Annotated in this window: 706 protein-coding genes and 20 pseudogenes (1 of these 726 running past the window's edge); 346 read left to right on the top strand and 380 right to left on the bottom strand. The window is 72.9% G+C overall.

Translation table 11 applies throughout. The features are described 5' to 3' along the window. The 3 genes from OG896_RS38540 to OG896_RS38530 all read right to left on the bottom strand — a co-directional run. On the bottom strand, window positions 1-1090 hold the beginning of the coding sequence (locus OG896_RS38540; protein ID WP_329372975.1) for an AAA family ATPase. 2213 nt of this gene lie to the left of the window's left edge; the window shows 1090 of its 3303 coding nt (coding positions 1-1090); its start codon is at window positions 1088-1090; its stop codon lies off the left edge, out of view. Further along, a complete protein-coding gene (locus tag OG896_RS38535; protein WP_329372974.1) occupies window positions 1090-2253 on the bottom strand; it encodes an exonuclease SbcCD subunit D in 1164 nt (387 codons plus the stop codon). The genes OG896_RS38540 and OG896_RS38535 overlap by 1 nt, the downstream gene beginning before the upstream one ends. 175 nt (window positions 2254-2428) lie before the next feature. Next, window positions 2429-3058: a YigZ family protein gene (locus OG896_RS38530; RefSeq protein ID WP_329372972.1), complete on the bottom strand. Its 630-nt coding sequence runs from the start codon at window positions 3056-3058 to the stop codon at window positions 2429-2431. Between the two features lie 108 nt (window positions 3059-3166). Here OG896_RS38530 and OG896_RS38525 point away from each other — a divergent pair, with 108 nt between their 5' ends. Next, window positions 3167-3571, top strand: a complete 405-nt coding sequence (locus OG896_RS38525) for a CoA-binding protein (protein ID WP_329372970.1) — start codon at window positions 3167-3169, stop codon at window positions 3569-3571. 45 nt (window positions 3572-3616) lie between these two features. On the opposite strand, the gene OG896_RS38520 is transcribed toward OG896_RS38525, so the two are convergent. Both OG896_RS38520 and OG896_RS38515 read right to left on the bottom strand, forming a co-directional pair. Further along, window positions 3617-4147: a YbaK/EbsC family protein gene (locus OG896_RS38520; protein WP_329372969.1), complete on the bottom strand. Its 531-nt coding sequence runs from the start codon at window positions 4145-4147 to the stop codon at window positions 3617-3619. A 427-nt stretch (window positions 4148-4574) separates the two neighbouring features. Continuing rightward, the gene (locus tag OG896_RS38515) at window positions 4575-5336 is read right to left on the bottom strand and encodes an acyltransferase (RefSeq protein WP_329372966.1); all 762 of its coding nucleotides are present in this window, start codon (window positions 5334-5336) and stop codon (window positions 4575-4577) included. Window positions 5337-5513: 177 nt separating this feature from the next. Between OG896_RS38515 and OG896_RS38510 the strand changes: the two genes are divergently transcribed. After that, window positions 5514-6026 (top strand): gamma carbonic anhydrase family protein, encoded by a 513-nt coding sequence (locus OG896_RS38510; RefSeq protein ID WP_329374554.1) that lies wholly within the window; start codon window positions 5514-5516, stop codon window positions 6024-6026. 105 nt (window positions 6027-6131) lie between these two features. Here the strand turns inward: OG896_RS38510 and OG896_RS38505 are convergent, their stop codons facing one another. Then, a complete protein-coding gene (locus tag OG896_RS38505) occupies window positions 6132-6788 on the bottom strand; it encodes a DedA family protein (RefSeq protein ID WP_328459993.1) in 657 nt (218 codons plus the stop codon). Window positions 6789-7098: 310 nt separating this feature from the next. Further along, the gene (locus OG896_RS38500; protein ID WP_329372963.1) at window positions 7099-7551 is read right to left on the bottom strand and encodes a DUF4442 domain-containing protein; all 453 of its coding nucleotides are present in this window, start codon (window positions 7549-7551) and stop codon (window positions 7099-7101) included. Between the two features lie 72 nt (window positions 7552-7623). On the opposite strand from OG896_RS38500, the gene OG896_RS38495 reads away from it, so the two are divergent. Both OG896_RS38495 and OG896_RS38490 read left to right on the top strand, forming a co-directional pair. Further along, complete coding sequence (locus tag OG896_RS38495; RefSeq protein ID WP_329372961.1) at window positions 7624-8841, top strand: hypothetical protein; 1218 nt, start codon at window positions 7624-7626, stop codon at window positions 8839-8841. A 250-nt stretch (window positions 8842-9091) separates the two neighbouring features. Beyond that, on the top strand, window positions 9092-10447 hold the full coding sequence (locus tag OG896_RS38490) for an MFS transporter (RefSeq protein WP_329374552.1): 1356 nt from the start codon (window positions 9092-9094) through the stop codon (window positions 10445-10447). A gap of 91 nt (window positions 10448-10538) precedes the next feature. Here the strand turns inward: OG896_RS38490 and OG896_RS38485 are convergent, their stop codons facing one another. Then, complete coding sequence (locus OG896_RS38485; RefSeq protein ID WP_329372959.1) at window positions 10539-11393, bottom strand: spermidine synthase; 855 nt, start codon at window positions 11391-11393, stop codon at window positions 10539-10541. 124 nt (window positions 11394-11517) lie between these two features. After that, window positions 11518-12696, bottom strand: coding sequence for an elongation factor Tu (gene tuf / locus OG896_RS38480; RefSeq protein WP_329372957.1), 1179 nt, complete (start codon window positions 12694-12696; stop codon window positions 11518-11520). A 648-nt stretch (window positions 12697-13344) separates the two neighbouring features. Between tuf and OG896_RS38475 the strand changes: the two genes are divergently transcribed. Together OG896_RS38475 and OG896_RS38470 are read left to right on the top strand one after the other, a co-directional pair. Then, complete coding sequence (locus OG896_RS38475; RefSeq protein WP_329372955.1) at window positions 13345-14559, top strand: MFS transporter; 1215 nt, start codon at window positions 13345-13347, stop codon at window positions 14557-14559. 198 nt (window positions 14560-14757) lie between these two features. Beyond that, complete coding sequence (locus tag OG896_RS38470; RefSeq protein WP_329374550.1) at window positions 14758-15558, top strand: TVP38/TMEM64 family protein; 801 nt, start codon at window positions 14758-14760, stop codon at window positions 15556-15558. Here OG896_RS38470 and OG896_RS38465 read toward each other — a convergent pair. Then, window positions 15512-16129, bottom strand: coding sequence for a flavin reductase family protein (locus OG896_RS38465; protein WP_329372953.1), 618 nt, complete (start codon window positions 16127-16129; stop codon window positions 15512-15514). The two genes, OG896_RS38470 and OG896_RS38465, sit on opposite strands and share 47 nt — an antisense overlap. Window positions 16130-16246: 117 nt before the next feature. On the opposite strand from OG896_RS38465, the pseudogene OG896_RS40560 reads away from it, so the two are divergent. The 3 genes and pseudogenes from OG896_RS40560 to OG896_RS38455 form a co-directional block, all read left to right on the top strand. Then, window positions 16247-16810 (top strand): annotated as a pseudogene (locus OG896_RS40560) (recombinase family protein); the annotation flags it as partial. Window positions 16811-16920: 110 nt separating this feature from the next. Next, window positions 16921-17028: pseudogene (locus OG896_RS40555) on the top strand (recombinase zinc beta ribbon domain-containing protein); the annotation flags it as partial. 132 nt (window positions 17029-17160) lie between these two features. Further along, window positions 17161-17538, top strand: a complete 378-nt coding sequence (locus tag OG896_RS38455) for a hypothetical protein (RefSeq protein ID WP_329372949.1) — start codon at window positions 17161-17163, stop codon at window positions 17536-17538. A 313-nt stretch (window positions 17539-17851) separates the two neighbouring features. Here the strand turns inward: OG896_RS38455 and OG896_RS38450 are convergent, their stop codons facing one another. Further along, complete coding sequence (locus OG896_RS38450) at window positions 17852-18484, bottom strand: type III effector protein (protein WP_329361731.1); 633 nt, start codon at window positions 18482-18484, stop codon at window positions 17852-17854. A gap of 123 nt (window positions 18485-18607) precedes the next feature. Here OG896_RS38450 and OG896_RS38445 point away from each other — a divergent pair, with 123 nt between their 5' ends. The 7 genes from OG896_RS38445 (at window position 18608) to OG896_RS38415 (ending at window position 22102) form a co-directional block, all read left to right on the top strand. After that, window positions 18608-19042, top strand: coding sequence for an Hsp20/alpha crystallin family protein (locus tag OG896_RS38445; protein WP_329372947.1), 435 nt, complete (start codon window positions 18608-18610; stop codon window positions 19040-19042). A gap of 97 nt (window positions 19043-19139) precedes the next feature. Then, complete coding sequence (locus OG896_RS38440; RefSeq protein WP_329372945.1) at window positions 19140-19535, top strand: DUF2267 domain-containing protein; 396 nt, start codon at window positions 19140-19142, stop codon at window positions 19533-19535. 53 nt (window positions 19536-19588) lie between these two features. Further along, the gene (locus OG896_RS38435) at window positions 19589-20032 is read left to right on the top strand and encodes a DUF2267 domain-containing protein (protein WP_329372943.1); all 444 of its coding nucleotides are present in this window, start codon (window positions 19589-19591) and stop codon (window positions 20030-20032) included. Window positions 20033-20141: 109 nt separating this feature from the next. Next, complete coding sequence (locus OG896_RS38430; RefSeq protein WP_329372941.1) at window positions 20142-20318, top strand: hypothetical protein; 177 nt, start codon at window positions 20142-20144, stop codon at window positions 20316-20318. 200 nt (window positions 20319-20518) lie between these two features. Further along, window positions 20519-20671 (top strand): hypothetical protein, encoded by a 153-nt coding sequence (locus OG896_RS38425; RefSeq protein ID WP_329374609.1) that lies wholly within the window; start codon window positions 20519-20521, stop codon window positions 20669-20671. 208 nt (window positions 20672-20879) lie between these two features. After that, a complete protein-coding gene (locus tag OG896_RS38420) occupies window positions 20880-21224 on the top strand; it encodes a hypothetical protein (protein WP_329372939.1) in 345 nt (114 codons plus the stop codon). 119 nt (window positions 21225-21343) lie between these two features. After that, complete coding sequence (locus OG896_RS38415) at window positions 21344-22102, top strand: hypothetical protein (RefSeq protein ID WP_329372937.1); 759 nt, start codon at window positions 21344-21346, stop codon at window positions 22100-22102. Here the strand turns inward: OG896_RS38415 and OG896_RS38410 are convergent. Next, window positions 22018-22677: an aminoglycoside phosphotransferase family protein gene (locus tag OG896_RS38410; RefSeq protein ID WP_329374548.1), complete on the bottom strand. Its 660-nt coding sequence runs from the start codon at window positions 22675-22677 to the stop codon at window positions 22018-22020. The two genes, OG896_RS38415 and OG896_RS38410, sit on opposite strands and share 85 nt — an antisense overlap. A gap of 351 nt (window positions 22678-23028) precedes the next feature. Between OG896_RS38410 and OG896_RS38405 the strand changes: the two genes are divergently transcribed. Beyond that, window positions 23029-23226, top strand: coding sequence for a hypothetical protein (locus OG896_RS38405; protein ID WP_329372936.1), 198 nt, complete (start codon window positions 23029-23031; stop codon window positions 23224-23226). Window positions 23227-23294: 68 nt separating this feature from the next. On the opposite strand, the gene OG896_RS38400 is transcribed toward OG896_RS38405, so the two are convergent. After that, window positions 23295-23453, bottom strand: a complete 159-nt coding sequence (locus OG896_RS38400) for a hypothetical protein (protein WP_329374608.1) — start codon at window positions 23451-23453, stop codon at window positions 23295-23297. A gap of 62 nt (window positions 23454-23515) precedes the next feature. Beyond that, window positions 23516-23707: pseudogene (locus OG896_RS38395) on the bottom strand (MmyB family transcriptional regulator); the annotation flags it as partial. A gap of 49 nt (window positions 23708-23756) precedes the next feature. Between OG896_RS38395 and OG896_RS38390 the strand changes: the two are divergent. Together OG896_RS38390 and OG896_RS38385 are read left to right on the top strand one after the other, a co-directional pair. Continuing rightward, window positions 23757-24824, top strand: coding sequence for an MAB_1171c family putative transporter (locus OG896_RS38390; RefSeq protein WP_329372934.1), 1068 nt, complete (start codon window positions 23757-23759; stop codon window positions 24822-24824). A 357-nt stretch (window positions 24825-25181) separates the two neighbouring features. Continuing rightward, window positions 25182-26666 carry an oxidoreductase gene (locus tag OG896_RS38385; protein ID WP_329372932.1) on the top strand — a complete coding sequence of 495 codons (1485 nt, stop codon included), beginning with the start codon at window positions 25182-25184 and terminating at the stop codon, window positions 26664-26666. On the opposite strand, the gene OG896_RS38380 is transcribed toward OG896_RS38385, so the two are convergent. From OG896_RS38380 to OG896_RS38370, 3 genes are all read right to left on the bottom strand, one after another. Continuing rightward, window positions 26663-27751 (bottom strand): IS630 family transposase, encoded by a 1089-nt coding sequence (locus OG896_RS38380; RefSeq protein WP_329372930.1) that lies wholly within the window; start codon window positions 27749-27751, stop codon window positions 26663-26665. The genes OG896_RS38385 and OG896_RS38380 overlap by 4 nt on opposite strands. Window positions 27752-27793: 42 nt before the next feature. Beyond that, window positions 27794-28330: an MmyB family transcriptional regulator gene (locus OG896_RS40550; RefSeq protein ID WP_443057213.1), complete on the bottom strand. Its 537-nt coding sequence runs from the start codon at window positions 28328-28330 to the stop codon at window positions 27794-27796. Between the two features lie 210 nt (window positions 28331-28540). Next, the gene (locus tag OG896_RS38370; RefSeq protein WP_329372928.1) at window positions 28541-29374 is read right to left on the bottom strand and encodes an SMI1/KNR4 family protein; all 834 of its coding nucleotides are present in this window, start codon (window positions 29372-29374) and stop codon (window positions 28541-28543) included. A 249-nt stretch (window positions 29375-29623) separates the two neighbouring features. On the opposite strand from OG896_RS38370, the gene OG896_RS38365 reads away from it, so the two are divergent. Then, on the top strand, window positions 29624-30022 hold the full coding sequence (locus tag OG896_RS38365; RefSeq protein ID WP_329372926.1) for a transposase: 399 nt from the start codon (window positions 29624-29626) through the stop codon (window positions 30020-30022). Between the two features lie 58 nt (window positions 30023-30080). Continuing rightward, a complete protein-coding gene (locus tag OG896_RS38360) occupies window positions 30081-30425 on the top strand; it encodes a hypothetical protein (RefSeq protein WP_329372924.1) in 345 nt (114 codons plus the stop codon). A gap of 10 nt (window positions 30426-30435) precedes the next feature. Here the strand turns inward: OG896_RS38360 and OG896_RS38355 are convergent. Beyond that, a pseudogene (locus OG896_RS38355) lies at window positions 30436-30678 on the bottom strand (hypothetical protein); the annotation flags it as partial. 14 nt (window positions 30679-30692) lie between these two features. Continuing rightward, window positions 30693-31184: a hypothetical protein gene (locus OG896_RS38350; RefSeq protein ID WP_329372923.1), complete on the bottom strand. Its 492-nt coding sequence runs from the start codon at window positions 31182-31184 to the stop codon at window positions 30693-30695. Between the two features lie 98 nt (window positions 31185-31282). Here OG896_RS38350 and OG896_RS38345 point away from each other — a divergent pair. Next, a pseudogene (locus tag OG896_RS38345) lies at window positions 31283-31729 on the top strand (tyrosine-type recombinase/integrase); the annotation flags it as partial. Window positions 31730-32221: 492 nt separating this feature from the next. On the opposite strand, the gene OG896_RS38340 reads toward OG896_RS38345, so the two are convergent. Next, window positions 32222-32812, bottom strand: a complete 591-nt coding sequence (locus tag OG896_RS38340) for a TetR/AcrR family transcriptional regulator (RefSeq protein WP_329372921.1) — start codon at window positions 32810-32812, stop codon at window positions 32222-32224. Between the two features lie 144 nt (window positions 32813-32956). On the opposite strand from OG896_RS38340, the gene OG896_RS38335 reads away from it, so the two are divergent. From OG896_RS38335 to OG896_RS38315, 5 genes and pseudogenes are all read left to right on the top strand, one after another. Further along, window positions 32957-33691, top strand: coding sequence for an SDR family NAD(P)-dependent oxidoreductase (locus tag OG896_RS38335; protein WP_329372919.1), 735 nt, complete (start codon window positions 32957-32959; stop codon window positions 33689-33691). A 33-nt stretch (window positions 33692-33724) separates the two neighbouring features. After that, window positions 33725-34348 carry an NADPH-dependent F420 reductase gene (locus OG896_RS38330; RefSeq protein ID WP_329372917.1) on the top strand — a complete coding sequence of 208 codons (624 nt, stop codon included), beginning with the start codon at window positions 33725-33727 and terminating at the stop codon, window positions 34346-34348. A gap of 238 nt (window positions 34349-34586) precedes the next feature. Continuing rightward, window positions 34587-34820 (top strand): annotated as a pseudogene (locus tag OG896_RS38325) (ergot alkaloid biosynthesis protein); the annotation flags it as partial. A 409-nt stretch (window positions 34821-35229) separates the two neighbouring features. Further along, window positions 35230-35439: a hypothetical protein gene (locus tag OG896_RS38320; protein WP_329372916.1), complete on the top strand. Its 210-nt coding sequence runs from the start codon at window positions 35230-35232 to the stop codon at window positions 35437-35439. Between the two features lie 405 nt (window positions 35440-35844). Further along, a complete protein-coding gene (locus tag OG896_RS38315; RefSeq protein ID WP_329372914.1) occupies window positions 35845-36417 on the top strand; it encodes a COG4315 family predicted lipoprotein in 573 nt (190 codons plus the stop codon). A 102-nt stretch (window positions 36418-36519) separates the two neighbouring features. On the opposite strand, the gene OG896_RS40545 is transcribed toward OG896_RS38315, so the two are convergent. From OG896_RS40545 to OG896_RS38310, 3 genes are all read right to left on the bottom strand, one after another. Next, a complete protein-coding gene (locus tag OG896_RS40545) occupies window positions 36520-36888 on the bottom strand; it encodes a transposase family protein (protein ID WP_443057290.1) in 369 nt (122 codons plus the stop codon). Then, window positions 36771-37016: a hypothetical protein gene (locus OG896_RS40540; RefSeq protein WP_443057289.1), complete on the bottom strand. Its 246-nt coding sequence runs from the start codon at window positions 37014-37016 to the stop codon at window positions 36771-36773. Before OG896_RS40540 ends, OG896_RS40545 begins: the two co-directional genes overlap by 118 nt. A 731-nt stretch (window positions 37017-37747) precedes the next feature. After that, window positions 37748-37939 (bottom strand): hypothetical protein, encoded by a 192-nt coding sequence (locus OG896_RS38310; protein ID WP_329372912.1) that lies wholly within the window; start codon window positions 37937-37939, stop codon window positions 37748-37750. Window positions 37940-38067: 128 nt separating this feature from the next. On the opposite strand from OG896_RS38310, the gene OG896_RS38305 reads away from it, so the two are divergent. Together OG896_RS38305 and OG896_RS38300 are read left to right on the top strand one after the other, a co-directional pair. Next, window positions 38068-38271, top strand: coding sequence for a hypothetical protein (locus OG896_RS38305; RefSeq protein WP_329372910.1), 204 nt, complete (start codon window positions 38068-38070; stop codon window positions 38269-38271). A 131-nt stretch (window positions 38272-38402) separates the two neighbouring features. Beyond that, complete coding sequence (locus OG896_RS38300; RefSeq protein WP_329372908.1) at window positions 38403-39092, top strand: biliverdin-producing heme oxygenase; 690 nt, start codon at window positions 38403-38405, stop codon at window positions 39090-39092. Between the two features lie 510 nt (window positions 39093-39602). Here OG896_RS38300 and OG896_RS38295 read toward each other — a convergent pair. Both OG896_RS38295 and OG896_RS38290 read right to left on the bottom strand, forming a co-directional pair. Next, complete coding sequence (locus tag OG896_RS38295; protein ID WP_329372906.1) at window positions 39603-40787, bottom strand: cytochrome d ubiquinol oxidase subunit II; 1185 nt, start codon at window positions 40785-40787, stop codon at window positions 39603-39605. Next, window positions 40784-42184, bottom strand: a complete 1401-nt coding sequence (locus OG896_RS38290; RefSeq protein WP_329372904.1) for a cytochrome ubiquinol oxidase subunit I — start codon at window positions 42182-42184, stop codon at window positions 40784-40786. Before OG896_RS38290 ends, OG896_RS38295 begins: the two co-directional genes overlap by 4 nt. Window positions 42185-42277: 93 nt before the next feature. On the opposite strand from OG896_RS38290, the gene OG896_RS38285 reads away from it, so the two are divergent. The 3 genes from OG896_RS38285 (at window position 42278) to OG896_RS38275 (ending at window position 45213) form a co-directional block, all read left to right on the top strand. Then, a complete protein-coding gene (locus OG896_RS38285; protein ID WP_329372901.1) occupies window positions 42278-42424 on the top strand; it encodes a hypothetical protein in 147 nt (48 codons plus the stop codon). 537 nt (window positions 42425-42961) lie between these two features. Further along, a complete protein-coding gene (locus tag OG896_RS38280; protein WP_329372900.1) occupies window positions 42962-43132 on the top strand; it encodes a hypothetical protein in 171 nt (56 codons plus the stop codon). Between the two features lie 341 nt (window positions 43133-43473). After that, entirely contained in the window at window positions 43474-45213 is a 1740-nt protein-coding gene (locus OG896_RS38275; protein WP_329372898.1) for an MFS transporter, read from the top strand. Here the strand turns inward: OG896_RS38275 and OG896_RS38270 are convergent. Continuing rightward, a complete protein-coding gene (locus OG896_RS38270; RefSeq protein ID WP_329372896.1) occupies window positions 45131-46210 on the bottom strand; it encodes a bile acid:sodium symporter family protein in 1080 nt (359 codons plus the stop codon). The genes OG896_RS38275 and OG896_RS38270 overlap by 83 nt on opposite strands. 65 nt (window positions 46211-46275) lie before the next feature. After that, window positions 46276-47532 (bottom strand): CaiB/BaiF CoA transferase family protein, encoded by a 1257-nt coding sequence (locus OG896_RS38265; RefSeq protein ID WP_329372893.1) that lies wholly within the window; start codon window positions 47530-47532, stop codon window positions 46276-46278. 117 nt (window positions 47533-47649) lie between these two features. Between OG896_RS38265 and OG896_RS38260 the strand changes: the two genes are divergently transcribed. After that, on the top strand, window positions 47650-48348 hold the full coding sequence (locus OG896_RS38260; protein ID WP_329372891.1) for a response regulator transcription factor: 699 nt from the start codon (window positions 47650-47652) through the stop codon (window positions 48346-48348). Here the strand turns inward: OG896_RS38260 and OG896_RS38255 are convergent. Further along, window positions 48333-49790: a sensor histidine kinase gene (locus OG896_RS38255; protein ID WP_329372889.1), complete on the bottom strand. Its 1458-nt coding sequence runs from the start codon at window positions 49788-49790 to the stop codon at window positions 48333-48335. The genes OG896_RS38260 and OG896_RS38255 overlap by 16 nt on opposite strands. 636 nt (window positions 49791-50426) lie before the next feature. Here OG896_RS38255 and OG896_RS38250 point away from each other — a divergent pair. Beyond that, window positions 50427-53222 carry a hypothetical protein gene (locus OG896_RS38250; protein WP_329372887.1) on the top strand — a complete coding sequence of 932 codons (2796 nt, stop codon included), beginning with the start codon at window positions 50427-50429 and terminating at the stop codon, window positions 53220-53222. 444 nt (window positions 53223-53666) lie between these two features. Here the strand turns inward: OG896_RS38250 and OG896_RS38245 are convergent, their stop codons facing one another. Further along, window positions 53667-54317, bottom strand: a complete 651-nt coding sequence (locus OG896_RS38245; protein ID WP_329372885.1) for a response regulator transcription factor — start codon at window positions 54315-54317, stop codon at window positions 53667-53669. Next, window positions 54305-55564, bottom strand: a complete 1260-nt coding sequence (locus OG896_RS38240; protein WP_329372883.1) for a sensor histidine kinase — start codon at window positions 55562-55564, stop codon at window positions 54305-54307. The genes OG896_RS38245 and OG896_RS38240 overlap by 13 nt, the downstream gene beginning before the upstream one ends. A 165-nt stretch (window positions 55565-55729) precedes the next feature. Between OG896_RS38240 and OG896_RS38235 the strand changes: the two genes are divergently transcribed. Both OG896_RS38235 and OG896_RS38230 read left to right on the top strand, forming a co-directional pair. Further along, window positions 55730-56197, top strand: coding sequence for a hypothetical protein (locus tag OG896_RS38235; protein WP_402443874.1), 468 nt, complete (start codon window positions 55730-55732; stop codon window positions 56195-56197). 66 nt (window positions 56198-56263) lie between these two features. Next, the gene (locus OG896_RS38230; protein WP_329372881.1) at window positions 56264-56980 is read left to right on the top strand and encodes a class I SAM-dependent methyltransferase; all 717 of its coding nucleotides are present in this window, start codon (window positions 56264-56266) and stop codon (window positions 56978-56980) included. Between the two features lie 518 nt (window positions 56981-57498). Here the strand turns inward: OG896_RS38230 and OG896_RS38225 are convergent. Then, window positions 57499-58395, bottom strand: a complete 897-nt coding sequence (locus OG896_RS38225; protein ID WP_329372879.1) for a helix-turn-helix transcriptional regulator — start codon at window positions 58393-58395, stop codon at window positions 57499-57501. Between the two features lie 133 nt (window positions 58396-58528). Between OG896_RS38225 and OG896_RS38220 the strand changes: the two genes are divergently transcribed. Continuing rightward, window positions 58529-59434, top strand: coding sequence for an MBL fold metallo-hydrolase (locus OG896_RS38220; RefSeq protein ID WP_329372878.1), 906 nt, complete (start codon window positions 58529-58531; stop codon window positions 59432-59434). A 27-nt stretch (window positions 59435-59461) separates the two neighbouring features. Beyond that, the gene (locus OG896_RS38215; RefSeq protein ID WP_329372876.1) at window positions 59462-60901 is read left to right on the top strand and encodes a carboxylesterase/lipase family protein; all 1440 of its coding nucleotides are present in this window, start codon (window positions 59462-59464) and stop codon (window positions 60899-60901) included. 333 nt (window positions 60902-61234) lie between these two features. Here the strand turns inward: OG896_RS38215 and OG896_RS38210 are convergent, their stop codons facing one another. The 8 genes from OG896_RS38210 to OG896_RS38175 form a co-directional block, all read right to left on the bottom strand. Further along, window positions 61235-62656: a DUF1254 domain-containing protein gene (locus OG896_RS38210; RefSeq protein WP_329372874.1), complete on the bottom strand. Its 1422-nt coding sequence runs from the start codon at window positions 62654-62656 to the stop codon at window positions 61235-61237. Window positions 62657-62978: 322 nt separating this feature from the next. Continuing rightward, a complete protein-coding gene (locus OG896_RS38205) occupies window positions 62979-63179 on the bottom strand; it encodes a hypothetical protein (RefSeq protein WP_329372872.1) in 201 nt (66 codons plus the stop codon). Beyond that, window positions 63179-63937: an SRPBCC domain-containing protein gene (locus OG896_RS38200; protein WP_329372870.1), complete on the bottom strand. Its 759-nt coding sequence runs from the start codon at window positions 63935-63937 to the stop codon at window positions 63179-63181. Before OG896_RS38200 ends, OG896_RS38205 begins: the two co-directional genes overlap by 1 nt. 31 nt (window positions 63938-63968) lie before the next feature. Continuing rightward, the gene (locus OG896_RS38195) at window positions 63969-65213 is read right to left on the bottom strand and encodes a cytochrome P450 (protein WP_329372868.1); all 1245 of its coding nucleotides are present in this window, start codon (window positions 65211-65213) and stop codon (window positions 63969-63971) included. Window positions 65214-65223: 10 nt separating this feature from the next. After that, window positions 65224-65439 carry an MbtH family protein gene (locus OG896_RS38190; RefSeq protein ID WP_329372866.1) on the bottom strand — a complete coding sequence of 72 codons (216 nt, stop codon included), beginning with the start codon at window positions 65437-65439 and terminating at the stop codon, window positions 65224-65226. 3 nt (window positions 65440-65442) lie between these two features. Beyond that, window positions 65443-89397, bottom strand: coding sequence for a non-ribosomal peptide synthase/polyketide synthase (locus OG896_RS38185; protein WP_329372864.1), 23955 nt, complete (start codon window positions 89395-89397; stop codon window positions 65443-65445). Window positions 89398-89500: 103 nt separating this feature from the next. Next, on the bottom strand, window positions 89501-91759 hold the full coding sequence (locus OG896_RS38180) for an ABC transporter ATP-binding protein/permease (protein WP_329372862.1): 2259 nt from the start codon (window positions 91757-91759) through the stop codon (window positions 89501-89503). A gap of 228 nt (window positions 91760-91987) precedes the next feature. Continuing rightward, window positions 91988-92326 carry a DUF5132 domain-containing protein gene (locus tag OG896_RS38175; RefSeq protein WP_329372860.1) on the bottom strand — a complete coding sequence of 113 codons (339 nt, stop codon included), beginning with the start codon at window positions 92324-92326 and terminating at the stop codon, window positions 91988-91990. Window positions 92327-92843: 517 nt separating this feature from the next. On the opposite strand from OG896_RS38175, the gene OG896_RS38170 reads away from it, so the two are divergent. The 6 genes from OG896_RS38170 to OG896_RS38145 all read left to right on the top strand — a co-directional run bounded on the left by OG896_RS38170 (window position 92844) and on the right by OG896_RS38145 (window position 100674). Beyond that, window positions 92844-94427 carry an ABC transporter substrate-binding protein gene (locus OG896_RS38170; RefSeq protein ID WP_329372859.1) on the top strand — a complete coding sequence of 528 codons (1584 nt, stop codon included), beginning with the start codon at window positions 92844-92846 and terminating at the stop codon, window positions 94425-94427. 12 nt (window positions 94428-94439) lie between these two features. Then, a complete protein-coding gene (locus tag OG896_RS38165) occupies window positions 94440-95408 on the top strand; it encodes an ABC transporter permease (RefSeq protein ID WP_329372857.1) in 969 nt (322 codons plus the stop codon). 2 nt (window positions 95409-95410) lie between these two features. Beyond that, window positions 95411-97276 (top strand): dipeptide/oligopeptide/nickel ABC transporter permease/ATP-binding protein, encoded by a 1866-nt coding sequence (locus tag OG896_RS38160; protein WP_329372855.1) that lies wholly within the window; start codon window positions 95411-95413, stop codon window positions 97274-97276. Continuing rightward, window positions 97273-98106, top strand: coding sequence for an ABC transporter ATP-binding protein (locus tag OG896_RS38155; protein ID WP_329372854.1), 834 nt, complete (start codon window positions 97273-97275; stop codon window positions 98104-98106). Before OG896_RS38160 ends, OG896_RS38155 begins: the two co-directional genes overlap by 4 nt. 98 nt (window positions 98107-98204) lie before the next feature. Continuing rightward, window positions 98205-99239 (top strand): 3-oxoacyl-ACP synthase III family protein, encoded by a 1035-nt coding sequence (locus OG896_RS38150; protein ID WP_329372852.1) that lies wholly within the window; start codon window positions 98205-98207, stop codon window positions 99237-99239. A gap of 94 nt (window positions 99240-99333) precedes the next feature. Next, window positions 99334-100674: a glutamine synthetase family protein gene (locus OG896_RS38145; protein WP_329372850.1), complete on the top strand. Its 1341-nt coding sequence runs from the start codon at window positions 99334-99336 to the stop codon at window positions 100672-100674. Between the two features lie 223 nt (window positions 100675-100897). Here OG896_RS38145 and OG896_RS38140 read toward each other — a convergent pair whose 3' ends face one another. Together OG896_RS38140 and OG896_RS38135 are read right to left on the bottom strand one after the other, a co-directional pair. Continuing rightward, on the bottom strand, window positions 100898-101362 hold the full coding sequence (locus OG896_RS38140; protein WP_329372849.1) for a BP74-related protein: 465 nt from the start codon (window positions 101360-101362) through the stop codon (window positions 100898-100900). Window positions 101363-101585: 223 nt separating this feature from the next. Continuing rightward, entirely contained in the window at window positions 101586-102170 is a 585-nt protein-coding gene (locus OG896_RS38135) for a TetR/AcrR family transcriptional regulator (protein WP_329372847.1), read from the bottom strand. Window positions 102171-102279: 109 nt separating this feature from the next. On the opposite strand from OG896_RS38135, the gene OG896_RS38130 reads away from it, so the two are divergent. The 4 genes from OG896_RS38130 to OG896_RS38115 all read left to right on the top strand — a co-directional run bounded on the left by OG896_RS38130 (window position 102280) and on the right by OG896_RS38115 (window position 107556). Next, window positions 102280-103101 carry an NmrA family NAD(P)-binding protein gene (locus OG896_RS38130; protein WP_329372845.1) on the top strand — a complete coding sequence of 274 codons (822 nt, stop codon included), beginning with the start codon at window positions 102280-102282 and terminating at the stop codon, window positions 103099-103101. 238 nt (window positions 103102-103339) lie between these two features. Then, the gene (locus OG896_RS38125; protein WP_329372843.1) at window positions 103340-104833 is read left to right on the top strand and encodes a bifunctional transcriptional activator/DNA repair enzyme AdaA; all 1494 of its coding nucleotides are present in this window, start codon (window positions 103340-103342) and stop codon (window positions 104831-104833) included. 151 nt (window positions 104834-104984) lie between these two features. Beyond that, window positions 104985-105596 (top strand): HD domain-containing protein, encoded by a 612-nt coding sequence (locus OG896_RS38120; RefSeq protein ID WP_329372841.1) that lies wholly within the window; start codon window positions 104985-104987, stop codon window positions 105594-105596. A 412-nt stretch (window positions 105597-106008) separates the two neighbouring features. Next, the gene (locus OG896_RS38115) at window positions 106009-107556 is read left to right on the top strand and encodes an MFS transporter (RefSeq protein ID WP_329372839.1); all 1548 of its coding nucleotides are present in this window, start codon (window positions 106009-106011) and stop codon (window positions 107554-107556) included. A 266-nt stretch (window positions 107557-107822) separates the two neighbouring features. Here OG896_RS38115 and OG896_RS38110 read toward each other — a convergent pair whose 3' ends face one another. The 4 genes from OG896_RS38110 to OG896_RS38095 form a co-directional block, all read right to left on the bottom strand. Next, window positions 107823-109175 (bottom strand): carboxylesterase/lipase family protein, encoded by a 1353-nt coding sequence (locus tag OG896_RS38110; protein WP_329372838.1) that lies wholly within the window; start codon window positions 109173-109175, stop codon window positions 107823-107825. Window positions 109176-109273: 98 nt separating this feature from the next. Further along, window positions 109274-110806 carry an aldehyde dehydrogenase (NADP(+)) gene (locus OG896_RS38105; protein ID WP_329374545.1) on the bottom strand — a complete coding sequence of 511 codons (1533 nt, stop codon included), beginning with the start codon at window positions 110804-110806 and terminating at the stop codon, window positions 109274-109276. 887 nt (window positions 110807-111693) lie between these two features. Beyond that, window positions 111694-111840 (bottom strand): hypothetical protein, encoded by a 147-nt coding sequence (locus tag OG896_RS38100; RefSeq protein ID WP_329372836.1) that lies wholly within the window; start codon window positions 111838-111840, stop codon window positions 111694-111696. Between the two features lie 118 nt (window positions 111841-111958). Beyond that, window positions 111959-114319, bottom strand: coding sequence for a M9 family metallopeptidase (locus tag OG896_RS38095; protein ID WP_329372834.1), 2361 nt, complete (start codon window positions 114317-114319; stop codon window positions 111959-111961). Between the two features lie 204 nt (window positions 114320-114523). Here OG896_RS38095 and OG896_RS38090 point away from each other — a divergent pair, with 204 nt between their 5' ends. The 3 genes from OG896_RS38090 to OG896_RS38080 all read left to right on the top strand — a co-directional run bounded on the left by OG896_RS38090 (window position 114524) and on the right by OG896_RS38080 (window position 118031). Then, window positions 114524-115567 carry a proline racemase family protein gene (locus OG896_RS38090; protein ID WP_329372831.1) on the top strand — a complete coding sequence of 348 codons (1044 nt, stop codon included), beginning with the start codon at window positions 114524-114526 and terminating at the stop codon, window positions 115565-115567. Then, the gene (locus tag OG896_RS38085) at window positions 115564-116514 is read left to right on the top strand and encodes an ornithine cyclodeaminase family protein (RefSeq protein ID WP_329372829.1); all 951 of its coding nucleotides are present in this window, start codon (window positions 115564-115566) and stop codon (window positions 116512-116514) included. The genes OG896_RS38090 and OG896_RS38085 overlap by 4 nt, the downstream gene beginning before the upstream one ends. Window positions 116515-116603: 89 nt before the next feature. Next, a complete protein-coding gene (locus OG896_RS38080; RefSeq protein ID WP_329374543.1) occupies window positions 116604-118031 on the top strand; it encodes an aminopeptidase P family protein in 1428 nt (475 codons plus the stop codon). A gap of 57 nt (window positions 118032-118088) precedes the next feature. On the opposite strand, the pseudogene OG896_RS38075 reads toward OG896_RS38080, so the two are convergent. From OG896_RS38075 to OG896_RS38060, 4 genes and pseudogenes are all read right to left on the bottom strand, one after another. Beyond that, window positions 118089-118460: pseudogene (locus OG896_RS38075) on the bottom strand (M24 family metallopeptidase); the annotation flags it as partial. Continuing rightward, a pseudogene (locus OG896_RS38070) lies at window positions 118457-118768 on the bottom strand (FCD domain-containing protein); the annotation flags it as partial. The pseudogenes OG896_RS38070 and OG896_RS38075, both read right to left, overlap by 4 nt. 319 nt (window positions 118769-119087) lie before the next feature. Beyond that, window positions 119088-120035 (bottom strand): DMT family transporter, encoded by a 948-nt coding sequence (locus OG896_RS38065; RefSeq protein ID WP_329372827.1) that lies wholly within the window; start codon window positions 120033-120035, stop codon window positions 119088-119090. Further along, window positions 120032-120850, bottom strand: a complete 819-nt coding sequence (locus OG896_RS38060) for an SDR family NAD(P)-dependent oxidoreductase (RefSeq protein ID WP_329372825.1) — start codon at window positions 120848-120850, stop codon at window positions 120032-120034. Before OG896_RS38060 ends, OG896_RS38065 begins: the two co-directional genes overlap by 4 nt. 168 nt (window positions 120851-121018) lie before the next feature. Here OG896_RS38060 and OG896_RS38055 point away from each other — a divergent pair, with 168 nt between their 5' ends. The 6 genes from OG896_RS38055 (at window position 121019) to OG896_RS38030 (ending at window position 130043) form a co-directional block, all read left to right on the top strand. Next, on the top strand, window positions 121019-121600 hold the full coding sequence (locus OG896_RS38055; protein ID WP_329372823.1) for a TetR/AcrR family transcriptional regulator: 582 nt from the start codon (window positions 121019-121021) through the stop codon (window positions 121598-121600). 810 nt (window positions 121601-122410) lie between these two features. Further along, window positions 122411-123103: a FadR/GntR family transcriptional regulator gene (locus tag OG896_RS38050; RefSeq protein WP_329372822.1), complete on the top strand. Its 693-nt coding sequence runs from the start codon at window positions 122411-122413 to the stop codon at window positions 123101-123103. A gap of 177 nt (window positions 123104-123280) precedes the next feature. Next, window positions 123281-124075, top strand: coding sequence for an ATP-binding cassette domain-containing protein (locus OG896_RS38045; protein ID WP_328460211.1), 795 nt, complete (start codon window positions 123281-123283; stop codon window positions 124073-124075). Continuing rightward, entirely contained in the window at window positions 124072-125127 is a 1056-nt protein-coding gene (locus OG896_RS38040) for an ABC transporter permease (protein ID WP_329372819.1), read from the top strand. The genes OG896_RS38045 and OG896_RS38040 overlap by 4 nt, the downstream gene beginning before the upstream one ends. A 50-nt stretch (window positions 125128-125177) precedes the next feature. Next, a complete protein-coding gene (locus OG896_RS38035) occupies window positions 125178-126167 on the top strand; it encodes an ABC transporter substrate-binding protein (RefSeq protein ID WP_329372817.1) in 990 nt (329 codons plus the stop codon). Between the two features lie 30 nt (window positions 126168-126197). Further along, window positions 126198-130043 carry a GH116 family glycosyl hydrolase gene (locus tag OG896_RS38030; RefSeq protein ID WP_329372815.1) on the top strand — a complete coding sequence of 1282 codons (3846 nt, stop codon included), beginning with the start codon at window positions 126198-126200 and terminating at the stop codon, window positions 130041-130043. A 78-nt stretch (window positions 130044-130121) separates the two neighbouring features. Here OG896_RS38030 and OG896_RS38025 read toward each other — a convergent pair whose 3' ends face one another. Beyond that, complete coding sequence (locus OG896_RS38025; RefSeq protein WP_329372813.1) at window positions 130122-131951, bottom strand: alkyl/aryl-sulfatase; 1830 nt, start codon at window positions 131949-131951, stop codon at window positions 130122-130124. Window positions 131952-132223: 272 nt separating this feature from the next. On the opposite strand from OG896_RS38025, the gene OG896_RS38020 reads away from it, so the two are divergent. Further along, on the top strand, window positions 132224-132469 hold the full coding sequence (locus OG896_RS38020) for a hypothetical protein (protein ID WP_329372811.1): 246 nt from the start codon (window positions 132224-132226) through the stop codon (window positions 132467-132469). 55 nt (window positions 132470-132524) lie between these two features. After that, window positions 132525-133109, top strand: coding sequence for a hypothetical protein (locus OG896_RS38015; protein ID WP_329372809.1), 585 nt, complete (start codon window positions 132525-132527; stop codon window positions 133107-133109). 98 nt (window positions 133110-133207) lie between these two features. On the opposite strand, the gene OG896_RS38010 is transcribed toward OG896_RS38015, so the two are convergent. Continuing rightward, window positions 133208-133552 (bottom strand): hypothetical protein, encoded by a 345-nt coding sequence (locus OG896_RS38010; RefSeq protein ID WP_329372807.1) that lies wholly within the window; start codon window positions 133550-133552, stop codon window positions 133208-133210. Window positions 133553-133701: 149 nt separating this feature from the next. On the opposite strand from OG896_RS38010, the gene OG896_RS38005 reads away from it, so the two are divergent. Continuing rightward, window positions 133702-134175, top strand: a complete 474-nt coding sequence (locus tag OG896_RS38005; RefSeq protein ID WP_329372805.1) for a hypothetical protein — start codon at window positions 133702-133704, stop codon at window positions 134173-134175. Window positions 134176-134404: 229 nt separating this feature from the next. Here OG896_RS38005 and OG896_RS38000 read toward each other — a convergent pair whose 3' ends face one another. The 3 genes from OG896_RS38000 to OG896_RS37990 form a co-directional block, all read right to left on the bottom strand. Continuing rightward, window positions 134405-136330 (bottom strand): alkyl/aryl-sulfatase, encoded by a 1926-nt coding sequence (locus tag OG896_RS38000; protein ID WP_329372803.1) that lies wholly within the window; start codon window positions 136328-136330, stop codon window positions 134405-134407. 240 nt (window positions 136331-136570) lie between these two features. Beyond that, window positions 136571-140428 (bottom strand): trypsin-like peptidase domain-containing protein, encoded by a 3858-nt coding sequence (locus OG896_RS37995; RefSeq protein ID WP_329372802.1) that lies wholly within the window; start codon window positions 140426-140428, stop codon window positions 136571-136573. A gap of 126 nt (window positions 140429-140554) precedes the next feature. Next, the gene (locus OG896_RS37990; RefSeq protein ID WP_329372800.1) at window positions 140555-140917 is read right to left on the bottom strand and encodes a CU044_2847 family protein; all 363 of its coding nucleotides are present in this window, start codon (window positions 140915-140917) and stop codon (window positions 140555-140557) included. Between the two features lie 474 nt (window positions 140918-141391). On the opposite strand from OG896_RS37990, the gene OG896_RS37985 reads away from it, so the two are divergent. Continuing rightward, window positions 141392-142654 carry an SGNH/GDSL hydrolase family protein gene (locus OG896_RS37985; protein WP_329372798.1) on the top strand — a complete coding sequence of 421 codons (1263 nt, stop codon included), beginning with the start codon at window positions 141392-141394 and terminating at the stop codon, window positions 142652-142654. 210 nt (window positions 142655-142864) lie between these two features. Beyond that, window positions 142865-145342 carry an excinuclease ABC subunit UvrA gene (gene uvrA, locus OG896_RS37980; RefSeq protein WP_329372796.1) on the top strand — a complete coding sequence of 826 codons (2478 nt, stop codon included), beginning with the start codon at window positions 142865-142867 and terminating at the stop codon, window positions 145340-145342. 117 nt (window positions 145343-145459) lie between these two features. Here the strand turns inward: uvrA and OG896_RS37975 are convergent, their stop codons facing one another. The 9 genes from OG896_RS37975 to dnaK form a co-directional block, all read right to left on the bottom strand. Next, a complete protein-coding gene (locus OG896_RS37975) occupies window positions 145460-145792 on the bottom strand; it encodes a MerR family transcriptional regulator (RefSeq protein WP_329372794.1) in 333 nt (110 codons plus the stop codon). A 637-nt stretch (window positions 145793-146429) separates the two neighbouring features. Next, window positions 146430-148112 (bottom strand): FAD-dependent oxidoreductase, encoded by a 1683-nt coding sequence (locus tag OG896_RS37970; RefSeq protein ID WP_329372792.1) that lies wholly within the window; start codon window positions 148110-148112, stop codon window positions 146430-146432. Between the two features lie 12 nt (window positions 148113-148124). After that, window positions 148125-148388, bottom strand: coding sequence for a UBP-type zinc finger domain-containing protein (locus OG896_RS37965; RefSeq protein ID WP_329372790.1), 264 nt, complete (start codon window positions 148386-148388; stop codon window positions 148125-148127). After that, window positions 148388-148840: a thioredoxin gene (trxA, locus tag OG896_RS37960; protein ID WP_329374541.1), complete on the bottom strand. Its 453-nt coding sequence runs from the start codon at window positions 148838-148840 to the stop codon at window positions 148388-148390. Before trxA ends, OG896_RS37965 begins: the two co-directional genes overlap by 1 nt. 77 nt (window positions 148841-148917) lie before the next feature. Then, the gene (gene clpB, locus OG896_RS37955) at window positions 148918-151542 is read right to left on the bottom strand and encodes an ATP-dependent chaperone ClpB (RefSeq protein WP_329372788.1); all 2625 of its coding nucleotides are present in this window, start codon (window positions 151540-151542) and stop codon (window positions 148918-148920) included. Continuing rightward, window positions 151533-151922 (bottom strand): chaperone modulator CbpM, encoded by a 390-nt coding sequence (locus OG896_RS37950; protein ID WP_329372786.1) that lies wholly within the window; start codon window positions 151920-151922, stop codon window positions 151533-151535. Before OG896_RS37950 ends, clpB begins: the two co-directional genes overlap by 10 nt. Beyond that, window positions 151919-152893: a J domain-containing protein gene (locus OG896_RS37945; RefSeq protein ID WP_329372784.1), complete on the bottom strand. Its 975-nt coding sequence runs from the start codon at window positions 152891-152893 to the stop codon at window positions 151919-151921. The genes OG896_RS37950 and OG896_RS37945 overlap by 4 nt, the downstream gene beginning before the upstream one ends. A gap of 7 nt (window positions 152894-152900) precedes the next feature. After that, a complete protein-coding gene (grpE, locus tag OG896_RS37940) occupies window positions 152901-153548 on the bottom strand; it encodes a nucleotide exchange factor GrpE (protein ID WP_329372781.1) in 648 nt (215 codons plus the stop codon). A 9-nt stretch (window positions 153549-153557) separates the two neighbouring features. After that, window positions 153558-155468, bottom strand: coding sequence for a molecular chaperone DnaK (dnaK, locus tag OG896_RS37935; protein WP_329372779.1), 1911 nt, complete (start codon window positions 155466-155468; stop codon window positions 153558-153560). Between the two features lie 246 nt (window positions 155469-155714). Between dnaK and OG896_RS37930 the strand changes: the two genes are divergently transcribed. From OG896_RS37930 to OG896_RS37920, 3 genes are all read left to right on the top strand, one after another. Further along, a complete protein-coding gene (locus tag OG896_RS37930; RefSeq protein ID WP_329372777.1) occupies window positions 155715-157580 on the top strand; it encodes a PucR family transcriptional regulator in 1866 nt (621 codons plus the stop codon). A 96-nt stretch (window positions 157581-157676) separates the two neighbouring features. Beyond that, window positions 157677-158702 carry a glutaminase A gene (gene glsA, locus OG896_RS37925; RefSeq protein WP_329372775.1) on the top strand — a complete coding sequence of 342 codons (1026 nt, stop codon included), beginning with the start codon at window positions 157677-157679 and terminating at the stop codon, window positions 158700-158702. 425 nt (window positions 158703-159127) lie between these two features. Next, window positions 159128-160237: a carboxylate-amine ligase gene (locus OG896_RS37920; protein WP_329372773.1), complete on the top strand. Its 1110-nt coding sequence runs from the start codon at window positions 159128-159130 to the stop codon at window positions 160235-160237. A gap of 200 nt (window positions 160238-160437) precedes the next feature. Here the strand turns inward: OG896_RS37920 and OG896_RS37915 are convergent, their stop codons facing one another. Then, window positions 160438-160752, bottom strand: a complete 315-nt coding sequence (locus OG896_RS37915; RefSeq protein ID WP_329372771.1) for a helix-turn-helix transcriptional regulator — start codon at window positions 160750-160752, stop codon at window positions 160438-160440. Window positions 160753-160879: 127 nt separating this feature from the next. On the opposite strand from OG896_RS37915, the gene OG896_RS37910 reads away from it, so the two are divergent. Then, window positions 160880-161359, top strand: a complete 480-nt coding sequence (locus tag OG896_RS37910; RefSeq protein ID WP_329372769.1) for an STAS domain-containing protein — start codon at window positions 160880-160882, stop codon at window positions 161357-161359. Here OG896_RS37910 and OG896_RS37905 read toward each other — a convergent pair. From OG896_RS37905 to OG896_RS37890, 4 genes are all read right to left on the bottom strand, one after another. After that, the gene (locus tag OG896_RS37905) at window positions 161356-161559 is read right to left on the bottom strand and encodes a hypothetical protein (protein ID WP_329372767.1); all 204 of its coding nucleotides are present in this window, start codon (window positions 161557-161559) and stop codon (window positions 161356-161358) included. The genes OG896_RS37910 and OG896_RS37905 overlap by 4 nt on opposite strands. Before the next feature lie 496 nt (window positions 161560-162055). Further along, window positions 162056-162709, bottom strand: a complete 654-nt coding sequence (locus OG896_RS37900) for a hemerythrin domain-containing protein (RefSeq protein WP_329372765.1) — start codon at window positions 162707-162709, stop codon at window positions 162056-162058. Next, window positions 162706-163575, bottom strand: coding sequence for an SDR family oxidoreductase (locus OG896_RS37895; protein ID WP_329372763.1), 870 nt, complete (start codon window positions 163573-163575; stop codon window positions 162706-162708). Before OG896_RS37895 ends, OG896_RS37900 begins: the two co-directional genes overlap by 4 nt. Window positions 163576-163763: 188 nt before the next feature. Next, complete coding sequence (locus OG896_RS37890) at window positions 163764-164537, bottom strand: SDR family NAD(P)-dependent oxidoreductase (protein WP_329372761.1); 774 nt, start codon at window positions 164535-164537, stop codon at window positions 163764-163766. A gap of 313 nt (window positions 164538-164850) precedes the next feature. On the opposite strand from OG896_RS37890, the gene OG896_RS37885 reads away from it, so the two are divergent. After that, window positions 164851-165294: a MarR family winged helix-turn-helix transcriptional regulator gene (locus OG896_RS37885; protein WP_329372759.1), complete on the top strand. Its 444-nt coding sequence runs from the start codon at window positions 164851-164853 to the stop codon at window positions 165292-165294. 514 nt (window positions 165295-165808) lie between these two features. After that, on the top strand, window positions 165809-166759 hold the full coding sequence (locus OG896_RS37880) for a hypothetical protein (protein ID WP_329372757.1): 951 nt from the start codon (window positions 165809-165811) through the stop codon (window positions 166757-166759). Between the two features lie 126 nt (window positions 166760-166885). On the opposite strand, the gene OG896_RS37875 is transcribed toward OG896_RS37880, so the two are convergent. Together OG896_RS37875 and OG896_RS37870 are read right to left on the bottom strand one after the other, a co-directional pair. Then, entirely contained in the window at window positions 166886-167497 is a 612-nt protein-coding gene (locus tag OG896_RS37875) for a chloramphenicol phosphotransferase CPT family protein (protein WP_329372755.1), read from the bottom strand. A gap of 222 nt (window positions 167498-167719) precedes the next feature. Further along, window positions 167720-168322, bottom strand: coding sequence for a TetR/AcrR family transcriptional regulator (locus OG896_RS37870; protein WP_329372753.1), 603 nt, complete (start codon window positions 168320-168322; stop codon window positions 167720-167722). A gap of 153 nt (window positions 168323-168475) precedes the next feature. Between OG896_RS37870 and OG896_RS37865 the strand changes: the two genes are divergently transcribed. Beyond that, complete coding sequence (locus tag OG896_RS37865; protein WP_443057288.1) at window positions 168476-169798, top strand: alpha/beta fold hydrolase; 1323 nt, start codon at window positions 168476-168478, stop codon at window positions 169796-169798. Window positions 169799-169911: 113 nt separating this feature from the next. Here the strand turns inward: OG896_RS37865 and OG896_RS37860 are convergent, their stop codons facing one another. Continuing rightward, entirely contained in the window at window positions 169912-170454 is a 543-nt protein-coding gene (locus tag OG896_RS37860; protein WP_329372749.1) for a TetR/AcrR family transcriptional regulator, read from the bottom strand. A gap of 84 nt (window positions 170455-170538) precedes the next feature. Here OG896_RS37860 and OG896_RS37855 point away from each other — a divergent pair, with 84 nt between their 5' ends. From OG896_RS37855 to OG896_RS37845, 3 genes are all read left to right on the top strand, one after another. Beyond that, complete coding sequence (locus OG896_RS37855; RefSeq protein WP_329372747.1) at window positions 170539-171393, top strand: TIGR03564 family F420-dependent LLM class oxidoreductase; 855 nt, start codon at window positions 170539-170541, stop codon at window positions 171391-171393. A gap of 398 nt (window positions 171394-171791) precedes the next feature. After that, window positions 171792-172070, top strand: coding sequence for a hypothetical protein (locus OG896_RS37850; protein WP_329372745.1), 279 nt, complete (start codon window positions 171792-171794; stop codon window positions 172068-172070). Window positions 172071-172193: 123 nt separating this feature from the next. Continuing rightward, a complete protein-coding gene (locus tag OG896_RS37845) occupies window positions 172194-174770 on the top strand; it encodes a discoidin domain-containing protein (RefSeq protein ID WP_329372743.1) in 2577 nt (858 codons plus the stop codon). 143 nt (window positions 174771-174913) lie between these two features. Here OG896_RS37845 and OG896_RS37840 read toward each other — a convergent pair whose 3' ends face one another. After that, a complete protein-coding gene (locus tag OG896_RS37840) occupies window positions 174914-175840 on the bottom strand; it encodes a DUF4862 family protein (protein ID WP_329372741.1) in 927 nt (308 codons plus the stop codon). 242 nt (window positions 175841-176082) lie between these two features. On the opposite strand from OG896_RS37840, the gene OG896_RS37835 reads away from it, so the two are divergent. Next, entirely contained in the window at window positions 176083-177111 is a 1029-nt protein-coding gene (locus tag OG896_RS37835; RefSeq protein ID WP_329372739.1) for an NAD(P)/FAD-dependent oxidoreductase, read from the top strand. 542 nt (window positions 177112-177653) lie between these two features. On the opposite strand, the gene OG896_RS37830 is transcribed toward OG896_RS37835, so the two are convergent. From OG896_RS37830 to OG896_RS37790, 9 genes are all read right to left on the bottom strand, one after another. Then, complete coding sequence (locus tag OG896_RS37830) at window positions 177654-179150, bottom strand: chlorohydrolase family protein (RefSeq protein WP_329372737.1); 1497 nt, start codon at window positions 179148-179150, stop codon at window positions 177654-177656. A gap of 67 nt (window positions 179151-179217) precedes the next feature. Continuing rightward, a complete protein-coding gene (locus OG896_RS37825; RefSeq protein WP_329372735.1) occupies window positions 179218-180045 on the bottom strand; it encodes an aspartate/glutamate racemase family protein in 828 nt (275 codons plus the stop codon). Between the two features lie 51 nt (window positions 180046-180096). After that, window positions 180097-181170, bottom strand: a complete 1074-nt coding sequence (locus OG896_RS37820; RefSeq protein ID WP_329372733.1) for a sugar phosphate isomerase/epimerase family protein — start codon at window positions 181168-181170, stop codon at window positions 180097-180099. Window positions 181171-181348: 178 nt separating this feature from the next. Further along, window positions 181349-182980 carry an ABC transporter substrate-binding protein gene (locus tag OG896_RS37815; protein ID WP_329372731.1) on the bottom strand — a complete coding sequence of 544 codons (1632 nt, stop codon included), beginning with the start codon at window positions 182978-182980 and terminating at the stop codon, window positions 181349-181351. Then, a complete protein-coding gene (locus OG896_RS37810) occupies window positions 182977-184062 on the bottom strand; it encodes an ABC transporter ATP-binding protein (RefSeq protein ID WP_329372729.1) in 1086 nt (361 codons plus the stop codon). Before OG896_RS37810 ends, OG896_RS37815 begins: the two co-directional genes overlap by 4 nt. Continuing rightward, complete coding sequence (locus OG896_RS37805; RefSeq protein WP_329372727.1) at window positions 184059-185102, bottom strand: ABC transporter ATP-binding protein; 1044 nt, start codon at window positions 185100-185102, stop codon at window positions 184059-184061. The genes OG896_RS37810 and OG896_RS37805 overlap by 4 nt, the downstream gene beginning before the upstream one ends. A 28-nt stretch (window positions 185103-185130) precedes the next feature. Beyond that, window positions 185131-186147, bottom strand: coding sequence for an ABC transporter permease (locus OG896_RS37800; protein ID WP_329372726.1), 1017 nt, complete (start codon window positions 186145-186147; stop codon window positions 185131-185133). Between the two features lie 14 nt (window positions 186148-186161). Further along, the gene (locus tag OG896_RS37795) at window positions 186162-187034 is read right to left on the bottom strand and encodes an ABC transporter permease (protein WP_329372724.1); all 873 of its coding nucleotides are present in this window, start codon (window positions 187032-187034) and stop codon (window positions 186162-186164) included. Further along, window positions 187031-187993, bottom strand: coding sequence for a sugar phosphate isomerase/epimerase family protein (locus OG896_RS37790; RefSeq protein WP_329372722.1), 963 nt, complete (start codon window positions 187991-187993; stop codon window positions 187031-187033). Before OG896_RS37790 ends, OG896_RS37795 begins: the two co-directional genes overlap by 4 nt. Before the next feature lie 246 nt (window positions 187994-188239). On the opposite strand from OG896_RS37790, the gene OG896_RS37785 reads away from it, so the two are divergent. Both OG896_RS37785 and OG896_RS37780 read left to right on the top strand, forming a co-directional pair. Further along, complete coding sequence (locus OG896_RS37785) at window positions 188240-188917, top strand: FadR/GntR family transcriptional regulator (RefSeq protein WP_329372720.1); 678 nt, start codon at window positions 188240-188242, stop codon at window positions 188915-188917. A gap of 66 nt (window positions 188918-188983) precedes the next feature. Further along, window positions 188984-190213 carry an amidohydrolase gene (locus tag OG896_RS37780; RefSeq protein WP_329372718.1) on the top strand — a complete coding sequence of 410 codons (1230 nt, stop codon included), beginning with the start codon at window positions 188984-188986 and terminating at the stop codon, window positions 190211-190213. A gap of 82 nt (window positions 190214-190295) precedes the next feature. On the opposite strand, the gene OG896_RS37775 is transcribed toward OG896_RS37780, so the two are convergent. The 5 genes from OG896_RS37775 to OG896_RS37755 all read right to left on the bottom strand — a co-directional run bounded on the left by OG896_RS37775 (window position 190296) and on the right by OG896_RS37755 (window position 195953). Next, window positions 190296-191129 (bottom strand): PIG-L family deacetylase, encoded by an 834-nt coding sequence (locus OG896_RS37775; protein ID WP_329372716.1) that lies wholly within the window; start codon window positions 191127-191129, stop codon window positions 190296-190298. 453 nt (window positions 191130-191582) lie between these two features. Then, entirely contained in the window at window positions 191583-193613 is a 2031-nt protein-coding gene (locus tag OG896_RS37770) for an outer membrane protein assembly factor BamB family protein (RefSeq protein WP_329372714.1), read from the bottom strand. Between the two features lie 417 nt (window positions 193614-194030). Continuing rightward, window positions 194031-194561 carry a recombinase family protein gene (locus OG896_RS37765; RefSeq protein ID WP_329372712.1) on the bottom strand — a complete coding sequence of 177 codons (531 nt, stop codon included), beginning with the start codon at window positions 194559-194561 and terminating at the stop codon, window positions 194031-194033. A 216-nt stretch (window positions 194562-194777) separates the two neighbouring features. Beyond that, the gene (locus tag OG896_RS37760; protein ID WP_329372710.1) at window positions 194778-195146 is read right to left on the bottom strand and encodes a VOC family protein; all 369 of its coding nucleotides are present in this window, start codon (window positions 195144-195146) and stop codon (window positions 194778-194780) included. A gap of 33 nt (window positions 195147-195179) precedes the next feature. Next, the gene (locus OG896_RS37755; protein ID WP_329372708.1) at window positions 195180-195953 is read right to left on the bottom strand and encodes an oxidoreductase; all 774 of its coding nucleotides are present in this window, start codon (window positions 195951-195953) and stop codon (window positions 195180-195182) included. Between the two features lie 80 nt (window positions 195954-196033). Between OG896_RS37755 and OG896_RS37750 the strand changes: the two genes are divergently transcribed. Then, on the top strand, window positions 196034-196612 hold the full coding sequence (locus tag OG896_RS37750; RefSeq protein ID WP_329372706.1) for a TetR/AcrR family transcriptional regulator: 579 nt from the start codon (window positions 196034-196036) through the stop codon (window positions 196610-196612). Between the two features lie 23 nt (window positions 196613-196635). Here OG896_RS37750 and OG896_RS40535 read toward each other — a convergent pair. From OG896_RS40535 to OG896_RS37740, 3 genes and pseudogenes are all read right to left on the bottom strand, one after another. Next, window positions 196636-196842, bottom strand: a pseudogene (locus OG896_RS40535) (hypothetical protein); the annotation flags it as partial. A 354-nt stretch (window positions 196843-197196) separates the two neighbouring features. After that, window positions 197197-198408: a macrolide family glycosyltransferase gene (locus OG896_RS37745; protein WP_329372705.1), complete on the bottom strand. Its 1212-nt coding sequence runs from the start codon at window positions 198406-198408 to the stop codon at window positions 197197-197199. Between the two features lie 84 nt (window positions 198409-198492). Beyond that, window positions 198493-199146 (bottom strand): CatB-related O-acetyltransferase, encoded by a 654-nt coding sequence (locus OG896_RS37740; RefSeq protein ID WP_329372703.1) that lies wholly within the window; start codon window positions 199144-199146, stop codon window positions 198493-198495. 99 nt (window positions 199147-199245) lie between these two features. Here OG896_RS37740 and OG896_RS37735 point away from each other — a divergent pair, with 99 nt between their 5' ends. Beyond that, window positions 199246-199875: a TetR/AcrR family transcriptional regulator gene (locus OG896_RS37735; protein WP_329372701.1), complete on the top strand. Its 630-nt coding sequence runs from the start codon at window positions 199246-199248 to the stop codon at window positions 199873-199875. Window positions 199876-199954: 79 nt separating this feature from the next. On the opposite strand, the gene OG896_RS37730 is transcribed toward OG896_RS37735, so the two are convergent. From OG896_RS37730 to OG896_RS37720, 3 genes are all read right to left on the bottom strand, one after another. Continuing rightward, window positions 199955-201028: a formylglycine-generating enzyme family protein gene (locus tag OG896_RS37730; RefSeq protein ID WP_443057212.1), complete on the bottom strand. Its 1074-nt coding sequence runs from the start codon at window positions 201026-201028 to the stop codon at window positions 199955-199957. A 136-nt stretch (window positions 201029-201164) separates the two neighbouring features. Then, window positions 201165-203444 (bottom strand): DUF4838 domain-containing protein, encoded by a 2280-nt coding sequence (locus OG896_RS37725; protein ID WP_329372698.1) that lies wholly within the window; start codon window positions 203442-203444, stop codon window positions 201165-201167. Between the two features lie 90 nt (window positions 203445-203534). Beyond that, entirely contained in the window at window positions 203535-205034 is a 1500-nt protein-coding gene (locus tag OG896_RS37720; RefSeq protein ID WP_329372696.1) for a sugar porter family MFS transporter, read from the bottom strand. 192 nt (window positions 205035-205226) lie between these two features. On the opposite strand from OG896_RS37720, the gene OG896_RS37715 reads away from it, so the two are divergent. Further along, window positions 205227-206402 (top strand): ROK family transcriptional regulator, encoded by a 1176-nt coding sequence (locus OG896_RS37715; RefSeq protein ID WP_329372694.1) that lies wholly within the window; start codon window positions 205227-205229, stop codon window positions 206400-206402. Beyond that, complete coding sequence (locus OG896_RS37710; RefSeq protein WP_329372692.1) at window positions 206402-207931, top strand: sulfatase-like hydrolase/transferase; 1530 nt, start codon at window positions 206402-206404, stop codon at window positions 207929-207931. The genes OG896_RS37715 and OG896_RS37710 overlap by 1 nt, the downstream gene beginning before the upstream one ends. Window positions 207932-208046: 115 nt before the next feature. Here the strand turns inward: OG896_RS37710 and OG896_RS37705 are convergent, their stop codons facing one another. From OG896_RS37705 to OG896_RS37660, 10 genes are all read right to left on the bottom strand, one after another. After that, window positions 208047-208742 carry an MgtC/SapB family protein gene (locus tag OG896_RS37705; protein WP_329372690.1) on the bottom strand — a complete coding sequence of 232 codons (696 nt, stop codon included), beginning with the start codon at window positions 208740-208742 and terminating at the stop codon, window positions 208047-208049. Further along, window positions 208739-209608: an inositol monophosphatase family protein gene (locus OG896_RS37700; RefSeq protein ID WP_329372688.1), complete on the bottom strand. Its 870-nt coding sequence runs from the start codon at window positions 209606-209608 to the stop codon at window positions 208739-208741. Before OG896_RS37700 ends, OG896_RS37705 begins: the two co-directional genes overlap by 4 nt. Next, window positions 209605-210423, bottom strand: a complete 819-nt coding sequence (locus OG896_RS37695; RefSeq protein ID WP_329372684.1) for an MBL fold metallo-hydrolase — start codon at window positions 210421-210423, stop codon at window positions 209605-209607. Before OG896_RS37695 ends, OG896_RS37700 begins: the two co-directional genes overlap by 4 nt. Further along, window positions 210420-211238, bottom strand: a complete 819-nt coding sequence (locus OG896_RS37690; protein WP_329372682.1) for an HAD family hydrolase — start codon at window positions 211236-211238, stop codon at window positions 210420-210422. Before OG896_RS37690 ends, OG896_RS37695 begins: the two co-directional genes overlap by 4 nt. Further along, on the bottom strand, window positions 211235-212062 hold the full coding sequence (locus OG896_RS37685) for an inositol monophosphatase family protein (protein ID WP_329372680.1): 828 nt from the start codon (window positions 212060-212062) through the stop codon (window positions 211235-211237). The genes OG896_RS37690 and OG896_RS37685 overlap by 4 nt, the downstream gene beginning before the upstream one ends. Beyond that, window positions 212059-212862 (bottom strand): HAD family hydrolase, encoded by an 804-nt coding sequence (locus OG896_RS37680; protein WP_329372678.1) that lies wholly within the window; start codon window positions 212860-212862, stop codon window positions 212059-212061. Before OG896_RS37680 ends, OG896_RS37685 begins: the two co-directional genes overlap by 4 nt. A gap of 77 nt (window positions 212863-212939) precedes the next feature. Beyond that, window positions 212940-213725 carry an HAD family hydrolase gene (locus OG896_RS37675; RefSeq protein WP_329372676.1) on the bottom strand — a complete coding sequence of 262 codons (786 nt, stop codon included), beginning with the start codon at window positions 213723-213725 and terminating at the stop codon, window positions 212940-212942. Further along, window positions 213713-214873, bottom strand: coding sequence for an ABC transporter ATP-binding protein (locus OG896_RS37670; RefSeq protein WP_329372674.1), 1161 nt, complete (start codon window positions 214871-214873; stop codon window positions 213713-213715). The genes OG896_RS37675 and OG896_RS37670 overlap by 13 nt, the downstream gene beginning before the upstream one ends. Before the next feature lie 7 nt (window positions 214874-214880). Continuing rightward, window positions 214881-216737, bottom strand: coding sequence for an ABC transporter permease (locus OG896_RS37665; protein WP_329372672.1), 1857 nt, complete (start codon window positions 216735-216737; stop codon window positions 214881-214883). Window positions 216738-216804: 67 nt separating this feature from the next. Further along, complete coding sequence (locus OG896_RS37660; protein WP_329372670.1) at window positions 216805-218019, bottom strand: ABC transporter substrate-binding protein; 1215 nt, start codon at window positions 218017-218019, stop codon at window positions 216805-216807. A 300-nt stretch (window positions 218020-218319) separates the two neighbouring features. On the opposite strand from OG896_RS37660, the gene OG896_RS37655 reads away from it, so the two are divergent. From OG896_RS37655 to OG896_RS37645, 3 genes are all read left to right on the top strand, one after another. Beyond that, a complete protein-coding gene (locus tag OG896_RS37655) occupies window positions 218320-219633 on the top strand; it encodes a phytase (RefSeq protein ID WP_329372668.1) in 1314 nt (437 codons plus the stop codon). Window positions 219634-219798: 165 nt separating this feature from the next. Next, entirely contained in the window at window positions 219799-220770 is a 972-nt protein-coding gene (locus OG896_RS37650; RefSeq protein WP_329372667.1) for an inorganic phosphate transporter, read from the top strand. Further along, window positions 220764-221408 carry a DUF47 domain-containing protein gene (locus OG896_RS37645; RefSeq protein WP_329372665.1) on the top strand — a complete coding sequence of 215 codons (645 nt, stop codon included), beginning with the start codon at window positions 220764-220766 and terminating at the stop codon, window positions 221406-221408. Before OG896_RS37650 ends, OG896_RS37645 begins: the two co-directional genes overlap by 7 nt. A gap of 78 nt (window positions 221409-221486) precedes the next feature. Here the strand turns inward: OG896_RS37645 and OG896_RS37640 are convergent, their stop codons facing one another. Beyond that, window positions 221487-222230 carry a GntR family transcriptional regulator gene (locus OG896_RS37640; protein ID WP_329372663.1) on the bottom strand — a complete coding sequence of 248 codons (744 nt, stop codon included), beginning with the start codon at window positions 222228-222230 and terminating at the stop codon, window positions 221487-221489. Window positions 222231-222395: 165 nt separating this feature from the next. On the opposite strand from OG896_RS37640, the gene OG896_RS37635 reads away from it, so the two are divergent. Further along, a complete protein-coding gene (locus OG896_RS37635; protein ID WP_329372661.1) occupies window positions 222396-223436 on the top strand; it encodes a Gfo/Idh/MocA family protein in 1041 nt (346 codons plus the stop codon). Window positions 223437-223550: 114 nt separating this feature from the next. On the opposite strand, the gene OG896_RS37630 is transcribed toward OG896_RS37635, so the two are convergent. Together OG896_RS37630 and OG896_RS37625 are read right to left on the bottom strand one after the other, a co-directional pair. Continuing rightward, window positions 223551-224711 carry a hypothetical protein gene (locus tag OG896_RS37630; RefSeq protein WP_329372659.1) on the bottom strand — a complete coding sequence of 387 codons (1161 nt, stop codon included), beginning with the start codon at window positions 224709-224711 and terminating at the stop codon, window positions 223551-223553. Beyond that, the gene (locus OG896_RS37625; RefSeq protein WP_329372658.1) at window positions 224698-225816 is read right to left on the bottom strand and encodes a LuxR C-terminal-related transcriptional regulator; all 1119 of its coding nucleotides are present in this window, start codon (window positions 225814-225816) and stop codon (window positions 224698-224700) included. The genes OG896_RS37630 and OG896_RS37625 overlap by 14 nt, the downstream gene beginning before the upstream one ends. Window positions 225817-226005: 189 nt before the next feature. On the opposite strand from OG896_RS37625, the gene OG896_RS37620 reads away from it, so the two are divergent. Next, complete coding sequence (locus OG896_RS37620; RefSeq protein WP_329372656.1) at window positions 226006-230100, top strand: carboxypeptidase regulatory-like domain-containing protein; 4095 nt, start codon at window positions 226006-226008, stop codon at window positions 230098-230100. 427 nt (window positions 230101-230527) lie between these two features. Here OG896_RS37620 and OG896_RS37615 read toward each other — a convergent pair whose 3' ends face one another. From OG896_RS37615 to OG896_RS37605, 3 genes are all read right to left on the bottom strand, one after another. Continuing rightward, window positions 230528-233224 carry a beta-N-acetylglucosaminidase domain-containing protein gene (locus tag OG896_RS37615; protein ID WP_329372654.1) on the bottom strand — a complete coding sequence of 899 codons (2697 nt, stop codon included), beginning with the start codon at window positions 233222-233224 and terminating at the stop codon, window positions 230528-230530. 317 nt (window positions 233225-233541) lie between these two features. Then, window positions 233542-236340, bottom strand: coding sequence for a galactosylceramidase (locus OG896_RS37610; protein ID WP_329372652.1), 2799 nt, complete (start codon window positions 236338-236340; stop codon window positions 233542-233544). 253 nt (window positions 236341-236593) lie between these two features. After that, window positions 236594-237709, bottom strand: coding sequence for an ROK family transcriptional regulator (locus OG896_RS37605; RefSeq protein ID WP_329372650.1), 1116 nt, complete (start codon window positions 237707-237709; stop codon window positions 236594-236596). 189 nt (window positions 237710-237898) lie between these two features. On the opposite strand from OG896_RS37605, the gene OG896_RS37600 reads away from it, so the two are divergent. The 5 genes from OG896_RS37600 to OG896_RS37580 all read left to right on the top strand — a co-directional run bounded on the left by OG896_RS37600 (window position 237899) and on the right by OG896_RS37580 (window position 244932). Further along, window positions 237899-239203, top strand: a complete 1305-nt coding sequence (locus OG896_RS37600; RefSeq protein WP_443057211.1) for an ABC transporter substrate-binding protein — start codon at window positions 237899-237901, stop codon at window positions 239201-239203. 46 nt (window positions 239204-239249) lie between these two features. After that, the gene (locus OG896_RS37595; protein WP_329372649.1) at window positions 239250-240200 is read left to right on the top strand and encodes a carbohydrate ABC transporter permease; all 951 of its coding nucleotides are present in this window, start codon (window positions 239250-239252) and stop codon (window positions 240198-240200) included. Continuing rightward, a complete protein-coding gene (locus tag OG896_RS37590; RefSeq protein WP_329372647.1) occupies window positions 240197-241027 on the top strand; it encodes a carbohydrate ABC transporter permease in 831 nt (276 codons plus the stop codon). Before OG896_RS37595 ends, OG896_RS37590 begins: the two co-directional genes overlap by 4 nt. Before the next feature lie 56 nt (window positions 241028-241083). Continuing rightward, on the top strand, window positions 241084-242412 hold the full coding sequence (locus OG896_RS37585; protein ID WP_329372645.1) for a Gfo/Idh/MocA family protein: 1329 nt from the start codon (window positions 241084-241086) through the stop codon (window positions 242410-242412). A 105-nt stretch (window positions 242413-242517) separates the two neighbouring features. After that, complete coding sequence (locus OG896_RS37580) at window positions 242518-244932, top strand: Ig domain-containing protein (protein WP_329372643.1); 2415 nt, start codon at window positions 242518-242520, stop codon at window positions 244930-244932. Between the two features lie 104 nt (window positions 244933-245036). On the opposite strand, the gene OG896_RS37575 is transcribed toward OG896_RS37580, so the two are convergent. From OG896_RS37575 to OG896_RS37470, 22 genes and pseudogenes are all read right to left on the bottom strand, one after another. Further along, window positions 245037-246029, bottom strand: coding sequence for a DMT family transporter (locus OG896_RS37575; RefSeq protein ID WP_329372641.1), 993 nt, complete (start codon window positions 246027-246029; stop codon window positions 245037-245039). 146 nt (window positions 246030-246175) lie between these two features. Further along, window positions 246176-247369, bottom strand: a complete 1194-nt coding sequence (locus tag OG896_RS37570) for an arabinofuranosidase catalytic domain-containing protein (RefSeq protein WP_329372639.1) — start codon at window positions 247367-247369, stop codon at window positions 246176-246178. Window positions 247370-247395: 26 nt separating this feature from the next. Then, window positions 247396-247833: pseudogene (locus OG896_RS37565) on the bottom strand (arabinofuranosidase catalytic domain-containing protein); the annotation flags it as partial. Window positions 247834-248063: 230 nt separating this feature from the next. Beyond that, window positions 248064-248879 carry an alpha/beta fold hydrolase gene (locus tag OG896_RS37560; protein ID WP_329372637.1) on the bottom strand — a complete coding sequence of 272 codons (816 nt, stop codon included), beginning with the start codon at window positions 248877-248879 and terminating at the stop codon, window positions 248064-248066. A gap of 4 nt (window positions 248880-248883) precedes the next feature. Next, entirely contained in the window at window positions 248884-250155 is a 1272-nt protein-coding gene (dpgC, locus tag OG896_RS37555) for a (3,5-dihydroxyphenyl)acetyl-CoA 1,2-dioxygenase DpgC (protein ID WP_443057287.1), read from the bottom strand. A 155-nt stretch (window positions 250156-250310) separates the two neighbouring features. Further along, a complete protein-coding gene (dpgB, locus tag OG896_RS37550; RefSeq protein WP_329372635.1) occupies window positions 250311-250976 on the bottom strand; it encodes an enoyl-CoA-hydratase DpgB in 666 nt (221 codons plus the stop codon). 14 nt (window positions 250977-250990) lie between these two features. Then, entirely contained in the window at window positions 250991-252097 is a 1107-nt protein-coding gene (gene dpgA / locus OG896_RS37545; RefSeq protein ID WP_329372633.1) for a 3,5-dihydroxyphenylacetyl-CoA synthase DpgA, read from the bottom strand. Window positions 252098-252212: 115 nt separating this feature from the next. Further along, complete coding sequence (locus OG896_RS37540; protein WP_329372631.1) at window positions 252213-253481, bottom strand: aminotransferase-like domain-containing protein; 1269 nt, start codon at window positions 253479-253481, stop codon at window positions 252213-252215. Between the two features lie 488 nt (window positions 253482-253969). Then, on the bottom strand, window positions 253970-255034 hold the full coding sequence (locus OG896_RS37535; RefSeq protein ID WP_329372629.1) for a ParB/RepB/Spo0J family partition protein: 1065 nt from the start codon (window positions 255032-255034) through the stop codon (window positions 253970-253972). A 347-nt stretch (window positions 255035-255381) separates the two neighbouring features. Next, window positions 255382-257538 carry an ABC transporter ATP-binding protein gene (locus tag OG896_RS37530; RefSeq protein WP_329372627.1) on the bottom strand — a complete coding sequence of 719 codons (2157 nt, stop codon included), beginning with the start codon at window positions 257536-257538 and terminating at the stop codon, window positions 255382-255384. 70 nt (window positions 257539-257608) lie between these two features. After that, the gene (locus OG896_RS37525; protein WP_329372624.1) at window positions 257609-257833 is read right to left on the bottom strand and encodes an MbtH family protein; all 225 of its coding nucleotides are present in this window, start codon (window positions 257831-257833) and stop codon (window positions 257609-257611) included. Between the two features lie 285 nt (window positions 257834-258118). Further along, complete coding sequence (locus tag OG896_RS37520; RefSeq protein ID WP_402451375.1) at window positions 258119-259378, bottom strand: ABC transporter permease; 1260 nt, start codon at window positions 259376-259378, stop codon at window positions 258119-258121. Then, a complete protein-coding gene (locus OG896_RS37515) occupies window positions 259375-260100 on the bottom strand; it encodes an ABC transporter ATP-binding protein (protein WP_329372622.1) in 726 nt (241 codons plus the stop codon). Before OG896_RS37515 ends, OG896_RS37520 begins: the two co-directional genes overlap by 4 nt. Beyond that, entirely contained in the window at window positions 260097-261464 is a 1368-nt protein-coding gene (locus tag OG896_RS37510; protein ID WP_329372620.1) for a peptidoglycan-binding protein, read from the bottom strand. Before OG896_RS37510 ends, OG896_RS37515 begins: the two co-directional genes overlap by 4 nt. Next, window positions 261461-262027, bottom strand: a complete 567-nt coding sequence (locus tag OG896_RS37505) for a hypothetical protein (RefSeq protein ID WP_329372618.1) — start codon at window positions 262025-262027, stop codon at window positions 261461-261463. Before OG896_RS37505 ends, OG896_RS37510 begins: the two co-directional genes overlap by 4 nt. 86 nt (window positions 262028-262113) lie before the next feature. Next, a complete protein-coding gene (locus tag OG896_RS37500) occupies window positions 262114-262365 on the bottom strand; it encodes a ferredoxin (protein ID WP_329372616.1) in 252 nt (83 codons plus the stop codon). A 5-nt stretch (window positions 262366-262370) separates the two neighbouring features. Next, window positions 262371-263585, bottom strand: a complete 1215-nt coding sequence (locus OG896_RS37495) for a cytochrome P450 (protein ID WP_329372614.1) — start codon at window positions 263583-263585, stop codon at window positions 262371-262373. Between the two features lie 7 nt (window positions 263586-263592). Next, a complete protein-coding gene (locus OG896_RS37490; protein ID WP_329372611.1) occupies window positions 263593-295398 on the bottom strand; it encodes a non-ribosomal peptide synthase/polyketide synthase in 31806 nt (10601 codons plus the stop codon). Between the two features lie 172 nt (window positions 295399-295570). Continuing rightward, window positions 295571-304681 carry a non-ribosomal peptide synthetase gene (locus OG896_RS37485; protein WP_329372609.1) on the bottom strand — a complete coding sequence of 3037 codons (9111 nt, stop codon included), beginning with the start codon at window positions 304679-304681 and terminating at the stop codon, window positions 295571-295573. 219 nt (window positions 304682-304900) lie between these two features. Beyond that, window positions 304901-306244: a sensor histidine kinase gene (locus OG896_RS37480; protein ID WP_329372607.1), complete on the bottom strand. Its 1344-nt coding sequence runs from the start codon at window positions 306242-306244 to the stop codon at window positions 304901-304903. Window position 306245: 1 nt separating this feature from the next. Beyond that, entirely contained in the window at window positions 306246-306899 is a 654-nt protein-coding gene (locus OG896_RS37475) for a response regulator transcription factor (protein ID WP_329372605.1), read from the bottom strand. A 174-nt stretch (window positions 306900-307073) separates the two neighbouring features. After that, window positions 307074-307727 (bottom strand): response regulator transcription factor, encoded by a 654-nt coding sequence (locus OG896_RS37470; RefSeq protein ID WP_329372603.1) that lies wholly within the window; start codon window positions 307725-307727, stop codon window positions 307074-307076. Window positions 307728-307996: 269 nt separating this feature from the next. Between OG896_RS37470 and OG896_RS37465 the strand changes: the two genes are divergently transcribed. Continuing rightward, on the top strand, window positions 307997-308755 hold the full coding sequence (locus OG896_RS37465) for a hypothetical protein (RefSeq protein WP_329372601.1): 759 nt from the start codon (window positions 307997-307999) through the stop codon (window positions 308753-308755). On the opposite strand, the gene OG896_RS37460 is transcribed toward OG896_RS37465, so the two are convergent. Then, window positions 308691-310277 carry a hypothetical protein gene (locus OG896_RS37460; protein ID WP_329372599.1) on the bottom strand — a complete coding sequence of 529 codons (1587 nt, stop codon included), beginning with the start codon at window positions 310275-310277 and terminating at the stop codon, window positions 308691-308693. The two genes, OG896_RS37465 and OG896_RS37460, sit on opposite strands and share 65 nt — an antisense overlap. Window positions 310278-310459: 182 nt before the next feature. Between OG896_RS37460 and OG896_RS37455 the strand changes: the two genes are divergently transcribed. Beyond that, window positions 310460-311014: a cysteine hydrolase family protein gene (locus tag OG896_RS37455; RefSeq protein WP_329372597.1), complete on the top strand. Its 555-nt coding sequence runs from the start codon at window positions 310460-310462 to the stop codon at window positions 311012-311014. Between the two features lie 233 nt (window positions 311015-311247). Then, complete coding sequence (locus tag OG896_RS37450) at window positions 311248-311556, top strand: hypothetical protein (protein WP_443057210.1); 309 nt, start codon at window positions 311248-311250, stop codon at window positions 311554-311556. 154 nt (window positions 311557-311710) lie between these two features. On the opposite strand, the gene OG896_RS37445 is transcribed toward OG896_RS37450, so the two are convergent. Next, on the bottom strand, window positions 311711-312670 hold the full coding sequence (locus OG896_RS37445; protein ID WP_329372595.1) for a LysR family transcriptional regulator: 960 nt from the start codon (window positions 312668-312670) through the stop codon (window positions 311711-311713). A 113-nt stretch (window positions 312671-312783) separates the two neighbouring features. Between OG896_RS37445 and OG896_RS37440 the strand changes: the two genes are divergently transcribed. Beyond that, complete coding sequence (locus OG896_RS37440) at window positions 312784-313728, top strand: zinc-binding dehydrogenase (protein ID WP_329372593.1); 945 nt, start codon at window positions 312784-312786, stop codon at window positions 313726-313728. Window positions 313729-313776: 48 nt separating this feature from the next. Further along, on the top strand, window positions 313777-314214 hold the full coding sequence (locus OG896_RS37435; RefSeq protein WP_329372591.1) for a nuclear transport factor 2 family protein: 438 nt from the start codon (window positions 313777-313779) through the stop codon (window positions 314212-314214). A gap of 95 nt (window positions 314215-314309) precedes the next feature. On the opposite strand, the gene OG896_RS37430 is transcribed toward OG896_RS37435, so the two are convergent. Next, a complete protein-coding gene (locus OG896_RS37430) occupies window positions 314310-314858 on the bottom strand; it encodes a GNAT family N-acetyltransferase (protein ID WP_329372589.1) in 549 nt (182 codons plus the stop codon). Between the two features lie 41 nt (window positions 314859-314899). Between OG896_RS37430 and OG896_RS37425 the strand changes: the two are divergent. The 3 genes and pseudogenes from OG896_RS37425 to OG896_RS37415 all read left to right on the top strand — a co-directional run. Next, a pseudogene (locus tag OG896_RS37425) lies at window positions 314900-315112 on the top strand (response regulator transcription factor); the annotation flags it as partial. A 121-nt stretch (window positions 315113-315233) separates the two neighbouring features. After that, on the top strand, window positions 315234-316139 hold the full coding sequence (locus tag OG896_RS37420) for a helix-turn-helix domain-containing protein (protein ID WP_329372587.1): 906 nt from the start codon (window positions 315234-315236) through the stop codon (window positions 316137-316139). Between the two features lie 98 nt (window positions 316140-316237). Next, complete coding sequence (locus OG896_RS37415) at window positions 316238-317227, top strand: hypothetical protein (RefSeq protein ID WP_329372585.1); 990 nt, start codon at window positions 316238-316240, stop codon at window positions 317225-317227. Window positions 317228-317245: 18 nt separating this feature from the next. Here OG896_RS37415 and OG896_RS37410 read toward each other — a convergent pair whose 3' ends face one another. Further along, window positions 317246-318157: an alpha/beta fold hydrolase gene (locus tag OG896_RS37410; RefSeq protein WP_329372583.1), complete on the bottom strand. Its 912-nt coding sequence runs from the start codon at window positions 318155-318157 to the stop codon at window positions 317246-317248. 62 nt (window positions 318158-318219) lie between these two features. Between OG896_RS37410 and OG896_RS37405 the strand changes: the two genes are divergently transcribed. Then, complete coding sequence (locus tag OG896_RS37405) at window positions 318220-318702, top strand: MarR family winged helix-turn-helix transcriptional regulator (RefSeq protein WP_329372581.1); 483 nt, start codon at window positions 318220-318222, stop codon at window positions 318700-318702. A 214-nt stretch (window positions 318703-318916) separates the two neighbouring features. Here OG896_RS37405 and OG896_RS37400 read toward each other — a convergent pair whose 3' ends face one another. Both OG896_RS37400 and OG896_RS37395 read right to left on the bottom strand, forming a co-directional pair. Next, a complete protein-coding gene (locus tag OG896_RS37400) occupies window positions 318917-322387 on the bottom strand; it encodes a phosphodiester glycosidase family protein (protein WP_329372579.1) in 3471 nt (1156 codons plus the stop codon). Window positions 322388-322753: 366 nt separating this feature from the next. Next, complete coding sequence (locus tag OG896_RS37395) at window positions 322754-323734, bottom strand: aldo/keto reductase (protein WP_329372577.1); 981 nt, start codon at window positions 323732-323734, stop codon at window positions 322754-322756. 194 nt (window positions 323735-323928) lie between these two features. Here OG896_RS37395 and OG896_RS37390 point away from each other — a divergent pair, with 194 nt between their 5' ends. Next, the gene (locus tag OG896_RS37390; RefSeq protein ID WP_329372575.1) at window positions 323929-324840 is read left to right on the top strand and encodes a helix-turn-helix transcriptional regulator; all 912 of its coding nucleotides are present in this window, start codon (window positions 323929-323931) and stop codon (window positions 324838-324840) included. A 97-nt stretch (window positions 324841-324937) separates the two neighbouring features. Here the strand turns inward: OG896_RS37390 and OG896_RS37385 are convergent, their stop codons facing one another. Together OG896_RS37385 and OG896_RS37380 are read right to left on the bottom strand one after the other, a co-directional pair. Further along, the gene (locus OG896_RS37385; protein WP_329372574.1) at window positions 324938-325555 is read right to left on the bottom strand and encodes a TetR/AcrR family transcriptional regulator; all 618 of its coding nucleotides are present in this window, start codon (window positions 325553-325555) and stop codon (window positions 324938-324940) included. After that, window positions 325552-326400: an oxidoreductase gene (locus tag OG896_RS37380; RefSeq protein ID WP_329372572.1), complete on the bottom strand. Its 849-nt coding sequence runs from the start codon at window positions 326398-326400 to the stop codon at window positions 325552-325554. Before OG896_RS37380 ends, OG896_RS37385 begins: the two co-directional genes overlap by 4 nt. A 382-nt stretch (window positions 326401-326782) precedes the next feature. Here OG896_RS37380 and OG896_RS37375 point away from each other — a divergent pair, with 382 nt between their 5' ends. Beyond that, entirely contained in the window at window positions 326783-328543 is a 1761-nt protein-coding gene (locus tag OG896_RS37375) for a hypothetical protein (protein WP_329372570.1), read from the top strand. A gap of 72 nt (window positions 328544-328615) precedes the next feature. Here OG896_RS37375 and OG896_RS37370 read toward each other — a convergent pair whose 3' ends face one another. Continuing rightward, the gene (locus tag OG896_RS37370) at window positions 328616-330472 is read right to left on the bottom strand and encodes an arabinofuranosidase catalytic domain-containing protein (protein ID WP_329372569.1); all 1857 of its coding nucleotides are present in this window, start codon (window positions 330470-330472) and stop codon (window positions 328616-328618) included. 311 nt (window positions 330473-330783) lie between these two features. On the opposite strand from OG896_RS37370, the gene OG896_RS37365 reads away from it, so the two are divergent. The 5 genes from OG896_RS37365 (at window position 330784) to OG896_RS37350 (ending at window position 336705) form a co-directional block, all read left to right on the top strand. Next, the gene (locus tag OG896_RS37365) at window positions 330784-331974 is read left to right on the top strand and encodes a LacI family DNA-binding transcriptional regulator (RefSeq protein WP_329372567.1); all 1191 of its coding nucleotides are present in this window, start codon (window positions 330784-330786) and stop codon (window positions 331972-331974) included. 235 nt (window positions 331975-332209) lie between these two features. Further along, window positions 332210-333715, top strand: a complete 1506-nt coding sequence (gene arfA / locus OG896_RS37360; RefSeq protein WP_329374533.1) for an arabinosylfuranosidase ArfA — start codon at window positions 332210-332212, stop codon at window positions 333713-333715. Window positions 333716-334227: 512 nt separating this feature from the next. Next, complete coding sequence (locus OG896_RS40530) at window positions 334228-334311, top strand: tryptorubin family RiPP precursor (protein WP_443057286.1); 84 nt, start codon at window positions 334228-334230, stop codon at window positions 334309-334311. Window positions 334312-334382: 71 nt separating this feature from the next. Further along, window positions 334383-335426, top strand: coding sequence for a cytochrome P450 (locus tag OG896_RS37355; protein ID WP_329372565.1), 1044 nt, complete (start codon window positions 334383-334385; stop codon window positions 335424-335426). Continuing rightward, the gene (locus OG896_RS37350; protein WP_329372563.1) at window positions 335413-336705 is read left to right on the top strand and encodes a cytochrome P450 family protein; all 1293 of its coding nucleotides are present in this window, start codon (window positions 335413-335415) and stop codon (window positions 336703-336705) included. Before OG896_RS37355 ends, OG896_RS37350 begins: the two co-directional genes overlap by 14 nt. 19 nt (window positions 336706-336724) lie before the next feature. Here OG896_RS37350 and OG896_RS37345 read toward each other — a convergent pair whose 3' ends face one another. Both OG896_RS37345 and OG896_RS37340 read right to left on the bottom strand, forming a co-directional pair. Continuing rightward, window positions 336725-338173 (bottom strand): MFS transporter, encoded by a 1449-nt coding sequence (locus tag OG896_RS37345; protein WP_329372561.1) that lies wholly within the window; start codon window positions 338171-338173, stop codon window positions 336725-336727. Window positions 338174-338542: 369 nt separating this feature from the next. Beyond that, complete coding sequence (locus OG896_RS37340) at window positions 338543-339298, bottom strand: GntR family transcriptional regulator (protein WP_366411179.1); 756 nt, start codon at window positions 339296-339298, stop codon at window positions 338543-338545. A 1199-nt stretch (window positions 339299-340497) separates the two neighbouring features. Here OG896_RS37340 and OG896_RS37335 point away from each other — a divergent pair. Then, entirely contained in the window at window positions 340498-341781 is a 1284-nt protein-coding gene (locus OG896_RS37335; protein WP_443057285.1) for a lamin tail domain-containing protein, read from the top strand. A 64-nt stretch (window positions 341782-341845) separates the two neighbouring features. Here the strand turns inward: OG896_RS37335 and OG896_RS37330 are convergent, their stop codons facing one another. Beyond that, window positions 341846-342319 carry a cupin gene (locus tag OG896_RS37330; RefSeq protein WP_329372558.1) on the bottom strand — a complete coding sequence of 158 codons (474 nt, stop codon included), beginning with the start codon at window positions 342317-342319 and terminating at the stop codon, window positions 341846-341848. Next, window positions 342316-343776, bottom strand: a complete 1461-nt coding sequence (locus tag OG896_RS37325; protein WP_329372556.1) for an MFS transporter — start codon at window positions 343774-343776, stop codon at window positions 342316-342318. The genes OG896_RS37330 and OG896_RS37325 overlap by 4 nt, the downstream gene beginning before the upstream one ends. A gap of 57 nt (window positions 343777-343833) precedes the next feature. Between OG896_RS37325 and OG896_RS37320 the strand changes: the two genes are divergently transcribed. Both OG896_RS37320 and OG896_RS37315 read left to right on the top strand, forming a co-directional pair. After that, window positions 343834-344502 (top strand): TetR/AcrR family transcriptional regulator, encoded by a 669-nt coding sequence (locus OG896_RS37320; protein WP_329372553.1) that lies wholly within the window; start codon window positions 343834-343836, stop codon window positions 344500-344502. A gap of 270 nt (window positions 344503-344772) precedes the next feature. Then, the gene (locus tag OG896_RS37315) at window positions 344773-346314 is read left to right on the top strand and encodes an eCIS core domain-containing protein (protein ID WP_443057209.1); all 1542 of its coding nucleotides are present in this window, start codon (window positions 344773-344775) and stop codon (window positions 346312-346314) included. 124 nt (window positions 346315-346438) lie between these two features. On the opposite strand, the gene OG896_RS37310 is transcribed toward OG896_RS37315, so the two are convergent. The 4 genes from OG896_RS37310 to OG896_RS37295 form a co-directional block, all read right to left on the bottom strand. Beyond that, the gene (locus tag OG896_RS37310) at window positions 346439-347047 is read right to left on the bottom strand and encodes an ABC-2 transporter permease (RefSeq protein WP_329372551.1); all 609 of its coding nucleotides are present in this window, start codon (window positions 347045-347047) and stop codon (window positions 346439-346441) included. After that, window positions 347044-347946 carry an ABC transporter ATP-binding protein gene (locus OG896_RS37305; RefSeq protein ID WP_329372550.1) on the bottom strand — a complete coding sequence of 301 codons (903 nt, stop codon included), beginning with the start codon at window positions 347944-347946 and terminating at the stop codon, window positions 347044-347046. The genes OG896_RS37310 and OG896_RS37305 overlap by 4 nt, the downstream gene beginning before the upstream one ends. A gap of 18 nt (window positions 347947-347964) precedes the next feature. After that, window positions 347965-348351, bottom strand: a complete 387-nt coding sequence (locus OG896_RS37300; protein WP_329372548.1) for a GntR family transcriptional regulator — start codon at window positions 348349-348351, stop codon at window positions 347965-347967. A gap of 225 nt (window positions 348352-348576) precedes the next feature. Then, the gene (locus tag OG896_RS37295) at window positions 348577-349134 is read right to left on the bottom strand and encodes a hypothetical protein (RefSeq protein ID WP_329372546.1); all 558 of its coding nucleotides are present in this window, start codon (window positions 349132-349134) and stop codon (window positions 348577-348579) included. A gap of 467 nt (window positions 349135-349601) precedes the next feature. Here OG896_RS37295 and OG896_RS37290 point away from each other — a divergent pair, with 467 nt between their 5' ends. Both OG896_RS37290 and OG896_RS37285 read left to right on the top strand, forming a co-directional pair. Beyond that, the gene (locus OG896_RS37290) at window positions 349602-350462 is read left to right on the top strand and encodes an MmyB family transcriptional regulator (RefSeq protein ID WP_329372544.1); all 861 of its coding nucleotides are present in this window, start codon (window positions 349602-349604) and stop codon (window positions 350460-350462) included. A gap of 412 nt (window positions 350463-350874) precedes the next feature. Then, window positions 350875-351999 (top strand): PhlD, encoded by a 1125-nt coding sequence (locus tag OG896_RS37285; RefSeq protein WP_329372543.1) that lies wholly within the window; start codon window positions 350875-350877, stop codon window positions 351997-351999. Window positions 352000-352092: 93 nt separating this feature from the next. On the opposite strand, the gene OG896_RS37280 is transcribed toward OG896_RS37285, so the two are convergent. The 4 genes from OG896_RS37280 to OG896_RS37265 all read right to left on the bottom strand — a co-directional run bounded on the left by OG896_RS37280 (window position 352093) and on the right by OG896_RS37265 (window position 355998). Then, complete coding sequence (locus tag OG896_RS37280; protein ID WP_329372541.1) at window positions 352093-353100, bottom strand: RNA polymerase subunit sigma-70; 1008 nt, start codon at window positions 353098-353100, stop codon at window positions 352093-352095. 64 nt (window positions 353101-353164) lie between these two features. Continuing rightward, window positions 353165-353926 carry an isocitrate lyase/PEP mutase family protein gene (locus OG896_RS37275; RefSeq protein WP_329372539.1) on the bottom strand — a complete coding sequence of 254 codons (762 nt, stop codon included), beginning with the start codon at window positions 353924-353926 and terminating at the stop codon, window positions 353165-353167. A 119-nt stretch (window positions 353927-354045) separates the two neighbouring features. Further along, complete coding sequence (locus OG896_RS37270) at window positions 354046-354759, bottom strand: SDR family NAD(P)-dependent oxidoreductase (protein ID WP_329372537.1); 714 nt, start codon at window positions 354757-354759, stop codon at window positions 354046-354048. A 345-nt stretch (window positions 354760-355104) separates the two neighbouring features. After that, window positions 355105-355998 carry an NADP-dependent oxidoreductase gene (locus OG896_RS37265; protein WP_329372535.1) on the bottom strand — a complete coding sequence of 298 codons (894 nt, stop codon included), beginning with the start codon at window positions 355996-355998 and terminating at the stop codon, window positions 355105-355107. A 70-nt stretch (window positions 355999-356068) separates the two neighbouring features. On the opposite strand from OG896_RS37265, the gene OG896_RS37260 reads away from it, so the two are divergent. Beyond that, the gene (locus OG896_RS37260) at window positions 356069-356644 is read left to right on the top strand and encodes a TetR/AcrR family transcriptional regulator (RefSeq protein ID WP_329372533.1); all 576 of its coding nucleotides are present in this window, start codon (window positions 356069-356071) and stop codon (window positions 356642-356644) included. Between the two features lie 98 nt (window positions 356645-356742). Further along, window positions 356743-357180 (top strand): hypothetical protein, encoded by a 438-nt coding sequence (locus OG896_RS37255; protein ID WP_329372531.1) that lies wholly within the window; start codon window positions 356743-356745, stop codon window positions 357178-357180. Between the two features lie 171 nt (window positions 357181-357351). Here OG896_RS37255 and OG896_RS37250 read toward each other — a convergent pair whose 3' ends face one another. The 8 genes from OG896_RS37250 to OG896_RS37215 form a co-directional block, all read right to left on the bottom strand. Next, window positions 357352-359898 carry a CBM35 domain-containing protein gene (locus OG896_RS37250; protein ID WP_329372529.1) on the bottom strand — a complete coding sequence of 849 codons (2547 nt, stop codon included), beginning with the start codon at window positions 359896-359898 and terminating at the stop codon, window positions 357352-357354. A gap of 474 nt (window positions 359899-360372) precedes the next feature. Next, on the bottom strand, window positions 360373-362097 hold the full coding sequence (locus OG896_RS37245) for a glycoside hydrolase family 16 protein (RefSeq protein ID WP_329372527.1): 1725 nt from the start codon (window positions 362095-362097) through the stop codon (window positions 360373-360375). Between the two features lie 22 nt (window positions 362098-362119). Next, entirely contained in the window at window positions 362120-363028 is a 909-nt protein-coding gene (locus OG896_RS37240) for a carbohydrate ABC transporter permease (protein WP_329372525.1), read from the bottom strand. Between the two features lie 11 nt (window positions 363029-363039). After that, complete coding sequence (locus OG896_RS37235) at window positions 363040-364032, bottom strand: carbohydrate ABC transporter permease (protein WP_329372523.1); 993 nt, start codon at window positions 364030-364032, stop codon at window positions 363040-363042. A gap of 62 nt (window positions 364033-364094) precedes the next feature. Next, window positions 364095-365423, bottom strand: coding sequence for an ABC transporter substrate-binding protein (locus tag OG896_RS37230; protein WP_329372521.1), 1329 nt, complete (start codon window positions 365421-365423; stop codon window positions 364095-364097). Window positions 365424-365491: 68 nt separating this feature from the next. Continuing rightward, window positions 365492-366913: an alkaline phosphatase family protein gene (locus OG896_RS37225; protein ID WP_329372520.1), complete on the bottom strand. Its 1422-nt coding sequence runs from the start codon at window positions 366911-366913 to the stop codon at window positions 365492-365494. Continuing rightward, complete coding sequence (locus OG896_RS37220; protein WP_329372519.1) at window positions 366910-367941, bottom strand: acetylxylan esterase; 1032 nt, start codon at window positions 367939-367941, stop codon at window positions 366910-366912. The genes OG896_RS37225 and OG896_RS37220 overlap by 4 nt, the downstream gene beginning before the upstream one ends. Before the next feature lie 138 nt (window positions 367942-368079). Then, window positions 368080-368778, bottom strand: a complete 699-nt coding sequence (locus OG896_RS37215; protein ID WP_329372517.1) for a phosphonatase-like hydrolase — start codon at window positions 368776-368778, stop codon at window positions 368080-368082. 389 nt (window positions 368779-369167) lie between these two features. On the opposite strand from OG896_RS37215, the gene OG896_RS37210 reads away from it, so the two are divergent. From OG896_RS37210 to OG896_RS37190, 5 genes are all read left to right on the top strand, one after another. After that, window positions 369168-369326, top strand: a complete 159-nt coding sequence (locus tag OG896_RS37210; RefSeq protein WP_329372515.1) for a hypothetical protein — start codon at window positions 369168-369170, stop codon at window positions 369324-369326. Window positions 369327-369879: 553 nt separating this feature from the next. Beyond that, window positions 369880-371841 (top strand): heparinase II/III domain-containing protein, encoded by a 1962-nt coding sequence (locus OG896_RS37205; RefSeq protein ID WP_329372513.1) that lies wholly within the window; start codon window positions 369880-369882, stop codon window positions 371839-371841. Between the two features lie 216 nt (window positions 371842-372057). After that, window positions 372058-373059, top strand: coding sequence for an acetylxylan esterase (locus tag OG896_RS37200; RefSeq protein ID WP_329372511.1), 1002 nt, complete (start codon window positions 372058-372060; stop codon window positions 373057-373059). A gap of 19 nt (window positions 373060-373078) precedes the next feature. Then, complete coding sequence (locus OG896_RS40525; protein ID WP_443057208.1) at window positions 373079-373336, top strand: SbtR family transcriptional regulator; 258 nt, start codon at window positions 373079-373081, stop codon at window positions 373334-373336. After that, entirely contained in the window at window positions 373333-373875 is a 543-nt protein-coding gene (locus OG896_RS37190; RefSeq protein ID WP_329372509.1) for a hypothetical protein, read from the top strand. Before OG896_RS40525 ends, OG896_RS37190 begins: the two co-directional genes overlap by 4 nt. Here the strand turns inward: OG896_RS37190 and OG896_RS37185 are convergent. Next, on the bottom strand, window positions 373859-374794 hold the full coding sequence (locus OG896_RS37185; RefSeq protein WP_329372507.1) for a zinc-binding dehydrogenase: 936 nt from the start codon (window positions 374792-374794) through the stop codon (window positions 373859-373861). The two genes, OG896_RS37190 and OG896_RS37185, sit on opposite strands and share 17 nt — an antisense overlap. Window positions 374795-374860: 66 nt before the next feature. Here OG896_RS37185 and OG896_RS37180 point away from each other — a divergent pair, with 66 nt between their 5' ends. The 6 genes and pseudogenes from OG896_RS37180 to OG896_RS37155 all read left to right on the top strand — a co-directional run bounded on the left by OG896_RS37180 (window position 374861) and on the right by OG896_RS37155 (window position 379263). Beyond that, window positions 374861-375499: a TetR/AcrR family transcriptional regulator gene (locus OG896_RS37180; protein ID WP_329372505.1), complete on the top strand. Its 639-nt coding sequence runs from the start codon at window positions 374861-374863 to the stop codon at window positions 375497-375499. Between the two features lie 100 nt (window positions 375500-375599). Then, window positions 375600-376169, top strand: a complete 570-nt coding sequence (locus OG896_RS37175; RefSeq protein WP_329372504.1) for a GNAT family N-acetyltransferase — start codon at window positions 375600-375602, stop codon at window positions 376167-376169. 28 nt (window positions 376170-376197) lie between these two features. Then, window positions 376198-376443, top strand: a pseudogene (locus OG896_RS37170) (hypothetical protein); the annotation flags it as partial. Between the two features lie 282 nt (window positions 376444-376725). Next, on the top strand, window positions 376726-377736 hold the full coding sequence (locus OG896_RS37165; protein ID WP_329374529.1) for a heavy metal-binding domain-containing protein: 1011 nt from the start codon (window positions 376726-376728) through the stop codon (window positions 377734-377736). Window positions 377737-377875: 139 nt separating this feature from the next. Further along, window positions 377876-378706, top strand: a complete 831-nt coding sequence (locus OG896_RS37160) for a heavy metal-binding domain-containing protein (protein ID WP_329372502.1) — start codon at window positions 377876-377878, stop codon at window positions 378704-378706. Between the two features lie 50 nt (window positions 378707-378756). Continuing rightward, the gene (locus tag OG896_RS37155; RefSeq protein WP_329372500.1) at window positions 378757-379263 is read left to right on the top strand and encodes a hypothetical protein; all 507 of its coding nucleotides are present in this window, start codon (window positions 378757-378759) and stop codon (window positions 379261-379263) included. Between the two features lie 82 nt (window positions 379264-379345). Here OG896_RS37155 and OG896_RS37150 read toward each other — a convergent pair whose 3' ends face one another. Further along, a complete protein-coding gene (locus OG896_RS37150; RefSeq protein ID WP_443057207.1) occupies window positions 379346-380794 on the bottom strand; it encodes a glycoside hydrolase family 43 protein in 1449 nt (482 codons plus the stop codon). Window positions 380795-381025: 231 nt separating this feature from the next. Next, window positions 381026-382138 (bottom strand): ABC transporter substrate-binding protein, encoded by a 1113-nt coding sequence (locus OG896_RS37145; protein ID WP_329372498.1) that lies wholly within the window; start codon window positions 382136-382138, stop codon window positions 381026-381028. Window positions 382139-382483: 345 nt separating this feature from the next. On the opposite strand from OG896_RS37145, the gene OG896_RS37140 reads away from it, so the two are divergent. Further along, entirely contained in the window at window positions 382484-383446 is a 963-nt protein-coding gene (locus OG896_RS37140) for a LysR family transcriptional regulator (protein ID WP_329372496.1), read from the top strand. A gap of 7 nt (window positions 383447-383453) precedes the next feature. Here OG896_RS37140 and OG896_RS37135 read toward each other — a convergent pair whose 3' ends face one another. The 4 genes from OG896_RS37135 to OG896_RS37120 all read right to left on the bottom strand — a co-directional run bounded on the left by OG896_RS37135 (window position 383454) and on the right by OG896_RS37120 (window position 389007). After that, window positions 383454-385085, bottom strand: a complete 1632-nt coding sequence (locus tag OG896_RS37135; RefSeq protein ID WP_329372494.1) for a glycerol-3-phosphate dehydrogenase/oxidase — start codon at window positions 385083-385085, stop codon at window positions 383454-383456. Then, entirely contained in the window at window positions 385082-386581 is a 1500-nt protein-coding gene (locus OG896_RS37130; protein WP_329372492.1) for an FGGY family carbohydrate kinase, read from the bottom strand. Before OG896_RS37130 ends, OG896_RS37135 begins: the two co-directional genes overlap by 4 nt. Window positions 386582-386650: 69 nt before the next feature. After that, a complete protein-coding gene (locus OG896_RS37125; RefSeq protein ID WP_329372490.1) occupies window positions 386651-388048 on the bottom strand; it encodes an FAD-binding oxidoreductase in 1398 nt (465 codons plus the stop codon). 50 nt (window positions 388049-388098) lie between these two features. Next, on the bottom strand, window positions 388099-389007 hold the full coding sequence (locus OG896_RS37120; protein WP_329372488.1) for a hypothetical protein: 909 nt from the start codon (window positions 389005-389007) through the stop codon (window positions 388099-388101). A 199-nt stretch (window positions 389008-389206) separates the two neighbouring features. Between OG896_RS37120 and OG896_RS37115 the strand changes: the two genes are divergently transcribed. Continuing rightward, window positions 389207-390154: a YhfZ family protein gene (locus OG896_RS37115; protein WP_329372486.1), complete on the top strand. Its 948-nt coding sequence runs from the start codon at window positions 389207-389209 to the stop codon at window positions 390152-390154. Between the two features lie 66 nt (window positions 390155-390220). Here the strand turns inward: OG896_RS37115 and OG896_RS37110 are convergent, their stop codons facing one another. Then, the gene (locus OG896_RS37110) at window positions 390221-391279 is read right to left on the bottom strand and encodes a serine hydrolase domain-containing protein (RefSeq protein WP_329372484.1); all 1059 of its coding nucleotides are present in this window, start codon (window positions 391277-391279) and stop codon (window positions 390221-390223) included. Beyond that, window positions 391276-392160, bottom strand: a complete 885-nt coding sequence (locus OG896_RS37105) for an IclR family transcriptional regulator (protein ID WP_329372482.1) — start codon at window positions 392158-392160, stop codon at window positions 391276-391278. The genes OG896_RS37110 and OG896_RS37105 overlap by 4 nt, the downstream gene beginning before the upstream one ends. 108 nt (window positions 392161-392268) lie before the next feature. Here OG896_RS37105 and OG896_RS37100 point away from each other — a divergent pair, with 108 nt between their 5' ends. The 5 genes from OG896_RS37100 to OG896_RS37080 are packed head-to-tail and all read left to right on the top strand — an operon-like array spanning window position 392269 to window position 397511. Then, window positions 392269-393786, top strand: coding sequence for an ABC transporter substrate-binding protein (locus OG896_RS37100; protein ID WP_329374525.1), 1518 nt, complete (start codon window positions 392269-392271; stop codon window positions 393784-393786). Then, on the top strand, window positions 393783-394775 hold the full coding sequence (locus tag OG896_RS37095; RefSeq protein WP_329372480.1) for an ABC transporter permease: 993 nt from the start codon (window positions 393783-393785) through the stop codon (window positions 394773-394775). The genes OG896_RS37100 and OG896_RS37095 overlap by 4 nt, the downstream gene beginning before the upstream one ends. Continuing rightward, window positions 394772-395686 (top strand): ABC transporter permease, encoded by a 915-nt coding sequence (locus OG896_RS37090; RefSeq protein ID WP_329372479.1) that lies wholly within the window; start codon window positions 394772-394774, stop codon window positions 395684-395686. The genes OG896_RS37095 and OG896_RS37090 overlap by 4 nt, the downstream gene beginning before the upstream one ends. After that, window positions 395683-396573, top strand: a complete 891-nt coding sequence (locus tag OG896_RS37085; RefSeq protein ID WP_329372477.1) for an ABC transporter ATP-binding protein — start codon at window positions 395683-395685, stop codon at window positions 396571-396573. Before OG896_RS37090 ends, OG896_RS37085 begins: the two co-directional genes overlap by 4 nt. Continuing rightward, complete coding sequence (locus tag OG896_RS37080) at window positions 396570-397511, top strand: ATP-binding cassette domain-containing protein (protein ID WP_329372475.1); 942 nt, start codon at window positions 396570-396572, stop codon at window positions 397509-397511. The genes OG896_RS37085 and OG896_RS37080 overlap by 4 nt, the downstream gene beginning before the upstream one ends. Window positions 397512-397582: 71 nt before the next feature. Here OG896_RS37080 and OG896_RS37075 read toward each other — a convergent pair whose 3' ends face one another. Further along, window positions 397583-398542, bottom strand: coding sequence for an ROK family protein (locus OG896_RS37075; RefSeq protein WP_402449237.1), 960 nt, complete (start codon window positions 398540-398542; stop codon window positions 397583-397585). Between the two features lie 41 nt (window positions 398543-398583). Between OG896_RS37075 and OG896_RS37070 the strand changes: the two genes are divergently transcribed. The 6 genes from OG896_RS37070 to OG896_RS37045 all read left to right on the top strand — a co-directional run bounded on the left by OG896_RS37070 (window position 398584) and on the right by OG896_RS37045 (window position 404101). After that, the gene (locus tag OG896_RS37070) at window positions 398584-399348 is read left to right on the top strand and encodes a creatininase family protein (protein ID WP_328460552.1); all 765 of its coding nucleotides are present in this window, start codon (window positions 398584-398586) and stop codon (window positions 399346-399348) included. Between the two features lie 181 nt (window positions 399349-399529). Beyond that, window positions 399530-400657 carry a mandelate racemase/muconate lactonizing enzyme family protein gene (locus OG896_RS37065; RefSeq protein ID WP_329372473.1) on the top strand — a complete coding sequence of 376 codons (1128 nt, stop codon included), beginning with the start codon at window positions 399530-399532 and terminating at the stop codon, window positions 400655-400657. Further along, entirely contained in the window at window positions 400654-401043 is a 390-nt protein-coding gene (locus tag OG896_RS37060; RefSeq protein WP_328460556.1) for a RidA family protein, read from the top strand. The genes OG896_RS37065 and OG896_RS37060 overlap by 4 nt, the downstream gene beginning before the upstream one ends. A 249-nt stretch (window positions 401044-401292) precedes the next feature. Then, on the top strand, window positions 401293-401616 hold the full coding sequence (locus OG896_RS37055) for a plasmid stabilization protein (RefSeq protein WP_329372470.1): 324 nt from the start codon (window positions 401293-401295) through the stop codon (window positions 401614-401616). A gap of 128 nt (window positions 401617-401744) precedes the next feature. Beyond that, window positions 401745-402356 (top strand): MarR family winged helix-turn-helix transcriptional regulator, encoded by a 612-nt coding sequence (locus tag OG896_RS37050; RefSeq protein ID WP_329372469.1) that lies wholly within the window; start codon window positions 401745-401747, stop codon window positions 402354-402356. Continuing rightward, window positions 402353-404101, top strand: a complete 1749-nt coding sequence (locus OG896_RS37045; RefSeq protein WP_329372468.1) for an MDR family MFS transporter — start codon at window positions 402353-402355, stop codon at window positions 404099-404101. Before OG896_RS37050 ends, OG896_RS37045 begins: the two co-directional genes overlap by 4 nt. 196 nt (window positions 404102-404297) lie before the next feature. Here OG896_RS37045 and OG896_RS37040 read toward each other — a convergent pair whose 3' ends face one another. Together OG896_RS37040 and OG896_RS37035 are read right to left on the bottom strand one after the other, a co-directional pair. Beyond that, window positions 404298-406244, bottom strand: coding sequence for a Xaa-Pro dipeptidyl-peptidase (locus OG896_RS37040; RefSeq protein WP_443057284.1), 1947 nt, complete (start codon window positions 406242-406244; stop codon window positions 404298-404300). 181 nt (window positions 406245-406425) lie between these two features. Next, window positions 406426-406803, bottom strand: a complete 378-nt coding sequence (locus OG896_RS37035; RefSeq protein WP_329372467.1) for a VOC family protein — start codon at window positions 406801-406803, stop codon at window positions 406426-406428. Between the two features lie 95 nt (window positions 406804-406898). Between OG896_RS37035 and OG896_RS37030 the strand changes: the two genes are divergently transcribed. Together OG896_RS37030 and OG896_RS37025 are read left to right on the top strand one after the other, a co-directional pair. Further along, window positions 406899-407321, top strand: a complete 423-nt coding sequence (locus OG896_RS37030) for a winged helix-turn-helix transcriptional regulator (RefSeq protein WP_329372466.1) — start codon at window positions 406899-406901, stop codon at window positions 407319-407321. A gap of 117 nt (window positions 407322-407438) precedes the next feature. After that, a pseudogene (locus tag OG896_RS37025) lies at window positions 407439-407825 on the top strand (IS630 family transposase); the annotation flags it as partial. 112 nt (window positions 407826-407937) lie between these two features. Here OG896_RS37025 and OG896_RS37020 read toward each other — a convergent pair. Continuing rightward, window positions 407938-409140, bottom strand: coding sequence for an MFS transporter (locus OG896_RS37020; RefSeq protein ID WP_329372465.1), 1203 nt, complete (start codon window positions 409138-409140; stop codon window positions 407938-407940). Between the two features lie 93 nt (window positions 409141-409233). On the opposite strand from OG896_RS37020, the gene OG896_RS37015 reads away from it, so the two are divergent. Both OG896_RS37015 and OG896_RS37010 read left to right on the top strand, forming a co-directional pair. Continuing rightward, window positions 409234-409839: a TetR/AcrR family transcriptional regulator gene (locus OG896_RS37015; protein WP_329372464.1), complete on the top strand. Its 606-nt coding sequence runs from the start codon at window positions 409234-409236 to the stop codon at window positions 409837-409839. Window positions 409840-409861: 22 nt separating this feature from the next. Continuing rightward, a pseudogene (locus tag OG896_RS37010) lies at window positions 409862-410248 on the top strand (transposase); the annotation flags it as partial. A 342-nt stretch (window positions 410249-410590) separates the two neighbouring features. Here OG896_RS37010 and OG896_RS37005 read toward each other — a convergent pair. Then, window positions 410591-411538, bottom strand: a complete 948-nt coding sequence (locus OG896_RS37005) for a cobalamin-binding protein (protein WP_329372463.1) — start codon at window positions 411536-411538, stop codon at window positions 410591-410593. 155 nt (window positions 411539-411693) lie between these two features. Between OG896_RS37005 and OG896_RS37000 the strand changes: the two genes are divergently transcribed. After that, on the top strand, window positions 411694-412041 hold the full coding sequence (locus OG896_RS37000; RefSeq protein ID WP_329372462.1) for a hypothetical protein: 348 nt from the start codon (window positions 411694-411696) through the stop codon (window positions 412039-412041). Window positions 412042-412634: 593 nt separating this feature from the next. Here the strand turns inward: OG896_RS37000 and OG896_RS36995 are convergent. Continuing rightward, window positions 412635-413549, bottom strand: a complete 915-nt coding sequence (locus tag OG896_RS36995) for an alpha/beta hydrolase (RefSeq protein WP_329372461.1) — start codon at window positions 413547-413549, stop codon at window positions 412635-412637. A 349-nt stretch (window positions 413550-413898) separates the two neighbouring features. On the opposite strand from OG896_RS36995, the gene OG896_RS36990 reads away from it, so the two are divergent. The 7 genes from OG896_RS36990 (at window position 413899) to OG896_RS36960 (ending at window position 422334) form a co-directional block, all read left to right on the top strand. Beyond that, window positions 413899-414969: an Lrp/AsnC family transcriptional regulator gene (locus OG896_RS36990; protein ID WP_329372459.1), complete on the top strand. Its 1071-nt coding sequence runs from the start codon at window positions 413899-413901 to the stop codon at window positions 414967-414969. A 217-nt stretch (window positions 414970-415186) separates the two neighbouring features. After that, a complete protein-coding gene (locus tag OG896_RS36985; protein WP_329372456.1) occupies window positions 415187-416479 on the top strand; it encodes an ABC transporter substrate-binding protein in 1293 nt (430 codons plus the stop codon). Further along, the gene (locus OG896_RS36980) at window positions 416476-417378 is read left to right on the top strand and encodes a carbohydrate ABC transporter permease (RefSeq protein ID WP_329372454.1); all 903 of its coding nucleotides are present in this window, start codon (window positions 416476-416478) and stop codon (window positions 417376-417378) included. The genes OG896_RS36985 and OG896_RS36980 overlap by 4 nt, the downstream gene beginning before the upstream one ends. Window positions 417379-417431: 53 nt before the next feature. Continuing rightward, on the top strand, window positions 417432-418196 hold the full coding sequence (locus OG896_RS36975) for a carbohydrate ABC transporter permease (RefSeq protein ID WP_329374520.1): 765 nt from the start codon (window positions 417432-417434) through the stop codon (window positions 418194-418196). A gap of 178 nt (window positions 418197-418374) precedes the next feature. Further along, complete coding sequence (gene yicI, locus OG896_RS36970; protein WP_329372452.1) at window positions 418375-420651, top strand: alpha-xylosidase; 2277 nt, start codon at window positions 418375-418377, stop codon at window positions 420649-420651. A 39-nt stretch (window positions 420652-420690) separates the two neighbouring features. Further along, window positions 420691-421719 carry a LacI family DNA-binding transcriptional regulator gene (locus OG896_RS36965; protein WP_329372450.1) on the top strand — a complete coding sequence of 343 codons (1029 nt, stop codon included), beginning with the start codon at window positions 420691-420693 and terminating at the stop codon, window positions 421717-421719. 12 nt (window positions 421720-421731) lie between these two features. Beyond that, window positions 421732-422334: a hypothetical protein gene (locus OG896_RS36960; RefSeq protein WP_329372448.1), complete on the top strand. Its 603-nt coding sequence runs from the start codon at window positions 421732-421734 to the stop codon at window positions 422332-422334. A 2-nt stretch (window positions 422335-422336) separates the two neighbouring features. Here the strand turns inward: OG896_RS36960 and OG896_RS36955 are convergent, their stop codons facing one another. Beyond that, window positions 422337-423326 carry a helix-turn-helix transcriptional regulator gene (locus tag OG896_RS36955; RefSeq protein WP_329372446.1) on the bottom strand — a complete coding sequence of 330 codons (990 nt, stop codon included), beginning with the start codon at window positions 423324-423326 and terminating at the stop codon, window positions 422337-422339. Between the two features lie 95 nt (window positions 423327-423421). Between OG896_RS36955 and OG896_RS36950 the strand changes: the two genes are divergently transcribed. From OG896_RS36950 to OG896_RS36930, 5 genes are all read left to right on the top strand, one after another. Beyond that, the gene (locus OG896_RS36950; RefSeq protein ID WP_329372443.1) at window positions 423422-424156 is read left to right on the top strand and encodes an alpha/beta fold hydrolase; all 735 of its coding nucleotides are present in this window, start codon (window positions 423422-423424) and stop codon (window positions 424154-424156) included. Between the two features lie 146 nt (window positions 424157-424302). Then, entirely contained in the window at window positions 424303-425082 is a 780-nt protein-coding gene (locus OG896_RS36945) for an aminoglycoside adenylyltransferase family protein (protein ID WP_329372441.1), read from the top strand. Window positions 425083-425245: 163 nt separating this feature from the next. Continuing rightward, window positions 425246-426580 carry an MFS transporter gene (locus OG896_RS36940; RefSeq protein WP_329372439.1) on the top strand — a complete coding sequence of 445 codons (1335 nt, stop codon included), beginning with the start codon at window positions 425246-425248 and terminating at the stop codon, window positions 426578-426580. 33 nt (window positions 426581-426613) lie between these two features. Further along, on the top strand, window positions 426614-427219 hold the full coding sequence (locus tag OG896_RS36935; protein WP_329372437.1) for a GrpB family protein: 606 nt from the start codon (window positions 426614-426616) through the stop codon (window positions 427217-427219). 98 nt (window positions 427220-427317) lie between these two features. Then, a complete protein-coding gene (locus OG896_RS36930; RefSeq protein WP_329372434.1) occupies window positions 427318-427722 on the top strand; it encodes a nuclear transport factor 2 family protein in 405 nt (134 codons plus the stop codon). Between the two features lie 405 nt (window positions 427723-428127). On the opposite strand, the gene OG896_RS36925 is transcribed toward OG896_RS36930, so the two are convergent. The 3 genes from OG896_RS36925 to OG896_RS36915 all read right to left on the bottom strand — a co-directional run bounded on the left by OG896_RS36925 (window position 428128) and on the right by OG896_RS36915 (window position 430140). After that, window positions 428128-428655 carry a flavodoxin domain-containing protein gene (locus OG896_RS36925; protein ID WP_329372432.1) on the bottom strand — a complete coding sequence of 176 codons (528 nt, stop codon included), beginning with the start codon at window positions 428653-428655 and terminating at the stop codon, window positions 428128-428130. A 69-nt stretch (window positions 428656-428724) separates the two neighbouring features. Beyond that, window positions 428725-429297, bottom strand: coding sequence for a hypothetical protein (locus OG896_RS36920; RefSeq protein WP_329372430.1), 573 nt, complete (start codon window positions 429295-429297; stop codon window positions 428725-428727). A gap of 51 nt (window positions 429298-429348) precedes the next feature. Continuing rightward, window positions 429349-430140 (bottom strand): ArsR/SmtB family transcription factor, encoded by a 792-nt coding sequence (locus OG896_RS36915; RefSeq protein ID WP_329374519.1) that lies wholly within the window; start codon window positions 430138-430140, stop codon window positions 429349-429351. A 249-nt stretch (window positions 430141-430389) separates the two neighbouring features. On the opposite strand from OG896_RS36915, the gene OG896_RS36910 reads away from it, so the two are divergent. The 4 genes from OG896_RS36910 (at window position 430390) to OG896_RS36895 (ending at window position 435258) form a co-directional block, all read left to right on the top strand. Next, the gene (locus OG896_RS36910; protein WP_329372428.1) at window positions 430390-431196 is read left to right on the top strand and encodes an SAM-dependent methyltransferase; all 807 of its coding nucleotides are present in this window, start codon (window positions 430390-430392) and stop codon (window positions 431194-431196) included. A 151-nt stretch (window positions 431197-431347) separates the two neighbouring features. Further along, window positions 431348-432730 carry a sensor histidine kinase gene (locus OG896_RS36905; protein ID WP_329372426.1) on the top strand — a complete coding sequence of 461 codons (1383 nt, stop codon included), beginning with the start codon at window positions 431348-431350 and terminating at the stop codon, window positions 432728-432730. Window positions 432731-432783: 53 nt separating this feature from the next. After that, window positions 432784-433428, top strand: a complete 645-nt coding sequence (locus OG896_RS36900; RefSeq protein WP_329374517.1) for a response regulator transcription factor — start codon at window positions 432784-432786, stop codon at window positions 433426-433428. An 87-nt stretch (window positions 433429-433515) separates the two neighbouring features. Further along, on the top strand, window positions 433516-435258 hold the full coding sequence (locus OG896_RS36895; RefSeq protein WP_329372424.1) for an alpha/beta hydrolase: 1743 nt from the start codon (window positions 433516-433518) through the stop codon (window positions 435256-435258). 47 nt (window positions 435259-435305) lie between these two features. On the opposite strand, the gene OG896_RS36890 is transcribed toward OG896_RS36895, so the two are convergent. After that, complete coding sequence (locus tag OG896_RS36890; protein WP_329372422.1) at window positions 435306-436037, bottom strand: SOS response-associated peptidase; 732 nt, start codon at window positions 436035-436037, stop codon at window positions 435306-435308. Between the two features lie 111 nt (window positions 436038-436148). Here OG896_RS36890 and OG896_RS36885 point away from each other — a divergent pair, with 111 nt between their 5' ends. After that, the gene (locus tag OG896_RS36885; RefSeq protein WP_329372420.1) at window positions 436149-438407 is read left to right on the top strand and encodes a DUF7507 domain-containing protein; all 2259 of its coding nucleotides are present in this window, start codon (window positions 436149-436151) and stop codon (window positions 438405-438407) included. Between the two features lie 12 nt (window positions 438408-438419). On the opposite strand, the gene OG896_RS36880 is transcribed toward OG896_RS36885, so the two are convergent. The 5 genes from OG896_RS36880 to OG896_RS36860 form a co-directional block, all read right to left on the bottom strand. Continuing rightward, a complete protein-coding gene (locus tag OG896_RS36880) occupies window positions 438420-439628 on the bottom strand; it encodes a sensor histidine kinase (RefSeq protein WP_329372418.1) in 1209 nt (402 codons plus the stop codon). Then, window positions 439625-440284 carry a response regulator transcription factor gene (locus tag OG896_RS36875; protein ID WP_329372416.1) on the bottom strand — a complete coding sequence of 220 codons (660 nt, stop codon included), beginning with the start codon at window positions 440282-440284 and terminating at the stop codon, window positions 439625-439627. The genes OG896_RS36880 and OG896_RS36875 overlap by 4 nt, the downstream gene beginning before the upstream one ends. A gap of 4 nt (window positions 440285-440288) precedes the next feature. Further along, window positions 440289-441209 carry an FAD:protein FMN transferase gene (locus OG896_RS36870; RefSeq protein ID WP_329372414.1) on the bottom strand — a complete coding sequence of 307 codons (921 nt, stop codon included), beginning with the start codon at window positions 441207-441209 and terminating at the stop codon, window positions 440289-440291. 292 nt (window positions 441210-441501) lie between these two features. Further along, complete coding sequence (locus tag OG896_RS36865; RefSeq protein ID WP_329372412.1) at window positions 441502-442407, bottom strand: class I SAM-dependent methyltransferase; 906 nt, start codon at window positions 442405-442407, stop codon at window positions 441502-441504. A 106-nt stretch (window positions 442408-442513) separates the two neighbouring features. Further along, window positions 442514-443083 carry a helix-turn-helix domain-containing protein gene (locus OG896_RS36860; RefSeq protein ID WP_329372410.1) on the bottom strand — a complete coding sequence of 190 codons (570 nt, stop codon included), beginning with the start codon at window positions 443081-443083 and terminating at the stop codon, window positions 442514-442516. Window positions 443084-443184: 101 nt separating this feature from the next. Between OG896_RS36860 and OG896_RS36855 the strand changes: the two genes are divergently transcribed. Further along, the gene (locus OG896_RS36855) at window positions 443185-444237 is read left to right on the top strand and encodes an NAD(P)/FAD-dependent oxidoreductase (RefSeq protein WP_329372408.1); all 1053 of its coding nucleotides are present in this window, start codon (window positions 443185-443187) and stop codon (window positions 444235-444237) included. A 316-nt stretch (window positions 444238-444553) separates the two neighbouring features. After that, the gene (locus OG896_RS36850; protein ID WP_329372406.1) at window positions 444554-446218 is read left to right on the top strand and encodes a DHA2 family efflux MFS transporter permease subunit; all 1665 of its coding nucleotides are present in this window, start codon (window positions 444554-444556) and stop codon (window positions 446216-446218) included. 101 nt (window positions 446219-446319) lie between these two features. On the opposite strand, the gene OG896_RS36845 is transcribed toward OG896_RS36850, so the two are convergent. Both OG896_RS36845 and OG896_RS36840 read right to left on the bottom strand, forming a co-directional pair. Beyond that, entirely contained in the window at window positions 446320-448254 is a 1935-nt protein-coding gene (locus OG896_RS36845; protein ID WP_329372404.1) for a S53 family peptidase, read from the bottom strand. A 235-nt stretch (window positions 448255-448489) separates the two neighbouring features. Further along, entirely contained in the window at window positions 448490-449971 is a 1482-nt protein-coding gene (locus OG896_RS36840) for a SulP family inorganic anion transporter (protein ID WP_329372402.1), read from the bottom strand. 576 nt (window positions 449972-450547) lie between these two features. Between OG896_RS36840 and OG896_RS36835 the strand changes: the two genes are divergently transcribed. Both OG896_RS36835 and OG896_RS36830 read left to right on the top strand, forming a co-directional pair. Then, window positions 450548-450949, top strand: coding sequence for a MerR family transcriptional regulator (locus OG896_RS36835; RefSeq protein ID WP_329372400.1), 402 nt, complete (start codon window positions 450548-450550; stop codon window positions 450947-450949). 200 nt (window positions 450950-451149) lie between these two features. After that, a complete protein-coding gene (locus OG896_RS36830) occupies window positions 451150-452037 on the top strand; it encodes an alpha/beta fold hydrolase (RefSeq protein ID WP_329372398.1) in 888 nt (295 codons plus the stop codon). Between the two features lie 239 nt (window positions 452038-452276). On the opposite strand, the gene eno is transcribed toward OG896_RS36830, so the two are convergent. From eno to OG896_RS36815, 3 genes are all read right to left on the bottom strand, one after another. Further along, entirely contained in the window at window positions 452277-453542 is a 1266-nt protein-coding gene (gene eno / locus OG896_RS36825; RefSeq protein WP_329372396.1) for a phosphopyruvate hydratase, read from the bottom strand. 54 nt (window positions 453543-453596) lie between these two features. Next, window positions 453597-454037, bottom strand: a complete 441-nt coding sequence (locus OG896_RS36820) for an inorganic diphosphatase (RefSeq protein ID WP_402449417.1) — start codon at window positions 454035-454037, stop codon at window positions 453597-453599. Between the two features lie 516 nt (window positions 454038-454553). Then, window positions 454554-458852, bottom strand: coding sequence for a hypothetical protein (locus tag OG896_RS36815; RefSeq protein ID WP_329372391.1), 4299 nt, complete (start codon window positions 458850-458852; stop codon window positions 454554-454556). A 365-nt stretch (window positions 458853-459217) separates the two neighbouring features. Between OG896_RS36815 and OG896_RS36810 the strand changes: the two genes are divergently transcribed. Continuing rightward, window positions 459218-463096, top strand: coding sequence for a glycosyl hydrolase (locus tag OG896_RS36810; protein WP_329372389.1), 3879 nt, complete (start codon window positions 459218-459220; stop codon window positions 463094-463096). Between the two features lie 52 nt (window positions 463097-463148). On the opposite strand, the gene OG896_RS36805 is transcribed toward OG896_RS36810, so the two are convergent. From OG896_RS36805 to OG896_RS36760, 10 genes are all read right to left on the bottom strand, one after another. Then, the gene (locus OG896_RS36805) at window positions 463149-464180 is read right to left on the bottom strand and encodes a mannonate dehydratase (RefSeq protein WP_329372387.1); all 1032 of its coding nucleotides are present in this window, start codon (window positions 464178-464180) and stop codon (window positions 463149-463151) included. 5 nt (window positions 464181-464185) lie between these two features. Continuing rightward, window positions 464186-465019, bottom strand: a complete 834-nt coding sequence (locus OG896_RS36800; protein ID WP_329372385.1) for an SDR family NAD(P)-dependent oxidoreductase — start codon at window positions 465017-465019, stop codon at window positions 464186-464188. Between the two features lie 101 nt (window positions 465020-465120). Then, entirely contained in the window at window positions 465121-466041 is a 921-nt protein-coding gene (locus tag OG896_RS36795) for an NAD-dependent epimerase/dehydratase family protein (protein ID WP_329372384.1), read from the bottom strand. After that, complete coding sequence (locus OG896_RS36790; protein WP_329372382.1) at window positions 466035-470084, bottom strand: fibronectin type III domain-containing protein; 4050 nt, start codon at window positions 470082-470084, stop codon at window positions 466035-466037. Before OG896_RS36790 ends, OG896_RS36795 begins: the two co-directional genes overlap by 7 nt. Further along, window positions 470081-471037: a carbohydrate ABC transporter permease gene (locus tag OG896_RS36785; protein WP_329372380.1), complete on the bottom strand. Its 957-nt coding sequence runs from the start codon at window positions 471035-471037 to the stop codon at window positions 470081-470083. Before OG896_RS36785 ends, OG896_RS36790 begins: the two co-directional genes overlap by 4 nt. Further along, window positions 471034-471933 (bottom strand): carbohydrate ABC transporter permease, encoded by a 900-nt coding sequence (locus tag OG896_RS36780; RefSeq protein ID WP_329372378.1) that lies wholly within the window; start codon window positions 471931-471933, stop codon window positions 471034-471036. The genes OG896_RS36785 and OG896_RS36780 overlap by 4 nt, the downstream gene beginning before the upstream one ends. 38 nt (window positions 471934-471971) lie before the next feature. After that, window positions 471972-473318: an ABC transporter substrate-binding protein gene (locus OG896_RS36775; RefSeq protein WP_329372376.1), complete on the bottom strand. Its 1347-nt coding sequence runs from the start codon at window positions 473316-473318 to the stop codon at window positions 471972-471974. A 58-nt stretch (window positions 473319-473376) separates the two neighbouring features. Further along, a complete protein-coding gene (locus OG896_RS36770) occupies window positions 473377-474678 on the bottom strand; it encodes an enolase C-terminal domain-like protein (RefSeq protein WP_329372374.1) in 1302 nt (433 codons plus the stop codon). Between the two features lie 85 nt (window positions 474679-474763). Then, window positions 474764-477667 carry a sugar-binding protein gene (locus tag OG896_RS36765; protein WP_329372371.1) on the bottom strand — a complete coding sequence of 968 codons (2904 nt, stop codon included), beginning with the start codon at window positions 477665-477667 and terminating at the stop codon, window positions 474764-474766. A gap of 33 nt (window positions 477668-477700) precedes the next feature. Continuing rightward, complete coding sequence (locus OG896_RS36760) at window positions 477701-479788, bottom strand: alpha-galactosidase (RefSeq protein ID WP_329372369.1); 2088 nt, start codon at window positions 479786-479788, stop codon at window positions 477701-477703. Window positions 479789-480134: 346 nt separating this feature from the next. On the opposite strand from OG896_RS36760, the gene OG896_RS36755 reads away from it, so the two are divergent. Beyond that, the gene (locus tag OG896_RS36755; protein WP_329372367.1) at window positions 480135-481070 is read left to right on the top strand and encodes an SMP-30/gluconolactonase/LRE family protein; all 936 of its coding nucleotides are present in this window, start codon (window positions 480135-480137) and stop codon (window positions 481068-481070) included. Here the strand turns inward: OG896_RS36755 and OG896_RS36750 are convergent. Both OG896_RS36750 and OG896_RS36745 read right to left on the bottom strand, forming a co-directional pair. Beyond that, entirely contained in the window at window positions 480953-483034 is a 2082-nt protein-coding gene (locus OG896_RS36750; protein ID WP_329372365.1) for an ABC transporter ATP-binding protein, read from the bottom strand. The two genes, OG896_RS36755 and OG896_RS36750, sit on opposite strands and share 118 nt — an antisense overlap. After that, window positions 483034-484818 carry an ABC transporter ATP-binding protein gene (locus tag OG896_RS36745; protein ID WP_443057283.1) on the bottom strand — a complete coding sequence of 595 codons (1785 nt, stop codon included), beginning with the start codon at window positions 484816-484818 and terminating at the stop codon, window positions 483034-483036. Before OG896_RS36745 ends, OG896_RS36750 begins: the two co-directional genes overlap by 1 nt. 265 nt (window positions 484819-485083) lie before the next feature. Between OG896_RS36745 and OG896_RS36740 the strand changes: the two genes are divergently transcribed. After that, window positions 485084-485329, top strand: a complete 246-nt coding sequence (locus tag OG896_RS36740) for a hypothetical protein (protein ID WP_329372361.1) — start codon at window positions 485084-485086, stop codon at window positions 485327-485329. Window positions 485330-485499: 170 nt separating this feature from the next. After that, window positions 485500-486267: a dienelactone hydrolase family protein gene (locus tag OG896_RS36735; RefSeq protein ID WP_443057206.1), complete on the top strand. Its 768-nt coding sequence runs from the start codon at window positions 485500-485502 to the stop codon at window positions 486265-486267. Window positions 486268-486325: 58 nt separating this feature from the next. On the opposite strand, the gene OG896_RS36730 is transcribed toward OG896_RS36735, so the two are convergent. The 3 genes from OG896_RS36730 to OG896_RS36720 form a co-directional block, all read right to left on the bottom strand. Next, the gene (locus OG896_RS36730) at window positions 486326-487336 is read right to left on the bottom strand and encodes a LacI family DNA-binding transcriptional regulator (protein WP_329372359.1); all 1011 of its coding nucleotides are present in this window, start codon (window positions 487334-487336) and stop codon (window positions 486326-486328) included. Window positions 487337-487473: 137 nt separating this feature from the next. After that, window positions 487474-490632, bottom strand: coding sequence for a glycoside hydrolase family 2 TIM barrel-domain containing protein (locus OG896_RS36725; RefSeq protein WP_329372358.1), 3159 nt, complete (start codon window positions 490630-490632; stop codon window positions 487474-487476). A gap of 144 nt (window positions 490633-490776) precedes the next feature. Further along, window positions 490777-491802: a LacI family DNA-binding transcriptional regulator gene (locus OG896_RS36720; RefSeq protein ID WP_329372356.1), complete on the bottom strand. Its 1026-nt coding sequence runs from the start codon at window positions 491800-491802 to the stop codon at window positions 490777-490779. A 198-nt stretch (window positions 491803-492000) separates the two neighbouring features. On the opposite strand from OG896_RS36720, the gene OG896_RS36715 reads away from it, so the two are divergent. Beyond that, window positions 492001-494190: a hypothetical protein gene (locus OG896_RS36715; protein WP_329372355.1), complete on the top strand. Its 2190-nt coding sequence runs from the start codon at window positions 492001-492003 to the stop codon at window positions 494188-494190. Between the two features lie 175 nt (window positions 494191-494365). After that, the gene (locus OG896_RS36710) at window positions 494366-495232 is read left to right on the top strand and encodes an alpha/beta hydrolase (protein WP_329372353.1); all 867 of its coding nucleotides are present in this window, start codon (window positions 494366-494368) and stop codon (window positions 495230-495232) included. On the opposite strand, the gene OG896_RS36705 is transcribed toward OG896_RS36710, so the two are convergent. After that, on the bottom strand, window positions 495229-496842 hold the full coding sequence (locus OG896_RS36705; protein ID WP_329372351.1) for an MFS transporter: 1614 nt from the start codon (window positions 496840-496842) through the stop codon (window positions 495229-495231). The genes OG896_RS36710 and OG896_RS36705 overlap by 4 nt on opposite strands. A gap of 402 nt (window positions 496843-497244) precedes the next feature. Here OG896_RS36705 and OG896_RS36700 point away from each other — a divergent pair, with 402 nt between their 5' ends. The 6 genes from OG896_RS36700 to meaB all read left to right on the top strand — a co-directional run bounded on the left by OG896_RS36700 (window position 497245) and on the right by meaB (window position 505575). Then, window positions 497245-498195, top strand: coding sequence for a catechol 2,3-dioxygenase (locus OG896_RS36700; protein WP_329372349.1), 951 nt, complete (start codon window positions 497245-497247; stop codon window positions 498193-498195). Between the two features lie 91 nt (window positions 498196-498286). Continuing rightward, the gene (locus tag OG896_RS36695; RefSeq protein WP_329372347.1) at window positions 498287-498955 is read left to right on the top strand and encodes a GntR family transcriptional regulator; all 669 of its coding nucleotides are present in this window, start codon (window positions 498287-498289) and stop codon (window positions 498953-498955) included. Window positions 498956-499168: 213 nt separating this feature from the next. Further along, a complete protein-coding gene (locus OG896_RS36690) occupies window positions 499169-500029 on the top strand; it encodes a M55 family metallopeptidase (protein ID WP_329372345.1) in 861 nt (286 codons plus the stop codon). A gap of 398 nt (window positions 500030-500427) precedes the next feature. Further along, window positions 500428-502317, top strand: a complete 1890-nt coding sequence (locus tag OG896_RS36685) for a methylmalonyl-CoA mutase family protein (RefSeq protein ID WP_329372343.1) — start codon at window positions 500428-500430, stop codon at window positions 502315-502317. Beyond that, window positions 502317-504557, top strand: a complete 2241-nt coding sequence (scpA, locus tag OG896_RS36680; RefSeq protein ID WP_329374513.1) for a methylmalonyl-CoA mutase — start codon at window positions 502317-502319, stop codon at window positions 504555-504557. Before OG896_RS36685 ends, scpA begins: the two co-directional genes overlap by 1 nt. Window positions 504558-504564: 7 nt before the next feature. Beyond that, the gene (gene meaB / locus OG896_RS36675) at window positions 504565-505575 is read left to right on the top strand and encodes a methylmalonyl Co-A mutase-associated GTPase MeaB (protein ID WP_329372341.1); all 1011 of its coding nucleotides are present in this window, start codon (window positions 504565-504567) and stop codon (window positions 505573-505575) included. Between the two features lie 140 nt (window positions 505576-505715). On the opposite strand, the gene OG896_RS36670 is transcribed toward meaB, so the two are convergent. The 11 genes from OG896_RS36670 to OG896_RS36615 form a co-directional block, all read right to left on the bottom strand. After that, window positions 505716-506147, bottom strand: a complete 432-nt coding sequence (locus OG896_RS36670) for a GlcG/HbpS family heme-binding protein (RefSeq protein WP_329372339.1) — start codon at window positions 506145-506147, stop codon at window positions 505716-505718. 136 nt (window positions 506148-506283) lie between these two features. Further along, window positions 506284-507126 carry a fumarylacetoacetate hydrolase family protein gene (locus OG896_RS36665; protein WP_329372337.1) on the bottom strand — a complete coding sequence of 281 codons (843 nt, stop codon included), beginning with the start codon at window positions 507124-507126 and terminating at the stop codon, window positions 506284-506286. Between the two features lie 368 nt (window positions 507127-507494). After that, on the bottom strand, window positions 507495-508343 hold the full coding sequence (locus tag OG896_RS36660) for a hypothetical protein (protein ID WP_329372335.1): 849 nt from the start codon (window positions 508341-508343) through the stop codon (window positions 507495-507497). Window positions 508344-508783: 440 nt separating this feature from the next. Continuing rightward, complete coding sequence (locus OG896_RS36655; protein WP_329372333.1) at window positions 508784-509974, bottom strand: 4-hydroxybenzoate 3-monooxygenase; 1191 nt, start codon at window positions 509972-509974, stop codon at window positions 508784-508786. A gap of 5 nt (window positions 509975-509979) precedes the next feature. After that, window positions 509980-511182, bottom strand: coding sequence for a bifunctional 3-oxoadipate enol-lactonase/4-carboxymuconolactone decarboxylase PcaDC (gene pcaDC, locus OG896_RS36650; RefSeq protein ID WP_329372331.1), 1203 nt, complete (start codon window positions 511180-511182; stop codon window positions 509980-509982). Window positions 511183-512236: 1054 nt separating this feature from the next. Further along, window positions 512237-513601 (bottom strand): lyase family protein, encoded by a 1365-nt coding sequence (locus OG896_RS36640; RefSeq protein WP_443057282.1) that lies wholly within the window; start codon window positions 513599-513601, stop codon window positions 512237-512239. 178 nt (window positions 513602-513779) lie between these two features. After that, window positions 513780-514361: a protocatechuate 3,4-dioxygenase subunit alpha gene (pcaG, locus tag OG896_RS36635; protein WP_329372329.1), complete on the bottom strand. Its 582-nt coding sequence runs from the start codon at window positions 514359-514361 to the stop codon at window positions 513780-513782. Continuing rightward, on the bottom strand, window positions 514361-515224 hold the full coding sequence (gene pcaH / locus OG896_RS36630) for a protocatechuate 3,4-dioxygenase subunit beta (RefSeq protein WP_329372327.1): 864 nt from the start codon (window positions 515222-515224) through the stop codon (window positions 514361-514363). Before pcaH ends, pcaG begins: the two co-directional genes overlap by 1 nt. Before the next feature lie 11 nt (window positions 515225-515235). Then, a complete protein-coding gene (locus OG896_RS36625) occupies window positions 515236-516450 on the bottom strand; it encodes a thiolase family protein (RefSeq protein ID WP_329372325.1) in 1215 nt (404 codons plus the stop codon). After that, the gene (locus OG896_RS36620) at window positions 516447-517094 is read right to left on the bottom strand and encodes a CoA transferase subunit B (protein WP_329372323.1); all 648 of its coding nucleotides are present in this window, start codon (window positions 517092-517094) and stop codon (window positions 516447-516449) included. Before OG896_RS36620 ends, OG896_RS36625 begins: the two co-directional genes overlap by 4 nt. Then, complete coding sequence (locus OG896_RS36615; RefSeq protein WP_329372321.1) at window positions 517094-517864, bottom strand: CoA transferase subunit A; 771 nt, start codon at window positions 517862-517864, stop codon at window positions 517094-517096. The genes OG896_RS36620 and OG896_RS36615 overlap by 1 nt, the downstream gene beginning before the upstream one ends. Before the next feature lie 232 nt (window positions 517865-518096). Between OG896_RS36615 and OG896_RS36610 the strand changes: the two genes are divergently transcribed. Next, complete coding sequence (locus OG896_RS36610; RefSeq protein WP_329372320.1) at window positions 518097-519992, top strand: IclR family transcriptional regulator domain-containing protein; 1896 nt, start codon at window positions 518097-518099, stop codon at window positions 519990-519992. Window positions 519993-520105: 113 nt separating this feature from the next. Here the strand turns inward: OG896_RS36610 and OG896_RS36605 are convergent, their stop codons facing one another. The 5 genes from OG896_RS36605 to OG896_RS36585 form a co-directional block, all read right to left on the bottom strand. Next, entirely contained in the window at window positions 520106-520915 is an 810-nt protein-coding gene (locus OG896_RS36605; RefSeq protein WP_329372318.1) for a FadR/GntR family transcriptional regulator, read from the bottom strand. 122 nt (window positions 520916-521037) lie between these two features. Next, a complete protein-coding gene (locus tag OG896_RS36600) occupies window positions 521038-522495 on the bottom strand; it encodes a benzaldehyde dehydrogenase (RefSeq protein WP_329372316.1) in 1458 nt (485 codons plus the stop codon). Window positions 522496-522541: 46 nt separating this feature from the next. Then, a complete protein-coding gene (locus tag OG896_RS36595; protein WP_329372314.1) occupies window positions 522542-524737 on the bottom strand; it encodes a thiamine pyrophosphate-dependent enzyme in 2196 nt (731 codons plus the stop codon). 474 nt (window positions 524738-525211) lie between these two features. Next, a complete protein-coding gene (locus OG896_RS36590; RefSeq protein WP_329372312.1) occupies window positions 525212-526165 on the bottom strand; it encodes an NADP-dependent oxidoreductase in 954 nt (317 codons plus the stop codon). Between the two features lie 9 nt (window positions 526166-526174). Beyond that, a complete protein-coding gene (locus tag OG896_RS36585) occupies window positions 526175-527821 on the bottom strand; it encodes an MFS transporter (protein WP_329372309.1) in 1647 nt (548 codons plus the stop codon). Window positions 527822-528291: 470 nt separating this feature from the next. On the opposite strand from OG896_RS36585, the gene OG896_RS36580 reads away from it, so the two are divergent. After that, the gene (locus OG896_RS36580) at window positions 528292-530664 is read left to right on the top strand and encodes a right-handed parallel beta-helix repeat-containing protein (RefSeq protein WP_329372307.1); all 2373 of its coding nucleotides are present in this window, start codon (window positions 528292-528294) and stop codon (window positions 530662-530664) included. Window positions 530665-530714: 50 nt separating this feature from the next. Here OG896_RS36580 and OG896_RS36575 read toward each other — a convergent pair whose 3' ends face one another. Further along, the gene (locus OG896_RS36575) at window positions 530715-531155 is read right to left on the bottom strand and encodes a hypothetical protein (RefSeq protein ID WP_329372305.1); all 441 of its coding nucleotides are present in this window, start codon (window positions 531153-531155) and stop codon (window positions 530715-530717) included. Window positions 531156-531349: 194 nt separating this feature from the next. Between OG896_RS36575 and OG896_RS36570 the strand changes: the two genes are divergently transcribed. Continuing rightward, window positions 531350-532522, top strand: a complete 1173-nt coding sequence (locus tag OG896_RS36570) for a UDP-N-acetylglucosamine--N-acetylmuramyl-(pentapeptide) pyrophosphoryl-undecaprenol N-acetylglucosamine transferase (protein ID WP_328473770.1) — start codon at window positions 531350-531352, stop codon at window positions 532520-532522. Window positions 532523-532863: 341 nt separating this feature from the next. After that, the gene (locus OG896_RS36565; RefSeq protein WP_329372304.1) at window positions 532864-534897 is read left to right on the top strand and encodes an NPCBM/NEW2 domain-containing protein; all 2034 of its coding nucleotides are present in this window, start codon (window positions 532864-532866) and stop codon (window positions 534895-534897) included. Between the two features lie 73 nt (window positions 534898-534970). On the opposite strand, the gene OG896_RS36560 is transcribed toward OG896_RS36565, so the two are convergent. The 4 genes and pseudogenes from OG896_RS36560 to OG896_RS36545 form a co-directional block, all read right to left on the bottom strand. Continuing rightward, window positions 534971-535741: a hypothetical protein gene (locus OG896_RS36560; RefSeq protein WP_329372302.1), complete on the bottom strand. Its 771-nt coding sequence runs from the start codon at window positions 535739-535741 to the stop codon at window positions 534971-534973. Window positions 535742-535789: 48 nt separating this feature from the next. After that, the gene (locus tag OG896_RS36555) at window positions 535790-537607 is read right to left on the bottom strand and encodes an RICIN domain-containing protein (RefSeq protein ID WP_329372301.1); all 1818 of its coding nucleotides are present in this window, start codon (window positions 537605-537607) and stop codon (window positions 535790-535792) included. 408 nt (window positions 537608-538015) lie between these two features. Beyond that, window positions 538016-538231, bottom strand: coding sequence for a hypothetical protein (locus tag OG896_RS36550; protein WP_328460727.1), 216 nt, complete (start codon window positions 538229-538231; stop codon window positions 538016-538018). Window positions 538232-538249: 18 nt separating this feature from the next. Then, window positions 538250-538954 (bottom strand): annotated as a pseudogene (locus tag OG896_RS36545) (AAA family ATPase); the annotation flags it as partial. A gap of 534 nt (window positions 538955-539488) precedes the next feature. Between OG896_RS36545 and OG896_RS36540 the strand changes: the two are divergent. The 6 genes from OG896_RS36540 (at window position 539489) to bla (ending at window position 546559) form a co-directional block, all read left to right on the top strand. After that, entirely contained in the window at window positions 539489-541843 is a 2355-nt protein-coding gene (locus tag OG896_RS36540; RefSeq protein ID WP_329372298.1) for an FdhF/YdeP family oxidoreductase, read from the top strand. Continuing rightward, window positions 541840-542193: a hypothetical protein gene (locus OG896_RS36535; RefSeq protein WP_329372296.1), complete on the top strand. Its 354-nt coding sequence runs from the start codon at window positions 541840-541842 to the stop codon at window positions 542191-542193. Before OG896_RS36540 ends, OG896_RS36535 begins: the two co-directional genes overlap by 4 nt. Window positions 542194-542290: 97 nt before the next feature. Then, the gene (locus OG896_RS36530; protein ID WP_329372294.1) at window positions 542291-543367 is read left to right on the top strand and encodes a YihY/virulence factor BrkB family protein; all 1077 of its coding nucleotides are present in this window, start codon (window positions 542291-542293) and stop codon (window positions 543365-543367) included. 337 nt (window positions 543368-543704) lie between these two features. Then, window positions 543705-544121: an SAV_915 family protein gene (locus tag OG896_RS36525; RefSeq protein WP_329372293.1), complete on the top strand. Its 417-nt coding sequence runs from the start codon at window positions 543705-543707 to the stop codon at window positions 544119-544121. Window positions 544122-544132: 11 nt separating this feature from the next. Next, window positions 544133-545512, top strand: a complete 1380-nt coding sequence (lysA, locus tag OG896_RS36520) for a diaminopimelate decarboxylase (protein WP_329372291.1) — start codon at window positions 544133-544135, stop codon at window positions 545510-545512. 63 nt (window positions 545513-545575) lie between these two features. Next, on the top strand, window positions 545576-546559 hold the full coding sequence (bla, locus tag OG896_RS36515; RefSeq protein ID WP_329372289.1) for a class A beta-lactamase: 984 nt from the start codon (window positions 545576-545578) through the stop codon (window positions 546557-546559). 372 nt (window positions 546560-546931) lie between these two features. Here bla and OG896_RS36510 read toward each other — a convergent pair whose 3' ends face one another. After that, window positions 546932-547915, bottom strand: coding sequence for an LLM class flavin-dependent oxidoreductase (locus tag OG896_RS36510; RefSeq protein ID WP_329372287.1), 984 nt, complete (start codon window positions 547913-547915; stop codon window positions 546932-546934). Between the two features lie 626 nt (window positions 547916-548541). Between OG896_RS36510 and OG896_RS36505 the strand changes: the two genes are divergently transcribed. Further along, on the top strand, window positions 548542-549339 hold the full coding sequence (locus OG896_RS36505) for a transglycosylase SLT domain-containing protein (RefSeq protein WP_329372284.1): 798 nt from the start codon (window positions 548542-548544) through the stop codon (window positions 549337-549339). Window positions 549340-549478: 139 nt separating this feature from the next. On the opposite strand, the gene OG896_RS36500 is transcribed toward OG896_RS36505, so the two are convergent. The 3 genes from OG896_RS36500 to OG896_RS36490 form a co-directional block, all read right to left on the bottom strand. Next, window positions 549479-550024 (bottom strand): DUF3761 domain-containing protein, encoded by a 546-nt coding sequence (locus OG896_RS36500; protein ID WP_329372283.1) that lies wholly within the window; start codon window positions 550022-550024, stop codon window positions 549479-549481. A gap of 117 nt (window positions 550025-550141) precedes the next feature. Continuing rightward, window positions 550142-550588, bottom strand: coding sequence for a GNAT family N-acetyltransferase (locus OG896_RS36495; protein WP_329372281.1), 447 nt, complete (start codon window positions 550586-550588; stop codon window positions 550142-550144). 156 nt (window positions 550589-550744) lie between these two features. Beyond that, window positions 550745-550930 carry a CsbD family protein gene (locus tag OG896_RS36490; RefSeq protein ID WP_329372280.1) on the bottom strand — a complete coding sequence of 62 codons (186 nt, stop codon included), beginning with the start codon at window positions 550928-550930 and terminating at the stop codon, window positions 550745-550747. A 143-nt stretch (window positions 550931-551073) separates the two neighbouring features. Between OG896_RS36490 and OG896_RS36485 the strand changes: the two genes are divergently transcribed. Further along, the gene (locus OG896_RS36485) at window positions 551074-551355 is read left to right on the top strand and encodes a glutaredoxin domain-containing protein (RefSeq protein WP_329372278.1); all 282 of its coding nucleotides are present in this window, start codon (window positions 551074-551076) and stop codon (window positions 551353-551355) included. 39 nt (window positions 551356-551394) lie between these two features. Here OG896_RS36485 and OG896_RS36480 read toward each other — a convergent pair whose 3' ends face one another. Beyond that, complete coding sequence (locus OG896_RS36480; RefSeq protein WP_329372277.1) at window positions 551395-552291, bottom strand: universal stress protein; 897 nt, start codon at window positions 552289-552291, stop codon at window positions 551395-551397. A gap of 103 nt (window positions 552292-552394) precedes the next feature. Then, window positions 552395-553078 carry a helix-turn-helix domain-containing protein gene (locus OG896_RS36475; RefSeq protein ID WP_329372276.1) on the bottom strand — a complete coding sequence of 228 codons (684 nt, stop codon included), beginning with the start codon at window positions 553076-553078 and terminating at the stop codon, window positions 552395-552397. A 377-nt stretch (window positions 553079-553455) separates the two neighbouring features. On the opposite strand from OG896_RS36475, the gene OG896_RS36470 reads away from it, so the two are divergent. The 16 genes and pseudogenes from OG896_RS36470 to hypE all read left to right on the top strand — a co-directional run bounded on the left by OG896_RS36470 (window position 553456) and on the right by hypE (window position 569990). Next, a complete protein-coding gene (locus tag OG896_RS36470) occupies window positions 553456-554493 on the top strand; it encodes an MDR family NADP-dependent oxidoreductase (protein ID WP_329372275.1) in 1038 nt (345 codons plus the stop codon). A 303-nt stretch (window positions 554494-554796) separates the two neighbouring features. Continuing rightward, window positions 554797-555168 carry a MerR family transcriptional regulator gene (locus OG896_RS36465; RefSeq protein ID WP_329374506.1) on the top strand — a complete coding sequence of 124 codons (372 nt, stop codon included), beginning with the start codon at window positions 554797-554799 and terminating at the stop codon, window positions 555166-555168. A gap of 794 nt (window positions 555169-555962) precedes the next feature. Beyond that, on the top strand, window positions 555963-557048 hold the full coding sequence (locus OG896_RS36460; protein WP_328460758.1) for a hydrogenase expression protein HypE: 1086 nt from the start codon (window positions 555963-555965) through the stop codon (window positions 557046-557048). Window positions 557049-557181: 133 nt separating this feature from the next. Further along, entirely contained in the window at window positions 557182-558969 is a 1788-nt protein-coding gene (locus tag OG896_RS36455) for a nickel-dependent hydrogenase large subunit (protein WP_328460760.1), read from the top strand. Next, window positions 558966-559514 (top strand): hypothetical protein, encoded by a 549-nt coding sequence (locus OG896_RS36450; protein WP_329372272.1) that lies wholly within the window; start codon window positions 558966-558968, stop codon window positions 559512-559514. The genes OG896_RS36455 and OG896_RS36450 overlap by 4 nt, the downstream gene beginning before the upstream one ends. Before the next feature lie 65 nt (window positions 559515-559579). Beyond that, window positions 559580-560317, top strand: coding sequence for a DUF5947 family protein (locus OG896_RS36445; RefSeq protein ID WP_329374504.1), 738 nt, complete (start codon window positions 559580-559582; stop codon window positions 560315-560317). After that, window positions 560314-561039 carry a DUF6084 family protein gene (locus OG896_RS36440; RefSeq protein ID WP_329372271.1) on the top strand — a complete coding sequence of 242 codons (726 nt, stop codon included), beginning with the start codon at window positions 560314-560316 and terminating at the stop codon, window positions 561037-561039. The genes OG896_RS36445 and OG896_RS36440 overlap by 4 nt, the downstream gene beginning before the upstream one ends. Then, a complete protein-coding gene (locus OG896_RS36435; RefSeq protein ID WP_329372269.1) occupies window positions 561036-562541 on the top strand; it encodes a hypothetical protein in 1506 nt (501 codons plus the stop codon). Before OG896_RS36440 ends, OG896_RS36435 begins: the two co-directional genes overlap by 4 nt. Further along, entirely contained in the window at window positions 562538-563173 is a 636-nt protein-coding gene (locus OG896_RS36430; RefSeq protein WP_329372267.1) for a hydrogenase maturation protease, read from the top strand. Before OG896_RS36435 ends, OG896_RS36430 begins: the two co-directional genes overlap by 4 nt. Next, window positions 563167-563271, top strand: coding sequence for a DUF6893 family small protein (locus OG896_RS40520; protein ID WP_402452137.1), 105 nt, complete (start codon window positions 563167-563169; stop codon window positions 563269-563271). Before OG896_RS36430 ends, OG896_RS40520 begins: the two co-directional genes overlap by 7 nt. A 183-nt stretch (window positions 563272-563454) precedes the next feature. Then, the gene (locus OG896_RS36425; protein WP_329372266.1) at window positions 563455-563856 is read left to right on the top strand and encodes a hydrogenase maturation nickel metallochaperone HypA/HybF; all 402 of its coding nucleotides are present in this window, start codon (window positions 563455-563457) and stop codon (window positions 563854-563856) included. 3 nt (window positions 563857-563859) lie between these two features. Beyond that, window positions 563860-564687 carry a hydrogenase nickel incorporation protein HypB gene (gene hypB / locus OG896_RS36420; RefSeq protein ID WP_329372265.1) on the top strand — a complete coding sequence of 276 codons (828 nt, stop codon included), beginning with the start codon at window positions 563860-563862 and terminating at the stop codon, window positions 564685-564687. Beyond that, a complete protein-coding gene (hypF, locus tag OG896_RS36415) occupies window positions 564684-567044 on the top strand; it encodes a carbamoyltransferase HypF (protein ID WP_329372263.1) in 2361 nt (786 codons plus the stop codon). Before hypB ends, hypF begins: the two co-directional genes overlap by 4 nt. Before the next feature lie 135 nt (window positions 567045-567179). Continuing rightward, window positions 567180-567458, top strand: a pseudogene (locus tag OG896_RS36410) (HypC/HybG/HupF family hydrogenase formation chaperone); the annotation flags it as partial. A gap of 230 nt (window positions 567459-567688) precedes the next feature. Next, window positions 567689-568813, top strand: coding sequence for a hydrogenase formation protein HypD (gene hypD, locus OG896_RS36405; RefSeq protein WP_329372262.1), 1125 nt, complete (start codon window positions 567689-567691; stop codon window positions 568811-568813). Between the two features lie 187 nt (window positions 568814-569000). Beyond that, window positions 569001-569990, top strand: coding sequence for a hydrogenase expression/formation protein HypE (hypE, locus tag OG896_RS36400; protein ID WP_402452182.1), 990 nt, complete (start codon window positions 569001-569003; stop codon window positions 569988-569990). Window positions 569991-570080: 90 nt separating this feature from the next. Here hypE and OG896_RS36395 read toward each other — a convergent pair whose 3' ends face one another. The 7 genes from OG896_RS36395 to OG896_RS36365 form a co-directional block, all read right to left on the bottom strand. Continuing rightward, window positions 570081-571580 (bottom strand): CoA-acylating methylmalonate-semialdehyde dehydrogenase, encoded by a 1500-nt coding sequence (locus OG896_RS36395; protein WP_329372260.1) that lies wholly within the window; start codon window positions 571578-571580, stop codon window positions 570081-570083. Continuing rightward, window positions 571577-573637, bottom strand: coding sequence for a 3D-(3,5/4)-trihydroxycyclohexane-1,2-dione acylhydrolase (decyclizing) (iolD, locus tag OG896_RS36390; protein WP_329372259.1), 2061 nt, complete (start codon window positions 573635-573637; stop codon window positions 571577-571579). The genes OG896_RS36395 and iolD overlap by 4 nt, the downstream gene beginning before the upstream one ends. Then, window positions 573634-574575, bottom strand: coding sequence for a 5-deoxy-glucuronate isomerase (gene iolB, locus OG896_RS36385; protein ID WP_329372257.1), 942 nt, complete (start codon window positions 574573-574575; stop codon window positions 573634-573636). The genes iolD and iolB overlap by 4 nt, the downstream gene beginning before the upstream one ends. Then, window positions 574572-575450 carry a Cgl0159 family (beta/alpha)8-fold protein gene (locus OG896_RS36380; protein WP_328460784.1) on the bottom strand — a complete coding sequence of 293 codons (879 nt, stop codon included), beginning with the start codon at window positions 575448-575450 and terminating at the stop codon, window positions 574572-574574. Before OG896_RS36380 ends, iolB begins: the two co-directional genes overlap by 4 nt. Beyond that, entirely contained in the window at window positions 575450-576439 is a 990-nt protein-coding gene (gene iolC / locus OG896_RS36375; protein WP_329372255.1) for a 5-dehydro-2-deoxygluconokinase, read from the bottom strand. The genes OG896_RS36380 and iolC overlap by 1 nt, the downstream gene beginning before the upstream one ends. 5 nt (window positions 576440-576444) lie before the next feature. Continuing rightward, window positions 576445-577365, bottom strand: coding sequence for a TIM barrel protein (locus OG896_RS36370; RefSeq protein ID WP_329372254.1), 921 nt, complete (start codon window positions 577363-577365; stop codon window positions 576445-576447). A 275-nt stretch (window positions 577366-577640) separates the two neighbouring features. Further along, window positions 577641-578384: a GntR family transcriptional regulator gene (locus OG896_RS36365; protein ID WP_328460790.1), complete on the bottom strand. Its 744-nt coding sequence runs from the start codon at window positions 578382-578384 to the stop codon at window positions 577641-577643. A gap of 162 nt (window positions 578385-578546) precedes the next feature. Between OG896_RS36365 and OG896_RS36360 the strand changes: the two genes are divergently transcribed. Next, window positions 578547-579542 carry a Gfo/Idh/MocA family protein gene (locus tag OG896_RS36360; RefSeq protein ID WP_329372251.1) on the top strand — a complete coding sequence of 332 codons (996 nt, stop codon included), beginning with the start codon at window positions 578547-578549 and terminating at the stop codon, window positions 579540-579542. Window positions 579543-579725: 183 nt separating this feature from the next. On the opposite strand, the gene OG896_RS36355 is transcribed toward OG896_RS36360, so the two are convergent. The 6 genes from OG896_RS36355 to OG896_RS36330 all read right to left on the bottom strand — a co-directional run bounded on the left by OG896_RS36355 (window position 579726) and on the right by OG896_RS36330 (window position 590181). After that, on the bottom strand, window positions 579726-582674 hold the full coding sequence (locus tag OG896_RS36355; RefSeq protein WP_443057281.1) for a glycoside hydrolase family 2 TIM barrel-domain containing protein: 2949 nt from the start codon (window positions 582672-582674) through the stop codon (window positions 579726-579728). Window positions 582675-582767: 93 nt separating this feature from the next. After that, window positions 582768-585503, bottom strand: coding sequence for an alpha-mannosidase (locus OG896_RS36350; protein ID WP_329372248.1), 2736 nt, complete (start codon window positions 585501-585503; stop codon window positions 582768-582770). 250 nt (window positions 585504-585753) lie between these two features. After that, complete coding sequence (locus tag OG896_RS36345; RefSeq protein ID WP_328473780.1) at window positions 585754-586560, bottom strand: carbohydrate ABC transporter permease; 807 nt, start codon at window positions 586558-586560, stop codon at window positions 585754-585756. Between the two features lie 65 nt (window positions 586561-586625). Then, the gene (locus OG896_RS36340; protein ID WP_329372246.1) at window positions 586626-587579 is read right to left on the bottom strand and encodes a carbohydrate ABC transporter permease; all 954 of its coding nucleotides are present in this window, start codon (window positions 587577-587579) and stop codon (window positions 586626-586628) included. Window positions 587580-587586: 7 nt separating this feature from the next. Continuing rightward, a complete protein-coding gene (locus OG896_RS36335; protein ID WP_329372244.1) occupies window positions 587587-588930 on the bottom strand; it encodes an ABC transporter substrate-binding protein in 1344 nt (447 codons plus the stop codon). A 243-nt stretch (window positions 588931-589173) separates the two neighbouring features. Continuing rightward, entirely contained in the window at window positions 589174-590181 is a 1008-nt protein-coding gene (locus OG896_RS36330) for a LacI family DNA-binding transcriptional regulator (protein ID WP_329372242.1), read from the bottom strand. Between the two features lie 553 nt (window positions 590182-590734). Here OG896_RS36330 and OG896_RS36325 point away from each other — a divergent pair. Beyond that, window positions 590735-593035, top strand: coding sequence for an NEW3 domain-containing protein (locus tag OG896_RS36325; RefSeq protein ID WP_329372240.1), 2301 nt, complete (start codon window positions 590735-590737; stop codon window positions 593033-593035). Between the two features lie 366 nt (window positions 593036-593401). Here OG896_RS36325 and OG896_RS36320 read toward each other — a convergent pair whose 3' ends face one another. Beyond that, complete coding sequence (locus tag OG896_RS36320; RefSeq protein ID WP_328460806.1) at window positions 593402-593905, bottom strand: MarR family winged helix-turn-helix transcriptional regulator; 504 nt, start codon at window positions 593903-593905, stop codon at window positions 593402-593404. A gap of 106 nt (window positions 593906-594011) precedes the next feature. Between OG896_RS36320 and OG896_RS36315 the strand changes: the two genes are divergently transcribed. Continuing rightward, window positions 594012-595220, top strand: coding sequence for a PP2C family protein-serine/threonine phosphatase (locus OG896_RS36315; protein WP_329372238.1), 1209 nt, complete (start codon window positions 594012-594014; stop codon window positions 595218-595220). Window positions 595221-595278: 58 nt separating this feature from the next. Here the strand turns inward: OG896_RS36315 and OG896_RS36310 are convergent, their stop codons facing one another. From OG896_RS36310 to OG896_RS36300, 3 genes are all read right to left on the bottom strand, one after another. Next, window positions 595279-595620: a hypothetical protein gene (locus OG896_RS36310; protein ID WP_329372236.1), complete on the bottom strand. Its 342-nt coding sequence runs from the start codon at window positions 595618-595620 to the stop codon at window positions 595279-595281. A 164-nt stretch (window positions 595621-595784) separates the two neighbouring features. Further along, window positions 595785-596018 (bottom strand): hypothetical protein, encoded by a 234-nt coding sequence (locus OG896_RS36305; protein ID WP_329372234.1) that lies wholly within the window; start codon window positions 596016-596018, stop codon window positions 595785-595787. A 101-nt stretch (window positions 596019-596119) separates the two neighbouring features. Next, window positions 596120-597310, bottom strand: a complete 1191-nt coding sequence (locus OG896_RS36300) for a helix-turn-helix domain-containing protein (RefSeq protein ID WP_329372232.1) — start codon at window positions 597308-597310, stop codon at window positions 596120-596122. A gap of 368 nt (window positions 597311-597678) precedes the next feature. Here OG896_RS36300 and OG896_RS36295 point away from each other — a divergent pair, with 368 nt between their 5' ends. The 11 genes from OG896_RS36295 (at window position 597679) to OG896_RS36245 (ending at window position 611285) form a co-directional block, all read left to right on the top strand. Further along, window positions 597679-598854 carry a LacI family DNA-binding transcriptional regulator gene (locus OG896_RS36295; protein ID WP_329372230.1) on the top strand — a complete coding sequence of 392 codons (1176 nt, stop codon included), beginning with the start codon at window positions 597679-597681 and terminating at the stop codon, window positions 598852-598854. Next, the gene (locus OG896_RS36290; RefSeq protein ID WP_328460818.1) at window positions 598851-599816 is read left to right on the top strand and encodes a carbohydrate ABC transporter permease; all 966 of its coding nucleotides are present in this window, start codon (window positions 598851-598853) and stop codon (window positions 599814-599816) included. The genes OG896_RS36295 and OG896_RS36290 overlap by 4 nt, the downstream gene beginning before the upstream one ends. A 101-nt stretch (window positions 599817-599917) precedes the next feature. Continuing rightward, a complete protein-coding gene (locus tag OG896_RS36285; protein ID WP_328473782.1) occupies window positions 599918-600736 on the top strand; it encodes a carbohydrate ABC transporter permease in 819 nt (272 codons plus the stop codon). After that, window positions 600736-602061, top strand: a complete 1326-nt coding sequence (locus OG896_RS36280) for an ABC transporter substrate-binding protein (protein WP_329372228.1) — start codon at window positions 600736-600738, stop codon at window positions 602059-602061. Before OG896_RS36285 ends, OG896_RS36280 begins: the two co-directional genes overlap by 1 nt. A gap of 296 nt (window positions 602062-602357) precedes the next feature. Continuing rightward, on the top strand, window positions 602358-603494 hold the full coding sequence (locus OG896_RS36275; RefSeq protein ID WP_329372227.1) for an ADP-ribosylglycohydrolase family protein: 1137 nt from the start codon (window positions 602358-602360) through the stop codon (window positions 603492-603494). After that, the gene (locus OG896_RS36270; protein WP_443057205.1) at window positions 603491-605167 is read left to right on the top strand and encodes an ADP-ribosylglycohydrolase family protein; all 1677 of its coding nucleotides are present in this window, start codon (window positions 603491-603493) and stop codon (window positions 605165-605167) included. The genes OG896_RS36275 and OG896_RS36270 overlap by 4 nt, the downstream gene beginning before the upstream one ends. Next, complete coding sequence (locus OG896_RS36265) at window positions 605151-606296, top strand: ADP-ribosylglycohydrolase family protein (RefSeq protein ID WP_329372225.1); 1146 nt, start codon at window positions 605151-605153, stop codon at window positions 606294-606296. Before OG896_RS36270 ends, OG896_RS36265 begins: the two co-directional genes overlap by 17 nt. After that, window positions 606293-607855 (top strand): ADP-ribosylglycohydrolase family protein, encoded by a 1563-nt coding sequence (locus tag OG896_RS36260; protein ID WP_329372223.1) that lies wholly within the window; start codon window positions 606293-606295, stop codon window positions 607853-607855. Before OG896_RS36265 ends, OG896_RS36260 begins: the two co-directional genes overlap by 4 nt. Then, entirely contained in the window at window positions 607852-608859 is a 1008-nt protein-coding gene (locus OG896_RS36255; RefSeq protein WP_329372221.1) for a ribokinase, read from the top strand. Before OG896_RS36260 ends, OG896_RS36255 begins: the two co-directional genes overlap by 4 nt. 321 nt (window positions 608860-609180) lie before the next feature. Further along, entirely contained in the window at window positions 609181-610347 is a 1167-nt protein-coding gene (locus tag OG896_RS36250; protein WP_329374496.1) for a CaiB/BaiF CoA transferase family protein, read from the top strand. Between the two features lie 95 nt (window positions 610348-610442). Continuing rightward, complete coding sequence (locus OG896_RS36245; protein WP_329374493.1) at window positions 610443-611285, top strand: HpcH/HpaI aldolase/citrate lyase family protein; 843 nt, start codon at window positions 610443-610445, stop codon at window positions 611283-611285. A gap of 90 nt (window positions 611286-611375) precedes the next feature. Here the strand turns inward: OG896_RS36245 and OG896_RS36240 are convergent, their stop codons facing one another. From OG896_RS36240 to OG896_RS36210, 7 genes are all read right to left on the bottom strand, one after another. Beyond that, a complete protein-coding gene (locus tag OG896_RS36240) occupies window positions 611376-614726 on the bottom strand; it encodes a tetratricopeptide repeat protein (RefSeq protein ID WP_329372219.1) in 3351 nt (1116 codons plus the stop codon). 39 nt (window positions 614727-614765) lie between these two features. After that, window positions 614766-615080, bottom strand: a complete 315-nt coding sequence (locus tag OG896_RS36235; protein WP_328460832.1) for a trypco2 family protein — start codon at window positions 615078-615080, stop codon at window positions 614766-614768. Between the two features lie 186 nt (window positions 615081-615266). Beyond that, window positions 615267-616394, bottom strand: coding sequence for a MerR family transcriptional regulator (locus OG896_RS36230; RefSeq protein ID WP_329372218.1), 1128 nt, complete (start codon window positions 616392-616394; stop codon window positions 615267-615269). A 220-nt stretch (window positions 616395-616614) separates the two neighbouring features. After that, complete coding sequence (locus OG896_RS36225) at window positions 616615-618363, bottom strand: ABC transporter ATP-binding protein (RefSeq protein ID WP_329372216.1); 1749 nt, start codon at window positions 618361-618363, stop codon at window positions 616615-616617. Continuing rightward, window positions 618360-620003, bottom strand: a complete 1644-nt coding sequence (locus OG896_RS36220) for an ABC transporter ATP-binding protein (protein WP_329372214.1) — start codon at window positions 620001-620003, stop codon at window positions 618360-618362. The genes OG896_RS36225 and OG896_RS36220 overlap by 4 nt, the downstream gene beginning before the upstream one ends. Window positions 620004-620670: 667 nt before the next feature. After that, a complete protein-coding gene (locus tag OG896_RS36215) occupies window positions 620671-621399 on the bottom strand; it encodes an HAD family hydrolase (protein ID WP_329372212.1) in 729 nt (242 codons plus the stop codon). 68 nt (window positions 621400-621467) lie between these two features. Next, window positions 621468-621836 (bottom strand): VOC family protein, encoded by a 369-nt coding sequence (locus OG896_RS36210; protein WP_329372210.1) that lies wholly within the window; start codon window positions 621834-621836, stop codon window positions 621468-621470. 63 nt (window positions 621837-621899) lie between these two features. Between OG896_RS36210 and OG896_RS36205 the strand changes: the two genes are divergently transcribed. Next, window positions 621900-622373 carry a MarR family winged helix-turn-helix transcriptional regulator gene (locus tag OG896_RS36205; RefSeq protein WP_329372209.1) on the top strand — a complete coding sequence of 158 codons (474 nt, stop codon included), beginning with the start codon at window positions 621900-621902 and terminating at the stop codon, window positions 622371-622373. A 251-nt stretch (window positions 622374-622624) separates the two neighbouring features. Continuing rightward, window positions 622625-623173 carry a DUF4232 domain-containing protein gene (locus tag OG896_RS36200; protein ID WP_329372207.1) on the top strand — a complete coding sequence of 183 codons (549 nt, stop codon included), beginning with the start codon at window positions 622625-622627 and terminating at the stop codon, window positions 623171-623173. Window positions 623174-623310: 137 nt separating this feature from the next. Here the strand turns inward: OG896_RS36200 and OG896_RS36195 are convergent, their stop codons facing one another. Beyond that, the gene (locus tag OG896_RS36195) at window positions 623311-624756 is read right to left on the bottom strand and encodes an MFS transporter (RefSeq protein WP_329372205.1); all 1446 of its coding nucleotides are present in this window, start codon (window positions 624754-624756) and stop codon (window positions 623311-623313) included. 125 nt (window positions 624757-624881) lie between these two features. On the opposite strand from OG896_RS36195, the gene OG896_RS36190 reads away from it, so the two are divergent. The 8 genes from OG896_RS36190 (at window position 624882) to OG896_RS36155 (ending at window position 635039) form a co-directional block, all read left to right on the top strand. Further along, window positions 624882-625973: a LysR family transcriptional regulator gene (locus OG896_RS36190; RefSeq protein ID WP_329372203.1), complete on the top strand. Its 1092-nt coding sequence runs from the start codon at window positions 624882-624884 to the stop codon at window positions 625971-625973. 382 nt (window positions 625974-626355) lie between these two features. Next, window positions 626356-627522, top strand: a complete 1167-nt coding sequence (gene rhaI, locus OG896_RS36185) for an L-rhamnose isomerase (protein WP_329372201.1) — start codon at window positions 626356-626358, stop codon at window positions 627520-627522. A gap of 178 nt (window positions 627523-627700) precedes the next feature. Beyond that, window positions 627701-629740 (top strand): bifunctional aldolase/short-chain dehydrogenase, encoded by a 2040-nt coding sequence (locus OG896_RS36180; RefSeq protein ID WP_329372199.1) that lies wholly within the window; start codon window positions 627701-627703, stop codon window positions 629738-629740. 242 nt (window positions 629741-629982) lie between these two features. Further along, window positions 629983-631392: a rhamnulokinase gene (locus OG896_RS36175; RefSeq protein WP_329374491.1), complete on the top strand. Its 1410-nt coding sequence runs from the start codon at window positions 629983-629985 to the stop codon at window positions 631390-631392. A gap of 58 nt (window positions 631393-631450) precedes the next feature. Continuing rightward, a complete protein-coding gene (locus OG896_RS36170; protein ID WP_329372198.1) occupies window positions 631451-632230 on the top strand; it encodes a (Fe-S)-binding protein in 780 nt (259 codons plus the stop codon). Beyond that, window positions 632227-633690: a LutB/LldF family L-lactate oxidation iron-sulfur protein gene (locus OG896_RS36165; RefSeq protein WP_329372197.1), complete on the top strand. Its 1464-nt coding sequence runs from the start codon at window positions 632227-632229 to the stop codon at window positions 633688-633690. The genes OG896_RS36170 and OG896_RS36165 overlap by 4 nt, the downstream gene beginning before the upstream one ends. Next, entirely contained in the window at window positions 633687-634451 is a 765-nt protein-coding gene (locus OG896_RS36160) for a LutC/YkgG family protein (protein ID WP_329372195.1), read from the top strand. Before OG896_RS36165 ends, OG896_RS36160 begins: the two co-directional genes overlap by 4 nt. A 39-nt stretch (window positions 634452-634490) precedes the next feature. Continuing rightward, window positions 634491-635039 (top strand): GNAT family N-acetyltransferase, encoded by a 549-nt coding sequence (locus OG896_RS36155; protein ID WP_329372193.1) that lies wholly within the window; start codon window positions 634491-634493, stop codon window positions 635037-635039. 7 nt (window positions 635040-635046) lie between these two features. Here OG896_RS36155 and OG896_RS36150 read toward each other — a convergent pair whose 3' ends face one another. The 4 genes and pseudogenes from OG896_RS36150 to OG896_RS36130 form a co-directional block, all read right to left on the bottom strand. Next, entirely contained in the window at window positions 635047-635328 is a 282-nt protein-coding gene (locus OG896_RS36150) for a hypothetical protein (protein ID WP_329372191.1), read from the bottom strand. A 40-nt stretch (window positions 635329-635368) separates the two neighbouring features. Beyond that, complete coding sequence (locus OG896_RS36145) at window positions 635369-636388, bottom strand: LacI family DNA-binding transcriptional regulator (RefSeq protein WP_328460872.1); 1020 nt, start codon at window positions 636386-636388, stop codon at window positions 635369-635371. Window positions 636389-636851: 463 nt separating this feature from the next. Continuing rightward, window positions 636852-638753, bottom strand: a complete 1902-nt coding sequence (locus OG896_RS36140) for a tetratricopeptide repeat protein (RefSeq protein WP_329372188.1) — start codon at window positions 638751-638753, stop codon at window positions 636852-636854. A gap of 274 nt (window positions 638754-639027) precedes the next feature. Continuing rightward, a pseudogene (locus tag OG896_RS36130) lies at window positions 639028-640055 on the bottom strand (class I SAM-dependent methyltransferase). A 48-nt stretch (window positions 640056-640103) separates the two neighbouring features. On the opposite strand from OG896_RS36130, the gene OG896_RS36125 reads away from it, so the two are divergent. Continuing rightward, window positions 640104-640682 (top strand): helix-turn-helix domain-containing protein, encoded by a 579-nt coding sequence (locus tag OG896_RS36125; RefSeq protein ID WP_329372183.1) that lies wholly within the window; start codon window positions 640104-640106, stop codon window positions 640680-640682. 30 nt (window positions 640683-640712) lie between these two features. On the opposite strand, the gene OG896_RS36120 is transcribed toward OG896_RS36125, so the two are convergent. Together OG896_RS36120 and OG896_RS36115 are read right to left on the bottom strand one after the other, a co-directional pair. Beyond that, window positions 640713-640907, bottom strand: a complete 195-nt coding sequence (locus OG896_RS36120) for a hypothetical protein (protein ID WP_329372181.1) — start codon at window positions 640905-640907, stop codon at window positions 640713-640715. Next, window positions 640904-641386 carry a histidine phosphatase family protein gene (locus tag OG896_RS36115; protein ID WP_329372179.1) on the bottom strand — a complete coding sequence of 161 codons (483 nt, stop codon included), beginning with the start codon at window positions 641384-641386 and terminating at the stop codon, window positions 640904-640906. The genes OG896_RS36120 and OG896_RS36115 overlap by 4 nt, the downstream gene beginning before the upstream one ends. 195 nt (window positions 641387-641581) lie before the next feature. Between OG896_RS36115 and OG896_RS36110 the strand changes: the two genes are divergently transcribed. After that, a complete protein-coding gene (locus OG896_RS36110) occupies window positions 641582-642169 on the top strand; it encodes a PadR family transcriptional regulator (RefSeq protein WP_329372177.1) in 588 nt (195 codons plus the stop codon). Then, window positions 642162-643808 carry an FAD-dependent monooxygenase gene (locus tag OG896_RS36105; protein WP_329372175.1) on the top strand — a complete coding sequence of 549 codons (1647 nt, stop codon included), beginning with the start codon at window positions 642162-642164 and terminating at the stop codon, window positions 643806-643808. The genes OG896_RS36110 and OG896_RS36105 overlap by 8 nt, the downstream gene beginning before the upstream one ends. A gap of 282 nt (window positions 643809-644090) precedes the next feature. Here the strand turns inward: OG896_RS36105 and OG896_RS36100 are convergent. After that, window positions 644091-644693, bottom strand: a pseudogene (locus tag OG896_RS36100) (8-oxoguanine DNA glycosylase OGG fold protein); the annotation flags it as partial. Between the two features lie 306 nt (window positions 644694-644999). On the opposite strand from OG896_RS36100, the gene OG896_RS36095 reads away from it, so the two are divergent. Further along, complete coding sequence (locus OG896_RS36095) at window positions 645000-645665, top strand: helix-turn-helix domain-containing protein (RefSeq protein ID WP_329372173.1); 666 nt, start codon at window positions 645000-645002, stop codon at window positions 645663-645665. Between the two features lie 28 nt (window positions 645666-645693). Here the strand turns inward: OG896_RS36095 and OG896_RS36090 are convergent. Together OG896_RS36090 and OG896_RS36085 are read right to left on the bottom strand one after the other, a co-directional pair. Beyond that, window positions 645694-646625 (bottom strand): IS5 family transposase gene (locus OG896_RS36090; protein ID WP_443057204.1). Its coding sequence is split into 2 segments (ribosomal slippage): window positions 645694-646290 and window positions 646293-646625, totalling 930 coding nucleotides; the frame shifts between segments, so codons are not numbered across the junction. A 50-nt stretch (window positions 646626-646675) separates the two neighbouring features. Further along, window positions 646676-647026 carry a hypothetical protein gene (locus OG896_RS36085; RefSeq protein WP_329372171.1) on the bottom strand — a complete coding sequence of 117 codons (351 nt, stop codon included), beginning with the start codon at window positions 647024-647026 and terminating at the stop codon, window positions 646676-646678. A 63-nt stretch (window positions 647027-647089) separates the two neighbouring features. Here OG896_RS36085 and OG896_RS36080 point away from each other — a divergent pair. Both OG896_RS36080 and OG896_RS36075 read left to right on the top strand, forming a co-directional pair. Further along, a pseudogene (locus OG896_RS36080) lies at window positions 647090-647709 on the top strand (hypothetical protein); the annotation flags it as partial. 93 nt (window positions 647710-647802) lie between these two features. Next, the gene (locus OG896_RS36075) at window positions 647803-648336 is read left to right on the top strand and encodes a hypothetical protein (protein WP_329372168.1); all 534 of its coding nucleotides are present in this window, start codon (window positions 647803-647805) and stop codon (window positions 648334-648336) included. Window positions 648337-648344: 8 nt separating this feature from the next. Here the strand turns inward: OG896_RS36075 and OG896_RS36070 are convergent, their stop codons facing one another. From OG896_RS36070 to OG896_RS36045, 6 genes are all read right to left on the bottom strand, one after another. Continuing rightward, entirely contained in the window at window positions 648345-648710 is a 366-nt protein-coding gene (locus OG896_RS36070) for a hypothetical protein (protein WP_329372166.1), read from the bottom strand. Beyond that, entirely contained in the window at window positions 648704-649345 is a 642-nt protein-coding gene (locus OG896_RS36065) for a phosphotransferase (RefSeq protein ID WP_329372165.1), read from the bottom strand. The genes OG896_RS36070 and OG896_RS36065 overlap by 7 nt, the downstream gene beginning before the upstream one ends. Before the next feature lie 2127 nt (window positions 649346-651472). Then, on the bottom strand, window positions 651473-652279 hold the full coding sequence (locus OG896_RS36060) for an SDR family NAD(P)-dependent oxidoreductase (protein ID WP_329372163.1): 807 nt from the start codon (window positions 652277-652279) through the stop codon (window positions 651473-651475). Between the two features lie 177 nt (window positions 652280-652456). Beyond that, window positions 652457-653206, bottom strand: coding sequence for a class I SAM-dependent methyltransferase (locus OG896_RS36055; RefSeq protein ID WP_329372162.1), 750 nt, complete (start codon window positions 653204-653206; stop codon window positions 652457-652459). Between the two features lie 224 nt (window positions 653207-653430). Further along, entirely contained in the window at window positions 653431-654234 is an 804-nt protein-coding gene (locus tag OG896_RS36050) for a hypothetical protein (protein ID WP_329372160.1), read from the bottom strand. A gap of 274 nt (window positions 654235-654508) precedes the next feature. Continuing rightward, window positions 654509-655438 carry a sigma-70 family RNA polymerase sigma factor gene (locus OG896_RS36045; RefSeq protein WP_329372159.1) on the bottom strand — a complete coding sequence of 310 codons (930 nt, stop codon included), beginning with the start codon at window positions 655436-655438 and terminating at the stop codon, window positions 654509-654511. A 110-nt stretch (window positions 655439-655548) separates the two neighbouring features. On the opposite strand from OG896_RS36045, the gene OG896_RS36040 reads away from it, so the two are divergent. The 9 genes from OG896_RS36040 to OG896_RS36000 all read left to right on the top strand — a co-directional run bounded on the left by OG896_RS36040 (window position 655549) and on the right by OG896_RS36000 (window position 670595). Next, entirely contained in the window at window positions 655549-656307 is a 759-nt protein-coding gene (locus OG896_RS36040) for an SDR family oxidoreductase (protein ID WP_329372157.1), read from the top strand. Between the two features lie 869 nt (window positions 656308-657176). Continuing rightward, window positions 657177-659804: a glutaminase domain-containing protein gene (locus OG896_RS36035; protein ID WP_329372156.1), complete on the top strand. Its 2628-nt coding sequence runs from the start codon at window positions 657177-657179 to the stop codon at window positions 659802-659804. A gap of 45 nt (window positions 659805-659849) precedes the next feature. Then, the gene (locus OG896_RS36030) at window positions 659850-662729 is read left to right on the top strand and encodes an RICIN domain-containing protein (protein ID WP_329372154.1); all 2880 of its coding nucleotides are present in this window, start codon (window positions 659850-659852) and stop codon (window positions 662727-662729) included. 406 nt (window positions 662730-663135) lie between these two features. Then, window positions 663136-664248 carry an ABC transporter substrate-binding protein gene (locus OG896_RS36025; RefSeq protein ID WP_329372153.1) on the top strand — a complete coding sequence of 371 codons (1113 nt, stop codon included), beginning with the start codon at window positions 663136-663138 and terminating at the stop codon, window positions 664246-664248. A 109-nt stretch (window positions 664249-664357) separates the two neighbouring features. After that, complete coding sequence (locus OG896_RS36020) at window positions 664358-666163, top strand: sugar ABC transporter ATP-binding protein (RefSeq protein ID WP_329372151.1); 1806 nt, start codon at window positions 664358-664360, stop codon at window positions 666161-666163. Further along, window positions 666160-667125, top strand: a complete 966-nt coding sequence (locus OG896_RS36015; protein WP_329372150.1) for an ABC transporter permease — start codon at window positions 666160-666162, stop codon at window positions 667123-667125. Before OG896_RS36020 ends, OG896_RS36015 begins: the two co-directional genes overlap by 4 nt. Then, window positions 667122-668141: an ABC transporter permease gene (locus tag OG896_RS36010; RefSeq protein ID WP_329372148.1), complete on the top strand. Its 1020-nt coding sequence runs from the start codon at window positions 667122-667124 to the stop codon at window positions 668139-668141. The genes OG896_RS36015 and OG896_RS36010 overlap by 4 nt, the downstream gene beginning before the upstream one ends. Before the next feature lie 94 nt (window positions 668142-668235). Continuing rightward, window positions 668236-669261, top strand: a complete 1026-nt coding sequence (locus OG896_RS36005) for a LacI family DNA-binding transcriptional regulator (protein ID WP_328460910.1) — start codon at window positions 668236-668238, stop codon at window positions 669259-669261. A 164-nt stretch (window positions 669262-669425) separates the two neighbouring features. Next, on the top strand, window positions 669426-670595 hold the full coding sequence (locus tag OG896_RS36000; protein WP_329372145.1) for an aldose epimerase family protein: 1170 nt from the start codon (window positions 669426-669428) through the stop codon (window positions 670593-670595). On the opposite strand, the gene OG896_RS35995 is transcribed toward OG896_RS36000, so the two are convergent. Both OG896_RS35995 and OG896_RS35990 read right to left on the bottom strand, forming a co-directional pair. Continuing rightward, a complete protein-coding gene (locus OG896_RS35995) occupies window positions 670484-671452 on the bottom strand; it encodes a phosphatase PAP2 family protein (protein ID WP_329372144.1) in 969 nt (322 codons plus the stop codon). The two genes, OG896_RS36000 and OG896_RS35995, sit on opposite strands and share 112 nt — an antisense overlap. Window positions 671453-672051: 599 nt before the next feature. Then, window positions 672052-673641, bottom strand: coding sequence for a GDSL-type esterase/lipase family protein (locus tag OG896_RS35990; protein ID WP_329372142.1), 1590 nt, complete (start codon window positions 673639-673641; stop codon window positions 672052-672054). 195 nt (window positions 673642-673836) lie between these two features. On the opposite strand from OG896_RS35990, the gene OG896_RS35985 reads away from it, so the two are divergent. The 3 genes from OG896_RS35985 to OG896_RS35975 all read left to right on the top strand — a co-directional run bounded on the left by OG896_RS35985 (window position 673837) and on the right by OG896_RS35975 (window position 675964). After that, entirely contained in the window at window positions 673837-674340 is a 504-nt protein-coding gene (locus OG896_RS35985; protein WP_329372140.1) for a GNAT family N-acetyltransferase, read from the top strand. 97 nt (window positions 674341-674437) lie between these two features. Next, window positions 674438-675523 (top strand): NAD(+)/NADH kinase, encoded by a 1086-nt coding sequence (locus tag OG896_RS35980; RefSeq protein WP_443057203.1) that lies wholly within the window; start codon window positions 674438-674440, stop codon window positions 675521-675523. 78 nt (window positions 675524-675601) lie between these two features. After that, window positions 675602-675964: a hypothetical protein gene (locus OG896_RS35975; protein WP_329372138.1), complete on the top strand. Its 363-nt coding sequence runs from the start codon at window positions 675602-675604 to the stop codon at window positions 675962-675964. 66 nt (window positions 675965-676030) lie between these two features. On the opposite strand, the gene OG896_RS35970 is transcribed toward OG896_RS35975, so the two are convergent. Then, window positions 676031-679372, bottom strand: a complete 3342-nt coding sequence (locus tag OG896_RS35970) for a discoidin domain-containing protein (RefSeq protein WP_329372137.1) — start codon at window positions 679370-679372, stop codon at window positions 676031-676033. 476 nt (window positions 679373-679848) lie between these two features. Between OG896_RS35970 and OG896_RS35965 the strand changes: the two genes are divergently transcribed. Together OG896_RS35965 and OG896_RS35960 are read left to right on the top strand one after the other, a co-directional pair. Then, window positions 679849-680574: a peptidase E gene (locus OG896_RS35965; RefSeq protein ID WP_329372135.1), complete on the top strand. Its 726-nt coding sequence runs from the start codon at window positions 679849-679851 to the stop codon at window positions 680572-680574. 451 nt (window positions 680575-681025) lie between these two features. After that, window positions 681026-681562 carry a phosphoribosyltransferase gene (locus tag OG896_RS35960; protein WP_329372133.1) on the top strand — a complete coding sequence of 179 codons (537 nt, stop codon included), beginning with the start codon at window positions 681026-681028 and terminating at the stop codon, window positions 681560-681562. 87 nt (window positions 681563-681649) lie between these two features. Here the strand turns inward: OG896_RS35960 and OG896_RS35955 are convergent, their stop codons facing one another. Genes OG896_RS35955 through OG896_RS35945 form a run of 3 tightly spaced genes read right to left on the bottom strand, consistent with a single transcriptional unit; the run spans window position 681650 to window position 684243 of the window. Beyond that, the gene (locus OG896_RS35955; RefSeq protein WP_329372131.1) at window positions 681650-682729 is read right to left on the bottom strand and encodes a cell wall protein; all 1080 of its coding nucleotides are present in this window, start codon (window positions 682727-682729) and stop codon (window positions 681650-681652) included. Further along, window positions 682726-683796 (bottom strand): ABC transporter ATP-binding protein, encoded by a 1071-nt coding sequence (locus tag OG896_RS35950; protein WP_329372129.1) that lies wholly within the window; start codon window positions 683794-683796, stop codon window positions 682726-682728. Before OG896_RS35950 ends, OG896_RS35955 begins: the two co-directional genes overlap by 4 nt. A gap of 9 nt (window positions 683797-683805) precedes the next feature. Continuing rightward, on the bottom strand, window positions 683806-684243 hold the full coding sequence (locus OG896_RS35945; RefSeq protein WP_328460936.1) for a GntR family transcriptional regulator: 438 nt from the start codon (window positions 684241-684243) through the stop codon (window positions 683806-683808). 332 nt (window positions 684244-684575) lie between these two features. Here OG896_RS35945 and OG896_RS35940 point away from each other — a divergent pair, with 332 nt between their 5' ends. Beyond that, window positions 684576-686234 carry an ArnT family glycosyltransferase gene (locus OG896_RS35940; RefSeq protein ID WP_329372126.1) on the top strand — a complete coding sequence of 553 codons (1659 nt, stop codon included), beginning with the start codon at window positions 684576-684578 and terminating at the stop codon, window positions 686232-686234. Between the two features lie 225 nt (window positions 686235-686459). Here the strand turns inward: OG896_RS35940 and OG896_RS35935 are convergent, their stop codons facing one another. The 3 genes from OG896_RS35935 to OG896_RS35925 form a co-directional block, all read right to left on the bottom strand. Continuing rightward, the gene (locus OG896_RS35935) at window positions 686460-688346 is read right to left on the bottom strand and encodes a hypothetical protein (RefSeq protein ID WP_329372125.1); all 1887 of its coding nucleotides are present in this window, start codon (window positions 688344-688346) and stop codon (window positions 686460-686462) included. A 435-nt stretch (window positions 688347-688781) separates the two neighbouring features. After that, the gene (locus OG896_RS35930) at window positions 688782-691925 is read right to left on the bottom strand and encodes a GH92 family glycosyl hydrolase (protein ID WP_329372123.1); all 3144 of its coding nucleotides are present in this window, start codon (window positions 691923-691925) and stop codon (window positions 688782-688784) included. Between the two features lie 516 nt (window positions 691926-692441). Further along, window positions 692442-693095 carry a TetR/AcrR family transcriptional regulator gene (locus OG896_RS35925; protein ID WP_329372121.1) on the bottom strand — a complete coding sequence of 218 codons (654 nt, stop codon included), beginning with the start codon at window positions 693093-693095 and terminating at the stop codon, window positions 692442-692444. A 207-nt stretch (window positions 693096-693302) separates the two neighbouring features. Here OG896_RS35925 and OG896_RS35920 point away from each other — a divergent pair, with 207 nt between their 5' ends. Next, window positions 693303-694265, top strand: a complete 963-nt coding sequence (locus OG896_RS35920; protein ID WP_329372119.1) for an alpha/beta hydrolase — start codon at window positions 693303-693305, stop codon at window positions 694263-694265. A 123-nt stretch (window positions 694266-694388) separates the two neighbouring features. Here OG896_RS35920 and OG896_RS35915 read toward each other — a convergent pair whose 3' ends face one another. Beyond that, on the bottom strand, window positions 694389-694943 hold the full coding sequence (locus OG896_RS35915; RefSeq protein WP_329372117.1) for an ArsR/SmtB family transcription factor: 555 nt from the start codon (window positions 694941-694943) through the stop codon (window positions 694389-694391). A gap of 57 nt (window positions 694944-695000) precedes the next feature. Between OG896_RS35915 and OG896_RS35910 the strand changes: the two genes are divergently transcribed. From OG896_RS35910 to OG896_RS35900, 3 genes are all read left to right on the top strand, one after another. Beyond that, the gene (locus OG896_RS35910; RefSeq protein WP_329372115.1) at window positions 695001-695906 is read left to right on the top strand and encodes a S41 family peptidase; all 906 of its coding nucleotides are present in this window, start codon (window positions 695001-695003) and stop codon (window positions 695904-695906) included. Between the two features lie 20 nt (window positions 695907-695926). Further along, window positions 695927-696064 carry a hypothetical protein gene (locus tag OG896_RS35905; protein WP_329372113.1) on the top strand — a complete coding sequence of 46 codons (138 nt, stop codon included), beginning with the start codon at window positions 695927-695929 and terminating at the stop codon, window positions 696062-696064. A 309-nt stretch (window positions 696065-696373) separates the two neighbouring features. Then, window positions 696374-698617 carry a SpoIIE family protein phosphatase gene (locus OG896_RS35900; protein WP_329372111.1) on the top strand — a complete coding sequence of 748 codons (2244 nt, stop codon included), beginning with the start codon at window positions 696374-696376 and terminating at the stop codon, window positions 698615-698617. 30 nt (window positions 698618-698647) lie between these two features. Here the strand turns inward: OG896_RS35900 and OG896_RS35895 are convergent, their stop codons facing one another. The 4 genes from OG896_RS35895 to OG896_RS35880 form a co-directional block, all read right to left on the bottom strand. Beyond that, window positions 698648-698968, bottom strand: coding sequence for a DUF6191 domain-containing protein (locus OG896_RS35895; protein WP_328460962.1), 321 nt, complete (start codon window positions 698966-698968; stop codon window positions 698648-698650). A gap of 143 nt (window positions 698969-699111) precedes the next feature. Then, the gene (locus OG896_RS35890; protein ID WP_329372108.1) at window positions 699112-699885 is read right to left on the bottom strand and encodes an SMI1/KNR4 family protein; all 774 of its coding nucleotides are present in this window, start codon (window positions 699883-699885) and stop codon (window positions 699112-699114) included. A 118-nt stretch (window positions 699886-700003) separates the two neighbouring features. Then, window positions 700004-700570 (bottom strand): GNAT family N-acetyltransferase, encoded by a 567-nt coding sequence (locus OG896_RS35885; RefSeq protein WP_329372106.1) that lies wholly within the window; start codon window positions 700568-700570, stop codon window positions 700004-700006. Next, window positions 700567-701265 (bottom strand): CGNR zinc finger domain-containing protein, encoded by a 699-nt coding sequence (locus tag OG896_RS35880; RefSeq protein WP_329372104.1) that lies wholly within the window; start codon window positions 701263-701265, stop codon window positions 700567-700569. Before OG896_RS35880 ends, OG896_RS35885 begins: the two co-directional genes overlap by 4 nt. 56 nt (window positions 701266-701321) lie before the next feature. Between OG896_RS35880 and OG896_RS35875 the strand changes: the two genes are divergently transcribed. Next, a complete protein-coding gene (locus OG896_RS35875; protein ID WP_329372102.1) occupies window positions 701322-702611 on the top strand; it encodes an MFS transporter in 1290 nt (429 codons plus the stop codon). Window positions 702612-703121: 510 nt separating this feature from the next. Continuing rightward, window positions 703122-703325 (top strand): hypothetical protein, encoded by a 204-nt coding sequence (locus OG896_RS35870; RefSeq protein WP_329372100.1) that lies wholly within the window; start codon window positions 703122-703124, stop codon window positions 703323-703325. A 361-nt stretch (window positions 703326-703686) separates the two neighbouring features. On the opposite strand, the gene OG896_RS35865 is transcribed toward OG896_RS35870, so the two are convergent. Then, on the bottom strand, window positions 703687-704133 hold the full coding sequence (locus tag OG896_RS35865; protein ID WP_329372098.1) for a cupin domain-containing protein: 447 nt from the start codon (window positions 704131-704133) through the stop codon (window positions 703687-703689). A gap of 241 nt (window positions 704134-704374) precedes the next feature. On the opposite strand from OG896_RS35865, the gene OG896_RS35860 reads away from it, so the two are divergent. Next, window positions 704375-704872, top strand: coding sequence for a metallophosphoesterase family protein (locus OG896_RS35860; RefSeq protein ID WP_329372096.1), 498 nt, complete (start codon window positions 704375-704377; stop codon window positions 704870-704872). 16 nt (window positions 704873-704888) lie between these two features. On the opposite strand, the gene OG896_RS35855 is transcribed toward OG896_RS35860, so the two are convergent. The 4 genes from OG896_RS35855 to OG896_RS35840 form a co-directional block, all read right to left on the bottom strand. Further along, window positions 704889-707294 (bottom strand): FUSC family protein, encoded by a 2406-nt coding sequence (locus OG896_RS35855; RefSeq protein ID WP_329372094.1) that lies wholly within the window; start codon window positions 707292-707294, stop codon window positions 704889-704891. Window positions 707295-707391: 97 nt separating this feature from the next. Then, window positions 707392-708258 carry a DMT family transporter gene (locus tag OG896_RS35850; RefSeq protein ID WP_329374488.1) on the bottom strand — a complete coding sequence of 289 codons (867 nt, stop codon included), beginning with the start codon at window positions 708256-708258 and terminating at the stop codon, window positions 707392-707394. 291 nt (window positions 708259-708549) lie between these two features. Next, window positions 708550-709149, bottom strand: coding sequence for a GNAT family N-acetyltransferase (locus tag OG896_RS35845; protein ID WP_329372092.1), 600 nt, complete (start codon window positions 709147-709149; stop codon window positions 708550-708552). A gap of 78 nt (window positions 709150-709227) precedes the next feature. Then, window positions 709228-710301, bottom strand: a complete 1074-nt coding sequence (locus OG896_RS35840) for a LysR family transcriptional regulator (RefSeq protein ID WP_443057202.1) — start codon at window positions 710299-710301, stop codon at window positions 709228-709230. Between the two features lie 37 nt (window positions 710302-710338). On the opposite strand from OG896_RS35840, the gene OG896_RS35835 reads away from it, so the two are divergent. The 5 genes from OG896_RS35835 to OG896_RS35815 all read left to right on the top strand — a co-directional run bounded on the left by OG896_RS35835 (window position 710339) and on the right by OG896_RS35815 (window position 716579). Further along, a complete protein-coding gene (locus OG896_RS35835; protein WP_329372089.1) occupies window positions 710339-711619 on the top strand; it encodes an MFS transporter in 1281 nt (426 codons plus the stop codon). Window positions 711620-711846: 227 nt separating this feature from the next. After that, complete coding sequence (locus OG896_RS35830; protein ID WP_329372087.1) at window positions 711847-713097, top strand: MFS transporter; 1251 nt, start codon at window positions 711847-711849, stop codon at window positions 713095-713097. Between the two features lie 444 nt (window positions 713098-713541). Further along, window positions 713542-714030 (top strand): cation:proton antiporter regulatory subunit, encoded by a 489-nt coding sequence (locus tag OG896_RS35825; protein ID WP_329372085.1) that lies wholly within the window; start codon window positions 713542-713544, stop codon window positions 714028-714030. Window positions 714031-714036: 6 nt separating this feature from the next. Then, window positions 714037-715422 carry a cation:proton antiporter gene (locus OG896_RS35820; protein WP_329372084.1) on the top strand — a complete coding sequence of 462 codons (1386 nt, stop codon included), beginning with the start codon at window positions 714037-714039 and terminating at the stop codon, window positions 715420-715422. 101 nt (window positions 715423-715523) lie between these two features. Beyond that, complete coding sequence (locus OG896_RS35815; protein WP_329372083.1) at window positions 715524-716579, top strand: PucR family transcriptional regulator; 1056 nt, start codon at window positions 715524-715526, stop codon at window positions 716577-716579. A 61-nt stretch (window positions 716580-716640) separates the two neighbouring features. Here the strand turns inward: OG896_RS35815 and OG896_RS35810 are convergent, their stop codons facing one another. Next, a complete protein-coding gene (locus OG896_RS35810; RefSeq protein ID WP_329372081.1) occupies window positions 716641-717432 on the bottom strand; it encodes an isocitrate lyase/PEP mutase family protein in 792 nt (263 codons plus the stop codon). A gap of 252 nt (window positions 717433-717684) precedes the next feature. On the opposite strand from OG896_RS35810, the gene OG896_RS35805 reads away from it, so the two are divergent. The 6 genes from OG896_RS35805 (at window position 717685) to OG896_RS35780 (ending at window position 722642) form a co-directional block, all read left to right on the top strand. Further along, the gene (locus OG896_RS35805) at window positions 717685-718809 is read left to right on the top strand and encodes a Dyp-type peroxidase (RefSeq protein ID WP_329372080.1); all 1125 of its coding nucleotides are present in this window, start codon (window positions 717685-717687) and stop codon (window positions 718807-718809) included. Beyond that, window positions 718806-719624 carry a family 1 encapsulin nanocompartment shell protein gene (locus OG896_RS35800; RefSeq protein WP_329372078.1) on the top strand — a complete coding sequence of 273 codons (819 nt, stop codon included), beginning with the start codon at window positions 718806-718808 and terminating at the stop codon, window positions 719622-719624. Before OG896_RS35805 ends, OG896_RS35800 begins: the two co-directional genes overlap by 4 nt. Window positions 719625-719768: 144 nt before the next feature. Continuing rightward, window positions 719769-720269: a methylated-DNA--[protein]-cysteine S-methyltransferase gene (locus tag OG896_RS35795; RefSeq protein ID WP_329372076.1), complete on the top strand. Its 501-nt coding sequence runs from the start codon at window positions 719769-719771 to the stop codon at window positions 720267-720269. Window positions 720270-720372: 103 nt separating this feature from the next. Next, complete coding sequence (locus OG896_RS35790) at window positions 720373-720996, top strand: RNA polymerase sigma factor (RefSeq protein WP_329372075.1); 624 nt, start codon at window positions 720373-720375, stop codon at window positions 720994-720996. A gap of 2 nt (window positions 720997-720998) precedes the next feature. Continuing rightward, window positions 720999-721622, top strand: coding sequence for a methylated-DNA--[protein]-cysteine S-methyltransferase (locus OG896_RS35785; RefSeq protein WP_329372074.1), 624 nt, complete (start codon window positions 720999-721001; stop codon window positions 721620-721622). A gap of 180 nt (window positions 721623-721802) precedes the next feature. Next, window positions 721803-722642, top strand: coding sequence for an SAM-dependent methyltransferase (locus OG896_RS35780; RefSeq protein WP_329372073.1), 840 nt, complete (start codon window positions 721803-721805; stop codon window positions 722640-722642). A 149-nt stretch (window positions 722643-722791) separates the two neighbouring features. Here the strand turns inward: OG896_RS35780 and OG896_RS35775 are convergent, their stop codons facing one another. The 5 genes from OG896_RS35775 to OG896_RS35755 all read right to left on the bottom strand — a co-directional run bounded on the left by OG896_RS35775 (window position 722792) and on the right by OG896_RS35755 (window position 726929). Continuing rightward, window positions 722792-723700 carry a helix-turn-helix domain-containing protein gene (locus OG896_RS35775; protein ID WP_329372071.1) on the bottom strand — a complete coding sequence of 303 codons (909 nt, stop codon included), beginning with the start codon at window positions 723698-723700 and terminating at the stop codon, window positions 722792-722794. Window positions 723701-723801: 101 nt separating this feature from the next. After that, window positions 723802-724059: a DUF397 domain-containing protein gene (locus tag OG896_RS35770; RefSeq protein WP_329372069.1), complete on the bottom strand. Its 258-nt coding sequence runs from the start codon at window positions 724057-724059 to the stop codon at window positions 723802-723804. A gap of 158 nt (window positions 724060-724217) precedes the next feature. Further along, window positions 724218-724679, bottom strand: coding sequence for an MmcQ/YjbR family DNA-binding protein (locus OG896_RS35765; protein ID WP_329372067.1), 462 nt, complete (start codon window positions 724677-724679; stop codon window positions 724218-724220). Window positions 724680-724804: 125 nt separating this feature from the next. Continuing rightward, window positions 724805-726010, bottom strand: coding sequence for a chitinase (locus tag OG896_RS35760; protein WP_329372065.1), 1206 nt, complete (start codon window positions 726008-726010; stop codon window positions 724805-724807). Between the two features lie 202 nt (window positions 726011-726212). Next, window positions 726213-726929, bottom strand: coding sequence for a beta-glucanase (locus OG896_RS35755; protein WP_329372063.1), 717 nt, complete (start codon window positions 726927-726929; stop codon window positions 726213-726215). A gap of 276 nt (window positions 726930-727205) precedes the next feature. Here OG896_RS35755 and OG896_RS35750 point away from each other — a divergent pair, with 276 nt between their 5' ends. Next, window positions 727206-729260 carry an ATP-binding SpoIIE family protein phosphatase gene (locus tag OG896_RS35750; RefSeq protein ID WP_329372061.1) on the top strand — a complete coding sequence of 685 codons (2055 nt, stop codon included), beginning with the start codon at window positions 727206-727208 and terminating at the stop codon, window positions 729258-729260. Between the two features lie 191 nt (window positions 729261-729451). Here OG896_RS35750 and OG896_RS35745 read toward each other — a convergent pair whose 3' ends face one another. After that, window positions 729452-729757 carry a hypothetical protein gene (locus tag OG896_RS35745; RefSeq protein WP_328461017.1) on the bottom strand — a complete coding sequence of 102 codons (306 nt, stop codon included), beginning with the start codon at window positions 729755-729757 and terminating at the stop codon, window positions 729452-729454. A gap of 286 nt (window positions 729758-730043) precedes the next feature. Here OG896_RS35745 and OG896_RS35740 point away from each other — a divergent pair, with 286 nt between their 5' ends. From OG896_RS35740 to OG896_RS35725, 4 genes are read left to right on the top strand one after another with little or no spacing between them, the layout of a single operon-like run. Continuing rightward, window positions 730044-731342 (top strand): ABC transporter substrate-binding protein, encoded by a 1299-nt coding sequence (locus OG896_RS35740; RefSeq protein WP_329372058.1) that lies wholly within the window; start codon window positions 730044-730046, stop codon window positions 731340-731342. Between the two features lie 15 nt (window positions 731343-731357). Next, window positions 731358-732314, top strand: a complete 957-nt coding sequence (locus tag OG896_RS35735; protein ID WP_329372056.1) for a carbohydrate ABC transporter permease — start codon at window positions 731358-731360, stop codon at window positions 732312-732314. Next, the gene (locus tag OG896_RS35730; RefSeq protein WP_329372054.1) at window positions 732314-733132 is read left to right on the top strand and encodes a carbohydrate ABC transporter permease; all 819 of its coding nucleotides are present in this window, start codon (window positions 732314-732316) and stop codon (window positions 733130-733132) included. The genes OG896_RS35735 and OG896_RS35730 overlap by 1 nt, the downstream gene beginning before the upstream one ends. Further along, window positions 733129-735705 carry a beta-glucosidase gene (locus OG896_RS35725; protein ID WP_443057201.1) on the top strand — a complete coding sequence of 859 codons (2577 nt, stop codon included), beginning with the start codon at window positions 733129-733131 and terminating at the stop codon, window positions 735703-735705. Before OG896_RS35730 ends, OG896_RS35725 begins: the two co-directional genes overlap by 4 nt. A gap of 519 nt (window positions 735706-736224) precedes the next feature. On the opposite strand, the gene OG896_RS35720 is transcribed toward OG896_RS35725, so the two are convergent. Then, entirely contained in the window at window positions 736225-736989 is a 765-nt protein-coding gene (locus OG896_RS35720) for a GNAT family N-acetyltransferase (protein ID WP_329372052.1), read from the bottom strand. Between the two features lie 890 nt (window positions 736990-737879). On the opposite strand from OG896_RS35720, the gene OG896_RS35715 reads away from it, so the two are divergent. Next, window positions 737880-741011 carry a discoidin domain-containing protein gene (locus OG896_RS35715; protein WP_329372051.1) on the top strand — a complete coding sequence of 1044 codons (3132 nt, stop codon included), beginning with the start codon at window positions 737880-737882 and terminating at the stop codon, window positions 741009-741011. 140 nt (window positions 741012-741151) lie between these two features. Here OG896_RS35715 and OG896_RS35710 read toward each other — a convergent pair whose 3' ends face one another. Both OG896_RS35710 and OG896_RS35705 read right to left on the bottom strand, forming a co-directional pair. After that, the gene (locus OG896_RS35710; RefSeq protein WP_329372050.1) at window positions 741152-741751 is read right to left on the bottom strand and encodes a helix-turn-helix domain-containing protein; all 600 of its coding nucleotides are present in this window, start codon (window positions 741749-741751) and stop codon (window positions 741152-741154) included. Window positions 741752-741835: 84 nt separating this feature from the next. Beyond that, complete coding sequence (locus OG896_RS35705) at window positions 741836-742516, bottom strand: maleylpyruvate isomerase N-terminal domain-containing protein (RefSeq protein WP_329372049.1); 681 nt, start codon at window positions 742514-742516, stop codon at window positions 741836-741838. Window positions 742517-742605: 89 nt separating this feature from the next. On the opposite strand from OG896_RS35705, the gene OG896_RS35700 reads away from it, so the two are divergent. Continuing rightward, window positions 742606-743310: an MBL fold metallo-hydrolase gene (locus tag OG896_RS35700; RefSeq protein WP_329372047.1), complete on the top strand. Its 705-nt coding sequence runs from the start codon at window positions 742606-742608 to the stop codon at window positions 743308-743310. 53 nt (window positions 743311-743363) lie between these two features. On the opposite strand, the gene OG896_RS35695 is transcribed toward OG896_RS35700, so the two are convergent. Next, window positions 743364-744245 carry a response regulator gene (locus tag OG896_RS35695; RefSeq protein WP_329372045.1) on the bottom strand — a complete coding sequence of 294 codons (882 nt, stop codon included), beginning with the start codon at window positions 744243-744245 and terminating at the stop codon, window positions 743364-743366. Between the two features lie 385 nt (window positions 744246-744630). Between OG896_RS35695 and OG896_RS35690 the strand changes: the two genes are divergently transcribed. Both OG896_RS35690 and OG896_RS35685 read left to right on the top strand, forming a co-directional pair. Then, entirely contained in the window at window positions 744631-746289 is a 1659-nt protein-coding gene (locus OG896_RS35690) for a sensor histidine kinase (protein ID WP_443057280.1), read from the top strand. After that, window positions 746286-747545: a PP2C family protein-serine/threonine phosphatase gene (locus OG896_RS35685; protein WP_329372043.1), complete on the top strand. Its 1260-nt coding sequence runs from the start codon at window positions 746286-746288 to the stop codon at window positions 747543-747545. Before OG896_RS35690 ends, OG896_RS35685 begins: the two co-directional genes overlap by 4 nt. Here the strand turns inward: OG896_RS35685 and OG896_RS35680 are convergent. Further along, window positions 747485-747814 (bottom strand): DNA glycosylase AlkZ-like family protein, encoded by a 330-nt coding sequence (locus OG896_RS35680; protein WP_329372041.1) that lies wholly within the window; start codon window positions 747812-747814, stop codon window positions 747485-747487. The genes OG896_RS35685 and OG896_RS35680 overlap by 61 nt on opposite strands. Window positions 747815-748011: 197 nt before the next feature. Here OG896_RS35680 and OG896_RS35675 point away from each other — a divergent pair, with 197 nt between their 5' ends. After that, a complete protein-coding gene (locus OG896_RS35675) occupies window positions 748012-749139 on the top strand; it encodes a lipid II:glycine glycyltransferase FemX (protein ID WP_329372039.1) in 1128 nt (375 codons plus the stop codon). A gap of 98 nt (window positions 749140-749237) precedes the next feature. On the opposite strand, the gene OG896_RS35670 is transcribed toward OG896_RS35675, so the two are convergent. From OG896_RS35670 to OG896_RS35660, 3 genes are all read right to left on the bottom strand, one after another. Continuing rightward, the gene (locus tag OG896_RS35670) at window positions 749238-750443 is read right to left on the bottom strand and encodes a sialidase family protein (protein WP_329372037.1); all 1206 of its coding nucleotides are present in this window, start codon (window positions 750441-750443) and stop codon (window positions 749238-749240) included. 204 nt (window positions 750444-750647) lie between these two features. After that, window positions 750648-751565, bottom strand: coding sequence for a dihydrodipicolinate synthase family protein (locus tag OG896_RS35665; protein WP_329372034.1), 918 nt, complete (start codon window positions 751563-751565; stop codon window positions 750648-750650). Continuing rightward, window positions 751565-753160 carry a sialate:H+ symport family MFS transporter gene (locus tag OG896_RS35660; RefSeq protein ID WP_329372032.1) on the bottom strand — a complete coding sequence of 532 codons (1596 nt, stop codon included), beginning with the start codon at window positions 753158-753160 and terminating at the stop codon, window positions 751565-751567. Before OG896_RS35660 ends, OG896_RS35665 begins: the two co-directional genes overlap by 1 nt. 84 nt (window positions 753161-753244) lie before the next feature. On the opposite strand from OG896_RS35660, the gene OG896_RS35655 reads away from it, so the two are divergent. From OG896_RS35655 to OG896_RS35640, 4 genes are all read left to right on the top strand, one after another. After that, window positions 753245-753991, top strand: coding sequence for a FadR/GntR family transcriptional regulator (locus OG896_RS35655; protein ID WP_329372031.1), 747 nt, complete (start codon window positions 753245-753247; stop codon window positions 753989-753991). A 57-nt stretch (window positions 753992-754048) separates the two neighbouring features. After that, the gene (locus OG896_RS35650) at window positions 754049-754684 is read left to right on the top strand and encodes a hypothetical protein (RefSeq protein WP_329372030.1); all 636 of its coding nucleotides are present in this window, start codon (window positions 754049-754051) and stop codon (window positions 754682-754684) included. Window positions 754685-754827: 143 nt separating this feature from the next. Beyond that, on the top strand, window positions 754828-755979 hold the full coding sequence (locus OG896_RS35645; RefSeq protein WP_329372028.1) for a LacI family DNA-binding transcriptional regulator: 1152 nt from the start codon (window positions 754828-754830) through the stop codon (window positions 755977-755979). A 61-nt stretch (window positions 755980-756040) separates the two neighbouring features. After that, the gene (locus OG896_RS35640; RefSeq protein WP_329374482.1) at window positions 756041-756526 is read left to right on the top strand and encodes a GNAT family N-acetyltransferase; all 486 of its coding nucleotides are present in this window, start codon (window positions 756041-756043) and stop codon (window positions 756524-756526) included. Here the strand turns inward: OG896_RS35640 and OG896_RS35635 are convergent. The 3 genes from OG896_RS35635 to OG896_RS35625 form a co-directional block, all read right to left on the bottom strand. Beyond that, window positions 756505-757386 carry an acyl-CoA thioester hydrolase/BAAT C-terminal domain-containing protein gene (locus tag OG896_RS35635; protein ID WP_329372026.1) on the bottom strand — a complete coding sequence of 294 codons (882 nt, stop codon included), beginning with the start codon at window positions 757384-757386 and terminating at the stop codon, window positions 756505-756507. The two genes, OG896_RS35640 and OG896_RS35635, sit on opposite strands and share 22 nt — an antisense overlap. Before the next feature lie 28 nt (window positions 757387-757414). Further along, window positions 757415-757981: a sugar O-acetyltransferase gene (locus tag OG896_RS35630; RefSeq protein ID WP_329372024.1), complete on the bottom strand. Its 567-nt coding sequence runs from the start codon at window positions 757979-757981 to the stop codon at window positions 757415-757417. A 69-nt stretch (window positions 757982-758050) separates the two neighbouring features. After that, a complete protein-coding gene (locus OG896_RS35625) occupies window positions 758051-758671 on the bottom strand; it encodes a glyoxalase (RefSeq protein WP_329372022.1) in 621 nt (206 codons plus the stop codon). 176 nt (window positions 758672-758847) lie between these two features. Here OG896_RS35625 and OG896_RS35620 point away from each other — a divergent pair, with 176 nt between their 5' ends. Both OG896_RS35620 and OG896_RS35615 read left to right on the top strand, forming a co-directional pair. Next, complete coding sequence (locus tag OG896_RS35620; protein WP_329372020.1) at window positions 758848-759378, top strand: MarR family winged helix-turn-helix transcriptional regulator; 531 nt, start codon at window positions 758848-758850, stop codon at window positions 759376-759378. Continuing rightward, on the top strand, window positions 759375-761129 hold the full coding sequence (locus OG896_RS35615; protein WP_329372019.1) for an MFS transporter: 1755 nt from the start codon (window positions 759375-759377) through the stop codon (window positions 761127-761129). Before OG896_RS35620 ends, OG896_RS35615 begins: the two co-directional genes overlap by 4 nt. A gap of 38 nt (window positions 761130-761167) precedes the next feature. On the opposite strand, the gene OG896_RS35610 is transcribed toward OG896_RS35615, so the two are convergent. The 4 genes from OG896_RS35610 to OG896_RS35595 all read right to left on the bottom strand — a co-directional run bounded on the left by OG896_RS35610 (window position 761168) and on the right by OG896_RS35595 (window position 765291). Then, the gene (locus OG896_RS35610; RefSeq protein WP_329372017.1) at window positions 761168-761545 is read right to left on the bottom strand and encodes a DUF427 domain-containing protein; all 378 of its coding nucleotides are present in this window, start codon (window positions 761543-761545) and stop codon (window positions 761168-761170) included. Between the two features lie 59 nt (window positions 761546-761604). Next, window positions 761605-763668, bottom strand: a complete 2064-nt coding sequence (locus OG896_RS35605) for a translation factor GTPase family protein (protein WP_329372015.1) — start codon at window positions 763666-763668, stop codon at window positions 761605-761607. A 204-nt stretch (window positions 763669-763872) separates the two neighbouring features. Further along, on the bottom strand, window positions 763873-764862 hold the full coding sequence (locus OG896_RS35600) for a patatin-like phospholipase family protein (protein WP_329372013.1): 990 nt from the start codon (window positions 764860-764862) through the stop codon (window positions 763873-763875). Between the two features lie 135 nt (window positions 764863-764997). Further along, window positions 764998-765291 carry a hypothetical protein gene (locus OG896_RS35595; protein WP_329372012.1) on the bottom strand — a complete coding sequence of 98 codons (294 nt, stop codon included), beginning with the start codon at window positions 765289-765291 and terminating at the stop codon, window positions 764998-765000. Between the two features lie 139 nt (window positions 765292-765430). Here OG896_RS35595 and OG896_RS35590 point away from each other — a divergent pair, with 139 nt between their 5' ends. After that, complete coding sequence (locus OG896_RS35590) at window positions 765431-766099, top strand: TetR/AcrR family transcriptional regulator (protein ID WP_329372010.1); 669 nt, start codon at window positions 765431-765433, stop codon at window positions 766097-766099. 27 nt (window positions 766100-766126) lie between these two features. Here OG896_RS35590 and OG896_RS35585 read toward each other — a convergent pair whose 3' ends face one another. Then, window positions 766127-766633: a hypothetical protein gene (locus tag OG896_RS35585; protein ID WP_329372008.1), complete on the bottom strand. Its 507-nt coding sequence runs from the start codon at window positions 766631-766633 to the stop codon at window positions 766127-766129. Window positions 766634-766859: 226 nt separating this feature from the next. Between OG896_RS35585 and OG896_RS35580 the strand changes: the two genes are divergently transcribed. The 7 genes from OG896_RS35580 to OG896_RS35550 all read left to right on the top strand — a co-directional run bounded on the left by OG896_RS35580 (window position 766860) and on the right by OG896_RS35550 (window position 776067). Then, entirely contained in the window at window positions 766860-767606 is a 747-nt protein-coding gene (locus OG896_RS35580; RefSeq protein ID WP_329372005.1) for a FadR/GntR family transcriptional regulator, read from the top strand. Window positions 767607-767778: 172 nt separating this feature from the next. Then, a complete protein-coding gene (locus tag OG896_RS35575) occupies window positions 767779-769401 on the top strand; it encodes an amino acid permease (protein ID WP_329372004.1) in 1623 nt (540 codons plus the stop codon). Beyond that, window positions 769398-770756: a glutamine synthetase family protein gene (locus tag OG896_RS35570; RefSeq protein WP_329372002.1), complete on the top strand. Its 1359-nt coding sequence runs from the start codon at window positions 769398-769400 to the stop codon at window positions 770754-770756. Before OG896_RS35575 ends, OG896_RS35570 begins: the two co-directional genes overlap by 4 nt. After that, window positions 770753-771481 carry a gamma-glutamyl-gamma-aminobutyrate hydrolase family protein gene (locus OG896_RS35565; protein WP_329372000.1) on the top strand — a complete coding sequence of 243 codons (729 nt, stop codon included), beginning with the start codon at window positions 770753-770755 and terminating at the stop codon, window positions 771479-771481. Before OG896_RS35570 ends, OG896_RS35565 begins: the two co-directional genes overlap by 4 nt. A gap of 148 nt (window positions 771482-771629) precedes the next feature. Next, window positions 771630-773045, top strand: coding sequence for an aldehyde dehydrogenase family protein (locus tag OG896_RS35560; RefSeq protein WP_329371997.1), 1416 nt, complete (start codon window positions 771630-771632; stop codon window positions 773043-773045). 4 nt (window positions 773046-773049) lie between these two features. Beyond that, the gene (locus OG896_RS35555) at window positions 773050-773823 is read left to right on the top strand and encodes a 3-oxoacyl-ACP reductase (RefSeq protein WP_329371995.1); all 774 of its coding nucleotides are present in this window, start codon (window positions 773050-773052) and stop codon (window positions 773821-773823) included. A 174-nt stretch (window positions 773824-773997) separates the two neighbouring features. Continuing rightward, window positions 773998-776067, top strand: a complete 2070-nt coding sequence (locus OG896_RS35550) for a phosphocholine-specific phospholipase C (protein WP_329371992.1) — start codon at window positions 773998-774000, stop codon at window positions 776065-776067. Window positions 776068-776096: 29 nt separating this feature from the next. Here the strand turns inward: OG896_RS35550 and OG896_RS35545 are convergent, their stop codons facing one another. The 3 genes from OG896_RS35545 to OG896_RS35535 are packed head-to-tail and all read right to left on the bottom strand — an operon-like array spanning window position 776097 to window position 779510. Further along, the gene (locus OG896_RS35545) at window positions 776097-776849 is read right to left on the bottom strand and encodes a succinate dehydrogenase/fumarate reductase iron-sulfur subunit (RefSeq protein WP_329371991.1); all 753 of its coding nucleotides are present in this window, start codon (window positions 776847-776849) and stop codon (window positions 776097-776099) included. Beyond that, window positions 776846-778795 carry a fumarate reductase/succinate dehydrogenase flavoprotein subunit gene (locus OG896_RS35540; protein ID WP_329371989.1) on the bottom strand — a complete coding sequence of 650 codons (1950 nt, stop codon included), beginning with the start codon at window positions 778793-778795 and terminating at the stop codon, window positions 776846-776848. The genes OG896_RS35545 and OG896_RS35540 overlap by 4 nt, the downstream gene beginning before the upstream one ends. Window positions 778796-778805: 10 nt before the next feature. Continuing rightward, window positions 778806-779510 (bottom strand): succinate dehydrogenase, encoded by a 705-nt coding sequence (locus OG896_RS35535; protein WP_329371987.1) that lies wholly within the window; start codon window positions 779508-779510, stop codon window positions 778806-778808. 93 nt (window positions 779511-779603) lie between these two features. Between OG896_RS35535 and OG896_RS35530 the strand changes: the two genes are divergently transcribed. The 4 genes from OG896_RS35530 (at window position 779604) to OG896_RS35515 (ending at window position 783501) form a co-directional block, all read left to right on the top strand. After that, the gene (locus OG896_RS35530; RefSeq protein ID WP_329371986.1) at window positions 779604-780491 is read left to right on the top strand and encodes a LysR family transcriptional regulator; all 888 of its coding nucleotides are present in this window, start codon (window positions 779604-779606) and stop codon (window positions 780489-780491) included. 336 nt (window positions 780492-780827) lie between these two features. Next, complete coding sequence (locus tag OG896_RS35525) at window positions 780828-782084, top strand: helix-turn-helix domain-containing protein (protein ID WP_329371985.1); 1257 nt, start codon at window positions 780828-780830, stop codon at window positions 782082-782084. A 126-nt stretch (window positions 782085-782210) separates the two neighbouring features. After that, window positions 782211-782915 carry a hypothetical protein gene (locus OG896_RS35520; RefSeq protein WP_329371984.1) on the top strand — a complete coding sequence of 235 codons (705 nt, stop codon included), beginning with the start codon at window positions 782211-782213 and terminating at the stop codon, window positions 782913-782915. Window positions 782916-782958: 43 nt separating this feature from the next. Further along, complete coding sequence (locus tag OG896_RS35515) at window positions 782959-783501, top strand: DUF6907 domain-containing protein (protein WP_329371983.1); 543 nt, start codon at window positions 782959-782961, stop codon at window positions 783499-783501. A 216-nt stretch (window positions 783502-783717) separates the two neighbouring features. Here OG896_RS35515 and OG896_RS35510 read toward each other — a convergent pair whose 3' ends face one another. Next, window positions 783718-784107, bottom strand: a complete 390-nt coding sequence (locus OG896_RS35510; RefSeq protein WP_329371981.1) for a cupin domain-containing protein — start codon at window positions 784105-784107, stop codon at window positions 783718-783720. A 72-nt stretch (window positions 784108-784179) separates the two neighbouring features. Here OG896_RS35510 and OG896_RS35505 point away from each other — a divergent pair, with 72 nt between their 5' ends. Beyond that, window positions 784180-784998: a helix-turn-helix domain-containing protein gene (locus OG896_RS35505; RefSeq protein ID WP_329371980.1), complete on the top strand. Its 819-nt coding sequence runs from the start codon at window positions 784180-784182 to the stop codon at window positions 784996-784998. 26 nt (window positions 784999-785024) lie between these two features. Here the strand turns inward: OG896_RS35505 and OG896_RS35500 are convergent, their stop codons facing one another. The 6 genes and pseudogenes from OG896_RS35500 to OG896_RS35475 form a co-directional block, all read right to left on the bottom strand. Then, window positions 785025-787097 (bottom strand): phosphocholine-specific phospholipase C, encoded by a 2073-nt coding sequence (locus tag OG896_RS35500; protein WP_329371978.1) that lies wholly within the window; start codon window positions 787095-787097, stop codon window positions 785025-785027. Between the two features lie 475 nt (window positions 787098-787572). Further along, window positions 787573-787794, bottom strand: coding sequence for a DUF397 domain-containing protein (locus OG896_RS35495; protein WP_329371977.1), 222 nt, complete (start codon window positions 787792-787794; stop codon window positions 787573-787575). Next, window positions 787791-787979 (bottom strand): annotated as a pseudogene (locus tag OG896_RS35490) (Scr1 family TA system antitoxin-like transcriptional regulator); the annotation flags it as partial. The gene OG896_RS35495 and the pseudogene OG896_RS35490, both read right to left, overlap by 4 nt. Window positions 787980-788170: 191 nt before the next feature. Beyond that, on the bottom strand, window positions 788171-789190 hold the full coding sequence (locus OG896_RS35485; protein ID WP_329371976.1) for a transcriptional regulator: 1020 nt from the start codon (window positions 789188-789190) through the stop codon (window positions 788171-788173). A 344-nt stretch (window positions 789191-789534) separates the two neighbouring features. After that, a complete protein-coding gene (locus tag OG896_RS35480; RefSeq protein WP_329371975.1) occupies window positions 789535-789756 on the bottom strand; it encodes a DUF397 domain-containing protein in 222 nt (73 codons plus the stop codon). Then, window positions 789753-790676 carry a helix-turn-helix domain-containing protein gene (locus OG896_RS35475; protein WP_329371973.1) on the bottom strand — a complete coding sequence of 308 codons (924 nt, stop codon included), beginning with the start codon at window positions 790674-790676 and terminating at the stop codon, window positions 789753-789755. Before OG896_RS35475 ends, OG896_RS35480 begins: the two co-directional genes overlap by 4 nt. A gap of 168 nt (window positions 790677-790844) precedes the next feature. Between OG896_RS35475 and OG896_RS35470 the strand changes: the two genes are divergently transcribed. The 4 genes from OG896_RS35470 to OG896_RS35455 all read left to right on the top strand — a co-directional run bounded on the left by OG896_RS35470 (window position 790845) and on the right by OG896_RS35455 (window position 794716). Then, window positions 790845-791345: an ATP-binding protein gene (locus tag OG896_RS35470; RefSeq protein ID WP_329371972.1), complete on the top strand. Its 501-nt coding sequence runs from the start codon at window positions 790845-790847 to the stop codon at window positions 791343-791345. Between the two features lie 132 nt (window positions 791346-791477). After that, entirely contained in the window at window positions 791478-792002 is a 525-nt protein-coding gene (locus OG896_RS35465; protein WP_329371971.1) for a DUF6907 domain-containing protein, read from the top strand. Between the two features lie 8 nt (window positions 792003-792010). Next, a complete protein-coding gene (locus tag OG896_RS35460) occupies window positions 792011-792865 on the top strand; it encodes a helix-turn-helix domain-containing protein (RefSeq protein WP_329371969.1) in 855 nt (284 codons plus the stop codon). A 195-nt stretch (window positions 792866-793060) separates the two neighbouring features. Continuing rightward, on the top strand, window positions 793061-794716 hold the full coding sequence (locus tag OG896_RS35455) for a purple acid phosphatase family protein (protein ID WP_329371968.1): 1656 nt from the start codon (window positions 793061-793063) through the stop codon (window positions 794714-794716). 138 nt (window positions 794717-794854) lie between these two features. On the opposite strand, the gene OG896_RS35450 is transcribed toward OG896_RS35455, so the two are convergent. Beyond that, window positions 794855-795691, bottom strand: coding sequence for an SDR family oxidoreductase (locus OG896_RS35450; protein ID WP_329371967.1), 837 nt, complete (start codon window positions 795689-795691; stop codon window positions 794855-794857). Between the two features lie 147 nt (window positions 795692-795838). Between OG896_RS35450 and OG896_RS35445 the strand changes: the two genes are divergently transcribed. The 5 genes from OG896_RS35445 to OG896_RS35425 all read left to right on the top strand — a co-directional run bounded on the left by OG896_RS35445 (window position 795839) and on the right by OG896_RS35425 (window position 804086). Next, complete coding sequence (locus OG896_RS35445; protein ID WP_329371964.1) at window positions 795839-796444, top strand: TetR/AcrR family transcriptional regulator; 606 nt, start codon at window positions 795839-795841, stop codon at window positions 796442-796444. 138 nt (window positions 796445-796582) lie between these two features. Next, window positions 796583-797170, top strand: a complete 588-nt coding sequence (locus tag OG896_RS35440; RefSeq protein WP_329371961.1) for a GNAT family N-acetyltransferase — start codon at window positions 796583-796585, stop codon at window positions 797168-797170. 252 nt (window positions 797171-797422) lie between these two features. Beyond that, window positions 797423-798907, top strand: coding sequence for a hypothetical protein (locus OG896_RS35435; protein ID WP_329371958.1), 1485 nt, complete (start codon window positions 797423-797425; stop codon window positions 798905-798907). Continuing rightward, on the top strand, window positions 798904-800112 hold the full coding sequence (locus OG896_RS35430; RefSeq protein WP_329371956.1) for an ARPP-2 domain-containing protein: 1209 nt from the start codon (window positions 798904-798906) through the stop codon (window positions 800110-800112). The genes OG896_RS35435 and OG896_RS35430 overlap by 4 nt, the downstream gene beginning before the upstream one ends. Before the next feature lie 428 nt (window positions 800113-800540). After that, window positions 800541-804086: a glycosylhydrolase-like jelly roll fold domain-containing protein gene (locus tag OG896_RS35425; protein ID WP_329371954.1), complete on the top strand. Its 3546-nt coding sequence runs from the start codon at window positions 800541-800543 to the stop codon at window positions 804084-804086. A gap of 55 nt (window positions 804087-804141) precedes the next feature. Here the strand turns inward: OG896_RS35425 and OG896_RS35420 are convergent, their stop codons facing one another. The 3 genes from OG896_RS35420 to OG896_RS35410 form a co-directional block, all read right to left on the bottom strand. Beyond that, on the bottom strand, window positions 804142-804942 hold the full coding sequence (locus tag OG896_RS35420; protein WP_329371952.1) for an aminotransferase class IV: 801 nt from the start codon (window positions 804940-804942) through the stop codon (window positions 804142-804144). 155 nt (window positions 804943-805097) lie between these two features. Next, the gene (locus tag OG896_RS35415; RefSeq protein ID WP_329371950.1) at window positions 805098-806885 is read right to left on the bottom strand and encodes a hypothetical protein; all 1788 of its coding nucleotides are present in this window, start codon (window positions 806883-806885) and stop codon (window positions 805098-805100) included. 1160 nt (window positions 806886-808045) lie between these two features. Further along, window positions 808046-808903 carry a LysR family transcriptional regulator gene (locus tag OG896_RS35410; protein ID WP_329371948.1) on the bottom strand — a complete coding sequence of 286 codons (858 nt, stop codon included), beginning with the start codon at window positions 808901-808903 and terminating at the stop codon, window positions 808046-808048. A 94-nt stretch (window positions 808904-808997) separates the two neighbouring features. Between OG896_RS35410 and OG896_RS35405 the strand changes: the two genes are divergently transcribed. Together OG896_RS35405 and OG896_RS35400 are read left to right on the top strand one after the other, a co-directional pair. Then, window positions 808998-809315, top strand: coding sequence for a hypothetical protein (locus tag OG896_RS35405; protein WP_329371946.1), 318 nt, complete (start codon window positions 808998-809000; stop codon window positions 809313-809315). Then, entirely contained in the window at window positions 809312-810076 is a 765-nt protein-coding gene (locus OG896_RS35400) for an SDR family NAD(P)-dependent oxidoreductase (RefSeq protein WP_329371944.1), read from the top strand. The genes OG896_RS35405 and OG896_RS35400 overlap by 4 nt, the downstream gene beginning before the upstream one ends. A 114-nt stretch (window positions 810077-810190) precedes the next feature. Here the strand turns inward: OG896_RS35400 and OG896_RS35395 are convergent, their stop codons facing one another. Next, window positions 810191-810904 carry a class I SAM-dependent methyltransferase gene (locus OG896_RS35395; protein ID WP_329371942.1) on the bottom strand — a complete coding sequence of 238 codons (714 nt, stop codon included), beginning with the start codon at window positions 810902-810904 and terminating at the stop codon, window positions 810191-810193. 178 nt (window positions 810905-811082) lie between these two features. Between OG896_RS35395 and OG896_RS35390 the strand changes: the two genes are divergently transcribed. Together OG896_RS35390 and OG896_RS35385 are read left to right on the top strand one after the other, a co-directional pair. Continuing rightward, window positions 811083-812561 (top strand): MFS transporter, encoded by a 1479-nt coding sequence (locus tag OG896_RS35390; protein WP_329371940.1) that lies wholly within the window; start codon window positions 811083-811085, stop codon window positions 812559-812561. 79 nt (window positions 812562-812640) lie between these two features. After that, a complete protein-coding gene (locus OG896_RS35385) occupies window positions 812641-813381 on the top strand; it encodes a TetR/AcrR family transcriptional regulator (RefSeq protein WP_329371938.1) in 741 nt (246 codons plus the stop codon). 80 nt (window positions 813382-813461) lie between these two features. On the opposite strand, the gene OG896_RS35380 is transcribed toward OG896_RS35385, so the two are convergent. From OG896_RS35380 to ykgO, 4 genes are all read right to left on the bottom strand, one after another. After that, entirely contained in the window at window positions 813462-814220 is a 759-nt protein-coding gene (locus tag OG896_RS35380; RefSeq protein ID WP_329371936.1) for a class I SAM-dependent methyltransferase, read from the bottom strand. A 91-nt stretch (window positions 814221-814311) separates the two neighbouring features. Then, window positions 814312-814836 carry a GNAT family N-acetyltransferase gene (locus OG896_RS35375; protein ID WP_329371934.1) on the bottom strand — a complete coding sequence of 175 codons (525 nt, stop codon included), beginning with the start codon at window positions 814834-814836 and terminating at the stop codon, window positions 814312-814314. Window positions 814837-814973: 137 nt separating this feature from the next. Continuing rightward, window positions 814974-815633, bottom strand: coding sequence for a double zinc ribbon domain-containing protein (locus tag OG896_RS35370; RefSeq protein WP_328461143.1), 660 nt, complete (start codon window positions 815631-815633; stop codon window positions 814974-814976). A gap of 360 nt (window positions 815634-815993) precedes the next feature. Further along, window positions 815994-816116: a type B 50S ribosomal protein L36 gene (gene ykgO / locus OG896_RS35365; RefSeq protein WP_328461145.1), complete on the bottom strand. Its 123-nt coding sequence runs from the start codon at window positions 816114-816116 to the stop codon at window positions 815994-815996. Window positions 816117-816222: 106 nt separating this feature from the next. Here ykgO and OG896_RS35360 point away from each other — a divergent pair, with 106 nt between their 5' ends. Further along, the gene (locus tag OG896_RS35360) at window positions 816223-816546 is read left to right on the top strand and encodes a hypothetical protein (protein WP_329371931.1); all 324 of its coding nucleotides are present in this window, start codon (window positions 816223-816225) and stop codon (window positions 816544-816546) included. Window positions 816547-816728: 182 nt separating this feature from the next. Here the strand turns inward: OG896_RS35360 and OG896_RS35355 are convergent, their stop codons facing one another. Next, window positions 816729-817385, bottom strand: coding sequence for a TetR/AcrR family transcriptional regulator (locus OG896_RS35355; protein ID WP_329371929.1), 657 nt, complete (start codon window positions 817383-817385; stop codon window positions 816729-816731). 179 nt (window positions 817386-817564) lie between these two features. Between OG896_RS35355 and OG896_RS35350 the strand changes: the two genes are divergently transcribed. Next, complete coding sequence (locus OG896_RS35350) at window positions 817565-818287, top strand: SDR family NAD(P)-dependent oxidoreductase (RefSeq protein ID WP_329371927.1); 723 nt, start codon at window positions 817565-817567, stop codon at window positions 818285-818287. Between the two features lie 58 nt (window positions 818288-818345). On the opposite strand, the gene OG896_RS35345 is transcribed toward OG896_RS35350, so the two are convergent. Further along, window positions 818346-819299 (bottom strand): LysR family transcriptional regulator ArgP, encoded by a 954-nt coding sequence (locus OG896_RS35345; RefSeq protein WP_329371925.1) that lies wholly within the window; start codon window positions 819297-819299, stop codon window positions 818346-818348. A 164-nt stretch (window positions 819300-819463) separates the two neighbouring features. Between OG896_RS35345 and OG896_RS35340 the strand changes: the two genes are divergently transcribed. Continuing rightward, entirely contained in the window at window positions 819464-820075 is a 612-nt protein-coding gene (locus OG896_RS35340; protein WP_329371923.1) for a LysE/ArgO family amino acid transporter, read from the top strand. Window positions 820076-820160: 85 nt separating this feature from the next. Here the strand turns inward: OG896_RS35340 and OG896_RS35335 are convergent, their stop codons facing one another. Then, entirely contained in the window at window positions 820161-822251 is a 2091-nt protein-coding gene (locus tag OG896_RS35335) for a SpoIIE family protein phosphatase (RefSeq protein WP_329371921.1), read from the bottom strand. 342 nt (window positions 822252-822593) lie between these two features. Between OG896_RS35335 and OG896_RS35330 the strand changes: the two genes are divergently transcribed. Further along, window positions 822594-823436, top strand: a complete 843-nt coding sequence (locus OG896_RS35330) for an aldo/keto reductase (RefSeq protein WP_329371919.1) — start codon at window positions 822594-822596, stop codon at window positions 823434-823436. Between the two features lie 88 nt (window positions 823437-823524). Here OG896_RS35330 and OG896_RS35325 read toward each other — a convergent pair whose 3' ends face one another. The 7 genes from OG896_RS35325 to OG896_RS35295 form a co-directional block, all read right to left on the bottom strand. Beyond that, complete coding sequence (locus OG896_RS35325) at window positions 823525-824046, bottom strand: GAF domain-containing protein (protein ID WP_328473810.1); 522 nt, start codon at window positions 824044-824046, stop codon at window positions 823525-823527. A 41-nt stretch (window positions 824047-824087) separates the two neighbouring features. Next, window positions 824088-824930 (bottom strand): S8 family peptidase, encoded by an 843-nt coding sequence (locus OG896_RS35320; protein ID WP_329371917.1) that lies wholly within the window; start codon window positions 824928-824930, stop codon window positions 824088-824090. Window positions 824931-825025: 95 nt separating this feature from the next. Beyond that, entirely contained in the window at window positions 825026-828577 is a 3552-nt protein-coding gene (locus tag OG896_RS35315) for an adenylate/guanylate cyclase domain-containing protein (RefSeq protein WP_329371916.1), read from the bottom strand. Window positions 828578-828610: 33 nt separating this feature from the next. Further along, window positions 828611-828784, bottom strand: coding sequence for an aroma-sacti cluster domain-containing protein (locus OG896_RS35310; RefSeq protein WP_328473812.1), 174 nt, complete (start codon window positions 828782-828784; stop codon window positions 828611-828613). A 113-nt stretch (window positions 828785-828897) separates the two neighbouring features. After that, window positions 828898-829632 (bottom strand): iron-containing redox enzyme family protein, encoded by a 735-nt coding sequence (locus OG896_RS35305; protein WP_329371915.1) that lies wholly within the window; start codon window positions 829630-829632, stop codon window positions 828898-828900. Continuing rightward, the gene (locus OG896_RS35300; RefSeq protein ID WP_443057200.1) at window positions 829629-830744 is read right to left on the bottom strand and encodes a radical SAM protein; all 1116 of its coding nucleotides are present in this window, start codon (window positions 830742-830744) and stop codon (window positions 829629-829631) included. Before OG896_RS35300 ends, OG896_RS35305 begins: the two co-directional genes overlap by 4 nt. 301 nt (window positions 830745-831045) lie before the next feature. Then, window positions 831046-832914 carry a BTAD domain-containing putative transcriptional regulator gene (locus tag OG896_RS35295; protein WP_329371913.1) on the bottom strand — a complete coding sequence of 623 codons (1869 nt, stop codon included), beginning with the start codon at window positions 832912-832914 and terminating at the stop codon, window positions 831046-831048. Window positions 832915-833179: 265 nt separating this feature from the next. On the opposite strand from OG896_RS35295, the gene OG896_RS35290 reads away from it, so the two are divergent. The 7 genes from OG896_RS35290 to OG896_RS35260 all read left to right on the top strand — a co-directional run bounded on the left by OG896_RS35290 (window position 833180) and on the right by OG896_RS35260 (window position 840511). Beyond that, window positions 833180-833344, top strand: a complete 165-nt coding sequence (locus OG896_RS35290; protein ID WP_328461171.1) for a hypothetical protein — start codon at window positions 833180-833182, stop codon at window positions 833342-833344. A gap of 106 nt (window positions 833345-833450) precedes the next feature. Beyond that, window positions 833451-833666 carry a hypothetical protein gene (locus OG896_RS35285; RefSeq protein WP_329371909.1) on the top strand — a complete coding sequence of 72 codons (216 nt, stop codon included), beginning with the start codon at window positions 833451-833453 and terminating at the stop codon, window positions 833664-833666. Window positions 833667-833801: 135 nt separating this feature from the next. Continuing rightward, the gene (gene lanKC / locus OG896_RS35280; protein WP_329371907.1) at window positions 833802-836477 is read left to right on the top strand and encodes a class III lanthionine synthetase LanKC; all 2676 of its coding nucleotides are present in this window, start codon (window positions 833802-833804) and stop codon (window positions 836475-836477) included. A gap of 9 nt (window positions 836478-836486) precedes the next feature. Beyond that, the gene (locus tag OG896_RS35275; protein ID WP_329371905.1) at window positions 836487-837857 is read left to right on the top strand and encodes an MFS transporter; all 1371 of its coding nucleotides are present in this window, start codon (window positions 836487-836489) and stop codon (window positions 837855-837857) included. Window positions 837858-838059: 202 nt separating this feature from the next. Continuing rightward, window positions 838060-838584: an XRE family transcriptional regulator gene (locus OG896_RS35270; RefSeq protein WP_329371903.1), complete on the top strand. Its 525-nt coding sequence runs from the start codon at window positions 838060-838062 to the stop codon at window positions 838582-838584. 93 nt (window positions 838585-838677) lie between these two features. Further along, on the top strand, window positions 838678-839202 hold the full coding sequence (locus OG896_RS35265; protein ID WP_329371901.1) for a ParH-like protein: 525 nt from the start codon (window positions 838678-838680) through the stop codon (window positions 839200-839202). Beyond that, on the top strand, window positions 839195-840511 hold the full coding sequence (locus tag OG896_RS35260) for an MAB_1171c family putative transporter (protein WP_329371898.1): 1317 nt from the start codon (window positions 839195-839197) through the stop codon (window positions 840509-840511). Before OG896_RS35265 ends, OG896_RS35260 begins: the two co-directional genes overlap by 8 nt. Window positions 840512-840592: 81 nt before the next feature. Here the strand turns inward: OG896_RS35260 and glgC are convergent, their stop codons facing one another. Continuing rightward, entirely contained in the window at window positions 840593-841813 is a 1221-nt protein-coding gene (gene glgC, locus OG896_RS35255) for a glucose-1-phosphate adenylyltransferase (RefSeq protein ID WP_329371897.1), read from the bottom strand. Between the two features lie 189 nt (window positions 841814-842002). Further along, entirely contained in the window at window positions 842003-843175 is a 1173-nt protein-coding gene (gene glgA, locus OG896_RS35250) for a glycogen synthase (protein ID WP_329371896.1), read from the bottom strand. Window positions 843176-843625: 450 nt separating this feature from the next. On the opposite strand from glgA, the gene OG896_RS35245 reads away from it, so the two are divergent. From OG896_RS35245 to OG896_RS35235, 3 genes are all read left to right on the top strand, one after another. Then, window positions 843626-844183 carry a GNAT family N-acetyltransferase gene (locus tag OG896_RS35245; protein WP_328461189.1) on the top strand — a complete coding sequence of 186 codons (558 nt, stop codon included), beginning with the start codon at window positions 843626-843628 and terminating at the stop codon, window positions 844181-844183. Window positions 844184-844528: 345 nt separating this feature from the next. Then, window positions 844529-845494: an acetylxylan esterase gene (locus tag OG896_RS35240; protein ID WP_329371895.1), complete on the top strand. Its 966-nt coding sequence runs from the start codon at window positions 844529-844531 to the stop codon at window positions 845492-845494. A 129-nt stretch (window positions 845495-845623) separates the two neighbouring features. After that, window positions 845624-846529, top strand: coding sequence for a SigB/SigF/SigG family RNA polymerase sigma factor (locus OG896_RS35235; protein WP_329371894.1), 906 nt, complete (start codon window positions 845624-845626; stop codon window positions 846527-846529). Between the two features lie 177 nt (window positions 846530-846706). On the opposite strand, the gene OG896_RS35230 is transcribed toward OG896_RS35235, so the two are convergent. The 6 genes from OG896_RS35230 to OG896_RS35205 form a co-directional block, all read right to left on the bottom strand. Continuing rightward, window positions 846707-848557, bottom strand: coding sequence for a GH39 family glycosyl hydrolase (locus OG896_RS35230; protein ID WP_329371893.1), 1851 nt, complete (start codon window positions 848555-848557; stop codon window positions 846707-846709). Between the two features lie 97 nt (window positions 848558-848654). Then, window positions 848655-850730: a glycoside hydrolase family 31 protein gene (locus OG896_RS35225; protein WP_329371892.1), complete on the bottom strand. Its 2076-nt coding sequence runs from the start codon at window positions 850728-850730 to the stop codon at window positions 848655-848657. A gap of 99 nt (window positions 850731-850829) precedes the next feature. Then, a complete protein-coding gene (locus OG896_RS35220; RefSeq protein ID WP_329374477.1) occupies window positions 850830-851591 on the bottom strand; it encodes a carbohydrate ABC transporter permease in 762 nt (253 codons plus the stop codon). A gap of 104 nt (window positions 851592-851695) precedes the next feature. Then, window positions 851696-852670 (bottom strand): carbohydrate ABC transporter permease, encoded by a 975-nt coding sequence (locus tag OG896_RS35215; protein ID WP_329371891.1) that lies wholly within the window; start codon window positions 852668-852670, stop codon window positions 851696-851698. A gap of 11 nt (window positions 852671-852681) precedes the next feature. Continuing rightward, the gene (locus OG896_RS35210) at window positions 852682-853944 is read right to left on the bottom strand and encodes a sugar ABC transporter substrate-binding protein (RefSeq protein WP_329371890.1); all 1263 of its coding nucleotides are present in this window, start codon (window positions 853942-853944) and stop codon (window positions 852682-852684) included. Between the two features lie 324 nt (window positions 853945-854268). Continuing rightward, a complete protein-coding gene (locus OG896_RS35205) occupies window positions 854269-855399 on the bottom strand; it encodes a LacI family DNA-binding transcriptional regulator (RefSeq protein ID WP_329371889.1) in 1131 nt (376 codons plus the stop codon). 465 nt (window positions 855400-855864) lie between these two features. Here OG896_RS35205 and OG896_RS35200 point away from each other — a divergent pair, with 465 nt between their 5' ends. After that, on the top strand, window positions 855865-856245 hold the full coding sequence (locus OG896_RS35200) for a carboxymuconolactone decarboxylase family protein (protein ID WP_329374476.1): 381 nt from the start codon (window positions 855865-855867) through the stop codon (window positions 856243-856245). A gap of 110 nt (window positions 856246-856355) precedes the next feature. Here the strand turns inward: OG896_RS35200 and OG896_RS35195 are convergent, their stop codons facing one another. After that, entirely contained in the window at window positions 856356-857873 is a 1518-nt protein-coding gene (locus OG896_RS35195) for an MFS transporter (RefSeq protein ID WP_329371888.1), read from the bottom strand. Between the two features lie 163 nt (window positions 857874-858036). On the opposite strand from OG896_RS35195, the gene OG896_RS35190 reads away from it, so the two are divergent. The 9 genes from OG896_RS35190 (at window position 858037) to OG896_RS35150 (ending at window position 871096) form a co-directional block, all read left to right on the top strand. Then, window positions 858037-858777, top strand: a complete 741-nt coding sequence (locus OG896_RS35190) for a YoaK family protein (protein ID WP_329371886.1) — start codon at window positions 858037-858039, stop codon at window positions 858775-858777. A gap of 216 nt (window positions 858778-858993) precedes the next feature. Beyond that, window positions 858994-859323, top strand: a complete 330-nt coding sequence (locus tag OG896_RS35185; protein ID WP_329371884.1) for a YciI family protein — start codon at window positions 858994-858996, stop codon at window positions 859321-859323. Further along, entirely contained in the window at window positions 859320-860663 is a 1344-nt protein-coding gene (locus OG896_RS35180) for an RNA polymerase sigma factor (protein WP_443057199.1), read from the top strand. Before OG896_RS35185 ends, OG896_RS35180 begins: the two co-directional genes overlap by 4 nt. A 238-nt stretch (window positions 860664-860901) precedes the next feature. After that, complete coding sequence (locus tag OG896_RS35175) at window positions 860902-862230, top strand: glycoside hydrolase family 3 N-terminal domain-containing protein (RefSeq protein ID WP_329371883.1); 1329 nt, start codon at window positions 860902-860904, stop codon at window positions 862228-862230. A 231-nt stretch (window positions 862231-862461) separates the two neighbouring features. After that, entirely contained in the window at window positions 862462-862956 is a 495-nt protein-coding gene (locus tag OG896_RS35170) for an SH3 domain-containing protein (protein ID WP_329371881.1), read from the top strand. Window positions 862957-863132: 176 nt separating this feature from the next. Beyond that, entirely contained in the window at window positions 863133-864620 is a 1488-nt protein-coding gene (locus tag OG896_RS35165; protein WP_329371878.1) for an EfeM/EfeO family lipoprotein, read from the top strand. Continuing rightward, entirely contained in the window at window positions 864617-865879 is a 1263-nt protein-coding gene (efeB, locus tag OG896_RS35160) for an iron uptake transporter deferrochelatase/peroxidase subunit (RefSeq protein WP_329371876.1), read from the top strand. The genes OG896_RS35165 and efeB overlap by 4 nt, the downstream gene beginning before the upstream one ends. A 219-nt stretch (window positions 865880-866098) precedes the next feature. Then, window positions 866099-868012 carry a phospholipase C gene (locus OG896_RS35155; RefSeq protein WP_329371874.1) on the top strand — a complete coding sequence of 638 codons (1914 nt, stop codon included), beginning with the start codon at window positions 866099-866101 and terminating at the stop codon, window positions 868010-868012. A 462-nt stretch (window positions 868013-868474) separates the two neighbouring features. After that, on the top strand, window positions 868475-871096 hold the full coding sequence (locus tag OG896_RS35150; protein WP_443057279.1) for a discoidin domain-containing protein: 2622 nt from the start codon (window positions 868475-868477) through the stop codon (window positions 871094-871096). A gap of 208 nt (window positions 871097-871304) precedes the next feature. On the opposite strand, the gene OG896_RS35145 is transcribed toward OG896_RS35150, so the two are convergent. From OG896_RS35145 to OG896_RS35120, 6 genes are all read right to left on the bottom strand, one after another. Next, a complete protein-coding gene (locus tag OG896_RS35145) occupies window positions 871305-872069 on the bottom strand; it encodes a class I SAM-dependent methyltransferase (protein WP_329371872.1) in 765 nt (254 codons plus the stop codon). A gap of 96 nt (window positions 872070-872165) precedes the next feature. Further along, window positions 872166-873107 carry a sensor histidine kinase gene (locus tag OG896_RS35140; RefSeq protein WP_329371870.1) on the bottom strand — a complete coding sequence of 314 codons (942 nt, stop codon included), beginning with the start codon at window positions 873105-873107 and terminating at the stop codon, window positions 872166-872168. Window positions 873108-873519: 412 nt separating this feature from the next. Beyond that, complete coding sequence (locus OG896_RS35135) at window positions 873520-874203, bottom strand: hypothetical protein (RefSeq protein WP_329371868.1); 684 nt, start codon at window positions 874201-874203, stop codon at window positions 873520-873522. 150 nt (window positions 874204-874353) lie between these two features. After that, on the bottom strand, window positions 874354-874902 hold the full coding sequence (locus OG896_RS35130; protein WP_329371866.1) for a DUF5709 domain-containing protein: 549 nt from the start codon (window positions 874900-874902) through the stop codon (window positions 874354-874356). Beyond that, the gene (locus OG896_RS35125) at window positions 874899-875438 is read right to left on the bottom strand and encodes a type 1 glutamine amidotransferase domain-containing protein (protein WP_329374470.1); all 540 of its coding nucleotides are present in this window, start codon (window positions 875436-875438) and stop codon (window positions 874899-874901) included. Before OG896_RS35125 ends, OG896_RS35130 begins: the two co-directional genes overlap by 4 nt. A 192-nt stretch (window positions 875439-875630) precedes the next feature. Further along, the gene (locus OG896_RS35120; RefSeq protein ID WP_329371864.1) at window positions 875631-876254 is read right to left on the bottom strand and encodes an alpha-ketoglutarate-dependent dioxygenase AlkB; all 624 of its coding nucleotides are present in this window, start codon (window positions 876252-876254) and stop codon (window positions 875631-875633) included. Between the two features lie 86 nt (window positions 876255-876340). Here OG896_RS35120 and OG896_RS35115 point away from each other — a divergent pair, with 86 nt between their 5' ends. Together OG896_RS35115 and OG896_RS35110 are read left to right on the top strand one after the other, a co-directional pair. Continuing rightward, window positions 876341-877879: an ATP-dependent DNA ligase gene (locus tag OG896_RS35115; RefSeq protein WP_329371862.1), complete on the top strand. Its 1539-nt coding sequence runs from the start codon at window positions 876341-876343 to the stop codon at window positions 877877-877879. A gap of 75 nt (window positions 877880-877954) precedes the next feature. After that, the gene (locus OG896_RS35110) at window positions 877955-878614 is read left to right on the top strand and encodes an endonuclease (RefSeq protein ID WP_329371861.1); all 660 of its coding nucleotides are present in this window, start codon (window positions 877955-877957) and stop codon (window positions 878612-878614) included. A gap of 115 nt (window positions 878615-878729) precedes the next feature. Here OG896_RS35110 and OG896_RS35105 read toward each other — a convergent pair whose 3' ends face one another. Further along, entirely contained in the window at window positions 878730-879110 is a 381-nt protein-coding gene (locus OG896_RS35105; RefSeq protein WP_402448022.1) for a hypothetical protein, read from the bottom strand. Between the two features lie 174 nt (window positions 879111-879284). Here OG896_RS35105 and OG896_RS35100 point away from each other — a divergent pair, with 174 nt between their 5' ends. Together OG896_RS35100 and OG896_RS35095 are read left to right on the top strand one after the other, a co-directional pair. Next, complete coding sequence (locus OG896_RS35100; protein ID WP_329371859.1) at window positions 879285-879734, top strand: YchJ family protein; 450 nt, start codon at window positions 879285-879287, stop codon at window positions 879732-879734. Further along, window positions 879731-880351 (top strand): hypothetical protein, encoded by a 621-nt coding sequence (locus OG896_RS35095; RefSeq protein ID WP_329371857.1) that lies wholly within the window; start codon window positions 879731-879733, stop codon window positions 880349-880351. Before OG896_RS35100 ends, OG896_RS35095 begins: the two co-directional genes overlap by 4 nt. 82 nt (window positions 880352-880433) lie before the next feature. On the opposite strand, the gene OG896_RS35090 is transcribed toward OG896_RS35095, so the two are convergent. Continuing rightward, window positions 880434-881693: an MFS transporter gene (locus OG896_RS35090; RefSeq protein ID WP_329374466.1), complete on the bottom strand. Its 1260-nt coding sequence runs from the start codon at window positions 881691-881693 to the stop codon at window positions 880434-880436. A gap of 466 nt (window positions 881694-882159) precedes the next feature. Here OG896_RS35090 and OG896_RS35085 point away from each other — a divergent pair, with 466 nt between their 5' ends. The 5 genes from OG896_RS35085 (at window position 882160) to OG896_RS35065 (ending at window position 886947) form a co-directional block, all read left to right on the top strand. Next, a complete protein-coding gene (locus OG896_RS35085; RefSeq protein WP_328474890.1) occupies window positions 882160-882333 on the top strand; it encodes a hypothetical protein in 174 nt (57 codons plus the stop codon). 325 nt (window positions 882334-882658) lie between these two features. Beyond that, window positions 882659-882934, top strand: coding sequence for a DUF5133 domain-containing protein (locus tag OG896_RS35080; protein WP_329371855.1), 276 nt, complete (start codon window positions 882659-882661; stop codon window positions 882932-882934). 213 nt (window positions 882935-883147) lie between these two features. Further along, window positions 883148-883858, top strand: a complete 711-nt coding sequence (locus tag OG896_RS35075) for a hypothetical protein (protein WP_329371853.1) — start codon at window positions 883148-883150, stop codon at window positions 883856-883858. Between the two features lie 227 nt (window positions 883859-884085). Further along, the gene (locus OG896_RS35070; protein ID WP_329371851.1) at window positions 884086-884874 is read left to right on the top strand and encodes a chaplin; all 789 of its coding nucleotides are present in this window, start codon (window positions 884086-884088) and stop codon (window positions 884872-884874) included. Window positions 884875-885180: 306 nt separating this feature from the next. Continuing rightward, window positions 885181-886947 (top strand): ABC transporter ATP-binding protein, encoded by a 1767-nt coding sequence (locus OG896_RS35065; protein WP_329371849.1) that lies wholly within the window; start codon window positions 885181-885183, stop codon window positions 886945-886947. A 93-nt stretch (window positions 886948-887040) separates the two neighbouring features. Here the strand turns inward: OG896_RS35065 and pgm are convergent, their stop codons facing one another. Continuing rightward, a complete protein-coding gene (gene pgm, locus OG896_RS35060) occupies window positions 887041-888681 on the bottom strand; it encodes a phosphoglucomutase (alpha-D-glucose-1,6-bisphosphate-dependent) (RefSeq protein WP_329371847.1) in 1641 nt (546 codons plus the stop codon). 195 nt (window positions 888682-888876) lie between these two features. Between pgm and OG896_RS35055 the strand changes: the two genes are divergently transcribed. Beyond that, the gene (locus OG896_RS35055) at window positions 888877-890388 is read left to right on the top strand and encodes a DHA2 family efflux MFS transporter permease subunit (protein ID WP_329371845.1); all 1512 of its coding nucleotides are present in this window, start codon (window positions 888877-888879) and stop codon (window positions 890386-890388) included. A gap of 68 nt (window positions 890389-890456) precedes the next feature. Here the strand turns inward: OG896_RS35055 and OG896_RS35050 are convergent, their stop codons facing one another. The 9 genes from OG896_RS35050 to OG896_RS35010 all read right to left on the bottom strand — a co-directional run bounded on the left by OG896_RS35050 (window position 890457) and on the right by OG896_RS35010 (window position 903041). Then, complete coding sequence (locus OG896_RS35050) at window positions 890457-890921, bottom strand: MarR family winged helix-turn-helix transcriptional regulator (RefSeq protein ID WP_329371843.1); 465 nt, start codon at window positions 890919-890921, stop codon at window positions 890457-890459. 30 nt (window positions 890922-890951) lie between these two features. After that, on the bottom strand, window positions 890952-892670 hold the full coding sequence (locus tag OG896_RS35045) for an MFS transporter (protein ID WP_402448010.1): 1719 nt from the start codon (window positions 892668-892670) through the stop codon (window positions 890952-890954). A gap of 169 nt (window positions 892671-892839) precedes the next feature. After that, entirely contained in the window at window positions 892840-893352 is a 513-nt protein-coding gene (locus OG896_RS35040; protein WP_329371842.1) for a mycothiol transferase, read from the bottom strand. A gap of 206 nt (window positions 893353-893558) precedes the next feature. Next, complete coding sequence (locus tag OG896_RS35035) at window positions 893559-897842, bottom strand: discoidin domain-containing protein (RefSeq protein ID WP_329371841.1); 4284 nt, start codon at window positions 897840-897842, stop codon at window positions 893559-893561. A 463-nt stretch (window positions 897843-898305) separates the two neighbouring features. Next, on the bottom strand, window positions 898306-898824 hold the full coding sequence (locus OG896_RS35030) for a GNAT family N-acetyltransferase (RefSeq protein ID WP_329374463.1): 519 nt from the start codon (window positions 898822-898824) through the stop codon (window positions 898306-898308). Window positions 898825-898826: 2 nt separating this feature from the next. Continuing rightward, complete coding sequence (locus OG896_RS35025; protein WP_329371839.1) at window positions 898827-899714, bottom strand: protein kinase domain-containing protein; 888 nt, start codon at window positions 899712-899714, stop codon at window positions 898827-898829. Next, complete coding sequence (locus tag OG896_RS35020) at window positions 899684-900226, bottom strand: hypothetical protein (RefSeq protein WP_329371837.1); 543 nt, start codon at window positions 900224-900226, stop codon at window positions 899684-899686. The genes OG896_RS35025 and OG896_RS35020 overlap by 31 nt, the downstream gene beginning before the upstream one ends. A 185-nt stretch (window positions 900227-900411) precedes the next feature. Further along, complete coding sequence (locus OG896_RS35015) at window positions 900412-901623, bottom strand: helix-turn-helix domain-containing protein (RefSeq protein WP_329371835.1); 1212 nt, start codon at window positions 901621-901623, stop codon at window positions 900412-900414. 152 nt (window positions 901624-901775) lie between these two features. Further along, on the bottom strand, window positions 901776-903041 hold the full coding sequence (locus OG896_RS35010; RefSeq protein WP_329371833.1) for an FUSC family protein: 1266 nt from the start codon (window positions 903039-903041) through the stop codon (window positions 901776-901778). Window positions 903042-903442: 401 nt separating this feature from the next. On the opposite strand from OG896_RS35010, the gene OG896_RS35005 reads away from it, so the two are divergent. From OG896_RS35005 to OG896_RS34995, 3 genes are all read left to right on the top strand, one after another. Then, complete coding sequence (locus OG896_RS35005; protein ID WP_329374462.1) at window positions 903443-905551, top strand: discoidin domain-containing protein; 2109 nt, start codon at window positions 903443-903445, stop codon at window positions 905549-905551. 225 nt (window positions 905552-905776) lie between these two features. Further along, a complete protein-coding gene (locus tag OG896_RS35000) occupies window positions 905777-907006 on the top strand; it encodes a beta-1,3-glucanase family protein (protein WP_329371831.1) in 1230 nt (409 codons plus the stop codon). A gap of 360 nt (window positions 907007-907366) precedes the next feature. Beyond that, window positions 907367-910891 carry a SpoIIE family protein phosphatase gene (locus OG896_RS34995; protein ID WP_329371829.1) on the top strand — a complete coding sequence of 1175 codons (3525 nt, stop codon included), beginning with the start codon at window positions 907367-907369 and terminating at the stop codon, window positions 910889-910891. Between the two features lie 36 nt (window positions 910892-910927). On the opposite strand, the gene OG896_RS34990 is transcribed toward OG896_RS34995, so the two are convergent. The 7 genes from OG896_RS34990 to OG896_RS34960 all read right to left on the bottom strand — a co-directional run bounded on the left by OG896_RS34990 (window position 910928) and on the right by OG896_RS34960 (window position 915798). Next, the gene (locus OG896_RS34990; RefSeq protein WP_329371828.1) at window positions 910928-911764 is read right to left on the bottom strand and encodes a hypothetical protein; all 837 of its coding nucleotides are present in this window, start codon (window positions 911762-911764) and stop codon (window positions 910928-910930) included. Window positions 911765-911956: 192 nt separating this feature from the next. Then, on the bottom strand, window positions 911957-912331 hold the full coding sequence (locus OG896_RS34985; RefSeq protein WP_329371827.1) for a hypothetical protein: 375 nt from the start codon (window positions 912329-912331) through the stop codon (window positions 911957-911959). A 109-nt stretch (window positions 912332-912440) separates the two neighbouring features. Beyond that, entirely contained in the window at window positions 912441-912833 is a 393-nt protein-coding gene (locus tag OG896_RS34980) for a roadblock/LC7 domain-containing protein (protein ID WP_329371825.1), read from the bottom strand. 47 nt (window positions 912834-912880) lie between these two features. Next, on the bottom strand, window positions 912881-913621 hold the full coding sequence (locus OG896_RS34975; protein ID WP_329374460.1) for a transcriptional regulator: 741 nt from the start codon (window positions 913619-913621) through the stop codon (window positions 912881-912883). Window positions 913622-913797: 176 nt separating this feature from the next. Next, entirely contained in the window at window positions 913798-914208 is a 411-nt protein-coding gene (locus tag OG896_RS34970) for a hypothetical protein (protein WP_329371823.1), read from the bottom strand. Window positions 914209-914372: 164 nt separating this feature from the next. Then, complete coding sequence (locus tag OG896_RS34965; protein ID WP_329371821.1) at window positions 914373-915197, bottom strand: alpha/beta fold hydrolase; 825 nt, start codon at window positions 915195-915197, stop codon at window positions 914373-914375. A gap of 142 nt (window positions 915198-915339) precedes the next feature. Continuing rightward, window positions 915340-915798 carry a cupin domain-containing protein gene (locus tag OG896_RS34960; RefSeq protein ID WP_329371819.1) on the bottom strand — a complete coding sequence of 153 codons (459 nt, stop codon included), beginning with the start codon at window positions 915796-915798 and terminating at the stop codon, window positions 915340-915342. A 136-nt stretch (window positions 915799-915934) separates the two neighbouring features. On the opposite strand from OG896_RS34960, the gene OG896_RS34955 reads away from it, so the two are divergent. Continuing rightward, window positions 915935-916549 (top strand): TetR/AcrR family transcriptional regulator, encoded by a 615-nt coding sequence (locus OG896_RS34955; RefSeq protein ID WP_329371817.1) that lies wholly within the window; start codon window positions 915935-915937, stop codon window positions 916547-916549. A gap of 69 nt (window positions 916550-916618) precedes the next feature. Here the strand turns inward: OG896_RS34955 and OG896_RS34950 are convergent, their stop codons facing one another. Continuing rightward, the gene (locus tag OG896_RS34950; RefSeq protein WP_329371815.1) at window positions 916619-918016 is read right to left on the bottom strand and encodes an NADP-dependent succinic semialdehyde dehydrogenase; all 1398 of its coding nucleotides are present in this window, start codon (window positions 918014-918016) and stop codon (window positions 916619-916621) included. A 338-nt stretch (window positions 918017-918354) separates the two neighbouring features. Here OG896_RS34950 and OG896_RS34945 point away from each other — a divergent pair, with 338 nt between their 5' ends. Beyond that, window positions 918355-920013 carry a hydrolase gene (locus OG896_RS34945; protein WP_329371813.1) on the top strand — a complete coding sequence of 553 codons (1659 nt, stop codon included), beginning with the start codon at window positions 918355-918357 and terminating at the stop codon, window positions 920011-920013. 7 nt (window positions 920014-920020) lie between these two features. On the opposite strand, the gene OG896_RS34940 is transcribed toward OG896_RS34945, so the two are convergent. Both OG896_RS34940 and OG896_RS34935 read right to left on the bottom strand, forming a co-directional pair. Continuing rightward, a complete protein-coding gene (locus OG896_RS34940; RefSeq protein ID WP_443057198.1) occupies window positions 920021-922237 on the bottom strand; it encodes a SpoIIE family protein phosphatase in 2217 nt (738 codons plus the stop codon). Between the two features lie 69 nt (window positions 922238-922306). Then, window positions 922307-922663 (bottom strand): hypothetical protein, encoded by a 357-nt coding sequence (locus tag OG896_RS34935; protein WP_329371811.1) that lies wholly within the window; start codon window positions 922661-922663, stop codon window positions 922307-922309. Window positions 922664-922746 lie beyond the last annotated feature (83 nt).

Below are 922746 nucleotides of genomic sequence, written 5' to 3'. Positions count from 1 at the left end.
CGGGCCCGGCCAGGAGCTCACCCGCGGCGGCGAGTTCGGCGGCGGCCACGCGTTCCGCCGCGAGGGCCTCGTCGTACTGGGCGGCGGCCTTGTCGTGGAGCCCGAGTGCGGGGTCGACGGTGAGGGCGCGCCGGGCGCGGTCGAGGCGGCCGCGGACAGCGGTGCGGACCGGCCGCTGGCTGGCGGCGGCCGACGCGTGGTCGAGGGCTTCCCGGTGGCGGCGTTGCAGGGCGGCCAACTCACGTGCCGCGGTGGCCGCTTCGGCGGCGGCGCGGTGCGCGTCCTCGCTGAGGCGTACGGCCGTGCGCGCGATGGCGTGCCGCTCGCGGGCGTCGCACCGCGCGAGCGCGGCGTCGGTCAACACCCCCGCGTCGAGATCGCGTTCGGAGCCGAGGTCCGCACCGGGCCCGGGTTCGGCGTCGCCGTACCCCGCCGCCTGCCGCATCCGCGCGGCGAGTTCCCGCAGCCCGTCGTCGCCGGCGGCGAGCCGCCGGTCCGCTTCGTTCCTGCGGTCGCGCAGCCACTGCTCGACCGCCTTGAACCGGCGGGTGTCGAAGAGCCGTCCGAGCAGCGCGGCCCGCTCCACCGCGCCCGCCCGCAGGAACGTCGCGAACTCGCCCTGCGGCAGCAGCACCACCTGGCAGAACTGCTCACAGCTCATCCCGACGAGTTGGCGCACCTCCTCGCCGATCTCCTGGTGCGACTTGGAGACGCCCTGCCACGCGCCGCCGATGTGCTCGCGCAGCAGCGTGACCGCCTTGTCGACGGTGGTGCCGGTGCCACGCTTCTTCGCCCGCGCCTGCTCCGGTCGCCGGGTGATCTCCAACCGGCGTTCGCCGAGCGTGAGTTCGAGCACCACCTCGGTCGCGGTGCCGGAAGTGGCGTGGTCGCTGCGCAGCCGGTTCGCGGGCCGGGCACCGGGCACCTGCCCGTACAGCGCGTAGCAGACGGCGTCCAGGACGGAGGTCTTGCCCGCGCCGGTGGGGCCGTGCAGCAGGAACAGCCCGGCGGCGGACAGTTCGTCGAAGTCGACCCGCTGGGTGCCGGCGAAGGGGCCGAACGCGGTCAGTTCGAGGCGGTGCAGGCGCATCAGTCGCGCTCCGTCTGTACGGCGTCGGCCCGTACCGCGTCGAACGCGGCCCGCAGCACGCCGCGTTCGGCCCGGTCGGGGGCGGTGCCGCGGACATGTGCGACGAAGTCCTCGGCGATCTGCTGGTCGGTGCGCCCGCGCAGCCTGCGGGCGTAGGAGGCGAGCGGGTCTTCGGTGTCGCGGTCGGGGTCGAAGGCGAGCGCGAGGATGTGCGGGAAGCGCTTGGCGAGCGCGGCCATCGGCTCGTGCGGGCGGTACGCGTCGGTGAGGGTGGCCTCGACCCAGGACCCGGTGTGCGGTTCGAGCGCGGGGTCGGCGAGCAGGTCGTCCAGGCGGCCGCGCAGGCGGGCGAGCGGGCGCGGCACCGGAGTGTCGAGGCGCCGCGCGGTGACGGCGCCGTCGGGATCGAGGTCCACCAGCCACATGCTCTTGCGGTGGTGCTGCTCGGAGAAGGAGTAGGCGAGCGGCGAACCGGAGTACCGCACGCGGTCGTTGATCGTCTGGCAGCCGTGCAGGTGGCCGAGGGCGACGTAGTGCGCGCCGTCGAACAGCTCGGCGGGCACCGCCTCGACGCCGCCGGCGGTGATGTCGCGCTCGCTGTCGCAGGGGGCGGCGCCGGTGACGAAGGCGTGCGCGACGACGACGGCGCGGGTGCCGGCCGGGCGAGTGGCGAGGTCGGCCCGCACCCGGTCCATGGCGGCGCCGAGCACCGCGGTGTGGTCGGCCCGCTCGGCGCCGAACTCGGCACGGACCAGGGTGGGTTCGAGGTAGGGCAGGCCGTAGACCGCCACGTCGCCGTGTGGCGGGTCGGGCAGCAGCACCGGGTGGTGGCAGGTCGCGGGGTCGGTGCGCAGGTGGACGCCGGCGCGGTCGATCAGCCCGGCGCCGACGCCGAGTCGCCGGGCCGAGTCGTGGTTGCCCGAGGTCAGTACCGTCGGCACGCCCAGGTCGGCGAGGGCGTGCAGGGCCTCGTCGTACAGCTCGATCGCGGCCAGCGGCGGCACGGCCCGGTCGTAGACGTCACCGGCCACGATCACGGCGTCGACCTGCTCGGCGCGCGCGGTGGCCACCAGGTGGTCGAGGAAGGTCCGCTGGGCGTCGAGCATGCTCACCCGGTGGAAGGACCGGCCGAGGTGCCAGTCCGAGGTGTGCAGGAATCTCACGCCACCGCTCCGAACCGCACCCGTCCCCCTCACCGTCCCGGGCGTCCGCCCGCAGACCAGCACCGTACTACCGATCACTCCCGTCCCCGGACGGCGCACCCCGAACGGCCCGGATCGCGCCGCGCCGACGCTTCGCCCCGCCTGCTTCCGCCCCGCCCGCTTCCGCCCCCGCCGGTCAGCGGACGTCCACGTAGGCGCTGCCCTCGGTGGCGCAGGTGGCGGTGCCGGACGTGGCGTCGGCCAGCCAGGAGCGGAAGGCGGCGACGTCGGGTTCGGGGACGCCGAGGTGGAAGGTGACGGCGGCGCCGTAGACGACCTCGCGCACCGCGTGGCCGGCGGCGCGCAGCTCGTTCTCCAGCCGCCCGGCACGCTGGTGGTCGGCGGTGACGGTGAGCAGCGCGAGCAGGCGCCGTTCGACGGTGCCGGTCGCGTCCAGCGCCGCGGAGACCGCGCCGCCGTACGCCCGGGCCAGGCCGCCGGCGCCGAGCTGGACGCCGCCGTAGTAGCGGGTCACGACCGCGACGGTGTCGCGGACCTCGCGGCCGAGCAGCACCTGGAGCATCGGGGTGCCCGCGGTGCCGCCGGGCTCTCCGTCGTCGCTCGCCCGGTGCAGGCGGCCGTCGGGGCCGATGACGTACGCGAAGCAGTTGTGCGTGGCGCCCGGGTGCTCCTTGCGGACGGCCCGGACGAACTCCTCGGCGGCCTCCTGGCTGCCGGCCGGGGCCAGCGCGCAGCGGAACCGCGAGCGTTTGATCTCACTTTCGTACACGCCCGGGCGCGCCACCGTCAGACACCGATCTACCACCCGTTCAGCCTAGTGCGGGGGGAATCATGGCGCCGGGTGGGGCGTTGATCTGGCAGAACGCGCGGGGAAGCGTGCGGGCGGGCTGAGGCGAGGGGTTGGTGAGCGGGGATGTACGGGGACGCGGAGACGGTGCGGAAGATCCTGACCGACAGCGGTGACACCTGGGCGGTGGTCGGGCTGTCGAACAACACGTCGCGTGCGGCGTACGGCGTTGCGGCGGTGCTTCAGCGGTTCGGCAAGCGGGTGGTGCCGGTGCATCCGAAGGCCGAGACGGTGCACGGCGAGCAGGGGTACGCCAAGCTGGCGGACATCCCCTTCCCCGTCGACGTGGTGGACGTCTTCGTGCACTCCGCGTGGGCCGGTGCGGTGGCCGACGAGGCGGTGGCGGTCGGCGCGAAGGCGGTCTGGTTCCAGCTCGACGTGATCGACGAGAAGGCGTACGAACGGGTGCGGGCCGCGGGCCTCGACATGGTCATGGACCGATGCCCGGCGATCGAGATACCGCAGTTGTGACAGGCCCTCGGTGAGAGGACCTGAGACCGCGACCCCTGGTCCGGTTCAGCCGCCCAGGCCGTCGAGCACCACCGCGCCGGGCAGCGACGCCAGTACCTTGCCGGGCACGATGAGCTTGCCGCGCCTGGCCCCGCTGCCGATCACCAGATAGGGCGCCTCCGCGACGGCGGAGTCGATGAGCAGCGGCCAGTGCGCGGGCAGCCCGACCGGGGTGATCCCGCCGTACTCCATGCCCGTCTCGCTCACGGCGGTGTCCATCGGGGCGAAGGACGCCTTGCGGGCGCCGAGGTGGCGGCGGACCGTGCCGTTGACATCGACCCGGGTGGTGGAGAGCACCACGCACGCGGCCAGCGTCAGCTCGGTGCCGCGCTTGCCCGCGACCACCACGCAGTTGGCGGACTGGTCCAGCAGGTCCTGACCGTAGGCGGCGACGAAGTCCGCGGTGTCGGCCTTGTCGGGGTCGGTGTCCACGTGCACCATCTCCGCGGTCACCGCCGCGGCGACCGGCGGGGGCAGCAACTCCCGTCGCTCAGTGGCGGGGTGGGCGTCCTCGAATGAGCCGATCGGTGCGCGCATACGGGCAATCTAGCAAGGTCCGCGCGGCGGTCGTGGGCGCGCGTGTTCACGGGCGGAGTGTGGGCGGTAACGGCGGGCGGTGGGGTCGGCCACGGCTGGGCGGCGCGCAACGGGCCCCGGGCGGTGCGGTCGCCGATGGGCGGGCCCCGGGCGTTGCGAGCGGGCAGACCGTGGGCGGTGGCGGAGCGGTGCCGTCGGCCATGGGCAGGCGGCGGGCGGCAGCGTCGGCTACCGGCTACCGGCTACCGGCTACCGGCTACCGGCTACCGGCTACCGGCTACCGGCTACCGGCGGGCAACGGGTGGCGGTGCGTTCCGATGTGGCGGGTCCGGCGGGTGCGTGGGCGGGCGGTCAGGCTCGGGCGGGGGCTCGGGGGCCGGCCGGCCGCTGAACGACGGGACGTGCCGGCCGGTCGCCGAGCTGACGTTCAGGTACCGGCGGGGGCTTCGAGGCCGGGGAGGTCGAGGCGTTGCTCGGGCGGCACCCCGTCCGGGAGCGGTGACGGTGCGGGGGTGCGCAAGGGCGGTTGCCAGCCCGTGTCGGGTGCCCAACGCCGGACGATCCTGGCCGGGGCGCCTGCCACCACCGCGTGGTCGGGGATCTCGCCGCGGACGACGGAGCCGGCGGCCACGACGACGTTGCGGCCGAGCCGGGCGCCGGGCAACACCACGCTGTCCACGCCGAGCCAGCTGCCGGAGCCGATCTCGACCGGCGCGGAGCTGGGCCACTGCTCGCCGATCGCCTGGTCGGGGTCGTGGTAGGAGTGGTTGGTGCTGGTCACGTAGACGTTGGGGCCGCAGTAGACCTTGTCGCCGATGACGATCGGGGCCATCGCGACGATGTGGCTGTCGCGGCCGATGACGACACCGTCGCCGATGCGGATGACCGGGTCCGGGCCGTAGTCGATGTCGGCGGGGGCCAGGCCGACGGTGAGGGTGACCTGCTCGCCGATGATGCAGCACGCGCCGAGGTGAATCCAGGGTTCGCCGAAGACGGTGCCCTGCGGGAAGGCGAGCCGGGTGCCCCAGCCGATCCGGCCGAAGCGCAGCAGCCCGGGGCGCTCCGCGGTGACCGCGCCCGCGTTCTGCACGCGTTGCCAGGCGCGGTGCACCAGCCGCGTGGTGGCGCGCCGGCGCCAGGCGGCGGCACCGGACAGCAGGGAGAAGAACACGTTCTCGTTCTCGGGCACACGGCCACCGTATACGGTGCCGCTGGACAGTGGTGGAGCGGCGCGGGATCGGACGGAGCGGGGATGAGCGAGACGGTGGAGCAGGCGGGCGCGGCGGATTCAGGCGGTGCGGCGGGCGGTAAGGGTGGAACGGCCGGCGGGCCGGGCGAGGGCGGGCCGGCCGGCGGTGCCGCAGCGCTGGTCGCGGGCGTTCTCGGCCGGGAGCCGCGGCTGGACCCCACCGCGTACACCGCGCCGACCTCGGTGGTGCTGGGCGATGTGACGCTGGGCGCGCGGGCGAGCATCTGGTACCACGCGGTGCTGCGTGGCGACGCCGAGGAGATCCGGATCGGCGCCGGCTCCAACATCCAGGACAACTGCACGGTGCACGCCGATCCCGGCTTCCCGGCGGTCGTCGGCGAGGGGGTCACGGTGGGGCACAACGCGGTGCTGCACGGGTGCGTGGTCGAGGACGGCGTACTGGTGGGGATGGGCGCGACAGTGCTCAACGGGGCGCGGATCGGCACGGGTTCACTGGTGGCGGCTGCCGCTCTGGTACCGCAGGGCATGCAGGTGCCGCCGCACTCGCTGGTGGCCGGGGTGCCCGCGAGGGTCAAGCGGGAGCTGACCGGGGAGGAGCAGGAGGCGCTGCGGATGAGCGCGGAGCACTATGTGGCGCTCGCCGAGGCGCATCGCGAGGCCCTGGGCTGAGCGGCGCCCCCGGACGCGGAGCCCGGTCGGGTCCCGGTCGGAGCCGCTCGGCTCCCGGTCGGGACTCCGGTGCTCTCCGTACGGCGCCGCCCACCGCGCGGGCGGCTACTCGCCGGACTGGGCGACGGCGACCTCGCGTTCGGTGTCCGTCTCCTGCTCGGCGTGCGCCTTGGCGGCGCGGCGCCGGACGTAGAGGAAGGAGCCGATGCCGAAGAGGACCGCGATGCCGAGGCCGACGTAGCCGAAGCGGGTGAGCCAGGGCTCGGCGACCACGCCGACGTAGTAGATGATCGCGGTGATGCCGCCGGCCCAGACGATGCCGCCGAGGGCGTTGGCGATGAGGAACTTGTGGTACGGCATCTTCAGGACGCCGGCGAGCGGCCCGGCGAAGATCCGCAGCAGGGCCACGAAACGGCCGAAGAAGACCGCCCACATACCCCAGCGGTGGAAGGAGCGTTCGGCGGTGGCGATGTTGGCCGGCGAGAAATGGCTCGGGAAGCGGCGGCCGAGCCAGTCCAGCAGCGGTCTGCCGCCCTTGTGCCCGATGGCGTAGCCGATGGAGTCGCCGACGACCGCGCCGAAGATCGCGCAGGCGCCGACCACCCAGGGGCTGACGTGGCCCTGCGAGGACAGCAGCGCCGCCGTCATCAGTACGATCTCGCCGGGCAGCGGGATGCCGAGGCTCTCCACCCCCACCACGAGACCGACCATCAGATAGACGGCGATCGGCGGAATGCCGTCCAGCCAGTCCTGCACGTGCACAGCAGGTCCCTCCCCGGGGTGACGGTCGAACGCGCGCCCGCAGCGCGCTCCTGTGAAGCGTAACCGACCGAAAGGACATGCTGTCCGCTCAGCGGTGTGCCCCCGGCCACCGATCACCGGCCGCGCGACCACCGATCACCGGCCGCTCGGCCCCGCCGGCCCCCGCCCCCGGGCCACCGAACACCCGTGCTCCGCACCGCCGGACCCGTGGCCGAACCCGTACTCCGACCCCCGGACCCGTGGACGTACTCCTCGGCGAACCGCCTCCGCCGGACCCGGGCCACCCCACCGGCCCCCGGGCCGGCGGCTCTCAGCGGTTGGGGCGCAGGGTCCAGATGACGGTCATCCGGCCGGTCTCGGCGCCGTCCTCGCGGGTGAGCACGACCTCGACCGGGAACTCGGGGCGCTGTCCGGCGTCGAGTTCGGCGACGACCTCGGCGGCGGGCCGGCCGAGCGTGGCGGTCGCGCGCACCTCGCCCCGGGCGATCTTGGCGTAGGTGACCTCGACCCGCACCGGGAGCGGGACGGCGCGGCTGAGTTGGTCGCCGAACGCGCCGATCACGACGGCGCCGGACGCGGACTCGCCGACGGTGAACATCGCGCCCGCGTGCGGCCCGCCGACGTGGTTGCGGTAGTCGGGGTGGTCGGGCAGCGACACGACGGCGCGCTCGGCCGTGGTCTCGATGTACCGGAGGTCCAGGGTGCGGACCATCGGCACGGTGGACGTGAGGAGTTCGCCTATGTTGGGCAACGTGTCGGACATGGACCGATGTTACCAGCCAGTATCGCGGTCCGCCGTGGAACCCGCGGGCCCGCTCCCCTAGTGTTTCCAGCCATGTGGCCAGGAGACCAGCAGCACGGGGGACAGCAGTACCCGCAGGGCAACCCCCCTCAGAATCCGCAGCAACCGCAGCCCCAGCAGCCCTCGCAGGGACCGTACGGGCAACCGCCCAACCCGTACGCGCAGCCCGGGTACCAGCAGCCGGGTTACCAGCAGCCCCAGCAACCTCCGCAGCAGCCCTCCCAGCAACCCCCGCAGCCCGGCTACCAGCAGCCGCCGCCGGCCCCGCCGTACGGTCAGCCCGCTCCCCCGAACCCGTATGCGCAGCCCGGCTACCCGCAGCCCCAGCAGCCCGGACAGCCGCCGGCCGGCGGCTACCCGACACCGCAGACGTGGGGCCCGGCCGGCCCCGGCGCCCCCGGAGGCCCGGGCGGGCCCGGCGGGCAGCCGCCGGAGAAGGACAACCGGAAGCTGACCATAGGCATCGCCATCACCGCCTCGCTCGCGGTCATCGCGGCCGTGACGGTCGGCGCCGTCTACCTCACCAACAAGCACGACAAGAAGGACGACGCGAAGGGGCCCGCCACGCCCACCGCGACGACGCCGGCGAAACCCACCGCCACCCCCAGCCCTTCTGGCAGCGCGACCGACGGCACCGACGACGACAACCCGCGCAACGGCGGCGCCGAGGTGAAGCCCGTCATACCCGGCTGGAAGGTGGTCCGTCGCGACCAGCGCAACGTCGCCTTCGACGTGCCGCCGGACTGGAAGGTCGACACCCAGGGCATGAGCCTGATCTTCACCGACGACAAGGGCGCCGCGCAGGAAGCGATGGGGGCGCCCGCCCACTACAAGTACGAGTGGTGCACGTCGGGCCACGACCACGCCGACCGCGCGACCGTCGGCACCAAGGGCGGCAACGGTGCGAAGAGCCTGAAGAACGCCGCCGACAACGAGGCCGAGGCGTGGGCGTACTGGGTCTACCAGACCAAGGGCAAGGGCACCTTCTCCAAGGCGAAGGACAGCAAGGCGTTCAAGAACGACCACGGCATCACCGGCTGGCAGTCCGAGGCCACGGCTACCAACGTGGTCAAGGCCGACAAGTGCACGCCGCCCAGCGGCATCGCCTACACCGTCGCCTGGCTGGACCCCTCCCAGAAGACCCCGACACCGGTGGTGTGGGTGCTCTACGCGGACACCGGCGTCCCCGACCAGCTCTCGCAGTCCATCGTGGACAAGATCAAGAGCACCATCCGCCCCCTGAAGCAGTAGAAGCAGGAGGAGACGGAGGAGACGGAAGCAGGCGAAACCGGACCGGCGCGGCGCGGCAGCGGCAGCGGCAGCGGCGGGGTCGGGTGGAGCGGCACCAGAGGCGGAGGAGCCGCGGCGGCACGGCCTCCGGGGCGGGCGCGGCACGGGAGCGCCCGCCGGCGATAACCGCTGGCGCGCCACCCGGGCGTTCCTGGATAGTGCCCGGGTGAAGCGCACCGGCCCCCGCCCCCGCCCCGGCACTCCCCGTGCCCTGCTCGGCAGGCTGCCGGCACTCCCCCAACCGCCCTCCTGGGCCGGCCGGGACTTCCGGCTGCTGGTCGGCGCGTCGTTCATCGCCAACCTCGGCAACTCCGGCGCCACCATCGCCGCCGCCTACGCGGTCATCGTGCAGGGCGGCAGCGCCACCGACGTCGGCCTGGTGATCGCCGCCCGCACGCTGGCCCTGGTCGTCTTCCTGCTGGTCGGCGGCGCCATCGCGGACCGGCTGCCCCGGCACCGGGTGATGGTCAGCGCGAACCTGGTCAACGCCACGTCCCAGGCCGCGTTCGCGGTACTGGTGCTCACCGGGTCACCGTCGCTGTGGGTGATGGCCGCGCTGGCCGCCGTGGGCGGCACCGGCCAGGCGTTCTTCTCGCCGGCTTCCGAGGGCATGCTCCTGTCCACGGTGGACCCCGCGCACGCGGGCAAGGCGTTCTCGGTCTTCCGGCTGTCGATGAACGGCGCGAGCATCGGCGGCGCGGCCCTCGGCGGCGCGCTGGTGGCGGCGGTCGGCCCCGGCTGGGTGCTCGCCGTCGATGCCACCGGCTTCGCGATCGCCGCGGCCATGCGCGCGAAGCTGCGCACCCCCGTGGTGGAACGGCCCGCCGCGTCCGGCGGCATCGTCCGTGAACTGCGCGAGGGCTGGCACGAGTTCGCCTCCCGCTCCTGGCTGTGGGGCATCGTGCTCCAGTTCGGGGTCGTCAACGGCGTGGGAACCGCCGCCGAGTCGGTCTACGGTCCGCTGGTCGCCCGCGAGCACCTCGGCGGCGCCGGACCCTGGGGACTCGCGATCGCCGCGGGCGGTGTCGGCACGGTCTGCGGCGGCGTGCTGATGATCCGCTGGCGCCCGCGCCGGATGCTGCTCGCCGGTACCCTCGGCGTCTTCCCGCTGGCGCTGCCCGCCGCCGCCCTCGCGATCGCCGCACCGCTCCCGCTGCTGTCGGCCGCCACCTTCACCGCCGGTCTCGCGGTGGAGGTCTTCGCGGTCGGCTGGATGCTGGCCCTGCACCAGGAGATCCCCGAGGACAAGATGTCGCGCGTGTCGGCCTACGACTGGCTCGGCTCGGTCTCCCTGACCCCCGTCGCCACCGCGCTCGCCGGCCCGGCCGCGATCACCTTCGGCCGGACCCAGTCGCTGTGGGGCTCCGCCGCGCTGATCGTGCTGCTCACCGGCGCGGTCCTGCTGCTGCCGGACGTACGTCGGCTGGAACGGCGTACGAAGGTCACGCCGGCACCGGCCGACCATTCCGTCGACGACCTGCCCGCAGCCGAGCCGCTTCCGCTCCCGCTTCCGGCCGGCGCCAAGCCCGTCGCGGAGAGCGTGGACGGGCTCCCCGACGCGACCTGATCCGTCCACGACAGCACCGCGCACCGCGCCGTGCGGCCCTCCCGCCCCGCTACCCCCGAGCCGGCCTTCGCGGGCGGAACACGCTCCCGGGTCAGCCGATCGTGAAGGCGCCGCCGGGCGGCTCGGGCGAGTCGGCCGCCTCCGCGTCATGCACCGGCGCGCCCGGAAACGCCCGTACCGCCTCCGCCGTCCCCAGCACCCGTGCCGGGAACGGGTCCGCGGCGCAGCGCCGTGCGACCACGTCCGCCGGCAGCGGGCCGCGGGAGACCGCGAGCACCGCGTTGCCGTACCGGCGCCCGCGCAGCACCCCCGGCTCGACCAGCACGCACACCTCCGCGTCCGGGCCGAACGCCGCGCGAACGGTGGCCAGTTGCGAGCCGAGGAAGGCGAACGGCGCGGCGTCGGCGAGGTTCGCCACGTACAGGCCGCCCGGGCGCAGCACCCGTGCCGCCTCCGTCGCGCACTCGACGGTGGTCAGGTGCGCGGGGACCCGCGACCCGCCGAACACATCCACCACCAGCACGTCGGCGCTCGCGTCCGCCCGCCCGGCCAGCCACTCCCGGGCGTCCGCGACATGGGTACGGATCTCCGGCGCGTCCCACGGCAGGTACTCCGCGACCAGCCCGGCAAGGCCGCGGTCCGCCTCCACCACGTCCTGCACCGCCCCCGGCACCGTCCGCGCGAACCTGCGCGGCAGCGTCAGCGCCCCACCGCCGAGGTGCACGATCCCCACCGGCGACTCCCGCGTGTCGCACACCGCCTCCACGACATACGCGACACGCCGTACGTACTCGAACTCCAGGTGCTCCGGGTCCGCCAGGTCGACGTACGACTGCGGCGCGCCGTCCACCGTCAGCAGCCACGCCCGCGCGCGGTCCACATCCGGCAGCAGCTTCGCCTCCCCGAAGTCCACGGCCCGCAGCACCGGAATCGCTTCACCTTCCACCGGCCCATCCTCCCCCACCCCCGGGACGCGCGGGGACGCGGGGAACCGCGCGGCAGCCCCGCCGACCGGACAGGGCAGGACGGGGCCGGGCGGGCGGACCCGCCCGGCCCCGTCCGGGGACCGGTCAACCCAGGGACGTCACCGTGCCCGCACCGACCGTGCGACCGCCCTCGCGGATCGCGAAGCCGAGCCCGGGCTCCAGCGGCAGCGCACGCCCCAACTCGACGGCGATGTCGGCGGTGTCGCCCGGCAGCGCCATCCCCTCGGACCCGAGGGACACGTCGCCGACCACGTCCGCGGTGCGGATGTAGAACTGCGGCCGGTACCCGGTGGCGACCGGCGTGTGCCGCCCGCCCTCCGCCGCCGGCACGAAGTACACGTGCGCGGTGAAGCGGCGGTGCGTCGTCACGCTGTCCGGCGCCGCGACGATGTCGCCACGCCGCACCTGACCGCGCTGCACCCCACGCAGCAGCAACGCCACGTTGTCCCCCGCCTGCGCGGACTCCATGGGCTTGCCGAACGTCTCCAGGCCGGTGACGACGCTGGTGAGCGCCTCGTCGTCGACGCCGTGCACGCCGACCCGGTCGCCGGGCCGCACCACCCCGCGCTCGACCGCGCCGGTGACGACGGTGCCGCGCCCGGTGATGGTGAGCACGTTCTCCACCGAGAGCAGGAACGGCGCGTCGACGTACCGCTCGGGCACCGGCACGTAGGTGTCGACGGCGTCGAGCAGCGCGCGGATCGCGGCGGTCCAGCGCGGCTCGCCGGCCAGCGCGCCCAGCCCGGAGACGCGGACCACCGGGAGCGTGTCGCCCGGGAAGCCGTGCGCGCTGAGCAGTTCGCGCACCTCCAGCTCGACCAGGTCGGCCAGCTCGTCGTCGGCCGCGTCGGCCTTGTTGAGGGCCACCACGATGTGCCGCACGCCCACCTGGCGGGCGAGCAGCACGTGCTCGGCGGTCTGCGGCATGACGCCGTCGAGCGCGGAGACGACGAGGATCGCCCCGTCCAGCTGGGCCGCGCCGGTGATCATGTTCTTGACGTAGTCGGCGTGACCCGGCATGTCGACGTGCGCGTAGTGCCGCGTGCCGGTCTCGTACTCGACGTGCGCGATGGTGATGGTGATGCCGCGCCGCGCCTCCTCCGGGGCCCGGTCGATCCGGTCGAACGGCACGAAGGTGCCGTTGCCGTCGTCGGCGAGCACCTTGGTGATGGCGGCGGTCAGCGTGGTCTTGCCGTGGTCGACATGACCCATGGTGCCGATGTTCAGGTGCGGCTTGGTGCGGATGTACGCCTGCTTGGGCATGGGAAGACTCTTCCTCGACGGTCGCCGCGTGCCACGCGGTGACCGGAAGGGGGAAGGCGGTGAGCCGCCTCACGGACCCCGGGCCGTACCGACCCTCCCCCTGCGGGGTCCGCCGGATACGTCGTACCGGGGAGGGTCAGCTTCGTGCGCCGTCGAATGCGCCGTCGAGGAGTGCCGGCCGTGCGGCGGCCGCGGCCTGTGCGACCGCTGCGACCGATGCGTTCCGGGCAGCCTCCAGCGCGACCGCTGCTGCGGTGGCGTCTGCGAGGAAGGCGGGCCGGAACATGCGACGATCATGCGCCGCGGGACCGCCGTCCGTCGAACGGTTTTCCGCCCCGCGCCCGCCTGTTGGGCCGCCCGTCCCGGCGCCGACGGCTGAGCCTCCTCCCACCTGCGTGAACCGCCGGGTGACGCAACCGTCAACGGTTCTTCATCCGCTGGTGACGTACGGGAATTCGCGGCGTGGGACACTTTGTTCCGTTGATGAACTTAACGTGAGTCCCCGCTCCACCCGTCCCCGCTCCACCCGTCCCCGCTCCACCCGTCCCCGCTCCACCCGTCCCCGCTCCACCCGCCCGTCCTGCCCCACCCCGTTCCGTCGAGCCCCGTCCTGCCCCACCCCGTTCCGCTCCCGTAAAGGACCCCTCCATGCCCCTGGCCATCCTCGCCCTCGCGGTGAGCGCCTTCGGCATCGGCACCACGGAGTTCGTGATGATGGGCCTGCTGCCCAACGTCGCGGGCGACCTCGGTACCTCCGTGCCCACCGCCGGTTACCTCGTCTCCGCCTACGCGCTCGGCGTCGTCGTCGGCGCCCCGCTGCTCACCGCGCTCGGCTCCCGTATCCCGCGCAAGCGCATGCTGCTCCTGCTGATGGGGCTGTTCACCGTCGGCAACCTCGCCTCCGCCGTCGCGCCGGGCTACTGGACGCTGCTCGGCGGCCGGTTCCTCGCCGGGCTGCCGCACGGCGCGTTCTTCGGGGTCGGCGCGGTCGTCGCCTCGCGGATGGTCGCCGAGGAGCGCCGGGCCCGCGCGGTGGCCGCGATGTTCCTCGGGCTGACCGTCGCCAACATCGTCGGCGTGCCCGCCGCGACCGCGCTCGGCCAGCACCTCGGCTGGCGCGCGACCTTCGTCGTGGTCTCCGCCATCGGCCTCGTCGGGCTCGCCTCGCTCGCGCTGCTGGTCCCGCGGCTGCCCGCCGAGGAGCACGTCGGCGTGGGCCAGGAGATCCGGGCGCTGCGCGAACCCCAGGTCGTACTCGGCCTGCTCACCGCGGTGTTCGGGTTCGCCGGGGTGTTCGCCGTCTACAGCTACCTCGCCTCGATGATGACCGAGGTCACCGGGTTCGCCGACTCCTCCGTCACCCTCCTGCTCGCGCTGTTCGGCATCGGCATGACGCTCGGCGCCCTCGCCGCAGGCCCGCTCACCGACCGCGCGCTGCGCCCCACCCTCTACGGTTCGCTCGCCGCCCTCGCCGTCGTCCTGGTCGGCTTCCACTTCGCGGCGCACTCCAAGGTCGCCGCGCCGATCGCGGTCGTCGTCCTCGGCGCGGTCGGCTTCATGACCACCACGCCGCTGCAGATGCTGGTCATGAACAAGGCGCGGCACGCCCCGACCATCGCGTCCGCCTCCAACCACTCCGCGTTCAACCTCGCGAACGCCGGCGGCGCCTGGCTCGGCGGCGTGGCCATCTCGGCCGGCTGGGGCTGGACGTCGCCCACCCTGGTCGGCGCCGTCCTCGCGGTGGCCGGGCTCGGTATCGCCGTGACCGCGGGTCTGCTCGACCGCCGTGCGCAGGTGACGGCGTCGGAGGTGATCGCGGAAGGGGGGCCGCGGGCGCTGCGGGAGGTAAAGGAGCCGGCGTGACCCGGCACTCCGGGGGCGATGGCCGGCCCCCACCTCGGTTAGGCTCGGCAAATGGCAGAAGCCGAGCCGGACTTCACGCCCGCACCGTCCGGACCAGGGGTCCGCGACGCCCGCGAGGCCCGCGATGTGCGGGGTGGGCGGGGTAGGCGGGGTGTACGGAGAGCCGCGGCGCGGGCCGTGGTGCGCTGCTCGCGGCTGATGCTCTCGCCCTGGGCGCGGTTCGGCGTGCTGGTCGCGGTGCTGGCCGTCGGGATCGCGCTGGCCGTCGCGTGGCAGCCGCAGCGGCTGCTGACCAGGGGCTGGCCGCCTCAGACCTCGGGCACCTCCGCGGTGCTGGTCTTCGCGCTGGCCTACGGTGTCGCCACGGTCGTCTTCGTCCCGCGCCCTTTGCTCAACGCCGCCGCAGGCGCGCTCTACGGCATCCACGCCGGGCTGCCCGCGGCGATCGGCGGCACCGTGCTCGGCGCCGGACTGGCCTTCCTGCTCGGCCGTTTCCTCGGGCGCGACGCAGTACGGCCGTTGCTGCGCGGGCGGTTCGTGCTGTCACTTGACCGCCAGCTCAGCAAGCACGGTTTCCGGAGCACTCTCGCGCTGCGGCTCTTCCCTGGCGTGCCGTTCGCCGCCGCGAACTACGCGGCGGCGCTGTCCCGTATCCGCCTGACGCCCTTCCTGACCGCCACGGCCGCGGGCAGCGCCGCCAACACCGCCGCGTACGTGGTCGCGGGCGCCCGCGCCGCGTCGCCGACCTCGCCGACGTTCCTGCTGGCGCTCGGGTTCCTCGGGGTGACCGGGGTGGCGGCGACGGCCTACGCCCGGCGCCGTACCCGCAAGACGGCAGCCGGCCCCGGCGCGGCGGTCGTACCCGCCGAAGGCGGCGGGGCCGGTGTACCTCCCGTGCCCGATACGACCGGTGCGGCCGGCACGACCGGTGCGGCCGGCACGCCCTCCGCCGTCAACGACCCAGCGGGTTCGGCCACTCCGCCAGCGGAATCCGCTTGATCTCCAGCACCTCGCCGAGCGTGCCCCACTCGTCCTTCCCCAGCCGCGCCAACGGCCGCAGCGCGTGGACGTCCGGCAGCCCGTCCACCATCACGGCCTCCGACACCACCGCGTACACCACCCGCCCGAACACCACGGTCGAGTCCCCCAGCCGGAGCGTGCTGTGCAGCTCGCACTCCAGCGCCACCGGCGACGCCGCCACCCGCGGCGGCTTCACCCGCGCACTGGGCTCCCGGGCGATCCCCACCTCGTCGAACTCGCTCACCCCGTGCGGAAAGTCCGTCGCCGTCGCGTTGATCTGCTCGAACAGGTGCTCCGGCGCCAGGTTCACCACGAACTGCCCGGTCTCCTCCACATTCCGCACCGAGTCCTTCCGCCCCACCGACGTGAACTGCACGATCGGCGGGCTCACACACGACACCGTGAAGAAGCTGTGCGGCGCCAGATTGTCCGCCGAGCCGTCCTTGTTCGTCGTCGACACCCAGGCGATCGGCCGGGGCACGACCACCGAGGTCAGAAGCCGGTAGAACGCGTTGCGGTCCTGCTGGACGGGATCGAAGTCGATACGCATGGGGCCAGTATCCACGCGCGCGGCCTCTCCCATACCTGGGGATCGCGGCCTGACCAAACCTGCGCTTCTCCGGAAGGTGCCCGGTATCGGACGACCGCGCACCGAAAGCCGAGCCCCATGACCACCACCGACCAGTCCCCGTGGGACGACCTCACCATCCCCCCGCACGCCCGCAAGCGCGGCATCATCCAACTCCCCCAACGCCCCGGCGCCTACCTGCGGATCTCCAGCCACCGCCTCAGCCCGGAAACAGGCGTGGAACGCCAGAACGACGACGCCGAAGACACCCGCCCCCGCCTCGGCTGGGCGCCGTTCGCGAAGACCTACCGCGAGAACGACACCTCGGCCTTCAAGAAGCGCAAGGTCATCCGCCCCGACGGGACCATCGACCGGGTCGTCATGCGCCCGAAGTTCCGCCAACTCCTGGCCGACCTGTCCACCGGAGTCATCGACGGCGTCATCTTCTACGACCTCGACCGCCTCGTGCGCCAGCCCCGCGACCTCGAAGACCTCATCGCCATCGTCGAGTACGTCCAGCACCCGGTCATAGGCGCCACCGGCGGCCGCATGAACCTGATCAACGACAGCAACCGCCACATGGCGCGCATGATGTGCGTGATGGCGCTGAAATCCTCCGAGGACACCGCTCGCCGCGTCGCCCGTATGCACCTCGCCGCCGCCCAACAAGGCAAGATCCAGGGCCGAATCGCCTACGGATGGGTCCGCTCCGGACCTGACAAGGGCCGGCACCTCCCACCGGCACCAGCCGCCCACCCGTCACCCCCAACTACCTGCTGTCCGTCATCCTGCGCTGCGGCAAGTGCGGCCGCGGGCTGGTCGGCAACCAGGACCGCAGGAAGAACTACCGCACCTACCGCTGCCCTCCCTCCGCCCACGGCGGCTGCGGCGGCATCCACATCGCCGCCGACACCGCCGAGAGGGCCGTCGAGCAAGCCCTCACCACGTACTTCGAACGGCTTATCGCGGCCATACGCCAGCACGGAAACGGTGCTCACGACGACGCGCGCCTCATGGACACGCGCAACGCCCTCGCCACCGAGCAAGCCCGCAAGAACGACCTGATGCGACGGTGGGCCGACGACGCTCCCGCCCAAACCGCTCTTACCGAGGACGACTTCTTCCACCTCGTCCACGCCATCAACACGAAGATCTCCACGCTCCAGGACACCCTCGCCGCAGCAGAAGCAGCCACCCACACAACAGCCCCCGTCCCCGACGCAGCCACCTGGCTGCACGGAACGATCAACCAGCGCCGCACCCTCATCCGCCGCCACCTCCACGGCATCACCGTCCAACCAGCCGGTAAAGCCCACGTCTTCAACCGCACCCACCTCGTCCGCGAACGCCTCCAACCCCACTGGCGGACCGCCGAGGAACTCACCACCTGAACGTGAACGGGTGCGCGCTCCCGAGCCCTCCCGGGAGCCCACCCGCACCAACCTCACGCCGTCAACCGGAACAGCACCTTGCACAACCACACCACCTCGACCCCCCCCGGTGGGGAGCGCGGCCGGTTCAGGAGTCTGGAGACCCATCCCCCAGCCTCGCCATGGGGCGGCGGAATCGTTGGTGAGGTGTCGGGCCGGGAGGAGCTGACCACGCAGGTTGGCCCGCAGGCCGGCCGCGTCGGTCTTCCAGGTCTCCCCTCGTTTTCCCAGGGGCGGACGTGACCGGGCTGCTGTCGCGGTGCGTGGGGTGGGGTCAGGGAGGTGTGAGGGTGTCGAGCCGGGCAGTGAGGTCGGGGTGGGCGGCGGCCAGGTACGGGCGGGTGGCGGCAAGGGGAGCGATGAGGTCGGCGGGGTCGTCGTGGGCGAGGGCGGCGTGAAGCGCGCCGAGCGGGCGGCGGGCGGCGGGCGGAAGGTCGGTGAGGGCGGTGATCTGGCCGGCCAGGCGGCGCAGGTCGGCCACGTTGTGGCGGGCCCAGGCGGCGACGGTGCGATCGGCGGCGCGGCGTTCGCGGGTGGCCTGGACGCGTTGTTCGCCGGTGGTGCCGACGGGTCCGGGACGGCCGCGCAGGTAGCGGCGTTCGGCGGCCTGGCGGCTGGCTACGCCCAGGGGTTGGGCGAGGTCGGCCCAGCTGGCGCCCGCGTCGCGGGCCGTTTCGATCAGCCCGGTCTCCCATCCGGCGAGCTGCTCGCGGACCTGCCGGAGCAGCATCAGGGAGGCCAGGGCCGCCTCCGGTCCGGGAACGGGAGAGCCGGTGGTGTCGGGAGCCTCGTCCCGGGCGGTGTGCAGGGCGTCTTCTATGGCTTTCAGGGCGGCCGCGGCGGCGAGGAATGTCGCCGGGCGGTGGGCGCCGGTGCTGGGCGTGGACGGCTGGTCGGCTGTGGTCACGACACCTCCTCCTTGTCATCCAATGGACGACTTCATGTTTGTCATCCATTGGATGACATGCTACAACAGTGTCAGTGCAGCGCATTGGCAGCAACTGCCCGAACCCGCTGGAGGTGTTTCACGATGTTGATGCGCACTGACCCCTTCCATGAGATGGACCGGATCGCTCAGCAGCTGATGGGGCCGGGTACCTGGTCGAAGCCGTCGGCGATGCCGATGGACGCCTACCGCGAGGGCGACGAGTTCGTGGTGGCCTTCGACCTGCCCGGCGTGAGCGCGGACGCGATCGACATCGACGTCGAGCGGAACATGCTCACCGTCAAGGCCGAGCGCAGGCCGGTGGCGAAGGGCGACGACGTGCAGATGGAGCTGTCCGAGCGGCCGCTGGGCGTGTTCTCCCGCCAGATCGTGCTCGCCGACACCCTCGACACCGAGCACATCAAGGCCGACTACGACGCGGGCGTGCTGACCCTGCGCATCCCGATCGCGGAGCGCGCCAAGCCCCGCAAGATCTCCATCGGCGTCGGATCATCCGGCCACAAGGAAATCTCCGGCTGACACCGGACAGGTGCGCAGGACGGGCATCTGATCTTCCCCTCACCCGCCCTCCGCACCCCGTGCGCAGTCCGAAGGACAAGAAGGGGTGACGGCCGAGATGACTCGGCGACGCGAAGCATTCCTCGACGATGTGAAGGAACGCGGCGAGTACGGCACTGCGGAGGAAGCCGAGCGCGCGGCCCGTGTGGTGCTCGCCCTGCTCGGCGCGCATCTGGTCGGCGAGGTCCGCGCCCAGCTCGCGGCACGTCTCCCGGAGGAATTCGCCCTGATCCTGCTCAACCCCCTGCAGAGCGCCGAACCGCTCCCCCCGGAGCGGTTCGTGCGGGCGACCGCGGCCTGGATCGAGGGCGCCACCGAGCAGACCGCGACCTGGGATGTCAGCGCCGTGCTGTCCACGGTCGCCGACACGGCCGGCGAGGACCTGCTGGGGCAGATCCTGCTCCAGCTCCCCGCCGGCTACGACCTCCTCTTCGGCCGTCCCCAGCCCACCTGACCCCTACCTCGGTGCCCCACACCTGCACCGCTCCACGAAAGGCACACACCGCAGTGATCACCGACGTGCGTGTACCGGCTGAGCACCAGCAGCTGTACTCGACGGCGTATGAGCAGATGCTGGAGAAGGTCCGCTACGAAGGCGCCTACCCCACCCGCAAGCGAGCCGAGGAAGCCGTCCGCCTGGTTCTCGCGGGGCTGGGGCGCCAACTGACCGGCGACGAACGCGTCGACCTTGCCGCCTGCCTGCCCCTGGAAGCCGCACGCGTCCTGACCGCACAGGTCCCCGACGCCCAGCCGCTGACCGGCTGGGCCTTCGTCAAGGACCTCGCCGCCCGCTCCGGCGCATCCCTGGCCGCCACCCGCTGGGACACCGGCTCCGTCTTCGCGGCCGTCGCCGCCCACGCCGGCCCTGACCTCATCACCCGCATCCTCCACCAGCTCCCCACCGGCCACGCGCTGTTGTTCGGCCGCGCCGAACTCACCTCCGCCGCATAAACGGCACCGGCACCCCGGGGCCGCAACAGGTTCCCTCCGGCGGCCTTCGGTGAAGTCCCCGATCCGCGCGATCGGGGACTTCCGCCTTCGCTGTCGGGTCGTCTTCACGGTGTACGAGATGAAGCGGCTCGGGCGCGATGCGGCCGAACTCACCGCGCTGGCCGACCATCTCACCGCGCACGGCCTGGTGCTGGAGATGCTCGCCGGGCCCCTGCCCGGCATCTACCAACCCCACCGGCCCCGGGAAGCTGCTGTTCGCGTTCTTCGCCGCGATGGCAGAGACTGAGCGGGAGAACATCCGGGAGTCCACCCTGGAGAGGCTCGACACCGCAGCCCGCAAGGGCAAGCACGGCGGCCGGCCGCCGGTCATCACCGACAACATGCTGCACACCGTGCTGCGGCGCCGCGCGGGCGGCGAGTCCGCCGAGCAGATCCAGCCCCGACCTGTTCATCCCCACCGGCTAGCGCAAGGGCCAGAACCCCTCGGTGGCCAGCATCTACCGGGCGCTCGCCGAACACGCCAAGCGGGAGGCATACCCCGAAGCCGTCGAGGCGGCCCACGCCAACTTCGCCACCCTCGGGACGGCCGGCAAACTCCCCGGGCCCCGCCTTGCTCGCCCTGACCGAGCATCACTCTGATTACAGGAAGCTACTTGTCACTTCGCCGTAGCTTCAGGAAAACAGGGCCGAGGCGGCAACCACCCTCTGACACGCGTCGGCACGCGGTGACCAGCAGCTGCGCACCCAACTGCACGGCAGCGAACCCGGCTTCCAGCCGTATCTGCTCACGGCCTGGTCGCCCGAACTGACCGCCCAGGACGACATCTCCCTGCCGCTGCTGGCGGCTGTGCTCGACGAGCCGCCGGCCCTGCGCCAACCGCGCACCGGACACGTCCCGGCCCGGCGGCTGACGTGGCACTGCGCGATCCGCAACACCACCACGGTCGAGCTGGACGACGACGACTGGTTCGAGCTGACGCGCGAGGTCCTGGACGGCACCGGCATCGAACCGGACGACGACCCGGCCGCCTGCCGCTGGGTGGCGCTGCGCAACCAGGCCGGCGGCCTCGACATCGTCGCCACCGTCACCCGCCAGGACGGCCGCTGGGCCCGGCTGCACGGCGACACCGCCTTCGCCCGCTCGGCCTGCGCGTACTTCGCCCACGACCACGGACTCCACGCGTCGGCATGACGAGCGCGGGGTTCTACCACCGGTTTCCGGACGGGCCAAATCGCGGATTCTGCGGCTCCTCATCACCCGGAAGCCCGAGCACGGGCTCCGCCCCTTCGCTCTCCTTCGAGGTCCATGCCGTGATCGCCCACCTTCAGCGCGCCAGCAACACCGCCGGTCTGCTCGCCTACCTCTGGTCACCGGGCGAGCGCGGCGAGACGGGAACCGGGACAACGGTCGTGGTCCTGGCCTTCGGGGCGGTGTCGGGTCTGCTGGCGGAGGTCTCCTTCGTCGCGGTGGAGACCCTCGGCGCCGAAGCCGGCCGTCGCCGGGCAGACCGAGTTCACCGTACGCAGGCCGCGCAGACCGGGATCGACCAGGGCGCCGTCCTCGTCGGCCCGCTGCTGGGCGGCGTGCTGCTGCTGGCCGGAGCCAGCGTCCTGCTCGCCGTGGTGGCGCTGCTAGCGATGACCGCTGCCGCCGCCACGCAGGCCGCCGAAGCCTTGCACGACGACCGACACCGTGCGCCGAGCAGTCTGCTGACCGGGTGGCGGACCCCGCGCCGAACTCCGGCTCTGGCCTGGCTGATCGGCGGACTCGCCGCATCCAACCTGGCCAGCGGCGTGCTGCAGGCCGCCGCCCCGATTACCGTCATCCACCGTTTCCACTACTCCACTGCCTCCGTCGGTGCGGTCTGGAGCGCGGCAGCCGGCGCCTCCCTGCTCACGGTGATCGCCGCCTGGTGCCCCGGTGCGTGCGTCGCTTCGGTGGCGTGGCTGGCTGGCTGGCTGGCTGGCTGGCTGGCTGATGACGTCTATCGGTCGGTATCGCGGAAGTACCGGTCAGCCAACTCTCGCCCCCGCCGGTGGATCCGCTCCGTGCCCACGCGGTCGATATAGGTGGCGTAGCCCGGCCACAGGAAGACGAACATCGCCAGCTCCTCGGCCAGCAGCGCCTGTTCCAGGGCGCCGCGGTCGTGCGAGCCAGCCTCCGCATAGGCGTCGAGGAGAGCGGGAGGCACCGTGATGCCGGTGGGCGTGGCCCGTACGCTCAGAAAGGCCAGATCGGACACCGGCCGTCCGATCACGGACTCCTGCCAGTCACAGAGGACCGGCCGGCCGTCGCTGAAGACGACGTTGTCGGTGTGGCAATCGCCGTGCACCAGGACCGCGGGCAGCGATGCGCTGCGGGTCAGCAACTCGTCGCGGCGGGCGACCACCTCGGCCAGCTGCGGTAGCGCTGGCTGCCAGAAAGCGGTGACGGCGGCCGTGTCAGGAGCGGTCAGCGCCTGCAACAGGATATCGGGACGCCGCCAGTAGTCATCGGTCGGTGGCGGCGTGCCGTGCAGGGCCGCCAGTTCCCTGCCCAGCCGTGCCCACATGTCCGGGGTCCAGGACGCCGCGTCCCGCGGTGTGCCGGCCTTCTCCAGCAGCAGCAGCACCACACCCTGGCCGTCGTCGAGGGCGCCGAGCAGCCGCGGAAACGACCGGGAGGGCGGTGGCCAGTTGCCGGTAGAAGTTCAGCTCCCGGCGGGCGGCAGCCAGTGCCCGGGCGCCCAACTCGGCGGGTGTGGCCTTGAGATACACCTGCCGCCCCTCGGCGGTACGCGCGCCATACACACCGGCGCCCGACGCGGAGCCCGTGGCCCGTCGGTCCACCACCAGCGCGAACTCCTCGACGGCCGAGTCCACGAGATCACTGGGCATCGGTCCGGCTCCTGTCCGCAGGGTTTCGTGTGCTATCCGACGACGGCCGGTCACGACCAGTGGCCTCTCCTGAATGGAGCGTCACCGAAGTCTAGGGTTCACCGCGGTCCGCACCGCAAATGATCGCCTTCGGGCGGCGAACACCCGGTACGGCCTGGACTGCGCGGATGGGTCCAGGTCACGATGCGGCGCAGCCAGAAGCGCACTGGGACCTGATGATCAGCCGCCTGGCATCGATGGCGGTGCTGCTGCAGCGCCTGGGCCGCCTGGCTCGCTTCCAGATGCCGCCCCACCTCGCCGGCGTCGGCGGCCCGTGACGCGGCCACCGTGGTGGAGGGCCGGCCATGTGGCCCACCGCAGGGCGAGGCGGCCCGGGCTCAGCAGCTCAGGGGTCGGCCGGCTCTTCGCAGTCCTCCATCAGCACGATCACGCGGAGTCTGTCGCTGCGTGCGGGCCGGAGGGCGACCGTGCGGACCGCGACCTCGCGGCCCTGGTGATACGGGAGCTTGAGCCTGCGCAGAGCGCCGTCGCCGTGATCGACCATCTCCCGCCGTCCCAGATCCTTCGCGCCGCCGCCGACCCTGCGAGGATCTCTCGCTCCAGACGCCGCAGGGCTTCGTTCTTCGGGTGGTTGCCCCGCTCATACCGGATCTGCCCCAAGTAGGGGCGGGCCCAGTCGCGTTCCCAGTCCACGAGCTGCTCGCGGGCCTCAGGGCTGAGCAGCGTCCACCGCATCTGGTTGCCCGCACGAACCGCACCGGGGAGCCACAGTCGCGCGGGCTCGTTGTGGCCGACCATGTTCCACGCCACGTCCGTCACCACGGCGGGGTCAGGCGCCTGGTTGTCGATGAACCCCGCGGTGGCCTTCACCTTCAACTCACCGCGGGTCGCAAACTCCGTCGGAGCGATCGTGCCGCACCTGGACCGGCTGCTGAGCAACTGCGCCTCGCTGGCCGATGCCACCGCTGTCCTGGCCGTGTGCTTCCAGCTCGACCTCGAACCGGCAGAGGCAGGACATCGAGTTCGGCTGAGCCTGGAACTCCTCGCCGCGACGGCCCTCGGGATGGCGGTGCTGTTCACGTACGAGCAGATGATCGGCCCCTCTCCGCAGGTGCACGCGCTCCACTTGCTCCTGTTCATCGTCTACCTCGGCTTCGCCATCATCGACTTCGCCCAGCAGACCCTGCGACAGTCGAGGACAACCCGCCGAAGGAGCGTCCAGCTCGGCCTCCGCCTGACCGCGGCCGGCTGCGCCTTCGCCCTGATGTACACCGCGTACAAGCTGACCGTCCTGGTCACCCTGGGCCTGAACCTCCACCCCGTCCCCGACGACACCGACTGCTCCTCGCTGATCACCACACCCTGCCTCTTCGGCGTGACGTTCCCCGTGCTCTCGATACTGCTGCTCTGCATCGGCCTCACTCTGCCCGCCGTGGCCTACCCCATCGCTCAAGCCCAACGACACCGCTGGGAAACGCGCTCCTTCGACGCGCTCGGCCCGCTCTGGCAAGACCTGTCAGCCGCCATGCCGACGATCGTGTTGCCCGCCGCACGCCACGACCAGAACTCGGCAGCCGACGACGCGGACTTCCTGCTCCAGCGGCGAGTTGTCGAGATCAGCGACGGCATCCTCGCTCGGCGCCCCTACCGCTCCCAGAAGGTCCTGGAGACCGTCCAGCGAACCACCGAAGCCGGAACGGAGGAGCATGCCGCAATCGTTGAGGCCGCCGTGGTGAAGGCGGCGCTGGCCGCGATGAAGGCCGGCCGCCTCGCTGATGAGGTCGCCGGGCCGTCGGCGGAAGCCGCCTCCCGCAAGGACCTGCGCGGGGACACCCAGTGGCTCCTCCAGGTAGCCGACGCCTACGCACACCGCACTGCGCGTGTCACCGACGACCAGACCCCCGTTGGAGCCTGAGCACATGCCCGAACCAACTCACGATCCTTTAGACGGACATCGCTGCCGCAGGTCAGAGCAGACTCGCAAGCGGCCGCCGAGGGCCGCGACGACCGGGTGCTTGAGCACCATGCTGCCGGAGCGGTTGAACGGATGACTGCCGCGCCCATACCGACCACCAGTAGCTGACCGTGTCCGCGTGAGGGCGTAACTCGGGGTCTAACGCGAGTTCGCTTCCCGCTCAGAAAGGCATTCTTGCAGGTCAGGGAGGAGGCCGACCGCCTCGTCCGGCCCCCTCCGACGCCTTTCTCCGGCTGCGGCCTCCCAGGGGTGGCCGCGGCAGGCCTGCGGGGTGCTGCCCGAACGTAGGCTGCTCGGGTGCTGACTTACGACGAACTGACCAGCCCGGAAAGGGAGTTGTGGGACGCCTTCGCCGAGGGGCGCCAGGTGGACCTGCGGCCGGGTGGCGGCGGCGGTGAGGACGTGGGCCGCGGCGACGAGTGGGGCCCCGAACGCACGGTGCGGGCCGAGGCGTTGACAACGCTTCTGCTGGGACGGGGCAGCGGGCTGTCCGGGGGTGTCGCGGCCCTGCGGCTGGCCGGCGCCCGGATCACCGGCGCGCTCGCCTGGGAAGGGGCCGAGATACGCCATCTACTCCACCTCGACGGCTGTCGGCTGGAGCAGAGGGTGCGGCTGGACAGCGCCTCGACGCTCGCGGTCGCCGTGGTCCGCAGCCGGCTGCCCGGGTTCTCGGCGCCCTCGGCCCGGATCGGGGGGCGTCTCGACCTGCGCGGCTCGGTGATCGAGGGACAAGGGCGCAACGCGGTCGAGCTCATCCACGCCCATGTGGCGGGCGGGCTGCGGCTGGACGGTGCCGTGGTGTCGGCGCCGGACGGTGTCGCCGTGTCCGCGGGCGGCATCGTGATGGACGGCGCGGTCATCTGCGAGGACGGCTTCCGCAGCCGCGGGGCGGTGATGTTCCCGGGGGCGCGGCTGTCCGGCGGGCTGTTCATGGGCGGTGCCCGCCTGGAGGCCCCGGGAGGCGTCGCCCTCGGCGCGGACAACGCGCAGGTCTCGGCGATCCGCTGCAACCAGGGGTTCACGGCGGACGGCGGCGTGCACATGCGCGGGGCGCAGATATCCGACCTGCTCTCCTTCGAGGAGGCCGTCCTTGGCGGCTCGCCCCGGTCCCTGGTGGCGACCGGACTGCGCGTCCAGGATCTCGACCTGCGCTGCGCGACCCCACCCGCCGGCTCCCTCGACCTGCGGGGCGTACGCGCCACCTGGGTGCAGGACGACCCCCGCAGTTGGGCGCCCGAGATACAGCTGGAGGGCTTCGCCTACGACTCGATCCGGTCCGAGCCGGACACGGTGGGGGGGAGGCTGGAGTGGATCCGCCGCAATCCCGGGTACTCACCGCAGCCGTACGAGCAACTGGCCGGCCACTACCGCCGGATCGGCCACGACGACGAGGCGCGCCGGACCCTGCTGGCCAAACAGCGCCACCGCCGCCGCCTGCTGCCTCCCTGGAGCCGCTTCTGGGGCTACCTGCTGGACGCCACCGTCGGCTACGGCTACCGCCCCTGGCTGGCCGGTGCCTGGCTCGCCGTGCTGACCCTGCTGGGCGCGCTGGTCTTCGGCACGCACACCCCCAGTCCGGACAAGCCGGGTGAGGGCCCCCCGTTCAACGCCGTGGTCTACACGCTCGACCTGCTGATCCCGATCGGCGGCTTCGGCCAGCGCGACGCGTGGCACTGGACCGACGGGGCGCTGCAGGCGGCCACCTACGCGCTGATCGCGATCGGCTGGACGCTGACGACCGCTGTGGTGGCCGGCGTGACCCGCGCACTGAGCAAGAACTAGTGTTCTGAGTCGTTAATCCGTGTGCAGTATGCGGCGAGGGTATCGAGGATGTCGTCGGCGGGTTTCGTCCAGACGAACGGCTTGGGGTTCTTGTTCCACTCGTTGATCCAGCCGCGGATGTCCCGTTCGAGTTCGACGATGCTGCGGTGCGCCGAGCGGCGGATTTTGCGGCAGGTCAGCTCGGCGAAGCAGCGCTCGACGAGGTTGAGCCAGGACGCCGAGGTGGGGGTGAAGTGCAGGTGGAAGCGGGGGTGCCGGAGCAGCCACTTCTTGACCGGCTCGGTCTTGTGGGTGGCGTAGTTGTCCAGTACCAGGTGGAGTTCGAGGTGCTGGGGGACGGCTGCGTCGATGACCTTCAAGAAGCGGAGGAACTCCTGGTGGCGGTGGCGGCGGTAGTGCGGGGCGATGACCGAGCCGGAGGTGATGTCCAGGGCGGCGAACAGGCTGGTCGTGCCGTGCCGGACGTAGTCGTGTGTCATCTTCGCCGGCACGGTCGGCGCCATCGGCAGGACCGGCTGGGTGCGGTCCAGGGCCTGTATCTGTGACTTCTCGTCCACCGCCAGGACCAGGGCGTTCTCCGGCGGTGACAGGTAGATGCCCACCACGTCGCGGACCTTGGTCACGAACTGCGGGTCGGTCGACAGCTTCCAGGTCTCCACGATGTGCGGCGTGAGGCCGAACGCCCGCCAGATCCGCGAGACGGCTGACTGCGACATGCCCGCCGCCTGGGCCATCGAACGCGTCGACCAGTGCGAGTCACCCGTTGGTGGCGACTGGTCCAGTGTCCTGGAGACCAGGGGTTCGACCTGCTCGTCCGTGATCGTTCGCGGGGCTCCCGAACGTGGCCGGTCCACCAGGCCCTCCAGCCGGTCCGCGACGAACCGGGCCCGCCACTTGCGCACCGTCTCCCGGGAAACACCCAGGCCATCCGCGATCTGCGCGTTCGGCCGGCCCTCCGCGCACGCCAGCACGATCCTCGACCGCAGCACCAGTGCCTGAGAGGCGGTCTGCTTGCGCAACCAGCCCCGCAGCACGCGGCGTTCGTGATCGGACAGCTCCAACGGCAAAGGCTTCGGACCAGGCACCGACTCGCCTTACAACCGCAAGAGAACTAACGACTCAGGACACTAGTTGCGTCGGTGCTGGGGGTGTTGACCGAAGTCGGTAAGCAAAGCGGCGGCCAGCGGGTTCCAGGCAAGGACGTCCATGGTGTCGGTCAGTACCAGGGCGGGGCAGGTGGTGAGCTGGTCGAGGAGCCGGCGGTTGTACGCGGAGGCTGTCACGGCGGTGGGGGCAGGTGGCTCGGTGGCGGGCACGGGCGGGATGAAAGGGGTCTCGGGGGTGCCGAAGAGCTGGTTGAGGTGGTCGCGGAAGGTGTTCAGGCGCAGGTTGACCGACCCGTACAGGACGAGGTCGTGTCTGTTGACGCCCTTGTGGCCGAACAGGTGCGTGGGATCGTCGTTGACCGCGTGCAGCAGCGCCACAGCCTGGTGGACGATGTCGAGCACGACCCATTCGGCTTGCTCACCGGTGAGCTTGCGGCCCTTGAGGACCTTGCCGCGCAGCTTGTACCGCAGCCGACCGTCGGGGCCGGGCTCGGTGAAGCTGCAGTCGGGGGCGAGTTCGCGGACTACTGGCGGGAGGGGGTTATTCCGACCGTGCACTATCCCCTCGATTGATCTCGGGTTTGGTGCGGCAGGGGCTCGGTAACTCGGCCACTACGACCCATGCCGCCCACGTCCTCCTCCCCGTTGCTGACCGCACCGCCTTCGTCGGACCGCTGATGAGGACGGTCGAAAGCGACCAGGGTTGCTGCCCGCCTCAGTTCGTCCGGTGTTGAACGGGTGGGGGTTGGCGGGGAGCGATCGGAGTGGTTAGCGGTCCCAGCTTTCGAAGTGGTGGCTGTCCAGCAGATAGCTCGGCGCAAAGCCGAGCCCGACATCGGTGAGCAGGCGGACCAGGAACTCGTCCAGGCTGCAGTCGAACCGCCGCCACTCTGCGCCGCTGTCCTCACGGACGAGCAGGGGCCAGTCGGATGGGTCAGCCGTGCCCGTCTGCCAGGCGAAGTCGAGTTCCTGCTCGGAACTGCCCCACTGGAGCAGCCCGTGGGGAGCGGGATATGCCGGGTGTGGAGCGAACCGGCCAGTGTTGCCCCTGGACCAGGCGATGAGGTCCAGGACCTGGCCGTTCGGGACGAGAAGGTCGACGTATCCGTCGAAGCTTCCCGGGCCGAACACGTCGATGATCTCCTTGTAGTCCCTGGGCAGGGCGGTGCCCAGCGCAGCCTCCGCTGCCTGCCAGTCGACGGCGGGACGGCCCGTCGACTCCCAGCCGGTGAGCGCGCACAGTCTCTCGGTCCAAGAGCTTGTTTCTGGGAGTCCGGCCCATGCGGGGTCACGGCGGTCCGCGATCACCAGCATCGGCTGTGTCCCGTTGCCGACGGCGATCCGGCCCAGTCCGACCCAGTTGGCCCGATATCCCCAGGCTGCCAACTCCACCAGCTCGTCACCGAACGGCTCCAGCAGCGCAAGGCCCCAGCTCTCGGAAACGGTCGGGTCGACGAAGCGGTCCAGGGCCAGGTTGCGGGGCCGGCCCGCCCACTGGCCCAGCTCAGCCCGGAGGCGGGCCAGCTCGTCCGGGTCCGTGCCCTGGGGAAGCCGGAGGACCGTTGGTCGCTCCTGACGGTCCAGGCGGCGGCTGTTTAGCAAACCCTGGACTATTGCGACGAGGTCGGCGTCTGGCTGCTCTGGCGTCGGCGGCATCGGGCCAGTCAACACCAGAAGAGTGGGGAACCAACACCAGCAAGTTGATGCACCTACCAGCGCCACCAGCGTCATCACCCTGCGCACTCTGGCGGGTCTCAGTCGCTGTTGTCGTTCCGATCTTGAGTGGTGCTGCTCGAACAGGGGTCTCGTTCGGCTGATCGCGGCGGGCGCCAGACATGAAAGCAGGGCGCTGTGGTCGACACCCTCGGCCTGCTGCTTGCCGTGATGGTCACCCCCGCGGACACCGGCGACCGCGCCGCCGCGCAGACCCTGCTCGCGCGGGTCACCGAGGCACACCACCGGCTGGAAATGGTCTGGGCCGACGGCGGCTACACCGGCGGCATCATCACCCACTGCCTCACCGCCCTTGCCCTGGTCCTGGCGATCGTCAAACGCAGCGACGACATGCGCGGCTTCGCGGTGCTGCCCAAGCGGTGGATCGTCGAACGGTTCTTTGCCCACCTGATGCGCACCCGGCGCCTGGTGCGCGACTTCGAGCGGACCACCAGCAGCGCCGAGGCGATGATCTACTGGTCAATGTCCCTCCTCATGACCCGCCCCCTTGCCGGGCCACGCCCTTCGCAAGCGTGAACCGGTCCGGTACTGGGGCTTGTGACCAAAGCCATCCGGCGCCTGCGATCATTCGCACATGAGCTACGACCTGGCCGTCTGGCACCGAGAGCAACCGAGCGACGACGAAGCCGGCGCTGTCTTCGACGAGCTCTACGACCGCTACTTCGAATCGGAAGACGCGATCACCGAACCGTCGCCGCGTATCGAGGCCTACGTCGAGGCACTCGTCGAACGGTATCCGGACGATGTCGCCGGCAGCCCCTGGGCGTCACCGCCCGTCATCGACGAGGCATCGGGCCCGATCGTCTATCTGCTCATGTCCTACAGCAGAGCGGAGGAAGTCTCCGAGTACGCAGCCGCCCTGGCACGCGAGCACGGGCTCGTCTGCTACGACCCCCAGGCTGAAACCCTGCGGGTCTGACGATCGCCGTTCACCATCCATCGCCTTGTCCGGCCACACCCTGCGAGAGCGAGAACCGACCAGGCACCGGCTCGACCAGCCACCCCCGGGCCACCATCCGCTTCGCCTTCGACCGCAGCGCCTCCACCTTCGTCGGCACCACCTCCAGGCCGAAGCAGACGGCCATCTCCTGACACGAGAGCGGACCTTGGCCATCTCGGTCGCGGTCGACAAGGACTCGCAGGAGGCGTTGGTAATCCACCGACAGCGCCGACCGGAAACAACTTCTCAGGCCCGCGGGGGCGCCAACCACCGTTCTGCGCGGCCCTGCTTGTCGGAGTCTCCAGAGCGGCGGGCGTGCGCCAGCAACCGGTCACGCAGCGGTTCGGGCAGGCCGGCAACGTCCCGCCTCTGGCGCGGGCGGGTCTTCCAGCCCACCAGATGCCGCACGGCCCCGGCGTCGTGCCGCTCCTCGGCCCGCGGATCGGCCAGAGCGGCGATCAGGTCGGCGATCGGCACCCTGCCGAGCAGCTCGCCGGGCACGCCCTCGTGGACGGGGTAGCCGGAGCAGCGCCCGCTGCCGGAGCCGTACCAGTCGAGCAGGGCCAACACCCGCTCCACCGGGTCGGAGTCCCCGGAGGCGGGGACGCAGTCCCAGTCGGTGACCACGGTTCCGGTGGCCATGTACGCCTCGTGGGTCGTCACGTCCAGGTCGCCGTCGGCGTCGGTGAACCACCAGATCAACGGGAGCGGTCCGTACCCGGCTTCGTACGCGGCCACCCACTCGATCGTGCCGGTGCCGGAGGCCGGGACGTGACGGATTGGACCGCCGGCGTGCTCGTGGCAGAAGCGGTCGAGGTCGTCGGGGATGTTCTGGAGAGCAGCAGGAACGCGAAGCGTGGGGCGAGGACTGGCAGGGCTCGGGGTGGATCTTCACCCAGGAGGACGGCTCTCTCCTCCACCCCGGCAAGGTCAGCGACCTCTTCGAACGCCTCGTGGAAACCGCCGGCCTGCCGCCGATCCGCCTCCACGACCTGCGCCACGTCGCCGCCACCCTCATGCTCGCGGCCGGGATCGACGTCAAGGCCGTCTCCGAGACCCTCGGCCACTCCGACACCCGCATCACCCGCGACACCTACCAGTCCGTCTTGGACGACCTCGCCCGCGACGCCGCAGAGAAGGTCACCCAGCTCGTACCTCACACCCGTAAAACCCTCACCGCCGTCAAGCAGGAGCCAGTCGCCGGCACCCGCAGACCCCGAAGACGCGATCCGCGCACCCGGCGGCCTGAGGGACGACGACGCCGCACCACCTCGACGGGTTGAACGGACTTCTCTGCCGCCCCACCCCTACAGCCCCCCTTCCCGTGGGCGGCCACTGTCGAGCCTTCAGGAACCCGATTACCTGCTGGCCATCCCTGCCAGGCAGAGGAGGGCCGCTGTCGGCACCTGCCGGCCTGCCCTCTCTGGCCGTTGCAGACCGGCCTCTGAAACGGGTCCACCGGGCACCTGAACAACCCCACACCATCTCCCTGCAGTTCGTCCGCAGCCCGGCCACCGCCGTTGCGCGCTCCCTGCACGAATGGCCACCGGTCGGCCACCGGCGACTACCAGACGGCGTGCCGAGAGGAATCCGAAGGCGGCCCCGTGAGCGAGGAAAAGCAAGGTCTCGTGGAGCCGCCCGGCCAGTTCCGTAAAAGCCAGTAGATCCAGGCCAGGCGCCGGGCGGCTGGTGTCGTGTAACAGCGGATGCAGCAGCGTGACCGGCAACGAGTTCACCCCGGCCGGAGCGCCAAGTCAACTCGGCGCTTCTTCCCGTCAGCGGTCGTGGCCCGCAGGGGTGGGGATGGCGTTGTCGATGAGGACGGCGGCGATGGCGGCGGCGGTGGGGAAGGCGTCGGCGTTGAGGACCCGGGTGCGGGCCCCGGCGCCGTCGAGGAGTAGCGCGAGTTGCTCGCCGAGCTGTTCGGGGTCGGCGGCGCCGGCTTCGCGGGCGGTGTCGGCGAACCGGGTGGCGACGGCTTTCTTGTAGTCACGCGCGTACTGGGATGCGGGGTGCTGGGGGTCGTGGAGTTCGACGGCGGCGGCGATGTAGGGGCACAGGGGGGTGGTGGGGGGGATGTCGAAGGCGGCGAGGAGCCGTTCGCGGGGTGTGAGGTCGGTGCGGTCGAACACGCCGGACAGGACGGAGGGGTCGAACCGGCGTAGGTACTCGGCGACGAGTTCGTCCTTGCCGTTGAAGTGCTGGTAGGCCGTCCGCTTGGACACCTCGGCCGCCGCGCAGAGCTCGTTCATGCCGGTGCGGTTGATGCCCTGCTCGCGGAAGAGCTGCTGGGACGCGCTGAGGATGCGCTCGCGGGCGCCCCGGCCGCGGCGGCGGCCCGTGGGGCCCTTCTCCAACTCCGTCATGGCATCAGCCTACCGCAGTTAGGTAACGAACGGTGTACATAGTTTGCGCCCCGACCGCCGCTCCCGTACGGTAAATAAACAGGACGGTGTACATAACACCGTCGCCCCAGGTGCGCACGGCACCATCGACTCAAGGGAACGACCATGGGAAAGCTCGATGGCAAGGTCGCGGTCATCACCGGCGGCACCACCGGCATGGCGCTGGCCGGCGCGAAGCTGTTCGTTGAAGAGGGAGCGCACGTCTTCATCACCGGCCGCCGTCAGGAGGCCCTGGACGAGGCCGTGAAGCAGATCGGCCGCAACGTCACCGGCGTCCAGGGTGACGCCGCCGACCTGGACGACCTGGACCGCCTGTACGACACCGTCAAGCGGGAGAAGGGCCACCTCGATGTGCTGTGGGCCAGCGCCGGCGGGGGCGAGCCCGCCCCGCTTGGCGAGATCACCGAGGCCCAGTTCGACACCTGGTTCGGGCTCAACGCCCGCGGCACCCTGTTCACCGTCCAGAAGGCCCTCCCGCTCTTCAACGACGGCGGCTCCATCCTCATGACCGGCTCCAACGCCTCCCTTGGCGCCTTTCCCGGCTGGAGCGTCTACGCCGGCAGCAAGGCCGTCCAGCAGGCATGGGCCCGTATCTGGCTCAACGAGCTCAAGGACCGCCGGCTCCGCGTCAATGTCCTGACCCCAGGCCAGGTCGCCACCGCCAAGCAGGAAGAACTCTTCGACGAGGCCACCAAGCGCCAGTTCGAGTCCCTCATCCCCCGTGGCCGGATGGGCAGGCCCGACGAAATCGCCACCGCCGCCCTCTTCCTCGCCTCCGACGACTCCAGCTACGTCAACGGCATGGAACTCGTCGCCGACGGCGGCACCACCGCCCTCTGAACCGAACAACCCACACCCAGGGCAGGACATCTCATGAGCAGCATCAGCATCATCGGCACCGGGAACATGGCCCGCACCATCGGCGCGCGTGCGATAGCGGGCGGCAACACCGTCGAGGTCATGGGTCGCGATCAGTCCAAGGCCGCCGACCTGGCCAAGACTCTCAGCGACGGCGCCACGACCGGAGAATGGGGCACCGCCCCGGCCGGAGACATCGTCATCGTGGCCCTGTTGTACGACGGTGTCGTGCCGGCCATCGCCAGGTACGGAGACGCACTCGCGGGCAAGGTCATCGTCGACATCAGCAACCCCTTCAACTCCACCTTCGACGGGCTGGCCCACCGCGAGGAGACCTCGATCGCGCAGGAAGTCGCCAAAGCGGCCCCGGCTGGCGCCGGCGTGGTGAAGGCGTTCAACACCGTCTTCCGGCAAGTCCTGGAGAAGGGCCGGCCCGACGTCTTCCTCGCGGGCGATGACACGCAGGCCAAGGCGAGTGTGGAGGCGTTCATCGAGAGTCTCGGGATGCGCCCGCTGGACGTCGGCGGCCTGAAGATGGCGCACTGGCTGGAAGGAGCGGGCGTGGTCACGGTGGGCCTCGCCAACCACGGGGTGGGGAACACGGACTTCGCCCTCGGCATCACCGAGTTTCCCGTCTGATCAGACAGTTGACGGAACGCCGAAGGGGCTCGTCATGAAGCTTGGTTTCACACTTCCCGTCATCGGGCCCGCTATCAGCAGCGCAGCCGGCCCGAGACGCCATCCGCTTATCGATGGCGGGGCTGATCTGGTCGAACAGGGTTCCTGTTCGGGTGATCGCGCGAGGGCCGGCGCATGACAGCAGGGCCTCTTGGTAGGTCGGGGGTGCGAACCAAACCACGACGACGTCGTCACGGCCATCGCCGAGGTCACCGGTCGGCCCGTCGCCCACCGCCGCCTGTCCTACGAGCAGATGCGCGACCGCCTCACGGCGCAGATGCCGGTGGAGTTCGCCGCGATGCTGGCCGGCATGGACCGTGCCATCTCCACGGGGTCGGAGGACCGCGTCGCCGACACCGTCCAGCGCCTCACCGGTCGGCCCCCGCGCGCCTTCCGGGCCTTCCTTCAGAGGGAGACGCGATGCGGCAGCTGATGTTCCAGGACGATCAGCAGTTCTGGTTCGAGACCCTGCGCAACCTCGGTCCGGCCGCATACGGAGGCTCGGACGTCGGTGAAGTCGTCGCCACCGCGGTGAGGTGATGGACGTGATCGCGTGGAAGCTCCAGCGCGGATCGCAGCAGGCGTATCTGCCCGAGAAGTACGGAACTGGCGGGGCGTCCAACGCCGGTTGCGGAGGTGGGTCGCGGACGGCCCGTGGGGGCGGGGCTTCACCGCGTTGACGGCCCAGGCCGATGGGGCGGATCACGGTCGACGAGCAGGTTCGGTCTCGACTGGCTGCTCGACGGCCTCCGCGGCCCGGTCGTTCCACGAGTGACCCGGGGGTGCGGGTCCAGCGCGTCGACCACGCCAGCGTCCATCCTTCGCGCCGAACGTCCCCAACAATGCCTGTCCTGCCCACGGGTGGGCCCTGGATGAAGCTCGGCGAGAGCGCCGACTGCCTCCGCGCCGTCGACCCTGAGATCGCCGTCCCCATCCACCAGGCCGGCCTGGCCGAGATCCACCAGCAACTGCATCACCAGCTCTTCCGCAACCTTGCGCCGTCCGGCGCCGACGTCCGCGTCCTCGACCACGGCACCGCGGAGACCCTGTAGCGGTACGGCGCAACGCAGCCGAGCATCTCCAGCCGCTTGGACCAGAAGATCACTGCTACGGGGGGCCTGGTCTCCGCCGGCAGACGGTCTACCGGAGGTTCGCCCGGTGGAGCGGGGACCGGGTGTGGGCCAGGCTTCAGCCGAGTCCCCGCTCCGTTCCGGCCGACGGGTAGCGCGTGTCGAGCCTGCGAACCAGCCCGTTCCGCGTGTTCACCGGCAGGGAGGGGGGCGCGCGGTGCGGGTGTGGTCGTGGGGACAGCGGTGGCAGCACCGGGTCCGGGTCGCCCGAATGACTCTCCCCTGTAGCTGGCGGACGAGCGCGGACGTGTAGTGGAGGTGGTGCGGCCCCACCCAGGCGGGCCGCCATCGCCCCGTCCACGGTGGACGGACTTCCGAGGAGTCATCGTGAAGCACCACACCAGAGCCGCCGCCGCAGTCACCGGAACCCTGCTGGCCCTCGCCGCCGCGACGGCCTGTTCCAGCTCCGGCGAAACGGCCCACAGCTCCGCTGCCGCCGCACCGGCCGCCGCGGGGACGCACGCGGCGGACAACGCCGCGAGTTCCAGCTCGGCGACGGTGAGCACCAAGTCGGTGAAACTCGGCAAGATCCTCGTCGACAACAAGGGCATGACCCTCTACCTCTTCCAGGCGGACAAGACCAGCAAGTCCACCTGCAACGGGGCGTGCGCCACCGCGTGGCCGCCGCTCACGGTGACGGGCAAGCCGACCGCCACCGGCGGGGCGCAGAGCAAGCTGCTGTCGACCTCCAAGCGCAGTGACGGCAGCATGCAGGTGACGTACAAGGGCCACCCCCTCTACCGCTTCGCCGGGGACAAGAAGTCCGGCCAGACCAATGGCCAGGGCCTCAACAACTTCGGCGCCAAGTGGTACGTCGTCGGCACCAACGGCAAGCAGATCACCACCAAGCCGTCCTCGCAGCCCTCCTCCTCCACCTCCGGCGGTGGCGGAGGCTACTGAGCCACGCTGCAACAGGTCTTCGTCGGCGTCCTCGACAGGCCGTTCCCATCGAGGACGGATGTTGGCGCTTCAACGAGGTGCCATCGCCGGCACGGCCGTGCGTCACCGGCGGCGCGTCCTTGGGCGGCGCGGCCTCGGCCGCGGCCGTGAACGCGGTGTTCGCCACCGGCCACGGCACCTCCAAGCCGCGTGTGGCCCGCACCGCAGTCCGTCCTCGGTCGGCGACCGCTTCCCCGACCGAGGTACGCGGCCGCGACGTCGACCGCGACCGCGGTGGGATCGACGGCAGCGCCTCGGTGAACGTCTTGCGCCGGCACCGCTGTTGACGCACCGCCATCGGCGCTCGGTCCACGTCACACAGGTTCGCCGCCCCGCCACGGGCAGGTCCCGCGGACGAGTGCGTACCCAGCGGTGCGGCCACCCGGACCGCACCCCGTCGTGGGGGCACGCACCGCGGATGAGCGTCGCCATGCGCGGCCGGAGTTCGACGAGCCTCTCGCGCTCTTCGAAGGGCACGGACAGTCCCACGCCCCCTCCACCGCGGCGGCGCTCTCGTCCGGCTGAGTCGGAAGCGTCGGGTTGTCGGACTTGGTGGCGATGGGCCCGGTCGGGGCGACCGTGATGATGGCGCTCGAATGCCGGCCTCGTTCGGGCCGGTGGCCCAGGTGTAGGTCGTGCGGTTTCCTTCTGTTGGGGTGACGCGGCAGCGCTGCCGCTGTCCGGACGGCACGGTGTGACCTGGTTCCGGAACCCGGTCGCGAGGCCGCGTGCGGCTTCGGCGAGCATCGACGTGTCGTTGCGCAGCATCACGAAGTCGCAGCCCTCGCGCACCGCTTGAGCGGCCCGGTCGGGTACCGACCCGAAGGCCAGGCCGCACTTGTACGCGACGCGGAGGTTCTGGGCCCGGAGAGGTCTTGGTGGCCCTGGACGTGCGGGTGGTGAACCAGTGGGGCTTCGTGGAGACGGCGCGGCCACTGGTGGCCGACCTGTCAGCGGCGGCCTGCGAGACGGTGTCCCTCGGGGTGTTCCGGCAGAGCGACGTGCTTGTCGTCGCCGCGGTCGGGTCCGAGCCGATGGTGCGCATCGCGGGCCTGGTCTGTCCAGTCCCGCGTCGAGGGCCGCGTCGAGCCCCGCGTCCACCCGGCCACTGGCGAGGCGGACCTTGCGCACCGGGCAGGCGTCGCACGTACACGACAGGTCAGCCGTGAGCCGGCCCCGAGCGGGCGGAAGGCCCGTCGCACGGCAGACGATCACCGGACGAGCCGAGCCCTCGGTCTCCTGGGGCGGGGCGTGCGGACGGGTGTCGCCCACACGCCCCGGTCCGGGTCGGTCAGTTGACGGCGGCGAAGGACTCCGTGTGGAAGGAGCCGCCGCCGTTGTCCGCGGTGAACTCGTCCTGGGTGGAGGTGACGACGCCGTGCTGTCCGCCGTCGTCCGCGGTGGCGGCGTGGGCGGCGGTGGCGCCGAGCAGGAGGCAGGCAGCGGCAAGGACTGTCGCCGCGGTGGTCCGGTGGATACGCATGGAAGGACTCCCTGTCGCGGATGTCTCGGGGGCTGGAGAACCCATTCACCCAATCCCGGCGGCGACCGCGGAACCGAGACACCCCCAACACGTCCAGTCCAGTGAGGCCAACCACCTGATTGCCGCGGGTGGCTGGGCCGCGTGCGACCTACCTCAAACGCACCCGACGCCCGCGCAACGCCGACAGCTGGCTCTACGCCGACAGCCGGCACCACCCCGTCGAACTCAGGCGCAGCGGCGCCGCGTTGGCCCGTGTCGCCGCGCACCCGACCGACCGGGTCGGGGCCCGGCGCTCGCTGCCCGCCGGGCGGGTGCGCGTCCTCCGCCCGTAGCCCTCATCCCGCCAGGGCGCGGGCACGACACCGAACGAGTGACGATCCGAATGGTCGGCTCTGGCGGGCGGTATAGGTGAAGTACGCGTCGCGGCGAAGGCACCCGGCGCCGGACGACCGTGGAGGACGCTGTGGAGCCGAACTCCGTACCGAAGGGTACTGAGCGCTCGGCGCTCCTGTCGGGGCTGATGCGGGTCGCGATGCGGGCCGAGCACGACAAGACCCGCCAGTCGCCGTTCATGGACGACCTTCTCGGGGGTCGGCTGGACGCGGAGGCCTTCACCGCCCTGTCCCGCCAGCTCTGGTTCGTCTACCGCGAACTGGAGGCCGCCGCACAGGTGCTGAGCGATCATCCGCTGGTGGGACCGCTGGTGGACCCCGGGTTGTCGCGGGTCGCCGCGTTGGAGCGCGACCTGGCACACCTTGACGGGCCCCACTGGAGGCGGACCCTGGTGCCGGTTCCCGCGACCCGCGTCTACTGCGCACGGATCGCCGAGGTCACCCGCAGTTGGCCGGCCGGGTACGTGGCCCACCACTACACCCGCTACATGGGCGACCTCGCCGGCGGCCAGATCGTCCGCAACCTCGCCGCCACGGCCTGGGGCCACACCCACGAGGGCGCGCTCTTCTACCACTTCGACCACATCCCCGATCCCCGCGCCTACCGGCGCCGATACCGAGCCGTCCTGGACGAGCTGCCCGTGGCCGGCGACGAGCCCCCTCGGATCGCCCGTGAGGTCACCCACGCCTTCCATCTCAACAACGCGATGTTCGTCGACCTGGCCGCGGACCACGTCCGCGCGGAGCCCGCCGACCGCTGAAACGCTCACCACTGACCGCTCACCGCTGACCGGTGCCCCGTGGACCGACCCCGGTCCGCGCCCACGGTGGTCCGATTCCCCCGGCACACGCGTGCTCCCGTCCACCGCTTCCCGCCACCCCCCGGGAGAAGGAAGAGCCGCACGTACGGTGCAGCCGGGACACCGTGCCGTGAGACCGAGCCGCCGGCGTCGTTTCCGGACGGCCGCCGAACGTTCACCGCGGAGCACGTCGGGTCGCTCCCCCGACAAGGAACATCCGCGCATGACGCCCCACACGGCGCCCCCGACCGGAACACCCCACCCGAGGATGCCGCCGCCCGGCGGACGATCCGGTCACAGGCCACAGGACCCGGCGGTCCCGCCGGCCTGCGAGCGCCGGGTGTACCGCCGCGCGAACCCGCGCAGGGTCGTCGAGAAGCTCGCCTCGTCCCCGTCGCGACGCTCAGCGACCCGAAGGTCGTCGCCGGCCTCGTCATGGTCGCCGCCGAAGCGGTCCGCTGGCGTACGTCCTCAGGAGGGCCGGCGTCCGCGTCGTCTGGCGAGGGCGTCACGGACCAGGTCGACGATGGCGGCGGTGAGCATCAGACCGGTGAGGAACCCACCCTTGCGGGGTGCCGGCGGCTCGGCGGCCGGTACCGCGAGATCCCCGGGGCTCGCCGCCGCCCGCAAGCTCGCGGAGGAACCCTCCTGGAGCCGGCCGTGCTGCTGAAGCCAGTACAGGTACCCGAAGGACGGCACCACCAGCAGGGCGGCCAGTGCGGCGACGGCGAACTCGGCCTGGGCCGCGGCGGTGGGCGCGCTGCCGGCCGCGAGGGTCAGCGAGGTGGGCAGCAGATAGGGGTACTGCGCCCACCCCCAGCCGCCGACGACGGCCGCCACCGCGATCGCGGCGGTCACCCGCAGCAGCGCGATCCGGGTGGGCCGGAACAGGACCAGGACCAGGGCGGCGGCACCCGCGGCGACCGACAGGGCGACCAGGGGGAGCGCGTCGCCGGTCAGCCGGTCGGACACGTATGTCGCGCTGTCCCGCATCAGGAGCATGTTCACCCCGGCCAGCACGCCGGTCACGACACCGGCGGCCGCCGCCCGGCGGACGAAGTACGTCACCATCCGCGGGTCCCCGCGGCGGTGGGAGTCGCCGACGAGATAGATGGCGCTGATGTAGGCACACGCGGCGGTGAAGAGGAAGCCGGTGACCAGGGCGGTCGGCGTGGTCCAGGCGGACGGCAGGTTCCCGGACGGCCGGGCCGGCACCCGGCCGGTGACGACTGCCCCGATCACCGTGCCGAGGAAGAACGGCGTGATCAGGGAGGACACCGCGAACACCGCCCCGGCGAGCTGCCGGAACCGCAGCCGCCGGGCCTCGTGCCGGAAGGCGAACCCGACGCCGCGCAGCACGATGCCCATCAGCGAGACGAACAGCGGCACGAACAGCGCGGTCATCACGGCGGCGAACGCCTGCGGGAACCCCGTCCAGGTGATGACCAGGCCGAAGATGAGCCAGACGTGGTTGCCCTCCCACACCGGCGTCAGGGACGCGTCGATGGCCGCGCGGGGGCCGGCCCCGCGCCGGGTGCCGCCGGCCAGGAGATCCCAGATGCCGGCGCCGAAGTCGGCGCCGGCGAACAGCGCGTACGCCGCGATGACCGCGACCAGCAGGACCCCGACCCCGATCGCTTCGGGCGAGGCGGTCACAGCCGTGCCCTCTCGGGTTGATCGGTCGGCGGTCCGTAGGGCGTGGCCTCGGCATCCTCCGCCGCGGGCGGCTCCGTGCGCCAGCGGTGGCCCATCAGCCACGGCACGAAGACGGAGATGCCGGTGAGCACCGCGTAGACCGCGAGGATCACCCCCAAGGTGACCGGCACACCGCGCGAGGGGGTCACCGCGTCCTGGGTCAGCAGGACGTTGTAGACGGTCCACGGCTGGCGGCCGACCTCGGTGACGATCCAGCCGCACTCCATCGCCGCGATCGCGCCGGCGCCGGAGAGCGCCGCCGGCACGAGGAACCAGCGGGTGAGCAGCACCCGGCGGTGGAACCACCACACCCACCCCTGCCAGGCGCCGAGCACCAGCAGCACCATTCCGATGCCGACCATGGCGTCGAACGCCAGGTGCAGCAGGTTGGCCAGCGGCGGACGGTACTCCGGCGGAATGCTGTCCCAGCCCACCACCCGGGTGCTCGGCGAGAAGCCCACCAGGAGGGAGTCCGCCCAGGGCACGCCGACGCCGAAGTAGACGTGGCCGTTGGTGTAGATGCCGCCGAGCCACTCGGTGACGTAGCGGCCGGTGTGCGGGACCAGCTCCATCGCGGCGAACTTCGCCGGCTGGTCGTCGGCGACCGCTCGCGCCGCGATGTCGCCGACCGCGATCTGGAACGGTGCGGCGACGGCGCCGACGGCGAACGGGACCGCGAAGCCCAGCCGGTGGTAGCGGTCACGGCGGCCGCGCAGCAGGCCCGTCGCATAGACGCCGGCCACGGTCAGGGCGGTCACCATGTAGGCGGCCAGCAGCATGTGCGGCACTTCGTAGCCGCTGGCCCGGTTGAACAGCACCGACCAGGGGCGTACGGAGGTGATCTGCCCGTTGTGGAGGGTGAATCCGGCGGGCTGGTTCATCCAGGAGTTCGCGGCCACCACCGCCCACGCTCCGAAGATGCCGGCGACCGCGATCGGCACCCCGGTCCACCAGTGCACCCAGGGCGGCAGGCGGGTCCAGCCGTAGAGGTAGATGCCGATGAAGATGGACTCGACGAAGAAGAAGATCCCCTCGATGCTGAACGGGATGCCGAAGGCCGCGCCGAACCGCCCCATCAGCCCCGGCCACAGCAGACCGAGCTCGTAGGAGAGGACGGTGCCGGACACCGCGCCCACCGCCCCGAGCACGCCCATGACCTTGGACCAGCGGCGGGCCAGCAGCAGCGCCACCGGGTCGTCGTGCCGCAGCCCGATCCAGTGCGCGACGAGCACCACCGACGGGAACGCGATGCCGAAACAGGCGAAGATGATGTGGAAACCGAGCGACGCCCCCATCTGGCTGCGGGCCGGTACCGCGCCGGCCAGCTGGGCCAGCCCGCCGACGGTCACCGTTCCCACGCGCAGGCGGGACGTGGCTCGCGGCCTGCGGGCCGGGGGCCCGCTCGACGGACGGCGCGCACGTGAGGAGGTGGGGTCCAGGTGTTGACGCCCGTGGCGTTCTTCCTGGCCGGTTGCGGCATCTCAACCCTTGGTCTCGTCGACGATGATCTCTGGGTGGTCGGTCTCCTGATCGCGTTCATCGGCGCGATCGGCATCCTGGTCCGTCTGGCCGACTGGGTCCGCCCCACACGTGAATAGGCCCCCCGCGATGGGCTGCGGGCCCGACACGCCCGACCCGATCCGCCGCCTCACCCGAAGGGGCGAGTACGGTCCGTGGATTTCCCGGCGTCCTTGCTGACCGCGGGCCGCCGGCTCTCGACCGCCGCGATGTCGCTCCGAACCCGACGACGGGTGCTCCACTCCGCGCGAGCCCGAGGCGGTGGACCCGCGGGGGCATGGGAAGTTCGTCCAGGCGGGCCCCCGCGCGCTGGTTCCGCAGCCGTACGGACACGTCGTCGGGGGCGACAGCCAGGGGGCGGCCGTCCGGCTCGGCCAGACCATAACCCGGATGCCGCCGGCGTGGCCGGTGAGGGATCGGCCGCGTGGCCGGCCTCGGCGGACGGGGGCGAAGCTCCGACCACCGGGCCGGTCCCACAACTTGCGGGAGTCGAAGTACCCTGATCGCCATCCTCCGCCGCACACCGCCGGGCGCGGGAGCCGCTGCCGGTGTGCGAGCGCGGGAAGAACGACCACGGCACGGTCGACGCGGCGGCGCGGGTGAACGGAGCGAGCGGTATGGGCGAAGAGGTGGAACCGGCCGAAGACCGGCGGGCGCCTGGCGTGTTGGCGGGCGAGGTGCCCGCGGCCCTGTGGTCGTCCGACGGTCCGGTGGCCGCGGGCGCCGTACGCAGACAGTCCGCCGGCGGGCCCGCCCACCCCACGATCCTCACCCGCCTGTGCGGCTGAGGTCTGGTCACCGGCCACCGGCCGGCCCGCTGCTGCCCCTTGTCCCCGGTACGCGACGGCGCGGCCCACACGGCAGCGGCCTTGCGTGAACTGCCGTCTGGTTCCCGGCCGCTCGGCACCTCGACGGCCTGTTCGGTGCGGTCGGCCCCTCCCCCCTCAGCAGTCGGCACAGGAGCTGACCCGCAGTCACCACACGGGCGGCGCAGCAGGGTTCACAGCTCCGGTTCCACCGCGGCGGCAGGCCCGTGTGGAAGCGGGTCCCGGCACCCCACCGCTGGACCCGCTCACCATGACTGGACCCGCTCACCATGAGACGTGTCCCCCCGATCGGAAGAAGTCACGTGATCACCTGGCAGCCCGCGCGATCCCGCGCTCGACGTGGCCCGAGCGCGCTCCTGGACCTGGCGGGCCCCCGGCACCCGGTCCTGCTCGCCACGGCCGCTGCCGCCGCACTGCACCTGCTGTGGGCGCTGCTGCTGGCCAAGGACTCGGGCGACATGGCGGCGCAGTACGCCTGGACGGACTTCATACGGGCCCATCCCTGGGCGTCGTACGACCTGTCCTGGTACGGCGGCATGCATCCCGCCTCGTACAGCGTCCTGTCCCCGTACATCATGGCGGTACTGGGCGTGCGCACGAGCGCGGTCGTCGCGGGCACGCTGTCGACGGCGGTGGCCGCGACGGTACTGGTGCGCGCCGGTGTGAAACGGCCGCTGGTGCCGGTGCTGTGGACGGTGTTCGCCCTGTGGTGCGACGCCGTTTCCGGGCGGGTGACCTTCGCGCTGGGCGTGCTGTTCGGCCTGGTGGCGACCGCGTTGCTGTTCCCCTCCGAACTGGCCGCCCGGGGCCGCTTCTGGCGGCTGACGGCCGCCACCACGATGGGGGCGCTGGCCACCATGTGCAGCCCGGTGGCCGGGCTGTTCGTACTGGTGGTCGCGGCGGCGCTGTTCCTGGACAAGCGACGCACGGACGCCTTCGTCCTGGCCGCGGCCCCGCCCCTGGTGGTGGGGACCACCTCGCTGCTGTTCCCCTTCTACGGCGTGCAGCCCTTCGCCTGGTACCTGGCGATCATCCCGCTGGCCGTCTCGGGCGCGATCTCGCTGGTGGTCCCGAAGTCCTGGCGCTCGGTCCAACTCGGGGCGTCGGTGTACGCGTTGGGCGTCCTGGTCACCTGGGCCATACCGTCACCCATCGGCAGCAACGTGGAGCGGCTGGCGCTGCTCTTCGGCGGCACCGTCCTGCTGATCGTGGCGATGGGCAGCACCAGGGGGACCCGGCGGTCCACGGCGCTGTGGCTGGCGTTCGGCGCCGTGGCGACCTGGCAGATCGTCGAGCCGGTCTACGATCAGGTGACGACCCGTGCGCTCCCCGCCACCGTCGAGCACGCGGGCCCGCTCATCTCCGAACTGCGGAAGATCCGGGCCGACCGCTGGCGAGTCGAGGTGGTACCGATGAGTTCGCACTGGGAGGCTTCCGGTCTGTCGCCCTACGTCAACCTGGCCCGTGGCTGGAACCGGCAGGCCGACGAGGAACGCAACCCGCTCTTCTACCACGGCACGCTCACCGCCGACGCCTACCGCGACTGGCTGCGCCGCTGGAGTGTCGACTACGTCATACTGCCGTCCGGCCAACCGGATTTCGCCGCGGTGACCGAGGCGAAGCTCGTCGCCACCGACCAGCCCTGGCTGCACCCGCTGTGGCAGAACGCGGACTGGCAGGTGTACCAGGTGAGCGGGGCCGAGCCGCTGGCCGATCCGCCGGCCGTGGTGGTGAAGGCAGGTCAGGCCGAGTTGACGGTGCGGATGTCCCGGGCCGGTTCGGTGCTGCTGCGCATCCCGTGGTCCCCGGTGCTGGGCGTCGAGGGCGCGCGGGACGACCAGCACGGCTGCGTGACGTCGGACGGCCCCTGGAGCCGGCTCTACGCGCCGGCCCCCGGCACCTACCGGATCGGCGGCAGTTACCGGCAGATCCGCGGCACGCCGTGCGGCAAGGAGGAACTCAGGGACCTGGGCGACTGGGACGGGCAAGGCTCGGGCCCGGCACACGGACCGGGCGCCGGAGGGGCCACCGGCGTGCGATGACGGCACAGACGACCAGTTGCAGCTGGTGGAACATCATCAGGGGCAGCACCGTGAGCCCCGCCCGCGACCCGAACAGCACCGCGGCCATCGGAAGGCCGTTCACCAGGCTCTTCTTCGAGCCGGAGAAGACGATCGCCACGCGGTCCGCCCGGCCGAACCCGAGCAGCGCCGACGCCGCCGCGGTCGCCGCGAGGACCACGGCGAGCAGCGCGGCTTCGACCGCGAGCAGCGCGGCCAGCCGCGGCACCGTCGCGCGGAACCAGATGCCCTGTGCCATGCCCTGGCTGAAGGCGGTGTAGACGACCAGCAGCACCGACCCCCGGTCGACGAGGCCGAGCAGCCGCCCGTGCCGGGCGAGGAGCGGCCCGATCCGGCCGTGCAGGGCATGCCCGGCGAGGAACGGCAGCAGCAACTCCGCGCCGATCACCGCGAAGCGTCCCGCGGGGATCGCGACCGCCGAGCCGAGCAGCACCGCCGCCAGGAACGGCGTGACGAGCATGCCGAGCAGGCTTGAATACGTCCCGGCGCAGATCGCCGCCGCCACATTGCCGCGGGCGATCGCGGTGAAGCCGATGGCGGACTGCACGGTGGTGGGCAGCAGGCACAGGAAGAGCAGGCCGGGGTAGAGGTCGGGGGCGATGACGTCCGGCACGAGCACGCGGGCGGCGAGGCCGAGCAGCGGGAAGAGGACGAACGTGCTGCCGGCGACGGTGAGGTGCAGCCGCCAGTGCCGCAGCCCGTCGACGGCCGCACGCGAGGACAGCCGGGCGCCGTAGAGGAAGAACAGCCCGGCGATGGCAAGGTTCGAGGCGGTGCCGACCGGCGCCTCGGCGGCGCCCGTCGCCGGGAGGAGCGCGGCGACCCCGACCGTGCCGAACAGTGCGGCGACGTAGGGGTCGATACGGGGCGGGCGGACCCGCCGGCGTCCTGGCGTGGTGGGCGAGCCGGGTGTGGTGGGCGAGCCGGGCGTTCCCGGTGGTGACGCGGTGCCGTGCATGGCGGTGACCTCGTGGCTTTCCGGCGGCCGGCGGGCGGGCCGCTGAGCGGGGTTGTGCGGGTGGCTCAGCGGGGTGCGCGGGCGGGGCGCGCGGCGCCCGGCCCGATCGTCACGCGGACGTCGTTGCCGTTCGCGGTGTCGACCTCGTCGAGTCCGTCGAGCCAGGCGCGAACGGACGAGTCGTGCTGGCCGAGCACCGGTGGCGCGGTGTGCCGGGGGGAACCTTCGGGGTCGTCGAAGTGCCAGGGTGTTCCCGGCAGTTCGATGGCGCCGAGGGTGGCGTGGTCCACCGTGATGACCAGTCCCTGCTGCCGGGTCTGCTCCCAGTCGTACACCTCGTCGAGGGTGCGGACGCGGCCGGCCGGCACGCCGGCGGCGTCGAAGCTGGCGGTCCACGTGGCGACGGTGCCGTGCGCGAGTACGGCTTCGAGGTCGGCGGCCAGTTCCGCGTGGTGCAGGACCCGGTCGGCGTTGGCGGCGTAGCGCGGGTCGGCCGGGTCGAGTCCGGTGACGCCTGCGACCGCCTGCCAGAGTGCTTCGCTGCCGGCCGCGATCTGGATGTCGCCGTCCGCGCACCGGTAGAGGCCGTACGGCGCGATCGCCGGGTGCCGGTTGCCGCTGCCGCGCGGCACCTCCCCCGCGACGGTCCAGCGCGTTCCCTGGAAGCTGTGGACGCCGACGACCGCGGACAGCAGCGAGGTGCGCACGACCCGCCCCCGTCCGCTCGCGCGGCGGTCGGCCAGGGCGCCCAGCACTCCGAGTACGCCGTAGGTGCCCGCCATCAGGTCGGCGATCGGCACACCGGCCTTCGTGGGGTGGCCGGGCTCGCCGGTCAGGCTCATCAGACCTGCCTCGCCCTGCGCGATCTGGTCGTAGCCGGGCCGCCCCGCGGCCGGGCCGTCGTGACCGAAGCCGCTGATGGACAGGACGACCAGTGCCGGGTTCGCCTCCCGCAGCCGCTCGTGGGGAAAGCCGAGCCGGTCGAGCACGCCGGGGCGGAAGTTCTCCACCAGCACGTCGGCACGGCGGATCAGCCGGTCGAGCAGATCGCGGCCCTGGGCGGTGGACAGATCGGCGGTGACCGACTCCTTGTTGCGGTTGCAGGAGAGGAAGTACGTCGACTCCCGGGTCGGCGCCGGCCCCGCGAACGGCGGGCCCCAGCCTCGGGTCTCGTCGCCCACGCGCGGTTTCTCGACCTTGATCACCCGCGCTCCCAGGTCACCGAGGAGCATGGCCGCGTGCGGCCCGGCCAGCGCGTGGGACAGGTCGACGACCAGGCAGTCGTCGAGTGGTCCGCGACGGGGAGGTGCGGAGAGGCTCATGCCTGCGGGTCCCTTCTTCGGGTGCGTACACCTGGACGATGGCTGCCGAACCACCGTAGGCACGCCCGTATGAGGGCAACCTCCGCCGAATGCGAAAAATGGTTTACCTTGCGGCACATGGCTATCGCTGAGCTGTTGGTCGTGGAGGACGACACCGAGATCGCGTCGGAGCTTGACCGGGCGCTGGTGAGCCACGGCTATCACGTGGCGCTGGCGGCGAACGGCGGGCAGGCCGCGGAGCAGGCCGTACGCTTGCCGCCCGACCTGGTCCTGCTCGACCTGGGCCTGCCGGACATGGACGGCGTCGACCTGTGCCGCAGGCTGCGCGCCGGCCTCCCGGTGGAGACGGTGATCGTCGTCCTCACCGCCCGCACCCAGGAGTTCGAGGTGGTGGTGGCGCTCGACGCGGGGGCCGACGACTACCTCACCAAGCCGTTCCGGCTCACCGAACTGCTGGCGCGTCTTCGCGCGCACCTGCGCCGCCGGGCGACGGCGGCGGGCCCGGCGGTGATGAGGATCGGCAGCGCCCGGATCGACACGGCCACCCGCCGCGTGCACATCGGCGACCGTGAAGTACGCCTGCGGCCCAAGGAGTTCGACTTGCTGGCCACGCTCGCCCGGTCGGCCGGCACGGTGGTCAGCCGGAGCCGTCTGATGGCCGAGGTCTGGGACGACGAATGGTTCGGCACCAGCAGCAAGACCCTCGACGTCCATGTGTCGGCGCTGCGCCGCAGGCTCGCCGACGCGGACTGCGGTCCGGAGGCCGCCCGTATCACCACCGTCCGCGGCAGGGGGTACCGCTACGAGACCTCGTAGCGGCCCCACGGCTCCTCGGCCGGCGGCCCCTCGTCGGCTGCCGGTTCCTCCGGTGCTTCCGGGGCCTCCAGCGCGGGCAGCAGCAGGCTGAGGACCGTACGCGGCCCCGCCCGGCGCAGCACCAGCCGGCCGCCCTCGGCCTCGGCGAGGGAGCGGGCCAGCGGAAGCCCGATACCGTGCCGCCGGCCGTCGCGCTGCACCACGCCGAAACCGTCGCACCAGTCGCCGGCCGGCCCTGGGCCCTCGTCGCCGACTTCGAGCGCGATGCCCATGCCCAGGTCGGCCGCGGTCACGGTGATGGCGCCGCGGCCGTGGGTCAGCGCGTTGTCCAGCAGGGTGTCCATGATCTGGACGACCGCGGCCGCCGACGCGGTGACCGGTGGCAGACCCGGCTCGCATCGGACGGCGAGCGTACGGCCGGCGTCGCGGACCGCGTCGCGGTTGCGCTGGACCACGCGGTCGAGGAGCGAGGCGACCGCGGTGGACGCGCTGGGCCGGTGGGTGTCCCGCGACAGGCGCAGGAGATCCTCGACGGTGTCGCCGAGGTGTGCGGCACGGCGGGCGGCGTCGGCCAAGGTCCGGCCGCACTCCCCCTCGGTGCACGGCTCGGCCGACTCCAGGCCGAGGACGAGCGCGGTGAGGGGAGTTCGGAGCTGATGGGAGACCGAGGTGCTGAACCGGCGCTCGCGCTCCAGCAGTTCGCCGAGCCGCCGACCCGTCACAGCCAGCGCCCGCCCCACCGCGTCGGCTTCCCGCAGCCCGGTGTGCTCGGGGCGCACGGTGAAGTCGCCCGCGCCCAGCGCCCGAGCGGCTGCCGTGAGGCGTTCGAGCGGTGTCGCGATCCGGCGGGCGAGCCGCCAGGCGAGCAACGCCGCCAGGGCGACGACGACCGCGCCGAGCGCGGCGAGCACCAGCCATGCCAGCAGGGTGCTGTCCGCCACCGGGTCCCAGGGCATCCACACCCGGACCACCGCCATGACCGCGCCGTCGTGCAGCACCGGCGCGGCGACCTCCAGCCGCCCCCGCTCCACCCCCTGGTGCACCTGGCCGTCCCGGGCCAGAACGGTGATCGCCGAGGACGCGGGGCCGGAACCCCACACCCGGCGGCCGGACGGCCCGTACACCGCCAGATCCGTCCCGCGCGACGGGCCGCGGCGCCCGGACGGCCGGATGCGACGCTCCGCCTCACGGCCGGACATGTCGCCGGACACGTCGCCGGACACGTCGGCCGCCGCCCAGACCGCGTCCCGTTGCAGCCGCGCCACCGCCGCATCACGGTAGATCCGGCTGACGGCCACGGCCAGCGGCAGAGTGAAGACCATGACCGCGCACGCCGTCACGGCGATGATCGACACCAGCACCTTGCGGTGCACGGAGGTACCGCGCCGTCCGGTCACCGGGTCCGCCGGCACACCGCGGTGCCCGCGCATGCGCAGCTTCAACGCGGCCGGACCTCCTCTCGCGCGCATCCCGAACCACCCAAGGCCGAACCACCGGCCGGTCGACCCACCCGCGGGCCTGGCCGAGCGGGCGACGGGCCGACCTGCGGGTCCGGGCGACGGCCCACCCGCCGTTCCCCCGCGGCAGGAGCAATCCTGGACGCAACCGCCCGGTACACGCACGTCTCGGCGGTTTGATCGAAAACGCGCGGAGCGCCGGGGCCGGCCTCCCGCGGCGACGGCGGCCGGCCGCCGCACGCCCCACGGCCGTCATGTCGGCCCCCGCGCAGCGCTGTTGCCGCACCCGCGACCCGTTCCCGACCCGGCCGGAGAGGAGGCCGGCGCCGGACGACCTCTCCGTCGTACCAGTCCGTCATACCAGTCGGCCCGGGGCGCTCACGCTCCTCGCGATCCCCTCTCCCCGAACCCCGAACCCGGGTTCCCGCCCCCGATCCCTCCGATCTCACCGATCCCCCCCGCGCAGCGAACTCCCCCGCTCCCCTTGACGCTTGCCGCCCGCGGTGGAAGTATCGGCGCGCACCTGACAACGTTGTCAGACCCTGCCCGCGGGCAGTGGCCGCACGGTGCGCTCCGAAGAACCCCTGGGACCGTTCGCGTCGAGTTGAGAGGTTTGGGGTCATGGTCGATTTCCATCGAGTCGTCGCGTGCCTGCGGAAGAGGCCGGATCTGCCCCGGCCGCCGCGCGCCCGGCCCCGGCGCACGGCGCTGCGGCTGCTGGCGGTGGGTGCGATCGCCGCGGCGGTCGGCCTGGCGCCGACCGCCGCGACATCGGCGGTCGGCGCTCCCCGCCCGCCGGGGCACGTGAGCGCCGCTCCCGCGGGAGCGCCGTCGCCGTCAACGTCGGCCACGCCGTCGTCGTCGGCCACGAAGACCGCCGCCGACGACGCCAGTTACACCGCCGCGAACCTTCCGGACTGGGCCATCGGCCCGTTCACCCGCAGCGCGGACAACCCTCTGATGACGCCGAGCGGCAGCGGGTACGAGGCCGGCGCCCTGTACAACCCGGGCGTGCTCTACCGCGGTGGCCAGTACAAGATGCTCTACCGCGCGCAGGGTTCCTACGGCGGCCCGTCGCAGATCGGCTACGCCTCCAGCAAGGACGGCACGCACTTCGCCGAGGACACCGCCGCGAACCCGGTGATCGGCTTCGGGCTGGCCGGCCAGCAGGACAAGTGCGGGCTCGAGGACCCGCGGCTGTTCGAACTGCACGGCACCTACTACTCGTTCTTCACGTCCGTCCACCCGAAGGCGGACGGCTCGTGCTTGGGCTCGTACGACATCGCCGAGTCCACCTCGTCCGACGGCGTCCACTGGAGCACGCCGTGGACGGTGGAGCCGAACGCCGGCAACAACAAGGACGCGGCGGTGGTCACCGACGCGAACGGCAGCCCGAGGAAGGTCAACGGCGAGTACGTCATGTACTTCGGCCAGGGCGACACCGGCACGGACATCGCGTACTCCTCGGACCTGCGCACCTGGCACGCGAAGGGCAGCACCACCGCGCGGACGGCCGACCCGCTCGACATCCACTACCCGAAGGGCTGGCAACCGTACGAGGTGTCCGTCGCGGTCACCGACTACCGGACCGTGGTGGGCCGGCCGGCCAACTCCGACATCGTCGTGTTCACCGCCGGCACCCTGATGGCCAACGGCCGCTGGTTCTACGCGATCAGCGAGGAGGAGTTCTCCGGCCAGGACCCGACGCGGATGCTGCACCAGCTCAGTGACGCGGTGCTCACGCCGACGCCGGACGTGCCGTACGAGTGGAACGGCCAGACCCCCAAGACGGCGTGGATGAACAGCATCTTCTTCCACGACGGCCAGTGGATGATGTACTACGGCGCCGGCGACACGGTCACCGGCCTCGCCACCGCGGGGCTGCGCCGCCCGCTGCCGGCCCGCCCGGCCGGGACGCCGTTCCAGACCGGCTTCGAGCACGGTCAGCCCGCACCGGACTGGGTCGACAGCGTCGACACCTCACCCGGGGGCGGCGGGATCGCGAACGTCACCGCGTACGGCGGCGCGACCGGCCCCGAGGCCGGCGCACGCCAGGAGAACGACCACGACGGCACCAACGCGCTCATGTACTCCGGCCACGCCACCGGGGCGGCCGACGACCACGCCTACCTGCGGCTGTTCGACCTGTCCGACCGGCCGGTGCGCGTCGGCAGGGACACCACCCTGAGCTACTGGATCTACCCGCAGGCCAACGGCCCGTCCGCCACCGGCGTCAGCGGCGACAACAGCAGTTGCGTGGCGCCGGACCTCGTCTTCTCCGACGGCAGCACCCTGCACTCCCTCCGCGGGTCCCCGCTCACGCCCGCGTCGCAGTGCGGCAAGCTCACGCTCGGCCGGTGGAACCAGGTCAGCGTGGACATCGGCAAGGCGGCCGCGGGCCGGAAGATCGTCCGCGTCGACCTGGGCTACGACCAGCCGGCCGGCAGCGGGGGCTACCGCGGCTACGTCGACGACATCGCGCTCTCGAACACCCCGTCACATCCCGCGACGATCAGCCGCGTCACACCGGCGCAGGCTGCCCCGGGCCAGCAGGTCACCCTCACCGGCACGGGCTTCGGCGCCTCCTCGGGCGGCCGGCACCTGCTGCTGTCCGACGGCGGCGTCAACTGGGGCGGGGCGGGCGACCTGGGCACGCTCACGATCGACCACTGGTCGGACCGGTCCGTCACCTTCACGGTGCCGCGGCCCAGTGGCCCGGCGATCTCGACGAGTTCGGGGCCGGCGAACATCTGGCGGGTCGAACCCGGCAGCACCGCGAGCGTCGCGGTGGTCACCGGGCCCGGCGGGACGTCCGGCAGCGGGCAGTTCACCGTCGCACCCACCGACGCGCTGTCGGACTACTTCAACGACGTGGGCGTCTCGCCCGACACCAACCGCGGTTGCGGCGCGCTCGACAACGGCACCGACACGTACTCCGCCGACGCGCTCGCCACGGCCTCGCCGCACCCGCTCACCCCCGGCGCACCCGTGACCGTCGGCGGCCTCACCTTCACCTGGCCGCAGGCACGGCCGTGCGAGAACGACAACGTGCGCGCCCTCGGCCAGACCGTCCTGCTGCCCCACCGGTCCGGCGCCACTGTGATCGGCTTCCTCGGCGCGGCGACGGACGGCGCCCACTCGGGCACGGTGACGATCCACTACACCGACGGCAGCAGCGGCACCGCGAAGCTGGCGCAGTCGGACTGGGGCACCGCACCCGGCACCGGCAACACCGAGGTCTCCGCGATGACCTACCGCAACCAGGCGCTCGGCAGGCAGGACCACGCCTTCTACGTCGACGAGCAGACCGTCCCGGTCGACCCGGCGAAGGTCGTCGCGTCGATCACCCTGCCCACCGACAAGGACATCCACGTCTTCGCGCTGGCGCAGGACGGCACCCCGGCGGCGGGAAGCTAGCACGCAGGCGGGTGCGGTGACCGGGCGGCTCGTCGGCGACCCGACGGACCGCCCGGTCCCACGCTCCCCGTCGGCTCCCGGAGAGCGCAGCCCGCAGTCGGCCCGGCTGCTTCCGGCGAGTCCTCCCCGGTTCCGGCCGACTCCCCCATCCCCCGCACCGCCGAACCCGGGACGAAGGCGCTGACGCGACGACCGCCCTGACATCGCATCTGCTCCGGACAACAGCCGACCGACCAGCCCGAGCCGCCGCGGCCAGCACCGAAGACTGCGGGGGCACCAGTGATGACCGGCCCCACCCATGCCATGGCCCCGCGCACGACGGCCGCCGCCTTCGACTCCCGGCGCGGCAGAGCCTGGTGGAGGGGACCTGTCCCAAGGCGCCGCATTCCCCACCGAGTGGCGACCAGCTCCGTTGTCGACTGGGCATACGGGCAGGGTCGCGTGCTACGCGGTCGCAACGCCCAGGAAGCGCAGCACCGCCAGGACGCGGCGGTGGTCGGCGTCGGCCTTGGGCAGGTCGAGCTTGGTGAAGATGCTGTTGATGTGCTTGGCGACAGCGCTCTCGCTCACCACCAGCTCGGCGGCGACACCGGAGTTGGACCGGCCGCCCGCCATCAGCTCCAGCACCTCCCGCTCGCGCGGTGTCAGCCGGTCGAGCGGATCGCTGTGCCGGCGCACCAGCAACTGCGCGACGACCTGCGGGTCGAGCGCGGTGCCGCCGGCCGCCACCCGGCGTACCGCCTCGGTGAACTCCTCGACGTCGGCGACCCGTTGCTTGAGCAGATAGCCGACGCCCGAGGTGTTGGTGGCGAGCAGATCGGCGGCGTACCGCTCCTCCACGTACTGCGACAGCACGAGCACGGCGGTACTCGGGTACTGGCGGCGGATCACCAGCGCGGCACGTACTCCCTCGTCGGTGAAGCCGGGCGGCATGCGCACGTCGACCACGGCGATGTCGGGGCGGTGCTCCTCGACGGCCGCCAGTAGCCCTTCTGCGTCGGTGACCTGCGCGCACATCTCGAAGCCGGCCGCCTCCAGCACCTTGACCACGCCGATGCGCAGCAAGAGGGAATCCTCGGCGATCACGGCGCGCACGGCAGCTCCACGGTGATGACGGTCGGGCCCCCGGCGGGGCTGCGGCAGGAAAACGTGCCGTCGACGGACGCGACGCGCCTGGCGAGCCCGGCGAGCCCGGTGCCGCCGCCGGCCGCCGCGAGATCCACGCCGCCCGCGCCGTCGTCCGCGACGACCACCCGCATTGTCTCCCTGATCCGCTCCACGGTCACATCCGCCCGGGTCGCCCGGGCGTGTTTGACCACGTTCGTCAGGGCCTCGGAGACCACGAAGTACGCGACGGCCTCGACCGTGGGTGAGGGGCGCCGCGGCAGGTCCACCGCCACGCGCACCGGGATCGGGAGGCGGGCGGCGACCCCGGACAGCGCGGCGTCGAGGCCACGGTCCTCAAGGACGGCCGGATGCAGGCCGCGCACCAGGTTGTTCAGCTCGGCGATCGCCTCCTTCGCCTCGCGGTGCGCCTCGTCGATCACCTTGCGGGCGTCCTCCGGCAGGTCGCTGAGAGTGGCCCTGGCCAGGCCCAGGTTGACGGCGAGTGAGACGAGGCGCTGCTGGGCGCCGTCGTGCAGGTCGCGCTCGATCCGCCGCCGCTCGGCGTCGGCGGCGTCGAGCACGCCGGCCCGGCTCTCGGCGAGGTCGGCGACCCGGCGGGCGAGTTTCTCCGTGCGGCTGGGGCCGAGCAGGACCTCGGCCGCCCGGGTGTCCAGCCGCACCAGAGCGCCGGTCAGCCGGGGCCCGAGGAACAGCAGGACGAGGCCGCCGGCGGTGATGTACACGGCTTGCGTGGTGTACCCGAGGTCGGTGACCCGCCATTGCGGGGGCAGCGCCCAGATCCACACGTAGAGGGAGGCGGCCACGAGAGCGGTGGCCCAGACGGCGAGGACGGCGACGTCCAGGACGGCGAGCAGCGGACCCGCCACGGCGTGGTAGCAGACCTGCCGCCACAAGGCCCGCCTGGTCAGCCGGCGTACCGGCGACGTCCATGTGCTTCCGGGCCTGGGTGCGGCGGGGCGCGGGAGGTCCTTGCCGACGAGCGCCCGGTAGCGCCACCGCTGCCCGACGGTCAGCAGGGGTGTCACCACGAGCGTGAGCAGCACGGGCAGCGGAGTCACGGCCGGCACCAACGCTGCCATCGTGCCGAGCAGCCAGATCCACATGGGCACCACGGCGAGGTGGAGCGGCAGGCCGGCGGCGACGAGCGCGGTCCGGTGTCCCGCCCTGCGGAACGGCCGGCCCAGCACCAGCCGCAGCCACGTCGTGAGTTGCATGCGTCAAACGGTAAAGCCGCAGGCCATCCCCACGCCATGACGTTGCCGCCCGGTTCGGGGGTGCACTTGTCTCCACCCCGGGTCGGAACCCTGCGTGACTGACGGCGCCCCGGTGCACGCCGGAGGCTGGAGCACGTGAAGGGGACAGCCGACGGGGAGCAGGGGATGACGATGCGTCAACTGGCTTTGTGCGATGAGGAAGTGGCCGGCGCCGAGGTGATCCCGCTCTACGAAGAGGCGGAGGAGCCGCGCCCGGCGCGGGGCATGCGGCGGGCCGGGGTGCTGCTGGTCGCCTGCGGGCTCTCCCTGCTGCCGTGGCTGTACGTGCTGGCCACCGGTCTGCCGGCCACCGCGACCGCGGCGCACTGGCCGGTCGCCTGGGTCGGGCTCGACGCGCTGGAGGCGCTCGGCCTGATCGCCACCGGCCTCCTCGCCGCCCGCGGTGACCGGCGGCACGCCCTGGCGGCCGCCGCGACCGCGACGCTGCTTGTGGTGGACGCCTGGTTCGACACCACGACCGCGGCCCCGGGCGGCGACTTCGCCACCGCGGTCGCCATGGCGCTCGGTGCCGAGCTGCCGCTCGCCGCGCTGTGCGGCCGGCTGGCGCTGCGGGCGCTGAGCCGGCGCGCGTGACGCCGACCGCCCGACCGCACACCACGAACAACGATCACGAACCGCATCGATCCACCGGAGAACACCATGCACCGCATCACCACCGCACCCACCGCCCCGCTCCCGGCCCGGACCCGCTGGGCGGTCGCCGCCGGCGTCGGCGCCGCGTTGGCCGCCGCCTGGTGGCTGGGCGACACGGCGCCCTATCCGTACGCCCAACGCGGCCTCCTCGACGTGCCGTTGCCGTTCCTGACAGCCGATCGGATGGACGCCGTGCTGCAACCGCGGCCGGGAGAGCGGTTCCTGGAGATCGGCCCGGGGACCGGCTTGCAGTCGCTGCACGTCGCCCCGCAGCTCGGGCCGGAGGGACGGCTCGATGTGCTCGACATCCAGCAGGAGATGCTCGACCACGTGATGTGCCGCGCCGAGCGCGACGGCCTGGCGACGGTCAGGCCCACCCGCTCGGACGCGCGTGAACTGCCCTACGCCGACGGGACATTCGACGCCGTATACGCCGTGACCGCGCTCGGCGAGATCCCCGAGCCGGATCGGGTACTGCGCGAGGCGGCACGGGTGCTGGCACCGGGCGGGCGGCTGGTGATCGGCGAGTTCTTCGACCGGCACTGGATTCCCTTCGGCCGACTGCACCGGCTCGCCGACGCCGCCGGCCTGCACCTGACCGAGCGCCGCGGCCCGAGCCCGGCATACCTCGCCCGCTTCCGACCCTGCGGAGCCGACGCGCCAGGCCACCAGAGCGGGCTCCTCGCCCACAGCGACCGGGGCACCCACGACGGGGAAGCGTGAGCACCGCACGCAGGGACCGCGATCACCGAGCTGAACAACCTGGCGCGCGGTGGGCCGCTCCAGGAGGCGAGGGGGCTCCGCCCCCACCGCGGGCGCCCGCGTCGCGCTCTTCCCGGGGTTTCGATACGTCCCTCACGTCCATGGTGACGTGGCGAAAGCCGTCACGGTCCGCCCCCTTGGAGCGCAGCCCGGCCCAAGTCCGTCGGCTGAAAAGGGAAGTCGGGCACTCGTGGCAAGTGAGCACCCGGCTCGACGCGGGAGTGACCAGCCGTCGTTCCGCTGCGTGCCGGAGGGGATGGCCTTGATGTGGCGGGACGCGGCCGTCTCTCCGAGGGCGACCGGAAAGGACGGTGACGGGCCCGGTGCGGGGGCCACGAGCTCCCGACGCAACGGCTCGCCGTGCCCCCGCTGACTGCGATCCCTGCCACCGCGCCTGACCGGCTCCGTCCTCGCCATCAGTGGCCACCTCCGAGGGAGAGCCCTGTGCCGTAGGTCGCGGGGCATGTGGACAAGCCGGATCACGGCCCGGTGGTCAAGGCACGGGCCGACTTCGCCTCGCCCGGGCGCGCCTCGCCCGTCTGCCGAAGCAGTGCGAGAGCGGCCTCCGACGAGGACCCGGCGGGTGTCGTGCACACCACGAGGACCTGCTCCGGCGAGCGGACGAGCGCCAGCGTCTGTTGCGTGATCGTCAGCGGTCCCATCGCCGGATGGTGCAAGTCGTAGGACGCCGCGTCGCAGGCCGACACGCGGTGGTCCCGCCACAGTGCGACGAACTCCGGGCTCTTCATCGTCAACTCGCCGATCAGCTCCGCGAGCAGCGGGTCCTCCGGGTGCCGGCCCACTACGGTGCGCAGGTTGCCCACAACCGCGCGCGCCTTGCGGTTCCAGTCCCGGTACAGCTCACGGCAGTGCGGGTCGAGGAACAGCATCCGGCTCATGTTCGGGCGGTGCCCCGAGCTCTGCGGAGCGAGCGGGTCCAGGTGCCCGGCGAGCAGTCCATGGCCCAGGCTGTTCCAGGCGAGCACATCGGTGCGTCGGCCGAGTACCAGAGCCGGGACACCGTCCAGCGCGCGCATCAGGTCCCATGTCTCGTCCGCGACCTTCTCCGGTCGCGGTCGGCGCACCGGGGTCGTACGGCGTGAAGCATCGGCGAGCCGCGCGAGGTGATCGCGCTCGTGGTCACCGAGTCGCAGAGCCCGCCCGATGGCGTCCAGCACCTCGGCCGAGGCGCCGCGGGACAGTCCTTGTTCGAGCCGGGTGTAGTAGGAGGAGCTGACGCCGGCCAGTTGCGCCAGCTCCTCCCGGCGCAGCCCGGCCACCCTGCGCGGCCCGAAGGCGGGCAGTCCGACGTCCTCCGGCCGGAGCTGAGCCCGGCGCGCCTGCAGGAAGTCGCCCAGAGGGCCAGGTCCGTCCATACGTGCAGTGTGCGACGCGGCAGCGGACGCAGCCACTCCCTGAGAGGGGTAGGACCCAGCGGGACTGGCTGCCCGGGGTGACAGCGCCCAAGCTCGGGAGCACCCGGCCATGCGCCCGACCATGAGGAAGACCATGCAACGCATCACCCTGGGTGACGTCACTGTCACTCGCGTCAAGGAGTACTACGGCTCGGTGGGGATGGCTCCGGCCGAGTTCTTCCCGGACAGCCCCGATGGGGCATGGGGGCAGCACCGCCCCGTCCTGGTGCCCGACTTCTGGGACCCGGCCGCGAACGAGTGCAACTCGGCGATCCAGTCCTGGCTTCTGCACAGCGAGGGGCGCACCATCCTCGTCGACACCGGTGTGGGCAACCACAAGGACCGGCCGTACGCGCCGGTCTGGAACCGCCTCGACACCGACTACCTCGACAACCTCGCGGCGGCCGGCGTCCGGCCCGAAGACGTCGACATCGTGGTCAACACACACCTGCACATCGACCACGTCGGCTGGAACACCTATCTCGACGGCCGCACGTGGGTACCGACGTTCCCCAATGCCACGTACCTCATGCCTCGGCGGGACTTCGACTTCTGGAACCCGGCCAACGGCCACCGACCGCTCCTCGGCCGCGGCAACCAGAACGTGTTCGAGGACAGTGTCGCCCCGGTGCATCGGGCCGGGTTGGCCGAACTGTGGGACGGCTCCTACCGGATCGACAAGAACCTGCGGCTGGATCTCGCGCCCGGCCACACCCCGGGTTCGTCGGTCCTGACGCTGGAGTCGGGTCGCGATCGTGCGCTCTTCGTCGGGGACCTGGTGCACACCGCGCTGCAGATCATGGAGCCGGACACCAATTCCTGCTTCTGCGAGGACGCGGTCCAGGCACGAGCGACCAGGCACGAGCTGCTCGGCCGCGCGGCCGAGAGCAACGCCCTTGTCCTCCCCGCCCACCTGGGCGGCCACGGCGCGGTCGAGGTCGAGAGGGACGGCTCGAAGTTCGCGATCAGGGAATGGGCGGGGTTCTCCCGCATCGCGTGAAGCACCGAGATCGAAAGGAGGAGTTCCGTGCCCCAGCACTCACACCCGGTCGTCGAGACACCTTCAGGCGCCGTACGCGGTCTGCGCGACCGGTTCGGTGACCTGTACCGCGCGATCCCGTATGCGGCGGCACCGCTGGGCGCTCGACGCTTCGCCCCGCCCGTACCGCACTCCGGCTGGTCCGGAGTCAGGAACGCCACGCGGCCCTCACCGACGGCACCACAGCCCGCCCGCGCCTTCGGCCGTCTCGACATGAGCCCCTACTTCGGACCGGGCTGGGTACCGGGCGACGAGTACCTGACCGTCGACATCCGCACCCCGGCCGCAGACGGCGAGAAGCGCCCGGTCATGGTCTTCGTGCACGGCGGCGGGTTCGTCACCGGCTCCACCCGCGCCGCGCTGTACGACGGCAGGGCCTTCGCCCGCGACGGTGTCGTCCTGGTGACGATGAACTACCGGGTCGGCATTCCCGGCTTCCTCGATCTGCCCGGAGCCCCGGCGAACCGCGGACTGCTCGACGTGCTGGCTGCGCTGCGCTGGGTGCGTGACGCCATCTCCTCCTTCGGCGGTGACCCCGGCAACGTCACTGTCTTCGGGCAATCGGCGGGCGCGACGATCACCGGCGCGCTGCTCGCGGTACCGCAGGCCGGCGGCCTGTTCCGCCGCGCGATCATCCAAAGCGGCAGCGGCACCGGTGCCTTCACCCCCGAGCAGGCCCAGCGGGTCACCGCGGCGGCGGCGCATGCCCTCGGCGTCCAGGCGACCGCTGAGCAGTTCGCCGGTATCCCGGACGAGCGCTTCCTGGGCATCATGCCGGAGCTGGCAGGACTCGACCTGCGCACCGCCACCGCGAGGGACCCGCTGCTCGGGTTGAGTCCGTTCAGCCTGGTCCTGCCCGTCCAGCCCGCCGACGCGCTGGGCCACGGACCTGCCGCCGAGGTCTCCGTGCTCATCGGCGGCAACACCGAGGAGGGGAACCTGTACCTCGTGCCCCAGGGCAAGTTGGAGACCTCCACCGAAGCCGACGTCCTCACCCTCGCCGCAGCGGCGTACGCAGAACCCGCCGCAGCGGTCGCGGCCCGCACCGCAGCACACCCGGACGCCACGCCCGGTGAACTGCGCTCGGCACTGCTCGGCGAAGCGCTGTTCGGCGCCGGCACCGCCCGAATGGCCAGGGCGCACTCGCGGATGTCGGGCCGCCGGACACACGTCTACTCGTTCGCCCAACGCTCGACGGCCCTTGACGGCCGGCTCGGGGCCACGCACACGATCGAGCTGCCCTACGTGTTCGACCTCGCCGACGAGCCATGGCTGCACGGCGACACCGGACTGCTGGGCCCGGACCCGGCACCGGAGGATCTTGCCCAGGCGATGCACGGAGCCTGGATCGCGTTCGCCCGCGACGGCGACCCCGGCTGGGCCGCCTATGACCCGGAACGACCGGTGGTGAAGGTCTTCGGGGGCTGACGGCCAGGCAAGGCGTGATCGAATCTGGGGGGATTCGATGGCGGCATGTGGTGTGAGGGATTGGCGGACCGATCCGGCGTTCGAGATGTGCCGGGTGCTGGTGGACGGAGCGGATCTGGCCGCCTCCCGTGCGTCACGCCGGCGAGCCGCCGCGGACCGTTCTGCGGGTCCTGTTCCTGGCCTCCGACGCCCGCACCACCCTCCAGCGCCTGAGCGCGGCACACGACACGGCGTGACGACGGCAGCCCGAACGGACGCGTCCGGAACCGTCCACCCCGTCCGGCTGCCGGCCACGACGACCGGTTCCGGCTACGGCAAGGGGCGGCGCCCTGTTCAGGTGAGGGGTTCGATCTCAGGCAGGCGCCAGGTCTGGTCGAAGAAGGGCTGGGTGGGTCCGTAGAGGCGGAACAGGATGAAGAACGCGCGGCCTGCGAGAGTGGGAATCCAGTTGGCGTCGGCCGCGCCCTCGGGCCTGGTGGGGCCGAAGTACAGGTCGAGGGAGCCGTCGGTGTTGTAGGTGAGGGTGTCCAGGGAGTTGACGGACGGGAAGGGGCGTCCGTTGTCGATCATGGAGGCGTCGTCGGCGTTGTAGAGGGTCGCGGCCCAGTACAGGGCGGCCGGCACGTCGGCGGGCACGTGCAGGCGGTAGGAGCGGCCCCCGGTGAGTTGGTCGCCGTTGGCGTCGCGCAGCGAGAAGGGGTACTTGCTGCCGTGCCCGACGAAGGGGCCGACCATGGCCGGTGAGGTGGAATAGGCCCAGATGAAGAAGGCGGCGCGGGAGTCGACGTCGAGGTAGGTGGCGGTGTGGAAGTCCTCGTCGACCCCGCCGAAGCACGCCCGCCAATAGCCGCTGTCGTAGTAGAAGGCGTTGGGCAGGGCGTCGGTCTGCGGGATGGACAGCACCATCCGCGGGGCGATGCGGCCGGCCCGGTCCAGGATCGCCCGCAGCCGCTCATCGGGCTGGAAGGGGTGTCCCTTGATGATGCCGAGGGTGGCGAGCATGCCGCGGGTGACCATGTCGGTCATGCCGATCGGTTCGTCCTGCACGAAACGGGCGAGCTTGTCGAAGTAGGTGCCGTCGCGGGGGAAGAGCATGTCCAGTTCGACGCCGGAGGCGTTGGGGAACTGCATGGCCGGGCGGTCCTGCTCGCGGCTGCGCAGCGGGAAGATCCGGGTCTGCTCGATGATGGCGACGCCGGGGGCGGTGTCGGGGCCGTCGTCACCGGGGACCAGGACGGTTCGCCAGAACAGGAACACGTGGTAGGTGGTGGAGCGCACCACGTGGTAACCGCCGGGCACCGGCCCTTGGTGGTCGGGGGGCAGCAGCAGGTAGTCGCCGCCCTGTCCGGCGTCGGGGCCGGAGGGGCCCACGTCGCTCAGGCAGCGCTGCCAGAAGTCGGTGAACAGCCCCAGCACCTTGGGCGGGGCCTGGACGACCAGGGGGCCGTCCTTCTTCAGGTCCAGGTAGCTCATCGCGTAGATGACGTCCGCGTTCGGGGTGGTCACCTTGCACCGGGCGTCCATCCGGTCCTTCCAGACCGGCAGGACGTGGTAACCGGCTCCGAACTGCTTCTCGGAGGCATCGCGCATCGCGATCACGTTCACCGCCGGCAGTGTCAGGGCGAAAGCCTGCACCGCGCGCTGGAAGAGCATCTCCTCGTACAGCCGCCGCGCCGACGCCTCCGCGGGGATGCCGTCCGCGAGGTCCAGTTCCAGCAGTCCTTCTCCTGGCAGTCCCGTGTCCGGTTCGCTCATGGCCCGCCCGCTTCCAGATGAGGGCGCAGCCGGTGCCCATGACGCCGGGTCGGGTACTGCCGCGCCGAAGAGACGCTCGGATTCTCCGATCCAATCCCTCGTCGCCCGGCAACGCCCCCGATGCACGGCCGAACGGGTGACCTTGCCGACGTCCGGCAGGAGAGTGACAGGGCGGCGGAACGGCTCGCCTCGCCATCCACTCGGTGCGGACCGCGCTGTGCGATCGGCAGACACCCTCAGCCGTATTACTGGGGCGGGCCCGGGCCAGCCGTATTACTGGGGCCGGCCCGGCGATCCGCTCCGGGCCGGCCTTCCGAAGCGGCTACCAGCGGCGGCGCGGCGGGATCGGGTTGAGCTTGGCGGCGAGCGCGGAGAGGAAGGCCGGGAGCTTGTCGACCATGGCTTTGGGGACCGGGGTGGTCTGGACCGTGCCCCGCCTCAAGTCCTGGACGACGAGGGCGTAGCTGCCGTCCTCCTCGACGAGTTCCGCGGCGAAGAGCAGTGTCCGCGTGGAGGTCTCCATCACCGCTCCTGCGCTTGGGTGTCGTTGAGCCAGGCGGTCCACGCCTTGGTCGCCTGCTGCTCGTCGGTGCCTTCGGCGAACAGGTGGTGGCCGAGCCAGGTCGGCACCTTCCAGGTGCTGCCGTTGAAGAACCGGTACAGGGCGTCCGGGCCGCGCAGGCCGACGAAGTCGGCGCTGAGCCAGTCGACGACCACCTCCACGGGGTCACCGTCCGAGCCGGGTGCGAGGAGGGTGAAGCGGTCGCCGACGGCGGCGTCGTCGGCGAGGCCGATGCGTCGGCGCAGGGCGGCGAAGTCAGCCGGGTCGGCGGTGGGTTCGGGGTGCGCCGCCCTGACGTAGACGGCGGGGCGGCCCGCGAAGTGCCGGAGGTACTCGGCGAGTGCGTGCTGGTAGAAGTCGACGTGCTTCTCGGCCGCGTCCGACTTGGCGTCCCAGGCCCACGCCTCGTCGACGACGCCCGTGTGCACCCAGTGGATTCCCATCCGCAGGTGGCTCGTTCGGCCACCGGCCGGCTCGATGTGGTAGCTGAGCGTGTTGGAGAACCCGCCGTCCTGGGTCGCCCGGAGGGCGAAGTGCCGTGGTGGCTCCCAGGCCAGGACGGTGGCGTCGCCCCGGGTGGCCTTCCCGCCGGCGCGCGGCTCGACCTCCATCGGGTAGAGCCAACCCAGGTTGCCGGCGCCGGTGGCCACCGCGTCCCAGACCTGCTCGGGCGTGGCGGGCAGGTCCTGCTCCCGGCGGACCTCGAACTCTCGGGCCATGGTCGGTACTGCTCCTTCGTGTCGTTCAGGGTCAGAAGGCGAGTGGGAGGATGCTCAGCCGCCGTTGCAGCGGGTTGAGCCGCCACTCCAGCGCCGCTCCGTCGCTCAGCCGCAGCTCGGGCAGCCGGCGCACCAGCGTGCCGACGGCCACCTCCGCCTGGAGCTTGGCCAGCGGGCCGCCGAGGCAGAAGTGCGGGCCGTGGCCGAAGCTCAGGTGCCGGTTGCCCGGGCGGGTCAGGTCGAGCCGGTCGGGGTGCTCGAAGCGCTCGGGATCACGGTTGGTCGCACCGAGGAACAGGTACACCAACTCGCCCTCCCGCAGCCTGCGTCCGCCGATCTCCAGGTCCTCCGCGACGACCCGGACGACCGCTTGGGTCACCGTGTCGTAGCGGGCCAGTTCCTCGACGGCGCCGCGGATCAGGCCCGGGTCCGCGCGCAGCCGGGCCAGCTGGTCCGGGTGGCGCAGCAGGGCCAGCACGCCGTTGCCGATCAGGTGGGTGGTGGTCTCGTCGCCGGCGGTGATCAGGATGAAGCAGGTGGCCAGCAGTTCCGAGTCGGTGAGCCGGTCGTCCTGCGTCTGCGTGGCGACCAAGGCACTGATCAGGTCGTCGCCCGGTGCACGCCGGCGCTGCCGGATGAGCCCGGTCAGGTAGTCCTCGTACTGTTCGATCGCCGCCTCGGACTTGTCGATGTCCTCGCTGAGCCGGCCGAAGCGGCGGAACCAGGTCTTGACCTGCGGACGGTCCTCGTCCGGGATGCCGAACAGCTCGCAGACGACCGACATCGGCAGCCGAGAGGCGACCGCCTCGATCAGGTCCATGGTCGGCCCGGCCGCGACCGCCTCGTCGACGAGCCGGTCGACGATCCGCTGGACACCGTCGCGCAGGGCCTCGACGCGCCGGGCGGTGAACGCCTTGTTGGTCAGTTTGCGCAGCCGGGCGTGGTCCGGCGGGTCGGTGTTGGTCATCACCCGGCCGAGTCGCTCGGTGAGCCGGCTGAGGGCCTTGAGGTCGCCGCCGAGCGCGCTGTAGGCGCGGGTCATCCGGTCCCGGTCGTTGGACAGCCGCAGGTCGCCCAGCGCCGCCTCGACATCGGCGTACCGGGTGAGGTACCAGATGCCCTGCGCGCTGCGGTGGACCGGGTCCTCGCGCCGCATGCGGGCGTAGAACGGGTAGGGGTCCCGGCGCGCCTCGGGGGTGAGCAGCGCCGCGGCGAAATCGTCCGGCCGGGCGGGGGCCGCTACGCGGGCCCCGCCCGGTGTCGTGGTGGAGGTCACGTCGGCCGCGCTACCGCTGGGCGTCCATGGCGTCGGCGAGGCTCTTGGGACGCATGTCGGTCCAGGCCCGCTCGACGTACTCCAGGCAGGCGGCGTGGGTGTCGGGTCCGTGGGCGACGGTCCAGCCAGCCGGGACGTCCGCGAACTGCGGCCAGAGCGAGTGCTGGTTCTCGTCGTTGACGAGGACGAGGAAGGTGCCGTCCTGGTCGTCGAAGGGGTTGGTCACGGGTCAGTCCTCCTGGTGGGAAAGGGTGGTGTCACGGGCGTCACCGGTGGTGTCGGCGATCCTGGCGGCCAGGATCGGGCCGATCTGGGCCAGCGAGCCCGCTTTGGTCATCTGGTCGTGCCGGGTGGTGATCTCGTGCGATTCGATCCGGCCCGCGACGTACGGGCGCCAGACCTCGGGCCCGGCGCCGTCGTGGCCCCGGTCGATGGTGGAGTTGAACAGCAGCAGGTCTCCGTCGTAACGGCCGGGGACGAAGTCGACCGACAGCTTCGCGTTGTTGATCATGATCTGGACGATCACCTCGACCTGCCGCTCGTTCAGGCCGGCCAGCGCGCTGCCCCGCCGGTTCAGTACCTCGGCGACCTCGGCGTAGGTGATCTCCCGGTCGCCCAGCTCGTCCGGGTCCACGTCGAGCACCCCGACGAGTACGTCCCGCACGGTGGGCACCGGTTCGTCCTCGAACCGCACGTCCTTCACCGGGTAGGCGTCGAGGATCGCCAGCAGCGCGGTCCGCTCGCCGCGCGCCTGCAGTTCGCAGGACAGCGCGTGGGCGATCAGCCCGCCGGCGGACCAGCCGAGCAGCAGGTAGGGGCCCTCCGGCTGGATCTTCTGGACCTGGTCGGCGTAGTCGGCGGCCATCTCCTCGTAGGACCTCGGCAGCGGTTCGGGCCGGCCGAGGCCGCGCGCCTGGAGAGCGTAGACCGGGTGTTGCGGGCCGAGGTGGTTCAGCAGCCCGCTGTACGACCAGCTGATCCCGCCGCCGGGGTGGACGCAGAACAGCGGTGTGGCCGTCCCGGTCGAGCGCAGTGGCAGCAGGACGTCCAGCGCGTCGGCCGGATCGTTCATGGCCAGGCGCTCGGTGAGCCCGGCCACGGTGGGCGCCTCGAACAGCATGCGCAGCCCCAGCTCCAGTCCGAGGGTCTCGCGGACGCGGGAGGCCAGCCGGGCGGCCAGCAGCGAGTGCCCGCCCAGGTCGAAGAAGCCGTCGTCGATGCTCACCTGCTCCCGGCCGAGAACCTCGGCGAACAGGCCGCACAGCAGCTGTTCCTGCGGGGTCCGGGGGCCGCGTCCGGCGTCCCGTGCCCCGTAGTCGGGGGCCGGCAGGGCGGCCCGGTCGAGCTTGCCGTTGGCGGTCAGCGGCAGCGCGTCCACGGTGACGAACGCCGCCGGCACCATGTAGTCGGGCAGTTCGCGGCGCAGCCGGCCGGCCAGCTCGGCCGTCTCGGGTGCGCCCTCGGGCACGGGCACCAGGTAGGCGACCAGCCGTTTGTCCCCCGGCCGGTCCTCACGGGCGACCACGGCCGCCTGGGCGACGCCCGGGCAGCCGGCCAGGACCGCCTCGATCTCTCCGGGCTCGATCCGCAGACCGCGCAGCTTGACCTGGTGGTCGACGCGTCCGGCGAACTCCAGCGTCCCGTCGGGGAGCCACCAGGCGAGGTCGCCGGTGCGGTACATCCGGCTCCCGGCCGGCCCGTACGGGTCGGCGGTGAAGCGCTCCGCCGTCAGGCCGGGTCGGCCGAAGTAGCCGCGGGCCACGCCCGTCCCCGCGAGGTACAGCTCACCGACCATGCCCGTCGGCACCGGCCGCAGCCGGTCGTCGAGCACGTAGGCGCGCATGTTCGCCATCGGCGCGCCGATCGGCACGCTCGACGCGTTCTCGGGGAGGCCGCGCACCGCATGGCAGGCGGCCAGCGTGGTGGCCTCGGTGGGCCCGTAGCCGTTGACCACCTCGATGCCGGGGCACGCCGCGAGCACCCGTGCGGCGGCGGCCGGGGAGACCACGTCGCCGCCGGTCCACACCTCGCGGACCCCGGCGAGCAGGCCCGGTCGCTCCTCGGCGACCAGCCGGAACAGTCCGGCGGTCAGCCACAGTCCGGTCACCCCGTGCGTGGTGATCGTGTGCTGAAGGAGGTCGAGGTCGAGTTGCTCGGGCGGCGCGACCACGATCCGGCCGCCGTTGAGCAGCGGCACCCACAGCTCGTAGGTCGAGAGGTCGAAGGCCGTCGGGGAGTGCATCAGCACCCGCTCGTGTCCGCCGCCGCGCCACTCGGGGGTCAGCGCGAGGCCCACCACGTCCCGGTGGGTGACGGCCACGCCCTTCGGCCGTCCGGTCGAGCCGGAGGTGTACATGATGTACGCCAACTGCTGCGGCGCGCAGCGGACTTCGACGTCGGACGGGTCGGCGGCCGCGGACTGCGCCAGTGCGGCGAGCACCTCCGGGGTGAGCACCAGGGCGGCTCCGCTCTCCCGCATGATCAGGTCGATCCGGGAGGAGGGGAAGCGCGAGTCCAGCGGCAGGTAGGCGCCGCCCGCCTTGATGACCGCCAGGATCGCCACGACCAGCTCCGCCGAGCGGTCCATCATGACCGCGACCGGCGTCTCCGGCCGCACGCCCTGGCGGATCAGCGCCGCCGCCAGGCGGTCGGCCCGCAGGTCGAGTTCCGCGTAGGTCAGTTCGGTGCCGCCCGCCACGACCGCGACCGCGTCCGGGGTGGCCCGCACCTGGCGGGCGAACAGCTCAGGCACCGAGGCCGACGGCAGCTCCGCGGCCGTGTCGTTGAACCCGTGCAGCAGCCGGTGGCGTTCCGCGTCCGACATGAGGTCGATCCGGCCGATCGGCAGGTCCGGGTCGGCGGCCGCCGCGCGCAGCAGGCGGGCCCAGCGCTCGAAGAGCAGTTCCACGGTGGACGCGTCGAACAGGTCGGTGGCGTACTCCACCGCGCCGACCAGTCCGTCCGCGGCGCCGTCCGGGCGGAACTGCTCGGCGAGGCTGAACGTCAGGTCGACCCGCGCGGTCCCGGTGGGCGCCTCCAGGTGGCCGGTCTCCAGCCCCGGCAGCGCGAACTCGCCGAGCGGGGCGTTCTGCAGGGCCAGCATGACCTGGAAGAGCGGGTGGTGGGCCAGTGAGCGCACCGGGTTGGCGACCTCGACCAGGTACTCGAAGGGCACGTCCTGGTGGTCGTAGGCGGCCAGCGCCTTGTGCCGGACCCGGCCGAGCAGTTCGGCGAAGCCGGGGTCGCCGCCGGTGTCGGTGCGCAGCACCAGGGTGTTGACGAAGAAGCCGACGAGGTCGTCGAGCGCCTGGTCGGTCCGGCCGGCGATGGGGCTGCCGATCGGGATGTCCGTACCGGCGCCGAGCCGGGTGAGCAGCGCGGCGAGTCCGGCCTGCAGCACCATGAACATGCTGGCGCCGCGTGCGGTGGCCAGCTCCCGCAGCGCCTGGTGCAGTTCGGGGTCCAGCCGGACCACGACCCGCTCGCCGCGCTGGGAGGCGACCGCCGGGCGGGGCCGGTCGGCGGGCAGCTGCACCTGCTGCGGGATGCCCGCCAGCTCCTCCTTCCAGTAGGCCAGTTGCCGGGCGAAGAGGCTGTCCGGGTCGGCGGCGTCGCCGAGCAGGTCGCGCTGCCAGCCGGCGTAGTCGGCGTACTGCACCGGCAGCGGGGACCACTGCGGCTGCTCGCCCCGGCAGCGCGCCGCGTAGGCCGCGGCGAGGTCGGCGGACAGCGGCCCCATCGACCAGCCGTCGGCGGCGATGTGGTGCACCACGACCAGCAGCACGTGCCGGTCGGGGGCGAGCGCGAACAGCTCGGCCCGGATCGGCGGCTGCTCGGCCAGGTCGAAGCCGCGCCGGGCCGCGTCCGCGAGCTGCCCGGCCAGCCGGCTCGCGTCGAGTTCGACCACCGGCAGCGCCGGTTGCGCCTGCGCGGTGTCCAGCACGACCTGGTACGGGACGCCGCCCGTCTCGCGGAAGACCGTCCGCAGGCTCTCGTGCCGGGCGACCACGTCCGCGAGTGCGGCGTGCAGGGCCGACCGGTCGAGGTCGCCGGTCAGGCTCAGCGCGAGCGGCATGTTGTAGGTGGCGCTCGGACCGTCCATCCGGTGCAGGAACCACAGGCGGCGCTGGGCGAAGGACAGCTCCACGTGCTCCGGGCGCAGCCGGGCGGTCAGCGCGGGCCGCGCCCTTCCGGAACCGTCCAGGCGGGCCGCCAGTCCCGCCACCGTCGGGGTTTCGAACAGGGTGCGGACCTCCAGCTCCGCGCCGAGGGTCGCCCGGACCCGGGAGGCCAGGCGCGTCGCCAGCAGCGAGTGCCCGCCGAGGTCGAAGAAGCTGTCCTCGACCCCGACCTGCGCCAGCCCGAGCACCTCGGCGAACAGCTCGGCGAGGAGCTGCTCCTGCGGGGTGCGCGGAGCCCGCCCGCCCGCGGCCCGGCCGAGGTCGGGGGCGGGCAGTGCGCTGCGGTCGAGCTTGCCGCTGGCGGTCAGCGGCAGCGCGTCCAGCGCCACGAACGCCGACGGGACCAGGTAGTCGGGCAGCCGCCCGCGCAGCCAGTCGCGGAGTTCGCCGAGGAGGGCGCCGGTGCCGCGGCCGCCGATGGGGCGGTTGGTCAGCGACGACAACGCCCGGCCGGTGGCCGCGGCCGACCGGTACGGCTCGACCGGGGAGCCGTGGAGCGTCCGCGGGTCGGCGAGGACCACGTCCACGGCGTCGTCCGCGGTGGCCGACCAGGTGACGGCCACCACGCGGCCGAACTCCCGCCCGAGGGCGTGGAAGTCCTCCGGGTCGGGGAGGTCGCTCTCTTCCGGGGCGTGCAACCGCTCCAGCAGTTGCGGGAGCGGCTCGTTCCCGTCCTGCACCGCCCGGGCCAGGGCTGCCTCCCGTACCACGCGCCGGTTCGGGACCCCGGTGATCCGCACCACCTCGGCGGGCGGCTCGGCGAGCAGCTCGCGCAGCCCGGCGGGCCCGGTGACCTGCCGCCCCCACGCCAGCTCGACGGACCGGCTCGGGGGCCGCGGGGCGAGCGGCGGTTTGTGCAGCGTCACCTCGTAGCGGTAACGGGTCAGTTCGTTGTGGTGGCGGCCCCGCTTGACCTCCACGGTCACCGCGCCGATGTCCGTGCCGTGCTCGCGCAGGACGGTGAAGAAGTCCGGGTCGACCAGGAGTTCCTTCTCCACCCTGACGGCCTGCTCCACCGCGCGGCGCACGGCCGCGCGGTCGGCGCCGTCGCCGGCCCGGTGCAGTTGGACGGCAGTGGCCAGCGGGCGCAGCAGCCGCAGGTTGCGGACGTCGCCGATGAAGAGTGCGCCGCCGGGGGCGAGCAGGCGCATCAGCTTGGCGATCACGTCCGCCAGGTAGTCGGCGGACGGGAAGTACTGCACCACCGAGTTGATCACGACGGTGTCGAACTCCCCGGCCGGCAGTCCGTCGGTGTCGTGCGCCGGACGGGTCTGCAGCACCACGCGCCCGGCCAGCCGCTCCTCCCCCGCCACCTGGGCGGCCAGGGCGTCGATCGCGGTGGCGGAGAAGTCGGTCGCCCAGTAGCTGTCGCAGTGGGGCGCGATCTGCGAGAGCAGCAGGCCGGCTCCGACCCCGACCTCCAGTACCCGGCGCGGACGCAGGGCCAGGATGCGGGCCACGGTGGCGTCCCGCCACTCGCGCATCTGCTCCACCGGAATCGGGCTGGCGTCGTAACTGCTGTTCCAGCCGACGAAGTTGTCTCCGAAGGCCGCTTCGCCGGGGGCGATGGGCAGGGCGTCGTAGATGTCCTGCCACTCCTCCACGTGGTCCGCTTCCAGCCCGCTGTCCCGGGCGGTGTCCTGGCGCGGGACGACGTAGCCGACGAGCCGGTGGTCCTCGGCGAGGACGGCGGCCTGGGCGACGGCGGGGTGCTCAGTGAGCGCGGCCTCGACCTCGCCGGGCTCGACGCGGAAGCCGCGGACCTTCACCTGCTGGTCGGCTCGGCCGACGTACTGCAGTTGACCGTCGCCCAGCCGTCGTACCAGGTCGCCGGTGCGGTACATCCGCGTGCCGGCGAGGCCGTACGGGTCGGCGACGAACCTGCTCGCGGTCAGGTCCGGCCGGTTCAGGTAGCCGCGGGCCAGGCCCGCGCCCGCGACGTACAGCTCCCCCGTCACGCCCTGCGGCACCGGCTGCAACCGGTCGTCCAGGACGTACACGCGGGTGTTGGCGATCGGTCGCCCGATCGGCGGCACAACGCCCGTCCCCGGCGAGAGCGGGTCGCTCATGGTCGCGCACACCGTGGTCTCGGTGGGGCCGTACGCGTTGATCATCCGGCGCCCGGGCGCCCAGCGCTCCACCAGCTCCGGCGGGCACGCCTCACCCGCCACCACCAGCGTCGACACGGTCACTGAGCCGTCCGGCAGGGCGGCGAGCACGGACGGGGGGACCGTCACGTGGGTGATGTCGAGGCGCGGGTCGGTCAGCGCGGCGAGCGGATCGGCCGCGGGGGGCAGCACCAGGGTGGCGCCGCGCAGCAGGGCGGTGCAGATCTCCGACACCGAGGCGTCGAAGCTGGGCGAGGCGAACTGGAGCACCCTGCTGTCGGGTTCGACCGCGAAGCGCTCGATCTGTCCGGCGACCAGGCTCGCCACACCCGCGTGGCTCACCACGACGCCCTTGGGGCGGCCGGTCGAGCCCGAGGTGTAGATCACGTAGGCCGGGTGCCGCACATCGAGCACCACCCGCGGATCGCTCTCCGGCTGATCGGAGCACTCCACCACCATGGCAACGTCGTCGACCACCACCGCCGGACGCGCGTCCTCCACCATGAACGCGATCCGCGACCGCGGATACGCCGGGTCCACCGGCAGATACGCCGCTCCGGCCTTCAACACACCCAGAACCGCCACCACCGACTCCACCGACCGCGGCAGAGCCACCGCCACCACCTGCTCCGGACCCACCCCCCGACCGATCAGCGCATGGGCGAACCGGTTCGCCCGCACATCGAGCTGACGATACGTCAACTCCGTCCCCCCACAGACAACCGCCACCGCATCCGGCACCGCCGCCACCCGCGCGGCGAAGGCCCGCGGCACCGGGACGGCGCCCACGTCCGTGGTGGTCGCGTTGTCCCGCTCCAGCAGCCGGTGCCTCTCGTCGGCGTCGAGGATGTCGATCACGCCGATCGGCCGCTCCGGGTCGGCGGTGACGGCCTTCAGCAGGAGCGTCCAGCGCCGGACCAGGGCGGCGATCGTCGAGCGGTCGAACAGGTCCGTGGCGTACTCGACCGTTCCGGCGATTCCGGCCGGGCTCCCGTCAGGACCGAACTGTTCGGCCATGCTCACGCCGAGGTCGAACTTGGCGGTTCCGGTCGCGACCGCGTAGGTGGCGACATCGAGGCCCGGCAGCGAGAACCGTCCCATCGGCGCGTTCTGCACGGCAAGGATGGTCTGGAACAGCGGGTGGTGGGACAGCGAGCGGGACGGGTTCAGCGCCTCCACCAGGTGCTCGAACGGCACGTCCTGGTGCGCGTACGCCGACAGCGCCGTCTCCCGCACCCGGCCCAGCAACTCGACGAAACTCGGATCACCACTCGTGTCCGTACGCAGCACCAGCGTGTTGACGAAGAACCCCACCAGATCGTCCAGCGCCTCGTCCGTACGCCCCGCGATCGGACTCCCGATCGCGATGTCCGTACCCGCACCCAACCGCGTGTACAAAGCCGCCAACGCCGCCTGCAGCACCATGAACAGACTCGACCCGGTACTGCGCGCCAACTCCACCAGCGCCACGTGCAGTTCCCGGTCGAGCTCCAGGGCGACATGGTCCCCGTGCCGGCCGGCGACAGCCGGGCGGGGCCGGTCGGCGGGCAGTTGGAGCAGTTCCGGCAGGTCGGCCAGCTGCCGCTTCCAGTAGTCGAGTTGCTCGGCGAAGCGGCTCCGCGGGTCGGCGGCGTCACCGAGCAGCTCGCGCTGCCACAGCGTGTAGTCGGCGTACTGCACCGGCAGGGCCGGCCTGTTCGCCGTCCGGCCCTCGCAGCGGGCCGCGTACGCCTCGGCCAGGTCGCGGGCCAGCGGGCCGGTGGACCAGCCGTCAGCGGCGATGTGGTGCATGACCAGCAGCAGCACGTGCTCGTCCGGGGCGACCGCGAACAGCGCGGCCCGCAGCGGCGGTTCCGTCGCCAGGTCGAACGGCTGCCGGGCGCTCCCGGCCAGCTGCTGCGGCAGTTCGTCCCGCGTCACCTCGGTCGGCCGGGCCCGGAGGCGGACCGCGGCCGGGTCCAGCACGCGCTGGCAGGGAACGCCGGCGATCTCCGGGAACACCGTCCGCAGGCTCTCGTGCCGGGCCACCACGTCGGCCAGCGCCTGGTCCAGCGCGGTCCGGTCGAGGTCGCCGGACAGCCGCAGCGCCAGCGGGATGTGGTAGGTCGCGGCGGCGGCGTCCATGCTGTGCAGGAACCAGAGCCGGCGCTGGGCGAAGGACAGCGGAACCGCCTGGGGCCGCTCGTACGCGGTCAGCGCCGGACGGGCGCGGCCGGCTTCGGCCAGCGCCTCGGCGAGGCCGGCCACGGTGGGTGCTTGGAAGAGTGCGCGCAGGCCGAGTTCCACGCCGAGCACCGAGCGCACCCTGGCGGCCAGTCGGGTGGCGAGCAGGGAGTGGCCGCCCAGGCCGAAGAAGTCGTCGTCGACCGAGACCCGCGGCACGTCGAGCACTTCGGCGAACAGCTCGGCGAGGATCTGCTCCTGCGGCGTGCGCGGCGCCCGACCGCTGCCCGCGGCAGCGGCTTCGGGAGCGGGCAGCGCCGCCCGGTCCAGCTTCCCGTTGGGCGTCAACGGCAGCGCGTCCAGCACCATGAAGACGGCCGGCACCAGGTAGTCCGGCAGTCGCTCGCGCAGGTGCGCCGCCAGTTGCGCGGGGCGGACGGCCTGGTCGGGGCGGGTCGCCACGTAGCCGACGAGCCGGTCGTCCCTGGCCGCGACGGCGGCCTGCGCGACGGCGGGGTGCTCAGTGAGCGCGGCCTCGACCTCGCCGGGTTCGACGCGGAAGCCGCGGACCTTCACCTGCTGGTCGGCTCGGCCGACGTACTCCAGCTCACCGTCGGCGCGCCTTCGCACCAGGTCGCCGGTGCGGTACATCCGCGTGCCGGCCAGGCCGTACGGGTCGGCGACGAACCTGCTCGCGGTCAGGTCCGGCCGGTTCAGGTAACCGCGGGCCAGACCCGGCCCGGCGACGTACAACTCCCCTTCCACGCCCGGCGGTACGATGCGCAGCCGCTCGTCCAGGACGTACACCCGGAAACCCGCGACCGGTCGCCCGATCGGCGGCACAACGCCCGTCCCCGGCGAGAGCGGGTCGCTCATGGTCGCGCACACCGTGGTCTCGGTCGGGCCGTACGCGTTGATCATCCGGCGCCCGGGCGCCCACCGCTCCACCAGCTCCGGCGCGCACGCCTCACCGGCCACCACCAGGGTGGTCGCCGTGAGCTCGGCGCCGTCCAGCGCGGCCAGGGCCGAGGGCGGCAGCGTCACGTGGGTGACGGAGAACCGGCGGTCGGTCAGGGCCTCCAGCGGCGCCTCGGCGGGGGCCAGGACGAGGGCGGCGCCGGTGAGCAGCGCGCCGCAGAGGTCCCAGAAGGACGCGTCGAAGCTGGGCGAGGCGAACTGGAGCACCCTGCTGCCCGGCGCCACACCGAGCCGGTCCGCCTGCTCGGCGACCAGGCCCGCCACGCCGGCGTGGCTCACGACGACGCCCTTGGGGCGGCCGGTCGAGCCCGAGGTGTAGATCACGTAGGCCGGGTGCCGCACATCGAGCACCACCCGCGGATCGGTCTCCGGCCGGTCGGAGCACTCCACCACCATGGCAACGTCGTCGACCACCACCGCCGGACGCGCGTCCTCCACCATGAACGCGATCCGCGACCGCGGATACCCCGGGTCCACCGGCAGATACGCCGCTCCGGCCTTCAACACACCCAAAACCGCCACCACCGACTCCACCGACCGCAGCAAAGCCACCGCCACCACCTGCTCCGGACCCACACCCCGAGCGATCAGCGCATGGGCGAACCGGTTCGCCCGCACATCGAGCTGACGATACGTCAACTCCGTCCCCCCACAGACAACCGCCACCGCGTCCGGCACCGCCGCCACCCGCGCCGCGAACAGCTCGGGCAGGCTCGCCCCGGCCGCTGCGTCCCCGACGGCGGGCAGCAGCTCGCTGCGTTCCTCGGCGGACAGCAGGTCGATCCCGCCGATCGGCCGGTCGGGTGCGGCGGCGACCGCGGTCAGCAGCCTGATCCACCGGGCGGCCAGGGCCTCGACCGTCGAGCGGTCGAACAGGTCGGTGCTGTACTCGACCCCACCCCCGATTCCGGCCGGCGCCCCTTCGGGCCCGTACTCCTCCGCGAACCCGAAGGTCAGGTCGAGCCGCGCGGTCCCGGTGGGCACCGCGACCCCGGAGACCTGGAGCCCCGGCAGTTCGAAGTCGCCACCGGGCGCGTTCTGCACGACCAGACCGGTCTGGAACAGCGGGTGGTGGGACAGCGAGCGGGACGGGTTCAGCGCCTCCACCAGGTGCTCGAACGGCACGTCCTGGTGCGCGTACGCCGACAGCGCCGTCTCCCGCACCCGGCCCAGCAACTCGACGAAACTCGGATCACCACTCGTGTCCGTACGCAGCACCAGCGTGTTGACGAAGAACCCCACCAGATCGTCCAGCGCCTCGTCCGTACGACCCGCGATCGGACTCCCGATCGCGATGTCCGTACCCGCACCCAACCGCGTGTACAAAGCCGCCAACGCCGCCTGCAGCACCATGAACAGACTCGACCCGGTACTGCGCGCCAACTCCACCAGCGCCACGTGCAGTTCCCGGTCGAGCCGGAGTTCCAGCACGTCGCCGCGGTACGACATGGCGGCCGGGCGCGGCCGGTCGGCGGGCAGTCGCAGCTGCTCGGGCAACCCGGCCAGCGCCCGCGTCCAGTAGGCGACCTGGCGGGCGAACACGCTGTCGGGGTCCTGCTCGTCACCCAGGATCTCGTGCTGCCACAGGGTGTAGTCGCCGTACGTCACCGGGAGCGGTGGCCACGCGGGTGCCCCGCCGCCCTGCCGGGTGGTGTACGCGGCGGCCAGGTCACGGGCCAGCGGGCCCATGGACCAGCCGTCCCCGACGATGTGGTGCATGACCAGCAGCAGCACGTGCTCGTCCGGCGCGACCGCGAACAGCTCCGCCCGCAGGGGTACTTCCGAGGTCAGGTCGAAGTCGCGCACCGCCGCCTCGCGCAGCAGGGCGGGCAGCTCCGCCTCGCCGGCCGGGCGCACGCTCAGCGGAACGGCGACCTCGGCGGTGTCCAGCACCCGCTGGTGCGGGATTCCGGCGGTGTGCGGGAAGACCGTGCGCAGGGTCTCGTGCCGGGCCACCATGTCCACGAGCGCGGCGCTCAGTGCGTCCCGGTCGAGGTCGCCGGACAGCCGCAGCGCCAGCGGCAAGTGGTAGGTGGCGCTCGGCGCCCCGAACTGCTGGAGGAACCAGAGCCGGCGCTGGGCGAACGACAGCGGCATCGGTTCGCGGCGGGGCCGTGGCACCAGGGCCTGCCGCGCGGTGCCGGCGTGATGCAGCGCGGCCGCCAGTCCGGCAGGCGTCGGAGTCCGGAACAGGACGCGCAGCTCCAGTTCGACCCCGAGGGTGGCCCGGACCCGTGAGACCAGCCGGGTGGCGAGCAGCGAGTGACCGCCCAGCTCGAAGAAGTCCTCGTCGACACCGACCCGGGCGAGGCCCAGCACCTCGGCGAACAGCTCGCAGAGGATCTGCTCCTGCGGTGTGCGCGGCGCCCGGCCGGCGACGGTCGTACCCGGCTCCGGCGCGGGCAGCGCCGCCCGGTCCAGCTTCCCGTTCGGCGTCAACGGCAGCGCGTCCAGCAGCACGAACGCGGACGGCACCATGTACTCCGGCACCCGATCGCGCAGGTGCGCCCCGAGCGTCGCGGCGGTCGCCCCGGCCCCGTCCGAGGGGACGACGTAGGCGACGATCCGGTCCTCCCGGGCGAGCACCGCGACCTGGGCGACGCCCGGGTGCGCGGTCAGCTCGGCCTCGACCTCGCCCGGTTCGATCCGGAATCCTCGGACCTTGATCTGGTGGTCGCTCCGGCCGGCGAACTCCAGCTCACCGTCGGCACGCCAGCGCACCAGGTCGCCGGTACGGTACATCCGGGTGCCGACGAGGCCGTACGGGTCAGCGACGAAGCGCCCGGCGCTCAGCCCGGGCCGGTTCAGGTAACCGCGGGCCAGACCCGCGCCGGCCAGGTACAGCTCGCCCAGCACGCCGGGGGCCACCGGTCGCAGTGCCGAATCCAGCACGTAGGCGCGGCAGTTCGCGATCGGACGGCCGATCGGCACCGGCAGCGGGCAGTCGGCGGGGTCGGCCGGCAGCGCGTAGGCGGTGATCACATGGGTTTCGGCAGGCCCGTAGTGGTTGTGCAGCACCCGCCCCGGCCGGCCGGCCTGGAAGCGGCGCACGGCAGCGCCCAGCCGCATCGCCTCTCCGGCCTGCGCGACCAGCCGCAGGTGCGGCAGGTCGAGCCCGGCCTCCTCGGCGGCTTCGGCCAGCGCCTCGACCACCAGGTTCGGCGCGAACAGCTCCTCGACCCGGTGGCGGTCGAGCCAGCGGGCGAACAGTTCGGCGCTGCGGCGCTGTTCCTCGGTCGGCACCACCAGGGTCTTGCCGTACAGCAGCGCGGACAGCATCTCCTGCACCGAGACGTCGAAGCTGATCGCGGTGAACTGGGCGGTGCGCGTGCCGGGTCCGCCACCGACGGTCCGGTGGTGCCACGCCAGCAGGTTCAGCAGCCCGGCGGCGGGCATCACCACGGCCTTGGGCCGGCCAGTGGAACCGGAGGTGTAGATGGCGTAGGCCGGGTGCCGGGTGTCCACCGGAACGGCCGGATCGTGCTCCGGCAGCTCCCCGGCCGGTGTGACGGCCGCGAGGTCGTCGAGCACCACGGCCGGGCGTGCGTCCTGAAGCATGTGCGCGATGCGCGCGGCCGGGTAGTCCGGGTCGACGGGCAGGTACGCCGCGCCCGTCTTGAGCACCGCGAGGACGGCGACCACCAGCTCGGCCGAGCGCGGCAGCCGCAGGGCGACGATCCGCTCCGTGCCCACGCCACGGGCGATGAGCGCGTGGGCCAGGCGGTTGGCCCGGCGGTTCAGCTCGCGGTAGGTCAGCGCGGTGTCCTCGAACAGCAGCGCCGGGGCCTCGGGGGTCGCCCGGACCCGCGCCTCGAACAGCGCGGGCAGGGTGGTGTCAGGGGCCGGGCCGGCGGTGTCGTTGCGAACGACCAGCAGCTCGTGCCGCTCCTCGGCGGTGAGGACGTCGATCCGGCTCAGCGGACGCTCCGGATCGGCGACCACCGCCGCCAGCAGCCGCAGCCACCGGGCGACCAGCGCCTCCACCGTGGCGGCATCGAACAGGTCGGTGCTGTACTCGACCCGTCCGACGATGCCCTCGGCCGGGCCGCCCGTGCCGCCGCGCTCCAGCAGGTGGAAGCCCAGGTCGAACATGGCCGTCGGTGTCCGCACCAGGACCACCTCGGCGGCCAGACCGCTCAGCGCGAACTCGGTGCGGGGCACGTTCTGCAGCGCGAGCAGCACCTGGAACAGCGGCTGATGGGCCGGTGACCGGGCCGGGTTGAGGGCCTCGACGACGTGCTCGAAGGGCAGGTCCTGGTGCGCGTACGCGCCGAGGGCGCCCTCCCGGACCCGGACCAGCAGTTCGGCGAAGGACGGGTCGCCGCTGGTGTCCGTGCGGAGCACCAGGGTGTTGACGAAGAACCCGACCAGGTCGTCCAGCGCCTGGTCGGTCCGGCCGGCGATCAGGCTGCCGACCGGGATGTCGTCTCCCGCACCCAGCTTGTCCAGCAGCGACGCCAGGGCGGCCTGCAGCACCATGTACACGCTGGCGCCGTGCTCGCGGCCCAGCCGGACGAGCCCGGCGTGCAGTTCGGCGTCCAGCTCGATCGCCAGGTGGCCGCCGGAGTGAGAGGGGGTCGCGGGGCGGTGGCGGTCGGCGGGGAGCCGGATCTGCTCCGGCAGGTCGGCCAGCTGCCGCTTCCAGTAGCCGAGTTGCTCGGCGAACCGGCTCCGCGGGTCGGCGGCGTCACCGAGCAGCTCGCGCTGCCACAGCGTGTAGTCGGCGTACTGCACCGGCAGGGGCGCCCACTGCGGCTCCCCGCCCAGGTGGCGCGCCGCGTAAGCGGTGGCCAGGTCAGCGGCCAGCGGGCCCAGCGACCAGCCGTCACCGGCGATGTGGTGCATCACCAGGAGCAGCACGTGCTCGTCCGCCGAGACCTCGAACACCTCGGCGCGCAGCGGCGGTTCGGCCGCCAGATCGAATCCGCGCGCCGCGGCCGACGTCAGCAGTCGCGGCAGGGACTTCTCGTCGGCCGGGGTGACCGACAGCCCCGGGCGCGCCTGACCGGCGGCCAGCACCTGCTGGCGGGGCACGCCGTCAACGGCCGGGAAGACCGTCCGCAGGGTTTCGTGCCGGTCGACGAGGTCGCCCAGCGCGGCTTCCAGGGCGGCCGGGTCCAGTGGTCCCGAGAGCCGCCACGCGAGCGGCATGTTGTAGACCGATGCGGCGCCCTCCAACTGGCGCAGGAACCACAGCCGCCGCTGCGCGGACGACAGCGGGACCGTCTCGGGCCGCTCCGCCCGCCCCAGGGCGAGCCGGGCCCGGTCGGCGCCGCCCAGCCCGGCGGCCAGCCCGGCCACCGTCGGGGTGCGGAACAGCGCGCGCAGCTCCAGTTCGACCCCGAGGGTCGACCGGGCCCGGGCGACCAGCCGGGTGGCGAGCAGGGAGTGCCCGCCGAGGTCGAAGAAGTCCTCGTCGACACCGACCTGCGGCAGGCCCAGCACCTCGGCGAACAGCCCTGCTAACACGTGTTCCTGAGGAGTGTGCGGTGCCCGGCCGGCCCGCGTCGCGGTGGACTCGGGCGCGGGCAGGGCGCGCCGGTCCAGTTTGCCGCTGGTGTTCAGCGGCAGGGTGTCGAGAGAGACGAACGCGGCCGGCACCATGTAGTCCGGCAGCCGCTCGCGCAGGTGCGCCCGCAGGTCCTCCGTCCGGAGTTCCGCCCCGGTGGCGGGCTGCAGGTACGCGACCAGACGGGGGTCCTGCGGCCGATCCTGCCGGACGATCACGGCGGCCCGCGCGACCTGCGGGTGTTCGGCGAGCGCCGCCTCGATCTCGCCGGGTTCGATCCGGAACCCGCGGACCTTGACCTGGTCGTCGGTACGGCCCAGGAACTCCAGGTCCCCCTCCGCGTTCCACCGCACCAGGTCACCCGTGCGGTACATCCGCGACCCGTCCGGACCGAACGGGTCCGCCACGAACCGCCCCGCGGTCAGACCCGGCCGGTCCAGATACCCCCGCGCCAGCCCCGCACCCGAGATGTACAGCTCACCCGCCACGCCCGCCGGCAACGGCCGCAACGCGGCATCGAGCACGTACAACCGGGCATTGGTGACGGGCCGGCCGATCACCGGGCGCGGACTCGCGGCCACGTCCGCGACCACCGAGTTGACGGTGCATTCGGACGGTCCGTAGAAGTTGAGGCAGGAGCCCCCACCGGCCGCCCGCAGCCGCTCCCACACCTGCTCCGGAACGGCCTCCCCACCCGCCGCGACCAGTGCCGGACGGCGCAGCGGATCGTCCAGCAGCCCATGGGCGAGGAGGACTTGAAGATAGGAGGGAGTGGCTTCCACATAGTCCAGCCCTGCGCGTGCGGCGTACTCGAGGTACGCGTCCGGGTCGGCCCAGGTCGCCTCGTCCAGGACGTGCAGCTCGTGACCCGCGAAGAGGGCGAGGAGCTGGTCGCAGGAGGCGTCGAACGACACGGACGTGGTCAACCCGACCCGCAGCCGCTCCCCCGTCCGGAAGACCAGCGCACTCTGGTTGGCGAACAGGTTGGCCAGGCCGCCGTGGGTGACCACGACACCCTTGGGCCTGCCGGTGGAACCGGAGGTGTGGATCACGTACACCGGGTGGCGAGGATCGACAGCCACCCCCGGATCGACCGCCGGACAACCCGCCACCGAAGCAGCCGTCGCAGGATCGTCAAGCACCAACTGATCGGCACCGCCCTCCGGCAACCGCCCCCCGGTACCCGCGTCGGTCACCACCACCACCGGCCGCGCGTCATCCAGCAGATACGCCACCCGAGCCGCCGGATACTCCGGGTCCACCGGCACATACGCCGCACCCGACTTCACCACCGCCAAGATCGCCACCACCAACTCCGCCGACCTCGGCAACGCCACCGCCACCAACCGCTCCGGCCCCGCACCCCGCGCCATCAACGCATGCGCCAACCGATTCGCCCGCGCATCCAACTCCGCATACGTCAACGACACATCACCACACACCAACGCGACCCGGCCCGAAGCCGCCGCGACACGCTCCCGGAACAACTTTGGCAGGCTCACAGCCGGAACCCGCGCCACCGGCCCGGTGCCGAGGGCGTCAAGCCGGCGGTGCTCCTCGTCGGTGAGCAGGTCGATCCGGCTGGCCCGCTGCCCCGGGTCGGCGACCGCGGCGCGGAGCAACCGCTCCCACCGCCCGATCATCGCCTCGACGGCGGCCGGATCGTACAGGTCGAGGGCGTACTCGACGGACCCGTCGATCCCCTCCGGAGAGCCGTCCTCCGCGTACCGCTCGGACATGGTGAAGATCAGGTCGAGCTTGGCGGTGGTCGACGTGGGCGGCATCTCGCCGACCCGCAGCCCGGCCGGCGCGAAGTCGGCCCGGGGTGCGTTCTGCAGCACCAGCATGACCTGGAACAGCGGGTGGTGCGCCAGCGACCGGGCCGGATTCAGGACCTCGACCAGGTACTCGAACGGAAGGTCCTGGTGGGCGTAGCCGGCCAGCGCGGTGTCCCGGACCCGGTCCAGCAGCTCGGCGAACGTCGGATCGCCCGAGGTGTCGGTACGGAACACCAGGGTGTTGACGAAGTAGCCGACCAGCTCGTCCTGCGCCTGGTCGGTCCGACCGGCGACCGGGCTGCCGACCGGGATGTCGTCTCCCGCGCCGAGCTTGCTCAGCAACGCCGCCAGCCCTGCCTGGAGCACCATGAACAGGCTGGTCCCGTGCGCGCGGGCGAGCTCGCGCAGACCGCGGTGCAGCTCGGCGTCCAGCCCGGCGCGCACGGAGCCGCCACGGTGCGAGGCGACCGGCGGACGGGGCCGGGTGGTGGGCAGCTGGACCCGTTCCGGCAGACCGGCCAGTGCCTTCGTCCAGTAGTCCGCCTGGCCGGCGAACAAGCTGTCCGGATCGGCTGAGTCGCCGAGCAGTTCGTGCTGCCACAGGGTGTAGTCGGCGTACTGGACCGGCAGTTCCTCCCACTGCGGCTCTTCGCCGCGGCGGCGCGCCGCGTAGGCGGCGGTCAGGTCCCGCGCGAGCGGGCCCAGCGACCAGCCGTCACCCGCGATGTGGTGGAGCACCACCTGGAAGACGTGCTCGTCCGGCGCCAGTTCGAACAGCTCGCCCCGCAGCGGCACGTCGACCGCCAGGTCGAACGGGCGGTCCTTCGCTTCCGCCATGGCGGCCGGCAGCCCGGCCTCGGTGGTCCGGTGCACGGGCAGTCGCGGGCGGGCTGCCTCGGTGTCCAGCACCCGCTGGTACGGCACGCCGTCCACCGCCGGGAAGACGGTGCGCAGGCTCTCGTGCCGGGCCACCACGTCCGCGACGGCGGCCGCCAGGGCCGGTCGGTCCAGGTCCCCGGACAGCCGCCAGGCCAGGGAGATGTGGTAGTTCGCGCCGGCTCCCTCCAGCTGGTGCAGGAACCACAGCCGCCGCTGCGCGAACGACAGCGGGACCACCGCGGGGCGCTCGCGCCGGGCCAGGGCGACCTGCGCCGGCCCGGCCGCCACCAGGGCGGCGGCCAGACCCTCCGGGGTCGGCGCCTCGAACAGCGTGCGCAGCGGCATTTCCACGCCGAGCGTCGCGCGGATGCGGGCGGCCAGACGGGTGGCCAGCAGCGAATGCCCGCCCAGGTCGAAGAACCCGTCCTCGACGCCGGCCGACGCCACCCCCAGGACCTCCGCGAACAGCTCGCAGAGGATCTGCTCCTGCGGGCTGCGCGGCGCGCGGGATGCGGCCGCCGGGGCGAGGTCGGGTGCCGGCAGGGCCCGGTGGTCCAGCTTGCCGTTGACGGTCAGCGGCAGCGCGTCCAGCACGACGAACGCCGACGGCACCATGTACTCCGGCAACCGCTCGCGCAGGTGCTCCCGCAGGTCCGCGGACCTCGGTGCGGCGCCCGCGGCCGGCACCAGGTACGCGGTCAGCCGGGTGTCGTCGGCGCGGTCCTGCCGGGCCAGGACGGCGACCTGGGCGATGCCGGGGTACCCGGCCAGCGCCGCCTCGACCTCGCCGAGTTCGATCCGGAAGCCGCGCACCTTGACCTGCTGGTCCGCCCTGCCGACGTAGCGCAGGCTGCCGTCAGCCGCGCGGCGCACCACGTCGCCGCTGCGGTACATGCGCGACCCCGGCGCTCCGAACGGGTCCGCCACGAACCGGCCGGCGGTCAGGCCGGGCCGGTTGAGGTAGCCGCGCGCCAGGCCCGCTCCCGCGACGTACAGCTCGCCCGGCACGCCCGGGGCCACCGGCCGCAGGCCGCTGTCGAGCACGTACGCGCGCAGGTCCGGGAGAGCCGCGCCGACCTGGCCGGCGGTGGTGCCGGACCGGTCGAGCGCCGCGTACGTGACGTGCACCGTGGTCTCGGTGATGCCGTACATGTTGACCAGCCGCGGCGCGTCCTGCGGGTGCCTGCGGTACCAGCCGGCCAGCCGGCTGTGCTCCAACGCCTCGCCGCCGAACACCACCGTGCGCAGGGCGAGCCGGCTGCCGGTCTCCGGAGCCTCCGCGTCCGCTTCCATCAGCTGGTAGAAGGCGGACGGTGTCTGGTTGAGCACCGTCACCCGCTCGCGGGCGAGCAGGTCCAGGAACCGGCCGGGCGAGCGGCTGGTCTCGTGGTCCACGACCACCAGCCGGCCGCCGTGCAGCAGCGGGCCCCACAGCTCCCACACCGAGAAGTCGAAGGCGTAGGAGTGGAAGAGGGTCCACACGTCCTCGGCGGAGAAGTCGAACAGCTCCCGGGTGGTGCCGAACAGGCGCACCACGTTGCGGTGCGGGACCACCACGCCCTTGGGGTTGCCGGTGGAACCGGAGGTGTGGATGACGTAGGCGGCGTGGCTCGGGTCGAGGGGGACCCCGAGGTCCGTGTCCGGCAGCCGGTCCAGGTCCGCGGCGTCCAGCAGCAGCCGGTCCACCTGGTCCGCCCCCGGAAGCTCTCCGATCCGGCTGGTCGTCACGAGCAGCGCGGGTCGGGTGTCCTGGAGCAGGTAGGCGATCCGGGCGGCCGGGTACTGGGGGTCGACCGGTACGTACGCGGCGCCGGCCTTGAGCACCGCGAGCACCGCCACGACCAACTCCGCCGAGCGCGGCAGGGCCAGGGCCACCAACTGCTCAGGCCCCACCCCCCGGTCGGCCAGGGCATGCGCCAGCTGGTTGGCGCGGGCGTTCAACTGGCCGTACGTGAGAGTGACTTCGCCGTCCGTGAGGGCGACCGCGGCCGGGTTCGCCCGGACCTGCTGCTCGAACAGCGCGGGCAGGCCGGACTCCGGCCGCTCGTCGCCCTGGTCGGCGCCGGCCGGCAGCAGCGCCCGGAGCTCGTCGGCGGACAGCACGTCCACCTGTCCGATCCGTCGGCCGGGGGCGGCGACGACGGCGCGCAGCAACCGCAGCCACCGCTCGACGATCCCGCTGACGGTGGCCGCGTCGAACAGGTCGGTGCTGTACTCCACGACGCCCGACAGCCCGTCCTCGCCGGGCTGTTCGGCCAGGACGAAGGTCAGGTCGCATTTGGCCGTCCCGGTGGGGACCAGGTCGGTCGCCACCCGCAGCCGCGGCAGGTCGAAGGTGCCGGACGGCGCGTTCTGCAGCGTGAGCAGGGTCTGGAACAGCGGGTGGTGCGCCAGCGTCCGGGTCGGGTTCAGCGCCTCCACGAGGTGCTCGAACGGCACGTCCTGGTGCGCGTACCCGGCCAGCGCGCCGGAGCGCACCCGGCCCAGCAGTTCGGTGAACGACGGGTCGCCGGACAGGTCGGTGCGCAGCACCAGGGTGTTGACGAAGAAGCCGACCAGGTCGTCCAGGGCCTCGTCGGTGCGTCCCGCGACCGGGGTACCGATCGGAACGTCGGTGCCGGCCCCGAGTTTGCCCAGCAGAGCGGCCAGGCCGGCCTGGAGCACCATGAAGAGGCTGGCTCCGCCGTCACGGGCGAGCGCGCGCAGGCCCCGGTGCAGCTCGGCGTCGATCCGCAGCGGCAGGTGGGCGCCCTGGTAGGACATCGCCGCCGGCCGGGGTCGGTCGAAGGGCAGCTCGACCTGCTCGGGCAGGTCCGCCAGCTGTTCGCGCCAGTAGGCGAGTTGGCCGTTGAGCAGGCTGTCCGGGTCGGCGCCGTCACCCAGCAGCTCCTGCTGCCAGAGCGCGTAGTCGGCGTACTGGACCGGCAGCGGCGGCCACTGCGGCTTCGCGCCCTCGCTCCGGGCGGCGTAGGCGGTCGTCAGGTGCCGTGCGAGAGGTCCGGTCGACCAGCCGTCGCCGGCGATGTGGTGCACCACCAGCAGCAGCACGTGCTCGTCCGTGCCGAGCCGGAACAGTTCGGCGCGCAGCGGCGGCTCCTCGGAGAGCTCGAAGCCGTACCGCGCGGCCTCCGCCAGCCGGTCCGGCAGGTCGTGCTCGCCGACCTCGGTCACCCGCAGCCGCGGCCGTGCGGCGTCGAGGCCGAGCACCCGTTGGTACGGCACGCCGTCGACCACCGGGAAGACGGTACGCAGGCTCTCGTGCCGCTCGACCACGTCCGCCAGTGCGGCTTCCAGGGCACGCTGGTCCAGGCTTCCGGACAGCCGCAGGGTCAGCGGGATGTTGTAGGTGGCGCTCGGCCCCTCCAGCCGGTGCAGGAACCACAGCCGCCGCTGCGCGAAGGACAGCGGGACCACCGCGGGGCGCTCGCGCCGCCCCAGCGCCGGGCGCGCCCGGCCCGCGACATCCACCGCGGCCGCCAGTTCCGCCACCGTCGGCGCGTCGAACAGGTCGCGCAGTCTCAGCTCCACGCCGAGCACGGACCGGGCCCGGGCGACCAGCCGGGTGGCGAGCAGGGAGTGCCCGCCGAGGTCGAAGAAGCTGTCGTCCGGCCCGACCTCGGCGACCCCCAGCACCTCGGCGAACAGCCCGCAGAGCAGGTGCTCGACCGCGGTGCGCGGTGCGCGGCCCGATGCGGCGGGCTGCTGTCCGGGCGCCGGGAGAGCGCGCCGGTCGAGCTTGCCGTTCGGGGTCAGGGGCAGCTCGTCCAGCACCACGAACGCCGACGGCACCATGTACGCGGGCAGCCGCTCCCGCAGCCGGTCCCGCAGCGCGTCCGCTCGGACGGTCTGCCCCGCGTCGGGGAGGACGTAGGCGACCAACCGGGTTTCCTCGTCGGTGCGTACCGTGACGACGGCCCGTGCGACCTGTGGGTGTTCGGCGAGCGCCGCCTCGATCTCGCCGGGTTCGATCCGGAACCCGCGGACCTTGACCTGGTCGTCGGTACGGCCCAGGAACTCCAGGTTCCCCTCCGCGTTCCACCGCACCAGGTCACCGGTGCGGTACATCCGCGACCCGTCCGGGCCGAACGGGTCCGCCACGAACCGCCCCGCGGTCAGACCCGGCCGGTCCAGGTAGCCACGCGCCAGCCCCGCACCCGAGATGTACAACTCACCCGCCACACCCGCCGGCAACGGCCGCAACGCGGCATCGAGCACGTACAACCGGGCGTTGGTGACGGGCCGGCCGATCACCGGACGTGGACTCGCGGCCACGTCCGCGACCACCGAGTTGACGGTGCATTCGGACGGTCCGTAGAAGTTGAGGCAGGAGCCCCCACCGGCCGCCCGCAACCGCTCCCACACCTGCTCCGGAACGGCCTCCCCACCCGCCGCGACCAGTGCCGGACGACGCAGCGGATCGTCCAGCAGTCCATGGGCGAGGAGGACTTGAAGATAGGAGGGAGTGGCCTCCACATAGTCCAGCCCTCGGCTCGCCGTGTAGTCGACCAGGGCTTCCGGGTCGGTCCGGGTCGCGTGGTCCAGGACGTGCAGCTCGTGACCCGCGAAGAGGGCCGAGAGTTGGTTCCAGGAGGCGTCGAACGACACCGAGGTGGTCAGGGCCACCCGCAGCCGCTGCCGGTCCTCCAGCAGCGGCGCGAACCGCACCAGCCGGTGGTCGGTGAGCAGGTTGAGCAGGCCGCCGTGGGTGACCACGACGCCCTTGGGCCTGCCGGTGGAACCGGAAGTGTGGATCACGTACACCGGGTGGCGAGGATCGACAGTCACCCCCGGATCGACCGCCGGACAACCCGCCACCGAAGCAGCCGTCGCAGGATCGTCAAGCACCAGCCGATCGGCACCGCCCTCCGGCAACCGCCCCCCGCTCCGCACATCGGTCACCACCACAACCGGCCGCGCATCCTCCAGCAGATACGCCACCCGAGCCGCCGGATACTCCGGGTCCACCGGCACATACGCCGCACCCGACTTCACCACCGCCAAGATCGCCACCACCAACTCCGCCGACCTCGGCAACACCACCGCCACCAACCGCTCCGGCCCCGCACCCCGCGCCATCAACGCATGCGCCAACCGATTCGCCCGCGCATCCAACTCCGCATACGTCAACGACACATCACCACACACCAACGCGACCCGGCCCGAAGCCGCCGCGACACGCTCCCGGAACAACTCCGGCAGGCTCACAGCCGGAACCCGCGCCACCGGCCCGGTCCCCAGCGCCGCCAGCGCACCGTGCTCCCGCGCGGTGAGCAGATCGATCCTGCCGACCGCCTCGTCCGGGTCGCAGTCCGCGACGGCGTCGAGCAGGGCGAGCAGCCGCTGCTGGTGCGCGGCGAGGTCGTCGTCGCCGTACGCCTGCGGCGCGCCGTGCAGCCTGAGCAGCGGGGGATTGCCGTCGCGGTAGTCGAAGACCCAGACGGCCAGGTCGGTGGTCGATCCCGACACGAAGTGGTGAACTGACGCGGGGTGCCCGGCAAAGCTCGGCCTGGCGTTGAAGGCCATGATGTTGACGATCAGCGGGAACGCCGTGCCGATGCTGCCGGGCGCGCCGAGGTCGCGCAGCAGGTCCTCGCTGCGGTAGCGCTCGTGCGCGACGGCCGAGTCGACCTCCCGTGCCGCCTGGGCGACGAGTTCGCCCCACGGCATGTCCGGTCGCACGGTCAGCCGCAGGGGGACCACGTTGGACATGGTGCCGGGTACTGACAGCAGGTCGCGGTCGGAGCCCCGACGGGCGGTGACGGGAAGGGCGAGCACCACGTCCTGTGCGCCGCTGAGACGGTGGGCGTAGAGCGCGGTCGCCGCGACCACCACCCGGGACCAGCGGACACCGGCCCGGGCCGCCGCCGCCCGCAGCGCCTCGGGGCGGCGCAGTTCCCGCTCTCCGGCCAGGCGCAGGGCCTGGTGCGGGTCCGTCGCGGTGGTGTCGGTGAGCCGGGTCGGGGCGGGCAGATCGGCGAACCGTCCGGTCCAGTAGGAGCGGTCGGCGGTGAAGTCGGCGGACGAGCGGTAGGCGGTGTCGCTTTCCACCAGGTCCCGCAGCGAGCCGAACGGGCAGGGCGGCACGGCGGCGCCCTCGGCGAGTGCCGAGTAGACCTCGCCGACCCGCTGCCGGACCATGGAGCTGCTGATCGCGTCCAGCACCAGGTGGTGGTAGTTCAGGTACCAGAGGAACTCGGTGGGCGACAGCCGGATCAGTGCGTGGCCGAACAGCGGATCGGCGGCGAGGTCCAACGGACGGGCCAGGTCGCGCTCCATCCATTCCATGGCCGCCGCCCGCGGGTCCGGCTCCGCACCGAGGTCGAGGTGGGTGGGCGTCCAGTCCCAGGTGGCGCGCGGGATCTGGTGCGGGCCGTCACCGTCGTCGACGAAGGTCACGTGCAGGGCGTCGACCTCGTCGACCACCCGGCGCAGCGCGGCGTCGAACAGCTGCGGATCGACCGGCCCGTGGACCTCCAGGCACTCGCCGACGCGGTAGCCCGGGATCGGCGTCCGGGAGCTCTGTTCGGCGAGCCAGATCTCCCGCTGCGCCGCGGTCAGGGGAAGGCCGTCTTGGTCGCGACGGGACATGGGGGTACCTCCAGAAGTGTGGGCGGGCATGCGCGCAGGGCGCGCCGTGCCGCGCCGGTCGCGGTGGCATCACGCGATCGGCGGGCGGGGCGGCTTTCTGCGGTCAGGCGGCGAGTTCGCCGGCCTGGATCTGCCAGAGGGATGCGTAGTGTCCGTGCTGGGCGAGGAGTTCGTCGTGGGTGCCCTGTTCGGCGACGATGCCGCCCTTGTCCATGACGTAGATCCGGTCGGCGTGGCGGACCGTGGAGAGGCGGTGGGCGATGACGATCATCGTCCGGTCGGCCGCGAAGCTGCGCAGCGTGCGCTGGATGGCGGCCTCGGTCTCGTTGTCCACGGCGGAGGTGGCCTCGTCGAGGATGACGACCGGCGAGTTCTTGAGCATCGTGCGCGCCAGGGCGATCCGCTGCCGCTGGCCGCCGGAGAGCGCGGCGCCGCGTTCGCCGATCAGCGTGTCGTAGCCGTCCGGCAACATCGCGATGAAGGGGTGCGCCTCGGCCATGGCGGCGGCCTGGAGCACTGCCTCGTCAGAGGCTCCGAAGGTGCCGTAGCGGATGTTGTCGGCGATGCTGCCGTCGAAGAGGAAGGGGTCCTGGGCGACGAAGCCGATGGTCTGGCGCAGGACGTGACGGCGCAGGTCCCGGACGTCCTGTCCGTCGAGCAGCACCCGGCCGGACTCCACGTCCTGGAAGCGCATCAGCAGCTTGGCGATCGTCGTCTTGCCGGAGCCGGTGGCGCCGACCAGGGCGGTCACCTGCCCGGCCGGGATGGTCAGCGAGAGGTCCTCCAGCGCCGCCGGCCGGCCGGGGTAGGCGAAGGTGACCCCGTCGAGGACGAGTTCGCCCCGCACCTCGGCGACGTCGAGCGTCCCGTCGCCGTCGTCGGCCTCGGCGGGCAGGGCGCGCAGCCGCTGGACCCGCTCGTAGGAGGCGAGGGTGCGCTGGTACTGGTCGGCGATGCCGCCGAGCCGGCTCATCCGCATCAGCAGCATCTGGGGCAGCCCGATCAGCGGGCTGAACACCTCGAAGCGCAGGGTGCCGTTGAGCACCGAACGGCCACCGATCAGCAGGGTCGCGGCCATCGACGCGGTGGTGCAGGCCCGGACGGTCTCGGCGTGGCGGATCGTGCCGCGGTCGCTCTGCCGGCTGCTCTCCTGGGCCGCTTCGCTCAGCGTGTCGATGTGTTCGGCCTCGTGGTCCTCGGTGCAGAAGCTCTTGACGGTCGCACCGGCTTCGAGCGAGTTGATCACCTGGCTGCCCAGCCTGGCCCGGCGCTCGCCGGTGACGGCGTATCCGGCCGCGGCCCGGTCCTGGTGGCGCAGCGACAGCCAGGCGATGACCGGGATCGGCAGGAACGCGACCCAGGCGATCTCCGGCGCCAGCAGGAGGAACGCGGGCACCAGGAGGGCCAGGCTGGTGCCGAGTTGCAGGACGTCGTTGGCCGGTCCGGCGAAGAAGGCGCCCAACTGCCCGACGTCGTTGGTGAGCGTGCCGGCCACCCGGCTGGTCCGCTCTCCCTCCAGGTGCCTCAGTTCGAGGTGCTGGACGTGTCGGTACGTGCGGCTCCGCCAGTCGTGCTCGATGTCCTGGCCGAGTCGGCGCCACTGGAGGTTGGAGGCGTACGACAGTCCCGCCACCGCGGCGCAGGCGGCGGCCACCAGCCCGGCCAGCCCCCAGAGTTGGGCGGAAGCCGTGGTCAGGCCGAGGCTGACCAGTGGGGCCGCCTCGCCCTTGATGAGGACCAGGCCGGTCCAGCCCAGGAAGGTGCCGAGCGCCGTCTCCGCGGTCTGGCACGCGATGGACAGGGCGGCTGCCCGGTAGAGGGTGCGCCGATGCGGTCCGACGATCTCCAGCAGGGGGTGGCGTCCGGTATCCGGCCCGGCCGCGTCGCGGGACGCGTCGACCGTTCTGTGCCAGTCCTTGCGGAGCACGACCGCGGTCGCCACGACCACACCGCCCACCGCCACCAACTGCCTCCTCAGCGCTGATCCCTTGATCAGCGCGATCCCGGCCGCGACCGCGCCGCCGGCGGCGAGCGCCGGGAGCGTGACCGGGCCGCGGTCCGCCGGCGGGGCCGGGTCGACGGCGGGCCCGTCCGGCGTCACGCCTTCCGTTCCGGTGGGCTTCGCCGCGAGCAGGGCGACGGCTCTGCGCACCATCCGGCCGACGTCCGTGGCGCACACCCGCGCATCGTGCCGGACGAGGACGCCGCCGGTGACCGGGTTCGCCTGGACTTCGGTGATCCCGGGAACGCGGCTCAGGGCGGCGGCGAGGATCTGGGCCGTCCGGGGCCGTCCGCGCACCAGCTTGACGTCCCAGCGCTGGCGGCCCGGCGTGACCGAGCGCGGACTCGCGCCCGATTCCACGGATCGGAATCCGGGTGCGGCACCCAGTAACGATGGCATGTGTACGAATCACCTGTTCGCGGGGTCGCGGAATACCGTCACGGACACGACGGAATACGGCGACGGAGTGGGGAATTCTGAACGGCGGATTTCAGCAGCCGAACTGCCGGCGGACGGCCGCCGCCCGATGCGTTCCGCCGAATCGATCGACATGCGCGCCCGGCGGCGGCCGCGGGTCCCGACGGACCGTCAGTGCGCCTTTCCGGCACTCGCGCGCGGCTTCGGGGCCCTTGAGCCCCCTTCGGCCTGGCCGACGGGCTCGTCCATGGGGACGCGCGCGGCGACGGGCTGGGCGACACCGGAGCGCGCTCCGGTGTCACCGGCGGAAATCTGGGCGGCCACCACATCGGCGGTCACCTCGGCGGCGAGGTCGTTGATGTTCTCCCCGACCTCATGGGCCGCCTTCTTCACCTCCATCGCGATGCCGACGGACGTCTTGACGACTCCGCTCACCAGCGGCCTGAGCAGGCGCTTGGCCAGCGGCGCGACGATGAGACCTACCAGGAAGGGCGGTACTACGGGCGGCATGATGCTCCATCCTCTCCACGTATGCGTATGACAGGGAACCCGGGCATGGCGAACTCCGGAGCAGTGCGCAGCCGGGTGAAGAGAAGCATTCCAGCTCGGTATCCGGGATTCGCTCCACACGTCGGATTCCCGGACACCGGAACGCGCCATCCGATCCCACGATCACCGTAGTCGAGCCGCGCTCGCTTGGACCAAATGGCTACCTCCGAGTTCACTCATGCGAGTGTTCATTCCCTGACCGCGTGACCTGAACCGCTGAACATCAAAACACCAAGGAAAGCGATCATCGGATTATCCTTTCTCCATTAATTCCGCCCGTCCGGCACGCACCACGCAGCCCGCTCAGCAATGGAACAGCCGGCCCCGCAGCTCCTCGTAAAGGTGAATCGGGACCACCCGCCCCGGTCGCCCCGAGCGGCTCCCGACCAGCGGGCAGGCGGGTTGAGGACGTTCGAACACGCCTCGCGCAAAGGGCAGTTGACGCACCACGACCGAGCCCCGGTGACACCATGACGCCATGCCCCGACGCACCCCGGCGGTCGTCCTGGCCACTGTCCTCATCGCCTCGGCCGTCTCGCTGGGTGGCTGCGGCGACGGTGCTGCCTCCTCGACGACCACTCCCCTGGTGGACCACGGAACCGTCAGGATCGCGGAGTCCAGCGAGACGCCGAGCTTCGACCCGTACTCCTCCTTCGGCGCCTCCCAGGCCCGTTACGCCTATGACTCACTGGTCGACCTCGCCCCCGACGGCACCCTGGTCACCGGTCTGGCCTCCTCCTGGCGGGCCACCGCCACCACGGCCACCTTCGTCCTCCGTCCGGGCATCACCTGCTCCGACGGCACTCCCCTCACCGCCTCGGCGGTGGCCCGGGCACTCACCTACGCGGGCGACCCGGCCAACCAGCTCGCCGGCGCCCGGACCGTCCTCCCGGACGTCCCGTTCACCGCGCGCGCCGACAACAGGACCAGGACGGTGTCGACAACGGCCGCGGCCCCCTTCCCGTTCCTCACCCGCACCATCGGACAGCTGCCGATCGTCTGCCCCGCCGGGCTCGACCGGCCCGCCTCGCTGGCACGCGCCACCCAGGGCACCGGCCCCTACGTGCTGACCCGCTACACCCCGGGCGGGCCCTACGAGTTCACCGTCCGCGACGGATACTCCTGGGGGCCGGCCGGGGCGACCACCGCTGAGCCCGGCATCCCCGCACACATCGTCATCTCGGTGGTGCCCCAAGCCTCCACCGCCGCGAACCTCCTGCTCACCGGGGGCATCGAGATCGCCGACGTGAACGGGCCGGACCGCGCCCGGCTCACCGGCCACGGTCTGTCCACCACCGACGTCGCGACCGTGGTCGGGCTGACCTTCTTCAACCAGCGGCCCGGCCGGCCCCTCGCCGACAGGGCACTTCGCCGCGCCATGGTCGCCGCCCTCGACCGCCGGGGGCTCGCCAACGTCGCCGTCGGCGGCCGCGGCAGGCCCGCGACCGACTTCGGCGCCGAGGGCTCGGTCTGCCACGCCGACGTCGCGGACGCCAACCTGCCCTCCCGGAACGCGGCGAAGGCCCTCCGGGCCGCCGGCTGGACCCGCTCCGGCCACGGCCCGCTGACCAAGGACGGCCGCCCTCTGCGGCTCCGCCTGATCACCAGCCCCGACCTCGGCCCCACCCTGCCGTCCGTCGCCGAGCTGATGGCCCGGGAGTGGACGGCACTCGGCGCGGACGTCGAGCAGGTCACCGAGAGCCTGCCCGCCCTCGTCAACGCCATGTACGGCAGCGCCGACTTCGACGTGGTGGTCGGCAGCACCCCGGGTTTCGCCCTGCCGGTCGGCTTCGTCCCCTTCTTCTCCGGCCCCGTCACCGCCCAGGGCCTCAACTTCGCTGGCGTGACCGACCCCGAGTACGACGCCCTGGTCGCCCGAGCCCTCCGCGAGACCGACACGACGGGCTGCGGCACCTGGAACCGGGCCGCCGCCGCGCTCTTCCGCTCCGCCGACGCACTGCCGATCGCCGACGGCCGGAGCAGCGTGTACGGCTACCGCACCACCTTCGCCACCTCCTTCGGCGGCCAGCTCATTCCCACCAGCATCCGCCTCCACCAGTGACCGGGACCCACCATGTCCTTACCCCAGCTGATGCGGCACCCCTGGGCAGCGTTCCTCGGCCGCCGTACGCTCCGCCTGCTCGTCTCCCTCGCAGTCGTGCTCACCGCGTCGTTCTCGATGATCCGCCTCGTCCCCGGCGATCCGGTCCGGGCCGCCCTCGGTGTCGACGCCGCCCCCGACCTGGTGGCCGCCCGCCGGCACACCCTCGGGCTCGACGCACCCTTCCTGTCCCAGTACCGGCACTACCTCTGCGGTCTGCTGCACGGCGACCTCGGCACCTCGCTGGTCACCGGGACCCCCGTCGCGGAGCTGGTCCGCACCCGGCTGCCGGCCACCTTGGAGATCGCCGGTCTCGCCTTCCTGGCCACCCTCGCCGTCGCCCTGCCCGGCGGCCTGCTGGCCGCGGTCCGCACCCGTGACGGCCGCCGCCCGCGCACCGATCTGGCGTTCACCGCGGTCACCGCCGGTGTGGCCGCGGTGCCGGACTTCGTGCTGGCCGCGGGACTCACCGCGCTGCTGGCCGTCGGCCTCCGACTGTTCCCGGTGGCCGGAGCGGCGGGCGTCGAGTCCTTCGTCCTGCCCGTCCTCGCGCTCTCCCTCGCCCCCACCGCCATCCTGCTGCGCATCGTCCGGGTGGAGGCGCTCAAGGTGCTGAACGAGGACTACCTGCGCACCGCCCGGAGCAAACGGCTGTCTCCCGCACGTTGCTACCTCCGGCACGCGGCACCGAACACGGCCACCGCCGCGCTCACCGTCGCCGGAAGCCTGCTGCCCGCCCTGATCGCCGGCACCGTACTGGTCGAGAAGGTCTTCGCCTGGCCCGGCATCGGCTCCGCCATGGCCCAGTCCGTGATCGCGCAGGACTACCCGGTGGTCCAGGCGATGGTGCTGGTGCTCGGCACCACCCTGCTGCTCGCCGGCCTCGTCGTCGACGTGCTGCTCGCCGTGCTCGATCCCCGTTCGGCGATCCGGGAGATGTGACCATGCGCCTTCCGTCCGGATTCCGGCGCTCGCCCATGGCCTGGGCCACCGCGGTCATGATGGCGTCACTCCTCGCCCTCGCACTGGTCGGCCCGCCGGTCTGGGGCGCGGCGGCCGACCGCCCCGACCCCTCGGCCGTACTCCAGGGACCCTCCGCGGGTCACCCGTTCGGCACCGACGGTCTCGGCCGTGACCTGCTCGCCCGGGTCCTGACGGCCACCCGGCCCTCCCTGCTGCTCGCGCTGGCGGCGGTCCTGCTCGGCGCGAGCTCGGGAATCCTCCTCGGGGCCTGCACCGCCGTCCTCGGCCGGCGCGGCCGCCGGCTGACCGCCGGGCTGATCAACCTCCTGCTCGCCTTCCCGGCGCTCCTCGTCGCGATGTTCCTCGCGGTCGTGTTCGGCGCGGGCGCCGCCGGGGCGGTACTGGCCCTCGCGGCCGCGGGCGTCCCCGGATTCGCCCGGCTCGCCCAGACCCTCGCCGCCGGCGTCGCGGGCACCGACCACCTGGCCGCGGCCCGGGTCCTCGGCCTGCGCCGCCACCGGCTGCTGTGGCGGCACGTCCTGCCCAACATCGCGGAGCCGCTGCTGCTGAGCACCACCACGGCGGCGGGCACCTCCCTGGTCGCACTCTCCGGGCTGAGCTTCCTGGGCCTGGGCGTCCAACCGCCCGGCTACGACTGGGGGCTGCTGCTCAGCCAGGGGCTCGACCGGATCTACGCGGACCCGCTGCCCGCGCTGGCCCCGGGCCTGGCCGTCCTCTACGCGGCCCTGGCCTTCCAACTGCTCGGCGAGGTCCTGGCCGGGAGCGTCGCCCGGCGCGCCCCGGCCCCGCGCGCACCCGCGCCGACGCCCGCCCCGAGCGGCCCCGCCGAGGACGGGCTGGTCCTCCAGGTCGAGGACCTCAGCATCGAACTCCCCACCCCGGACGGCCCGGTCCGGCCGGTGCGCGGCGTGAGCTTCTCGGTGCGGCCCGGCGAGGCCCTCGGGCTCGTCGGCGAGTCGGGCTCGGGCAAGTCGCTCACCGCACTGGCCATCGCCGACCTGCTCCCGTACGGCGCGCGCGTGTCGCGGCGCACCCTGCGCCTGCTCGGAGCCGACCTCGCCGCCCTGACGCCCAAGGAGCGGGACCGGCACCTCGCGACGGGCCTGGCGATGATCTTCCAGAACCCGGCCTCCGCGCTCAACCCGTCCCTGCGGATCGCCACCCAGCTCACCGAGGCCCCCCGGGCCCACCGGGGTGCCGGCCGCGCGGGGGCCGCCGCGCAGGCCGCCGACGCTTTGCGCCGGGTCGCCCTGTCCCCGGCGCTGCTGCGCTCACGTCCTCACCAGCTCTCCGGCGGCCAGCGCCAGCGCGTGATGATCGCCTCCGGGCTGATGGTGCGGCCGGGGCTGATCATCGCCGACGAACCGACCACCGCACTCGACGTCACCGTGCAGCGGCAGATCACCCGGCTGCTCACCGACATCCGGCGGGACACCTCCGCCGCGATCCTGTTCGTCAGCCACGACATCGCGCTCGTGGGCGAGTTCTGCGAACGGGTCCTGGTGATGTACGCGGGCGGCATCGTCGAGGAACTGCCCGCCGACCGCCTCACCGACGGTGCCCGGCATCCCTACACGCGGGCGCTGGTCGCCTCGGTGCCGGACCTCACCGTCGACCGCGGCCGGCCGCTGCGGACGATCGAGGGGGCACCGCCCGACCCGCTCGCGCCCGCACCGGGATGCCCGTTCGAACCCCGCTGCCCGCACCGCCGGGACCACTGCGCCGAGCAGGCTCCACCGCTGGAGGACCTCGACGCCGTCCACCGGGTCGCCTGCTGGCATCCTGTACCGCTCGCGGCGATCCCCGAGCAGGTGACCGCGTCATGACCACCCTTCAGGTCACCGACCTCACCGTCCGCCACCCCGGCCCCCGGGTCCGCCCCGCCGCCGTGGACGGTGTCTCGCTGGAGATCCCGTCCGGCACCACGCTCGGCCTCGTGGGCGAGTCCGGCTCGGGGAAATCCAGCCTGGCCCGCGCGATCGTCGGCCTCGTCCCCGTGCACAGCGGCCGGGTCCTGGTCGACGGCCGGGAGGTCCGCACCCGCACCGTCCGCGGCCGGCGCCGGCTCGGCCGCCTCGTCCAGGTCGTCCTCCAGGACCCGGACACCGCGCTCGACCCCCGGATGACGGCCCGTCAGGCGCTCGTCGAAGCCGCCACCGTCTTCCGCCGGCTCGACCGGGCCGCCCGCGCCGAGCGCGTCACCGAGCTGCTCGGCCTCGTCGGCCTGGACCCCGGGCTCGCCGACCGCCTGCCCCGGCAACTGTCCGGCGGCCAACGCCAGCGGGTCGCCCTCGCCCGCGCCCTGGCCGTCGAGCCCGGCCTGCTGATCGCCGACGAGATCACCTCGGCGCTCGACGTCTCGGTACAGGCCGCCGTCCTCAACACGATCCGCGACCTCCAGCGACGGCTCGGGCTGTCCGTGCTCTTCATCGGCCACAATCTGCCGGCGGTCTGCCACGTCTCCGACGTCGTGGCGGTCATGCGGCACGGCCGGATCGTCGAGACCGCCCCCACCGGGACGATCCTGCGCGCCCCGCGGCACCCCTACACCCGAACGCTGCTCGCCTCCGTGCCGTCCCTGCGCGCGGCCCCGCCCGCGCAGAGGACGTCATCACCGGAGGGCACCCGGACGCGGTGTCCGCCGGAGCCCGGGTGATCGGCCCGGCGGCGCCCCGCCATTCACGAACCGCTATCGAAAGGAACGGACATGGGAGTTCTTCGAGGTGCACCGCTCAGGCCGGAACGGAGCGTGGCATGACCGTCGCCCTGGACCAGACCCTGTTCCACCAGACCGGTGTCGGCCTGTCCGTACCGTTCTCCATCGCCGGGACCGGGATGCACCTGCCCCCGGAGGTCGTCACCAACCAGCAGCTCACCCGCACCCTGGACACCAGCGACGAATGGATCACCAGCCGCACCGGCATCCGCGAACGCCGCCGGCTGGCACCGCATCTGGCGACCTCCGACATGTGCGTCGCCGCCGCCCACCCGGCCCTCGACGCCGCCGGCGTCGAGCCCACCCGACTGGACGCGGTCATCGTCGCCACCTACACCTGGGACCAGCCGATGGTGTCGACCGCGCTGATCGTCAAGGACGCCCTCGGCGCGCACCGCGCCCTGGCCCTGGACGTCACCCAAGCCGCCTGCGCCTCCGGCATCCAGGCCATGCTGATCGCCGCCCACCTCCTGCAGAACCCCTCCATCACCACCGTCCTCCTCCTCGCGGCCGACTGCGCCTCCAGGCTCGCCAGCCCCACCGACCGCACCACCGGCGTCTTCTTCGGCGACGCCGCGGCAGCCGTCGTCCTCAGCCGCTCCGAGACCCCCGGAGCGGGCCTGCTCTCCTACAGCCTCGGCTCCCAGCTGTCCTACGGTGTCCAGATCCCCGCCGGAGGCTCCCGGCTGCCCGCCGGCGCCGCCACCGTCGCCGCCGGAGAGCACTACCTGTCCATGGACGGCCGCGCCGTCTGGAACACCGCGACCACTCGCCTGCCCGAGAGCATCACCAGCGCCGCGCACCGCGCCGGCGTGCCGATCGACCAGGTCCGTCATTTCTTCCTGCACCAGGCCAACCTGAACATCCTCACCGAGACCATGGCGGCGCTGGACGTTCCCCCGGAGCGCGCCCCCGTCACCGTGGACCGGCTGGGCAACACCGGATCGGCCGGGCTGTTCACCGCGCTGCACACCACCGTCACCGCAGGCGCCCTGCGCCCGGGGGACGCCTACGTGCTGGCCGGGATCGGCGCGGGCTTCCAGTGGGGAAGCCTCTGCATGCGGCATGCCTGACGCGTCGTCAACTCGTCGTCGTGGTCCTTCCCGGACGGATGAACTCCCGCCGAACCCGGGCGTTCCCGCCACCGCCCGCACCAGCATGGGCGGCATGACCACCACGCGTTCCCGCGCCGAACGGGCCGCCCGGGCCCGGACCGCGGCACCACAGCTCGCCGCCGAGGGCATCGACGGGGTGGTGTTCGGCTGGGTCGACAACGCCGGGCTCACCCGGGTCAAGTCCGTCCCGCTCGCCCAGCTCGAACACGCCGCCGAGTACGGTGTCGGCGCCGCGCCCTGCTTCGACTTCTCCCTGGTCGACGACTCCTTCACCCGCACACCGTCGAGCACCGGCCCGACCGGTGACCTGCGGCTCGTCCCCGACCTCGACCGGCTCACCCCGCTCGCCGCCCAGCCCGGCTGGGCGTGGGCCCCGGCCGACCGCTACACCCAGGGCGGCGCCCCGCACCCCGGCTGCCAGCGCGGCTTCACCCGCCGGGCCGCCGAGGCCGTCGGACGGCGCGGGATGTCGGTGCGGGCCGGGATCGAGGTCGAGTGGGTGGCGGCCGACGCCGCCGGGACCCCCGCGGCGCACGGGCCCGGGTACGGCATGACCCGCTTCGTCGAGCACTCCGACTACCTGCGGGAGGTGCTGAACGCCCTCACCCGGCAGGGCCTCGCCGTGCTCCAGCTCCACCCCGAGTACGCCGCCGGGCAGTTCGAGGTCTCCGTCGCCGCCGAGGGACCGGTCGAGGCAGCCGACACCGCGATGCTGGTACGCCACACCATCCGGGCCGTCTCCGCCCGGCACGGCCTGCGGGTCTCGTACGCGCCGGTCTTCTCCGGGGGCGAGCTCGGCAACGGCGGCCATGTGCACCTCAGCCTCTGGCAGCAGGACCGCAACCTCGCACACGGCGGCCCCGGCCGCCACGGGCTGCACCCGGAAGCCGAGCACTTCCTCGCGGGCGTGCTGTCCGAGCTGCCGGCCCTGCTCGCCCTCGGCGCGCCCAGCGCCGCCTCCTACCTGCGCCTGGTGCCCTCCCGGTTCGCCGGGGCCTACCGCTGCTGGGGGCTGGAGAACCGTGAGGCGGCGCTGCGCCTGATCACCGGCTCCACCGCCGAGCAGGCCAACGCCGAGGTCAAGTGCTTCGACGCCGCCGCCAACCCGTACCTGGTGATCGGCGGCGTGCTGGCCGCGGGCCTCGCGGGGCTCGACGCCGGGCTGCAACTACCGCCCGAGATCCGCAGCGACCCCGCCACCCTCGGCACCGCCGACCGCCTCCCGACCACCCTGTCCGAGGCGACCGACGCCTACGAGAAGTCCGCGCTCCTGCGCAAGGCCCTCGGCCGCGAACTGTACGAGGCGGTACTCGCCGTACGCCGAGGGGAAGCGGAGCTGTTCGCCACCCGCACGGACGAGGACGTCATCGAGGCCACCCGCTGGCGCTACTGACCGGCGGTCACCCCCCGGCCCCGTCCAACCGCCGCGCCAGGTGCACGGCCTCTGCGCCGTAGCCCGCGGGCGGATCGATCCCGGGACGGACGCGGTAGCGGCCGCGTTCGGCCGCCGCCGGAGGGCGGGACTGCTCGGGCGGGCGGTCAACCGCCGGCCCGAGCAGACTTCGGGGCGACGCGGGTGTCGTGACGGGTGGGCATCGGCACCCGCGGGCGGTCACCTACGGTGCGGGGATTTCCCTGACCAGGCGAGACGTCCAGTCGCACCAGATGCGACCGGGCAGGAAGGCGCCGCCGACCTCGTCGAGGTACTCCTCGACGTAGGGGATGGTCGCGTCGCAGACCTCGAGGCCCTGGTCGAAGAAGCTGGTCTGGTCGGAGTCCGCCTGGTAGCTCCAGCGCGGGTTGTAGGGGGCCGGGCGGGGGATGATCCGCGTGATCACGTGGGGCTCGTCGGTGGTCTCGCCGCTGATGAGCTCGCGGGCGTGCTCGATTTCCGTGCTGTTCGTCAGCTTGATGACGAAGGTGGCCCGCGTGATGTCGGTCATCTCGAAGTAGGCGGGGCCCGCTGCGGCCGCGCGGACCGGCCCCTGCTGGGGGGTGCTGGCCTGAGAGGGCTGTGCCACGGTGAAGGCGAGCACGCCGACGGCGGCCACGGCGGCCGCCTTGGTGAACACATGTCGCATGAGGGTTTCTCCTCGTTCCCGGTCGTCGTGCTCGTCACGACTGACTACTGAGAGCATTCAACCAGTAACTCGGAGTGATCAGAGTGATCTCGGCGTTTGGGTCGCGGGGGCGTTCGCCCTCACCGCGCGTGGCGCCGCGGGTCCCGTGGGGTGTCAACGGCGGCTGACGTCGGCGGCGTAGCCGGTGGTCGAGGTGGGTGGCGGGGAGCGGCCGCCCGGGTGATCAGGCGCGCAACAGGCGCATGACGAGGCCCAGTTGATGAGCGTAGTTCCGTTGGAAGTCCGGGTCCGCCGGGTCGCTGCCGAAGATCCGGCGCACGGTGCCCGGCATGAGGTGGGGAGCCATGACGAGAGCCTGGGACAGCAGCATGACCATGGCCGGGCTGATCGCGTCGGTCAACTCGCCCTCGGCCTGGCGGCGCTCGATGTCGGCGAGGTCCTCCGCCCCCGGCTCGGCCGCGTCCGGGCGGCCCGTCAGCTGCGACCACGCCTCCAGGCGTACGCCACGCGGGTCCGCGAAGACGTTCCGCAGGTAGCCGAGAACCAGCTCGTCATACGGGAGTTCGGGGTCCTGCAGCTCCGCCTCGCTCCTCGCCCACTGGCGGCCCAACTCCGCGTAGATCCCGCTCTTGCCGCCGAAGTAGTAGGTGATCAGCTGCTTGTTGACACCCGCGCGGTCGGCGATCTCCTGCACCCGGGCTCCCGCGTACCCCTTCTCGGCGAAGACGTCCTTCGCGGCCTCCAGGAGACGGCGACGGGAGGCGTCGGGTGCGGCGTCGGCGGCACGACGGCGGGTGGGCGGGGTCATGAGGCCAAGGATATCGGCGCCGGCCAGGGCGTCAACCATCTGGATGGTTGACAGAATTCATCCAGATGGTTGAACTGGGGTTCAGCACTTCTTCGAACGGGAGAGAACCTTGATACTCGTCACCGGAGCCACCGGCACCGTCGGCCGTCCCCTCGTGGCGCAGCTCGCCGCCACCGGTCATGCCGTCCGCGCTCTCACCCGGGCTCCTCGCGACGCCCGCTTTCCAGCCGGCGTCGAGTCCTGCGACAGCGCAAGCCCCGACCTGGACGACGTCACCGCGGTGTTCCTCAACCCGGCGGCCCTCTGGCAAGGCGAGCAGACCCTGCTCGACGCCGTGAGAAACGCGGGGGTGACGCGCGTGGTCACGCTGTCCTCCTCGTCCGTCCTCACCGGCGACAGCCGGCACGCCGTGGCCAACCGCCACCGCGAGCTGGAAGCCGCCGCCGAAGCGGTCGCGCCCGAGTTCGTCCATCTGCGGGCCGACGCTTTCGCCGCCAACGCCCGCCAGTGGATCGGCCAGGTCAGGGCGGGAGACACCGTCGCGGGTCCGTATGCACAGGCCGCCACCGCACCGGTCCATGAGGACGACATAGCCGCCGTCGCCGCCCGTGCTCTGACGGGAGCGATTCCCTCCGGTGAAGCGCCGGTCCTGACCGGGCCCCAGTCGCTGACCTTCACGGAACAGGTCCGCATCCTCGGTGCGGTGCTCGGTCGACCACTGCGCTACGAGGAGATCTCACACGCGGCAGCGCGCAACGCGATGCTCTCCAACGACTGGATGACCGAGGAGATCGCCGACTCCCTGCTTCGCTACTTCGCGTCGTGTGTGGAGACCCCGACCCCTGTATCCCCGGATCTGGAGCGCATTCTCGGCCGCCGCGGCCGCGCCTTCGAGGACTGGGCAGCGGGCGCGGCAGGCGAGTTCCGCTAGATGATCACCCGTGGGACGGGCTACGCGTACGAGGTTCGGTTCGCGAAGTCGGCGGCAAGGCTTCCGGAGCACCGGCATCGCGGCGACCCGGTCATCCGGCTCCCCCTCTCCGGAGTGAGGCGGCAGTCGGCCGGCAGCGGACGGATGTCGGTCGGCCGCGGAGCCCGGCTGCGGTGAGGCGGTCGTGCATGTCCGATACCTGCCAGCACCCTGCCCTCCTCGCTGGAAGGATGTCGGCATGCTCGACTTCGAACGCTGCTGGCGGGCCACGCTGAGCCGGGACACCCGTTTCGACGGCCTTTTCTACTCGGCCGTGATCACCACTGGCATCTACTGCCGCCCGAGTTGCCCGGGTTGCCCCATGCGGAAGAACGTCCGCTTCTACAGGAGTGCGGCGGCTGCCCAGGAGGCCGGCTACCGTGCCTGCAAGCGGTGCAATCCCGACGCCAGCCCTGGCTCGCCGGAGTGGAACCTCCGCGCCGACGTCGTCGGCCGGGCCATGCGGCTGATCGCGGACGGGGTCTGCGACCGGGAGGGCGTCGCGGGACTGGCCTCACAACTGGGCTACACCGCACGGCATCTCCACCGCCTGCTCACGGCCGAGGTCGGCGTCGGCCCGCAGGCCCTGGCTCGTGCCCAGCGAGCCCAGACCGCCCGCATCCTGTTGGAGAGGACCGGCCTGCGGATCACCGACGTGGCGATGGCCGCGGGCTTCTCCAGCGTCCGCCAGTTCAACGACACCATCGCCGCCGTCTTCGACCGCACCCCCACCGCCCTGCGGGGCGCGGCCTCCTCACCCACCGGCCAGGCCGCCGGGACCGTCGTCGTACGTCTGCCGGTCCGGGAACCCTTCGACGGACCGGCGCTGCTGCGCTTCTTCGCCGCCCACGCGATCCCTGGCATCGAGGACATCGACAACGGCACTTACCGCAGGGGGCTGCGGCTGCCGTATGGTGCCGGCGTCGTTGCCCTCACCCCGCGCCCCGGCTACGTCGAAGCACAGTTCCGCTTGGCAGACATACGGGACCTGGCCACCGCCATCCACCGCTGCCGCTGCCTGTTGGACCTGGACGCCGACCCGCTGGCCGTCGCGGAACTCCTCGCCGGGGAGCCCCTGATGGCTCCTTTGGTGGCCGCCCACCCCGGCTTGCGCGTGCCCGGGGCCGCCGACCCCGAGGAACTGCTGCTGACCACCGCCCTTCGGCACATACTCCCCGGACCCCAGGGCTCGACGGTGGCAGCCGCACTGACGCGTCGCTTCGGCCGCCCGCTGCCGTTCCCCAGCGGAACGGTGACCCACCTGTTCCCGACGGCCCGGACGCTGGCCGAGGCATCGCTGACCGATCTGCTCGACGACGAGGCAGCGGTCCTGCTGCGCCGCATCGCCACCGACGTGGCTGACCATGAGCTGACATTGAGTGACGGCAGCGATCGCACGGAGACGGAGTACCGGCTGACGCGGGCCGGCCTCGGTGGAGACAGCGCCGCCTACCTGGTCATGCGGGCCCTCAAGGACCCCGACGTTTTCCTCACCCAGGCTCCCGGGACCGGCCGGGCTCTGCGGAGTCTGGGGCAGCCGACCGACCCTGCCTCGACGATGCGCCGTGCCGAACACTGGCGCCCGTGGCGCTCCTACGCGCTCATGCAGCTGTGGAACCTCTGCCCTGACGGCACCCACCTCTTCGCGCCTTCGCACCGGACAGCACCACAGCCGGCGATCTTGGCATCGTGACGTCCCGCCGGGACCGGCCCGGCCGACTGCGCAGAGCAGGAGACTGTTCACGGTGGCGCCCCTGATCCAGCGGATCTCCCACCGCCCCGGATGGACAGCGGGAACAGTTCACCGTGACAAACAGAGCGCAGTAACAGGGAAGGCAATCAGCATGAGTGACGAGCTTCGCGAGGTTTTCGACTTCATCGCCTTTTCCGCCCGGCTCCGGGAGGTCGAGCGGCACAACAACGCCACGCGGGTGCGGAAGGAGAGCGTGGCCGAGCACTCATGGCACCTGGCGCTGGTCTGCTGGGTCCTGCACCGCGAGTTCGAGCGCGAGTGCGGGCACCGGCTGGACCTGGAGAAGATGCTCAAGATGTGCCTCATGCACGACCTCGTGGAGATCGAGGCGGGCGACCCCTCGGCCTGGCGTACCCAGGACAACGCCCGACTACGGGAGAAGAAGGCGCTCGTCGAGGAGGAGATCGCCCAACGCAGGTACGGAGCGCTCCCGGACGAACTGAGCGACGAGTTCCTCAAGGTCTGGCGGGAGCACGAGGCGGGCGTCACCCCCGAGGCCCGGCTTGTGCGGGGTGTGGACCGGCTGAATCCCGCGCTGATGCGCTACCTCACCGGGCAGGGTTGGCAGGATGTGGGCGTGGACGCCGGGGCGCTGGACCGCCTGCAACTGCCCCGGCTCCAAGTGAGCGAGAGCCTCACCGCCCTGTACCAGGAGGTCAAGGCCGCCGCGATCGCGCAGGGCCTGCTCGCGCCCGCCTCCTGAGGCTGTGGGAGCCCTGCGGCGACCCGTGATTCGAGTCCCGGCACGGGCGCACCCGGACGCGACAGCGGGGCCCCTCGTCCTGGCCGCCACCAGCCCAGACACACGAAACGGCCTGCGAAGAACCGACGGACCGCCGTGAAAGACCGAGGCCGGAGTTCAGAAGCGCTCCGGGTGAGGAGCGACTGTGCTGGTCCGATAGCTGCTGGAGAACCGGCCCGGGGCCCTGTCACGATCTACGTAGCAATCGTTTCCCCACCCGGTGCATCCGGAGTGGAGCCGTGAATGCGCCTGCCGAGGAATTTCGACGACGGCAGGAAACGTCTTCCGCTGACCGCGTCTCCAGACGCTTGTGTCCGCACTTCCGAATTCGCCCCGAAGCCGAAACAGGAACCGCATGCCCCCGAAGCCACGCATGAACCATGCGCTCGCCACACTCATCGTCAGCAGTGTGACGACCTTTCTGCTGCCCCTGGACTACACGGTTGCCTCGGTGGCCCTGCGCGACATACACCGAGATTTCTCCGTCAGTTTCAGCGACCAGCAGTGGGTGATCAACGGCTACACCATGGCGTTCGCCGCCCTGTTGATGGCAGGCGGTGGTCTGGCAGACCTGTTCGGTCGGCGGAAGGTCTTCCTGTCCGGACTGGCCGTTTTCACCGCCGCCTCTCTGCTCGCCGGCCTGGCCCCGGCCATGCTCTGGCTCAACGTGGCTCGGGTCGCCCAAGGCATCGGCGCGGCGGGGATGTTCAGCTCCTCGCTCGCCCTTCTCATCCAGGAGTTCACCGGCCCGCGCCGGGTCCATGCCTTCGCGGTCTTCGGTGTCGCCTCGGGGCTGGGCGCGTCCCTGGGCCCCTTCATCGGCGGGCTCGCGGTGGACCTGGGCGGTTGGCGATGGGCATTCCTGCTCAACGTGCCGTTCGGCATCGCGATGCTCGTTCTGGGATTGCTGCGCACCCGGGAATCCAAGGACCCCGATGCCACACGTCTGGACCTCAAGGGCCTGATGCTCTTCAGCGGAGCGGTCCTGCTGGCGGTCTACTCCCTCGTCATGGCGCCGCAGATGGGCTGGACCAGCCCCACCATCGTCTCCACCCTGGCCGCGGCGGCGGTGCTCGCCATCGCCTTCGTCCCCGTGGAACTGCGCCGGTCCTACCCACTGATCGAGCTGCGCCTGTTCACCGACCGCACCTTTCTCGGGGCCAGCCTGGCTCCCCTGGTGCTGTCCATCGCCTTTTGGGGCCTGTTCCTGTACACGCCGCTGTACTTCCAAGGCGTTCTTGGTTACAGCCCCTTGCAGGCCGGCATGGCGATGCTGCCCTTCGCCGTCCCGCTGTTCGGTGCGGGCCCCCTCGGTGCGCGCCTGGCCGGCCGCATCTCCTCGCGCGCCCTGCTGGCCATCGGTCAACTCCTGGTGGCGATCGGAGCCGCTCTCCTGGCATTCGCCCCGTTGTACAGCGGCTGGACCGACTACGCGGTCGGTGGGCTGATCAGCGGTCTGGGAACGGGGTTGATCAACGGCGAGATGAGCAACGTGGCCATCAGCATCGTGCCCGTGTCCCGCTCCGGCATGGCCTCCGGCATCAACTCGACCATGCGCATCGTCGGCATGACCGCCGGCTTCGGCGGCATTGGCGCCGTCCAAGTCGTGGCCGTGTCCCACGACCTGACTTCCCGAGCCGGTCGACTCCACGGCCTGCACCGGAATCTGAGCGCACTGGCCACTGACGTGGCCACCGGCAACATCAACGGCACGGCGGCCTCCGTACCCACCCCCGTCCGCGGCGCCTTCCACGCGGCAGCCAACCATGCCTTCGCCACTGGCATGCGCGCGGCCTTCCTCGTCGGTATGTGCGTGGCCCTCCTCGGCGCCGCCGCCAGCTTCACACTGATCCGTCAGCCCCCATCGGACACAGCGTCAGATGCCGTCGGTACGCAGCCGCTTTCCGGCGTGCAGGCATAAGGTCCTCGCACTCCACACGCGAGGTGAGCGGCTCAGTGATCGCTTCTCCAGGGTTGGAGGGCGAGCCTGACCGCCCGTACGATTCGACCGGCTGGACCGGCTCGGCATCGTCGCCCGACACCGCCACCCGCAGATCCCGAACCCGTGGACCTGCCCCGGCCCGCCCACCGGCGTCGCGGCCCCGTCGGCTGCCCTCCGGGGTCTCCCGGCTCAACGACCGTCCGTACTGAACACGGCGGCCGATCCGACGGCGGGCGGACGAGGAATCATCGGACGGTCGCCCAGAACGGGCACTGGTGTTGGGCGGCCACGTTCACCTGCCGGGTCCGGTCCGGCACGAACTGCATCTGACTGGTGCCCCGGACTGTCCCGGCTGCCCATTGCGGCGCTCCGGCGTCGTTGGGGTCGCCGGTGCGGGCGAAAGCGGTCCAGTACTTGACCATGGCCGCTCCCATGGCCTGCTGCGCCTTCGTCTTCAGCAGATAGTGGCCGCCCAGGTCGAACAGAGACGGCGGGTCGCCGGCGTGGGCGGCCCCCATGGGCAGCCCGGGAATGTCGAACCCGTTCACGTTGGGGGCGTCGGGATCGGCGAACTCGTACGGGTACACCGTGGTGTGTGCGGCCAGGTAGCGGTCGGCGGTCGCCGTCTGGCAGGCCCACGACGCGTCGGTGGTGAGCGTGGACCACGCCAGCGGCGGCGACGCGTACCGGGACAGCGGATACCTGGCTGCGACCCGGTCCGCGTCGGCCCCGAAGGTCGTGCGGAGCATGGCCGGGTAGCTCTTGGCGGTGATCGGCGGCACTCCGGCCAGCATCGCTCCACCCACGTACGCGCGTGCCTCGTCGCGGTTTCCGCCGGAGATCACCGGCACGTGGAGGAACTTCCCCTTCCGCAGGGCTGTCGCCGGGTTCAGCGGGAGCAGGGGGGTGCCGTAGGCCAGGTGGTTGGTGAAGTCCTCGTTGAGGGGCAGCAGGTCGGCGGCCGGTTTTCTCCGCATGCAGGACAGTTCGCCGGTCGGGCACCCGTTGCTCCGAGCCGCCGCGAGGCCGTCCTCCCGGTCCTGCCGCGCCGAGGTGTACGGCGTCTGCTGCGGTGCGTCCGGGTACAGCACGCCGGTCGGCCAGTCGAGGAGGCAGGACCCGGACGCGATGCTCACCTTGTCGACCAGGCCGCGCGCCTGTGGGGAGGTCAGCAGCGCGCACGCCGACATGCCGCCCGACGACTCGCCGAAGACGGTGACGTTGTCCGGGTCGCCGCCGAACGCCTTTGCGTTGTCCTTGGCCCACTGGGTGCCGGCGATCTGGTCTTCCAGTCCGAAGTTCCCCGATCCGGGCAGGCCGGGCAGGCCGAAGTAGCCGAAGACGCCCAGTCGGTAGTTGAGGGTCACCACGATGACGTTGCCCTGGGCCGCCAGCCGGTCGGCGTTGTAGTCGCTGCCGGCGCCGTGTGTGTAGCCGCCGCCGTGCCACCACACCATGACGGGCAGTCTGGCACCCGGCGCCACCTCGCGCGGTGTCGTGACGTTGGCGAACAGGAAATCCTCGTCCGTGGAGGCGGGCTGCCCGGGCCCGCCTTCCGTCTGCGGGCACCTGTCGCCGGGCCGGGTGGCTTCCCGCACGGACGGTTGGCGGGCTGCGGCCCGATCGCAGGAGCGCTCGCCTTGGGCGTGCCTGCCGCGGGAGCGTCGTTGACGTGCTTCGGGTGGGATCAGGAGGTTCAACTCTCCGCCGGGGAGGCCACGTTCACGCCGTTCACTCTGCGCGCCACGCCCAGTGGGTTGCCATCGCGCAGCTCCGGGGGCAGCAATTCGTCCGGCGTGTTCTGGAAGCAGACCGGACGAAGCCAGCGTTCCGTCGCGGTGGCACCCACCGACGTCGAGTTGCTCGTCGAGGCCGGGTAGGGGCCGCCGTGGTGCATGGCCGGGGCGACCGCGACCCCGGTGGGCCAGCCGTCGACGACGACGCGCCCGGCCAGTTCGGTCAGCCGTGACACCAGGTCGGTGGCCGCCTCGTCGCGCTCGTCGGCCGCGAGGTGTACCGACGCGGTGAGGTTGCCGTCCAACATGCCGAGTACGGCCTCCAGTTCGGCGGCGGAGCGGTAGCGGACCAGCACGGTGACGGGCCCGAAGCACTCGTCGAGAAGCTCGGAGTGCGGGGCGCTCTCGGTCAACCGGGCCGCCGGCACCGACAGCACGCCCGGGCGCACGGACAGGGGCGCGTCCCCCGTGTCCTCCTCGCCCGGAGCCAGGAGTTCCTCGACGCCGGGCAGCGCGGCGCGGGCGCGGGCACCGGCTAGGAACGCCTCGCGCATACGCGGGTCGAGCAGGGGGCCGGAGGGCACCCGTGCCGAGACGACGGCCCGCACCACCGCGTCGCCGTCCGCACCGGCCGGCAGGAGAACCAGCCCCGGCTTGACGCAGAACTGGCCCAGGCCCTGGGTGTACGAGGCGGCCAGCCCGGCGCCGATCTCCTCCGCCCGGGTCCGTGCGGCCCGCGGGGTGACCACGACGGGGTTCAGGCTGCCGAGTTCACCGTGGAAGGGAATCGGCCGGGGACGGGCACAAGCGATGTCGAACAGGGCCCGGCCGCCACGCACCGAGCCGGTGAATCCGACAGCCGCGGTGAGCGGGTGGCGGACGAGGGCGGGGCCTGCCTCAAATCCGTGGACGACGGACACCACGTCCTCCGGCAGCCCCACTTCGGCCGCCGCTGCCCGCAGGGCACGCGCGCACAGGACACTGGTCCGCGGGTGGTCGGGGTGCGCCTTGACGACGACGGGGCAGCCGGCGGCCAGCGCGCTCGCGGTGTCGCCGCCGGGAACGCTGAACGCCAGGGGGAAGTTGCTCGCGGCGAAGACCGCGACCACGCCGAGCGGCACCTTGCAGCGGCGCAGGTCCGGGCGGGGCGCGGGCCGCGCCTCGGGGTCCGCGTGGTCGATGATCACATCCAGGTGGCCGCCGTCCTCGACGGCTTCGGCGAAGGCCCGCAACTGGTGGCAGGTGCGGGCGAGTTCGCCGGTGATCCGGACCCGGCCGAGCGCCGTCTCGGCTTCGGCGGCCGCGATGATCGCCTCGCCGTCCTTCTCCAGCAACTGCGCCGCGGCTCGAAGGAGTCGGGCCCGGGTCCGGTGGTCGGCCAGCGCCTTTCGGGCCGCATGAGCGGCACGCACAGCGGTGTCCACGTCCGCCGCGGTGGCCTCCACCGCGACCGGCCCCCGGGACTCCCCCGTACGCGGGTCGATGCTCAGCACTTCCGTCACCGTGTCACTCACCGTCTCGGGTCGTCGGGCGTGCGCGGCGGTGCCGGGCAGCGACACCGGGTCCCCGGCCCCGCAGTGGCCGTAGCCGGGGGTGCGGTCGGCGGTCGTCCACCCGTCGTCGACGATCGGGACCTCCCTGCCGAGCGGCCCGGCGAGCGCCGCCCGCTCCTCCAGGCGCTGCGGGGAGAGTTCCTGGTGCATCGAGTACCAGGTGGAGTAGGCCGGGCGCCGGGCCGCGTCGGGCACGGTCACCTCGTCGGCCAGCAACTCCTCCCACCAGCGGGTCAACTCCCGAAGACACGTGCCGAAGTGGCGGCGCGAGGTGTCGATGCGGACGGTCAGCGGTCCGTCCGCGCGCACCCAGAACCGGAACTCCCCGGTCTCCTCCACGACGCCGCCGCCGGCTTCCACGTCGTTGCGGTCGGCCGCGAAGCAGCACAGTCCGGTGTCGCCGGTGCCGACCAGAGCGGCGATCGGGGCGCCACGGGAAAGGTCGATGCGCTGCGGTGCCGACCACGAGGCGGGCAGCCGGCCGCCCGCGCCGTTGCCGTACGGGGTCCAGAGGGCGGTCGCGTCCACGCGGGGCAGCCGCCACTCCAGGCGCACCGGCCCCACCTCGGAGCCCTCCGGAACGACCGTCACCTCCGTGACTCCTTCGGACAGTTCGCTGACGCCGGCGTTGCCGGCGACGAGCAGGTCGACGCCGCTCGAGGGCATCGCCTCCAGCCGGGAGCGTGCCGGGCCCGAACGGGCGTAGGGCTCCCAGACTGCCTGTACTTCGGTCCGTACTTCGGTCCGTGCTTCGGTCATGGAACGTGCACTGCCTTCCGTGAGTCGCGTCGGTTCGCCGGAGGTCGGGGTGGGGCGGGGGGCGGGGGTCAGCCCTTGGTGGCTCCGGCCGGCAGGCCGGCGATGAACTGCCGTCGCGGCAGGAGGAAGAGGATCACCATCGGCACGGTGGACAGCGCGGTGCCGCCGACGATCGCGCCGTAGTCGGTGTTGCTCCCTTCCCGCGGGTCCCGCACCCCCGACCCGCCGCCGAGTGGCCCGCGCGCGGGCGGCGTGCGCCGCGGCCACGGCCGACCGGAGTCGACCGCGGCCGCGGTTCAGCCAGGGACCGTCAGTGAGGGAGACGTCAAGACGTCAGTAGGAGGTGGTGACGGTGACCCCGCTGAAGTCCGTCACCGCGTAGAGGCTGAGGTACCGGTAGCCCGCGTCGGTGTTGGTGACGGTGATGCTCTCGGTGTTGTCGGGGTTGGTGGACTTCTCGGTGAAGGTGGACGGGCCGGCCCAGTTCGCCGGGTCGTAGTAGAGGTCGGCGTTGCCGGTGCCGCCGCTGGTGGTGACCTTCAAGGTGGTGGTGCCGGCCGGCAGGTAGACCCAGAAGTAGTCGGTGTCACCGGCCACCCGGGACTGGTCGGAGCGGTAGCAGTTCCGGTCCATCGCCTGGGTGTTGGTGTCGGTGCAGGCCGTGGCCGTGCCGCCGCCGCTGTTGCCGCCGCCGGCCAGGGTGGTGAGCCAGGCGTCGAAGTCGGCGTCGTAGCTGGTGCCGATGGTGTTGTAGACGGCGTAGGCGCCCTGGTAGTCGCCGGTGCGCATCTTGGCCAGCATGTCCTGGATCTGGTCCGGGTGCTTCTCGGTCATGTACCGGACGGCCAGGTAGCCCCAGGGGTAGGTGCGGGTCTCGTCGTCGATGGCGTAGGTGTTCTGGAAGAGCTGGCTGAGCTTGTAGGTGTGCTTGGCCGCCTCGGTCAGCGCGCCGTCGTCGGTGAGGTTGCGGTAGGTGTAGGAGACGTACTCCGCCTGGCCCTCGATCCACCACACGTCGGGGACGGTGGTCTGGGTGCCGAAGTCGCCCTTCATGTCGTAGATGGACTGCTGGATGTGCGCGAACTCGTGGTTGAGGTTCCAGGCGTTGGCGGTGAAGCCGTTGTCGGTCGGCTCCTGGTAGAGGATGGAGTAGGCGACGTTGTTCGGGTCGGTCGGCGTGCCGGTCAGCGTCTCGCCACCGTTGTCGGTGTCGTTGCCGAAGATCGCCCACGAGTAGGTGGTGTAGTCGGCCCTGCTGCCGAAGATGACCATCTTCACGTCGAAGTACTCACCGGGGATCGGCGTGGTGGTCTTGACCTGGTTCTGGTAGAAGGCGACCTCGTTCGACAGGCTCGTGCAGACGTCGGACTGCTCGGTCGCCGTGAGCGCCTGCGCCATGATGGTGAAGTTGCTGCAGGAGTTGTCGATCGGCAGCGCGGCCGCGGTGAGCTGCTGCGTCAGGTCGCAGACCCCGTAGTAGGAGCACTGGCCCGAGTCGTCGAGGTTGGCCTGGTAGGCGACGTGCACCCACAGGTTGTCGGTGGCCCCGGTGATGGACGAACCGTCCAGCAGTCCCTTGACGAGCGGGCGGACCTTGCTCTGCAGGGCGGGTATCTGGAGGAAGTTGGCCAGGTCGTTGCCCGCGTTGGAGTCGAGGACGTCGTTGTCCCCGCCGAGCAGGTCGCGGTGGGCGAGGGTGAAGGTGGAGAGGGTGTCGGCGATGCCCGGGTTCGCGGTGATCGCGGTGACGAAGTCCGTGATCCACGGGCCGCGCCACAGCGGGGTGTAGATCGCGTTCAGCGCCTGGTCCATCTCCGGCACGGCGTCCCAGGTGCTGCTGTCGTAGGCGCTCAGGTACCGGGCGTAGACGTCCAGGTAGTCGGCCTGCGCCTGCGCGCTGTCGGTGAGGACGAACGCCTCCGCCAGCACGCTGCCGTTGCCCGCGCTGACGTCGTTCGCGTGGGAGTCGGCGAACAGGGCGTTGAACCCGCTCTCGATGGCGCTGCGCAGCGAGGAGTCGTACGTACCGACGTCCGCGGGGTCTCCGTACTGCACGTAGTAGCCGGCTTGCATGAAGTACATCAGCTCGAACAGGCCGCCGGAGTCGTCACCGGTGTAGGAGGAGGCCGCGTCGGCGACGCCGTTCGCCACCGCGAGCATCTGGTTCTGGTTGAACACCGCCTTCGCGTCGGAGCCGGTCAGGCTGAACAGCGGGTTGATGCAGGCGACCCAGTCCACCGTCTTGATGTACGACACCAGGTCGCTTCCGGAGCGGCCCGAGAAGTCCGACGTGGTGCACGACGTGACGGCGGCGGGCCGCGCGGCACCGGCCGCGTTGCGTGCCGCGTGTCCTGGCAGGCGCGGCTTGGACGGCTTCGCCGAGCCCAGGGCGACCGGCTCCCCGCGCAGTTTCGCGGGCACCGGCTTGGCGCGGGTGACGGTGGCTTGGGACCGACCGGTCTCGGGCCCGGTCGGCGTGGCTTTTCCGTGCTGCCTGGCGGCCTGCACGGCCGCGACGGTCGGCGACACGCCCGATGAGGGTGCATGCCTGCCGGTGGTGCTGGACGACGCCGCGGCGGCCCGGGCGGCGCCGGGTGCCACCGCCGCGGCCTGAGTGGCCATCAGGCCGGTGACGAGCCCTCCGGCCGCCAGACCGGCGGCCAGGATTCTGGGCAGTAGTGAACGACAGTGCATCGCATCTCCAGTGGGGGGAACTGAGGGAACGCTGCCCGATGTGGCCGGCAGCGGTATGTAACATTGCACTGGGGTGAAGCCATGGGCAATGCTCGCGGACCCAGCACTGTCCCCGGCCGACCCATAACACCGGCGCGCGCACCGGCCGGCGCGCGAGGACACCGGGCGCAAAGGTCGGCGATGCCTGACAGGAGTGAGTGGCGGATGACGAGGACGCGGCCGATCGAGACGATCGACTGGCACACCGGCGGCGAACCGTTCCGGATCGTCGAGGACAGCCCGGAAGCGGTGACCGGCCACGGGCTGACCGTCGCCGAGCGCCGGGTCGTCGCGACGGCGAGCGAGGAGGCGCAGTGGCTGCGGGCGCTGCTGTGCCGCGAGCCGCGCGGCCACGCCGACATGTACGGCGGGTTCCTCGTTCCGCCCGACGACGACGGCGCCCACCTGGGGGTCCTCTTCTGGCACAACGACGGGTTCTCCACCGCGTGCGGGCACGGCACGATCGCGTTGGGCTCGTGGGCGGTCGCCTCCGGCCGGGTCCCGGCACCCGCCGACGGCACGACCGACGTCGTGATCGACGTCCCCTCCGGGCGGGTCACGGCGAGCGTCAGGACCGCCGAAGGCCGGGTCCAGGACGCCACGTTCACCAACGTGCCCGCGTACGTCCACGCGCACGGCGTCGAGGTGCCGACCTCCCGCGGGAAGGTCACCGTCGACATCGCCGACGGCGGCGCGATGTACGCCGTGTTGCCGGCCGAGTCCGCCGGCCTGCGCGTCCGGCCGCGGGACGTCACCGAACTCATCGCCGTCGGACGGGAGATCCGCGACGCGCTGAACGCCGCCGGCGCCGCCGAACACCCCCTCGATCCCCGGCGATCCGGGATCTACGGGACGATCCTCACCGAGGAGACCGGGCCCACCGAGGAGCGCGCCGACGGCAGCCGGCTGGTTCGGCAGCGCAACGTCACGGTGTTCGCGGACGGCCAGGTCGACCGTTCCCCGTGCGGTTCCGGCACGTCGGCGAGGGTCGCGGTGCTCGCGAGCACCGGACAGCTGCGCCCGGGCGACGAGTTGCGGCACGAGTCCGTGGTGGGCTCGGTGTTCCACGCCCGGATCACCGAGCAGACCTCGGCCCACGGAATCCCGGCGGTCGTCACGGCGGTGACGGGCACCGCGCACGCGGTCGGCACGTACCGGTTCACCGTGGACCCCCGCGACACCCTGCTGCCCGGGTTCGTGCTGCGATGACCGAACTCCTCGACGCCGAACAGGTCTTCGCGCTCGGCCCGGTGGGCGCCGTCCGGACCATCCGCGACGCGCTGGCCGCGGGCCTCGACCCGGAGAGCGACATCCCGCGCGCCATCGCGCCGCTGGCCCACGGGCAGGGGCTGTTCATGCCGTCGGAGGCCGACGGCTGGTTCGGGGTGAAGGTCGCGACCGTCGCCCCGGGCAACGCCGCCCTCGGCCTGGACCGCATCAACGCGACCTACCTGCTGCACGACAGCCGGACCCTGCGGCCCGCCGCGATCCTCGACGGCGTCGCGCTGACGACGCTGCGCACCCCGGCGGTCTCGGTCGCCGGCGGCATCGACCGGCTGCGCGAGCTCGCCGGGAGCGCCGCGGACGGGCTGCGGCTCGTGGTCTTCGGCGCGGGGCCGCAGGCCGAGTGGCATGTGCGGACGATCCGGGCGCACGCACCGGTCGCCGACGTCACGGCGGTCACCCGGCGCGGCGGCACGCCTTTGGCCTGGGCGGACCGCCATCCGACCGCGGACGACGCGGCCGTGGCCGACCATGTCCGCGCCGCGGATGTCATCGTCACCGCGACCTCGGCCCGCACGCCGGTCCTCGACGGCCGACTCGTCCGCGACGCGGCGCTCGTGCTGGCCGTCGGCTCCCACGAGCCGTCGGTGCGCGAACTCGACGGCACGCTCATCGCACGCGCCACGGTCGTCGTCGACAGCCGGGCGAGCGCGCTGCGCGAGGCCGGCGACGTGATCCAGGCGGTCGCGGAGGGCGCGCTCGACCCGGACGCGCTGGTCACGATGGCCGACCTGCTCCGCTCGCGAGCGGCTCCGCCCGGCGGCCGTCCGACCGTGGTCAAGACCTGCGGGATGGGGTGGCAGGACCTGGTGGTCGCCGTCGCGGCGTACCGGCAGGCGGGGGCATCCCGGCCGGGAGCACGGGCGGAGTGACACCTCTCTGTTTCTATACCATGTGAAATGGTACCGTCGCCCTCATGAGGGGTTCCCGACGGACGGAGCAGACGGTGGGGCGAGACGACATGCGGCCGCGCGAGGGCGCGAGCCACGACCGCGCGGTACCGCCGACATTGGCGGAGTGCTTCACGCAAGGGTGGGCGAAGGAGGTCCCCGCGGTCACGGTCCTGCCCGGCGCGGCGTACGCGGCCGACCGTCGCGCGCGGCTGTCCGCGCGCTTCCCCGGCGAGCGGATCGTGGTCCCGGCCGGCGGCCTGAAGGTCCGCAGCAACGACTTCGACTACACCTTCCGGCCGCACTCCGCCTACCTCCACCTGACCGCCGAGCAGGGCGCCACCGCCGTCCCGGACAGCGTCCTCGTCCTCGAACCGACGGGCACGGGTCACGAGGCCACCGTCTTCGCCCGGCCGCGCTCGCCGCGTGACGGCGGGCCGTACGGCACCGAGTTCTACCGCGACCGCAGGTACGGCGAGTTCTGGGTCGGCCGGCGCCGCACCCTGGCGGAGACCTCCGACGCCCTCGGCCTCACGGCCCTCCCCCGCGACGACCTCGCGCGCGCCCTCACCCCGCGCGTGCCGACCCGCGTGGTACGCGGCCTGGACCCGGTGGTCGACGCGGCGGCGCCCCCGGCCGCCGAGGCCGAGGCCGGACTCCTCGCCTACCTGTCGGAGTCGCGGCTGGTCAAGGACGCGTGGGAGGTCGAGCAGATGCGCACGGCCGTGGGGCACACGGTGGCCGCGTTCCAGGACGTGGCGGGCGAACTGCCCACCGCCATGCGGCTGCCGCGCGGCGAGCGCTGGATCGAGGGCACCTTCAACCGGCGGGCCCGGCTGGAGGGTTACGGCCTCGGCTTCGAGACCATCGCGGCGGCCGGCGCGCACGCGTGCGTCCTGCACTGGATGCGCAACGACGGTCCCGTACGCGACGGCGAACTGCTCCTGCTGGACGCCGGCGTGGAGGCCGACACCTGCTACACCGGCGACGTGACCCGCACCCTGCCGGTCGGCGGGCGCTTCACCGACGCCCAGCGGCAGGTCTACGACCTGGTGTACGCGGCGCAGTCCGCGGGCATCGCCGCGCTGCGGCCCGGCGCGCGGTTCGGGGACTTCCACGACGCCGCGGCGCGCGTCGTCACCGAGGGCCTGGACGCATGGGGCCTGCGCCCGAGCGGCGCCGGCCCGCACGACTCCTCCCTCTACGGCCGCTACACCGTCTGCGGCTCCGGGCACATGCTCGGCCTGGACTGCCACGACTGCGCCGACGCCCGCCGCAACGCCTACCTGGACGGCGTCCTGGAGCCGGGCCATGTCCTCACCGTCGAGCCCGGCCTGTACTTCCAGCCCGACGACCTGACGGTCCCGGCACACCTGCGCGGCATCGGGATGCGCATCGAAGACGACTTCCTCATCACCGCGGACGGCGCCGAGTGCCTGTCCTCCGCGCTGCCGCGGGCGGCGGACGACGTCGAAGCGTGGGTGACCGCCGCACGCTGAATCCCGCTCGGTCCGGGAAGCCGGGTGTGGGGCCGCCGCGGCGGCCGCACACCCGTGTCAGCCGCGCAGGCCGGCCATCCACGCCTCCACCTCGTCGGCGGACCGCGGCAGACCCGCCGACATGTTCTCGTTGCCGTCCGCGGTGACCAGGATGTCGTCCTCGATCCGCACGCCTGTCCCCCGGTACTCCTGAGGCACCGTCAGATCGTCGGGCTGGAAGTACCGGCCGGGCTCCACCGTGAGCACCATCCCCGGCTCCAGCGTGCCGTCCACGTACGCCTCGGTGGGGGCCAGCGCGCAGTCGTGCACGTCCAGGCCGAGCATGTGGCCGGTGCCGGCGAGCGTCCAGCGCCGGTGCAGGCCGAGCGCGAAGACCTCCTCCACCGACCGGTTGCCGAGCAGGCCCCAGTCCACCAGGTGCACCGTCAGCTCGCGCCGCGATCCGGCCCGGCGGACGGGGCCCCTTCCGGGGTGTCGGCCCACAGCGAGCGGACGTTGCCGAGGTGGCGCCGCATGCACGCCTGCGCGCCCTCGACGTCCCCGGTGAGCATGAGGTCGAGCAGTTCGAGGTGCTCCTCGGCGGACTCCACCAGGCGGCCCCTCGCGTCCGGCGCGGTGAGCCCGTACAGCCGCGAGCGCTTGCGGAGGTCGCCCACCACCTGGACGAGGTGGGCGTTGCCGGCAAGGCCCGGCAGCCCGAGGTGGAAGCGCCGGTCCGCCTCCAGGTACGCGATCAGTCCTGGAGGTCCGACCCGACGTGAGGCAGCGCTGAGCCTCGCCGCCCGGCGCTGCGGCCGGCGGGCGCCCTCCGGCGGGCACTGCTACCCGCTCGCCGGAGGGCCGCCCTGCTCCGACCACCGTCGGCAAGGGCCGCCGGTCGGCGGACCGGGCGGCCCGGTCGTCGGCGATAGCCGTCTGCGGCCTTGGGATCGCGCGCACGGCCGGCTCGCCGGAACGGTGTGCGGGCCGCTGGCCGGTCGGCGTCGCACAGGGACGCACGCGAGGGTACCGACCGGTCAGCGCCACCCGCCGCGAACGCCGCAACGGGGTGCCCGTTCACGAGTTCGCCGTCAGTTCCCGCAGCCCGTTGGCGCGTTCGGGGTTCCGGTCCATGCGGCCGTCCCGGTTCGCGCCGTTCGCCCTGGGCGGTCGGCGCAGCCCGATGACGACGCCGGCGGCGACGACCAAGGCGCCTGCGACATCCGCCGGGCCCACCTCGCCGCGACCGAGCACGGCGGTGGTGAGCAGCGCGCCCATCGGGACGAGGCCGGCGAAGAGTCCCGCACGATCCGCGCCCAGCCGGCGCAGCGCGTCGTACCACAGGAAGAAGGCGGTTGCCGTGACGAGGGCGCCGAGGTAGCCGAACGCCGCCGCCTCGGTGGGGGTGGGCAACCGCAGGGCGCTCGCGCCGTCGATGGCGACGCTCGCGGCCAGCAGTACGGGCACGGACATGGCCGCGGGGTAGGCGGCGACCCTCAGGGGGCCGAGTTTGGGCAGCAGGGGGAGGGCGATCAGGGAGAAGGCGACCTCGCCGGCGAGTGCTCCCAGTGACAGCAGCACACCGCGCGGACTGCCGCCGCCGAACCCGGCGGCAACGGCGGCGCCCACGGTCACGACGGCTGCGGCGCCGATGGTCCGGGCGGCGGGGCGGCGGCGTTGGGTCAGTGGCCCGACAAGGGCGAGGACCACCGGGATCATCCCGATCACGGTGCCGATCATGGCGGGGCTCGCGTACCGGGTCGCCTCCACCAGGAAGATGTTGAAGCCCACCAGGCCGGTGGCGGCCAGCGCGGCGAGGAGCAGGAAGTCACGGGGTGTCAGATCGGCCCGGGGCAGGCGCCGGCGGCGCACGACGGCGAGAAGGATCGCCGCGGCGAGGCCGTAGCGCAGGGCCTGGCCGCTGAGGACGGGGTAGCCGGCGATGGTCGCGGACACCGCCGTCGACGTGCCGACGAGCAGCATCGCGGCGGCGGCGCCCGTCGCCGGGACCGTGGAGGAGCTCATGCCGCGTACTCCTTGGGCTGCGGGACGGTGCGCGAGGAACTGAGGACCTTGCGGGTGACGCGTTCGGCGAGGGCGGTGACCAGGGTGCGCGGGCGGCGCGGCAGGAGATGGGCGGACAGGGCGTTGGCGAGCCCGGGGGTGACGTAGCCGCGGTCCCGGTCGAGGGCGCGAAGAGCGGCGCGGACGACCGGCTCCGGCGTGGTCATCGAGCCGTTGACGGCTGCCTCACGGGTGCCGATGGCGTCGAAGAACGAGGTGTCGACCGGGCCGGGGCAGAGGGTGAGCACGCGGATGCCGCGGCCGCGGTACTCCTGGCGCAGGGCGAGTCCGAAGTTCAGCACGAAGGTCTTGGACGCGCTGTAGACGGCGAAGTACGGGGAGGGCTGGAAGGCCGCGGTGGAGGCGACGTTCACGACCGCGCCCGTGCCGCGCGCCAGCATGCCGGGAAGCAGCCGGTGGGTGAGGTCGACCAGTGCGACGACGTTGACCATCAGCTGGTCGTGGTCACGGGCGGTGGCGATGTCCTCGAAGTGGCCGCACGTGCCGAAGCCGGCGTTGTTGACCAGCAGGTCGACGGCCAGACCGCGGGCGGCGAGCCGGTCGGTGACGCGCTGGGCCGCGTCGGGTGCGGCGAGGTCCTGGACCAGGACGTGGACGCGGACGCCGTGCTCCGCGATCAGATTCTCGGCGAGGGCGGTGAGCCTGTCCTCGGACCGAGCGACCAGGACCAGATCGTGTCCGCGGGCGGCGAGCTGTACGGCGAACTCCGCGCCGAGTCCGGATGAGGCGCCGGTGACGAGCGCTGCGCTGTGCACGGGAACTCCTTCGCTTGACGAGCAACGAGCAACGAGTGGCGTGTGGCGAGTAACTGAGACGGAAGAATACCCATTTCCCGAGTATCTGCAACAGAGTTGTCTCAGATAAGCTGGAGCTGACTCAGCGATGTATCGTTTACCGGACCAAGCGGCCACGTGGGAGGCACCATGAGCGAGTCGACGGCACGGCCGTTGCGGGCGGACGCGGAGCGCAGCGTGCGCGCGATCCTGGAGGCGGCCGAACGCGTGCTCTCCGCCGATCCGGGCGCGACGATGGAGCAGATCGCGGCCGCGGCCGGGGTGGCCAGGGCAACGGTCCACCGGCGGTTCGCCCACCGTCAGACGCTGATCGACGCGCTGGCTTCGTCCGCCGCCCGCCAGCTCGCCCAAGCCGTGGAGGACGGCCGACCCGACACGGCCCCTCCCCTGGTGGCGCTGCACCGGATCACGGCCAACGTGCTCGACGTGAAGAGCGCCTGGGCGTTCGCGCTGGGACTGCCGTCCGAGCCCGGCAGCGAAGCCGCCGTCCTCCACCAGGACATCGCCCGGCACTGCCTCACCGTGCTGGAACGGGCCCGGACGGACGGGCTCATCGACGAGACGGCCGACCTCCACTGGCTACGACGGGTCTACTACGCACTGCTCGGGGAGTCCCTGCACGGGAGCCCCGAGGACTCCGACACCGACACCGACACGCTGGCCGCCCGCATCATCGACACCCTGCTCCACGGCGCCGGACCACGCACCTGAGCGACAGCCACGGGAACAGGGCACGCCGTTCCGTGGTCAGCCCCGGGGCCGACGCGACGCCCTGACGCGGACGGGCGTTCGTCCGGCCGGGCGGCTCCAACGTCGACGACATCTACCCGACCGCGGTCGCCCTGGCGCAGGAGGTCTTCGCGCTGGTGGAGAACGGGCTGGGCAGGTACGCGGTCCATGCTCAACACACCTGGCCCTGAGGTACACCGCGTTCGAGCCGGCCGTCCTGGCCACCTTGGGCCAAAGGCTGCGGCCAGTGCTCTCGCCCCAAGGTCGGCCGGCCGCCGTCCGGTTGCCGTGTTCAGCAGCCCGCCGAGCCACGCCATGCGGACGGCTGGGGTCGCCGGACCGACTCGCGCCACGCCCGATCCGGATCTCCCGTAGGGCAAGGCCGCCGCGGGACATCCGACGCACCAGGCGCGCCCGTCGTGCGGTCATCGGTCGTCGGTTGCGGTTGTCAGTTGTCGGTTGTCAGTTGCGTCCTTGGTAGGACCCGATGGGGACGGCGAAGCCGAAGCGTCGCGGTTGCGATCATAAGTCGGATGACTTGCTCGGCCAAGCCCTCGGACGGAGTCCGCCGACTCCATCGGCCGGCCGCCCGAGCCGTCGGTCTCCTCCCCTGGTCGGCCGGTGGCCGGTGGGGCCATAGACCAGCCGGCACACGCCTGTTGCCAGAGGAACGCGTCGAGGCGCAGCGTCGCGGAAGCGGGAAACATCGGGTTATTGACAGGGACGCGGCACGCTCATATGGTTCCGTCAATTCAAGGAAACATCGGGTTAATGCGCGAGGGAGGGAGGTACGTGGCGCTCACCGACGATGCGGTGGACGGTATCCGCCAGATGATCATCACGGGTGAACTCGCGCCGGGAGACAAGCTCCCGGCGGAGAAGGAACTGGCCGCACGGCTCGGGCTGTCACGCAACTCACTGCGGGAGGCGGTCCGGGCGCTCACCCTGATGCGAGTCCTGCACACCCGTCGCGGCGACGGCACCTACGTCACCAGCCTCGACCCGGAGTTGCTGCTCGGAACCATGCACATGGTCGTGGATCTGCACCACGACAGCACGGTCCGGCACTTCCTGGAAGTCCGTCGTCTGCTGGAGCCGGAAGCCGCGGCCAAGGCCGCTCTGAGCATCAGTTCCGACGAGCTCGCCGAACTGGACCGACTGCTGGACCAGGGCGAGAAGTTGGTGAGCGGTCAGGACCCGGACCCGGACCGTCGGCTCACGGCGGAGAACGGACAGGCGTTCCACCGCGTCATCGCCAGGGCTTCGCGCAATCCGGTACTGGCCACCATCGTGGAGACCATCTCCGGCAAGACGCTGCGTCCGCACGCATGGTGCGGCGTGACCGATCGATCCGACCTCCATCTCACCCTCAGCGAGCACCGGGCCATCTACGAGGCCCTCGCCGCCGGGGACACCTACCGGGCAAGAATCCGCGCCGCCGCACATGTGGCCGGCATCGAGGACGCCATGCTGTCCCCCCACTGAGCCGACCCGCTCCCGGACGTACCTGTTCCGCAGACCCCGCGCATCTCACTGCCCGCGTGCAGCTGATCGCCGTACGCCGCTGCACGCCGATTCTCGCTGCACGCCGTTTGTCGCTGCCCGCTGCCCACACACCCGCGCACCCGCACACCCGCACACCCGCCGAAGGGACTCTTCGCCATGCCTTCCCCACCCCTGGTTCCACCTGTACCCCTGCTCGAAGCCCGCGCCGTACGCAAGCGCTTCGGCCGGGCCGAGGCACTGCGCGGCGCCGACTTCAGCGTCTACCGGGGCGAGATCGTCTCGCTCATCGGGGACAACGGAGCGGGCAAGAGCACCCTGGTCAAGGCGATGTCCGGCGCACTCCTGCCGGACAGCGGCGAGGTGCGGATCGACGGCGAGCCGGTGCGCCTGGCCTCCCCGCAGGATGCCCAGGCCGCCGGCATCGAGACGGTGTACCAGGATCTGGCGCTGGCCGGTGGGCTGGGGTCGGCGGCCAACCTCCACATGGGTCGCGAGCCGCTGCGGGCCGGGTTCCTGGGCCGCATGGGGTTCCTCGACAAGTCCGCGATGCGCCGCCGCTGCGTGGAGGAACTGGCCTCGCTGGGACAGAAGCTGAACGATGTGGACTCGCCGGTCGCCACACTCTCCGGCGGCCAGCGGCAGTCCGTCGCCATCTGCCGGGCGGTCACCTGGGCCAAGCGCGTGGTCTTCATGGACGAGCCGACCGCCGCGCTCGGAGTGGTGCAGACCCGACGGGTCCTGGACCTGATCCGGCGGGTCCGCGACGCCGGGGTGTCGGTCGTGCTGATCAGCCACAGCATGCCGCAGGTGCTGGAGGTCTCGGACCGGATCGAGGTGCTCAGGCTGGGTGCCAGGGTCGCCCGCTTCCGCACCGGCGAGGCCACTGCGGAGGACCTGGTGGCCGCCATGACCGGACTCCTCGTACACGATGCCCCGGAGGCGACCCGATGAGCGCACTGTTTCCCGCCGGTCTTCGGCCAGGCCCCGGCCGGGAACGCCGGCACGGCGAAGACGGTGACCAGCTCGCGCGGACGCTCCGGCAGCGGCTGCTCGGCTCCTCGCTGCTGTACCTCTCCGTCACCCTTGCCGTGCTCGTCGTCGGCTTCTCGATCGCCGCCCCCGGCTCCTTCCTGACGGTGTACAACATCCGCACCATGCTGACCGTCGCCTCGGTCCTGCTGGTGGTGTCGGTCGGCTCGACCTTTGTGATCGCCACGGCCGGGATCGACCTGTCGGTCGGCTCCGTGCTGGTCTTCGCCGGGGTCGTCTCGATCAAGGCGATGGAGGCGGTCGGCGGCGGCGGCGCGGGCGCCGTACTGGTGGGCCTGGCCGCCGCGCTGCTGGCCGGGCTGGTGTGGGGCACGATCAACGGCCTGCTGGTGGCCCGGCTCAGGGTGCCGCCGCTCATCGCCACGCTGGGCTCGATGGGCGTGGCGCTGGGCATCGCCGAGCTGGTGACCAACGGCTCCGACCTCAACGGCGTCCCCACCGCGCTGTTCACCACCATCGGCCTGGGGCGACTGTTCGGCGTGGTGCCGTGGATCGTGGTGATCGCGGCGGCCGTCACGATCGGCGCCTGGATCACGCTCACCCGGACCCGGTTCGGACTGCGCACGCTCTTCATCGGCTCCAACAGCGAGGCCTCGCGCCGATCGGGCATCGACGTCACCCGGCACCTGATCACGGTGTACGCGCTGGCCGGAACCCTGGCCGGGCTGGCCGGCTTCCTGGACCTGGCCCTCTACGCCAGCGCCAACATCGCCGGGCACACCAACGACAACCTGCAGGCCGTCACCGCCGTGGTGCTGGGCGGAACCAGCCTCTTCGGCGGCACCGCGTCCATCCTCGGCACGGTGATCGGCGTGTTCATCCCCGCGGTACTGCAGAACGGCTTCGTGATCGTCCGGGTGCAGACCTTCTGGCAGGAGGTCGTGATCGGCCTGGTCCTGGTCTTCGCGGTCTACCTGGACCAGCTCAAGCGCAGTGCCCTCGAACGCTTCTGACGCCAGGCTCCCCTGCTCCGCCACCCACCCGCCCGAAAGGTCCCGTCACCATGCCTGTCAAGAGATCCGCGGCACTCGCCGTGTCCCTCACCGCGCTCGTCGCCCTCACCGCCGGCTGCTCCGGCTCCGGTTCGACCGCCGCGGGAGGCTCGGGCGGCAGCAAGCACTACAAGATGGTCTACGTCCAGGGCATGGCGGGCAATCCCTTCTTCACCTCGCTGACCTGCGGCGCCCAGGCCGAGGCCAAGGCCAGGGGCGTGTCCTTCGACGCCCAGGGCGGGAAGGACTACAGCCCGGAGAGCCAGACCCCGGTGCTCAACGCGGTCATCGCTCAGCACCCGGACGCCATCCTGATCTCGCCGATGGCCGGCGAGGCCATGGTCCCGGCGCTCACCCAGGCCAAGGCCCAGGGCATCAAACTGGTCTTCGCCGACTCCAAGGCGGCCGACGACTCGCTCGCGGTGTCCGAGATCGCCTCGGACAACCACGCGGGCGGTGTCCTCGCCGCCAAGACCCTCGCCACCGAGATCGGCGGCAAGGGCAAGGTCCTGGTGATGGGCGCCAAGCCCGGGATCTCCACCACCGACGCCCGCCAGCAGGGCTTTGTCGAGGAGATGAGGAACCACCCGGGCATCACCGTGCTGGACCCGCAGTACAGCGAGAGCCAGCCCGCCACCGCCACCGCCAAGTTCAGCGCCGTACTGGCCGCCAACTCCGATCTGGCCGGGGTGTTCGCGGTCAGCACCCAGGAGGTCGAAGGCGTGGCCACCGGCGTGCAGAGCGCGGGCGCCACCGGCCGGGTCAAGGTCGTCGGCTTCGACACCTCCGCCCCGATCATGGACGACGTCAGCAAGGGCGTGGTCCAGGACGTCGTGGTCCAGGAGCCGCTGCAGATCGGCAAGGACGCCGTGGACCAGGCCCTCGCCGCGCTCCAGGGCAAGGCGACCACCACCAGCATCGCCACCCCGTACGTGGTGCTCACCAAGGCCAACATGGCCACCCCGGAGATCGCCAAGTACGTCTACAAGAGCAGCTGCTGAACCTCCGCCACCCCCATCCTGGAGGAAGACATGCACGCTCCACCCGCCCGCCGCACCGGACGCGTCCGCGCCCTCGGACCGGCGGCGCTCGCCCTGGCTCTCACCGCGGCGGCGCTCACCCTCCAACTGCCCGCGCCCTCCACCGCCTCCGCGACCGACGCCGGCACCACCTGGGACTTCGAGGACGGCACCGCCCAGGGCTGGCAGGTCACGTCCGGCTCCTTCGGCCGGCTGATCAGCGACCGCGCCTTCGAGCACAACAGCCCCACCACCCCGTACACCAAGCAGGGCACCTGGTTCCTGTCGACCCTGGAGTCGCCCACCCAGGCCGCCGACGACGGATACACCGGGGAGGTCGACTCCCCCTCGTTCGTGCTGACGCGGCCCGACATCAGCATGCTGGTCGGCGGTGGCAACTCGGCGAACACCTATGTCGGCGTCGTCGACGCCGACGGCAAGACGGTCGCCAAGGCCCAGGGCAACAACGCCGAGACGATGATCCGGCGCACCCTGGACCTGTCCGCGTACCTGGGGCAGACCCTGCACCTCGCGGTGGTCGACAAGGCCACCGGCAGCTGGGGGCACGTCACTGTGGACGACGTCCACGTCAACCAGCCGCTGTCCGGCTACCAGGCCTTCGACTTCGAGAGCGGGACTCCGCAGGGGTTCACCACGGTCAGCGGATCGTTCGGCTCCCTGGTGACCGACCGCGACTACCGGCTGGACGCCCCGGCGTTGCCCTACACCAAGCAGGGTTCCTTCTACTTCTCCACCCAGGAGGCCCCGGACGGGACCACCGACGAGGGCTACACGGGCCAGGTGGTCTCCCCCGACTTCGTGCTGAGCCAGCCGGCGATCCAGATGATGGTCGGCGGCGGAAAGGGTCCGAAGGAGTACGTCGCCGTCGAGACCGCCGACGGCACCCAGGTCTGGCGGGGCAGCGGCGGCAACTCCGAGGCCATGCGGCCGCTGACGGCGGATCTCACCCCCTACCTGGGGCAGACCCTGCATCTGCGGGTCGTCGACGAGGCCGCCTCCAAGTGGGGCCACATCACCCTCGACGACGTGCAGATCAACCTCCCCGCCCCCGGCAGTGCGCCCGCGGTCGTCGGCGATCCGGCCTCCACCCACACCGAGCGCGGGCCGGTGGCCTTGCAGTGGACCTATCCGATCAGCTCGGGCGTCACCGGCTACCGCGTCTACCGTGCGCCGCTCTCCTCCGCCACCGCCACCCATCCGACCGGCGCGCCCAGCCTGCTGGCGAACGTGCCGGTCACCGAGCTGGGTTACACCGACCACACCGCGAAGGCGGCCGGCGAGTACATCTACACCGTGAAGGCCGTGGACGCGCGGGGGGACGAGTCGCCACCCGCCTACACCATCGCCCGCGCCTACCAGGACCTCAACGCCCGTGGCACCACCAAGGTCTACTCCGGCAGCGCGCTGACCGACATCAAGTTCCCGGTCGGCCCGCTGGGCGACGGCGGGCTGCTCCAGGACGGCACCGGGCAGCGCCGCAACTGGCAGAACTTCTACCCCGCCGACAACGTCACCTACACCGCCGATCCGCTGCCCGACACCTTCTTCGCGGTCCGTTCCGGCAAGGCGGGTTCCGCCGGGGCGGTCGCGGCGCTGCAAAGCGTCCCGGCCGGTTCGTTCCCCGCCTCGCCGTCGCTGACCATGACCGGTGAATACCCGATGGGCAGCTACCGGTTCAAGGCGGCCGTGCCCGGCCTCGACGTCACCGAGAAGTTCGACAGCCCGATGGTGCCGGGAGACACCAAGGACTCCTCGCTGCCGGTGGCGGCCTACACCTTCACCCTCACCAACACCACCAAGGCGGCCAAGCAGGTCAGCCTGCTCGCCGCCCAGCAGAACGCGGTCGGCTGGGACGGTCTGGCCAAGGTGTCGGGAACCAGTTACTCCGGCTACGGGAACAACACCGACACCGTCGAGCAGGACGCGTCGGGCACTCGCATCCAGCTGACCAAGTCCGGTAGCGCGGCCAGCCTGCGGCTGAGCACGACCGCGCCGCACGCCACCGCGACCGCTTCCTGGTCGGGCAGCGCCAACCTGCTCAGCGCCTTCACCAGGAGCCCGGACCTCACCGGGCCGACGACCGCCACCAGCGGCACCGGAAAGACCGTCGACGCGGCGCTCGCCTCCACCCTCACCCTCGCCGCCGGCCAGTCGGTCGACATCCCCGTCACGCTGCGCTGGTGGGTCCCCGACGCGTCCCACCAGAGCGGCCTGTACAGCGGTCGGCACTACACCACCCTGTGGAAGTCGGCCGCGAATCTGGACACCTACCTGGACACGCACCTGGCCGACGCCCAGGCCCTGACCCGGAAGTACCACGACACGCTCTACGCCTCCGACCTGCCCCAGTACGTGCTGGACAGGGCCAGCTCCGGCGCCGCACTGCTGCACACCCCGACCGTGTACTGGACGGACTCCGGCATGTTCGGCGGGTACGAGGGCTACGGGTGCTGCAGCGGGATGCCGCCGCACGTCTGGGAGTACAACCAGGACGCACCACAGCTCTTCCCCGAGATCGGCACCGACATGGTCACCCAGTGGCTGGACAAGATCAACCCGGACGGCAGCCTGCCCGAGCGCCCGCTGAGCGGCAGCACCGGGTCCGCGATCGACGGCCAGGCCGGCGTGGTGCTCTCCGCCTACCGGGAGTACCTGGCCGACTCGCCGACCGCCGGCAAGGCATGGCTGGACAGCCAGTGGCCGCACCTGAAGGCGGCGATGGACTGGATCTGGAAGACCAACGACCCCGACCGGACGGGCCTGACCACCGGGCTCGCCCACAACACCCTGGACACCGACTTCTCCGGCACCAGCTCCTGGACCGGCTCGCTCTACCTCGCCGCAGCGAACGCCGCCTCCCTGATGGCCACCGTGGAGGGCGACTCGACCGAGTCCGCCCTGCTCACCGGCATCTACCAGGCGGGCCGGACCGCACAGAACGACCTGCTGTGGAACGGCGAGTACTACCGCGAGGTCAGCCAGGGCTCCGGCCAGAGCTACGGCAACGGCGTGTCCATCGACATGCTGCTCGGCCAGTGGTGGTCCAGCCTGCTCGGGCTGGGCCCGATCTACCCGGCCGACCGCGAGACGCAGTCGCTGAGCACCCTCTTCCGCGACAACTTCAAGAACAACTTCCTCGGCTACAGCCACCAGTGGCGCGACTTCGTCGCGCCCACCGACTCCGCCGCGGTCATGTTCACCTGGCCGCACGACGACAAGCCCGCCAACGCGGTCAACTACAACGACGAGACCATGAGCGGCTTCGAGTACTCCGCCGCCGCCACCATGATCCAGAACGGCCTCGTCACCCAGGGGCTCACCATGGTCGACGCGGTCAACAACCGCTACGACGGCGTGCTGCGCACCGGCAACGGCATCACCAGCGGGACCTGCGCCACCGGCGACGGCACCGGCAACCCGTTCGGCGACGACGAGTGCGGGCAGTGGTACGGGCGCTCGGGCAGCAGCTGGTCCGTCATCGAGGCGCTCCAGGGCCTGACCTACAACGGTCCGGCCCGGACCATCGGCTTCGCACCGAAGTTCCGGCCCGGCAACCACAGTTCGTTCTTCACCGCCGGCAACGCCTGGGGGCTGTTCAGCCAGACCAGGGCCCGCGGCAACCAGACCGACACCCTCAAGGTGACCTACGGACCGCTGTCCCTGAGCCACCTCACCTTCACCACCGCGACCGCGGCGACCGCCGTCACGGTCACCCTCGACGGCACCGCCGTGCCGGCCACCCTGCACACCGGCAAGGGGGGCACCACCATCGACCTCGGCCACACGGTGACGGTCGCCTCCGGCAGCAGCCTGAAGGTGCACCTGACCACGCGCTGACCCGGCCCGGCACACCCGCCCTGGTGCCCCGTCTCCCCCTGCCGGGAGACGGGGCACCCCTGTCCCGAGGGTTGTACGTCAAGGCGTGACGAGGGCGAAGTCGGGGTCGGGGGTGTCGAGCAGGCCGGTGAGGGTGGCGAAGACCTGCGGGTCGCCCTCGACGTGCACGCCGTCCAGTCCCTTGCCGCCCAGGACGCCGAGGAGTTCCGGCTTGGTCAGGGTGAGGGTCAGGTCGGCCGCCGGGCCCGGCTCTTCCGTGCCGGAGGCAGTGTCGGTGCTGCGGTAGGTGAGGGCACCGTTGGACAGCAGAAGGTGCCAACTGCGGCCCTCGTCGGTGACGTTCCAGGTCATCGTGAGCTTCTCGTCCCACGCCCTCGGGCCGTCGACGCGGATGGCGAGCGAGTCGATGAGCATGTCGACGGTCAGGGCCATCGCCATCTCGGGGTTGGTCGTCTCCAGCGCGGTGTGTGCGACGGTGCCGCGCAGTTCCTGGGCGCCCATCAGGTAGAAGTTGCGCCAGGTGGCGTTCTCCGCGCCGAAGCCGAGCTTCTCGTACACCGATGCCAGCGCCTGCTTGGCGATCGAGTCGTCGGGGGCGGCGAAGACCGCGTGCCCCAGCAGCGTCGCGGCGAACCGCAGATCCCCCGTATCCGCGTACTCCTTGCCCTTGGCGATCAACGCCGGCACACCGCCGTAGTCAGCGGCGAACCGCTGGGCCTGCTCGACCGGCGGATGCTCCCACAGGTGGGCCGGGTTGCCGTCGAACCAGCCCATGTAGCGCTGGTAGACGGCCTTGACGTTGTGGCTGACCGACCCGTAGTAGCCGCGGTTCGCCCACCGGTTCGCGATCGCCGGCGGCAGCTCCATCCGCTCGGCGATCTCCATCCCGGTCAGTCCCTGGTTGGTCATGCGCAGGGTCTGGTCATGGAGGTACGCCCACATGTCGCGCTGGCCTGCCAGGTGCTCGACGATGCGGTCCTGGCCCCAGGTGGGCCAGTGGTGGGAGGCGAACGCGACCTCGGCCCGGTCGCCGAACAAGCTGATCGTCTCGCCCAGGTAGTGCGCCCAGATGCGGGTGTCGCGGACCACCGCCCCGCGCAGGGTCAGGATGTTGTGCATGTTGTGCGTGGCGTTCTCCGCCATGCACAGGGCACGCCGGTCGGGGAAGTAGAAGTTCATCTCCGAGGGTGCCTCGGTGTCCGGCGTCATCTGGAAGACGATCCGCACCCCGTCGACCGTCTCCTCCTGGCCGGTGCGCGTGATGTCCAGCGTCGGAGGGACCAGGGTGATCGTGCCCTTGGAGGTCGTGATGCCCAATCCGGCGCTGATGTGTCCGGCAGGGCCCTTGTCCAGTTCGGCGCCGTACATGTAGACCGCTCGGCGGGTCATCGCGCCGCCCGCGTACACGTTCTCCGCCACCGCGTGCTCCAGGAACCCGGCCGGGGCGATCACCGGCACCGGGGCGTGGCCGTGCGGCAGCACGCCACGTGAGCCGCCGAAGTGGTCGCCGTGGGAGTGCGTGTAGATCAGCCCGGTGACGGGGCGGTCGCCGCGGTGCTCGCGGTACAGCGCGAGCGCGGCGGCCGCGGTCTCAGCCGAGATCAGCGGATCGATGACGAGGACACCGGAGTCGCCCTCGACCAGCGTCATGTTCGACAGGTCCAGGTTCCGGACCTGGTAGATCCCCTCGGTGACCTCGAACAGGCCCTGCTTGTTGCACAGCCGGCTCTGCCGCCACAGGCTGGGGTGCGCGCTGGGAGGGCAGTCCCCGTCCAGGAAGCCGTACGCGTCACCGTCCCAGATCACCCGGCCGTCGTCCGTCCGGATCACCGCGGGTGAGAGGGCGGCGACGAACCCGCGGTCGGCGTCCTCGAAGTCGGACGTGTCTGCGTAGTCGAGATCACTCATGGACAACGAATAGCCCAGAAACGGGACATTTGCACATAACTGTATCGCGCGCCCTGCAACGTGTTCCCCGCTCGCCACCAGGTCAGCGTCAACTCCTGCACGCGGCTCGAGCAGGGCCGTGAGCGCCGCCCCTCGCTCATGCTCATCGACGCGCCGAGCAGGGCACTCGACCTCGGGCCGGACGCGCGGGAACGCTGCTGGCCACCGCGGTCAAGGAGCGAGAAACGGATCTGCGGAGCGAGTTGACGGAAGGTCGAGCGACGGTACCCCGCGTGGGCACGGTGGTCGCGACGACCGAGGCACCCCCGCCCTCCATCGTCCCCAACGGGTTCGACGGGTTCGACGGGTTCGACGGGGAGATCGGGCCGGTCCCCGAGTACCTGCGCGATCCGGCCTCGTGGCCCCCTTCGGGCGCGGCCCGGCCGTGCACCCGGTGGGGACGGAACGCCGTCGAGTTACTGAAAGTAGTGGGCAGACATCTCGCCTGCTGGGGCCAGCCGGGCGTGCCGTGCGGCTGACTTCCTGCCTTGTCGCAGATGAACGGACGTCCGGGGACAGGGGACAATGCAGGACATGGATGACGCGTTCACACTCCTTCGGCGGGCCGTCGACCTGCTGTCTGAGGACGCCGTAGCAGAGAACGGGCAGACGGTTGGGGATGTTCGCGAGGACATCGGGCGCCAGGAGTGGGAGATGGTGCTCGGCGTTCTCATCGAGATCGGGGACGTCCACCCCGTGTCGGTGGACTTCTGGGAACTCCTCGCCGAGGCCTCTCGCCAGCCGATGCTCGACCGCAGCCGCCGTTGGTGCGAGTGGCGAGCCTGGGAGGTCCGGCACGGCACTGTCCGGGTGACCTTGAGCCTGGCGGGTGGGGAGGAGGGCCGACGCCGGACGGCCTTTTCCGGAGACGGTCGGCTCCGACCGATGTGGGACATCGGCAACCGCACCGTCGGCGGGGAACGAGAGCTGAGCATCGCAAGGTTGTGGGTGGAATATGCGGAGAAGCTCGGCCCGGGAGAGACGGCCGATGCTCGGCTGGCTCCTCTGAGACCAGAGCAGTGGAGGCATCTGAAGTGCGGTGATGTGATCACCATGTACGAAGCTCGACCTATTGCCGGCACGGCCACGGTGATCGAGGTCTTGCCGCCGCGCGCCTGAGCCATCGCGTCGCCCCAGACGCGCTGCGAGCGACGAACGGTTGTCAGCCGCAGCCAGGGGTCGGGGCAGCCGACCCGCGTCGGACCTCGCGTCCCAACTCAGCCGGCCTCCAGGGCGTCTGCCCGCCTCGCCAGGTCCGCCGCGACGCGATCCCAGTCCGGTCCGTGCAGCCACAAGTTCGCGGCAGCCTCGCGCATCAGCGCTGGCTCATCAGGTCGCTGCAGGAGCACCAACCGGTAGGACAGGTTGCGCACCCAGACCGGCAAACAACCATCGACCACGTGCGGGCAGAGCTCACGGAGCATGGCGAGGATCGAATCCGCGTCAGCGAAGGTCAGTTCCTCGACGAAGTAGTGCTCCCGGTGGTCGAGGTCGCACTCAGGCGTCGGTCCGAACTCGTCTCCGTAGAGACACCGGGCGTGCTCCGTCAAGGTGCTGTGCATGTCCTGGAGCCTATGACGCCTTGTTCCGCGGGAACGAAGCTTGAGCCTGTCACGACAATGATCTGGCGGGTGCCCCAGTGGTATTTTGACCCGAAATCGCGGGAGGGGTGAGTAGGCGGGTGGACAGAGACCGGCGGCATGCAGTTGTCGTGGTACTCCGCGAGCTCGGGCGAAGCCACGATTACCGTGACCGGGCGGATGCCGGTCACGGCCTGGCAGGCTTCGCCGAGATGCAGGAGGCCCTCGGGCCACTACTGGAGCTGGTTCTCGACCCAGGTGACACCTTCGTCACCCGGGTGACCGCGGAAGCCGTGCTGCGGCGAAAAGACAGGATCGGGTTGGCGGTAGTCGCCTCCGCACTGGCAGTCGCCGATTCGAATCACAGCGATTGGATCCACACCGCACTTCACGATGTGTTCAGCATCTTCTCCGAGGACCGGGACAACGCGATGCAGTTGTGCGCGGAGATGTTGCGGGACACTGACGACCGCGTTGCCCTGGGGGCTCGTCAGATGCACGAAGCCCTGGCCGAGATCGACCCCGTTCTTCGCCCCATTCAGCCCGGGGTGGACACTCCCGTGAGAGCGCAGGCGCTCTGTCCACGAGCAGTAGGGGACATCTGACACGGGCGTTTTCATGCTGGCACGGGGTCGCGTAGTCGCGGCCGCAGGTCCCCAGGGCGACCTTGGAATCCCGGCGCCCGCATCGCTCAGCCGCCCTTGGAGCCGCCCGCATGGCTCCCGCCGTAGGCCCGTCCCGCGAGCCCGGACACGTTTCTCGCCCAACTGCCCGCGTGGTCGCAGGAGCTGGCGGGAGCCCCCACACCCGCCGGGCGTGCCCGTCAGCCCGTGTTCACGGGCTGACGATGTTGAAGTTGGGGTCGAACTCGTCGAAGAGGCCGGCGAGCGTCAGCAGAACCTGCTCGTCGCCGTCGAGCTTCAGCCGGCCGGCCTGGGCGAGCTGTGCGGCATCGGCAGGCTTCAGCAGGGCGCCGACCAGCGCGGCCTTGGGGCCGGTGACGGTGAGCTGGGTGTCGGCGGAGGCACCGCGGCGGGCGTTCAGGACACCGCGGTCGACCCACATGCTCCAGGTCTCGTCCGCTTCGGTGAAGTGGAAGTCGATGCGCAGGTGCGCCTGGGCCGCCTTCTCGCCGATCAGGTGGACGGCGGCGTAGTCGAAGAGGATGTCCACGGGCATGGCCAGGATGGTGTCGGGGCTGGCGGTGGCGAAGGTGGCGGCCTGTACGCCCTGGCGCAGTTCCTTGGCGGCGGTCAGGTAGATGCCGCGCCACTGCGGGCCCTCGGCCTGGTAACCCATCTGCTCGTAGGCGTCGGCCTGAAGGTCGCGGGCGGCCTGGTTGTCCGGTCGGGCGAAGACCAGCGTGTGCAGGATCTGGGCCGCCCAGCGGTAGTCGCCGGCGTCGATGGCGCGCTTGCCCTCAGCCAGGACCTTCTCGGAGCCGATGAGGTCGACGAAGCGGCGGGCCGTCTCGACCGGGGGGTGGGGGTGCAGGGAGACCGGGTCGCCGTCCCACATGCCCAGTTCCTTGGTGAACACCGCGCGCACATCGTGGTGCAGGGTGCCGTGGTAGCCGCGGTTGAACCACTTGCGGCCCAGCTCCTCGGGCAGCTCGATCTCCTCGGCGGCCTCCAGCGGGGTGTAGCCCTTGTTCGCGAGCCGCAGGGCCTGGTCGTGGATGTACTTGTAGGTGTCGCGCTGGGACCCGATGAACCCGGTGACGTCCTCGTTGCCCCACACCGGCCAGGTGTGCGGGCCGTAGTGGACCTGGGCGTCGTCGCCCCAGCGCTCCAGGGTCTCGTCCAGGTAGCGGGCGAAGTTGCGGGCGTCGCGGGTGCGGGCGCCGCGCAGGGTCTGGATGTTGTGCAGCGTGTGGTTGGCGTTCTCCGCGCAGGTCAGCGCGGCCAGCTGCGGAATCCAGATGTGCATCTCCTCGGGCGCCTCAGTGTCCGGGGCGTAGAGGAACTCGAACTCCAGGCCGCCCAGGTCGCGCTTGGTCCCGGTCTCGGTGATCGGGTCGGTCGGCGGGATGTAGGAGACGGTCACTCCGGGGAGCGAGGTGATGCCGATGCCGCAGGTGACGCATCCGGTGGGACCCAGTTCGAGGAGGCTGCCGAACGCGTAGCCGGCCCGTCGCGACATGGCGTTGCCGGCGATGACGTTCTCACCGATGGCGTGCTTGTCGAAGGACGCGAGGGTGCCCGGAGCGATGATGGGCACCTTCCCCGAGGCCACGTCCTCGGCGCTGACGACGCCCTTGACCCCGCCGTAGTGGTCGATGTGGGTGTGGGTGTAGATCACCGCGGCGACGGGCTTGTCGCTGACGTGCTCACGGATCATCGCCATGCCCTGGGAAGCAGCCTCGACGTTGGACGCGCAGTCCACGATGACCAGGCCGCTGTCGCCCTCGATGACCGTCAGGTTGGCCAGGTCGTTGTTCCGCACCTGGTGGATGCCGTCGACCACCTTGTAGAGGCCGCCCTTGCGCATCAGCTGCGACTGCCGCCACAGGCTCGGGTGCACCGTGTCGGGGGCCGGAGCGTCGTCGGACAGGTAGTCGAACTTGGCGGTGTCGAAGATCAGGTGGCCGTCCGCGCCGCGCAGTTGGTCCGGGAACGGCGCGATCAGGTTCCGGTCGGCATCCGCGAAGTCCTGCCGGTCGTCCATGTCGAACCGGGCAACGGCCTCGCGGTTCGATGCGGCGGTCGCGGCGGTGGCGGGCCTGGGCGAGTAGACCACGGGAGGACTCCAATCGGTCACGTCCAGCAGCAGACCGCAGCAACGAACGCGGCCGCAGGCACGGTGCCCCAGGCCACACCCTTGCCGCGCGCGCCTTGACCAGCAACGCAACAGGCCCATTCGGGTGACCTTGCACCTGCTGCCTGCGTGAAGAACGTCTTCCCGCTGATCGACCTCGGACGGTCCCCGACCGGCTATAGCTGCCAGCGACCAGCCTCATGCGCCGGGATGCCTCCCCGACGTCGACCTTCGTACGAGGCGTCAGGCGGTGCCGAGTGCCGGACGTGGGGCGGACTCGGTGCCCAGGGTCTCGTGCAGCCGCACCTCGTCGGCGGGGGGATGGCGGGTGCCGGTGGACAGCAGGTCGCGGGCTGCCTTCGTGGCCTTGCCGCGGCCCGTGCCGGTGGTGAGGAAGCAGCGGAGGTCGGTCCGGAGGCGTTCGACATCCGGGTCCGGATCTCCGTCGTGTACCGCGCTTTCAGCGGCGGATCGAAGCGCGTGGTCGAGGCCCGCGCTGGGCGGGATGGCGTCGAAAAGGGCGTACACCGCGGCATAGCGCAGCAGCAGCTCGGAGCTCAGGGCGGCGGACACGTTCGCGCCGTCGTCCAGGTCGAGCGCGGCAACCGCGCGGGTCAGCGCCTCCGCTCCGCGTGCCATCTCGTCGAGGCGGATGTGGGCCGCGCTCAGGTCGATCAGGGCGCTCACGAGGTGGGGCGGGGTGTTGCAGCGCTGCCAGTGCTCGACGGCTTGGGCAACCAGGTCCTTCACCGCGTGGTGATCGTCAAGAGCTTCTGCCGCACAGGCCCCGTTCTCGCACGCGACGGCCGCTGTCCACCAGTTGCCGAGCGTCGTGTACGCGGTCTCGACGCGCCACGCCAGTGGGAGCGCCTCAGCGTGGTTGCCCGCCCACAACTCGGCGCGCTGCCTTTGGAAGAGCGCCGAGGCCCGTAGTTCCGCGGTGCCGTGTCCCTCGGCAAGTTCATGGGCGCGCAGTGCCAGTGCGCGGGCTTCTTCCGGGCCCGCCGTCTCGAAGGCCAGCTTGGAGTTGTTGATGGCGATCGGGACGGCGGTGGCCGCCAGACCCAAGGCGGTCAGCACGGAGACCGCGCGCCGGCCGGACGCCAGGGCAGCCGCCGCGTCGCCCTGGTCCCACTGCATCAGCGAGATCAGGAAGTCGGCCTCGGCGGCCCCCGCGTGCAGGTTGTGGGCCCCGGCGATGTCACGGGCCCGCTGCGCGTACACGAGTGCGCGCGCCGGGTCGGTGTCGCGCAGCAGCTCCGCGTTGTCCCAGCACAGCCGTACGGCATCGGCGGGCGCCGAGAGGCGCTGGTGGAGGTGGACGCGAACGTCGTTGGCCGCCACCTCGCCGTCGAGCTCGCCGCCCGCCTGGTACAGGGCCGCCACCCCCTCCGCCAGTTCCAGGGCGAGCGCGAGCCATCCGCGTTCCTCCGCCGTACGCACCGCCGCGTGGAAGCGGGCCGGGTCGAGGGCGCCGGACAGCTCCGCGTCGGGCTCCCCCCGGTTGATCTGGCCGAGCCGGTCGCGCAGGAACTGGACGGAGCGGTAGGTGACGTCGTGTACGTCCTCCTCCGGCTCCTCCTGTGCCAGGCGCTCCTTGGCGAAGAGCAGGACAAGGTCGAAGAGGGCGAAGGAGGCGAGCACGCCGCCGGAGAAAGTGCGAACGAAGGCGGCGTGTTGGGCGAGACTGCGGTCGACCAGCCGGTTGAGGAGCAGTTCCTGGCGCAGCGCCGGGGCGTCGAGGCAGGCGCCCAGTTCCTCGCCGGTCGTCACCGCGCCGGGCACCGCGGCGATCAACCGGAAGGTGCGGCGGGCCGCGGCGTCCAGGTTGTCGTAGCTGAGCCTGATCGCCGCGCGCACCGCTCGGTCCCCCGAGTCCAGGTAGTCCAGCCGGGTCGACTCCTCCTCCAGCAGGTGCAGCAGGTAGTCCACCGGCAGGTCCGGGCGGCTCGCCAGCCGTCCACCGACCATCCGCAACGCCAGCGGCACATCCGCGCACAGCCGGGCCAACCGGTGCAGCACGGCGGGGTCGTGGCTGCGCTCGGGGTCGCACGCGGCGAGTACCCGGACCGCGGCGTCGCGCGTCAGCGGCTCCACGCGGAAGACGAGTGACCGGTCGGCGTACCCCTGGACACGATCGCGGGAGGTGACGACGACCGCGCAGGTGGCGGGGGGCTTCACCAAGGGCGCGACGTGGGCGGCGTCCAGGGCGTCGTCGAGCACCAGCAGCACCCCTCGGCCCTGGAGTTCGGCGGTGAACCGGGCGAACAGCGCGGCGTCGCCCAGGTGCTCCCCCGCGTCGAGGTCCGCGCCGATGTCGAGGCCCAGCGCCTCCGCCACCATCCGCACGACGGTACGGGCGGGTCTTCGGGCGTCGGGGACCAGTCCGTGAAGGTCGACGTGGAAGACCCCACCGGGGAAGTCCGGCGCGAGTGCGCGGGCGGCCTCGATGGCCACGGTGGACGTGCCGACGCCCGGCTGCCCCGACAGGAACGCGGTCGCCGTGCCCTGCCATGCCGTGCTCCCGCGCACGGCGCGGACCACGTCGGCGACCAGTTCGGTACGGCCGAGGACGAAGGGATCGGGATCGGGGATACGGCACATCTGGGCCGCGGCCACGGCCCGTCGAGCGCGGCGCTGGACCTCGGCCGCCCCGGGGGCGGCGCCGCTCGTCCCGCCCTGTTGGCCCCGCGCACCGTTCCCGTTCGGGTCCGGCCTGCGGACCATGACGGCGCGGGTGGAGGCGGTACGCAGTTCCGGGAGCCGTGCGGTGAGGGCGGTGAGGAATGCCTCCAGGTGCAGTGTCCGCCCGTCGGTGAGCACCGCCCGCAACTGCCTTCGGCACACCGCGGAGAGTTCGACGAAGAGCTCTTCGGACAACTCCTCGACCAGGACGTGCCGAAAGGAGTCGAGCAGCGCGTCAGAGGTCCGGGGTGCGGCGCCGTTCGAACCGGTCTCGTTCGAACCGGTTTCGTTCGGACCCGTGCCTGGTGACTCGGCGCCTGGTGACTCGGCGCCGTTCGAACCGGTCCCGTTCGAACCCGTGCCGTACGGGTCGTTCCGCGTGCGCGAGCCGTCCAGCGGGGCCGACCAGTGGCGCAGGGCCTCCTCGTGCTGCGGGTGCGAGAGCAGCAGCACCCGAGGGTCGAGCCCGCGCAGCCGGGTACGGCGCCGGAAGTCCCGTACGGCGTCGCCTTCGTGTCGGCCGTGGGCGACGGCTCTCGACAGCAACCACTCCGCCGCGTCCCCGGCCCCGCCGACCCCGCGGTACGCGTCGTCCAGCGCCATCAGCGCACGGGCCGCCTCCACCGCCGCCTCGTTCAGGCCCCCGACGCCTTCGGGCACCCCCCGGTCTCGGGCCGGCCCCGGATCGGGTGCGACGCGTGTGGCCACCGCGCCGGCCCGTCCGCGGACCAGGGCGGTGTCCACGGTGCGTACGGACAGCACGGTGCCGACCTCGTCGGCGAACACGAGCCGCCGACGCACGTCGATCCCCGGGACGGTCGACAACAGCACAGCGACGTCCTCGACCCGGGCCACCCACACGGAGTCCCGCAGCCAGCCGTCCGCGCTGTTGTACCGCGCGGAGACCACGCCGACGGCGGCACCGTCCGCGAGGCGCAGCACGGGGGCACCGCTCATCCCCGGCATGACGTCCGCGGACCTGACGCGCCACAGCATCACCTGGTCATCCCGCATGGTGCCGCCCTGCCAGCTCCCCGGGGCGTCCAGCGACTGGTAGCCGTGGCCGGGGTCGTCCACCTCGGCGACGCCGGTCACGACGACGTCCGCCTGGAAGGCCACCGGGTGCAGGGAGACGGGGACGGACTCCGCCAGCGGCTCGGCCCGGCGCACCACCGCGAGGTCCCGGGGCACGTCGACGGCCACCACCTGCGCGGGCGCGCGCCCCACCGATCCGTTCAGGGCGTCCACGGACAACGACGCCCCGAGCCAGTCGCATCCGGCCTCCGCGAGGACGTGCGCCGCTGTCACCAGCACGCCAGGGGACACCTGGAAGCAGGTGCCCACGGGCGTACCGTCGACATCGAGGACCCGGCCCAGGAAACCGGGGACCCTCGCGTCCCACACCGCGTCCACCACCGTTGCGCTCCCCCGTCTCCCCCGGCTCCCCCAACTCCCCCCGCGGACGCCGCTGCCACGGCCCTCTCCCTACGGGCGGCTCAGCCGTGCGTGCGTCGTCCCGCCCTCGTCGTACGCCACGGGTGGTCAGTCGGCGCGGTCGGCCGCGGCGGCGCCCTGCTCGCCCCTCGGCGCGGGATACTTCAGCCGTACCACCAGCGACGCCTCGCCGGAGACGCCGGCCACCACGATGGTGCCTTGCGTGGAGAACTTCAGTCCGAACTCCACCTCCACCTGCTCGGGGCGCGTTGCCTCGTGCGTCAGCCGGCCGATCGCCTCCCCGGTGGCGGAGGCGATCTCCACGATCGCGTCACGGGCATGGTCGAAGGCGTCCACGACCCGTCCGCTCGCGTTCCGCAACCGCGAGGTCGGCTCCGACCCGGCGACCGTGACCGTCTCGACCATGAGGTCAACGTCGCCAACACGCAGCGGAAGCAGTCGACTTGTCATGGGGCCACCTTCCCACAACGAGCCCCGCCGCGTCCGGCGCCAACGGAGGACCAGCGAAGCCCGCGGCCACCTCGGGTGAAGCCACGGGCGAAGGCGCGCGGGGGCCCGGCCGGAGGTGGGATTTCGGGGTGCGGCCAGCCGTTCCGGCGACGAGCGCGCGGGCTCGGCGGCCGTACGTTCCTTCTGGAGCCCACGAGCTGCCCACGCAGGGGCAGTTCGGGGACATACGTCGGACCTTCTTTCGGAAGGTCGTGCACGACTCTAGGAGATGGCCGGGTCGGCTCGTATATTCATGGGACGTCTACGCCCCCGGTGTCCCTTGAACCCCCAGCGCCCCGGGTGTCCCGGAGGTCCCGCCGCACCCCAGCTCCTGCCCCCCACCCCACCTTCCGGTGACCAAGCTCAGTGGGACCTACCTGCTGGTGGACGGATTCACGCTCGACTGACGGCTGCCGAACGGGAGAAGGGTGAACCATGCTGCTCACGAGGAGACCGCGCACCAAGGGAAGGGCACTGCGGGTGCTACTGGCCCTGATCGCGGCGGGCGCGGTCGTCGCCGGGCTGCCGGCGGGCGCGCCGCTCGCCGCCGCCCACCCGGCCCACGGCCGGGCCACCGCCCCGGCACGGGTGGCCGCGTGGTCGCCGAGCATGACCGTGGGCGGACCGGACTTCGACGACGAGACGATCCGCATGGTCGCCCACTCCAGCGTCAGCGGCACCTCCCTGCGGATACACCTGTCCAACCTGCGCGGCACGACCCCGCTCACCGTCGGAGCGGTGAGCGTCGCCGCGCAGGCGGACCGGGCCACCGCCGTGCCGGGTTCGCGGCACGCGGTCACCTTCTCGAACCACAGGTCCGTCACCCTCGCCGCGGGCGCGGAGGCGGTCAGCGACCCGGTCGCGATGTCCGTCGCCGCCGACCACAACGTGCTGGTCAGCGTCTACCTCCCGGAGGCGACCAGCTCCGCCACCTGGCACTCCGACGCCTTCGACACGAGCTACCTCTCCACGCCGGGCGACCACACCGCCGAGACGGGGGACGGCAACTACACCACGGCGACGACCTCTTGGTACTACCTGTCCGGTCTCGACGTGATCTCGCCCGGCGCCCGCGGCACCGTCGTGGCGTTCGGCGACTCCATCACCGACGGGTACAACACCCCGGCCGGGGCGTATCACCGCTGGCCCGACGACCTCGCCCGCCGGCTGTCCGGGCCGCACCCGATGAGCGTCGTGGACGCGGGCATCGGCGGCAACCGGGTGCTGACCGACGTGCCGAACATCTGGCAGGGGATCAGCGCGACCAAGCGGTTCGCCCACGACGCGCTGGGCCAACCCGGGGTGCGATACGTGATCCTGATGGAGGGCATCAACGACATCGGCAACAACGCCGGCCCCGACGGCGCCCCCCTCACCGCCCAGGACCTGATCGACGGCTACCGGAACCTGATCGGGCAGGCGCACGCCGCCGGCGTCCGGATCATCGGCGGCACGCTCCTGCCGGACAAGGGAAACGGCTACTACAGCGACTCCGCGGAGGCCCTCCGCCAGGCGGTCAACACCTGGATACGCACCAGCGGGGCGTTCGACGGGACGGTCGACTTCGAGAAGGCGGTCGCCGACCCCGCCGATCCGGCAGCCCTCGACCCCCGCTTCGACTCGGGCGACCACCTGCACCCCAACGAGGCCGGCATGCAGGCGCTCGCAGACGCGGTCGACCTCAGCCTGCTGCCCTGACCGCGGTGTGCGGGCAGCGACCCCGGTCCGCTGCCCGCTCACGCGCAGTACCGGTGGGCGGGCTGGGTCAGGCACCGTGCCTCGCCACCCTGGTAGGACGTCGCCTGGTGCCGTGCCGGGCGCCGCGAACCGGTGAACCCTTCCGGTCCCGGCACTGGGCTCGGTGGCGGCGCCCGTCGCGCGGTTCCCGGCGCGATCAGGTAACCAGGAATGGTGAACGAGGACGCGACCGACCCCTTCGTGCATGTCCGGGGCGCCAGTGAGAACAACCTGCGGAACGTCGATGTCGACGTCCCGCGGGACGCGATGGTCGCCTTCACCGGCGTCTCCGGGTCGGGCAAGTCCTCGCTCGCGTTCGGCACGCTCTACGCGGAGGCCCAGCGGCGCTACTTCGAGTCCGTGGCACCGTACGCCCGAAGGCTGCTGCACCAGGTCGGCGCACCGCACGTGGAGGAGATCGCCGGACTGCCTCCGGCTGTGGCCCTTCAGCAGCGACGCGGGGCGCCCAGTTCGCGCTCGACGGTCGGCACCATCACCACGCTGTCCAATCTGCTGCGCATGCTGTACTCCCGCGCCGGCACCTATCCGCCCCGGGCCGCACGGCTGGATGCCGAGTCGTTCTCACCCAACACCGCGGCCGGCGCCTGCCCGGAGTGCCACGGGCTGGGCGTCGTGCACGACGTCGCCGAGGACCTGCTGGTCCCGGACCCCTCGCTGAGCATCCGCGAGGGGGCGATCGCCGCCTGGCCGGGCGCCTGGCAGGGCGCCAACCTGCGCAGCGTCGTGAGCGGCTTGGGGATCGACATCGACCGGCCGTGGCGCAGGCTCAGGAAGAAGGACCGGGACTGGCTGCTGTACACGGACGAGCAGCCCTCCGTGTACATCGAGCCGGAGGAGGACCGGGTCGACTACGGCTACCAGGGCAAGTTCTGGAGCGCCCGCAAGCATGTCATGCACGTCCTCGCCGATTCCAAGAGCGACAAGATGCGCGAACGGGCGCTCCGGTTCGTCAGGAGTGTGCCCTGCCCCGAGTGCCACGGCAGCGGGCTGCGGCCCGAGGCGCTCGCCGTGACCTTCGCCGGACGCTCCATCGCCGAGATCAACGCGATGCCGCTCACCGAGGTCGTGGCGCTGCTGCGGCCCGTCGTGGGGCGCTCCGAGGCCGACGCCGCCACGTCGACCGCCCGATCCGGGGAGACCACCGAGGTCGCGGTCCGGATCTGCGGCGATCTCGTCGCGCGGGTCGACGTACTGCTCGACCTGGGCCTCGGATATCTCAGCCTCGGGCGCCGCTCGACGACCCTGTCGCCCGGCGAGGCGCAGCGCCTGCGGATCGCCACCCAGCTGCGCTCGGGGCTTTTCGGCGTCGTCTACGTCCTCGACGAACCCTCCGCGGGGCTGCACCCGGCCGACGCGGAACCGCTGCTGGAGGTGCTGGACCGCCTCAAGGCGGCAGGCAATTCGCTGTTCGTCGTGGAGCACGACATGGACGTCGTACGGCGGGCGGACTGGGTGGTCGACATCGGCCCCGGCGCGGGCGAGGGCGGCGGACGCGTGCTGTACAGCGGCCCGGTCGCCGGTCTTGAGCAGGTCGGGGAATCGGCCACGAGCGCGTACCTGTTCGGGCGCGCCCAGCCGCTCGACCACCGCCCGCGCACACCGCACGGCTGGCTGCACCTGAGCGGCGTCTCACGCCACAATCTGCACCATGTGTCCGTCGACGTGCCGCTGTGCGTCCTGACGGCGGTGACGGGCGTGTCCGGTTCCGGAAAGTCGACGCTGGTGACGCAGGTGCTCGCCGAGGTCGTCCGCGGCCACCTCGGACTCGTACCCGAGGACCCCGACGAGGCACAGCTGGAGGTCGACGTCCAGGACGCGTCGGGGGTCGAGTCGTTCGACCGGCTGGTCCGGGTCGACCAACGGCCCATCGGCCGAACTCCCCGGTCCAACCTGGCCACGTACACGGGGATGTTCGACGCGGTGCGCAAGCTGTACGCGGGGACGGACGAGGCCAGGGCGCGCGGCTACTCGGCCGGGCGGTTCTCCTTCAACGTGCCCGAAGGGCGGTGCGAGACCTGCCAGGGCGAGGGATTCGTCGCGGTGGAACTGCTGTTCCTGCCCGGCACCTACGCGCCGTGCCCGACCTGCCAGGGTGCCCGGTACAACGCCGAAACGCTGGAAGTCACCTACCGCGGCAAGAACATCGCGGAAGTGCTGGGGCTGTCCGTCGACGCCGCCGCCGAGTTCCTGTCCGCCGTCCCGGCCGCATCCCGCAGTCTGGAGACGTTGCGCGAGGTGGGACTCGGGTACCTGCGGCTGGGGCAGCCCGCGACGGAACTCAGCGGTGGTGAGGCGCAACGCATCAAACTGGCCACCGAACTGCAGCGGGCCCGCCGCGGGCACGCGCTCTACCTGCTCGACGAGCCGACGGCGGGGCTGCACCCCTCGGACATCGCGCTGCTGCTGCGACAGCTGCACCGGCTCGTCGACGCCGGCAACACGGTCGTCCTCGTCGAGCACGACCTCGACACGATCGCCACCGCGGACTGGGTCATCGACCTCGGGCCGGGCGGCGGAGACGCGGGCGGGCGGGTGGTCGCGTCGGGCCCGCCGGCCAAGGTGGCGAAGTCCCGCCGCAGCGCCACCGCGCCCTACCTCGCGGCCCGGCTCGCGAGGCGTCCCGTCTGAACCCCGGTACGGACCCGGAACCGTACGCCGTCGATCAGCTGCCGCCGGGACCATCCGGAACCTGGAATTCCAGCACCAGCCGGCGAACACGTCCATGGCGCTTCCGGCGACCGCAGGTCAATTCTCGGTCGCTTCCCGCGATACGGCGCGACGGTATTCGGCGTTGATACGCTGCGCTTCTTCGAGCTGGTCTTCGAGGATGATGATCCGGCAGGCCGCCTCGACGGGGGTGCCCTGGTCGACGAGTTCCCGCGCACGGGCGGCGATGCGCAGCTGGTAGCGGGAGTAGCGTCGGTGGCCGCCCTCGGAGCGGAGCGGGGTGATCAGGCGGGCTTCGCCGATGGCGCGCAAGAAGCCGGGAGTGGTGCCGAGGAGTTCCGCGGCGCGGCCCATCGTGAAGGCGGGGTAGTCGTCGTCATCGAGCCGGCCGAACGAGTCGTCTGCTGTCATTGCACCTCTCTGTGGAACGCGTCGAGGGGTCCTGGCACCGTACGGCGCCAGGACCCCGAAGGAACTACTACACCATCTGCCGGCCTCAGTACTGCGCCGACCTTCTGTTTCCGCTGGCCCGACCGTGCTGCTGTCGGGGCTGCGGGGATCGCGGTTGCTTGACCGGAGACCACCTCACTATCGATGTCCTGCGGTACCCGGGCCCACAATTTCCGCCCGGGCGATCCTGATGGCGCCTGGCCCCTCCGTTCTTTCCTCTGCTGACCGAAAACCTCTTGGTACTGCGAACTGCACCTACCGAACTGCGGTACTTCTCCCGGCGGCCCCTGATCACCGCGGGCCACCCGGTGCGGTCGTCAGCCCCGACGCCATCTGGCAATCCAGCGCCGGAACTCCACCACCGCACCGTCCTGCAACTGCGAGTACTGCTGCCCGGCAGTTCGTCTCTGCCAGGCCCTGCTCGATCTCGGCTACGTGAGAAACCATAGCCACACCGCCCCCCAATGTCTACTCCGGCGAAGATAGATTTTCGCGTGTCGATCGCAGAGGTAGTCGCCCTCGACCACGACCGGAGCGCCCGGCAGCCCGGCGGCCCGGCGGCACGGCGGGCAGCCCGCAGACGTGCTCGGCGCCGAGGTCATCGGATGGCGGGCGTTCCCACCTCCCCGAGGTGCTCGTGCGCCAGGCGCACAGCCATGGCGCCCTCACCGACCGCGGAGGCCACCCGCTTGACCGAGCCGCTGCGGACGTCGCCGACGGCGAAGACTCCCGGCAGACCGGTCTCCAGGGCGAGCGGGGTGCGGGCGAGGCGACTCCAGAGGTCCGCTGTCACCTGGACCACGTCCTGCCCGGTCGGAATGAAGCCCCGCCGGTCCAGGGTGACGGCGTCGGCGAGCCAGGAGGTGGCGGGGCGCGCGCCGATGAAGACGAACAGGGCGCGGGCTGCCAGCACCTGCTGCTCGCGGGTGCGGTTGTTCTCGACGACGAGGGATTCGACCCGGTCCTCGCCGGTGACCTCCCGGACTTCGGTATGCAGCCGGACGTCGATCCGGGGGTGCCGCTCGATCCTGTCGATCAGGTAGCGGGACATGCTGTGTTCCAGGTCCCCACCGCGGACCAGAAGATGGACGGCGGGCGACTCGCGAGCCAGGAACAGGGCTGCTTGGCCGGCGGAGTTGCCGCCGCCCACGACGGCGACCGGGTCAAGGCGACAGTTCCGTGCTTCCCAGACGGTGGCGGCGTAGTGGACCCCGAGTCCTTCGAACCGCTCGACGCCGGGGGCGGTCAGCCGCCGGTAGCGGGCGCCGGTGGCCACCACGACGTTGGTGGCGGTGGCCGTGCCGCCATCGGCGAGCCGCACCACGTTGGTCCCGTCGCGCTGTTCGAGGCCGGTGGCCTCGGCGGGGACGTCGATCCGGGCGCCGAACCGCTTGGCCTGTACGACGGCGCGTTCGGCGAGTTCCATGCCGGAGATCCCGGCGGGGAAACCGAGGTAGTTCTCGATCCGGGAGGAGGTCCCGGCCTGGCCGCCGGTCGCCACACCGTCCAGGACGACAGTGGAGAGTCCCTCGGAGGCGCCGTACACCGCGGCGGCAAGGCCCCCGGGTCCCGCGCCGACCACCACCAGGTCGCAGACGGCCTTCGCGGCGGTCTCGGTCCGCAGCCCGATGACCTGGGCGAGTTCGACGTTGGAGGGATTGCGCAGCACCCGGTAGTCGTTCCAGACGACGATCGGGGTCTCCTCGGGAGCGATCCCGAGACGGGTGAGCAGCGCCTCGGCCTCGGTGTCCTTCTCCAGATCGGCCCAGCGGTGCGGGAGGCGGTTGCGGGCGGCGAACTCCAGCAGCCGCCGGGTGTCGGCGGAAAAGGCGGAGCCGATGATGCGGAAGCCCGTGCCCGCGCCGGCCAGCATCCTACGGCGCAGAAGGTAGGCCCGCAGGATGACGTCGCCGAGCGCGGGTTCGCGGCTGAGCAGGTCGCGCAGGGCGGCCGAACCCACAGCCAGTACCTCTCCGGGCCTGTTCACCACCGCGCTGACGAAGGCGGTCTGGCCCTCCAGTACGCCCAGTTCGCCGAGGAAGCTGCGCGGACCGTGCAACTGGACGACGTGCTCCTGGTCGTCGCGGCCTTCGACCACGGCCACCGTGCCGCTGAGGACGACGAAGAACTCGTCACCGCGTTCGCCGGCCCGGAAGAGCTGTTCCCCCTCGCGGACCTGCCGTTTCTGTCCGCAGGAACTCAGGGTCGCGATCTGGTCGTCCGTCAGCCGCGGGTAGGCACCGTGGACGTCGGCCGTCGGTGTCGGGGTCGGGGTCGGCACGGTTCGCTCCCCTCAGACCATCGCTTCGTGCACGAAACACCACCGCCAGTCCTCGCCGGGTTCGAACGACTGGACGATCGGGTGCCCGTCGGCCGCCGCGTGAGCGCGGGCGTGCCGCATCGGCGAGGAGTCGCAGCAGCCGACGTGGCCACAGGTCAGGCAGAGGCGCAGGTGCACCCACTGCGTCCCCGTGCGCAGGCAGTCCTCGCAGCCCTGCGGGGTTCTGGGCACGACGGGCCGGACCATGGACAGGTGCGGGTCGGGAGAGTTGGTCATCACGGCCTCCGGGAGGCGGGATCGGCTGGTCCATGGGACGTCGACAGCGCCTCGTCCACCCACTGGCGCAGCGCGTTCGCGGGCGCGGCGCCGGTCTGGCGGGCGACTTGCCTGCCCCTGTCGAGGATCAGCAGGGTGGGTACGGCTTGGACCTCGAACCGCCGCGCCAAAGCTGGGGACTTGTCGATGTCGACCTTGACGAGTTTGATCCGGCCGGCCAGGTCCGTGGCGACCCGTTCGAGGGCCGGGCTCACCATGCGGCAGGGGCCGCACCAGGTGGCCCAGAGGTCGACCAGCACCGGCAGGCTCGCCTGCTCGGCGACCTCCCCGAAGTCGGCGTCGCCCGCTTCGGCGATCCACGGAAGCGGGGCCCGGCAGTTTCCGCAGCGCGGGCTGCCCTCCGCCGCGGCGGGTACGCGGTTGGTCCGGCCGCAGTTGGCGCAGGCGACCATCCGCACCGAGCTCTGGGCGCCGTCGGTACGGCCGTCACGGCCGCCGCGGTCGGCTCGGCCTTCCGGAGAAGTACTCATCACGGCTCCTGCGGCTCGTCCTGGAGGGTGACGGTCAGTTCGCCGCCCGCGGCGTCGACCAGGACGGTCACGCCTTCGCGTGCCTCGCCGCTGAGCAGCGCGCGGCCGATCCTGGTCTCGACCTCGTGCGAGATGAAGCGGCGCAGCGGCCTGGCTCCGTAGACCGGGTCGTAGCCCTCGGCGGCGATCAGGTGGCGGGCCGGCTCGGTGAGGAGGAGCGTGATGCGCTGCTCGGAAAGGCGGTCGCGCAGCTCGTCGAGGAGCAGATCGACGATGCGCTCGATCTGCGCGATGCCGAGCGGGTGGAAGAGGACGATGTCGTCGACGCGGTTGAGGAACTCGGGGCGGAAATGGCCGTTGAGTTCGGTCATCACCAGCGCCCGCGCCTCGGGCTTGATCTCGCCCGCCTGAGTGGCGTCCTGGAGCAGGTACTGCGACCCGAGGTTGGAGGTCATGATGATCACGGTGTTGCGGAAGTCGACGGTCCGGCCCTGGGCGTCGGTGATCCGGCCGTCGTCCAGCACTTGCAGCAGCGTGTTGAAGACGTCGGCGTGCGCCTTCTCGATCTCATCGAACAGGATGACGGAGTACGGCTTGCGGCGTACCGCCTCGGTGAGCTGGCCGCCCTCCTCGTAGCCCACGTATCCGGGGGGCGCGCCGACCAGTCGGCTGACGGTGTGGCGTTCCTGGTACTCGCTCATGTCGAGGCGGATCATGTTGCTCTCGCTGTCGAACAGCGCTGCGGCCAGCGTCTTGGCCAGCTCGGTCTTCCCGACGCCGGTCGGGCCGAGGAAGATGAACGAGCCGATCGGCCGGCGCGGGTCGCGTACCCCGGAGCGGGCCCGGATCACCGCGTCGGCGACGAGCTGGACGGCCTCGTCCTGGCCCACGACCCGCTCGCGCAGGATCTCGTCCAGCTTGAGCAGCTTCTGCCGTTCGCCCTCCTGAAGGCGGGTGACGGGGATGCCGGTCCACGCGGAGACGATCTCGGCGATCTCCTCGGCGGTCACCACCTCGCGCAGCAGCCGGCTCTCGCCCTGCTTGTCGGCGAGGTGCTCCTCCTCGGACGCCAGGCGCCGCTCGAGTTCGGCGACCGTTCCGTAGCGAAGTTGGGCGGCACGGTTGAGGTCGTAGGCGCGTTCGGCGTGCTCGGCCTCCTGGCGGGCGCGTTCCAGGTCCTGGCGCAGTTCCTGGACCTTGCGGATGGCCTGGCGCTCGGCCTCCCACTGGGCATGCTTGGCGTCCACCTCACCGCGCAGGTCCGCCAGTTCACGCCGCAGGTCCTCCAGGCGGGCGCGGCTGGCCGGGTCGGTCTCCTGGTCCAGCGCGGCCTCCTCGATCTCCAGGCGGGTTGCCCGGCGGGTGAGTTCGTCGAGTTCGGCGGGCATGGAGTCGATCTCGGTCCGCAGCCGCGCGCAGGCCTCGTCGACCAGGTCGATGGCCTTGTCCGGGAGGAAGCGGTCGCTGATGTAGCGGTGGCTGAGGGTGGCCGCGGCGACCAGGGCGTTGTCCTGGATCTTGACGCCGTGGAAGATCTCCAGTCGCTCCCGGATGCCGCGCAGGATGGAGATGGCGTCCTCGACGGTCGGCTCGTCCACCTGGACGGTCTGGAAGCGGCGCTCCAGGGCGGCGTCGGACTCCATGTGCTTGCGGTACTCGTCCAGCGTGGTGGCCCCGATCATGTGCAGCTCGCCGCGGGCCAGCATCGGCTTGAGCATGTTGCCCGCGTCCATCGCGCCCTCGGCGGCGCCGGCCCCGACGACGGTGTGCAGCTCGTCCACGAACAGCAGGATTCGGCCCTCGGCGCCCTTGACCTCCGACAGAACGGCCTTGAGGCGCTCCTCGAACTCGCCGCGGTACTTCGCCCCGGCCACCAGCGACCCCATGTCGAGCGAGAACACCGTCTTGTCCCGCAGCCCTTCGGGCACGTCGCCGCGCACGATCCGCTGGGCCAGGCCCTCGACGATGGCGGTCTTGCCGACGCCCGGTTCGCCGATCAGGACCGGGTTGTTCTTGCTCTTGCGGCTGAGGATCTGGATCACCCGGCGGATCTCGGCGTCCCGACCGATCACCGGGTCGAGGCGGCCGGTGCGGGCCTCGACGACGAGGTCGCGCCCGTACTTCTCCAGGGCCTCGTAGGCTTCCTCAGGATTGGCGGAGGTGACCCGCTGATTCCCGCGCACCGTGGTGAGGGCGGCGAGGAAGGAGTCCTTGGTGACGCCCTGTTCGCCGAGCCGCCGGCCGGCCGCGGTGGTCGAACCCTCGTCCACCAGCGCCAGCACCAGGTGCTCGGTGGAGACGTACTCGTCCTTGAGCCGCTTGGCCTCCTGCTCCGCGCTGTCCAGCAGCCGGGCCAACCGCTGGGTCACCACCACCTGCCCGGGGGCGGCACCCGGACCGGTCGTGCGCGGGCGCTTGGCGAGATCGGCCTCGACTGCGGCCCGCAAGGCGGCCGGATCGGCGCCGGCGTCGGCCAGCAGACGGGTGGTCAGGCCATCCTGCTGATCGAGCAGGGCCAGCAGCAGGTGCTCCCCGTCGACCTCGGTCTGGCCCATCCGCACCGCGACGCTCTGCGCTTCCTGAAGCGCTTCCTGGGACTTCTGGGTGAGGCGGTTCATGTCCATGTCGTGGGCTCCTTGGCGGCTCGCTCGCTGTGCCGCAGTGCGGTTTCCAGGCGTTCGATACGGTCGAGCAGGTCCAGGACCACGCCGATGGCCGCGTAGTTGAGGCACAGTCCGTCCCTCAGCCGCAGCACCCGGGCGATGGCCGACGGCGCGCTCGGCCGGAACCACAGCCGGCCCCGTGCGTCACGCTCGGCGTCCACCAGTCCGAGGGCCACGAAACGGCTGACGAGTTCGGGCGGCAGTCCACTCCTGCTGACCACTCCGGCCAAGGGGAGCTGGTAGGGGCTCGGACTGGTCCGGTAGACGCGCACCAACGGATAAGCAGCCCTGGTGACGGGCTGTCCGGCTCCTTGGGCGGGAGAACGGTGTTCGGCTCTCATGTCTGCTTCCTCGGGTCGAAGGAGGAGACGGCGGCCAGTTCCTCGAACAGCTCACGCTCGCGCGGGCTGGGCGAGGGCGGCACCATCACCTGGATCTCGGCGTAGAGGTGCCCGGGGGAACCCTTGGGGTGCGGCATCCCCTCGCCGCGCAGCCGCAGCCGGCGACCGGTGGAGGTCCCGGGCGGCACGTGCACCTTGACCGTCCCGCCCGGAGCGGAGAGCGGCACCGTGGCCCCCAGCGCGGCCTCCCAGGCGGTGACCGGCAGATCGACATGGATGTCGCGCCCAACGAGCCGGTAGCGCGGATGGGGGGCGATACGGACCACCAGGTAGAGGTCCCCGGCGGAACCCGGACCGCGGCCCCGGCCACCCTCTCCCGCGAGCCGGATGCGCTGCCCGTCGACGACGCCGGCCGGAATGGTGACGTCGTAGCTGCGCTCCCCGCCGGGCCCGCCGAGGGTGATCTTCCGCCGGCCGCCGCGGTACGCCTCCTCCACGCTGAGCGTGAGTTCGGCCTCCTGGTCCGCGCCGGGCATCGGGCTGCCCCGCCCGGCGCCCGCCCGGCCGCCGAACATGCCTCCGAAGAGATCTTCGAAGTCCACGCCGGAGGCGTCGAAACCGGTCTCCGTCCAGGTCCGGCCGCCTGCCCGGTCGGCGCCTCGGGTGCCGCCGAAGGGACTGCCGCGATACGCGCCGGCTCCGCCGCCGAAGCCCTGGCCGGCCGCGACACGCTCGTCGTAGTCCTCCGGAATCTGCCGGAAGTCGGGGCCGAAGCGGTCGTAGCGGGACCGGGTGTCGGGGTCGGACAGCACGCCGTACGCCTCGTTGATCTGCTTGAAGCGCTCCTCCGCGGCCGGATCGCGGTTGACGTCCGGGTGGTAGCGGCGGGCCAGGGTGCGGAACGCCTGCTGGATCTCGGCGCCGTCGGCGGTGCGGGGAACGCCCAGCACCTCGTAGTAGTCCTCTGCCATGGCGGCCTCACTCCTGCTTGCGGCTGACAACCACCGCGGCCGGCCGCAGCTGGTGACCGGCTTCGCCGTAGCCGGGCCGCAGCACCTGGATGACGGTGCCCGCAGGTGCGTCAGGGGTGTCCACCACGGACACCACCTCGTGCTGCTCGGGGTGGAAGGGGACGCCGGTCTCCTCGTGGCGGGGGTAGCCGAGGCTTCGCAGCACCTCGACGGCCTGGTCGCGTACCGCCCGGACTCCGCTGACGATCGCGCCGGGGTCGCCGTCGCCCGCGTGGGCGAGGGCCAGTTCGAGATTGTCGACGACCGGGAGGAACGCCGAGGCCACCTTGGCCCGCTCGGCCTCCCGTTCCCGGGGAAGCTCACGGGCGTGGCGCTTGCGGAGGTTGTCGAGGTCGGCGAGGGCTCGCCGCCACCGGTCCTCCAGTTCCTCCACCTCGGGGCCGCGGTGTGCGGGTGCCGCCTCCTGCTCCCCGGCTTCGGGGACCCGCGGGGGCGTCTGCGGTGCGGGTGCGCGCGGGTCGCCGCCGGGCTCGCCGGACCCCTCGGCCGGCGTCCGCTCGGACTCGGCCGGCGTCCGCTCGGACTCGGCCGGCGTCCGCTCGGACTCGGGCGGGGAGCGGTCCTCGGCGGGGCGCGTCTGTTCCTGATCCGACATGTCGCCGCCTCAGCTCTTGTCGAAATCGGCGTCGATGACCTCGTCGTCGCCTCTTGAGGAGCCGCCCTCGGGACCCTGGTCGGGCGCTGCGCCGGGTTGGGCTTCACCCCCGGCCCCGCCCGGTCCAGCGGCGTGGGCGGCCAGCGCCGCGTGGATCTGCTGGAGTTCGGAGGTCAGGCTCCGGGACCGTTCCGCCGGCGCCTCCTCCTTGACGGCGGTGCGTGCCTCGTCGACGAGCAGTCGGGCGCGGGCGCGCTCGTGCTCCGGTGCGGCGTCGCCGAGGTCGTCCAGCCGGCGCTCCACCTGGTACGCGGCGGCGTCGAGCTCGTTGCGGGCGTCGATGGCCTCGCGCAGGGCCAGGTCGGAACTGCGGTTGGTCTCGGCCTCGTTGATCATCCGCTCGACCTCGGACGGGTCGAGGTTGGAGCCTTCGCTGATGGTGATCGACTGCTCGGCGCCGGTGTCCCGGTCCTTGGCGCTGACCCTGAGGATGCCGTTGGCGTCGATGTCGAAGGTGACCTCGATCTGGGTCTCCCCGCGCGGAGCCGGCCGCAGGTTCTCCAGCCGGAAGCGGCCCAGCACCCGGTTGTCAGCGGCCAGTTCGCGCTCGCCCTGGAGCACCACGATGTCCACGGCCGGCTGGTTGTCCTCAGCCGTGGAGAAGGTCTCCGACCGGCGGGCAGGGACGGTGGTGTTCCGCTCGATGATCTTGGTCATCACGCCGCCGGCCGTCTCGACGCCCAGCGACAGCGGGGTGACGTCCAGCAGCAGGACGTCCTTGACCTCGCCCTTGAGCACGCCGGCCTGGATGGCGGCGCCCAGCGCCACCACCTCGTCCGGGTTGACGCTCATGTTCGGGTCCTTGCCGCCGGTCATCCGGCGGACCAGGTTCTGCACGGCCGGAATACGGGTCGAGCCGCCGACGAGAATGACCTCGTCGATGTCGTTGTCGGTGACCTTGGCGTCGCTCATCGCCGTCCTGACCGGTTCCAGGCAGCGCTCCACCAGGTCCGAGGTGATCTGCTCGAAGGTGGAGCGGCGGACCGTCTCGGTGAGGTGCTTCGGCCCGGAGGCGTCCGCCGTGATGAACGGGAGGCTCACCTGGGTCTGGCTGACCGAACTCAGCTCGGTCTTCGCCTTCTCGGCCGCCTCGAAGAGGCGCTGCAGCGCCTGCGGGTCCTTGCGCAGGTCGATGCCCTCGGCCTTCTGGAAGCCGTCCGCCAGGTGGTCCACCAGCCGGCGGTCGAAGTCGTCGCCGCCCAGGTGGGAGTCGCCCGCCGTGGCGCGGACCTCCACCACGCCGTCGCCGACGTCCAGCAGGCTGACGTCGAACGTGCCGCCGCCGAGGTCGAAGACCATGACCGTCTCATGGCCCTTCTTGTCCAGCCCGTAGGCCAGCGCCGCGGCTGTCGGTTCGTTGATGATCCGCAGGACTTCGAGGCCGGCGATCTTCCCGGCGTCCTTGGTGGCCTGGCGCTGGGCGTCGTTGAAGTACGCCGGTACGGTGATGACCGCCTCGGTCACCTTCTCGCCGAGCGACTTCCCGGCGTCGTCGGCGAGCTTGCGCAGCACCTGCGCGCTGATCTCCTCCGGCGCGTACAGCTTTCCGCCCACCTCGAAGCGGGCCACCCCGCCGGGCCCCTCGACCACGTCGAAGGAGACCGCCTTGGCCTCGTCGGAGATCTCGTCGTAGCGACGTCCGATGAACCGCTTCGCGGAGGTGATGGTGCCCTTGGGGTTGAGGATCGACTGCCGGCGCGCGAGCTGTCCGACCAACCGCTGGCCGTCATCGGAGAAGGCGACCACCGACGGGGTCGTCCTGGCCCCCTCCGCGTTCGGGACGACAGCGGGCTCACCGCCCTCCCAGACCGCGATGACCGAGTTGGTGGTGCCGAGATCGATGCCTACTGCCTTCGCCATAAGAATCTCCTCCGTCGCGACGCGGACCGGTCGGCGGGCTGCCAGGCGGACGGAGCCGGGGCACACCGCACCACGTCGCAGCCTCGCGCGGTACGCGGCGCTCTTCCTCGCCCCGGCAGGACCAATCCGGGCTGACGTTCCGGTCCGCGAGGACGGGGACGCGGCACGGTCCGCAGGTGAGACCCCGTGTCGAGCGGCGTAGCGTGGCAGGTGGGAAGTCGCTGTCGAGCCGCGAATGGACCTGCGATGGACGCTGTTCCCTTTCCGACCGCCGAACCCCGCCACCCCAGCCCGCAGCCGGGGACCGCCCGACACGCACTGCTACGGCTGGTAACGGTCATGCTCGACGGCGAGGACGAGCGCGAGGTGCTGTGGGGGGCCATGGCGGCGATCGCCGCCACCGGCCCCTTCACCGCCGAAGCGGCCTACACCGTGCACGACGGTCTGGCGCGGCGCTGCCCACCGCGCCGGCTCGCTGCTCCCGGCGCCGCCCGGCCGGGGGGTGCGGCGGCGCGGAAACCGGCGGTGGGCCCCGCCGGCGGGGCCCCGGCTGAGGCGACTGTCGCCGACGTGGTGGCCGCCGACCGGCTCGACCGGCGGATCGACGCGCTGGACGGCCGCAGCCGGCACCTGCACGAGCCGGGCGGGCCGTGGGCACGAGCGATCGCTCTGCGATACCGGGACGACTGCCTCGGCTATCTCGTCGTCCGATCCCTGACCACGCCCTCGGCCGAGGAGACCGCCCTGACCGACCTGCTCGCACAGCAGACCGGGATCGCCCTCGCGCGCCTCACCGGGCACCGGGCAGATCCGGCCCGCGTCGGGTCGGAGGGGGTGCCGGGGATCGGGGACCTGCCGGACACCGAGAACCCACCGGGGACCGAGGGCGGCTCACCCGCCCCAGGACTCGACGCGACCGTCTCCGTCCTGGCCGCGCGGCTCGCCGTCCAGGAAGCGCTCTCCCGCGCCGCCGCCTCCGGGTGCGGCGAGACCGGAATCCTGCGGGAACTGCACGCTCACACGGGATTCGCGGCCCTCACCGAGGACCGCTTCGGCAACCCGCGGGCCTGGGCGGGGCCCGGCGGCGAACCCTGCCGAGAGGGCACGAGCGGACCGCGCCCCCGCTCGGGACACCGGGACCGGGACGCCCTGATCCGTGACGCGCGCCACCACCCCGGCGCCGTCCGCGACCGGGACCGGCTGATCGTCCCCATCGAGATGGCCGGAGATCTGCTCGGCGTGGCAGCACTCGTCGATCCGGACCAGCGGGCCACGCGAACGGACACCTCAGCGCTCGAACAGGCCGCCCTGGTGCTGGCCCCCCTGCTCTCCCACGAACGCAGACTGGTCGAGCTGAAGCCCCGCCTCGGCCACGACCTGGTCGACCGGCTGATCGCGGGAGAGACGACCGACGACGACTTCGCCCAGGCGGCCGTCCTCGGCCACGACCTGCACCGGCCGTACAGGGTCGCGGTACTGGAGTGGCCCGGGACGGCCGAGAGGGCCGCGCTCGGAGATGCGGTGGCGCGGGCGGCCGGGCGGCTGCGCCTGGACGTACTCGTCGGCTCCCGTGGCCCGACCACGGTCGTCCTCGTGGCCGGCGAGGACCGGCCTGATCCGGAAGGCGAGTTGTACCGGGCCGTCGCGGACGAACTCGGCGCCGGAGCCGGCTCGATCGGGGTCGGCGGCCGGTGCGACGCCTTCACCGAACTGCCGCACTCCTACGACGAGGCCGTCCGTGCCCTCACCGTCCGCCGCCGTTCCCAGGACCCGAACGGAAGCACCAGCTTCGAGGACCTGGGCCTGTGCCGCATGATGGGCACCGGCGAAGGCGAACGGGAAGCCGACCGCTTCGTCCGCGAATGGCTGGGACAGCTGCTGGACTACGACTCCCACCACCACACCGAGCTGGTGACGACGCTCTCGCGCTATCTGGAGAGCGGCGGCAGCTACGACACGACCTCGGAGACGCTGCTCATCCACCGCAGCACGGTCCGCTACCGCCTCCAGCGCATCCGCGAGATCACCGGGCACGACCTCAGTGACGTCGAGACCCGCCTCAACCTGCACGTCGCCACCCGCATCCGCAACGTGCTCGACACACCCCGCTGAACGGATACGCCCGCGCTCGTACGTAGCCAGGGCCCGGAACGACTGAGGAGTTGCCCGGCAGGCTTGCGGGTGAATCGTGAGAGGAGGCCATGGTCCATGGGCGGCGTGATCCACGATCCTGGCGACTCGGCCGGGCCGGGCCGTGCGGCGGCGGCTGTCTCCACCGGCACCCTGCCCAGTGCGGAAGCCGTGGATGACGCGCTGTCCGCGGCCTACGCACGGTTTCGGGACGACGCCTCGGGACGCGTCGCGGACTACATTCCCGCATTGGCCGAGGCCGATCCGAGCCTGTTCGGACTCAGCGTCGCCGACGGGCACGGAAGCGTTCGCCACGCCGGTGACGCCGGCCATGCGTTCTCCCTCCAGTCCATCTCGAAGGCGTTCGTGTTCGCCCTGGTGGACCAGGCCCTCGGGCGCGAGCCGGTCCGGCGGCGGGTGGGGGTCAACAACACCGGCCTGCCGTTCAACTCCGTCCTGGCCATCGAGCTCAATCACGGCAGCCCGATGAATCCGATGGTCAACGCCGGCGCACTGGCCACCACGAGCCTGGTCCCCGGCGCGGACGCCGCCGAGCGCTGGGACTTCGTCCACCACGGACTGTCCCGCTTCGCCGGCCGTGAACTCGACCTGGACACGCAGGTGTACGAGTCGGAGGCTGCCTCCAACCAGCGCAACGAGTCCATCGCCCGGCTGCTCGACAGCTACCACCGCCTCGGCTGGAATCCGATCGAGACCACGGACGTCTACACCATGCAGTGCTCCCTCTCGGTGACCACCCGCGACCTGGCCGTCATGGGAGCCACCCTCGCCGCCGGCGGGGTCAATCCCCTCACCGGCGATCAGGTCGTCGACGCCGCGGTATGCCGCGACACTCTGGCCGCGCTGGCCGCCTCCGGCCTGTACGAGCGCAGCGGCGACTGGCTCTACGAGATCGGCATGCCGGGCAAGAGCGGGGTATCCGGCGGCATCCTGACCATCGCTCCCGGCAAGGGCGGGCTGGCCGTGTTCTCCCCCGGTCTGGACCCGGCCGGCAACAGCGTCCGAGGCCAACGGGCGACCCACTACCTGTCCGGCGCGCTGGGCCTCAACCTCTTCGCATCCGCCCCGCAAGATCCGCGGTAGGCGCCACCCCTCGACGGGAGGGCCGTGATCTCCGGTTCCCACATCGCCGAGGACGCGTCCCCGCGCACAGCCCGAGCAGCCGGTGCTCGGAACCGTTCGGAAGCGACCCGCTGTACCGAGCCGCGCCCCTGTCCGTGTGGCGGCCGTGGCGAAGCCGGTGAACGCCGGCGCGGTGGCGGTGACGTGGTACGGCGTCGGCCGCCGGGTCTGGGTGACTTCCCGCCGGTCGTGGTGGCGTCGCGGTCACGGGCGGCCTGGTCCCGATCCTTCCGCCGATCCTCCTGATCCTGATCCTGCTCCTGTTCCTGCTCCTGTTCCCCGCGGGACCGCCGACCAGGCCGGAGGCGCGCGGCCGGGGTTGCGGTCCGAGCGCCGAAGTCCCCCGGTCCCGTCGTGCCGGCACCGATCAGGGGTAGGCGCTCCACATGACGACAGGCCCGACCCTCGGCGTGGAAGAAGAGTTCCTGCTGCTCGACCGGGAGACCGGACTGCCGGCCCCGCGCGTGGGCGAGGTGCAGGCGGCGGCCGAGCGGGAGCCCGGCCTGCGGCGCGAAGAGGTCGACAGCGAGCTGCTGCAGGCGCAGGTCGAGATCGCCACCCCGGTGTGCTCCGAACTCGACGAGGCCGCCTCGCATCTCGTCCGGTACCGGCGGACCGTCGCAGCCGCGGCACGCCATGCCGGCTGCCGGCTCGCCTCCACCGGGGCCGCGCCTGTGGCGGACGGACCGGCGGTACCCGTGACAGCCACGCAGCGTTACCGGCAGATACGGGCGGACGTGGCGCGACTGGTCGACGAGCAGCTGATCTGCGGCATGCACATCCACGTAGCCGTACCCGACCGCGAAGCCGGAGCCGCCGCGCTCGGCCGGCTGCGGCCCTGGCTGCCGGTGCTGGTGGCGCTGGGCGCCAACTCCCCCTTCTGGGAGGGTCGGGACACCGGGTTCGCCAGCTGGCGCACCGTGGTGTTCGGGCGCTGGCCGGTCAGCGGGCCGCCGCCCTTCTTCTCCGGCGCCGCCCACTACGAGGAGCGGGTGGCGGCCCTGCTGGCCACCGGCGTGGTCGCCGACCGGCACCAGCTCTACTGGCACGCGCGGCTGTCCGACGAATACCCGACGCTCGAGGTTCGGGCTCCCGATGTCCAGCTCGACGTCGAGAGTGCGGTCACGATCGCGGGTATGGCACGGGGGCTGGTGGCGACGGCGTTGCGCGAGGGCCGCCGAGGAGCCCGCCCGCTGGACCCACCGGCCAGCGTGCTGCAAGCCGCCGGATGGCATGCCGCCCGCCGCGGCCTGAGCGCCGACCTGGTCGATCCGCGCACCGCCACCCCCTCGTCCGCGGCCGAAGTGGTCGGTTCGCTGCTGGAACGCATCGCCCCCGCGCTCAAGGAGTTCGGCGACGCCGGCCGCGTGAACGCCGGCGCGCAGCGCCTCATCCGCAACGGAACGGGGGCCGCACGGCAGCGGGCCGCGTTCGCGCGGGGCGGCATGGACAGCCTCGTGGACCTGATAGCGCCCGACCCGGAACAGCCCGTCTGAGGCCCCGGCCAGGACCGCCTCCCCTCTCACGCGGCCCCGGTCGGATGAGCGCGGCATACGCGAGGCGGACGACGATCGAGCGGATGCCCCCCGACGAGGGGACGGGGCGACAGGGGCGGGGCGACAGGAGGGCCGATGAACGCCCGCGACCCGTCACGCCCGACCCGTCACGCCCGAGCCGTGCGGAGGCGTGCTGGCGGTCAGCCCGCCTGGTCGCCGGATTCCAGGGCGAGAAGGGCGAGCAGGTCGGCGACGGTGGGCCCGGCGTCGGCGGGGTGCCGGAGCCTGGTGCCCGGGGGGATCTCGTAGTGGTTGGCGCGTCCGACCCGCGTGTGCCTGAGGTAACCGTCGCCTTCCAGGTCGGCGATGATCCTCTGCACCGCACGCTCGGTCAGCAGGCATCGTGCCGCGATGTCGCGCACGCGGACCCCGGGGTCACGGGCGATGGCGGCCAGTACCCGCGCGTGGTTGGTCAGGAAGGTCCAGGTCGGGCGGGCGTCGGCTGGTTCGGGCACCCGCCCACCCTACGGCGAGTTGTTCCTGGCGCTCAATTCATGAACAATATTTCGTGTATTCCTTGACGTGCGCGGAGCGGAAGGGAACGCTCATGGCCAGGTACAACCGCAGAGGGGGGTAGGTCCCATGTCCGTCACAGAACCCGTGTCAGCCGCCGGCAACCACATGCTCGCTCACGGAGACGACCCGGCGCAGTCGAGGACCGCCACCTTCAGGGACATCGGCTCGGGCCTCACCATCCGGACCGTCGAGCGGAACGGCCGCTGCCGTGCCGCCGTATGCGGCGAGATCGATTTCGCCACCGCGGCGGGCGTCGGCAGCGTGCTGGCGCACTGCCTGGAACGCTCACCGGGCGGCCTGGACCTCGACCTCGGCGACGTCCGGTTCTTCGACTGCGCAGGTCTGAACATGTTGCTGCGGCTCAGGTCGCGGGCCATCGACCGCGAGGTCACGCTGACCGTCTCGGCGCTGGCACCGACGGTCGCACGGATACTGGAACTCACCGGCACCCGCGGGCTGTTCGGTAGCCCCGAAGAGGCCGGGCCCACGCTGCGGATCGTGCGTCCGGCCAGGTGGCGACCGCCGGCAGGACGGCGGCACGCTTAGGCCGTGTTGTGGTGGGTGGCGAGTTCGCCGCACAAGTCGTCACCGACGTGGCTGCCCAAGGCCGTGAGGACCGAGCGGACGGTTTCTTCGGCCCGCTTGCGGGTGGCGTACGCGCCGCCGTGGCGAACGTGGTCGAGCGGCCTCTCGTCGTCGCAGGGAAGCGCCGGTGCGGTCTGGCGGGACCCGGGCTGTGCGTGCATGGGTGAAGTCGGAACCTTCCGTCTCGGCGCACCCGTCGGCCCGGTGGGCGGGCCGACGGGCACAGGAAGACGGACAAGCCGGCGGCGGCCGGCGGCAGTGGTGGCCGCCGGCCGGTCGGTTCAGCCGGGGTCGCCGACCAGCCCGAGGCGACCGCCTGGCTCGGCTGCGGCGCGATCGTCAAGGCGCTCTACCGCACCAGCGGCGGCGACAGCACCACCCCGTCGGTCCACACCCGCTCCTAGGACCCGGCCACCGGCGCCTGGTCGCCCCTGGCCGACATGCCGTTCGCGGGGCAGCCCGCGGCATCCGTGAGGCCGGCTGCCACGAGGCGAGCCTTGCCGTCAGCGGCGCGGATGGCGTCCACGACCGCGCCTGCACGCTCCTCATCGCGTCCGGCAACCAGAGCGCGGGCGCCGCGCTCGCCCGGCCTGGCCGGGCACGAGCCACTTCTCCGCCGGCACTGCCGTGCCCAACTGCCCCGGGTCTCGGAGCGGTTCAGCCGCGGATGGTGGTGGTTTCGCGGGTGAACCGGCGGTGCCCGATCAGCTTGTAGGCCAAGCGGGCCGGGGCTGGCACGACCTTCAAGAACCTCTCCCGTTCCGCGTCGTCGGTCTCCTCGGTGATGTGGCCGAGGATGACCAGCCGCCGTGTGAGCGGAATCGCGCTCATGCCGTGCTTGCCGAGCGCGTCCCATTCGCGTTGCGTCAGCGTGACCGAGACGATCGGCAGTATCTTCTCCTCCTCCTCGGCCAGGTGGTCGATCAGTGTCGGCATCATGGCGTCGATGAGGGCCGCCATCCGCTCACCGGCGGCGGCGTCCGCGCTCGCGGTCCACGCCGGCAGTTCCGCGCCGACGGCCGTGACCGCGTCGTCGACCTGCGCGTGCTGCGCGTCCATCCGGTCCATCAGCTCCGGGTCGAGCGCGGCGCGCTCGCGCAGCACGGGAAAGAGCAGTTCGTCCTCGCCGGTGTGGTGCGTGTGGAGGAAGTCCAGCATCTCCCGGGCGTGCGCGCCGACGACCTTGGATCGCGCAGGGTCATGGGCCGCGGAGCGCAGAAGTCGCGGGAGCTGACCGAACTCGCGCCGGATGACGCGGTGGATCAGCACCATCTCGTGGGTGTCGACGCCGGGTGCGGAAGAAGTGCTCACCGTGTCTCCTCGGCGGTCGCGGCGTTCTGGACGGCTTCGCGCACCGTGGTCGCCGGCCGACCGATGAGCTTCACCAGGTCCTCGCGGGCGGTGAACAACTCTCCGCGGGCCAGGCCGGCGTCGGCGTCGGCGACGGCGGCAGCCATCTCCGGGGGCAGCCCCGCGGCGGTCAGGGCGGCGGTGTAATCGGCGACCGGCATGTCCTGGTAGGCGATGGGGGTGCCGAGGACGTCGCTGATCGTGGCGGCGAGTTCGGTCAGGGTGAACGCCGGTCCGCCCAGCTCGTAGGTCGCTCCGAGGTGCCCGTCCTGCGTCAGCACCGCGGCGGCGGCGGCCGCGTAGTCGCGGCGGCCGGCCGCGCTGACGAGACCGTCGTGCGCGCTGCCGAGCAGCGCGCGGTACTGGGTGATCATCGGAAGCTGGTCGGTGTAGTTCTCCAAGTACCATCCGTTGCGCAGGATGACGAACTCCGAACCGCTGGCACGCAGGTACTCCTCGGTGCGGCGATGCTCGTCGGCGAGTGTCATGCGCGCGGTCGAGGCGTTGACGATGCTGGTGTACACGATCCGGGACACCCCGGCGCGGGCCGCCGCGTCGATGGCGTTGCGGGCGTTGTCGAACCGCTCCCCCACCGTCGTCGTGGAGACCAGCAGCAGCGTGTCGGCGCCCGCGAAGGCGTCGTCGAGGGTGAGCGGGTCGGCGAAGTCCGCGCGCCGCACCGTCACCCCGCTGCGTGCGAGGTCGGTGAGCTTGTCGACGTCCCGGCCGGTGGCCACGATCTGCGCCGGCGGTGTGCCGCCGGCAAGGAGCTGATCGACGACGAGCCGGCCGAGGTGACCCGATGCTCCAGTGATGACAGTGGACATGGTGTTTTCCTTCGATAGGTGTGCGGTGTGGGTGAACGACTGTGGGAGCGAAGATCGCCGGCGCCCCCGCGAGGAGTGGCCGTCCTGCCGACGGGCGTGGACACCCCGCCCGCCGTACCAGCGGCCGGTACCACCGGGCTCGACGCTCGAAGTGCCGATGCCACGGCCGGGTTCGACGGCTCGGCGGGTCAGTTCCAGCCGCCGTCGGCTTCGATGGTGGCGCCGGTGATGTACGACGCGTCCGGCGAGAGGAGGAACGCGACCACGGCGGCGATCTCGTCAGGCTGGGCCATCCGGCCGAGTGCGCTCATCGAGCGGACGAGTGCGGGAAAGGGAACATCGGTGAGCGCGGGGTGGATGTAGTGGGGTGCGTAGCCGGCCATGCGGGTGGCGGTGGCGCCGGGGGCGATCGCGTTGATGGCGATGTTCCGCTCGGCCAGTTCGGGAGCGAGATTGCGCACCATGGCCGGGATGGCGGCCTTGCTTGCCGCGTACAGGGCGTGTCGATGGACCTCCAGGCGTGCGCTGACGGAGGAGCTGAGCACGATCCGGCCGCCGTCGGCCATCGCGGCGGCCGCCGCCTGCGTGACGAACAGCTGTCCGGCCACGTTGGTCTGGAAGAGGCGGTCGAAGTCGGCCTGGGTGATGGTCTCCAGCGCCCCGAAGTGCTCGACCCCGGCGTTGCTGACCAGCAGGTCCAGGCCGCCGAACTCGGACGCCACCGCGCCGACCAGCTCGTGGCACTGCGCCCTGTCGCTGATGTCGGCCGCGAAGGCCGACGCCTCACACCCGTCGTTGCGGAGTTCGCCGACGAGCGCCTCGGCGGCGTCCTTGTCGGATCGATAGTTGACCGCGACCGCGGCCCCCTGGGCGGCGAGCCGCCGCACGATCGCGGCGCCGATTCCACTGCTGCCTCCGGTGACCAGGGCCCGCTTGCCGGTCAGGTTTGATGTCGATGTCATCGCGATACCTGCGTTCTCTCTGTCTCCGATGCGGTCTCCGGACGTGCACAGTCCTCGGGCGTACCGCCCGTTCCTTCATCGAGCCGCCATGCGACTTCGTCAGGAACATTGACTACCGTACTCGTGTGGCGGCGCCGACGCCAACAGCAGTCGGCGGGGCGCCGCCGAGGGACGGACGGCGCGCGGTGGAACGCGGCGAGCGCGCAGCCGGGCACGCGCCGCCGCGTCCGGCGCCGGCCGCGATCCGGCCCGGCGGCATTGACGTAAGGTGTGAACCTCGTGGGATCAGGTGGGCGACGGAGCCGAGAGCGGTATGGACGACGAGCAGCAGGTGAATCTAGGGGTGGCGCTGTTCATCCCGTACCGGTACACCGAGGACCGGATGTTCCGGGCCTTGCAGGATGCCGGGTTCGACGACTGGACCCTCGCCCAGTGCCGGGTGTTCCAACGCGTCGCCCCTGACGGATCACGCCTCACAGACCTCGCTGACCAGGCACAAATGAGCAAGCAGAGCGCCGGCGTGCTGGTCGACCAACTGGAGCGCCTGGGCTATGTCCGCCGGGTCCCCGACCCCACGGACGGTCGCGCCCGGTTGATCGTGATCGAGGAGCGCGGCAGGCGGGCGGTCGAGGTGGCCTCGGCGACGCTCGACGAGATCCTCGCGGAGTGGAAGGCGTACCTGGGCACGCGCAACTTCGCGCTGCTGCACCAGATCCTTGATCAGCTCCGCGAGATCACCGATCCCTACGCGCGGTAGGCCGGCCCCACCGGGCCGCCCTCCCTTGATTCCCCTTCGCCCCCGAGCCGCCGGAGCCGGTGGGCTCCGGTGGGCTTCAGCTCGGCGATGCCATAGTCAGTTTCATTGACTTGTTCGTCGGCTATCCTTACGATCTGGGCGATCGGACGCGTGCCTGCCGCGCGAAGCGAACCCTCGCGCAAGGAGGTACGTGCATCCCGCCGCCCCCCCGAGGTCTCCGGCGCGAAGGTGCACGACAGCCAGGCGTTCCAGCCGCTCCTGGCGGACTTCCCCTGGACATCCCTTCCGTCCGCCGGAATAGGGTGCCCAGATGCCTGCCGGGAGTGCGCGCCCTCGATACTCCGCCGTCGAAGCTCTCCTGACGGAGCGTTACGGGGCGCCCGTCGGGGTCGAGACCTGGGAGCACCTGGCGCCCTGGTCCGTCGCCCGTGCAACGCTCCGCGGCGCGGCGGTCCCCAGGACCGTGGTCGTCAAATGGGTGCGGAGCCACCCGAGCGACACTCGCACCGAACCCATGCGACTCCACACCGAGTTGGCGGCACTGCGGTTCCTCTCCGAGGACCTCGGTCTGGCTCTCGCGCCGCGGGTTGTCGCCGCCGACCTTTCCGAGGGAATCGTGGTTCTGGAGGATCTGGCACCCCGCACCGCCCTGGACGAGCTGCTCCGCCGTGACGGAGCCGCGGCCCATTCCGATCGACTGGTCGCCTTCGCCCGCGCCCGCGGCGAACTCAACGCCGCCACGGCCGGGTACGCCGACACCTACCGCGCGCGACGGTCGTCCAGCGGGCCGAGCAACCCGGAGGCCGGTCACGTGGACCGGTTCGCCCGGCTCCTGGACGAGGCACACCGAGACGGGCCCACCGCGATCCTCGGCGCCCCCGTCACCGGGCGAGCCGAGACCGAACTCAGTTCCGCTCTGGCTGAGTTGAGCGAGCCCGGCCCGTTCCTGGCATTCAGCAACGGCGATGCGGAGGCGAACAACATCCTGCTCCACGAGTCAGGCCCCGCCGACGCCCGCCTCATCGACTTCGAGTCAGCGTGCTACACCCACGCCCTCCTCGACGCCGTTTGCCTTCATGTGCCCGGCCCGGCATGGATGACTGTGGGTGGCCCCCTGAGCGCCCGCCTTGGCGACCACTACCGCGGCGCTCTGGCCCACGGCATTCCCCAAGCGGAAGACGACCTGCGGTTCGGCTTCGGCCTGGCAGCGGCCTGCATCTCCTGGGCGATCGTCCGTCTGCAACGGTTCGCCCTCCTCGACACCCGCGCGCCCGGAGACCACAGCAGACCCCAGCTCGTCGAGACGTTGGAAGCCGCGGCCCGTACCGCCGACGCCCATCGCGCCTTCCCCCACCTCACCGGCTGGGCCCGTCACACCGCCGACCTGCTGCGCCGGCGCTGGCCCGACGCCGACGTGGACCTCACCGATCCCACCGCCTTCCCGCCCTACACGGCGCGCCGCTGAGCGGGGACGCACAAAGCGGTGGCCGGCCTCGGTTCCCGTGCGGCCGACCACCGCTCTCCCAGTGCCCCTTCGCCTACGCCGACAGGCAGTCCAGGTCACCGGCGATCGCGCCGTCGACGAGGGCCCTCAGCTCTGACTTCCCGGCCCGCCACCGTCGCGCCCCGCTGCCACCGCCGGCGAGTGAGCGCGAAGAACCGTGCGCGCCAGCTCCCGCGCGGGAGCCTTGCTGGTATCGACCTTGAGGTCGTACCTGGCCTCATGGGCGTGAACCGTCCGCAGGTGTCCCCTCGCCAGGCCCGCCGGATTGCCCCGTGCCGCCTCCCGCTCCTCCAGCACGTCGAGGGGGCAGTACACCCCGACGAGACAGACCTCCACGCCGGAGAGCGCCTGGAGCCAGTCCGCCAGCAGATCGGGGTCCAGCAGCATCTCGTCGACCACGACGTTGCAGCCCTTGAGCGCCAGCTCGGCGACCGACGCACAGGCGGCGGCAAGCATCCGGCGGCCGACGTCGCCGTACCGGACGGTGATCAGCTGACGGCCGTCCTCGTCACGCTCCGACCGGTCGTAGCGGAACCCTTCGAAGCTCAAGGGCCCGCCGCGGGCGCCGGCCCACTTCTCCGGCACCATCGCGAACAGCGTATCGATGCCCCAGTACAGGTACGGCTCGTCGCTTTCCTCCTGGATCGCGCGGGCCAAGGTGGTCTTGCCGGCACTTGACGTGCCGTTGAGAAAGATCACGCGACCAGGGCGGTCATACCGCGCGGAGGCTCCCATCCGACCAACCTATCGGGCCCGATCCACGACGGTGCGGCCCTCCGACGCAGGAACCCGGACGAGCCCGCCTCGGCGCCGCGGTCCCCGCTGGGAGCAAATCCGCCGCTCCCCGGGGGAGTTCCGCGCACCAGGTGTCGGCGTACGGCGTGCTTCGGGCCGGCAGCCCGGCGCGTGAGCCGAGGGCCCCTACGGGAGCGGAGGGCCGCCGGCCCGTGCGGGCGCCCACCCGCGCAGCGTCGCGTCGATCGTCGATCCGAACGCCCGATCCAGCGTCGCGGAGTCGAGCGCGCCGGCCAGTTCGAGCGACACCAGCCCGTGCAGGGTCACCCACAACGAGAGGGCGATCAGCGTCGGTTCGCCCGCGAGCACCGCACTCGTCACGGCCCGGTCGATCGCCGCGAGCAGCGGCCTGACCGGGTCACCGGAGCCCACCTCGCCCGAGGGGTCGAAGCGCTGCGCTCCCCCGAACAGCACGGCGTAGAGGTGGCGGTGGGCGACGGCCCACCCCCGGTACGCGGCGGCCAGCGCGCGCAGGTCGGCGAGCGGGTCGCCGGACACCGCGACCGTCGACAGGTCCTGGAACAAGCCGGCCACCGCCCGGCCGCGCACCTCGGCGACCAGCCCGTCCTTGCCACCGAACAGGGTGTACACCGCCCCCGTCGACGTCTCCGCGGCGGCGGCCAGGGCCCGGACGGTCACCCCTTCCGGGCGGTGCGTGGCGAACATCTCCGTCGCGCACGACACCAGCCGTTCTCCGACGGCGTCGTCGTTCGTTCTCGGCCTTCCCACGCCGAGCAGTCTACCTGGTTTGGTAACATCGTTTTAGAACGTCGTTTCAAAACAAACCGGGGGCTTTTCGTGCCACTTTCCGCCATACGTGCCGCCCGCAGGACCGGCTCCGCCACCAGTCGCAGAGCCAGTCGCACAGGCAGCCGCACCGCCATCCGCACCGTCGGCCGGATCACCGGCCGCCTGCTGGCCGCACTCGCGGCCGTCGTGGGGCCGATCGCCGTCTTCCTGGCGCTGATCGTCGCCACCGACGGGGCGGGCTCGGGCGTCGTCGCGTGGGGGACGACTCTCGCCGTCGCGGCCGCCGCCGCACTGTGGCGCGGCAGGCGCCGGACGTGGCGACGGCGGATCGTGCCGTTCGTGCCGGTGGTCCTCGCCGCGGCGCTGACCGCCACGGTGTGCGTGCCGACGGTGGCCACGGCGCGGCACTATCCGCCGGCCCTGCCCTTCGTGGCCACGCAGCACTGGAGCCTGGCCACGGGCAGCCGCGTCGCGGTCTACCACTACCCGCCCGCCGCCGGCGGCGGGCGGCACCCCGTGCCGCTGGTCTACCTCAACGGCGGCCCGGTGCGCGGCATCTCGGTGCTCGACCACCGCTTCCTGCAACTCCTGGCCCGGCAGGGCTACGACGTCTACGCCTACGAGCAGGCCGGCGGCGGCCGCAGCGATCTGCTGCCCATGGACCAGTACTCGATCACCCGGTCCGTGGCCGACCTCGGCGCCTTCGTCGAACGGCTCGGGAAGGGCCGGGTCGACGTCGTGGGCTTCTCCTCGGGCGCCGTCGTGCTCACCCGCGCCCTGGCCGACCCGGCCGTCTCCGCGCACTTCCACCGGGCGGTGATCGCCGAACCCGGCCCGGTGGACGGACCCACCGCGCACCTGTCCGGCAACAAGGGCCGGCCGTCGGCGCACGGCATCGCACCGGCCATGACCGGGCCGCGCTCCACCCACCGCCCGCGGTACGCCGTCGCGTTCGGCCTGATGCGGCTCGGACTGCTCCGGCCCGACACCGGACTCGTCGGCCAGGCCGAGGGCGACAACGCGTTCACCGCGGCCGACCTCGGCAGCGACACCGCGTCCGGCTACTGCGCCAAGGACGCGCACCGCATCCCCGTCGAGGACACGCCGGACAACTTCTCCTTCAGCGCCGCGGCGAGCCTGCGCGTCCAGCAGACGATCAAGGACTCACCGTCCATCGCGCCCCGGTTGAAGCGGTCGAACACGCCCGCGATGCTCATGCTCGCCGAGTGCACCTCCCAGGTCCGCGCGTGGGAGACCACGGTCCTCGCCGACGACCCGGCCATCCAGCGCACCCAGTACATGCCCGGCGTCGGACACCACATGTGGAACGGCCTGGACGACAACGACCAGCGGGCCGCCACGGTCATCAGCGACTTCCTCCAGGACCGGCCCGCTCCGCTGCCGAACTACCCGACCCGTGCGGACATCCCGGCTTTCCTCCGCGCCCACAAGTGACGACGGCCGACCTCCGGGCCGCTGACCGCCCCGCACCCGCGCGGGGCGGTCAGCGAACCGGGGGTCGGCCAGGACGTCACCGGTGCCCGCGGCGTCACCGAGCACGCCCTGGATCACGTTGTGGTCGTGCGGCCAGAGGGCGTGCTGAGCCCGTCGAGGAGCACGCGGGTCAGGTGGTCGTCGGATCGGGCACCGCAGCGGCAGACCGCCACGTTGAGCACTCGCACCACCTCCGCCGGCGGCACGTCGGCGCGCAGGTCGCCCTGGCGTTGGGCGTCCGCGGCGATCTCGGCGATCAGCGCGTTGATCTCGGCCTCCAACGCGGGCAGTTCGGGGCGCCGTGGTTCACCGGTGATCAGGGACTTGGTCAACGACAGCGGCAGGGCCACGCAGCGGTCCACGAGCCGCAACAGCGCCTCCCACGCGGGAGCCCGGCCGAGTTCGGCCCGCGTGGCCTCCAGCAGTTCCCGCAGCGCGTCGACCGCGATGTCCTCCAACAGGGCGCGCCGGTCCGGGAAGTGCCGGTACAGCGTGCCGACGGCCACGCCCGCCTCCCGCGCGATGTCCTCCATCGACACGGCGTCGCCACGCTCGCCGGCCGCCCGGAGGGCGGCATCGATGATCGCCGACCGGTTCCGCCGCGCGTCCGCCCGCACCCCTGCCTCCCACCAATCTGAACCGCCGATTCACCTTATGCTACCTTCGCGGAACCTGAATACCGAGTTCACCTTGGAGAGCTCATGCGGATCGGCCTGTACGTCGGAGACCAGAGCGATCTCCAGTCCCAGATCGAGCAGGCGCGCACGGCAGCCGAACACGGGCTGGCCAGCGCGTTCTTCAGCCAGGTCCTCGCGTGGGACCCGCTGACCGTCGCCGCACTCGTCGGGGCGGCGGTGCCGGGGATCGAAGTGGGCACCGCCGTCGTGCAGACCTACCCCCGCCATCCGATCTCACTTGCCGGCCAGGCGCTCACGGTGGCAGCCGCCACCGGCAACCGGCTCACCCTCGGCATCGGGCCGAGCCACAAGCAGATCATCGAGGGCGTGTACGGGCTGTCCTACGACCAGCCCGCACGCCACACGCGCGCTTACCTGACCGCGCTGCGCGCCGAACTGTCGGGCACCGGCCACGTCCAGGTGCCGGGGGCACAGCCCCCACGGGTCCTGCTGTCCGCGCTCGGCCCGGTGATGCTGCGCATCGCTGGCGAACTGGCCGACGGCACGGTCACGGTGTGGACGACCGCGGCAACGGTCGCCGACCACATTCGGCCGAGGATCGACGCCGTGGCCAAGGACCCGCGGGTCGTGGCGGCGGTCATGCTGAGCGTGACCGACAGGCCGGACACCGTGCGCCAGGAGGTCGCCGGCGCGCTCGGCTTCGCCTCGGACCTTCCCAGCTACCGCGCACTGCTCGACCGCCAAGGCCAGAGCAACGTCGCGGAGACGATCATCGCCGGAGACGAGGACACCGTAGCCGCCGCGATCCACGCCTACGCCGATGCCGGTGCCACCGACGTGCTGGTCAGCCTCGTCGGCAACAGCGCGGAGAAGGCCAGGACACTGAATCTCGCCGGGGAACTGGCCGGTTCCCTGTAAGGGGCCCACCGCGACGGCTCCCGCCCGGTCACCGCACCGCCCCCGCGCCCGCCGGCGGGACAGGGATCTTGCCGGCGGGCGAGCGACCCCACTGGCGGTAAGTCAATAACTAACAAAGCCTTGTCGAGTTATTGCACGGCCATATCAGCTCTGTTACGGTCCACCGTGCACTACCGGACCGAGTCCACCTCCGAGTCCGAGCCCGAGCCCGCACGGTCCCGTGGCCCGACAGCGCGCCGCTCCCCCCCTCACGTCGGCGCGGCACGCGCGATGGACCAAGGCCCCGACAACTTCATCTCCCCACCGCGCACCCGTATCCGTGCTGTTGCCCCACCCCCACTGTCAACAGACGGCGACGGCGGACTCCGCCCTCGCTCTCGCGCCTCAAGGAGTCAAAGGTGTTCAGGAGTTCCAGAGCACTGCGACGCGCGCTCGCCATGGCCGGCGGCTCCACGTCGCCGGCCATGGGCGTGGCCGCGGTGACCGGTTCACCGGCCGCGGCGAGTACGGCCATCACCGGCGGCGGCGCGAGCCTGCCGTACACCGGCGTGCAGGCGGAGACCCGGCCGACGAACGGGTCCGCGATCGGCCCGAGGTACACCGCGGGCGAGCCGGCTGACGAGGCCCCGGCAGCGGCATCGGAACGACCACCGGCCCGGCCCGCGCCGGCAAGCTGACCGCCACCAGCAGCGCGAGCACCGCGCCCCCCTTGCCGCCCCCCGCGGCACGCGACGCGCTCCCCGCGCGTATCCGACCCACCGGCACCGCACCCACCGTTTCGCCGAAAGGACAGGACACCGATGTCCCAACTCCCCGCGTTACCCGGCAGCCCTCCCCCCACAGGCCGCCGCAGGCGGCTGACCACGTGGGGAGTGGCCGCCGCCACCGCGCTCGCCACGATCCCCGTGCTGCTCGGCGCCGCGACCGCCCAGGCCGCCACCGGCACCCCGCCCTACTGGGCCCAGTCCCCGTTCAACGTGCCGAGTGGAGTCGGCGCCAGCCTGCCGTTCACCGAGTACGAGGCCGAGGCCGCCGCGCACACCGGCACCGTCATCGGCCCCGACTTCACCCAGGGCGACCTGGCCACCGAGGCGTCCGGACGCGAGGCGGTGCAGCTGTCCTCGGCCGGCCAGTACGTGCAGTTCACGCTGACCGGCGCGGCCAACGCCGTCGACCTGCACTACGCCGTGCCGCAGGGCACGTCGGGCACGCTCGACGTCTACGTCAACGGCACCAAGCTGAGCCAGCAGCTCTCGCTGACCTCGGCCTACAGCTACATCTCCACCGGCGGCATCACCGGCAGCAAGACGCACAAGTTCTACGACGACACCCGGTTGGCGTTCGGGCAGTCCTACCCGGCCGGCACCACGGTCAAGTTGCAGGTCGACTCCGGGAACACGGCCACGCCGTACACCCTCGACGTCGCGGACTTCTACAACGTCCCGGCCGCGATCACCCAGCCGTCCGGCTCGGTCTCGGTCGCGGGCTACGGCGCCGATCCGACCGGCGCGAAGGACTCCTCCAGCGCGTTCAACAACGCGATCACCGCGGCCAACAGCGCGGGCGAGCCGGTCTGGGTCCCCTCCGGCACGTACCTGGTCAGCTCGCACCTGAACATCTCCAAGGGCACGATCGAGGGCGCCGGCAACTGGTACACCCAGCTCAAGACCAATGAGCTGATCGACAACACCTCGTCGGTCGCGGGCCCGATCAACCTGAGCAACTTCGCCATCCTCGGCTCCACCGTCGGCCGGCACGACGACTCGACGTCCAACGCGATCGACGGCTCGCTCGGCAGCAACTGGACCGTCGACGGCCTGTGGATCCAGGACACCAACGTCGGATTCTGGCTGCAGTACGGCAACAGCGGCTGCACGGTGGAGAACACCGTCATCGAGTCCACCGACGCCGACGGCCTGAACTTCAACGGAAACGCCACCAACTGCACGGTGAAGAACAACTTCATCCGCAACTCCGGCGACGACGCCCTGGCGATCTGGTCCTACCCGACCGCCGACTCCGGCATCACCTTCAGCAACAACACGATCGTGCAGCCGACGCTGGCCAACGGCATCGCCGACTACGGCGGTTCGAACAACACCATCTCCAACAACGTGGTGGCGGACACCGAACCGCTCGGCTCCGGCATCGACATCTCCAACGAGGCGTTCCTACAGCCCTTCTCGCCGCTGTCCGGCACGATCACCGTCTCGGGCAACTACGTGATCCGGTCCGGGGAGATGAACCCGAACTGGAGCCACCCGATGGGCGCGGTCCAGTTCGACCCCTACGACTCGGACTTCACCGGGGTGACCGTCAACTACTCGGGAGGCGCGATCCTGGACAGCCCGTACGAGGCGTTCGAGATCGTCGGGGGCGACGGCACCGGCCATGTCGCCAACGGGCTGAACATCAGCAACGTGAAGGTGACCAACACCGGGACCACGGTCTTCCAGGCCGAGACCGGCGGCGCGGCGAGCGTCAGTGGTCTGACGGCGAGCGGCATCGGGGTGTCCGGCGCGTACAACTACAGCTACCCGGGCAAGGTCTCGGGCGCGTACACCTTCAACCTGGGCAGCGGGAACTCCGGCTGGAGCACCACCCCGGTGCTCACCACCTTCCCGGACCCGGTGCAGGCCGGCTCGCTCAACGCGTCGAGCACCAGCCTCTCCTTCGGCGACGTCGCCTCGGGCAGCAAGAGCGCGGTGCAGAGCGTGACCATCAAGAACCCGGGCACCTCGGCCGCGGCGATCTCCTCGATCGCCGCCACCGGACCGTTCACCGAGACCAACACCTGCGGCACCTCCCTCGCCGCGGGCGGGTCCTGCACGGTCGGCGTGACCTTCGCGCCGACCAGCGGCGGCCCGCTCACCGGCACGCTCTCGGTGGCCAGCAACGCCCCCGGCAGCCCGCTGACGATCGCGCTGGCGGGCACCGGCGTGACGGCCGGCACCAACCTGGCGCTCAACCAGCCGACCACCGCCACCAGTTCGGAGCAGACCTACGTGGCGGCGAACGCGACCGACGGCAACACCGGCAGCTACTGGGAGAGTTCCGACGGCGCGGGATACCCGCAGACCCTCACCGTCGACCTCGGCTCCGCCCAGTCGATCGGCTCGGTCACGCTGGACCTCCCGCCGGCCACCGCGTGGAACACGCGCACCGAGACGCTGTCCGTCCTCGGCAGCACCGACAACAACACGTACACCACGCTGGTGAATTCGGCCGGCTACACCTTCGACCCGTCGACCGGCAACACCGCGAAGATCAGCCTGCCGTCCGGCAGCAGCGCCCGCTACGTCCGCCTCAGCTTCACCGCGAACACCGGGTGGAGCGCGGCCCAGCTCTCGGAGTTCCAGATCTTCCCCGGCGCGTGACGCACCCCGACACGCAGCCGCGCCGCCCCCTCCTGCCCGCATGGCGCGGGCAGGAGGGGGCGGACCGCTCACCGGGACACGGGTCACGGGTCAGGGGTCAGGGGTCACGGGACACCGGTCACGGGGTGAACGGGACACCATCGCTACGAGGTCTGCTGGGCCAGGAGCCGCATGACGCGGCCCACCATCGCGAGCCTCTCGTCGACGGTGGCGCCACCGGGGACCTGGATCTTCGCCCCCGCGTAGGAGTACGCCCCTTCGGCCGCGCGCAGGCAGCGGCGTACCTCGTCAGCGTCCATCAGGGAGGTGGGCTCGTCCTCGGTGAGGGGCAGGTGCGCGTCCGCCCACGCTCCCCCGTACCCGTTGCCGGCCGGCCCGGCGCCGGAGAACATGACGCCCTCCAACAGGCCCTCGGCGGCGAGCCGTTCGACCTGGGCGAGCGGCCGGCCCGGGTCCTGGGCCTCGATCGCCGAACGGCCCCAGTTGACGGTGACACCGATCCCCGCCTCCCGTGCGACGGGGATCTCGTCCTCCAGCGGCAGGAACCGCTTCTCGCCCGGTACGTCCGGCGCGTACGCGTCGCAGTGCTCCAGGACGAGCCGGGTGGACCAAGCGCCCTCGGCGGGTGCGCTCGCGGCGATCTCGTCGAGGGAACGGGCGAACATCTCCCGGGCAGCGGTCTTCGAGGGCGCGGTGTGGATATGGAGGGCGGAGACCGACTGCTCGCCGGTGAGCTGGTTCAGCTCCTCGGCGACAACACGGGCCTCGCGGAGGAAGTCGAGCGCCGCCTTCCGTCCGGCCTCGTCCTTCGAGGCGAGCCCGAAGACACCCGTGGCCCCCACCCGCACCATCGTGCCGGGAATCAGGGTGATCACCGATCGGGTGAAGCGGCCCCGCATCTGTGCGGCCAGCCAGCGGATGTCCACACCGAGACCAGCACGGAACGGGATCTCCAGCCCGTCGGCGATCCCCCGACCGGCGAGCCCGTCGTAGAAGCGCTCCTGGTCGGCTGGCAGGGAGGGCAGCGCCGCGTACGCGCCCACCAGGGCGGCGGGCCGTTCTGTGGTCATGGTGTCAGGTCTCCAAATGTTCCGTGCACGGTTCTCCGGTGAGACCGTACGGGGGTGGCTCGTCCGGGTCGTCGCCGGGGAGCCGCGCGTTGTCCGCCCGGGTTCCGCCGGGTCGCGGTCCTGGTCCTGGTCCTGATCGCCCTGGTCCTGGTCGTCCTGGTGCGCAACGCGGGCGGACTCCGGTCGTCGGGCGGCAGGCGTCGGCCCGTCAGGGCGCGCGGGCGGACGCTAGGGTCGTGAACGTGTTGAGCCCACAGGTGAGTCGGGACGTGATCGTCGTCGGTGCCGGTATCGTCGGCGCGTCGGTGGCGTACCACGCCACCCGGGCGGGCGCGACGGTGATGTTGGTCGATGCCGGGCGGCCGGGCGCGGGAGTGACGGCGGACTCGTTCGCCTGGATCGGGTCGTCCGGCGTGCGCACAGGTCCGGCCGCGGAGCTGCGGGCCACCACGACGGCGGAGTACCACCGGCTCGGGGCCGAGTTGCCGGGACTCCCGGTGACCTGGTCCGGCTCGCTGAGCTGGACCGGGCAGGGCAGCGCGCCGGACGCCGGGCCCGGGCAGACGATCGTGGACGCGGCCACCGTGGCGACGCTCGAACCCGCCCTCCGGCAGCCGCCGGAGTGGGCGGTCTGGGCGCCGGGTGACGGCGCTGTCGACGCGGTGGGCGTGACCGAGCGGCTGGTCGCCGGCGCTCGCGCCCATGGAGCCCGGGTGCATCCGGACAGGCCGGTGACCGCGGTCCGCCGGGATACGGCGGGCCGGATCGCCGGGGTCGACACGGCGGCAGGACCCCTCGCCGGTACGACGGTGGTGCTGGCGGCCGGAGTTGCCACGGCCGCGCTGGGCGCGCCGCTCGGCGTGCACGTCCCGGTCGAGCCGTCGCCGTGCCCGCTGCTCCGCTTCCGCGCCCCGGCCGACCTGGTCCGCACCGTGGTCAACACCGAGGACTTCGATCTCCGGCAGGTCGCCGCGGACCGGCTGATCGCCGCCGCGGACTCCCCCGAACGGGCCCTCGCCGCCGTCCGGTCCACCTTCCACGGCGCCGGGAGCGTCGAACTGCTCAGCACCCGAATCGGAGTACGCCCCATGCCGGTCGACGGTGAGCCGATCATCGGCCCGGTCGCCGAGGTCCCCGGCCTCTACGTGGCGGCGATGCACTCGGCCGTCACGCTCGCCCCGGCCGTGGGCCGCCTGGTCGCGCGGGAGTTGGTCGGCGGAACCGTCGAGCCGGCTCTCTCGGGTTGCCGCCCCGACCGCTTCTCGCGGTGAGACGGGCTCCCCGGCCGACCCTGTCTCCGTGCCGGGCCGCGCCGTGCCGGGTGTGCCTCGCCCCGCCGGGAACGGTGGAGTGGGCTCGTCCCGAACTCCCTCGGGGCACGGTCGTCGCGACGCCCGCGAGGCCACCGATCGGCGGAACGGCTCCCGTGCGCTGAACCCGGAGGCATGGGGGCCTGCTCGCGCGGCTTCTTGCGCCAGTCGCCCTCGCCTGTCGGCTTGAACGCGCGGGTAGGACGCGATGCGCCCCGCCCGGATCACGGCCGGTGATCTCCCGGTGCCTGGCCCGCCGGCGGCTCCGGTCGGGCGCGCGGGCCGTCCAGGACGACATCGAGCGGCCGGTGGGGCGCGCTACGACGTCGGGCCAGGCGTTCGGCTGTCGCGCAGCCGACGACAAGGTCCCGGCCGCCCCGCGCACGCGACCCCGGGTCTGACGCCGTGGTCGGCGGGCCCGGCCGCTGGGCGGATGCGGCAGCGGCCGCCACGCGTGGCGCACCACCACCGCCGAGGCCGTGCACGTCACGGGAGTTCGTCCGTCACGGCGCCTCGCTTGCGGCGGACCCTGCGGGGAGCCGTGGGAAGACGGGAGGGAAGAGGTCGGCGGCGGCACGGCGGTGCGCGTTCCGCTCGCCGTAGCCCGCCCGCATCCGGCCGAAGAGCCGCTGCGCCCGGCTCTGCATGGCGGTCACGTCGCGCCCCGGCAGTTCGCCGTCCCGGACCACGGTGCGTCCGGCCACCACCGTCAGGGCGATGTCGCGCGGCGAGCCGGACATCAGGAAGGTGCGCAGCGGGTCGTCGAGGACACCGAGCCGGAAGTCGGTGAGCCGGACCGCGACCAGGTCGGCCTGCGCACCGGGCGCGAGGCGCCCGAGGTCGTCGCGGCCCAGGGCCCGCGCGGCGTTGAGCGTCGCCGCGCGGAAGTACGCGGCCGGGTCGCCTGCGTCGAGCCGGCCTTCGAGCACCTTGGTGAGGCTGGACCCCACGTCCATCGCGCGGAACAGGTCGGGCGGGAAACTGTCGCTGCCGAGCGTGATGTTCACCCCGGCCCGGCCGAACCGGTCGAAGCTGTCCAGCACCATGCCGTAGCGCAGGGACGTCGACGGGCAGTGGACGATCGACGCCCCGGCGCGGGCGAGGGTCTCCAGTTCGCTGTCCGAGGGCGCCGCCCCCCGCGTCCCGCCGCCCGCGCCGTAGGTCGCGTGCGGCAGGAGCAGCCGGCAGCCGAGCAGGCCCGCACGTTCGATGATCTCCAGCGGTGTCGCGGCGTGCTCGCGGCGCAGCAGGTCGAGTTCGACGGTGCCCTGCATGCAGTGCAGCCGGACCGGCACGTCGTGGCGGCGGGCCAGTTCGGCGGTGGCCGCGAGCAGTTCCGGGGTCATGGTCTCGATCCGGCACGGCAGCAGGGCGCCCCGGACCAGGCCGTCGCCCGCGGACGACCGGGCGTACTCCAGGAAGCGCTCGGCGTCCCGCAGGCCGGCGAGCCCGCGCTGCTCCTCCCACCGGACCTCCCGCCCGCCCTCGCCGCGCACCACGTTGACCCCCGCGCGGTAGCTGGGGCCCACGTAGGCGCGGATGCCCAGGGCGCGGGCCGCCTCGGCGATGCCGACCGCGTCCTGGTAGGTCTCGGCCCAGGAGCTGTGGGTCTCCGAGGCGATCGGCATGCAGGTCGTGATGCCGTGCAGCAGGAGCTGGGCGAGGCCGTACTGCCGGATGAAGTTCCGTTCCTCCTGGTCGAAGACGTCGTGACGGCGGTGGGTGAAGTACTCAGCCGACCACTGGAGTCCCGCGGCGGCTTCCGGTGCGGACCAGGAGTCGAGCAGCGCGTGGTCGATGTCCGAAACCGCGTCGAGGTCGATGAGGCCCGGTGTCACCAGGGCCTCGCCCAGGTCGATCGTCTCCCTCGCCGTGCTGTCCCGGCGCGGTCCCGCGTACACGATGCGCGCACCGTCGTACACGACGGAGGCGTCCTCGATCAGCACATGGTCGCCCTCGCGGTAGCCGAGCACGTAGCGCGCGTGCACGGTGGTGGTCATGTGTCTCCTTTCCGGACCCGGACGGGTCCGCCGTTCGCTTGCGTCTGCCGCGGGGGCCCGCGAAATGTCAGACGGGGTGGGTGTCCTGGACGGCGGCTGTCCGGTGCGGTTCGGAGCCCCAGCCCGGACGGGACTTGGGCAGCGGTCGGGCGAAGGTCGACACCTTGCTCGTCCGCAGGCCGAGCCGGGCCAGCCCTTCGGCGAAGAGCAGCCCGGCGGCGACCGGGTCGATCACCGGAATGCCCAGCTCCTGCTCGAAGGAGGCCGCGCGGCCGGCGAAGCCCGCGCAGCCGAGCACCAGCGCCTCGGCGCCTGAGTCGATCAGCCGGCGGCCGCACGCCAGCACGGCCTCGCGGCTACGGGCTTCGTCGGCGTGGGCCGACAGGACCGGGACGCCCGCGGCGAGCACGCCGACGCAGTGGTCCGCCACCCCGGCCGTCCGCAGGCTGTCCTGGATCTGTACGACGGAGCGGGCCAGGGTGGTCACCACGCCGTAGCGGGGCGCCAGCATCAGCGCCACGTGCGCGGCCGCGTCGGTGATGTCCACCACCGGTACGTCCAGCAGTTCGCGGGCGGCCTCCCGCCCGTGCTCGCCGAAGCCGGCCAGCACGACGGCGTCCATGCCGCCGGGCCAGGTGGCGAGCCGGTCGAGCATGGCCGTCGCGGCGATGAAACTGTCCAGATAGCCCTCGGCCGAGACCACTCCCCACTCCGGTGAGACGGCGGTGACGACCGTCCCCGGGCCCGCGGCGGCCCGGGCCGACTCCCCGATGACCTCGGTCATCGACTCGGTCACATTGCAGTTGAGGACCAGGACCCGGATCGGGTCCGGGTCCGGGTTCGGGTTCGGGTTCGGCACCGGGCTCGCGCCGGCAGGGCTGTGCTGACTGGTCACGTCGAACCTCGCTGGGGACGGTGGCGTTTCTGGCCGGCGGGCACGGTCACGTCAGCGGTTCTCGCCGGCCGTCGTGCCGGCCGTCGCGCCGGGTGCCTGGAGGGTCGCGAGCGTCTCGCGCAGATGCTCGGCGCTGCGCAGGACGAAGTCCTCACCGTCGAACGGGGTCGCGCGGAAGTCCTCCACCGACGGCACCGCACCGTCGGCCGAGCGTCGCGCGTAGTCGTCCGCGAGGCGGACCAGTTCGGTCACCTCGTCCTCCACGAGATCGGGGTGCAGTGCACGCCAGCTCTCGTCCGCGATCCCGATCGGGATCGCCAGCGTCGGTCCCGCGGGCTCGATGGAGGCCTCCAGGTCGGGTGCGTGCTCCAGCAGCGCGCCGAGCAGGCCGGCCCAGTCGATGACCCCCAGGCCGCAGGGCGAGAAGGTCCGGGTGAGGCCGACGCCGGTGCGCTGGAGGATCGAGTCGCGCAGGTGCGTGGCCCGGACGTACGGGGCGACCCGGCGCGCGGCGGCCACCGGCTCCTCGCCGCGCACCATGACGTTCGCGGTGTCGAAGGTGATTCCCATGACGTCCGGCCCGATCGACTCGACCAGCCGGACCACCTCGGTCGTGGTGATCTCCTCGTGGGTCTCCATGTTGAGGTGGCAGTCCAGGTCGCGGGCGGCCGGCGCGAGCAGACCCAGGAACTTCTCGATCGCGACGAGTTGGTCCGCCCAGGGGGCGTCGGTACGGAACCGGTCGATGGCGTAGTAACCGGGCAGGTCGGCCTTGTAGTTGCAGCAGGCGACCCACAACTCACCGCAGTCGGCGCCCTCGCGGCACGCCTGGAGCATGCGCAGCATGCCGCGGGTGTAGTCGCCCTCGCCCAGCCTGCGGATCTCCGGGGCCTCGGCCGCGGCGTACGGGTTGACCTTGCCGAGCCCCATCTGGAGGTAGAGGCCCAGCGTGTCCGCCTCGCGGCGGACCTCCCGGAGCACGCCGAGGTCGAGCGTCGGCGAGATGTCGAGCACGGTGCGGAAGTACACGCCCTCCATGCCCAGGTCACGGGCGTATCCGAGGATCTCCAGGGGGGTACGGTCCGCAGCGCCGGGGATCTTCCGGCCGTCGACACCGATCTTCATGGCGGGGTTCTCCTTGTGACTTCTGGCTCGGCCGCTGGGCCGAGTCGCGTGCGGCCGCGGGGTGCCGGCCGCTTGGGTACTGGGTGCTGGGTCCTCACGGCGAGGCGCGAGGCGTAGGGCGTAAGGCGTCACGCGCAATACGTGAGGCGTACGGCGCGGGGCGCCGGGTGCGGGCGGGCTATCGGCCCCACTGCGCGAGGGGCAGGTTCCCGGCGTACGCGAAGTGCTTGACGTTCCTGCCGAGGACGGCGGTGAACCGGGCCCGGTAGAGGATGATCGTCGGCGAGTTGTCCACCCAGAGCGTGCTGATCCGGTCGATGAGCTGCTGCTGTTGCGCCGGGTCGGTGACGCTGTTGAGCTGGGCGAGCAGCGGCTTGCTGCCGGGCAGGCAGATGTGCTGGTTGTTGAAGCTGCTGCCGCAGGTGGTCTTCTTGCGCAGTTCGTAACTGCCCAGTGGTGTGCTGGACTCGAAGAGCAGCGCCGACTGGTAGGTGCCGTTGTTGAACAGCGTGCTGAAGTCGGCCGGCGGCTTGGCCACGAGGTTCACCTTGACGCCGATGGCGCGCCAGACGGACTGGAGCAGCGCCGCGAGGTCGGACACGCCGGGCGACTGCGGGTTGATCATCAGGTCGAGGTGGGGTGACTTCAGGCCCGATGCGGCCAGCAACCGCTTGGCCTTGGCCGGGTCGTAGGCCCGCGGCGGTTCGAGGGAGGCGTTGTAGCCGGCCATGCCCGGCACCACGGGGCCGTAGTAAGAGTCGCCGTAGCCGTAGACGAGCTTGGAGATGATCTGCTGGTAGGGGATGGCGTAGGTGAGGGCCTCGCGGAACTTCGCGTTGCCCGTGACGGGGCCCTGGTTGTTCAGCGAGACCGTGACCGGTGTGGCGCTGCCCGCGCTGACGACCTTGCAGCAGGACTTGCCGCTGACGCTGTGCACGCTCTGCGGTGGCAGCCCGAGCGTGACGTCGGCCTGGCTGTTCTCGGCCTGGAGCAGCAGGGTCGGGATCGACGGGATGAAGTTGACCTGGACCTTCGGTTCGATGGCCGGGGTGCCGTAGTAGTGCGGATTGCGTACCAGGACGGCGTGGTTGTTGGGGACGTAGGTCTGTAGGACGTACGGTCCGCTGCTGCTCGCGGTGTGGCTTTGCAGCCACTGGTTCGGGCTGCCCGCCTTGACGCCGCCGTGGGCCTCGATCGGCTTGGGGTCGTAGATCGAGCCGCGGCTCTGGGACAGGCTGTAGAGGATCTCGGGATACGCCTTCCGAAGGTGCAGCACCACGGTGGTCGCGTCGGGCGCGTCCACACCGGTGATCAACGGTGGGTCGGTGATGCCGAGTTGGAGCGAGAGCGCGCCGCAGGCACCCATCTTCACGGTGCGCTCCAGGGAGTACTTCACCGCGTTGGCGTCGAGCGGGTCGCCGTTGGCGAACGTCTTTCCGGCGGGCAGCGTGAAGGTGTACGTCTTCCCCTGGTCGGAGACCTTCCAGCTCGTGGCGAGGTCGGGCTCCACCTTCGACGGGTCGGGGTCTGCGGTGGTGAACCCGTCCTTGTCGGCGGTGACCGACTGCTTGACCAGCCGTCCGTAGAAGCTGCCGGCCAGGGAGTTGTCGTCGCCGGGACACGAGAACGCGGGGTCGAGGCTGGAGATGCTCGTCGCCCAGTTCACCGTGAACGGGCGGTCGGAGCCGGCCCCCGCGCCGTTGACGTCCGAGCCGCCGCAGGCCGCGGTCATGGCCGCGGTGGCGGCGAGGCCGACCGCGAGCAGGGTGCGGCGGTGGGGACGGGCCGGTATCCGATCGTTTCTTGTCACTTGTCCTCCTCTCCGAGCGTGGGGGTACGGCTCTGGGCGCCGGCCCGCCGGGCGAGTTGCTCCTGCATCTCGCCCGGGAAGTGGCAGGCGACCTGGTGTCCGGGGACGACCTCGCGCAGCCGCGGGCGGCGCTGCGCGCAGTCGGGGCGGCCGGCGCCGACCGGGCAGCGGGGCAGCAGGGGGCAGCCCTCGGCCGGCGCCGGACCGGCGGCCGGCTTGGCCGTGTCCAGGGCGCGCCGGCTGCGCTCCATGACGTCGGGGTCGGGGACGGGCGCGGCGAGCAGCAGCGTCACGGTGTAGGGGTGCAGCGGGTTGGCGAACAGTTCGTCGGAGTCGGCGACCTCCACGATCTCGCCGAGGTACATCACCGCGATGCGGTGGCAGACGTACCGGGCCACGGCGAGGTCGTGCACGATGAACAGGCAGGTCAGGCCCAGTCCGGACTGGAGGTCCGCCAGCAGGTTGAGGACCTGGGCCTGCACCGACACGTCCAGGGCCGTCACCGGCTCGTCGAGGACGAGGAGTTCGGGGTGGAGGACGAGCGCGCGGGCGATGGCGATGCGCTGGCGCTGGCCGCCGGAGAAGGCGTGGGCGTTGCGTTCGGCCAGTTCCGCCGACAGGCCCACCCGTTCGAGCATCTCCAGGGCTCGGGCCCGCCGGACGGCGGCGTCGCGCTCGCCGTGCACCAGGAGTGGTTCCTCGACGAGCCGGCGTACCGAGAAGCGCGGGTCCAGCGAGCCGTAGGGGTCCTGGAAGACCATCTGCACCCGCGAGCGCATCTTCCGCAGCGCGGCGTGCGACATCTTCCCGACGTCGTCTCCGTCGAAGACGACCGAGCCGGAATCGGGGTCGGTCATCCGCAGCGCGCACGAGGCGGCGGTGGACTTGCCGGAGCCGGACTCGCCGACGAGTCCGAGGGTTTCGCCCCGGCGCACCTCGAAGGAGACCTGCCGCAGCGCGTGCACCTGCCCGGTCCTGCGGGTGCCGACGCCGGCGCGCCTGCCGCCGAAGGACTTGGTGAGGTCGGTGACGCGCAGCAGCACGTCGGGTTCGGCGGCCTGCTGGACTGGCGGGGAAGTCATTCGGTGTCCTCCAGCTCTTCGGTGCCGGGGAAGTGGCACTTGGTGGCGCGCTCGGCGCCCGGCGCGCCGAGGCTGACGAGCACCGGTTCCCGGCTGCGGCAGTCGGGCTTGCCGCGGCCGGCCGGGCAGCGCGGCTCGAAGGAGCAGCCCGTGATGGGCAGGGTGGGGTCGGGGAGCGCGCCGGGGATCGTGGACAGCCGCCCCTGCGGGACCTGGTCGGTCCTCAGCACGCACTTGATCAGCTCGCGGGAGTAGGGGTGTGCCGCCGCGGAGAACAGGTCCCGGCTGCGGCTCTCCTCGACCAGCTGGCCGGCGTACATGACCTTCACCGAGTCGCAGTAGCCGGCGACGATGCCGAGGTTGTGCGTGATCAGCATCAGGGCGGCGCCGCGGTCGGTCACCAGGCGGTCGAGCAGTTCCAGTACCTGGGCCTGGGTGGTCACGTCGAGCGCGGTGGTCGGTTCGTCGGCGATCACCAGCTCGGGCGAGTTGGCGAGCGCCATCGCGATCAGCACGCGCTGCCGCATGCCGCCGGAGTACTGGTGCGGGTAGTCCGCCAACCGGTGGGCGGCGTTGACCACGCCGACCTCGCCGAGCAGGTCGGCGGCCAGCTTCCGGGCGGCCTTGCGGGTGATGTCCTGGTGGGCGCGGATGCCCTCCACCATCTGGGAGCCGATGCTGCGGATCGGGTCCAGCGCGCTCATGGGGTCCTGGAAGACCAGGGAGATCCGGCGGCCGCGGACGTGGGACATCTCGGAGTCCGTGAGCCCGCGCAGATCCTGTCCGTCGAGCAGCACCTCCCCCTCGGTCACCCGGCCGGGTGGCTGGAGGAGGCCGACGATGGACATGGCCATGGCCGACTTGCCCGAGCCCGACTCCCCCACGATCGCCAGGCGCTCGCGGCGGTGGACGGTGAAGCTGACGTCCCGTACGGCGGCCACCTTTCCCCTGGGGGTGGCGAACTCGGTGCGCAGGCCCCTGACCTGGAGCAGGGCGTCGGTAGGGGGTGTGGTGGCGGCGGTTGCTGGTGTCTGAGCCATCAGCTCGGCTCCTGTCCGGTTTGTCATCTCACTTGGCGCCGACTCGGATGCGGGGGTCGATGGTGGAGTAGGTGACGTCGGCCAGGAAGCTGACCGCCACGTAGAGGAAGGCGCTCAGCACGATGACTCCCTGGACGACCGAGAAGTCCTTCTGGAGGATCGCGTCGACCGTCAGCGAGCCGACGCCGGGCCAGCCGAACACCTTCTCCACCAGGACGCTGCCGGTCATCAGCTCGGCGAGGAGCATCGCGGTGGCGGCCACCAGGGGAAGCAGCGAGTTGGGCACGACATGGCGCAGGAAGGCGGCCCGGCGGGTGATGCCCCGGCTCCGCGCGACCAGTACGAACGGCTCCCGGATCGTATTCCGCAGCTGCGACCGGAACAGCCGGCTGAGGAAGGCGAACGGTCCGACCGCGATGGTGCAGCCGGGCAGGATCAGGTGCCAGACGGCGTTGAGGAAGGTGGCGAACTGGCCGGCGAGCAGGGCGTCGACGGTGTAGAGGCCGGTGACGTCGTGCGGAGCGGCCCTGCCCGGCGACAGCCGTCCCTCGGGGCCGGGGAAGATCCCGAGCTTGACCGAGAGCAGCAGGATGGCCACGAGGGCGAGCCAGAAGGGCGGGGAGCCCATCGCCAGCGACGAGGTGGTCCGCAGCGAGACATCGGCGCCCTTCTTGCGGCGGAAGACCGCGACGGCGCCGAAGACGAGTGCCGACGCCACGGCGATGAACACGCCGGTCAGGCCGAGTTCGATCGTGGCCGGCAGCCGGGAGCGCAGCAGGCCGGCCACCGGTTGGCCGGTGCTGAAGGAGAATCCGAGGTTGCCGTGCGCGAGCGCGGTGAGGTAGTCCCAGAACTGCGCCGGCAGCGACTTGTCGAGCCCCATCGAGGCGCGGATGTTGGCGATCGTCGTCGGGTTGGCGAGGTCACCGCCGACGAGCCGGGCCGGGTCGCCGGGCAGCTTGCGCAGCATGAGGAAGGAGAACACCAGCGCGCCGAGGATGGTGGTGATCCCGACGGCGAGGCGCTTGGAGACGGTGGCGAGCATCAGGGTCCCTCTCGTCAGTCGGCCACGATGTACTCGCCGCGGGGGTCGAGGATCTCGCGCGTCCGGTCGGCGACGACGGTGGTCAGGGTCACGGCGATGAGCAGCACGAGGCCGGGGAAGGCCGCGACCCACCACTGGCCGGTCAGGAAGAACTGCTGGCCGTCGGTGATCATCGAGCCGAGTTCGGCGGTCGGCGGCTGGGCGCCCATGCCGAGGAAGCCCAGTGCCGCGAGCGAGAGGACCGCCGCGCCGAAGACGGCCGCCATCTGCAGCACGATGGTGGAGATCAGGTGCGGGAAGATGTGCACGAACAGGGTTCGGCGCTGGGTCGCCCCGATCGCCCGGGTGGACTTGACGAAGTCCTTGGCGGAGATCCGCATGACCTCGCTGCGCAGGGTGCGCATGTACCAGGGGAACGAGTGGATCGACAGGCCGATCACGACCGCGGGTATGCCGGGTTTGAGGGCCATCACGACCGCCATCGCGAGCATGATCGAGGGGAAGCAGAGGATCGAGTTGGTCAGCCAGGTCAGGACCGTGTCGACGTAGCCCCCCAGCGCCCCGGCGAGCAGGCCGGTGACACAGCCGAGGACCGCCCCGGCCAGGGCGACGACCAGGCCGGCGCCGAGCGAGGCCCGCGCGCCGACCAGTACCCGGGCGAGCATGTCCCGGCCGAGGTTGTCGGTGCCCAGCGGGTGGTGGGCCGAGGGCGGGGTGAACTGCTGGGCCAGATCGACGGTGTTGGAGTTGTCCGGCCACACGAGCGGGCCGAAGACCACGACCAGGGCGAGGACTCCCAGCGCGCTCAGGGCGACCACCAGGACCTTGTCGTTTCTTGAGACCCGGCGGCGCACGGCGCGCAGCCGGGTCGAGGCGATGCTTGTCACGGCTGCTCTCCAGAGATCGTGACCAGTACGGAACGCACGTGGGTGATGCTTCGGCGCAGTTCGGCGCGGTACCCGGCGCTGTCGGTGCGCGATGCGGCGTCGACCGGCTGCCGGCCGCCTTGCTCCGCCGCCGAGCGCTCGCAGCGCACCGCGGCGCGCACCAGGCGGGCCAGCTCCCGTGGCCTGATGTGGGGTTCCGCGTCGAACCAGTCGTCCCGGAACATCTCCGTGTCGAACTGCCCGCGATGCTGCTCGAAGACGAGGTGCCGGGCCGGAGCGTCCCGGACGAGGGTGTCCAGGATCGCGGTCCAGTCGAGCACTCCGTCGCCGCAGGGCCGCAGTTCGCGGCGCAGACCGGCGGGGGTGAAGTACAGCGCGACGTCCTCCAGATGGGTCTGGTGGACGTAGGGCGCGAGCCGCCGGGTCACCTCGACCGGGTCCTCGGCGCGTACGACGAGGTTCGCCACGTCGAGGCTCACCCCGAACACGTCGGTGCCGGCGGTCTCGACCAGCCGGATCACCTCGTCCGAGGAGAGGTCCTCGTGGGTCTTCACGTTGAGCCGGCAGCCGTGTTCCAGCAGCACCGGCCGCAGGGCGGCCAACGTCCGCTGGATCTCCGCCAGTTGCTCGGCGTGCGAGGGTGAGGCGCGCTGCCGCTCGGTCCTGGTGTAGGCGAAGAACCGGTCGCAGCCCAGGGCCACGGCGGCACCGATCATCGCGGTGAGTTCGGCGACGCGTTCGGCGTGGTCGCCGTGCGGGCCGAGGCAGCCCACGCCGGCTTCGACGAAGAGGCCGCGCTCGTCGGCGGCCTGCCGGGCCGCCTGCAGTTCGGCCCGGTCCAGCGAAGGACTGACCGCGCGAGGGTCGGCGAAGAGCACGCCGCCCAGGCCCAGTTGGCCGGCCAGGCCGAGGGCCGCCGGCCAGTCGCCCGCGCCGATGCCCTGGACCGGGCCGCACATGGCTCCAAGACGCTTGGTCGTGCGCGGATCTGAGGCTCGGTCAGGGAGGGTTCGGGACTCGGTTTGATCGAAGGCGATACGCGGGGACGTGGTCGTCATGTAATCTGATTACCAGACGTCTGATGTTTCTGGATAGGGACCTCGATGGACTTTCGGCAGATCCTCCGAGCCGCACGACATGGCATCGCCTCGGTCGCCGCTCCACCGGCGAGGGCCCGGCTGACCACCAGGAAGGTGGGGGGTTAAGTGCCACGCTTCAACCGCGTTTCCGCAGTACAGGTCGCCATCGAGGAGATCCGCGACCAGATCCGCGAGGGGAACTGGGCGCTGGGTGACCGGCTGCCGTCCGAGGCGGAACTCACCCAGACCATGGGCCTGAGCCGAGCGCCGCTGCGCGAGGCCATCCGCGCCCTCACCTACGCCGGCCTGCTCTCCGTACGGCAGGGCGACGGCACGTATGTGATCGCGGTCGACGAGGCGACCGTGGCGCTCAACCGCAAGCTCACCGACAGCAAGACCCGGGACGTCCTCGAAGTGCGGCGCGGGCTGGACACGGCCGCGGTCCAACTGGCCGCCGCACGGCGTACCGAGGACGACCTGGAGGCGATGGCCGACATCCTGCGGCGCCGGCGGGAGGCGGCCTCCACGGGCGACCAGTCGACCTTCGTCGACGCCGACGTCTCCTTCCACCTGGCCGTCGCGAAGGCCGCCGGCAACTCCCTGCTCCTGGACCTCTACGAGGGGCTCTCGCTGGCCATGCGGGAGTCCCTGGACACGGTCCGGTCGCTCGAACACGCCGTCGGCGAGGGCGGCGACGACCACGAGGCCCTGTTCGACGCGATCAGGGCGGGGGACGCGGCGCGCGCCTCCGAGATCGTCCTGTCGATCATCGCCGGGCAGGAGCAGCAGTGCGCGTTGCAGTGACCCCGCCCCGCCCGGCCCGCCTGCCCCGCCTGCCCTGCCTGCCCCGCTGACAACCTACGGAGAGCCATGACGAGTCCGAAGAAGATCATCGACGTACGCCCCTGGGCGGGCGAGCCGAGCGACCTCCTCGTCGAGGACGGCCGGATCACGCAGGTGCTGCCGGCCGGCGGCGGGGCGGCGCGGGACGAGCCGGGCGTCATCGACGGGCGCGGGCGGATCGCGCTGCCCTCCTTCACCGACGCGCACGCCCACCTCGACTCCACCCGGCTCGGCCTGCCGTTCCGCCCGCACACCGCGGGGCCGGGTCTTGAGGGCCTGATCGAGAACGACCGGGCCAACTGGCGTTCCGCAGAGGCGAGCGTCAGCGAGCGGGCGACCCACACCCTCGGCAGGACCATCGCCTCGGGCGCCACCGCCGTACGCAGCCACGCCCAGGTCGACACGGAATCCGGCCTCGACCGCCTCCATGGCGTGCTCGCCGCGCGCGAAGCGCACCAGGACCGGGCGACGGTCCAGGTCGTCGCCTTCCCGCAGGCCGGGATCGTCCGCGACCGCGGCACCGCCGACCTGCTGGCCGACGCGCTCGCCAGCGGCGCGGATCTGGTGGGCGGCATCGACCCCTGCGGCCTCGATCGCGATCCGGTCGAGCACCTGGACATCGTCTTCGGCCTGGCCGAACGCCACCAGACCGGCCTGGACCTGCATCTCCACGAGGAGGGCGAGCTCGGGGCCTTCACGCTCGGCCTCGTCTTCGACCGGGTCCGCGCCTTGTCCATGCGGGGCAAGGTGACGATCTCGCACGCCTTCGCGCTCGCCACGTCGCAGGCCCCCCGGGTCGAGGAACTGGTCACCCAGCTCGCCGAACTCGACATCGCCCTCACCACGATCGCCCCGAGCGGCCGGCGCACGCTGCCCCTGGAACTGCTGGCCGAGCACCGCGTGCGGGTGGGCCTGGGCCAGGACGGCATTCGGGACTACTGGTCGCCGTTCGGCGACGGCGACATCCTCGGCCGCACCTGGCAGCTCGCGTTCACCAACCAGTTGCGGCGCGACGAGCACATCGAGCGCTGCGTCGCGCTGGCCACCGTGGGCGGCCGGGCGGTCCTGGCGGGCGGCGGGGTCGGCGCCGCCTGGACGGCCGCCGCCCCGGAACCCCGCGGCTTGGCCCAGGGCGACGCCGCCGACCTCGTCCTGCTCTCCGGGGAGACGGTGACCAGCGCGGTGATGGACCGGCCGCAGGACCGTGTCGTCATCCGCCAGGGCAGGGTCGTGGCCGAGGACGGTGTGCTGGTCTGAGCCCCGGGGGCAGGCAGGGCCGTGGCGGCGGCCGGGCGGGGGCGGATCAGCGCGGGCCGACGAATCAGCGCGCTCCGGCGGATCAGCGCAGGCCGGCGAAGAGGTCGTTCTCGGGTGTGGCCGCGCCGGTGGTGTCCTGGACCCGGACGAAGGTCTCCATGCCCATCAACTCGCCGAACCTCTCCTTGCCCATCTTGAGGAAGAAGATGTTCTCGCCCTGGCTGGCGTGCGCGGCCAGCGCGTCGAACTTCTGACCGCTGAACGCCGTGGTGTCCACCCATGTGGTGATCTGATCGTCGGGAAGCCCGATCTCGGCCATCGCGGCGGCCTCGGCGGGGTCCGGCTCCGGCATGTCCTCGTCCAGCTCGCGCATGACCTCGCCGAAGCGCTGGAACATCGTGCGGGGCATGGTGGTCCAGTACACCTTCGGGGTCAGGTCGGTCATCTCCAGCGCCGCCATCGTGATGCGGTGGGCCTGGATGTGGTCGGGGTGGCCGTAGAAGCCGTTCTCGTCATAGGTGACGACCACATCGGGGCGGTACTCCCGCATGAGGTCCGCGAGCCGGGCCGCGCCTTCCTGCACGGGGGTCTGCCAGAAGGACCCGGGGGCGTCGTTGCTCGACCAGCCCATCATTCCGGAGTCGGCGTAGTCGAGCATCTCCAGATCGCCGACCTTCAGGACGTCGCAGCTCGCCTCGAGTTCCTTGCGGCGCATCGAGGCGACCGCCGCCGGATCGTGGCCGGGATCGCCCGGCTTGACACCTCCCGGTCCGTCACCGCAACCGCCGTCGGTACAGGTCACCAGAACCGTGCGGATGCCTTCCGCCGCGTACCGCGCGAGGACTCCCCCGGTTCCGGTGGCCTCGTCGTCGGGGTGGGCGTGCACTGCCATGAGCGTCAGGGGCCGGTCAGCCATCAAACAGTCCTTCTGCAGAAATGTGTCGTGGTCCCGGTGCGCGGCAGGCGTACCGCCACCTCGGAGCCCGGTTCCGCGCGAGGGCGGACGACCTTGTGATCACCGTATCCCCCGCGCGTACGGCGCCGGGCCGTCGATCGGTGCAACGGCGACGGCCGGACCTGCTGTTCCCGATACGGCTGCGCGGCACGCGGGTGCACGCAGGATCGGGCCCACCCGGAAGCTCGTACTGCCGGCGGAAGACCCGCTCCACGCGGGCCGCGAGTTCCGGCAGGTTCATCTCCGGGGTGAACGCGACCACCACGCGCTCGGGGCCGAACATCTTGGCGGCGTTCGCCCGCTCGGCGGTGACGGCCGGTACCGCCGTCACCGCCCTGCCCGGCGCGGCCCGGCAGTTGCACCGGAGCGCGTCGGGCCCGGCGGCGCGGCCGCTCCCCTGAGCGTCCCCACCGGTCATCGCGGCGGGCGGTCGTCCACCTCGACGAGGTTGTGGCCACGCAGCGTGTAGAGCTTGCCGTCGTGGGCGTTGACGTGCGGTTCGCTGTACCAGATGCCGTTGATGCCGGGGACGACGGTGCTGACGGCGAACGTCTTCGGGTGGAAGCGGAAGAGCGTGGTGATCGAGACGCCGTAGACGGTGCCGCGATTGGTGACCAGGGCCGCGTAGCCGCGGCTGACGCTGCTCACGTCCGCGGTGTGCAGCAACTGCCGGGTGTGCAGGTCGATGACGAACAGCACGCCGTCCCTGGTCAGCCCGTAGAGGTGGCGGCCCTGCACCGCGAGGGCCGTCACCCCCTTCTGCTGCCCCGTCTCCAGGCGCCACAGCTCGCGGCCGGTGACCGGATCGACGGCCACCACGGTGCCGCGCGCTCCCGTGGCGGCCTCGTTGTCACCGCCCAGGTAGGCGACGCCGTCCCGGTTCGCCACCGCCGCGACGAGCTGGACGCTGTCGATCGGGTTGACGTACGAGGTCGACTTCCCCGTCCTCGGCGCGTACGTCCACAAGGCGCCGCCGCCCTCGGTGTCGGACTGCACGCCGAGCAGGAGCAACTTGTTGGCCGGGTCCCAGGAGGTGTCCATCGGCCGGTTCTGCACGCTGGGGAACTGCGCGATCTGGTGCGGTTGCCCGCCTGCGCGGGGGTCGTACTCCCAGATGCCCAGGGCGTCGTACTGGCCGGTGTACAGCCGGCCGCCGATCACCTCGGCGTCCTTGACCTCGCCGGGCGCCCGCAGATTGACGACGGCTCCGCTCCGCAGGTCGTGCCGGGCGAGGGTGCCGGTGCCGCCGACGTAGACGTATCCGCCGCCGGCCGCGATCCCCATGCCCGCCTCCGCGTCCGCGGGAGCGCCTGCCGTACCCAGGTCGGTGATCACCGAGGTGCCGGCGGCCAGATCGATCTCGGCGACGAACCCGTAGGCCGAGACGACCTCCAGCTTCCCGTCGGTGTGGTCCACGCCCCAGATCTCTCCGAGATCCGGTCCGTCGAACTCCACCGCGGAGACCGCCTTGTCCGCCAACGAGTAGGAATACACTCCCGTGTCGGTGGCGAAGTAGATCCGGTCCGTGTCGGCGGTGAAGCACTTGGCGGTCGTGCCGTTGACGCTCACCACCGTGTAAGAGGAGAGGTCCGCCAGGTCCATCACCGCGAGCTTCGCCGGATCGACCCCGCCCGAGGTGCCGACCACCAGGTTCCCGCCGACGACGCCGAGGCACCGCAGGCTGGGGTCCTGCTCCATCTCCTTGGGCACCACCGAGGTGAACGTGCGCTTGGTCCGGTCGAACGCGAACAGCGCCGCCTTGCTCGCGTCGCCCCCGCCGACCAGGACGCTGCCCGAGCCGACGAAAACGGCGGTGTCGGTGGCCGCGACGGCCTCGGCCTCGGTGGCAAGCGGATTGGCGACGCCCAGGCTGGTGGTCGCACCGGTGGCCGGGTCGTACTCCCACAGCGCGGGCGGCGTTCCCGTCACGCCGCCCACCGCGTACACCGTTCCGTCGGGGGCGACCGCCAGCGCGCGGATGTCGCGGTCCGCGCCCGTCCTGCCGATGCCCACCGCAGGCTTGTCCGGCGTCGTCAGGTCCCACCGGAAGAGGTTCGGCTTGCCCTGGTCGCCCTTGAGCAGCACGCCGATGTAGAGGTACCGGCCGGTCGGGTCCGCCGCGAGCGCCTGGATGGTGGGATCGGGTGCCGCGTCGAGATCGGTGACCGAGACCACCTTCCGGGTCGGCAGGTGGAACCCGATCACCCGGGCAGGGGCGAGGTTGCGCGATCCGATGTAGACGGTGTCGCCGACGAGCAGTCCGCTCATGAGGGAGTACTGGACGACAGCCGGGCCCAGGTCGGTCACGGTCGTGCGCGGGCCGCGCGACGAAGCGGTCGCCGCGGCCGCGCCCGGAGCGGCGAGCGAGTTGGCGGCTGCGGCCAGCCCGGCGGCGCCACCGAACTGCAAGAGGCGGCGGCGGGTGGTGGAGAACGGTTCGGTCATGCGGGCTCCTCCTAGGTAAGCGCTTTCGCATCCGTCATCATTCGCTTCATACGAAACGTCGTCAAGGAGTATTGCTTTCACTCTTCGAATGAACGACGCGTTGCGAACGAAACGAAAGCGCACGGGAGTTGCGGTGCCCCAGCCCCAGTCCCAGCCCTGCCGCTCCTGCCTACCGGTCGCCGACCGTGGGCCCGCTGGAGGCCCGTGCGCGATCCCGGCCCGGGTGTGAGCGTGCTGGCCCGGTTCTCGTACTCGGGGCGTGCCTTGCGCTGGGCCGGGATCGCGGGGAGTCCGTGACCGCTGTCGAGCGGCTGGCAGCGGGCGAGGAACTGTCGGTGCGTGGAGGGGACGGCTCTGACGCGCAGGGTGTAGCCCTGGCCCCGCCGTACGGTCACGCCCTGGTCGAGCGCGGCCCGCTCAGAGGTCGGCGACGGCCGTGCGGATCGCGCCGCGGCTTACGCCGTGGTCGCGGGCGAGGGCAGCGGTCGAGCGGCCCTCCAAGTACGAGGTGCGGACCGTGCCGATCTCGTCGACCGCGACGGCGGGGCGGCGTCCGCCCTTGCTGCCCTTGGCCTCGGCGGCCCGCAGTCCGTCGTACGTCAACTCGCGCTGGAGGTCTCGCTGGAGTTCGCCGGTGCGCGGGTGGCGGGCGGCGAGGTCCATGGCGGAGAACGCGCCGTCGTGGATACGCAGGGCGAGCTGGTCGCGGTGAAGGACTTCGAGGACGTCGAGGATGCACTGGTTGCCGCGCACGAGGCGGAACATCTCGGAGATGTGCACGGTGTCGCCCGGCTGCGCGCAGCCGAGCAGTTCGCCGAACTTCGGGCGCTGGAGCGGGTGGAGGCGGCTGGAGGTACCCGGGGCCTCTTCGAAGGCGATCGGGTCCTCGATACCGGCCTCGGCCAGGACGAGATCCTGGCGGGCGGTGGACTGCTGGTCGGTCGACACCCGCTTTTAGACGAGATGGGCCACGCTGTGTCCCGCTCCTGCTGCCGCGTCGGACCTCGGGTGTCATCCAACCCTGTCGTCAGCCCTCATAGGATCGACCCCATTGGATCGGAGCCGCCGTCAGGCCCCGGAATCACCGGGTTCATTGGATGCCCGCCGCGCCTGTCGTCATTTCGATCATCTGACGACAGGCGCCCACGATGAGCGATGGCAGTCTCAGGCCGTGCGGAGGCAGAAGGGATGTCCGGCGGGGCTGGCGTACACACGGCTGCCGGTGCCGGCGTCTGAGCTGGACTCCTCTGTGGGGCGCAGGCGCGTGGCACCGGCGTCGACGGCGGCGCGGTCTGCGGTCGCGAGGTCTTCAACGCCGAAGTCGAGGTGCATCTGCTGGGGGGCGCCGTCCGGCCATCCCGGGGCGGTGTGTCCGGGGGCGGACTGGACGACGATCACGGGCAGGCCGGGTGCCTGGATGAAGTGGTGGGTGGGCGTGGTGGTGGTCGATCCGCCGAGCAGGCGGTGCCAGAAGGCACCCTCCGTCCCGATGTCGGCCGCGTCGATGATCACAGAGGTCAGGGTGAGGGACATGATGGTGGTCCTGTTCTTGGTGCCGGCTGGTGTTCAGACGGTGGGGAGGATGCCACCGTCGACGCGGAACTGCGCTCCGGTGAGCCATTTCGCGCGGCTGGAGGCGAGGAAGGCGATCATCTCGGCGACGTCCTCGGGGTCTCCGGGGCGGTCCATGGGGATTTTCAGGTGGTCCACGATCCGGCGGGTGATCTCGTCCGCGGTCACGCCCTGCTGCTCGGCCATGTGCCGCAGGTGGGCGGTGGCGCCGTCGGTGACGACGAAGCCGGGAAGAACGCAGACCACGCGCACTCCGTGTTCGCCGACCTCGGTGGCCAGTTCTCGGCTGTAGGCGTTCAGTGCGGCCTTCGCCGCGGCGTAGGAGGCTTCCGTGCGCTGGGGCAGCCGGCTGGCGATCGAGGAGATGTGCACGACGACGCCGGAGCCTCGCTCGACCATGCCCGGCACCAGGGACCGGTCCAGGCGCACGGCGCTCAGGAGGTTCATCCCCAGGTCCGCGTGCCAGGATTCGTCCGACCGGCTCAGAGTCGGTGCCGGGGGGCTCGCCGCGCCGGCGTTGTTCACGAGGACGTCCACGCCGCCCACGTGGTCGATGACGCGGCGGCCGAGGTCGGCCACCCCCTCCGGAGTGGAGAGGTCCGCCGGCATGAAGGTGCCGCCGCTGTTCTCTCCGGGCCGGCTGCGGGAGGCCGTCAGCACTGTCGCGCCCGCGGCGACGAACCGACGCACGGTCGCCGCACCCAGGCCCCGGCTGCCGCCGGTGACCAGGACCCGTAGGCCCTCCAGCCCCTCATCGGTGATCGGCATCGGATGGCCCTTCCGTAAGATGAACCTGACTCCGGAAACGATACACATAAACGGAACCGGACTCATCTTATGGAGGTCCCTTGCCGTCACCACGCCCGCTGCGCGCCGACGCGCGCCGCAACCGCGAAGCCCTGCTGTCGGCCGCCCGCGAAGCGTTCCTCGCCGGCGACACCGACGCGCACGTGGAAGAGATCGCCCGCAGCGCCGGAGTCGCCGTCGGAACGCTCTACCGGCACTTCGAGACCCGCGAGGCACTGATCGAGGAGGTCTACCGCAAGGAAGTCGACGACCTGTGCGCCGCACCCGAGCAGCTGCTGGAGCACCACGCCCCGGCGGAGGCCCTGCGCCGTTTCCTGCTCCTGCTGGTCGACCACGCGGCCGTGGGCAAAGGCATGTCCGTCGCGCTGGAGAGCATCATGGCGAGCGACTCACCGGTCTTCGGCGTCGCCCGTACCCATATGGGCGACGCCCTCACCCGTCTCCTCGACGCCGGCGCCACGGCCGGCACCGTCCGCGGCGACGTCACCGGCCCCACCCTGCTACGAGCCCTGGGCGGTATCTGCGCCATGCGCGTGAGCGACGGGTGGCTCGACGAAGCCCGCCAGATCACCAACCTCCTCCTCGACGGCCTGCGCCACGACGTCCCGCGCGCGACCTGAACAGAAGAGCGCGCGGCGTGCTGCTCCTGCCCGTCGTCGTCCTCGTCCGGGTCCGGGACGTCCGCATCACGCAGCGGCCGCAGGGTGCCGTCGACCGGGACGCTCGCGGTGAGGCTGTAGCGTCCGAGCAGGTTCAGGTTCCGGTGCTTGAGCGGGGAGAGCCGGGCGCCATCTTCGACGCGGATCTCGTGGCCCTCGGCATGCAGCTGGGCGACGGCCGCGTAGTGGTAGCCGCCCGGCGGGACCACCAGTCCGACGTTCTTGCCCGGGTGGGCCGGCGGGGCGCGGGCCACCGGAGGTCTTCGGTGCGGGCGCCCGGGCCGCGGCCGGCGACATGGCGCCGCCGTGCACCCGGGTGATCAGCCCGTTTCCGGCGAGGCTCCCGTACGTCCTGGCGCACGGTGACGGTCGAGACCGCCATCTCCTCGATCAGAGGTCCGTCACCGTGACCGACCCCCGGCGTTCGACCATGCGCAGAATCGCCTCGCGCCGCTCTTCGGTCGACACCTCGGCCCCTTTCGCCGCGACAGGCGGCTTTCACTCGACAGCCGAAAGGCATCAACCGTAAGGGTGCCCGTGGCCGGCTACCGCGGCCCGCGGCCCGTCGCGGGGACCACGGCGGAGGGCAGCATGTCCTCGATGAGGTCGGCGGCGCGCGGGGTGCCGCCCTCTCCCCGGGCGGCGGCCCGCAACTGCCGGGACCGGTCGGCACGTTCCGTATCCGTGACCAGGTCGTTCAGCGCCGCGCGAAGGGTCTCGGGGGTGGCGTCGTCGGTGTCCACGCGGCGGGCGACGCCGAGTTCCACGAGCCGGTCGGCGTTCATGAACTGCTCGGCTCCCTGCGGCACCGCGATCATGGGAACGCCGGCGAGGAGCCCTTCGCCGCAGCCGCCCATGCCGGCGTGGGTGAGGAACGCGTCGGCCTGTTCCAGCACCGCCCGCTGCGGGACCCAGGAGTGCACGTCGATGTTGGGCGGGAGGATACCGAGTTCCCCGGGGTCGGTGTACTTGCCGATCTGGAGGACGACGTGCCAGCCGGGCAGGTCGCCGAAGGCCGCGACGCACTGCCGGTAGAACGCGGGCCGGCGGGTGTACGCCGAGCCGAGCGAGATCAGCAGCACGTGGTCCGCGCCGGCCGGGCGGGTCCAGCCGTCCGGGTCCGCTCGGGTGTCGAAGCAGGGGCCGACGAAGGTCACCGTGTCGGTGTCGACCCGATCGGCGTGCGGCTGCATCGCTCGCGGGATCAGGGCGAGGGCCCGGCCGGGCGGACCGCAGAACGTGTCCACGTCCGTGGTGGTCGCACCGCAGCCGGCGAGCCACCGGGCGAACCTGTCCTGGTACGCGTCGGCGCCCGGCAGCTTCCGCAACTGCGCCCCGACGTCCTCCTGGTAGCCGTCCCAGCCGACGAACGTCGGGGACAGCTGCACGAGGGGACGGTCCTGCGCTTCGGCGAGGGCGCGCGCGGCGTAGGCGCCGATGTCGTAGAGGTAGAGGTCGGCCGGATCGGCGTCGTAGGCGGCGCGCAGTTGCGGGAGCGCCTGGACGGCGTCGTCGAGGAAGAGGCTCGCCGCGGCGATGGGATCGGTCGGCCAGTCGTTGTCCACGACGGGCAACGTGGAGGTGCAGGGCACCGGTTCCGCGCCCGCGGACTCGATCCGGTCGGCCACGAGCGGGTCGTTGGCGTAGCTGACCCGGTGCCCGCGGGCCACCAGCTCACGGATGAGCGCGAGGCTGGGCAGGACGTGGCTGACGAGGGGGACGCCGACCATCGCGATGTGGGCGCGGCGACGGGACATGGGCGATCACTCGATTCTGGCGCGGGAGGGGTGCGGGCGGCGCGGGCGGCGCGGCGACGACGGGGGTTCGCCGAGGACGCGGTGTCAGGGTTGGTCGAGCTGCGCGGCGGCCTCCTCCAACTCGGCGACGGTCCCCGACATGATCGTCCGCACGTGCCGGGTGATGTGCCGCACGGGCCAGTCCCACCACGCCACCGCGAGGAGCCGGGCGATGTCCGCGGCGTCGTAGCGGGTGCGGATGAGCCGGGCGGGGTTGCCGCCGGCGATGCCGTAGTCGGGGACGTCGGCGGTGACCACCGCGCCCGCGGCGATGATCGCGCCGTGGCCGATGCGCACCCCGGGCATGACCGTGGCGCCGTGGCCGAACCACACGTCGTTGCCGACGACCGTGTCACCCCGGCCGGGCAGGTCGGTGATCAGGTCGAAGTGCTCCGCCCAGGAGCCCCCCATGGTGGGGAACGGGAAGGTGGAAGGACCGTCCATCCGGTGGTTGGCGCCGTTCATCAGGAACCGGGTGCCCGTCCCCAGCGCGCAGTACCTGCCGATGACCAGCCGCTCGGGGCCGTAGTGGTAGAGGACGTTGCGCGTCTCGAACGCGGTCGGGTCGTCCGGATCGTCGTAGTAGGAGAAGTCGCCGACCTCGATCAGCGGCGACGTCACCAGTGGCTTGAGCAGGACCACCCGCGGGTGCCCGGGCATCGGGTGGAGCACGGTGGGGTCGGCGGGCACGGGCGGCATCGTGGCGGCGGTTCCTCTCGGGCGGGCTTAGAGCGACAACTGTCGCGTTAAGATGCTGGCACAGCCCCGCCACCCCGATCAACCGGATACTGGTCGCCGATGACAGACCCACTCGACCCGACGTCGGACCGCCGTCCTGGCGGTCGCACCGCCCGCGTCCGCGCCCAAGTGCTCGACGCGGTGCGCGCCGAACTCGCCGAACGCGGTCACGAAGGACTCACGATGGAGGGGGTCGCGGCGCGGGCCGGCGTGCACCGCGCCACGGTCTACCGGCGCTGGCGCGACGTCGGCGGCCTGCTCGTCGACGTCATCGCCGCCGCCGGCGAGATCGACTGGCAGCCGCCGGACACCGGTTCGCTGCGCGGCGACCTGACGGCCCTCAACCAGGAGATCCAGGAATCCCTGCTCGTACGGCCGTCGTTCGCCGTCGCCCTGATGGCCGCCTCGTTCCACTCCGAACAGGCCGCGCGGGCCCAGACGCAGCTGTGGAAGGACCGGTACGACCAGTGCGAGATCCTGGTCGAGCGCGCCCTCGCGCGCGGCGAACTCCCCGCACAACACATTGACGCGCGCAGCCTGTTGATCGCCGCGACGGCGCCCCTCTACCACCAGCTGGTCCTCCTGCGCGCCGACCCCGACCCGCGACTCCCGGAACGCGCCGCGCTGGCAGCGGTGCTGGCGGCCGCCGCGGGGGCCTTCCGCGTCGGTCGGGACGAGAGCGTGCGATAGGAGCCCTGCGGCGAGCCGGCCCCGCTGGTCCGCGCCTCCCGAAACCCCCCGCACCGCTCCCGCCGTGGCGGAACCGGGGCTACGGGTTGGCCTGGACCTCCCGTGGCCCCTGGTCCGCGCCGAGATCCGCGGCGCAGCGGAAGCCGAGGTTGGCCGCGGTGGAGTCGGGGGTGTTGGCGGAGCGGGCGGCGACGCGGTAGCGGTGGCAGTACGAGTCGTGGCACAGGTAGGAGCCGCCTCGCATCACGCGGCCCTGGCCGAAGCGCGGGCCCCGGGGGTCCTCGTCGGGCGAGCGGCGGTAGTAGTACGGCGAGAACCAGTCCGCGCACCACTCCCAGGTGTTGCCGGACATGTTCCGCAGCCCGAAGCCGTTGGGCGGGAAGGCGGCGGCGGGCGCGGTGGTCAGATAGCCGTCGGCGCGGGTGTTGACGGTGGGGAAGTCGCCGTTCCAGATGTTGCACCGGTGCTCGCCGCCCGGGGTGAGTTCGTCGCCCCACGCGAACCGGCGGCCCGCGAGACCGCCGCGTGCCGCGTACTCCCATTCGGCCTCGGTCGGCAGCCGCTTGCCCGCCCAGCGGCAATAGGCGAGGGCGTCGCGGTGGGAGACGTGGACGACGGGGTGGTCCAGCAGGTCCTCGATACCCGAGTCCGGTCCGCCGGGATGCGCCCAGTCCGCGCCGCGCACGCTCACCCACCACGGGGCCGCCTGCACGCGGCCGAGCACCGCTTTGGCCGGCGCCGCGAGGGCCAGGTGGAACACCGCGGACTGGCCGTAGCGTTCGGCGTCCGTCACGTGGCCGGTGGCGGCCACGAAGGCGGCGAACTCGGTGTTGGTGACCGCGGTCGGGTCGAGGGCGAAGGGGCGCAGGCGCACCCGGTGCACCGGGGTCTCGCCGTCGGCGGCGTACCCCTCGTCGAAGGCGTCCCCCATGGCGAACTCGCCGCCGGGCAGCGGCACCGGCGACTGGAGGCCCGCCCGCGGGCCGGCGGTCCGCTCCGCCGGCGCGGGCGGTTCAGACGGTTCAGGCCGCGCGGGCGGTCCGAGCGGAGTCGTCGGTCCCGGCGGCGGGCCGGTGCGCCGCGGTGCGCAGCAGGGTCGGGGGCCCGCGGCCTGCCCGGAACCGCCGGCCGGTCCGGTGCCGTGAGCGGACACGGGTGTCTCGGCGTCAATCACATGGGGTCCTGTGGTGCGGGCCGCCCCGTCGGGCGCGGCCTGGTGGGCCGCGGCGCGGGCCGGACTCCGCCGGCCCCGCGCCGCATGGTCGTCACGTCGGTACGCTGTCAGGTCGTCACGTCGTCAACGTGCAGGTGACACTCGTCAGTTCGGTGCCCGAGCTGCTGAACGCCACCACGATCGAGCGGTCCCCGGTCGCCGGCACCGGCCCGGCGTCGAGCCTGACCGCCACGGCGCCCTGTCGCTCGCCGTGCGCCTCCAGCACGCCCGAGGTGCGGTCGGCGGTGACGCCCTCCGGCAGGGTCAGCCGCCACTGGACCCGGTGCCCGCGGTAGTCCACGTCCTGCGCGTGGACGGTGAGTACGGCGGTGCCGCCCGCGGGCAGGGCCAGCCGGGACGGGTCGGCGTAGCCCCAGGCCGGCGCGCGGTACTCGTGGGCGATCGCGACCCGGTCGCGGTCCTCGCCGTACCGGCTCGCCACGTAGGAGCAGTCCAACTGGACGCCGTCGAAGCGGTGCCGCAGGGTCAGCTGCTCGTAGCGGTCGGCTGCCTCGGTGCGCTCGGCGGCGGTCCCGGAAGCGGCGAGGGAGATCGCGACATCGGCCAGCGAGATCTCCGCGGCCTGGTCCAGGCGGTCCAGCACGAGCCGCCGCGGGCTGCCCGCGGGTACGGCCCTGCGCGCGCTGTCCAGGGCGGCGCGCGCGGCGGTGTAGTTGTCCCGGAAGGACGGTGCCGCGGAGCCGAGCTGATCGGGGTCGGCGGTCGTCCGGGCGAAGTAGTCCGCCATGGCGGCGGCCGACGCGCCGAACCGGGCCGGGAGGTAGGCGCCGAGGAACTGCCCGTCGTCCAGCGCCGGGTCCCAGGCGCTGTGTGCCGCGAAGAGGTGGACGGCCTCGGCGGACAGCCAGTCGGCGGGCTCGGCGTAGCAGCCGATTCCGCTCAGGCCGAGCGAGCGGTACACGGCGGCGTCCCGGGCCAGCACCGGCAGGACGTTGGCCGGCAGCTGCCGCCAGCGGTAGCGGCGCGAGTAGTCGTACACCGCGAGCGGCCCCTCGTGGGCGTCGCGCCACTGCCGCAGCAGGGCGAGGTAGCCCGCGTTGGTGGTGGAGGAGGGGTCGTCGAGGGCGGCGGAGTAGGTGCGGCCGTAGGGGGCGAAGTCGACGATGACGTCCGGGTCGAAGGAGTGGCCGCCGGTGGGCGGGTCGATGGCGGCGCCGTAGGCGATCCGCTCCACCCGCACACTGGGGGCCGCGTCGCGCAGTGCGGCGACGACCGCGTTGACGACCACGGTCTCGGCGTTGCCGGCGGTGCCGTACGCGGTGAGCGCGGCCTTCGGCCAGACGGCACTGTCCGGCGGCCAGCAGTCGAAGATGCCGATCTCCGGGCGGGTGGTGAGGTAGTCGAGCACGTTGTGCACGTACTGGTCGACGGCCGCGCCGTTCTGCACGTCGAAGACGTTGGTGCCGGACGTGTAGTACTGCGGGTACGTCGACTGCGGCAGGAACGACTGGTAGCCGTGCCCGCCCACCTCCAGCTCCAGGCCCCGGCGGGCGATCTCGGGGGCGAGGGCGGTGCGGAAGTCGTCGTAGCGGGTCGAGCCGAAGCCGCCGTAGTCGTAGGGGAAGACCAGGGTGTTCAGGCCCTGCTTCGCCATCCAGTCGACCAGCGCGACGAGGGCGCCGGTGTTGATGCTCCAGCCCTCCTCCACGTACTTGCGCCGCAGCGCCCACTGCGGCGACCGGTGCGTGGTGCCGGAGCCGAGGACGAGGTCGGGCGAGCGGGGCACCGACTCGGCCGCGCCCTGGTAGAAGGTGAAGGTCGGGGCGAAGAACTCGACACCGGCCTGGCGCAGCAGCCCGTACGCGGCGAACAGGCAGGCCCGCTCGCCGGCTCCGGTGAGCACCGAGAAGTCCGTGCCGGTGGTGACGGTCCAGCTGTCCTCGGGCTGGGAACTCAGGGCCTCGGCGTCACGGGAGGCGGCCGCCAGGACGTCCGCGGTGGGCACCTGCCCGCGGACGAAGGCGAGGCCGTACGGCGCCGTGCCGGAGGGGTTCGCGAGCCGGACCACCGGGACGCTCCCCCCGATGACGCGGCCGAGGTAGCGCGCGAGTTCGGCCGCCGCGAAGGCCACCGGGGAAGGCGCCGGGGGACCCGCCTGGGAGGTGTCGGACGCCGCCCACCACACGACGTGCCCCTGCGCGCGCCCGCCGCGCCCGACCCGGCAGCCCGCCGCGGCCGGACCTGCCGAACCCGCCGGACCTGCCGAACCCGCCGGCCCGGGCGAACTCGCCGACGCCGCGGACGCGTTGAGAAGTTGCCCGGCGAGCGTGCTGCTCGCGGCGAAGGCTGCGGACATGCCGACGACACTGCGGCGGCTCGGCTGCGGACGGTGCATGCGAGGTCTCCTCGGTTCCGGAACGGTGGGGTGGGGTGGGGTGCCCGACGAGGTGGCGGCGGCACGGACGGCGTTTCAGCGGACCGCGCCTCAGTCGGCCTGCCAGCGGCCGCCCCGCTTCCAGAAGCCCTCCACCTCGTCGAGGGTCCGGCCGCGGGTCTCGGGGGCGAACCGCAGCGCGAAGACGGCGGCTGCCAGGCACAGCGCGAGGAAGAGCCCGAAGGCCGTGACGCCGCCGAGCGAGGTGAGCAGGGACAGGAAGGTGAGCGTGATGATGAGGTTGGTGAGCAGGTCGACGGTGAGCAGCAGGGAGGCGCCCGTGGAGCGCAGCCGCGCGGGCAGCGCCTCGGAGGCGTAGACCCAGACCATGGCGCCGAACCCGGCCGAGTAGCCGATCCGGAACAGGACCACGCCGGTCACCGCGATCACCTCGGTCGCGCCACGGCCGACCCCCCAGGCGAAGGCGGCGATCAGCACCGCGTTGGCCACGGCCATCAAGGTGATGCCGGTCAGCAGGGTGGGGCGACGGCCGGCCCGCTCCACCAGGACCAGTGCCAGCACTTCGCCGAGCATCGCCGCGAGTTGCACCATCGCGGTGACCATGATCGCGGCGTGGTCGCTGGTGAAGCCGACCTTCTTGTAGATGAGGGGGCTGTAGGCGACGATCGCGGCGATCCCGGTGACCTGGACGAAGAAGCCGAGCCCGACCACGAACAGGCCCGCGCGCCGGTAGGGCGGGCGCAGCAACTCGCGTACGGTGCCGGGCTTGCCGGCCGCCAGCGAGGCGCCTATCCGCTCCAACTCAGCCGGTACCTCCTCGGCGCCGCGGGTCCGCGCGAGGGACACCGCGGCCTCCTCGGCGCGGCCGTGCATCAGATACCAGTGGCCGGTCTCCGGCAGGCGGGCCACCAGGATGGTGACGACGGCGGCGGGCAGCGCCGAGATGCCCAGCATCCACCGCCAGTCGTTCCGGCCGCCGTTCGCCAGCCCGAGGTCGGCGAAGTACGACGCGGCGATGCCCACGGTGGTGGCGAGTTGGTAGCAGACCAGCAATCGGCCGCGCAGGTGCAGGGGGGAGGACTCGCCGACGAACACGGGCGCCGCGACCACGGAACCGCCGATGGCGACGCCGAGCAGCAGTCGGGCCACGAGCAGGGTGGCCAGGTCGGGGGCGAGGCCGGACAGCGCGGAGAAGACCACGTACCCGATGCAGACCGCGTACATGGTGCGGCGCCGGCCCAGCCGGTCGCAGGCCGACTTCGCCAGGACCGCGCCGATGACGGAGCCGGCCCCGACCGCGGACGTGACCGTCTCCTGCATGTGGGTGCTCAGACCGAAGTCGCGCTTCAGGGAGAGCAGGGCTCCGGCGAGCGCGCCGGTGTCGTATCCGTAGATGAGCCCGACGGCGCTGCCGGCCAGCCCGACCGCGAGGACCGCCGACCGCGCCGGCGGCGCCGAAAGGGTGGTGTCTCCCCCGGACCCGGACCCGGTGCCGGTGCCGGTGCCGGTGCCGCTGCCTCCGCCTCTGCCTCCGCCTCTGCCATTGCCGGACCCGGCGCCTCTCCCGGACCCGGTGTCCATTCGGCCCATGACCATGACCTGTCCCCTGTCCCTGCGCTCGGTGGTTCGCCGTGCGGAACAGCGTGCGGGACCCGTTTTTTTCTGTCTACAACTTGGACATAATTAATTTCACGGTGAGTCGCGAACTTGCGATCACCAGGCATCTGTGTACGGTGAGACCCGCTCCGTCCCTCTGGATTGTGTCGAGGAGATTGACAAAATATGAAGGGATCTGTGCGGCGCCTGAACACTGAGCAGGTCCTCGCCCTGCTGCGTTCCGGGCCGATCAGCCGGGCCGCGATCATCGCGCGCACGGGTCTGTCGCGCGCCACCGTCTCCAGCATCGTCGCCGAACTCCTCGCCGACGGGGTGGTCGTGGACCGGCCCGCGGCCGAGGAGCGCCGGGCCGGGCCCGGCCGCCCCACCCGGCTCGTCGTCCTGTCCCAGGGCAGCGTCCGCTCCATCGGCGTGGCCTTCCAGATCGCGTCCACCGCGGTCGCCGTCGCCGACGCGCAGCAGCAGATCGTCGGCACCGCGGTCCGCAGCCACCGGGCGGCCCTCAACTGGCTCGACCGGGCGCGGATCGCCATCGAGGAGGTGCGGCGCCTCTACCAGGAGCACGGCATCGAACCGACCCACCTCACCGGCATCGGCATGGGTGTCGCGGGACCGGTGGGGCAGTCCGCCCCCGACGCCGCCTGGCGGGTGGCGGCCGACCGCCTCACCGCGGAGTTCAACGCGCCGGTGCACGTCGACAACAACCTGCGCCTGGCCGCGCTCGCCGAGACCGGCTGGGGCACCGACCTCGTCACCGGCTCCCTGCTCTACTTCCACCTCGGCGAGGGCGTCGGGGCGGGCATCGTGATCGGCGGCCGCCTCTACCGCGGCGCGACCGGGGCGGCCGGCGAAGTCGGCCACGTGCGGATCGACCCGGAGGGGCCCGCCTGCCGCTGCGGCGCCCGGGGCTGCCTGGAGACGTACACCGCGCTGCCGGTGCTGCTGCGCCGCGCCCGCGTCAAGCGGGCCGGACGGCCCTTCTCCGAACTGGCCGCGGACCCCGCGCTCGCCGAGGAGCTGACCCGGGCCGCCGAACTCTGCGGCCGTGCCGTCGGCGCCGCCGTGACGACCATGGACATCTCCCGCGTCGTCCTCGGCGGGATGCTGGCGTACGCCCCGGCGGAGGCGGAGCGGGCCTTCACCGCGGCCCTCGACGCCCACCTGCTGCCGGCCATGCGCGAGAGCGTGCAGGTGGGCCGCGCCCGTGCCGGCGACACCGCCGCCGTCACCGGCGCCCTCGCCCTCGTCTACCACAACTCGCCGATCCTCGAGGGCTACCACCCCTACCGCACCGCGCCCCGCGACGACGCCGGGGGCCGCATTCCACCCCAGGAGCACTGATGGACACGCCCCGACAGGCCCGCAACATCCTCTTCCTGATGACGGATCAGCACCGCATCGACACCATCGGCGCGTACGGCAACCCCCACGCGCGCACCCCGAACCTGGACCGTCTCGCCGCCGGCGGCACCCGCTTCACCCACGCCTTCACCCCCACCGCCATCTGCACCCCGGCCCGCGCCAGCCTGCTGACCGGCAAGTCGCCGTTCCGGCACCGCCTGCTGGCGAACGACGAGTGGAACATCGGCTACCGTACCGACCTCGCCGAGGACGAGTTCACCTTCTCGCAGGCCCTGCGCGGCGCGGGCTACCAGGTCGGGCAGGTCGGCAAGTGGCACGTCGGGGAGACGCGCCGGCCCGCCGACTTCGGGTTCGACGGGCCGTACCTGCCCGGTGCCATCAACCCGGTGCTGAACAGCGAGTACCAGGACTGGCTCGCCGCACGCGGCCTGCCCCCGGTCAGCATCCGCGACCGCATACGCGGCACCCTGCCGGGCGACCGTCCCGGCCACCTCCTCGCCGCCCGTCTCGACCAGCCGGTGGAGGCGACCTTCGAACACTTCCTCGCCGACCGCGCCATCGAGATGCTGCGCGGCTACGCCGCCACCGGCCGCCCGTTCCACCTCTCCCTGCACTTCTACGGCCCCCACCTGCCGTACCTCATCCCCGACGAGTACTACGACCTGATCGACCCCGCCGTGGTCGAGCTGCCGGACTCGTTCGCGGAGAACTTCCAGGGCAAGCCGCCGGTCCAGCAGCAGTACAGCACCTACTGGTCGGCGGACAGCTTCTCCCCCGACGAGTGGCGCAAACTGATCGCGGTCTACTGGGGTTACGTCTCGATGATCGACGCCGAGATCGGCCGGGTGCTGGACGTCCTCGACGAGCTGGGCCAGACCGACCGCACGGCCGTCTTCTTCACCGCCGACCACGGCGAGTTCACCGGCGCCCACCGCCTCAACGACAAGGGCCCGGCGATGTACGACGACATCTACCGCATCCCCGGACTGCTCCGCGTCCCCGGCGCCCCCGCCGGCCGGGTCGACGACCGCTTCACCACCCTGACCGACTGCACCGCCACGATCCTCGACCTGGCCGGCCTCGATCCCTCGGCCGCCGTCGACGGCAGCAGCCTGCTGCCGCTGGTGCACGGTCAGGAGGCCGCGGACTGGCGCACCGACCTGGTGGCGGAGTTCCACGGCCACCACTTCCACCACCAGCAGCGCATGCTGCGCACCCCGGATTTCAAGCTGGTGGTCAACCCCGAGTCCGTCAACGAGCTCTACGACCTGCGCAGGGACCCGCACGAGCTGACCAACGTGCACGAGGTGCCGGCCTACGACCAGGTGCGCCGCGACCTGAGCCTGCGCCTGTACGAGGCGCTCACCGCCCGCGGTGACACCGTCTTCGCCAAGTGGATGGCCGCCACCACCCGCTTCGACGTACCGCTCGCGAACACCTCCAAGAGCGACTACGACGCGGTCGACGCCGCACCCGACGACACCGGCGCCGCCACCACCGGCGTCTGAACCACCCTCGGTTCGTCGAACCGTTGGCGGTCCGGTCCTCAACCGCTCCCGTGCGCAGGAGGCCGCAGGGCAGGTCCGGGGTGCCGAGCACCCCGGCCACGCCCGGGCGGGACCCTCAGTCCGCCTCGTCCGCCAGCACCGTCACCTCCGTGATCCCCTCCCGTTCCGACAGGCGGGGCACCAACTCGTCCTGCGTACCGTTGCCGGACAGCTCCAGCAGGACACCCACCTGCGTGGGGGCGACGTCCGTCGGCAGCGGGCCGGCCATCCGCAGGCCCGCCACATGGAAGCCCGCGTCGATGCACTCCCGCACGATGTCGCGCAGCAGCCCGCGCCCGTCGTGGTAGCTGATGCGCACCAGCACGGCCTCCGTCGGCGACCGCGGCAGGTGCCGGGTGGCCAGAGGGAAGACGAACGCCACCACGAGGTAGGCCGCCGCGACCGCGCAGGCCAGCACCAGGAGCCCCGCGCCGGCCGCCGACCCGACCGACGCCGCGAGCCACACGCTGGCCGCCGTCGTCAGGCCCCGCACCGCGTCGCGGCGCACGAAGATCAGGCCGCCGCCGATGAAGCCGATACCGGACACGATCTGCGCCGCCACCCGGGACGGGTCCAGCGCCACCCCTCGCAGCCCCAGCATGTCGGAGAAGCCGTACTTCGACACCAGCATGAACAGCGCGGAGCCCAGCCCCACCAGCACGTGGGTGCGCAGGCCGGCTGACTTCTGCCGGTACTCGCGCTCCAGGCCGATCACGGCGCACAGACCGAACGCCACCGCCAGATAGGTCAGCGAGGTCCCGTTGTGGTTCACCGGGTCCCCAACAGCCCTGCCGGTCCAGCCGCGAGCACCGACGCCGGCGGCTCCGCCGGACCCGCCCGACCCGCCATGCCGCGCACGGCCGCCAGCCGGGCCAGCATCGCGTCATGGACCAGACCGTTGCTGGCCACCATCGTGTCGTCGCCCGGACGCCAGAGCCGGCCGTCCCAGGTCGTCGCCACGCCACCGGCCTCACGTACCAGCAGCGCCCCGGCCGCCCAGTCCCACGGTCCGTCGCCACGCTCCCAGTACGCGTCGAGCATCCCCGCCGACACGTAACCGAGGTCGAGCCCCGCGACGCCGATCCGCCGCACGTCGCGCACCCGCAGCACCAGATCGGCGAACTCCGCCAGGTTGTTGTCGGCGTTCCTCATGCGGTCGCTGGGGAAGCCGGTGGACACCACCGCCCGCTCCAGCAACCGCTCGCCACCGACCGTGAGCCTGCGCCGGCCGCACCACGCCCCGCGGCCCGCCGAGGCCAGGTACAGCCGACGGTTCGCCACGTCCGCGACGACCGCGGTGTCCAGCCGCTCACCGTCCCAGAACGCCAGGTTGCAGGCCACCAGCGGAATGCCGCGGTAGTAGTTGGTCGTGCCGTCCACCGGGTCGACGAACCACGTCGGCCGGTCCTGGTCGAACGGGACCAGGCCGTCGCCCTCCTCGCCGACGATCGCCTCCCCGGGGAAGTACGCGGCCAGGCGGCGGCGGATCAGCCGCTCCACCTGCCGGTCGGTGCTCGTCTGGATGTCCGCCACCGAGGCCTTCAGGCGGACCCGCAACGGCCGGGTGGACGTTCTGATCGCCGTCGCGGCCTCTCGGACTATTCGTGCCGCGGCCGACAACCGCTCCGTGCGCCTCATGTCTCCTCTTCCGGATGGGGTGTGCGCGTGGGACCGCCGGGAACCAGCCGGAGCCCCGGCCGGGCCAGGAGCACCGGGCCGGGGAACCGCGCCGCCGCCGCGGTCAGGGACCGCACGGCGTCGTCCCACGGGCGCAGATGGGTCACCGCGAGCACGCCGGCGCCGGCCGAAGCGGCCAGCTCACCGGCCTGCCGCGCGGTCAGATGGTGTGGGGCCGGGGCGGTGTGGTCCAGGCCCCAGCCGTGCGGCGGTGCGGTGCCGATCCCCTCGCCGGGCCGATCGCACGGCTCGTCGCCGGGACCGAGCGCCGCCTCCGCCAGCAGGACGCCGGTGCCGCGGGCCAGCTGTGCCAGTTCCCGGCACGGCCCGGAGTCACCGGTGTAGGTCAGGCAGCCGCCGCCGGCCTCGACCCGCACCGCGTACGTCTCCACCGGGTGCCGGACCCGCGCCAGCCGCAGCCGGAACGGCCCGCACTCCAGGTCACCCGGGCGCGCGTCCTCAAACGCCAGCAGGTGCGAGCGCCGCACCTGCCCCGCGGTCCCGGCCGGCGCGACCACCCGGGTCGGCACCGCCCGGGGGCCCAGCTTCTCCTGTGCGTAGGCCAGCGCCGAGAGGTCGGCCAGGTGGTCGGCGTGCCGGTGGCTGACCACCACCGCGTCGATGCCTGCGGGCGCGGTGTGCTCGACCAGCGCCCCGAACGCGCCGGTCCCCAGGTCCAGCAGCAGCCGGTACCCGTCGTGCTCGACCAGGTAGCCCGAGCACGGATTGCCGGGACCCGGCACGGAGCCGGAACAGCCGAGGACGGTGAGGATCATCGGTCCGGGTCTGCGACGACGCGCTCGACGAGGTCGGCCACCGCACCGAGCGCGCACGGCCCCACCACGACGTCGGCGGCGGCGCGGACCTCCTTGTGCCCGTCACCGACCGCCGCACCCAGGCCCGCGGCCCGCACCATGGCGGTGTCGTTCGGGTTGTCACCGATGGCCGCGATCCGCTCCATCGGCACCCCGGCCCGCTCGGCGAGGTGGCGCAGCGCCACCTCCTTCCCGGCGGTGGTGGGCAGGATCTCCAGATAGGTCTCCTCCGACTGCAGCAGCCGGGCGGACGGGCAGTGCCGGGCCGTCAGTTCCGCCAGCGCACCCAGTCCCGGCCGGTCGGCGATCAGCATCACCTTCGTCGGGGCCTGCTCCGGAAGGACCTCGCGCAGCTCGATCCGGTCGCGTCCGGCGTACGCGGCGAGCGACGGGGCGTGCCGCAGCACGTAGGCGTCCTCGCCGGCGAACGCGACCGCCCCGACGCCGTCGGGCAGGGCGGGCAGCAGGTTCTCGCGCAGCGGCTGCCACGACCGGCCCAGGTTCAGGTCAAGCAGCCGGGTCGCGGACAGCGGGTCGACGACACGGGCGCCGTTGTACACGATCATCGGCGTCGTCAGGCCGAGTTCACGGTGGTAGCGCCCCGCCGACACCTCGTTGCGGCCGGTGGCGATCACCACGGTGCCGCCCAGTTCCTGGTACCGCCGCAGCGCCAGCGCGCTGCGGCGCACGATCCGCAGATCCCGGTCGACCAGGGTGCCGTCGAGGTCGGTGACGATCCATGTGTAGCGCAGCGGCGTCTCGTTCGGGGGTGTCACGCGTTCCTCCCGGGCAGGCGGGACACGTACCAGTCGACGAAGTCCTGTGCGGCCAGCGGCTTCAGGGCCGCGCTGTGCGCGAGGTAGGCGGGCTGGTCCCAGGAGCCGTCGCCGGCGAAGCCGCCGTAGACGGCGCCGGCCCGCCGCACCAGCACGTGGGCGGCGCAGATGTCCCAGGCGTTGACCGAGGTGCCCAGCGCCGCGTCGCACCAGCCGGCGGCCACATGGGCCAGCGTCAGCGCGGCGCTTCCGGTGCGCCGCACGGTGCCGTAGCGGGCGATCAGGTCGCCGAACCGCGGCAGGGTCTGCGGGTCGTTCCAGGCCAGCTCCCGGTCGTTGGGGAAGCTGGTGATGAGCAGACCGCGGCTCTCGTCGCGCACGCCGGCCGGGCGCAGTGGTTCGCCGCCGAGGCGGGCGCCCGAGGCGTCCGCGGTGAAGACGTGTCCGGCGACGGGATCGACGATCGCGCCCGCCACGGGTTCACCGTCGACCGTGGCCCCGATGGAGGTGCAGAAGAAGGCCAGCCCCCGGGCGAAGTTGGCGGTTCCGTCGATCGGGTCGACGTACCACGCGATGCGGCCGCTGCCGTCCTGCCGGCCGCCCTCCTCTCCGACGACGGTGCTGTCCGGTACGCGGGCCAGCAGCAGTTCGCGGATGCGCTCCTCGGCGCGCCTGTCGTGCACGGTCACCGGGTCGTGCTCGTCGCGCTTGAAGTCCACGTCCATCGAGCCGCGGAAGGCGGCCAGCAGGTCGGGGGCGACGGCCAGGGCCGCCTGCGTGGCGACCTCCCGCAGGTGGACCGAGAGTTCGTCCAGCTCGCTCATGCCGCCATCTCCTGGTTGCCGTCCGGCCGGGGGGTGCTGCGTGTCAGTGCGGCCCGCAGCAGGGCGAGCAGTTCGAGGCCGTCCGCGACCTCGGTGTCGGGCCGGGGGCGGGCGCTCGGGTCTCGGCGGTCGGCCGGGCGCATCAGGATCGTCGCGCCGGCACCGGCACGCCGCCCGCACACCACGTCGCGGTCGTAGTTGTCGCCGACGTACCAGCAGTCGGCGGGGTCCACCGACAGTGCGCGCGCGGCCGTCCGGATCATCTCGGGGGCGGGCTTGCGCAGCCCGATCTCGTCGGAGTAGACCTGCACGTCCAGGTAGGGGTGGGTACCGAACCGCCGGGCGAGGTCGCGGTTGAGCGAACCGAGCAGGGTGTTGGAGACGATGCCGGTGCGCACGCCGTGCTCGCGGGCGAGTTTCAGGGTCTCCAGCATGCCGGGGGCGACCTCCTTGTCGCTCTCGGCGAGGGTCATCTCGCGGCACAGCGGCCGGGCCTCGGCGCCGACCAGGGCGCGGGCGGCGGCCGGCCAGTCGGCCGCGATGAAGTCCTCCCACAGTTCCCGGTGCCCGATCTCGCGTGGCTCGGGGGTCCGGACGTGGCCGTTCTTCCAGGAGCGGTAGGCGGCCTTGCCGGCCACGATGTCGGCCAGTACGGCATCGCGGTCGAGCCCGGCCGCCGGGCTGACCAGCGCGAGTACCCGGTCGGCGAAGGCGGCCAGACGTTCGGGGTGCTTGACGGACCGCATCAGCACACCGCCGTGGTCCAGCAACAGGGCCCGCGGGGGGCCGGGCGTCGTCACAGGGGGCTCTCCCATCTGGTGGTTCGGATGGCTCGGCTGGTTCGGCTGGTGCGCCGGGCTCGACGGGTTCGGTCGGCTCATCGGGCGGCAGCGGCCGGGACGCCGCGCAGCAGTTCGAGCAGGCCGTGCGGATCGGCCACGATCGCGTCGGGCTCGGCCTGGACCACGTACGGCCGGTCGTAGGTGCCGCGGGCCTCCATCAGGATGGTCGCGCCGGCCCCGGCACGCCGGCCGCAGAGCACGTCGCGGTCGTAGTTGTCGCCGACGTACCAGCAGGCCGCGGGTTCGGTGGCCAGTGCCCGCGCGGCGATCAGGATCATCTCCGGGTTGGGCTTGCGGACCGCGACCTCATCGCTGTAGACCTGCACGGCCACCCGCTTGTCGAGGCCGTGCGCCGCCATGTAGTCGCGGTGCACGGAACCGGCCAGCGCGTTGGACACGATGCCGACGCGGACACCGAACTCCTCGCAGGCGTCGAACAGTTCGGACATGCCCTCCCGAGTGGCCCGGTCCTGCTTGAGCTCGCCCAGCCGGTGGCACAGGGGCTGGGCGTGGGCGGTGACGAAGGCCAGGGCGGCGTCCGGCCAGTCGGCGGCGACGAACTCGGTCCAGAACCGCAGGTAGGTCATCTCACGCGGGCGGGCCGGCCGGCTCATCGCGTTCTTCCAGTGCCCGTCGGCGGTGGAGCCGGCCTTCAGGTCCGCCTCGATGTGCTCGACGGTCAGCTCGTGGCAACCGGCCGCGGTCAGAGCGGCGTGCAGTTCGGTGGCCATGTCGTGCGCCCAGGTGGGCCGGCGGGTGGTCGCCACGACCACCCCGCCGAAGTCGAGCAGCAGGGCGGTCGGTCGGGTCAGCTGGCCCATGTCGCGGTGTTCTCCTCGGTCGGTGCGGCGTGTGCCGCGGTGTCGGGCAGCCGGCTGCCCGAGGTGTCGAACAGGTGCAGGTCCGCCACGCGGATCGCGCAGCGCACCGTGGTGCCCGGCGCGGCGCTCACGTCGGTGTACGCCACCAGGTACAGCTCGGTGTGGCCCGCGGCCACCAGAACCGTCCAGCTGGAGCCGGTCGGCAGTGCCGCCTTGACGGTGGCGTCGAAGACGAAGGAGTCGGCGGGTTCCTGCTCGTCGGGCCCCAGCATCCGTAGCCCCTCGGGCCGGGCGCCGACGGTGGCCAGGGCGTCCGCCAGGTCGGGCCGGCCGGCCAGGATGCGGGCGCGCGCGGCGGTGGCGAAGGTGCTGTCAGCGGCGTCCGCGCCGCCGCCGACCTCGAAGAGGTTCATCGGCGGACTGCCGACGAAGCGGGCCACGAAGGTGTTGGCCGGACGGGTGTAGACCTCCATCGGCGGGGCCATCTGCTGGACGACGCCCTTGTTCATCACCACGACGTGGGTGGCCATGGTCATGGCCTCCAGCTGGTCGTGGGTGACGAAGACGATGGTGTGGCCCGTCTCGTTGTGGATGCGCTTGAGCTCGGCCCGCATGTCCAGGCGCAGTTGGGCGTCGAGGTTGGACAGCGGTTCGTCCAGCAGCAGCACGTCGGGGTTGACGGCGAGCATGCGGGCCAGCGAGACGCGCTGCTGCTGGCCGCCGGACAGCTGGGCGGGATAGCGGTCGGCGGCCCACTCGATCTGCATCATCGTCAGCGCGGCGGCGGCACGCTCGGCGCGCTCGGCCTTCTGGACCTTGCGGACCTTCAGGCCGAACTCGACGTTCTTGGCGACCGTCAGGTGCGGCCACAGCGCGTAGTTCTGGAACACCAGGCCCATACCGCGCTTCTCGGGCGGCACGAAGACGCCGTCGCGGGTGGAGTCCATGATGCGGCCGCCGACGGTGATGCTCCCGGCGTTGAGCGATTCCAGTCCGGAGATCATCCGGAGGGTGGTGGTCTTTCCGCACCCGGAGGGGCCGAGCAGGCAGGTGAACGAGCCGTCGGGGATCTCCAGGTCCAGGTTGTCGACAGCGGGCGGTCCGGAGCCGTAGCTCTTTCGCACCGACGTGAGCGTGATGGTCGGCATGACGTCTTCAGCCTCCGAGTCCGGACGACAGGTTGGTCTTGGTCAGGCGCTGGGTGAGATAGGTGGCCAGGAAGGAGACCAGGGCGATGACCAGCACCACCGCATTGGCCATTTGTTCGTAGGCGTAGTCGACGAGGTTGATCGACAGCGTGGTCAGCAACTGGGTCCCGGTGGTGGTGAGCATGATGACGATGCTCAGTTCCTTCAGGCCCGAGATGAACGGAAGGATCACGCCGGTGGTCAGGGCGCCGCGCTGGATCGGAATGATGATCTTGCGCAGCCGGGTGAACCAGCCGGCGCCGGAGACCTGCGCGGCCTCCTCGGGTTCGCGGCCGAGTTGGGTCATCGCGCTGATGCCCGAGCGCGAGGAGTACGGCAGGTGCGTGACGGCGAGCACGATCACCAGCAGCGTGACCGAGCCGTAGAGGGCGGGTACCGGCCCACGGCGCACCGCGAACAGGGACAGGAAGGCCGCCGCGAAGGCGATGCCGGGCACCATGTACGGCAGGAAGCTGATCTGCCTGAGCAGCGAGCCGACCCGGCTGCCGCCCGCCCGGACCACGACGTAGCCGATGAGCAGGCCGACGACGCCGCAGATGACGGCCGCGAGTCCGACGATCCGCAGGCTGTTCCACGCCGCCTCGTACAGCTCGCTGCCGCGCAGCACCCCGTGCGGGAAGCCGGGGGCGCCGGGCAGGTGGGCGGCGATCCAGTACTTCAGCGTGAAGTTGTCGGCGTGGAAGATCCCGGGGGTCTTGGTGACGGTGGACAGCGCCAGGGTGGCGACCGGCACGACCACACCGGCGGCGAACACCACGAGGGCGGCGCCGAGCGCGGGCCAGCGCCAGCGGCCGAGGTCCGCGATACGGTCCATGGCGCCCTTGCCGCCGACGGTGACGAATCGTTTCTGCTCCCTGGCCAGCCGGGTGTCGACCAGGATCACCAGCACCCCGATCAGCACGATGACCGCGGTCAGCACGGCGGTGATCCCGCGCTGGTGGCTGTTGACCGACTGGAACAGCGACGTGGACAGCAGGTTGTAGTGGACCGGGAGCCCCAGGATGTACGGGGTGCCGAAGGTGCCGAGGATACGGCCGAACACCAGCAGCACCGACGAGGACAGCGACGGCAGCATCAGCGGCAGCGTGATCTGTGCGGCGACTCTGCCGCGGCCGGCTCCCAGGATGCGCGCGGAGTCCTCCAACTGGCTGTCGATGCGGCGCAGCGCGTTGCCGAACAGCAGCAGGACGAACGGGTAGTAGTGCAGTCCCAGGCAGAGGATGATCGGCACCTGCCCGTACGCCAGCCAGTCGGGGGTGTGGACGCTCCACGCCTCCAGGATGCCGATCTGCCCGCCGGAGGAGGAGTTCTTGAACAGCGCCAGCCACGCGAGCGCGAAGGTCCACGACGGCAGCATGTACGGCACGACCAGCGCGGTGGACAGCCACTTGCGACCCACCACGTTGGTGCGGGTCAGCAGCCAGGCCATCGATCCGCCCAGCACGACGGCGACGATCGTCACGCCCAGCGCGACCACGACGGTGTGCAGCAGCGGCTGCCAGAACAGCAGCCGGGCCACCGGTGAACGGAAGACCCGCCAGAAGTAGTAGCTGGTGGTCGAGCCGGGCGCCTGGAACGCCTGCCCCTCGTCGCCGTACTGCACGCGCGTGGAGTCCGACAGCACCGCGACCAGCGGTGCGACGACCAGGTAGAGCAGGGCCGCGATGAGCAGCACGCCGAGCAGGACGGTCGGTTCGTGCCTCAGGACGCTCAGCCGGTAGCGCAGGCGGCTGCGCCGGCTGTCGGACGGGCCGTCGTCCGGTTCGGGCGGGGTGGTGGCGGGTGAGCGGGTGGCGGCGGCCATGCGCAAGTCTCCGTAACGTGTGCGTGATCGGGCCGGCCCGGTCGCGGCGGACCGGGCCGGCAGATGGTCAGCCGTGGTTGAGGCGCCACAGGTCCTGCATCGTCTGCAGGTTGCCGAAGTCGCTGCCGAGCTTGGCCGGGTCGAAGACGAAGAGCTGCTTGTTCCAGTCGGTCAGGCCGGCCGGTATGAAGGCCCCGGGCTTGAGCTTGGCGTTGCCGGGGATGCCGCCGGTGTCCATCTGGGTGTCGACGCCGGCCTGCGTGAGCATGAAGTACACGAACAACTTGGCCGCGTTCGGGTGCTTGGTCTTCGTGGCGACCGCGGCGAACTTGGGGTACTGGTAGCCGGCCCAGGGCTGCATGCCGGTGCAGACCCGCATCGCGTAGCCCTTGTCCTGCACGTCGCGGAACTTGGCGTTGGAGACCAGGGCGACGCGTTGCTTCGTCTGGTTCGGCGAGGCGACGGCGGCCGCCGCGTCGTCGTCGGAGGAGGTGAGGATGGGGCTGTTCCTGGCCAGGCCCTTGACCCAGGTCTCGGCCGCGGAGTCGCCGGCCGGCAGGTCCTTGCCGTACTTGGCCTGGTACGCCGCGCGCAACTGGCTGTCGCCGCCGGACTTGAGCTGGTTGAAGAACTCGACGATGTTCGGCTTGCTCAGCGGGTCCTGCATGGCGACCTTGCCCTTCCAGGCGGGGTCGGCCAGGTCCCAGATGTTCTGAACGGGGCAGCCCTTCGGGGAGAGTTTCGGGTTGTAGACCCACAAGTTGCCCTTGGAGAGCACCTGCAGCGGGTTCTGGCTGGCGGCCGGAATGTCCTGCGCGAGGCTGCCGGGTATCCAGGTGTAGACCACCTTCTGTGCCAGCAACTGGCCGACCAGCGAGGGGCCGTCCTCGTAGAAGGTGGCGTCGATGGTGACGTTGCCGGCCTGGTTCTCCCTGGTCATCTTCTCCAGGGTGTCGCCGACCTTGCTCTTCACGCCGGTCGCCTTGATGCCGTACTTGGCGGTGAAGGCCGCGGCCGTCTTGGTGATGTCCCCGGTGCTGTCGTAGACGGTGATGCCACCTTCCTGCTTGGCGGCGGCGATCAGCTTGTCCAGGTTGAACCCGGTGTCGATGACCGGCGTGGCACTGGGTTCCGCGCCCGGTCCGGCGCCGGTGGCGGTGGTGCCGCCCGTCGACGGCGCGCACGCGGCGATGCCGCTGAGCGCACCTGCGAGCAGCGCGGCCGTGACGTACCGCCGGCGGACGGTGGTTCGGGGGCGGTCCCCGGGGATGTGGCGTGACATTGCCTGACCTCCCGCAGTGTCCCGGAGGCAACCGGGCTCAAATGGCGTGGTCCGAGGCCATGGAGAGCGGCTCGGCGACCTGATGGCCGACAGCTTTGACCTCGCCGCGGCGGTATGTCAAGACATTCTGAGGAAATCAATCGGTAACGCGCTCTTGGCATTTGCGTTGCCCGCTGGACATCTTCCGTTCACCTGGAAGCCGACCGCGGGCTTCGTCCGGACCCTTCCTTTGTCCGTACATTCGTATGTAAGGTCCACAACACCTTCGGATGATCCATCCACCCCTGTCAGGGAGAAATCATGCGCAGCCGCACCCGTCTGGCCGCCGGACTCGCCGTGCTCGTCACGGGGTTGACCGCCGCCTCGGCGAACGCCGCCACCGCACCACTGCCCGGCAACACCGACGTCCCGCCCGTCCACGCCAAGGCCGAGACCACACCGCTGTTCGACGACGACGCCGGCCACAACTCCAACGCCGACGACCCCGCCGTCTGGTACAACTCCGCCCGCCCCGGGTCGAGTCTCGTGCTCGGCACCGCCAAGGAGGGCGGCCTGGACGTGTACGGCCTCGACGGCCACCCGGTCCAGACCCTGCCCGCGCCGACCGTGCCCGCCGGCAGCTCGGCTCCGAGCCGCTTCAACAACGTGGACCTGCTGCCGGGTCTGCGTTTCCCCGACGGCCACCGCTCCGATGTCGCCGTGGTCACCGACCGCGGCCGCGACCGCATCCGCTTCTACCGGATCGACGGCTCGAACCCCGCCGCGCCGCTGAGCGACGTGACCGACACGGCCGTACCGCGCGCCTTCTCCGCGAACGAGGCCGACGTGGACGACCAGTTCACCGCCTACGGCACCGCCGCGTGGCAGGACCCGCGCACCGGCCGGTCGTACGTGCTGGCCAGCCGCCGGCACACCGCCGAGGTCGGACTGTTCGAGATCACCGTCACCTCCACCGGCACCGTGACGTACCACAAGGTGCGCGGCCTGACCTTGCCGAGTACCTTCCGCACCCCCGGCGGCACGTGGACCCCGTGCGAGGACCCGGGCGCCGGGCCGCAGGCCGAGGGCATGGTGGTGGACACGGCGAGCGGCACCGTCTACATCGGCCAGGAGGACGTCGGTGTCTGGAAGATGTCCGCGAACCTCACCGGCTCGCCCCGGCTGGTCGACCGCACCACGCAGTTCGGCGTCTCCGCGGTCTACGACCCGGCTGCCGACGAGTGCGTCGCCGGCGCGGACCCGGGCTACGGCGGCCGCCATCTGACCGCCGACACGGAGGGGCTGACCCTGTTCCGCGCTCCGTCGGGCCACCAGTACCTCATCGCCTCCAGCCAGGGCGACTACACCTACTCCGTCTACGACACCTCACATGGCGACCGCTGGACCGGCGCCTTCCGGGTGGCCGCGGGCACGTCGGTCGACGGCACCGAGGAGACCGACGGCATCGCCGCACTCGACCGGCCCCTCGGCTCGGCCTTCCCGCACGGCGTGTTCGTCGTCCAGGACGGCTACAACGCGCCGGCGCCCGGCGCGGCCGACGACGGCGACCGCACGGACACCAACTACAAGATCGTCGACCTGTCCGAGGTGATGCGGGCGGCCGGGGTGCGCTGAACCCCTCCCCCGGTGCGGCGGGTTGGCCCGTCCCCGATCCCCACCCCCGCCTCATGTCCAGGCGCGCGCCGTCCGTGAAGCCTCCGTGTCCCGCGGACGGCGCGCGCCGGACCCCACCCCGCGGTACACCGGCGGGCGGCTCCTCTGCGAAAGGCTCCTGTTCCCGTGACGGTCACTGTCGCCCTGTGTGTCACCGCCCTCGCCTTCGTCTTCATCAGCGGCGCCAATGACGGCGGCGCGCTCCTCGCGCTCGCGGTACGCCACCAGGGCCGGTCGGCGGGTTTCGTGTGGGCGCTGCTGGTGGTGGCCGTGGGCGTGGGGCCGAACCTGTTCGGACTGGCTGCCGCACGGACCTTCACCGGGCGGCTGGCCCAGGGCTCACCGGACACCGCGCGCCTGGTGTTCCTGGCCGGTGCCGGTGCGGCGGTCGCGGTCGTACTCGTGCTGACCTGGCGGGGCGTGGCCACCTCGCTCACGCTCGCCGCGCTCGGCGGTCTGGCCGGCGCCGGCGTGGCGCTCGGCGTGCAGCCGGCCTGGGGCCGGCTCGGCGCCGTACTGGCCGTCGGCGTCGCGGCACCGCTGGTCGGCGTCGCGGCCGGCTGGCTGATCGGCCGCGCGGTGCACCGGATACCGGCCGTCCGGGGGATGCCCCGACTGGTGCGCTGCCTGCAACTGGCGGCGTACGGCTCGCAGTGCCTGGCCTACGCCGCGAACGACGGGCAGAAGATGTTCGCCGTGGTCGCCGTCGCCTTCGCGGGGGACGCGCTCATGCCGCGGCCATGGGAGGCAGGCGACGTGATGGTCGCGGGAGTGTTCGCCATCGGTGCGCTCCTGGGTGCACGCCGTGTGGCGCGCGGCTCCACCAGCCGGCTGCTCACCACCCGTCCCTGGCAGGTGATGTCCGCCCAACTCGCCTCGTCCGCGGCGGTGCTGTCCACGGCCGGCATGGGCATGCCGGTCAGCATGACCCAGTCGGTGGCCGGCGGGCTGGTGGGCACCGGCGCCAGCGAGGGAGCCCGCCGGGTGCGCTGGCAGTTCACCGTTCCGCTGCTCACCGCCTGGCTGGTGACGCTGCCGGCCGCTTTCGCCGCCGGCTCGCTGGCCGGCCTGATCCTCAGGGGGGCCGCCTCATGGTGACCGCGACCGTACGCCGCATTCTCGGTGACCTCACAGGACGCTCGCACCGCAGAACCACCGACCTGTTGAACCAGCAACTGGACGCGACGGTGAAAGGCGTCGACCTCGCGGCGGACCTCGCCGCCGGACACATCGCGCCGGACGACGCACGCGCGCGCATGGCCGACGTGGAGCACGAGGGCGACAGCCGCCGCGCCGCGCTGGTCGCCGAGTTGGCGACGACGCTGACCACGCCGATCGACCGCGAGGACCTCTACCGCTTCTCGCGCTCGGTCGACGACGTGCTCGACAACGTGCGGGACCTGGTCCGCGAGACCGACCTGTTTGGCATGACCGGCGACCCGACCGACCTGCCCGCCCTGGAAGCGGTACGCGAGGGCCTGGTGGCGTTGCGGGACGCGGTCACCGCGTTGCCGGGCAGCCCGTCCCGGGCGCAGGAAGGCGCCATGGCGGCCCGGAAGGCCGCCGGCCGGGTACGGCGGGAGTACCAGACCTCCGTCGCCGCGCTGTTCCGCCGGGACCTGTGTGCCGGCACCCTCAGCCGCCGCGAGTTGCTGCGCCGGTTGGACGTGATCGGCCTGCGCTTGAACGACGCGGCGGCAGACCTGTCCGACGCGCTCCTCAAGCGGGGGCACTGAACCGTGCGGGACCGCGGCCTCGGCACGCCCACACGCCCGCGCTCCCCCGCACCCGCACCCGCACCCGCACCCGCAGGCTCAGGGTGTGGTGACCGTCATCTCGAACGAGTAACGCGAGGCCCGGTAGACATGGGAGCCGTACTCGACCGGCGTTCCCGAGCTGTCGAAGGCGGTGCGGGTCATGGTCAGCAGCGTGGCGCCACGGGTCTCCTCCAGGAGCTTGGCCTCGGCGGCCGTGGCCCGGCGCGCACCGATGGCCTGTACCGCGGAGCTCAGTCCGACGCCGGACCTGCGCAGCAGCATGTACAGACCCGCCTCGGCCAACGCGTCTTCGGTCAGGTCGATCAGACCCGCCGGCAGGTCGTTCTCCATGAGTGCTATCGGCTGGTCGTCGGCGAACCGCAGGCGCTGGACCGCCACCACGGGCGCGCCCTCCGCCACGCGGAGCGCGGCGGCGACCGCCGCGCCGGCCGGGACGGTCTCGATGGACAGCACCTCGGTGCGCGGCCGGCGCTTGTCGCGCTCCAGGTCCTCGTAGAGGCTGCTGAACTCGACGTTTCGCCGTATGCGGTTGGCGACGACCTGGGTGCCCACGCCGCGCTTGCGGGCCAACAGCCCCTTGTCGACGAGGTGTTGCATGGCCTGACGCATCGTCGGGCGGGACAGCCCGAACTCGTCGGCCATCGCGATCTCGTTGCTCAGCCTCGTGCCCGGCGGCAACTCACCGGACTCGATGAGGCCCTGCAGCTGCTGGGCGAACTGGAAGTAAAGGGGCACCGGACTGCTCCGGTCGATGGTGATCTTCTTCGCGAACGTCTCCACGTCACCCTCCCGCGCGCCCTGCCGCCGACAGCGCAAGTATGCCCCATTCCACTCAAACACAGAACGTTCTTACGTCCTGACAAACTCTTGATCTACGGCTGATCCGAAGGTAGAAAGCAGGTCGGCTGCTCAGGCCCTCCGTACGACCCACGAAAGGCTCCGCACATGCGTATAGGACTCATCGGCACTGGCCGCATCGGTGCGTTCCACGCCGCGACCCTCGCCGGCCTGCCGACCGTCACCAGCCTTGTCGTGCACGACGCCGACGAGGACTCCGCCCGCGCGGTGGCGGCACGGACGGGAGCGGAGTACGCGGGTGACCTCGACTCGCTCCTCGGGGCTTCCCGTCTCGACGGCGTCGTCATCGCCGCGCCCACCGGCACCCACGCCGAGCTGATCCTCGCCGCCGCTCGCGCCGGGCTGCCGGCCTTCTGCGAGAAGCCGGTCGCCGGCACGCTGGAGGAGACCGACACCGTCCTGGCCGCTCTGGAAGGTTCCCCCGTCCCCCTGCACATCGGCTTCCAGCGCCGCTTCGACGCCGGTTATCTGGCCCTGCGCGAGGCGATCACCGCCGGCCGGCTCGGCTGGACCCACACCCTGCGCGCCTGCACCTCCGACCCGACGCCCCCGCACGCCGGCTACATCCCCGGCTCCGGCGGCATCTTCCGCGACTGCTCCGTCCACGACTACGACATCGTCCGCTGGGTCACCGGCCGCGAGGTCACCGAGGTCTACGCCACCGGCGCCAACCGCGGCGAGGACTTCTTCGCCGCGGCCGGCGACGTGGACACCGCCGTCACCCTGCTCACCCTGGACGACGGCACCCTCGCCACCTGCACCGCCACCCGCTACAACGGCGCCGGATACGACGTCCGGCTCGAAGTCTGCGGCTCCAAGGGCACGCTGGCCGCGGGCCTGACCGACCGGACGCCGGTGGTCTCGGCCGAGGGCGCCGCCTGGCCCGCGGACACGCCCTACGGCGGCTTCATGGAACGCTTCCAGGACGCCTACCGGGACGAACTCGCCGCCTTTACGGAAGTGGTGGCCGGTGCCCGCCCCAGCCCGTGCACCGCCCAGGACGCCCGCGCCGCCCTCGCCGTCGCCGAGGCCGCCACCCGCTCCCGGGCCGAAGGCCGCCCGGTACCGGTCGCCCCGCAGGTGCCGGCGCCGGACGGAACGGCGGGAGTGGCGGGGGTGACCGCCTGACACCGTTCCGGCTCCTGCAACGCAGGAGCGCCCAGGGCGCCATGGGTCTCACGCGCGTGCGGGGTCCACGGCCGGAACGCCGAGGCCCACCCGGCCAGGTGACGCTCCGTCGCGTCAGGGCCCGGGTGCGGTTCCCGGCGGTGCCGAGGGAGGGGGCGTGCCCGGGTCGAGGCCGTGGAGGGCGAACCGGGCGCCGGCCTGGAAGCGGGTGCGGGCGCCGAGGGAGTCGAGGAGGGCGGCGACCCGGCGCTGGACGGTGCGCTGGCTCACGCCGAGTTGGCGGGCGCTCGCCTTGTCGGTGAGGCCGGCCAGCAGCAGCGAGAGCAGCCTGCCGTCCTCGGAGGCCGCCGTGTCCGGGGCCGCCGCCGTGGTCGCCGCCCCCGCCGCCCTCGCCGCCGCTGTCTCCGCGGCTCCCGACGTCTGCGCCGCCTGCGCCGGTTCGCCGAAGGTGAGCGGCAGGGGCAGGGCTCGGTCCCACAGGCTCTCGAAGAGGCCGGACAGGGCGTCCAGCAGCATCGAGGGGTGCACGATGACCACGGCGTCGAGCCCTGCGCCCGCGTCGTCGCGGTGCCCGGCCGCGCGGGCGGCACCGTGCAGTGGCACCACGGCGACCTCCCGGTCCACCAGGTACAGCCGCATCGGCACGGCGGGCAGCACCCGGACGCGCTGCCCGGCGGCGGCCAGTCGCTCGACCTCGCTCAGCGCGTCGGCCCGTTCCATCGCCGAACTGCCGTAGATCGCCCGGAGGTCGATGCCGAGCCCGAGCAGCCGCAGATCGTCGGCGAGGGCGCCGCGGGCCCGGGGCGCGTCGTCCAGGCAGCGGATCTGCTCGCGGGCCCGCCACTGGACCTGGGCGGTGCGCTGGAGTACGGCGTCACGGCCGGTGACGACCTCGACGACCACCTCAGGGTCAGGCGCCGCGATCTGGCGCCGGTGGTAACGGTCGGTCAACTCGGCCAGGTGCTCGCGGGCCTCGCGCAGCCGCTGCTCGCGTTCCGCGACGAGCCTGCCCAGCGCGATGGCCGGGGACGCGGGCCGGTAGCGCGCGACGGGCCCCGGTTCGCGCGCGGCCAGGCCCTGACGTTCGAGCGCCGCCAGCGTCGCGCCCAGATCCTCGGGGCGGTCCCAGAAGGCGGCCAGTTCGGCGGCGGGGTGGACGAGCAGCAGTTCGTACGCCGCTTCCTCGGCCGCCCCGACGCCGAGGGCGCGCAACTGCCCGGCGGCGCCCTCCGGTTCGGGGGCGGCGAGCCCGCGGCGGTCGTCAGTGTCCGGCATCGGTGGCGCCCCCGGGAGCTTCGTGGTCCGGGCGCAGCCAGCCCCGGCGCACCGCCTGGTAGCCGGCCTGGAAGCGCGAGGTGGCGTCGAGGCGGCGCATCAGGTCGGCCAGGTGGCGGCGGACGGTCTGCTTGTGCCAGCCGAGGTGTTCGGCGATGACGTCCTCGGTGTGGCCCGCCGTGAGCAGGGTCAGCAGGGCCCGGTCGAGCGGGGAGGGGCCGTCCTGCGGCCCGTCGCCCGGGCCGGTGGCGAACCGGAGCGGGAGCGCACGCTCCCAGTAGGTCTCGAACAGCGCGGACAGCCCGTCGTAGAGCACGGAGCCGTGCACGATCAGCCAGTCCCCGCGGGCGGCCGCCTCGCGCAGCGGCAGCATCGCCAGCGGCTCGTCGCTCAGCACGAGCTTGATGGGCACGTCGGTGACGACCCGGGCGATCTCCCCCGCCGAGGTGAAGTCGTCGAGGAACGCGACCCCGCCGGGAAGGCCGAGGGCGCGCCGGTCGTAGATCGCGCGGTAGCGGATGCCGCGCCGCAGTTGCTCCAACTCCAGCGGGTTGGCGTGGTGGTCGTTGATGTACGGCGGCGAGTCGAAGGCCCTGATCTCCTTGCGGGCGCCGCGCTGGAGCCGCTCGTGCCACCGCGTCACCGCCTCGGGGCCGTGGGCGATCTCGACCAGGTCGAGGGGGTCGGTGACGGTCGGCGGACGGGCGGCGCGCGCGGTGAGTTCGGCCACCCGGCGCCGGGCGGCGGCCAGTTCGCGGTCCCGCGCGAAGAGCACCTCGTCCAGAGCGTCGCCCGGTGGGGCGACGACGTAGCGCGGCGGGTCCTCGGGAAGCCGGGCGACCAGGCCGAGTTGCTCCAGCCGGCGCAGTCTGGCGCGTACCGAGGTGCCCGGCGCGGCACCGGCGGCTGCCTCGGCTCCGGCCGCGGTTCCGGCCTCGGTTCCTGCTCCGGCGCTGGCCCCGGTTCCGGCCTCGGCTCCGGCTCCGCCCTCGGCTCCTGCGGCTTCCGGCGGTGGCCCGAGTTCGGCCTCGGTGACCGAGGGCCGGGTCAACAGCAGCTCGTAGAGGGCCTGTTCGGCGACGGTCAGACCGAGGACGTTGAGCATCCGCCGAGTGTGACAGCAATTCCCGCCGCCGACGTAGCACTTTACGACACTGGCGTAGAGCGCTCTTGACCTGCGTGATCTCCGGCGAGAAGCATCGCTGCCGCGACCTGACCCCGACTGCCCGGTTTCCCACCCCACACGAATCGACCCGGCGGCGTACCCGGCCGCCCCGACCACTTTGGTGGCAAGGTGCGAATTCCCTCCCTCCCCCACGGCGCGGGCGGCCCCCCGCCCGGACGAACCCGGCGACGACGAGCCGCGGGCGCCCTCGGCGTCCTCCTCGCCGCCGCCCTCGCGGTGGGCGCCGCGGGCCCTCTCGGTACGGCCGAGGCCGCCGCGCCGCGACCCGCGCCGCAATCCGCGGCGCCGGCGACGGCCCCGGCAACGGCCCCGGCTGCAACGGCCGCTGCGGCGAAAGCCCCGGCCGGCAAGCCCGCGGGCAAGCCCTCCGGCACGACCGTCCACACGTCCACCGCCCCCGGCTCGCGCGCCCCCAAGCGCACCGGCGCCGTCACGTCGTCCTGCGCGGCCCCCAAGGCGAAGGGCGTGGCCCGCTGCTTCGCCAAGCGGGTCGACGGCACCGCCGCGGGCACCGGCGTCAAGGCCGCGGCGGTCGCGCCCTCCGGCTACGGCCCCGGCGACCTGCTCAGCGCGTACCACCTCCCGGCGGACGGCGGCCGGGGCGCGACCATCGCCATCGTGGACGCCTACGACGCCCCGACCGCGGCGGCCGACCTGGCCGTCTACCGCACGCAGTTCGGCCTGCCCGCGCTCCAGCCCGGCCAGTTCACCAAGGTCGACCAGCGCGGCTCGCAGAACGGCTACCCGACCCCCGACGCGGGCTGGGCGACCGAGACCTCGCTCGACCTGGACATGGTGTCGGCCGTCGCCCCCGAGGCGGACATCCTCCTGGTCGAGGCCGACTCGGCCTCCCTCGCGGACCTCGCCGCGGCCGTGGACGAGGCGGCAGCGCTCGGTGCCACGTACATCTCCAACAGCTACGGCGGCTCGGAGGACGGGACCGAGGCCGCGTTCGCCGACGCCCACTACGACCACCCGGGCGTGGCCGTCGTCGCCAGCTCCGGTGACGACGGATACGGCGTCCAGTTCCCGGCGGCGGCCCCCGAGGTCACCGCCGTCGGCGGCACCGCGCTGACCAGGGACGCCGGCACCGCGAGGGGCTGGACCGAGACGGCGTGGTCGGGCGCGGGCTCGGGCTGCTCCGCCTACGTGCCCAAGCCGTCCTTCCAGACGGACACCGGCTGCGGCAACCGGTCCGTCGCGGACGTCTCCGCCGTCGCCGACCCGCACACCGGCGTGGCCGTCTACGACACCTACGGCAGCAGCGGCGACGGCTGGGCGCAGTACGGCGGCACGAGCGTCGCGGCCCCCGTCATCGCATCCGTCTACGCGCTGGCCGGGCCGATAGCCGACCACGGCCACCCGAACACCTTCCCGTACGCGCGGCCCGGTGCGCTCAACGACGTCACCTCCGGCTCCAACGGCACCTGCACCACGGCCTACCTGTGCACGGCGGGCCCGGGTTACGACGGCCCGACCGGGCTCGGCACCCCCGACGGCACCACCGCCTTCGCGGCGACCGACTTCGGTACGGTCGCCGGCAAGGTCACCGACGAGGCGGGCGCGCCCGTCGGCGGAGTGCGGGTGACCGCGACGGGGGCGGGGTCCGGCCGCACCACGACCCGCGGCGACGGCACGTACAGCCTCCCGCTGCCGGTCGGCGACTACACCGTCACCGCGGCCGAGTTCGGCTGGACCTCCGTCGCGCACGCCGCCACCGTCACCACCGGCACGACCACGGCCGGCGACTTCGTGCTGGCCCGCCGGGCGATGGTCACGCTCAGCGGCAAGGTCACCGACGCCTCGGGCCACGGCTGGCCGCTGGGCGCGACCCTCGCCCTGGACGACGGCTCCGAGACGGCGCCCTTCAGCAGCGACTTCTACACCGGCGCCTACTCCGTGGACGTCCCGGCGAACGGCAGCTACACGCTGCACGTGACCTCCGCGATCCCCGGCTACACCCACCGCGACGTGCAGGTGAAGGTCGGCTCCGGGAACGTCGCCCACGACATCGGGCTCGACGCGCAACTGCTCGCGTCCGACGGCTCGGCCCCCGGCTACACCCAGAAGACGGCCACGTCCGCCACCGAGAAGTTCGCCACCGGCACTCTCCCGGCGGGCTGGAGCACCACCAGCGCGAAGGGCGCTCCCTGGACCTTCCACGCCCCCGACCCGTCCAGTTGGACGGCCGACCCCACGCTCGGCTTCGCGTCCGCGATGTCCGGCGGCGACACCGACTCCACCCTGCTGACCCCCGCGACGGCGCTGCCGGCGGGCAAGTCCCTGCTGCTGGCCTTCCGCACCGTGCAGGCCGGCGGTCTGGCGAGCATCGACTCCACCGCGGACGGCGGGGCGACCTGGCAGACCGTCTGGACCGGCGACGGAAGGGAGTCCGGCGCGCAGCACGCCGTGGTACCGGCCGCCGGGAACGACCGGTCCGTCCGGCTGCGCTTCCACTACACCAACTCCGCCGTGGGCTGGTGGGACATCGCCGACGTCTCCCTCGCGCAGGCGTGGCTGCACCTCGACAAGGGCACCCTCGTGGCCGGCGACGTGACCAGCGCGCGGACCGGCCGGCCGCTCGACGGCGTGTCCGTCGCCGTGGCGGGCACCACCGCGGGCGCGACCTCGGCCGCGGGGTCGGGCCCCGGCGGCGGCTCCGACGCCTTCTACTGGCTGTTCTCCCCGGCCACCGGTCACCGCACCGTCACCGGCTCGCTCGTCTACTACGACCAGGCGCGCGCCTCGGTGAAGCTGGCCGCCGACCGCGTCACCCGGGTCGATCTCGCCCTGGCCAACGGGGAGATCACCGTCAGCGGCGACCTGAGCGCGACCGTGCGCCCGCACGGCTCGGCGACCAGGAAGCTGACCCTCACCAACTCCGGGGACGGCCCCGCGACCGTCCGCATCGACCAGTTCGCATCCGACGGCGCCGCATCGGCCGGCACGCCGTCCGCGCCGTCCGGGGCCCCCGCCACCAAGCAGGCGGCGCCGCTGAAGCAGGGCACCGCCCGGCCGCTGGCCTCGGTTCTGGCCGCGGCCGCCCGGGCCGGGCACGGCATCGGCAGCACGAGGACCGCCGCCCCGCACGGGACCTCCACGGCCCCGGCCGCCGCGCGGACCGGTGCCCCGGCGCCGGCCTGGACCGGCCTGCCCGATCTGCCGACCCCGTCCGTGCAGGGCGTCGCCGGTACCGACCAGGGCGTCGTCTACGCCGGCCTGGGCGCCGGGACCGAGGACGTCACCAACACCTTCTACGCCTACGACCCGAGCAGCGGCGCGTGGCAGCGGAAGGCCGACGCACCCCACGCCGTCGCCGCGGCCGGGTCCGGATTCGTCGGCGGGAAGCTCTACGTCACCGGGGGTGTCGGGCCCCTGCTCACGGTGCAGCCGGCGACCCAGGTCTACGACCCGGCCACCGACAGCTGGACCGAGGCCGCGCCCGACCCGTACACGATCGCCGGTGCCACCGCCGTGCTCGACGGCAGGATCTACGAGGTGGGCGGGCTCACCACCGGCGCCGACGCCACCGCCGTCGTCGCGGTCTACGACCCCGCGACCGACACGTGGAGCAAGGCGGCCGACTACCCCGAGAACATCATGAACACGCAGTGCGGCGCGACCGGCGGGCAACTGTACTGCGCGGGCGGCGTCACCGCGGGTGGCGCCACCACGGACGCCTTCGGGTACGACCCCGCCGCGAACCGCTGGCACCGTATCGCCGCGCTGCCCGTCGACGCGCAGTGCGCGACGGCCGCCACGGCGAACGGCGAACTGGTCGTCGCGGGCGGCATCGTCGAGGACGGCCAGGCCGCCAGTGCCCGGGCCTTCGCCTACGACCCGGCCGCCGACTGGTGGGCCCAGCTGCCGGACCTGCCGGGGCCGCAGTACTACGGTGCCGGGGCGACCGGGCTCTACTCGGTCGGCGGGGTCACCGCGGACGATTCCCTGACCGGCGCCTACCGGCTCACCGGCTACGACCAGGCCGGACCCGTCCACCTGCCGTGGCTCTCGCTGAGCCGCGGCACCGTCACCGTCCCGGCCGGGCGCTCGGTCACCGTGACCGTACGGCTGAGCGGCGACCGCCCCGGGACCGTGGCCGGGTCGCTCGGATTCGAGAGCGACGCGCTGCACGCGATCGCGCCGCTGCCCGTCACGCTGACGGTCGCGGCCCGGCCCGCCGGCCACCCGACGGGCGGCTGAGGACCGCCCCGCCCGGAACGGGCCGGCCCGCTCCCGCTCTGCGGGGGCGGGCCGGCCCGCGCGCACGCCCCGCCGGGACGGCTCGCGGCGCGGGAAGGATCAGATCAGTTGCTGCGGATCGCGAAGATCACGCCGATGATGAAGATCACCGCGATGATCGCGTACCAGGTGATGTCCTCCCGGGCGTTCGTGGTCAGAGCCAGCTGCACCATCTGGTCGTGCACGGCAACCCCTCTCGCTCCTGTGATCCCCCTCCTCCCCAGTACCCACCACGGCGCCCCTCATTCGCGCGCGGGGATGGGCCGCTCGGGTGGTGGGCGACCGACGGGGCCCCGTACCGGCCACGACCACACCCGGACGGCGAGGACGGGGCCGCTCACCGTGCTCGTGAGCGGGCCCGTCCGCCCTCTCATCCGCGGGCCGATGATCAGCCGGCGGCGCTCGCCACGACCTCGGAGACCACCGGGGCCGGGCTGCCGGCCGTCCACAGCAGGCGGACGGTGTCGGTCGCGACGCCGTGCGCGGGCAGGCGGGTGTAGGGCCCGGTCAGCGCGCCGATCGTCCGCCATGTCGTGCCGTCGTGGACCTGCACCAGGGCCCGGGCGCGGCCGGTGCCGGGCTGCAGGACCAGCACCGAGTCCAGTGCCTTCGCCGCCGGCAGCGTCACGACGAGCGCGTCGCCGGAGGCGGGGGCGGCGCCGGCGTGGTAGGCGGTGGTCAGGTCGCCGTCCACCGCGGCGGCCAGCGACGAGTCCGCCGCCGGGGCCGGGGTCCCGGACGCGGTGACCGCCGTCAGCGGTGAGCCGACCGTGAACTCCCGTACCACCACCCAGTTGTCCTGCGCCGCGGTGTTGCGCAGCCGCACGTAGCGGGCGGTGGTCCCGGCGGGGGCTTCGGCCTTCACCTCGGCGGTGTCGCTGAAGTCGCCCAGCGATTTCCAGGTGGTGCCGTCGGAGGAGTACTCCAGGGTCCCCTGGTGGATGTAGTCGTCGGCGCTCGACGCCTTGCCCATGAGGATGTCGACGGTGCTGATCGGCCGCGCCGAGCCCAAGTCGACACCGACGTAGTCACCGACCGACGGGGCCGCGTCCGACCAGAAGAAGGTGTCGGGGTCGCCGTCGGTGTAGTTCGCGGGGCTGTTGCCGTTGTAGGTGCCCAGGGAGGTGGTCGCCGTGGAACGGGTGTGCACGACGCCGAGCGCGGCGTCGTACCGGTTCTCGGCGTCGGTGACGAAGGTGTCCACCACGGTGTCCCCGACCAGGACGCCGTGTGCGGAGGCCGCCGCGACCAGCGCGGGCAGCGCCTGCCGGTCGGCCCACGCGTGGGCCGCGTCGCCCGCCTGCTGCCGTTGCAGCATGTCCAGGGCGGTGAGCGTGGCCGTTCCCCAGTCGGCCGTGGAGTCGAGCCACGGCGCGGCGTCGGTGAGGAAGCCCTGTTCGCTGTGCGGCAGATGTGCCCGCAGGTACGCGGGGGCTGCGGCGACGGCGGCCAGGCGGGGGCTCAGGGTGCGGGCGGCCTTGGCCGGGTCGGTCGGCCAGGCGGTCCAGAACTGCTTGATCGCGGCGCTCAGTTCGGGTGCCTGACCGCCGGTCAGCGCCGAGGTGTAGTTCAGGTCGGCGAAGGCCCGCAGGGCGGCGGCGGTCCTCGGGTCTCCCCCGGCGAGCTCGCTGAGGGACGCGTTCCACGAGGTCTGCGGGTCGTAGGCCCCCGCGTTCCACAGGTAGTCCGCCATCGTGAACAGCGCGATCCTCGACGCGTACGGCTGGATCATCGGGTTCGAGGTGAGCCCCGCCACCGCGCCGGCCACGCCCGGCTCGCGCCCGGTGTAGGGGGCGAGGAGCAGCCGGTTGGTGACGTAGTCGTTGACCGGGTAGTTGTCCCAGACCAGGATCTTGTGGCCGAAGACCTGCCGGGCTTCCTGGGCCTGGGCGGTCGTGATGGTGGGCGCGACGACGCCTTCGCCGGTCCACTCCACCAGCACGGCGGGGTCCAACTGCTGGGCGATGGCGGTCTTGTAGGGGCTGGGCGAGGTGTCGTAGTACTCCGTGGGCACCATCTGCAGCGGCGCGGCGCCGGGGTGGGTGGCGATGAAGTCCTGCTGCACCCGGTTGAGCAGATACGACTGCGCCGCGCCCGCCGCGCCGCCGCCGGTGCCGAACCTGGTCTTGTCGGCGTCGCAGTTCCAGTTGGTGTAGCTGATGTCGTCCAGCGGGACGGCGAAGGAGCGCACACCCACGTCCCACAGCGTCTGGAACTTGGCCACCAGCGCCTTCTCGTCCGCGTCGGAGCTGTAGCAGACGGACAGGCCGGGTGAGAGCGCGTAGGTGAACGCCACGTGGTCGGCGGTGGCGCGGTCGGACAGGCTCTTGATCACCGCGAGCTTGTCGGCCGGGTACGGGTCGCGCCACTGCGCCCGCAGGTAGGGGTCGTCCTTGGGCGAGTACACGTAGATGTTCATCTTGTGCGCGGCGAGGTAGTCGAGCTGGTCCAGGCGGGCCGGGTCCGACCAGGGCGTGCCGTAGAAGCCCTCGATGACGCCCCGCAAGGGGGTGGACGGCCAGTCCCGCACGGCGAGCCCGTCCAGCGTGCGGCGGGGAGCGCGCCCGTCGGGCCGCACGAGCTGGCGGAGGGTCTGCGCGGCGTAGAAGGTGCCGGTGGGATCGGCTCCGGCCAGCACGATCGACCTGTTCCCGACGCCCAGTTCGTAGCCTTCGGCCGGCAGCCCGGCGGTTCCGGGCAGCCGGAGCACGGCCAGCGCCGCCGCGGACCCGGGGGTCTCGGCCGGGCCGCCGACGTACACCGTGAGGCCGCCGTGCCGCGCGGGGTGGTCGGCGCGGGCGAAGGTGCGGGCGCCTCCGGCGCGCAGGGCCTGCTCGGTCGCGCTGATCGCCGAGGTGTCCGCGGACGGCCCGGCGACCAGGGTCACGGCAGGGGTGATGGTGACGTGGCCGGTGTGCGGGGTGACGGAGCGGGGGGTGGGGAAGATCCGCGGTGCGCTCGGGGCGGCGGCGGCATGCGCCGTCCCCCGGACGCCGGGCAACGCGCCGGTGGCCGCGAGCGCGAGGGCGGCGGCGGCCACGACCACTGTGCGTCTGGCGCGGGTCGATCCGTGGGAGTGCTGCACGAGTCATCCTCCTTGGTCTGCTGTCCGGCTTGCTCCTGAGTGCGCTGTGCCTTCGCGGGCCGCGCCCGCCGGCAGGGTCAGCCGGCGGGGCGGGCCTGGTGCGACCATCGAGCGAGGGGTGCGGTGATCGAGGAGTTCCGTGATCGAGGAGTACGTCGCCGTGCGCGTGGCGGGCGCGCTCGGCGTGGAGGTGCCACGGGTGCCGGACGGTGGGCCGTGACCGTCCGGCGGGCTCACAGTGGTCTAGACATCTACGGTAGGCCCGGTGAAATTGCGACGTCAATGGCGCGGCGGGAGCGCCCTGGCGCCGCTCCGGTCTACGTGGCGCGCACGTGGACCGGGGCGGTGGGCGCCGACATCAGGCCCGTCACGGGGTCGACGCCGACCGCGGTGAGTACCGCGGACCCACGCTGGAGGTGCGTGTCGCAGCGCCAGTTCCCGTGCCGGTCGGCGGGTTGGTCCACGCAGGCGGGCTTGCCCGACACCGAGACGGTGACCAGTTCGCCCGGGGTGGCGGTGCCCTCGATCCGTATCCGGCCCGCGTGGACCGAGGACGCGTCGGCCGGCCTTACGAGCACCGGCGCGGCGGCCGGCTTGCCGGGCACGCTCACCAGGGCGCCGGCCACGGAGGCGAAACTGCCGCCGGACGCGGGGTTCTTGCTGCCGGTGACGGTCACGGTCAACGTGTGCCGCTGGGCGGGGTCGAGGCCGGTGCGGGTGAACACCGAGGCCAGAGCGCCGTTGCCGCTGTAGAGGTCGACCGCGGTGGGCGAGCCGCCGTCCACCGACACGTCGACGATGCCGTTGCTGGCGTTGGCCATGGACTGAAGGGTGACGCTGTCCCCCTGGAAGGTCAGCGTCGCCTTGTCACCGGCGGTGTCGTCCCAGGTGTTTCCGCCGCCGGACTGCCACGAGCCGCTGTACTGCCACTGGTTCACCGCGCTGCCGGTGGCGTCGTAGCCGACGTTCGTCACCGCTTCCGGGGTGTGCGTGCCGGCCGGCAGCGCGACCGGGACCGCGAGGTCGGTCAGCGTGCTGACCTTGAGGTTGTCGTACTGCTCGCCTGCCAGATAGCCACTGGCGACCAGGCCGACCTTCCCGGCGGCGAGGGTGGTGTCCGTGGCCGAGCCGACGGTGGTGCCGTCGACGGAGGCGTAGATCAGCGAGCCGTCGAAGGTGAGCGCCAGGTTGTGCCAGGTGTTCAGCCCGGCCGCCGAGGACAGCGTTCCGCCGGCCAGCGACCGTGCCGCGCTGCCCGAGCCGTCCGCGAGGTTGATCGACCAGGCGCCGGTGTCGCTGAGCGTGAGCGAGTAGTAGTGCACCTTCGACGGGTCCTCCTCCGTGCCGCCGAGGTTGCTCTGGCGGCCCAGAATCCCGACCGAACCCGGCTGGGCGTTGCGCACGTCGGCGGACACCTGGTAGTTGCTCCAGGCTTCGTCGCCGCCCACCGTGTACGGGTAGGGGGTCTGGATGTTCGACTGCCATTCGAGCGGCTTGGTCGGGGTGTCCATCTGCACGCAGTTGCCGCCGCGGCCGGCACACGGCTCGACGGTGAACGCGCCCTCCATGGTGGCCAGGTAGCGGGCCTGCTGGCCCCGGGTCCCGGTGGTGAACGAGTCGGAGTAGGGCAGTGCGAGCGGCTTGCTCGCCGGCGCCGCGGCGCTTCCCTTGTGCTGCCCGGTCGTGGTGGTGAACGAGTAGAGGTGGTCGGGCTGGAGGGTCATCGTGACCGTGCCGTGCGCGTCGGGTACGAGCGTGCGGTCCTGCGCGAACCACTGCGAACGGTCGTTGGAGACCAGGTTGGTGCTCCACACGTGCACGGGCCGGGTGGACAGGCCGCCGCTGACGGTGAGCTTCACCGTCTGGGGGCCGGTGGCCCGGGTCGTCTCGACGACGGAACTCCAGTCCTTGCCGCCGGGCGACTTCAACGTCACGTAGCTGCCGACGTCGTCGGAGCTCCGGCCGCCGAGGTAGCCGCTGGCGCCGTCCAGGTACTGCCAGCCCGGCTGCGCGAACTGCGTGGTGTGCGCGGTCACCCAGGTCGACAGGCCGACGTCGTAGGAGCCCGTCCACGGCTCGTCGGCCCTGACCAGTCCCTGGTCGGCGAAGCCGACGTCCGAGTAGGCCGAGGCGACGGCGGGCCAGTTGATGCTCGCGGTCATCCGGCCGTCGACGTAGTCGATGTTGTCGGCGCGGGCCATCGGCAGACCGCCGGCATTGTAGCTCATCGAGCCCTGTTCAGCGGCCCACAGCGGGGTGTTCAGTGCCTGGGCGGCCGGCGAGGAGGGGCAGGACGTCTCCACGTCGGGGTAGTCCGAGATCGGCGTGGGGCCGTTCCACCCGCAGGGGTAGTGCTCGCCGATGACCGAGACCGCCTTGGCGAAGTCCGGGTCCTGCGCCATGGCGCCGCTGACGTCGGAGAACGAGCTGACCTGGTCCGCGGCCACCAGCTTGACCCCGGCGAAGCCGTGCGCGTCCAGCGCCGCCCGGAGATCCTTCCACCAGGCCGCGGTCCAGCCGCCCTTCTCGTTCCAGCCGCCCATGTAGGCGAAGGTGAGGCCGCGTTGCTTGGCGCAGCCCAGCCAGTCGGTGATGTACTGGATGCCGTTCTGCGTGTACATGCTGGAGCCGACCCAGCCCGGCGCCGCCCAGGTCAGCCCGTAGAGCTTGATCTGCGGGTTGCGCTTCACCGCCTGCTGGGCAAGCCAGAACTCGTAGCCCGCCTGGCAGTTGATCACTCCCCGGGTCTCCTCGACGGTCTGCTCGGCGCCGGAGGTGGTGTTCCCGTCCCCGCTGGTCTCGACCTTCAGGAGCTGCAGGTCGGCGCCGTAGCCGGGCTTGAAGAGGTAGTCCAGGATCGCGTTGCGCTGCGCGGCCGGGTAGTCGGTGAGCAGCCGGGTGTTGCCACCGCCGCCGCTGATCGCGCCGAGCCCGTCGAAGGTGCGTCCGGTGTCCTGGCCGTTGACCGCGATCGAGGTGTCCGGCAACGCGGCCGCGCCGGCTCTGGCCGGGGCCAGCAGGACTGCCGCGGCGGCCATGATCAGGGCCAGGACGGCGGCGACGGCCACGAAGCGGTCCCCACCGCCCGATCTCCGTCGCTCGGTGTGCGTGTGCATGGCATGTCTCCTGGGAGGACGGCGTCCTCATCGGTGGATGACTGCTGGTCAGGTGCGATGGTGTGCGAGACCGATCGGTACACCCGCCGGACCCAACGAAACCCATCAGATTCGCTCAGACGGCCCTGAGAGTAAGGAGCCGGTCGCATGGCGTCAAGGTTTCGCGCAAGCAACGCGGCGCGCTGGCTTGATCGGAACGGCGGCAGACCGATCAACTTCACTCAGCAGTGCGCGCGTTCCGTGCACCCGGCCGTCACGAGGAAGCCCGCTCCGCCCCGTCCGCCCCGAACAGCCGCCCCTCCACGTCCTGGAGGCCGTAGCGCAGGGCGCCGAGCGCGACCGACTCGTCGCCCAGGCTCGATGCCTGGACCTCCGGCGGGAACAGGCACAGGTCGGCCAGGTGCCGGCTGACCGGCTCGATGATGTCGTCGCCGGCCTGGGAGATGCCGCCGCCGACGACGACCAGCGTCGGGTCGATGGTCATCGACATGACGGCGACTCCGGTGGCCAGGTCGCGGGCGAAGCGGTCGACCAGCTCCCGGGCCTGGGCGTTGCCCTCGCGCAGATCCGTGAAGACCCGCAGCGTCGCGTCGCCTGTCGTGCCGCCGGGGGCGTAGGCCAGAAGGCGGCGGTAGCTGTTCGCCCAGTCCAGCAGGCCGAGGGTGCCGATCTCCCCGGCGGCGCCCCGATGACCGCGGTAGGGCCTGCCGTCGATGAGCACGGCCGCGCCCAGGCGGTGGCCCGCGTGGATGTACACGAGGTCGGGCACCCCGTCGGCAACGCCCCGCCACTGCTCGGCCAGTGCGGCCATGCGCATGTCGTTCTCGGCGTGGATCGGCCCGTCCACGCTGCCGATACCCAGCGTCCGGGCGAGCTCGTCCGCGAGGTTCAGCCCCGTCAACTCCGGCATGGCGTTGGACAGGACCACCCGCCCCCGGGCGTCCACGACCCCCGGGGAGGCGATCACGGCTGCCAGCAGTGGGCTGCGATCGGCGACGGGTTCGCGGGCCAGACAGGCGGTGACCGCGTCGCCCATCGCCGCCAGCCGCCCGCGGGCGGGCAGGTCGGGATCGACGTCGATCCGCCGGGCCACGGTCACGGCCCCGCGCAGATCGGCCACCATCGCGAGGATCTTGTGCGCGCCGACGTCCACGCCCAGCACCCGGCCCGCGTCGGCGTGGAACTCGTAGCGCCTGGCCGGCCGTCCCGGCTGGCGGGCGGCCGCCGGGTCCGGCGCCGCACCCTCGGCGACCCAGCCCTGGGCGAGCAGTTCGGCCACGCCTTCCTCGCAGGTCGGCCGGGACAGGCCGGTGGACCGGGCGAGTTCGGTGACGGTCTGCGCGCCGTGCTCGTACATCCTGCTCAGCATCGCCGCCAGGTTCCGCCTGCGCAGTGCCGAAGGGTCCCCGCCCGTGATTCGCATCTGACCCCTGCCTCGATTCATACGTGATCATCCTGGCCGCGACCCCTTGACAAGCAGGCGCAGGAGACCAGTATCTTCTCGACTCAATTGTTAAACAAGTCTTGTTATCTATCACCACGACGGATGGGGACTTCCGTGAGACGCAAGCTGATGCCGCTGGCCGCTTCGGGCCTGGTGGCGGCGATACTCCTGTCCGGCTGTGCGGCCGGCGGCTCCGGCAAGGCGTCGGGAGGTGGAGGCGGGAAGGGGAAGGTCACGCTGACCTTCCTGACCTTCGAGACGCCGAACCTGACGGCCAAGTACTGGGACGACGCGATCGCCCGGGCCTCGGCGAAGGTGCCAGGCGTCACCATCAAGAAGCTGGTGGCCCCGTCGGTGGACCGCGTCGGCTACGCCAAGCAGCTCGCGGCCTCCGGCCAGTTGCCGGACATCATGATCGGGGTGTCGCCGAACGGGTTCGCGCAGGCCGGCCAGCTCGCCTCGTGGAGCGACGGGCAGCTCAGCGACTTCGTGTCGCCGCACTCCAACCCCATCGGCGGCAAGATCTACCAGCTGCCGTACGACACCCAGCCGACGCCGCTGGTGTACTACAACAAGTCCGACTTCACCGCCGCCGGGATCGCCGCCCCGCCGAAGACGTACCAGGACCTGCTGGACGACTGCGCGAAGTTGAAGACCAAGGGGATCAACCCGCTGGTGGTGGGCGGTGGCGGCAAGGACACCTGGGCCGACATGTACCCGCTGATCGGCGCGGTGGCCACCGACACCTACCGGCCCGAGCCCGACTGGCTGGCGCAAAAGGCCAAGGGCAAGGCCAAGTTCACCGATCCGGCGTTCACCAAAGCCGCGCAGAAGGTCTCGGACCTGGCGAAGAAGGGCTACATCGATCGCGCGGGCCTGTCCCGCTCCTACGCCGACGACGAGCAGGCGTTCCGCGCCAACAAGGGCGCGATGTACCCGATGGGCTCGTGGTTCGCCGCCTCCGCGGACGCGAAGAAGCCCCCCTTCGACGTGGGCGTGTTCGCCTGGCCCTCCGACGACGGCTCGCTGGTCATGCCGTCCTACACCGGTGGCGGCATGTCCGTGTCCTCCAAGGCCCCCGACGTCGCGCTCGCCCAGAAGTGGGCGCTGGCGTTCATGCTCGACAAGACCTCGCTGGACGCCTCGGTGAAGACCGACGGGTCGATCATCGCGCTGAAGGACTACACCCCGCCCGCCGGCATGGGCCCGGTCTACACCGCCACGCTCGACCTCTACCAGCAGGCGGTGAAGCAGCACGCGATCGTCGACGCCTTCTCGGTCGAGTCCGGCGACGACTCGCTGCCCGCCGGTGTCGCGGACAAGGCCGCCGCCGGAGTCGCCGACCTGATCAACGGCAAGAAGACCGCGCAGGAGTTCGGGGCGTTCCTCGACTCCGAATGGGCCAAGGCCGACGAGTAGCCCGCGCCCTCCCGCACGACGACCCAGGAACGAGGAGAAGACAGACATGACCGCGACACTCGCGCCCCCGGGCGCGCACACCCGGGACGCGCCGGGTGCCGGTCCGGCCCGGCGATGGTCCGCCCGGTGCTCCAAGGTGTGGCACTTCCTGACCTTCGGCGCCCCCGGACTCGTCGTCTACCTCGCCTTCGTCCTGGTGCCGATCGCCATGACGATCGGCACCAGCCTCACCAACCGCAACCCGGCCAATCCGCCGACCCGGTGGGTCGGTCTGCGGAACTACACCCGGCTGTTCTCCGACCCCGACTTCACCGGCGCGTTGAAGAACACCGTCGTCGTCACCGTCATCATCACGGTCCTGGCCAACCTCCTCGGGCTGCTCGTCGCCCTGTTGCTCGACCGGCGCGGCTGGCTCTACAACGCCCTGCGCTCGGTGTTCTTCACGCCGGTCGTGCTGTCCTCGGTCGTGGTCTCGGTGATCTGGCAGGCGATCCTCACCGACGACGGGCTGCTCAACTCGATGCTGAAGAAGCTCGGGGTGCACCACCCGCCCGGCTGGCTGTCCGACCCCGATCTCGCGCTGTACTCGGTCGCGTTCATCATCACCTGGCAGATGCTCGGCTTCTGCGTCGTCGTCTACCTGGCCGGCCTGGCCGGTGTGCCGGCCGAACTGCACGAGGCCGCCTCCATCGACGGCGCCGGCATCTGGACACGCTTCAGGAACGTCACCTGGCCGATGCTGGCGCCCGCGCTGACCATCAACACGGTCATGCTGCTGATCAGCGGGTTCAAGGCGTACGACCAGATCCAGGTGATCACCAACGGCGGCCCGGGCAACGGCACCACCTCCACCGTCGCCTTCGAGGTCGTGCAGACCACGTTCACCGGAAACCACATCGGGTACGGCGCGGCGATGGCCACCGTCATGCTCGCCATCATCGCGGTGATCTCGGTCCTCGCGCTGCGCGTGCTCCAGCGGCGGGAGGTCACGCTGTGAACTCCCAGCGGTCCTTGTGGCTCCGGCCGATAGCGGCGCTCTTCGTCACCGCGGTGTTCTTCCTCCCGCTCTACGTGGTCCTGGTCAACGTGTTCAAGCACGGCCCGGACATCACCGCGCACCCGGTGAGCCTGCCGATCCCGCCGACGCTCTCCTCGATCCACCAGGTGCTGTCCCGCCCGGACCACCTGTTCTGGTACGGCCTCATCAACAGCGTCGAGGTCACCGCCATCTCCGTCACCGCCCTGACGATCGTCTCCGCCATGCTCGGGCACTACCTGGCCCGGGCCAAGGGAGCCTGGGCCAAGGGGGTGCTGGCGACCCTGCTGTGCGGACTGATGATCCCGCCCGCGGTGATCCTCGAACCGGTCACCGAGGTGCTGCGCCGGCTCGGCCTGATGACCACGATCCCGGGGCTGGTGCTGGTCAACGTCGGGTACTACGTGCCGTTCGGCGTGTTCGTCTTCACGGGTTTCGTCAAGACCATCCCGATCGAGCTGGAGGAGGCCGCGGCCCTCGACGGCGCCGGGCCGTTCCGCGTGTTCTGGAAGATCGTGTTCCCGCTGCTGCGCCCGGCCTCGGCGTCCGTCCTGATCTTCCTCGGCGTCTGGATCTGGAACGACTTCCTCAACCCGCTGATCATCATGGGCCCGGCGAACGGCACCACCGTCACCGTGGGCATCTACCGGGCCATCGGGGAGCACCAGTCGGACTTCGGCGCGGTCTTCGCGCTGATGTTCCTCGCCACCATCCCGATCCTCGTCTTCTACCTGGCGTTCCAGCGCCACTTCGTCAAGGGCCTGACAGGCGGCGCGACCAAGGGGTGACTCCGCTTCCCCCGACCCCCGCCGCCTCGCTACCTGATCGCTCAACAGGAGTACTTGTGAACCTTGCCGCCCCGCCCGCCGGCGGCGCACCCGCCTCCACACCGTTCGTCACGGGGGACCTGTCCGCGCCGATCGGGCGTCCGCTGTCGCTGGTCGTCCTCGGCGCGGGAGCCCGCGGCGAGGCCTACGCCGACCTGGCGGCAAAGAGCCCGGAGCGGGCCCGGGTGGTGGCCGTCGCCGAAGCCCGCGACGGCGTCCGCCGGGCGTTCGCCGCCCGGCACGCGGTCAGCGACGAGTTCTGCTTCACCGACTGGCGCGAGGTGCTGGAACGGCCCCGGCTGGCCGACGTTGCGATCGTCGCGATCCAGGACGCCGACCACGTCGAGGCGGCCGTCGCCCTGGCCGACCTCGGCTACCAGCTGCTGCTGGAGAAGCCGATGGCCACCACGCAGGAGGACTGCGACGCCATCGCCGAGGCCGTACAGCGCAACGGCACCGCGCTGGCTCTGGCCCACGTCATGCGGTACACGCTCTACTCCGTGGCGCTGAAGAAGCTGCTGCGGGACGGCGCGATCGGCGACATCGTCTCCCTGCAGCACCTGGAGCCGGTCGGCTACTACCACTTCGCGCACTCCTTCGTGCGCGGCAACTGGCGCCGCGAGGACCAGTCGGCGCCGCTGCTGCTGGCCAAGTCCTGCCACGACATCGACTGGCTGTGCGACGTCGTCGGCCGGCCGGTCCGGCGGGTGTCGTCGTTCGGGTCGCTCACCCACTTCCGTCCCGAGTCCGCCCCCGAAGGCGCCACGGATCGCTGTGTCACCTGCCCGCTGGAGTCCTCGTGCGCCTTCTCGGCGCCCCGGCTCTACCGGGACGGGCTGCGCCGGGGAGGCACCAAGCAGTACTTCACCCGCATCGCGACCGCCGGGGAGCTGACCGAGGAGGCCGTCACCGCGGCGCTGACCGACGGGCCGTACGGCCGCTGCGTCTACCACAGCGACAACGACGTGCCGGACCACCAGGTGGTGAACCTGGAGTTCGACAACGCCGTGACCGTGTCCTTCGTCCTGACCGCGTTCACCCCGATGGAGAACCGGCAGACGAAGATCTTCGGCACCCGCGGCCAGCTCACCGGGGACGGCCGCCACATCGAGGTGTACGACTTCCGCACCGAGCGCACCACCGTCATCGACACCTCCCTCGACGGCTCCTCCGCGGCCGAAGGACACGCCGGAGGCGACGCGGCCATGTTCAACGCCTACATCGACGCCCTGCACGGCGGCCGGCCCGAGCTGATCGTCTCCGGGATCGAGGCCAGCCTGGCCAGCCACCGCGTGGTCTTCGCCGCCGAGCGGGCCCGGCACGCCGGGACGGTCGTCGAGCTCTGACCGTAGCGGCCCCCTGACGTACCACCCCCCGCACCACACCCGTACACCCGTACACCCGTACACCCGTGAAGAACGCATTCTCGTCCGAGGAAGGACCCCTCGCGTATGGACCTGAGACGAAAACTCACCCCTCGCCTGACCGCCGCGATCGCGGTGGCGGGCCTGCTGACCGCCCTGCCGGCGGCGGCCGGCATCCAGACCGTGTCGGCGGCGACCGGATCGCACCACTCCGGTGATGTCCTGGTGGACGCCGGCTACCTGCGGGTGGGGATGGACGCCACCGGCACGGTCACCAGCCTGGTCGACTCCCGCGACGGCCGGAACTACCTGGTGGCGGGGCACGGCACCGCTCCCCTGGTCAGCCTGGTCATCGGTGGGCGGCAGGTGAAGCCGACCTCACTGCGGCGCTCCGGCGGCACGCTGGTGTTCGGCAACTCCGCGGCCGGCACCGAGGTCGACGTCGCGGTCAGCGACCGGACGTCGTACTCCACGTTCACCGTCACGAAGGTCAAGGCGCCCCGCGGCGCCGACGTGCAGACCCTGCTGTGGGGCCCGTTGGCGACCACGCTGACCGGCTCGCTCGGCGAGTCGGCGGGCCTGGCGAGCAACAGCGGATTCACGGCCGGGATGAAGGTGCTCAACGACCGCACCGAGGGCGGCTGGCCCCGTGAGGACACCGGCATGGGCTGGGAGAACGAGGTGTCGGACAACCCGTCCGACCTTCAGGTGGCACCGCTGGAGCAGTGGAGCGTCGGCGGCCGGACCCCCTGGGGCAACCTCCTGCGCGCCTTCACCTTCGACTACACCAAGCAGCGGCTGCGGACGAACGACTCCGGCTACGGGATTCCGGTCGGGCCGCTGCCCGGTGCCCAGGGCAGCATCGTCGGCTCGCGGATCGCGCTGTACGGCACCACCCCGGATCTCGCGCCGACCGTCCTGTCGACGATCGCCAAGGGCCAGAACCTGCCGTACCCGACGATCGACGGGCAGTGGCAGAAGGCGGCGCAGGCGACCTCCAAGTCCATCCTGGTGCTGTCCGACCTCAACACCGGCAACGTCGCGGACGCCGACCGGTTCGCCAAGGCCGCCGGCATCGACACGGTCTACTCGCTGCCCGGGGCCGACGGCCCCTGGCAGTCCGCCGGGCACTTCCAGTTCAACTCCAGCTTCGGCGGCAGCGACGCCGGCGCGACCGCGCTGGTGCACGCCTCCACGTCCGACGGCGTCGCCGTCGGCGCGCACACCCTGTCGAACTTCATCGACACCAACGACCCCTACGTCCAGCCCGTGCCCAGCCCCGACCTCCAACTCGGCCAGAGCGCCGAGCTGACCCGGCCGCTGGCCGCCACCGACACCTCCCTGTACATGGCGAGCTGCGCGCCGCTGGCCGACGGTCTGGCGGGCAAGTCCCTGCTGATCGACCACGAGTTCGTGAACTACACGGGGTTCACCACCGTCGGTGACGAGTGCCAGGTGACCGGGCTGACCCGGGCCCAGTGGTCCTCGGCCGCCGCCGACCACGCCGCCGGCGCCACCGCCGCCCGGGTGCCGCACAACTCGTACGACGGCGCCCTGGGCGACCTGAAGCTCATCGACGCCACCGCCACCCGGTTCGCGACCATCTGGAACACCACCGGCATCAGCGCGACCTCGTTCGACGGGCTGGAGTCCGCCTCGGAGGCCGGCTGGGGCCAGTACGGCATGGCCCGCATGGTCAACGGGGCCTTCGCGCAGCTGAAGGCCAAGGACGGCTTCATCTCCGAGACCAGCCGCGAGGGTTCGAACGTCTGGGACGCGCTGTCCCGGGCCAGCTGGGGCGAGGTCGGCTCCACCAGCATGAACCAGGTGTTCATCAACAACGCCTACTACCAGGCCAACTACCTGCCCGGGATGCTCGGCTGGATCTCGCTGCCGGGAGGCGCCGCCCTCCACACGGTCGAGGACACCCTCGCACGGGGCGCGGGCCTGAACGCCGGCGCCGGATTCGAGACCTCCGTGTCCAGCCTGACCAACGGCGGGCAGAACACGGCGGCCCTGCTCGACGAGGTCAAGCAGTGGGAGACGGCCCGCAACCTCGGAGCCTTCACCGACGACGAACGCGCCCAGTTCCGCGACCAGTCCACGCACTGGCACCTGAGCGTCATCACGCCCGGCAGCTCCTGGTCGCTCCAGCAGCTCGACGCCGCCGGCAACGCCGTCGGCGCGCCCCGGACGGTCTCCGTCCCCACCCCGGGCTTCACCAGCACCAGCCTGCCGGGCATGACGCCCGGCAAGCTCTACGAGGCACGGCCGGCCGCGAACGTGCCCTCGATCATCCGCTACACCGTCACCGCGGGCACCCTGCCCGCCGGCCTGCACCTCAACCCCGACACCGGCGGCATCACCGGCGTCCCGCTCACCGGCGCCCCCGCCAGGTTCACCCTCACCGGCAAGGGCGCGCCCGGCACCCCGGACGCGCGCCAGACCTTCACGATCCGGGTGGGGAACCCCTCACCCGCCGAGGGAGGCCGAACGCGCTGACCGTGGCGTAGTGGCACCGGTGGCCCGCTCTCCGGCCGGAGAGCGGGCCACCGGTGCGTCGACCACCCGCCGGCGCCCGGGCCGGTGCGTCAGGTCCGGGTAGCTCAGGACCGGGGAGCGCGGGTGCCGGACCTGGCCATGGTGAGGAAGACGCCGACGCAGCACGTCAGGAGGAGCGCGGTGGCGAGCAGGCTGGGTCGTGCCGCCTTCCCCAGGCCCCACGTGCAGAACCGGACGGTGAAGGGGACGGCCAGGGAGACGCTGGTGGTGAACAGCGCGCCCCGGCGCAGGAACAGCTCGTGCTGGATCACGTAGGCCGGCACGTACACCCCGCAACCGAGCAGCAGGATCTGCCCCCACTGCACGAGGGTGAGGTGGCCGAAGGAGTTGCGGGCCAGCGCGGGCAGCAGCAGCATCAGCGCCCCGGCCGCGAACACGGACGGCAGGGCCACCACCGAGGAGACGTCGGGGGCGAGCTTGCCGTAGAAGTGCGCGTACAGCGCCATCGAGACCATGGCGGCCACGGCGGCCAGCACTCCGACCAGCGCGCGGGTGGGGGTGACGCCGCCCCGGACGCCGAACCCGCTCCCCCGGTCGAGGAGGCCGTAGGCGACCGCCGCCGCGGCAGCCACGCAGGTGCCCACCAGTGCGGTCACGCCGGGGCGTTCGCGGAACAGCCACAGGCCGAGCACGAACGTCACGCAGGGCAGGAGCGCGAGGACGACGTTGGTGGTCGCGGCGCCGATCAGCCCGATGGCCCAGACCGAGGCCATCGAGTAGCCGAAGACCCCCAGGGCGCCCAGGGCGGCGACGGCGCGCGGGCGGCTGCGCACCACCTCCAGCGCGGGGCGTCTGGTGGTCCGGCGGGCGGCGGCGAGCAGCGACAGCCCGACGCAGCTGGTGCCCGCGCGGCCGGCGGCGACGGCGAACGGATCGGCGTGGGCGACCAGGTCCCCGGACAGCAGCCACGTCAGCGACAGCAGCGCCACCAGCGCTGCGGCCATGAGCAGGCTGGGCCCCCAGGCGAGTTCGCGCGCGGCCCTGCTGGTCCCCGGCGCGGTGGCGCCGGCCCGCGGTTTCGTCGACGCGTCCGTCACGGTCGCGCGGCCCCCTCGTCGTCACGGGCCCGCGGCCCAGAGCTTTCCCCGGATGCGTGGTCCACGGTACTTGCCCCTGTCCCCGCCCGGTTGCCGGGGCGGGGACAGGGGCGGGGACGGGTGCCGTGTCCCTCGCGGTGACCGTGTCAGTCGTTGATGAGGTCGAACTCCTCCCAGGGGCCGATCGCCGTGCGGTTGGCGATCAGCGCCGAGGCGCCGGCGTCCTCGGCCGTGACGATCTGCTGGTTGTTGTAGGCGCGGAAGCTGACGCTGCCGTCGGAGTTGTGCAGGAGGTAGAACGTCTCCCACGGGCCGACCGCACCGCGGTTGGCGATCAGCGGCGAGCTGCCCTTGTTCTCGGCGGTGACCCACTGGTTGTCGGAGTGCGCCCTCAGGTTCACGGTGTTGTTGTTGTTCGCGATCAGGTCGAAGGTCTCGTTGGTGCCGATCGAGGTGGCGTCGGCGATGAGCGAGGTGGTGCTGTTCGCCGCGTCGACGTACTTGCCGTTGGCGTGGGCCTTGAGGCTGATCACGGACTGGGTGGGCGGCGGGAACGTGGTGGTGTTGTTCGTGTAGCCGGCCGCGGTGACGTTGGCCTGCACGGCGTTCTCGGTGGCGTCGGTCGGGAAGCCCTTGGTGACGGCGCCCTCGAAGAACTCACCGGTGCCTTCGGGGCTGTTGTCGCCGCCGGTGCCCAACTCGATGGAGGGCTGCACCTTCATCGGGTTGTAGCCGTTGGGTAGGGCGCCGGAATACGCCTGTGACAGCCCGCCGGATTGCCCGTTTCCGTATTTCAGCGTGAAGTTCGTCGTGCCGTTGTTCTTCTCCCAGGCGGTCACGAACGAGCCGGTCTCGCTGGGGATGTTCGACGGGTTGGGGCCGGCCGCGCTGAAGTACATGCCGTTCTCGAGGTCGCCGCCGACCCAGGGGCCGGAGCCGGTGCAGCCGCCGGTCCAGCAGGCGGAGCCGTAGTAGATCGCGTTCATGGTCGCGTTGCCGTCGTCGGAGTCGTCGGCCTCGGCCGAGCCGAAGTCGAAGCAGCAGCTGCTGCTGGTGAGGTTCGACGACGTGAGCATGTACAGGCCCTCCGGCTGCGAGCCGGTGGGCACGTTCTTGGCGGCGTTGTTGCGGTATCCGGTACCGATGTTGTTGACCAGCACGCCGTAGGCGCCCTGGCCGCCGATGGTGATCGGCAGCGCCATCGCGTCCGCGCCGATGTCCGAGCCGTTCGGGCCGGGGCCGGAAAGCCCGCCCGAGCAGCCGGAGCAGGAACTGCCCGGCGAGATGGGCAGGTTGTTGGCGTTGGGCGCGTCTGGTCGTACAGCTGGGTGATGATGCACGTCGTGCCGGCGCAGAAGGAGACCTGCGGCGCCGAGGCGACCAGACCGCCGGCCGACGCGAGTCCGATGTTCAGGGTGCTGCTGTCCGAGGCGCGCTGGATCTGGTACAGCGGGCCGTCGTACGAGGAGAACATCGCCCGGGTGGTGCTGTACGCCGCCTCACACGGCGTGCCACCGGACGCGTAGATGTCGCAGGGCCCCGATGAAGCCGCCTCGGCGCGGGTCGCCGTGCCGAGGACCGGCACCGCGATCGCCACCGCGAGCAGGATCGCGATCAGCAGCCGCGTCCGGCGTCGGAGTGTGAGTAAGACCAGCACAAATGCCTCCGGAAATGTGATGGTGCCATTCCGCCCGTGGCGTTGAGCCGGATCTCGGCCGCGCTCATCGTCGGGCGCGGTCGGGGATCGCCGGTTTCTGCGCAGTGTTGTGGCAAAAGGCGGCGTCCCCAGTGGCGCAGCACACATGTTCAGCTGGCTCTAGACATAAGTCAAGACGATGGACTGGCCACAGTGGACCTTTCAAAGATTCTTCGGGGGAAAGGTGGCGCAAACGTCCGGAGCCTTCCGCACAAAGTGAGCACAACCGGTCGAACGGGCGCTCGCGGGGCGGGTGTTGGCCCCCTCGGCCCGGGCTCGCCGGCGGGCACCGCGCCGGGCGTCGACATCGTCGGCTCGCAGGGCACGACGTGGCACGGTTACGCGGGATGCGCGGGGAGGTAGCCGAGCAGTTCCGCGTTGACCGCGTCGGGGCGTTCGAGATAGCCGATGTGGCCGCAGTCGGGGATCTCGACGTAGCGGGAGCCGGGCAGGGCCGCGGCGAGTTCGCGGGTGAGCCGGGGGCGGACCACGAGGTCGTCGGCGAAGGCGACGACGAGGCAGGGGCGGCTGACGCGGCGGTAGGCGGCGAGCCGGTCGGGGATCAGGGCGAGGTCGAGCTGCGCGCGGGCGGCGACGGTGTCGGGAAGGGCGAGCTCGAACAGGCTCAGCCAGTCCGTGAGCCGGCCGGCGTCCTCCAGGGTTCGGGGCGAGAGGTTCTGGAGGGCGTGGCGGTGGGCCGCGACCTCGGGCGGAAGCCGCACACCGCTGTCGGCGAGTGCGAGGTCCGCCGCGGTCCCGGCGGCGATCAGCGCGTCCGTCCGCCCGCTGCCGGCCATCAGGACGGCCCGGTCGACGAGTTCGGGCCGGGCGACGACGAGTTCCTGGACGATGATCGCGCCCAGCGAGTGCCCGACCAGCCGGCACGGCCCGGCGCCGAGGTGCTCGATCAGCCCCGCGACGTCGGCGACCATGTCGGCGAGGGTGAACGAGCCGGGGGCGGCCGGCTCCGGGCCGAGGCCCCGGTTGTCGAGCGTGATCACCCGGTGGCCGGCCCCGGTCAGCGCCGGTACCTGGTGGGCGCGCCACACCCGGCCCGGCGCGCCGGTGCCGGCCACCAGCACCACGGGCGGCGCTGCGGGCGCGCCGAACTCCTCGTACGCGAGGCTCCTGCCGTTGATCCGCGCGGTCGGCACCCTCTCACCCGCTCCCGGCCGCGAACCGGCCGACCTTGCCGATGACGTCCTCGCCGTAGATCCGCAGCGCCTGCTGGAGGGCGAACTCGGCCATGTAGGCGCGAAATCCGTCCTCCGGTTCCTCGGCGAGGTGGAGCATCCGGCGGTTGGCGAGGACGGCCTCGCCATCGAGGCGGTCCAGGCCGCGTTCGATCGCGGCGTCCATCTCCTCGGGCTCGACGACCTCGTCGACCAGCAGCCGGGCCGCCGGCTCCGCCGCCCGGACGCGGCGGCCACCGAGGATGACCTGCCGGGCCAGGCGCGGGCCGGCGAACCGGGTGAGGCGGAAGTTGGCGGCGCCGGGGACGATGCCTTCCTTGGCGGCGGGCAGGCTGAAGTACGCGTCCGAGGCGGCGATGACATGGTCGAAGACCAGCAGCATCTGCATGCCGCCGCCGATCGCGAAGCCGTCGACCGCGGCCAGCCAGGGTTTGGCCGCGTGCCGGGTGTGCCACGTCCCGGTGCCGCCGAGGTCACCGGCCTGGATGCCGTGGGCGAGCTTGCGCAGGTAGCCGAGCTCGCGGCGGAGCAGGAAGTCGACCAGCGAGATGCCGCCGGAGCTGAGGCTCTTGAGGTTGATGCCGGCGCAGAAGATCCGCCTGCCTCGGTAGCGGGGGTGGGCCATCTCGCCGCCGCGCACCAGGCCGACCCGGATGGCCGGGTCGAGCAGGGCGAGGTCGACGGCGGTCTCCATGTCGTCGACCTGCCGGCCGTCCTCGGCGTTGAGCCGGTCGTCCCGGCAGAGCGTCAGCCGGGCGACGCCGTCGCGGCGTTCGAGGTGGACGGACTCCGTCCGGAGCACCCCGGTGCGCCGGAACTCGGGGAGCAGCAGGGTCGCGCGGGCGGTGGGGCGGAGCATCGCGTCGAGCAGGTGCGGGCCGGCGACGGGCGAGCGGAGCACCGCGCGCAGCAGGATGCCCTGGTCGATCTCGTGGCCTTCCTTGTCGGCCTGGGGCCGGGCGCGCTCCTCGGCCATCCGCTCGGGCGTCGGGACGAGGCCGGGGAAGGCGGCCGCGGCCGCCTCGACCAGTTCGTCCAGGCGCAGCGCGCGGGTGAGGCCGTCGGTGAGGTGCGCGTAGACGGCGTCCACGTGAGCGTCGAGGAAGCGCGAGCGCGCGGCGCGGGCGGTGTCCTTCGCCGCGTCGGCGGCCTCGCGAGCGGCGGGGCCGCGGCCGGCCGGGCTGGGCAGCCCGGCGAGCACGCGGTCGGCCTCGGCGGCGGCCGCGGTGACGGTCACCGCGGCGGCCTCGGCGGCGCTCACGGTGACGGTCACGGCAGTGGCCTCGGCGGCGGCCGCGGTGACGGTCTCGGCGGCGGCCTGGGTGGCGGGGCGCACGCCGGGAAGGTCCGGTACCCGGGTGGACTCCGGCGAGCGGCCCGGGGGGACGCCGGTCACGCCGGCTCCCGCGCGGCGCGGCGCAGGGCACGGTCGCAGGCGGCCAGGTGGGAGCCGAGCGCGTCTTCGAAGGAGGTCGTCGCGTCGTCGAGGAGGAGCTGGCGGCGGACGGCCAGTTCGCTGCCGCCGCCGTCGCCGTAGCGCAGGACCAGGTCGGCCAGGGCGCGGTCCGGGTCGTCCGACACCTCGTCGGCCAGGCCCAGGGCAAGGGCCTCCTCGGCACCGATGGGGTCGCCGAACAGGACGGCGCGGCGGGCGCGGCCGGCGCCGAGGAGGCGGACCAGCCGGAAGGCGGCCATACCGGGCCAGGTGGCCTCGCCGTCGGCGGGCAGCGTCAGCCGCGTGCCGGGTGACACGACGCGCAGGTCGGCGGCGAGGAGGGCGTCGAGGGCGCAGCCGCCGGTGTCGCCCGCGGCGACGGCCACGGTCACGGCGGGAAGCCGCTCGAAGCGGCGCAGGGTGCGCTCCCACTTGGTGACGACGGCGGTGTCCAGGCCGGTCACCCAGTCGGGGTCGGGCATGCCGGCGACCCGCAGCACGGCGACCGCGCCGGGCCCGGTGTCCTCCACCCGGTCGCAGAGATCGGCGAGTTCCTTGACGGCCACCGCCGTCGGCGGCCGTCGGCCGTCCACGGCCAGGGTCAGGGCCGGCGCTTCGTCCACGGTCTTGTCTCCCGTCACCACTTCACCAGCACCGTTTCGAGGGTCGATCCCGGACCCATGGTCATCAGCACTCCGTAGTCGCCGGGTTCGGCGGCTTTCTCGTCGAGCAGCCGCTCGTAGGAGAAGAGGAACGACCCGCTCGACACGTTGCCGTAGTCCCGCAGCACGCCGACGGTGTGCCGCAGGTCGTGGCGGGTGAGGCCGATGTTGACGACGACCGAGTCGATGACCTTCTTGCCGCCGGAGTGCACCAGCCAGTGCCGGATGTCGGCGCGGCGCAGTCCGGTGCCCGCGAGCAGCCGGTCGATGACGATCTCGGCGTGCGCGCCCACCACGTAGGGCACCTGCGGGTCGAGGTAGAAGCTGAACCGCTCCAGGTCGCGGTCCCAGTCGTAGCGCATCGCGCCCACGGCCTCGGGGATGATGCAGCTCGCGAACTTCAGGAGGGTGGGGCCCTCGCCGCCGGCGACGCCGTCCTCCGCGGGGCCCGAACGCAGGGCGACCGCGCCCGCGCCGTCGCCGAACAGGCTGTTGACGACCGCGGTACGCATGGTGGAGTCCATGGCGTACGCGGCGGAGCACGCCTCGGTGCAGAGCACCACGGCGAGTTCGCCGGGGTGGGCGGCCGACCAGCCGGCCACCACGTTCAGGGCGTTGAGGCCGGCGTTGCAGCCCATGCCGACGATGTCGCTGCGGGAGCAGTGCCGGTCGATGCCGAGTTCGCGGATGAGCAGCGCGCTGATGCCCGGGGTGAGGAAGCCGGTGGAGGTCACGCAGCACAGGTGGCGCAGGTCGGAGAGTTCGGCGCCGGCCCGCTTGAGGCAGGCGCGCAGCGCCTCGGCGCCCATCTCGATCGCCGATCTCCTGTGCTTGTCCAGCAGGTCGCCCTGCGTCTCGGGGCTGCGGACGCCGTCGGGGCCGGGGTCGGGGAGGGTCAGGTAACGCCGTTCGATGGCGCTGTTGCGGAAGACGGAGCCGATCCTGGGGTCGGTGATCGCGAAGGCGTCGAGGACCTCCTGCTGGGAGTAGGAGGTCGGGGACACCGCGGTGCCCACACCGATGATGCGCGGCCGGTACGCGGCGGTGACGACGCCTTCGCCGGCCTCCAGCGTGATGGTCATCGGAAGGTCCACCCCCACATCCGGCGCTTGGCGCACGGACGTTGGCGTGATATCGGCGTCGTGCCGAGTTCTCTCACGGTTCTCACCCTTTCGGGACGGTCGGGAAAATGCTGTGCTACGGGATTCTGGTGACGTCGGGGAGGTCTTCGTCCGCCGCGCTCTGCGCCTCGATGAAATCGCCGAGCCGCGCCGTGCCCTCCTCGATTTCCGCTGTCGTCAGATAACTGGTGGACAGGCGGAGGGCGCGCTCGCCGCCGCCGTTCGGATAGAAGTAGCTCATGGGTGTCCACAGCACGCCGAATTTCTCGGCGGAGCGGGCAAGTGCCGTGTTGTCGGCCCGGAAAGGGACCTGGACGCTGAGGAAGAAGCCGCCGCTGGGCTCGTTCCAGTGGACGCCCAGTGCCTCGCGGCGCGGTGCCGTGAGGCGGGCGTCGAGACAGCGCAGCGTGGTGCGCATGGCGTCGCCGTAGTAGGCGGCGGGTTCGGCGTTGAGCGAGGAGATCCGGCCGTCCGCGGCGAGCAGGGCGCCGGCCACGACGGCCTGGCTGAGCGAGGGGGTGTTGACCGTCACCATGCTCTTGATGCGGGTGAGTTCGTCGGCGAGCAGGCCGCCGCCGCCCTCGTCGTCGCGCACCTCCTGGTCGGCGACGGCGAAGCCGACGCGGGCACCGGGGAAGACCGTCTTGGAGTACGAGCCGAGGTGGACCACGCTCCGGGCCCGGTCGAGGGCCTTGAGGGTGGGCAGTTGCTCCCCGGGGCTCACCCGCCGGTAGGGGCTGTCCTCGATGATCAGGATGCCGTGCCGTTCGGCGGCGTCGAGGAGCCGGGTGCGCGTGTCCAGGTCCATGGTGTGCCCGGAGGGGTTGGAGTGGTCCGGGATGGCGTACAGCGCGCGGGGCCGCCGGCCGGCGGCCCGCTCGCGGGCGATGACGGCCTCCAGTTCCGCGCAGGAGAAGCCGTCCTCCCCCTCGTCGACCGGGACGACGGTCGCGCCCAGCAGCCGCGACGCGCCGGTGATGCCCGAGTAGCAGGGGCTGGCCGCCAGCAGGACGTCCTCGGGGCGGGCGATGAGGGCACGCACCACCAGCAGCATGGCCTCCTGCGCGCCGACCGTGACGACGATCGACTCGGGCGGCACGTCGATGTCCTCGTCGGCGCGGAGCGAGTCGGCGATGATGCCGCGGATCTGGCCGGCGGTGGGGCCGTACTGGTAGAGCGCGGTACGGACCTCGGCGGGGGTACGGCCCTGGGCGGCGAGGTGGTCGAGGTAGCCGCGGAGGTGGTCGAAGATCTGCTCGACGTCGAAGAAGCCGTCGTAGGGGCGGCCGGGCGCGAAGGAGATGGCGTCCGGGTAGCGGTGCGTGATCTCGTTCAGGAACGTCATGGTGTCCAGGACGGGATCGCTGACGCAGGCGTGCAACTCCGCCCGGCGCAGCGGAAGACCGCGCGGAGCGGCCGTAGGAACTGTCGACGCTGTTGCGGACTCGGGCACGGACACGGTTCACCCCCGGTGGGAATCCATGGCGCCTGAAGACCCGGAAATACCTACGTCTTTCGCGCCGATTTCAGCGCCAGCATCACACGGTTCCCATCGCGGTAACAACATGTCCAAGGGGCCGGAATTGCCGGTTGGACGAGGCACGTCGAAGAACGCGGGAGACCGATAGACTCGGCTTTTCTCGACCATTTTCACCACAGCGCCGCAGAAACGTGCGAGCGGTGCCGGAAGATCGGCTGCGCGGCGCCCTTCAATTCCCCCGCGTCCGCCGGCGTCGGTCCTTTCCGGTGGTCGCACGGACGGACCCGCGCTGCCGGGACAGGTCCGTCCGTTTCCTGCGTGCTGCCGGGATCGGCCTCGCCGTGGTGCGGGGATCAGCCCGCCGAGGCGGCGATGTCCCGCCTCACACGTGTCGCGAAGTCCTCCCACATCTCGGCGACCTCGACGGCGAGGTCGGCGACGATGCCGCTGCAGTGCGGCGGGACGTTGCCGATGATCGCCTCCCACTCCTCCTCCCGGACCGCGTGGATCGCCAGCAGCCGCAGCAGGGTGCGGCCGGTCTCGGAGAAGCGCAGCGCCGGGTCGGCGGTCAGCCGCTTCACCAGGACGACGCGGTCGGGCGCCGCGTCCGCACGGGCCCGGCGCACGGCGCGGGCCAGCCGCAGGGTGGCGGGTTCCGTATGCGGGGTCCGGGCGGGCCGCGACGCGGAGTCGGACTCGGACTCGGACTGCACGTGGACCTTGACCTGGACAGGGATCGTGGGCACCAGCTCGGAGTCCTCGTGCGGGTCGGGCTCGGCGTCCTGGTCACGGCGGTACGAGCGGGGCAGCAGCGGCTCCCCGTTCCTCAGCCGGTTGCGCACGTCGCGCGCGGTCTCCGGGGAGATTCCGGCGGCGCGGGCGACCTGACGCAGTGACAGTTCCGGTTGCTCGGTGAGCAGTTCGCCGGCCCGCAGGCGGCCGGCACTGCCGTTGAGCGGGCGCATGCGGCCGTCCTGGCCGAGCCGCCGCTCGTCCGGGTCGGCGGTACCCGGTGCCAGGCGTCGCCGGATCTCGCTGACGGTGCCGGGCGCGATGCCGGTGACGGTGGCCACTCTGCGGTCGGACCAGTGGGGGTGGGAGTCGATGATCCGTTCCGCGGCGCGCTGGCGGTCGGCCAGGGCGAGCGGTAAGCCGTGCGTGACGTTCAGTTGGACCGCGAGGACGAAGGCGGCCGACTCGTCGCCCTCGAAGAAGCGGGCGGCGATGGTGGTGTCCCCGCGCAGCCGGGCCGCGCGCAGCCGATGGAAACCGTCGATGACGCGCATCGTGGGACGGTGGACGATGATCGGCGGCAGCGGGTTCGACGCGGCCGCGAGTATCTCGACGTGCTCCTGTCTCTCGCCCGCCAGCCGGGGCGAGCCGGCCAGCCGTAATGCGTCGACTTCTACTTCTGTCACAGCCTGTTGATCGATGAATCCCCCGGACTCCACCCCGACTCCTCACCTGCCCCCTGCCGTGGCGACGGGCAGCTCTTTCGTCAGCGAGAGAGGAACTTCTTCAGCTGAACCATCCGTCCGCGGGATCATTGCTGCTCAGGGTCGAACGCCGCCCTCTCCCCCGATTCGGCATCCAACACCACAAACATCCCCCGTCGTGGATGAGTCCGAACGTAACAGCCCGTCAGATCGTTAGAAACCCCCTGTTACCAGTGGGGTGACGGCTCAGTGAAGAGGTTGGCCGGGTACGACGAAGCGGTGCCCGCGACGCCGTCGGGCGCGTCACGGACACCGCTCAGGGGGCGGGCTCAGCGGAACCGTGGTCCGCCCGGTCCGCCCGGACCACCCGGACCTCCCGGGCCGCCCGGACCCGAACCACCGGGACCGCCGGGACCACCAGGGCCACCGGGACCGAAGACGACCGGGCCGGGGCCGCCGCCGCCAGGGCCGGGACCGCCGGGACCGGGCCCCCCGCCAGGTCCGAAGAAGACCGGCGCGGGACCGGGGCCGCCCACCGGTTCCGGCACCCGCCGCTCCGGCAGGTCCTCGACCTCGTAGTCGCCCTCGTACGCGGTGTCGGAGTCGGCGTCGGGGCCGTCGGCGAGGGCGCGTCCGGCGAACTGGGTGCGGTGGAGTTCGGCGTACAGACCGCCGAGCGCGAGCAGTTCGTCGTGGGTGCCGCGCTCCACGATCCGCCCCTGGTCCAGGACGATGATCTGGTCGGCGTCCCGGATGGTGGACAGGCGGTGCGCGATCACCAGCGAGGTCCGGCCCGCGAGCGCGGTCTTGAGGGCCTGCTGCAAGGCGGCCTCGGACTCGGAGTCGAGATGCGCGGTCGCCTCGTCGAGCACGACCACCGGCGGTGCCTTGAGCAGCAGCCGGGCCATGGCGATGCGCTGCTTCTCGCCACCGGAGAGCCGGTAGCCGCGGTCGCCGACCATGGTGTCGAGGCCGTCGGGCAGCGAGGCGACCAGCCGCCAGATCTGCGCGGCCCGGCAGGCGGCGACCAGTTCCTCCTCGGTGGCGTCCGGGCGGGCGTAGAGCAGGTTCTCCCGGATGGTGGTGTGCAGCAGGTGCCCGTCCTGGGTGACCATCCCGATCGTGTCGTTGAGCGACTCCAGCGTCAGGTCGCGCACGTCGTGGCCGTCGATGAGGACGGTGCCCTCCTCCGGGTCGTACAGCCGCGGCACCAGGTGGGTGATGGTGGTCTTGCCGGCCCCGGACGGGCCGACCAGCGCGGTGAGCTTGCCGGCCGGCACGGTGAAGCTGAGGTCACGCAACGCCCAGCTGTCGCCGTCGTGTTCGCGTGTCGGCGTGGCGAACTCCTCGAGGGAGGCCAGCGAGACGTCGGCGGGCCTGGGGTGGCGGAACGACACCCCGCGCAACTCGACGCCGGGCGCCGCGCCGCGGGTCGCGGCCGGCGGCAGCGCCACCGCGTCGGGCTTCTCGGTGACCAGCGGCTGGAGGTCGAGCACCTCGAAGAGCCGGTCGAAGCTGACGAGCGCGGTCATCGCGTCGGCCTGGGCGTTGGACAGCTGGCCCACCGGGCTCATCAGCCGGGTGAGCAGCGTGGTCAGCGCCACCAGGGTGCCGATCTCGAAGGTGCCGTGCACCGCCAGCACCCCGCCGACACCGTAGACCACGGCGGTGGCGATCGCGCCGATGAACATGGACGACAGGAAGAGCAGCTTCATCGCGACGGTGTTGCGGATGCCGATGTCGCGGCCGCGGCCGGCCAGCCGCGCGTAGCGGACGGTCTCCCGGTCCGGGCGGCTGTAGAGCTTGGCGAGCAGCGCGCCGGCGACGTTGAACCGCTCGTGCATGAGCGAGCCCATCTCGGCGTTGACCTGCATGTGCCGGCGGGCCAGGCCCTGCAGGCGGCGGCCGATGAGGCGGCCGGGGAGGATGAAGAACGGCACCAGCACCAGCGAGATCAAGGTGACCGTCCACGACAGGTAGAACATCGTGGCCAGCACGAAGACGACGGTCAGTCCGGAGGACACCACGGTGGAGAGCATCTGGGTGACCGCCTGCTGGGCACCGATCACGTCGGTGTTGAGCCGGCTCACCAGGGCGCCGGTCTGCGCGCGGGTGAAGAAGGCCAGCGACTGGCGCTGCACATGGTCGAAGACCTTCACGCGGAGGTCGTAGACCAGGCCCTCGCTGATCTTGGCGGAGAACCAGGTCTCGCCGAAGCCCACCATGACGGCCAGCAGGGCGACCGCGGCGACGGCGGCCGCGAGCCAGATCACGGTCCCGGTGTCGCGGGCCATGATGCCGTTGTCGATCAGGTACTTGAGCAGCAGGGGCGGAGCGACCGCGCAGGCGGCGTTCAGCGTGGTGCAGACCACGAGAAAGCCTATGGAGCGGCGGTGTCCGCGGGTGTACGGGATGATTCTCTTCGTCGTTCCGGGCTTCGCCCGCTGGCTGTTGTTCGAGGAATCCGGCCCGTCAGATCTGATCATGACCGGGCCGGGTCCGCCCATCATGGCCACAGGTACTCCCTGGGTCGCGTCGCTGCGGTCGGGCGGGCCACTAGCGGGCCGCCTCGGTCTCCCTCATCGCGTCGATGAGGCTCTGCGGACGGAGATCCGTCCAGTTCTCCTCCACATAGGCGAGGCACTCATTGCGCGAGGCTTCCCCGAAAACAAGCCGCCAGCCATTCGGAATTTCAGCGAATGACGGCCACAGCGAATGCTGGTTTTCCTTGTTGACGAGCACCAGAAAGGTCCCGTTTTCGTCATCGAACGGGTTGGCCATGACTGCTCCCGTGGATCGAATTCCCTTGGTGGATAACGAGACCCTAGCCGACCGATTCAGGCCGGAACAAGGTTTCCCATATCCGGAGGCAATCCACGCATATTGATATTGTTATTCCATCGGGCGGACGGAATCGCGACCAGTCTCACATGCCGGGCCGCCGGCGCGACAGCGTGTCCAACCGGCGATCCCGAGCGCTTGGACACCCGGGCGGCGCGACGCCCCCCATCCGCGGGGGTCGGTCAGGGGGCGCCGCAGTCTTGTCAACCCCTCGGGCCGGCCTGGTTAGTTGGTCGCGAGGGCCTCCGTCGGGGGCAGCCGGGCCGCGCGGACCGCGGGGTAGAAGCCGGCCAGGCCCCCGATGACGAGGGTGGCGGCCATGCCGCCGACCATGGCCCACAGCGGCACCAGCACCGCCCATCCCTTGTAGCTGGCGTAGCCGCCGGTCACCCCGATGCCCAGCAGCACCCCGCCCAGGCCGCCGAGCCCGGACAGCAGCAGCGCCTCGGCGAGGAACTGCACCCTGATCTGGCCGCGGGTGGCGCCGAGCGAGCGGCGCAGCCCGATCTCCGAGCGCCGCTCCAGCACCGAGATGACCATCGTGTTGGCCACCCCGACACCGCCGACCAGCAGCGCGACCCCGCCCAGGCCCACCAGCAGCCCGCTCAGCGCGCTGTCCGTCGCGTTCTTGGCGGCCAGCGCGTCGGAGGGACGGGAGACATTGACCTCGTTGGGGTCCTGCGGGGAGACCGTGGGGCCCAGCACGGCGTGGATCTTCTGGACGTCCGCGTCCTTCGCCCGCGTGTAGACCGTCGTCGGATAGCCGTCGAAGGACAGCTCCTTCTCCGCCACCGACCAGCCCACGAACGCCTGCGTGTCAAGGGCGGGCAGCAGTTGGTTGTCCGCCAGCAGTCCCACCACGGTGAACCAGTGGTTGCCGAGCCACACCTGCACGTCCGGCCCGGCCCGGTGAATCCCGAGGCTCTGCGCCGTCTCCGAACCCAGCACCACGGCCGGGTAGTTGCTGTTGGCGGCGTTGAGCCAGCGGCCGTCCACGATCTTCCCGCCGATGGAGCGCAGCAGGTCGGTACGCGCCGCGCTGACCGACAGGCCGCCGGACTCCACCGCCGGAATGTGGTCGTTGCGGTAGAGCTTCGCGCTCGTGGTGCCCGTCGCGGAGACCGAGACCACCTCCGGCCGGTTCGCGATCATCGCGACGGAGTCCTTGGACAGGTGCGCGGACGCGCCGGTCATGGTGGTGCCCGGGGCGACGGTGAGCAGATTGGTGCCGAGCGCGGCCAGTTTCTTGTTCAGGTCGTTCGTCGAGGAGGTGGAGATGCCCACCACGCCGATCATCGCCGCGATCCCGATCGCGATGCCCAGGGCGGACAGGAAGACCCGCATGGGCCGCGAGCGCAGGCCCCAGCCGCCCACCCGGGCCACGTCGGCCAGGCCCATCCGGGCCGGCCGGGGCCGTGGCGGCGGGGGCAACTGCGCCCAGGGACGGCCCGGTTCGGCCGGTTGCGTCAGATCCGTCGTGCTCATCGCTCCACCCCCGTGGGCTGCAGTGCCCCGGCCGCGGCCGCCGTCCCCGGGTCGTACTCGATACGGCCGTCCCGCAGCCTGACCTCGCGCGGCAGGGACGCCGCGATGTCGCGGTCGTGGGTGATGACGACCACCGTCGTCCCGGCCTCGTGCAGCTCGTGGAGCAGTTCCATCACCACCGTCCCGGAGCGGGAGTCCAGCGCACCGGTCGGCTCGTCGGCCAGCAGCAGCGGCGGGTTGCCGACCACCGCGCGGGCGATCGCCACCCGCTGCTTCTCACCGCCGGACAACTGCTGCGGCTCGTGGAAGAGCCGGTGCCCCAGGCCCACCCTGCGCAGCACCTCCTCGGCGGCCCGGCGCCGCTCGCGCCGCGGCCGCCCGCTGTACAGCAGACCGTCCGCCACGCTGTCAAGGGCGGGCACGCCGGAGGCGAGATGGAACTGCTGGAAGACGAAGCCGATGGTGCCGGCCCGCAGCGCGGACAGCTCGCGGTCGTTGAGGTCCTCCACGGCGTGGCCGACGATCGACACGGTTCCCGACGAGGGGAGGTCCAGCGTGCCCATGATGTTGAGCATGGTGGACTTGCCGGAGCCCGAGGGCCCGACGACCGCGAGCATCTCGCCGCGGTGGACCACCAGGTCCGCCGCTGTCAGGGCGGCCACGTCCTGGTACGACTTGCTGACTCCGGCCAGCTCGATCACCGGGTGGGCGGTGACGGTCACTTCGGCACCCCCACGACCGTGCCCGCGGTGATGCCGGCGCCGGAGACCTCGACCATGCCGTTGCCGAACACCCCGAGTCTGACCGTGCGGTACTCGGTCTTCGTCCCGGTCACGACCTCGACCGCGTAGCCGCCGTGCGGCAGCGCGAACAGGGCGCTGATCGGCACCGCCAGGACGTTCTGGCGCGTCTCGGAGGCGAAGTCGACACTGACGGAGGCGGCCTGGTAGGTGCCGAGCTTCTTGGTGTCGGTGACCCGCAGCTCCACCGGGATGGTCGCGTTCGAGGAGCCCGAGTCCGAGTCCGCGGAACCGGACGAGCCGCCGGCGGACGAGGAACCCGAGTCCGAGCCCCCGGAGTTGTTCGCCGACGTCGGCGTGCCGATGTCCGTCACCACGGCGGTCACCGTGGTGTTGTCCGGCAGCGTGACCGTGCTCTGTCCGCCCTTCCTCGCCAGGTCCGCGTACTGCACGGGCAGGTCCACGGAGATGACCCGATCGGTGCCCGTCCAGGTGAGCACCTGCCCGGAGAGGGTGTCGCCGATGGAGAGCCCGGCCTTGGCGACCCGCCGCGCGCCGGAGGTCACCACCGCGTCGCCGACCTGCACCTCGCCGGTCTTCGGACGGCCCAGCTTCCCCTGCCACTTCTCGACGGCGGCGGCCGTGTTCGCGTCGTAGCTGTCGTCGACCGTGAAGCCCCGGTAGCCGAGCGCGTGGAGGTTCTGCTCCAGCATCTTGACGTCGCTCCCGCTGCTGCCGGACTTCAACGTCCGGTACAGCGGCACCGAGCCGTACAGCAGCGGCACGGTTTCCTGGTCCACCTTGTAGACCGGCTCCCCGCGGGTGATGGTGTCGCCGTCGGAGGGCATCCATGTGACGATCCCGGCGGACGTGGTGCCGCCGGACTGCGTGGAGCCGCCGCCCTGCGTGGGGCCGCCGGACCGCGCCGAGCCGGACGACGACCCGGACGAGGACCCGGACGACGGCGGGGCCTGCACGGCCGAGGTGTCGCCGTATCCGAGCTGCCCGTCCATGGTCTGGGAGCTGGTCAGCGTCGTGCGCTGCACCTTCGCGGTGGCGGGCGGCCCGGACGGCGCCGACGTGGCGGCATTGTCGCTCCCACCGCCGAACACGCCGGCGGCGGCGCCACCCGCGGCCGCGGCGGCCACCGCCGCACACGCGACGATCAGCGTGATGCGCGCGCGGCGGCGCCGCCGGTGGCCGCCCGCGGGCGATCGTGGCTCCACGGCGTCCCCGCCCCCGCCCCCGTCGAAGGAGGTGAGGTCTCCGCCCAGGGGCTCCAACTCTGCGCCCGCCGGGTCCTCGGCGGACCTCCGCGCGACGATCCCCTCGTCCTGGCTGGTCACTGTTGCGGCCCCATCGAGAAGGCGAGCATCCCCCCGGGCCGGATGCTGTAGCAGGCCGCCGCGGCCTTGGCGAACTTGGGATCGTCCCGCCCGGTCACGCCGGCCGCGTTGGCGTCGATGATGATCGCGTCACCGTTCACCTGGGGGTCCGGGAAGTTGGGCAGGCCGTTCTGGCGGAGGCACTTCGCCCATGCCGCGACCTTCGTCGCGTCGAAGGGCCGGGTGCCGGCGGCATTTCCGGCGTTGCCCTGGTACAGCAGGTTCTGGCAGGCCGCCTGGGCCGATTTGAAGGTCGTCGAGGTCTGGTCGACGCTCTTGGGGACGACCACCTTCATGCCGCCCGAGCTGGCCTGGTCCGGGTCGGGGAAGTTCGAGACGCCGTGCTCGCGCATGCACTTCGCGTAGGCGACGCCCGCATTGTTCGTGTTGCTCGTGCTGCTCGACGAAGTGTGGTCGGAGCCGGGAATGTCGCCGGACGCGGACGAGCCCGAATCCGAAGAGCACCCTACGACGAATATTCCGGCGGTCACCGCGGACAGTGTCAGCAGGAGTGGTCCGGCCACGCGCTTTCGATGGTAATTCGGCATGCAGCCAGTTCTACGGGGCGCCCGGTCACACCAGGGTTGCAACCGGGGCCCCGTTCACCGGTTCAGTCGGCCCGGTCCCGCCCGGCGCTTCCCGGCCCGTCGGACGGCACCAACTCGATCGCGGAGACGGGGCAGCGGGACGCGGCCGCGCGCAGCGCCGGCAGCGCCTCCGGCCCCGCCTCACGCACGCGCGGCAGCACCAGACCGTCCTCCTCCGACTGCTCGAAGAACTCCGGTTCGAAGAGCGCGCAGGCACCCGAGCCCACGCAGCTGCCGCGGTCCACCCGAATCCCGACCCGCGCCGCGTCTTCCACCGGCCTCACCAGAGGACCGGCAGCGTCTCGACGCCGAACTGCGGCGCCAGCAGCCGGAAGCGCAGCTCCTCCGCCCCGGCGCCGAGCCGCAGGCCGGGGAACCGCTCCAGCAGCCCGGTGAACGCGACGCGCAACTGGAGCCGTGCCAGCGCCGCGCCCAGGCAGAAGTGGACGCCGTAGCCCAGTGCCAGGTGGCTGCCGGGTTCCCGGGTGATGTCCAGGCCGTCCGCGGCACCGCCGTCACCGCCGTCACCGCCGCTGCCGCCGTCACCAGCGCCGTCATCGCCGCCGCCGTACGGGCAGCGGTTCGCGGCGAACACCGAGCACGACACCACCTCGCCGGCCTTGATCACCTCACCGCCGATCTCCACGTCCACCAGCGCCGTGCGCGGCGAGACCGCCGCCACCACCGACGTGTACCGCATCAGTTCCTCCACCGCCCGGTCCATCAGCTCGGGCCGCTCCCGCAGCAGGGCCAACTGCTCGGGATGGCACAGCAGCGCCAGGGTCCCCAGGGCGATCGTCTCCGACGTGTTCTCCAGCGAGCCGTTGGCGACGCTCTCGCAGATCCCGATCAGCTCCTCGTCCGACACCGCGTCCCCGTGCTCCCGGATCAGCGCCCCGGCCAGGCCCTCGCCCGGATCACGGCGCTGCGCCGCGACCAGCTTCCGGAAGTGCCCGATGTACTCCGACGTCGCCGAGTCACGGCGGGGGCTGTACCGGGAAACACGGTGATCGGCGAGACGGGACAGCTCGGGCAGGTCGTCCCGCGGCAGGCCGAGCAACTCGGCGAGGACCAGACCGGAGACCGGCCGGGCGAAGTGCCGCATCAGGTCGGCGGGCCTGCCCGCCCGCTCCAGCACGTCCAGGCGCCGCGCCACGATCCGCGTCATCATCGGCTCCAGCGTCTTCATCCGGCGCACCGTGAACATCGGCGCCACCAGTCGCCGTAACCGGGCGTGCTGCTCCCCGTCGGTCTGCAGCAGGCTCCCCGGGTGCGGATCGGGCCTGTGGCCGTCCTGTTCCGGGGGCGGCATGCTGGAGAACCGCTCGGCGTCGGCGAGGATCTGCCGTACCAGCTCGCGGTCGGTCACGAACCACTGAGGCATCCCTCCCGGGCGCCCGAACAGCGGCTTGCGCGCACTGATCTCCAGGAGTTCCGGCACCGGGTCCAGCATGTTCCGGCGCTTGTCGATCGGGATGTCGAACGACTGCGTCATGCGAGTCCTACCTTTCTGACACGGATGTGTCGTCGGCCCCGGGTTCGGGCGAACCCGTCACGAGCCGGTCCGCGACCGCCCGGCCGACGGCCGCGGCGTGCGCGCCCCGAAGCATCCCGGCGTGGTCGGCGGCGATCTCCAACCCCTCGATACGGCCGGCGATGTACCGCTCCCAGGCCGTGCGCGCCGTCGCGAGCGACATGCCGGCCGGATCACCCTCGGTGGCCAGGAACAGCAGCGCGCCACCGCCGAACCGACGGGGGGTGTACGCCTGCGCCAGCCGGAACAGGTACTGCCTCGTCTCCTCCATGTTCAGCGAGAACGCATCGGCCGGAGCGTTCACCACTCCCGAACCGTCGAGCAGGGCCCGCCCCTCCTGGTCCGCGCGGCCGTCGCCGCGGACCCGCGTCCCGGCCTCCCCCTCGCCGGCCTCCCCCTCGCCGGCCTCCTCCGGACCGCCCACGCTGTCCCGGTGGTGTCCGCCGGGGAAGCCGTCGAGCAGGGCCAGCAGCGCGACCTGTTGGCCCTGCCGCTCCAGTTCCACGGCGATGGCCTGGGCCAGCACCGCGCCGAAGGACCAGCCGAGGAGCTGGTACGGCCCCTCGGGCTGCACCGACCGGATTCGGTCGACGTAGTCGGCCACCAGCGCGTCCACGCTGTCCGCCATCGCCCTGCGGTCGGCGAACCCGGGTGACTGGAGGCCGTAGACCGGCAGGTCCTCGGGCAGATGGCCGAGGAGCGCGGCGTAGCACCAGGCCAGGCCCGTGCTGTGGTGCAGGCAGAACAGCGGCGGGCGGGAGCCACCGCTGCGCAGCGGCAGCAGCGCGTCGAGGCCGTCGCCCCGCCGCCCGACGCGCCGCGGCGCCGTCGGACCGGCAACGCCGTCCGCCGCGGCGCGCGGCCGCACCAGCCCGTCCGCGCTCCACGCGGCACGCCGCCCGGTGCGCAGCATCAGGCCGCCACCGGACCCGAAGGGGTCGGCGACGAGGCTGCCCGCGGTGCGGGCCGGCGCGCCGGCATAGGCGCGGGCCAAGGACGGTCCCGCCACATACAGGTCGCCCGCCACGCCGACCGGGACCGGGCGAAGCCACTCGTCGAGGACGTAGGCACGGGCGGTGCGGGGCAGGGGGATGACGGACCGCGCGGGCTCGACAGCGGGCTCGACAGCAGGCTCGGCGGCAGGCTCGGTGGCGGGCTCCACCGCGACGGTGCGGCCTCCGCGCAGCGCGGCCAGCAGCCCGACGAGCAGTTCGGTGACGGTCGCACGCGCGTCCAGGCGCACCGCGTCACCGGCCGACTCCGGCGGCGGGGAAGCCGCCTGACGGTCGATCACCCGGCCGAGCAGGGACCGGTGGTCCACCAGCTCGCCCACGAGCGTGCCGTCCGGCGCCCGCGCGGGCAGCACCACGGCCGGGTGGGACGGCAGCGGGTCCGGGACGGCGACGGCACGGCGCAGGCGCCTGCCCCCGGCCCGGATCGCGTCCTCCACCCGCAGCACCGTCACCGCCTCCGCCCCGGGGGCCCTTCCCGGCGCACCGGCCGCGGCGCCGCCCGACACGACGAGCGCGGCCGGGCGGGCGCAGCCCAGCGCGGCGGCCGCCGCCAGCGGGCCCTCGGGGCCGTCCGGGTCGGCGATCAGGCACGCGGCACCGGACCGGAGCACACCGAGCACGGCGACCGCCCAGCCGGTGCCGGGCCGCACCGCCACCACCACGACGTCGCCCGCGCCCGCCCCGCGCCGGTTCAGCCGCGCGGCGAGCCACGCCGTCGTACGGTCCAGGGAGTCGCGGCTGAGCAGGCCGTGCCGGTCCTGGACGGCCACGGCACGCGGGTCGCGGGTCGCCCATTCGGTGAGCGCGGGGAGCACGGTGCTGTCCGGGACACGGGCCGCGCCGCGGTTCCAGTCCTCGGTCAGCCGCCGCAGCTCCGACTCGCCGAGCAGGATGTCGATCTGGCTCAGTTTCAGTCCCGGGTGTGCCGCCACTTGCCCCAGGAGGCGGAGCAGCCGCCGCGCGAGGTCGACGGCGGTGGCCCGGTCGAACAGTTCCTCGGCGTACTCCAGGCTGCCGTCGAGGCCGTCCGGCCCGCCGTCGTCCCGGTGCCGGTCGGTCAGCCGGACCGTCAGGTCGTACGCCGACGCCGGAGCGCCGAGGTCGACCAGCGAGGCGTCCAGCCCCGGGACCGCCGGGACGTCCCACTTCGCCGCGCTGTCGTCCCGGATGTCCAGGACGACCTGGACCAGCGGATGCGGGTCGCCGGCTGCCTCGCCGCCGAGCCCCAGGGCCGCGGCGATACGCGCGAACGGAACGTCCCCGGACCGCTCCGCCTCCTCGGTGGCCTCCCGGACGCGGACGAGCACGGCCTGGAACGTCGGGTCGCCCGAGACGTCGGTGCGCAACGGGAGCAACCCGGCGAACGGGCCCATGGCGGCGTCGAGTTCGCCCTCGCCGGTCGGCCTGGGCCGCACGGCGCCGAGCGTCAGATCGGTGCCGGCCCCCATCCGGGCGAGCAGCATCGCGAGCCCGGCGTGCACGACGGCACCCGCGGTCACGCCGAGCGGTCGGGCCGTCTCCATCAGGCGGGCGTGCACCGCGGCCGGGACACGCAGCGGCACCGCGCCGGCCCGGTGGCTCGGCCGCTCGGGACGCGGCCGATCCGCGGGGAGGGCGGTGGCGGGCGGAGCGTCCGCCAGCGCGTCCTTCCAGTAGGCGATCTGGTCGCCGGCCACGCTCTCCTTCGTCTCCGCGCCCGCGAGCAGCCTGCTCTCCCACACCGCGTAGTCGGCGAACTGGAGCGTCAGGGGGGCGCGCTCCGTGGCGCGGCCCTCCCGGCGCGCGCCGTACGCCACGGAGAGGTCGCGCACGAGAGCGTCCCGGGAGGCGTCGTCGCCACCGATCCGGTGCAGGGCGAGGAGCAGGACGTGATCGGTGTCGGAGAGCGTGAACAGGCAGGACGCCCAGGGTGTTTCGCTTCCGAGGTCGAAGCGGCGGGCGGCGCGGGCGGCCAGGGCGGCGGGAAGTTCCTCCTCGGTCGCCGCGACGACCGGGAGCGCCGGGAGGACGGCGGGGTCGTCGGCGGCCAGAATCCGCTGGGTCAGCCCGCCGTCCTGGGTCTCGGCGAAGACCGTCCGCAGGATGTCGTGCCGTGCGGCAACGTCCGCAAGGGCCGCCCGCAGAGCGTCCCGGTCGAGCTCCCCGCGCAGGCGGAGGGCCACGGACGACTGGAGGGCCCGGGTGCGCGGGTTGGCCGCGGCACGCCGCCAGACGAGTCGCTGTCCGGCGGTCGCCGGCGCCTCGCCGTTCTCGCGCTCGACCGGGACCAGCGAGGGGCGCGACTTCGTGCCCAGGACGCGCGCCGCGCCGATCGGCGTCGGATCTCCGAAGAACTGCTTCAGGTTCAGCTCGGCGCCGGTCTCCGTGCGGACCCGGCCCGCGAGGTGCATCGCGAGCGCCGAATTGCCGCCCAGGTCGAAGAAGTTGCCGTCGGCGGCCACCCGGTCGACGCCCAGCACCGTGGCGAACAGGGTGCACAGCAGTGCCTCGGTCCCGGTCCGCGGAAGAAGGCCGGACCCGTCGCTCTCGGGGTCGGGGGCGGGGAGGGCGGCCCGGTCGATCTTGCCGTTGACGGTGAGGGGCAGGGCGTCGAGAACCACGACGGCGGAGGGGACCATGTAGTCCGGCAGACGGGTCGCGGCGAACTCGCGCACACGCGCGGCCTCGGGAATCCCGGTTCCGGGGTCCCTACCCTCGGCGGCTTCGTCCTCGGTGCCCCCGTCCTCGGTGGCTCCTCCGTCCTCGGGGCCGGCCGGAAGGACGTAGCCGACGATGCGCGGGTTGCCCGGGCGGTCCTCGCGGACCGTCGCAACGGCCGTCCTGATACCCGGGTGGGCGGCAAGGACCGCTTCCACCTCGCCGAGTTCGACGCGGAAGCCGCGGATCTTCACCTGCTCGTCCGCGCGCCCGACGAAGGCCAGTCGGCCGTCGCCGCCTGGCAGCCAACGGACCAGGTCCCCGGTGCGGTACATCCGGCCGCCGCCGCCGTCGCCGCCGAACGGGCATGCGACGAACCGTTCCGCCGTCAGGTCGGCCCGGTTGATGTAGCCGCGGGCAAGCCCTTCGCCCGCGATGTACAACTCACCTGTGACGCCTACGGGGACGGGACGCAGGTACGCGTCGAGGACGTAGGTACGGATGTTGGGCAGCGGACGACCGATCGCGGGTGCCGAGTCCTGACCGGTGATGCCCTCCTCCAACAGGACGGCGGTAGTGATGACGGTGGCCTCGGTCGGCCCGTACGTGTTCCACACCCGCGCGTTCTCACGCCACTTCGCCGCCAGGCCGGCCTCCAAGCGCTCCGCACCCAACACCCAGTTGGCCACCCCGGGAACCGCCTCCGGCTCCAACACCCCCAACAACGACGGCACGACGCTCGCCACGTCGACACCCGCCGCCCCGACCATCCGCGCCAACTGCGTACCGTCCAGCCGCTCTTCGGACGACGCCACCGCCAACGCCCCACCCCCGGCCAACGTCACCGCCACATCCAGCACCGCCGCGTCAAAACTGAACGACGCGAACTGCAACGCCACCACCCCCGCCTCGACACCCAGGACCGGACGCATCGCCGCCGCCAAATTCGCCACCGAAGCATGAGCCACCGCCACACCCTTCGGCCGCCCCGTCGACCCCGACGTATAGATCACATACGCCAACTGGTCAGAGACAACCTCAGGCAGACCGCCCCCATCACACCCCACCTCATCGAGCAGGACCGTCTCGACATCCGCCGACAGACGGCCGGCGGTCTCAGGCGTCACCAGCACCAACTCGGCGTCGCTGTCCGCCACCATGAACACCAGCCGCTCCGACGGGTACTCCGGGTCCAGCGGCACATACGCCCCACCGGCCTTCCACACCCCCAGGATCGCCACGACCATCTCAGCCCCGCGCGGAAGGCACAGCCCCACCCGCGACTCCCGACGCACGCCTCGGGCGACCAGCCCCCGCGCCAGAGCATCGGAGCGCGCATCCACCTCCGCATACGACAGCGCCCGACCCCCCGACCACAACGCCACCGCGTCCGGGCTCTCGGTCACCCACCCCCGGAAACGGTCCAGCACCGTGCCGAACTCAAGCGGCCGCGCCGTGGCATTCCACTCCTCCACGACCGCGAACCGCTCGGGCTCCTCCAGCAGGTCGAGGTCGCTCAGGCGCACCCGCGGATCGGCCGCCACCTGCTCCAACACCCGCACCAACCGCTCCACCAGCCGACGCACGGTCTCCTCGTCGAACAGGTCCACGGCGTAGAGGATGCCGCCGCCCAAACCAGCCGGGGCACCGCTGCCGGAACGGCGCTCGACCAGCGCGAGCGAGAGATCGAACCGGGCCGCCGGGTCATCCGCCGGCGGGACCTCCTCGACGGACAGCCCTTCGAGGTCCCAACGCGCCTCGGGCACGTTCTGGAGCGCCAGCATCACCTGGAACAACGGATTACGGGCGGCCGAACGGGCCGGGTTCAGCTCATCCACCAGCCGCTCGAACGGCACGTCCTGGTTCGCGTACGCCGCCAGGTCCGACTCACGAACACGCGCCAGCAGATCGCCGAACGACGGATCACCGGAAGCATCGGACCGCAGGACGAGCGTGTTGACGAAGAACCCCGCCAACTCCTCCACCAGCGCATCCGTCCGACCTGCCACCGGGGTGCCGACACAGACGTCCTCCCCGGCGCCCATCCGCGCCAGCAGCACGACCAACGCGGCATGCATCACCATGAACATCGTCGTCCCGCTCTGCGCGGCCAGCTCGACCAATCGCGCATGCGTGGCCGCGTCCACGTCCATCGGCACCGAACCGCTCCGGAACGAGGGCGCCGCGGGCCGCGGACGGTCGAACGGCAACACCGTCTCCTGCGGCGCCCCCGCCAACACCCCACGCCAGAAAGCAACCTGCCCCGCACCCGCGCTCTCCGGGTCGTCCAGCTCCCCCAGCACTTCCCGCTGCCACAGCGCGTAATCCGCGTACTGGACCGGCAACGGCTCCCAACCCGGCTCGGCACCCGACAAGCGGGCCCGATAGGCGGTCTGGAGATCCTTCGCCAGCACACCCATCGACCAGCCGTCCGTCGCGATGTGATGCGCCACCAGCGACAGAACCCACTCCTCCTCCGAAACTCTCAACAGCGTGGTCCGCCACGGCAGGTCGACCCGGACGTCGAAGCCCCACCGCGCCTCCCTTTGCATGAGCTCGCGCCAACGATCGCCGGCCTGCACCACCTGAAGCGGGGGACGTCCTTCCGCACCCTCGCGGATCTCCTGATACGGCACGCCCTCCACATCCGGGAAGACCGTCCGCAGACTCTCGTGACGGTCGGCGATATCGCCCAGCGCCGCCCTGAGCGCCTCGATGTCGAGACGCCCGGCAAGGCGCAGGGCGAAGGGCAGGTTGTAGGGAGCGGCCTCCGTGTCCTCGCTCCCGGCGTCCTCGAACCGGTTGAGGAACCACATGCGCTGCTGCGCGAACGACAGCGGCACCCGCTCCGGACGCTCCCAACGCCTCAACACCACGCCCGCCGACACCCCAGTGCTCTCGACCAGCCGCGCCACCCCCGCCACGGTCGGCTCCGCGAACACCTCACGGACACCGACCGACACCCCCAACGCCGACCGGATGCGCGCGATCAGACGCATCACCTTCAGCGAGTCACCGCCCAGTTCAAAGAAGCTCTCCTCCGCCCCGACCTGGTCCGCCGCCAGGTCCAGTACCTCTGCGAACAGGGTGCCCAGCGTCTCCTCGGTCGGGGTCGACGGCGCACGGCCGCCGTCCGCGGCACGCGCCGGCTCGGGCAGAGCGGCACGGTCGATCTTGCCGTTCACCGTCAACGGCAGGGCGTCCAGCAGCACCATGGCGGACGGCACCATGTAGTCCGGCAGCCGGGCGGCGGCGAACTCCCGCACCGCGTCGGTCCGCGGCTCCCGCCCGGTCGCGGGCAGCACGTAGCCGATCAGCCGCTGGTCGGTCACCACGGCCACGGCCGTCTTCACGTCCGGGTGGGCGGCCAACGCCGCCTCGACCTCGCCGAGTTCGACGCGGAACCCGCGGATCTTCACCTGCTCGTCGGCACGTCCGACGAACTCCAGCCGCCCGTCGGCCATCCAGCGCACGAGGTCACCGGTGCGGTACATCCGCTCGCCGTCCGCGCCGAACGGGCAGGCCACGAAGCGCTCCGCCGTCAGGTCCTGGCGACCGATGTACCCACGTGCCAGGCCGTCTCCGGCGATGTACAGCTCACCCACCACACCCACCGGCACAGGCCGCAGATACGCGTCCAGGACATGCGTGCGGACGTTGTCCAGCGAGCGGCCGATCGGCGGCGGCGCATCCTCGGCAGTGATGCCCCTGGGCAGCAGCGTCGCTGTGGAGATGACGGTGGCCTCGGTCGGCCCGTAGGTGTTCCACACCCGGGTTCGCGCCCGCCACTTGGCGGCAAGGCCGGACTCCAACCGCTCGGCGCCCAGCACCCAGTTGCCGACCCCCGCCACGTCCGCCGGCTCCAACACACCCAGCAGCGAGGGGACGACGCTCGCGACCTCGACACCGTAGGTCTCCACCATGGCGGTCAGGGCCGTCGGGTCGAGACGCTCCTCCGCCGAGGCGATCGCCAACGTACCCCCGGCCGCCAGCGTCACCGCGAGGTCCAGGACGGACGCGTCAAAGCTGAACGACGCGAACTGCAGCGCCGTCACGCCCGCCTCGACACCCAGGACCGGACGCATGGCGGTGGCCAGGTTCGCCACAGCCGCGTGGGCCACGGCGACGCCCTTCGGCCGCCCCGTCGAACCCGACGTATAGATGACGTACGCCAGCTGGTCGGCACCGACCTCCGGCAAGTCACCCGAAGCGCCGTCGAGTTCGTCGGCACGGGCAGTGGCGACCTCCTCCGGCAGTCGACCGGCGGTCTCGTCCGAGACGAGCACGAGCCCGGCACCGCTGTCGGCCACCACGAAAGCCAGACGGTCGGACGGGTACTCCGGGTCCAGCGGCACGTACGCCCCACCGGCCTTCCACACCGCCAGGATCGCCACCACCATCTCCACCCCGCGCGGCAGGCACAGCCCCACCCGCGACTCACGACCCACACCCCGCGCCACCAACCCCCGTGCGAGCGCGTCGGAAAGGGACTCCACTTCCGCGTACGTCAAGGAACGCCCGGCGGAGCCGAGCGCCACCGCTGTCGGCGTCAACGCGGCCCACTCACGGAACCGCTCCACGACGGTCGTGACATCGGCATCGCGTGCGGTGGCGTTCCGCTCGACCGCGACAGCGGTCCGCTCGGCCTCGTCCAGCACCTCGACGGCACTCAGCAGCAACTCCGGGTCGGCCGCGACCTGTTCCAGTACCCGGGCGAGGCGCTCGGCCAACCGGCGGACGGTCTCCTCGTCGAACAGATCGGCCGCGAACAGGATGCCGCCGCCCAGGCCGCCCGGTTCGCCGTCGGCGGTGCGGAACTCGTTCAGGGCCACCGACAGGTCGAATCGCGCGGCCGGGGCGGACGGGGGCGGGATCATCTCGACCGTCAGGTCGTCGAGGTCCCACTGCGCCTCGGGCACGCTCTGGAGTGCCAGCATCACCTGGAACAAGGGGCTGCGGGCCCCGGAGCGCGCCACGCCGAGTTCGTCGACGAGCCGCTCGAACGGCACGTCCTGGTTCGCGTACGCGGCCAGGTCGGCCTCGCGCACCCGCCGCAGCACCTCACGGAACGACGGGTCCCTCGTCACATCCGCCCGCAGGACAAGGGTGTTGACGAAGAACCCGGCCAGCCCCTCCAGGTGCACGTCCGACCGGCCGGCGACCGGGGTGCCGACACAGACGTCCTCACCGGCGCCCATCCGCGCCAGCAGCACCACCAGCGCGGCATGGACCACCATGAACATCGTCGCCTCGCCCCGCGCGGCCAGCTCCACCAACCGCGTGTGCGTCGCCGCATCCACGTCGATCGGCACCGCACCACTGCGGAAGGACGGCACCGCCGGACGCGGACGATCGAACGGCAACACGGTCTCCTGCGGCGCCCCCGCCAATGCGCGACGCCAATGCTCGACCTGCGCCGCACCCGCGCTCTCCGGGTCGTCCAGTTCGCCCAGCACTTCCCGCTGCCACAACGCGTAATCCGCGTACTGGACAGGAAGCGGCTCCCAGCCCGGCTCGGCACCCGACAAGCGGGCCCGGTAGGCGGTCTGGAGATCCTTCGCCAGCACACCCATCGACCAGCCGTCGGTCGCGATGTGATGCGCCACCAGCAGCAGAACCCACTCCGCCTCCGAGACCTTCAACAGCGTTGTGCGCCACGGCAGTTCAACCGCCAGGTCGAACCCGCGCCCCACCTCCTCCTGCATCAGCTCTTGCCAGCGATCGCCGGCCTGCACCACCTGAAGCGGAGGACGACCCTCCGCACCCGCACGGATCTCCTGATACGGCACGCCCTCCACATCCGGGAAGACCGTCCGCAGACTCTCGTGCCGATCCGCCACATCGCCCAACGCCGCCCCGAACGCCTCGACGTCGAGACCGCCCACGAGGCGCAACGCAAGAGGCATGTTGTACGCGGCGGCCCCCGCGCCGTCGATGTCCTCGCCCTCCATGCGGTTGAGGAACCACATCCGCTGCTGCGCGAACGAGAGCGGCACCCGCTCCGGACGCTCCCGCCGCGCCAACGCCACGACCGTCGACACCCCAGCAGCGTCGACCAGCCGCGCCACTCCCGCCACGGTCGGCTCCGCGAACACCTCCCGGACCCCGACCGACACGTCCAGCACCGAACGGATACGCGCGATCAACCGCATCACCAGCAGCGAATCACCACCCAGCTCGAAGAAGCCCTCCTCCGCACCCACGCCCTCCACGCCCAGCACCTCCGCGAACAACCCGCACAGGACCACTTCCGTAGGCGTCACCGGACCCCGGGAGCCACCGGCCCCGAGATCAGGGGCAGGAAGGGCGGCACGATCCACCTTCCCGTTCACCGTCAACGGGAAGGCATCGAGGACGACGACCGCTGACGGGACCATGTAGTCCGGCAGACGAGTGCCGGCGAACGTACGGAGGTCTTCGGCGTCCGCGTCCCCGACGACGTAACCGACCAGCCGTCCCTCCCGCACCATTGCCACGGCCTGGTCCACGCCGGGATAGGCGGCCAGGGCGGCCTCGACCTCGCCGAGTTCGATACGGAAGCCGCGGATCTTCACCTGCTCGTCCGCCCGCCCGACGAAGGTGAGTTGGCCGTCCGCGGTCCAGCGGACCAGATCCCCGGTCCGATACATCCGACCGCCACCGCCACCGTCGCTGCCGTCGCCGAACGGGCACGCCACGAACCGCTCCGCCGTCAGATCCGCACGCCCCGCATAACCCCGCGCCAAACCAACCCCCGACACATACAACTCACCCACCACACCCACCGGCACCGGCTGCAAAAACCCATCCAGCACGAACACCCCCGCATTCCGCAACGGACGCCCAATCGGAACACCCCCCACGACACTCACACCCACCGAATCCACACCCACCGAATCCGCATCCAACGGCAAACTCATCGCCGCACACACCGTCACCTCCGTCGGACCATACGCATTCACCATCCGACGCCCCACCGACCACCGCCCCACCAACCCCGGCGCACACACCTCACCCGCCACCACCAATGTCTCCAACCCCTCCAACAACCCCTCCTCCACCGCCAACACACCCGGCGGCACCGTCACATGCGTCACCCCCCAACGACCCACCACCTCACCCAACGACACCACCGGCGGCAAACCCCCCACCCCCACCACCACCAACACAGCCCCCGACCCCCACGCCACACACACCTCCGACACCGCCGCATCAAAACTCAACGACGCAAACTGCAACACCCGCGACCCCACACCCACCCCAAAACGCTCACCCTGCGCCCCCGCCAAATTCGCCAACCCCGAATGAGAAACCACCACACCCTTCGGCCGCCCCGTCGAACCCGACGTGTAGATGATGTAGGCCAACTGGTCGGGAGCGATTTCCGGCAACTCCCCCACTTCGCTTTCGAGATCGTCGAGCCGGACCCTCTCGACATCCCCAGGAAGGCGATCCGCCGTCTCGTCCGCGACCAGGACCAGTTCGGCGCCGCTGTCGGCAACCATGAACGCCAACCGCTCCGACGGGTACCCCGGGTCCAACGGCACGTACCCCCCGCCCGCCTTCCACACCGCCAGGATCGCGACAACCGCATCCTCCCCACGCGGCAGACACAGCCCCACCCGCGACTCCCGACCCACACCCCGCGCCACCAACCCCCGCGCCAACACATCGGAGCGCGCATCCACCTCCGCATACGACAACGTCCGCCGCTCCGAACACAGCGCCGCCGCATCCGGCGTCCGCTCCACCCACCCACGGAACAACTCCAACACCGTCGAAGCACCCACCTCACCCGCAGTGTCATTCCACTCCCGCACAACCACCGCCCGCTCCACCTCACCCACCACCGCAACACCGCTCAACCGCACCCTCGGATCGGCCGCCAGCTGCTCCAGCACCCGCACCAACCGCTCCACCAACCCACGCACCGTCCCCTCGTCAAACAGATCCGCGGCATAAAGAAGCCCACCCCGCAGACCATCCACAGCACCGTCATCCGAGCGGCGCTCGCTCAGCGTCAAGGAGAGATCGAACCGGGCCGCCGGGTCATCCGCCGGCGGGATCATCTCGACCGTCAGGTCGTCGAGGTCCCAGCGCGCCTCGGGCACGTTCTGGAGCGCCAACATCACCTGGAACAACGGATTACGGGTGGCGGAGCGGGCCGGGTTCAGCTCATCCACCAGCCGCTCGAACGGCACGTCCTGATGGGCATACGCCGCCAGGTCCGACTCACGAACGCGGGCCAGCAGGTCGCTGAACGTAGGGTTCCCCGAGGTGTCGGACCGCAGGACGAGCGTGTTGACGAAGAGCCCCGCCAGTTCTTCCACCTGCGCGTCCGACCGGCCGGCGACCGGGGTGCCGACACACACGTCCTCCCCGGCGCCCATCCGCGCCAGCAACACCACCAGCGCGGCATGGACCACCATGAACATCGTCGCCCCGCTCCGCGCGGCCAACTCCACCAACCGCGCATGCGTCACCGCGTCCACGTCGATCGGCACCGCACCACTGCGGAAGGACGGCACCGCCGGACGCGGACGGTCGAACGGCAACACGGTCTCCTGCGGCGCCCCCTCCAATGCGCGACGCCAATGCTCGACCTGCCCCGCACCCGCACTGTCCGGGTCGTCCAGATCTCCCAGCACTTCCCGCTGCCACAACGCGTAATCCGCGTACTGGACCGGCAACGGCTCCCAGCCCGGCGCAGCACCCGACAAGCGGGCCCGATAGGCGATCTGAAGGTCGTTCGCCAGCACACCCATCGACCAGCCGTCCGTCGCGATGTGATGCGCCACCAGCGACAGAACCCACTCCGCCTCCGAGACCTTCAACAGCGTTGTGCGCCAGGGCAGTTCAACCGCCAGATCGAACCCGCGCTCCACCTCGGAGGCGAGCAGTTCCCGCCAACGATCGCCGGCCTCGACCACCTGAAGCGGGGGACGGCCCTCCGCGCCCTCGCGGATCTCCTGATACGGCACACCCTCCACATCCGGAAAGACCGTACGCAAACTCTCGTGCCGATCCGCCACATCACCCAACGCCGCCTCAAGCGCACCCACATCCAGCCGACCCGAAAGCCGCAGCGCCGACGGAAGGTTGTAGGCACCAGCGCCCACCCCCGCGCCGCCCTCCGCGCCCCGGTCCATCCCGTTCAGGAACCACATCCGCTGCTGCGCGAACGACAACGGCACCCGCTCCGGACGCTCCCAACGCCTCAACGCCACCCCCGTCGACGCCCCAGCGCCGTCGACCAGCCGCGCCACCCCGGCCACCGTCGGCTCCGCGAACACCTCACGGACCCCGACCGAGACCTCCAGCACCGAACGGATACGCGCGATCAACCGCATCACCAGCAGCGAATCACCACCCAGCTCGAAGAAACTCTCCTCCGCACCCAGCCCGCCCGGCTCCACCCCAAGTACTTCGCCGAACAGGGCGGAGACCGCTTCCTCGGTCGGGGTCGACGGCGCCCGACCGCCGCTCACCGCGAGGTCAGGAGCGGGCAGCGCAGCCCGATCGATCTTGCCGTTGGCCGTCAACGGCAAGACGTCGAGCAGGATGACGGCAATGGGCACCATGTAGTCGGGCAAACGGGTCGCCGCGAACGCCCGCAGCTCGCCACCGTCGACATCGTCGGCATCCCCGACGACGTACCCGACCAGCCGGCCCTCCCGCACCACCACCACGGCCTGGTCCACACCGGGATAAGCAGCCAGAGCGGCCTCGACCTCGCCGAGTTCGACGCGGAAGCCGCGGATCTTCACCTGCTCGTCTGCCCGCCCGACGAACGCCAGTTGGCCGTCCGCGGTCCAGCGGGCCAGGTCCCCGGTCCGATACATCCGACCGCCATCGCTGCCGTCGCCGTCGCTGCCGCCGCCGAACGGGCAGGCGACGAACCGTTCCGCCGTCAGGTCGGCCCGGTTGATGTAGCCGCGGGCAAGCCCCCCGCCCGCGATGTACAACTCACCCGTCACACCCACCGGCACAGGCCGGAGGAAGGAGTCGAGGACGTAGGTACGGACGTTGGGCAGCGGACGTCCGATCGCCGGCGGCACGTCCTGACCGGTGATGCCCTCCTCCAACAGGACGGCGGTAGAGATGACGGTGGCCTCGGTCGGACCGTACGTGTTCCACAGCCGGGCACCCGCCCGCCACGTCGCCGCCAGGCCGGCCTCCAACCGCTCCGCACCCAACACCCAGTTGGCCACGCCGGGAACCGCCTCCGGCTCCAACACCCCCAACAACGACGGCACCACACTCGCCACTTCGACACCCGACGCACCCACCATCCGCGCCAGCGCCGAAGAATCCAGCCGCTCCTCGGACGAGGCCACCGCCAACGTCCCCCCGGCCGCCAGCGTCACCGCCACATCCAACACCGCCGCGTCAAAACTGAACGATGCGAACTGCAAAGCCGTCACGCCCGCCTCGACACCCAGGACCGGACGCATCACCGACGCCAGATTCGCCACGGAGGCATGAGCCACGGCGACACCCTTCGGCCGCCCCGTCGACCCCGACGTATAGATCACATACGCCAACTGATCGGACGGATCGGAAGCGATGTCCGGCAGACCGCCCTCATCGCACCCCAGCTCGTCGAGCAGAACCGTCTCAACGTCCGCGGACAGCCGCCCGGCAGTCCCGGGCGTCACCAGCACCAGCTCGGCGTCGCTGTCAGCGACCATGAACACGAGCCGCTCCGACGGGTACTCCGGGTCCAACGGCACATACGCCCCACCGGCCTTCCACACCGCCAACAGCGCCACCACCATCTCGGCCCCGCGCGGAAGGCACAGCCCCACCCGCGACTCCCGACGCACGCCTCGGGCGACCAGCCCCCGCGCCAGGGCATCGGAACGCGCATCCACCTCCGCATACGACAGCGCCCGTCCCCCCGACCACAGCGCAGCCGCATCCGGCGTCGCAACCACCCACTGATGGAATCCCTCAAGCACCGACGCCGTTTCCACGTGCTGGTCCGTGGCATTCCATGCCTGGACGACCGCCACCCGCTCCGCTGCGTCCAATACCGCAACGCCGCTCAGCCGCAGCTGCGGGTCGGCCGCTACCTGATCCAGCACCCGCACCAACCGCTCCGCCAGCCGGCGCACCGTCTCCTCGTCGAACAGATCCGCCGCGTAGAGGAAGCCGCCCCGCAGACCATCGGCAGCACCGTCATCCAGGCGCCGCTCACTCAACGAGAGCGACAGGTCGAACCGCGCCGCGGGAGCCGCACCGGGCGGGACGTCCTCAACGGCCAACCCATCGAGATTCCAGCGCGCCTCGGCAACGTTCTGGAGTGCCAGCATCACCTGGAACAAGGGGCTGCGGGCCCCGGAGCGCGCCACGCCGAGTTCGTCGACGAGCCGCTCGAACGGTACGTCCTGGTTGGCGTACGCGGCCAGGTCGGCCTCGCGCACCCGCCGCAGCACCTCGGCGAACGACGGGTCCCCCGTCACATCCGCCCGCAGGACAAGGGTGTTGACGAAAAGCCCGGCCAGCCCCTCCACCTGCGCGTCCGACCGGCCGGCGACCGGGGTCCCGACACACACGTCCTCCCCCGCGCCCATCCGCGCCAGCAGCACCACCAACGCGGCATGGACCACCATGAACATCGTCGCCCCGCTCCGCGCGGCCAACTCCACCAACCGCGCATGCGTCACCGCGTCGACTCCGACCGGGACGGTCCCGCTGCGGAACGACGGGGCCGCGGGCCGCGGACGGTCAAACGGCAACACCGTCTCCTGCGGCGCCCCCGCCAACGCCCCACGCCAGAAAGCAACCTGCCCCGCACCCGCACTCTCCGGGTCGTCCAGCTCCCCCAGCACCTCCCGCTGCCACAACGCGTAATCCGCGTACTGCACCGGCAACGGCTCCCAACCCGGCGCCACACCCGACAGGCGCGCGCGATACGCAGCCTGAAGGTCATCGGCCAGCACTCCCATCGACCACGCATCCGTGGCGATGTGATGCACCACCAGCAGAAGAACCCACTCCGCCTCCGAGACCTTCAACAACGTGGTCCGCCAAGGCAGTTCCACCGCCAGATCGAACCCGCGCCCCACCTCCTCCTGCATCAGCTCCCGCCAGCGATCGCCGGCCTCGACCACCTGAAGCGGGGGACGGCCCTCCGCACCCTCGCGGATCTCCTGGTACGGCACACCCTCCACATCCGGGAAGACCGTCCGCAGACTCTCGTGCCGATCCGCCACATCACCCAACGCCGCCCTGAGCGCCTCAATGTCGAGACTCCCGGAAAGGCGCAACGCAAGAGGCATGTTGTAGACAGCGCCCGTGCTCTCGACGTCAGCCTCTTCCATGTGGTTGAGGAACCACATCCGCTGCTGCGCGAACGACAACGGCACCCGCTCCGGACGCTCCCGCGGCGCCAACACCTCAACCGTCGACGCCCCAGCACGGTCGACCAGCCGCGCCACCCCGGCCACTGTCGGCTCCGCGAACACCTCACGAACGCCGACCGACACGTCCAGCACCGAACGGACACGCGCGATCAACCGCATCACCAGCAGCGAATCACCACCCAACGCGAAGAAACTCTCCTCCGCACCCACGCCCTCCAGACCCAGCACCTCCGCGAACAGAACACACAACGCCTCCTCCGTAGGGGTCTCCGGACCACGGGAGCCGCCGGCACCGAGTTCAGGGGCAGGAAGGGCGGCGCGATCCACCTTCCCGTTCACCGTCAACCGCAGCGCCTCAAGGACGACGACCGCCGACGGCACCATGTAATCCGGCAGACGGGTCGCCGCGAACGCCCGCAGCTCGCCACCGTCCATTACGTCGGCATCCCCGACGACGTAACCGACCAGCCGGCCCTCCCGCACCACCACCACGGCCTGGTCCACACCGGGATAAGCAGCCAGGGCGGCCTCGACCTCGCCGAGTTCGATACGGAATCCGCGGATCTTCACCTGCTCATCCGCACGCCCGACAAAGGCCAACTGCCCCTCACTACCCGGCAACCACCGCACCAGGTCCCCGGTCCGATACATCCGCCCACCCTCACCGAACGGGCACGCCACGAACCGCTCCGCCGTCAAATCCGCACGCCCCGCATAACCCCGCGCCAAACCAACCCCCGACACATACAACTCACCCACCACACCCACCGGCACCGGCTGCAAAAACCCATCCAGCACAAACACCCCCGCATTCCGCAACGGACGCCCGATCGGAACACTCCCCCCAACACCCACACCCCCCGAATCCACACCCACCGCACCCGCATCCAACGGCAAACTCATCGCCGCACACACCGTCACCTCCGTCGGACCATACGCATTCACCATCCGACGCCCCACCGACCACCGCCCCACCAACCCCGGCGCACACACCTCACCCGCCACCACCAACCCCTCCAACCCCTCCAACAACCCCTCCTCCACCGCCAACACCCCCGGCGGCACCGTCACATGCGTCACCCCCCAACGACCCACCACCTCACCCAACGACACCACCGGCGGCAAACCCCCCACCCCCACCACCACCAACACAGCCCCCGACCCCCACGCCACACACAACTCCGACACCGCCGCATCAAAACTCAACGACGCAAACTGCAACACCCGCGACCCCACCCCCACCCCAAACCGCTCACCCTGCGCCCCCGCCAAATTCGCCAACCCCGAATGAGAAACCACCACACCCTTCGGCCGCCCCGACGAACCCGACGTATAAATCACATACGCCAACTGGTCGGGGACGATCTCCGGCAGTCCGCCCGAGTCGCTCCCCACCTCGTCGAGCAGGACCGTCTCAATGTCCGCAGACAACCGGCCGGCGGTCTCGGGCATCACCAACACCAGTTCGGCGCCGCTGTCGGCGACCATGAACGCCAACCGCTCCGACGGGTATCCCGGGTCCAGCGGCACGTACCCCCCGCCCGCCTTCCACACCGCCAGGATCGCGACAACCGCATCCTCCCCACGCGGCAGACACAGCCCCACCCGCGACTCCCGACCCACACCCCGCGCCACCAGCCCCCGCGCCAACGCATCGGAGCGCGCATCCACCTCCGCATACGACAACGTCCGCCGCTCCGAACACAGCGCCGCCGCATCCGGGGTCCGCTCCACCCACCCACGGAACAACTCCAACACCGTCGAAGCACCCACCTCACCCGCAGTGTCATTCCACTCCCGCACAACCACCGCCCGCTCCACCTCACCCACCACCGCAACACCGCTCAACCGCACCCGCGGGTCAGCCGCCACCTGCTCCAACACCCGCACCAACCGCTCCACCAGCCCACGCACCGTCCCCTCGTCAAACAGATCCGCGGCATAGAGGAGCCCACCCCGCAGACCATCCACAGCACCGTCATCCAGACGCCGCTCACTCAACGAAAGTGACAGGTCGAACCGCGCCGCAAAGTCCGTCACGGGCGGGATCTGCTCGACGGACAGCCCTTCGAGGTCCCACTGCGCTTCGGGCACGCTCTGGAGCGCCAACATCACCTGGAACAACGGATTACGGGCGGCAGAGCGGGCCGGGTTCAGCTCATCCACCAGCCGCTCGAACGGCACGTCCTGGTTGGCGTACGCGGCCAGGTCGGCCTCGCGCACCCGCCGCAGCACCTCACGGAACGACGGGTCTCTCGTCACATCCGCCCGCAGGACAAGGGTGTTGACGAAGAACCCGGCCAGCCCCTCCAGGTGCACGTCCGACCGGCCGGCGACCGGGGTGCCGACGCAGATGTCCTCACCGGCGCCCATCCGCGCCAACAACACCACCAGGGCGGCATGGACCACCATGAACATCGTCGCCCCGCTCCGCGCGGCCAACTCCACCAACCGCGCATGCGTCACCGCATCCACGTCGACCGGCACCACGCCACTGCGGAACGACGGCACCGCCGGACGCGGACGGTCAAACGGCAACACCGTCTCCTGCGGCGCCCCCGCCAACACCCCACGCCAGAAAGCAACCTGCCCCGCACCCGCACTCTCCGGGTCCTCCAGATCCCCCAACACCTCCCGCTGCCACAACGCGTAATCCGCGTACTGGACAGGAAGCGGCTCCCACTGCGCAGTCGCGCCGGAGAGCCGCGCGCCGTACGCCGTCTGAAGGTCATCGGCCAGCACACCCATCGACCAGCCGTCCGTGGCGATGTGATGCGCCACCAGCAGCAGAACCCACTCCGCCTCCGAGACCTTCAACAGCGAGGTCCGCCACGGCAGTTCTACCGCCAGGTCAAATCCACGCCCCACCTCAGAAGCGAGCAGGTCACGCCAACCATCGCCGGCCTCGACCACCTGGAACGGGGGACGGCCCTCCGCACCCACGCGGATCTCCTGATACGGCACACCCTCCACATCCGGAAAGACCGTACGCAAACTCTCGTGCCGATCCGCCACATCACCCAACGCCGCCTCAAGCGCACCCACATCCAGCCGACCCGAAAGCCGCAACGCCGACGAGAGGTTGTAGACGGCGCCCGTGCTCTCGACGTCAGCTTCTTCCATGTGGTTGAGGAACCACATGCGCTGCTGAGCAAAGGACAGCGGCACCCGCTCCGGACGCTCCCAACGCCTCAACGCCACCCCCGCCGACACCCCAGCACCGTCGACCAGCCGCGCCACCCCGGCCACCGTCGGCTCCGCGAACACCTCGCGGACACCAACCGACACGTCCAGCACCGACCGAATCCGCGCGATCAACCGCATCACCAGCAGCGAATCACCACCCAGCTCGAAGAAACTCTCCTCCGCGCCCACGCTCTCCAGGCCCAGCACCTCCGCGAACAACCCGCACAGGACCACTTCCGTAGGCGTCACCGGACCCCGGGAGCCGCCGGCACCGAGATCAGGGGCAGGAAGGGCGGCGCGATCCACCTTCCCGTTCACCGTCAACGGCAGCGCCTCAAGGACGACGACCGCCGACGGCACCATGTAATCCGGCAAGCGCGTCGCCGCGAACGCCCGCAACTCAGTGCCCTCCACACCGTCGACATCCCCGACGACGTAAGCAGCCAGTAGACCCTCCCGCACCACCGCCACGGCCTGGTCCACGCCGGGATAGGCCCCGAACACCGCCTCGACCTCGCCGAGTTCGACGCGGAAGCCGCGGATCTTCACCTGCTCGTCCGCCCGCCCCACGAACGCCAGTCGGCCGTCTGCCGTCCAGCGGGCCAGGTCCCCGGTCCGATACATCCGACCGCCGTCGCCGAACGGGCAAGCCACGAAACGCTCCGCCGTCAGATCGGTCCGCCCGATGTACCCACGAGCCAGACCCTCGCCCGCGATATACAACTCACCCGTCACACCGACAGGAACCGGTCGCAGGTAGCCATCCAGGACGTAGGTACGGACGTTGGGCAGCGGACGACCGATCGCCGGCGCCGGGTCCTGACCGGTGATGCCCTCCTCCAACAAAACGGCCGTGGTGATGACGGTCGCCTCCGTCGGACCGTACGTGTTCCACAGCCGGGCACCCGCCCGCCACGTCGCCGCCAGGCCGGCCTCCAACCGCTCCGCACCCAACACCCAATTGGCCACCCCGGGAACCGCCTCCGGCTCCAACACCCCCAACAACGACGGCACCACACTCGCCACATCGACACCCGCCGCACCCACCATCCGCGCCAGCGCCGAAGAATCCAGCCGCTCCTCCGCCGAAGCCACCGCCAACGCCCCACCCCCAGCCAGCGTCACCGCCACATCCAGCACCGCCGCGTCAAAACTGAACGACGCGAACTGCAACGCCACCACCCCCGGCTCCACGCCAAGAACCGGACGCATCGCAGACGCCAAATTCGCCACGGACACGTGAGCCACCGCCACACCCTTCGGCCGCCCCGTCGACCCCGACGTATAGATCACATACGCCAACTGGTCAGGAGCAACTACCGGCAACTCCCCCACTCCGCTCTCCAGATCGTCGAGCAGGGCCCTCTCGACATCCCCAGGAAGGCAATCCACCGTCTCATCCGCGACCAGGACCAACTCAGCGCCGCTGTCCGCGACCATGAACGCCAACCGCTCCGACGGATACTCCGGGTCCAACGGCACATACGCCCCACCCGCCTTCCACACCCCCACCATCGCCACCACCATCTCCACCCCGCGCGGAAGGCACAGCCCCACCCGCGACTCACCACCCACACCCCGGGCAATCAGCCCGCGGGCCAGGGCATCGGACCGCCCATCCACCTCCGCATACGACAACCCCCGACCCCCACACCACACCGCCACCGCATCCGGAGTCTCAACCACCCACCCCCGGAACCGCTCCACCACCGTCGCCGCGTCAACCTCCCGCGCCGTGGCATTCCACTCCTCCACGACCGCGGACCGCTCGGACTCCTCCAGCAACTCGATCTCGCTCAACCGCACCCGCGGGTCAGCCGCGACCTGCTCCAACACCCGAACCAACCGCTCCGCCAGCCGACGCGCCGTCCCCTCGTCGAACAGATCCGCCGCGTAGAGGAGCCCACCCCGCAGACCGTCGGCCGCACCGTCGTACGAGCGGCGCTCGCTGAGCATCAGCGACAGGTCGAACCGCGCCGCGGGGTCGTTCGCCGGCGGGACCTCCTCGACGGACAGCCCTTCGAGGTCCCAGCGCGCCTCGGGCACGTTCTGGAGCGCCAGCATCACCTGGAACAACGGATTACGGGCGGCCGAACGGGCCGGATTCAGCTCATCCACCAGCCGCTCGAACGGCACGTCCTGATGGGCGTACGCCGCCAGATCCGACTCACGAACACGCGCCAACAGGTCACCGAACGACGGATCACCGGAGGTGTCGGATCGCAGGACGAGCGTGTTGACGAAGAACCCGGCCAACTCCTCCACCTGCGCGTCCGACCGACCTGCGACGGGCGTCCCGACACAGACGTCCTCCCCCGCGCCCATCCGCGCCAGCAACACCGCCAACGCGGCATGCAGAACCATGAACATGGTCACGCCACCCTGCGCGGCCAACTCCACCAACCGCGCATGCGTCACCGCGTCGACTCCGACCGGAACGGTCCCGCTCCGGAACGACGGCGCCGCGGGCCGCGGACGATCGAACGGCAACACCGTCTCCTGCGGCGCCCCCTCCAATGCGCGGCGCCAGAAAGCAACCTGCCCCGCACCCGCACTCTCCGGGTCGTCCAGCTCCCCCAGCACCTCCCGCTGCCACAACGCGTAATCCGCGTACTGCACCGGCAACGGCTCCCACCCCGGCGCCACACCCGACAGGCGCGCGCGATACGCAGCCTGAAGGTCATCAGCCAGCACACCCATCGACCACGCATCCGTCGCGATGTGATGCGCCACCAACAACAGAACCCACTCCGCCTCCGCAACCCTCAACAACGTGGTCCGCCACGGCAGGTCGACCCGTACGTCGAAGCCGCTCCCGGCCTCCTCCTGCATCAGCTCCCGCCAGCGGCCGCCGGCCTCGACCACCTGAAGCGGGGGACGGCCCTCCGCGCCCGCACGGATCTCCTGGTACGGCACGCCCTCCACATCCGGGAAGACCGTCCGCAGACTCTCGTGCCGATCGGCGACGTCCCACAAGCCGGCCCGCAGCGCCTCGACGTCGAGGCTGCCCGTCAACCGCAGCGCGAAGGGCAGGTTGTACGCGGCAGCACCCATGCCGTCCGCGCCATCCATCCCGTTCAGGAACCACATCCGCTGCTGCGCGAACGACAACGCCACCCGCTCGGGACGCTCCCGCCGGCCCAGAACCACAGCCGCCGAGACCCCACTGCTCTCGACCAGCCGCGCCACCCCGGCCACCGTCGGCTCCGCGAACACCTCACGAACACCGACCGACACGTCCAGCACCGAACGGACACGCGCGATCAACCGCATCACCAGCAGCGAATCACCACCCAGCTCGAAGAAACTCTCCTCCGCGCCCACGCCCTCCAGGCCCAGCACCTCCGCGAACAGGACGGACAGCGCCTCCTCGGTCGGAGTCTCCGGCCCACGACTGCCACCCACCGCGAGGTCAGGAGCGGGCAGCGCAGCCCGATCCACCTTCCCGTTGGCCGTCAACGGCAAGACGTCGAGCACGACCACGGCAGCGGGCACCATGTAGTCCGGCAGACGGGTCGCCGCGAACGACCGCAGCTCAGCGCCCTCCACACCCTCGACATCCGCAACGACGTAACCGACCAGATGACCCTCCCGCACCACCACCACGGCCTGCTCGACCCGCGGATGGGCCGCAAGGGCAGCCTCGACCTCGCCGAGTTCGACGCGGAAGCCGCGGATCTTCACCTGCTCATCCGCGCGTCCCACGAACGCCAGTTGGCCATCCGGGGTCCAGCGGGCCAGGTCCCCGGTGCGGTACATCCGACCACCGTCGCCGTCGAACGGGCAGGCCACGAACCGCTCCGCCGTCAGGTCGGCCCGGTTGATGTACCCACGAGCCAGACCCTCACCCGCGATATACAACTCACCCGTCACACCCACCGGCACAGGCCGGAGATAGGTGTCGAGGACGTAGGTACGGACGTTGGGCAGCGGACGACCGATCGCCGGCGCCGCGCCCTGACCGGTGATGCCCTCCTCCAACAGGACGGCGGTAGAGATGACGGTCGCCTCCGTCGGACCGTACGTGTTCCACACCCGCGCACCCGCCCGCCACTTCGCCGCCAGGCCGGCCTCCAACCGCTCCGCACCCAACACCCAATTGCCGATCCCCGAAACCGCCTCCGGCTCCAACACCCCCAACAACGACGGCACCACACTCGCCACGCCGACACCCGACGCACCCACCATCCGCGCCAGCGCCGAAGAATCCAGCCGCTCCTCCGCCGAAGCCACCGCCAACGTCCCCCCGGCCGCCAAGGTCACCGCAACATCCAGCACCGCGGCGTCAAAGCTGAACGACGCGAACTGCAACGCCACCACGCCCGCCTCGACACCCAGAACCGGACGCATCGCCGCAGCCAAATTCGCCACCGAAGCGTGGGCCACGGCGACACCCTTCGGCCGCCCCGTCGACCCCGACGTATAGATCACATACGCCAAGTCACCGAACCCGACGGACACGTCGATCGGTTTCCCGAACTCGATCGCGACCCCATCCAGGAGGGCGGCCTCACCATCGAGCGAGCCCGCTGTCTCCTCCGTCACCAGGACCAGCTCGGCGCCGCTGTCGGCGACCATGAACGCCAACCGGTCCGACGGGTACTCCGGGTCCAGCGGCACATACGCCCCACCGGCCTTCCACACCGCCAGGATCGCCACGACCATCTCGGCCCCGCGCGGCAGGCACAGCCCCACCCGCGACTCCCGACCCACACCCCGCGCCACCAACCCCCGCGCCAGAGCATCGGAGCGCCCATCCACCTCCGCATACGACAGCGCCCGTCCCCCCGACCACAGCGCAGCCGCATCCGGCGTCCGTATCGCCCAGGCACCGAACTGCTCCGGCACCGTCAACGCGTCCAGCTCCCGAGCCGTGGCATTCCACTCCTCCACGACCGCGGACCGCTCGGACTCCTCCAGCAACTCGAACCCGCCCAGCCGCACCAGCGAATCGGCCGCCGCCTGCTCCAGCACCCGCACCAACCGCTCCGCCAGCCGGCGCACCGTCCCCTCGTCGAACAGATCCGCCGCGAACAGAATCCCGCCATCCAAACCGGCCGCGGCGCCCTGACCAGACCACCGCTCGCTGAGGCCCACCGACAGGTCGAACCGCGCGGGCGCCACCTCCGGCTGGATCTGGTCGACGGCCAGCCCCTCCAGCTCCCACTGCGCTTCGGGCACGTTCTGGAGCGCCAACATCACCTGGAACAGCGGATTACGGGCGGCAGAGCGGGCCGGGTTCAGCTCGTCGACCAGCCGCTCGAACGGCACGTCCTGATGGGCGTACGCGGCCAGGTCGGCCTCGCGCACCCGCCGCAGCACCTCGGCGAACGACGGGTCCCCCGTCACATCCGCCCGCAGGACAAGGGTGTTGACGAAGAACCCGGCCAACTCCTCCACGTGCGCGTCCGATCGACCCGCGACCGGCGTACCGACGCACACGTCCTCCCCGGCGCCCATCCGCGCCAGCAACACCACCAGCGCGGCATGGACCACCATGAACATCGTCGCCCCGCTCCGCGCGGCCAACTCCACCAACCGCGCATGCGTCACCGCGTCCACGTCGACGGGCACCACGCCACTGCGGAAGGACGGCACCGCCGGCCGCGGACGGTCAAACGGCAACACCGTCTCCTGCGGAGCCCCCGCCAACACCCCACGCCAATGCTCGACCTGCCCCGCACCCGCACTCTCCGGGTCCTCCAGATCCCCCAGCACCTCCCGCTGCCACAACGCGTAATCCGCGTACTGCACCGGCAACGGCTCCCAGCCCGGGGTCTCCCCGGCGAGACGCGCGCGGTACGCGTCCCGAAGATCGCGCGCAATCACACCCATCGACCAGGCATCCGTGGCGATGTGATGCGCCACCAGCAGCAGAACCCACTCCGCCTCCGCAACCCTCAACAGGGTGGTCCGCCACGGCAGTTCCGCCGCCAGGTCGAAACCACGCCCCACCTCCGAGGCGAGCACGTCACGCCAACCATCGCCGGCCTCGACCACCTGGAACGGGGGACGGCCCTCCGCACCCTCGCGGATCTCCTGATACGGCACGCCCTCCACATCCGGGAAGACCGTACGCAGACTCTCGTGCCGATCGGCGATCTCGCCGAGTGCCGCAGCCAGCGCAGCCACATCCAACTGCCCGCTCAGACGCAACACCAGCGGCAGGTTGTAGACGGCGCCCGCGCCGTCGACGTCTGCCTCTTCCATGTGGTTGAGGAACCACATGCGCTGCTGCTCGAACGAGAGCGGCACCCGCTCCGGACGCTCCCGCCGCGCCAACGCCACAACCGACGACGCTCCAGCGCCGTCGACCAGCCGCGCCACCCCGGCCACCGTCGGCTCCGCGAACACCTCACGAACTCCGACCGACACGTCCAGTACCGAACGGACACGCGCGATCAACCGCATCACCAGCAGCGAATCACCACCCAACTCGAAGAAACTCTCCTCCGCGCCCACGCCCTCCAGGCCCAGCACCTCCGCGAACAGGACGGACAGCGCGTCCTCAGTCGGGGTCTCCGGCCCACGACTGCCACTCACCGCGAGGTCAGGAGCGGGCAGCGCAGCCCGATCCACCTTCCCGTTGGCCGTCAACGGCAAGACGTCGAGCACGACCACGGCAGCGGGCACCATGTAGTCGGGCAAGCGCGTCGCAGCGAACGACCGCAGCTCGCCACCGTCGACATCGTCGGCATCCCCGACGACGTACCCGACCAGCCGGCCCTCCCGCACCACCACCACGGCCTGGTCCACGCCGGGACGGGAGGCCAGGACGGCCTCGACCTCGCCCAACTCCACCCGGAACCCGCGGATCTTCACCTGCTCGTCCGCCCGCCCGACGAAAGCCAGTTGGCCGTCCGCCGTCCAGCGGGCCAGGTCCCCGGTCCGATACATCCGACCGCCGCCGCCGAACGGGCAGGCGACGAACCGTTCCGCCGTCAGATCGGCCCGGTTGATGTACCCACGAGCCAGACCCTCACCCGCGACGTACAACTCACCTGTGACGCCTACGGGGACGGGACGCAGGTACGCGTCGAGGACGTAGGTACGGACGTTGGGCAACGGACGACCGATCGCCGGCGCCGGGTCCTGACCGGTAATGCCCTCCTCCAACAGGACGGCGGTAGAGATGACGGTCGCCTCCGTCGGACCGTACGTGTTCCACACCCGCGCGTTCTCACGCCACCTCGCCGCCAGACCAGCCTCCAACCGCTCCGCACCCAACACCCAATTGCCGATCCCCGAGACCGCCTCCGGCTCCAACACCCCCAACAACGACGGCACCACGCTCGCCACTTCGACACCCGACGCACCCACCATCCGCGCCAGCGCCGAAGAATCCAGCCGCTCCTCGGACGAGGCGATCGCCAACGTCCCCCCGGCCGCCAAGGTCACCGCCACATCCAGCACCGCCGCGTCAAAACTGAACGACGCGAACTGCAACGCCGTCACGCCCGCCTCGACACCCAGGACCGGACGCATCGCCGCCGCCAAATTCGCCACGGACGCGTGGGCCACGGCGACGCCCTTCGGCCGCCCCGTCGAACCCGACGTATAGATCACATACGCCAACTGGTCAGAGACAACCGCAGGCAGACCGCCCCCATCACACCCCACCTCATCGAGCAGGACCGTCTCGACATCCGCCGACAACCGACCAGCGGTCTCAGACGTCACCAACACCAACTCGGCATCGCTGTCCGCCACCATGAACACCAACCGCTCCGACGGGTACTCCGGGTCCAACGGCACATACGCCCCACCCGCCTTCCACACCCCCAGGATCGCCACGATCGCCTCCACCCCCCGCGGCAAGCACAGCCCCACCCGCGACTCACCACCCACACCCCGCGCCACCAACCCCCGCGCCAACACATCAGAACGCGCATCCACCTCCGCATACGACACCGAACGCTCCCGGAACCACACGGCAGCAGCATCCGGAGTCTCGGTCACCCAGGAGCGGAACAACTCCAACACGGTCGGAGCATCAACCTCGCTCGCGGTGTCGTTCCACCGCTCGACGACCGCCGACCGCTCCGCTTCGTCCAGTACCGCAACGCCGCTCAGCCGCAGCTCCGGATCAGCCGCCACCTGCTCCAACACCCGCACCAACCGCTCCGCCAGCCGGCGCACCGTCCCCTCGTCGAACAGATCCGCCGCGAACAGAATCCCGCCACCCAGACCAGCCGGGGCACCCTGACCGGACCGCCGCTCGCTGAGGTCCACCGACAGGTCGAACCGCGCCGCGGGGTCCTCCACCGGCGGAACCTGCTCCACCCACAGCCCCTCCAGCTCCCAGCGCGCCTCGGGCACGTTCTGGAGCGCCAGCATCACCTGGAACAACGGATTACGCGCCGCCGAACGGGCCGGATTCAGCTCATCCACCAGCCGCTCGAACGGCACGTCCTGATGGGCGTACGCCGCCAGATCCGACTCACGAACACGCGCCAACAGGTCACCGAACGACGGATCACCGGAAACGTCAGACCGCAGGACGAGCGTGTTGACGAAGAACCCGGCCAACTCCTCCACCTGCGAGTCCGACCGGCCGGCGACCGGCGTACCGACGCACACGTCCTCCCCCGCGCCCATCCGCGCCAGCAGCACCACCAGGGCGGCATGCAGAACCATGAACATGGTCACGCCACCCTGCGCGGCCAGCTCCACCAACCGCGCATGCGTCACCGCATCCACGTCGACGGGCACCACGCCACTGCGGAACGACGGCACCGCCGGACGCGGACGATCGAACGGCAACACGGTCTCCTGCGGAGCCCCCGCCAACTCCCCACGCCAGAAAGCAACCTGCCCCGCACCCGCACTCTCCGGGTCGTCCAGATCCCCCAACACCTCGCGCTGCCACAACGCGTAATCCGCGTACTGCACCGGCAACGGCTCCCACCCCGGGACCTCACCGGCCAACCGAGACCGGTACGCCGCCTCAAGGTCGTTCGCCAGCACTCCCATCGACCACGCATCCGTGGCGATGTGATGCGCCACCAGCAGCAGAACCCACTCCGCCTCTGCAACCCTCAACAGCGCGGTCCGCCAGGGCAGTTCAACCGCCAGATCAAATCCACGCCCGGCCTCCGAGGCGAGCACGTCACGCCAACGATCGCCGGCCTCCACCAGCACCAACTCCGGACGGCCGCTCGCACCCGCCAGCACCTGCTGGTACGGCACGCCCTCCACATCCGGGAAGACCGTCCGCAGACTCTCGTGCCGGTCCGCCACATCACCCAGCGCCGCCTCAAGCGCCGTCACATCGAGCCGACCCGAGAGCCGCAGCGCGAAGGGCAGGTTGTACGCGGCAGCGCCGGCCCCCTCGACGTCGCCACCGTCCATCCGGTTCAGGAACCACATCCGCTGCTGTGCGAACGAGAGCGGCACCCGCTCCGGACGCTCCCGCCGCCCCAACGCCACACCCGCCGACACCCCAGCACCGTCGACCAGCCGCGCCAGCCCCGCCACCGTCGGCTCCGCGAACACCTCACGGACCCCGACCGAGACCTCCAACGCCGACCGAATCCGCGCGATCAACCGCATCACCAGCAGCGAATCACCACCCAACGCGAAGAAGCCCTCCTCCGCACCCACCCGCTCCAGGCCCAGCACCTCCGCGAACAACCCGCACAGGACCACTTCCGTAGGCGTCACCGGACCCCGGGAGCCACCGGCACCGAGATCAGGGGCCGGAAGCGCAGCCCGATCCACCTTTCCGTTCACCGTCAACGGCAAAACATCCCGCACCACCACGGCCGACGGCACCATGTAGTCCGGCAACCGGGTCGCAGCGAACGCCCGCAGCTCGCCACCGTCGACATCGTCGGCATCCCCGACGACGTAACCGACCAGCCGACTCTCCCGCACCACCACCACGGCTTGCTCGACCCGCGGATGGGCCGCAAGGGCAGCCTCGACCTCACCCAGCTCCACCCGGAATCCCCGGATCTTCACCTGGTCGTCCGCGCGCCCGACGAAGATGAGTTGGCCGTCCGCGGACCAGCGGACCAGATCCCCGGTCCGATACATCCGACCGCCACCGTCGCCACCGTCTCCGTCGCTGCCATCGCTGCCGTCGCCGAACGGGCACGCCACGAACCGCTCCGCCGTCAAATCCGCACGCCCCGCATAACCCCGCGCCAAACCAACCCCCGACACATACAACTCACCCACCACACCCACCGGCACCGGCTGCAAAAACCCATCCAGCACAAACACCCCCGCATTCCGCAACGGACGCCCAATCGGAACACCCCCCACGACACCCACCGCACCCGCATCCAACGGCAAACTCATCGCCGCACACACCGTCACCTCCGTCGGACCATACGCATTCACCATCCGACGCCCCACCGACCACCGCCCCACCAACCCCGGCGCACACACCTCACCCGCCACCACCAACCCCTCCAACCCCTCCAACAACCCCTCCTCCACCGCCAACACCCCCGGCGGCACCGTCACATGCGTCACCCCCCAACGACCCACCACCTCACCCAACGACACCACCGGCGGCAAACCCCCCACCCCCACCACCACCAACACAGCCCCCGACCCCCACGCCACACACAACTCCGACACCGCCGCATCAAAACTCAACGACGCAAACTGCAACACCCGCGACCCCACACCCACCCCAAAACGCTCACCCTGCGCCCCCGCCAAATTCGCCAACCCCGAATGAGAAACCACCACACCCTTCGGCCGCCCCGTCGAACCCGACGTATAAATCACATACGCCGCATTGGCAGCGCGCAGCGGCGCCGTGCGCTCGGCGTCGACCACGCGGCCTGGCGTGCACCGCGCCACCGCCGCCGCGACCTCCGGATCGTCCAGGGCGATCGCCCGCGCCCTCACGGACTCGGGCAGTGCCTCGCGGCCGGCCTCGGTGCACAGCACCGCGGTCGGGTCGGCGTCCTTCAGCACCAGGGCAATCCGGTCCGCCGGATACGCGGGGTCCAGCGGGACGAAGGCCCCGCCGGCCATCGACACCGCCAGCAGTGCCACCAGGGTGTCCGCCGACCGCTCGGCGACCACGGCGACCCGCTGCTCGGGCCCCACCCCCATGGCGATCAGGTGCCGCGCCAGGCGGCCTGCCTCGTCCTCCAACTCGGCGTAGCCGAAAGTCCGCTCTTCCGACTCCAGGGCCACCGCGTCCGGTGTCCGCCGCACCTGCGCGGCGAGCAGTTCGGGCAGCGTCGAGGCGGGTACTTCGGGCTGGATGTCGTGCCAGTCCCGGGTCACCCGGGCGAGTTCGTCGCCGTCCAGCAGCCCGATGCGTGCCAGCGGCGCGTGCGGGTCCGTGACGAAGCCCTCAAGCACGTGTTGCAGCGCGGCGAGCACCCGCTCGGCGTGGGACCGGTCGAACAGGTCGGTCCGGTGGTCGAGTTGCAACTCCATCCGCTCGCCCGGTGCGACGATCAGGCCGAGCGGATAGTGGCTGGCGTCCCTGGTCCTGCCGTCGAGACGGATGGTGAGGGAGTCAGGGCCGTCCGGCACCGCGTCCGCCGAGCGGGGATAGTTCTCGTACACCACCAGCGTGTCGAACTCGGCGCCCGGCCCCGCGAGCTGCCTGATCTCGGTGAGCCCGAGGTGCTGGTGACCCAGGAGAGCCACCTGGCGCGTCTGAAGCGCGGAGAGCAGGTCGGCGACGGTGAGGCCACCGGCCAACTCGACCCGGACCGGCAGGGTGTTGATGAACAGGCCGATGAGCGAGTCGGCGCCCGGCAGGTCCGTGGGGCGGCCGGCGACCGTGGTGCCGAACACCACGTCCTGCCGTCCGGCCAGCCGGGCGAGGACGACCGCCCACGCGCCCTGGACCACTGTGGCCATGGTGACGCCGAGCTCACGGGCCAATGCGTCCAGTGCCCGCGTCAGCTCTTCGGTGCACTCGGCGAGCACCGCCTCGGGACGCAGGGGCGCCCGGGCGGGGTCGGCCGGGGCGACCAGGGTGGGCTCGTCCGCTCCGGCCAGTTCCGCGCGCCAGGCGGTCCGCGCCGCTTCCCGGTCCTGCCGGCCCAGCCAGGCCAGGTAGTCGCGGTAGGAGCGGGCCGGGGGCAGCGCCCGGACATCGCCCCCGGTCCGGTAGAGCGTCGACAGTTCGTCCACCAGGATCGGCAGCGACCAGCCGTCGAGCACGATGTGATGGGTCGTCATCACCAGTCGGTGGCGCCGCTCGCCAAGGCGGATCAGCAGCACCCGCAGCAGCGGGCCTCGCGCGAGGTCGAAGCCGACCGACAGCTCCGCCTCGGACAGCCGGGTCGCTTCCGCCTCTGCCTCGGCCGCCGGCAGGCCGCTCAGGTCGGCCTCCTGCCAGGGGAGTTCCGCGTGCCGGACGACGACCTGCACCGCCTGGCCCGACCTGCGCCGGCGGAAGCCGGCCCGCAGGGCGCCGTGGCGCGCGATCAGGCCCTCCCAGCAGCGGCGGAGCCTATCGGCGTCCAGCGGCCCGTCGAGGGCCAAGGCTCGCTGTCCGGTGTACACGTCGGACGCCCCGTCCCCGAAGGAAGCGTGGAACAGCAGCCCCTCCTGGAGCGGGGACAGCGGCCAGATGTCGTCGATGGCGATCGGGGTCCGGGTCATCGCGTACGTCTCCTCATGGCGGTAACAGAGGTCACAGCGGTCACGGCGGTCACAGCTTCGGTTCGGCAGCACGGGCGGAGCAGGGGCGGAGCAGGGGCGGAGCATCAGAGGGTGGAGGGATCAGGAGCTGGAGGGATCAGGGGGCTGAGGTCGGGAGACGGGAGGGGTGGGATCAGTTGAGGTCGTCGGCGAACTCGGACTCCAGGGCCTCGATCTCGTCCTGGTCGAGATCGAGCAGCGCGAAGTCGGAGGGTGTGTGGCCGCCGGCCGACGGATCGGCGGTGTGGACGGCAAGGCCCTCCAGCAGTTCCAGCCAGGTCTGGCCGAGGCGCTCCGCCCGGCTCTCGCCGAGCAGCGTTCCGGGCCAGCTCAGCGTGAGCGTGAGCAGGGGCCCGTCCGGGGTGTCCGCCACGACGGCGCCGGCGGCCAGCACATGCGGCACCGGCATGTCCGGGTCCGCCGTTCCGACCATCGCGGTCTCCCCGGCCGGCTGCCAGGCGCGGACCGGGCTTCGGGGCGTTCCGGCGGCCGCGAACCGGCCCAGGTAGTTGAAGCCGATCTCCGGGGTGGGAAGATCCGCCAGCACCCTGGCCGTGTCCGGATTCGCACGGCGGAGCAGGCCGTGGCCCAGCCCGTCCCCGGGCACCGCCTGCACCTGCTCCTTCACCCGCTTGACCAGCCCGCCGGCGGAGGCACCGCCAGCCGCGGCATCCGCCAGGTCGAGCCCCGACACCTCCAGCCGCAGGGGATGCGCCGCGGTGAACCAGCCCACCGTCCGGGACACGTCCATGCCCTCCGACAACGGCTCGCGGCCGTGCGCCTCGACCTCCACCAGCAGTCCAGCGCCGCCGGGGTGCGGACGCCACCGCGCCACGGCTCCGGCCAGCGTTGCCAGCAGCACCTCGTGCACACCGCAGTGGAAGAGCGCCGGGGTACGGCCGACCAGGACGGCGCTGCGGTCGGCGGGGACCGTCCACTCGCGGCGGGAGAGGGTCCGGACGGTGTCGCGGGCCGGGTCGAGGGAACGGACCCCGCCCACGGTCCGCGCGTCGGCCCCGGACAGCAGACCCACCCAGCCGTCCAGCTCCGCCAACCGCTCCGCGCTCCGCGCAGAGCGCTCCAACTGCCGTGCCCAGGAACGGAACGAGGTGCCACCGGCCCGCAGGACGCTCTCGGGCTCACGGCCGGCGGCCACGGCCTCGCAGGCCGCCCGCAGATCCGGCATCAGCACCCGCCACGACACCCCGTCGACCACCAGGTGGTGCGCCACGAGGGCCACCCGACCGACGCGGTCCGGGCCGGCGTCCACCCACACCGCGACCACCATCACGCCGGCCACCGGGTCCAGACCGTCGATCGCGTCCCTGGCCGCGCCGGCGGTCACGTCGTCCAGACGGTCGTCGGGGACACCGACGGCGTCCACGCGCACGACGCGCCCGGACGCATCCACCGTGCCGGGTTCCGGCACCACGAGCACCGGGTCATCCGGCCCACCCCCGACCCGGGCCCGGAGCATGCCGTGCGCGGCGAGCACCGCCCCCAGCCCCGCTGCCAGCACATCCGTCCCCAGCCCGGCGGGCGCGCCCACGGCCATCCACTGCGCGAACCGCGGCCGCAGCGCGTCCGCGCCCACGGCCCGCATCACCGGCGTCCACGGCACCTCGCCGACACCGCCGTCCTCGATCTGCGCCGACGCGTGCGCGGTCGCGACCGCCACCGACGCGAGCCGCTCCGGGGTCTTCTCCTCGAAGACCTGGCGGGGCGTCACCACCCAACCGGCCCGGCGGGCGCGGGAGGCGAGCAGCATCGACATGATCGAGTCGCCGCCCAGCTCGAAGAACCCGTCCCCGACCCCTGCCTCCTCCAGGCCCAGCACCTCGGCGAACAAGGCGCAGAACGCCTCCTCGGCGGAGGTCGCGGGCGCACGGGTGGCAACGGACGTGAGGTCGGGGACGGGCAGGGCCGCGCGGTCGATCTTGCCGTTGACGGTCAGCGGGAAGGCGTCCAGCACCACCACCGCCGACGGGACCATGTACTCCGGCAGTCTCGTCGCCGCGTGGGCCCGTACGGCGTCCGCGTCCATGTTCGCGTCCACCGCTCCGACGACGTACCCGGTCAGCCGACCGCCGTGCGCCAGCACCACCGCCCGCGCCACACCGGGATGGGCGGCCAGGACGGCCTCGACCTCGCCGAGTTCGACGCGGAAGCCGCGGATCTTCACCTGCTCGTCCGCCCGTCCCACGAACGCCAGTTGGCCGTCCGCGGTCCAGCGGGCCAGGTCCCCGGTGCGATACATCCGACCGCCGTCGCCGTCGAACGGGCACGCGACGAACCGTTCCGCCGTCAGGTCGGGCCGCCCGATGTACCCACGAGCCAGGCCGGCCCCGGCGACGTAGAGGTCACCGGTGATCCCTACGGGGACCGGCCGGAGGTAGGCGTCGAGGACGTAGGTACGGACGTTGGGCAGCGGACGGCCGATCGCGGGCGCCGGGTCCTGACCGGTGATGCCCTCCTCCAACAGGACGGCGGTAGAGATGACGGTGGCCTCGGTCGGACCGTACGTGTTCCACACCCGCGCACCCGCCCGCCACTTCGCCGCCAGGCCGGCCGCCAACCGCTCCGCACCCAACACCCAATTGCCGATCCCCGAAACCGCCTCCGGCTCCAGCACACCCAACAACGACGGCACGACGCTCGCCACTTCGACTCCCGCCGCCCCGACCATCCGCGCCAACTGTGTACCGTCCAGCCGCTCTTCGGACGACGCCACCGCCAAGGCCCCACCCCCGGCCAGGGTGACCGCCACATCCAGCACCGCAGCGTCAAAACTGAACGACGCGAACTGCAACGCCGTCACGCCCGCCTCGACACCCAGGACCGGACGCATCGCCGCCGCCAAATTCGCCACCGAAGCGTGAGCCACTGCCACACCCTTCGGCCGCCCCGTCGAACCCGACGTATAGATCACATACGCCAACTGGTCAGAGACCACCTCAGGCAGACCGCCCCCATCACACCCCACCTCATCCAGCAGAACCGTCTCGACATCCGCCGACAACCGACCAGCGGTCTCAGACGTCACCAACACCAACTCGGCGTCGCTGTCCGCCACCATGAACACCAGCCGCTCCGACGGGTACTCCGGGTCCAACGGCACATACGCCCCGCCCGCCTTCCACACCCCCAACATCGCCACGATCGCCTCCACCCCCCGCGGCAAGCACAGCCCCACCCGCGACTCACCACACACACCCCGCGCCACCAACCCCCGCGCCAGAGCATCGGAGCGCGCATCCACCTCCGCATACGACAGCCCCCGACCCCCCGACCACAACGCCACCGCGTCCGGAGTCTCGGTCACCCACCCACGGAAACGGTCCAGCACCGTGCCGAACTCAAACGGCCGCGCCGTGGCATTCCACTCCTCCACGACCGCAGACCGCTCGGACTCCTCCAGCAACTCGATCTCGCCCAACCGCACCCGCGGATCAGCCGCCACCTGCTCCAACACCCGCACCAGGCGGCGAACCATCCGCAGGGCATCGCGACGCCCGAACACGTCGGAGCGGTAGTCGAGACGGATCGCAAGGGCGTCGCCAGGGGTGACCCCCAGCGCCAGCGCGAAGTTGGTCGACTCGCGGAGTTCGGTGCCCGCGAGCGACAGTTCGTCACCGACCGGCTGGACATCCAGGTCGCCCGGGTAGTTCTCGAAGGCGAGCAGCGTGTCGAAGGTCGCGCCGGGACCGGCTGCCCGCTGGGCCGCGCTCAGCCCCACGTGCTGGTGGTCGAGGAGCGCCGACTGCCGCGCCTGGAGGGCCTGGAGCGCCTCGCGCACCGAACGGGCCGCGTCCAGATCGACACGCACCGGCAGCGTGTTGATGAACAAGCCGAGCATCGTCTCCATGCCCGGAAGTTCCGCCGGGCGCCCCGCCACCGTCGCGCCGAACACCACCTCGCGACGGCTCGTCAGCTGGCCCAGCACCATCCCCCAGGCCAGCTGGATGACGGTGTTGAGTGTCACGCCGGCGCCACGGGCGACCCGCTCCAGGTCGCGGAGCAGTTCGGCGCCGGCGCGGCCGGTCACCCGGTCCAGGACGACGGCGGCCGCCGCGCTCGGCTCGGTCGGCGCGACCAACGTCGGCTCCTCGATCGGCGCCAGTTCGGCCCGCCACGCCTCCAGCGCCGCCGCCGTGTCCCGACCGGCCAGCCACGTCCAGTACGGCCGCGCCGACACGGACGCGGCGAGTCCGTCCGCCCGGCCACCGGCCGCGTAGAGCGCCCACAACTCGCGCAGCATCAACGGCAGCGACCAGCCGTCCAGCAACAGGTGGTGCAGCGACACCACCAGCCGGGACCGGCCGGCGCCGGTCCGGATCAGGGCCACCCGCAGCAGCGGCGGCGCGCCGAGGTCGAACCGCGCGGACCGCTCCTCGGCACCCACCCGATCCGCGGCGTCGTCGCCCAGCCCCCTCAGGTCGACCTCGCGCCATGGCAGTACAGCGCGGCCGACGACCACCTGCACCGGACCTGCCGCGCCCGCCACCTGCACGAACCCGGCGCGCAGCGCGGCGTGCCGATCGAGCAGCGCCTGCCACGACGCGTGCAGCCGGGGCCCGTCCACGTCGCCGTCGAGTGTCAGGACCAGCTGCTCGACGTATACGTCCGCACCCTTGTCGTCGAAGAGCGAGTGGAACAGCAGGCCCTCCTGGAGCGGCGCGACGGGAAGGACGTCCACCAGCTCCGGAACCGCCGACTCGATCTCCTCCACACCGGCCTGGTCCAGCGCGACCAGCGGGAAGTCCGACGGGGAGTGACCACCCGCCCCGGCCCCGACATCCGCCACCAGTTCGGCGAGCACCCGCGCCCACGCCGCCAGCAGTCCGCGCGCCCGGTCCTCACCCATCAGCCGTTCCGGGCACGCCGCTCTCAGCTCCAGCACCGCACCGCCCGCTGACTCGCGTACCGACCCCAGCAGTTCCACGGCGTGCATCGGCGGGGCATCAGGGGCGCTCCGGGCCCCGAAGCCCTCGGTCGCGCCTCCCCGCCCCAGGTAGTTGAAGCCGACCTGGGCCGAGGGAAGAGCCGCCAGTTCCTCGGCCGTGTCCGGGTTGACGTGCCGCAGCAGCCCGTAACCGAGGCCGTCACCCGGGACGGCCCGCACCTGTTCCTTCGCCCGCCGCACCGACGTGTCGCCGTCCGTGCTCAGCCGTACCGGACGCGAGGCGGTGAACCACCCCACCGTCCGCGACAGGTCCATCCCCTCGGCCAGCGGCACCCGGCCGTGTCCTTCGACGTCCACCAGGAACCCGCCCACGCCGGCCCACTCGCCGACCGCCCCCGCCAGCCCCGCCAGCAACACCTCGTCCACTCCCGCGTGGTACGCCGCCGGGACCGCTGTCAGCAGCGCCGCCGTGATCTCCGCCGGTACGGTCACGGCCACCTCGCGAACCGTCGCGCCTACATCCACACCGGGGTCCAGTGCGGCGTCCGTCAGCAGCGGGTCCGGGCCGTCGCCCGCCAGCACCGCCCGCCACGCACCCAGCTCGGCCACCCGCTCCGGGCGCCCCGCCTCCACCGCCAACTCCCGGGCCCACGCCCGGAACGGCACCGGTACGGGGTCCAACTCCACGGCGTGTCCAGCGGCGAGTGCGTGGTACGCGGACCACAGGTCCGGCAGGAGCACCTGCCAGGACACCGCGTCGACGACCAGATGGTCGGCCACCATGACCAGCCGCCCAGATGCCTCCGGCCCCGCGTCCAGCCACACCACCTGCAACATCACCCCGGCCGCAGGGTCCAGGCGTACCACCGCCGCGTCGATCTCCGCGTCCACCAGGGCCACCAATGCCGCCGGGTCCGGGCGGTCCACTCCCGCCGCATCGACGCGCGCCACCAGCCCGTCCACCGACACCGCGTCGCCCGCCTCCGGCACCATCAGCAGCACGGGCTCCGCCACCAACCGTGCTCCCAGCACCTCATGGCGCTCCACCAGGGCCGCGACCGCGGCCCGCAGCGCCGCCTCGTCCAGTCCCGCAGGGGCTTCGACCACCACCGACTGCACGACGGCGCGCACGCTGCCGGCACCGACCCGGTCCAGTACTTCCCGCATCACCGGTGTCAGCGGCACCTCACCAGCGGCGGTGTCCGCCGTGAGAGCGCCGTCAGCCGTCCCGTCGACCGGCGTCGCCACGGCGGCCAGCCTTGCCGGCGTCCGTAACTCGTGCACCTGACGGGCCCCGACGACCAGTCCCGCGCGGCGGGCCCGCGACACCACCAGCATCGCGGTGATCGAGTCGCCGCCCAGCTCGAAGAAGCTGTCCCCGGCTCCGACCGCAGCCGCCTCCACGCCCAGCACCTCCGCGAACAGCGCGCGCAGCGTCTGCTCGGTCCCTGTCGACGGGGCGTGCGGATCGGCGGACCCGAGGTCGGGCGCGGGCAGGGCGGAGCGGTCGATCTTGCCGTTGACGGTCAACGGGAGCGCTTCCAGCGCGATGACCACCGACGGAACCATGTACTCCGGCAACCGCGTGGCGGCGAAGGCCCGCACGTCCGGCCCGTCCGCATCGCCGACGGTGTACCCGACCACCCGCCCGTCCCGCACCACCGCCACGGCCCGCTCGACCTGCGGGTGGGCGGCCAGGACGGCCTCGACCTCGCCGAGTTCGACGCGGAATCCGCGGATCTTCACCTGCTCGTCCGCCCGCCCCACGAACGCCAGTTGGCCGTCCGCGGTCCAGCGGGCCAGGTCACCGGTGCGGTACATCCGGCCGCCGTCGCTGCCGTCGCCGCCGCTGCCGTCGTCGAACGGGCAGGCCACGAAACGCTCCGCCGTCAGATCGGTCCGCCCGATGTACCCACGAGCCAGACCCTCGCCCGCGATGTACAACTCGCCCACCACGCCTACGGGAACGGGCCGGAGGAAGGAGTCGAGGACGTAGGTACGGACGTTGGGCAGCGGACGGCCGATCGCGGGCGCTGGGTCCTGACCGGTAATGCCCTCCTCCAACAGGATGGCGGTAGAGATGACGGTGGCCTCGGTCGGCCCGTACGTGTTCCACGCCCGCGCCCCCGCCCGCCACTTCGCCGCCAGGCCGGCCTCCAACCGCTCCGCACCCAACACCCAGTTGGCCACCCCGGGAACCGCCTCCGGCTCCAACACCCCCAACAACGACGGCACGACGCTCGCCACGTCGACACCCGCCGCCCCGACCATCCGCGCCAGCGCCGAGGAATCCAGCCGCTCTTCGGACGACGCCACCGCCAAGGCCCCACCTCCGGCCAGGGTGACGGCCACATCCAGCACCGCCGCGTCAAAACTGAACGACGCGAACTGCAACGCCACCACACCCGGCTCCACGCCAAGGACCGGCCGCATCGCCGACGCCAAATTCGACACCGAAGCGTGAGCCACCGCCACACCCTTCGGCCGCCCCGTCGACCCCGACGTATAGATCACATACGCCAACTGGTCAGGAGCAACTACCGGCAACTCCCCCACTCCGCTCTCCAGATCGTCGAGCCGGACCCTCTCGACATCCCCAGGAAGGCGATCCACCGTCTCGTCCGCGACCAGGACCAACTCAGCGCCACTGTCAGCCACCATGAACGCCAACCGCTCCGACGGGTACTCCGGGTCCAACGGCACATACGCCCCACCCGCCTTCCACACCCCCACCATCGCCACCACCATCTCCACCCCGCGCGGAAGGCACAGCCCCACCCGCGACTCACCACCCACACCCCGCGCCACCAACCCCCGCGCCAACACATCCGAACGCGCATCCACCTCCGCATACGACAACCCACGACCCCCACACCACACCGCCACCGCATCCGGAGTCTCAACCACCCACCCCCGGAACCGCTCCATTACCGTCGACGCGTCCACGTCCCGCGCCGTGGCATTCCATCCGCTCACCACCAGGGCACGCTCGTCGTCCCCCAGCACTCCGATCCGCCGCACCGGCACCGTCGGGTCGCCGACCGCGCGCTCGACGAAGCCGACCAGCGATCGACGGACCCCCCGCACCCACGCCCGGTCGTAGAGTGCCGCGTTCGCCTCTACGGTGATGTCGATCCCCGAGCCCGTCCGGTCGACCAGCACCCCGAAGTCCTCGACCAGCCGGGTGGACACGTCCCGTGCCACGCCTCGGCAGTCACCGAAGGCGAGTTCACCGGTCCGCGGCAGGATGTTCACGTACGGCCCGAAGTGCCAGCGGTCGCCTTCCGGCCAGCCCAACTCCCGGCGCAGCCACTCGCCGCGGTACCGCTGGTGCCGGAGCAGTTCACCGACGGCCCCGTCGGCCGTCCGGGCGAGGTCGATCAGGTTCGCCGCGGCCGGCACCGGGAACCGCAGGGGCAGCATGTTCGCCCTGGTCATGCGGGCGCGCAGGTCCGCCTCGCCCACGCGGCCGGTCAGGGGCAGGCTGAGCAACGCTTCCGCCGACCCGGCCATGCCGCTGACGTAGGCGCCGGCGGCGGCGACCAGCAGCCGGGACGTCCGCAGGCCGGACCCGCCGGCCGCGGCGCGCAGCGCGTCGACCGCGGCGGGGGTCAGGCCGCCCGTCTCCCGCAGTACTGCCCCGCCTCCGGTGCCGGCTTCACCGCCCCGTGGAAGCCCGGAGACGCCGGAAAGGCGGGGGCTTTCCGCCATCTCCGGCCGATCCGAGAATCGGTCGTACAGATAGCGCCGATCGTCCTCGAATTCGGCCGAGTTCCGATACCTCGCCTCCTCGTCAAGCGCCTTGCTCAACGAGATTCTTTCGGAATTCGGGTACGCACCGCCCGCGACGGACGCCGAATACACCTCGGCGACCCGGCGCGCCATCAGCGTGCACCCATGACCGTCGAGCAGCAGGTGGTTGTAGCCCTGGAACCAGCAGTGCCGGTGGGAATCGATTCTGAAGAGCACGAAAGAGAAAAGGCGCGCTCCGAGCGGATTCTCCACGCCGGCGAGTTCCTGGCGCATCCGGGTCTCGGTCCACGCCCGCCGGTCGTCGCCGTCTTCGTCCGGTTCCTCGATGCGCAAGGTCCATGGCCGGGCGGCGTGCGGCACGGCGCGCACCCCGCCGACCGCGTCCTCGGCGAATCGCACGCCGAGGATCTCCGTCTCCTCGACCGTCCGGCGCAGCGCGGCCTCGAAGGCGGGCACGTCCAGGGCACCCGTGATCTGCACGGCCTGCCCGACGCTGTAGAGCGCGCGCGGGCCCCCCAGGCGCTGCGCGTGCCAGATGCCCTCCTGGCCGTCGGACAGGGAGATACCGCCATCGATTCGCTCGCTCATGCCTACCCCCGATCCGTATTCCCACTTCATGGGCATGCGGCTGCCCAAGCACCATTTCGTGGGAAACGCAAGGCAAAGAGCTTCCGCTCGGGAAGCTCGTTGAGAATCTCATCCCGTGTGCCGAAAATCCCGGTGGAACGTCGGCAAAGCCCGTTCACAGCCGGTCCGGTCACACAGAACGATACCTATCGGGCGGCTCCGTCCAACCCGCCGTCCTGGTCACTTGGACGCGGTCGCGGCGCGCGCCTGCGGCCAACGCTCGTATCGTTCCGTTCCCTTGACGGGAAGGGGAAAGGAGACCTCGATGACGAGCCCGCCGCCCGGCCTGGCGCGGGCGCTGAGGGTGGCGTCGTGGGCCGCGGCGATGGCCCGGACGATCGACAGGCCGAGGCCGTGGTGGCCGTCGCCCGCTGTGCGGCGCATGCGCTGGAACGGTTCGAAGAGCTGGTCCACGCGGTCCTGCGGGACTTCGGGGCCGGTGTTGGAGACCGTGAGGACGGCGCGCCGGTCGTGCCGCCGGACGGTGATGTCCATGCTGCCGTCGGGAACGTTGTAGTAGGCGGCGTTGTGCACCAGGTTGGCGACCAGCCGCTCCAGGAGCGCGGTGTCGCCGGCGACCGGCGCCGGCTCGGTGCGGTCCACGATCCGCACGCCGCGCCGCTGGGTCTCCGTCAGCTGGGTGAGCAGCACGGACTTGGTGACGTTGGCCAGGTCGACGGGCTCGGTCCGGTCCATGCCCCGCTCGCTGACGGCCAGGGTGAGCAGAGACTCCAGCAGGGCTCCCTGGTGGGTGCTGATCCGCAGCAGGCGCTCGAAGTTCTCCCGGAAGGACTGGGCGGTGGCGTCGGGGTCGAGGAGTGACTCCTCCAGGAGGGCGCGTTCCACGGTGAGCGGGGTGCGCAGCTCGTGGGCGGCGTTGGCGACGAAGCGCTTGTGGGACTCCAGGGCGGCTTCGAGCCTTTCGAGGAGTCCGTCGACGCTGTCGGCGAGTTCGCTGATCTCGTCGCGGGGGCCCTCGACGGCGAGGCGCTCGTGCACGTTGCTGGCGGAGATCCGGCAGACGCCGGCGTTGAGCGTGCGCATGGGCCGGAGCACCCGCCGGGCCAGGAGCCAGCTGAGCACGATGGAGATCGCCGCCATGATGGCCAGGGCCGTTCCGGACTGCACGAGGAGGTCATGCATCTGGGCGCGGTGCAGCTGGGCGGATTGCCTGCGCATCTGGTCGTCGAGCCAGTTGGTGACGGCCGGCGGGGACGCGGAGCCCGGGCCGAGCGGGATGACCGTCTGGGGTTGCGGAGCGCCCCCTGGCGGGGCGCTGACCGGTGGGAGGCTGCCCGGCGCTCCGTGGAAGGCGGTGACCACGCTGTGGATGGGGTGGTTGACGAGCAGGTAGGTGATGCTGAGCAGGACGGCGCCGGAGGCGATGAACAGCAGCCCGAAGAGCATGGCGAAGCGGACCCGGACCCGGCGGGGCGTGAGGACGCGGATCAGGGCGCGCGCCCGAGTCGCGGCGGCGGAGCGGCGCAGGCGGTCGCGGGTGCGGGTCAGGAGGGTGGTCGCCATGTCAGATCCGGTAGCCCTCTCCCGGAACGGTCCGGATCACGGAGCGGTCGACGAGTTTGGTCCGGAGCCGGTTGACCGTGGCCTTGACGGTGGTGGTGCCGGGATCGGCGATCTCGTCCCAGACCTTGGCGAGGAGTTCGCCGGTGGTCACGGTGCGGCCGCGCGCGCCGAGCAGGCATTCCAGGACCCCGAACTCCTTCGCGGTAAGCGGTAGTTGGGTGCCGTCGTGGCTGGCGGTGCGGCGGGCGGGGTCGAGCCGCAGGGGGCCGCGGACGAGCACGGGCTGCCGTATGGGGTGGGCGCGGCGGCTGAGGGCGCGGGTGCGGGCGAGGAGTTCGGCCCAGGCGAAGGGCTTGGCGAGGTAGTCGTCGGCGCCCAGGCCGAGGCCCTCGACACGGTCGGCGATGGTGGCGGAGGCGGTGAGCATGAGCACCTTGGTACGGATGCCGTCGGCGGCGAGTTCGGCGCAGACCTCGTCGCCGTGCACGTCGGGGAGGTCGCGGTCGAGGATGACGACGTCGTAGTCGGCCTCCAGGACGAGGTCGAGCGCGGTCCTGCCGTCGTAGGCGGTGTCGACGGCGAAGCCCTCGCGGCGGAGCACTCTGGTGATCGAGTCCGCGAGTTCCGTGTGGTCCTCCACCACCATTACTCTCATCGTTCCCCCTACGAGACACGGGTCACCGACGGCAGGGTCCCCCACCCCGGGTCACACCCCGGTTACTGCGTTCACAGGCTGGCGCACCGGCCCGCGCCTGGCAACAGCACCCGGCTCCGCGACCCCGCCGCGTGGCCCGGGTCCGGCCGGGCGGCTCCTCTCCGGCCGGGCGGCTCAGATGCGGTATCCGGCGTGCGGCAGCGTCTCGATGACCGGCGGGTCCCCGAGCTTGCGGCGCAGTCGGCTGACGGTGACCTTCACGGTGTTGCTGAACGGGTCGGCGTCCCGGTCCCAGGCGCGCTCCAGCAGTTCCTCGGCGGAGACGACGGACCCGCCGGCGGCGAGCAGCACCTCGAGTACGGCCATCTCCTTCGGTGACAGGTCCAGCTTGCGCCCGCCGCGCAGCGCCGTGCGGCGGGCGGGGTCGAGTGCGATGTCGCCGCGGGTGAGGACCGGGGGCACGGCGGGCTGGTCGCGTCTGCCCAGGGACTGCACGCGGGCGATGAGTTCGGCGAGGGAGAACGGCTTGGCCAGGTAGTCGTCGGCGCCCAGGTCCAGGCCGTCGACGCGGTCGGCGATGGAGCCGGAGGCGGTGAGCATCAGGACGCGCGACGGGCTGCGCTGCCGGACGAGTGCCTGGCAGATCTCGTCGCCGTGCACGAGCGGCAGGTCGCGGTCCAGGACGATGACGTCGTACGCGCCCGAGGAGGCGCGGCTCAGTCCCAGCTCCCCGTCGTGCGCCAGCTCCACGTCCATGGCGTTCCGGCGCAGCCCCCTCGCGACGCTCTCCGCGAGATCCCTGTGGTCTTCCACGATCAGTACCCGCATATCCCCACCTTCTCAGGCGGAGCATCACACGGCGGTAACAGGCGACGCGGGGGTCCCGCCGGGGGCGTGCAGGACGTCGCTCCTACGGCGGTGGGAGGAAGACCTGCCGCCGGCGGCGCCGCAACGTCGAGACGCGGAGACGCCGAGGCCAGGCGTGACCTGCCAGGATGTCTCCGGCAACGGAAGAGCGAACACTCGTGCGTGGCGCGACCGATGATGGGTCCGGAGTGCTCTCACGGCGGCGGCAACACATCGAAGGGGGCCCACCTGTGGTCGGAGAAGGCGACTCCTCGGCGGCGGCCCTGCGGAGCGTCGAGGAATGGAGTGCCCGGATTCACCGCGGCCTGCGGTCCGGCAGCCGGGTGGACGCCGAGGCCGTGCGACTGGCCTGCCTGCTGCTCGACTGGGGGCACGACGCCGAGGTCGTCCGCGATCTCGTCACGCGCGATCCGGCGCAGGTCCCCGCGCCGGAGATGGCCCGGTTGGCGGCGGAGCTGCTCCGGGTCTGCGGCTTCGACCCGGGGTTCGCGCTCGCCCCCGAGCGGCTGCCCGTCCTGGAACGGGCGGTGGAGAAAGTGGCGGCGGACTTCGCCGGCTGCACGGTCGTCGACGGCCTGCACCTCGTGCAGGCGGACGAGGCCGGCCCGCGCGCGCTGCTCGCGCTGGGCGACGGCACGCTGCTGAGCACGGGCAACGGCCTGGCCCCTTCGGCGGGAGACGATCCGGTCCATGCCCTGGTCGAGGTCGCGGCGGAGGTACAGGACGAGGTGGCCGCCCGGTTCCGGCTGGTCTGGCCGGTCTGCCGCGACCACGGCCTGGGCGTACGCCCGGCAGCGGCGGACGGCAGCGCGCGCTGGCGGTGCGCGGGCGGGCCGCCGGGGCACTTCGTGGGAGAAGTGGGCGCGTTGACCACCCCGGGCACCCCGGGCACCCCGAGCACCCCGAGCACGCCGGTCACGCCGGTCACGCCGAGGAGAGTTGTTCCGCTATCTCCTTCACCCACGCGGCCGTCTTCGTCGGGTCGTTGAGGGAGTTCGTCCATTCCTCGGGAGTCACCCGTTGGTGGGTCGGGCCCGCCTTGAGAGCGATGAGGAGTGCCCTGGCCGAGTCCCGCATCTCGGCCGTGGTGTCGCCGCTCCCCTTGATGTCCGGCCCCGCCGCCAACGCCTGGATCTTGCGCGCCATGGCCTGGCGTTCGCCGTTCGCCACCTTCTTCCAGAACTTCAGGGCCTCCTTCAGCGCGTCCTCGCGGGTGGCGGGCTCCGCGGTGGTCTCGCCCTCCGCCGCCCAGCGTTCGGGGTGGCGGGCCCCGTCGTAGCGCTTTTTGCCCGCGCGGCCGGCCTTGTAGGCGGTGACGCCGAGGATGAGGCCGGCCGCGCCCGCGGCAAGGCCCCAGCCGACCGGGTTGCTCGCCAGTCCGGCGCCTCCCGCGGTGGCGGCGATCGCCGTCACCACGCCGCCCGCGGCCTTGGTGGACTCGCCGACGGCGGTGAGCGCCTGCTTGCCCATCTTGTTGCGCTGCTTGCCGAGCGCGTACGTGAGCACCGTGTTCATCGTGTTCACGTCTTCGGCCCGCCGGACGTCCCTGGCGGCGTCCCGGGCCTGGCCCATCGCCGCCCAGGCCGCGTCGATGGCGTCGGAGACCCGCTCCAGCCGGTCCTCGCCTTCATGGTCCCACTGGGCATCCAGCGCGACGTACGCCTCGGCCGCGGCCCATTCGGCGTTCTGCTTCGCCTGGTTCAGCCGGGCCAGCGCCCCCTCGTCGGTGCGGTCGGGCTTCTCCAGGCCGTCCAGGGCACGGTACTTGCGGGCCGTCAGCCCGAAGCGGCGCGCGGCGCGCGCTCCCTTCACCGCGCCGGTGACGCTGGAGCCGATCCCGCTCGCCTCGCCCGCTTCCATGACGTGTGCCGCCTTCGCGGCCTTGGTCAACTCCTTGGCGACACCGAGGGCGTTGGTCCCCGCGCTGGTGGCGCTGACGACCGCCTCGGCCGTCTTGGAGGTGAACTTCTTGTGCGCCCCGTGGAAGGCGGCCCCGCTCTTGTGCTTGTCGGCGTCCTTCTTGGCCTTGGCCGCCTCCACGCCGCCGAGCATGGCCCCGACGGTCTCCGCGACCAGGCTTTCCGAGCCGGCGGCGCCCCCCGAGGAGGCGGCGGCGTGTTTGAGGCTGTCGTTGACCGTGGCGGAGGCGTGCTGGGAGAAGCCCGCGTTGGCGGGGACCTGGACGCCCTTGACGAAGGTGTCGACGAGTTCGAAGTTCTTCTTCAGGCGGTCGAGGACGGCGGCGATCCGGTCGCGATAACTCTGCGCTCCGGCCGACGCGTTGCCATTCTCCGGCGCCCGCTCCGGCGCCTCCCCCTGCGCCGTGCCCCTGGCGCGCTGCACCATCGCGACCGCGGCCCGGTTGCCCGCGCTGGACTGCACCGCGAGCAGGGCGCGTTCCGCCGGGTTGCCGGACAGGCTCCCCGCCCGGCTCCGGTCCTGGCGCTGCCGGCTCGCCGTCAGGCCCACCCCGGGCGGACGTGCTGGTGTGCGGTGGACCGGGGTGCTCATCGACGCGCCTCTCCTGTGCCTGACGGGGCGTGGGGAGAGTAGCCGGGCAAGACGAACGGAGAAGGAGCAGCGGGAAAACATTCCACCCAGCCGCCGCCGGCCATCGTATGATCGGGCCGCACCGGCACGGCCGTCGTGCTGACCACGGAGCGCTACCCGGAAGGGCTGGACGAGAGCCTGCCATGGCCACCGCACTGATCATCGGCGACGTCCAGCAGGGCATCACCGGCAGTTACCCGTTCGCCCGACGTGTCGTGCCGCCGCTCACCGAACTGATCCCGCGCGCCCGCGGGGCCGGCGCCCTCGTGGTGTTCGTGCACTTCGCCATCCGCGCCAACGGGGCCGATCTACCGCCGGGCAACGCGCTGTTCAGGTCGTTCCACGAAGCCGGCGACACCTTCCACGAGGGATCGGCCGGGACCGCGATCGCCCTGCCGGTCTCCGAGCAGGACGTCGTCGTGGTGAAACGGCGCGCCAGCGCGTTCGCCGGCACGGACCTCGACCTCGTCCTCCGCGCCGGCGGCGTCGACACGCTCGCGATCGCCGGCGTCGCGACCAGCGCGATGGTGGCCGCGACCTGCTACGACGGGGCAGACCGCGGCTACGGCGTGACCGTGCTGCGCGACGGTTGCGCCGACGGCGACACGGCGATGCACGACTTCTTCATGGACGCCGTCTTTCCCAGCCGAGGGTTCGAGGTCGTCTCCTGCGCCGAGTGGAGCGGACCGCGAGGCTGAGCCCGTACGGCGCCAAGTGCCTGACAGGCCCGACGAGTTCGCACACGATGGGCGGTGGCGCGTCGAAGGCCGCGGGGCCCGGGCGTTCCCGCCCGCACCGCCGTCCCCAGTGGCGGCCGGCCGGCGAGCGGGACTTGCCAGGACGGCGCCGACGCCGCACCGCGCTCGCACCGGCCGTTCCGCGATCACTTCGGCCCGGACTCACCTGACGTGGCGGCGCCTACGAGTGGGGCGTGCACGCCGCGACCCTCGCGCAGCGGGCCGGCCTCAGCCCGGAACAGCTCTGGGCGACCACCGAGCGCGGTACGCCGCTGTCTTCCGCGTGGCCGCCGCGCCACGCGGCACTCCTCCACGCCGTCGACGAACTGCACGACACGGCCCGGCTCTCGCAGCCCGCGTGGGACGCTCTGCGCGTCCACTACCAGGACGCCCAACTGCTCGAACTCCTCGTGCTCACCGGCTGGTACCGAACCATCAGCTACCTGGCCAACGGGTTGCTCATCGAAGAGGAGCCCTGGGGCGCGAGGTTCCCGGCGCCGTAGCGACACCGGTGCGCGGCACGAGCGTTGTGCCGATCCCGATGCGCCGGGAACCCGCCGCGGGATGATCGTCGGCCGGGAACGCCCGCGATCCGCGGGCACTTGGGCGCGTTCGTCGCGCGGCTCGCCGCGGGCTTCCAGAGGCGGGCCGCCCGGGTCAGTCCCCGACCGGAACCGCGAGTTTCGCGTGGTCGGCGTCCGGCAGCCAGTCCCGCTCGGGGGCGTAGTCCAGCCAGCGCCGGGCCCGGCCCGCTTCGGTGAAACCGCGCAGCAGGGCGTCGAGCCGCGCGTGGCGGTGGGACTCGCGCCAGGCGAGCGACCACGCGTAGAGCGGGGTCGGTGCGGTGAGCGGGATCGAGCGCAGATCCGCGTGGTCGGGAAGCGGCGCGTCGCTGGGGAAGAGCGTGAAGCATGTGGCGTCGCCGCGTACGTGCTGGACGAGGTGGTCCAGGCCCAGGTTGGGGCCGTCCTGGCGCCGGGTGAGCCCGAACTCGTCGGCGAAGCGCCGCAGGAAGTCCAGACGGGTCAGCTCGGCCGGGCACCACAGGGTGCTGTCGCGCAGGTCGGCCGGGCGCAGTTCGGCCGCGCCGGCCAGCGCGTGGTCCGCGCTGACCACCGCGTCGACCGGCTCCAGGCGGACGAGCCGCTGGGCCAGTCCCTTGTCGCGGCCGCCGGGCAGCGGGTGCACCCGGCCGAAACCCAGGTCGGTGTCACCGCGCAGGAGCGCCTCCGCGACCGACGGCCAGTCACGGGCCGGGCCGGGCTCCAAACGCACCGAGCCGAGCGTTTCCACGGCCTGCGCGACGGTGCGCATCGGCGCGAAGAGATGGCCCCACACGTCGATCCGTACCACCGGCCCGGCGCCCAGCGCCGCCGCGATCGCGCGCTCCCCCGCCGCGAGGGCCTCCCGCGCGGCGGGCGCGAACCGTTCGCCGGCTTCGGTCAACCGCGTGCCGCCCTGCCGTTCGAAGAGGCGGACGGCGAGCAGCGACTCCAGGCGCGCGACGCGTTTCGACAGCGCCTGCTGGCTGGTGTTCAGCTGCTCGGCAGCGCGCCCGAAGTGCAGCGTCTCGGCGGTCGCGACGAACGCACGGACCAGGGCGAGGTCGAGGTCCATGCCGCTGACCTTATCCGACAACCGCGCGTTGTCGGTCGGGGCGCCGCGTTGTTGGCCCGGGCCACGGCGCGAGCGGTGAGATGTGTTCAGCCGCAGCCAAGGAGGCAGACACCATGAAAGCGCTCGTACCGACCGGAGATCCGGCCGAACCGGTCGTGCTCGCCGACGTCCCCGAGCCCACGCCGCGCGCCGACGAGGCGCTGGTGCGGGTGGAGGCGTTCTCGGTCAACCGGGGTGAGACGTTCAAGCTCGAAGCGCCCGTGGACGCCGAACGGCCCGGCGCACGGCCCGCCGATCGGCCCGGCAAGGACATCGCCGGGCTCGTGGTCCAGCCGGCCGCCGACGGGAGCGGGCCGGCCGGCATCACGCGCGTCGTCGGCCACCCCATGGCGGGCGGCTGGGCGGAGTTCGCCGCGGTGCCGACCCACGCCCTCGCGGTCCTGCCGGACGGCATCTCCGCGCTCCAGGGCGCGGCGCTGCCGCTCGCCGGGCTCACCGCGCTGCGGCTGCTGCGTACGGCCGGGCCCGTGCTGGGGCGGCGCGTGCTGCTGACCGGCGCGTCGGGGGGCGTCGGGCACTACGTGACCGAACTCGCCGCCGCCGCCGGGGCGGAAGTCACCGCAGTGACCCGGGACGCGGAACGCGGGGCCAGGCTCACCGCACTCGGTGCGGCCGAGATCGTCCACCACCCGGCCGACGCACGCGGACCGTACGACCTCGTGCTGGAGTCGACCGGCGGTGCGGCCCTTCCCGTCGCCCTCGCGCGGCTCGCGAGGCGGGGCACGCTCATCTGGTTCGGGCAGGCCAGCCGGACCCCGGTGACGCTCGACTTCTTCGCCTTCTTCGACGGTCCCGAGTCGGCCGTCATCCGCCACTTCCACTACCTCGACGCGGACACCGCCCTCGGCGACGACCTGGCGGCGCTCGTCCGGCTGACCGCCGAGGGCCGCCTGCACCCCGAGATCGGCCGCGTCGCGGACTGGACCGACACCGCGACCACCCTCACCGACCTGCGCGACCGCCGCATCCGCGGCAAGGCCGTGCTCACCCTCTCCTGAACATCCGCATCCCCAACGTCCGGTACCACCAGCCGAAGGAGTCCCCTCATGAACGCCAGCACCGAGCCCAGGGCCGTCGTCATCCGCTACGTGGAGGCCGTCCGCGACGGCGACGCCGACGTCATCCGCGAGAGCTTCGCCGAGGACGCGACCTGGCACTACCCGGGCGATCTGCCGACCTCGAAGGTGTGGCAGGGCCGCGACGCGATCGTCGACGACTTCCTGGGCGGCATGGGGACGGTCTTCGTTCCCGGCACGATGCGCATCGAGCTGGTCGGCACGATCGCCGAGGGCGACCGCGTGGTCGCCGAGTGGACCGCGAAGGCGCAGACCGTGTACGGCGGCGCCTACGACAACCGCTGCATCGGCATCTACACGGTCCGCGACGGCCGGATCACCTCCGTCGTCGAGTACGCGGACACCCGGCACGTGGCGGCGACCCTCTTCCCGGACCACCGCGACCCCGAGCCCGCCGGCGCCGTGTGAGCCCGACTCCCGACCGGAGCACCGGAGTACCGGAGTACCGGAGCACGGCCGGCGACGGATCTCCTCGTCGCTCGGCCGTGCCGCCGGGCACCGGCTCACGCGGGCGGCGCGACCGGGGACCACACGCCGAGCCACTGCTCGGCGTCGTACTTCTCGAACCGCTCCCGCTCGGTGAACCCCAGCTTCGCGGCCAGGCGCATCGAGCGGGCGTTGGCGGTCTGGGTGTAGAGCACCACCGGCTCACCGGGCAGTGCGCCCGCGAACCAGCCGAGCGCCGCGGTGCACGCCTCGGTGGCGTACCCGCGTCCCCACGCCGCCGGCAGGAACAGGTAACCGAGCTCGGTCCCGCCGGCCTCCGCACGTCGCTCGCCCACCCGCTCGCGGTCGTGCGGGTCGAGCTGGACCGTGCCGATCAGCGCGCCGTCGAGTTCGACCACGAAGAAGCCGGGGCGCTGCCCGGGCACCTCGGGCACCATGCGTTCGAGCTCGTCACGCGGCTGCGGCCCGCCGAGGTAAGTGCCCACCTCCGGCGAGGCGTTCAGCTCGATCACACCCGCACGGTCGCGCGCCTCGGTCTGGCGGAGCACCAGCCGCTCGGTGGTGATCGGGGCAGTCGGCCAGGGCAGGGCTCTGCGGTCGGTCATGCCGGCCAACCTAGCCAGCAGCCTCGCCGATGATCAAGGCGGACGAACCGCTGCGCGCGCCGGCCCCCCGCGAGCGCGAGGTGCTGTCCTTGATGGCCGAGGGCCGCTCCAACGCCGCCATCGCCGCGCGCATGTTCGTGACCGAGAAGGCCGTGAGCAAACACAGCAACAGCATCTTCGGCAAGCTCGGGCTCCAGCAGTCCGAGGAGAACAACCGGAGAGTGCTGGCCGTCCTGGCCTACCTGCAGACCTGAGCCCCGGGCAGGGTCCCGACCGGCTCCTCCCGGCGCCCGGGGTTGGCGTGAGCCCGACCCTGCGCATCCTCACCCCAGCAGGGTGAGGCACGGTTGCCCGGCGGTGCGCATACTCGGGGGCATGGACAAGTACGGGCAGCTCGCGGACTTCCTGCAGGCACGCCGGGGCCAGTTGCAGCCCGAGGACGTCGGGTTGCGGACCTACGGCGAACGGCGCCGGGTGCCGGGCCTGCGACGCGAGGAGCTGGCGATGCTCGCGGGCATCAGCGCGCCCTACTACGCGCGGCTGGAGCAGGGCCAGTCGCACAACGCCTCGCCCGAGGTACTGGACGCGCTGGCGGGCGCCCTGCGGCTGGACACGTCCGAGCGGGCCCATCTGCACGCGCTGGCCCGCGCACCCAGGAAGAGCCGGGCCGCGACCCGGCCCCGGCCCGAACGCGTCAGCGGCGCGACCCGCGCCCTGCTGGCGGCGATCGCGGACACCCCCGCCATCGTCATCGGCCGCCGCAGCGACGTGCTGGCCTGGAACGCCCAGGGCCACGCGCTGTTCGCCGGGCATCTCGACCCGGCCGCCCCCGATGATCCGCCGCGGCGGCCGAACATGGCCCGGCTGGTGTTCCTCGACGCGCACACCCGCGACCTGTACGCCGACTGGCCCGCCAAGGCGAAGGCCGTGGTGGGCAACCTGCGCCTGGCCGCCGGCCGCCACCCCGACGATCCGCTGCTGGCCGCGCTGATCGGCGAACTGACCATGCGCAGCGAGGAGTTCGCCACCATGTGGGCCGACCACCGGATCGTGGCCTGCGATGTCGCCGACTACGCGATGCGCCACCCCCTGGTCGGAACGCTGACCGTCACCCAGCAGACCCTGCAGAGCCCGCAAGGCGACGGTCCGGCCCTCGTGGTGGCCACCGCCACCCCGGGCTCCCCCTCCGCCACGGCCCTGACCCTGCTCGCCCACGCCACCGCACCCGAGGAACGCCGCCCGGCCCGGCCCGTGCGCGACGCCGGCACCCCCGCCACCTGACCCGACCTCTCCCGCAACCCCCGTCCTGGCCACGGCGCCGAGCCGCGGCCCCCGCATGCCCGAAACACCTCTCAGCACACCGAACGAGTGAAGGAATCATGTCCCAGCGAAGCACCAAGATCACCGTGTCCGCCGTCGTGACGGCCGCGACCGCCCTTGCCGCGACCGTCCTGACCGGCGCCGGGCCGGCCGGCGCGACACCGCCGGCCGCGAAGCCGCTCAGCGACGTGCGGATCGCCACCCACTTCGACCTGAACGCGGGCCAGATGCCCGAGAACGTCGCCCTGCTGCCCGACGGCACCGCGGACGTCACCTTCGCCGGCGCCCGCCAGGTCGCCCAGATCAGCCCCCGGGGCACCACCCGTGTCCTGGCGACGCTGCCCGCACCCGCCGACGGCGGAACCGGCACGCCCGTCCTCAACTTCCCCCTGACCACCGGCATCGTCCGCACCTCCGACGGCACCCTCTACGTGCTGTACGCGACCGGCACCGCCGACCTGACCGGGCTGTGGCGGATACGCCCCGGCCACGCGCCGCAGCGCATCGCCGCACTGCCCGCCGACGGCCTGCCCAACGGCCTGGCCCTGGACCCCCGCGGCGATCGGCTCTACATCACCGACTCGGCGCTCGGCACCGTGTGGACCGTCCCGACCAGCGGCGGCACCCCCACCCCGTGGTCCACCGATCCCGCGCTCGCCCCGATCGACTTCCTCGGCGCCAACGGCGCGAAGGTGCACGACGGCGCCCTGTGGGTGACCAACCTCGACCAGGGCACCCTGCTGCGCATCCCGATCCTGCCCGGCAACCGCGCGGGAGCACCGCAGGTCAAGGCGTCCGGCCTGGTCGGCATCGACGACTTCACCTTCACCGGCCACGGCGACCAGGCACTCGCCGCACTCAACGGACCCGACCAGGTCGTCCGCATCGAGCCCGACGGCACCCACACCGTCCTCCTGGACGCCGCCGACGGACTCCAGAACCCCACCTCGATCGCCCTGCACGGCCACCAGGTCGACGTGTTCAGCGCCGCCTACACCACCAGGACCGACCCCAACCTGCTCCGCGCCCGGCTCGACGACCACCGCTGACCCCGGCCGGTTCGCGCGTCACCCGAGGCGGTCGAGTTTCCCGTAGAAGGACAGGAGGCCCTCGGCGAGCCGGTCGGGGGCCTCCATCGCCGCGTAGTGGCCGATCCCGTCGAGGGAGAGGGCGCTGACGTCCTCGGCGACCTGACGCAGGGTCGCCGGGGTGAAGTCGCCCGATCCGCCGCCGGCGGCGAGCACGGGCATGGTGAGCTTCCGGGCCGCCAGCCGGCGGATCTCGTCGCCTTCGCGGAGCATCGAGCGGTACAGTCCGGCCGCGCCGTTGAACCCGTCGGGTCGCGCGTAGGTGCGGGCGAGTTCGTCGATGTCGCCGTCGGTGAAGGCGTCGGGGGTCCCGCAGAGCGACGGGATCGCGTACTGCGCGAGGAACGCCCGTTCCCGTCCGGCGAGCAGCAGGTCGGGGATGCCCGGGGCGGCGAGCACGCCGATGTGCCAGGCGCCGCCGTGGGCGACGTCGGCGAGCTTCTCGACGCCGTACCCGGGCAACCCGGTCTCGATCGCGGCGTAGCTGCGCACGAGGTCGGGGCGTGTGGCGGCGACGCGGAACGTGGTGGCGCCGCTGACGTCCTGGCCCGTGAGGTGGACGGGGCCCACGTCGAGCCGGGTGATGAGTTCGCCGAGGTCCTGGGCCGCGGTCGTACTGTCGTGCGCCGTGGTCGCGGGGGCGGAGTCGCCGAAGCCGCGAAGGTCGGGGGCGAACACCCGGTGGTGCGCGCTGAGCAGGGGGATCAGCTTGCGGAAGACCCACCAGGTCTCGGGGAAGCCGTGGACCAGCAGGACCGGAGAGCCGGTCGTGCCGGCCGAGACGTAGTGCAGTTCGGTTCCGTTGAGGCTGACGTGGTGGTGTGCGACGCCCGGGATGGTGGCGCCGCCGGCGAGGGAGTCCATCGTTCTCCTGGATCGGATCGACAACATGGTTGTCAATCTACCGGTCGACAACACGGTTGTCGACCTCCGTTTCTCGTATGCTTCCCCGCATGGCACGTTCACCCGGCGCTGACCTCGCGCTGCTGCTTCTCGGCGGCTTCCAGTCGATGGTGGACGACGTGCACGGCGAACTGGCCCGCCGCGGGCACCCGGGCGTGCGCGCCTCGCACGAGTTCGCCCTGCGCGCCGTCGACGAGGGCGCGGACACGGCCTCGGCACTCGGCCGGCGACTCTCGGTCTCCAAGCAGGGCGCCGCCAGGACGATCGGCGCGCTGGAGAAGCTCGGATACCTCGCGCGCGAGCCCGACCCGAGCGACGGCCGCCTCAAACGGCTGCGGGTCACCGACCGCGGCCACGCCATGATGACGCTCGGCGCCTCGCTCTTCGACGAGGTGCGCGAGCGCTGGGCGGCGCGGCTGGGACCCGGGCAACTGGAGCTCGTCGAAGCGCACTTGGCCCGGGTTGTCGCGGGCCGGCCGTCGAGCGTCGATGCCGCGGCTCGGCTCAACGACGATCTCGGCGAGGTCACCTGAGGAGCGCCTGAGGACGGCCGACCGCCGGACCGCATCGACCAACGGACCGCATCGACCTCCCGACGGCACCGATCGCCGGACGGCGCCGGCCGCCCACGGGACGGGAAGCGCCGGCGCCCCGCGCGGCCGTGACCCGCAGGGGCCCGACTCGCGTGCGTGGAAGGGTGACTCCCCCGGCGCGCCGCGCACCGCGGCACGCCGGAGGAGCCGGTGCTCAGCCGAGCGTGACCGTCGAGGAGGCGGTCAGACCGCCCGAGGCCACCGTGACGGTGACCTTGCCGGCGCGCACCGCGCTGAGCGTCGCCGACGACAGGTCGAGCACCGCGACGGTCCCCGCGCGCCGCCGGGCGGCCTTCGCGTCGGCCGCGGAACCGGCGATCACCAGCCCGCGGCCGCCGCTCCAGGTGACGCTGGCGGGGAAGCGCAGCGGGAACCGCAGACCGAACTCGCTGGTGATGCCGGTCGCGGCGAGCACCGCCGAGTCGCCCACCGCGATCCGCGGCGGCGCGGTCAGCTCGATGCCGTCGATCAGCGGCCTGCTCTCGGCCCGCAGCCACTCGCGGGTCTCCGGGCTGGGCTGCCCGGCTCGGACCCGGGCCGGTCTCGGGTCGACGCCGATGTGCATCCAGCCGAAGAACCCGCCCTGGTCGGGCGAGCTGTACGGGGTCTTGCCGACCGCCGGGGTGGTGACTTCGAGCACCCCGTCGGTGCGGGTGACCGCGGCGGTGTGCGCGTGGCCGGTGAACAGGGCGACCGGCTTGCCCGACCGCTCGCGGAAGTCCGCGAGCCAGCGCTGCAGCAGGTCGGCCTCCAACTGGTCGGACAGCTGCGAGGCGCCGGCCCCCGACGGGTCCTTGAGCGGGTGGTGGAAGGAGAGCACGACGCTCCTGACCGACGGGTCCTTCGCGGCCTTCGCCAACTCGGCCTGTAGCAGCGGCACCTGGTCCCAGTCGGAGGTGCGCATGTCGCCGGTGTGCGAGTCCAGCAGGATGAAGCGGGTGCCCTTGTGGTCCACGACCTGCCGGTTGGGCCGGCCGGTCACGGACAGGAAGGCGTCCAGGCCGCCGGTCGCCGACAGGCCGGCCTCGTGGTTGCCGGGGGTCCAGTACACCGGGAGATCGCCGGGCACGTGGTCCTTCAGCAGCCCGACGGCGAGTTCGAAGTCGGCCACGTTGTTGTCGTCGACGAAGTCGCCGTTGATCAGGATGAAGTCCGGCTTGCTCGCCACGACCTGGCCCAGGGCGGCGACCGCCTGCCGCCCGGAGAACGAGTCGAGCCCGGCCGCCGCGCTGATGTGCAGGTCGGACAGGATCGCGAAGGTCCAGCGACGGTCCGGCAGCCCGCCCTGCTCGACCACGTACGGGTCGGGCCGGGGCGGGTCCGTCCGGTCCGGCTGCTGCCCGATCTGGGCGTCCAGCACGTCGAAGTCGAGTTGCCCGGCGTTCTTGTTGGTCTGAAGCGTCTCGGCGAGGTAGAGCCGCTGCAAGGTGACGGGGTCGGAGAAGCCGTCGGGCATGTCGCCGGTCACCAGCCGCCAGCCGGTCCAGTCGACGGTGGTGGCGAAGGTGAAGGGCACGTTCGTGGTGCCCTGCGAGGTGATCATCGCCCGCAGCCAGTGGTTGCCGCCATCACCGTTCACCCACAGCGCGAGCTTCTTGGTGCCCGCGGGCAGCGTGAGCGGGCCGTCGCCGGCCACCGCGTACGCCGCCGAGGTGCCGCTCTGGCCGGTGAAGTCGTAGGTCAGCCGCAGCGCGTGGTTGCCGGCCGCGGCTCCGGGCCGGTCGGGGGCGGCGACGGTGGAGACCGACGCGGTGCCGCGTGCCGCGGTCGCGGTCCACGTCTCGCCCGGCTCGAACTCCGCCAGCGACACGTTGACCAGACCGACGGTGACGGGCAGCTTCGCGGTGACGCCCTGCACGGTGGCGGTGAGCGTGGTGGACGTGCCGGCCGCGCCCTTGCTGCCGGTGATGTCGAGGCCGCCGCCCGCGCCCGCTGCCACGGTGAGCAGGCTCCGGTCGTAGTCGAAGGTCGCGTCCCGCGGCGCCACCGGCGCGTCGAAGCCATCCGCGTCCACGCCGGTGAGCTGCACGTTCACCGTCGCACCGGCGTCGAGGGTGACGCTGCTGCGGCTGAACGCCAGCCGGTGCAGCTCGCCGACCACCCGTAGCTCCACCTCGCCCTCGGCGGAGCCGGAGCGGGCCCGCAGCACCCCGGCGCCGGGCTGCCGGGCGCGGAACACCCCGTCGTCCGCCTTGCCCAGCGAACCCGGTCGCGCGCTCCAGGACACCCGGTGCGCGTCGGCCGCCGCCGGCGCCCAGCTCTCGTCGTAGCCGGCGACGGCGACGTCCAGGGTCAGGCCCGGCACCACCCGGTCGGCCCGCGGACGCACGTCCAGCCCCCGCAGCCGGCCCGAACCCTTGCGGCCGAACAGGCCGACGCCGTCGGGCACCGGCCGCTCGCTGCCGTCCGACGGGGTGTTGACGACGCTGACGGTGCCGTCGCCAGGGCGGCGGGCGACCAGTTCGGTGGAGCCGCCGCCGTCCAGCATGAACGCCTCGTGGGCGCCGAGCCGTACCATCAGCGCGGCCATGTCGTCGAAGCTGAGCCCGGCGGAGAAGTTGGCGGAGCCGTCGACGGCGACCAGCAGCAGGCGGTGGCCGCCTTCCGGCCAGCCGACGGCGGTACGCGGCTTGGCCTCGTCGTTGCCGGTGCTCGGCGGGAAGTCGACCGGCTTGCCGCCGGTCGCCAGCACCGCCCCGCTGCCCAGCGCCATGTGCAGCGCGCCGGGCGCGTCGCTCTGCGGCGCGAACGCCACGTCGACGCTGTCCCCGATCCGGGTCGCGGCGAGCGCGGTGGCCGCGGCGCCGCGGCCGAGCACGATCAACCCGCCGTCCGGCACCGCCGTCGCGGTGATCTGCGGGTGGACCGCGGTCACCTTGCCGCCGGCCACCACGAGTTCGGTGTACGGACCGGCGCCCTGGATCAGCGTGCGGTCCGCGCTCCCCCACAGCGGGGTGAACACGCAGATGCCGTCGGCGGGCACGCCCGCGGAGTTGAGCGCGGCCAGCGGGCGCCGGACGCCGGCCACCGTGGCGGTGCCGGTGATCATCAGGTCGGCGAGCCGTGCGACCCGGTCGGCGCCGACGGTGGCGACCGTCGACGCCTGCGAAGTGCCCTTGCGCAGCTGTCCGTTCTGGATCTCCGGGCCCTCGGCCGCGTAGGTCTCGGTGATGTCGAAGTAGTCGCCGTTGACCGCGGCGACGGCGTGCTGCGCGTCGGTCACCCGGGCCAGCGGGCGCGCCTGGCTCACCTCGCCCGCGATCAGGTCCACGCCGACGGACGCCTCGCCCAGGTCGGCGTTGAGCACGTGCACCCGCAGCCAGCCGGTACGGCCGAAGGTGTCGAAGGAGGTGAGTACGATCCCGGGTGCGACCGGCCGGTCCACCCGGTCGCTCACGACCGACTCCCCGTCCACCGTCAACTGGTACGCGGGTGCTGTGAACTTCGTGAGGTCCGCGGCCGGGGCCGGGTGGCCGGGCACCGTCCCGACCGGCCCGCCCCCTGTCCGCCGCCCGGAGTCGGCGACCGCCGTACCGCCGGTCGCGGCGAGCCCGGCGGCCACCGCGCCCACGATGAGTCCGCGGCGCGTGATGTCCGCCGTCATGCCATTGCGCTGGTTGTCCATGGCGGGTGACGGTAACGGCTCCGACCGACGCCCAGGTGAACCCCAGGTGAGCCGGGTCGTCCGGCGACCGCCCGTCACCCACCGGCCCCCGTGGCCGCCCGCCCGCTCCCACGACGGAGTGTGCCGCGGCGCGTTCAGGGCGTGCGGGCTGCCGGCCCGTCCAACTCACCCACAACGTTGGACCGGCCGAGATCAACGCACGTGCCGCCCGCGGCCCGGCACGTGGCCGGCGCCGGGACGGCCCGCCGTGAACGACCCCACCGGGTCGCCCCCGGCCGCGCGAAGGCCGCCTCCGACCGCCGGTCGCCAGGCCCCCGGGCCGCCGGTCGGCCGGCTCCAAAGCCGCCGGCCGGCCCTCCGTTCGCCTCAGAAGAACGTGGGAACGCGCGGGGCGTAGGGCTCTTCGAGGGCGTCGATCTCCTCGGCGGTGAGTTCGATGTCGAGCGCGGCGGCGGCGTCGGCGAGGTGGTGCGGCTTGGTCGCGCCCACGATCGGCGCGGAGACCACCGGGTTCTTCAGCACCCAGGCCAACGCGACCTGCGCCATCGACACGCCGCGGGCCTGGGCGATGCGCTGGACGGCCTCGACGATGGCCTGGTCGCTGTCGAGGAAGATCGGCCGGCCCTGCTGGTCGACGGTCCGGTGCTCCGCCGCGCGCTGCGTGACGCGCTCGCCCCAGGGCCGGGTGACCAGTCCCCCGGCCAGCGGGCTCCACGGGATGCTTCCCACGCCCTGGTAGGCGAGCAGGCCGAGCATCTCGCGCTCCTCCTCGCGGTGGATCAGGCTGTACTGGTCCTGCATGGACACGAACCGGGTCCACCCGTGGGTCTGCGCGGCGTGCTGCATGGTGGCGAACTGCCAGGCCCACATCGACGAGGCACCGATGTAGCGGACCTTGCCGGCCTTGACCACGTCGTGCAGCGCCTCCATCGTCTCCTCGACCGGCGTCTGCGGGTCGAAGCGGTGGATCTGGTAGAGGTCGACGAAGTCGGTGCCCAGCCGCCGCAGCGACGCGTCGATCTGCTCCATGATCGCCTTGCGGGACAGGCCCGCCCCGCCCGGGCCCTCGTGCATCGGCGCCCACAACTTGGTGGCCAGCACGACGTCCTCACGCCGGGTGTACTTGCGCAGCGCCCGTCCGACGACCTCCTCCGAGCTGCCCAGGCCGTAGATGTTCGCGGTGTCCCAGAACGTGATGCCGAGCTCGACGGCCTGGCGGAAGACCGGCTCGGCCGCGTCGTCGTCGAGCGCCCAGCTCGTCCGCTTGGCGGGATCGCCGAAGCTCATACAGCCCAGGGCGATCCGGCTGATCCTGAGCCCCGACGTTCCCAGTCGCGTGTACTCCATGGCGCACTCCTGCTCGGTGGTGTGGGCTGTGCCCTCGCTGCTGAAGGCGGCCGCCTTCACTCCCCACCGTGGCACGAACCGCCGCCCACGGCCTCCCATCAGGGGGTTCCTGCCGTGGCAGGTACTGACAGGCCCCCTCTGCGGGTACGGCCAGGGCCCCTCTCACCGGCGGATGCGGACGTACCGTTGCGGGTATGGACGCCCGCACCGAGTTCCGCGACTTCCTCACCTCCCGCCGCGCCAGGATCACCCCCGCGCAGGCCGGCCTGCCCGTCAGCGGCGGGAACCGCCGGGTGACCGGTCTGCGCCGCGAGGAGGTCGCGCTCCTGGCCGGCGTCAGCGCCGACTACTACATCAAGCTCGAACGCGGCAACGCCCGCGGCGTGTCCGGCAGCGTCCTGGAAGCCCTCGCCCGCGCCCCCCACCTCGACGAGGCCGAGCGCGCGCACCTGTTCGACCTGGCCCGCGCCGCCAACTCCGGCACGCGCACGCCCCCGCGCACTCCCCGGCCCCGTGTGCGCCCCAGCATCCAGCGCATCCTGGACTCCATGTCCGCCACGCCGGCCTACGTACGCAACCGCCGGCTGGACATCCTGGCCACCAACCGGCTCGGCCGGGCCCTGATCCGCCCGATCCTCACCTCCCCGTGCCGGCCGCCCAACGTGGCCCGCTTCATGTTCCTGGACCCGGCGGCCGCCGACTACTACGTCGACTGGGAGCGGATGGCGGCCGGCACCGTCGCGATCCTGCGCGCCGAAGCCGGCCGCGACCCCCACGACAAGGCCCTCACCGACCTGGTCGGCGAACTCTCCACCAGGAGCGACCTGTTCCGCACCCGCTGGGCCACCCACAACGTCCACCTGCACCGCGGTGGCGTCAAACGCCTGCGCCACCCCGTCGTCGGCGAGCTGACCCTGGAGTACGAGGCCCTGGAACTGCCCGCCGACACCGGGCTGACCATGATGGCCTACAGCACCGAACCCGCCACGCCCGCACGCGACGCCCTGAACCTGCTGGCCGGTTGGGCCGCTTCCTTCGAGGAGGACGGCCACCCCGACGCGCGAGCCCGCCCCACCTCCGCTCCGGGGCCCGGCGCTTCCGCCTGACGCTCCATCGGGGCTGCCGGATTCCTCGTGGCCGAGGCGGAGCCGGGCGGCCGGGTCCCAGCCGGGGCGGCCGGGTCCCAGGCGGGCAGGCAGGGTCTCAGCCGGGCAGGCCGGCGCTGGTCAGCCAGATGTGCGCGCAGGTCGCGGATGCCTCGCCCAACGCCTCGCGGGACTCCTGCGAGGCGTGGTAGAAGGTCCGCTCGATCATCCAGCACAGGGCGCGCGCCATCGCCGGCGCCTGTTCCGGTCCGCTGCCGGCCTGGACGCCGGCGCGTTCCAGGACCGCGGTGATGGCCGCGATGAACAAGTCGGCGGTACGGCTCCACAGTTCGCCGATCTCCGGGACGGTCAGCGACAGGTCGATCGCCGTGCGCATCACCAGGCCGTGCTCGTTCCACAGCTCGACGGTGCGCCGCATGGCCGCGTCGACGGCCCGGCGCGGGTCGTCGGCCTTCGCGGTGGCCCGGGAGCGTTCCCACAGGTGTTCCACGGTCCGGGCCACCAGCGCGGTGACCACTTCCTGCTTGGAGCCGAAGTAGAAGTACAGGGCGCCGCGGGTGATCCCGGCGCCCTGGGCGATGTCGCCGACGGTCATGGCGTCGTAGCCCTTGCTCGCCAGCAGCCCCTCGCAGGTGTCCAGGATGGCCCGCTCCCGCAGGTCGCCCTTGCGTTCGGCGGTGCGCCGGCCGCGCGCGGGGTCGTGCCCGGGGGTCACAGCTGAGCGCCCTCGGCGAAGTCGGTCGTACGGGAGAGGGTCTCCCAGGTACGGATGTCCTCGTCCACGGCCGTGCGCGCGGCGGCCACCAGGCGCAGCGCGTCCGAGCCCAGCACGAGGTGGGCCGGCGGATGCTCCACCGACGTGATGTGCACGACGGCGTCCCCGGCCTTGGCCGGATCGCCCAACTGGTTCCCGCTGGCCTTCTGCCGCGCCGCGCGGATGGGGGCGAACAGTTCGTCGTAGTCCTCGATGGAGCGCGCGACGCGGGTCATGGAGCGCCCGGCCCAGTCGGTGCGGAAGGAGCCAGGCTCGATCGCCGTCACGTGGATGCCGAACTGTGCGACCTCCTTGCCCAGTGCTTCGAGGATGCCCTCCAGGGCGAACTTGCTGCCGCAGTAGGCGGACATGCCGGGCACCGCCATCAGGCCGCCCATGGAGGTGACGGCCATCAGGTGCCCGCGGCGGCGCCGGCGCATGTGGGGCAGCGCCGCCCGCAAGGTGGCCACCGCTCCGAACACGTTGACCTCGAACTGCCGCCGCACCTCGGGCAGCGGGGTCTCCTCCAAGGTGCCTTCCAGGCCGTAGCCCGCGTTGGCGATGACGACGTCCAGGGGGCCGACGGCCTGCTCCACCTCCGTGATGACGCGCGGGACGGCCTCGTCGTCCGTCACGTCCAGGACGCGGCCGTGCGCGCGCTCGGGGTCGAGCGCTTCGAACGCCCGCAGGTCCTGCTCCGAGCGGACCGTGCCGACGACGGTGTGCCCGGCGGCCAGGGCGGCCTGGGCGAAGGACCGCCCCAGGCCCGTACTGACGCCGGTGATGAGCCAGTTCCGCTGCTGCATCGCTTCTCCAGGAAGGGTTCGCGGGGAGCCGGATCGCTCCCCCACCCAAAAAGTCTACACTCCGTCGATTTTTATCGCCGATACGTTGATTCTGGCGGGCGCGGCGGGCCCGGTGGGTCCGGCGGCCCGGCCGGGTCCAGCGCGCTGCCGCAGGTCGGCCCTCACCCGGTCGGCGAACGTGTGCGACTCCGCACCGCCCACGCCCACGCTGACGCCGGCGCCCGGCCGGCCCGCTCCGGCCCGCGCGAACCACGTGCCCTTTTCCCTGTGCGGAAAATCCCTGTTCGCCCGTGAACGCGGGCGCCCATCCTCGTGCACACACCGGAGCGCACGACCGCGGGAAACGCGCGGCGGCGGACGACGAGCACACGGGGGCACGGCCATGGGCCACCAAGATCCGGACGGGGACTTCAGCGGGCTCGACCCCGCGCGGCTGTGGGACCTGATCAACTCGATCGACCGCCGTACGGCCACCGGCGGCCACAGCAGCGCGCAGCCGCTGGTGGACAAGTGGATGACGACGGCGCGGGGCATGAGCCTCGACACGTCACGGCTGACCGCGATCAACCGCCATCTGTCCTGGGCCCGGGGCCAGTTGCCGATGCTGCGGCGCCGGCACAGCCTGGCCGCGGATGCCGCCAGGCAGGCGAAGGAGCTGGGCGGCGGGAAGGGGCTGGCGGCGACCGCCGCCGGCGCCGACCTCGACGGCTTCGGCACGCAGGCCGCGGCGGTGAACGCGGCGAGGAAGGACGCCAAGGCGTACAAGGACGGGAAGATCAGCGCCGCGCGGTACCTCGAACTCGTGCAGGCGCACGACACTGACCCGGACTACTGCAAAGCCGCGTTGGGCGTGCTCGGCACGAAGGCCGCCATGAAACTCGTCACCGAGGACCACCTCTACGAAGAGGGCAACCCCGACGCCGGGCAGGCCCTGATGGCCGACTTCCTGGCCACCGCCCTGCGCAGTGGCGCGTCGCTGAAGAACGAACTCGGCGCGATTCCGTCCGAGCTGGCGCCGCTGCTCCGCTTCGCGAACTTCCCGCCCGCGGTGCTGGTCAGCCTCGGCGACGACGCGCTGAGCGACAACTCCGGGCAACTGGGCAGGTACGTGTGGCCCGCGCTCGCCGCCGACCCCGTCGCGGCCACCGCGTTCGTGCACGACCACGCCAAGGAACTGCCCGGACTCATCGGGCCGAGCGGCCAGGGCAACGCCACCATCAACCCGGCGGAGTCCAAGGCGTTCGCCGCGGTGCTGCGCGCCGGCACGCTGCCCGCGCCCGGCGTGGACCCGAAGACCTCCGCGGCCAACACCACAGCGTTCGTCACCTACTACGCCCGTCACCCCGACGCCCACCCGTCATCGGAGTACTGCGCGGTCTACGCCGACATCATCGAGGCGTACTGGCCGGACCTCCAGGCGAGCCTGACCGACCCGGCGCCGGTCCAGGGCCCGGGGCACGTCGACGCCGACGGTGCCGCGTGGGCGGCCTTCATCGACCAGGCCATGCAGGACGGCACCTGCGCCGGACGGGTGCTCGCGTTCGGCCGGAAGCAGGCGCAGGAGATGGCCGACAACGACCCGGACAACCCGATTCACGAGAACGGCGCCGGCACCATCGACGGCGTCTTCGACTACGAAGCCCGGGCGGTCAGCAAACAGCTGTCCGCCGACGAGACGGCGAAGAAGAAGGCGTGGGCGGATCACCTGTCCGACGCCTTCGCCTTCGCCGTGCACACCGGAGTCGACGTCGCGCTGGACCCCGGCCAGGCGGCCGCCACGATCGGCAAGGCGGCGCTGAGCAAGGGCGAGGACGAATTCATCAAACTGATCACGACCACGGGCAAGCACGCGGACATCGGCTCGCCGCCGACGAGCACCACCTGGCAGGGCGACTGGCAGGACGCCGCCCACCACGCCTACGTGGACAACCCCCACGTCGGCGACCCCGGGAAGTACGCGAACGAGTACAGCCACGGCAAGCCGTTCCTCACCGGCGACGGCCACCTCGTCGCGAACGCCACCGCGGGACAGCGGCGCGCCTACAACGAGTGGCTCAAGGACCCCGCGACCGCGAAGGCGTCGGTGGAGAACTTCAACACCCGCGACCGCGCCGATCTGCGCGGTCTCACCGGCAACGGCTGACGCGCCGGGGGCGCCGAACCGGTGGTGCGGAGGGCCTGTCGCCTCCGCACCACCGGGGTCGGCCGGAGCGGGTCAGTTCAGCGCGAACTTCTGGGCGGCGGTGCCGTTGCAGTCGTGGATCTGCAGGCGGGTGCCGTTGGCGCCGGCACCGTTCGGGTCGTCCAGGCAGCGGCCGGACTGCGGGTTGAGCAGAGAGCCGTCGGACTGCTGCTGCCAGACCTGGCCGCCGACGCCGTCGCAGTCGTAGAGCTCCACCTGGGTGTCCTGGGCGGTGCCATTGCCGTCGATGTCCAGGCAGCGGCCGAGGGTGCGCAGCGAGCCGTCGGCGGCGTGCACCCAGTGCTGGTCCAGCGCGTAGGGCTGGCAGTCCCACAGTTGCGCGGCGCTGAGGTTGCCGCCGTTGTCGTCGCCGTCGATGTCCACGCACTTTCCGCCGGGGGCGTTGACCGGCGCTCCGCCGTTGACCGTGAACCGCTGGGCGTCGGTGCCGTTGCAGTCGTGGATCTGCAGGCGGGTGCCGTTGGCGGTGGCGTCGTTCGGGGAGTCCAGGCAGCGGCCGGACTGCGGGTTGAAGAGCGAGCCGTCGGCGCGCTGCACCCACTTCTGCCCGCCGACCCCGTTGCAGTCGTAGAGCTGGACCTGGGCGTTCTGGGCGGTGCTGTTGCCGACGATGTCCAGGCAGCGGCCGAGCGTGCGCAGCGAGCCGTCGGCGTCGTGGGTCCAGTGCTGGTCGGCGGCGGCGCTCTGGCAGCCCCAGAGCTGGACGGCCGCGGACCGACCCGCGACGTCATCGCCGGTGACGTCCACGCAGGTGCCGCCGGGTCCGGCGATCGTGGCCGGTGCCACCCCGGCGGTGTCGCCCGCGTAGCCGGCCGAGACGATGTTCGCCTGCACGGCGTCGTCCGCGGCGTCCGACGGGTAGCCGGAGGTCATCACGCCTTCGAAGAAGGAGCCGCCGGCGCGGTTGCTGTTGTCGCCGCCGGTGCCCATGACGATGGAGCCCTCCTGCTGCATGGGCGCGTAGCCGGGTGGCAGGGCGCCGTTCCACCAGGTGGTGAGGGCGCCCGACCGGGAGTCGCCGCCCTTGAGCGCGAAGCTCGTCTGGCCGTTGTTCTTCAGCACGGCCGTGACGAACGGGCTGGAGTTGCCGCCGTTGACGCTGTGGGCGTTGGTGTCGGCCTGGTAGATGCCGTTCTCCAGGTCGGCCTGCACCCAGGGCCCGTTGCCCCGGCACGGGTCGCAGGCCCTCGCCGGGGAGATGTTGAGCGCGTCCATGTGGCCGGCGCCGGTGTCGTCCTCGGCCGCCTCGACATTGCCGAAGTCGAAGCAGCAGTCGTGGATGGTGTGGGTGCCGCTGGCCACCATGTACATGCCCTCGGGCTGGCCGCCGGTGGCGACCCCCGACCCGACGGCGTGGCGGTACCCGACGCCCGGCGGCACGTAGACGCCGTACACCGAGTGGCCGCCCACGGTGACGTGCAACGCGTCCGCCATCGCACCGGAGTCGGCGGCGCCCGCGGTGCCGGCGCCCGCGATGGTCAGGTCGTTGTGCCGCGGCGACTGGTCGTAGATCTTGGAGATGACGCACGGGCCGGCGGCGCAGAAGACGTTCTGCGGTCCGGCGTCGGCGATGCCGCCGGGGGCGAGCAGGCCGATGTCGAGCGTCGCGCCGTCATGCACCCGGGTGACCTGGTAGAGGTTGCCGCTGTAGGAGCCGTAGAGCGCGCGGACGGTGCTGAAGGCGCCGACGCAGGGGGTTCCGGCGTTGCCGTAGATGTCGCAGGGCTGGTCCGTGGCGGCGTGCGCGGGACCGGTGACGCCGACCAGCAGGCCGAGGGCCAGGACCATGGTCGCGCCCATCGAGAGAAGGACGCCGCGCAGGCGTCTCAGCGCGTGCCGCAGATGTGGTCGGTGAGCGTGAGCGGTCATCGTCGACCTTTCTCCGTCGGGTGATGTCGCGGATGGCGGTGCGCGGGCGCCCGGTGGGAGGCGCCGCGCGTCACCTGGTGCGGATACCCCGTGCGCGATGCTCATACGATTCAGCGCAGTCGAAGCTAGAGGTGGCGCGTCGAGCCCGTCAACCCCTGGGCCAGGCGCCCCTGTTACCCGATGATCTCGCGGACGACTCTTGACGCGGTGTTCACGGCCACTTAGCGTCCGGGGTGCTGAATCGTTGAAGCACACCCCTGGGAGCACCGCATGACGCGCTTCAACCGCATTGACCCCTCAGGGGTGGCGGGATGACGGCGGCCGAACGCGACCGCAGCCGCGGTGACCGACGCGAGGACGGCGAGGTCGTCCCGCCGGGGCGGGGCGGCCCGGAGGAGAGGGGCGACGCCGACCCGCCGGCCGGTGGTGGTGACGGCGGCGGCCGGAGCCGCAGACGCGCGGCGCCGGCCGGCAGGCGCGGCACCGTCACGCTCAAGGACGTCGCGACGGCCGTCGGGATCTCGCAGAGCGCCGCGTCCATGGCGCTCGCGGACCATCCGCGGATCAGCGCGGCGACCAAGGAGGCCGTCAGGGCCGCCGCGGCGAAGCTCGGCTACGTCCCGAACTCCGCGGGGCGGGCGCTGCGCGCGGGCCGTTCGACCTCGATCGCGGTCGTCGTGCCCCAGACCGGCCGGCATGTCTTCGGCCACCCCTACTTCATGCATCTGCTGGTGGGGGTCACCGCCGAGGCCAACGCCCACGACGCCGCCCTGATGGTGTCGACCAACCCCGACGAGTCCCACGGCGTCGCGGCCTACGAGCGGGTGCTGCGCTCGCAGGCGGCGTCGGGCGCGATCGTCGCCTCGGCCTCGATCGGCGACCCCAACGTCAACCGCATGGTGGACGCCGCGTTGCCGGTGGTGCTGATCGGGCGGTTCGTGCACCTGCCGCACGCGGCGAGCGTCGGCATCGACGAGACCGCGGGCGCCGCGGCGGTCGCCCACCACCTGGTGGAGGACCACGGGCTGACCCGGATCGGCTACATCAGCGGCCCGCTCGACCACCAGACCGCGGTGGACCGCTACGAGGGCTTCCGCGCCACGCTCGCCGCGTCGCGGCGGCCGTGCACCCACACCCTCGCCGTGGGCGACTTCAGCGAGGAGTCGGGGACGCTCGCCGCGCGGCAGGTGCTGGACAGCATGTCCGACGTCCAGGCGATCTTCGCCGCCAACGACGAGATGGCCTACGGCGCGATGCTGGAGATCCGCTCCCGCGGGCTGCGCATCCCCGAGGACATCGCCCTGGCCGGATACGACGACTTCGGCGTCTCCCGGCTCACCACACCCGGGATCACCACCGTGCGCGTCCCGGCCGAGTCGCTGGGCCGCAAGGCCGCGGCGATCCTCTTCGACCTCGTGGACGGGACGGCGCCCGACCCGGTCCACACGGTGCTGCCGTTCGAACTCGTGATCCGCGAGTCCTGCGGAAGCCATCCCGGCTGAGCGGGCGGCACCGGCTCAGGGCGTGGCGGCCACGGGCATCAAGCGACTCCCGCCCAAGTGCCCGATCCCGGGCGCCCGGTCACTGGCGCCCGATCCCAAGTGCCCGAATCCCAGGTCCCCGACGCCCGGGTCCCCGACGCCCAGGCGCCCGCATCCCGAGGCGCCCGCATCCCAGGGCGCCCGACTCCCCCCGCTCGCCTTCAGACCGTTCGCAGAGAAACCGGAGACCGGTGTGCTGACCTGCACTGCCACCCTCGACCCCGCCTTCGTCATCGCGCCGGTGCCCCCGCGGCTGTTCGGGTCGTTCGTCGAACACATGGGCCGCTGCGTCTACGGCGGCGTGTACGAGCCCGGCCACCCCGAAGCCGATGCCGAGGGCCTGCGGGCCGACGTCATCGAGCTCACCCGCGAACTCGGCGTGAGCGCCGTCCGCTACCCCGGCGGCAACTTCGTCTCCGGCTACCGCTGGGAGGACGGCGTCGGCCCCCGCGAGGACCGCCCGGTCGCCCTCGACCTGGCCTGGCGCTCGCTGGAGCCCAACACCTTCGGGCTCAACGAGTTCATGTCGTGGGCGAGGCAGGCCGGCGTCGAGCCGATCATGGCCGTCAACCTCGGCACCCGCGGCGTCGAGGACGCCTGCAACCTGCTCGAATACGCCAACTTCCCGGCCGGCACCCGCTACTCCGACCTGCGCGTCGCGCACGGCGTGCGCGACCCGCACCGCATCAGGACCTGGTGCCTGGGCAACGAGATGGACGGCCCCTGGCAGATCGGCCGGAAGACCGGCACCGAGTACGGCCGGCTGGCCGCCGAGACCGGCAAGGCCATGCGGCGGATCGACCCGTCCATCGAACTCGTCGCCTGCGGCAGCTCCAACGAGCGGATGCCGACCTTCGGGTCCTGGGAGGCCGACGTCCTGGACGAGGCGTTCGACGTCGTCGACTCCATCTCGCTGCACGCCTACTTCGAGCAGCACGGCGAGGACCGGGTCGGCTTCCTGGCCTCCGCGCAGGTGATGGACGACTTCATCGACGGCGTCGTCGCCACCTGCGACCACATCGCGGCCAAGAAGCGCTCCCGGCGCAGGCTGAAGCTCTCCTTCGACGAGTGGAACCTCTGGCACGAGAGCCGGTTCGCCGGCCAGGACCATCTCGACTGGGCGCGGGCACCCCGGCTGATCGAGGACGAGTACACCGTCGAGGACGCCGTCGTCCTGGGCAACCTGCTGATGAGCCTGCTCCGGCACAGCGACCGGGTGACCATCGCCTGCCTCGCGCAACTCGTCAACGTCATCGCGCCGATCCGCACCGAACCCGACAGCGGCGCCTGGCGGCAGACCATCTTCCACCCCTTCGCCCTCACCGCCCGGCACGCGCGTGGCGAGGTGCTGCGCGTGGAGCCGAACTCGCCGGTGCTGCACTCCGAGACCCTCGGCGACGTGGCGGCGGTCGACGTGACCGCCACCCGGGACGCCGAGACCGGCGAGACGACGGTCTTCGCCGTGAACCGGGACGAGAGCCAGGCCGCCACCTTGCGGTTGGCGATGGCCGGCGAGGAGCACGCCGTCGTGGAACACGTGGTGCTGGGCGGCCGGGACCTGCTGGCGACCAACTCCAAGGCGGCGCCGCGCGGGGTGGAGCCGCGCTCCAGCACCCGGCACTCGACCGACCCGAAGGGGCTGTCCGTGGAACTCCCGCCCGTGTCCTGGACGATGGTCCGGACGGCCCCGGTGACCGGGTGATCCCGCGGGCGGGCCGGGCCACGAGCCCCCGCCCCGGGCGCTCGGCGGCGCTCCCCCGAAGTGCTCCCCCGAGGCGCTCCCCGGCGCCGCGACACGCGGAAATCCGGCCGCTCCGACATATCCGTATCCGCGGCGAACGCGAAGTGAACGACGTCCGGGGAAGGCGTTCTTCGGCCGGGGAGAAAGTGACGGGGTGAAATTCTGGTTCTACCCCGCTGAAAATTCCCTTACACCTCCGCTCGTCACCGAAATGAAATCACCGGCTCCGAACAGGCGCTTTACGCGATCCGCGGAGCGCGGGCCCGCCTGGCGGCCGGCATCCCCAACCGGTCCTGATAGACGATGTGTTCGGGCCATCGGCCGGTGTGGCCGGGGGCCGGAAGGGGTGATTCGCCCGGGCCGGAAGATGCCCCTACCATTCACCCCTCTTTCTCGTGTACTTTCGTCGGGCGAACCACGCACGACCTTCACGAGAGGAAGTGCGTGACATCTCCACCCGGAAAGGGGGTGCAATGATGAAGCTTCTCTTCGCCATTCGTAACAAGGTGTCCGCGCAGAAGAGCCTGAAGGCCAGCGCCTGGTACTTCTGGTACTAGGCCGCCAGGTCGTCCCCGCCGCGAGGCGGGGACGATGCCGCCTGCCCCGCTCGGCCTTCCTGGAGACCCGCATGCGCGCCACGGTGTTCCACCCACGACTCGCCGCCCTGTTCCGGGACCACCTCGGCCAGGACGTCTTCCGGCTCGAACCCGACACCATCGGGATCGCCGGACACGACGTGGCCGACCGGATTCTCGCCGCCCGCCGGGCCACCGAGGTGGAGCGGCCCACGTTCAAGCCGCTGCACGGGCGCTCGATCCCGCGCGGCGAGGCCGGTTCGGTGATCCGTACCATCGGCGCCGATGTGCGCGAGGCCCTGAAGCGGCCCCGCCCCCGCCCCGAGGACGTCGATCTGTCGGGGGTCTGGCCGCTGCGAGGACATCTGTTCCTGCGGGACCTGATCCTCGGCCAGGACCCGTACCGCCTGCGGGTCCTGATGAGCCGCAACCTCGAACTGACGCCGAAGCTCACCTGGACCGTCATCGCGGCGGGCGCCGCGCTCCCGGGGCGGGTCGGGCGGCGGGGAGCCCCGCTGACCGCGATCGCGGGCCTGACCGCCGACGCGAAGGGGTACCAGGATCGCCGCTACGCGATGGGCATGTACCGGCGAGCGGCGGCCCCGGTGTGCTTCACGGTCTCCACCCTCGTCGCGAACGCGCTGTGGCTCGGCTCGCCGTTCGACCCCGAGACGCCGAACCGGCACATCCTGTACGAGGCCATGCGGCTGCTGCCGCCGTCCTGGAACATCCTGCGCAACGCCTCTCCCGAGTACCCCGGGATCGACGAGCGCATCGGCGCGGGCGACGACGTCCTGCTGCTGCCGCTCCTCTCGCACCGGGACCCGAAGCTGTGGGAGGACCCGGACACGTTCCGGCCGGAGCGCTGGGAGACCCTCGATCCCGACACCGCCCCCGGCTACCTGCCCTTCGGCCACTCCTCCGAGCGCTGCTGGGGCCGGCACATGGTGATGCCCCTGGCCGAGCTGCTCCTGGACCTCCTCCGCGGCTCCGGCCTGGCGGTGGACCCCGGGCAGACCTCCGCCAAGGTGCCCCTGGTCGGGCTGCTCGGCGTGGAGGACGTCAAGGTGACGGCGGTGCGCGGTGCGGCTGCCTGAGGGGAGCGAGGAGGCCGACGGGTCCGTACCGCGCGGGATACCCGAGCCGCCGTCGGAGGCGGACGAGCCGCCCGGGCCGCCCGGCGGGGCCGAGACCGTGGACGGGTCCTTCGCCCGCCACCCGCACGAGTCGTACCGGCGCTGGCGTGAGACGCGCGAGGTCCGCCAGGTCCGCTTCTCCGGTCCGGTGCCGCTGGCCGGCTGGGTCGTCACCGGGCACGCGGCCTGCCGGGCGGCCCTGGTGGACCCGCGGCTGAGCAAGGACGGCGCGACCGAGGCGTTCGCCCGGCACGAGGGGCTGCCCACGGGCGGCCCGGGCGGTGCGCTCACCACCCACCTGCTCAACTCCGACCCGCCGCGCCACACCCGGCTGCGCCGGCTGGTCCAACAGGCGTTCACGCAACGGCGGGTGGCGATGCTGCGCCCCCGGATCGAGGCCCGGGCCACCGCGCTGCTCGACGCCCTGGACGGGAGCGACGAGGTCGACCTGATCGGCCGGTTCGCGCTCCCGCTGCCGCTGGCGGTGATCTTCGACCTGCTCGGCGCGGACCCGGGTGATCCCAGGGTCCTCCAGGTCCGTGGCCACACGGTGACCGGGGACGAGGGCGACGGCGAGGTGTCCGTCCCGACGGCCGAGGCGATGCTGGACCGGCTGCGCGCCCTGATCGAGCAGAAGCGGGCGCACCCGGGCGACGACCTGCTGTCCGCCCTCGTCGCCGCCCGCGACGGCGGTGACCGCCTCACCGAGGAAGAGGTCACCTCGATGGCGTTCCTGCTGGTGATCGCGGGCCACCAGACCACCGCCAACCTCATCGCCAACGGCCTGCACGCCCTGCTCGCCCACCCCGATCAGCTCGCCGCCGTCCGCGCCGACCCGTCGCTGCTGCCCGGCCTGACCGAGGAGGTCCTGCGCCACGAGAGCCCGTTCAGCATCGCGAGCCTGCGCTACGCCACGCAGCCGGTGGAGATCGAGGGCACCACGATCCCGGCCGGGGAGTTCGTGCAGATCGCGCTGCTGGCCGCCAACCGCGACCCTGAGGTCTTCCCGGACCCCGACCGGTTCGACGTCACCCGTGACGCCGCCGGGCACCTGGCGTTCGGCCACGGCATCCACCGCTGCCTGGGCGCACCGCTGGCCCGGCTCCAGGCCGAGATCGCCTTCGGCCAGGTGCTGCGGCGCTTTCCCGCGCTCCGCCTGGCGGACCCCGACCGCGCCCCCGCCTGGCAGGACAACCCCCGCCACCGGGGGCTGCTCTCCCTCCCGGTCCGGCTGCGCTGACGTCCCCGCCGCTCCCGCGTCACCGCTTCTGCCTCGTCCGCTCCGAGCCGGCCCGCTCCGCCACCGGGCCGGGGCGGGAGAACCAGTGGAGCACGAGGGCTCCGGCGGTCAGGACGATCGCGGAGAGGACCCGCATGCCGGTGTCGAGCGCGCCGGTGAAGTCCTGGAGGACCGCGTGCCGGAGGGAGGGGTCGACGGAGAAGCGCTGTGCCTGGGCGACGGTGCTCGGGGCGTGCGGTCCACGCAGGGCGCGCGGCAGGTTCGCGGCGAACCGGTCGGCGATCACGGTGCCGTTGAGGGCGACCCCCAACGCGCTGCCCAGTTCGCGCGTCAGGCTCTGCAACGCCGATCCGGTGCCCGCCTGTTCGGGAGGCAGCGCGGACATCATGGCGTGCGAGAGGACCGGCGTGGCCAGCCCGCAGCCCGCGGCGGTGAGTACGGCGCCGAGGGCGTAGAAGGGATACGGGGTCCGCGCGCCGACCAGGGAGACGGTGCCGAGGCCCGTGGCCAGCAGGAGCAGGCCCAGCCCCACGACGCGCCGCTCGCCGAGGCGTCGGCGCAGGCCGACCGCGCACCGCGGGGCCAGCAGCAGGGCGACGGCCATGGGCAGCAGCCGGATTCCGGAGCCGAGGGGGGAGTAGCCCTTCGCGTACTGGAGGTACTGGCCGTTGAGGTAGAACAGGCCGAACATGCCGGTGAAGACGACCGTCATGCCGAGCGCGCCGGCCCGTACCGGGGGCGATGCCAGCAGCCGGGGATCGAGCAACGGGTGCGCGCTGCGCAGTTCGCGCCGGACCCACCAGGTCAGCGCGGCGGCCGCCGCGGCGAACGATCCGAGGACCGTCCGGCTGGTCCAGCCCTGTTGCGGGCCGGAGACGAGGGCGAACAGCAGGACGAAGAAGGAGCAGGTCAGCAGCAGGACGCCGAGCGGGGCGACCGGGCGGGCGTACCGGGGCGTCTTCGGGGCGGCAGCGGCGGCCAGCGCCAGGGCGACCAGGGACAGCGGGACGGCGGCCAGGAACAGCGCGCGCCAGGAGCCGGCCTGGATGGCGGCGCCGCCGCCGACGTTGCCCAGGACGGCGGCGAGTCCGGTCATGGCCGCCCAGACGGCGATCCGACCGGCGCGGCCCGCGGGCGGCGTGCCGGCCACCATGAGCGCCAGCGTGGTGGGCAGGACGGCCGCCGCCCCCACCCCGCTGACCATCCGCCCCGCGATCAGCACACCCACGTCCGTGGCGGTTCCCGCGAGCAGGCAGCCCGCCGCGAAGACCGCCGTTCCGGCCAGCAGGACGCCCTTGCGGCCGAGCCGGTCGGCCAGCGCCCCGGCCGGCACGAGGAGGCAGGCGAAGACGGCGACATAGCCGTCGACCACCCACAGCACGGCGGCCGCCGACGGCTGCAGGGCGCTGCGGGACAGCGAGGGGATGGCGAGGTTGACCGCGGAGACCATTCCCACCACGAGGGTCACGCACAGTCCCATGGCCGCGGTCAGGGCGTCCGGACGGCGGCGCCGGCGCGGTCGGGGCCGGCGCGGGGACGGCGGGCGGGCGACGGGTGGCGGAACGGGTCGGGGACCGGGCACGGGGAACCTCCGGCGGTCGGGCCCGGGCACGGCACCTTGGCGGCATCGCAGCGAGGCGGCGCGGCGGTGCGGCGCGGCACAGCGGCGGGGCGGCGGGGAAGCGGGGCAGGAAGACGGCATGGCGGCATGGCCGTTGGGCGCGACGGCTCTTCGCGCGTCGCGCCCCGGCGGGGACCGGGTCGAGGGAACGGGCCTGCGGCGGCGGCCGGAAGGGTAGGGGCGGGAGTGGCGGGAGAGGGGAGGGTGATGAAGGGGTCAGCCGGTGTGACGGGCCAGGTCGGCACGCAGCACGAGCCGGTCACCGCGGATGGACAGGAACTCCAGATCCACCGGGCGGCCGCCCGCCAGCGTGCTCAGGCGCTCCACCGCGAACAGCGCCGCACCCGGCGCTGTGTCCAGGACCTCGGCGGTGCGAGGGTCGGCGTTCACTGCCTGCACCGTCAGCGTCGCGGTGCTCAGCCGCACGCCCGCGGTCTCCTCGATGAGCGCGAACACGTCCCGTCCGGCCAGGTCGAGTTCCAGCAACGGCGTCCCGATGTCGGCCGGCAGATACGTCAGGTCCAGCGAAAGCGGAACGCCGTCGAGGTGGCGCAGCCGCTCCAGCCGTACGACCGGCTGTCCCCGGGGTGTGCCGAGTCGGCGGGCGACGGCGGCGGGCGGCAGCACGCTGCCCGCGGCACGCAAGTGGTTGTCCACCGTGCCCAGTTGGTGCAGGGTCTCGGCGAGCCCGGTCATCCGGCCCAGCGGATGCTCGACCTTGCGGCCCACCAGCACGGTGCCGACCCCGCGCCGGCGTCGGACCAGTCCCTCGTCGGCCAGGATGCGCAACGCCTCGCGGACGGTGTTGCGCGAGACCCCGAAGTCCGCCACCAGAAGCCGCTCTTCGGGCAGGAATCCGGTGCGGAACAGGCCCGCGGCGGCCTGCTGCCGCAGCACGTCGGCGACCTGCCGGGCTCGGTCGGCGCGAGCCGGAGTGCCCGGAGGGGAGCCGGTCCTGGACACGGGGGGCATCAAGGGCACCGCCTCTCTGTCGCTGCGCGCGGGCCCGGTCGGGTCCCGGAATCCCCGGGCGGGAAACGCTCCCGCACTGGTCCCAATCTAGGGTCCGCTGATGACGCCGATGTTACGCCACCCATTTTGACCTGCGAATATGCTCTCACCAGCGCAATCGGCGAGCCGCCCCCGAGCTCCGCCACCCGGCGACCCCCGAGTCCCTTCGGCACCCGATGTGTACGGCGTGGGGACGGCCGGGCGACGTCAGCGGTTCACCGCGGCGCCATCCTCCGGCGGCACAGTTGCGCCGTTTGCACTGCGACCGGTCAACTCCCCTGCTGCGCGGGTCCTTTGGACCTGGCGTCGGTCCACCGTCGAAAGGCAGTCCGCCTGTGAACGGCAAAGTCCCCCCACCCGTGCGCCGCGTGTCGGTTCGCGCCGGCCGCAGGACCGTGATCGGCAGCGTCGTCGCCGGCCTGATGACGCTCGGCGCCGTCGCCGCCCCGGTCGTCGCCCATGCGACGATCACCGGCGCCGCCACCACCGCGTTCGGCACCGGCGACGTCGTGGTCTACCGCGTCGGTGACGGCGGCAGCTCCCTGAGCGACAAGGCCGCCCCGGTGTTCCTCGACGAGTACACCCCCGCCGGGGCGCTGGTGCGTTCCGTCGCGCTGCCCACCGCCGACAGCGGCAGCACGCACGAGCTGACCGCCTCGGGCACCGCCTCGTCGGAGGGACAGCTCACGCTCTCCGCCGACGGCCGCTACCTGCTGGCTCCCGGTTACCACAAGGCGGTCGGCACCAGCGCCGTCGCCACCACCGACGACGTGACGATCGCCCGCGTCGGCGCCGACGGCACCGTGGACACCAGCACGATGCTCGACGAGTTCGCCGCCGACAACAACGTCCGGGGCGCGGCCAGCACCGACGGCACCGACATCTGGGTCTCCGGTGCCGCCGGCGGCATCGGCTACACCACCCTCGGCTCCGGCAGCTTCACCCAGCTCACGTCGAAGAACGTCCGCGCGGTGCAGATCGCCGACGGCCGGCTCTACGCCTCCTCCGACAAGAACGGCACCGGGATCTCCACCGTGGGCAGCGGCACCCCGACCACCTCCGGGCAGACGCTGACCAACCTGCCCGGCAGCCCCGAGAGCAGCGGCGACCCCTACGGCTACGCGCTGCTCGACCTCTCCGGCGGCGCCGGCCCCGACACCCTGTACGCAGCGGACTCCAGCGCCGGGAAGATCAACAAGTTCAGCCTGGTCGGCGGCACTTGGAAGGCGGAGGGCAGCAAGAGCGTCTCCGGCGTCACCGGCCTGACCGGCTCGGTCAGCGGCGGGCAGGCCGTGCTGTACGCCACCGGCAGCGGCTCCTCGGGCACCGGCGGCACGCTCTCCACGGTGACCGACACCAGCGGCCCGGCCGCCGCCATGAACGGCTCCGTGACCACTTCGGCCACGGCTCCCGCCAAAGAGGCCTTCCGGGGCGTCGCCCTCGCTCCCGGCACCGGCGGCACCACCACCCCGCCGACGACCCCGCCGACCACCCCGCCCACCACTCCCCCCGGCGACCCGGGCACGCCCGTGGCCTGGCCCGGCAGCAGCTCGGTCACCACTGCCGACGGCTCGGGCGTCTTCGGCGAGGACCTCAGCGGCCTCTACCAGGAGGGCGGTGTGATGTGGGGGGCGCAGAACAGCGGCAAGCTGTGGCGTCTGCTCCCGGACGGCTCCGGCGGCTGGCAGCCCGACACGTCCGGCGGCTGGACCTCCGGCAAGAAGGTCCACTACCCGGGCGGTTCGGGCACCCCCGACGACGAGGGCGTCACCCTGACCGGTTCCGGTGCGGCGGGCGGGGTCTACCTGGCGAGTGAACGCGACGGCGACCACTCCGGCACCAGCCGGCTGTCGGTGCTGCGCTACGACGTCTCCGGTACGGGCAGCTCGCTGACGGCCACCGACGAGTGGAACCTCACCGCGGACCTGCCCTCCACCGGCGCGAACCTCGGCTTCGAGGGCATCACCTGGGTCCCCGACAGCTACCTGACCGGCGCCGGCTTCCAGGACTCCTCGACCGGCGCCGCCTACGACCCCGCGAACTACGGCTCCCACACCGGCGGCGTGTTCTTCGTGGGCGTCGAGGGCTCCGGCACGGTCTACGGCTACGTCCTCCAGGACTCCGGCGCGTTCACCCGTGTCGCCTCCTTCAGCAGCGGCATGGACGGCGTGATGGAACTGCAGTGGGAGCCGCAGGCGTCGCGCCTGTGGGTCGTCTGCGACGACACCTGCGACGGCCAGCACCGCACCTTCACGATCGGCTCTTCGGGCACCTTCGCCCTCAGCGCCGTCTACAACCGCCCCACCGGCATGCCCGACTACAACAACGAGGGCTTCTCCCTGGCCGGTGCCGACGAGTGCGTGAGCGGCTCCAAGCCCGTGTACTGGGCCGACGACTCCGACGACGACGACCACGCGATCCGCAAGGGCAGCGTCACCTGCTGACCGCGCCGCCCGGTTCCTCCGGCGGGGTGGCCCGGCAGCGGGGTGCTGCCGGGCCGCACCGCGGTCAGGGGGTGTCGGTGCGCTTCTCCAGGCGGGTGCCGTGGCGGCGGGTGATCGACATCAGGTCGCTGGGGGCGTCCAGTTCCAGCCGGTGCCAGCGCCCGCGCGGGACGATCACGGCGGTACCCGCCGGCAACCGCACCATGTCCTCGGCGCCGCCGGGCCCGGTGGCGCGGAAGTGGATGCGGGCGCCGCCGGTCAGGCAGCACACCCCCTCCTCGGCCGACGGGTGCATCTCCCAGTGGTCGGCGTGGACGTCGGCGTCGGTCTCCACGTGGAAGGTCGCGATCTGCCAGGCATCGGAGTCGCTGCCGTCCATCCGCCGTTCGCCGGCCCGGACGTCGCCGTCGGGGTGGAAGGTCAGTGCCAAGGCGAACAGGTCGATGGCGTCGATGGCGTCGGAGGCGTCGGTGGTGTCGGCGGAGGAGGACGAGGGGGACGAGGGGGACGAGGGGGACGAGGCGGGGTTCGTCGTCATGAGGGTGTTCCTTCCAGTCGGTTCTCTGCTGGAGCGGTGGGTCGCGGTCGGGCGGTTCCCGTTCCGGCTCCTGCTCCGCCGCGCGGCAGCGCGACGAACGCCACGACGGCCGCGAGCGCGAAGAGCGCGGCGGCGACGGTCAGGCTCAGGGCGTACCCGTCGTTGAGCGCCGCGGGGCCGGTGGCCGCGCCGGTGCGATGCGCGGCCACGGTGGCCAGCGCGGCCAGGCCGATGCAGCCGCCGAGTTGGCGGGAGCTGTTGAACAGGCCGGAGGCCATGCCGGCCTCGCGGGCGGCGACGCCGTTGGTCGCGGCGGTGGCGACCGGGGCCAGCACGAGTCCGGTGCCGACGCTGGTCATCAGGGACGGGCCGAGTACGTCGGTGAGAAATCCGCCGTCGGGGCTGATGCACGCGAACCACGCCAGGCCGGCGGCGGCGAGCAGGGCTCCGGGTACCAGGCACGCCCGGGGGGTGCGTGCCGCGGTGACGCGGGTCGCGACGAGGGTGCCCGCGATCAGGCCCGCGGAGAAGGGCAGGAACGCGGCGCCGGTCGCCGCGGGGCCCATGCCCAGCACCTGCTGCATGTACAGGGACACGAAGTAGAACGCCGCGAACTGCCCTGCCGCGGCCAGGAACACCAGCGCGTTGGCACCCGCCACCCAGCGGCCGCGCAGCAGGCCGAGGCGCAACAGCGGTGCGGGGGAACGGGATTCGGCGTACCCGAAGGCGACCAGCAGCACGGCCGCGGCGGCGAGCATGGTCAACGTGACCGGCGAGCTCCACCCTTCGACGTCGGTGCGCAGGTCCGCGAACACCAGCAGCCCGACTCCGCCGGTGGCCAGGACGGCGCCGAGCACGTCCAACCGCTCGCGCCGGGCGGGGCGTTCCTCGGCGGGCACACCGGTGCGCACCAGGGCGAGCGCGATCGCCACGATGGGCAGGTTGATGAGCATCACCCAGCGCCAGCCGGCGTACTCGGTCAGCAGCCCGCCCGCCAGCACACCCAGTGCTCCCCCGGCGGCGTTCACCCCGCTCCACACGCCGAGCGCGCGCACGCGCCCCGGGCCCTCGGTGAAGGTGGTCGTGAGCAGCGCCAGCGCGGCCGGGGCGGCCGCGGCGGCGCCCAGGCCCTGCCCGGCGCGGGCGGCGATCAGCTGCCAGGGCGCCTGGGCCAGCCCGCCCGCCAGCGAGCACACCCCGAAGACGGCCAGGCCGAGCACGAACATCCGGCGCCGGCCGTAGAGGTCGCCGGCGCGGCCGCCGAGCAGCAGGAATCCGCCGAGCGCGAGCGCGTAGGCCTGCACGACCCACGACAGTCCGAGCGGCGTGAATCCCAGGGCGGTGCGGATCGCGGGCAGGGCGACGTTGACCACCGACATGTCCAGGGCGATGGCGAACTGGGCGACGGCCGCGGCCGCCAGCACCACTCCGGGCCGCCCCCGTGAGTTTTTGTACATGTAAGGAAACTAGCCTCCCGGGGGCGCCGCTGTCGATGCCCGGGGGATGATGGGGTCATGCCGCAGCCGTCCGCACCGCGCAGAGCCCCTGGCCGACCTCCCCGTATCTCCCGCGAGGAGGTCATCGAAGCGGCCCGCCGGATCGTCGCCGAGGAAGGCGTGGACCGGCTGACCATGCGGCGGCTGGCCACGGAGATCGGCAGCACGCCGATGGCTCTCTACCACCACGTCCGCAACAAGGAGGAGCTGCTCGTCCTGCTGCTGGACGACTACACCGAGCGGACGCTGCGCCGCCCCGAACTGCCCGCCGAGCCCCGCGAGCGGATCGTCGTCGCCGCCTCCACGATCCACGAGGCGCTCGCCGCCTGCCCCTGGATCGTGGAGGTGCTGACCGCCGACGACCTGATGTCCACCGCCGCCCTGTGGTTCGTCGAGCAGATCGTCGACGGCCTGGTCGTATGCGGCCTCTCCCCCGAGCGGGCCGTGCACGGGTACCGCGCGATCTGGTACTACACCGCCGGCGAGATCGTGGTCCGGACGTCGGCGGCCCGGCGGCGCACCGACGACGACCGTCCCACCTACCGGGAGCAGGTCTTCGCCGCTCTGGACCCGGGCGAGCTGCCCCGCCTGGCGAAGGTCGCGGACCGCTGGGCGCCGCTGACCGCCGAGGACACCTACCGGGACGGGCTCCGGGCCCTGGTGGACGGTCTTCTGACGCCGCGTTGACTCCTCGGGGCCCGCGCTGCCCCGGCCGGCGACGCCGAGGGCGCGGGCGGCGCGCACCACCTGCCCGGCGGGGGCACGGACGGTACCCGCGCGAACGTACGGGCGTGCCCTTCCGCTTCTTGCCGCGCGCTGTCGATCCCGTCTAGACAGGGAGCAGGCGCGACGGGGAACCGGCCGACCCAGGAGCCGGCTGGCCCCGGGGCCGGCTCGACGAGCAACCCGCGGGACGGACGACCGGCTCGCGGCGCGCAGCACCGAAGGAGTGAGTACGTGCAGGAGCGGAAGCAGGATGTGAGCGCTGCGCAGCGGCCGGGAACGGTGCCGCGCAAGCCCGCCGCACCGCCGCGTACCGAGGGGCTCGGCCCTGCGGCCGCTTCCGCCGGGCAGGCGCCGGGCGGGCACTCACCGGCGTCGGTCATCGCGTTGCAGCGTTCGGTCGGCAACGCCACGGTCGCCCACCTGCTGGAGACGCGGCGCCACGTCCACGGGTCGTCCTGCGGCCATCAGCAGGGCGCGCCGGAAGAGGGCCCGGTGCAGCGCCGGATGGCCGCGCACGACGTGCTGAGCCGTCCCGGCCGGCCGCTGCCCGAGCCGGAACTGCACGACATGCAGGCGCGGTTCGGCGGCGCCGACTTCAGCGACGTGCGCATCCACAACGACGCCGCCGCGAAGAAGTCGGCGCAGGAGATCGGCGCCCGCGCCTACACCTCCGGCAGCCACATCGTGATCGGCGAGGGCGGCGGCGACCGCCACACGCTCGCCCACGAGCTGACCCACGTCCTCCAGCAGCGGCGGGGCCCCGTCGCGGGCACGGACAACGGCAACGGGATGAAGATCTCCGACCCGTCCGACCGGTTCGAGGTCGCCGCGGAGGAGAACGCCCGGCGGGTCATGTCCGGGAGTGCCCCCGCCACCGGGCGGACCGCCCAGCGGGCGGTGGCCGACGCGGTGGACGGCACCGTGACCGATACGGCGGCCGGCGCGGGGCCCGCGCACGCCGTGCAGCGCCGCAAGCCGTCGGCGGACGCTCCGAAGGAGCACTACGCGGCCAAGGCGCAGGACCACCCCGAGTGGGCCGTGTTCCAGAAGATGATGAAGTCCGGCGGGTTCCCGGCGGACGTGATCGAGAGCGCCTGGCAACTGCTGCTGGGCGGGATCGCCGAGCAGGCGGTCCTGAACCAGAAGTCCTCGGACCCGTCGATCGACTCCGCGGAGCGGCGCAAGATCCGGGCCTCGAACACCTGGTTCCGCGAGCTCGTCAACCTCGTCGGCGAGCATCTGCGGATCACCACCCCGACGTTGGCGCTCTGGTCGGGCGGCTTCGACGTGAGCGTCTACGCCCACGGCAAGGGCCACACCTCGCTGGAGTTCACCCGGCTCGGCAAGGTCGTGGACCAGTTGGAGCTGCACGCCGACTGGAAGCTCCAGGCGCCTTTGTGGAACGTCCTGTCCACCGCGTTCGTCGAGCGCGCGACGGGCCCGGTGCACGTGTTCCTGCGGGCGTACAACCCCGACAGCGTCCTGATCGCGCAGGAGATCCCCCAACTGCGCATGATCCAGCGGCTCAACCCCGCCGTGACCCTCATGTGGCACCCGCTCTACACCACGCCCGACGGGAAGATCAAGGAGATCTCCGAGCGCCTGGAGCTCACCGACAACGCGGAGTACAAGAGCCGCGACAAGTGCGTGGCCGTGATGTACCACTACCTGCTGCGGTTCCACGACGAGAGCAACAGCAAGGCGTCGATGGCGCACAAGGAGATGAACGAACTCCTCGCCCAGAACGTCAACCCGAAGGCGACGACGACCTGACGGAGTCCGCCGCCGCAAGGCCCCTGCCTCGCCCCGGACGGCCAACGCGCTTACGAGGGAGACGACGTGGGCCACCGCCGAGCCTTCCGGTGGCCTTTCCGAGGAGCTTCCCGGGCGGGTACTCCTACGGCCCGGTCAGGCGAACCGCCAGGCTCGCGGACGCCGCGAGGACCACCGGGCCGGCCACCCAGACGAGCGGAAGCCAGCTCTGGATGGCGGCGAGGGACAGGTGGAGCCGGACGACGACCACCATGACCAGGGCCAGCGGCATGGTCGTTCCCAGCACGCTGATCCGGGCGTACCCGAATCGGAACAGCAGGGGGAGCTGGATCGCGATGTTGACGGCGAACAGCGCCCAGGACAGCGCCAGCATCGTGACCAGCCGGCGGCCGTCGAGCGGGATGCCCTCGGCCCGCGCGAGGACCACGGCCAGGACCGTGCCCGCGGCGACGGTGCCGAGGTAACTCACCAGCGCCCAGGCGTAGTTCCCGAGCACGACCGTGCGCCGCGGCACGGGCAGGATCGCGTGCAGCGTCGCCAGGCCCTCCTTGTCGGCGACCACGAACGGGTGGACGGCGACATACGGGGCCAGCAGCACCGCGAGCGCCGGGACGACATGATCGGGGTTGCGGGCGAGGATCACCGCCAACAGGCCGAACACCAGCAGACCCTGGGTCCGGTACGGCGCGACGGTCCGCATGTGCAGCACCGCCATGCGGGCGACCGCGGTCATGCGACCGCTCCACGCCGGCCGGTCAGCGGCACCACCGGTCGCGGCGCCGGCGATCCGACATGGATGGCGATCTCCTCGAGGGTGGGCGCTTCGACAAGGACGCCCCTGCCGAGAAGATCCGCCTCCTCCGTGCGTACGAGGGCCTCCGCGCCGCTCGACGTCCGCCTGACGCCGATCAGTTCGACGCCGATGAGCCCGCTCAGATCGTCCGGACCGCCTCGCACCACCCGGTACGCGTCAAGGATCTCGTCCTTGGGGCCGGTCCGGACCACGCGGCCGTCATGGACCAGCGTCACGTAGTCGCCGATCCGGTCCAGATCGGCGGTGATGTGCGTGGAGAACAGCACGCTGTGCCCGTCATCGAGCAGGAAGTCCCCGATGACGCGCACGAGTTCGGCACGGGCGACCGGGTCCAGGCCGCTGGTCGGCTCGTCGAGGACGAGCAGCCGAGCCCGGTGCGAGAGCGCCACGGCGATCATGAGCTTCATCGCCATGCCGCGGGACAGGTCCTTGACCTTCGCCCGCAGATCCAGGCCGAACTCCGCCAGCAACTCCCGGTAACGCGTGCCGTCCCAACGGGCGTAGAAGGGACGCAGTGTCCGCTCGACCTCGGCCAGCCGCCAGTCCCCGACGAGGTAGCCGCGGTCGAGGACCACCCCGATGTCCTCGCGCAACGCCACGGGCCCGGGCACCCGGTGGCCGAGCAACTCGATCTCGCCGGTGTCGATCCCGCGCATGCCGAGCAGGCAGCGGATCGTGGTCGTCTTCCCGGCGCCGTTCGCGCCGATGAGCCCCATGACGTAGCCGGTCGGAAGCTCGAAGCTCACATCGTGCAACCTGAAACCGTTGCCCACCTCGGTGCCCACGCCCCGCAGGGCGAAAGCGAGTTCGCTGTGCACTGGACGGCCCTCCTGGCCTCAGGTGTGCTGGTGGTCGGCCCGCGTCAACTCGTCCAGGATCTCAATGAGATCCTCGCGGTCGAGGCCGGCCCGCCCGGCGGCGTCCAGGGCGGTCTGCAGCCCCTCCTCCACCTGGCGCAGCAGTTGCTCACGCACCAGCGCCGAGTCCAGCGGCAGCACGTAGGCGCCCTTGCCGGGGACCGTGGCGATGAACCCCTCGGCGGCCAGCTCGGTGTAGGCGCGATTGGTGGTGATGATGCTGATCCGCAGGTCGCGCGCGAGCGCGCGGACGGACGGCAGCGGGCTGTCCGCGGGGAGTTCCCCCGAGAGGACGGCCGCGCCGATCTGCTCCTTGATCTGCTGGTAGAGCGGCACACCGGCACTGTTGGACAACACCACCCGCACGACGGACCTCCGTTCGCCCTCAGCTGTACATGTGAACTATATACAGTCATGACGGTAGTCACACAAGGGCGCGGACGGACGGGGCTGCGAGGTCTCCCGCACGACACTGCCGTCCGGCGTCCGAAGGAGCCACTGCCCGCGACCCCGAACGCGGCTCGGCCGCGGCCGAGCCGATCAGCGGGCGCGCTCGGCCGGGTCGGCCAGCACACCGCGGCTCCGCCCGCCTCAGAACAGGGGCTCCGCCGCTGGGGGGATCGCCAGGGGCGGGGTGAGGGTGCCGCGGCGGGTGCGGGCGAAGGCGGTGAGGAGGTGCTTGGCGGCGAGCGCCGCGCCGGGCACCTGCCGGGCGAGGTCGCTCGCAGCGAGGTCCAGGAGCGCGTCGTGGGCCTCGGGCGCCAGCGCGCCGCACCGGTCCAGCGGGATGTGGACGGTGGAGGGCGGGGCCGGCGTGAGGGGGTTGCGGGACAGGCGTATCCACACCGGCCCGGTCCCGGGAGTGGCGGACCGCTCGGCGACGTGGGCCGCGACCAGCGCGCTGGTGGCGCGGTTCACGGCGGGATGCGACCACGCGGAGATGATCAGCGGCGCGCGGTCGAGCGCGGCCATCGCCTCCCGGTAGGGGTCGCCGCGGAGGGCGGGCACCGTGGCGGCGGCCACGGTCATGCCCGCCGCGCGCAGGGTCGGGGCGATCGGCAGCGTCGTGTCCGGATCGGTGAGCACGACGGCGTCGCGGGTGGGGGCGGGTCGGATGGGTGTCTGCCAGCAGGGGGTCGGGAGGGTCACCTCAGGACCTCCGCGCGCGGCGCCGGGCCGGGCGGCGGGGCGGGCACGGACTCCCCCGCTGACGGGACCGACCGGGCCGACGGGACGGACCGGGCGGATCGGAGGGACCGGGCGGATCGGAGGGACCGGGGGGCGCCGCCGAAGGGTGCCGGCCGCCGGGCGGGTCCGGCTCCGGGCCGCCGCATGCCGTCGCACGCCCGGCGGGCCGGCGGCGGGCCGCCGATGCCCGGGACGTGCGCCTCGTACGGGACCGCGTCCCGCCGGCTGTGCCCGGTATGCGTCGTGGTGTCCATGCTTCCAGGGGAGACCCTGCGGGCGGCGGCCGGAAGGGTCGAACGTGACCCGGGTCGGCGCCCGACCCGGGTCCGCCGCCGACCCGGGTCGGGCCGCCACCAGGCACCGGCACGGAATGTCACCTATGGTGGCGAACAGGCGTGTCACGGGCCAGCGACGTCAGGGGGTGCCGGATGGCGGACCCGGGTCAGCGTCCGCGGCTCGGCACGGACCTGCTGCCGACCTGGCGGGCACGTATCCACCCTCGGGACCTGCCCGAGGCGGCCGGGCTGAAGCCGCTTCCGGAACGGTTGACGGTGGCCCTCATGTCCCGCCTGGTCCACACCGACGAGCGCCACTACCGCCGGATCGAGCGCGGCACCGCGCACGGTGTGAGCGCCGCGCTGATCGAGGCCATCGCCCAGGTACTGCACCTGTCCGCGGACGAGACGGAGCTGCTGTACCTGTGGTGCCGCAAACCCCCGCCGCGCACGCCCCCCAGTGACGCCGGGGTGCCGCCGGACCTGCTCTCGGTGCTCGACCGCGAGGAGCACGGCGCCTACTGGTGCTCCGCCGACTACGAGGTGCTCGCCGCCAACCGGCGCGCCCTGGGCAACTGGCCGTGGATGGCCGACACGGGCACCAACGTCATGGTCTCGCTGCTGCGGGGCCCCGGCCGCGCGCAGTGCGCCGACTGGGAGACCCGATGGGCCCCGCTGCTGCTGGCCCAGCTGAGACGGGAGTTGATCCAGTCCCCCGACAACGCGGCGCTGCACGGGCTCGTCGACCGGCTGGTGACCGGTGACCCGGTGGTCGACCGCATCTGGCGCGCCACCGCGGAGAGCCAGCCGCGCGCCTACGGGACCACCCGCCCCATGGTCATGCCCCCGTGGCGGCCGTACACCGACGGCGCCGTCGAGATCACCGTCACGGCGCTGGTGCCCGTCAGCAGGCCGGACCTCCGGCTGGTGGTCGGGGTCCCGGCCCCCGACGTCACCCCGCAACTGCCGGAACTGCCGGACCTGCCGGAGCCGGCGACGCGCGAGGCCGGATAGCGGCGGGGCGGGAGAAGGGCGGCGGGTTCGCCCGATCGCCTTCGCCGGGAAGCCGCTTGCCAGGAGCCGTACGCCGGGGAGCCGTTCGTCCAGGCGCGCTCGTCGCGGAACCGTAAGCCCACAAGCCGTACGCCGGGGAGCCGCACACCGCGAAGCCGTACGCCGGGGAGCCGTTCGTCGAGAGCCGTTCGTCGCGGAACCCACCGCCGGCGAGCCCACCGTCAGGACTCCCCTCGCCGGGAGGCGTTCGTCACAGTGCGGGCCACCGCCCCGAGTTCCTGCGGGCGATCCGGGATGTGGCGGCCCTCACTGCGGCATCCTGGCCTCCAGGACCCGGACGTCCGGCACGATGAATCCAACCCGGTCATACCGGGCCTTACCGGACCTTTCGACCGAGGAAGCAGGGGGCGGCATGCGAGTGGCAGTGACCAAGCCGGTGGTGGTGCGGGCGCCGTACGAGGTGTCGACCGATGCCATCGAGGCGGACTGGCTGGAGAGGTGGCCGCTGGAGACCCAGCCGCCGGAGCGGCGCCGGCGGCTCGCCGCCGCCTTGCGGATGGTGCGCTCGACGGGCGTCACGTCGCGGCCGTGGGTGGCGCCGCTGGACGTCGTCGGCGACGGGGAGCGCGATTCCCGCACGGTCTACGCAGAGGCGTTCGCCGCGGTGGTGGACATGGCGGCGACGGCCTCGCTCCAGGCGCTGGAGGCGGCCGGGCTGGCGCCGGAGGACGTCGACTGCGTGGTGACGACCCACACCACGAGCTGGACGATTCCGCAGCTCGACGTCGCCCTGGTCAACCGGCTCGGCCTGCGCCGGGACGTGGCGCGGGTGCCGGCCGCCACCCTGGCCTGCGCGGGCGGCGCGCACAGCCTGATCCAGGCCAAGCGGTATCTGGCCGACCGGCCCGACGGTGTGGTCCTGGTCGTCGCGGGCGAGGCACTGTCGATCCTGCACATGCCCTGGCGCGAGCCGACCAGGACCGGGGTGCTCTACGGGGCGCTGTTCGGGGACTCCGCCGCCGCCACCGTCATGGCCGGCGCCGGGCCCGGGCAGGAGGAATCCGCGCGCCGGCTGGTCGCCGCGGGCGGCGGCCTGATCGCGGACGTCGACAGCTGGGAGTGGCTGCAGCCCGGCGAGAGTCCCTACTGGGGCGAGCTGCACCCCGCCGGGGTGCCGGGCGCGGGACGGATCACGTTCGAGTCCAACCGAGACGCCACCAAGGGCGCCCGCGAGTCCATGCCCCACCTGGTGAAGTGGCTGGACGGCAGGCGCGTGGAGTGGGCGGTGGTGCACCCGGGCGGACCGGGGATCATCACCGACACCGTCGACGCCCTCGGCCTGCCGCCGGAGGCCGGCCGGCACTCCGTGGACTCCCTCACCGGCGGCAACCTCGGCGGCGGCGCCGTGCTCGACGTCCTGCGCCGCACCCTGGAGGAGGGCCCGGCGCGGGGCCCGGGCGCGCTGGTGAGCTACGGCCCCGGTTTCGTCGCCGACGCGATATTCCTCGACGTCCCCGACGAGTCCCCGGCGGTCTGAGCCGGCACGACGCGCGGGGCGGGCCCCTCCCCTCCCGCGCGTCGCCCCCTCCCCCGTGCCCTCCCCGCGCGTCCCCCTCCCCCGCGTCGTCCGTCAGGGCCGGGCCGGGAGCGCGAAGTGCCGGAACGGGTCCGGCTGGATGAACACGGCGAGTTCGGTGATCCGCCGGTCCTCCACGGAGAGCACGCCGATGCCGAAGGGCCGGTGTTCCACCTCGCCCGGCGCCCGCCAGTAGAGCGCGAACGCCGGTTGACGGTTCGCCCTGGTGAGCCGGAGCCGCCACCCGTCGCCCATCACGCCGAACACGTGCTCGCGCAGGAACACTTCGATGTCCGGCCGCCCGGAGAACCACGACAGCCTCGGCGGCATGACCAGTCGCGCGTCGGCGCGCAGGAGTGCCACCAGCGCGGTGACGTCCGACGACTCCCATGCGGCGACGAGTCGCCGGAGCATGCCTTCCTCGGCCGCGCTGGAGCGCCGGGTCCATTCGCCGCGGCCGGCGGGCAGGTGGTCGGCCAGGGTCGCGCGCGCCCGCGCCAGCGCGCTGTTCACCGCCGCCCGGGTGAAGCCGAGCACGAGCGCGGTGTCCTTGGCCGACCAGTCCAGGACGTCACGCAGCACCAGGACGGCTCGCTGGCGCGGCGGAAGGCGTTGGATCGCCGCCAGAAACGCCAGCTCGATCGTCTCCTTCGCGGTCACGAACGCCTCCGGCTCGTCGTCGGCGGGCGCGGCCGCTTCGAGCAGCCGGTCGGGATAGGGCTGCAGCCACGGCAGTTCGACCGGCGGGGCCGGCCCCCGGCGCGGATCGCCCGGCGGGGAGACGTCGGTGGGCCAGACCCGCGCCTTCCGCCGGCGGAGCGCGTCCAGGCACGCGTGGGTGGCGATGCCGTACAGCCAGGCCCGGAACGGCGCGCTCCCGGCATAGCTGTCCAGCCGCCGCCACGCGCGCAGGTAGGTCTCCTGGACGGCGTCCTCGGCGTCCTCGATGGTGCCGAGCATGCGGTAGCAGTGCACCTGCAGCTCGCGGCGGTACGGTTCGGCCAGCCGCTCGAAGGCGTCTGCGCTCCCGGCGCGCGCGGCGTCGACATCTGGTTGCTCCACACAGGTATGACGCGCGGGGAGGTGCGGACTCATCGGTGGGTCCGCACCTCCCCGCGGCGCTCGGTCACACCAGCAGCTTCTCCACCGCGGTCTTCAGATCGGCCAGGGCCGCGCGGTAGAAGCGGGGGCCGTACGACACCCGTGCCACGAGCAGTTCGCGCAGCGCCGCCAGGTCGAGGCCCTCACCGGTGTTGCCGTTGACCGGGCCCGGGAGCCCGCTGACGAGGGCGGCGATGTCGTCCCTGTCGCGCACCCCGATGGGGTAGACGCAGTCTGCGCCGGCTTCCAGGTAGAGCCGGCCGCGTCGTACGGCTTCGGTGACCCGCGCCTGCCCGGTCAGCTTGCTCACGGGCAGGAACGTGTCGACGCGGGCGTTGATGACGATCGGGACCCCGGCGTCGTCGGCGGCGGCGCGGACATCCGCGAGCCACTGCGCCTGGGCACCGGCGTCGGCGAGGCCGCCCTGCCGGTGGTCGGTGTCCTCCAGGTTGCAGCCGACCGCGCCGGTGTCCAGCAGCCGGTCCACCAACTCCCGTGGCCGCATGCCGTATCCCGCCTCCGCGTCCACCGTCACGGGGACCTCCACCGCGCGGCTGATCCGCCCGGCCGCGGCGAACATCTCCTGCCACGGCGCGCGCTCGCCATCGGGATGGCCGAGCGTCGCCGAGACGGCCGCGCTGGCGGTGGCCACCGCGGGGAATCCCGCCTCCGCCACGACCGCGGCGCTCCCCGCGTCCCACACGTTGGGCAGTACCAGGAGCTCGCCCGTGTGCAGCGCGCGCAGCTTTTCCGCGCGGGCTTTCAGCGTCGCCACCTGAACGGTCATCAACTTCCTCCTCTTTCACAGCACATCACGTCGCGAAGGCGGTGAGCTCCTCGCGGGCGCGCCGGGACGAACCGGCGCACACAGGCCCAACTGCGTGTCCCCACCGGGGAGTCGCGTCCCTACGGCGCGCCCAGCAGTGCGGCGTTCGCCCGTTCGAGTTCCTTGACGGCGCCGGAGCGCCAGCCCGCGGCGAGCGGCTCGGTCAGGGGATCGGGGAAGATCTCCTCCTCTCCGGCGACCACTCCGTCGAAGATCGCGCGCGCGACGGCGCCGGGCGACGCCTTGGCGATCGGCAGGTCCCGCGACATGTCGGTGTCCACCGGACCGGTGAGCACCGCGTGCACGCTGACCCCACGACTCGCCAGCAGGGCGCGCAGGGACTGGGTCATGGAGAACGCGGCGGCCTTGGAGACGGAGTAGGAAGGGAGCACCGGCAGTGCGGCCAGCACCGCCACCGAGAGCACGTTGACCACCGATCCACCGGAGGTGACCAGCGCCGGCAGGAACTCCTGGGTCACTCGGTGGGTGCCGAAGAGGTTCACGGCGAAGTGCCGTTCCAGGAGGTCGGGATCGGTCAGGTCGTCGTGCAGTGCCAGGCCGGCGTTGTTGACGAGGAGGTCGAGGGAGTCGACGCTCCGGGCGGCGGCCCGCACCTGCTCGGTGTCGGTCACGTCGAGCGTCAGCGGCGTGACCCGGCTGTCGGGAGGGGTGAGCGGTCGGCGGGTGCCCGCGTACACGTGCTGGGCGTCGCGGCGGAGGGCCTCGCGGACCAGGGCCTCGCCGATACCGCGATTGGCGCCGGTGATCAGGACGGTCTTGCCTGTGAGTGACATGGCCAGCTCTCTGTGGTGTGCACGGCTCCGTGGTGTTCACGGCTGAGCGGCGCCGGTCAGCCGTCGCGATGCTCGCTCGCGTACGACATCGGCGTCACTTGTATGACGCGCCGCGCGGCACCCGGTGATCGGTCGGCGGGAGAGTCCGGCTCGCGTGGGGCGTTCCACCTGGTCACCGGTGTGCGGCACCCCTCGTCCGGGGCGGAGCGAGGGGTGCCGTGGCCCTCAGGCGCCCCCGAGGTCGTCGCGGTGCCCTGCATCGAGGCGGGGCCACTGGGGGGTGGGGCGCCCGTCCGTGGTGATGCCGACTGCCACCGCTGCGCTCCGCCCCGCGCGGGCAGCGGCTCAGACGACCAGGACGCGGCGCCCGCGGGTGTGGCCCGCCTGGCTGTCGACGTGGGCGGCCGCGGCCTCGGCGAGCGGGTAGGCCCTCTCGACGGGGATGTGCAGCCTGCCCCGCGTGATGAGGTCGGCGGCCACGGCGAGCGCGTCCGGCACGCTCCCGGCCACGCCGGAGAAGCGCACGCCGAACTCCGGCGCACCGAGGTCCGCGATGGAGACCACCTTCCGCGGATCGCCGGTCAGCTCGACGAGTTCGCGGATCACGCCCGAGCCGGCCAGGTCGAGCGCCGCGTCGACCCGGCCGAGCCGGCGCACCCGCTCGGCCCAGCCCTCACCGTAGGTCGTGGCGAGGGCGCCCAGACTCCGCAGGTACTCCTGGTTCGCGGCGCCGGCCGTGCCGATCACCGTGATGCCGCGGTCGCGGGCGATCTGCAGCACCGCCGATCCGACTCCCCCGGCCGCGCCGCTGGCCAGCAGCGTCTGCCCGGACCGCACCCCGACCTCGCGGAGGATGCGCAGCGCGGTCTCCACCACGGAGGGGTACCCGGCCGCCTCCTCGAACGTCAGGCCCTCGGGCATCCGGGCCCAGGCCGACAGCACGGCGAACTCGGCGTAGGTGTCGGTGCCTTCGCCGAACACCCGGTCGCCGACCTCGACCCCTTCGACGCCCGCGCCGACCTCGTCCACCACCCCGGCGGCGTCCAGCCCGACTCCGGCGGGCAACCGGATCGGATGGGCCCCCAGGACCTGGCCTTCCCGGAGCCGCCAGTCGACGGGGTTCACGCCCGCCGCCCGTACGGCGACGCGTATCCGGCCGGGGCCCGCGTGGGACTCCTCGGCGTCGATGAGGTGCAGGACGTCCGGACCGCCGAACTCGGCGAAGCTCACTTTCTTCATGCCGGCGACCGTAACACTAACCGTTAGCTTTTAGAAACAGCTTCAGTTTCGTATCTGGTAGCGTGAGCGCATGACCGTGGAGCCCGGACGCCGTGCACGCAAGAAGGCCGCGACCCGCCGGAAGATCGCCGACACCGCCCTGCGGCTCTTCCTGGATCGCGGATACGACGCGGTGGGCATCCGCGACGTGGCCGCCGAGGCCGACGTCGCCGTCACCACGCTCTTCTCCCACTTCGCCTCGAAGGAGGCCCTGGTCTTCGAGCAGGACGAGAACTTCGAGCAGCGCCTGGCCCAGGCGGTCACCGGCCGCGCGCCGGACGAGCCGCTGATCCCCGCACTGCACCGCGAGATCCAGGCCATGGTCCGGCACTGCACGGCGGACAGCGCCGCCCCGATCTGGCGGATGATCGACGAGACCCCCGCCCTGCGGGAGTACGAGGAGTCGATGCGGCTGCGCCACGCGGAGGCGCTGGCGACGGCCATCGCCGCCGACCCCGACCTGCCGCAGACCACGACGGCCTGCCGGACGCTCGCACGGTTCGCGATCGACGCCTACGCGGTGGCCCGCGAGGAGGCCGACCCGCAGGCCGCGGTGGACGAGATCTTCCGGATGATCGAGGCGGCCTGGAAGGTCACCAGCCCGTAGCCTCCCCCCAGAACGGGCCGCGCGGGCGGGACCCCTCCCGCGGGCCGGCGCCACAATCGGGGTACCGCGCCTACCGCGGTGGCGGCTTCGGAGGGGCGATGAGTGACGCGTCGGTGTGCTGGAACTGCCGGGCCAGGCCCGCGCACCCGCTTGCCGCGCACCGGGTGCGCCTGAGCCGTGACGTGCGCAGGAGCTGGGTCGTCGTGGGGCACCACTACGAGTGGCGGTCCCGGGAGGTGTCGGTGCCCCGCTGCCCGCGCTGCCGGCGGATCAACCTCGCCTACGCGACGTACCACTCGGTGCTGAGGATCGGCGGCGGGTTCGTCGGGTTCCTCGCGGCGGCAGGCGCCATCGCCGCTCTGGTCGTCCATCACTACAGCGCGCTGGTCGTCGCCGGGTTCATGGCCGCCGCGCTGCTGGTCGTCCTGGTCCCGGCCCGGCTGATCATGTGGCGCCACCCGAGGAAGGAGCCGACGGAGTACCCGCCCGTGGCGGAGCTGATCGCCGCGGGCTGGCACATCGGGAATCCCTACTGACCTGGACCGGTCGCGGGGTGACACGGGATCAGATCGCCAACAGCGTGGTCCACTTCTGCGCGCCGGTGTTGTCCACGGTGGACGAGCCGGGGTCGTCCAGGCAGCGGCCGGAGTGCGGGTTGCGGTAGCCGCCGTCGTACGGGTGCGGCGCGTCCGAGAGGTCGGCGGCGGTCAGGGGGCGAGGGTGACGACGGCCTGGTTGCCCGCGCCCGCGGTGACGGTGACCGTGAAGATGCCGGTCGACGCCGTGTAGGTGACGGTGCCGACGCTTCCGGTCGTGGCGGTGGCGGTGGGCTTGCGGGACGCGTGGCCGTGCAGGGTGACCGGCCCCTCGCCCGCGGCGAAGGCGACCGTGGTGTGGACGCTTCCGTCGTCGCTCAGGTGCGGGATGCGCTTGTCGCCGTGCGCGACGAACTTCCCCGCGTCGCCCAGGAACGCGATCCCGGACCGGCCGACCGGGGCCACCACCCAGTACGTTCCGCTGGTCACCGTGGAACTCACCTTGCCACCCGCGGAGATGAGCGCGCCGGTGCCGGCGTAGTAGTCGTAGGCGTACGCGGCCGTGGAGATGCCGAGTTCGGCGAGGGTGAAGGACGCGGTCTGGACGGGGCCGGTGGGGATCGTGCCGGGGGTGACGCCGAGCCAGTCGATGTTCCCCCCGCTGGCGCCGGTCGCGGTCGCCCGTACGGTGTTGGCGCCCTTGGCCAGGGTGACGGTCAGCCCGACCACGGTCCAGTTCGTCCACCACTCCGTCGAGGGGAACGACAGCGCCCGCGACGCACCCCCGTTGACGCTGATCGCCAGCGGGCGGTCGGTGAACGAGGCGTTGGCGTAGCGGAATTGGAGGGTGTAGGTGCCGGCCGCGGCGGCTTGGACGGTCCACTGGACGTAGTCGCCGGCGGCGTTCTGGTAGTCGGCGTAGCCGGTGCCGGTGTAGCCGTCCTCGTCGCTGCCGACGACCGCCCCCGACAGCGTGGCGTCCTCGGCCTGGTAGAGCTGCTGGGGGGTGGGGGTCTGGCGGGCGTAGGCGAAGACGTACCCGTACCCCAGGCCGCCGGCGTGCTGGACGTGGGTCGCCGCGACCATCGGGGGGAGTTTCCCGGCCGCTTCGGCGACGTAGGTGGCGTCGGTGGGCACGATCGGCGTGTCGGGCTTGACGATGATCCCGTCCGCGCGGGCGACCTGGCGCAGGTGGCCGGCGTCGACCTTGCCCAGCGCGTCGCCGACTCCGACCGGCCCGGCCGACAGGTTCGCCAGCAGCAGGTTGTCGATCTCCCCGCTGAGGAAGACATCCGCCCACGGCCAGATCCCCAACGCCCCCGCGAACTGCGAGTCGTACAGGAACTCGTCCCACTTCGGCCGGTCGAACCGGTCGTCCGAGACCCGGATCGTGGTCAGGTTCTGGTAGCGGACGCTCTGCAGGTAGTCGCGCGGCAGGGCCATGCAGTACTGCAGGTCCATCCCGTTCTCGGCGGCCTGGTGCGCCATGTTGTCGAAGAAGGCGTCGGCGTCGGTGAGGTTCTCCGCGGGCTTGGCGTTGTTGCACAGCCAGTCCTGTTCGTAGACGACCACTCCCCCCTCCCGCAGGTAGGCCATGACGCTCTGCCAGTACGCCGGATCGATGACGACGTTGTCGGAGAACCGGTACTGGCCGTGGTACGGGCTGGACTGGTCCATCCACCGCGCGTGCGTCACCAACGGCATCCCCAACTCCTGCTGGAACGCGGCCAGTCCGTCCGGGAACAGCTCCTGGTCCGCCTCGTACAGCGACGTGCCGTCCGGCAGGTCGTCCCACTTCCCGTCCGGGCCCTTGGGATACCACCAGCTGTCCAACTGCATGTAGCCCATCGGGATGTTCTGCGCCGCCCACTCGTCCCGCACCGCCAGCAGCGTGCCCGTGTACCCCTTGGCCTGGTCGAACGTGTAGTAGTAGTCCGCGCCGTTGTCCGTCCAGTACCCCAGCGTGCTCAGCACCACCCCGGTGTCACTGGCCGGCACGGACTTGCCCGCGAGGGTCCGCACCGCGGAGCCCCACGCCCGGTACGCCGCCCCCACCCCCGCCTTCACCGACAGGACCGTCTGCCGCGAGTACCCGGCCGGCAGCGTCCCGATCGAGCCGAGCACCCCCGCCGCGATCGACCCGTCCGCGCCCTGCGAGGTCTGCGCCTCCTGGAAGTGGTTCGCGGCCGAGACCACGAACGTGTCGCCCGCGTCGTCGAAGAACACCCAGGGACTGTCCGACGCGCCCTCGAACGTGTTGAACTGCGCCCGCCCGAAGCAGTCACGGTGGCTCAACTGGTGGGCCAGCCGCGGGTATCCGGTGAACGTCGGAAACGGCCCCGCGTTCGCCGCGGCCGTCACGTAGGTGTCCGTGAAGACCACCGCCGACGCACCGTCGTAGACCCGGATACCGCCCTTCCGCGCACCCGAGCGGAACGTGAACGTCGTCTCCGTGTAGCCGCCCAGCGCGTCCGACCCCGAGCGGGTGGCGATCCCGGTCGCCGCCGAGCCGAGCGAACCGCTGAACGTCCACCCCAGCGCGCTCGCCGTCACCTGCCACGTGCCGGACGCGTTCACGGTTCCGCGCAGCACCGCCGGCCTCGACGGTGCCGCGCTGCTCGCGCTCGCCCGCCCGACCGCTCCCGCCAGGGGAAGGGCCAGCGCGGCGGAGCCGACACCGGTGGCCCTGAGGAAGACGCGACGACTGAAACCGGTCATGGGGGGTGCTCCTCGTCTCGTTGCGGGCAGCGGAACGCGCGCGGTGGGGGCAGGCGGCCGTGTTTCGCTGAGGTGCTGGTGAGGTGCTGAGGAAGACGCGCGTGAAGGTCACGCGAAGGTCGTACGCCGTGAACGCGGCACCGGAGCGCGGCAACGGCCCGTCCGCTGCGTGAAGATGCGGTGCGCCCGGTGAGGGGATGACGCTCAGTGTGCAATGGTGTCGCTTTTGAGGTCAAGACTCAAGACGAGGAAACACTTCCCCACATCGGTTCACTCATGTGAAGCACGGATCAGGGAGTGACCTCAACTCGCAGCCCAGGGCGACTTCCTGGCGTCTCGACGTTCAATGAACCGACCTCCATTCATGTATGAAACCGTCGCATCGGCCGCCACGGAACAGGGCCGCCCCCTCCGACGGGAAGGGGCGGCCCTGGTACACCTCCCCGGTGGTGGCCGGGAGGCGTGCTCCGAAGGTCAGTTGAGCACGTGCGCCGCGTCGACGCTGACCGCGGTCCCGGTCGAGGCCGACCGGGAGGTGCCGCTGACCGTGAGGGTCAGCGTGTGGTGCCCTGCGCTCAGGCCGGTGCTGCCGAAGACGGTCTGCTGCGCCGCGGCGGTGGCGGCGTACTCGTCGATGCCGACGGGAGTTCCGCCGTCGACGGAGACCTCGGCCTGCCCCTGCGCGGGGCCGGTGGCCCCGACCAGCGAGACGCCGGTGCCGTAGAACTCGACGGTCGAGGTCGCCCCGGCCGAGGAGGAGGTGTGGGTGGTGGAGGTGTAGGCCGAACTGTCGCTGTTCTGCGCCCACGTCCCGCCGTAGCGGAAGAGGTCCTCGCCCTGGCCGTCGCCGGGCACCTGCGGGGTGGCGGTGGCGCCGCGGACCATGTCGGCGTCGTCCACCTCCATGTCCGCCTTCTTCCACACGTGCACATAGCCGATCTGGCTGGTGGCGGGGAACCCGGTCGCCGTGGGGCTGGAGGTGTACGGCGAGCGGATGCCCTGGGACAGGATGATGTTCATGCCGGTCTGGTTGTAGTCGGTGTTGTCGTACGTGCGGGCGAGCACCCCGTCGACGTAGAACTTGAGGTAGCCCGGCCCCCACTCCAGGCCGTAGGTGTGGAAGGAGCCGTTGAGGCTGCTGCCGGCGGTGTGGTCACCGGTGTGGCTGGTCAGCGTCGTGGAGGTCGGCGACTTCCAGTTGTGGTCGGTCATGCTGACCCACTTCGGCGAGCTGGTGCTCTGGCCGATCTCCTCGATGTCGATCTCGTTGCCCCAGACCGGGTCGATGTGCTCCAGCCAGAACGCCGGGCAGGTGCCGGGGAACGCCGTGGCGGACGCCTTGATGCTCGCCTCCACGTAGCCGTACTTGATCGTGTCGAGGCTGATCACCCCGCCCGACTGGTAGGGGGTGTTCACCCGGGTCTCGAAGCCGGGGTTGGTGAGCAGGTTGGAGCTGCCGCCGTCCGCGGTGAAGCTCGCGTCGTCGAGCCGGGTCCAGCCCTTCTGGTTTGAGGCGCTCTTGAGCCCGACGCTGCACGACCCGCCGGTCACCTTGATGCCACTGAGGGTGTAGAGCGTGTACGCGCCGTTGGACCTGGGGATGGACAGCGAGGTCGCGGTGTTGGTGGAGCCGCAGTTGTCGGCGACCAGGGACTGGGTCTGGTCGTTCGCCCCGCCGGTCCACACCCAGGCCGAGAAGGTGTAGGTGCCGTCCGCGAGGCTGCTCACCTTCTGCCGGGTGGTGACGTCGTAGCTCCAGTAGTTGTAGTGCACCAGCGCCGAGGAGCCCGAGCGGTGCTGGGTGGTGGTGACGTAGTCGGCGAGCGGCGACCACGAGTCGGCGCTGACGGTCTGCCAGCCGGCGGGCGTCTCGTTGAAGGAGTCGTTCGGCGCGTACTCGGAGTTGAGCGAGAGGTTGCCGCCGGACTCGGCCATGTCGCTGGCGTCCCAGCGCCACACGTCGCTGTAGGTGAGCGGCATCGGCTGCCACTTGGCGGTGTCCACGCTGGTCGCACCGAAGTCGTCGGAGTAGGCCGGTGAGTAGACCCAGTTGCCGGACCCGGTCGGGTCGGAGACGGGCAGCGGGTCGGCGGCGGTGGCGGGCGTGGCGCCGCCGGCGACGGTGAGGGGTATGAGGCCGGTGCCGAGCAGCGCGAAGGCGAGGGCGCGCGTGGTGAGGGTGCGCAGCGGTGATCTCATGGAGGGGTGGTGCTCCCTTCCGTTACTTTCCGGCGCCGAGGGTGAGTCCCTCGATGATTCGCCGGCCGAGCCAGATGTAGATGAGGAGCAGCGGGAGGAGCACGATCACGATCCCGGCGAAGAGCTGGCCCCAGTCCGCGCCGGTGTACTGGAGGCGCTGCATGAACTGGATGAGCGCCAGCGGGAGGGTGTCGTTGATCGAGCTCTGCAGGAAGACCAGCGCGAAGGTGGTCTCGCTCCAGTGGGCGACGACGTTGAGGATCAGCAGGGTGACGATCCCGGATCGCGCCAGCGGGAACATGATCGAGCGGAAGGTGCGCAGCGGTGAGGCGCCGTCGAGGGACGCCGCCTCCTCCAGTTCGCGCGGCAGCGAGGCGAAGAAGCTGGTCAGGAAGAACACGGCGAACGGCAGCGAGGTGCCGACGTAGATCAGCCACAGCCCGAGGAAGCTGTCCACCAGGCCGGCCTGGTTCATCGCCGCGTACAGCGGCAGCACCACCATCTGGGCCGGGACGCCCAGGCCCAGGGCGAAGCCGAGGGAGATGGCCCGGGTGCCGCGCACCTTGAACCGGGCGAGCGCGTACGCGGCCGGCGCGGCGAACAGTACGGTGCCCAGGGCGGTGGCGGTGACCAGCCCGACGGTGTTGACCAGCGCCACGCCGAAGTTGCTCTCCTGCCAGGCGTCGGCGAAGTTGCCCCATCGCCAGGTGTGGGGCAGCGACAGCGGGTTGCTGAAGATCTCGTCGGTGGTCTTCAGCGAGGCGAGCAGAATCCAGAGGACCACGAAGATGCTGAATCCGGCGATGATCCAGGTGGCGGCGCGCACCGCGGTGGTGACGGTGCTGCCGACCAGCGCGGGGAAGGAGCGGGAAGGGCGGGGGGACCGGGCGGAGCGGGAGAAGCGGGCGCGGGCGGGCTGGCGGGGTGTCACGGCGGTGGACCTCACAGTTCCACCGACTCACGGCGGAAGACGCGGCTGAGCAGGACGACGGCACAGGCGGCGAGCAGCATCGTCACCACGGAGGAGGCCGCCGCGGTTCCGTACCGGGGGGTGCCGACCGAGGCGAACGCCTCGGAGTAGGAGTAGACGGCGGTGTTCCAGATCTTCAGCGGCGGCAGGTAGCCGCCACCGCCGGCGAAGGCGTAGAGGAACTCGAAGATCTTGACGGAGCTGATCGCCCACAGGATCGCCGCGACCCCGACCGCGTCCCAGGTCAGCGGGAGGATGACATAGCGGAACCGCTGCCAGGCGTTGGCCCCGCTGATCTCGCACTCCTCGAACAGGTAGGGCGGGATACGGTCCACGGCGGCCATCAGGATCGTGGTGTAGAAGCCGGTGTTGATCCAGATCAGGCCGACCAGGACGACGGCGAACAGGTTGTCCTCGGCGAGCCACTGGGGCGGGTGGTGGAATCCGCTCCAGCCGAGGATCTGGTTGATCATGCCGTCGTGCTGGAAGAGGAATCCCCACACGATGGCGAGCAGCACGCCCGGCGCGATGTTCGGGAAGAACACCACCATGCGGATGAACTTGCGGCCCCGCATGTCCCGCAGGGCGAGCATCATCATGAAGGCCAGCACGAAGGTCGCCGCGCCGACGCCGAACAGGATGATCAGGGTGTGGGTGAAGGACGACCGGAAGGTCGGGTCGTGGAAGAGCATGCGGAAGTTCTGGAAGCCGACCGGCTTGACCGGCCCGGAGCCGGACCACCTGGTGAAGGCGAGCCCCACCGTGATCAGGCCCGGGACGACCAGGAACCCGGCGTAGAGCAGGGCGGCGGGGACGACGAACCAGCCGAACAGGCGCCGCTTGGAGCGTTCGAGCGGGTTCGTGGGTGCCGAGCGTCCGCGCGGGGTGTCCTGGTCGGTGTTCCCGGCCGTCCCCTTCCGGACGGTGCGGTGGCGGTCCTCGGCGCCGCGGATGGTCGTTGTCACTGGGGTACCTCCGGAAGGGGGTTCGAGCCCGCAGCACGTACGGCCGCTGCGGTGGGGCCGGATCAGCCGTTGTTGGACCAGTACGCCGCGCTCCGCTCGGGCAGCTTGGCCGCGAAGTCCTTGGCGGAGGTCTTGCCGAACAGGAGGCTGTTCACCAGCGGTTCGAGCACCTTGGTGGTCCAGTCGCTCTGGTAGTCCACGAGCCCGTCGTACTGCCCGTGCAGCGGCTTGGTCGCGGCGTCCAGGTTCTTCTGCACGCCGGCCAGCACCGCGGGGGCGGCGATGTCCGAGCGCGGGGTCAGGTTGGCGGTGTCGGTCGCGATGGCGGCCAGCCGCTGCTTGTTCATGAAGTAGCTGATGAACTGCTTGGCCTCGGTGGCGCGGGCCGCCTTCTTCGGCACCGTGAAGCCGATCAGGTACGCCTCGGGGCTGCCGCCGTCGCCCGCGGCGACGTTCGGCATCGGGAAGAAGCCGGGCTTGAAGCCGCGTGCCAGGTAGGAGGCGGTCTCGGAGGGAATCCAGGAGCCGCAGTAGAGGAAGTCGGCCTTGCCCGCGGCCCACTTCTGCTGGAGGGCGGGGAACTTGCTGCTGCTGTAGCCGGGCGCGAAGTAGTGCTGGGTGACCAGTTCCTCGATCCGCTGGGCGGCGGCGAGGATCGCCGGGTCCTTGAGCGCGTCGCCGGTCTTGTCGCCGGCCGCGGCGCGCAGCTTGTCGGGGCCGAGCTGGTTCACCACCAGTTCGGCGAAGTAGTAGAGGTTGTACAGGGCGATGTCGCCGTCCTGGGCGATCGGCGCGCGGCCGGCCGCCTTGGCCTTCTGGAACAGGGCGGTCAGCTCGTCCCAGGTCTTCGGCGGGTCGGCGGCGATGTCGGGGTGGGCGGCGGCGTTGAACCAGAACCCGGAGGAGGCCACCTCGTAGGGGATCATCCAGGTGTCGCCGCCGGTGGTGACCAGGTCGGTGTAGGCGGGCTTGACGGCTGCCGACAGCGGCTGGGTCTCACCCTCGGCGGGCTTGCCGAGCACGTCGTTCAGCGACAGCGCGTTGCCCGTGCTGACCAGCACCGAGCGCACGTTGCGCTGGGCGCCGTCGATCAGGTCGAACGGGGTGGTGCCGGCGTTGAGGGTCGGCGAGATCTTGGCGAAGACGTCGCGGCCGCCCCACTGCACGTCGACCTTGATGCCGGTGTCCTTGGTGAACGCGGCGATCTGCCGGGCCAGGACCTTCTGCTGCGGCTCGCCCTCGCTCCAGCTCGACCAGAAGGTGAAGGAGCCCTTGGCGGAGCCGCCGGAGGATTTTCTGCCGCCGACCACGCGGCCGCAACCGGCCAGCAGCGGGCCCGCGGCGAGCGCGGTGACCGCGGCGGCGAAGGCGCGTCGAGATGTTTCAGGCATGAGCTGTCCTCAAGGGGAAATGGGGCGTGTGAGTGGGTGGTGCGGAAGATGCCGGGGCCAGGGCCGCCTCAGGCGGTGGCCACGGCGATCTCGGGCGCGCTGATCGCCCAGTAGCCGCGGGTGCCGGGGTCGACCAGCCGCCAGGCGATCCGGACCTGGCCCGCGCCGTCGGGGCAGTGTCCGGTGAGCGTCAGCGGCGTGCTGAGCTGCGACTCGGGCCGCAGCCGCAGCCAGAGCCGGTGGGTGCTGCCGTCGTCGAACTCGGCGTGCACGGTGGCGCCGAACTCGGGGATGGCGTTCCACAGGCGGTAGTGGCTCAGGAACGACACCGTGAACCGCGCCCCGGGGGTGACCGGGGTCCACGGCGAGCGGAGGGTGGAGTCGAAGTCGCCGGTGCCGCCCCAGCGCCGGGAGTCGGCGACGGCGATCATGTCCCGGCTGCGGACGAAGGAGCCCCGGCCCCGGCCGCCGTCCTCGCGTGCCCAGTCCTGCTGCCGGATCAGCCGCCAGCCGCGGTATCCGGGATCGCCGGAGTCGGGGGTGCGCTCCAGCCGGGACCAGCCGGCCGGCAGCTGCCCGGTCGAGGTCGCGCCGTCCGGGACGGCGACGGTGTCGAAGGGGTCCTGGCCGGGGGTGCCGATCGGGACGCCGTCCAGCCCCCACGCGGGGTCCACCGGGATCGCGAAGTGCCGCAGGATCGAGGGGACGACGTCCACCTGCCGCCAGGTGCGGGCGCGGGCGGCGCCGGGATCGATCCAGGAGGCGCTCGCCGCGATCCACGCGGTCCTGGTGGTCTCCTCGTCGCCGCCGTGCAGATCCCCGGTCTGGCCGTGGTCGGTGGCGACCAGGACCAGCCAGTCCTCCTCGGCGTGGGTCGGGCGGGCCCGCACGGCGGAGAGGATGTCGCCGATGTGGCCGTCGACCCGCTCGATCGCGGCGCCGTACGCGTCCGAGTCGGACCCGACGGCGTGACCGGTGGCGTCGACCTGGTGGAAGTAGGCGTAGGCCAGGTCGAGTTCCCGGTCCTTCAGGGCGTGCACGAGGTCCCGGGTGGTGGCGGCGTCGTTGCGGACCGGGTCGCCCTCCTCCGGCTGGAGCCTGGTGGTGGCCGACGCGATCAGGAAGTCGTTGATCGGCGCCCAGTCCGCGCTGCTGAACGTCACCAGGTCCGGCCGCAGTTCGCCGATCCGCGTGAACAGCGGCGGGTACCGGGTGAGGTCGTGGCCGGCGAACTCGTTCTCGAACACCAGGTGCTTGTCCGGCCAGACCCCGGTGTGCAGGCTCGCGTGGCCGGGGCCGGACACCGGCAGCGTGAGGGCGGTGTCGGTGATGTGGGAGGGGGCCAGCACGCCGGCCTCGCCGACCGAGTCGATCGCCGGGGTGCCGGCGGCCGTCAGCCGGTCGTAGCGGGTGCCGTCCACGACGATCAGCAGCGCCTTCGGGCGCCGGCCCGCGGTGGTCGGGTCCGCCATGGGTCGGGGGGTGCTCATCCGTGGGATCTCCTCGCGGCTTGGTGGACGAGCCGGGCGAAGAACTCCGCCTGGGCCGCGGTCTGGTAGTCCCCGCCGCCCTCGTGGCCGTTGTGTCCGTAGACGTTGATCGACTTCTCGACCGGACGCGCGGAGTGCGCGCCGTAGCGGTTGAACGCGGCGTACACCGAGGAGGGCGGGCAGGTGCGGTCCATCAGCCCGACCGAGAACAGGGCGGGGGCGCTCGCGCGCCGGCCGAGCAGCGCGCCGTCGAAGTAGGACAGGGTGCGGTAGACGGTCTCGGTCCGGTCCCGCCACGCCGCGAGGTACGCGGTCACCTCGTCGTAGGGCCGCCGGTCGGCCAGGGCGACCGCGCGGGGGAAGGCGCACAGGTACGGCACGTCGGCCGCGACGCCCAGCAGGTCCACGTCGACGTGCGCGGCCAGCGCTGCCGCGGCGAGGGCGATCCCGCCGCCCTGGCTGGCGCCGGTCACGATGATCCGGGCCGGGTCCACCAGTTCGGTGGCCGCGGCGGCCTGGAGCAGGCGGGCGGCGTCGGTGTAGAGGCGGCGGTAGAAGAACGTCTCCGGGTCGGTGATCCCGAGCGTCAGGTAGCCCGGGGCGTGCGGCAGTCCCGCCGCCGCGTCCGGGTCGGGGGTGCCGGCGCCGGGCCCGCCGGAGCCGCTGCCCTGGCCCCGGTTGTCCATCGAGAAGTGCGCGTATCCGGCCGTGGCCCACAGCAGGTCGGTGTGCGGGAAGCCCCGGCCGCGCGTGTGCCCGTGGTACTGCACGACCGCCGGCAGCGGGCCCGTCGCCCCGGCCGGCACGGTCAGCCACGCCTTGATCGGGGCGCCGCCGAATCCCGCGAAGGAGACGTCATAGGTGTCGACGAGCCGCCACGGCGTCTCCACCTTGGCGAGGGCGAGGTGCAGCGGAAGCGCGCGGGTGGCCGCGATGGTCCGCTCCCAGAAGGCGTCGAAGTCCTCGGGCTCGGGGAGGTCGCCGAGGTAGCCGGCGAGTTCGGACGGTGGGAGGTCGAAGAGCGGCACGGGAGGGGCCTTTCACCGGGCTGAGCACGTCTCGGGCGGCGCCGGGAACGTCGGTACTGTCCGTACTGTCGGTACTGGGGAGGGGAGCTGAGGAGGGGTGACGGGTGCGCCGCGCCGAGGACCACCGCGGGGCAGCAGTCACACGAGGGCCCCGTCGTAGGCGTTGAGGAGGTCGGGCAGGTCCGCCACGCTGTCGAGAATGTGCGTGTGGGGCACGGTCGCGAAGTCCGTGTCGGTGTGGGTGCCGGTCCGCACCGCCGCCACCACTGCCGCACCCGCGCGGTGCCCGGCCAGCAGGTCGCTGGTCGTGTCGCCGACGGCGGCGAGTCGGGTGACGGACTCGGTGCCGGTGCGCAGGAGCGCGGTGAGCAGCATGTCCGGGTAGGGGCGGCCGCGGCCGGCGTCGACCGGCGACAGGGCGAAGGTGACCAGGTCGCGCCAGCCCAGCTCGTCGAGGATCTGGTCGCGGGTGGCCGGGGAGAAGCCGGTGGTGAGGACGACCTGGCGGCCGGCGGCGCGCATCCGCTCGATGGCGTCGGCCGCGCCCGGCAGCGGAGCGACGCCGTTCTCGGCCACGGAGCGCGCGTACGCCTGCTCGAACGCCTGGTTCGCCCGGGCGGCGCGGTCCTCGTCCCCCCGGGTCAGCACCCGGAAGACCGCGATCTTCGACTGGCCCATGGTCTCCAGCGCGTAGGCGACCGCGGCGGCGTGCTCGGGGCTCCCCGGGGTGAACCCGGCCACGGGCAGCGCTTCGTGGAAGGCCGCGAGAACAGCGCCGCCGTCCTCGACGGTCGTGCCGGCCATGTCGAGGCAGACCAGCTGTACGGATTCGGGCATGGTTGTCCTTCGCTAGGGATGGTGCTGAGGTGACCGGACTTCGGTCACGGCCGCCGGGCTCCCCGCGTGCCCGCGCCGACCTGCCGTGCGCGCTCCGATCCGGTACGCGAGCGAGGGCCGGGACAACCCGGGGAGTCCGCTCGGCCTTCTCATGTCGAGCTTGGCGAAACTCTCCCAGCCCACTCGGGAACGCGTCAATGACTTGTACGTACAAGACATCGACCGTTCACCTCGGCGGCCCCTTCGGCGAGCGGACATCGGCTCGCGATCCGGGCGAATCCACCCGCGCTCGGCGACCCGCGGCCCGCTGTGTCATGACACCCCGACCGGCTCCGAGGCCCCGCCGCCCGCACGCACGACCACACGAACGCACCTGTACCGTCAGGTGCGTGAGGGAGCCCTTGCGCAGCGCCATCGCGGCCCGGTCGCGCCGGCGCACCCGAAGCGGCGAGGTCCAGGTCGTCGATCGTCTGCCGTCGGAGGCCGACCTGCGCGCGGAGTTCTCGACCTCGCGCCGGGGACACCCCCGCCGAGGGAACGACGCCTGACCGTCGACGCGCCGGACGTGCCGATCGAGTGGTCCGAGGACCGCAACCGGTCGGACGTGGCCACGGCGACCGTCAACAACACCCGCGCGGCGCGGTCGGCGAGACGGCTCCAGCTCCTCGCTCCCGGCTCCCGACTCCCGACTCCCGACTCCCGACTCCCGACTCCCGACTCCCGACTCCCGACTCCCGGCTCCCGGCTCCCGGCTCCCGGCTCCCGAGCGCCAACTCCTCGCTCCGCGAACGGAGTCGGACCAGGCTCGGGGCCGACGCCTCCCCCCGCGCACCTACCGGGACCGCCTCCTCCGAAGCATGCAAGGCCCCGAACTTGTTATGAGCGAGGGGCGGAAATCAATCACTTGTACGTACAAGTAGCGCGAGGCCGAGGTGACGGGTGCCGACGGCCAGGTCCAGTGGTGTCGGCGAGGCCGGCGCCTCGATGCGCAGAAAGCGCTCTCGAAACATGCGCACCCGCCGCTCGCCGTAGACCGTTTCCGTGCTGGGCCATTGACACAAGAAACCGCTTTCTCCTAGCGTTCCGGGACGAGGAGACTCCATGACCCCCGACTGGCCCGAGGTCGTCCGACGTGTCGACGACCACGCATGGGCGCGCGACATCACCGACCACGTCCGTGCGGACTTCGACCGCTGGCAGCCCGGCCTCGTCATCCCCGGTCCCGCCACCCCGACGGCCTGGACCCACCACTACTTCTGCGACGACGACGGCTCCGCCCTCACCTTCGCCCCGGACTCCCCGCACCGGCACGTCTGTGCCACGTGCGGGCGGGTCTACCGCGGCGAACCGTGGGACGGCGCCTGGCGCACCACCGTGCACAACTGCGTGGCGGCGCAGGCCCAGCGCGCCGCACTGGTGCTGCGCCTGTCACCCGAACCCGCACAGCGCGAGCGGGCCCGGGCCGCACTGGAGCGGATCTTCGCGACGTACACCCGCGACTACCTCGCCTACCAGCCGCACGGCGTGCACGCCGGCCGGGGGCGGGTGCAACCGCAGTCGCTGGACGAGGCGGTCTGGGCGGTCCTGCTGCTGCGCGCGCTGCGCTGGGCCGGGCCGGACGCGCTCAGCGCGGGCACCCGCGCCGCGCTGCCGCGGTTCGCCCGGGCGGTGGCGGACCTGCTGCGTCCCCAGATCTCCGCGATCCACAACATCCACTGCTGGCTGCTGGCCGCGGTGGCCGAGTGCGCGGCGCTGCTGGCGGACCGCGAACTGCTCGACTGGTGCCGGGACGGCGAGTTCGGCGCCCGGGCCCAGATCGCCCGGGGCTTCCACGCCGAGGGCCTGTGGTTCGAGTCGAACGCCCACTACCACTACTACGCCGTCGCGGCGCTGCTGTCGTATCGCGAGGCGACCGGCCCCGACGGCCTGGACCAGGACTCCGCCGCCCGCCTGTCCCGCGCCGTCAGCGCCCCGCCCCGACTGGCGTACTCCGACACCCGGTTGCCGGCCTACGGCGACGGGTGGCCCGACTGCTGGACCGCGGACTTCGCCCCGCACGCGGAAGCCGCCTGGACGCTGCTGCCCGAGCGGCCGGTGGACCCCGCGCCGTACTACCGCGTGCCGCGGCCGGGGCCGGTGCGGTTGTGGGGCGGCGCCGACCTGCCCGGTGGCGTCGGCGTGCTCGGCCCGCGCCGCTCGGTGGCGGCCCTGGTCTTCGGACCGGACGAGCTGGTCTCCCCGCCCGGCGACGACGAGCGGTCCCTGGTCTGGCCGGAGGCCGGGGTGGCGGTGCTGCGCTCGGACCGCGCCCGGCTCACCCTGCGGTTCGGCCCGGACGGCGGGTGGCACGACCACCGCGACAAGCTCGCCGTCGACGCCGAGACCGCGGGCGGCTGGCAGAGCCTGGACCTGGGCACCAGCGGCTACGGTGCGCGCTTCACCGCCTGGATGCGCTCCCCCGTCGCCCACAACCTGATGATCTGCGACGGGCGGCGCCAGCCGGCCCACACCGGCCGGCTGCTGCACGCCTCCGAGCACCGGGTGTCGGCGCAGTCCGCCTGGGACGGCCACACCCTGCGCCGCACGCTCCAACTGGCCGACGACGGCTGGACGGACGTCTTCGAGGCCGAGGCACCCGCCACCGGCCTGCTGGAGTGGGTCTTCCACGGCGACGGCGCGTTCGCCCCCGGCGCCGGCCACCCCGCCCTGCTCACCGACGACGGCCCGGACCAGGACGCTTCGGACCGGGACGCCCTGGGCCAGGACGCCGGCTCGGCATCCACCGCCGCCGGGGGCAGCCCCCGGGACCCGGAGCACGACACCGGCCACGGCTGGCTGCGCGAGGTCCGCCGGCTGCCCGTTCCTGCCGACCGCCGGTTGACCGGTGCGTGGGACGCCGCCGGGTCGCCCGTGCTCGAACTCGACGTACCGGAGGGCTTCGTGGCGTACGCGGCCGTCGCCGACGGCAACCCGACCGGGCTGCCGCTCGGCGTGGTGCTGCTGCGCGGCCGCGCCCGACGAGCCCGGATCGAGGCCCGCTTCCGCCTGCCCGACCGGCCCTGATCCGCCGCCCCGCGCACCCGTGTCCGCCCGCCCCCGCGAGCCCGGCTCCCGCCTGCGCCGCGCCGCCCAGCCGCCAACTGCCACCTGCCACCTGCCACCTGCCACCTGCCACCACGTACCGACACGTTCCGCCACCTGCCACCACGCGCCGCCCTGGCACCCTGCTCCGCCGACCGACAGCGCACCCACCCACCCACCCACCACAGAGAGCCACTGATGTCGCGATTCGACCTGCCCCTGGAAGAACTCCGAAGCTACCGGCCCGACCTGCCCGCGCCCGACGACTTCGACGCGTTCTGGGACGGCACGCTGCAAGAGGCCCGCGCGTCCGCGATCGACGTGAGCTTCACGCCGGTCGACCTTCCGCTGCCGGGCGTTGAGGTGCTCGACGCGACGTTCGCCGGGTTCGGCGGCCACCCGGTGAAGGGCTGGCTGATACTGCCGGCCGGCGGCGGCGAACCGCTGCCGACGGTGGTGAAGTACATCGGGTACAACGGCGGGCGCGGCCTGCCGCACGAGCATCTGCTGTGGGCCGCGGCCGGGTTCGCCTGCTTCGTGATGGACACCCGCGGCCAGGGCAGCGGCGGGTCGGTCGGCGACACCCCTGACCCGGTGGGCAGCACCCCCGCCCAGCCCGGCCAGATGACCCGCGGGATCGGCGACCGGCACGGCTACTACTACCGGCGGGTCTTCACCGACGCCGTCCGCGCGGTGGAGGCCGCGCGCAGCCACCCGCGGGTGGACGCCTCGCGGGTCGCGGTGGCCGGCGGCAGCCAGGGCGGCGGCATCACCCTGGCCGTCGCGGGCCTCGTCCCCGACCTGGCGGCGGTCGCCGTGGACGTGCCGTTCCTGTGCCACTTCCAGCGGGCCGTCAGCCTCACCGACCGCGACCCCTACCGCGAGGTGGCCCGCTACCTGCGCGCCCACCGCGACCACACCGACCAGGTCTTCCGCACCCTGTCGTACTTCGACGGGGTCCACTTCGCCGCGCGCGCCACCGCCCCGGCGCTGTTCTCCGTCGGCCTGGAGGACCAGACCTGCCCGCCCTCGACGGTCTTCGCGGCCTTCAACGCCTACCGCGGCACCGACAAGTCCATCGAGGTCTACCCCTTCAACGACCACGAGGGCGGCGGCCCCTTCCAGTCGCTGCGCCAGCTCCACTGGCTGCCCTCGCGGTTCGCGCCCACCACCGGAACGGAGACCGGCAGCGCTCGCTGAGGAGCGCCGCCACGACGCCATGGCGGTCGGCGGGAGCCCGGCCGGGGTGTACGCGGCGCGGCCGGGCCGTACGGTCGCGCTGGTGCACAACCGGCCGGCGCCGGGCAGCAGTTCCCGCACGTGTGCGGCCGCAGGGGCGATCCGCACCGGCAGCGGCCCCGCCGAGCTGGGCGCCGACCTCGAAGGCATCGCCCTCACCTCGGCGAGCCCGCAGCGGCGGCAGCGCGCCGAACGCCTCCTCGACCTCACCCTGGACGGCCTCAAGGCCCGCCCGTGAGCGCCCGACTCGACGACGTGCTCGCCGCGTTGGTGCGCTGCACCGGTACGCCGGTCACCGACACCGGCGACGAGCACGAACGGTGGCCGCTGTACATGGCAGCGTGCGGAAAGGGCGAGTGCCTCGACCTGCTCTTCAGCGCCGTGGCCCTCGAACCGGTGCCGAGCGTCGCGCTGGGGATCGTCCTCCACGTGCTGGGGACGCTCCCCGAGGCCGCCCGCCCCTCCTGGATCGCGCGGCTCCAGCTCCAGGACAACCGCGACTACGCGACCCGCCGCGCGCGGGAGATCGGCATCCACCAGAGCCGTGACGTGACACCGCTGCTCGTCGACGAGAACGTCCAGGACACCTGGTCCGACTGGTTGCAGTTGCTCCTCGCGGAACGTTCCACCGAGCCGGCCGTACTGCACCGGCTCGCGCGGGCGGGCCGCACCAAGCGCATCAGGCGCCTCGCCTCGGCACCCCGGAACCCTCAGCCTGATCGGGCGGATCGGCCGGACCGGTCAGATCGGCCGGATCGGTCTACCGGACGTCGATGACGGCTTTGCCCGGCACGCGGCGACCCGCCAGTTCGGCGGCTGCCGACGCCACCTGTGTCCAGTCGGTGCGCAGGGCGACCTGCGGGTCCAGCTCGCCGCGGGCGGTAAGCGCGGCGAGCCAGCTGAGGTCGGCGCCCAGTCCTGCGGCGTCGTCCAGCAGGAAGTACGTCGCCATCTGGCGGTTGTGGCGCCCGCCGTCACCGAAGAGGGCGCCGTGAGGGAACTGCTCCCCCGCACCGGAGACGTGCCCCGCGGCCACCAGCACGCCGCTCCCGGCCAGGGCGCCGTGCGCGGCGACCAGGTGCGCGCCGCCGACCAGTTCGACCACGCCGTGCACCGGTTCGAGCCGCTGGAGCGCGGCCGGGTCGGTGACGACCTCGTGGGCACCGAGCCCGCGCAGCGCCTCTTCCTTCGCCGGGTCGCCGGTCAGCGCGATGACGTGCGCGCCGCCCCGGGCGGCGAGTTGCAGGGTGAAGCGGCCGACCCCGCCGCCCGCGCCGGTCACCAGGACGCGCCGTCCCAGGATCGGGCCGATCCGGTGCAGGGCGCGCAGCGCCGTACCCGCCGCGACCGGCAGCGCGCTCATCGGGCCCAGGTCGGCGCCCTCGGGCACGGTGCCGATCAACGCGGTGTCCACGGCGCGCAGTTCGGCCCAGGCGCCGTCGGCCCCGAGCGTGACGACGGGGGTGCCGGCCGCGGGGCCGGAACCGTCGGCGGCCGGCTGGACCACCACGCCCGCGGCGTCCCAGCCGGGCACCGCGCCGGGGTCACCTCCGGGGACCACATGGTGGACCTCGCCGGCGTTGAGGGAGAAGGAGTGCACCCGCACCAGGGCCTGGTGGGCGGCGGGTTCGGGGTCGGGAACCGTGGCGAGCGCGAGGTGCCCCGGAGCCGAGTGGTCGATCGTCAGAGCCTTCATGACCGCGATACTGCCACTGAGTGGCATAAGCGTTCAAGGGGCACATGCGACGGGTACGCTGCACCCGTGGAGAGAGACCTGAGGCAGCTGCCGCTACGCGAGCGAAAGAAGCTGCGCACCCGCCAAGCGCTGGTCGACACGGCCCTCGAACTGTTCTCCCGGCGGGACTTCACCGCGGTCACGCTGGACGAGATCGTCGACGCGGTGGAGATCTCCAAGCGCACCTTCTTCCGCACGTTCACCTCGAAGGAAGACGTGGCGCTGGCCCCGGAGAAGGAGCTGTGGGCCGCCTACCGCGCGGACATCGCGACCCGTCCCCTCACCGGCGCGCACCTGTTCCGCGCCTACAAGGACGCGCTGTTCGCCGCGCTGGAGCAGATGGCCGACGGCTGGGAGCGGCGCTTCCTGGCCAGCCGCAACCTGGCCGACCGCACCCCCGCACTGACCGCGCACAGCCTGCGCCACTGCTCGGAGGTCTCCGCGGACGTGGTCCGGATCGTGGCGGACCGCCTCGCCGGCCACGCCCCCGGCCCGACCGAACTCCGCCTGCTGCTCGACCTCATGCTGGCCGCCTGGCACCGCGCCCTGGAGACCTGGACCACCTCGCCCACCGGCCGCCAGGACCGCGCGGCCCTCGTCCGCCACACGCACGAAGCGTTCGCGGCGATCCCCACGGTCGCCGCGCTGGCGGCACAGGACAGCTAGTGCGTGCCTGGCGCCGCTGGGGAAAAGGCGTGGCCGCACGCCAGTCGTGATGTGACAATCGGTCCGCATCTTGATCCACATCCGCGTTCCGGAGGTCCGCATGGACATCGCCCCGCTGCTGCCGATGACCACGCCCCGGTTGTCGCTGCGTCTGTTCACTCCCGGCGACGTGGACGACCTGTACGCCTACCAGAGCCTGCCCAGCGTGGCGCGTTACCTGTACCGGCCGGCGCACACCCGGGAGCGCAGCGAGCAGGTCGTGGCCGAGCGCGCGGCGGGCGTCGTGTGGCGCGCCGACGGGGACAAGCTGGCGCTTGCCGTGTGCCGGCACGACGAGCCCGGCGTCCTTGGCGAGGTGACGCTCAAACTGGCCGACGCCCGCGCCGCCCAGGCCGAGATCGGCTGGACCCTCGACCCGCGTCACGAGGGGCACGGCTACGCGACCGAGGCGGCCGCGGCGCTGGCCGGGTTCGCCTTCGACCGGCTGGGCGTGCACCGGCTCTACGCACGGCTGGATGTGGAGAACGCCGGGTCCGTGGGGGTCTGCGAGCGCCTCGGGATGCGTCGGGAGGCGCACCTGGTCGAGAACGACCTCGACGGGGACCGCTGGGGCAGCGAGTACATCTACGCGGCGCTGGCCGCGGACCTGCGCGGTCGATCAGGCAGTTGAGGCCGCCACCGCCCCCTGTTCGTGGTGGATGTTCGCGGTGGATACGGCGGCGGTGGTGGAGCCGTTGCTGCCGCCGTCGCGGGATGAGTGGCTGCCGCGGGACCATCTGGCGCGGTTCGTCGCCGAGTTGGTCGACGAGGTCCTGGACCCGGCCCCGATTCCGGCGGCCCGCGCCGACAAGCGCGGGTCCCCGCCGTACGGCCGGCGTCTGCTGGTCGGGCTGCCGGTCCACGGCTGCACGACCGGGGTGCGCTCGCAGCGGGCGATCGGGCGCGGGGTCCGACGGACGTGCCGGGGGGCCGGTCAGGCGAGGAAGTGCAGGAGGGCCGCGGTGAGTTCGCCCGGGGCGTCCTCCTGGCCCACGTGGCCGGCGCCCGGGAACAGGTGCAACCCGGCCGCGGGGGGCACCTGGGGCGAATCCCTGACGGAATCCCCGACCATGCCGCAGCGAGGTCCGTCGTCATGGTGGAGCGCGTCCTTGGGCGGGGTGGGGGTGGGAGCCTCTAAGGTTCAGGGCAGAGCATCGCTGCTACGCCCAGTGGGAGACGGGGGACCGATGTCGGTGTCATGGAGCGGGCAGGGCCTTCCGCCCGCCGCGGCCGAGCGGCTGGCCTCGGCCGGGGGCAGCGGGACGTGGACGTCCGCGCTGTCCACCGGGGAGTTCGCGGCGATCCGCTCCGTGGGCTTCGAACCGGTCGGCCAGGTGATGGGTTCCGCGGTGTTCCACATCGGGCGCAGCGGCAGGTACTGGGGCTATCACGACTGCCAGTACCCGGGCGCCCGGTACAGCTATGCCTTCGGTTCGAGGACCGGCGCCCCGGTCGCGCTGTCGGGGGGCGGCTCCCCGTCGCAGGCGCTGGTCGGCGTCTTCGACGAGGCCCGGCGCACCGCGCTCGGTCGGATGTCCGCGGAGTGCCGGGCGCTCGGGGGCGACGGCGTGGTGGCCGCCGCGCTGACCATGGCCCCGTTCATCGGCCAGGCCAACTGCCTGGAGTTCAAGGTGATCGGCACGGCGGTGCGGGCGCGGGGCAGCCGGCACGTCGAGCAGCCGTTCACCTCGCATCTGGACGGGCAGGGCTTCGCGAAGCTGATCGGTGCCGGGTGGGTGCCGGTCGAGCTGCTGGTGGGCATGTCCATCGGGGTCCGGCATGACGACTACCGGACCGCGTCGCAGACGTTCTCCTGGTCCAACATCGAGGTGAGCGGGTGGAGCGACCTGGTCCACGCGGTCCGCTCCGACGCCCGGCAGCAGCTCAGGGCGCAGAGCAGCCGGCGGGGCGGCGACGGGGTCATCATGGCCGACAGCGAGCTGCGCGTGTGGGCGGAGAGCTGCCTGCGGTCCGGCAGTTCCGACCAGGAGGACCACGTCGCGGAGGCGACGATGATCGGCACCAGCGTCGCACGCTTCCACGTCCGCAAGGAGCCGCCGCGCACGCTGTCGGTGATGCCGCTGGGCGACCGCGGGGTCCGGCTGCGCAAGCGGCTGGCGACGGTCGCGTCCAGTCCGTACGCGGACCGCTCGGAGTACCGGCGGCTGGTCCAGGAGATCAGCGAGCTGAACGACTAGGACGACGAGGACGAGGACGAGAACGACGACGAGGACGAGGACGACCAGAACGACCGGGACGGACGGCCGGCCGCGGAGCCGCCACCATCCCTGACCGCTTTCGCATCGCACCATCGCACGGTTGACGAGGGGTACTGACATGACGAACGAACAGCCGAGCGCCGAGGGCGTTCCCGCGGACGCGATGCGTCGGTTGTCCGAGCTGGCGCCCGGCCGCGCCGGGTCGATCTTCACCAGCGACCTGTCGGTGAACGAGTTCCTGCTGGTGCGGGAGGCGGGCTTCAAGCCGATCGGCCTGGTCCTGGGCAGCTCGATCTACCACGTCGGCATCCAGTTCGGCCGCTGGGGCAAGAACCAGGAGCTGGACACCCTCAGCCAGGCGATGTACCACGCCCGGGAGTTGGCCATGACCCGGATGGAGGCGGAGGCCGCGGCGCTGGGCGCGGACGGCATCGTCGGGGTCCGGCTGACCGTGGAGGCGCGGGAGTTCGGCAAGGACGTCGCGGAGTTCATCGCGATCGGCACCGCCGTCAAGGGCGACGCCGCTCCTCCCGGTGGCGGCACCTGGCGCAACAACAAGGGGCAGCCGTTCACCTCGGACCTGTCGGGACAGGACTTCTGGACGCTGATCCGGGCCAGCTACGCGCCGCTCGGCATGGTGATGGGCAGCTGCGTCTACCACATCGCGCACCAGAAGATGGGTTCGGTGATGTCGAACATGGGCCGGAACGTGGAGATCGAGCAGTTCACGCAGGCGCTGTACGACGCCCGCGAGCTGGCCATGGCGCGGATGCAGGCGGAGGCGGAGGCGCTCCAGGCGGAAGGGGTGGTCGGGGTGCAGCTCAACGCGCACAACCACCGGTGGGGCGGCCACACCACGGAGTTCTTCTCGATCGGCACGGCGGTCCGGCCGCTGCGGCCCGACCACGAGATCGAGCGGCCCACGATGGTGCTCAGTCTCGACGGGTGACAGGCTCGGCATCCGCGGGACAGGACGACTTCACGAGCATGGGGACGACGATGAGCGAGCAGGACCCGTTCCAGGGGCGGGCGGGCAACGAAGGCGGTACGGGCGAAGGCGGGACCGGCGGTACGGGCGAAGGCGGCACGCGCGACGGCGGGGAGCCGGCCTCCGGCGCGTCGATCGACATGGTGGCCGCCGCGCTGCGCCGTGACTCGGCCGACCTGGAGATCTACGCCAAGGTGCTGACCGGGTCGCTGGCGGACGCGCTGCCGGCCGGCTCGGTGACGTCCGAGCGCAAGCGCACCATGAGCGACCGGATCGCGGGACGCGAGGGACGGGTCGAGCGGCTCGAAGTCGCCCTGGACGACCGGCGGTTGATCCTGACCCTGGCGCACGGACGGCCGCAGGGCGAGGTGGCCACGGTGGTACGCGGTGTGGTGCTGTCGCGCACTCCGGTGGCGCTGGACGCGTGGGCGGCCGAGCTGGCCGCGGCGCTGGCGCAGCGGGCCGAGGCCGACGCGCGGGCCCGCGCGGCGCTCGAACGGCTGGTGCTGGGCGACTGACCGCCCGCGGGTCCTGACATGCCGTCAGGACCCGCGGCCGGTCCAACGGACCTGGCGCCGCTCAACAGCCCCGGCAAGCAGGTCAGTTGGAGTAGACCTCGGCGCGGTCGATGGAGATGTACGCGGCACCGGAGGAGGCGTTCTTGTCGCCGGTGACCCGCACCCGCAACGTGTGCTGCCCGTAGGCGAGTTGGGGGCTCACGTAGTTCAGCTGCTCCCCCATCCGGATCGCGCCGTAGTAGTCGGCGGTCGTCTCCGGGCCGCCGTCGACGGAGAAGGCCGCGATGCCGTTGCCGGTGTCGCGCACCGACAGCAGGGCGATCCGGGTGCCGGTGAACGTCCAGGTGGCGGTGGCGCCGGGCTCGGCACTCCAGTGGTCGTCGCCCCAGAAGCACTGGACGCCGCAGCCGCTGCCGGAGTTCCAGTCGCCGGTGTAGGCGATCGAACCCGAACCGCTGCTGCTGCCGGTGTCGTTGATCCAGTACGAGCCGCCGCCGGGGTCGCCGGACGGCAGGTCCTGGGTGGCGCCGGCGGCGAGCGGCGCACCGAAGTCCGGGGTGCCGTCGGCGTTCCAACCGATCTTCTGCGCACGGGTGGTGCGGCCGTCGTAGGTGTAGTCCGAGGTGTTCTTGCCGTGGTAGACGATCCAGTCCTCGGTGCCGTCCGGGCTCTTGAAGAAGCCGTTGGAGCCGGGGCCCCACACGCCCGTCGCGTCGTCGCGGGAGAAGACCGCTCCCGCGTGCTGGGTCCAGTTGCCGGGCTGGAGCGGATCGGCGCTGCTGGGAATGGACTTCATCCACAGCTGGTAGTCCGGCAGGCCCGTGTCGCAGGTGGAGTAGACGAGGTACGTGGTGCCGTCGTGCTGCAGGATCGAGGGGGCCTCGCGGATGGTGGAGCAGCCGCCGTCGGAGGGCAGGTACACGCGGTCGCCGGAGACCGTCCAGGGGTCGGACATCGGGGCGATGTAGATCAGGTTGTGGCCCTCGGTGCCCGCGCCGGACCACAGCAGGTAGAGGCTGCCGTCGCTCTGCCGCAGCAGCACCGGGTCGATGGCCCACTCGTCGGGGGCGTTCGGCGGTTGCAGCTCGGCCTTGAAGTGGTACGGGCCGAGCGGGTCGGTGCCCTCGGACTCGACGACGTACAGGCGGTGGTTGTCGTCCACCCCGTTGTCGGCGGTGTAGTAGATGTACCAGTGCCCGTCGATCAGATAGAACGACGGCGCCCACACCTGCTGGTTGCGGGAGGCGTCGGGGTCCTGCCAGACGGTCACGCGCGGCGCGGTGAGCAGGTCGCCGAGGGTGGGCGCGACGGCGATGCGCACGGCGTCGCCCTCGGTGGCGGCCAGGTAGTAGTTGCCCTGGTAGTAGGTCATGTAGGGGTCGGGGCTGGTGCCCAGCGGGTTGCGGAAGGTGCCGCCGGCCGCGTGCGCGCTCGGCGGTCTCAGGCCCATGCAGCACAGGACGGTGAGCAGCAGGACGAGCGCGACGTTCCCGGCGGTTCGCAGCGGACGGCTGGATGCTGTGCGGGGCATGACCGCCTCCTTGATAGACGGTTGAGGGGGGTGAACACGTCTGATCACGTTCGAGCCGAGCCGAGATTACAACGTTGCACACGGCCCGCGACACCTCTGTGCCGCACTTGCTCCGCCGGGGTGCGGGAGGTGTACGAGGTTCGCGAGGCGAATGAGCTGTATGTGACTACCGGGGTGTCGGCCCTGGCGCGCGGGCAGCGCCGCCCGCTCTCCTCCGGCGGGACCCCCCCCTCAGCCGGCGTGGCGGACGCGGAAGCGGTCGGGTGCCGACGGGTCCCGGTCGACGACGCGGACCGGCGGCCACGCCCACTGCCACACGCCGATCCCGGGCGTGCGGGTGAACCGGATCAGCCCGCGGGTGCCCTCGACCGCGACGTGCGGCCAGGACTCGGCGATACCTGCCCGGTCCGTGCCGTGCGCGCGCAGCAGGTCGGCGAGGACGGTGACGGTGTCGTAGCCCTCGAACGCGACGAAGGAGGGCGCTTCGGCGAGCTGTTCGCGCAGCGCGGCCCCGACGCGTACGCCGAGCGGGCCGGGTTGCTCCGGCAGGTAACGCAGGAACGGGACCGCGGCGCCGTCGGCGCCCAGCACCGTCTCCCAACCGGCGAACTCCGGTTGCCCGGCCGGGGCGCCGATCAGCGTCCCGGCGAGGCGCTGGTCGCGGCGTACCGCCCTGACGATCGGCACCGCCGGTTCCGGGTGGCCGACCAGCAGGAGGAGGGCGGTCGCGCGGCCGGCGGCGAGACCGTCGCACAGGGCGGCGGGGTCGAGCGCGGCGGCGTCGAGTTCGAGGACGGTACCGCCGCGTGGCGCGAGGTGGTCCCGCAGGATGCGGGTGCCGGCCGCCCAGTAGACGCTCGGCTGGGTCGCCACGGCGATCCGGCGGTGGCCCGCGGCGAGCAGGAAGTCGGCGTAGATCCGCCAGCCGTGGGACTGCGCCGGGGCGAGCCGGGCGACCCAGCGCGTCGGCTGCTCGGTGAGCGTGTCGAGGACCGCCGAGGAGCAGAGGAACGGCAGGCCGAGGGCGTCGGCCCTGGTGGCGGCGGCGCGGGCGACGACGCTGTGGTACTCCCCCGCGACGGCGACCGCCCCCAGGCCGGCCAGCTCGTCGATGGCCGCTTCGGCCCGCCGCGGATCGGCCGCGGTGTCCCGGACCAGCAGTTCGAGGGGTCGTCCGGCGATCCCTCCGGCGTCGTTGACCTCGCGGGCGGCCAGTTCCAGCCCGGCGAGCAGGTGCCGGCCCGCCTCGACCCAGCCGGGCGGGGTCAGCGGGACGAGGGCGCCGATCCGGACCGGTGATCCGTCGGTCCGGGCCGCTTCGGGCTGCGGTGGTGGGGTGTTCATGCGCCGGCGTCTCCCGTGTGACGAGTCGGGTGCGGTGCGCCCGGGTCGCGGAGCGCGGTTCGGCGGGGCCGGGTGGCGCGCCGCCGCTGTCACCAGGCGGGCGCACCTGGATGGCCATGGCGGACATTGCATCCGCCGCCGGCGCCGGCGGGCAACCGATTATCCGATCGCCGAAGGGCGGGTCGTGGCGTCGCCGCCGGCCCGCACAACCGAGGCGCGACCGGAGGCGTCACCGGGAGCGCGGCTGCCGCCGCTGAGCACTGCCGAGCACCGCCGTAGGACCGCCGAGCGCCGCCGAAGGATCGCCGTCCCACAACCACTGGTTGTGGGGCTAGGGTTGTCGCCATGGATCTCGCCGCCGTCCGGACCTTCGTCGCCGCCGCCGACGCGGGGCAGTTCCAGGAGGCCGCCGCGGAACTGGCGGTCACCCAGCAGGCCGTCTCCAAGCGCATCGCCGCGCTGGAGCGCACCCTCGGCGTGCGGCTGTTCACCCGGACCGCGCGCGGCGCCGAACTCACCATCGACGGGCAGGCGTTCCTGCCCCACGCGCGCGAACTGCTGCGCGTCGCCGAGCGGGCCGTCGCGTCCGTGGGCACCGGCCGACGGCAACTACGGGTCGACGTCATCTCCTCGCGCGGCGCGGCGTCCGGCCTGATGCGCGACTTCCACCGCGCGTACCCCGAGATCGAACTCGACGTGCTGATGCTGTTCGACATCGAGACGGCGGTCGCCTCCATCCGGTCCGGCGCGATCGACGCGTCCTTCCGTGCCGTCGCCGCCCCCGGGCGGCCCCTTCCCGAGGGCATCGAGTCCGTCCGGGTGCTCGACGAGCCGCTCCAGCTCCTCACCGGCCCCGCCCACGCGCTGGCGAACGCCCGGTCGGTGACCGTCGCCCAGCTCGCCGGGCACCGGATCTGGATGCCCGGTATCAGCCCCGGCACCGAGTGGGCCGCCTACTACGACGACCTCCTCGCCGCGTACGACCTCACCATCGAGGCCACCGGCCCCAACTTCGGCTCCGACGCGCTCCTCGACACCATCGCCGACACCCCGGCCCTGGCCACCTTCATGGGCACCCGGGCCCGCCTCGTCTGGCCGGCCGGCTACGACCTGCGCCGCATCCCGATCACCGACCCGACCCCCGTCTACCCCCACTCGCTCCTCTGGCACCGCGACAACCCCCACCCGGCGCTCGCCACCCTCCGCACCCACCTCGCGGCCACCGCCCCCACCCCCGACGCCCCGGGCACCTGGATTCCCCCGTGGGTCCCCCCGCACCGCTCCCCGTCGGTGTCCCCGGGGCCGTGATCGTCGCTCAGCGCGGCCGGGTTCCCCGGTTGCGGGCGACCCAGTGCGCGTAGTCGGACTGCTGGCGGGCCCGGTCGTGCGGCGAGTAGCCGTGTGCGGCTTCCAGGGCGTCGGAGACCTGCTCGACGGCGGCGGCGTCGCCGTCGGCGGACCAGAAGAAGGAGCCGGTCCTGCGGACGAGGACGTCCGACACGGTCATGGCCATGTCGTGGACGACGGCGTGCCGGATCTCGGCCGGGGTGAGCACGCTGTCGCCGATCGGTTCGCCGTCCGCCGCGTGCCGGGTGGCCGCGCGGGCCAGCAGCGCCGCGTTGCCGCCGTACCGGCGCAGCCATCGCTGCCGGGTGGCTTCCGCGACGGGTGCCGTGGTCAACGCCTGCCGGGCATCGGCGAGTTCGCCGGGGTCGCCGCCGGAGATCGGGACCTTGCCGGTGGTGGACGGCGGCAGGCCACGCTGCCCCCACCGGTCGGCGAGCTGCCCGGCGGCCGTGTCGACGATCTGGACCGCCATGAGGCGGGCGGTGGTCAGCTTTCCGCCGGCGGCGGTGATCAGGCCCGAGTCGCCGACGGTGATGCTGTGCTCGCGGGACGCGGCCGAGTTCGACGTTCCCGGCAGGGGTGCGATCAGGGGGCGCAGGCCCGCCCAGGAGGCGACGATGTGGCTGCTGTCGACGTGCGCGCCGGGCAGCGCGTGGTTGGCCGCTTCGAGCAGGTACGTGAAGTCCTCCTCGTCGCCGACGACTTCGTCCAGGGAGCCGCTGAAGTCGGTGTCGGTGGTGCCGACATACACATGCCGGCCGTCGCCCGCCGGGGTCGGCCACACCACGCGGGAGTCCGAGGGGGAGCGCAGGAACACGGCGGTGCGCAGCGGGAAGTCCTCGGTGCGCAGCACGATGTGCACCCCCTTGGTGGGGCGCAGCGTGGGGTGTTCGGGTGCGCGTTCCAGCCCGAGCACCCGGTCCACCCAGGGACCGGCGGCGTTCACCACGGTCCTGGCCCGTACGGTGATGTGCTCGCCGGTGAGCCGGTCGACGATCTCGGCGCCCGCGATCCGGCCGCCGTCCCGGAGGAAGCCGGTGACCTCGCGGTGGTTGCCCAGCAGCGCGCCGGCCCGGGACGCCGACTCCAGCACGTCGATGACGAGGCGGGCGTCGTCGGTGAGGGCGTCGTGGTAGAGCCCGGCGCCCTTGAGGCCGGTGGCGTTGAGGTGCGGCTCGCGGCGCAGCACCGCGTCGCGGCCCAGCATGCGGTGCCACCGCTTCAACGGCGCCCGGGAGAAGGCGTCGTAGAAGGTCAGGCCGAGGTTGAGCAGTGCTCGTCCTTCGGGGTAGCCGTCGTAGACCAGGTACATGAACGGCTGGAGGTCGGCGAGGTGGGGCGCGATGCGCATCATGACCTCGCGCTCGCGGACCGACTCGTGGACCATCCTGAACTGGTACGTCTGGAGGTACCGCAAGCCGCCGTGGATGAGTTTCGACGACCGGCTGGAGGTGCCGCCGGCGAAGTCGTCGCGGTCGACCAGGACCACGGACAGCCCGCGCAGCGCGGCGTCCCGTGCGACCGAGGCCCCGGTGATGCCCCCGCCGATGACGAGGAGGTCGGCCTCGGTGGGCAGTTCTGACGGCGAGAATCGCTTCATTGCTGGACGACCCATCCTTTCGCGCGCTCGACCGCGCGCTTCCATTGCGTGTACTGGGCGTCGCGGGAGGCGTCGTCCAGTGCCGGAACGAAGACCGCGTCGTCGCCGGTGGCCCGGAAGCAGTCCTCGGGGTCGGACCAGGTGCCGACGGCGAGCCCGGCCAGGTAGGCGGCCCCCGACGCGGTCGCTTCGACGTTGGAGGGCCGGTGGATCACCGCGCCGAGCATGTCGGCCTGGAACTGGAGCAGGAAGTCGTTGGCGGAGGCGCCGCCGTCGGCCCGCATCGAGGTGACGGCGCGTCCGGACTCCTCGGACATCAGCTCGATGAAGTCCTTGATGGAGTAGACGATTCCCTCCAGCGCGGCGCGCGCCAGGTGGCCGCGGGTGGTGCCCGGCGAGATGCCGATGAGCAGGCCCCGCGCGCCGGCGTCCCAGGACGGGGCGCCGAGGCCGGTCAGGGCCGGCACGAAGTACACGCCGTTGTTGTCGTCGACGCCGCGGGCCAGTTCCTCCGTCTCCCCGGCGCTGCCGAGCAGTTCGGCCCCGTCGCGCAGCCACTGCACGGCGGCGCCGGTGACCGGGGCGTACCCCTCCAGGCCGTAGGTGGTCGAGCCGTCGCGGCGCCAGGCGATGATGGTGCTGAGCCCGTGCCGGGAGATCACCGGGGTGCTGCCGGTGTTGACGTCGAGGAAGGTCCCGGTGCCGTGGGTGGTCTTGGCGTCGCCGGGGTGGACGCACCCCTGTCCGAACAGTGCCGCCGACTGGTCGGCGACCGCGGCGGTGATCGGCACCTCGGCCCCGAGGACGGCCGGGTCGGTCGTGGCGATGTGGCCGGAGTCGTCGACGACCTGCGGGAACAGGTTCATCGGCAGGCCGAGCGCGCCGAGCCAGTCGCGGTACCAGGAGTCCGTGAGCAGGTCGTAGGAGCCGGTGACGGCGGCGTTCGACGCGCTGATCGCGTGGACGGCGCCGCCGGACAGCCGGTGGATGAGCCAGGAGTCCATGGTGCCGAAGGCCAGTTCGCCGGCCTCGGCGCGCCGGGCCAGGTCCTTGTCGTGCTCCAGCATCCAGCACAGCGACAGCGACGAGTAGACCGGCGCAAGCGTCCAGCCGGTGCGGGCCTGGACGGCCGCCCCCCACTCGGGCCGCAGCCGGTCCGCCGTCGCCGCGGTCCGCAGGTCCTGCCAGACGATGGCCGGGGCGACGGCCCGGCCGGTGCCGCGGTCCCACAGCACCGTGGTGGCGCGCTGGTTGGTGATGCCGATGCCGGACAGTTCCCCGGCCCGGGTGCCGCTCTCGCGCAGGGCGTCGGCGATACGGGCGGAGGTGAGCCGCCAGATCTCCTCGGGGTCGTGTTCCACCCGGTCGGCGGCCGGGTGGAACTGGGTGAACTCGCTGTAGGCGCGGCCGCGCACGGCGCCCGCGCCGTCGAACACCAGGGCGCGGGTTCCTGTGGTGCCCTCGTCGATGACGAGAAGGCGGGATGGGTCACTCATCGTCGAGCTCCATGTCCTGGGAGGGCGCCGCTGTCGGGGCGGCGCCGGGAGGGGGGGTGGCCCGGCCGGTCACAGACCGAGCTTGCCGGGGTTGAGCAGGGCGTCGGGGTCCAGCGCGTGCTTGAGCTTGCGCAGCACGAGATGGGCCGATCCCAGCGAGCGGCGCGAGTAGGGCGAGCGGGCGAGTCCGCCGCCGTGGTGGTGGGACAGCTCGGCGCCGTGCTGGAGGCAGACCTCCATCGCGGTCGCCCAGATCGTCTCCAGCCGCTCCGTGGCCGCGGCGTCGTCGGGCGCGTGGCCGAGCAGGATGAGGTACATCGAGGTCCCTTGCGTGTACACGTGGGAGAAGTGCGCGAGCACCTCGTCCGCGAAGGGCTTCAGGGCCTCCTTCAGCGCCGCGTGGAGTTCCAGGACGTGCCGCCAGGTGTGGGCGACCTCGATGGTCTCGGCGAAGCCGCCGGGTGTGTCGAGCTGCCTCTCCACGGTGGAGAAGTCGAACCGGCGCGCCATCCACGCCGCGGCCGGCTCCGGGCCGAGCAGGTCGGCGCCGCGCGCGGTGGCCAGACCGGTCAGGACCTCCAGTTCCGCGGCCGCGACGGCCGGCTCCCCTTCGGTGCCGGCGAACAGCACGGGGCGGTCGATGTGCTCGTCGTCCAGCGCGTGCCGGGCCTCGTCGACGTCGTAGAGCCGGAGCAGGAAGGGCTTCAGGCCGAGCGCGGCCTGTCCGCGCATGACGTCCAGGCCCGCCGCCAGGTCGGGCAGCCGGAAGGTCTGCAGCAGGCGTTCCTTCGGCAGCGGGACGATCTTGCAGGTCACCTGGGTGACCACGCCGAGGGTGCCCTCCGAGCCGAGGAAGAGCTGACGCAGGTCCGGCCCCATGGCCGCCCTCGGGGACGCCTTGAGTTCCACCGCCTCGCCGGTGGCCAGCACCACGCGGTAGCCGACGACCAGGTCCTCGACCCCGCCGTAGCGGGAGGAGAACTGGCCGGTGGCCAGCGTGGCCAGCCACCCGCCGACCGACGAGCGGTACAGCGACTGCGGGGAGAAGCGCATGGTCCATCCGGCCGCGTTGAGCGCGTCCTCGAGTTCGCCGCCGTTGTTGCCGGCCGGCACGGTCACCGTCATGTCGATCTCGTCGACGACAGGGGGCCCGACCAGGCCGGAGACGTCCAGCACGATGCCGCCGCGGGTCGGCAGCGGCTGCCCGGTGACGGACGAGCCCAGCGCCCGGGTCGTCACCGGTGTGCCGGTGGCGCCGGCGGCGCGCAGCACCGTCACGACGTCCTGCTCGGTCGCCGCCCTGACCACGGCCTGCGCCTGGTACGGGTGCTTGTCCTGCCGGTTCCACTTGGTGGCGACCGGCCAGGTGTCGTGGCTGGTGGCGGCGAGGGCCGCCGGGTCGGTACTGATCGCATCGATCCCGAGGTCGTCGGCGAGCTGGTCCAGGAGGGGCGAGATGTCAGGCACGGTGTTCCTTGTTCCTTCTGTTGGTGCGGAGCGGTGGCGGGCAGGCGCCGTCAGGTGAGCACGGTGGCCAGCGTCAGGCAGGCCGGCGTCATGACGGCTATCGCCACGGCCGGGGGATCGATGTGCGTGTCGCCGTGGATCAAGAAGACCCGCGAGGCTCCCTCGCCGACCAGGGCTGTGGCCAAGCCGGCCAGCGCGCCCACCCATACGGAGGAGAACGCCAGGCCGGTCGCGGCGGCGACGGACGTGATGTGGTGGGTGGCCGGGACGGTCACCGGCGTGGCCAGGAAGACCAGGGACAGCGCGGAGACGCCGAAGGCGAGGACGCCGGCGGCCAGGCTCAGCGACGGCTCGGTCCGGACCAGTTCGACCGCCGACCAGGACGCCAGGAACCCGACGGCGAGGCCGAGCAGCGCGGCCATCACCGGCTTCTCCTGCGCCGGCAGCCAGGCCGCGGTCCGCGTGGTGCGGAAGCGGTCCCTGAGCCGGCTGACCTCCGCGTGGCCGAACAGCCCGGTCCGGCCGAACACCAGCCGCGCGACGAACGCCGAGGCGACCACGGTGAGGGCGGTGGTGTTGGCGTACTGCGTCATCCAGTCGCTCGCGTTCAGGGCGCTCTGCACGACCAGGCCGAGTACCCCGAAGGCCGCGCCCGCGAGCAGGGTGCCCGGGTCCGCGAGGCCGAGCAGCCCGGGCACGATGTCCCGACCGGTGGCGGTCTTGCCGCGCCGCGCCGCGTAGGCGAGCGCGCCGACCGCGCCGGCGAAGGCGATGTGCGGTCCGAACCACTCCCCGAGCGCGACGTGCTCCAGGAACCAGGGGTTCCCCGCGCCGATCACGGCGGCGACACCGACCAGGATCATCAGCCCGCACAGCACGAATGCCGCCAGGGCTCCGACAGCGGCGGCGAACAGGCCGCCCGCGGCGGCGGCCGCCACCGCCTCCAGTGTGAGATGCATCCGGACTCCCTCGGCCGATGACCGTTCCACAGTACTCCATATTTGGAGTACTCGAATTTCGGAGCAAAGGTACGGGCGAGGAGCCGAGGTGTCAACGCTGTGTGCGCTGGAGCGTGATCACGGGCCCGCTGTAACGTGACCAGTCGGGGGCCGTACCGCGCGGTCCTGTCGCGCGAGCGAGAGAAGCGGGAGTTCCCAGGTGCACGGCACGAACCAGTTGCCCGCGCCGGCCGCCCGTCGGCCGCTGGACCAGGTGCTGCGCGCGATCGTGGTGGACGCGCTGCGGGTCGGCGTCGGCGAGACGCTCCCCACCAACAGCCACTACCTGCGCACCGTGGGAGCCAGCGCGGGCACGGTCCAGCGGGCCATCAAGACGCTCGCCGACCAGGAAGCGCTCGTCACCGCGTCGCACGGCCACCAGGGCCGCACCGTGGGGTCGCTCCATGTCGGCGCGGCCTGGCACATCGCCGGACTGTCCCCGCTGCGGCTGCTCTTCCCGCCCAGCGGCCCGGCCGAGATCGACGCCCTCACCGAGGCCCTCGCCGGCGAACTCACCGAACTGGGCGTGCCCCACACCATCCGCCACCAGCGAGGCGGCACCCGGCGCCTCGCCGCCCTGCACGCGGGCGCGTACGACCTCGCCGTCGTCTCGTCGGGGGCGTTTCGCGGTGCGACCCAGGCCTCCGACGCGGCGCCCTCGCTGACGCTGGCGCCGGGCACGTACTACGCGCCCCACCGCCTCGTCGCGGTCACCCGCACCGGCGACGACCCGCCCGGCCCCGGCGCCCGCGTCGCGATCGACGACGACTCACCGGACCACGTGCTCCTCACGCAGTCGGCCTTCCCCCCCGACCGCGGGTACACCTACGTCAACTGCCGGTTTCCGGAAGTCCCGACAGCGGTGCTGCGGCGCCAGGTCGACGTCGGCATCTGGCACCTCAGCCATACCGTCATCCCCCTCGACCTCGCCGGACTGAGCTGCGCGGACATGGAGCGGCTGGACACCGTCACGGACTGGCGGGAGGTGTCGGCGGCCGTCCTGGTCGGCGGGACGCAGCGCGGCGAACTGCGCTCCGTGCTCGCCTCGATCCGGCTGCCGAACCTCTTCAGCGCGCAGCAGCAGTGGCTGCGCGACGAGTCGAGCTGACGTGAGCTGACGTGAGCTGACGCGGCATCAGCCCGCCGCGTCAGGTTGCCGTCTCAGGTTGCCGTCTCAGGTTGCCGTCTCAGGTTGCCCCGTCGCCTCGGCTCGTCGGCTCGCCGCGTCGTGGAAGGCGCGGCGGGTCGCCACGATGCCGTCGGTGGTGCGGGAGGGGTGCACCCGGTTGGTGAGGAGGACGGCGTAGCGGGTGGTGTCCGGGTCGATCCAGACGCTGGTGCCGGTGAAGCCGGTGTGGCCGTAGGAGCGGGGGCCGAAGGACCGGCCGACGGGCGAGTCCACGGGGTCCTGGCCCTGCCAGGCGAGGCAGCGCCGCAGCGCCAGGCCCTCGGAGTGGACGGCCGTCATCTGCCGGAAGGTGTCGGGGCGCAGCAGTTCCCGGGCGCCGCCGGCGAGGGACAGGGCGAGCCGTTCCATGTCGGCGAGCGGGGCGAACAGGCCGGCGTGCCCGCCGACGCCGCCGAGCACCACCGCGTTCTCGTCGTGCACCTCGCCGACCACGACCCGGCCGCGCCACGGGCAGTCCTCGGTGGCCACCGCGCGCCGCCGGGCCTCGGCGGCCGGGCGGAAGCCGGTGCCGGTCATCCCGAGCGGGCCGCACACCAGCCGCTCCACCAGGACGTCCAGGGTCTCCCCCGCGGCGGCCTCGGCGATGAGGCCCAGGATGATGAAGCCTTGCGAGGAGTACTGCACGCGCGTCCCGGGTGCGGCCGTGAGCGGCAGCAGGCGTATCGCCTCCAGGAGTGAGGCGCGGGAGGGGTGTTCGCGGTAGAGGGGGACCTGGCCGGGGATGCCCGAGGTGTGCGCGAGCAGCTGACCGACCGTCAACTCCGCCTTGTCGCCGTCCCGGTACTCCGGCAGGTGGTCGCCGATGGTGTCGGCCAGCCGTAGCGCGCCCGTGTCGACCAGGGCCATCACCGCGAGCCCCACCACGGGCTTGGTGACGGAGGCGAGGTCCCACAGGTCGGTGCCGTCCAGCGGTTCGCCGCCCCAGCTCCTGGTGCCGGTCCAGCCCCGGTCCCGGGTTCCGGCCGCATCGCCGACGGACCACGCCGCCGCGGAGTAGACCTCGCGCTCCCGGCCGGCGGCGAGCAGATCGCGCAGGGAGCTCATACCCGCTCCCCTTCCGCGCCCCGGTCCCGCTCGTCCTCCGCGCTCCGGTCCCGCTCGTCCTCCGCGGTCCGGCCCACCACGCCGAGCGACGGCGCGCGTCCGCCGAGGCCGGCGGAGACGGCGCGGGCGGCGGCGCGCACCATCGGGCCGAACAGCCGCACGCTCTCCTCGTCGAGGGTGAACGTCAGCCCGCTGACGCCGACCGCGCCGACCACCTGCCCGGTCTCGTCGAGCACGGGCGCGGCGACCGAGCGCACGTCGGGTTCGCCATATCCGTCGTCGACGGCGTAGCCGCGCTCGGCGGCCTCCCGCAGCACCGCGCGCAGCGCGTCGGCGCCGCCGAGCGGGTGCGCGGCCCATTCCTGCGGCGGTACGCCGTCGAGCACGTCGGCGCACTCCCCCGGCGGCAGCGCGGCGAGCATCGCCAGGCCGGGTCCGCTGCGGTACAGCGGCGTATGGCCGCCGGGTCGCACGCCCATCCGGAACTCAGGCGGCGCGTCGGAGTGCTCCAGGTGGACCGCGTCGTCCCCGTGCCGTACGGCGTAGCAGGCGAGCTGGCCGGTGCGGCGGTGCAGTTCGGCGAGCACCGGGCGGGCCGACCGCAGGTCCTGGCCGTCGTGCAGGGCGGCGGCGGCGAGGCCGAGCAGGCGCGGCCCGGCGCGGTAGCGGCCGCCGTCGACGGGCTGGGCGAAGCCGAACTCGGCCATGGTCTGCAGATGGCGGTGGACGGTCGGTTTCGTCAGGCCGGTGCGCCGGGCGAGATCGCCCAACCGGTGCGGCCCACCGGGTTCGACGAGCGCTTCCAGCACTTCCATCGCCTTGTCGATCGGCCCCTTCGCGCGGCCCTGCTCGCCGATCCGAGTGTTGACCATCTTCGCCATGTCGCCTAGCTTAGCCCATCATTCCATCTGCCGGAACGGATGTGCTGCCCAATGGAACGACATCGTCAAGGGAGGAACGTGGACCGCAATCGCCCGGCCCGCCGCGACATCCTGCGGCTCGGCGGCTTGCTGATCCCGGCTGTCGCGGCTCCGGCACTGCTCACCGGGTGCGGCACCAGCCCCGCGAGCAGCGCCGGAAACGTCCTGCGGGTGTCCCAGCCCGGCGACCCCAAGACCATGGACCCGCACAAACAGGGCGACATGACGTCGATGAACGCCCTGATCAACATGTTCGACACGCTCACCACCCGCGGCCAGGACAACCTCCTGCACCCGCGGCTCGCCCTGACCTGGGTCGCCCGCACCGCGACCACCTGGCGCTTCACCCTGCGCCCCGGCGTCACGTTCCACAACGGCGAGCCCTGCGACGCGGCGGCGGTCAAGTTCAGCATCGAGCGCGTACTGGACCCCGCGACCAAGTCACCGATCGTCGAACTGCGTTACGTCAAGGACGTCACCGTCGTCGACCCGCTCACCGTCGACGTGCACACGACCCTGCACGACCCGATCCTGCCGGACAAGCTCTCGCTCTTCGGCGGCGTGGTCGTTCCGCCGCGCTACCTGGCCAAGGTCGGGGACGCCGGGTTCGCCGAACACCCCGTCGGCACCGGGCCGTTCACCTTCGTCCGCTGGCAGCGCGACCACCAGTTGCGGATGCGCGCCTTCCCCGGCCACTGGCAAGGCCGGCCGCACGTCGACGAGTTGGTGTTCAGCCCGCAGCCCAACCCGTCCTCCTCGCTCGCCGCGCTGCAAAGCGGCCAGGTCGATCTCGTGGCCGGCCTGACCCCCGACGCGGCGCAGCAGTTGGACGGCTACGGCGGCGTCAAGCTGGACGGTTTCACCGGCATCAGGACCTCGTACCTGTCGCTGAACACCCTGGCCGACGGGCCCCTGAAGGACCGTCGGGTGCGCCAGGCGCTCAACCACGCGGTGGACGTACCGCTGCTGATCAAGGCGGTGCTCGGCGGCAAGGCCACCGAGGTGCCCGCGATGATCCCGCGCGGCGCGTTCGGCTTCGACCCCTCCGTCCAGCCGTTCACCCGCTCCGTGGACACCGCCCGCAAGCTGCTCGCCGAGGCCGGCCACCCGAACGGGTTCTCCACCCAGCTGACCGCCTCCAACATCGACTCCAACGTCGCCGAGGCGATCTCCGGACTGCTGTCCCGGGCCGGCGTGCACGCCAAGGTCCAGCTGCTGGACCCCGGCACCTACGCCGACCGGCTCACCTCCGACGACCACAACGCGCTCGGGCCGATGTACCTGGCCGCCAGCACCGTCTGGACGCTGGACGGCGAGAGCATGCTCCAGTCCAACGTCCGCAGCGACCGCCGCCAGAGCAGGTGGCACGACAAGGACGCGGACCACCTCATCGACGTCGAGGAACTCTCCGAGGACCCCGCCGAGCGCAAGCGCGCCTTCTCCGACCTCCAGCGACTCATCCAGCGCGAAGCCCCCTTCGTCCCGCTGTACCAGATCGACAACATCTACGCCCGCAACAGCCGCCCGCGCTGGAAGCCGGGTTCGGCCGGCGTGCTGGCCATGCAGAGTGCGGAGATCTCCACATGAGCGACCTCACCCTCCGACCGCCACGCGCCGCGGGGACGGGCCGGCCCCGGCTCGACGTCCGTTCCGGGCTGCTGCGCGCGGTCCTGATCCGGGTCGGCACGGCACTGCTCGTCCTGCTGTGCACCGCGACCGTCTCCTTCTTCCTCGTCCGGCTCTCCGGCGACCCGGTCAAGCTGCTGCTCCCGCCGGACGCCACCGCCAAGCAGGAGTCGGTGCTGCGCGCCAGCCTCGGCCTGGACAAGCCCCTGATCACGCAGTACCTCGATTACATCTGGGGCCTGCTGCACTTCGACTTCGGCAACTCCATCTCCTACAACGAGCCCGTCGGCCATGTGCTCGCCGACCGGCTGCCGGCCACCCTGGAACTGGCCGCCGCGGCCCTGGTGGTGACGCTCGTCATCGCCGTGCCCGCCGGCATCGTGGCGGCCATGCGGCGCGGGCGCGCCTCGGACCGCGGCATCATGACCGGCGTCCTGCTCGGGCAGTCCACCCCGCCGTTCTGGGTCGGCATCCTGCTGATCCTGGTCTTCGCCGTGGGCCTGCACGCCCTGCCCGCCTCCGGCTACGGCACCTTCGCCAACCTGGTGCTGCCGGCCGTCACGCTCTCCGTCTACTCCATCGCGGTCGTCGCCAGGCTGCTGCGCTCGTCGCTGATCGACGTGCTCTCCTCCGACCACATCCGCACCGCCCGCGCCAAGGGCTTCGGCCCGGTGAAGACGGTGCTCACGCACGGCCTGCGCAACGCGTCGCTGCCGGTGGTCACGGTGGTGGGCCTTGAGGTCGGCAGCCTGCTGGGCGGCGCGATCCTCACCGAACAGGTCTTCTCCTGGCCCGGCGTCGGCCAGTTGACCATCGAGGCCATCTCCAACCGCGACTTCCCGCTGGTCCAGGCGACCGTGCTGTTCTTCGCGACCACCTTCGTCGTGGTCAACCTGCTGGTCGACCTCTCCTACAGCCTCCTCGACCCGAGGGTGAGGAACTCCCGATGACCCTGACCTCACCAGCCGCGCCCGCCGCGGCTCCCGCCCGCGCGGCGACCCGCGGCCGGCGCTCCGCCGTACTGACCGGCCTGCTGCGCAACAAGCTCGCCGTGGTCGCGCTCGTCGTCCTGGCGGTCCTGCTGATCGCCGCGCTCTTCGCCCCGCTGCTCGCGCCCGACAACCCCAACGCGCAGGACCTGCTGATGCGGCTCAAGCCGCCCGCCTGGCAGCACGGCGGCAGCGGCGCCCACCTGCTGGGCACCGACCAGCTCGGCCGCGACATGCTCTCCCGGGTCATCTACGGCACCCGCGTCTCGCTCCTGGTCGGCGCCGGGGCGGCGCTGCTCGCGGGCGTGATCGGCACCGTGATCGGCCTGGCGGCCGGCTACTTCGGCGGCTGGCCCGACCGGGTGCTGATGCGGCTGGCCGACGTCCAGCTCGCCTTCCCCTCGATCCTGCTGGCCCTGGCCATCGTCGGGTTCTTCGGCTCCGGGCTGTGGTACGTGATCCTGGTGCTGGGCATCACCGGCTGGGTGTCGTACGCCCGGGTGGTGCGCTCGGAGGTGATGTCGCTGCGCTCGCGCGACTTCGTCACCGAAGCGCGGGCGATCGGCGTCACCGACGTGGCCATCATGCGCCGCCACCTGCTGCCCAACGTGATGGCGCCGCTGGCCACCATCGGCACGCTGCACATCGCCGCCGCGATCGTCGCCGAGGCGTCGCTGAGCTACCTGGGACTGGGCGTGCCCAAGGAGACCGTCACCTGGGGGTCGATGCTCGCCGACGGCCAGCTGTACCTGGGCACCTCCTGGTGGGTCGCGGTCTTCCCGGGCATCGCGCTGATGCTCACCTCGCTCGCCATCAACATCACCGGCGACGCCCTGCGGGACGTCGCGGACCCGAAGGCGTACCGCCGATGACCACTGACAAGCCGATGAGCACTGACCAGCCGATCCCCCATGACCGGCCGATCACCGGCCACCCGCCGGTCAGCACCGGCGCACCGACCAGCGAGCCGGTCCTGGAGATCACCGACCTGAGCGTCGACTTCCGGCTGGACACCACCACCGTGCACGCCGTCCGCGGGGTCAGCCTGAGCCTGGCGCAGGGCGAGACCCTCGCCGTCGTCGGCGAGTCCGGCAGCGGCAAGACGGCCACCGCCCTGTCGGTGCTGCGGCTCAACCCGCAGCCGCCGTGCGTCTACGCGGGCGGCCGGGTCCTGTTCGACGGGCGCGACCTGCTCACCCTCCCCGAGAAGGAACTCGGCCGGATCAGGGGCCAGGACATCGCCATGGTCTTCCAGGACCCGATGACCAGCCTCGACCCGCTGCGGCGGGTCGGCGCCCAGGTCGCCGAGGTGCTCCGGCACCACCAGGGGATGTCCCGCGCGCAGGCGGGCGCCGCGGCCGTCGAGGCGCTGGACGAGGTCGGCATTCCCGACCCCGAACGCCGGTTCCGGCAGTACCCGCACGAGCTGTCCGGCGGTCTGCGGCAGCGCGTGATGATCGCCGCGGCGCTGGTCGGCCGGCCCCGCGTGCTCATCGCCGACGAGCCGACGACCGCGCTGGACGTCACCGTGCAGCGGCAGATCCTGGACCTGCTGGTCTCCTTGCAGGAACGGCACGGCATGGCCGTCCTGCTGATCACCCACGACCTCGGGGTGGTCGCGGAGACCGCCGACCGGGTGGCCGTCATGAACCAGGGCGCGGTCGTGGAGACCGGTGACGTGCTGGACGTCTTCGACCACCCGGCCGACGACTACACCCGCCGGCTGCTGGCCGCCACCCCCCGATTGGAGCTGGCATGACGACCGACGCCGGCACGGCACCCCAGACCCGCCGGCCGCTGCTGGAACTGGCCGGACTGCGCAAGGAGTTCGGCGGGCGGCACGGCGCCGTCGCGGTGGACGACGTGTCCTTGACGGTCGGCGAGGGCGAGACGCTCGCGCTGGTCGGCGAGTCGGGCTGCGGCAAGACCACGCTGACCCGGCTGCTGCTGCGGCTGGTGGAACCCACCGCGGGCAGCGTCCGCTTCGACGGGCAGGACCTCTCCGCCCTGCCCCCGGCCGAACTGCGCCGCCTGCGCCGCCAGATACAGGTCGTGTTGCAGGACCCGTACTCCAGCATGAACCCGCGCATGAAGATCACCGACATCGTGGCGGAGCCGATGGTCACCCACGACCCGGCGGCACGCGGCAGGCGCGGGCGGGCGTACATCCGCGAGCGGGTCGGCGAGCTGCTGGAGTCGGTCGGCCTGGACGCCGGTATCCAGGACCGCTACCCGCACGAGTTCTCCGGCGGACAGCGCCAGCGGGTGTCCATCGCCCGTGCGCTGGCGGTCGAGCCCCGGCTGATCGTGCTCGACGAGCCGACCAGCGCCCTGGACGTGTCGGTGCAGGCCCGCGTCCTCGACCTGCTCGCCGAACTCCAGCAGCGGCGCGGCCTGACCTACTTCTTCGTCTCCCACAACCTCGCCGTCGTGCAGCAGGTGGCCGACCGGATCGCCGTGATGCGGCAGGGCCGGCTGGTGGAGGTCGGTGACGCGGACCAGGTGCTGCGCCGCCCCCGCCACGAGTACACCCGGCAACTGCTGGACGCGGTGCCGGTGCCCGATCCGCGCCGGGGCCGCCGCGGGCGCGCCGTATCGCCCGCGACCGCGACCGCGGCCTCGACAGCCGCCACCACCGCTGACGGCCCGGACGCGCCCGGCCCCGCCGGCCCCGCCGGCTCCGGGGACCCGCGATGACCGGATACGAGCCGGGCCGCCGCGCGTCGCCGCCACGGCAGCCCCCGCGACAACCTCCCTGCCACCCCCCGCTACAACTGCGACAGCACCAGCCCGGCGCCGCCCAGCAGCGCCACGTCGTCGACCGCGGCCGTGCTCACCAGGACCCGCGGCTGCTCCGCACCGTCCCCCACCAGGCCGGAGCGCAGCCGCTCCTCGATCAGCCCGCGGAACCGCTCGCCGCCCTCACGCGCCTCACCGTGCAGCACGAACAGCCCGGGGGCGAAGAGCTGCTGGACGTTGACCAGGCCCAGGGCGACGTTCTCCGCGTACTCCTCGACCACCCGCTGCGCGGCGCCGTCCTCGCGAGCCACCAGGGCGCCCAGCGACACCGCCTGCCCCAGGCCGGCCTCCCGCGCCCTGGCGTGCAGCCAGCGGGTGGTGGCCACGGTCTTCCAGCAGCCGCGGCTGCCGCAGGTGCAGCGCTCACCGCTGGCCGACACCGTCATGTGGGCGCCGCTTCGGCCGCCGGGCGGGGCCAGCACCTGGCCGGCGTAGAGGATGCCCACGCCCAGCACCTCGCCGGTCGAGACCGACGCGAAGGTGCGCCGGCCGCGGCCGGGACCGAACCACCGGTCGCCGAGCACCTGGAGCCGGGCGTGGTGCTCCACCCGCACCGGCACCCCGGTCAGCGCCTCCAGCCGGGTCGCCACCGGATAGCCGCGCAGCGCCGGCACGTCGTTGACCTCGGTGATCAGCCCGGCGTCGGGATCGACCAGGCCGGCCGCCGCCACCCCGATGCCCTCCGGACGGCCGCCGGCGAAGACGCGGGCGGCGCGGGCGAGCGCGGCGTCGAGATCGGCGGGCAGCGCGGTCGCCGCGTCGTACCCGGTCTCGGTCCGCTCCACCACGGTGCCGGACAGGTCCAGCACCGCGGCCCTGATCCGGCCGGGCACCAGTTCGACCGCTCCCAGCCTGCGTGGACCACGCGGTGCGACCGGCTCCGGTTCGAGCGCGGGCACCAGTCGCAAGGGGAAACGTTCGTCGGCCATGGGCCGACTCTGCCACGACCGGGTTTCAGGAAGGTAGTGCTGTGATCCACACGAACTTGACCGAGTCGACCTGGCAGGAGGTGCGCGCGGCCGGCGCGCGGGGCATCGCCCTGCTGCCCATCGGCTCCCAGGAGCAGCACGCCGCCCACCTGCCCATGGGCACCGACACCCTCCTCGCGGAGGCGGTGGTCGACCGGGCCACGGCCCTGCTCGCGCGGGACGAGGGCGGTACGGAGCTGGTGCGCCTGCCCGCGCTGCCCTTCGGCCACAGCCCGCACCACCTGTTCGCGGCCGCCGTGTCGCTCAGCGCGGCCACCCTCGGGGCGGTCCTCGACGACGTGCTGGACTCGCTCGCCACCTCCGGCTACCACCGGATCATGGTGGTCAACGGCCACGGCGGCAACGACGAGATCATGCGGCTGGCCGTCAAGCGGTTCGCGCTGCGCACCGAGGTCACCGTGGCGGCCTGCTCGTACTGGACGGTCACCTCCGGCGAGGACGACGGCGGGCGGCCGGAGGTCACCCCGGGGCACGCCGGCTGGTTCGAGACGTCGCTGATGCTCGCGGCCCGGCCGGACCTCGTCCGCACCCCCGTGCCGGCCCGCGCGCCGGTGGAGCCGCCGCCCCTGTTCGACCACCCGCCCTACCCCGGCCTGACCGTGGAGCGCCACGGCGAGTGGGCCCGGGTCGGCGGGTCGACCGACGACGCCTCCGCCGCCGACGCCGCGCGCGGCCGGCGGCTGCTGGACGACCGGGCCGCCGGGCTGGCCCGGGCGATCCAGGCGTTCGACGAGGCCACCCGCTGAGTGCGAAGCGAGCACCGCTGAGTCGGCGCGGCCGCCCGCCGGGTTCGACGCGGTCACCGCCGAGCGCGAAGCGAGCACCGCTGCGTTCGAAGCGACCAGCGCTGCGTTCGACGCGGTCCTCGGCCGCCGAGCCGGTGCCCGCCGGCGCCGCACCTGTCACCACCGAGTTGGAGAGAAACGTATGAAGATCGTCGATGTCGATGTGTGGGTCGTCAACCTCCCGCTGGTCAACCCCTTCACGAGCTCGTTCGAGACGAAGACGGGAGAGACCCGCACCGTGGTGCGCATCCGTACCGACAGCGGCGTCGAGGGCTGGGGCGAGACCATGTGGGGCCGGCCGGTCGCCGCGATCGTCAAGGCGCTGGGCAAGGAGCTGATCGGCACCAGCCCGTTCGCCCTGGAGAGCTTCCACCGCAGGCACCACATGGTGCCCTTCTTCCACGGCTACCTCGGCTACGCGGCGATCGCCGCCATCGACGTGGCGTGCTGGGACGCGATGGGCAAGGCCACCGAGCAGTCCGTGACGGACCTGCTGGGCGGCCGGGTCCGGGACGAGGTCCCGATCACGGCGCTGATCACCCGCGCCGACGCCCCCGGGGCAAGCGGGGCGGCACTGGCCGAGGCGCTCGCCGAGCACACCGTGCGGGTGGTCGAGGAGGGCGGCTTCGAGGCGGTCAAGCTCAAGGGCACCACGGACGTCCGGGGCGACGTGGCGATCCTGCGGGCGCTGCGCGCGGCGCTTCCCGAGGTGAACCTGCGGGTCGACCCCAACGCGGCCTGGTCGGTGCCGGACTCGGTGCGGGCGGGCATCGCCCTGGAGGAGCTGAACCTGGAGTACCTGGAGGACCCGTGCTCCGGCATCGAGGGCATGAGCCAGGTCAAGGCGAAGGTGCGGATACCGCTGTGCACCAACATGTGCGTCGTGCGGTTCGAGGAGTTCGCCCCCGCGATGCGGCTCAACGCCGTGGACGTCATCCACGGTGACGTCTACAAGTGGGGCGGCATCGCGGCCACCAAGGCGCTCGCCGCGCACTGCGAGACCTTCGGGCTCGGCATGAACCTGCACAGCGGCGGGGAACTGGGCATCGCGACCGCGGCGCACCTCGCGGTCGTGGCCAGCACCCCGGTGCTCTCCCGCGCCATCGACAGCATGTACTACCTGCACGCCGACGACATCATCGAGCCGCTGCACCTGGAGAACGGGCGGCTGCGGGTGCCGGAGGGGCCCGGTCTCGGCGTCAGCGTGGACGAGGGGAAACTGCGGCACTTCGCCGCCGTCAACGAGCGAGAGGGAGACCTGACCGGATGAGCGCACAGGGCAAGCAGGCGGTACGCACGAAGGACGCGCCGAACCCCGCGGGAGCGTACAGCCAGGGCGTGGTGGCCGGCGGGCTGCTGTTCACCGCCGGGTTCGGCCCGCAGGACCCGGCGACGGGAGCGGTGCCCGAGACGGTCGCGGAGCAGACGGCGCAGGTCCTGCGCAACGTGCGGGCGGTGCTCGCGGCGCGCGGGCTGACCATGGACGACGTGGTCAAGGTGACCGTCCACCTCCAGCACCTGCGCCGGGACTTCGCGGCCTACGACGCGGTGTACCGGGAGTTCTTCACCGAGCCCTACCCGGTGCGCACCACGGTCGGCTCCGACCTGATGAACATCCTGGTGGAGATCGACGTGGTGGCGGCGATCCCCGCCTGACGCCGGGTTCCGCGGGCGGATCGTCCCCGCCAGGGCCATCAGGACGCATCCCGGTCCGGCCGCGGACCCGCACCGGCCGCACCGGGTAAGGACCACCGGTACCCCGCGGCCGGTGCGTACCGCGCTTCCGGGTGGGCAGGCGCACGGCGGCGGTCCGCGACCCTCGGGCCGATCGCCGGGCGCGGTGCCGGGCTCGGTGCCGGTCGCGGGTCGCGTACCCCCGTCCGGCCGACCAGGAAGGCGAGCACCATGCCCAGAGGATCGAACGCCAAGCGCGAGCGCCAGTACGAGCACATCAAGGACAGCGCGAAGGAGCGCGGCACGTCCGAGCGGCGGGCCGAGGAGATCGCGGCGCGCACCGTGAACAAGGAGCGGGCCCGCGCCGGCGAGTCGCGCACCGCCAGCCGCAGCTCGACCGAGGACATGTCGTCGTCCAGGCGGGGCGGGCAGCGCTCGCACTCCGGGTCCGGCGGCCCCACGAAGGAACAGCTCTACAACGAGGCCCGGCAACGCGGCATCGAGGGCCGTTCGACCATGACCAAGGCCGAGCTCAACAGGGCACTCGGCCGCTGAGCACGCTCCCCCCGGGCCCGGATCGCCATGCGGCGGTCCGGGCCCGGGGCCGTCTCCATGCTGTTACTTGTACACCCCAAGCGCTTGTGTTATACAAGTAACGATACACGTGGAGGTGGGCACTTTTGGTGGACCGGACAGGCGCGGAGTCCGTCGCAGGGCAGGGCGGGGCGGGCCTCGGGGATGAGGGCGGCGCGGACCAGGGCGGCGCGGACCAGGGGGCCGGAGGCGCACCCGGCGCCGGCGTGGCCTCGGTCGCGGACGCGGTGGTCGAACTCCTGCGGACGGTACGGCGCTCCAAGGCCCGGCTGCTGGCCGCGGCGAGCGACGACGTCGACTCGGCGACGCAGATCCTGCTGCGCCACTGCGCGATCGACGGCCCGCTGCGGGCGAGCGCGCTGGCCTCCAGCGTCCAGTCGGATCTGTCGACGGTCAGCCGCCAAGTGGCCGCGCTGGTGAACCGCGGGCTGCTGGAGCGCCGCGCGGACCCGGTGGACGGCCGGGCCAGCCTGCTGGTGGTGACCGACGCCGGCCAGGCCGTGATCGCCGAGCACGAGCAGGCCCGGATGGCCTTCTTCGAGCAGGTGGTGAGCGGCTGGTCCACCGAGGAGCGCAGCCAGTTCGTACGGCTCCTGGAGCGGTTCACCGCCGCCTATGACACGACCCACGCCCATTGGACGACCGACGCGGCGCGACAGGGCGCTTGCACCAGTGACTTGAAAGAGGGCAGTACCGCATGAGCGCCACCGCAACCCGTCAGACAGGCTCGCCGCCGGACGGCGCGCTGACCCATCGTCAGATCATGACGATCCTGTCCGGCCTCGTCCTGGGCATGTTCCTGGCCGCGCTGGACCAGACGATCGTCTCGACGGCGATCAAGACCATAGGCAACGACCTCAACGACCTGTCCGCGCAGGCGTGGGTCACCACCGCGTTCCTGATCACCTCGACGATCGCCGCACCGCTGTTCGGCAAGCTGTCGGACATCTACGGGCGCAAGCGGCTGTTCATGCTCGCGATCGTGATCTTCGTGATCGGCTCGGCCCTGTGCGGCCTGGCCCAGTCGATGTACGAACTGGCCGGGTTCCGCGCGTTCCAGGGCATAGGCGCCGGCGGCATCATGCCGCTCGCCCTCGCGGTGATCGGCGACATCATCCCGCCGCGCGAGCGCGCCCGTTACCAGGGCTACATGATGGCCGTCTTCGCCAGCGCCTCGGTGCTCGGCCCGGTGCTGGGCGGTCTGCTCTCCGGCACGGACAGCTTCCTGGGCGCCGCGGGCTGGCGCTGGATCTTCTACATCAACGTCCCCATCGCGGCCTTCGCGCTGGTCGTCATCGCCAAGGTGCTCCACCTCGACCACGTCCGCCGCGAGCGGCGCATCGACTGGTGGGGCTCGGCGCTGCTGGCCATCGGCCTGGTGCCGTTGCTGGTCGTCGCGGAGCAGGGGCAGAGCTGGGGCTGGGCCTCGGCCGGCTCGTTCGCCTGCTACCTGACCGGTGCGGCGGGCCTCGCGCTCTTCGTCTGGGTCCAGCACAAGATGGGCGACGACGCGCTGCTCCCGCTGCGGCTCTTCCGCAGCAGCACCTTCTCGGTCGCCTCGGCCCAGGTCACGATCATCGGTATGGCGATGTTCGGCGGGATGTCGGTGATCCCGCTCTACCTGCAGATCGTCAAGGGCGCCTCGCCGACCAAGTCCGGCCTGCTGCTGCTGCCGATGGTCGCCGGGCTGATGCTCGCCTCCCTCGGCTCGGGCCAGTTCGTCGCCCGCACCGGCCGCTACAAGATCCTGCCGGTGGTCGGGTCCTTCCTCATGGTCATCGGCATGGGCCTGATGATCACGATAGGCGCCGACACGGCCCTGTGGCAGACCGACATCTACATGGCGGTCTTCGGCATCGGCCTGGGTCTGAACATGCAGAGCCTGGTGCTGGCGATGCAGAACGCCGTGCCCGCGAAGGACATGGGCGTCGCCTCCGCGTCGTCGACGTTCTTCCGCTCCATCGGCGGCACCCTGGGCACGGCGATCTTCCTGTCCGTGCTGTTCTCGCAGGCCGGCACCAAGATCGCCCACGAGTACACGAAGGCGGCCACCGACCCGGCGTTCATCGCGGCGGGCAAGGCCCACCCGGACCAACTCGCCGCGCTGCACCAGCACCTGGGCGGCGGGCTGGACGACACCTCGTTCCTCAACGGGCTCGCCAAGCCGCTCAGCCACCCGTTCTTCGCGGGCTTCTCCGCGGCCGGCGACGTGGTCTTCGCGATCGTGGCCGTGCTGCTGCTGGCGGCGATCGTGCTCTCCACCCAGCTCAAGGAGGTCCCGCTGCGGCTGGTCTCGGGCAACCAGGCCCGCACCGAAGCGGAGACCGCCGCCACGGCGAGCGCCGCGGGCACCGCTACGGTCCCGGCCGCTGACGACACCGCGCAGGGCGCCCCGGCCGCGCCCTCCCCGGACACCCCGCGTACGGGCACCGCGACCGAGCACTGACCCGGTCCCGTACCCCACCGGAGAATCGCTTCTCCACGACGTCCGCCCCGCCGCCCACCCCCGGGCCGCGGGGCGGACGCCTGTGGGGCGGGAGTTGGCGGGGACGTCGAACTCGTGGGGTGTGCGGACGGCTTGACGCAGAGCGGGGGCCCGACCGGGCTTGCCGGTCGGGCCCCCGTGGTGGCGGGTGGGAGGGTCAGCGGAGGCGGGCCGCCTGGGAGGTGGGCAGCGCGGCCGCCGGGCCGCGGGACGGGGTGGCGGCCGGCGTGGTCGCCGTGGGGTGGTGGTGGCCGGAGCCGCCGCGCAGGGCGTGCGCGAGGGCCGGCAGCCCGCCGACCAGCGGCAGGTCGGCGCTGGACCGGGAGAGGTCGACGCTGATCGTCGGCTTCGTGCTGGGGGCGACGATCAGGCCGTTGTCGGTGCCGGCGACGATCAGGGCGAGCCGGTGTCCGGCGGGCACCACGTGGTCGGTGGAGGCGAGTTGGATGGTGATGGTGTAGGGCTTGCCCGGGGTGAGCGACACGCCGTGCAGCGACGGGTCGTAGTGCCCGAGGTCGGCCCAGCCGCGGCTGAAGACGGTCTGCTGGACGTTCTCGGTGTCCGCCGCGGTGTCGAGGTAGCAGGCACTGTCGCCCGACGTGCTGTCGCCCCAGCAGGACCGGGTGTTGAGCGTGGTGATGCCCTCGGCGCCGTCCTCGTAGTTGCGGATGGTCGCCGGACCGAGGTCGACCAGGACCGCCGACAGGTGGGCGCTGGTGGTGGTCGGGGTCGCGGTGAGGGTCACCGTGCCGCCGCCCGACAGCCGCAGGTCACTGGCGAGCGTGCCGGTGGTGAACGACACCTTGCTCGCGGTCGCCTGGTCCGCCTGCGCCGCCCAGTCGTCCTCGTCCTGCGCGGGGTTGTCGGTGTAGCGCTCGGTGCCGCTCGCCGGCGGGGCCCCGGCGCTCAGCGAGCCGAGGCCGTTGGTGCCGCTCGCCTTCAGGCCGACCTGGGTCGCGGCGGTGCCCGGCGCGGGCCAGACCGGGTCGGTGCTCCAGTGGTCGGGGGTGCGCTCGATGTCGGCCATCGGCTGGCTCTGCACGCCGTTGTCGACGCCCATCAGGTAGTGGTCGAACCACTGGTGCAGGGTGTCGACCCAGTCGGACCGCCGGTAGTCGAACGGGTCCACGTGGCCGGTCTGCGACAGCCAGATCTTGCGCTGCACCCCGTTCGCGGCGAGCGCGTTCCACCACTGGCCGAAGTTCTTGGTGCGCACGTTGAGGTCCTGCATGCCCTGCGCGACGAAGACGCTGGCCTTCACCTTGGACGCGTTGGCGTAGTAATCGCGGTCCTGCCAGGCGCTGGTCCAGTCGCCGTTGCGCGGCGCGCCGTCACGCAGCGCCTGTTCCTCGGCGGAGCAGTGCGACTGCGCGCCGGAGCTCTCGACCTCGGAGGCGAGCTCGTCGGGGCCGCCGTCGTAGAGGGCCGCGCCCTGCGCGAAGTAGTAGTCGTACCAGGAGCTGATGCCGCTGATGTCGACGATGGTCTTCAGGCCCTCGACCCCCGTCGCGGCGACGCCGTTGGCGACGGTGCCGTCCCAGCTCTTGCCGATCATGCCGACCGACCCGTTGGACCAGCCCGCCTGCGCGGTCGTGCTTCCGGTGCGTGTGGTGTACGCGGTGGCTCTGCCGTTCAGCCAGTCGATGACGGCTTTGGCCGAGGTGATGTCGGAGGCGCCGCCGACGTCGACGCAGCCGTCGGAGCGGTCGGTGCCCGCGAGGTCGACGAGGACGACCGCGTAGCCGCGCGGTACGAAGTAGTTGTCGTAGTAGAGCGGGAAGCCCACCGGGTTGCCGCTCTGGTCGTACGTCTTGACCTGGCTCTCGTTGCCGCGGCCGCAGCAGGAGTAGTACGGGCTGGCGTCCATGATCACCGGCACCTGCCGGCCCGCCGCCGCGGGTTCCGAGGGCCGGATGATGTCCGCCGCCACCCGGTCGGTCTTGCCGTCGCGGTCGCCGTCGACCCAGACGGACTGCCGGATGGCGTTGGCGTAGGAGTCGACCGGTTGACTGCCGGTGTCCCGCGGGCCGGCACCGGCGTGCGCGGCGACCGGGCCGAGGAGGACGAACATCAGGGCGGTGAGGACCACCGCCACGACGGACATCGAGTGGGTGCGGGGTCTCCGCGTCAGTGACAGCACCCCGGGACGTTACATCCTGACACCGCCATGACAACACCCCCTCTTTCGAGACAGCGGGGCGATTACCAGACACCCGCGGGCGCGTCCGGCGGCGACGGGCGACCGTCCCACGCCGACCGACCGCTCCACGCCGGCGACCGCCCGGCTACGCCCGGACGATGCGCTCCACCAACTCCGGCACCCACTCCACGTACTCGACCTCCGCGCCGCCGCGGTGGCGCGCGTACAGGAACCGGCCGGTGGCGCTGGTGCTCTCCGGCGTGGTGATCTCGGCGCCGGCGGCCGCGAGTACCGCCGTCAGGGCGTCGAGGTCGTCGACGATCACGGTGGCGCCGGCGTGGGCGTAGCGGGCCCGCTCCGCGGGTGGTCCCGCGATGACGAGGAAGTCGCCGATCGCCGCGAGTTCGACGGAGTCGAAGGCGAAACGGAGATCGGGCTCGGCACCGGTCAGTTCGCGCAGCAGGGGCAGCGACGGGTCGAGCGCATCGGTCCACAGGCGGGCGTAGGTCTTGAGAATGGTCATGACGGGTCCTCACGGTCACTTGTGCATACCTGGGCACCGTAGGAGAGTGAGCAGGTCGGAGGGAAGAACGCACTTTTTCGAAAGAGAGGCACCTGATGGTGACCGAGGAGGCCGGCCGGGTTTCACGGGACGCGGACGCCGATGTGACGCGCGCCCACTCCCTCGCGCGGGAGATCTTCTCCGGCATCGCGAACAAGTGGACGCTGCTGGTGGTCACCATCCTCGGCGAGCGCACCCTGCGCTTCACCCAACTCCGCGGCGAGGTCGAGGGCATCAGCCACAAGATGCTCACGCAGACGCTGCGCGGCCTCGAACGCGACGGGCTCGTCGAGCGCACCGTCCACCCGACCGTGCCGCCCCGCGTGGAGTACGCGCTCACGGACGCGGGCCAGGCGCTGCGCGCGACCGTCTACGGCATGTGCGCGTGGACCCGGTTGCATCTGGAGCACATCGAGGGGTCCCGGGAACGCTTCGACCGCGCGCGCCGGGAGCAGGCCGCCGCGGCATCCGGCCGGTAGGCCCGGCACGACAGCGCGCCCGCGCACCCGCACGCCCGCACGACCGCGCCCGCGGTGCGGCCCGCCCGGCTCGGCGACCGACCAGGAGGGGCAGAAGCAGCAGCAGATCGTGCGCCGCCGACCAAGCTCGGCCAGCCCTTCACCCGCTGGTCGATCCGCAAACTCGCCGCCTACCTGCAAAGAGTCCACGGCCGCGTGATCCGGATCGGCCGCGAGGCCTTACGGTGCCGGCTCGCCCGCCGCGGCGTCACCTTCCAGCGGACCAAGACATGGAAGGAGTCCCCTGACCCCGAGCGCGATGCCAGGCTCGACCGCATCGAACACGTCCTGGACCGCTTCCCGGACCGGGCGTTCGCGTTCGACGAGTTCGGGCCGCTCGGCATCCGTCCCGCCGGCGGCTCGTGCTGGGCCCGGGCCGGTCGCCCCGAGCGGCACCCCGCGACCCACCACCGCACCCACGGCGTCCGCTACTTCCACGGCTGCCACTCGATAGGCGACGACACACCCGGAGCCCGAAACAATGCGGTGCCGGGTGGGGCGCCGCCGGTGTAACGGCGGCGCGCCAGTCGGGACCGTTGTGGCTACGCGTCCCCGGTGGGCCCTGAGGAGGGCCCGGTCATCGCAGGGCGTCGTTGGTGCGGGCGGTCCAGATCGCCAGGGCGGCGAGCAGGGCGCAGGCGCCGCCGAGCCACAGCACGCCCTGGAGGGTGAGCGTGTCGACGATGACGCCGCCGACCAGTGCGCCGATGCCGATGGACAGGTTGAACACCGCCACCCACAGCGAGGAGGCCGCTTCCACGGCCTGCGGGGCGGACTTGAGCATCCAGGTCTGGAGGCCCACGGACACACCGCCGTAGGACAGACCCCAGACGATCAGCAGGATGGCGCCGCCGACCGCGGTCCGGCCCAGCAGCAGGAAGAGCGGCATCGCGACCGCGAGGGCCATGGAGATGATCAGCACGCTCCGGTGCACCCGGCGGGAGAGCGCCGCGCCGGCGACGAAGTTGCCGATCATGCCGGCCACACCGAACCCGAACAGCAGCGGACCGACGTAGCGCTCGTCGATCCCCGACAGCTTCTGGAGCGCCGGGCTCACGAACGTGTAGGCGGCGAAGTGCCCGAACACGATGAGCGCGGTCGCGATGATGCCGACGCGCACGCCCGGGTTGCGGAACTGCTCCGTCAGCAGCTTCGGCCGGATGGCCTGGGATGCGGCCAGCCCCGGCAGCACCGCCAGCAGGACGATCAGGGTGACGAGCGCCAGGGCGCTCAGTGAGGAGAAGGCGGTGCGCCAGCCGGTGAGGTCACCGACCAGGGTGCCGAGCGGGACGCCGAACACGTTCGCGGCTCCGACGCCGCCGAAGATGACCGCGGTGGCTCGCGGCGCGTCCGCGGGGGCGGCGAGCCGGACGGCCAGGCCGCTGGCGACGGCCCAGAAGCCGCCGATCGCGATACCGACCAGCACTCGGGAGCCCACCAGGACGGCGAAGTTCGGTGCCAGGGCGGAGGCCAGGTTGGAGACGGTCATCAGGGCCATCAGGCCGAGCAGCAGGATGCGCCGGTCCATCGACCCGACGAGCATCGGAACCAGTGGTGCCGCGAACGCGGCGACGATGCTGGGCACTGTCACCATGAGCCCGGCCGTCCCCTCGGAGACCGACAGTGCGGACCCCACGGAGGTCAGCAGGCCGATTGGCAGTTGCTCGGCGGTCACCAGCAGGAAGGTGCCCAGAGCCACCGCGGAGACCGCCGTCCAGCGACTTTTCTCCGGGACCTCTGGTTCCTGTGTCGAGACGGGGGTCTGTTCTGCGGTCGTCAACGGAGCCTCCTGCAAAGATTCGGGAGCGATCGCTCCCATACGGCAGACGCTAGTATGGGAGCGACCGCTCCACAAGTTGGGTAAGGTGAACACATGGCACGCCCCCGACAGTTCGACGAGAAGAACGCGGTCAGGTCGGCGACCGAGCTGTTCTGGCGACGCGGTTACCACGCCACCTCGGTGCGCGACCTGGGTGACGAGCTGAAGCTCACGCCCAGCAGCCTGTACCGGACGTTCACGGACAAGCACACGCTGTTCCTGCGCGCGCTCGACCACTACCGGGCCACCGACTCGGCGGAGGCCCAGCAGCGGCTGGACACGGCGGACCGTCCCGTTCGGCAGGTGCTGCGGGAATGGATGCTGTGGCTGGTCACCTGCCCGGCCGACGGCAAGTCCGGCCGCGGGTGCTTCGTGGTCAACACCGCCACCGAGCTCGGCACCACCGACGAAAAGGTCCGCCGGCGGACCGAGGCCGCCTTCGAGGTCACCCGGCAGGCCCTGCGGTCCGTGCTGGCCGAGGGCCGTGACCGTGGCGAACTGTCCGCCGGTCTCGACATCGACGGCGCCGTGGAGCTGCTGTTCACCACGGTGCTCGGCCTGCGGGTACGGGAACGCGCCGGCCACGACATCGAGCGTCTGACCACCGCGATCGATCTCGCGATCCGCGCCCTGGGGCCCCCGCCTGCGGAACCTGCCTGACGGCACCGCACCGGGACGTGCCAAGCAGGCCCTCGTCGACGCCGGCTACTGCTCCGAGACGAACCTCGAAGCCGCAAAGGAACGCCGACTGAGCTCCCCCACTGACACGTTCATGGCCACCGGCCGCCTCTCCCACGACGAGCAGGTCCCGCCCGCACCCCGCGGACGCATCCCCAAGGACGCGACCTTGAAGGAGCACATGGCCCGCGAACTGCGAACCAAGCCCGGCCGGGCCGCATACAGCCGACGCGAGACCATCGTCGAACCCGTCTTCGGCCAGATCATGACCTGCCACAACGGCCGCCGACTCCTCCTGCGCGGCGAGGACGGCGCCCGCGGCGAGTGGCGCCTGCCGGCCGCCTGCCACAACCTCCGCAAGATCTTCCGCCACACCGGAGCCGCCGAACTAGGCCGTGACGCTCGCCTGACCGCCCGCAACCGGCGACCCCCGGCACCGATTCCCGAACCCGCGAACGACACCTCCGACACCGACAGCCCCGCGAGCGGCGGACGACTCATCCCGCCGATCGCGACCGCCTGGCTGCTCGCCGGTTACTGAGACAGGCTCCTGGCCAAGCCGGTGAACCTACGCGGTCACAGCACTAGCGGGTCCCGCGGCCGGTCGGGTCGACGGTCCCGCGCCGCCGGGAGTGGGCGTCCACCGGGTCAGCCCGACGCCCCCGGTCCACGCGGCGGGTCGACGGAACCCGTCAACGGCTCACGCCGGCACGCGAGTTGCGGCGCACACCTGTCACAGGCCGGCGGGAGTCCGGGGGGCCGCGGGGAGGAGCCTGCGGGCCTCCCGGTCCGTCACCGGCTCGTCCGGCTCGATGCCGTGCAGGACGTACGCCAGGATCTCGGCGCCGCGCACCACCCGCGGGCCCGGGCGGTTGAAGTGGGCGGGGCCGTCGAGGACCCAGACCCGGCCGTCGCGGACCGCCGGCAGGTCCGGCCACGCGGGGTGTCCGGTCAGCACGTCCGCTTCCGTGAAGGTGCGTTCGGGCGGGAAGCCGCAGGGCATCAGCACGATCACCTCCGGGGCCGCGTCGCACAGCGCGGCCCAGTCCATGGCGGCGGTGTGCTCGCCCGGGTGGGCCAGCAGGGGTTCGCCGCCGGCGCGGCGGATCTGTTCGGGCACCCAGTGCCCGGCCGGCCACAGCGGGTCGAGCCATTCGATCGCGGCCACGCGGGGCCGGGGCCGACCCGAGGTCCGGTCCCGTACGGCGTCCAGCCGCCGGTACGCCTCGGCCACCCGGCGCGCGGCGGTCTCCGGTACGCCCAGGACGTCGCCGACCCGGCGCACGCAGGCGAGCACGTCGGGCAAGGTCCGCGGCTCCAGGCTGATGACGCGGGGCCCGTCGCCGTCCAGTACGCGTACCGAGTCGGCGACCGCCTCGTAGGAGACCGCGCAGACCTGGCAGAGGTCCTGGGTGAGCACCACGTCGGGCGCGAGGTCCGCGAGCAGGCCGGCGTCCAGGGTGTACAGGGAGGAACCCCGGTGCGCCGCTCCCCCGACCGCCTCGGAGATCTCCCGGCTGCTCAGCGCGTCGGCGTCGAACTCGGCGGACGTCACCACCGGCACCGGACCGACCACGTCCGGCGGCCAGTCGCACTCGTGGGTGCGCCCGACGAGGTCGCCGCCGAGGCCGAGTTCGACGACGATGTCGGTCGCGGCGGGAAGCAGGGAGACGATGCGCATACCCGAACGGTAGACCGCCCCGTACGGCGCGCGGGACGCACGGCGCACCCGGCCGCGCCTGGCGCCCGAACCGGCGACGGAACGCCCACCGCGGGCGCACACTGGGGACGGGGCATCGGCGGACCCGGGTCCGCCGGCGGAGGGGGAGGCCAACGGTGGCCGCACGACGGGGACTTCGGTCCGTGGAGGGGCTGTACGTGGCGGCCGTGGGCGCCCTCGCGGTGCTCGGCGCCGTCCACGGCGAGGCCCTCTTCTACCTGCTGGCGGTCGCCTTGACGCTGCCGTTCGGAGTGCCGGCGCTCGTGCTCGTCTACGGCGGGTACGCCGTCCTCAAGGGCGTCGGCGGCCTCCTGGCGCCGGCCACCCGCCCCGACGGCAGCGACGCCGCCTGGCTCAGCGCCGGCAGCGCCACGCTCAACGTCGCCCTCCTGGTCGGCGCGGCCCTCGCCAACGTCCTGCTGCTCGAACACACCCGCCGCCGTCGCCACCCCACGCCCCGGTAACGCATCGACCCGGCCTGCCCGCAAGGCCGTTGACGCGACGCCCGAACGGCGGGACCCACGGCACCACCGCACCCGCCCGGTATCTGCTGCCGCCTCCGCCATGCCCCGGCCACACCCCCGTGGCAGCCGGACACACGCCAGAAACGACGACGCGCGAACGCCCCACGACCGATCCGGCCCCCACCCGGACCACCGCAGCCGCGCCACCCGCCCGGTACCGACAGCCGCCTCCACCATCCCCCGACCACACCCCCGTGGCAGCCGGGCACACGCCGGAAACGACGACGCGCGAACGCGCCACGACCGATCCAACTCCCCCCGGACCGCAGGACCCACGACGCCACCACACCCCCGGTACCGACAGCCGCCTACACCATCCCCCGACCACGCCCCCGTGGCAGCCGGGCACACGCCGGAAACGACGACGCGCGAACGCGCCACGACCGATCCAACTCCCCCCGGACCGCAGGACCCACGACGCCACCACACCCCCGGTACCGACAGCCGCCTACACCATCCCCCGACCACGCCCCCGTGACGGCCGGACACACCCCGGAAACGACGACGCGCGAACGCGCCACGATCGGTCCGGCTCAGACGGCATCACGGGGACCCACGTGCTTCCGCAGGAACGCGAGTTGCGCCTCGACGGCCTCTTCGTGCGCGGCGAGGAACGGGGCGTAGTGGCTGCCGGGCAGGTGGACCACCTCGGCGGCCGGCGCGTTCCCGGCCGCGCGGACGGCGGGGTCGGCGAGCACGCTCTGGTCCTGGTCGCAGACGACGACCAGCAGCGGGCATCGTATCCGGGAGGCGTGGCGGCCGGGCCGGTAGCCGCCGATCCGCAGGGCGATCCGGGCGGCGACGGTCTGCTCCCAGCCGGTGTGCCGGCCGTCGGGGTCCAGGGCCAGGTCGCCGTCCATGGCGTCGGGCGTGGTGAGCGAGGCGACGGCGCCGCGCGGACCGGCGGTCGGGACCAGCAGCGGCGGGCGCCCGAAAGCGCCGCCGAGCGCGTCCGCGACGCCCCGGCCGAAGAGCCGCAGCGCCGCGAGGGGCGTCATGCAGCGCAGCGCGTGGGGTGCGACCGCGCGGCCGTCGACCAGCGGGGTCTGGGAGATGGCGCAGGCCAGTCGCGGGTTGTCGGCCGCGACGCGGAAGAGGTGGCCGCCCGCGAGCGAGAAGCCCCAGGCCGAGATCCGGTCCGGGTCGACGTCGGGCAGGTCGGTCGCGCAGTCGATCGCGGCATGCCAGTCGGCGACCTGCTCGTCGAAGTCGACGATCTGGCGCGGTGTGCCGCCGCTCTCCCCGAACCGCCGGTGGTCGAAGGCCAGGACGGCGAACCCGGCCTCGTTGAACCGCGCGGCGAACTGGTCCGAGGCCGGTTCCTTGGTGACCGAGGTCCCGCCGGCCATGATCACGCAGCCGCCGTTGGCCCCCGGATAGTGCCAGCCGGCGCATGAGGTGTCGCCGCTGGCGAAACGTACTTTCTCCCGTTGCCTGATCACGGGCACGTGGACCTCCGTGGTGATTGCGTCGTACGCGGGTGCGATGTCGGTGCGCTGCGATGCGGGTGCGCTGGGGTGCGGGGGCCCGCGGCGTCGTCGTGGCCGCGGGCCCCCGCGCCGGGTCGCCACCGGCGGTGGCGGCCCGGGGTACCGGCGGTCAGCCGGTCAGCCGGTCAGCCGGTCAGGACGGGGAACCAGTTGCGCGGGTCGAGGATCATCGTGCGCTCCTTCCATGGCTCGGGTCCACGAGCGGCGAGGCGCCTTCGGGACGATGCGGGGTGGATGTCCTCCATGCTTGGGCCGCCGTCCCCGAAACGGGCAGCGCGAGGCGGTGGAATGGGCGAAACTTGCTCGCATGGCGCGCGCAACGGCGGATTCCGCACTGAGCCTCATCGACCAGCGGCTGGTGGCCGCGCTGCAGTGCGACGGCCGTCTGACCGCGGAGCGGGCGGCCCAGGTGCTGGGGCTCAACCCCGCCACCGTGCGCCGCCGCCTGCACGCGCTCGGCGCCGACGGCACGCTGCGTGTCGTGGTCTCACCGGTCGCGCGACCGCGCAACGGAGGCTCGGCCGGCGCCCTGTTCCTGCGCATCCGGGTGCTGCGGGGGAAGCTCGACACGATCGTGGCCGCGCTCGCCGCGCGCGAGGACATCCCGTTCATCGACATCACCACCTCGGGTGACGAGATCTTCGCCGTCGCCCGGACCGAGCCGGGGTCGCGCGACCCGCTGGTCTTCCGCCAACTGCCCTCCACCCAGGCGGTGACGTCCCTGGAGAGCGCCACGATCCTGCACGTCTTCCGGCTCACCTCCGAGTGGCGGCACCAGGTGCTGACCGCGGCGGAACGCGCGGCGCTGAGCCCGGCCGGCCCGGGACCCGGGTCGGCCGCCGACGGCTCCCCCGGCCCGTACGGTGTCGACACCGACGCGGTGGAGCAGGCTCTGATCGACGCTCTCACTCCCGACGCGCGGCTGTCCTCGGCGGCGCTGGCCGAGCGCACCGGCCACCCGGAGAGCACCGTGCGCCGCCGCCTGGCCAGGCTGGCCGACCAGGGCCGGCTGGTCACCCAGGTGCTGGTCGATCCGCGCCGCCTCGGGCTGCTCATCGAGGCCAAGCTGCTGCTGCACGTGGCGCCGGACCACCTGGCCGCCGCGGGGCAGGCGCTGGCCGATCACCCCGCGGTGCACGGCGCGTTCGCGACCTCGGGCCCCTCGAACCTGCACGCGGCCGCGTACTTCCCGGATCTGACGGCCCTGTACGGCTTCCTCTCCCGGGACCTGGTCGGCCTGGGCATCACCCATGTCGAGACGGCCGTCGTCAGCCGCGCCGCCAAGCGGACTCCCGCGCTGCCGCGGCCGGTTCAGCCGGCCCCACCCGTGCGGGCGGCCCGGGAGGCACGACAGGCCCGCCCGGCCCGCCAGAGGTAGGCCGCGCCCGCGCGTACGCCGCCCCGAGACGCCCCCACCGCGCCTTCGCCCACCCCGAAGCGACCCCGGCCCCACCCCCACCCACCCGATTTGTCAACGCCATTGACATATACCTGGCACCCCTCTACGTTTCACCGTCGAATCGCTTCGACGCGGTTCGTCGAAGCGATTCGACGCAGCGTTCGCCACCCTTCCGACCCCCGTGGAGGTCCCTTCAATGTCGAAGGCGCGCAGCCGAACAGTCGTGACCGCGATGGCCTTGGCAAGCGCCCTGCTCCTCGCTTCGTGCGGGAGTTCGGGCGGCTCGACAGGCGACGGCAAGACCCTCAAGCTCTGGCACTACGAAGGCCCCGACAGCGCGATGGGCATCGCCTGGAACCAGGCGATCGCCGAATTCAAGAAGACCCACCCGGGCGTCAAGGTGGAGTTCGAGGCAAAGGGCTTCGAGCAGATCCAGAAGACCGCCTCGATGGTCCTCAACTCCGATGACGCACCGGACGTGATGGAGTACAACAAGGGCAACTCCACCGCCGGGCTGCTGGCCAAGCAGGGACTGCTCACCGACCTGACCCCCGAAGTCACCAAGTACGGCTGGGACAAGCTGCTCAGCCCGAGCGTGACCACCACCAGCAGGTACAACACGCAGGGCGTGATGGGTTCGGGCGACTGGTACGGCGTCCCGAACTTCGGCGAGTACACGATGGTGTATTACAACAAGGACCTCTTCGCCAAGAACGGCGTCCAGGTCCCCACCACGCCCGAGGAGTTCACCGCCGCGCTGGCCGCCTTCAAGGCCAAGGGCATCACCCCGCTCGCCGACGCGGGCGCCGAGTACCCCGCCCAGCAGTACCTCTACCAGCTGGCGCTGACCAAGGCCGACCGCGCCTGGGTGAACGCCTACCAGCTCTACCAGGGCAAGGTGGACTTCCACGACGCGGCCTGGACCTACGCGGCGAACACCTTCGCGGACTGGGTCGCCAAGGGCTACCTCGCCAAGACCGCCAGCGGCGCCAAGGCCGAGGACGCCGGCGTCTCCTTCATCAGCGGCAAGTACCCGATCTTCTTCTCGGGCAGCTGGTGGTACGGGCGGTTCAAGACCGAGAACAAGTTCGCCTGGGGCTCGTTCCTGTGGCCCGGATCGAAACTGACCCTCGGCTCCGGCGGCAATCTCTGGGTCGTTCCCAAGAAGGCCAGGAACAAGCAACTCGCCTACGACTTCATCAACATCACCATGAAGCAGGGCATCCAGAACACCCTCGGAAACAACGGCGGCATTCCGGTGGCGGCCTCTCCCACGGCCATCACCGACCCGGCCTCGAAGACGCTGATCGAGAACTTCAACAAGATCTCCGCCGCCGACGGCCTCGCCTTCTACCCCGACTGGCCGGTGCCCGGCTTCTACGACGACCTCGTCTCCGCCGTCCAGAAACTCCTCACCGGCAGCGCGAAGCCGGACCAGGTACTGGACGAGTTGCAGAAGGCGTACGACGCGGGTGCGCCGAAGTCATGACCGCCCGACGCCACCAGCCGGCGAACACCTACCCGCTCTACCTGATACCCGGGGCCGTCGCCTTTCTCGCGGTCATCGTCTACCCGTTCGCGCTGAACGTCTACTACAGCTTCACGAACTGGCAGGGGGTGGGCTCGCCGAGCTGGGCGGGGCTGGCCAACTACCGGCAGCTGATGAAGGATTCGCAGTTCTGGCAGTCCTTCCAGCACAGCCTCGCCATGGTGGTGGCGATGGCGGTCGTCCCCACCGTCATCGGGCTGGTGGTGGCCGCCGCCCTGTTCGACTTCGTCGCCAAGCACTTCGGGTCGAAGCTCGTCGCCGTCCTGCGGGCCTGCTTCTACCTGCCCCAGGTGCTGCCGATCACGGTGGCGGGCATCGTCTGGAGCTGGATACTCGCCCCCGAGAACGGCTCGCTCAACGAGCTGCTCAAGGCGGTGGGCCTGGGCGGACTGCGGCAGGACTGGCTGGGTGACCCGCACTTCGCGCTGTACAGCGTGATGGCGGTCATGGTCTGGGTCCAACTGGGCTTCCCCGTGGTCATCTTCATGTCGGGCCTGCAACGCGTCGACCCGGCGCTGCACGAGGCCGCCGAACTCGACGGCACCTCCTGGTGGCAGCGGTTCTGGCACGTCACGCTGCCCCAACTGCGCCCGGAGATCTACGTGGTGATGCTCTGGTGCACCATCGCGGCGCTCAAGGTCTTCGGCGCGGTCTACGTCCTGACCAAGGGCGGGCCCGCCGACGCCACGGACGTCCCGTCGTACTTCTCGTTCGCGACCTTCTTCGAGAAGACCCAGGTGGGATACGGATCGGCGATCGCGACCGTCATGACCGTGCTCATCCTCGCGCTGACGGTGGTCGGTCTGAGCTTCCAGACCCGGGCGGAGGACGCACGGTGAACACGGTGAAGCGCTTCCCCGCGCTGACAGCGATCGCCCTGGGCGCCGTCTTCATGGTGCTGCCCCTGCTGATCGTGCTGGACAACGCGCTGAAGTCGCCCGGCGACTACTCCGCCCACGGCCCGCTCTCCTTGCCGCACGGGATCTACCTGGACGGCCTGAAGAGCTTCTGGACCCGGGTGGACTTCGGCCGGGTGCTCCTCAACTCCACGCTGATCTCAGGGTCGGTGGCCCTGGCGGGCGTCCTGCTGTCGGTCCTCAACGCCTACGCGATCGGCATCGGCCGGATCAGGGGCCGCGCCTGGATACTCGCCTTCTTCGTGCTGGCGAACGTCCTGCCGCAGGAGGCCCTGGTCTATCCGCTCTACTACCTGTCCAAGCAACTCGGCCTGTATGACACCCGGTTGAGCCTGGTCATCGTCTTCAGCGTCATCCAGTCGGCGTTCGGCACCTACCTGCTGTCGTCGGTGCTGGGCGCCTTCCCCCGGGAGATCATCGAGGCGGCCCGGATCGACGGCGCCAACAGCTGGCAGGTGCTGTGGCGGATCGTGGTACCGGTCAGCCGGTCCACGCTCGGCGTCCTGATGGTGTTCTTCTTCATCTGGACCTGGAACGAGTTCCTGCTGCCGCTGGTGCTGCTGCCGTCGAACGACAACCAGACGGTGTCGGTCGCCCTCGGGGTGCTCCAGGGGCAGCGGTTGATGGACGCGACGATGACGAACGCGGCCGGCCTGCTCGGCGCGCTGCCCGCCATCGCCTTCTTCCTGGTCTTCCAGCGGACGCTGACCCGCGGCATCGCCGTGGGCGCGGTCAAGTGAGGCGAGGGGCCGCCGGCACCGCCCGCGGCCCCCGCCCACCGCACCGCCACGTCCGCCGCGCCATCCCGCCACCCCGCCACACCACCCCGCCACACCCACCACCTTCGCCGTATCACCCCAGCCTGCCCCGCCCCACCCTGCCCGCGTGCGGGTGGCCCTACCAGGAGAGGCCCTGACGATGAAGTTCACCGACGGATACTGGCTGCTGCGCGAGGGGGTCACGGCCGCCTACCCGGCCCAGGTGCTCGACGCCACCGCCGGCGAGGGCACATTGACCGTCCACGCGCCCACCCAGCCCGTCCGGCACCGCGGCGACCTGCTCAAGGGCCCGCTCGTCACCGTCGACTGCACCGCGCCGATGCCGGACGTGATCGGCGTCCGCGTCACGCACTTCGACGGCGGGCACCCCAGGAGCCCGCAGTTCACGGTCGCCGGCGCCGACCACGAGCCCGTCGCCGCCGTCTCCGACAGCGAAGCCACCCTCACCTCGGGCGCGTTGAGCGTGCGCTTCGGCCGGGGCGAGGAGTGGACGATGGACTTTCTCGCCGGCGGCCGCACCCTGACCGGCAGCGGCCGGAAGTCCATGGGCTTCATGGAGACCGCCGACGGCCACCACTACGTCCGCGAGCAGCTCCGGCTCGACGTCGGCACCAGCGTCTACGGACTCGGCGAGCGCTTCGGGCCGCTGGTCAAGAACGGCCAGAGCGTCGACATGTGGAACGCCGACGGCGGCACCAGCAGCGAGCAGTCCTACAAGAACATCCCGTTCTACCTCACCGACGCCGGCTACGGCGTCTTCGTCGACGACCCGGGCCGGGTCTCCTTCGAGGTCGCCTCGGAGCAGGTCTCCCGGGTCGGCTTCAGCATCGAGGGCCAGCAGCTCCAGTACTACGTCATCCACGGCCCCACCCCCAAGGAGATCCTGCGCAAGTACACCGCCCTGACCGGCCGTCCGGCGCTCCCGCCGGCCTGGTCCTTCGGCCTGTGGCTCACCACCTCCTTCACCACCTCCTACGACGAGCAGACCGTCACCGGCTTCGTCGAGGGCATGGCGGAACGCGAACTGCCGCTGTCGGTCTTCCACTTCGACTGCTTCTGGATGCGCGAGTTCAACTGGTGCGACTTCGTCTGGGACCCGCGGGTCTTTCCCGACCCGGAGGGGATGCTGCGCCGGCTGAAGGAGCGCGGGCTTCGGATCTCGCTGTGGATCAACCCCTACATCGCCCAGCGCTCCCCGCTGTTCGCCGAGGGCAAGGCGGGCGGCTACCTGCTCAAGCGGCCCGACGGCAGCGTCTGGCAGTGGGACCTGTGGCAACCCGGCATGGCGCTGGTGGACTTCACCAACCCCGACGCGCGCGCCTGGTACGCCGGCAAGCTGGAGGCACTGCTGGCGATGGGTGTGGACTGCTTCAAGACGGACTTCGGCGAGCGGGTCCCCACCGACGTCGCCTACTTCGACGGCTCCGACCCCGAACGCATGCACAACTACTACGCGTTCCTGTACAACCGGACCGTCTTCGACGTGCTGCGCGAGCACCGCGGCGACGCGGAGGCCGTGGTGTTCGCCCGCTCGGCGTCGGCCGGCAGCCAGCAGTTCCCGGTGCACTGGGGCGGCGACTGCGAGTCGACCTGGGTGTCCATGGCCGAGTCGCTGCGCGGCGGGCTCTCGCTGGGCCTGTCCGGGTTCGGCTTCTGGAGCCACGACATCGGCGGCTTCGAAGGGCGGCCGGACCCGGGGCTGTTCAAGCGCTGGATCGCCTTCGGCATGCTCTCCTCGCACAGCCGCCTGCACGGCTCGTCCTCCTACCGGGCGCCGTGGCTGTTCGACGAGGAGGCGGTCGACGTGCTGCGCGCCTTCACCCGGCTCAAGCACCGCCTGATGCCGTACCTCTACCAGGCCGCCCACCAGGCGCACGTCGACGGCGTCCCGGTGATGCGCGCGATGGTGCTGGAGTTCCCCGACGACCCCGGGTGCACCCACCTGGAGCGGCAGTACATGCTGGGCGGCGACCTGCTGGTGGCGCCGGTGCTCTCCCCCACCGGCGAGGTGTCGTACTACGTGCCCGACGGCACCTGGACGCATTTCAGCACCGGCGAGCAGGTCACCGGGCCGCGCTGGGTGCACGAGACGCACGGCTACCTCAGCGTCCCGCTGCTGGTGCGCCCCGGCGCCGTCGTCCCGGTCGCCGCGGCCGGCGACCGTCCGGACCGGGTCTGGGCCGACGACATGACGCTGCGGGTGTTCCGGCCGGCCGACGGCGAGCGCAGGACGGTGCGCGTGCCGCGCCCGGACGGCGGCGCCGCGGTCGAGGTCACCGTCGTCCGGGACGGGGACGCGCTGCGGGCCGAGACCACCGACGCGTCGCTGCCGTGGGGCGTGGAGGTGGTGGGTGGGCCCTCGGTCCGGGCCGCGGCCGGAACGGGTACTGTCACCATCGATCTGTCCGGCTTCTGATGGAAGCCCGCAGGGTGGGCCGCCGGCCGAGGGAGTGCCATGGTCAAGATCACTGACGTCGCGGCGCACGCCGGCGTCTCGCCGAGCACCGTCAGCTACGCGCTCAGCGGCAAGCGCCCGATCTCCCAGGAGACGCGGCTTCGGATCGAGCAGAGCATCCGCGAGTTGGGCTACCGGCCGCACGCCGGCGCCCGTTCACTGGCCAGCAGCCGGGCCCGGGTGCTCGCGCTCGTGCTGCCGCTGCGCAAGGGCATGCACCTGCCGGTGGTCATGCAGTTCGCGACGTCGGTGGTCACCGCGGCGCGGGACTACGACCACGACGTGCTCCTCCTCACCCAGAGCGAGGGTGAGGAGGGGCTGGTCCGGGTCTCCGGAAGCGCCATGGCGGACGCCTTCGTCATCATGGACGTGGAGTTGAACGACCGCCGGCTGCCGCTGCTGCGCACCTTGGACCAGCCGTCGGTGCTGATCGGCTACCCGGCCGACCCGACCGGTCTGACCTGCGTCGACCTCGACTTCCAGCAGGCCGCCGAGGCGTGCGTCGACCATCTGGCGGCGCTCGGGCACCGCCGGGTCGCCCTGATCGGCTCGCACCCCGAGGTCTACGTCCGCGAGACCGGGTTCGCGCGGCGGGTGGCCACCGGGTTCACGGCGGCCGCCGACCGGCACGGCCTGCTCTCCTCCATCCACCCCTGTGTCGACACCCCGGTCGCGGCCCGCACCCTCGCCGAGCGCCTGGTGCGGGAACAGCCCGACCTCACCGGCGTCGTGGTCCACAACGAACCGATCGTGCACCCGCTCATCGACGCGCTCACCGCACTCGGGCTGCGCATCCCGCAGGACATCTCGGTCGCCGCGATCTGCCCCGACGAGATCGCCGAACCGGCCGCGACCCCGATCACGTCCGTCTCCATCCCCACCGCCCAGGTCGGCGCCCGCGCGGTCGACCTCCTGATGTCCAAACTCCAGGGCCACGAAGTCCCCGAGACCACCATCCTCCCCACCCACCTCACCCCCCGCGCCACCACGGCCCCGCCCCCGGCCCCGGCCCCGGCCCCGACCCTGTGAGACGGTGCCGGGGTGATCACCGTCGTCGAAGGGCCGAGCGCCGCGGGCAAGAGCACCCACGCCGGCGCGTTCCGGCCGGCGCTGGTGGTCGGCGAGCAACCAGGCCACGTCACACCGGACCCGACGGCGAGCCTTGAGGAGCAGAGCGCCTTCTGGGTCCGGCAGAACGAGGCACGCTGGGCCCGCGCGCTGCGCACGCAGGCCGCGCACGGGCTCGCCGTGTGCGACACGGACCCGTTGAAGCTGCACTACGCCTGGACCCTGGCGCGCGCCGGACAGAGCTCGGCGGCGGACGCGTTCGCACGCCAACTGCGCCTGACGCGGGAGGCGATCACCCGGCGCCGCCTCGGCGTCGCCGACCTCGTCGCGTGTGTCGTGCCGTCCGAGGCCGCGCTGCGGGAGCGCCGGGCCGGCGACACCACCCGGCGGCGTCGCCAGTTCGAGTCGCATCTCCGGCTGGCCGGCCCCCTCGCGGAGTGGTATGCCGCGCTGGAGGCCACCGACCCCGGGCACGTGATCCGGCACTGGCCGGAGCGGACCCACCCGCTGGTGCGGCGCGCCCACTACGACGTGGATCTCTTCGACGCCTGGATGGCACGGCTCCCGAGCCTCTGAGGTCACGGGGCGCCGCAGCGGTGCGACGGGAACTCCGGCGGCCGGTCGGCGGCCGCGGTGAGCTGACGTGCCAGGTCCCGGAGGGATTGGCGTAGTTCGTCCGGGCTGTGGACGGTGAAGGGCCATTCCAGGGAGGCGAGGAGCCGGGCCATGCCGTCGAGGCGGTCCGCCCGGGCCCGTATCAGGACACCGTCGGGCCGGGGCGTGAGAGTGGCGGTGCCGTTCGGCAGCCGCCGCGCGAGTTCACCGAGGGGGCCGTCGACGAGGACTTCGACCTGCCAGCGGTAGGGCGCCTGCGCAAGGGTGGCGGTGAGGTGGGCGACCGGGTCGAAGCCCGCGGGCAGGGTGAAGGTCGCGTCTCGGGGCGCGACGGAGGCGATCCGGTCGATCCGGAAGGTGCGCAGGGCGCCGCGGAGGTGGTCATGGCCGATGACGTACCAGCGCGCGTCGTGGAAGACCACGCCGTAGGGGTCGAGGACGCGTTCGCTGTGTTCCTGGCGCCAGGACCGGTAGCGCAGGGCGACGCCGTGGCGGGAGCGGGACGCCTGAGCCAGGGTCAGCAGGACTCCGGTCGCGGGGAGTTGCGCGGTGACGGTGCCCGCGGTGAACGACAGGGCGTCGCGCATGGCGGCGAGCGGTTCCCGCACCGTCCGCGGCAGTACCCGCTCGATCTTGGCCAGAGCGCCGGGGCCGGCGGGGGCGGTGCCGCTCATGCCCAGCCGTTCTCCCGCGAGCAGGCCCAGGACGACCGCGAGGGCCTCGTCATTGGTGAGCACCAGGGGCGGCATCCGGTAGCCGCGGGCCAGCCGGTAGCCACCGTAACGGCCGCGATCGGACTCCACCGGAATGCCCAATTCCCGCAGGTGCGCCGCGTATCGGCGCACGGTGCGGACGTCGGTGCCCAGCCGGTCCGCGAGTTGGGGGCCGGTGAGTCCCGGGTGGGCCTGGAGGAGTTCGAGCAGGGCGAGCACACGCGTCAGAGGGTGAGACATGGATCACTCACAAAAGCAGGGCGGGAACTGTCCTGCATCGACCCTACGCTCCGTCCACCACCACGGATTCCACCACTTCGAACGGGAGAAGACCCATGGCTACCTTCGTACTCGTCCCCGGCGCCTGGCTGGGCGCCTGGGCCTGGGAGGGCACCACCCGCGCGCTGCGCGAGCGGGGCCACACGGTGCTGCCGGTGACGCTGACGGGGCTCGGCGAACGCGTCGGCGAGGCGACTCCGGAGACGAACCTGGACACCCACATCGACGACATCGTCGCGGCCGTCGACCAGCACGGCCTGCACGATGTCACCCTGGTGGCGCACAGTTACGCCGCTGCGCCCGTCACCGGGGCCGCCGGGCGCCTGGGATCGCGGCTGGAGCGTCTGGTCCACCTCGACAGCGCCCCGCTCGCCGAGGGCATGCGCATGCTGGACCTCGTGCCGCCGCAGGTGGCCGAGCAGTTGGGCAAAGAGGTCGCCGACCACGGGGAGGGGTGGCGGCTGCCGCTGCCGCGCTTCGAGGCCCTCGGCGCGTTCGGCAGCCTGGAGGGACTCGGCGAGGAGCAGCGCCACCTCATGCGCGCGCAGGCGGTTCCCCAGCCGTTCGGCACTTACGAGCAGCGGCTCACCGGTTCCGTCGCCGTCGGCCCCGGGGTGGATCGTGTCCTGGTCGCCTGCGACGACTTCAGGACGCTGCTGGAAGCCGGGGTGCCGATGCTGGCGTTCCTCGACCAGCCGCCGTGGCGACGAGTCGACATTTCCACCGGGCACTGGCCCATGCTGTCCGCCGCCACCGAACTCGCCGAGGTCCTCCACACGGCCGTCTCCTGACGCGCCGCGGGCCCGCGGCGCGTCCGACGCCGACGCAGCACGTGCTCCGCCCGCTGGACGCCTGGAGCCGGCGACGGCCGGCGGAGATCCACCGGCAGACCGTTGATCCTGTGTGATCGGGCCGGGTCAGCGGGGAGACTGGTGGAGTGGACCAGACGAAGGAGATCGTGGCGCTGGTCGGGCGCGTGCTGGGGCCGGCCGTCGTCGGCAGCTACCCGCACGGTTCCGCCACCCTCGGCGGTCTCCGCCCGGCCAGCGACGTGGACGTGCTGGTCGTCTCCCGGCGGTGGATGTCCGACCCGGAGCGGCGGGCGCTGCTCGACGGCCTGCTCGGGATCTCCGGGTCCCCGAACGGCGCCCGCCCGGTCGAACTCACCGTGGTCGTCCACTCCGAGGTCACCCCGTGGCGCCCCGCGCCGACCTGCGACTTCCAGTACGGCGAGTGGCTGCGCGCCGCGTACCTGGCCGGGCAGGTGCCCCGCCCGGAGCCGATGCCCGATCTCGCGCTGCTGATCAGCATGGCGCTCGCCGGCGGCCGTGCCCTCACCGGTCCGCACCCCGCGCGGGTCCTCGACCCGGTCCCGCACGCCGACCTGGTCCGGGCGAGCGTGGCCGGCATCCCCGGCCTGATCGAGGACTTGGCGGCCGACACCCGCAACGTGCTGCTGACCTTCGCCCGTATCTGGACCACGCTCGGCACCGGCGAGATCAGGTCGAAGGACGCCGCCGCCGACTGGGCGCTGGCGCGCCTCCCGCCCGAACACCGCCCCGTCCTCGAACACGCCCGGCAGCTCTACCTCGACCGCACGTACGCCGAGGAGCGGTGGAGCCCGACGCTGCGGGCGCGGGCCCGGCCGCACGTGGACCATGTGCGCGGCGAGATCGACCGGTTGCGTACCAGGGCCCCGCGCATCCAGCGGACCTAGCGGACGGGAGAGCGCGCGCCCGGGGGCCGGAATCCCGACCTCGGCGCCGTTTTCCGCACGTCAGAACCCGGCCAGGTCCCCGCCGCCGGCTGCTACGGTTGGCCTGCCGGCCAGCAGGGGAACCGCGGCGGCCCGACCACCATCCGCAACGGAGCCGCCACCCATGCCGTCCACTCCCGCCCTCGCCGTGCCCTCGCCCGCGCAGATACGCGGTGCCGTCCGGGGCACGTACATCGCCTTCACCGGTTGCGGTCTCGCGTTCGCGAGTTGGGCCTCGCGGATTCCGCAGGTCCGCGACCACCTCCACCTCTCCCCCGCGCGGCTCGGCCTCGTGCTGCTCGCCATCGCCGCGGGCTCGCTGATCGCGCTGCCGATGGCCGGGCCGGTCATCCACCGCATCGGCACCAGGCGCACGGTCGCGGGCATGTCGGTGCTGCTGTCCGCGGGTCTGGCCACCGTCGCCGTCGGGTACCCCAGCGGCCCGATCCCGGTGGTGGCCGGGCTGTTCCTGCTCGGTTTCGCCACCGGCGCGTGGGACGTGGCGATGAACGTGCACGGGGCGCTGGTCGAGAGGCACCTCGGGCGGTCGATCATGTCCCGCTTCCACGCCGGCTACAGCCTCGGTACGGTCGCGGGCGCGCTGATCGGCGCGGGGATGGTCGCCCTCCATGTGCCGGTCACCGCGCACCTGTTGCTGGCCGCGGCGGCCGTCGCGGTGGCCGTCCCCTGGGGGACCCGCGGCTTCGTGTCCGACCGCTCCCCGGTCGAGGAGCCGTCCGAGGTGCCGTCCGGAGCGCCCTCCGGCGAGCCCGCCCCCGCCGCGCGCAGCGCCCTGGCGGCATGGCGCGAACCCCGTACGCTGCTGATCGGCGTCTTCGTGCTCGCCTTCGCCTTCGCCGAGGGCACCGGGAACGACTGGATCGGGATCGCCACCATCGACGGCTACGGCACCTCGGCGCTGGTCGGCACCCTCGCGTTCGCCGCGTTCCTGTCCACGATGACGCTCGGCCGCTGGTTCGGGCCCACGCTGCTCGACCGCCACGGCCGGGTGCCCGTCATCCGCGTGCTGGCCGTGCTCGGCATCGCGGGCACGGTGCTGTTCGTGTTCGCCCCCGCCACGCCGCTGGCGTTCGTCGGGGCGGTGCTGTGGGGACTCGGTGTCTCGCTGGGCTTTCCGGTCGGCATGAGCGCGGGGGCCGACGAGCCGCAGTACGCCGCCGGCCGGGTCAGTGTCATCGCGTCCATCGGCTACTGCGCGTTCCTCGCGGGCCCGCCCTCGATCGGTCTGCTCGCCGACCACATCACCATCCTGCGGGCGCTCACCTCCGTCGCCGTCCTCCTCGGTATCGCCGCGGCGATCACCGCGGCCGTCACCCCGCCGCAGGGCGTCGTGGCCTCCTCGCCCGAACAGCCCGAACAGCCCGAACAGCCTGAACAGGTCGCGCAGCCCGGGCAGCCCGGGCAGATCACCGACAACGACAGCGCGGCCGCTTCGTAAAGGGCCGCCGGCCGCCTCCCTACACTGGGTCGCATGCCCGAAGACGTGACGCTCGCCCCGATCGTGGTCGAACCCGACCCCAGCTGGCAGGCGCGGGGACTCGCCCTCGCCGACGAACTGCGTACTGTGCTCGGGCCGTCGGCGCGGTACGCCGAGCACATCGGCAGCACAGCGATCCCCGGCATGGCCGCCAAACCGGTCTTCGACCTGCAGGTCACCGTCGACGATCTGCGGGCGGCGGAGCGCGCGTTCGACCGGCCCCTGGCCGACCGGGGTTTCCAGCGGTCCTCCTACCAGCACGACCACGTTCCCGCCGGGCTCGACGACGACCGGGAGCGCTGGACGAAGCGACAGTGGTCACGGCGCGGGCTCGCGGGCGAGGACGTCAATCTACACGTCCGCCTCTTCGGAGCCCCCAACGAGCGGCTCGCCCTGCTGTTCCGCGACTGGTTCCGGGCCCACCCGGAGGCGGTCCCCGGCTATGCCCGCTTCAAGAGCGTGCTCGCCGGCACCGTGAACGACGTCGGCACCTACGCCGACGTCAAGGACCCCGTGGTCGACCTCGTCATCGCGGTCGCCGAGTCCTGGGCCACCGCGACCGGTTGGACCCCGCACGCCGACGTGAGCCCCGGAGCGTAGGGGCCGAAAGAAGGACTCCCCCGCCCCGCCCCCGCCCGCCGCCGCACCTGACGCGGCCGGGAGCGCCTAGCCTGGCGGCACCCCGGAAAGGTGGTGCCATGGATGCCGACTCCCTGATCAGGGCGGCGATCGAGGAGCACTGGCGCGCCTCGGAGCGCGGCGACATCGAAGCCGAGCACGCCCTCTACGCCACCGACGCGATCCTCGACTACCCGCAGTCGGGTGAGCGGTTCCGGGGCCGCGCGACGATCGCGGCGCAGCGCGGCGGGCACCCGGCCGACCGGCACTTCACCGTCCGACGGATCACCGGCCACGCCGAGTTGTGGGTGAGCGAGTGCACCATCACCTACGACGGTGTGCCGTCGTACACGGTGAGCGTCATGCAGTTCGCCGGCCGGCAGGTGGTGCACGAGACGCAGTACTTCGCCGACCCCTTCCGCGCACCGGCCGGGCGGATCGCGCTCGCCGAGCCGATGCCGGGCCGGACCATCGACGGAGCATGATCCCGGGAGACGGGTAGAGCGGGTAAAGATCCTCGGCTCCGGCATATGCCGCCACCTGCCACTATGCGATATGTGAGGCGCTGGTGGGGCGGTTGCCGCCCGGCCTGGGACGCGGGCGGACATCGCGCGTGTGACGTTGGTGAAGGCGATCACAAAGTCGCCGTCCCAGGAGTACTCGTGACCTCCGGGAACGTCCACTCTCCGACGGTGAACGTCACGGTCAACTGACGCATCGGAACTGACGCGCCATCAGCGTCGGCCGCGCGAACCGGTGGCACCCAGGACCGCACCCAGGGCCGGCCCGCCCCGGCATCGCGCACCACGCGACCCGCCCCCGCCCGGAACCCGGGCAGGGCGCGTCGCGTGGTCGCGGCGCTCCACCCGCATCGCTCCACCCGCAGTGCGCTACACCCGCGCGGGCGGGGTGTCGGCCCCGGCGAGCAGCTCGTCGGCGATGTGGTCGGCCCAGCGCACGATCCGGTCGCGGTCGCGGAAGTCCCCGCCCTTGCCCTGGGCCAGGAGCTGGCGGGCCACGAGGCCGCCGGCCCCCTCCGCGAGCCGGCCGCCGAAGGTGACGTGCTCCGCGCTGTCGACCCGCTCGGCGAGCCGGGCCACCCGCTCGACCGGCGGGATCGCCCGCGCCCCGGCGGCCCCGTCCAGCGGACCGCTGCTGAACAGCCACACCGGAACCCTCAGCAGCTCGTGCCGATGCCGCCGGACGAAGCGGACGGCGTCGCGCAGCCAGCGCCTTTCGTACAGTCCCGAGCCGAGGACGACGGCGGTGTAGTACGAGCAGTCGAGCGTTCCCCGGACGGCCCGCACCTCGACCTCCAGGCCGCGCTCCCGCAGCCGCGCGCCGATCCACTCCGCGATCTGCGCGGTCGATCCGTTCTTCGACGCATAGCCGACGAGGACCCGATGGTCTGCGCCCATGAGCGTTCACCTCGTCCGGTCGCGCTGCCCGGTGCCTCCGCTTCCGCACACCCCTCGTTCCGTACGCCTCTAGTTCATCATCGAACAATCGGGCTCGCGGCGCGACCGCGGCAGCAGCGCCAGGAGCTGTGCGGTGTGGCCGGGCAGTTCTGCTTCCGCCAGGCCCGTGACGAGGTCCCTGAGCGGCATCGGCCGGTCGACCAGGAGCTCGCCGTTGGACAGCAGCAACGTGGGGACCTGCGTGTCGAGTTCGGCCTCGCCGAGGGCGGGACCGGCGAGCGCGCACAGGGCGTCCGCTTGGTGGCGGACGCGGTCCCGCAGCCCCGCGTTGCCGCCGGCGCGCGCGATGGTGCGCGCGAGGGTCCAGGGGTCGAGCGCGACGCGGTTGTCGTAGGTCGCGCTCGACCCGGCGGCGACCAGGGCGACGGCGGCGAGGGTCACGGCGTTGACGAGGGTGACGTGCGCGAGGATCTGGTCGGCGTTCCACTCGCCGGCCGGCGGCACGGAACCGGCGTCGGCGTCGGCGTCGGCATCGGCATCGGCATCGGCATCGGCATCGGCATCGGCATCGGCATCGGCCACGGTGGCGGCCGCGTCCAGCAGGGCGCGGTAGGCGTCCCGCAGCGGGGTGGTGTCCATCATGTCCGCTTCCTTCGGTCGGTGCGGGCGGTCGGTCGGTCGGTGCGGGCCGGGTCAGGCGTGTCCGCCGGAGGACATCTCCCAGGGGGCCTGCGGCAGCACGTCGCCGGTTTCGAGCAGCGACTTGAGGTTCGCCAGCACGGCCGGCCAGCCCTGCGAGATCCCCTTGCGCATGTCCTCGTCGGGCAGATTCTCGTGGGTCACGGTGAGGCGGACGATGTCCTCGTGCGGCTCGACGAGGAAGGTGACGACCGAGGGCTCCCTGGTGGTCCGAGCGTCGGGGAGGTCCTCGAAGGTGATGACCAGGCGGGTCGGGGGCTCCGCCTCGATCACCTTGCCGACGACGTCGACGGCGCCTGATCCGTCGGTCCGCCGGTGCTCCCAGGGCGAGCCGGGCTGCCAGTCCGAGACGTTGGCGTGCCCCCAGTAGCGCGCCGTGAGGTCCGCGTCCGTCAGGGCCCGCCACACGTGCTCCGCGCTCGCGCGGATGTAGGTGACGTAGACGTAGGTCGGCACGGTCGTGGGTGCGTCGTTCATGGCGTACTCCTCTGCTCGGTTCCTGATGGCGCTGATCGCTTGCAGGCGGGGCCGGTCGAACCCCGAGATCCAGCGCTCCTCGATCTCGTGGATCGGCGTCGGGTCCAGGTAGTGCAGCCGCTCCCGTCCGCGTCGTACGACGGTCACGAGGCCGGCCCGGACCAGGACGTCGAGGTGCTGCGTCGCCGACTGGCGTGCCATGTCCAGCCGCTCGCACAGCTCGCCCAGCGTCTGGCCGTTCTGCTCGCGCAGCCGGTCCAGCAGCAGGCGCCGGGTCGGGTCGGCCAGTGCTTTGAACACCGCGTCCATCGCTCTCGGGAAGCTCACTCCCCCATTATGCAGGTATTCACCTGCATAATGCCAGCCGCGACCGCCGCCGCGCCCCGCACCACCCGCGAGCCCGGCCGCGCGGCGGTGGGCGACGCCCCGCACCCCGCCCGCCCGGTGCGGTCGCCCCGATGCCCCAATCCACCACCCAGGCCGACCTCCTGACGTATCGTCAGAGCGGGACGTCCTGCCCGTCCCGTCCCCGCCCGCCGACCACCGAGGACACCGCGGATGACCACCGACATGCCCTATGCCACCGGCAGCACGTGGGACCGGATCGAACGCGCGCTCCTGGCCGCCGGGCACCCGCCCGGCGGCTCCCTGAGCCCGTCCGACCTCGACTTCCTGGAGGAGTTCCACCTCCTCGGCCGCCTCGCGACCGACTCCCTGGTCCGGCTCGCGGAGGTGACCGCCGGGGACCGGGTGCTCGACGCGGGCAGCGGAGTGGGCGGCACCGCGCGCCACCTCGCGGGGCAGGTCGGCTGCCAGGTGGCGACCGTGGACCTCACCCCCGAGTACTGCGACACCGCCCGCCGGCTCAACGCGCGGACGGGCCTGGGCGACCTGATCGACGTCCGCGAGGGCGACGTGCTCGACCTGCCGTTCCCCGACGGCGCGTTCGACGTCGTCGTCAGCCAGCACGTCCAGATGAACATCGCCGACAAGGCGCGGCTGTACGCCGAGGCGTCCCGGGTCCTGGCGCCGGGCGGCCGGCTGGCGCTGTGGGACGTGGTGGCCGGCCCCGTCCGGCCGCTGCGCTTCCCCGTGATGTGGGCCGAGCGCCCGGAACTGAGCCACCTGGTGACCCCGGAGGTCCTGCGGCAGATCCTGCGGGCGGCCGGGTTCGAGGTCCGCGCGTGGAACGACCTGACGGCGGACTCGGCGGCGTTCACGCGCGCGCTCCTGGCCGAGCCGCTGCCCCCGCTCGGGCTGCAGGTGTACGTCCCGGACTTCGAGCGGAAGCTGGAGACGTATCTCGGCAACCTGGAGCAGGACCGGGCCCGGCTCCTCCAGGCGGTACTCGTCAAAACCGGCTGAGCGGCGGCCGACCGAGCCGAAGCCTGCCGGCTGCCCCGGCTGCCGCCCGAGAGTCGTGAGCCCCGTGTGAGCTGCCTGACCGCCTGGTCAGCGCCGCGTCCGCGGCCCCGTGGGCGGACCGGGCGGCGGCACTCTTGGTTAGGCTGCGGCCATGACCGAGTCGTTCCCCGCTGCGGTTCGGGGCTGGTGGCGGCCGGGCGGCCGGTATCTCCTGCGTACCGGGCGCCACGCGCTCGTGGAGTCGTCGTACCTGCTCACCGCGCCCGTGGCCGCCGCGGCCGGCCTGCTGCTGGTGCTGGGCGGCCTGGGTGTCCGGGCGGCCGGTGCGCTGCTGCCGGGCGGGCCGCGGGTCCCGGCGTGGGCACTGGCACCGGTGCGGTGGTTCGCCGACGTGGAACGGTGGCGGATCGCCGCGGTCCGCCCCCTCCCCGCCGGGGCGCGGCGCCCGGGCGCGGGGCCGGAGGGGGCCGGGCGGAGGAAGTTCCGTCCGGAGGGGGCCACGCCGAGGGAGACGGTCGCCGGGGCCGACCCGGGGCTGTGGCTGGAGGTGGCGCACCCGGTGGTCGTACTCCCCCTCGCCCTGGTCACCGCGGCCGTCACGGCACTGTGGTGGTTCGTCGGCGTCAGCGGCGCCACGGCCGCGCTGCGCTACCAGTACGCGCCCTCCGGGTCGCGGCACATGCGGCCCATGTCCCTGTACGCGGGCAGCGACCGCTCGCATGTCGCGTTGAGCCTGGGACTGGCGTCACCGGCCGAGCGGGCCGCGTTCGGGACCGCGCTCGGCGTCCTGGTGCTGGTCACCCTGCCGCTGGTGACGCGGGCGTGCGTCGCCGCCCAGACCGGGCTCGGGCGGGCGCTGCTGTCCGGCGCGACCGCGGTGCGCCGCCGGATCAGCGGGCTGGAGCAGGAACGCGACACCGCGCGCGCCCAGACCGTCGCCGCGGTGACGGCCGAGGCGAGCGCGCTGCGCCGGCTCGAACGCGACATCCACGACGGGCCGCAGCAGCGACTGGTGCTGCTGGCAATGGAGTTGGGCCGCGCCCAGCGCCACCTCGACAGCCGGCCGGAGGCGGTCAGGGCGGCGCTGGCCGACGCGATCGTCCAGACCCAGGAGGCGCTGGAGGAGCTGCGCGGCCTCTCGCGTGGCATCGCCCCGCCGATCCTCGTCGACCGCGGCCTGCGCGAGGCGCTCACCGCGCTGGCCGCGCGCTCCACCGTCCCGGTCGAGATCGACGCCGAACCGCTGGAGCGCCGGCTGGACGCCGCCGTCGAGACGGCCGCGTACTTCGTCGTCGCCGAGGCGCTGACCAACGTGGCCAAGCACAGCCGCGCCGGCCGGTGCACGGTCGGGCTGCGCTACGCTGCGGGCGTCCTGCGGGTCCGGGTGACGGACGACGGAGCGGGTGGCGCGGCACTGGACAAGGGGCACGGGTTGCGGGGACTGGACGACCGGTTGCACGCGGTCGGCGGCCGGCTGCGGATCAGCAGCCCCGAGGGCGGCCCGACCACGATCACCGCGGAGTTGCCGTGCTGACCCCGTACGGGACGGCGCCCGTACCGCCGCTGGAAGGGGCCGCCCGCGACCCGCTGCGGATCGTGGTGGCCGACGACGCGGTGCTGCTGCGCGAGGGCCTGGTCCGCCTGCTCGCCGAGGACGGCCACGAGGTGGTGGCCGCGGTCGGCGACGGCCCCGCCCTGGTCGAGGCCGTGCTGCGGCACCGCCCCGACGTCTCGGTCGTCGACGTGCGGATGCCGCCCACCCACACCGACGAGGGCCTGCGCGCGGCGATCACCGCCCGCTCGCAACTGCCCGGCGCCCCCATGCTGGTGCTCAGCCAGTACGTGGAGGCGTCCTACGCCGCCGACCTGCTGGCGGACGGCGCCGGCGCGGTCGGCTATCTCCTGAAGGACCGGGTCGCCCGGGTCGAGGAGTTCCTGGACGGACTGGCCCGGGTCGCCCGCGGTGCGACGGTCCTCGATCCGCAGGTCGTCGCGCAGTTGCTGACCGGGCGGCGCCGCGAGAGCGCCCTCGCGCGGCTGACCGCCCGCGAACGGGAGATCCTGGCGCTGATCGCCGAGGGCCACTCCAACGCGGCCATCGCCCGGCGGCTGGTGGTCTCCGCCAGCGCGGTCGAGAAGCACATCGGCAACGTCTTCACCAAGCTCGGGCTGCCGCCCGACGACGCCCGGCACCGGCGGGTGCTCGCAGTCCTCGCCTACCTCAGGGCCTGACCGGGCGGGGGGTGGGGCCAGCCACACCCCGAACCCTCCGGCCTGCTCCGGTGACCGGGGTCCCGCCGGTACGCGACGGTGGTCCGCATGACAGCGAGACCTCACTTCCCGGGCATGCCGCGGCGGCCCAGGACCCGGCACGGCCGGCGCCGTACACCCTTCGTCGTGGCCTTCGCGGTGGCGGCGGCCCTGCTCGCCCTGGCCGGCCTGGCCTGGATACCCGGACCGGCGCGGGCGGTACGGGCCGGCGCACCGGCCCCGGCCCCGGCCTCAACCCCGTCCTCGGCCCGTACCGCCGGCGCCGAGGCCCGCCTGGTGGACCGCGTGCCCACGCCTGTCCTGCGCTGGACGGCCTGCCGCAAGACCGACGCGTGCGCGACCGCCCGCCTCCCGCTGGACTACGGCAAGCCGCTCGGCGCGACCATCGACGTGGCGCTGCTGCGGGTCGGGGCGAAGGACCCCGCGCACCGCCTGGGCACGCTCTTCGTCAACCCCGGCGGGCCCGGCGACTCGGCCAGGGACTTCGCCGCGTTGCTGCCGCAGGGCGTGAGCCAGGCGATCCTCGACCGGTTCGACATCGTCGGGGTGGACCCCCGCGGGGTCGGCGGCAGCCGGCAGATCCGGTGCTTCGGCACGACGGCGCGGCAGGCCCGCGCGCTCGGCCCCCTCACCTCCGCCCCCTTTCCCGTGACGGCGGCCGAGCAGCGCTCCTGGGTCGGCGCCGCCGAGACGTTCGGCCGGGCCTGCGCGACCACCGGCCGGCAGGTCGCCTCGGCGATGTCCACCACCCAGGACGCCCGCGACATGGACGTGCTGCGGCGGGCCGTGGGCGACAGCAAGCTGACCTACCTCGGCGAGTCCTTCGGGTCCTACCTCGGGCAGGTCTACGCGAACATGTTCCCGGACCGGGTCCGGGCGATCGCGCTCGACGGCATCGTCGACCCGCAGGCGATCGCCGGCACAGCGGCCCGCGCGGATCAGCCGGTCTTCGACCGGATGGGCTCCGCCGCCGCCGGCTACCGCGCGCTGCACGAACTGCTCGACCGCTGCGGGCGGGCCGGGCCGTCCGTCTGCTCCTTCGCCGACGCGGACCCCCAGGCCCGGTTCGGCCGGCTGGCCGACCGGCTGCGGGCCCACCCGCTGCGCCTCGCCGCGCCCGGTGTCACCACGACCACCTACACGTACGCCAGCCTGGTGCGCGACACGGAGCAGTGGCTGCACGACCCGGACGGGTACGTCGGCCTGTTCGCCGACCTGACCGACCTGGCGCGGCTCACCGCGCCCGGCGGCGCGGGCGCCGATCACGCCGCCGTGGTCCGGCGCTTCCTCGCGCGCCACCCCGCCGCGCAGCCCGCGGCGGGCTACGACAACCGGCTCGAAGCCTTCTCCGGGAAGGTGTGCGCGGACGGTCCGCACGCCGCGCGCGCCGCGTCGTGGCCGGCCGCCGCCGCGGCGGCGGACCGTGACGCCCCGTACTTCGGGGCGTACTACGCCTGGCTGAGCGTGCAGTGCGCGGGCAGCACCTGGCCCGCGCAGGACGAGGCCGTCTACCGGGGCCCGTTCGACCGGCGCACCGCCGCGCCCGTGCTGGTGATCGGCGACCTGTGGGACCCGGTGACCAGTTACGACAGCGCGGTGAAGGTGGCCGGGCTGCTGCCCAACAGCCGGCTGGTCTCCAGCGACAGCTGGGGCCACGAGGCATTGGGGACGTCGGCCTGCGTGGACGACACGGCGTTCGGCTACCTGCTCAGGCCGCTGGCCCGCGCCCCGAAGGTCACCCACTGCCGCGGCGACGTCCAGCCCTTCGGCCCGGCGCCGTCCACCACCTGAACCGCCCGCCTGGCCCGGCCGGCCTGCCCCGGCCCGTGCTCATGCCCTCAGCGTGCCTCGGCGATCAGTTCGGGCCCGTCGTTGCGGACGCTGTTGACGGTGGGCGGGACCGGGCGCAGGTCCAGGTCGCCGTCGGACGGGAGCGCCAGGAGGGCGCGCAGGTCGTCCGGGGCGTGCTGGTCCGGGTCGAGCCACTCGGCGTAGTGCTCGGGGGCGATCGTGAGGGGCATCCGGGGGTGGACCCGGCCGGAGGAGTCGGTCGCGTCGGTGGTGATGATCGTGCAGGAGACGATCCACTCCCGCTCGTCCTCCGGCAGCGACCGGTCCCGCCAGAACTCGTAGAGGCCGGCCATCGCCAGCAGCGAACCGTCGGCCGGGTGCAGGTAGTACGGCTTCTTCGCCGCCTTCCTGTGCTCGGTCGCCGGGACGGTCTCCCATTCGTAGTAGCCGTCGGCGGGGAGCAGGCAGCGCCGGGTGGCGAACGCCTTGCGGAAGGCGGGCTTCTCGTGGACGCTCTCGGCCCGCGCGTTGATCAGCTTCGCCCCCGAGGACGGCGACTTCGCCCAGGACGGCACCAGCCCCCAGCGCAGCGGGCGCAGCTGCCGGACCGGCTCGGCGGCCTCCTCGCCCCTGCGTTCCACCACGCCCCACACCTGGTCGGTCGGGGCCACGTTCCAGCTCACCTCCGGCGCCTGCTCCCCCTCCCTGACCTGCACCTGGGCGGCGAACGCGGTCGCGAGATCCTGCGCGGCCCTGGCCGCGACATACCTTCCGCACATCCCTCCACCGTGCCACGCCCGCCGCCAGGTGGGGATCATCGCGCAGCCGTCCGGCGTACCCGGCGGGCCGACCGGGGTCGGACTCCCGGCGAACGGTCGATACGTGAAGGTATGACGAGACGATTGAAGCCATGGCGGTTCGGCCTGCCCCGGGTCGGGACCGCGAGGGTCACCGCGGCCGCGCTGACCCTCGCGCTCGGCGCCGGGGCGGCCCTGTCGCTGGACACCAGCGCCCACGCCCAGCCCCGCGCCGGCGGCACGCCCCTGATCGGCGAGACGTTCACCCAGGCCACCGCGCCGGACTTCACCGGTGTGGGGTCGGCCTGCCTGACCGGGGCCGCCGCCGCGCCGGCGCCGGGCCCGGGGGACCATCCGCTGGGCGGCTGCCCGGACGGGACCGGGCCGGTGCCGCCGGCCGACGGGGCGCCGCACGGCTACCTGCGACTCACCGACGCGTCCAACGACCAGTCAGGAGCGGTCCTCTACAACCACGCGCTGCCCGCCACCCAGGGTCTCGACGTCACCTTCGACCAGTGGCAGTACGGCAGCACCACCCCGGCCACCCCCGCCGACGGCATCTCGTTCTTCCTGGTCGACGGCGACCGCGCGCTGACCCACCCCGGGGCCTTCGGCGGCAGTCTCGGCTACGCCCAGAAGCTCCCCGACGACGACCCCGCCGCCACCTTCCTGCCCGGCGTGGACGGCGGCTACCTCGGCGTCGGCCTCGACGTCCTCGGCAACTACTTCGGTGACTGGGAGCACCGCGGGAACGGCTGCGCCGACCGGTCCCCCGCCGGGACCCAGTTCCGCGTGCCGGCCCCCGGGGCCAACATGGTCACGCTGCGCGGCCCCGGCGACGGCACCGAGGGCTACTGCTTCCTGACCGCCACCACGAACAACTTCAGCGCCACCGGGCCCTGGCCCTCGACCCTTCCCGGGCGGTTGCAAGGGCCCCTGACCGAGCTGCCGGCGGGCGCCACTCCGGTCCAGGCCGAGACCGCGCTCGAACCGTCGCGCCGCCGGGTCCACGTGCAGATCACCCCGGCGCCCGACCCGGTGGTGGACGTCTCGGTGGACTTCAACGACGGCACCGGCCCCCACCAGGTGCTGAGCACCCCCGCACCGCAACCGCTGCCCGCCACGTACAAGTTCGGGTTGGCGGCCTCCACCGGTCTGTTCACCGACGTCCACCTCATCCGGAACGTGGCCGTCAGCAGCGATCAGCCGCTGCCCCGGCTCGACCTGGTCAAGCAGGTGCGGCAGCCGCTGCCCGGTGACCTGGTGGCCGGCACGCGGGTCCCCTACGACTTCGTGGTCACCAACTCCGGCGGGACGGACCTCACCGGCCTCACCGTCGACGACCCGAAGACCGGTCCCGTGTCGTGCCCGACCACGACGCTCGCGCCCGGCGAGACGACGACCTGCACGGCGACGTACACGGTCACCGCCGCGGACGTGGCGCACGGTTCCATCGAGAACACCGCCACCGCCAGTGGCACCTCCGACGACCAGACGGTCACGTCACCGCCGTCGTCGGAGCAGGTGCCGATCGAACTGCCGCCCGGCGTCGTGGTGGAGAAGAAGGCGCAGACCCCCGGACCGTACTCCGTCGGCCAGACGGTCGAGTTCTCCTACGCCGTACGCAACACCGGCGGCACGCGGCTGACCGGTGTCCGCGTCGACGACGACCACATCACCGGCGTCACCTGCGACGCCACCACGCTCGCCCCCGCGGGGAGCCCTGACGACAGCACCACCTGCCACGGCAGCTACACCATCACGGCGGCCGACGGAACGGCCGGCTTCGTCACCAACACCGCCACGGCGAGCGGCACTTCGGACGACCGCACGGTGACCTCCCCGCCGACCCAGCAGACGCTGCCGGTCGGGGCACCGCACCTCACCCTGAAGAAGCGCGTGGCGACCCCCGGCCCCTACGCCGCCGGCGACACCGTGCGCTACACCTACACCGTCACCAACACCGGCAGCACGGACCTCCACGACGTGCTGGTCAGCGACGACCGCGTCACCGGCATCACCTGCGACGCCACCACGCTGGCGCCCGGGGCGAGCACCACCTGCCAGGGCAGCTACACCATCACCAAGGCCGACGCCGAGGCATGCGGGAAGGCCGAGGGGACGACCAAGGGCAAGGGCGGGGACGGCTGCGACTGCCCGGTCACCAACGTGGCCGTGGCCGCCGGGACCGATCCGCACGGCAACCAGGTCGCCAGCCGGCCCGCGAGCGTCACCATCACCGTCGGCAGCGCTCCGCACCCGCGGCCCCCGCACCACGAACCGCCGCACAAGAAGCCGTCGCACGGCAAGCCCGTCCACCGGAAGCCCGCGCACCAGGACCAGCACGCGTAAGGGGCGTGCCGGTCAGGGCGGAGTGTCGCGGCCGGCGTCCGCGGGAAGTCGCAAGGTGACGCTCAGGCCGCCCTCCGTACGGGCCGTCGCCGTGGCGCTGCCGCTGTGGGCGCGGGCGACGGCCCGCACGATGGACAGGCCCAGGCCCGTGCCGTCCGGAAGGTCGCGCGGGCCGCTGCGGCGCCGGGTGCGGTCGCCGCGGTTGAACGGCTCGAAGAGCTTCTCCACGTGGTCCGGTCGCAGGGCAGGCCCGTCGTTGACCACGGTGAGCCGCGCCGCGCCGTCGCCGGTCGGGGCGGCGGTGACCCGTAACAGGCCACCCTCGCTGTTGTAACGGACCGCGTTCTCCAGGAGGTTGGAGACCGCGATGCCCAGCAGCGCGATGTTCGCGAGCAACGGGGTGGAGACGAGGTCGGTCTCCAGGCGCAGGCCCTGCACCCGGACCCGGCCGGCGACCTGGTCGAGCGCTTCCGCCGCGACGTCGGCGAGGTCGTCCTCGACCAGGTCGGTGGCGCCGCGCTCGGAGCGGGCGAGTACCAGCAGCGCGGCGATCAGCCGCTGGGCGCTGCCGGTGGCGTCCGCGACGTCGGCCGCCATGGTGCGCCACTGCGCCTCGGTGACGACGGGTTTGGCGAGGGTGACCTCGACGGCCGCCCGGGTCAGCGCCAGCGGTGTGCGCAGTTCATGGCTGGCGTTGGCGACGAACCGGCGCTGGGCGCCGAAGGCGCGGTCGAGGCGTTCGAGCATCTCGTCGAAGGTGTCGCCGAGTTCCCTGAGTTCGTCGGACGGCCCGGACAGGCGCAGCCGTTCGTGCAGTGTCGCGTCGGTGGCCTTGCGCGCGGCGGCGGTGATCTCGGCGATCGGCCGCAGCAGCCGGCCCGCGACCCACCAGCCCACCAGGGTGGACAGCGCGACGACGACCGTCAGCAGCAGCAGCGCGATGACCAGCAGGCGCGACGCCGCCGCGTCACGGATCTGGTCGGACAGGCCGACGAAGTTGTCGTGGTCGGGGTCCAGGCTGCCGGGAATCGCGGAGGCGGGCAACGGGCGGAAGATCTCGTGGTAGAGCGCGGTGGTCATGGCCAGCACCAGGGCGCTGCCGCCGACCGTGAACAAGGCGGCGTAGGTGAGGGTGAGGCGCGTACGAATGGTCAGGGACGGCCGACGCAGCCGGCGCACCGTACGACGCAGCCGGCCGGCCGTGGGGCCGGGCGCGGTCACCGGGCGATCCGGTAGCCGGCGCCCACGAGGGTTTCGATCAGGTCGGGCGGGCCGAGCTTGCGCCGGAGCCGGTTGACGGTCACCCGTACGGTGTTGGTGAACGGGTCCGCGTTCTCGTCCCAGGCCCGCTCCAGGAGCTGTTCATGGCTGAGCACCGCCCCGTCCGCGGCCAGCAGCAGCCGCAGCACGGTGAACTCCTTGGCGGTGAGGGGCACCGGCCGGCCGCCGCGCACCACGGTCCGCTGCAACGTGTCCATCGTCAGGTCACCGCAGACCAGGGTCACTCCGTGCGATCCCTTGCGCCGGCCCAAGGCCCGCACGCGCAGCGTGAGTTCGGCGAAGGAGAAGGGCTTGCCCAGGTAGTCGTCGGCGCCGAGGGCCAGCCCGTCGACGCGGTCGTCGATGCCCGACAGGGCGGTGAGCATGAGGATCATCGGCGGTTCGGCCCGGCCCGCGAGTTCCGCGCAGACCTCGTCGCCGGACCGGCCGGGCAGGTCGCGGTCGAGGATGAGGACGTCGTAGCCGCCGTTGATCTCGACCTTGGTCAGCGCGTCGTCACCGTCGTGGCTGACGTCCACCGCCATGCCCTGGTCACGCAGCCCTTCGGCTATGACGGCGGCCAGCCGCTGCTCGTCCTCGACTATCAGGATACGCATGGCCTCATCCTGTCCCCTGCCCGCTTCCCCCGGCCGCAGGCTCCCCTTCCAGGCGGATCAGGCCGGCCAGACCGGAGGTGGCGTGGATACGGCCCCGGGTGTCGACGCTCAGCGCCTGGTACGGGGTGGCGGCGGCGAGGCGGTCGAGCCAGGCGCGGGCGCGCGCGGTGGTCGGCTGCGCCATCGCTGCCGCGGCATGGAGGTCGGCCCGGGCCAGGTCGGGACCGGTCACGGTGACCTGGGTGAGGCCGGTGGCACCTGGTCCGGTCGCGGGCGCGCGGACGGAGGCGGCGCGCTCGGCGGTCTGGCAGGTGGCGACCGCGCCTTCACGGATCTCCAGCGTGGCGAGCAGCCCGCCCGTCACGGGCGGGTGGGCCAGCCGCACCCGCCAGGCGGCGCCGGCGCCGGCATCGGATCGCAGCCGCAGGTCGCCGCCCGCGTTCAGGACGTGCCGGGTCAGCCCGCGGGCGGCCAGCAGCGCGCTCGCGCGTTCCGCCGCCCAGCACTTGACCGCTTCGCGCGGATCGAACCGCGGAACTCCGCCGTCCTGTCCTGCGTGTACGCGCCCGCGCCCGTCCTGGCCGCGTCCGTTCTGACCGCGCCTGTCCTGCCCGCCCCCGGCGCGGCCTCCGCCGTCCCAGGCGGCTGAAGCGCGCTCCCCGACGGCCCGCAGCGTCTCGCACAGCTCCCGCGCCTCGTGGTTCTCCCGCCCGCCGAGGTGGCCGTCGAGGTCGGCGGCGCCGAGCAGTCCCTCGCAGATCAGGCGGATCGAACTGCCCTGCCGGGGAGCGCAGATGGCCTCCTCGACGCGGTGCAGCAAGGCGAAGGCGGCCCCGGTCGCGCGGTGGAAGGTGCCGAAGTCGACCGCGTCCGGGGCCGCGATCGAGATCCTGGCGCCCAGAACGCCTTCCCTCGCGGTGCGCACCGGTCAGCGCCCGGCCGCGGAGTCGGCCGCCCGCCGGGACCGCGCGCGGGCGGCCGACGCGTACACCGTGCCGTGCGGCGCGCCGTACACCACGCCGGGACGTAATGGTCCTCGCAGCGGCCGTCGCAGCGGCGGCACGGCCCGGGCGCGGTGCCGGCCGTCCGGACGGCTGAGCGCACCACTCGTCCTCGTCATGGCAGCTTCTTCCAGCAGGCGGGCTGGTTGCCCGTCCACTGTTCCCGCCGCGACCTAACGTCCGGGTAACACGTCCGCCGGCGGACCTCCCCCCGGGTCAGGCGCGGCGGGCGGCCCATACGGTGCGTTCGGTGCGGACCGCGAGGTCGTCGCGGCGCAGGATGCTGAAGGGGCCGCCGGTGTCGAGCAGTCGGTCGAGCGCGCTGAGGTCCTCGGCGGGAAGGGCGGAGGCGGCGCCGGCGCGCAGACGCTCAAGGCTGCTGAGCGCGTAGCGGCCGACGGCGTCGTCACGGGAGGCGTCGACGCGCACGCTGATCGTCCGCTCGCCCGCGGCGGCGAACCCGGCGGCGGCCAGCCCGGGGCCCCAGTCGGCGCCGCGGTGCGGCACGTGCTCGGCGTGGTGGCGTGCGAGGGCGGCGTGGCAGCGGTCCTCCAGGCCGGGCCGCTCCCGCGGCGCGTCGGCGGGCAGGAAGCGCGGGAAGCCGGCCAGTTCGACGACGGCGAACAGGCCGCCGGGCGCGAGCAGTTCACGGACCGCGCGCAGCGTGCGGTCGGGGTCGGCCAGGTGGTGCAGCGACGCCGACGCCCACACCAGCCCGGGCCGGCCGAGGTCGGGCCAATCCCCGTCGAGGTCGGCCGCCACCGTGCGCACCCGGTCGGCGACCCCGAGCGCCTCGGCCTTCTCCCGCAACCGCTCCAGGTGGCCCGCGGAGGCGTCCACGGCGGTCAGTTCCGCCGCGGGGAAGCGCGCGAGCAGGGCGAAGGTGCCGGCCCCCGTGCCGCAGCCCAGGTCCACGATGTGCCGCGGCTCGACGTCGACCGGCAGCCACGCGGTGATGGCCGCGGTGTGCTCGGCGAGCACCTCCGCGTCCAGGTCGAGCAGCTCCGCCTGGCCGTCGGAGTCGGGGGTGTGCGGGGGAAGGGGGCGCGCGCCGTGCTGCGCCGGGTCTGCTGTGCGGGCCTGGTGCGCCTGGTGTGCCTGGTGCGGGGAAGCGTGGGTCATACGGCCACGCTAGGAGGACCGCGCCGGCGCGGCACCACGGTTCCCGGGGTGCGCAAGACGAGGGCCGGATGGGCTGCCGGACGCGCAAGAGGCCGGGGGTACCGGCTCAGCCGTCCTCACCGCGCTGGTGGCCGCGGCGCGCGTCGCGGTCGAAGATGCCCAGGATCTCGCAGGGCCCGCCCTCGGCGCCGATCGCGTGCGGCAGCATCGTGGGGAACTCCGCGGACTGGTTCGCCTCCACGCGGATGCGCCGGTTGCCGAGCAGCAGGACCGCGGTGCCGGACAGGACCACGAGCCACTCGCGGCCCGGATGGGCGCGCATGCGGGCCGGGTTGTCGGGCGGCGGGTTCGTCATCCGCTGCCGCAGCACGCTCATGCCCGGGTACGCCTTCATCGGCCAGCGCATCAGCCCGTGGGCCGCGTCGATCATCGGGCTGGTGATGACGTCGTCGGTGGCGGTCTCGACGAGCTGGTCCAGCGAGGTGTCCAGGGCCCGCGCGAGGGTGACGAGCTGGTCGAGCGCCAGCCGGCGCTGCCCGTTCTCGATCCGGCTGAGCGTGGACTGGCTGACCTTGGCCCGGCCGGCCAGTTCCTCCAGCGACCAGCCCTGCGCCACCCGCAAGGCCCTGATCCGTTTGCGTACCAGGCTTTCCAGCTCACCATCGTCTTGCGCCATAGGCAAGATCATATGCCCCTCTCGCAAGGCGTGCCTATCGTCGTGAGTACGCGTACGGCCCCGGAACAGCCGCGGCCGGCCAGAGGGAAAGGGACGACGCCATGGCTGTGACCGCTTCCGGGTGGGAGACCGACCAGCTGCCGGGCGGGACGGTCGACGCCGTGGTGATCGGCGGCGGCGCCGCGGGACTGAACGGCGCGCTGATGCTCGCCCGCTCCCGCCGCTCGGTCGTCGTGATCGACAGCGGCACCCCGCGCAACGCACCCGCCGACGCCGTGCACGGCCTGCTCGGCCTGGAGGGCACCGCGCCGGCCGAGCTGCTGCGAAGGGGGCGCGAGGAGGTACGCCGCTACGGCGGCCTGGTCGTCGCCGGTGAGGTGGCCTCGGCCGCACCCGCCTCCGCTTCGACCCCCGCCTCCGCCTCCGCCTCCGCCTCCGCCTCCGCCGAGGGCAACGACCCGCGCTTCACCGTCACCCTCGCCGACGGCGGCGCCCTGACCGCGCGACGCCTGCTCGTCGCCACTGGGCTGCGCGACGTCCTGCCCGACGTGCGCGGGCTCGCCGAGCACTGGGGCCACGGCGTGGTGCACTGCCCGTACTGCCACGGCTGGGAGGTGCGCGACGAGTCCGTCGGGGTGCTGGCCGTGGGCCCCGCCTCGGTCCACCACGCCCTGCTCTTCCGCCAGTTGACCGACGACCTCGTCTACTTCAGCCGCGGCACCGAGCTCGACGGCGACACCCGGGCGCGCTTCGCCGCCCGGGGCATCCGGATCGTCGACGCCCCGCTGGAACGGGTCGTCACCGACCGGGCGGGCGGCATCGCGGGCGTGCGCCTGGCCGATGGGCACCTCGTGGCCCGCCGCGTCCTCGCGGTCGTGACCCGCATGCTCGCCCGCACCGACGGGCTGGAGGGGCTCGGCCTTCCGATGGAGGACTTCCCCGGCGGAATGGGCCGCCGCTTCTCCGCCGGCCCGGCCGGCGTCACCGACGTGCCCGGGGTGTGGGTGGCCGGCAACGCCACTGACCTCACCGCCCAGGTCGGCGCCTCGGCGGCGGCCGGTGCGCTGGCCGGCGCCCACATCAACGCCGACCTGGCCGCGGCCGACACCGAGGCGGCGCTCGCGGCGGTGCGGCGCGACGACAGCGCCGCCTGAAACCCGCCGACGCCGACTGGCGCCGCCTGCCGCCGGTGCACGCCCAGCGGCCCCGCAACTCCCCGATCCCGTAGGCCCGTAGGCCCGTAGAGCCGTCACCCGCGGCGCGTCGTAGCCGCGCCCGCGCTCCCGCACGCGCGCGTATCCGCGGACGAACGTGCCCCGCGGACCCGTTCACGACACCCGCCCTGGCGCCCGGCGACCGCCGCGCGCCGCTGTCCGCATGCCCCTTTCCGCAGTCCCGCTGTCCGTTTCCCGCTGTCCGTTTCCCGCTGTCCGTTTCCCGCTGTCCGTTTCCCGCTGTCCGGAGGACCCCTTGAGTACGAACCCGTTCCCCCAGGTGGGCGCCGTTGATCCGGTCGGCGCGACCGGCGAGGGCGTGCCGGACGCCCGCCGGCGTCGCACCATCCTGGTGGCCGTCTGCGTCGCGCTGATGGCCGTGATCGCGTCGGTGTCCGGGCTCAACGTGGCGCAGCCGGACCTCGCGGTCGCGTTCGGCGCCTCGCAGAGCACCATCCTGTGGATCATCAACATCTACACGCTCACCCTGGCCGCGCTGCTCCTGCCGCTCGGCTCGCTCGGCGACCGGGTGGGCCGCAAACCGATGCTGCTGACCGGTCTGGCCGTCTTCGGTGCGGCGAGCGCGGCGGCCGGGCTCGCCCCGTCGACGGAGGTGATGCTCGCCGCGCGGGTGCTCAGCGGGGTGGGCGCGGCGATCATCATGCCCATCACGCTCGCCGTCATCACCTCCACCTTCCCGCCGGAGGAGCGCGGCCGGGCGATCGGCGTGTGGACCGGGGTCGCCGGAGGGGGCGGCATCGTCGGCATGTTCCTGTCCGCCGCCCTGGTGGACCTGGCGAGTTGGCGCTGGCTGTTCGTCCTGCCGGTCGTGCTCGTCGTCGTGGCGTTCGTGATGGCGCTGCGGTTCGTTCCCCACTCCCGTGAGCGGTCGGGGCACAGCTTCGACACCGTCGGCGCGCTGACCTCGATCGTCGCGGTGGTCGGCCTCATCCTCGTCCTCCAGGACGGTCCCGAACGCGGCTGGACCGCTCCCGCGACGCTGCTCGCCCTCGCCGTCGGGGTGGTCGCCGCCACCGCGTTCGTGGCGTGGCAACTGCGCCTTCGCGACGCCGCGTTGCTGGACGTACGCCTCTTCCGCGCGCGCCGGCCGGCCGCCGGATCGATCACGCTGCTGGCGGTCTTCGGCGTGCAGGCGGGCATCTTCGTGGTCCTCTTCCCGTTCTTCCAGGCCGTGTTGGGCTGGTCCGGGCTGCTGTCCACGGTGGCGCTCATGCCCATGGCGGTGCTCATGATGCTCACCTCCGGCCTCGCGCCCAAGCTCGCCGCGCGGATCGGCGGCCGGTCCACCATGGCGGCCGGCGTCTTCCTGGCCGGTGCCGGGCTGGCCCTGATGGCGGCGCTCGTCTCCGTCAGCGGCGGCTACCTGTCGGTGCTGCCCGGCATGCTCGCGATGGGGATCGGCATGGGACTGTCGATGACGCCCTCGACGGAGGCCATCACCAGCGCGCTGCCGCGGGAGCGCCAGGGCGTGGCCTCCGCGCTCAACGACGTCACCCGGGAGTTCGGCACCGCGCTCGGCGTCGCGCTCCTCGGCGCCCTGCTGTCCGCCGGGTACCGCCATGCCATCGACGGGCGGCTCGACGGCGTACCCCGCGGCTCCGCCGCCACCGCGCGCGAAGGCGTCGCCAACGCGGTCGAGGCCGCGAACGGCGCCGGCCCCCACGCCCACGAACTGGTCGACGCGTCCCAGCGGTCCTTCGTCGACGGCTGGCAGCGGGCCATGTGGGCGGGCGTCGCCGTCATGGCCGCCCTCTTCCTCTACCTCCTCGTCCGCGGCCCGCTCCGCCCCGCACCCACCTCGACGGACCGACCGACCCCCGCCGAACCCGTCTCCCCCGCCGCCATCCCCGTCTCCCCCGCCGGCGCCCTCCCGCCCCCGGGCGGCCCGGACCCGGCGTGACGATCGCGCCGGCAGGCATCTCGGCGACCCCTCGGGCACGACCTCTGGTGGGACCGTGCGCCGGGCGTGCGGGTCCAGCGGGTGCGCGCCGGGGGGGACGGTCAGCGGGGGGCGCGGCGCAGGGCGGTGAGGAAGGCGGGGCCGTTCGGGGTGCCGACGCCTGTCATCGTGTCGTAGCCCTTGGCGGTGACCTGCTGGGTCTGGGCGGCGTCCTGGGCGTCGAAGACGTCGATGCCCGGGCTGGTCCCGGCGCCGTCGGCCGCGATCCAGGCGCTCCGGTCCTGCTGCGGCGCCGAGGGGCGGATCGGCAGGACGTCGTGGAGGGCACGGGTGCCGGCCAGGCGGTAGAGCAGCGGGTTGATGAAGCCGAAGGGTTCGCGGCCCTGCTGCGCGTCGGCGACCAGCCCGGCGATCAGCGGGCACGCCAGGCTGGTGCCGGCGTTCGGCATCGTGTGGTACGGCCCCGGCTTGCCGTGGCTGACCGTGTCGATGTAGCCGGTCAGCATGCCGGTGTCGGGGTCGGCGTCGGCCGCGATGTCGGGCACCGCCCGGCCGGTGACGGTCTGCTTGCCGACCCGGACCCGCGCCATCGACGGGGGCACGACGCCCTTCTGGTAGGCGGGTTGCCGGTACACGCCACTGGTGCCTCCGCCGCCGCCGCTGATGCCGACGTCGGTCCACTTGCCGCCGTCCAGGTAGCCGTAGTCGTCGGACCAGCCGGTCTCGAACACCCGGTTCCCGGCCGGCCCGAGGCCGACGGTGGTGCCGCCGACCGCGACCGCGTACGGGTCGGAGTCGGTGACCGTCAGGCCGGTGGTGTCACCGGACGCGAAGTACATGCCGACCCCCTCGGCGGCGGCCCGCACGTCGATCGCGTGCACGGTCTTCGCCGGCACCTCTCCCAGCGGGATCTGCCACGAGTTGGACACGAGGGAGGCCTGCGGACGGTCGCCCTTCCCGTTCAGTACCGCGAGCGCGGCGTCGAGCAGCGCCTGGTCCTCGTCGCAGCCCTGGCCCACGACCATCAACTGGTCGGCGCCGGGCGCCATCGCGTAGACCGCCTCGGAGTCCATCTCCGCCTCGTCGTCGACGGCGGGCCCGTCCGCCGCGTCGCGGGCCCGGGTCGGCGACGCGCAGGCGCTGCCGGCGGTGACCTGCCTGAGCTGGGAGCGCTTCGGCAGCGGCAGGTGGTTGCTCTTCGCGTAGTCCGTCAGCGTCTGGAACATCGCGGTCGGCGATGTCTCCTCGGTCAGGGCGACGGTCTGGCCCTTGCCGGTGGCCGTCCACGTCGCCCCGTAGGCCGCGCGCAACTGGGCGGCGGAGTAGCCGCAGATCGGGAGCGACGCCTTGGTCAGACCCCGGTAGGCCGGGTGGAAGCCGTGCACGTGCTGCGCCCAGGAGCGGGAACACGTCGCCGGCTTCGGGGAGTTCGGGGAGTTGGATGCCGTGGGAGCCGTCGGGGCCGACTGAGCGGTGCCGCGTCGTGCCGCGGAGCCGTCGCCGAGCCCGGTCACGCCCAGCACGTCGGGCGCGAGCGCGGCCGGCACCGACACCTCGCGGTCGTTGGACTGGAACTCCGCGCCACCGCCCGCCGCGTCCTTCGCGCGGTACCGGCCGATCCGCACCTGGAACGCCGACTGGACCGCGGACACCGGCCCGGTCGCCGAGACGTAGTCACGGCCGCCGTCGACGTGAACGGCCTTGAGCCCCTTGGCGGTCAGCCACGACGCGACCGCCTCGGCGCGTGCGGCCGTAGGGGCGAACCGCGCGGTGTAGGCGCTCGGCGCCAGGTAGTGCCGGTACTCGGCGTTGCCCGGCGTGGCGACCGCGTCCGCGAACGCCTCGGCGCCCGCGAGGTCGGGCGCCAGCCACACCTGGACGGTCATCGCCTGGGAGGAGGGCGCGGCCCCGACGAGAGTCGCGGCGGGCACCGCCGGGGAGACCGAGCCCGGCACCGTGGCGGTGGACGCCGCGCGTGCGGTGTCGGGTGCCCCCAGCACCGCGCCCGCGGCCATCACGGCAAGGCAGGCGGCCACGGCACGCGCCGCTCCGCGACCACCGCCGCCGGCCGCGGCCGTCGCCGTCGCCGTTCCCCGCTCACGCCGGCGCTCTCGTCCCATCGGTCCCTCGCTCCTCCGCAACCGCACCTGCCCCGGCGGCATCCGCCCCCGCTCTGTGTACAACGCACCCCGGCCGCCCCCGGTTGCGGCAGGCCGGCGGTCGCGACCCGGTCGGCCGTACGCGTCTCCCCGCCCGCGCGGCGGGAGGGGGTCAGTGGCCGCCGGTGAGCGCGCCGCTGAGGTCGCCGTGCACCCGGGCGCTGTGCTCGTCGAGCCCGACGATCTCCACGGCCTTGCCACGGCCGGCGTACTTGGTGGTGATCGCATCCAGAGCCGCGACGGAGGAGGCGTCCCAGACGCGGGCGCCGCTGAGGTCGATGACGACCCGGTCGGGGTCGCCGGCGTAGTCGAACCGGGCCACCAGGTCGTTGGCGGAGGCGAAGAAGAGCTGGCCGGTGACGGCGTAGACGACGCTCTTCCCGTCGGGGTCGAGGACCGCGGTGACGTCGGTGAGTCGGGCGACCCGGCGGGCGAAGATCACCATGGCGAGGACCGTGCCGACCACGACACCGATCGACAGGTTGCCGGTGGCCACCACCACGGCGACGGTGACGACCATCACGGTGGTCTCGCCGATCGGCATCCGCTTCAGCGTGGCGGGCTTGACGGAGTGCCAGTCGAAGGTGCCGACCGACACCAGCACCATCACCGCGACCAGCGCGGCCATCGGGATGCGCGAGACCACCGGCCCGAGGACGATGCACAGGATCAGCAGGAAGAACCCCGCCAGGAACGTGGACAGCCGGGTTCGGGCGCCGTTCTTGACGTTGATCATGGTCTGGCCGATCATCGCGCAGCCGCCCATGCCGCCGAAGAGCCCGGTGACGATGTTGGCCACGCCCTGCCCGATGGACTCGCGGGTCTTGTTGGAGGGGGTGTCGGTGATGTCGTCCACGAGCTTGGCGGTCATCAGCGTCTCCATCAGGCCGACCAGTGCCATCGCCAGCGCGTAGGGCGCGATCACGGTCAGCGTGTGCGCGTCGAACGGTACGTCCGGCAGTCCCGGCGCCGGCAGCGACGACGGCAGCCTGCCCTTGTCGCCGACCGTCGGCACCGAGATCCCCGCCGCCACCGTGACCACCGTCAGGATCACGATGGACACCAGCGGCGCGGGCACCGCCTTCGTCAGGCGCGGGAAGAACACCATCATCGCTAGCCCCGCGACGACCAGCGGATACACCGCCCAGGGGACGTCATGGAGGTTGGGGATCTGCGCGGTGAACAGCAGGATGCCCAGCGCGTTGACGAAGCCCACCATCACCGAACGCGGCACGAACCGCATCAGCTTGGCCACCCCGAGCGAGCCCAGCACGATCTGGAAGACGCCGGCCAGGATCACCGTCGCGATGAGGTAGCCGAGTCCGTGGTGGCGGACGACCGGTGCCACGACCAGCGCGACGGCGCCGGTGGAGGCGGAGATCATCGCCGGCCGCCCGCCGACGAACGCGATGACCATCGCCATCGTGCAGGCCGCGAAGAGCCCGACCTTGGGGTCCACGCCGGCGATCACGGAGAACGAGATCGCCTCGGGGATCAGCGCCAGTCCGACCACCAGGCCGGCCAGCACCTCCACCCGGAAGACGTTCGGGGACAGCCAGGGCGGTCGGGGCAGGCCGCGAGGGCGCACGGGCACGTTCGAAGGCGAGGGCGGAGGGGGCGGAAGGGGCGAGGGCGATGTCAGCAAGACCGGGTGCCTGTCGGGCTCGGGCGCGGCCGGTCACGGCCGCGCGAGGAGGACGCGCGGGGCCGAGGCGGCGGTGCGCGGATCGCCCGTCGGGGCGGGCGGAGGTCGGGGAAGTGGCGTGCGGCCGGGGGGAGTTCGGCAGCGGGCCGGCATGCGGCGCGAGGTCCGATGGGGCGACGAGGGGGTGCCCGGCGTCGGACGGGCGCACGGCGGCCGACCGGCTCAGCGCGCGGGCGGCCTCATGGCCTCACGGCGGACAGCAGGCGGCAGCGAGCGGCTGGGACATGCGCACGCCTCGTCTCTCCTGCTCGCGGGTTCGGCGGGGGCGTCGTCGGCCCCGACATGGCAGCGCGCGGGCACGGAAGCCCGCACACTGGTGGGGAGCGGCGCGGGCCGCCCTCACCATCGGCAACTCTACCCTAACGTTAGGGTAGAGATGGCTGGCGATCGGCCCGCGGCACGTGACGTCGGCGTGACGTCCCAGCGAAGAGAACCCACGGAAGAGAAGGGGCCGGGAACACGGTCGTGGACAGCAGGCACATGCAGATCGGCGAGGTGGCCGAACGGACCGAACTGTCCCTGCGAACCATCCGGCACTACGAGGAGACCGGCCTGGTCACCCCCTCCGCCCGGTCCCAGGGCGGCTTCCGGCTCTACACCGAAGCCGACGTCGCCCGCCTGATGGTCATCCGCCGGATGAAGCCGCTCGGCTTCACCCTGGAGGAGATGCGCGACCTGCTGGCGGCCACCGACCGCCTGGACACCCCGGCCCCCTCCCCCGCCGAGCGCGAGGCCCTGCTCGAACGCGTCAGGGCGTACGAGCAGACCGCCGCGACGAAGATCCAGGACCTGCGGGTCCAGCTGGCCCGGGCCGAGGAGTTCGCCGCCACCCTCCGCACCCGGCTGGAGCAGGGCGCCCGCCCCTGAGCACCCGCTCCCGGACACCTGAGCACCCGCTCCCGGACACCCGACACCCGCCCCTGGATGCCCCCGGCCCGCCGGATACGGCCGTCCGGCGCGTGGGGGGGCGTGCGCGCGGGGTGCGCCGCGCCCATGACGTGCGGCCCCGCGGTCCTTATCCTGATCCTGCTCGGGCCGTATCGGACGGCGGGAAGCGGGAGTCGCGCATGCGGGCGTGGGAGGACACGGCTGTCGAGGTGGCGGGCGGGCGGCTGGCGGTACGGCGATGGCCGGGCCGGCCGGGCGCGGGCGTGGTGCTCGCCGCGCACGGCATCTCCGGGAACGGGCTGTCCTGGGCGCTGGTCGCCGAGGCGCTCGGCGACGTGGAGGTGATCGCCCCCGACCTGCGCGGGCGCGGGCACAGCCGGGACCTGCCGGGCCCGTACGGCATGGCGCGGCACGCCGAGGACCTGGTGGCGGTGCTCGACCACTTCGGGATCGGGCGGGCGGTGCTGGCCGGCCACTCGATGGGCGGGTACGCCGCGTGCGCCGCGGCCCGGCGCGACCCGGGGCGCTACAGCGAACTGGTCCTCGTGGACGGCGGGTTGGGCGTCCCGGTGCCGGCGGGGGCGGATGTCGACGCGATGCTGCGCGCGGTGCTCGGCCCGGCGATGGCCAGGCTGGACATGGAGTTCGCCGACCGGGCGGCCTACCACCGGTTCTGGGCCGGGCATCCGGCCTTCGGCCGGCTCGGCGGGCCGGCGCTGGCCCGGTACCTGGAGCGCGACCTGACCGGCGAGGAGCCGCACCTGCGCTCGGCGTGCCGGGCGGCGGCGGTCCGGGAGGACGGCAGGGACCAGCTGCGCAACCCCGAGGTCTTCGCCGCGATCCACGAACTGACCCTGCCCGCCACCTTGTTGTGGGCCGAGCGCGGGTTGCGGAACGAGCCGGTGGGCCTGTACCCGCCGGAGGTGATCGCCTCCAGCGGGCTGGCCGACGAGGGCGTGGACGTGTGCTTCGTGCCCGACGAGAACCACTACTCGCTGCTGCTGGGCGAGTCCGGGTCCCGGACCGTAGCCGGCCACCTCGCCGAGGCGGCCGGCCGCGCGACGTAGTCGGCCCGCCGACGCTCCGCGGTCGCCCCGCCGAAACGCCCCTCCAGGCGTACGCCCGGGGCCGGTTCGGCCGGCCGCGGGCCGTCACACCGCGGGAATCGCCTCGCCCGCGGAGACGGCCACGCCCGCAAGGATCTCGACCGGGCCCAGCGGGAATCGGCTCGAACATCGCCGGCTGATCCCGGACCCGCCGGACCCCGCCGGTCCGACGAGGCGCCGCCGGCCCCACGGATTCCGGCTCAGGCCAGGCCGTACGGCAACTCCGGCTGGATGTCGGCGAGTTCGAGCAGCCGGTTGTACTTCGCCACCCGCTCGCCCCTCGCCGGCGCCCCCGACTTGAGCTGACCGGCACCCGTACCCACCACGAGATCGGCGATGAACGTGTCCGCCGTCTCCCCCGAGCGGTGCGAGACCATCCGGGTGTAGCCCGCGTCACGGCAGATCCGCATCGCCTCCAGGGTCTCGGTGACGGTGCCGATCTGGTTGACCTTGATCAGCGCGGAGTTGCCGACCTTCCGGTCGATCGCCTCGGTGATGATCGCCGGGTTGGTGACGAAGATGTCGTCCCCCATGATCTGGACCTCCTCGCCCAGCCGCGCCGTCAGCCGGACCCAGCCGTCCCAGTCCCCCTCGGCGAGCCCGTCCTCGATGCTCCGGACCGGGAACCGCCCGACGATCTCCTCGTACCGGTCGATCAACTCGTCGGAGGAGAGCCGCTCGCCGGCCACCACATAGTGGTCCTCGTGCCAGAACTCGCTCGCCGCCGGGTCCAGGGCGATCGCCACGCCCTCCCGGCCCGCGGTGTAGCCGGCGTCCTCGATCGCCTCGACCAGCAGGCCCAGCACCTCCTCCGGGCTGTCGATGGCGGGCGCGAAACCGCCCTCGTCACCGAGTCCGGTCGCATGGCCGGCCGCGGCCAGCCGCGCCTTGAGCCGCCCGTACACCTCGGCACCGGCCCGTACCGCTTCGGCGAGACCCGGCGCGCCCAGCGGGGCGAGCATGAACTCCTGGAAGTCCAGGGCGTTCGCCGCGTGGGCGCCGCCGTTGACGACGTTGAAGTGCGGCACCGGAAGCCGCGGCGGCGTGTGAGCCACCGCCGACAGCGACTCCCACAACTCCGCGCCCCGCGCCGCGGCCTCCGCACGCGCCGCCGCCATCGAGACACCGATGATCGCGTTGGCACCCAACCGCGACTTGGTCGGCGTCCCGTCCAGCTCGATCAGCGCGGCGTCGACGTCCGCCGCCGACCCGAAGTCCCGCCCGGCCAGCGCCTCCGCGATCTCACCGTTGACCTGCGCCACCGCCCTCGACACACCCTGCCCGCCGAACCGCGCCGGATCGCCGTCACGCAGCTCCACCGCCTCACGGCTGCCGGTGGAAGCACCCGAGGGCACCCCCGCCCGCACCCGCGTCCCGTCCGCGGTGGCCAGGGTCACCGCGAGCGTCGGGCGAGCCCGCGAGTCCAGGATCTCGACCGCGTGCAACTCGGAGATGCGCAAAGTCATGGCTGGTCCGTTCTCGGGGCGCGGGGCGTCGTCGGGCCGATCGGTTCGCGGCGGTCAGGTCCGGGCCCGGGCGTGGGCGGCGCGCTCGCGGGACGCGTCGATCTCGGCGTACGCCGCGTCCTTGCCGTCCCAGTGCGAGCCCTCGACGGACTTGCCGGGTTCGAGGTCCTTGTAGACCTCGAAGAAGTGGGTGATCTCCAGCAGGTCGTACCGCGGCACGTCGCCGATGTCCTGCAGGTACGCGTACCGCGGGTCACGGGCGGGCACGCACAGCACCTTCTCGTCCGGGCCCTTCTCGTCGCTCATCCTGAACACGCAGACCGCACGGCAGTTGATGACGCACCCCGGATACGTGGGCTCGCCGACCATCACGAGCGCGTCCAGCGGGTCCCCGTCCCGGCCCAGCGTTCCGTCGATGTAGCCGTAGTCGGCCGGGTAGCGGGTGGCGGTGAACAGCGTCCGGTCCAGCCGGATGCGGTGCTTCTCGTGGTCCATCTCGTACTTGTTCCGCGAACCCTGCGGGATCTCCACGGTCACGTCGAATTCCGCTTCCACGACGTCCTCCTCGTCCGGTGGTCGGACTCCCCCGATGATCAGGACCGCTGGTCAGGACTGCTGGTCAGGACCGCTCACGGGCGCGCGAGCCGCGGCCAGGTACGGGGGGCGACCGAGGGCGTACGGGCGGTGGCGGGCCCGCCCGGCGGGAAGGGGCGCGGCTGCGGGACCGGAGCACGACGGGTACCGCGGCGCGTCGCCGTCGGCGGGGGAGGTACGGATACGGGCACGGCGCCTCCTGATCGATGCATCGACCAGGGACCGTAAGCAGCGGAGAGCCGCGGTTTTGGTGAGCCCCCTCACCGGCACGCACCGCGCACACCGTTGGCGTGCGCCTCGTCCGTGCGCTTATCCGAGTATCCCATGGATCATCCCGCCCGCCGAGTCGAGCGGCGGCGCCGCGGCCTGCCCTGGCGGCTCCGACCGGTACGGGCCGGGGCGGGCGGCGGCTCGGGCTCAGCCGCGGGGTGGCGCGGACGCGGGTGCCCGCCTCGTGCTCGTCAGGTTCGTCTCCAGGACCACGAGGTCGTCGTCGAGGGCCAGGGCCACGGTGCCCTCCTCGCCGAGCGCCAGCCCGTGCGGGTCGCCGGGAAGTGCGATCTCCTCGATGGCCTGCCGGGCGTCCAGGTCCCACACCCTCAGCGTCCGGTCGCGTCCGACGGTGAGGGCGACGGGGCTCCCGTCGGGCAGTCGCCCGGTCACGACGTACCAGAACACCGCGGTGCCCCCGCCCAGTTCCATGATCCTGGTTCCAGCGGTCAGGTCCCACACCTGAACCGCCCCGTCGGCGCCCGCGGTGACGGCGGCGGGACGGCCGTGCAGTTCGGTGACCGCCAGCGCCATGGACACCGCCGACCCCATCTCACCGATCAGCCGGCCGGCGGCGAGGTCCCACAGCCGTACGGGATACGCCTCGCCGTTGTCCACGACACCGGCCGTGACGGCGGCGGGACGGCCGTCGATCTCGACCAGGCGGACGTTGGCCTTGGTTCCGATGTCCACGGGTCCGGTCAGCCGGCGGCCTCTGGTGAGGTCCCAGGTGTACAGCCGATCGGAGTCCACCCCGACCATGACCGGCCGACCGCCGATCTCGGCGACGTCCATCGACTCCGGATACCGCTGCCGTACCACGACCACCAGCGGGAACCGGACGGACCTGCCGGTGCGCAGGTTCCACAAGTGCACCCTGTCGGTGGTGCAGACGATCGCGCTCGGCTCGTCACGCACCATCGCGGTGGACATGCCGTAGACGTACGACACCGGCAGCGGGGCGTGGGCACGCCTCGCGCCGTGCAGGTCCCAGGCCAGCGCCGACCGGTCGAGGCTGCTGGTGACCGCGAACCGGTGGCCGGCCCGCTCCAGGACGGCGACTCCTGTCGTCTGCTTACGATGTCCCTCCAGCGGGGCGCCGATCCGGCGGTGCTCGACCTCGCCCAGGTCCCACAGCCGCAAGGTGTTCTGGTAGGCCCCGCAGGTGACCGCGATCGGCCGGCCCGCGGCCGTCGCGGTCGCCAGGCCCACGATGCCGTTGGTGTGGCCGGTGAGGTCGCCGCCGATCCTGCGGTGCTCGGCCAGGTCCCACACCTGGAGCGTGCCCGCCCCGTCCTCGCGGCTCCGGCAACTGACGGCGACGGGGCGCCCGTTCCGCACCGTGGTCGCGACCAGAGAGCTGTCGTCCCTGGTGAGGGTGGCGAGCTTCCTGCGCCGTGCCAGGTCCCAGACGCGCAACGCCTGGCCGGCGGTCAGGGCCACCGGACGGCCTTCGACCTGGGCGACAGCGAGGCCGCACACCCAGCCGCTGATCTCCATCGGGGCGCCGATCTCCGCACCCGCCCGCAGATCCCACTGCCGTATCACCCCGCCTTGCCGGAACGGGCCCATGGTCATCTCCAACGTGACCGCCACCGGACCGCCGTCGATGTCGACCACCTCGACCGCGGTCATGGTGCCCCGGTGCCCGGCGAACGGGCCGCCGCACGCACGCTGCTCGGCGAGGTCCCACATCCGGAGGGTCCCGTCCTTGCCGAGGGTCACCGCGACCAGGGCGCCCATGAGTTCGGTGACCGCCAGTCCTTGCACCGCACCGCCCTGTCCGGTGGGGATCTCGCCGATCCGCTGCGGCCCGGCCAGGTCCCAGACCCGCAGCCATCCGTCCTGGCCCGCCGACACGGCGACGGGACGGCCGTCGAGTTCGGCGACGGCCAGCGCGGTGATCTCCTTGCGGTGTTCGGTGCCGGGGACGCTGGTGGGGATGGCGAGGAAGGTGTCGCCGATGGGGCGCTGCTCCGTCAGGTCCCATGCCTGGACCATGCCCTGCCCGCAGCCGCTCACCCCGAGCACGCGGTCGTCGAACGCGCCGGCCGCCACGACCTTGACCACGCCCACGGTCCGATGTCCGTCGAGCGTCCCGGTGTTCGCCGCGTGCACCTTGCCGCCGGTGGCGAAGCCGACCTGCCAGCCGAGGTCCCGTGCCGGACCGGACAGGTCGGCGAGCGCGCGGTTCAGGCTCTCGCGCAGGTGGTGCGCGCCGAACCGGGCGGCGTCGACCGCGAGGAGCAGGCACCGGGTCCGGGGCTCGGCGTGGCGGTGCTTGTGGCTGGAGGCGCGGTAGACGGCGGCCGCGAGCCGGCCCTCTTCCGTGCCGGCCCGGGGCAGCACCGCGAGCAGCGGGCTGGGCACGGCATGCCCGAGGAAGCCGCCGTCCGCCAGCAGCAGGTCCAGCTCGCACGATCCGTCCGGCCCGGCCACGTCGGCCGCGTGGACGGCGAGTTGGGCCCGGGTGTAGTGGTCCGCGTCCGCCCAGGCGCGCCCGCGGCCGTGCGCGGGCACCGCCGCCAGGAGCGTCGTCACGATGGCGCGGTGCGGGTCGCGTTCCGGGCAGCGGCCGCGCAGATGCTCGTCCAGCGCGTCGTGGTAGAGCCGGTACGCCGGTTCCCCGTCGGCCGATGTCATGCGTTCGACCAGGTAGTTCGCGGCGCTCTGGAAGACCTTCGCCAGCTCGGCGCCGGTATGGGCGTGGCCGGGGTGCAGCGCGTCCGCGACGGCGAGCCAGCCGGGGCCGCGCGGCAGCCCGTCACCGCGGGCGAAGGCGAGCGCGGTGAGCAACCGCTCCACGAGCGGCTTGTCGTCGCCGAAGGCGTCCAGGTACTTCTCCATCGCCTCGCCGATGGTCTCCGGCAGCGCCCGGTCCCACTCCGGGTCGTCGAGGTCCAGCGGCGGCGTGTCGGGCAGCAGCAGCCAGCGGCTGGTGACCTGGGCGATCAGGAAGTTGTAGCCCGCCTTGCGGGCCACCGCCCGGCCGATGGCGCGGGTCTCGGCCTCCGTTCGCCGCCGGTAGCGCGGGCTCTCGGCGTCCTCGTGGGTCAGCCGGCGCTGTACGTAGTCGGCGACGTCGAAGTTGCGCTGGTACTCGCGGGACTCCAGGTCGATCCGCGGGGCGGTCCGGCCGAACGCCGCCATGATCCGGGCGCGTTCGGTGCCGGCCGGCGCGGTCCGTACCGCCGCCGCGACCCGGACCGCCGAGGTGCTCGCCAACTCCCGCAGCAGCCTCGCGATCCGGGTGGCCTCCTCCACTCCGGCGGCCTCCTCGACGGCGTCGGCCAGCACCGTGAAGACCTCACCGGTCGCCGCGTGCCGCTCCCGCAGGCCGATCAGCAGCTCCTGCTGGCTGCCGGCGCGGACGTCGGCGAGCGAGCCGAGCAGTTCGACGACCTCGTCGCGGGTCCTGCCCTTCATGTGCACGGCGGCGTCGAACGACCCGGCGGCGGGCCGGGGACCGTCGGTCGGCACCTCGCCCGCCCACCGCGGGTCCGAGGAGACCAGCAGGTGGGCGAGGAGCGCGGACTTGCCCGTGCCGGGGCCGCCGGTGACCACGAGCAGCGGGCGGTGCGGCTCGGCGAGCCAGTCGCAGACGGCCTGCCGCGCGGCGTGCCGGCCGGTGAAGTACCAGGCGCCGGAGTCGGATTCCACCTCGGAGCCGCGGGCGCGGGGCAGCCAGTGCGTCTTCAGGTGCGGATCGAGGTCGAGCCGCCAGCCGAGCCGGGCCCGCAGGAACGGCCACCGGGTCAGCCAGGCGGACACCGGCAGCACATGGCAACCGCGGTACGGGCCGTCGTGCCACCCGATGATCCCCACCACGGCGTCGAGGTCGTCGTCGAAGACGGGCGAGCCGGCGAACCCGGGGTCCGTCCGCCAGCCGGTCGGCCCTGTGACCTGCAGCCAGCGGCCGCCCGGACCGGCGGCGCCGTCGAGGGTGCCGTGCTCCTGGCGCGCGCCCGGCTGGCCGGCCGGGAAGCCGTGCACCCAGAAGCCGTGGCCGTACAGCTCCGGCGGTGCCGACAGCGGCGCGGGGGTGTGCGGGACCGGCCGGTCCAGCCGCAACAGCGCGGCGCCCTCGACGACTTCCACGGTCGTGGCGTGGTGGGCGGTCGGCTCGCCGGTGAAGGGGAACTCGACGAGGACCTGCGCGCCGGGGGCCGCCGCGCACGCGGGGGTCTGCCCGGCGGCGGCCCGCGCCGAGGTGATCAGGTGGCGGTCGTCCACCAGCGCGCCGGCCTGCGCGGTGCCGCCGTCGGCGGACGTGAGGCGGGCCAGCCACGGCGGGCGGTGCGCCAGCCTGCCCACCGCGGTGACCGGCCGGCGGGCCGTCCCGTGGTGGTGGATGGTGACCCCGCCGGTGACCGAGCCCGCCTGGACCACCGGCGCGTACACGTCGGCGGCCACGGAGTTGAACACGCCCTGTACACCGTCGCTCACCGCTCGATCATGGCCAATCGCGCCCGGCCGCACAAGCGGAGTCCGCTCCCGCGCCTCCGCGGCCCGCTTCTCCCGGCCCCTGAGTCCGCTTCCCGCGCACCCTCTTCCCGCACGCTCCCGCTCTTCCCCCACGCCCCTGCTTCCCGCGCATCCCCTTCCCGCGCGTCTCGGTCGGGCACGCGGTCGGCGCGGCCACGCGCCCTGCGCGGCGCCGCGCGTGACGGCCGGTCAGGTGGACGGTGGGCGCTCGCCGACATCTCCCCGCGAACACGGACGTGTCGTGCTTTTCTCCCGCGAATCCGCCGGATACAAAGGGCGTTCTGACGTCGGTCGGTCCGGATCGCGTCCACACGTCCGGAGGCGCAGTGACCAGACCACGAGGCAGCGGGCACCGGACCCGGCGCGGTTCCTGGGCGGCACTGGCCATGGCGGCCGCGCTGCTCGCCTCCGCGACGACGGCGAGCACGGCCACGGCCACGGCCACGGCTACCGCCACGGCTACGGGCGAGGGCGCCGCCACGGCCGGTGCCGCGCCCCGGGTGAAGGAGCCCAACCCCGTGCTCACCGCCGCCTCGTTCGCGGACCCGCCGGCGGTGGACCGGCCGAAGTACCGCTGGTGGCTGCCGGTCGCCGACGAGTCGGACGCCGAACTGCGGTCCCAGCTCGGGCAGATCGCCGCGGCCGGCGCCGGCGGCGCGGAGGTGACGGCCTTCCCGGCCCCCAACGCCCCCGGAAGCACCCTGCACAGCAGCGAGCCGTACCTGTCGACGTACGGCTACGGCACTGCCCTGTGGTCGCACCGGGTGCGGGTGATGGAGGCGGAGGCGGTGAAGGACGGGCTGATCCTGGACCTCGCCGCCGGCCCGAGGTGGCCGCCGACCGTGCCGAGCGTCGACAGCTTCAACCAGCCGCAGGTGGCCCAGCAGGTCCTCTACGGGCGGGAGTTCGACGCGCCCGGCAGCACCCGCGCGGGCGCCCTGCCGGCCACGCTCGTGCCGCCGCCGTCGGTGACCAGGACGCTGTGCGGCCGGGTCGCCGCGGGCGCCGGCACGGTCCTGCTCGACTCCACGCGCAACCTCGCCGTCGGGGACCGGATCGCGCTCGGCCCGGCCGGCGCCACCGGGACGGACACCGCCACCGACGTGGTGACCGTGCGGAAGGTGGGCACCTCCTCCCCGTGCACCACCCTCGCCGGCGCCACCGGTGCGGGCGCGACCCGGGTGGTGACGGCGACCACCGACACCAACCTGGTCGCGGGCGTGACCGTGACGATCGGGTCGGGCGCCGACCAGGACACCGCGACGATCAGATCAGCGGGCAGCGCGGCCGGCGGCACCACGCTGTCGACCGCCACCAGCGCCGGCGCGACCACGCTCGTGCTGTCCTCCGTCGCCGGGATCGAGGCCGGCGACACCCTCACCGTGGACCCGGGCGCCGCCGTCGAGTCCGCGCGGGTGTCGGCCGTCGACCCGGCCACCAGGCAGGTCACCGTCCGCACCGCGCTGGGCGCCGCGCACCCGCCCGGCGCCGCGGTGAGCGACGCCGGGCAGGACCTCACCTTCACCACCGCCCTGGCGCACGCCCACGCGGCGGGCGAGCGGATCGTCGCGCCCGGCACCGGCGTCACGGTCACCCCGGTGGGAACCGCGCACGCCGTCGGCGAGCGGGCGGTGGACACCGCCGCCGAGGAACTCGTCGCGGTCGAGGTCGCGCAGTGCGCCACCGCCTGCGACGCCTCCACCGCGCCGGTCTCCCTGGACCGCTCCTCGGTGACCGACGTCACCGGGAAGCTCGACGCCCGGGGCGGGTTGAGCTACACGTTCCCGCGCGGCAACGGCCATCCGTGGGTGGTGCTGGACTTCTACCAGACCGCCGACGGCCAGGCGGCGACCAACGTCTCGCCGACCGGTTCCGCGTACGTCCTGGACCACCTGTCGGCGGACGGCGCGACCGCCCTCACCGGCTTCTGGGACCGGAACATCCTCGCCGACCCGGCGGTCAAGGACGCCATCGCGCGGACCGCCCGCACCGCCGGCACCCCGGCGATCTTCGAGGACTCGCTGGAGCTGTCCGACGAGCTCACCTGGACCTGGGACTTCCCCGACCGGTTCCGGCAGTCGCGCGGCTACTCCGTCGACCAGGCGCTGCCCGCGCTGGCCGGCTTCGACGCCCGCCGGGTGAGCGGCCACCCGGTCGCGTTCACCTACAGCGACGGCCAGAGCGCCCGCATGGTCAGGGACTACGAACAGACCTTCAGCGACCTGTACGGCAACCGCTACCTGACCGCGCTGGAGAGCTGGGCCGAGGCCAACGGCCTGACCGTCAGGGCGCAGGCGTACGGCGCCCCGATCGACGCCGCCGAGGCCGGCACGCACGTCGGCATCCCCGAGGGCGAGGGCTTCGAGTTCAACGGCAAGAACCCCGACCAGGACTTCAAGGTCATCGCGGCGGGCGCCGACCGGACCGGCGCGACCATCGTGTCCGGCGAGTGCTGCGCGATCAAGACGCAGGTCTGGGCCACCACCGCCGCGCAGAACCTCACCAGCGAGGTCTACGTCGACATGGCCGGCGGCGACAACCAGATCGTCTGGCACGGCATGCCCTACCCGACCGCCCCGGCCGGCTCGGGCGCCGGGTCGGTCTGGCCCGGCTTCAGCTACGGCGGCAACACCAGCTTCTCCGAGGCGTGGGGCCCGCGGATGCCGCAGTGGCGCGACGCCAGGGCGCTCAACGACGACATCGCCCGCATGTCACTGGTGCTGCGCCAGGGCAGGCCCAGTTACGACGTCGGCGTCTACTACCAGAACGTGGGGCTGGCGGGTCAGGCGTACGACGACCCGGCGAGCGTCGTCAAGAACACCTCGGCGATGGCGGCGGCCGGCTACACCTACGGCTACGCGGACTCCGCCTTCCTCACCGACGCGTCGAAGGACTACCCCGACGGCGTGCTCTTCCCCGGGGCGTCGGACTACCACGCCCTGGTCCTCGACGACCCCCGGTCGCTGAAGGCCGCCGACGCCGCCCAGATCCTCGCGCTCGCCCGGGCGGGCCTGCCCGTGGTCGTCATCGGCCCGGCCGCGCCGGCGGCGATGGCCACCCCCGGATACGACGCGGGCCCGGCCGACCGGAGCGTCCAGGCGGACTGGGACGCCCTCTACGCCCTGGCCGGCGAGGACGGCGCGACGGCGAAGGCGGCCGGGCACCATGTGGTGCGGGTGGATGCGGAGGCGGCCGTGCCCGCCGCGCTGGCGCGCCTGGGCATCACCCCGGCCGCCGCGCACACCGGCGACCCCACCAGCGGCGCCCTCCTGGACGTCCGCCGCGACGACGGCGCCACGCAGTACTACTACCTGTACAACAACTCGGCCCGGGCGGTGGACCAGCGCCTCACCCTCACCGGCAAGGGGACGCCCTACGCGCTGGACACGTGGACCGGGGCCGTCACCCCGCTCGCCCAGTACACCGCGTCCGGCGGCGCGGTCACGCTCGACGTGCGGCTCGGCGCCCACGACGCCACGGTGGTCGCCGTGAGCACCGACACCGGGAAGTTCGGCACCGGTCCCGGCCCGGTCTCCGCCACCGCCACGACCGCCGACCGGGCGGTCTTCGACGCCGGCGGGGGCCTGGCGATCGAGTCGAGCCACCCGGGCACGTTCCGCACCACGCTGTCCGACGGCCGTACGGCCGGCACCGCCATCACCGACGTGCCGGCAGCCGCCACCCTCGCGAACTGGCAGCTGACCGTGGACAGTTGGACCCCGGGCCGGAGCGGCGCGCCCGGCGACACCGCCCACACCACGATCGGCCCGATCGCCGTCAGCGCCGACCCGGGCACCGGCGCGCTGCCCGTCTGGACCGCCGTCACCAAGGCCGCCGGCTACCCCGTCGACCTCCAGGACGTCGCCGGCACCGCCGACTACACCACCCACCTGACCCTGCCGCCGGGTTGGACCGGCGGCCGGCACGCCTTCCTCGACCTCGGCCGCGTCACCGACACCGCCGAGGTCACCGTCAACGGCACGGCGCTGCCACCGGTGGACTTCGCCGACCCGTCCCGGATCGACCTCGGCGACGCGCTGAGGAGCGGGGACAACACCATCACCGTGCAGGTCGCCACCCCGCTGGTCAACGCCGTCCGGGTCGCCCCCGGCACCGGCGCGAGCGGCCGGACCCGCACCGGCAACGGCCTGCTCGGCCCGGTGGTCCTCACGCCGTACGGCCGGGCCGCCGTCACCACCGGATGACCCGACCGGCGGTCCGGGTGGTCCGGCGCCCGGACCCGCGTTCCCCGCGGGCTCACCGCCGGACGGCGTCCAGCACCCCCTGGAGGTAGCCGATCGCGTACGACCGGCCGCGGCTGATGTACGCGTCCGCGGAGGTGTCCGCCCAGGTGCCGGGGTCGCCGACCAGGGCGGGGACGTGGTCGTCGATCACGAACCCGTCGAAGCCGACCTCGTCCAGCAGGCCGAAGACCCCGGGGACGTCCAGGTTGCCCTCGCCGAGGAAGCACTCCGCGAAGCGGGGGACGGTGCCCTGCACATCCCGGAAGTGGACGTAGAAGATCTTGCCGGCCGGGCCCATCGCGCGGATGATCTCCTCGGCGGCTGCCTGGCCGGCCATCTCCGAGACGGTGCCCAGGCACAGGTCCAGCCCCCAGGCGGGGCTGCCGCCGCTGCGCCGCCACGCCTCGGCGAGCGCCGCGGGCGAGGTGAAGATGCGGGTAGCGCCGCCCAGCGGCTCGTCGACCGGCGGGTCGTCGGGGTGCAGGGCGAGCCGTACGCCCTCGGCCTCGGCGACCGGCAGGACCGCGTCCAGGAAGTACTGGTGGTGGGCCCAGGACTGCTCGGCGGTGATCGGCTCGGTGATCGGCTCCTCGGGGGTGAGCTTGTAGCCGGCCAGGGCGTTTCCGGCCGGGGCCAGGTCGAGGTCGAAGCCGGTCACGGCGGCGCCGCCGCGGCCGGGGGCGTCCATCGTGGTGCGCCACACGTAGGTCGGCAGCCAGTTGTAGCCGAGCAGGTCGTAGCCGGTCGCGGCCATGTTGCGCAGGGTCCGGCAGAAGCCCTCGATCTGCTCGTCCCGGCCCGGCAGCCCGCGCTGGATCTTGAAGAAGTGAGCGGCGGGCACGTTCTCCAGCCCCTCGATCCGCAGCCCCGCCTCCTCGCATCGGCCGCGCAGGGCGGCGAGTTCGGCGGTACTCCAGTGTCCGTCGGTGCCGGGCAGGTCCTTCGGCGCGTGGAACTGGAGGCTGCCGAGGCCCAGTTGGCGCGCGAAGGTGCCGATCCGGTCGTCGTAGGCGTCTATGTGCCCGAGCGCGATACGCATCACCATGACGGTCAGCCTCCCATGGCGGGTCCGGCGGTGTCCCGCGGCAGGGCGACGGCGAGCTTGGCCAGCAGCCCGCCGTCCACGGGCACGTCCACGCCGGTGACGAACGCGGCGCGGGCGCCGGCCAGGAACGCGATCACCTCGGCGACCTCCCGCGGCCGCGCGATCCGGCCGAGCGGATGGTCGCGGCCCCAGTCGTCGAGCAGCCGGCTCACCGCGCCCGTGCTGCCGTCGGTGAACAGCTCGGCCGAGCGCCGCAGCATCGGGGTGTCGACGGAGCCGGGGCAGACCGCGTTGACCCGCACCCCGTTCGGGGCCTCGTCCACGGCCATCGAGCGCACCAGCGCGTTGAGCGCGCCCTTGGCCGCCGCGTACGCGGCGACGTTGGACTGCGTGGCGCGTCCCTGCACCGAGGACACCACCACCACCGCGCCGCCCGCGGCGCTGCGCCGCAGGTGCGGCAGCGCGGCGCGCGCGGCCAGGAACACCCCCTTGACGTTGACCGCGAACACCTCGTCCCAGGTCTTGTCGTCGGTGTCGGCCACGGTGCCGTACCGCTGGATGCCCGCCGACGTCACCAGGACGTCCAGGCCGCCGAAGGCGTGCACGGTCCGCCGCACCGCCTCGGCGACCGCGGCGGGGTCGCAGACGTCGGCGACGAGCGGCACCGCCCGGCCGCCGGCCACAGTGATCGCCTCGACGGTCTCGTGCGTGCCCGCCGCGTCCAGGGCGCTGACCGCCACCGCGGCGCCGGACGCGGCCAGCAACTCCGCGGCGGCCCGACCGATGCCGCTCGATCCCCCGGTCACCAGCGCGACACGACCGGCGTGTTCCTCACCCATGCGTTCCCTCTCCCAGTCAGATTCCCGGCCAAGTGCCCCTGATGACAACGTTGTTCGCCACCCGGACGGCCCGTACAGCCCCACGACCGATCCTTCTGCCCTCAACCGAGCGGCATGGTGCAGAAGTTGCCACCGACCCGGAAGTTGCGGGCCGCCGACGGATCGAGGTCCGCCGGGCCGAACGCTCCGGAGTCCAGGACGGCGGCCAGATGGTCCTCGGCGTCGTCCCGGGGTCGGTAGCCGATCGCCTCCCCTTCCGACAGGGACCACCACCGGCGGGTGTTGCGGGAGATGCCCCACAGCACCCGGTAACCGGCCGGCTCCGCCCGCAGGCAGGACTCGACCAGCCGGGCCGCGTCGTCCGGCGACAGCCACACCGCCAGGTCCTCCGGCGCGCGCGGCACCGGCCGGAACGCCCCGATCCGCAGGCAGGAGACGTCGACTCCGTACCTGCTGTGGTGCAGCGCGCCGAGCGCCTCCAGCGCGGCCTTCCCCACGCCGTAGTACGTGTCCGGGCGCGGCGTGATGTCCGCGGGCAGGTCGGCGCGGGCTTGCGGCCCGCGCGCGGCGGCGGCGTGACCGCCCGCGCCGAAGCAGACGGCATCACCGACGTCACCGGCACCGCCGGCATCGCCGCGCCGGGCCGGGTCGTCGCGGGTGCGGAACCCGACGGCATGGATGCTGGAGGCGAGCACCACCCGCGGCACGCCGTGGCGGCAGGCGGCTTCCAGCACGCGTTGCGTGCCGTCGATGTTGACCTCCCTGATCCGCTCCCAGGGTTCCTCCCCGGCGAGCCCGCCCAGGTGCACCACCGCGTCGACGGCCCGGCAGGCGGCGTCGATCGCCTCGGGGTCGGTGAAGGAGGCGCGGACGACCTCCACGTCCTCGCCGGCTTCCGGCGGCGCGATCTCCGCGATGTCCAGCAGCCGCAGGACGCGGCCGGGCCGGGCCAGCCGGGGGCGCAGCGCCCGCCCGATCCGGCCGGCCGCGCCGGTGACCAGGACCCGCTGCCGGGTCACCACGCCTGCTCCACCGGGTCGGCGGCGTCCGGCAGCCGGGCCGGCGGCCGCTGCTCGTCGTACGGCGCCGGGGTCGCCGAGGCGGGCAGGTACGGCGGCCGGAGGTAGCTGTGGTGGCGCCGGAAGGCGAGCTCCACCGGCGGGTACCAGTGCCGCCAGCTGCGGGGATCGGTGTCCGTGGTCGGCGACATGGGGCCGAGGCCGTTGCCGTTCTCGGCCGCGACCGCGTATTCGTGGACCGGCGTGTCACCGGGTGGGGCCTCGCCCGGGTCGCCGGTGGCCGGCACCGTCCCGGGCACCTGGTCGACGAACTCGAAGGCCAGGCCGGCGAAGACCTCCCGGAAGCCGGTGTCGCCCCTGCGGCGCCGGTAGAGCCGGTAGCGGGCCGCGCCGAGCACCTCGCCCCAGGTGGCGGTGACCGTGCCGGCGCCGAGCCGGAGCGTCAGGCCGTCCGGCGGGTCGGGGGCCCGGCTGGTGGCGTGCAGCGGGTAGTCGGCGCCCGGGGCGCCGCTGCGGTCGGCGTTCCGGGCGGTGACCCGGACGTGGTACTTGGTGCCGTCGGCCAGCCCGGCCAGCGCGCCCGGGCCGGTGGCGGTGTGCCCGGCCGCCGTCCAGGTCGTGCCGCCGTCCTCGCTGACTTCGAGCAGATACGTGTCCGCGCCCGCGACCGGCGCGAAGTGCACCACCGCGCCTCCGGGGACGGTCGTGGTCCGCACGATCCGCGGCGGCATCGGCTCGGGCCGCCGGGCGGTCAGCTCCCACTGGTGCCGGCCGGCGGGCAGCGCGACCCGCAGGATGCCGTCGCGCGAGGACGCGAGCGGGGCCAGTTCCGCGCCGTCGACGTGGAACGCGGCCCCGGCGGGGAGCCCGCCGAGCAGGTGCAAGGTGACCGCGCTGTCGCCGGGCGCGTCGTAGCTGCCGCGGAACTCGCGGGGGTCGCGGTAGCGCAGGCTGATGCCCAGGTCCTGGTCCTCGGTGGTCAGCAGCACGTCCGCGGTGCCGACGGCGCTGCCGTGGAAGAGCGCCAGTTCGCGGCTGCCGTCGTCGAACAGCCGGATCACGCCGGCGGTGCCGGTGAAGCGCAGCCCCTCGCCGGCGAAGTCGACCGCCTTCGGTTCGTAGTGCGTCGCCGCCTGGTGGCGGAAGACGTGGTCGACGCTGTGCGGGGTGCGGACCTTCGCGCCCCACGGGGTGCTGCTCGCGGGGGCCACGGTCAGGTCGTCGCGGTGGCTGACGACGGCGAGCGTGTTGCCGTTCGACCCGTCGGCCCTGCCCTCCAGCCGCACCCCGCGGGTGCCGTCGGTGGCGAACGTGCCGTCGAGCGCGCCGTCCTCGCGCACCCCGCGCACCACATGGATGAACGGCATCGCGTCGGCGAGGTGGCCGTAGCTGTTGGCGTCACGGCCGTTGGCCGCGGTCGGCACCGACCACGTCCACACCATCCGCTGGCCGGGCGCGAAGGCGTCGTAGCTGACCAGGTAGTCGCCGCCGACCAGCAGGACGCTGCGGCCGAGGTAGAGCTCGCCGATCGGGCTGCCGGGGTTGGAGGTGATCTCGGCGTACTGCGCGCCGCCGAGGTCGTACATCGGCCGGTCCAGCGTGTGGTTGCCGATCCCGCGGAAGGCGCCGTCCTTCCACACCGCGCAGGAGGTGGCGAAGGTCGCGTCGGGCACCCGGCGGTCGCCGGCGTCCTCGGGGCCGTGGCCGCTGTAGGAGCGGCCGGCGGCGTAGTAGTAGAGGTGGCCGTTGCCGTTGTCGTCGGCGATCCCCCAGCGGTAGTTGGGCCCGCGGTCGACCTGCTGGAGGAAGACCGCGACCTCGTCCGGGCGGTCCACGCCGGCGCGCAGCGTGACGCCGTACCCGGTGTACTTCGCGCTGCGCAGCCGCGGGTTGGTGCCGCGCTCGCCCGCCGAGCGGACCGTGACGTGCCACGGGTCGGGTGCGTCCGGCGGGCTGTCCAGCCGCCGGGCGGTGGGGTCGCTGCCCCACATCAGGTGCTCGGCGACCAGCGGGCGGTAGCGGTGCAGCGCCTCGCCGAGCAGCCGCATCTCGATGGGAGGGCGGCGCGGCCAGTACGCGTGCGCCCCCTGCGCGGGATGCAGCCGGCGCAGCTCGCCGGTCCCGGTGACGTCGATCGGCGCGCTGAGCGCGTGGACCAGCCAGTCGCCGAGGGCGGCGAACTCCGGGGTGGCCATCCGGTTGCGCCCGTCGGCCCGCCGGCCCAGGAAGTTGCCCTGGGCGGCGGGCCGCAGGAAGGCCCAGACGTACGTGGACAGGCTCTCGGTCCAGCGGCCGGGGCGGGCGTGCCGGGAGGGCAGGGCCGGGCGGGTGTGGAAGACGCCGGACAGCTCGCAGAACTTCTCGAACTGGTCCAGCCACTCCCCCGCGGCCTCGTGCTCGGGGAAGAGCCACGCCAGGCAGGCCAGCGCGGCCTTGCCGTCGGCGAGGAAGTTGGGGTGCCCGCCCATCATCCGCCGCAGCGGGCCGATCTCCTCGCCCGCCGAGACGTACCCGGTCAGCAGCAGCAGGGCGTCGACGCGTGCGCGCTGCTCGGTGTCGAGCCGGTCGGCGAACCGGTCGTAGCCGTCCAGCAGCCGGTCGTAGAGCGGGCGTTGGCCGATGTTGAGGTAGCCGGCGAGTTCGTTCACGCCGTTCGCGATCAGCCGCGGGCCCTCGCTGCCGTACAGCAGCGCGTCCACGAACTGCTCGGGGGTGTCGAACTCGCCTTCCGTGCAGAGGCGTTCGGGGCGCTTGCCGTGGTAGGTCAGGCGCCAGTCCTTGACCCGGTCGAGGCTGAGGGTGCCCTGCCAGTGGTGCAGGTGGCGCACGTAGGTGGACTGGTACGTCATCGCCCGCTGGCCGCGCAGCACGTCCAGGTCGCGTGCGTGGTGGTAGAAGGCGATGCCGGTGGTGCGGGTGCCGGTGCGCAGCGGCCAGGTCCAGTGCAGCACCCCGTCGTGGCGGAAGCGGATCTGGAGGGTGTCCGCGCAGGCCCAGCCGGCGTACTCGTGGTCCTCCCAGCGGGCGTGGTCGCGGATGAACACGCCCATCGCGTCGCCGCCGGCCCGGTCCCAGAACGTCGCGTGCGGCCGGACGCCCCAGGCGTAGCTGGGCGCGTAGGGGCCGACGGTGAAGGCCATCCGCTCCCGCGGCCGCTCCCGGCCGCCCGGTCCGGAGAACGACGGGTCCTCGCCGCTGTCGCCGACCACGATCGGCTCGTCGATGCCGAGCCAGTGGTAGACCTCCGGCGACCCGGGGTCGGCGTGGTCGCGCGGGTCCTGCGAGAACGGCCAGGCCGAGGAGAACCGGTGGGTGGGCGCGCAGCCCTCCCAGTGGAGTTCCCACGCGGCGCCCTCCGTGTCGAACCCGGTGGCCTCCTCGGCGAGTTCGACGAAGTCGCAGCCGTGCAGGACGCGTACGGTCGCGGTGTACCGCGCGCCGCCGGTGAAGCGGTAGTCCAGCCGGTGGGTGGCGAACAGCGGGCCGTGCTCCACCTGGTGGACGTCGAGGTGTGCGAGGCGCTCGGCGCCGGGATGCAGCACCGAGTCGCCCACCCAGCCCTGCCCGCGGTCGAGCCGGCGGATCGGGCCGGGCAGGTCCGGGCCGGCGTACCGGCCGGCCGGGGGCAGCAGCACCCGCAGGGGGCCGGCGTCCACCACGATGCCGTCGCCGTCCTCGGCCGGGGTGACGGTGACCGGCCGGTCGGGTCCGGCCGCCGGCGCCGTCGCGTCCGCCCGCAGGGTGAACGCGTGGCGCGCGCCGGGCGCGAGGTCGGCGAAGAAGCAGACGGTGGCCGCGGCCAGGGGCGCGTCGGCGCCCCCGGCCGCGGGGCCCGCCCCGGTGACCTCCGCCAGCTGGAAAGGCACCGGCGTGCCGTTCTCGTCGAGCAGCCGGAGCGCGTCGGCGCGCACCGCGGGCGCCGCCCACCGCACCGGATAGTGCAGCAGGGTCCGGGGCCAGGCGAACTCCGGGTGGGCGAGCGGGTCGTGGAGCAGGAACCGCACTTCCGAGCCGCCGGCCGGCCAGTCGGTGACGGGGGCCGTCACGCGCCGCCTCCCATCTCGGCGCCCCCGGCGCCGGACGCGCCGGGCGCGACGCCCTGGGTGCCGAACGACGCACCACCCGCGACGCCTTCGACGAGGTAGCGCTGGAGCAGGATGAACAGCAGCATGATCGGCGCGGCCACGATGAAGGTGCCGGCCGCGATGAGCGGCCAGTTCTGCGAGTACTCGCCGAAGAACGAGTAGAGCCCGCGGGTGACCGGCCACAGCGCGGAGTCGGAGAGCATCACCAGCGGCAGGATCAGGTTGTTCCAGGCGTGCACGAAGCCGAAGATCCCGAAGGTGGCCAGGGCCGGTTTCATCTGCGGCATGATGATCGTGAAGATGAACCGGATGTAGCCGCAGCCGTCCAGCGCCGCCGCCTCGTCGATCTCGCGCGGGATGCCCTTGATGTAGCCGACGAAGAAGAAGAACCCGGCGCCGGACAGGCTGGTCAGGATCAGGTAGCCGGCCATGCTGTTGTACAGGTGCAGGGTGCGGGCCTCGATGAACAGCGGGATCAGGCCGCCGGGCAGGAAGCCGGAGAAGATGAAGAACGTGTAGAGCCCGTTGGAGTACTTGAAGTAGCCGCGGGAGATGGGGAAGGCGAGGAAGACGCCGAGGATGAGCGTGATGGCGTCGGGGACGGCCGCGTAGACCAGGCTGTTGACCATCTCCCGGCCGAAGTGCCCCTGGTGCCAGGCCGCCGAGAAGCTCTCGGTGGTCCACGGGTGGGGGGTGCCGGTGGGGTTCTGCAGGAAGCCGGTGTACGTCTTGAACGCCTGGAGCAGGACGTACACCAGCGGAAGGGCGAACAGCCCGGCGGCGATGGCGAAGCAGAGCAGGTTCACCCCCGCCGACTTGGTCCGCTGCCGGGACAGCAGCCCGCGCAGCGACGGGGAGGGGGTGCGCGGAGCGTCGGGGGCCTCGGGTGCCTGGGACACCTGGAGCGTCGTCACAGCGCCACCTCCCGCCGGCGCAGCACGTACAGCAGGCCGCCGCCGATCACGATCGTCAGCACGAACTGGAGCATCGCCAGCATCGAGCCGTAGCCGAGCTGGCTGTCGCTGCCGAAGGCGGCTTGGAACATGTACAGCCCCAGGGTCTTGGTGCCGAAGTTGCCACCGGTCAGGACCAGCACCAGGGCGTACTCGCCCAGCGTGGCCATGGTGGTGAGGAAGACGTTGACGGTGGTGGCCGAGGCCAGCAGCGGCCACGTCACGTGCCGGAACACCCGGAAGCGCCCGGCGCCGTCCATGGCCGCGGCCTCGTACACCGAGCGCGGGATGTTCCGCAGCCCGGCGATGTAGATGAGCATCGAGTACCCGGAGAACATCCACACGTTCACCAGCATCACCAGCGGCAGCGCCAGCGAACTCGACCCGAGGAAAGCGGAGTTGATGCCGAACAGGCCGTGCACGAGCTTCTCCGCCGGACCCGAGTAGGGGTCGAGCATGAGCGAGAAGACCGCGCCGACCACCGTGACCGAGAAGATCTGCGGCATGAAGATCAGCGCACGGTAGAACGTGTACGAGCGACCGCCCCGGTTCAGCAGCATGGCAAGGCCCAGGCCGATCACGTTCTGCAGCACGGTCACGCCGACCACGTAGATCAGCGTGACCCGTACCGCGCTCCACAGCTGCGGCAGCAGCGAGGTGAAGGCCGTGTGGTAGTTGCACATCCCGCAGAAGTTGAGCGGCGTGCCGGGGAGTCCGGAGTAGCGGGTGAACGAGTAGATGATGGTGGCCAGTGACGGGTAGAGCCCGAACAGCAGCCAACCGGCTCCCGGTATCGCGATGCTGGCCCAGGGGATGAACCGCCGCGTCCGTTGGGTTCCGAAGGGACAGCGTGCCACGCCGCGCCTCCTCTCTCAGTTGTGCTCAGGGTCGGGCGTCAGCCCTTGACCGACTTGCGGTACGCGTCGGCCGAGCGGTTGAGGATGGTGTCGACGCTGTCGCTGCCGATCGGCTTCAGCTTGTAGAAGTCCGGGCCGGCCGCGTCCAGGGGGGCGCCCGCGGGCACCCAGGGGTTGGCGAGCTGCTGGAACGCGCCGTCCATGTGGCTGTTGAGCCAGTCCGTCCAGTCCAGGCCGGTGTTCTTCACCGCCGGCTGGGTGGAGACCGAACCGGTCAGCTTCAGCCACTCCTGGTAGTTCTCCGGCTGGGAGAACATCGACAGCCACTCCATGGCCAGGTCCTTGTGCTTCGCGCTGGTCGGGACCATCCAGGTGAGGTCCGGGCGCAGCGACACGCGGTTGGCCGAGGCGGTGTCGGTGCCCGGCATGGTGAAGAACCCGAGCTTGAGGTTGGGGTTGGCCTTCTGGATGACCGCCCCGTCCCAGGAACCGTCCAGCAGGAAGGGGTAGTCGCCGGCGCGCGCCGCCCAGACGCCGGGCGCGGTCAGCTGGGCGACGCCCGACGCGTTCGGCTCGATGTACTTCATGACCTGCTCGTAGCGCGCGGAGGACTCCTTGTAGACCGGGTCGGTCCAGGACTGGGTGCCCTTCCAGAACGCGTCGGCGCGGTCGTTGGAGACCTTCACCGAGTCCGACGCGGGCTTGCCCTGCATGAGCATCTGGTTCTCGACGCCCTGCCACACGCCGCCCTGCATGCCGTCCTTGCCGGACACGAAGATCGGGGTGATGCCCTTCTTCTTGAGCTTCGCGCAGTCGTCGACGAACTCCTGGAACGTCGTCGGCACGGTCATGCCGTACTTCGCGAGCAGGTCCTTCTTGTACCAGATCGCCCCGGCCGCGGCGTACTGCGCGGCCATCACGCCGTAGACGCCGCCGTTGTGCCCGACCGCGGCGGCCTGGTCGGTGGCGCTGTAGTTCTTCATGAACGGCTGGTTCTTCAGGTCCACCAGCTGCCCGGCCTGGATGAGCGCGGCGGCTCCGGCGGGCTTGAGGCTGGTGTAGCTGGGGGCGAAGCCCGCCTGGGTCGGCGCGGCCAGGCCCAGCACGTCGACGGACTTGGACTGCAGCAGGCTGTTCCACAGCTGGCCCCAGGCGCCGTTGGCGGTCGGCGCCTGCTGGATCTTGACCTTCACCCCCGGGTGGGCCTTCTCGAACTTGGCGTTCAGCTCCTCGGTGAACTGGATGGCACCGGGGTTGGTCCACTCGGCCACCGTCAGCGTGGTCTTCGCGCCACCGCCGCCGGACGAGGAGGAACTGCAGCCGGTGAGGCCGATGGACAGGCACGCGGTCGCCGCGAGCAGGGTGACGGTGATGCGGGGTCTCATGAGGGTGGCTCCTTGGAAGAGGTACGGGGGTGACCGGCAAGAGTGACGGACGTCCGGGTCAGGGGCGCTGGAGGGCGCCGTCGGCCCGCCGCGGCGGCTTCCACGCCTGGCCGGGCAGCGCGGCGGGCCGCGGCGGGTACTTCGCGGCCAGTCGCTCGTCGAGGTCGACGCCGAGCCCCGGCCGGTCGCTCGGCCACAGGTGCCCGTCGCGGATCTCGGGGCACCCGGGGAACACCTCCCGCGCGGCGGCGCCGAACAGGTGCTGCTCCTGGATGCCGAAGTTGGGCGCGGCCATGTCGAGCGCGAGGTTGGCGGCGTGCCCGATCGGCGAGACGTCGCCCGGCCCGTGCCAGGCGGTGCGCACGCCGAACAGCTCGCAGGCGTTCGCCAGCCGCCAGGCGGGGGTGATGCCGCCGATGGCCGAGACGTGCACGCGGATGAAGTCGCACAGCCGCTCCTGGACGACCGGGCGGTACTCCGCGGGGTTGGTGAACAGCTCGCCGATCGCGATCGGCGTCACCGACCGGCCGCGCAGTATCCGCAGCCACTCGATGTCCTCCGGCGCGACCGGGTCCTCCAGGTAGAACAGGTCGTACGGTTCCAGGTCCGCCGCGATCCGCACGGCGTCGGTGGGGTGCACCCGCTCGTGCACGTCGTGGATCAGCTCGACCTCGGGGCCGGCGTGCTCGCGCAGGTGCGCGAACAGCCCGCGGACCGTGCGCCGGTAGGCCGCCGGGTCCCAGGCGTCGGCGGTGAGCGGGCGGTGGGCGCCGGCCGCCGCGGCGGCGGCCGGCGCCCCGTAGGTGCCCGCGCCCGGCACCGCGACCTGGCAGCGCACGTGCCGGTAGCCCTCCGCCATCAGCGCCAGCACCTCGTCGGTGACCTCCTGCGGGTCCCGTCCGGCGGCGTGCGCGTACAGCGGCACCGCGGTACGGCAGCGGCCGCCGAGCAGCTGCCACACCGGCAGCCCGGCCTGCTTGCCCTTGATGTCCCACAGCGCCATGTCCACCCCGGACAGCGCGTTGTTGAGCACCGGCCCGGACCGCCAGTAGCCGCTCACGTGCAGGGTCGACGCGATGTCGGTGATGTCGGCCGGGTCGCGGCCGATGAGCTGCGGGGCCAGGTACTCGTCGACGGCGGTGGCCACGGCCGCCGCGCGCTGGGTGAAGGTGGCGCAGCCGAGTCCGTACAGGCCGGGCTCGCTGGTGTCGACGCGGACCACGACGAGCGTGGTGCCGGCCGGCGCGGTCAGGATCGTCCGGACGCCGGTGATGCGGACGCCGGACGGCTGTGCCCACGGCGGCTCGACCGGCTCGGGCGCCGGCGGGAGTGCGCCGGCATCGGCTGCGTGGTCGCTCACGGGAAGGCTCCTGGTTCTGGAGGTGCTGTCGGAAGGTGCCGGCCTGGGGAGGCGGCGGGGTGCGGTGTCGCGTCGGGGGTGCGGCTCAGCGGCCGATGCCCCAGCGGGTGTCCACGCGCCCGCCGGCGAACTGGGCGCCGGTGCCCCAGAACGGCGCGAAGTTGTAGCAGCCCGAGGTCGGGGGCTCCGCGGTGGTGGTCGAGTAGGTGGCGCCGTGGCCGCCGGTGCCCGCGTCGGTCACCTGGACCGCGAACGTCGCCGGGGTGACGGTGCCGGGGCGCGCGGCCCTTACCGCGGCGGCCAGTTCGGGCAGCTGGCTCCAGGCGAGCGCGACCTCGTACCGGGTCTGCTTGCCCGTGTCGTCCCGGGAGACCAGCACCCGGCCCTCGGCGCCGCTGTCGGGCTTGGCGTCGAGCGGGCCCAGCGGGGTCGGGAGCACCGCGTTGGTCGGGTAGTAGGTCTGGTAGTTGGTGCCGGGCGCGAGCTGGCGGTGCAGTTCCGAGACGCCGCCGGTGGCCAGGGTCGCCACGTACAGGTGGGAGATCGACCGCAGGCACTTCTCGTAGTGCGCGTCGCCCGCGAGCAGGTCCTCGGTCTTGTCCGCCAGCGCGTCGAAGGCCAGCTGGATGCTGTCCGCCTTGAACGGGAAGAGGTACTCGTTGGCCGGGAAGGGCGCGTTGGACAGCTGGACGTCGTCCTCGACGACGGCCCTGACGTACAGGAAGCTGTGGTCCCAGGCGGCCTGGAACGCGTACTTCTTGGTGTCGCCGGCCGCGGTGGTGCTGGTCATCGTCACCGGCAGGACGCCGTTCCACTGGCTGGCGCTGCCGCCGACGGTGATCGACCGGAACGGCAGGTAGGCGACCTGGACGTCCTGGGTGCCGGTCTGGCGCAGGCCGGGCCGCTGCGGCACCGTCACCTCGTAGCCGACGGTGTACGCGTTCCGGCTGTCGACCTGGAACGCCGTGACGGGGAAGGACAGCGTCTTCGCCTGCCCGGGCGCGAGTTCGACCACCGGTGACACCGGTGCCGCCAGCCGCCAGCCGGACGGCGGGGTGATCCGCACCCGCGCGCCCAGCTTCTGCGGCGAGACGTTCTCCACCCGCACCTCGACGGCGCTGGTGGTGTCCAGCGGCTTGGTGAAGGACAGCAGGCTGACCTTCACCGGGGTGCTGTAGTCGAAGCGCGCGCCGCGGGTCAGTACGGCCTTGAGCGCCGCGGGGCTCAGGTCGCTGTCGAAGTACAGGACCTCCCAGGGGTTCAGCGGGAGGGTGACGCGCGAGGAGCGGCCGTCGGCGAGCCGGCGGCCGAGGTAGTCGTACACGCGGATGCCACGCGCGCCGTCCAGGGTGAGCGTGCCGCTCCAGCCGGCGCTCTGGTGCTCCTCGGTGCCGTCGAAGAGCTGGTCGCAGTAGACGGCGGCCCGGCCCTTGCCGTCGGTGCCGCGGAACAGGAAGCCCCAGGTGGACTTGGCGTCCGGGTAGAGCTCGCCCTCCATCCGGGCGTCCTCCAGCAGGCCCGTCATGGTGGCGTAGGCGACCACCGCGGGCTTGGGGGTCCTGGTCGCGATGTCGTAGATGTCGAAGTCGTCGCCTGAGTACGGCTTGTCGTAGGACAGCGAGAACCAGAAGGCCCGGACCGGCGAGCCCTCCTCGGCGCCGGCGAGCATGTGCAGCAGGTACGTCGGCGCCACCGTACGGGCCACCCCGTAGGGCGCCTGGCCGGCCGGCACGTCGGTGAAGTTGAACTCGGCGTTGCCCAGTTCGGTCTGCCACTGCCCGCCGCGGCCCTTGGTGCGCGACCACCGCCGGTCCATCTTGATCTGGGTCTTGGTCATCGCGTACTGGGTGGGGTCGGGGTAGCCGTAGGCGTGGTTCACCGAGCCGTCGATGTAGCCGGTGTCCTTCGAGCCCCGCGCGTACACGATGTCGCGGTTGTACGTGACCGATCCGCCGCCGATCAGGTTGACCTGCGGGAAGTCCGGCTTGACCCGGTCCCAGATCAGCTTGCACATGTCGCGGTAGTCCTGGGCGTCGCCGGTCATCCAGGTCCAGCCGTGCACCCACGGCTCGTTCCACAGCTCCCAGTTCTGCACCAGGTCCTGCATCGGCGCGATGGAGTGGTAGACCATGTCGGCGTGCGCGGCCATGTCCTTGGGCCGGTTCTGGTAGAGCAGCACCGGCTTGCCGTCCGGGCCCGGCTCGACGTTCCACGACATGTTGTAGTTGATGCTGCCGAGGGCCTCGATGCCGTAGCGGTTCCACTCCTGGACCTCGGCGCGGGCGGCGTCGATCTCGGCCTGCCCCCAGAACACGCCCGGCGACGGCGAGACGGTGTCCGGTTGGACGGCGACGATGCCGCGTGTCCACTTCACGCCGATCCGCTGGGCGATCTGCTTGGTGATGACCGGCGAGGACTCCGACCGGATGCCCATCCCGAACGGCGAGTCGGGCCGGCGGTCCGCGACGGTCGGGCGGATCACGCCGAGGCCGAGGGTCTGGGCGAGCAGCTGGTTCGCCGCCGAGTCGGTGACGGTGACGGTGACCGCGTAGAAGTCGGGGTCCAGGGCGCCCAGCGCGACGCTGGTGGTGGTCTCGGTGCCGGCCGGCGCGGTGAACGCGGTGGTCCCGCTGCGCAGCGCGGCCCCGGTACGGGCGGACACCGACCAGGCCACCGAACCGCTGAGCGCCGCCGTCGGGTTGAACACGACCTGGAGGGCGGGACGGGCCGGGGTGTCGCCCTGCACCGGGTAGAGGCCGGTCGGGTCGGAGAAGGCGGCGGCGACCACCGGCAGCGCGGCGGCGGGCGTGGCCGCGCCCTCGGGCGTGGCGGCGCCGGCGGCCGGCGCGAGGCCCCAGTCCAGGGCACTGGCGGCCGCGGCGCCCGCCACGGTGGCGGCGCCGTAGCCCATGACCTTGCGTCGGGAGATCTCTGCGGGGGCCGGCGCTGCCGGGGTGGTGCGGTCGGATCTGGCGTGGCTGTCGGTCACGGTCGGTCCTCTTCCGTCTTCGTCTTCGGTTCTTCAGCGCGGGGATGGGTCGGGCGAGTGCGGTGACTGCGGTGACTGCGATGGCTGCGGTGACTGCGGCGGCTCCGGCGGCTCCGGCGGCTCCGGCGGCTCCGGCGGCTCCGGCGTGACGACGCACAGGCCGGAGGGGGGAACGGCGATCCGGGTGAGCCCGGGGCCGAGCGTGCGCGGGCCCGAACCGGCGGGCCTGCCGCAGGCGTCGAAGGTGTCGAGCCGGACCCGGACGCCCGGGCCCTCGACGTCCAGGACCACATGGGCGGCGGCGGTGGAGTTGACCAGGGCCACCTCGCTGCGGCCGGCCAGGCGGACCGGGGCGACGCGGTGCTCGGCGTAGAAGGCGATGACGACGCGCCGGCCCAGGCTCGCGGTGACCGTCTGGTGGAGCAGGTCGGGGCGTCCGGTCCGGATCTCACCCCGGGTCAGGACATCGCGGTGGGTCCGCCAGAACCCGAGCCAGAACACGGTCATCGCATGGTGCTCCGCGGACAGTCCGGCCAGCTCGACGGAGATCTGCGGGGTGGCGAACAGCGCGGAGTGCAGTTGCCTGGCCGCCGCCCGCGCCGTGGCGCCGGGGTCCCACATGAGCATGTCGGAGTGGACGGCGGCGGTCCCGGCGAGCAGCCCGACGTCCAGGGTGCGGACGCGGTTGGCGGTGGCGTCGGCCGGGCAGTCGGCGGCCCGCAGCAGGTTGCCGAAGCCGTGCATGCCGGGCCCGGTGTACGGCTGCCGGAGTTCGACGAGCAGCTCGTCGCCGCGCAGCTCGCGCAGCCGGTCCCGCAGTTCGGTGAGCAACTGCCGCATGGCCAGGCCGACATCGGTGCCGGGCTCGGCGCTGGTGTCGGGACCGGCTTCGGTGGCGGGTTCGGGTTCGGGCTCGGGCTCGGCATCGGTGGCGGTGGCGGTGGCGACGTCGGGTTCCGTGCCGGGATGGGTGCCGGCATCGGTGGCGACGCCGGTGCCGGCGTCCGTGGAGGCACCACCGCCGGCACCGGCGCCGTCATCGCGGCCGGCCCTCTCACCGTCCCGGCCCGCGTAGGCCGTCGCGAAGTCCAGGAAGTCGATCTTGAGTCCGTCGAGCCCGTAGCGGCGGACCAGCTCGACGCAGGAGTCGACGGCGAACCGCCGCGCCTCCGGCCGGCGCGGGTCCAGCACCCGGCAGCCGAGCCGCTCGATCGCGTGCGGCGCGACCTCGGCCATCTCCCGGTGGGCCGCGGTGCGTTCGCCGACGAGCAGCGGGGCGATCCACGCCACGTAGCGCAGCCCCATGCCCTGCACGGTCTTGACGTGCGCGGCGAAGTCCGGGAACTTCGCCGGGTCCGGGTGCCAGTCACCGCTGCCGGAGTAGCCGGCGCCCTCCGCGTGGAGCTGCCAGCCGTCGTCCAGCAGCAGCACCCCGCAGCCGGCCGCCGCGGCCCGCTCGGCCTCGGCCTCGACCCCCGCGGCGGTCACCTGGCGGTGCATCGCGTACCAGGTGGAGTACGCGGGGGTGCGGGCCGCGTCGGGGGTGGGCAGCGCGCCGGCATCGGGCAGGGCGCGGGTCAGGGCCCGTACGGACTCCGCCCAGGGGCGGCCCGGCGCCTGGAGGCGTATCCGGCAGTACTCGCCCGCCCGCAGGTCCATCGCGAGCCAGACGCCGAAGCGGCCCGCCTCCTCGCCGACACCGAACCGGAGCCGGGTGGTGGCCGCGAGCCGGTCGGAGCCGAACGCCAGCAGCGTGCGGCCGGCCGCGTCGTACAGGCAGCCCAGCGGCGCGGAGTCGACGAGGCCGACGGTGCGCCACGGGTTGGCCCAGTCCGCCACCAGGTGGCGGTCCCAGCCGGCCCCGGGGTGCCAGTAGCCCGAGGCGTCCCCGAGCGGAACGTCCAGGCGCAGCACGGTCGTTGCGGCGGTCTCGGCGCGAAGGTGCAGCACCGTCGCGCTCTCGGCGCCCTGCGTCCCGGCGTCCTGCGCCCCGGCCTCCTGCGTCCCGGCGTCCTCGATGCCCAGCCGCGCGCCGTCCGTCAGCAGGCTGACCACGGCGCCCCGTACGCGCAGCGCGTCGCCGTCGACCCACAGTCGCGCCGGATCGGCGAACTCGGCCATCACCACTCCCCTCCACGGTCGGGTCGCACCCGACCATCTGAGACAACGTTGGCTGAGATCCCGGACAGCGGGGATCGCAGGGGACACTCCAGGGATCGCAACGGGCACACGTCACGGCACGAGCCGTGCGCTCACCAGTAGTTGAGGTCTTCGTTCCTGGTCAGATGAGTCATGACACCTGTCGAATCGTCAACCACCTTACGGAGGGGGGAGGTTCGGGGCTGGTGTCCCGACCCGGTCGTCCCTCGCGTTCGGTCGTGCTGAACCATAGCCATCCGAGACAACGTTGCCTAGGGTTTTCACCCGAGTTACCGAGAAATCTCTTCGCCCGCACCGGAGGACACCCGTGTCACCAGCCACTTCTCTGCCCGCCCCGGAGATCTTCGTGCGCGGCCACGCCGTCGTCGGCGAGGGTCCGGTGATCGACCCGCGCACCAACGAGCTGCTCTGGGTGGACATTCCGGCCGGGGTGCTGTCGCGGACCCCGCTCGCCGCCGGGGGTTCCGCGTCCGGGTCGGCGGACGGGTCGGCGGACGGGTCGGCGCCGGGCTCCGCGTCCGTGGTGGCCCGGGTCGGCATGAGCCTGGGAGCGGTCGCGGTACGCGACCGCGGCGGGTATGTCGCCGCGGTGGGCGCGGGGTTGGGGGTGATCGGCGCGGCAGGCGGCGGCCCCGCCCTGACCGTCGTCCACCCGCTGCTGCCCGAGCCGGACCGGCGGATGAACGACGCCAAGTGCGACCCGGCCGGCCGCTTCTGGGCCGGCAGCACCACGCTCGGATTCCCCGCCGGCGGCGGCGCGTTGCACTGCTGGGACCCCGACGGCGGGATGCGCACCGCGCTGCGCGGCCTCGACCTGCCCAACGGCCTGGGCTGGAGCCCGGACGGCAGCCGGTTCTACCTGGCCGACAGCGTGCGCCGCGTGGTGCTCACCGCGCCGTACGAGCCGGCCGCCGGCCGGCTCGGGCCGCTCCGCGAACTGCTGCGCCACGACCGCCGCGACGGCATGCCGGACGGCCTGTGCGTCGACGAGGACGGCTGCCTGTGGATCGCGGTCTGGGGCGCGGGCGAGGTACGCCGCCACGACCCGCGCGGCCGCCTCCTGGCGGTCCTGCGGCTGCCCGTCTCGCAGCCGTCGTCCTGCGCGTTCGGGCCGGACGGCACGCTCTACGTCACCTCGGCGTCCGACGGGCTGCGACATGGGGCGGAACCGCTCGCCGGGTCGGTGTTCGCGCTGCCGGGCACGGCCTTCCGCGGGGTCGCGGTGGGCACGTTCGCGGGGTGAGCGACCCGGCCGGAGGGCAGATCCTGGGGTGAAGGGCCGTACTCCGCCGCGAGTTCGGCCGGGGTGCGGTCGTCGACGATCCGGCCGCCGGACAGCACCAGCACGCGGTCGGCGATCCGGATCGTCGACATCCGGTGGGCGATGACGAGCGCTGTCCGCCCGTGGAACACCGCACGCATGGCGGTGCGCACCGCGCGTTCGCTCGGGATGTCGATGACCGAAGTGGCCTCGTCCAGCACGATGACGGACGGGTCCACCAGCAGGACCCGTGCCAGGGAGATCAGTTGCCGCTCGCCGGACGACAAACGGCCGCCGCGCCCGCCGACTTGGGTCCGATATCCGTCGTGCAGCGCCGCGATGAACGGATGGGCACCGATCGCTTCGGCGGCGCGCCGGATCTCGTCGAAGGTGGCGTCGGGGCGCGCGAAGGCGATGTTCTCCGCGATGGTGCCGGAGAAGAGAAAACCCTCCTGGGGGACCATGACCACGCCGTTGCGCAGGTCGCTCGCCGCGAGGGAGCGCAGATCGATCCCGTCGAGGAGCACCCGGCCACCGGTCGGATCGTGCACCCGCGCCAGCAACCCGGCCAGCGTGGACTTCCCGCCGCCGGAGGGGCCGATCAGGGCGACCGTCTGGCCGGCGGGGATGTCGAGAGCGAAGCCGCGCAGCACGTCAGGCCCGTCGCGGTAGGCGAAGGTGACATCGTCGTACCTCACCCGCCGCCCGCCGGGTTGGCGGGCGGGCGCGGGCAGCAGAGCGGGGCGGGCGGGCTCGGCGACCGTCGGCTCGGTCGACAGCAGCACCGCGATCTTGCCCAGCGAAGCCGTGGCCGACTGGTAGGCGTCCAGGACGCCGCCCAGCCGGAGCGGCTTGTCGTAGAGATCCCGCAGATACAGCACGACACCGGCGTAGCTGCCCAGTTCCATCGCGCCGGACGCGACACGATATCCGCCCCACAGCACCAGACCGGCAACGGCGGTATTGGCGACCAGGCGCGAGGAGGTCACATAGCGCGCCATCTCCCGTTCGGCCTGCCGGTTCTCGTTCCGGTGCCGCTGGTTGAGGCGCCCGAACCGGCGCTCGTTGGCGCGTTCGAGACGGAACGCCTGCACCGTGCGGATGCCGGCGAAGGACTCGCTCATGTCGGCGGACGCCGCGGCGGCCGCGCCGGAACGGCGCCGGTACACCTGGAGCGAGCGCCGCCGGAAGGACCGCATGGTCCAGTGGATCGGGGCCATCGCGGCCACCGCGGCGCAGCCGAGCCGCCAGTCGAGCACCAGCAGGATCGAGGAGATGTAGACCAGGGACACCGCCGCGGTGACGATCTGGTCGATCCCGCTGTCGAAGAGCGAGCGGACGGCCTCGACGTCGCTCGACGCGCGGGAGGCCAGCGTGCCGGACGCGTGCGTGTCGTGGAACTCCACACTCTGCGCCTGGAGATGGGCGAACAGCCGCAGCCGGAGTTCGGCGACCGCGTGCTGCCCCACCTGGACGGAGAGCCGGATGAACGTGCGCTGGAGCAGACCCGCCGCCAGGACGCAGCCCGCGTAGCCGGCGGCCACGGCGGCCAGGGGCCGTGCGTCTCCGGCCCGCAGCGCCGGGATCGCCCGGTCGATCGTGACGGCGACGGCCACCGGCCCGGCCTGCGCGGCTGCCTGCTGGAGCAGGACGACCAGTGCGGCGAGCCGCAGCCGCCGGGCGCCGGGTCCCAGCACCGAGCGCAGCAGCCGCCGGGCCGCGCCCCTCGGCGGGGCCGCCTCCAGCGAGTCCGCCCGCTCACGGTCGGCGTGGGCGGCAGCCGCGAACCGCCGCGGCGCCCCGGTTTCATCGACTTCCCCGGTTTCCCTGGCTTCCCTGGCTTCCCCGGCTTCCCCGGCTTCCCCGGCTTCCCCGGCTTCCCCGGTCGGAGCGTCGGGCCGGGCCGCCGGCACCACGGGCGTCGAGGAGCGGGTCGAGCGGCGCATCAGGCTTCCCCCTGCCCGTGAGCGGCGACGTCGATCGGGGTCATCAGTGCCGCGTACGCCGGGCTGGCGGCCAGCAGTTCTTCGTGGGTGCCGGCAGCGGTGACCCGCCCGCCTTCCAGCAGTGCGACCCGGTCGGCCATCAGCACGGTGGAGAGCCGGTGCGCGACCACCACCGCGGTCGTCGAGGCCAGCACCTCGCGTAGGGCGTCCTGGACCCGCGCCTCGGTGTGCAGGTCCAGCGCGGAGAGCGGGTCGTCGAGCACCGCGAGCCGGGGCCGGCGGACCATGATCCGCGCGAGGGCGATCCGTTGCCGCTGTCCGCCCGACAGTGACATGCCGCCCTCCCCGACGCGCGTGCGGGGACCGTCGGCGAGGCGGTGCACGAACTCGTCGACGCCCGCGGCCCGTAGCGCCTCGTCGATCTCGTCGGCGCCGGCTTCCGCGCCCATGAGGACGTTGTCCATGACGGTCCCGGTGAACAGCATCGGCTCGTCGAAGGCGACGGCCACCGCGGACCGCAGCTCGGCGCGGGGGACGCGGGTGATGTCGACGCCGTCCAGGGTGATCCGGCCCGCCACCGGGTCGTACAGGCGTGCGGCCAGGGCGGCGAGCGTCGACTTGCCGCTTCCGGTCGCCCCGACCACGGCCAGCGTCTCACCGGGTGCGACGCGCAACGTGACCTCGCGCAGCGCGGGCGGATCGCCGGCGGGGGCGTCGGAGTAGTGGAAGTCCACCCGGGCGAAGGCGAGTTCGGCGGGGCGCCGTGCCCCCGGTGACCGGGGCGACGCGTCGGGGCCGGGGGTCCTGGAGGTCCAGGTGGGCCGGTCGCCGCGGGCCCCGCCTTCTGCCGCCACCCGGCCCGATTCGCCGTCCCCCGGGTCCGGTTCACCGGCCCCCACGTCCGGTTCACCGTCCCCCGGGTCCGGCTCATCCGTCATCGGCCGGCCGAGCACCTCGAAGTACCGGTCGGCCGCTGCCGCCGCGTCATGGCACCCGGCCAGCAGTCCGCCCGCCCCCTCGACGGCCGGCCGCAGCGCGGCCACCGTTCCCAGGAAGGCCAGCAGCGATCCGATCGACAGCTGCCCGTCCGCGGCCTGGACCGCACCCGTCGCCAGGGCGGCCACGGTCGCCAGTCCCGGCAGCACGGTGGTGACCGCCGACATCCCGCCCAGCAGCCGCGCCTTGTCCAGCTCGGCTTCCCGCACCCGCCGGACCTGGTCACGGAATCGGGCGATCCGGTCCTCGCCGCGGCGGAAGCCCTTGATCACGCGGATGCCCGCCACCGACTCCAGTACCGCGGTGGTCAGATCGCCCGACAGGTCCAGGGCCCGGCGGGTGACGTCCGCGTACCTGGACTCGAACCGGTAGGACTCGATGACCAGCAGGGGAACGGGCGCCAGCACGACGAGCGCGAGCAGCCACTGCTGGCAGACCAGGATCGCGGCCCCGACGGCGAGCGTGGCGGCGTGCACGGGCAGGAACGTCAGCGGCCCGGCGATGAACATGTGGATGACCTGGGGGTCCGAGGTCCCCCGCGACAGCAACTGCCCGCTGGTCCAGCCGTCGTGGGCGGCGAGCGGCAGCCGCTGGGCGTGCCGGTGGAGGTCGGCCCGCATCCGCGCCTCGATGTCGGCGAGCGGGCCGGCCGCCAGCCGGCGCCGGACGCCGAAGAGCGAAGCCTCGGCAGCGCCAAGGAGCAGCAGGGCCAGCCCCCCGAGCGCCACTGCGCGCGGATCGCGCCGCGCCACGGGCCCGTCGACGATCCATTTGACGACCTGCGGCATCGCGAGTGCCAGCAGGGAAGCCAGCGCGGCCAGGGCGGATACGGTGCACAGTCTCCAGCGGCGCGGCCACAGGTACGGCCGCAGCTTCCTCAAGGACCGCGCGGTCGAACTCCCGGCCGCGGGAACGGAGATGACAGGTGTGTGCTCGTGCACAGGGGTCTCCTGACAGGAGAGCCCACCGGCGCGCCACCAGGCGGATCAACCGGTGAGCGGGGTGACTTGGACGGCGTGTTCCTCGCCCGCGTGCATGCGGGACCCGGAGACGGTGGCCATCGACAACACCCCCTTCACTCCTGTGCGGCGATCGCCCGACGGCGGTCAGCGCCGATCACTCGGCGGCGCCGAGCACAATACCGCAGCCCTCGGACCGACCGGGATCGTTCTCGCGAACCGCTCGGCGGACCGGGCGGACCGGGCGGACCGGGTGAGCCGGCTGGACCGGCTGGACCGGCTGGACCGGACCGAAGGGTTGGCACCGCTCCTGTCCGGTGGCTACGGTGTGCGGCGATGACTACCGGGACGGCCTCGCGCCACACACGGATTGATGCCCCGGCGCTCCTCTGAGCGCCGTCCGGGCCGCTGCCGGCCCGCCGCGGGAAAGAGAATGCGGCGCCGCCGCGCGGGCTCCGCCTCCTGTCGTGCTGACCACCGCTCGACACGTCCACCACGACAGGAGAAGTCATGCCCACCCAACCAGTGCAGACCAGGACCGTGCGGGTTCCCACCGCGGACGGCCGGGCCGACGCGTTCGCCGCCTTCCCCGACGGCGGCGACCGGCATCCCGGGGTGCTGATGTACGCCGACGGCTTCGGCATCCGGCCCGTGCTGCGGGAGATGGCCCGCGAACTGGCCGGGCACGGGTACTACGTACTCGTCCCCAACTACTTCTACCGGCACGGTCCGGCACCGGTGATCGAACTGCCCGAGTACATCGGGGAAGAGGCCCGGCCCGCGGTCTTCGCGCAGGTGATGCCCCTGATCCAGGCGCACACCACCGAGCGTGTCCTGAGCGACGCCGACGCCTACCTCGGTTTCCTCGCCGCCCAGCCCGAGGTCGGCGCCGGACCGGTCGCCGTGACCGGCTACTGCATCGGCGGTCTGCTGGCGATGCGCACCGCCGCGGCGCACCCCGGCCAGGTGGCCGCCGTCGCCGTGTTCCACGGCCCCGTGAGCGCCGACGGGCTCGCCGGGCTCACCGCCCAGGTCCACCTCGGCCACGCCGAGGGCGACTTGACGCCCGAGGCCCTCGGCGAGCTGAACCAGGCCCTGGACGCCGCGGGTGTCGCCTACACCTCGGAGATCTACCCCGGCACCGTCCACGGCTTCACCATGTCCGACACCGACTCCTTCAACCCGGCAGCGCTGCAACGGCATTGGGACCGGCTGCTGCCCCTCCTCGACCGCGCCCTGGCCGGCGGCCGGGGCCCCGGCCGGGAAGCCACCGGCTGACGGTGGCCGGATGGGGGTGCGTGCGTCCCCGGTCGGTCCGTCGGGCCCGGCCGGGGGGTCACTCCCCCGCCGGGGTGCCGGGCGCGCGGCGGCGCGCCCCGCCGTGCTCCACCAGGGTGGTGGGGATGACCACGGTCCTGGGTCGCGACGTGTCGCCCGCGATCCGCTGGAAGAGCAGTTCCGCGCCGATCCGGCCCATCGCGCGGGCGTCGTAGGACACCACGGTCAGCGGGTGGGCCATCAGTCCCGCGGTCTCGAAGTCGTCGAAGCCGACCACGGCGGCCTCCCGCCCGAGCCGGTTCAGCGCGCCCAGCACGCCCAGCGTCAGGCGGTTGTTGAGCGCGAACAGGGCGGTCGGCGGCTGCGGCCCGGTGAGCATCTCCTCGACCGCGGCCTCGGTGTCCGGCACGGTGTGCAGGCCGAACCGGATCAGGTCGGGCCGGTACGGCGCCCCGGCCCGCTCCAGCGCGGCCTCGGCGGCCGACAGCCGCGCGGACATCGGATGGATGCTCAGCCAGTCCGACACGACGCCGATCCGCTCGTGCCCCTGGGCGGTCAGGTACTCGATCGCGGAGCGCGCGCCCGCCGCGTTGTCGATGAGCACCGTGTCCGCGCGCACGTTGGTGGGCGGCCGGTCCAGGAACACCGCGGGCGTGCCCATCTCGATCTCGGAGCGCAGGTAGACGTGGTCGGCGGTGCTGCCGGCGGGTACCACCAGCAGCCCGTCGACGCGCCGCTCGCACATCTGCAGCAGGAGCCTGCGCTCCCGGTCGGCGTCCTCCTCCGAACTCGCGGTGATCAGCAGGGTGTCGTTCTCCAGGGCGCACTGCGCCGCGGCGGCGGCGATGCCCGCGTAGAACGGGTTGGCCAGGTCCTCGATGAGCAGGCCGACGGTGGCGGAGGTGCTGCGGGTGCGCAGGTCACGGGCCATGCCGTTGCGCCGGAAGCCGAGCCGCGCCACCGCCGCCCGGACCCGTGCGGCCATCTCCGGATCGACGGTGGACACGCCGTTGACCACGCGGGAGACGGTCTTGAGACTGACGTCGGCCTCACGGGCGACATCGGTCATCGTCGGTCGCCGCGGGGCGGCCGCACTCGGGCTCGGGCTCGATGTACTCACGTGATGTTCCCCTCGGCGACGTGGCGCCGAGAGATGGGCCAACGTTGTCTCGCCGCCCGATCATACATCCGTCCACATCGCGGGTGTCACCCTACGCCATCGCCCGCCTCCGTCCCGACCGGTCCGAAGCCGAGCGTGAAGCGGGCCGGGAGCGCGGCCAGTTCGTGCCGCGGCTGGAGCGCGGGACCGCACGAAGCGCTGCCGAGTCCGTGGTGTTCGAGGTCCAGGTTGAGGTGTGTCCGGCCGTCGGGCCGCAGCTCCGAGGTGTGCGCGGCGGCCGCCAACTCCGCGGTGGACCACGGTTTCGCGGTCAGGTCGAACCAGGGGCTGCCGGTGATCTCCAGCCCCGGCACGGCCGGTTGGCCGCCCGCGCCCGCGGTAAGCCGGGCCCACCGCACATGGCGCCGGTTGCCGTTCTCCTGCGGGTACACGTACGGCGTCTGCAACCCGGCGACGGTGCTCGCGTACCGCCCCACGCGGACGGCCTCCTCGCTGTCCCGGTAGGACTCGCCGGGTCCGAGCCCGAACCAGTCCACCCGGTCGAGCGCGCCCGGCAGGCCCAACGCGACGCCGAGCCGGGGCAGCGGGACCGGCCAGGGCGCGGTCGGCGCGGTGTCGACGGTGAGCACGAGCCGGTTCCCGGGGGCGGTGCTCCAGTGGTAGTCGGCGAGCAGCGCCATGTCCAGACCGGCCGGGATGATCGTGGTGCGCACCGTCAGGGTCGCGTCGCCGGCCTCGATGCCCAGGACCTTGTGCCGCAGCCGGTGCAGCCCGGCGCGCTGCCATGCCGCGAGCAGCGGCGAGCGGCGGTCGTTGTCGATCGGGGCCCGCCACAGGTCGACGCGGGGCCCGTCGAGTTCCAGGTCGCCGAGGCGGATCAGGGTGCCGGTGACGGCGTCGAACTCGCCGGCGCCCAGGGTGACGGTGGCGCCCCGGCGCCGGACTACCGGCGTCGTCGTCGCGGTGTCCGGCGTGCCCGCGGTGCCCGCCGTGTCCGCGTGCGCCGCGGGGAGGTGCGGCGCCGCGGGCCGCGGCGACCAGGTGCGCGGGGCGCGTTCGGCGGGCTCCCCGGTGCGCGGGGCCGCACCGGCGGCCGGGGGGTCGCCGGCGACCGGAGAGCCGGCCGGGGCGAACTGCGCCCAGGCGACGGTGTGCCCGGCCGCGGCCCACCGCTCGTCCGCGTCGAGTTGCGCGCTCACGGTCAGCCAGCGCTCGCCCGGTCCTGCCGCGTCGAGCGCCTTCACCAGGTCCTCCGGCCAGTCCGCCCGGCCGCTCTCGCCGGGGCCGGTCACGGCCACCTCCCACTCCCCCTCCCCGGCCTGCTCGCCGTCCACTTCGAGCAGCCAGGTCCACCGCAGGTAGCCGGTGTCGCGGGTGTGGTGCAGGTTGCGTACGTCGATGCCGCCGCCGTCCGCGCGGGCAGCGATCCGGACCGGCTCGATCACCTTGGCGTACTCCAGCAGGCCGGGCGAGGGCGTGCGGTCGGGGAAGAGCAGGCCGTCGGCGACGAAGTTGCCGTCGTGCACCGGCTCGCCGAAGTCCCCGCCGTAGGCGTGGTACAGGGTGCCCTCGGGGCTGCGCTGGGCGACGCCGTGGTCGATCCACTCCCACACGAAGCCGCCAGCCAGCCGCGGGTGCAGCTCGAACAGCTCCTGGTACTGGCGCAGTCCGCCGGGGCCGTTGCCCATCGCGTGGGCGTACTCGCACAGCAGGAACGGCATCGCGCGCCGCCGGGCGTCGTTGGCCGGGTCGCCGGTGCGCGGCTCCTGCCCCGCCCCGATCGCCGCCACCACCGGGTAGTCGGCGTACATCGCCGAGTACAGGTCGGTGAAGGCGCAGTCGTCCCAGTCGCCCTCGTAGTGGATGAGCCGGTCCGGGTCGCGGTCCCTGATCCACTCGGACATCGCCACGAGGTTCGCGCCGACGCCCGACTCGTTGCCGAGCGACCAGATCACCACGCTGGGGTGGTTCTTGTCCCGCTCGACCATCCGCTCGGCGCGGTCGAGCAGCGCGGGACGCCAGGCCGGGTCGTCGCTGGGGTTGCGCCGCCAGCCGTTTTCGGAGAAGCCGTGGGTCTCCAGGTCGCACTCGTCGACCACCCACAGGCCGTACTCGTCGCAGAGGTCGAGGAAGGCCGACTCCGGCGGATAGTGGCTGGTCCGTACGGCGTTGATGTTGTGCCGCTTCATCAGCAGCACGTCGGCGACCATCGTCTCGCGGGTCAGGGTCCGGCCGCTGACCGGGTCCCACTCGTGCCGGTTGACCCCGCTGAGCAGCAGCGGGGTGCCGTTGGCGGTCAGCACGCCGTCCTCGACCGCGATCCGGCGGAACCCGATGCGCAGCGGCACCCGTTCGGTCGCCGTCGCCAACTCGCCTTCGTAAAGGCGCGGTTGCTCGGCGCTCCAGGGCTCGACGGACGGCAGGGTGTACGGCCCGGCGGGGTCGGCGCCGGTGATGCCGAGTTCGGGCACGCTCAGGCGGGCGCCGCCCTCGACGTCGATCCGCAGGGTGCCGGCGCCGGTGCGGTGGTCGTAGTCGGCGTGCACGAAGAAGTCGGCGATGCCGCCGGCCGGCCGGGCCAGCAGCCGTACCGAGCGGAAGATCCCCGACAGCCACCACATGTCCTGGTCCTCCAGGTAGGTGGCGGCGGACCACTGGTGGACCCGGAGGGCCAGGACGTTGCGGCCGGGGCGCAGCACCTCGGTGACGTCGAACTCGGTCGGCAGCCGGCTGCCCTTGCCGTCGCCGAGCGGCTGCCCGTTGAGCCAGACCGCGAAGCAGGAGTCCACGCCCTCGAAGCGCAGGACCACCGTTCCTGCGCCGCCGAAGCCCTCCGCGACCTCGAACTCCCTGCGGTACTCGCCGGTCGGGTTCTCGTCGGGCACCCGCGGCGGGTCGACCGGGATCGGGAAGGTGACGTTGGTGTAGGCGGGGGTGCCGAAGCGGCCGGGGCCGGGGACGCCGTCCATCTGCCAGCACGAGGGCACCGATATGCCGGTCCAGCCGCCGGCGCCGGACCGGTCGGACACGGCGTCGGGCTCGGGCTCGAAGGACGGGTCCTCGAACCCGGGCGTGAGGTCGTGGAGTCCGGCGGCGAGCCGGAAACTCCACCGGCCGTCCAGGTCGATCGCGGGCGCGTCGGAGTCGAACGAGGCGCGGGGCCGCAGCCGGCCGTTGCCGGGCGAGACGTCCTCGACGTAGGCGCAGCCGTCCGGGTGGTGGGTCCGGCTCTGGGCGTGGTCCATCGGTACGACGGTCCTTTCCGGGGGATGAGCGGTTCGGGTCGCGTCAGGTCGGATCTGGTCGGATCGCGTCACGTCGGACGGATCTGCTCGGGTCGCGTCAGGTCGGAACGGGTCGGGTCGGGTCCCGTCAGGTCCGACGGGGGGTCAGCCCGCGGCCGGCGGCGCCGTGGACGCGCGGACCTTGAGAGTGCTGGGCATGACGTTCTCGCGCTGCGCCGGGGGCCGTCCGTCGAGCAGGTCGAGCAGGATCTGCGCGGCGCGCCGGCCCACGTCCACGCTGTGCAGGCTGACGCTGGTCAGCGAGGGGTCGACGAGGTCCGCGGCCTCCGTGTCGTCGAACCCGGCCACCGACACGTCGCCGGGCAGGGCGTGCCCACCCTCGCGCAGCCGGCGCAGCGCGCCCAGCGCCATGCCGTCGTTGAAGGCGAAGATCGCGGTGGGCGGGTCGGCCCGAGCCAGCAGCCGTTCCGCCGCGGCGTAGCCGGAGCCGGCGGTGAAGTCGCCCTGCTCCATGAGGTCTTCGGGGACGGGGCGGTGCGCGTCGGCGAACGCGCGGTGCAGCCCGCGCAGCCGCGCGGCCATCGCGAGGCCGTTCTCCCGCGGGCCGTCGACCACCGCGATCCGGCGGTGGCCGAGGGCCAGCAGGTGCTGGGTCACCGCGTAGGCGCCGCCTTCGTCGTCGGGGTGGACGCAGGTGAGGTCCTCGTCGGTGTAGCCGATCACCACCGTCGGATACCCGGCGGAGCGCAGGGCGTTGAGCGACTCGCCGCCGGCCCCGGCCTCCACCAGCAGCCCGTCGACCTGGCGGCGCTGCACGAAGCGCCGGTAGGCCGACGCCGGGTCGTCGGGCACCTCGCGGGTGGACAGCAGCAACCCGTAGCCGCGCGTGGTGAGTTCCTGGTCCGCGCCCTGGACCAGGCGGATGAGGTGGTCGTTGGAGAAGGCGAAGCCGGGGTTGTGCGGGAGGACCACGCCGACGACCTCGGTACGTCCGCTCGCGAGGGCGCGCGCCCCGGCGCTGGGCCGGTAGTCGAGCACGCGCATCGCGGAGTGCACCCGGTCGCGGATCGTCTCGGTGACCGTGGGGTCGCCGTTGATCACCCGGGACACCGTCTGGTGGGAGACGCCCGCCTCCGCCGCGACGGTCCGCAGGGTCGGCCGGTCGGACACGCGGGACCTCGTTTCTCAGTGACCGTTCACTTGACAATGTGACGCATCCTAAGCGCGCACGCGTCCGAGCGGAAGAGGTCCGAGCCATTGACGCGGGATGCGGGGGGACCTAGCTTGGCGTCCCGTCAAGTGAACGGTCACTCGATCGACTCCCGGCCGGCCCCACAGTGCCGCCCCCACGACGAAGGACCCCTTTTCATGAGCGAGCAGGAACCCGCACAGACTCCACCCGCGCCTCGCACCGGTGCCGTCAGCCGCCGTCAACTGCTGACCTACGGACGGAACGCCGCGATCGTCGCGGGCACGGCCCTGGCGATCCCGGCCGCCGCCGGCGGCTCGGCCTCCGCCGCCACGGCCACCACCGCCAAGGGCAGCCTGGCCAAGGCACGGCCGGCCGCGGCCCTGGACACCACCCTCACCAACGTCGTCACCTCCTGGACCGGGAACACCTTCTCCGGTGCCACCGAGTGGGTGCAGGACTTCGTCTTCAACATCGCCGTCACCGCCGACGGCGCCGTCTACACCGTCAGCTTCTGGGACGAGGGCGGGGACTACGCCGGCATCTACAAGGACGGCCACCTCATCGGCAACTGCCACGGCGCGAACGGCGACGCGGTGGCGGTCAACAGCTCCTACGCGTACCTCAGCGTGGGCAACGGCCTGACCCGGTTCGGCCTGGACGGCACCGTCACCTCGCAGACGTACGCCGTCGGCAGCCCGCCGGCCGCGGCGGCGGCCTCCGACACGCAGGTGGTGGCCACCGACCGCACCAACAACAAGGTCCTGGTCTTCGACGCCGCCACCGGCGCGGTGCAGCACTCCTGGAGCGTCAACCAGCCCGGCTCGGTGACGATCGCCGCCAACGGGGACATCTGGGTGGTCGCGAACATCACCCGCGACACCAACGACGGCCACTTCTGGCACGTCGACCCCACCAAGCCGGCGCAGATCCTGCACTTCTCCAACGCCGGTGCCGCGCTGGGCGGGACGATCAGCGGACCGTCCGCCGACTGGATACCGACCTCGCTGGCAGTGGACGTCAACGGGGACCTGCTGGTCGGCGACAACGGCCCGCTGCGCCAGGTGCACACGTACACCAACCTGTCCGGGACGCCGTCACTGGCCCGCAGCCTCGGCCAGGCCGGCGGCATCGGCGCGGGCACGCCCGGCCGGGTCACGCCGGACAAGCTCTTCGGGATCGTCGGCGTCGGCGGCGACTCGGCCGGCAACGTCTACGTGGCGATGTTCGAATTCGGCGTCTGGCTGCGGAAGTTCTCGCCGACCGGTGCGGTGGTCTGGCAGTTGCAGGGCAGCGCGTTCGTGGACGCCGCCGACTTCGACCCGGCCTCCGACGGCGTGGAGATCTACACCAAGCAGTGCCACTACAGCGTCGACTACGGCAAGGCGCCCGGCAGCGACTCGACCTGGCGCAGCTACACCCTGGACTCCGTCAAGTACCCCCAGGACCCACGGCTGTTCCTGACCGGCCACACCCACTCCGCCACCTCGCCGTTCCTCAAGCGCCTGAACGGCTCCTTGTACATGTACGTCACCGGCATGTACTGCGGGCACCTGCTCATCTACCGCATGGACGGGGAGATCGCCAAGCCCTCCAGCGCCATCTTCAAGGCGCGCTGGAACGGCGACGACCCGACCTGGCCGCCGAACCAGCCGGCGACCGGCCAGTGGATCTGGCGCGACCTGAGCGGCAACGGGGCTTTCGAGGCAGGGGAGTTCCTCCAGCCGGGCGACGGCACCAGCTCCCCCAGCAACTGCTGGGTGTGGTACGTCGACGACCGCGGCGACATCTGGGAGGGCGGCGACCGCAACCTGCGCCGCTACCCCTTGCAGGGCTTCGACGCCCAGAAGAACCCGATCTACACCTACGAGAGCATGGAGACGATCGCGCTCCCGGCTCCGTTCAGCGTCGTCCGCCGGCTGCACTACGACGTGGCCACCGACGTGATGTACATGGTCGGGTACACCCCTGACCAGCCGTTCGACAACGCGCACTGGAAGGAGTGCGGCAAGGTCCTGGTGCGCTACGACAAGTGGAGCACCGGCAACACCACGCCGACCTGGACCCTGCTGCTGCCCTGGGACACCGACGCGACCATCGTGGTGACGATGGTGAGCCTGGCCTTCGCGGGCGACTACATCTTCGCGGCCGGCATCGAGACCCGCGGCCAGGTGTGGGTGTGGAAGGCGTCCGACGCCAGCCCGGTGGGGACCTGGCAGGCCGGCTCCATCATCGGCACGCCCGACCGGTCGGGGTGGGTGGACGTGCCGTACGGCATCTCCGCGACCAAGCGCTCCGACGGCGACTACCTGGTCCAGGTCGAGGACGACCTCTACAACAAGGTGCTGCTCTACCGCTGGACGCCGTAGCCTGCGGGCCGCGCGCCCGTGTCCCGGAAGCCCGCCCGCGCCGGCGCCGCTTCCGGGGCACGGGGCTCGCCGAGGTGGGGGACGTGCCCGACGCCTTACGGTCTCGGCGCGCGGAAGTCGTACGGCGCGGCGCGCACCGCAGACAAGCAACCGAGCCCAGGAGGCGGGGAGTTCCGTGACGGACGACGTGGAGCGGGTGCGGGTGGTCGCACCGGACGGGATCGAACTGGACACCGCCGTGCACCGCCCCACGTCCGACGGGTCCGATGCGCCCGACGGGTCCGGCCGGTCCGGTGCCCGGGGCACGGTGCTGCTGGTGCACGGCATCTCCGCGGACCTCGACGAGGGCGGGGCGTTCGTCCGACTGGCGGAGCGGCTGGCCGGCGAGGGGCTGACCGCCGTACGGTTCAGCTTCCGCGGGCACGGCGCCAGCGGCGGCAGCCCCCAAGGGGTCACGATCGCCGGGGAGATGCTCGACCTGGAGGCGGTCGCGGCTTACGCGGCACGGGAGTTCGGGGGTCCGACCGCCGTGGTGGCGGCGAGCTTCGGTGCCGTCGCCACCGGGTTGTCGATGCCGTGGCTGGGCCCGCGACTGGCCCGGCTGGCGCTGTGGAACCCGGTCCTCGACCTGCGGCGGACCTTCCTCGCACCCGAACTGCCGTGGGGCCTGGCGAACTTCGGCCCCGGGCCGATGAAGAGCCTCGCCGAGACCGGGGAGTTGCCGCTGGGTGGCCGCTTCCCGCTGGGCCGGGTGCTGTTCGCGGAGATGGCGTGCCACCGCCCGATCGAGTCGTACGCCGCCGGCGGCCCGCCCGCGCTGGTGGTCCACGGCGACCGGGACAGCTACGTCTCCCACGACATCGCCCGGCAGGTCGCCGAGACGCTCCCCGGCTGGCAGTTCCACGCCCTGCCGGGCGCGGACCACGGCTTCCACACCCCCGCGCACGAGTCGGCGGCCATCGAGGTGACCGCGCGGTGGCTGACCGCGGGGTGCGCGAAGCACGCGGACCGGGCAACCGACGACACGTCCCCGCGCGGCTAGAGCGCCGCCGGTGCCGCCGGTGCGGCGAGCGGCGGGGTGTCCGGTTGCCGCGCGGGGCGCAGCAGCAGCGCCGTCACCAGGCAGCAGGCCAGCGCGGCGACGGCGCAGACCTCGAAGCCGAGGGCGTAGGCGTGCCCGAGTGCCTTGAAGGCGAGGCCGGACGCCGGCGGGTCGGCGTGCAGCACGGCGACCGGGCCGCCCGAGGAGAGGATGCCGTGGGCCTTGGCCTGGTCGGCGGCGCCGAGCGTGGAGGCGGCCAGCGAGCCGCTGAAGTGGTGGACGGCGTTCGCGGTGGCCACCGCGCCGATCACCGCGGGGCCGAGGGTGAAGCCGAAGTCGCGCAGCATGCTGGTGGTGGCACTGGCCATGCCGGCCAGGCCGTGCGGCACGGTCTCGACGGCGGTCGCGGTCACCGCGGAGACCGCGAAGCTGAAGCCGACGCCGACCAGGCCCATCGGCACGATCAGGGAGGGCAGCGCGCTGTCGGTGATCGGCATCCGTCCGGCGAGGAAGTCGCCGACCGCCATGAGCAGGAAGCCCAGGCCCAGCACCCAGCGCGGCTCCAGTACGGCCATCAGCCGGTGGGTGAGCGGCAGCAGGAAGATGGTCAGCCCGCTCAGCAGCAGGAAGGCCACCGCGGTGCGCATCGAGCTCTGGCCCTGGATCGGGCCCATCCGCAGGCTGATGGAGTAGGCGGTGCCGAGGAAGGCGAACATGCCGACCACGGTGACGGCGGAGGCGAGCGCGAAGGTGCGGGAGCGGAACAGGTCGAGGCGCAGCAGCGGGTCGCGCACCCGCAGTTCGACGACGACGAACGCCGCGAGGCACACGGCGGACAGCGCGAACGCGCCGACCACCGTGCCGCTGCCCCAGCCGTCCGAGGCGCCCTGGATGACGCCGAACAGCAGCGCGCACAGGCCGAGTCCGACCGTGGTCTGGCCGAGCGGGTCGAGTGAACGGCCCGCGGGCGAGCGGGAGTCCTGCGCGGCGAGGTAGGTGATCACCGCGTCGCCGAGCGCGAGCACCACGACGATGAGGAACGCCCAGCGCCATTGCAGGTAGGTGGCGGTGATGCCGCCGAGCAGCGGGGCCAGGAAGTTGCCGGTGGACAGGATCGCGGCCCACAGCGCGATCATCTTCGCCCGCTGGGCGGGGGTGCGTTCGCCGGCCACGAGCATGGCGAGCGTGGTGGGGAACAGGGCCGCGCAGCCGATGCCCGCGATGATCTGGCCGGTCCACATCACGCCGATGCCGTGGGCGGCGGCCGATATCGCCTCGCCCAGTGCGAGCATCGCGGCGCCGCCCAGCAGCAGCCGCTTGCGGCCGAAGAGGTCGCCCAGCACGCCGCAGGTCAGTTCGAGCACCGTGATCGGCAGCAGGGAGCAGTCGGAGATCCAGGTCAGTTGGGAGCTGCTCGGCTCGAAGACCTCCTGGAAGGTGCCGTTGAGGGTGGCCGGCATGGCCAGGCCGATCTGGGCGAGGCACACGGCGAAGAGCGCCGCGACGATCGTTCCCGTTCGCAGTGCGCTGCCCGTGCCGGCACCGCCGCCCTCGCTGCCGGCGTCGCCGTCAGCGTCACCGGAGGCGTGTTGCCCTGTCGCTGTTGTCATCGCGTCCTTCACTCACTCCTGTGGGGGCGGACCGCGCGTTCGCCGCGTCAACGGACCGTAAACTCGCGCTGATTTTGGCGCAAGAGTTGCGACTGAGATTGTTGACGATTTTGTGGGGCGCCCCTAGAGTCGCGCCGAACCCGCCCTGCGCGGCAGCGATGTCCCGACCCCTGGCAACGATCCTCCGGCCGCGGCGACGATCCAAGAGTGGAGAAGGCAGCTGTGCACGACCTGTGTGCGCCGGCCCCGAGGGGTGCGCACCGCACGCAAACTCTCCGGCGGCACGGCCCTCCCCCGCGCCACCGCTGAACGCCTCCGCGTCCGCGACGCCCCGACTCCCGTGCGACGTAGGCGACGTCCCCGCCAGGACCCCGTCCCACCCCCGAACAAAGGACCCCGACCGTGGCACCCGCACACGAGATCGCCCACCTCGCCCACGTCGAACTGCTCACCCCCCGGCCCGAGGAGAGCCTCGACTTCTTCACCCGGGTGATGGGGCTGACCGAGAACGGCACCGAGGGCGACTCGGTCTACCTGCGCACCTGGGACGACTACGAGCACCACTCGCTGAAGCTCACCGCCCACCACACCTCCGGCATCCGCCGCACCGGGCTGCGGGCCGCGGGACCGGAAGCCCTCGACCGCCGGGTGAAGGCGATCGAGGCGGCCGGCCTCGGCATCGGCTGGCGCGACGGCGACCCCGGACTCGGACCGACGTACGTCTTCCGCGACCCGGACGGCCACGAACTGGAGGTGTACTGGGAGAGCGAGTGGTACCAGGCTCCCCCGGAGTCGGCGCCCGCGCTGAAGAACCAGGCCCAGGCGTACCCGGCCCGCGGGGTGTCGGTGCGGCGGCTGGACCACGTCAACTTCCTCGCCGCCGAGGTCGAAGGAGCCACGGAGTTCGTGCAGGACGTGCTCGGCGCCCACGCCACCGAGCAGATCCGCCTCGACAGCGGGATCATCGCCGGACGCTGGCTGACCTTCACCAACAAGTCCTACGACGTCGTCTACACCCGCGACCGGACCGGCAGCCGCGGCCGGCTGCACCACATCGCCTTCGCCACCGACACCCGCGAGGACATCCTGCGCGCGGCGGACATCTTCCTGGACAACGGCGTCTTCATCGAGACCGGCCCGCACAAGCACGCCATCCAGCAGACGTTCTTCCTCTACGTCTACGAACCCGGCGGCAACCGGGTGGAGTTGTGCAACCCGGTCGCCCGCCTGGTGCTCGCGCCGGACTGGAAGACCATCACCTGGACCGAGGCGGAGCGGGCCAAGGGCCAGGCGTGGGGGCTGAAGACCATCGAGTCCTTCCACACCCACGGCACCCCGCCGGTGGAGCCGTAGCAACCGCGGGCACTCGACCGCCGGCGGCACCCGGACCCGCTACGATACGGGAAACAATATTGTCACCAATGTGAGGAACGGGGGACCGGTCATGGCTGTGACCGCGAGGACGGCCGCAGCGGCGGACCCGGCCGGGTCGAAGGTCGCCGACGCGATCCGCGAGGCCGTCACCGCCGGGGACTTCGCCCCCAACCAGCGCCTCGTGGAGGCCGAGCTGTCCGAGCAGTTCGGCGCCAGCCGGGCGAGCGTGCGCAACGCGCTCGCCCAACTGGCCACCGAGGGGCTGGTCGAGCGCATCCAGAACCGCGGTGCCCGGGTCCGCGCCGTGTCGCTCGACGAGGCCGTCGAGATCACCGAGGTGCGGATGGCCCTGGAGGGCCTGTGCGCGGCCAAGGCCGCGGAGCGCGTCACCGACGACGACCGCGAGGCGCTGCGCGACCTCGGCGCGCGGATGAAGGCGGCGGTGACCTCCGGCGACGTGCTCGGCTACTCCGACCTCAACCGCCGGCTGCACGCCCGCGTGCTGGCCATGAGCGGCCAGCACACCGCCTGCGCGGTGCTGGAGCGCCTGCACGGGCAGAACGTCCGCCGCCAGTTCCGGCTGGCCATGCACCCGGGCCGCCCGCAGGTCTCGCTGCCCCAGCACCTCGCCGTCATCGACGCGGTGTGCGCGGCCGACCCGGACGCCGCCGAGGCGGCGATGCGGGCCCATCTGCGCTCCGTCATCGAAGCGCTGCCCGCGCTGGAGAAGCCCCGCTGACCCCGCACGCGTATCGGCACCCGCACCCGGAGGGGCGAGAGAGCGGACGGGAGGACAGGCGTAACGCACCCCGCCGGCCCCGCCGGACGCACGAAGCCGGACGCACGCAGGCGGACTCACGCAGCCGGACGCACGAAGATCGCCACCGGCCCGAACCGCGGCACACCCTCCCTGCGTCCGAGCAAGTGATCGACCACCAGGGAGTGTGCAGCTTTGCGGATCTACATCAGCGCCGACATGGAAGGCGTCACCGGGCTCGTCGACGCCGACGACGTGCAGCCCGGCGGCCGGGACTACGAACGCGGCCGGGTGATGATGACCGAGGACGTCAACGCGGCCGTCCGCGGCGCCCTGTCGGCCGGCGCCACCGCGGTCACCGTCAACGACGCGCACGGGCCGATGCGCAACCTGCTCCCCGAACTGCTGCACCCGGCCGCGCGCCTGGTCCGCGGCCGGCCCAAGGCCATGGGCATGCTCGAAGGGCTCGACGCGGGCCACGACGCGGCGCTCTGCGTCGGCTACCACTCCCGCGCCGGCGCGCTGGGCGTGATGAGCCACAGCTTCATGGGCCACGAGATCGAGGACATGTGGCTCGACGACCGGCCGGTCGGCGAGATCGGGCTGGCGCACGCCACCGCGGCGGCACTCGGCGTCCCGGTGGTGATGCTCTCCGGCGACGACACGGCCTGCGCCGAGACGGCCGCGTGGGACCCCGCGGTCACCTGTGTCGCCGTCAAGCGGGCGGCCGGACGGTTCGCCGCCGAGCTGTCCCCGGTCGCCGAGGCCCGCCTGGCCATCGAGACCGCGGTCGCCACCACCCTCACCGCCCGGCGCGCCGCCACCACCGAACCCGCCCCCGAACCCGCCGAACCCGCCGCCGGCCACGCCCCGTCCACCCTCACCGTCCGCTGGCAGTCCGCGTCGGTCGCCGCCACGCTGCTCGGCATCCCGGGCGTCACCTCCGCCGACGACCGGACGGTCCGGGTCTCCGGACCGCTCCCCCAGCTCTACCGGCTCTTCGGGGTGTGGACGCGCGTGGCGACCGCCCTCACCAACCAGGCGCCCTACTGCTGACCCCGCCGGCGGACCGCCGGTGCCCCGACGGAACGGTCCGCCCGGTGCGCGGTGCCCGATGCTCCCGAGGACCGTCGATGCGGGGGTCCCGGTGAGCCAGACGGCCGGTCCGCTCCCAGCCGCCACGCCGGGGAGAGGTCACCCTCGTACGGGGCGCCCGGGCACCCCGCGCCGTTAAACCGTTCCGAACCTCACAGGACGGAACCGCCCGGCATTTCCCCAGTCTCCGCGGCCCCGCCGGTCCCCCGCCGCGCGGGCGTCACTCGCCGTGCCCGGCGAAGCCGCACGTCAGGCCGGGCGGCCAGGCCCGTGGAAGTGGGCGATGTCACGCTACGGGGCGGTAGCTGTTCACCTCGCGAGGCAGACATCGGGCCGGTGGCTTCCCTAGCATCGGTGCCATGACAGTTCTGCCGGACGACGGGGTCTCAGAACCCGACGTGTTTCCGCACGCCACGCGCGAACAGTGGCAAGCGCTCGTGGCAGGTGTACTGCGCAAGTCGGGTCGCGAGGTCTCCGGCGAGGAGGCCGAGCAGGCGCTGTCGACCGAGCTGGCCGGCGGTCTCACCGTGCACCCGCTCTACACCGCCGACGACACCTCGCCCGACCCCGGCCTGCCGGGCTTCGCACCGTATGTGCGCGGCAGCCGGCCGCTCGGCGGCTGGGACGTACGCCAGCGGCACCGGTCGCCGCAGGCCGCCGCGGCCAACGAGGCGGTGCTCGCCGACCTGGAGAACGGCGTCACCTCGGTGTGGCTGGCGGTGGGCGGCGCGGGCCTGCCGGTGACCGGCCTCGGGCAGGCGCTGGCGGGCGTCTACCTCGACCTGGCCCCGATCGTGCTGGAGGCCGGCGCCGAAACCGGCGCCGCCGCCGAGGAGTTGCTGAGCCTCTTCGAGCGGGAGGGCGTCGACGCCGGCCAGGCCCGCGGCAACCTCGGCGCGGACCCGCTCGGCCTGGCCGCCCGGACCGGCGCGGCCCCCGGGTACGACGACGCGGTGGCGCTGGCCGCGCGGACCGCCGAGCGGTATCCGCACCTGCGGGCCCTGACCGTGGACGCGCTGCCGTACCACGAGGCAGGAGCGTCGGCCGCGCAGGAGCTGGGCGCCTCGCTCGCCACCGGCGTGGCCTACCTGCGTACGCTCACCGCCGCCGGGCTGGACGCCGACACCGCCTGCGGGCAGCTGGAGTTCCGGTATGCGGCCACCGCCGACCAGTTCCTCACCATCGCCAAGCTGCGCGCGGCGCGCCGGACCTGGGCCAGGGTCACGGAGGTCGCCGGCGCCCTGGCGGCGGGCGGCCAGCGGCAGCACGCCGTCACCTCGACGGTGATGATGACCCGGCGCGACCCGTACGTGAACATGCTGCGCACCACCCTCGCCTGCCTGGGCGCCGGGGTGGGCGGCGCCGACGCGGTGACCGTGCTCCCCTTCGACGAGGCGCTCGGCCTGCCCGACGCGTTCGCCCGCAGGATCGCCCGCAACACCTCCACGATCCTGCTGGAGGAGTCCCACCTGGGCCGGGTCGCCGACCCCGCCGGCGGGTCCTGGTACGTGGAGCGGCTGACCGACGAACTCGCCCACAGCGCCTGGGAGTTCTTCCAGGAGCTGGAGGCGGCCGGCGGCCAGGAGAAGGCGCTGTCCTCAGGGCTCGCCGGCGAGCGCATCGCGGCCACCTGGCAGGCCCGCAAACGCGCGCTGGCCACCCGCCGCGAACCGGTGACCGGCGTCAGCGAGTTCCCGCACCTGGCCGAGCGGCCCGTGGTGCGCGAGCCCGACCCGGCCCAGGCCGCACCCGGAGCGGCGGACACGCCGTCGCAGGACCTGCCGCAGGGCCGTGCCCGCGCCCTTCCGCAGGTCCGCCGCGACGAGGCGTACGAACAGCTGCGCGCCCGCTCCGACGCCCACCTGGCGAGCACCGGGGAGCGCCCGAGGGTCTTCCTGGCCGCGCTCGGACCGCCGTCGGTGCACACCGGGCGGGTCTCCTTCGCGGCGAACCTGTTCCAGGCCGGCGGCGTCGAGCCGGTGCACGACCCGGTGACCGTCGACGCCGGCAGTGTCGCCGCGGCGTTCGCCGCCAGCGGCGCGGAACTCGCCTGCCTGTGCTCCAGCGACGCGCTCTACGCCGAGCAGGCCGAGCCGGTGCTGGCGGCGCTCCGCTCGGCCGGGGCGCGCTGGATCGGCCTGGCGGGGAAGCCCGCCGCCGGCCCGGGCGCCGACGCCCACCTCTTCCTGGGCTGCGACGCCGTCGCGGTCCTGACCTCCGTCCTCGACCGTGCGGGAGTGGCGGCGTGATGCAGACCCCGGACTTCTCGCAGGCACCGGACTTCTCACAGATCCCGGACTTCTCGCAGATCCCGCTGGGGCCGGGCGCCCCCGCGCAGGCCACCGAGGAGCAGTGGCGTGCGGCGGTGAAGGAGGCCGCCGGCGGCGGCGACCCCGATCCGGTGTGGGAGACCCCGGAGGGCATCGGGGTCAAGCCGCTCTACACCGGCGCCGACCTGGAGGGCCTGACCTCGCTGGGCACCTACCCGGGCATCGCGCCCTACCTGCGCGGCCCGTACCCGACGATGTACGTCAACCAGCCCTGGACGATCCGGCAGTACGCCGGCTTCTCCACCGCCGAGGAGTCCAACGCCTTCTACCGGCGCAACCTCGCGGCCGGCCAGAAGGGCCTGTCGGTCGCCTTCGACCTGCCCACGCACCGCGGCTACGACAGCGACCACCCGCGGGTGACCGGCGACGTCGGCATGGCGGGCGTGGCGATCGACTCGATCTACGACATGCGGCAGCTCTTCGACGGCATCCCGCTGGACCGGATGACCGTGTCGATGACGATGAACGGCGCGGTGCTGCCCGTGCTCGCCCTCTACATCGTGGCCGCCGAGGAGCAGGGGGTGCCGCCGGAGAAGCTGGCGGGCACCATCCAGAACGACATCCTCAAGGAGTTCATGGTCCGCAACACCTACATCTACCCGCCCCGGCCGTCGATGCGGATCATCTCCGACATCTTCGCGTACACCTCGCGGAAGATGCCGCGCTACAACTCCATCTCCATCTCCGGCTACCACATCCAGGAGGCCGGGGCGACGGCCGACCTGGAGCTGGCCTACACGCTGGCCGACGGCGTGGAGTACCTGCGGGCGGGCCAGGCCGCGGGGCTCGACGTGGACGCCTTCGCGCCGCGGCTGTCGTTCTTCTGGGCGATCGGCATGAACTTCTTCATGGAGATCGCGAAGTTGCGCGCGGCCCGGCTGCTGTGGGCCCGGCTGGTGCGGCAGTTCGACCCGAAGAACCCGAAGTCGCTGTCGCTGCGCACCCATTCGCAGACCTCCGGCTGGTCGCTGACCGCGCAGGACGTCTTCAACAACGTCACCCGTACCTGCGTGGAGGCGATGGCCGCCACCCAGGGCCACACCCAGTCCCTGCACACCAACGCGCTCGACGAGGCGCTCGCCCTGCCGACGGACTTCTCCGCCCGGATCGCCCGCAACACCCAACTGCTGCTCCAGCAGGAGTCGGGCACCTGCCGGGTGATCGACCCGTGGGGCGGCAGCGCGTACGTCGAGCGGCTCACGCACGACCTGGCCGGGCGGGCCTGGCAGCACATCCAGGAGGTCGAGGCGGCCGGCGGCATGGCGCAGGCCATCGACGCGGGCATCCCGAAGCTGCGGGTGGAGGAGGCCGCGGCCCGCACGCAGGCGCGGATCGACTCCGGCCGGCAGCCGGTCATCGGCGTCAACAAGTACCGGGTGGAGACCGACGAGCAGATCGACGTCCGGTCGGTCGACAACTCCTCGGTGCGCGCCCAGCAGGTCGCCAAGTTGCGGCGGCTGCGCGAGGAGCGCGACGAGGCCGCCTGCCAGGACGCGCTGCGCGCGCTGACCGCGGCGGCCGGGCGCGCGCCGGGCGCCGACCTCGACGGCAACCTGCTGGCGCTCGCGGTGGACGCGGCCCGCGCCAAGGCGACGGTCGGCGAGATCTCCGACGCCCTGGAGCAGGTCTACGGGCGGCACGCGGGCCAGATCCGTACCATCACGGGTGTGTACCGCAACGAGGCCGGCCAGTCCCCCACCGTGCAGGGCACCCGGGACCTGGTCGAGCGGTTCGAGAAGGCGGAGGGGCGCCGCCCGCGCATCCTCGTCGCCAAGATGGGGCAGGACGGGCACGACCGCGGCCAGAAGGTGATCGCCACCGCCTTCGCCGACCTCGGCTTCGACGTGGACGTCGGCCCGCTGTTCCAGACCCCCGCCGAGGTGGCGCGGCAGGCGGTGGAGGCCGACGTGCACATCGTCGGCGTGTCCTCGCTGGCCGCCGGGCACCTCACCCTGGTGCCGGCGCTGCGGGAGGAACTGGCCGCCGAGGGGCGGGAGGACATCATGATCGTGGTGGGCGGCGTCATCCCGCCGCAGGACATCGCCGCGCTCCACGAGGCGGGCGCCACCGCGGTCTTCCCGCCGGGCACGGTGATCCCCGACGCGGCGCGCGATCTGGTGGCCCGCCTCGGCGCGGCCTTGGGCCACGGGGAGTTGTAGCCGCGGCATGCTCAGGGATGTCGAGGGTTACGCGAAGGGCGTGCTGGACGGCCGGCGGGCGTTCGTCGCGCGGGCGATCACGCTGGTGGAGTCCACCCGCGCCGAGCACCGGGTGCTGGCGCAGCGGCTGCTGACGGAGCTGCTGCCGTACAGCGGCGGGGCCCGGCGGATCGGCGTCAGCGGGGTGCCGGGCGTGGGCAAGTCCACCTTCATCGACGCGTTCGGAACGATGCTCACCTCGCTCGGGCACCGGGTCGCGGTGCTGGCGGTGGACCCCTCCTCGACCCGGACCGGCGGCTCCATCCTCGGCGACAAGACCCGGATGGAGCGGCTGGCGGTGGACCCGGCGGCGTTCGTGCGGCCGTCGCCGAGCGCGGGCACGCTGGGCGGCGTCGCGAAGGCCACCCGGGAGTCCATGGTGGTGATGGAGGCCGCCGGATACGACGTGGTGCTGGTGGAGACCGTCGGCGTCGGCCAGTCGGAGACGGCCGTGGCCAGGATGGTGGACTCCTTCCTGCTGCTCACGCTCGCCCGCACCGGCGACCAGCTCCAGGGCATCAAGAAGGGCGTGCTGGAGCTGGCCGACGTGATCGCGGTCAACAAGGCCGACGGGCCGCACGAGCGCGACGCGCGCGGCGCCGCCCGCGAACTGGCCGGCGCGCTGCGCCTGATGCACCCCGCGGACGCCAACTGGACGCCGCCGGTGCTCAGTTGCAGCGCCCGCGAGTCCACCGGGCTCGACACCGTGTGGGAGCGGCTGGAGCAGCACCGCGCGCTGCTGGAGGCCGGCGGCCGGCTGGCGGCCAAGCGCCGCGACCAGCAGGTGGACTGGGCGTGGGCCATGGCCGACGACGAGCTGCTCGGCCGGCTGCACGGCCACCCGGGCGTCCAGGCGCTGGCCCCCGGCCTCGAGGAGCAGGTCCGGGCCGGCACGATGACGGCCGCGGCCGCCGCCGAACGCCTGCTGAGCGTCTTCGACGGCCACACCCCGGCCCCGCCACCCACCCCCGACCGCTGACCCGCCCGACCCGGCGCCCGCCAGGCGGAGCACGTCAGCGCGAGGAGTCAACAGGCTTACGGCGAGCGGCGGTTCGGCTCGGAAGGGTACGGCGGCGGCCGGGACCTCCCGCCGGTCCGGGCCGCCCGCGCGGGCCGCGCTCAGCCCGCGTCGGCCACCAGCCCGGCCTTCCGCACGCCGAAGACCGCGACGGCCTCGTCGTTCTCCGGCCGCTCGCCGCTGACGCCCACCGAGCCGAGCAGCGCGCCGTCCTCGTCCCGGATCAGCACCCCGCCCCGGGAGGAGGCGATGCGGCCCTCGGAGATCGCGGCGAGCGCGGCGAAGAACGCGGGGTCGCGCGTCGCGTGCCGCGCTCCCGTGGCGCCGCCCGAGCCGGTGCCGAGGCAGCCCCACGCCTTGGCGTGCGCGATCTGCGGGCGCAGGATGCCCGCGCCGTCCTCCCGCTTGACCACCTGCGGGTGGCCGCCCGGGTCGAGCACGGTGATGGTCAGCGGCCGCAGCCCCAGCTCGCGTGCGTGGCCGAGTGCGGCATCCACGATCTCGGATGCCTGGGCCAGGGTCAGGTATGCCATGTCGGTGACTCCTTGTACGGGTTCGTCGGGTACGGGTTCGTCGCGTCGATCGCGACCGGTGCGGTCGTATGGTCAGGGGCGGTCGTACGGTCGTGCGCGGTGTGCACCGCGGGGCGGGGCCAGCGGCGGGCGGCCCTCAGCGGTCGGCGACGACCGCGGTCTCGATGACGCCGAGCCCCTCGATCTCGCCGCGGACCACGTCGCCGGGCTTGACGAGGGGGTGGCCCAGAGGCGTTCCGGTCGAGAGCAGGTCACCGGGCACGAGGGTGAGGGCCTCGGTGAGCCAGGCCAGCTGGTCGGGAACGGAGTGGAACATCTCGGCGGTGCTGCCGTCCTGCCGCGGCTCGCCGTTGACCCAGGAGCGGATGCTCAGCCGGTGCGGGTCGGGGATCTCGTCCGCGGTGACGAACCAGGGGCCGGCGATCCCGAACGTGTCGAACCCCTTGCCGCGGTCCATCCGGTTGCCGTCCCGCTCGGAGACGTCCCGCGAGCCGACGTCGCAGAAGCCGACGTAACCGGCCACCGCCCGCATCGCGTTCTCGGGGGTGAGGTGGCGCGCGCGGGAACCGATGACGACGCCCAGCTCCATCTCCGGGTCGACCTTCTCGCAGATCGCCGGGTACCGCAGGTCGTCGTGCGGCCCGGCCAGCGCACTGGCGGCCTTCAGGCAGCCCTGCGGGCTCCGTCGGGCCGGCGCGGGTGCCGTACCGGACGGTGCCGGTCCGGCGGCGCCGGGCCGCTCGCGGGGGTAGTTGGCGAGCATGCACCAGATGGTCCGCGGCCGGCCGATCGGCGGTCCGAGCCAGGCGGGTTCGTCGGACCACAGGCAGTCCTCGTCCAGATCGCCGCCGCCGGCATGGCCGACCGCCCACTCGAACACCTCACGGACGGAAGTCAGTTGAGGGTCCGCCCGCAGCAGCGCGGGCAGGTCGCCGGCGACGGCGAGGCGGGCCCGGGCCAGGGCGTCGTCCCGATGCACGCCGCCGGTCTCCAGCCGACGGACGAACGCGGCCTGGATATCGACAAGTTGACCCGGAACGACGTCGGGGAAGCAGAGCCGGTCGCCGAGGGGCGTCCGCCGGGAGGCTATTTTCACGGGGATCTGGGGTGCTTTCCGTGGGTGCGGATGAGGGGGCGTGCGGGAGGAAAGGGAGCGGTGCGAGCGGGCGTTCGGGCGTTCGGGCGGGCCGGCGGAGGGGCGACCGGGCGGGGCAGGGCCCGGGACCACCCGCGCGCCCCGAGCCGCCGACCGCCAACCGCCGACCGCCGACCGCCGACCGCCGGCGGCCAATCGCCCAGTTGCCGGAGCCGGAGCCGCCGGCGCACCCGGCCGCAAACGCGCCGGGCTCAACCGGCGTCGGCGTCCCGGGAGTTCTCGAACCTGATCCCGCCGTCGGTCGTGACGAGGTCGAACTGGTCGGAGGGCACGGCCGGCACGTGGATCGGCGGCAGGCCCACCGTGAAGAGCAGCAGCTCCGAGGTCGCGACGTACCGCGCCTTCTCCCCCGGGTCGGCCTCGACCGCTCCGAGCCGGCCGATCTCGGTGTCCTCGACGGTGCCCGCGCCCGAGAGCACCACGGTCAGCCGGCGCGCGTCCTCGCTCGCGCAGATCCACTCGGCGCCGGCCTCGATCTTGAGGAACTCGATCCAGAACCGCCGCTCGGTGTAGGTGCCGATGTGCTTGCGCTCGACCCCGGTCGCCCCGGCCACCGGCACCCAGTTGAAGTGCACGGGGTTGCTGATCACCACTCCGTTGTAGCGCGGCCGCGGGAACTTCATCGGCCGGCGCTCGCGCCGCTCGGCCCGCGCCTCCTTGTTGTCCGGGCCGCGGCCGCGGCCGGCCCCCATGCCGAGCGCGGAGGCGCCGCCGAACTGGAGCACCAGCTGGAGCTGCTTCGGGTCGCCGAGCGGGTCGTCCTGCGGCCCGTAGGTCTGCCCCTCGGGGAAGTAGCCGACCTCGCCCTCGCGCAGAATCCCCTGCTCGCCCAGGTTCATGTCACCGACGATCGGCAGGCGGATCTGCTCGAAGGTGTGGCAGTGCCGGGGCATGCGGAAGTCGGCTTCCTGCCGGCCGAGGATGTAGCGGTAGTTCTCCAGCGGCTTGCCGCGGTCCCCCATCAGCAGGTAGTTGAACGAGACCGTCCCTCTGGGGTGGTCCATCTTGTACGCGTTCTCGTCGTACGGCGCGATCTTCATCGCTGTCCTCCGGTGTCCGGTGTGAGCGCCCGTATGCGGCCCGGGTGGGGTGGCCGGCTCGTGCGGCCGGCGTGGACGCGCGAACCGGCGGTCCCGTGAACGGCACGTCCGCCGAGGGCGTCCTGGCGTCGCGATCCACACAACCTTCTTAGTAGCTTGGTGTCAAGGTAGCCGACGGTTTTCCGCCGCATCCTGTGCGGAGCGGCCCGCCGGCCCACCGCGCCCCGGGACGCACAGAAGCCGCCGCACCCGCCGGGACAGGCGGGTACGGCGGCACGGCGGTGACGGCGGCGACGGCGGCGACGGCGGCGACGGCGGGCAACCGTCAGCGGGCAACCGTCAGCGGGCGACCGGCAACGCGTCGCGGCCGGCAGCGGGTTGGGACGAGAGCGGAGTGGGGCGAAAGCGGGTTGGAACGAAAGCGGCGTGCAGCCGCAAGGTCAGCCGATCGGCAACCCCGCGTAGTTCTCGGCGAGTTCGGCGGCCGCGTGCGGGGACGCCGCTATCCGGTCGAGCTGGGAGATCTGGAGCCGGGTCTCGAACGGGCCCTGCGCCGGGTCGGTGTGCAGCGTGCTGGTCATGAAGAAGGAGAAGTGCTCGGCCCGCCAGACTCGCCGCAGGCAGGTCGCCGAGTACGCCTCCAGCCCCGCGGTGGAGCCGGTCTCCTTCAGCTCGGCGAACGCCCTGGCCAGCACGATCACGTCGGCCGCCGCGAGGTTGAGCCCCTTGGCGCCGGTGGGCGGCACGATGTGGGCGGCGTCGCCGGCCAGGAAGACCCGGCCGTGGCTCATCGGCTCCGAGACGAAGCTGCGCATCGGCAGCACCCCCTTGGAGGTGATGGGCCCGCGCTTCAGCGTCCAGCCGCCGCCGTCCACCGCGAAGCGCGCGTCCAGCTCGTCCCAGATCCGCTCGTCGGGCCAGTCGGCGGGATCGGTGCCGTTGGGGACCTGGAGGTAGAGCCGGCTGACGGTCGGCGAGCGCATGCTCAGCAGCGCGAAGCCGCGCGGCGAGTGGGCGTAGACCAGTTCGTCGCTGGACGGCGGCACGTCGGCGAGGACCCCGAACCAGGAGTAGGGGTAGACGCGTTCGTAGGTGCGTCGGACGCGGTCCGGCACCGCGTCGCGGGTGACGCCGTGGAAGCCGTCGCAACCCACCACGTAGTCGCAGGTGAGGGTCCTGGCCTGGCCCTCGTGCGTGTAGCGGACCACCGGCCGGTCGGTGTCGGCGCCCTCGACCGCCCGCACGTGGGCCTCGAAGAGCAGCGGGGCGCCGTCCTCCAGTTGGAGGGCGATCAGGTCCTTGCAGACCTCGGTCTGGGCGTAGACCCAGACCCGGCGGCCACCGGTGAGGGACGGGAAGTCGATACGGTGCGACCTGCGGTCCCAGCGCAGTTCGATGCCGTCGTGGACGAGGGCCTCGCGGTCGAGCCGCTCGCCGGCGCCGGAGGACCGCAGCACGTCCACCGTGGACTGTTCGAGGATGCCGGCGCGTTGGCGCTGCTCGACGTAGTCGCGGTCGCGGCTCTCCAGGACCACGCAGTCGACGCCGGAGCGGTGCAGCAGCCGGGCGAGGAGCAGCCCCGCCGGACCGCCGCCGATGATACCGACGGTGGTGTGGTTGGGGGTGTGCATGAGGATCAGTGCCCCTCTTCTTCTTCGGCCCGGTCCTCTTCGAGGACCCGGTTGGCGATGGCGAAGGCGGAGTTGGCCGCGGGCACCCCGCAGTAGACGGCCGACTGGAGCAGGACTTCCTGGATCTCGTCGGGGGTCAGGCCGTTGCGGAGGGCCGCGCGCACGTGCATGGCCAGTTCGTCGTGGTGGCCGCGCGCGACCAGCGCGGTGAGGGTGACGCAACTGCGGGTCCTGCGGCTCAGGCCCGGGCGGGTCCAGATCTCGCCCCACGCGTAGCGGGTGATGAGGTCCTGGAACGGCGCGGTGAAGTCGGTGCTGCGGGCCGCCGCCCGGTCGACGTGCGCGTCGCCCAGCACGGCCCGGCGCACCGCCATCCCCGCCGCGTGCCGGGAGGCGTCGTCGGAGGGGCCGCCGGAGGGCCCACTGAAGGCACCGCCGTCCGGCCCGTCCGCCAAGTGCGCGGTCAGCGCGGCCAGTACGGGCCCGGGCCGTTCGACGTTCGCCAGGTGGGCCGCGTGCCCGACCTCGGTCAGGCTCGCCCCGGCGATCCCGTCGACCAGCTCGCGCGCGTGCGCGGGTGGCGTCGCCGGGTCGTCCCGGCCCGCGATCACGCAGGTCGGTACGGTGATGGCCGCCAGCTCCGCGCGCAGGTCGAAGGCGGCCAGCGCGTCGCAGCAGGCCGCGTACGCCTCCGGGTCCGCGGCCCGCGCGTCGGCCACCAGCGCCGCCGCGGCCGGCGCGCCGGCGAACGCCGGGGTGAACCACCGGTGCACCGCGGTGTCGGCGACCGGCCCGGTGCCCTCCGCCCGTACCAGCGCCGCGCGCTCCCGCCAGCCGGACGGCTCGCCGAACCGCGCCGACGTGCACACCAGCGCGAGGCTGCGGACCCGCTCGGCGTGATGCACCGCGAGCCACGTGCCGACCGCGCCCCCGAGCGACACCCCGCCGTACGCGAAGCTCTCCAACCCGAGCCGGTCGGCGAGTTCCAGCACCATGCGCCCGAGGTCGGCGACAGTGGCGCCGGTCGCGGGCAGCCGCGCCGGCGAACGGCCGTGCCCGGGCAGGTCGTAGCGGATCACCCGATGCGTACGCGCCAGCGCCGGGACCTGGGCGTCCCACACGGCGAGCGACGTGCCGAGGGACGGGCCGAGGACGAGCGGCGGCGCGCCGCCGGCGCCGTCCACCCGGTGGTGCAACAGGTTCGTCATACGTTCTCCTCGGTCCGCTCGGTGACGCCGCCAACGGGCCGGCGGCGCCTGCTTCGTAGGGTCGAACACGAGCGCGGCCGGCCGTACGAGCCGCCCACGCCACGACACCCGTCGTTCGGGCCACGCCCCCGGGCTGCTCGTACGGTGGGACACGAGCGCCGCCAGCCGTACGCACCACCCACGCCACGACACCCGCTGTCCGGGCCATGCCTCCGGCCTGTTCGTACGGTCGGACACGAGCGCCGCCAGCCGTACGCACCACCCATCCCACGACGCCCACCGTCCGGACCACACCCCCGGCCTGCTCGTACGGCCCGACACAAGCGCCGCCAGCCGTACGCACCACCCACGCCACGACCCCCGCTGTCCGGGCCATGCCTCCGGTCGGCCGGACCGGCAGCAGCCGGCCCACCCCCGGCACCCGCTGGTCTCCGCGTGCGCAGTGCCTCGGGGTCGCCGGTCGGCAGGTCGTAGGCCACTTCGAGCGGCCCGAAACACTCCAGGCAGGCGAAGACCGGGCTCAGCGGGTAGCGGGTGCCGCACTCCCGGCAGGACAGCGCGGCGGCCGGTCCGAACGGTGCGGGTGCTCCGGCGTCCTGGGCACCCTGGGCGTGGGCCCACACCGGGCCCACCAGGTCCACCCCTTCGACCAACCGGACAACACCACCCGCCGACCGGCCCGCACCGGGAACCTGCCGGCCCGCGCCAGCGGTCGATCGAGCTGGTGGCGTGGCCGGAAGGGCCGGCCTGGTTCGCGGTGTCCGGTGCTCCACCACGGCCTCCGGCCTGGGGGCACCCCCGCGTCGCAAGGCGGTGCGGGCATCTCCCGGCCGCCAGGCGCGGGCGTACCCGGGCGGCTCCGGCAACACCGGGGCCGCTCCCCCTGGCTTCGCCGGAGGTGCCCCCACGCGGCGAAGGCAGGGGAAGCGTGCGCGTGCCAGGTGCCGCGGGCGCGGGGGCACCTCACGGCCGGCAGGCCAGGGGGAGGGACTTCCCCCACACGGCCTGGCCCCGCGCCCGGCCGGTCGGCGCCGCGTCCGCCGCGCGCGCCTGCTCACGGTCCGGTGGGGCGCAGCGCGCGGTCGACCAGCGCGGGGGCGGAGCCCAGGTAGGTGACGGGGTCGAGGAGGTGGCGCAGGCGCTGGGGGGTCAGCGCGGCGGCGAGGGCCGGGTCCGCGCGCAGGGCGTCCTCGAGTTCGACGTCCTCCTCGACCGCGCGGCGGACGGCGCGGTCGAGGAGGGTTCGGGCTTCGCCGCGGCCGATCAGGGCAGTGAGGGCGGCGGCAAGGTGCTCGGTGGCGATGAGGCCGTCCGTCGCGTCGAGGTTCGCGCGCATCCGGTGCGGGTGGACCCGCAGGTCCTCGACGAGTTCGACAGCGTCGCGGGCGGCGCCTCCGACGAGGCGCAGCGCCTCGCGCAGCGGCTGCCACTCGGCGTGCCAGGCGCCGGCGGGGCGTTCGTCCTCGGCGGCGAGCGAGCCGAACAGGACGGCGGCGAGCGCGGGGACCTGGCGGGCGGCGGTCGCGATGAGGGTGGCGCGTACGGGGTTGGCCTTGTGCGGCATGGCGGAGGAGCCCCCGCCGCTGCCTTCGGACAGCTCGCCGATCTCGGTCCTGGACAGCACCAGCACGTCGGCCGCGACCTTCCCGAGGGCGCCGCCCGCGAAGGCCAGCGCACCGGCGAGGTCCGCGACGGGGGTGCGGAGCGTGTGCCAGGGCAGCGCGGGCTCGGCGAGGCCGGTCTCGGCGGCGTAGCCGGCGAGCAACCGCAGGCCGATGTCGCCGTCGCGCGCGCTGTCACTGTCGTGCGCCCTGTCACTGTCGTGCGCGCCGGCCCGGTCCCGCGCGCCGGCCCCCTCCCCCGCGCTGCCGTCGTCGGCCCCGGCGAACGCCGCGACGGCAGCCAACGTCCCTGCCGCACCACCGAGTTGAGCGGGCAGCGAGTTCCGTACGGCCGCGAGCCGGTCGTGTCCGGCGAGCAGCAGGGACCGCCAGCCGACCGCCTTCAGCCCGAACGTGGTGGGGACGGCGTGCTGGGTCAGGGTGCGGCCGGGCAGCGGCGTGTCGCGGTGCTCGGCGGCGAGCCGGGCCAGCGCGCCGGCCGCGCGGCCCAGGTCGGCCAGCACCGTCGCCAGCGTGCGGGAGGCGACGAGCATCGTCGCCGTGTCCAGGATGTCCTGGCTGGTCGCTCCACGGTGGACGAACTCGCCTGCGGCCGGGTCGAGTTCGGCGGTGGCGGCCGTCAGGTCGGCGACCAGCGGGATGACCGGGTTGCCACCGGCGCGGGAGCGCAGCGCCAGGTCGCGTACGTCGTAGTGGCCGGTCACCGCGGCGGCCGCCGTGACCGCGGCCGCCGCCGACGCCGGGGCCAGCCCCAGCGCGGCCTGGGCGCGGGTGAGCGCGGCCTCGGCGTCGAGCATGGCGCGCACGTACGCGGCGTCGCCCGTGGCGGCCTCGGCCGCGGACCCGGCCCGCCCCGGGGCGAGCAGGCCGAGGTCCCCGGCGGGGTCCGCGTGGGCGGCGGCGTCGGCGGGTTCCCGCGAGGGCGTGGGTTCACAGGAATCGGCGAGATCGGTGGAATCGGTGGAATCGGTGGGATCAGTCGAAGGCAAGGAAGACCGTCTCCTCGTGCACGCCGTCGGACTGCAGACGGATGTCGAACCGCAGGACGCCCGGCGCCGCGCCCTCGTCGGGGCTGGCCAGCAGCGTGGCGCGGCGGGCCGGGCTCAGCGCGGCGAGCAGCGGGTCGGCCGCCACGTCGGCGCGCCCGGGCAGGTAGACCCGCGTGTGCAGGTGGTGCAGCAGGCCGCGGGCGAAGACGATCAGCGCCAGGTACGGCACCCCGCCCGGCGGCAGCGTACGGATCGCGTAGCGGCCGTCGGCGTCGGTGGTGACCCGGCCGAAGCCGGTGAAGACCACGCCGTCGCGGCCGATCACCCGGCCGTCGACGGGGTCGCGGCGCAGCGAGCCGGGCGCGCCGGTGCGGGAGCCGTCGGGGGCGGGCTGCCAGACCTCCAGGAGGGCGTCGGGCACGGGCTGTCCGGCGCCGTCGTGGACCCGGCCGTGGACGGTGAGGGTGTCGGGGTGGCCGGTGGGCGCGATGTCGCCGCCCTTGGCGAAGGGCAGGGCGTAGCCGTAGAACGGCCCGACGGTCTGCGAGGGGGTGGGGGCGAGGGACATCAGCGGCCCTCCTCGATCCAGGTGGCGGCGGGACCGTCGAGGACGATGTCCCAACGGTAGCCGAGCGACCATTCGGGGGTGGACAGGTCGTGGTCGTAGGCGGCGACCAGCCGGGCCCGCGCGGACTCGTCGGTGACGGACCGCAGGATCGGGTCGTAGTCGAAGAGCGGGTCGCCGGGGAAGTACATCTGGGTGACCAGGCGTTGGGTGAACGCGGTGCCGAACAGCGAGAAGTGGATGTGCGCCGGGCGCCAGGCGCCCCGGTGGTTGCGCCAGGGGTAGGCGCCGGGTTTGACGGTGACGAACGTGTAGCCGCCGTCGTCGCCGGTCAGGGTGCGGCCGACGCCGGTGAAGTGGGGGTCGAGCGGGGCCGGGTGGTCGTCGCGCTGGTGGGCGTAGCGGCCGGAGGCGTTGGCCTGCCAGATCTCGACGAGCTGGCCGCGGACCGGGCGTCCTTCGCGGTCGAGGACCCGGCCGGTGACCGTGATGCGCTCGCCGAGCGGCTCGCCGAGGTGCTGCCGGGTGAGGTCGTGGTCGAGGGCGGTGAGGTCGGTGGCGCCGAAGACGGGGCCGGTCAGCTCGACGGCCTCGGGGTCGTTGCCCACGGAGACGAGCGGCTGCCGGGGGTAGCGCAGGGCGCTGCTGCGGTAGGGGGCGTAGCCGCGGTCGGGGTGGTGCTCGGCGGGGGCGCCGGCCGCTCGGCGGGTCGCGTACGCCTGCTGCTCGGCGGCTATTTCGGCGCTGATGTCGTGCTGCGTGAGGGGGTTGGGCGAGGTGGACGGGGCAGACCCGGGCGGAACCGCGCCGGGCGCGGGCGGGGCGGAGGGACCGGACGGGGTGAGGGAGGGGGGCGGGGTGGGCATGCGGGACGCTCCTACCTTTCCAGGACGAGGGCGAGGCCCTGGCCGACGCCGATACAGAGGGCGGCCACGCCGGTGCCGGAGCCCGCCGCCTTCAACTGATGGGCGACGGACCCGGCGAGCCGGGCACCCGAGGCGCCCAGCGGGTGGCCGATCGCGAGCGCACCGCCGCGCGGGTTGAGGATCGCGGGGTCGAACGCGGGCCATTCGGCGACGCAGCCGAGCACCTGGGCGGCGAAGGCTTCGTTGAGCTCCAGGGTGGTGAGGTCGTCGAAGGTCCGGCCGGCGCGGGCCAGCGCGCGGTTGACGGCTTCGACGGGGGCGAGGCCGAAGTAGTGCGGCGCCACGGCGGACACGCCGGTGGCGCGGATACGGGCGAGCGGCTCGCGGCCGGTGGCCTTGAGCCCGTCCTCGTCGACGAGGAGCAGGGCGGCGGCGCCGTCGTTGAGCGGGGAGGCGTTGCCGGCGGTGACGGTGCCCTCCTCGGCGCGGAAGGACGGCTTGAGCGCGGCCATCGCCTCCGCCGAGGCGTCCGCCCGCACGGACTCGTCGCGGTCGACGACGACCGGTGCGCCCTTGCGCCGCGGTACGGGCACCGGGACCGTCTCGTCGTCGAACAGGCCCTGCTGCCAGGCCCGGGCGGCCTTGCGGTGGGAGGCGAGGGCGAACGCGTCCTGCTCCTCGCGGCTGATCTCGTGCTTGTCGGCGATCAGTTCGGCGCTCTCGCCGAGCGGCACCGTCCACTGGGGGTCCATGCGCGGGTTGACCATGCGCCAGCCGAGGGTGGTGGAGTACAGCTCGGTGTGGGCCGCGGGGAAGGGCCGGTCGCTCTTCGGCAGGACGTAGGGCGCGCGGCTCATCGACTCCACGCCGCCGGCCACCGCGAGGGACAGGTCGCCGAGCGCGACGGCGCGGGCGGCCTGGACGACGGCTTCGAGGCCGGAGGCGCACAGCCGGTTGACGGTGACGCCGGGGACGGTGACCGGGAGCCCGGCCAGCAGCCCGGCCATCCGGCCGACGTTGCGGTTCTCCTCGCCCGCGCCGTTGGCGTTGCCGAGGTAGACGTCGCCGATCAGGGCCGGGTCGAGTGCGGGGGTGCGCGCCAGCAGTTCGCGGATGGCGTGCGCGGCCAGGTCGTCGGGGCGGACCGCCGCCAGCGCGCCGCCGTACCGGCCGACGGGGGTGCGGACGGCGTCCACGACGTAGACGTCACGCGGGAAGGTGCTCATCGGGTGATCCCGTCGGCGATCCGGATCGCGGCGGCCGTCTTCCGCTCGATCTCCTCGACGGTGGCGCCGGGCGCGGTCTCGACCAGCAGCAGGCCGTCGTCGGTGACGTCCAGGACGCCCAGGTCGGTGATGATCCGGTCGACGCAGGCCCGGCCGGTGAGCGGCAGTGCGCAGCGGTCCAGGATCTTGGGGCTGCCGTCCCTGGCGGTGTGGGTCATGGTGACGATGACCCGGCGGGCGCCGTGCACCAGGTCCATGGCGCCGCCGATGCCGGTGACCAGCGTGCCGGGGATGGCCCAGTTGGCGAGGTCGCCGGTCGCGGAGACCTGCATGGCACCGAGCACCGCGGTGTCGATGTGGCCGCCGCGGATCATGCCGAAGGACAGCGCCGAGTCGAAGAAGGAGGCGCCGGGCAGCACCGTGACGGTCTCCTTGCCGGCGTTGATCAGGTCGGGGTCCAGCTCGTCCTCGTACGGGAACGGGCCGGTGCCGAGGATGCCGTTCTCCGACTCCAGCACCACGTGGACACCGTCGGGGAGGTGGTTGGGGATCAGGGTGGGCAGGCCGATGCCGAGGTTGACGTACTCGCCGTCGCGCAGCTCCCGGGCGGCCCGGGCGGCCATCTCGTCTCGCGTCCACGGCATCAGACCCGCACCTGCCCGGGCGTGACGGTGACCTTCTCGATCTTCTTGTCGGCGGCCTGCGCGCGGGTGAGCGCCACCACGCGCTGGACGAAGATGCCGGGCAGATGGACGTGGTCCGGGTCGATCTCGCCGGGTTCGACCAGCTCCTCGACCTCGGCGACGGTGATCCGGCCGGCCATGGCGGCGAGCGGGTTGAAGTTGCGGCTGGACTTGTTGAAGACCAGGTTGCCGTGCCGGTCACCCTTGGCGGCCCGGACGAGGGCGAAGTCGGTGGTGATGGCGCGCTCCAGGACGTAGGCGGTGCCGTCGAACTCGCGCACCTCCTTGGGCGGGGAGGCCAGCGCGACGCCGCCGTGGCCGTCGTAGCGCCAGGGCAGGCCGCCGTCGGCGACCTGGGTGCCGACGCCGGCCGGGGTGAAGAAGGCGGGTATGCCGCAGCCGCCGGCGCGCAGCCGCTCGGCGAGCGTGCCTTGCGGGATCAGCTCCAACTCCAGCTCGCCGCCGAGGTACTGACGGGCGAACTCCTTGTTGCCGCCGATGTAGCTGCCGGTGACGGCGCTGATCCGGCCGGCGGCGAGCAGTACGGCGAGACCGGAGTCCATGGCGCCGCAGTTGTTCGACACCACGCTCAGGCCGCCGACGCCCTTGGCGTGCACGGCCGCGATCAGCGTGTTCGGGACGCCGCTGAGACCGAAGCCGCCGACCGCGAGCGATGCTCCGTCCTCGACGTCGGACACGGCCTCGTCGGCCGAGGCGACCACCTTGTCCATCCGCGCTCTCCCCAGTAGCCTGTTCGCCAGGTGAACTTAAGTTCATCAATTTTGCCGCCCGAGTGTGATCCGGAGGGGTCCGCCCTGTCAACGGCTTCGCGCGGCTTGGTACGGCCCGGTACGGCTTGGTGCGGCCTCGTGCCAGGGGACCCGCGCCGCGAACTCCCCCCGGCACCCGTCCCCGCCCGTACCGTCCCGACCCCCGTCCCGACGTCCCCCGTGGAGCCCGCAGATGCCCCGTCCCACCGCCACCGCCGAGCCGGCTCCGCCACCCGCGGAGGCCGTCGGTCCGCTGATCCGCGGGCTCGCGGTGCTCCGCGTGCTCGGCGCGGCCGACGGGCGGCGCTCGGTGGGCGACCTGGTCCGGGACACCGGTTTGGCCCGCTCCACCGTCGACCGGGTGGTCAGCACCCTCGCCAGGACCGGATACCTGCGCGTCGAGGGCCGGGACGCGGTCCTCGCCCCGCGCCTGATGGAACTGGGCAACGCCTACCTGTCGGCCTGCGGGCTGCCGGACCGGCTCGGCCCGCTCGCCGACGCCCTCGCCGACCGGCTCGACGAGTCGGTGTCCCTCGCCGTCCCCGACCGGGACGGGGTGCGCTTCGTCGCCCAGGCCACCCGGCGCCGGGCCATGTCGCTGGTCTTCCGGATCGGCGACCTGCTCCCCGCGGAGTGCGGCGCGCCGGGCGCGCTGTTCGCCGCCGAGTGGACCGGCGCGGACTGGGAGCGGTGGCGCCGGGGTCGCGCCGCCGACCCGGCCGGCAGCCGCTTCCCCGCGCTGCCGCCGTACCCCGCCGCCGACGCGGCCGGTTCCTTCGACCGGCGCGCCGCCGACGCGCGGCGGCAGGGCTGGTCGGTGGACGACCAGCTGATCGAGCCCGGCCTGGTCGCGATCGCGATGCCGGTACGGGACGCGAGCGGCCGCGCGGTGTGCGCCGTGAGCGTGGTCAGCCACACCAGCCGGCACAGCGCGCGGTCCCTGGGCGAGGCGGTGCTGCCCCGGTTGCGTACGACGGTCGCCGCGATGGAGGCCGCGCTGTCCGGTACGGCCGAGGCCGGCGAAGGTACCGAGGCGGGTGGTCTCCGCGGAGGTGCCAAGGCCGGTGCGCTCAGCGAAGGTACCGAGGCGGGTGGGCTCCGCGAAGGTGCCAAGGCGGGTGCGCTCAGCGAAGGTACCGAGGCCGGTGCGCTCAGCGGCGATGCCGCGTCCGGTGGGCCCGCCGAACAGGCCGAACAGTCCGTACGCGGCGGACCTGCCGAGCCCGCCGCTCCCCCGCCGGACGGCCCGGCAGCGGACGGCCCGGTCCCGGCCGCCTGGACCCGCGCCTCCAAGCAGGAACTGGGCCCGGAGTTCGTGGAGTCCCTGGCGCGCGGGCTCACCGTACTGACGGCCTTCGACCGCGGCCCCCGCGCCGCGCTGCCGCTGACCGCCGTCGCCGAAGCCACCGGCCTGGCCCGGGCCACCGCCCGGCGCTCACTGATCACCCTGGAGCACCTCGGCTACGTCGCCCACGACGGACGGCTCTTCCGGCCGACCCCGCGCGTACTGGAACTGGGCTTCGCGCACCTGTCCCACCTCGCCCTCCCCCAGATCGCCCAGCCGCACCTGGTCGCGCTCGTCGGGCAGGTCCGCGAGTCCGCGTCGATGGCCGTCCTGTCCGGCGACGACATCCAGTACGTCGCCCGCGTCCCCACCGTGCGGATCATGAGCGTCAACATCACGGTCGGCACCCGATTCCCCGCGTACGCCACCTCGATGGGCCGGGTGCTGCTGTCCGGGCTGCCCGCGGCCGAGCGGGCGCGGCGGCTGGCGGGCGCGGACCTCAAGCCGCTCACCCGGCACACCGTCACCTCGGCGGACCGGCTCGCGACCGTTCTCGACCTGGTCGAACGGGACCGGTACGCGCTCGTGGACGAGGAGTTGGAGGAGGGCCTGCGGTCGATCGCGGTACCCGTGCGCGACCGCGCCGGGCGCGGCGTGGCCGCGGTGAACGTCTCCATGCACGCCGCCGGCGGCACCGCCGAGCAGGCCACGACCGACCTGCTGCCGCCACTGCGGCAGGCGGCGGAGCGGATCACGGCAGACCTGCGGGTCGCCGGGCGCTACGGGCGGCTCGCCCGGGAGTGAGTGCTCACGCGCGGGAGTGCTCACGCACGGGTGTGCTCACGCGCGGGAGTGCTCACGCGCGTGAGTGAGGGCTCACGCCCGAGGCTGCGGTCCGCCCCCGATCCGCCCGCGGGTCACCTCTCCTCCGGCTCCCCGCCGAGCGCCGCGCCGCTGGTCAGCAAGGACGCCATCAGCTGGGAGAACCGCGGGTCGGAGGAGGTCATCTCGTCGCCGCGCCGGGACTTCTGGATACGGTCCACCACCCGCTGGTGGTACTCCTCCACCAGCTCCGCGGCGGCGTCCGCGTCGCGCCGCTCCACCGCCTCCACGATGTCCATCCTGGCCCGGTGCAGCGTGCCCGCGATCCGATCGAGCTTCCCGCCCGACATCTCGACGGCGAGCCCGATCTGCACCTCGGTGATGAACCGGCACAGCGAGATCAGCAGCGGGTGGTGGGAGAGTTCGGCCAGCGCGTGGAAGTAGTTCTTGAGCTTCGCCGCCGCCTCCTCGACGCTGTCGGCGTCCAGGTCCGCCGCGTGCTCGGCGGCTTCCCGCAGCCGGGCGACCTCCTCGTCGGTGGCGCGCTCGGCCGCGAGCCGGACCGCGTAGGTGTTGAGCACCGCGAGCAGCCCGAAGACGTCGCGGGCGTTCATGTTGCCGAACTGCACGACCGCCGCGATGGACACGGCGATGAGCGTGTCGCTCTGCGCCGTCACGGTGCTGCCGCTGCCGTTCCTGGACGAGACCAGGCCCATCGCCGTGAGCACCCGGATCGCCTCGCGGATGGTCGGGCCGCTGACGCCGTACTGCGCGGCGAGGTCGCGCTCGGACGGGAGTTTCGCGCCGTGCGGCAGCGCCCCGCTGAGGATCTGCCCGCGGAGGTCTTCCAGGATCTGGTCGGCGACCCGCTTCCGGTAGATCTTGCCGGGCTGGTTCATGGTCATCCTTGGCCTCTCCGCGGCGCCAATCATCCTGTGAGCTTGATGTCAAGGCTAACAGGGCGCATCGCCCCGCGGGCGGCCCGGCGGTCAAGTCCCGCTCCCGCCGGGCCCTTTCGGCGGCCGGCTCAGAAGGGGTACTGCGCCGCCTCGCCCCGCAGCGTGATCCACCGCGTCTCGGTGAACGCGTCGAGGTTGGCCGCGCCCCCGAACCGGGCGCCGGTGCCGGAGCCCGCGACGCCGCCGAAGGGCGCGACCGCCTCGTCGTTGACGGTCTGGTCGTTGATGTGGACCAGGCCGGTGGGGATGCGCTCGGCCAGGGCCAGGCCGCGCATCACGTCGCGGGTGAGGATGCCCAGCGACAGCCCGTAGGGGCCGTCCGTCGCCAGGGACACCGCCTCGTCCACGTCCCCGAAGACGCGGACGGGCGCGACCGGGCCGAAGACCTCCTCGGTGTAGGCGGGCGAGGAATCCGTGACGCCGGTCAGGACCGTCGGGCGGTAGAAGAGGTCCTCGTAGGTGCCGCCGGCCGCCACCGTGGCTCCGCCCTCGACGCTCGCCCGCACCATCCGGTGGATCTTGTCGCGCTGACCCGCGTCGATCACCGGGCCCAGCGCGACCGGGTCCTTGGCCGGGTCGCCGACCGGCAGTTGCTCGGCCTTCGCCACCAGCCGCTCGGTGTACTCGGCGGCTATCGACTCGTGGACGAGGTGGCGCCCGGTGGTCATGCACACCTGGCCCTGGTGGAAGAAGGAGCCCCAGGCGGCGATGGAAGCGGCCCGCTCCAGGTCGGCGTCGGGCAGCACGATCAGCGCGGAGTTGCCGCCCAGTTCCAGGTGGGCGCGCTTGAGGTGGTGCGCGGCGGCCGCGCCGACCTTGCGGCCGGCCGCGGTGGAGCCGGTGAACGAGACGACCCGCACCCGCGGGTCGGCGACGAGCGCCTCGCCGGCCTCCGCGCCACCGGGCACCAGCCCCAGCACGCCCTCGGGAAGCCCGGCCTCCTCGAACACCCGCATGATCGTCACACCGCCGCCGACCGCGGTGCGCGGGTCCGGCTTGAGCACCACCGCGTTGCCCAGCGCCAGCGCCGGAGCGACCGAACGGATGGCCAGGATCAGCGGGACGTTGAACGGCGCGATCACCCCGACCACCCCCGCGGGCACCCTGCGCGCCATGCTCAGCCGCGGCTCGGCGGACCGCAGCACCTCGCCGGCCGGCTGCGAGGCCAGCGCCGCCGCCTCGTAGCACTCCTGGGCGGCCGTGGACGTCTCGAAGGCGGCCTTGCCGCGGACGCTGCCCCCCTCGCGGATCAGCCACTCCTGGATCTCGTCGGCCTTCGCCAGGAACAGGTCGCCGGCCCGCCGCAGCACCGCGGCCCGCTCGGTGTACGGCAGCCGCGCCCAGCCCGGTTGGGCCCGGGCGGCCGTGCGGGCGGCACGCGCCACGTCGTCGGCGTCCGCGTGCCCGATCCGCTCCAGGGTGTCGCCGGTCGCGGGCTCGGTGACGGCGCCGGTGCCGCCCGACGCGGCCGTCCAGCCGCCGATGTTGATGTTGCCGGACCAGGTCGCGGGGTGCAGAAGAGGCATCACGACAGCTCTTTCTGTGCGGGTGGAGAGGGAGGGAGAAGGGCGGTCACGGGCGGAACTCCGGGTCGGGTACGACCACGACTTCGAGGACGACGGGTTCGGTACGGGAGTACAGCGTGGGCACGATCTCGTCGAGGGCCGCGAGCAGTTCCGGGTACCGCGTGACCGTCCGGGCGGGGCACCCGAGTGCCACCGCCATGCCGCTGACGCTCACTTCGCCGAACGCGGGCCAGGGTGCCTTGCCCCCGTGCTGCTCGGCGAGCCGGTCCATGATCGCGTACCGCCCGTTGGCGAGGACGACGAAGACGACACCGACACCGTAGTGCGCGGCGGTCCACAACGACTGGATCTGGTACAGCGACGAGCCGTCGCCGACCACCGCCACCACCGGGCGGCGCGGCTGCCCCATCCGCAGCCCGACGGCCGCGGGCATGGCGAAGCCGAGGCCGCCCATGGCCGCGCTCAGGAAGCCGAGCGGTCGCCGGGCCGGCAGCAGCGCGTGCAGGTCGGGCCGGGACGACGGGGTCTCCTCCACGATCACCGTCTCGACCGGCAGCCGCCCCGCCAACACAGCCAGCACCTGCGCGGCACGCAACGACCCACCGGAGCCAGGAGAGTTCGCGACGGCGGGCGAGGCGGGCGGGGTCGGCTCGGCCGACGTGATCGGCGGGGTTGTCGGGTTCAACGCGTCAGGCACGCTCGGCCCACCCGAGGCACTCGACACGCTCGACGCGTCCACCCCGGCCGGCGAGTTCAACGCGCCCGGCACAGTGGACGCACCCCGCGAACCCAACGCTTCCCGCACGCTCAGCGCCTTCGCCGAGCGCGGCGTGTCCAGCGCGGTCGGCATGTCCGCCGCGGCCGGCGAGTTCAAGGTGTCCGACACGGTAGACGCGCCCCGCGAACCCAACCCTTCCCGCACGCTCAGCACATCCGCCGAGCGCGGCGCGTCCAACGCGTCAGGCACACTCGGCACGTCCACCCCGGCCGACGAATCCAGCGCGCCCGGCGCAGGGGACGCACCCCGCGAACCCAACACTTCCCGCACGCTCAGCACATCCGCCGAGCGCGGCGCGTCCAGCACGTCAGGCACACTCGGCACGTTCACCGCTTCCCCCGAGTTCAGCGGCTCCGCCGCTTCCCGCTCGGAGTGCGGCGCCAACTCCCCCGAGTTCGGCGGCTCCGCCGCTTCCCGCTCGGAGTGCGGCGCCAACTCCCCCGTGGGCGGGGGCGCGTGATCCGGCTCGCGGCCGTCGCGGGGCGGGACGCGACGGGCGAGCCGGTCGCAGAAGTCGGGCAGCGGGGTCACCACCGCCAGGTCGGCCGGCGCTCGGTGCGCCTCGTCGGGGTCGTCCGTGACCACCGCGACCCGCGTACCGGGCCCCGCCAACGGCCCTTGCCCGTAAGGGTATTGGCGCAGGAAGGGGGCGCCGACGACGAGCAGCAGGTCGTACGGCGCCAGGGCCTCGCGCAGCCGGGCGCGGGCGGCGGGCAGGTGGCCCGCGAACAGCCGGTGGTCCTGCGGGAACCCGGCCCGCGCGCCGAACGGCTCCTGCCAGACAGGGCAGTTGAGGCGCTCGGCGAGCGCGGTCAGCGCTGCCCACGTATCGGCGCTGTCGGCGCCCGCCCCCACCACGAGCGCGGGGTTGCGGGCCCGCGCCGCGAGCGCGGCGACCTCGGCGACCGCCGCCGGGTCCGCGGTGGTGGCCCGGCGCAGGACGGCGGGCGCGGGCACGGGCAGGTCCTCCGCGGGCTCCGCCCAGTCGTCCATCGGCACGATGACCAGCGCCGGGCCGCGCCCGGCACGGGCGGCGTGCACCGCCCGGCCGACCGCTCCCGGCACGTCCTGGGCCCGCGCCGGGACCGCCACGCTCACCGGGTAGTCACCGGCGAGCCCTTCCAGGCGTCCGGCGAGGAACGGCTCCTGTGCCAGGTGCCGGCGGTCCTGCTGGCCGACGAGGACCACCAGCGGGGCCCGGTTGGCCCGCGCGGTGGCGAGCGCGCCCACCGCGTTGCCCAGCCCGGCCGTGGTGTGCAGCAGGACCAGCGCCGGCTCGTCGCGGGCGATCGCCCAGCCCGTCGCCGCCCCGACAACCGAGCCCTCGTGCAGCGCGAGGACGAAGTGCAGGTCCTCGGGGAGGTCGGTCAGGAACGGCACCTCGGTCGAGCCGGGGTTGGCGAACATCGTGGTGAGCCCGTGCAGGCGCAGCACGTCGAAGGTGGCGTCACGGACGGTGGGCATCGCGGCAGCACTCTCTGGTCGAAGGGACGGACCAGAACCTGTCGTCCGGGTCCGCGTGGAGCGGGGTACGGTGCCCGGCGCGTGCGGACACCACGCGGAACGGGCGGTGCGCGGCGACGCGGGGGACGCGCGCGCCGCCCGACGATGCGCCGGGCGGCCGCCCTCCCACGGCGAGCCGGCGGATGCGCTCGGGCGTCCCGCCGTCATCCCGACGCCCGACGGCGACCCCGCGGACGCATGTGCCGGTCACCACCACGCGGAGCCGACCCGCGGCGACGGCACGGGAGACGCGCCCGCCGGACGCCCCGCCGCCAAGCCGCCTCCCCACGGCAACCCGTCCCACCGGGCGTACCCGGCACGCGCCTTCGCCCGGCGACGCGCCCCCGCGGAGGCCCGTACGGCAGGCCGCGGCCACCCCGAACGTGGCCGTCCCGACCATCGCGACGCGGGCCGTCCGCGACGCCGGTTCGCCGGTCACCCGCTGATCCGCACGGCCAGTTTGCCCACCGCGCCGGCGGCGAGCGCCGCGAAGGCCGCGTCGATCCGGTCGAAGTCGTACGCGGCGGTCACCGGCGATTCCCGCGGACCGCGCTGCGCCAGCTCGGCGAGCCGATCCAGCAACTCCGCGTCGACGCGCGGCCGTACGTTCACCGCCGGGATGCCGTGCAGCGACTGCGGGTCGGCCGCGCGCAGCGTGGACGCGGCCCGGCCGCCGGCGGCCAGCGTCGCAGTGACGAGCGGGGCGAACGCGGCGGGGTCCCGGTCCACCAGGTCGATCACGGCCGTCACCCCCGCCGGGTGCCGGTCCCGTACCGCCGCGGCGACGTCCCCGGCCGACCAGTCGACGGTCTCGGCGGCGCCCGCGGCGCGGACGTGCCGTTCCTCGGCGCCGGGCCGGGCGGTCGCGACCACGCGCACGCCCCGGGCGGAGGCGAACCGGGTCGCGAAGCTGCCGACCCCACCGCTCGCCCCGACCACCAGCAAGGTGTCCGCCTTCCCCACCCCGACCGCGTCGAGGCAGGACAGCGCGGTCACGCCGGCCAGACCGAGCGCGCCCGCGGTCAGGTCGTCCAACGCGGCCGGGATCACGGCCAGTTGCCCCTGCGGCACGGTCACGTACTCGGCGAACGCGCCGGACCGTACGGTGTCCGCGTGCAGCAGGCCGAACACCCGCTCCCCGACGGCCGGTCCGGTGACACCGGGGCCGGTCGCGGCCACGACGCCGGCGAAGTCGGTGCCGAGGACGGCGGGGAAGGCGTACCGCTTGTAGCGTCTGGCGCGTCCGGCGGCGATGTTGGCGTCCAGGGGGTTGACCGAGGAGGTGCGTACCTCGACCAGGACCTCGCCCTCGCTGGGGATGGGCCGTTCGACGTCGGTGATCCGGGGGCGGGCGTCGAAGCCCGTGAGTTGGTAGGCCCGCATGCGCATGGTGTGCTCTCAGTCCTTGATCCGGCGGGTGGTCTCGGCGGTGGCGTCCTCGCCGGCACGGGGTGGCTCGGCCGTACGGCGCGGCTCGGCCGTACGGGATGACTCGGCCGTACGGGATCGCTCGGCCGGGGCCGCCCGCCTGCCGCCGGACGGCGCCTCCTTCAGGGCCATCGCCACATCGTGCGGGTCGCGGTCGCCGCCCTCCGGGACCTCCCGGCTGCCGCGCTGCTTGGTGCGCACCAGTCCCACCGCGGCGACCAGCGAGGCCGCGAACGCCATGCAGGCGGGGATCATCAGGCCCGCGGACACCGCGTCGGCGAAGTTCCCGCGGTTGTCGGCGAGAGTGGAGAAGAAGACCGAGGTGGCGATGGGGATGCCGATCGCCGAGCCGATCTTCACGCCCACCTGGTAGGTCCCGCCGGCCGTGCTCGCGTCGGTCCTGGGGATGTCGTACAGGCCCAGGCTCTGGTTGGAGGAGATGACGAAGCCGGCGCCGAGCCCGCAGACCAGCAGGCCGGGCGAGAGCACGAAGACGATGTGGCCGCCGTCCCAGTTCAGGCAGGCCAGCGAGGTCGCGGCGAGTCCGGCCGTCATCATCAGGCACCCGGCCACGATCATCCGGCGGCCGAAGCGCGGCACCAACCGCCCGCTGATCAGCGCCCCGGACATCGAACCGACCGGGAAGAGCACGGTGCCCAGCGAGGAGTGCAGGGCGGAGTAGTGCAACCCGGCCTGGAAGTACAGCTGGAGCAGGATGAAGATCGGCGGGAAGGCGGCGTAGAAGAAGAGGCAGGTGACGAAGGAGAAGGTGAAGCTGGGCAGCACGAGCAGCCGGGGTTTGATCATCGGGTGCTCGCCGCGCCGGTCGAGGGCCCGCTCCCACAGCACGAAGGCGGCCAGCAGGACGGCGCCCACGCCCAACAGCCACCACGGCGGGGTGACGCCCTTGTCGCCGTTCTCGGCGAGCGGCAGCACGATCGCGACGAGCGCCAGGCCCAGCAGCGCCATCCCGCCGAGGTCGACCCGGCCGTGGCCCGCGCCCTTGTGGGGGGTCTGCGGCAGCCGCCGGTAGCCGAGGACGAGGGCGACCAGGCTGATCGGCATGCCCAGCAGGAAGACGTAGCGCCACCCGTCGTGGTGGCCGAAGCCGTCGACGGTCTGCCCCGCGATCAGCGGACCCCACGCGGTGGACATGGCCACGATCGCGGCGTACACGCCGAACGCCTTGCTGCGGCCCTTGCCGGTGAACATCTGCTGCATCAGCCCGATGACCTGCGGGATCACGATGCTGCCTGCCACCCCCATGGCGAAGCGGGAGCCGACCAGCCAACTGCCGTCCGGTGCCAGCGCGCAGGACAGCGAGGCCAGCAGGAAGAGCACCATGCCGATGACGAACATTCGCCGCCGGCCGAAGTCGTCGCCCAGCCGCCCGGCGGGCACCAGGGTCACCGCGCCGGCCAGCGAGAATCCGGCGGTCGCCCAGGTCACCTGGGTCGGCGACATGTGCAGGGCGGTCTGCATGGTCGGGAGGATCGCGTTCATCATGCTCGTGTCGAACATGACCATGAACGCGCCGACGAGACCTATCGACAGGACCCGCCACCGTCCGGGGTCGGGTTGCCCTGTCGCGGTCATCGCTGATGCCGTCGTTGCCATCGGCTCTTGTCCTTTCGGTTCGTTCCTTGGCTCGACGCGTACGGCCGCCGGTCGGCATTCGGCTGTCAGCCAGGCGCGGGCACCGCGTTCCGAGGGTTTTCACGCATCGCCGTGCGTGAAGGGAGGTGACATGGAGGTGAGTTGACGTGGACTGGCGTGGACGGACGTGGACTGGCGTGCACGGACGTGAACTGGCGCGCCGCCTGTCCGCGTGCGGCGACGCCCTGACGCTGAACGGTCCTCTGCATCCCGTCGTGGACCCGGCCGAGCAACCCGAGCCATGGCCAAGGAAGCTAGCTTCTAGGTAGGTAAGCGTCAAGGACTCTTGCACGCTTCCGCGCACTTCTCATCTCCGGCACAGACCCCGCCGCGTCGCGTCCGGGCCGCGGCGCCCTCCCGCGCCTCGTGCCGCCGGCCGGGAGGGGTCCCGAAGGGCATCTGCTCTGCTCGGGTCATCCGAGAGGAGCGCCATGCCGGCCACCGTCCACGTCTCCCGCTCCAGGCGCGGCGCCTACCGATCGATCGGCGCCGCGCTCGAAGGGACCCGCAAACGCCCGCTGTCGGTGCTGATCGAGACCGGGACGTACCAGGAGGCGCTGACCGTCACCGGCGACGTCGAGTTCGGGGCGGTCGGCGGACCGGTCAGCATCGTGGCGGCGGAGGGCACCACCGCCACCTGCTCCGGCACGGTGGTCTTCCGCGGCCTGTCGCTGACCAACTACGCGGGCACCGTGCTGCACTGCCACGGCGGCAGCCTGACCGTCGAGAACTGCGAACTGCGCGGGCTGGGGAAGACCGGCGCGAGCCTGCGGGCCGAGCACGGCACCGGCGTGACGATGCGCGGGTCGACGGCGCGTTCCGGGCCGGTGTACCTCACGGGGGCGTCGGGGGTGCTGGAGGACTGCGAGCTGCTGGCCTCCCGGACGAACGGCGTGTGGGTCAAGGAGGGCGGCTCGCTGCGGATCTCCGGCGGGGCGATCACCGACCCCTCGGGCCACGGCGTCCGCGCGGAGAGCGCCACGCTGCGGATCAGCGGCTGCACCCTGACCGGCACCGGCAGCGCGGCGGTGGTCGTGTCCGACGACTCCCGGCTCACCATGACCGACACCGTCGTACGCGACGCGCACAAGTCCGGCGTGGACGTGATGCAGCAGTCGCAGGCCGAGATCGGCGACTGCACGATCGAACGGTGCGAGCGCGGGGTGTGGGCGACCGACGGCAGCACCGTGGAACTCTCCCGCGTGACGGTGGCCGACGCCCGGGTCAGCGCCCTGACCGTGAACACCCGCAGCAGGGTCGAGGCGACGGACTGCGAGAGCCGCGGCGCGGTCCGCTACGGCCTGTACCTCGGCGGAGGAGGCATCCTGACGGCACGTCACCTGCGTATCCAGGGGAGCGAGATCGGCCTGTGGCTGGAGGAGGGGCGCGGCGAGGTCACCGGCCTGCGGCTGTCCGGCGCCGACGTGGGGGTGCGGGTCGGGCAGGCGATGTCCGCGCGGATCACCGACGGCCTGCTGACCGGCTGCGGGCAGGGCGTGGACGCGCCGAAGGGCCGGGCGCTGCTGGAGCTCACCGGCACCACCGTCGAAGGACCGCGCCGCGAGGGCGTCTCGCTGGCGGGCGACGCGCGGCTGACCGCCCGGAACTGCGAGGTCACGGGCGCCGGCGGCACCGGTGTCCTGCTGTCCGGGTCGGCCCGGCTCGACGCGACGGAACTGACGGTGCGCGACGGCGCCGCGGCGGGCGTGCGGGGCACCGGGACGGCCCGGCTGACGCTGCGCGACAGCGTCCTGACCGGCAACGCGGGCGGGGACCTGGCCGTCGAGGACGACTGCGTGCAGGAGGTCATCGGCTCCACCGCGGGCGGGCGCCCTCTGCCGCCGGGGGCGGCGGGGGCGGCGGGGGCGGCGGGGGCGGCGGGGGCCACGGGCCGGCCCGCGCCGGCGGCCGGCGCCGGAGACACCAGCGACCCGGGCGCCCCTGCCCGTGCCGCGGCCCCCGCCGACCCCGGCGACCCGATGGCCGAGCTCGCCGAACTCATCGGCCTCGAACCGGTGAAGCGCCAGGTGCGCACCCAGGTGAACATCATCCGGCTGGCCGAGCAGCGGCGCGCCGTCGGCCTGCCGACCCCGCCGCTCAGCCGCCACCTCGTCTTCTCCGGCCCGCCCGGCACCGGCAAGACCACGGTCGCCCGCCTCTACGGCCGCGTCCTCGCCTCGCTCGGCGTGCTCGCCGACGGCGCCGTCCACGAGGTGGCCCGCAGCGACCTCGTCGGCAAGTATCTCGGGCACACCGGGCCGAAGACCCGCGAGGCGTTCCTGGCGGCCCGCGGCGGCGTGCTGTTCATCGACGAGGCGTACGCCCTGGCGCGCACCTTCGGCGCCAACTCCGACTTCGGCCAGGAGGCGATCGACGAGCTGGTCAAGCTGATGGAGGACCACCGCGACGACGTGGTGGTGATCGTCGCCGGCTACACCGCGGAGATGGGGCAGTTCCTGGCCGCCAACCCCGGGCTGAGCTCGCGCTTCTCGCGCACCATCGAGTTCCCGCCCTACTCCCCGGCCGAGCTGCTGCGCATCGTCGAACTCACCGCCTCCCGGGCCCGGTACGTCCTCGACGACGCCGTGCGACGGCACCTGCTCGCGTACTTCGAGCGGCAGGCCGGCGGGGACACGCCCGGTAACGCCCGTGACGCGCGCAACCTGTTCGAGTCGATGATGGAGAACCAGGCCGAGCGCCTGTCCGCGGTAGGCGCCCCGACCCTCGACGAGCTGACCCACCTGGACCCCGCCGACCTGCCCTGGCGGCCCCCGTCGCAGCAACAGCAGCAGCAGGAGCAGTAGCAGGAGCAGCAGGTGGAGCAGCAGGTGGAGCGGCAGGAGAGCGAGCCCGGCTAGTGGGGGCGGCGGTCCTCCGGCTCACCCCTCGGGCCGCCCGCGCCACTCGCGCCCGGGCCGCCCGGGACCGCCGGGCCGAGCACGTCGACGACGAGCTTCGTGTGCTGCTGGTCGAGCCCTTCCACCATCACCAGCGCGCACGCCTTCACCCGGGCCCGGTAGACGCGCCTGACCGGGAGGTCCGTGCGGGGTTCGAGCGGGTAGTCGTTCGGGGCGAAGCTGTTGCCGCCGTTGTCCCCGCGGTGGACGTGCATGTGGTTCATGTACCGGATGCCGGTCGTGACGTCGAGGATCACCGGGTGCCGGAAGGGCTGGTCCCACGCCGGGTACCACCTGCTGCGCTTCTTCTCCGGCCGTGTGTCGGCGAACTCGGTCACCTCGATCTCGTGTCCCGCCGCTATCGGGGCCGGGTAGTTGAGGGTCAGCGTCGCTTCCATGCCGGGCAGCGTATTGCCGCCGGAGGACGGAAGGGGGCCCGCACGCGCGCACGCCGTCCCCGTACCGTGCCGTGCCGTGCCGTCCGTACCGCGTTGCCCGTGCCGTGGCTCCCTTACCATGCCGCCCGCCCGTACCGTGGCGCCCGTGGCGTGCCCGCAGTCGATAGTGTGCGCGCGTGAACAATGCCTCTGCCATGCCACCCGTCCCGTCCTCCTTCCGGCTGATCGTCACCGGAGGCGGCACCGGTGGACACACGTATCCCGCGCTCACCGCGATCCGTACCCTCCAGGCCCGGCTGGCGGCCGGCGGCGGATCGCTCGACGTCCTGTGGATCGGCACCGAGGAGGGGCTGGAGGCGCGGGTCGCCCCGGCCGAGGGCATCGCGTTCAACACGGTCGTCACCGGCAAGATCCGCCGCTCCAGCAACCCGCTGAAGATGGCGTCGCCGGCCAACATGCGGGACATGGCCCGGGTGCCGCTCGGTGTCGCGCAGGCCCGGAAGATCGTCTCCGGGTTCCGGCCGGACGTGGTGCTCGCCACCGGCGGCTACGTCGCGGTGCCCGCGGGCCTGGCCACGCGCATGTGCAAGCGCCCGCTGGTGCTGCACGAGCAGACGGTGCGGCTGGGCCTGGCCAACCGCAAACTGGCCGGCTCCGCCGCCCGGATCGCGCTGTCCTCCGACTCCTCGCTCGCCCTGCTGCCCGAGCAGTTGCGCCCCCTCGCGGTGGTGACCGGCAACCCGATCCGCCCCGAGGTGCTCTCCGGCCACCCGGACAAGGCGATCGACGCGCTGAACCTGTACGGCTTCGACCGGCGCCTGCCCACGGTGTACGTCACCGGCGGCGCGCAGGGCTCGCAGCAGATCAACGACGTGGTGCGCGACGCGCTGCCCTGGCTGCTGGAGCGGGCGAACGTCATCCACCAGTGCGGCCCGGCCAACGTGGACGACCTGCGCCGCCATGTGGCCTCGCTGCACCCGCAGTTGACGGCCCGCTACCACCTGACGGGTTTCGTCGGCCCCGAACTCCCCGACGTCCTCGCGCTCGCCGACCTCGTGGTCTCCCGCAGCGGCGCCGGCACCCTCGCGGAGCTGACCGCCCTCGGCAAGCCGGCCGTCTTCATCCCGCTCGCCACCTCCGCGGGCAACGAACAGGCGCACAACGCACGGCACTTGGAGGAGTCCGGCGCCGCCGTCGCGCTCATCGGCGAGGTCACCGCCGACCGCCTGCTGGGCGCGGCCGGCCCGCTGCTGACCGACCCCGCGCGCCGCGCCGCGATGGCCGAACGCGCCCGCGCCCACGGCCGCCCCGACGCGGCGGACCGCCTCGTGGACGTGCTGCTCTCCGTCGCGGCGGCGTCCTCGTGACGGCAACGCCGGTAAGGCATATGACGTAAGGCAGACAGCGTTAGGCGTACGACGTACGGGCCCGGGTGCTCCCCGGGCCCTTACGTTTTTCCGGCCCGCGCGCCACCCGCGCCGCGCCGGGGCCGCGTTGATTGCCCGCTGCACGGCTCTTGTCAAAGCCGCGTCACGGCTCCTACGGTGTGGCCGCGAAAGAAAATGCTCGACTCTGTTTCATTACGTTGAATTGTCTGCGCAACAGCCGCCGTCAGCCGGACGATCGGCACAATTGCGCACGCTCCAAGGGCCGACCGGGTCGGTCCTGTTCAGTTCGGTTCATCGACACCGCGAGCAGAGGAACTTCTATGCCAAGATCCGTCCGCAGGCTGATCGCCTGTGCGACCGCCGGCGCGCTGTGGGCCGGTGGCCTCGGTGCCGTGGCCGTGACCGCGGAAGTGGCCGTCGCCGCGGCGCCCGCCTCCGCACTCGACAACGGCCTCGCGCTGACGCCGCCGATGGGCTTCAACGACTGGAACTCCTTCGGCTGCAACGTCAGCGAGCAGCTCATCGAGCAGACCGCCGACTACCTGGTCAGCTCCGGGCTGAAGGACGACGGCTACACCTACGTCAACATCGACGACTGCTGGCAGACGCACACCCGCGACGCCGACGGACGGCTCGTCCCGGACCCGGCGAAGTTCCCCGACGGGATCAAGGGCACCGCCGACTACGTGCACTCCAAGGGCCTCAAGCTCGGCATCTACGAGGACGCCGGCACCGCCACCTGCGCCGGATACCCGGGCAGCCTCGGCCACGAGACCACCGACGCGCAGTCGTTCGCGGACTGGGGCGTGGACTACCTCAAGTACGACAACTGCAACAACCAGAGCGACGGCACCCGCGCCGACTACGTCAAGCGCTACACCGCGATGCGTGACGCGCTGAAGGCGACCGGCCGCCCGATCGTCTACTCGCTGTGCGAGTGGGGCGACCAGAACCCGTGGGAGTGGGCCGGCGACGTCGGCAACTCCTGGCGCACCACGGGCGACATCAACGACTCCTGGTCGAGCATGCTGGGCATCGCCAAGGCGAACATGCCGCTGGGCGCCGACTCGGGACCGGGCCACTGGAACGACCCGGACATGCTGGAGGTCGGCAACGGCGGGATGACCGACACGGAGTACCGCAGCCACTTCTCGCTGTGGTCGATCATGGACTCGCCGCTGCTCATCGGCACCGACCTGCGCAAGGCCACCCCGGAGACGCTGGCGATCCTCGGCAACAAGGACGTCATCGCGCTCAACCAGGACCCGCTGGGCTCGGCGGCCACCGTGGTCTCCTCCAGCGGCGGCGCGTACGTCCTGAGCAAGAAGCTGGCCAACGGCGACCGGGCCGTGGCCCTGTTCAACTCCTCCGACGCCGCCCAGCACATCTCCACCACCGCCAAGGCCGCCGGCCTGCCGCAGCGCGGCAGTTACGCCGTGCGCGACCTGTGGAGCCACACCGACTACGACAGCGCCGGCACCCTGGCCGCGACCGTGCCCGCGCACGGCACCGTGCTGCTGCGGGTGAGCGGCAGCGCCACCGCCGGCGCGGCCGCCCTGCTCGACCCGGCGCTGCTCGACACCGGCGTCTCCCACGCGCCCGACCACATCGAGCCCGGCAAGAGCGCGACGGTCGACAGCTACGCCACCAACCTCGGCGCGCTGCCCGCCACCGGGGTCGGCGTCACCCTCAACGGCCCGACCGGCTGGACGGTGAAGGCCGCCGGCGCCACCCGTGGCCTGCTGCTGCCCAAGGGCCGTACGTTCAGCACGCCGTGGAAGGTCACCGTGCCGGCCGGGACCAAGCCGGGCTCCTACACCCTGTCCGGCACGGTCAGTTACGACCAGCCGCTCGGCCGCAAGCAGGTCACCGTGCCCCTGGCGGGCAGCGTCACCGTCGAGGTGCCGCCGCCGTCCGGCACCAGCTACCTCAGCGACCTGGACTGGGTCACCGCCACCAACGGGTGGGGGCCGGTCGAGAAGGACGAGAGCAACGGTGAGACCGCGGCCGGCGACGGCAAGCCGATCACCATCGGCGGCACCGTCTTCGCCAAGGGCCTGGGCACCAACGCGCCGAGCACCATCACCTACTACCTCGGCGGCGGCTGCTCCAAGGTCACCGCGACCGTCGGCGTCGACGACGAGAAGAACGGCAAGGGCACCGTCGAGTTCGAGGTGAACGCCGACGGCAAGCAGGTCGCCGACAGCGGAGTGCTGAAGAACTCCGACGGACCCAAGCCGCTCAGCGCCGAGGTCACCGGCGCCCAGCAGGTCCAGCTGATCGTCACCGACGGCGGCGACGGCAACGACAGCGACCACGCGGACTGGGCCGACGCCCAGGTCACCTGCTCCTGACCGTCCCTCATCACGCCTGTGGCGGCGACGCGTTCACGCGTCGCCGCCACAGGGCCTTTCCGGAACCGCTCGGCTACGAGACGAAGCCGCGGGTGATGTGCGTGCCGGAGCCGTCGTCGGCGGCCTGGTAGCCGGACTCCCCGACGCAGTCGCTGTACTCGTAGTCGGCCCTGGACGTGCCGCCCAGACCGCCCGCGTCGGTGGTGGTCGGACCACCGAACACGGCGTCGGTCCTGGGCATCTGCGCGCAGCTGGGAATGCCCGCGTAGTACTCGACGAACCCGCCCTGGGAGCCTTGCAGGTTCCCGCTGCCGGCCGGCAGGGTGTACGAGCCGATGTGCGTGGACACGCCGGTGACCGTGTCGGTGGCGGTCCCGGTCCAGGTGTCGGAGCCGGACTTGACCACCTTGAGCGCGTACTGGTGGCCGTACACCCCGTCGAACTCGACGGCGCAGCTGACACCCGCGCCGCCGTCGGCTCCGTCGCTGCAGTTCGGGTCCGACGTGGTGGTGCCGGCGTTGAAGCTGGAGAAGACGCCGTGCAGCCGCTCGTGGCCGCCGCTGTCGGCACGCGGCTGCAGGCCGGTGTAGCCGACGTCGGGGGCGTTGGTGAAGCCGAACTGCTGCGCGAAGTACGTGCCGGACTGGTGGGCGGTCGCGGGGTTGACCGTGAACGGGAAGGTGATGTTGGTCAGCCCGGACGCGGGGGTGCCCGGGATCGACCAGCTCACCGCCACGTTGCCGCCGCCGACCGAGGCCGACGCCATCTGCGGTACCGCCATCACCATCGCTGCCGCGGCGCCCACTAAGGCGCACCGGCGAAGAGTCGTCGCTGTCGATGCCATGTCTGTTCCCCTTGTCTGGGTGGGGGGTGGGGTGGGTGTGCTGGTGTGCTACCGGCGGGCCGCGGTCAGCGTGAGGGTCTGCTCCGCGGCACTCCGGTGACCGCCGACGGCGCTACCGGTGTGGTCGGTCCAACTGCGGGCCGGGGTGGTCTCGGTGCCGCGCCGGGGGTCGGCGGACAGTCCGAGCACCAGGCCGCTGTACCGGTTGACCAGCCGGAAGGTGCCGGTCTTCGCCCCGTGGGCGGACGTGCCGGGGATGACGAACCACTGCTGCCCGACGGTGGGTCCGCCGGCGCCGAGCGGGGTGACGGTCGGCTTGGTCCCCCAGGCGCGGGTGGCCGTGGAGGTGGTGGGGACGCCGAGCGCCTGGCCGGTGGCGGCGTTGGTGATCCGGTAGGAGCCGTCGCCGTTCGCGGTGAACTTCCATGCCTGCGCGGCCGATCGGGCCGCGGCGGGCCGGGCGGTGGCGGAGTGCGCGCCGCGGGACTGGGTGAGCACCCTCCCCGCGCCGCTCGCGATCGTGTAGGACCGGTCCGAGACGACCGGGGCCGCGGCGGACTTGGCCGCGTCGATCGTCACGTCGGCGTACTGCCCGTCGGAGCCGTCCGCGCAGGCGATGGAGCAGTACGCGCGGAAGGTCTTGCCGACGATGGTGGAGCTGGTCTTGTTGGCGCCGTCCAGCATCCAGCGGTACCACGACGCGGTGGTGTACCCGCCGGTGTCGCCGAGCAGGGTCCACTTCTGCGTGGCCAGGTCGGCGGTGGCGTAGAACTGCTGGGGCGCGTTCCCGCTCTGGTCGACCGCCTGCGGCTCGCCGATGTAGAGGCCGAGGTAGGCGTCGTAGGAGACGTCCATCACGAACAGCGGTGAGGTGGGCGGCGCGGTGCCGGCCGCGACCTGCTGCTCGACGGTTCCGGGGGTGGCCGGGTCGTACTCCGCCGACGGGGCCGTGTAGCCGGTGTCACCGGGCGAGTCGACCGGCACGATGTTGCTTTCCTTGCCGCCCGTGCCGGGCTGCGACCAGGAGCCGTCGTACCACTTCTGCCAGGAGTCGGGCGCCATCTTCGCCGAGATCGGGGCGCGGGCCACGTGCTCGTAGAACGCCTTCCAGCTGCCGTTCTTGTCCACCGCGCGGGAGCCGTAGTAGACGTAGAAGTACCCCGAGGCGGTGTCGACGAACAGCCGCTGGTCACCGTCGCCGTAGTAGTAGCTCTGCTGCGGGAACGCCGTGCTGTCGCCGCGGGTGGTGCTGTACGGCGAGGTCAGCGCGTGGCCCTTGATGGTCCACGTCCTGCCCTGGTCGGTGGACTCCGCGTAGTCGATCGCGTCGTAGTGGATGCCGTCGCCGAAGGGCTGCGGGGTGAACTCGTTGTGCACCAGCCCGTACCAGTTGCCGGTGTCCGGGTCGACCCATGTGCCCACCAGGTCGCAGAAGTTGCGCTGGGTGTAGCCGGAGCCGGCCGGGGCGTTGGTGGCCGTCTTGCCGGTGGGGCTGTTGTCACAGCGCCAGGTGGTGTCGTTGTTGCGGTCCTGCGGGTTGGCCGGGTTCACCGCGTCGCTGATCGCGCTGGAGCGGGTCGCGGTCTCCAGGTTCGTGCCGGTGAAGAAGTCCCAGTACCGCGGCCCGGTCGGGCCGTACTCGCCGTCGGACTGCTGGAAGTAGTAGGTGCCGTCCTTGTCGATGTACGAACTGGCCGGGGTGTCGGTGGGGTAGGCGAAGGTGCCCTTCGACCCGACGGAGACCGTGTAGCCGGTGGTGGCCGCCGGAGCCGCCGTCGCGGTCGAGGCGGCTGACGCGCCGGCGCCGACCACGGCCATGGCCGCGGCCAGCAGCGCCACGGCCAGTCTTTTTCGGGGGTGTGCCATGCCAGTCCTTCGTCTCGGGGGGTGGGCCGTCGGGCGGGCCTGGACGGCCGCGCGCGGACGGCGGGCGTGCGCGAAGTTGCCCGGAACCCTAGTCCGTTGGCATCGATAACACTAGAGCTGCCGCCCCACGAGTACACAGAAGTTACGGCTCCACGGCCTGCGCTCCCCCGCGATCGGCTTGCCGCTCACGGGAGTTGGCGACGTTCCCCCACGTTCGCCACCGGTCGGCGGGCGCGCACGGGGAAGCGGCACCGGCGCCCACGCCCGGCCGACGACCGCGCCCGGCAACGGGATTGGCATCGATAACACCCGAGCGTGCGACCGCGGGCACGGCCGGTGGCCCGGCGCGCTGGTGGGCGCGCCGGGCCACCGAGGCCGCCGGAGCGGCCGATGCTCCGCTCGATCCGGTCAGCCGGAACCGGGCTCCCCGGGCTCCTCGGACTCCTCGGGTTCCTCCGGCCGGGTGCGGGCGGCGCCGGGGTCCGCGGGCAGGCCCACCTCCCGCCGGTCCTCCTCGGTCTGCTCCTGGAGTTCAGCCTCGTCGGGCCGTTCGGGCATGCCGCGCCCGTGTCCGGTCTCCGGGTTCCCCTCGACGGCCTTGTTCGACTTGTGGTGATGCGCCATGGTGGCCTCGCCCCGCTCTCAGGATGCGTTGTCGTCCGCGATACCGTCGCCGGCGTCGGCCGGCTTCGGGCGGACCGTGCAGTGCAGCGAGTTGTCCTCGACGTCGGCGACGATGGTGTCGCCCGGGTCCGCCTCGCCGCCGAGCAGCAGGGACGCGATCCGGTTGTCGGGTTCCGCCTGGATCGTGCGCCGCAGCGGGCGGGCGCCGAACTCCGGCTTTTGCCCGTGCGCGACCAGGGGTTTCTTCGCGCTCTCCGTGACCTCCGGCGTCATGCCCTGCGCGCGCACGCGGTGCTTGCTCAGGTCCGGCGGATGGTCCTCGACCCGCGCCAGGTCGTCCTCGGTGAGGCTGTGGAAGAGGATGATGTCGTCGTTGCGGTTGAGGGACTCGGGCAGGAAGCGCCCCCGCGGGTCCGCCATCAACTCGTCCTTGATCTCGGCCACGTCACCCTGGTGGGCGATGATCCGCTGGGCGCCGATGCCGGACGTCATGATGACCACGCAGTGCCGGAAGTCGACCGTGCGGCCCTGGGAGTCGGTCAGGCGCCCGTCGTCGAGGATCTGCGGCAGCGTGTTGAAGACGTCGCGGTGCGCCTTCTCCACCTCGTCGAAGAGCACCACGCTGTACGGCTGGCGGCGCGTCTTCCCGGTGAGCCGGCCCGCCTCCTCGTAGCCGACGTATCCGGGCGGGGCGCCGACCAGCTGCGCGGCGTCGTCCTCCTCGGCCCTGCGCGCGGCCGAGTTGACCGGTTCGTGGGCGGACTCGCTCAGCAGCCTCCCGATCGGGACCCGCCGCACCGCCGGGGGCGACGAGCCAGGCGACATCCCGACGAAGCGGTTCAGCAGATCGCTGAAGGGATCGGACGAGCCGAATCCCGGACCGGGCGACATCGACATGGCTACTCCTCCGACGGAGGGACACTCTCACTGAAACGCGATACCCGGCCGCTCGCAAGCCGGGCGGAATGCGGGACCCACCCCCTGCCGTATGGCGTAGGGAAAATGCCTGACGCCGAAGGGAATTGCGCCGTGCCCAATCCATTCGGCGTAAGTAAGGAATGCCCTTACACCCGATCGGCGCTGCCCGCAAACGCGGGAAGCGGATACGCTCGGCGCTCGCGTGGCGGGTCACCTGGCGTGGACGGCCGCCCCGGCATAGCTTCGTGCAATGCGCCGGGAACCGGCCGCGCGCGGCACGCATCCATGCCGGGCCCGGCGAGTATCCGCGACGCCCGCGACGGCGGAAGGATGCCAGCCATGAGCCCCGTGAGCCCCTCGGACAAAGCCGGCGCGGGCGGCGAGGACCACCAGCCGGAACCCCGGGTGGGGGCCGCGCCCGAGGACCCGCCGACGTTCCGCCCCTACCACCACCCGGCCGCCGGCTGGGGCGCGGCCCGCAGCGTCAGCCGCGTCCTGATGCGCGATCGGGAACTGGTGGACGGCCCGCGCGCGATCATGCGGATGAACCACGAGAACGGCGGCTTCGACTGTCCCGGCTGCGCCTGGCCCGACGACATCAAGGGCCTGCACCTGGACATCTGCGAGAACGGCATCAAGCACGTCACCTGGGAGATGACCCGCAAGCGGGTGGGCCGCGAGTTCTTCGCCGCGCACTCGGTGACGGAGCTGTCGCGGTGGAGCGACTTCGCGCTGGAGGACCAGGGCCGGCTGACCGAGCCGATGGTCTACGACCCCGCGTCGGACCACTACGTCCCGATCCGCTGGAAGGACGCCTTCGAGCTGTTCGGCCGCACCGTGCGGGAGTTGGACGACCCGAACCAGGCCGCGTACTACACCTCGGGCCGGCTCGGCAACGAGGCCACCTTCCTCTACCAGTTGATGGCCCGCGAGCTGGGCACCAACAACCTGCCGGACTGCTCCAACATGTGCCACGAGGCCAGCGGCCGCGCGCTGCAGGCCGCGCTGGGCACCGGCAAGGGAACCGCGGACCTGAAGGACTGGGAGGCCGCGGACGCGCTGTTCATCATGGGCGTCAACGCCGCCTCCAACGCGCCCCGGATGCTCACCGCCCTCGCCGACGCCTACCGCCGAGGCGCGCAGATCGTGCACATCAACCCCCTGGTGGAGGGGGCGGCCACGCGCACCATCGTGCCGCACGAGTTCACGGACATGGCCCTGATGAAGTCCACCCGGACCAGCACCCTGAACCTCCAGCCGCGGATCGGCGGCGACATGGCGCTGCTGCGCGGCATGGCCAAGGCGGTGTTCGCCCACTCCGGGTCCGATCCCAAGGCGCTGGACTCGGAGTTCATCGACCGCCACACCACCGGCTTCGAGGAGTACCGGGCGCTGTGCGAGGCGACCTCCTGGGCGCAGATCGAGGAGCAGTGCGGCCTGTCGCGCGCCGACATCCTCAAGGCGGCCCAGGTCTACCGCGACGCCGACCGCAGCATCTTCAGCTGGTGCCTCGGCGTCACCCAGCACGAACACGGCGTGGACACCGTCCGGGAGATCGTCAACCTCCTCCTGCTGCGCGGGAACCTGGGGCGGGAGGGCGCCGGGCCCTCGCCGGTGCGCGGGCACAGCAACGTGCAGGGCAACCGGACCTGCGGCATCGACCACCGCCCCACCGACGTGTTCCTGGACCGCCTCGCCGCGGCCTGCGGCATCCAGCCGCCCCGCGCGCACGGCCTGGACACCGTCCGCACCATCGAGGCGATGCACCGCGGCGACGTCAAGGTCTTCGTCGGCATGGGCGGCAACTTCGCCATGGCCGCGCCCGACACCCCGTACACCTTCGCGGGGTTGCGCGGCTGCGACCTCACCGTCCAGGTCAGCACCAAGCTGAACCGCAGCCACCTGGTGCACGGCCGCCAGGCGCTGATCCTGCCGTGCCTGGGCCGTACCGAGAAGGACCACCAGGCCGGCGGCGTGCAGAGCACGTCGGTCGAGGACTCGATGAGCATGGTGCACCTGTCGGTCGGCATGAAACGCCCCGCGTCGCCGCACCTGCTCTCCGAGCCCGCCATCGTCGCCGGCCTGGCCCGCGCCGCCCTGCCGGACAGCGCCACCGCGTGGGAGTGGTACGTCGAGGACTACGACCGGGTGCGCGACACCATGGCCCAGGTCCTCGACGGCTTCGAGGACTTCAACCGCCGGGTGCGGCTGCCGCTGGGCTTCCGGATCAAGCAGCCCGCCCGGGAGCTGGTCTTCCTCACCGAGTCCGGGCGCGCGGAGTTCTCGGCCGCGCCGCTGCCCGACGTCCGGCCCGCGCCCGGCACCCTGGTGCTGGGCACCCTGCGCTCCCACGACCAGTGGAACACCACGATCTACTCCGACGACGACCGCTACCGGGGTATCAGGAACCTGCGCACGCTGGTCTTCATGAACCGGGACGACATGCGCGAGCGCGGCCTCGCCGAGTTCGACCCGGTCGACATCGTCAGCACCGCCAAGGACGGCACCACCCGCCGCCTCGACGGCTACCTGGCCATCCCGTACGACATCCCGCGCGGCTGCGCGGCGGGCTACATGCCCGAGATGAACGTCCTGTGCGCGATCGGTGACCACAGCACCCAGAGCGACCAGCCGATCATGAAGCACCTCAAGGTCACCATCGACCGCCACGCGCGAACGGAGGCCGCACGATGACCGATCCGGTCTGGAAGAACGACCCGGAGGAGCACGACTTCCCGGCGGCCGTCGACTTCCTCGAACTGCTCGTCACGCCCGCGCAGGCCCAGGAGGCCGTGCGGCGGCTCCAAGCGGCCACCACCACCTCCAGGAAGGCGAAGGACATCCTGCGCGCCTCGGGCCTGGAGCTGCTGCCGGCGGTGAACCCGCATGTCGCGCACGACATGAAGAAGGCGGTCACCGGCGAGAAGCTGTCGCCGGTACTGCTGATCCGCGGGCAGCCGCTGGTGATCGCCGACGGCTACCATCGGGTCTGCGCCATCCACTACCTCTCGGAGGACCTGGAAGTCCCCTGCCGCCTGGTCTGAGCGCCTGGGCAACGGGACTTCGCGGGTGCGGATGCCCGGCCCGGAGTCCTGGCGCGCGCGTTGCCGGGGGGACCGCGAGGAAGGCAGCGCACGTTTCATGACCTCGTCGTGGGGGGACCGGCCCGGCCTGGACGCCGAGCCGGCGGAAGTCGCGGAAGTCGCGGAAGCCGCAGAAGCCGCTGACGCCGCGGAAGTCGTTCAAGTCGCGGAAGCCGCCGAACCGGGCCGGTGGGCGGCTCTGTGGGAACGGGCGACCCTGTCCGGGCGGACCGGCCTGGACGTCCGGAGCCGGCGGGAGGCGCTGGGCCGGGTGCTGAACGAGCTGCGGGAGGACAACCTCGGCGACCGCGCCGCCGCGATGACCTACTACGCGGTGCTGTCCCTCGTGCCGGCGCTGCTGGTGTTCATCGCCGTGCTCGGCGAGATCGGCCCCTCCGCGACGGACCTCCTCATCCGCGACGTCCACCACCTCGCCCCCGGCCCCGCCCGCGACCTGCTCACCCACGCGCTCACCCACCTCCAGCGGCAGCACGTCGCCGCGGGCACCGTGGGACTGCTCACCATGCTGTGGTCGGCGTCCGGCTACACCGCCGCGTTCATCCGCGCGATGAACGCCGTCTACGACGTCCCCGAGGGCCGCCCGCTGACGTTCCTCCTCCCGCTGCGGCTCGGCCTCACCGTGCTGGTGCTGGTGCTGATGGCGGTGTTCGCCGCGCTGGCCGTCCTCAGCGGCAGGCTGGCCGGCCGCGTCGGCACCGACCTCGGCGCGGGCCACACCACCACGGCGGTGTGGCAGTGGGGCAAGTGGCCCCTGGCGCTGGCCCTGCTCAGCCTGCTCTTCGCGCTGCTGTACTGGGCGGCCCCCAACGCCCGGCAGCGCTTCCGCTGGGGCACCCTGGGCGGCCTCGTCGCGGTCGTGGTGTGGGTGGTCGCCTCGGTCGGCTTCGAGGTGTACGCCGCCCACTTCGCCTCCTACGACCGCGTCTACGGCAGCCTGGGGGCCGTCATCACCTTCCTGGTCTGGCTGTGGCTGTCCAACCTCGCGATCCTGCTGGGCGCCGAGATCAACGCCGAACTCGACCGGCAGCGCGCCATCGCGGACGGCCACCCCGCCGGCCAGGAGCCGTACATGCCGCTGCGCAGCGCCCACAAGCTCCACAGCGACGCGCTCTGACGGCGCCGCGGCGGGCGGTTCAGGACCGGGTCCGCGACATGGCGACGGCTGCCCCGCGGGGGCGAGGCCGACGGCACCCGGCGCCGCCCGCGACCGTAGGCGTCGAAGCCGCGCCCGGAGCGGATGGGGAGGGGGCCGACCCCGGCCCGAGCCGGCGGGGGACGTGGTTGCGCGTCCGATCCGCGGGGGGTCCGTCAGCGTCGCGTCAGGGGCGCGGCCCGCGGCGTCAAGTCCGCGTCAGCGGGCGGGGGTCCGCCGGGTCGGCGGGCATAGCGTCGACGAGGCGTCCACGGCACGTCGCCCGGACGCGATCGACGCACTGCACCTGGAGGCAACTGTGGCCGCGACCTTGCACCCGGAGGACCCCGAGCCCTGCGAACCCTTCCCGGCCGGACCTCTCTTCGTCCCCGTCCGGCCGGGACCCGGCGGCTGCACCGCGCGGTTCTTCCGGACCCCGCTGGGCACCCGCACCGCGGTCGGCTTCACCTCCCCGGAGCGGCTGTCGGCCGCGCTGGGCGCCGGGCAGAGCTGGATCAGGCTCTCCGCGCCGGCGCTGCGGGCGCTCGCCGAACCGCTGGGCGTCGCGGCCCTGACCGTCGACCCGCGGTTCTCGGCGCCGGCCCCGGCGGCCCATGCCCCGGCCGCGACACCCACGCCCACGCCTGCTCCCGCGCCTGTCCCCGCGCCTGCCCTCGCGCCCTCGGCGCGCGACTGGGACCCGCGGCACCTCGGTGCCCTGCGGGCGATCGGCTGAGGGGGCGCCGCGTGCACGCCTCTCCCCCGGCCACCCTGTCCGCGGCGCCCGCCGGCGCCCCGGCGCCCGCGGTGTGGCCCGCCTCCACCCGCCTCTCCGCCACCAGCGGCGAAGGCACCGGCGACGAAGGCAGCGGCGACCGTGACATCACGGTCGGCGGGGTCTCCCTCGTCGAGGCCGCCGACCGGTTCGGCACCCCGCTCTACGTCCTCGACGAGGCCGAGGTCCGCGACCGCTGCCGCGCCTACCGCGCGGCCTTCCCCGACGCCGACATCCTCTACGCGGCGAAGGCGTTCCTGTGCCGCGCCGTCGCCCGGTGGGTGACGGAGGAGGGCCTGGGACTCGACGTCTGCTCGGCCGGCGAACTCGGCCTGGCCTTCGCCGCGGGCGTCCCCGCCGAGCGGATCGTGCTGCACGGCAACGCCAAGAGCCCGGAGGACCTGCACACCGCCGTCCGCCTCGGCGTCGGGCTGATCGTCCTCGACGGCATGTCCGAGATCGCCCGGCTGGCCGCCATCGTCCCGCCCACCGACCGGCAGCAGGTCATGGTGCGGGTCGCGCCGGGCGTCCAGGCCGGCGGCCACCCCGCGGTCCGCACCGGCACCGACGACCAGAAGTTCGGCCTGTCGATCACCGACGGCTCCGCGCAGCACGCCGTCGAACGGATCATCGGCCAGCCGCGCCTCGAACTCGTCGGCCTGCACTGCCACATCGGCTCGCAGATCCCCGCGGCCGGCCCGTACGTCGCCGCGGTCCGCCGGATGGTCGGGCTGATGGCGCGGATACACCGGCGGCACGGCCTGGCGCTGGGCCGGCTGGACATCGGCGGCGGCCACGCCATCGCCTACCGCCCCGGCGAGCAGCCGCTCGACCCGCGCGCCCTGGCCGACCGGGTCCGTGCCGAACTCGCGGCCGGCTGCGCGCGGGCGGGGCTGCCCGTCCCCCGCCTCACCCTGGAACCCGGGCGCGCCATCGTCGGCCCGGCCGGGGTGGCCGTCTACCGGGTGCTGTCGGTCAAACGGACCCCGGGCCGCACCTTCGTGGCCGTCGACGGCGGCATGGGCGACAACCCCCGGCCGGCGCTGTACGGGGTGCGGTACGCGCCCCGGCTCGTCGGGCGCCGCTCCACCGCGGCGCCGGCCCCGGCCACGGTGGTGGGCCGGCACTGCGAGGCGGGCGACATCCTCGCCGACCGGGTGCCGCTGCCCGGCGACGTCCGCCCGGGCGACCTCGTCGCGGTGCCCGCCGCCGGCGCCTACCACCTCTCCATGGCGTCGGACTACAACCTGGTCGGCCGCCCGCCGGTGATCGCGGTCAGGGACGGCGCGGCGCGGGTGCTCGTACGCCGGGAGTCGCTGGCCGACATGAGCCTGCGGGACGTCGGGCTGTGACACGGGGGCGCGGGGGCCGTGACGTCTTTGACCCGGCCCCCGCGCCCGACCACAGTGGTGGCCATGCGCGACACGGATCACCGGACCTGGCGGGCGGCGGGCGTGCTCGCCGCGGTCGCCGCGCTCCTCGCGGGGTGCGGCGGCGGAAGCGGCGACGGCACCCCGCGGGCGGCACACGCGGCCCCCTCGGGCGCCGCGACCTCCTCGGCGACCCCCTCGGCGACCCCCTCCGCGGGCGATGCGCAGGACGCCGGGGCGCGCCGGTCGTTCGCGGAGCTGGAACGGCGCTTCCACGCCCACCTCGGCCTGTACGCACTCGACACCGGATCGGGCCGCAGCGTCGCGTACCAGGCGGACCGGCGGTTCGCGCACTGCTCGACGATCAAGGTGCTCGCCGCCGGGACGCTGCTGAAGCGGGCCGGCGGCGCCGAACTCGACCGCGTGGTCACGTACCCGTCGTCGGCCCTGGTGCCGTACTCGCCGATCACGTCGAAGCACGCCGGGCAGGGCAAGGGCAAGGGCATGACGCTGCGGGCGATCATGGCGGCCGCGCTGCGGTACAGCGACAACACCGCGGAGAACCTGATGCTCGACCGGCTGGGCGGCCCCGCCGGGCTGCAGGAGGCGGTACGCGCCATGGGGGACGCGGTCACCCACGTCGACCGGCCCGAGCCGGCGCTCAACGACGCCGTGCCCGGGGACATCCGCGACACCAGCACCGCCCGCGCGCTCGGCACGGACCTGCGGTCCCTGCTGCTCGGCAGCGCGCTGCCGACCGGCCGCCGCGCGCTGCTCACCGACCTGATGGTGCGCAACACCACCGGCGGCCCGTACGTGCGGGCCGGGGCGCCCTCGGGGTGGAAGGTCGCCGACAAGACGGGCAGCGGGGACTACGGCACCCGCAACGACATCGCGGTCCTCTGGCCCCCGCACGGCGCGCCCGTCGTCATCAGCGTGCTGACCGACCGCGGCACGCCCGACGCCGAGTCCGCCGACCCGCTGATCGCGAACGCCACCACCGCCGCGTTCACCGCGCTGGGGCGCTAGGCGGTGGTTTTGGAAGTCCCTCCCCCTCCCTTCGGCGGGGGAAGTGCCCCCATCCCGTGGCGGCTGGCACGCACGCTCGTTTCGTTGCCGGGCTGGTCCGAGTAGGCCCCCTGCGAGGACAACCCTCCGCCTTGCGATCCGGGGGCACCTCCCCCGCCGAGGGCTGTGGTGGGGAGCACCAGACGCCACGGGCCCCGCCCTTCGGGCGGACGGCGCTACTTCCAAAACACGGCCCGGACCCACGTCCGGCTCCCCCGCCGCTTTCGGCGTGGGAGCACCCTGGCCGCGAGCGACGGGGACGGACGTTCGGGACGGCCCGGCCGACACGGGCGGCGTCGGCGCCCTGGCTGCGTGGGAGCGGGCGGGCGGGGGTCAGTCGAGGGCTGCCACCGCCGGTGCCAGCTCCTCCAGTGCCGCGACGCCCTCCGTGAACTCCCCGCCGGGCTGGAGCATGAGCACCACGTGGTCCGCGCCGGCGGCGAGGTGGCGGCGGGCAGTGGCCGCGATCGCGTCGGGGTCGCCGTGGCCGACGAGCGCGTCGACCAGTTCGTCGTCCGGCTCCCGGTCGCCGGGTACCGCGAGGCCGATCTGGGCGGCGATCGCCGCGAAGGAGGGCCGGGCGAGCAGGGCGGCCGCCATCTCCCGGGCCCCCGTCCGCGCCCGCTCCCGGTCCTGGTCCGGCACCACGGTCATCCCGACGACCAGCAGCTTGTCCGGGCCGAGCAGCTCCCGGGTGTACGCCGTGTACTGCGGGGGCACCCCGGCCGGCAACGCCCCGTCGGACGCCTCGCCGGCCAGCGCCAGCATCTTCGGCCCGTTCGCGCCGACGATCCGGAGGTAGTCCGCGGCGGGCGCGGGCGGCTGGGTCGGGCCGTCCATCCGGTCGAGGTAGTCACGCATCGTGGCCAGCGGGCTGCCGAAGGCGCGGCCGGCGGCCTCCGCCTGCTGCGGGTAGCCGCCCCCGACACCGAGCACGAACCGCCCCGGGTACGCCTCGGCCAGTTGGGACGCGGCCGCGTGCAGGGTCTGCGGCGACCGGGCCCAGATGTTCGCGATGCTCGTGCCGATCACCAGCTGCCCGGTGGCGGCCAGCAGCATCGACGCCTGGACCAGGGCGTCCTTGCCGCCGACCACCTCGTTGGTCCACGCGGTGCGGTATCCGGCCTGCTCCAGCCGCCCGGCGCCCGCGCGCTGGACGTCGATGGGCGGCAGGCCGGTGAACGACACCGGGAGCACCACGCCGACCGGTCCGAGCGCCGCGCGCACCGCGGCGACCAGGCCGGCGCGCCCGCCCGCCCCCGCGGTCTCCCCCTCGGTCCCGGCGCGCTCCGTGCTCTCGGTGCTCTCGTCGCCCATGGTGATCCTTCCTCGCTGTCCCGGCGGCGGCCTCGCCGGCCGACGCTTCCCACCCTGGAGAGAGCACACGCCCCGTGTCCAATGATCGTTTCGCAACGCGTGTCGCGGTCCGCGCAACGCCCCAGGCCACCGGGCCCGCCGTCGGCGAAACCGGAAGAACGGCCCACTTCGGCCGGGGAGCAGGGGACGCCGGGGAGCAGGGGAGCCGGCCCGCACGCCCTCGGTACCGCCGGGAGCCCGGCCTCCGAGGCCACCCCCCACCCACCCGCCTGGTGACGGTGGCGCTTCGGGGGCCGAGCCCCTGTCACGGCGGCGCGGAACCCCGTTTCTCCGGGTAATGGGCGAGCGCCGGAAAAGGGGCCGGAATTCTCCACGGTGCGCGCATATCCGGGTACTTCCCGTGATTGCTGGGTGCCCCCTGTGTGATCCCCTCGGTATGGCCCAGGTCACAAACTAAGCGCGGTAGTACCCGACCCGGCCGCGCGACGGCGCCGTCATGCGGATACGCGCGATCGCCCTTTCCCCACCGAACCCACCTACGGAATTGTCCGTAGGTGGGGCCTTTGACCGTTGAATCCGGGACCTCTAACAATTCACTGGTCCCCAACGGAAGAGGTAAACCCGCAATGCAGTTCTCCACGGTCACCAAGAAGCTCCCCGGCGTCTCCTCGTTCAACCGGCTGTCGAAGAAGCACAAGATCACTGCTGCCGGCACCACTGCCGCAGCCGCGGTCCTGCTCGCAGTCGTGGGCGTGGAAGCGACCGCCGGGGCTGGAGCGGCGACCGCGGCGAGCGACGCCACCACCGGGTTCAGCGTCTCCGCCGGTCAGCCGGTGAAGCAGATCAGCGCCCAGTCCAGCCTCGCCCCGCAGAAGGCCGTACCGGCCGCCGCGCAGCAGAAGGTCAACCTGGTCCCGGTCGCCGACAAGAGCGCGACCGACACCGCGCAGAAGGCCGCAGCCGCCAAGGCCGCAGCCGTGAAGAAGGCAGCCGCCGAGAAGGCGGCCGCGCAGAAGGCCGCAGCGAAGAAGGCCGCCGAGAAGAAGGCTGCCGCCGCGAAGAAGGCCGCCGCCGCGAAGGCGAAGCCTGCCGCGAAGACCTACGCCAACAACCTGGACGGCTGGATTCGCCAGTCGCTGGACATCATGCACAAGAAGGGCATCCCCGGCACGTACGAGGGCATCCACCGCAACGTCATGCGCGAGTCGAGCGGTAACCCGAAGGCGATCAACCTGTGGGACATCAACGCCCGCAACGGCATCCCCTCGAAGGGCCTGCTGCAGGTGATCAACCCGACCTTCAACGCCTACCACGTGTCCGGCACGTCCTGGAACATCTACAACCCGGTCGCCAACATCACCGCGGCCTGCAACTACGCGGCCGACAAGTACGGCTCCATGGACAACGTGAACTCCGCGTACTGACGATGACGCAGTACCGACGATGACGCGCTGACGCCGGCAGGCATGCGCATCACGCTCGCTCCACGCACGCACGCTCCGAAGGGCGGCGGACCCCACCGGGTCCGCCGCCCTTCGAGCTGCCCGGGCCCCGGGCCTCGGGCTACTTGTAGAAGACGGCCACCCCGCCGTGGTGGGAGCAGGTCCCCTGGTGGTGCTGGGAGTAGGAGTAGGTGCCGTCGTTGCACTTCGCGGTCGCCCCGCCACCGGGCGCGACGGGCGCCTCCGTGCGATGGGTGCCGCCGCTGCCGCCCGAGCCGGAACCCGAACCCGAACCCGACGACGCGGTGTGGTGGACGGTGGGCGCGGGCCGGTGGGTGGTGGTGACCGGCGCCGGGCGGTGCGTGGCCGTACGCGTGGGCGTGGGCGGTGTCGCGGTCGGTGTCGCGGTCGGCGCGTCCGACGCGGTGGCGGCGGGGGTCGAGGTGGCGGACCCCGGCGCGTCGGCGAGGGGCGCGGCGGAGACGGTCGTGGTGGGCGGCGCCGGGGTCCCCGCCCCGGTGGCGGCCGGGCCGCAGGCCGACGCGAGCAGGCCGGTGGCGATGACCGCTCCAGCCGCGGCGGCACGTATGCCGGTGGTTCCGCCGGCGGTTCTGCCGGCGCGTCTGCCGCCGCGGGCGGTGCGGGTGGTGCGGGTGCGGGTGCTCATGTTCGTCCCCCTGATGCGGTTACGGAGGGATGAGCGTTCCAGTCCGCTTCGCCGGGCATCGGCCGAGTGACGCAGTTGTGACGTTACGTACGAGTAGCTCCCGCGGGCGGGCCGCGGTCACAGCTCTCGCTTGAACCCGTGGTGGCTGCGGACGAACCCGAGCGACTCGTAGAAGCGGTGGGCGTCGGCGCGCCGCGCGTGGCTGGTCAGCTGGACGAGGCCGCAGCCGCGGGCGCGGGCCCGCTCGATCGCCCAGGTCAGCAGTTCACGGCCGAGCCCGGCGCCCCGCAGGTCGGCGCGGATGCGTACCGCCTCGATCAGCGCGCGCTCCTGCCCGCCCCGGGTCAGTCCGGGGATGTAGGTGAGCTGGAGGCAGCCGAGCACCGCCCCGTCGTCCCCTTCGAGCACCGCGATCTCGTTGCGGTCGTCGCTCTCGATCGCCGCGAAGGCCCGCTCGTGGGCGTCGGAGACCTCGACGCCGCCCGGGTCCACGACGCCCTCCTCCCCCATCAGAAGAGCCAGCAGGTCAGGGAGGTCGCGCGCGGTCGCGGTACGGAAAGCCATGGCCCTGAGCATGCCAGCCGCGTACCCGATCCGAGCAGCGATTTTCCGCACCGCACCCCGCCGACGAGTCCCGTGCGGCACACGTACACACGTACACACGCCCGCGCCCCCGCTCCCTGGCGTGGGAGCGGGGGCGCCGCGGTGGGACGGGCAGGCTCAGTCCTTGCCGATGTGCTTCACCGCGTCCTTGAGCTTCTCGCCCGCCTGTCGCACGTCGCCCTTGGCCTGGTCGCCCCGGCCCTGGGCTTCGAGTTCGTCGTCGCCGACCGCCTGCCCGACGGATTCCTTGACCTTGCCCTTGACCTGGTCGGACTTCGCCTTGGCCTTGCCGCTGTCACTCATGGATCACTCCTTCGTCGTCGCAGGTCGCGTGCCCGGATTACGTGCCGGTATGCGCGGCGGCGGCCGGCGGACCCGTCAGCGGGGACCGCTGCAGGTTGGCAGAGACGGCCCCCCGCACCGAGCGGTGCCTCTAGGCTTCCGGCATGGCCGAGTATCCCGATGACGGCGTTGTCGTCTACCACCAGCCCGCCTGCGTCTTCTGCCTCAAACTGCTGACGCAACTGCGCTTCACCCGGCTGCAGTACCGGACGGTGAACATCTGGCGCGACCCGGACGCGGCCGCGTTCGTACGGCTGGTCGCCGACGGCAACGAGACGGTGCCGACGGTGACGGTCGCCGGGCACGCCATGGTGAACCCGTCACGCAAGCAGGTGCTCGAGGCCGTCGCCGAGCACGCGCCGCATCTGCTGGCCAAAGGGCGCTGACCCGCGCCGCGGACCCCCGTCGTCCTTCCCGGCCCGCGCTCACTCGTGCGGGACCACCGCGACCGGGACCACGGCGTGGTGCAGCACCGAGTGGGACGTCGAGCCGAGGTGGGCCGACAGCCGGGTGCCGCGCGGGCGGCGGCCGATGACCAGCAGGGCGGCGTCCGCGGAGGCGCTGAGCAGGTGGCGGTCGGCGGCGCCGACGATGGTCTCGCCGATGACGTGGACGCGCGGGTACTTCTCGCGCCACGGCGCCAGCGCGTCGGCGAGCGCCCCGGTCTCGTGGGCCTGGAGGGCGGCGCGGGCGTCGGGGTCGGAGTTCGCGGCGCCGAGGCCGTACGGCAGGGGCGCGTTCCAGCCGTGCACGACGCGGAGGGTGGCGGAGCGGTGCGCGGCGGCGTCGAAGGCGAACTCCAGGACGTGGTCGCTGGGCCGGGCCAGGTCCAGGCCGAGCACGACGTCTCCGCCGTCGCCCGACCCGGAGACCTCGGACCCCTCGCCCGCTCCGGATGCCCCGCCCGCCCCCTCGGCCCTGACCAGCACCACCGGGACCGGCGCCTGCCCGACGACGGTGAGCGGGACCGAGCCGAGCAGGAACCCGGCGGTGGCGCTCACCGCGCGCGACCCCAGCACCAGCAGTGCCGCCTCGTCGGCGGCGGCGAACAGCACCGGTAGCGCCTGCCCGACCACCTGCTCGACGCTGATCTCGGCGGCGGGATGGGCGCGCCGCAGGTCGGCGGCGGCGGTGTAGGGCGACCAGTCCTCGTTCACCGGGGCCGGGTGCGGGTCGGCGGGGGCGACCAGGCCGGGCGGCGGGGCGGCGGCGTTCACCAGCCGCAGCGGCACCCGCCGCCGTACGGCCTCGCGGGCCGCCCAGTGCGCGGCGGCCAGACTCTCGGGGGAGCCGTCGACTCCGACGGCGACCGTACGGCGCATCGTGTCCGCCTCCTTCAGCGCGGCCTGCTCTCCCTTCGCCTACCCGGCGCGGCGAGGGACATGGGTGCGCGGCGGCGGCTCGGGCGCGCCGGAGGCCGGCGGGTCACGGCGTGCCGATCCGCCGTCCGCTGACGTGGTCCGGGCGTATCCGCACCCACAGCGGCAGGTGGTCGCCGGCCCACGAATCCGCGGGGTGGCGCTCGTCGAGGCGGTGCGCCACGACCGGGTCGTCGATGTGCTCGGCGATACCGGTGACCAGGACGCTCCAGCCCTGGCTGACGTGGTCGTCCACCCGGTCCACCTCGAAGGAGACGGCGGCGCCCGCGGCGGGGGCGGCGGCGCTGCCGGGCTCCGTGCGGTAGACGATCGACCGGGTGTCGGCCGGCTGCGCGTCGATCGCGTAGTTGACCGGGAAGACGCCCGGGCTCGGCTCGACCGGCAGCGCGATCCGGCCCACACCACGGCTGCCGAGCCGGTCCCAGCACTCGAGCTCGGTGAGGTGGAGCAGGGCGGGGTGCGCGGCCGGTTCGCCCTGCCCGGGCGGCCCGCCGGTGCGCCCTTCGAGCAGGTCGTCGTAGGACAGGTGGAGCGCGCCCGCGATCCGGACGAAGCCGCCCGGATCGAAGTCCACCCCGGCGCTCAGCAGGTGCTGGAGGTAGCGCGGCGCCATGCCCGCCTGCGTCGCCAGGGCGCCCTCGCTCAGCCCCAGTTGGAGCCGGCGCTCGGCCACACGGCGGGCGAGGACCCGCGGATCGGGCTGTGTCACGGGATCGGCGTTGTCATACATGCCAGGTCCTCCCTCCGGCCGGGACGGGCGCGCGGCAGGAGGGAGGACCGCACCCGCGGCTCTTGCCCGGACCTGCCACGCCGGCGCCAGGGCTCACTACCAGCCTGGACCAATTGTCCGGCTTGCGCCATACGGGGGAATCCGCGCGGCTTGACCTTGACGTGCGGGTCAGGGGTTAGCGTTCCGGCGCGCTCGCGGATTCGTGCGGTCACCTCGACGCACGCGGCGTACCGGCACAGCGACGCACGGCGGCCCCAGACGGCCCCCAGGCGACCCCAGGCGGCCCCACCGGGCGCGCCGACGGACCGGCAAGCACGACAAGGCACGAACGAAGCACGAACGAAACACGGACGATGCACGACGGAGAGGAACAGGCGATGGCGACGGCAGCAGGCGGCGGTGCGCGCGAGGTGCGGTTGGCGGAGGTGCCGAAGGGGCTGCCCGAGGCGCGGCACTTCACGGTGGCGGAGTGGCCGGTGCCGCGGCCGGGGCCGGGCGAGGTGCTGGTGCGCAACCGCCACTTCGTGGTCTTCGCCGCGCTGCGCACCCTGATGGGCGGCGCGGTCCAGGACACGCCGATGCCGCCGCTGCGGGCCGGGGACACGCTCTTCGGCCCGGCGGTCGCGGAGGTGGTGACCGCGCCGGACGGCAGCGCGCTGCGGCCGGGCACCCCGGTGCTGCACATGCTCGGCTGGCGCGAGTACGCCGTGCTGCCCGCGGACCAGTGCGTACGGCTGGACCAGGACGGCGCGCTGCCCGAGCCGGTCCAGTACCTCAACCAGGGCGCCACCGCCTACGGGGCGCTGACCCGGCTCGGTGAGGTGCGCGCGGGCGACACCGTGCTGGTCACCGGGGCGGCGGGGGCGGTGGGCACCCTGGCCGGGCAGATCGCGCGGCAACTGGGCGCCGGGCGGGTGATCGGCACCACCGGCTCGGCGGAGAAGGCCGAGCGGCTGGTCGCCGAGCTGGGCTACGACGCGGCGGTGCTGCGCGGCGCCGGCCCCGGGTCCTTCGCGCGGCGGCTGGCTGAGGCGGCGCCGGACGGGGTGGACGTCCTGCTCGACAACGTGGGCGGGGAGCAGCTCACGGCGGCCGTGGACGTCGCCCGCAAGGGGGCGCGGTTCGCGCTGGTCGGGGCCCTGTCGGGGCAGCTGGACGCGGACGGCGACGGCGGTGCCGCGCCCGCCGTCATCGACAGCTACCGGCTGATCCTGCGAGGCGTGTCGGTGCGCGGCTACGCCGGCATGGAGCACCTGGACGTGGCCCCGGAGTGGACCGTCCGCTTCGGCGCGTGGCTGCGCTCGGGCGGCATCGACTTCCCGCACACCCGGATCGCGGGCATCGAACGGGCCCCTCAGGCGTTGGAGGACTTGGTACGCGGCAGCCATTTCGGCACGGTGGTCGTGGACGTCTGAGGCAGGGCTGGGGCAGGGCCGGGGCCGGCCGCGGTGGGCGGCTCCCCGGCGGACAGGAGGTCACGCATGCGCACCGGGCGGATTCCCGCGCTCTCGTACGCGGGCGGCGCGGAAACGGCGGTCGAGCCGCGGTCCGGGGCCGCCGGGCGGACCGGCGGCTCCGCGCCGCCGCCGGGGCTCGCGGACCCGCGCCGCCGCGCCCGGACCGGGAGCGCGGTCGCCGTCGAGACCGCCGCGCACCCGGTCCCCGCCCAGGGCGGCCCGGCCGGCGTCGACGGCCCGCGGCCCGGCGAGCCCGCGCTGCTGCGGATCGGGGACGCGGCGGCCGCCGCCGGCACCACACCGCGGGCGCTGCGCTTCTACGAGCAGCGCGGCCTGCTGCCCGCTCCGGGCCGTACGGCGTCGGGTCAGCGGCAGTACGGGCCCGGCGACGTCGCCCGGGTGCGGCTGATCCGCGACCTGCTGGCGGCGGGCTTCACGGTGGCGGACCTGCGCGGGCTGGCGCCCCGGCTGCACCAGCTGGTGGACCGGCCCGCGCCGCGCTGCGTCCCGGAGCCGGGCGGCGTGGTCGCCCGCAGGCTCGCGGCGCTCGACGCGGAGATCGACCGCCTCACGCAACTGCGCGAACGGCTGACCCTGCGGCTCGCCGGGCAGCCCTCGGGCTCCGACGCCTGACGTCCCTCCGTCCGAGCCGAGCAGCTCCCTCCGACGCCGCGCCCCACCCCTGAGCCGCGCGGCTCCCACACCCGACCCGCACCACGCCCCACCCGCAGGGCGCCGCACGGACCCGCCGTCGCGAAAGCCACACACTTTCCACGCGCGCGCCCGCCCGCGCCATCGGGGGTACGCCGGACGGCTCGGTCTCGGACTCCACGCCCCCGCGAGCCCGCCCGCGCCCATACGACCCACCCCTGAGCCGGGCAGCACCCACACCCGACCCGCACCACGCTCCACGCGCGCGCCCGCCCGCGCCCATACGACCCACCCCTGAGCCGGGCAGCACCCACACCCGACCCGCACCACGCCCCACCCGCAGGGCGCCGCACAGACCCGCCGTCGCGCGAGCCGGCGCGCGCCCGCGCCTCGTACCCGCACCCGCACGCGCCGCGCCCCGTACGCCTTCCGTGGCCCGCCGGGGACCCCAACTCCGCGGCCGGCCGCGGCCGTACACCCTCATGCCCGCCAAGTGGTCCTGTTCGCGGGTCCGCTTTCGTGTGACAGCGCGGCGGCGGCGGACGGGCTCCGCGTGCGGTCGGGCGGAGGATCTCGGGTGAGCGGGTGACGCGTCCGGCACGCCGTGCCGGGTCGCGCTCCGAGGAGGACCGGTGCGCACCCTGCCACCGGCCGCCGACGGGTTTCCGGGGCACCACCGTAATGGCTGCGCCTGATCGCCCGCGGCCCTCCGGCACACCGCAGGGTGGTGTCTGACATGCGATGTTCCGTCCGTACCTCCCGCAGGAGGAAATCCCATGAGCGCACCGTCGCCGGCCCCGGCCGGCACCTCGCAGGACAGTGACCCGGCCGGCGACGAGTCACCGATCCACATCCTCTGGATCAACGCGGGGCTCAGCTGCGACGGCGACTCGGTCTCGCTGACCGCCGCCACCCAGCCGAGCATCGAGGAGATCGCCCTCAGCGTGCTGCCAGGCCTGCCCAAGATCCAGGTGCACTGGCCGCTGATCGACTTCGAGTGCGGCCCGGTCGGCGGCGCCGACACCTTCATCGAGTGGTTCTTCAAGGGCGAGCGCGGCGAGATCGACCCGTTCGTGCTGGTCGTCGAGGGCTCGATCCCGAACGAGTCGATCAAGGCCGAGGGCTACTGGAGCGGCTTCGGCGACGACCCGGAGACCGGCCAGCCCATCACCACCAGCGAGTGGATCGACCGGCTCGCCCCGAAGGCCCTGGCCGTGGTGGCGATCGGCACCTGCGCCACCTACGGCGGCATCCACGCCATGGCCGGCAACCCGACCGGCGCGATGGGCGTGCCGGACTACCTGGGCTGGGACTGGAAGTCGCACGCGGGCATCCCGATCGTGTGCGTGCCCGGCTGCCCGATCCAGCCGGACAACTTCTCCGAGACGCTGGTGTACCTGCTGCACCAGGCGGCCGGCTCGGCCCCGATGATCCCGCTGGACGACCAGTTGCGGCCCGCCTGGCTCTTCGGCGCGACCGTGCACGAGGGCTGCGACCGGGCCGGCTACTACGAGCAGGGGCAGTTCGCCGCGACGTACGACTCCCCCAAGTGCCTGGTGAAGCTGGGCTGCTGGGGTCCGGTGGTGAAGTGCAACGTGCCCAAGCGCGGCTGGATCAACGGCGTCGGCGGCTGCCCGAACGTCGGCGGCATCTGCATCGCCTGCACGATGCCCGGCTTCCCGGACAAGTTCATGCCCTTCATGGACGAGCCGCCCGGCGGCAAGGTCTCCAGCACGCTCAGCGGCGTGTACGGCTCGGTGATCCGCAGGCTGCGTTCGGTGACCCTGCACACCGTGGACCAGGAGCCCAAGTGGCGGCACCCCGAGGCGGAGTTGACCACGGGCTACCGCCCGCCGTGGTGACCGCCGCCCGGCCCGCGGCGGCCGGTGGCCGGCCGCCGCGCACCCCCGGCTCCGGCTCCCGCAGCTCACCCAGCTCCCCCAGTTCCCCCGACTCCCCCGAACGACTCGCACGACGAAGGGCACGGCAGAGACGATGAGTTCACCGACGACGAAGGCGGCCGGCGACGGCAGCGGTCTGGTGGAGATGGCCTGGGACCCGATCACCCGGATCGTGGGCAGCCTGGGCATCCACACGAAGATCGACTTCAAGCAGAAGAAGGTCGCCGAGTGCTACAGCACCTCGTCGGTCTTCCGCGGCTACAGCGTCTTCATGCGCGGCAAGGACCCGCGCGACGCGCACTTCATCACCAGCCGGATCTGCGGGATCTGCGGCGACAACCACGCGACCTGCTCGGTGTACGCGCAGAACATGGCGTACGGCGTGAAGCCCCCGCACCTGGCCGAGTGGATCATCAACCTCGGCGAGTCCGCGGAGTACATGTTCGACCACAACATCTTCCAGGAGAACCTGGTCGGGGTCGACTACTGCGAGCGGATGGTCCGCGAGACCAACCCGGGCGTGCTGGAGCTGGCCGAGCGCACCGAGGCGCCGCACGCCGGCGAGCACGGCTACAAGACGATCGCGGACATCATGCGCTCGCTCAACCCGATCGAGGGCGAGTTCTACCGCGAGGCGCTCCAGGTCAGCCGCTACACGCGGGAGATGTTCTGCCTGATGGAGGGGCGCCATGTGCACCCTTCCACCCTCTACCCGGGCGGTGTCGGCACCGTCGCGTCGGTGCAGCTGTTCACCGACTACCTCAGCCGCCTGATGCGCTACGTCGAGTTCATGAAGCGCGTGGTGCCGCTCCACGACGACCTGTTCGACTTCTTCTACGAGGCGCTGCCCGGCTACGAGGAGGTCGGCCGGCGCCGGGTGCTGCTCGGCTGCTGGGGCGCGCTCAACGACCCCGAGTACTGCGACTTCACCTACCGCAACATGACCGACTGGGGCCGGCGGATGTTCGTCACCCCGGGCGTGATCGTGGACGGCAAGCTGGTCACCAACGACCTCACCGAGATCAACCTCGGCATCCGCATCCTGCTGGGCAGTTCGTACTACGAGGACTGGGCGGGCAAGGAGCAGTTCGTCACGCACGACCCGCTCGGCAACCCCGTCGACCCGCGGCACCCGTGGAACCAGCACACCATCCCGCAGCCGCAGAAGCGCAACTTCGACGACAAGTACAGCTGGGTGATGTCGCCGCGCTGGTTCGACGGCAAGGAACACCTGGCGCTGGACACCGGCGGCGGCCCGATCGCCCGGCTGTGGTCCACGGCGCTGTCCGGCCTGGTCGACATCGGCTACGTGCAGGCGACCGGCCACAGCGTGAAGATCAACCTGCCGCGGACCATGACGAAGCCGGAGACGAGCTTCGAGTGGAAGATCCCGAAGTGGTCCAACGCGCTGGAGCGCAACCGCGCCCGCACCTACTTCCAGGCGTACGCCGCCGCGGTCGCGCTGCACTTCGCGGAGAAGGGCCTGGCCGAGGTGCGGGCCGGGCGCAGCCAGACCTGGGAGAAGTTCGAGGTGCCGGACGAGGGTCTGGGCTGCGGCTTCACCGAGGCGGTGCGCGGTGTGCTGTCGCACCACATGGTGATCCGCGACGGCAAGATCGCCAACTACCACCCGTACCCGCCGACCCCGTGGAACGCCAGCACCCGCGACACGTACGGCACGCCGGGGCCGTACGAGGACGCGGTGCAGAACACGCCGATCTTCGAGGAGAACTCCCCGGAGAACTTCAAGGGCATCGACATCATGCGGGCGGTGCGCAGCTTCGACCCGTGCCTGCCGTGCGGGGTGCACATGTACGTCGGCGGCGGCAAGACCGTCGAGCAGATGCATGTGCCGACCGGGCTGAGCGGGATGGGCGGATGACCGCGGCGGTGGCGCCGCCCGACGCCGAACTGGCCGGGCGGCGGGTCGAGGAGGTGCTCGACAAGCTGGCCGCGTCCGGCGACCGGGCGGCGTGCGCGGCGGCCGAGGAGCTGGTCCGGGCGCTGATGGACTTCTACGGCGCCGGGCTCGCCCGGGTGCTGGCGCTGCTCGGGCAGACCGAGCCGAAGGCGCTGGAGCGGCTGCTGCGCGACGAGCCGGTATCGGCGATGCTCGTGCTGCACGACCTGCATCCGGAGCCGCTGGAGGAGCGGATCGCCCGCGCGCTGGCGGGGGTGCCGGGCAAGCCGGTGGAGCTGGTCGGCTTCGACGCGGCGACCGGGGTGCTGCGGGTGCGGGCCGCCGAGTCCGGCGGCTGCGGGTGCGGCGGTGGCGACGACGGCGGTGACGCGCTGCGTACGTCGGTCGAGGACGCGCTGGCGTGCTTCACCAGCGAGGTCCGCGCGGTGGAGGTCGAGTCGCCGGACGCGGCCGAGCCGGTGCTGCTCCAGATCACCCGGCGGCCGCAAGCGGCGGGGGCGTCGTGAGCGCACCGACCGGCCAGGGCCCGGGCACGGGTCCCGGCCTCGGCTCCGGCGCCGGCTCCGGCCCCCTGCTGACCGGGCTGCGGCGGTTCGCCGCGGCGGCCCGGGCCGAGCGGGAGCGGCCGGAGCGGTGCGAGCTGTGCGGGGTGGACGTGGCACCGGGCGCCCACCGGCACCTGGTCGACACCGAGAAGCGGGCGCTGGCCTGCGCGTGCGTGGCGTGCGCGCTGCTCTTCGACAGCCGGGGCGCGGCCGGCGGCCGGTTCCGGGCCGTACCCGACCGCTACCTCGCCGACCCCGGGCACGTGTGGGACGACGGCGTGTGGGAGCGGCTGCAGATCCCGGTCGGGGTGGCGTTCTTCTTCCGGAACGCCGCGCTGGACCGGCTGGTGGCGCAGTACCCGAGCCCGGCCGGCGCGACCGAGAGCGAGCTGGACCCGGACACCTGGCAGGACGTGCTGGCCGGCAGCCGGCTGGCGCAGGTGCTCGAACCCGACGTGGAGGCGCTGCTGGTGCGCCGGGCCGAGGGCAGGTACGCGTGCTTCCTGGTGCCGATCGACATCTGCTACGAGCTGGTCGGGCGGATGCGGCTGCGCTGGCAGGGCTTCGACGGGGGCGCGGAGGCGCGCGCGGACCTGGAGCGGTTCTTCGCCGAGGTCGCCCGCCGGGCCAGGCCGGTGCCCGCGGAGGGACGGCCCGAACCGGAGGACGCGCCGGGGGCGGGGACCGTACCGGGAGCCGGGGCGGTTCCGGGGTCCGGCCCGGTTCCGGGAGCCGGGGCGGCGGCCGGGGGCGGGCGGCCGTGACGGAGTTCTCGTTCTCGTGCGAGGCGGTGCGCGCCGACCCGTACGCCGCCGGACCCACCCTGGTCTACCGGCTGCGGCTGACCGCGACGCCGGGCGTGCGGGTGCACGCGATGGCGCTGCGCTGCCAGATCCGGATCGAACCCGCCCGCCGCGGCTACGCGGACGCGGAGGCGGAGGGCCTGGCCGACCTGTTCGGCGAGCGGTCCCGGTGGGGCGGCAGCATGCTGCCGGTGCAGTTCGCGCAGGTCTCGCTGATGGTGCCCGGCTTCACCGGCGAGACGGAGGTCGACCTGCCGGTGCCGTGCACGTACGACCTGGACATCGCGGCGACGCGGTACTTCAACGCCCTTCAGGAGGGCGAGGTGCCGCTGCTGATGCTCTTCTCCGGCACCGCGTTCACCGGGCCAGGCGGCTACCAGGTGGAGCCGGTGCCGTGGGACCGGGAGGCGCCCTTCCGGATGCCGGTCGCGGTGTGGCGGGCGATGGTCGAGCAGCACTTCCCCGGCTGCGGCTGGCTGCGGCTGCCCCGCGACACGATGGACGCGCTGCTCGCCTACCGCTCCGAGCGGGCGCTGCCGTCCTGGGACGCGACGGTACGGGCGCTGCTCGCCGCCGACCGGCCCGCCGAGGGGGCCCGCCCGGACCTGCCCCGCCCCTCCGCGTTCGCCCCGTTCACCCCGGCCGAGCCGGCCCCGCCCTCCCCCGACAGGACCGCCACGTGACCGTCTCCGCTCCCCCGGCCGACTTCGACAGCCGCTTCGCCGCGGCCCGCAAGGTCGCCGACGCCGTGCTCTTCGAGGGCTACGTCCTGTACCCGTACCGCGCGTCGGCGGCGAAGAACCGGCTGCGCTGGCAGTTCGGCGTCCTGGTGCCGCCCGCCTGGGGCGCCGACAGCGGCGAGCACGCCTTCCAGCGCACCCAGTGCCTGATGGAACCCCGGGCGGAGGCGGCGCTGCTGGTGGAACTGCGGTTCCTGCACGCGCAGCGCCGGGTGGTCCAGGAACTCCGCGTCGACGGGTCCTATGCGACGGTCCCCCGACTCGACCTGCCCGACCGGGTGTTGACGCCCTGGGACGAAGGCGTGGAGGAGCGCGTCCAGTTCAGCGTGCCGGTGAGCGAACTCGGCGCTGAGGAGCGGGAGTTCGCCTTCTCCCGTCCGGCGCGCGAGGAGACCGAGGATGTCCGCGACCAGGCCGGGCGGCACGTCGGGCTGCTGCTGCGCCGCCGCGAAGAGGTGCGCGGGGTGGTCCGGTTGGCCGCGGAGGACCTGCCCGGGCCGTACGCGGTCCGGCGGTTGACCGCGGTGGTGGAGAACACCGGCGGCTGGGCGCCCGGGCCGCAGGGCGCGGACCGGGAGGAGGCGCTGCCGCACGCGCTGGTCTCCGCGCACCTGGTGCTTGGCCTGAGCGCGGGGTCGTTCCTGTCGATGGCCGACCCGCCGGAGTGGGCGAAGGAGGCCACCGCGCAGTGCGCGAACCTGCGCACCTGGCCGGTGCTGGCCGGCGCCGACGGGCGCCGGGACGTGGTGCTGTCCGCCCCGATCATCCTGGAGGACCACCCGGCCATCGCCCCCGAGAGCCCCGGCGCGCTCTACGACGCGCTGGAGATCGACGAGATCCTGGCGTTGCGCACCTCGGCCCTGACCGAGCAGGAGAAGCGGGAGGCGCGCGGCACGGACGCGCGCGCCGCCGAGGTGATCGACCTCGCCGACACGATGCCGCCGGAGGTGCTGGAGCGGCTGCACGGCGCGGTGCGGTCGCTGCGGGAGATCACCGGCCCGCCCGCCCCCTCCGGGCCCGCCACGCCCTCCGGCGCTTCCTCCGCCCTGGCGTCCGACCTGGCGTCCGACCTGCCCTCCGACCTGCCCTCCGACCTGGACATCTCGCCGGACTCGCTGGACGCCCTGATGGACCCGGGCAAGCCCTGGTGGGACCCGGAGAGCGACCGCAGCGTGGACCCGGCCACCGACCGCGTGGTGATCGACGGCAAGGACGTGGGCGCGGGCAGCCGGGTGCGGCTGCGCCCGGGGCTGCGCCGCTCCGACGCCCAGGACCTCTTCCTGCTCGGCTGCGACGCCCACGTGGAGGCGGTGCTGCACGACGTCGACGGCGGCGTGCACCTGGCCGTCACCGTCGAGGGCGACCCGGGCGCCGACATCCGGCGCGAGCAGGGCCGGTTCCTGTACTTCCAGCCCGACGAGGTCACCCCGCTGGAGGACGCGTGAGCGGCGCCCGCACCCCCCGCACCCCCCGCACCCTGGTCGCCGGGGTCGGGAACATCTTCCTCGGTGACGACGGCTTCGGCGTGGAGACGGTACGCCGGCTGACCGCCGAGGGGCCGCTGCCCGACCACGTGGAGGCCGTCGACGTCGGCGTGCGCGGGGTCCACCTGGCGTACCAACTCCTCGACGGATACGACACGTTCGTGCTCGTGGACGCCACCGCCCGGGGCGGGGCGCCCGGCACCGTCTACCTGATCGAGGCGGGCCTTCCCGGCGGCGGCCCGGGCGCCGCCGGAACGGAGGCCGGCCCGGTGCCCCTCGACGGGCACCGCATGTCCCCCGACTCGGTGCTCGCCCTGCTGGGCACCCTGTGTGCGGGCACCGGCGGCACCCCGCCCCGCCGCATCCTCGTCGTCGGCTGCGAGCCCGCGGACGTCGAGGAGGGCATCGGGCTCAGCCCTCCCGTCGAGGCGGCCGTACCCGAGGCCGTACGCCTGGTGCGCCGGCTGCTCGACGAGAGCGGCGCCGTACCGGGGCACGACGCGGCGCACCGGCCGCACCCCGCACCGCACGACCCACCGAGGGACCCGTCGCTCGACCAGGCCATCCAGGAGAGGAAGACATCACCATGTTGATGAAGATCACCCTTGCCGGCACCGCGGCCGCCTTCGGCGCACTGCTCGCGGTGAACCTGCCCGACATCCGCCGCTACCTGCGGATGCGCGCCATGTGAACCGCAGTTGACGGCGCTGTGGACCGAACGAGTCCTTGCGCGGCGGCCCGGCGGCGCGCCGATACCGCGCGGCCGGGCCGCCGCCGTGTAATGAAGCCGGCGGCGCACCCCACGACGTGCACCGCGCACCGTCATTCGTGAACCGCGACCGTGAACCGTGAACCGCCGGACGGGAAGAGGACGATGCACGAGATGTCCATCGCGCTGGCGGTCGTCGGCCAGGTGGAGGACGCCGCGCTCGCCGCCGGCGCCACCGCCGTCAGGACCGTACGGCTGCGGGTGGGCGAACTCGCGGGCGTCGTACCGGACTCGCTCCAGTTCTGCTTCGAACTCGCCTGTTCCGGCACGGTCCTGGAGGGCGCGCGGCTGGAGACCGAATCGGTGGCCGGCCGGGCCCGCTGCGCGCCGTGCGGGGACCAGTGGCCGGTCGGGATGCCGCCGGACCTGTGCTGCCCGGCCTGCGGCACGCCGGCCGCCGAACTGCTGGCCGGGCGCGAACTGCTGATCGCCGGGGTGCGGTGGGACGACCCGCCGGCACCCGCCGCCGCGGGCCGCGCACCCCGGCCCCACCTTGAGGAGCGCTGAACCATGTGCCGTGCGATCGACCTCCAGCAGGCGGTACTCGCCAAGAACGACGGCTGCGCGCAGCGGCTGCGGGCCGATCTCGCGCTGCGCGGCACCACCGTGGTCAACCTGCTGTCCAGCCCCGGCAGCGGCAAGACCGCGCTGCTGGAGGCGGAGTTGGCGCTGGCCCGGGAGCGCGCGCTGCCGGTCGCCGCGCTCACCGCGGACCTCGCGACGGAGAACGACGCGCTGCGGCTGGCCCGTTCGGGCGCCCCGGTCAAGCAGGTGCTCACCGACGGGCTGTGCCACCTGGAGGCGCGGATGCTCGGCGGCCACCTCGACGGCTGGCTGCCCGACGGCACCCGGCTGCTGTTCGTGGAGAACGTCGGCAACCTCGTCTGCCCGGCGTCCTACGACCTCGGGGAGACGCTGCGGGTGGTGCTCGCGTCCGTCACCGAGGGCGAGGACAAGCCGCTGAAGTACCCGACGGCGTTCGGGCTCGCGCATCTGGTGGTCGTCACCAAGACCGACATCGCCGGCGCGGTCGGCTTCGACGAGGCCGCGTTCCGGGCGAACGTCCAGCAGGTCAACCCGGGGGTCGAAGTGGTGCTGACCGCCGCCCGCACCGGCAGCGGCGTCGGCGCCCTGCTGGACCGCGCGCTGGCGGCGGCCGGCGGCGCCCCCGTGCACGCGCCCGTCATGGCCTCCCAGCCGCTGCCGGGCCACCACCACGCCGACGACGACGCGGCGCAGCCGCACGCGCACGGCCACCCGCACGAACACGGCGACCCGCTCGGCTCGCTCGCGCCCGCCGCCGGCCGGCCGCAGCCCGCGGGCGGGCCCCGGTCATGACCGCCCCCACGGCCGACGGCACCGTGGCGGCGGCCGATCCGGTGGTGCGCCACCGGGTCACGGTCCGCGGGGTCGTGCAGGGAGTCGGCTTCCGCCCCTTCGTCTACGCGCTGGCGGGCCGGCTGGGGCTGGCCGGCCACGTCACGAACACCGGCGAGGGCGTCGTCGCGGAGGTGGAGGGCCCGGCCGCGGACGTCGCGGCGTTCTGCGCGCGGGTCGCGGACGAGGCGCCGCCGCTGGCCGCGGTGGAGTCCGTCGAGCAGTGCGCCGTGGCGGTGACCGGCCGGCCCGGGTTCGCGATCACCGCGTCCCAGGACGGCGGCGCGACCCGCACCCTGGTCTCCCCGGACATCGCGACCTGCGCGGAGTGCCTGGCCGAACTGGCCGACCCCGCCGACCGCAGGTACCGCCACCCGTTCATCGTCTGCACCAACTGCGGGCCGCGCTTCACCGTGGTCACCGGGCTGCCGTACGACCGCGCGCACACCACGATGGCGGGTTTCCCGATGTGCGGGGCGTGCCGGGCGCAGTACACCGACCCGGCCGACCGGCGCTTCCACGCCCAGCCGGTGGCCTGCCACGACTGCGGGCCGCGGCTGCGGCTGATCCGCCGGACCGGCCGGTCGGGCGGGGCGGACCCGGTGGCCGAGGCCCGCGCGCTGCTGGCCGCCGGTGCGATCCTGGCCGTGAAGGGGCTGGGCGGCTACCACCTGGCGTGCGACGCGGCGAACCCGGGGGCGGTGGCGCTGCTGCGGTCCCGCAAGGCGCGCGGCCGCAAGCCGTTCGCGGTGATGGCCCGGGACCTGGCCGGCGTCGAACCGCTCGCGCACGTGGGGGCGTTGGAGGCCGAACTGCTCACCGGGCCGCTGCGGCCCGTGGTGTTGCTGCGGCGGCGGCCGGGCGTGCCGGTCTGCGACGACGTGGCGCCCGGCGGCCCCGACCTGGGCGTGATGCTCCCGTACACGCCGCTGCACCATCTGCTGCTCGGGCTGCCGGGTGATCCGCCGGGCCCCCGGCTGCTGGTGATGACGAGCGGCAACGTGTCCGGCGAGCCGATCGTCACCGGCGACGCCGAGGCGCGGGAGCGGCTGGCGGCGCTGGCCGACGCGTGGTTGACCCACGACCGGCCGATCCAGGTGCCGTGCGACGACTCGGTGGTGCGGGTCTGCGACGGGGAGCCGGTGGTGCTGCGGCGCTCGCGCGGGTACGCCCCGCTGCCGGTCGCGCTGCCGGTGCCGGTGCGGCCCGCGCTGGCCGTCGGCGGGGATCTGAAGAACGCGTTCTGCCTCGGCGAGGGCCGCAAGGCGTGGCTGTCGGCGCACGTCGGCGACATGGACGACCTCGCCACGCAGCGCGCCTTCGCCCGTGCGCAGGGACAGTTGGAGTCGATCACGTCGGTGCGGCCCGAACTGCTTGCCGCCGACCGGCATCCGCGCTACCGCTCCGGGCAGTGGGCCGAACGCGCCGCCGGAGCACGGCCGTTGGTGCGCGTGCAGCACCACCACGCGCATGTCGCGGCCGCGATGGCCGAGCACCGCCTGGACGGCACCCGGCCGGTGATCGGGGTGGCCTTCGACGGGACCGGGTACGGCGACGACGGCGCGGTGTGGGGCGGGGAGGTGCTGCTCGCCGACTACGACGGCCACCGCCGCTTCGGGCGGCTCGGCTACGTCCCGCTGCCGGGCGGCGACGCGACGGTCCGGCGCCCGTACCGGATGGCGCTGGCGCACCTGCGGGCAGCCGGGCTGCCGTGGGACGCCGACCTGCCGTGCACGGCGGCCTGCCCGTCCGACGAACGGCGGCTGTTGGAACGGCAGTTGGAGTTGGGGTTGAACTGCGTGCCGACGTCCAGCATGGGCCGGCTCTTCGACGCGGTGGCCTCGCTGGCCGGGGTGTGCCATCTGGCCGGCTACGAGGCGCAGGCCGCCGTCGAGTTGGAGGGCGCGGCCACGGGCGCGCCCCTCGCCGACGACGGGCCCGGGTACGCGTTCGCGCTGCGGCCGGAGAGCGATCCGGGCGCGGGCGCCGAACTGGTCGCGGACCCGGGGCCGTTGCTCGCCGCGGTCGTCGCCGACGTGCGCGCCGGCTGCTCGGCGGCGGTCGTCGCGGCCCGTTTCCACCGGGCGGTGGCGGGCCTGGTGGCCGCCTGGTGCGCGGCGGCCCGCGAGCGGCACGGCCTGACGACGGTCGCGCTGACCGGCGGGGTGTTCGCGAACGTGCTGCTGTCGTCGGCGTGTGCCGCGGCGCTGCGCGCGGACGGCTTCACCGTGCTGAGACACCATCAGGTGCCGCCCAACGACGGCGGGTTGGCGCTCGGCCAGCTGATGGTGGCCGCGCGGGCGGCGGCCTCCCCGTGACGGCCGCGGGCCGCCCTCGCCGTACGGCACCGCGGCCCCGGACCGGTCGAAGCACCGATCCCACCGAACTCACCGCATTCCCCTGACCCACCGAACTCCCCACCGACCGCACCCCCTTGAGCGAGGAGAAGCCCCATGTGCCTGGCGGTACCCGGCAGAGTGCTGGAGATCGAGGACCGGGACGGCACCCGGATGGCCAGCGTCGACTTCGGCGGCGTGGTCAAGGAGGTGTGCCTGGAGTACCTGCCGGACCTCCAGGTCGGCGAGTACGCCATCGTGCACGTCGGTTTCGCGCTGCAACGCCTGGACGAGGAGTCCGCGAAGCAGACGCTGGAGCTGTTCGCCACGCTCGGCCTGCTCCAGGAGGAGTTCGGCGACCCGTGGGAGGCGGCCGCGGGCGGCGGCGCCCCGCCGTGGGCCGACGAGGACGCCGAACCGGGCGCGCTCAGCCCATCCGGCGTGTCCAGCCCATCCGGCGCGCTCAGCCCATCCGGCGCGCCCAGCCCATCCGGCGCGCCCAGCGCGAACGCGGCACCCGCACCGAGCGGCGTGCCCGTACCGACCGGCTCGCACCAGCAAGGCAGCGGCCATGACACCGCCGGCCACGCCGACGGGCGGCCGGCACCGCGGGAGGCGCGGCAGCAGTGAAGTACATCGACGAGTTCCAGGACCCCGAGCTGGCCCGCCGCCTGCTCGACGACATCGCGGCCACCGTGACCAGGCCGTGGGCGCTGATGGAGGTCTGCGGCGGCCAGACGCACACCATCATCCGGCACGGCATCGACCAACTGCTGCCCAGCGAGATCGAGTTGATCCACGGACCGGGCTGCCCGGTGTGTGTCACCCCGCTGGAGGTGATCGACAAGGCGCTGGAGATCGCGGCGCGCCCCGGGGTGATCTTCTGCTCGTTCGGCGACATGCTGCGGGTGCCGGGCACCGACCGGGACCTGTTCCGGGTGCGCAGCGAGGGCGGCGACGTGCGGGTGGTGTACTCGCCGCTCGACGCGCTGAAGATCGCCCGGCAGAACCCGCGGCAGGAGGTGGTGTTCTTCGGCATCGGCTTCGAGACGACCGCACCGCCGAACGCGATGACGGTGTACCAGGCCCGCAAGCTCGGCATCCGCAACTTCAGCATGCTGGTGTCGCATGTGCGGGTGCCTCCCGCGATCGAGGCGATCATGCGCTCGCCCGACTGCCGGGTGCAGGGCTTCCTCGCCGCCGGGCACGTGTGCAGCGTGATGGGCACCGCGGAGTACCCGGAGCTCGCCGAGCGGCACCACGTGCCCATCGTGGTCACCGGGTTCGAGCCGCTGGACATCCTGGAGGGCGTCCGCCGCACCGTGGCGCAGCTCGAACGCGGCGAGCACCGGGTGGAGAACGCCTACCCGCGCGCGGTGCGCGACGAGGGCAACCCGGCCGCGCAGGCGATGCTCGCGGACGTCTTCGAGGTCGGCGACCGGGCGTGGCGCGGGATCGGGGTGATCCCGGACAGCGGGTGGCGCCTGTCGCCGCGCTACCGGGAGTTCGACGCCGAGCACCGCTTCGCCGTGACCGGCATCCGCACCGTGGAGCCCGCCGCCTGCCGGGCCGGCGAGGTGTTGCAGGGCCTGATCAAGCCGCACGAGTGCGAGGCGTTCGGCACCACCTGCACCCCGCGCAATCCGCTGGGCGCCACGATGGTCTCCAGCGAGGGCGCGTGTGCGGCGTACTACCTCTACCGGCGGCTCGACACCGCCCCGGCACGCATGGAGGCGAGCCCCGTTGCCTGAGACCACCCGAGAGCGGGCCACCCCGTCGGTGCCGGAGCCATCCGCACCGGACAGCGGCGCGACCGCGGGAACCACCACCGCCGCCGTGAACACGACCACCGCCGACACCGCGACCGGCGAACCCCCCGTTCTCGACCTGCTGTCGTGGACCTGCCCGGCGCCGCTGCGCGACCAGCCGCGGGTGGTGATGGGGCACGGCGGGGGCGGCGCGATGTCGGCGGAACTCGTCGAGCACGTCTTCGCGCCCGCATTCGGCGGCCCGGTGCTGGCGCAGCTCGGTGACGCGGCGGCGGTGTCGCTCGGCGGTGCCCGGCTGGCGTTCTCCACCGACTCGTTCGTGGTGCGGCCCCTGTTCTTCCCCGGCGGCTGCATCGGCGACCTCGCGGTCAACGGCACCGTCAACGACCTGGCGATGAGCGGCGCGCGAGCGGCGTACCTGTCCTGCGGGTTCATCCTGGAGGAGGGCGTCGAGATGCCCGTCCTCGCGCGGATCGCGCGGGCGATGGGCGCGGCGGCGCGGGCGGCGGGCGTGGAGGTCGCCACCGGGGACACCAAGGTGGTGGAGGCCGGGCACGGCGACGGCGTCTACATCAACACCGCGGGCATCGGGCTCATCCCGGCCGGGGTGGACCTGCGGCCGGACCGGGTGGTGCCCGGCGACGTGGTGATCGTCAGCGGCCCGGTCGGCGTGCACGGCGTGGCGATCATGAGCGTGCGGGAGGGCCTGGAGTTCGGCGTGTCGATCGAGAGCGACTGCGCGCCGCTCGGCGGGCTGGTCGACGCCATGCTCGCGGTCACCCCTGATCTGCACGTGCTGCGCGACCCCACCCGAGGCGGGCTGGCCGCCTCCCTCAACGAGATCGCGGCGGCCGGCGGCACCGGTGTGGTGGTCCAGGAGCGGGCGGTTCCGGTGCCCGCGGAGGTCGCCAACGCGTGCGCGATCCTGGGCCTCGACCCCTGGTACGTGGCCAACGAGGGCAAGTTGGTCGCTTTCGTGCCGCGCGAGCACGCCGAGGCGGTCCTCGCGGCGATGCGGGCGCATCCGCTGGGCGCCGGGGCGTGCGTGATCGGCGAGGCGGTGGCCGACCACCCAGGGATGGTGGTGGCGCGGACCGGCCTCGGCGGCACCCGGGTCGTCGACCTGCCGATCGGCGAGCAACTGCCGCGGATCTGCTGACGGCACGCCTCGACGCCGGGCCGGCGCGGTCCCTCACCCGCGGAAGCGGATGCGGATGCGGATGAGGGACCGCGCCGGTCTGCCGGGCGGTCAGTCGTTCTGGGGGAAGCCCAGGTTGATGCCGCCGTGGCTCGGGTCCAGCCAGCGGGAGGTGATGACCTTGCCGCGGGTGAAGAAGTGCACGCCCTCGGTGCCGTGGGCGTGCGCGTCGCCGAAGAGGCTGTTCTTCCAGCCCCCGAAGGAGAAGTACGACACCGGGACGGGGATCGGCACGTTGACGCCGACCATGCCGACCTCCACCTCGTACTGGAAGCGCCGGGCGGCGCCGCCGTCGTTGGTGAAGATCGAGGTGCCGTTGCCGTAGGGGTTGGCGTTGATCAGGCGCAGGCCCTCGTCGTAGGAGGCGACGCGGACCACGGACAGCACCGGGCCGAAGATCTCGTCGTCGTAGACCGGCATGCCCGGGCGGACATGGTCGAAGAGGGTCGGTGCCAGGAAGAAGCCGTCGCCGTCGGCGTCGAACTCACCTGTGCTGCCGTCCACGACGAGCTTCGCGCCGGCCTCGACTCCCGCGCTGACGTAGGAGGCGACCTTGTCGCGGTGCTGCCGGGTGACCAGGGGACCCATGTCGCAGCCCCGGGTGCCGTCGCCCGTGCGCAGCCCGCCCATCCGTTCGGTGATCTTGGCCACCAGCTCGTCGGCGACCGGTTCGACGGCGACCAGCGCGGAGACGGCCATGCAGCGCTCGCCGGCGGAGCCGAACCCGGCGTTGACGGCGGCGTCCGCGGCCAGGTCGAGGTCGGCGTCGGGGAGGACGAGCATGTGGTTCTTCGCCCCGCCCAGCGCCTGGACGCGCTTGCCGTGGGCGGTGCCCGTCTCGTAGACGTACCGCGCGACGGGCGTCGAGCCGACGAAGGAGACCGCCGCGACGTCCTCGTGGGTGAGCAGCGCGTCCACGGCCTCCTTGTCGCCGCAGACGACCTGGAGCACGCCGTCGGGCAGGCCGGCCTCCTGCCACAGCGCCGCCATGGCGAGCGTCGCGCTCGGGTCCTTCTCGCTCGGCTTGAGCACCACCGCGTTGCCGCAGGCGATCGCGAGGGGCACGAACCACATCGGCACCATCACGGGGAAGTTGAACGGCGAGATCACCGCGACGACGCCGAGCGGCTGCCGGACGGAGTGGACGTCGACCGCGGTGGAGGCGTTCTCGGTGAAGCCGCCCTTGAGCAGGTGCGGTATGCCGCAGGCGAATTCGGCCACCTCCAGGCCGCGGGTGACCTCACCGACCGCGTCGGCCAGGACCTTGCCGTGCTCGGCGGTCACCAGGGCGGCGATCTCCTCCTTGCGCTCGTGCAGGAGCTGGCGGAAGGCGAAGAGCACCTGGGTCCGCTTGGCCAGCGACGTCGAACGCCACTGCTGCCAGGCGGTCTTGGCGGAGGTGACGGCGGCGCCGACGAGTTCGGCCGAGGCGAGGTCGACGGTGCCGGACTGCTCGCCGGTGGCCGGGTTGAAGACCGGGGCGGTCCGTTCGGCGGTGCCCTGCCACGGGCGTCCGTCGATGAGGTGGGTGATGCGCCGCGGGTCGCTCACGGCTGGCTCCTTCCGGGGGGTGCGGGGTGCGGGCGGGACGTCGCGGCCGGTCGGTTCCCGGCGGCGTCTCCTTCGTGGGGGTCGTCGCGGTGGCTGCCGGCGTCGGCGGCCGGGGTGGCGTCGCCGGGGGCGAGGAGCGTGCGTTGGTCCTCCTTGTGGCGGACGTACGCGCGGTGCGCCTGCTGGGTGGAGTCGAGGGTCGAGACCTCGCTGACCGGCACGTCCCACCAGCTCGCGCTGTCGGGCGCCGGCACCAGCGGGTCGGTCTCGACGTGGATGACGACGGGACCGCCGTCGGCCGGCCATGCCTTGGCCGCCGCGATGGCGGCCTCCAGCCCGGCCTCGGAGTGCACCTCGATGACGTGGGCGCCGAGGCTGCGGGCGTTGGCGGCGAGGTCGGTCGGCAGGTGGGCGCCGTCGAGGCCGCCCCCGGCGCCGCGGTAGCGGTACTGGGTGCCGAACCGCTGCGAGCCGAGCGACTCCGACAGCGAACCGATGGAGTGGAAGCCGTTGTTCTGCACGAGGACCACGATGATCTTGACGCGTTCCTGGACGGCGGTGGCCAGTTCGGTCGGCATCATCAGGTAGCCGCCGTCGCCGACCATCGCGAAGACGTCCCGGGTGCTGTCGGCCAGCCGCACCCCGATCGCGCCGGGGATCTCGTAGCCCATGCAGGAGTAGCCGTACTCGACGTGGTAGCCCTTGCGGTCCCGGACCCGCCACAGCTTGTGCAGGTCGCCGGGCATGGAGCCGGCCGCGCACAGCACCACGTCCCGCGGGTCGGACAGTTCGTTGACGCGGCCCAGCACGGTGCTCTGGGTGAGGACGCCCTCGGCGAGGCGGTCGGTCTCGGCCGGGTCCGGGTGGTAGGCGGCCTCGACCTCCGCGTCCCACGCCGCCCACAAGGCGGCCTGCTCCTGCTCGTAGGAGTCGGGTACGCGGTGGCCGGCGAGGGCTTCGGTCAGCGCGGTCAGCGCCTCGCGCGCGTCGGCCGTGACGGCCAGGCCCGCGTGCTTGACCGCGTCGGGTCCGGCCACGTTGATGTTCACGAACCGCACGCCGGGCTGCTGGAAGGCGGTGCGGGAGGCGGTGGTGAAGTCGCTCCAGCGGGTGCCGACCCCGATCACCAGGTCGGCGCCGGCGGCCAGCGCGTTCGCGGCCGTGGTGCCGGTCGAGCCGACCGCGCCCATCAGCCGCGGGTGGCCGTGCGGCAGGGAGCCCTTGCCGGCCTGGGTCTCGCCGACGGGGATGCCGGTCGCCTCGGTGAAGGCGGCCAGCGCCTCCTCCGCGCCGGAGTAGTGGACGCCGCCGCCGGCCACGACCATCGGCCGCCGGGCGCCGCGCACCAGGTCGGCGGCCGCCGCGACCAGCGCGGCCTCGGCCGGCGGGCGGGCGATGTGCCAGGTGCGCGGGGCGAACAGCTCCACCGGCCAGTCGTACGCCTCGGCCTGGACGTCCTGCGGCAGCGAGATCGTCGCGGCGCCGGTGTCGGCGGGGTCGGTGAGCACCCGCATCGCGCCGAGCAGCGCGGCCGGCAGCTGCTCGGGCCGGCTCACCCGGTCGAAGAACCGGGACAGCGGGCGGAACGCGTCGTTGACGCTCACGTCGGCCGCGTACGGCTGCTCCAGCTCCTGGAGGACGGGCGCGCTGACCCGGGTGGCGAAGGTGTCGGAGGGCAGCAGCAGCACCGGGACGCGGTTGATCGTCGCCAGGGCCGCGCCGGTCAGCATGTTGGTGGAGCCGGGGCCGATCGAGGCGGTGCAGGCCCAGCTCCGCAGGCGGTCCTCGTGCCGCGCGTAGCCGACCGAGGTGTGCACCATCGCCTGCTCGTTGCGGGCGAGGACGTAGGGCAGCGGCGAGTGGCCGCCGGACTCCCGCTCCATCTGGAGCAGCGCCTGCCCGAGGCCGGCGACGTTGCCGTGGCCGAAGATCCCGAAGACGCCGGCGAAGAACCGGCGCCGCACGCCGTCCCGCTCCGTCCACTGGGCGGCGAGGAACCGGGTCGTCGCCTGGGCGACCGTCAGCCGCACCGTCGTCGCTTCCTGCTCCGTACTCATCGCGCCTTCCCTGCTGCTGGAGGTGTCGGCGGCTCCGCCAGCGGGAGCCGCGGGTCGAACGGCTGGTCCGCCCAGGTCTCGCGTACCCGCGCGTGGGCCGGGTCGTCGCAGATCAGCCAGGCCCGCTCGGGGCCGGGGCCCGCCATGACGTTCAGGTAGTACAGGTGGGCGTCGGGTGCCGCCGCCGACGGGCCGTGCCAGCCGTACGGCACCAGGACGACGTCACCGGTGCGCACTTCGGCCAGCACGTCGATCGGCCGGTCGGCCGCCGAGGCGTGCACCCGCTGGTAGCCGACCGGGTCGGTGCAGCGGTCGTCGACGGACCGGGTCTCGAAGTAGTAGATCTCCTCCAGGGCGGTCTCCTCGCCCGGGCGTTCGGCGTCGTGCTTGTGCGGCGGCCACGAACTCCAGTTGCCGGCCGGGGTGATGACCTCGCAGGCGATGATCGCCTCGGCCTCCAGCACCGCGGGGGTGCCGAAGTTGCGGACCTCGCGCGAGGCGCTGCCGGCGCCGCGCCGCTCGACGGGCACGTCGGCGGCGGGGATACGGCGGAAGGCGCGCGACCCGCCGCCGGGCGCGAGGGCGCCGGCGACGGCGACACGGGCCGCGCCACCGCCGCCCGCCCGGACGGTGATCCGGCTGCCGGCGGGCACGTAGGCGACGTCGGTGGGGCCGGCGAAGACGTCGGCGCGGCCGTCGAGTTCGGTCTCCTGCACCTGGCCGTCCGGCGCGTGCGCGGTGACGTGGACGCCGCCGGACAGCGGTACGACGATGTGCTCCCAGGGGCCGGCCTCGACCGTACGGCTGTCCGTCCCGGTCAGGTCGGCCACCCGCAGGGCGGTGTGCTGCCAGCCCGGGTGGGCGGCGGTGACGGCCAGTTCCCAGCCGTCGGCGCCGGCCGTGCCGCGGGGCAGCACCCAGCGGTTCTCGTCGGTCATCGGCCACTCCCGTGGGTGAGTTCGGCCGCGATGTCCACGGCGGCGGCCACGTCGCCGTCCGGCGGGTAGAGCAGGGCGCGCCCGACGACGAGGCCGCGGACCTGGGGCAGGCGCAGGGCGTCCTGCCAGGAGGCGTAGGTGTCCTGCGGGTCGCCCACCGGGTCGCCGCCGAGCAGGAGGGTCGGCAGCGTGGTCGCGTCCAGGACCCGTTCGAGTTCGTCGACGACCGGCAGCTTCAGCCAGGTGCGGGCGCTGGTGGCGCCGAGCCCGCTGGCTATGTGGATGGAGCGCATGACGCTGTCGGGGTCGAGCAGGTTGCGGGTGCGGCTTCCCTCACGGACCGACAGGAACGGTTCGACCATGGCCATCAGGCCGAGGGACGCCAGTTCGGTGACGGCGGCGGCGGTCGCCTCCAGCGTGGCCACGGTGGCGGGCTCGCCGAGGCAGATCCGGGTGAGGGTCTTGCCGCCGTCCAGGCCCTGTTCGGCGATGGCCCGGGGGGTGTACGCGGTGAAGCGGTCGTCGAACTCGAAGGCGGCGCCTTGCAGGCCGCCGCGGTTCATCGAGCCGATGACGACCTTGTCCTCCAGGGCGCCCATGAGCAGCAGGTCGTCGAGCAGGTCGGGGGTGCTGAGGACGCCGTCCACGCCCGGGCGGGACAGCGCGGTGGTGAGGCGGTCCAGCATGTCGCTGCGGCTGGCCATGGCCAGGCCGTCGTCGCGCACGCCCAGGGCGCCGCGGGCACTGTGGTCGGCGGCCACGATGAGCAGCCGGCCGTCCGTGCCGAGCAGGGGGCGCCGGGAACGCTTCTGCCACGCGTGGCCGATGCGTTCGGGCTCGCGGGCCCGGATCTCGGTCAGCTGTGCGGCGTGCATCAAGGCGTCCTTTCGGAAGGGCGCGCCCGGGAGGCGAGGGCGTCCTCCACCTCGGCGGTCGTGGGCATGGCGGTGGAGCATTCGAGGCGGGCGGCGACCAGCGCGCCGGCCACGTTCGCGAACTCGATGGTGCGGCGCAGTTCCCAGCCGCTGAGCAGGCCGTGTACGAGGGCGCCGCCGAAGGCGTCGCCGGCGCCGAGGCCGTTGACGACCTGTACGGGGAAGGGCGCCACCTCGACGCGCTCGTCCCGGGTCGCGGCGAGCACGCCCTTGGGGCCCTGCTTGACGATGGCCAGTTCCAGGCCGCGGTCGAGCAGCGCGTCGGCGGCGCGGCCGGGGTCGGTCTCGCCGACGGCGACCTCGCACTCCTCGCGGTTGCCGACGGCGACGGTGACGTGTTCCAGGGCGCGGCTCACCTGGGCGCGGGCCTGTTCGGCGCTCGCCCAGAACATCGGGCGGTAGTCGAGGTCGAGGACGGTGGTGGCGCGCCGGCCGCGCGCCTGCCAGGCGGCGAAGTGGGCGGCGCGGCTGGGCTCCGCGGACAGGCCGGTGACGGTGGCCCACAGCACGGCGGTGTCGCGCACGGCGTCCAGCGGCAGTTCACCGGGCTCGATCATCAGGTCGGGCGCGGTGCCGTACCGGTAGAAGTACAGCGGGAAGTCGTCCGGGGGGAAGACCTCGCAGAACGTGACGGGGGTGGGCGGTCCGTCCGGGTCGGTGATCGCGGTGATGTAGGACGGGTCGACGCCGAGCCGGGCGGCCTCGGCGCGCACGTAGCGGCCGAAGGGGTCGTCGGCGACGCGGGTGATCAGGGCGGCGTCGCGGCCGTGCCGGGCCGCGGCGACGGCGACGTTGGTGGCGCTGCCGCCCAGGAACTTCCGGAAGGTGTCCACCTCTTCCAGCCCGACGCCGTGGTCGAGCGGGTAGATGTCGACGCCGGTCCGGCCGATGGTGATGAGGTCGTGGGCCGCTGCCCTCGTCGCTGCCACCGCGGTCACTCCCCCGCCGGTGCGGTCGGGTCCGCCGTGGCACCGGCGAGCGACAGCAGGTAGGCGACGCAGGCGCGGACGTCGTCGGCGGGGTCGGCGCCGCCGCTCTCGCCGGGGGCCGCCCGCAGCACGGTGTCCTGCTCCAGTACGTACCAGCCGCCGTAGCCGGCGCTCTCCAGGATGCGGACGATGGCCGCGATGTCCACGTCACCGGTGCCGAGGGGGACGTACATGCCGTCGGCGACGGCCGCGGTGTAGGTGGCGGCGCCGGCCTGGACCTGCCGGGCCAGCGCCAGCCGGACGTCCTTGAGGTGGACGTGCGCGATACGGCCGGGCCAGCGCGACGCGACGGCGACCGGGTCGCCGCCGCCGATGAGCAGGTGGCCGGTGTCGAGGCACAGCCCGATGCCGCTGCCGCGCAGGACGCGTTCGGTCTCCTCGCCGCTCTCGACCATCGTGCCGACGTGCGGGTGGAGGGTCGCGGTGAGGCCGGCGCGGGCGGCGGCTCGCGAGATCCGGTCGAGGTTGGCGAGCAGCAGCGCCCAGCCGGCGTCGTCGAGCACCGGGCGGGCGTCGTACCCGTCGGTCCCGGTCGCGGCGGCGATGACGACGGTGCCGGCGTCGGCGGCCACCAGGCCGGCGATCGCGGTCTCGACCTCGGGCAGCGGGTCGTGGCCGGGGTCGTGCAGGACGACGGGCACGAACTGGCCGACGGCGCGCAGGCCGTAGGAGGCGAGGACGGTGGCCTTCTCCGCGGGGGCCGCGGGCAGGAAGCCGTCGGGGCCGAACTCGGTGGCGCTCAGGCCCAGTTCCCGCATCTGCGGGAGGACCGCCTGCGGGGGGAGCTGGTGGCCCCAGCCGGGGACCTCGCACACGCCCCAGGAGATCGGTGCGCCGGCGATACGCGCGGCGAGCGGGGCGGTCACCGGCGGACTCCCTTCGCCCGGCGGGTCTTCAGCCCGTCGGTGGCGCTGTCGCTGGCGGCCCTGGTGCTCCGCATGGCGTGCCCTTCTTCCCGGTCGGTGTTCGTGTGACCTGCTGCTGGTCGCTGCTGGTCGGTGCCGTGTGACGCGGGTCCGCGGCCAACGGCGGCGCGGGGCCCGGGCGTCTGCCCTGAGCCTGCCTTCCCGCTCGACATCATGTCAATAGTTTGTCCTGACATTATGACTGATGTGAGAGGAGTCGCCGTGCCGCCCGCGGGTCAGTGCGCGGCGACCGTCATCTCGAAGGCGTACCGCGAGGCCCGGTAGACGTGCGAGCCGTACTCGACCGGCCGTCCCGACGCGTCCTGCGCGGTGCGGACCATGGTGAGCAGGGTGGCGCCGCGGGTCTCGTCGAGCAGCCTCGCCTCGGCCGCGGTGGCCCGGCGGGCGCCGATGGACTGCTCGGCCACGCCGAGGACCACGCCCGCGCGGCGCAGCACCTGGTACAGCCCGGCTCCGGCCAGCGCCTCCGCGGTGAGCTCGACCAGGCCGGCCGGCAGGTGGTTGTGCATCAGGGCGATCGGCTCCCCGTCGGCGAGCCGCAGCCGCTGCACCGCCACCACCTCGGCGCCCTCGTCCAGATGGAGCGCGGCGGCGACCGCGGGGTCGGCGGGGACGGTCCCCACCGAGAGCACCTCGGTGGCCGGGCGCCGCCGCTCGCGCTCCAGGTCCTCGTAGAGGCTGGTGAACTGCAGCTGCCGGCGTATCCGGTTGGCCACCACCTGGGTGCCGACGCCGCGCTTGCGGGCGAGCAGGCCCTTGTCCACCAGGTGCTGCATGGCCTGACGCATCGTCGGGCGGGACAGCCCGAACTGGTCGGCCATCGCGACCTCGTTGCTCAGCCGGGTGCCGGGCGGCAGCACCCCGGACTCGATGAGTTCCTGCAGCTGCTGGGCGAACTGGAAGTACAGCGGGACCGGGCTGCCCCGGTCGATGGTGATCTGCTGTGCGAGCGAATCCACTTCCACCCCTCCAGAAACTTCTGCCGACGCAGGCCAGTATGACGCATGATGCAGTGTAAGCTCTGTACGTCCATATGTCATAACAAACTCTTGCCTTGTCATTCGCCACAGAGTAGAAAGCTGAATGCCGCTCCCGGCATCCCGCACGAAAGGCACCCGCACATGCGCATCGGACTCATAGGCACGGGCCGTATCGGCGCGTTCCACGCCGCCACCCTCGCCGGCCTGCCCGCCGTGAGTGGCATCGTGCTGCACGACGCCGACGAACACTCCGCCCGCGCCGTGGCCGAAACCGTCGGCGCGCAGTTCGCGGGCGACATCGACGGTCTGCTCGGCGCCGGCCTCGACGGCGTGGTCATCGCCGCCCCGACGGCCTTCCACGCCGACCTCATCCTCGCCGCTCAGCAGGCGGGGCTGCCCACCTTCTGCGAGAAGCCGGTGGCGGGCACCCTGGAGGAGACCGACGCGGTGCTCGCCGCGGCCGCCGACGCCCCCGTCCCGCTCCAGATCGGCTTCCAGCGCCGCTTCGACGCCGGTTATCTGGCCCTGCGCGAGGCGATCACCGCCGGCCGGCTCGGCTGGACCCACACCCTGCGCGCCTGCACCTCCGACCCGACGCCCCCGCACGCCGGCTACATCCCCGGCTCCGGCGGCATCTTCCGCGACTGCTCCGTGCACGACTACGACATCGTCCGCTGGGTCACCGGCCGCGAGGTCACCGAGGTCTACGCCACCGGCGCCAACCGCGGCGAGGACTTCTTCGCCGCGGCCGGCGACGTGGACACCGCCGTCACCCTGCTCACCCTGGACGACGGCACCCTCGCCACCTGCACCGCCACCCGCTACAACGGCGCCGGATACGACGTCCGGCTCGAAGTCTGCGGCTCCAAGGGCACGCTGGCCGCGGGCCTGACCGACCGCACGCCGGTGGTCTCGGCCGAGGGCGCCGCCTGGCCCGCGGACACGCCCTACGGCGGCTTCATGGAACGCTTCCAGGACGCCTACCGGGACGAACTCGCCGCCTTCACCGAGGTCGTGGCCGGCACCCGGCCGAGCCCGTGCACCGGGGACGACGCGCGCGCGGCGCTCGCCGTCGCCGAGGCCGCCACCCGCTCGCGCGAGCTGGGCCGCCCGGTCCGGATGGGCGCGGCCGGCTGAGCGGCTGACCGCACGCACAGCGACCGGACGGCGGCCGGGCCCGATCAGGGGCCCGGCCGCCGTCCGGTGTTCGGGCCCGCCTCCCGTGCCGTGCGCGATCACCGGCCGGCCGCGCACGGCACGGGAGTTGACGCCGTGCCGTACGCGGGGGCGAACCGGGCGGCAGCGGGTGCCGACCACCCGTCAGACCGCCCGCAGCCGCAGCCTGAGGGTGCGGGCCTCCGGGCGCAGCGCGAACTCCGGCGCCACGTCGGGACCGCAGGCCCGCGAGCCGAGACCGTGCTGGGCGGCGTCCACGATCAGGTGGCTCGCCGTGCCGGCGGGCAGCTCGAAGGGGTGCCCGGCGCGGGCGATCTGCTGCGGGGTGTGCCGGCTCAGGGAGAAGCCGGGCCGGCGTCCGCGCGTGTCGGGCAGCGCGGTGACGACCAGCACGCCGGTGCCGCCGCTGGTCAGCGTCAACTCCCGCAGGGCCGAGCGGTGTCCGCTCTCCTGGGGGCGCGCGTACGGCACCCCCCACTCCGCGACACCCGCGGCGAACCGGCCGGTGCGGGCGGCACGCATGCTGTCCGGGTAGGACTCCAGCGGGCCGGTGCCGAACCACTCGACGCCGTCCACCGGGCGCTCCCCGTCGGGCAGTTCGAGGTGGATGCCGATCCGCGGCCAGACCGTGGACCAGCCGCGCGACGGCGTCGCCTCCACCCGCAGTTCGAGCGCGTCACCGTCCAGCGACCAGACGGACTCGACCGTCACCCACCGCCCCGAGTTCGCCGCCGAGACCCGGTCGACCGTGCGCAGCGCGCCGTCGGCGCACTCCACGGACATCCGCCGCGTGGTCAGCCGGTCGAGGCCGTCGCGGCGCCACAGCGCGGCGTGGGAGGCCCCGGCGACGTTCGCGTCGGCGTCCGGGTCGACCTCGGCGCCCTCGTCGTTGTCGGTCGGCGCCCGGAACAGCTCCAGCCGCGGGCCCGTGACGGGCCGGCCGGCCAGGCGCACCAGGGAGCCGCCGGCGAACTCGGCGACACCGAGCGCCAGGGTGCCTTCGGCGGGCCGCCAGTCGCCGCGGGCCCGCGCGGCGGGCACGGGTCGGGGTGCGGAGCGGTCCAGTTGGGCGCTCGCCACCACATGGCCCGCATCGGCCCAGGCGGTCGCGGACGCAAGTACCGCGTCGACGGTGAACCAGGTCTCGGCGTCCGCCGCGACGGGTATCGGCGGCAGCGGCAGCACGGCCGTGCCGCCCGCCGCCACCACCGGCGCCTCCAGCACGCCTTCGGCCACCACCACCCCGTCGTGCTCGACCCGCCAGCAAAGGCGCAGGTCGGAACTGTCGGCCGAGTGGCGCTGGTTGGCGATCTCCACCACGCCGTCGGCGAAGGTGAACCGCACCGGCTGCACGACGGCCTTGAACTCGTGCAGGCTCGGCGTCGGCACGTCGTCGCTGAGCAGCATGCCGTCCATCACGAAGTTGCCGTCGTGCACGACCTCGCCGAAGTCGCCGCCGTAGGCGAAGAAGGGCGTGCCGTCGGGGGCAGTGGCGGCGATGCCGTGGTCACGCCACTCCCACACGAAGCCGCCGTGCAGCCGCGGGTGGGTGCGGGTCAGTTCCTCGTACGCGTCGAGCCCGCCGGGTCCGTTGCCCATCGCGTGGGCGTACTCGCACAGCACGAACGGCTTGGTGCGCTGCCGGGCGCCCTGCGCGGGGGTGCAGCCGAGCAGGGGTGCGCGCGAGCCGTCGGTGCCGATCTGCTCGCTCTCGCGCACCGAGGCGTACATCCGCGAGTAGACGTCGGTGTAGTCGCCGGTGTAGTCGCCCTCGTAGTGGACCGGCCTGCTGCTGTCGCGGGCGTGCACCCATGCGGACATGGCGGCGAGGTTGTCGCCGCTGCCCGCTTCGTTGCCGAGGGACCACATGACGATGCTGGGGTGGTTCTTGTCGCGCTCGACGGTGCGCTCGACGCGGTCGAGGTACGCCTCGCGCCAGGCCGGGTCGTCACTCGGGTTTCCGGTCCAGCCCACCGCGTCGAAGCCGTGGGTCTCCAGGTCGCATTCGAGCACCACCCAGAAGCCGAGTTCGTCGGCGAGGTCGAGCAGCCGGGGGTGCGGCGGGTAGTGGCTGGTGCGGATCGCGTTCACGTTGAACCGCTTCATCCGGGCCAGGTCGGCGCGGGCGTGCTCCTCGTCGAAGACCCGGCCGCGCTCGGGGTGGGCCTCGTGGCGGTTCATGCCGTGGAAGACCACCCGGCGGCCGTTGACGAGGAAGCGGTCGCCGCGGATCTCGACCGTGCGGAAGCCCAGCCGCACGGTGACCGTCTCGGCGGCGCTGGTCACCGTCGCCTCGTACAGCCGCGGTTGCTCGGCCGTCCAGGGCTGCACCGCGCCCGCGTCCAGCGGCGCGACGTCGGCCGGGGTGGCCCAGACCTCCTCGATGCCGAGTTCGGGCACCCGCAGGGTGACCGGGAAGGCCGCCGGGTCCGCGGTGATCTCGGGGTCGATGCCGCCCCGGCCGGCCGCGAAGCCGGTCCGCAGCCAGACGTCCTCGATGCCGCCGGCCGGGCGGGCGTGCAGGGTGACGTCGCGGAAGATGCCCGGCAGCCACCACTGGTCCTGGTCCTCGACGTAGCTGGCCGCCGACCACTGGTGCACCCGCACCGCCACGACGTTGTCGCCCGGCCGCACGGCCGCGGTCACGTCGAACTCGTGGGCCAGCCGGCTGCCGCTCGCGGCGCCGACCTCCTCGCCGTTCACCCAGACCCGGAACAGCGACTCGACCCCGTCGAACCGCAGCACCACCCGCTCGGCGCCGGCCCACTCGGCCGGCACCGTGAAGCGGCGGCGGTAGTCGCCGGTCGGGTTCTCGTCCGGCACGTGGGGCGGGTCGATCGGGAACGGGAACTGCACGTTGGTGTAGTGCGGCCGCCCGTAGGCACCGTCGCCCTGGAGCACCCAGTGGGAGGGCACCGGGATGGTGTCCCAGCCGCCGTCGTCGAAGGCGCCGGCCGCGAAGTCCGCCGCGACCCGCGCGGTCGGCGACAGCCGGAACCGCCACGGCCCGTTCAGGCTCAGGGCCGGGGCGTCGGAGTGCAGCCAGGAGCGCGCGGGGCGCAGGGCACCGTGCCCCGGCGCGGGGTCGGCCACGTACGCGGTGTCTTCGGGGGCGGTGCGAGAGGAGGACACGGGGGTCACGACTCTTTCTCGTAAAGGGCTGTGCGGGGGGCTCCTTGCCGCTGCTTATCGCAGGACGACCGTGCGGATCTCCCAGCCGCTCAGGGTCAGGTCGAGGGCGCCGTCGGCCGGCTGGGCGGACAGCGGCCGGCCGAGCAGGTCGACGGTGGCCGCCTCGGTGAACGCGCCCGTCACGCGGGCCCGGGCCCCGGTGTCGCTCATGGCGGTCAGCCGGACCTCGGTGCCGGTCCCGCCGTCCGCGGCGGCGACCCGGCGGACCGCCGAGACGAGCACGTCGGGGCCGTCGACCCGGATGCCCTCGGTGTCCGGGGGCAGGGCGCCGCCCGCGGGGGCGGTGCCGCGGGCCACCAGCACGTCGTTGCGGAAGAGTTCGGCCGCGCCGACCGCGCCGGCCGCCTGCCAGCCGCCGGCCGAGGGCAGCACCGCGAGCCGGTGCGCGATCCGCAGCCCGAGGTCCTGCGCGCCCGGCGCGGGGATCTCGCTCGCCGCGGGCTCGTCGCGGTAGGGGTGGATGTTGACGCTGATCGAGCCGACCGCCCGCAGCAGGGTGACGGCGAGTTCCGTGCCGTCGCCGACGACCTCGTACTCCGCGGAGTGGTCGACCAGCACGGTGACCGGGCCGGCGGTGACGAACTGGCCGGCCGGGTAGGTCGGCAGCGGGTGCTCGCCCCAGCCGCCCTCGGCGGTGAGCCCGCGCGGGGTGACGGCGAACTGCCCGGCGGACGCGGAGCCGGTGACGGGCTCGGGCAGGGGTGCGTGGAAGCGCAGCCGGTGGTCGGCGGAGCGGTTGAGGAAGGACAGCGAGATCCGTACGAACGGCTCGCCGGCCCGCAGCTCCACCACGGTCTCGACCGGGGTCGCCACGGTCTGCGCGCTGCGCACGTCGCGGTCCTCGGTGAGGGCGGCGGGCCAGTGGTAGACCCGGGTGATCCTGGTGCGCGCCCGCAGCGGGCCGTCCTCCAGGACCTCCACGGCGACCTCGGCGGGCTCCTCGACCAGCACGTCGCCGGCCGGGGGCCCGTAGTTGTAGCTGTCGCCGCGGTCACCGCCGTCGACCAGCCGGCCCAGGCCGCGCAGCACGGTGCCGTCGGCGCCGGTGACGTCCACCGTGCCGTCGGCGCGGACCTCGACGTCGACCAGGCCGTTCGCCAGGGCGCGGCCGGCGGCGGTGGCCGGGGTGAAGCCGGAGCCGGGGGCGTACTCGGGGGCCTGCTCGGCGGGAGTGACGCGCACGCTCGCCAGGCCCGAGGCGGGCACGTGCACCGGCACCAGGGCGGTGGCGCGGGCCTCCTCCAGGGTCAGCACCTGCCACTCCCCCGGGTGCGCGGCCGCGGCCTCGGCGACCTGGCGGCGCAGGATCAGCAGGTCGAACGGGCCGGACGTCGGCACCTCGGCGAGGTGGAAGACAAGCCTGCCGGGGGTGAGTTCGTAGCTGTCGATCTGCCGGCCGAACAGCTCGCGGCGGTGGATACGGCGCAGCACCCGCTCGACCTGGGAGGCGTCCATCACCTCGTCGCTGAGCACGGTCGGCGCCTGGGAGATCAGCTGCACGGGGTGCAGCGAGCCGTCGGCGGCGGTCGCGGCCAATGCGCCGCCCTCGGCGGGCGCCGCCACGTCCACCTCGATGTGGGCGGTACGGGCGAACGGCAGCGTGTTGCCGACCAGGTGGGCGTCGCTGGGCACCGCGGCCGCGGGCTCGGCCAGGGCCGCGTCCCGTACCGCGCGTGCGGCCTGCGCCGCCTCGGCGAGCCGGGCGTCGACCTGGTCGCAGGTCTCGTCGGTGCCGGAGCCGACGACCGAGTCGTGCGCCGTGGACTCGATGATCTTGTGCCAGGCCAGCTCCAGGAACGGCGCGTCGTCGCGCCCGGACCACAGGGCGCCGGCCCGTTCGGCGTGGTCGACGGTGCGCTCGGCGGCGGCCATCCGCTGCTTGAGGCCGAGCCGGACCGAGAGCACGCCCGGCAGGATGTTGCCGCGCACATGGCTGCGCAGCTCGCCGGTGACGACGGCGGTCGGCTCGTCGCGGACATGGCCGCGGAGGTACTCGTCGAGCGTGGCCAGGGTGATCGGGCGCTCGTCGCTGGAGGCGCGCCGCAGCCACTCGGTGAGCCGCGGGTCGGGCGCGCTGTGGTCGGTGCCCGCCATCGCGAGCAGCGGGTCGCCGCCCCAGCGGCCGGCGGTCATCTCGGCGTAGTCGGCGAGCGCGCGGCGGATGTCCTCGGGCACCAGCAGCACGTCGAGGCCGTTGTCGTAGCCGTCGAAGAGGAACTCGGTCCTGACCTCGGAGCCGTCGGGGGCCTGCCAGCGGAAGGCGTGGCCGTCGACGGTCCCGGGCACGCCCCGCCACAGCGCGGCGTGCGCGAACCCGGCGCGGGCCAGGATCTGCGGCATCTGCGCCACGTGGCCGAACATGTCCGGCAGGTACCCGATCGGCATGGCGCCGCCGAGCCGCTCCGCCGCGGCCCAGCCCATCCGCAGGTTGCGCACGATGGTCTCGCCCGAGCAGAGGAACTCGTCGAGCAGGATCAGCCACGGGCCGACGGCGAGCCGGCCCTCGGCGACGAGGGCGGCGAGGCGGTCGCGGTTCTCCGGCCGCATCTCCAGGTAGTCCTCGACCGCAGCCATCTGCCCGTCGACGGTGAACCGGAACTCCGGGTGCGCGTCGGCGGTGTCCAGCACGGTGTCGAGTGCGGTCACCAGGCGGTGCCGGAAGACCTGGAAGGGCTCGTACCACTCCCGGTCCCAGTGGAAGTGCGGGACGAAGACGGCGGATTGGGGCATGGGTCGGCGACCTTCTGTGGGCGGGCCCGGGCGAGGCGGGCGGACACGGGAGGGTGGTGGTGCCCGCGGGCGGGCGCGGTGGGCGAACGATGGTGCTGCGGTTGCGGTGCCGCGGTGCCGCGGCAGGGGTGGTGCTACGGCGGTGCTGCGTGAGGCAGTGCTGGGTGAGGCGGTGCTGCGTGAGGCGGTGCTGCGTGAGGTGGTGCTGCGGGCGGGCCGGTCGGGATCGGTGAACCGGCCCGCCCGCAGGTCATTTCAGCGATCCGGCGGCGAGCCCGGTGCGCCAGAACCGCTGGAGCAGGATGAAGACGATGATCACGGGCACGATCGAGACCAGCGAGCCGGTGATCACCGACTCCTGGAGCAGGGGCGCCCGGGCGGTCTGCCCGTTCCACTCGAACAGGCCGAGCGTGACCGGGAAGAGCGACTCCTTCTGGAGCATCACCATCGGCAGGAAGAAGTTGTTCCAGATGGCGACGAACTGGAAGAGGAAGATCGTCACCAGCGAGGGCGCCATCAGCCGAGAGGCCACCGAGAAGAAGGTGCGGAACTCGCCCGCGCCGTCCAGCCGGGCCGACTCCAGCAACTCCTCCGGCACCGCCGCGGAGGCGAAGATCCGGGCCAGGTAGACGCCGAAGGGGCTGACGATGCTCGGCAGGAACACCGCCCAGTAGGTGTTGACCATCCCCGTCGAGGAGAAGAGCAGGAACAGCGGCAGGGCGAGCGCGGTGGTGGGCACCAGGACCCCGCCGAGCACGACGGAGAAGAGGAACTCCTTGCCGCGGAACTGGAACTTCGCGAGCGCGTAGCCGCACAGCGCGGAGATCAGGGTGCCGACGCCCGCGCCGACCACCGCGTAGATCACGCTGTTGAGCGCCCACTTCAGGAAGATGCCGTCGCTGCGGCTGAACAGCGTGTGCAGGTTGCTGAAGAGGTTGAAGTGCGAGAACGCCAGGCCGTTGGTGGAGGCGAGGTCGCCCTGGGGCTTGGTGGCCGCGACGATCAGGAAGTAGACCGGCAGCAGGAAGTAGATGGTCAGCAGGAGCATCAGCGCCATGACCGCCGTGCGGCTGGCGAGGCTCTCTCGGGAGGCGGCGGACCGGCGGCCCTGGTGAAGATTGCTCACAGTCCGGCCTTCTTCGAGGTCAGTCGCATGAACCCGAAGCTCAACACGAAGGTGATGACGGCGATGACCACGGAGATCGCCGCTGCCTGCTGGTAGTTGTTCCCGGAGGCCACCGCGTAGGCGAGCATGTTCGGGGTGAACGTGCTGGAGATGTTCGAGGAGATCTGCCGCAGCACGGCCGGCTCCGCGTAGAGCTGGAGCGTGCCGATGATCGAGAACACCGTGGTCAGCACGATCGAGGGCGCGATGATCGGGACCTTGATCCGCCAGGCGATGGTCCAGTTGTTCGCACCGTCGAGCTTCGCGGCCTCGTAGGTCTCCTGCGGGATGGCCTGGAGCGCGGAGAACATGATCAGCATGTTGTAGCCGGTCCACAGCCAGGTGGAGACGTTCGCCGTGGACCACAGCACCGCGCCCGGCCCGAGGAAGTCCGGGTGCAGCCCGAGGTGGCCGAGCAGGTCGACCACCGGGCTGAGCTGCGGCGAGTACAGGTACGACCACATGATCGCGGCGATCACGCCGGGCACGGCGTAGGGCATGAACGCCGAGATCCGGAAGAACGCCTTGACCTTCAGCAGCGGGGTGTCCAGCAGCAGCGCCATGATCAGCGCGACGAACAGCATGACCGGCACCTGCACGATGCCGAAGAGCCCTATGCGCCCGATGCTGGACCAGAACTCGGTGTTGTGCAGCACCTGCGCGTACTGGTGGAAGCCGCCGAAGGTGGTGTACGACGTGCCGTACTGGCCGCCGGTCCGGCGCACCACCCGGAAGCTCTGCCAGAGGGCGTAGCCCACCGGCACCAGGTAGAAGAGCACGAACGGGAGGAAGAACGGCGTCAGGAAGGCGGCGATGGTGCCCGCCCGCGGGCCGCCGCCGGAGCGACGGCGGCGGCGGGGGGCATCGGGCGCCGCTACCACGCGCCGTGCGCGGGTTTCGGTGTCAGTCATGCTGGGGTCACTTGCCGGACTCGGCCGGGATGGCCAGGTCCTTCATCGAGCTGAGCGCCTTGGCCTGGGCGGTGGACAGCGCACCGCTGAGGGTGCCCTTGCCGGCGGCGGCCTTGGCCATCGCGTCCTGCAGGCTCAGGTTCACGGTCTTCTGCGTCGGGCCCCACGAGAAGTCGGTGTCGATGTTCTTGGACGACTCGGCGAAGACGTCGAAGATCTTCTCGTTGTTGTAGTAGGGCACGCCCTGGGACAGCGACGGCATCTTCAGGCCGGCGGTGGCCGCCGGGTAGAGGCCGCCGAGCTTGTTCTCCAGCGCCAGCGCCTGCGGGTCGGTGTTGAGCCAGGTGTTGAACTTCACCGACTCGTACAGGTGCGTGCTGCCCTTCATGAACGCGACGGTGGAGCCGCCCCAGTCGCCGGACGAGGCGTTGGTGCCCCACGTCGGCATCGGGACGATCGACCACTTGCCGGCCTGCTTGGGCAGGTTGTCGCGGAACATGCTGTAGCCCCAGGCGGCGCCGACGTAGCTGGCGATCTGGTCCTTCTGGTAGGCCGCGTACATCTGGGTCGAGCCGTTGGCGAGGTCGGTGCGGACCTCCTTGGCGTCGATCAGCTTCTGCCAGTAGTCGGCGACCTGCTTGCTCTTCGCCGAGTCGACGCTGACCTGCCACTTGTTGTCGCTGTAGGAGTACATCTTGGCGCTGTTCTGCCACAGCAGGCCGTTGAACCACTCGGCGTTGTTGGGGTCGAAGAACGTCATGCTGATGTTCTTGTCGGCGGCGTGCAGCTTCTGCGCGTCGGCCGCGTACTCGTCCCAGGTGGTGGGGACCGGCAGGTGGTACTTGGTGAACAGGTCGGAGCGCACGTAGAGCGCCATCGGGCCGGTGTCCTGCGGGAGGGCGAAGACGCCGGTGCCCCCGAAGCTGGTCTGCGACCAGGTCCACGGCACGAACTTCGACTTGTCGGCGGTGGCGGTGCCGCACTTGGAGGCGTCGACGAAGGCGTTCTGGGTGCGCAGGTTCGGCAGCTCGTCATAGCCGACCTGGGCGAGGTCGGGGGCGTTGCCCGCCTTCAGGGAGTTGCTGATCGTGCCGTACTGGTCGTTCGAGATGTCCTTCGTCTGGACCTGGATGTCCGGGTTCTGCTTGTTCCACAGAGCGACGACCTTGTCCATGCCCGGAACGGTGTTCCAGTACTGGAGGGTGACCTTGCCCTTCGCGGGTGCGCAGGCCGAGGCGGCCGACGAGCCGCCCGAGTGGCTGGACGACGAGCAGCCGGCGAGCGCGGCGATGCTTGCCACCGCGGTGACGGCGGCGGCGGCAAGGCGGACGCGCGAGGCGGTGTTTCTCATGGTTTCCTTCCAGGGTGTCCAGCTCCAGTGCTGGACAGGTCGACGTTGACACCTCAAGGCAGGCTTGCCTTCTGGTTGGAATGCTCAGGTCGGCGGGGCCGGGGCGGCGGCTTCGCCGAGCGATCGGACGGGCTGTTCCGTGAACGTTCCCGGGAGCGTTCACGGGACTGGTGAATTGCCGGAAGTCTGCGCTTCGTTCATGTCGAATGTCAAGACATACGGGTCAATCCCAAGTCGTTCAGGTTACGCGGAGCCGCTCAGCCGCAGCTCGGCCCGGACCACCAGGTCCTCGGGCGGCAGCGGATCTGCGCCGGTCAGACGCCTTCTGACCTGCTCGACGGCGAGCGCTCCCAGCCGGCGCGTGTCGAGCGCCACGCTGGACAGCGGGGGCTCCATCAGCGCGCCGAACTGCAACCCGTCGAAGCCGATCACGGCCAGTTCGCCCGGCACGTCGAGGCCGAGCCGGCGCGCCTCGCGCAGCGCCCCGACGGCGACGATGTCGTTGAACGTGAAGACCGCGGTGATCTCCGGATGGGCGGCGAGCAGGTCCCGCAGGCCCGCCCCGCCACCGTCGGCCGACTGGGCGGCGCCGGCCACCCGGCCCGGGTCGACGCCGTGCGCCAGCGCGGCAGCGGTGAACCAGGCGCGGCGCAGGCTCGGTTCGGCGCGGCCGATGTGGTCGAGCATGCCGATCCGGGTGTGGCCCTGGGCGACCAGGTGCGCGATCGCGGCGTGCACGCCTTCCTCGCCGTCGATCCGGATGCAGCTGAACCGCTCGGTCGGGCGGTCGCGGTCGATCAGCACCATGGGCATGCCGCGGGTGTACCGGTCGAGCTCGTCCTCGGTGCAGCTGAAGTAGCCGACCACCCCGTCCACCTGCGAGCCGATCACCTGGAGGGTGCCGATCTCCTCCTCGCGGCGGTCGGCGGTGTCGTATACGACCACGTGCCAGCCGCAGGCGCGGGCGGCCTCCAGTGCGGAGGCGGCGACCTCGGTGAAGAACGGGTTGCGCAGGTCCGGGATGACCAGCCCGATCGTGGTGGTGTCCTGCCGGACCAGGCCCCGGGCGAACCGGCTCGGCCGGTAGCCGAGCTCGCGGGCGGCGTCGAGCACCCGCTGCTTGGTGGAGCGGTCGATCTCGTCCTTGCCGTTCAGCGCGCGTGACACCGTCTGCCGGGAGACCCCTGCTGATCGGGCCACGTCATGGATCGTGACCCTCCGCGCCGGCTCCTGCCCCGACGACGACACCATCGCGCACCTCCGCTGCTCACGGGCCCGACGGGCCCGCACACCGAGTATGCCCTGCCGAGTTCCCGCCGGAGGCCGATCAGGTGCCCCGCGGGGGCCGGGCGGCCGGGCCCGGCGCACCCCGTCCTCGGCCGGCCGCGAAGTCCCCCGCGCCCCCGTAGGGCGCCCTCCTGCCGGGCAGGGCGCCGTCTCACGGGGTGCGACGTGAGCCTTGACACAGTGGGCGCCCATGGTGCTATCTGTTGCTGAACGTTTGATCGTGTGCGCTCAAACCCGGTCAACACGGGGATCTTTGAGCGTTTGTGGTGCGATCGGGCGTCGTACGGCGACGGGTGGCCGAGTGTGCTCGGGCTGGTCCGCCGGCCCTTCTCCGGGACGGGGAGAAGAGCGCGGTGTGCCGCGTCACACGCCCCCGCAGCCTTCTCCGTACCCGGACCCTGCCCGACCCATGGCGCCGGCCGCTCCCAGGCCGACGGCCCGGGGTCGCGCGGACAGGGCCCGGGCCATCACCCACCCCTCTCGCGCTGTCAGGGCGCTGCGACGGAGGAAGTCCCCCATGAGGAAACCGATCAGAGGCGCGCTGGCCGCGTTCGCCGGAGCGCTGCTGCTCGCCGCCGGCACCACCGCGGCCGGCGGACCGGCCGCACAGGCCGCGAGCCCGGGCTCGGCCCCGGCCACCGCTCCCGCCGCGGGCGGCACCGCGGCGGCGAAACCCGTACTCGGCTGGAGCAGTTGGAGCTTCGTACGGAAGAACCCGACCGCGAGCACCATCGAGGCACAGGCCAGGGCGCTCAAGGACACCGGCCTGGCGAAGGACGGCTACGTCTACGTCAACGTGGACGACTTCTGGCAGCAGTGCCCGGGCAGCCAGGGCCCCGACGTCGACGCGTACGGCCGCTGGGTCACCGACCCGGCGAAGTTCCCGCCGCGCGGCGACGAGAACGGCATCCAGGTCGTCGCCGACTACGTCCACTCGCTCGGCCTGAAGTTCGGGCTCTACGTCACCCCGGGCATCTCGAAGCAGGCCGTCGCGCGGAACACCGCGATCGAGGGCACCGGCTACCACGCGGACGACATCGCCACCACCGCCGCCGAGAACAACTACAACTGCGGCGGCATGGTCGGCATCGACTACACCAAGCCGGGCGCGCAGGCGTTCACCGACTCCTGGGCCGACCAGTTCGCCGGGTGGGGCATCGACTACCTGAAGATCGACGGGGTCGGCACCCCGGACATCGCGGACGTCCGCGCCTGGTCGCAGGCGCTGAAGCAGACCGGGCGGCCCATCCACCTGGAGCTGTCCAACAGCCTGGACATCACCAACACGGCCGCCTGGCAGCAGTTGTCGGACGGCTGGCGGACCGGCGGCGACATCGAGTGCTACTGCGGCCCGAACGGCAGCAGCTACCCGCTGACCACCTGGCCCTCGCTCGCCTCCCGCTTCGACCAGGTCGCGGACTGGGCACCGTACGGCGGCCCCGGCGGCTACAACGACTACGACTCGCTGGAGATCGGCAACGGCGCGAACGACGGGCTGACCCCGGACGAGCGGCGTACCCAGATGAGCCTGTGGTCGCTGGCCGCCTCACCGCTGATGCTCGGCAGCGACCTGACCCACCTCGACCCGACCGACCTGGCCATGCTGAAGAACACCGACGTCCTCGCGGTCGACCAGGACGGCATCGACGCGCGGCGGATCTCGGACGGCGCCGACAGCCAGGTCTTCGCCAAGAACGAGCCGAACGGCGACGCGATCGTCGGCCTGTTCAACACCGGCTCCACACCGCGCGAGGTCGCCACCACCGCGAAGGCGCTCGGGCTGCCCGGCGCCCGCGACTACGCCCTCACCGACCTGTGGGGCCACCGCACCACCGAGTCGGCCGGCCGGATCGCGGCGGACGTGCCGCCGCACGGCGTGGAGCTGTTCCGGGTCCACCCGACCCGGCACGTCCCGGGGTCCGCCGCCCCGTCGGTGACGCTCGCGCTCGACTGGGCGCCGGCCGCGAGCGACAGCACCACCCGTACGGTCACCGCGGCCCTGTCCGACAACGGCTCGCACCCCGTCACGGACGCCGCGCTGGAGCTGACCGGGCCGGACGGCGCGACGATCACCACGCACTCGCCCACCAAGGCCCGTGTCCTGGGCGCCGGGCACGCGCTGCGGGCCACGTACACCGTCACGCTCAAGCCGTCGGACGAGCTGTTCGCGGCGAGCGCGTTCCAGGCGACGGCCTCCTACCGCGACCGTTCCGGCACCGCGCACCCGGCGGTCGGGGACACCGTGACCGTCAACCACCCGGTGGCGGCGCCCTACCGGACCTTCGCCTCCACCACCGCGTCCTTCAGCCAGTCCGGCAGCCGGCTCGGCATCAGCGCCCAGGGCGCCGACCTGTACAACGGCACCAACGAGTACGGCACGATCTACCTGCCGGGCGCCGAGCACGACGGCTCCACGACCACCGTGAAGATCGACGCCCAGGCGGACACCGACGTGTGGGCCAAGGCCGGGATCATGGTGCGCAACGACATCACGCAGTCCGACACCTCACCGGGCTACGTGGCGCTGGTCGCCACCCCGGGCAACGGCTACCTGCTCGACTGGGACTCCGACGGCGACGGCAAGCTCGACTCCCAGGACTCGGTGGGCACCGCGGTCTACCCCTCGTGGCTGAAGCTCGTCCGCGACGGCACCACCTACAGCGGCTACTACTCCACCGACGGCAGCACCTGGCACCTGGTCGGCACCATCAGCGTGCCGACCGCCGCCGCGACCCAGGACGTCGGCCTGACCGCGACCTCGCACGCCGCGGGCACGACGGGCGAGGTCGACTTCGACGACTTCACCACCACGCCCTGACCCGCCCCTGACCCTCCGGGTCCCTCTCCAGGTCTCCATCCGGCGGCCGGCAGCCTCCGCCCAGGCTGCCGGCCGCCGGCCGTCTGCGACCCCCGCGCCGCCACCCCCGACGATCACCGATATCGATCTTTGCGCGCGTACAACATTTGCCATTTGACAACCATGTCTTGCGAGAACACCCTGGCGTGGTGCGGCGCGCACCGCCGTTCGGCTCGGCGCGCGCTCGTACAGGCGTGGCATCTTTCGGTATCCGGGTAGACGACGGTATGCAGCACGGAAGGCAGGTGACAAGTGGCGCTTCGACCCGTGGCCCGACCGGCCGCCCCGACGCGGGCGGAGGGCGCTCGGCGCCGCCTGCGACTCGGCCTACGCGGACTCGACGGACCCGGTCTCCGGAGGGGTGTCCTCGCGCGGGGCGAGGTCGGCCATCGCGGAACGGAAACCGCTCAGGCCCTCCACCAGCGCGACCCGTTCAGCCGGCGGCATGGCGGAGATGATGTGCAGCAAGGACGTCTCGCGGCGGGCCCTGAGCTCGGCGAGGTAGCTCTCCCCACGCACCGACAGGCGCAGTTCGAGCTCGCGGCGGCTGGCGGAGCTGAGCGAGCGCTCGATGAAGCCCAGCGCGTGCAGCCGGTCGCACATCCGGCTGACCGACGACGGCGCGGAGCCCAGCAGCTCGCCGAGGGTGCGCAGATTGATCCCCCGGTCGCGGTCCAGCACATAGAGCACCTTGAGCTGCGACCAGGAGACCGGTGCGGTCGAGGTCATGTCCCGGTCCTGCGTCCAGAGCACCTCGAGTAGCTCGATCACTTCGCGGGCGGCTTGAGCGGCGGCGTCCCGGTCCCGACTGGAGGAGATCCCGGAGCGCATGCCCTCAACTGTGGCACTTCCCAACTGCCTTGTCAGTCGCCGAGGCATAAAGCGTCTTTCCCCTCCTTTTTGGCTTCCATACTCTCGAACAGGTGGTAATCGACCGGTGGACAGATTCACGGCTGCGGAACGCGAGCTGCGCGGCGCCGCACCCCATGCTCTCCTCGCGGCGGCCAGGGGCGCGCTCATCACGCACTACGCGGCCGTCGACGTCGACCTGCTCATGGCCGACTACGCTCTGACCATACTGCAACCCGTGGACGGGGCCCCTGATACGGCGGAGCCCGCGCCGATCCACTCCAGCGCCGCCGGACGGGCCTTCGGCGCCCAGCGCGTGCACACCGAGACCGATCCGCGCACCGGCGAGCTCACCGCCCACCTGCCGATCAGCGTGCGCGGCGACCGGATCGGGGTGCTGTCGGCACGGTTCGCCGAGGGCGGGTACGACCCGGCCGCGGAGCCGGAACTGGCTGAGCTGGCCGAGGTGTTGGGGCACGAGATCGTGGTCGCCGAGCGGGACACCGACCTCTACCTGCAAGCCCGCCGCGCCGACCGGCTCACCCTCGCCGCCGAGATGCAGTGGGAGCTGCTGCCGGCCCGCTCCTGCTCCCGCCCGGAGTACGACATCGGCGGCGGCCTGGAGCCCGCGTACGCCATCCACGGCGACAACTTCGACTGGTCCGCGTCCGCCGGGCACCTGACCCTCACGGTCACCAACGGCATGGGCGAGGGCGTGGAGGCGGCGCTGCTCACCAGCCTCGCGGTGCACGCGCTGCGCAACGGCCGGCGCGCGGACCTGTCACTGGCCGACCAGGCGTTCCTCGGGGACCAGGCGGTCTACGGCCACTACCGCGGCCGGGTGCACCTCGCGGCGCTCCTGATGCGGTTCGAACTGGCCACCGGCGACGTCGAGGTCATCGACGCCGGCTCGCCCAAGGTGTGGCGGCTGCGCGGCGGCAAGGTCGAGCCGGTCGAACTCGAACCGCAGCTGCCGCTGGGCATGTTCGAGGACACCCTCTACACCACCCAGCACCTCCACCTGGAGAGCGGGGACCGGCTGCTGTTCGTCAGCGACGGCGTGTACGACGCGGTGTCCCCCGGCGGCGAGCGCTACAGCGAGCGCGCGCTGGCCCGGGCGATCACCAGCACCCGCCTCCTCCCCCCGGCCCAGGTGCCCCGCGCGGTGCTGCGCGAACTCACCACCCACCGCGGCTCGCCCGAGCCCGACGACGACGCGATGGTCGTCTGCCTCGACTGGCACGGCCGCGACACCGCCCCGCCCCCGGCTCCGGACCCGGCCCCCGACCAGCTCTGACGGTGCCCGGCCGGGCGTCGTACGGCCCGGGACCGTACGATGCCCGGCCCCGCGCCGGCTATCCGCCCGACCCCCGCTTCGTGCGCGGATGCCGTATCCGCAGGACCGCGTACAGCGTCTGCGCGACCTCGACGACGGTGACGGCGCACCCCAGCGCACCGGCCCCGTACAGCACCGCCGAGGCGGTCCCGGCGCAGTCTGCCGCCAGCACGAAGGCACCGGCGATCCCCGCGAACCGCAGCGCCAGCACCACGCGGAAGACCCATGCCAGCGACATCACGACGAACTCGGTGCCCGACACCCCGCGCCGGGCCAGCCGGCCGAGGTACAGGAAGAGGCCCCGGCTCGCGGCATCGGTGAGCAGTGCGGCCGACCCGAGGAGCCACCAGAAGAGCTGCATGTGATCCCCCAACCCTCGCCTGGCTGAAGCCCATCGTCCGCCGCCGGCCGGGCGCGGACCTGAGTACGCGTGCTCAACCCGATACGGGGACGGGCGCGCCGGGTGGTCGTCGTCCAGCACGGAGTGCGGGGGCCAGGCGCGGAGGGTCCGCGTTCTCCGGGTCCTCACGGGTGCGGCATCGGCGCGGGCGGTGTCGGCAGCAGGCGAACGAGGTGCTGTGCCACGTCCAGCGGCAGCGGTGGAATGTGGACGTAATCGGCGCCCCGTTCATCGCTGCGGGGGACGACCCGTCGGAGCAGAGCTTCGTCTGCGCCCAGTTCCCGTAGCAGCCGGCGCAGGGCGAGGGATGCGTGTCGGGTCTCGCTGAGGTTGTTCCTCAGCGCGTCGGGCATCGGCATGGCGGTTCCCCGTTCGGCGATCGGATACTCACTGACCGTAGGAAGCGCGGGCGTGCTGCGGCCATGGCACTTTGACGGTCCGTCAGCTCGAAGTGCCACCTCTACAGCGGCACACCGACCGCGTCCGCGAGGACACGCATGCGTGGTGTCAGGGTCCGCCGCCGGGCGATGACCTGACCGAGGATGTCGCGGGCATACCGCTGGTGCGGGAGCCACTGCGGTGCGGCCTGCCAGATGGTCTCCAGGGTGTCCACCGCCTCTGCGTACTGCCGCAGCCGCACCCGCGCGGACGCCTGGTCCAGCCGGTTCCGGTTGAGGTTGTTCGAGGTCGGGCGCATACCCTCCCAGGAGATCTCGGCGGAAAGTCGCAGCACCCGGTCGGGTCGATCCGAGACCATGGCGTGCTCGGCGTCCTTGAGCTGGACCGTCCGCGCGTCGAACGCCCGCAGGAAGCCCCCCGGCACCTGCCGCGGACCCAGCGCCGCGGCGGCCGAACCGGCAAGGAGCAGCAGTCGCTCGGCGTCGTCCGGCCGGGCGTCCCGGTCCGCCGCCGCGGCGGCGCGCAGCAGCAGCCATCCCCACGCGCCCAGCTCCGCGGGCGTGGCCCGGGACATACGGGGCTCGATCCGCTCGGCCCACTCCTCGGCGAGCCGCCCGGCCTCGGCGATCCGGCCGCGACGCAGCAGCAGCCAACACCGCGTGCTGATCGCGGCCGCCGCGTCGAGATCGTCGGGAGCACCGTCCAGGGCACGGCCGAGTGCGTCCTCGGCGGCATCGAACTGCCTGGTCTGGGTGAGCATCCAGCCGACCAGCCGCATCAGCCCGGCGTTCACCGCGCGCCCCGCCGGGGCGGCGGCCACGGCCGCGGCGTCGCGCAGCAGCACGGGCAGCACCTCGGCCAACTCGTCAAGACGGTCACCGGCAGCAAGGGGCATGGCGGCGGCGACGGCCGCGCGGACTCCGGCGACCGTCGGGGCGTCGTCGGCGGGCCCGGGCGGTGGAGCGGCCAGCGCGGCGCGGACAGGCGTCCACAGGTCCACAACGCTCGGAGAGGCGCCCTGCATATCGCGCACGCCTCCCAGCAGCCGGCTGGTGGGCACCCGCAGGGCCACGGCGAGCGCGCGGGCCGTCTCCACCCGCGTATCGTCCCGCTCGCCCTGCTCCAGCTTCCTGACCAGCGACAGGGACACGCCGGATGCGGACGCAAGCTGGTGCTGGGTCAGCCCTCGCCGCTTGCGGATCTCGCGCAGCCGCTCGCCGATGGGGCCACTGCTGCCGATGGGTTGAGGCATTCCGACCCCGGACCTACTCGTTTCGACCTCGACACCCGAAACGGTACAGCGGGTCCCGCCTCGCGCGGGGACGCCTTTCTCCGGCCGGCAGCGGATGCGGGCGCGGGCGCGGGTACGGACGTAGGTGACGGTCAGTCGGGTGTGTGACGGCGCCTCCCTCATGCGTGTGATTCAGGCCACAGCTCATTGACGATCAGCGAAACACCCGCGCAACATGGCGGAAACCACTTCCTCGGAAGCAGCTTGCCAGGTGCGAACTGTAAACGTTTACAGTTCGGTTGCGGTTCAGCTTCGGATGCATCTCCGGACTCGGCGGGACCCGGCTCCGGACCCAGCCTCAGAGCTTCAGCTTCAGCGAAAGGACGATCATGACGACTTCGGCCGGACCGCCGACCGTCGAGACCATCGCCGCGAAGGCGGGTGTCTCGATCGCGTCGGTGTCGAGGGTGCTGAACGGGCACGGCGCCCGCCCCAACACGGTCCGGCGGGTCGAACAGGCCGCCGCGGAACTGGGCTACGTGCCCAACGGCGTGGCCAGGTCGCTGAAGGGCGGCCGCACCCGGCAGCTCACCTTCGCGATGCCCGACGTCGGCAACCCGGTCTACGTCTCGATGGTCCGCCAGATACAGGCGACCGCGAAGCCGCTGGGCTACCGGCTGCTGCTGCACTCCACCGACGCCGTGGCCGAGGACGAGCTGGACGTGGTACGCAGCCTGGCCGACCGGACCAGCGACGGCCTGATCCTGGTCCCGATCCGGGTCACCGACGAGCACCTGAAGGTGCTGTCCGGGGCGGCGCGGCCGGTGGTCGTGATCGGGTCGCTGCCCGACCAGGCGCCGGTGGACAGCGTGCGGGCCGACTCGGTCTCCGGGGCCGTGCTCGCGATGCGCCACCTGCTGGCGAGCGGGCGGCGGCGGATCGCGTTCATCAACGGCCCCGCGGACACCGTCCCGGGTCGTAACCGCAGCCTCGGCTACCGCACCGCGCTGGAGGAGGCCGGGCTGGACCACGACCCGGCGCTCACCGTCACCACCGAGTTCGGTATCGCCGCCGGCGCCGCGGCGATGCACCGGCTGCTGGACGCCGACCCCGGTATCGACAGCGTCTTCTGCGCCAACGACCAGCTCGCGCTGGGCGCGGTGCACGCCGCCCACGACCGGGGCCTGCGGATACCCGAGCAGCTGGCCGTGGCCGGCATGGACAACAGCGAACTGGCCCGCGCCGGCCACCCCGCGCTGACCAGCGTGGACCTCGGCTCGGCCGAACGTGGCCGGATAGCCGCCGAGATGCTGCTGGCCCGGCTGGACGGCGGGGATGACGAGGTGCGGTGCGAGACCGTCGCGCCCCGGCTGGTCGTACGCGGCTCCACCGCGCACGTCCGGCCCGGGCGCGACGACGGTTCCGGCCCCGATTCCGACGTCGGCGGGGACCGTGACCAGGACCGGGCCCCGGGCACGAACCCGGGCACGAGCCCGGCCGCGGCCACGAACCCGAACCCGAGCACGGGCATCGCGTCCGGCAACACCCCGGCGAGCGCGTCGTGAGCGCCGGAGCGGTCCTGCGGCCGCGGCGCCGTACCGGACAGGGCGCCGGCACTCCCCCGCCGCGCTCCACCGCCGCGCGCCGCCGGGTGCTCGGCCTGGACAAGGACGCCTGGTTCCTGCTGCTGCCGGCGCTGATCCCGGTGCTGGTGCTGAGCGTGGGCCCGCTGCTCTACGGGATCTCGCTCGCCTTCACCGACGCCCAGTCCGGCGTCACCAACTCCACCTCCTTCACCGGCATCGCCAACTTCAAGGACCTGCGGCTCGACTCGCTCTTCTGGCAGTCGTTCCGGATCGGCCTGCTGTGGGCGGTGTGCGTCACCGTGCTGCAGTTCCTGATGTCGCTGGGCCTGGCGCTGCTGCTCAACCAGAACCTGCGGCTGCGCTGGCTGGCCCGCACCCTGGCGCTGGTGCCGTGGGCGATGCCCGAGGTCGTCGTCGGCATCATGTGGCGGCTGGTCTACAACCCGGACGCGGGCATCCTCAACAACACCCTGCACCACCTGCATCTGACCGACGGCACCACGGACTGGCTGTCCAGCCTGTCACTGGCGCTGCCCGCGGTGATCGTGGTGGGCGTGTGGGCGGGCATGCCGCAGACCACCGTGGTGCTGCTGGCCGGCCTGCAGAACGTCCCGCTGGAGCTGCACGAGGCCGCGAGCCTGGACGGCGCCGGGATGTGGCGCCGGTTCACCACGGTGACCTGGCCCACCCTCAAGCCGGTGGTGCTCTCCATCACCGCGCTGAACTTCATCTGGAACTTCAACTCCTTCGGCCTGGTCTACGTGCTGACCAGCGGCGGACCCGGCGGCAAGACCGAGCTGCCGATGCTCTTCGCCTACGACGAGGCGTTCCGCTACGGCCAGTTCGGCTACGCGGCCGCCATGGGCTTGGTGATGGTCGCGGTGATCGCCGTGCTGCTGGCCGTGTTCCTGCGCAACCGCCTGAAGGAGGACGAGTCATGAGCGCGACCGACGCGGCCGGCGCGGCCGCCGTACCCGCTCCCCCCGCCACCCCCGCGCCCAGCGCCTCCACGGGCGCCGGGCGGCGCAAGGCCCGCCGCCGGATGGGCCGCGCCGGGCAGTACGTCGCGCTGCTCTGCTACGTGGTGTTCCTCGCCTTCCCGCTGCTGTGGCTGGTCTCGACCGCCTTCAAGTCGCCGCAGGAACTGGGCTCGATCCACCCGACCTGGCTGCCGAAGCACCCCACGCTGGACAACTTCCGGTCCGCCTTCGACGAGCAGCCGCTGCTGCACTCCGCGCTGAACAGCCTGATGGTGGCCGGCATCTCCGCGGTCGTGTCGGTGGCCATCGCGGTGCCCGCGGCCTACGTGATGGTGCGGTTCCGCTCGATGGTCAGCCGGGCCGGCACCGCCTGGATTCTGGTCAGCCAGATGTTCCCGCTGGTGCTGATCATCATCCCGCTGTTCATGGTGCTGAAGAACATGCACCTGGTCGACTCCCGGCTCGGCCTGGGCCTGGTCTACGTGGTGTGGACGCTGCCGTTCGCGCTGTGGATGCTCCAGGGCTACGTCAAGGCGGTGCCGGTCTCGCTGGAGGAGGCCGCCGCGATCGACGGGTGCAGCCGGGCCCGCGCGCTGCGCAGCGTGGTGCTGCCGCTGCTGATGCCGGGCCTGGTGGCCACGCTGATGTTCTCCTTCGTCACCGCGTGGAACGAGTTCTTCTTTGGCCTGGTCCTGCTCAAGTCCCCGGAGAAGCAGACGATGTCCGTGATCCTGACCCACTTCCTGGGCGCCGAGGGCGCCGCGGACCTCGGCCCGCTCGCCGCCGCGTCGGTGCTCGCCACCCTGCCCAGCCTGCTGTTCTTCGCGCTGCTGCAGAAGCGGCTGGTCGGCGGCATGATGACCGGGGCGGTGAAGGGCTGATGCGCCGCCGTACCTTCCTGACCGGCACCGCCGCGACCGCCGCGGTGGCCGGCTCCGGGTCGCTGCTGTCGGCCTGCGGCTCCTCCAGCGGCTCGGGCGTGCCGCGGCTGGACTTCCTGTCGCTCGCCTGGCAGACGGAGTCGGTCAAGGCGAACAAGGCGCTGGTCGCGCAGTGGAACAAGCAGCACCCCGAGGTGCAGGTCCGCTACGTGCAGGGCAGCTGGGACGACGTCCACGACCAGTTGCTGACCTCCTTCGAGGGCGGCGCCGCGCCGGACATCATCCATGACGAGGGCATCGACCTGACCGACTTCGGCTCCGGCGGCTACCTCGCGGACCTGACCGGCCTGCTGCCCGCGGGCCTGAAGAGCCGTATCCCGCAGAGCACCTGGGACACCGCGCGGTTCAACGGCGCGGTGTACGGGGTGCCGTTCCTCCAGGAGCCGCGGGTGCTCATCGCCAACCGCACCCTGCTGGTGAAGGCGGGCGTCCGGCTGCCGGACGTCGCGCACCCGTGGACCTGGCAGGAGTTCGAGGACATCTGCCGGGAGCTGTCCCACCACGGCGGCGGCGGCGCCCAGCGGTACGGCACAGCCTGGCCGATGAGTTCGCCGGTGAGCGTGACGCTGAACCTGGCGCTGACCAACGGCGGCCGGGTCCTGTACAAGGACGAGGGCAGCGGCCGTACCGAGGTGCGGTTCGGCAGCGCCGACTCGGCCTTCGCCGAGCTGGTCCGGCGGCAGGTGAAGACCGACAGGTCCGCGCCCTCCAGCGCGCTGGCGCTCGGCGGCGGCGACGTGCTGCCCGGGTTCTTCGCCGGGCGGTACGCCATGCTGCCGCTGGACTTCTCCTACCGGCAGCAGATCGAGCAGCAGGCGCCCAAGCACTTCGACTGGGTCGTCCTGCCGCTGCCGGTCGGCAGCAAGGCGCCCGACGGCGGGCGCTCCCAGGGGGTCAGCCCGCAGACCCTGTCGGTGGCGAAGTCCTGCAAGCACCAGCAGGCGGCCGTGGAGTTCATCGACTTCATGACGCAGACCCCGCACCTGGTGCAGCTCGCGCAGGGCGACTGGATGCCGCCGACCGGCGCCGCGGCGCTGCGCGACCCGTCGCTGACCACCACCAAGCTCGGGTGGAGCACCGGGATGGCGATGGCGAAGTACCTGAGCGCGTCCCCCGCGCTGGGCATGCGCGGCTATCCCGAGTGGTCCGACAAGATCGCCACGCCGGCGCTCCAGCAGTACTACAGCGGCGCGATCAGCCTGGACTCGCTGCGCGGAAAGCTCGTCCGCGACGGCAACCGCGTCTTCGAGCGGTACCGGGACTGAGGGGGTGCGGCGCGCCCCTCCCCCAGGGCGCGCCGCGCCGCCGAGCGAACCGAGCGAGCGGCCACCCGATCCCCTGACCTCGACCGTCGCCCGTATCCGTATCCGTCCCCGACACCCGCACCGGAAGGAGCCCGCACCGTGTCCCGCACAGAGCACCACAGCCGTCCCCGGCCGCAGGGCCACCGACCGCGCGGCCACCAGCCGGCGGCGGGTCCGGCCCGCCCGCCACCGCCGCCGGGCACCCGCAGGGCACAGCCACGCACCACACAGCAGTACTCACCAGGAAACGGCACGGCATGAGCACAACTCCCGCCTCACCCAGCGCCTCTGACGCATCAGGTCCCCCACCCCTCAGCACGTCCGGCACGGCGCTGGCCCCGCCGCCGGGTGGCATCCGCCGCCCCCGCCCCGTACCCGGCAGCCCCCGTGACCACGCGCGCGGCGCGCTCACCGGGCTGGCCGTCGGTGACGCCCTCGGGGCGCCGGCCGAGAACATGAAGCCGTCGCAGATCCGTCAGCGCTGGGGCCGTATCGAGGACTTCGTCAGCGAGGACCCGGCGGGCACCGACGACACGGAGTACGCCATCCTGTCCGGCCTGCTGCTGGCCCGCTACGGCGCCGCGCTCACCACCGGCGACGTGGAGGCGGCCTGGCACGTGTGGATCGCCGACCGCGACGAAGGGGCCTTCCGCGGCGCCGGGTTCAGCGAGCGCGGCACCCTGGAGAACCTGCGCCGCGGGCTGGCCTCGCCGATCACCGCGCAGCACCGGCACGCCTGGAGCGACGGCCTGGCGATGCGCGCGGCACCGTTCGGCGTCTACGCGGCGGGGCGGCCCGCCGAAGCGGCGCGGCTGGTGGCGATCGACGGGACCGTCAGCCACGAGGGCGAGGGGATCTACGGCGGCCAGGCGGTCGCCGCCGGGGTGGCCGCGGCGATGACCGGCGGGGACTGCTCCGCGGTGATCACCGCCGCCCTGTCGGTGGTGCCCGAGGACTCCTGGACCGCGCGGTCGCTGCGGCGCGCGGTGACCGTGGCGCGCCGGGTCCGGCTCGACCCGACGCTCACCGTGCTCGACCGCGAGCGCGCGCTGCGCTCGGCCGTCGTCATCGGCGGGTACCCCTGGACCGACCTCGCGCCCGAGGCGGTCGGCCTCGCGTTCGGCGCGTTCGCGCTGGCCGGGGGCGACTTCAGCCGCTCGGTGCTCACCGCGGTCAACATGGGCCGCGACGCCGACACCACCGCGGCGGTCGCCGGCGCGCTGGCCGGCACCCTCGGCGGGTTCGGCGCGATTCCCACGCACTGGTCGGAGGCGATCAAGCCGGTCACCGGCAGTTGCCTGCCGGCCATGGCGGGCTACCACGTCCGCGACATCGCCGACCTGCTCGCCCCCGGGGAACCCGTGCCCGGTCCGGCCGAACGGGTGGCGTCATGAGCACCACCGCACACGGCTTCTCGCGCGGGCCCGCTTCCGCGGCGAAGGCGACGGCCGACGGCGAGCCCGGCCGCCCCGACAGTGGGCCCGGCCGCCCCGACGGCAGCTCGGCCCCGGAGGCCGGCGCCCCCCGCGAAACGGCACCACGCCCGCGCCCGGCGGCCGATGCCGGCACCGGCAACTCCCGCCCGCTCAGGCCCGGTTCTGGCACCTCGGCGCTTCCGGCCGGCACGGCACACCGGACCCCCGGCGGTGCCGCCACCACGACGCCCCGTCCGGCCACCGGACGCGGCGACTCCCCACACCCGGAGCACACCCCCGTGAACCGCACCGGCACGTCCGGCATCCCCGCGCCCGCTTCGGACACCGCCCACGGTGCGGCGGCGCCGGGTGACCGGGTGACCCGGGACCGGGTGGAGGGGCTGCTGCTCGGGCTCGCCGCGGGCGACGCCGCGGGATGGCCGGCCGCACGCCATCGGGCCGCGCGGATGCCGGAGTGGACGCGGCGGCTGACCCGCGAACTGGACACGTTCGCCGAGCAGAACGCGACCACGACCCTGCCGGTGCCGATCGCGCTCAACCAGCCGCCCGAGCCGCTGCGGCTGGGGCCGTCCGACGACGCGGAGTGGGCGGCCTTCACCGCCGAGTCGGTGCTGTCTGCGCGCGGCGCGCTGCTCAGCGACCTCAGCCGCGACCGCCGGGTGCGGGCCGCGGTGGACCTCGCCTGGATGTCGCTCGCCGCCGAGATCTCCTCGGCCGCGGCCCGCGCCTCGGAGGTGGAGTCCGCGGTGATCCCGCTGCGCGCCCGGATCTCGGTACGGGCCGGGCTCGGCAACCTCGCCACGGGGCTGCGGCCGCCCGCCACCGGCCACGACAACCCGCACTTCTTCGACGACGCGGCCTGCGGGCGCGCGTGCGTGCTGGCCGTGGTGCACCCGGGCGACCCGGCCGCCGCCGCCGACCTGGCGGAGTACGACGCCCACTACACGCAGGACGGCGACGGGGTGCACGGCGCCCGGGCGATGGCCGCGGCGGTCTCGCTGGCGCTGGCCGGCGCGTCCGCCGACGACTGCGTACGGGCCGCGCTGCGCGAACTGCCGGCCGGCTCGGAGATCTCCCGCAACGCCGAGCACGCGGTCGCCCTCGCCCGGGCCGCGCGCGCCGCCGAACCCGACGGCCACGGCCAGGCGTTCGGCCTGGTCCCGCTGCTGGAACACCAGATCGTGGACCACGTCTACAGCTACGGCATCGCCGCCGCGGAGACCGTGCCGGTGGCGCTCGCCCTGGTGCTGGCCGCCGACGGCGCGGTGGACCAGGCGGTGCCGGCCGCGGCCTGCCTGTCGCGGGTCGCGGACTCCGCGCCCGCGCTGGCCGGCGCCCTGGCCGGTGCGCTCGGCGGCGCCGCCGCGTTGCCGGTCTCCTGGCGGGAGGCGTGCCGGACCCTGCCCGGCTGCGCGCTGCCCCGGCTGGTGGGCACCGATCTGGTGGACCTGGCCGGGCGGTTGGCCGGCGTCGAGCCCGAGGCCGACCCGTACGCCGTACCGGACACCTCGCCACCGCCCGCCGAGCCGTTCGCCTCGCCCGGCGCTCCCGCACACCCCGTGGCGCCGCTCGCCACCGACCCCCATGCCCCTGTCACGGAAGGACCCGGAAGCAATGAAACTCACGCTTGAGGACCGCATCACCGGCTGCCTCGTCGGCGCCGCTGTCGGCGACGCCCTCGGCGGCCCGGTCGAGGGCTGGACGCCCGAGCAGATCACCGAGCGGCACGGCGGCCGGGTACGGGGCATCGTCGGCCCGTTCTACGAGGAGTGGCGCACCGCGCGCCCGATCGCGCCGTACCACAAGGGCGACGGGCACGTCACCGACGACACCCTCATGACGCACGCCCTGGTGCGGGTCTACGCCAAGGTCCGCGACCACCTCGACGCGTACAGCGTGGCCGACCACCTCGTGCCCGACCTGATCGGCACGCCCCGGTGGATTCCCGAGCTGGAGGCGGAGGCGCTGCCGCTCCAGCGGATCTTCCTCGCCGAGAAGTGGATCGTGGCGCGGCTGCACTACGGCCACGTCGACCCGCGCGAGGCGGGCGTCGGCAACATCGTCAACTGCGGTGCCGCGATGTACATGGCGCCGGTCGGCGCGGTCAACGCCGGCAACCCCGCGGCCGCGTACGCCGAGGCGCTGGAGGTGGCCGCACCGCACCAGTCGTCGTACGGGCGGGAGGCTGCCGGGGTGTTCGCCGCCGCGGTCGCCGCGGCGTTCGCGCCGGACGCCACCGCCGCCTCCGTGGTCGAGACGGCGCTCGCCCTCGCCAAGGACGGCACCCGCGCCGCGATAGAGGCGGTGTGCGAGCGCGCCACCGGCTTCGACGACTGGGAGGAGGCGCTGGCGCCGCTGCGCGAGGCGGTCGCGCCGTTCGACACGGTCGGCCCGCGCTACCGCGAGCCCTCGCTCGGCGCCCGCCGCCCCTCCCGGCTGCACGCGATCGAGGAACTGCCGGTCGCGCTCGGCATGTTGCTGATCGCGGGCGGGGCGTACGAACCGGCCGTGCTCGGCTCGGTCAACTACGGCCGCGACTGCGACTCCATCGCGACGATGAGCGGCGCGATCGCCGGGGCGCTCGGCGGCACCGGCGCGGTGCCCGCCGGGTGGAGCGACGAGGTGGCCCGCGCCAGCCGGCTCGACCTGCACACCCCCGCGGCCGACCTGTCCGCCGTCGCCCGCGAGGTCTTCGCCCGCGACACCGACCGCCGCCGCGCCCACGAAGCCGCGTTCACGGCGCTGGCGGAGGTCCGATGAGCCCGCACCCCGCGGAGTACCCGCCCCCGTCGCCGACCGGGCCGGGCACGGCCGACGGTGACGGCGGGCGCGGTGCCGGGTCCGATCCGGCGCTCGGGGAGCCGTTGCGGCTGACCTGGGTGCAGCCGGAGGACCTGGTGGGGCACGAACTGCGGCAGGCCGAGCAGGACGGGCGGGACACGGCCGCGGTGCGAGGGCGCTGGCTGGCCGCCGGCGGGCACCTGGCGCCGGAGCGGGCCGGGGCGTCGCCCGGTCCGGTGCGCCCGGAGGTGCGGGCGCTCGCGCACGAGCTGCTGGACGAACTGGCCGGGCAGCGCTCGCCGTTGGCCGAGCAGGAGCCGACGGATCTGGCCGGGATTCACGCGGCCGCGGGCGCGCCGCCCGCCGTGGCGCGGGTCGAGCGCCCCCAGGAGCTGGCCGAGCGGCTGGAGGCGGGCTGGCTGGGCCGGGCCGCGGGGTGCGTGCTCGGCAAGCCCGTGGAGAAGCTGCCGCTCGACGGCATCCGGGCGATCGCCCGCTCGACCGGCAACTGGCCGGTGCGCGGCTACTTCACCGAGGTGGGCCTGGACCCGCGGGTCGCCGCCCGCTTCCCGTGGAACCGCCGCAGCCGCCCCACCTCGCTCGCCGAGAACATCGACGGGATGCCCGAGGACGACGACCTCAACTACCCGCTGCTGGCACTGATGTTGCTGGAGGCCCGCGGTCACGGCTTCCGCACCCGGGACGTGGCGCAGCTGTGGCTGGACGAGCTGCCCGCGGGCCGTACCTTCACCGCCGAGCGGGTCGCGTACCGGAACCTGCTGGCCGGGCTGGAGCCGCCGGAGACCGCCACCTGGCGCAACCCGTTCCGGGAGTGGATCGGCGCCCTGATCCGCGCGGACGTCTTCGGCTGGACCCGCCCGGGCGACCCGGCCGCGGCTGCGGACGAGGCATGGCGCGACGCCGTGCTCAGCCACACCGCGAACGGCGTGTACGGGGCGATGTTCGCCGCCGCGGTGGTGGCGCGGGCGGCCGGTGGCGGCGCCGACGTGCACGCGTGCCTGGCGGCCGGGCTCCAGGTGGTGCCGCGCGGGTCGCGGCTGGCCGGCGCGGTCCGGCTCGGCATCGACCTCGCCGGCGCCGAACCGTCGGGCAGCGCGGAGGGCTTCGCCGTCGTCGTGGACGAGCTGCACCGGCGGTTCCACGACCACCACTGGGTGCACGTCCTGCCCAACGCGGCGCTTCTCGCGTCGGCCCTCACGCACGCCGACGGGGACTTCGCCGGGTCCGTCTGCCGTGTGGTGTCGGGCGGTTGGGACACCGACTCGAACGGCGCGACGGCCGGGTCCGTCACCGGGCTGCTGGCCGGTTCGGCGGCCGCGCTGCCCGGCGAGTGGACCGGCCCGCTGAAGAACCGGCTGGCCAGCACGGTCGGCGGGTTCGAGGGCATCGGCTTCGACGCCCTCGCCCGTCGCACCGCCGCGCTGGCCGTGCTGCCGTCCGGCCCGAACCCGCGGGAGCACGAAGCGCCCGCGCGCCGCGCGCCCGCACAGGGCACCCCCGAGGAAGGCACCCGATGAGCACCGATCCGACCGTTCCCCCGGCACCCTCCGCTCCCCCGGGGCGCCGCGGCGCCCCGCCTTCCGGGCGGGCCCGCATCGTGGTGCTGGGCAGCGCCAACATGGACCTGGCGGCGTACACCCGGGTGGCGCCGGCGCGCGGCGAGACCGTCACCGGCGAGGCGTTCCGCACCGTGGCCGGGGGCAAGGGCGCCAACCAGGCGATCGCGGCCGCGCGGGCCGGTGGCGAGGTGACGTTCGTCGGCGCGGTCGGCGACGACGACTTCGGGCCGCGGCTGCGCGCCGCCCTCGACGGCGCCGGGGTCGGCACCGGCCCGCTGCGGACGGTGCCGGGCCCGAGCGGCATCGCGCACATCGTGGTCGACGGCGAGGGCCACAACGCGATCGTGGTGGTGCCGGGTGCGAACGGCACGGTGACCTCCCTCGCCGACGGCGACGAGGACGTCATCGCGGCGGCCGGTGCGCTGCTGCTCCAGCTCGAACTGCCGCTGGACGGCGTGCTGGCGGGTGCGCGGGCCGCGCACCGGCACGGCGTCCGGACCGTCCTCACGCCGGCGCCGGCCCAGCCGCTGCCCGGCGAACTCCTCGCGGTGACCGACCTGTTGGTGCCCAACGAGCACGAGGCCGCCGCGCTCAGCGGCCACTCCGACCCGCGCGCCGCCGCCCGCGCGCTGCTCGACGCGGTGCCCGAGGTGGTGGTGACGCTCGGCGCGGCGGGCTGCCTGTACGCCGCCCGCGGCCACGAGCCGCTGGTCGTACCGGCCCTGCCCGCGAAGGCGGTGGACACCACCGCGGCCGGCGACACCTTCGTGGGCGCCCTCGCGGTCGCGCTCGGCGAGGGCCGGCCGGTGCCGGCGGCGCTGGAGTGGGCGACGGCCGCCTCCGCGCTGTCGGTGGAACGCGAGGGCGCGTCGTCCTCGATGCCGGAGCGCGCGGAGATCGACGCGCGGGCCGCCGGCGGTACGCCCGTATCCCGCCGGGCCGACCGCCCGAGTCACGGATGAGCGGCCTCAGATGACCGACCGACGACGACTGCCGACGAACACCCCCGCTGATCGGGACGACACGACGACCGACGACGACCGGACGCGCGAGGACCGGCACCCCGGCGAATCCGCCGGACGCCGAAGCACGTGGAAGAAGCCGAGGTAGCTCCCATGCACCACCCCAGTACCCGCAGTACCCGCCCCGACGACCGACTCCCCGCTTCCGCCGACGCGGTGACGGCCGCGGGCTCGGGCAACGGCACCGCCGTACCGCCGCCGCGCACCGAGCCGTCGCCCGAGGCTCCCCACACGCCGCCCGCCGGCGGCCCGTTGGAGGGCATGCGGGTGCTGGACCTGGCCACGCTCTTCGCCGGGCCGAGCGCCGCGACCCTCCTCGGCGACTTCGGCGCCGACGTCGTCAAGGTCGAGCACCCGCGCAAGCCGGACCCCTCCCGCGGCCACGGCCCGAGCAAGGACGGCGTGGGCCTGTGGTGGAAGCACCTCGGCCGCAACAAGCGCAACATCACCCTCGACCTGTCGACGCCCGGCGGCCGGGACGTGCTGCTCAAGCTCGCCGCGTCCGCCGACGTCATCATCGAGAACTTCCGGCCGGGCACGCTGGAGCGCTGGGGCCTGGGCTGGGAGGAGCTGTCGGCGGCGAACCCGCGGCTGGTGCTGGCGCGGGTGACGGCGTTCGGGCAGTTCGGCCCGTACTCCGCGCGGCCCGGCTTCGGCACGCTCGCCGAGGCGATGAGCGGGTTCGCGTCGGCGACCGGCGAGCCGGACGGCCCGCCCACGCTCCCGCCGTTCGGCCTCGCCGACTCCGTGGCCGCGCTCGCCACCTCCTTCGCGGTGATGGCCGCGCTGGCCGGCCGGGACCGTACGGGCACGGGGCAGGTGGTCGACATGGCCATCATCGAGCCGATGCTCGCGGTGCTGGGCCCGCAGCTCATCTGGTACGACCAACTCGGTTACGTGCAGCCCCGGATGGGCAACCGCTCCACCAACAACGCGCCGCGCAACACCTATCGGACCGCCGACGGGGCGTGGCTGGCGGTGTCCTCCTCCGCGCAGTCGATCGCCGAGCGGGTGATGCGGCTGGTCGGGCGGCCGGAGCTGGTCGAGGAGCCGTGGTTCGCCACCGGCACCGGGCGGGCCGCGCACGCCGACGAGATCGACACCGCGGTCGGCGGCTGGATAGCCGGGCACGACCGGGACGAGGTGGTCGCGGCCTTCGAGGAGGCGCAGGCCGCGGTCGCGCCGATCTACGACGTGCGGGACGTGATGACCGATCCGCAGTACGGCGCGCTGGGCACCGTGGCGTCCGTGGACGACGCGGAGCTGGGGCCGATGCGGATGCAGAACGTCCTGTTCCGGCTGTCGGGCACGCCCGGCGCGATCCGCTGGACCGGCCGCCCGCACGGCGCGGACACCGACGCCGTCCTCACCGAACTCGGCCTGGACGGACCGGAGATCGCCGCGCTGAGGGCGGAGGGCGCGCTGTGAGCACCGGAACCCACGACACGACGGGCACCCCCACCGGGCCCGGCACCCCCGCCGGTCCCGCCGCCGACGACCGCGCCGGTGCGGACGACGCCGTCCTGACCTGGCTCTACGCCCCGGGCGACCGTCCCGACGTGGTCGCGAAGGCGCTGCGTTCCGGCGCGGACGTCGTCCTGGTCGACCTGGAGGACGCGGTCGCGCCCGCCCGCAAGGAGTACGCGCGGGCCGCCACCGCCGAGTTGCTCGCCGAGCCGGTGCCGGGGCCCGCCCGGGTGCACGTACGGCTCAACGCCCTCGACGGCCCGCTGTTCGCGGCGGACCTCGCGGCGCTGGCCGGGCTGCCGGGCCTGGGCGGGCTGCGGCTGCCGAAGGTCGCCGGGCCGGGCGATGTCGCGTCCGTGCTGCGGCTGCACCGCGAGCTGGCCGGGCCCGGCACGGCCGTGCCCGGGCTCTACCCGCTGCTCGAATCGGCGCTCGGCCTGGAGAACGCCTTCGCCATCGCCACCGCCGATCCCGCGGTGCGCGGACTCGCGCTCGGCGAGGCGGACCTGCGCGCCGACCTCGGCGTGACCGAGGAGGACGCGCTCACCTGGCCCCGGGTGCGGACCGTCGTGGCGGCCCGCGCGGCCGGACTCGCCCCGCCCGCGCAGTCCGTCTACCCCGACGTGCGCGACCTCGACGGCCTCGACGCCTCCTGCCGTCGCGGCCGCGCCCTCGGGTTCCTCGGCCGCGCCGCCATCCACCCCCGCCAACTCCCCGTCATCGCCCGCGCCTACCTCCCCACCGCGGGCGAACTGGACGCCGCCCGCGAGACCGTGGCCGCGGCCGCCGCCTCGCCCGGTGCCCTGGCCCTGCCCGACGGCCGCTTCGTGGACCCCGCGGTGGTGGCCGGCGCCCGACGCGTCCTGACGCTTGCCGCCCGCGCGGAGGCGTACTTGTAGGGTCCGCTGACGATGAACGGGGGACCGGAGTCCGCGTCGAGACCACCACGCCGGTTCGCGGCCGCCGACGGATTCGGGTCGTGCTCGTTGCTACTCGCGGTGCGCCGCGGCTTCGGCGGCCTTCGCCGCTTCCTCGGCTTCGTCCAACACCGCGAAGACGTAAGGAAGTTGCTCTTCCAGATGTCGGCTGAGCATCGCCACGGCGGCGTTCCGGGGAATCTGCTGCGATCCGACCCGGCGCGCCACCTCCTGCATCGCGGTGTACGCCTCGACGAAGTCGCGGAGGTGGTCAGCGGGGTACGCGCGGACCAGCCCGCCCCAGATCTCCACCGCCGCCATCGACGGCTCCAGGGCCTCCTGCCAGCGGCCGTCCTCGCTCAGCAGGGCCACCGAGTCGGTCAGGAACGAGGCGATGAGCGGCTGGTACTTCGGCAGTTCCCGGTCGAGCCCGTACCAGAGGTCCAACGCGCGGCAGAGCGCGTCCGGGAGCGTCTCCAGGGAGCCGGACAGGGCCTGCCAGAGGCCGAGTTGGAGGGTGTGCTTGACCAGGCTGAGCTCCGCCTCGGCGCCGGCGAGCCCGATCCGCCGCCGGTGCTCCCCGATGCCGACCGCCTGCCGCAGGGCGTCGCACGCCTCGGCTGAACGTCCCAGCTGGTGGAGGATGTTGCCGAGGTTCACCAGCGAGGAGATGAGCCGGCCCTCGAAGTTGCGCGGGTCGCGGCGGGCCAGTAGCCGAAGCCCCTGCACCGCGTCCTCGGCGTAGCGGAGGCCCTCCTGGTGCCGCCGCATGCCGACGAGCAGCGCCGCGAGGTTGGAACGCCAGACGGGGAGCAGGATCTCGTGGGAGGAGTCGGTGGCGGCGAGCTGCTCGGAGAGTTCCACCGCCCGGCGCAGCGCGCGCCGGGCCTCGTCGAGGCGGCCCAGGTCCCAGAGCCCGTCGGCCAGGTTGTTCAGGTTCCAGGCGAGTCTCGTCCTGGTGTGCCGGTCGGTCTCGCCCAGCCGCTCCAGCAGCTCCACCGACTCTGCGAGGGCGAGCAGCGCCTCCTGGTCGCGCCCGGCGGCGGACAGGCAGGAGCTCAGCGTGCTCAACGCGAGGGCGTACGCGCGGTCGCGGCCGGGGTGGTTCCGGTCCAGGCGTTCGATGACCCGCAGCTGCTCCGCAGCCGCGGCCAGCGCCTCCTCCGCGCGGCCCGCGCCGCTGAACGTGCTGCTGAGCAGGTCCAGGGCGATGCCGAGGTCGTTCAGTGCGGTCGCCGAACCGTCCGCCGCCTGCCGCCGGGCGGCGGTCACGGAGTCCTCGGCGAGCTTCAGGGCGAGCCGGTCCAGACCGTCGTGGGCGTGGATCAGGACGATCCGGAGCCGGTTCAGCACCTCGACGCTGAGGCCGCCGGCCGGCATCGCGTCCAGCAGCGCCTGTTGCACGCCGGCGGTCCTGGCGGTGCGGCCCGTCCCGTGGTGCGCGGCGGCGGCCCGCGCCAGCACGGTCACCAGCCGCACCTGCTGGTCGGCGGAGGAGCGCGCCAGCAGGTCGGCCAGCGGGAGCGGCGGATCGAGGTCGAGCAGGGCGCGGGAGGCGTGGTACTCGCCGACCCGGTCGGGTTGCAGCGGGCCCCAGAACCGGTCCGGTCCCGCCGGGTAGAGGGTACGCAGCCAGGCCGCCATGACCGGTGCCCGCGCGGGCGGGATACCGGGGAGCGCCCCGACGGCGGCGACCGCCTCGGGCTCGTCTCTCGCCCCGCACAGCGCGGCGACGGCCACGGCCTGCTGGAGGACGGTCGGATCGAGCGGCCCGAGCCGTTCGGCGGCCCGCACCCAGTACCGCTGCTCGTGCCGCAGCAAGGTGGCCTCGGCGGGCTCCTCGGGCGCGGCCGAGACCGGCGCCGAGCCGTGCTGCAACAGGGCGGTGAGCGCAGCCATCTGTACGGTCAGCACCGACTCGTCGCCGTCCACGCCCAGTCGGCTCGGCACGCCCAGGGCCGGCGCCAGGGCAGGCCATCCGGCGGGCGGGCGGCCGGGCAGGCCGGGTAACGCCTCCAGCAGATCGGCGAGGTCGCCGACCGCGCCGCGGAACAGCGCGGTCATGGCGTCGGGCGGGCCGCCCGCACCGACCAGTGCGGCCAGTTCGATGGTCGGGGCCCTGGCCAGGATCTCGTCCGCGTACGACGCGGTCAGCCCGTCGCTCTGCCAGGCGCCGCCGGTACGGGCGAGGAGCAGCAGCCGCGTACGGTGCCGGCAGCCGCGCAGCTGGTCGATGACGCGGCGCACCAGGCTCGGCCGGGCGTCCGCGTAGTCGATGACCAGCAGGAAGTCGAGCGCGGTCTCCAGGGACCTGAGTTCGGGCAGGGCGAGGTCGCTGTCCCGCAGTTCCGCCCGGAGGTGCCCGGTGACCCACCCCTCCGCCCGCAGGTCGTCGGCCAGTTGGCGGGCGAGGCGGGACTTGCCCTGCCCGCCGGGCCCGGTGACCACCCGTACCGAGAAGCCCTCGGCACCGACCTGGCACCAGTCCCGCAGCGCCCGCAGCTCGTCCGCCCGCCCGCGGAAGGCCACCGCCTCGGCGTCGGCGCGCAGCAGCATCGCCGGCGAGCGCAGGTCCCGCTCGGGGGCGGCCGGATCGAGCAGGTCCACCGGTTCCGCGGCTTCCAACAGCGGCTGCCAGCCGCCGTGTTCGGCGATCAACGCGGTGAAGCCGTCGTCCGCGAGCAGCAGCGAGGCCGGGGTGGCGGTCAGCCGGGTACCGCCCACGGCCTGCCGGTCCGCGCGGACCACCCCGCACAGCAGCCCGCTCTGGCGGCTCTCGGTCAGCAGCGCGGCACCGGACATCCCGGACCAGCCGGTGCCGGTCCCGTCCCGTACCGGGATGGTCGCGTCCTTGCTGAAGACCTCGTAGCGACCGGCGAGCGAGCCGGTCCCCGGCATGATCTCGCCGCTGATCCGGCCGTCGAAGCGGTCGCCGCTGCTGGGGTCCTTCTCCATCCGGGGGAAGCCGGCGACGGCGACCGGGTGGGGGCGGGTGCCGATGATCCGGCCCCACCGTTGCGGCGGCCGGGTGCGTATGTCGGCCAGCGAGTCGGGCGGCTGCCAGCGCCGGCCGGCTCCCCCGCCCTGGCCGGCTCCTTCGCCCTGGCCGGCTCCCCCGCCCGGCCCGGTCACTTCGGCCTGGCCATCTCCCCCGCCCGCCCCGTCGACTTCCACCTGGCCGTCGACTTCCACCAGCGCCGCGTCGACCCGGTCGTCGACGCGCCACCACCGAACCGCCGCCGGGAACTGCTCCGTTCCCGCATCCGGCCGGCAGACGGTCACCCGGGCCGGCTCCGGCCCCATCGCCGCCTGGACGACATGACCCGCCGTCAGCGCCAGCCGCGGCGCGACCAGGTAGCCGGACCCGAACGTCGTGCCGGTCTCCCGGTGGACCCGGATCTGCACCCGCCGGTCGAACTCCATCCGGCCCCCTCCCGCCTCCCGGACCGCTACCGGGCCGCCCTACTCCTCATCGGAGACGTTCACCGGGGCATGATCGGCTCCACGTGCGTCCAGCCGCACCGTGACCTTGTGGGTGGCCTGGCGCGTGCGCTCGGCGCCGCCGCCCACGCTGACCACCGCGAACCGCAGTCCGGCATCCGCCTTCCGGCTGCCGGTCAGCTCCATCCCGAGCTCCAGCGTGATCTCCCCGAGGGAGAGGTGGACCCCGTCGTCCCCGTCGGTCGCCACCCGCCGCTGCGCCTCGGCCACTTGACGGCGCAGCAGCGTGATCGCGTCGGCCAGGTCGAGCCAGTCGTCCCCGCTGCTGTTGCCCACGGGTCCCCCTGATCGCTCGGTCACCGGCACGCTCGATGGGACAATCCTATAGATCCACCTGAGTCGCGACGCGGCTCACGGGAAAACCACCCACCGGTGATCGTGCGAACACCGGTGAAGCCGCGCCGCCGTTGGCCGTCGGCGTGCTGCCGCACCCGGACCGCTCGGCGCACTCCGTACGACCGTTCAGGCCACCAGCAGCCGCAGGCCCAGCTCGGCCGCGTCCAGCGCGACCAGGTCGCGGTTGCGCTCGGCCCACCGCCCCGAGGCGAGGTCCTCGCGCAGTCCGTCCACCGCCCGCCGCTCCGCCTCCGGCCCGACCCTGGTCCACACCGACACCGCGCGGCGCACCTGCTCGTCCAGGTACGCCTCGGGACGGCGCCAGTACGCCTCGAAGAAGCCGTCGGCGCAGTCCCACGGGACGAGCACCGGCTCCGCGCGGCCCCCGATCGCCCGGGTCAGGTCCGCCAGCGACGGCCAGTCGACGAGGAGGTCGGCGAACTCCGGCAGGTAGTCGCGGGTGAGCCAGAACCGCTGGAGCCAGCCGGTCGTGCTCGCGTCGTACGTGAACACCACCACCCGGCGGGCCACCCGCCGCATCTCGCGCAGCCCGGCGATCGGGTCCTGCCAGTGGTGAACGGTGCTGAACGCCATCGCGGCGTCGAAGGACTGGTCCTCGAACGGCAGGCTCTCCGCGGCGGCGGCCACGCACGGCGCCGCGCCCGCGGGACGCTGCGCCCGCATCACCGCCGACGGTTCCACCGCCGTGACCTCGCGGTCCGGCGGCTCGTAGGAGCCGGTGCCGGCCCCGACGTTCAGCACCGTCCGCGCGTCGCCGAGCGCTTCCCACACCCGCGCGGCGATCCGCGGCTCGGTGCGCCGCGTCGCCGGGTAGGCGGACCCGATTGTGTCGTACAACTGGGCTCCGAACACCTTCAGTTGCTCCTCCGGCGTCGTTCTGATCCCCATGGCCCGTGCCTCCAGTTCCTTGTCGATGGCCGTCACCATCGCGGTGGTGCGGTCGCGCTGTTCCACCAGCAGGCCGCGCAGCCGGCGCAGGTGCGCGACCGCGTCGGTGGCCGGGTCGTCGACGAGATCCGCGATCTCGCGCAGGCCGAACCCCAGCCGCCGGTAGCCGAGCACCTCCCGCAGCCGCTCCACGTCGCCCGCCGAATAGGCCCGGTACCCGGCCCCGGTCCGCGCGGACGGCTCCACCAGGCCGATCTCGTCGTAGTGATGCAGCGTGCGGACGCTCACGCCCGCCAGCTCGGCCACGCGCCCCACGGTCAGGTGCTCTTCCACACCCCCGACCATGCGGCATCACGCCACGTGAGGGTCAAGCGCGCTCCTCGAACTCGCGGGCGGGGCTGCGGCGGCTTCCGTGCGGAGGTCGGCGACGAGGTAGTCCCTGAGCCGCATGATGAGTCGACCGGCCCGCGGCCGAGCGGCGCGGGTGTCGTCGAGAGCGAGGGTTCCCGCGTTCGTCGGGTCAGCCGGCGGTCCGGTACCCGTTGATCCGCGACCGCCTCAGGAGTCAGGTGGTCGCGTGGTGGTCGGACCATGCCTGCCAGAGTCGCGAGTAGCGGCCTTGCCGCGCGAGGAGTTCGTCGTGGGTCCCCTGCTCGGCGATCGCCCCGTCGTGCATGACCAGGACGCGGTCCGCCAGCTTGGCCTGGGTCAGCCGGTGCGCCACGATGAGGGCCGTACGGCCCTGTACCGCCGCGGTTGCCGCTGCCTCCAGTACGCGCGCACCCGCCGAGCCGGCCTCTGCCGTCGCCTCGTCGAGCACCACGAACCACGGGTCGCCCAGCACCACTCGGGCCAGCGCGAGCTGCTGGACCTGGTCGGCCGTCAGCCGGTTTCCCTCCTCGCCGACGACGGTGTCGAGCCCGTCGGGAAGGGCGTCGACCCACCGGTCCGCCCCGGTGACGTCGAGGGCACGCCGTACCTCCTGGTCGGAGGCTCCTGGACGGACAAGGGTCAGGCACTCACGTACCGTGCCGGCGAAGGCGTGAACGTCCTGGGTGATGAGGAAGACGTTGGCGCGCACGCCTGTCCGGACGGGATCGTACGGCTGCCCGCCGTAGGACACCACGCCGTGGGAAGGCCGCAGCACGCCGGCGGCGATCGCGCCGAGCGTCGTCTTGCCCGCCCCGGTGGAACCGACCAGGGCGACCCGCTCACCCGGGGCGATACGCAGGGACACGTCACGCAGGACCGGCGTGCCCGGCGTGTACTCGTGGGTGATCCCGGACAGGACGATCTCGCCCTGTCCGGGTTCGAGGTGGCCCTCCGGCACCGGGGGCTTCGGCATCAGTGCGATGCCCACCAGCCGGGACAGGGCCGCCCCGACCGCCTGGAAGCGGTCGAAGGTGAAAAGGATGCCGGCGATCGGGGTGAACAGGCGGAGGAAGTACAAGGCGGCCGTGGTGACGGCACCGACCGTGGTGAGGTTCCGGCGTACCAGGACGAACCCCAGACCGAGGATCAGGACCAGGCCGACGAGTTCGGTCACGTTGTTGCGCATGAGGAAACGCAGCGACATGCGGAAGACGCTGACGGTCAGGGCCGCGACGCGCTCGGAGGTGTCCTCGATCCGATGGAGCAGCCGGGTGCCGATACCGAAGGCCCGGGCCGTGGGCGCCGCGCCGATACCGGTGAGGAGTGCTTCGGCACGCTCGCCCTGGGCGATGCGTTCCTCCCGGTAGAGCGGCTCCGAGCGGGGCAGGTACCAGCGCAGACCCATGGCGAACAGCGGTGTGACCGACACGATCGCAAGGCCGAGGCGCCAGTCGAGCGCCAGCGTGCCCACGGCGGTGAGGGCGATCGTGACGGCCGAACTCACGATTACCGGCACGACGTTGCCCAGCCCCTGGGACACGGTGCGCACATCCTCCGAGAGCCGCGAGAGCAGGTCCCCGGTGGTGGCGCGTTCGATCCGGTCCGCGGGCAGATGCAGCGCGCGGTCCAGGACCTCTTCCCGCAGTTCCGCCAGCGCGGGCTCACCGGCACTGGCCATCGCGCTCACCGACAGGCCGCCGAACACCGCGGCCGCGGCCGTGGCGACACAGATGACGAGTGCCTGGGAGAAGATGGTGTCGTGGCCTGAGCCGATGTCGTTGACGATCTTTCCGATGGCCCACGGCGGCACGAGGCCGGCCACGCTTGCCAGGAGGGTCGTGCCTGCCGCGGCCGCGGTGGCCCGGCGGTTGGCCGCGGCCATGCGGCCCAGAAACCTGAATGTCTGCCGGTGGCCGCTGATGGGCAGCAGTTCCTGGCTCACCTCAGCACCAGCTCCTGGTAGTCGGGGCGTTCCAGTAGATCCCGGTGGGTGCCCTCGCCGGCCACCTGTCCGTCCGTCACCACGACGACGCGGTCCGCGGTGGCCAGCAGCGCCGGACTCGTGGTGATGATCCAGGTCGTACGCGCGTCGGCGGGGCCGTGGCGCAGGGCTTTGACGCCGCGGGCGATCTGCTGTTCGGTGACCGCGTCGACTGCCGTCGTCGGATTGTCGAGCACGAGGAAGGGCCGGTCGGCCGCCAACGCCCGGGCCAGCGCGATGCGCTGCCGCTGCCCGCCGGAGAACGTCGCTCCGTCAGCCGTGACCGGCTGGTCCAAGGCCCTCTCGTCGAGGTCGACGATGTCCTGGGCCGCCGCCGCGTCGAGGACCTGTGCCAGCCGGGCCCCGTCCAGCCGGGCCGCGGGGTCGAGGTTGCCGCGCAGGGTGCCTTCCAGCAAGTGGGTGTGGTGGGGGTTCACCAGGAGGAGGCCGCTGCGGGCGCGGATGCTCAACCCGTCGATCGGGATGCCTCCGACCAGGGCCTCGCCGCTGAGGTCGTCCGGCTGGACCTCACCGCTCAGCAACCGGACCAGGGTCCCGGCCGCGGCAGGGTCGGGAATCACGAGGCACAGCAGCTCGCCGGTCCTGGAGGTGAGGGAGAGGTCCCGCAGCGCACCGGTGGTCACCTCGTTCAGGGACACCTGCGCGGCCCCGCCGACCACCGCGTCCGCGTCACCGTCGGCGAGCAGCGGCGGCGTATCCAGGAACGCCACGATACGGGCGGCCGAGGCGTACGCCGACCCCGCTTGCGCGCCGATGCCGCCGAGCGCGCGGATGGGCACCGCGAGAAACTGCGTGAGGCCCACGACGGCGATGAGGTCCCCCACCGAGATGGCGCCGTCGAGCGCGCGGCTGCCCGCCAGCAGCGTGACCGCGGCCAGGAAGAGACCGCTGAGCCCGGTGGACACGCTCTCCAGGATTCCGTGCGACCTGCCCAGCCGTACGCCGGCGCGCTTGGCTTCCTGGCTGTGCGCGCGGTAGCGCGCGGCGGCCTCGTCCTCGGCGCCGATGCCCTTGAGCACGCGCAGTCCTCGGACCAGGTCCGCCGCCATGGCGCTGGTTCGGGCGATCTCGGCGAGCTGGGTGCCGCTGCGGCGGGAGATCATGGGCGTACTGAGCTGGATGAGCGCCAGCACGACGGGCATGCCCACCAGCACGACCAGGCCGAGCTCGATGTCGATGCCCAGCAGGATGACGGCGCTGCCCGCGACGGCGACAGCCGACGCCAGTGTGTAGCTGGCGGGCTGGGTCAGGCTGCCGGCGCCCTCGGCGTCGACGGTGGCCAGGGACAAGGTGGCGCCGGGCAGGCTGCCGCTGCGGGCGCCGAGCGGGCGCAGCACATGGCGGGCGATCTCGACACGCAGCCGGTGGCGTTCACCCTGGTCGGTTCGGAAGGCCTCGGCCGCACCGTGGAGATAGGTGACCATCAGGGAGGCGAAGACGAGGAGCAGCAGCGCGCCCCACGCCAGCAGGGCGTGGACACTGCCGACCGCGACCGCGTGGTCGATGACCATGCCGACGACGACGGAAACCATCGCCTCGGAGAACTGCCAGACCGAGAGCAGGCCGAAAGCGGCCGCCATGCTCCGGCCGTTGCGCCGCACCGCTCGCCACAGTAATCCTGACGCCGAGGCGGGAGGCCGCCCCGCATCGAAGTGCGCCCCGTCGCGATACGGCGTAGGCGAGGCCGGCGGCGGGCGCCTGCGCGTCAGCCCGTCCCTGCCCGATATACGGGTCGTCCGTGTCATGACGTCGCGGAGTCCGCTTCGGTGAGGAAACGGTCCGAGGACGGAGCCGCACGGCACACGCCGAAATCCGACATTCCACATTTTCTGGTGCGCGCCGACCGGCCCATATATCTCCCACCCATGGACGTGCCACTTCACCACCGACGGCATACCGCCCACCGGCAGAACAAGTCATACGCATTACTTCCGGACTTTAACACGGAGTTGATTCACCGTCACCACGCCAGGTGCCCGTTGACACCGTTGACACCGTGCGGTGGCCGCGGGTGGTTTCCCGAAGAATCAAGACAACCGCAACCACCTGCGGAGCGGTGCCCACGGGAGGGCGAAAACGCCCGTGGAGCAGTCGATACCGAGACGGTGAACAACGGCATCGCGTTATCGTGAATTCGGTGCGCCTCCGCATGGGCCGAAATTCGGACGAGGAATTCCGCGCCGCCCCACGCAGCCGACGCCGCAAGGGTGTGAACCCGCGCCGCCCGCCGCCGGGGTGCCCGGGCGATTACCAGCCGAGCGCTGGACCGCAACGGCTCGCGAAATCACGGAGGTCGGTCAGGACGATGTCGGCTCCGGCCCGGCGTAGTTCCTCGGTGGTGTACTTGCCGGTCGCGACCGCCACGGCCAGCGCGCCGGCGTCCAGTGCGCCGCGGACGTCGTGGGGCGTGTCACCGATGACCACGGTCAACCGGCCGGCGAAGCCGTGACCGTACTTCTCGGAGGCCCGCTTGCGGGCTTGGCGCACCAGGTCCGCCCGGTCGCTGCTGTCGTCGCCGTAGCCGCCCACCGCGAAGTCGATGCCGTCACCGAGGCCCAGCGCGCCGAGCTTGGCCATGGCGACGGGACGTATGTTGCCGGTGACGGCTGATTGGACGGTGTGCCGTGCGCTGCACGACGCGATGGCCTCCCGCGCCCCCGGCAGGACCGTACCGGCGTCGCGCATGCGGTCGGTGAGGCGTCGAGTGGCCGTCGCCAGGGCGGCGTAGAACTCGCCGAAGAGGGTTTCGGTCTGCTCGACGCCGTTCAGGCGAAGCGTCTCCTTCAGGATCGCCCGGTCGGTTCGGCCGGACATGTCCGGCAGCTCACCGAGCGGCTTTCCGGTCACCTGCCGGAAGGCGCGTTCGTAGGCTGCGCGGCTCACCCCGCCGCCGATGGTGACGAGCGTGCGGTCGATGTCCCACAGGACGAGGTGAGGGGATGAAGCGGCCTCGCCGGGAGGGCTGTCCGTAGCCATGCGGGACAGCGTAGGGCGTCGGCTCGCGACCGCGCGGACAGGTGACCGCCGCCGACCGCCGAGGGGCGTCAGGCGCGGTCGTGGAGGGTGACCTGGTAGCCGTCGGGGTCGGCGAAGGTGAAGGTCCGGCCGAAGGGGCCGTCGATCGGCGCGGAGACGATGGCGTGACCGTCGGCGACGAGAGCATCGTGGATGGCCTGGACGTCGGTGGCGTGCAGCCAGATCGCGGCACCGATGCCGGGCTGGGCGACGGATGCGAGATCGGTGCCGGGAACGATGTCGCGGAGTGCGAACGCGATCGGCTTCGTCTCGAAGACGACGGCGTGCGGAGGCCCGGCCTGGGAGCGGACGAGGCCGAGGTACCGCTCGTAGAACGCCTGCGAAGCGTCGAGGTCGCGCACCTGGAGGGAGATGAAGTCAGGGCCGGTGGCGGGCATGGTGATGCTCCTTCGCTTCGTGTCAGTATTCTGACACAGACCACTGTATGTCAGAATGCTGACATGAGTCAAAACGGTGCCGGCGTCGACCTGGACAGATCACTGGGCTACCTGCTGAAGGAGGCTTCGAGCGCCCTGCGCGCAGCCATGGAGGAGGTGCTGCGGCCCCTCGGGATGAACGTGACGCACTACTCCTGCCTCGAACTGCTCTCCCAGCGGCCGGGCCTGTCGAACTCCGAGCTCGCGCGGGGCGCGTTCGTGACGCGTCAGTCGATGAACGTGCTGCTCCAGAACCTGGAACGAGACGGCTACGTGACCAGGCCCGCGCAGGCACCCGTCGGGAAGGTCCTTCCCACCCGGCTCACGCCGCGCGGCCGGCGGAGCCTGGAGAAGGCGACCGTGGCGGTGCGGTCCGTCGAGGTCAGAATGCTGGCCGGCATGTCCGAGACGGAGCAGTCGGACGCGTTCCGGATACTGCGGGGCATGGTCCGTTCCCTGCGCGACGGCGACCGCGACGACGGCAACGACGGCGCGTAGTGCGTTCCCTGGCGCGCTCCGGGCCGGCGCGCTCCGGGCCGGCGCGCTCCGGGCCGGCGCGGCCGAGCCGATGAGCAGCGCACCACCTGCCGCCGTACGGCGGTTCTCGTACGTGGTCACCCGGGAACAGCTGTTTGTCGGAAAAAGGTCGTCCGTATACCGAACCTTCCCCCGGGTTCGCCCGTCTTCAGGTGCGTAGGCGCGAACTTGACCAGCGCGCCGGATCACCATCGAGGGGAAACCAGCACTTCATGAAGAGCAAGCTGACCGCCGTGGCCGTCGCGGCCGTCGTCATCGCCGGCACCGCCGCTGCCGCCATCCCGGCCTCGGCCGCCACCTCCACCGCCAAGGCCAAGCCGACCCGTTGCCACACCGCCGACCTGAAGGCGGGCTTCGCCACGGGGGGTGACGCGAGGCCGGAGATGAACCAGACCAAGAAGCAGACGCAGGCGTACATCTGGTTCACCAACACGAGCAAGCGCACCTGCACCGTGTCCGGCTTCGCCGGTGTCGACATGGTCGGCGCGCAGAAGACCGACGGCACCTGGTCGCTGCGGCGCTCCTCCCAGAAGCCCGTGAAGATCACCCTGAAGCACGGGGACACGACGGACTTCAGCATCACCCTGGCCCCGGTCGCCAAGTCCAGGCCGACGAAGGAGAAGTTCGTCCCGGCGAAGTTCCTGGTCACCCCGCCCAACGAGACGAAGCACTTCACCCTGAAGTGGCCGTTCGGCGGCCAGATCCTCAAGCAGGACGGCGCCACCCGCCCGGCCACCTACCTCAACCCGGTCGGGCGGTAACCAGCCGGGCAGCCGCCGGGGTTCCTCCGGCTGGTGGCCGCCGCACACACCTCCGGGTGGTGCGGCGGCCACGTCCGGCACCCGGCCCGCCCGGGTACGACCGGTACGGCCGGGCCCGGACCGGAAACCGCCGCGGGCTACGCCCCTGAGCGACCGCTCCGCCCGGCCCGACGCGCGCCGGCCGCGCGGAGCACGACGGGCAGCACCGCCGCCAGGGCGCAGACCACCCCGGGCAGCAGCAGGCCCCAGCCGGCACCGCGGGCGGAGGGGTGCACCGCGACGAAGGAGCCCAGCACGGCCACCCCGAACGTCGCCCCGAGCTGCCGGACCGCGTTGAGCAGACCGCCGGCCGCACCCGCCGATCCGGCCGGAGCGAGGGTGATCACCGCGGTGGTCAGCGCGGGAAGCGCCAGGGACACCCCGCACCCGGCCGCGAACAGCCCCACCGCGAGCACCGGATACGGCGCCCCGCTGCTCGCCGCGCCCGCCATCACGCCGCCGGCCGCCGCGAGCAGCGCCAGCCCGCCCAGCACCGGCCCCCGCGGCCCGAACCGGGCCACCAGCCGCCCGGTCACCAGCAGCGGGTTCACCGCGGTCGGCAGCGTCAGCGGCAGGAAGGCCACCCCCGCGGCCACCACGCCGTACCCCCGGGTGGACTGGAGGAGCAGCGGCAGCACGAACAACACGGCGGTGAGCGCGAACCCGACGGCCGCGCCCGCCACGAGCATGCCGGTCATCCCGGGTGCCCGCAGCACCGCGGGCACCAGCACCGGCGACACGCCGCGCCGCTCCCGCCCGTCCGTGCGTTCCGGCCGTTCCCGCGGCCTCCGCTGCCCCCGCCACTCCCGCTGTTCCCGCCGTACGAACAGCGCGCCCGCGACGACCGCCCCGGCGGCCGAGCAGGCACCGTGGACGACCGCGTGCGCGCCGAACGCGATCAGCGCGTCCGTGAGGAGCCCGAGCGCCGCGCACGCCGCGAACTGCCCGCCCCAGTCGACCTCGCGCTCCCCGCGCGGGCAGCGCACCGCGCGACCTGCGACCAGGGTGAGCACCAGCGCGGTCAGCGGCACGTTCACCAGGAACACCGCCCGCCAGCCCGCGAGCGCGACCAGCAGCCCGCCCGCGATCGGACCCGCCGCCAGCGCCGCTCCGCTCACCGCCGCCCACACCGCCACCGCGCGGGCCCGCCGCGCCGGGTCCGGGTAGAGCCGGCTGATCATCGCCATCGAGCTGGGCACGCACGCCGCCGCGGCCACCCCGAGCACCGCCCGGAGCCCCACCAGCGTCCACAGCCCCGGCGCGCACGCGCTGAGCAGCGATCCCGCGCCGAACACCGCGACGCCCGCGCGGAAGACCCGGTGCGCCCCGTACCGGTCGCTGACCGCCCCCGCCGACAGCAGCAGCGCGCCGAACGCGACGGTGTAACCGGTCACCACCCATTGCAGCCCGGCCGTCGAACTGCCCAGCGACCGCGCCAGGTCGGGCTCGGCGACGGACAGCACCGTCGTGTCGAGCAGCACCATGAAGTACCCGAGGGCGATACCGAGCAGCGCGGTTCCCGTACGCGGGGCGGCAGTTGGCATACGTGACGGGGCAGGGGACGGAAGCGTGTGCGACATGCCCCGCACCCTCCCGCCCCGCCCCCTTCCCGCTCCACCGCCGGCTCCGCACGCTCCGTTCGGCGGAACCGAATGCGAGGATGAGGCACATGGAGAAGCGAAGCGCTGCCGCGGGCAGGGCGGGCACGGCGGGCACGGCGGGCACGGCGGGGATGCGGACACGGGTGGGCGCGGCGCGAACGGGCACGGGCACGGGCGCAGGACCGGCCGTGGGCGCGGCAGGCGCCGACCGGTCGGCGGGCGCCGGCGGCACCCCGGTTCCCGCTCAGCCCGCGGCCGCGCCCCCACTGGACCTGCGGCAGTTGCGCACCTTCGAGGCCGTCGCGGGGACCGGAAGCGTGACGGACGCCGCCGTACGGCTCGGCCTCGCGCCGTCGTCGGTGTCGCAGGCGGTGCGCACCCTGGAAGTGGCGCTCGGGGTCGAGCTGTTCGATCGGCGGCCGCGCGGCATGCGGGTCACGGCAGCCGGTGAGCGGCTGCTGGTGTGGAGCCGGCGGCTGCTGGAACAGGCCGAGCAGGCCCGCCGCGAGGTGGTCGACGCGGGCCGGGAGCGTACGGCGGTACGCCTCGGCGCGCTGGAGTCGATCGCCGCCGCGATCGTGCCGGGGATTCTGCAGCGGCTCGGCGCGCGCAGGCCGGATCTGGACGTGGAGGTCACCTCGCAGGCCGACCGGTCCGCGCTGCTGGCGTCGGTCGCCGCCGGGGAGTTGGACGCGGCCCTGGTGCTGGACGCCGGCGACTCGCTCGGCGGCCTCGGGTTCGCGCCCCCGGCCGGCGCGGAGTTGGAGTTCCTGGACCTGGAGCCGGTGCCGCTGGTGCTGGTCGCGGCGCCCGGGCACCGGTACGCGAGGGCCGACCGGCTCGCCCCGTCGGACCTGCGCGGCGAGCGGCTGCTGGTCAACGTCCACTCCTCCTGTTCCTTCGCGCTCGCGACCGGCCGGCTGTGCGGCCCCGGCGTGGAACGGGTGCACGCGGGCAGCGTCGCCGTGATGCGGGCCTGGGCCCGGCGCGGTGTCGGCCTGGCGCTGCTGCCGTCCTTCGCGGTCGCCGACGACCTGGCCGCGGGCACCCTCACCGCGCTCCCGCTGCCCGCCCCCACCCTCCACCTCCGCCTGACCTGGCCCCCCTCCCGCACCACCCACCCCCCGACGCGCGCGCTCCTGTACGCCGCGAGCGCCTGACCCGGCACGCTCCCCGCGAGCCCGACCCGTTGCCCGCTCGGCGCGCGGCGGTACGACAACGGCGCCCGACCCGCCGCCCGATCCGCCCTCCTTCGCCGTCCGCCCGGCCGGAGCCTCCGGCGCCCCGAGTCCCTCGTGCAGGAGCAACGTCGCCAGGCACGGGTCCCCGGCGCGCCGCGCTTGCGTTTCGCGGCGTGAAATGATTCATCGCGCTCCCCTCAGCACGCCCCGGCGCGCCTCCCGCGGACCTGCCTGACAGCAGCGCCAAGGCACGATTCCACCTGCCGTAGATCGGTCGGCGTACACCTTGACAGCATTCCGGGACGCCCCTATCTTCGTGGCGTGAATCGATTCATTTCAAACGGTCAGCGGAGGGTCGTCCATGCCTGATCGGTCGGCGGTGAAGGCGGCACTGAGCTCCCAGGTGATCGAGACCCCGTCCTGGGGGTACGGCAACTCCGGCACCCGGTTCAAGGTCTTCGCCGAACCGGGCGTGCCCCGGGACCCGTTCGAGAAGCTGGACGACGCCGCCCAGGTGCACGCCGCGACCGGGGCCGCCCCGGTGGTCTCCCTGCACATCCCGTGGGACGCGGTCGGCGACTACGACGCGCTGGCCCGGCACGCCAAGGAGCGCGGGCTGCGGCTCGGCGCGGTGAACGCGAACGTCTTCCAGGACGACGCGTACCGGCTCGGGTCGGTGGCCAACCCCGACCCGCGGGTGCGCCGCAAGGCCGTCGACCACCTGCTGCACTGCGTCGACATCATGGACGAGACCGGCTCCCGCGACCTGAAGCTGTGGTTCGCCGACGGCACCAACTACCCCGGCCAGGACGACATCACCGCCCGCCAGGACCGGCTGGCCGAGGCCCTCGCCGAGGTGTACGCGCGACTCGGCGAGCAGCAGCGGATGCTGCTGGAGTACAAGCTGTTCGAGCCGTCGTTCTACTCCACCGACGTGCCGGACTGGGGCACGTCGTACGCGCACTGCCTGGCGCTGGGCGAGCGGGCGCAGGTCGTGGTGGACACCGGTCACCACGCGCCGGGCACCAACATCGAGTTCATCGTGGCGTTCCTGCTGCGCCAGGGAAAGCTCGGCGGCTTCGACTTCAACTCCCGCTTCTACGCGGACGACGACCTGATGGCGGGCGCGGCCGACCCCTTCCAGCTCTTCCGCATCCTGCACGAGGTCGCCAGGAACGGCGGCTTCGCACCGGAGACCGGCGTGGCGTTCCTGCTCGACCAGTGCCACAACATCGAGGGCAAGATCCCCGCGGTGATCCGCTCGGTGATGAACGTCCAGGAGGCCACCGCCAAGGCGCTGCTGGTCGACCTGGACGCGCTGCGGGCCGCGCAGTCCGCCGGTGACGTGCTGGGCGCCAACGCGGTGCTGATGGACGCGTACAACACCGACGTACGGCCGCTGCTCGCCGAGGTGCGCCAGGAGCAGGGGCTCGACCCCGACCCGCTGGCGGCCTACCGTGCTTCCGGCCACCAGGAGCGGATCGTCGCGGAGCGCGTCGGCGGCACGCAGGCCGGCTGGGGCGCGTAACCCGCGCGCCGGGCACCGATGTCAGGGCCGCCGCACGCCGGTGGCGCCCGCGCGAATCGGAACCGTACGCCCGCCCGTCCCGTCATCGACTCCACCCGACCCACTCGACCTCACCCGAGCACCGGAACCCGACCCGGCAGACCCGGACCCGACCCGGACCCGAAGGAAGACGACCGTCATGACCCTCTCCCCCGAGGCAGCGGCGCTGCTCGCCCGCTCCAACCGGCTGGGCGCCGACCCTCGCAACACCAACTACGCGGGCGGCAACACCTCCGCCAAGGGCACCGCCCCCGACCCGGTGACCGGCGCCGACACCGAGCTGATGTGGGTGAAGGGCTCCGGCGGCGACCTCGGCACGCTGCGCGAGCCGGGCCTTGCGGTGCTGCGCCTGGACCGGCTGCGCGCGCTCACCGAGGTCTACCCGGGCGTGGAGCGCGAGGACGAGATGGTCGCCGCGTTCGACTACTGCCTGCACGGCAAGGGCGGCGCGGCCCCCTCGATCGACACCGCGATGCACGGCCTGGTGGACGCCGCCCACGTCGACCACCTGCACCCCGACTCCGGTATCGCGCTGGCCTGCGCGGCCGACGGCGAGGCGCTCACCAAGGAGTGCTTCGGCGACACCGTGGTGTGGGTGCCGTGGCGCCGCCCCGGCTTCCAACTCGGCCTGGACATCGCCGCGGTGAAGCAGGCCAACCCCAAGGCGATCGGCTGCGTGCTCGGCGGCCACGGCATCACCGCGTGGGGCGCGACCAGCGAGGAGTGCGAGCGCAACTCGCTGCACATCATCCGCACCGCCGAGACCTTCCTCGAACAGCGCGGCAAGGCCGAGCCGTTCGGCCCGGCACTGGACGGCTTCGCACCGCTGCCGGCCGGCGAGCGGCGGGCCCGGGCGGCCGAACTGGCGCCGCTGCTGCGCGGTCTGGCCTCCGCCGACCGCCCGCAGGTCGGCCACTTCACCGACAGCCCCGAGGTGCTGGACTTCCTCTCCCGCGCCGAGCACCCCCGGCTGGCCGCGCTCGGCACGTCCTGCCCCGACCACTTCCTGCGCACCAAGGTCCGCCCGCTGGTGCTGGACCTGCCGCCGACCGCGCCCCTGGAAGGGGCCAAGGCGCGGCTGCGGGAGCTGCACGCGGAGTACCGCACGCAGTACGCCGCCTACTACGAGCGGCACGCCGCGCCCGACTCCCCCGCGATGCGCGGCGCGGACCCGGCGATCGTGCTGGTGCCGGGCGTCGGCATGTTCAGCTACGGCAAGGACAAGCAGACCGCGCGCGTGGCGGGCGAGTTCTACGTCAACGCGATCAACGTCATGCGCGGCGCCGAGGCGGTCTCGACGTACCGGCCGATCGAGGAGTCGGAGAAGTTCCGCATCGAGTACTGGGAGTTGGAGGAGGCCAAGCTGCGGCGGATGCCGGCGCCCAAGCCGCTGGCCACCCGGATCGCACTGGTCACCGGGGCCGGTTCCGGCATCGGCAAGGCCATCGCGCACCGGCTGGTGGCCGAAGGGGCCTGCGTGGTCGTCGCCGATCTCGACGCGGCCAACGCGGCGGCCGTCGCGGAGGAGTTGGGCGGTCCGGACAAGGCCGTCGCGGTGACCGTGGACGTGACCTCCGAGGAGCAGATCACGTCCTCCTTCGAGCAGGCGCTGCTCGCCTTCGGCGGGGTGGACCTGGTGGTCAACAACGCGGGCATCTCGATCTCCAAGCCGCTGCTGGAGACCACCGCGAAGGACTGGGACCTCCAGCACGGCATCATGGCCCGCGGCTCGTTCCTGGTCTCCCGCGAGGCCGCGCGCGTGATGACCGAGCAGGGCATGGGCGGCGACATCGTCTACATCGCCTCGAAGAACGCGGTCTTCGCCGGCCCCAACAACATCGCGTACTCCGCGACGAAGGCCGACCAGGCCCACCAAGTGCGCCTGCTCGCAGCCGAGTTGGGCGGCCACGGAATCCGCGTCAACGGCATCAACCCCGACGGGGTGGTCCGCGGCTCCGGCATCTTCGCCGGCGGCTGGGGCGCCCAGCGCGCGGCGGTCTACGGTGTCGAGGAGTCCAAGCTCGGCGAGTTCTACGCCCAACGCACCCTGCTCAAGCGGGAGGTGCTGCCCGAGCACGTGGCGAACGCGGTGTTCGCGCTGACCGGCGGCGACCTCACGCACACCACGGGCCTGCACATCCCCGTGGACGCGGGGGTCGCGGCGGCGTTCCTGCGCTGAACGCCGCGGGGGCCTTCCTGCGCCGAGCGGGCGGCGCCCCCGCCGCACCGAGCCCCACCAGCCCCACGGGAGCCGCACCGATTCCCGCCGGCTCCCGCCGACCCGCACCGCCCCCCACCGACGATCCGCGCCAAGCCGCACCGCGCCCCGCACCCGAGGTAACCACCGTGCCCCGCAGTCCCTCCTCCACCTCCCCGTCCGCGTTCGCCGCCGCCGATCTCGGCGCCACCAGCGGCCGTGTCATGGTCGGCCGGGTCGGCCCGGCGCACCTCGACCTGAGCGAGGCGCACCGCTTCCCGAACCGCCCGGTCCTGGCCGGCGGCAGCCTGCACTGGGACGTACTGGGCCTGTACCAGGGGGTGTTGGACGGGCTGCGGGAGGCGGCGCGGTCCGGCGGCGTGACGTCGGTGGGGGTCGACTCGTGGGCGGTGGACTACGGGCTGCTGGACGCCGACGGCCGGCTGCTCGGCAACCCCCACCACTACCGCGACAGCAGGACGCAGGACGCGGCGCCGCGGGTGTGGGACGCGGTGTCGGCGAAGGAGCTGTACCGGGTGACCGGACTGCAGCACCTGCCGTTCAACACGGTCTTCCAGCTCGCCGCCGCCCGCGGCAGCGCCCAACTCGCCGCCGCCCGGACGCTGTTGCTCATCCCGGACCTGTTGGTGCACTGGCTGACCGGCACCGTCGGCGCGGAGCTGACCAACGCGTCCACCACCGCCCTGCTGGACGCGGCGACCGGCGACTGGTCGGGCGACCTGCTCGGGCGGCTCGGCCTCGACCCGGAGCTCTTCCCGCCGCTTCGCCAACCGGGCGAGGTCGCGGGCGAGTTGCTGCCGGCGGTGACGCGGGAGACAGGCCTGGCCGAGGGCACCCCGGTGGTGACCGTCGCCTCCCACGACACCGCGTCCGCGGTGGCCGCGATCCCGGCCGACCGGCCCGGTTTCGGCTATGTCTCCTGCGGCACCTGGTCGCTGGCCGGACTCGAACTGGACCAGCCGGTCATCACGGAGGCGTCCCGGGCCGCCAACTTCACCAACGAGCGCGGCATCGACGGCACGTTCCGGTTCCTGCGCAACATCATGGGGCTGTGGCTGCTGTCGGAGACGCTGCGCACCTGGGCGGCCGAGGGGCTGCCGACCGATCTCGCACCGCTGCTGGCCCGGGCCGCGGACGCGCCACCGTTCGCCGCGCTGGTCGACCCGGACGCGCCGGAGTTCCTGGCGCCCGGCGACATGCCGGCCCGGATCGCCGCGTACTGCGAACGCACCGGGCAGCGCGCCCCCGCCGACCAGGCCGCCATGGTGCGCTGCATCCTGGAGAGCCTGGCGCTGGCGCACCGGGCAGCGCTGCGCACCGCGGCCGAACTGTCCGGGCGTGACCTCGACGTGGTGCACCTGGTCGGCGGCGGCAGCCGCAACGACCTGCTGTGCCAACTCACCGCGGACGCCATCGGGTTGCCGGTCGTCGCCGGTCCGACCGAGGCGACCGCGCTCGGCAACGTCCTGGTGCAGGCCCGCGCGCACGGCCTCGTCGCCGACCGCACCGCCATGCGCCGGCTGGTGGCCGACACCCAGCACCTGCGGCAGTTCCGGCCCAGCGGCGACCCGAACGCCTGGGCCGCCGCTGGCGCCCGGATCGGCCTCGGCTGAGCCTCCCGCCGGGGCGCGCCGGGCCCCCGGACCGCACCGCCCACCCCTAAGGAGCCGCATGCGGGTCGCACTCTTCCTCACCTGCGTCAACGACGCGCTGTATCCGGGCACCGGTTGGGCCACCGTCAGGCTGCTGGAGCGGTTGGGCGTGGAGGTGGACTTCCCCGCCGCCCAGACCTGTTGCGGGCAGCCCCAGTTCAACACCGGCTACCGGCACGAGACCGAACCCCTGGTCCGCCGGATGGCCCGCGCCTTCGACGGCTACGACTATGTGGTCACCCCGTCGGGCTCGTGCGCGGCGATGGTCCGCGACAACTACCCGCGGATCGGCGCCAAAGCGCTCGCCGAGGGGCGCGGCTCCGAACTCGCCGACGCCGCCGCGTCCTTGCAGAACCGCACCCTGGAGTTGACCGAGTTCCTGGTGGACGTGCTCGAAGTGACCGACGTGGGCGCCTACTTCCCCCACACCGTCACCTACCACCCCTCCTGCCACGGCCTGCGCATGCTCGGCCTCGGCGAACGCCCCCGCAAACTCCTCCAAGCCGTCAAAGGCCTGGAACTCAGGGAGCTGGACGGCGCCGAGGAATGCTGCGGCTTCGGCGGCACCTTCGCCGTCAAAAACCCCGACGTCTCCGTCGCCATGGGCCAGGACAAAGTCCGCCACGCCCTCGACACCGGCGCCCGCGTCCTGTGCGGCGCCGACAACTCCTGCCTCCTCCACCTCGACGGTATCCTCCGCCGCGACCACGCCCCCCTCCACACCCTCCACCTCGCCGAAATCCTCGCCTCCACCGAACAACACCCCTACCGGCGAGCCGACACAGGAGTCGTCCGATGAGCGGCACCTACCTGGGACTCCCCTCCTTCCCCGAAGCCGCACACGCCTCGACGAAGGACACCCAACTCCGCGCCAACCTCACCCACGCCACCCACACCATCCGCACCAAACGCGCCACCGCCATCAACGAACTCCCCGACTGGCCCCAACTACGCACCGCCGGCGCCGCCATCAAAGACCACACCCTCCACCACCTCGACCACTACCTCCAACAACTCGAAACCGCCGTCACCAACGCCGGCGGCACCGTCCACTGGGCCACCGACGCCGACGAAGCCAACCGCATCACCACCCACATCATCCAAACCACCGGCGAAACCGAAGTCGTCAAAGTCAAATCCATGGCCACCCAGGAAACCGGCCTCAACGAAGCCCTCCACACCGCCGGCATCCACGCCTACGAAACCGACCTCGCCGAACTCATCGTCCAACTCGCCCACGACAAGCCCTCCCACATCCTCGTCCCCGCCATCCACAAAAACCGCACCGAAATCCGCGACATCTTCCACCACGAAATGACCCACTGGGGCCGCCCCGCCCCCGACCACCTCACCGACAACCCCACCGACCTCGCCGAAGCCGCCCGCCTCCACCTCCGCGAAAAATTCCTCCGCACCAAAATCGCCATCTCCGGCGCCAACTTCATGATCGCCGAAACCGGCACCCTCGTCGTCGTCGAATCCGAAGGCAACGGCCGCATGTGCCTCACCCTCCCCGACACCCTCATCTCCATCGTCGGCATCGAAAAAACCATCCCCACCTTCCAAGACCTCGAAGTCTTCCTCCAAACACTCCCCCGCTCCTCCACCGCCGAACGCATGAACCCCTACACCACCATGTGGACCGGCACCACCACCCACGACGGCCCCAAAAACTTCCACCTCATCCTCCTCGACAACGGCCGCACCGACACCCTCGCCGACACCACCGGCCGCCAAGCCCTCCGCTGCATCCGCTGCTCCGCCTGCCTCAACGTCTGCCCCGTCTACGAACGCGCCGGCGGCCACGCCTACGGCTCCCCCTACCCCGGCCCCATCGGCGCCATCCTCACCCCCCAACTCCGCGGCACCACCACCCCCCTCGACGCCTCCCTCCCCTACGCCTCCACCCTCTGCGGCGCCTGCTACGACGTCTGCCCCGTCGCCATCGACATCCCCGAAATCCTCGTCCACCTCCGCGAACGCGTCGCCGAGCAGGGCGAGGGGCACCGCGCCGAGCGGGCCGCGATGCGGGCGGCGACCTGGCTGCTGGACCATCCGGCCGCCCTGTCGGCCGTCGAACGCGCCGCGTCCGCCACGCGCGGGCTGCACCCCGCCCGGCTGCCGCTGCCCGGCCCCGCGAAGGCCTGGAGCGACGCCCGCGACCTGCCCGAAGTGGCCGCGGAGCCGTTCCGCGCCGGCTGGAAGAAGGCCCGGGGTGCCGGCAGCGCCCCGCGGAAGGACAAGGACACCCCCCGATGACGCACCCGGCACACCCGGCAGGCCCGGCACACCCCGCCGACCCCGCGGGCTCCTCGGACCCCGCCACCCCTTCCAGCCGGGACCGCATCCTCGCGCGGGTCCGAGCCGCCCTCGCCGACCGCCCCGGCTCCACCGCCGAGGGCGCCGGGGGCGCCGCGCCCGCCGACCCGCCCATCCCCCGCGACTACGCCCGCGCGCACGTCCCCGACGACCCCGCGGCCCTCGTCGACCTGCTCGCCACCCACCTCGCCGACTACCGCGCCCACGTCCACCGCTGCACCGCCGCCGACCTGCCCCGTACGATCGCGGAACTGCTCACCGCACACGGCAGCCGCAGCGCCGTGGTGCCACCCGGACTGCCCGACGGATGGCTGCGGGCCGCCGCGGACGTCACGACGACGATCGGCGGCGACGACATCACCGCCCTCGAACTCGACCGCATCGACAGCGTCGTCACCGGCTGCGCACTCGCCATCGCCGAGACCGGCACCGTCGTCCTGGACGCGAGCCCCGACCAGGGCCGGCGCGTGCTGACGCTGGTGCCGGACCACCACGTGTGCGTCGTACGGGTACCGGAACAGGTGGTCGCCTCGGTGCCGCAGGCGCTGCCCAGGCTCGACCCGGTCCGCCCGCTGACCTGGATCTCCGGCCCCTCGGCCACCAGCGACATCGAACTCGACCGCGTGGAAGGCGTACACGGCCCGCGTACGCTCGACGTCGTCCTGGTCGCCCCGGACGACGCGGAGCAGCCGGGGGCCTGAGCGCGCCGCCTCCGGGGCGGCGGAAGGGAGTGCCGCACGATGGGCCGTTCCACGCCGGTCGAGCCGCCGCGTACGCCGCTGACCGACGGCACCGTGACCGTACGGCTCAGGCGGGAGTCGGACATGGACGCCATCGCGGCGGCTAGCCACGACGCCGAGACGCGCCGCTGGCTGGACGACGGCCCGATGGACGCGGAAGCGCGGCGCACCGGCGTGGCGCGGGTCGAGGCGGCCTGGCGCAGCGGGCGGGCGGCTCCGTCGGTGATCGCGGACGCGGTCACGGACGAGCCGGTCGGCATCGTGAACCTCCAGTTCCGCGCCGACGATGTGGCCTCGGTCGCCTACAGCGTCTTCCCGGCCCACCGCGGCCGCGGCATCGCGCCGCGCGCCGTCCGCCTCGTGACCGCCTGGGCCTTCCGCGACCTCGCCCTCACCCGGCTCCTGCTGGAGGCCGATGAGGCGAACGTCGCGTCGGTGCGGGTCGCCGAGAAGTGCGGCTTCCGCCGCGTGGGCACCCGCACGTCCCCCGCGCCCGACGGCACCACCCCGCACCCCACCGCCCTCTTCACCCGCACCACCCCGAACTGACCCGGCGTCAGCAGGGCACGTCCACGCCGTACGTCCTCAACTCCTCGACGGCGGCGCGCAGGCAGCGATCCACCGTGTCACCGTCGGCGCGCATGCCGTGCGGGAGCGGGCCGCCGCTCGCGAAGAACGTCCACGCCGGCCGGCCGTCCCGCAGCCGCTCGGCGTCGAGGCGCAGTCCGGCGCCCACGCCCTGCTCGCCGAGCCACTCCAGGATCAGGAGGGCCACGTCCTCGATCCCGCGCTCCGGGTCCGACTTCACCCAGCGGCCTTGGCGCGACGGCACCGTCACGCGCTCCCCCGCGCCGGGGCCCACCCGTTGCCGGCTCCGGTCACCGCACCGGCAGGCTGGAGCCGCGGACGACCAACTCGGGGAGCAGGACGGCACGTTGGTGCTGGTGCTGGGCGGCGCGGGGTCCGGTCTCCTCCAGCAGGAGTTCCGCGGCCATCCGGCCCATCTCGGCGGCCGGCTGCCGTACGGAGGTGAGGGGGACGACCGCGGCCGCGGCGAACTCGATGTCGTCGTAGCCGACGATCGCCAGGTCGCGCGGGACGGCGATACCGGCGGCGTAGACGACCTGGAGGACGCCGAGGGCGAGCAGGTCGTTGGCGCAGAACACCGCGGTGGGGCGCTGGGCGAGGCCGAGCAGCCGGGAGGCGGCGTCGCGGCCGGCGGCGACGTCGAGCCGCTGCGCGGGGATCTCCAGCAGCGCCTCGGGGCCGAGCCCGGCCTCGGCGAGGGCCTGGAGCATGCCGACCCGGCGGTCCTTGACCTGCTGCAGGTGCGGCGGCCCGCTGATGTAGGCGATGGTGCGGTGCCCGGCGGAGACCAGGTGGCGGCCGGCCAGCGCGCCCCCGATCGTGTCGTCGACCGACACCGAGCACCCCTCGGCCTCGCCGGTGCCCCGGTCCACCAGGACGAACGGCACGTTCTGCTGCCGGAGCAGGTCCAGGCTGGCGCCGGTCGGGTCGGCCGGGGTGAGCAGCACTCCGCGCACCCGCTGCTCCGCGAAGAGGGACACGTACGTCGCCTCCTCGGAGGCGCTCTGGCCGCTGTTGCAGAGCATCACGCCCAGCCCCGCCTCGCGGGCCGCGGACTCCGCGCCGCGCGCGACGTCCACGAAGAACGGGTTGCCCATGTCGAGGACGAGCAGCGCCATGATCCGGCTCTGGCCGGCCCGCAACTGGCGGGCCGACTCGCTGCGGACGTAGCCGAGTTGCTTGATGACGCTCTGCACGCGGTCCCTGGTCTCCTCGGAGACCAGGTCGGGACGGTTGATCACGTTGGACACCGTGCCCACCGACACGCCGGCCTGCCGCGCCACGTCCTTGATCCCGACCATTCGCACCATGTTCTCCTCAAAGGGGCTCTCCGCACCGCCGGACCGCAATGTACTGAACGGGTCGGAGGTTTCCCCATTGAAACAGTTCACTCGGCCCCGCCGCACCAGAGGGCGGCCCCACCCGGGCCCCGGCGCCGCCAGCCGGGCCGCGGCGGGCCCGGGAGGGTGCACGGCGTGGCTCCCGCGCGACGCGTCGACCGATTGAAACTATTCAACCCACGTCGCCGACCCTAGGGCCGGCCCCGGCGGACGTCAAGCCTCGCGCCGGACGTACGCCCCCATACCCGCCGCAACCGAGAGGGGTACGGACGAGGGGGCCCACCGTACTCCGATTAGATGCATTCAATACCGCCACCGGTCCCGCGCTCGCTCCGCCCCTGCTCCCGCCCCCGCACCCGCGCTCGCTCTGCCCCCCGCACCCGGCCCCGCACCCGCGCTCGTTCCGCCCCCCGCACCCGCCCTCGCTCCCGCACTACCCGCTCTTACGCCGCGGCCGCTTCCCGAGCAGCGCCCTTGCGGGCCTCGTCCACGGGGCCGCCCGGAGGTTCCGCCGCGCGCGGCGCGCCACCTCGGGATCGATGCCCGGGCAGATCAACACCAGTGCGGCGAGCGGGTCGTGGAGTCCGGTGGGCCGCTTGCCGAGCGCCGCGGCGGCCTCCTGGTAGCGCCGGGCGATGGCCTCGGCGATCTCCGCGCGCTGCTCGGGATCGCGCCAGGCGGCGACGCACAGGGCGAACGCCGCCGCGTCGACGGTCCAGTCGTCGGGCCCGAAGAGCAGGCGCAGCAGCAGGGTGCGGCGGGTGGAGCCGGCCCACGGCTCCTCCGCTCGGTGGTGCAGGATGCCGACGCACACCCACACCTGGGCGAACCGCTCCCAGTACAGCGGGTGCTCACGCTGGAGCTCCCTCCAGTTCGGGTCCCGCGGCGGCGGCATGTGGGCGAGCAGGCCCAGCAGGTCGGCGCAGTCCAGCTCGGCGAAGGCCGCGGCGCGGTCGTACGCGATCAGCGGCTCGGCCCAGACTCCGCCGGCGACCTGGTGGACGAGGGCGACCGCCGCCGGAGAGGGCGGCGCCGCGGCCGCGACGGGCTCGGTGCCCCGGTAACTCCACAGCGGCGGGCCGAAGTCCGTGCGGACGGGGAGGCGCGGGTCCGGTTGCGGCCAGCGCGAGAGTGTCGTCGTGGGCGCGGGAAAGCGGGCACGGCAGAGGGCTGTCGGCGTCGGCGCTTCGAGGGCCGTCACCGTCGCCGTGACACTGGTCACCAGGCCGTGCGACTCCTCGATCCCGGTCAAGTACCCGTAGGCGCTGCACACGGCTTCGGTCGGCGGGGGGACGATCCGCAGCCACATGCCGTCTTCGCAGGCGCGCTCCACGCAGGTGCGGAGGTAGCCCACCTCCGGATGGGCCACGGCGAGATCGATCAGGGTCGTCAACTGCGCGGTGTCGCCGCCCCTTCGGGTCTTCCGGCCGGCTCGGTACCGGGCCGCGAGGACCGCCGCGCGGTACTTGGCGCCCGTAGGGTCGGCCGCCGAGGGTCCGGCCGCCACCGCGCGTTCGGCCCAGCGCAACGACTGCGCGACGTCACCCTGGTCGAGCGTGATGTCCGCGAGGTCGAGCAGGATGTCGGCGTTGCCGGGCGCGAGCGCGTCGGCCCGCTTCCACACCTCGATCGCACGCTCCGGCTGCCCGGCGCCGCGGTGGGCGGAGCCGAGCAGGATCAGGGTGAGTTGAGTCGCCCGGCCGTCGGCCTGTACCTCGCGTTCCTCGGCCCGCAGGCACCATGTGACCGCTTCCTGGTGCGCCCCGAGCCGTCTGGCCAGCGCGGAGAAGGCGCGCAGGCCGCCCGCGTCGCAGTCCGGCCGGGCCGCCGCCTCGCGGGCCAACGCCAGCCACGGGGCCAGCGCGGCCGCGACCTCGGGCGGCGCCGGGTCCTCGACAGCCCCCCAGACGGCGCTGACCGCGCCGCCGACCGCCGGAAGCGGCAGCGAGCCGCCGAGCTCCGCGCTGAACCAGGGCGCCGCGGCCCAGGGCCGCTCGGGGTGGACGGCGACCACGGAAGCGAGCAGCTCCACCGCTTCGGGCACCCGCCCCTCCTCGGCGATCAGCGCGATAGTCGCCGCCGCGTTGCCCGGGAAGACCGTGGTGCCGTCACCCTTGAACAGCTCCCGCGCCGCCTCGGACGATCCGGCGGCCACCACGATCTCGCCGAGCGCGGTGTACGCCGATGCGAGGCCCGGGTCGTGGAACAGCGCCCGGCCGAGATGGACCGCGGCGTGCGGGAGGTCCCCGGCGACCAGGAGCGCGCGGCACCGCCCTACGTCCGCCCCGGCCCGCGCCCGTCCGGAGCCGCCTCTCGCGCCCACACCCGTGTTCATCCCGCCCCCTGTTCGCCCCAGCGGGCCGAACCACCCGCCGGGCCGGAGCTTAGTGCCGTGGCCGGAAGGGTTTGCCTGGTTCGCGGTGTCCGGTGCGGTGATCCTCAAGGCGGAGGATCGTCCTCGTACCGGGCGTACTCGGACGACTTCGACAACGCGGCGAGGTGCCGTGCCGGGCGCCGCAAACCGGTGCACTTTTCCGGTCACGGCCCCAGCGATCAGCACCGACACGGGGGAGCGGGGGCGGAGGGCGGAGGGACGCGCGTGCGGCGGCTCAGTGGCGTTCCGCCAGCCAGACCGTGCGGGTGGTGCGGACGGTGAGGTCGCCGCGGCGCAGGAGCGCGTCGGGGCCGTCGCCGTCGAGGAGCGTGGCGAGGACGGCCAGGTCGTCGGCGTCGAGCGCGCTCCCGAGGTGGTCGCGGGTGCGGCCCAGCACGGCGTGGGCGTAACGGCCGGTGGCGGCGGGGAGCGGAGGGGCCAGGTCGATGGCGACGTGCCGTTCGGCGCGGAGGGTGAAGCCGGCCGCGGTCAGGCGGGCGCCCCAGTCGTCGCCCATGTGCGGCACGTCGTGGGCCCGGCGCTCGTCCATCGCCGTGCGGCAGCGCGCTTCCAGGCCGGGCCGGCCGAGGCCGATGTCGTCGGGGAGGAAGAGCGGGAAGCCAGCTCGACGGCCGCGAGCAGCCCGCCGGGGCGGAGCAGGGCCGCGGCCTCGGCGAGCGCGCGGTCGGGGTCGGCCATGTGGTGCAGGGACGCCGACGCCCACACCAGGTCGGCCGGGCCCGTGTCCGGCCACCTCTCGTCGAGGTCGGCCTCGATCGTACGGACCCGGTCGGCCACGCCGAGTTCGCGGGCCCGGTCCCGCAGCCGGCCGAGCATGTACGGCGAGCGGTCCAGCGCGGTGACCTCGGCGCCGTCGAACCGCCGCAGCAACGCGAAGGTGCCGGCGCCGGTGCCGCTGCCCACGTCGACGATGTGGCGCGTGGCCGGGGAGGCGGAGGCGCCTGGGGGCGCGGGGGATGCGGCGATGCCGGCGGGTTCGGCGAGTTCGGCGATCCAGGCGGTGAGGTCGGACAGGTACGCGGCGAGGACCTCGGCGTCGAGGTCGAGCATGTCGGCGAGGGCTGCTTCGTCGTCCGCGCCGTCCCCGCCGTCCCCGCTGCCCGATCCGCCCGCACCGCCGCCGCCGCCGGCATGGTGGCCGTGCGCGTGCGAGTCCGCGTGGCGGGGCTGGTCCGCGTGGCGGGGCTGGTCCGCGTGGCGGTGCTGGTCCGCGTGGCTTTCGGGGTGCTGGTGGTCTGCCATGCCGCCGACCCTACGTACGGATTGCGGGGACGACATATCCTCTTGCGTATGGCGCAAGACGGTCACGGGCTCGACATCCTCGTACGGCAGCGGATCAGGGGGCTGCGGACGTCCCTGGGCTGGTCGCTCGACGACCTCGCGGCGCGGTGCGAGCTGAGCCCGTCCAGCCTGAGCCGGATCGAGACCGGGCACCGGCGCATCACCCTGGAGCAACTCGACGCGATCGCGCGGGCGTTGGGGGCCAGCATCGACATGCTGGTGGAGTCCGCCGACGACGGCGACGTGGTGATCAGGCCGCAGCACAACGCCGATCGCGGCGTCACCACCTGGATGCTGAGCCGCGAGCCGGGCGCGAACGGCACCACCGTCGCGAAGATGCGGATCACCCGGCCGGTCCGGCGCGGCACCGACGCGCTGCGGGTCCACCCGGGCCGGGACTGGTTCACCGTGCTGTCCGGGACCCTGATGCTCCTGCTCGGCGAGCGCACGATCATCGTGGAGTCGGGCCAGGCCGCCGAGTTCTCCACGATGGTCCCGCACGCCTTCGGCGCGCACGGCGGCCCGGCCGAGATCATGGGCGTCTTCGACCACGACGGACGCCGCAGCCACTTCCGCCAGTTCGGCTGACCGCCCGCCCCGAAGGGCCGCCCACCCGCCTCACTCCAGATGCGCGACGGACGCGATCTCGACGACGGAGAAGGCGGGGGCGGCGCGGATGTCGGAATCGGCAGGGACGACGTCGATCGTGGTGTTCGCGCAGGAGGGCACGCCGGCGTCCGTCAGCGCGGCCGGCACCGCGTGGTCGCCGATCAGCGTACGCAGCAGGTCCACGGTGGCGCCGCCATGCGTCACGACGGCGATCGGGCCGGGCTCGGCGTCGGCGGACTCGAACGGCTCGCCCGCGCCGACAGTTCAGCCACCTCCGCCGGCTCGGCCGCCTCCGCCCGCTCGGCCGGTTCCGCCAGTTCCAGCAGGCACGCGCGCATCCGCGCCGCGGTGGCGCGGGAGGAGTCACCGCAGTCGGGCACGTGGTCCCGGTCCCGTACCGAGGCGGCCCAGTCCGCCAGGAAGGCGTCCAGCGGCTGAACCCCGTCCCAGTTCATCCGCTCGCGCAGGCGGGCGTCCTCCCGGACCTCCAGACCGGTGGCGGCGGCGAGGAAGGACGCGGTCTCGCGGGCGCGCCGCAGCGGGCTGCTGACGATCGCACGCAGCCCGACCTCCCGCAGCCGGCCGGCGGTCCGGGCCGCCTGCGCCCGTCCCCGCCCGGTCAACCCCGGGTCCCCGGGGCGGCGTTCCTTCTCCGCGTGCTGCACCAGATGGAAGACGGCCATCCCCGCAGGGTGGCGGAGCCGTACGGCGGCGGTCCACCGATATCCCGCGGGTTCCGGGGGCGGGGAGGCACTTCTCCAGCCGAACTCGGCGTATAGTCGGTTCCGACCAATCGGATACGACTAATGGACATCGACCGCGTCCGGGTCCGCGCTGAGCATCGGGCGGACCGCGTGACGACGACGGGGAGGGCACCGATGACGGCCAAACGACCGGCGAACCCGCTGGCCCTGGCGCTGCTCGGGCTGCTGCTGGAGCAGCCGATGCATCCGCACGCGATGGCGGTGGAACTGCGCGCGCGGCAGTTGGACCAGTACTTCAAACTGACCACCGGCTCGCTCTACGACACCGTGCGCGTGCTCGTCCGCGACGGCTGGATCGAGGCGGACGGCACCGAACAGGTCGGCGCCCGCCCGGCCCGCACGGTCTACCGCCACACTCCGCAGGGCCGCGGGCACTTCACCGAGTGGCTGGACGAGCTGATCCGCGAACCGGTCCAGGAGTTCCCCCGGTTCCTGTCCGCCGTCAGCTACCTCGGCGCCCTCGGCCCCGAACGCGCCGCCGACGCGCTGCGGGCCCGGGCCACCGCGCTCCGCGCCCAGGTCGAGACGCGCGAGGCCGCACACCGCGCCGCCCGCGAAGAACACGGTGCGCCACGCCTCTTCGTCATCGAGGCGGAGTACGCCCAGGCGATCGCCCGCGCCGAACTCGCCTGGGTCGAACGCGTCGCCGCCGAGATCGAGGACGGCACCCTGGAGTGGCCGGAGGTGGCACCGGATGCGTGAGGCCCCTCAGGCGCCGGCGGGCACGGAACCGGCCGCCACCGCCACCGCCACCAACACCGCCACCACCACCGCCACCATCAACACCGCGACCACCATCAACACCGCCACTACCGGACCGGTGTCGCGCACCGCGGTGCTCGTCGTGGGCGCCGGCCCGGCCGGGCTGACCGTGGCCTGCGAACTGGCCCTCGCCGGAGTGCCCGTGACCGTACTCGAACGGGACGCGGCGCCGCCGCCCTTCTGCCGGGGCTTCAACCTCAACGCCCGCAGCCTCGAACTGCTCGACCGGCGCGGCCTGGTGGACCGCTTCCTCGCCGAGGGGCCGACCGTCACCTCGACGGTGTTCGTCGGCGGCGCCCGGCTCGACCTCGGCGCGATGGACTGCCGGCACCCGTACGTCCTGGGCATACCGCAGACCCGCGTCGAGGAACTGCTCACCGCCCGGGCCACGGAACTCGGCGTACCGATCCTGCGCGGCCACCGCGTCACCGGCCTTCGGCAGGACGCCGGCGGCGTGACCGTCGAGACCACGGCCCCGGACGGCCCGGCGACCTGGCGGTGCCGCTTCCTCGCGGGGTGCGACGGCGGCCGCAGCGCCGTGCGCCGACTCGCGGACATCGCGTTCCCCGGCACACCGTCGCGCCGGTTCACGCTGCTGGGCGACGTCGTCCTCGCGGACGGTGCCGATCTGCCGTTCGGCGTGACCACCGGACCGGGCGGCGCCGTCTTCGCGATCCCGCGCCCCGGATACGTACGGCTGATCACCGCCGACCCCGAGCCGCCCGCCGACCGCGACGAACCGGTCACCCTCCCCCGTTTCCAGGCGGCGGTGGACCGCGCGCTCGGCCGGCCCGCCGCGATCGCCGAGGCCCGCTGGCTCACCCGGTTCGGCGACGCCGCCCGGCTGGCCGAACGCCTGCGGCACGGACGGGTGTTCCTCGCCGGGGACGCCGCGCACATCCATCCCCCGGCCGGCGCGATCGGCGTCAACGCCGCCATCGACGACGCGATGGCGCTCGGCTGGCGTCTCGCGCTCGCCGCCCGGGACCTGGCCGACGACGGCGTCCTCGACGCGTACCACGCCGAACGCCACGCCGCCGGCGCCCGGTTGATCCGCGACACCCGCGCGCAGGCCGTACTCGGCCGGGACGACGAGGAGTTGGCGCCCGTACGCGACCTGCTCGCCGAACTCGCCACCGCGCCGGCGACAGCCGGACCGCTCGCCGAGACGATCACCGCGGTGGGCACCCGCTATCCGGTACGGCACCCCTCGGGCCATGCCTGGGACGGCCGCGCCGTCCCCGACGTACCCGCGGCCCCGGCCGGGTTGTTCGACCTGCTCGCGCGCACCGGCCGCGGCGTGCTGCTGCTGGCCCCGGGCCCGCTCGCCGAACCGCTGCGCGCGACCGCCGCCGGCTGGTCCGACCGCGTCACCCCGGCCACCACCGCACCCGACGCGCTGCCCGGCGCCACCGCCGTCCTGGTCCGCCCCGACGGCCACGCCGCCTGGGTCGCCCCCGCGGACCAACTCCCCCCAGCAGCCCCCGAGTCACCGTGCGAGGCATTGAACGAGACCCTGCGCACCACGCTCACCGCAGAGTTCGGCCCACCCTCCGCCCGGGCCGACAAGGACACGTAACTCCCGCCCACCGGCCGAACTCACGGCCCCCGAAGCCGTGTCCACAGGTTCGAACCCGGCCGGGGCACCTCGCAGAGGGCGCCGACAGACCCCGCCACCAGCGAAGTTGCTGGGTGCGGGGTCCTTTCATGTGCGCGGCCGGATGCGGCTGGGGGCAGCCGTCTGACGGTGATCACGTTGTCATAGCGGTTGATCTTCGGCGCTGACGCGGCAGGTCACGAGCCCCGTCCTGCGACTTGCCAATCCTACGGAGCCACCGGTGCGGCCAGGCGACCGCAGCGGTCAGGCAGAGCACGTCGCCTCCGCTGGAACGTCTCCCTTCAGATCGAACATGAGCCATTCCAGCCAGGACGGCTCCACCTCCAAGACTTCGGCCCATGAGTGCATCGCACGCACGTAGGTCACGTAGCGGATGGGCCAGTTTTTGGTCCCTGCCGCCTTGTAGCTGACCCAACCAAGAGCGTTGAGGGTCCGGAGAACACGACTGTCCAGGATCAGTGCGCGCTCGCGTGAAGACCCGTCGTCCACAGCCGCGAACCACTTGGTGAAGAAGGGGCGTCCGATCCCCCGTATACGAAATTGCGTGTACGCGGATGCGAGATCACCCGACCGCACCAGAGCGGCCGTGCGGGACAGAACACCGGTGAGACGCGGATCGGACAATGCCACTTCGGTGTAGCGCGGACCGCGCCCGTTGGTGGCGCCCGAACCCCAGATCATGACAGCGACGAACAACCGCCGTAGACCAACAGGATCGTCGCCGGCCTCATCACAAAGGCGAGCCAGATCCTGCCGGCTGATCAACCTTTCCTTGGACGTGGAACCCGCCGTACCCTGCCCGAGCACATCACTCACTCCGTGCGGCTCCAACCACGGGAGCCAAGTGCCGGGGCGGAATCAAACCCCTTCCTGCTGCCTGTGACGGTTCTCCTCAACAAGGGGGCGTAGCCGCTGAGTCGCACCGTTTCCTGAATCCATGGGCGCCAGCATGCCGGGGAGTACGGGCGGATGTGCTGGAATCCTGCCATTCGACCGATACACGCACGGCGAGCTCGCGAACGGGGCGACGCATGACGAGATCCCAGGATTCCTCCGGGACTCTCAGAAGGCGGTTCACCACCCGATCACTTCAGGCTTTAGACACGTACGGGGTGGGGCAACTACATGACATCCTGGCGGGGAGGGCGCACGATGGCGGGCGCTCCGGAGCAGATCGGCTTACGCCTCAAGGCGGCTCGCCAGCAGCGGGGTTGGAGTCAGCCTCGGTTGGTCAGCGAGTTGCGCTGCCGCGCCCAGGTGAGCGGGCAGGCCCTACCGGCCGACGCGAGCGTCAAGCGGGGGTTGGCGAGTTGGGAGAACGGGCACAGCGTGCCGGACGAGTTCTACGGTCTGCTGCTCGCGGGTGCCCTGGACCTCGGTGCGGCTGAGCTGGGCTTGTCTCCGAGCGGAGTACGGGACGGCTCGCTCGTCGAAGTGCGCTATCCCGCCATCCCCGAAGCGGCAATTTCTGGTGTCGACCAACTCTGGCGCGCCGATCTCCACGGATACGAGCCCCTTCTCCACGCCGCGCTCTCCGAACCGGCATGGAGCGACGCTTCGTTGCGCTGCTTGGTCACCCCCGAACCGGCACCGCTGACCGCCGACACCCGCAATGGGACACGCGTCGGGCTCACCGACGTAGCTGTGATCAAGTACACCGGCGACACCTTCGCAATGCTGGACGACCAGTTCGGCCGCGAGCACGCCCGGCACGCGATGGTGCAGTACCTCAGCGCATGGATGTCCTACGACGCGGGCCAACACGGCCTCGCACAGCGTTACTTCCTCCAGTCACTTCGCTTTGCCCAGGACAGCTGAGACCGCCGCCTAGGACTTGTCCGGCCGATCATGTGCGGAGCCAGATGGTGAGCGCTGCGGCGGTTGCCGTGCCTAGGTAGACGTAGCGGCGCTTGTCGTAACGGGTGGCCACCGCTCGGTGCTGCTTGAGCCGATTGATGGCGCGCTCGACGGTGTTGCGCTTCTTGTACCGCTCGTCGTCGAAGCTGGGTGGCCGGCCGCCGCGTGAGCCCTTGCGTAGGCGGGCGGCCTGGCTGTCGGTCTTCTCCGGGATCGTGTGCCGGATGCCCCGGCGCCGCAGGTACTCACGACAGGGCCCGTTGCTGTATGCCCTGTCGGCGGCGACGCTGTCAGGCTTCTTGCGAGGCATGCCCGGCCCGAGCTTCGGGACGCGGATCTTCTCCAGCACCGGCTGGAACTGGGTGCAATCCGCCCGCTGGCCTGGGGTGACGATCAGAGACAGCGGGCGGCAGCCGCCGTCCGCGCTCAGGTGGAACTTGGTGGTGAACCCGCCCCGCGACCGGCCCAGGCCCTCACCTCCAGCACCACCTCCACCAGGCGGCCGTGCAGGCTCTGCCATGGTGTTTCGTCCTGATGTTCTGGCCCCTCGGCCCCCTTTGAAACGGGTGCCCGCGGCGGGTCGGTGCGGGCACCCGCCGCATGCTGATGGGCACGAACGATGGTTGAGTCGACCGAAACGTCCCAGTCGATCTCGCCTGCGGCGTCGGCCACGGCCTGGACCTGCTGGAGCAGACGCTCCCACGTCCCGTCGGCCGACCACAGCCGGTGCCGTTCGTAAACCGTCTTCCACGGCCCGAACCGTTCGGGCAGGTCACGCCACTGCACCCCAGTCCGCACCCAGTGCAGAATCCCGTCGATCACCTGCCGGTGATCACGCCACCGGCCACAACGCCTGTTACTGACCGGCAGGAACGGCCGCAGCCGTTCCCACTCGGCATCACTCAGATCACCCCGCCCCATGCCCGTATCAACGGCCTGGACACGCGGCAGTCACGTCGGCCGGACGAGTCCTAGCCGGACGGCCGGATCAGAGCAAACTGCGCACTCATGGCGGGACCAAGGTGGTCGACAAGGCCGTATCCGGGCTGGTCCGGCCACGGCAAGCTGAAGAGGAACGAGGTGACAATCACCGCGCTCACCTCAGGAACATCGCGTCGAAGTTGCTCTTCCAGGAACCGCAACGTGACTCGCCAGTCCGTCCCATCTCCTCCCAGGAACGACGCGACAGTCTCCTGAACCACATCCCAGAAGAACACGTGGGACAGGACACCGTCCTGGTTGAAGACGTGGGACTCAAACAGGCCCTCGAATCCAGGCGAGGCCGCCACCAAATCCCGCACGAGCTGAACATCCTGCTCCACAGCACCCCCCAGTGGCTCAGGATAGATCCACTCCGGCTCCGCACATGATCGGCCGGACAAGGCCTAGCCGGGACCATCCTGTCCGCGATGAGCCACCAGGCCACTTTCCTAGGGGACTTCACCCAGGCCGCAACCCTCGCTCGTGCCGTCCGCATGGGCATCTCCGGCGTTGCGACCCCGACGCTCATGGCCCAGTTCCACGCCATGGAAGCGCGAGCACTTGCCGAACCGGCGACCGGCACGCCTGCGAACTCGCCCTGGCCGAGGCCGCACCGCATCTCGACCGCCGCAACGACGGCGACGAACCCGAGTGGATCACCTACTTCGACGAGGCCGAACTCGCCGCCGAAGCCGCCCACTGCTTCCGCGACGTCAACAGCGCCCGCCAGGCTGTCGAGCACGCCCGCAACGCCATGAGCGGCAGCCACGTCCGATCCGACTTCTTCGCCACCATGGTGCTGGCTGACGCGCACCTTCGAGCCGGCGAGTTGGAGGAAGCGTGCCGTGTCACGCTGGACGCGCTGGACCTGGGCGAGCAACTGAGGTCGGCCAGGTGCGTCAGCTATCTCGCCGAGTTCCGGATCGCGCTGGCTCCGCACGCCAAGAGCAGCGCCGTCCGAGATCTGGTGGAACAGGCGGGCGAGCACCGCTTGTGGCTGGCTGCCGGCGCAAGGTCCGAGTGACCGGGCGCTCCAGGACGTCGTTTCCTATGGCGACCCTGCCGTTATCGTGCCTGACTGTTACTCCAACAGGGCTGACTACGAACTGGGGGGCTTGTGCACGAGACGTTCGACGTCGCCGGGGAGGCGCTGTGTTGCGCGGCGGCCATCCGGCTGGGCGGAGCTGCACAGGTACTGACGGAAGGCGCCGGCCTGGTCGGCCGCTATAGCCGGATCATGTCCGGAGTGGCGAACATCGTGTCGTTTCTTGACGGTCGAGAGCTCGACGACGAGCTGCTCGGCTCTGCGTTTGCCGAGAGTTGGTCTCTGGATGCCAGGTACCCGGCAGAACTTGCGGGGCATGACTTCGTCAGAGGCTGGAGCATTGTGGTGTTTGTCGTAGTCGCGCTGACGAAGCAGAAGCAGCAGGACATAGCGGCAGCGCAGGGACTCGACTTGGCGTCGGAGGCGGTGGCAGCTTGGCCGTCCGCCATCAGTATCGGATCATTCGACAGCCTCGCCCGCTTCGAGCTGTCCTGCCAGCAGGAGGCAGAAGACCAACTTCGGAGGAACGGTCTGCCAGCTCTGTGGACACTGGCGGAAGCCCAGTCGGAACCTTACCGTCAAGCCGCAGAAGGGCTCGTTAGGTAGTCGCGATCTCAACCGCTGAGTCCACTCCACTGGACTGTCATCGGGAGCATCCAGCCTTCGCCATCTGCGGCCTCAGAACACGGCCCAGTCGCGCCGGCTGCCGTTCGTCCGATGGGCTCCACCCGTCGTACGAACTCCTCGGCGGCTCGCGACTCAGCCGCAGCCTTTCCACCCATCCACGGGGTCATCGTCAGCTCGCGCACGTCGGCGAGGACCGGATAGCCCGGCCAGTTCATCAGGTCAAAGCCGTAGTGATGGACAAAGGACTCGTACTGCTCACGCGTGTGCCAGCCGTAGCGGTCGTAGTAGACGGCAGTGAGGACAAGGTCCCACTCGCGAGGGGCCAGGGCAAAACCGTCGAGGTCGATCAGCACCGCGCGGCGGAACGGTCACGGAGGATGTTCCCGATGTTCGCGTCTCCGTGGATCAGCCCGAACGGCAGCACGAAGTCGAGCCGACCGTAGTCCTTCTCCAGACGGTCAGCACGCTCAGCGAGGAACTTGACGTCCTCGGGTTGCACGCCCGCGCTCAGGCCCCGCAGAGACGAACGCACCTTCGCGAAGGGATCGAAGTACGGCAACTCCAGTGACTCCGGCTCCTCAAGCCAGTGCAGCCGCTTGAGCAGGTCGGCGAGTTCCGTGACGCTCGCGTACTCCTCGTCGTCCTGGACGCTCTCCCAGAAGGTGACCACGCGCCCGCCCACGACAAGCGGCTGCGCCACGTCGGCCACGACCCTGTTCGCGGGGAAGCCCTCTGCCGCCGGCCATCGCGCGACACGGACGGCCCGCTGCATCTCGGCGAGGGCGTCAGGGTCGGCCGCGATACGTACGATCACGCGCAGGTCGGACAAGTTGTAGACCGCGTGGGACCCGAGCCGGACCAATCGCGCCCCCGCAGGGTCCAACCCGGCCGTAGCACAGGCTTCTTCGAGCACCGCGAGCGTTGCCTCCGCGGTGAAGCCCGCAGCCCCGCCATCTGCCATGCCACCGCCAGAGGCGCCGCTCGCCATACAACCGACGCTACGGCCCACCTCCCGCACCTGACAGGTGGTTCGCGTCGTAGGGACATATTGATCACGCCGCCCTGAACTGCCTCACAGTCCTTCCACCCAGCTCAACAGCCGACAAACGGCAACAGCTTGCCCGCTCAAGAGCCGTGTGCCCAGGCTCGAATCGTGCCGAGCGGGACACGGCACCCGCTGCGCGCTTGCCGTGCTTCCTTCACCACCGTTCGCACGCCTCCCGAGGCGGTTGCCCCGCTGCGATCGTGGCAGCGGAACCTGTGCCCATCGTCAGCCTGAGAGGAGCAACCGTGGGAGAGCGCCAGCCGAAATGCCACGCCCTTACGCTGAAGGGGACGAGTTGCCAGCGTCCAGCGAAGAAGGGTTCATCACGCTGTCAGGATCATCAAGGCGCGTGGTCGGCACACGAGGCGAACAAGCGCCGCGCAGCCGGCAAGAAGACCACCAAGAAGAAGCGCTGACGCATCGTTGTCGCTCTGGACAAGCAAAGTCAGACTGATGGCATACCTCCCAGCGTCTCATCCGGTATCCAAGTTCGTTCCTCGATCGCTACTGAGGGAATGGTGGATACCGACCACGACCGTGAGAGTCTGCTGGAGCGGCTGAACCGGGCACTACGCCTGCCCGAGGACTTCGGCGGCCTCCAACGGTGGTGCGCCTCCTCGATCGACTCGCGGCGGTCGAACCGAGCCGCGGGGCCCACGTGTGGATTCCCGACACGAACGCGCGCCTGGCTCCGTCAACGATGCTGAGGCAGGGCTTTCCCGACGCGGATGTCCATGTCGTCGCGTCCCTGTACGGGGAGGATGCTCACCGCCGGGGTTGGCTCCGGCTGGACCGTACGCTTACGCCCGCCGAGCACTCGGCCGTCGTCGACACCGCTACGTCCTGGTCGAGGAACAACCGCTCACTGCAAGAGGTCGTGGCCGAGTTCGGCCCACCGTCTGTCACCTTTGGCTCCACGGAGCCGGACCGTCCCAAGACCGTCAGCTACGCCACCTCCGACCGCGCGGCCGCTGTCGTCGCCTTTCACCTCGGCTCCGCACAGCCGGAGACAGATACAGGTTCAGGCAAGGGACCATGGACCAGCCCGGCCCTGCTCACGGTCCGCGTCCACGACGACTTCTTCGGCGGATGGGAAATCACGCCAGTCGGAGAGAGTCAATTCGGCTGCGCGTTGATGCTCAGAGCCCGTCGATCACGTTCTAGGGGCGTAATGATCACGCCCCGCTCGCCACCAGAATCGGCTCCCGCCCAGCTCCGTGCCACGCAAACAGCAACGGCTCCCCCAGCCTCCGGAGCCGTGCGCGCAGGTTCGAACCCAGCCGTGGGCCCTTCGCAGGAACCGGGCACGGCAGGCCGTCGAGCACGAGGGCAGTGCGATGAGCGGCAACCCCGTGCGTTCCGGCTTCGTCGCCACCATGGTGCTCGCCGACGCCCACCTCCGGGCCGGCGACCTGGACGGATCATCCCGGGTGGCCCTGAATGCTCTCGACCTCGGGGAACAGCTCCGCTCGGCCCGGTGGGTGAGCTACCTCAGCGAGTTCCGTAGGGCGCTGGGCCCACACCCTGATCCCGCCGCCGAGCGGGACCTGACACCCCCGCAGCTGTGGTGCCAGGAGGACCATCCCCGCGGGTGCGGGGAGCACACACGCTCGCGGTACAGGTCGGTGTGCCGGTCGGGGCCATCCCCGCGCGTGCGGGGAGCACGGCGGTGTCCATCAGCTCGTACAGGGTTGACCGGGACCATCCCCGCGCGTGCGGGGAGCACACTTTCTGACCTGGCACTCTAGCGGCCTACGGGGTCGGATTCTGCAACTTCCGCCGACTCTGACATGTCGGCCATAACGGATGAAGCTTCCACATCGCCCCAAGCATGCCAAGGTTGGCGGGACGTCACTCACGCACGGCATGCGTGAAGGTCCGGGGGTCTCGTACGGCACCCGCCTACGTCGTAGGGGCGTAATGATCACGCCTCGGCTCGCCCCCAGAACCGGCTCCCGGCCAGCTCCGCGCCCGGCAACCGCCCCCCGATCCACGGACCGGCGACCGGTGATCGGAGGGGGCCGAGCCGAGAGGGGGTGGACCGGCGGGGCGGCGGGGCGGGCGCTTCCGTCAGACGCTCTTCTGGAACCCCGCGTCCACCGCGAAGTCGGCGCCTATCGTGCTGGCCGACCGCGGCGAGGCCAACAGCAGTACGGCGTCGGCGACCTCCCGCGGATCGATCAGGCGTCCCGTCAGCTGCCCCATCATCTGCGGGGCCACGGTCTGCATGACGGCGTCACGGTCGGCGCCGGCCATGCCCGCGATGATGTCCGCGGCTCCTCCCTTCTCCGTCCACCACGCGGTCAGCACCGCACCCGGGGAGACCGTGTTGAACCGGATTCCCCGGGGGCCGAACTCCTCCGACAGGACCTTCGTGAGGTTGGACAGCGCGGCCTTCGCGGCTCCGTACTCGATGTTGACGCTCGCGGGCTGACGGGCCAAACCGGTGGAGACGTTGACGACCGAGCCGCCGCCGCGCTCGACCAACCGCGGAATCGCGGCGCGGATCATGCGTACGACCGAGAACAGGTTGAACTCGAAGATTGCCTGCCACTCGGCGTCGTCACCGTCGAAGAACCCCGTGCGGGGCATGGCGATTCCGGGCGGCGGCCCGCCCGCGTTGTTCACCAGGACGTCGAGCCCGCCGAAGTGGTCGACCGCGCGGTCCACGACCCGGCCCGGCGCCCGCGGGTCCATCAGATCGGCCGGCACGTGGAGGAGGCCGGGTCCCGCGAGTTCCTCCAGTTCCGGCGACGTCCGGCGGGAGACCGCCACCACCTTCGCGCCCTCCGCCAGCAACGACCGCGTGACGGCGAGCCCGATGCCCTTCGACGCGCCGGTGACGACGGCGACTCGGTCCACAAGTTCCAGATCCACGATTGCCCCTGCTCCTCTTGCTGTTCCGGGCGGTTCGTGGATCATGCTGCTCGGGCGGAGGCGCGGACGCTGGCACGATTCGGACGTCGCATCGCCTGGGCGACACCTGCGCGTCACGGCACCTGCGCGTCACGGCACCCGCACGTCACGGCACCCGCACGTCACAGCACCTCCGCGTCACGGCACCTCGACGACGAAGAACAGGAAGCCGGGCGTGGTCAAAAGGCCCTGGTAACCGTCGGGGAACAGGTCGCGGCCGGCCGGGTCGGGCTGCGGCTCGCTGATGACGGACAGCCGGAAGCCGGCGGCGGTGAAGGCGTCGGTCATCGCGTGCAGCGGCTTGCGCCAGAGCCTCATCGGGGCGGGCTGCCCGCCGAGCACCCAGGTGAAGGAGTACTCGCCGCTCGCGAAGTAGTCGGGCCGCGGCTCCCGATGCGTGTAGGCGACGAACGGGTGGTCCACCGACGCGATCAGCCGGCCGCCGGGCCCGAGCACGCGCCGTATCTCGGCCAGCGTCGGCCCCCAGTCCTCCAGGTAGTGCAGGACCAGGGACGCGACCACGTCGTCGAACGCGCCGTCGGCGAACGGCAGCGGGCCGGCCAGATCGACCACGTGCAGGGGCGTGCCGTCGCCCAGCCGGCGCCGGGCCAGCGCGAGCATCCCGGCACTGGAGTCGATGCCGGTGACCAGGGCGCCGCGCTCGCGCAGCGCGGCGGACAGGGGCCCCGAGCCGCAGCCGGCGTCCAGTATCCGGCGGCCGGCCACCTCTCCGGCGAGATCCAGGATCGCGGGCCGCTCGTAGTACGCGTTCACGAGGTTGTCCTCGTTCTCCGCGGCGTACGCCTCGGCGAAGCTGTCGTAGTCGTTCACCACGGTCGGGTCGGCGGGCTGGGCACGATCCTCGGGCACATCGCTGACGTGTTCCATCGTCGCAGGCTACTGCCGCGAACGGCCCCCAGGATCAAGGCCGGTACCCAGTTCACCCGGTTCACCTGGTTCACCCGGTTCACCCGGTTCGCCCGGCGCCCCCGACCGCCGATGTCGACGCTCGCGGGCGGGCGGGCAAGAGACCGGCGGGCAAGAGGCCGGCTGGCAAGGCCGGCGAGCGAGGCCAGCAGGCGACGCTCCCGGCCCGGATCAACCGCCCGACGTCAGCAGTGCCCGCGCAGCCGCACCAGCACGGTGTCACCCGGCAGCCCGGCGAGGTAGCGTTCGGTGTCCGGCCCGACCGGCGGCGCGGTGTGGCCGCAGTCCAGGGGATCGCAGGAGCCGTGCACCGAGGCCCCGTTCGGCTCGATCCACCAGCCGTCCGGCGTGAGCACGTCTTCCTGCCGCACGGGGTCGGCCGTCGGCCGGTGCCTCCGGAGGTAGTCCGCCCGGTCGCCCCGGAACCCGATCACCGGGTGCTCGGACGGATGCGGGTAGCCCAGAAATCCCTGTCCCAGGCTGAACGGGTGGTCCAAGTACGCCCGGATCAGCGGCTGTTCCCGGTACGCGGCGAACATCGCGTCCCCGTACGGGTCGTCGGGGAACGCCTGCGGATCGGCCTCCGCCCGGCGCAGGAAGTCCGCCAGGGGCAGCGCGGGCGGATGGACGGCCGACAGTTCGTGCCACAGGTCCCACGATGCCGCGCGCGCCCGCTCGGCGCTGGCCCGGGGGTCGCCGAAGTCGAGCAGTGCGCGCGCTCCCCCGGCGCACACCCCTGGCACGTTCGGCAGCGCAGTGCCGTCCCGGCCGGAGGTGTCGTGGAGCAACCGGGGGTCGTCGAAATGCCCCTCGGCCACGGCGAATCCGTGTCCGTCGCTGCCGCCCGCGATCCGCCACCTGTCCCACATGCCGCGGTCGGGCGGGTTGTCGGCGTTCAGGTCGAACGGCGCCAGGGCGGCGTCCAGCGCCGCCTCCACATCGCCCTCGGCCTCGGCCGGCAGACACACGGTCACCGACATTCCCGCCATCGCGGTCCCCTCATCCTTCCGCGCTCTTCCGCCTCCGCCGCCCGGAACGTGGGGCTCGGCCGCGTTCGGGAGAACCGCCGTCCGCCCCGGCGGCTCAGCGAGCGGTCACCCGGGGCGCGAGTCCCGTGCGCACGAGACGGACGGCGCAGGGCACACGCCGCCCGCCGAAGGCAGGAGGCGAGGCTCACGCGCAGAGCGCCGCGGGCACGAGAGCGCCGCGGGCACGAGAGTGCCCCGTACGACCGGCCGCCGGCAAGGGATTTCCCGGCACGGCCTACCCCTCCAGGACCCCGAACCGCATGTCGCGCAGGCGCTCCGGGTCCGCGACGACGTCGATCGCGGTGATCCGGCCGCCGTCGACCGTGAACGCGAGCGCCAGCACGAGCCGGCCGAGCGGCGCCATCACCAGCCCCACCGAGCCGTCGACGAGCGCCGGCGCGCTGAACGGCACCCGGGCCGCCGCCGCGAACGCCCCCTGGGAGACGTGCCGCGCCCCGCGCAGGACGACGGGCTCGGGCGTCGGCACCACCTGGCGGTCCGCGCGCAGCACCACGTCCGGGTCGAGCAGCTCGACCAGCGCCTGGAGGTCGCCGCCGCGGGCAGCGGCCAGGAACGCCTCGACCACCCGCCGTTGACCGGCCCGCGCGGCCGCTTCTGCCTCGGACGGCGACTCGGCCGCCGTGCCGCCCCGTACCCGGCGCCGGGCGCGGCTGGCGAGCTGCCGGGCCGCGGTCGGCGACCGCTCGATCATCGGGCCGATCTCGTCGAACGGCATCGCGAACAGGTCGTGCAGCACGAACGCGACGCGCTCCGCGGGCGCCAGCGTGTCCAGCACCACGAGCATCGCCAGCCCGACCGATTCGGCGAACACCGCCTCGTCCTCGGGGTCGGGCCCGTCCTCCCGATGTCCGGGCGCGGCCGCGTCCGCGCCACCGGCTCCCGCCCCGGGCAGGTGCGCCTCCAGGGGTTCTTCGCGCCGCGACTCGCGGGCACGCAGCATGTTCAGGCAGATCCGCGTGACGATCGTGGTCAGCCAGCCAGGCAGGTTCGCGATCCCGTCCGTGCCGGCCCGGCTCGCCCGCAACCACGCCTCCTGAAGGGCGTCCTCGGCCTCGCTCGCCGAGCCCAGCATGCGGTAGGCGATGCCGCGCAGCCGCCCCCGCTCCCCCTCGAAACGCTCCGCGAAAGCGGCGTCGTCCTCCATCGGCCCGTCCCCCGTCACGTTCCTCGATCGCCGCGTGTCAACACCATAGACCTCCGAAAACCGGGAGGTCAGCCGGGCGCCGCCCGGGTCGGGACGACTTCGGAGAAGCCATGACCTCAGCCATTCTGCTCACCGGCGGTACGGGCACGCTGGGCCGGCACGTGACGCCGCTGCTGTGCGCCGCCGGGTACAAGGTGCGCAGCCTCAGCCGGCAGGCCCGGCCGGACACGGACGGAGTCGAGTACGTCGTCGGCGACCTGCTCAAGGACGAGGGGATCGAGCCGGCCGTGGCCGGCGCCGAGGTCGTCCTGCACCTGGCGGGCAGCGCCAAGGGCGACGACGCGGCGACCCGGAACCTCGCGCGAGCGGCCGCCCACGCCGGGGTACGGCACCTCGTGTGCATCTCGGTGATCGGCGCGGACAAGGTCCCGATCGGCTACTTCCGCGCCAAGCTCGGCGCCGAGCGTGCGGTGGCCGACTCCGGGGTGCCATGGACGGTGCTGCGCGCCGCGCAGTTCCACGACCTGACGTTGACCGCCGTGCGGGCGCTGGCGAGGCTGCCGCTGGTCCCCGCGCCGGGCGGCCTGCGGCTCCAGCCGGTCGACGCCCGCGATGTGGCCGCGCGGCTGGTGGAGTTGGCCGGGGGCGACCCGGCCGGCCTGGTCGCGGGCCTGGCCGGCCCGCGCGTGTACACGATGGCGGATCTGACCCGCGGCTATCTCCAGGCCCGCGGCAAGCGCCGCCCGATGTTCCCCGTGCGCGTCCCCGGCGGCCCCGGCCGCGCCTACCGCGCCGGCGCCAACCTCGACCTCGACGCCGACAAGGGCACCCGGAGCTGGGAGGACTTCCTCGCCGAGCGGGTGCGGTGACGCCAGGCCCCCACCGGAACACCGAACACCGAACACCGGAACACCCGCGGCTACCGCGGAGCCCCCGCGGCCCCGAAGCCCCGAAGCCCGGGAGCCGTAAGCCCGTAAGCCCCGGAAAATCGTGGGCGGAGCCGCCTGACATCGGCCCCGCCCACGGGTCATGAGAGCAGCGTCCAGCCCCACACCACGCTGCCGTCGCCACCCGCGTGACAACGTTGTCAAACTATACGCCGTCCGCACCGGAAATGGATAGTCCTCATTGTTCGCCCCGCGGGACCCCGGACCCCCGGGAGCCCGGCGACAAGGGCAAGCAAAAGGGGTGAGCCCGACGCTTGTCAACGGAACCGTGCGAATTCCCGGACCGCCCCGGCAGGAGTCACAGCGGGGGTCGCCGCGCAGGTCACAGCCGGGGCCGCCGCGGCGGGGGCGGCGCCGGGCGGCGGGCAGTCGCGCCGGGGAGCCGCCCGGCACCGTCGCGCGGCACGGCCGCGTGGCGCACGACCGCCGGCGCCGGGCGGCGGCTCCCACCCGCCGCGCGGGCCCGTTTTTGCGCACGTTGTAAACCGCCGGACCGCCGCTCTCCGCGGCGCGCGACCGCACCCGCGCGGACGTGCGGTGATGCTGAGGTGACGCCTGCTCACGGCGTGAACGTCCGGGGCGACTTCTGCGCGGGGTATGGACAGGCCCAACCTCAAGTGCTGTCATGCCGGTTGGCGCCCTTCTTTGCAACGTTGGAACAGCACGACGCCGGGCCTCAGCGGCCGGTGCGCACCCCTCCGCGTGTCCCCGTGCCCCCCACCTCCGTGCTCCTCCGTGCCCCCACCTCCGTTCCCCCCACTTCCGCGCCCCTCCCGCAGAAACGGATCACCGTGACCTCCGACGACACCCGGTCCCCCCACCCCGGACGCCGTGAACTCCTCGCGTGGGCAGGCGCGTTGACCGCGGCCGCCGCGACCGGAGGCTGGCTGACCGCAGGCACCGCCGCGGCCGCCACCGCCAACGCCGCCGCACCGGGCGCGGCCCCGCTCGGCGCCCACGCGGCAGCCGCCGCGCCCGCCTCCACGTTCGCGCCGCTGCGGCCGCCCGCCGTACCGCTGGCGGTCCGCTCGCCCTACCTCTCGACCTGGCTGCCCGCCGACAACCTCGCCGGCACCTGGTCCACCTTCTGGAACGGCCACGTCACCGCGCTGTGCGGCCTGGCCCGGATCGACGGCGCCGCCTACGTCTTCGCCGGCGCCCCCAGCCTCCCCGACGGTCCCGCCCTCACGCCGATGACGCAGGTCTCGCTCGAACTGACCGCCACCCGCTCCGTGTACCGACTCAGCGGCGGCGGCGTGACGTTGACCGTCACGTTCCTCTCCCCCGTCGACCTCGGCGACCTGCGGCGCCAGTCGGTGCCGCTGTCGTACGTCACCGTGCGGGCCGAGAGCGGCGACGGGCAGCCGCACGCGGTGGACGTGCACCTGGACGTGTCGGGCGAGTGGGTGCACGGCGACACCTCCACGCCGATCACGTGGGCACAGCAGCAGGCCGGCGCGATGACCGTGCTCACCGCGCAGCCGGCGACGCCGGGCGTACTCCAGGAGAACGGCGACCAGGCGTCCTGGGGGCAGTTGGTGCTCGCCGCGTCCACCGGCTCCGGGGTGACCTGGCAGATCGGGCAGGACACGGTGGTGCGGGCCGCGTCGGCGGGCGGCGGGCAGCTGGCCGGGACCGTCGACAGCGGGCAGCCGCGGGCGATCAGCGACCGCTGGCCGGTACTCGGCCTGAACCGCGACTTCGGCACGGTCCAACCCGGCACGCCGTCCGCGGAGTTCACCGCGACGCTGGGGCATGTCCGTACTCCGGCGGTGAGTTACCTCGGCACGCAGTTGCAGCCGTGGTGGACGCACTACTGGTCGTCGTGGACGGACATGGTGCAGTGGTTCGACGCCGACCACGCCGCGGCGCTGTCGGCGGCGACCGCGCTCGACCAGCGCGTGCACGACGACGCGGCCGCGGCGGTGGGCGGCGGCACCACCGGCGAGCACTACGCGGCGGTGTGCGCGCTGGCGCTGCGGCAGGCGGTGGCGGGCACCGAGCTGGTGGACCGGGGCGGCAGCCCGTGGGCGTTCCTGAAGGAGATCTCCTCCGACGGGAACATGTCGACGATCGACCTGGTCTACCCGGCGTTCCCGGCCTACCTGTACCTGTCCCCCGACTACCTGCGGCTGCTGCTGGAGCCGCTGCTGGACTACCCCGAACACGGCGGCTGGCCCAAGGAGTTCGCCGAGCACGACCTGGGCTCCTCCTACCCCAACGCCACCGGGCACAACGACGGTGACGAGGAGGACATGCCGGTCGAGGAGTCGGCGAACACGCTGATCATGGCGGCCGCGCTGATCCAGCGGCTGCCGGCCGCGGACGCGTCGTCGTTCGCCACGGCCCACTACCCGATCCTGCGGCAGTGGGCGGAGTACCTGACGGCGAACGCGCTCGACCCGGGGTTCCAGAACCAGACCGACGACTTCACCGGGTTCATCGCGCACAGCGCCAACCTCGCGTTGAAGGGCATCATCGGGATCGGCGCGATGGGCGTGGTGGCGGCTGCCGCGGGCAACGGCTCCGACGCCGCGCACTACGCGACCGTCGCGCGCGGTTACGTCAGCCAGTGGACGACGCTGGCCGCGGACTCCTCCGGCGCGCACCTCAAGCTCGCCTACGACCAGGACGGCACCTGGAGCCTGAAGTACAACGGCTTCCCCGACCGGCTGCTCGGCCTGGACCTGGTGCCGACCGGCACCGCCGCGCGGGAGGCGGCGTGGTACGCCTCGCAGGCCGGCGGGTACGGCGTGGTCCTCGATCCGCGCAACGACTACACCAAGGGCGACTGGGAGTTGTGGACGGCCGCGTGGCTGGCCGACCACGGCGGCATCCGTGACGCGCTGGTCGAGGGGGTGTACGGATTCGCCGACACCACGCCGCAGCGGGTGCCGTTCAGCGACTGGTACACCGTGGCGAGCGCGGCGCAGCGCGGCTTCCAGTGCCGGCCGGTGGTCGGCGGGATGTTCGCGCTGGTGCTGCCGCCGGCCGCGTCGACGGTGGTCTGGTGCCGTATCCAGAACCAGAACTCCGGGAAGGTGCTGGCCGTTTCCGGCATGTCGCTGGCGGACTCCGCGGAGGTCACGCAGTACGCCGACAACGGCACCGCCGACCACGTCTGGACGTTGCTGGACAACGGCGACGGCACGGTGCGGATCGCCAACCGCAACAGCGGGAAGGTGCTGGCCGTCCATGACCAGAGCCTGGACGACGGCGCGCACGTGCAGCAGTACCAGGACAACGGCACGCCCGACCACGTCTGGCGGATCGTCGACAACGGCGACGGCTGGTCGAAGATCGTGAACGTGCGGTCGGGGAAGCTGCTCGCCGTGGACGGTGCCTCCACCGCCGACGCGGCCCAGGTCACCCAGTGGACGGACAACGGCACCACCGACCACCTCTGGCGCCTGATCTGATCCGGGCCGCCCTCACCCCCCACCTCGACAGCAGGGAGCACGTCCATGGATCGTCGTACCTTCCTTCGCGGCGGCGCGGTCGCCCTCGGCACCGTGGCGTTCGCCGGCCGCATGGTCACCTCCTCCTGGGCCGCTGCCGGCGGCGGTCCGGGGGTGGTGCTGGTCGGTGACACCTCCGGCGGCGGCCTGTACCACCCGTATCCCGCCGGCCTGACCCGCACGCCGTTCCTGAAGCTGCCCACCGGCAGCGTCACCGCGTCGGGCTGGCTGGCGCAGCAACTCGCCCTGGAGGCTGACGGGATAGCCGGCCGCTACGACGAGGTGTCGCACTTCCTGGACACCTCCAGCACCGGGTGGTTCCACCCGGATCAGGTCGGCTGGGAGGAAGTGCCCTACTGGGTGCGGGGGTTGACAGGTCTGGCCGGGGTGACCGGGGACGCCGGCCTGCGCGCGAAGGCCGACACGTGGGTGAACGGCGTGCTGGCCACCGGGCAGCCGGACGGCTTCTTCGGCCCGACGTCGCTGCGCACCTCGCTCGGCGGCGGCCCGGACTTCTGGCCGTTCATGCCGATGCTCCAGGCGCTGTGCACGTATCAGGAGTACACCGGCGACAGCCGCATCGTGCCGTTCCTGACGAAGTTCTTCGGCTACCAGAACACCTTCGGCGCCTCGGCGTTCAACCAGAGCTGGGGCTCGGTGCGTTGGGCGACGACGCTGCACTCGCTGCACTGGCTGTTCGCCAGGACCGGGGACGGCATGCTGCTCGACCTGGCCGACAAGATCCACCAGTACAGCGCGAACTACGTGAACAACCTGCCGTCGCTGCACAACGTGAACCTGGCGCAGGGCTTCACCGAGCCGGCCTTCGCCGCGCTGCGCGGGGACGCGTCGCTGACGCAGGCGTCGTACCAGGACTACGCGACGATCCAGGGCACCTACGGGCAGTTCAGCGGCGGCGGGTTCGCCGGGGACGAGAACGCCCGTCCCGGGTACGGCGATCCGCGGCAGGGCTTCGAGACCTGCGGGATCGTCGAGTACATGCAGAGCTTCGAGTCGATGGCGCGGATGACCGGCGACCCCAGCTGGGCCGACGGCACCGAGACGCTGGCGTTCAACTCGCTGCCGGCCGCGATGGAACCGGGGCACACCGCGCTGCACTACGCCACCGCCGCCAACCAGGTGCAGTTGGACGACTACGACAAGACCCTGCACCAGTTCGACAACACCTTCTCGATGCAGGCGTACCTGCTCGGCGTGGACAAGTACCGCTGCTGCCCGCACAACTACGGCCAGGGCTGGGCGTACTTCACCGAGAACGCCTGGCTGGCGACGGCGGACAACGGCCTGGCCGCGGTGCTCTACGCGCCGACGAAGGTGACCGCGAAGGTGGGCTCGGGCGGCACCGCGGTGACGGTCACCGAGACGACGAACTACCCGTTCACCGGCAGCGTCTCGCTGGCGCTGGCGATGTCCGGCAGCGCCGCCTTCCCGCTCTACCTGCGGGTCCCGGCCTGGTGCGAGGCCCCGTCGGTGAAGGTCAACGGCGCCTCGGTGAGCGCGTCCGGCGGCGCCGGGTACGTGGCGGTGAACCGCACCTGGACCGGCGGCGACACGGTCACCGTCACCTTCCCGATGGCGGTCGCCACCACCACCTGGACGCAGAACCACGACTCGCTGTCGGTGCACCGCGGCCCGCTGACGTACGCGCTGAGGATCGGCCAGAACTTCCTGCGCCACAACGACCCGTCCTCGCACTGGGCGGAGTACCAGGTCTTCCCGACCTCCGCGTGGAACTACGGCCTGGTGCCGGGCACGTTCACGGCCACCAGCACCGGGGCGAGCGGCAACCCGTTCACGCCGGAGGGCACGCCGGTGGCGATGACCGCGCAGGCCAAGGCGATCCCCAACTGGCAGGCGGACACCCAGGACGTGGTGACCACGCTCCAGCCGAGCCCGGTGGACACCTCGGAGCCGGCCACCACGGTGACGCTGATCCCGATGGGCGCTGCCGCGCTGCGCATCACCTCCTTCCCGACGGTCGGCGCCGGCGGCCGCCCCTGGCAGCTGCCGGCCACCCCCACCGCTTCCTGGTGCTTCTCCGGCGACACCGTGAACGCCCTCAACAGCGCCTACACGCCGAGCAGTTCCTACGACCAGTCGCATCCGCGGTTCACCTGGTGGGACCACACCGGCAGCAGCGAGTGGGTGCAGTACGGCTACTCCGCGCCGGTGACGGTCTCGGGCGCGTCGGTCTACTGGTACGACGACACCGGGCACGGCCAGTGCCGGGTGCCGGCGTCCTGGCACGTGGAGTACCAGGCGGGTGACGGGTCCTGGCAGCAGGTGGCCGGCGCGGGTGACTACGGCACGGCGCTCGACGGCTTCAACTCCGTGGCGTTCACGCCGGTGACGACGGCGGCGGTGCGGGTGGTGGCGCAGCTCGCGCCGGGGGTGTCCGCGGGCATCCTGCAATGGGATGTGACGGCGCGTCAGGCGATCGTGGACGGCGGCACCTGGTACCGGGTGCAGAACAAGAACAGCGGCAAGGTGCTGGGCGTGGACGGCATGTCCACCGCGGACAGCGCGAACGTGGTGCAGTTCACCGACAACGGAACCGCCGACCACGACTGGCAGTTCACCGAGGTGGGCGACAACCGCTTCACGGTGAAGAACCGCAACAGCGGGCTGCTGCTGGCCGTCGCGGGCGCCTCGCAGGCCGACAGCGTCCAGGTGCAGCAGTACCACGACAACGGAACCGCGGACCACTACTGGCATCTGATCGACAACGGCGACGGCTGGTTCCGGGTCCGCAACGGCAACAGCGGGCTGGTGCTGGGCGTGGACGGCATGTCCACCGCCGACAGCGCGCAGGTGGTGCAGTTCGAGGACAGCCGGACCGACGACCACCTGTGGCGCTTCCTGTAGGAGGCGCGCGAAGCGGTACGGCGACCGCGCGAGGAGTGCGGGGAGCGCGGGGAGTGCGGCGAGGAGCGGGCGGGACGGGAGGGGGGAGCGCCGGCGGCGGAGGCACCACCGCCGGCGCCCGTCAGTGGATCACACATCGGCGGCGCACCGGGGCGTACAACGATGTAAAGCCGGGCAGGGAAATGACAGCACGACAGCGGGATCGTGTCCAGTCCACGCGGCAAAGAAACCCGGGTCCTGGCTGAGTCGTACGGGACTCTTGACACGTGGTCGTCAATCCCCCAAGGTCCTCTACATCGTTGTAAAGGACGCGCTGTCCGGCGTCCCGTGCTCGCCCCGTCCGTGCAGCACCGCTGCGCTTTGCACCCCCCATTTCTTCCCGCATCGACGAGGATGTGATCGGCGCATGAACGTCTCCCTCCGGGCCAGGACCGCCGCCGCGGTACTCACCGCCGGCCTGTGCCTGGCCGCGAGCGCCTGCACCAACTCCGGCAACGACTCCGCCGGTTCCGACAAGTCCGCGTCCGCGGACAACTCCGCCGCCGCCCAGCAGACCGACACCCCCACGGCCAGTGCGAGCGGCCCGGCCTGCACCTACCAGACCTACGGCGGCGGGGTCCCGAAGCTGGACATCACCGACGGGAAGACCATCGTCGGCTTCTCCCAGTCGGAGTCGACCAGCAACCCGTTCCGCGCGACCGAGACCAAGAGCATCGAGAACGAGGCGAAGGCCAAGGGCGTCAAGCTGATCGAGCGCAACGCCAACGCGGACGTCAACGCGCAGAACTCGCAGATCGAGGACATGATCGCGCAGGGCGCGAAGGTGCTGATCGTGGCGCCGGAGAACTCCGACGGGCTCGGCCCCGCGCTGGCGCAGGCCAAGTCGAAGAAGATCCCGGTGCTCACCATCGACCGGACCGTCACCGGCACCGCCTGCGGCGACTTCATCGCCTTCATCGGCTCGGACTTCTCCGGACAGGCCCGGATCGCCGCCGACGACCTCGGCACCGCGACCAACGGCACCGCCCACGTCGCGGTCCTCACCGGCACCCCGGGCAACAACGTCTCGACCGACCGCACCAAGGGCTTCAACGACGAGATCAAGAAGAAGTACCCGAACATCAAGGTGGTCGCCTCGCAGACCGCCAACTTCACCCAGACCGACGGCCAGAAGGTGATGGAGCAACTGCTCCAGGCCCACTCGGACATCAACGCGGTCTACGCCGAGAACGACGAGATGGCGCTCGGCGCGCTCCAGGCGATCAAGTCGGCCGGCAAGACCCCGGGCAAGGACATCAAGGTCGTCTCCATCGACGGCACCCAGCAGGCGGTCCAGGACGTGGCGTCCGGCGCGCTGGTGGCCGACATCGAGACCAACCCGCGGTTCGGCCCGCTGGCGATCCAGTCGCTGGAGAACTTCTACGGGACCACGGGGGTGCCCGCCGACGTCATCATCAAGGACGGGCACTTCACCTCGGCCAACGCCAAGCAGGCGCTCTCCCAGGGCCTGGTGTACTGACGCCCGCGCGGCGCACGGCGGGGCCGGGTCCAGCCTCCCCGCGACCCGGCCCCGCCGTGCACCGCTCCCCCCGCAGCACCGCGCACGACTCCGCGAGAGGAGGAAGACGTTGGTCCAGCCGGACCCGGACCCCCGCAGCGACGCCATCCTGGAGGTGGCGGGGGTCGACAAGAGCTTCGCGGGCGTCCACGCCCTGCGCGAGGTGGACTTCACGCTGCGGCCCGCCGAAGTGCACGCCCTCATCGGCGAGAACGGCGCGGGCAAGTCCACCCTGATCAAGGTGATGACCGGCGTGCACCGCCCCGACGCCGGCACCGTACGACTCGGCGGCGAGGCGCGGGACTTCCGCAACCCACTGGAGGCCCAGGCGGCCGGGATCTCCACGATCTACCAGGAGGTCAACCTGGTCCCGCTGATGTCGGTGGCCCGCAACCTGTTCCTCGGCCGCGAGCCGCGCCGCTTCGGCCTGGTCGACAACCGCCGGATGAACCGTGAAGCAGCCGACGTCCTCGGCCGGTTCGGCGTCCGGGTGGACGTCACCCGGCCGCTGCGCACCCTGGGCCTGGGCGCCCAGCAGATGGTCGCGCTGGCCCGGGCGGTGCAGGTCGACGCCCGCGTGGTGATCATGGACGAGCCGACCTCGTCGCTGGAGCCGAAGGAGGTCGAGACCCTCTTCTCGGTGATCCGCGGCCTGAAGGAGCAGGGCATCGCGGTGGTGTACGTCAGCCACCGGCTCGACGAGCTGTACGCCGTGTGCGACCGGGTCACCGTCATGCGTGACGGCAGGGTGGTGCACACCGGGCGGATCGCCGGCCTCGAGCGCCTCAAGCTGGTGTCGCTGATGCTCGGCCGGGAGATGTCCGCGGTCCGGGAGAAGGGCAGCACCGCCTTCGACTCCGATGGGCACGAGCGCCATGACGGCCAACCCGCCCTCCGTGCGACCGACCTGACGGTCCGTCACCGCCTGCACGGCGTCTCGCTCGACGTGCATCCGGGCGAAGTCGTCGGGCTGGGCGGCCTGTTGGGGGCCGGACGCAGCGAGACCGCGAAGGCGATCATCGGGGCACTCGCCACCGAGCAGGGCTCCGTCGAGGTGGAGGGCAGGGCGATGCACCGCCGCAGCCCGGCCGCCGCGATCCGCGCGGGCGTGGTGATGCTGCCGGAGGACCGCAAGGCGGAGGGGGTGATCCCGAACCTGTCGGTCCGGGAGAACATCTCGCTGGCCGCGCTGCCCCGGCTGTCGCGGGCCGGGCTGGTCTCGCAGGCCAAGCAGGACGAGATCGTCACGTTCTTCATGAAGCGGCTGCGGATCAAGGCGTCGGGCCCCGACCAGAAGGTCGGCGACCTGTCCGGCGGCAACCAGCAGAAGGTGCTGCTGGCCCGCTGGCTGTGCCTGAACCCGAAGGTGCTGCTGCTGGACGAGCCGACCCGCGGCATCGACGTCGGCGCCAAGGCGGAGGTGCAGGGCCTGGTCGACGAACTCGCCCGCGACGGGCTGGGGGTGCTGCTGATCTCCTCCGACCTCGAAGAGCTGATCGAGGGCTCCGACCGGGTGGTCATCCTCAAGGACGGCCACGTCGTCGGCCACCTCGACGGCGACGATGTCAGCGAGGCCGGCCTGCTGGACGCGCTCGCCACGGCACCGGACTCGCCGGAGTCGGCGGCACCGGCCGCACCGGCCGCACCCGAACCGGCCGCACCCGCCGAGCCGGTGGAGCAGGCCGAGCAGGCCGAGCCCGCCGCACCCGACGCTTCGGCCGAACCCGACGCCTCCGCCCGACCCGACGCCTCCGCCGCACCCTCAGACCCCGCCGCACCCTCAGACCCCGCTGGTCCCGACGAACCCGCTGATCCCGACGAACCCGCTGATCCCGGACACCCCCGAGCGCGCCCCGCCAAGGAGAAGCAGCCATGACCTCCCTCACCTGGCCGGGCGCGGCCCTGGACCGCGGCCGGCTGCTGCGCCTGCTCCAGGAGTACGGCGTGTATGCCGCGCTGGTCGTCCTGTTCGTGGTCGCGGTCGGCCTGGACGGGTCGTTCCTGTCGACGGGCAACATCCGCGTCCAGCTCTACCAGGTCGCCCCGACGCTGCTGGTCGCGCTGGGCATGTCCCTGGTGATCGGCACCGAGGGCATCGACCTGTCGGTGGGCGCCACGATCGCGCTCGCCGCGTCGGTGGTGCCGCTCTACGCCGGGTACGGCCTGTTCGCCGCGCTCGCGGTGGCGCTGGTGCTGGGCGCGGCCACCGGCGCGGTCGGCGGCGCGATGGTCGCCTTCGCCCGGGTCCAGCCGATCGTGGCGACGCTGTCGCTGATGATCGGCGTGCGCGGCCTCGCCGAGATCGTCAACGGCAACTCGGCCAAGCCGATCACCCAGTCCGGCCTGCTCGGCCTCGGCTCGCACACCCTCGGCGGCGTCCCCGAGATGGCCTGGATCGCCGGCGTCTGCGCGCTGCTGACCGGGCTGCTGGTGCGCCGCACCACCTTCGGCCGGCAACTCGTCGCGATCGGCGACAACCGGCAGGCGAGCCGGCTGTCCGGCCTGCCGGTCCGCCGGGTGCTGATCACCGTCTACGTGCTGTCGGGCGTGCTCGCCGCGCTCGCCGGCGTGCTGATCGTCGGCCACGGCGCGGAGGCCGACCCGGCCAACCAGGGCCTGAACATGGAACTGGACGCCATCACCGCGGTCGTGGTCGGCGGCACCCCGCTGTCCGGCGGCCGGGTGCGGGTGCTGGGCACCGTCGCCGGTGCGCTGTTCATGCAGCTCATCACCGCCGTACTGACCCAGCACAACGTGCACACCTCCTACACTCAGATCGTCGAGGCCGCCATCATCTGCTTCGCGGTGTACGCCTCCCAGGAGCGAGGGACCCGATGACTTCCACCGCCCTCCAGCCGGCCCCGATGCCGCCGGGCGCCGCGTCCGACGGGCAGGCCGCGCGGGTCCCGGTCCGCGAGCGGATCGCCTCCCAGGTGCAGCGGCACGGCGCGCTGGCCGTCCTGGTCCTCGTCGTCGCCATCGCCTCGGCGACCTCCTCGACCTTCCCGACCTGGAACAACATCAGCAGCATCCTCGGCAGCAACGCCTTCGTGTGGCTGCTGGCGCTCGGAATGACCTTCGTCATCATCACCGGCGGCATCGACCTGTCGGTCGGCTCGATGTTCGCGCTCGGCGGCGTGCTCGGCGCGTACGGCTCGCGGCACGGCACCTGGCTGGCGATCGTGCTGCCGCTGGCGGTCGGCGCGGCCTGGGGCACCGTGCAGGGCCTGCTGATCGCGTACGCGCGGATGGCGCCGTTCATCGTGACGCTGGTCGGACTGCTGGGCCTGCGCGGGCTGTTGCAGGCCGTCACCAGCGAGGGCGCCACCACCTACCTGGTGCCGGCCCACTCCTGGTTCCGGAACCTGGGCGCCGGCACCTGGACCCCCGTGCTGATCGTCGCGGCGCTCTTCGCGCTCGGCGCGCTGCTGCTGACCCGGACCCGGTTCGGCGCCACGCTGACCGCGCTGGGCGGCAACGAGCACGCGGCGCGGCTGATGGGCCTGCCGGTGGCCCGGGCGAAGGTGCTGGTGTACCTGCTGTCCGGCACCCTGGCGGCGGGCGCGGGCGCGCTCGGCGGCGCCCGGCTCGGCTCGGGCGTGACCACCATCGGCGTCGGCTACGAACTGACCGCGATCGCCGCGGTGGTGATCGGCGGCACCCTGCTCACCGGCGGTGCCGGTTCGATCGGCGGCACGGTCAGCGGTGTGCTGCTGCTCGCGGTGATCCACAATCTGATCGACCACTATTTCTCGCAGTACGGATCGGCGTTCACCGACACCGTCAACGGCGGCTTCCTGGCCGTCGTGGTACTGCTACAGACGCTGCTGAGCCGTACCCAGCAGCTGGAGTGACCGCCGTACCAGGGCACCAGCACCACCGCGGGCCGGGGGGCCGCAGACCTGAGCCGGACCGCGACGCAACCGGTCCGACCGAGAGAGGATTTCCGTGGGCGTCAGCCTCAAGGATGTCGCGCTGCGCGCCGGCGTGTCCGTGAAGACCGTCTCCAACGTGGTGAACGACTACCCCCACGTCACGCCGAGCACGCGCCGGCGGGTCCAGCAGGCGATCGACGAACTCGGCTACCGGCCCAACCTGACGGCACGCCACCTGCGCAAGGGCCGTACCGGCATCATCACGCTGGCCGTGCCCGAGCTCGGCAACCCCTACTTCGCGGAGGTGGCCGGCGCGGTGATCGACGCGGCGGCCCGGCACGAGCTGACGGTGCTGCTCGACCACACCGCGGGGCTGCGCGAGAAGGAGGTGCTGGTCTCGCAGGGGTTCCGCTCGCACGTCATCGACGGGCTGATCCTCAGCCCGATCCGGCTGGAGAGCGAGGACCTGCTGACCCGCCCCGAGGGCCCGCCGATGGTGCTGCTCGGCGAGCGCGAGTACGACGCCCCGTACGACCACATCATGATCGACAACGTGGGTGCGGCGCGGACCGCGGTACGGCATCTGCTGGACATCGGGCGGCGCCGGATCGCCTTCCTCGGTGCCCGCCGGGAGAGCGCGCGCCAGCCGGCCCACCTGCGGCTGCGCGGCTGGCGGGAGGCGATCACCGCCGCCGGGCTGGTCCCCGACGAGTCGATGGTCGCCGCCACCGAGGGCTACGACCGCGCCGACGGCGCCGCCGCGATGGCCGCGCTGCTGGACCGCGAGGACCGGCCCGACGCGGTGTTCGCCTACAACGACCTGATCGCCCTGGGCGCGATGCGCACCCTGGTCGAGCGGGGCCTGCGAGTGCCGGAGGACATCGCCGTGGTGGGCTTCGACGACATCGAGGAGAGCCGCTACGGCATGGTCTCGCTGACCACCGTCGCCCCGGACAAGGCCGCGCTGGCCCAACTCGCGGTGGACTGCCTGGTGGAGCGGATCGCGGTCGCCGGCGGCGCCGAACCGCCCCAGCCGCGCCGCATCCTGCCCGGCTACCGGCTGCTGGTCAGGGAGTCCACGGCGGTGCGAAGAAGCTGACGCCGGGGCCGCGCGTGCGGATCGGCCGAGGCCCGCCCCGGCCCCGTCGCCGCGCCCCTCACCCGCCGACCGACCGCCGCCGCGCCCGCGCCCGTGTCCCTCCCCGTGGCCGGGCGGCGACCGTCGCGGCACGCCCTCCCACCGGCCCTCGTCCCAGGATGACCATGCCCTCTCAGTCCCCCGCGCCCGCCGCCTCCCTGCGCCGCTCGCCGTTCGGCACCGCACCGGGCGGCGCCGCCGTCGCGTGCTGGACGCTGGACTCGGGCACCGGGGTGCGCGCCGAAGTCCTCGACCACGGCGCCACCTTGCGCGGCCTGCACGTGCCGGACCCGGCCGGGCGCACCGAGGACGTCGTGCTCGGCCTGCCCGCGCTCGCCGACTACCTCGCCGACCAGCCCTACCTCGGGGCGGTCGTCGGCCGGTACGCCAACCGGATCGCGTACGGCCGGTTCACCCTCGACGGCCAGGCCCACCTGATCCCGCCCAACGACCGCGGGCACGCCCTGCACGGCGGCCCCGACGGCTTCCACCGCCGGGGCTGGCAGGCCGCGCCCGCCGCGGACAACGGCCCGGACACCGCCGCGCTGCGGCTGACCCTGCACAGCCCGGACGGCGACATGGGCTTCCCCGGCGCGCTCGACGTCGAGGTGGTCTACCGGCTCACCGCCGCGGGCACGCTGAGCGTCGACTACCGCGCCCGCGCCGACCGGGCCACCCACGTGAACCTCACCAACCACGCCTACTTCAACCTGGCGGGCGCCGGACGCGGCGACATCCTCGGCCACACCCTGCGGCTGGACTCCGACGGCTACCTGCCGGTCACGGCCGAGGCGGTGCCGCTCGGCCCGGTCGCGCCCACCGCGGGCAGCGCCTTCGACTTCGGCCGGGCCCGGACGATCGGCGAGCGGATCGGCGACCGGGACCGGCAACTCGCCGACGCCGGCGGCTACGACCACTGCTGGACGCTGGCCGCGCCGGAGCCGGGCGGGGCACCGCGCCGGGCCGCCCGGCTCGACGACCCGGGCAGCGGGCGGTGCATGGAGGTGTGGACCACCGAGCCGGGCATCCAGGTCTACACCGGCAACGCGCTGGACGGCTCGCTGACCGGACCGGCCGGCCGGCCGTACCCGCGGCACGGCGCGGTGTGCCTGGAGACCCAGCACTTCCCGGACTCGCCGAACCGGCCGGAGTACCCGGCGACGGTACTGCGGCCGGGCGAGGTCTACGTCAGCCGGACCGAGTTCCGCTTCCCCCACCTGGGGGCGCCCTCGACCGCGGCCGCGGTGGCCGACGGCTCGTCGGAGGCGTCGCGTGCCGACGGGTCGGACGTCTGATCGCCCTCCCCTCCCCCGCCCTTGCCGTCCCCGGCGGACCGGCGCAGCTTCGGGTAGGCCCGGCGGCCGAAGAGCAGCCGCTGGAGGAGGAAGCCGATGGCGAGGGTGGCCGCGCCGGCCACCGCGTCGGCGAAGAAGTGGTTGGCGGTGGAGATGATGACCACGAAGGTGGCCAGCGGGTAGCACACGCCGAGCACCCGCAGCCAGGTCCAGCGGGCCAGGAAGAACAGCGTCAGCCCGCACCACGCCGACCAGACGATGTGCACCGACGGCATCGCGGCGTACTGGTTGGACACCGTGGAGACGTGCCCGGAGTCCCAGGAGCCGTGGGTGTGGTGGCTGACGATGGTGTCGATGAACCCCTCGGAGCGCAGGAAGCGCGGCGGGGCGAGCGCGAAGAGCGTGAAGCCGACCAGTGCCAGGCAGGTCGCGGTGTACAGCGCGGTGCGGGCCGCCCGGTAGTACTGCGGGCGGCGGGCGTAGAGCCAGATCAGCACCGCCGGGGTGATCGCGAAGTGCAGCGTCGCGTAGTAGTAGTTCATGCCGACCGTCAACCAGTTGATCTTGTCGACGGCGTGGTTGAGGCTCAGCTCGAAGTCGACGTGCAGCAGCCGCTCGAAGTGCAGGACCTCGCGGGCGCGGTGCAGTGCCTCGCTCTTCTCCCGCGGGACGTAGCGGCGGGTGCGGCTGTAGGCCAGGTACAGGGCGACGGTGAAGGCGAGTTCCAGCAGCAGCCGGGGCCGGTTGCGCGGGCGCATCCGGGCGGGCAGCAGCGGGAACCGCCGCAGGCCGGCGGGCCGGTCCTCGGTGTCCGGGGTCTGCGCGGTGTCGGCCGAGCCGGTGGTGGTGGCGGTCATCGGGCGCCTCCCGGTACGGCCGCGGCCCGCCGACGTGCCTCGGCACCGCCCCGGCGGTGACGGGTCGGTGCAGGTCCCGGCCTTCGCCCGCGCGGTGACGGGCTCGGCAGGCTCGGCGAATACGCCAGCAGCATGCGGTCGATCTCTCTTCCCGAACGATCCGGCGACAAGCCGGGCGACTCGCCCGACACTACATCGGACACCAAAACGTCCGGCTACCGATACCGACCGGACATCTTTGCTCGATGGGCGCGGTCACGGAGCGTACCTGGCGAGGCGCGGGTCGCCAAGTCGCCCGCCGCGGTGTAGGGGTGCGTACGGCGCCGGGGCGCGGGCGTCGGGAGAGGTCGGCGCGATTCCCGGGGGCGCGGGCGATGACGGTCGGCGCGGCATTGGCCGCCGACCCGCAACCGGCCCCGGACGCCGTCACATTGGGTGATGTGGGTGATCTTGGCCACATGCCGGAGCCCGCGGCAGGACACCACTGCGGCGGCGCCCTGGCGGCGGTACGGCACCGGCACGGCGCCGCCGCGGCCTCGCTGCGGCATCGCTGCGGCATCGGCTGCGACACCGTCAGGGGCCGGGGCGGGAAGCGGAGGTCAGGGCTCCCGGGCGGGGGCGGTCGTGGGCGTGCTCGCGGGCGTGTTCGCGGGGGCGCCCGCACCGGCGACGCCGCCGGCAGCCGTCGCGGCGGGTCCGGCCCCCGGCGAAGCGGTGGTGCCCGGCGTACCGCCGCCGGTCGGTGTCGGGCCGGGCTGGGCCGTGCGGTCGGGGTGGGCGGCGCGGTCGGCCTCGATCGCGCCGAGCGCCTGCTGGTCGGCGAGCGCGATGGCGAGTTCCCCGGCCGCGGTCGGGTGCAGCGGCGCCTTGCCGGTGGCGTCCTGCACGAACGGCTGCTTGCTGCATAGTTCGTGCCCCTCGAAGCCCGGCCGGGCGACGGCGAAGTGGAAGGTGGCGGCGCCGCTCTCCAGCACCGCGTTGAGGTCCGACAGCCGGGAGCCGAGGACGTCGGCCTTCTCCCGGGTGATGCCGTCCTTCTTCAGGCAGCCGGTGTCCGGCCCGAACGGGTCGTAGTACTCGTTGACCAGCACCGCCGGATGGTGCGGCAGCGCGGCGAGTTGTTCGAGCAGGTCCAGGTAGTCCTGGGTGAAGCCGGCCAGCTCCTCCTTGAAGTACGCGGTGGACGCGTCGTCGTCGCAGACCGGCGCCGCCGCGCAGAGCCCGGTCAGCAGCCCCCAGTTCATGTCGTTGGCGCCGATGCTGACGATCACGGTCGACGCGCCGGTCGCCCGCTGGGCGACCGCGAGCTGCGGCGGCACCACCTTGCCGCCGCGCACTTGCACCCCGAGGATGCCGTCGGACACGGTGGCGCCCTGGCAGGCGAGGTTGAGCACCTTCCAGCCGTTGGCGGCGGCGAGGTCGGCCGCGTAGGCGTCGGAGCTGCGGCCGCAGGTGCGGTCCAGCGCGGTGGGGTGCTCCACCAGCGGGTTGCCGATGCCCGCGGCGGTCGAGTCGCCGATCACCACCGCGTGGATGCCCGGCAGCGCGGAGCCCTTGGCGGCGGGCACCGGCTCCGCACGGGTCCGGCCGACCAGGTCGTCGAGCGTGTGCACCTGGCGCAGCGCGCGGGGGGTGCCGGAGGCGAGCAGGTACACCCCGGCGGCGTTCGCCGCGCTCACCGTCACCAGGGTCGCGGCGAGCATCGTCAGCATGGTGCGGTGCGAGGTGCGGCCGGCGCCCGCGATGGCGATGGTGATCACGCCCGCGCAGCCGGCCGCGACGAGGGTCTCCCAGATGCAGTAGCGCTTCCAGCCCGCCGCGAGCTGCCGGCTGAGCATCGGCACCAGCGCGTTGTCGCCGTCGGCGTGGAACGCCTGGTTCACCTGCGAGTCGAGGGTGATGTGGGCGAGCTTGAGCTTGGGGCGGATCGGCCCGTCGAAGCGCGGCTGGGTCGGGATCGCCTCGCCGAACAGGTCCAGCTCGCCGGGGCCGGACCGGCTCAGGCCCGGCTGGGCGGCGCCGACCTGCACGTTCTGGCCGGCCGCGGAGACCGACTGCATGGGGGTGAGCCGCACCGCCAGCCAGATCCCGGCGGCGCTGGCGACCGCGATCAGTACGGCCGCGAGCAGCAGGTTGCGGCCCCGGCGCAGCCACCGCGCCCTGCCGTTTCCGCACCGCACGAGCCCCACGCGCTTCCCTCTCACTGCCCGGGCCCGCCTTGCGCGTGGCCCTGTGTCCGATCCATCCTGCGCGGCTCCCTTGCGAGGCCGCCTGCCCACGACCCTAACGGGCCAACCCGGACGAACACCCCATCGCACCCCATCGCGCCCCGGCTCGCACCCCTGCCGGTCCCGGCCGGAACCACCGCCCCTACGGTGGGGCGCATGTACCGGCTGCGCCCGTTCGAACCCGCCGATGCCCCCGCCCTGACCGCGATGCTGCACCGCGCCTACGCGGAACTGGGCGGGCGCGGGCTGAACTTCACCGCGGTGGACCAGACGGAGCGGACCACGCTGAAGCGGGCCGGGACGGGCGCCTCGTGGCTGCTGGTGGACGGCTCCCGGATCGCGGCGAGCCTGACGATGACGCTGCCGCCGCACGAGACGCTGCGCCGGCTGAGCCGCACCGCGGCGGCTCCGGGCCGGGCCTGGCTCAACCAGATGGCGGTCGATCCCGCGGACCGCGGCCAGGGGCTCGCCTCCCGGCTGTGGGCGGTGGGCCGCCGGTGGGCCGGCGACGCGGGCGCCTCCCACCTCGGCGTGGACACCGCGGAACCCGCGGCGCACCTGGTCGAGCTGTACACGGCGTGGGGCTTCGCCCGGCGCGAGACCGTCCAGTGGCCGGGCAAGACGTACCGCAGCGCCGTCATGGAACGGCCGTGTGGGTGACCGGCGTCCCCCACACGGCGGACCCGGCGCCGCCGCGCCCCGGGCCGGACCACGCGCCGACCGGGCCCCGGCCCCGGCCCGCCCCTACGGTGAAGGGGTGATCGAGCGGATCGGGCTGGTCGTGCACGGCGGCAAGGAGGCCGCCGTGGCGGCCGCGGCACGCGTCAAGGCATGGGCCCGGGCACGCGGCGTCCCGTGCGCGGAGATCGACGTGTGGAACACCCCTGCCGCCGACGGCGACGAGAAGGACGGCGGCATGGGGCGGCTGACCGCGCTGGAGGAGGCGGAACAGGCCGGGCTGCCGGACCTGGTGGTGACCGTCGGCGGCGACGGCACCCTGCTGCGCGGGGTGCGGGTGGCCGCCGCGGTGGACGCCCTGGTGCTCGGGATCGACGTGGGCCGGGTGGGGTTCCTCACCGAGGTGCGCGTGCCGGACCTGGAGGCGGCGCTGGACGCGGTGCACGCCGGCACCGGGCACGTCGACGAACGGCTGATGCTCACCATGCGCGCCTCCCGCCCGCTGGAGATCCCGACCGGGATGCAGGCCCTGCTGCGGTACGGCCGCGGCCCCCTGCTGCCGCCGCCGACCCCGCGCGACGCCGATCCCGGGCACACCGGGTGGGGCGTTGCCCTGGACGTGCTGGGCCTGAACGACGTGGTCTTCGAGAAGCTGGCCAGGGACCGCCAGGCGAGCGTCGCGATCTACGTGTCGGGGCGGCTGCTCGGCTTCTACTCGGCGGACGCGTTCGTGGTGGCCTCCTCCACCGGGTCCACCGCGTACAGCTTCGCCGCGGGCGGGCCGATCGTCTCGCCGCACCTGGACGCGCTGGTGTTCACTCCGGTGGCCCCGCACATGGTCTTCGACCGCAGCCTGGTGCTGTCCGCGCGCGAGGAGCGGGTGGCGGTGCGGGTGCTGGAGCGGTCGGGGCGGGTCGCGGTCAGCGTGGACGGACGGCTGTGCGGAGTGCTCGACCCCGGTGACTGGGTGTCGGTGTACGCGGCGCCGCGGCGGGCGCGGCTGGCCCGGCTGGCCGACCCCGACTTCCTCGGCCGGGTCCGCGACCGGTTCGGCCTGGCCGACGCGCCCGCCGCGCTGGCCGACGGCTCGGCGCCCGCGGAGTACCGTCCGGCCCAGCCGCTGCCGGACGACCTCGCGCACCCGGGCCCGCCCGACATCCACTGACACCTCGACACCCCGACACCCTCCGAACCATCCGCGTCCGCCCGGTACACACGTGTACCGACGGCGTACGCTCCCGGCATGAGGGACAGCGATTTCGTACGGCGGATCATCGGCATCCTCACCGAGGCCCGGCAGATGCAGGTGCTGCTGGAGGAGGACCCCGACCGGCAGGACATCTCGGGCGACAACGTACGCGCGCTGCTCAACGAGACCATGCCGACCATCGAGTTCCCCGCCGACGCCAGCCCGAGCGAGATCGGCGAGGCGCTGAGCATCCAGCTCAGCCCGGTGATCGAGCGCCTGACCGGGGCGTTCTCCCTGATCTTCCTCCAGCTCGCGGACGTCCACGACGCGGGCCGCACCGACGTGACGTCCGCGGACATACTCCAGGACCTCGCCCTGCGGGCCGACGAGCTGTGGCCGGGCGAGGAGGAGTCGTGACCGCGGGCCCGGGCGCCGGTGGTGCCGTGACCCGCGTGCGGCGGGCCACGGCACCGGCGGCCGCCGTCAGCCGGCGGCGGTGACCGTCGAGGGCAGCGACAGCGTGCCGGTCAGCGGCAGGTTCCGGGACGAGTCGCCGACGAGGATCTGGTAGTTCCCCGCGGCGGCCGTCCAGGTGCCGGAGCCGGTGTCCCATGACGCGAGGTCACGGGTGCTGACGGTGAAGGTCACCGTCCCGGAGGCGCCCGGGGCCAGCGAGATCCGCTGGAAGCCCTTCAACTGGTGCGGTGGCTCCCCCGCCGCGCCGGGATCGCCGACGTACAGCTGCGCGACCTCCGCGCCGGCCCTGCTCCCGGTGTTGGTGACGGTCGCGGTGACCGTGGCCCGGCTGCCGGAGATCGCCCCCACGTGCAGGTCGCTGAAGGCGAAGTCCGTGTACGACAGGCCGTACCCGAACGGGAAGAGCGGTGCGACGTTCTTCGCGTCGTACCACCGGTAGCCGATGTCCAGGCCCTCGGAGTACTCGACCTTGCCGTCGGTGCCCGGCCACTGCGCGGTGGTGTTCGCCGGGACCTGGGCGAGCGAGGTCGGGAAGGTCACCGGCAGGTGTCCGGAGGGGTTGGCGTCGCCGAAGAGCAGCGCGGCGATCGCCTCTCCCCACTCCTGCCCGTCGTAGAAGCCCTCGAAGACGCCGGCGACCTGGTCCAGCCACGGCATGAGGATCGCCGCGTTGTCGTTGAGCACCACGATGGTGTGCGGGTTGGCCGCCGCCACCGCGGAGATCAGCGCGTCCTGGTCGTTCGGGAGGTTGAGCGAGGTGTTGTCCGCCTCCTCGTGGCCGTAGTTGTCACTGGCGAAGACGATCGCCACGTCGGAGGACTTGGCGAGCGCGGCGGCGGAGCTCTGGTCGGTGCCGTCGTTGTAGGTGACCGAGGTGCCGGTGCCCTGCAACCGGTCCTGGATGCCGATGATCGGGGTGTAGGTGCCCGCGCTGGTGACGGTGCCGCTGCCGCCGCCGATGGTCTGGGCGCCGGGTCCGGCGTCCTGGCCGATCACGGCGACGGACTTGGTGCTCGACGTGCTGAGCGGCAGGATGCCGTTGTTCTTCAGCAGCACCGTGCCCTCCTCGTCGCCCTTCAGCGCGACCTGCGCGTGTGCCGGGGTGGTGACGATCGCGGTCTTGGAGCCGGACGGTGCCTTGTCGAACATGCCGAACCGGAACATCTGGGTGAGCACCCGGGAGACCATCGTGTCCACGGTGGCCTGGCTGACCTGGCCGTCCTGCACGGCCTGGATCAGGTAGTCGGCGTAGTAGTAGCCGCCGGGCATCTCCACGGTGAGCCCCGCGTTCGCGGAGTCGACGGTGGAGTGGATCGCGCCCCAGTCGGAGGTGACGAACCCGGTGAAGCCGGCCTGCTGGTAGAGCGGCTTGTTGAGGATGTCGGGGTTCTGGCAGGAGGGCACGTTGTTCACGTTGCTGTACGCGCACATCACCGAGGCCGCGCCGCCCTGCTCGATGGCGGTCTGGAACGCGGGCAGGTAGATCTCCTGGAGCGTGCGCGCGTCCACGTCGATGGTGCCGGCCGGCTGCTCGATGTTGTACGCGGCCGCGTGCTTGACCTCCGCCATCACGCCCTGGCCCTGGATGCCCTGGACGTCCGCGGCGCCCATCTGCCCGGACAGGTAGGGGTCCTCGCCGAACGTCTCGAACGCGCGGCCCCAGCGCGGGTCGCGCACCATGTTGACGGTCGGGCCGAGCGCCACGTTCACGCCCTTGGCGGCGAACTCCTGGCCGACCGCGGTGCCGTAGTCCTGCTCGTAGGCGGTGTCGAAGGTCGCGGCCGACACCAGCCCCGAGGGCATCTGCGTGACCCCGCCGAGGCCGTCGCCGACACCGGCCGGGCCGTCCTCGAAGTTGACGTCGGGGACGCACAGCGACGGGTTGCCGATGATCTTGCCGATGTAGTCGGGCGAGTCGGTGCCGTGCAGCATGGCGACCTTCTCGTCCAGCGACATCTGGCCCATGAGCTGGGCGACGCGGGTGGCGGCCGGCGCGGTGGAGTTCACCCACGGGCAGTCGCCGGGCGCGGGCCGGCTGGGCGGGGGCGGCACGGTGCCGGTCACGTCGCCGACGGTGTGGACCTGGAACTCCCACAGGGCGTAGCCGTATCCGGTCGCGCGCGTGGTGCCGTACATCCGGATGTAGCGGCCGGTGCCGGTCACGTCGAGGGTCTGCTTGCCGCCGGTGCCCGTGGTGGTGGAGTAGACCGGGCTCCAGGTGGAGCCGTCGGCGGAGACCTGGATCTGGAAGCCGGTGGCGTAGGCGTTCTCCCACTGGAGCACCACCTGGCAGATCGGCAGGCTCGCGCCGAGGTCCACCTCGAACCACTGCGGGTCGGCGTAGGCGCTCGCCCAGCGGGTCACGGTGCTGCCGTCCACGGCGTAGTTGGGCGAGTAGCCGGGGTCGTCGTCCTGCACGGAGGAGGCGGTGGCCGGGTGGCCGAGGGCGGCGTTGGTGGTGCCGCAGTCGCCGGTCGGGGTGCCGCCGCCGTCGCCGCTGCCGCCGGTGCGGACCTGGAACTCCCACAGCGAGTAGCCGTATCCGGTCGCGCGGGCGGTGCCGTACATCCGGATGTAGCGGCCGGTGCCGGTCACGTCGAGGGTCTGGGTGCCGCCGGTACCGGTGGTGGTGGAGTAGACCGGGCTCCAGGTGGAAGCGTTGTCGGAGACCTGGATCTGGAAGGCGGTGGCGTAGGCCGCCTCCCACTGGAGCACCACTTCGCAGATCGGCACGCTGGCGCCGAGGTCGATCTGGAGCCACTGCGGGTCGGCCGCCGCGCTGGACCAGCGGGTGCCGGCGTCGCCGTCCACCGCCGCGGACGCCGGGGTGCCGGCGTTCTCCGTGGAGGAGGCGGTCGCGGGCTGGTCGAGCGCGGAGTTCGCCGAGCCGCAGCTCGCGCTCGTGCCCCCGGTGAGGGTGCCGTAGACCTGGAACTCCCAGAGCGAGTAGCCGTATCCGGTGGCCCGCTTGGTGCCGTACATCCGGACATAGCGGCCGGAAGCGTTTACGGCCAGCGTCTGCGTGCCCCCGGTGCCGGTGGTGGTGGAGTAGGCCGGGGTCCAGGTGGAGCCGTCGGCGGAGACCTGGATCTGGAAGCCGGTGGCGTAGGCCGCCTCCCAGGTCAGGACGACCTTGCTGACGCTCGCGTTCGCGCCCAGGTCGACCTGGAGCCACTGCGGGTCGGCGGCGGCGCTGGACCAGCGGGTGCCGGTGTCACCGTCCACCGCCGCGGACGCCGGGGTGCCGGCGTTCTCGATCGAGGACGCGGTGGCGGGCTTGCCCTGCGACAGCAGGGCGGCGTCGGCGGCGTGCGCGGGCCCGGTCCCGCCGAAGAGAGTTGCGGTCATGGCCATGACGGTGACTGCGACCAGCCACGCGAAGCGGATTCTTCGGACCGCGGCACGCGCCGCCGTCCGATGAGTGGAGGACATGGATCTCCCTCGCGATGTGGGGGGTGGTGGGGGGTGTGCGCGGGCGGCACGAGACGACCGCGGAACCCCGGACCGTCCGTCGGGTCCGCGCCTGGCACCGTGTCAGCGGTCCGCCCACACACGGGAGAGCGCTCTCCCGCACCGGGAAGTGAACAGCCGGCACGCCGGGGGCGTCAAGGGCGGTCCGCGTCAAAACTTGCTCTGTACGGTGGGGAGGTGGGGGTTCCGGTTCGGCACTCGGCCGGCCGTGGTCCGCCGGCAGCGTCCGCCTCGGTCCGGGTCCGGGTCCGGGTCCGGGTCTCGTGCCACGGCCCGGCTGCCGTCGCTCCGCCGCGGTCCGGGTCCGCCGGCGCCGGACCGTCCCGGTATCCGCACGTCCGAGGAGGCAACTCGTGTCCACCACTCCCCCGGCGCGCCAAGTCGCCCTGCTCGGCGGGGGTTTCTCCGCCGGCGACGACGGGTTGATCGACGACTGGCTGCTCGGGCACGCGCGGGTCCCGCGCCCCCGGGTCTGCTTCGTGCCCACCGCCAGCGGCGACGCCGAGGGATACGTCGCCCGGTTCCGTGCCGCGTTCGAGCCGCGCGGGGACTGCGAGGCGACCGTACTGTCCCTGTTCCGGCGGGAGTTGGACGACCAGGCGCTGCGTGCGTTCGTGCTCGCGCAGGACGTCGTCTACGTCGGCGGCGGCAACACCGCGAACCTGCTGGCGGTATGGCGCGTGCACGGCCTGGACCGGCTGCTGCGCGAGGCGTACGACCTCGGGACCCTGATGTGCGGGGTCAGCGCGGGCGCCAACTGCTGGGCCCTGGGCTCCCACACCGACTCCTTCGGCCCGCTCACCTTCCTGCCCGACGGGTTGGGCCTGCTGCCCGGCTCCGTCTGCCCGCACTACGGCACCGAGGCCGGGCGCCGCGAGTCCTACCGCGCCTTCGTGGCCTCCGGTGCCCTGCCCCCGGGTTGGGCGGTCGACGACGGCGCCGCGGCCCTGTTCACCGACGGCCACCTCACCGAAGCGGTCACCCGCGTCCCCGCCGCCCGCCTGTACCGCGTCGAGCCGGACGGCCGGGGCGGGACGACCGAGCGGGCCCTGCCGTGCGCCGCGCTGCCGTCGGGCTGAGCGGCACCCGGGGGCGGGAGGACCGTTGTCCGTCGCCCGGAGCACGGTGATGGACGACCCGGGGGGACGAGGCCCTGCTCTTGCCGGCGCTGGGCCGGCATCGTGGCGGCGGGGCCCGGCGTCGCGCCCTCGGCCGCGTTCGCGGCGCCGGACGCCCCGGCCGCACCTCGGGAACGCGAGGCACCGCTCGCCTGGTTGGCCGCATCGGCACCGGGGGCCGCTGGACGCCTTGCGGAAGGCCGGCCCGGATCGCGGTCGCCGGACGTGGTGGGGGACGGCGCGGCCCCCGCGGACCTGCGGCGCCGTCGACGTCTGCGACGCGCCGGCGTGCGGGCCGACGCCTGGCAGCGTGAACTCGACCGTCCGGGACGGGTGTTGACACGGCAGACGGACCCGGCCGGCGGCGATATCGGATTGCCGCGGGTCGGCGCGGACCGCGACACTGCGGCGTGTGACCGTACTTGCCCGTGATCTGGTGCTCGAACACTTCCGGTGGGACCAAGGGCACGCCGACGTGTGGGCGGTCTTCCGGGACGCGGAGGCCATGGCGGCGGTGGTCGCCGGGCTCGTCGCGCCGTTCCGGGACGCGCGGGTCACCGCGGTCTGCGGGATCGAGTCGCGCGGGTTCCTCCTCGGCGGCGCCGCGGCCGTCGCGCTGGGCGCCGGGTTCGTGCCGATCCGCAAGTCGGGCAGCCTGTTCCCCGGGGACAAGGTCGTGCGGCGCACACCGCCCGACTACCGTCGCCGCCGGCACACCCTGCGGATGCAGCGGGGCTCGCTCGGGGTGGGCGACCGGGTCGTCCTGGTCGACGACTGGATCGAGACCGGCAGCCAGGCCGCGACCGCCCGCGCCATGGCCGAGGAGTGCGGCGCCGGTTGGCTGGGATGCAGCGTCGTCGTGGACCAACTCGCCGAGGAGCGCAGGGCGCTGCTCGGTCCCGTCCACGCCCTTCTCACCGCACGCGAACTCCCCGCACCCGCGGGGTGAATGGCCGGGCGCGTCGCACGACGCGGGCCGCGCCGCCCGGCAGGCGGCGGTGCCAGGCGGCCGGCGGTGCCCGGCGGAGCGCACTGCTCAACGTGCGGTGATGCGGGGGACGTACCAGAGGCAGAAGGCGGCCAGGGCGGCGCACACCGCGAGGCAGATCCCGGTCTCGATCAGCTGGAGCGGAAGGAACTGGTTCATCTTGAAGGCACTGCTGTAGTGCCCGACGATGTGGTGCTGCCGCATGCATGCGGGCACGTCGCGGACCCTGGCACTGGTGCATGGATCGTGGCTGGTGAGCGTGCCGTCGGCCCGGACGTATCCGAGGCCCTGGTACCAGGCGTCACGCGGGGAGTTCGGGAAGTCGAGGCCGAGGCCGCGGCTGCGGCGGACGGACGGGGTCAGCAGGTGCGGGCGCAGCTTCTCCAGCCCGAGCAGGGCGGCCTCGCTGAGCCCGGCGCCGGCCGCGACCGCGGGCAGGGTACGGCGCAGCAGCACGCCGGTGACCGCGCCGATCATCAGGGCGAGCAGGATGTGGGCGACGCCGACCGGGCCGGTCCAGGCGAAGAAGTCCCAGCCGTTCCACCAGATGGTCGCGCGCCAGGCGGAGCGGTCGGGGCCGGTGCCGCTGTGGCCGCGCCAGCTGGAGTACCACCACCAGGTGACCGGCACGGTCAGCACGGCGGCGGCCGCGGTGGTGATCAGCGCTGCCGTGCCGAGCCTGACCGCGACCCATTCGCGGCGGCCGATGGACTGCGTCCAGGCCAGACGGTGGGTTCCGGACTCCAGGTCCTGCGCGAACAGCGGTCCGCCGAGCAGCGCACCGACCGCGAGCGGCAGGTAGCGCAGCACGGACGGCGACCGGTCGAAGACCATGTGCACGACGCTCGGGATGGCCGGCGGAGCCGCGTCGTCGTTGCCGGGGTCGCACCGCTGGGGTGAGGTTCGGCAGATGTCGGCGTAGTGGTGCACGCCGGAGACGAGTTGGTGGTGTTCCCACACCGACCACAGCGCGCCGAGGACGGCGAACGCGACCATCGTGCGGTAGACCGCCCGGTGCTTCCGCCAGGCCAGCCAGGCGGGGCCGGCGAGGCGGGGCAGCGGGAACGGCAGCCGGGCCGGGCGCTCCTCGGGCGGCGGCCAGGACACGTAGCGGGCGAGGGCGCTCATCGGTCGGGGTCCGTGTGGTCCTGGTGGTGGTGCGCGCGTATCTCGTCGGCCGGGCGGGTCGGCGGCACGTCGGCGGGCGCGAGCAGGGGCGGGGCCTGCGGGTTGCGCAGGTAGGCCAGCAGGATCTCCTCCAGGCTGGGCGGTTCGGCGCTCACGGCGGGGTCGAGGGAGGTCGGCAGCTGGATCATCGCGGTGAGCTGCCGGCCGGTGGTGCGCGCTTCCACGACGGTGTGGCCGAGCAGCGCGTCCGGCAGCGGGGCGGCCGGGTCGGGGCGGGCGGCGCCGCGCCGGTGGTGGGAGCGCGGATCGGCGCCTGCCCGGACGCCGGACGGCTCGTGGCCGTCGAGGGTGTGGGTGACCAGGGTGTGCGCGGCCTGGACGAACTCCACGTCGTCGGCGACCAGCATCCGGCCGTGTGCGAGCAGGAGTACGTAGTCGCAGACGAGGTCCAGCTCGGCGAGGATGTGCGAGGACATCACCACGGTGGTGCCGTGTTCGGCGGCGGTGGTCATCAGCGCGGCCATCATGGCGTGCCGGCGCAGCGGGTCGAGGTCGGCCATCGGCTCGTCGAGCAGCAGCAGGTCGGGGCGTTTGCCGAGGGTGAGGGCGAGCGCGACGCAGGTGCGCTGGCCGCCGGAGAGGTGGCCGACCTTGGCATCCAGCGGCACGTCGGCGTCGGCCACGACGCTCCGCGCGCCGGCGTCGTCCCACCGCGGGTTCATCTCCCGGCCGTAGCGCAGCGTCTCGGCGACGGTGAACGCGGAGTGCAGCGGCCGGTCCTGGAGCAGCAGGCCGACGCGGGGCAGGACGGCGCCGGCGCCGGGCCGGTGGCCGAGCACCCGCAAGGTGCCCTCGGTCGGGGCGCGCAGTCCGGCGGCGACCGCGAGCAGGGAGCTCTTGCCGTCTCCGTTGGGCCCGACCAGGCCGGCCACCCGGCCGGCCGGGACCCGGAAGTCGCAGTGGCGCAGCGCCCATTCGGCGCGGTTGCGGATGCCGAGGCCGCTCGCCTCCAGCGCGGGTGCCTCGGTGCCGGTGCGCGGGACACCGGCCGAGGGGTGGTCGGTCATCGGTCCTCGCTAGCCGTGCGGGTGGGCGTCGTACGTCCCTGTTCCGGGCACGCGGGTGTCGGCGGCGCGCGGGAAGGACTCGTCGAGAGCGGAGGTCAGCAGTGCGGCGACGTCCTCGCGGCCGAGGTCGGCGGCGCGGGCGGCGGCCATCCAGGCCCGCAGGCCCTCGTGCAGCGGGGAGTCGGCGGCGGAGCCGGGCTGGGCGAGCGACTTGCGGACGAACGTCCCCACGCCCTGGCGGGCCTCGACCAGCCCCTGGCGCTCCAGTTCGCGGTACGCCTTGAGCACGGTGTTCGGGTTGATCGCGGTGGCGGCCACCACCTCGGCCGCTGAGGGGAGCTTGTCGCCGGGCGCCAACTGGCCGAGCCGCAGGGCCTGTTCGGTCTGCCGCACGATCTGCTGGTAGGCGGCGACGCCGCTTCGCCGTTCGATACGGTAGGTGACCACGGGCGCACTATATCACTAGTGGACCGGTGGACCTAGACCCGCGTCGCACTCGGCACTCCACTCCTTCCGACCGCCCACCCTCGGCGCCATGCGGCGCCGCGCAGACCGCCACATGACGCCCCTGAGAGTCGCCACACCCTGCTGAGCTGCGGCGTTCAGCCCTCGTTTGACAGCCCGCCGAAATCCCGCGCATCATCCAGTCCACTAGTTAACTAGTGGACCGATGCGTTGGGTCGACATCCCGAGCGTGGTGACTGTGCGTCAGTGGATGACGGATGTCCGCGCCGGGCCGGAGCCGGTCCAGGGTCCAGGTCCGGGAGAGGGGCGAAGGTATGGCGACCGTGGCGAACGGCAGGGTGGCACGGGGCAGGCCGGTGGCGGTGCTCGCCGTGACGGCCGGCACGGTCGCGCCACCCGGCCCGCGTCCTGCGCCCGCGCCCGAGCGGCCCTCCCGCCGTACCGGTCCCGGCACCGGCTCGCGCTCCGACCCGCGCGCGAGCCGGCCGCGGCTCCACCACCCGGTCACCCAGGCCGCGATCCTGCTCGCGCTCTCCCTCGCGGTGCGCGCGCCCTCCTTCCGGCGCCCGTTCTGGAGCCCGGACGAGGGCTATCTCGGCACCGAAGCGGTCGCCCTGCACCACGGCGGGCGGATGTACGCCGACGTGGTGGACCGCAAACCGCCCCTGGTGCCCTGGCTGTACGAAGCGTGCTTCGCCCTGACCGGGCCCGGCACGCTGTGGCTGGTGCGGGTGTGCGCGGTGCTGGCCCTTACGGTCACCGCGGTGTTCGTCGCGCGGCTGGCAGCGGTCGCGTGGGGCCGGTCGGCGGCGCTGCCGGCCGGCGTGCTGACCGTCGCCCTGTCGGCGGCGCTGCCGCCGCCCGACGCGATGGCGGCGACCTTCGAGATCTTCATGCTCCCGGCGACCGCGGCCGCGATGTACTACGGCGCGCGGCACCGCTTCCTCGCCGCCGGCCTCGCCCTGGCCGTCGCCACCCTCACCAAGCAGGTCGGCCTCGCCCCGCTCCTGCCGCTGGCCGTGATGGTGCTCACCTCACCGCGGCGGCGCCGGCTGCGGCACGGCGCGGCCCTGGCGGCGGGCCTGCTGCTGCCGATCGCCGGCTGCGCGCTCCTGCTGGGCGTACGCCCCTTCGTGTTCTGGATCTTCCTCTCCTCCGGGTCCTACGCCGACTCGCCGCAGAGCGTGGCCGCGATGTGCGGGCACGCGGCCGGCATCCTGCTGCGGCTCGCCGTCGTCCTCGCCGGCTGCGCGCCCCTCCTGCCCCGCCTGCTGCCCCGCCTCCGCGCCCGCCGCCAACTCAGCTCGTTCGACGGCGTGTTGCTGCTGTGGCTGCTCGCCTCCGCGGCCGGCGTCAGCGCGGGATTCCGTTTCTACGGCCACTACTTCCTGCAACTGGTGCCCCCGCTCGCGCTGCTGGCGGTGCGTGCGGCGAGCGCGACGCCCCGCCACCCGCGGTCAGCGCCCTTCCAACGGGGCGCCGTGGCGGCCTGGTTCGGCCGGTCCCGCGCCACCGCCTTCGCGGTCGCGTGCGCGGTGGCGGTCTGCGCGGCCTTCACCGCCGGCGCGCTGCGAGGTCAGCCGCCGGAGCTGGGCAAGTCGCTCGCGGTGGCCTCGGCGGTGGACGGCTACAGCAAGCCCGGGCAGCGCGTCTTCCTGTGGGGCATGCACCCGGAGGTGTACTGGCTCGCCGGCCGGCCCGCGGGCAGCCGCTACCTCACCGCCGGGCTGCTCACCAACTTCAGCGGCGGCGCGGACGTCCACCGCGTGGGCGCCCGCTACGCCGTCCCGGGCGCATGGGCCGGCCTCCGCCGCGAACTGGCCGCCGCTCCCCCGTGCTTGGTGGTCGACGACTCCGCCGGCACCCCGTACCCGCTGGCGGACTACCCGCCGCTCGCGCGTCTGGTGGACCGCGACTACGTGCCGGTCGCCGTCGTCCAGGGAGCGCGGATCTACCGCCGGGCGGGCTGCTGACCGCGGCGCCGCAGGCCGTACGCCGGGGCGCCGTACTCCGGGGGCCGTACGCCGGGGGGCCGTACGCCGGTGGCATGGACGCGGCCCCGGAGGCCCTCGCCTACGTGGGCGGGGGCGTCCGGGGCCGCGCTCGGTGCGGGTGGTGCGGTCATGCGGTTGGTGCGGGTCATGCAGCTCGTCCGGGTCGTTCACCCGGCGCGAGTGGTGCGGTCCGCAGGTGCGGATCTACGGGAAACTCACGACGTTGCTGGGCGTCGTGTTGGAGGCGGTGACCGCTCCGGTGTCGTTGATGACGTGGCTGATGGTGCCCACGCCGCCCAGCGAGACGGTCAGCGCGTCGTGGAACTTCACGCCCGGGGTGTTGGGGACCTCGAAGGCGTGGTAGTTGTTCACGGCGGGGTTGACGTTGAAGTAGCAGTAGCTGCCCAGGCCCCACGCCTCGTGGGAGGTGACGTTGTCCGCCACCTTGTAGGCCGCGTAGCCGTTGACGCCCGACGAACTCATCCAGGACGCCTGGTCCGGCGGGTCGTAGGGGTTCTCGTTCTGGAAGAAGATGGTCTTGCCGCCCTGGCCGTTCCACACCACCTCGTACTTCTGGTAGTGCTCCACGAACAGGCCGTCGGCGAGCACGTTGTTGCCGTTGACGGTCAGCCCGTTGTCCGCGGTGTTGGTGTTCCAGCCGACGGTGCCCGCGTTGCCGTGGTCGGCGCGCCAGGCCCAGATGTGGTCGATGATGGTGTTGTTGCTGTTGACGACGAGACTGTCGGTCGCCTTGCCGGCGTTCTCACCGCCGATCCGGAAGAAGACGTCCTGGATGGTGGTGGGGTCGGCCGAGTGGTCCGCGGAGGAGCCGGACGGCCCGACGGTGAGCAGCGCCTGCGAGTTGGTGGTGCCCGCGTCGAAGAGCAGCCCCTTGATCCGGACTCCGTCGACGTCGGCGACCTGCATCGCGTTGACGCCGTTGTCCGGGACGAAGGTCGGGTAGCCCACGCCCAGGATGGTGGTGTCCGCGCGCGTCACGTTGAGCGTCTGGTTCAGGTGGTACACACCCGGGGTGACGAACAGGTTGCAGCCCTCGGCGAGCGCGTTGTTGATGGTGGCCGCGGTGTCGCCGGCCTTCACCACGTAGAACTGGCTCATCGGCAGCGAGGTGCCGGGCGTGCTGCCGTTCGCCCAGCTCGCGCCGGAGGAGTTCGTCTCCAGGCTCGGCTCGAACACCCGGTAGTTGCCCGAGCCGTCGACGTACAGGTACGGCACGTCGCGCGAGACCGGGGTGGTGGCGAGGGTGGTCTCCGGGGGGTTGGGGAAGGTGTTGCCCGGAGCTCCGCTGACGCCGGAGAAGACCATGTTCCACACGCCGCCGTCCCAGCTTCCGAGGTTGCTGTTGCGGGTGTACCACTGCTGCTGCGACACCGACGACGCCTGGCCGCTGACCTTGGTGTCGGCGATGAAGCCACCGCTGGCGTAGCCGTAACTGGCCGGGTAGAGCGCCAGGTTGCCGTGCACGTCGATCCGGCGGAACGGCGCGGCCTGGGCGACCGCCCAACGGTCGGTGCCGCTGGAGGGGTTGATCGCCAGGTTCTCCGCGCTGCGCCAGAAGTTCTGCGTGGCGTTGCCGGCGTCGGAGGCGTTGAAGGCGTCCACGGTGACGTCGCCGTTGATGGTGACGTCGTCCGGGTTCTGGCCGAGTCCGGCCACGGACGTGTAGAAGCCGACGTTGTCCTCGACGCTGTAGCTGCCGGGTTTGAACAGGTCGGCCACCCGGTTCTCGCTGAACTGGGCGGTCTGGGTGTCCTTCATCTGGTTGAACTGGGTGTCGAGTTGGGACTGGATCGCGGCGTCGCCCATCGACGGGTCGAAGACGTGCACGTTCGGCCCGAAGTCGGGGGTGTCGGACTGCGCCGGGCAGTCCGCCGCGTCGGCCGCGGGTCGGGCGGCCGTGTCGACGTGGCCGGCGGACTCCGCCGCCGAGGCGGCGCCGGCCGTTCCGGTCAAGCCCGTCAGTGCGGCGAGCAGCAAGGTGGCGGCACCGAGTACGGCGTAGCCGCGCCGGCGGGGGGTCCTGTGACGCCACCGGGCCGCGGTGCGGGCCTTGATGGATGGTCTGCGCATGGGGGGTCCTTTCACCCGGGTTCATGAAGTGAACGCTCGGGTCAGCGCGGATAGTGGGGGTTGATCGCGCTTGTATCCGTTATTTCATAGCCTCAATTCGCGACCGATCCTTCGATTTATCATGCAGAGAACGCTCTCAATCTACGGATCGGGGGTCTAGCGGCTCGTTAGGCAGTCTCAGCCGACCCCGGCCCAGCGTCAAGGAGTTGGCGCCCGGCCCGCACACAGTGGTCACACCACACACACCGAACCCACACGGCGCACCCGCCGCGACGCGGGGGCCGAAGAACTGACCATCCGTCACACATGAGGCTGCCGACCGGCCTTGGGGCCGATCGGCAGCCTCTCGGGAACACCGGCACGCGCACGCGCCGGCGCCCAGCGGTTCACCGCGTCAACGCGCCGCCGGATCAGCGGCGTCACCGCGTCAGCGGGTCAGTTGTCGTCCGGGCAGAGGTGCAGCGCCAGGACGTTGTCGCCGGTGACCGAGACGTGCACCCGGCCGATGGTGCCGGTGTCACCGCTGTTGGCGAGGCGGAAGTCGGTGCCCGCGTTCTCGCCGTTGTGGAAGGCCGCGTCGTCCACCGTGAACGTGGCGGTCTTCCAGGTGTCGGTGCCGGTCTTGGCCACCGGCGCCGTCGACTTGTACGCGTTTCCGGTCGCGTCGTACTGCAGGCTCCAGCTCCCGGTGCCGTGGTCGTAGTAGTCGATGGTCACCGTGGCGTGGTAACTGCCGCCCGGAACCGTGGTGTTGTCCACATCGAAGTACTCGAACGGGGAACCGTCGGTGGTGGAGCGGCCGGAGCGGCCGCCGACCGTGACCGGCGTGGTGTGGCCGTCGCCGTTGTCGCGCAGCCGCAGCCCGCACTCGGTGTCGGTGGCGCCGAGGGTGTCGCAGGAGGTCGCGGCACCGTCGGCGGCCGGCACGGTGATCACGGACGCGCCGCCGGGCAGGGACTGACCGCTCGCGGTGGTGAAGGAGACCTTCACCGGGTGGTAGCCGGACGGGGTGCCGTCGGCGACCGCGATGGAGACCGGCACCTTCGCGCTCGCGGCGCGGGTCAGGTCGAGCGTGCCCGACGACGGGGTGACGCTCACCCCGGCCACGTCGGAGGCGGCACTCCAGTGCACCTTGCCGGCGTGGCCGGCCAGTTCGGAGACGCCGACCGTGCCCGGCAGCGAGGTGCCGCCCGGGGCGACCTGCGTCCCGGTCGGGGTCAGGTAGCCGACCGCCGGGACCTCGTAGTCCCGGTACGACGGCGGGGCCGCCTGCGCGCCCGTGGCCCAGTGGGTGTCGGGCCGGGTGGACAGGCTCACGTCGAGCGCGCCGCCGCGGGTGGCGAACGACGCGGGCAGCGCGGTGGCGGCGAAGGTACGGCCGTCCAGCCGCATCCCGGTGACGTAGGGGGCGTTGTCGGCGGCCTTCGGCGCGTCGATGGTGATCTTGTGACCGGTGCCGAGGCTGATCACGGCCCGCTTGACCAGCGGGCTGTTCAGCGCCAGCGTCGGGGTGCCAGGGGTGGCGGGCATCATGCCGAGCGCCGCCCACACGTACTCCGAGGACAGCGCGCCGTTGTCGTCGTTGCCGGGCAGCCCGTCGGGCGCGGTGGTGAACAGCTCGGTCTCGAACCGCCGGGCCACCTCCTGCGTCTTCCACGGCTGGCCGACGTAGTCGTACATCCACGGCGCGGTGGTGTCGATCTCGTTGCCCGCCCAGTCGTACGGCGCGTTGCCGCCCGCGTTGAGCTGGGAGAAGAAGTCGTCCAGGCGCGGGATCACCTTGTCCTTGCCGCCCATCGCGGCGACCAGTCCGGCGATGTCCTGCTGAACCGACCAGTTGTACTGCGCCGCGTTGCCCTCGTCGTAGCCGTCCTGCCCGAACGCGCCGGCCGGCGGGGTCTGGAAGCCGGGGCCGGCCGGGAAGGAGCCGTTGTCGTCACGCGGGCGCAGGTAGCCGGTGGCGGGGTCGTAGATGTTCTGCCAGTTGTTGCCGCGCTTGGCGTACTCCGCCTGGGTCCGGTGATCGCCGACGGAGGCGGCGAGTTGGGAGATCGCGAAGTCGTCGGTGGCCCACTCCAGGGTCTCCGAGGCGCCCTGCAGGCCGTGATCGCCTTGCGAGGTGGCGTCGTTGGGCGCGTAGCCGAGCTTGACGTAGTCCTCGATGCCGGGCCGTTCCACCCAGCCCCAGCCGACCTTCTGCGAGGTCGTCGCCGCCTTCTTCATGATCGGCAGGGCGTCCTTGACGTCGACGCCCTTCGCACCGAAGGCGACGTACTGGGCGAACAGCGGCACGCCGTTGTCGCCGTTCATCACGTTGCCGGTCATGTTCTGCGACGGCCACTTCGGCCACCAGCCGCCCTGCTGCTGGGCGTCGCGCAGCAGCGAGTTGGCCATGTCGCCGGCCTTGTCCGGGTAGAGCATCGTCTGCAGCGGGGCCAGCGAGCGGTAGATGTCCCAGTCGGAGAACGTCGCGTACTGGGTGTGGCCCTTCGGCACGGTGTGGATCGCGTCGTCGAAGCCGATGTAGCGGCCGTCGACGTCGTTGAAGACGCTCGGCGACTGGAACGAGCGGTACAACGACGTGTAGAACGTGGTCAGTTCGTCCTTGCTCGCCCCTCCCACGTCCACCTTGCGCATCAGGTTCCGCCAGGCCGCGCGGGTGTCGGCCTGCACGTGCGCCACGTTCCACCCCGGGATCTCCGCGGCCGAGTTCTTGGCCGCGCCCGCCGTGCTGACGTAGGACATGCCGACCTTCGCCGTCACGCTGCGGCTCGCGGAGGTGTCGAACGTCAGGTACGCGCCCGAGCCCGAGCCCGACGCACTCGACGCGCCGGGCGTGACGCTGCCGCCCTGCCAGGTGCCGTGTGCGGTGAACGGCCGGTCGAAGGTGATGTCGAAGTACATCGTGTACTTGCTGTTGTTGCACAGACCGTGTGGCGTGGTCGTGCCCGACAGCTCGTGGTCGTTCACCACCTGCACGTCCGCGGACAGGTCACCGCCCAGGCTGGTACCGGACTTGACCAGCACCTGCGCCTGACTGCCCGCCGGATAGTCGAACTTGGCGATGCCGGTGCGGGTGGTCGCGCCGAGGTTCACCTGCACGCCGGAGTCGGCGAGCTTCACCGCGTACGAGCCGGGCACGGCCTGCTCGTCGTCGTGCGAGAAGTGCTCGGTGCGCCCGGCCGGGTCCGCGCCGACCGCGCCGGTCACCGGCAGGATCGGGATGTCGCCGAAGGACGAGCAGCCGCCCGAGAAGTGGTCGAGGCTGAAGCCCCGGATCGCCTTGTCGTCGTAGTTGTACCCGGTGCCGCCGGAGGTGGTGTCCGGACTGAACTGCATCATGCCGAACGGGGCGGTCACACCCGGGAAGGTGTTCTCCCAGTCGGCCCCCTTCTGCGTGCCGATCAACGGATCGACGTATGAGGTCGGGTCGGACACCAGCGCGGTGTGCGAGCCCGCGCCGCCGAACCCGCCGGGGGACGCGGCCGCCGCGAGCGCCTGCGGCGCCGCCGCCACGCACGCCGTCAGCGCCAGCGCCAGGACCCCGAATCTGGTCCGTCTTCTGCTTCGTCGATACACAGTGAACCTTCCCCTGCCGTAAAATAACTCGCTTGACATCGTTGTCATCTGCGCCGTCGGCAGTCTGGTCCGGCAGTGATCGGGCGTCAAGGAGTTGAACGCGGGGGGTTGGCGGGGGTGCCGCTGCGCGGGGTGTGCGGAGGGGCGGGGCGCGGGGCGAATGGCGGGGCGTATGGCGGGGCGGGCGTGGGGGGTTGGTGTACGGGGGCGGCCGGGCGAAGTGTGGGACCGTACGACCGGGCGCGGTGGAGCCGAGACGAGGAGTCGGACCGTACGATCGGGCGGGCCGCGGCCGAGACGAGGAGTCGGACCGTACGACCGGGCGGACCGGTACCGGGCCGGGAGCACGGCCTCGCGGGACCGGACCGGGAGGGTGGCCACCTACGGCGGCGCGGAGAACGGCCGGCCCATGGACGACGGACGGCCGAAAGCGCGGCGGGCGCAGGGCAGTTGCGCGGCCCGGACGGCGACGGGGCGGAACGCGGTGCCACTCGCAGCCGCTCGTGATCCGGACCGTCAGGAGATCCGGGCCTCGATGTGGGCGAGTTGGGCGGCGAGGATCTCTTCGAACGCGGCGCGGCGGTCCACTCCCAAGGGGCGGACGTCGCGGGCGAAGTGGGCCAGAGCGGGGAAGCGCTCGGGGGCCGCGCCGAGCACCGCGACGCGGAAGAGTTCCATGCCCTGTTCGTACTCCGCGGGGGTGATGGTGCTGATACCGGCCTCGGAGGCGATCAGTGCGGCGAGGAGGATCGCGACGCGGTGGTAGCGCGCCGGGATCTCCTCGTCGGGCAGGCCGGACGCGCGCAGAGCCTGTAGCAGTTCCTCCATGACCAACCGGGACCCGGTGCCGCTGGACGCGTAGCGCCCCCAGATCGCGGCGAGTTGGGGCTGCTCGCCGAAGGCGTCGCGCAGGCGCAGGGCGAGGGTGGTGATGCGCTGCTTCCAGTCGCCCTCGGGGCGGTAGTCGTCCATGGCGGCCAGGAGAATCCGGTCGGCGACCGCGCGCAGCAGTTCGGTCTTGTTGCGGAAGTGCCGGTAGAGGCTGGAGGAGTCGGTTCCGAGCGCTGCGGCGAGCTTGCGCACGCTGAACGACTCGGCGTCGCTCGTACGCAGCACCTCCGCCGCCGTGTCCAGGATCTCCTCGGTCGACCATCGCCGTCGGCCCGTCATCGCGCCCCTCTCGTCCAAGCCGAGCATAACCTATGCACTTGTTGATGCACGCACTGCGTGCATAATGAGGACAACGGTCAGCCCGCCCGATGGCGACGCACGGCCGTACGGGCGGGGCACGGCCCGACGCCGCAGCGCACGGCCCGACGACGCACCGCCCGACCACAACGACGGACCCGGCATCCGCCGGGAGGGGGAGCAGGAGACATGAGCGAGATCAGCAGCGCGAATCGGCCGCCGGAGCCGGACTTCTCGGCGATCACGACCGAGGAACTGATCGCCTACCGCGAGGCGGAGAACCGTTTCCGGGCCTCCGGCGCGGCGCGGGCGTTCACCGGGGAGCCGGACCCCGGCGCCTCGATCGCCTGGCAGGAGGTCGCGCTGCCCGGCCGCGACCTGCCGGTCCGGGTCTACCGGCCGGCGTCGACGGGAGACGGGGAGGCCGCCGCCCGGGCCGAACTGCCCCTCGTGGTCCACGTGCACGGCGGCAGCTTCGTGGGCACGGCGGTGCAGTGCGACTGGACCAACAGCCACCTCGCCGCGGCGCTGCCCGCGCTGGTCGTCTCGGTCGAGCATCGCCTCATCGCCCCGGACAGTCCGCTCGCGAACGCCGCCGACGACGGCTGGGACGTGCTGCGGCATGTGGTGCGGAACGCCGCGCGGTGGGGCGTCGATCCGGCGCGCGCGGCCGTGTTCGGCGAGAGCTGCGGCGCCCTGATCTGCGCGCTGGCCGCGATCCGGGCGCGGGAGGCCGGCATCGACCTCCAGGCGCAGGTGCTGGTCAACCCCGCGGTCGACGTGACCGGGACGATGTACGACTACCCCTCGATCGCCGAGTACGCGTACACCCCGTCCCGCGCGCTGCCCCAACTGCGGTTCTTCCAGCAGCTCGCCGTCCCACCGGGGAGCGACGCCCGCGCGCTCTCACCGCTGTACGCCGACGACCTGAGCGGGCTGGCCCCGGCGCTCGTGGTGGTACCCACCCAGGACGCGGCCGCCGATCAGGGCCGCCGCTACGCCGAGCGCTTGCGCGAGGCAGGGACGCCCGTGCGGCTGTCCGAATACCCGGCAGCGAAGCACGCGTTCCTCACCCTGCCCGGGTTGGAGCCACAGGCCCAGGCCGCCCGGACGGAGATCCTCGCCTTCCTCCGCACGGCCCTGGCGACCTGACGAGCCTGCCCCGCACCCCCACTTCGCGCCGGCCACCAGGTCGGCGGTCCGCCCCACCGCCTGGGGCCTGTTCCGGAAATCGGTGACGTGGCCGGTCCGCCGTCCGGGGAAGTGGCGCACTTTTCACAACACGCCCGAGGCGGAACCGTCCGCGGCTGTCGGCTGGGCGTGCTGGTAGAGCGTCACCAGCGCGCCGAACACGGGCTGGTCCTCCGCGTCTTCCTCGGCCTCGTCGACCAGCCGGGAGAGGGTCTCGCCGAGTTCCTTCGCCTTCGCGGGGCTGAGCCGCAGGTGACGCAGCGTCAGACAGGTCTCGTCCGGCGAGCGCTCCAGCTCCTGGGCGACCGCGGCCAGCATCGCGGCGGTGCCTGCCGCGCGGGGCTCGGCGACGACCATACGGCGGGCCGTGCGCTGGTAGTACTGCTCGGTGCCGCCGCGGACCTGGCGGGTCTCGGCGACGTGCACCAGCCCGGCGTCACGGAGCACCTTGAGGTGGTGGGCCACGTTGCCCTTCTTCGCGTCGAGCCGCACCGCGAGCTGGCTGATGGTGGCGGGACGGTGGCCCAGGGCGAAGAGCAGCCGCTGGCGCAACGGGTGGGCGAGCGCCGCGAACTGCTCGGGCGAGCCGATCTCCTGGACGTCCTCAGGGGGCGGCGGATAGGAAGGCTGGTCACGCATACCGAAAGTGTCTAACGCTCTTGACGCTTTCGCAAGGGCGGTGCTCTACTCCCTGCCATGACGACTCCGACACTGTTCCGGCCTGCCCCTGTCATCGACGAGACCGTCGAGCTCCTGATCGAGCACTACGTCTTCCCCGAGGTGTCCGAGCAGCTCACGGTCCTGCTGCGGCAGCGCCTCGCCGAGGGCGCCTATGACGTCGGCGGCGCCGAGGAGCTTGCTCGGCTGGTCACCGCGGACCTGCAGTCCGTCAACGGCGACCGGCATCTGAGGCTGAAGTACCACGCCGATTCGGTGCCCGCGGGGCAGGGGGCGGCCGCCCTGGCGGCCATGCGCCGGGACTTCGACAGCTCGCTGGGCGGTGCGCCTCGGGTGGAGTCGCTCTCCGAAGGGGTGGCCGTGGTGGAGCTGGCACCGATGCTGTTTCCGCTGGAGTGGGCCGCGGAACCGCTGAGTGCGGCGCTCACGCTGGCGTCCCGCTCCCGGGCGCTGATCGTGGATCTTCGCGCCAACCTGGGGGGCGACCCGAACACCGTCGCCTTCGTCTGCGGCTACCTGTTGGACGAGCGCACCCATCTCAACACCATGTACTGGCGTGACGGCGAACGCTACGAGCAGTCCTGGAGCGCGGCGCACGTTCCCGGTGCGCGCTTCGGCGGCAGCAAGCCGCTGTACGTGCTGACCAGCGACCGCACCTTCTCCGGTGCCGAGGAGCTGACGTACGACCTCCAGCAGCTCGGCCGCGCCGTCGTCGTCGGCGAGCGAACCGGCGGCGGGGCGCACCCGCGTGAGGGGTGGACGGTGCACCCGCACCTGGAAGCCACGATCCCGGTGGGCCGCGCGGTCAATCCGGTCTCCGGCACGAACTGGGAGGGCACCGGTATACAGCCCGATGTCCCCTGCGCCGCTGCCGACGCCCTCGACCGCGCCCACGCGCTGGCCCTCACCCGGCTGACCGGCTGACCGGCGCACCGCAGCTGTGGGTGGCGGCGGCGCGTTTCGGCCACCCGGCGGACCCGTCGGACACCGGCTTCGGGCACTCCGACCAACAGGCCGCCGCCTTCCGCACGCCGGACGGCGACCTCCTGCCGGCGTACCAGGTCGCCGCCCACGCCCGGTGACCGGCGGACGCGGTGCCCCGGTGTGACGGTGACCTGCGGCCGGGGCGACGTCGGGACCGGGGCGACGTCGAGGTCGGGGCGTCGTCGAGGTCGGGGCGTCGTCGGGGTCGGGTGGTCCAGTTCGGCACCGACGAGAGCGCCCACGCCCATGGCACGCCGACCGGGCCCGCCTCCCGATCCTCCGTGAGCCGGCCGCGGGCCCCGCCACTCCCCCGTCGGACGACAGGAAAGTTGCCCGCCCGGTACCCATCATGAAGGTCATGGGTTCGGCGACGTGCGCGCTCTTGCGCGGATCAACGGGAGGTCGCGATGGGGCAGGCGACGGAACCGCTGTTCACCGCTGATGACGCGGGCCGTGTCAGCGCGTGGAGCGAGGCCGCGGAGTTGTTGTTCGGCCGCTCGGCGGACGCGGTGCTGGGGGGCCGCGTGGTGGAGGCGGTCCGCGGCACGGACACCGCGCTGTGCGCCGTGCCGCGGCCCGACGGCGAGGGCGGCGGCTGGGCGGTGTACCCCTCCGACCCGGCCGAGGCGGACGTGGAGGGCCCGCTGGTGCGCGCGCTCTTCTCGGTGTCGCAGTTGGGCCTGCTCGTCCTCGACCGCGATCTGCGGCTGATCCGGGTCAGCACGGCGGCACGGGCCATGCACGGCAGCGCGCCGGCGGACCTTCTCGGGCGCCGTCTGGAGGACGTCTACCGCCTGGAGAGCCCGGTCGAGGACATGGCTGCCGCCCATGGGGTGCTGGAAACCGGGGAGCCGGTCTTCTCCCGGCTGGTCACGGTCCTGACCGTGCACGGGCTGCGGCAGTACTACTCCGTTTCCGCGTTCCGGCTGTGCCGACCGGGCGGCGAAGTGGTCGGGCTGGCCATGACGCTCCTCGACGTCACCCGCCGCGAGCGGGACCGTGAGCGGGCGATGACCGTCTCCCGGGTCCGTGAACGGGTCGGGCGTTCCCTGGACCTGATGCAGACCTGCCAGGACCTCGCCGACGCGCTGAGCCCGGGTTTCGCCGATCTCGCGGTGGTGTCGGTGACGGAACAGCTGGCCGGCGGCGACTACCCGCCGCTCCAGCCGGTCGATCCCGAGAAGCTGCTGCTGCGGCGCGCGGCCATCCGCACCACCGGGCCTCCCGACCCGGACGAGGGCGTCAGCGCGGTGGAGACCGTGGATCGCGAGTCGTCGTTCACCAAGGCCCTGACGAGGACGCGGCCCCTGCTGCTGCGGTCGGACCGCGACGGCCTCCTGGCGGACGACCCGCACCGGCAGGAGGCGCTGCGGAGGGCCGAGGCGCACAGCGCGATCGTGGCCTCCCTGACCGTCAGGGGAAGGGTGCTGGGGCTGCTGCGCGTATTCCGCTGCGGTGGCTCCGCGCGCTACACCACGGCCGACCTGCGGGCAGTGGAGTCCGCTGTCGCCCACGCGGCCCTGTGCCTGGACAACGCGCGCCGCGTCGCCCATGACCGGGCCCTTGCCTCCACGGTCCGCCAGAGGCTGCTCTCCCGCGTCCCCGGTGCGCAACTGGGCATCGACACCGCGTTCGTCGCGCTCTCCCCGACCGCTCACAGCGGCGCGTGGTTCGATGTCATCCCCCTGTCCGGCGCGCGATGCGGGCTGGTCGTCGGAGAGGTGGGCGGCACGGGAATGGCGAGTGTCACCGCCATGGGGCACCTGCGCACCGCCCTGCGTGTGCTGGCCGGACTGGAGCTCCAACCGGACGAACTCCTCGCCCGGCTCAGCGACACCGTCACCCAGCTGGCCCTGGAGCGCACCGCCGCCTCCGCCTCGGACGGCCCGCCTCTGACCGCGGCGTGTGTCTACGCCCTCTACGACCCGATCGCCCGCACCTGCACCGTCGCCTGCGCCGGACAGCCCGCACCACGGCTGATCAGGCCGGACGGTCGGATCGACCGGATCGACGCACCGGTGGGCCCCCGGCTGGGTGCCCCGGACACCGAGCCCTTCGCCATGGCCACCGCACCCCTCGACGACGACTGCACCCTCATTCTGGCCAGCGACGACCTGGACCCGGCTCTCAGCACGGAGATCATCAGCCAGGTGCTGCCGGTCTACGACACGGCACAGGGCCTGGCCGACGGCATCTTCACCAGGCTGGCGGCGCACCCCGTCCACAAGGGCATCGCGCTGCTGGCCCGCGCCCGTCCGCTCCCGGCCCGCCGCACCTCCTCCTGGGCGCTGCCGTCGGAGGACCGTGCCGCGAACCGCGCCCGCCACCTCACCCGGCAGTGGCTCACCGAGTACCACCACCCGCTCGACCCCGACGACCTCGACTCGGCCGAACTCCTGGTCAGCGAACTGGTGACCAACGCCGTGCGCTACGGCACGCCACCCGTGACGCTCCGCCTCATCCTCGACCGCTCCCTCACCGTCGAAGTCAGCGACTCCGGCGCCACCGCCCCCAGCCTGCGCCACGCACGCGTGACCGACGAGGGCGGTCGGGGCCTGTTCATCGTCTCGTGCCTCACCGAGAAGTGGGGCACCCGCCAGTCCTCGGCAGGCAAGACGATCTGGGCCGAACAGCACTGGCCCACCGGCTGACCGGTATCCGTACGGGCAGGAGCCGGGGCGTCAGCTCGGGTCGGGGCGCGGGGTCATCCGGATCACCGCGGTGCCGTGGTCCAGGTCGACCTTCGAGCGCGGCGGCGCGCCGTCGCCCTCCTCGTCCCGGAGCATCAACGAGGACTTCCGCTCGTCGAGTTCGTTCTGCTTGCCGGGTGAGAAGGTGGCGTGCAGCTGCTCGAAGCCGGTCGCCGTGATCTGGCCCTGCCGGCCACCGCGCCAGGGCAGCACCCCGGCCCGGCCGGCGCGCAGCATCAGCTGGTCGACGAACGCCACCGCCGTCAGCAGGATGACCAGCCCCGGCAGCGTCATGAAGACGACGAAATCCATCGGGCCCCTCCCTCGTTTCCGCGTGTCCCCGCACTCTTACCCGACAAGCGTCGAACGCGGAAGCGCCCGGTCACGTTCCCGGTGTGCGGCGGCGCGCGAAGGGCCAGCGCCCGGGGGCGCCGAGGGCCCTGGCCCGGGGGCGGTCAGTCGTCGAGCCAGTCGCCGAACTGCGCCTCGCGGATCGGGTCGAGTGCTTCGGGGGTGCGGCCCCTGACGCAGACGAACGCGTCGTCGACCTCGCGTATCAGGACGTCGGTCCCGGCGAACCAGCGGCTGCCGGGTCCGAACGGCTGGAGCGGGTCGCACAACGCCGCCACCTCCGGCGCGAGCCCCTCCCCGTCGGTGTCCAGGAAGTCCGTGGGGGCGTCCGGGTCCATCAGCGCCTCGGCCATGACGATCTCGACGCAGGCCGCGGCCAGACTCGGCATCCACGGCTCCCAGCGCTCCTGGGACTTGTCCGCGAGGTCGGGCCGGGCGACGGTGCGGGGGTCGTCGCGCACCGCGTCATCACGCGGCGCGTCCTCCCCCACGGCGTCCTCTCCCACGGCGTCGGCACGCTCGTCGAAGTCGGCCAGAGGTATGCCCCAGTGGGCGCAGCCCTGGTTCTCCTCCCGGTAGACGAGCGCGCCGTCCCACACGTACAGCTCGTCGGGTGGCAGCAGCCGGTCCTGGTTGCTCGTCAGGTCGTCGCGCCGGCCGAACAGTTGGTACGCCTCGCGGAGCGCGGCCGGCAGCGTCAGGCCGAGGCGCCGCTCGGCGGCGTCGACGACCGCGGGGTCCCATCCGTCGCCCGCGCCCAGCGGCCGGCCCCAGTACGCGGCGAAGCCGGTGATGAACAACCAGGCGAGCGCGCGGTCGCGCGGCGCGGCGAGCATCGCGGGCAGCGCGGAACGGATGTCGAACGGCTCGAACTTCATACCCGCCATCGTAGGAGCGACCACTGACAGTGACCGTTCGCGCGGACGAGCGCGGGGGGCGACGCGGTCGCCGCGGGACGCCCGGCAGCGGGTAGCCGGGCAGGCGGCGGGACGGGGGTCAGTCCGCGGGCGGGGCGACGGAGAAGCGCAGGCACGCGACGGCGTGCGCAACGGCCGGCGGGTAGTGGTCCTCGCGGCTGACCGTACCGCCGGCGGGCTCGGCGGCCTCGGCGGCGACCTGCGGCCAGAAGCGGGCGGCGACGTGGTTGGCGTGGTCGAAGTCGAGGACCCACCGGCCGGGGTGCCGGCGCAGGGTGTGGAGCGCGGCGAGGCGGCCCGTACCGTGCCTGCGGTGCCCCCGCAGTACGAAGAACTCGCTCATCTCCCGCTCGCCGTCCGGCAGTTCGCGGGTCATGGTGAATCCGGCCAGGGCCCCGCCCACCCGGATGAGGCACGCCTCCCGGCTCGGCTCGGTGAAGTACGCGTCGAAGTAGCGATAGCCGAACGTGCCCTGCGCGGTGATGTCTTGAGGGCGCCAGGCGGAGAAGTCGTACAGGTAGAGCTGGAGGAGGCGGGCCAGCACGGGCCGGTCGGGCGGCGCGACCGGGGCCAGTTCGATCGTGGAGCCGCTCGCCGGACCGTTCACCGGGCCGCTCGCGGGGCCGTTCACCGGGCCCTTCGTCATGACGACCGCCTCCCGACAGCCCGCCGCGCGGACAGCGGCACCGGCGACGGCACTTGCGGCGGGTCGGATGCTGCCGCCGCGCGCGCCCGGTGCACGGCGACCCGCTCGCGGGTGGCGCAACGGCGCGAGCAGTAGCGGCGGTTCGGGCCGCGCCCCTCGGTGACGTAGACGTTCGGGCAGCGCGGCGAGGCGCACAAGCCGCCGGGCGGGCGCTGCCGGTCCCAGACCAGGACGGCGAGCGCCATGCAGGAGGAGGACAGGAACCACTCGGCCCACGGCGCGTCGTCGTCGCTGTCCAGGTGCGGGTGCCAGGGGCTGCCGCCGGCGTGCGAGGTGAGGCGGAGCGGGCCGGTGCCTGCCGCGAGCAGGCGGTTGAGGCGGGCCGCGGCCTCGTCGACGTGCCCGGCGGCGAACACCTCGCGCAGCAGGCCGGCGGCCGCACGCAGGTCGGCGAGGTCGGCGGCGGTGAAGGTCAGGGGTGCGGCCTCGCCGTACGCGCGCAGCACGGCGGCGACCGCGTCCCGGGTACGGGCGTCGGCGGCCTCGTTCGCCGCCGCGCCGACGGACACCTCGGCACCCTGATCCGCCCGATGTCCCTCCACCGCAAGCGCGTTGACGAGGTCGGCGGTGCGCCTGGCGTTGGCCGCCACGGAGTGCCGGGTGGACCGGTCGTCGTACGGAGCCGGAGATGACATCCGCACACTGTAACGCATGTGGCGCATGTTTGAGCTACCCGCGTAACGTCACTCGCATGGAAAAGCGTCACAGTGGCCGCGCCCTGCGGTGGTATCTCGGCGGTGCGGCCGCGGCCCGGGTCGGCGACGAGATGTCGGGGCCCGCGCTGCTGCTGGCGGGGCTGGCCGCCACCGGTTCGGCGTCCCGCGCGGCGGCGGTACCGGCCGCGCTGATGGTGTCGGCGGCGGCCGGAGGGCCGCTGTTCGGCGTGCTGCTCGACCGCTCCGCCCGCCCCGGACGTCTGCTGGCCGCCGCGCTCGGCGGCTACGCGGCCGCCCTTGCGGTTCTCCTCGCGACGCTGGACCGGATGCCCATCGCCGCGACCGTTCTGCTCGGGGTGCTCGCCGGCCCGCTGGGACCCGCCCTGTCCGGCGGCTGGACCTCGCAACTCCCCCGCGTCGTCACCGCCGGCACGCTCGCGCGGGCGAACGCGCTCGACGCGATGACCTACGACCTGGCGAGCCTGGTCGGCCCCGCGCTCGCCGGGCTGGTGGCCGGGTTGTCGGGGGCGCCGGTCGCCGTCGCGGCCGCGGCCGCGCTCATCTGCCTGGCGCTGGCCCCCGCGTGGGCACTGCCGCGCGCACCCGCCGAGCCGACGGAACCCACCGAGCCCGCCGAGCGCGCCGTCCGGCGCCCGCCGCACGCCCCGATCCGCGCCGACCTCGCCGCCGGGTTCCGCGCGATCCACCGCGCACCCGCGCTCGCCCGCGCGACGACCGCCTCCGTGGTGTCCTGCGTCGGCGCCGGCATGTTCATCACCTGCGCCCCGCTGCTCGGCGCGGCGTCGCTGGGCGGGGCCGGGCACGGCGCGTACCTGCTCTCCGGCGCCGCCGCGTCCGCGCTCGCCGCCAACACCCTCCTCGCCCGCCGTCCGCGCGCCCTGCGCCCGGACACCGTGCTGTGGTCCGCCACCGTCCTGGTCGGTGCCGCGCTCCTGCTCGCCGCGACGACACGCCCGCCGGCCCTCGCCGCCGCCGCGATCCTCGCCGGCGCCGGCCAAGGCCCGCAGCTCACCGCCCTGTTCGCGATCCGCCACCGCGACGCCCCCGCCCACCTGCGCGGCCAGGTCTTCACCACCGGCGCCAGCCTCAAGACCACCGGCTACGCCCTCGGCACCGCCCTCGCCGGCCCCCTCGCCACCCGCTCCCTGCCCGGCGCGCTCCTGACCGCCGCCGCCTTCCAGGCCCTCGCGGCCGTGTCGTTCGCGCTCGTCGGCCGCCGCCGCGACCGCCCCCCGGCCACCGGCGCCGAAGCGACAAGCGGTACGGAAGACGGCCGCACGCGACCTGCTGACGCCCCCCGCTGACGAAGTCGGCCCAGCCGGTTGCGGCCGGGACGAACACCGCCGACACGAACGCGGCCCACCCGAGGCACGGAGTGCCCGACCGCGTCACGCGCTCGTCGCGGAACGGGTGTGGGCACGCTTGGAGCGGGAGTTCGCCCGTGATCATGGGAGGGGACGTCGGCGAGCACGGGGTATGTGCAACGGCCCGCACGTGTCGCGGTCATCGGAGTGGGCGTTCTCGGCGCCCGCGTGGGCTGGAACCTGTCGCGGCACGGGGCCGAGGTGGTCTTCATCGACGCGGGCCGGCCGGGCGAAGGGTCACCAACTGGTCCTTCTCGTGGGTCGACGCCAGCAACAAGACGGCACGCAGGCCCTCCTTCGACCTGAACGTCGCGGGCATGGCGGAATACCGTCAGTTCGCCGAGACCATCGGACCGGACCCGTGGTGGCACGAGAGCGGCAACCAGGGCCGCGCAGACCAGAGTTGCCGCGCCCGCGCCTCCCACCGCACCGCACTGCACCGCCGAGGCTGTGCCCGAGCACGTCACGCGAGTGCAGCGCCGGCGCGAGGGCGTGCGGCACGATCACGCCGAGCACGGTGACACCGTCGGCGATCCGCGCCCGCAACGCGTCCTGGACCGCGAGCAGGACGCCACCGCCACGCAGACCGAGACCGCGGCACAGAATGACGGTCAGGTGACATGGCACGGCTCCCTTGCCGAACTCCAAGGGTGAGCAACGCCGGTGAGCAACGCCCTGTCGGTCGCTGTGCGCTCGTCCGGTCGCACGTTTCGTTTACCCGACAACCCCGCCCGGAGTCGGCGCGCCATCGGAGACGGGGTCGCGGTGGAGGTCGCCCCCGGGTCGGAAGTCGGCGTCCGCCCCGTCGTCACCGGGCCGTACGGCGATCGGCGGGAGGCGCCGCGGCGTCACCCGTTCGGCGCAGCGCGCCCACCGCGCGGAGCCCGGCCGTACGCCCCCCGCACGGCACCGGACCTGCGCAGATGGGACACAGGGCACATCGACATGCGGTGCCCGCCCCCGCCGGACGGCGCCGCCCACCGGTCCCCGGAGCGACACGACCGCACGAGCGCCGCTATCGCCGCCGCAGCAGCGTGAAGTCCGCGAAGTCGAAGCCGGGGGTGACCACGCAGCTGACCAGCACCTCGCGGTCGGTGGCCGGCTCGGCGCGCTGCCAGGAACCGGCGGGGGCCACGGCGTGGAAGCAGGGGTCGGCGCCGGATGCCGGGTCGGCGGTCAGCAGGTGCTCGGTGACGCCGTCGGGCGCGGGCCCGGGCTTGCTGGTGCGCAGCAGCAGCGGGCCGCCCTGCTGCCAGAACCACACCTCGTCCGATTCGACCTTGTGCCACTCGTAGTGCTCGCCGGGCGTGAGGAGGTAGTGGATCATGGTCGCGGAGGCGCGGGTGCCGCTGCCCGTGGGGTGCGCCAGGGGCACCGGCGAGGTGTAGATCCTGCGGTACCAGCCGCCCGCCGGGTGCGGGCTGAGGTCGAGCGTGCGGGCGAGTTCGGGTACGTGTGTCATCGTTCGTCGGCCTCTGTCGGAAACGTCGGTCCCGCCCCATTGTGCGGTACGCCCACGCTCCCGCCCGCGTGCCCGGCCCGGCGCGCGGGAGCCGCGTGGGACGATCGGGGGACGCGGCCCCGCCACCGGCCACCTCCACCGGACCCGTCCACCCCACCGCCATCGGCCACCGCCATCGGCCACCGCCATCGGCCACCGGCCCCGGGCCGACCGCCCCGATCCGCGAAGGAGACCCCCGCCCGTGCGCCTGCTGCTCACCACCGACACGCACGTGCCCAAGCGGGCCCGGGAGTTGCCGGCCGCGCTGCTCGCCGGGATCGACGCCGCCGACGTCGTCGTGCACGCGGGCGACTGGGTGGACGAGGCGACGCTCGACCTGCTGGAGGCCCGGGCGCGGCGGCTGGTCGCGGTGTACGGGAACAACGACGGCGCCGGACTGCGGGCGCGGCTGCCTGAGGTGGCACGGGTACGGCTGGGTGGCGTGCGGTTCGCGGTGGTGCACGAGACGGGCCCGGCGCGCGGGCGGGAGGAGCGCTGCGCGGCGCTCTACGAGGACGCCGACGTGCTGGTCTTCGGGCACAGCCACATCCCGTGGGACTCGGTGGCCGCGAACGGGCTGCGGCTGCTCAACCCGGGTTCTCCGACGGACCGGCGGCGCGAGCCGTACCGCACGTACATGACGGCGGAGGCGGACGGCGGGACGCTCTCCGGCGTCACGCTGCACCGGCTGGAACCGTGAGCGGCGGGGCGGCCGTTCAGCCCGCGGGCCGGGCCTGCGCCGTCGCGCCGCCCGCCCCGCCCGTGCCGCCTGCCGCGCGCCGGCTCGTGCCGTCGTCCTCCATCGGCGCCCGCAGCGGCCGGGCCAGCGCGGTGATGCCCTCGTCGAGGCGTTGCAGGTGGCGCAGCACGCGGTAGGTGACGGTGCCGGAACGCAGGTTGCTGCTCCCGGAACCCTCCAGCATGGACGCGATACTCGGCCCGGTCCGCACCTCGGGCCCCTTGCGGGCCGCCGCGCGCTGGTCGGTGTCGCCCTCGGGCGGCGCGGCGGCCGTGGCTCCCGACACCGCGACCGCGACCGCCCGCTCCTTCGTCGACTCCTGCGCCTCGACGTGGCTGATGAGCGCGTCGATGTTGTGGGCGATGCGCGGGCCGACCGCGGCGAGCCGGGGATCGGCGGCCACGCTCCGGCTGTAGGGCACGAGTTCGGCGGTGGCCGCCAGGGCACGGGCGTGGTACGCGCAGGTCTCCAGCAGGGCGACGAGGTAGCGGGCGGTGCGGCGGCGGACCCGCAGCGGTGTGATCGGGTAGGTGAGCGGGCTGGTGGAGCGGCGCAGGGCGTCCAGGGCGGTGTCGAGGTCGCGGGACATGTCGACGAGGTCGACGGCCGGGCCGCCGCCGAGCTGGTCCACCGCCGCCACGGACACGTCGCGCAACCGGGTCAGGACGGTGACGAGTTGGGCGTCGGTGTGCTCGTCGGTGCGGATCGGCAGGACCAGCACGGCGGCGATCACCCCGCACGCGGCGCCGAGCGCGGTCTCCTCGATCCTCAGCACCAGCACGGACAGGCTGTAGGTGTGCAGCAGGGTGTAGAGCAGCCCGAGCATGGCGGTGACGAAGAACGACATCAGCGTGTACGACACGGGCGCGGTGAAGAACATCGCGAAGATGAAGACCAGGACCAGCGCGAACGCGGTCCAGGTGTGGTGACCGATCGCGCCGGCGAGCAGGACGCCGGCGACGACGCCGCAGACGGTGCCGATCAGCCGCCGGTAGCCCTTGACCAGGATCTCGGCGGTGGAGGAGGTGTTGAGGAACACCACCCAGCAGGTCAGTACGGCCCAGTACCAGCGCTGCGAGGACAGGAACTCGCCGCCGAGGACGGCCAGCGCGGAGCCGGTGGCGACCTGGAAGGCGGCGCGGTTGCTGGGGCGGTCCAGACCGGTGCGCACGCTGGGCGCGGAGTCGTCGGCCAGCGCCAGGTCCTCGGCCTCGAACTCCTCGCGGGAGCGTACGGTCTCGGGCGCGTCGTCGGAGTCGTCGCCGGGGCCGTCGAGGGCCATCCGCAGGCCGAGGACGGCGCGGGCGGTCTCGCCGATGCCGCGGAAGGCGTCCTGGATCGCGGGGGTGGCGCGGGGCAGGTTCGCGTCGTCGCGATAGGCGAGCAGGCGGTTGCGCAGGTGGGTGACGGCGGTGCCGCGGCCGTCCTCGGAGAGGCGGGCGACGAGCAACTGGAGGGCGCGCATCTCCTTGCGCAGGGTGCGGACGGCCTCGTCCTCGTCGCCGAGGCGGCGCACCGGCGCGGGCAGCGGGGCGTTCGGCAGGTGCAGGGTGAGGGTGTCGGCGTGGCCGCTGCCGCGGGTGTTGAGCAGCAGGATGCCGAGCCGCTCGGCGGCGATCTCGGCGTCCACGACGCGGCGTTGGAGCTGGTTGGCGGTGGCCGGGTCGGAGGTGCCGTCCTCCAGCCTGGCCTGGATCATCAGGGCGCTCTCGTGCAGCCGTGCGGTGTCCTTGCGCAGGTCGGCGACGGCGCTGTCGAGGTGGTCGGCCGGGGACTCCAGCACCTCGCGCTGGGTGGCGACGAGTTGCACGGTGCGGGCCCGGAACGCCTGCCGCAGCCGGCGCAGGGTCCGCTCGGGGGTCTCGGGCACGAACGCGAATCGGGTCAGCGCGCTGCACGCGAACGCGATGGTCAGGGTGAGGCAGAGGCCGGGCAGGTCGGAGGGGGTGGCGTGCACGAACAGCGAGACGAAGTACACCTGGAAGCTGATCATGCCGATCGCGGTGTAGCGGTCGCCGAACCGGCGGACGTAGGCGCAGACGAAGATCAGCAGCACGAAGAAGATGTCGCCGACGACGACGTGCGGGTTGAGCAGCGAGCCCAGGGACACCGAGGCGAGCGCGGCCGGCAGCCCGAGCGCGAGGGTGACGGCCTGGTCGGGCACCCGCTTGTCGCGGATGGCGAACGTGGAGACCATCGCGGCCATCGCGCCGGCCACGAGCTGGGTCACCGGGGTGTCCATCACGGCGAGGACCAGCAGCGCCAGGCCGATCGAGCCGACCGTGCGCAGGCCGGCCATCAGCCGCAGCAGCCCGGGGTCGGAGGCCGAGTAGCGGTCCCACAGGTCCGTGAGCGCCCGTCGTGTGCCTCGTGTCCCTGCCATCGCCACTGTCGTGTTCCCTCGGCTGTTCGATCACGCCCAGCATCCCACGCGCGGCGTCCGGACCCGCGCGCGGCACCCCGTGCCGTTGCCGTGCCTGCTACTTCGTGCCCAGCTCGCGGGTGAGCCCGACCGACTTGGAGAGGTAGACGGTGCCGGCCACGACCATGGCCACGCCGAGGAGTTCGGGAAGGAACCACCAGCCGGTGCGGATGTGTTCGGCGTAGACAGTCAGCCCCAGCACCAGGCTGAGGGTCGCGTCGCCGAGGGTCAGCGCCGGCTGCGAGACGGCGATGGACCCGGACTGGAGGGAGTTCTCCAGCAGGAAGACGGCCGCGATCCCGCACAGCGCGAAGCCGTAGGTCTGCCAGGCCGCGAGGAACGCGCCGAAGCCGTGTGCGGAGAAGGTGTTGGCGGCGGACTTCATCAGCGCGGCGGTCAGCGCGTTGGCCGCGGCGGCGGCGACGCCGAGCAGCGCGGCGCGGACCGGACCGGCCCGGCGGTGCCGGGCGAGGGCGACCGCGGCCACGGTGAAGCCGCCCACGCCGGCGACCGCCGGCACCCAGCGGGCGAGTGACGCCTGGTCGGTGCCGCCGTCGGGGGCGGCGCAGGCCAGCGCGATGGCCAGCCCGACCACCATGCAGCCCACCGCGACCCAGCCGCGGCCCGGCAGGGTGCGCTGGAGCACGGGCATGGCGATCAGCAGCGCGAAGGGCAGTTCGAGCACGAACACCGGTTGGGCCAGCGCGAGCGGGCCGGTGACCAGCGCGAGCGCCTGGAACAGCGCGGCGAGGGCCACCCCGCAGATGCCCAGCAGCCACACCGACTGGTGCAGCATGTCCACCAGCAGCCGGAAGCGCATCGCGTCTTCGGCGGGCACCCGCCTGGCGGCCTTGCGTTGGAAGACGGTGCCGGCCGCGTTGCTGGCGGCACCGAGCAGCGCGAAGAGCACACACAGCACCAGCAGGGCGAACCTCCCGCAGCGTCCCTCACGGGTTCTCCGCGCGCGGGCGGAAAACCGTATCGAAGCGGCGCCGAAGCGGCAGCGCCGAACCGGCAGAGCATGCAGGACAGGACGTTACCCGTGGCGGCCCGCGCCGGGTGCCGCCGACATGCCGCAGGACGGGTGCGGGGTCGGCTGCACGGCGGAGGATCACCGGTCACGGGCGGAGGGTCGGCTGTCACGGCAGCGGACCACCGGTCACGGCGGAGGATCGGTTGTCACGGCGGCGGACCACCGGTCACGGCAGCCAGTCGGCTATCGCGGTATCGGCTCCGCGGGGCTCGCCGGCAGTTCGATCCGCCAGTCGTTGCACCTGATCGGGTTCCCCTTGGGGTACTCGAAGCCGACCTCGCCGAGCAGGGTGAAGCCCGCGCGGCGGCACACCGCGTTGGACGCCGGGTGGTCGACGGACGGGTACGCGTGCAGGTGGCGGCGGGTGCCGATGGCGGCCGCCCGCTCGACCACGGCCCTGGCCGCGGCGGCCGCGATGCCGTGGCCCTGGAACTCGGGGAACACACCCCAGCCGGTCTCGTAGACCGGTTCCTCCTGCCAGACCCGCCCCCAGAACCCGATGGAGCCCACCGCCTCCTCGGCCGGACCGGCACCCGTACCTGTACCCGTACCCGCGCCGATGTTCGCCATGACCACGTACATCCGGCCGCCGTCACCGTCGAGCCGGAGGTAGCGCTCCTGGCGAGCGAGCAGCTGCGACTCGCTCTCCGGGCCACCGAGATGCTCGGTCATCTCCGCCGAGTTCGTGCGCCTCAGCACCCACAGGTCACCCTCCTCCCACTCCCTCAGCCGCACCGTCGCCGGCGCCGCCGGTCGTCCGTCCACTGCCCGCACCTTGCTCATGTCCGGACCCTATGCCCGCCCACTGACAATGCCCCTGGCCAGCAGGAACGCCGGAGCGGTGGGCCCGCCCGGGTGGCGTCACCTCGGCAGCAGCGCGCCCTTGCGGCCGAGCAGGAACGCCTTGAACGCCGCGACCGGCGCGGTGTCGCGCTGCCCGTCCAGCCACGCCACGCCGATCTCGCGTACGGCGCGCTGCCCGATGAGGTCGAGTTCGGTGACGCCGGGGCGGGGCACCGCGGGCGGCGGCAGCAGCGACACGCCGAGGCCGGCCGCGACCAGCCCGCGCAGCGTCTCCGCCTCCTCGCCCTCGAACGCGATCCGCGGCGCGAACCCGGCCTCGGCGCACAGCGCGTCGGTGATCCGGCGCAGCCCGTACCCCGCCTCCAGGGTGACGAACGGCTCGGCCGCCAGGTCCGTGAGGTGGACCCGGCGCCGGTGGGCGAGGCGGTGCCCGGCCGGCACCACCAGCCGCAGCCGCTGCTGGTCCAACCGGCGGACGACCAGGCCGGGTTCGGCGGGCAGCGGCGAGGTCAGGCACAGGTCGAGGGCGCCGGCCCTGAGCCGTTCGAGCATGGCCTCGCCGTAGGTCTGCACGAGGTGGAAGCGGACCCGCGGGTGGTCGGCGCGGAAGGCTCGCAGCAGCGCGGGGACGGTCTCGGGGCCGAGGGTGTGCAGGAAGCCGAACGCGACCCGGCCGCTGCCGGGGTCGGCGTCCACCCTGACCTCCTCGGCGGAGCGCTCCACCTCCGCGAGCGCGCGTTCGGCGGCCTGCTGGAAGGTCAGGCCCGCGCGGGTCAGCCGCAGCGTGCGGCCCTGGCGGGCGAAGAGGGTCACCCCGAGGTCGGCCTCCAGGCGGGCGACGGCGCGGCTGAGGGTGGACTGCGGCATGCCGAGGTGGTCGGCGGCCCGGGTCATGTGGGCCTCGCGGGCGACGGCGGCGAACTGGGCGAGGCGCGGGGCGAGCAGTACGGCCCAGGCGCCAGGGGACAGTTCGGCGGGGGCCGGGGCGGGAACTGGAGCCGGGGCGGAAGAGGAAGCCCCACCCGGCTCCGCCGCCGTGCCCGCGCCTTCTTCCTCGTCGTCGCCGCCCACGGAACTCCCCTCCGTACTGCGCTGATGCTGTGCCGGATCGATTCTGCCCCTTCCATGCATTGGACGCATGCGAACCGGGGCCCCTAGCGTCGCTGTCATGGACCCCGCAGATACGGGAGCGGCCCTACCCGGCGCGGGCACGGCCGCTCGGCCCACCGGCGCCGGAGCGCCCGTGCACACGGCCCCGGCCGACTCGGCCGACCCGGCCGACGACCGGCTCCGCGCCGGCACCCCCGCCTACCGCCGCGCCAACCTCGCCCTGTTCGCGGCCGGCCTGGCCACGTTCGCGCTGCTGTACTCCACCCAGGCGCTGCTGCCCGCGCTCTCCGCGGGGCTGCGGCTGTCCCCCGCCCAGGCGAGCCTGACCGTCTCGGCGAGCACCGGCGCCCTCGCGCTCACCTTGCTGCCGGCGAGCGCGCTCAGCGAGAAGTACGGGCGGACCCGGGTGATGACGGTGTCGGTGTTCACCGCGTCCCTGCTCGCCCTCGCGGTGCCCTTCGCGCCGAACCTCGCGGTGCTGGTCGCCCTGCGCGCCCTCCAGGGCGTCGCGCTCGCCGGGCTGCCCGCCACCGCGATGGCGTACCTCGCCGAGGAGGTGCACCCCTCCGCCGTGCCCTCCGCGATCGGCCTGTACGTCGCCGGGAACTCCATCGGCGGCATGAGCAGCCGGGTGGCCGGGGGCGCGCTCGCCCAGGCCTACGGGTGGCGTACGGCGCTGTTCGCGGTCGGCGCCACCGCGCTGGTCTGCGCCGTCGCCTTCCGCCTGCTCGCCCCGCCCGCACGCCACTTCAGCCCCGGGTCGATCTCCCCGGCCGCGCTGGGCCGTACGGTCACCGGTCACCTGCGCGACGCCCGGCTGCGCCGCCTGTACGCGGTGGGGATGCTGTTCATGGCCGTGTTCGGGGCGGTGTACACGGTGCTCGGGTACCGGCTCACCGCCGCCCCGTACGGGCTGTCGCAGTCCGCGATCGGTGCGGTCTTCCTGGTCTACCTGGTCGGGACGGGTACGTCCGCCGCGTCCGGGGCGCTCACCGCGCGGGTGGGGCGGCGCGGCGCCTTCGCGGTGGCGCTCGCGCTGTGCGGGGGCGGGCTCGCCGTGACGTGGGCGCGGCCGCTGTGGGCCGTGCTGGCCGGGCTCGTCCTCATCACCGGGGGGTTCTTCATCGGGCACGCGGTCGCGTCCGGCGCGGTGAGCCGTACGGCTCTGACCGGGCGGGCGCAGGCGTCGGCGCTCTACCTCACGGCGTACTACATCGGGAACAGTCTCGGGGGGACGCTCGGGGCTTCCGCCTACCACCTCTCCGGGTGGACAGCGACCACGCTTCTCGCGTTCCTCGCGCTGCTCCTCGCCGCGCCGGCGGCTTTGCGGCGACCCTGACCCCCGGGGTTCCCCGCCCCCGTCCCGGGACCGCCCCTCGGTGGCAGCGCTGGTGGCGCGGTTCCCCGCGCCCCTGCCGGCTGAGGCCCTCCGTGGCCGCGCGAATGGTAGGTTCGGGGGATGTTCTTCCTCTGTGCGTAGGGCGCTGGGTGCGCGCCGCCCGTCGGTGAGTTGACGGGTGAGGTGCGCGAGACGGCCCATGCCACTGCGTATTCCAGGGGATACCCATGTCTTCGCCAGATCCGGCGGCGTCCTACGCCGCCGTGTTTCGCCTGCCCCATGCCCGTGTCACGTTCGGCGCCGCGCTGGCGGGGCGGCTCGGGTACGGGGTGCTCGGTCTCGCCCTCGTGCTCTCACTGACCGCGGCCGCCGGTTCGTTGGCGGCCGGCGGGCTGCTGTCGACGGTGTTCGGGACGGTGTCGGTCGTGCTGGGCCCGGCACGCGCCGACCTCGTGGACCGCTGGGGCGCCCGCCGCGCCCTGCCGTCGCTGGCCCTGCCGTTCGCGACGGCGCTCCTCGCCCTGGCGTGGTGCGCGGGCCCGTACTCGGGGGCGGCGGGCCGCCCGGGTACGGCCGTGCTCGCGCTGCTCGCGGCGGCCGCGGGCTCGCTCTGCCCTCCGATCGGGCCGACGATGCGCGCGGTGTGGGGCGCGCTGGCGCCCGACGAGGCTTTGCTGCAAAGGGCGTTCAGCCTCGACACCGTCGCGGAGGAACTGCTCTTCCTGGTCGGCCCGCTGATCGCGGTGGCGATGCACCCGGTGCCGGCGCTGGCTCTGTCGGGCCTGCTGATCGCGGCGGGCTCGTGCGCGCTGGCGGCCTCCCCTGCGGCGCGGCTGACGGCGGCGCCGGACCCCGGTGCGCCGCAGGGGCGGAAGGGCAAGGTGCGGAGCCGGCTGCGGCTGCTGTCCGCGGAGGGTGCGGGCGTACGGCGGGCGGCCGGCGCGGCGCTGGCCGTGGGCGCGTGCCTGGGCGGCATCGACCTGTACGTCATCGCGTGCGCGGACCGGGCGCACCACCCGGGCGCGGTCGGGTGGGTGCTGGCCGGACAGTCCGCGGGCAGCGCGATCGGGGGGCTGCTGCACGGGCGGATGGCGTGGCGGCGCTCGGCCGCGGGAAGGCTGTCGCCGCTGCTGGCGGCGCTGGCCGCGCTGCTCGCCGTGGACGCGGCCGCCTCGGGCGTGCTGCCGCTGCTCGCGGTGTGCGTCGCGGCGACGGGCACGCTGATGGCGCCCGCCTTGTCCACGGCGTACCTGGCGGCGGCCCGGCTGGCCCCTGACGGCACCGCGACCCGGGCCACCGGCTGGGTCAACTCGGCGGTGAACGCCGGTTCGTCGGCGGGCGGCGCGCTCGCCGCCGTCCTGGTGGCGACGGCCCCGCTGCCGGTCTGCTTCCTGGCGACCGCGGCCGTACCGGCGCTCGGCGCGCTCAGGGCAGGAGTCCGCGGGCGGAATGGGCAGGTAAGGACCACGACCCCCTGATTTCGCCCATTACCTCATACGGTACAATTCTTTACCTGACCAATACCAACGGGCAGGTGAGCGGGAGGGATGGCGGCATGGTGCGGTACGAAGCGACCACCGCGTGCTCACCCGTCGTTCCCGGCGTTCTGCGGGGTGGACCGGCGGGCAGCGCATGGGCGATGCCCGCCGGGTGCGCGCCACGCGACCGGGTTCCCGATATCGGCGCCTGAGGTCCGCGCGGTTCCTCCGCCGGACCCGGCGCCCCGCACCCTGTCCCCCACGTGGCGTCTCCGCCGTCCGTGGCGGGTTCGCACGACCCGGGACCGTGGCCTGGCGCGTCGTGCCCGGCCGCCGCCAGGCGGCCGGGCCGGCGCGAAAAGCACGCCCCGCGCACCTCTCCGCACGCGCACACGCACCAGCAGGATTCCGTCCCCCACCCCCGTACGCCCCTTGGAGCACGCCATGGGCCTGTCGGCTCACGTTCGCAAGACCCCGCTGCCCGGTGTCGGCAGCCGCTACGACCTCGACACCGACGCCGGCGGGCACCTGTCGGTCGTCGTACACCAGGACGGGCGGCGCGTGCTCGCGCTGCGCGACCCGCAGGACGACGACGCGTGCACCGACGCCGTCCCGCTGACCGAGGCCGAGGCCGGGGCGCTGGCCCGGCTGCTGCTGCCGGACCCGGTGGCGAAGCTGCGCCGCGCGCAGGTCGGCATCGACCTGGTCACCGAGCGGATCGAGATCGACAGCCGGTCGCCGTACGCCGGCCGCACGCTCGGCGCCACCCAGGCACGTACCCGCACCGGCGCCTCGATCGTCGCGGTGTTGCGGCGGACCTCGGCGCATCCGTCGCCGGCCCCCGACTTCCGTTTCGCGCTCGGGGACACGCTCGTCGTCGTCGGCACTCGCGAGGGCGTGGACGCCGTCGCCGCACTCATCACCGGAGGATAGCCGCCCGTGCACAACACGACGTCCATGCTCGTCGAACTCGGGGCGATCATCCTCGCCCTGGGCCTGCTCGGCCGGTTCGCCGGCCGGGTGGGTTTCTCCCCGATCCCCCTCTACCTGCTCGCCGGGCTCGCCTTCGGCCAGGGCGGCATCCTCCCGCTGGACGCGAGCGAGGACTTCGTCGCCACCGGCGCGGAGATCGGCGTGGTCCTGCTGCTTCTCCTGCTGGGCCTGGAGTACAGCGCGTCGGAGCTGGTCACCAGTCTCAGGACCCAGTACCCCTCCGGCGCGGTGGACTTCGTGCTCAACGCGGTACCCGGCGCGGTCGCCGCGCTGCTGCTGGGCTGGGGCCCGGTCGCCGCGGTGGCGCTGGCCGGTGTCACCTGGATCTCCTCCTCGGGCGTCATCGCGAAGGTGATGCGCGACCTGCGCCGGCTCGGCAACCGGGAAACCCCGGTCATCCTGGGCGTGTTGGTGATCGAGGACCTGGCGATGGCGCTCTACCTGCCGATCCTCACCGCGCTGCTGGCCGGCGCCGGTCTGGCCGGCGGCACCGTCACCCTGCTGATCTCGCTGGGCACGGTCGGCGCGGTCCTCTACCTGGCGCTGCGGCACGGCCGCTTGATCAGCCGGGCGGTCTCCTCGGACAACCCCGAGATGCTGCTGCTCGTCGTGCTCGGCCTGACCCTGCTGGTGGCCGGTGTCGCCGAACGCCTCCAGGTCTCCGCGGCCGTCGGCGCGTTCCTGGTCGGCATCGCGCTGTCGGGTGACGTCGCCGAGGGCGCGAGCAACATCCTCACCCCGCTGCGCGACCTGTTCGCCGCGGTGTTCTTCGTCTTCTTCGGACTGTCCACGGTCCCCGCCGACATCCCGCCGGTGCTCGTGCCCGCGCTGATCCTCGCGCTCGTGACCGCCATGACCAAGGTCGGCACCGGCTGGTTCGCCGCCCGCCGGGCCGGCATCAAGACCCCGGGACGATGGCGGGCCGGCGGCACCCTGGTGGCCCGCGGCGAGTTCTCCATCGTCATCGCCGGGCTCGCGGTCGCCAAGGAGCCGCGCATCGGCCCCCTCGCCACCGCCTACGTGCTGATCCTGGTCGTCCTCGGCCCGCTCAGCGCCCGCTTCACCGAGCCCCTGGCCCGCCGCGTCACCGCCCATCTGCCGCGCCGGTTCGCGCCTGCCGCGCAGCCCGCACCGGCCGGCCCGTCCGAGGCCGCGCCCGCGCCCACCGGTGACGCGGCGCCCGATGCCACGCACGATGCGGCGCCGGATGCCACGTCCGGCAGCGAGGCCGGCGCCGGCCCCGAACCGGATCTCGGGTCCGACCTCGAAGCCGAACTCGGGCCCGAAATCGGCCCGGAGATAGGGCCGGAGGCCGCTCCCGCGAAGAGCTGACCCGAGGCCCGCACACCGCGCACCACACCCACCCACCCGCCGCCGTGACCGGCGGCCCCGCGCACCAACTCCCACCGGCACCGGCGACGATCGGGGGCACCATGACCGTGGACAACCTGCCGCAGACCTTCCTCACCGGCTATGCCGAGGTGCTGCTCAAGGCATCGGCCACTGGACGCCGACTCACCCGGGAGGAACTCAGCAGCCACCGGGCGATGGGTGCGCGGGCGGCCGAGGCGGGCTACGACTGGCGGCAGATCCTGCGCGAACACCTCGCGGCCGGGCGGGTCGTACGGCCGCGCTCGGCCGCGGACCTCGACGGCGTGCTGGCCACCGTCGGACAGGCGCTCGACGCGTTCGCCGACGGCTACCAGCGGGCCCAGCGCGCGGCCGCGCACACCCATGACACGGCCCGGCGGGCGTTCATCGGCGGCCTGCTGTCCGGCACCTTCGACCCGGAGGCGCTGGCCGTGGACGCCGAGCGCTTCGGCCTGCGACTGTCGCACACGCACAGCGTCGCGGTGGCGGTCGGCCCCGAACCGTACGACGACACGCACGCGGTGACGCGGAAGGTCAGCACCGACACGCTCAGCCGGTTCGGCAGCCGCGGGGTGCTGCTCGCCGCGGTGGACGGCGCGCTGGTGTGCGTGACACCGGGCGGGCAGGACGACGTGCCGGCCCACTTCGCCGAACGCGCGGTCGCCGCGGGTGCGGTCCGGGTCGCGATCGGCCGCGCGCGGCAGGGCGCCGCGGGGTGCGGGCACTCCTACCGCGAGGCGCTGGGCGTGCTGTCGGTGGCGGACCGGATGGCGTTCGAGGAGCCCGTCCTGCACGCCGTCGACCTGCTGGTCTTCCCGGTGCTGACCCGCGACCGGCAGGCCCTCACCGATCTCGTGCAGACCATGCTCGGCCCGCTGGAACAGGCGCGCGGCGGCGCCCGACCCCTCCTGCGCACCCTCGCGGTGTACTTCGACGCCGGGTGCGTGACCGCCGAGGCGGCCCGGCGGCTGTCGCTGAGCGTCCGGGCGCTGACCTACCGGCTGCAGCGCGTCCGCGCGCTGACCGGCTCGGACCCGGCCGACCCGCGCCACCGCTACGCGCTCCAGACCGCCGTGATCGGCGCGCGCCTGCTCGACTGGCCGGAGAACGGCCCCTGATCGGCCCGGACAGCCCCTGGACGGCCCCGGTCGACCCGGCCGTGAGGGGAGCACCCCCCGCTCAACGGCCGCCGGTGCGCTCGTAGCCGACCAGCCGGGCCTGCAGTTCCTTGTACGGGGTCGCGCCCGGCAGGTCGGTGCGGCCGTCGCGGACGGCGGCGGCCACGGCGGTCGCCGCGTGCACGGCGGCGCGGTAGGGCAGCGAGCCCGTGCTGACCCGGCGGACCCCGAGCCCGGCCAGGTCGTCCAGGGTGAGGTCGGGCACCACCAGCACGTTGAGCGGGACCGGGATGCCCGCGGCCAGCTCGCGCAGCACCTCCGGGTCGGTGGCGCCCGGCACGAACACGCCGTCGGCGCCCGCCCGTACGTAGGCCGCGGCGCGCTCCAGCGTGGCGGGGATCTCCGCCTCGGTGCCGAGCCAGTACGTGTCCACCCGGGCGTTGACGAACAGGTCCGGGCAGCGGTCCTTGACGGCGGCGACCTTCGCGGCGTGCGCCTGCGGCGCGACCAGCCGTTCGGCGGTGCTGTCCTCCAGGTTCACCCCCGCCAGGTTCGCCCCCGCCGCTTCGAGCCGCGCGACGTACTCCGCGACCTCGGCGGGGTCGTCGCTGTAGCCGTCCTCGACGTCCATGCTGAGGTGGGCGGGCAGCGCGCTCAACGCGCGGGCCAGCGCGAGGTTCGCGTCCTTCGTTGCGCGGCCGCCGTCGGGCCGGCCGAGCGCGGACGCCACCCCGAAGCTGGTGGTGCCGATCGCCTCGAAGCCTGCGTCGGCGAAGGCCAGCGCCGACGGCACGTCCCAGGCGTTGGGCAGGACCAGGGGCCGCGGGCCGCGGTGCAGGTCTCGGAACGTCATGGTCCGCACGTTAGCCCCTCACAGGTCGCGCCCCTTGGTTCACGGCTGGTTTGCGGCCCGCTTTTCGCGGAAGAAGCCCAGAATCCAGGGCACGGAGGCACTCACCGGGAGCCCGCCACCCGCCGGTGGCCCCTCGGCCGGCAGAACGCACCGGCCGCGGGGGACACGCCCGGGCACTCCCGGTGAGCGGGGGTCCTGGGCAGTAGGGTCCAGGTGATTCACCGGACGCCGCCCGCACAGGGGAGAGTTGGATTGGCCACCGAGCCGGAACCGCAGCCCGTACTGAGCCCGCTCACGTCCGCCGCGATCTTCCTCGTGGTGACGGTCGAGGACGGCGGCGAGCAGACCGCGCGCGAACTGCTCGCGGACCTCGCCGGGTTGACCCGCGCCATCGGGTTCGGTGCGCCCGACGGCAAGCTGAGCTGCGTCGCCGGGGTCGGGTCGGCGGTGTGGGACCGCCTGTTCGACTACCCGCGGCCCGCGGGCCTGCACCCGTTCACCCCGCTGGAGGGCCCGCGGCACCGCGCGGTGGCCACCCCGGGCGACCTGCTGTTCCACCTGCGGGCCACCCGCCTCGACCTGTGCTTCGGGCTGGCCGCCCAGATCATGGACCGGCTGCGCGGCTCGGTGGTCGTACGGGACGAGGTGCAGGGCTTCAAGTACCTGGACGTACGCGACCTGCTGGGCTTCGTGGACGGCACCGAGAACCCGGTCGGCCCCGCGGCGCGCGAGGCGGTGCTGATCGGCGCGGAGGACCCGCGGCACGCGGGCGGCAGCTATGTGATCGTGCAGAAGTACCTGCACGACCTGGACGGCTGGAACGCGCTCCCGGTCGAGGCGCAGGAGCGCATCATCGGCCGGACGAAGGCGACCAACGTCGAGCTGGACGAGGACGACTCGCACGTCGCCCTGAACACCGTCACCGGCCCGGACGGCGAGGAGCAGGACATCCTGCGGGACAACATGCCGTTCGGCAGCCCGGGCCGCGGGGAGTTCGGCACGTACTTCATCGGCTACGCCCGCACCCCCGACGTGACCGAGCAGATGCTGCGGAACATGTTCCTGGGCACCTCGGCCGCCTCCCACGACCGCATCCTCGACTTCTCCACCGCCGTCACCGGCACCCTCTTCTACGTGCCGTCCGCGGACTTCCTCGACGACCTGCCGGACGCCCCCGGGAGCGGGACCGCGGCCGGAGCCACGGTCGGGTCCGCGGTCGGGTCCACGGCCGGGTCCGCCGCGCAGCAAGCGTCCGGCCCCCCGTCCGTACCCGCGCAGGCGCCCGTACCGGAACCCGCGCCGGCATCCGCCCCCGCACGGTCCGCCGCCGACGGCAGCCTCGGCATCGGCAACCTGAAAAGGAGCACGCCCTCGTGAACAACCTGCACCGCGAACTCGCCCCCATCTCCGACGCCGCGTGGGCCGACCTGGAGGCCGAGGCCCGGCGCACCTTCGCCCGCAACGTCGCGGCCCGCCGCATCGTGGACGTGCCCGAGCCCGGCGGCCTCGAACTGTCCGCGGTGGCGACCGGGCACCTGGACGAGATCGCCGCGCCCGGGCACGGCGTGACCGCGCGCACCCGCCGCTCGCAGCCCGTGGTGGAGCTGCGGGTGCCGTTCACCGTGGACCGCGGCCAGGTCGACGACGTCGCGCGCGGCGCCAAGGACGCGGACTGGCAGCCGGTCAAGGACGCGGCCAAGCAACTCGCCTACGCCGAGGACCGGGCGATCTTCGAGGGGTACTCCGCCGCGGGCATCACCGGCATCCGGGCGGCCTCGTCCAACCCCGAGCTGACGCTGCCCGCGGACGTGCGGGAGTACCCGGACGCGATCAGCCACGCCGTCACCACGCTGCGGCTGGCCGGTGTCGACGGCGCTTACACGCTGGCGCTGAGCGCCGACGCGTACACCGCGGTCAGCGAGACCTCCGACCACGGCTACCCGATCCACCAGCACCTCGCGCGGCTGCTGGACGGCGAGATCGTGTGGGCGCCGGCGATCGACGGGGCGTTCCTGCTCGCCACCCGCGGCGGCGACTTCGAGCTGCGGCTCGGCCAGGACGTGTCGATCGGCTACCTCGGCCACACCGCCACCACCGTCGACCTGTACTTCCAGGAGTCGCTGACGTTCCTGGTGCACACCGCGGAGGCGGCCGTGGCCCTCCAGCCGTCGTCCAAGCCCACCGCGGTCTGAGCGAGCGGTTCGAAGGGTTCAGGCACTTCACGCAGCTCAAGCGGTTCCCGGGGGCCCGGATCTCACGTTCCGGGCCCCCGCCGCGTCTACGGTGTGTCGGCGGTCCGCACCGAGGGCCGCCAGGAGACGTGGAGGAGAGCGGCGATGAGGACGCACACCGTGGTCGACTCCCCGGTCGGGGAACTGGTGCTGGTGGCCGAGGACGGCGCGCTCAGCGGGCTGTACTTCGCGCACCGGCACCGGGGGCGGCCGAAGCCCGAGGAGTTCGGCGCGCGCGACGGCGGCGGGTTCGACGCGGCCCGGCAGCAGATCGAGGAGTACTTCGCGGGCGAGCGGCGGGAGTTCGCGCTGCCGCTGGCGCCCAAGGGCGACGACTTCCACCGCAGGGTCTGGGACCTCATCGCGGCGATCCCCTACGGCCGCACCCGTACCTACGGGGAACTCGCCGCCGACCTGGGCGACCGGCAGCTGGCGCAGGCGGTCGGCGGCGCGGTCGGCGCGAACCCGCTGTCGCTGGTGGTGGCGTGCCACCGCGTGGTGGGCGCGGGCGGGAAGCTCACCGGGTACGCCGGCGGGCTGGAGCGCAAGCGGTTCCTGCTGGACCTGGAGGAGCCCGCCGAGGAGAAGGAAGCGCGGCTGTTCTGAACGGCGGGGCCGTGGTGCCCGGCGACGGCCACCCGGCGCGGGCCGGCCGCACTTTTCCCGGCCGGCGGGCTCACGTTCCGACCGCCCGGAGCGTTGACAGGGTGTGAGCAAGCCACCGTTCGAACAGATCGTGACCGAGCACGGGCCGATGGTGCTCCGGGTCGTCCGTGCCGTCCTGGGCCCGCACGACGCGGAGGACGCCTTGTCGGAGACGTTCCTCGCGGCGCTGCGGGCGTATCCGGAGCTGCCCGGGGACGCGAACGTGGCCGCGTGGCTGGTGACCGTCGCGCACCGCAAGGCGATCGACGTGACGCGCGCCAACGCACGCCGGCCCGTACCGGCCGGTGTACTGCCCGAGCGGCCGAGCGCCGCCGGCCGGCCCGAGGACTGGGACCCCGATCTGTGGCGCGCCCTGAAGGCGCTGCCCGAGCGGCAGCGGCACGCGGTGGCGTACCACTACCTCGCCGGGCTGCCCTACAAGGAGATCGCCGCCGTGACGGGCGGCAGCACCGACGCGGCACGCCGGGCCGCCGCCGACGGTATGCGGACGCTGCGCCGCACCTACCCGGCACATCCCGACCCCGACCCCGATCCGGACCCCGATCCGGAAACGGACACCCGCACCCGCACCGGGACCGAGACCAGCACCGGGACGGACACGAGCACAGGCACGGGCGGTCCTGGAAGCACGGCCGCCGACAACGAGACGGGAGCGAAAGGACGATGACCATGACCGCCACCGAACCGGCCGGGCGGGACCCGTTCGCCGGGCTGCCCGAGCACGACACCGAGGCGATGGCGCGGCTGCACGCGCGGCTGGCCGAACGCGCGGTCCGCGCGGGCGTGCTGGACGTCGCCTACCGGACCCTGGACACCCCGGCGGGCACCCTGCTGCTCGCCGCCACCGACGAGGGCGTGGTGCGGATCGCGTACGCGGTGCAGGACCACGCCGCGGTGCTCCAGCAACTCGCCGACCGGGTCAGCCCGCGCGTGCTGCGCGCGCCCGGGCGGCTGGACGAGGCGGCGAGGCAGCTCGACGAGTACTTCGCCGGGCACCGAAGGACGTTCGAACTGCCGCTGGACTGGCGGCTTTCGAAGGGCTACCGGCGCGAAGTGCTGAGCCTGCTGCCCACCATCGGCTACGGTCGCACCGAGAGCTACGCGCAGGTGGCGGCCGCGTCCGGCAGCCCTCGCGCGGTGCGCGCGGTCGGTACCGCGTGTGCCACCAACCCGCTGCCGGTCGTGGTGCCCTGCCATCGCGTGGTGCGCTCCGACGGCTCCCCCGGGCAGTACGCCGGCGGCGCCGACGCCAAGCGGCTGCTGCTCGCGCTGGAGGAGGCGGCGGCAGCGTGACGGCGGCCCCTCCGCCCCCGTTCAGGGGTGGCGCGAGGGGTCCGCCACCGGATAGGACAGGGTGGCACCGGGTAGGACCGGTACCACGGAGCCGCAAGGGGCTCGACGGGCCGGCGACGACGTCGGCAGGGCCGCCCGGCCCGATGAGAGTGGTAGCGAAGCGAAGGATGGAGGCCGCGCGTGGCCGAGGAAGAAGCGACATTCGCCGAGGAGACCGACCTTTCCGACCGGTTACGGCAGGACCTCCCGCACAGCGCGCGGATGTACGACTACTACCTGGGCGGCAAGACCAACTACGCGGTGGACCGGACCGCCGCCGAGGACGTGATCCGCCGGTTCCCCTCGATCAGGACCGTCGCCCGGGTCAACCGCTCCTTCGTGCACCGCTCGGCCCGGTTCCTCGCCCGCGAGCGCGGCATACGCCAGTTCCTCGACATCGGCACCGGCATACCCACCCAGCCGAACCTGCACGAGGTCGTGCAGCGCGAGGTCCCGCAGGCCCGGATCGTCTACGCGGACAACGACCCGATCGTGCTGGTCTACGCCGACAACCTGCTGAGCAGTTCGCCCGAGGGCGCCACCGAGTACGTCGAGGCCGACGTCACCGACCCGACGGCGCTGCTCGCCGCGGTGGAGGCGGCCCAGTGCGTGGACTTCTCGGAGCCGATCGGCCTGAGCCTCAACGCGGTGCTGCACTTCGTGCCCGACGCGCGGGACGCGTACGGCGTGGTGGAGGCCCTGGTCGGCCGGCTCGCGCCGGGCTCGTACCTGGCCCTGTCGCACTGCACCCCGGACTTCGACCCCGACGCCTGGGCGACGATCACGGACATCTACACCCAGGGCGGCACCCCGCTTCAGGTCCGCACCAAGTCCGAGGTGGAACGGTTCTTCAACGGTCTGGAGCTCGTGGAGCCCGGCGTGGAGGTCGCCCACCAGTGGCGCCCGGAGGCAGGCGAGGGCCCCTCGCTGGTCACCAACGCGCAGTCGTCGCTGTACGCGGGCGTGGCCCGCAAGAGCTGACCGCGACCGCACCGGCCGAGACACGTCGAGCGCCAAGGACCTTGGCTCCCAAAGTCCTTGGCTCCCAAGGTCCTTGGCGCTCGACGCGTTCCGTCCGCCTGCGCTCTCGTTCCGGCCTTCGTTCCGGCCGTCTCTCCAGCGTTCGCTCGTCAGCGGAACTTCTTGATGTGGTCCTGGATGCGGCGGACGGTCGCGCGCTGGCCGAGCGAGGCGATCATCAGCCGATCGAAGCCCTTGACGTGCTCGTCGACCTCGTGCTCCTCCTGGAGGTAGAGGCCGCCGCCGGAGCGCTCGATGTAGACGATGTCGGGGAGTTGGCCGTCGGCGAAGTCGAAGATCGTGGTGGTACCGACCTGCACCGGCAGGTTGGGCCGGTTCAACTCCACCAGGTTGAAGCCGATGTCGGGGTCGTCGGCCAGGGATATCAGGTGTTCGAGCTGGCGGCGCATGCCCTCGCGGGAGCCGTACGGGCGGACCAGGGTGACCTCGTCCAGCACGCACAGCAGCTTCTTGCCGGGCGAGCGCATCAGCCGCTGCTGCCGCATCGCGCGCAGCTCGATGATCCGGTCGATGTCCTGCTCGCTCTTGCCGGGCGAGTTGGCCCGGATCAGGGCGCGGGTGTACTCGGCGGTCTGCACCAGGCCCGGAAGTTGGGCGATCTCGTAGCTGCGGATGCGCTGGGCCATGTCCTCCAGGCTGACCAGGGTCTGGAGGGTCTTGGTGGAGACGTCGCTCCACGCGTCCCACCAGCCACGCTCGTTGGCGGCGCGGGCGAGGTCGAGCAGCAGGTCGCGCTCGGACTCGTCCCGCACGCCGTAGACGTCCAGGAGGCGGTGGAGGTCGGCCTCCTTGAAGTCGTGCCGGCCGTTCTCCATCCGGCTGATCTTGGACGCGGAGTGGCCGATCTGTCGCACGACGTCCTCGGCGGTGAGGCCGAGCGCCTGCCGGCGCTGCCTCAGCGTCTCACCGAAGATCATCCGTTGCGCGGTCGGCGCCCGACCGGACAGGTCGTGGACGTTGCGGGCCCCACGCGGACTGCGAGACGGTTGAGCTGGCACGGTCGGTCTCCTTCTCGGGGCCAGGCACCCCGTATGGGTCACCTATCGTGCCGTAGCGCTCACAATGCGGAGGGCCCGACGTCACATCTGGCTGGATCTCGCTACTCGACGGCGAACTCGCCACGGGCGGTACCTGCCACGAACGCGCGTACCGCACTGCGGCTGAAGGTCAGAATCGGACCGTTCCTGTCCTTCGAGTCGCGGATTCCGACCGTTTCCTGGTCGAGTTCCGCTACCTCGACGCAGTTGCTCTCATGGTTGCTGTATGAACTTTTTCGCCAACTCACCACGGTTTCGGCCATGTTCGGCCGAGGCCGCGGAGCAACCTGGCGCTTCGCGCCTTCGTCCCGACCGGTCATCGTTCTCCTCCTCGCAGTGGGGGTGATCGAATTCGGCCGCACGTGCAATTGCACATCGCCCGGCCACCTTTACATGATGGCCGGGCCGCACCGGTTTCATGCGCCGCACGGGCGTGCTCCTGCCCCAGGGGGGTCTTTACGGTCAACTCCCGCGCGACTCAGGGGACGAGCGGTGTCACGGCGGGGGTGAGGAGCGTGAGGCGGTCACGGGTGGCCTTGGGCAGGCCGGCCACGACGCGGGAGTAGGAGTGCGCGACGAGGTCGTCGATCTCGTCCGGGGGGATGGTGCCGTCGAGCGCCACGGTGTTCCAGTGCTTCTTGTTCAGGTGGTAGCCGGGGGTGACGGCCGCGTAGTGGTCCCGCAGGTGCAAGGAGAGCGCCGGGTCGCACTTGAGGGAGACGGACGGCGGGTCGGCGTCGGGGCTGAGGATCGCGAAGACCTTGCCCGCGACCTTGTAGACGTCCACGCCGGGGCCGAACGGGTTCTCCTCGGTGGTCTCGGGCAGTTCGAGGGCCAGCTCGGCGATCGCGTCCGGCTCCACCGGCGGATACGGCGCCGGGGCCGCGGAGGCGTCCGCACCGTCGTCGTCGCCGTGGCCGTCGCGTGCGCTGGTCGCCATCGGTCCGTCCTTCCGGGGTCGGCACTGGGTGCGCGGGTCGGCGCGCGTTCACGCTACAGGGCGGCACCGACACACCGCCCGGACCGCCGCTCCGACCCGGGAGCGGGGGTCCGGGCGGTCCTCGTTCAGCGGCCCTGGAGCGACTTCACGTTGTCCCCGAAGGTCCACCCCTGCGAGCCGTCCCAGTTCAGCGACCAGGTCATCAGGCCCTTGAGCGCCCCGCCGTAGGAGTTCCACGCCTGCCCGACCAGGTCCGGCGCCATGTAGCCGCCGCCCGCGCCGGGTTGCGCGGGCAGGCCGGGCACCTGCTTGTCGTAGGGGACCTTGATGGTGGTGCCCTGGACGGTCAGACCGTTGTTGAGGCAGGTGGTCTGCGCGGTGAAGCCCGCGACCGTGCCGGCCTCGTAGGAGTCGCCGGAACAGCCGTACATGCTGCCGTTGTAGTACTGCATGTTGAGCCACCACAGCTGGCCGTTGTCGGCGTACTTCTTCACGATCGGCAGGTAGGCGCCCCAGATGGAGCCGTAGGTGATGCTGCCGCCGGTGACGTAGGCGGTCTCGGGCGCCATGGTCAGGCCGAAGCCGGCCGGCATCTGGGAGAGCACGCCGTCGATGATGCGCTCCAGGTTCGCCTGCGAGGTGGAGAGGGTGCCGATGTTGCCGCTGTTGGTCAGGCCGGTCTCGATGTCGATGTCGATGCCGTCGAAGTTGTACTCCTTCAGGATCGGCACCACGGTGGCGACGAAGCGGTCCGCGACCGCGCTGGAACTGAGGTCGATGCCCGCGGCGGCGCCGCCGATCGACATCAGGATGGTCGCGCCGGCCGCCTTGGCCTGGCACATCTCGGCGGGCGTGGGCACCTTGACGCCGGTGTCCATGCCGTCCTGCCACAGCACGGTGCCGTCGGAGTCGATGACCGGGAAGGCCGCGTTGATCACGTTGTAGCCGTGCTGGGCGATACGGCTGTCGGTGATCGGTATCCAGCCCATGCCGGGGTGGACGCCGTTGGCGGCGCCATCCCAGTTCTCCCAGTATCCCTGGAGGACCTTGCCCGCGGGCTTGGGCTTGGTGGCGCAGGTGTCGTCGGCGGGCGCGGCGGCGGCGCGCGTCGACGGGGAAGCGGCGGTGGCGGTCCTGGCGGCCGTGGCGACTGTGGCGGCGGCCCTTTCGGTGGCGGCCTTCGCGGCGGCCGTGCTGACGGTGGCGGTGCGGGTCGGGGTCGAGGTCGGGCTGCTGGCGTGCGTCGCCGCCGCGAGCGGCAGCTGCGCCAGGCAGGCCGCCGCGAGGCCGGCGCCGAGCAGGCGCAGCCGGCGGCCGTGGGTAGCGGGCATGTGTGCTCCTTCTCTCGCCGCGGACCGCGGGTCACCGAGCCGGTGGGGGGCGGCCGTGACGGCCCGGGCTTCGGAGTGAGGTGGAGATACCGGTGTGACGCATGGGCATCACGTGGTGGCCCGGATCGTAAAGTGGTCTCGACCACCCGTCAATAGGTCTGGACCAAAGCCGGGTTGGCGGATGCGGGCCGGACCGCTGCGCTCAGCCCCGGCCGCCGCCCGGGCGGCGGACCTCCAGGTCGGTGCACTGCCAGCTCAGTTCGCGCACCCCGGGGCCGGGCGCCGGGTGCCCGTACGCGCCCGCGGAGACGCTGATGCAGACCACCAGCCAGGCACGCCACCGGGTGCCGACGCCCTTCCCGTCGTCGTAGACCGTCCGGCCGTCGACCTGCCAGCGCACGCTGCCGGCGCCGAGGAGGACGTCCAGCCGGAAGGGGCGGCCGGGGGTGACGACGCCGTCGGCGTAGTCCCCGGCGCCGCCGACGTGGTTGGTCAGTTCGAGCAGGTGCGGATTGGTGGAGTGGTACTCGAAGGCGTCGACCTCGCCATGGCCGGGCTGCGAACGGCCGGTGGACAGGTCGCGCCCCCACGTCCACAGCGCGGGCCAGGCGCCCGGCGTGTCGTCCACGACGCAGGTCGCGGAGAGCTCGTCACCGGGCAGCAGTTCGAAGCCGCCGGGGGCGTACTCCGTGGAGACCAGGTCGGTGTGCCAGAGCCCGGCGCCGGCCGCGCGGGCCCGGAAGACGCCGGCGACGGTGGGGCCGTAGGAGGGGCCGATCTGGTCGAGCTTGTTGTCACCGGGGTTGCGGCCGTCGGGCGGGTAGGCGGAGGTGCGGCCGACCGCCCAGGCCGAGCGGTCGGTGAAGGGGGCGGCGAACACGACGGGCGCCGGGCGCGCCCCGGACGGCGGGACTGTCATGGGTGCACTCCAGGATGGCGGCCATTACTCCCAGTCAACGCCGGTCACGCCCGGTCGGGACAGCGGCGCGTGGACGTGCGTCGCGGGCGCGCTCCCCGCGGGACGCGCCCCCGGCAGCGGGCCGCCGCCCTGCGGTGCGGCGCGGGTGCGGGGAGCGCGGTCCCGTCAGAGCATGGGACGTAAGCGTACGATCGGGATCAAACCTACCGAAAAGTGCGGCCATGGCCGGCGAGCGGCGCGCACCCGGCAGGAGCGAACACGAGCGAAAGGGCGCGGATGGGCGGTGAACCGGACAGGCCGGCTCAGGACCGCGACGAGGACGCCGAACTCCGGCAGATCGACGCGCTCAACCGGTTGCGCACGGGTCCCGCGGGGCCCGACGAGCAGGAGCCCGAGGCACCCGACGGCGCCGGGCCTTCCCCCGACCCGCCCGCGCCGGACGCACCCCTGATCGAGTCCGTACCGGCGAGCGGGTCCGAGCGCCCCGGCCCGCGCGACCGCGCGGAGGACGCCGCCGAAGAGGGCGCCGCCGAAGGCCCCGCCCCCGTAGACTCCCCCGACGATTCCGTGGGACACTCCGCCCGCCCCACGGCCGCCGGCTCCCCCGGAATCTCCGGCTCCCCCAGCGCCCGCTCCCGCCACCGCGACGCCCTCCTCGTCGACGCCGGCTCCACCGTCGCCGACGCCGGCTCCCTGGACGAGGCGCTCAAGGCCCTCACCGCCCTGCACGCGCCCGACTTCCCCCTCGACGGCCAGGCCGTCTTCGGCATCAACGGCGACTTCCTCACCAAGCTCGCCACGCTCGGCTTCCGGGCGACCGGCCCCGAGCGGATCTTCCGCATGCCGGTGTCGACGGGCTACCCGGCCACCGAGGTGGTCCGCACCGGCCGCCCGGTGTTCCTGGCCACGGCCGACGAGTACCGGCGCCGCTTCCCCGTCACCTACCCGCTGACCGCGCCGAAGGGCCGCAGCTCGTGGGCGTTCCTGCCGCTGATGAGCTCGGGGCGGCTGAGCGGGGTGTGGCTGGCGGCGTTCCGCTCGCCGGTGGCGTTCACCGAGGACGAGCGGACGCTGCTCACGGTGACCGCGCGGCTGCTGGCGCGGGCCCTGGAGCGCACCCGCACCGGGGAGGCCGAACTCGCGCTCTCCCGCGGCCTGCGCAGCAGCATGGGCCGGGCCGGGCCGGCGATCAAGGGGCTGAGCGTGGCCACCCGCTACGTGCCGACCGGCGGCGGGCTGATGGTGGGGGGCGACTGGTTCGACAGCATCGAACTGCCCAGCGGCCGGCTCGCCCTGGTCATCGGCGACGTGCAGGGCCACGACGTGCACGCGGCGAGCCTGATGACCCAACTGCGCACCGCTGTCCACGCCTATGCCGCCGAGGGGCACGGCCCGGACGCGGTGCTCGCGCGCGCCTCCCGGTTCCTCACCGCGCTGGACGAGGACCGCTTCGCGACCTGCATCTACATCGAGGCCGACCCCGACACCGGGTTGCTCCACCTCGCCCGCGCCGGGCACCCGCACCCGGTGCTGCGGATGCCGGACGGCACCTGCATGCTCAAGCACATCCCCGGCGGCCTGCCGCTCGGCCTGATGCCCGGCGACGACGACTACCCGGTGACGCTCATGGAGCTGCACGACCAGGAAGTCCTGATGCTCTGCACGGACGGCCTGATCGAGACCGGCGGGCACGACATGTACAGCGGGTGGGTGCGGGTGCGCGACGCGATGTCGCCGGGGCCGAGCGCGGACCTGGAGGCCATGGCCGATCGGCTGATCACGGCGGTGAACGGCCCGCAGCAGCCCGGTGGCGGCGTCCGGCCCGAGCCGGACCTGCGCCGCGCGGACGCCCGGCCGCGCAACGAGGACGACATCGCGCTGCTGCTGGTGCGCAGGGACTCCGGGCTGGCCAGGCCGGACGTGCGGGAGCGGCGCCTGGTGCTCACCATCGAGCAGGGCCGGGCGGAGAGCCTGTCGCAGGCCCGCGCCGAACTGGAGTCGCTGCTGCACGACTGGGCCCGGCCGGAGCAGGTGGACACGGCCGTGCTGCTCTCCTCGGAGCTGGTCGGCAACGTGCTGATGCACACCGACCAGTCCGCGGCGCTCGTCGCCGTGGTCACCGGGGAGCGGGGTCGGCGCACCCTGAAGGTCGAGGTCACCGACCGCGGCGACGAGTTGCCCCATCAGCGCGCGCCGGGCGAACTGTCCTCCTCAGGACGCGGTCTGGTCCTGCTCGACCTGCTCTCCGACGAGTGGAGCGTGCAGCCGGAGTCCGAGGGCAAGACGGTGTGGTTCGCCCTGCACGAGGACGCCGGCCCGGAAGAGGGCTGACGGCCCGCGCGGTGCGGGCCGTCGCATGATCCGCCCGCGTGGTGCGGGCTGACGCGTGACCTGCCCGCGCGGTGCGGGCCGTCGCATGATCCGCCCGCGCGGTGCGGGCCGTCGCATGATCCGCCCGCGTGGTGCGGGCTGACGCGTGACCTGCCCGCGCGGTACGCACCCGCGCACCGCCGGGCGGTTCGTCACGCGCCCTTGGGCGGGGTGTCGCCGGAGGCGGGTGTGCCGTAGGGCGGGGGAAGTTCCGCCTGCCGGCCGACCGGGCTGTCCTCGGGGCGGGTCCGTACCGCGCCCGGCAGCTCCGGGGCTTCGGCGGCGGGGGGAAGGTCGGGGGTGAGCAGCGGGTCGTGCGGGTGGTGCGCCGTATGTGCGGCGGGGGCGCCGTACGGGCCGCGGGGAGCGAGCGGGTCAGGGGGGTCGTGCGGGTCGGGCCACTCCGGTCGGTCCCGCCGCCCCCGCTGATGGTCTCTCTGGTCGTCTCCAGAAGTCATGCCCTTCGGGTACCCACCGGCGCTCCCGTAATCGGCCGCCGCCCGCTCCAACCGCTTCGGTTCCGAAACGATCGATCCCGCTGGCTACAGCTTTCGACGCCCCCTCCCGCGGCCGCCCCGCGACCCACGCACCCCGCGATACCTGTGTGGCGTTACACCCCGACCCACACACCGTAACGCTTTGATAACCGCAGGCCGGAGGGTTGACCGGCTTTCCCGCCGCGCTCTAGCGTCTGGGCGGCGCAGAAATTTCGGCATCGCCGCCGAAACATTCGAAAGGCACTCCATGATGAAGCGCGCTCGGTTCTCTCGTGCCGCCGCCGGTGGCGTGGTGCTCGCACTCGGGCTGTCCATGGCGGCATGCGGGGGCAGCAGTTCGGGGTCCGGCTCCGGCCGCATCCACGTCCTGGTCTACGGCGACGCGACGAACAAGGTGGAGAAGCAGATCGTCGCCACCTTCAACAAGACGTCGAAGGTCAAGGCGGTGCTGGACACCATCCCCGGCGCGGACTACCAGCAGAAGCTCCAGACGATCATCACCACCAAGCAGGCCCCCGACGTCTTCTACAACTGGGGAGCCGGCAGCATCCAGCCGTTCGTCAAGGCCGGGTTGCTGATGCCGCTGGACAGCTTCATCGCCAAGGACCCGGGGCTGAAGTCCAACTTCCTTCCGTCGGTGTTCAACACGGCGGTCATCGACGGCAAGCCGTACGGCGTCCCGATGCGCGGCACCCAGCCGGTGCTGCTCTTCGACAACAAGAAGGTGCTCGCCGACGCGGGCCTGTCCGAGCCGAAGACCTGGGACGACCTGCTCAACGCCGTCAAGGTGCTCAAGGCCAAGGGCAAGACACCGATCGCGCTGGGCGGCGGCGACCAGTGGCCGACGCAGATGTGGTTCGAGTACATGTACGACCGCATCGCCGGCCCCGGCCTGTTCGAGAAGGCGCTCGGCGGCGACACGAGCGTCTGGAACACCCCCGACAGCCGCAAGGCGCTGACGATGCTCAAGCAGCTCGTGGACGCGGGGGCGTTCGGCGGCAACTACGACTCGGTGAAGTTCAGTGACGGCGGCTCCCCCGCGCTGCTGGCCACCGGCAAGGCCGGCTTCGAGCTGATGGGCTCGTGGGAGTACTCCACCGAGCAGGACGCCAACCCGGACTTCACCAAGAACGACCTCGGCTACGGCCCCTTCCCGAGCGTGCCGGGCGGCAAGGGCAACCCCGACGACGTGGTCGGCAACACCAACAACTTCTACTCGGTGCTGAAGAAGACCAAGTACCCGGACGCCGTCGCCCAGTTCCTCAAGCTCCAATACTCGGACGAGTTCGTGAAGGCGCACCTGGCCATCGGCAACCTGCCGACCACCACCAACACCCCGAAGTTCCTGGACAGCGCGTCCAACCCGGCCTACCTGAAGTACCAGTTCGACATGGTCAAGCAGGCCCCCTCGTTCCAGCTCTCGTGGGACCAGGCGTACCCGCCGTCGCAGACCACGGCCATCCACACCGCCGTCCAGGAGTTCTTCGACGGCAAGATCAACGCCGACGGCTTCATCAAGGCCATGCAGGGCCTTTCGGCGTCCTGACCCAGGGACCACGCCATGACCACCACCTCGACCGCGCCGCCCGCCGCGCGCGGCGGGCGGGCCACCCGGCCCGCTCGCCGCCCGGCCCGGCGGTCCGGCTCCGCCGTGACCCGCCCGGGCCTTGCCTGGGCGGTCCCCGCCACCTTGTTCTTCGCGCTGTTCGCCATCCTGCCGCTGGTGCTGGTGGCGGTGCTCTCCTTCACCAGCTGGGACGGCCTGGGCGCGCCCGAGTTCGCCGGCCTGGACAACTGGCGCGCGCTGCTGCACGACCACACCATGATCCAGAGCCTGTGGCTGAGCGTCCTGATCACCGTGCTCGGCGTCACCGTGCAGACCCCGCTGAGCATCCTGCTCGGGGTGTGGGCGGCCGGCAAGCAGCGCAACCGCGCCGTGCTGTCGGCGGTGTTCTTCGTCCCGCTGCTGCTGTCGGCGACCGCGGTGTCCGTGCTGTGGCGGGCCCTGCTCGACCCGAACTTCGGGGTGCCCGCGCAGGCCCGCTGGCTGTTCGGCAACGGCAACCTGCTGGGCATGCAGTCCGGCGCGATCGGCGTGCTGGTCTTCGTCGGCGCCTGGCAGTACACGCCCTTCCACACCCTCATCTACCAGGGCGCGACCCGCGCCATCCCGCAGGTCCTCTACCAGGCCGCGGCGATCGACGGCGCGGGCACCGTACGGCAGTTCTTCCACATCACGCTGCCGCAACTGCGCAACACCATGATCACCTCGATGATCCTGATGGTGGTCGGCGGCCTGACCACGTTCGACACGGTACTGATCCTCACCCAGGGCGGCCCCGGCACCGACACCACCATCAGCGCCTACTACATGTACGAACAGGCCTTCAAGAGCTTCGACTTCGGCGGCGGCGCGGCGATCGCGCTGGTCCTGGTGCTGGTCGCCACCGTCATCTCGCTGGTCGTGGTGCGGGTCTCCGGCTACGACCGGATGCGCAGCAGCTCGGAGGGTCTGTGATGAGAAGCCGCCCCAACTTCCTGGCCGGACTCGGCTCGCTGGTCTGGCTGTTCCTGGTCGGCCTGCCGCTGTACGTCATGCTCGCCGCGACCCTGCGCAGCCGCGACGACTACGCCCAGCAGGGCCCGTTGTCCTTCCCGAAGCACTTCACGCTGCACAACTACACGCAGGACTTCTCCAACGGCTTCGGCCGGTACTTCTTCCACACCCTGCTGGTGACCGCCGCGGTGGTGGCCATCGTGGTGCTGCTGGTGCCGCCGCTGTCGTACGCGATCGTGCGCGGCCGCGGCCGGATCACCACCGGCGTCTTCCGGCTGTTCCTGCTCGGCCTCGCGGTGCCCGCGCAGGCGGTCATCGTGCCGATGTTCTACGTCATCAACCGCGCCGGCCTCTACGACAACCTCGCCGGGGTGATCCTGCCGACCGCGGCGTTCTGCCTGCCGGTGAGCGCCCTGGTGCTGACCGGGGTGATGCGCGACATCACCCCCGACCTGTACGAGGCGATGGCGATGGACGGGGCCCCGCAGTGGCGGGTCTTCGTCCAGCTGGTGCTGCCGCTGTCCAAGGGCGGGCTGTCCACGATCGTGGTCTTCTCCGCGCTCCAGGCGTGGAACGGCTTCCTCTTCCCGCTGGTGCTGACCCAGTCCGACTCCTCCAAGGTGGTCACCCTGAGCCTGTACGACTTCCAGACCGAGCACGGCGTGGACATCCCCGGCCTGCTGGCCGCGGTGGTGCTGTCGATGCTGCCGATCCTCATCGTCTACCTGTTCGCCCGCCGTGCCCTGGTGCAGGGGCTGATGGGCGTCGGAGGAAAGTGACCGACACCGTGCCCGAACAGACCGTGCCCGAACAGACCGCGCCCAAAGAGACCGCCCCGGGAGACACGCCCGCGCCCGTCGCCCGCTGGCGGGACGCCTCCCTGCCGCCCGCGGCCAGGGCCGACGCCCTGATCGCCGAGATGACCCTGCCGGAGAAGGCCGCGCAGCTGTACGGAATCTGGGTGGGCGCCTCCGCCGAAGGCGGCGAAGTCGCCCCCCACCAGCACGAGATGGAGGAACCGGTCGCCCTCGACGAGCTGCTGCCGCACGGCCTGGGCCAGCTCACCCGGCCGTTCGGCACCGCACCGGTCGACCCGGCGCTCGGCGCGCTGTCGCTGCTGCGCACCCAGCGAAAGATCATGGCCGCGGGCCGGTTCGGCATCCCCGCGCTCGCCCACGAGGAGTGCCTCGCGGGCTTCGCCGCCTGGGGCGCCACCGCCTACCCGGTGCCGCTGGCCTGGGGCGCGACCTTCGACCCCGCGCTGGTGCGCACCATGGCCGAGCGGATCGGCCGCGACATGCGGGCGGTCGGCGTGCACCAGGGGCTCGCGCCGGTGCTGGACGTGGTGCGCGACCCGCGCTGGGGCCGGGTCGAGGAGACCATCGGCGAGGACCCGTACCTGGTCGGCACGATCGGCACCGCCTACGTGCGCGGGCTGGAGTCGGCCGGGATCGTCGCCACCCTCAAGCACTTCGCGGGCTACTCCGCCTCCCGCGCGGGCCGCAACCTCGCGCCGGTCGGCATGGGCGGCCGGGAACGCGCCGACGTCATTTTGCCGCCGTTCGAGATGGCGGTGCGCGAGAGCGGCGTCCGCTCGGTGATGCACGCCTACACCGACACCGACGGCATCCCGTCGGCGGCCGACGAGCAGTTGCTGACCGGGCTGCTCCGCGACACCTGGGGCTTCACCGGGACCGTCGTCGCCGACTACTTCGGCGTCGCCTTCCTCCAGACCCTGCACGGCGTGGCGGGCACCCTCGGGGAGGCGGCCGGCGCGGCGCTCGCGGCGGGCGTGGACGTCGAACTGCCCACCGTCAAGGCGTACGGCGAGCCGCTGCTCAAGGCGGTCGCCGGCGGACGGGTGCCGGAGGCGCTGCTGGACCGGGCGGTGCACCGGGTGCTGGTGCAGAAGGCCCAACTGGGGCTGCTGGACGCGGGATGGGACCCGGTGCCGCAGGTGCTGGCCGGGCGCGTCGACGGGGTGACCGCTCCGGGGCGGGCGCCGGCGCAGGACAGCGCGGAGACGGAGACGGGCGCGGATTCGGGTGCGGGTGCGGATTCGGGTACGGGTACGGCGGTCGGCGCCGGCGGCGGCGACGTCAACGGCCCGGACTCCTCCGTGTCGGCCGCGGGCGCGCTGTACCGGGAGGCGCTGCGCGGCAGCGTGGACCTGGACTCGGCCGCCAACCGGGACATCGCCCGCCGGGTCGCCGAGGAGAGCGTGGTGCTGCTGCGCAACGACGGCACCCTGCCGCTCCACCGGCCGGGCGTGATCGCGGTCATCGGCCCCAACGCCGAGACGCCCACCGCGGTACTCGGCTGCTACGCCTTCCCCATGCACGTCGGGGTCCAGCACCCGGAGGTGCCGGCCGGCATCGAACTGCCCACGCTGCGCGAGGCGTTGGCGGCGCAGTTCACCGACAGCCGGATCATCGCGGCGGCCGGCTGCGGCGTGGACGACCAGGACACCGGCGGGTTCGCCGAGGCGGTGCGCGCGGCCGCCGAGGCGGACGTGGTGGTGCTCGCCCTCGGCGACCGGGCGGGGCTGTTCGGCCGGGGCACCAGCGGCGAGGGCTGCGACGCGGAGTCGCTGGCGCTGCCGGGCGTGCAGCAGCAACTCCTCGACGCGGTCCTGGACACCGGCCGCCCGGTCGTCCTCACCCTGCTCGCCGGACGGCCGTACGCGCTCGGCCGCGCGGTGGACGAGGCAGCCGCCATCGTGCAGGCGTTCTTCCCCGGCGAGGAGGGCACCGCGGCCGTCGCGGCCGTGCTCGCCGGGCAGGTCGAGCCGTCCGGGCGGCTGCCGGTGAGCGTGCCGAGCCGGCCGGGCAGCCAGCCGACCACGTACCTGGCCGCGCGGCTGGGCCGGGCCAGCGAGGTCTCCAACGTCGACCCGACCCCGGCGTACGCCTTCGGGCACGGGCTGACGTACACCACCTTCCAGTGGACGGACCTGCGCGTCGCGGAGTTCCAGGCCGGCACCGACGGGGAGGTGCGCTGCTCCTTCACCGTCCGCAACACCGGGCGGCGCGAGGGCACCGAGACGGTCCAGGTCTACCTGCACGACCCGGTCGCCTCCGTGGTGCAGCCGCAGCAGCGGCTGGTCGGCTACCGGCGGCTGCGCCTCGCGCCGGGTGCCTCCGCGCGCGTGGAGCTGACCGTGCCCGCCGACCTGGCCGCGTTCACCGGCCGCGACGGCCGCCGCGTGGTGGAACCCGGCACCCTCGAACTGCGCCTGGGCGCCTCCAGTACGGACCTGCGGCTCACCGTCGTCTGCACCCTGACCGGGCCGCCCCGCGTGGTGGACCACACCCGCAGGTTGCACCCGGGCTTCACGGTGGACCGGGGGTAGTCGAAAGGCACACCGGTGCCCCTTGTCCGTGCCGGGCAGGGGGCACAGGTGTGCCGTGCGACCGCGGGCGAGGCCGGGCCGCCGGCTCGGCAACGTCCGCCCAGCGACCGCGGGCCCCAGCGGCGCAGCGCACGCCGGGCCGGCCGGTCGCCGAGGAACTGCCCGGCCCGCACGATCACCACGATGGTCACGACCGTGATGTACACGATCGGCCGGTCGTTCCGCTGGAAGCCGTAAGTGACCGCGAAGTCGCCAGGCCCTCCGCCGCCGAACAGGCCCGCCTGCGCGGACATGTCCACGATGACGACGAAGGGGAACGTGCAGCCCGGGACGATCGGCCCGAGCGCCTCCGGGACCGGCGCCGTCACCAGGATGCCGATCCGCCGGGTGCCGGGCGCACTGGCCGCCCGCCGTGCCGCACAAGCGGGTGCGGGAACCGTCGGCTCACGATCTTTGCGTACGGACTGCGCGCGGCGCCGTCGGAGCCGGCACCGCGCGCGGTTCCCGCAACCCGCCCGCTTACGCCTCCAACGCCATGTAGAGCCGCGTGCCCTGCGGGGAGTAGCCGAGCCGCTCGTAGACCCGGCGGGAGCCGTCCCCGGAGTACTCCAACCAGACCGATTCGGCGCCCTGTTCGAACATCGCCGCAGTCAGCGCGGCGGTGACGGCGGCGCCGATGCCGCGGCGGCGGAAGGCGGGCCGGGTGCCGATGCCCGCCAACTCAGCGGTGCCGACCGCGGGCGCGGAGCAGGAGCCACCGCCCGCGCAACCGCCTTCGGGGGCGCTGACGAACCGCACCGCTCCCCCGTTCTCCTGGGTACGCCGCAACCGGGCGACGCCCTCCGCGGACGCGGCGAACTCCCCCTCGAACGCCTCGGACAGGGCCGCGTCGATCGCCACGTACTCCTGCTCGGTGGTCGGGGCCGCCACGAGGGGCCCGGTCAGGCCGCCGGCGGACGGCGGCATGCTCAGCGCCCCCGGCTCGCAGACCAGGTACTCGTGCACCGCCTCCACGCCGAACCCGGCGGCGCGCAGCGCGGGTTCGACCTCGGGTGCGCGGTCGGGCGCGAACTCCAACCGCGGCTTGAGCCCGCGGTCACGGAACGCGCTGACGAGAGCGGCGACATCCGCCGCGGTCGGCTCGGCGCCGGGCAGCGGGGTGGCGTAGTTGACGTACGGGCTGGAGGTGGCGGGGTCGAAGCCCACGACGAAGCCTCCGACCTCCATCGCCGCAGGGCGACGGCGGAGGTTGGCGACGGCGAAGTTCTGGACATTGGTGCTCACGATGATGTGACCTCACGAAAACAAACACGGTGGAGCGCTCTCCCGCATGGCGGTGACCGAGCGATCGGCGGTGCCGGCGGGAAGGGCGCGTTGCTGCCTGGCCCGGCGAGATGCCGGGCGGGCCGTCCCCCGCGCGAGGGCGACCGGCGGTGCGGGAAGCACCGCGGCGAAGGACCGCCGCACGCGAAGCGCGCGGCGCGAACGGAGGCCGCTGCTCGACGGGGAGCAGGAGCGGACCGCTCAGCGCGTACGGCGGCCGCTGCGGGACGCCGGAGCCATGGACTTCATTCCCAACCGTGTGTGAGGACCCGGGACCACAACGGCCGCCGGGCAGGCTTGACTCTGCCACGGCGGCCGCCGGCGGCGCAACGCGATTACCCGCGGGACCCGAGTGCGGCCCGGTCAGGTCCGGGCCGGTGCGGACCGGTGCGGACCGGTCAGGTCCGGGCCGGTGCGGGCCGGTCAGGTCCTGCGGTGCCGAAGTGGCCTCGCCGCGCGGCGCGCTCGGCGGGCGGAACGGTGAACGCGGCCCACCCGCACCCGACTTCGGCGTGCGGCGGCGCCCACCCGCCGTACGGCGCCGGCTCCGGCTCCGGCTCCGGCGACGCCACGGCAACAGCACGGCGTGCCCGGCGTGCGCGCCACCCGCACCCGGTCGCACCCGGTCCCACTGCCGGACCTTGGCCGTACTTTGGTTGTGCCTTTACCGTGCCCGACGTATTGACAGTGGTTCGGGCCCTCCCACAGACTCCCCGGAGAGCGCTCTCCGACCGTGTTCGAGCATGGGCACGGTCCCGTGAGTCCGAGTCATCCCCCCAGCCGCGTGGTGCCGTCGCCCGGCCAAGCGACGGCGCCGCCGCGGCACGAGGCCACCCCCACGTGGAGCTGCCATGCGCTTCCTTTCCCGTCTCCTCGGACGTGCCGGCCGGCACCGACCAGCCGTCGCCGCGATGGCCGCGACGGCCCTGGCGGCCGGCTGCCTGGTCGGCACCGCCGGCGGCGCCGCACACGCCGCCGACAGCCTGCTCTCCCAGGGCCGCCCGGCCACCGCCTCCTCCACCGAGAACGCCGGCACCCCGGCCTCCGCGGCGGTCGACGGCGACGGCAACACCCGCTGGTCCAGCGCCGCTTCGGACCCGCAGTGGCTCCAGGTCGACCTGGGCGCCACCGACACCATCAGCTCCGTCACCCTCGACTGGGAGACGGCCTACGGCACGGCGTTCCGCATCCAGGTCTCCGACGACGCGCAGACCTGGACCGACGTCTACTCCACCAGCACCGGGACCGGCGGCGAGCAGACGCTCGCCGTAAACGGTTCCGGCCGCTACGTGCGGATGTACGGCACCGCCCGCGCCACCGGGTACGGCTACTCCCTGTGGGAGTTCAAGGTCTACGGATCGGCCGGCGGCGGGGGCGACGGCGGGACGACCGGCGGTGGCACGGACCCGGGTGGCGGGGACTTCCCCGGCACCGTCGTCTCGGCGTTCAAACAGGTCACGGCCTCCTCGTACGAGGGCGGCAACGCGCCCGCGGCGGCGCTCGACGGCCGTACCACCACCCGCTGGTCGAGCCTGTACACCGACGACCAGTGGCTCCAGGTCGACCTCGGCGGCACCGCCGCGGTCAGCGGTGTGGTGCTCGACTGGGAGTCGGCGTACGGCACCGGGTACCACATCGACGTGTCGGACAACGGCACCGCGTGGACCCCCCTCTACACCACCACCTCCGGCAAGGGCGGCATCGAGAAGCTGCCGCTCACCGGTTCCGGCCGCTACATACGGCTGGTCGGCACCGCCCGCGCCACCGGATACGGCTACTCCCTCTGGGAGTTCCAGGTCTACGGCACCGTGGACGACCAGGCGTCCACCCCGCCGATGCTCTCCGGTCCGACCAAACCCCCTGCCACCACCGGCCAGTTCGCGCTGTCCGCACCGGCCGACAAGGCGATGGTCACCAACACCCGCAGGCCGCAGCTGTCCTGGGCGGCGGTCCCGGACGCGGCGCACTACGAGGTGTGGATCAACATCAGCCGCACCGACTACGACTTCACCGCGTCGGGCAGCCTGCTCGACCTGTACACGAAGGTCGCCGAGCCCACCGGCACCGGCTACACGCCGAGTTGGGACATCACCGACCGCTGGACGTACAAGTGGTACGTCGTCGCGGTGAGCGGGTCGGGGGCGAGAACCACCTCGGACATCCGCCGGTTCAGCGTCTACCTGCCGGACGTCGAGCGGGCCGACGACGGCGTCAACGTGGTCGACGGCGCCCGCGACCTCAACAAGGACGGCACGATCGAGCCGTACGAGGACTGGCGGCTGCCGGTCGACACGCGGGTGAGCGATCTCCTCGGGCGGATGACGCTGGAGGAGAAGGCGTACCAGATGTTCTACAACGTGCAGCAGTACCCCATGTCGGGCTGGCACTTCGGCCCGGCGCAGCCCGCCGACCTGAACGACGTGCTGATGTCGACGGCGGCCACCCGGCTGGGCATCCCGCCGGTGTCGGCCGGCGACACCACCGCGGGCTACCAGACGACGTATCCGCTACAGAGCACGCTGGCGGCGGGGAAGGACTACCCGCTGGACTACCGGTTGGGGAACATGCAGCGGGAGGAGGAGCTGGAGGTCGGGGCGCGCGGCACCCTGTCGCCGCTGGCGGAGGTCGGCACGAAGGTGCTGTATCCGCGCATCCAGGAGGGCGGCGGCGAGAACGCGGACGTGGCCGCGGCCCAACTCAAGGCGCTGGTGGCCGGTTTGCAGGGCGGCCCGGAGCTGAACCCGTCCTCGGTGCTGGCCACCGTGAAGCACTGGCCGGGCGAGGGCGCCGGCGGTGAGGCGGGGATCGTCTACGACGCGGTGACGATCAAGTACCACATGATCCCGTTCAAGGCCGCGATGGACGCGGGCGCGGTGAACATCATGCCGGGCTACGCGGGCAGTTCGTATCTCGACCCGGGCGGCCCGGGTGCGGGCGACAGCGCGAAGATCCTCGACTACCTTCGCCAGAACATGGGTTACACCGGTCTGATCACCACCGACTGGCTGCCGTCGTCGGCGTGGATCAACGCGGCCAACGCCGGCTCGGACGTGATGGGCGGCGCCGACCCGGGTGCGGCCGACTTCACCATGGCGAGCTTCGAGCAGCAGGTGCCGCAGGCCCGGATCGACGACGCGGTCGGGCGCATCCTGAAGCTGAAGTTCGAGTTGGGCGTCTTCGACCACCCCTACGGCGACCCGGTCAACGGGCCCTACCGGTTCCACCAGCCGAGCTATGCGGCGCTGGCGAACCAGGCGTCGCGGGAGTCGGACACGCTGCTGAAGAACGACGGCGTGCTGCCGGTGAAGCTCGACGCGGGTGACAACGTGGTGGTGGCCGGCGACCGGGCCACGGACGGCGCGTCGTGCTGCATCTGGTCGAGCTACTTCCACCCGGACTACGGCTCGCTGGACATGCTGGACGCGATCAAGCAGAGGGCCGCGACGGCCGGGGTCAACGTCTACCAGGACACCGGTCCGAACCCGAAGCTCGCGATCGTCGACGTCGGCGAGCCGTCCTACACCCACGCCACCGCCTGGCCGGACACCCAGCCGTACCTGCCGGCCGACCAGCTCGCCCTGATCCGGAACTTCAAGAACCAGGGCATCCCGGTGGTGGTCGTCCTCACACTGCCCCGACCGATCGTGATGAGCGACTGGAACGACCTCGCCGACGCGATCGTGGTGACCTACCGCGGCGGCGAGGAGGTCGGTCCGGCGACGGCGAGCCTGCTCTTCGGGGACTACACACCGCACGGGCACCTGCCCTGGCAGTTGCCCAGGAGCCTGGACCAGGTGCTCAAGCCGGGCGGCGGCGACACGCAGGCCGACGCCAACGAGGCGTGGGACCTGCCGTACGACCTCGGCGCGACGGACGCCGAGCGCGCGGACATCCGCGCGAAGATCGACGCGGGCCAGACCGTGCCGACGACGTACGGGAACCCGCTGTACCCGTACGGGGCCGGCATCACGAGTTGGGGGTGAGCGCCGGTCCCGGGTGATGGTCGGACGAGATGAACGGTGGAGCGCTCTCCGGGGCCGGCTCGCGAGCCGGCCCCGGGGGGCGCCGCCGCCCCGCCGGGCCGGGTCGGCTCGGGCCCGGCTCGGCTCGGCTGGAGGCCGGATCAGCTCGGGTCGGGGACGGAGCGGGCCCGGAGATGGACGCGTTCGCCCTGCGGCCCGAACAGGGCGAGGAACTCCACCGGTCGGTCGCCGGCGTTGGCGAACCCGTGCGGGGTGCGGGTGTCGAACTCGGCGGCCTCCCCCGCGGTGAGGATCACGTCGCGGTCACCGAGCGCGAGCCGCAGCCGGCCGGAGAGCACGTACAGCCACTCGTAGCCCTCGTGGGTGCGCTGCTCCAGGCGGCCGTCCACGTCGGGACCGCCCGGCTGGACCGGCATGATCTGCTTGTACGCGTGCAGGCCGCCGAGGTAGTGGGTGAGCGGCACGAAGGTCTGGCCGTGGCGGGTGAAGGGCCGCGGGTGGACACGCGGGTCGCCGGTGGCGGGCGCGCCGACGAGTTCGTCCAGCGGGACGCCGTACGCCTTCGCCAGTGGCAGCAGCAGTTCGAGGGTGGGTTTGCGCCGGCCCGACTCCAGCCGGGACAGCGTGCTCAGCGAGATGCCGGTGGTCTCGGCGAGCTGGGCGAGGGTGAAGGCGCGGGCGTGTCGCAGGCTGCGCAGCCGCGGACCCACTCCGGCGAGGACTTCGTGCAGTTCGGCCATATCCCGTATGTGCCATTGCGGCAACATTCTTTGTCAAGTTCCGCCGCGCGGAACCCCGACGCCCGGCACTGCGGGAGCGCCGCGTCAGCCGAAGAGGGGGAAGCGGTCCGCGTCCGGGCCGAGCAGGCGGCGCTCGGCCGGGGTGAGGGGGGTACGGCCGGTGGCGGCGCGGGCGTAGTGCGCGTCGGTCCACTCGACGGGCACCGGGCGGCCGAGCAACCCGTCGAGGCTGGTGCGGGTGGTGGCCAGTCCGGCCGCCGAGGGCCCGGCAGCGCCGGGCAGGTCCGTGACGAGGTCGAGATGGTGGACGGTGGCCTCGATCGCCAGGGTGCGGACGAGGTCCGCGGCGGTCAGCGTGTGCCCCTGGGTGGCCACCAGCCCGCCGGGGTCGGCCGCCGCGGCCGCGTGCACGGCGGCGGCCGCCGTCTGCGCGTACAGCTCGCGCAGCCGGCCGAAGTCGAGGAACATGCTCGCGCTGACCCGCGCCCAGCGGCGGCCGTTCGCCGCGCCGGCGGTGCCCGGCTGCCAGCCCTGCCAGTACGTCACGGCGTCGCGGTCCGCGGGTCCGGGAGCCGGGGTGTGCAGGGCGACCAGGCCGCGCTGGGCGTCGGCGAGGCAGTGGAAGACCAGGTCGCGGACCGCCCAGCCGGTGCAGCCGGTCGGCTGCCACGACTCCCGCTCGCCGAGGTCCGCCAGCACCGCGGTGAACGCCCCGTACGCGGCGCGCAGCGCGTCCACCGCGGTCGTGTTCCGCTCGTCCGCCATCCGGCCACCCTACGGGGCCGCACGGAGTTCCCGGTGAGCCGTCGGCGAATGGCGACGCGCCCGCCGGGGCGGCCGTGCAGGCTGGACGCATGGATGTGATCGAGGTACTGCCGAGGCTGCGCATGCTCCGTTTCCCGGTGGGCGCGGCCTACTTGTGGCGCGACGACGACGGCGGGCTGACCCTGGTCGACGCCGGGACCGCGGACTGCGCGGAGGGGATCGGGAAGGTGCTCGACGGCGGGTTGCGGCGGATCGTGCTGACGCACTGGCACGAGGACCATACGGGTGCGGCCGCCGAACTGGCCGCCCGGCACGGCGCGGAGGTGGTGGCGCACCGTCTGGAGGCACCGGTGATCCGGGGGCGGGTGGCCGGATCACCGCCCGTGCTGGAGGAGTTCGAGGTGCCCATCCGGGCGGCCGTCCCGCCGCTGCCGCCGGCCCCGCCGTGCCGGGTGGACCGTGAGGTCGACGACGGCGACGTGCTGGACTTCGGCGGCGGGGCGGTGGTCGTGGCGGTGCCCGGGCACACGGACGGGTCGATCGCGCTCCATCTGCCCGGCCCCGGCGTTCTGTTCACCGGCGACGCGGTCGCCAACGCCGGCCGGACGATGCTGGGCGTCTTCAACACCGACCGCGCCCGGGCCGTCGCGTCACTGCACCGGCTCGCCGGACTGGACGCCGCCACCGCGGTCTTCGGGCACGGCGACCCGATCGCGCACGGCGCGGCGGCGGCCCTGCGGGCGGCGGCGGCAGCGGCGGCGGCAGCGGCAGCGGCAGCGACAGCGACGGAGTGACGGCGGGACGAGGGTCGGCGTTCCGCCCCCGCAGCCGCTCCCCAGCCTCGCGGCTACTCCTCCTCGCGGCTGGGGACGGTCGCGGTCTCCAGGAAGAACTCGTCGATGCGGCGCACCGCCTGGAGGAAGTCGTCCAGGTTGACCGGCTTGGTGACGTAGGCGTTGGCGTGCCGGCTGTAGGCGGCGGTGATGTCGTCGGGGGTGGAGGAGGTGGTCAGCACGACGACGGGGATCGGGCCGAGCTGCGGGTCGTCCTTGAGCACGCCGAGCAGCTCGCGGCCGTTCATCCGGGGCATGTTGAGGTCCAGGACGATCAGGTCGGGGCGCGGGTTGTCCGGCGAGCGGAGGTACTCCAGCGCGGTGATGCCGTCCGTGGCACGGGCGATGGAGCGGACCATGCCCTTGTCGTTCATGGCCTCCTCGATCAGCAGCGCGTCGGCGGCGTCGTCCTCGACGAGCAGGACGTGGTAGGAGCGGTTGGGCATGAGGGCGTTCACGAATGCGCTCCTGGAGGTCCGGGCGGGCAGGGGCCGGGTGGGTTGATCGGCGAGGAAGACCAGGCCGGGCCAGCGTCGGCGCGCGCCCTGGCGGGTGATGCCCCAGGCGCTGCCGAGTTCGGGGTAGCCGGCTCCCTGCCGGGCGGCGGCCGAAGCCGCTTGCGTGGCGCAGGAGTCGACGGCTCGTAGCAGATAGGACAGGGCGTGCAGCCGGGCCAGCGGTTCGACGGCCTGGCCTTCGGTGGTCTGGTGGTGGGCCGGGCCGCGCGGGGCGGCCCTGCCCGATCCGGTTCGGGTGTCGCCGAGGCGGCGTGTGCCCCGCCGGAGCGGTACGAACTCCTCCTCGGCGAGTCTGCGGGCGAGGTCCTCCACGGCGCGCTCTGCCAGCTCGGTGAGCCGGTCGTGTTCGGGTGGCAGGGAGGTTCGCTCGCTGGGCACTTGTGCACTCTATACGGGCGTGACCGTGATCGGACAACCCATGTTGTCCCACCAGTGTACTGTTGCCGCACTGCGACTGTTCGTGGTGCTAATTTTTTCGCTGACCGCCGCGCCCCGCGGCGGTCGACGTGTTCGACATGTTCGAGGAGCAGCCGTGGCCGGCGTTGTGCCGATACGCGACGACGGGCAGGATCGGTCGGTGCACACCGAGAGTTCGCCGCCGCAGCCGCAGCAGTCGGAGCCGGAGGCCGGGCCCGGCCCGACCGCCGCGACCGACCCGACCGCCGAACCCGACCCGCCCGCCGAGCCCGGGACACCGGGCCCGGGACACCGGGCCCGCGTCCGCCGGCCGGTCCAGGACGGCTGGACCACCCGCCGGTGGCTGGTGGTCGGCACCTGCGCCGCGCTCACCGTGCTGCTGGTGCTCGCACTCGCCGGCGGCTGGGTCTTCGCCCGCTCCTCCCGCCTCACCGACAACCTGGCCAACTCCGACACGCCCGCCCTGGTGGCCGCGGCGCAGCTGGAGGACACGCTGATCAGCCAGGAGACCGGCGTACGCGGCTACGGCATCACCGGGCAGCGGTCGTTCCTCCAGCCCTACAGCACCGGTCTGACCGACCAGCGCGAACACACCGCGGTCCTGCGGACTCTGCTCGCGCACGACAAGGGGGCGAACGCCGACCTGGACACGCTGCTGGCCCGCACCGAGGTGTGGCAGTCCCGGATCGCCCGCCCGATCGCGGCGGCCGCACCGGGCGCCCCGGTAGCGCTGGCGACGCAGCGGGCCGAGGAGGGCAAGCAGGAGTTCGACGCGGTACGGGCGGCCGCCGGCCGGCTGGAGCGGACGCTCGCCGAGCGGCACGACAAGGCCCGTGCGGACCTGCGGCGGGTGGACGCCGAGCGCGACTGGATCTTCGGCTTCATCGCGGCCGTCATCACCGTGCTCACCGCGCTGATCTTCGTCGGGCTGCGCCGTGGCGTGACCGGTCCGCTGGGCCGGCTCTCCGGTGACGTCAGGACGGTGGCCGACGGTGACTTCGGCCACCAGGTGGCGGCGACCGGCCCGGCCGACGTCCGCGCGCTGGCGGTGGACGTGGAGTCGATGCGCGTGCGCCTGGTGGAGGCGCTGGCGTTCAGCGACACGGTGCGCGGCCGGCTGGACGAGCAGGCGGCCGATCTTCGGCGCTCCAACGCGGAGTTGGAGCAGTTCGCGTATGTCGCCTCGCACGACCTCCAGGAGCCGCTGCGGAAGGTGGCGAGCTTCTGCCAGCTCCTCCAGCGCCGTTACGCCGACCAACTCGACGACCGCGCCGGGCAGTACATCGAGTTCGCGGTCGACGGCGCCAACCGGATGCAGACGCTCATCAACGACCTGCTCGCGTTCTCCCGGGTGGGGCGGGTGCACGCCGAGTCCACCGCGGTGGACCTGGAGACGCTGTACACCAGGACCACGGACTCGCTGAGCCTCGCGGTCGAGGAGTCGGGCGCCGAGCTGACCCACGACCCGCTGCCGGTGGTCAGCGGCGACGCCACCCAACTGGGCATGCTGCTGCAGAACCTGCTCTCCAACGCGATCAAGTTCCGCGCCCCGGACCGCCCGCCGCGCATCCACCTGTCGGTGGCGCCGGACGGCGAGGAGCGGTGGGAGTTCGCGGTGACCGACAACGGGATCGGTATCGCGCCGGAGTTCGCCGAGCGGGTGTTCGTGATCTTCCAGCGGCTGCACACCCGCGACGCCTATCCCGGCAACGGCATCGGCCTGGCGCTGTGCAAGAAGATCGTCGACTTCCACGGCGGCGACGTCCGGATCGACGCCGACCATTCCCCCGGCACGCGGATCGTCTTCACGCTCCCGCGCCGCGCGGAACAACCGGCGCCGCAACCGGAAGCGGAGACGCAGGCGGCAGCGGAGACGCAGGCGGGTCCGGAGTCGCGGTCGGTGCGGGCCTCGCTGCCGGCGCAGTCGGAGCCGCAGCCGGAGTCGGAGCCGGAGTCGGAGTCGGACGGCGACAAGGACGCGGGAACGTCGGGAGCGGGGCTGTGACCGGTGACAACGCGGCCGTGGACGCCGCGTCCAGAGCACCGCAGTCCGCCGAGACGTACCGCGTGCTGCTCGTCGAGGACGATCCCGGGGACGCCCTGCTGGTCGAGGAGTACCTCTCCGACACCACGCTGAACGTACGGCTGCACTGGGCGCAGACCCTCGCCGACGCGATGGGGCGGATGGCGCAGGAGGCACCCGAGTGCATCCTGCTCGACCTGCACCTGCCGGACGCCTCCGGGATCGGCGCCGTGCACCAGGCCCAGGCGGCCTGCCCGTCGTCGGCGATCATCGTGCTGACCGGACTCGCCGAGAGCCGGGCCGGCGCGGACGCGGTCGCCGCCGGGGCGCAGGACTACCTGGTGAAGGGCACGGTCACCGGCGAGCTGCTGGACCGCGCGATCCGGTACGCCGTGCACCGCAAGCACGCCGAGCAGACCGCCGCGCGACTGCGGCTCAACGAGCAGCGCGCGCAGGAGAACCAGCGGCTGGAGCGGGGCCTGCTGCCGGTGCCGATGCGTACCGGGACCGCGGTGGCCACGGCGTCCTGCTACCTGCCGGGCCGCGAAGGCGCCCTGCTGGCCGGGGACTTCCTCGATGTGGTGGAGACCCCCGACGGGACCGTGCACGCGGTGATCGGCGACGTCAGCGGGCACGGCCCGGATGCGGCGGCGATCGGGGTGTGCCTGCGTATCGCGTGGCGCACGCTGGTGCTGAGCGGGCACCGGGACGCGGACCTGCTCGGGGTGATCGAGCAGATCCTCGTCGCGGAACGGACCACGTCGTCGATGTTCGCGACGGTCGCGACGCTGTCGCTGACGCCCGCCACGGACGGCGCCGGCTGCCGGGTGGAGGTGACGCTCGCCGGGCACGACGCGCCGCTGCTCATCGAGGCAGGCGGGGACGGGGACGGCGAGGCCGGTGCGGGCACGGCAGGCGCCCGACTCCCGCGCCGCACCAGCCAGATGGCCGCGCTCCCGGGCATCGCGCTCGGCCTGGTACCCGGTCTCGCGGACTGGCGGACCACCGAGTCGGAACTGCCCGGCAGCGGTTCCCTGCTGCTGTTCACCGACGGGCTCACCGAAGGCCATGTCGGCGCCGGCGGCGAACGCCTCGGCACCGAGGGCCTGGTGGCGTTGGTCGACGCCGCTCCCCCGCTCTCGGGCCGCCCGTTCGTCGACCATCTCGCCACCACCGCTCAGGAGATGGACGCGGGTCGGCACCTCGACGACATCGCGGTGCTGCTGCTCACCTGGTAACGGAGGAGCGCGAACCTGACCCGCGGGCGCGCACCCGCACGCCCGCGGGCCCAGACCTTCACCACCGTGTGGCCGGGTCGGCCCCGCCGGCTCGCCCGCGGGGTGCCGCGCATGGCGGCGCGGCAGGCCGCGTAGTCCTCGGCGTGGACGGCGTGCAGGGTGATCCGCATCAGGCTCGCCTTGACGATCCGGCGGTCCGCGAACGCCACGTCCATGTGCCGCCGTTCGAGCGGGAGTTGGCGATCCGAGGTGTCCGGGGTGAGCGCCACGCGGTGAGGCTCGTGCCGCCGCCGGCCTGCGGAACGGCGCCCTCCGCCCGGCCGGCGCACCGATCAACCGTTCGATTGCGCCCCGGCCGCCACCGGGCCGACCCGTCCTGGCCGTCGTACGCTGCGAGCACCGGCGCGACACGTTCACGCGCGGCCCTTCTTCGAGGCCGCGCAGGCGAAGGGCGGCTGACTTTCCGATGGCATCGACGACCTACACCGTTGCACCGATCAGCGCACGGCAGCACCTGGACTTCGTGGCGGAGCGGGGCACCGCGAGCCATATGCAGGTGCCGTCGTGGGGCGGGGTGAAGCCGGACTGGCGGGCGGAGAGCCTGGGGTGGAGCGACGACCAGGGGCGGCTGGTCGGGGTGGGCCTGGTGCTGTACCGGCCGCTGCCGAGAGTACGGCGGTCGCTGGCGTACCTGCCGGAGGGCCCGGTGATCGACTGGCACGCCGACGACCTGGACCGGTGGCTGGAGCCGCTGGTGGCGCACTGCAAGGCGCAGGGCGCGTTCGCGGTGCGGGTGGGCCCGCGGGTCGAGGCGCGGAGCTGGGACGCGGATGCGGTCAAGGCGGCGATCGCCGACCCCGGTGTCACCCGGTTGGGCGAGGCCGAGCCGACGTGGCAGGACCCGCGGGCGGGCGAGGTGCAGGCGCGGCTGCGGGCGGCGCGCTGGCGGCCGGCCCGGACCGGCGCGGACGGCTTCGGGGCGGGCCAGCCGCGGTTCGTGTGGCGGCTGCCGGTCGGGGGCCGGGCGCCGGAGGACATCCTGCGCGGCTTCAGCCAGCAGTGGCGGCGCAACGTGAAGAAGGCCGAGAACGCCGGCGTCAAGGTGGTCCGCGGCGACGCCTCCGACCTGCCGGAGTTCCACCGGCTCTACGTCGAGACCGCGCAGCGCGACGGCTTCGTGCCGCGCCCGCTGACCTACTTCGAACGGATGTGGGGCGCGCTGACGGCGGAGGACCCGGACCGGATGCGGCTGTACCTCGCCTCGCACGACGGCGACGTGCTGTCGGCGGCCACGATGCTGACGGTCGGCGGGCACGTCTGGTACTCCTACGGGGCCTCCACGGTCATGCGCCGCGAGGTGCAGCCGAACAACGCGATCCAGTGGCAGATGGTGCAGGACGCCTGCGAACTGGGCGCGTCGGTCTACGACTTCCGCGGCATCACGGACACCGTGGCGGAGTCCGACCCGCACCTGGGGCTGCTGCGCTTCAAGTCCGGTGCGGGCGGCGAGGCGTGCGAGAACATCGGCGAGTGGGACTTCCCGGTCAACCGGGTGCTGCACCGCGCGCTCGACGCCTACCTGTCACGGCGCTAAGGAGCGCGGGCCGGCCCGCGTACGAATACGGGGCAGGTCCGCGCACGGATACGGTGCCGGCCCGCGTACGGATACGGGCACGCGGGTCTCCCGCCCGGTCACGGCCGCAGCGCGCGCAGTGGCAGCCGGGCGAAGGCGATCCGGTCGTACGCGGTGGCCGTGCCGGTCTCGTAGAGCAGGCCGACCTCGTCGGGGCCGGTCTGCACCAGGTCGCTGTAGCCGGCCGGGAGCCCGCTGAGGGTGTGGACGGATGTCCAGGTGCGGCCGCCGTCGGTGCTCGCGCGGACCGCCATGTCCGCGCGGGCGTCGGGGTCGGCGGGCCCGGCGAACAGCAGTGGCCCGGCGGCCGGTTGCAGCAGGCTGCCCTGCACGACCGGCCCGGCCAGCCCCACTTGGGGCGCGTACGGCTCTTCCAGTCGCGCGCCGCCGTCACGGCTGCGGGCGTCGACCCGGACGCCCGGGGCGGTGCCGTTCTGGTCGCGGGCGTTGAAGTACAAGGTGCCGTCGGGAAGTTGGGCGACCGCGGTCTCGTTGGCGTTGACCACGCCGTCCGGGGTGTCGTCCACGAAGCCGATCCGCCAGGTGGCGCCGCCGTCGTCGCTCAGCAGGCAGTGGCCGCCGTAGTACTTCGCCTCGGTGCCGACGTCCGTGGAGCCGGCCGGGGGCGCCGTCGAGTGGTTGGCGGGCGCCACCAGCCGGCCGCGGTACCGCCCGGTCTCCAGCGCGATCGCGTGGCCCGGGCCGGTGGCGTACCAGCGCCAGTCCGGGTGCTTCGTGGTCGCGGTGATCTCCCGCGGCGGGCTGAACGTCTGCCCGTCGTCCGTACTGTGCTGCACCCACACCCGGCGGCCGTCGGCCGCGGACGCCTGGCCGGACATGATCTCCGCCTCCGTCACTCCGGCACCGTTCGTGCAGGTCAGCAGGGTGATGTGGCCGGTGCGCGGGTCGACCACGGGGGCGGGGTTCCCGTGCGTGTTCGTGCCGTCGCCGGCGACCACCGCCTGCGCGGCCCAGGTGCGGCCCCCGTCCGCCGACCGCTTTGCCACGACCACGGTCGTCGCGCTGTCCGAACTGCCGCTTCTGGCCTCGGCGAACGCCACGAGGGTGCCCCGCGCGGTGCGGACCACGGCCGGGATGCGGTACACGGCGTAGCCGTCGGCGCCCGAGGTGAACACGGTCGTCTCCGGCGCCGGTGTGGTCGCGCCGCCTTCCGAGGCGGCCACCGCCTTCGTGGACACCCCGGCCAGGCTGAGCGCTCCCGCGGCGAGCGGCAACACGATGAGTCTGCGACGGCTGAACGGCATGCTGACGGCCTCCTGTTGTACGTGGCACTGACGTGATGACGTTTCCTGGCGCCCCGGTGGCCGGCTTGCCGGTCACCCCGCGGGAGAACGGCCACCCTCCAAGGAGCGCGGGGAACTGCGCGACAAGCCGCAGCGCACCGCAAGGTGACCGAACCACCGCGAGGGACACTCACCGAGGCGGAGTCGTGCGAGCGGGCGGTCCCGTTACCGGACGGCCCCCAAGCCCGCAGCGGCGAGGTGGGCTGTGATCGCGGCGAGCTCGTCCGGGGTGAGGGGGAGCAAGGGCGCCTGGGTGCGGCCGGACCGGATGACGCCGCGGGAGGCGAGCGCCGCCTTGAAGGCGCCGAGCGCCGCGGACATCCGCCCGATCCTCCCTTGGTCGGGAATCCCGATGATGCCGAACAGCTCGGTGAGCCGCCGCTGTTCGGCCCGCGCGGCGGCATGGTCGCCGCGCCGGGCCGCTTCGTACAGCCGCACGTATCCGTGCGGATCGACGTTGCCGAGCCCGGGCACGATCCCGTCCGCGCCGCGCGCCATCGCGAGGTCGGCGAGCGTCTCGGAGCCGGTCAGGCAGCCCGCGCCGCTGCCGGCGGTGCCGTCCAGCACCCGCTGGAAGCCTTCGAGGTCGCCGGAGGAGTCCTTGACGGCCGCGATCACCTTGTCCTGCGCGAGGCTCACCAGCAGCGCGGAGGGCAGCTTGAAGCCGGTGTTGGCGGGGATGTCGTACGCGACCAGCGGCAAGTCGAGGGCCGCGTGCAGGAGTTCGTAGTGGGCACGCACCTCGGGCTCGGCGACGCCGACGTAGAAGGGCGCGGTGACCACCACCGCGTCGGCGCCGATCGCCTTGGCGCGCCGGGCGTGGTCCAGCACCCGCAGGGTCCCGGTGTCGATCGCGCCGGCCAGCACGGGAACCTGCCCGGCGGCGGTGGCGACCACCGTACGCAGGGCGATGTCCCGTGCGGTGTCGGTCAGTTGGGCGATCTCCCCGGTGGAGCCGCCGACGAACAGGCCGTGCACGCCGGCGTCGAGCTGGAACGCGGTGAGGCGTTCCAGCGACGCGGTGTCCACCTCCCCGTCGTCGGTCAGCGGGGTGCACAGGGGAGGGACGACTCCGTGGAACATCAGGTCCTCTTCGCGGTGTTGGGTTGGGCCGGTGCGGCGGGCGCGCCGGATTGGTGCCCCGGGCCCGCGCCCGCGCCCGTACCGGGGCCGGATGCGGGACCCACGTCGGATGCGGCGCCCGGGTCCTGACCCGCGGCCGGGTTCGGCGCGAACACCCCCTCCTGCTGCCCCTCACGCGGCGGCAGCCCGGCGCGTTCGGCACGGCGGTCGGCGGCGCGCTGGACGCGGACCGGCACGTTGAATCCGACCAGCAGGACGACCAGGGCGGTGAGCGCCACGCCGAGCACGGCGATGGAGGTGCCGAGGCTGAGCGGCTTGGCGAGCTTGGCGCCGAGGACGGGGGCGGCGGCGCCGCCGAGCGCGCCGACGTTGTAGCTGAAGCCGAGCGCGGCGGCCCGCATGTCCAGCGGGTAATGGTCGCTGACGTACTTCGGCAGCACCCCGGAACCGCCCGAGCCGGTGCCGACCAGCATGAACAGCAGCACCCACATCCACACGGTGTGGCCGGAGCCGAGCGCGAAGACGGGCACGACGAAGACGAGCGAGGCGGTCAGCATCCCGGTGTACGCGATCCGGGTGCCGAACCGGTCGCCGAGGTAACCGCTGAGCACGCAGCCGACCGCGTAGCCGCAACCGGCGTACAGCAGCGCGTTGGACACCTGGTCCGGGCTGTAGTGCAGCGAGGTCTTGAGGTAGGTCGGCAGCAGCGCCTGGAGCGGCCAGGAGTACAGGAACGCGCAGAACACGGTGACCATCAGCGCGACCACCACCGGCCACAGGCGTCCGGCGAACTGGACGGTCAGCGCGACGAAGCAGGCGGTGATCACGGCGACCAGCGCGAGGGTGACCGGCATGTTCTGGCCGCGCAGCACCACCACGAGGGCGACGGCGACGGCGAGGCACAGCACCACGTTGACCAGCCGTCTGCGGCCGCCGGAGAACAGGACGGCGGTGGCGCTGACCGGGCGCCGGCCGGAGTCGGCGGCCTCCTTCCACTCGGTGGCCTCCGGGAGCCTGCGGCGCAGGTATATCGCGAGGACGACGGGCAGCACGCCGATCCAGAACAGCACCCGCCAGCTGCTGTGCGGCACGACCCACGCGTAGACCTTGGCGGCGAGCACACCGCCGAGCGGGTAGCCGGACAGGATCATGCCGCTGGCGGTGTTGCGGAGCTTCTTCGGCCAGCTCTCGATGAGGTAGGTGACGCTGGTGCCGTACTCGCCGGCCATGCCGAGGCCGACGACCATGCGGAACGCGAACAGCGACCAGTAGCCCCAGGAGAAGCCGCAGAGCACCGAGCCGACGGCGTACAGGGCGATGCTGAGCACCATCGCCGGGCGGCGGCCGAAGCGGTCGCCCAGCGCGCCGATGGCCAGGCCGCCGAACCAGCGGGAGACGAAGGCCGCGGACACCAGGGTCGCGGCCGTGACCGTGGAGAGGTGGAAGTCGTGCGAGATCTCGGTGAGGACCAGCGTGATGAGGACGAAGTCGAAGCCGTCCATCGCGTAGCCCAGCCAGGCCGCGGAGAACGCCTTCCAGTCCTGACGGGACAGTTCCGCACGCCAACGCAGCGGTGGTGCTTGTGAGTAGCTCATGCGGCTCGCATCCTCGGGAGCGGGTGAACGGTGAGGTTGGACGTGGGACGTCCGACGTCCTACGGTCCAGGTAACCTAGGCGCCATGGCAGCGCAGCGCAAGCCCCCCGTACCGGAGATCTCGCCGCCGGCCCGAGGCCGGCGACCCACCGTGCAGGACCAGATCACCGACCTGATCGTCGAACTGGACCTCGACCCGGGCGACCCGCTGCCCGCCGAGCCGGAGCTGATGCGCACCCTCGGGGTCAGCCGGAACTCCGTGCGCGAGGCGCTCAAGGGCCTCCAGGCGCTCGGCATCGTCGACATCCGGCACGGCTACGGCACGTACGTCGGCACCGCGCAGGTGCTGTCCATGGCGCCCGGGCTGCTCTTCCACTCCCGGCTCGCGGTGCGCCGCGAGAACCCCGGCGCGCTGCGCGACATCGTGGAGGTCCGCGCGATGCTGGAGAGCGGGCTGATCAGGCGCTCGGCCCTGGAGCTGACCGCCGCCGATCTCGACCGCCTCCAGGCCGAGTTGGACGCGCTGGCCGCCGACGGGGCGCCCGGCCGCGCCGACCACGACCGGCGCTTCCACGAACTGCTCTACGAGCCCCTCGGCAACACGCTCGCGCTCCAGCTCATCGCGCTGTTCTGGGGGGTGTACCGGCAGCTCGAACACGAGGTCGGCAAGCCGCGCACGGACCACGACCAGGTCGTCCGCCAGCACCGCAGGGTCCTGGACGCGCTGCGCTCCCGCGACCCGGGCGCCGCCGCGGACGCCATCGCCGAGCACTTCGCGGACGTCACCGCCCGCACCGACCGCTGGGCGGCGGAGCCGGCCCGACCGGCGTGACAGCCGTGCCGCCGCGGCTGCCGGGTGACTGTCGGTGGTGCGTCGTAGGGTCGGTACATGGGTGATCACGGAGCGTACGAACCCGACGGCGACGGTCCGCGGTGCGCGTGGTGCGCCGCGTCGCCCGGCGTGTGGGTGCACCGGTTGGACCCGGACCGCTCCCGGCACCGGGTGTACGGCAAGGAGCACATCTGGGCGCAGGAGCTGGCGCTGTGCGAGCGGTGCGAGGAGCTGTTCCTCGCGGGTGCGGACGAGGCGCTGGTCGCGGCCCACGAACGGACCTGGCAGCGCACGGCCCAGGATGTCGACGAAGGGGTCCGCGCACCCCTGGCCGCGCTGCGCCGGGCCGACCTCGGCGACCCCGTCCACCGCTCGCGCTGGCTGCCGCCCGGCGCCGCCGAACTCATCGCCCAGGGGTTCGCCCCCGCGGAGGAGCTGACCGGCAGCCCGACGGTGCCGCAGGCGTGGCCGGCCGCCCACCGCCGCACCCTCCCCGACACCCGCCCGGACCGGCTCACCGACCCTTACGTGCTGCTCCGCTCCCCCTGGCCCGGCACCCCGGTCCGCGACGTCCTCACGCTGCTCTGGCAGTGGCTCGAACCCCAGCACTACCCTGACGGCGACGCCGGCGCCTGGGAGCGCGACCGCATCCATACCTACCTCAGCCAGGCCGGCCCTCCCCCCTCCCCGTAGCCCCGGACGACCAGGGTCACGGCACGGGCCCAGGGGACGCCCGGTGCGCCACCGTGTGTAACGCGTTGAAACGCCGCCGTGGGCCTGGTGGGCTGATACGGGACGGCGTTAGGCTGCGCGGGTGAAACGGGAGGGTGTAACGCGTGGCTAGCGCGAGCGGGGGCAAGGCGACGGTCCGGGCGATCGCCGCCGAGGCGGGCGTGTCGATCGCGACGGTCTCGCGGGTGATGAACGGACATGTACGGGTCGCGCCCGACACCGAGAGCCGGGTGCGGCGGGCGGTGGCCCGGCTGGGCGCGCAGGCCCCGGCCCGGCGCGGCAGCGCGACCGGCGCGATCTACGTCCGCTGCCCGTACGTCCTGACCGACTACTTCGGGGTGATCGTCTCCTCGGTCGCCGAGACGCTGGACCTGCACGGGCGCCGCCTGGTGCTCAGCGCGGGAGACGCGGCGCGGACCGCCCAGGTCCTGCCCGGGCTGCCGGACGACCCGGGCATCGCCGGCGCGATACTGATCGTGCCGCCCGAGCCCGAAAGGGAGTTGGAGGCGCTGCGCGCGAAGGACTTCCCGTTCGTGGTGATCGACCCGCGCACCCCGCTGCCCCGGGACATCGCGTCGGTGTCGGCGGCGAACCTCACCGCCGCCCGCAGCGTCTCCGCGCACCTGGTGGAGTTGGGGCACCGCAGGATCGGGGTGATCGGCGGGCCGGGCGACTGGCTGGCCGGCAAGTCCCGTCTCGCCGGGCACACTTCGGCGCTCGCGGACGCGGGCGTGCTGCCGGCCCCCGAGCTGATCCGCTCCATCGAGCCCACCGCCGACTGGGGTTACGCCGCCGCCTGCGAACTCCTCGACCTTCCCGAACGCCCCACCGCCCTGGTCGCGTTCAACGACAAGGCCGCCGTCGGCGCGCTGCGGGCGGCATACGAGCGGGGCCTGCGGGTGCCGGAGGAGCTGTCGATCACCGGCTTCGACGACATCGATCTGAGCCGCAGCACCGTGCCGCGCCTGACCACCGTCCGCCAACCCCTGGAGGAGATGGGGCGGATGGCGGTCTCCCTGCTGATGCGGCTGCTGGAGCAGCACACCGTGGACACGCTGCATGTGGAGCTGGCCACCCAGCTCGTCCTGCGCGGCTCCACCGGGCCGGCACCCGGAAGCCCGGGAGGTCCCCGAAGCCCCGGAGACACGGGCGGAACGGGCAGCACGGGCAGCACCGGCAGCGCGGCGAGCGCGGGCAGCACCGACGGCGCGGCCGGCACCGAGCACCCGAACGCCCCGGACAGCCCGGCGCGTTGAGACGAGAGGAGGCCGGGGGCCGGGCCGGACACGGCGCCGCACCCCCCATCCACCCATGCCCATCCCACGACTCCAGTTGCTCCGCCCCGACCACGCCCCCGCGGTGCTCGCCTTCGAGCGGGAGAACCGCGCGTACTTCGCGGCATCGGTGCCCGACCGGGGGGACGCGTTCTTCGCCGAGTTCGACGCGCGGTTCGCGCAACTGCTCGCCTATCAGGCCGCCGGGACCGACTACCCGCACGTGCTGGTGACCGCGGACGGCGAGGTGGTCGGCCGGGTGAACCTGATCGAGGTGGACGCCGACGGCTCGGCGGAGCTGGGCTACCGGATCGCGCAGAAGGCCGCCGGGCAGGGCCTGGCCACCGCGGCGGTGCGCGAGGTACGCGGCCTCGCCGCCACCTCCTACGGACTCGTCACGCTGCGCGCCCGGGTCACCCACGACAACCCGGCCTCGCGCGCCGTCCTCGAACACAACGGCTTCACCCCCGTCGCCGCCCTGACCCTCAACGGCAAACCGGCCACGTCCTACCGCTGCGCCCTGGAGTGACCCGGGCGCGGGCCGTGGAGGGCGTCGAGGATGCGCGGCCAGGCGGCAGCGCCCAGCAGCGCGTCGGCCTGCGGGGTGCCGCCGTAGGCGAAGTGCGGGGAGGGCCGGGCCGGGAGCTCGCCCGGGAAGACCGGGCGATGGCCCGCGTCCGGCCGGGCGACCAGGCGCACCGTGGCGCCTGCCGCGCGGCGCCGCACGGCCAGCCGTTCCGCGAAGGGCAGAGAGGGCCACATCGCGTCGTCCCCACCGGCCACGAGCAGCACGTCGGCCCGGGCGCGCTCCACCGGGATGTCGGCCGCCGGGAGCAGGTGCGGATACGTACGCTCGCTGAGCTCGTACCAGCCCCTGACCGCGACGGGTCCTGAACTCCCTTCGGGGGGAGCCCAGTTGTCGTCCATCGGGACGAATGGCAGCGGGCGCCCCCGCCACGTCCAGGACGAGCGGTACGGCTGCTGCCGGCCGTCGGCGCCGGGGCCGACGTTGCACCAGACCCGCGAGGTGGGCGACAGCGCGACGACCACGTCCACCTGGGGTTCGTACACCGCGGTCAGCAGGGCCGCTTCGGCGCCCTTGGACAGGCCCAGGACGCCGACGCGCCGCGCGCCGCCGGCCCGGAGCAGGCCGACGGCCGCGGTGAACGTCTCCAGCGGGATCTCGCAGATCCCCGGTGGCTGCCCCGGGCCGCCGAACCAGCGCAGCGCCAGCGCCCGCACGCCCTGCCGGGCCAGCACGCGCGCCCGCTCCCGCTCGACGCGCCCGCTGGAACCGCCCAGCACCACGACGCCGACGTCGCTGCCTCCGCGCGGGCCGACCAGCACCCCTTCGTACGGGTCGGTCAGCTCCTGCTCCTCGACGTCCATCAGCGGGCGCCCTCGGCGCGGCTCCGGCTCACGCCTCGACGGTGCCGGCCAGGCGGCGGATGACGCGGGCCGGGCTGCCGACCGCGAGGACGCCGGAGGGGAGGTCCTTGGTGACGACCGAGCCGGCGCCGACCACGGTGTCGGCGCCGATGGTGACGCCCGGGCAGACGATCACCCCGCCGCCGAGCCAGACGTTGTCGCCGATGGTGATCGGCAGGGCCTTCTCCCATCCGGCGCGGCGCCGCTCGGTGTCCAACTCGTGGGTGGGTGTGAGCAGTTGGACGTTGGAGCCGATCTGCACGTCGGCGCCGACGGTGATCGGGGCCGCGTCGAGGAAGACCGCGTTGAAGTTGACGAAGGTACGCGCGCCGATGCTGATGTAGCTGCCGTAGTCGCACTGGAACGGCGGGCGGATGCCCACCCCTTCGCCGACGGAGCCGAGCATCTCGCGCAGCGCCGCCTGCCGCCGCTCGGGGTCGGTCGCCGTGTTGAACACCCGGCACAGCTCCTCCCGCCGCCGGGAGTCCGCGCCCAGTTCCTCGTCGTCGGCGATGTACCACTCGCCGGCCAGCATCAGCTTCTTGTTCTCACCCATGGGCCCCAGTCTGCCTTCCCCCGTCCCGTGCGCTCCAGGGGTTTGGGGCCTCGATGCCCGGCCGCCGCCTCAGCGCGAGGCGGCCTGCTCCCAGACGAAGCCGTCGGGGTCGGTGAAGGCGCCGCGGTCACCGCCGACGACGGCGAGGCGGTGCGATCCGGTGCCGTCGGGGGCGACGCCGGCGTCCTTGGCGAGGGCGCCCCGGCCGTACAGCGCCAGCTTGACCGGGCTCGACGGCGCCGCGAACTCGACGTACTTGCGGCCGAAGCTCTTGCCGACGGTCAGGCCGTGCTCGACGTAGAACTCCTTGGTCGCCTTCACGTCCTCGACGCCGAGCAGGAGCACGACCTGGTCGACGTCCCGGGTGGCCGGGCCCTTGTCCTTCTTCTCCGAGGTCGCGATCTTCCACAGCGTCCCGTCGGGGGCCCGGACGACGCCGCCGTAGCCCCAGAACGACTTGGCGGCCGGCTTCACCGCCGTGCCGCCGGCGCCGACCGCGGCATCGACGAAGCCGTCGACGGTGGCCGGCCGCGCCACCGTGAGCGACAGCGTGAACCCCCGGAAGCCGGTCGTGGGGGCTTCGGCGGCCCTGACGCGGACGCGGTCGCCCAGGCCGAAGGCGGTGGAGTAGAAGTTCTCGGCGGCGGCGGGGTCCTCCGCCTCGATGATCACGGATTCGATGGAAGTCATGATGCGAAGTTATCCGCGGCCTGCCGACCCCCGCTTCTCGATTCCTGACCGGTCTGCTCCATTCGGCTCCCTTGCGTTCGGCGCCGGCCGGCCGGCTTCCTTCCGGTCGCGCCCGGACCGGATCGGTGGCCGATGGGGATATTCATCAATCAGGCTTATCAGTTACCCTTACTTTCGTGACCGAGGAACCGAACTCCCATGACACGGCCGCCGCCCTGCTGGACGGACTCGGCCTGCTGCTGCGGCGGATGCGCCAGATACGGATGGGCCCGGGCGAGCCCAGCGGCCCCGAGCGCACCGCCCTGGCGCGGCTGGACCGCGGCGGACCGGCGACCTCCGCGGAACTCGCCCGGCGGGAGCAGATCTCGCCGCAGTCCATGGGCGCTACCCTCGCGGCGCTCCAGGCCCGCGGCCTGGTCGAGGTGACGGCCGACCCGCAGGACGGGCGGCGCAAGGTGCTCTCCGTCAGCGAGGACGGGATGCAGGTGCTGCGCGACAAGCGCAGCGCGCGCACGGAGCTGGTCGCGGGCGTCCTCGACGCGCGGTTCGACCGCACCGAGCTGGCCCAACTCGCCACGGCTGCACCGCTGTTGCTCAGGCTGGCCGAGCATGTCATACCGCCCGACGCGGACCCGTCGGGCGACGCGGACACCGGCTCCGCCACCCGCTCCGCTTCCGGCACCGCCACCCACGGGACGGACCGATGAGCGCCGCCGCGCCCGCGCCCGGGGCCAAACCGGCGGGCGACCGCTACAAGTGGGCGGCGCTCACCAACACCACCGCCGCCGTCTTCATGTCCTCCCTCGACGGCTCGATCGTCCTCATCGCGCTGCCCGCGATCTTCAACGGCATCCACCTGGACCCGCTGGCCCCCGGCAACATCGCCTACCTGCTGTGGATGATCATGGGCTACCGCCTGGTGCAGGCGGTCCTGGTCGTCACCGTCGGCCGGCTCGGCGACATGTACGGGCGGGTACGGATCTACAACGCGGGCTTCACGCTCTTCACCTTCGCCTCCGTGCTGCTGTCCTTCGATCCGTTCGACGCCGAGCACGGCGCGATGTGGCTGATCGGCTGGCGGCTGCTACAGGCCGCCGGCGGCTCGATGCTCACCGCGAACTCCGCGGCGATCCTCACCGACGCGTTCCCGCGCGAGCAGCGCGGCTTCGCACTGGGCATCAACCAGGTCGCCGGACTGGCCGGGATGTTCATCGGGCTGGTGGCCGGCGGTCTGCTCGCGACGTGGGACTGGCGCGCGGTGTTCTGGGTGAACGTACCCGTCGGTGTCTTCGGCACCCTGTGGGCGCGGCGCAGGCTGCGCGAGACCGCCGGGCGCGGCGGCGGACGGATCGACTGGTGGGGCAACGTCACCTTCGCGGTGGGCCTGAGCGCGGTGCTGGTCGGCGTCACCTACGGCCTCCAGCCCTACCGCGGTCACACCATGGGCTGGGCGAACCCGATGGTGCTGGCTCTGATCATCGGCGGGGTGGTGCTGCTGGCGGCCTTCGTACTGGTCGAGAGCCGCGTCGCGTCCCCGATGATCCAGCTCAGCCTGTTCCGGCTGCGCGCGTTCACCGCGGGCAACCTCGCCGGGCTGGCCATCTCCATCGGCCGCGGCGGCATGCAGTTCGTGCTGATCATCTGGTTGCAGGGCATCTGGCTGCCGCTGCACGGCTACGACTACTCCCGCACACCGCTGTGGGCCGGCATCTTCATGCTGCCGCTGACCGCGGGCTTCCTGCTCGCCGGGCCGGTGTCGGGGTACCTGTCGGACCGGTTCGGCTCACGCGGGCTCGCCACGTCCGGCGCGCTGCTGTTCGGGGCGAGCTTCCTCGGGCTGATGTGCCTGCCGATCGACTTCGACTACTGGGTGTTCGCGCTGCTGATCGCGCTCAACGGGATCGCGAGCGGGATGTTCGGCTCCCCGAACTCCTCCTCGATCATGGGCAGCGTGCCCGCGCACCTGCGCGGCGTCGCCTCCGGTATGCGCGCGACCTTCCAGAACTCCGGCACCGCCGTGTCGATCGGGGTGTTCTTCTCCCTGATGATCGCGGGCCTCGCCGGCAACCTGCCGCACACCCTGACCGCCCACCTCCAGCAGAACGGGGTGCCGCACGCCGCCGCCGCGCAGGCAGGCTCGCTGCCGCCGGTCGCGTCGCTGTTCGCCGCCCAGTTGGGGGTGAACCCGGTCGCCCACCTGCTCGGCCCGAGCGGGGTGCTGCCGAAGCTCACCCCGGAGCAGCGGCACGCCCTGACCGGCCGCGAGTTCTTCCCGCATCTGATCTCCGGGCCGTTCCACTCCGGCCTGACGATCGTCTTCCTCTTCGGCGCGGCTCTGGCCGTGCTGGCCGCGATCGCCTCCCTGCTGCGCGGTGGCCGCGACGAGCCCGGCACCGGGCAGCAGGGAGAGCAGGGGACGTCGACCGCCGAGGGCACGGCCTCCGCCCGGGCGTCCTGACCGCGCTCGGGCGTGAGCCGGCTCCGGAGCGAGCCGGCTCAGGCGTCCTGAAGCTGCTCGACCTCGACGTGCTTCGGGTAGAACGCCACGTGCCCGGCGATCGCGCCGACCGCGTCGTACGGCTCGCGGTAGGTCCACACGGCGTCGGCGATCGTGTCGTCACCGGTGACCAGCGAGTAGTAGGACGCGTCGCCCTTGTACGGGCAGTACGTGCTGCTGTCGGTGGGGGTCAGCGCGTCGGCTGCCACGTCGGCGAGCGGGATGTACTGGACGGCGGGGTAGTCGGCCTCCTGAAGGGTGAGGGCGCGGGTGGTGTCGGCGACGACCTTGCCGCCGGCGCGCACCACGACGCGGGCGGCCGTCGGCTCGACGGTGATGGGGTGGTCGGGGCCGGGCGTCTTGACGGGGCGTACCATGAGGACTCCAGAACTCCAGACGGATGGACCGGGCTTCTTCCTTCGACAACCCCGGGCGGTCAGCCGCCATTCCCGCCGAACCCGGACAGCCGGCGCTGCACCTGGAGCAGGTACTCCTTGCGGTTCAGCGGGTTGTGGTCGGTGCGCGGCCGCTCGGGCACCCGGCCGGTGACCGGCTGGTAGTGGTGGAAGGCGCTCTCCAGGACCCCTTCGCCGCGGGTCAGGGTCGGCAGCTGCTGCTCCAGGTCGTGCACCCGGGCGGCGGGGATGTCGCCCTCCAGTTCGTATCCGCCGTCACGCGCCGTGGGGGTGCGGGGCGCGGCCCCGAGCCGGGCGAGCGCGGGCAGCATCGTGCCGAGCGCGTCGGCGGGCAGGTCGAGGCGGAAGCGGTGCATCGGCTCGTGCACGGTGGTGCCCGCCTGCCGCAGCGCCGCCAGCAGCACCAGCGGGGTCACGCCGCGGAAGTCCGCGCCGGTGCTGGACATGCTCTTGTCGAACGTGGCGTGGGCGTGGCTCTGCCGCGGGCTGTAGCCGGAGTGCGTCATGGTGACCACGCAGTCGGTGACCCGCCAGCCGTACAGCCCCTGCTCCAGCGTCCGGCGCACCGTCTCCTCGACCGCGGCGAAGAACGCGTACGGCATCGCGCCCAGTTCCACGCCGAGTCGGAACCGCACCCCGCTGCCGACCGGTGCGGGCTCGACCCGCAGGCCGACCGTGGCCAGGAACGGGTTGCCGTCCTTCCCGTTGTACTCGACGGCCTCGCCGGTGCCGACCGGGCGCTCGATGTGCAGGGTGGTGGTCTGCCGGAAGTCGACGGCGAGCCCGAACTCGTCGGCCAACGTGGCCTGGATGACCTCCTTCTGCACCTCGCCGTAGAGCGACACCGCGATCTCTCGGCGCTGTTCGTCCCGGCGCAGGTCGATCAGCGGGTCCTGCTCGGCGAGTTGGGCCAGCGCGGCGTGCAGCGCGCCGCGCTCGGCGGGGCACCGGGCGCTGACGACGGTCTCCAGCGACGGTGGCGAGAAGTGCCGCTGCCGCTCATGGCCGGCGGGCGCCGCGCCGACGGTGTCGCCGATCCGTACCTCGCCCAGGCCCCAGATCCGGGCGATCCGGCCGGCCGGGACGCTGTCCCGCCGGGTGTCGGTGCCCGCGTCGAAGACGCTGATCGCGGTGACCTTGCCCGCGCCGGCCTCACCGGCCTCGCCGACTTCGCCGCCCGCGCGGTGCACCGGCAGCCGGTCGCGGGTGCGTACGGTGCCGGCCGTCACCTGGACGTAGGCGATCCGTTCGCCGGCCGCGCCGCGCTCCATCTTGAAGACGCTGCCGGCCACCGGTGCGGCCGGGTCGGGGCGCCGGGCGGGCAGCAGTTCGGCGATGCCGGCGATCAGCGCGTCGGTGCCGGCGCCGGTGACCGCGGAGCCGGCGTACACCGGGTGCACCTCCGCGGCGGCGGTCTGCTCGGCGAGCGCGGCGCGCAGCCGGGCGTGGTCGACGGCCGTCTCGTCGCGGACGTACGCCGCGAGCAGCCGGTCGTCGCGGCGGGAGAGCAGGTCGGCCAGCCGGGCGTCGAAGCCGGGGTCGGCGGCGGTGTACGGCAGCGCGGCGGCCTGCCGCGTGCCCTGGTCGCGGGCTCCGACCATCGGGACGATGTCGGGGGTGAGGCGGTGCGCGACGGCGTCGAGAGTCCGGTCGAGGTCGGCGCCGCGCCGGTCGAGCTTGTTGACGAAGATCAGCGTGGGGATGCGCAGCCGGCGCAGGGTGCGCATCAGGATGCGGGTCTGCGGCTGGACACCCTCGACCGCGGAGACCACCAGCACCGCCCCGTCGAGCACGCCGAGCACCCGCTCCACCTCGGCGATGAAGTCGGGGTGGCCGGGGGTGTCGATCAGGTTGACGTCGGTGCCGCCGAGCGCGCCGGGCAGCGTGAACGACACCACGGCCGACTTGATGGTGATGCCGCGCTGCTTCTCCAGGGCGAGGGAGTCGGTGGTGGTGCTGCCCTGGTCGACGCTGCCGATCTCGTCGATGACACCGGCGGCGTACAGCAGCCGTTCGGTCAGGCTGGTCTTACCGGCATCGATGTGCGCCAAGATGCCGAGGTTGAGCGAGGGGAGCGATTGCACGAAGCGTCATGTCCTCGAGGTCGGGGGTGTGTCCTGACTGAGCCGGCATGACGGAACCGCGCATGATCATCGCTCCTGGGGTCGGTGTGCTGTTTCGGTTACCGGCCGATCACAGCAGAGCCGCCGGACGGCGGCAACGTGTTTTCCGGGTGCCGCGGACCCCCGCCCGCGGCGCGGCGCATCGGCCCGTACCGCTCCCGCCGCTCACACCCCCGCGCCGTTCCCACCACCCGCGCTGCCCGCACCGCCCAGCAGCACGGCGGCGACGTCACCCGCTCGGGCGATTCCCTGCGCCCGGCCCGCCTCGGCCGCGGCCGGACGGCGCGCGGGGTCGAGGGGGTTGTGGCCGAACGCCCGGCGGGCGGCGGCGTCGGGGGTGAGCAGCAGCGTGCGCACTCCGGTCCGGGCCAGGGCGGCGGTCTCCGCGGCGGCACCGGGGTGCGGGCCGGGCACGTCGGGGATGGGGGCGAGCACCACGGCCCGGGCGTGGCCCATGGCGAGGGCCGGGTTGGCGCCGGAGCGCACCCCGCCGTCGATCCAGTGCCGGCCGCGCGCGGCGATCGGCGGCCAGATCCCGGGCACCGCGCCGGACGCGGCGACCGCGCGGCGCAGTTCGACCCCGCTCGCCCGGTCGAAGTACCCCGTCTCGCCGCTGTCCGCGTCGACCGAGGCGATCCGCAGCGGGCGTTGCGGCCACGCGGCGGCCGGGAGCAGCCGGCCGATCTCGGCGAGCACCTCCTCCTCACCGGTCCGTACGGCACCGCGCCCGAACCGGCCGAGCCGGCGCGCGGAGCCCGCGGAGGAGCGGCTGCCCAGCGCGGCCCACAGATAGCGGGCGGTCAGCGCGAGGCCGATGCGCAGGTCGGGAGAGTACGCCGTCCCGTCGGTCTCCTGCGCGAACAGGTCGTCCGGCCGCTCCCCCGCGGTGATCCGCGCGCCGAGCACGGCGCCGGCGGACGTGCCGACGACCAGGTCCGCCGCCGTCAGGTCGCACCCGGCGTCGGCCAGGCCCTTCAGGACACCGATCTCCCAGGCCATCGCGGTGAACCCGCCCCCGCCGAGCACCAGCGCGGTGCCGTGCCCGCCGTCGGGCGCGTCGGGTGCGGCGGGTGCGTCGGGTGCGGCAGCACCTTCGGGCGCGTCGGCTGTGTCGGGCGCGGCCGGCGAGTCGGGCGCGTCAGGACCTTCGGACATGGAGAACCCCGTTCCTGTGTCGAGCGGCAGCGCTTCGGACCTTTAAACGGGGAGTACTCCCCGTTTTCCGAGCGACGGTAGCAGCCGCGCCAGCGGTGGCAACGCCCGCCCTGCCAGGCCCACTTCGGGCGTGGGTCAGCCCAGCAGGACCGGCAGCGAGGCCAGCCCCCTGAGCAGGGCGCCGGTGCGCCAGGCCACAGCGGCCGGGTCCACGTCGAGGGCGAGGCGCGGGTGTTGCTCGAAGAGGACGCGCGGTGCGATCGCCGCCTCCGCGCGGGACGGCGGCGCACCCGGGCAGTGGTGGACGCCGTGCCCGCAACCGAGGTGGACGGGAGGGGCGCGGGGCCGGGCGGTTCGACCGCGGGCGGCGCAGCGTACGGGCAGGTCGCGGGCTCCTCCGAACGGACCGCGCCCCGGCCGCGCCGACATCGGGCCGCCCTCCGCGTCGGCCCGCCACAGCACACGGCCGCCACAGCACAGGGCCGCCACAGCACACGGCCGCCACGGCACCGGACCCTCGCCGCGGCCGGCCCCCGCCCGCCCGGATCGCCTCGGGTACGGTGCCGGTATGGACCGCACCCGCCCGTACGGATCGCCGCAGGCCGAAGCGGCGCCGCGGCGGCGGGATGCCGCGCGCAACCGGGAACTGCTGCTGGCGGCCGCGCACGCGGTCTACGCCGAGCACGGCGTGGAGGCGCCGATCGACGTGATCGCACGGCGGGCCGGGGTCGGCAACGCCACCCTCTACCGGCACTTCCCCGACCGGGGCGCGCTGGTGGAGGAGGTCTTCCGCGAGGCGCTGGGGCGCATCCGGGAGCAGGGCGAGCGGGCCAGGACCGCCGAGGACGCCTGGGCCGGGCTGTGCGGCTACCTCGACGCGGTCTTCGGCATGCTGGCCGCCGATCGCGGTGCCAACGACCTGATGACGACCGGGCTTTCCGGTGTGCCGTCGCTCGACGCGCTGCACGCGCACAACCGCGAGACGCTGGCTGTGCTGCTGGGCCGGGCCCGGGCCGACGGCACCGTCCGCCCGGACGCCACCACGGAGGACCTGCTGCTGGGCCTGCTGGCGCTGGGCCGCGTCGTCCCCGCGCTGGCCTCCGTCGAGGCCGGTGCCTGGCGCCGCCCGCTCGCCCTGCTCCTGGACGGTCTGCGGTCACGGACCGGAGCAGACCTGCCAGGGCCGCACTTGACGGAGCGTCAATTCGCTTCCGTGCTGGCCGACTTCCGCACCTGACCGGCGGGCGCGGCCGGTCCGCCCGGGTCAACCGGACGGCGCGCCGGCCCTCGGCGGGCAGTCGTGCCGGGCGCCGGTCAGCCCCATGACGTTCAGCACCGGCTCCCCGTCGTCGGGGATCTCGAAGGTGAAGGTCGCGCCGCTGGGCGTGGCGGTGAGCGCGCACTGGCTGCCGAAGGTGAGGCCGGCGCACGGCTCCCAGGGGCAGCCGGCCCGGTCGAGGGCGTCCACCACGTCCCGGTGGGTGAGGTGGGCCGGGAACGCCTGCGACCTTCCGGGGACGGTGGAGGGCAGTTCGATCACGTCGCGCCAGGTCTGGACGCAGATCGGCGACCCGACTCTTTGGCAGCGGCAGACGGTCAGTTCGAGGTCGCCGTACGCGTACAGGCGCGGCCACCGGCCCGGCTCGCCCCTCGCGCCGGCGTCCCACGGCTCGCCGAAGGCCGCGGTCACCTCGTCCCAGCCGGCGCCGACCTGCACCGGTCCCCACCGGCCCGTCGTCGCCATGCCGGCCAGGATGTCGGGTATCGCCACGCGGAGATCATGGCATCCGGCCCGGCCGCACTCCCCCGCTTTTCCGGCCCGGCGCCACCAGCCGGCGTCAATGGCCCGTAATAGATCCATTACGGTCGCGGTACCCGCGGACCCGGGGCCGGGGCGGCGGCGGGCAGCTTCGGGGTGCGGCGGGCGCCGGGCCGGCCGGCGGCGGGCGCTTCCGGAGTGCGGCACGTGGGCGGCGGATGGGCGGAGAATGGGACGCATGAGCGAGATGCCCGAGCCGGCCGGTGCCGGCACGCTGAGCGGTGCCGCGTTCTTCCGGCCCGTCCGGGCCGGCAACGCGTTCGAGGAGACCGTCGAGCGGCTGCTCCAGGTGATCAAGCTGGGAGTGGTCGCGCACGGCGAACGGCTGCCGCCGCAAAGGGAGTTGGCGGAGCGCTTCAACGTCAGCAGGGTGACCCTGCGCGAGGCGCTGGGCTCGCTGGAGCAGGCCGGTTACGTGGAGTCGCGGCGCGGTCGTACCGGCGGGACCTTCGTCCTGCACCGGGCCGGCGGCCAGGACGGCCCGGGGCCGGGGCGGATGGCCGAGCGCGCGCCGGACGAGCTGGAGGACACCCTCGCCTACCGCCAGGCGCTGGAGATCGGCGCGGCCGAACTCGCCGCCAGCCGCACGCTGCGCCCCGAGGAGCGCCGCCACCTGGACAACCGGCTGCGGGACACGCACAGTTGCGACCCGGTCGACTACCGGCAGATGGACTCGCGCTTCCACCTGGCGATCGCCGAGCTGAGCGGTTCACGGTCGCTGGCCGCGAGCATCGCCGACACCCGGATGCGGCTCAACGACCTGCTCAACGCGATCCCGCTGCTGGAGCGGAACATCGAGCACTCCCAGGCCCAGCACGCCCGGATCGTGGCGGCGATACTCGGCGGCGACCCGGCCACGGCCCGCCGGGCAGCCGAGGAGCACCTGGCCGCCACCGCGTCGCTGCTGCGCGGCTTCCTCGGCTGAAAGGCGTTCCGGCCGTTCAACGCCCGGCGCGGACAAGGCTCTTGACGGCGTACCTGGCGGAGTGAGACGGTCTCCCACCTAATGGACCAGCTTCATTCCATTGACCAGCTCGGGAGATGCCCCGGCCGCACCCGCGGTGCTCCGACCACGCCAACCTCCCCAGAAGGTGCCCATGTCTGTCCCCCGCCCACCAGACGACACCGAACCCTCCCCCACACCCTCTGACGCCGCCGTCCCCGCGCCCTCCGACACTCCCTCTGACGCCGCCGTCCCCGCGCCCCGCGGCGCGGCCCCCTCCTCCGACGAGCAGCGGCTGCGCGAACTCGGCTACGTCCAGGAGCTGGCCCGCTCCATGTCGGGCTTCTCCAACTTCGCCGTCTCCTTCTCCATCGTCTCGATCCTCTCCGGCTGCCTGACCCTCTACGGCTTCGGCATGAACACCGGCGGCCCCGCGCTCATCACCTGGGGCTGGCCGGTCGTCGGGCTGATGACCCTGTGCGTGGGCCTGTCCATGGCCGAGATCTGCTCCAGCTACCCGACCGCCGGCGGCCTGTACTACTGGGCGGCGAAGCTGGCCCCCTCCCGGGCGCCGGCGTGGAGCTGGTTCACCGGCTGGTTCAACTTCCTCGGCCAGGTCGCGGTCACCGCGGGCATCGACTACGGCGCCGCCACCTTCCTCAACGCCCTGCTGGACCTCCAGTTCGGCCTGTCGGCCACGCCCGCCCACACCGTGGAGATCTTCGCGGTGATCCTCGTGGCGCACGGCCTGCTCAACACCCTGGGCGTGCGGCTGGTCGCGCTCTTCAACGACGTCAGCGTCTGGTGGCACCTGCTCGGCGTGCTGATCATCGTCGGCGTGCTGGTGTTCGTGCCCGACCACCACTCCTCCGCGTCCTTCGTCTTCGGCAAGTTCGTCAACGACACCGGCTTCCACAGCCCGTTCTACGTCGCGATGCTCGGCCTGCTGCTGGCGCAGTACACCCTCACCGGCTACGACGCCTCCGCGCACATGACCGAGGAGACCCACGACGCCGCCCGCTCCGGCCCGCGCGGCATCGTCAACGCGATCGTGGTCTCGCTGGTGGCCGGCTGGGTCCTGCTGCTCGGCCTCACCTTCGCCATCCAGAACTACGACGGCGAGCGGACCAGCGGCAGCGGGGTGCCGCCGGCCCAGATCTTCATCGACGCCATCGGGCACACCGGTGCCAAGCTCCTGCTGCTGATCGTGATCGGCGCCCAGTTCTTCTGCGGGATGGCCTCGGTCACCGCCAACTCCCGGATGATCTACGCGTTCTCGCGGGACGGCGCGCTGCCCGGGTCGCGGCTGTGGCACCGGATCAACCCGCGCACCCAGACCCCGACCAGCGCCGTGTGGCTGGCCGCGGGCGGCGCGTTCCTGCTCGGCCTGCCGGCGCTGTGGAACTCCACCGCCTACGCCGCGGTCACCTCGGTCTCGGTGATCGGCCTCTACATCGCCTACGTCATCCCGGTGTACCTGCGGCTGCGGCAGGGCGACACGTTCGTGCGCGGGCCGTGGCATCTGGGGCGCTGGAGCCGTCCGATCGGTACCGTGGCGGTGGGCTGGACGGCGCTGATCACCGTGCTGTTCATGCTTCCCACCGTCAGCCCGATCACCGCCCTCAGCTTCAACTACACCCCGGTCGCGGTGGCCGTCGTGCTGGGCTTCGCGGGGGTGTGGTGGCTGGTCTCGGCCCGGCGCTGGTTCACCGGTCCCCGGGTGCAGAGCAGCCTCCAGGAGTCCGACCTCGTCGCGAGCGATGTGGAGAAAAGTTGAGCAGCGTCCGCCTCACCTTCGACGATCTGCGCGAGCGCGTCGCGGCCGGCGCCGTCGACACCGTCGTGCTGGCGATGACCGACATGCAGGGCCGCCTCCAGGGCAAGCGCGTCGCCGCCGACTTCTTCCTGTCCGACGTGGTGCCGAACGCGGCGGACGGCTGCGGCTACCTGCTGACCGTCGACGTCGACATGAACACCGTCGACGGCTACGCCCTCTCCTCCTGGGAGGGCGGCTACGGCGACCTCGTGCTCGCGCCGGACCTCGACACCCTGCGGATGGTGCCCTGGCACCCGGCGACCGCCATGGTCCAGTGCGACGTCACCCACCACGACGGCACCGCGGTCGGCGTCTCGCCCCGGCAGGTGCTGCGCCGCCAGCTCGACCGCCTCGCCGAGCACGGCTGGCACGCCTACGCGGGCACGGAACTGGAGTTCATCGCCTTCCGCGACACCTACGAGCAGGCGTGGGAGAGCGACTACCACCGGCTGACCCCGGTCAACCAGTACAACGTCGACTACTCCATCCTCGGCACCTCCCGGATCGAGCCGCTGCTGCGCCGTATCCGCAACGGGATGGCCGGCGCGGGCCTGACCGTGGAGTCGGCGAAGGGCGAGTGCAACCCCGGGCAGCACGAGATCGCCTTCAAGTACGGCCCGGCGCTGGCCACTTGCGACGACCACGCGGTGTACAAGACCGGCGCGAAGGAGATCGCCGCGCAGGACGGCGTGAGCCTCACCTTCATGGCCAAGTACGACGAGCGGGAGGGCAACTCCTGCCACATCCACCTGAGCCTGCGCGACGACGAGGGCCGCCCGGTGCTGGCGGGCGAGCGCCCGCACGGCTTCTCGACGGTGATGGAGCACTTTTTGGCCGGTCAGCTCGCCTGCCTGGCCGACTTCGCGCTGCTGCTCGCGCCGAACGTCAACTCCTACAAGCGCTACGTCGAGGGCAGTTTCGCGCCCACCGCGATCGCCTGGGGCCGCGACAACCGCACCTGCGCGCTGCGGGTGGTCGGCCACGGGCCGTCGCTGCGGTTCGAGAACCGGGTGCCGGGCGGGGACGTCAACCCGTATCTGGCGGTGGCCGCGCTCGTCGCGGCCGGGCTGTACGGCGTCGAGCACGAGCTGCCGCTGGAACCGGAGTTCACCGGCAACGCGTACGCCTCCGCGGCCCCGCGGGTCCCGGCCACCCTGCGCGACGCGGTCGACGCCTTCGAGCGCAGCGACCGCGCCGTGTCGGCCTTCGGCCCGGACGTCGTCGACCACTACGTACACGCCGGCCGGACCGAACTGGCCGCCTTCGACCGGGCGGTGACCGACTGGGAGCGGCGCCGCGGATTCGAGCGGCTGTGACCCGCCGCCCCCGCCGCCCGCTGATCGGCATCACCGGCTACCTGGACGACGCCGCCTGGGGCGTCTGGCGGCAGCCCGCCGCCCTCGTCCCGCACACCTACGTCGAGTCCGTCACCCGCGCGGGCGGCACCGCGGTCGTGCTGCCGCCGCAGGCCGACGGCGCCGGCGACGTGCTCGACCGGCTCGACGGGCTGCTGCTCGCGGGCGGGCCCGACGTGGACCCGGCGCGGTACGGCGCGGCGCCGCATCCGCGCACGGGCGCACCGCACGAGGCCCGCGACGCCTGGGAGTTCGGCCTGCTGGCCGGCGCGCTGGACCGGGACCTGCCGGTGCTCGCGGTGTGCCGCGGGATGCAGGTGCTCAACGTCGCGCTCGGCGGCGCGCTGGTCCAGCACCTGCCGGACCGGGTCGGCGACAGCGCGCACCAGCCGGCCCCGGCGACGTTCGGACGGCGGACGGTACGCACCCGGCCGGGCAGCTTCCTGCACGGCGTCCTCGGCGCCACTTCCGAGGTGTCCTGCTACCACCACCAGGCGGTCGGCGCCCTCGGTACGGGGCTGCTGCCCGCGGCCTGGAGCGAGGACGAGACCGTGGAGGCGCTCGAACGGCCCGGCGGCGGGTTCGCCGTCGGCGTCCAGTGGCACCCGGAGGCGGACGCGGCCGACCCGCGCCTGTTCACCGCGTTCGTCGCGGCGGTCCGGGGAGCCCGGGGAAGCGCGCCATGACGCCGGCCGCACGGGCGTACGGCCCGGCCGGTCGTCCCCCCGGAGACGGGCGCCGGACCCGGACCCGCACGGCTCGCCGCACTCGGAGCCGCACCCGCACCCACACCGCTCACCGTATCGACCGCTCCCAGGACAGGGTGGACAGCTGATGCCCCGACCAGACACCGCCGCGGCGGACACCACCGCACCGGACGTGGCCGCCGAGCCGTGGCCGGTGGTGAACCCGGCCACCGAGGAGATCCTCAGCACCGTGCCGATGGCCGACCTGGCCGGGACGGACGCGGTGATCGCCCGCAGCCGCGCCGCGTTCGCGACCTGGCGCCGGGTGGCACCGGCCGACCGGGCCCGGCTGCTGCGGGCGTTCGCCGCCGCCGTGGACGCCGACCGCGCGCACCTGGCGGAGCTGGAGGTCGCCAACTCCGGCCACACGCTGGGCAACGCGCAGTGGGAGGCGGCCAACGTCCGCGACGTCATCGAGTACTACGCCGCCGCGCCCGAACGGCACTCCGGTCGCCAGATCCCGGTGGCCGGCGGCCTGGACGTCACCTTCCACGAGCCGCTCGGCGTGGTCGGCGTCATCGTGCCGTGGAACTTCCCGATGCCGATCGCCGGGTGGGCGCTGGCCCCCGCGCTGGCGGCCGGCAACACCGTGGTGCTCAAGCCGGCCGAGCTGACCCCGCTGACCGCCCTGCGGCTGGGCAGGCTGGCGCTGGAGGCGGGCCTGCCGCCGGGCGTGCTGGAGGTGCTGCCCGGCCGGGGCGACGTCGTGGGGCGGCGCTTCGTCACCCACCCGGACGTCCGCAAGGTCGTCTTCACCGGCTCCACCCGGGTCGGCAAGGAGATCATGGCGGGCTGCGCGGCCCAGGTGAAGCCGGTGACGCTGGAGTTGGGCGGGAAGAGCGCCAACATCGTCTTCGCGGACGCGGACCTGGCGAAGGCCGCCGCGACCGCGCCGTCCGCCGTCTTCGACAACGCCGGGCAGGACTGCTGCGCGCGTTCGCGGATTCTCGTCCAGCGCTCGGTGTTCGACGACTTCATGGCACGGCTGGAGCCCGCGGTGCGGGCGGTGCGGGTCGGTGACCCGGCCGATCCGGCCACCGAGATGGGGCCGTTGATCTCGGCCGCCCGGCGCGCCGCGGTCGCCGCCTACGTGCCCGAGGACGCCCCGGTCGCCTTCCGCGGCAGCGCCCCGGACGGCCCGGGCTTCTGGTTCCCGCCGACCGTGCTGGCCCCGGTGCGGCCCGACGACCGCGCGTTCACCGAGGAGATCTTCGGGCCGGTGGTGACCGTGGTCCCGTTCACCGACGAGGAGGACGCCGTACGCATCGCCAACGACACGTCCTACGGCCTGTCGGGTTCGATCTGGACCCGCGACGTGGGGCGGGCGATCCGGGTGGCGCGCGCCGTCGACGCGGGCAACCTGTCGGTCAACTCGCACTCCTCGGTGCGCTATTCGACCCCGTTCGGCGGGTTCAAGCAGTCCGGCCTCGGCCGCGAGCTGGGCCCGGACGCACTCGACGCCTTCACCGAGACCAAGAACGTCTTCATCGCCACGGAGGAATGAACCCATGACGCTCGCACCACGCCTGGACGGCCGCGTCGCCGTGATCACCGGAGCCGGCAGCGGCATCGGGCTGGCCAGCGCCCGCCGGATGGCCGCCGAGGGGGCCAAGGTGGTCTGCGTCGACGTGGACGCGGACACCGGCGCCGCCGCCGCGCAGGAGGTCGGCGGCCTGTTCGTCCGGGCCGACGTCACCGACGAGGACGCGGTACGCGGGATGTACGAGACGGCGGTCGCCACGTACGGGCGGCTCGACATCGCGTTCAACAACGCGGGGATCTCGCCGCCGGAGGACGACTCCATCCTCACCACCGGCCTGGAAGCCTGGCGCCGGGTGCAGGAGGTGAACCTGACCAGCGTCTACCTGTGCTGCAAGTACGCCATCCCGCACATGCAGCGGCAGGGCAAGGGCTCGGTCATCAACACGGCGTCGTTCGTGGCGGTGATGGGCGCGGCGACCTCGCAGATCTCGTACTCCGCGTCCAAGGGCGCCGTGCTCTCCATGAGCCGGGAGCTGGGGGTGCAGTTCGCCCGCGAGGGCATCCGGGTCAACGCGCTGTGCCCCGGGCCGGTCAACACCCCGCTGCTGCGGGAGCTGTTCGCCAAGGACCCGGAGCGGGCCGCCCGCCGCCTGGTGCACATCCCGCTCGGCCGGTTCGCCGAACCGGAGGAAGTGGCGGCCTCGGTGGCGTTCCTGGCGAGCGACGACTCGTCGTTCATCACGGCGTCCACCTTCCTGGTCGACGGCGGGATCTCGGGGGCCTATGTGACGCCGCAGTAGCGGCCGGGGCGCGCGGGGCCGGCGGCCAGGCGCCGGCGGCCCGACGCACGCCATCGGGCGCACGCGGTCGGGCGCACGCGGTCCGACATCGTGTTCGACGCACCCTGTTCGGCGCCGTCCCACGTGATGCACCCTGTCCCAGGCACCCCACAACCCAACGGAACGGCGGATCACATGAATGACGTCAGTCGCAGGAAGTTCATGGCCCTGTCGGCGGCAGCGGCCGCGGCGGCGACCGTCGGCGGCGCGGCGGACGCCACCGCCGCGGCCGCCCCCGGCGACGCGCCGGCCGCGGCACCGGCGGCCACCGGAACGCTGACCGACGCCAAGCACATCGTGATCCTCATGCAGGAGAACCGCTCCTTCGACCACTACTTCGGCACGCTGAAGGGCGTCCGCGGCTTCGCCGACCGCAGCGCGATCCAGGTCGCGGGCGGCTACAGCGTCTTCAACCAGCCCAACGGCGCCGGCCGGCAGTACCCGTGGCAGTTCAGCGCCACCGAGCCGGCCGGCGGCGCCGACCCCGAGCGGCTGGCGCAGTGCAGCGGCGACCTCGCGCACGGCTGGGCGGACCAGCACGCGGCGTGGAACGGCGGCCGGATGGACGGCTGGGTCGCCGCCAAGGGCAACGTCCGCACCCTCGGCTACCTCAACCGCGACGACATCCCCTTCCACTACGCGCTCGCCGACAACTACACCGTCTGCGACGCCTACTTCAGCTCCACGCTCAGCGCCACCGGCCCCAACCGCACCTTCCACTGGAGCGGCCAGATCGACCCGGACGGCCGGAGCGGCGGCCCCGCCTACGACGGCGGCTCGGAGTCGGGGCTGCGCTGGCAGACCTACGCCGAGGCGCTCCAGGACGCCGGGGTGAGCTGGAAGGTCTACCAGAACGCGGCGGACAACTTCACCGACAACGCCCTCGCCTACTTCACGCAGTTCACCTCCGCGGCCGCCGGCACCCCGCTGCACGACCGGGGCATGGGCTCGGTGCCCAAGGTGACCGGGAAGACCCCGGACGACATCGCCGCCGCGATCAAGGCCGACGTCCTGGCGGGCACCCTCCCCCAGGTCTCCTGGGTGGTGGCCGACGAGGGCTCCTCCGAGCACCCGTACGCGACACCGGCCGACGGCGCGCACTTCGTGCACATGGTCATCGACGCGCTGGGCGCCGACCCGGCCGTCTACAACTCCTCGATCCTCTTCCTCAACTACGACGAGAACGACGGCTTCTTCGACCACGTGCCGCCGCCGGTCCCGGTGGACGGCACCGCCGGCGAGTTCTGGACCGGCACCCCCGTCGGGCTCGGCGTCCGGGTGCCGATGATCGCGATATCCCCCTGGAGCAGGGGCGGTTGGGTCGACTCCGAGGTCTTCGACCACACCTCGGTGCTGCGCTTCCTGGAGACCTGGACCGCGGCCCTGGGCACCCCCGCCACATGCCCGAACATCAGCGCCTGGCGCCGCGCGGTCTGCGGCGACCTCACCTCGGCGTTCGACTTCGCCCACCCGGTGCCCGGGCTGCCCTCGCTGCCCGACACCTCGGCCGTGATCGGCGAGTCCACCTGCGCGCCGCTGCCCAACCCGGCGCCGGTGACCAACGCGCTGCCCGCGCAGGAGTCCGGCACCCGACCGGCCCGCGCGCTGCCGTACCAGCCGGGCGCCAACCTCGACCACATCGAGTTCGACGCCGGCGGCGTGACCCAGGTCTGGCTGGCGATGGACAACACCGACGCCCGCTCCACCCGCACGGTGCACTTCGCCGCCTACGCCAACGCCCACCGCGGTGGCGGCCCCTGGCAGTACACCGTCGCCGCGGGCAGCGCCACCAGCGACTTCTTCAACTGCGGCCCCGGCTACGGCGACGGGAAGTACGACCTCAGCGTGGTCGGCCCCAACCGCTTCCTGCGCCGCTTCCAGGGCGACACCACCGCGCCGGGCAAGGACGTCGCCGTCACGTCCTCCTACGCCGTCACCAGCAGCACCGGCAAGCTCGCGCTCTGGTTCGACCTCGCCAACAACGGCTCCGCACCGGTCACGTTCACCATCGCCAGCGGCAACTACCGCACCGACGGCCCCTGGACGTACCAGGTCCCGGCCGGCGGGCATGTGGCCGACTACTTCAACGCGGTGGCCTACTTCAACGGCTGGTACGACATGACGGTGACGGTCAGCAGCGACCCGAGCTGGTCGCAGCGGTTCAGCGGCCACCTGGAGACCGGGCTGCCGAGCGTCAGCGGCTGACCGCCGGGGTCAGCCGCCGGCGGCCGGGGTCAACGGCTGCGCGCCGCATGGCGGTTGGCGCGCAGCCACTCCTTGTTCATCGAGGTGATCGACAGCAGCGGGATGCCCTTGGGGCAGGCGGTGGCGCACTCGCCGGTGAGCGTGCAGCCGCCGAAGCCCTCGGCGTCCATCTGCCCGACCATGTCCAGCACGCGGCTCTCGCGCTCCGGTCCGCCCTGCGGGAGCGCGGCGAGGTGGTTGACCTTCGCGGAGGTGAAGAGCATCGCGGAGCCGTTGGGGCAGGCCGCGACGCAGGCGCCGCAGCCGATGCACTCGGCGTGCTCGAAGGCCCGGTCGGCGTCGGGCTTGGGCACGGGCGTGGCGTGTGCCTCGGGCGCGGCGCCGGTGGGCACCGAGACGTAGCCGCCGGCGGAGATGATCCGGTCGAAGGCGGAGCGGTCCACCACGAGGTCGCGGACGACCGGGAAGGCGGCCGCGCGCCAGGGTTCGACGTCGATGGTGTCGCCGTCGCGGAAGGACCGCATGTGCAGCTGGCAGCTGGTGGTGCGCTCGGGGCCGTGCGCGTCGCCGTTGATGACGACGCCGCACGCGCCGCAGATGCCCTCGCGGCAGTCGTGGTCGAAGGCGACCGGGTCCTCGCCGTCGAGGGTGAGGCGTTCGTTGAGGGTGTCGAGGACTTCGAGGAAGGACATGTCGGGCGAGACGCCGTCGACCTCGTAGGCGGTCATGGCACCGGGGGCGTCGGCGTTCTTCTGCCGCCAGATGCGCAGGGTGAGCCTCATGCGTAGCTCCGCTGGGTGGGGTGGACTTCGGTGAAGACGAGCTCTTCGCGGTGCAGCAGGGGCGGCGCTCCGGTGCCGGTGTACTCCCAGCCGGCGGCGTAGCTGAACTCGTCGTCGCGGCGGGCGGCCTCGCCGTCGGGGGTCTGCGACTCCTCGCGGAAGTGGCCGCCGCAGGACTCGGCGCGGTGCAGGGCGTCCAGGCACATGAGTTCGGCGAGTTCGAGGTAGTCCACCACGCGGTTGGCGCGCTCCAGGGACTGGTTGAACTCCGCCTCGGTGCCGGGCACCTTGATCCGGCGCCAGAACTCCTCGCGGATCTGCGGGATGCGCTCCAGGGCCTTGCGCAGGCCCTGCTCGGTGCGGGACATCCCGCAGAACTCCCACATCAGCTCGCCGAGTTCGCGGTGGAAGGAGTCGGCGGTGCGGTCGCCGTCGACGCTCACCAGCCGGTGCAGCCGCTCCTTGGTGCCGGCCATCGCCTCGACCACGGCGGGGTGTTCGGCGTCGACCGGGTCGGCGGCCGGGTGCCGGGCGAGGTAGTCGTTGAGGGTGGCGGGCAGCACGAAGTAGCCGTCGGCCAGGCCCTGCATGAGCGCGGACGCGCCGAGCCGGTTCGCGCCGTGGTCGGAGAAGTTGGCCTCGCCGATCGCGAACAGCCCGGGCACGGTGGTCTGCAGGTCGTAGTCCACCCACAGCCCGCCCATCGTGTAGTGCACGGCCGGGTAGATCCGCATCGGCACCTCGTACGGGTTCTCCGCGGTGATCCGCTCGTACATCTCGAAGAGGTTGCCGTACTTCTCCTCCACCGCGCGCCGGCCCAGCCGGGCGATGGCGTCGGCGAAGTCGAGGTAGACGCCCTGGCCGCCGGGGCCGACGCCGCGGCCCTCGTCGCAGACGTTCTTCGCGGCGCGGGAGGCGATGTCGCGCGGCACGAGGTTGCCGAACGAGGGGTAGATCCGCTCCAGGTAGTAGTCGCGTTCGGCCTCGGGGATCGCGGCGGGCGGGCGGGTGTCGCCCTGGGCCTTCGGCACCCAGATCCGGCCGTCGTTGCGCAGCGACTCGCTCATCAGCGTCAGCTTCGACTGGTGGTCGCCGGTGCGCGGGATGCAGGTGGGGTGGATCTGGGTGAAGCACGGGTTGGCGAAGTACGCGCCCCGGCGGTGGGCCCGCCAGATCGCGGTGGCGTTGGAGTTCATCGCGTTGGTCGACAGGTAGAAGACGTTGCCGTAGCCGCCGGAGGCGAGCACGACGGCGTCGGCGAGGTGGGTGCTGACCTCGCCGGTGACCAGGTCGCGGGCGACGATGCCGCGGGCCCGCCCGTCCACGACGACCAGGTCCAGCATCTCGGTGCGCGGATGGATCTCCACGTTGCCGGCCGCGATCTGCCGGGACAGCGCCTGGTAGGCGCCGAGCAGGAGTTGCTGGCCGGTCTGGCCACGGGCGTAGAAGGTGCGGGAGACCTGGACGCCGCCGAAGGAGCGGGTGTCGAGCAGGCCGCCGTACTCGCGGGCGAACGGCACGCCCTGCGCGACGCACTGGTCGATGATCTCCACCGAGATCTGCGCCAGCCGCCGCACGTTGGACTCGCGGGCGCGGAAGTCGCCGCCCTTGACGGTGTCGTAGAAGAGCCGGTGGATGGAGTCGCCGTCGTTGCGGTAGTTCTTCGCGGCGTTGATGCCGCCCTGCGCGGCGATGGAGTGGGCCCGGCGCGGGGAGTCCTGGTAGCAGAACTGCACGACGTGGTAGCCCTGTTCGGCGAGGGTGGCGCCCGCGGAGCCGCCGGCCAGCCCGGTGCCGACCACGATCACGGTGTGCTTGCGGCGGTTGGCGGGGTTGACCAGCTTCGCGGTGAAGCGGCGGGTGTCCCAGCGGTCCTCGATCGGCCCGTCGGGGGCCTTGCTGTCGGCGATGGGCGCGCCGGTGCCGTAGCGGGTGTAGTCGGTCAACTCGGCTCCCTCAGTGGACGGTTCCGGTCATGACGCCGACCGGTACGGCGATGAAGCCGGCCGTCAGCAGGACCGCGAGGCCGGTGGCGGTGGCCTTCAGCGCACGGTCACGGCGGCGGTTGCCCGCGCCGAGCGTCTGCGCGGCGCTCCAGAAGCCGTGCTGGATGTGCAGGCCGAGCGCGAGCATCGCCACGATGTAGATGACGTCGCCGTACCAGGTGTGGAAGGTCGCCTCGACGTTCTGGTACGGGTGCCCGGGTTGGGCGTTGCGGTTGACGGTGAGCGTGGTCAGGTCCAGCAGGTGCCAGACGATGAACAGCGCGAGGATCACTCCGCCCCAGCGCATGGTGCGGGTGGCGTAGCTGGAGCGGGCCTTGCGGTGGGCGTAGCCGACCGGACGGGCCCGCAGGTCGCGGCGGCTGAGCTGGTAGGCGGTCACGCCGTGCGCGACGACCGCGACGACGAGGACCACCCGGATGATCCACAGCGCCCACTCGTAGTGCAGCGCGGGCTCGCCGAGGGTGCGCAGCCAGTGCGCGTACCCGTTGTAGTCGTCGGCGCCGAAGAAGATCTTGAGGTTGCCGAGCATGTGGGCGACCAGGTAGAGCAGCATGACCAGCCCGCTCACCGCCATGACCGCTTTCTTGCCGACGGTGGAGTCCCAGGCCGTTTTCAGCGTGGGCGGCCGCCGGTATGTCCGCGTTGCCAATGCCATGGACACGACGGTAGGGCGCCGACCGATGAGTGGTCCAAGACATGATCCGGCTCGTTTCCATAGCGAACGCCTATGAAGGCGTACGCTGAGGGCATGCAGTTCCAGCAGCTCGCGTACTTCGTGGCAGTCGCGGAGACGCGGCACTTCACCCGCGCCGCGGAGGCCGTCCACGTTTCGCAGCCGTCGTTGTCCCAGCAGATCAGGGCGCTGGAGAAGGAGCTGGGGGCGCCGCTGTTCAGCCGGGCGCGCGGCAACATCGCGCTCACCGACGCCGGGGAGGCGCTGCTGCCGCTGGCGGTGCGCATCCTCGCCGACGCGGACACCGCGCGGCACGAGGTGCTGGAGCTGGCGCAGTTGCGCAGCGGCCGGGTGCGGCTGGGCGCCACGCCCAGCCTGTGCACGGGGCTGCTGCCGGTCGTGCTGCGCGCCTTCCACGACCGGCACCCCGGAATCCGGCTGCTGCTGGAGGAGGGCGGCTCCCACGACCTGGTCCGCGAGCTGGCCCGCGGGGCGCTCGACCTCGCGCTGGTGGTGCTGCCGCTGCCCAGCCCCTCCCCCGCGCTCACCACGGTCGAGCTGTTCCAGGAGGACCTGGTCGCCGTCTCCGCGGTCGGCGCGGACCCGCCGCCCACGCCGCTGCGGATCGAGGATCTGCGCGGGCAGCCGATGGTGATGTTCCGGCACGGGTACGACTTGCGGGACCTGACGCTCGGCGCGTGCCGCGCCGCCGGTTTCGAGCCGACCTTCACGGTCGAGGGCGGCGAGATGGACGCGGTGCTGGGGTTCGTACGGGCCGGGCTCGGGATCGGGGTGGTGCCCTCCATGGTGGCCGCCCGGGCCGGCGACGGCCTGCGCGTCACGCCGCTGGCCCGCCCCGGCCTACGGCGCACCGTCGCGCTCGCGCACCGCAGCGATGTGGCTCCGCCGCGGGCCGCGCGGGTGCTCCAGCAGGTCATCCTCTCCGAGGCGCCTCCCCGGTGACCCGACCCCCGGGGTGGTCCGTCCTGCCGGCCCCGGGACCGCCCGCCGTCCGGTGGGGAGCCGACCGCGGTGCCCCCGCGCCCTCGATTTCGCGCGGCTCCCCCGCGGTGGAGTCGCACGAATAGTGTGTGCCGACGGGCAGGCTCAACAACCTGCCCGAGTTGCCGGAAAGCGTACGGCCCCCTGACCATGCCCGGCCCCGCACCCGGGCAGGACACCGGCCCAACACCCTCCAGCCGGCCGCGTTCCCACCGCGCACCACCCACGTTGCGTGGTCTTTTGCCCGTGGTTGCCCCTGCCCAACGGCCTTACTCTGAATGGTGAAAGGGGGTCGCCATGACCGCAGATCTCGGCGACAACGTCCGCAGGTACCGGCGTATGGCCGGACTCAGTCAGGAACAGCTTGCCGACGAAGCCGAACTGTCCACCGGCACCATTCAAAAAGTCGAACAGGGCGGCAGCGTCCGTATCGAAACCCTCCACATCATCGCCCGCGCTCTGGGCATCAGGACTTCCCAGCTTCTCGCCGAAGACCCGCCCAATCCGCAACGGCATGTCCCAGGCGAACGCCTCAGTCTCCAGGCCCTGCGTATCGCCCTGACCCCGCCTCTCGCGCTGACCCTCACGGCAGACTCCCCCGCACCGTCAGCCGACGAGGAGCCCAGCTTGAACCGGTTGCGGCGCAGGACGCAGGATGCCGCCCTGCTCTACCCGGCCGGACGGTACGAAAGCCTCGCCGCCGTCCTGCCCGGTCTGGTCCGCGACGCCGACGCCGCCGTCACCTACTACAGCGATGGTGAGGAACGTCAGCACGCGCTGCTGGCCCGCGTGGACGTGCTGGGTCTGACCGGCCGGTACCTCACCCAGGTCCGCCAGTTCGACATCGCGCACGCCGCGATCCGGGCCGCGATCACCGACGCACGTAGCGCCCAAGACCCCCAGGTGACAGCCGCTCAGGTACGGGGGCTGTGTTTCGTGCTGTTGCGGACCGGCCGGTTCGACGAAGCCGAGGACGCCGCAGTCCGGGCCATGGACCTGGTGGAGCCCAAACTCATGGACTCCGAACCTGGCCAATACGCCGTGTGGGGTGCTGTCGCGATGGAGGCCGCCGCAGCAGCTGTCCGCAACAACCGGCCGAAGGAAGCAAAGGAATACCGCCGCGCAGCATCTGTCGCCGCCGCCGCTATCGGACGCCAGCACGAATATGACTTGCATGGCATCGAAGGCCCTTTCGGTCCCGTCACAGCAGCCATGAAGTCCGTGGAAGACGTGATGGTCATCGGCGACGTACGAACGGTCGTACGCAGAGCCGAAAACGAAGAAGCACTTTCCCCAAAAACGTGGAAGCGCACAGGAGGCCCGAGCCGTGGCGATCGCAACCGGTTCGCCCTGGACGTGACCCGCGCTTACGCCCGCACCGGCGACACGACGCGCGCGGGAGAGGACCTGCACCGTCTCTACCGCACAGCGCCCGAATGGCTGCTCCACCAGAAGGCCGCCGTCGACGCCTGGCAGGAGATCGCCGCCAAGCGCAAGCGCAGCCTCCCCGCCGAGATGCGCGAAGTAGGCCGCCACCTGGGCATCATCGGCTGACTGCAACGCAGCGGGGCCGTTCATGACGCCACATCGGGAAAGCCGATCCCGCGCAGGTCCCACTCTCCCCGACCCCCCCTCTTACGGTGTGCACACGTTGAACCGCACAGCGTGAGAGGAACGGTGATGACACACCGTACAGAAGCAGAGCACCAGCGCCGCCGCGACCTCGCCGACGCGGCAGCCGGGATCACGCCGCGCTTGACCGAGGCCCTTCTCGACGCCTTGTGTGTGGCCCGCAGTCGGGGTGACCGCCTGTCGCCCCCCGCGCCGACCCTCGACAGCCCGGAAGAGCTCACCGAAGCCGCCGCACGGGGCTTTTCCCCGTTCCGGCCGGGGCTCCCCCGTCACTGGGCGTCCGGCGTCAACGACCAGCACGGGCGCGGCCTGGCTCTCGTAGCGAGTCTGACCGAGCGCTGGGGCGCCGAACCCTGCCAACGCGCGCAGCGCTTCATCTGCGGCAGGCGGACGCTGGTGCCGGACGAGCTGGTGCGTACGGTGCTCAGCCTGGTGAAGGCGGACGACGTGTACGCGTACACCCGGGAGGACATGTTCGCGACGCTCGTGTGCACGATCGAGGTGCACCGAGGGCCGATTCACTACGGTGCGGCGCTCAACCTGCGCGGGCCGGAGGCCGGCACGCTGTGGGCGCTGTGGCGGGACGGCGGCACCCCGAGCGCCGTGATCGAGATACCGGACTGCCCGGCCGGGCGGGAAGTGGACAGCCCGTGCAGCGAGTTCGAGGGGCACCCGGGCGGGCACAGCTGGGAGCTGGACGACCCGCCCCGTATGCCCACGGCTTTTCCGCTGGAGCGGCGGCCGCCGTCTTAGGCGATCGCCGCTGTCCACCTGAATGACAAGGAACGAGAATCAGATGAGCAGCACACCTTCCGCTTCGGCTGGGTCCTCGGCCTTACCGGCTCCCGCTCGGCGGTGGACCCTCACCGCCACCGACGGGCGCACCCTCACCGGCCACCTGCCCCCGTGGGCCGGGAACGACCCGAGCGAGCACAACGTACCCCCCGACGCCTGGGAGGACCGGCTCGCCGACATCCACCTCACCCGGCACTTCCCGGGACGCACGATCCCCGTCTACTGCGCCACCAGCCCGGCCCCGGGACCCGTCGCCGAGGAAACCTTCTCCTGCACGCTCGACTGCAACCCGCACGCCGAAGCACCCGAACCCCGCACCCCACTGGTCAACCTGCACCTGTGCGGAGACAGCTGGCTCACCGACCTCGACCCGCAGGACCTGACCCGGCTCGCCGCCACGTTCCGCTGGGTCGCGAACCACCTCGACCAGGAAGTCCGCCCCGCCTTGGTGGACGCGCAAGAGGACTGGGCCAGGCACGCCGATCCCGATCTGAAGGGCGCGTTGCCGGGGAACAGCCGCATCCCTTGGCCCCCCTCGCGGTGAGCCGGCGCCCCCCAGGGCACCTGCATCCGTTCCGCTCCGAGCACCCGCCAACCCGGAGAGTCGAGAAACGGTCACCAAATGTAGTCGGCTGCCAACGACCGATCCGCCAGGGGGCGCCTGCGGCGGAGGTGACCCCGGCAGCGTGCTTGGGCGCTGGCAGGAGTGGCGCGGGGGTCGGGGCCGGTGCGGGGGTCAGGGGCAGGTCAGGGGGGAGGGTCAGAGCCGGAGGGGGAGCTTCGTGCGGGGGCCGGGGGCGCTGCCCGTGTTGGAGGTGCCCGCGGGTTCGAGGAGGAGGACGGCGGTCTCCTCGTCGGCGCGGGGGCAGTGCTCCGCGCCCTTGGGCACGACGAACAGCTCGCCGGGCCCGAGGACCACGTCGCCGTCGCGCAACTGGATGGTCAGACGGCCGCTGACCACGAGAAACAGCTCATCGGTGTCGTCGTGGCGATGCCAGACGAACTCGCCGTGCAGCTTCGCGAGCTTCACCTCGTAGTCGTTGACGTCGGCGACGGTCCGCTGCGCCCACAGCTCGTCGAACGAAGCGAGCTTGGCCGCGAGGTTCACGGCTGCGGGCCCGGACGTGGCAGGGTTGGTGGGGTCGGTCATGGGCTGAGGGTGGCCGAACCGGCCGGTGGGGGTCTTGTACGTTCCTGACCCGTGTGGCGGAGAGGGGGTGCCGTGGACGGCCCCGAGATCCATCAGGTGGACGCGTGGCGCCCGGGGGTGCCGGGCATCACGGAAGTGCTGCACGCGCACTTCACGGACCACGCCTACCCCGTGCACACCCACACCACGTGGGACCTGATGCTGCTGGACGACGGCGTCGTCGACTTCGCGCTGGACCGCACCCGCCACGGCGCGACGGACGCCAGCCGGGTCGTGCTCCTTCCGCCCGGCGTCCCGCACGACGGCCGGACGGTCAACCCGGCGGGCTTCCGCAAGCGCGTGCTGTACCTGAGCACGGATGTGCTGCCCGCCCGGCTGGCCGGGAGGGCCGTGGCCGGCCCGATCCTCGGCGACCCGGCGCTGCGCGCCAGGGTGCACCGGCTGCACGGGACCCTGCGCGACCAGGACGACGCGCTCGAAGCGCAGTCACGGCTCGCCTTCGTGCGGGAGCGGCTGCTGGTCCACCTCGACGCCCACCGGGTACGGCCCCCGGGCCGCGAGGGGGACCGGCTCGCCGCTCGGCTGCGGGAACTCCTCGACGCCCGGATCGCCGACGGCCTCACCCTCGACGAGGCCACCACGCTCCTGCACGCCCACCCCACCCACCTGATCCGCAGCTTCTCCCGCACCTACGGCCTGCCGCCGCACACGTACCTCACCGGGCTGCGGATCGACCGCGCCCGGCGGCTGCTCCTCGCCGGCGAGCGGCCGGTCGCGGTCGCCTCGGCCGTCGGCTTCTACGACCAGGCCCACCTCAACCGCCACTTCAAGCGCCACCTCGGCGTCACCCCGGTCGCCTACGCCCGCCGCAACGGCCGATCGCTGCACTAGAAACCGGCGCCCCTGCCCGCGGCCGGCTACACCGTCGCGATCGCCGGGTCGCTCACACCCGGGCGGCCGTTCTCCACGTGCCCGGCGAAACGGCGGGTGAACGCGGGGTCGTGGTCGGACAGCACCGTCACGTCGTACCAGCGGCCGGAGCGCGCGAGGTCCAGCCGGTGGTTCTCGCGGCGGCCGGCCCGGACCACGAGCATCCGCTGCTTCCCGTCGTACGCGTTGCGGACCGTGAAGCGGAGGTCGGTGTGCCCGGAGTTGGTGAGCGTCAGCTCGACCTGCCCGGTGAGGGCGTCGTGCCGGGCGGTCACCTCGGCGCCGGTGCGGTGCGCGGAGCCGCCGAAGGCGCGCAGGAAGCCGGCCGGACCGTGCACGGTGAGGTCGTACTCCCCGCCGGAGGTGCCGGTGTCCCAGTGCCCGGAGACGGTGTGCCCCGCGCCGGTGGTGTACGTCCAGGGCCCGTCGGTGCGGTTGCCGGAGGTGACGTGGAAGCAGGCACCCGCGCCGGTGCCGCCGCCGAAGGTGAGGGTGATCCGCGCGTCGGACGCGGTCACGGCGGCGTCGGTGCGCGGCGCGTAGGGCAGCGGCCTGGTCGGCCGGGAGCCCTTCTCCTGGCGGGGCAGCGCCTGGTGGGCGGGCGGCACCGGTACGTAGGAGTCGTGCCGGTCGGAGTCCGGCGGCTGGTAGCCGTCGGTGCCGGGCAGGTGCGCGGGCCGGTCGTGCGTGAGGGAGAAGTCGAACGCGGAGGTGAGGTCGCCGCAGACGGCGCGCCGCCAGGGCGAGATCTGCGGCTCGCGCACGCCGAACCGCCGCTCGATGAAGCGCAGGACCGATGTGTGGTCGAACGTCTCGGAGCAGACGTAGCCGCCGGTGCTCCAGGGCGAGACCACGATCATCGGCACCCGCTGGCCGAGGCCGTACGGGCCGGGCGCGTAGGTGGCGTCGCCCGGGAAGAGTTCGAGCGAGGTGTCGACGGTGGAGGCGCCCTGCCCGGGCGCGGCGGCGTACGGCGGCACGACGTGGTCGAAGTAGCCGTCGTTCTCGTCGTAGGTGATCAGCAGCGCGGTCCTGCTCCACACCTCGGGGTCGGAGGTGAGCGCGTCGAGCACCTGCGAGATGTACCAGGCACCGTAGTTCGCGGGCCAGTTGGGGTGCTCGGAGAACGCCTCGGGGGCGGCGATCCAGGACACCTGCGGCAGCCGGCCGGCCTTGACGTCGGCGCGCAGCACGTCGAAGAAGCCGTCGCCCGCCTTGGCGTTCGTGCCGGTGCGGGCCTTGTCGTACAGGGGGTCGCCGGGCTTCGCGTCGCGGTACTGGTCGAAGTAGAGCAGCGAGTTGTCGCCGTAGTTCCCGCGGTAGGCGTCCTCGATCCAGCCCCAGCCGCCGGCCGCGTCGAGGCCGTCGCCGACGTCCTGGTAGATCTTCCAGGAGACGCCGGCCTGCTCCAGCCGCTCGGGGTAGGTGGTCCAGCCGTAGCCGAGTTCGGAGTTGTCGACGACCGGGCCGCCGCCCTTGCCGTCGTTGCCGGTCCAACCGCTCCACAGGTAGTAGCGGTTGGGGTCGGTGCCGCCGATCAGCGAGCAGTGGTACGCGTCGCAGACGGTGAACGCGTCGGCGAGCGCGTAGTGGAACGGGATGTCCTCGCGGGTCAGATGGGCCATCGTGGCGGCGGACTTGGCCGCGATCCACTGGTCGTAGCGGCCGCCGTTGACCGCGGCGTGGCTGCCGGTCCACTCGTGGTTGAGACCCTCGATGAACTTCATCCCCAGGTCCCCCGCGTCCGGGTGGTACGGCAGGACCTCGCCCGCGCCGGCGCCGGTGCCGGTGCCGTCCGGCTGGTGCCACACCGACTTGCCGCTGGGCAGCGTGACCGGGCGGGGGTCGCCGAAGCCGCGGACTCCGCGCAGCGAGCCGAAGTAGTGGTCGAAGGAGCGGTTCTCCTGCATGAGGACGACGATGTGCTCGACGTCCTTGAGGGTGCCGGTGCGGCGGCCGGCCGGGATGGCGGCGGCCCGGGTGATGCTGCCGGACAGGGCGGAGAAGCCGGCGGTGGCGCCCGCGATCTGAAGGAAGCGGCGCCGGTTGAGTTCGGTCATGGCTCGCGAGACCTCTTTGGCTCGGGGCGGGGGTATGCCGCGGTATCCGGTCGCGGCAGCCCGGTCGGGTGGGTCCCAGACCACCGAGTGCCGGCGAAGGGCGGGTGTCGCCCGCGTGGCGCGCCGAGGTACGGACCGCGAACAGGCTTGCCCGCGGCGGCTGATGGGGCGCGCGGGTGTCCGGGTGCCCGGGTGCCCGGGTGCCCGGGTGCCCGGGTGTCCGGGTGCCCGGGTGTCCGGGTGTCCGGGTGTCCGGGCGCGAGGCACCCAGCCTCCCCAAGCCGATCAGACCTTCAACCGTAGTTGGGAAGGGAGGCGCCAGAGGGACACGGTGGACTCGTCGCAGGGGTGTCAGACTCCCAGGGTCGGGAAGCGACCTTCAACGACCGCGTCCACGAAGCTCTGCCACTGCTCGGGCCGGAACGTGAGCACCGGCCCCGTTGGACAACCAGGGGCCGGCGCCTCCGACATGTGCTCAGGCGAGCAGGTCCTTCTGTCCGGCCTGCACGCTTGCTGTGAACAGCTCGTAGTCCCGACGGGAGACGATCAGGACCTTGGCGTCGGGGTCACCCACGTCCACGGAGTCGCGCAGCGCCACCACCCCGTCCACCAAGGCGACCTCCAGGCAGTTGTTGCCGGCATCGGACAACTCGCTCTTGGCCCAGGTGGCGTTGGTGAGATCGACCTGCTTGTTCATGCGTAGTAGTCCTTGATCAACTCGTGGATGAAGCGGCGCGAGGCCGGGCCGTCGAGGGACTGGGAGCGGAGGTATTCGAGGGCCGACTCGTACCTGCCCACGTCCCCATCCTCCTCCAGGTAGACGGAGGTTGTCATCGTCTCAATGACGGCAACCGGCGGTCCCACCGGGAAGCGGTACATCGACGGGTACGACGACCTGACCGGCCCGAGGTTCGCGTCGCCACGCTCGCCCTGACGGGCCGTTCGGTTTCACACCTGTGGCCAACCTGGCGACCGACAGAGTGGATATCCGATGGGACGTCAGGTCACGAGCCCGCTCCACCAATCCCTGCCCGTACGGACGCTCAAGTGAATTCATGCATGAGTGAAGGAGTTCAGGCAGCGATGGTGACACCTGTCGCCCTGGCACGCTCGAACAGCGCCTTCACGTGAGCGTTCCTCGCATGAGGAGAGAGACGGGCGACCATAACCCTCATCTTGTCGTCACATCGACCCGATTGGACCAAGGGGTAGTCGTCCAAGGCGCGATCCCAGGACTGGCAGGCCGCTTCAAGATGCCCGATGTCGAGCTGCCGTTCAGCGGTGAGGCTGTGGTGACGCACTCGGGTGCGCCGGTAGTGGGGGAAGGCAAGCCGGGTGGACTCCTGCATGGCTTCCACCGCCCCGGTACTGTCGTTCAACTCGTGCCGCACCTGAGAGACGTGGTACATCAGCGCTGCCGGATCGTAGGAGCCGAAGGCTTTGGACGGGGATTCGGCTACGTCCATCGCCCTTTCGGCCACACTCATGTGGCGCAGGGCCTCAGCCGCGTTCCCCAGCCGCGCCGCGGAGTGTGCTTGCTGCCCGGCAAGGAAGGCCCGCATCCGGGGGCCGGCCTGAGGAGCGGCGGCTGCTGCCGCGTCTGCCAACCTCATGGCGTGGCGCCCGTGTCCGAGGTCAACCGCCTGGACGGACATCCCCCGGAGTGCCGTGCAGTAGGTCAGGTGATCCTCAGCGGCCCGGGCCAGTTCCAGGGCCTTGAGGTAGTACCGCTGAGCCAGGCCGTGAACTCCTTCATCCACTGCCATGTAGCCAGTGAGGTAGCAGAGGTCCGCAGCGGCGGACATCATCGCTGTGCGAACGTGGCCGGGGGCCTCGGCCTTGAGGTAACCAGCCACAGTGCTTACGAGGAAAGCCGCAGCCATCGGGCGAGCGTGCCGGCCGCCGAACCGGTCGTCCAGGTCGCTGACCTTCTCCGTCATCTGCCAGACCATGTGCACCTCGCCCATGCCGATGCGGATGGACTTGCCGGTTGCGAAGGCATCGGCACGGCCCACCGCATCCGGCCAATCCGGGATGGTCAGGGCAACAGAGAACAGAGCAGCGCCCAGGACGCTCCTACGAGACGGGTCCACGTCTTGCCTCCCCGGGTCGATCGGACCTTCAACCGTACGTGGGGAGGTCGGCGGGCGGTCCGGAAACAGGTGAACCCGCCTCCGCGTGCGCCAGGAGCCGCAAATGCTTCCGTGACGGGACCCCAAGGATGGCCGCGCGGCCTTCCCCGCGCGGCACGGTGCCCTTCAATCAGCAGGGTGCCCTTCAGCGAGAGGGACACGGTGGACTCGTCGCAGGGGTGTCAGACTCCCAGGGTCGGGAAGCGACCTTCAACGACCGCGTCCACGAAGGTCGGCCACTGCTCAGGCCGGAACGTGAGCGCCGGCCCCGTTGGACAACCAGGGCCGGCGCCTCCGACATGTGCTCAGGCGAGCAGGTCCTTCTGTCCGGCCTGCACGCTTGCTGTGAACAGCTCGTAGTCCCGACGGGAGACGATCAGGACCTTGGCGTCGGGGTCACCCACGTCCACGGAGTCGCGCAGCGCCACCACCCCGTCCACGAAGGCGACCTCCAGGCAGTTGTTGCCGGCATCGGACAACTCGCTCTTGGCCCAGGTGGCGTTGGTGAGATCGACCTGCTTGTTCATGCGTAGTAGTCCTTGATCAACTCGTGGATGAAGCGGCGCGAGGCCGGGCCGTCGAGAGACTGGGAGCGGAGGTATTCGAGGGCCGACTCGTACCTGCCCACGTCCCCATCCTCCTCCAGGTAGACGGAGGTTGTCATCGTCTCAATGACGGCAACCGGCGGCCCCACCGGGAAGTGTAGGAGCCGGAACGGGCCGTTCATGCCTGCGTGTGCGCCAGACCCGAAGGGGAGCACCTGTATCACTACGTGGGCGTGCTCCTCGGTCACATCCAGGAGCCGTTGGAGCTGCGCGCGCATCACGTCCGGGTCGCCGATCACGCGTCGCAGCGCCGCCTCGTCAAGGACGCACGACATGCTGAGCGGTGTCTCGCGGGTGAGCACCGCTTGCCTCGCCATGCGGAGATCCACGAAGCGGGCGATCTCCCGCTTCGACGGCCACTGCTGACTCTGCTCGACGACAGAGGCCGCGTAGTCCCTGGTCTGGAGCAGGCCGGGCACCATGGTCAGGTAGGACTCGGCCTTCGACGCCATCCCTTCGAGGTGCAGGAAGTCCTCGAACTCGTCGGTCTGGATTACTTCCTTGTACTCGTCCAGCAGGTTCGTCCGCTTGCCCGAGGCCGCGAGGGACGCCATCACCTTGATCTTCGTGCGGGTCTCTTCCGAGTCGACGCCGTAGATCTCGAAGAAGGCGGTCAGACCGAGGCCGGAGACACGTTGCTTGCCGTTCTCGATCTTGCTCAGCGCGGGCTTCCCCGCGAGGCCAAGCCGGTCCGCGGCCTCCTCCATCCCGAGCCCCGCGGCTGTCCGCAGCGACCGCAGGGCCGATCCGAGCCTGCGTCGGTGCACGTTGGGCCTTGCTTCCGCCATCGGCCTGCCTCTCTTGTGTGGGTTGCAGGGTAGCGCCGCCAACGTTGCTGGCATATGCCAATTTTCAAGCCGGAAACCAACTTTTCCGGATCAGGTTGCCAGAAACGTTGCTCATACCCCACAGTTGCATCCAGGCGCTCGCAACTCAGCGTACGGTAATCGTCATTTCCTGTTACCACCGCGTGTGCCCCTCAACTCGTGAACCGGTGAGAGGTGTTGGCCATGGCGCCCAGTTTCCGTCGAAGCAGGCTGGACTTGGCGTGCGAACCCTCCGCCGTCGGCCGCGCTCGGAGCCACGTCGGAGACACGCTCACACGCTGGCGGCTCCCCGAAGACGTAGTGTTCGACGCTGCGACCGTGGTCACCGAGCTGACGAGCAACGCCGTTCGCCACGCCGGGAGTTGTGCCGATCCGTTCGGGCCCGGGCAGGTCCGGCCGTCGACCGTACGGCGATGCGCCCTGGCCCTGTGGTTGACCGACACGCGGCTGCACCTCGGGGTGTGGGATCAGAGCAGGGCCCGCCCGGTGCTGCGGCCCGTCTCGTTCGACGCCGAGGGCGGACGCGGGCTCCAGGTGGTGGCCGGTCTCTCCCAGGGGCAGTGGGGCGCCGCGCTGACCCGGCCCGAAGGGAAGGTCGTCTGGGCCGCACTCCCTCTCCCCGCCGGGTACCGCCCTCGCATCGCACGGGACAGCCCGTTGTCGCGGGCTTCGTCGAGGCGGTGAGCGCGTGAGAACCGTTGCCGCTTCACCGACCCCGATCCGGCGCCCGCTCAGCCGGGCCGGGCCACCCGACGCCCGTCCGCGCCGCGCCGCCACCCGATTCCACCGCCCGACCACGAACAGGAACCCTGCACCATGAACGCCGTCCCCTCATCCACCGCCTTACCCGCCCCCGCCACCCCGCAGAACCCGAAGCTGAAGCCGGCCCGGCGGTGGACGATCACCACCACCACCGGAGATACCGCCATCGGCCACCTGCCGGACTGGGCCAGCACCGACCCGAGCGAACACGACGTGCCCCCGCACCAGTTGGCCGCGCGCCTGGCCGACATCAACCACCACGTCCGCTTCCCCGGACAGGTCCTACGCGTCTACTCCCCCGCGAACTCCGAACGGCACCCGACGCCCGTGGAAGTCCTCCACACCAGCATCGACTGCAACCCCTACGCGCCCGACCCCGAACCCCGCGTCCCCGTCGCCAACCTCCACCTCGCCGGAGAGTACTGGCTCACCGACCTCGACCCCGAAGAACTCGGCCACCTCGCGGGCAGCCTCCGGACCCTGGCCGACCGCCTCGATCACCAGGTCCGCCCCACACTCATCGCCGCCCGCTCCGACTGGACCGGCCACCGGTCCCGCACCACAGGCACCCACCGGTGAAGGCCCACGTGACGAAACCCCGCACTCCGGCGCCGCTGTTCGCGAACGGCGAGATGACCGCCCGCGCCCTGTACGCCCACCAACTCGCCGCGCTGCGCGCGAAGGCCGGACTCACTCTCACCGAACTGTCCGACCAGTGCCACTACGAGCAGTCCTACCTGCACCGGCTGGAGACCGGCGGACGACTGGGCACCCTCGACGTCGCCGTCGCCCTGGACCGCCTCTACGACACCGGCGACCTCCTGGTCCGGCTGTGGCACCTGGCCAAACGCGAAGCCAAGCAGCTCGCGGCCGGCGGCATCGCCAGCCTCGAAGCCACCGCCACCACCATCCAGGAATACGCCCTCACCGCCATCCCCGACCTCCTCCTGGCCCCCGCCTACGCCAAGGAGCAACTCGCCGCCACCGGCCCCCACCACCTCCGGGCACTCGACGCCCGCCTCGAAGAACTCCAGCTGCGGCAGGCCCGGTTGACCGCCACCGCGTCCCCGCCGGTCCACTACCGCGCCATCCTCGACGAGATCGTGCTCCAGCACGCGGTTCACCACCCCACCACCTGGGCCGATCAGCTCGACCACCTGATCACCGCCGCCCAACACCCCGCCGTCGCCCTCCACATCCTCCCGCTGGGCGGCGGTCCGCGCGTCCTCCACGGCCCCCTCCAACTCCTCTCCTTCCGCGTCGGCCGTCCCCTCGCCCACGCCCACAGCACGCTCACCGGCCACCTCACCGACGACCCCGACGACGTCGAACAGCTCCGCCAGAGCTACGACAACCTGCGCGACACCGCCCTGACCCCCACCCAGACCCTCACCCACCTCCACGCCCTCCGCACCACCACCGTGACCACGTCCACGTCCTGAACAGCCCGCCCCGACCGCCGACGCCAGCCCCGGACGCCGCGACCGGCCCGTCACCGTGGGTTCCGTCGCCGTCCGGCAAGGCGCCGTTCAACTGCCCGTCGCCGCCGGGCGGGAGTCTGCCCGATGTCACCGCGCCGTACCGGTGGCACCGGCACCGCTCAGCACCTCCACGCACCGCATCCGCGCCAAGGAGCCATGATGGTCGCACAGTTGGACCCGCTGGACCCGTCCGAGCCGTCGTCGTCCGAGTCCTCGCCGGAGTCCTCGTCCGGTCCGCGCATCGGCCGCCGGACCGCGGTCGGCCTGCTCGGCACCGCGGGTGCCGCCGCGGTGGCCGCACCGCTGCTGACCGCGACGCCGGCCGCCGCGTCGGCCCCGGGCAGCGCGCCGGCGGGTGCCCCGGCCTTCCACCCGTCGCCGGACGCGGGCGGCGCGCCGCCGGTGCAGGGCCTGCACCTGACGTTCGGCAAGGACCCGTCCACCCAGATGGTGGTCTCCTGGCTGACCGACGCCCCGGTGAAGCGGCCCCGGGTGATGTACGGCACGCTCGACCACGGCCTCGGCTCGGGCGCCGACGCGGTCACCCGCGTCTACGCCGACGGCAAGTCCGGCCGGAAGGTCTACGTCCACCACGCGGCACTGAACCGGCTCTCCCCCGGCAAGCAGTACTTCTACGTCGTCTCGCACGACGGTGCCACCCCCGACAGCGGCACCTTCGCCACCGCGCCGCGCGGCCGGCAGCCGCTGACCTTCACCAGCTTCGGCGACCAGTCGGCGCCGCAGGTCACCTGGGCGGCCGACGGCACCGTGGCGCTGGACGCCAACTCCACGCCCGCCACGAAGGACATCGTCACCGGCATCGAGCAGGTCGCGCCGCTGTTCCACCTGCTCAACGGCGACCTGTGCTACGCCAACCTGGACCTGGACCGGGTGCGGACCTGGAACAACTTCTTCACCAACAACACGCGTTCGGCCCGCTTCCGGCCGTGGATGCCCGCCGCGGGCAACCACGAGATCGAGTCGGGCAACGGCCCGATCGGACTGGGCGCCTACCAGACGTACTTCGCGCTGCCGTCGACCGAGACCGACGCCGAACTCGCCGGCCTGTGGTACGCGTTCACCGCCGGCTCGGTGCGGGTCATCGTGCTCCAGAACGACGACAACTGCCTGCAGGACGGCGGCGACCTCTACATCAACGGCTACTCCGGCGGACGCCAGCTCGCTTTCCTGGAGCGGGAGTTGAAGGCCGCCCGGGCGGACCGCGAGATCGACTGGGTGGTCGTCGCCATGCACCAGGTGATGATCTCCTCCTCCGACGCCAACGGCGCCGACCTGGGCCTGCGCGCCAAGTACGGCCCGCTCTTCGACCGCTACCAGGTCGACCTGGTCGTCTGCGGGCACGAGCACAACTACGAGCGGTCGCTCGCCGTGCGCGGCGTCGTCAGCGGCAGCGAGACGCTGACCCCGAACCCGGCGTCCACCCGCACCGACGACATCGACACGGGCCTGGGCACCGTGCACATGGTGCTCGGCGGCGGCGGTGTCTCCGGCACCACCAACCAGTCCTTCTTCAAGGACGGCACCGCGAAGGTCCTCACGGCGGTGGCCGACAGCCGCCCCGAAGGCGGCAAGCGCGCGCCGACCTACGTCAAGGAGGAGGCGGTCTGGACGGGCGTGCGCGACATCGAGCACCCGTACGGCTTCGCGGCCTTCACCGTCGACCCGGGCCGCTTCCCCGGCGACACCACCCGCCTGCACGTCACGTACTACAACGTGGACAAGCCCGCCGGCGAGCTCTCGGTCTTCGAGAAGTTCACGCTGCACCGCAAGCGGTCCGACGCACGTCGCTGACGGCACCCGGTCCACCCGGGCGGCACGGTCCGCCCGGGTGGCTCGCCCGGGCGGCACCGTCCGCCCGGGTGGCTCGCTCGGGGTCGCCCGACATCGGTCAGGTGGCGGCCGGCGCGCACCGGCACCCGGGTCGGCCGGTCACCGCCGGCGCGCGGGCATCACCGTCGGCTGGGAGTCCGGCCGCATCGCCGCATCCGTGCCCCCGTCGACCGTCAGCAGGGCGCCGGTGGTGAACCGGGCCTCCGGGCGCAGGAACTGGTCGACCCAGAAGGCTATGTCCTCGGGGTGGCCGAACACACCGAGCGGCATCGGGGTGGGGAAGGCGTCCGGGTCGAGGTCCTCCTCCTTCACCGTGGAGCCGGTCATCAGCGGGGTGATCACGGCGCCGGGGGCGATGGCGTTGAGGGTGATGCCCCTGCGTGCCCACTCCGGCACGACCGCGGTGGCCCGCACCCACCGGGAGAGAGCGAACTTCGAGGTGGCGTACGCGCTGATGCTCGGGCTGTTCGCGGCGAGTTCGGCCGGCAACCCGCCCTGCCCGGCCCGCGCGTGCTCCCGGGCCGCCTGCTCGTCGCCGGCGAGCATCAGCTCCACCAGCGGCTCGTCGATCATCGGCACGGTGGTCGAGGAGTTCGAGCTGATCACCACGGCGCGTCCCCCGCCGGCGGCCTCCAGCGCCGGGCGCAGCCCGTTCAGCAGGGCCACCGGGCCGAAGTAGTTGATCGAGGCGACGACGCCGGCGTCACGCATCTGCGGTCCGACGCCCGCCACCGCCGCGACACCGTCCAGCCGGCCGCCGGCGAGCCGGATGACCTCCCGGACGGCGTGCGCCCGGCCCTCGGCCGTACCCAGGTCGGCGACGACATCGGCGTCCCGCAGGTCCACTCCGATGACGCGGTGTCCCGCGGCGCGCAGCCGGGCGGCGCTGGCCGCGCCCATGCCCGAGGCCGAGCCGGTGACGGCGTATGTACCCATGGTGAATCTCCTTCGTGCGGTGCTCGGTCACCGTGGCGACCGTGATGGTGCTTGTCGGTCACGGGCGTCCCGTCACCGTTTTCGATCGTAGTTCAATCACTGATTGGATGACGTCATGACCCACGTCACCTGTGGTGCAATGGCTCCGTGAGTCATCCGGACACCACGACGCGGCAACGCCTCCTCGCCGCCGCCAAGACGCTGTTCCTGGAGAAGGGCGCCGACCAGGTCTCGCTGCGCGCGGTGAACGCGGCGGCCGGGCTGAACCCGGGGGCGGTCCACTACCATTTCGGCTCCCGCGAGGGCCTGATCTCGGCACTGCTCGAACAGGAGCTGAGCCCGGTGTGGCGGTCCTGGTGGGACCGCGTGCCCGAGGACGGCGCCGGCGCCGAGGACCTGGCGGCGGGGCTCGTCGAGCCGTTCGCCGAGCTGGTCGGGACGCGTGACGGCCGCGTGCTCGTGCACCTGCTGGCGCGTACGGCGCTGCCCGCCGGCCAGCTCCCGAACGTCTCGACGCCCTACACCCCCGCTCCCTTCGAGGTGCGGCTTGGCCGTGCGCTGCCCGAGCTGACCCCGCAGGAGGTCACCGAGCGGTGCGCGCTGGCGTCCGCCCTGGTGCTGGAGGTCTACGGGCGCCCGCTGGCGCGCACGGCCGCCGAGAACCACGCCTTCCCCGACACCCGCACCGTCGTCGCCTTCGTGCTGGCCGGGCTGACCGCCCCGCCGGTCGGGCGCCGCGCACCCGGGGCGTAGCCCGGACCCGGCCGCGCGAGGCGCGGGCGATGCGTCAAAAGGGGCACTCGGCGGCCCGCACCGCGGGTGGGGTGCGGCCAGGTGCACCCGGGTGAGCTACGATCCGCCGAGTCCCCCGAATCACGCAGGAGGCGTCACGTGGCCGACAGCGAATACCGCGTCGAGGTCGACGGCGCACGCGTGCTGACTCCGCGGCTGGTCCTGCGGCCGTGGCAGGACGACGACGCCGCGGGCGCCCTCGCGGTGTACGGCGCCGACGAGGTGACCCGCTGGCTGGCCCCGGCCATGACCCGCACCCCGGACGCCGAAGCGATGCGCGACCTGCTCGCCTGCTGGCGGGCCAACTGCGAGGAGATGGAACCCCCGGCCGGGCGCTGGGCCGTCACCCGCCGCGACACCGGCGAGCTGGTGGGCGGCGCGGCCCTGCTCCCGCTGCCCCCGTACGGCGTGGACCTGGAGGTCGGCTGGCAGTTGGCCCCCACCGCGTGGGGCCAGGGCTACGCCTCGGAGGCCGGGCACGCCGTGGCTCACTACGCGTTCGAGGCGGGCGTCGACGAGATCTTCGCCGTCGTCCGCCCCCGCAACGAGCGCGGCGCCGCCACCGCCCGGCGGGTCGGCATGGAGTGGGTCGGCGAGACCGAGAAGTACTACGACCTGCGGCTCCAGGTGTACCGCCTGCGCAAGGCCGAGTTCCCGCCGGCACCGGCGCCGCGCACCGCCGAGTAGCCCGCACCCGGCGCCCGTACGAACCCGGCCGTCGTACGGCGGCGGCGCGGCGGCGAACCCGGGGCGGACGCGGGTCGGACCCGGCGGGCTGGCGGGCGAAATGCGGGAGAGCCGCGCGGACCCCTGCTGTTACCGTACGAGGGCCGGCCGCGGGACTCCGGTGCGACTTCCGGAACCTGCCTGTAAAGCAATGATTCGCAGCTCGCGCCCTCACACCCCGGCCGGCGTCCGTCGCCATGGAGGGGGTGCGCGGTGCCGGCTGCGCCGGAGGGCCTGGTGGCCGCCGAGGACGTGCTGCTGTTCGTGAACGCGGCGGTCACGGCGACCGGCCAGCGCGAGTTCCACAGCGGAGCGGACCGGCAGCGGATGTCCCTGGACTTCCTGCACGCGTACATGCTCGGCAACTACCGGGAGTTGTACGCGGCCGCCCTCGCGCTGGGCGTCAACGACCACAACGCGGCGCTGATCGTCCGGCACCTGCTGGAGACCGCGGGCGAGGCAGGCCCCGAACAGCGCCGTACCGAGGGCGCGTTGATCGCCCGGCGGCTCGAACTGCTCCCGCCGCAGCGGGTGTACGCCCTGTTCGCCGAGCTGCGCGCGGCCCGGGTGAACAACCGCCGTACCCGGGCGATCATCCGGGACTGGCTCGCCACGCGGCCCGACCCGGCGTTCGACGCGGTGAAGTACCGCGCGGGGGTGAAGAGCGCCCTGCGCCACACCCATCTGCCTTCGGCCACCGAGGAGTTGGGGCCGTTCCTGTTCGCGCCGCGCAGCCGCACCCGGTTTCGCCACCCGCTGCTGGACGCGCGCCGCCGGGCCCGCTACGAGCAGGCGGCGCTCTACGAGCTGCCGTTCACCGTCGCGGAGGGGTTCGCGGCGCGGCACGGCATCGCCCGCGAGGTGTTCCTGGAGCGGATCGCGCCAAGGCTGACCCGCCTGGAGCGGCTGCGCCTGCAGGAGTCGGCCAAGCGCGCCGGCGCCGAGGCGGTCCGCACCGACCTGGCCCGGATGCCACTGACCCGGCTCGCCTCCTACGTCCTGGGGCTGCCGGCCCCGGACCGGGTGGAGCGGCGGGCCGAGCTGACCGCCGCCCTGACCGCCGCCGCGCGCCGCACCGCCGGTGCGCGGGCCGGGAGTTGGGGCCGGGTGACGGCGGTGCTCGACGACTCGTACTCCGCGTACGCGTCCGGCCAGAAGCGGCGCCGGCCGCTGGCGGTCGCGCTCGCCGCGCACTTCCTGCTGGCGGCGCTGGCCGGTTCGTACCGGGCGCTGTGGACCTCGGGCCGTACGGACGCGCTGCTGGCCCGGCCGCAGGGGCCCACCCCGCTCGGCGCCCGGCTGCTGGACGCGCTGGAGACCGGGCCCGACCTGCTGCTGGTGGTCTCCGACGGCTTCGACAACGCGCCGCCGGGCCTGGCCGCGGAGGTGCTGCGGGTGTGGCGCACCCGTATCGACCCGGCCGGCCGTACCGACGTGGTCCACCTCAACCCGGTGTACGACGCGCGGGGGTTCGAGGTGCGCCGGCTGTCCCCCGCCGTGCCGACCGCGGGCATCCGCGACGCCGAGGACCTGCCGGCGCTGGTCGAGCTGGCCGCGTTCGCCACCGGGCGCACCGGGCTGCCGCGGCTGCGGGCGCACCTGGACGCGAGGGTCGCGGAGTTCCTGGCGGCGGCGCCCGAGCGCTTCCCGGCCGAGCCCGCCGCCGGGGCGGCCGAGACCGCCGGAGGCACGGCATGAGCGGCACCTTCCGGCTGGACCTGGCCGGCCTCGAACCCGGCCCCGCCCAGGTGTGGGGCGGTGTCCGGCTCGTCCCGCTGCTGCGGGCCGAGCCGGTCGAGGGGCTGCGGCTGCACGCCGAGCTGTACCGCGACGGGTACGGCGTGGTGGCCGTCGGCCCGCGCACCGCGTACACCTCCTACATCCCGCACGGCTTCGTCGCGGACTGGGGCGCCGACACCGGGCACACCGGTCCGGCCGCCGCGTACGGCACGCAGTTGCGCGGCGGGCCCGACGGCGGCGGCGCACCGGGCCGGGGCGGGCGCGCGGGCGGCAAGGGCCACGGCGAGCCGCCGCTCTCCTGCGTGCCGCTCCCCCTGCACCGGCGGATGGCCCGCCGCGAGGCGAAGCACCGGCTGCGGTTCCTGCCGCTGCACCTGGCGCTGGAGGGCTATCTGAGCCTGCACTTCGGCGGTCCGTCCATCGCCTGGGCGGAGTGGTCCCGGCAGGCGTTGCGGCGCGGGCTGTCGCCGCGGGCGGAGGAGGCGTACCGCGGCGCCGAGGTGAGCGGACTCGACGACGCGCTGCGGATCTTCGAGGTGCACCCCGGGCAGTGCGGGACGGCGGTCTACGTCGCGGACGCGCTGGCCGCCGTGTTCGCGGTGCCCCACCCGGAGGACTACCGGGCCCTGCACGACACCCTCCTGCTCGACCTGTACGGCGAACTCGTCCACCAGTACGCCCTGTTCGGCTCGCCGGTGCCGGAGTTCAGGCCCGCGCTCGGCGAGCCCGGGTCGCTGCCGGAACTGCGCGCCGCCGTCGCCCGGGAGGAGCGCGGCTGGCGGGAGTTCCACGACGGCACCATGGCCGCGGGGCTGCTGGACACGGAGTACCGCGCCCAACGGGTCTACCGGGCAGGTCCGTTCACGCTCCAACGGTTCCGGCCGGCCTTCCTGCCGCGCCGGGAGAACCACATCGGCGAGGCGATCACGACCCGTGACGGGCGCGTCGCCTACCTCAAGACGTTCCGGCTGTCCGAGGCCCAGGTGCGGCGCGGCCACCTGCTCAGCCGGCTGGCCGCCAACGACTGGCACTTCGGCGCCACCGCCACCGAACTCGGCCTCACCGAAGCCGAGTTGGCGCAGCGCCTGCGCTCCGCCGGATTCGGCCACCTGCTGCGCCAGGACATCGCCGACGCCTTCCGCGCCCGCGCCGCCCACGGCTGACCGGGGCGGTCCGCGCACGGTGGGCCGGACGGCGCCGGCGTGACGCGTACGCGGTACCCCCCGCACACGCTTCCCCCGCACCCTGCGCCCCACACCCCGCGCCCGTCGGGGCCTCACCCCCGCCACTGAACTGAATCGTTCAATTCCGCACCCGCCTTCCCACCGCCACCACACCCAGCCCCGGCCCAACGGCGGGCGGCCCGGACCGGACCGGCATACACCACTCGGCACGCCTTCAACTGCGCCGACCCCATCAACCGATCCGCGCACGAGCATTGACGCCCACCCGGCCGCTGCCCTAGCGTCCCTGACGATTCGTTTGAATCATTTCATTCCGTCCGCCGGGAAAGGCGGCCCGGCGGAGTACATCCGGGGCCGCGTGCGCGCGGGGCCGGTGTGTCGGACGCATGCTCCACGGAGGGAATCCGATGAACGACGACGGCTGTCCGACGTCCGGCGGCAGTGCCCGTCCACCCGTCTCCCGGCGCCGGGTGCTCCAGGTCGCGGCGGCCGCCGCGGCCGCCGGCACCGTGGGGAGCTTCTGGCAGCCCGCCTACGCGAGCGCACCCGGCACCGCACCCGGCACCACCCACGGAGCCTTCTCCACGGGGAGGTTCGCCGATCCGCCGGCGGACAGCATGCCGCTGGTCCTGTGGTTCTGGAACGGCGCCGTCACCGACGACCTGATCGACTCCACGCTCGCCGATCTGCGTGCCAAGGGCATCAGCGAGGTGCTGGTCTTCCCGTTCGACACCGGCGCGCTCCAGCCGGCGTTCTTCACCGAGGACTGGTTCGCGGTGGTCGAGCACACCCTGCGCGAGGCCCAGCGGCACGGCATGCGGATCTGGCTCTTCAACGACGACTTCTTCCCCAGCGGCCGGGCCGGTGGTCTCGTGGCCGAGGGCGGCACGGTCGGCACCCGCACCTACCGGCCGCGCCCCGACCTGCGCACCAAGTGCGTGGTGCACACCGGCAGTCAGGTGACCGGAGGCGCCCGGGTGCCGCTGGCCGCCGCCGCGCTCTCCGTCGCCGGCGGCCGGCTCGTGGTGGACGCGGCCGCGTACGACGGCGTGCGCGTGCTCAAGGACGGTGCCGGCTGGGGCGATTACACGGTGTCCGGCACGGTCCGCGTCGAGTCGGGCACCGCCGGGCTGATGGTCCGCTGCGCCGACGCGTACAACGGCTACCTCGCGGACCTGCGGGCCGACGGCGGGGTGGACGTGTGGCGGCAGACCGGCGGCGCGTTCTCGCTGCTGCGCGCCGGCACCGCGGTGGCCGGGTTCGACCCCGGCGCCGACCACCGGCTCCAGGTCACCGTCGAGGGGCAGCGGATCACGCCGTCGCTGGACGGCACCGATCTGGGCCCGGTCACCGACGGTTCGCATCCCGCCGGGACGGTCGGGGTGCGGGCGACGGCGACGCAGCGCTCGTCCTGGGCCGCGCTGACCGTGACGGGCGCGGACGGCGGCCGGTGGTACACGGGTGCGTTCGACGACCCCTCCGCCGTCCTGGACTTCGCGGTGCCCTCCGACCTGGGCGAGACGTTCGCCGCCTCGGCCCGCCCGCTGGACGCGGACGGGGACGCGGTGGCGCGGACGGTGGAGCTGACCGGCTCGGTGGGCGCGGGAGCGGTGTGGACGGTGCCGGAAGGCCGGTGGCAGCTCGACGTGTTCAGCGTGCGCACGCTGGCCGACTCCGGCGGCAGCCGGCGCGACTACCTGGACCTGATGGACGACGAGGCGGTGGGCCTGTTCATGGACGCCGTGCCGGGCGAGTACGTCCGGCGCTTCCCGTGGGCGGTCGGCGGGGTGCTGCGCGGCTTCGCCGACGACGAGCCGTTCGTGGCGTCCGCGTCCGCGGAGTGGGCGCAGGTGCCGTGGTCGCCGACGCTGGCCGCGGAGATCGACCGGCTGGCCGGCGAACTCGCCCGCGACGCGGCGGCAGGCGCCGGCAGTAGCGGGCACGGTGGCACCGGGCGCGGCGGCACCGGCCACGGCAGCGGAAAGGCCGCCGGAAAGGACGGCGGGAAGCCCCGACCCGCCGGGCTCGGCACCGTGTTGTCGGCCGTGTTCACCGATCTCGGCGAGCACGGCGGCGAGTTGCGCGGGCTGTTCTGGCGGGCCGTGTCCAACCGCTTCTCCGACGCCTACTACAAGGGGATCGGCACCTGGACCGGCCGGCACGGCCTGGAGCTGATCTCCAACCCGCTGTGGGACGAGTACGGTCCGGCCGAGCAGATCAAGAGCACCGGCAACCTCAACACCGCGCACCAGTGGGCGCAGGTGCCGGGCACCGACCTGATCTCCGACCAGTTCCAGCGCGGCTACTACCGCACCCTGCCGCGCTGGCCGGCGTCGGCGGCCCACCAGGTGGGCAGGGAGCGGGTCTACCTGGAGGCGATGGGCGCCGCGGGCTGGCAGGTGACGCCGTCCTTCACCCGCCAGGTGATCGGGGCGTTCGTGGTGCGGGGCATCAACAAGGTGCTGCTGCACGCGCGGTTCTCCGACTCCGGCGACATCGTCTTCGCGCCGCCGTTCCAGCCGGAGAACCCGTGGTGGAACGTGTCGGCGCCGCTCAACGAGTGGATCGGGCGGCTGGTGCAGGCCGCGCGCGGCACCCCGGCGGCGCGGACCGCGCTGCTCCAGCCGCAGCGGGCCGCCGAGGCGTACCAGGACCGGCCGGAGCGGACCGCGATCGACGACGCGTTCATCGGCGCGGTGCACGCCCTGGAGGACCGCCAGGTCGACTTCGACTTCGTGGACGAGGGTGCGCTGACCGGTGACCCGGCGCTGATCGAGCACGCCCGGACATCGGGCGGCGCGCTCGCCGTCGGGCAGGGGCGCTACGCGGTGGCGGTGCTGCCGGAGACTCCCCTGCTGTCGCTGGCGGCCGTTGCGGCGCTGACGGCGTTCGTGGACGGCGGCGGCACGCTGGTGGCCGTGGGCGCGTTGCCGGCGAAGGAGGCCGCCGGTCGTGACGCGGACCTGGCCGGCGCGCTGTCCGCGCTGTTCTCGGGCCGCCGGGCGAAGCGGGCGCTGCGGGCGGCGGACGCCCCGGCCGCGGCGGCGCGGGTGGTGGCGGCGGGCGCGGCGGCGGCCGTCCTGACGCCGCCGGTGCCGGAGGTGCGGGTGCTGCGGCTGGCGCAGGGCGGCGAGGAGTCGTTCCTGGTGAACAACGAGCACGCGGCGGCGGTGGAGTCGACCGCGGTCTTCCCGGCGATCGGGGTGCCGCTGGTCTGCGACCCGGACACCGGCGCGGCGGCGCCCGCCGGGGTGTGGCACCCGGCGGCGTTCCCCGGCCGGAGCGGCGGGGGTACGGCGGTGCCGCTCGCGCTGGAGGCCGGGCAGGCGGTGCTGGTGGTCTTCCGGCAGCCGTCCGGGGGTGATCCGGCGCACGCGATCGCGGCGAACGTCCCGGTGCGGCAGGTGCGGGTGCGCGGCGCGGCCGCGGTGGCGACGGTCCAGGTGACGGCGCCGGGCACGGTCCGGGTCACCGCGCAGGACGGCGGCCGCCGCTTCGCGGGAAGCCTGGACGTCACCGACCCGCTCGCGGCGGTGGCGCTGGACGGCGACTGGAGCTTCCGCTTCGACACCGGCGGGGCACCGGCGGCGGACCGCCCGCTGGGCTCGTGGACGGAGCTGGACCCGTCGTGGTCGGGCGCGGCGTCGTACGAGCGGACCTTCACGCTTCCCGCGGCCACGCTGTCCGGACGGCGGTGGGCGCTCGACCTCGGCGCCGTACGCGATGTCGCGGAGGTCGAGGTGAACGGTGTCGCGCTGCCGTCCAGGCTGTGGGCGCCCTACCGGTTCGACGTGACCGACGCGCTGCACGCGGGCGCGAACACCGTACGGGTACGGGTGACGAACACCGGCGCCAACGCCCACGGCGACGCGCAGGTGTCCGGTCTGCTCGGCCCGGTGCTGCTGCGGCCGTCCCGCGTGGAGGAGGTGCGGCTGACCCGGTCGGGCGGATGAGCGTGCCGCGGGGCCGGGTGGGCGGCGCCGCGGGGCCCCGCTCCTCGGGCGGAGGTCAGACCGTCTCCCAGGGCACCGCGGCCCATGCCTCGTCGAGCAGCGCGTACGCGGCCGGCGGGTTCACGAAGGCGATGTCGTCCACGGCCGCGAGCGGTTGCGACGGGCACCAGGAGTAGCAGGCGAACGCGGCCTGGAATCCGGCGAGTTCGTCCACCCGCACCGGCCAGGTGCGGGTGGGCGCGCCGACGCGGTCCAGCCCCGCCGTCAGGAGTTGCTCGGTGATGCCCGGCAGTTTCGGGCCCTGCGGCCAGGTGACGGTCTCGCCGTCCCACAGGCCGAGGTTCCAGATGGAACCCTCCAGGACGAGCCGGTCCGGCCCGGTGAAGAGCGCGTCGTCGAAGCCTTCCGCCCTGGCCGCACGCCGGGTGCGGCTGAGCCCCATGGTCGCGGTGTGCTTCAGGTGCGGAGCGTCCCGCAGGTAGGGCATGGCGCGCACCCGCCAGGGCGGCAGGCGCGTCTCGGCGACCGGGTCGGTCAGCGACACCATCACGCCGAGGTCGGGGGTGTCCGTGGGCACCGAGACGTCGCCGCCGCGGGCGAAGACGGCGATCCGTGCGGACACCTCGCGCGGTGCCCCGGCCAGCGCGTGGCGCAGCAGTTCGCCGACGCGCTCCGCGCCCGGAGACGCCCCGAACATCTCCCGCGACGCCTCGTCGAGCCGCCGCAGGTGCAGTTCCCAGCCGCGGACCCGGTTCCCCCGCACCTGCATCGAGGTGAAGTGGCCGTAGTTGACGACCGCCACCCGATGGAGCTGCGCCGTGGTGGGCACCGCGCCGTCGATCTCCACATGCAGCATCGGGGCAGCATACGGGAGCCCGCGCGCCGGCGAACGGTCAGAACCGGTCAGGACCGGTCAGGACCGGCGCCTTCCGTGGACGGGCCGGCTGCCTCCCTGCCGCCCGGCTGTGCCCAACCGGCGTGCCCGGGGGCCGGTTTCGGGTCTCCCGCCGGTCAACGCCCGTCGGCCGGCCGGTCGGAGGCGGCGGCGGCGGCGGGGCGGAGCGACGGGTCGCGGATCATCGCGGTGATCTCGGCCGCGGCGCGCTCGGCGGCCGGTTGGCGCCCGGCGCGGACGTCCAGCCGGCCGAGGCCGACCTGGTCGAGGGTGATGTCCTGGTGCGCGCCGCTGCTGTCGAGGAACTGCCCCGCGTGGAGCGGGCCTTCGGCCGGCCGCAGGCGGAGCGTGAGCACGCCGCCGGAGTAGTCGGCGCCGACGAGCCGCTCCCAGGGCACCTGGCGGCTGACGACGTGCCGCCGCACCCGCAGGCCCGCGGGGCCGGCGCTGATCCGCCAGGTCAGGACGGCGAACGGGCCCACCAGCCCGGCCAGGGCGACGGGGGCCGCCCACACGATCCGCCACGACGTGGAGTGCTCGAGGAAACCGAAGCCGACGGCCGGCACCACCGCGAACATGGTGATCGCACCGGTCAGCGACAGCCCGCTCGCGTGCCACCGGGTGGGAAGGGCCGCGCCCGGCCGCCGCATCGCGGCCAGCGCGTCCTGGACGCGGGCCTCGGCGGCCCAGCGCTCCTTGACCGTCAAGCCATCGCCGGCGCCGTCCTCGTCCTCGTCGTCCTCGTCGGGGTCGTCCTCCGCGCCGATCCGGATCGGCCCCGCCGAGGCGTCGACGTACCAACGGCCGTTCTCCGTACGGACCGCCAGCAGCAACTCGCCGCCCTCGGCGCCGTCGGCGAACATCAGCGCCTGGCGCAGCGGCGCGGGCGGGTCGTGGTGCGGGGCGTAGTGGAGCACCGCGTGCGCACCGGCCGTGTCGTCGTGGGCGAAGACCTCCGTGCTGCCGCCGCGCACCCGGGCCAGTACCCGCAGCACGGGCACGGGTCCGCGCCGCAGCCGGGCCGCGCGGCCGGCAGCCACCAGCCCGGAGCTGACGGCGACCACCCCGAGGCCGCCGAGCACGAGCGCGAGCAACTGCCGGTCGGCGCGGTCCCCGTACGGTTCGGCCGCCAGCAGGACGCGGCCGCCGCCGGGCAGCAGCACCCGCACGGTGCTGAGGTTCCGGTAGTCGCCCTCGACGTCGAAGTGGTGCCGGCGCCGCTCGCCGGGCAGCCGCACCACCAGGGTGCCCTCGCCGGAGTGGAACGCCACGACGCGGGCGTCCACGGCCGGGGCGGTGCGCGCGGCGCGGTCGTCCGCCCGGTCGGCCTGGACGATCGATACCGTCAAGGCGGCGGCCGCAGCGCACATCGCCGCGCCCACCACCCACCGCACGGCGCCGCGTTTCGGGCGCGCGGTCCACGCCAGGACGGGGGCCCGGGCGGTGATGCCGCCGGCCGCCTCGCGGAACCGGCGCCGCTGGGCCCGCCGCAGCACCAACTTCCGTACCGACACGGCCAGTCCCCAGCACAACCCGGCGACCACGACCCCGTCGGCGATCCGCAGGGAGGTGCCGCCCTCCCAGATGCTGGGGTCGGCCATGCAGCCGACGAGCAGCAGCCCGCACAGCACCGCCGCCTCGGGCAGCACGAACAGCCACCACAACTGCGGCCAGAACAGCATGGTGATGATGGCGTCGGTCCACTGCTCGCCGCAGGGCGCCTGCGGCGTGCACACCGGATCGGGGGCGTTCGCCATCGCCGCCACCACGCCGACGACGAGCAGCAGCGCGGGCCCCAGCGGGTGCGCCCACCGCCCCGCCCGCGCGCCCGCCCACCGCGCGGTGTCCGGGGTGAGCCACGGCCGGGCGGGTATGTCCGCGAGAAGCGGCGAACTCGTCGTCACCCGGGCATTATGCGCGCAGGTCCGCACACGTGTGCGCCGAACCCCCGGCCCCGCCGTCCGCCGCGCGCGACCGCCCCGACCGGGCCGCCCGACCGGCGGAACACCAGGCCCTACGGCCCCGTTCACCCCACCCGGTTCACGCATCCCGGCCGCGCGCCAGGGCGCGTCCCGGCCCGGACGGAGGGGATGGCCGGCCGCGCACGACCATGCCCGCGCGGTCCTGGCGGAGACGGCGGCCCGCCCCAGCACGAGCGGCGGCCGCACACGCCACGAGCGAGAGCGGGCGCGACCAAGCCGCCCGCGCCGTCCGCGAGACCGAGCACACCGCCCTGCGCGCCGAGCCAACACCTCGGGTCCGGCTGGACGCGACCAAGCCGCCCAGCCCCAAGCCCCCAAGCCGGGCCGCCCCGCCCGCGCCGTCCGCGAGACCGAGCACACCGCCCTGCGCGCCGAGCCAACGCCTCGGGACCTGCCCACGCACGGGGACGCGATGCGGCCGGTCCTGCTGCGGACCGGCCTGCCGGAACCGGCACCGGAGCCGACGCGGTTCTCCCGCACGGATCACCCCGCCCGCGACACGTCACCACACCGCCCACCGCCGATCCCACCACGCACACCCCGGCGATGCCGCAACCACCGCCGGATCAACCCACGTTCCCCCCCACGGACCAGCCCACCCCACGACACATCACCACACCACCCACCACCGATCCCACCACGCACACCCCGGCGATGCCGCAACCACCGCCGGATCAACCCACGTTCCCCCCCACGGACCACCCCGCCCCACGACACATCACCACACCACCCACTGCCGATCCCGCCGCGCACGCCGTGGCGATGCCGCAACCGCCGTCCGGTGCCTGCTCACCGCGCACGGCTCCGCCCGCTCGGTGGACGGCGACTCCGGCCCGGCGGCGCGGAGCGCGGTCTCCGCCTTCCGGACCGGCCGGGGCCGGACCGCCGGCGGCATCCTCGGCCGTCGCACCCGGGAGGTCATCTCTCCCGGCGTCGACGCGCTGTGCGCCGGTCCGCCGCTGTCCGCCCGTCCGGATCAGCGGGGGCACAGCCGCCCGGCCCGGCCGAACGGGGGCACGGGCGAAGCCCGTTGAGGACGGCCCGGCCGACCCCGGAACGCCCGCGCAGCGCCCCGCACCGGTTCACGCTGTCCTCGCCGCGTCCACCGCGGCGGCGACGAAGGAGGCGACCAGCCGGCGGCGGTCGTCCTGCGCCCAGGCGAGGACGAGTGCGCTGGTCGGCGCGTCGGTCACCGGCCGGTAGACGAGGTCGGGGTGCAGGGGCTGGGCCAGCGAGCGCGGCAACAGCGCGATGGTGCGTCCCAGCCTGATCATCTGCAGGGCTTCGGCCGCGTCCGCGACCTCGGGCCCCGGCCGCGCCTCGGGCGCTCCGGTCCAGCGCACACCCTTCCAGCGGGGCAGTGACTCCTGCGCGAGGTCGGCGAGGGTGATCTCCGCGCGGGCGGCGAGCCGGTGGCCCGGCGGCAGGATCGCGACACGGCCCTCGACCGCCAGGGTTTCGTGGTCCAGGCCGGTCATGTCGTCGAACGGCGCGTACAGCAGGGCGACATCGGCGCGGCCGTCGCGGACGTGGTCGGCGCGGTCGGTGGCTCCGCCGAAGAGGATGTCCACCTGGCGGGCGTCGGGCCGGCCGGCGTAGGCGGCCAGGATGCCGGACAGGAGGTTGCCGTCCCCGCCGGGTTTGATCACCAGGCGCAGGTGGTCGTGCCGGTCGCCGGCCCGGCGGGCCTTCTCGGCAGCCGCGCTGACGGCGTTGAGCGCGTGCCGGCCGTGGTGCAGGAGCGCTTCGCCGGCGGGGGTGAGGGCGACGTGCCTGCTGGAGCGCTCCAGCAGCTTCACGCCGAGCCGGGACTCCAGCCGCCGGAGAGCCTTGGACAGCGCCGGCTGCGCGATCGCCAGGCGGGCCGCGGCGTGCCCGAAGTGCAGTTCCTCGGCCACGGCGACGAAGTACTCCAGCTCGCGTGTCTCCAGTTCGGCCATGCCGCAAGCCTACCGCCCGATCCATTCCCACCAGGCATGGATCGGAAACGGATGGATCTTGGACGCGCGCGAGAAGTGCCTGTTCACTCGGGGCATGATTCACCACACGATGATCGTTGCGTTCAACAGTCCGATTCCCGCGAGCGAGCTGGACGCGTACATCAAGGAGTTCGAGGAGCTCGTGACGGGTTCCGGCACGGTCGAGTCGGTCGCGGCCCGGCACCACATCCGCGTCCCGGGCGACGACCACGCCCCGGTGGCCGTGGCCAGCGCCATCCTGCAACTGCGCGTGGCCGACCTCGACGCCCTCAACGCGACCTTCGCCCTGCCCGGGACGGTCGATCTCATCAGGCGCTGGCAGAGCCGCTATCCGTACCAGGCGATCTGGGCCAACCACGAGCCGCTGGCATGAGCGGGAGCGGCTACGCGGGCAAGGCGGGGCTGGTCACCGGCGCAGGCAGCGGGATCGGGCGGGCCGGCGCGCTGGAGTTCGCCCGGCGCGGGGCCGCGGTCGCCGTACTCGACCTCGACGAGGACGGTGCCCGCAGGACCGTGGAGCTGATCGCGCGGGAGGGCGGCCGGGCCGAGGCCGTGGCCGTCGACATCGGCGACGAGGAGTCCGTACGGCGGGCCGTGGCCCAGGTCGTGGCGGTGCTCGGCGGGCTCGACTTCGCGGTCAACAACGCCGGAGTCCCCTCACACCAACGGGTCCTGACGGAGATGACGGTCCAGGAGTGGGAGCACGTGCTGCGGGTCAACCTGATCGGCACCTGGCTGTGCATGAAGTACGAACTGCCCGCCATGAAGCGGCGCGGCGGCGGGGCGATCGTCAACGTCGCCTCCAACGGCGGCCTGTACGCGATCCCCGGCGCCCCGGCGTACGTGGCCGGCAAGCACGGCGTCGTCGGCCTGTCCAAGGCGGCTGCCGTGGACTACGGGCCGGACGGCATCCGGGTCAACGCGCTGTGCCCGGCGATGACGAGGACCCCCATGCTCGACGGTGTCGTCGCGTCGGCCGGTGCGCGGACGGTCGAGCGGCAGGTGGCCGCGACCCCGCTGGGCAGGCCGGCCGAGCCCGAGGAGGTCGCCGCCGCGGCGGTGTGGCTGTGCTCGCCGGACGCCTCCTACGTCACCGGCACCGCCCTGTCGGTCGACGGCGGCCGCCGGGCCTGAGCGCGGGACGACGGGCGGGTGGGGGCGGGGGCGTACCCACGCCCCCGCGCCCGCTCGCGGCCGCCAGAGAACGCCCGCCCGCGGCCGCCGGTACGCGGCCCGCCCGTACTCCGGCTATCCGAGCCGGCGGGCCAGCACCAGCCGGCAGCGCGGGCTGCCGTCGGGGCGCCGGCCGAACTCCTCCAGCGCGAGGGTGGTGACCGAGAAGCCCGCGGCGGCGAGGTCGGCCCGTACCGGCTCCAGCGGGAAGGTGCGGTAGTACATCACGAAGGGTGGCCGCCACAGCGCGTTGCGCAGCCGCATGGCGGCGTCGAAGCCGGTCAGTGCCCAGTACCAGGGCGAGCGGACCGGGGGCGGCGCGGCGATCGGGAAGGCGAACAGGCCGCCGGGGCGCAGCGCGCGGTGCACCCCGGCGAACAGCGCGGGCCGCTCCGCGGGCAGGAAGTGCCCGAACGCCCCGAAGCTGACGGCGAGGTCGAACTCGGTCTCGAACGGCAGCGCCCGCGCGTCGGCCCGCACCCAGCCGTGTTCCGGGTGCGCGGCCCGGGCCCGGTCGAGCATGCCCGCGCTGAAGTCCGTCCCCGTCACGCCGTTGGGGCACAGCCCGTCGAGCACCCGTACGCCCGCGCCGGTGCCGCAGCACACGTCGAGCCCGGTCCTGAACGGCCCGTACGCCCGCAGCGCGGCCTCGGTCGCGTCGAGGAAGCGGTCCGGGGTGCGGAAGGGCGTGTGGTCGAAGGTCGGCGCGAGCAGGTCGTAGCCGTGCTCGACGGATGACAGTGCCTGGACGGCAAGTTCACGCGCGGACGGGCCCTGGGAGGAGAACACCCGGCCCAGCGTAGGGGGCGGATGGGGCGCGATGTGCGCGAGATCTCACCGGAACGAAACGGAACCGCCATTCCCGTTGGCTTATCCTGGCTTTAGCGGAACCCCAGTTCCGGTTCCGCGCCCTCTTCTGAGCTCTCCTGAACTCAGGCACCCTCATTCTTCAGTTCAAAGGAGTTCCATGGCGTCCGAGACCCGGCGCACGCACCATCAGGTGACGTTCGCGGTGCTTGCGGCCAGTGTCAGCGTCTACGCGCTGCTCCAGTCGCTGGTCACCCCGGTCCTGCCGACGATCCAGGCATCCCTGCACACCTCGCAGAACACGGTCACCTGGGTACTGACCGCGTACCTGCTGTCCGCTTCGATATTCACCCCGATCATGGGCCGGATCGGCGACATGGTCGGCAAGAAGCCGGTCTTCGTGGCCACCCTGGTCGCGCTGGCCGCGGGCTCGCTGCTGGCGGCGCTGGCCACCAACGTGACGGTGATGATCATCGCCCGGGCGATCCAGGGCGTCGGCGGCGGCGTGCTGCCGCTCGCCTTCGGCATCGTCCGCGACGAGTTCCCCCGCGACAAGATGAGCGGCGCGGTCGGGGCGATCGCCTCGCTCGTCGCGGTCGGCGGCGGTCTGGGCATCGTGCTGGCCGGCCCGATCGTGAACGCGCTCGACTACCACTGGCTGTTCTGGCTGCCGATGGTGCTGACCATCATGGCGGCCGCGGCCTCGCTCTTCTTCGTGCCGCCCACCCGCAGCCGCACCCCGGGCCGGATCAGCTGGGCGCCGGCGCTGCTGCTGTCGGCGTGGCTGGTGGCACTGCTCGTCGCGCTCAGCCAGGCGTCGGTGTGGGGCTGGGGCTCCGGCAAGGTGATCGGCCTGATCGTCGCCGCCGTGGTGCTCGCGGTCGCGTGGGTGGAGACCGAGCGCCGCTCGGCGACGCCGCTGATCGACATGCGGATGATGAGCCGCCCCGCGGTGTGGACCAACAACACGGTGGCGCTGCTCTTCGGCGTCGGCATGTACTCGGTCTTCGCGTTCCTGCCGGAGTTCGTGCAGAGCCCCAAGTCCACCGGCTACGGCTTCGGTTCGTCCATCACCCAGTCCGGGCTGATCCTGCTGCCGATGTCGGTGGCGATGTTCCTGGTGGGCCTGGGCGCCAACACCCTGGCCGCCCGGATCGGCGGCAAGACCGTGGTGCTGCTCGGCTCGGTGATCAGCGCGGTGTCGATGGCGCTGCTCGCCTTCGCGCACACCGCGACCTGGGAGCTGTACATCGCCACCGCGGTGATGGGCGTCGGCTTCGGCCTGGCCTTCGCGGCGATGTCGAGCCTGATCGTGAGCGCGGTGCCGGCCGAGCAGACCGGTGTGGCCAGCGGCATGAACGCCAACATCCGCACCATCGGCGGCTCGATCGGCGCGGCCCTGATGGCCAGCGTCGTCACCTCCAACCCGGCGGCCGACGGCCTGCCGCGCGAGGCCGGCTACACCCACGGCTTCGCGATGCTCGGCGTCGCGCTGCTGGTGGGCGCGCTCGCCGCGCTGCTGATCCCGGTGAGCCGGCGCGGCACGCTGGTGGCGGGCTCGACGGAGGAGAACGAGCCGGCGCACGCGCCGCTCACGGCGGTACCTGGCGGTACGGTCATGAGCGACACGTCGGAGTGAGGTCCGGCGCCGGCGGACCCGGTGCCACCCTCACCGGAGGGTCCGGCACCGGGACGAGTCGCACGATCGGAAGTGGACGATGGCAGCGCAGCACCCCGTGCACGAGTCGGGGCACGGTTCCGTACCGGACAGCGCCGCGCGCGACGCCGAGTGCGGCGAGCACCCGGCGCCGCAGGCCGCGGCCGGCCCGTCGGCCAGCGCCGACCACGTCCCGCAGCACCGGCCGATGCGGCGCGACGCCGCGCGCAACCACCAGCTGGTGATCGCCGCGGCCCGCGAGGTCCTCACCGAGTACGGCACCGACGCCAGCATGGAACTCATCGCGTCCCGCGCCGGGGTCGGGGTCGGCACGCTCTACCGGCGCTTCCCGAACAAGGAGGCGCTGGTCGACGAGATCGCCGCGCAACTCCTCGGCGAGCTGGTCGGCCAGGCCCGCATCTCGCTGTCCCACCCGGGCGGCACCGGATTCGAGGCGTTCGTACGGGTCTTCGGCCACTGGCTGAGCGAACACCGCGGCTACGCCCACAAGTTGATCGGGCGCACCGAGGCCGCGTGCGTGGAGCAACTGCGCGACCTGATCGACCGGCTCCTCGACCAGGCGAAGGCGTCCGGCCGGATCGACCCGCACGTCGAACTCGGCGACGTGATGACACTGGTCTGGGGCATGCGCGGGGTGGTGGAGACCAGCGGCACCGTGACGCCCGACGCCTGGCAGCGCTACACGGACATCCACCTGGCCGGGATGCGCGCGCCGGCCGCCCCGGGCATGCGCTCCGCGGTGACCCGCGCGGAGATGACCCGCATCAACGCGGGCGGCTGACGGCCGCCGGGGCTCCGGCCCCGGCACCGGCCCGCCGGCTGCGGCCACGGCGCTCGGGCGTGCGACGGGTTGTACGCCCGTCAGCGCCGCCGCGCGAACGCCGCGTGCACCCCGCGCGACACCCCGACGCCGCCGCCCAGCCCCTCGATCGCGTCGTGCAGCGCCCGCTGTAGCGCCGCCAACTGCCCTGGTTCCAGGGCCTGGTGGTCGCTGAAGGTGGCGATGAGCCCGACCCAGTCGTCGGCGCTCACCGTCGCCTCCCAGCGGTACTGCCGCACCTCGATCGGCTCGAACTCCCCGATCGGCTCGAAGGGTTCGCTCCGTGTCTGGTGCGGGAGGTAGCTGTGCGTCCTCGCCCGCGGCGCGTGCTCGTCGTAGAGCCGCCGGAAGAGCGCCGCGTCGTCGTCGGCGAGGAGCAGGTAGCTCCAGAACAGGGCGAGCGTGCCGCCCGGCCGCAGCAGCGACGCGGCCTTCTCGGCGCCGCGGGCCGGGTCGATCCAGTGCCACGCGTCGCCGCAGGTGATCAGGTCGAAGGTGCGGCCCGCGGCTTCCCAGGCCTCGAACGCCCCGAGTTCGACCGGCAGTCCGTGTCCCCGCGCCACGGCCGCCATCCGCGCGTCGATCTCCACTCCGAGCACCCGCGTCCCGCGGCCGGCCAGTTCGGCGGCGACCTTGCCGGTGCCGCAGCCGACGTCCAGCGCGTCGCGGGGCGCACGCGCGACCAGGTCGTCCACGAGTCCGGGCGGCGGGGAGGGCCGGAACCGGTCGTACTGCTCGCTGACGGAGCCGAAGGAGAGCGCACTGGTCCGGTCCAGGTGGTACGCGGGCGTCTTCGTCACGGCGCCGAGCGCAGTGGGCGCGGCGCGCGGCCGGACCGTCACGGCGGAACCGTCACGGCGGGACGGCCACGGCGGCGGCCCGCTGCGGTCCTCAGACGGCGCGTTCCATGCAGACCAGCCGCTCCCGCTCGTCCCACGACGCGGTGACGGTGAATCCGAGCCGCTCGTACAGCGCGATCGCGTCGGTCCGCCACTCCCACACCGACAGCCGCAGGGTGCGCACACCGCTCCGCGCGGCCCACGCGAGGGCCGCGCGGACCAGGCCGGACGCGACGCCCCGCCCGCGGTACGCCGGATCGGTCCAGAGCCTCTTGATCTCGGCCCCGCCCTCGACGGGGTCGGTCACCACCAGGCAGCCCACCGCCGCGTCGCCCGCGTTCCCCGCGCCGCCGCCCAGTGCCAGCAGCACGACGTCGGCGGCGAACGCGGCCTCCGGGTCGGCGATCTCGGCGCGGTAGCGCTCCGGCAGGTCGTCCACTGCGGCGACGGCCTCGCCCTTCTCGGCCTGCGTCCGCAGATGGTAGGCCGCCAGCAGCTCGGCCGGCCCCTCCTGGGGTCGCGCGCCCGGGTCCCGGTCGGGCCAGCGGACGACGGCGATCTCGGGTCGATCAGTCATGCCACCAGCATCACATGCCGCAGGTCAGGACCAGTGCGAGGGCCCCTGAGCCGCACCCGGTACGCCAGGGCAGCGCACCGCCGGGGCCGCGCCGGGGCGGTACGGTGCGACGCCGGGGCGGGCGCGGGCGGGACGCGTCAGCGGCGGGTGCCGCAGTCCGGGCAGAAGGCCGCGCCCGCCGGGAGCTGCGCGCTGCACGAACCGCAGGTGTCCTGCTGCGCGAGCTGGTGGCCGCAGCCGGGGCAGAAGGCCGAACCGTGGGTCTCGGCGCTGCACTGCGGACAGACCAGCTGGCGCGGGGTGTTCACCGCGAACGACTGCCCGGAGTTCTGGCCGGCGGCGTAGGCGCGCTCGGAGACCATGTCGTTGAGGCCGCGCTGCTGGGCGGCGACCGCCTCGGCGGCGGTGTCGGGCGCGCAGGTCAGGCAGATGCCCTGGCCGGCGTTCCAGCAGCGGTTGCAGACGTAACCGGTGCAGCGCGGGCAGCGGTTGAAGTGGCCCTCGGCGTTGCTGATCGCGCGCTGGAACGCCGCGTCGCGGGCGCTGCCGTATCCGGCTCCGGCGAGGCCGTCGGCCGCGGTGGACATGCCGCTGCCGGCCCGACCGAGCATCCCCCAGGCCGCGTTGACGCCCTTGCCGACCCAACTGGCCATCCGCCCGCCGGTGTACGCCTCGAACCGCGAACGCCAGGTGTCGTTGCACCGGTTGCAGGAGAACTCGAACTGGAACCCCGCGCCCGTGCCCTGTTCCTGGCACAGATCGCGGTAGTTGTTGCTGAAGTAGATCTCCGCGGTCACCGGTCGCCCTCCCCGAGCAGTCTCCGGCCGGGCCCATACCCGCCGGTCGTCCCCCCACCGGCAAGGGACGCCCCGTACGTCCTCCCGGTTCTGCGGACCGGTCCGGCACCGCAGGCAGGCAATACTTTCCCACATCCGGGCACTCCCGGGCGCCCCTGTCCGCGGCTCCGGACGCCCCACCGCACCCCGCGCCTCCCACCCCCACCACGAGGCACTGACGACCCACCTCCCACGGCTCGCGCGGCCCCGTGCGGAGGCGGCCGGGCGGGCCCGGGGAAGCGTGCCCGGGCAGCACGCGGCCGCGGCCGCCGGGACCCGGATCGGGGGTGCGGCGGCCGCGGCCGGGTGGACGGGGCGGGGTCAGCCCTGGCGGGCCTTGCCGCGCGGGTCCTTGCGGTTGATCACGTAGACCTTGCCGCGGCGGCGGACGATCTGGGCGCCCGGCCGGCCCTTCAGGGAGCGAAGCGAGTTGCGAACCTTCATGGCGGCGCCTTTCTGCTCGTAGTCTCTACGGTGCAGGGGCGACAACCGCGGCGCCCGCGCGTTCATTCCGCGCGGGCGGGCGGCCCAGGAGGGGACGGCCGAGGCCATGACCGACGCACCGCAGGACGGCACCGAGGGCACCGAATCGACGAAGCGCGCGGGAGGAGCCGAGGACGACGACAGCCCGGACTTCTCCCGCCCGGGTTTCTCCAGTCCCGACTTCTCCAGCCCGGACTTCAGCAGCCCCGGCGGCGACCGGATCGGCGACTTCACCCCGCCCGACTACGAAGTACCGCCGTTCAAGGGCCCCGACTACGAGGCCGAGGACGCCGACGACCTCGTGCCCGAGGAGGCGGGGTTCTCCAGCCCCGGCTTCTCCAGCCCGGACTTCACCAGCCCCGGCCCGATCGACGACCCCGAGGACCACTGAGCCTCGGCCGAGCCTTCCGCCCTGCCCGCCCGGCCTCCGGTGCGGGCGGGGTGCTCGCATGATCCGGCTCGCACCCGCGAAGGCCGCCGGCCGTCGCCGCCAGCCGTCGACCATCGCCGTCGTCCGTCAGCGTCAGCCCCCAGCCCTCAGCAGCCCCCAGCCGTCACGTCAGCCCTCAGCCCTCAGCCCAGACGGTCGGTCCGGACCGTCAGGTCGGCGATGTGCGCGAGCATCGCGTCGAGTGCCGCCTCCAGCGGAGCGGTCTCGCGCCGGGTCTGGGTGAGCAGCAGCCCGCCCTGCAGAGCGGCGAGCAGAGCCAGCGCGAGCTGGTCCGGGTCGGCGTCGCGCCGTAGCTCCCCGCGGTCGTGCATCGCGTGGATACCGGCCCGGATCGCCGCCTCCCAGCGGGCGAAACCGTCCACGAGGTCGCCGCGTGCCACGTCGTCGCTCTCGGCGAGTTCGCTGGCCAGCGACCCGATCGGGCAGCCGCCCTGGCAGTGCCGCTCCCGCTGGACGTCGACCACGAGATCGCGCCAGGCCCGCAGCGCCGGCAGGGAGTCCAGGCTGCTCAGCAGCGGCTCCTGGGCGTCCAGCACGGCCTGCGTCTGGTGCGCTATCACCGCGCGGACCAGGGCGTTCTTGTCCGCGAAGTAGTGGTAGATCTGCGAGGTGCTGACCCCGGCCGCGGCACGCACGTCGTCGGTGCTGGTGCCCGCCACGCCGCGCTCCAGCATCAGCCCGGCCGCGGCGGCCACGATGCGTCCCCGGGTGGCGGCGCCCTTGCGGGTCAGCCGCTGGGGGGCCGTCGGGTCGGGCACGGGAGGCGAGTCGATGCTCATGCGCTCAGCGTAGCGCGCCACGTCGTTTTCTGGAGTTGACACTCCAATCCCTCCGTGCCAAGAATGGAGTCATCGCTCCAATCTTCACGGCGGCGACGACATCAGCGGCGGGCCCCCGTACGTCCACGCGGGCCGCGCACCGCGCAGCGCACACCACTACAGAAACCAGGCGGATCACCATGGAGTTCGAAGGCCGCAAGGCACTGGTCACCGGCAGCACCGCCGGCATCGGCCGGGAGGTCGCCCTGCAACTCGCCACCGGGGGCGCCGAGGTCATCGTCACCGGGCGCAACGCGGAACGCGGCGCGGCGACGGTCGCCGCGCTCGAGGACGCGGGTGGCAAGGCGCGCTTCTTCGCCGCCGACATGACCGACCTCGACTCGGTCCGGCGGCTCGCCGAGGAGGCCGCCGACGTCGACATCCTCGTCAACAACGCCGGCGTCTTCGACTTCAGCCCGACCGCCGAGCAGACCGTCGCGTCGTTCGACGCGATGTTCCAGGTCAACGTGCGGGCGCTGTACTTCCTCACCGCCGCGATCGCGCCGCGGATGGCCGAGCGCGGCGAGGGCAGCGTGGTCAACATCAGCACGATGGCCGCGACCGTCTCGCTCCCCGGCAGTTCCGTCTACGCCGCCACCAAGGCCGCGGTGAACTCGCTGACCCGCACCTGGGCCGGGGAGTTCGGCGCGTCCGGGGTGCGCGTCAACAGCGTCGCCCCCGGCCCCACGCTCACCGAGAGCGCTCCGCTGGAGATGGTCGACACGCTCGGCTCCACGACGCTGCTGAGCCGGCACGCGAGCACCGAGGAGATCGCCGCGGCGGTGGTCTTCCTCGCCTCGCCCCGCGCCACGTACATCACCGGCGCCACGGTCCCGGTCGACGGGGGCCGCGCCGTCGCGTGACCCGGCGGTGGTCGAGGGGCCCCCGGGCCGGGCCGTACGGCGTGCCGCCCGGCCCGGGTCAGCCCGCCGTCGGCGTCGCCTTCGCTGTCGCTGTCGCCTTCGCTGTCGCCGTCGGGGAGAGTTCGCGGGCGGCCGCCCGGCCCACCGCGTCCGCGACGGCGGCCAGGTCAGGGGAGTCGAGCTTCCACTGCTGCCAGTACAGCGGCACGTCGATCGGGCGGCGGGCGGCGAGTTCGACGAGGGTGCCCGCCGCCAGATGGGGACCGGCCTGGAGGTCCGGGATCATGCCCCAGCCGAGCCCGGCGGCGACCGCGTCGAGATACGCCTCGGACGACGGCATGTAGTGCCGGGCGCGGGTGGCCGCGCGGGCCTGCCGGGGTGCGAGCCCGCGCAGGAACCGGTCCTGGAGTTCGTCCTTGCGGTCGAAGACGATGACGGGGGCGGCCGGCAGCGCCTCGCGCAGCGGACGGTCGGCGATCCAGCGGGCGGCGAACCGGGGCGCGGCCCTGGCCCGGTAGCGCATCCGGCCGAGCGCCCGTACCGAGCAGCCCTGCACGGCCTGCGGCGAGGAGGTGACCGCGGCCATCACCCGGCCCTGGCGCAGCAGCGCCGCGGTGTGGTCCTCGTCGTCGCGGTGCAGGTCGAAGAGGATGCCGCGGTCGGCGGCGGCCTCGGCGAGCGCGGGCAGGAACCAGGTCGCCAGCGAGTCGGCGTTGACCGCGATCGGCAGCGTGGCGGGGCCGAGCGCGTCGCCCAGGCCGAGTTCGGCGCCGGCGTCCTGCTCCAGCCGTGCGAGCTGCCGGCCGAACCGGACCACGACCTCGCCCGACGCGGTCAGCCGCACCGGCTTCGTCCGCAGCAGCAGTACCCGGCCGGTGCGCTGCTCCAGCGCCTTGATCCGCTGGCTCACCGCGGACGGCGTGACGTGCAGGGCCTCGGCCGCCGCCTCGAACGTGCCCTCGTCCACGGCGGCCAGCAGCGTACGCACCTGGTCCAGCGGGAGCCCCGCCATCGACCGTCACCCCATTCCCGCCGCCCGCGCCGGCGCCTTCGTCGGCGCCGCCCGCCACCGCCGCCGTCCGGCTCGGAAGCCGTACGGAGAGCGTTAAGAATTCCTCATGCTACCTAAGAATCATTAGCTGGCCTGTACGATCCGCCCGCTCCTAGCCTCGGTCCATGCACGCAGCTCTCCTCGCCGCCCTGGCGGGCCTCGGCACCGGTCTGACCCTCATCGTGGCCATCGGCGCCCAGAACGCGTTCGTGCTGCGCCAGGGCATCCGCCGGGAGCACGTGCCCGCGGTGGTCGGGATCTGCGCCGCCTCCGACGCCGTGCTGATCGCGGCGGGCATCGGCGGCGTCGGCACCGTCGTACGCCGCTGGCCGGCCGCGGTGACGGCCACCGGGTGGATCGGCGGCGCGTTCCTGGTGACGTACGGCGTGCTGGCCGCCCGCCGGGTGCTGCGGCCGCAGCGGCTCTCCGCCGCCGAGGGCGCGGGCGCCTCCGCCCGCACCGCCGTCCTCACCTGCCTGGCGCTGACCTGGCTCAACCCGCACGTCTACCTGGACACGCTGCTGCTGCTCGGCTCGGTCGCCAACTCCTACGGCGGCGCGCGCTGGCCGTTCGGGGCGGGCGCGGTCACGGCGAGCGTGCTGTGGTTCAGCGGCCTCGGCTTCGGCGCGCGGCTGCTGCGCCGCCCGTTCGCCCGGCCCGGGTCCTGGCGGGTGCTCGACGCCGTGATCGCCGTGAGCATGGTCTGCCTGGGCGTCCTGATGGCGACCCGGGCGTGAGACGGCGGACCGTACGGACCGGGCACGGTCGCGCCGGCCGGCCGCCGCCTGACACGGCCCCAACGCCCCTGTTCCGCGCGGCGGTTCAGCCGAGAAGGGAGCCGCCCCACGCGGCGCCGGGGGTGGTGCCGCCCTGGTGGATCGGGCGGAAGCCGATCACGGCGGCGTCGTCGCGGCGGTTGCCGACACCCGACAGCAGCTGGGCGCAGATCTCCGCGAGCGTCAGCCCCTCCGCGCGGGCGGTTTCGGCGATCCGGGCGAGCGTCGCCATGCCCTCGCCGAGGTCCGTGCCGGGCACCTCGATCAGGCCGTCGGTGTAGAGCAGCAGGGTGTCGCCGTTCTTCAGTTCGTAGTGCCAGGTGGTGCGCGGCATCGACGGTGCCACGCACAGCGGCAGGTCAGGGCCGGCGCCGTGCAGGTAGCGCGGCTCGCCGTCGGCGGGCAGCAGGAGCGGCGGCGGGTGGCCGGCGTTGGACCAGGCCACGTGCCAGCGGCCGCCGGCCCGCGGCACCAGGTTGGCGTGCACCACCGTGACCAGCGGCGCGATGTTCAGGCCGTCCACCACCCGGTCCAGCTGGGACAGGCTCTCGGCCGGGCTGTTCGGATGGTCCTGGTCGTAGGCGATCACCCGGAGCATGCTGCGCAGCTGGCTCATCGAGGTGGCGGCGTCCAGGTCGTGGCCGGCGATGTCGCCGATGGTGAGGGTGACGGTGCCGTCGGGCAGCAGCAGCGCGTCGTACCAGTCGCCGCCGATCTCCGCGGTCTTGCTGGCCGGCTGGTAGTGCGCGGCCAGCTCCGCGCCGGGCACCCGCGGGGTCGCCGACAGCAGGGCGCGCTGGAGGGTCAGCGCGGTGTGCCGGGTGCGTTGCAGCTCCACCGCCTGCCGCAGCGGCTCGCGCACCTCGTGCAGGATCTCGCCGAGCAGCGCGAGGTCCGCGGAACCGGGTGGCGGGCTGTCCGCGCAGCCGGCCGCGCAGGCGAACGCGACCACGGCCGAGTCGATCACGATCGGCACCATGGTCAGGCTGGTGGCCCGCGCCGCGCGCAGCCACTTCCTGGACATCTCCGACAGCACGCCCTCGGGCGGCTCACCGGCGGGGAAGACCAGCAGCTTGGGGCGGCGGCTCTCGATCACCTGCTGGGCGACCGACCCCACGAGGTAGGGCTGGTTGCTCAGCGGGGGCATGTCCGGCAGGCCGGAGCGGGCGGTGGACGCCACCCGGACCGCGGTGAGCGGGCCGCCGATGCCGGCCGAGGGCAGCATGAAGACCGCGCACGCGTCGGTCAGGTCCGGCACCACCGCCGCGGCGACGGCGGCGAACGCGTCCGGCACGTCGTCGGTGCCGGTGACGGTGGCCACCCTCGCCAGCAGCCGCTCGCGCAGCCGGTTGCGCCACTGGTCCTCGATGTCCGCGGTCGCGCCGATCCACTCCACCAGCACCCCGCCGCGCTCGATGGGCACCGCGCGGGACTGCACGTGCCGGTACTCGCCGGAGGCGGTGCGCAGCCGGAACGTGCACACGAACAGGGACGGGGTCCCCTCGGACGCGTCGCTCCAGGTGCGCACCAGCCGGGTCCGGTCGTGCGGGTGCACCGCCCTGAGCCACTCCTGGTCGATCACCGGCCGCCACGGGCTGCCGGTGAAGTCCTCGAAGCCGCCGACCAGCTCGGTGATGTCGCCGTTGGGCTTCATCAGCCAGACGATCTGCGTGACGGCGGACATCAGCGCCTCGTACCTCTGCAACGCCTTCTGCCGCTGCTCGGAGAGCAGCTGCGCGGCCTCCACCGCGTCGACCTGCGGGGTGGTGTCGACCGCCACGGCCAGCACGCCGGGACCGAACCGTGAGACCACCGGGGAGCAGCTGTAGACGAAGTGGCGGCGGCCGGGCGCGCCGGGCGCGGTGCCGTCGGTGGTGCGGGTGTCGGTGACCTGGCGGGCGGCCCGGTCCCGGTACACCTGGTCGAGCATCTTCAGGAAGCGGGCGGCCCTGGGCTCGGTGAACACGTCCGCGGACCGGGCGCCCAGTTCCCGGGGCCCGAACAGGGCGCGGAACGCCTCGTTGATGTACACCAGCCGGTGCTCGTCACCGGCGGTCAGGGCAACGGCCACGATGGCACGGTCGAACACCTCTGGTTCGAGCTCGGGCACGCCCGTTTCGCCGCCGATCCGCCTCATCCTCCGATCATCGCTCGCCACGGCCCACCAGGCGCGCCGAAAGCGCCGGGCGTTCGCACATGTGACCGGTACGGCGCCCAGGGGAGCACTCCCCCGCGGCTCGGGCGGCCGGGCGGCCGTCGGCGGGCCGGGCCGGGCCGCTGCCGTTACGGTGGGTACCGGGGGCGGTACGCCGGCCCGGCGCCGCGGCGGGCGGACGGCGGCCCCGGGGACTTCCGGGGCTTCGCAGAGCCACCAGGACTTCGAGGACCTTCGAGGACCTGCGAGGGCCTTCTGGGGGCCTTGGGGGGACAACCGAAGAGCACCCGCGGCACCGCCGACCACGCAAGGAAGTCGCGCACCATGACCTCAGCGCCCACGATCCCCGATGTCACGCTCAACAACGGTGTGGTGATCCCGCAGCTCGGATTCGGCACGTACCTGATCGAGCCGAAGGACACCAAGGAAGCGGTGCTCGCCGCGCTGGAGACCGGTTACCGGCACATCGACACCGCCGAGATGTACGGCAACGAGAAGGAGGTCGGACAGGCCATCGGCGAGTTCGGCCTGGAGCGCTCCGACGTCTTCGTCACCAGCAAGCTCAACAACGGCTTCCACGCCTACGGAGACGTGCTCACCGCGTTCACCCGCAGCCTGGACGACCTCGGCATGGAGTACCTGGACCTGTTCCTCGTGCACTGGCCGCTGCCCGCGGTCGGCGACTACACCGAGACCTGGCGGGCGATGGAGGAGATCTACCGGTCCGGCCGGGTCAGGGCGATCGGCGTGTCGAACTTCCAGACCGCCCATCTGAACCGGCTCTTCCAGGAAACCTCGGTGGTGCCCGCGGTCAACCAGATCGAGGTGCACCCCTACCTCACGCAGGACGAGCTGCGCGCGTTCGACGCCGACCACGGCATCGCCACCGAGGCGTGGTCCCCGATCGCCCAGGGCAAGGTCCTCGGCGACCCGGTGATCGCCGCGATCGCCGCGCGGCTGGAGCGCACCCCGGCGCAGGTGACGCTGCGCTGGCATTTGCAGCGCGGCGACATCGTCTTCCCGAAGTCGGTGACGCGCTCCCGGGTCGAGGAGAACTTCCGGCTCTTCGACTTCGAGCTGACGCCCGACGACATGGCGCAGATCAGCGCGCTGGACCGCGGCGAGCGGACCGGCCCGGACCCGGACACGTTCAACTGGGTGCCGTGACCGGTCCCGCGCGGCGCGCGACGCGCTGACCTCCGGGCCCGCGCGTCGCGCGGGGGCGCCCCTACCCGCCGGCGCTCCCCGGTCCAGGTCAGGCGGAGGTCTCCAGCAGCCGCCGCAGGTCCTCCGCCATCCGCAGCGCGGCCGCGCGCCCGTCGCCGCCGAGGGAGCCGGCGTCCGCGGGCCGCGCCCGGTCCACGACCACCCGCAGCGCGGCCGCCGCGTGCCGGGCGAACAGCGCCAGCAGGTCCAGCTCGCTCAGGCTCGACCTGGCCTGCGGCACCGGGTCGAGCACCTCCAGCACGCCCAGCACCCGGTCGCCGTGCGTCAGCGGCGCGGCCATCAGCGAGTCGGGCACGTACTCGGTGGACTCGGCGAAGTCCCGGTCGAAGGAGGCGCTGCGGGACAGGTCGTCCACGACCATGGGCTCGCCCGAGGAGACCACCCAGCCGGCGATCCCGCTCTCGGCCGGGAAGCGCCGCCCCACCAGGAAGCTCTCGCCCTGGCCCGAGACGGCCTGGAAGACCAGCTCGTGGCTCGACTCGTCCAGCAGGAACACCGAACTGGCCTGGGCGCCGAAGATGGCCCGGGCCGTGTCGACCACCGACTGCATCAACTCCTGCGACAGCGGATCGGTCTCTGCGTTGCTCTGTGTCACGAAGCACCCCTGATGCCCAGTTGTACGTTGGCCGCGGAAAGGTAGAGCGCGTTCTTGAGCTGGAAGGTCGTCATCCGGCGGTGCCGGGACAGGATGCGGGCGCAGAGCCCGGCGATGTAGGGCGTGGCGAAGCTGTTGCCCGTGGTCCTGATCGTCGCCCCGCCGAGCCAGGCCACCTGCACGTTCTGGCCCGGGGCGAAGAACTCCACCGGCGGGCTCGGGTTGTACAGGTGCAGCTCCGGGTCGTCCTCCTGGTGGCTGCCCACCGAGATCACCGACGCGAAGCGCCAAGGGAAGCTCTCCACCGGCGTGTTGTGCGCGGAGGCGACGATCGCGGTGCCGCGGAAGTACGCCTCGTCGGCGAGCACCCGCAGTTCCTCGGCGAACTGCGGCCGGGTGGTGGACAGGCTCAGGTTGATCACGTCGAAGCCCTGCCGGATCGCCCAGCGCAGGCCCGCGAGCAGGACGTCGCCGGTGCCGCCGAACCCCTTGCCGAGCACCTGCACGCTGTACAGCTCGCACTCCGGAGCGGTTCTGCGGATGATGCCCGCGCAGGCCGTGCCGTGGCCGCAGGTGTCGGTGGCGTCGGTTTCCACGACGCTGGTCCCCGTCCCGTCCTTGCGGACCGTCCAGGCCCCGTCGACCCTGCCGATCAGCGGATGGCCGTCCTCCACCCCGGAGTCGACGACGCACACCCGCACGCCGGTGCCCAGCGCGCCGGCCCAGTCCCGGTCGGGCGCCGGCCGCTCGCCGTCCGCGGCGACCAGCACGTCCTCGGGGCGCTTGCCGCGCAGACTCCAGGTGAGTCGGGGACCGGCGCCCTGCTCGGCGGTTGTCATTCAGCAGCCTCTCGCGTTCTGGCGGTGTCACGTTCCGGTGCGGTGGTGGCCGGGGGTCCGGCGGGCCGGGGTCCGGGCGGCCGGCGGCGGGCGGCTCACGTCGGGACCCGGTGCCATCCGGCGGCGTGCCGCGCCCCGGGCAGGTGGCCCTTGGCCTCGAACTGCCGGGCGGCCTGGGCGGCGGCCCGACGCGCGTCGTCCGCGCGGCCGGCCTGGCGCAGGACGTCGGCCCGGTCCAGCCAGGCGGTCGCCAGCAGGACGGGCGAGTCGGTGCCGGCCGCGGTGCGCACCGCGCGCGCGGCCAGCGCCTCGGCCTCCTCGGCGCTGCCGCGCGCGGCGGCGATCCTGGCCTGGAGGCCGTCGAGGTCGGCGGTGTCCGAGGCGGCCTGGTCGCCGTCCGCCGGCTCGGCCGCCGCCGTGCCCGGGGCCCGCGCGAGCCGCGTGGCCGCGTCGCCGTAGCGGCCGGCGTCCAGCAGCAGCCGCGCCGACTCCCGGGCCACCACCCCGCGCAGGCCGTCGGCCTGGAGGCTCGCGGCGGCGCCGTCGGCCTCGTCGAGCAGGTCCAGCGCCCGGCCGCCCTCACCCGCCATCGCCGCCACGGCGGCGGCGAACAGCGGCAGCACCACGCGGCCCTCGGCGTACGCGAGTTCACCGGCCAGCCGCCGGGCCCTGGCCAGGCAGGCGTGCGCGTCGTCCCAGCGCTCCTGGAGCGCGAGCAGCACGGCGAGCGGGCAGTTGAGCGTGAGCCGTACGGTGGGGCGCTGCTCCCCGTGTTCGGCCAGCAGCGCGCGGCTGCGGGCGACCGCCGAGCCGACCGGCTCCGGGCCGCGCCACAGCGAGACGCCGATCGCGCCCAGCGCCAGGGCCCGTTCGGGTTCCGCGCCTGCCCGGCGGGCGTGCGTCAGGGCCCGGGACAGCAGGCCGTCGGCCGCCACGTGCCGGCCGTGCGACTGCCGCTCCTGCGCGATCCGGATGCACGCCCGCGCCTGCCCGAGGTCGTCTCCCGCGCTCTCGAAGACCGGCAGCGCCCACTGGGCGACGGTTCCCGCGCTGCTCCCGTCGGGGGCCGCGGACACCGCGGCCAGGGCCAGCCGCGCGTGCGCGGCCTCCACCGGGCGCACCGCCTCCCGCGGTTCGGCGTCCGCCGCGGCGAGCACTCCCAGCAGCAGCGCCCGGCCCTCGTCCGTACGGCCGGTCGCCAGCAGTACGTCGCCGAGCCGGCGGGCCGCCGCCGCCCACTCGGGCTCGCCGTCGGCGGCCAGCTCCACCGCCCGCTCCAGCAGCCCCGCCGCCCAGGCCAGGTCCGAGCGGGCGAGCGCCCTGGAGCCGCTGTCGATCAGCAACCGGACGGCGTCCAGCCGCAGTTCGTCGGTGTGGGCGCCGAGGACGCCGAGCTCGGCGCGGTAGCGGTAGGCGTGCTCCAGGTGCCCGGCGACGGCGGCGGTCGCCTCGGCGGACGGCAGGCGGCGGGTGCCGCGGCGCGGTGCGTCCTGCGCGCCGCCCGACGGGCCGCTGCCCGAAGGTCCGTTGCCCGAAGGTCCGTTGGCCGTGGCGCCGCTGTCCGGCGCGCCGCCGCTTGGCGGGGCCTGGCCCGCGAGCCGGTCGGCCAGCGCCCGCGCGGCGTGCTCGTGCCGCTCCGCCCGGGTCCGCTTGGCCATCGACTGGTAGGTGACCTCGTGCACGAGGCCGCTGCTGAAGCGCAACGGGTACGTGCCCGGCCGCGGCCGGTCCGCGGGCCTCAGCAGGCGGTGCCGGCCGAGCCGGGCGAGGGCCGCGCCGACCGGCCCCGGCACCGGTGCCGGCGGCTCCGGTTCCGCCGCGGGCGCTTCCGTGGCGTGCAGCGCGCCGCCGGGTGCGCCCTCCCGGTCGCCGGCCACCAGATCGGCCACCTCGTCGGCGGTGAACTCCCGTCCCGCGACGGCCGCGATGTCCAGCGCGGCGCGCTCCGCGCGGCCGAGCGCGCCGATCCGCGCGCCGAGCAGCGCCTGAAGGGTGGTCGGCAGGTCGCCGCCGCCGTCGGGGCGGTACCCGGAGTCCGGCTGGGTGAGCGCGGCGATGAGCATCTCCAGGTAGAAGGGGTTGCCGCCGGCGGACTCCAGGACCTGCGGCGGCACGCCCGTACCCCGGCCGGCCCGGGCGGAGCCGGCCGGGGTGCCAGGGCCGGCCCCGGCGCCGACCGCCGTAGCGGTCCCGGTCGCGGCCGGACGCCTCCCGCCGTCCCAGTGCGCGCCGACCTCGGTCAGCGCGGCGGCCACCGCCTCGGCCTCCGCCGTGGTCAGGCCCGGCAGGGTCAGCGACCGCGCCCCGCCGCCGCCCCATCCGGTGCGGCGGTCGGCCAGGTCGGGGCGCGCAGCGCAGACGAACAGCACGCCGGAGGAGGCGAGTTCGGCGCACAGCGTGGTGACCACCGCCAGCAGCGGATCGCTCGCCCAGTGCAGGTCGTCCAGCACCAGCACGACCGGGCGGCTGCGCGCGAGCACGCCCAGCAGGCCGGTCAGGGCCGCGCAGGTGTCGTCCGTCGACGGGTTCGGCGTGCCGTCCTCCAGCAGCCCGGCCGACAGCACGGCCAGCGCGGCGCCGACCTCGTCGCGTTCCGCGGTGTCCGGATCGGAGGAGGCTGCTCCGGCCGCGGCGCACCGGGCACCGCCGAACTCCCGTACCGGCTCGGCGTCCTCGGCCCGCGCCGGCCACAGGTCCGGGAACTCGTCGAGGAGTTGGCGTACGGCGTCGGCCAGCGGAGCCAGGCTGCCGCGCTCGCCGTACGGACGGCAGCGCCCCGAGCCGTAGTTGAAGGCGCGGCCGGACCGCTTGCGCCACTCGTGGATCAGCCGGGTCTTGCCCATGCCGGCCTCGCCGAACACCGTCACCAGGTTCGGGCCACGGCCGTCCCGGGCCGCGACGGTGGCCAACGCCTGCCGCAGCACCGCCAGTTCGCGGGCCCGGCCGACGAAGGGCACGTCGAAGCGGCGGGTGACCTCCGGCTCCTCCTCGACCACGGCGACGAGCCGGTACGCGGTGACCGCGTCCTCCTTGCCCTTCAACCGCAGCGGGCCGACGCGTTCGGTCAGGGCGCTCGCCCCCGCGGCCCGGCGGCTCTCCGGGCCGATCAGCACCTCGCCCTCGGCGGCGTTCTGCTCCAGCCGAGCCGCGACGTTGACCGTCTCCCCCGACACCAGCGCCTGCCGGGACGAGACGTCCGACGCCGTCACCACGGGGCCGGTGTTGATGCCGATCCGGACGCCGATCCTGATGCCGAGCGACGGCCCCAACTCGGTGTCGTTGAGCCGCTGTACGGCGTCCAGCATGGCCAGCCCGGCGGCCAGCGCCCGTGCCGCGTCGTCCTCGTGGGTCACCGGGACGCCGAAGACGGCCATCACGGCGTCGCCGATGAACTTCTCGACCGTCCCGCCGAACTCCTCCAGGCACTCCCGCATCCGCTCGAAGTAGCGCAGCACCACGGTGCGCAGCGTCTCCGGATCGAGCACGCCGGACAGCGCCGTCGATCCGACCAGGTCGCAGAAGACCACGGTCACGACCTTGCGCTCCTCCTGCGGTACTCCCGGGGCCCGCACGGCGGCCGGGGTGCCGCAGGACGGGCAGAAACGCGCCTCGGACGGAAGCTCGGCATCGCACGCAGCGCAGCGCATGGTCGGGTCCCTTCCCGCTGGTCGTGGAGCGGCTCAGAAGAGCGCGCCTCCGGCGATCTCGCTGTGGGCCTGCACCTCGGGGCCCACCTCGTCCAGCCGCGCCTTGATGTCGAGCATCATCGACAGCTCCTCGGAACTCAGCGCGCGCAGCACGTCCCGCTGCTCCTCGGTGAGTTCGGAGACGCCGAAGCCGTGCGACTCCAGCACGTCGAGGGTGTCGCCGGCGAGGTGACCGCCGTCCCCGCCCCGCCCGGTCCCGCCGCCACTGCCACTGCCGTTGCCATTGCCGTTGCCGTTCCGGTCCTGCGCCGCCGCGTCGCTCATGACGTGTGCGTCCTCTCCCTGGAGTGATCCGGCTCCGCTGCCCGGCCGATGTGCGCGAACAGCTCGACGAGCCCGTCCACGGTGTGCAGCGCGCTCATCACGACCGCGTTCACCAGGGACGGGTCCAACGGCAGCTCGTCGAGCAGGGCGAAGAGCGCCGCCGTGTGCCCGGTGTCCAGCTCGGCGTGGCCGCGTACGGTGCGCAGCGCCGCCTCGGGCACCCCGGCGGCGGCGATCCGGTCCGCCAGCCAGGGCGCGGGCGCGTTGCCCTCCAGTACGGCGATGTAGCCGAGCAGCGCGACGGGATGGTGGTACTCGATCCAGTAGTGCTGCGCGCCGGCCAGCCGGGCGACGACGGGCGGCGGCTGCCGGTCCAGGACCGCCGCGGGGTCCCCGCCCAGCGCGGCGATGTCGGCCAGCAGCCAGTCGTCGTGGCCGCGTTCCTCCTCGATGTGCCCCCGCAGGTAATCCGCGAGCGGCCCGCACACCGGGTCGGCCGGGCCGAACACCCTTTCCGCGGGACCGACTTCGGCGCAGCGCAGCACCGCCCGTTCCATCAGCGGCACCGACGCGCGGATCACGCCGTGCATCGCCGCCAGGTAGCCGCCGTAGCGCGGGCCGAGTCCGGGCGAGCGCCACATGGCCGCGGTGGCGGACCGCACCGCGGGCGCGGTCAGCCGCAGCCGGGCCCGCAGCGCCGTGCTCGCGGACACCGCGGTACCGGCGCTCATCGCTCCGCTCCGGGCAGCGCGACCAGGTCGGCGTAGGGCGCGCAGCCGTGCCGCCGCACCAGCGCGACCGCGCCCGCCTCGGCCTGGCCGCGGGCGGCGTACCGGTCCAGCAGCGCGCCCGCCGGCCCGCCGCCGGCCGCGGTCGCGGCGGCCAGCACGGCGGGGTCGTCGCCGAACGCGCGGCAGCCCTCGCAGTAGCCGCGGCGCGCGCCGGCCGCCCCCGCGGCGCCGTACCGGTGCTGGAGGTTGGCCGGGCCGACGGTCCTGATCATCCGCAGCACCGGCGAGCCGAGCACCCGGGTCCGGATCGCCGGCCAGCCGTCCGTGCCGATGTGGCCGAGCGTCAGGTGGGCGGGGGCGGGTCTGCGGTCGACGACGTCCTGGTTGCAGCAGGCGACGACCGTGCCGTCGGCCGCGACCACCGGCCAGGCGGCCATCGAGCAGGGCAGCGCCCGCTCCGGATCGGGCAGCGCGGTGTCGGCGGTGGCCCAGGAGGCCGCGCGCCCCACCCGGCGCAGCGAGTTGACGAGCATCGGGACGCGGTCGCCGAAGGTGCGGCGGATGTCCGCGGTGACGTCGGCGAGGTACGGGTCGTCGGTGCCGGCGCCGACCAGGTGGAAGCTGGTGGCAATGCCGGCGTCCAGCACCCGCCGGACGAGGGCGAACACGGGGGCGCGGCCGGTCTCGCGCTCGTGGAAGGCGTCGAGGCTCACCGAGAAGTGGTCGACGGAGGTGACGGCCCGCCAGATCCGCTCCGGCACGGCCGCGGCCTGCCCGGGGCGGTCCGCGCGGCCGGCGAAGAAGGCACCGGTGAGCAGCGCGGTCCTGGTGCCCGCCGTACGCGCGGACGTGGCGAGCGACGCGACCAACTCGGGCCGCAGCAACGGCTCTCCGCCGGTCATCATCAGCACCGAGGGATGCTGCTCGGGGGTGAAGGTGCCGACGAAGGAGCGGAGTTGGCCGGCGTCCGGCTCGCCCGAGGCCATGGTGGCGGAGGTGGAGCAGTGCGCGCAGTGCAGGGGGCAACGGCCGGTGACGGTCAGAAGCAGTCCCGCGCCCGGCAGCGGACGCAGTGTCATCAGTTCGGCGAGTTCCATCACACGCTCCCTCATCGTCCTCCCGAAGTGTCGGCGGGGGCGGTTCGAGGCAAGGTAGGAAACGGTATGGAAACGGTATGTCCGCAGCTCGGAGCCGTGGGCGACCGGGCGGCGGCAACCGGTTGCGGGCGCCGATTACGGGCGCGGCTCCCGGGGCACCGGTTCCGGGCCGCCAATCCGGATTGGCGCCTCCGGACGACCCTTGTGGGCCCCCGCTGCCGGATCGGCGCCTCCGAACCACGCTTCCGGGCCCCCGCCTCCGGACCACGCTTCCGGACCACCTCCGCCGGGCCGCCGCCGGGCCCGCGCCCGGGCCTCAGGCGGTGGCGCGGGGCAGCGGTCGTACGTGCAGCGCCTGCCGAAGGGATTGTTCACGCGCGTAGACTTTCGCCAACCGCGGGAGTTCGTACAGCGCCGCGTGCGCGGTGACCTCGCAGTCCGGCGCCGGCAGCGCGCCCGCGTCCATCAGCGACTCCAGCTTGTGCAGGGCGTCGTCCTGGTCGCAGGTGAGCGCCTCGGCGGCCTGGCGGAGCGTGAAGGGCCCCTCGGGCAGCTCCGCCAGCAGGCAGAGCGTGGCCTGGTCCGCCGCGGCGAGCTCCCGCCATCCGCTCGCCAGCCGCGGGCGCACCTCGGCGTCGCCCGCGACCAGTTCGTCCAGGACGGCCCTGCTGTCGGCCAGCCGCTCGGCGTACTCGCACAGCGGCAGGTACCGCCGTACCGCGAGTTTCAGGCCGCTCACCCTGACCGCGAGCGGCAGCATCCCGGTCGCGGCCACGATCCGTTCGGCCGCCTCCGGACACGACCGCAGCCGCTCGTGCCCGACGATCCGGCCCAGCAGTTCGAGGCTCTCGGCCTGGTCGAAGGCAGCCAGCTCCAGCCGGTTCGCCGCCACCAGTCCCGCCAACTGGGCGCGTGCGGTGACCAGTACGGCGCTGGCGCCGGTGTCGGGGACGAGCGGCCGCACGGACGCCTCGTCGGCCGCGTCGTCCAGCACCAGCAGGACCCGGCGAGGTGCCAGCCAGGCCCGCCACGCGGCGGCGACCTCGTCGGCGTCGCTCTCGTCCCGCAGTTCGGGCAGGTCGGCCATCCGGGCCAGTTCGCTCACCAGCGAGGCGGCCGGGCGCGGATGGCCGGTCGCGTCGCGCATCCGCAGCAGCACCCGGCCGTCGGGGAACTCCGCCGCCAGACCGTGCGCGGTGTGCACCGCGAGCGCGGTCTTGCCGGTGCCGACCGGACCGGTGAGGACGGTGAGACGCCGCTCACCGTCCAACAGGCCGCGCAGCGACCGCAGATGCCGGTCGCGGCCGGTGAAGTCCGCCAGGTCCTGCGGGAGGAGGGTGCCCAGCGCGCCGCCCGCGCGGCGCGGCGCGGTCCGCGGGCCGGAGGCGGCGAAGGGGCCGCCGGGCTCGTGCGGGCCGCCGCCGAGGATCGACCGGTAGAGCGTCTCCAGCGCGGCGCTGGGCTGAAGTCCGTACTCGACGGCGAGCAGTTGGCGCAGTCCGGCGTACGCGGCGAGCGCCTCCGTCTGCCGGCCCTGGTCGAACAGCGCGGTCATCTGCACCGCGCGGAGCCGTTCGCGCTCGGGGTGGCGTTCGACCAGGTCCCCCACGGTCTCGGCGACTTCGGTGGCGCGGCCGAGCCGCAGCTCGACCTCGGCCCAGTCCTCGTAGACCTGGAGGTGGCGGCTGTCGAGGCGTTCCGCCTCGGATCTGACGGCGGGCGAGAAGCGCAGCTCGCGCAGCGGGAGTTCCTGCCACAGGCCGAGCGCCTCGCGCAGCATCCGGGACGCCGGTCCCAACGCGCCCTGCGCGGTGGCCTCGCGGGCGGACCTGGCCAGCCGCTGGAAGCGCAGGGCGTCCAGCTCGTCGTCGCGCACCCGTAACAGGTAGCCGCCCGCGTGATGGGCGAGCCGCTCGCCGGCCCCGACCCGGTCCAGCAGCTTGCGCAGCGCGGAGATGTACACCTGGATGTTCTTGCGCGCGGTGCGCGGCGGCCTGCCGTCCCACAGGGTGTCGGTCAACAGGTCCAGCGACACCGGGGTGTTGGGGCGGCACAGCAGCATCGCCAGCAGCAACCGCTGCTTGAGCGGACCGAGCGGGAGCGGGCCGCCGGCCGTGCCGACGGACAGTGGGCCGAGGACGGTGAGCCGCAGGCTGTCGTGCGCCGTTCGCGCTGGTTCGGCCATTTCTGGTTTCACCTTTCCCACCGGCTGATCCGGACAGCGGATCGTGAGCTGAGATGAATGACATCAGCCGAATGACTTATATCAGACGATGTCGCCCAGGTGAACAGGGCAACGTCCCCTTCGTTCGCGGCTGTTGCCGCCAACCCCCGCCGAACTGCGGCGATACCGACCGCATACCGCGGATAGACCGGTTCCGAATTCGCCGGTCCTACCTTCTGAGACGTTCCCAGCAACGCTTCACATCCGCCGAGACGAGGAGACGATCATGGCTGACGCCGTCGACCCGACCAACGAGGACAACGCCGCCGAGACCGAGACCGACAACGAGGTCGAGGCGCACTCCGAGGCCCCGCTGGACCTCCAGGAGATGGGTGTGAACTCGCCGGTGGTGGCCCCCGGCAGCACGGTCAGCCTGGCTGCCTGCGCCTGACCGGACGATGTGGGTGGCGCGCCTCGCGGCGCGCCACCCACACACGCGTTGTGCCGGTGCGGCCCGCCCGGGCCGTCCGGAGGCCCGGAACCGACAGGAGTTGACCATGGCCGATGCCGCAGAGCCCAGTTCCGCGGTGCCCAGTTCCGCAGCGCCCGACGACGGGCAGGGCGCGCCCGAACCAGCCGCCGACGGCGGCGAGTTCGAGGTGGAGGCGCACCTCGCGGGGCCGCTCGACCTCCAGGGGATGGACGTCAAGACGTCCGTGACCGCCCCGGTCCCCACCTCGCTCAGCGCGACCAGCGTCATCGTCTGCTGCTGACGCGCGCCTGACGGCCGCCTGACGCCCGTCCGGCGTCGCCCCGCCGGCGCGGAGCCGGACCGCCACCCCGTCGATCGGCCCCGCCACCCCCGTCGATCCGCCCCGTCGATCCGTCGATCCGTACCGGAGAGGCCCATGATCCCGTTCCCGTTCGTCGTCGCGGACCGAGACTTCTACGCACCGCTGGAGACCACCCGCGACCGCGGGGAGATCTACCGTCCCGAGCGGGTACCGGACGGCTGGACCGAGACCGAGTCCGGCATCTGGACGATGTGGCACCGGGGAAGGCAGTTGCGCGGTGTCGAGGACGGCTGGAAGGTGCACGTGTCCGCGCGACCCGGCCGCCAGCAGCACGTCCTCGACACCGTCGCCGCCGTCTGCTTCGCGCAGGACATCGCCTTCAAGCACCTGGCCGGCCGGCTCTTCTACTGGTGGACGCACCAGAAGCAGGCCGCCCGCCAGCAGAGCGGCAAGTTCATCGCCGCGTATCCCACCAGCGTCCCCGCCGCCCGCGCCCTCATGGAGCAGCTGCGCACCGAACTCGCCGACGAGGAAGGCCCGTTCATCCTCACCGACCGGCGCTACCGGGACTCGCGCACCGTCCACTACCGCTACGGCGCCTTCCTGCCGCGCGAGCGGGTCAACGCCGACGGCACGCACACCCTGCTGGTCCGCGGCGGCGACGGCGAACTCCGGGAGGACCGCCGCGGCGTGTCCTTCCACCTCCCCCCCGGCATCACCGACCCCTTCGCCGAGCGCCGCCCCGCCGGCGCGAAGCCGGCCGGCAAGGCGGGGCCAGCACGCAAGGCGGGGTCAGCACGCAAGACGGGGTCGGCCCGCAAGGCGGGTTCGGTGAGCTTCCACGGGTACGTCTTCGAGGAGGCCCTGCAGTTCACCAACTCCGGCGGCGCCTACCGCGGCCTGGAACAGGCCACCGGCCGCCAGGTGTTCATCAAGGAGGCCCGCGCGCACACCGGCATCGCCCACGGCGACACCACCGCGCCCGACCAACTGCGCGCCGAGTGGGAGACGTTGACCGCGCTGCACGAGACGGCGCCCGGCCTGGCCCCGCAACCGCTGGCCTACTTCCGCGAGTGGGAACACGACTTCCTCGTCACCGAGTTCATCGAGGGCGAGACGCTCCAGCGCTGGATGGTCTCCCACCACGCCATGCTCGGCGTCGGCCGCGAACCCCACGAGTACGGCGACTACTACGCCCGCTGCGAGAAGGTGCTCGCGCGGATCGAGAGCGCGCTGGAGCAACTGCACGCGGCCGGCTACCTCTTCGTCGACGTCAGCCCCGGCAACGTGATGGTCGACGACGACGACGGCGTCCGGCTGGTCGACTTCGAGGCCGCCCAGCGCGCGGACGCCGACGAGATCCTGGTGATGGGCACCCCCGGCTACGCGGTCCCCGCCGACCTCGTCGGCGACGACCGGCTGATCCACGACGAGTACGGGCTGGCCGGCCTCGCCCTGCTGCTCGTCGGGCCCTACCACCAGGTGGCGCAGCGCAACCCCGACACCCTCGCCCACCTGCGCGCCGACCTGCTGGAGCGGGCGCCGGTGCCGGAACCGCTGTGGCGCAAGGCCGTCAGGTTCCACCAGCCGCGCGCCGCGGTGGCGGGTGTCACGCCCCTCCCGTCGCCCGAGGAGGTGGCCGCCGACCCGCTGCGGCACCTCGCCGAGCTGCGGGACCGTACCGCGGACGCGCTGATCGCCATGGCCGACCCGACCCACCCCGACCGGGTGTTCCCCACCATCGCCGACGGCTACCACAGCAACACACAGTGCCTCGCCTACGGTTCCGCGGGCGTCCTGCACGCCCTGACCCGAGCCGGCCGCGCACTGCCGCAAGGGGCGCTGGAGCGGCTGCGCGACGACGTGTTCGGCGGCGTCGAGCGCCTGGCCCCGGGGCTGTTCGCCGGCGCCGCGGGCATCGCCTGGGTGCTCGCCGACCACGGCATGCTGGACGAGGCGCGGGACCTGCTCGCCGTCGCGGACCAGCACCCGATCATCACCTCGGGGTCGTCGGCGACGCTCTTCGGCGGCACCTCCGGCGTCGCCCTCGCCCACCTGGCGATGTACGGCCGCACCCGCGACGCGTCGCACGTCGAGCGGGCCATGGAGCTGGCGGCGGCGCTGCCGTCCGACGCCGACCTCACCGAGCGCCTCGGCCTCGACGACGCCACCGGCGTCATGCACGGCCGGACCGGCATCGCCCTGATGCTCCAGCAGCTCGCCGCCGTCACCGGGTCGGCCGACGGGCTGGGCCGCGGCGTCCGGCTGCTGCACGCCGAACTCGACCGCGCCACCGACCCCGAGGCGCCCGGCCTGGCCTTCCCGGTCTCCGCCACCGACCAGCGCAGCCTGCCGTACCTCTACTGCGGCTCCGCGTCGGTCGCTCACACCGCCGTCCGCTACGCGCGGGTGGTGGACGACGAGCGGCTCGCGCGGGCGCTGCCGCTGCTGCTGGTCCCGATGCGCACCACGTACACCGTGATGCCCGGCCTGTACCAGGGGCTGTCCGGCCTCGGTTTCGGCCTCGCCGAGTACGCGGAGGCGACGGGCGACGAAGCGGCCAGGGCCGACGCGATCCGCGGCGCGCGCGGGCTGTTCAAGTTCGCCGTGCCGCACGAGACCGGCGTCCGCTTCCTCGGCGACCAGCTCATGCGGTTCAGCGCCGACCTGTGGAGCGGCTCGGCAGGCGTGCTGCTCTTCCTGACCCAGCTCCTGGACCCCGCGCCCGATCCGCTGTTCACCGTGGACGCGCTGGCCGGCGCGTACGCCCGTCCCGTCGTGACCCGGTGAGGTGCACCGATGAGCCGTGAGACAGCCGCCGGGCCGGCGGGCGAGGCAACGGACGGCGTGGGCGCCGCCGGTACGGACACAGGCGGCACGAAGGCGGGCGGCACGAAGGCGGGCGGCTCGGGCTGGGCCGTCGACCGCGACGTCAACCTCTACTGGTGCGGCCAGACCGCCTCCGCGTTCGGCTCGGTCTTCACCGCGATCGCGCTGCCGGTCGTGGCCGTGGTGCACCTCAACGCGTCCGCGGGGGCCATCGGCCTGATCAGCGCCGCCGCCACCGCCCCGATCCTGCTCTTCGGCTTCCCCGCGGGCGCGCTCGCCGACCGCCTCGTCCACCCGCGCCGCGCGCTGATCCTGCTCGACCTGATCTGCGCGGTGGCCGTCGGCGTGGTCGCCCTGGGGCTGGCCGCCGGCGCCGTCTCGCTGCTCTGGCTGGGCGTGCTCTGCGCCGTCATGGGCGGCGCGTCCACCCTCTCCACGGCCGTGTACTTCCTGCACCTGCGCCAGCTCGTCGGCCCCGACGGCATCGGCGGCGCCCGCGCCAGACTCCAGGCCGGACAGTACGGCGCCGCGCTCGTCGGCCGCCTGCTGGCCGGACCCGCGATCGCGGTGCTCGGCGCGGCCGCCGCCCTGTCGGTCGACGTGGCGAGCTACGCGCTCAGCGCCGCCGCCCTGCTGACCATGCGCGCCCCCGATCTCGTGCCACGCGGCCCCGCGCCCTCCGTGCTGACCATGCTGCGCGGCGCCATGGCCGGCATGCGGGTCTTCACCGGGGACGCCTTCCACCGCGCGCTGGGCGTGTTCATCATCGTGCCGGCCGCGACGCTGGCCGGCGTCACCACCCTCACCGGACCGTTCCTGCTACGGGTGATCCACCTGCCGACCGCCGCCTACGGCTCCCTCTTCGCGCTCTCGGGGCTGATGGGCCTGGCCGGCTCCGCCGTCGCCGGACGGGTGCTGACGCCGGGCCGCAACGCCCGCCGGGTGATGCTGGGCGCCTTCACCGCCGGCATGGTCTGCAGCCTGCTGCTGCCGCTGGCCGCCGGGCCGCTTCCGCTGGCGGCGTTCTGCGCGGCGATGGGCATCGGACTGCCGATCTTCTTCGGCGCGATCGCCAACGTGGCCGTCAGCTCCGTACTGGTCTCCGACATGTCGGAGGAGACGCTCGGCCGGGCGATGGCCGCGCTCCAGGTGTGCCTGGCGGCGGCCGGCCTGGTCGGCGCGCTGGGGTGCGGTGTGCTCGGCGACTGGATCGGGGTGCGCGGGGCGCTGTGGACCATGGGGCTGATCGCCCTGGCCGGCATCGCGCTGAGCCTGCCGTCCGCGCTGCGCGCCGCGCGGCGCATCGAGAGCACGCCGGAGCCGGCGCCCGCGCCGGTCTGAGCGGGCCGCCGCGGGCAGGTGGACGGACAGCGACTCCCTTGTCACGTAAGGCAGTCGGCGGCGGCGCCGGGAGCGGACGCACCGCCGCCGACGGGCCGGCACACGCCTGCCGGCCATTCCGGGATCGTGGGCGCACCAGCTAGGATGAACCCGGGTGCGGGGGCACCCCAGCCTGGCCGGCACGACGTGGGGGAGGCGGATGATGGGCGAGAACGCTCCCACCGCGGCCGATTCCAGGGGCAGTTCGGCGACGGGTACCACGAGCGGTTCCGCCGCCGCGTCCGCTGACTCCGGCTCCGGCTCGGGCTCTGGGTCCGGCTCCACGCTCGCCGGCAAGATCGACGCGCTCTTCCAGGTCATCCGGCGCCCCACCCGCGAGCCGTACAGCCACGAGGAAGTCGCCCGCGCCTGCCGTGAGGCCACCGGGGAGAGCTTCTCCGCGACGTACCTGTGGCAGTTGCGCACCGGGCGCCGTGACAATCCCACCAAGCGCCATCTGGAAGCCCTGGCACAGTTCTTCGACGTCCCCGTCGGATACTTCTTCGACGACGAGCAGGGCGCCGCCATCACCAAGGAGCTGGAGCTGCTCGGCGCGCTGCGCGACGCCGGCGTGCGCAGCATGGCGCTGCGCGCGGTCAACCTCTCCCCCGAAGACGCGGCCACGATCAGCGACATGATCGACGTGCTCGCCCGCAGGGAGCGCGGTTCACCGAGTCGCGAACTCTGAGCGTGCTCGAACTCCTCCGTGAGATCTCGCGGTTCCGGCCGGCGGACAAAGGGACAGCGTGTGAGACGTACCAGAAGTGACGGAAGTCGGGCCATGTGGCAGCGCTGCCAGCGGACGGTGGACGCACTCGAACTGCCCAGCCCGTTCGACGCGACCGTCTTCGTCGGGATGCTCGCCGGCACCCGCGGCCGTCCGATCGAGCTGGTGCCGGTCTCCTCCGCGCGGGACACCCCGTGCGGCCTGCTGGTCACCACCGACCACGCCGACTGCATCGTGTACGCGGCCGACACCACCGCCCTGCACCAGCAGCACATCCTGCTGCACGAGGCGGCCCACCTGATCTGCGGCCACCACGAGACCGCGGCCGCCGCGTCGGCCGCCGCCCAGGTCCTGCTGCCGCACTTATCGGCGTCCCTGGTCCAGCGGGTGCTCGGCCGCACCGTGTACACCGAACCGCAGGAGCAGGAGGCCGAGTTGGTCGCCTCCCTGATCCTGACCCGCACCGTCCAGGCGGCCGGCAGCACCCGCCCGGCGCCGCCGCCCCACCCCCAACGGGCCCGGCTGGACCGGCTGTTCGGCACACCGGAGGCCCCGGCGCCGGGCCGCGCCGATGGCTGACCTGCTGTCGTTCCTCGGGGCCGCGTTCTTCCTGGTCTTCGGTGCCCACCGGCTGGCGATCACCCGCGGCGCGCGGGCGGACTCCGCGCAGCGCCACGTCTCCGGCTTCGCACTGTGCATGGGCCTGGCGCTGGTCTTCAACGCCCCTTCCGTCACCGACCGGTTGTCGCGCGATCCGACCCTCGACACGCTGGTCGGGCTGATCACCCACGACCTGAAACTGGCCGCCTTCGCCTTCCTCGTGCTGGTGGCCAACGCCCTCAGGTCCCCGACAGCCGGACGGCGTGCGGCGCGCCGCCAGGTCTGGACCGCCGGCGCGACCCTGGCGGCGTCCGTGGCCCTCTTCCTCGCGGCCTGCCCCGCCACCACGAGCGAGCAGCTGTCGGTCTCCCCCGGCCACCGGTGGGCCCTGGCGTCGTACAGCGCGCTCTTCGCCGCCTACGGCGCCTGGTGCCTGCTGGTCCTGGCGAGGGAACTGGCCGACCACGTCGAGCGCACCGCCCCGGGGCTGCTGCGGACGGGGCTGCGGCTGATGATGCTCGCCGCCGCGTTCGGTGCCGCCTGGACCGCGTGGACGCTGGACGACGTGATCTCCGATCTGAGCGTCGGCCACCAGGACATCGGCGAGGACATGGTGTCCTCCGCCCTGGGCGCGATCACCGCGCTGCTCGCCACCGGCGGCGCCACCGCCACGCTGTGGGGCGACGCCCTCGGTGCCCCCGTGCGGTGGCTGCGCGCCTACCACCGCTACCGGGCGCTGGAACCGCTGTGGTCGGCCCTGCACCGCGAACTGCCGCAGATCGCCCTCGACCCGTCGGTGACCGACCGCCGTCCTGGCCTGCCACGTGCCGAGTTCGCCCTCTACCGGCGGGTGATCGAGATCCACGACGGCCATCTGGCGCTGCGCCCGTACTTCGACTCCGACGTCGCCCGGTGGACGGCCGAGGCCGAAGCCGGGGACCGCGACCGCGACCGGCACGCGGTGCTCGAAGCGGCCACCATCGCGGCGGCACTGGAGAACAAGCGGGCCGGACGGCGGTGCGACGCGGCCGGCGCCCCGCGGCAGGCGCCCGCGGCACCCGCGCCGCCCCCGGTGCCGGGGACGGTGGCGGCGGAGACCGCCTGGCTGCTGGAGGTGACCGCCGCCTTCACCGGCTCGCCCGCCGTCGCCGACGTCCGCCGCCGCGTCCGCCACGCGGTGGACGTCAGCCGCCGGGACGCCGGCCGCGGCCCCGGCGGCTCCGGCGCGCCCGGCGTACCCGGCGTCCCCCGCTCCGACGCGGACGGCGCCGGCCCGCGGACCGGCTGAACCGGCTCCCGTCGGCGGCAGCGGGTGAGCTGGCTGCCGCAGCGGGCGAGCGGGCTGCGGCAGCGGGTGAGCGGGCTGCGGTCAGCCCACCTGGCTGCCCTTGCCCAGCGCGATCACTCCCGCGTCGGAGACGGTGTACAGCTCTCGGTCGCGCTCGGGGTTGACGCCGATGGTGGCGCCGGGCGGGACGTCCACGTTCTTGTCGAGCACGGCGCCGCGGACGATGGCGCCGCGGCCGACCCGCACGTTGTGGTGCAGCACCGAGCCCTGGACGACGGCGCCGGAGTCCACGATGACGCCCGGTGACAGCACGGAGCGGGTGACCTGCCCGCGGACCACGCAGCCCGGGCTGATCACGGACTCCCCCACGATGCCGCCGGCGCCGATCTTCGCGGGCGGCAGCGACCCGGGGTTGGTGTGGATCGGCCAGTCGCGGTTGTAGAGGCTGAAGGCGGGCCGGTCGGAGATGAGGTCCATGTGCGCCTCGTAGTACGCGTCCAGGGTGCCGACGTCCCGCCGGTAGCCGTGGTCGCGGACGGTCTCGCCGGGGACGTGGTTGGTGTCGAAGTCGTAGACCTGCGCGGCGCCTTGGGAGGTGAGCCGGGGCAGGATGCTGCCGCCCATGTCGTGCACGGACTGCGGGTCCTCCGCGTCCTCGCGCAGCGCCTCCAGCAGCGCCTTGGTGGTGAAGACGTAGTTGCCCATCGAGGCGAAGACATGACCGGGGTCACCGGGCAGGCCGGGCGGGTCGGCCGGCTTCTCCAGGAAACGCTCCACCTGCACCCCGTCGGCGCCGGGGGTGATCACACCGAACCCGGACGCCTCGGCCCTGGGCACCTTGATCCCGGCGACGGTGACGCCCGCGCCGTGCTCGGCGTGCTGGTCCAGCATCTGCCGCGGGTCCATCCGGTAGACGTGGTCAGCCCCGAACACCGCGACGTAGTCGGGCTGTTCGTCATGGATGAGGTTGAGCGACTGGAGGATCGCGTCGGCGCTGCCGAGGTACCAGCGCGGGCCGAGCCGCTGCTGGGCGGGCACCGGCGTCACGTAGTTCCCCAGCAGGCTGGACATCCGCCAGGTGGTCGTGACATGGCGGTCCAGACTGTGCGACTTGTACTGGGTCAGCACGCAGATCCGCAGGATGCCGCCGTTGACCAGGTTGGACAGCACGAAGTCGACCAGGCGGTACGTCCCGCCGAACGTCACAGCCGGTTTCGCCCGGTCGGCGGTGAGCGGCATCAGCCGCTTCCCCGCGCCGCCGGCCAGCACTATGCCAAGGACCGAAGGTCCACCACCGCGCATCGGCGCCCCCTTTGTTCGTCGTGATGAGTCGATTCCGTACGCCGTGTCCCCGTACGCCGTGTCCGCGTACATCCGCGTACGCCTGCTCTCCGTACGACCGTTCGCCGTACGACCGTTCGCCCGTACGCCGTGCCTCCGTACGACCGCTCCTCGCGCGCCGCGTCCTCGTCCGCTGCGTCGCGGCACCCGTTACGGCGCCGCGCCGGCCTTGACCACCGCCTCGTACAGGTCGGCGGTGCGGCGGGCGACGGTGTCCCAGCCGAACTCGCGGACCGCGCGCTGCCGTCCCGCCTCGCCCATCCGGGCCGCGGCCGCGGGGTCGCCGAGCACCCGGTCCAGGGCCCGGGCCAGCCCGGCCTCGAACTCCTCGGCGTGGCCTTCCCGGTAGGGCACCAGCAGTCCGGTCTCGCCGTCGTCGACGACCTCGGGGATGCCGCCGACCGCGGAGGCGACCACCGCGGTGCCGCATGCCATCGCCTCCAGGTTGACGATGCCCAGCGGCTCGTACACCGAGGGGCACACGAACACCGCGGCATGGGTGAGCAGTTGCACCACGGCGGGGCGCGGCAGCATCGCCGGTATCCAGTGCACGCCGTCGCGCACCGAGCTGAGTTCGTCGAACAGCGACCTGAACTCCCGGTCCAGGGCGGGGGTGTCGGGGGCACCCGCGCACAGCACGAGCTGCGCGGCGGGGTCGATCGCGCGGGCGGCGCGCAGCAGGTGCGGCACGCCCTTCTGCCGGGTGATCCGGCCGACGAACAGCACGTAGGGGCGGTCGGGGTCGATGCCGACCCGGGTGAGGGCGTCGGTGCGCGGGTCGGCCCGGTAGGTGGTGGTGTCGATGCCGTTGCGCACCACGTGCACCCGGTCGGGGTCGAGCGCCGGGTAGCAGGCGAGGATGTCGCCGCGCATGCCGTCGGAGACGGCCACCACGGCGTCGGCTGACTCCATCGCGGTGCGCTCGGCCCAGCTCGACAGGGCGTAGCCGCCGCCGAGTTGCTCGGCCTTCCAGGGGCGCAGCGGCTCCAGCGAGTGCGCGGTCAGCACGTGCGGGATGCCGTACAGGAGCTTGCCGAGGTGGCCGGCGAGGTTGGCGTACCAGGTGTGGGAGTGCACCAGGTCGCGGCCCTGGAGGGCGGCGGACATCTGCAGGTCGACGGCGAAGGTGCGCAGCGCGTCGTTGGCGCCGTCGAGGGTGGTGGGCGCGCGGTGGCGGACCACTCCGGCGGCGCTTCCCTCGCCCCAGCAGTGCACTTCGAGGTCGAGCAGGGCGCGCAGTTCGCGGGCCAGGAACTCGACGTGGACGCCCGCGCCGCCGTAGACGTCCGGGGGATACTCCCGGGTCAGCAGTGCGACCTTCATGGGGACCTCCGACCGTTGGCAACCGTGCTCCTTGCCTTCCCCGGTAACGGGCGGAGCTATCCCGGTGGACGGGTCGGGTTCCGGGGGCGCCCGCGCAGTTCGGCGAAGGACCGCGGGAGCGCCCGCACGTGAACCGGCGCACGGACGCGGTGCGGGTGCGTTTCGGTTGACCCGTATTCGGCCACAGTCGGCCCGTTGTCACCTCTTGCCCCTGGTTGCCACCCGTTTGCCACCCATGACCGCCCGCAATCACCGTAACGGCCGTTTACTGACGAATGGGGCGCCGGCGTATTCGTGGGTCCACTGGGACGTGCCCACAGGCAAGCACAACCCCGGTGCGCCCGCGGCAATACGGCAGATCCCGCCCCGGCGGACCGGCTGCGGAATGACGCTTTATGGACGGCTGCCACCCCCCGGTTCCGGGCACACGTATGGGAGAGACGACACGTGATGACCACCCCCCACTCCCTCGCACCTCTGCCACTGCGCGCCGGAGAGCGGTTGGCACTGGCATTGGCGAGGGAAGAGATGATGCAGGACTACCACCGGTGGGAGACCGACCCGGCGACGGTCGTCGGCTTCGGTGCCCGCTGGCCGGTGTCCTGGGAGGTGTTCCAGGCCCGATTCCTGAGCAGTCACACCTCGAGGCACTACCAGCTGTTCGAGGTGGTCACCACCGAGGGCGCGGTGCCGGTCGGCACCACCGCGCTCAGTGTCGACCAGGCGGTCAACACCGCCGAACTCACCCTCGTGATCGCCCCGGAGCACCGCGGCCGGGGCTACGCGACCGAAGCCACCGCACTCACTCTCGACTGGGCGTTCTCCATCGCGTCGCTGAGCGCGGTGTGGTTGGAGGTGCTGGCCCCGCACACCACCGCGGTCAACGCCTACCTGAAGGCCGGCTTCCACACCGCCGGACGGCTGCGCAGCGCTGCGCTGTGGCGCGGCCGGCGGGTGGACAAGCTGCTCCTGGACTGTGTGCCCGACGACCTGGCAGAAAAGAGGTGATCCGAGATGTCCTGCCCCGACGTGAACTGCCGCAAGGGCGGCTGCACCACCGACCCCGGCCAAGGCCGGCCCGCCCCTGAGCGCGGTCCCAAGGCATGACCCCGCTCATCACCTGCCGTACCCCCGCTCGCCGGGGGTACGGCCCGTTTCACGGCCCCCGCGGCCACCGCGGCCACCGGAGCCGCCGCCACGGCATCCGCGACCGCCTCGGCCGCCCCTCCACGCGCCCGCCCGCGCGGTCCGCCCGCACCCTCTGACGTGCGACGACCCGGGGCGGACACGGCCGGCCCTGCCAAGTACCGTATCCGGGACGTGTGGTGCCCAGCCGCGGAGGGGAACGTACCGATGGCCCAGTTCGACCTGCCGATGGAACAGCTCAGGACGTATCGCAGCGACGCGGTCGAGCCGCCGGACTTCGACCGGTTCTGGGCGGACACGCTGGCGCAGGCCCGCACCCATGACCTCGACGCGCGCTTCGAGCCGGTCGCGACCGCGCTGCGGACCGTCGAGACCTACGACGTGGAGTTCTCCGGCTTCGGCGGCCACCGGATCAAGGGCTGGTTCACCGTGCCGGCCGGGACGAGCGAACCGCTGCCGCTGGTCGTGGAGTTCATCGGATACGGCGGCGGGCGCGGCCTGCCGCACGAGCGTCTGACGTGGGCGTCGGCGGGATACGCGCACTTCCTGATGGACACCCGCGGGCAGGGCGGCAGTTGGTCCACGGGCGACACCCCCGACCCGGTGGGCTCGGGATCGGCCACGCCCGGCTTCCTCACCCGGGGCATCACCGACCGCGACGACTTCTACTACCGGCGGGTGATCACCGACGGCGTACGCGCGGTGGAGGCGGCCCGCACCCACCCGCTGGCCGACGCCTCCCGCACGGTGGTGACGGGGGTCAGCCAGGGCGGCGCGATCACGATCGCGGTCGCCGGCCTCGTGCCCGACCTCGTCGCGACCGCGCCCGACGTGCCGTTCCTGTGCGACCTGCCGCGCGCGGCGCGGATCACCGACGCGCCGCCGTACCGCGAGATCGCCGTCTACCTGTCCACCCACCGCCCGGAGCGCGAGCGGGTGTTCGCCACCCTCGCCTACTTCGACAACGTGCACTTCGCCGCCCGCGGCCGGGCGCCCGCGCTGTTCTCGACCGCGCTGCAGGACATGACCTGCCCGCCCTCCACGGTGTTCGCGGCGTTCAACGCCTACGGGCACCACGACAAGACCATCGAGGTCTACGACTTCAACGGCCATGAGGGCGGCGGTGCCCACCAGGAGGCCCTCCGCCTGGAGTGGCTGCCGAAGTACCTGTGAACGGCGCGGCCGGGCCGCACCCGCGGCCCAGCCGGCCTCGTCGGTGAACCGCCCCGGAAAAAGGAGGAATACGGCGGCGGTCGGCGGGCAGGCGCGCGGTTGACCGTCCTTGGAGTGCGAGGCGATGACGTGACCGCGAACACGCAGCAGTCGAGCAGCACGAACGGGACCGCGACCTGCGTCCGGCAGGCCGGCGAGCCGCAGCGGCAGGCGCCCGGCGGCCTCCCGTGGATCGAGCACGCGACCCGGGTCGCGCCGGAGGACGCACGGGTGCTGTCGAAGCTCTTCTTCGACCGCCTCCAGGAGTTGGAGGAGGGCACCCCCGCCTACAGCTACGCGCGCAACACCCTGATCGAGATGAACCTCGCGCTGGTGTACTTCGTCGCCGGCCGCTACCGCAACCGCCCGGCCACCGACCGCGAGGAGATCGTCCAGGTCGGCACGATCGGGCTGATCAAGGCGATCGACCGGTTCGACCTGTCCCGCGAGACGGAGTTCACCACCTTCGCGATCCCGTACATCGTCGGCGAGATGAAGCGGTTCTTCCGCGACACCTCGTGGGCGGTGCACGTGCCGCGCCGGCTCCAGGAGTTGCGGGTCGAGCTGAGCAAGGCGAAGGACCACCTGTCGCTGCTGCTCGACCGCGACCCGACCGTGGCCGAGCTGGCCGGCTACCTCGACATCGGCGAGTCCGAGGTGCTGGACGGCCTGGTCGCCGCCAACGGCTACACCGCCGGGTCGCTCGACGTGCCGTGGTCGGACACCGACGCCGGCCCCGACGGCGAGGGCCGCACCCTGGCCGACACCATCGGCGAGTGCGACCCGTCGATGGAGCTCGTGGAGGACCTCGGCAGCCTGGCCCCGCTGATCGCCCGGCTCTCCGACCGCGACCGCACCCTCCTGCGGATGCGCTTCGTCGAGGAGATGACCCAGTCCCAGATCGGCGAGGTGCTGGGGTACTCGCAAATGCACGTCTCCCGGCTGCTCAGCCGCATCGTGGCGAAGCTGCGCGCGGGACTGCTCGTGCAGCAGTGAGCACCGCCCCGCGCACCATCCCCCGAACCGACCGCGACAGGCCGCGTGGCCCCCTCCACGCGGCACGGCGGCCGCGACCCGGCACTTCCCCCCGTCCGGGCCGCGGCCGCCGTATCCGCGCGGTACGCCGTCACACGTCCGCCGGATCTGGACGCCCGCCGGATCTGGGCGCCCGCCCTACGGCGTGCTGATGTCGGCGCTGTCCACCGCGATGTTGGTCCCGCTGGACGCCGGGTTGCGGCCACCGGTGTTGGTGATCGTCAACGTGTGCGCGCCGGAGGCGAGTTGCGGGCTGGTCCACACCACACCCGACGCGTCGCGGCTCGGCGCGTAGTCGTCGACGCTCGCCGGGGTGCCGCCGTCCACCGCCAGGGACATCTGGCCCTGGTCCACATCGCGCACCGCGTGCAGCGCGACCTTGCTGCCGGTGAAGTACAGCGTCGCCGAAGCGCCCGCGGTGTAGGTCCAGTTGGCGGTGGAGTCGTACATGTCGGCGACGCCGTTGGTGACACCCCAGTTCGGCCCGTACCCGAAGTGGTCGACGTCGCCGGCCGCCGTGTCGTTGCCGTCCACGGTCACGGTGCCGGTGACCGGCCCGGTGGAGCCGTTGCCCGGGGTGAGGGTGACGGTGTAGGCGTCGGTGCCGGCGAGCAGCGTGACCGGCACGTGCAGCGTGCCGCCGTCCGGGGTGACGTCGCCGTCGAAGACCGTGGCGGGCGCGCTCAGCGCGGTCTGGTCCGGGATGCGCCGCACCGTCACGTGCACGGCGCCGTTGTCGACCAGGTACGGCGTCGCGGACAGGTTCGTGAAGTCCACGGTGGTGCTGCCGCCCTGACCGGAGTTGTTGCCGATCAGCGCGAACGCCCGCTGCGCGCCCGCGTCCGCGCTCGCCGCGACCGCGACGCCGCCGCTGCCGGTGGTGCTCAGCAGCTTCCCGCTGAGCTGGGCGTACGCCTGGTAGACCCACCACTGTCCGGTGGGCTGCCCGCCGGACAGCACCGAGTCGAGGGTGCCGGCACCGCAGCAGTCGGTCCAGATCGCGTGGGCTGCCGCGCTGACCCCGGAGGCGGCGAGCCGGTCGAGGAACCACGCGGTGTAGCCGGAGTTCTGCTGCTGCGAGAACAGGTACTCGTTGATGGTCAGCGGCAGCCCGCTGACGCCGTGCGCGGCCAGCAGCGCGCGGGCGTCGGCCGCGTCCGCGGCGGGGTCGTCACCGAAGTGCCAGTTCACCACGTCGGGAAGGGTGCCGTCCGCCTTGGTACGGCCGAGGAAGTCGTCCAACCAGCCGTGGTTGTAGCCGCTGTAGGACGGCCCGACGATCTGCGCCGACGGCTGGAGCCGGCGGATCTCGCGGACCGCGGTGTCCCACATCTGGTAGTACTGCTCGCTGTTGACGCCGCGCTGCCAGAACCCGGTGCCGTCCGGCTCGTTCCAGATGTCGTACGACACGTTCACCCCGGACGCCTGCACGCCCGTGACCAACGTGTCGATGAACGAGGCCCAGTTGGAGCAGTCGCCGTTGTCGCAGGGGTAGACGGTGGAGGCCGGCTGGGTGGTGTCGGCGCCCCACACGTCGGAGACGAGCAGGTGGTACGTGGCGTGGTAGGGGGCGGCGGTGACCCGGCGGGCCTGGTCGAGGGCGGAGTCCAGCCTGACCTGGTAGCCGCTGCCGGCCCGGTAGCCGTCGCCGAGCCAGCCGCCGCCGTCGATCCGTGCGCCGCCGCCGCGGAAGAGCGTCGGCTTCAGCGGTTGCAGCAGGCTGTCTGCGGGGCCCGAGCCGTCCTGGCTGAGCCCGTAGAGGAAGCCGGCGCCGGCGCCGTTGGGGGCGGCGCCCTGGGCGGACAGGTCGACGCCGACGGTGCTGTCGGCGGCCGGCGAGGCGGACGCCCCGGCCGGGCTCAGCGCGGCGGCGGCCAGCACGCTCGCGGCCAGGACGGCGAGCGCGGCGAGCAGCCGGGCCCGGCCGCGCGGGCGGCGACGGCGGCGGCGCGGATCGGTCGGCGGACGAGGTGCGGTCGAGCGGTGCATACGGTCCTCCCGGTGGGGGGTGGGCGGTTCGGTGAGGTGCGCACCCGGCGGGCCCGGGCGTTCGGGCCCGCCGCGTGGGTAGGGGGGCGCCGGCCGCTCAGGCGGGCCCGGGCGGGCCGGCCGGCTCGGTGCCGGGCTCGGTGCCGGGCTCCGCGAAGGAGCCTGCGGCGTCCGAGGGGTCGGCGAAGGGGTCGGCGTCGTCGCGCAGGAAGAACGGGACGGACTCCAGGGCGGCCGGCACGGTGACCCACGCTCCGCCGGGGTGGCGGACGCCGGTCGCGTGGTGGGTCCACTCCGCGCCGGCCGGCAGGTAGACCCGGCGGGAGCGCTCGCCGGGCCTCAGCACCGGCGCGACCAGCACGTCCCGCCCGCACAGGAACTGGTCGTCGACGTCCCAGCAGGTCGCGTCGCCGGGGAACTCCAGCAGCAGCGGCCGCATCAGCGGCAGCCCGCTCGCCCGGCCGTCCTCCAACTGCGCGTGCAGGTAGGGCCGTAGCCGCTCGCGCAGCCGCAGCCCCGCGGTCATCGCCGCCTCGGCCCGCTCGCCGTAGGACCAGATCTCGTTGGGGCCGCCACCGGTGCCGATCGGGCCGGAGAACTCGCGCGGCTCGCGGTGGCCGTGCAGCCGCAGCAGCGGGCAGAACACCGCGAACTGGAACCAGCGGACCATCAGTTCGCGGTAGTCCTCGTCGTCGGGGTGGCCGCCGTGGAAGCCGCCGATGTCGGTGGTCCACCACGGAATGCCGCTCATCGCGACGTTGAGCCCGGCCCGTACCGAGTCGGCGAGCGCCGCGAAGGTCGCGGGGATGTCGCCGGACCACAGCGCGGCGCCGTACCGCTGGGAGCCCGCCCACGCGGACCTGACCAGGGTCAGCACCTCCGTCTCGCCCTGCTCGGTGAGGTGTTCGTGGACCCCGCGGGCGTGCTCGCGCGGGTAGAGGTTGGCGACCTCCGAGCCGGCTCCCGCCGCGTAGGCGAGGTTGTGCGGGTGGCCGGGGCGCATCTCCGGCTCGCAGGCGTCCAGCCAGAACGCCCGGATGCCGAGCTTGTAGTAGTGCTCCTGCAGTCGGCTCCACAGCACGGCGCGGGCGGCCGGGTCGGTCGCGTCGTAGAAGGCGACCCCGATTCCCTCGGGAGCGCCCTCCAGGTCGGGCCAGTCGCCGTGGACGTCGAAGCCGCTGTTGGTGGCCACCAGCATGCCGGCGTCCCGCAGTTCGGCGTACGACGCGGACAGCGGGCTGACCGAGGGCCACACCGACACGGCCAACTCCACGCCGAGGCCGCGCAGTTCGTCGACCATGGCGCGCGGGTCCGGCCAGTCGCGGCGGTCGAAGTCCCAGTCGCCGAGGTTGCGCCAGTGCAGGTAGTCCACCACGATCACGCCGAGCGGCAGCCCGCGGCGGGCGTACTCCCTTGCCACGCCGAGGAGTTCGGCCTGGTCGCGGTAGCGCAGCTTGCTCTGCCACAGCCCCGAGGCCCAGCGCGGGAAGGCCGGCGCCCTGCCGGTCGCGTCGGCGTAGCGGGCGAGGATGTCGGCGGGGGTGCGGCCCGCGGTGAGCCAGTAGTCGAGCTGGCGGGCCCGGTCGGCGACCCAGCGGGTGCCGTTGGCGGCGAACTCGACCCGCCCGACGGCCGGGTTGTTCCACAGGAAGCCGTACCCGCGGCTGGAGACCGCCAGCGGCACGGTCACCTCCCCGTTGCGCTGCTGGAGTTCGAGCACGGTGCCCTTGTTGTCGAACCGGCCGTGGCCGTGCTGGCCCAGGCCGTGCACCCGCTCCCCGTCGTAGGCGGCGAAGCGCTGCTCGATACGGTAGGTGCCCGCGCCGGCGGCCTCGAAGTGCCGGGCGCCGGGCCACCAGAAGTGCGGCGGCTGCTCGCGCAGCAGTTCCTCGCCGGTGTCGGTGCGGAGCGCGGTGACCAGGCCGTCGCCGGTGCTGACGACCACCGTGAGCAGGCCGTTGACGAGGGTCGCGTGGGTGGCGTGGATCGTGATCCGGCAGGGCGCGGGGGCGGGCGCGGGCTGCTCGTCGAGCGCGCCGGGCAGCCCGTCCACGACGCGGTGCATGCCCGCCCGGACGCGGACGCTGTCCTGGCCCCAGGGCTCGATCTCCAGCACGTGGTGGCCGTGTCGCCACTGGAGGCGGTGCGGGGTGCGGGTGAACGCGGGCGGCAAGGTGTTCTCCTCGGGGTGGCGCAGGTACGGGTCGGGCGGGGGCTCTGTGAGACGGGGGCTCGGCGGGGAGGTACGGCGGCGGGGAGGTGGGGCGGCGGCTCAGTCCTTGACGGCGCCGCTGGTCACGCCGGCCGCGACATAGCGCTGGGCGACGACCAGCAGCACGGCGGCGGGCAGCGACGCGATGATCCCGGTGGCCATCACGCTGTTCCAGTCGCTCAGGTGCGCGCCGATGAAGCGGTAGATGCCGACGGTGACCGGCGCCCGGTCGTCCTGGGTGGTGAGGGTCACCGCGAACAGGAAGTCCGCCCAGGCGAAGAGGAACGAGAACAGGCTCGCGGTGACCACCGCGTTGCGGCTGACCGGCAGGACCACCGACAGCAGCGTCCTGATCCGGCCCGCGCCGTCCAGGACGGCGGCCTCGCTCAACTCGGCCGGCACCCCGCGCATCGCGGTCTGGAGGATCAGCGTCGCGAACGGCACGCACAGCGTGGAGTCGGCGAGCACCAGCGCCAGCGGCGAGTTGAGCAGCCGCAGGTGGTTGGCCGCGGTGTAGAAGGAGTTGGCCATCACCACGCCCGGGATCATCTGCGCGATCAGCAGGGCGAAGGTGAGCGGCCGCCCGCCGGGGGCGCGCAGCTTCGCCAGGCCGTAGGCCGCCGGCACCGCGATCAGCAGCACCAACAGCACCGTGCCCGCGGACACCCCGAGGCTGACCAGCAGGTGGCCGCCCTGGCTGGACAGCGCCCGCCGGTAGCCCTGGAGGGTGCCGTGCACCGGCAGCCACGTCGGCGAGCTCTTCACCAGGTCGGTGGAGGGCAGCAGCGACGCGTTCAGCATCCAGTACAGCGGGAAGAGCATCACGCCCAGGATGACCACGGCGACCAGCGTGTTGACCGCCGCCGGCACCCGGCGGGCGCGCCCGACGCGGTGCGCGCGGGCGGCCCGGCGGCCCGTCACGGCGCTCACCGGCCGGCCCTGCGCTGCTCGCGGGTGGCCCGCAGATAGACCGCGGCGAAGACCACCGCGACCAGCACCAGCAGGTTCCCGACAGCCGCCCCGCGGCCGAACTCCAGTTGCTGGAACGACAGGTTGTACGCGAACGTGGTCAGGGTCTGCGAGGAACCCGCGGGCCCGCCCTGGGTGAGGATCATGATCACGTCGAAGACCTTGACGGTGTAGATCAGGCCGAGCGTGAGCACCACGGCGGTGACCGGGCGCAGCAGCGGCAGCGTGATGTGCCGGAACCTGCGCCACGCGTTCGCGCCGTCCAGCGCGGCCGCCTCGTACAACTCGCCCGGTATGGACTGCAGTCCGCCGTAGAGGATGACCATGTTGAACGGGATGCCCACCCAGATGTTGACCAGGGTGACCGCGATCAGCGAGTCATGGGTGCTGGCCAGCCAGGGCACCGGGTGGCCGATCAGGTGCGCGCCGAGCAGGGCGTGGTTGAGCACCCCGGAGTCGGTGTCGAGTATCCACCGCCACGCGGTGCCGGAGACCACCAGCGGCAGCAGCCACGGCACCAGCAGCAGCGAGCGCAGCGGCCCGCCGAGCGGGAACGCCCGGTTGAAGAACACCGCGAGCGCCAGCCCGACGCAGAACTGGAAGAGCAGCGAACCGGCGGTGAACAGCAGCGTGTTGGTCACGGTGCGGCCGAAGTGGCTGTCGTGCAGGACCGCGCGGTAGTTGGCCCAGCCGACGTAGGGCGCGACACCGGTGTAGAAGGAGGAGACGGTGTAGTTCTGGAAGCCCATCCGGACGCTGCCGGCCAGCGGGTAGAGGTAGAACACGGCGACGTAGAGCCAGGCGGGCGCGGTGAAGGCGAGCGCGGCGAGCCGGGCCCTGGCCGGTCCCGCGGTGCGCTGCCGCGGCTTCGGCGGCCGGTCCGCGCCAGGACCGGCGGGGCGGGCCCCGGCGTGGTGGAGGGTGGTGGACATGGGTGCCGTCCTCAGTTCTGGGCGGTGCGCTGGGCCTGGGACAGGGCCGATGCGGGACTGGTGCCGCCGGCCAGCGCGGCCTGGATGGCGTCGGCGAGCGCCTGGCTCACCTTCGGGTAGCCGGTGCCGAGTTCGGTGGTACGCGCCTTCGCGGTGCCGATCTCCTGCACGAACGCCGCCATCTGCGGGTCGGATTGGGCGAGTTGGGCGGCGGCCTGCTGGTTGCTGGGTATGTAGCCGGCGTCCTTCGACCACTTGGCGCTCTCGTCGTGGCCGAGCAGGCACCTGACCACCTTCACCGCCTTCGCCTCGCGTGCGGCGTTGCTGTGGCCGACGGTCCAGGTCTCGCCGCCGAGCGGGGTGACCGGCTTCGCGGCGGCGTTCGGCACCGGGATGGGCACGATGCCGAAGTGCAGCTTCTTGTTCGCGTCGAGCGTGGGGAGTTGCCAGGGGCCGTTCACCATCATGGCCGCGTTGCCCGCGCCGAACTGGTCGTTGACGTCGGCCTGGGTCCAGGTGACCACGGACTTCGACGCCGACCCGGCCGAGACCAGCTTCTGCCACAGCGTCAGCGCCTGTTCGGCCTGCGGCGAGTCGAGCTTCTTCAGGTCGGCGCCCGCGGTCCAGAAGAACGGCTCGAACTGGAACGCGCCCTCCTCGGTGCCGACCGCGCTGAACGCCACTCCGTAGCGCGAGCCGTGCGTCAACTTCCGTGCGTCGGAGGTGAGTTCGTCCCACGTCTTGGGCGGGGTGAGCCCGGCCGCCTTGAACACGTCGGTGTTGTAGTACAGCGCAAGCCCGTTGACGCCCGGCGCGATGCCGTACGTCTGGCCCTGGTACTGGCCGGCCTGGACGATCGACGGGTACAGGCCGGCGGTGCTCAGCCCGGCCTTCGACAGCGACACCAGGCCGCCGGTGGCGGCGAGTTGCTGGAGGTCGGGGTTGTCGACGAGGGCGAGGTCGGGCAGCGAGCGGGCCGACGCCTGCTGGAGCAGCCTGGGCAGGAACTGGGCGCGCGGCACCTGCTGGTGCTTGATGGTGACGCCGACCTGCTTGCCGCACTCGTCGAGGATCGCGGGGAGTTGGGTGTTCTGCGGGGCGGCGTCGTAGTAGTCGATCTCGGTGAGCGTGTCGGAGCCGCCGCCGGACCCGCCGGAGCCGGTGCCGGTGCCGCAGGCGGTGAGCACCAGGGCCGCGGCGGCGGTGAGCGCGGCCAGCGTGCCTGGTCCGGCCGACGCGCGGGAGGTACGGGGAAGGCGGACGGTGCGGCTCATGACGTGCCTTTCGACTGTTCGGCGGCTCGGCCGGCAGCTCTGTTGCGAGCCCGTGGCGCGGCGCGAGGAGGAGGCGGGAGGGTGACAGGTGTCGAATTGATTCGACAGTGGCGAAGATGACGGACCGGCGGCTTCCGGTACGTCACCGGCAGGCGGTGGCGCGGAGGCGGTGGTGCGGTGACGCACGGACAGGTGACGCGATGACGGAGTGACGGAGTGACGCGATCGTGCGGAGGTGCGGTGGTCCCGGCGCCGCGGCCCGTGGGACCGCGGCGGGTCGGTGCGGTACGGGCGGCGCGCGGCCGGGAGGGGGCGGGGCGGGCGCTACCCCGCCGCGTCGTGCGGCGGTACGTGCGAGGAGGCGTCCGGCGGGAGCCGCGACGCCGACGCGCGCGGCGACACGTCCGGCAGGGCATCGGGCGCCGCGCCCCAGGGCCCCACGGCGCGGTCGCGCCGGGGCCCGGTACTCGCCCTGACCTTGAGCGCGGGTGCCAGCAGGGTCGCCCCCGGCAGTTCCTCGCCCTCGATCCGGCGGGCCAGCAGCCGGACCGCGGCCCGGGCCAGCTCCTCCGCGGGCAGCGACACCGAGGTCAGCGGCGGGCTGCACCGCTCGGCCTCGTCGTCGGTGCAGATCGCGATCACCGAGATGTCCGCCGGCACCCGGGCGCCCAGCCCGGCCAGCCGGTCCATCACCAGCGGCAGCACCCGCTCGTTGTAGACGATCAGCGCGGTCAGGTCGGGCTGCCGGGCGAGCAGGTCGTCCAGCGCCCGCACCACTCCCCCGGGCGCGGGCTCGCACGCCGCCCACACGCTGCGCTGCCCGCGCGAGTGCAACGCGTGCGTGACGCTCTCCTGCGCGTGGATCGCGTACGCCACGTCCCGGCCGAACGCCTCCGGTGCCTGCCCGAGGTAACCGACCGAGGTGTGGCCGGCCTCCCGCAGGTGCTCCGCGCAGGCCCGTGCGGCCAATGCGAAGTCGAAGTCGGCGCGCGGCAGTCCGTGCGGGTCGTCCGGGGTCCCGACCAGCACCGCCGGACACTTCAGCTCGTTCAGCAGCGGGACGCGCGGATCGCTGCGCTGCACCTCCATCAGCATCACCCCGTCGACGAGCGCGCCGGCGACGGTGTCGCGGATCGCCGCCTCGCCGTCGTCGTCGGTGAGCATCAGCACCTTCAGCCCGCAGTCCTGGGCCGCGGTCAACGCGGCCCACACGTACGGCATCTGCACCTGGTTGTGCGGGCCGTACACCATCGGCAGCGCCATGGCGATCACGCCGGTGCGGCGGGTGCGGATCGAACGGGCCCCGGCGTGCGGCCGGAACCCGAGCGCCTTGATGCTGCGCTCGACCCGCTTGGTGGTCTCCGCGGAGATGGTCCGGTTGCCGCTCAGCACGTACGAGACGGTGCTGCGGGACACGCCGGCGTGGCGTGCCACGTCCGCGATGGTGACCGTCATGGGCCGGCTCCTGGGTGCTGCTCGACGGGGTGAGGGCGAGTGAGGGCGTGTGAAAGCGGGTGGTGAACGGGGTCGTGCTCGACCGGTGGTGCTCGACCGATGATGCCCCGGCGGGTGGCGCCCGGCGGTACGGCGAACCGGGCGTCGAGTTGGATTGTCGAACTGATTCGACAACCTGCCGAGTATCGAACTGATTCGACGGGCTCGATTGGCCGTGAAATTAGCACGGGCCCACCGCGCCCACAAGGGACCGTGCACGAAGTTCCCGGTCGTCCCCGGTTCCGGCGCCCCCGTGTTGCGCTTGACCTGGAGTGTGCTCCAACTCCTAGGTTTCCGGTCATGAACCACGACAGCCGATCGAAGCCCGCGTCCCCGGCCACGAACCCGGCCACGAACCCGACCCCGACCCCGACCCCGACAACGAACCCGCCGGCCGAGAGCCGCGAGGCGCGCTTCGAGCGCGGGATGGAGACGCTGTCGCGGATCGACGGCGAGGCCGGCCGCAAGGTGATCGACTCACTCGGGGACATCTCCCCCGAACTCGGCCACCAGGTGGTCGCCTGGGGCTTCGGTGAGATCTACCGCCGTCCCCAACTGGCGCCCCGCGACCGGCAACTCGTCACGCTCGGCATGCTCACCGCGCTCGGCGGCTGCGAGCCACAGCTCGACGTGCACATCAACGCCGCGCTCAACGTCGGCCTCACCCCGGAGGAGATCGTCGAGGCGCTGCTGCACTCCGCCGGGTACTGCGGCTTCCCGAAGGCGCTGAACGCCACGTTCGTGGCGAAGAAGGTGTTCGGCGAGCGGGGCCTGCTGCCGGTCGGGCAGGAGGCCCCGCAGGAGTAGCCGCGCAGGGGTGGCCGCGCGTCCGTACGGACCCGGCCGGTCAGGTCAGGTCAGGCGGAATCGGGTCAGGCGGTCAGGTCGGACGGGGCCTCGGACGGAGCCGGGCCGGGTCAGGCCGCGCCGTGCGACGGCTTCGGCCCGGCGGTGGACGTCGGCGTGGCCGGGCCCGCGGAGGACAGCGGTGTGGCGATGTCCTCCAGGGACTTCTGCTCGGCGTTGACCGCGAAGACCGCCGCGACCAGGCCGCCCGCGCACATCAGGGCCGCGCCGATGCAGAACGCCAGCACCGTGTCGCCGACCTTCCCGGAGGAGGTGAGGTCGGAGAAGACCAGCGGGCCGGTGATGCCGCCGGCCGCCGTACCGATGGCGTAGAAGAAGGCGATCGCCATCGCCCGGGTCTCCATCGGGAAGATCTCCGACACCGTGAGGTACGCGCTGCTGGCGCCGGCCGAGGCGAAGAAGAGCACCACGCACCAGCACGCGGTGAGCGTGGTGGCGTCCAGCGAGCCGCGATTGAAGAGCCACGCGGTACCGAAGAGCAGCAGGCCCGACAGCAGATACGTCCCGCTGATCATGATCCGCCGGCCGACGATGTCGAAGAGCGGGCTGAGCAGCACCGCGCCGAACAGGTTGCCGGCCGCGATCACCGCGAAGTAGTAGCCGGTGTGGCCGGAGTTGACACCGTAGAACTTGATCAGGATCGCGCCGAAGCCGAAGGTGATGGCGTTGTAGAGGAACGCCTGGCCGATGAAGAGGGACAGGCCGAGCGTCGCGCGCTTGGGGTACTTCAGGAACACGGTCCTGGCGATCAGGCCGAAGCCGATGCTCCTGCGCTGGTGGATGGTCATCTCGCGGTCGGCGGGCGGCAGTCGGGTGCCCTTCTCCGCCTCGACCCGCTTCTCGACCTGGCCGACGAGCTCGTTCGCCTCGTCGCCGTAGCCGTGGATGAACTGCCAGCGCGGGCTCTCCGGCACGTGCCGGCGCACCAGCAGGATGACCAGGCCGAGCACCACGCCCAGCGCGAAGGTGACGCGCCAGCCGATGTCCTTGGGGAAGATGCTCGTGTTCAACGCGACGATGGACAGCAGCGAGCCGCCGATCGCGCCGAACCAGTAACTGCCGTTGATGGTCAGGTCCACCCGGCCGCGGTACTTCGACGGGATCAGTTCGTCGATCGCCGAGTTGATCGCCGCGTACTCGCCGCCGATGCCGAAGCCGGTCAGGAAGCGGAAGGTGAAGAACCACCACGGCGCGAAGGACAGCGCGGTCATCGCGGTGGCGCCCAGGTACACCGCGAGGGTGACCATGAAGAGCTTCCTGCGGCCGAACCGGTCGGTGAGCCAGCCGAAGAAGAGCGCGCCGACGCACGCGCCGGTCACGTACAGGGCGGCGGCGAGTCCGGTGATCTCCGACGAGGTGACGGACAGACCGGAGCCCGGTTCCGACAGGCGGCCGGCGATGTTGCCGACGATCGTGACTTCCAGCCCGTCGAGAATCCACACGGTGCCGAGGCCGATCACGATCATCCAGTGCCAGCGCGACCACGGCAGCCGGTCGAGTCTCGCCGGCACGTCGGTGGTGATGGTGGGGCCGTCGGTCGGGGACGGGTCCGGGGCGGACGTCGCCATGGAAGATCACCTCCTTGCCGGTCAGTTTCACATCGGCGACCACAACACGCGCGCTCGCCACTTCCGGCGGGTCGAGGCGGCCACCATGCTGGGGATCGCCATCGCCCGCGTGATCCGTCTGTCCCGGCGGGCGCCGGGTACGCCTCCCGGGAGGATTCACGCCGTGCACACCACGCTCCGTCAGATCCGTGCGATCGTCGCGCCGCCACGCACCGGTCCGCACGGACCGCTGCCGCCGCTGCTGCTCGTACTGACCCTGGTGACCGGCCTGGTGGACGCGTTCAGCTATCTCGCGCTGGGCCGGGTCTTCGTGGCCAACATGACCGGAAACGTGGTGTTCCTGGCCTTCTCGCTGGCCGGTGCCAAGGGCTTCTCGATCCTCGCGTCGGTGCTGGCGCTGGTCGCGTTCGTGGCGGGCGCGGTGATCGGCGGGCGGCTGTACGGGCTGGTCTCCGAGCACCGGGCGCGGCTGCTGCTGGTCGCCACGGTGGCCCAGCTGGTGCTGGTGCTGGTCTCGCTGGCGCTGGCCGAGGTCTTCGACCTGCCCGCGACCGGCGGGCAGCGGGCGGTGCTGGTGGTGCTGCTCGGGCTCGCGATGGGTTCGCAGAACGCGGTGGTACGCCGTCTGGCGGTACCCGATCTGACCACCACGGTCCTGACCATGACGCTCACCGGGATCGCGGCGGACTCGCGGCTCGCCGGAGGTGTCGACAGCAAGGCGGGGCGGCGGCTGCTCTCCGCGCTGACCATGTTCCTGGGGGCGCTGGCGGGCGCGGCGCTGATCGTGCACGGGCATCCGACGGTGCCGCTGCCGATCGTGGCGGCCCTGCTGGTCGTGGTGGCCGTCGGCCTCCTCCCGCACCGGCACTCGACCCTGCCGTGGGCGGCGCCGAAGACCACGTGAGGCGCCGCGCGGGACGCGGACGTGGAAGCGGATGTGGAAGCGGACGTGGACGCGGTCACGCGCACGCGACACCGCTCGTCACGCGATACTCGACACGAATGTCGCGGCGGATGTCGATACGGGCCGCCGCCGTTCGTCGTGTGGGTGACCGGGCGGAACCCCGCCCGCGCGACACGGCCGCCGGGCCACGCGCCCGCGCCACGAAGGAGATGTGCCATGAAGTACCTGCTGCTGATCTGCCACGACGGCAACGGATACGACGCGACGCCCGAGCAGATGGACGCCACCCCGTGGGTGGAGGAGATGGACCGCCGCGGTATCCGCCTGATGGGCAACCGGACCCGCGAGTCGTCCGACGCCACGACCGTCCGCGTCCGCGACGACGGCCTGCTGCTCACCGACGGCCCGTACGCCGAGACGAAGGAGCAGATGGCGGGCTTCGACGTGATCGAGTGCGCCGACCTGGACGAGGCGGTCGAGGTCGCCTCGAAACACCCGGTGGCCCGGTACGGGATGATCGAGGTGCGGCCGTTCTGGACGGAGTGACCGGCCGGACCGACGGGGCTGGCGGGGCCGACCGGTCCCGCGCGGCCCGCGCGGCGGTGGCGGCGGCCTGGCCCGAGGAGTGGGGCCGGGTCGTCGCGGCCGTGATCGGGCAGACCGGTGACTGGGACCTGGCGGAGGAGTGCGCGCAGGACGCCTTCGAACGGGCCCTCGAACGCTGGCCGCGCGACGGCGTGCCCGACCGCCCGGGCGCCTGGCTGACCACCACGGCCCGGCACCGGGCGCTGGACGTGCTGCGCCGCCGCTCCAACGAGGCGCGCAAGCTGCGCGAGGCGGCCCGGCTGGAACCGGACGCGCGGCACGTCGCGGAGCCGGCCGAGGAGGTGGTGGCCGGCCAGGCCGCGGCGGCGGACGCGGACGCGGTCCCGGACGACCGGCTGCGGCTGATCTTCACCTGCTGCCACCCCGCGCTGCCGCGGGCCGCGCAGGTCGCGTTGACCCTGCGCTCGCTGACCGGGCTGACCACGGCGGAGATCGCCCGGGCCTTCCTGGTGCCGGAGTCGACGATGGCGCAGCGGCTGACCCGGGCGAAGGGCAAGATCCGGCACGCGGGCATTCCGTTCCGGGTGCCGCCGCGCGAGGTGCTTGCGGAGCGGACCGGCGCCGTACTGGCGGTGCTGTACCTGCTGTTCAACGCCGGGTACGCGGGCGGCGCGGACGGGCTGGACCAGCGCCGGGTCACCGCGGAGGCGATCCGGCTGGCACGGCTGCTGGCGGGGCTGCTGCCGGACGACCCGGAGCCGGCCGGGCTGCTGGCGCTGATGCTGCTGCACGACGCGCGGGCCGCCGCCCGTACCGACGCGCGCGGCGACCTGGTGCCGCTGGAGGAGCAGGACCGTGGCCGCTGGGACCGGCGGCGGATCGACGAGGGCCTGACGACTCTCGACGCCGCGCTCGCGGTACGCCGCCCCGGGCCCTACCAGGTGCAGGCCGCGATCGCCGCGTGCCACGCGTCGGCGGCCCGCCCCGACGATACGGACTGGCCGCAGATCGCCTTGCTCTACGGGGAGTTGGCCCGGTTCGCGCCCGGGCCCGTGGTCGAGCTCAACCGGGCGGTGGCCGTGGCGATGGCGGACGGGCCCGCGGCGGGCCTGCCCCTGGTCGAGGCGCTGGCGGAGGTGCCCGCGCTGCGGGGCTACCACCTGTTGCCCGCCACCCGGGCGGATCTGCTGCGCAGGCTCGGCCGCCATCGTGAGGCCGCCGCCGCCTACCGCGAGGCCCTCCGGCTCGCCCCGACAGCGGCGGAGCGCCGCTTCCTGGAGAACCGGGCACTCCGCTCCGAACGGATGCCGGGTGCCCCGGCCTCCCCGCCGGCCCCGTAAGACCGCCCCGGACCACCCGCCGGTGGCGGGTTGCTCGCGCCGTTCCCCCGCCCCTGGGCAACTGCGGCATCTCCCCCGCGAGCCACCGCCCCGCGGCCCTCAAAGCCTGCGGCGGCTGTCCGTTTTCACTCGCGTGGCCCTCGTCAGGGGAACCGCCGGGAGACAACTGGCGTCACTGGGGGAACATGGGTGGGGATCGCTTGTTCCGTCGACCGGCCCCATGAGGTGAGGTTCCGCAGTGCGCAAGCACCAGCAGCATTCCCCCGCCGAGAGAGCGTCGTACGCCGCACGTGTCCGCCAGGGGGCGCTCGCGGCGGGACTGCTGGTGGCCGTGGCCGCCTGCGGGAACGGCCACAACTCGTCGGGGACGACACCGTCCGGCACGACGTCCACGTCCGCGTCCGAGTCGAGCAGTGCGCCGACGACGTCGAGCAGCACCTCGGCGAGCGCGTCGCACAGCGCCACCGTGGTGCCGCCGGCGTCGACGACCTCGAAGGCGACCACGGCCGCGCCCGCGAGCTGCGTGGACCGGGCGTACAACGCGATGACGAACGCCCAGCGGGTCGGCCAGCTCTTCATGACGTCGGTCACCAGCACCGGGCTGACCACCAGCGAGTCGCAGGCGATCACGACCGGCAAGACCGGCTCGGTCTTCCTCCAGGGCCACACCACGGAGGGCGCCACCGCCGTGAAGGCGGTCACCGCGAAGGTCCGCACCCTCGCCTCGCCGGTGCGGGGCGTGTCACTGGGGATGTTCGTCTCCACCGACCAGGAGGGCGGCCAGGTCCAGGTGCTCAACGGGCCGGGCTTCAGCACGATCCCGAGCGCGGTGACCCAGGGCACGTGGTCCACGTCGACGCTGCAGAGCAACGCGGCCACGTGGGGGCGCCAACTGGCCGCCGCCGGGGTCGACATGAACCTCGCACCGGTCGCGGACACCGTCCCGCCGAACCAGGTGACGGTGAACGCGCCGATCGGCAAGCTGGACCGGGAGTACGGCACGAACCCGTCGACCGTCGCCTCGCACAGCACCGCGTTCCTGCGCGGCATGCTGCAGGCCAAGGTCGTGCCGACCATCAAGCACTTCCCGGGTCTTGGCCGGGCCAGCGGCAACACCGACTTCACCGCGGGCGTCACCGACTCCGTCACCACGACGACCGACCCGTACCTTCAGCCCTTCCGGGCCGGCATCCAGGCGGGCACACCGTTCGTGATGGTCTCCTCGGCGATCTACACCCGGATCGACCCGCACAACCAGGCCGCCTTCTCCCCCGCCGTGATCCGCACGCTGCTGCGCGGCAAGCTCGGCTTCAAGGGCGCGGTCATCTCCGACGACCTCGGCAACGCCGTCGCGGTCGCCGACCGCACCCCCGGCCAGCGCGCGGTGGACTTCGTCGCGGCCGGCGGCGACGTGGTCCTCACCGTGAAGCCCAGCGACATCTCCCCGATGACGTCGGCGGTGCTCAGCCGGATGACGGCCAGTTCCTCGTTCCGCGCCGACGTGGCCGACAGCGTCCACCGGGTACTGACCGCCAAGCACAACGCGGGCGTGCTGACCTGTAGTTAGCCGAGGGCGAGGGCGCCGGGCGAGGTGTGTCGGGCGGCGCCCCAGGACGCGGGGGCCATAACGACCCAGGCCCCCGCACGTGACGCCACGCGACCCCGTCGTCACCCAACCGGGGGATGCATAACACTCCATCCGGGTGGACAAGCCGTTTCCCTGGGCCGGTTCGACGGCACGGCATGCCATGAAGGAGGTGCACGAGGGAGAGCAGTACCTTTCAGAAAGAAGGCAGCAATGTACTCAGCGCATGCCAAGCACCGTGTCACGGCCGGTATCGCCGGTCTGCTGATCGCGGGCTCGGGCCTGCTCGCCGCGACGTCCGCGTACGCGGCGGACCCCAAGCCCGGCACGGGTACGGACACCGGCACGGCCGCCGCCCCGGCCGCGCCCGCGCAGGGCGCACAGGACGCACAGGGCGCGCAGGGTTCGATGCCCGCCGCCGGCACCAGCGCCGCCGCTCCGACGTCCGACGGCCAGCAGGCGCAGGCCGCCGCCGAGCCGCAGGGCAAGGTCATCTCGCGTCTCCCGCTGACCATCCGCGAGATGGCCACGTCCAACTCGCGTTCCCTGGGCTCGTTCCAGCCCGGCACCGTGATCTGGCTGCACTGCAAGGTCGTCGGCCAGAACGTCGAGGGCAACAAGCTCTGGTACAAGCTGGGCAACGGCCGCGCCGGCTACGTCTCCGCGCGCTACGTGCAGAACCTGGCGGTCGTGCCGTACTGCAAGTGACGTCACCCGGGCCCGCGCCGAGCCGCGAAGGTCGATAAGGGCACCCTTACGGTGACGCGCGGGTGAACTGCGGGGGAATTGTGGGCTCCCGGCCTTTGTGCAGGTGGGTGGGCGTGCCACCGCGTGCTTAGCATGTCGGCGTCACGTACCGCTGCACCGATTCCCGGAGGTCCGGTGTGCCCGCCGAACCCGCACCCGAGCCCGCACCTGCGGCCGGCTCCGACGCCGACCGCGCGTCCGCACCCGAGGGCGGTGCGGCAGCCGACGACACGGCTGCCGCACCGCCCGACGGCATAGCGGCCGCCGCCGAGGACACGTCACAGGCCGGGGCCGTATCCGAAGCGGACGGCACCGGCCTCGCGGACACCCAGGAATCCCCGCACACCGAGAACACCGAGAACGCCGGAAGCCCCGAGGCCACCACGGACACCTCGGGCTCCCCCGGTGACCGCACCCGGCGCGGCGCGCGCGGCTGGACCGTGGCCGGCACCGCCGTCGCCGTCGCCGCCGCGATCACCGCCGGCGTCCTGGCCACCGGCGGCGGGCACCACGCCACCCACCCGGCAGCCGCGGCGGCCTCGGACGGCCTGCGGCACACCGCGGTCGACGTGTCGCCGAGCACCTGCGGCCGGGGCTGGGGCGCCACGCAGAAGCCGCACGCCGGCACGCAGGCGTTCGACCTGCACAACTCCGCGGCGAGCGCGACCGAGGTCTACCTCAAGGACCCCAGCACCGGGCGGCTGTTCGCGGAGATCGAGGGCCTGGCGCCCGGCACGACCCGCTCGATGGTCGTCGACCTCGGCAGCGGCCGGTACGCCTTCGAGTGCCAGCAGGAGGACACCGACTCGGTGACCGGTCCGACCGTGACGGTCCCCGGCAAGGCACCGCAGGGCCCGTCCTCGCTGCCGGTCACCGTGCACGACCTGATCCCGCCGACCCTGGACTACCAGAAGTGGATCAACGCCCGGATGGCGGAACTCTCCACCGACACCGGGGTGTTGAAGTCCGACATCGACCGCGGCGACCTGACGGCGGCCCGCCGCGACTGGCTCACCGGCCATCTGGTGTACGAGCGGATGGGCGCGGCCTACGACACGTTCGGCGACGCGGACGGCGTGATCAACGGCACCACCGCGATCGGCCGGGACCCGCTCAAGGACCCGGACTTCACCGGCTTCCACCGGATCGAGTACGGCCTGTGGCACGGCGAGTCGGCGAAGTCCCTGCGCGGCCAGGCCGCGACGCTGGACAAGGCGGTGAAGGCGCTCAGGTCGCAGTGGACAACGCAGCAGATGGACCCGGCGAACATGGGCCTGCGGGCGCACGAGATCATCGAGAACGCCGAGCAGTTCGAGCTGACCGGCCGCACCGACTACGGCAGCGGCACCAACCTGGCGACGGCGTCGGCGAACATCGACGGCACCCGGGAGATCCTGGCGAAGCTGCGCCCGCTGCTGGCCGCCCGCGACTCCGGCCTCGCCCGGCTCGACGCGTCCCTCGACCGCGCCCAGGCCTACCTCAAGTCCCTTGACCACAAGGGGACGTGGACCGCGCTGGACCGGCTGACCCGCGCGCAGCGCGAGCAGGTGAACGCCGACTTCGGTGACCTGCTGGAACAACTCGCCCCGGTGGCGGCGATCTTCGACGTACGGAGGACGGTATGACGACCGACACGCACGGCCCGGCCGGCGGCGAGCTGCGGCGGCGCGGGTTCCTGCGCGGCGCGGCGGTCGGCGTCGGGGCGGTCGGCGCGGTGGCGGGCGGCGCGGCCGCGCTCACCGGGTCGAGCGCGGCGGCCGCGACCCCGTCGCCGGGCGCCAAGGCCGCGGCGGCACCCTTCCACGGCCCGCACCAGGCAGGCATCACGCAGGCCGTGCAGCCCTCAAGCGTGTTCCTGTCCTTCGACGTCACCGCGGCCGACCGCCGCGAACTCACCGATCTCCTGCGTGCGTTGACCGAGCGGGCCCGGTTCCTGACCACGGGCGGCACCCCCGCCCCGCTGGGCATCACCGACTCCCCCTCGGACAGCGGCACGCTCGGCCCCCAGGTCCCGCACGACGGCCTGACGGTCACCACCGGGGTCGGCGCGTCCCTCTTCGACAGCCGGTTCGGACTGGCAGACCGCAGACCACTCCGCCTGAGCACCATGCCCGCCTTCCCCGACGACGACCTCCAACCCGACTGGTGCCACGGCGACCTCAGCCTCCAACTCGCCGCACCACACCCGGACACCGTGCTGCACGCACTGCGCGATATCACCCGCCACACCCGCGGCGGCATGCAAGTGCGCTGGCGCATGGACGGCTTCACCAGCCCACCAAGACCCACCGGCACCCCCCGCAACCACCTCGGCTTCAAAGACGGCACCGCCAACCCCGACATCACCGACCCCACCACCGCCCGACAACTCCTGTGGACCCACGGCAACGGCGAACCCCCCTGGACCACCGGCGGAACCTACCAGGTCATACGACTCATCCGCATGCTGGTCGAATTCTGGGACCGCGTCTCCCTCACCGAACAAGAACGCATGTTCGGCCGCGCCCGCGACACCGGCGCCCCACTCGACGGCACCCACGAATTCGACACCCCGAAATTCGCCCAGGACCCCATGGGCGACGTCATCCCCCTGGACAGCCACATCCGCCTGGCCAACCCCCGCACCACGAAAACCGACAACTCCCGCCTCCTGCGCCGCGCCTACAACTACGACCACGGCATGGACAACGACGGCAACCTCGACATGGGCCTCATCTTCGTCTGCTACCAGCAAGACCTCGAACGACAGTTCACCGCCGTACAGAAACGACTGGCCGGCGAACCACTCGTCGACTACATCACCCCCTACGGCGGCGGCTACTTCTTCGCACTACCCGGCGTCCACGACCGCACCGACTGGCTCGGCCGCGCCCTGCTCACCTGAACGAGCACCCACCGAGGGCAACCGACAGCAACCAGGGGCGACCCGAAAGCGACCGGAGACCCGTCCCCGGCCACGCACACCGAACCGCCCCCCTCTGTTCACCGGGACGTCACCACCGGGCCGTTGTCATGTCGCGGCTCACCCGGACGATCGCGTTCGACACCGTGCGCGAATCGACATCGGCACGCGTAAGCACCACAAAGCGGAGGCTGACACAGCATGAGCACCACGGGCAGTACGAGCAGGTCAAGAAGAGGTCCGCGGCAGCGGACCGCGCGCTGGGGGGCGTTCGCCGGAGCAGCGGCGCTCGTACTGCTGGGCGGAACCGCGCCCGCCCACGCCGACACCGCGCACCACGGCGGCGGCGACAGCACTACCACCCCGATCAAGCACCTGGTGGTCCTCTTCGACGAGAACGTGTCGTTCGACCACTACTTCGGCACCTACCCGCAGGCCGCCAACACCGACGGCACGAAGTTCACCGCGGCGAAGAACACGCCGAAGAACATCGACACGGCCGCGCACGCCGGCCTGGTCAAGAAGAACCCGAACCAGTACGCGCCGCAGCGGCTGAGCCCGTCCGAGGCCGTCACCTGCGACCAGAACCACTCCTACGGCCCCGAGCAGTACGCCGCGAACGGCGGCAAGGCCGACCAGTACGTGCAGAACACCGACTCCGGCAAGTGCTCGGGCGGCCTGTTCTACCAGCCCGGCCTGGTGATGGACTACTACGACGGCAACACGGTCACCGGCCTGTGGAACTACGCCCAGCACTACACGCTCGGCGACAACTCCTACAGCTCCAACTACGGCCCCTCGACCCCGGGCGCGCTCAACCTGGTCTCCGGCCAGACGCACGGCGTGATCTCGGTGGACCCGAAGTCCGGCACGGAGAACCCGAAGCAGACCGCCACGCCCGACCCGTACACCGTGGTCTCCCCGAACGCCAAGGGTGTCGGCACGGTCGCCAACGACCCCGACCCGGCCTTCGACGACTGCTCGGACAACAGCCACACCAGCGCCAACGCGCTCGGTGAGCTGACCGGCAAGAACGTCGGTGACCTGCTCAACTCCAAGAAGGTCAGCTGGGGCTGGTTCCAGGGCGGCTTCCGCCCGTCCACCGCGTGGGACGGCAAGCAGGGCGACTACGCCAGCTGCCTGGGCAGCACGCACGCCAACGTGGCCGGCGCGTCCTCGGTCGACTACAGCCCGCACCACTCGCCGTTCCAGTACTACAAGTCCACGTCCAACCCGCACCACCTGCCGCCGAAGAACACGGCCGAGATCGGCCACAACGGCCAGGCGAACCACAACTACGACCTCACCGACTTCGACTCGGCGCTGAAGGCCGGCGACCTGCCCGCCGTCAGCTTCCTGAAGGCGGCCGAGTACCAGGACGGCCACGCGGCCTACTCCGACCCGATCGACGAGCAGAACTTCCTGGTCAAGGAGATCAACGCGATCCAGTCCTCCGCGGACTGGAAGGACACCGCGGTCGTGGTGGCGTACGACGACTCCGACGGCTGGTACGACCACGCCTACGCGGTGCCGCACAACGGCTCCAAGGACACCACGGTCGGCTCCAACAGCAAGGCCGCCGACAGCCCCGCCTGCCAGGCCGGTCCGGCCGCCGCGCAGGGCTACAACGACCGCTGCGGCCCCGGCACCCGGCAGCCGCTGCTGGTCATCTCGCCCTACAGCAAGGTGAACTCGGTCGACCACACGCAGACCGAGCAGGCGTCGATCACGAAGTTCATCGAGGACAACTGGAAGACCGGCCGGATCGGTGACGGGTCCTTCGACGCCCGCGCGGGCAGCCTCACCGGCGCGTTCGACTTCAAGCACCCGAACAACAAGCAGGTGCTGCTGAACACCAACGGCTCGGTGAAGTCGGTCAAGCAGATCAGCAGCCACCCGACGCCCCCCGGCAAGCCGGGCAAGCCCGGGCACGGCGGCACCGGCGGCTCGTCGAGCAGCTCGACCGGCGGCGGCAACGCCCCGTCCACGCAGCTCGCGCAGACCGGTACCTCCTCCCCGGCCCTGCCGCTCGGCATCACCGCGGGCGTCCTGGTGGTCGGCGGCGGCGCGCTGTACTACGCCCGCCGGAACCGCGCCACGCGCAGCGTGGCCTGACCGCGCCACCGCGCGAGGCACCACCGCACCACCCGCGCCATCCGCGCCACCCGCGCTAGAGGGCTAGAGCGCCAGCGCACCTTCGGCCGCCACGCACGGGGCCTGCGAGGGGCCGTCCCGGAAGTCTCCGGGGCGGCCCCTCCGCCATGCCCGCGCACACCGCTCCGCCCCGCCCGTACACGCGTCGGGCCTTGAAGCAACCGCCGGACGGTCGCACCGCGTTGCGTTCACGAGCTGAACGCATTTCACCGCTCACGGTCACGCCCGACATCCCTCCGTATTCCGATACGGGCTTTGTGCACAACTCTTGACATGGATGAAACACAGGGAGAAACATTCCGGTGTGCGTCGGGAGAGCGCTCTCACTGATCAACCGGTAGGCGCCCGCCCGGAGTTCGACACGTTTGACCCCCCACCCTGGAATCAGGAGAGTCGCCCATGCTCCCTCCCCCCACCGGCACCATGGCGCTGAGACCCGTGGCGCCCGCGGACCGTCGCAGACGGCGGAACATCGTGGCCGCGGTGATCACCGCCTTGGTCGCCTCGCTGCTGCTGTTCGTGCCGATGCGGTCCGCCCACGCGGCCGACAGCCTGCTCTCGCAGGGCAAGACCGCCACCGCCTCCTCCACCGAGAACGCCGGCACACCCGCCTCCGCGGCGGTCGACGGCGACACCGGCACCCGCTGGTCCAGCGCCGCCTCCGACCCGCAGTGGCTGGAGGTGGACCTCGGCGCCTCCGCCACCATCACCTCGGTGACCCTCAACTGGGAGACGGCGTACGCCACCGGGTTCAAGATCCAGCTGTCGTCGGACGGCGCCAACTGGACCGACGCGTACTCCACCACGACCGGAACCGGCGGCAAGCAGACGGTTTCCGTAAACGGTTCCGGGCGTTATGTCCGGATGTACGGCACCGCGCGCGCCACCGGATACGGCTACTCGCTCTGGGAGTTCCAGGTCTACGGCTCGGCCGGGGGCACCACGCCGCCGAGCGGCGCGACCCTGATCTCGCAGGGCCGCCCGGCGACCGCCTCCTCGACCGAGAACGCCGGCACACCCGCCTCCGCGGCGGTCGACGGCGACACCGGCACCCGCTGGTCCAGCGCCGCCTCCGACCCGCAGTGGCTCCAGGTCGACCTGGGCGCCACCTCGACGATCAGCTCCGTCACCCTCAACTGGGAGACGGCGTACGGCAAGTCGTTCAAGATCCAGACCTCGGCCGACGGTTCGACCTGGACCGACGTCTACTCCACCACCACCGGCACCGGCGGCAACCAGACGCTGAACGTCACCGGCTCCGGCCGCTACGTGCGGATGTACGGGACCGCGCGCGCCACCCAGTACGGCTACTCGCTCTGGGAGTTCCAGGTCTACGGCACCGCGGGCGACGACTCCGGCGGCGGTGACAACGGCGGCACCACCGGGGGTGGCACCGGCCCGATCCAGGGCGGCGGCGACCTCGGCCCGAACGTGAAGGTCTTCGACCCCTCGACGCCCAACATCCAGGGGCAGTTGGACTCGATCTTCGCCCAGCAGGAGAGCAACCAGTTCGGCGACGCCCGCTACCAGGTGTTCTTCAAGCCGGGCACGTACAACAACATCAACGACCAGATCGGCTTCTACACGTCCGTCTCCGGTCTCGGCAAGAACCCGGACGACGTCCAGATCAACGGCGACATGACCGTGGACGCCGGCTGGTTCAACGGCAACGCCACGCAGAACTTCTGGCGCAGCGTGGAGAACATGGCCCTCAAGCCGGTCAGCGGGGACGACCGCTGGGCCGTCGCGCAGGCCGCGCCGTTCCGCCGTATGCACGTCGAGGGCGGCCTCAACCTGGCGCCCAACGGCTACGGTTGGGCCAGCGGCGGGTACATCGCCGACAGCAAGATCGACGGCACCGTCGGCCCGTACTCGCAGCAGCAGTGGTACACCCGTGACAGCTCCGTCGGCGGCTGGACCAACGGCGTGTGGAACATGGTGTTCTCCGGTGTCCAGGGCGCTCCCGCCCAGGGCTTCCCGAACCCGGTCTACACGACGCTGAACACCACCCCCGAGTCGCGGGACAAGCCGTACATGTACCTGGACGGCAGCGGCAACTACCAGGTGTTCGTGCCGAACATGCGCACCAACGCCAGCGGGGTGGACTGGCCGAACACGCCGGGCACCTCGATCCCGCTGACCCAGTTCTACGTCGCGAAGCCCGGCGTGTCCGCGGAGACCATCAACGCGGCGCTCGCGCAGGGTCTCAACCTGGTGCTCACCCCGGGCATCTACCACGTCGACCAGCCGATCAACGTCACCCGCGCCAACACGGTGGTGCTCGGCCTCGGTTACGCCACGGTCATCCCGGACAACGGCGTGGACGCGATGAAGGTCGCCGACGTGGACGGCGTGAAGCTGGCCGGCTTCCTGATCGACGCGGGCGCCGGCAAGTCCCCGCAGCTGCTGCAGGTCGGCGCGCCCGGCTCCTCGGCGAGCCACGCGAGCAACCCGACCACCATCCAGGACGTGTTCGCGCGGGTCGGCGGCGCGGGCCCGGGCCAGGCGGGTACGGCCTTCGAGATCAACAGCAACGACGTGGTGATCGACCACACCTGGCTGTGGCGGGCCGACCACGGCGCGGGCGTCGGGTGGACCACCAACCCGGCGGACGAGGGCCTGAAGGTCAACGGCAACAACGTGCTGGCGACCGGCCTGTTCGTGGAGCACTTCGAGAAGTACGACGTCGAGTGGGCGGGCCAGAACGGGAAGACGATCTTCTTCCAGAACGAGATCGCCTACGACCCGCCCAACCAGGCGGCCATCCAGAACGGCAACACCCGAGGTTTCGCCGCCTACAAGGTGGACGCCAACGTCACCAGCCACGAGGGCTGGGGACTGGGCAGCTACTGCAACTTCACCGCGGACCCGACGATCATCCAGGACCACGGGTTCGAGGCGCCGAACACGCCAGGGGTGAAGTTCCACGACCTGCTCGTGGTGTCGCTCGGCGGGATGGGCCAGTACGCGCACGTCATCAATGACACGGGACCGGGTACCTCGGGTACCTCGACCACCCCGTCGACGGTGACCAGTTACCCGTAACCGCACCGCGGTGGGGAAGGGCGCACGCAGTACACGATGAACAGTGCGGGAAGGGGCCGTCGTCCGGCAGCGGACGGCGGCCCCTTCCGCTGTCCCGGTCCCGGGGCGCCGGTCGGCATCCGTGCCCGCCATCGAGGCAGCGGGCCGGCGGCGAGCGCGAGCGCGGCCGCCGCGGAGCCCACGACCCTGGCCGGACCGAACCGGCGGGTCAGCGGGGCGGTTTGCGGGCCTCGATCAGGAAGCGGGTCGAGTGGGCCACGAACGGGCCCTCGGCGGCGATGAGTTCGTGCAGGTCGCGCAGCCGGTCGCGGTAGCGCTCGACGGTGAAGTCGGGCACCATCCAGATCACCTTGCGCAGGAAGTACACCATCGCGCCGACGTCGTGGAACTCCATCCGCAGCCGTTCGTAGCGCAGGTCGAGCACGTCGAGACCGGCCTCGGCGGCGGCCGCCCTGGCCGTGTCGGGGTGGCGCGGGCCGCGGTCGGCGTGGGGCTGCGGGCCGAGGAAGAACTCGTACACCTCCACGGCGCTGGCCGGGCCGACGTGCTGGGAGAAGTAGGTGCCGCCCGGCCGCAGCACCCGGGCGATCTCGTGCCACCACGCCGTGACCGGGTGACGGCTGGTGACCAGGTCGAACGCCTCGTCCGCGAAGGGCAGCGGCGGCTCGTCGGCGTCGGCGACCACGACCGCGCCGCGCGGGTGCAGCAGCGCGGTGGCCTTCGCGACGTTCGGCGGCCAGGACTCGGTCGCGGCCATCACCGGCGGGAAGGACGGCGCGCCGGCCAGCACCTCGCCACCGCCGGTCTGGATGTCCAGCGCGGCCGAGGCCCGGCCCAGCCGCTCCGCCATCAGCCGCTGGTACCCCCAGGAGGGACGCTGCTCGCTCGCCCGCCCGTCCAGCCAGGAGAAGTCCCAGCCGGCCACGGACACGGCGTCGGCCTCGGCCACCAGGTCGTCGAAGGTGCGGTTCATCCGCTCACTCTCGTGGGATCGGCCGAGCCGCGGCAACCGGTTTTGCTCGCACCCCGGCCCGGGTCCCGGCTCGCACGCCGGCCCAGGACCGCCCGCTCACGCCGGCGCCGGCGGGTTCAGCGTCAGGTAGCAGCGGATCGCGGTGCCGGCGCTGCCGGTATGGGTGCGGACGAGGTCGGCCAGTTGATGGACCATCAACAGGCCGCGCCCGCCGGGTCGTCCGGGCGGCGGCAGCCGGCTGCCGGCCAGCGGGTCGACCAGCCGCCCGCCGTCGCGCACCTCGCAGGCGACGTGCCCGTGCTCGGCCCACACCCGCACCACCCCCGAACCACCGCCGTGCAGCACGCTGTTGGTGGTCAGTTCGGCGACGGCGAGCGCCAGGTCGTCCAGCCGCGGACCGGCCAGCCCCAGCGCGTCGGCGGCCCGCACGGCGAACTGCCGTGCGGCCCGCAGCCGTTCGTCGTCGAAGGTGTACGACGCGGCGAACCGCGGCTCCGCCAGCGGCACGTTGTAGGAGGCGACCGCCAACTCCGGGGCGTAGTGCGCGCTGATCCGGCGCCGCCCGCCCTCGATCAGCACCGGGTGGGTGACGCAGGCGTCGCCGAGGGCCTGCGGACCGAGCCGCGACGCGTCGTACAGGCACAGGATCGTGGCCCGGCGGCCGTCGAACGCCGCGTTGACCAGGGCCTCGTGCTGGACGCAGGCCGGGTACTCCAGCGGGGTGCGGCCCGGCCAGACCGGTTCGGCCACGATCCGGACCGGGCCGGCCGGCTGCGCGTCGGCGAAGGCGGCGAGCACGCCCGGGATGATCCGGCCGGGATTGCGGCCCGCTCGGGCCATGTCGGTGAAGTGCACGCCGTCCGCGAGCGGCCCCAGCGCGTTGTGCAGCAGCGCCATCCGCTCCCCGGGGACGGCGACGGCGACCGGCTCGCCGGCGGCCAGGCCGTCCCGGACGAAGGAGAGGGTGCTGTCGAGGTATTCGGCGTCGTCGCGGTAGAAGAAGGCAGGGTGCGAGAAGGCGCTGGCGGCGGGCTCCACGTCCTCCGGCCCCCTTTCGGACACGTGTACCGGTCTCGCCAGTATGCGCCCCGAAAAGATGACCTTGTCGGGGGGCTGCCCCATGGCCGTCCCGATGGCCGTCCCCATGGCCGTTCCGATGGCCGTCCCGGGGGCGGGCGGCGCGAGGGACGCCGTGAGAACGCCACCCGTGCCGGCGCCCGCCGTGGTTCCGCCCGCCGCCGCCCCGGCGACTTCCGGCCCGCCGAGTTCCGCACCATCGGCTTCCGCACTACCGAATTCCGTACTACCGAATTCCGCACCACCGGCTTCCGCACCACCGGCTTCCCTACCGCCGGCTTCCGCACCGCCGGCTTCCGCACCGCCCACCGCCGTACCGCTCATCGCCGTGCCCCCGTCCGCCGTGGCACCGCCGGGCAGCGCCGTGCCGTTGTCAGTCGTGGTTGATCGCCTCGAAGGCCGCGGACAGCGTCTCGCTCTCGTCGGCCGGCACCGCCCGCTCCAGCGCCGGCACGAGGTCGCGCCGCTCGTGGAAGAGGTACTGGTACATCTGGGTGAGGGCGCCGTCGACCGTCAGCCGCCGGGTCTCCTCGGGGTGCCGGCCGGTGAGCGCGCGGTCGAGGATGCCCTGGATCAGCTCGCCCTCCTGCCGGTCCCGCGCCACGAGACGGGCCGACTCGCCGTGCCGCTCCAGCACCTTGCTGACGGTGGCCTCCTTGGCCGCGAGGTGCCGGGCGAAGGTGTCGGCCAGCGGCCGCACCTCCTCGGGGGTGTCCCCGCCCCGCATCCGCAGGTCCTCGACCATCGCCAACAGCAGCCCGCCGGACGTCACGAGGCTGGCCGCGAGCCCGGTGGGCACGTCGTGGTGGCCGTCGTGCCCGGCGGCGCCGCGCCCGGAGTGCCGGTGCCCCCAGCTCCACCGGCCGTGGCCGCCCCCGCCGTCGGCGTCCGCCACCCGCTCGTGCGCGGCCGCGCCGCCACCGGCAGCCGCGCCCGCGCCCAGGTCCGCACCCGGGTCCGGAGCCACGCTCGCACCGCCCGGACCGGCCCGGTCCGGCGCCGGCGCGCCCGTGCCCGGACGGTCGGGCATCTCCTCGCGCTCGCTCGCTTCGCTCATGCCACCGGCTCCTTGTCTGCGCTCGCGGAGACCTCGGGGTCTGCCCGATCCCGGCGGCCGTCCGCGCCATGCGTCGTGAGTTCCTCCATGTCCTACGGTGCTACGGTCCGGCCGTCCGCGCCCCTCACCTTCCGCCGGAGCGGGCACGGCTCACCGGCCGCCGCCCGCGGTTCCACCGCCGCTCCCGGGCCCGGAGCCCTCCTCCTCGTCGGGCAGGTCCGCATCGGCCACCAGGTGCACCGCGGCCTCCTCCGCCGAGGCGGCGCCGCCGTCGATGCCGACGTCCTCGCCGGTCACGCCGTCCTCCCGGGAGTGCGCGCCCTCGTCGGGGCCGACCAGACGGCCGGAGCGCAGGTCGCCCGCCTCCGGGTCGAGCAGTTCGCCGTCGGTGTCCGAGGCGTCGCCGAGGCCGTCGCCGCGCGGCGGCTGCCGGTCCGGGCGCTCGCGGGCGAGCCGGTCGTCCAGCGAGTCGCCGGCTTGCTGCTCGTCGCCGGTGGTGCCGGTGTCCTCGACGACCAGCGGGCGGTCGGGCGGTGAGTACCCCTCGTCGAGGACGTCGACCACACCGCGGTCGTCGAGGGTGTCCTCGGGTTCGAGCGGCCCGGTGTCCTCGCGGATGTCGCGGTCGCCGCCCTTGTCGGGCTGGTACACGTCGTCGCCGCGGCCGAGGTCGTCCGGTCCGCGCTGCTGCTGAGTCATGTGCGTGCGCTCATCTCGTCGAGGACCGCGTCGTTGAAGGCGTCCAGGTCGGCGGGCATCCGGCTGGTGATCAGGGTGTTCGGGCCGTTGGTGCAGACCCGGACCTGCTCGTCCACCCAGGTGGCGCCCGCGTTGCGCAGGTCGGTGCGCAGGCTGGGCCACGAGGTGACGGTGCGGCCGCGCACCGCGTCGGCCTCCACCAGTTGCCAGGGGCCGTGGCAGATCGCCGCGACCGGTTTGCCCGCGGCGAAGAAGGCGCGGACGAAGTCCACGGCGCCCTGGTGCAGCCGCAGCGCGTCGGAGTTCGGCACGCCGCCGGGCAGCACGAGCAGGTCGAAGTCGGCCGCGGACGCCTCGTCGAGGGTCACGTCGACCGGGAAGGTGTCGCCCGGTTCGAGGTAGTTGTACGCCAGTACGGTCCCGGGCAGCGGCGCGACCACCTGCGGGTGGGCACCGGCCTCGGTCAGCGCCTGCAACGGCGAGGTCAGCTCGCTCTGCTCCACTCCCTGGGGCGCCACGAGGATCGCGCTCCGCACGTCCATCACGTCCTCTCGTGTTCGGGGTGGGCGCAGCCGCATGACCACGCACCCCGCCTACCCCTTCACCTGGTGCAGAAACGGGCATTTCACCCGCTTTCCACCATCCCTCCGAGTCCCCCGCGCCGCCAACCCGCGGATCGGCCCCACCGGGCGGACGGCAGACCACACCACCTCGGGGAGGGACCGGCTCTAGCGCACTCCGCGGGGGCGGAACTGGACGCTGATCCGGCCGCCCACCGCGGAGCGCGTCTTGGGGATCGCGTGGTCCCACGTCCGCTGGCAGGACCCGCCCATGACGATGAGGTCACCGTGCCCGAGGGGCCGGCGAACCGTGGCGGGGCCGCCGCCGCGCGGGCGCAGCAGGAGTGGCCGGGGCTCGCCGAGGGAGAGGATCGCGACGAGCGTGTCCCGGGTGCTGCCCCGCCCCGTACGGTCGCCGTGCCAGGCGACGCTGTCCCGCCCGTCGCGGTAGTAGCACAGCCCGGCCGTGGTGAACGGCTCGCCGAGTTCCGCCGCGTAGTACGCGCCGAGGGCGTCACGGGCGCGTTCGAGCACGGGGTCGGGCAGCGGCTCGCCGGCACCGTAGTGGGCCAGCAGGCGGGGGACGGCCACCACGTTGTCGTACATGAGGCGCCGCTCGGCCCGCCAGGGCACCTCCGTGGCGAGGCGTTCGAACAGGTCGTCGGCGCCGGTGAGCCAGCCGGGGAGGGTGTCGATCCAGGCGCCGTCACCGAGGCGGGTGCGGTGGACCGCGGCGAGGTCGCCGAGGCCGGGCCCGCTGGTGTCGAAGAGGGACGCCTGCTGATGGTGCATACCACCAGGGTAACCGATATTCGTACAGTCATTCGAATGGCCAGGGTGCGGGAGCGCGTGGCGCCCGGTCGGCGCACGATAGGGGCATGCTCTTCGCCGAGGTCGCCCGGGTCTCCAGGGAGGTCGCGCGGACGTCCGCGCGGTCCCGCAAGACGGAGCTGCTCGCCGAGTTCTTCCGCGCCGCACAGCCCGAGGACGCCCCGATCGCCATCGCCTACCTGGCCGGGCGCCTGCCGCAGGGCCGGCTGGGCATCGGCTGGGCGGCCTTGCGCGACCGCGCGGAGCCGGCCGCCGAGCCGACGCTGACGGTGCGGGCGGTCGACGCGGCGCTGACCGACGTCGGCGAGGTGTCGGGGCAGGGCGCGCAGACCGGGCGGCGGGCGCTGCTCCAGGACCTGTTCGGCGCGGCGACCGCGCCGGAGCAGGAGTACCTGCTGGGGCTGCTCACCGGGGAGGTGCGGCAGGGCGCGCTGGACGCGGCGGCGATCGAGGGGCTGGCGGCGGCGACGGCCGCGCGGCCCACGGACGTACGGCGGGCGGTGATGCTCGCGGGGGCGCTGGAGCCGGTGGCGCAGGCGCTGCTGGACCGCGGTCCGCAGGCACTGGCCGGCTTCGCGTTGCAGGTGGGGCGGCCGCTGCTGCCGATGCTGGCCGGCGCGGCGAAGAGCGTCGAGGAGGCGCTGGTACGGCTCGGGCCGTGCGCGGTGGAGGAGAAGCTGGACGGCATCCGGGTCCAGGTGCACCGCGACGGCGACCGGGTGCAGGTCTTCACCCGCACCCTGGAGGACGTCACCGCGCGGCTCCCGGAGGTCGTGGCCGCCGCCCTCGCGCTGCCCGCCGAACGCTTCGTGCTCGACGGCGAGGTGCTGGCGCTGGACGCCGACGGGCGGCCCCGGCCGTTCCAGGAGACCGCGGGCCGGGTCGGCTCCCGGGTGGACGTGGCGACGGCCGCCGCCGCGCTGCCGGTGCACCCGGTCTTCTTCGACGTGCTGTCCGTCGAGGGCCGCGACCTGCTGGACCTGCCGTACGCGGAGCGGCACGCGTCGCTGGCCGCGCTGGTCCCGGCCGAGCGCCGGGTGCGGAACCTGCTCGTCGCCGACCCGGGTGACGAGCAGCAGGCGCGGGCCGCCGAGGAGTTCTTCGCGGCGACGCTGGCGCGCGGCCACGAGGGCGTCGTCATCAAGGCCGCGGGCAGTCCGTACGCGGCCGGGCGGCGCGGCGCGACCTGGCTGAAGGTCAAGCCGGTGCACACCCTGGACCTGGTGGTGCTCGCCGTCGAGTGGGGCCATGGCCGCCGCACCGGCAAGCTGTCCAACCTGCACCTGGGCGCGCGGGCCGACGACGGCTCCTTCGTGATGCTCGGCAAGACCTTCAAGGGCCTCACCGACGCCCTGCTGGACTGGCAGACCGAGCAGTTGCTGGCCCGCGCGGTCTCCGACGACGGCCACGTGGTGACCGTACGGCCCGAGCTCGTGGTGGAGATCGCCTACGACGGGGTGCAGACCTCGCCGCGCTACCCGGCGGGCCTGACGCTGCGCTTCGCCCGGGTGCTGCGCTACCGCGAGGACAAGACCCCCGACCAGGCCGACACGGTGGCCGCGGTCCGCGCCGCCCACACCGGTTAGCGTCCGTCGTTCGCGGTTGTGGGCGCGCCTGCCCGGGTACCCGAAGGCGACGCACCCGAGGAGAGGTGAACGGTCATGGCCCGCACCACTCGGCGCGCCACGGTGCGCGCACTGCTCGACCTCTACGGCCGCACGTACGCCGACGAGGCGGGCATCCGCCTCACCGACACCCCGCAGCCGCTGTACCGGCTGCTCGTGCTGGCCGGCCTGCTCAGCGCCCGTATCCGGGCTGGCGTCGCGGTGGCGGCGGCCAGGGAGCTGTCCGCGGCGGGCCTGCGCAGCCCGCGCGCGATGGCGGAGGCGACCTGGCAGCAGCGGGTCGACGCGCTCGGCCGCGGCGGCTACCGGCGCTACGACGAGCGGACCGCCACCCAGCTCGGCGACGGCGCGGAGCTGGTGCGGACGCGGTACGGCGGCGACCTGCGGAGGATGCGCGCCCGTGCGGGCGGTGACCTGGGCGAAGTGCGCCGCGAGCTGCGGGAGTTCCCGGGGCTCGGCCCGGCCGGCGTGGACATCTTCCTGCGCGAGGCGCAGGCCGTCTGGCCCGAATCGGCGCCTTACTTCGACGCCAAGACGCTCCAGGGGGCCGCACTCCTGGGCCTGCCCGACTCCCCCGCCCGCCTGGCGCGGCTCGCCGACGGCACCGACCCGTCCGTGCTGGCCGCGGCCCTGGTCCGCGTCGCGCTCGACAAGCACGCGGTGGCAGCCGTCAAGGAGGCGGCCGCCGGGCGCTGAGCGGCACCGCCGAACGAGCGGCACCGGATCACCCCGGCGGCGGGTCTGCCGGGTGCGGGCCGGCCGTTTCCAGGGCGACCGCTTCCGGGGCGGCCGTCTCCGGAGCGGCGGCGCGTTACCGGTTCTCCAGCCGCAGCCTCGCCTCCTGCTCCTGGTCGCCGGCGGCGGTGCCGACCACGCGGACCGAGAACGCCTCCGCGAGGCCCTCCCGGAGCCGGTCCACCGCGAGGTAGCCGCCCTGGGCGGTGATGGTGACGGGTTCGGAGAGCCGGCCGGGGTCGGCCAGACCGAGGGTGCGCGAGACGTCGAACGTGGCCGTCCACACCGTGGGATGGCCGCCCTCCGTGTCCACGGGTTTGTCGTCCTCGGCGCGGTCGGACGGGAAGCTCGCCTGGAGCGCGGCGAGGACGGCGACCGCGTCCTCCTTGACGCAGCTGTCCAGGACGACCGCGACCTGCGCTGACGGGTCAACGGGTTGTTCTTGCGCGGTACTCACGATGATTCCTCTCCGGTGGACCGGTGGACCGGCGGGCGGGCGGGCGGTCCGCGGGCGCGGCGGGCCATGGTCAGCGCATTTCCGCTGCGAGCCGGACAAAACCCTGTACTGGTCCGAACGGGCGAGGGCTTTCCGGGTGGTTCCGTCGCCCGCGGTCTGCGGCACAATCGGGGGATGCCGCGACGCACCGCCCGTACCTCCCGCACGCCCCGGGCCGACCGCCCCGCTCCCGCCGCCGCTCCTCCGCCGGCCGCCGCCTGCCCCTGCGGGCTGCCCGCTTCCTACGGCGAGTGCTGCGGCGCCCTGCACGCGAGGAAGGCGGCCGCGCCCACCGCCGAACGGCTGATGCGGTCGCGCTACGCCGCCTTCGCCGCAGGCGACGCCGCGTATCTGCTGCGCACCTGGGCCGCCGCCACCAGACCGCCGGAGCTGGACCTCGACCCGGAGGTGCGCTGGACCGGCCTGGACATCCTCGGCCACACCGGGGGCAGCGCCTTCCACGCCGAGGGCACCGTCGAGTTCCGCGCCCGCTACCGGCTGCGCGGGCAGGACGGCGAGCAGCGCGAGAACAGCCGCTTCGTCCGCGAGGGCGGGCTGTGGGTCTACGTGGAGGCCCTGGCGTGACAGAGGTGCCCGGGCTCGATCCGGTGGTACGCGCGGCCGTGGCGCGGCACGTGCTGGAGGTGCTGGCCGAGGCGTGCCCCGGCGGCCGGGCGGACCTGCGCGGGTCCCTCGCGGCGGGCACGGCCGACCCGTACAGCGACATCGACGCCGTCTGGACGGTGCCGGACGACCGGTTCGGCACCTGCGTGGACCGGGCCGGCGACCTGCTCGCCCGGGTGCGCCCGCTGATGTCGCTGCGCGGCGACCCGGACACCGCCGGCACCCCCGGGCGGCGGCTGCTCTTCGTGGCCTTCGAGGGGCTGCCGCCGTTCTGGCGGCTCGACCTGGACATCGCCGCGGAACCCGGTGCCGCGCCCTCCGACCCCACCGTGCGCCACCCCTGGCCGCCGGCCGCGAGCGCCCTCGCCAACGGGGTCGCCGCCGTCAAGGCACTGCACCGCGGCGACCCCGCCACCGCCCACGCCCTCCTCACCCGCGCCTACCCCCGCGTCGGGCTGCCCCCGCACCCCACCGGCCGCTTCCCCGACGACCTCGCCGCCCTGACCCGCGCGGCCCTCGCCCTGGACCCGACCGTCGGCGCCCAGGCCGCCGCCCTCACCGCGCTCCCGCTCCCCTGACCGCGTGACCGGCGCCCGCCCGCCGGTGCGTACCCGCGCAGCCCGTGATGGCCGCGACAGCCGCATGACGTGCGTGCGCGCGTTACGCGATCGGGTCGCGGGCGTCGTAGTGCAGGAAGCCGCGCTGGAAGAGCCCGATCACCGTGATCGCGACGATGCAGGCGATCCCGCCGCCGACCACCGCCGCGGTCGGGGAGAACAGGTCGGACGCGGAGCCGGCGAGGAAGTCGCCGAGCCGCGGGCCGCCCACCACGACGACCAGGAAGACGCCCTGGAGCCGCCCGCGCATGTCGTCGGGCGCGGCGGACTGGAGCATCGTGTTGCGGAAGACCATGGACACGGTGTCGGCGCAGCCGGCGACCGCGAGGAAGAACAGGCCGAGCAGGAGGTTGCGGGTGAGGCCGAAGACGGCGACGGCCGCGCCCCAGGAGCCGACCGCGACGAGCACCGCGAACCCCTGGCGGTGGACCCGGCCGAGCCAGCCCGAGAAGACGCTGCCGAGCAGCGCCCCGGTCGCGGGCGCGGCGGCGAGCAGCCCGACCGTACGGGTGTCGCCGCCGAACCAGAGCCCGGCGACCGCCGGGAACAGCACGCGGGGCTGCGCGAGCACCATGGCGGCGAGGTCGGAGACGAAGGTCGTCCGCAGGTTGGGCCGGGCGCCGAGGTAGCGCAGCCCCTCCAGGACCGACGGCCTGCGCCGTACGGCGGCCGGGTCGGCGCCGGGCTCCCCCGGCAGCATCGCCGGCAGCCGCCACATCGCGTACAGGGAGGCGGTGAAGGCCGCCACGTCGATCAGATAAGCCGCCTGGTAGCCCCAGAAGCCGACGAAGACGCCGCCGAGCATCGGCCCGGCCATCTGCCCGACCCCGCCGGCGAGGGAGGCGAGCGCGTTGGCGGCGGGCAGCCGCTCGGGCGGCAGCAGCCGGGGGATCATGGACGAGCGGGCGGGCGAGTTCATCGCGAAGCACACCGCCTGGAGGGCGACGATCGCGTAGAGCGGCCAGACCTTGTGCACGTGGGCGATGGCCACGACGGCGAGCGCGGCCGACAGCACCGTCGCGCCGCTCGCGGTGACCAGCCCGAGCCGGCGCCGGTCGACCGCGTCGGCGACCGCACCGCCGTAGAGGCCGAAGACGATCAGCGGGACCAGGGAGCACAGGCCGACCAGGCCCACGTAGAAGCTGGAGCCGGTGATCGCGTAGACCTGGAGTGCCACGGCCATCGCGGTCATCTGCTGGCCTATGTAGGACACGGCGTTGCCGAACCACAGGCGCCGGAAGTCGGCGTGCTCGCGCAGCGGGGAGATGTCGGCGAGCAGCCGGGAGCGGCGCGGGGCGGGGATCGCGGCCGGCGCCGCGACGGTCGAGGCGGCGGCCGGGGCGCCCGCGGCGGTGCCGGAACCGGCCGGCGTACCGGACGGCTCGACCGCGTCGCGGTGGTCTTCTTCACTGTTGAGCACGCGAAACCGTAGCAACCGGGGCCGCCGCGCGAAGCGGCGGGGCGCACGGCGGCGCAGGTGGGCGCACGGGTGACACATCCACCCGGGTGGCCGACGCGGACCGAAACCGGCTGGTGGCTCAGCGTGCGTCGGCATACGCTGACCGGGACGAGCAAGCCGTCGGGGAAGTACCTGGCCCCGCGGCCCAGTCCCGGAACCAGTCGCCGACTCGGCCACGCTTTCCGGCACCGGCATCAGGCGCCACCGCGTCCGCACCGCCCGAAAGAGAAGGACCTCCCACCGGGCGCCGTGACGCGAGGAACCGACCGCGTTCGGCCGTCCCGGACCACGCGACGCTAAGGAGTGCGCGGTGTCAGCAGACAAGCCCATCCGCAAGGACAACACGGCCGAACGCGGCGGGGACGTCACGTCCCTGCTCGACGAGGAGCGCCCGCTGGACGCATGGTCCCGCTGCGCGCCGATCCGGCTCGCCGGATACGAGGACGACCCCAGCGAGACGCACATCCTGCGCAGCATCGACTGACGGTGCCACCCGGCTGACGGCGCCTCGTACGGGGCGCCGTTCGGCACGCGGGCGCGACCCGCGCCGGCAACCGCCCGCCGCCCGGACGACCTCCGGGGGCGGGCCGGGGCGCCGCCGTCCACGGCTGACGGGATGTCAGCGGCCGTTCACCCCAGGTACATCGCGACCCCCGGCCGACCCACGGGTATCCGACCCACGACACCGATGTGACATGTGTCATGCACGGATAGACGTAAATTCCGTGTGTATTTCGCATGCATGGACCCCGACCGGGCAAACGGCCCTCGTGTGCGCCGATTTCGCCGACCACTCGAGGAGCAGACCTATGCTGATGGCCCACCCGACCGTCCTGCGCAACCTGGTGGAGCGTTACGAGACGCTTCGCGCCGTCGTCGACGAGGGGCACGCGGACGGGTCGGACCGTGCGGAGGGCGTCGACCCCCTGGTACGGCAGCAGTTGCAGGACACCATGTACACGTTGTGCGTGTCGACCGGCACCCGGGAGATCGGGGCGGCGCTCGCGGCCGCGCGCCGGCACATCGACACCATCGCGGCCGGGGCGCTGGACGCGGACCCGGCTCGCGACGTCAGCGCGGCCTGAGCACCACCAGGCCGCGCCCCTGATCCGGTGACCCGCTGAACGCCGGCCACGGATCTCCCCCATCGCAGCACCGCAGCACCGCAGCACCGCAGCACCGTACAAGCGAAGAACGAAGGCTGAAGCACCGACCGGACGACGGCGTACCGGACAGCGACCCCGCGGGTGCGGGTCGCGGTCGTCCACGCGGCCCGCCGCCCGCGCATCATGGTCACCATGATCCCGCAGCACCGACCGGCCTCCGCCGCGCCTTCCGCCGAATCCGCTGAACCTGCCGAACCTGCCGAACCTGCCGAACCCATCGTCTCCGCCGCCTCCACCTGCTCGGCCGCACCCGGGGTCGTGCCGGGCAAGTACGCCCGCGTGGAGCGGGAGCGCCGCTTCCTGTTCGCGGCGCCGCCGGGTGCCGGGCACGGACCCGTACACCGGATCACCGACCGCTATCTGCTCGGCACCAGGATGCGGCTGCGCCGCGTGGAGACGCTGTCCGCCCGGGCCGCCGCCACCGGTGCCGGGAATGACCGACCGGGGCTTTCCGCCCCGCAGTTGAAGCTCACCCAGAAGATCCCGGCGGACTCCCCCGGGCCCGTACAGGGGTTGCTCACCAACACGTATCTCTCCGCCGCGGAATACGAGGTGTTCGCGGTGCTGCCCGCGCGCGTGCTGCGCAAGTCCCGCCACAGCGTTCCGCCGCTGGGAATCGACGTGTTCGAGCCGCCGCTGCACGGACTGGTGCTGGCCGAGGCGGAGTTCGCGGACGACGCCGAGATGCACGCCTTCGAGGTGCCGCGAGGCGCGGTCGCCGAGGTGACCTGCGACCCTCGGTTCACCGGCGGCAGCCTGGCCGCGGCCGGCCGGGGCGAACTGCTGGCGTGGCTGGCCGAGTACGGCGTCACCCCGGAGACGGCGGGCAACGGAAATTCATAGTTTCGTTCCATTCTCCCGGGGCATTCGCCCTCGAACCCCGCGGCTCACCAGGCATTTCCCGGTTCCGTCCGGAGGTCCCGCCCCTATCGGCAGGGCGGGACCACGGCCAGCGCACGGTCACCCGTTGGGATGAATCGGCGTGCGGACATGCCCCGTTTGGCCGTGTCGCGCGTTGTCCTCGGTGCGGGCATACGGCTCGTGATGTTTTCCCGGAAGGCAGTGAGCGTATGAACAAGGTCGCCCGAAAGGGACTGGTCACCGCGATGGTCGCGGGCGGTGTGCTCGCGTCCGCCGGGTACGCACAGGCGGACGCGACGGCCGGCGGCGAGACCGCGGGCTCGCCGGGCGTCCTGTCGGGCAACTCCGTCCAGGTCCCGGTGCACGTCCCGGTGAACGTCTGCGGCAACACCGTCGACGTGGTCGGCCTGCTCAACCCGTCGATGGGCAACACCTGCGCGAACACCTCGGCCGGGTCGTCGGCGGCCGGCTCGTCCGCGTCGTCCGCTGCCAAGTCGTCGGCCTCGTCGGCCTCGTCGACCTCGTCGACCAGCGCCCGCCCCGCCAAGCACGCCGGCCCGGCCGCCGACGAGTCCGGGGCCGGCTCCGCCGGCTCCCGTTCCTCCGGCGGCGCCCACGCGGCGGGCCGCACCACCGGCTCCCCCGGAGTACTGTCCGGCAACTCCCTCCAGCTGCCGATCGACCTCCCGATCAACGTCTCCGGCAACTCGGTGAACGTGGTGGGGGTCGGCAACCCCGCCTTCGGCAACACCGCGGTCAACAGCACCCCGCCCCCGCCGCCGGCCCACCAGCCGATCCCCGCGCCGCCGAACGACACGGTGGACACCGCCTACTCCGCGGCCCACCCGTCCCTCGCGCACACCGGTGCCGACGGCCTGGGCTGGACCGCCGGCACGAGCGCGGCGCTGCTGCTCGGCGGCGTGGTGCTCTACCGCAAGGCGCGCCCGGCGGCCCGAACCGCCGCCGCGGCGCAGGCGGTCGGGTCCGCCCGGCGCTGACCGCCGCCGGCCGGCGGCGCCCCCTCCTCGTCCGCCGGCCGGCCCCCACAGCACCCCAGCGACACCCCGCACAGCCCCCACTCCCGGCCCGCCGTACGCCTTCCGCACGGCCGGCCGAATCCGTCAACTCGATTACCCGCGCCCGTGACCAGGAAAGACGCCGCTCGGCCGGGCGCGGCGGAGCGCTCCAACCCCTAGGGTGTATGCGCGCACATACACGCACGCAGGCTTCAGCGCCGAAGCCCGTCCGTGCCGTGCCCCACCCTTACCGCATCACCGCGAAGACGTGATTCGAGGAGCCCCGCAATGGCGTTGCCGCAAGGCACGCTCAGCCACCGCTACCGTGGCGAGCACCCTCTCCGTACTCTCCTCTACCTCTTCCACCCCGACCGGCGCCGCGTCGGCGTCGCCGTCGCCGCGTTCCTCGCCAAGCACGCCCCCGTGTGGCTGCTGCCGCTCATCACCGCCAACGTCGTGGACGTCGTGGTGCAGCACAAGCCGATCTCCATCCTGTGGTGGAACTCCGCGGTGCTGCTGGTGATCCTCGTCCTCAACCTGCCCCTGCACCTGACGTACGTGCGCAACATGCAGGGCTCGATCCGGCGCACCGGCACCCGGCTGCGCACCGCGCTGTGCCACCGGATGCAGCAGCTGTCGATCGGCTACCACGCCAGGGTGAGCGCGGGTGTGCTCCAGGCCAAGGTGATCAGGGACGTCGAGACCATCGAGACCGCCGCCCAGCAGACCGCGGACAACGGCCTGGCGGCGATCGCCACCCTCTCCGGCGGACTGGTGGTCATCGGCATCCAGGCGCCCGCGTTCCTGCCGGTCTACCTGATCGTGGTGCCCGCCTCGGCCGTGCTGGTGGTCAAGTTGCGCCGCCGGCTGAAGGACCGCAACGAGATGTTCCGGCAGCAGGTCGAGCAGCTCTCCTCCCGGGTCAGCGAGATGACCACGCTGATCCCGATCACCCGGGCGCACGGCCTGGAGGACACCGCGCTGCACCGGATGGACCGCACCCTGGGCGAGGTGCTGCACGCCGGGCTGCGACTCGACCGGCTCAACGGCTGGTTCGGCTCGATCGCCTGGATTCTGCTCAACGCGATCGGCGTCGCCTGCCTGTCCGGCTCCGCGCTGGTGGCCTACTACGGCTGGCTGAACGTCACTCCGGGCACCGTGGTGATGCTCTCGGCGTACTTCTCCAGCCTCACCGCGTCCGTGACCACCCTGCTGACGCTCGCCCCGCAGATCGGCAAGGGCCTGGAGTCGGTGCGCTCGATCGGCGAGGTGCTCCAGGCGCCCGACCTGGAGCAGAACGACGGCAAGGCCGAAGTCAGCGGTGTGGTGGGCCGGTTCGAGTTCCGCGCGGTGGAACTGACCTACCCCGAGACCGACCGCCCGTCGCTGGCCGGCTTCGACCTCGACGTACGGCCCGGCGAGACGATCGCGCTGGTCGGCGGCTCCGGCGCCGGCAAGTCCACGGTGCTGAACCTGGTGATCGGCTTCCTGCGCCCGACCAGCGGCCGCATCCTGCTGGACGGCGTCGACATGGAGTCGCTCGACCTGCGCGACTACCGCAGCTTCCTGTCGGTGGTGCCGCAGGACTCGATCCTCTTCGAGGGCAGCGTGCGGGAGAACGTCACCTACGGCATGGCCGAGGTGTCCGAGGACAAGGTGCGGGCCGCGCTGCGGGACGCCAACGCGATGGAGTTCATCGACCGGATGCCGCACGGCCTGGACACGGTGGTCGGCGAGCGCGGCGCCCGGCTGTCCGGCGGGCAGAAGCAGCGGCTGGCCATCGCGCGCGCCCTGATCCGCGACCCGCGGGTGCTGGTGCTCGACGAGGCGACGTCCGCGCTGGACTCCCGCTCGGAGTCGCTGGTGCAGCAGGCGCTCGGCCGGCTGGTCAAGGGCCGTACGGTCTTCGTCGTCGCGCACCGGCTGTCCACGATCAGGAACGCCGACCGGATCGTGGTGATGGACGAGGGCCGGATCGTGGAGGTCGGCTCGCACGCCGAACTGCTGCGGCGCGGCGGCGCGTACGCGGGTCTCCAGGCGGCCCAGCTGGCGTGAGCCGCGGGGCGGCCCGAGCGCGTGCGCCCGGGCCGCCCCGTCCCACGGCCGCCGACCGCCGGCCGTCCTCAGCCGTCAGCCCTCAGCCCTCGGTCAGCCGCCGAGCACCCCCGAGACCATCGCCTTGGCCTCGTCCTGCACCCGGGCCAGGTGCTCCGGGCCCTGGAACGACTCGGCGTAGACCTTGTAGACGTCCTCGGTGCCCGACGGGCGCGCGGCGAACCAGGCGCTGTCGGTGCAGACCTTGATGCCGCCGAGCGGGGCGCCGTTGCCGGGCGCCTCGGTGAGCACGGCGGTGACCGGCTCGCCGGCCAGTTCGCGGGCGGGCACCTGGTCGGGCGAGAGCTTGGCCAGCACGGCCTTCTGCGCGCGGTCGGCGGGCGCGTCGATCCGGGCGTAGGCGGGCGTGCCGAACTTCGCGGTGAGGTCCGCGTAGTGCTCCGAGGGGCTGCGGCCGGTGACCGCGGTGATCTCGGCGGCGAGCAGCGCCAGCAGGATGCCGTCCTTGTCGGTGGTCCACACGCTGCCGTCGCGGCGCAGGAACGACGCGCCCGCGGACTCCTCGCCGCCGAAGGCGAGGGTGCCGCCGAGCAGCCCGTCCACGAACCACTTGAAGCCGACCGGGACTTCGGTGAGGGTGCGGCCCAGACCGGCCACCACCTTGTCGATCATCGACGAGGAGACCAGGGTCTTGCCGATCGCCAGGTCCTCGCCCCACTGCTCGCGGTGCCCGGCGAGGTAGTCGATCGCCACCGCCAGGTAGTGGTTGGGGTTCATCAGGCCGCCGTCGGGGGTGACGATGCCGTGCCGGTCGGCGTCCGCGTCGTTGCCGGTGGCGACGTCGTACTCGTCCTTGCGCGCGATCAGCGACGCCATCGCATACGGCGAGGAGCAGTCCATCCGGATCTTGCCGTCCCAGTCGAGCGTCATGAACCGCCAGGTCGGGTCGGCGTACGGGTTGACCACGGTGAGGTCCAAGCCGTGGCGTTCGGCGATCTCGCCCCAGTAGCCGACCGAGGCGCCGCCGAGCGGGTCGGCGCCGATCCGCACGCCCGCGCGGCGGACCGCCTCCAGGTCGAGGACGTGCGGCAGGTCGTCGACGTACCCGCCGCGGAAGTCGTGGCGGCCGGTGGTGTCGGCGGCCAGCGCCCGGGCGTAGGGGATGCGGCGTACCTCCCGCAGGCCGTCCGCGATCAGCGCGTTGGCGCGGTCCTGAATCCAGCCGGTCGCGTCGGAGCCGGCCGGGCCGCCGGTCGGCGGGTTGTACTTGAAGCCGCCGTCGCGCGGCGGGTTGTGCGAGGGGGTGACGACGACACCGTCCGCGAGACCGGTGGTACGCCCCCGGTTGTACGTCAGGATGGCGTGCGAGACGGCCGGGGTCGGGGTGAAGCCGTCGGCGGCGTCGATCAGGACGGTCACGTCGTTCGCGGCGAACACCTCCAGCGCGGTGACCCGCGCGGGCTCGGACAGCGCGTGCGTGTCCGCGCCGAGGAACAGCGGGCCGTCGGTGCCCTGCGCGGCGCGGTACTCGCAGATGGCCTGGCTGGTGGCGGCGATGTGGTCCTCGTTGAACGCCGTGTCCAGCGCCGAGCCGCGGTGCCCGGAGGTGCCGAACGCCACCCGCTGCCCGGGCTCGCCCGGGTCGGGGTGCAGGGCGTAGTACGCGGTGACCAGCCGGGGTACGTCGACCAGGTCCTCCGGCCGGGCGGGTGTTCCGGCACGCTCGTGCGGCATCCTGCACTCCTTCTCGCTGCTGGCTGTCGTGGTGGGTGGCCTGCCCTGCCCGCCTATTCTCACGCGGCCGCCCCGCCGTGCCGACACGGCCTCGCCGCAAGGTCCGCATCTGCGCCGCGGCCCTAGGATGGTGACGCTTCGGCAGGTGTGGGCACCCGGCGTGGGCGCACCCGGCGCGCGGGAGAGGCGGAGGCGATGGCCACGGCAGAGCTGCCGGCATCGGACGGGGTGCGGATGGCGTCCCGCACCGGGCGGTGGGTGCTGGCCTGTTCGGTGCTCGGCTCGGGCATGGCGATGCTGGACGGCACCATCGTCAACATCGCGCTGCCGAGGATCGGCGAGGACCTGGGCGCGTCGCTGGCCACCCTGCAGTGGACGGTCAACGGCTACCTGCTGACGCTGGCCGGGCTGATCCTGCTCGGCGGCGGGCTCGGCGACCGGTACGGGCGGCGGCGGGTGTTCACGATCGGCGTGGTGTGGTTCGCGCTGGCGTCCGCGCTGTGCGGGATCGCGCAGGACAGCGCCATGCTGATCGCCTCCCGGGCCCTGCAGGGGGTGGGCGGCGCGCTGCTGACGCCCGGTTCGCTGGCGCTGGTGCAGTCCACGTTCCGGCCGGAGGACCGGGCGAAGGCGGTCGGCGCGTGGTCGGGCCTGGGCGGCGTGGCGGGCGCGGTCGGCCCGTTCCTGGGCGGCTGGCTGGTGGACGGGCCGGGCTGGCGGTGGATCTTCTTCATCAACGTGCCGCTGGGCGCGGTGGTCGTGGCGATCGCGGCGCGGCACGTGCCGGAGAGCCGCGACCGCACCGCCTCCGGGTCCTTCGACATCGCCGGGGCGGCACTGGCCGCGCTGTGCCTGGCCGGGATCACCTACGCGCTGATCACCGCGTCGAGCCATCCCTCGCCGCTGAAGGTGGGGCTGCCGGTGCTCGCCGGGGTGCTGTGCGGGGTGGCGTTCCTGCGCACCGAACGGGTCAGGGAGCATCCGATGCTGCCGCTGAACGTCTTCTCCTCCCGGCTGTTCACCGCGATGAACCTGGTGACGCTGTGTCTGTACGCGGCGATCGGCGGGGTGTTCTTCCTGCTGCCGGTGCAGTTGCAGATCGCCGCCGGGTACAGCGCGCTGCGCGCGGGCCTGGCGACGCTGCCGGTCACCGTGCTGATGCTGCTGCTCTCCGCGCCCGCGGGCGCGCTCGCCCAGCGGATCGGGCCGCGCCGGCCGCTCACGGTGGGGCCGCTGCTCGCCGCCGCGGGCATGCTGCTGCTCACCCGGATCTCGCCGGGCTCCTCCTCCTACCTGGTGGACGTGCTTCCCGCGGTGGTGGTGCAGGGGCTCGGCATGAGCCTGTTCGTGGCGCCGCTGACCGCCACCGTCCTCGCGTCGGTCGAGGTCGACCACGCCGGCGTGGCCAGCGGCGTCAACAACGCGGCGGCCCGGGTCGCGCAGCTCCTCATCGTCGCCGCCCTGCCGCTGGCCATCGGGCTGTCCAACAAGGCGTACACCTCGCCGCACGCCGTCAACGACGCCTTCGGCAAGGCGATGGTGATCTGTGCGGGCCTGTGCGCGGCCGGCGCCGCGCTCGCCGCCTTCCTCGTGCCCTCCGGGACGGCGCTCTCGGAGGGTGAGGCCGACTCCGCGGAGCCGCAGTGCGCTGCCAACTGCGGGTTCTCGGCGCCTCCCTTGGAGCCGGGTAGTTCCCGGGTGCTCTGAGCCCTGGGTTGCCCCGTCCTGCCGGTTCAGGGACCTTGCGGTCCGCCGTGGCTGGTCCCTGGCGGCGCTCAGCCGGGCAGATCGTCGGGTGGGGCCACTTCCGTGAGGAGCAGCTCCAGGACGGGAAGTGCCGCGCTGAGCGTCTCCCGCTGCTCCGGTGTCAGCCGGCCCATGCGGCGGGCGAGGAGTTCGGACCGTTCGCGCCGGATACGGTCGAGCAGGGCGCGGCCCTCTCCGTGGATGCTGACCAGCCAGGACCGCCCGTCACTGGGGTCGGGCTCCTTCCCGATCAGCCCGGCCTCGGCCAGCGGCCGCACCGTACGCGTGAGGGTCGGCGCGGCGACCTGCTCGCGCGCGGCGAGCTCGCCGAGCCGGATCGGCCCGAACTGCTCGATCCTGGCGAGTGCCGAGAGCTGCGCGTAGGTCAGGTTGAGGTCGTCCGCCGACGCCTGCGCGAGCTGGCGGTACAGGCGGGCGACGATCAGTGCGACGGCGGCCGGTGAGGCGCCCCCGCGCCCGTCGTGCTCGGTCATGGCGGGGGCGCCTCCTTCGGCCGTACGGTGTCAGCCCTGCTTCTCGGTGACCTTGCGGGAGCGGATCAGGGACGCACCCGCCGCCACCAAGGACATCACGATCGCCAGGGCGAACACCACGACCAGGCCGTCGTGGAAGGGCCCGGAGATCAGGTGCGGGAAGAACTCCCGTCCGGTGAGCGTGTGTGCGTGCTGCTTGGACAGCTTGCCGAGCAGGTCGGGGCCGAGCAGTTGCTGGATCGGGTTGTACCCGAGGAACGCGGCGAACAGGGTGCCGACCGGGGGCAGGTTCGCCACCTGGTGGGCGTTGGCCGCCGGCACACCCTGGGCGGTCAGCCCGGTGCTGAGGGTGTTCGGCAGCGAGCGGGCCAGCCCGGCCACCATGAGCGAGAAGAACACGCCGATGGACAGCACCATGCCGGCGTTCTGGAAGGTCGCCCGCATGCCGGAGGCCGCGCCGCGGGACTCCGCGGGCACGCTCGCCATGATGATCGAGGTGTTGGGCGCGGCGAACAGGCCGCCGCCGAGGCCGTTGAGGAACACCACGAGCGCGAAGACCCAGTAGCTGAAGTTCGTCGGGATGAGCAGCAGCCCGGCGAACGAGCCGGCCATCACCACGAAGCCCGCGGAGGCGAACAGCCGGGCACCGTACCGGTCGGAGAGCGCCCCCGCGACGGGGCCGGCGGCCAGGAAGCCGACGGTCAGCGGCAGCAGGTAGATGCCCGCCCACAGCGGGGTGTCGGCGTAGTTGTAGCCGTGCAGCGGCAGCCAGATGCCCTGAAGCCAGATGATCAGCATGAACTGCAGGCCGCCGCGGGCGATGGAGCCGAGCAGGGTGGCCGCGTTGCCGCCGGCGAAGGCGGCGTTGCGGAAGAGTTCGAGCGGGAACATCGGTTCGGCGACGCGCGACTCGATCAGGCAGAACACGATGATCAGCGCGACGCCGCCGATCAGCCCGGCCAGCACCCACGGGTTGGTCCAGCCCATGGTGTGGCCGCCGTAGGGCTGGATGCCGTAGGTGATGCCGGCGAGCAGCGCGGTCAGGCCGACGGCGAAGGTGATGTTGCCCCACCAGTCCATCTTCGCGGGGCGGCGGATGCCGGTGTCGTGCAGGGAGCGGTAGGCCCACACGGTGCCGATCAGGCCGATCGGGACGTTCACCCAGAAGATGGAGCGCCAGTTCCACTCGGCGAGCAGGCCGCCGAGCACCAGGCCGATGAAGGAGCCGGCGATGCCGGCCACCATGTTCACGCCGAGCGCCATGCCGCGCTGCCGGGCCGGGAAGGCGTCGGTGATGATCGCCGCCGAGTTGGCCATCAGCATGGAGCCGCCGACCGCCTGGGCGACGCGCCAGCCGATCAGCCACAGGGCGCCGCCGCCGCCGTGCATCGGGTCGACGGACAGGATCACCGAGGTGATGGTGAAGATCAGGAAGCCCGCGTTGTAGATCTTCACCCGGCCGAGGATGTCGCCGAGCCGGCCGAGGGTGACCACCAGGACCGCGGTGACGAGCATGTAGCCCATCAGCATCCACAGCAGGTAGCTGACGTTGCCGGGCTGGAGGGGGTCGAGGTGGATGCCGTTGAAGATGGCGGGCAGTGAGATGAGCACGATCGAGGCGTTGATCGTGGCGATGAGCATGCCGAGGGTCGTGTTGGACAGGGCCACCCACTTGTAGTGCGGATGGTCGGCGGCGATACGCGGGGGACGCCGTCGTATTCGTGTCGTCGAGTCTTCTTCGGTCGCCATGCGGCGGTCACACCCCAGCCGGAGAGCAGTTAGTTAACTTAGGTTAAGTAACTCTAGCACCGGAGGTGCCTGCCTTGCAGGGCGGTTCGAGGGCGTCGCGGGGGTGCGGGGAGCGCGCGTTCGACAGGCGCGCTCCCCTGGATTCCCGGGCTCTACGGCGGGGTTGAGGTCAGCGGCGGCGCAGCAGGATGCCCCGGATGTAGGCGGCCTGGCCGGCGTGCTGGAGGTCGTCGCCGATCACGCTGATCAGGCGGACCCCGAGGGTGACGGGCGGGTCCCAGCGCTCGTCGACGACCTGGTCGAGGTCGTCGTCGGTCAGGCCGCCGAGGTAGTCGAGGGTGGCCGCGTGCACGGCGTCGTAGTAGCCGGTGAGCAGGGCCGGGTCGGCGACCTCGACCTGCCCGGACTGCGCGGCGCTGTGGCCGTAGCCGATCGCGCCGGCGGGGAAGGGCAGGTCGAAGCGCTTGTCCCAACCGTCGGCGGTCCAGACCTGTTCGCGGCCGGCCACGTCGGCGACGTGGTCGTCCTGGACCCGGGCGAGGTGCCAGACCAGCCAGCCGATCGAGTTGGCCTCGTCGTCGAGCCGTACGGCCACCTCCTCGGCGGTCAGACCGTCGACGGCGGAGTGCACGACCTCCTGGATACGGCCGTAGGCGTCGGCGAGGACTTCAGCGGTGTTCATCGAGTGCTCCAGCGGCTTGTCGGAGGTGCTTGCCCCCAGGGAACTTCCAGCAGCCCTCGCATTCTTCCCGCCGACCTCGCCGCCGGCGCGCACCCGCCACGCAGGGCGTGCCCGTGTCCATGGTGCGGACACGGGCACGCCCCGGGCGCGTTCTGCTCTCCTGGCTGTCGATCCCTCCTCTCACCCCGTCAGCCGGGGCGCGGGCCTTAGTTGTTCACGTTGATGGTGAAGGTGGACGTGGTGTTCTCGATGTCCACCGCGTTGTCGCTCTCGGTCAGTCCGTTGATCGTCACCGATCCGTCGGCCGGCCCCTGGCCCGCCTCCGGTTGCGGGTTGGCCCACAGACCGAAGCCGGACTTCGCGTCGTAGGTGTCACCGCTCTTGTGCGCGCCGGTCACCGACAGGTCGGTGATGGTGGTGTCGGTGATCGGGTTGAGCGGCGTGCTGCCGTTCCACTTGGTCTGGAACATCACGCCGGAGTAGGTCGGGTCGCTGATGTCGATGTTGCTGAGCCGCAGGCCCTGCAACTTGAACTCCGCCGAGTAGATCCACAGTGCCGGGAAGGTCTGCGCGCCCCAGAAGTGGCCGCCGTCCCTGGCCAGCGTGATGTTGGAGAGGTTCGTCGTCGGCGACGACTCGAAGCCCAGGGCGGGGATGCCGCCGAAGGCCAGCGAACCGATCGTCACACCCGGGTAGGTGAGGCTGTCGGCGATGTAGAGGTTGCTGAAGGTGTTGCCGCCACCGCCGTAGACCGCCAGGCCCGCGGCCCGCCACACCGTCTGCACGCTGAGGTTGGAGAAGGTGTTGCCGGTCTCCTGCTCGTTGTGGTTGTCGATGGCCGGGAACAGCGCGAAGCTGTCGTCGCCGGTGGACCGCGCCTCGTCGTTGCTGACCGTGTTGCCGGTGGAGCCGTTGGTCAGGTTGATGCCGTCCGCGAAGGTGTCACGGATGCGCAGGTTGGTGAAGTGCGAGTCGTCGACGTTCGTCGCCCACACCCCGCAGATCATGTGCTCGACCCACAGGTTGTCGATGGTCAGGTCGGAGACCCCGCTGAGGTCGAAGACCTTGCCGGGGCCGTCGATCCGGCTGGTGTAGTTGCCGAAGAAGGCGAACCCGGTGAAGGTCGAGCCGTCCGCGGTGCTCTGCACCGTGAAGCCGCCGTCGGTGTTCGACTGGGTCTGCGGCGTGCTGAACTGCGTGAACCACGGACCAGCGCCGATCACCTTGACCGCCCGGCCGTAGACGTTGAACTTGCTGGACACCTGGTAGGTGCCGGCGGGCAGGTAGACACCGAGCTTGGTGGTGTCCTGCCGCGCGGTGTCCAGCGCGTTCTGCACGTCCTGCTGGGTGAAGCCGGCCGGCACGACGTACTTCGTCGCGTCGGGATTCGGCGTCGCGGTGACCTGCTCCAGGTCGATGTAGTCGATGTTGTAGTAGGCCGCGGTGTTCGCCGCGTCCTTCTGCAACCTGATGGTGTGACCGGCCGGCACGGTGGTGCCGAGCAGCAGGTTCGCCTCGTCGTAGATGTGCCGCGGGCCGCCGGAGCCGGGCGACTTGGTGGGGCTCGCCTCGTCGCCGTACAGCCACTCGTACTTCGAGCTCAGGCTGATCGTCTTCAGCAGGGTCCCGTCGACGTAGACGTCCAGCGTGGTGGAGTCGGTGCCGTCGGGGATGTTGAAGCGGGTGACCAGCGTGTTGGTGTCCGCGCGGGTGGTCCACTGCACGTACTGGCCGTTGCCGGCCAGGTGCACGGCCTGCCGGCCGGACGCCTCGCCTGCCGGGTCGCCGATGGTGCGGTTCGGCCCGAGGACCGTCGCGCCGCCGCCCACCGAGCCGTCCTCCGCCTCGTAGGCGTCATACGGCATGTTGGCGCCGCGGCCCACGAAGAAGGACTGGTTGTCGGTGTTGTTGGCCTGCTTGATCGACACCTCGTTGGCGTCGACCGCGACGACCGTCTTCACCGTGTACTTGCCGTTGACGGCCGTCCAACTGCCCACGTTCACCGGGGCGGTGGTGGCGCCGACGGCGATCGCGCCGCTGTAGGAGCCGGTGAGGGTCTTCACCACGTTGCCGCTGGCCGCGTCGATCACCGACACCGTGACGGCGTGCGCGCCGGAGGCCGAGGCCACCGTGCCCTGGTTCTTGATCGCCACCGTGAAGTTGGTGTTCTGGCCCGCCGACGGGTTGCCCGGCGACCAGGCGGTCACCGGCACCAGGTCGGAGCTGTCGACCGGCTTGACCACCAGCGGACTCGGCGCGGTGTAGGTGTTGTTGGTCTTGTTCTGCTCGATCACCAGGTTGGCCTCGTCGACCTTCGCGGTGAGCTGGTAGCTGCCGGAGTTCTCGGCGCCGATGTTCGCCGAGACGCTGGTGCTGCCGCCCGCCGCCAGGGCGCCGACACTCGCGGTGCCGACCTTGGTGGTGCCCAGGTAGAAGTTGACGTTGGTGGCCGGTGAGGCGTTGGTGCCGATGTTCTTCACCGTCGACGTCAGCGTGATCGGGTCGGTCTCCACCGGGGCGGCCGGAGACGCGGTCAGCGTGCTCACCGTCAGGTCCGGGTTGGGCCCGGGCACCCCGATGACCTGGACCTCGGCCGCCTGGCCGCCGCCCGCACCGGAGTTGTTGCTGAAGGTCAGCCGCACGTCGGCGACCCGCGCGGTGACCGGGATGGTCACGCTGTTGCCGGTGGCCGGGTCGAAGCTGTACTGCTTGGCCGCCGAGATCTGGCTGAAGTCGGTCGCGGACTGCTCGCGGCCGTCGACCTCGATGGTCTGGGTGCGCGCGCCCCAGGCGGAGGACGGGTTGAGCTTCACCACGACCTGGCTGGTGTCCACGTTCGCACCGAGCTTGATCGTCAGCGAGCTGGTGCCGGTGCCCTCCCAGTAGGTGGTCACGTCGTCGTCGTTGGCGTTCGTGGCGACGAAGTTCTGCACCGTGGAGGAGGCCGTGATCGGCTTGCCGACGGCCTGGTTGGTGCCGCCGGTGGGCGGTGAAGTGCCGTTGCGGGTCACCGTGTTGCTGTTCGCCGACTCGTTGCCGGCCGCGTCCACGGCCCGCACGAAGTAGGTGACGGTGGCGGTGTCCGGCTGGCTGTCGGTGTAGCTGAGGGTGTCGCCCGCGGTGGTGGCGGCCTTGGTGCCGTTGCGGAACACCTCGTAGCCGGTGACGGCGACGTTGTCGCTCGCCGCGCTCCAGGTCAGCTTGATCTGGCCGGAAGCCGGCAGCGTGTAGGCCAGGTTGGTCGGCGTCGACGGCGGCTGGGTGTCACCCGAGGTGCCGGTGCGCGTCACGCTGTTGCTGGCCGCGGACTGGTTGCCGGCCGCGTCGTGCGCCTTGACGGTGTACGTCACGGTGGCGGTGTCGGGCTGGCTGTCGGTGTACGTCAGCACGTTGCCGGCCACCGAGCTGCGCAGGGTGCCGTTGGCGTAGATGTCGTACCCGGTGACACCGACGTTGTCGGTGGAAGCGCTCCAGGTCAGCTTGACCTGGCCGGAAGCCGGCTGCGTGTAGGCGAGGCCGGTCGGCGCGGAGGGCGCCTGGGTGTCGCCGGTGGTCGGCCCGTACACCTCGAACTCGGAGATCTGGCCCGCGGCCCAGCCGGTGTTGCCGGTGACGTTCAGCCGGACGTAGCGGGTCGTGGTCGAGTTGAAGGTGATCGTCACCGTGTTGCCGCTGGCCGGGTCGAAGGCGTACCCGGCCGAGGCGACGATGTCGGAGAAGGTGTTGCCGTCCGTGCTGCCCTGCACCGCGAGCGTCTCGGTGCGGGCGGCCCATGAGGTGGCCGGGGGCAGCTTCAGCACGACCTTGTTCACCGGGACCGCGCTGCCGAGGTCCACCCGCAGCCACTGCGGGAAGGCGTTGTTGGCGCTCTCCCAGTAGGTGTTCGCGTTGCCGTCGACGGCGTTGCCGGACGGGTAGACGTCGTTGTGGCTCGACTCGGCGGTCGGGCGGCCCGCGGCGAGGTTGTCCGTGGAGGCGGCCGCGGCCACCGCGGTCAACTCCGAGAGCTGCGCGGTCTTTCCGGCCGTGTTCGCCGAGACCTCGGCCCGCACGTAACGGGCCTTCTGCGCCGGGAAGGACACCTTGACGGTGTTGGCCTTGCCCGGGTCGAAGGTGTACTTCGCGGAGCTGACCAGGGTCGCGAAGCTGACCCCGTCCTCGCTGCCCTGGAGCGACATGGTCTCGCTGCGCTTGCTCCAGGAGGCGGGCACCTTGAGCTGGATCTGGTCGACGACCTTGTCCTTGCCGAGGTCGATCTGGGCCCACTGCGGAAGAGTCTTGCCCGAACTCTCCCAGTACGTGCCCTGGTTGCCGTCGTTCAGGTGGGCGGCGGTGTTGCTCCCGTCGGTACTGCTGGCCGCGGCGGACTTGCCCGCCACCGCGTTCGATCCCCCCGCGGCGGTGGCGGGGATGGCCTGCACGCCCAGCAGGAGCAGGCCGGCCGCGGTCACCCCCGCAACCAGCCGTGGAATGGAGCGCTTGGGTCTCATGGCGTCCCTCTGTGTCGTGGTCCGGATGGAGGAGACTCACTGACTGCACAATCCGAAACATGCGGATCGAGCCATTGAAGTTGCACTGTGCCCATGCAGATCAATCGTCGATCTGCGAATATTTTGCGTACGTGCTGGCAGAGTGTTACAGACGCGCTACGGCGCCGTCTATCCTTGTGACAGCACCGATTCGCGCGCGGCCAACGGAAGTTGAACCGTCAGCGCGCGGCGTCCACACGCTGAGCGGCCCCGACCGGTAGTGAGTGACCGGTGCGGGGCCTTTGATCCCACCGCCGTACGGGGGGCGAGGGCGCCTGCCGTAGCCGCGTCAACCGCATGTCAGCGGGGAGTTCCCTGCCGGGAAGAGTCCGGGGGTGAGCTGAGGCGCTCAGCCTGGGCAGGCGTACGACGTCGCTCCGGGACCGCCGGCCGCTCGACGTGGAGCACTGCGACCGGGGCGGTGTCAGTCCCTCACGACGCCAGCGGAAATCGTCGCTCCCGCCCGGGTGCGGTGGATCTCGTATACCGGGTAGGTCACCGGCGCTCCGTCCACCTGCCCCTGAAGGTCGGTGGTGCGGGTGAACCCGGCCTTGGCCAGCACGCGACCGGAGGCGGGGTTGTCAGGGTGGTGCTTGGCGCTCAGCCGGTCCACATGGGTAGCGGTGAACGCGTACGTGATGACTTGCCGCACCGCGGCGGTGCAGTACCCACGCCCCCAACTGTCTTCCCGCAAGATGTAGCCCAAGGTGGCGTGACCAGCGCCGCGATCCCGGAACTTGATCACCCCGACCAGATCTTCACCTGCGGCAACACCGAAGCACCACCGTGCGCGAGGACTCACCCGGGCCTGGGTCCTGGCGGTGGTGACATAGGCGGTGGCCTCCGCGATGGTCATGGGACGGCCGCGAGTGAAGGTGACGGAAGCACCGCTGTAGATCCTCTGTACGGCCAAGTCGTCGCCGGGGACCAGGTCCCGCAGCATGATCACCCGGTCTCCTCGACAAGGGTGAGCAGATCGGCGGCGGTGGGCCGCTCGTCGGCGCCCGGTGCCATACACGCAGTGATGATCTCCTCGAAGGCCGGGAAGGACCACGGCCGGGCGTCATCAAGTGGGAGGCGCTTCCCGGCGGCGATGGCCCTCAGCTTGTCCGTCCGCGGGGTGTCGTCGGCGTAGGGCACGGGACGATGCCCCGTCCAGCACCAGAACAGGGACGCACCCAGTCCCCAGATGTCGGCCGGTGGCCGGGCCTGGATGTGGGTGTCGTCGGTGGTGGTCAGGAGGGCGTCAGCGACCTCGGGAGCGGTGGTGTGGGTCAAGGCGCCCCGGTACGGAAGACGAGCGGTCGTCTCAGGCCCGCACGACAAGGCAAAGTCGAAGATGGAGGCGTGGCCGTCGGCGGTGACGAGGGCGTTGGTGGGTTGCACGTCGGCGTGAGCCCAGCCGGCGGTGTGCAGCCGTTCGAGCTGCCCCGCCCAGGTTCGGACGATGCCCAGCAGCCACGGCCGCACCAGGGCCCGGTCACCCTCGGGGCCGCGGGCCGGGGCCATGGAGTTCCACAGGGGGGTTCCCTCGATCCAACGGACTGCCAGCCACCGCCCGCCCTCCCACGCGCCGGCGTCGACCCGGTACCCGGGAGCGAGGGCGCCCGCGTCGGCGAGGGCGAGCAGGTGCCGGTCCTCCTGGGCCATCTCCGCGGCCTTGTCACGTCCGGATGCGGCCTCGGGGTTGTTGGCCTTCAAAGCAGCAGTGCCCCGGGAGCCCATGGCCTTCCACGCGCGGGAGCCTCGCCGATCGCTGAGCAGATCGCAGGTGACCGGCCCCAACAACTGCTCCAGAACTGCTACCGCCTCGACGGGAGGTGCTGCGCCCACAGTCTGATGTCCTTCCAGTCGTGACCGATATGGCTGAACACATCGCGACCGTCGTCGCTCGCGGACGCCACGGCCACAGCGAGGTCCGGGGTGTGCCGCAGGAACCGTCCGTCGCGCGGCCGAACGGCGACCCGTACCGGGAGGAACGAAACCGGTGGGGGCGGGATGCTCCGGCCCCCGCGGTCGGTGCGCTCCTCCCCCGCGGCGAACTTGCCGATCATCAGCCCCACCGGCCCATAGAGGTGTTTCAGGGCCCAGTGCGGCCACTGCAACACTTCCCGTCCGGCGCCCAGTATGGCGATGTTCTCGCAGACGAAGGCGCCTTGGGCACGGTCGGCCAACGGCCGAACCCATTCGGCGGCCTGCACGGCGGCGTGGAACACCTCAGCCTCGACATCCAGGGGAACGCCGACGGCTTCGTAGAGCGTCCAGCCGGTCAGTCCGCGATCGAGGGACGGGGCGAGATAGGGGCAACGGGCGGTCACGGCCTGTACATAGGCGGCGATGTCCACACGCGGGGCGGTGGTGCGGGGCGAGACAAGGCGGAGCGCCCCCGCACTGGGCCGGAGCGCTCCACCAACCGACCTCGTGGTCACAGGGTTGCTGCCTCCGTCTGCCGTGCAGGGGCGGCCTCGTCCCCGCCGTCGCCGGGGACCGGCGAGCAGTCCCATTCGGCAACCACGGTCCCGGTCTCGCGCTAGCGGGCCAACCCCTCGTGGTCCAGGCGCCCGAACTGGTCGGTGAACCAGATGTCGGGCAGCGGCCCGAACAACTCCTCATAGACCTGGACCCACGAGATTTCACCGACTCCCGTGTTCGGCGCGTGCCCGATCTGGCGCCCGGCGTGCTCGGCGCAGAATTCCTGATATTCCGACGAGCTGAGAAGACGGTGCCATTCGCCGTCGATGACCGGAGAGAACATCTCCGGGGCCGTGCACCCGGCCTCGAATTGCCACGCGGCGACCTTCAGGAACCTGCCCAGTTCGACCTGCGCGGCGATGTCGTGTACGGCGACATTCGCCGGACCGAACGTGAGGTGGTAATGGACCCGGTCCGTTCGGTCGGGCATCTGCTCGGCAAGTCGGGAAGCCTCGGTGAGGTGGTGTTCGGTGGCCTGCTCGTCCCGGGCACGGGAAGCGAGCGTGGCCTCACGCAGGCGCAAGCTGCCCAGGAGCGTCACCGTTGACGGCGAGGACGCTCCTGCCTCTGCCGTGAGTTGGTCGCGAGCGTGGGCAAGGAGCCGGAGTCCGGCGCCGTACTCGCGGGCGGCCTGGAAGCCTCCCGCACGCGACCACTGGGCAAGCGCAACCGCCAACGCGTCCCCGGAGAGGTCCGCTGCCCAGCGCTGCCGGTCATCCAACTGGCCGGAGAGGTCCGCGTATCCGAGTCGGTAGGTGAGGCAGTGCGCCATGTAGTACGCCGAAGCCAACATCTTCGCGGCCTGACGTCTCCTACCGCCTTCCAGTAGATGCACCGCGGCCGTCAGTTCTTCCAGCAGTTCGGGCAGTGCCAGGCCGAGACGGGTGTACCGGGCCGCGGCACGGTGGCGGGTCGCCTCAGCAAGGTCATCGGCAATCTCTCCCAGAGGGCGCGGTGCGGTTCGCCACTCCGGAGGAAGATCGAATGCACGCACCACGGACCGGATGGCAGCAATGGGGGCGTGTGCCTTCTCGTCGAACCGTTGCCGTCCACGGTAGGGCTGGCCTGTCAGCTCTTCCACGGTCATGGCAAGAGTTCGGGCTGCGGTGGCGAGAAATCCGTGAGTGGGCAGGCGCTCACCCCGTTCGACTTTGCGGATGTTCCCCAGGGAGAGGTGGGAGTACTCGGCGAACTCACGCTGGGTATAGCCCGCGAGGTTCCGGTAAGAGGCGATCCTCGCCCCGATGCTCTCGTCGTCATGATTGGGCACACTGGACTCCATTCCGACTTCACCACGCGAAACGGTACTCCGCAGGCTCGGGCACGGGATACGGACAAGGCCCGCTCCCCATTGCCCCGGAGTCGTAAGAGGGTGCATCCCCCTCAGCTCAGTCGTCGGAGCCGATCAGCCATCAGAGCAGCTCAGTCGTCGGAGCCGAACTGCCTGCGGAACGCGGCCTTCACCGGAGCCGACGCGCGCTGCACCGCGCTCGTTCCGCTGAGCCGGCGCCGCATCATGGCCAGCCGGGGGTGCCGCTCGCTCATCTCGGTGGACTGCCGGTCCAGCTCCTCCACCAGCCGCTCGGAGCGCTTCTCCACGGCGAGTTCGTCCAGGATGCGGTCCACCTCCGCGAGCAGCGCCCCGTGCAGCTGCCACTGCCGCGGATGCGACTGCACCCCGGCCAGCAGCAGATCCGCCACCCGGTCGCGGACCCGCGAGGCATCGAGGAGCGCCTCCGCGAGGCGCTCCTCGGCGGTCTGCGCGTTCGCCGAGACCTGAGTGGTGATCAGCACCGCGAAGCTCTCGATGGCGCCCGCCACATGGTCGAAGAGCTGCTCCAGCTCCCGGCCGATCTCCTCGGGGAAGAGCGGTTCGCCGGTGCGTTCCTTGGCGAGGTCGGTGAGCGTGCGCGAGAGCACCCGCAGCACCACCGCGCAGATCTCCAGGGTGTCCAGGCCGGTGCGCAGCACCACCCGGGACAGCAGCCCCTCGCGCACCCGGGGGTTGAACCGCAGGCTTTCCTCGGCCTGCCGCAGCGACGCGTCCACCTCGGTGATGTCGTGGTCGACCCCGCGTGCCTCGTGCAGCCGGGCCGCGGCGCGCTCGACCGGCAGGTGCCCGGCCACCTGCCCGCCGATGTCGCGGAAGAGCCGGCCCATCCGGTGGGCCATCTCCTCGATCGACCCGCCCGCGGACTGCACCCACACCGGCGGGGCGAAGAGCAGGTTGAACAGCAGGCCGACCGCGGCGCCGATCAGCGTCTCGTAGATCCGGTCCCACGCGGCGCTGCCCACCTTGGTCACGCCGAGCACCAGCATCGCGGAGATCGCCACCTCCGCCTCGAACTCGCCCACCCGCACCACCCGCCCGACCAGCAGCGCGGTGAGGATGATCAGACCGAGGCTCCACCAGCGCAGGCCGACCAGCGAGCTGAAGGCGATCGCGATGACCACGCCGATCACGACGGCGTTGACCCGCCTGATCCCCGTTATGAACGTGGAGTAGAGGGTCACCTGGACCACGAGCAGCGCGGTGAGCGGCGCGGTCAGCGGGACCGGCTGCGGCAGCAGCCAGACCGCGGCGAGGTAGGAGATGACGGCCGCGGCCGTGGACCGGACGATCTGGTTGGCCACCGGCTCCGCGGTCCAGCGGACCAGCTTCACCATCGGTTCTGGTACGTCGGGCATCCCGTGCCCTTTCCCGCTCTCGGCGATCTCACTACTCCCGAGTCAGCCTAGGGTCGATCTTTACCGGGGCACCTCATGGCGCGCGGGCGGCACCGGCGCCCGCGGCCGCCCAGGGCACGCCATGACGGTCGAGCACCCGCCCGCGTGGCACGCCATGACGATCGGGCACCCGCCCACGTGGCACGCCATGACGGTCGGACACCCGCCCGCGTCAAGGTCTTGGACGCATCAACGCCCCACGGCACCAATCTCGTTCACTTTCTTGACGGGTCAGCAACAGCGCCGTAATCATCACAGCATTCAGAGAGCGCTCTCTCGCCCGCGACATCCAGGAGAAGGTCGTGACTGGCAACCCCCCACATCTGCCCGGCCCCACCCCCAGACGTTTTTCCCACTCCCTCATCTACGCGTGTGTCGCGGCCCTGGTCGCCGCGTTCGCGCTGGTGATCACCCAGACGCCGGCCCGCGCGGCGAGCACGCTGCTGTCGCAGGGGAAGGCGGCCACCGCCTCCTCGACGGAGAACGCCGGCACCCCGGCCTCGGCCGCGGTGGACGGCGACAACGGCACCCGCTGGTCCAGCGCCGCCGCCGACCCGCAGTGGCTCCAGGTCGACCTCGGCACCACCTCGACGCTCGACTCGGTCACCCTCGACTGGGAGACCGCGTACGCGACGGCGTACCAGATCCAGACCTCCACCGACGGCACCACCTGGACGAGCGTCCACTCGACCACGACCGGCAAGGGCGGCACGGAGACCGTTTCCGTAAACGGTTCCGGGCGCTATGTCCGGCTGTATACGACGCAGCGCGCCACCCAGTACGGCGTGTCGCTGTGGGAGTTCCAGGTGTACGGCAGCGCGGGCAGCACCAACGCCGCGTGCTCCACCACCAACGCGGCGCTGCACAAGACCGCCACCGCCTCCTCGACGGAGAACGCCGGCACCCCGGCCTCGGCCGCGGTGGACGGCGACAACGGCACCCGCTGGTCCAGCGCCGCCGCCGACCCGCAGTGGCTCCAGGTCGACCTCGGGTCGTCCCAGCCGATCTGCGGGGTGCAGCTGAACTGGGAGACGGCGTACGCGAAGGCGTACCAGATCCAGGTCTCGGCGAACGGCCAGGACTGGACGAGCGTGTACTCGACCACCACCGGCCCGGGCGCGACCGAGCTGATCACGCTGTCGGGCACCGGCCGCTACGTGCGGATGTACGGCACCCAGCGGGCCACGCAGTACGGCTACTCGCTGTGGGAGTTCCAGGTGTTCACCGGCGGCAGCGGCGGCAGCGGCGGCACCACGGGCGGCGGTGACGGCGGCGACGGGGGCACCACTCCCCCGCCCGGCGACGCGACACTGCTGTCGTACGGCAAGCCGGCCACCGCCTCCTCGTACCAGGACGACGCGAACTGCGGCGGCTGCACCCCGGCGAAGGCGTTCGACCACGACCCGGCCACCCGCTGGGCGACCAGTGACACCACCGGCTGGGTGGACCCCGGCTGGATACAGGTGGACCTGGGCGCGACCGCGCACATCACCCAGGTGGTCCTGCAGTGGGACCCCGCGTACGCGACGTCGTACCAGATCCAGACCTCCGCCGACGGCACCAACTGGACGAGCGTCTACTCGACCACCAGCGGCAAGGGGTTCAAGGAGACCCTGAACGTCGACGGCACCGGCCGCTACGTGCGGATGTACGGCACCGCGCGCAGCAACGGCTACGGCTACTCGCTGTACGACTTCGACGTGTACGGCACCGGCGGCGACCCGACGGCACCGCCGGCCGCGCCGCCGAACCCGGGCAACCCGGAGAAGGTCGTCTTCGACGACGAGTTCAACGGCGCGGCGGGCAGCGAGCCGGACTCCTCGAAGTGGAGCCAGGACCCCGGCAACGGGCAGAACGGCGAGCTGGAGACGTACACCGACGGCGACAACACCAAGATGGACGGCAACGGCAACCTGGTGATCGAGGCGGACAAGACCTCGACCGGGTACACCTCGGGCCGGATCAACACCTCGGACCACTTCAACTTCACCTACGGGCACGTGGAGGCCCGGATCAAGGTGAGCGGCACGCAGGGCCTGTGGCCGGCGTTCTGGCTGCTGGGTTCGAACTTCAAGACCGGCACGCCGTGGCCGCAGTGCGGTGAGATCGACATCATGGAGCACGTCGGCAGCGTGCCGGACGCGGTGTACTCCACGCTGCACGCGCCCGCCTACAACGGCGGCAACGGCGACGGCTCGCCGTACACCGTGGCCGGCAGCGACTTCTCCACCGACTTCCACACCTACGCGCTGGACTGGGACTCCGGGCACATGACGTTCTCGGTGGACGGCAACGCCTTCTTCACCGTGGACAAGGCCAACCTGGAGCAGACCAGGGGCCCGTGGATCTACGACCACCCGTTCTACATCATCCTCAACAACGCGGTGGGCGGTGACTGGCCCGGCGCCCCGGACGCCACCTCCGTCTTCCCGCAGAAGATGCTGGTCGACTACGTGCGCGTCTCGCAGTAGCGGCAGCCGGCACCGCACTCCGCCCGGGAGATGTGGGTTCGGTGTGGCTGATGTGACGACTCGGTGGGCTCCTCCCCCTGGAGCCCGCCGAGCTCGCATGTGATCGCCCAACCCCCTTGTCCCGGGACTTGGTTCAGGCCAATAGTGGAGGACCACATTCCTACCGACGGGTACGCCGGTGGTGCGGCCGCACCACCCGCGCCCCCCATCCCGCAGGAGGAGTACGTGCTCTCTCGACGATCCTTCGTCAAGGCGGTCGGCACCACCGGCCTTGCCGCGGCGGCGAGTTCAGCGGCGGGCTTCGCCGTCCTCGCGCCCCGCGCGTCCGCCGCCGGCGTCTCGCTGCCGGTCTCGCTCGCGAACACCTCGGGCAGCGACACCGTGTACGCCTACATCAGCGGCGCCGACGACTCCGGCTGGCCGGGCTTCGTCACCGCCGACGGCGCCTTCAACCGGCTGCCCAACCCCTCGTCGCCGGTCACCCCCATCCCCGACTACGCGATCCAGCTGGGCGGTTCGGGCTCGGCCGCGACCACGGTCACGCTCCAGGAGTACGTGATCAGCGGGCGGGTCTGGTTCTCGATCGGCGACCGCATCCAGTTCTTCGCCAACCCGGGCACCGTACCGGGCCTGGTCCAGCCCGGGTTCACCAGTTCCGACCCCAACTGGCAGACCCAGTGGACGTTCGCCGAGTTCACCTACAACAGCGCCAACCTCTACGCCAACATCAGCTACGTGGACATGGTGGCCCTGCCGATCGCGATGGCCACCACCGGCGCGAGCGGCAACCAGTCGGTGAGCCCGCTGCCGGACGGCGCGCTCGCCTCCATCATCTCCGGGTTGCAGGCCCAGCACGCCTCCGACGGCGCCCCCTGGGACCAGCTCGTCGCCACCAACTCCGCCGGCGCGCCGCTGCGGGTGCTCGCCCCGGCCCACTCCCCGACCGACTTCGGCGGCTACTGGGACCCCTATCTCGACGCGGTCTGGAGCCACTACGCCTCGACCCCGCTGACCGTCAACGCCCAGGGCAGCTCGGGCACTTACTCCGGCACGGTGTCCGGCGACGCGTTCGTCTTCGGCGGCCTGGACGACGACGGGGTGCCGTTCACCCGGCCCAGCGCCGTGGACATCTTCGGCTGCGCCAGCGGGCCGCTGTACAACTCCGGCTCGGACGCCCGCGGCGCGGTCGCGGCCCGCCTGGCCGCCGCCCTCAACCGCAGTTCGCTGCTGGTCGCCGGCGGCGACAACCAGCCCGACGGCGTCACCCCGTCGGCGTACTACCAGGACCCGGTGACCAACCACTACGCCCGGCTGGTCCACCAGTACGCCTCGATCGGCTACGCCTTCCCGTACGACGACGTCGGCCCGACCGGCGCGGCCCCGGTCGACGGCCACCTCCAGGACCCCGCGCCGACGTCCTGGACCCTGACGCTGGGGAACCCGGGCGGCGCGTAGCGGCTCCGCCGGACATCTCGCCGGAAGGCGCCCCGACCGCCGGGCGGTCGGGGCGCCTTTCCGCCGGATGGCCCAGGTGCCGCGGGGCGCGCGGGGGCGCGGCGCGGGGCGCGCTCCCGTGCGGCCCGCCGCGGCCCGCGCGGCGTCCTGCGGCCCCGCGTGCACCGCGCCGACCTGCGACGCGAGCCGGCGCGCGCGGTGAGCGGCGGGAGGGGGTACGGCCACCTCTCCGGCCCCGCGGGCGCCGCGTGTGGCGCGAGAATACAGCGGCCGCCACGTAACGTGACCAGCAGCGGCGGAACGGCCCCGGTGCCGGACGCCGGGCGCGGCGGTTCCGAGGAAGCTGAGGCGGGTGTGGCGATGAGCGGTCCCGGACACGGCGGCGACGTCGCACCGGCCGGTGCCACCGACGCGCTGCGGCTGGCGGTGCTGGACGCCGCGGAAGGGCTGGGCGAAGCGGACGTCCTGCGGCTCGCGGTGCAGCAGTGCGTCGCGGCGCTGGGCGGGCTCGGCGGCCTGGCGCACCTCGCCGGCCGCGAGCACGACACGCTGCGCCTGGCGGCGGCCGGCGGCGTACCCGACCCGGTGGCCCGCGCCTGGGAGCGGGTCGACGACCACCGGCTGGCCCCCGTACGCGCGATGGACCGGCGGCAGGTGCAGTGGTCGCCGCGCTGGCCCGACGACCCGCACCACGCCGCCCCGGGGCACCCCGGTACCGCGCGGGCCGAGCCCGGCGGGTCGGAGGCAGGCGGGTCGGAGGCAGGCGGGTCCGGTGCAGGCGGGCGGAGGCCAGACGGGGTGCCGCCCGGGCTGCGCGCGTGCGGGCTGCTGTCCGCGCCGATCCTGGTGGACGGCTCCCCCGTGGGCGTGCTGTCGGTGCTCGCCGAGCGGGAGCCCGCGCCCGACCGCAGACGGTTCCTCGCCGAGGTGGCGGCGCTGGTGGGCGTGCGGCTGCCGGTCGCCCGGCGGTGGCGCAGCGGCACCACGCCGTGGTGGCAGGAGCCGCAGGGCGTCGGCGGGCAGGTGATGCGGCAGATCAGCGTCGGGACGTGGAGCTGGGATCTGGACACCGGCCTGCTCGACATCGACGAAGTCACCGAGGGCATGGTGGAGTTGGCCGGCCTCGACCCGGACGCCTGGGACCACCGGATCGAGAGCTGGATGGAGCGCATCCACCCCGACGACCGGCCGGGGGTGCAGGAGGCGATCGAGGAGTCGCTGACGTACGGCCGGCCGTACGCGGTGGAGCACCGCGTCCTGGACGACGCCGGACGGGTCAACTGGCTGGAGCTGCGGGCCGCGATCGAGCGCGACGACAGCGGCCGCCCGGTGCGGATGGTCGGCACCGTGTGGAACATCACCGCGCGCCGCAGCCAGTTGGAGTGGCTGGCCGGGCTGCTGGAGCTGAACCCGGACCCGATCTTCGTGGTGGCCGCCGACAACCGGGTGCAGTGGGCGAACCGGGCCGCACGCCAACTCGGCGGCGGCGGAGACGTCACCGGCCGCACCCCGTGGGAGACCGAACCGCTGCTGCGCGAGCGCGGACTGCCCGAACTCCTCGACCGGGCCAGGGCCGCGCCCGGCTCCTCGGCCACGCTGGAGGTGGACGTCGAGCACCCGGCTCCGCGCGGCACGGCGTCGTACCTGGTCAAGGCGGTGGAGATCGGCGGCTTCATGTCGATCCAGATGTCCGACACGACCGAGCGGCGGCGCGCGGAGCAGGCCGCCGCCGAACGCGGCCGGCAGGTCGCGGACCTCAACGCGGCGCTGGTCCGCGCGCTCAACACCCAGGACGTGGTCGCGGCGGTCGTGCAGCACGTGCTGCCGCTGGTGCACGCCGACGGCCTGGTGGTCCACGACCTGACCGGGTCCGTGCCCCGGCTGATCGGCGACATCGGCTTCTCCCCCGCCCTGGTCGAGGAGTTGCACGCCCTGCAGTTGCGGCAGAGCGCGCGGCAGCAGCCCGCGGAAGGGGCGGAGGCCGGAACGGAGGCGGGCGCGGAGGCCGGAACGGAGGCGGGCGCCGCGGCGGAGGCGGGCGCGGAGACGGGCGCCGAAGCGGATGCCGGGGCCGAAGCGGAGGCCGGCGCAGGGGCGGAACACGCGGGGTACTGGGGAGGCGCGCAGGGCGCGGCCGACCTGGGCCTGGGGGGCGCGGTGGGCGCGGAGGGCGTCACCGACCAGCCCCGGTTCATCTCCCGCGCCGACCGGTTCACCGGGGCGACCACCGACCGCGAGGAGCGCCCCGGCACACCGTCGTGGCTGCTCAACAGGCTGGCCGAGCTGGACGGTGTCGGCGCGTGGGCGGTGCTGCCGCTGGCCGTCGGTGACCGCCGGGTCGGGTCGTGCGTCATCGGCTGGAGCGCGCCGCGCCGCTTCACCGAGGACGACAAGACGCTGCTGGGCACCGTCGGCGTCATCATCGCCCAGGCGCTCGGCAACGCCCGGCTCTACGAGAGCGCGCGGCACCGCGCCGAGCGCCTCCAGCAGGAGTTGCTGCCCGGCCGGCTGCCCGACACCGTCGGCCTGCGTGCGGTCGCCCGCTACCGCACCGCCGACGGCCAGGAACTCGGCGGCGACTGGTACGACACCATCGCGCTGTCGGGCGGGCGGACGCTGGCGGTGATCGGCGACGTGATGGGCCACGGCCTGGAACAGGCGATCGCGATGGGCATCATCCGGCACGCGGCGCTGACCGTCGCCGCCCTGGACATGCCGGTGGACGAGATCATGGCGCACCTCAACGACGTGGTGGTCCGGCTGGCCCCGCGCGTCGACGACCCGGTGGTGTGTGCGACCTGCCTGCTCGCGCTGTACGACCCGACCTCCGGCGCGTGCAGCATCGCCAGCGCCGGCCACGCCCCGCCGATCGCCCTGGAGCCCGGCGGGACCGCGCACCGGCTGACCATCCCCAGCGGGCCGCCGCTGGGCATGGCCCAGGTGCCCGCGCAGGTCACCGAGACGGTCTTCGCCGAGGGCACCGTCCTGGTGCTGTACACCGACGGGCTGCTCGGCTCGCAGGCGCCGGACGCCGAGCGGCTGACCGACGCCGTCGCCCGGTACGCCGGCACCGCGCCGGTACCGGTCGGCGGCGAGCGCGCCGAGCACTGGCTGGCCACGATGTGCGACGCGGTGGTGGCGCAACTGCCGCCGGACCCGTGCCGCCAGGACGACGCGGTGCTGCTGGCGCTGAGCACCGGCCGGGTGCCCGCGAACCGGATGGCCGCCTGGGACCTGCCGTGGGCGCCGGAGTCCGCGGGTCGGGCCCGGGACCTGACCGCCGCGGAACTGGCCGCATGGCACCTGGACGACCTCGCCGACACGGCCACCCTCATCGTCAGCGAGCTGATCGGCAACACCGTGCGGCACGCCGTCGGGCTGGTCCCCGACACCGAGGAGGCGGCGGACGGCGACTCCGACGAGGACGCCGACCTGGGAGACCTCGGCGACCTCAGCGACCTCGGCCTCGACAGCGGGCTGAACCTGAAGATCGGGCTCGGCCTGGACGACGGTCCTGCCGCCCAGGACGCCGACGCCGGTTTCGTACGGCTGCGGCTGCTGCGGATCGAGCACGCGCTGATCTGCGAGGTGTACGACGGGTCGCAGGCCACGCCGCGGGTGCGGCACCCGCTGCTGGACGACGAGTTCGGCCGCGGCCTCCAGCTCGTGGCGATGATGGCCGGGCAGTGGGGCACCCGCTACACCGAGAGCGGGAAGTGCATCTGGGCCAGCCTGGACGCCCCGTCCCCGCCGGACGACGACGCCCCCTCCCCGCCGGACGACGACCCGCCGGGCGCGACGGCCGACGCGGACAACGGCACGGGCTCGGCGGCGGGCGCGGGGCACGCGGGGCGGCGGACCGCGGGGCAACCCGCCGCCGGCTGACGGGAGTTGCTCCGTTCGGCGCCTGCCGGGGAGGTGCTACGACGCCATCGTGGTCATGATCGCGCGGGCCGCGGCGGCGAGCGACGGGGTGAGGCGGTCGAGGTCGGGCAGGTCGGGCGGCTCGGTGTCCGGGCCGGTGCCGTAGGCGGTGGTCGTCGACTCCAGCCGGAGCGTGATCACCGCGCCGCCGCTGAGGACTTCGAGTATGCGGGTGGGGTCGTCGAAGCTGAGGAGGTACGCCTTGTCGCCGAGTCGGGGCACGGCGCGGGTGCGGGTGGTGACCCGCAGGTTCGACGGGTCCACCGACCGCTCCGCGTCGAACTCCGCCGCCGGGTCGGAGTAGCGGTGCAGGGTGACGTCGACCTGGACGGTGTACGAGGTCTTCGTGCCCTGGGTGGGGGTGCCTTGGGCGACGAAGCCGCACTGGGCGCGGTCCAGCCGCGCGGTGTGCTCGAAGACCGCGGGCCACACCCCGCTGTCGGTCGACTTGACGGCCGTGCCGAACGCGTCGAACGCGTAGGCCGTGCAGGGGTTCTGCCCTATCCGGTAGCCGTGCATGTCGGGTCCGCGGTGGCGCTGCGGCAGCACGCCCGCGTAGGCGAGGGCCGCACCGGCCAGCGAGGCGACGAGCACGCCGCCGAGGGCGCCCCGCAGCCACCCCGGCAGCTTCCCGAGCGGGCTGGGTCGCGGCGGCAGGCCCGCCATCACCTCGGGCCGCGGGCCCGGCAGCAGGGCTCGCCGGCCGCTTCCCTCGCCCCAATCGCCGCCACCTCGGGGGCCGTTGAGTGCGGGGCGTGCATCGTCGGCGTGGGGCCGCCCGTAGGCGCCGTCGCTTTCTTCGGCCTCCCAGGACTCCTCGGGTTCGGTGATCATCGGATCTCCCCCACGTCAGCGTGCGAACACTGTACGGTCGGGCCGCCGAAACGTCACTGCACTTCTCCGCCGGCCCCGGGGGCGGTCCGGGGCCGAGGGAGACGGGCGGGAGCGAGCGGGGGAAACCGGTGGCGGGTTCGGGAAGGCCGGGCGGCTGGCGGCTGGCGGGGGAAGGCCGGGGCGGGAGGGTGGTCAGACCTCCAGGTCGTTCTCGATCCGCTTGAGCTGGTGCCGGGCCATCGCCAGGTTCGCCCGCTGCTTGTCCAGGGCGAGGTAGAGGAACAGCCCGCTCTTGCCGCGCCCGGTGAGCAGGCGGATCAGGTGGTACTGCGTGCCGAGGGTGATGAGGATGTCCTCGATCTCGTCCTTGAGGCCGAGCAGTTCCATGGTGCGGGCCTTGGCGCGGACCACGTCGGTGTTGCCCGCGGCGGCCACGGTGAGGTCGAGGTCCTTCCCGCCGCCGATCGTGCCCAGGGCCATGCCGCTGGTGTAGTCGACGAGGGCGACGCCGATGGCGCCCTCGATCGAGGTCATCGCGTCCTTGAGGGCGGTTTCGGTGTTGGCCATGGCGTGGCTGCTTCCTTTCACGGGTGCCGGCGTGCCCGGCGGTCGGGTGGTGGTGCGGGGGGTTCTGGCGTGGGCGCTGCGCGCCCGCGGCGGACGTTCGGTCATGGGTTCAGGCGTCCTCCCTGTCGTCGGCGGCGCCGTCGAGCAGGTGCGCGAGGTAGGCGCTGGACCGGCGGGCCTCCATATGGAGCCGGCCCACGTTGATCCGCGGTCCGGCCAGGACGGTCAGTACGCAGGCCGGTCCCGCGGCGTACAGCGCGACGTAGCCGTGCTCGCCCCGTACCAGCAGCTCGCGGAAGGAGTGGCCGCCGGCCGCGTCCGACAGCCGCAGCCCGATGCCGAATCCGGCGGAGCTGAGCGCCGCGAGCGTCTCGGCAGGCGTGTCCGGGGCCTCGTGGGCGATCAGCAGCCCGTCCACGGTGGACGCGAGCACGCCGGTCGCATCGGGCAGCCGGGCCAGCAACCGGCCCAGCTCGTCGCGTACTTCGGCTTCGTGCGCCATGAGTCTCCTTCGTCCGGCCCGTTCGGCCCGCTGCCGCAGGGCGCGCCTCACAGGTGCTCCAAGGCGTCGCGGAGCCGGCGCAGCAGCGCCGCGTCCGCGTCGTGGGCGATGTCCCTGAACCAGGCGGGCGCGGGCACCGGTGCCCGGCCGGTGGTCGGCGGGGGCACCGCGACCCGCCCGTTCGCGGCCAGGCGCCGTACGTGCACCAGCGCGTGGAAGGCGGGCCGGCCGAGCAGCGCCGCGATCGCGGACGGGGTGCGCACCCCGTCCGCGAGGTCGAGGACGGCCCGCTCGTGGCGGGTGGCGGGCGGCAGCCGAGGGTCGTGCCGGGGCCGTACGGGTGCCGCGTCGAGCTGGGGGCACGGCCACAGCGTGTCCAGGAACCGGCGCCGCCTGCGGGACTCCCGCTCCACCTCGCTCAGCGGCACCGGGCGCACCGGCCCGAACCAGTGCGCGGCGCCGTGCCGGAACCGGGTCGGGCCGCCGGTGGGCGCCAGCACGAAGAAGGCGGCGTCGAAGAGCGTGCCGAGTTCGCTGATCTCCAACTCCCCCTCGGACAGCCGGTGGTGGTCCAGCAGCCAGCGGGCGGTCCGGCCCTGCGCGCCGCCCTGGCGCACCGCCTCCTGCCACGCCTCCGCGGACAGCCGGCCGCCGACCGTCAGCAGCACCTCGATCCCGGGCGCGGCCGGGCTCTCGGCGTGCACCACCGCACCGTCGAGGAGGTAGAGGGTGCCGGTGTCGCGCAGCAGCGCCCCGGTCGCACGCTGCTCGGCGAGGCGCACCAGCATCGGGGAGAGCGGTGTGGCGGGGGCGGGTGCGTCGGAGGCAGGCGGGTCGGGGGCTGGTGCGGGCCGACCGGGTGCGGGCCGGTCGGGTGCGGGCCGGTCGGGGACCGGGGCGAGGGCGGTCGGGGGCGCACCGGGTGCGGCGGGGGTGTCGGGGGTGTCGGGGGCGGGGGCGGCCGTCATGCGAGCACCAGCCGCTGGGCGAGGTCGCGCATCCGGATCAGCGCGAGCGCGAGGTTGGCGTGCGGCTTGTCCAGCCACAGGTGCAGGAACACCCCGCCCTCGTACGGGGCTTCGACGAAGCGCAGCAGGTGGTAGCCGGTGCGGGTGACCACCACGACGTCCTCGACCAGCGGGCCCTTCTCCCCCGCCGCGCCCGCCTCGGCGACGGCCTGCGGGCCGGCGAACACCGGGTGCTCGGCGGCGGCCCGCGCGAAGTCGGCGGTCTGCGCGGCCATCGCCTCATGGTCGCCGTCCGGCGCCTCCCCGACCTTGCCGAGCGCGAGTCCGCTGATCCACTCCACCAGCGCGGCGCCCCTCGCCCCCGGCAGCGTCATCGCCTCGAGCAGGCACTCGTCGATCCCGGACACACGACTCCCCTCGGTGCAGGGCCCGTTGGGCCACCGCCGACTGGGCGGTGACGAGCAAGTTACGCACCGTGCCACCCGGTTCGGGGAGTTCTGGCATTTTCCACTGGTACGTGCGGGGCGCTGTTCTAAGATGCCCCTCCGCACACCGTCGCCGGCTGCCGGGTTCAGCCCCGCGTCGTGGCGAACTCCCAGATCACCGGCAGGAATTGCTCGGGCGTCTCCACTTGGGGCATGTGGCCGGTGCCGGGCAGCGGCACGAACTGCGCGCCCGGGACGGCCTGCGCGAAGGCCCGCCCGTAGTCCGTGTCCACCACCCGGTCGCTCTCGCCCCACAGCACCACCGTCGGATGATCGACCTTCGCCAGGCGCTCGCGCAGCGTCGGGTCCCCCATGTCCGCGCCCGCGTACGTCTGGAGCGCGGCACTGTTGGCGGCGGCCACCGCGCGCTGCTCGTCGGACAGCGCGGAGGGGTCGAAGCGGAACTTCGAGGGGTCGTGGAAGGAGAGCCGGGACAGCTCGACGGGCGTCAGTCCGCGGGTGTCGGCGACGGGGTGGCCCGGCACGCGGATGCCGACGCCGTTGACGATGGCGACCCCGGCGACGCGGTCGCTGCCGAGCAGGGCGAGTTCGGCGGCGATCCAGCCGCCGACGGAGTTGCCGACCACGATGACGTCGTGGACGTCGAGCGCGTCGAGCAGCGCCGCGTAGACCTCGGCGACACCCGCCGGATCGCTCAGCCAGCCGGGCCGGGCGGTGCCGCCGAAGCCGGGGTGGACGGGGGTGATCACCCGGGCCGGCCGCTCGTCGGCGAGCCGGCGGGCGAACGGCGCGACGGTCTGCGGTCCGCCACCGCCGTGCAGCATCAGGAAGGTCCGGCTCCGGTCGTGGTCGTGGTCGTGGTCGTGGTCGTGGTCGTCGATGGTGACGGTGAGGTCGAGGGTGCCTCCGCTCACGGTGAGGGCGAGCGTGCGGGTGGTGGTGCTGGTCATCGGGTTGCTCCTCGGGCGGATGCGGGCGGGTCGAGTCGGTGCGATGCGAGCCGGTGCGGGTCGAGGCGGGTCGAGGCGGGTCAGGGCCGGGCAGGACGCGGGCCGGGCGGCGGCGGGGGCCGACGGCCGGAACGGCCGCAGCTCACGCGAAGTCGTCGGCCGGCACGGTGGCGTAGCGGCTCATGGTGCGGATGGTCGCCTGCCGGTCCAGCTGCTGGCCGGCGGCGATCATGTCGCGCAGGTCGCGGAAGTACCGCACGTACAGGTCGGGCGTGAAGGTGTTGAGGACGACCGCGGGTTCGTCGCCGTGGTTGGCGAAGGTGTGCGGGGCGCCGGGCGGGACCATCGCGAGCGACCCGGCCGGTGCGACGTGGACGGTGTCGCCGACGGTGAAGTGCACGGTGCCGGAGACGACGTAGAAGCCCTCGTCGTGCTCGGCGTGCCGGTGCTGCGGCGGGCCCTCGGTGTGCGGGGCGATGGTGATCTCACCGATGCCGAGCCGGTGCCCGGTGGTGGCGCCGTCCTCAAGGATGCGCATCCGGGTCCCGCCCAGCTCGATCACCTCGCCGCCGTCGGGGCCGATCACGGAGACCTCGGTCATGGCTGCCAGCTCCTTCACTCATTCGTAAGAGTTCGCTCTCACAAAGGTAGGACGCTCGCTCTCATCATGCAAGTCAACTCTCATGAAGAGAGTCCAGTGCTACGATGAAGGCTGACAGACAGGAAGGAACGGGACGATGACCGCACCGGCCGCCACCGGGCGCAGCAACCAGAAGAAGCGCACCCGCGCGGCGATCATCGCCGCCGCGCGCGACCTCGTCGGGTCCGGCCGCGAGGTGACGATGCCGGAGATCGCCCGCGCCGCGCTGGTCTCCGAGGCCACCGCCTACCGGTACTTCCCCGACCTCGCCTCGCTGATCGGCGAGGCGCTGGCCGGCGCGTGGCCGGAGCCCGCCGACGCGCTGGCGCCGGTCGCCGGGTCGACCGATCCGGTCGAACGCGTCGCGTTCGCCTGCGCGTTCCTGCTGCGCGGCACCCTCGCCCGCCAGGGCGCGGTGCGGGCCATGATCGCGGCCACCATCACCCGCCCCGAGGCGGCGAGCGCCCGGCCGGGCATCCGGTTCGGGCTGATCGAGCACGCCCTCGAACCCGTCCGCGAGGCGTTCCTGGCGGCCGACCCCGAACGGCTCGCCCAGCTCGAACGCGACCTCGCGGTGGCCGTCAGCGCGGAGGCGCTCTTCTGCCTCACCGACCTGTGCGGGCTCGCCCCCGACGCGGCCATCGCCAGCACGGTGCGCACCGCGTCCACCCTGACCGCGGCCGCGCTGCGCACCCTGCCGGACCGGCCCTGACGCCGGCGCGGAGAGGTTCCGCCGCCCTCCGCGCCAGTACGGCCCGCACGCCGCCGCGCCCTGCTCCGTTCAGCGCCCGAACCACACCGTGGTGACGTTGCAGAACGCCCGGATGCCCTGCGCGGACAGCTCCCGGCCGTATCCGGAGCGCTTCACGCCGCCGAAGGGCAGGGCGGGGTGGGAGGCGGTCATCCCGTTGAAGAAGACACCACCGGCTTCGAGGTCGCGGGCGAAGCGGCGCTGCTCGTCCGCGTCGCGGGTCCAGACGTTGGAACTGAGCCCGAACGGCGTGTCGTTGGCGAGCGCGACGGCCGCGTCGAGGTCGGGCACCCGGTAGAGGGTGGCGACCGGGCCGAACGCCTCCTCGCGGTGGATGCGCATCGCGTCGGTGACGCCGGCGAGCACGGTGGGCTCGTAGTACCAGCCGTCGGGGAGCGCCGCGGGGCGGCGGCCGCCGCACAGCGCCTCGGCGCCCCGGGACAGCGCGTCCTGGACCAGTTCCTCCAGGTCGGCGCGGCCCTGCTCGGTGGAGACCGGCCCGACGTCGGTGGACTCGGCGGTCGGATCGCCGACGGTCAGCCGCTCCATGGCCGCCACGAAGCGCTCGGCGAACTCGTCGTACACGTCCTCGTGCACGATGAACCGCTTGGCCGCGATACAGGACTGGCCGTTGTTCTGCACCCGGGCGGTGACGGCGGTGGACGCGGCGGCGTCGAGTTCGGCGGCGGCCGACGGCATCACCACGAACGGGTCGCTGCCGCCGAGTTCGAGCACCGTCGGCTTGATCGCGTCGCCGGCCGCCGCGGCCACCGCGCGGCCGGCGCCCTCGCTGCCGGTGAGGGTGGCGGCGGCCACCCGCGGGTCGCGCACCACATCCTCCACGGCGCCGGAGCCGATCAGCAGCGTCTGGAAGCAGCCCTCGGGGAAGCCCGCCCGGTGGAAGAGGTCGCCGAGGTAGAGCGCGGTCTGCGGGACGTTCGAGGCGTGCTTGAGCAGGCCGGTGTTGCCCGCCATCAGCGCGGGCGCGGCGAAGCGGATCACCTGCCACAGCGGGAAGTTCCACGGCATGACCGCCAGCACGACGCCGAGCGGGCGGTAGCGGACGACCGCTCGGTGCGCGCCGCTGTCGGCCACGTCGGCCGGGTCGGGGTGCTCGTCGGCCAGCAGCCCTTCGGCCCGATCGGCGTACCAGCGCATCGCCTTGGCGCACTTGGCGGCCTCCGCGCGGGCGGCGGCGAGGGTCTTGCCCATCTCCGTGGTCATGGTCCGCGCGATGGTGTCGCGCTCGCTGTCCAGCAGGTCGGCCGCGGCGCGCATCAGTGCGGCCCGGGTGGCGAAGTCGGTCTCGCGGTGCTCCCGGAAGGCGCTCTCCGCCCGGGCGATCCGCTCCTCGACGGCGGCCGCGTCCATCGGCTCGAACGTCTTGAGGGTCCGGCCGGTGGCGGGGTCCACGGTGGCGATGGGCATCTGCTGCTCCTCCTCTGCCCCCCGCTGCGGTGCTGTGCCGTTGTCGTGCCCCTACCCGGGTGCCGTGCCGCTACCCGTACCGGCGCCGGGTGCCCGCGGGCCCGGAGCCATCGTCACCCGCCGCGGCCCGGTCCGCGACAGCACGGGGGCCACCGTGGTGGCGCCCGGGACCGCCGCGCACTCGTGTGCTTCGAGGGACGTTCACCGATTCGTCACACCAGACACATGCTTCTCGGGCTCTACGCGCGGAGAATCAGGTGGCGCACCATGTACCGCACCCGCACGCCCGCTTCCGATGACGGTTCCCCCCTGCACCGCCCCCACCTGGAGGTTGACGGATGCCCGCTTTCCGAGTCCCTGGCACCACCGGCTCGCCCCGCAGATCCCGTACCGCCGACGCCGACCGGGCGCCGCGGCTGCCGCGTGTCCCGCTGGTCCCCCGCAGCCGCGTGCTGGTCGGCGCGATCGCCGCGCTGGGCGCGGTGGCCGCGCTCGGCGGTCTGGGGCTGTCCGGCGGCAGCGCGCAGGCCGCGGCCGACCCGCGGACCGGGGCCGCCCCGGCCGCCGCCGCGACCCACCGCGTGCTGTTCGACAACACGAAGGCCGAGACGGCCGGCAACGCCGACTGGATCATCAGCACCAGCCAGCCCGACCCGCTGGGCGAGAACTCCTCGCCGAGCAAGGAGACCGACTGGACCGGCGCGCTGTCGTCGTGGGGCGTGGCCCTGCAGAAGGCCGGCGGCTACCAGTTGGCGACGCTGCCGTCCGGCAAGACCATCACCTACGGCGACTCCTCCAACCCGCAGGACCTGAGCAACTTCGACGAGTTCGTGCTCGACGAGCCCAACACCCAGCTGAGCGCCGCCGAGAAGACCGCGGTGATGACGTTCGTCAAGAACGGCGGCGGCCTGTTCCTGATCTCCGACCACAACGGCAGCGACCGGAACAACGACGGCTACGACTCGCCGAAGGTGATCAACGACCTGCTGACCAGCAACGGGGTGGACAACTCCGACCCGTTCGGCTTCTCCGTGGACCTGCTCGACATCAGCACCGACACCCCCAAGGCGATCAGCGACAGTTCCGACCCGGTGCTGCACGGCCCGTTCGGCACCGTGACTGGCAGCATCATCGCGGACGGCACCACCTTCACCCTCAAGCCGGCCGACAACTCGGCCGTCAAGGGGCTGCTGTACCGCACGGGTTACTCCGGCAACACCGGCGCGTTCTTCGTCACCAGCACCTTCGGCAGCGGCCGGGTGGCGATCTGGGGTGACAGCTCGCCGGTCGACGACGGCACCGGCCAGTCGGGCAACACCCTGTACGACGGGTGGAACGACACGCGCGGCACCGACGCGGCCCTCGCGCTCAACGCCACCGCGTGGCTGGCCGGCGGCGGCAGCGGCGGCACCACCGGAGGCACCAGCTCCGGCACGTCGTCAGGCACGTCGTCCGGCACCTCCTCCGGTACGTCCTCGGGCACGTCGTCCGGCTCCACCACCGGCTCCACCACGGGCGGTTCGGGCGGCTGCACCTCCGCGCAACTGCTCGCCAACCCGGGCTTCGAGTCGGGCAACACGGGCTGGACGGCGAGCAGCAAGGTGATCACGAACGCCACCGCGGAGGCCGCGCACACCGGCTCGTACAAGGCGTGGCTGGACGGCTACGGCACCGCCACCAACGACACGTTGTCACAGAGCGTGTCCATCCCGTCCGGCTGCTCCGCCTCGTTGAGCTACTGGCTGCACATCGACACCGCGGAGACGGGCACGACGGCGTACGACACGCTGACCGCGCAGGTGCTCAACTCCTCGGGCACGGTGCTGTCCACGCTGGCGACGTACTCCAACACGAACGCGGCGGCCGGCTACACGCAGCGCAGCTTCGACCTGAGCGCGTACGCGGGTCAGACGGTGACGGTGAAGTTCACCGGCGTGGAGGGGTCGAAGCTCCAGACCTCGTTCGTCATCGACGACACGGCGCTGAACGTGAGTTGAGCACGGGTCAGGCGGTGGGGTCGGTGTCGGTGACCCCGCCGCCGCCCCCGCCGCCCTCCCCCTCGGCCCTCTCGCCGTCCTCGCCGTCCTCGCTGTCCTCGCCGTCCTCGCCGTCCTCGGGGCCGAACTCGCACCACACGGCCTTGCCGTCGCCGCGCGGTTCGACGCCCCAGTTGTCGGCGAGCGCGTCGATCATCAGCAGGCCGCGGCCGGAGGTGGCGGCCTCGCCGGGGGTACGGCGGCGCGGCCAGACGCTGGAGCGGTCCTGCACGGACAGCCGGACCCGGCGCACCGGTTCCGGCAGCACTTCGAGGGTGAGGACGGCGCCGCCCTCCGTGTGCAGCAGGACGTTGACGAGCAGTTCGCCGGCGGCCAGCTCGATGTCGTCGGACAGGTCGTCCAGCTCCCAGGCGGTGAGGGCCTGGCGCAGCGCGAGCCGGGCGTCGGCCAGCCCCTCGGGGTCGGCCTGGTGGACGTACTGGTGGATGCGGGGCGCGCGGGTGGTGCCGGGGTCCGGGGAGCGGCGCAGGATGAGCAGCGCGACGTCGTCGTTGGAACCCCAGCGCTGCCAGAGGTTGTCGGCGAGGTGGTCGGCCAACTCCTCGGCGCGCTGCGGGCCGTGGTGGACGGCCTCGGCGAGCGCCTCCATGCCGATGGTGATGTCCGCGTCGCGCTCCTCGACCAGGCCGTCGGTGCAGAACACCAGGGTCTCGCCGGGGACCAGGTCGAGCCGGGTCTCGGGGAACTCCTGGAGGTCGAACGAGGTGGCCAGGCCCAGCGGGAGGCCGCCGCGGACGTTCGGCCAGCCGGTACGCCCGTCGGTGTGCCGGATCAGCGGGCCGAGATGGCCGGCCCTCGCGGTCCACAACGTGCCGGTGGTGAGGTCGAGTTGGGCGTATCCGCAGGTGGCGAAGCGCTCGGTGTCGAGTTCGGCGAGGAAGCGGGAGGCCCGGGCCAGCACGGTGGACGGCGGGTGTCCCTCGGCGGCGTAGGCGCGCAGGGCGATCCTCAACTGGCCCATCACGGCAGCCGCGTGGGTGTCGTGCCCCTGGACGTCGCCGACCACCAGGCCGACCCGGTTCTGCGGCAGCGCCACGACGTCGTACCAGTCGCCGCCGACCTCCCGGCCGCTGGAGGCGGCGTGGTAGCGCACCGCGATCTCGGCGCCGTCGAAGCGCGGGACGTGCCGGGGCAGCATCGTGGCCTGGAGTCCGGTGGCGAACTCGCGTTCCTGGTCGAAGAGGATGGCGCGCTGCAGGGACTGGGCGAGGATGCCGGCCAGCGCCGCGCACAGCTCCCGGTCCTCGCGGCTGAACCGGGTGCGGCCGCGGTAGAAGAGGGCGAGCCCGCCGATGGAGTGGGACTGGGCGATCAGCGGGAGGAAGGCGCAGGCGTCCATCCCGATCTTCTCGACGAACGGGCGCGCCAGCGGGAAGCGGGCCTCCAGTTCGTCGTTGTCGGCGAAGAACTGGGGCTGCTGGGTCAGCACGGTGTCGGCGAGCGGCAGTGACTCGATCAGCCGGACCGGCTTGAACGAGGGCACCCCGCGCATGAGTTCGCCGGCCGTGGCGACGAACCTCATGTTGCTGCCCTCCACCAGCGAGAGGGTCAGCCCGTCCGCGCGGAACCGCTCGACGCCCCCGACGCCGGTCAGTACGGCGGTGACGTCGTCGATGGTGACGGCGTGCGAGAGCGCCTCGGTGATACGGCCGACGATCGAGGAGAAGCTGTGGCGCGGCGGCACCTCGCCCTCGGCGGGGGCGGCGGCGGGCGGGGCCTGGGTGAGGTCGTCGGTGGCGTCCCTGACGATGCCGACGACGCGGTGCGCGTAGCCGTGCTCGTCGCGCAGGATCGTGCCCTGGGTGTGGGTCCACTGCTTGACGCCGTCCCGGCGGGTGATCTGGAAGTAGCCGCCGTAGCTGCGCCGGCCGGACTGCATGGCGCGGCGCAGCTCGCGGTCGATCCGGTCGCCCTCCTCGTGGGTGACGCGCAGCACCAGCGCGTCGGGGCTGCGGTTGAACTCCTCGGGCCGCAGGTCGAACACGCGCAGCCCCGCCTCGTCGAGGTCGAAGACGCCCTGGTCGAGGTCCCAGTCGAAGCTGCCCATGCCGTTCATGGCGAGCCGCTCCTCCGGGCCGATCGCCGGGGAGACGGGACGGCCGGAGGCGGAGGGGCCCACGCGGGGGTCGTAGCGGCCGCGGGCCAGGCGCTTGCGAGCTGTCATCCAACTGCTCCGGGGTCGGGCCGGGGGCCGGGGACCACGTACGCGCGACGCATCACCAGGGTGACTTCGTCACTTTCGGGGACGTTTATCGCTTTTGCCGGAATGATGGTCATCATGGCCATTATCACCCGATGACGGACGGGATGTGCGGGGGCGGCCGTGCGGGCGGTCCGAGGGAGGGGGCGGGGGTGGCGACGGCGGCGAGCCGACGGTGGGGCCGAGGGGCGCGAGGAGGGTCGGGGTGAGGACGCGCAGCGCGACCAGGCCGGGGCGGGCGGGCCACGGGACGGGCGCCTCGACGCCGGGAAAGTGCTCCACCAGCGCGTCGAAGACCCGGTAGGCGCTGGCCTCGTCCCGGGCGGTGATCACGACATGGGCGAGGCCGTCGGCGCCGCCGAGGCGCTGCGCGGGGACTCTGCGGTCCATGGGCACGGGTTCGGCTCCCTTCCTCGGGATGGGGTTGCCCGGAGGGACATGGCGGATGGGGACACGGTTGCCGATCCTCACCG

Origin of the sequence: Streptomyces sp. NBC_00669, from assembly GCF_036226785.1 — a bacterium.
In the GTDB taxonomy this organism is placed as follows: domain Bacteria; phylum Actinomycetota; class Actinomycetes; order Streptomycetales; family Streptomycetaceae; genus Actinacidiphila.
The sequence above is the reverse complement of the archived record's forward strand: the minus strand, read 5'-3'. Positions and strand labels throughout refer to the sequence as shown.

Coding starts and splice junctions, on each gene's coding strand:
- OG896_RS36300 (WP_329372232.1), bottom strand. CDS start 597,310: ATGCCTCAACCCATCGGCAGCAGTGGCCCCATCGGCGAGCGGCTGCGC.
- OG896_RS36050 (WP_329372160.1), bottom strand. CDS start 654,234: ATGGCGGGAATGTCGGTGACCGTGTGTCTGCCGGCCGAGGCCGAGGGC.
- OG896_RS37610 (WP_329372652.1), bottom strand. CDS start 236,340: ATGCACACGCACACCGAGCGACGGAGATCGGGCGGTGGGGACCGCTTC.
- OG896_RS38225 (WP_329372879.1), bottom strand. CDS start 58,395: ATGGACGGACCTGGCCCTCTGGGCGACTTCCTGCAGGCGCGCCGGGCT.
- OG896_RS36535 (WP_329372296.1), top strand. CDS start 541,840: ATGACCGATCCGGTCTGGAAGAACGACCCGGAGGAGCACGACTTCCCG.
- OG896_RS37285 (WP_329372543.1), top strand. CDS start 350,875: ATGCGAGTGGCAGTGACCAAGCCGGTGGTGGTGCGGGCGCCGTACGAG.
- OG896_RS37635 (WP_329372661.1), top strand. CDS start 222,396: ATGCGTATAGGACTCATCGGCACTGGCCGCATCGGTGCGTTCCACGCC.
- OG896_RS37920 (WP_329372773.1), top strand. CDS start 159,128: ATGACGACAGGCCCGACCCTCGGCGTGGAAGAAGAGTTCCTGCTGCTC.
- OG896_RS38090 (WP_329372831.1), top strand. CDS start 114,524: ATGACGAGGACGCGGCCGATCGAGACGATCGACTGGCACACCGGCGGC.
- OG896_RS35970 (WP_329372137.1), bottom strand. CDS start 679,372: ATGACCGCAACTCTCTTCGGCGGGACCGGGCCCGCGCACGCCGCCGAC.
- OG896_RS36530 (WP_329372294.1), top strand. CDS start 542,291: ATGACCTCGTCGTGGGGGGACCGGCCCGGCCTGGACGCCGAGCCGGCG.
- OG896_RS37400 (WP_329372579.1), bottom strand. CDS start 322,387: ATGGACAACCAGCGCAATGGCATGACGGCGGACATCACGCGCCGCGGA.
- OG896_RS36475 (WP_329372276.1), bottom strand. CDS start 553,078: ATGTATGACAACGCCGATCCCGTGACACAGCCCGATCCGCGGGTCCTC.
- OG896_RS36895 (WP_329372424.1), top strand. CDS start 433,516: ATGACAGCGAGACCTCACTTCCCGGGCATGCCGCGGCGGCCCAGGACC.
- OG896_RS37840 (WP_329372741.1), bottom strand. CDS start 175,840: ATGACCACAGAACGGCCCGCCGCCCTGGTGGGCGCGTACGCGGCGCTG.
- OG896_RS35835 (WP_329372089.1), top strand. CDS start 710,339: ATGGACCCCGCAGATACGGGAGCGGCCCTACCCGGCGCGGGCACGGCC.
- OG896_RS37185 (WP_329372507.1), bottom strand. CDS start 374,794: ATGAAGGCTCTGACGATCGACCACTCGGCTCCGGGGCACCTCGCGCTC.
- OG896_RS35830 (WP_329372087.1), top strand. CDS start 711,847: ATGTCTTCGCCAGATCCGGCGGCGTCCTACGCCGCCGTGTTTCGCCTG.
- OG896_RS36860 (WP_329372410.1), bottom strand. CDS start 443,083: ATGGCGCAAGACGATGGTGAGCTGGAAAGCCTGGTACGCAAACGGATC.
- OG896_RS37065 (WP_329372473.1), top strand. CDS start 399,530: ATGAAGATCGTCGATGTCGATGTGTGGGTCGTCAACCTCCCGCTGGTC.
- OG896_RS37885 (WP_329372759.1), top strand. CDS start 164,851: ATGGACGACGAGCAGCAGGTGAATCTAGGGGTGGCGCTGTTCATCCCG.
- OG896_RS38185 (WP_329372864.1), bottom strand. CDS start 89,397: ATGTCCCGTCGCGACCAAGACGGCCTTCCCCTGACCGCGGCGCAGCGG.
- OG896_RS36105 (WP_329372175.1), top strand. CDS start 642,162: ATGCGTGAGGCCCCTCAGGCGCCGGCGGGCACGGAACCGGCCGCCACC.
- OG896_RS35950 (WP_329372129.1), bottom strand. CDS start 683,796: ATGACCGACCACCCCTCGGCCGGTGTCCCGCGCACCGGCACCGAGGCA.
- OG896_RS36125 (WP_329372183.1), top strand. CDS start 640,104: ATGGCGCAAGACGGTCACGGGCTCGACATCCTCGTACGGCAGCGGATC.
- OG896_RS37095 (WP_329372480.1), top strand. CDS start 393,783: ATGAGCGACCTCACCCTCCGACCGCCACGCGCCGCGGGGACGGGCCGG.
- OG896_RS36335 (WP_329372244.1), bottom strand. CDS start 588,930: ATGAGAAACACCGCCTCGCGCGTCCGCCTTGCCGCCGCCGCCGTCACC.
- OG896_RS40520 (WP_402452137.1), top strand. CDS start 563,167: ATGTTGATGAAGATCACCCTTGCCGGCACCGCGGCCGCCTTCGGCGCA.
- glgC (WP_329371897.1), bottom strand. CDS start 841,813: ATGCGCGGTGGTGGACCTTCGGTCCTTGGCATAGTGCTGGCCGGCGGC.
- OG896_RS35760 (WP_329372065.1), bottom strand. CDS start 726,010: ATGCCCGCTACCCACGGCCGCCGGCTGCGCCTGCTCGGCGCCGGCCTC.
- OG896_RS37105 (WP_329372482.1), bottom strand. CDS start 392,160: ATGGCGAAGATGGTCAACACTCGGATCGGCGAGCAGGGCCGCGCGAAG.
- OG896_RS34965 (WP_329371821.1), bottom strand. CDS start 915,197: ATGACCAGCACCACCACCCGCACGCTCGCCCTCACCGTGAGCGGAGGC.
- OG896_RS38150 (WP_329372852.1), top strand. CDS start 98,205: ATGACCGTCGCCCTGGACCAGACCCTGTTCCACCAGACCGGTGTCGGC.
- OG896_RS36455 (WP_328460760.1), top strand. CDS start 557,182: ATGAGTTCACCGACGACGAAGGCGGCCGGCGACGGCAGCGGTCTGGTG.
- hypB (WP_329372265.1), top strand. CDS start 563,860: ATGTGCCGTGCGATCGACCTCCAGCAGGCGGTACTCGCCAAGAACGAC.
- OG896_RS36055 (WP_329372162.1), bottom strand. CDS start 653,206: ATGGAACACGTCAGCGATGTGCCCGAGGATCGTGCCCAGCCCGCCGAC.
- OG896_RS40525 (WP_443057208.1), top strand. CDS start 373,079: ATGGCGGTCGGCGGGAGCCCGGCCGGGGTGTACGCGGCGCGGCCGGGC.
- OG896_RS37700 (WP_329372688.1), bottom strand. CDS start 209,608: ATGAGGCGCACGGAGCGGTTGTCGGCCGCGGCACGAATAGTCCGAGAG.
- OG896_RS35420 (WP_329371952.1), bottom strand. CDS start 804,942: ATGCTGCATGTGGAGATCGACGGCGCGGTGCCCACCACGGCGCAGCTC.
- OG896_RS35880 (WP_329372104.1), bottom strand. CDS start 701,265: ATGTCATCTCCGGCTCCGTACGACGACCGGTCCACCCGGCACTCCGTG.
- OG896_RS37265 (WP_329372535.1), bottom strand. CDS start 355,998: ATGAAGAAAGTGAGCTTCGCCGAGTTCGGCGGTCCGGACGTCCTGCAC.
- OG896_RS38030 (WP_329372815.1), top strand. CDS start 126,198: ATGCACGCTCCACCCGCCCGCCGCACCGGACGCGTCCGCGCCCTCGGA.
- OG896_RS35275 (WP_329371905.1), top strand. CDS start 836,487: ATGAGCCGTGAGACAGCCGCCGGGCCGGCGGGCGAGGCAACGGACGGC.
- OG896_RS36935 (WP_329372437.1), top strand. CDS start 426,614: ATGCCCGAAGACGTGACGCTCGCCCCGATCGTGGTCGAACCCGACCCC.
- OG896_RS37155 (WP_329372500.1), top strand. CDS start 378,757: ATGAGCGAGCAGGACCCGTTCCAGGGGCGGGCGGGCAACGAAGGCGGT.
- OG896_RS35825 (WP_329372085.1), top strand. CDS start 713,542: ATGGGCCTGTCGGCTCACGTTCGCAAGACCCCGCTGCCCGGTGTCGGC.
- OG896_RS35525 (WP_329371985.1), top strand. CDS start 780,828: ATGACCGCAGATCTCGGCGACAACGTCCGCAGGTACCGGCGTATGGCC.
- OG896_RS36155 (WP_329372193.1), top strand. CDS start 634,491: ATGGGCCGTTCCACGCCGGTCGAGCCGCCGCGTACGCCGCTGACCGAC.
- OG896_RS37625 (WP_329372658.1), bottom strand. CDS start 225,816: ATGCTCAACGTCCTCGGTCTGACCGTCGCCGAACAGGCCCTCTACGAG.
- OG896_RS37490 (WP_329372611.1), bottom strand. CDS start 295,398: ATGACCCGGACCCCGATCGCCATCGACGACATCTGGCCGCTGTCCCCG.
- OG896_RS35810 (WP_329372081.1), bottom strand. CDS start 717,432: ATGACGTTCCGAGACCTGCACCGCGGCCCGCGGCCCCTGGTCCTGCCC.
- OG896_RS35045 (WP_402448010.1), bottom strand. CDS start 892,670: ATGGCGACCGAAGAAGACTCGACGACACGAATACGACGGCGTCCCCCG.
- OG896_RS36725 (WP_329372358.1), bottom strand. CDS start 490,632: ATGGACCACGCCCAGAGCCGGACCCACCACCCGGACGGCTGCGCCTAC.
- OG896_RS35070 (WP_329371851.1), top strand. CDS start 884,086: ATGAACAAGGTCGCCCGAAAGGGACTGGTCACCGCGATGGTCGCGGGC.
- OG896_RS38010 (WP_329372807.1), bottom strand. CDS start 133,552: ATGCACAGCACCTTGACGGAGCACGCCCGGTGTCTCTACGGAGACGAG.
- OG896_RS37630 (WP_329372659.1), bottom strand. CDS start 224,711: ATGCCGGACACTGACGACCGCCGCGGGCTCGCCGCCCCCGAACCGGAG.
- OG896_RS36885 (WP_329372420.1), top strand. CDS start 436,149: ATGACGAGACGATTGAAGCCATGGCGGTTCGGCCTGCCCCGGGTCGGG.
- OG896_RS36580 (WP_329372307.1), top strand. CDS start 528,292: ATGCCGGCCACCGTCCACGTCTCCCGCTCCAGGCGCGGCGCCTACCGA.
- OG896_RS40545 (WP_443057290.1), bottom strand. CDS start 36,888: ATGGCGACGCTCATCCGCGGTGCGTGCCCCCACGACGGGGTGCGGTCC.
- OG896_RS36670 (WP_329372339.1), bottom strand. CDS start 506,147: ATGGCATACCTGACCCTGGCCCAGGCATCCGAGATCGTGGATGCCGCA.
- OG896_RS35715 (WP_329372051.1), top strand. CDS start 737,880: ATGCGCTTCCTTTCCCGTCTCCTCGGACGTGCCGGCCGGCACCGACCA.
- OG896_RS37880 (WP_329372757.1), top strand. CDS start 165,809: ATGCGACTCCACACCGAGTTGGCGGCACTGCGGTTCCTCTCCGAGGAC.
- OG896_RS37310 (WP_329372551.1), bottom strand. CDS start 347,047: ATGACCGCGGTCGCCCGCATGGCGGTGCTGCACATGCGGACCGTCGCG.
- OG896_RS36190 (WP_329372203.1), top strand. CDS start 624,882: ATGGAGAAGCGAAGCGCTGCCGCGGGCAGGGCGGGCACGGCGGGCACG.
- OG896_RS35080 (WP_329371855.1), top strand. CDS start 882,659: ATGCTGATGGCCCACCCGACCGTCCTGCGCAACCTGGTGGAGCGTTAC.
- OG896_RS36030 (WP_329372154.1), top strand. CDS start 659,850: ATGGATCGTCGTACCTTCCTTCGCGGCGGCGCGGTCGCCCTCGGCACC.
- OG896_RS38240 (WP_329372883.1), bottom strand. CDS start 55,564: ATGCAACTCACGACGTGGCTGCGGCTGGTGCTGGGCCGGCCGTTCCGC.
- OG896_RS36310 (WP_329372236.1), bottom strand. CDS start 595,620: ATGCAGCTCTTCTGGTGGCTCCTCGGGTCGGCCGCACTGCTCACCGAT.
- OG896_RS37745 (WP_329372705.1), bottom strand. CDS start 198,408: ATGTCCCGTCGCCGCGCCCACATCGCGATGGTCGGCGTCCCCCTCGTC.
- OG896_RS37670 (WP_329372674.1), bottom strand. CDS start 214,873: ATGCCGACCATCACGCTCACGTCGGTGCGAAAGAGCTACGGCTCCGGA.
- OG896_RS38085 (WP_329372829.1), top strand. CDS start 115,564: ATGACCGAACTCCTCGACGCCGAACAGGTCTTCGCGCTCGGCCCGGTG.
- OG896_RS38465 (WP_329372953.1), bottom strand. CDS start 16,129: ATGCGTATCGACTTCGATCCCGTCCAGCAGGACCGCAACGCGTTCTAC.
- OG896_RS38065 (WP_329372827.1), bottom strand. CDS start 120,035: ATGAGCTCCTCCACGGTCCCGGCGACGGGCGCCGCCGCCGCGATGCTG.
- OG896_RS36925 (WP_329372432.1), bottom strand. CDS start 428,655: ATGGGCGCAGACCATCGGGTCCTCGTCGGCTATGCGTCGAAGAACGGA.
- OG896_RS36490 (WP_329372280.1), bottom strand. CDS start 550,930: ATGAGTGACAGCGGCAAGGCCAAGGCGAAGTCCGACCAGGTCAAGGGC.
- OG896_RS36625 (WP_329372325.1), bottom strand. CDS start 516,450: ATGAGCACCTTCCCGCGTGACGTCTACGTCGTGGACGCCGTCCGCACC.
- OG896_RS38015 (WP_329372809.1), top strand. CDS start 132,525: ATGGATGACGCGTTCACACTCCTTCGGCGGGCCGTCGACCTGCTGTCT.
- OG896_RS37160 (WP_329372502.1), top strand. CDS start 377,876: ATGACGAACGAACAGCCGAGCGCCGAGGGCGTTCCCGCGGACGCGATG.
- OG896_RS37165 (WP_329374529.1), top strand. CDS start 376,726: ATGTCGGTGTCATGGAGCGGGCAGGGCCTTCCGCCCGCCGCGGCCGAG.
- OG896_RS36590 (WP_329372312.1), bottom strand. CDS start 526,165: ATGCGCATGCGGGCCTACCAACTCACGGGCTTCGACGCCCGCCCCCGG.
- OG896_RS36280 (WP_329372228.1), top strand. CDS start 600,736: ATGCGCCGCCGTACCTTCCTGACCGGCACCGCCGCGACCGCCGCGGTG.
- OG896_RS36975 (WP_329374520.1), top strand. CDS start 417,432: ATGGTGCTGCCCCTGCTGATCGTGCTGGACAACGCGCTGAAGTCGCCC.
- OG896_RS38220 (WP_329372878.1), top strand. CDS start 58,529: ATGCAACGCATCACCCTGGGTGACGTCACTGTCACTCGCGTCAAGGAG.
- OG896_RS35355 (WP_329371929.1), bottom strand. CDS start 817,385: ATGAGCATCGACTCGCCTCCCGTGCCCGACCCGACGGCCCCCCAGCGG.
- OG896_RS36160 (WP_329372195.1), top strand. CDS start 633,687: ATGACGCACCCGGCACACCCGGCAGGCCCGGCACACCCCGCCGACCCC.
- OG896_RS36180 (WP_329372199.1), top strand. CDS start 627,701: ATGACCCTCTCCCCCGAGGCAGCGGCGCTGCTCGCCCGCTCCAACCGG.
- pgm (WP_329371847.1), bottom strand. CDS start 888,681: ATGCCGCACGAGCGTGCCGGAACACCCGCCCGGCCGGAGGACCTGGTC.
- OG896_RS35560 (WP_329371997.1), top strand. CDS start 771,630: ATGCCCCGACCAGACACCGCCGCGGCGGACACCACCGCACCGGACGTG.
- OG896_RS35135 (WP_329371868.1), bottom strand. CDS start 874,203: ATGAGCGAAGCGAGCGAGCGCGAGGAGATGCCCGACCGTCCGGGCACG.
- OG896_RS36965 (WP_329372450.1), top strand. CDS start 420,691: ATGGTCAAGATCACTGACGTCGCGGCGCACGCCGGCGTCTCGCCGAGC.
- OG896_RS38140 (WP_329372849.1), bottom strand. CDS start 101,362: ATGCGACATGTGTTCACCAAGGCGGCCGCCGTGGCCGCCGTCGGCGTG.
- OG896_RS35925 (WP_329372121.1), bottom strand. CDS start 693,095: ATGACGGGCCGACGGCGATGGTCGACCGAGGAGATCCTGGACACGGCG.
- OG896_RS36905 (WP_329372426.1), top strand. CDS start 431,348: ATGACCGAGTCGTTCCCCGCTGCGGTTCGGGGCTGGTGGCGGCCGGGC.
- OG896_RS37035 (WP_329372467.1), bottom strand. CDS start 406,803: ATGACCATTCTCAAGACCTACGCCCGCCTGTGGACCGATGCGCTCGAC.
- OG896_RS35360 (WP_329371931.1), top strand. CDS start 816,223: ATGACCGACGCACCGCAGGACGGCACCGAGGGCACCGAATCGACGAAG.
- OG896_RS35635 (WP_329372026.1), bottom strand. CDS start 757,386: ATGGACGTCGAGGAGCAGGAGCTGACCGACCCGTACGAAGGGGTGCTG.
- OG896_RS35430 (WP_329371956.1), top strand. CDS start 798,904: ATGAGCGGCACCTTCCGGCTGGACCTGGCCGGCCTCGAACCCGGCCCC.
- OG896_RS35885 (WP_329372106.1), bottom strand. CDS start 700,570: ATGACGAAGGGCCCGGTGAACGGCCCCGCGAGCGGCCCGGTGAACGGT.
- OG896_RS37150 (WP_443057207.1), bottom strand. CDS start 380,794: ATGCCCCGCACAGCATCCAGCCGTCCGCTGCGAACCGCCGGGAACGTC.
- OG896_RS37420 (WP_329372587.1), top strand. CDS start 315,234: ATGGACAAGTACGGGCAGCTCGCGGACTTCCTGCAGGCACGCCGGGGC.
- OG896_RS37330 (WP_329372558.1), bottom strand. CDS start 342,319: ATGACGACGAACCCCGCCTCGTCCCCCTCGTCCCCCTCGTCCCCCTCG.
- OG896_RS36565 (WP_329372304.1), top strand. CDS start 532,864: ATGCCAAGATCCGTCCGCAGGCTGATCGCCTGTGCGACCGCCGGCGCG.
- OG896_RS36730 (WP_329372359.1), bottom strand. CDS start 487,336: ATGACCGATGTCGCCCGTGAGGCCGACGTCAGTCTCAAGACCGTCTCC.
- OG896_RS36220 (WP_329372214.1), bottom strand. CDS start 620,003: ATGGCGGCCGCTTTCGGCCTGCTCTCGGTCTGGCAGTTCTCCGAGGCG.
- OG896_RS36165 (WP_329372197.1), top strand. CDS start 632,227: ATGAGCGGCACCTACCTGGGACTCCCCTCCTTCCCCGAAGCCGCACAC.
- OG896_RS37800 (WP_329372726.1), bottom strand. CDS start 186,147: ATGCTCGCCACCGTCTCCAAGCGCCTCGCCGTCGGGATCACCACCATC.
- OG896_RS35890 (WP_329372108.1), bottom strand. CDS start 699,885: ATGAAGTTCGAGCCGTTCGACATCCGTTCCGCGCTGCCCGCGATGCTC.
- OG896_RS35855 (WP_329372094.1), bottom strand. CDS start 707,294: ATGGCAGGGACACGAGGCACACGACGGGCGCTCACGGACCTGTGGGAC.
- OG896_RS37215 (WP_329372517.1), bottom strand. CDS start 368,778: ATGCCCGAATCCGTACAGCTGGTCTGCCTCGACATGGCCGGCACGACC.
- OG896_RS37520 (WP_402451375.1), bottom strand. CDS start 259,378: ATGAGCACGACGGATCTGACGCAACCGGCCGAACCGGGCCGTCCCTGG.
- OG896_RS35495 (WP_329371977.1), bottom strand. CDS start 787,794: ATGAACAAGCAGGTCGATCTCACCAACGCCACCTGGGCCAAGAGCGAG.
- OG896_RS37120 (WP_329372488.1), bottom strand. CDS start 389,007: ATGCATCTCACACTGGAGGCGGTGGCGGCCGCCGCCGCGGGCGGCCTG.
- scpA (WP_329374513.1), top strand. CDS start 502,317: ATGCAGACCCCGGACTTCTCGCAGGCACCGGACTTCTCACAGATCCCG.
- OG896_RS35895 (WP_328460962.1), bottom strand. CDS start 698,968: ATGGATTTCGTCGTCTTCATGACGCTGCCGGGGCTGGTCATCCTGCTG.
- OG896_RS36195 (WP_329372205.1), bottom strand. CDS start 624,756: ATGCCAACTGCCGCCCCGCGTACGGGAACCGCGCTGCTCGGTATCGCC.
- OG896_RS37275 (WP_329372539.1), bottom strand. CDS start 353,926: ATGACCGTTCAGGTGGCGACGCTGAAAGCCCGCGCGGAAAAGCTGCGC.
- OG896_RS37430 (WP_329372589.1), bottom strand. CDS start 314,858: ATGACCGACCGCAGAGCCCTGCCCTGGCCGACTGCCCCGATCACCACC.
- pcaDC (WP_329372331.1), bottom strand. CDS start 511,182: ATGACGAACCTGTTGCACCACCGGGTGGACGGCGCCGGCGGCGCGCCG.
- dnaK (WP_329372779.1), bottom strand. CDS start 155,468: ATGGCGAAGGCAGTAGGCATCGATCTCGGCACCACCAACTCGGTCATC.
- OG896_RS37805 (WP_329372727.1), bottom strand. CDS start 185,102: ATGGCTCAGACACCAGCAACCGCCGCCACCACACCCCCTACCGACGCC.
- OG896_RS35265 (WP_329371901.1), top strand. CDS start 838,678: ATGTGGCAGCGCTGCCAGCGGACGGTGGACGCACTCGAACTGCCCAGC.
- OG896_RS36115 (WP_329372179.1), bottom strand. CDS start 641,386: ATGGCCGTCTTCCATCTGGTGCAGCACGCGGAGAAGGAACGCCGCCCC.
- OG896_RS37945 (WP_329372784.1), bottom strand. CDS start 152,893: ATGGCAGAGGACTACTACGAGGTGCTGGGCGTTCCCCGCACCGCCGAC.
- pcaH (WP_329372327.1), bottom strand. CDS start 515,224: ATGCCCACCCCGCCCCCCTCCCTCACCCCGTCCGGTCCCTCCGCCCCG.
- OG896_RS38455 (WP_329372949.1), top strand. CDS start 17,161: ATGGACACGCGCAACGCCCTCGCCACCGAGCAAGCCCGCAAGAACGAC.
- OG896_RS35535 (WP_329371987.1), bottom strand. CDS start 779,510: ATGGCATTGGCAACGCGGACATACCGGCGGCCGCCCACGCTGAAAACG.
- OG896_RS36950 (WP_329372443.1), top strand. CDS start 423,422: ATGGCTACCTTCGTACTCGTCCCCGGCGCCTGGCTGGGCGCCTGGGCC.
- OG896_RS35745 (WP_328461017.1), bottom strand. CDS start 729,757: ATGACTTCTGGAGACGACCAGAGAGACCATCAGCGGGGGCGGCGGGAC.
- OG896_RS36890 (WP_329372422.1), bottom strand. CDS start 436,037: ATGTGCGGAAGGTATGTCGCGGCCAGGGCCGCGCAGGATCTCGCGACC.
- OG896_RS37480 (WP_329372607.1), bottom strand. CDS start 306,244: ATGGCGACCACCCTCCTGACCCGCACCCGCGACCGCCTGCGCCGCTCC.
- OG896_RS38400 (WP_329374608.1), bottom strand. CDS start 23,453: ATGGTCGATCACGGCGACGGCGCTCTGCGCAGGCTCAAGCTCCCGTAT.
- OG896_RS35765 (WP_329372067.1), bottom strand. CDS start 724,679: ATGGCGACCAGCGCACGCGACGGCCACGGCGACGACGACGGTGCGGAC.
- OG896_RS37075 (WP_402449237.1), bottom strand. CDS start 398,542: ATGGCCGACGAACGTTTCCCCTTGCGACTGGTGCCCGCGCTCGAACCG.
- OG896_RS37775 (WP_329372716.1), bottom strand. CDS start 191,129: ATGGCTGACCGGCCCCTGACGCTCATGGCAGTGCACGCCCACCCCGAC.
- OG896_RS36735 (WP_443057206.1), top strand. CDS start 485,500: ATGCCCACCCAACCAGTGCAGACCAGGACCGTGCGGGTTCCCACCGCG.
- OG896_RS35670 (WP_329372037.1), bottom strand. CDS start 750,443: ATGCCGTTCAGCCGTCGCAGACTCATCGTGTTGCCGCTCGCCGCGGGA.
- OG896_RS35655 (WP_329372031.1), top strand. CDS start 753,245: ATGGCAGCGCAGCGCAAGCCCCCCGTACCGGAGATCTCGCCGCCGGCC.
- OG896_RS37770 (WP_329372714.1), bottom strand. CDS start 193,613: ATGACCGAACCGTTCTCCACCACCCGCCGCCGCCTCTTGCAGTTCGGT.
- OG896_RS36505 (WP_329372284.1), top strand. CDS start 548,542: ATGCAGTTCTCCACGGTCACCAAGAAGCTCCCCGGCGTCTCCTCGTTC.
- OG896_RS37580 (WP_329372643.1), top strand. CDS start 242,518: ATGGACCTGAGACGAAAACTCACCCCTCGCCTGACCGCCGCGATCGCG.
- OG896_RS37910 (WP_329372769.1), top strand. CDS start 160,880: ATGTCCGTCACAGAACCCGTGTCAGCCGCCGGCAACCACATGCTCGCT.
- OG896_RS36330 (WP_329372242.1), bottom strand. CDS start 590,181: ATGGTGTCGTCGTCGGGGCAGGAGCCGGCGCGGAGGGTCACGATCCAT.
- OG896_RS35210 (WP_329371890.1), bottom strand. CDS start 853,944: ATGAGCCGCACCGTCCGCCTTCCCCGTACCTCCCGCGCGTCGGCCGGA.
- OG896_RS37245 (WP_329372527.1), bottom strand. CDS start 362,097: ATGAGATCACCGCTGCGCACCCTCACCACGCGCGCCCTCGCCTTCGCG.
- OG896_RS35520 (WP_329371984.1), top strand. CDS start 782,211: ATGACACACCGTACAGAAGCAGAGCACCAGCGCCGCCGCGACCTCGCC.
- OG896_RS37175 (WP_329372504.1), top strand. CDS start 375,600: ATGGACATCGCCCCGCTGCTGCCGATGACCACGCCCCGGTTGTCGCTG.
- OG896_RS36705 (WP_329372351.1), bottom strand. CDS start 496,842: ATGACAACAGCGACAGGGCAACACGCCTCCGGTGACGCTGACGGCGAC.
- OG896_RS38340 (WP_329372921.1), bottom strand. CDS start 32,812: ATGACGGAGTTGGAGAAGGGCCCCACGGGCCGCCGCCGCGGCCGGGGC.
- OG896_RS34975 (WP_329374460.1), bottom strand. CDS start 913,621: ATGCTGGTGCGCCTCGCCGAGCAGCGTGCGACCGGGGCGCTGCTGCGC.
- OG896_RS36575 (WP_329372305.1), bottom strand. CDS start 531,155: ATGGAAGCGACGCTGACCCTCAACTACCCGGCCCCGATAGCGGCGGGA.
- OG896_RS38025 (WP_329372813.1), bottom strand. CDS start 131,951: ATGAGTGATCTCGACTACGCAGACACGTCCGACTTCGAGGACGCCGAC.
- OG896_RS37855 (WP_329372747.1), top strand. CDS start 170,539: ATGCGGATCGGCCTGTACGTCGGAGACCAGAGCGATCTCCAGTCCCAG.
- OG896_RS37595 (WP_329372649.1), top strand. CDS start 239,250: ATGACCGCGACACTCGCGCCCCCGGGCGCGCACACCCGGGACGCGCCG.
- OG896_RS36140 (WP_329372188.1), bottom strand. CDS start 638,753: ATGAACACGGGTGTGGGCGCGAGAGGCGGCTCCGGACGGGCGCGGGCC.
- OG896_RS37290 (WP_329372544.1), top strand. CDS start 349,602: ATGGCGGACCCGGGTCAGCGTCCGCGGCTCGGCACGGACCTGCTGCCG.
- yicI (WP_329372452.1), top strand. CDS start 418,375: ATGAAGTTCACCGACGGATACTGGCTGCTGCGCGAGGGGGTCACGGCC.
- OG896_RS37975 (WP_329372794.1), bottom strand. CDS start 145,792: ATGACAGCAGACGACTCGTTCGGCCGGCTCGATGACGACGACTACCCC.
- OG896_RS37895 (WP_329372763.1), bottom strand. CDS start 163,575: ATGTCCACTGTCATCACTGGAGCATCGGGTCACCTCGGCCGGCTCGTC.
- OG896_RS38270 (WP_329372896.1), bottom strand. CDS start 46,210: ATGCACGGCACCGCGTCACCACCGGGAACGCCCGGCTCGCCCACCACA.
- OG896_RS35580 (WP_329372005.1), top strand. CDS start 766,860: ATGAGCGAGATGCCCGAGCCGGCCGGTGCCGGCACGCTGAGCGGTGCC.
- OG896_RS35475 (WP_329371973.1), bottom strand. CDS start 790,676: ATGCCAGCAACGTTGGCGGCGCTACCCTGCAACCCACACAAGAGAGGC.
- OG896_RS37015 (WP_329372464.1), top strand. CDS start 409,234: ATGGCACGCCCCCGACAGTTCGACGAGAAGAACGCGGTCAGGTCGGCG.
- OG896_RS36920 (WP_329372430.1), bottom strand. CDS start 429,297: ATGATGGACACCACCCCGCTGCGGGACGCCTACCGCGCCCTGCTGGAC.
- OG896_RS37250 (WP_329372529.1), bottom strand. CDS start 359,898: ATGACCGGTTTCAGTCGTCGCGTCTTCCTCAGGGCCACCGGTGTCGGC.
- OG896_RS35050 (WP_329371843.1), bottom strand. CDS start 890,921: ATGACCGAGCACGACGGGCGCGGGGGCGCCTCACCGGCCGCCGTCGCA.
- OG896_RS35245 (WP_328461189.1), top strand. CDS start 843,626: ATGACCACCCCCCACTCCCTCGCACCTCTGCCACTGCGCGCCGGAGAG.
- OG896_RS36040 (WP_329372157.1), top strand. CDS start 655,549: ATGACCTCAGCCATTCTGCTCACCGGCGGTACGGGCACGCTGGGCCGG.
- OG896_RS35220 (WP_329374477.1), bottom strand. CDS start 851,591: ATGCTCTTCCCGCTGTACTGGATGCTGAACGCGTCGCTGCTGCCCTCC.
- OG896_RS36660 (WP_329372335.1), bottom strand. CDS start 508,343: ATGAAGATCGCGCCGTACGACGAGAACGCGTACAAGATGGACCACCCC.
- OG896_RS38525 (WP_329372970.1), top strand. CDS start 3,167: ATGTACGGGGACGCGGAGACGGTGCGGAAGATCCTGACCGACAGCGGT.
- OG896_RS37820 (WP_329372733.1), bottom strand. CDS start 181,170: ATGAAGATCGGTGTCGACGGCCGGAAGATCCCCGGCGCTGCGGACCGT.
- OG896_RS36270 (WP_443057205.1), top strand. CDS start 603,491: ATGAGCACCACCGCACACGGCTTCTCGCGCGGGCCCGCTTCCGCGGCG.
- OG896_RS36540 (WP_329372298.1), top strand. CDS start 539,489: ATGAGCCCCGTGAGCCCCTCGGACAAAGCCGGCGCGGGCGGCGAGGAC.
- OG896_RS37740 (WP_329372703.1), bottom strand. CDS start 199,146: ATGCCGCCCGTGCCCGCCGACCCCACCGTGCTCCACCCGATGCCCGGG.
- OG896_RS36750 (WP_329372365.1), bottom strand. CDS start 483,034: ATGCGCCGCTCGACCCGCTCCTCGACGCCCGTGGTGCCGGCGGCCCGG.
- OG896_RS36320 (WP_328460806.1), bottom strand. CDS start 593,905: ATGCGCTCCGGGATCTCCTCCAGTCGGGACCGGGACGCCGCCGCTCAA.
- OG896_RS35770 (WP_329372069.1), bottom strand. CDS start 724,059: ATGACCGGTCGGGACGAAGGCGCGAAGCGCCAGGTTGCTCCGCGGCCT.
- OG896_RS37830 (WP_329372737.1), bottom strand. CDS start 179,150: ATGACCACCACCGTGCACGCGCGCTACGTGCTCGGCTACCGCGAGGGC.
- OG896_RS36775 (WP_329372376.1), bottom strand. CDS start 473,318: ATGAGACCCCGCATCACCGTCACCCTGCTCGCGGCGACCGCGTGCCTG.
- OG896_RS37320 (WP_329372553.1), top strand. CDS start 343,834: ATGCCGCAGCCGTCCGCACCGCGCAGAGCCCCTGGCCGACCTCCCCGT.
- OG896_RS35995 (WP_329372144.1), bottom strand. CDS start 671,452: ATGACCGCCACCACCACCGGCTCGGCCGACACCGCGCAGACCCCGGAC.
- OG896_RS37040 (WP_443057284.1), bottom strand. CDS start 406,244: ATGTCCGTCGTGGCGGTGGTCCTCACCGCCCTGATGTTCGTCCTCCTC.
- OG896_RS35145 (WP_329371872.1), bottom strand. CDS start 872,069: ATGAACCGCACCTTCGACGACCTGGTGGCCGAGGCCGACGCCGTGTCC.
- OG896_RS35115 (WP_329371862.1), top strand. CDS start 876,341: ATGCTCTTCGCCGAGGTCGCCCGGGTCTCCAGGGAGGTCGCGCGGACG.
- OG896_RS35345 (WP_329371925.1), bottom strand. CDS start 819,299: ATGGCGGGGCTCCCGCTGGACCAGGTGCGTACGCTGCTGGCCGCCGTG.
- OG896_RS38155 (WP_329372854.1), top strand. CDS start 97,273: ATGACCACCCTTCAGGTCACCGACCTCACCGTCCGCCACCCCGGCCCC.
- OG896_RS36500 (WP_329372283.1), bottom strand. CDS start 550,024: ATGAGCACCCGCACCCGCACCACCCGCACCGCCCGCGGCGGCAGACGC.
- OG896_RS37725 (WP_329372698.1), bottom strand. CDS start 203,444: ATGCACCGTCCGCAGCCGAGCCGCCGCAGTGTCGTCGGCATGTCCGCA.
- OG896_RS38095 (WP_329372834.1), bottom strand. CDS start 114,319: ATGCACTGTCGTTCACTACTGCCCAGAATCCTGGCCGCCGGTCTGGCG.
- OG896_RS35450 (WP_329371967.1), bottom strand. CDS start 795,691: ATGGGTACATACGCCGTCACCGGCTCGGCCTCGGGCATGGGCGCGGCC.
- OG896_RS38165 (WP_329372857.1), top strand. CDS start 94,440: ATGTCCTTACCCCAGCTGATGCGGCACCCCTGGGCAGCGTTCCTCGGC.
- OG896_RS37205 (WP_329372513.1), top strand. CDS start 369,880: ATGACCCCCGACTGGCCCGAGGTCGTCCGACGTGTCGACGACCACGCA.
- OG896_RS37405 (WP_329372581.1), top strand. CDS start 318,220: ATGGCACGTTCACCCGGCGCTGACCTCGCGCTGCTGCTTCTCGGCGGC.
- OG896_RS35240 (WP_329371895.1), top strand. CDS start 844,529: ATGGCCCAGTTCGACCTGCCGATGGAACAGCTCAGGACGTATCGCAGC.
- OG896_RS35650 (WP_329372030.1), top strand. CDS start 754,049: ATGGGTGATCACGGAGCGTACGAACCCGACGGCGACGGTCCGCGGTGC.
- OG896_RS35205 (WP_329371889.1), bottom strand. CDS start 855,399: ATGACGGTCACCATCGCGGACGTGGCACGCCACGCCGGCGTGTCCCGC.
- OG896_RS35555 (WP_329371995.1), top strand. CDS start 773,050: ATGACGCTCGCACCACGCCTGGACGGCCGCGTCGCCGTGATCACCGGA.
- OG896_RS35750 (WP_329372061.1), top strand. CDS start 727,206: ATGGGCGGTGAACCGGACAGGCCGGCTCAGGACCGCGACGAGGACGCC.
- OG896_RS38035 (WP_329372817.1), top strand. CDS start 125,178: ATGCCTGTCAAGAGATCCGCGGCACTCGCCGTGTCCCTCACCGCGCTC.
- OG896_RS36205 (WP_329372209.1), top strand. CDS start 621,900: ATGAGTCAAAACGGTGCCGGCGTCGACCTGGACAGATCACTGGGCTAC.
- OG896_RS36260 (WP_329372223.1), top strand. CDS start 606,293: ATGAGCCCGCACCCCGCGGAGTACCCGCCCCCGTCGCCGACCGGGCCG.
- OG896_RS37055 (WP_329372470.1), top strand. CDS start 401,293: ATGCCCAGAGGATCGAACGCCAAGCGCGAGCGCCAGTACGAGCACATC.
- OG896_RS35940 (WP_329372126.1), top strand. CDS start 684,576: ATGGCGACCGTGGCGAACGGCAGGGTGGCACGGGGCAGGCCGGTGGCG.
- OG896_RS35575 (WP_329372004.1), top strand. CDS start 767,779: ATGTCTGTCCCCCGCCCACCAGACGACACCGAACCCTCCCCCACACCC.
- OG896_RS36560 (WP_329372302.1), bottom strand. CDS start 535,741: ATGGCATCGACAGCGACGACTCTTCGCCGGTGCGCCTTAGTGGGCGCC.
- OG896_RS36610 (WP_329372320.1), top strand. CDS start 518,097: ATGCCCCGTCCCACCGCCACCGCCGAGCCGGCTCCGCCACCCGCGGAG.
- OG896_RS38360 (WP_329372924.1), top strand. CDS start 30,081: ATGAGCTACGACCTGGCCGTCTGGCACCGAGAGCAACCGAGCGACGAC.
- OG896_RS37110 (WP_329372484.1), bottom strand. CDS start 391,279: ATGAGCTCCCTGCGCGATCTGCTCGCCGCCGGCCGGGAGCGCGAGGTC.
- OG896_RS35665 (WP_329372034.1), bottom strand. CDS start 751,565: ATGTTCCACGGAGTCGTCCCTCCCCTGTGCACCCCGCTGACCGACGAC.
- OG896_RS34940 (WP_443057198.1), bottom strand. CDS start 922,237: ATGACAGCTCGCAAGCGCCTGGCCCGCGGCCGCTACGACCCCCGCGTG.
- OG896_RS36620 (WP_329372323.1), bottom strand. CDS start 517,094: ATGCCGTGGACGCGAGACGAGATGGCCGCCCGGGCCGCCCGGGAGCTG.
- OG896_RS36240 (WP_329372219.1), bottom strand. CDS start 614,726: ATGGAGTTCGACCGGCGGGTGCAGATCCGGGTCCACCGGGAGACCGGC.
- OG896_RS35710 (WP_329372050.1), bottom strand. CDS start 741,751: ATGGCCGAACTGCACGAAGTCCTCGCCGGAGTGGGTCCGCGGCTGCGC.
- OG896_RS36985 (WP_329372456.1), top strand. CDS start 415,187: ATGTCGAAGGCGCGCAGCCGAACAGTCGTGACCGCGATGGCCTTGGCA.
- OG896_RS37340 (WP_366411179.1), bottom strand. CDS start 339,298: ATGCCCCCCGTGTCCAGGACCGGCTCCCCTCCGGGCACTCCGGCTCGC.
- iolB (WP_329372257.1), bottom strand. CDS start 574,575: ATGACCGACGAGAACCGCTGGGTGCTGCCCCGCGGCACGGCCGGCGCC.
- OG896_RS37790 (WP_329372722.1), bottom strand. CDS start 187,993: ATGTGCGGCCCGGTCCAGGGCATCGGCGCGGGCGACTGGCCGGCGGCC.
- OG896_RS38310 (WP_329372912.1), bottom strand. CDS start 37,939: ATGCGTATCCACCGGACCACCGCGGCGACAGTCCTTGCCGCTGCCTGC.
- OG896_RS38470 (WP_329374550.1), top strand. CDS start 14,758: ATGCTCTCGCCCTGGGCGCGGTTCGGCGTGCTGGTCGCGGTGCTGGCC.
- OG896_RS35935 (WP_329372125.1), bottom strand. CDS start 688,346: ATGCGCAGACCATCCATCAAGGCCCGCACCGCGGCCCGGTGGCGTCAC.
- OG896_RS36170 (WP_329372198.1), top strand. CDS start 631,451: ATGCGGGTCGCACTCTTCCTCACCTGCGTCAACGACGCGCTGTATCCG.
- OG896_RS36450 (WP_329372272.1), top strand. CDS start 558,966: ATGACCGCGGCGGTGGCGCCGCCCGACGCCGAACTGGCCGGGCGGCGG.
- OG896_RS35735 (WP_329372056.1), top strand. CDS start 731,358: ATGACCACCACCTCGACCGCGCCGCCCGCCGCGCGCGGCGGGCGGGCC.
- OG896_RS36285 (WP_328473782.1), top strand. CDS start 599,918: ATGGGCCGCGCCGGGCAGTACGTCGCGCTGCTCTGCTACGTGGTGTTC.
- OG896_RS36255 (WP_329372221.1), top strand. CDS start 607,852: ATGAGCACCGATCCGACCGTTCCCCCGGCACCCTCCGCTCCCCCGGGG.
- OG896_RS37445 (WP_329372595.1), bottom strand. CDS start 312,670: ATGGACCTCGACCTCGCCCTGGTCCGTGCGTTCGTCGCGACCGCCGAG.
- OG896_RS34990 (WP_329371828.1), bottom strand. CDS start 911,764: ATGATCACCGAACCCGAGGAGTCCTGGGAGGCCGAAGAAAGCGACGGC.
- OG896_RS38125 (WP_329372843.1), top strand. CDS start 103,340: ATGCTCGACTTCGAACGCTGCTGGCGGGCCACGCTGAGCCGGGACACC.
- glgA (WP_329371896.1), bottom strand. CDS start 843,175: ATGAAGGTCGCACTGCTGACCCGGGAGTATCCCCCGGACGTCTACGGC.
- OG896_RS36585 (WP_329372309.1), bottom strand. CDS start 527,821: ATGGCAACGACGGCATCAGCGATGACCGCGACAGGGCAACCCGACCCC.
- OG896_RS37475 (WP_329372605.1), bottom strand. CDS start 306,899: ATGAGAGTAATGGTGGTGGAGGACCACACGGAACTCGCGGACTCGATC.
- OG896_RS35195 (WP_329371888.1), bottom strand. CDS start 857,873: ATGGCGACGTCCGCCCCGGACCCGTCCCCGACCGACGGCCCCACCATC.
- OG896_RS35075 (WP_329371853.1), top strand. CDS start 883,148: ATGATCCCGCAGCACCGACCGGCCTCCGCCGCGCCTTCCGCCGAATCC.
- OG896_RS36910 (WP_329372428.1), top strand. CDS start 430,390: ATGACCACCGACATGCCCTATGCCACCGGCAGCACGTGGGACCGGATC.
- OG896_RS35865 (WP_329372098.1), bottom strand. CDS start 704,133: ATGACACACGTACCCGAACTCGCCCGCACGCTCGACCTCAGCCCGCAC.
- OG896_RS35660 (WP_329372032.1), bottom strand. CDS start 753,160: ATGAGCTACTCACAAGCACCACCGCTGCGTTGGCGTGCGGAACTGTCC.
- OG896_RS37460 (WP_329372599.1), bottom strand. CDS start 310,277: ATGAGCACCCCGGTCCACCGCACACCAGCACGTCCGCCCGGGGTGGGC.
- OG896_RS38520 (WP_329372969.1), bottom strand. CDS start 4,147: ATGCGCGCACCGATCGGCTCATTCGAGGACGCCCACCCCGCCACTGAG.
- OG896_RS35385 (WP_329371938.1), top strand. CDS start 812,641: ATGGCAGCGCAGCACCCCGTGCACGAGTCGGGGCACGGTTCCGTACCG.
- OG896_RS36640 (WP_443057282.1), bottom strand. CDS start 513,601: ATGCTCGACGCCGAGGCCGCGCTCACCCGCGCCCAGGCCGCGCTGGGG.
- OG896_RS35390 (WP_329371940.1), top strand. CDS start 811,083: ATGGCGTCCGAGACCCGGCGCACGCACCATCAGGTGACGTTCGCGGTG.
- OG896_RS38115 (WP_329372839.1), top strand. CDS start 106,009: ATGAACCATGCGCTCGCCACACTCATCGTCAGCAGTGTGACGACCTTT.
- OG896_RS36760 (WP_329372369.1), bottom strand. CDS start 479,788: ATGGCCGAGTTCGCCGATCCGGCGCGACTGTGGGTCGACGGCGACGCG.
- OG896_RS36830 (WP_329372398.1), top strand. CDS start 451,150: ATGCGGGCGTGGGAGGACACGGCTGTCGAGGTGGCGGGCGGGCGGCTG.
- OG896_RS34955 (WP_329371817.1), top strand. CDS start 915,935: ATGACCGCACCGGCCGCCACCGGGCGCAGCAACCAGAAGAAGCGCACC.
- OG896_RS37470 (WP_329372603.1), bottom strand. CDS start 307,727: ATGCGGGTACTGATCGTGGAAGACCACAGGGATCTCGCGGAGAGCGTC.
- OG896_RS37990 (WP_329372800.1), bottom strand. CDS start 140,917: ATGACAAGTCGACTGCTTCCGCTGCGTGTTGGCGACGTTGACCTCATG.
- OG896_RS37370 (WP_329372569.1), bottom strand. CDS start 330,472: ATGACCGCTCACGCTCACCGACCACATCTGCGGCACGCGCTGAGACGC.
- OG896_RS35920 (WP_329372119.1), top strand. CDS start 693,303: ATGAGCGAGATCAGCAGCGCGAATCGGCCGCCGGAGCCGGACTTCTCG.
- OG896_RS36745 (WP_443057283.1), bottom strand. CDS start 484,818: ATGCCGCAGGTCGTCAAATGGATCGTCGACGGGCCCGTGGCGCGGCGC.
- OG896_RS36345 (WP_328473780.1), bottom strand. CDS start 586,560: ATGGCGCTGATGCTCCTGCTGACCATCTACTTCCTGCTGCCGGTCTAC.
- OG896_RS37140 (WP_329372496.1), top strand. CDS start 382,484: ATGGATCTCGCCGCCGTCCGGACCTTCGTCGCCGCCGCCGACGCGGGG.
- meaB (WP_329372341.1), top strand. CDS start 504,565: ATGCTCAGGGATGTCGAGGGTTACGCGAAGGGCGTGCTGGACGGCCGG.
- OG896_RS35550 (WP_329371992.1), top strand. CDS start 773,998: ATGAATGACGTCAGTCGCAGGAAGTTCATGGCCCTGTCGGCGGCAGCG.
- OG896_RS36340 (WP_329372246.1), bottom strand. CDS start 587,579: ATGACTGACACCGAAACCCGCGCACGGCGCGTGGTAGCGGCGCCCGAT.
- OG896_RS36360 (WP_329372251.1), top strand. CDS start 578,547: ATGCGCATCGGACTCATAGGCACGGGCCGTATCGGCGCGTTCCACGCC.
- clpB (WP_329372788.1), bottom strand. CDS start 151,542: ATGGACATGAACCGCCTCACCCAGAAGTCCCAGGAAGCGCTTCAGGAA.
- OG896_RS36510 (WP_329372287.1), bottom strand. CDS start 547,915: ATGGGCGACGAGAGCACCGAGAGCACGGAGCGCGCCGGGACCGAGGGG.
- OG896_RS36715 (WP_329372355.1), top strand. CDS start 492,001: ATGAGCGAGCAGGAACCCGCACAGACTCCACCCGCGCCTCGCACCGGT.
- OG896_RS37045 (WP_329372468.1), top strand. CDS start 402,353: ATGAGCGCCACCGCAACCCGTCAGACAGGCTCGCCGCCGGACGGCGCG.
- OG896_RS35035 (WP_329371841.1), bottom strand. CDS start 897,842: ATGAGACCCAAGCGCTCCATTCCACGGCTGGTTGCGGGGGTGACCGCG.
- OG896_RS37365 (WP_329372567.1), top strand. CDS start 330,784: ATGACGGCGGCCGAACGCGACCGCAGCCGCGGTGACCGACGCGAGGAC.
- OG896_RS35900 (WP_329372111.1), top strand. CDS start 696,374: ATGGGGCAGGCGACGGAACCGCTGTTCACCGCTGATGACGCGGGCCGT.
- OG896_RS36550 (WP_328460727.1), bottom strand. CDS start 538,231: ATGGCGCATCACCACAAGTCGAACAAGGCCGTCGAGGGGAACCCGGAG.
- OG896_RS35185 (WP_329371884.1), top strand. CDS start 858,994: ATGAAGTACCTGCTGCTGATCTGCCACGACGGCAACGGATACGACGCG.
- bla (WP_329372289.1), top strand. CDS start 545,576: ATGCGCGACACGGATCACCGGACCTGGCGGGCGGCGGGCGTGCTCGCC.
- OG896_RS36380 (WP_328460784.1), bottom strand. CDS start 575,450: ATGCACGCCGCACAGCTGACCGAGATCCGGGCCCGCGAGCCCGAACGC.
- OG896_RS34960 (WP_329371819.1), bottom strand. CDS start 915,798: ATGACCGAGGTCTCCGTGATCGGCCCCGACGGCGGCGAGGTGATCGAG.
- OG896_RS36275 (WP_329372227.1), top strand. CDS start 602,358: ATGAGCACAACTCCCGCCTCACCCAGCGCCTCTGACGCATCAGGTCCC.
- OG896_RS35915 (WP_329372117.1), bottom strand. CDS start 694,943: ATGCGTGACCAGCCTTCCTATCCGCCGCCCCCTGAGGACGTCCAGGAG.
- OG896_RS36295 (WP_329372230.1), top strand. CDS start 597,679: ATGACGACTTCGGCCGGACCGCCGACCGTCGAGACCATCGCCGCGAAG.
- OG896_RS36695 (WP_329372347.1), top strand. CDS start 498,287: ATGGCTGTGACCGCGAGGACGGCCGCAGCGGCGGACCCGGCCGGGTCG.
- OG896_RS38405 (WP_329372936.1), top strand. CDS start 23,029: ATGATCGCCTTCGGGCGGCGAACACCCGGTACGGCCTGGACTGCGCGG.
- OG896_RS35480 (WP_329371975.1), bottom strand. CDS start 789,756: ATGAACAAGCAGGTCGATCTCACCAACGCCACCTGGGCCAAGAGCGAG.
- OG896_RS35975 (WP_329372138.1), top strand. CDS start 675,602: ATGAGGGACAGCGATTTCGTACGGCGGATCATCGGCATCCTCACCGAG.
- OG896_RS35630 (WP_329372024.1), bottom strand. CDS start 757,981: ATGGGTGAGAACAAGAAGCTGATGCTGGCCGGCGAGTGGTACATCGCC.
- OG896_RS38135 (WP_329372847.1), bottom strand. CDS start 102,170: ATGACCCCGCCCACCCGCCGTCGTGCCGCCGACGCCGCACCCGACGCC.
- OG896_RS35730 (WP_329372054.1), top strand. CDS start 732,314: ATGAGAAGCCGCCCCAACTTCCTGGCCGGACTCGGCTCGCTGGTCTGG.
- OG896_RS37685 (WP_329372680.1), bottom strand. CDS start 212,062: ATGAGCGAGCTGGACGAACTCTCGGTCCACCTGCGGGAGGTCGCCACG.
- OG896_RS35845 (WP_329372092.1), bottom strand. CDS start 709,149: ATGAGCAAGGTGCGGGCAGTGGACGGACGACCGGCGGCGCCGGCGACG.
- OG896_RS36175 (WP_329374491.1), top strand. CDS start 629,983: ATGGTCGGCCGGGTCGGCCCGGCGCACCTCGACCTGAGCGAGGCGCAC.
- OG896_RS36685 (WP_329372343.1), top strand. CDS start 500,428: ATGACAGTTCTGCCGGACGACGGGGTCTCAGAACCCGACGTGTTTCCG.
- OG896_RS37845 (WP_329372743.1), top strand. CDS start 172,194: ATGTCCCAACTCCCCGCGTTACCCGGCAGCCCTCCCCCCACAGGCCGC.
- OG896_RS38080 (WP_329374543.1), top strand. CDS start 116,604: ATGCGGCCGCGCGAGGGCGCGAGCCACGACCGCGCGGTACCGCCGACA.
- OG896_RS35615 (WP_329372019.1), top strand. CDS start 759,375: ATGAGCGCCGCCGCGCCCGCGCCCGGGGCCAAACCGGCGGGCGACCGC.
- OG896_RS37435 (WP_329372591.1), top strand. CDS start 313,777: ATGAACGCCAGCACCGAGCCCAGGGCCGTCGTCATCCGCTACGTGGAG.
- OG896_RS35290 (WP_328461171.1), top strand. CDS start 833,180: ATGGCTGACGCCGTCGACCCGACCAACGAGGACAACGCCGCCGAGACC.
- OG896_RS38475 (WP_329372955.1), top strand. CDS start 13,345: ATGCCCCTGGCCATCCTCGCCCTCGCGGTGAGCGCCTTCGGCATCGGC.
- OG896_RS36010 (WP_329372148.1), top strand. CDS start 667,122: ATGACTTCCACCGCCCTCCAGCCGGCCCCGATGCCGCCGGGCGCCGCG.
- OG896_RS35325 (WP_328473810.1), bottom strand. CDS start 824,046: ATGCAGTCGGTGGTCGACACGGCCCGGGCCATCTTCGGCGCCCAGGCC.
- OG896_RS35625 (WP_329372022.1), bottom strand. CDS start 758,671: ATGACTTCCATCGAATCCGTGATCATCGAGGCGGAGGACCCCGCCGCC.
- OG896_RS38120 (WP_329372841.1), top strand. CDS start 104,985: ATGAGTGACGAGCTTCGCGAGGTTTTCGACTTCATCGCCTTTTCCGCC.
- efeB (WP_329371876.1), top strand. CDS start 864,617: ATGACGACCGACACGCACGGCCCGGCCGGCGGCGAGCTGCGGCGGCGC.
- OG896_RS37230 (WP_329372521.1), bottom strand. CDS start 365,423: ATGCCTGAAACATCTCGACGCGCCTTCGCCGCCGCGGTCACCGCGCTC.
- OG896_RS37390 (WP_329372575.1), top strand. CDS start 323,929: ATGGACGCCCGCACCGAGTTCCGCGACTTCCTCACCTCCCGCCGCGCC.
- uvrA (WP_329372796.1), top strand. CDS start 142,865: ATGGTGAACGAGGACGCGACCGACCCCTTCGTGCATGTCCGGGGCGCC.
- glsA (WP_329372775.1), top strand. CDS start 157,677: ATGGGCGGCGTGATCCACGATCCTGGCGACTCGGCCGGGCCGGGCCGT.
- OG896_RS37715 (WP_329372694.1), top strand. CDS start 205,227: ATGAAGGGATCTGTGCGGCGCCTGAACACTGAGCAGGTCCTCGCCCTG.
- OG896_RS35120 (WP_329371864.1), bottom strand. CDS start 876,254: ATGCACCATCAGCAGGCGTCCCTCTTCGACACCAGCGGGCCCGGCCTC.
- OG896_RS35955 (WP_329372131.1), bottom strand. CDS start 682,729: ATGAGCGCCCTCGCCCGCTACGTGTCCTGGCCGCCGCCCGAGGAGCGC.
- OG896_RS36265 (WP_329372225.1), top strand. CDS start 605,151: ATGAAACTCACGCTTGAGGACCGCATCACCGGCTGCCTCGTCGGCGCC.
- OG896_RS37030 (WP_329372466.1), top strand. CDS start 406,899: ATGGTGACCGAGGAGGCCGGCCGGGTTTCACGGGACGCGGACGCCGAT.
- hypF (WP_329372263.1), top strand. CDS start 564,684: ATGACCGCCCCCACGGCCGACGGCACCGTGGCGGCGGCCGATCCGGTG.
- OG896_RS36600 (WP_329372316.1), bottom strand. CDS start 522,495: ATGCCTCTTCTGCACCCCGCGACCTGGTCCGGCAACATCAACATCGGC.
- OG896_RS37200 (WP_329372511.1), top strand. CDS start 372,058: ATGTCGCGATTCGACCTGCCCCTGGAAGAACTCCGAAGCTACCGGCCC.
- OG896_RS36615 (WP_329372321.1), bottom strand. CDS start 517,864: ATGGACAAGGTGGTCGCCTCGGCCGACGAGGCCGTGTCCGACGTCGAG.
- OG896_RS37325 (WP_329372556.1), bottom strand. CDS start 343,776: ATGTACAAAAACTCACGGGGGCGGCCCGGAGTGGTGCTGGCGGCCGCG.
- OG896_RS35335 (WP_329371921.1), bottom strand. CDS start 822,251: ATGAGGCGGATCGGCGGCGAAACGGGCGTGCCCGAGCTCGAACCAGAG.
- OG896_RS36820 (WP_402449417.1), bottom strand. CDS start 454,037: ATGGACCACGAGAAGCACCGCATCCGGCTGGACCGGACGCTGTTCACC.
- OG896_RS35815 (WP_329372083.1), top strand. CDS start 715,524: ATGACCGTGGACAACCTGCCGCAGACCTTCCTCACCGGCTATGCCGAG.
- OG896_RS35065 (WP_329371849.1), top strand. CDS start 885,181: ATGGCGTTGCCGCAAGGCACGCTCAGCCACCGCTACCGTGGCGAGCAC.
- OG896_RS37135 (WP_329372494.1), bottom strand. CDS start 385,085: ATGAAGCGATTCTCGCCGTCAGAACTGCCCACCGAGGCCGACCTCCTC.
- OG896_RS36110 (WP_329372177.1), top strand. CDS start 641,582: ATGACGGCCAAACGACCGGCGAACCCGCTGGCCCTGGCGCTGCTCGGG.
- OG896_RS36210 (WP_329372210.1), bottom strand. CDS start 621,836: ATGCCCGCCACCGGCCCTGACTTCATCTCCCTCCAGGTGCGCGACCTC.
- OG896_RS35740 (WP_329372058.1), top strand. CDS start 730,044: ATGATGAAGCGCGCTCGGTTCTCTCGTGCCGCCGCCGGTGGCGTGGTG.
- OG896_RS35545 (WP_329371991.1), bottom strand. CDS start 776,849: ATGAGGCTCACCCTGCGCATCTGGCGGCAGAAGAACGCCGACGCCCCC.
- OG896_RS36215 (WP_329372212.1), bottom strand. CDS start 621,399: ATGGCTACGGACAGCCCTCCCGGCGAGGCCGCTTCATCCCCTCACCTC.
- OG896_RS37950 (WP_329372786.1), bottom strand. CDS start 151,922: ATGAGAGCCGAACACCGTTCTCCCGCCCAAGGAGCCGGACAGCCCGTC.
- OG896_RS35875 (WP_329372102.1), top strand. CDS start 701,322: ATGGAAAAGCGTCACAGTGGCCGCGCCCTGCGGTGGTATCTCGGCGGT.
- OG896_RS37495 (WP_329372614.1), bottom strand. CDS start 263,585: ATGACGCAGTCGTTCGACATCCCGATCGACAAGCGCCGGAACATGCTG.
- OG896_RS37930 (WP_329372777.1), top strand. CDS start 155,715: ATGGACGCTGTTCCCTTTCCGACCGCCGAACCCCGCCACCCCAGCCCG.
- OG896_RS38055 (WP_329372823.1), top strand. CDS start 121,019: ATGAGCGAGTCGACGGCACGGCCGTTGCGGGCGGACGCGGAGCGCAGC.
- OG896_RS37410 (WP_329372583.1), bottom strand. CDS start 318,157: ATGTTGTCGATCCGATCCAGGAGAACGATGGACTCCCTCGCCGGCGGC.
- OG896_RS35040 (WP_329371842.1), bottom strand. CDS start 893,352: ATGAACACCGCTGAAGTCCTCGCCGACGCCTACGGCCGTATCCAGGAG.
- OG896_RS35985 (WP_329372140.1), top strand. CDS start 673,837: ATGTACCGGCTGCGCCCGTTCGAACCCGCCGATGCCCCCGCCCTGACC.
- OG896_RS35200 (WP_329374476.1), top strand. CDS start 855,865: ATGGAGACGCTGTCGCGGATCGACGGCGAGGCCGGCCGCAAGGTGATC.
- OG896_RS36025 (WP_329372153.1), top strand. CDS start 663,136: ATGAACGTCTCCCTCCGGGCCAGGACCGCCGCCGCGGTACTCACCGCC.
- OG896_RS36145 (WP_328460872.1), bottom strand. CDS start 636,388: ATGGTGCGAATGGTCGGGATCAAGGACGTGGCGCGGCAGGCCGGCGTG.
- OG896_RS37755 (WP_329372708.1), bottom strand. CDS start 195,953: ATGCCGATCACCGATGAGGGGCTGGAGGGCCTACGGGTCCTGGTCACC.
- OG896_RS35100 (WP_329371859.1), top strand. CDS start 879,285: ATGCCGCGACGCACCGCCCGTACCTCCCGCACGCCCCGGGCCGACCGC.
- OG896_RS35705 (WP_329372049.1), bottom strand. CDS start 742,516: ATGGCGGACGAGCGGAACACGACCGCGGTGGACGCGCTGCGCGCCGCG.
- OG896_RS37005 (WP_329372463.1), bottom strand. CDS start 411,538: ATGCGCATCGTCTCCCTGCTTCCCGCCGCGACCGACATCGTCGTCGAA.
- hypE (WP_402452182.1), top strand. CDS start 569,001: ATGGGGCACGGCGGGGGCGGCGCGATGTCGGCGGAACTCGTCGAGCAC.
- OG896_RS38320 (WP_329372916.1), top strand. CDS start 35,230: ATGCCTGTCCTGCCCACGGGTGGGCCCTGGATGAAGCTCGGCGAGAGC.
- OG896_RS37415 (WP_329372585.1), top strand. CDS start 316,238: ATGTCCCAGCGAAGCACCAAGATCACCGTGTCCGCCGTCGTGACGGCC.
- OG896_RS37085 (WP_329372477.1), top strand. CDS start 395,683: ATGACCACTGACAAGCCGATGAGCACTGACCAGCCGATCCCCCATGAC.
- OG896_RS37485 (WP_329372609.1), bottom strand. CDS start 304,681: ATGAGCGAGCGAATCGATGGCGGTATCTCCCTGTCCGACGGCCAGGAG.
- pcaG (WP_329372329.1), bottom strand. CDS start 514,361: ATGTCCCTCGCCCCCACCCCCTCGCAGACCGTCGGGCCGTTCTACGGC.
- OG896_RS38440 (WP_329372945.1), top strand. CDS start 19,140: ATGACTCGGCGACGCGAAGCATTCCTCGACGATGTGAAGGAACGCGGC.
- OG896_RS38145 (WP_329372850.1), top strand. CDS start 99,334: ATGACCACCACGCGTTCCCGCGCCGAACGGGCCGCCCGGGCCCGGACC.
- OG896_RS36350 (WP_329372248.1), bottom strand. CDS start 585,503: ATGCCCCAATCCGCCGTCTTCGTCCCGCACTTCCACTGGGACCGGGAG.
- OG896_RS37605 (WP_329372650.1), bottom strand. CDS start 237,709: ATGCTGAGCAGGATGTACGAGCACGGCGCGCAGACCGTCACCGAACTC.
- OG896_RS35610 (WP_329372017.1), bottom strand. CDS start 761,545: ATGGTACGCCCCGTCAAGACGCCCGGCCCCGACCACCCCATCACCGTC.
- OG896_RS37440 (WP_329372593.1), top strand. CDS start 312,784: ATGAAAGCGCTCGTACCGACCGGAGATCCGGCCGAACCGGTCGTGCTC.
- OG896_RS38390 (WP_329372934.1), top strand. CDS start 23,757: ATGAACCCCGCGGTGGCCTTCACCTTCAACTCACCGCGGGTCGCAAAC.
- OG896_RS40530 (WP_443057286.1), top strand. CDS start 334,228: ATGATGAAGCTTCTCTTCGCCATTCGTAACAAGGTGTCCGCGCAGAAG.
- OG896_RS35405 (WP_329371946.1), top strand. CDS start 808,998: ATGATTCACCACACGATGATCGTTGCGTTCAACAGTCCGATTCCCGCG.
- OG896_RS38335 (WP_329372919.1), top strand. CDS start 32,957: ATGGGAAAGCTCGATGGCAAGGTCGCGGTCATCACCGGCGGCACCACC.
- OG896_RS36865 (WP_329372412.1), bottom strand. CDS start 442,407: ATGACCCACGCTTCCCCGCACCAGGCACACCAGGCGCACCAGGCCCGC.
- OG896_RS36800 (WP_329372385.1), bottom strand. CDS start 465,019: ATGGGTGAGGAACACGCCGGTCGTGTCGCGCTGGTGACCGGGGGATCG.
- OG896_RS37455 (WP_329372597.1), top strand. CDS start 310,460: ATGGCCACCGCACTGATCATCGGCGACGTCCAGCAGGGCATCACCGGC.
- OG896_RS37665 (WP_329372672.1), bottom strand. CDS start 216,737: ATGGCCGCCGCCACCCGCTCACCCGCCACCACCCCGCCCGAACCGGAC.
- OG896_RS35130 (WP_329371866.1), bottom strand. CDS start 874,902: ATGACTCAGCAGCAGCGCGGACCGGACGACCTCGGCCGCGGCGACGAC.
- trxA (WP_329374541.1), bottom strand. CDS start 148,840: ATGGTCGCCTGCGCCAACTGCGGCCGGACCAACCGCGTACCCGCCGCG.
- OG896_RS37965 (WP_329372790.1), bottom strand. CDS start 148,388: ATGACCAACTCTCCCGACCCGCACCTGTCCATGGTCCGGCCCGTCGTG.
- OG896_RS35285 (WP_329371909.1), top strand. CDS start 833,451: ATGGCCGATGCCGCAGAGCCCAGTTCCGCGGTGCCCAGTTCCGCAGCG.
- OG896_RS34985 (WP_329371827.1), bottom strand. CDS start 912,331: ATGGCCAACACCGAAACCGCCCTCAAGGACGCGATGACCTCGATCGAG.
- OG896_RS35465 (WP_329371971.1), top strand. CDS start 791,478: ATGAACGCCGTCCCCTCATCCACCGCCTTACCCGCCCCCGCCACCCCG.
- OG896_RS35840 (WP_443057202.1), bottom strand. CDS start 710,301: ATGCATGGAAGGGGCAGAATCGATCCGGCACAGCATCAGCGCAGTACG.
- OG896_RS38280 (WP_329372900.1), top strand. CDS start 42,962: ATGGGCGAAGAGGTGGAACCGGCCGAAGACCGGCGGGCGCCTGGCGTG.
- OG896_RS35795 (WP_329372076.1), top strand. CDS start 719,769: ATGAGGACGCACACCGTGGTCGACTCCCCGGTCGGGGAACTGGTGCTG.
- OG896_RS34935 (WP_329371811.1), bottom strand. CDS start 922,663: ATGGACCGCAGAGTCCCCGCGCAGCGCCTCGGCGGCGCCGACGGCCTC.
- OG896_RS36095 (WP_329372173.1), top strand. CDS start 645,000: ATGGCGGGCGCTCCGGAGCAGATCGGCTTACGCCTCAAGGCGGCTCGC.
- OG896_RS35510 (WP_329371981.1), bottom strand. CDS start 784,107: ATGACCGACCCCACCAACCCTGCCACGTCCGGGCCCGCAGCCGTGAAC.
- dpgA (WP_329372633.1), bottom strand. CDS start 252,097: ATGACCATCACGCTGGAGGCCGGCGAAGGCGTCGTCACCGCCGCGTAC.
- OG896_RS38330 (WP_329372917.1), top strand. CDS start 33,725: ATGAGCAGCATCAGCATCATCGGCACCGGGAACATGGCCCGCACCATC.
- OG896_RS36930 (WP_329372434.1), top strand. CDS start 427,318: ATGGATGCCGACTCCCTGATCAGGGCGGCGATCGAGGAGCACTGGCGC.
- OG896_RS37355 (WP_329372565.1), top strand. CDS start 334,383: ATGCGCGCCACGGTGTTCCACCCACGACTCGCCGCCCTGTTCCGGGAC.
- OG896_RS36325 (WP_329372240.1), top strand. CDS start 590,735: ATGAGGAAACCGATCAGAGGCGCGCTGGCCGCGTTCGCCGGAGCGCTG.
- OG896_RS36595 (WP_329372314.1), bottom strand. CDS start 524,737: ATGCCCACCGTCCGTGACGCCACCTTCGACGTGCTGCGCCTGCACGGG.
- OG896_RS38495 (WP_329372961.1), top strand. CDS start 7,624: ATGTGGCCAGGAGACCAGCAGCACGGGGGACAGCAGTACCCGCAGGGC.
- OG896_RS38040 (WP_329372819.1), top strand. CDS start 124,072: ATGAGCGCACTGTTTCCCGCCGGTCTTCGGCCAGGCCCCGGCCGGGAA.
- OG896_RS37530 (WP_329372627.1), bottom strand. CDS start 257,538: ATGATCAGATCTGACGGGCCGGATTCCTCGAACAACAGCCAGCGGGCG.
- ykgO (WP_328461145.1), bottom strand. CDS start 816,116: ATGAAGGTTCGCAACTCGCTTCGCTCCCTGAAGGGCCGGCCGGGCGCC.
- OG896_RS37395 (WP_329372577.1), bottom strand. CDS start 323,734: ATGGAGTACACGCGACTGGGAACGTCGGGGCTCAGGATCAGCCGGATC.
- OG896_RS37380 (WP_329372572.1), bottom strand. CDS start 326,400: ATGCAGCAGCGGAACTGGCTCATCACCGGCGTCAGTACGGGCCTGGGG.
- OG896_RS36480 (WP_329372277.1), bottom strand. CDS start 552,291: ATGCGCCGTACGGTCGCCGTCGGAGTCGACGGCTCCCCCGAGAGTCTG.
- OG896_RS35675 (WP_329372039.1), top strand. CDS start 748,012: ATGGCATCGACGACCTACACCGTTGCACCGATCAGCGCACGGCAGCAC.
- OG896_RS35600 (WP_329372013.1), bottom strand. CDS start 764,862: ATGTCCGAAGGTCCTGACGCGCCCGACTCGCCGGCCGCGCCCGACACA.
- OG896_RS34945 (WP_329371813.1), top strand. CDS start 918,355: ATGCCCGCTTTCCGAGTCCCTGGCACCACCGGCTCGCCCCGCAGATCC.
- OG896_RS38230 (WP_329372881.1), top strand. CDS start 56,264: ATGCACCGCATCACCACCGCACCCACCGCCCCGCTCCCGGCCCGGACC.
- OG896_RS36425 (WP_329372266.1), top strand. CDS start 563,455: ATGCACGAGATGTCCATCGCGCTGGCGGTCGTCGGCCAGGTGGAGGAC.
- OG896_RS35315 (WP_329371916.1), bottom strand. CDS start 828,577: ATGCGCTGCGCTGCGTGCGATGCCGAGCTTCCGTCCGAGGCGCGTTTC.
- OG896_RS36940 (WP_329372439.1), top strand. CDS start 425,246: ATGCCGTCCACTCCCGCCCTCGCCGTGCCCTCGCCCGCGCAGATACGC.
- OG896_RS37255 (WP_329372531.1), top strand. CDS start 356,743: ATGAGTGACGCGTCGGTGTGCTGGAACTGCCGGGCCAGGCCCGCGCAC.
- OG896_RS35410 (WP_329371948.1), bottom strand. CDS start 808,903: ATGGCCGAACTGGAGACACGCGAGCTGGAGTACTTCGTCGCCGTGGCC.
- OG896_RS38170 (WP_329372859.1), top strand. CDS start 92,844: ATGCCCCGACGCACCCCGGCGGTCGTCCTGGCCACTGTCCTCATCGCC.
- OG896_RS36955 (WP_329372446.1), bottom strand. CDS start 423,326: ATGTCTCACCCTCTGACGCGTGTGCTCGCCCTGCTCGAACTCCTCCAG.
- OG896_RS37090 (WP_329372479.1), top strand. CDS start 394,772: ATGACCCTGACCTCACCAGCCGCGCCCGCCGCGGCTCCCGCCCGCGCG.
- OG896_RS35270 (WP_329371903.1), top strand. CDS start 838,060: ATGGGCGAGAACGCTCCCACCGCGGCCGATTCCAGGGGCAGTTCGGCG.
- OG896_RS34980 (WP_329371825.1), bottom strand. CDS start 912,833: ATGGCGCACGAAGCCGAAGTACGCGACGAGCTGGGCCGGTTGCTGGCC.
- OG896_RS36305 (WP_329372234.1), bottom strand. CDS start 596,018: ATGCCGATGCCCGACGCGCTGAGGAACAACCTCAGCGAGACCCGACAC.
- OG896_RS35150 (WP_443057279.1), top strand. CDS start 868,475: ATGGCGCTGAGACCCGTGGCGCCCGCGGACCGTCGCAGACGGCGGAAC.
- OG896_RS36990 (WP_329372459.1), top strand. CDS start 413,899: ATGGCGCGCGCAACGGCGGATTCCGCACTGAGCCTCATCGACCAGCGG.
- OG896_RS35595 (WP_329372012.1), bottom strand. CDS start 765,291: ATGTCGGCGCGGCCGGGGCGCGGTCCGTTCGGAGGAGCCCGCGACCTG.
- OG896_RS34995 (WP_329371829.1), top strand. CDS start 907,367: ATGAGCGGTCCCGGACACGGCGGCGACGTCGCACCGGCCGGTGCCACC.
- OG896_RS37735 (WP_329372701.1), top strand. CDS start 199,246: ATGACAGACCCACTCGACCCGACGTCGGACCGCCGTCCTGGCGGTCGC.
- OG896_RS35055 (WP_329371845.1), top strand. CDS start 888,877: ATGGCCACGGCAGAGCTGCCGGCATCGGACGGGGTGCGGATGGCGTCC.
- OG896_RS35785 (WP_329372074.1), top strand. CDS start 720,999: ATGACCGCCACCGAACCGGCCGGGCGGGACCCGTTCGCCGGGCTGCCC.
- OG896_RS37375 (WP_329372570.1), top strand. CDS start 326,783: ATGGGCCACCAAGATCCGGACGGGGACTTCAGCGGGCTCGACCCCGCG.
- OG896_RS37655 (WP_329372668.1), top strand. CDS start 218,320: ATGCGCAGCCGCACCCGTCTGGCCGCCGGACTCGCCGTGCTCGTCACG.
- OG896_RS36875 (WP_329372416.1), bottom strand. CDS start 440,284: ATGCGTATCCTGATAGTCGAGGACGAGCAGCGGCTGGCCGCCGTCATA.
- OG896_RS37720 (WP_329372696.1), bottom strand. CDS start 205,034: ATGGGCCGAATGGACACCGGGTCCGGGAGAGGCGCCGGGTCCGGCAAT.
- OG896_RS35700 (WP_329372047.1), top strand. CDS start 742,606: ATGGATGTGATCGAGGTACTGCCGAGGCTGCGCATGCTCCGTTTCCCG.
- iolD (WP_329372259.1), bottom strand. CDS start 573,637: ATGAGTACGGAGCAGGAAGCGACGACGGTGCGGCTGACGGTCGCCCAG.
- OG896_RS36485 (WP_329372278.1), top strand. CDS start 551,074: ATGGCCGAGTATCCCGATGACGGCGTTGTCGTCTACCACCAGCCCGCC.
- OG896_RS37145 (WP_329372498.1), bottom strand. CDS start 382,138: ATGAACACCCCACCACCGCAGCCCGAAGCGGCCCGGACCGACGGATCA.
- OG896_RS38250 (WP_329372887.1), top strand. CDS start 50,427: ATGGTCGATTTCCATCGAGTCGTCGCGTGCCTGCGGAAGAGGCCGGAT.
- OG896_RS35155 (WP_329371874.1), top strand. CDS start 866,099: ATGAGCACCACGGGCAGTACGAGCAGGTCAAGAAGAGGTCCGCGGCAG.
- OG896_RS37675 (WP_329372676.1), bottom strand. CDS start 213,725: ATGGGCCAGCTGACCCGACCGACCGCCCTGCTGCTCGACTTCGGCGGG.
- OG896_RS35350 (WP_329371927.1), top strand. CDS start 817,565: ATGGAGTTCGAAGGCCGCAAGGCACTGGTCACCGGCAGCACCGCCGGC.
- OG896_RS35260 (WP_329371898.1), top strand. CDS start 839,195: ATGGCTGACCTGCTGTCGTTCCTCGGGGCCGCGTTCTTCCTGGTCTTC.
- OG896_RS37710 (WP_329372692.1), top strand. CDS start 206,402: ATGGACACGCCCCGACAGGCCCGCAACATCCTCTTCCTGATGACGGAT.
- OG896_RS36250 (WP_329374496.1), top strand. CDS start 609,181: ATGCGGGTGCTGGACCTGGCCACGCTCTTCGCCGGGCCGAGCGCCGCG.
- OG896_RS35755 (WP_329372063.1), bottom strand. CDS start 726,929: ATGACAGTCCCGCCGTCCGGGGCGCGCCCGGCGCCCGTCGTGTTCGCC.
- OG896_RS37270 (WP_329372537.1), bottom strand. CDS start 354,759: ATGTCACTCACAGGCAAGACCGTCCTGATCACCGGCGCCAATCGCGGT.
- OG896_RS38235 (WP_402443874.1), top strand. CDS start 55,730: ATGACGATGCGTCAACTGGCTTTGTGCGATGAGGAAGTGGCCGGCGCC.
- OG896_RS35340 (WP_329371923.1), top strand. CDS start 819,464: ATGCACGCAGCTCTCCTCGCCGCCCTGGCGGGCCTCGGCACCGGTCTG.
- OG896_RS37760 (WP_329372710.1), bottom strand. CDS start 195,146: ATGTCCCTCACCCTGACCTCTGTGATCATCGACGCGGCCGACATCGGG.
- OG896_RS35300 (WP_443057200.1), bottom strand. CDS start 830,744: ATGAGGGAGCGTGTGATGGAACTCGCCGAACTGATGACACTGCGTCCG.
- OG896_RS36230 (WP_329372218.1), bottom strand. CDS start 616,394: ATGGTCGGGGGTGTGGAAGAGCACCTGACCGTGGGGCGCGTGGCCGAG.
- OG896_RS36015 (WP_329372150.1), top strand. CDS start 666,160: ATGACCTCCCTCACCTGGCCGGGCGCGGCCCTGGACCGCGGCCGGCTG.
- OG896_RS35320 (WP_329371917.1), bottom strand. CDS start 824,930: ATGACAACCGCCGAGCAGGGCGCCGGTCCCCGACTCACCTGGAGTCTG.
- OG896_RS36915 (WP_329374519.1), bottom strand. CDS start 430,140: ATGGACGCGGTGTTCAAAGCACTGGCCGACCCGACCCGGCGCCTGCTG.
- OG896_RS37130 (WP_329372492.1), bottom strand. CDS start 386,581: ATGAGTGACCCATCCCGCCTTCTCGTCATCGACGAGGGCACCACAGGA.
- OG896_RS35910 (WP_329372115.1), top strand. CDS start 695,001: ATGACGACTCCGACACTGTTCCGGCCTGCCCCTGTCATCGACGAGACC.
- OG896_RS36470 (WP_329372275.1), top strand. CDS start 553,456: ATGGCGACGGCAGCAGGCGGCGGTGCGCGCGAGGTGCGGTTGGCGGAG.
- OG896_RS36980 (WP_329372454.1), top strand. CDS start 416,476: ATGACCGCCCGACGCCACCAGCCGGCGAACACCTACCCGCTCTACCTG.
- OG896_RS35230 (WP_329371893.1), bottom strand. CDS start 848,557: ATGCACCGCTCGACCGCACCTCGTCCGCCGACCGATCCGCGCCGCCGC.
- OG896_RS37890 (WP_329372761.1), bottom strand. CDS start 164,537: ATGACATCGACATCAAACCTGACCGGCAAGCGGGCCCTGGTCACCGGA.
- OG896_RS38205 (WP_329372872.1), bottom strand. CDS start 63,179: ATGGAGACCTCCACGCGGACACTGCTCTTCGCCGCGGAACTCGTCGAG.
- OG896_RS37225 (WP_329372520.1), bottom strand. CDS start 366,913: ATGAGCACCCCCCGACCCATGGCGGACCCGACCACCGCGGGCCGGCGC.
- OG896_RS35375 (WP_329371934.1), bottom strand. CDS start 814,836: ATGACTGATCGACCCGAGATCGCCGTCGTCCGCTGGCCCGACCGGGAC.
- OG896_RS38265 (WP_329372893.1), bottom strand. CDS start 47,532: ATGAGCCTCTCCGCACCTCCCCGTCGCGGACCACTCGACGACTGCCTG.
- OG896_RS35515 (WP_329371983.1), top strand. CDS start 782,959: ATGAGCAGCACACCTTCCGCTTCGGCTGGGTCCTCGGCCTTACCGGCT.
- OG896_RS37695 (WP_329372684.1), bottom strand. CDS start 210,423: ATGATCCTCACCGTCCTCGGCTGTTCCGGCTCCGTGCCGGGTCCCGGC.
- OG896_RS38175 (WP_329372860.1), bottom strand. CDS start 92,326: ATGCCGCCCGTAGTACCGCCCTTCCTGGTAGGTCTCATCGTCGCGCCG.
- rhaI (WP_329372201.1), top strand. CDS start 626,356: ATGCCTGATCGGTCGGCGGTGAAGGCGGCACTGAGCTCCCAGGTGATC.
- OG896_RS37780 (WP_329372718.1), top strand. CDS start 188,984: ATGACGAGTCCGAAGAAGATCATCGACGTACGCCCCTGGGCGGGCGAG.
- OG896_RS37810 (WP_329372729.1), bottom strand. CDS start 184,062: ATGACTTCCCCGCCAGTCCAGCAGGCCGCCGAACCCGACGTGCTGCTG.
- OG896_RS35470 (WP_329371972.1), top strand. CDS start 790,845: ATGGCGCCCAGTTTCCGTCGAAGCAGGCTGGACTTGGCGTGCGAACCC.
- OG896_RS35500 (WP_329371978.1), bottom strand. CDS start 787,097: ATGACCGAACTCAACCGGCGCCGCTTCCTTCAGATCGCGGGCGCCACC.
- OG896_RS35030 (WP_329374463.1), bottom strand. CDS start 898,824: ATGCTGCGGGACCTGGTCCCCGGCGACGACTTGGCCGTACAGAGGATC.
- OG896_RS37060 (WP_328460556.1), top strand. CDS start 400,654: ATGAGCGCACAGGGCAAGCAGGCGGTACGCACGAAGGACGCGCCGAAC.
- OG896_RS36570 (WP_328473770.1), top strand. CDS start 531,350: ATGCCACCCGTCCCGTCCTCCTTCCGGCTGATCGTCACCGGAGGCGGC.
- OG896_RS38160 (WP_329372855.1), top strand. CDS start 95,411: ATGCGCCTTCCGTCCGGATTCCGGCGCTCGCCCATGGCCTGGGCCACC.
- OG896_RS36495 (WP_329372281.1), bottom strand. CDS start 550,588: ATGGCTTTCCGTACCGCGACCGCGCGCGACCTCCCTGACCTGCTGGCT.
- OG896_RS37080 (WP_329372475.1), top strand. CDS start 396,570: ATGACGACCGACGCCGGCACGGCACCCCAGACCCGCCGGCCGCTGCTG.
- OG896_RS35590 (WP_329372010.1), top strand. CDS start 765,431: ATGGACCGCACCCGCCCGTACGGATCGCCGCAGGCCGAAGCGGCGCCG.
- OG896_RS34950 (WP_329371815.1), bottom strand. CDS start 918,016: ATGCCCATCGCCACCGTGGACCCCGCCACCGGCCGGACCCTCAAGACG.
- OG896_RS35170 (WP_329371881.1), top strand. CDS start 862,462: ATGTACTCAGCGCATGCCAAGCACCGTGTCACGGCCGGTATCGCCGGT.
- OG896_RS35110 (WP_329371861.1), top strand. CDS start 877,955: ATGGCCCGCACCACTCGGCGCGCCACGGTGCGCGCACTGCTCGACCTC.
- OG896_RS38200 (WP_329372870.1), bottom strand. CDS start 63,937: ATGGCCCGAGAGTTCGAGGTCCGCCGGGAGCAGGACCTGCCCGCCACG.
- OG896_RS37660 (WP_329372670.1), bottom strand. CDS start 218,019: ATGTCACGCCACATCCCCGGGGACCGCCCCCGAACCACCGTCCGCCGG.
- tuf (WP_329372957.1), bottom strand. CDS start 12,696: ATGCCCAAGCAGGCGTACATCCGCACCAAGCCGCACCTGAACATCGGC.
- eno (WP_329372396.1), bottom strand. CDS start 453,542: ATGACTTTGCGCATCTCCGAGTTGCACGCGGTCGAGATCCTGGACTCG.
- OG896_RS35455 (WP_329371968.1), top strand. CDS start 793,061: ATGATGGTCGCACAGTTGGACCCGCTGGACCCGTCCGAGCCGTCGTCG.
- OG896_RS35215 (WP_329371891.1), bottom strand. CDS start 852,670: ATGTCCACCACCCTCCACCACGCCGGGGCCCGCCCCGCCGGTCCTGGC.
- OG896_RS36605 (WP_329372318.1), bottom strand. CDS start 520,915: ATGACCATGAACCAGCCCGGCAAGATCTACCGGAAGCGGGTCGCCGAC.
- OG896_RS36555 (WP_329372301.1), bottom strand. CDS start 537,607: ATGGCACACCCCCGAAAAAGACTGGCCGTGGCGCTGCTGGCCGCGGCC.
- OG896_RS37525 (WP_329372624.1), bottom strand. CDS start 257,833: ATGGCCAACCCGTTCGATGACGAAAACGGGACCTTTCTGGTGCTCGTC.
- OG896_RS36655 (WP_329372333.1), bottom strand. CDS start 509,974: ATGCACACCCCCAACCACACCACCGTCGGTATCATCGGCGGCGGTCCG.
- OG896_RS38210 (WP_329372874.1), bottom strand. CDS start 62,656: ATGAGCGAACCGGACACGGGACTGCCAGGAGAAGGACTGCTGGAACTG.
- OG896_RS38260 (WP_329372891.1), top strand. CDS start 47,650: ATGGCTATCGCTGAGCTGTTGGTCGTGGAGGACGACACCGAGATCGCG.
- OG896_RS35400 (WP_329371944.1), top strand. CDS start 809,312: ATGAGCGGGAGCGGCTACGCGGGCAAGGCGGGGCTGGTCACCGGCGCA.
- OG896_RS35295 (WP_329371913.1), bottom strand. CDS start 832,914: ATGGCCGAACCAGCGCGAACGGCGCACGACAGCCTGCGGCTCACCGTC.
- OG896_RS36045 (WP_329372159.1), bottom strand. CDS start 655,438: ATGGAGGACGACGCCGCTTTCGCGGAGCGTTTCGAGGGGGAGCGGGGG.
- OG896_RS36200 (WP_329372207.1), top strand. CDS start 622,625: ATGAAGAGCAAGCTGACCGCCGTGGCCGTCGCGGCCGTCGTCATCGCC.
- OG896_RS35305 (WP_329371915.1), bottom strand. CDS start 829,632: ATGAGCGCCGGTACCGCGGTGTCCGCGAGCACGGCGCTGCGGGCCCGG.
- OG896_RS36460 (WP_328460758.1), top strand. CDS start 555,963: ATGAGCGCACCGTCGCCGGCCCCGGCCGGCACCTCGCAGGACAGTGAC.
- grpE (WP_329372781.1), bottom strand. CDS start 153,548: ATGTCGGATCAGGAACAGACGCGCCCCGCCGAGGACCGCTCCCCGCCC.
- OG896_RS37905 (WP_329372767.1), bottom strand. CDS start 161,559: ATGCACGCACAGCCCGGGTCCCGCCAGACCGCACCGGCGCTTCCCTGC.
- OG896_RS35010 (WP_329371833.1), bottom strand. CDS start 903,041: ATGCCCGACGTACCAGAACCGATGGTGAAGCTGGTCCGCTGGACCGCG.
- OG896_RS38445 (WP_329372947.1), top strand. CDS start 18,608: ATGTTGATGCGCACTGACCCCTTCCATGAGATGGACCGGATCGCTCAG.
- OG896_RS37645 (WP_329372665.1), top strand. CDS start 220,764: ATGGTGACCGCGACCGTACGCCGCATTCTCGGTGACCTCACAGGACGC.
- OG896_RS36000 (WP_329372145.1), top strand. CDS start 669,426: ATGCCCTCTCAGTCCCCCGCGCCCGCCGCCTCCCTGCGCCGCTCGCCG.
- OG896_RS36805 (WP_329372387.1), bottom strand. CDS start 464,180: ATGGTGATGCGTATCGCGCTCGGGCACATAGACGCCTACGACGACCGG.
- OG896_RS35330 (WP_329371919.1), top strand. CDS start 822,594: ATGACCTCAGCGCCCACGATCCCCGATGTCACGCTCAACAACGGTGTG.
- OG896_RS38045 (WP_328460211.1), top strand. CDS start 123,281: ATGCCTTCCCCACCCCTGGTTCCACCTGTACCCCTGCTCGAAGCCCGC.
- OG896_RS36855 (WP_329372408.1), top strand. CDS start 443,185: ATGGCTGTGACCGCTTCCGGGTGGGAGACCGACCAGCTGCCGGGCGGG.
- OG896_RS37260 (WP_329372533.1), top strand. CDS start 356,069: ATGACCGTGGAGCCCGGACGCCGTGCACGCAAGAAGGCCGCGACCCGC.
- OG896_RS37985 (WP_329372798.1), top strand. CDS start 141,392: ATGCTGCTCACGAGGAGACCGCGCACCAAGGGAAGGGCACTGCGGGTG.
- OG896_RS35530 (WP_329371986.1), top strand. CDS start 779,604: ATGCAGTTCCAGCAGCTCGCGTACTTCGTGGCAGTCGCGGAGACGCGG.
- OG896_RS35425 (WP_329371954.1), top strand. CDS start 800,541: ATGAACGACGACGGCTGTCCGACGTCCGGCGGCAGTGCCCGTCCACCC.
- lanKC (WP_329371907.1), top strand. CDS start 833,802: ATGATCCCGTTCCCGTTCGTCGTCGCGGACCGAGACTTCTACGCACCG.
- OG896_RS36065 (WP_329372165.1), bottom strand. CDS start 649,345: ATGGCGAGCGGCGCCTCTGGCGGTGGCATGGCAGATGGCGGGGCTGCG.
- OG896_RS38500 (WP_329372963.1), bottom strand. CDS start 7,551: ATGTCCGACACGTTGCCCAACATAGGCGAACTCCTCACGTCCACCGTG.
- OG896_RS37540 (WP_329372631.1), bottom strand. CDS start 253,481: ATGACGTTCCTGAACGAGATCACGCACCGCTACCCGGACGCCATCTCC.